This window comes from Methylocystis sp. sgz306128 (genome assembly GCF_056032725.1).
On sequence record NZ_JBVYWO010000001.1, the window covers coordinates 57,672 to 798,843 of the forward strand.

A 741,172-nucleotide genomic window follows, 5' to 3' on the forward strand; every position below is an offset into this window, starting at 1 on the left:
GCCGTGACAGGGCTCTAACGGGACCGGCACTTATCGCCATGCCGGATTTGATGAAAGAAGTTCAAGATGACGCTGCCCGCGCAAGAAGCTCCAGAGGAGCGCACACTTCTCATTGTTGATGACGACAAGCCATTTCTCAGCCGTCTGGTGCGCGCCATGGAAGCGCGCGGCTTTTCCGTGGTCAGTGCGGACACGGTCGCCGAGGGATTGAACCAGATCAGGCAGAAAGCACCCGCTTTCGCCATTATCGACATGCGGCTGACAGACGGCAATGGTCTTGACGTCATTTCGGAACTGAAGGCCCGCCGCCCCGATGCGCGCGGCATCATCCTCACCGGCTATGGCAATATTGCCTCGGCGGTGACCGCGATCAAGCTCGGTGCTTTCGATTATCTCGCAAAGCCGGCGGATGCCGACGAGATTTATGCCGCGCTGATGGCGATCAAATTCGACAAGAACGATCTTCCCGAGAATCCGATGTCAGCGGACAGGGTGCGCTGGGAACATATCCAGCGCATTTACGAGCTGTGCCAGCACAATGTGTCTGAAACCGCGCGCCGCCTGAACATGCACCGGCGCACTTTGCAGCGCATTCTGGCAAAACGCGCGCCACGTTAGGGCTTTTTGCCAAAAACGACATCAGTCCGGGCTGTTCTGTTCTTATCCTTCGACAGGCTCAGGATGCGGAGAACAGGCGGCTCCGGTTGCGATCGCGCCGCCTTGGGCGATGCATTCAGCTGGGGAATCCGTCCGGGTCTTCAAGCCGGTGCAGCCGTTCGGCGGCTGTGCGCGCGAATAGCTGCGTCACGCTCTTGCGGGTAGCGGGTGCCAGCCGGTGTTCGGGCGCGGCCCGCACTATTGCCGCGCCATAGGCATCCGCCAGAATGAGACCGGCATCCTGCGGCATGATTTCGCCAAGCTCCGCGCTGATCGTGGCAAAATAAAGCTGATCGCAGGCCATGCGGTAATCCGGCCATTTCTGATCGGCGCGAAAATCAGCCAGCGAGGATTTGATCTCGATGATCAGCAGCGTTCCATCTCCGGCCAGCGCCAGAAGATCGGCGCGCCGGCCATTGCGGACGGGCACTTCGCTCAGGGAGGCATAACCCATGGCCCGGAGCAACCTTCGCGTGCCGCGTGCAATGGCGAGGGCCGTCTCCGACTGCCGGCCATCCTCGCTCAGCAGGCTCATTTATTATCTTCGAGAATCATCTGGGCCGCCTTCTCGCCGATCATGATCGTCGGCGCATTGGTGTTGCCGGACGTGACCGTGGGCATGACCGAGGCATCGGCGACGCGCAGCCCGGCGATGCCGCGCAGCCGGAGTCTTTCGTCCACCACGGCCATCGGATCGGAATCCGTGCCCATTTTCGCGGTGGAAACCGGATGGAAGATGGTGGTGCCGATATCGCCCGCTTCCTTGAGCAGGCTCGCGTCGTCCTGCGCGGCGGGATCAGGCCGGAATTCCTGCGGCTCGAATATTTTCATCGCCTGCGTGGCCATGATCTTGCGGGTGAGACGCAGCGAATCAATGGCGACCTGCTGATCCTCCGTTGTGGCGAGATAATTGGGCTGGATCTTCGGCGCCTGCCGCGCGTCGGTGCTGGCGATATGCACCGAGCCGCGACTGGTGGGCCGCAGGTTGCACACGCTCATGGTCATGGCGGCAAAGTCGTGCAGCGGTTCGCCGAATTTGTCGAGCGAGAGCGGCTGAACGTGAAATTCGACATTCGGCGTGGCAAACTGCGGGCTGGTGCGCGTGAAAATGCCAAGCTGCGAGGGCGCCATTGTCAGCGGGCCGCGCCGGAACAGCACGTAATCAAGCCCCATCTTCGCGCGTTTGAACAGATTCTGATATTCGATATTCAGCGTGACCGCATTTTTTACGCGGTACATGGGCCGCAATTGCAGATGATCCTGCAAATTCTCGCCGACGCCGGGCAGGTGTACCAGCGGGTCGATGCCAAGGGCCTGCAGGCCAGCGCCATTGCCGATGCCGGATAATTCGAGAAGCTGCGGCGAGCCGATCGCGCCCGCGCTCAGGATGACTTCCGCATTGGCCCGCGCCTCACGCTTCTGGCCGCCCTGATGATATTCGATGCCGATAGCGCGGCCATCCTTTATCAGTATCTTGCCGACATGGACATCGGTCATCAGCCTGAGATTGGGCCGCTGCCTGAGCACAGGCTTGAGGAAGCCGCGCGCAGCGCTCCAGCGCCGCCCGCGCTTCTGCGTAACCTGAAAATAGGATGCGCCTTCATTGCTGCCGCTGTTGAAATCGTCGATGGACGGAATCCCCACTTCGGCGGCGGCGCGGCGCACAGCATCCAGCAGGTCCCATCTCACCCGCGGCGGCTCGACGCGCAGTTCCCCGCCGGCGCCATGGGCAAGGCTTGCCCCGGCGAAATGATCCTCATGCTTCTTGAAGAGGGGCAGCACGTCGTCCCAGCCCCAGCCCGTGAGGCCGAGCTGCCGCCAGCCGTCGTAATCGGCGGCCTGTCCGCGCATGTAGATCATGGCGTTGATCGAAGAAGAGCCGCCGATGACCTTACCGCGCGGATAACTCAGGGCGCGTCCGTTCAGGCCGGGCACGGCCTCGGTTTTGAACAGCCAGTCCGCGCGCGGATTGCCGATGGCGAACAGATAGCCGACGGGAATGTGGAACCAGATCCAGTTGTCGCGCCCGCCCGCTTCAACCACAAGCACGCGCGTGCCGGGGTTGGCGGACAGGCGGTTGGCGAGTACGCAGCCGGCTGAGCCGGCGCCGATGATAATGTAATCAAACTGATCCATGTGTACCCTTAAAGTTCAGCGCGGGCCTTGGCGCCGGCTTGAGCTGGCGGGGCAGCCCGGCCTGCACCAGTATGACGTCGCTGCATGCGTCCGCCATCAGCTGGTTGAGCTTTCCCTGTGCATCCCGGAACGACCGGGTGAGCGGATGGTCGGGAACCGTGCCCAGACCCAGCTCATTGGAAACGAAAATCACCGGCCCGGCAAGAGCGGCCAGACTTGCCGCCAGCCGGGCGCTGGCAATGGCCAGATCCCGCTGTTCCAGGAGCAGATTGGACAGCCAGAGCGTCAGACAATCCACGAGGATGATGCGGTGCGGCGCTGATTCGCTCGCCAAAACGCCTGTCAGATCAAGAGGTTCCTCGATAAGGCGCCATTGCGGCCCGCGTTCGGCCTTGTGCAGGTCGACGCGCGCGCGCATTTCCTCGTCGAAAATTCTGGCAGTGGCCACCATGAGCGGTTCGAGGCCGCTCGATTGCGCCAGCTCCAGCGCATAGGCCGTTTTGCCTGAACGCGTTCCCCCGAAAACCAGAACAGATTTATGCTGCAATCTTTGGTTCTTCCCTAGTGCTGCAAGAATGCCGAGGTTAGACTGCCTCAACTTTTCACTCTAGCAAAATGTGGCGCGATGAACCCGGTTTTCGACTCCCTGCCGACAACAATTTTTGAAACCATGTCGCGTCTTGCGCGCGAGCATGGCGCCGTTAATCTCGGGCAGGGCTTTCCTGATGATCCGGGGCCGGAGGACGTGCGCCGCAAGGCGGCGGAGGCCGTGATCTCGGGCTGGAATCAATATCCGCCGATGATGGGACTGCCGGAGCTGCGTCAGGCCATCGCCGCGCATTACCGGCATTTTCAGGGTCTGGACCTCGACTGGAATACGGAGGTGATGGTAACGTCGGGCGCAACGGAGGCTATCGCCGGAGCCCTGCTGGCGCTGATTGCACCGGGCGACGAGGTGGTTCTGTTTCAGCCGATGTATGACGCCTATCTGCCCCTGGTGCTGCGCGCTGGCGGTGTGCCGCGGTTCGTCACCCTGCAGCCGCCGCACTGGCGCTTTTCCGAGGCTGATCTTGCGGCGGCCTTCTCGCCGCGCACGAAACTGGTGCTGTTCAATAATCCGCTCAATCCGGCAGGCGTCGTCTATGAGCGCAGCCAGCTCGAACTGCTGGCCAGATTCTGCGTCGCGCATGATGCGATCGCTATCTGCGACGAGGTGTGGGAGCATGTGGTGTTCGACGGTCTGGTGCACGTGCCGCTGATGGCGCTGCCGGGCATGCGCGGGCGGACCGTGAAAATCGGCTCGGCGGGCAAGATCTTTTCGCTCACCGGCTGGAAAGTGGGGCTGGTGGCCGCCGCGCCGGATCTGATGCGCGTGCTCTCCAGGGCGCATCAGTTTCTCACATTCACCACGCCGCCCAATCTGCAGAGCGCCGTGGCCTATGGGCTGATGAAAGAGGATGATTATTTCATCGATATGCGCCGCAGACTGCAGGAGAGCCGCACCTATTTTGCCGAAGGGTTGCAGCATCTTGGCTTCACGGTGCTGGAGTCGCAAGCGACATATTTTTTGAATGTCGATTGCAGCGCCTTCGCGCTCACCGATGAGGCGTTCTGCACGAGGCTTGTCGGTGAATACGGGGTGGCGGCCATTCCCGTCTCGGCTTTCTATGCCGGGCAGCATGTCCGTCATATCGTGCGCTTCTGCTTTGCCAAGCAGCGCGCAACCCTCAATGCGGCGCTGGAGCGGCTGGCCCGCGCGGCAAAGGAATTAAATGCGGCCCCTCACTCCGGCACAATCGCAGGGTGAGGGGCCGTTCCGGTGTCTTACTTTGCAGCAATGACCGAGATTTCAACCTTGTACTGCGGCGCGGCGAGCTTGGCCTCGACCGTTGCGCGGGCCGGCGTGTGGCCCTGCGCCACCCATGCGTCCCAGGCAAGGTTCATCTCGGCGAAGGTTTTGATATCGGCGAGATAGATCGTTGCCGAGAGAATCCGGGTTTTGTCGCTGCCTGCTTCCTTGAGCAGGCCGTCGATGATCGAGAGAATTTCGACCGTCTGCTCGGAGACGCCCTTATCGGCGGCTTTGTCGGCAACCTGACCGGCGAGATAGATCGTATCGCCGTGAACAACGGCGGCGCTCATGCGCTTGCCTACACCCATACGTTGAATGCTCATGATTACTCCTTGTTTGATCAGGCCGGATCGAGACCGGCGACAGCACCCATGAAATCGCGTTTGCCGACTTCAAGGCCGTTGTGGCGCAAAATGTCATAGGCCGTTGCCGAATGGAAATAGAAATTCGGCAGCGCGAAGCGCAGGGCATAAGCGGCGGCCTCCATTTTCATCTTGTTGCCCCCGATGGGGAATTCGATCTCGCGTCCGGCTGCAGCATTGATGCTCGCAGCATCGAGCCCGCCGATATAGGCGATTGTCTTGGCGATACGTGCCTTGAGTTCGTCGAAGGTCTTTTCGTCATCGGCATATTTCGGAATTTCGCCGCCGGCCAGACGCCCCGCCGTGTTTTTGGCAAAATCGCAGGCGATCAGAACCTGCCGGACGAGGGGCAGCATATCGGGATAAAGGCGCGAGGCGATCAGAACCGAAGGATCGATCTTCTTGGCTTCGGCATAGGCGGCCGCTTTGTCCAGAATGGCGGACAAAGCCGTCAATTGCTGGGTAAACGCGACCACGGTGGCTTCATAAAGCATGATATTCTCCCTGTTGGTGGGCGTTACATTGCACGACTGGCGGGAAATTCAAGCGTTCGTTGCTGAAATATAGCTGTATCAGGCAAAGTCCTGCAGCAAAGCAAGGCTGCGCGGCGGCAAAATCAGCTCGCCCTCCGGCGCAAATTCGGGTGCGCGGGCGCTGGTGAAAAGGCTTATGCGCCATTTGCGGCCCGCCTCCGGCAGATACGCGGAAAGCGTTGACGCCCCGCGATTGAAGCATATGGCGATGCGCCCCGGCTCTGCCGCAAGCTGCACCTGCAGGAAGTTCGCGCCCGGATCGTGCCAGTTGTCCGCGCCCAGCGCCTTGCCTGATGCATCCAGCCAGCGCACGTCGAAACTGCCGTCCGCGCTTTCGCCGTGCAGAAACTTGTCGGCAAAGAAGGGCGCCAGCGCCGCGCGCAGGCTCAGGGCCTTGCGCGTGAAGCTGATGAGCGAATTGTCGGCCTTGTGCCAATGCGCCCATGAAATTTCATTGTCCTGCGCATAGGCATTGTTGTTGCCGCCCTGACTCTGGCCAAATTCCGCACCCATGCTCAGCATGGGCGTACCGCGCGAAAAGATGAGTGTGGCCAGCAGGTTGCGCTGATCCTGCAACCGGGCGGCGAGAATGTACTGATCGTCGGTTTCGCCCTCGAAACCGTGGTTCCACGAGCGGTTGTCGTTATTGCCGTCGCGGTTGTCCTCGCCATTGGCGTGATTGCGCTTATGCGCATAGGAGACCAGATCCGCGAGGGTGAAGCCGTCATGCGCGGTGATGAAATTCACGGAGCGGGAGGGGCACTTGTGCGCGAAGGCATCCGCGGAGCCGGCAAATCGCGTGGCGAAATCGGCAAGGCTTGCGTGAGCGCGCCAGAAATCGCGCATCGTATCGCGGTATTTGTCGTTCCACTCGCCCCATTGCGCCGGAAAGGTGCCAAGCTGATAGCCGCCCGGCCCGATATCCCACGGTTCGGCGATAATTTTGAGCTGCCGCAGAACCGGATCCTGCGCGATGGCGGCAATCAGCGGCGCCTGCGGGTCGAATTGGGGACGGCGGCCCAAAGCGGTGGCCAGATCAAAACGAAATCCATGCACGCCGCCCAGTTCTGCCCAGACGCGCAGACTGTCCATGACAAGGCGGACAAGATGCGGCCTGTTTAGCGCCAGACAATTGCCGCAGCCCATATCGTCGATGTAATAGCGCGGATTGTCCTGCAAACGGTAATAGGCGGCATTGTCGAGGCCGCGAAAGCTGACCGTCGGGCCCAGTTCATCGCCCTCGCCGCTATGGTTATAGACCACGTCGATCAGCGTTTCTATGCCGGCCTGCGCCAGTTCGGCCACGGCCCGGCGCACTTCGCCCCAGCCGCCCGGCGCGAGATGCATCGCCGGCACCATGAAGGCTGCGTGGTTGTAGCCCCAGTAGTTTGTCAGGCCGAGAGGCGGCAGGTGCCGCTCGTCGATGCTGGCGCTTGCGGGCAGCAGTTCCAGCGTCGTGATGCCGAGATCGCGGAAGTAGCGCTGCATCGGCGCGCTGGCCAGACCGGCAAAGGTACCGCGCTCAGCCTGTGCCACATCCTCGCGCAGCCGCGTCAGTCCGCGCACATGCGCCTCATAAAGAATAGTGCGCTCCCATGGCACGAAACTGCGCGGGGCAAGAGCCGCTAAAGGCGTGCAGACAATCGCTTTGGGCATATAGGGCGCGCTGTCCGCGGACGAGAACGAGAGATCCTTGTCGGCGGACGTGCGATCGTAGCCGAACATGCTTTCATGCAGTCTGAACGGCGCATCGAGCGCGAGCGCATAGGGGTCGACGAGCAGTTTATGCGGGTTGAATCGATGGCCCGCCTCCGGCGCATATGGCCCATGCGCGCGCAGGCCATAGAGTGCACCGGACCTGACACCGCTGATATGGCCGTGAAACACCGGGCCGGTACGCTCCGGCAGAATGAAGCGAATCTCCCGCCCGTTCTCGAACAGACAGAATTCGATCCGTCTGGCGTGAATGGAAAACACCGCGACATTGACGCCGGTTTCATCCGGCGTGACGCCGAGAGGTTCGGGGGAGCCTGCTGAGATCAGAGCCATGGATCTTTCTGCATCTGAATGGTGTGTTTCATCCGTCGACAGGCTCAGGATGAGGGGGCTTCAGGTGCGATAGGCCTAAAATTCAGGTGATGACGCTTGGCTCCCTGCGCCCCGTGAATTGCTCGATCAGGGCAATATCGCGTGAGAGCGTGATCAGGTCGGCGAGGGCCGCCTGTGTTTCCTGATCATGACGGGTAGCATCGGGCTCGAAGCGCTCGATATAAACGCGCAGGGTCGCGCCTTCCGTACCGGTGCCGGAAAGACGATAGACGATACGCGAGCCGTCCTCGAACAGGATGCGGATACCCTGATTGGCCGAATTCGAGCCGTCAACCGGATCGTGATAAGCAAAATCATCGGCCTCCTTCACCTTGAGTGCGCCAAAACTCTGGCCTTTCAGGCCGGGCAGCATCGCGCGCAGGCGCTCGACCAGTTCATTGGCACCCTTGCTGGCCACTTCTTCGTAATCGTGCCGGCTGTAATAATTGCGGCCATAGGTTTTCCAGTGATCGCGCACAATATCTCTGACGCTCTGCTTGCGCGCCGCCAGAATATTGAGCCAGAGCAGCACGGCCCAGAGCCCGTCTTTCTCGCGCACATGGTTTGAGCCGGTTCCGGCGCTTTCCTCACCGCAGATCGTGGCCATGCCGGCATCCAGCAGATTGCCAAAGAATTTCCAGCCGGTCGGCGTCTCGTAAATGCCGATGCCGAGTTTGGCAGCGACGCGGTCGGCGGCGGCGCTGGTCGGCATGGAACGCGCGATGCCCTTCAGGCCGCTCTTATAGGCCGGGGCCAGATGGGCATTGGCGGCAAGCATCGCCAGCGAATCCGAGGGCGTGACGAACTGTCCCTTGCCGATGATCAGGTTGCGGTCGCCGTCGCCATCCGATGCGGCGCACAGATCGGGCCCATCCGGCGACATGGCGAGGTCGTAGATATATTTAGCGTGGACGAGGTTGGGGTCCGGGTGGTGGTGGCCGAAATCGGGCAGGGGCGTGCCGTTAATGACGGTGCCTTTCGGCGCGCCGAGCGCGCCTTCCAATATGGCATGGGCATAGGGGCCCGTGACGGCAGACATGGCGTCGAAGCACATGCGGAAACCGCTCCTGAACAGGGCGCGGATCGCCGCAAAGTCGAAAAGCTCCTCCATCAGAATCTGGTATTCTGATACAGGGTCGACAATCTCCACCTGCATCGTGCCGAGCTGTTTCGTGCCAAGCGCGTCGAGGTCGAGATCGGGCGCCTCAAATATCTTGAACTCCGTGATCGTCTTCGTGCAGGCAAAAATGGCGTCGGTGATCTTTTCCGGCGCCGGGCCGCCGTTCGAGGCGTTATATTTAATGCCGAAATCGCCCTGCGGCCCGCCGGGATTATGGCTGGCCGAGAGGATGATGCCGCCGAAGGCCTTTCGCTTGCGGATGAGATTGGAGGCCGCAGGGGTTGAGAGAATGCCGCCCTGTCCAACCACCACGCGGCCAAATCCGTTGGCGGCGGCCATTTTGAGTGCGACCTGAATGGCTTCCCTGTTAAAATAGCGTCCGTCGCCGCCCAGAATCAGCGTCTGTCCGGCAAAGCCGCTCAGTGCATTGAAGATCGACTGGACGAAATTCTCGACATAATGCGGCTGCTGAAACACAGGCACACGCTTGCGCAGGCCGGATGTGCCGGGCTTCTGGCCATCGAAAGGCTTGGTGGCGACAGTCTTGAGCATTGCTGATCCTCAGATAGTTTTCGAACTTGGTTGTGATGGCTCGGGGCGGAATTTCTTGTCTGAGCGTGCGTCTCCGTCATGCCAGCAGGCGATGATAGAGCGCGGCATAGGCCTTTGCGGGTTCGTTCCATGACACATCGGTGTTCATGCCATTGATCTGCATCCTTTTCCAGCGCGGCTTGTCGCGATAGAGCGCGGCGGTGCGGCGCAGCGCATCGGCGAGGCCCGCCGCATTGACCGGCCCGAACTGCACGCCGGTAGCAACTCCTCCGGCCAGCGCCATTTCATTGGCATCTATGATGGTGTCGTTCAGGCCGCCGACGCGCGCCACCACCGGCACCGCGCCATAACGCAGGGCACAAAGCTGTGTGAGGCCGCAAGGCTCGAAACGCGACGGCACGAGCAGCGCATCGCAGCCCGCCTGAATGAGATGAGCCAGGCTTTCGTCATAGCCGATCATGCAGCCGATGCGCTCCGGATTTTGCGCGGCGGCGGTGCGAAAGCCGCCTTCGAGCGCGGTATCGCCGGTGCCAAGCAGGGCAAGCTGCCCACCTTCATGCAGCAGCACGGGCAGGGTATCGAGCAGCAGGTCGAGGCCCTTCTGCCATGACAGGCGGCTGATCACGCCGAACAAGGGCGCATTCGCATCCGGCTTCAGGCCCAGACGCTTCTGCAGCGCTTTTTTGGCTTTCGCGCGCGCGCTGAGCTTTCTGGCGGAATAGGGCGCGGGCAGCAGCGCGTCGTGTTCAGGGTTCCAGACCTGCGTGTCGATGCCGTTAAGAATGCCGGATGTGGTGCCGAGCTTGATGTTGAGCAGGCCCTCAAGCCCCATTCCGGTTTCCGCTTCGCGGATTTCGCGCGCGTAGCTTGGCGAGACGGTGGTGATCCAGTCGGCGAATTGCAGTCCGCCCTTGAGGTAGGATATGTCGCCGAAATATTCGATTCCCTCGATCGTATTGGCTTCCGGCGGCAGGCCAAGATCATGCAGCAGCGTGGGCGAAAAGCGCCCCTGAAAAGCAAGGTTATGCACGGTGACAATGGTTCTTGGCCGCTTGCCGCCGTCATAATGCAGATAAACCGGGATGAGGGCGGCCTGCCAGTCATGACAGTGGACGATGTCGGGCGCAAATTCCTTCAGCAATCCCTTGCCGATATCCGCGCCTACCCGCGCGAGCGCCGCGAAACGGAAGGCATTGTCCGGCCAGTCCTTGCCGTCCGGCCCCAGATAGGGGTTACCCGGACGGGCGAAGAGATGCGGCGCATCCAGCACATAGAGCGTCAGCCCCGCATGTTGCGCGCGCAGCAGTTGCGCCTTGCCGCCGAACAGCGCGCGGAAATGATGCACGGCCTGCGGCGCGTCCAGCGCCTTCATCACCGCCGGATAGCCCGGAACGAGCGTACGCATCTCGACATGATGGTGCGCGAGCGCCAGCGGCAGCGCGCCCGCCACATCGGCGAGGCCGCCGGTCTTGACCAGCGGATAAAGCTCCGAGGCGACGGAAAGAACCTTGAGATTTTTCATAGGTCGAGCCTGTCGATCATGGGCTGCGTGATGAGGCAGATGCCGTTTTCCGTACGGCGGAAGCGCTTTGCGTCCAGTTCCGGATCTTGTCCGACAACCAGCCCTTGCGGGATTTTGACACCGCGATCGACCACCACATTGGTCAGTTCTGCAGAACGGCCAATGTCGACATAAGGCAGGATCACAGCATTTTCGATCTTCGAGAAGGAATTGGCACGCACGCCCGTGAAGAGCAGAGAGCGCCGTAACGAAGACCCCGAGACAATACACCCGCCCGAGACCAGCGACGAGAGCGCATGGCCCCGGCGACCTTCCTCGTCATGAACGAATTTTGCCGGCGGCGTGATTTCGGCATAGGTCCAGACCGGCCAGTCCTGATCGAAAAGATCAAGTTCGGGCTGGATGTCGGTCAGGTCAATATTGGCGGCCCAATAGGCGTCCACGGTGCCGACATCGCGCCAGTAGGCATTGGATTCGTGGCTGGAACGTACGCAGGACTTGGAGAAATGATGCGCCACAGCCTTGCCGTGCTGGACGATATAGGGGATGAGATCCTTGCCGAAATCATGGCTGGATTTGGGGTCGGCGGCGTCTTTTTGCAGCAGGTCGATGAGAAATTTGGTCTCGAATACGTAAATGCCCATGGACGCCAGCGCCACATCCGGTTTGCCGGGCATCGGCGGAGGGTTCTTCGGTTTTTCAAGGAAGGAGATGATCCGGTCGTTTTCGTCGATATGCATGACGCCGAAGCCGGTGGCTTCCTTCAGCGAGACTTCGAGACAGCCGATCGTGACATCGGCGCCTTGCTCCACATGCTGCTGGAGCATTTCCTCATAATCCATCTTGTAGATATGATCGCCAGCCAGAAGCACGATATATTGCGGCTCGTAGGATTCGATGATGTCAATGTTCTGATAAACCGCGTCGGCGGTTCCCAGATACCACATTTCCTCAGATACACGCTGGCTGGCGGGCAGGATATCGAAGCTCTCGTTCCGTTCCGGACGGAAGAAGTTCCAGCCCCGCTGCAGGTGACGGATCAGACTATGCGCTTTGTATTGCGTCGCCACGGCAATGCGCCGGATGCCCGAGTTGAGCGCATTGGACAGCGCGAAATCGATGATGCGCGACTTGCCGCCGAAATAGACGGCGGGTTTCGCACGCTTGTCCGTAAGCTCCATGAGCCGTGAGCCTCGTCCGCCCGCCAGCACATAGGCCATGGCGGAGCGTGAGAGAGGTCCGGTGGTTTTTTTCTGGATCGACATGGGCATTTCCTCTTGTTGTAAGGGCCGGACTCTGTGTTCCGTGCCGTCGCTGGTTTGTTATTCCGTGGCTGGTTCGAACAGGAAATAGAGGGTTGCAAGCGGGGGGATAAGAATCTCGGCGCTGGCCGGCAGGCCATGGGACGGCGTGTCGCCGGCGATCACGGCGCCATGATTGCCCAGATTGCCGCCGCCATAGATGGCCGCATCGCTGTTGAGAATTTCGCGCCAGCGCCCGGCCTTCGGAAAGCCGAGACGATAGGGCGTGCGCGGAACGGGCGTGAAATTACTGACAACCACGATCGGTATGCCTGCGCCATCCTTGCGCAGGAAAGCGTAGACCGATTGTTCGCTGTCGTCGGCGACAAGCCATGAAAAACAGTCGGCCTCGCAGTCCAGCGCGTGCAGTTGCGGGTTTTCGCGGTAGATATGGTTGAGGTCGCGCACCAGCAGTTGCACGCCGCGGTGGCTTTGTGCCTGCGCCTCGTGCCAATCGAGGCTCTGGCGGAAGTTCCATTCGCCGCGCTGGGCGAATTCCTGCCCCATGAACAGCAGTTTCTTGCCAGGATGCGCCCACATGAAGCCATAATAGGCCCGCAGACCGGCGAATTTCTGCCAGTCGTCGCCCGCCATTTTGGACAGGAGCGAGCCCTTGCCATGCACCACTTCGTCGTGGCTCAGCGGCAGAACAAAATTTTCGGAAAAGGCATAAAGCAGGCCGAAAGTCATCTTGTGGTGGTGATATTTGCGGTAAACCGGATCGAGCGCCATATATTCCAGCGTATCGTGCATCCAGCCCATGTTCCACTTGAAGCCAAATCCGAGGCCGCCATTGTAGACCGGCTGGGAGACGCCGGGCCAGGCGGTGGATTCCTCGGCGATGGTCATGACGCCGGGATGCGCGGCATAGACCAGTTCGTTGAAGCGGCGCAGAAAGGCCACGGCCTCATAATTCTCGTTGCCGCCATCCTTGTTGGGCAGCCATTCGCCCGCCGGGCGCGAATAATCGAGGTACAGCATCGAGGCCACGGCATCGACGCGCAGCGCATCCACATGAAAGGCCTCAAGCCAGTAGAGCGCGTTGCTGGCCAGAAAGTTGGTCACTTCCGAACGGCCGAAATCATAGATCGCCGTGTTCCAGTCCGGATGAAAGCCGCGGCGCGGGTCCGAATGTTCATAAAGGGCCGTGCCGTCGAAATTGGACAGGCCATGAATATCGGTCGGAAAATGCGCCGGAACCCAGTCGAGGATGACGCCTAGCCCCGCCTGATGCGCCCTGTCGATCAGGCGTGCGAAGCCCGCCGGGTCGCCGAAGCGCCGCGTCGGGGCAAAAAGCCCGATAGGCTGGTAGCCCCAGCTGTCGTCGAGCGGATGTTCGGATATGGGCAAAAGTTCGATATGCGTGAAGCCCATCCACAAGACATAGGGAATCAACTGGTCGGCGATTTCATCATAGGTGAGAAAATCGCCGCGCTCGTTCCGCCGCCAGGAGCCAGGATGCACCTCGTAGACGGACATGGGCTGGCGGCGCGGGTCCTTCTGGCCGCGCTGTTCCATATATTCGGCATCCTGCCAGCCATAGGGGCGGGAACTGGTCACGACCGAGCCGGTGGCCGGCCGCATTTCGGCGGCAAAGCCGACAGGGTCCGCCTTCATGGGCAATATGCCGCCATGTGCGCCGATCAGTTCATATTTGTAGACCGCGCCGGGCCGGATATCAGGAATGAAGATTTCCCAGCAGCCGGAGTCGGCTCGCTTGCGCATCATGGCGCGGCGCGAATCCCAGCCGTTGAAATCGCCGACGACCGAGACGCGCTGGGCCGAGGGCGCCCAGAGTGCGAAATGCACGCCGCTGACGCCCTCATGCAGGCGTTCATGCGCGCCAAGCTTTTCATGAAGCGCGTGATGCGTGCCTTCCTTGACGAAATAATCGTCCATCGGGCCAAGAATGGGCGCAAAAGCATAGGTGTCGTGGAAGTCCCAGCTGACATGACCGGCGTAATGCGCGCGCAGGCGGTAGGCGAACCGCTTGCGTCCGGCCAGCAGGCCTTCAAACAAACCGGCAGGGTCAGTCTGTTCAAGCGTGCCGACAACCGCGCCCTTGTCGTCCATAACCTCAAGGCGCTGCGCATCCGCGACAAAAGCGCGGATGACGAGACCGCCGGGCGTTTCATGCGGGCCGAGCACGGCGAAAGGATCGCCGTGCCGCGCCTCCAGAATGGCCTGTCTGTGCGTGGGGCTGAGGCGCCAATCCGTAGCCGATGTCATGTTTCCACCCCGCTCTTTGTGATTATTATTTCATTTTGACGGTACGTTCCAAATTTCCGATGCATATTCACGAATGGTGCGGTCCGAGGAGAACCAGCCCACATGTGCGGTATTCCAGAGACTGGCGCGCCAGTAGCGCGCCGGATCATGCCACAACTCGTCGACACGGCGCTGCGCCGCGTAATAGGAGTCGAAATCCGCCGTCACCAGAAAATGATCCCAGTTGGTGAGCGACGTGACGATGTCGCGGAAACGCTCCGGCTCTCCCGGAGAGAACAGGCCTGATTCAATCGCCGCCATCACATCCTTGAGTATCGGCGAACCGGCGATGGTCTCGCACCCGCCCTGCCGGGCTGCCCTTACGCCTTCCACCTCCTCGGCGCGCAGGCCGAAGATGAAGATATTGTCCTCGCCCACGCGCTCATATATTTCGACATTGGCGCCGTCCATCGTGCCGATGGTCAGCGCGCCATTGAGGGCGAGTTTCATGTTGCCGGTGCCCGAGGCCTCCAGCCCGGCGGTGGAGATCTGCTCCGAGAGGTCGGCAGCGGGAATGATGGTTTCCGCGAGACTGACATTGTAATTGGCGAGAAACACCACTTTCAGACGGCCGCGGATCACGGGGTCGTTGTTCACCATATGGGCGACATCATTGGCAAGCTTGATGATCAGCTTGGCCTGATGGTAGCTTGCCGCCGCCTTGCCCGCGAAAATCTTGACACGCGGCACCCAGTCCTTGGTGGGCTGCGAGCGGATGGCGTTATAAAGCGCAATCGTCTCCAGAATGTTCAGCAGTTGGCGCTTGTATTCATGAATGCGCTTGATCTGCACATCGAAGAGCGCGCTCGTGTCGAGCTTGATCTGCATCCGGTCTAAAACGAGCTTGGCCAGCCTGTCCTTGTTGGCGCGCCGCGCTGCGATCAGCCTGTCGCGGAAGGCGGAGTCCCCGCCCAGCCGCGCGGCCTTTTCCAGCAGGCCGACATCGTCGAGCACCTTGTCGCCGCAGGCTTCGCGCAGCAGGGCAGTCAGGCCGGGATTGGCCTCGAACAGCCAGCGCCGGAACGTGATGCCATTGGTCTTGTTGGTGATGCGGTCCGGGTACAGGCTGTGAAAATCATGAAACACGGTCTTGCGCATCAGGTCAGTGTGCAGGGCCGAAACGCCGTTAACCTTATGCGAGCCCAGAAAGGCGAGATTGCCCATCCGCACGCGGCGTCCGCCGCCTTCCTCGATCAGCGAGACGGATGACATCAGACGGTCATCCGCAACGCCGCCGGCGCGCAGTCCGTCAAGATGCGCGGCATTGATCAGATAGATGATCTGCATGTGCCGCGGCAGCAGGCGCTCCATGAGTTGCACCGGCCAGGTTTCCAGCGCCTCCGGCAGAAGCGTGTGATTTGTGTAGGAGATGGTGCGGTTGGTGATGTCCCACGCCTCTTCCCAGGGCAGATGATGCACATCCACCAGAATGCGCATGAGTTCGGCCACGGCTATGGCGGGGTGCGTGTCGTTGAGCTGGATGGCGACCTTGTCGGGAAGCGAACGGATGTTTCCGTTCTGCTTCATGTGGCGGCGCAGCAGGTCGGCCAGCGAGGCGGCGGCGAAGAAATATTCCTGCCGCAGGCGCAGTTCCTGTCCCGCCGGCGTCTCATCGGATGGATAAAGCACCTTGGAAATGGATTCGGCCTTCACCTGCGCGGCCAGCGCGCCAAGGTGATCGCCGCGGTTGAAGGCGTCAAGACGCAGCGGATCGGGCGCGCGCGCCGACCAGAGGCGCAGCGTGTTGACATGATGCCCGCGCCAGCCCGCAACCGGCGTGTCATAGGCCACGGCCTCTATGGTCTCGGTCGGATTCCAGACATAGGCCACATTGCCCTGCGCATCGGGTCTGGCTTCGACGGCGCCGCCAAATCCGATGGCGTAATCGACTTCCGGACGCTCGAATTCCCAAGGATTTCCGAAAGAAAGCCAGTCTTCCGGATATTCCTTCTGCCAGCCGTCCTTGATCACCTGACGGAACAGGCCGTGGTCGTAGCGGATGCCATAGCCATAGGCCGCGACCGAGAGCGTCGCCATGCTCTCCATGAAACAGGCGGCAAGACGGCCAAGACCGCCGTTGCCCAGCGCCGCGTCGGGCTCGACATTGCGCAGCCGGTCGAGATCGACATTCAGCTCTCTGAGCGCGGCGCACATGGGTTCCGCAATGCCGATATTGGAAAGCGAGTCGAACAGCAGGCGGCCGATCAGAAATTCCAGGCTGAGATAATAGACGCGCTTGGTCTGCGCCTTGTAGGTCGCCCGGGTCGAATCCATCCAGCGCGCCACCACGTGATCGCGCGTGACAAGCGCTGTCGCCACGAACCAGTCGCGCTCGCTGGCCACCACCGGGTCCTTGCCGACAGCCGAGACAAGCTTGGCAAGCACGGCATCCCGCAGCCCTGCTACGGTCTGATCGGAAGATATTTCTGTAATTGTCTGGCTTTGGGTCAAAGTGGCCTCATCTGGAGGAGAAAAATGTCGGCTCTGCCGGACTTTCAGCTTTTTGGGCGAAAGGCCTGACAGAATTCAGGCCGCGTTTCGAGGCGCGGCCCGCCGATAAGGTCGATGCAGTAAGGCACGGCGGCAAAGACGGCATCAAGGCAGGTGCGGATCGCACTTGGCTTGCCCGGCAGATTGATGATCAGCGATTTGCCGCGCGTGCCTGCCAGCTGGCGTGAGAGAATGGCGGTTGGAACTTCCCTGAGGCTTGCCAGACGCATCGCCTCACCAAAACCATGCAATTCGCGCTCAATGGCCGCGCGCGTCGCCTCCGGCGTGACATCGCGCGGGGCAGGGCCGGTGCCGCCCGTGGTCAGGATCAGCGGACAGCCCTGCACATCCGCCAGTTCGATGATCGCCGTGGTGATCTCGCCCTGTTCGTCGGGCACGATGCGCCGCTCCGGGTGCCAGTCGCTGGCCAGCAACTCGGCCAGGGCAGCCTCAATCCCCGGTCCGCCCTTGTCCTGATACACGCCGCGATAGGCGCGATCCGAGATCGTGAGGATGCCGATGGGAATGCTGGACATTGTTCCCCTTTCGCGAGCGTTCGCCTGTTATTGGCTATAAGAGCGCGAGTTTGCGCTCCTGTAAACTCCCTAAACCGCTTTAAATTGCTTCTTCGTCCGGTTGCGCGCGTGAGAGTCGTGATTTTGCGGCGGCTGTTGCCCTTACGGGACGGCATTTTTCCGCATACAGGCGCCGGGTGTGCATTTTGCCGCCTATACATTTTCAGTGAATTTAGCTATGGATCGGCGCAAATCTGTTCAATGGGGATAAACGCATGACTGCCCTTATGCCGAATGAAATGCCGCGCCTTGTCACCATTTTCGGCGGCTCCGGTTTCGTTGGCCGCCATCTGGTGCGTGCCTTCGCCCGCAAGGGCTGGCGGGTGCGCGTCGCCGTGCGGCGGCCGGATCTGGCCTTTCATCTCCAGCCGCTGGGCGTTGTGGGGCAGATTCAGGCCGTGCAGGCCAATGTCCGCTATCCCGCCTCCATTGCCAAGGCGATGGAAGGGTCCGACCTTGTCATCAATCTTGTTGGCCTGCTGACCCAGTCCGGCCGGCAGAGCTTCGAGGCCGTGCAGGTCTTCGGCGCCCGCGCCATCGCCCGTGCTGCTGCGGCGGCCGGTGTTCCGGCGCTCATTCACATGTCGACCATCGGCGCCGATGCCAATTCCGCCTCGCACGCCGCATCCAGCCGCGCGCGCGGCGAGGCTGCCGTGCTTGAGGCCTTTCCAAATGCCATCATCACACGCGCTTCGGTGATCTTCGGGCCGGAGGACACATTCTTCAACCGTTTCGCCACTCTCGCCCGCATACTGCCCGCATTGCCGCTGATTGGCGGCGGCGAGACAAAGTTTCAGCCGGTTTTCGTCGGCGATATTGCCGAGGCTATGGTGCGCCTTGCGGAAGGGCAGGGCAAGCCGGGCAGCATTTACGAATTCGGCGGGCCGGAAGTGGTCAGCTTTAAGGATCTGATGCGCTATGTTCTCGCGCAAACCGAGCGCAGCCGCCTGCTTGTGCCGGTGCCTTTCGCGCTGGCCAGAGTCATGGCGCTTGCCACCGAAATCGCCAGCACCGTTTCGCTGGGCCTGCTGCCAGCCGAATTTCTCACCACGCGCGATCAGGTGACGTTGCTCAAATCTGACAATGTCGTCTCGCCGCAGGCCGAAACTGCAGGGCTGACATTGCGCGGGCTTGGCTTGATCCCGACGTCCTATGAAGCCATTGCGCCGGCCTATCTGCAGCGGTATCGCAAGGGTGGTGAATTCGACCGCAAGCGGGTCGTTTGATGTAAGCTCCGCCGCATCCGGGCAAAATCAACTCCCTCTCGCCCGCGCGAGCGGGAGTTGATGGGTGCTAAATGCACTTATTCATGCCTGACTGCGGTGCTGCGAGATCACGGCCCAGGCGTCCTCAGCCGTATCGACGATGTGAAAAAGCTCCAGATCGTCCGCCGACACCATTCCGGCCTCGACAAGCCGCTCGAAACCGATGATGGCGTGCCAGTAATCCTTATCGAAAAGAATGATAGGGATCGGCTGCATCTTGTGAGTCTGGACCAGCGTCATCACTTCGAACAATTCGTCGAATGTGCCAAATCCGCCGGGAAAGGCGATAAGCGCGCTGGCCCGCATGGCGAAGTGCATCTTGCGCATCGCGAAATAATGAAACTGGAACGTGAGTTCCGGCGTCGAATAGGCGTTCGGCACCTGCTCGTGCGGCAGCGTGATATTGAGGCCGATAGAGGGCGCACCGCAATCGGTGGCGCCGCGATTAGCAGCTTCCATGATGCCCGGCCCGCCGCCGGTGCAGATGACATTGCGGCGCATGCCGTTGCGCAGGCTGAGCGCGCCGCCACGCTCCGAGACAATCCGCGAGAAACGCCGTGCCTCCTCATACCAGAAGGCCTGACGGCCTGGCCCGTCCTCGCGCACGCGGGCCGAACCGAACACCACGACGGTGGAGGCAATGCCCCAGTGGCGCATCGCCTCTTCGGTCTTTTCATATTCGAGCTGAAAGCGCAGCCCGCGCATGGAATCACCCAGCAGAAAATCCTGATCCATCGCCGCCAGCCGGTAGGACGGCGAATTCAGTTGCAGATCAGGTTCCGGCTTGGTCATGCGCGCAGGACTCCTCCAGTCTTTTTGGCGACGTCGGCCACCACTTTCGCGGCCAGCGTATCCAGTTCGACATCTGTCAGCGTCTTGTCCTTCGGCTGGATGGTCAGCGCTATAGCCACCGACTTCTTGCCCGCCGGAATGCCGGCCCCGGCATAAATGTCGAAGACGCGGCCATCGGCGATAAGCGTGCGATCGGCGCTCTGCGCCACTTTCAGCACGTCGCCGGCCGCGACATGCGCGTCGACGACAAAGGCGAAATCCCGCTCCAGCGGCATCAGTTCGCTCAGCACAAGCTTCGGCTTGACCTTTGTCGGTCTGGCCTTGGGCGCGGGGATCTTGTCGAGGTAAATCTCGAAGCCGCACAATGGGCCCGAAATATCCAGCGCCTCAAGCGCCGCCGGATGAAGTTCGCCGAAATGACCGACGACATTCGGCCCGAAATGCAGCAATCCCGAGCGCCCCGGATGATAGAAGTCCGGCGCCTTGGCTGAAATCTGCAGCCCGCCGGTCGCGACACCAAGGCTTGCGAGCAGGCTCAGCGCATCGGCCTTGGCGTCGAACACGTCGACAGCCCCCGAATTGCCGCTCCAGTGGCGGCCGGCGCCATTAGGCCGCGCCGTGCCGTGCCGTACGGCGCTGGCGGCGATCAGCTGGCCGTTTTCGGTATCGTCCCTGAAAACCTGCCCCACCTCGAACAGCGCGACATCGCCCATGCCGCGGTCGGCATTGCGCCCCGCGGCGGCAAGCAGGCCCGGCAGCAGCGAGGGCCGCATGTCGGAAAGCTCGGCCGCAATCGGGTTGGCGAGCGAGAGTTCCGGCGCGCCGCCGCCAAAGAGCCTTGCCTGTTCCTTCGAGATGAAGGACCATGTCACGGCCTCGATCAGCCCGCGCGCTGCCAGCGCCCGGCGCGCGCCGCGGGTGCGCTTTTGCAGCAGGGTGAGAACAGGTTTCGGCACTGATGTCTCAAGCCGCGGCAGCGGTGTCGGCACAACACGCTCAATTCCGGCGATCCGGATGATTTCCTCGACAATATCGGCCTTGCCCTCGATGTCCGGGCGCCAGCTCGGCGCCGTCACCTCAGCTGTTTCTCCGGCTTGCCGCACGCCGAAGCCAAGTTTTGTCAGGATGGCATTGGCTTCGCCCGGCTCGATATTGAGGCCGGTGAGGCGTTTCGTCTCGGCATAGGGGAAGCTGACACGTGTTTCCGGTTGCGGCACCTTGCCGGCAACGACGAGATCCGATGGCGTGCCGCCGCAGATGTCGAGCACAAGCCGGGTCGCCATTTCCGCGCCCGGCACACAGAAGGCCGGGTCGATGCCGCGCTCGAAACGATAGCGCGCATCGGAAATGATGCCCAGATTGCGGCCGGTGCGGGCAATATTGGCCGGGTCCCACAGCGCCGATTCGATAAGCACATCGGTGGTGTTTTCGTCGCAGCCCGAGGCTTCGCCGCCCATGATGCCGGCGATGCTTTCCACGCCCTTGTCATCGGCGATAACCACCATGTTCTCGTCCAGCGCATAGGTCTTGCCGTCCAGCGCGACGATCTCTTCGCCGGATCTGCCCTTCCGCACATGCAGGTTGCCCGTAACCTTACCCGCATCAAAGACATGCAGCGGGCGGCCCTGATCGAAGGTCATGTAATTGGTGATATCCACCAGCGCGGAGATGGGCCGCAGGCCGATGGCGCGCAGGCGCTTCTGCATCCACTCCGGCGAGGGGCCGTTTTTGACGCCGCGCACAAGGCGCAGGGCGAAAGCGGGCGCAAGGTGCGGCGCAACGTCGAGCTTTACGGAAACGGGGCAGGGGAAGGCGCCGTTCACGGCAGGAATGTGCTGCGCTTTGAGTGTGCCAAGTCCGGCGGCGGCCAGATCGCGCGCTATGCCGTAAATGCTGGTGGCATCGGGCCGGTTGGGCGTGAGGTTGATGTCAATGACCGGATCATTGAGGCCGAGATAATCGCCGAAGGCCATGCCGACCGGCGCGTCGGCGGGCAGATCGATAATGCCGTTATGATCGGTGGAAAGCTCAAGCTCTGCCTCCGAGCACAGCATGCCGTTGGATTCGACGCCGCGGATGACGCCTTTGGCCAATGTGATGTTCTTGCCCGGAATATAGGTGCCTGCGGGGGAGAACACGCTTTTCATGCCGGCTCTGGCGTTGGGCGCGCCGCAGACCACCTGAACCGGCGTGCCCGAGCCGTCATCGACCATGCAGACACGCAGCTTATCGGCATTGGGGTGCTTCTCCGCCGAAATCACATAAGCGATGGAAAAACCACGCACCTTGGCGGCGGGGTCTTCAATGCCCTCGACCTCAAGGCCGATCTTGGTGAGTGTGGCGACAATCTCCTCGAGTGAGGCATGGGTGTCGAGGTGCTGCTTGAGCCAGGAGAGAGTGAGTTTCATGTGGTCTTTTCTGATATCGCAACAAATTGAACGATGGTCGCTATAATTTCTGTTCCTTACGGAAGAAGCACCCGCTCCGCCCGCGATTTCTCGCCGCGCGAGATGCTGACCATGCTGATGTCTTCGTCAGCTTCCGGCCAGTGAACGCCCATTGGCATAAATTCCACCTTGCGGCTGTCTTTTAGTCCGATGTGCGAAACAGTCATTTCATACAAGCCTTTTGCATTCTTAACCGCGCTGCCCCCCTCGCCCCGCTCGCGGGGAGAGGGTTGGGGTGAGGGGCCGGGTCTGTCGCCGCTAGCTGCTCAAGCCCCCCGCCAGACTTGGCAGATCCAGCGGCCGGAAACCGTAATGCGAGAGCCAGCGCACATCCGCCTCGAAGAAGGGGCGCAGGTCCGGCATTCCATATTTCAGCATGGCGATGCGGTCGATGCCCATGCCCCAGGCAAAGCCCTGATATTCGTCCGGGTCGAGGCCGCAATTGCGGATCACATTGGGGTGCACCATGCCGCAGCCCAAGATTTCCAGCCAGTCGCTGCCTTCGCCAAAGCGGATCTCTCCTCCCTTGCGCGAGCATTGGATATCCACTTCCATCGACGGCTCGGTGAAGGGGAAGAAGCTGGGGCGGAACTGCATGGTCACGCCCGGCACCTCAAAAAAGGCCTTGCAGAATTCTTCCAGAATCCATTTGAGCTGGCCCATATGGGCGCCCTTGTCGATGACGAGGCCCTCAACCTGATGAAACATCGGCGTATGGGTCTGATCGGAGTCGCAGCGATAGGTACGCCCCGGGCAGATAACGCGGATCGGCGGCTTATTCGCCAGCATGGTGCGCACCTGCACGGGGCTGGTGTGCGTGCGCAGCAGCTTGCGGGTGCCGTCGGCGGCAGGGTTGAAAAAGAACGTGTCGTGCATTTCGCGCGCCGGATGGCCGGGCGGGAAATTCAGCTTGGTGAAATTGTAGTCGTCGGTCTCGACATCCGGCCCCTCGGCAATGGCAAAGCCCATGTCCGCGAAAATGGCGGTGAGTTCGTCCATGACCTGCGAGATGGGATGGATGCGCCCGGTCTCCAGCCCGCTCTCGCGCGGCGTAAGGCTGATGTCCACAGTCTCGCGCGCGAGGCGCGCTTCCAGCGCTGCGGCCTTGAGCGTGGCTTTGCGCGCACCCAGCGCGTCGCTGACCTTGTCTTTCAGCGCATTGATGGCCGCGCCCTGCACCTTGCGCTCTTCGGGCGACATCTTGCCCAGAGTGGCAAGCAGCGCGGACAGCGAGCCCTTTTTCCCCAATGCGCCAACCCGTACGCTTTCCAGCGCGGGTTCGTCCGGCGCGGCGGCGATAGCGGCGAGAAGTTCGGCTTCCAGAACAGATAAATCGGACATGAGACCTCAGCGAGCAAATGCGCACCGCTTTTGCCATGCGGACAGGAAAATGTCGAGACAACAAAAAGCCCGCCTTGCGGGCGGGCTATTGAAAATATGGATTGCAGCAAAGCTTATGCCGCAACCGGAAGCGCGGCCTTTGCCTTTTCGACGATTGCGGCAAACGCAGCCGGTTCCGAGATTGCGAGATCCGAGAGAACCTTGCGGTCGATGGTGATGCCGGCCAGATCGAGGCCGTTGATGAACTTGCTGTAGGTGATGCCGAATTCACGCACCGCGCCGTTGAGACGCTGGATCCACAGCGAGCGGATCGTCCGCTTCTTGACCTTGCGGTCGCGGGTCGCATATTGCATCGAACGATCGACGGCGGCCTTGGCGGCGCGGATCGTATTCTTGCGGCGTCCGTAGAAGCCCTTGGCGGCCTTGAAAACTTTTTTGTGCTTGGCGTGGGATGTTACACCCCGTTTGACGCGTGCCATAGATGATCTCCAAATTCAGATGTTAGACAAGGTTCCAGGAACGGTTCAGCCGTTCGGCAGGAAATATTTCTTGATGTTGTCACCATCCGTCTTGAAGAGGATGTTGGTGCCGCGCTTGTTGCGGATCTGCTTTTTGGTACGCTTGATCATGCCATGGCGCTTGCCGGCCTGTGCATAGACAACTTTGCCGGTGCCGGTGATTTTAAAGCGCTTCTTCGCGCCCGATTTCGTCTTCAACTTGGGCATTTTGCTCATCCTTTGCAAAGATCCTTGCGGATCAGTTGGGTTTTCAGCCGCTTGCGCAGCTGTTCGTCTCATCGCGAGCGAAACATCCGCCACGGCAGCCCTTATCAGCCGGTCGGATAGAAGGCGCGTCATTAGAGGAAAATGCAGGCAAAGGCAAGGGGGAAGGGGCAAAGATTCATTTTCCCTTTCATTTCCGGCATATTGCTGTATAAGCACCGAAGTTTTCAAGACTGAAGACAGCCGCGCCCGCTGACCTTTCACTGGACGACATCCCGGATTGGCCGGACAGCGCGGCAGAACCCTAACTATAAGGATTACCCGATGTCGATTACCGCAGAGCGCAAGCAGGCGCTGATCAAGGAATATGCCACCAAGGCCGGCGATACCGGTTCGCCGGAAGTGCAGGTGGCCATTCTCACTGAGCGCATCAACAATCTTACCGGCCATTTCAAGAGCCACGTCAAGGATAACCATTCCCGCCGCGGCCTCCTGAAGCTGGTTTCGCAGCGCCGCTCGCTGCTGGATTATGTCAAGGCTCAGGATGAGGCGCGCTACAAGGGCCTGATCGAACGCCTCGGCATCCGCCGCTAAACGGTAAAAATTTGAGAGCGGCGGCATGGGGCTGCCGCTCTTTCTTTAACAAGCATCGTCATGGCAGGATCGCAAGACACTCTGACCCCGGTTTAAACCGCTCCGGAGTGCCTCGCCGTCTTGCACATGGCGTTTATCCACGAAAGCAAAGACACATGTTCGATATACAACGCGAAGTCATTGAATGGGCGGGCCGCAAGCTCACGCTCGAGACCGGCAAGATTGCCCGTCAGGCCGATGGCGCCGTTCTGGCCACCTATGGCGAAACCACCGTGCTGGCCACGGTCGTCTCGGCCAAGGCTCCGAAGCCGGGTCAGGATTTCTTCCCGCTCACCGTCAATTATCAGGAAAAGGCCTTTGCCGCCGGACGCATTCCGGGTGGCTATTTCAAGCGCGAAGGCCGCCCCTCCGAAAAAGAGACCCTCGTCTCGCGCCTCATTGACCGCCCGATCCGCCCGCTTTTCCCCGACGGATACCGCAATGACACGCAGGTCATCATCACCGTTCTGAGCTATGATCTCGAGAACGATCCGGACGTGCTGTCCATGGTTGCCGCCTCGGCTGCGCTCACGCTCTCTGGTGTTCCGTTCATGGGCCCGGTGGGCGGCGCGCGCGTCGGCATGATCAATGGCGCGCTCAAGCTGAATCCCACCGTCGAGGAGATGAAGGACTCGGTGCTCGATCTCGTCGTGGCCGGCACCGCCGACGCGGTTCTTATGGTTGAGTCGGAGGCCCGCGAGCTTTCCGAAGAGACCATGCTGCAGGCCGTCATGCATGGCCACGCCGGTTTCCAGCCGGTGATCGACGCCATCATCCGCCTTGCCGAAAAGGCCGCCAAGGAGCCGCGCGATCTTGTCCTCACCGACAAATCCGAATGCGAGGCCACCGTGCGCGCCATCGCCGAGGCAGAACTGCGCGAAGCCTACAAGCTCACCGCCAAGCAGGCCCGCTATGCCGCAGTCGACGCCGTGAAGGCCAAGGTCGAGGCCGCGCTGATCCCGGCCGAGGGCGAAGCCAAGTTCTCCAAGGAAATGGTCAAGGAAGTGTTTCATGACCTGCAGGCCAAGGTCGTGCGCTGGAACGTGCTGGACACCGGCATCCGCATTGACGGACGCGACGTCCGGACGGTTCGTCCGATCGTGGCTGAAGTCGGCATTCTGCCGCGCACCCATGGCTCGGCCTTGTTCACGCGCGGCGAAACGCAGGCGCTTGTCGTCGCGACGCTCGGCACCGGCGAGGATGAGCAATATATCGACAGCCTGGATGGCACCAACAAGGAACGCTTCCTGCTGCATTACAACTTCCCTCCCTATTCGGTGGGTGAAACCGGCCGTATGGGTTCGCCCGGCCGCCGCGAGATCGGCCATGGCAAGCTGGCTTGGCGCGCCATTCATCCGATGCTTCCGACCGCCGCCGAGTTCCCCTATACGCTGCGCCTTGTCTCGGAAATCACCGAGTCGAACGGCTCATCGTCGATGGCTACCGTCTGCGGCTCGTCTCTGGCCCTGATGGATGCGGGCGTTCCGCTCAAGCGTCCCACCGCCGGCATTGCCATGGGCCTCATTCTTGAGGGCGAGCGCTTTGCGGTTCTGTCCGACATTCTGGGCGACGAGGATCACCTCGGCGACATGGATTTCAAGGTGGCCGGCACGTCGGAAGGCGTGACCTCGCTGCAGATGGACATCAAGATTGCCGGTATCACCGAAGAAATCATGAAGGTGGCGCTGGGTCAGGCCAAGGAAGGGCGCATGCACATCCTCGGCGAGATGGCCAAGGCGCTGACCGGCGCGCGCGCCGAACTCGGCGAATTCGCACCGCGCATCGAAACCATGAAGATCCCGACCGACAAGATCCGTGAAGTGATCGGCACCGGCGGTAAGGTCATTCGTGAGATCGTCGAAAAAACCGGCGCCAAGATCAATATCGAAGACGACGGCACCGTGAAGATTGCCTCCTCCGACGGCAATTCGATCAAGGCGGCGATCAACTGGATCAAGTCCATCGTGTCGGAGCCTGAAGTGGGCATGATCTACGACGGCACCGTCGTCAAGGTGACCGATTTCGGCGCGTTCGTGAATTTCTTCGGCGCCAAGGACGGCCTTGTGCATGTCTCGCAACTGGCAAAGGCGCGCGTGGCCAAGCCGTCCGACGTGGTCAAGGAAGGCGACAAGGTCAAGGTCAAGCTGATGGGCTTTGACGACCGCGGCAAGATCAAGCTTTCGATGAAGGTTGTCGATCAGGAAACCGGCGAAGACCTCGAGAACAAGGCCGAACCGGCTGCCGAATAAGATCGTCGCTGTCTGGCTCTGCTCCGGGGATTCTCCGGAGCATCGCTGTATCAGCGCTATGCGTACACGCAAAAAGGCGGCCTTCCGGTCGCCTTTTATTTTGGTTCGCTTGCGTAACGTGTGTGCAGCGCGCTCAGATCGGCGCTCAGATTCTGCGTGCGCGCGGCAAAATCCGCCAGAAGAACGGCTGCGTCCTCGGGAAATTCGTTCAGCACGCGCAAAAACAATGTGCGCGGCATCCGCAGCAGGGTGCAGGCCGTCGCCGCAATGGCGGTGGCAGGCGCGTAGGTCTGGGTGAGCAGGGCGGTTTCGCCGATCAGCGTTCCCGGCTCAAGGCGGCTTACCGGTTTACCGTTGGCCTCCATGATGATTGCGCCGTCCAGAATGAGATAGCCACCCTGGGTCGGCGTGCCTTCGTCGAACAGTACGTCATGTGCGCGCAAAATCTGCGTTTCGGCCGAAAAGGACAGAAGGCGCAGGGCATCCGTGCTCAACTGGCTGAAGAAGGGAACGCGGCGCATTCGGCGGATCAGTTCAGTCGGCATGGAGCACTTTCCGGAATTGTGTTGACGGGCGGCAGGACATCAGCTGATGAGCCGGTAGCCGCCCGGCTCCGTGATCAGGATTTTTGCGTGGGAGGGATCCGGCTCCACCTTCTGCCGCAGCCGGTAGACATGCGTTTCGAGCGTGTGCGTCGTCACCTGCGCATTATAGCCCCAGACTTCGCGCAGCAGCACCTCGCGCGAGACCGTCTGTCCGCCCGCCCGGAACAGGAATCGCAAAATCGCCGTCTCCTTTTCAGTGAGGCGAACCTTGGGGCCCTTTTCATGGATAAGGTGCTTTGAGCTTGGCTTGAACGTATAGGGGCCGATCTTCAGCAGGGCATCGTCGCTGCTTTCATGCTGGCGCAGATGCGCGCGGATGCGTGCCAGCAGGACGGCGAAGCGAAACGGCTTGGTGACATAATCATTGGCGCCGGCCTCAAGCCCCAGGACTGTGTCCGCATCCGAGGTCTGGCCGGTCAGCAATATAATGGGACCCTTGAAGCCGCTCTTACGGGCCAGCTTGACCGCCTCGCGCCCGTCCATATCCGGCAGGCCGATGTCCATGATCACGAGGTCGGGCAGGCTTTGCCGCACCTGAGCCAGGCCTGAAGCCGCCGTCGCTGCCTCGACCAGTTCAAATTCCTCGTAAAGAGCCAGTTGTTCGGCCAGCCCGCCGCGCAGCTCGTTGTCGTCATCGACGATCAATATCTTGCGAACCTGACTCATTCCCCTCGCCCTGTTTTTTCACCAAGATATGCAAAACATTGAAACATGTCACTTGCGGCTTTTAAACCGCTGCGGAGCATAACGGAAGGCGCTAGACTGCGCAAAAGCGGCACAGCCACAAAACGACCATTCACGGAGCTGTGGCGGTTGCCATATATTTGCTCAAGCGGCGGTGAAGCAGGGTTCTCGTGAAACGGCAACGAAAGAAAAAGCGCGGTTTGACGATTCTGACGGTCCGCGCGCTGTCAGGCGGGCGCACGCGCGGAATGTTGCGGGTGGGTTCCCTGCATATCCCCTGCGCACTGGGCGCCGGCGGAATAAGCCACAACAAACGAGAGGGCGACGGCTGCACGCCCGCCGGCCGCTGGCCGGTGCTGGGTGGCTATTTCCGTCCCGACCGGCTGGCGCGGCCCACCGGCTGGCTGCGTGCGGCGGCGCGCAGCATGGGCTGGTGCGATGCTTCCGGAAACCCGCTCTACAACTGCCCGGTCAGCCTGCCTTTTTCCGCATCGCATGAGGCGCTCTGGCGTGAAGATGGTGTCTATGACATTCTCGTTGTTCTGGATTATAATTTCCGCGTAAGGAAACAGCACAGGGGCAGCGCGATATTTTTTCATCTGGCGCGCGAAAATTTTTCCCCGACCGCCGGTTGTGTCGCTATAAGGCTTGCGGATATGCGGCGGCTTCTGCCCCGTCTGAGCAGAAATTGTGTGATGGTTGTGAAATGAAATCCTGTCTTCTGTTTGATATCGACGGCACGCTCACGGACAGCGATCATTATCATCATATCGCCTTCAACGCGATGCTTGAGCCCCATGACCTGCAACTGACGCGCGATGAATTCACCGCCCGAGTATCCGGGCGCAGCAATTCCGTCATCCTTGCCGACCTGCTGCCGCATCTGCCGGTGGAGGAGCATGTGGTCATGGCGGATCAGAAGGAAGCCGCCTTCCGCGAAATGGCAACCACGCTGGAGCCGCTGCCCGGCCTGCGGGCCTTGCTCGACTGGGCCGATTCGCATGGCATTCCCTGCGGAGCGGTCACCAATGCGCCGCGCGCCAATGCCGAGCACATGCTGGGCGCGCTGGGCATTATCCACCGTTTCCAGACGATTGTTCTGGCGGAGGAATTGCCGCATCAGAAGCCGCATCCCCTGCCTTATATGACCGGGCTGGAACGCCTCAACTGCGATCCGGCTTTCAGCATCGGCTTCGAGGATTCGGTTTCCGGCCTCACCTCGGCGATCAAGGCCGGTCTGACCACCATCGGCATGATGACCTCAATGCAGGATCAGGCCGTGTTGGCGACGGGCGCGCATCTGGCGGCGCGCGATTATCTCGATCCGCAATTGCTCGATCTGGTGCGCAGGACCTGCCGCGTCCAGCCCTGAGATTCAGGGCTGCGTCTGGCCCATTGTGCAGATAAGCTGCCATTCCTCATCGCGCACGGGCTGCACGGAAAGCCGCGCGGATCTGAGCAGCGCCATATTGGCCAGAGCCGGTGTCTGCTTGATTTCGGCAAGGCTGACGGGCCGGATGAACGGCCGCAGAGCGCGCACATCCACCATGCCGAACTTGCCGGTTTCGTCGGACGGGTCAGGATAGAACAATTTGATCACCTCGACGATGCCAACAATCTCCTTGCCCTCGTTGGAATGATAGAAAAAAGCCGTATCGCCCAGTTTCATGGCCATCAGCTGCTGTTTGGCGAGATGGTTGCGCACGCCGTTCCAGAATGTGCCCTGCGGCCCGGCAGCGACCTGCTGTTCCCATGACCATTTGAACGGTTCGCTCTTGATCAGCCAATGTGCCATATCCTATCTGTCCTTTTCCTCTTCGGCGCGGGCGGGGCGGGTGAGCAGCGCCTCGATGGCGGCGTCTATGCCGAGGCGCCCGTCAAGAACGGCGTCCACGCTCAGGGTTATCGGCATATCTATCTGGCGCGCGCGGGCCATGGCGGCAAGAGCCTTGGCCGTATAGGCGCCTTCCGCCAGCTTGCCGCCGCCCAGAGCCTCGCTGACGCTCTGGCCCTGTCCAAGCCGCAGCCCAAGGCTGAAATTGCGTGATTGCGCCGAATTGCAGGTCAGAATCAAATCGCCAAGGCCGGAAAGGCCCATCAATGTCTCGCTGCGCGCGCCCAGAGCCCGGCCAAGGCGGGCGAGTTCCGCAAATCCGCGGGTGATCAGTGCGGCGCTGGCGCTGGCACCCAGTGCGCGTCCGCTGGCGATGCCGCTGGCGATGGCCAGCACATTCTTGGCGGAGCCACCGATTTCGGCGCCGCGCAGGTCGTCGGTGTGATAAAGCCGGAAGGTGGCAGAAGCCAGCCGCGCCGCAATCGCCCGCGCCAGCGGTTCGGCCTGGGCGGCCAGCGTGACCGCCGTGGGCAGGCCCTTGCCGACATCCGCGGCAAAACTCGGCCCCGAAAGCAGGGCAGGCGGGTTGGCGGGCAGTATGTCGGCCAGCACCTCGCTCATGAATTTGCCGCTCGCTTGTTCAAGCCCCTTTGCCGCGATCACAACCGGCACCTTTTCCGGGATGAACTGCGCCAGTTGTGTCAGCGCCGGGCGCAGGGCCTGCGCGGGAATGGCGGCAACCACAAGCGCGGCCGTGCGGATGATGTTCGGATCGGCGCTGATGCGCAGGCTCGCAGGCAGCGGCACGCCGGGCAGATAGGCCGTATTTTCGCCGCGCAGCGCGATTGTGTCGGCCTGAGCGGAGTCACGCAGCCAGAGCGCTGTGTGCTGGCCCGCCCGGACGCTGGCCAGCGCCAGCGCGGTGCCCCATGCGCCGCCGCCCAGCACGACGACGGGCCCGGATGCGAGCCTGCTTGCGGCATCTTGCCCGGCCTCGGCGCTCATCAGGCTTTTCCGTTGAGCGAGCGTTCGGCGCCCGGATCGAGCGGCCAGCGCGGGCGCGGCGCAAATGTCAGGTCATCGACAAGGCCGAGGCTGAGCCGCTCGATCCCCGCCCACGCAATCATCGCGCCGTTATCGGTGCAAAGCTGCGGCGCGGGCACGACCAGCGGCAGACCCACCTCATTGGTGAAGCGCGACATTGCCCGTTTGATGGCGCTGTTGGCGGCCACGCCGCCGGCCACGACCAGCGCGGTCGGCTGGCCGAGAATCTCGTGAAACTGGCGCAGGGCCGCGCGCACCCTGTCGGCGATGACATCGACAATCGCGGCCTGAAACGATGCGCAGAGATCGGCGACATCCTGCTCGCTCAGCGGCCCGCATTTTTCCGCCTCGATCCGCACGGCTGTCTTGAGGCCGGAAAGCGAGAAATCGGCGTTGGGGCGGCCCATCATCGGCCTTGGAAAAGCGAAGCGCTCCGGATCGCCATGCAGGGCGGCCGCCTCGACCCGCGGGCCGCCGGGATAGGGCAGGCCGAGCATCTTGGCGATCTTGTCGAAGGCCTCGCCGATGGCATCGTCCAGCGTCGTGCCGAGGCGCACATAGTCTCCAACGCCCCTGACCGCCAGCAACTGGGTATGGCCGCCCGAGACCAGCAGGAGCAGATAGGGAAAGGACAGCCCGTCGATCAACCGTGCCGTGAGAGCGTGCGCCTCAAGATGATTCACGGCGATGAAGGGCTTGCGCAATGCCAGTGCCAGCGCTTTTCCTGCCGTCAGCCCGACAATGACGCCGCCGATCAGCCCCGGCCCGGCGGCCGCTGCAATGCCGTCGAGATCGCGCAAGTCCATGCCCGCGTCATCAAGCGCGCGGCGAATCAGCCGGTCCAGCACATCGACATGGGCTCTGGCGGCAATTTCTGGCACGACGCCGCCATAGGCCGCATGTTCGGCGATCTGGCTCATCACCTCATTGGCGAGAATATCGCCGCCGCCGCCCGCCCGCAGGCCGACAATCGCCGCCGCGGTCTCGTCACAAGTGGTCTCCAGTCCCAGTACGCGCATCATAGCGGTTTACTTCGCCTCTTCGTTCGGACTAAATCCTACCCTATAAACACGCCCTGCCGAAACGCAACCCAAACAGCCGATCCGGAACCATGACTCTGACACATCCTTTGAAACTTGGCACGCGCGGCAGCCCTCTGGCGCTGGCGCAGGCGCATGAAACCCGCCAGCGCCTCGCCGAAGCCCACGGCATCGACCATGCCATGATCGAGATCGTCGTTATCAAGACGTCCGGCGACATGATCCGCGACCGCGCCTTGTCCGAGGCGGGCGGCAAGGGCCTGTTCACCAAGGAGCTCGATATCGCGCTTCTCGGCTTTGATATCGATTTTGCCGTACATTCGGCCAAGGACATGCCAACCCTTATGCCGGAGGGTATCGGTATTGCGGGCTACCTGCCGCGCGAGGACGCGCGCGATGTCTTTATTTCGGCGAAGGCTGCCGATCTGCGTGCTCTGCCCGAGGGCGCAAGCTTCGGCTCGGCCTCGCTGCGGCGTCAGGCACAGGCCATGCGCCTGCGGCCCGATCTCAGGCCCGCCTTGCTGCGCGGCAATGTCGAGACCCGTCTTGCCAAAGTCGAAAACGGCGAATGCGACTGCACCCTGCTTGCCCTGGCTGGCCTGAAGCGGCTTGGCCTTGCCCATCGCGCCACGGCGGTGCTGGATATTGCCGATTTCCTCCCCGCCGTGGGGCAGGGCGCAATCGCCATAACGGCGCGCAGCGGCGATTCATCGGTCGCGGCAGCGCTGGCGCCCGTTCTCGACGAGGAAACCGGCTTCGCGCTGGCCGCTGAGCGCGCCTTTCTTAAGGTGCTCGACGGCTCATGCCGTACGCCGATTGCCGGTCATGCGCGGCTGCATCACGGGCGGCTGCAACTGCACGGCGAAATTCTCTCCGTCGATGGCGCGCAGAGCTTCGATGTGGCGTTCATCGGTCATCCCAACGAGGCGGAGCGCCTTGGCGAGGATGCGGGCCGCGAATTGCTGCGGCGTATCCCCGAGGGGCTGCTGGCTCATTCCTGAGGAGCAAACATGCTGCTGCTGCTGACACGGCCCCTTGCCGAGGCACGGCGGACAGCGAGCCTGCTGCGGCAAAGCGGCCATGAAGCCGTGCTCTCGCCGGTGATCGGGATTGTGGCGCTGGAGCCGGTCTGGCCGCGATTGCGCCCCGAAGCTCTGATCGCCACCAGCGCGCATGCCTTCATCCGGCCGCTGCCGGAAATCTACCGCGACCTGCCGCTCTTTGTGGTGGGTGCTTCTCGCGGTGAGTGCGGCGGGCATCGCGGCGCCGTTCACGAGGCGCGCGGCAATCGTCATGCGCTGCTGGCATTGCTGCGCCAGTCGCCCTTCCGGCATTTTCTCTATCTGGCCGGGCGTCAGCGCAAACATGACCTTGAGCAGGATCTGGCTCAAACGGCGCAGGTTGACGTATGCGAGGTTTATGACGCCGCCGCCGCCGCGGGGCTGACGCCGCAGGCGCAAGAGGCCCTGCGCGAGGGCAGAATTGGCGCGGTGCTGCATTATTCGCGCCGCAGCGCCGAAATTTTTGTCGATCTGGCGCAGAAGGCCGGTCTCGCCGCTCAGTTGCGATCCGTCATGCATTATTGCCTCTCGGAGGATGTGGCGCAGCCGCTGCGCGCCGCCGGCCTTGATTGCGCCATAAGCGCGGAGCCGAATGAGCAGGCCCTTCTGGACCTGATTTGATTTTGGACATTTGCGCCGGGACCTGATCGGCTTATAAAGATGAAAAGAGGAAAAAGCGGAATGTCTGAAGACCAGAATGAATCCGTAGCCGGTCAGGTGCAGGACCAGAACAATGGTGATGTCCAGCCCGAAACGGCGGGCGAGGCGGCTCGTCCCGAGCGTCACAGAGGCTATGCGGGCGTGATCATTGCCGCCATTCTGGCTGGAGCGCTTGCCGGAGTGGGAACAGTGATCACGGCGCCTGTCTGGCTGCCGCATCTGCCCCTGCCTGTCTATGCATCGCTTGAGACGCGCTTTGCCCATATGGAACATGCCATAGCTTTGGTGCGCCAGCATCCGTCCGAGGCGGTTCAGGCCGATCTGAAGACGCTGGACGCGCGTCTGGCCGCTCTGGAGGCAAAAGCGGAGCAAGCGCCGGTGACGGCGCCGGCAATGGCCGATCCCGCATTGCAGGAGCGTATCGCCCGTCTTGAGGGGGCTGCTGCTGCCGCCAAGACAGAAATGCGCCTGCCGGGACAGCCGTCTGCCGCGGAAAATGCCGGGCCTTCGCTCCCGCTCGCCATTGCGCTCGATGCGCTCAACCAGCGGATCGCTGCCGATGCGTCATTTGCCGAGGCCTATAATGCCGCCGCCGCCCTTGGCGCGGATGCGACAGCCATGGCGGTCCTCAAGCCCTTCGCTGAAAAAGGCCTGCCCGATGCGAAAAGTCTGGGCAAGGAACTGGCCGCTCTGGTGCCGAAGCTCTTTCCCGAAGAGCCTGCGCCCGCCGGAATTCTGCCAAGGCTGTGGTTTCATGCGGCAAAGCTGGTGCGCGTCACGACCCGTCTGGCCGATCCGGGCGCAAGCCCTGAGGCTGTTGTCCGGCGTATGGGCGCGGCGATCGAGGCTGGCAACTGGGACGAGGTTGCCAGCCTGAATTCCTCGCTGCCGGAGGAGCTCCGCGCGAAAACAGCGCCGCTGATGGCGCGGGTTGAGGCCCGGCAAAATGCTGAAAAGGTCGCGCAGACCCTGCTGGATCAGGTGCTGAGCGGGCTGGCAGCCTCCAAGAACTAGGATTTTGTGATGCTGCGCCTGATAGTGTTTCTGATCATTTTGGCGGCAATCGCCCTGGGGATGAGCCTGCTGGCGGATCAGCCCGGCAATATCGCGCTCGACTGGGGCAATATCCATATCGAAACCTCGCTGCTCGTCGGCATTCTTGCTCTGGCCGTCGTCGTCATCGTGCTCGCGTCTGTCTGGAATCTGCTGCGATTCGTGCTGCATATTCCGTCGCTGGTTGGTCTTGCGCTTTCCGCACGCCACCGGGTGAAGGGTTATGCCGCGCTTTCACGCGGGCTGGTGGCGCTGGGCGCGGGTGACCAGAAGGCGGCACATCTGGCCGCGCGTGAAGCCGAGCGGCACCTCAGAGGCGCGCCCCTGACGCTGCTGCTGAAGGCGCAGGCCGCGCAGATGGCCGGCGACAGGCAGACCGCCGAGGCGACCTTCCGCGAAATGACGAATAATGCCGAAACACGGATTCTGGGCCTGCGCGGCCTGCATCTGGAAGCGCGGCGGCGCGGCGATATGGATGCCGCGCATGAACATGCCAAGGAGGCCGCGCGGCTTGCTGCCGTGCCCTGGGCATCCGAGGCCGCGCTGGATCATTTTACCGGAAAATCCGATTGGGCTGCAGCCTTGCAGGTTATCGACCGCAGTCTGGCCGCGCGCCATATTGAAAAGCCGCTCGCCAACCGCCAGCGCGCCGTGTTGCGTACGGCCATGGCGCTGGACATGGAACAATCTTCGCCGCAGGAGGCGTTGGCGCTGGCGCGTGAGGCAGCCCGTCTCGCGCCCGATCTTGAGCCGGCGAGCGCGCTCGCGGCGCGGCTCTATGTCCGTCAGCACGAGCCCAAAAAGGCGCGCAAGCTCATTGAAGCAGCCTGGAGCGTGACGCCGCACCCCGAGCTTGCCCGCATTTATCTCGACCTGCCGGGCGGCGACAAGGCCAGCGAGCGCCTCAGCCGGGCAGAGACTTTGCTCAGACTGACGCCGGACGCGCCCGAGGCGCGGCTTGCCCTGGCAAGAGCGGCGATATCCGCGCGGGATCTTTCCCGCGCCGAGGATGCGCTGGCGCCGCTGACGCGCCTTGATGGTGCAGAGCGGCCAACGCGCCGTGCCTGTCTGGCCAGAGCTGATCTGGAGGAGGCGCGCGGCAATGCCGGCGCGGCGCGCGAATGGCTGGCCCGCGCTGCCCGCGCGCCGCGAGACGAGGCCTGGATCGCCGACGGTTTCGTAACGGACGTCTGGGCGCCGGTATCGCCCCTGTCAGGCAGGCTGGACGCTTTCCGCTGGGCCCGCCCACAAGAGCAGATCGCGGAATTCGCCGATGACGTCCAGCCCGCAACCGCACCGCCGCCCGAGGCAAAGCCTGCTGCAGCCCCGGCCGTTCCGCTCAGCGCGCCGGTGATCTTCCCGCAATCGAACGCGCCGGATGATCCCGGCCCGGTGCTGGATGAAGAGGCACTGGCACGGATGCCCTAGCCGTTCTGCCGGACGGCCTCGCTCCGGCTCTTCGCGGAGTGCCTGAGTCTGGCCTGTTCCAGCGCGATGCCGGCTTCGGCGACGAGGTCCGTTTCGTGGCCGGGATTCGCGATGGCTGTGCCTATGACGCAGCCTCCGGCCATATCCTCGCTGGCGATTTCTCCTCCCGCCATGGCCGCAAGACGTGCCACAGCCTGACGCAGACGTTGCCTGAATGCGGCGGCATCGTCAGGGCAGGCCACATCGTGCTGAACTATAGCAAAAAGCCGCTCGTCAATCGGCGCAATCAGGTCGCAATCGCGGGCGGTCAGGGTCAGATGATCCTGTAGTATCGCGAGAAAAGCTGTATTTTTCGGCATATTCTTTGCGTTTTCCGGCGCTGGCAGGCTGAGGAGATGCAGTGCGACCGGTGTCTCGGCGCGCCGCCTTTGGCCAAACTCCCGGTTTATGTGCACACCCAGCGCCGCCAGCGAGATGAAATGCGGTTTGTGGACCGGCGGGGAAGAGGCCGTTTCAAGCTCAAGGGCGCTCGTCAGGATCAGATTGACGCGCCCATTCCGGTCGACCAGCGGCGCCTTGTAAATTCTGAGCCGGTGCAGAGTCCCTCCGGCATCCGGTGTCTGCTGTTCTTCGCCCAGCAAGCTCTCTGGAAACGCCGGCGGCGGGCTTGCTTTCGCGCCTTGCGGCTTCACCGAGGTCCGGGCGGGCTCCTCGCCGGCGAATTTTGTGAACGCACCGTTGCAGAAGACCAGTTGTCCGTCACCGTCACGGGCGCTGATCATCAGCGGCAGCGCCTCGATGAGTTGCAGCAGCTGGCGCTGGCTCTCCTGCCGGGCCTGATTCTCCGACAACCGGGCCGAGGCCAGATGCTCCTCCAGCAGCACAGCGCGCTTTTCCAGCAGGCGCTGATGATGGCGCAGCGACAGCAGATTGCGTGCCCGGGTGGCAAATTCGAGCTGATCTACGGGCGAACTGAGAAAATCCGTCGCTCCGGCCTCGAGAGCCGCCAGTTTCCACTCGCGCCGCGCGTGAATGGTTATGATGATCACCGGCACATCGGCGCAATGGGGCAAGAGTCGGAAGCGGCGCACGAATTCAGCGCCGTTCATCTGCGGCATGTTATAGTCGGTGATGACGAGATCCGGCGTTTGGCCGCGCATATGGTCAAGCGCCGCGGCGGCTGCGCTGAAGCATCTCACGTCAATCTCGTCCGCCAGATTCTGGGCGAAGCGCGAAAATATGGCCAGATTGGTCTGCCTGTCGTCGATCAGGATAATTCGTTGCATGACGGCTTCTTTTGAAGGGATGAGGCGAATAAGACGAAGCCGCGCCTAATTTCGTGAGAATTTCTTCGCTAAAATTTTAATCCCCTTTCGAATAGTCGGCATTGCAATCGGGTTCAGAGCACGCCATCTGAGGACAGCCGGGGTGGCTTTGCATTTTACGCAAGGCGCTGACAGGCTTCATCAGGCGTCTTTCCTGTCAATATGATTGACGTATCGGCGCAAGCCCTCTAACTCCCTGATCGGAATTCATGCTGGGCGACCGTGTTCTTCGCTGTCCGGGCGAAAGAACGGGACACCCTGAATCGAGTTGATAATTATGACGGAACTCACCGCTGCCGCCGCGCGGCGCAGAACTTTTGCTATCATTTCCCACCCGGACGCCGGCAAGACGACGCTGACCGAAAAGCTGCTGCTGTTCGGGGGCGCGATCCAGCTCGCCGGCGAGGTCAAGGCCAAGAAAAGCGGCGCGCAGACCCGTTCGGACTGGATGGGCATCGAGCGCGCGCGCGGTATTTCCGTCGTCACCTCGGTGATGACCTTTGAATACGGCGACTGCATCTTCAACCTGCTCGACACGCCCGGCCACGAGGACTTCTCGGAAGACACCTACCGCACGCTGACCGCAGTCGATTCGGCGGTGATGGTGATCGACGCGGCCAAGGGCATCGAGGCGCGTACGCGCAAGCTCTTTGAGGTGTGCCGTCTGCGCGATATTCCCATCGTCACGTTCATCAACAAGATGGATCGTGAGACGCGCAACCCCTTCGATCTGCTCGATGAGATCGAAAAGACGCTGGCGCTGGAGACAGCGCCCGTCACCTGGCCGATTGGCTCGGGCCGAAGCTTCGCCGGAACATTCGACCTGCGCCGCAATGAGGTGCGCCAGATCGACAAGGACGGCGATCCGATGCGCGTCTCCGGCCATGACGATCCGCGGGTGGCTGAGCTTCTGCCGGTGCAGGAGCGCGAGGACTGGCTCGGCGAGGTTTCTCTGGCGGTGGATGCCTGCGCTCCGTTTGATCTGGAGGCCTTTCGCGCCGGACATCTGACACCGGTGTTTTTCGGCTCGGCATTGCGCAATTTCGGCGTGAAGGATCTTATCGACGCGATGGCCGAGATTGCCCCGCCGCCGCGAAGCCAGCAGGCCAGCACCCGTCTGGTCGAGGCGGATGAAGAGAAAATGACCGGTTTTGTGTTCAAGATTCAGGCCAATATGGACCCGAACCACCGCGACCGTATCGCTTTCATCCGCGTCTGTTCCGGCAAGCTCTCGCGCGGCATGAAGGCAAAGCTCGTTCGCACCGGCAAGCCGATGAGCCTCAACGCGCCGCAGTTCTTTTTCGCGCGCAACCGCGCCATTGCCGACGAGGCCTATGCGGGCGACGTGGTGGGCCTGCCCAATCACGGCACGCTTCGCATCGGCGACACGCTGACCGAGGGCGAGGACATCGTCTTTCGCGGTGTGCCAAGCTTCGCGCCGGAAATCATCAAGCGCGTCACCCTGCAGGACCCGATGAAAGCCAAGAAGCTGAAGGAAGCGCTTCAGCAGCTTGCCGAGGAAGGCGTGGTGCAGGTCTTCCTGCCGCGCGACGGCGGCCCGGCGATGGTCGGCATTGTCGGTGCGCTGCAATTGGACGTGCTGCTGGAGCGCCTGCGCGAGGAATATGGCCTGCCGATCGCCTATGAGCAGACCCGTTTCTCGCTCTGTCGCTGGATCACGTCCGACGACAAGCTGGAGCTTGCCAAATTCATCGACCAGAATGGCTCTGCCATCGCCGATGACCTCGACGGCGCGCCGGTCTTTCTCTCGCCATCGGCTTTCTCGCTCAATTACGATCAGGAGCGCTGGCCGAAGATTACCTTCTCCGACATCAAGGATTATCAGGCCGAGGGCTGAGGGGGCTGTTCGTGTGTCCCTTCTCCCTCCGGGGAAGGACAGGGCGCCTCTTCGTCATTGCGAGCAAAGCGAAGCAATCCAGACGAACGCAACGGATGGCGTCGCTCACGCCCGCCATGACGCCCCTCACCCCAACCCTCTCCCCGCAGGCGGGGAGAGGGAAATTGCGTGCCAACACGCCACGCTCACCGCACCAGCACGTCCCGCCCCAGATCTGTGCGCTGCTGCCAACCGCTGCGCACCAGTTCGGGGTCGGGGTGTTCCTCTTCCGGCCAGCCGATGCACAGATAGGCGATCAGTTTCCAGTCTTCCGGTACGGCAAGGGATCGCGCCGCCGCGCCCGGATCGAGGATCGACACCCAGCCAAGGCCGAGGCCGCTGGCGCGGGCTGCCAGCCAGAGCGAAGTGATCATGCTCACCACCGAATAATCCAGCATTTCCGGCATGGTGCGCCGTCCTAAGCCGCCGCCTTGCGCGGTGCCCCGGTCGCAGAAACAGGCCAGTTGCACCGGGGCTGCATCCATGCCTGCAAGCTTCAGACGAGCATAAAGGGCCGCGCGCTCGCCCTGTTGCTCGGCCAGAGCCGCGGCATTGCTCGCCTCGAAATTGGCGCGCAGAGCCGCCCGCGCGGAGGCGCTTTCCACCCGCACCCAGCGCCAGGGCTGGCTGTTGCCCACCGACGGCGCCAGTTGCGCCATATCGAGAAGCTGTTCGATCAGGGCAGGTTCGACAGGATCGGGCCTGAAACGGCGCACATCGCGCCGCCAGATCAGCAGATCCTTGAGCTTGCTTTGAAAATCCGTATCAAAATCAGGTTTCATGGCGGTTTCCATCATGGCACGGCCGCAATCAGATGAAAGAATGAACCAGTTACGCGCCCGCGCTGGCTGCCCGCCGGTACAGGCGCGCTGCCGTAGGCGTCGAGAACTTCAGCAAAGGGCTTGTCGCCGCCAAGGTCAACCACGCTGGCATAGTGAAATTCATGGCCGCGAAAGCGCGCGCCGCGGCTGCCCAGCGCGCCGTCGCCCAGCAGGGCCGCGTCGCGGTAGCCAAGCTGCATCTTGCGCTTTGCGAAACTTGTGGAAACACCGAGAAGCCCCGCCATGCGATGTGTCTCGCCTTTGGCGTCGATCAGGCTTTGCCCGAGCGCCATATAGCCGCCGCACTCGCCATGCACCGGACGGCTGGCAGCAAAATGCGTGAGCCGCTCGCGGAAATGGCTGGCGGCGGCCAGCTTTCCGGCATGGAGTTCGGGATAGCCGCCCGGCAGCCAGCAGATATCGGCCGTTTCATCAGGCCCTTCATTGGCAAGGGGCGAAAAGGGCAGTATCTGCGCGCCCATCCGCCGCCATTGGCTGAGGATATGCGGATAAATGAAGGAAAAGGCGGCATCCTGCGCCAGCGCGATGCGCTGGCCGGGCGGCGGCAGGGCCGGAAGGCTCCCGGCTTCGCCAAACAGCAGCGGCGCGGCGATAGCCTGAATTCTGCCCAGATCAGCATGGGCTTCGATAAAATCGGCCATCGCTTCGAGCCGCGCATCGAGATCGGCGGTTTCGCCTGCCTGAACAAGGCCCAGATGCCGTTCCGGCAGGACGATGGCATCGTTTTTCGGCAGGCTGCCCAGAATGGGCAGTCCGAGCGCCTCGATCGCGCCGCCGGCGAGACGCAGATGGCGCGGGCTGCCAACCCGGTTAAGAATAACGCCGGCAATGCGGATGCGCGGATCATAGCTCATGCAGCCTTTGACGATGGCCGCCGCCGATTGCGCCTGTCCGGTCACATCGAGAACAAGCAGGACGGGCAGGCCGAGCGCCGCAGCGACATCCGCGGAGGCGCCGCTGCGACCGCTTTCGGCGGGGACGCCGTCGAACAGGCCCATCGAGGCTTCGAGAATGAGAAGGTCGCATTCCGCCGCGCTCTCGCGCGCCAGCGCCCGGACAAGTGCCGGCGGCATCGCCCATGTATCGAGGTTGAAGCTGGGGCTATGCGTCGCGGCGCTGTGAAAGGCCGGATCGATATAGTCCGGCCCGCATTTGGCGCCGCGCACGCGCTGGCCAAGACGCGTCAGGGCCCGCATGAGGCCAAGGCTCAGCGTCGTCTTGCCGCTGCCCGATTTCGGCGCGGCGATCAGCAGTCCGCGGCTCATGCGCCCTCCAGCGTGATGGCGAGGGGCGCGAGCGCCGCGCGCAGGCGCACGATCTCGCCGATGGCGACAATGGCGGGCGCTTCAAAGCCATGCGCCTCGACTTCGGCCACGGCCTGCCCAAGGCTGGTGACGAGCACGCGCTGCTCGGGGGTGGTGGCTCTGGCCACCAGCGCCACGGGCGTATCGGGAGCAAGCCCGCCCGACATCAGCGCGGGAATGATCTGCGGCAGGTTGGACATGGCCATGTACAGGATGATCGGCAGCCCGGCGCGCGCCATATTGGCCCAGTCTTCCGGGCGCACGGTGCCTTCGGCATTATGTCCGGTGGCCAGAATCACGCCTGCATTGGTGTCACGTGTTGTGGCGGGAATGGCTGCATAGGCAAGACCGCCAAGACCGGACGTGACGCCCGGCACCACGCGGAAAGGAATGCCCGCCCTGACCAGTTCCAGCGCCTCTTCGCCGCCGCGCCCGAAAACGAACGGATCTCCGCCTTTCAGGCGCAGCACGCGCTTGCCTTCGCGCGCCAGTTCTATGAGGCGCAGGGTGATGTCCTTTTGCAGATGCGAGGGCCGTCCGCCGCGCTTTCCGGCAAATTCAAGCTGTACTTCGGGCCGGGCAAGGCTCAGGATCTGCTCGCCGACCAGCGCGTCATAGACAAGCACGTCGGCCTGCCGCAATGCGTTGACGGCATGGAGCGTGAGCAGGCCGATGTCGCCCGGTCCCGCACCAACCAGCCAGACCGTGCCGGGGGCAAACAGGGGCAGGCCCTGAAGGATTGTTTCATGCGGGCTCATGCCAGAGCGCCTTTCGTCAGGTTTGCGTCCGCGCCAGCGGCGGCAAAAAGGCTTTGCGCTGCGCTCATCCTTGGGTATGAAACCTTATGAGCGAAAAATTCGACACCTCGCACCTGCGCCGCGGCTGGACGACGGGCGCCTGCGCCACGGCTGCCGCCAAGGCGGCTTATGCGGCTTTGCTCACTGGCCATTTTCCCGATCCGGTCACCATCACGCTGCCCAGCGGCGCTGAGGTGGATTTTGCGCTGGCGCGGCACGAAAGCGGACAAGGGTTCGCGCTGGCCGGAATCATCAAGGATGCGGGCGACGATCCCGATGTCACGCATGGCGCGCTGATCATTGCAAAGGTCAGCTTCGGCCCGCAGGGCAGCGGCGTGCAGTTCCGCGCCGGCCCCGGGGTCGGCACGGTGACGCGTCAGGGCCTGCCTCTGCCGCCGGGCGAACCGGCCATCAATCCGGTGCCGCGCGCCATGATGCGTCTGGCCATCAGCCAGGTGGCCGGGGCTTTGGGCACCAATGGCGATGTTGTCATCGAAATATCCGTTCCGCATGGCGAGAAGCTCGCGGAACGCACGCTCAATGGCCGTCTTGGCATCATTGGCGGCCTGTCCATTCTCGGCACAACAGGCATTGTCGTGCCGTTCTCCTGCGCGGCCTGGATCAATTCCATCCATCGCGGCATCGATGTCGCCAAGGGCATGGGCCTGACCCATGTCGCCGGCGCCACCGGCTCCACGTCCGAGGCCGCCGTGCAGAAACTCTATGATCTTCCCGAACAGGCGCTGATCGACATGGGCGATTTTGTCGGCGGCATGCTCAAATATCTGCGCAAGCAGCCGGTGGAGCGCGTCACCATCGCGGGCGGCATGGGCAAGATGACCAAGCTGGCGCAGGGCCTGCTTGACCTGCACTCGCGCCGGGGCGAGGTCGATCTCGATTTTCTCGCTGGTCTCGTGGCCGATGCGGCCCTCGCCGACGCTATCCGCAATGCCAATTCCGCCAAACATGCGTTTGAACTCGCCGCCGCAGCGCATGTGGACATTGCCGCAGAGGTTGTCCGTCACGGCTGGCAGACTGCGGCCAAGGCGCTGCACACGCCCTGCCTGCTGGAGGTTGTGGTTTTTGACCGCTCCGGAGGGCTGCTGGCGCGCCACGCGCAGAGGGTCGAGGGCTAGAACCCGTTGAACGTTGGCGCGGCCAGCCGTGTACGTTCCCTTGCTCCATTTTGAGGGTGAAAGGGTGAAGGAAAGCGCGCTGCGGCTGAATGTCAGGACGACGGAAGCCGGCTTCATTCCGCTCCCTCCCCGGCCGGTTCGCCCCAGCGTGTGCCGCCCCTGAAACGACGGCGGTAATCGACGCTGTAGAGAGCGCTCTCGCGGAAATCCGGACGGCCCAGCGAAGGGCCGACAAAGATCAGCGCCGTGCGCTCCATCGGGTCTTGCGCGGCGCGCGCCGCAATCGTGCCCAGCGTTCCGCGCAGGACGCGCTCGTCCGGCCAACTGGCGCGAAACACAATCGCCACCGGACAGTCCGGCCCATAGAAGGGTGTCAGCCGCTCCACCACATTGTCCAACGCATGAATGGCCAGATGAATGGCGAGTGTCGTGCCGCTCTGGGCGAAGGTTTCCAGCTTTTCGCGCTCCGGCATGGCCGAGGCGCGCCCTGAAATCCGGGTCAGCACCAGCGATTGCGCCACTTCCGGCATGGTGAGTTCCTGACCCAGCACCGCCGCCGCTGCCGCGAAGGACGGCACTCCCGGCGTGACGCTGTAGGCAATGCCGAGCTTTTCCAGCCGCCGGATCTGCTCGCCCATGGCGCTCCAGATCGAAAGATCGCCCGAATGCAGCCGCGCAACATCTTCCCCCGCTGCATGGGCGCGGGCAAATTCAGTCTCTATCTCGTCAAGGCTCATCGGGGCTGTATCGATGATCCGCGCGCCCGGCGGGCAATGGGCCAGAAGCTCCTGTGGCACCAGCGAGCCGGCATAAAGGCAAACCGGACATTTGGCCAGCAGGTCGCGGCCGCGCAGGGTGATCAGATCTGCCGCGCCGGGGCCGGCGCCGATGAAATGGACGCTCATGTGCGGGACTCCCTCATGGCAATGGCGCAAGTGGCCCGGGCGTTGGCAATGCGCGGCAGAACAAGACGCGCGCCGGTACCCGCGCCCGCCAGCGCGGCGGCTTCGGAGACCGACTCAAGCCCATAGAGCCGTGCGGCCTTGGATGAGCGCGTCACCACATGCGCCATCTGCCCGGCCAGCGCGGTGCGGGGCAGAAAATGCAGCGGCATGTTCAGCAGTTTCGCGGCTTCCAGCAATCCCGTTTCGTCCTGCTTATCCGATAGTGAAAATAAATGCGGCTCGCCCTCGATCGCGGCAAGGACAAGCGCTTCGCGCACCAATGCCGCAATTTCCGCGCCGGGGCAATGTTTTCGGCAGCCGAGTCCTATCGCGATCATGACTTGGTGACCATCCATTGCACCACCGGCATGGCGGCGCGCCAGCCGTGGAAGCCGCCAACTGCATCAGCCTCGGCAAGCTGCACCTGTACCATCCGCCCGCCATATTGACGAAATCGGGCGGTCAGTTCGGCCTGAGTTTCCAGCGTCACGGCATTGACCACCATCCGGCCGCCGCTTTTGAGCGCGCGATAGGCTACGTCGATCACGCCGGCCCGCGTGGCGCCGCCGCCAATGAAAATGGCATCGGGGGCGGGCAGGCCTTCCAGCACATCCGGGGCGCTGCCGGTGATGATGGCAAGATCGGGCGCGCCCAGTTCAAGTGCATTGGCCCGGATATTGGCAGCGCGCGCCGCGCTCTGCTCGATGGCAATGGCGGCAAGGCTCTCGTCGCGCAGCATCCATTCGATGGCGATCGAACCCGATCCGGCCCCGATGTCCCAGAGAAGCTCGTGCCGGCGCGGCGCAAGCGCGCCGAGCGTGATTGCCCGCATATCGCGTTTGGTGATCTGGCCGTCATGAACGAACCATGCGTCGGGCAGGCCAGCGCTTGCCGGGATGATCCGGGCATCCGCATCGGCCACAACCTCCAGCGCGATGGTGTTGAGCGCGTCGATCTGCACCTGGGCAAAATCCGGCGCGTTCAGTTCCGCCGCATGGGCGCGCAGAATACGCTCCTGAGGCCCGCCCATGCGCGCCAGAATAGTGAGTTTCGAGCCGCCCATGCCGCGTCTGACCAGCAACCGGGCGAGTTTGTGCGGTGTCGTCCCATCCCATGACAGGGCCAGAATGCGCGCGCCGGGCTGAAGATGGCGGATGATCCGCTCCAGCGGGCGGCCATGCAGCGTGATCAAAGTGCAATCCTGCTGCGCCCAGCCAAGGCGGCTGGCGGCAAGGCTGAAAGCGGAAGTGGCCGGAAAGCAGGTCATTTCTTCCGCGCCGATGTGCCGGGCCAGCACCGAGCCGATGCCGTAGAAGAACGGATCGCCGCTGGCGAGCACCACGACAGGCTCGCCCCGGCGCGCCAGAATGGCGGGATAGGCGGCCTCGATGGGCGAGGGCCAGCACAATGTCTCGGCCTGCGTTTTGCCGATAAGCGACAGATGCCGCGCGCCGCCGACGATGAGCCGGGCTTGATCAAGCGCCCGTTCTGCGGCAGGAGAGAGAGAGGCGCGGCCATCCTCGTTCAGGCCGATCAGGGTCAGCCAGGGGTTCATGAGCCAGCCTCCGGAGCAGTTGCATGAAATGTCTCATTCTCGGCGGCACGACGGAAGCCTCTGAACTTGCGCGCAGGCTCGACGCGCGCGGTGCGCCCTTCATTCTGTCGCTTGCCGGCGCCACGCAACGCCCAAGCCAGCCTGTGCCATTCCGCATGGGCGGATTTGGCGGCATCGACGGGCTTGTCGCCTATATCAGGGCCGAAGGCATCAGCCACATCATTGATGCAACCCACCCTTTTGCGCAGCAGATGTCCGCTCATGCCTTTGCGGCGGCGCAGGCCGCGCAGGTGCCGCTCGTGCAGCTTTCGCGTCCCGGTTGGTTGCGTCAGCCCGGCGACCGCTGGACCGAGGTCGCGGATACACAGGCCGCCGCCGCTGCGCTGGGAGAAGCTCCGCGCCGGGTGTTCCTCAGCCATGGCAAGGACATCGGCCCCTTCGCCGCGCTTGCGCAGCATGTCTATCTGATCCGCACCATCGATCCGCCGGAGGGACTGGAGCTTTTGCCGCAGCGCAAGCTCATTCTGGCGCGCGGGCCGTTTGATCTGGCCGGCGAGCGCGCCTTGCTGCAGGGCGAGCGCATCGATGTCGTCGTCACCAAGAACAGCGGCGGCAAAGCCACCTATGCCAAGATCGAGGCGGCGCGCGAACTGGGTTTGCCGGTGATCATGATCCGCCGGCCCGCGCCGCAGCCTTGTCCGCAGGCGGCAGATGTCGCCGGCGCGCTGGACTGGCTCGCGGCTCACGGCTTTACTCCATAGGAACGCGGCGTCAGCAGCCAGGGCGCTGCATTGGGCCGTGCGATCCAGCGGCTTTCGGACGAGCCGATGATGACAAGCGTGCTCATGTCGACGAGGCTGGTATCCGCCTCGCCGAGCGTGGTGAGGTGGAGCCGCTCATCGGGCCGCCCGACGGCGCGGGCAAAGGCGACCGGCGTGCGCGCGTCCTTGACGAGATTAAGCAGCGCGAAGGCCTCGGCGATGCGCTGCGGCCGCGCTTTCGATGCCGGATTATAGAGTGCGATGACAAAATCGCCCTGCGCGGCGGTGACGAGCCGCTTCTCAATTATATCCCAGGGCTTGAGATTGTCGGAGAGCGAGATGACGCAAAAATCATGACCAAGCGGCGCGCCCAGCCGCGCTGCTGCTGCCTGCATCGCGGAAATGCCGGGGATAATGTGCAGATCAAGCTCCCGCCATGGCTTCGGCCCGGCATCGATCGCTTCGAGCACCGCCGCCGACATGGCGAAAACACCGGGATCGCCGCCCGAGACCACGGCGACCTGTCTGCCGCTCAGCGCCAGTTCGATGGCATGGCGCGCGCGCTCCAGTTCGACGCGGTTGTCGGACGCATGGATGGTCTGGCCCTCGCGCGGACTGATCCGCCCCGTATAGGCCGAATAGCCGATAATGTCGGTTACGCTGTGCAGCGCATCCTGTGCTTCCGGCACGATCCAGTGATCCGGGCCGGGGCCGAGGCCGATGATGAATAGCTTGCCGCTCATGGATTTTGCCCATTGTCTGGCCTGCGCCCCTGGCCCGGAATCAGGATGATCGAGAAATAGGGCGCGGTTCCGTCTGTCTTCTGTGCCAGCGGCACCACCTTTTCTTCCGGCATGGCGCCGCGCTCGACATAAATGGCGCGGTTGAGCAGGCCGGCTTCAGCGATGGCAGCGCGGATCTTGGGAAAGTTCTGGCCGATTTTCATGATCACGGCGGCATCGGTCGCCATGAGGCGCGCGACAAGTTCGTCCTGCGGCAGCGTGCCCGGCAGCACCGTGAGAATGTCGTCGCCCCAGGTCATCGGTTCTCCCGCCGCTGTCCAGCAGCCGGACATGCCGGTGACGGCGGGCACGATGGTGACGGGAAAGCGCGTCCGCAGCCGGATATAGAGATGCATGAACGAGCCATAGAACAGCGGGTCGCCCTCGCACAGCAGCGCGACGTCTTCTCCGGCTTCCAGCAGCGCGGCGAGGCGCGCGGCGGACTCCTCATAAAAACCCGCCAGCTGGCTGTTGTAATCGGCTTCGGCGAAGTGAATCTCGGTCGTTACCGGATAAAGTAACGGTATTTCATTGGTGCCCGGCGCAATATGCGGATCGGCGATGGTGCGGGCATGGCCGCGCCGTCCCTGCTTGGCGAAATAGGCGATATGCTTTGCTCCCTGCAGAAGGCGCAACGCCTTCAGTGTGAGCAGTTCCGGATCGCCCGGGCCAAGACCAATGCCGTAGAGACGGCCAAACGCGTTCATTCTCATTCCTTCGCACTGGCAAGCGCATTGATGGCCGCTGCCGTCATGGCGCTGCCGCCCTTTCGGCCGCGAACCACGATGCAGGGCGCGCGACCGTCCTCGATCAGCGCCTCCTTCGACTCGGCTGCGCCGATAAAGCCCACCGGTATGCCGATGACAAGAGCGGGCGGCGCGACGCCCTCGTCAAGCAGTTCAAATAGCCGGTAAAGCGCGGTGGGCGCATTGCCTATTGCGACAACAGAACCGGGCAGCATGTCGCGCCATAACTCCATTGCCGCCGCCGTGCGGGTGGTGCCGAGCTTTTCAGCCAATGCGGGCACGCGCGGATCGTCCAGCGTACAGATGACGGCATTGTTGACGGGCAGGCGATTGCGCGTGACGCCATGGGCCACCATCTTCGCGTCGCACAGGATCGGCGCGCCGCGCTCCAGCGCCGCTATGCCGGCCCGGGCGGCTCCGGGCGAAAAGAAAATATCGGCGGCCGCTTCCACCATGCCGCAGGAATGGATGATGCGCACGGCGACGCGCTCCTCTTCCGGTGTGAAGCGGGCAAGATCGGCCTCCGCGCGGATCATGGCAAAGGAACGGCGGTATATTTCCGCGCCGTCGCGGATGTAATCATGCGTCAACGTTGAAATTCCTCATTAATTCTGAAATTATCCGGGGTAATTGCTCGGGTGCGAGTGCGGTGTGCGCAGGTTTTGCCCGTGTATCGCCCTGCAATATCAGGTCGTAAACCCCTTGCCTGCCCACCAGCGTCAGCGGCGCCCTGCCGGGATGCGCACAGCCTTTGGCGCAGCCGGAGACATGCAGCATCAGGCGGTCCGCGCCTGCAAACTGCGGTGTCAGAGCGCGTGCGTCGTCCAAAGTCTGCGTTTCTCCGCTGGAACAGAGCGGCGCGCCGGGACAGGCGGCAATATACAGTCTTGGGTCGGCAGGATTTGTGATCCACAAGCCGTCATCTTTGTTCGTATCGGCCAGCCGGAGAGGCGTGGTGCTCGTCGCCAGCAGCACCCGCCAGGGTGTGAGGCGCAGGTCTTCCGCGCCCGCTTGCCTGCATGCCCCGGCAAGGGCGGCGAGCGCAGCCGCATCCATCAGGCCGAAGGGCGCTGCCAGCCCGAAGAAGCCTAAGTGCTGGCCGAGAATTTCGCGTAATTCCGGCGCGGGACGCGGCTGGCGCGGGGCGAGGCACCAATCCTCATGCTGCGCCAGTTCGGGCATGAGTCTGGCAAATTTTCTCTCTTCCGGGTCTTGCCGGGCAGGGCTATTCATCTGGCGCGAGATGTAGTCGCGCATCCGTCTGAGCGCCGGGTCCGCCTGCCGCGCGCCGATGAACATGCGCGCCGCCGCAGCAGCGATCTCCGGCACGTCCGCCTCCCGCCAGAGCCCGAAATGCAGATGATCCACTCCGTCCAGCATCAGGCCGAAGCGCAGCCCTTGCGGCGTTGCAACGGCCTCGAAGCGCACGTCGGCGGATATGTCCCCAAGGCCGGCCCGCCCGCCGCCATCCAGCGCAAAGCCGAATTTTCCCGGTAGCGCCCAGAGCGCTTCGTCCTGTGCGAGACGCGCATCGAGCGTTGCCGCGAGGGGTACAAGTTCGGTCAGGCCATCAAGCGGATTGACGATGATATTGCGCACCGCCTCGGCCCTTTCATTGTCGCCCACCAGCCCGAGCGCCTGTAATTCGGCGATGAGCCGCGGGTGATCTTCCGGGCTTACGCCGCGCAATTGCAGGTTGGCGCGTGCCGAGAGGCTGATCTTGCCATTGCCGTAGCGCCGCGAGAGCGCGGCAATCGCGCTGGCCTGATCGAAGCTCATCCGCCCGGCGGCAAGACGCAGCCGCACCAGCAGCCCGTCGCCGGTCATCATGGGGCGCAGCGCGCCGGGGCACCAGCCTTTGATTTCACCCATGGCCCGCTCCCAGAATTTCGTCGAGCATGGCGCGGGTGGAGTTGCGCCGGTCCTGCCAGAAACCGCGCGCCAGAGCCTCGTCGAATTTCGCTGCCATGGCGGCTTCCGCCTGCGGATTGACCTCATGCAGGAAGGCGCGCACCTCTTCCTGTCCGAGCGTGGCGTCGAACAATATGTCGAAATGGCGGCTCTGAACGGCGTCGGTCAGCGCCGCATAAGCGAAGAGATTGTCGAGACTTTCGACGATTTCTGCCGCGCCGCGATGGCCGTGGCGCATCTGGCCCTTAATCCAGCGCGGATTGCTGGCCCGCCCGCGCAGAACCCGCGCCACTTCCTGCGCCATGGTGCGAATTTTCGGATATCGGGCGGCGGAATCGGCATGGTAGATGGCGGGGACCTTGCCAAGGCTGGCGGCGGCGGCGGCAAAGCCGCCCTCATGTTCGGCAAAGGCATCGGAATCAAGCACATCCTGTCCCGCCATATCCTGAACATGGACAAAGGCATCGGCACCGGCAACCCGGGCGGCGAAGGCGTCGCTGCGGCCTTCGCTTCTGCCAAAACTATGTGATGAGGCGGCGAGATAAGCCGCGCCCAGTTCGTCGCGGCTTTTCCAGTCGCCCCGGGCAAGAATATTGCCGAGCCCCAGCCCATAGGTGCCGGGTGCCGAGCCAAAAATGCGCGGGCCGTGGCTGAGAATGAGCGGATTCTCGTCTTCCGGTTCATCGAGGCTGGCCACAGCCCGCACAGCCTCGTCAAACAGCGCGATCTGGCCGGGAAACACATCCCGGAACAGGCCGGAAATGCGCAACGTCACGTCAACGCGCGGGCGGCCCAGCTTTGCCGGCGGCATGATTTCGAAGCCGTTGACACGGGTCGAACCATGATCCCATGTCGGACGCACCCCGATCAGCGCAAATGCCTGCGCAAGATCCTCTCCGCCGGTGCGCATCGACGCGCTGCCCCAGAGATCGAGAAAAATGCTTTTCGGCCATTCGCCATGGGTCTGCGCATAGGTTGCCAGCACTTCGGACGCCATGGCTTCGCCCATCTCCCAAGCCGTACGGGTGGGGATGGCGCGCGGGTCGATGGAGAAAAGATTGCGCCCCGTGGGCAATACATCGGCGCGCGTTGCCGGGGCACCTGCCGGACCGGGCGGCACGAAACGCCCTCTGAGCCCCTTGATGAGCCCGTCGATTTCGCCAGGCGCGGTGCCGAATATGTGCAGGCCGTCGCCGATGCGCATATCCTTGATGTCGCAGAGCCAGGCATCGAGTTCGGCCAGCACATCTTGTGTTGCGGCATCGCGGGTAATGCCGCTCTCCGTGAACAGGCCTGTTTCTTCGGCGCGGCGCAGGATCAGCGTGGCAAGACGCTTGGCGCGTCTGGGGTCCAGCGTCTCGGCCTGCGCATATTCGTCGAACAGGCCTTCGATTTCGGCCAGTGCGCCATGCGCGCCGGCCTGCATCAGCGGCGGAGTCATATGGCCGATGGTCACGGCGCCAAGCCGCCTTTTGGCCTGTGCCGCCTCGCCCGGATTATTGACAATGAACGGGTAGATCACCGGCACGGCGCCGAGAACGGCTTCGGGCGCGCAGGTTTCGGCCAGTGCGGCGGCTTTGCCCGGCAGCCATTCCAGCGTGCCATGGGTGCCGCAATGGATCATCGCATCCATATTGGCGCGCAGCCACAGATAGAAGGCGATATAAGCGTGGCAGGGCGGCAGGTTGGTGTCATGGTAATCGTTCTTGCGATTATCCGCGTGCCCCCGGTCGGGTTGGACGGCCACGATGAGCTTGCCGCTCCGGATGTGGCGGAAAGCGAAGTCTTCGTCTGGCAGGCCCCATGCCTTGATCACCGCCTCGCGGAACAGTCCGGGCAGGGTTGCGAACGCCTGCGCATAATGCGCCAGCGACATGACCAAACGCGGCGGTTCAAGCGTCAGCGCGCCGATGAGGCTTGCAGCGTCGATCTCATCGATATCGTAGCCCGCGCCGCGCAGTGCGGCGGCGATCTGCGCCACAGATTGCGGCGTATCGAGGCCAACGGCATAGGCTGTGCGTCCGCCCTTGGCCGGATAATCCGAGAGCACGAGGCCGATGCGCGTCTCAAACGCGGGCAGGCGGCGCAAGCGCGCCCAGGCTGCGCCAAGTTCGGCGACATAATCAACGCGCGAAGGCTCCGGCGCGTGGATGAGGCGGGAAAATTCCAGCGTCTGCGAGCGCGGCGTCTCGGCCTTGAACGAAATGGCGCGGGTGATGATGCGTCCATCCACTTCGGGCAGCACCACGTTCATCGCCTGATCGGCGGCAGAAAGCCCGCGCGCGTCGCCCTGCCATTGCTCACGGCTGCTTCCGGCCAGCATGACCTGCAGAACCGGGGCATCGGCGGCATCAAGCACCGTCGAGCCGTCATTCTGCCGGGCAGAGAAGGCGGTGGTGTTGAAAATCACATCCGGCGCGAAGCGTGCCATATGCGTGGCCAGCGGCTCGCTTGCCGATGGATCCTTCAGGCTGGTGACAAAGCTGGCGCTGACGGAGAAACCCTTGGCGTGCAGACTGGAGCCAAGCGCGCGGATCGGGGCAAGATCGCCCGAAAGCAGCAAGGAGCGGTAGAACACCAGCAGAGCCCTTGGCCCGTCCGCATGATTGAAGCAGGCCGGCGTATAGAGATCGAAAGCAGCCAATTTCCGGGGTGGGCGTGCCGCGGCGCCGGCCATGACATCGAGACAGGCCGCCATATTCTCCGGCCCGCCTTCCTGAAAATAAGCCCAGAGGGCGCGAAGCTGGTCTCTGGGCAGGGTCGAAGCCGCGTCGAGGCGCGCATCCTCCTGATAATCGCCGGGGACGAAGGCGAGGCTGATGCCGTTCGCCCGCGCCAGAGCTGCCAGCTCTTCGACGCCATAACGCCAGTAATCCATGCCGCCCAGCAGGCGCACCAGCACGAATCTGGCTTTGGCGATGATCTTTTCGGCATAAAGATCGACGGAATAGGGGTGCTTGAGCTGTGCGAGGCTGGCAAGGCGCAGGGCGGGCAGGCCCGAACCGGCCTCCCAGGCGCTGGCGAGGCTGGAGAGGTCGGCATCCGTGAAAGAGAGGAACACCAGCGGCGCAGGAGTCTGCTCCAGATCAACGGCCTCGGCCGTGTCGTTCAGGGAGCGGGACTCGGTGCGCAGCAGATGCATGGTTTACGCCAACGCCGCCGTGATGGCGTCCTTGTTCAGACCTTTCTCGCCGATCACCACAAGACGGCTCAGGCGTTGTTCGCCCGCGCTCCATGGCCGGTCGAAGCTCTGGCGAAAGCGTGTGCCGACGCCCTGCACCAGAAGGCGCATCGGCTTGCCGGCAACATCCATGAAGCCTTTCATGCGCAGCACGTCGTGCCGGGCGGCGACATCGGCGAGCTTGGCGATCAGTGCGTCCGGCTCATCGACAGGCCCAAGCTCGACGATGAACGTGTCGAAATCGTCGTGATCGTGGCCTTCCTCGGCATCATGATGCGAGGGCCGGTTGGCGAGGTCATCCTCGGCGGCGGCAGAGAGGCCGAGCAGCACATTCGGGTCGATCCGGCCCTCGTGCGTGGCGATGATTTTGACAGCGCGCGGCACTTCACGCTGGATATCGGCAAAAATGCTGGCGAGGTCGGCTTCATTGATCAGATCCGCCTTGTTGACGATGACAAGATCGGCGCAGAGCAGCTGATCCTCATAGACTTCCTCAAGCGGGTTGTCGTGATCGAGCGAGGCATCCTCGGCGCGCTGGCGGGCGAGGGCTTCGGGATCGTCGGCAAAACGCCCCTCCGCCACGGCGGCGCCGTCCACCACGGCAATGACGCCGTCGACTGTGAGGCGGGCGCGGATGCTCGGCCAGTCGAAGGCCTTGACGAGGGGCTTGGGCAGGGCGAGGCCCGAAGTTTCGATGATGATGTGTTCCGGCCTTGGCTCGCGCGCCATCAGGCCTTCAATGGCGGGGATGAAGTCATCCGCCACAGTGCAGCAGATGCAGCCATTGGCCAGTTCGACGATATTTTCCTCGGGGCAGGATTCTATGCCGCAGGAACGTAAAATGTCTCCATCGACGCCGACATCGCCGAATTCGTTGATCACAAGCGCCAGACGGCGGCCATTGGCATGTTCCAGCACATGGCGCACCAGCGTCGTTTTTCCGGCGCCAAGAAACCCGGTGATGATGGTGACAGGTATTTTGGCGAGCATGTGATTATCCTTTTGTGGTTTCCCTCATCCCAACCTTCTCCCATAGAGAGAAGGAGTGTTCGAGCTATGCGCTCTCCATCAGGGAGAGGGTCATGGTGAAGGCCTTTGCAGTGGCGGAACCCGCGCGACCACGCCTTTCTTGAGGGCGTCGGGGCGCTGCTTCCAGGGAATAAGGCCATCGGCTGCGGCGGCGTAAAGTCTGGCGCCGGCCAGAATTGTCTCGGCGGCTGTCTCGGCGGGCAGGTCGCCGTAAATATAGGTCCACTTGCCGGGCGCAGCGAAACTCACCGTGCAGGGACGCTTGCAGACGCTCAGGCATTCGACGGGGATGATCTGGAACCCCGCGCCATCGCTGGCGGCGAGGCTGGCATAAAGCCGCGCGCCTGCACGCTCCGCCTTCGGTTCAAGCGGCTCGTCTGCCGCGCGGCAGGTGGTGCAGACATAGATTTGCGTCGGCTCGGACACCGGTTTACCCCAGTTTGCGCGGGGTGCACCAAAGCGGTTGCCGATGCGGAAAACCGCATCGACGGGTTCAGGGCACCCCGCCCGAACCTTGACCGTGCCATGGCAGGTCTCCTGACTCTTGGATCGCCGCCCGCGCGCCCCTTCCCGAATCTGCATTCAGTGGTTTTGGCGCCGGGCTCCCCAATCACAGTTGCGGGGGCAGTTGTGGCTTGCGGGGCAAAACCCCGCCACATTCCCTTTTCACTCTCAACGCGAGAGACCATAGCGCCTAACTGTTAGGCGCGCCGACAGGGCCTGTCAATGTGCCGCGCTTGCCGGGGCGGGAAAGAGGTGCTTTTAATGCCTGCCAAATTGCGAGGACGCCATGACTATATCCGATTCCAGCGAGGAAGACCGCCACAAGGCCAAAATGGCCAAGCGAAAGGCCGTGCAGGACGCCGAAGTCGCCTCGAAAACCATTGCCGAGAAGGGGCTGCTCATCGTCCATACCGGCTCGGGCAAAGGCAAGTCCACGGCGGCTTTCGGCCTCATCCTGCGCGCGCTGGGCTATGAATGGAAGGTCGGCATCGTCCAGTTCATCAAGGGGGCGTGGGAGACGGGCGAGCGCAAGGCGCTGGAGCGTTTTCCCGATCTCGTGGAATGGTACACGATGGGCGAGGGCTTCACCTGGGAGACGCAGGACAAGGCGCGCGATATCGCCGCCGCCGTGCGGGCATGGGACAAGGTCAAAGACCTGATGGCCAGACCGGATATCCGCCTGCTCGTGCTCGACGAGCTCAATATCGCACTGCGCTATGATTATCTGCCGCTGCATGAGGTGGTGGAGGCGCTCAAGGCGCGGCGTCCCGATCTGCATATCGTCGTCACCGGCCGCAATGCCAAGCCTGAACTCATCGAGGCGGCGGATCTCGTCACCGAAATGACTCTGGTCAAGCATCATTTTTCCGGCGGCGTGAAGGCCCAGAAGGGTATCGAATTTTGAGCGCCAGAGCCTTGATGTTTCAGGGTACCGGCTCCGATGTCGGCAAGAGCCTGCTGGTCGCCGGCTTTTGCCGCGCGCTGACCCTGCGCGGGCACAGGGTGCTGCCGTTCAAGCCGCAGAATATGTCGAACAATGCCGCCGTAACCGCCGATGGCGGAGAGATCGGCCGGGCGCAGGCTTTGCAGGCGCGCGCCTGCGGTGCGCCCCTCAGCGTCCATATGAACCCGGTGCTGCTGAAACCGCAGAGCGATGTCGGGTCTCAGGTGATCGTGCAGGGGAAAATCTTCGGCAATGCGAAGGCGCGCGATTATCAGGCCCTCAAGCCGAAACTGATGTCCAGCGTGCTGGACAGTTTTGAACGCCTCAAGGCGCAGGCGGATTTTGTACTGGTTGAAGGTGCGGGCAGTGCGGCGGAGGTCAATCTGCGGGCCAATGACATCGCCAATATGGGCTTCGCCCGGGCCACCGATGTGCCTGTCGTGCTGATCGGCGATATCGACCGCGGCGGAGTGATCGCGCAGATCGTCGGCACCAGAGCGGTTATCGATGCGGCGGATGCCGATATGGTTAGAGGTTTCATCGTCAACCGTTTTCGCGGCGATCCCACATTGTTCTCGGCCGGCATGGACCTGATTTCAGAAAAAAGCGGCTGGCAGGCGCTGGGGCTGGTGCCGTATTTTACCGATGCCGCGCGACTGCCCGCCGAGGATGCGGTGGTGCTGGACAAGCGCCGCGGCAGTTCCGGCGGCGCGCTCAAAATCGCTGTGCCTGTCCTTGCCCATATTGCCAATTTCGATGATTTCGACCCGTTGCGGCTTGAACCGGGCGTCGATCTGGTGATGGTGGCGCGCGGGCAACCCTTGCCCGTTTGCGATCTTGTCATCCTGCCCGGCTCAAAGGCGACCATCGCCGATCTGAAATTCTTCCGGGCGCAGGGGTGGGACATCGATCTTGCCGCCCATGTGCGGCGCGGCGGCAAGGTTTTGGGTATTTGCGGCGGTTATCAGATGCTGGGCAGGGCAGTTCACGACCCGCAAGGCATGGAGGGCCCGCCGGAGAGCGTTGAAGGCCTCGGCCTGCTCGATGTGGAGACCACGCTTTCGGGTGACAAGAGCCTTATCGCCGTATCCGGAATTTCTGCCGATGGCGCGCCTTTTGCCGGATATGAGATGCATGTCGGGCGCACGTCCGGCCCCGATTGCGCGCGGCCGCTGCTCGATATCGCAGGGCGGGCGGATGGCGCCATTTCGGCCAATGGTCAGATCATGGCCTGTTATGTGCACGGCCTGTTTGCGCATGATTCGCAGCGGGCCGGCTGGCTGAACCGACTTGGCGGGCAGAGTTCGGGCATGAATTACGAGGCCGGGATCGAGGCCACGCTCGACGCGCTGGCGGCCCATCTGGAAAAGCACGTCGATATCGGTGCGCTGATCGGCTTGGCGCGGTAGGGCGCGCCTGCTCTCAGAGCGTCACGGCCAGTGCCGCGGCTGCGATCACCAGCGCCTGAATGAAGCAGGCGCGCCGGTAGAGCGTCAGGGCGCGGGCAATATCGCTGGCATTGGCCTCGCGCCGGCCATTGCCCATGAAGGCGTCATCCACCAGTTCCGCGCCATAGACGCGCGGCCCTGCCAGTTGCAGGCCCAGTGCCCCGGCCATGGCTGCTTCCGGCCAACCGGCATTGGGGGATCGATGCCGGGGCGCATCGCGCAGCATTGCGCTGACGGCCTTGCCAGCGCTGGCGCCCTTTGTCATCAGCGCCGCGAGAATCAGCCATAGCGCGGCCAGCCGCGAAGCGGGCAGGTTGACGAGATCGTCAAAGCGCGCCGCCGCCCAGCCGAACGCCTCGTAGCGCTCGTTCCTGTGGCCGATCATCGAATCCGCCGTATTGGCGGCCTTGTAGGCGACTCCGCCCGGCAAGCCGAGAGCGCAAAGCCAGAAAGCGGGGGCGACAATGCCGTCGGAGAAATTTTCGGCCAGACTCTCAATGGCGGCGCGCGCCACGCCGGCTTCGTCGAGCACGGATGTGTTGCGCCCGACGATCATGGCCACTGCACCTTGTCCGGCGGCGAGATTGTCGCTCAGGGCGCGCTCCACCGCCCGCACATGCGTGAACAGCGAACGCTGCGCCGGAAGGCTGGCGGCCAGAATGGCCAGTTTGATCATGCCGGAAAGATCGTGCAATATGAACCGGTCGAGCAACAGGGCGGGCAGGACGCTCAGGCCAAGCAGCGCAATCAGCGCCAGCGCGCCTCTGGCACGGCGTTTCCCGCCGCGATTGAGCGCGGCTTCCAGCCATGCGAGGGCAGCGCCCATCCATGTGACAGGATGGCCGATGAGCTTGTAAAGCGCGTCCGGATACCCAAATAAGCCTTCCAGGGCGAGGGCCAGCAGGGTCATTTGAAGGGTGAAGGCCATGACAGAAACACTCGAATCGATCCACATCCTAACGCATCATGGCGGCAATCTCGACGTCGCGGCCCAGCTCTTTCCGCATGCGCCCCATCCGTGGATCGACCTTTCCACCGGAATCAACGCCGAATCCTATCCTCTGGGCGATATTTCTCCGTTGGCCTGGACGCGCCTGCCCGAGGCTGGGGCCGTTACGGCGCTGGAAGAGGCGGCGGCGCAGGCTTATGGCCTTTCGGGAGGCGAGGCTGTCGCGGCACCCGGCACGCAGAGCCTGATCCAGCTTCTGCCGCATGTGCTGGCCGGGCGCAAGGTTGGCGTTCTCGGCTTTACTTATGGCGAATATGCCCGCGTCTGGCGTCCGCATGGCGTTGAGGTCCGGATATGCGCGCATCTTGCCGACCTGCGCGCCTGCGATGTCGCGATCATCGTCAATCCCAATAATCCGGACGGGCGGCGGATTTCCCCCGAGGACCTGCTGACGCTGGCTGCCGATCTCGCCGTCTCCGGCGGCACACTGGTGGTGGACGAAGCCTTCATGGATTTTTACCGGCCGCAGGCCAGCCTTGCGCCCATTATGCCCGCCAATACGCTGATCCTGCGCTCGTTCGGCAAGACCTACGGCCTCGCCGGTCTGCGGCTCGGCTTTGCGCTGGCGCACCGCGATCTGGCGCATGTGCTGCGCCGCGAACTCGGCCCCTGGGCGGTGTCCGGTCCGGCCCTGGCTGTCGCCCGCCGCGCTTTTGCCGATAAGGGCTGGCTGGCCAAGGAGGCGGCCCGCCTGCTTGCTTCGCGCCAGCATCTCGAGGGCTTGCTCGTCGGCGCCGGTTTCGATCTGGTCGGCGGCACCCATCTTTTCGTGCTGGCGGGTCATTCGCAGGCTCATCACTGGTTTCGCCGTCTCGCCGAGGCCGGGATTTTGGTCCGGCCCTTCGCCCAGCATCCGCAATGGCTGCGATTTGGCATTCCTGCCGCGACGGACTGGCCGCGCATCGAGGCGGCACTTACGCTTGGTTGATCCGGATCAAGGCGGTGCGCGTCGCTTCGACTAATCTCCGGCTTGCGGAGCGCCGCACCCGCGCCTAGCGTTAGGGTTTACTGGGACGATTCATGCGGATAGCTCTGTTCAGCGACATTCACGGCAACCGGGAGGCGTTTGCTGCCTGCCTGCGCGACGCCGCACAGCGCGGCGTCGATCAATATGTCTTCCTCGGCGATTATGTCGGCTACGGCGCCGAGCCCGAATGGGTTGTCGAGACAGTGGCCGCGCATCTCGACAAAGGGGCGATTGCCGTCGTCGGCAATCATGACCGCGCCATATCCGAACCGAGCCCCGCGATGAATGTGACAGCGCGGGCCGCGATCGACTGGACGAGGGAAAATCTTTCCCCCGCCGCGCGCAATTGGCTCGATCGTCTGCCGCTCGTGGTTGAGGACGAGGGGCGGCTTTACGTGCATGCCGATGGCGCGCATCCCGAACGCTGGACTTATATCACCGATTCCGAAATGGCCTGGGCCAGCATGCGCGCCACCCGGGCGCAGGTCACGTTCTGCGGCCATGTGCATGTGCCTGCCGTTTACGGCATCACCGCCACCAGCAAGCTGGCGCGTTTCCAGCCCGTGCCAAGCGTTGGCATCCCGCTGCTCAAGCAGCGCCGCTGGCTCTGCGTGCTTGGCTCTGTCGGCCAGCCGCGCGATCACAATCCGGCTGCCTGTTACGGCATTTTCGACACGGACAGCCACGAAATGAGCTATCTGCGTGTTCCTTATGACATCGAGAGCGCGGCGGCGCGCATCCGCGCCGCTGGCCTGCCGGAATCTCTGGCCGTTCGGTTGATGGAGGGGCGTTGACCTCGGGGGGGATTTCATGGGGCGCCATACGATCGAGCCGGGTCTTGTTCTCGATGGTTTTGAAATTGTCGAATTCATCTATAAGGGCGGCATGGCCTCGCTCTGGAAGGTGCGCAAGCCGGGTATCGACCTGCCGCTGCTGATGAAGGTGCCGGTCATCAGCGAAGGAGAGGACCCCGCCGCCATCGTCGGCTTCGAGATGGAGCAGATGATTCTGCCGCGCCTGCACGGTGTGCATGTGCCGAAATTCATCGCGGCGGGGGATTTTGCCACCCAGCCCTATCTGGTGATGGAGCATATCAATGCGCCCTCGCTGCTGCCGCGGATCGACTCCCTGCCGCTGCCCTGTGCGGAAGTGGCGGAACTGGGCGCGAAAATTGCCCTCGCCCTGCATGATCTGCACAGCCAGCACGTGATCCATCTCGACCTCAAGCCCTCGAATGTTCTTTTCCGTGAGAATGGCGAAGTCGTGCTGGTCGATTATGGGCTGTCGCATCACGATCAGTTGCCCGATCTGCTGGTTGAGGAATTCCGTCTTCCCTATGGCACCGCGCCCTACATGGCGCCGGAGCAGGTGCTCGGCATCCGCCATGAGCCGCGCAGCGATCTGTTTGCGCTGGGTGTGCTGATGTATTTTTTCGCCACCGGCGTGCGCCCGTTTGGCAACCCGCAGCGCCTCAGCGGTCTCAAGCATCGCATCTGGCGCGATCCCGTGCCGCCGCGCGCCCTCAATGCCGCCATGCCGCTCTGGTTTCAGGAGATCATCCTGCGCTGTCTGGAGGTCAACCCGGCGCGGCGCTATCCGTCCGGCGCGCAGCTTGCGTTCGATCTTCTCAATCCCGATCAGGTTCGCCTCACCGAACGCGCACAAAAATTGAAGCAGGATTCGATTTTTGCCGTCTGGCGGCGGCGCTTCAACGAAGATGCGCGGCCCATCCGTGTCGAAAACATGAAACAGCAGCTGGCGGGTGCGCCGATCATTGTGGCGGCGATAGACCTTGGCGAGGGCGGCGGCACGGTCGCAGATGATCTGCGCGTCATGGTCGGGCAGGTGCTGGCCACCATGCCCGAGGCGCGCGTTGCCTGTCTCAATGTACTCAAGCAGAACCGGGTCACGCTCGACAGCACGCTGGATGAAAACGGCGAATCCAAGCACATCCACCGGCTTGTCGGCTTGAAAAGCTGGGCTAATCCGCTGCGCCTGCCCGAGGGCAAAATCACCTTCCACGTGCTGGAGGCGATTGATCCGGCCGACGCGATCCTCAATTATGCCCGCGCCAACGAGGTCGATCATATTGTCATGGGCGCTCGCGCCAATTCCGCCATGCGTACGCTGCTTGGCTCTGTGTCGGGCGAGGTGGCAGCCAAGGCGCCCTGCTCGGTGACAGTGGTGCGCCCGCGCGCGCTGAAGGCCTGAAACCCCCTTTTTACGGGGCCGTGTCAGATAGAGCCCGGCGCCCATACATTTGCTTTTGAGCCGTCGCGGGCGCTGCGCCCAGCCGGACATTGGCTGCGCGATCTTATCGGGGCAATCGGTCGTGCCGACCTGGCGCCGATTTGCTCAAAATATGAGCATACGCGCAATACATGTAATCAGATGCAATTAATGCGATAATTTTTCAACTTTAGGTAGAAAAATAAGAATAATTAAGTTTCAGTCAATTTATGGACTCCACAATATTCGCATCAATATAAGTGGAGGCCCGTATGAATATCAAAATATCTCAGGCATTTCGCCTTTTTGGCTTATTGATCACAATTGGACTTGTGCTGACAACGCTGGCCAGTTCGATTGCTTTGCGAAGATTGCAGATAGGGGGCGAGGCCTATCAGAAGATCATCGCGGCCAAGGATCTGGTTTCGGACATCCTGCCACCGCCTGAATATATCATTGAGGCCTATCTGGAAGCCAATCTGGCTCTGCAGCAGCCGGACAAACTGGACAGCCATATTCAGAACCTGAAGAAATTAAGGGAAGCCTATGAACAGCGGCACCAGTTCTGGATCAATTCGGCCTTTCTGCCGGCGGAGCTGCGCAAAAGTCTGACACAGGATTCGGATGCGCAGGTGCAGAAATTCTGGACCGAACTCGATACGGTTTATGTTCCGGCGCTGCGCCGCAACGATATGGCGGGCGCACGGGCTTCTCTGACCAGCCTGACCCGGTCTTACGAGGCGCATCGGGCCGTCATAGACGATGTCGTGCACAAGGCCGACGCCTTCTCGGGTGAAGCGGAGAATTCGGCGGCCAATCAGGGCCAGTTGTTTCAGCTCCTGATGTTCGGCACAGCGCTGTTTGTGACTGTCATGGCCATTTTTGGGTTCAGCCTGCTGCGCCGGAAGGCCAGCGATCCCCTGATGGTGCTGTCCGACTATATGGGCAATCTGGCCGAGGAGAAATATGAAACGGAAGTGCCGATGCGCGAGCGCGCCGACGAGATCGGGTTCATGGCCCGCTCTGTCGATATTTTCCGCAATGCGATTGTCGAGCGGCGCCGGATCCGCATGGAACAGGACATAAACGACAAGCGCAATCGCGAAGAACGCGAGGAGAGCGATCGTCTGGCCCGCGAGGAGCGCGACCGCGCTCTGAACAGTCTTGCTGCGGGCCTGAGCGCCATATCCGCCAAAAATCTGGCCTATCGGCTCGTTGAGCCGATTCCGGCCGGCTATCGCAAATTGCAGAGCGACTTCAATGGCGCGATAACCCATCTCGAATTGGCCATGGTCGAAGTGATGGGCGGGATTTCCACCATTGGCGCGGGCACCAATCAGATTGCCGCGGCGGTGCAGGATCTTTCGCAGCAGACCGAGCAGCAGGCCGCCACGCTTGAGGAAACGGCCGCCGCTCTGGCGCAGATCACCGAAATGGTCAAGGCCACGGCCCAGGGCGCGCAGAAGGCGAATGCCGTTGTCCAGCAAACCAAGGAGGAAGCGCAGGAGAGCAACAAGGTGGTCCGGCATGTCGTTGAGGCCATGGAGAAGATCGAACGCTCGTCCGGCAGCATCAGCCAGATTTTGACGGTTATAGACGAGATCGCTTTCCAGACCAATCTGCTGGCCCTGAATGCCGGGGTAGAGGCCGCGCGGGCGGGCGATGCCGGACGCGGCTTTGCCGTGGTGGCGTCGGAAGTGCGGGCGCTGGCGCAGCGCTCGGCGGATTCAGCCAAGGAAATCAAGGCGCTGATTTCGGAATCTTCGGAGCAGGTGCATCAGGGGGTGGCGCTGGTCGGACAGACCGTGCGCGCCCTCGAAAAAATGGTCAGCCAGGTTGATGAGATCGATCAGTCCGTGGGCCTCATTGCCCGCAATGTGCAGGATCAGGCCAACAGCCTTGCCGAGATCAACATAGCCGTCGGGGCTATGGATACCAACACCCAGAAGAACGTCGCCATGGTCGAGGAGACGACGGCGGCGACGCAATCCCTCCACTCGGAAACGGAGCAGCTCATCAAGGTCATCCGATCGTTTCAGACCGCGCAGGAGCAAAGGCAGGCGCGCGCCGCCTGATGGCGCGGCCCGCCGGCCCGAATACGTGCGGCACAAACAGCCGCCGCTCATAATTTGGGGCGGCGGCATATTTTTTGTGCCAGCCTGACACTGCCGGACCCGCACACAAACAAACAAATAAGCAAGGGCCGGATCAATCCGGCCCTTGTCGTATCTGTGACAGACTTGTTTCTGCGGCTGGCGCCGTTTCTCTCAGGCGGCTTTGGCGCTGTTCATATTGTGCGCCGATGCCTGCTGCGACAGCCGGAAACCTTCGACGATACCGGCCAGTCTGGTGATTTCCTGATCGAGAACGCGCGTTGCCGCATGAGATTGTTCGACCAAGGCGGCATTGGCGGTGGTGATCTGTCCAAGGCTGGAGACAACCTGATGCACATCGTTCAGTTCTTTGGCCTGTTCGCCGGCGCTTGTCACGATCCGGGTCACAGAAGCGTCGATATTGCCAACCTGCGTCATGAACCGGCCAAAGGCCTCGCCTGTTTCGGTAACCAGTTCGACGCCCTTGTTCACCTGCTGGCCGGATGTCAGGATCAGATCCTTGATTTCCTTCGCCGCCTGTGCCGAGCGCAGCGCCAGCGCCCGCACTTCGGATGCGACCACGGCAAAGCCGCGTCCGGCATCGCCCGCCCGCGCGGCCTCAACCCCGGCATTCAGGGCCAGAAGATTGGTCTGGAAGGCGATCTCGTCCATGACGACAATGATATCGCTGATTTTCTGCGAGGATTTTTCGATGCTTTTCATGGCCTCGGTCGCCTGCTCGACAACGGCGCTACTGCGTTCGGCATCGTTGCGCATCAACTGAACCACCTTGCGCGTCTGCTGGGCATGTCCGGATGTGTCCTGCACCGCGGTGGAAATATGCTGCAGCGCGCCGATCGTCTCGTGGAAGCTGGCGGCCTGCCGCTCCGTCTTGCGCGCCAGTTCTTCAGTGCCGCTGTTGATGTCCCGCGCGCCGGAGTGAATGACAGCGGTTGCCGCCGCCACATCCAGCAATGCCTTTTCCAGAGCGTTCATTGCGCCATTATAGTCGCGCTGCAGGCTTTCATATGCTTCGGGCAATGGCTCGGTCATTCTGTAGGTGAGATTTTTCTCTGCAAGACGCGCCAGCCCTGCGCCGAAGGAGCGCGAAACCAGTGTGCGTTCCTTGCCGATGGCCTCCGCCTCGGCGCGTTTGCGCGCCTGTTCTGTATTGTTGTGTTCCTGTTCGGCCTTTGTCAGCAGCGCCTGAATTTTCGAATTGCCGTCCTGAAGCCGCTGTTGCAGCAGGGCTTCGTCCCGTTCGGCCTTCAGGAAAGAGCGGTGAATGATATAAAGGATAGTCAATCCCAGAAGTGCGGCCAGCACGGCGCCGATATAGCCCAGTGTCGCAAATGCACCGATCTGCTTCATTTCCGGGATAGCGAGAAAATCTTCGGGCGGCAGGCCCACCCAGAGCTTGAAATTGGCGTTGGCGGCCTTGATGGGAAGAACTTCTGAATAATACAGATTGGTGTCGGGAATGGCTGCGGACACGCTCTCGCTCGATTCGGTCTGCTGGCCGCCTTCTGCCGCGCCGATGATATTATGGTTCACGGTGTCGATCAGGGCATAATTTCTGGCCGGAAGGAGCTTGGCCAGAGCGCTGTTCAGCATGATGGCGGTAATCGTGCCGGCCAGTTCGTTATGCTCGTCATAAAAGGGCACGGAAAACATCGGCCCCGTTCGGTCGGCGTCTCTGCGTGTCGTGTTGAAAACGCTGTTGTCGCAGGTGATGACAGAGTTGGTGGCCAGAAAGGGAATTTCGTCGGCCTTCTGCATGGTCAGGGCTGGTGCGATATTGCGCAGACTCGCCATTTGCCGGTTCAGCAAATGATATTCGTAGCCTTCCTCCTGCACCGGCAGGTTGGGGTCGGGCGGCGGGTCGGCTTCTTCCGGTTTCTCGGTAATGCCGAGCCGTACCTTGTCGATCATCAGGATCGGCGCTTCCTTTTCATTGGTGGCGGGGTCAACGCGATCAGGATCGAGCGACTGCGGCACAATATAGACTTCGGATACGTCGATATTATTGGCGAGGTTGTTGAAAATCTGCTGGATCGCCTGCCGTCCGTCCGTGCTCAGGTTCTCGCCATGACGGTCGATGCGCCGGACGCTGGCCAGCAGACTGATGGTGCGCAGATTTTGATAGATCTGGTCGAAATCCGTGCTGAGGCTTTTGCTGACGAGATCGGCTTCATCGTGTTTTTTGGCGCGATAGGTTTCAAGCGCGCTCTGTCGCTCATCATTGGCCTTTATGTGCACAGTGAAAGCTATGCCGCCCGCGAAGGACAAAATCATCCCTGCTGCAATGGTTGTCTTGATGGAATGAAACGGAAAAAAGCCCACGATCGTCTCACCTCTGCTTGAATTGGCGACAGGGCCGCGCGAGGGGGCAAATTCCGGCCTCTGCAGGGCAAAGGCAGCAATCGCGCTGGCCCGACGGCTCAAATGGATTTTTAGGAGGACATTCCGGATCGGAACCGGCATGAACATAGGGCATAATGCCATGACAGGCGCGCACGCCCATCATCATGTCATGCCGGATATTGACACTATAGATGTTAATAAGCTGTTAAAAATGAAAATTTATTATTTAAATAAGAGAATATTATAGTGAAAAATTCAAAAATTTTGAATAGACGAATAATAATAAGCTTGATAATCGCATAAACATTACTCTGCTTATCTGTCAGCGGGCGCCGCTGAAGACAAGATCCTCATCAAATGAGAGCGCCGCACGATGCAGGATCGCGGCGGCGCCGACGGCCGGGCCATCCGCGCCGAGCCTTGAGAGTTCGATATCCGGCAAGGGGTGATCTTTCACCATATGGCGGGTGAGGGCGTCGATGACAGCGGCCCGCGCCTGGGTGAACAGCGCTGCGACCGGCCCGCCAAGCACGATCTTTTGCGGGTTGAGTGTGCTGGTGAGCGTGGCAAGGCCGCGGCCAAGATAGGTTGACCAGTCGCCCAGAACGCGCTGCGCGGCAGAATCGCCGCGCGCCAGCGCCTCCAGATAGGACTCCAGTCCGTTTGCCGCACCGCCATAATGGCGGAAGCGCGCGAGAATGGCCTCGCGGCCGATAAAATTTTCCAGCGAGCCGGGCAGGCCGGCAATCTCGCTGAAGCCTTTCTCGCCCACATAGATATGGCCGATTTCACCCGCGAAACCATCATGCCCGCGCATGAGCCTGCCTTCACTCATGATCGCGCCGCCAACGCCGGTATCGAGGAAGACATAGAGCGCATCGCGCACAACACTGGCGTTATTCTGATATATGGCGGCCATGGCAAAGGCATTGGCGTCGTTTTCCGCGCCGATATTGGCCAGATCGGGGAGACGGGCGTGCAGCATCGGTAACAACGGCACCTTTGACCATTTGAGAACCGGCGCGCGCAGCACATTGCCGTCCCTGTCGAGCAGGCCGGGAACGGTCACATTGAGTCCACGCACGCTCTGAGCCGGGACAGCAGCGCAGGCCCGCTCGATGAGACGCGACAGCTTTTCGATGAGTGCGCTCGGTTCCTCCTCGCCGGGCTCAAATCTCTCGACTTCGCGGGCGATGATCGCAGCCGTCAGATCGAGCGCCACGACGGTCAGCTGACCGACGCCGATGTCGGCGCCGATGAATGTCGAATGCAGCGGATTGAGCCGTATGTCGGTGCTGGGCCGCCCCGTGCGGATGTTGCGCTCCTCGGTTTCGGCGGTATCTTCCAACAACAGATTATCGCCGGTCAGGCTGGCGACGATGCTGCTCGTGGTCGAGCGTGTCAGATTGAGGCGGCGAGCGAGTTCGGCGCGGCTCATCGGCCCTTCCCGGAACAGGGTGTCGAGCACCCTGATTTCGTTGATATGCCGGACTGTGCGGGGCATCGCCATAACGTTTCTCCGAGACAAATTCACGCCCGGAAAACGGGCGGCGGCGCGATTGAGCGCCATGGTTCAGTTTTGTTAAGCCCATATGATAGGGCCTTGTTGCGCGCTCTGCCACCCGGAGGGCAACGCTTTGACCGGTATCGGCAATTTAAGCGCTGAGGAACAGTTTAAGCTGGGTTTTTGGTTCGCCAATGGATATTTTGCTTCCCGGAAATGTGCGTCTTAACATTGACAGCGGTCTGAATTATCTGTATCAATTAATTTGTTCGGATTCAAACCAAACAAATTTAATTGAACAGAATCGGTTACTCCAGCAAAGTGTTGCTTTGCCGGACGAGCGTTCAGGCATCGGATTTCTGGCCGCAATGCGGCCAATGACATGGTATTTGCGCCCGGCATTCGGGGTTGAAGGCGGAAGACATGGTGAAAAAGGACGACAGGCGGCTCAGGGTCGGCGTTTTGGGCGCGGGGCAGATCGCGCAGGCCGCGCATTTTGAAAGTTGCGCCAAGGCCCACAATGCCGAGCTCGCGGCCATCTGCGATGTCGCCGAAGATCTGCGCGAGCGGATGGCCATCATGCATGGCGCGGGCAAAACCTATGCCGATTATGACGCCATGCTGGCCGCGACCGATATTGACGCCGTGATCATCGCCACTGCCGACGCCTTCCATGTGCCGGCGGCGATCCGCGCTCTTGAAGCAGGCAAGCATGTCCTGTGCGAGAAGCCCATCGGCCTCACGATCGAGGAAGTCGAGGACCTGAAATCCGTGGTCAGGCGGACCGGTCGCATCCTTCAGGTCGGGCATATGAAGCGGTTCGATGCCGGATTGCAGGCGGCAAAGGCCTTCATCACCAATGAAATGGGTGACATGGCCGCATTGAAGGCCTGGTATTGCGACAGCACCCACCGCTATCCGATGACCGATGCCGTGCAGCCGCTGATTGTCTCCAGCGCCAATGCGCGCAAGCCCTCCGGCAATCCGAAGGCGGACCTGCGACGCTATTATATGCTGGCGCATGGCTGTCATCTCATTGATACAGCGCGCTATTTTGCCGGAGATATTGTTGCCGTGCAGGCGCGTCTCTCCGAGCGGGCGGGCATGTATTGCTGGTTTGTCGATGTTGAATTCGCCAGCGGAACGCTCGGTCATCTCGATCTGACCGTCGCGGTGCGCATGGACTGGCATGAAGGTTTCCAGATTTATGGCCGCAATGGCAGCATCATCGGCAAGACCTATAACCCCTGGTATTATAAATCCAGCGATGTCGATATTTTCCGCGAGGCAGATGGCGCGACCCACCGCGTGCTGGGGGCGGACGGTCATTTCTACCGCCGTCAGCTTGAGGGCTTTGCCGATGTGATATTGAACGGCGCGCCGATGGAGGGCGCTGATATCGATGACGGCCTTGCCTCTGTCCGCGCCATGGTGGCGATTGCGCGTTCGGCTGAATCTGGCTGCCGTGTTGCGCTGGCTGATGTTTCGGGTGGCGTGTGATGCAGCTTGGAATTTTCGCAAAGACCTTTTCCGGCACAGATCCGCAGACCGTTCTGGCGGCTGTGGCCGGGGCCGGTTTTGGCGCGGCGCAATATAACATGGCCTGTTCGGGGCTGCCCGCCATGCCGGATCAGGTGGGACCATCGGATATCGCAGCCATCCGCGCCGCCGCCGAGGCCAGCAATGTCGAGCTTGTCGCCCTGTCGGGTACGTATAACATGATCCATCCCGATCCGGCTGAACGCAAGCGCGGTCACCGGCGGCTGGAGCAGATAGCCGCCGCTGCCTCCGCCCTGTCCATTCCGCTGGTGACACTGTGCACCGGCACGCGCGATGCGCAGGATCAGTGGCGCGCCCATCCTGATAACAATTCGCCTGAAGCCTGGCGCGATCTTGTCGCCTCGATGGATGTTGCGCTCGATATAGCCGAGCGCCATCAGATTGATCTTGGCATCGAGCCGGAACTGGCCAATGTCGTGAATTCCGCCCAGAAGGCGCGTGTTCTGATCTATGAAATGGCGAGCCCGCGCCTCAAGGTCGTGCTTGATCCGGCCAATCTGTTCGAAGTGGCGGCGCTGGACGAGCAGCGGCGCATGGTCGCCTCCGCCATCGATCTTCTGGCCGATCGTATTGTCATGGGCCATGCCAAGGACCGCGACGCGGCAGGCGGCTTTGTCGCGGCGGGCAGAGGCGTGCTCGATTATGGCCATTATCTCAGGTGCCTGCGGCAGACAGGCTTCAGCGGCCCGCTGATCACCCACGGTCTTGAGGCCCGCGAGGCTGCAGAGGTGGCGCGTTTCTTGCGCGGCAAGATCGACGAAGCCGAAATCAGGTTGGTGTCGTGATGCTGGCCGCGCCGCATTTTCAGCGCGACGGGGTGGCCCTTCATGTCGACGATGCTGGCAATCCCGGCCTGCCGGTGTTTTTCCAGCATGGCCTGTGCGGCGATGCCGCGCAGACGGCAGATGTATTTCCTCAGGACAGGCGCTTTCGCCGCATCACGCTGGAATGCCGCGGGCACGGGCGCTCCCAGGCAGGCAGCGCCGAGGCTTTTTCGATTGCGGCCTTTGCGGATGATCTTGCCGCCCTCATCGAAGCGCGCGGCCTTGGCCCCGTTGTTGTCGGCGGCATTTCCATGGGCGCGGCCATCGCGCTGCGGCTTGCGGTGACGCGCAGGGATCTGGTGCGCGGGCTCGTGCTGGCCCGTCCGGCCTGGGTGGCGGATGCCGCGCCGGAGAATATGCGCCCCAACGCGGAAGTCGGCGCCCTGCTTGCGCGCCTGCCCGCCGCCGAAGCGCAGGCGGCATTTGCCGTAAGCGATACGGCGCAAAAGCTCGCGCAACAGGCGCCGGATAATCTTGCCTCGCTCAACGGTTTCTTTTCCCGCGCGCCGCAGGCCGTGACGGCCGCGCTGCTTCAGCGCATTTCAGCGGACGGCCCCGGCATTCCCGAGGCTGCCATTTGCGATTTGCATGTGCCAGCGCTTGTCATTGGCCATGAACGCGACGCCATCCACCCTCTTGGCTTGGCCGAGCGTCTCGCTGCGCTTATTCCCGGCGCCCGTCTTTCCGTTATCACGCCCAAGGCCGACGACAAGGCGCGTTATCGCGCCGAATTCTCGGTCGCACTTTCTGCCTTTCTCGAGGATTTTTTGTAATGCCAGCACCTGCCGCCAACTGGATTGAAACTTTACCTGCCCAGCGCCTGATCGGCGAATTTTCGGTCTGGTCGTCCGACCTGCTCAATATCGGCGCGGAACTGGCGCGGATAGAACCCTTCGCCGACATCCTGCATATCGATGTGGCGGACGGGCATTTTGCCCCGGCCATGCTGTTTTTCCCGGATCTGGTTGCCGCAATCCGCAAACAATCGGCCAGGCCGGTTCACGTGCATCTCATGGTGGCGGATGATGTGCTTCTCTCGCAGATCAGCCAGTTTGCGGATGCCGGGGCCGATCTCATCAGTTTTCACGTTGAAAACGAAAAGGTGAGCGCGACTGCGCTGGATATGATCGCGCGGCGCGGCCTTGCAGCGGGCATGGTACTGCGGGTTGAAACGCCGGTCGCGCGCATTGCGCCGTTCATTCCGCGCCTTCGTTTCGTCACGCTGCTGGGTACGGCTATCGGCGTCAAAGGGCAGGGGCTCAACGAAGCGGCGGGCGAGAGATTGCGCGAGGCGGGGGCGCTGATCAGCGCCGCGCAGGCCGGACACCGTATCGTGCTGGCTGCCGACGGCGGCATCAGGGAACAGACAGTGCCGCTGTTGCGCGCGGCCGGCGCCGAGACCGTGGTTCTGGGTTCGCTTGCGTTCAATGCGCCGGATCTGGCCGCGCGCATGGCATGGCTCCACAATATCTGAGGCTGAGAATGCTCGCGCGCCCATTTGCCATTGGCATAGACCTCGGCGGCAGCCAGATCCGGGCGGCCCTGCTGGATCGCTCGGGCAGCGTCCTCGCGCGCCGCGCCGCGCCGACGCCCGCAAGCGCCGGTCCTGATGTGGTGATCGACAAAATCATCGCTCTGGCCAATGCGGTTTCGGCAGGCATTGCGCGGGATCAGATCGTCGGCATGGGCGTGGCTGCACCGGGACCGCTCGATACGGTCAGCGGCATGGCGCTTTCCACGCCGACATTGGCCGGATTCACCAATCTGCCGCTGACGGATATGCTGCGGGCGCGCACCGATCTCCCGGTTTACCTCGAAAACGACGGCATAGCCGCCGCGCTTGGCGAATGGCGTTTCGGCGCGGGGCAGGGCTACGACAATCTGGTCTATATCACCGTGAGCACCGGCATTGGCGGCGGCATTATCTGCGACGGGCGCATCCTGCGGGGGCGCTTTGGCATGGCGGGCCATATCGGCCATATGACCATCGCGCGCGATGGCGCATTATGCGCCTGCGGCAACAGAGGCTGCTGGGAGGCCTATGGCTCCGGCCCGGCGCTGGCCCGCCGCGCCGAGGCTGAGGCAGCACAGCACAAAGAGAGCGTGCTGCACGGCCTGAACGGCAAGATCGATGGCCGCGCCATTTTCTCCGCGGCGGCGGTGGGCGATGCTCTGGCGCTGGCACTCGTTGCTGAAGAGGCCGATGTGCTGGGTATCGGCATTACCAATCTGCTCCATCTCTATTCGCCGCAGATCGTTCTGCTTGGCGGGGGCATCGCCAATGGATTCGATGTGCTGGAGCCCGGAATCCGCGCCCGTGTTCAGGCCAGCGCGATGCAGCCTTTCCGCAGCGTGCATATTCTGCGCGCCGGGCTGCATGACAATTCGGGCCTCGTGGGCGCTGCGGCGCTGGCCTTCGATGCCACGGCACCCAACGACCATCCGCAATCATCCACCGGCAATGCGACATGACAGGAATAGGCAGCAGCACATGATGGTTCAGAGCCATAAAAGCGCCGCGCTCACGCGGTAATCGGGGGTAAATTCCAGCCATTATTTCAGACACTTCTCTTTGAGAAGCGACAAGATCGCTCGACCTTTTTCAAATTTATCGCGCGTAAAATTTTGAATTGACGAAATAAAAAAATGTTGCAATGGTTCAGTCTGGTGAGGCTTGGAATTGGTCAGCCTGAGCCAAAAAACAAATCGTGGGAGAAAACAATGGAACGTCGCTCTTTACTTAAACTGATGGGTGCCACCGGGGCTGTTGCCGGAACGGGTCTGCTCACTGGCTCCGCGCAGGCTGCGGACAAAATCACCATCGCGCTTATTCCCGGCCTGACGGCCGACGGCTTTTATGTCACCATGCACAAGGGTGCCGAGGCGGCAGCCAAGGCTGTTGGCGTCAACCTTCTGTATCAGGGTGCCGCCGAGTGGAACGTCTCCCTGCAGATGCCGATTCTTGATGCGATCATCGCCAAGAAGCCGAGCGCCATCCTCATCGCCCCCAATGACAAGACCCAGATGATCAAGCCGCTGAAGAAGGCTTTCGATGCGGGCATTTCCGTCATCTGCGTCGATACGTTCATCGGCAGCGGCGTCTTCCAGACCGGCGCGGGCGATGCGGATTTCCCGGTCTCCTATGTTGCTTCGGACAACGTGCTGGGCGGTCGCATGGCGGCGCGCGCGCTGGCCAAGGCCATTGGCGAGAAGGGCAAGGTCTATGTCGCCAACGTCAAGCCCGGCGTCTCCACCACCGACCAGCGCGAAGAGGGCTTCAAGGACGAGATGAAGAAATATTCCGGCATCACCGTTCTGGATACCCAGTTCAATGATGACGATGCCAACAAGGCAGCCGCGCAGGTTCAGGCCGTTATCGGCCGCGAACCCGATCTTGCCGGTGTGTTCGGCGCGAACCTGTTTTCGGCTCAGGGCGCTGCCAACGGCGTCAAGCAGGCCGGCAAGGCAGGCAAGATCAAGCTGGCCGGCTTTGATGCGCCTGAGTCCATCGTGCCGCTGCTCAAGGACGGCACCTTCGAACTCACCATCGCGCAGCATCCGGCCGAAATCGGCTATTTCGGCCTGATCGCCGCCTATGCCCATGTCACCGGCAATCCGGTTCCGACTGCTATCGGCACAGGCTTCACCGTGATGACCAAGGACAATATCGACGATCCGAACGTCAATAAGTTCCTTTACAAGAGCAAGTAATTGCAGCGCGCGCTCCGGCTGTCCGCAGGACAGCCGGAGGCGTCGGAATTTCGGCGGCCTGCCCCGGCGCGGGCCGCACATTTATTGACGGCTTGAAAGCTGGAATTCACACATGGCCTTAGCGGAACGCAGGGGGACTGCAGTTCATCCCCTATTCATGAAAATTGCAGAAATGCGGGCATGGTTCTTCCTGATCCTGCTCATCGTGTTTTTTGAAGTCTGGTCGCGCGCCACCAGCGGTGCGAGCTTCATTTTCAATATCTATAATCTGCAGTCGATTTCGGTGTTCACCACCGCACCATTGCTGCTGGCGCTCGGCCAGACATTTGTCATCATTTCTGCGGGCATAGATCTGTCGCTGGGCTTCGTCATGGGGCTGGCATCGGTTATCGCGGCCCATTCCGCCAATTATTTTGCGGTGCAGCTGCATATAGATCCGTTTCTGTCCATGGTGCTTGGCATTCTCGCCGGCATGGTCATGACCATCGTGCCGGGATACGTCAACGGCTGGCTGATTTCGCAGCTCAAGGTGCCGCCGTTCATCGGCACGCTGGGCATGTATGGGGTGGCACGCGGCGCCGCCTATCTCTTTGCCGGGGGTATGACCATCGCCATCGATAACGACTGGTACAGCGCCATCGGCAATGGCCGGGTTGCCGGTATTCCGGTTCTGGTCATTCTCACGGCTATCGCCTGTCTCGTGATGCATTACCTGCTGTCGCAGACGCATTTCGGTCAGCATACCTATGCGATGGGCGCCAGCAAGGCCGCGGCCAACCGCGCGGGCATCAATACCAAGGCTCTGACCAGCAAGCTTTATCTTCTCTCTGCCGTCATGGCCGGTCTGGCCGGCGCGCTCTATACCGGGCGCTTTTCGGCGGGTGCGCCGCAGGCGGGCGAGCCGTTGCTGCTCGATTCCATCGCCGCCGTCGTTATCGGCGGGGCCAGCCTGTTCGGCGGTTCGGGCACCATCTGGGGGACGATCGCCGGGGCGCTGGTGATTGCCGTCATTCAATACGGACTTGTGTTCATCGACGTGGAGCCGTTCTGGCAGTTTATCGCGGTGGGCACGGTCATCATCATTTCCGTTCTGGTCGACCAGACGCAGCGCCGTTTCATGGGAGGACGCCAAGTTGAGTGACGCCACGCCTATCCTTTCCATCCGCAATGTGTCGAAGGCTTTCGGCGCGGTGCAGGCGCTGTCCGGCGTATCCTTCGATGTGCAGCCCGGCGAAGTGGTGGCTCTGGCCGGCGACAATGGCGCGGGCAAATCCACGGTGATCAAGACCATCTCCGGCGTCTTCCGCCACGACGAGGGCGAGATCATGCTCGATGGCCGCCCGGTCTCCTTCGCGACGCCGCAGGAAGCGCGCGACAATGGAATAGAGACGATCTATCAGGACCTTGCGCTAGCCGACAATCTCTCCATCGGCGAGAACATCTTTCTCGGACGGGAGCCGACGCGCAAGCTCTTTGGCCTGCTTCCCGTGCTCGACCGACGCAAGATGGCGCAGGCCGCGCAGGAGACGATGGAAAAGCTCGATTTTCATGTCACCCGCCTGGAAGCGCCGGTGGCGGCCTTTTCCGGCGGCCAGCGGCAGGCCGTGGCCATTGGCCGCGCCATGTACTGGAACGCGCGGCTTGTCATCATGGACGAACCCACCGCCGCCCTCGGCGTGCCGGAACAGCGCAAGGTGATATCGCTCATTCAATCGCTGAAGGCGCAGGGCAAGGGCATCATCTTCATCTCGCACAATCTGCGCGACATTTTCGAGGTGGCCGATCGTATCGTCGTGTTCCGCCGCGGCGAGAATGCGGGCGAGCGGCGCCCGGCCGAGACAAGCGGCGACGAAATCGTCCGCCTCATGGTCGGCAAATGAAGCTGCCCGCCAGGGCCGGTTTCGGGCCTTGACGCGGGTTGTGTCAGGCGGATTTGCGGAACACGAGTTCGGCATTGAGCAGGATGCGCTCGCCGTCGGGTCTGGGCCCGACAATGGCTTCGGCATGGTCCATCTTGGCGAACAGCAGATTGAGCGCCAGCTGGCCCATGCGGTCGCGGTCCTGCGAGACGGTGGTCAGGCCGGGGGATGTATAGGCGGCGAGGGGCTGATTGTCATGGCCGGCGACGCGATAATCGAATTCCGGGCCGATGCCGATGCGCGCACCGGCCTCGTTGATGCCGGCGATCACGCCAAAGGCGACACGGTCGTTGGCGCACAGAATGGTGCGGCGCGGAAAGCCGCCGTCACGCATGATCCGGCCAGTGACCTCATAGGCTATGCCCTCGAAGTCCCAGCTGTCGATCGGCCCGAAATCGATGACGGAAGGCTCGATCTTCAGCCGCGCCATCGTGGCCATATAGGCATCATGACGTTCTATGGCGTTCTGGTTGATGCTGGGCATTTCGAAATAGATTGGCGCCTCGCCCGAGCGGCACAGATATTCGGTGATCAGCGGCATGCTCTGGAAATTATTCGTGCCGACGAAAGCTTCGGCCGCATCAAGCGGCGAGTCGATGAAGACGAGGGGAATACGCTTTCCCAGCGTTTTCAGCTTGGACTTCTGCGATTTCATGCCGAGTGGCGCGATGATGGCCCCGCCGACATTCAGCGAGGTGATGGTCTCGATGGCGCGCTCCTCAAGCTCCGGCTTGCCGTTGGAACTGAGCAGGATGCACAGGTAGCCAGCTTCGCTCGCACCCATTTCGATGCGCCGGCTGAGCGCCATATAGAAAGGATCGGTGAGATCGGGCACGATCAGGCCGATGATCTTGGTGCGGCGGCGGTTGAGGTTTACGGCAAAGATATTGGGGCGGAAGCCGGTTTCCTTCAGCGCGGCCTCGATTTTGGCGCGCGTGCTGGCGCGCACGGATTTCGGATCCTGAAAAAACTTCGACACGGTGGGGCGCGAAATCCCGACCGCGGCCGAAAACTGCTCCATTGTCCGTATGGATTTCTTTTTCACGCTGCCCCCTGTTTAGCTTTGATATCAGCGCTTTAGAGTGCTGTCACGAGCTAAATTATTTCCTTATCAAATTTTACGAGGGAAAAATCAAAATTTGACACGAAGAAATTTTTAAATAAATTTGAAGAAAATTGAAGCTAGGTGATGAATGGCGAAAAGCGTCCGTATCGGCTGCGTTGGCGAATTACTGGTCGAATTTGTCTGTTCTGGCAAGAATGGACATCATCGGCTTGTGCAAAATTATACGGGTCCATTTGCGTCCGGCGCGCCGGGAATTTTTATCGATCAGGCGGCCCGCGCGGGCGCGGACTGCATTTTTGTCGGCGCTGTGGGGGCGGACGCCTTCGGCGATGTCGTGATCGGGCGGCTTGCCGCGGATGGTGTCGACACCAGTCTGGTGCGCCGGGTTGCGGATGCGCCCACCGGCACCGCCTTTGTCAGCTATAATGACGACGGCTCGCGTGATTTCGTTTACAATATAGCGCTGTCCGCCGCCGCGCAGTTCGATGCGGATGAGCGCGTGATCGCCGCCTTGCTGGCGTTCGGCCTCGATTATTTCCACGTGTCCGGCGCGGCCCTCGGCAATCCGCTGATCTGCGCCAAGATCAGAACGATCGTGACAGCGCTGCATGCGCATGGCGTCCGGATTTCCTTCGATCCCAATATCCGCAAGGAACTGATGAACAGCCCGGATTATTTTGCCGCGATACAGGACATCATGGACATGTGTTCCATATTCCTGCCGAGCGAGGATGATGCGGCGGCATTGTTTCCCGGCGCAACGTTCGATGCTTTCGCTGCCGGCCTGCTTGCGCGGGGTGCCGAATTTGTGGTGCTCAAAAAGGGCGAGCGGGGCTGCGAGGCGCGCGGGCGCGGCGGCGAGGCGGCCAGCCTTGCGGCACATAAGGTTGCTGCGCTTGATCCGACCGGCGCGGGCGATTGCTTTTGCGGTACATTCGTCACGCTGGCGGCCTCGGGCGCCATGTCCATGCGCGACGTGCTTGGCCATGCCAATGCGGCGGGCGCGCTTGCAGTAACCAAGGTCGGGCCGATGGAAGGCAACAGCCGGCTGGCCGAAATCCGCGCTTTTCTGGAAGCGGCGGCATGAACGGGGATATTCTGAAAGCACTGGCCGCCGGCCATCACGCGGGACAGGAAGGCGGCATTGCCTCATGGTGTACGGCGCATCCCGATGTGCTGCGCTGTATCCTGCGCGCCCATGCTGCCGACGAAGCGCCGGTTCTGATCGAGGCCACCTGCAATCAGGTCAATCAGGAGGGTGGCTACACCGGCATGACGCCGCGTGATTTTCGCCTTTTCGTCGAAGGTCTGGCGCATGAGGCCGGTATCGATCCGCGACGCATCATTCTGGGCGGCGATCATCTAGGCCCCAATCCCTGGCGGCATCTGCCTGCGGATGAAGCGATGAGCCGCGCGCGGGAGATGGTGCGCGCCTATGTCGGGGCGGGCTTTGCCAAGATCCATCTCGATGCCAGCATGGCCTGCGCCGATGACGGCGTGCTCAGCACCGCGGAAATCGCGCGGCGTTCGGTCGATCTGTGCGCAACAGCCGAGGCGGCGGCGGGGGCTGCGCCGCCGGTCTACATCATCGGCACGGAAGTGCCCGTTCCGGGCGGAGAAAGCGAAAAGATTGATGCGCTGGCCGTGACAAGCCCGGAAGCGGCGCTGCGCACTTATGCCGAGCACCGCGATATTTTTGCCCGGATGGGGCTTTCGCCGGCCTTCGGGCGGGTGGTCGGCCTTGTGGTGCAGCCGGGCGTTGATTTTGGCAATGAACAGATATTCGCATTCGATGCCGCACGCGCCGCCGATCTGAGCGCGGCCTTGCCGCAGATGCCCGGCCTCGTCTTTGAGGCGCATTCCACGGATTATCAGTCGCCGGAGGGTCTGGCGGGGCTTGTGGACAGCCATTTCGCCATTCTGAAGGTCGGGCCTGAACTGACCTTTGCCTATCGCGAGGCGCTCTTCGCGCTGGCCGCGATGGACAGCGCGCTTGGCGGCGCATCCGGCGAGGGCCTTTTTGCTGCTGTTTTCGGGGCCATGGACCGGGAACCGAAATATTGGCGCGCCTACGTGCCGCCGGGCGGGCGTGAGCGCCTTTTGCAATTATACGGATTGAGCGACAGAGTGCGCTACTACTGGCCGCAGCCGGACCTTGCAGCCGCAGTGCGGCGCTTGTGTGCGGCCATAGATACAGCGGAGGTGCCGCCCGGCCTGCTGTGGCAATATGCGGGGCATCTGCCGGAATCTTCGGCGGCTCTGCCGCTGTCGGCGCGGGTCATCGATACGAAAATTGGCGCGGTGGTGGGCAAATACCGCCGGGCCTGCGGCAATTAGAGCCCCCGGAACCGGTCTGCCCAGTCCAGCAGCGCTTCCTCGGGCAAAGGCTGCGCCGTATCGACGGAAAATTGCGCGAAGTCACCCAGCGGCCGGGCTTTTTGCGCAAGAGCGATCAGTTCCGGCACGTAATCAAGGCCGAGATGCCCCGCGGAGCGCGCATTCACGCGGGCGGCATAGCGCGCGCCGATGATCTGCGGATCGGCATGGCACCAGACTTCGGCGATCCGCTCCAGCCCGGCGCGGCGCACATGCGCCTCGAGCACCTCGCGCGGCTGGAAGCCGAACCACGCGTCGATCACCACGCCCGTCCGGGGCGGAAAATCGCCGATCAGCGCAAAAATGGCCTCATAGCTGCCGCGCCCCAGCATCCGGTTATATTCGCGGTCACCCGTGCCCAGATGATGGAAAAAGGCTTCCTTGACCGTGTCCAGCGCCAGAAGCGGCCAGCCCAGCCGTGCAGAGAGAAAGCGCGCCACCGTGCTCTTGCCGGAGGCCGGAACGCCATTGACCAATATGGCCGATTTCATCAGACCTGCTCCAGGGCGGCCAGTGCCGCGCCGATCACGCCCGCATCATCGCCCAGACGCGCGGGCGCGACAAGATATTGCGTCCATGGCGAAACAGCCGGAAAATGCGCGAGCGCCGCATGCGCCGCATGGCCAAGCCCTCCACCCAGCACGATCATTTCGGGGTTGAAACATGCGGCGATCGTATCAAGCCCGGCGCGCAGCGGCCGGGCAAAATCAGCCAGAAGCGCGCGCGGCCCCGGCTCCTCGCTGGTGCAGACAAATTCCAGCGTTACGCCGGCAAGGCCACGCTCCGCGCTGAGACGCCGGAACGCCGTGCCGGAGCTCAATGTCTCCAGACAGCCCCTGCGCCCGCACAGGCAGGGCGGGCCGTTGAAATCAACGGTGAGGTGGCCGAGCTGCCCGGCTGTGCCGCCGCCATGAATAATCCTGCCGTTCAGCATCAGCGCTCCGCCTATGCCGGTTCCGATGGTCAGCATCGCGACATGGGCCTTGCCGCGCGCCGCGCCGATGCGGGCTTCGGCCACCAGCGCCATGCCGGCATCGTTGCCCAGCAGAAGTGCATGCGGAAATTTTCGCTGCAAATGCGCGCCCAGAGCCATGCCGGACAGATCAACGAAGCCGCCGGAAAGGATCTCGCCGGTCGCGGCGTCGACCCGCCCCGGTATGCCGATGCCGAGGGCCGTGCAGCCGGGCGCGTCCAGCCCGGCGACCATCTGCTCGATTTGCCCGCGCACGCCTTCGGGCGTGGCGGCCGTGGCCTGCGCCAGACGGGCCTCTATGATTCCGTGCCTGTCGACGCGGGCGGCGCGGATATTGGTGCCGCCTATGTCGATACCAATGCCTGTCGCCATCATGGCTCAGGCCTCAGGATTTGGTGAGCCGGCGCGGGTGGCGGGCCAGAATGGCCTGCAATTCCTTCAGGCGGGGCAAGGCTCTCGTTTCCAGAAGCTGCCGCTGCTTCGCGCGGTCAAGCGAGACGCAATCCTTCCACAGCGAGCGGCCGGCGATGACGCCGGATGCTCCGTTGGCGAGCGCTATGTCCACCTGACCCTTAAACGTATCGTGATCCACCCCCGCCGAGAGCACGGACCATGGCACCGGCCCGCAAAGACGGGTGACGGCAGCGCAGGCTTCGGCATGGCCGGGATAGGGAATTTTCAGAACCTTGGCGCCAAGATCAAGGCAGATGCGCGAACCGCCGACGATCAGATCGGGGAATTTCGCCTTATACTCTTCCGGGCTTTCACCCGGCAGGCTGTAGGTCAGGAATTCAACGACAAGCAGCAGATCTTCCGCTGCAAAATCAGCGATGCAGCGGCGGATGATGTCCATATTATGCGCATTGGCTTCGGGATGGTCGGAGCGCAGATAGACCATGAGTTTGCCGCCGGTGCCGCCAAGTTCGCGCACGCGCCGCGCATTGATGCCGGGTACGAGTTTCGAGAGATAATGGCCGTCGGGCGAAGTGTCATAGCCAGAGGCATCCAGCCCGATCAGCAGCGCGACATCCCGCGGCAGCGCGGCTTCGTCGACGACACGCGGCACGGCGCAGATCGGGTCCAGCAGGATGCAAGGCGCATGGGCGGCCAGATATTTCGTGACATCGGCCTTGGTGTCGCCAAGCTGTGCATCGGTGATTCTGGCCTGTTCGGCAGGATCGGAACTGAGCAGTTTGCGGATACCGCCGCGCTGGTCGCAGGCAATGACCATGATCGCGCCATTCGCGCCGCAAATCTGCTGGTAGCCGCGCAGTTCCGCTGTCGTCATCGTGCTCATGCCTGTGCCTCATGCAATTTTGAAGATGCGAAGAGATTGCAGCAAGGCGGGGCCCCGTCAATCAAAATATTTACGCGGGTCAAATTTAATTTTGACGAACACGAGATTTGACGGGCGTCTGGCGGGCCAGATCAGCGGCTGGCGAACAGCAGCCGCCAGAGATCTCCGGCTGTCACGAAGATCGTCAGCGCCATGATGAAGGCAAGGCCGATCTTGAGCCCAAGCTCATGCAGGCGCGGATCAAGCTTGCGCCCGCGCAGGCCCTCGATCGCATAAACGACAAGATGTCCGCCATCGAGCATGGGTACCGGCAAAAGGTTCATGAAACCCAGCGACACGGAAAGCATTGCGGCAAGCTGCATCAGCGCGCCAACACCGAAAGCCGCGGCAGAATGCGAAACCTTGGCAATGCCGATAGGGCCGGAGAGCTGGTCGGCGCTGCCATGTCCGGCAAACAGCCCGCCGATATAGTCCGATGTGTCGCGGATGATTTTCCAGGTCTGCTCCGTGCCCAGCGCCACGGCGCGGGCAGCAGAAGGATAGACCAGCTTCTGCGAGGCCGAGTCGACAGACGTGATCCCGAGCTGGCCGACATGGACAAGCCCGCCCGGCGAGTGCATGGCCACCCGTTTGGGCGTCACCGGCAGGGTAACGGTCTGGCCGCCGCGCTCAAGTTCAACCATCAGCTTCTGATCGGGATGCGAGATGACGACGCGCAGGATATCCGAGAAATCCTCGATTGTGTCGTCGTTGATGCGCGTGATGATATCGCCTGCCTTGAGGCCCGCGCTTTCAGCGGCGCTGCCGGGCATCACAGCCGCCACTACGGGCGGAATAAGCCTTATGCCGTAGACATAGGCCTGTGCCGAAAAGATCATGATCGCCAGCAGAAAATTGGCGATGGGGCCGGCGGCGACAATGGCCATTTTCTTTGGGACGGATTGCGCGTTGAAGGTTCCTTCCGCCGCCGGGCCGGCGTTGGCGGATGCGTTGGCGCGCGGTACGCTGGCGGCGTTGTCGTCTCCGGCAAAGCGTACATAGCCGCCAATCGGGATCAGGGAGATTTTCCAGCGCGTGCCATGACGGTCGTTGAGACCGACAATTTCCGGCCCCATGCCGAAGGAAAAGGCCTGCACGCCGACACCGCACCAGCGCGCGATAAGATAATGCCCCATCTCGTGAACCACGACGATCAGGCCAAGAATGGCCAGGAAGGGCAGCAGATAGGTCACGGCCATCTCCGCATAGGATGCAACAAGCGAGATGGCTGTCATTATTCCCTCAATTTGTCCTGACCACGGATATAACACGGCTTAAATTAATCAGATACCTCGGATAAATCTAGGATAGTCTCGCAACCGGCACGCATTGAGCCCGGTTCGGTTATTAATTCGTATAAAGATTCAAATGGTCAGACGAATTTCGGGTTTCAAGAGCAGACGGCGTAAAAAGCTTGCATCTGCCCGGAGAGCGCCGTCACAGCGGGCGCGCATAACCTAGAAGGAAGACGCCGATCATTGCGGCTGAGGCCGACGGTGCCAGCGGAATCATGAGGCCTTTGGGCCCCTTTTCGCCCGGAAGCCATCCGAGTCTGGCCGTCAGAGCATGAATGCCGATGAAGATCACGAGCAATATGGCGAAGGGCAGCGCAAACCAAGGCCCCATCCACAAAAAGGCTGCGGTGAGAAACTTGACATCGCCGCCGCCCATCATTTTGCGGGTATAGCCGATCAGCATGACGAGGAAAGCGAAAGCTGCCAGCGCCAGATGCCAGTGCAACTGCATCCAGAGGCCCGAGACCGCGGCATAAAGCAGAAACAGCACAAGCATCGCGATCACATGGCTGTTGTCGATCTGCCGGCGCCGCAGATCGCCGAGCGCGATGCGCACCAGCAGCGCCGAGGTGAGGCAGAGCAGGGCTGCAGAGATAAGGCCGATCGCGCTCATGGGCGTAAATCCTTTGGCAGAGAGCCGATCGGGATATCGGCTCCGGAACTGATGCGCGCTGTCAGGGCCGTCGCCAGCACCTTGCCGACATCGTCCGGCTTTTCGATGGAAATAATGGCCTGCTGGTTTGCCGCCACTTTCACAGGCACGTCGATCCAGCGCTTGTCCCGCAGCAAGGCAATATTGGCCTTGATCGAAGCCGTATCGGAATCCAGCGACAAGGGCAGCACGAAGGGCGCATAACCGGCGCTGCCGGGAAAATTGCCGCCGCGCGCTTGCGAGGGCACCGCCGCAGTCAGAATATTCGAATCTGCTTGCCCCCGGTTGCGCAGGACGAGCGGACCGAGCAGCGCATAGCCCGGCGGCGCCTGCTGAAGACCAGCATCGATGAACATGTCGTTGGAGGCATAGGGCGGCCGCGCGGTATGAAGGCGCAGCATCAGCGTCACGCCCGGATCTTTGAACCTGACCTGTGCGGTCATGAAAAGGCCGGTCCCATCCGGCGCATCTGCCGACCAGATCCAGCTGGTTTCTCCAAAGGACACTTTGTCCGGCGTGCTGCTGTTGCCAATCTGATAGATGAGCGCCGCCTTAGCCTGGCTGGATCCCGGGACGATGGATGCAGAGCTGCCGGCTGGCTGTCTGGGCGAAGCGGCCGGGGCGGGCGGGTCGGCGCGCAATGTGGCTTTGGGCGGATTTTGCGGTGCAGCGCCCGGAGGGTTCAGCGTGGACGCCAACACATCGGATTGCGTGCCAAGGTCGATCTGGCCGGACGGATCGACCGCGCCCTGCAGGCGTTTGTCGCCGCCGCGCGGCGTGAATGGAAAGAAATAGTCCGGCAGGCCGGGTTTGCCGGCCTCAGCGCCGTCATTGGCCGGCTTCGCGGAACCCGTTGCCTGAGCCTGAACCGCGGCGGGGGGCTTGGCATGGATACGCTGCCACAGCCTGCGCCCTGCCAATGTCGCGGGCGCAAGTATGAGCAGGGCGGCGAGGAACAACAGTTCTCGCCGGAATCTGGTCATTTTGGCGCGTGATTCTGGTTTTTCAGTCATTCATCATGCAGAAAAATAGATAAAATATCAGCCGCTTTGCAGTATTATGGAGCAGTCTCGCAGAGCGTCGGTTCACTTCCCGTTAAAATCTGAAATTAATTGTCAGGACGAATTTAATGCGGCTTCTTCCGGTGCTTTATCTGCAACTATGGTCGCTTGCGGCAAACCTAGCTTTCCAGTTTGGCACTGTCACCTGATTTTCCAAATTCCAATCTGTAATATCAGATGATTCGTAACGCGGTAGCGAGCAGAATCTCCAAGCTGATTGCGTCGGCTTTATGGGTTTTTTTGTATCAAATTGAGGCATAGTCGATTAAAGCATGGATTTTGTTAATATTTTATCGAGTAAATTAACCTTGTTAGTTTATTTGATGAAGGCCCGAGATTGACTTCGCAGTTGCGTTAATGGATGATTAAGTGCGGTATTGCGCGAAATTTATTTTTTATGAGATTAATGGGTAGGCTGCCTCATGCGGTTAGGCGTTAATGTTCTGGTTCTGGTTGTCGCATTGTTGTTTGGCGGCGTTGCTGCATTCATGGTGCGCAACTGGCTGGCTACCCATTCCAATGGGAATTCGGCACCCGTTCAGATGAGCACTATAGTTGTCGCGACGGAGCCTTTGCCCTTCGGGACGCAGCTTAGCGCGGACAACGTCGCGCAGATTGAGTGGCCCTCATCGGTAACCCCGGTCGGGTCCTTCCCGACGGTAGACGCGTTGTTGAAGGGCGGAAGCCGGATTACTCTCGCTTCATTTGTCAAGAACGAGCCGATTGTCACGTCGAAAATTGGCGGGCCGGGCCAGCGCGGGTCTCTCTCGACGATGATCGAGTCCGGCAAACGCGCGGTGACCGTGCCGGTTGACGATGTGCGCGGCGTGGCCGGGTTCATTTATCCCGGCGATTTTGTCGATGTAGCGCTGACGCGGACGAACGGCGGCGGCGGCGCCGGAGCAAGCGCTCAGAATTTTTCCGAGGTGATCCTGCAGCATGTCAAGGTTCTGGCGATCGACCAGTCAGCGGGAGAGCGGCAGGATCATCCGGTCGTCGCCAAGGCGGTTACTGTGGAGCTGACCTCCGAGCAGGCGTTGAAAATTCTTCTCGCAACCAATTCCGGCAGGCTGTCGCTTATCTTGCGTCAGTCGAGCGACCGCTCGCAGGGCGAGCCGAATGTCCGTGTGACAGAGCATGATCTGTTCCAGAATGGTGTGCCTGATTCCGCATTGCCGGTTGAAAGTGCTCAGTCGGCTCAGTCCGCCCCTGCTCAGGACAAGGCTGCGAAGCCGGTGTCTGAGACGCCGCCGCCCGCGCCCGCCGCTGCGCCGCCTGCTCCGCCGGTAAAGGCTGTCGAAACGCGGACTGTGACTGTTGTGCGTGCGATGAAGGGCGATGAATATGAGGTTTTGAGGGTAAAATAGGCGTCGGTCATATCTGAATTGCAGTTTTCACCCGTTTTGATTTTTTATGAATTGATGAGTGCTTGAGATGCTTAAAGGACAAAACAGACTTGCGCAGGCGTCGGGCGACGTTGCGATCAGAGTTTGCGCCGCAGCCTGGACACCGCCCGCAGGCGGGCGCCATGCTGCACAGGCAAGGCGCTTGCGTCCCGCTATGTTTGTTGTGTCCTTGCTGATGGCTGGCGCTGCCGTTCTTGGTCAGGGCCTTGTTGGCACGGCAATGGCGCAGAGCGCCGCCACGATTTCCGATGAAAACGGCCCGACGCGCCATATATCCGTGACTTTGTTCAAATCGCGCACGATAAAGATCAATCAGCCGTTTGAGACGGCTGTCGTCGGCCAGAATGAGATCGCCGATGTCATGCCCATGACCGACTCGTCGCTCTATATTCAGGGCAAGAAGGTCGGCACAACCAATGTGTCGATTTTTGATCCGCAGAAGCGGCTGGTCGCAGTGCTTGATCTAGAGGTCATTCCCGATACGGCATCCTTGCGCAATCGCATCGTCGAGACGACGGATGGGCGCAATATTCACGTATCCAGCGCCAATGGTCAGGTTATTCTGAGCGGAGAGGCCTCGGACGCCATTTCCGCCAACCGCGCGCTGGAAGTGGCCAAGGGTCTTTCGCCGAACGCGCCGATCATCGATGCCATGAAGGTCAGGCCGTCGCAGCAGGTGATGCTCAAGGTGCGGTTTCTTGAGGCGAGCCGCAACGCGCAGCGCGCTCTGGGCGTCAACTGGTTCGGCACCAACGGTTCGCGGGGCATCAACACCGGTATAGGCGGAGTAGTGCAGAACCCAAGCTCGGGTTCATTGCCTCTGTTCGGCGCGGCCGGTACATTTGCCGGGGCTTCGGCTTCCGCGCCCTTTGGTACGGTGCTGGCCAACCTCGTCAATAAAGGCACCAATATCGATGTGCTTCTGACCGCGCTGGAAGAAAAGGGGCTGGTGAAAAGCCTGGCCGAACCTGATCTGATCGCTTTGTCGGGAGATACCGCCAGCTTCCTGGCCGGCGGCAAGATTCCCGTCCCGACAGCGACGGGTACGGGCACAAACCAGTCAGTCTCGGTGAATTACGAGCCTTTTGGCGTGCAGCTTGGCTTCCAGCCCACGGTTATGGCCAATGGCCTGATCAATCTGCGCCTTGCACCTTCTGTCAGCGAACTGGACCCCGCTCATGCCGTGGTGTCCAATAATTTTTATATCCCGGCCTTGACGACGCGCGAGGCGCACACGACGGTTGAGCTGCGCGACGGGCAGAGCTTTGCCATTGCCGGGCTGCTGCAATCGTCCCGGCAGGAGACGATTTCGCAATTGCCATTCCTCGGTTCAATTCCTGTTCTTGGCGCCTTGTTCCGTTCGACAAGCTTCCAGAACAACGAGACGGATCTCATCATCATCGTGACGCCGCATCTGGTGAAGCCCATGGCGCCGGGCGATCACATTGCCACGCCATTCGATCGCAGCGGTCCGGTCAATGACGTCGATCTGTTTGCCATGGGCCAGCTGGAGCGCAAGAAAAGCTTCTCGGAATACGTGGGCAGCGGCGGGGACGTGCGGGGTCCTTACGGCCACATCATCAATGTCGGAACCGCTGATCAATATCTGGAAAAGAAGTGAGGCGGGGGATGAGCAGGGGGATTATTGCTCTTGTAATTATCGGCTTGGGCGGATTGCTTGCAGGCTGCGCCTCGGCTGGCGGGCAGGATCCGTTCGAGAGCTATACTGCGCGGCGCGATACGGTCTCGTCCGCGCCGGGAGATGACATTGCGGCCAATGAAGTGGCCCAGATGGTTGACCCCTGGCCAGCCTATGTCCGCAACAAGAACATTCCGGGAGATAGCGCTCGCCTCACAAAGGGAGTCATTCTTTACGAAAGCGGCGCCAAGGCTTCCGGTGCGCTGCCTCAGTCTTCAAGCTCTGGCGGCGGGCAGGGTGCTTCCGGGGGTATGGCTCCGGCTCAATAATAACGCCGACCGCAGCCGGTTGATTGCGGGCCTAAGTTAAGGTGTTGACGCATGAAGATCGAATTTTTCCAGGCACTGTCGTCCGGAAAAACCGCTCGTTGCATGCAGCTTGCGCGGCGGAGTTTCCTCTACAGAAAAGGCGCGCAATGGCTTCGCTCCGGCCACATGCGTGCGGCTGAACTGGCGCAGGATACGCGCGGCGTGATGCTGCCCTACGTCACGGTGCTGCTGGTGGTTATAATCGGCATGTCCGTGCTTGCGCTCGATGGCGCACGCTACATGAGCCTGCAGACACAGATGCAGCGCGGCGCCGATGCGCTGGCCATTGCCGGGGCCGCCGAACTGAACGCCCTGCCGGACGCCATCACCCGCGCCACGGCGGCCATTACCAACACCAGTTCAAGCTGGGTGTCCAACTCCAATCTCTTCGGCAGCAATGTCGGGGTCACGGTTTCGAATATCCGCTTCCTTTCGAGCCTGCCGCCCGGCACCACAACCAGCATTGCGTCAAGTTATGTCACCACCGATCCGACGCAGGCGCGATTTGTCGAAGTGACGGTGACGCCCGCGACAATGTCCACGGTGCTGCCTGCCGCAATATTCGGCGGCGTCAATTCCGTCGTTGCCGGCGCTCAATCCGTGGCGGGGCCGGATGCCGCTTTATGCGATACAACGCCGCTGTTCATCTGCAACCCTTATGAAACGCCGGGGATGACGTATGAGCAGGCAACCGCAGCGCTGGTCGCCGGTGCTCAGTCCGCAACTTCCCAGCGCCAGCTGATCGAGCTGACAAGCACTCAGAACAAGTCCTCGACCTATTTTCCGGGGAACTTTGGGTATATCGAGCCGGCTTCCGGCACCTTTCCGTCGGGAACCTGCGGCGCGGACAAAGGCAGCAACAACAGCGTTGTTCAGGCCATGGCGCTGAATTTCCCGAATATCTGCTATTTGCTGCGCGCCATCAATCCGCAGACGGGTAATGATTCCAACGTTTATGAAGCGCTCAACGTGCGTTTTGACGTCTGGAAATCACTAACAGGGTCGTTCCAGAGTTGCGCCAAGGATTCGAACTACGCACCCGATGTGAATGTGAGAAAGGGATTTCCGCCGGCCAATGGCGCCAATGGCGCGTGCAACCCCAATGTCTCGTCGACCACCTATCTGCCCGGCAATACGGGGAACAAGAGCACGGATAACTCTTCGCCGGCAGCTTCTCTGCCACTCGACAACAATATGCTGACCAGCGGCCTCACCGACCAGTCTGTCGGCTTCGGCAACGGAGACTGGACCTGCGGCGATATCTCGATCGCCACCACCGCGGCGACATCGACGACATCTTCGAGTAACATACTCACCTTCGCATCGACGACGGGCATCAGCGTCGGTATGGCGGTCTATGGAACAAATATACCTAACGGGACGCAGGTTACGGCGGTCACCTCCACTCAGGTGACGATGAGTCAGAGCGTCTCAAAGAATATCAGTTCAGGGGCGACGGTTACTTTCCCAGGTTACTGGAGCACCGCCCATCCTGGCGGCGCGGCTGCGCCATCGGGATGCACGGCCCCGGCCACGATAAGCCGCTATCAGGTCTATCTGTATGAGATAGCTAATAACCTCACTGCTGACCAATCGATTGGCAAGGAACAAGGCTCCGGCAATATGTGCTCAACGACCACGCCGATGGCCGGACGGAGAATTCTGCATGTAGCTGTTCTCAACTGTGAGAATCTGTCAGTGAATGGCAGCTCGTCAAATGTTCCGGTGGCGGCTTTCGCAAAAATGTTCTTAACTGTTCCGATATACAATGTGAAAACTGCAGCTTCCAACAGTACGGTCAACGGTGTGCCCTACGCCGAAATGGTGGGTCTGGATACGCCGGGCGACGGTTTCTTGTTTCAGAATGTCCAATTGTACCGATAGATTTTTTAACGAATTGAAATTTTATGGTGAACAGGTTTATCAGAAGGCTCTGGAAAGATAACGGAGGCACGGCGCTCGTTGAGGGCGCGGTGCTTACGCCTGTTCTGATTGTCCTGTTTCTGGGCGTGTTCGAGTTCTCGTTCTATTTCTATCAGCAGCAACTCATTTCAACGGGCGTGCGCGACGCAGCGCGTTATCTGGCCCGCTCGTCGGACCCGTCCAATTCAACCAACCAGACCTATGCCAAAAACCTGGCGACCACAGGCTCGATAACGTCGGGCGGCTCATATCGGGTCAAGGGCTGGACGGCGAGCGCCATCACGGTGACGGTTTCCTCCGTGGCAAACACCGGCACCGCAACGCCCTGCGGAACATCGGCGTGCTACAGCGGCTTTTACGATTCCAGCGGCAATTCGATTGTCAAACTCGTCACCGTTTCGACGGTCTTCGCCGACCCTTCGCTGGGCTTGTTTGGCGTGCTCGGTCTTTCGGCCCCGACCATCAGTGTTTCCCACACCGAACGTGTGATTGGCATCGGATGACGTCCATGACCCTGACCCTGACCAGAAATCTTCGCCGGGACTCCCGCGGCAGTGTGCTTGTCGAAGCCACTGTCATGATGTCGATCATTTTTATTTTCGTGCTGGGCGGGATCGATTTTCTGTTTGCCTTCTACCAGTACAATGCAGCGGCCAAGGCTGTCGAGGTGGGTGCGCGCATAGCCGCGGTCTGGACGCCGGTGGCTGGCGGGCTGAGCACTCTGAGCACCAATGTTGTCAGCAGCAGTACGATCGTCGGCAGCGCCATGCCAAGCTTCACGGTCACCTGTGACGGTTCGACGCAAACCTGCTCCTGCACGGGCACCTGCACCGGCATTTCGGGCTATAATGCGTCTGCGATGAACGCCATCGTTTATGGGCGGGCCAACAATGGCAGCTGCACTGCGGCAACAACCTATTACACGCTGGGCATGTGCGGCGTTTTTTCCAATATCAGGCCGGCGAATGTCAAGATCGTCTATACACAGACGGGGCTTGGCTATGTGGGGAGGCCTGACGGCCCCGTGCCGACCATAACGATATCGCTGCAGAACGTGCCTTTCAAATTCTATTTCCTTGGCGGTCTTCTCGGTTTCTCGGATATCAACATGCCCCCACTGACAACATCGATAACAGGAGAATATATGTCCGCATTGGGAGCGTCTTGATGAGCGGTGAGAGTGAGAAACTTGACGTCTTCATGTGGAATGCGAGCGGCGATCCGGCAAGAACACCGGCCCTCGAACTGCGTCTCAAACCCTTCGTGCCAAAGCTGATCAAGGTTGAGCGGCTTGAGGATGTGGAACGCAAGGCCAGCGCCGCCGCCAAGCAGATATTCCTGCTGGCCATCATCAATTCCGGTGACAGCAAGTCTTTCTCGCGCTTTGTAGACATGATTGCCCAATATCGCGGGCGTATCTTTTTCATTCTTGTCGGCGGGGATATCTCTGCGGGCGATTACAAGCAACTGGTGCAGTCGGGCAATGCGGACTGGGTGCCCGAACAGGCGCCGGGCAAGGAAATATTCGACATCATCGTGCGCATGCGCGGTGGTGACAGCGCCCAGCCCGGCCATTCCATGCGCGTGCCGCATCTCATCGCCTTCATGCCCGGAGCGGGCGGAGTTGGCAACACCACTCTCGCGGGGGAGACGGCCATCCAGCTTTCGCGGGCCAAAGGGGCCAAGGGGCGCAAGATCTGCGTCATCGATCTCGATTTTCAGACCAGCCATCTGTGCGGTTATTTCGACGTCGAGCCAAAATTGCAGATCGAGGAGATCATGCGCTCGCCCGATCGCCTGGACACACATCTGCTGGACATTTACACGACGCATCATCCGAGCGGCATTGACCTTTTTGCAGCGCCGCGCGCCAAGCGCGAACTTGAGCAGGTCAATCTCGAAGGTCTGGATTCCCTGTTCGGCATGATCGCGCAGCGGTATGATTTCATCCTCATCGATCTGCCGGTGGCCTGGAGTGCGTGGACCGCTCAGATACTCAAGGTTTCTCAGGCCGTGGTGATGACTGGCGTCAACACGATCCCCTGCCTGCATCAGATGGTGGAAACGCTGGCCGCCGTGCGGGAAATTGCGGGCACCTCGGTTGAGATCTGCGTCGCCATCAACAAATGCGAGGTTACCTGGCGCGGAGGCATTTCGCGCAAGAACCATGTAACGCAGGTTCTCGGCGGCGAGGAACTGATTTTCGTGCGCGAGTCGAGGATCGCAATTGAAAGCGTCGATACCGGCGCGCCGATGTCCATTAGTCATTCATCAAGCAAGATTGCAAAGGACATCAGCAAATTGGCTCAGTTTTGCGGAAATGTTAAGGTGCGCTAGAATATGATCTTGAGGCTGATATTGTCTTACTGATTTTTTAAAGCATTTCGTTCACCGCAATAAAGGTCGGAATCGTGAGTTTTTTTAATTTTCAATCCGCACCAAAACCTTCCAAGCCCGTTGCTGTAGAGACGCCTGCGGCTGACGCGGCGCCTCCGCCACCGCCTCCGCCCAAGGAAGCGCCGCGCGAGGTCATCACGCAGCGCCCCTCCATGATCGAGGAGCGGCTGAAGCTGCACGAACTGATCATCGAGGAATTCAACCTCGCGCTTCTTGAAAAACTGCCTCCGATCGAATTGCAGCGTCAGGTGCAGGCTTTTGTCGGCAATTATGTCCGCGGGCAGAATATTTCGCTCAACCAGAAGGAACTGGAGGTTTTCACCACCGAAATTCTGGCTGAGATGACCGGTTTCGGCCCGCTGGAACCTCTGCTGAAGGACTCCACGGTTTCGGATATTCTGGTCAACACCCACAAACGGTGTTTCGTCGAACGTTCCGGACGCCTCGAAGAGGTGGAAGTCCATTTCAAGGACGAGTCCCACTTGTTGCGCATCATCAACAAGATCGTCGGCGGGGTCGGCCGCCGCGTCGATGAATCCTCGCCCATGGTCGACGCCCGTCTGCCCGATGGTTCGCGTGTCAACGTGGCCATCCGCCCTATCGCCATCGACGGGCCGCTTGTCTCGATCCGTAAATTTTCCGCCCGCCCGTTCAGCATGGACAGGCTTGTTGAAGTAGGTGCATTGCGGCAGAGAATGGCGGAAGTGCTTGCCGCCGCCGTGAAGGGGCGCGTCTCCACCATCATCTCGGGGGGCACGGGCAGTGGTAAAACCACCATGCTGAACGCGCTCTCGAACTATATTCCCTCGCATGAGCGTCTCATCACCATCGAAGACGCCGCGGAACTGCAGCTCCAGCAACCGCATGTCGGGCGGCTGGAAACGCGGCCGGCCAACGTTGAGGGCCGGGGCGAAATCAAGATGCGCGATCTTCTGAAAAACGCGCTGCGTATGCGCCCGGACCGCATCATCATCGGCGAGTGCCGCGGCGAGGAAGCCTTCGACATGTTGCAGGCCATGAACACCGGCCACGAAGGTTCCATGACCACCATCCACGCCAATTCGCCGCGCGAGGCAACCAAGCGTCTTGAACAGATGATCGGTATGGCCGGATCGCCCATGACGCTGGGCGCCATCCGCAGCCAGATCGCCTCGGCTGTCGGGCTCATCGTGCAGGTGCAGCGTTTGCCGGACGGGCGGCGCTGCGTCACCAGCATCAGCGAGATCACCGGCATGGAAGGCGAGGTGATCCAGATGCACGAAATCTATAAATTCGTCAAAGAGCACACGGATCAGTCGGGCAAGATGCACGGCAATTTCCGCGCCACCGGCATCCGCCCGAACTTCCTGTCGAATTTGAAAGCCTACGGCGTCGAACTGCCGTCGGGTCATTTCGATCCGTCGCAACCGTTGTAAGGCCACGCCATGAATGAACCTTGGCTGATATATGGTTTCGTATTTGTCACGGCGGTGATGATCATCGAAGCGGTCTACTGGATGCTCTATCGCGCCAGAACGACACAAAAATCGATCAACCGGCGCCTGACGCTTGGCGAAAAGCTGCCTGACAGGGTGCGCCTGCTTGATGAATTGCGGCGGGAGCGCGGCTTTGCGGATTTTGACAGTCCGTTTCTGAGCCGGATGAACGATTATTTCGTCCAGACAGGCGCGACAATTTCCAAGGCTGCGCTGCTGTCATGGACCTTCGGCCTTTCGTTCGTCATATTTCTGGCGACGGCATTTCTGCTGCGTTTGCACACCGGTTCGATACTCATCGGTCTGGTTTTTGGCCTGGTGCTGGGGCCGCTTCTGGTTTTTCTGTATCTTGTCATGCAGCGCTCGCGCCGGATTGCACGTTTTGCCGAGCAACTGCCGGACGCGATCGATGTGATTGTGCGCGGTTTGCGCGTTGGCCACCCGTTCTCGACATCCATCGAACTGGTCTCGCGCGAAATGGCGGATCCTGTCGGAACGGAATTCGGTATCACGTCGGACGAAATCGCCTTCGGTCAGGATGTCGTTACCGCCGTCAACAATCTCAATCGCCGGGTTGGGCAGGAGGACCTTCTGTTTCTGGTTATTGCCGTCACCGTGCAATCGCAGACCGGCGGCAATCTTGCCGAGGTGCTGGCGCGACTGTCGCAACTCATCCGCGCACGCGTGAAGCTGCGCTTGAAGGTGAAAGCGCTCAGCGCCGAGGGCCGCATGTCCGCCCGCGTGCTTTCGTCGATGCCATTCCTTCTGTTTCTCGTGATCAATACAATGTCGCCGAATTATTTCAGCGAGATAAGAGGCAGTCCGGCTATGGTGCCGGCTCTGATCGTCGGCGGGACGCTTCTGGCTGTCGGTAATTTTGTGATTTACCGCATGGTGAATTTCAAGATCTAGATTTGGAATAGAGATGTTAGATTTTCAGCTGGTCTTGATTGTTCTGATGGCCTTCATAGCGGTGGCCGGCCTGATCTTTGTGGTTGCGCAATATTACGTCAATCGCTCGCAGGTGAAGCGCCGTCTCAGTGCAGGCACCGTATCGGCCGAGGTTGTCGAAGAACAATCGCGCAGCGCCATTGGCAATCTGATCAAGGAGCGATTCACGGAGGAATCCTTCGGCGTCGACAGTTCGGTGCGCTCGAAACTGCGTCGCCAGCTGCTGCGCTCGGGCTATTTCAGTCACGACGCGCTCAATTATTATTTCTTCGCCCGTATTGCGACGGTGATCGTCCTGCCGATCGCGATATTTGTGATCATGAATATATTTCTGCCGACCATCTCCCGGCCTTTGCTCCTGCTGTCGGTGAGTGTCGGCGCGCTGATAGGCATATTTGGCCCGGACGCCTTTTTGTCCAACCGGCAGGGCAGCCTGAGTTTCGAATATCGCCGGGTTTTTCCGGACCTGCTCGATTTGTTGGTGGTATGCGTCAATTCGGGGCTGAGTATCGAGGGGGCGCTGCAGCGTGTGCGCCCGCAGATTGAAATGCGCAGTCACGCGCTTGGAATAAATCTTGAGATCATGGGCGCGGAAACGCGCGCGGGCCGCAGCACTATCGAGGCGCTGCATTCGCTTGCAGACCGTCTGGCCATCGACGAGGCCGCAGCGTTGGTGTCAGTGCTGCGCCATTCTATCGAACTGGGCGGAAACGTGGCCGAAGCCCTGACTGTGTTCAGCGACGAATTGCGCGACAAACGCATGTTCCGCGCCGAGGAAACTGCCAACAAGCTCTCGGTCAAGATGGTGATCCCGCTCGCCTTGTTCATTTTTCCCGTGATTCTGATGATCGTCATGCTGCCGATCGCCCTGAAACTGGCGTTCGTGTTCTCGAAATAGCACCGGCGCAGGGCACATAAAAAACGCGGGCCTGAGCCCGCGTGTGTCTGTCTGAAATCTCTTCGCGTCAGAGCTGCGAGCGCTTGATATAAGCCGCGCTGGAGGCAAGAAGCTTCAGATTGTTCTCAATGGTTATGTTATGCGGATCACGCTTCAGCGCTGCATTGAACTTGGCGCGTGCGGTGGTCAGATTGCCGCGCAGCAGGTAGGAATAGCCCTCATTGTTGAGAAGCTGCACAGTTTCTCCGCCCAGATTGCGGGCCGTATTATAGGCGCGATCGGCGAGATCAAAGCGGGCGAGGTGATCATAGCTCGCAGCCAGACCGATCCATGCGGTCAGATCGCGCGGCGCCTTTTCAACGGCGTCGCGATAATAGCGCTCTGCCAGTCCATAAGCGCCATCCTTGAAATATTGCTCCGCGAGGCGCAGCGGCTGGTCGGACGGATAATAGGCCGCGGCGGTGATATCATCCGGCTGAACGTCGGCCTGAGCGCTCGCTGCGGGTGCCGGTGTTGCATTGGCGGCTGGATTGAGATCGCCCGTCTGGCAGCCGGCAAGCGTCAAAGCAAGCAGAGTGGCGGCGAATACCCCGGAGGTTCTGGCAAAAGGCCGGATTGGCTGAAGCATGTTCAATCAAAATCCCTAAATAAACTTTCGGATCAACCGGAGCGCCGAATAAAGCCGCATTATGAAATGTTTAAGATAGCTTAAATTTTATATCTCAGATCTGACGCCATTTCTAGCCCAATTTGGGTATCGCTGATTTTGGTGAATTTAGGGTTAATTTTGCTGCCCTACAGTAAATCTATGCCTGCGCAGCAGCCATTCCGACGTGAAGAACCGCGGCAGGTAAGCAGGCCGGATGCGTCTGAGAATTGAGCCGGATTCTGGTGGGGCGGTGCGGCGAGGCGAATCGAATCGGGGCTGCCGCAGGCGCAAGAAACGAGGGTGAGCGTGAGCATGGTGGAGCGGGTGAAGGGAGTCGAACCCGGGCTGCCGCAGGCGCAAGAAACGAGGGTGAGCGGGAGCATGGTGGAGCGGGTGAAGGGAATCGAACCCGGGCTGCCGCAGGCGCGAGAAACGAGGGTGAGCGGGAGCATGGTGGAGCGGGTGAAGGGAATCGAACCCGGGCTGCCGCAGGCGTGAGAAACGAGGGTGAGCGGGAGCATGGTGGAGCGGGTGAAGGGAATCGAACCCTCGTATGCAGCTTGGGAAGCTGCCGTTCTGCCATTGAACTACACCCGCACGCGATGTGTATAGCCGCATTTTGCGCCGCCTCGCAAGAGGCTGCGGCTCAGCTGCGAAAATGTTTCGACAGCTTCAGGCCCTGCGCCTGATAGTTCGAGCCAAGGCCTTCGCCATAAAGCGCGCGCGGCGTCTGAGACATCTGCTCATAGACCAGCCTGCCGACGATCTGCCCGTCTTCAAGGATGAAGGGCACATCGTGCGAACGCACTTCCAGCACGGCGCGCGCGCCTTGTCCGCCCGCTTCAGCCGCACCGAAGCCGGGGTCGAAAAAGCCCGCATAATGCACGCGGAACTCGCCGACGAGCGGGTCGAACGGTGTCATTTCCGCGGCGTGGCTCGGCGGCACGCGCACGGCTTCCTTGCTGGCGAGAATATAGAACTCGCCGGGGTCGAGCACCAGCGCGCGCTCATGCGTGGCGTGGATCGGCTCCCAGAAATCGAGGACGTCATGCGCGGCCTTTTTGTCGATGTCGATCAGGCCGGTATGGCGCTTGGCGCGATAACCGATAAGGCCGTCGAAGCCGGTCAGGTCGACGGAAACGGCAACGCCCAGCGCGATCGAGGGATTTGCGCTGGTGACGAGCGTCTCGCGCGCATGGAGCGCGATATGCTCGGCATCGTCGAGGCGTGCATCGCCGTGGCGGAAGCGGATCTGGCTCAGGCGCGAGCCGCTGCGGGCGAGAATGGGGAAGGTTCTGGGCGAGATTTCAGCATAGAGCGGCCCGCTGTAGCCCGCTTCGATAATATCGAAGGCGCGGGCGCGGTCGGCGATGACGCGGGTGAAGACGTCGAGCCGCCCGGTTGAGCTTTTCGGATTGGCGCTGGCCGCGATATGCGATGGCAGATTGAGAATTTCCTGCACCTCGGCAAGATAGACCGTGCCGGTTTCGAGCACCGCGCCCTGTTCCAGATCAATTTCATGCAGCGCCAGCGCGTCGATGCAGGCGGCGACTGCGCGGCGCGGGCCGGGCAGGAAACTGGCGCGCATGCGCCAGGCCCTCTTGCCAAGGCGCAGGTCCAGACTTGCGGGCTGGATCTGATCCGGCGCGAAGGCGCTGGCAGGCACGATGGCGCCCTCAGCCGCGAGGGCTTCGATCTGATGCGCCGAGAGAATGCCGGTGGGAATATCGAATTTGACCAAAACCAATCACCTTTTTGCCTTAGTCGTAGCCCACCTTTAGCTTGACGCCAAGGCGCTTGGGCTGTAAGCCACAAGCAAATATAGAATTTCGTGGTTTTTGGGCCGATCGGCTTGCCGCCACGTTAAACAAGGCGCTAAAAGATCGGGTGTTGATCCCGATTTTGGCTTTGCCGAAGTCGGGTTTTTGTTTTTGCGGCACACGATGCTGCTGCGGGAGAATGTGATGAAAAAGCCCCTCGATGTGACGAAACTGCGCTCTGCAACCCGCCTCGTGCATGGCGGCACCCTCCGATCCCAGTTTGGCGAGACGTCGGAAGCCATTTTCCTGACACAGGGCTTTGTCTATGAGTCGATGGAGGCGGCCGAGCGCCGCTTCAAGGGCGAGGAACCGGGCTTCATCTATGCGCGCTTTTCCAACCCCACCGTCGCCATGTTCGAGCAGCGCATGGCCGTGCTGGAAGGGGCGGAGGCGGCGCGCGCCACCGCGAGCGGCATGGCGGCTGTCACTGCGGCGCTGATGGGTCAGGTCAAGGCGGGCGACCATGTGGTAGCGGCGCGGGCACTTTTTGGCTCCTGCCGCTTCATCGTCGAGGATCTGCTGCCGCGTTTCGGCGTGGCCTCGACGCTTGTCGATGGCGCTGATCTCGCCCAATGGCAGGCTGCGATGCGCCCGAACACCAAAGTGGCGTTTCTCGAAAGCCCGACCAATCCGACGCTTGAAGTCTATGATATTGCCGCCATTGCCGATATCGCGCACAAAGCGGGCGCGACGCTGGTTGTCGACAATGTCTTCGCCACGCCGTTGCTGCAATCTCCGCTCAAGCTCGGCGCCGATTGCGTCGTTTATTCCACCACCAAACATGTGGACGGGCAGGGGCGCTGTCTGGGCGGCGTGGTGCTGGCCTCGGAAGCCTTCATCCAGACGCATGTGCATAATTTCCTGCGCCAGACGGGGCCGTCCATGTCGCCGTTCAATGCCTGGGTAATGCTCAAGGGGCTGGAAACGCTGGCCCTGCGTGTCCCGGCGCAGCAGGACAGCGCTGCAAAAGTGGCGGATTTTCTGGCCTCTCATCCGGCCATTTCCCGCGTGCTATATCCCGGGCGCGACGATCACCCGCAACGCGCATTGGTGAAAAAGCAGATGAGCGGGGGCGGCACGCTCGTTGCCCTCGAACTGAAAGGCGGCAAGGCAGCTGCGTTCAAAATGGCCAATGCGCTGAATATCATCGCCATTTCCAACAATCTGGGCGATTCCAAGAGCCTGATCACGCATCCCTCCACCACGACGCACCAGCGTCTGGCCGAGGACGCGCGGCTCGAGCTTGGCATCACGCAGGGCATGCTGCGTCTCTCCGTCGGGCTTGAGGACGCGCAGGACCTCGTGGATGATCTGGCGCAGGCGCTGGCGCTCGTCTGATTTTGGCGTTTTGTGCGAAAGATCACTTCACGAAAGCGCGCAAATGAAGGAAAATGAGCGTTCTTTGCTGCGCGAGGCTTCCATGTATCGTTGCACGACCCGGAACATCGAAGTGATCGTCCTGCCGCAATTCGCGGCGGATCAGTCCCGGCCAGAAGATGGGCGCTTCTTCTGGGCCTATACAATCGAGATCGTCAATCAGGGCGATGTCACTGTCCAGTTGCTGTCCCGGCACTGGATCATCACCGATGCCAACGGCGAAACCAGCGAGGTGCGCGGCGCTGGCGTTGTCGGCGAACAGCCGGTGCTCGAGCCGGGCAATTCCTTCCGCTATACGTCGGGCTGCCCGCTCGGCACACCTTCAGGCATCATGCGCGGCTATTTCCATATGGTGAGCGAGGATGGCGAATCGCTGGAAGTGGAAATCCCCGCCTTTTCTCTCGACAGTCCCTATATGCGAAGGGTGATCAATTGACCGATCTTGCGCGCGTTCTCGATATTCTGGGCCAGCTTGTCAGTTTCGATACCGAGAGCAGCAAGAGCAATCTGGCGCTGATTGTCCATGTCGAGGATTATCTGCAGAGGCTTGGGGTCGAATGTCACGTTGTGCCCAATGCATCCGGCGAAAAGGCAGCGATTTTCGCGACGATTGGCCCGAAAACGGATGGCGGCATCGTCCTGTCCGGCCACACCGATGTCGTGCCGGTAAAGGGACAGGCCTGGACAAGCGATCCGTTCGGGCTGCGGGTGGCGGACGGGCGGGCCTATGGGCGCGGCAGCTGCGACATGAAAGGCTTTGCCGCGCTGGCTCTGGCCCTCGTGCCGGAAATGCAGCGCGCAGGACTGAAGAAGCCCGTCCACATCTGCCTGACCTATGATGAGGAAACCACCTGTCTTGGCCCGATGGACGTGCTCGCGCGCATGGGGCATGACCTGCCCCTGCCGGCCGCCGTCATCGTGGGTGAGCCGACACTGCTCGAAGTGGCCGACGCCCATAAGAGCATCGCCACCTACCGCACAAGGGTGACCGGCTTCGAGGCTCATTCGGCCAAGCCCGATCTGGGCGTCAATGCCATTCCGTTTGCCTGCGAGCTTGTGGGCGAACTCTATGCCTTTCAGCAGGAGCTTGCCCGCATCGGCGATCCTTCCGGGCGCTTCGATCCGGCCATGTCGACCATATCGGTCGGCACCATATCCGGCGGTACGGCGCGCAACATTCTGGCCAAGGAATGTGCCTTCCTCTGGGAGTTCCGGGGACTGCCGGGCGTCTCGCAGCGTCTGGCCTATGACCATTTCATGCGCAAGGCGCAAGCTATGCTGCCGCGTCTGCGCCTGAACGCCGCGACAGCCAATATTGAAACCGAGATTGAAATTGAAATTCCGGGCCTCAACCCGGATCAGGGCTCTTTAGCCGAAACTCTGGCGCTGAAACTGGCCCGGCGCAACACGACCATCGCCGTTCCTTACGCCACCGAGGCGGGGCGCTTTCAGCTTGCGGGCATTCCCACCGTCGTCTGCGGGCCGGGCTCGATCAATCAGGCGCACCAGCCCGACGAATATATCGAACTGAGCCAGTTGCAGGCCGGACTGGATTTTTTACGCGGGCTGATAGCCGAACTGAGCTGAAGTCCGGCCCATCAGGCGGATTCGCCCTCATCCTGCCCTTCTCCCGAGGGAGAGGGGGCGTGTGCGGCTGGTGGAGAAATTCCCTCTTTCTCTGTGCAAATGTCATGGCGAGCGCAGCGACGCCATCCAGATTTTCGGGACATTATGGATTGCTTCGCTTCGCTCGCAATGACGGCGCGGCGAAGGTTTGCCGCATTTTCGGCATGCGTGTTCTCGCGCTTGACCCGCGCCTTCACAGGGGAGGAGTACTGTCAAAGCCCTGCCGCGCGCAGGCCGCGCAGGCTGTTGCCGAGAAAGATCTTATCGGCCTGCAAGAGATCTTCCCATGTGAGCACCGCCTCGAACGCCTCTCCGGTTTCGAGAAGTTCCTCGCGCAAAATGCCGGGCAGCAGGCCGCTGGTGAGCGGCGGCGTCAGCAGAACTCCATCCCGTTCGATGAAGATCGAATTGCGTGCGGCCTCGCAGATTTCGCCACGCTGGTTGAGAAACAGCGCTTCGTCGAATCCGGTGGCCGCGGCGGCGGCAAAGGCATCCTCATACCGGGCGCGGCGGGTGGTTTTATGGCGCAGGAAGGGATCGCCCGCATCGAGCCGCGTCGCGGCAAGGGTCAGGCGTTGCAGCCGCTCGGGTTCGGGAGGAAGCGGGGCGTGGGTCAGTTCGAGCTGGCCGTCGCGGGCAAGCTCAAGACGCACGCGCCGGGCAAGGCCCTCGCGCGTCCAATCCGCCAGCGGGGCGTGCAGCACCCGCGCGATCTCATCCTTGGAAAAGGCAAACCCAAGCGCGCGTGCCGAACGCCCGAGCCGCGCCAGATGCCGGTCAAGCCGGACAAAGCCTTCGTCCGGGCTCCAGCGCAGTGTTTCTATCAGGCCATAATCGGCAGCGAGATCGGTCAGCACCCGGGCCTTGAGCAGGCATTCGTCATATTCGCCCGAGGCGTCCGAATCCATGACAATGCCGCCGCCCACGCCGTAATGACCTACCCCGCCCTGCAGCCTTGCCGTGCGGATGGCCACATTGAGATTGAGCGCGCCCTGCGGCGTCAGCGTGCCCATGGAGCCGGTATAGGCCTCGCGGGGGCCGCGTTCCAGTTCATGGATGATCTCCATGGCGCGGTGCTTGGGCGCGCCGGTGATCGAACCGCAGGGAAATAGCGCTTTCATCATGTCGTGCAGGCTCAGGTGATCCCTGAGCTGTGCCGTGATGGTGGAGGTCAGCGTGTGCAGGCTGGGATAGGTCTCGACTTCGAACAGGCGCGGCACCTGAACGCTGCCGATCTGCGCGATCCGCGAGAGATCGTTGCGCATCAGATCCACGATCATCACATTCTCGGCCCTTTGCTTGGGGTCGGCCTGCAGTGCGGCGCGCTGGGCTTCGTCATCCGCCGGATCAAGGCCGCGCCGCGCCGTTCCCTTCATCGGGCGCGACATGATGCGCCCGTCCGCCGCTTCGATGAACAGCTCCGGCGAGACCGAGAGCAGAGCCGCTTCGCCGGTGAGGATAAGCCCGCCATGCGCCACGGGCTGGCGCGCGCGCAGCGCGCCGTAAAGCCGCAGCGGATCGTTATGGGTGAAGCTGATGTCGAAGGTCAGATTGATCTGATAGGCGTCGCCCGCGGCAAGATAATTCTGCGCCTTGCGCACCTTGTCCATATGGACCGCGCGGTCATGGCCGAAGGCAAGGTTGCCGATGGGCGCCGGTGGCCCCAGAGCGGCGAAAATGGCATCGAGTTCGGAGAGATCGATCTGCCGCGGGGCTTCGAACAGGCCGAACCAGATCAGCGGCAGCTGCGGCGCATCGGGCAGGAAGGCGCGCAGATGCGGCTCGAAGACATAGCCAAGCTCATAGGAGAAAAAACCTGCGCCGTGCAGCCCCCGCTTCATGCCGGCGTCGATACGCGCAAAGGCTTGCGTTACGTCCTCGGCGCGGCTGCATGTGATCACCTCAAGCGGCTGGGTATAAAGTTGCGCTGGCTGTGCGGGATCGAGCCGGTTCTCCATCAGCACGAGAGGCGCGGCCAGCAATTGCTGTCCGCTGAGCGCGAGGCCGGAAAGGCCGGGGCCGTTATGCACAATTTCAGCCATCAGATTCCCGTCCGCAACAGGGCTTCGCATCCGGCCCTCTGCGCCAATGTCCCCGTGCCTGCGGTGCGCCGTCTAGCCCCGCATGGCGCGCATGGCCGTGATCAGCCCGGCGGTTGAACCATCGAGAGCGTCGGTTCCGCCCTTGCCCGCCACGATCGGCGCGAGGCGGTTGGCGAGTTCCTTGCCCAGTTCCACGCCCCATTGATCGAAGGAATTGATGTTCCAAATCACCCCCTGAACGAAAACCTTATGCTCGTAAAGAGCAATCAGCCGCCCCAGCATTTTCGGCGTCAGCTGAGAATAAAGCAGGGTGCTTGAGGGCCGCGAGCCGGAAAAGACCTTGTGCGGGGCGATGAGGTCGATTTGCGTCTTGTCCATGCCCTGCTTGTGCAGAATCGCCTTCACCTCTTCAAGGCTGCGTCCGCGCATCAGGGCCTCGCTCTGCGCAAAGCAATTGGCGGTGAGCAGATCTTGATGGCCCGCATCGGCCTCGGTGGGTTTTGCTGCCAGCAGGAAATCAACCGGCACGGCTTCGGTGCCCTGATGCAGGCATTGGAAGAAGGCATGCTGGCCATTGGTGCCGGGCTCGCCCCATATCACCGGCGCGGTTGAATGCGCTGCGGCATCGCCGTCGATCTGCACCGATTTGCCGTTCGATTCCATATCGAGCTGCTGGAGATAGGCCGGGAAACGCGACAGGCGCTGGTCATAGGGAATGACGGCCTGAGACGCCATGCCCCAGCAGTTGCGATACCAGATGCCCAGAAGCCCCATCAGTGCCGGAATATTCTGCGCCAGCGGCGCAGAGCGGAAATGGCTGTCCACCTCATAGGCGCCGCGCAGGAATTCCTCATATTTCTTTGGCCCGATGGCAATCATCACCGGCAGGCCGATGCTCGACCACACCGAATAGCGCCCGCCAACCCAATCCCAGAAGCCGAAAACGCGGTCAGGCTGGATGCCGAAGGCGGCGACCAGATCAAGCTTGGTCGAGACCGCGGCAAAATGGTCGGCGACCGCGGCCTCGCCAAGGCTTTTTACGATCCATGCGCGCGCCGCCCGCGCATTGGCAAGGGTTTCCTGCGTGGTGAAGGTCTTTGAGGCGACGATGAACAAAGTGCGGCTCGGATCGAGATCCTTGAGCGTATCGGCCATATCGGCGCCGTCGACATTGGCGACAAAATGCATGTGGAGGCCATTGGCGATGAAGGGCGAGAGCGCCTTGCACACCATGGCCGGGCCAAGATCGGAGCCGCCAATGCCGATATTGACGATATGCACCAGCTTCTTGCCGGTGGAGCCCTTGATCGCGCCATTGCGGATCTTGGCGGCGAAAGCGGCGCATTTGGCGCGCTCGGCCAGAATCTCGGGCATCACATCCGCGCCATCGGTGACCACCGGTTCGCCGGAGAGATTGCGCAGGGCCGTATGCAGCACGGCGCGCCCCTCGGTGAAATTGATTTTTTCGCCGGCGAACATGGCCTCGCGCTTGGCCTCGACACCGGCGGCTCTGGCGAGATCAACCAGCAGGGAGATGGTTTCGGCGGTGATGCGATGCTTGGAATAGTCGAACACCATATCGTCAAAGCGCAGGCTGAGATGGGCAAAGCGCTGCGGGTCGGCGGCAAAAAGCTCCGGCACGCTCACCTTCGACATAGCCTTCTGATGGGCCTGAAGCGCTTTAAAAGCGGTTTGAACAGCAGCCTGCGACATGGTGTATTCCCCTTTGGTTGCATGGTGCTTGTAGCGAAAATTTTATGCAGGGGGAAGGGCGGGGTGAGCGAACTCTGAGCCCCGATTTTGTTTTAAAGTTTCATTTATAAGATTTCAAAAATTGAATTTTTTTAAATTATCCTCATAATAGACTTTGAAGCTAAAATGCGTGTAAGCATTTCGATTTGATAGGGAGTCCTATCTGAGCGTAAACAGGCGTAATCTTTTTATACTACTGCAGAGATGGCAATCATGACAGCGCGGGTCGACTCGGTTTGCAAATACATTTGCGAAAAGGGAAGTTGGAAGATCACGAATCTCCAGCTTCAGAAGGTTCTTTTCATGGCGCAAATGTATCACATGGGCCGCAACAATGGTGCTCGTCTCTTCGACGGCGCATTTGAAGCTTGGGATTATGGTCCGGTTGAGCCAAATGTTTACCGTAAAGTTCGTATGTTTGGGGCCTCTCCGATAAAAGATATCTTTTATGATGCAAGAAATTTCAAAGAAGAAGATAATCGTCGTAAGGAATTGGACGTGGTTTGTAAGGCCTTGTTGCACTTGAATGCCGGCGCTTTAGTTGATATGACTCATCGGGTGGACGGAGCGTGGGCCAAGAATTATGTCCCGGGACTTAGAGGAATACAGATACCCGACGCAGACATCGCCGACGAATATTTCCGCAGACTTGAATCTTCAAGACGACACCGGAGTGTTGAGGTCACTTGATAAGCCTGATTCCATCGAAAGAGCTGCCGCAGCACTTGAAAGTCAGTTGGAAAAAATTAGAACTGAGCGGAAGCAAGAGCGTTTTTTATGGATGTTTGTTGTAACCGGTATGCTGAATGCTTTGGTGGATATCGCATTGCCTTGGCATGGCATTGCGGTTTTTTTGTTGTTTTCTCTCATATTTTTGATCGGTGCCGCTAAATTACTGGAAGTGCATTGGTTTGTACCATATTTGGAGCGATGGCTCGATAGGGCAAGTGTTTCAAAGGGCAAGTTTGAAACGGAATAAAGCGATGATTGGCTTCGCTTAACACGCTTGCTCTTTCGCGCCTGAGCCTCTATCCACGGCGCATGGCTCCTCCTCTCCTGATCTTGCAAGACATCGGCCTTCGTCTGGGCTCGACGCCCCTTCTGGAAGGTGCGTCCTTTTCCGTTTCCGAACGCGACAGGCTTTGTCTTGTCGGGCGCAACGGCTCTGGCAAGAGCACTTTGCTCAAGATCGCCGCCGGGCTGCTGCAGCCTGATTCAGGCACGCGGTTCTTCCAGCCCGGCGCGACCATCCGCTATCTGCCGCAGGAGCCGGATTTTTCCGGCTTTTCTTCGGTGCTGGCCTATGTCGAGGCCGGGCTGAGCGATGCCGACGACCATTATTCCGCCCGTTACCTGCTTGAGCAGCTTGGCCTCACCGGTGAGGAAGACCCCGCGACCCTCTCGGGCGGCGAGGCGCGCCGCGCGGCTCTGGCCCGCACGCTCGCGCCCAAGCCCGATATTCTGCTGCTCGACGAACCGACAAACCATCTCGATCTCCCGGCCATTGAATGGCTCGAAGCGGAGCTCAAGGCCTCACGTTCGGCCATGGTTATCATCAGCCATGACCGGCGCTTTCTCTCTAACCTTTCGCGCAGCACGGTGTGGCTGGATCGCGGCATCACGCGGCGGCTGGAGCGTGGCTTTGCCGAATTCGAGGCCTGGCGCGACAAGGTGCTGGAGGAAGAGGAACTTGCCGCGCACAAACTGGAGCGGCGCATCGTCAACGAGGAGCATTGGGTGCGCTATGGCGTCACCGCCCGGCGCAAGCGCAATGTCGGGCGCATGGCCCGCCTTGCCCAGTTGCGGCAGGAAGTGCGCGACCGCCGCCGCGCGCAGGGCGCGGTCAAGCTTGGTGCCGGAGACGGCCGGATGTCCGGCCAGCTGGTGGTCGAGGCCGAGGGTATCTCCAAGGCCTATGGCGAGCGGGTGATTGTCAGGAATTTCTCCACCCGTATTCTGCGCGGCGACCGTATCGGCATTGTCGGTGCGAATGGCGCAGGCAAGACGACCCTGCTCAAAATGCTGATCGGCGAGCTTGCGCCCGACACCGGCCATGTGCGTCTGGGTACCAATCTGCAACTGGCAACCCTCGATCAGAGCCGCGCGTCGCTGCGGCCGGAATGGACGCTCAAGGATGCGCTCACCGATGGCCACGGCGACTCGCTGGTGGTCAATGGTGTTTCGCGCCATGTCATGTCCTATATGAAGGACTTCCTGTTTTCGCCTGAACAGGCGCGTACGCCTGTTGGCGTACTGTCCGGCGGCGAGCGGGCACGCCTCACGCTGGCGCGTGCGCTGGCCAAGCCGACCAATTTCATGGTGCTGGACGAGCCCACCAACGATCTCGACATAGAAACGCTGGACCTGCTCGAAGAGATGCTGGCCGATCATCCCGGCACGGTGATTGTGGTCAGCCATGACCGCGATTTTCTCGACCGGGTCGCAACATCCGTCATCGTGGCGGAAGGCGAGGGCCGCTGGCTCGAATATGCCGGCGGCTATACCGATATGCTGGCCCAGCGCGGCGCGGGCGTTTCTGGGCTTGTGAAGGGCGAGGCGCCGCCTATGGCCGCGCGCGAGACCAGATCCGACCGCGAGCCGAAACCGGCCGCCGCGCAGAAGCGCAAGCTCTCCTTCAGGGAAAAGCACGCGCTGGAAACCCTGCCCGGCCAGATGGAAGCGCTGCAGGAGCGTCTGGCCAAACTGCGCGTGCTGCTGGACGATGCCACGCTTTACAGCCGCGACCGCGCCCTGTTTGATAAAGCCTCTCATGCCGCTGCGCAGTGTGAAAGCGAACTGGCCGCCATGGAAGAACAATGGCTTGAGCTGGAAATGCTGCGCGAGGAACTGGAAGGCTGATGCGGCTTGCTCTTTCCCCGGAGACGGGGCTGCGGGTGGCGGCTTGTCTCGTGCCCGCAGATGTAAGAAGCTTAAGGTAAGAACATCAGGAGTTGTCAATGCCCCATTCTTTAACGCAGGCCTGGCGCTGGTATGGCCCCAATGATCCGGTCAGCCTCGATGATATCCGTCAGGCGGGCGCCAGCGATATTGTCACGGCGCTGCATCAGCACGCACCGGGCGAGGTCTGGCTGCGCGAGGAAGTGCAGGAGCGCAAGCACATCATTGAAAACACGCCCCCGGGCCGCACGCCGCTGCGCTGGAGCGTCGTTGAGAGCATTCCGGTAGCCGACGACATCAAGCGGCGCGGCGCGGCGGCTAAAGCCTCAATCGAAAGCTGGATCGCCTCGATGGAGGCGGTGGCCTCCTGCGGCATCCGCACGATCTGTTATAATTTCATGCCGATCCTCGATTGGACGCGCACCGAACTTTATTGGGAACTGCCCAATGGCGCCAAAGCCCTGCGCTTTGACCAGACGCAGCTTGCCGCCTTCGACCTGTTCATCCTGCAGCGCAAGGGCGCGGAGCGCGATTATGCGCCGGGTGTGATCGAGGCGGCGCGCGCACTTCACGGCGCGATGAGCCAGCAGACGCGCGACCATCTCACCCGCACCATTGCCGCCGGATTGCCCGGCTCCACCTCGGATGCGCTGGATCTCGAAGGGTTCCGCGCCCGCCTTGCGCTCTATGAGGGCATTGGCGAAAAGGAACTCCGCGCCAATCTGATCGCGTTTCTTGAGGCCGTGACGCCTGCCGCCGACAAGCTCGGCGTTCATCTCACCCTGCACCCCGATGATCCGCCGCGTCCGCTGTTCGGATTGCCGCGCATCGCAAAAAATCGCGCCGATTATGAGGCTCTGTTCAATGCCGTCCCGTCCGAGGCCAATGGCATCTGCTTCTGCACAGGCTCGCTGGGCGTCAATGCCGACAACGACCTGCCGGCTCTGGCGGAGCTTTTTGCGCCGCGCATTCATTTCGTGCATCTGCGCGCCACCAGACGCGAGGCGGATGGCTCCTTCTTCGAGGCTGATCATCTCGATGGCGATGTCGATATGGTCGCGGTGCTGCGTGTGCTGCTAAGGGAAAACGCCCGCCGCGCGCCCGGCCGGGCTATTCCGTTTCGCCCGGATCATGGCCACCTGATGCTCGACGATCTGACCAAGAAAACCAATCCCGGCTATTCGGCCATCGGCCGCCTGAAGGGGCTCGCCGAATTGCGCGGCGTTATCCGCGCATTGGAAGCCGGCGCCTAACCGGGCGGCGCAGCAAAAAATCATCCTCACGGCGCTTCTCCCTTGCCTGAAAGTGGGAGCGGCGCCGGAAGGTGCTCAGGTCAGGCACAAAATGCTCTAGCTGGCGCTTGCAGCCGTTCCGGGCATTTTCGCCCAGGGCCGGTGGCTGCGGTATTGGCCGTTGGCAACGGCGCGAAACGCAAGAGCCACCAGCGAGAGTAGCGTCAGCCACCAGATTTGCGCGTAGCCCTGACCGATATAGCTGAACAGCATGATGTCGGTCAGGCAGGCAAGAAGGAAGCCGGAGAGAATCTCATGCGCTTGCGTGGCGGCCTGAAAAGCGAAATAGCTGAGTGCCACAAAGGCGCCGACGCCGAGCAGTCCGAGATCGAACCAAAGCTCGAAGCCAAGCCAGTGCGCTGCGACGCCGTCAAACTGGCCGAGCGCGCTGTGCGGGCTTGAGCCAAGTCCGCGTCCGGTGACAAGCCTTGCAATATCGCTGAGCAAGGATTGCTGCAGCGCCTGCGCATAGGGCCCGTAATGGCTGCTTGAACTGGCCAGAAAACTCAGGAGCAGCGTCAGCAGCGGGCCAAGCACGACCGCAAGACCAAAGCCAAGACCCAGCCAGCGCGCCAATCGGGGCTGATGCGCTCCGGCCAGCACATAGACGATGGCACCGGCTGCAAAAATCACAAGGCAGGAGAATTGCCAGGTCAGCAGCAGCGCAAGCGCGGTCACGATGGCCAGAATGCCGGCCCATATCGTGTGCCGGCGGATGACGAGCGCGGCGATTCCGGGCCATGCGAGCAATGTCATGGTTATCCCCGCCCGCTCATCGAAAACGGGCGCGTCCTGATGATGCAGCAAGGCCATGCTGAAACGGATCAGGGGAATGAGCGCCGACAGGGCAAGGCCGATGCTGACGAGATAGAGGTTGGCGCTGCGCGTGTGCCGCGGCAGAGCCATGCAGGCCAGCCAGGTGAAAAGCCCCGTCAGCAGAGATTTAATCACGAAACCGAGGCTTTCGAGCCAGAAAGGGCTCCAGAGCAGGGACAGCAGCGACCAGAAAATCATCGCCAGCGCGGCAGCCAGCACGGGCGTGAAGCGGATGCGGAAGGCCTGCGCGCGCATGGAGCGCGACATGACCAGCAGCGCCGATCCCAGACTCAGTATCAGGCCGATCGGGAACAGGAGAAAAAGCGTGCGGCGCGAGAATTCGCTGCCAAGCGGCAGCAGGCAAAACAGCACGACAAAGCCGAGGCGCATAAGCAGCAGCGCCGCGTCTTCAGCCGGATCGTAGATTTTGGTCTTTTCGTTCTGCAGCATGTCGGTCAATGAGGCGGTTTGGCAGCACACTAAACCGAAAGAATCGAAACTTCTGTGCATTCGGAGACACAGTTGACAAAATAATTATGCAAAACCGGCTCTGGAATTTCAATTTGCCGCTTTTTTGATCGCGACAAATGCGGGATGATAAAGAAAATACATATGACGACAGGGGGAGTAGCGCGTGACATTTCAGGCCGTGCCTGATGGCCAGAATGGTTTGGTGCCCGGCTTTTTGCGGGCGCAAGGCCGGATCAGGGCTGCTTTCGGCGCCGGACACGGCAGAACCTTTCTGGCGCGCCATTATGAGGCGGGCGGCTTTCGCTTGCGCATCCCCAATCGTGACCACGCGCGGGGCGCCAGCGGCCTTGAGGCGGTGATGATCAACACCGGCGGCGGACTTGTCGGCGGAGATTGCGGCCATATTGCCGTGGAGCTTGCCGCAGGATCGGATGTGACCCTGACCAGCCAGTCGGCAGAAAAGGTCTATGGTTCGCAAGGGCCGGCGACGCGGCTCGATATCGAACTGCGCCTTGGTTCCGGCGCGCGTCTTGATTATATCCCTCAGGAAGCGATCCTGTTCCGCGACGCCTGTTTTTCCCGGCAATTGTCGCTCGACATGGCGGCAGATGCCCGCCTCATACTGCTTGATTCGCTGATTTTGGGCCGCAAAGCCGCGCATGAGGACGCCATTTCCGGCACTTTCCGCGACAATTGGCGCATTTCAAGGGCCGGCCGGCTTGTTTTTGCCGAGAATGTGGCGCTCGGCCCCGACCTCAAGGCGCAGCTTGCGCGCGCCGCCGTGGCGCGCGGCGCGATGAGCGCGGCGACATTCCTGCACATTGCGCCCGATGCCGAGGCGCAGCTGGAGCCGTTGCGCGCGCTTGTGGCGGGCAGTGCGGTTGAATGCGCGTTCAGCGCCTGGAACGGCCTGCTTGCCGGACGTTTTCTGACCGATCAGCCGCCATTATTGCGCAGACTCATCCAGCTCGTGCTGCAGCATGTGCGGGGCCGGGAACTGCCTCGGGTGTGGATGTGATTATTATGAAAATACAAATGAATTCAGGAGCATGTTATGAATCTGACGCCGCGTGAGAAAGACAAGCTGATGGTGGCTCTGGCCGCCATGGTGGCGCGAAACCGCCTGGCGCGCGGCGTCAAGCTCAACCATCCGGAGGCCGTGGCGCTGATCACGGATTTTGTCGTCGAGGGCGCGCGCGACGGGCGCTCCGTCGCGGATCTGATGGAGGCGGGCGCGCATGTGCTTAACGCCGATCAGGTGATGGAGGGCATCGCCGAGATGATCCACGACATTCAGGTGGAAGCCACATTTCCCGATGGCACCAAGCTTGTCACTGTGCATCATCCGATCCGCGGCGCGCATTCCGGTCTGGTGCCGGGCGAGGTGCTGGCCGAGGCGGGCGATATTGTCATGAACGAGGGCCGCGAGACCGTGACATTGCATGTCGCCAATGCGGGGGACAGGCCGATTCAGGTCGGCTCGCATTATCACTTTTATGAAACCAATCCCGCGCTGAAGTTCGAGCGCGAGAAGGCGCGGGGCTTCCGGCTCGATATTCCGGCGGGTACGGCGGTGCGCTTCGAGCCGGGCCAGTCGAAGGACGTGCGCCTCGTGGCGCTGTCCGGCAGCCGGACGGTTTATGGATTCCGCGGCGATGTGATGGGAAATCTGGAAGAGGCAAAAGCATGAACAATCAGCGTCCAACCTCTCTTTCGCGTGCCGCTTACGCCGATATGTTCGGCCCCACATTGGGGGATCGCGTGCGTCTGGCCGATACCGAGCTGTTCATCGAGATCGAAAAGGATTTCACCATCTATGGCGAGGAAGTGAAATTCGGCGGCGGCAAGGTCATCCGCGACGGCATGGGCCAGTCTCAGGTGACGCGCGCCAACGGCGCCATGGACACCGTGATCACCAATGCCACGATCATCGACCACTGGGGCATCGTCAAGGCCGATATCGGCCTCAGGGACGGCCGCATCGCCGCCATCGGCAAGGCCGGTAACCCGGATATCCAGCCCGGCGTCACCATCATCATCGGCCCCGGCACCGAAATCATTGCCGGAGAAGGCAAAATCATCACCGCAGGCGGATTTGACTCACATATTCATTTCATCTGCCCACAGCAGATCGACGAGGCGCTGGCCTCCGGCATCACCTCGATGCTGGGCGGCGGCACCGGCCCGGCAACCGGCACATTCGCCACAACCTGCACGCCCGGCCCCTGGCATATTGCCCGGATGATCGAAGCCGCTGACGCCTTTCCGATGAATCTCGGCTTTGCCGGCAAGGGCAATGCCGCGCTGGCCGCGGGGCTCGTCGAGCAGATCGAGGCGGGCGCCTGCGCCCTGAAACTGCACGAGGACTGGGGCACGACACCGCAGGCCATCGACACCTGCCTGTCTGTTGCTGAAGATCATGACATTCAGGTGATGATCCATACCGACACGCTGAACGAATCTGGCTTTGTCGAAGATACGATCAGGGCCTTCAAGGGCCGCACCATTCACGCCTTCCACACCGAAGGGGCGGGCGGCGGCCATGCGCCGGACATCATTTCGGTGGCGGGCCTTGAGAATGTGCTGCCCTCCAGCACCAATCCGACGCGCCCCTTCACCAAAAATACGCTGGATGAGCATCTCGACATGCTGATGGTCTGCCATCATCTTGACAGTTCGATTTCGGAAGATCTGGCCTTTGCCGAAAGCCGCATCCGCAAGGAAACCATCGCGGCTGAAGATATCCTCCACGATCTGGGGGCGCTCTCGATGATGTCGTCCGACAGTCAGGCCATGGGCCGGGTGGGCGAGGTGATCATCCGCACCTGGCAGACGGCGGACAAGATGAAACGCCAGCGCGGGCCGCTGCCCGGCGACGGACGCGCCGATAATGCCCGCGTGAAACGCTATATTGCCAAATATACCATCAACCCGGCCATTGCCCATGGCGTCTCGCGCCATATCGGCTCGGTTGAGGTGGGCAAACTCGCCGATCTCGTGGTCTGGACGCCGGGCTTTTTCGGCATCAAGCCCGATCTGGTGCTGAAAGGCGGGGTCATCGCCATGGCCAGCATGGGCGACCCGAATGCTTCGATTCCAACGCCGCAACCGATGCATTACCGGCCGATGTTCGGCGCGTTCGGCAAGGCACGCACCGGCTCGTCGCTGACCTTCGTCTCGCAGACTTCGCTCGACAAGGGCCTCGCCACGCAACTTGGTGTCGCCAAAACGCTGGTCGGCGTCGAGAATACGCGCAAGATCTCCAAAAAGAGCATGGTGCATAATGACGCCACGCCCGATATCCGCGTTAATCCCGAAACTTATGCTGTGACGGCGGATGGCGTTTTACTGGTGTGCGAGCCTGCGACATCCTTGCCCATGGCGCAGCGTTACTTCATGTTTTGATTCAGAGTCAGACTATATTATCCATATGCGAATTATATTTTAGTCGATTCGGATAAACTGTGGGTCTGGCGCTGAGAGCTTGCTTTATATTATTGGCTGGGGCCCTGTCTGCCCCAGCCTGTGCGGGTGTTTTCGACCCGCCGCCGATGGTGCCGTGCTCGGATGCCAAGACCTGCGATCGTAATCCGGCGCATCTTGCGAATTTCTTGCAGCATTTCTTTGAATGGCTCGTAAAAAGTTACGATGAGGCATGGAAACGCCGCGCCGTTCCGGGAGAGATGCCGATTGCGCAACGTTTAGCACGGAATGACAGAGAACTGGAAAATATCATGACACCGCAACTCAGGCGGTTGTCCCACAAAGTTGAAGTCGGCATGGGTGGACGAATTGCGGCACCTTATTGTTTCGAGGGCGACAGCGATGTGATCACCTGCAAATTTGCGCCGATACACGCCTGGGACGGGGCAATCACGGTTAGGCCGGTCAGGCTGGCAGGGGACAGGGCAGATTTCATCGTCGATCTGCCCCGGGGTATCGTCACTTTCAGCATGGACGGCATTATACGCTCGGAGCATGATTATCCGCCGTTCCAGCTTGGCGTGACTTTGCGCCCCAGTGGCGGCTTCTGGCGTATCGACCGCTCCGGTGACCTTGAAAAGCTCAAGGCGCTCGGTAAATGGTGAAGGGCGGCTGATCGGAATTGAAGGCCTTGGCTTCCTGCGCGCATGCATGGGCATATAATGCGTCCAGCACGTCCGGTACATGGCCATCCCGCAAATAGGCGCGCAGGCACGCCCTCGCCGCTATGGCGGAAGCCGGGTCATGACCATATTTCCGGCAGAGATAATTGATTTCCCGTTCGAGATTATCCATTCGAATGATCCATAGCGTTCACGTTTAGTTCTAAGTTAAAGTGATGGGCGCTGACGGGGATAATTCTGGTTCAAAAATGAGTTGTGATACTTTATCAAAGCAGAAACGAGGATTTCATATGTTACGGGCTGTAAAGGTCATCGCCAAAGGCGATTGGAATGAGGCTGTCGAGACCGTCGTGCTCGATTATGATGATCGCCACCGCCGCCGCATGGCGATGCAGGGCATTGGCGGGCTGGAGTTTCTGCTCGATCTGCCCGAGGTGGTGATGCTGCGCGGCGGCGACGCTTTGCGCCTGGAGGATGGCCGCCTCATCGAGGTGGTGGCCGCGCCCGAACCGCTGCTGGAAATCCGCGCGGCGGATGCCCACGAGATGATCCGCATTGCTTGGCACCTTGGCAACCGCCACCTGCCGACACAGATTGCTGGGACAAAACTGCGCATCCGCCGAGATCATGTCATCGCCGATATGGCACGCGGGCTGGGCGCGAAGGTTATCGAGATCGAAGCGCCCTTTGATCCGGAGGGCGGAGCCTATGCGCAATCGGTGCAGACGCAGGGGCATGACCATGGTCATGCCCATCACCGCCATGGCCACGCTCATCACGCGCATGATCATGGGCACGCGCACGACCATCATGATCACGGCCATCACGATCACGGCCATGTTCATGGGCCCGGTTGCGGCCATGATCACTGAGCCATGAATTTCCTGCCGCTCATGGTCTGGTTTTCTCCTGCCTTTCCGGTGGGTGCCTTTGCCTATTCGCATGGGCTGGAATGGGCCGTCGAGGCAGGGGATATCACCGATGCCGCCGATGTGCAGGACTGGATCGGCGCGCTTATCGAGATGGGCTCGCTGCGCAATGACGCCATCCTGCTCAGCGCGGCCTGGCGCGGCGAAGCCGTGAATGATCTGGCTCTGGCGCTGGCCTCATCGAAAGAGCGCTATCTTGAGACAGCAGCGCAGGGCACGGCTTTTGTCGCGGCATTGCGCAAGTCCTGGCCCGCACCTGCGCTCGACGCGTTTGACGGGGAGATTGCCTATCCTGTGGCGGTGGGAATTGCCGCACGGGCGCATGAACTCCCGTTGCGGGAGACGCTGGCGGCCTATCTTCTGGCCTTTGTCAGTGCGCTGACCTCGGCCGCTGTTCGGCTTGGCCCCATCGGCCAGAGCGACGGCCAGCGCATCATCGCCGGCTTGCTGCCGGCCATCAATGATCTTGCCGGCTTTGCCGAGACATCGCGGCAGGACGATCTGGGCGGATGCGTATTTCGCTCGGACCTTGCCGCCCTTTCCCATGAAACCCAATATTCAAGGCTGTTCCGCTCATGACAAAATCAAATACCGGCCCATTGCGTGTAGGCATCGGCGGCCCCGTCGGCTCCGGCAAGACGGCGCTGATGGAGCTTTTGTGCAAGAAATTCCGCCAGACCTATAATATTGCGGCCATCACCAACGACATCTACACCAAGGAAGATGCGCGGCTTCTCACCGAGGCCGGGGCGCTGGAGGCCGAGCGCATCATGGGGGTCGAGACCGGCGGCTGCCCGCATACAGCCATACGCGAGGACGCCTCGATCAATCTGGCGGCCATCGACGACATGAACCGCAAATTCCCCGGCCTTGACCTCATTCTGATTGAATCGGGCGGCGACAATCTCGCGGCCACCTTCTCGCCCGAACTCGCCGATCTGACGATTTATGTCATCGATGTCTCGGGCGGCGAGAAAATCCCGCGCAAAGGCGGGCCGGGCATCACCCGCTCGGATATGCTGGTGATCAACAAGATCGACCTTGCGCCCCATGTCGGCGCCTCATTGGACGTGATGGACCGCGACGCAAAACTGATGCGCAAGGCCAAGCCCTTCGTTTTCACCAATATGAAAACCGGCGAGGGGCTGGAGGCTGTGGCGCAGTTTATTATTGAAAAGGGCGGGCTTTAAAGACGTGAGCGCGGATGGCAGCTTTCCGGGCTTTGCGGGGACTCCGAGACACTCCCTCTCCCGTCGAGAGAGCCTCAGGATAAGGGGGGCGAGAGGTGAGGGGCGTCTTTGCGAGGAGGCATAGCCGACGAAGCAATCCGGAAAACAGATTGCTTCGCTTGCGCTCGCAATGACGGGTGAGTGTCCTGCCGCCTCACGCGCCCCGGATCATATTGATAATGCCGGAGAAATCCACGCCGCCCGCGCCGCTGGCATTGAACTGCTCATAGAGTCTGGCGGCGGCTGCGCCGAGCGGGGTTGAGGCACCGGCGCTCGCGGCTGCGTCCTGCGAGAGTTTGAGATCTTTCAGCATCAGGGCCGCGGCGAAACCGGGCTGATAATCGCGGTTGGCAGGCGAGGTGGGCACCGGGCCGGGCACGGGGCAATAGCTCGTCAGGGACCAGCTTTGTCCCGACGAGGTCGAGGCCACGTCGAACAAGGCCTGATGCGACAGGCCAAGCTTCTCGCCCAGCACAAAGGCTTCGGCTGTGGCGATCATCGTAATGCCCAGAATCATGTTGTTGCAGATCTTGGCCGCCTGTCCGGCGCCCGCACCGCCGCAGTGGACAATCTTCCTGCCCATTTTTTCAAGGATCGGCCGCGCAGAAGCGAATGCCATATCGTCGCCGCCGCACATGAAGGTGAGCGTGGCTGCCGCAGCGCCGCCCGTCCCCCCCGAGACCGGCGCATCCAGACTGACAAACCCGGCTCTTTGCGCCATTTCATGCGCCTTGCGGGCGGAATCGACGTCGATGGTTGACGAATCGATGAACAAAGTCCCTGTTCTGGCCGCCTTGATCATCTCCTCCCAAACGGCCAGCACGGCCTTGCCATTGGGCAGCATGGTGACGACAGCATCGGCTTCGCCCACGACAGCGGCGACGCCCGCGCCGATTTCGATGCCGTTCGCTGCGGCGCCCTGACGCAACGCCTCGACGAGATCGAAGCCCAGAACCCGATGGCCGGCCTTGACCAGATTGGCGGCCATGGGCCCGCCCATATTGCCCAGTCCGATGAATGCGATGGTGCTCATTTTCCGTCCTCGATCAGTCCGCGCGCAATGATAAGCCGCATGATTTCGTTTGTGCCTTCAAGGATCTGGTGCACGCGCAGATCGCGCACGATTTTCTCAAGGCCGTAATCTGCAAGATAGCCGTAACCGCCCAGCATTTGCAGCGCTTTATTGGCGACATCGAAACCTGTATCCGTGGCTTTCAGTTTGGACATGGCGCAAAGCTGGGTGGCGTTTGCTGCTTTTGCGTCAAGCGCCCCGGCCGCATGATAGAGCAGCAACCGCGCGGCTTCGAGATCCGCCGCCATTTCCGCAAGGCGGAATTGCAGGGCCTGAAACTCCGTCAGTTTTTTGCCAAAGGCGCGGCGCTCCTTCATATAGGCCAGCGCCTTGTCGAGCGCGGCCTGCGCCCCGCCAAGCGAGCAGGCGCCGATATTGAGCCGCCCGCCATTCAGGCCGGACATGGCGATCCTGAACCCGTCGCCTTCCGCGCCAAGGCGGTTTTCGGCGGGGATGCGGACGGCGTCGAAGATGACGCTGCGCGTGGGCTGGGCGTTCCAGCCCATTTTTCTTTCATTCGCGCCGAAGGAGAGGCCGGGCCTGTCCTTCTCCACAATAAAGGCGGAAATGCCCTTCGGCCCGGCTTCGCCGGTGCGCGCCATGACGATATAGATGTCCGATGTGCCCGCGCCCGAGATGAATTGCTTGGCCCCGCTCAGCACATAGGCATCGCCGTCCCGGACGGCCTTTGTTTTGAGAGCGGCGGCATCCGAACCGGCCCCCGGCTCCGTGAGGCAATAGCTGGCGATATGCGCCATGCTGGCAAGCCTGCCGACATGGGCCGCGCGCTGCGCTTCGCTGCCGTAGCTGTCAATCATCCAGCAGCACATATTATGAATCGAGAGAAAGGCCGAGATCGTCGGGCAGCCGGTGGCTAGCGCTTCGAAAATCAGCGCCGCATCGAGGCGCGAGAGGCCTGAGCCGCCAAATTGCTCGCTTGTATAGATGGCGCCAAGACCGAGCGCTGCGGCTTCGCGCAAAGTATCTGCGGGAAAATGTTTTTTCTCGTCCCATTCCACGGCGAAAGGCGCGAGCTTTTCGTTGGCGAAATCCCGCGCCATTTCGACGATGGCGGTCTGATCTTCGGTCAGGAATGCGTAATCGTTCATTCCTGCGGTCGTATCACGCCTTTTTTCAGAATGATATTGCCATAAAGTCGACGCTCGCCGGTCGCAACCATCGCATAGGCGCGGTTGGCGCGCTCATAGAATTTGAAACGCTCGATGGAGCCGAGCGTGAACTTCGGCCCTTCATGCCGGGCGATGGCGGCCTTGAATTCGGCAAAGATCGGCTGATCCGGGCTTGCGCCGGCAGCAGGCTGCATGTGCCAGCAGGCTTCTGGCACGAAATCGTCAAGCGGCATCACCGAGAGAATGGCATCGAGTGCGTCGGTCGCCGAGACGCCGTCGAGGCGCACAACCTGCGGTCCGGCGCTCTCGGCCGGATAATTGCCATCGACAATGGTGATCTCATCGCCGTGGCCCATGGCGCGCAGCACATAGAGCAGATCGGGGGTGAGCAGCGGGTTCAGTTTTTTGAGCATGGGGCTTTCCTTCTTATGGCCGGTGGATGAGCAGATTATTGAATGGGCGCGTCGGCCCGCAGCAGACCCTCGGTCTTGAGGTCAGCCCAGAGCGCCGATGGAATGGCCACATTCATCATGCGGGCATTTTCACGCACCTGATCAGCCGATTGTGCGCCGGGAATCACCGAGACCACGGCAGGGTGGTGCAGCGGAAACTGCAGCGCCGCTTCGCGCAATTTCACGCCATGTGCCGTGCATATGCGCTCGATCTTCGCCACCCGCTCCAGAATGGCAGGCGGCGCAACATCGTAATTGTAGAATGCGCCGGGCTTCGGGCCGGTGGCCAGAATGCCGGAATTGAACGGCCCGCCGAGCGCGATGCCGATGTTTTTTTGCAGGCAAAGCGGCAGGAAACTGTCCAGGGCCTCCTGTTCCAGCAGCGTATAGCGTCCGGCCAGCAGGAAGAGGTCGAAATCTCCCGCCCTGGCCATGGTTTCGCACACCTGCCATTCGTTGACGCCGACGCCGATGGCCTTGATCACGCCCTGTGCGCGCAGATCGTGCAGGGCCTTGTAGCCGCTGTCCATGAATTGCTTGATGCGGGCGTCCGAGGCGGCCTTGCTGCCGTGGGTGAAGATATCGACATCATGGCAATAAACGATATCGAGGCGATCGACGCCCAGCCGCTCGAATGAAAATTCCAGCGAGCGCATCACGCCATCATAGGAATAATCATAGACTTCGCGCCGGTTTGGCGTGTCGAAGAATTTGCCGATGCCGGTGCGCTCCTCTGGTTTGCATACGGCGAGCAGACGCCCGACCTTGCTGGAGAGGAGGTAGTCGCCGCGCTGGTGCTGCCGCAGGAAGCCGTTGAGTCGTGTCTCGGAAAGGCCGAGGCCATAGAGCGGCGCGGTGTCGTAATAGCGGCAACCCACCTCCCATGCGGCGTCAAGCGTTGCGCGGGCGGCCTGTTCGGTGAGCGGTTGGTAAAGGTTGCCCAGCGGTGCCGTGCCAAAGCCAAGGGCGGTGAATTGCATTTTTTGACCCGTCCGCGACGTGAAATCGCGCGGGGCGTTGATGGAAGCGCTCATGTTGAAATGTAGCCTGTTGGTCAATCAATAGGCTGGCATTCTAGGTTGCCGAGATCGGATTGGTCAATCCGCTTTATTTATCTGGCGGGGCAGAACGCCGAGCGGGCGTTATTCCGAATCGACTTAACTCTATATATTTAGCATGAAAAAGTTTAAGTATTGAAAATTTTACATCATTAATTCATCAATGAAGTTATTAGCAATTGCGTAATAGTTTGGCGGAGATCTTAAGGTGCTCAGGGCATATTGGAAATCGCTGATATATAAAAATAGCATATCTGACGGAATTGCTTATCAGATATCCTATGTATCGGCGTTCGGGTATGTTTCGTTGGCCGTGAACGATCCAATTCTTGCGACATATGAAAACAAGGCTTATGCAGGCAGTGGTAATTCAACGCTGTCCTTCGCTAATATTACCAATTCCGGTCGGTTAATTGTCAGTCTGTCGTCAGGCACGGCAAACTTCTCTGCCAGCGGTGTGTCCTATAAGGGCACATTCACCAATATTCAAAATCTGATCGCAGGCACCGGTAATGCCAATCTCATCGGCAATGCGCAGAACAATATTCTGACGGCAGGTACCGGAAACGATAATCTCTACGGTTATGCCGGCGACGATACGCTGGTGGCGGGCCTTGGTAATGATGTTCTTGACGGAGGCACTGGCAACAATACAGCGTCATTTGCCAATATTGCCAATTCTGGCCGGTTGATAGCCAGTCTGTCATCGGGAACCGCGACCTTCACTGTTAATCGTATGACCTATACGACCAAGCTCGCCAATATTCAGAATCTGATTGCAGGCACCGGTAATGCCAATCTCATCGGCAATGCGCAAAACAATATACTGACGGCAGGTACCGGAAACGACAATCTCTATGGCTATGCTGGCGACGATACGCTGGTGGCGGGCCTCGGCAATGATGTTCTCGACGGCGGGACCGGCAGCGATACGGCGTCATTTGCCAATATTGCGGCGGATGTGACCATTGATGCGGGCGCGGGCAGCGCATCGTTCAAGGTTGGCGGCGTGACCTATAGCGATACGCTCTCTTCGATCGAGAACTTTGTCGGTGGCTCCGGTAACGATACGATCGTGGTGGGTGTTGGCAATGGTTCCCTCGATGGCGGCGGAGGCACCAATACATTGTCCTTCGCCAATATCACCAACAAAGGTCGTATGTTTGTTAGTTTCGCGACGGGAACAGTCAGATATACGCTCGACGGCATAACATTCTACAATTTAAAGATCAGCAATTTCAATAATCTGATCGGCTGTAATGGAAATACAAATCTTGTCGGCAATTATGGCGACAGTGTTATTGAGGCTGGCGTCGGAAATGACAATCTCTCTGGTTTTGCTGGCAACGATACGCTGATCGTGGGCCTCGGAAATGATGTCCTCGACGGTGGCATGGGCTATAATACTGTTTCTTTCGTTAATATTGCAGCCGATGTCACAATTAATACAGCTGAAAATTTAGTCGCCTTTACGCAGGCCGGGCGAAATTATATTGATAAAATGTACAATATTCAAAAATATGTCGGCGGCACCGGCAACGACACGTTCGTTGTGGGTGTGAGCAATGTGACGCTGGATGGCGGCGCGGGGAATGATACCGTGTCTTTTGCCGCTCTCACGCAGGATATCCGCTTTGATCTTTCGGCGGGCACGGCTGTGGCTGCCGGGCTTTCGGACAGTTTCCGCAATATCGAGACTTTTGTCGGCGGCACCGGCAACGACATGTTCGTGGTTGGTGCGAGCAATGTGGCGCTGGATGGCGGCGGGGGGAATGACACCGTGTCTTTTGCCGCGCTCGCGCGGGATAAGGACTCGACGCTGTCCATTGATTTTGCAAATGCCACGGCTTCGTTCTCTCTGGGCAATAAAACGTACACCCAGACATTTTTAAATATTGAAAATATCGTTGCAGGTAATGCCACCGCCAATCTGACTGGCAATGCCGGTGATAACGTCTTTACATTGGGTATTGGCAATCAGACGGTCAACGGCGGCGCGGGCAACGATACCATATCCTTTGCAGATATCGGTGGCACGACCTTTACCTTTGGCAATGGTACGGTCTCGTTCGTGGCTAACGGAACGACCTATACCGATACATTTATTTCTATCGAGACTTATGTCGGCGGCACCGGCAACGACATGTTCGTGGTTGGTGCGAGCAATGTGACGCTGGATGGCGGTGCGGGGAATGACACCGTGTCTTTTGCCGCGCTCACGCAGGATATCAGTTTTGATCTTTCGGCGGGCACGGCTGTGGCTGCCGGGCTTTTGGACAGTTTCCGCAATATCGAGAATGTTGTCGGCGGCGCTGGCAACGACATGTTAGTGGTGGGTGTGAGCAATGTGACGCTGGATGGCGGCGCGGGGAATGACATGTTGTCCTTTGCCGCTCTCACGCAGGATATCCGCTTTGATCTTTCGGCGGGCACGGCTGTGGCGGCTGGGCTTTCGGACAGTTTCTGCAATATCGAAACTTTTGTCGGCGGCGCTGGCAACGACACGTTCGTGGTTGGTGCGAGCAATGTGACGCTGGATGGCGGTGCGGGGAATGACACCGTGTCTTTTGCCGCGCTCACGCAGGATATCAGTTTTGATCTTTCGGCGGGCACGGCTGTGGCTGCCGGGCTTTTGGACAGTTTCCGCAATATCGAAACTTTTGTCGGCGGCACCGGCAACGACATGTTCGCGGTTGGAGCGAGCAATGTGACGCTGGACGGCGGCGCGGGGAATGACACCGTGTCTTTTGCCAACATCACACCGGATGGGAACACCACGCTCACCGTGAATGTCGCGAATAGCACGGCCTTGTTCACAGTCGGCGGCGTCAGCTACAGCGACGCATTCACATCGATCGAGAACGTCATCGGCAGCGCGCGCGATGACATATTCGTTGCGGGCGCAACCAATCTGACGCTCGACGGCGGCGGCGGCAATGACACGTTCGACCTGTCCCGCATTAATGCTGATTTCAGGATTAATTTATCGCAGGCTGTTTCAACGACAACCTATAGCTTTAATGGGGCGAATTACACCGATACAATCTCTGGCATAAGAAATATCACAGTCGGCCAGGGCAATCATAACCTCGTCGGCGATGGTTATGACAATGTGTTCACTATGGGTATTGGAAACTCAATTGTTGATGGCGGCGGGGGGTATAATACTTTGTCTTTTGCCGGATATGGAAATGGTATCATTTTTGACATACATGGTTTGTACGCATCGTACGGAAAATCAGTCAGTTATAAGAATATTCAGAATCTGATCGGCGGGGAAGCTAACGATAAATTTTATGATGGCGTGAGAAATATAGATATAGACGGTGGTGGTGGCCAGAGTAATAATTTATATATTGCCTCTGCTGCCGTGTCCGCCGTATGTGATATTACGAAAGGAAAAATGTATGAATTAGATTATAAAGGGTTTAGCGCTTCGTATAATTTTAAAAATATTCAATACATAGATGGTTCCAATTGCGATAATTTTGAAATTGATTTTTATTCATATGATATATCAAATAAAATAAATATTACTTTCTACTTGCCGACCAAAATGAATTCTAATGTTAATAATAGAATTGCTCTTGATCATAACTATTTTTCTGCATGGAAACAGGGAGACAATGTTACTGAGAGCCAATTCGTCTGTTCCAAGACTATTAACGATTTGTCCGCTGACAGCCGACTGTTTTACAATCAAGATACGCGTGTGCTTTATTACACACCTGACGGTACGGCGGCGCATGCGAAGGAATTGGCAACATTATATAGCCCCGGTTTTATAGTCGGACCCGATATTCTCGGTTTTTTGCCAACTGCCTTCAAGATAATTTGATCCGATAAAACTTGCTGTTTTGTCTTCCGCTTCACGTTCGTCACGCAGTTTGACCCCCGCGCTACCACAGGAGTATGTCTCTCTGGGTGTAATATGCCGTTATCGTTCCTTCCTCCCCGCCCGGGAAAGGACAGGATGACGGGCTTTGCAATAAGGGAAAGAGCGCCTTGCATGTTCCCTCTCAGTTCACTACTCGCCTTTTCCGGCACGAGAGAGGAGGGAGAGATCTTGCATTTAAATGTCATGTTTAAACAAATATGAGGAATGACTTCTTGCTCTTATTCTCCGCCCACCAGCTTGGACACGGCCTTGGCGGTATATTCGACAATCGGCACGATGCGGGCATAATTGAGCCGCGTCGGGCCGATAATGCCCAGTACGCCAACTATATTCTGCTTTTCGTTGCGGAAGGGCGCAGCGATCATCGATGAGCCGGAAAGCGAGAACAGCTTGTTTTCGGCACCGATGAAAATGCGCACGCCCTGCGCCGTCTCGGCCCGGTTGAGGAGGTCGATCACGTCCTTCTTGCTCTCGAGATCGGCAAAGAGCAGGCGGATACGTTCGATATCCTGCTGGGCGTTAAGGTCCTCCAGCAGATTGGCCTGTCCGCGCACAATGAGCTGTTGAGTCGTCTGGCCGGGCTCGGACCATGAGGCCAGCCCAGCCTCCACCAGCCGGGCGGTGAGGGTATCGAGTTCGCTTTCGAGATCGGCGCGCGCCATCTCCACCTCGGCGCGCAGTTCCTGCAATGTGCGCCCGCGCAGCCGCGCATTGAGAAAATTCCCCGCCTCGACCAGCGCCGAAGCGGGGAGGCCCTTGGGAATGGCGAGAATGCGGTTTTCCACCGTGCCATCCTCAGCCACAAGAACGGCGAGCGCCCGCTCCGGGTCAAGACGCAGAAACTCAATATGCTTGAGGCGGATGTTGTCCTTTGTCGTGGCAACGACGCCCGCGCCGCGGGACAGGCCCGAAAGCAGGCTTGAGGCTTCCGAGAGCACGCCATCCAGACTTTGATGGGCGGCGGCGGCCTTGACCTTTGCGTCGATCTTGCCCCGGTCCTCGCCCGACAGATCGCCGAACTCAAGCAGCGCATCCACGAAAAAACGCAGGCCGAGGTCGGTGGGCAGACGTCCCGCGCTGGTATGCGGCGAGAAGATAAGGCCCAGCTCCTCGAGATCCTGCATGACATTGCGCACCGAGGCGGGCGACAGCGACATCGGCAATATTTTTGACAATTGCCGCGAGCCGACCGGCTCGCCATGCGCCAGATAGGAATCGACAATCTGCCGGAAAATATCGCGCGAGCGCGAATCCAGCCGCGTCAATGCGCCGGCATAGCTGGCGTCCTGATCAGATGCGGGATGAGAACTGCGTGGCATGGCTTTAAAATGGGCGCTCCGGCGGCGATTGGCAAGAGACGATTGCGACGGCCCTCATGGTGCGGGCTTGCCGCGCGGCGCTTTGACGGCATGGGACACGCGGCCCACTTTCGCCGCGGCGCCCTGCAATTGCCGGCGCACATCATCGCGCTTTTCATGAATGGACGCAATGACATAGCCCATGGGCACGCCAAGCCCGACAAGCGCCGCTTCGGAGAGCTGAAGGCTGGCCTCGATGGTTTCAGGCACCGCATCGGTGACGCCCATGTCATAGAGATGGCTGGCGTGCTGCGAATCCTGCGCGCGCGAGACAATGACCAGATCGGGGCGGATGGAGCGCGCCGCAGCAACAATCGCGTCAATCTCCTCCCGGGCATGAATGGTGATGATGAGCGCGGAAGCCGTATCGATGCGGCAATGGCGCAGAAAGCCGGGCTGGCGCGCGTCGCCGAAATAGATCGGCTTACCCTGCCGCCGCCACTTGGTGATGATGCGCGCATCCCTGTCCGTCGCAATATATTTGACCTTATGCTCGTCCATCAGCGAACTGACCATCTGTCCGACCCGGCCAAATCCGACAATAACGGCGCGCAGTTCCCGGTCGTCGGGCGGTGCTTCGCTCAGTTCCGGCGCAGGGCGTACGGGATAAAGCCTTGCGCCGAGCCAGAGGCCGAACGCATCGCTCAGCGGAATGACGGCCATGCTCAATGTGATCAGGCTGAAGACGAAGGCCGCGCTTTGCGGGCTGACCAGTTCCTTGCTGACGGCGGCGCTGAGTACGACAAAGCCAAACTCGCCGCCCGATCCCAGCAGCAGGCCCGTCTTGAAGCCGGTGAGCCAGCCTTGCCGGAACAGGCGTCCGCTCAGAGCCACAAGTGCCGCCTTCGCGCCGATGAGGGCAATAGCCGCGGCCAGAAGCGGCAGAGGATTGGCGGCGAGCGCGCCCAGATCGAGCGACATGCCGACAGTGAAGAAGAAAATGCCGAGCAGCAGGCCCTTGAAGGGCTCGATCTCAGCGCCGATCGCCCGGCGGTATTCCGTCTCGGACAGCAGAATCCCGGCGATAAAGGCGCCAAAACCCATCGACAGGCCCGTTGCGGCGCCCAGCAGGCTCGCGCCAACTGCGACAAACAGAATGGCGGCGATGAACAATTCGTGGTTTCTGGTGGCGGCCACCAGCCGGAAAAACGGCTGAAACAATCTTTTGCCCAGCACCACAATGGCGACGACCGTCAGCCCGCCCTGCAATAACGCCCTCAGCAGGCCCAGAACCACCGAGCTTTCCTGGCTAGCACCGAGAATGCCGACCAGAAACAGGATAGGAACCACAGAAATATCCTGAAACAGCAGGATAGCGAAACTTGCGCGCCCCGTTGCGCTGGACAGGCGCCCCTGGCTTGCCAGAAGCTCGATGATGATGGCGGTTGAGGAAAGCGACAGCGCTGCCCCGATGATCAGCCCCGAGGCTGAGGTCTCGCCCAGAGCCACCGCAATCGCGCCGATCAGCACCGCGCTGGCCACGACCTGTAAGGCGCCGAGGCCGAAAACCAGCCGACGCATTGTCATCAGGCGTTCGAGCGATAGTTCGAGCCCGATCAGGAACAGCAGGAAAACAACACCGAAATCAGCGATCTGGCTGATGTGATCCTGCGGCCCGATGGTGATGAAATGCAGACGCGGCAGCGCGCCCAAACCGTGCGGCCCCAGCATCGCTCCTGCCAGAAGATAGGCCAGAATGGGGCTGACCTTCAGGCGCAGGAGCAGGGGCACGATCAGGCCTGCCGTCGCCAGCAGGATCATCACGGCCTTGTAGGCGGCAAAGTCGAAGTTCGAATCCATCTGTCTCTCCAGCTTTGCAGCATAGAGACAGGCGGACTAGTCGAGCAACATCCGTTTGAGCAATTCCAGCTCTTCCGAGAGCGCCGCGTCGGCGGTGGTCATCGTATCGATCTTGCGTACGGCATGCAGCACGGTTGTGTGGTCGCGACCGCCGAAACGCCGGCCGATTTCAGGCAGGGAGCGCAACGTCAGGACCTTGGCGAGATACATTGCGATCTGGCGCGGGCGCACCACATTCGCCGTGCGCCGCGACGAGAGAATATCGGCGCGGCTGACCTGATAGTGATTGGCAACCAGTTTCTGGATATCTTCGATCTTGACCCGCTTTGGCTCGCGCACCTTGACGAGATCGCGGATGGCGATTTCTGCTGTTTCAACGCTGAGCGGCGCACCGGTGAGCGTCGAATGGGCAAGCAGGCGGTTGACCGCGCCGTCGAGGTCGCGCCCGTTGGCGGTGATCGCATGGGCGACAAAGCTCATGACAGCGTCCGGCACTTCAAAATTGGGCTGCAGGATCTTTGCTGCCTGTACGCGCGCTTCCAGGATACGCAGCCGCAGCGCTTCGTCGAGATGGTGCATTTCGACGCAGAGCCCCCCGGCGAGGCGCGAGCGCACGCGCTCTTCGAGGCTCTCCAGTTCTCCCGGCGGACGATCGGCAGCAATGACAACCTGCTTGCCGGCATCGATCAGAGCGTTGAGCAGATGGCAGAATTCCACCTGAATCGATTTTCCCTGCAGGAACTGGACGTCGTCGATAACCAGAACATCGATGGTGCGCAGGCGCTCCTTGAAAGCAATGGCGGTCTGGGCCTTGAGCGCCGAGACGAAGCCATACATGAATTTCTCTGCGGTCAGGTAGACGACGCGACGCGCCCGGTCTTTGGTTTTGTGGGCAATGGCATGAAGCAGGTGGGTCTTGCCCAGCCCCACAGCAGCATGAATGTAAAGCGGATTATAGAGAGGTGTCGTGTTGTCAGCAGTTTCGCCGATACGCTGAGCCGCAGAAAAGGCCAGTTGATTGGATTTGCCAACGAGAAAGCTCTCAAAGGTCAGGCGCTTGTCGAGGGGCGAGGAATCAAACCCGTCGAGTTCGGGAAGCGTTGCGCTCTTGCTCGGGCCGGGCGTTGTTTCCGCCTGCGCTACGCGCACAGTACCTGTTGTACCTTGCCGCGCCTGCGGGCGTTCCATTGTGCTGTTGCGCAACGATCCTGAACGTACGCTTAACGAAATTTCGCGAATGCCGAGATCTGCCGCCGCCAGCGCTGTCGCAATACGGTCGGTGTAATGCGAATTGATCCAGTTTTTAAGGAACAGAGTGGGTACAGTTATATGGGCGATGCCGTCGCGCACGGCATCAAGCTCCATGCGGCCGAACCAACTCGTGAATATATCTTCGCCCAGCTCGGATCTCAGCCTCTGGCACGCATGCAGCCATGCCTGTCGGATAATGTTTCCCTCGCCTGATCCTGTATCATTCAGTTCGTTCTTGAGTGCCATGGAATTGGTCATTTTTCTTTTCTTTTCAGAACAGGTCAGTCAGTCTTCACACAAACGGGCAGTCCATGCGGAAAAGCTACCCAAAGCCACCACATATTCACACGCAAAGATTTAACAGGCTTTATAGTAGGAAAATCAGCAAGTTGAGATTGCTTCGCAGCAATTAACTCCTGTCATTCTCCAGCCACGGAAAGACTTACACACCCCCTCGGCTGAGCGCAACGCGCAAATTTTTTCAGAGTTTCTCTTAGGGAATGTCATCGTTTTGCCGTGGAAAGTTTCATGTGTTTGGCCGTGCGATAAGGGGTTGATAAATGGCAATTTTGTGACCGTTTTTTGATAAGTTTCGCCGCTGCTTCTCAGGATTTCCGGACTAAGTTTTGCCAGAATATGTTCGCTTTTTGTTCATTACCTTTGGTTACAGAAAATTTCGCTTATGGCCTAATGCCATGAAATATATCGGATATTTATGAGCGCTGCCCGCCCGGCCTTTTGGCGTCACGCACGTGGAAATAAAAAATTGGCTTGACTCATTAAAAAGCCCGGACGCCCCGCATTAAGCAATTTTTAATGCATCTGAATTTCGTATTATAAAATATAAAGATAAAAAATCTAACGTATTATATTGAATATAAAAATAATTATCTTCAAAATATAAGCTTAGTTTCAAGAATGAAATTTTAAATTAACTATAATTTGACGATTGGTGATCTAGGTTCCTGTAAATATATTTGGGAAAAAGATCGGCACGCGTTCATATGGCTATAAAATCCGCCCGATTGATTGTTCTGGGTGTCGCGTTGGTGGCGGCCGGCGGAGCGTATTTTGTTTCGCAGTCGCGTGTCGTCTCCCGCGTCGTCGAAGTGCCTGTGAATATGCCTGCACCAATAGCCATGGATCATGTTCTGGTGGCCAAAAGGGATCTGCCGATGGGCCTGCAGATCGCCGCGCTGGACATGGAGTGGCGCGAATGGCCCAAGGAGGCCATTTCGCCGGAAATGATCCGCCAGAGCGACATGGCGCGCGCGCCCGAAGACATAGCCGGATCCATCGTGCGCGGCGGCTTTCTGGCCGGAGAGCCCATCCGCCGGGACAAAATGGTTAAGGGCGCTCATTCTGGTTTCATGTCCGCAATTCTGGAATCCGGCTTCCGTGCGGTTGCGATCAGCATTGACGCGCAGGGGTCTAATTCGGCGGGTGGGTTCATCCTGCCCAATGACAGGGTCGATATCATTCAGGTCTCCCGCGACAGTGAAGCCTCAAAGGCTGAAGGACGGGATGTTCTTCGCATCCAGACCATATTGAGCAATGTCCGCGTGCTCGCCATCGGCCAGAACGTGCAGGAGAAGAACGGGCAGCCCGTTGTTGTCGGCACCACGGCCACGCTTGAACTGACCGAGCAGCAGGCGGAAGCCGTTATTCTGGCCCAGCGCAATTCGATCAGCGGCAACCTGTCCCTCTCGTTGCGCGCCATGGTCGATGCCAAGGGCGGGGCCTCCAACAATATCGTCGCCGACAGATCGGCGGCCTCGACGATGGTCGTACGCTTTGGTGTGGCCACGCAGGCCGAAAGCAGATGAGCGCCGCATGAAACCAGGACCGACATTCTTCCGGCAGGCAGAGGCCCCGGCGGGCATGAGCGCAAGGCCGGTCTGGCTGTCCGGCATGATACTGGCCATGCTCGCCGGCCTGCCCGCAGCCGCCCAGACGCCGCCGGCAAGCTTCAGGGCGGCACCGGCCGGCCAGAAAGCCGACAGCGTGCCCTACACCAGAAATCTGCAGATCGCGGTTGGCAAATCCATGATGGTGGATCTGCCTGAAGAGGCTTCCGAGATTTTTGTCGGCAATCCGGGCGTTGTGAATGCCGTTGTCCGCTCGCAGCGCAAGATTTATCTCGTGGCTGCCTCTAACGGGCAGACCTCGATTTTCGCCATGAACAAGGAAGGACGGCAGATTGCCGTTCTGCAGATATCCGTCGGCCGCGATATCGACGAATTGCGCGCCCTTTTGAAGGCCGCCATGCCCAACAGCCAGATTGAGGCGCGCACGGTCGCAGACACGATTATCCTGTCAGGCACGGTCAATTCGGCGCTGGAAGCCCAGAAGGCCGAGGATATCGCCAATGCTTTCGTCGGATATTCGACAGTTGGAGCGTCGTCGGTTTCCACTTCCAATAATTCCGTGAACTTCAATTCGGCCAGTGTGGTGAAAGGCAGCGTCATCAATTCCATTGTCGTGCGCGGCCGTGATCAGGTCATGCTGAAGGTGACGATCGCTGAAGTGCAGCGGCTTGCCGTCAAGCAGCTCGGTATCAATACCGAAGGCAACTGGGGCACGTTTGGTGCCGGCAGCTTTGCGGCAAGCGAGGGCGCCAGCGCCTTGTCGGCGGATTATTACAAGGCGCTCGGTTTGTCCTCCAGCGGCACGCAGGGCTCGCTGACATCCATTCTTCAGGCCTTCGAACGTAATGGCGTCGGGCATATTCTGGCCGAGCCGAACGTAACGGCCATATCCGGCGAAAGCGCACGTTTCACGGCGGGTGGGGAAATCCCGGTCTATGCCTCGGAATCCGGCTGTTCTGCGGCGGCCACGACCCAGTCGAGCGGCTGTCAGGTCAGCTATAGTTACAAACCTTATGGCATCACACTGAACTTTACGCCTGTCGTGCTTTCCGAAGGGCGCATCCAGCTGCATCTGGCGACGGAGGTCAGCGAAGTCGACAGCCTTGGCGGCGCGGGGGCATTATCGCGTTTCATGCCGGGTTTCACCACCCGCCGTCATGAAACAACACTTGAACTGCCCTCCGGCGGCTCCATCGTTTCCGCCGGTCTGATTCAGCAGCATTCGACAGCGACCATCGATGGAATGCCCGCGCTCGCCAATCTCCCCGTTCTTGGCGCGCTGTTCCGCTCCCGCGCCTATCAGAAGAGCGAGACGGAACTGATGATCGTGGTCACACCCTATATCACCCGAACGCTGCGCCCCGATGAAGTCAGCCGTCCGGATGACGGCTTTGCCGATGCCTCCGATATGCAGGGCATATTTCTTGGCCGGGTCAACCGCATCTATTCCACCGCCAATAATCCGCAGGCGCTGAAAAATTTCAAAGGACCGGTGGGGTTCATCACAGACTGATTGTTCCAAAAATTTTCTCAAACTGAGCCAAAGCCATGCAGACTGTTCAGAATATCCCCATTCATCAATCCGCTGCGGTGCGGTTTTTCGCCGTTCTGGCGCTTGTCCTGCCACTTTGTGCCTGCAACAGCGGCGATCCGGCGAGAATTTCGGCCAGCGCGCCGGATGATTACCGGCTGCGGCATCCGATCATCCTGACGGACCGCTCCCAGCATCTCGATATTTACGCCGGCGATGCATCCGGACGCATTGACGCGCGCCAGAGTGCGGATATTGACGCTTTTGCCGCCCTGTACCTCGAATCGGGCAAAGGCAGGATCAGCGTGCAGGTGCCGGGGACGGGCGAACAGCCGCCGGTGCGTGCAGCACTGCGGACAATCAAGGCCAGACTGGCCGCGACCGGCGTCAAAGGCACCCTCAGCATATCGGGATATGCAGCAGACGACCCCGGCCTGTCGGCACCGATCCGGCTTTCCTTTGAGCATCTTTCGGCGCGGGTCGCCAGCCGCTGCGGTCAGTGGCCCGCCGATCTTGCCGGTCTTGACGGCGATGGATTGCAAAACCGCCCCTATTATAATCTGGGCTGTGCCACACAGACCGCTATAGCCGCACAAGTGGCTGACCCCGTCGATCTTGTCCGGCCGCGGCAGGAAGATGCGGCCGACGTGCAGATGCGCACCCGCGCGATCACCGCCGTGCGCAGCGGCAAGGATCCGTCAACGCTCTGGTTCAATACCAACACCAACATCGGCAATCTGGGAAACTAGCCATGCAGCGCTTGCACCAGACAACCGACGGCAAGGGGCGCGTATGAGCGAAGCCGATCACATTGCGCCGCTGCCGCGTATTTCCGTACAGGCCTTCTGCGAAACGGCCGATGTCGCATCGATCCTGCAGGCGGCCATGCAGGACCGTCGGCTGCTGAAAACTCATTTCAAAATCAATATGGGCGGCGCTTTGGCCGCGCTGGAATCCTATCGCACGTCGCCGACACCCAATCTGGTCATTATCGAGACCTCGGGCAAAAACGACATGCTGATCGCACATCTCGACGCTCTGGCGGAATTTTGCGATGCGGGCACAAAGGTCGTTGTGATCGGCCGCGTTAACGATATTCTGCTCTACCGCCAGCTGATGGCGCGCGGCGTGTCGGAATATCTGGTCATGCCGTTTTCCGTCGTTGAACTGATCGGTTATCTTTCGGCGATCTACCGTGCGCCCGAAGCTTCGGCCGTGGGCAGACTGATTGCGGTGACGGGGGCAAAGGGTGGCTCGGGAGCCTCGACCATTGCCCATAATCTGGGCTGGTCGATCAGCTCCGGCCTGGACATGCCCACTGTCATTGTCGATCTTGACCTGCCGTTCGGCACTCTCGGGCTGGATTTCAATCAGGATCCGCCGCAAGGCGTCGCCGAAGCTGTCTTTTCGGCGGACAGGCTGGACGCCAATTTTCTTGACCGTCTGATGTCGCGGTGCAGCGACAAGCTCATGATCATGGCGGCGCCGGCAACGCTTGAGCGCAGCTATGATTTTTCCGAAACCACATTCGATCAGATCGTGGATATTCTGCGCGCCAGTGTGCCCTGCATTATTTTCGATGTGCCCCATCTGTGGACGAACTGGGCCCGCCGGCTGCTGGTCAGCGCCGATGAACTGGTCATTGTCGCCGAGCCGGATCTTGCCAATCTGCGCAACACGAAAAATCTGTTCGACGCCTTGCGGCAGTCCCGGCCAAACGACCGGCGTCCGCATCTTGTGCTGAACCGCGTTGGCCTGACGAAGCGGCCCGAGATCAGTACCGAAGATTTCTGCAAGGCAGTGGAGGCTGAGCCGGTGGCCAAATTTGCCTTTGAGGCCAGATTGTTCGGCACGGCGGCCAATAACGGCCACATGATCGCAGAAGTCCAGTCGGATCATGAAGCCGTGCACATGCTGGATCATCTCGGCCGGGTGCTGATGGGCCGCGCCGAGGTCCGGAAGGAGAAGAAATCGCTTCTGCCGCCGCTTCTGTCGAAATTGCTGCGCACAGCGTGAGCATGGCCTGGCGGTTGACTTTATGGCTTTGAATCGGGAGTGAACAGACATGTTTGGGAAACGTTCCGGCTTCGGCGCCCTCAATAAGCTGGCAGCGCCGGCTGTTGCCGAGCCGCGTCCGGCGGCGGCCGAAAGCATTAAATCCCCTGCCACCGAGGCGGTGCCGGAGAAACGGCGCGACGATAATTACTACATCACCAAGAGCATGATTTTCGGCGCGCTGATCGAGGCGATCGATCTGGCGCAGCTTGCCAAGCTCGATCCTGAATCCGCGCGCAATGAAATCCGCGATATCGTCAATGAAATTATCGCCATCAAGAATGTGGTCATGTCGATTTCCGAGCAGGAAGAGCTGCTCGACGATATCTGCAACGATGTTCTCGGCTACGGCCCGCTGGAGCCGCTGCTGGCGCGTGACGACATCGCCGATATCATGGTCAATGGCGCCAGCAAAACTTATATCGAAGTCAACGGAAAGATCGTGCTCACGTCGGTGCGCTTTCGCGACAATCAGCAATTGATGAACATCTGCCAGCGGATCGTCAGTCAGGTCGGACGCCGCGTCGACGAAACCTCGCCTATCTGCGACGCGCGTCTGCCTGACGGCTCCCGTGTCAACGTGATCGCACCGCCGCTCGCCATTGACGGCGCTGCGCTCACCATCCGCAAATTCCGCAAAGACAAGCTGACGCTGGATCAACTGACGCGCTTTGGCGCTATTTCTCCTGCTGGCGCCGAAATACTCAAGGTTATTGGCCGCGTTCGCTGCAACGTGATCATTTCCGGCGGTACGGGTTCGGGCAAAACAACGCTGCTCAATTGCCTGACCAATTATATCGATGTCGATGAACGCGTCATCACCTGCGAGGACGCTGCCGAACTGCAGTTGCAGCAGCCGCATGTGGTGAGGCTCGAAACGCGCCCGCCAAATCTCGAAGGTACGGGTGCGATCACCATGCGCGACCTCGTGAAGAACTGCCTGCGCATGCGCCCGGAGCGGATCATCGTCGGCGAAGTGCGCGGACCGGAGGCGTTGGATCTGCTGCAGGCGATGAATACGGGCCATGACGGTTCGATGGGAACCCTCCACGCCAATTCGCCGCGCGAGGCGCTCAACCGCATTGAATCCATGATCACCATGGGCGGATTCGCTCTTCCGGCGAAGACGATCCGCGAAATGATCGTCTCGTCGGTCGATGTGATCATTCAGGCGACGCGCCTGCGCGACGGCTCGCGCCGCATAACCCATATCACCGAGGTTCTCGGTCTGGAGGGCGACACGATCATCACGCAGGATCTGATGCTGTATGAAATTCTTGGCGAGGACGCGCATGGCAAGCTTCGCGGAGAACATCGCATGACCGGGGTCGGCCGGCCCAAATTCTGGGATCGCGCCAAATATTATAATGAAGAGGAAAGGCTGGCTGCGGCTCTGGATAGTTAAATGCAGATTAAACATTTGGGTCCATAACAATAAAAAACCGGATTTGCTATGGATACGAATGTTCTTCTGATTTCAATACTATCGGCTCTGGCTGTCGGTGGTATTGCCTATGTCTTCATATATCCCATTCTTTCTGGCGAAAACCGCGCCAGCAAACGTCGGCAGATGCTCAAGACCTCTGCGACCCGTCAGGCCACCAGCCGCGCAGCAGAACTCGCCAACCGCCGCAGACAGCTGGAAAATTCCCTCAAGGAACTGTCCGGCAAGCAGACCCGCAAATCCCAGCGCGCGCTCGCGGTGCTCATCATGCGGGCGGGACTGGATTGGAGCAAGCGAACCTTCATCATCTTCAGCATCGGCATGGGGCTGCTTTTCGGTCTGGTGTTTTTCGTCATGAGCGGGCAGTTTCTGTTCGTGCTGCCCGCCATGATTGTTGGCGGGCTGGGATTTCCGCGATGGGTCCTGTCGTTTCTGGGCAAGCGGCGCATCAAGAAATTCGTCAATGAATTTCCCAATGCGCTGGATGTCATTACGCGCGGCCTCAAGGCTGGCCTGCCGCTCGGCGATTGCCTGCGGATCATCTCGGTTGAGGCGGCAGAGCCGGTGAAATCGGAGTTTCGCCGTATTGTCGAGGCTCAGGCCGTGGGGCTCACGCTGCCCGAAGCGGTGGAGCGCATGGCCGAGCGCGTACCGGTGACGGAATCCAATTTTTTCTCGATCGTCATTTCCATTCAGTCCAAAGCGGGCGGAAATCTCTCCGAGGCACTGGGCAATCTGTCAAGGGTTCTGCGCGAACGCAAGAAAATGAAAGGCAAGGTGCAGGCCATGGCGATGGAGGCCAAGGCTTCGGCGGCGATTATCGGATCGCTGCCGTTTATCGTCGCCGGGCTCGTCTATTTTTCCAGCCCCGAATATATCGCCCGGCTGTGGACGACAAATATGGGCAAGCTTTCGCTCGGTGCTTCGCTGCTCTGGATGTCGATCGGCATTTTCACCATGAAAAAAATGATCAATTTTGATCTTTAGGAGGTCGCTCTTTTATGCTGGACCTTCTTTTTGAGAAATTGGCCACGCCCGATTTCGTCTTCGGCATTCTGACGGCCGTTGCGGTTGCCGCCACCATCATCACGATGGCCATGCCGTTGCTGGAAACAAATGTGCTGGATCAGCGGATGAAGGCGGTTGCGCTCGAGAGGGAGCGCGTGCGTGTGCGCGAACGCGAGCGTCTGGCCCGGGCCGAGCCCAAAAATTCTGTCCGCTTCGTGCAAAAGGACTTCATGAAGCGCATCGTCGAGCAGTTTCAGCTCAAGCGATGGCTCACCACCGATCAGGCAAGGATGCAACTCGCCAAGGCCGGCTATCGCGGCGAACCAGCCGAAGTCGCCTTCATGTTCTTTCGTCTGGTCACGCCGATAACCCTGTTTATCGGCACTGCCGTTTATGTCACGCTGCTGGCGGACTGGCATCAGCCGGCTCTGGTGAAATTCGGCGCCTGCATTGGTGCAGCTTATGGCGGCATCAAGTTGCCCGAGATCTATCTGAGCAATCAGGCACAAAAACGCCGTCTTTCGATTGCTCTGGCCTATCCGAATGCTCTGGATCTGCTGCTGATCTGTATTGAATCGGGCATGTCGATCGAGCAATCCTTTCGCAAGGTATCTGTTGAGATAGGTTCTGAATCCGTACCGATGGCAGAGGAATTCTCGCTGACCACCGCCGAAATTTCCTATCTGCCCGACCGGCGCGTCGCCTTTGAGAATCTTGCCTCGCGCACGGGGCTGCCCGCGATGAAATCGCTGGCGACGGTGCTCAATCAATCCGAAAAATACGGCACTTCACTGGGGTCCGGGTTGCGGGTGCTGGCGCAGGAAGGCCGTGACGAGCGGATGCAGAATGCCGAAAAGAAGGCCGCGGCATTGCCGCCTAAGCTGACTGTGCCGATGATTCTGTTTTTTCTGCCTGTGCTGTTCTGCGTGATCATCTTCCCGGCCGTTATCGACGTGATGCACTGGTCCTGACGTCAGCCTTTCTTGCCGGGCTTGCTGCCCTGCTGGATGTCCTTCCAGGTATTGGACTGGGCGATCATTGCGCGGATGGCTTCGACATTGCGGGCGGCGTCCTCGGGCGAGAGGTCTTTCTCGGACAGAGTTTCCGCTTCCTTGAATTTTCCTTCCAGTGCGAGGATCAGGGCAAAATTCTGCCGCACGCGCACGTCGGCATCCGGCTGGGCTATGGCGAGGCGGAAAGTCTGCTCGGCCTCCGGCAGGTTTTTTGCCAGCGCCTGCGAAAGGCCGAGATTGGAGAGAACACCCGGCTCATTCGGCACGATCTTGAGCGCGGCGGAATAATAATTCTGCGCCTGCACGTGATCGCCGAGCTGGTCGGCGACCGTGCCCTGCACAGACAGAATGCGCCAGTTCGGCATTTCGGGGTGATGCGCGCGGCTCAGCACGTCGGCGGCCTCCCGCAGCCGTCCGGCATTGGCGAGCGCGCGGCCATATTCGCCCAGAATATCGAGATCTTTCGGGTTTTTCAGCGCAATATTTTGCAGGATCGCCACGGCCTGCTCGTTCTGGTCCAGGGCCCGGAGCGAACGCGCATATTGAATCGCCGTATCCTTGTTGTCGGGTGCGGCCTCATATCTGGCGCCCCAGGCCGCTGAATATTCACGCAGCGCCGCCGGATCGCGCGGCAGGGTTTCCGAAGTGGATATGGAGCTGGTGACATCGCCAAAATTTTGCAGGCTCTTGCAGGCGCAAAGCTGGAAGGCCGCGGCGAAAACTGTCATAACAAGTCCGGACGATCTCAGGCGGCGGAAGCGGGATATCTGGGCCGGGTTTGTCATCTCGTCTCCGGGCGCTGGAAGCAAAACAGGTTACAAGTCTTGAAATCAGAAATAATTCCTTAACCCTAATAGATGGTTAAACCCTTCTGTCATGGTGCAAATATTCAGAACTATTTAAAGAGGATAAGTGAACATGCCGTTTTTTGCTCAGCCTGCGGATGAATTCATTCCGATAAGCTTTGTAACGCCGGAAAATCTGGATGCGATTATTGCGGCGCTGCCCTCTGCGGCGCAGTCTTATCTGCGCGCGCTGTCCTTCAAGGGCAAGCCGGGCCAGCATGCCATCTATCCGCTTGAGACGGGATTCGGCGTTCTGTTCGGCGAGGACCCGGCATCAGCTTTCGCCATTGGCAAGCTCGTCGGAACTCTTCCCGCCGGCACTTATGGCTTTGCCGGTCAGCCGGCCAATGCCGCGCAGGCGGCTCTCGGCTGGCTTCTCTCGTCCTATCGCTTCACAAATTATAAATCCGGCGAAGACGCGCCGCGCCTTGTCGCGCCCGAAGGCGTCGACGCTGCCCGGCTTGAACGCCTCGCCGAGGGCGTCAGCCTCGGACGCGATCTCATCAATACACCCGCCAATGACCTTGGCCCGGAAGCACTCGAAGCCGCTGTCCGCCGTCTGGCCGATACGCATCAGGCTTCGTTCCGCGCGATCCGCGGCGATGAACTCCTGACCAAGAATTTCCCGCTCATCCATGCCGTGGGACGTGCGGCGGCCGAGGCGCCGCGCCTTGTCGAATTTACCATCGGGCGCGAGGACGCGCCCAAGGTCACGCTGGTCGGCAAGGGCGTCACATTCGATACCGGCGGTCTCGATATCAAGCCCGAGAGCGCCATGGGCCTGATGAAGAAGGACATGGGCGGCGCGGCAACGGCGCTGGCGCTGGCGCATATGCTCATGTCGGGCAAGATCGATATCCGCCTCAGGGTTATCATCGCGATCGTTGAGAATTCGATCTCGGCGTCTGCCTTCCGCCCCGGCGATATCTATCCCAGCCGCAAGGGCCTGACCGTTGAGATTGGCAATACCGATGCTGAGGGCCGGTTGATCCTTGCCGACGCGCTGACCTACGCCGACGAGGAACATCCCGATCTGCTGATCGATTTCGCCACGCTCACCGGCGCTGCGCGCGTGGCGCTGGGGCCCGATCTGCCACCCTTCTACACCGATGACGAAACTTTAGCGGGTGAAATTGCCGCCTGTTCGCTCAGGGCGCTTGATCCCGTCTGGCGTATGCCGCTCTGGCAGCCCTATTCAAGCCTGCTGGACGGCAAGATCTCCGACCTGAACAACATTTCCGGCGGCCCGTTTGCCGGTTCTGTGACTGCGGCGCTGTTCCTCAAACGCTTCATCACCAATGGGTCCTGGGTGCATTTTGACGTCTATGGCTGGAACCCTTCAACCAAGCCTGGCCGGCCCGAGGGCGGCGAAATACAAAGCGCGCGTTTACTTTATGATCTGATAGAGGAGCGTTATGGCAAATAAATATTGCCGAGTTGATTCAATGTTTGAATAATACGGCTCCGAAACGAACGGAGCCTTCATGCCGGTGAACATGCGCCCAGCGCAGGCGTTGCGATTGCTGCACGTCATATCCTATGATCTGGTGGGCGAGGGCAAGCCGGAGCTCGCGCCCGATTTCACATTGCGGCAGATCGCCATTCTGCTCACCATCTATCTGGAGCCGCCGCCCCATACGGTGCGGGGGCTGGCCAGAAAGCTCGACGTCACCAAGCCCGTGATCACGCGTGCGCTTGATACGATGGGCAAATATGATCTGGTGACGCGGCGGCGCGATGAAACGGATTTGCGCAATGTCATCATCCAGCGCACAGTGAAGGGTGCGCTTTATGTCGAGGCTCTGGGCGATCATATTTCGCGTCAGGCCGCACGTCTGGGACCCTGAGATGAAACCTGATCCCCGCATCACGCCCGCCCGTCCGGATATAGCCGCCGCTCATCTCAAGGGACAGGTGCAGGCGGCCCGCTTTGTGGAAGGGCAGACGATGGAGGTGCGCGACGGCGTGGCGCCGCTGCGGCGTGAACCGCGTCCCGATGCCCCCGTTGATACCGAACTGCTGTTCGGCGAGTCGTTCACTGTCTATGAAACCGACGAGGAAGGCTGGTGCTGGGGACAGGCCGTCCGCGATTCCTATGTCGGCTATGTCGCGCGCAATGCCCTTGGTCCAAAGCTGCCGAAGACGCATCGTATTTCGGCGCTGGGCAGCTTTCTCTATCCCGGCCCCAATATCAAATTGCCGCCGCTCGCGGCGCTGAGCCTCAACAGCCTGCTGAATGTGTCGCGCCGGGAGGGAGATTTTCTCATCCTGCCGAGGCTGGGCTGCGTTTGGGCGGCCCATGCCGCGCCGCTCACGTCCGTCGAGCCGGATTTTGTCAGCGTGGCCGAGCGGTTTCTCCATGTGCCCTATAGCTGGGGCGGGCGCAGCCGCGTCGGCGTCGATTGTTCGGGGCTGGTGCAACTGGCGCTGCAGGCCTGCGGACAGGATGTCCCGCGCGATTCAGACCAGCAGGCTGCGCTTGGCCGGGAAGCGGACGGCGCCTTGCAGCGCGGCGATCTTATCTTCTGGAAAGGGCATGTCGGCATCATGCAGGATGAGGAGCGCCTGCTGCACGCCAACGGCCATTTCATGTGCGTGACATCTGAGCCGCTTGATGCCGCGCGCATCCGCATTCAGGCGAAGGGCGGCGGCGGCGTGACGGCGGTGCGGCGGCTGGTAGCCGGGGCTTAATAGCCCCGCGCGGGGTCGACGACGTTTTCCAGCGGCTTTCCGGCCTCGAAAGCCTGAATCTGCCGGACAATATAGGCGGCCAGAGCCGCAGGTTCCGAAATCGCCGAATTATGCGGCGTGATGGTGACGCGCGGATGGTGCCAGAGCGCGGAATCCTCCGGCAGCGGCTCCACTTCGAACACGTCCAGCGTCGCCGCCTTGAGAATACCCTCGTCGAGACATTCGAGAATATCGCTCTCCGTTTGCGAAGCGCCGCGTCCGGCATTGATAAGCACCGGCCCGCCGAGGCGGCCATCTGAAGCCAGCTTCTTAAACAGGGAACGGTTCAGGATGCCGCGTGTTTCCTGCGTCAGCGGCAGGAGACTGACAAGTATGTCTGTGCGCGCCAGAAAGGGCTCCAGCCCGGCTTCGCCGGCATAGCAATCGATGCCGGCGATATGTTTGACGCTGCGGCTCCAGCCGGCGACATCGAAACCGATGGCCTTGAGCTTGAGCGCGGCGTCCTTGCCGAGCACGCCCAGCCCCATCACGCCCACGCGCACCTCGCGTGCTGCCGGCTGGAAGCGATCGTCCTCCCAGATTTTCTCATATTGCTGCCAGTCGTACATGCGCTGCTGCCGATGGTGCAGCAATGTGTGCAGCACCACCCATTCGCTCATGCGGTCGCGCAGATCCTCATCGACGATGCGCACCACCGGCACATCGGGCAGATCCGTATCGCGGAAGACGTGATCCACGCCAGCCCCGAGCGAAAAAATCACCCTGAGATTGGGATAGGCCCTGAGCGAGCCGGGTTTGTGTTTCCATGTGGCGGCGTAATGCACATCGGCCGGATCGAACGCATCGTCGGGCGTCACGATCCGCCGTTCCGGCAGGAGCGCGGCAAAGCGTTCCACCCAAGGCGCGGCATCCCAGCCTTCCAATGTCACCAGCAGCATGTTCTATCCCGTAATTCGCTCGAGCACCGGCGCATGGTGCGCCTTTTCTTCGCCAAATTGCAAGGCAGAGAGCAGAATCTCTTGCGCTGCATCAAACTGTGCCTGACTTTGGGCGTGGATAAAGCCGAGCGGCTGGTCTTTTTCGACATATTGCCCCAGACCGGCAAGGCGGCTGAATCCGGTTGCCGGATCGATCCTGTCGCTGGCGCGCATCCGTCCGCCGCCAAGCCCGATGACAGCAATGCCGATGTCGCGCGTTGCGATGGCGGCGATAAACCCGCTGCGAGGCGCTGGCACGGGGCGCACGAGTCTGGCCTGCGGCAGATGGCGCGACGCCTTTTCCACGAAGTCGGCTGGACCGCCGAGCGCCGCGACCATGCGTGCGAACCGCTCCGCCGCCCGTCCGCTGTCGAGTGCTTCCTGCAAGGCGCGGCGCGCTTCGGCGAGGGAGGCGGCGATAGTGCCGCCGGTCAGCATTTCCGCGCCCAATGCCAGAGTCACCTCGTGCAGGCGGGGATCGCGGCGCGCGCCGGTAAGATAATCAACGGCGTTCTGCACCTCGACGGCGTTGCCCGCGCAACTCGCAAGCGGTTCGTTCATGTCGGTGATCAGCGCCGTTGTCGGCAGGCCCGCGCCGGTGGCGACGAGGGCGAGGCTGCGCGCCAGTTCCCGGGCATATTCCAGCTTCGCCATGAAGGCGCCATTGCCGGTTTTGACGTCCATGACCAGAGCCTGCAGACCGGCCGCCAGTTTCTTGGACAGGATAGAGGCCGTGATCAGCGGGATGGATTCCACCGTGGCCGTGACGTCGCGGATGGCGTAAAGGCGCTTGTCGGCCGGCGCGAGATCGGCGGTCTGGCCGATGATGGCGCAGCCCGCTTCGCGCACCACCCTGCCAAACAGGCTGGCGTCGGGCTGCGCCACATAGCCGGGTATGGATTCGAGCTTGTCCAGCGTTCCGCCGGTATGGCCGAGGCCGCGCCCGGAAATCATCGGCACGAACCCGCCGCAGGCTGCCACCATGGGTGCCAGCATCAGGCTGACATTGTCGCCGACGCCGCCGGTCGAATGTTTGTCGATCACAGGCCCGGGCAGATCAAGGCCGCGCCAGTCGAGTATTGTGCCCGATTGCGTCATGGCCTGTGTCAGGGCTACGCGCTCGCCGATGTCCATGCCACGGAAGAAAACCGCCATGGCGAAGGCGGCCACCTGACCCTCGCTCACCGAACCATCGGTCAGGCCCTTGACGATGAAATTGATTTCGGCCGCGCTGAGCGTGCCGCCGTCGCGTTTCTTGCGGATGATTTCCTGCGGCAGCATGATCAGCCTCCCGCCAGCTTGCGGATGAACCCGCGAACCAGCCGTTCGAAGCTGTTTGCGCTCTGATGCGCGACATCCTTGGTTTCGGCATGCGAGGGGCTTGCGCCCTCAATTCCGGCAGCGAGATTGGTGATCATGGACACAGCTGCCACTTTCAGCCCTTCGTGCCGTGCAAGAATGACTTCCGGCACGGTGGACATGCCGATGACATCCGCCCCCAGCAGGCGCGCCATGCGGATTTCCGCGGGCGTCTCGAAGGAGGGGCCGGGGTACCACATATACACGCCCTCATGCACGGCAATGCCGCCTTCGCGGGCAACAGCGCGCATCAGCTCCAGCAGGGCCGGGTCATAAGCGTTCGTCATCGAGACGAAGCGGCTGTCGGACTGCACGCCGGTCAGCGGATTGATACCCGAATAATTGATGTGGTCGTTGAGCAGCGCCAGCGAACCGGGTCGCCAGTCGGCGCGCAACGCGCCGCAGGCATTGGACAGCAGCAGGGTTTTTGCACCCATGGCGGCGAATGTTTCTATCGGCACGGCCATGGCGCGGGCATCGCCATGCTCGTAAAAATGCGCGCGCCCCTGCGCGAAGGCGACGCGAAGCCCCTCCAGCCGGCCGATCACCAGCCGTCCCGCATGGCCGGAAACGCCGCTGGCTGGAAAGCCCGGCAAATCCGCATAGGGCAGGATGGTGGCCTCCTCCACGGCATCGGCAAGGCCGCCGAGACCCGTGCCGAGCACCATGGCAAGATCGACGGGCGCGCGCTCTCCGGCAGCGCGGATGATGCCGAGCGCGGCAGTGGACTGGCTCATTTGCCCTCCAGATGGCCCGGGCCGAAGGAATAGGGCAGCAATTCCTCCAATGTGAAGCGGGCGCGCAGACCCGCCGGTCCGGCAATATGGATGGGCGTATCCGGCGCCGCGAATTCGCGGATGCGCTGGCGGCAGCCGCCGCAGGGCGTGACCAGACCTTCGCCCGCTCCGATCACCAGAATTTCCGCGATTTTTCTCTCGCCCGCCAGCACCATGGCCGAGATCGCACCGGTTTCGGCGCAGGCACCTTGCGGATAGGCGGCATTTTCGACATTGCAGCCGGCGTAAATAGCGCCGGATTCGCCGCGTATCGCCGCGCCGACGCTGAATTTCGAATAGGGCGCATAGGCGGACGCCTGCGCCTTCTGAGCCGCGTCGAAAAGATCGTCAAGGCTGGACATCAGCGCTCCTTCACATAGGCCATGCCCGAGGCTTTCGGCGGAATGGCCGAGCCGATGAACCCGGCCAGCAGGATGACGGTCAGCAGATAGGGCAGGGCCTGTATGGCCTGTACAGGAATCTGTCCAAGCACAGGCACAGCGACGCCTTGCAAGCGGATCGATATGGCGTCGAGCACGCCAAACAGCAGGCAGGTGGCCAGCGCTGCCCATGGCCGCCACTTGGCGAAGACCAGCGCGGCCAGCGCGATGAAGCCCTTGCCGGCGCTCATCTGCGGCAGGAATCCGGCGGCCTGCGCCACCGAGAGATAGGTGCCCGAAAGTCCCGCCAGCACCCCGCAGATGACGATCGCCTGATAGCGCAAGGCCCGCACGGAAATTCCAGCCGTATCGACGGCGGCCGGGTTTTCGCCCACCGCCCTCAGACGCAGGCCGAAGCGGCTTTTATAAAGCACAAACCATGTCAGCGGCACACAGGCGAAGGCGATATAGGTGATGGATTCATAGCCGGATATGAGATGATGATAAACCGAGCCGAGAAAGGGGACGTGATCTGCCGCCTCGGTCCCCGGCAGGCGGATCGGCGAAAAGCGTGCCGCGCCCTCCAGCGCCGGCGTGCGTCCGCCCTGTCCGAACCAGGCATTGCCCAGCAGGGCGGTCAGCCCGACTGCCGCCATGTTGATGGCCGTGCCGGAGACGATCTGGTTGCCGCGCTGGTCGATGGCCGAATAGCCGTGCACCAGCGAGATCAGCACCGAAATGACGATGCCCGCCGCGAGGCCCGCCCATGCGCTGCCGGTGAAGGTGGCGGCGGCGGCTGCGGCAAAGGCCGAGGCCAGCATTTTTCCCTCAAGCCCGATATCAACGACGCCTGAGCGCTCGCTCCAAAGGCCTGCGAGGCAGGCGCACAGCAGCGGCACCCCGAGGCGGATGCCCGAGGCAAGAATAAAGACACAGGTGTCGAACAGGTCCATTATTGCGCCTTTGCATCGAATAGCCTGAGCAGGCTGGCCAGCGGCTGGCGGAACAGGCCCTCCAGCGCTCCGCCGAAGAGCACCACCAGTCCCTGTATCACCATGATCATGTCGCGGGTGATCTTCGGCTGGTCGAAGGCAAGCTCCGCTCCGCCCTGATAGAGCATGCCAAACAGAATCGACGCCAGGACGATGCCGACAGGATGCGCCCGGCCCATCAGTGCCACGGCAATGCCGACAAAGCCGAACCCGGCCGTATAATCAAGCTGCACGCGGTGCGCATCGCCCAGCAGCATGTTGACGGCAAGGCCGGCATTGAGCGCGCCCGAAATCAGCATGGTGATGATGGTGATGCGCGCGGGCGAAATGCCGCCATAGACCGCCGCATGCGGGTTTGCCCCGACCGTGCGTATCTCGTAGCCGAGGCGTGTGCGCCAGATCAGCAGCCACACGGCCCACGCAGTGGCCAGCGCCAGCAGGAACGAGAGATTGAGCGGTGTTTCGGCAATTTTGAAGCCGAAATGCGCCATGATCTCCTTGAGGCGCGGCATGTTGGCCGATGCGGCGAACATCTGCGTCGAGGGGTCCATCGAGCCGGTCTTGCGTAAGACATTGACCAGCAGATAGCTCATCAATGCCGCCGCCAGCGAATTGAACATGATGGTCGTAATGACGATATGGCTGCCGCGCTTGGCCTGCAGATAGGCCGGGATAAGCGCCCAGAGCGCGCCGAAGGCCAGCGAAAAGACAATGGCCAGCGGAATGACGACAATCGCGGGCAGAAAGCCGAGATTGAGCCCGATCAGCGCCGCGCCGAGGCCGCCGACATAGGCCTGGCCGTCGCCGCCGATATTGAACAATCCCGCTTTGAACGCGACAGCCACGCCAAGCCCGGCGAAGATGAAGCTCGTGGCGTAATAGAGCGTGTAGCCCAGCCCGTTGACCGAGCCGAGGCTGCCCATGATCATCAGCCGGGTGGCGGTGATCGGGCTTTCGCCGATCGCCAGCACGACAAAACCCGACACAACGAAGGCCAGCGCGATATTGAGCAGCGGAATGGCGATAATATCGGCCCATCGGGGGAGTTGCACCGGCGCGCTCATGCGGCGGCCTCGTCGAGACCGGCCATAAGCAGGCCGAGATCCTGCGCATTGGTATGTTCAGGGCGCCGCTCGCCGGTGATGCGTCCGCCGCACATGACGATGATCCGGTCGGACAGGGCTGTGATTTCGTCCAGTTCCACCGACACCAGCAGAATGGCTTTGCCCGCATCGCGCATGGCGATGAGCTTCTTGTGGATGAATTCGATTGCGCCGATATCGACGCCGCGTGTCGGCTGGCCGACGAGCAGCACATCGGGGCTATGTTCCATTTCGCGCGCCAGAACGATTTTCTGCTGGTTGCCGCCCGAGAAATTGGCCGTTTTCAGTTTAGGATCGGGCGGGCGGATGTCATAGGCGGACATTTTTGCCGCCAGATCGGCGATCATCCTGTCCGGTTCGAGCAACAGGCCCGCACCGAAGGCCGCATCGTCCTGAAACCCAAGAATTGCGCTCTCGAAGGCCTCGAAAGAAGTGACCAGTCCCATTTTATGCCGGTCCTCCGGCACATGCACCACATGATGGGCGCGGATCGATCTTGGATTGCGCTCGCTTTCGGGGAGTTCAACGCCGTTGATCAGAATGGTGCCCGAAGTAATGGCCCGGATTCCGGCCAGCGCTTCGAGCAATTCCGACTGGCCATTGCCCGCAACCCCGGCAATACCGACAATTTCGCCCGCATGTACCCTGAACGAAGCATCCTGCACGCGCGCCACGCCGAATTCATCCGTCACCACAAGATTGCGCGCCTCCAGCAGCACCTTGCCGGGATGGCTGACGCCCTTGTCGACCCGCAGCAAAACCTTGCGCCCGACCATGGCATCGGCCAGTTCCGAGGTCGACGTTTCCTGCGTGGCAAAATGGGCAACCATTTCGCCGCGTCGCATCACCGAAACCCTGTCTGTGACATCCATGATCTCGCCCAGCTTGTGGGTGATGAGGATCACGGTTTTGCCCTGCTCTTTCAGCACGCGCAGCATGTCGAACAATTGCGTTGCTTCCGCCGGCGTGAGCACGGCTGTCGGTTCGTCCAGAATGAGGATCTCTGCGCCGCGCACCAAAGTTTTCAATATTTCGACGCGCTGCTGCAGGCCCACCGGAAGATCGCCGACACAGGCATCGGGATCGACGTCGAGACCGTAATCCCGGGCCAAACCGGCCAGACGCGCCCGCGTGGCCTGCGCCCCCCGCGCCAGAAGCGCGCCGCCCTCCGCGCCGAGCATCACATTGTCGAGCACAGAAAGCGTTTCCACCAGCATGAAATGCTGGTGCACCATGCCTATGCCATGCGAAATGGCCTCACGACTGGAGCGGATGCGGACCGCTTCGCCATTGACCTTTATCGTGCCGCTGTCGGCCTCGTAAAATCCGTAAAGGATCGACATCAATGTCGATTTTCCAGCGCCGTTCTCCCCGACAATGCCGTGGATCGACCCGCGCGCGACGCTCAGGTCGACGTTCTTGTTGGCGTGAACCGCGCCAAAGGCCTTGTTGATGCCGGTCAGTTCGATAGCGGGCAGGGAGGCTTGACTCATGAGCGGCGGCGCGTCGTTTCGGTTAAGGGCACATGGCGTTGCTTAGTTTACCCTCATCCCAACCCTCTGCCCGGAGGAGAGAGAACGGTTCACACGCCGCCTTCTCTCCTCAACCCGAATTTGTCGAGGGAGGGGAGAAGGCCGGGATGAGGGCAAGAGTTCGATTAGGAAAGAACAGCCCTTACATGCACTTGGAATCGCTCATGTAATCATGGACCTGAATCTTGCCCGAGATGATATCCTGAGCGGCCTGATCGGCAGCGGCTTTCATTTCAGGCGTCACCAGAGCCTTGTTGTTGTCATCCATGGCATAGCCGACGCCGTTTTCCTTGAGGCCGAGCGCCTGCACGCCGCCCTTGAACGTGCCGTCCTTGGCCGACATGAAGACATTATAGGTTGCGACATCGACGCGCTTGAGCATCGAGGTGAGGATCTTGCCCGGATGCAGGCCGTTCTGGTTCGAGTCGACGCCGACGCCAAGCTTGCCGGCATCTGCCGTGGCGCGCAGCACACCGATGCCCGTGGCCCCGGCTGCGGCATAAACCACATCTGCGCCCTGTGCGATCTGGGATTTGGCGAGTTCGCCGCCCTTGACAGGGTCGTTCCAGGCCGCCGGGCTGTTGCCGGTCATGTTCTTGATGACTTCGATCTTCGGATTAACGTATTTTGCGCCTTGTTCATAGCCGCAGCCGAATTTGCTGATGAGCGGAATGTCCATGCCGCCGACAAAGCCGATCTTGCCGGTCTTGGAAGCTTTGGCGGCCAGCAGGCCGACAAGGAACGAGCCCTCATGCTCCTTGAAGACAATGGAGGCGACATTCGGCTTGTCCACCACCATGTCGATGATGGCGAAATGGGTCTTGGGGAATTCGTCGGCGACCTTTTCCAGCGCGGTTGCCCAGGCAAAGCCCGGCAGAACGATGGGGTCCTGCCCGTCGGAGGCAAATTTGCGCAGCGCCTGCTCGCGCTGGGTGTCGTTCTGGATTTCGAAGTCGCGGAACGCGATGCCGGTGTCCTTGGTAAATTTTTGCGCGCCGTTGAACACGCCTTCATTGAAGCTCTTGTCGAATTTGCCGCCCAGATCATAAATGATCGCAGGCTTGATATCAGCCGCATGCGCTGCCGCCGCGCCCAGCAGGGCGGCGGCAAAGGTCAAGGAAACCAAAGTTTTCATCTTACTCTCCCTCAAGATAAAACCTGACTATCTGGTCAGAAATATGCGGCTCTGTCAAAGTCCGGAATTTGTGCAAATCCAACTGTTCTGTGTATAAACATGCGCAATTTCGCGTCATTGTCGAGCCTCGTCTTCAGGCGGGCGCATGCATCGGATTTTTCGATATACTAGGCCTGAAACCGGCATGGGCCCGGCGCAGTTTGAAGGTTGAAACGCAGGGTCATGCGGGCGGCCGTCCCGCGCACCCGGGGAAAGGTGGATGGATATGGCGGTTTTGCGGCGTCTGGCTCTGATAGCCCATGACCAGAAGAAATCCGACATGGCGGACTGGGCCGAGCGGCACCGGAAAAGCCTCGCGCATTACCAGCTTTTCGCCACGGGAACCACGGGTGGGCGAATCATGGAGCGCTGCCCGGAATTGCCGGTGACCCGGCTCAAATCCGGTCCGCTTGGCGGCGATCAGCAGATCGGCGCGATGATCGCCGAAGGGCAGATCGATGCGCTGGTGTTTTTTGTCGATCCACTCTCGCCGCACCCGCACGATGTCGATGTCAAGGCGCTGATGCGCGTCGCCCTTGTCTACAACATTCCGATGGCGCTCAATCTGTCCACGGCGGAACTGCTGATCGACGGGCTGGAATGATCTTTGCCGTCACGGCACCTTCACTTGGTGCCGAACATCCGGTCGCCGGCATCGCCAAGGCCGGGCACGATATAGCCATGCTCATTGAGGTGGCTGTCGATCGACGCCGTCCAGATTTTCACCTCCGGATGGGCTTCATGCAGATGCCGGATGCCTTCCGGCGCGGCCAGCAGGCAGACGAAGCGGATATCCCTCGCGCCGCGCGCTTTCAGCAGTTCTATCGCTGCAACGGCTGAATTGCCGGTGGCCAGCATCGGATCCATCAGGATGATCGAGCGGTCGGCGAGGTCGCTGGGCGCCTTGAAATAATATTCCACGGCCTGCAGGGTTTCCGGGTTGCGGTAAAGCCCGATATGGGCGACGCGAGCCGAGGGGACCAGCATCAGCATTCCGTCAAGAAAGCCGACGCCTGCGCGCAGGATCGGCGCGAACACCAGCTTCTTGCCCGCAATCGTCGGAGCCATCATCTTGGTGATCGGCGTTTCGATCTCAATCATTTCTATCGGAAGATCGCGCGTCACCTCATAGCAGAGCAACATGCCGATTTCATTGAGCAATTGCCGGAAACCCTTGGTGGAGCGCGAGGCGTCGCGCATCAGGGTGAGCTTATGTTGTACGAGCGGGTGATTGACGACCTGAACGCCGCTAAAACCGTGATCTTGCATGAGAACCCCTTGAATTTTGGGGTCAGGATAAAGCAAAAGCGCTATCGGCGGTCAGGAATCATTGCGGTCATCCACCGTTTTTTGGCGAAGCATAGCCAGCCCCGGTGTTTCCGGTTTCCCGCTATTCGGCAGGCTCGGAATGAGGTTGGACAGGCTCGGTATGAGCGAAAAGCGAGGCGCAAAGCAGCGTGCATGCAACCGGCGTCAGATCCAGCTTGTGCCGCGCGGCGGCGGCGGAAGCTTAAGCCATGCCGCGATGCTGGCGCCCACATCGGCGAAAGTGGCGCGCCGCCCCAGCGCGCGGGGCGGCAGGGACGCGCATTGCGCGAGGATCGGCACGAATTCGCGCGTGTGGTCGGCGCCCCTGAAGCACGGATCATTGCCGTGGTCGGCTGTAAGAATGAGAAGATCATCGGGCCTGAGCCGGGCAAACAATTCGGGCAGACGCGCATCGAAGGCCTCAAGGCAGCCGGCATAGCCGATCGGATCGCGCCGGTGGCCGTATTCGGTATCGAAATCGACGAAATTGGCAAAGATGAAGCCGCCGTCCTTCAGCGTTCCGATGGCGGCAAGCGTCATGTCGAAATGCGCCATATTATCCGCGCCCTTGATCTCGTGTCCGGTGCAGTGATGCGCGAATATGTCTCCGATCTTGCCGATGCTCACGACATCGCGGCCGGCTTTTGCAGCAAGTTCGAGCAGATTGTCTGCGGGCGGCGGCACGGCGAAGTCCTTGCGGTGCGGCGTGCGCTGAAAATGGCCGGGACTGCCGGAGAAGGGGCGGGCAATCACGCGTCCGATGGCGTAGGGGTCGGCCAGCCTGCGCACGGTCCTGCACAGGTCGTAGAGCCTTTCCAGCCCGAAGCTGTCCTCATGCGCGGCGATCTGCAGCACGGAATCGGCCGATGTGTAGCAGATAGGCTTGCCGGTTCTGACGTGTTCCTCGCCAAAATCTTCGATGATCTGCGTGCCTGAGGCGTGGCAATTGCCCAGAATGCCGGGAAGCCCGCCCTCGCGGATGATGGCCTCGGTCAGTTCCGGCGGAAAGCTGGGAATGGTGCGGGGAAAATAGCCCCATTCAAATGGCACGGGCGTTCCCGCCAGTTCCCAGTGGCCGGAAGGCGTGTCCTTGCCCCGCGAGACTTCGGCCCCGAAACCCCATTGGCCCGCTGCATCCTGCCGGATGAAGCCGGCGGGAAACTGCCCGCTGGCCAGTTCCGCCGCCGCGCCGAGGCCGAGCCGCGCCATATTGGGCAGGGTCAGAGGGCGGCCCTGCGCGGCGCAGGCCTGCGCGATATGGCCCAGAGTGTTGCTTCCGGCATCGTCATAGGCCGCTGCATCGTCGGCGGCGCCGATACCGAAGGAATCGAGGACCAGCAGCAGGGCGCGCGGCATCAGAATTCCCCCTTGTGAAACGCGGCCTCGAACAACTGGCGGGTATAGTCCTGCGCGGGTGCGGCAAATATGGCGTCTGCCCGGCCGGCCTCGACCACTTTGCCGCCTTTCATGACGATGATGTCGCTGGCCAGCGCCTTCACCACCTTCAGGTCATGCGAAATGAACATGTAGGTGAGCTTGCGGGCCTGCTGAAGCGCGCGCAGCAGATCGACGATCTGCGCCTGAACCGACATGTCGAGCGCCGATGTGGGCTCATCGAGTACGATGAATTTTGGATGCAGGACCATGGCCCGCGCTATGGCGATGCGCTGGCGCTGGCCGCCGGAAAATTCATGCGGGTAGCGGTCCATGCTGGCCGGATCAAGGCCGGTATCGGCAAGCGCCTGCGCCACGATCTCGCGTTGTTCCAGCCGCGAGGTCGCCTTGCCGTGGATGCTCAGGCCTTCGGCGACGATTTCGGCCACCGAGAGACGGGGCGAGAGCGAGCCGAACGGGTCCTGAAAGACGATCTGCATTTTGCCGCGCAGCGGGCGCATGTCCTTGCGGGAAAAGCCGGCAATGTTCTGGCCCATGAACACGATCGGCCCTTCGGAGCGGATAAGGCGCAGGATCGCAAGCCCCAGCGTCGTCTTGCCGGAGCCCGATTCGCCGACGATGCCGAGCGTGTGCCCCTCGCGCAGGCAGAGCGAGACGCCGTCCACCGCCTTGATGTGGCCGACGGTGCGCCGCAGGAAACCCTCGCGGATCGGAAACCACACTTTGAGATTTTCGGCCTCGACGATGACGGGCGCATGATCTGCTGGCGCTGGCGGCGCGCCCTTGGGCTCTGCGGCAAGAAGCATCTGTGTATAGGCATGGCGCGGGCTGGTGAACACCTGCGCCACCGGGCCGGTCTCGACGATCTCGCCCTTCTGCATGACGACCACATCGTCGGCCATGCGCCTGACAATGCCGAGGTCATGGGTGATGAACAGCAGGGCCATGCCGTGTCTGGCCTGCAAATCCTTGAGCAGCGCCAGAATCTGAGCCTGAACCGTGACATCGAGGGCTGTCGTCGGTTCATCGGCAATCAGCAGGTCCGGCTTATTGGCCAGCGCCATGGCGATCATGACGCGCTGGCGTTGTCCGCCTGAGAGCTGATGCGGATAGGCGGAAAGCCGCTCCTCGGCATTGGGCAGCCCCACCTCGCGCAGGAGTTCAAGCGTACGCGCCGCAGCAGCGGCCTGCGATGCTCCGTGAACGCGCAGGATTTCGCCGACCTGCCTGCCGATATTGTGCAGCGGGTTGAGCGAGGTCATCGGCTCCTGAAACACCATGGAGACCGTTCGTCCGCGCAGTTTCTGCAAGCTGCGTTCGTCGGCCTGGCTGATGTCCTCGTCATTCAGACGGATGGTGCCGGTTATATTCGCCCCATGCAGCAGGCGCACGATGGAGAGCGCCGTGACGGATTTGCCCGAGCCGGATTCGCCCACCAGCGCCAGCGTCCTGCCGCGCTCCAGCGTGAAGGACGCGCCTTTGACGGCCTCGGTGCTGCGCCCGCCCTGCGTGAATGTGACATTGAGGTTCTCAACCCTGAGCAGTGTCATCGGCTACCTCAGGGTCTTGCGCGGATCGAACGCATCGCGCACGGCCTCGCCGATGAAGATGAGCAGCGACAGCATCAGCGCTATGGTGAAGAAGCCGGTCAGACCGAGCCAGGGCGCATTGAGATTGGCGCGGCCCTGCAGCAGCAGTTCACCCAGAGAGGGGGAACCGGGCGGCAGGCCGAAGCCCAGAAAATCCAGCGACGTCAGCGTGGTTATCGACCCATTGAGGATGAAGGGCAGGAAGGTGAGCGTCGCGACCATGGCGTTTGGCAGCACATGCCGCCACATGATCCGCGCATCCGAGACGCCGAGCGCCCGCGCCGCATTGACATATTCGAAATTGCGCGCCCGCAGAAACTCCGCCCGAACGACATGCACCAGCGCCACCCATGAAAAGGCCAGCAGGATGCCCAGCAGCACGAAGAAACTCGGACTGATGACCGAGGAGAGGATGATCAGCACATAAAGCGTTGGCAGCGATGACCAGATTTCGATGAAACGCTGGAAGACAAGGTCTGTCCAGCCGCCAAAATAGCCCTGAATGGCGCCCGCCAGAATGCCGATGGCCGAGGATATGCTGGCCAGCGCCAGACCGAAGAGGATGGAGATGCGAAAGCCGTAAATCAGCCGCGCCAGCACATCGCGGCCCTGATCGTCCGTACCGAGCCAGTTCCATTCCAGATCGCGGCAGCCGAGCGCCGGATTGTCGCTTTTGAGATTTTTCTGTGCCGCCGCGCGGCAGATGTCGGTGCTCAGCGTCCATGTCGGCGGCGAGGGCACGGGCGTCGGCACGTCGTAATTATGGGTGTTGTCGGCAAAGCGGATGGGCGGCCAGATCATCCAGCCATGCGCCTTGATCTCGTCGGATATGACCGGATCGCGATAATCGGTCTCGGCCAGAAAGCCGCCGAACTTGCTCTCGTCATAATGAATCATCACGGGAAACAGCCACTCGCCCTTGTAATAGGCGATGATCGGCCGGTCATTGGCGAGAAATTCGGCGAAAAGCGAGAGCACGAACAGCACGCCGAAAATCCAGAACGACCAGTAGCCGCGTTTGTTGGCCTTGAAATTGTCCAGACGGCGCCGGTTCATCGGCGAGAGGTTCTTTTCGGGAAGCGGCGGCGCCAGCATTCACACCTCCCGCGTCTCGAAATCGATGCGCGGATCAATCCATGTATACATGAGATCCGACAGCAGCCCGACGAACAGCCCCAGCAGCGAAAAAATGTAAAGATTGGCGAAGACCACGGCATAGTCGCGGTTGACGATCGCTTCATAGGACAAGAGCCCCAGCCCGTCGAGCGAGAAGGTGAACTCGATCAGCAGCGAACCGGTGAAGAAAGCGCTGACAAAAGCGCCGGGGAAGCCGGCAATGACAATCAGCATGGCGTTGCGGAAGACATGGCCATAAAGAACCTGCCGCTCCGAAAGGCCCTTCATCCGCGCGGTCTGAACATATTGCTTGCGGATCTCGTCGAGAAACGAATTCTTGGTCAGGAAGGTTGTCGTTGCGAACGAACTGATCGACATGGCCAGAATGGGCAGGCAGATATGCCAGAAATAATCGGTGATCTTGTGCAGCAGCGTGAAATGCGACCAGCCCTCCGAGGTCAGCCCGCGCAGCGGGAATATCTGCCAGAACGAGCCGCCGGCAAACAGCACGATGAGCAGAATGGCGAAAAGAAAACCCGGCACGGCATAACCGACAATAATGACGGCGGATGTCCAGACATCGAAACGCGAGCCGTCCCGCACAGCCTTGGCAATGCCCAGTGGGATGGAAACCGCATAGGAAATCAGCGTCATCCACAGGCCGAGCGTCATGGATACGGGTAGTTTCTCCTTGATCAGCGTGATCACCGGCGTATCGCGGTAATAGCTTTTGCCGAAATCGAACATCAGGTAATTTTTCACCATGATGAAGAAGCGCTCATAGGCTGGCTTGTCGAAGCCGAACTGTTTGTCGAGTTCGGCGATCAGCTTGGGATCGAGCCCCTGCGCGCCGCGATATTTCGATGTGGCTTCCGCCGCCGCCGTGCTGGCCGCGCCCAGATCCTTGCCGCCGCCAAAGCGCGACGTAGCCGAGGCGTCCAGACCCTGAAGCTGCGCGACAATCCGCTCCACCGGCCCGCCGGGCGCAAATTGCACCACGATGAACGTTAGCAGCATGATGCCGAACACGGTCGGGATCATCAGCAGGATGCGGCGGGCGATATAGGCCAGCATCAGCCGCGCCCTATTTTCTTGGCCTTGGCCTCGTCAAACCACCATGTGCCGGGTGCGCCCGTCCCATATTTGGGCGTGGTCTGCGGCCTTGAATATTCGTCCCAATAGGCAATCCACGCCTGATCGCGGTGCCACATCGGGATCCAGTAGCGCCCCGCGCGCAGCACGCGGTCTAGCGCGCGCGCCGCCACTTCCATGTCATGGCGGGTGGTCGCCTTGGCCACTTTGTCAACGAGGGCGTCAACAGCAGGGTCCGTTATTCCGGCAAGATTGGCTCCGCCGGGCGTCTTTGCCGATTCAGAACCGTAGATCACCCGCAGTTCGTTGCCGGGGGTGAGCGCGCCGCCGCGGTTGAGGCTGATGATGTCGAAATCGAACTGCTGCGTGCGGGCCTGATATTGCGCGGCATCGACAAGCCGCGTGGTGGCCTTGATGCCGAGGCGTCCCAGATTCTGCTGGAAGGGCTGGGTATGCGGCTGCAGCGCGCCTGATGAATCGAGAAATTCGATCTCGAAAGGCTGGCCGTTCGGCAGGTTGAGCAAGCTGCCGTTGCGCTTGCAGCCGGCGGACAGCAGCAGGTCATTGGCTTTTCTGAGCAGGGCGCGGTCGGTGCCCGAGCCGTCCGATACGGGCGGCACATAGGGCTCGCCGAAGACCTCGTCGGGCACCTTGCCGCGGAACGGCTCAAGCAGCGCCAGTTCTTCGGGCGAGGGCTTGCCCTGCGCCTCCATGGGCGTGCCCTCGAAGAAGGATGCCGTGCGTTTTGTCGACGAGAACATGATGGTTTTGTTCGTCCATTCAAAATCGAAGCACAGGCCGATCGCCTCGCGGATGCGCGGATCATGAAATTTGTCGCGGCGCAGGTTGAAATACCAGCCCTGAATGGTCGGCGGCACACCGCTCGGCAGGGCTTCCTTCTTCACCCGGCCATCCTTGACGGCTGGAAAATCATAGGCCGTGGCCCAGAGGCGGGAGGTATATTCCTCGTGATAGGTGATGGTGCCGTTCTTGAAGGCTTCGAAGGCCACCTGCCGTTCGCGGAAATATTCATAACGGATTGTGCCGAAATTATTCTGGCCGACATTGACCGGCAGATCCTTGCCCCAATAATCGGCAACGCGCTCGAACTCGACGAAGCGTCCCTGCTCGAAGCGGGACAGCCGGTACGCGCCTGAGCCAAGCGGCGCATCGAGCGTCGGCTCCTCGAAATTGCGTTTGGCCCAGTAGGCGGCGGAGAAGATCGGCATTCCGCCGATCACCAGATGCAGGTCGCGGCTGCGCCGTGGCGAGAGCTGCACCTTGACAACATCATCGGCCTCGGCTTCGGCACCGGTCATTTCAGCAAGTATTTCCCGATAGAGCGGATGGCCTCTGGTCTTGAGAATATTGAGCGAGAATGCGACATCCGTTGCCGTGAGGCGGCTGCCGTCGTTAAAACGCGCCTCGGGCCGGAGCAGGAAGCGGTAGGTCAGCCTGTCGTCGGCAATGCGCACCGCGCGCGCCGCCAGCCCATAGAGCGCATCCGGCTCATTGCCCGATCCCGCCATCAGCGAATCGAAGCACATATCCATGCCGGCCGCGCCATTGCCCTTCAGCACATAGATGTTGAACGTGTCGAAGGTCTCAAAATTCTGGTTGCCGTTGGTCGAGGAGATCTGCAGGACGAGGCTGCCGCCCTTCGGCGCCTGCGGATTGACATAGGAAAAATATTTGAAATCCGGCGCTTCCTTCAGTTCCCCGAAGGAGGAGAGCCCGTGGGTCTCCGTTTCCGCAAAGGCGCGGCCGGGTAGGAGAAACGCGCCAAGAGAAGCGGGAACAAATTTGAGCAGGGTGCGGCGGGTGAGATCGAGCACGGAAGGTCGCGGCCTCTTTTCAAAATGATTCGCTCTGAAATTAGAGCGTTTTTGCCCGCGAGGCCACAGCTAACAGCCCCAGACAGCAAAAGGGCCGGAACATGTCCGGCCCTTTACCCGCTTGTTGGCAAAGATTACTTGGGAAAATCGACCGGCGCATCCGACAAGGTGCGCAGATAGGCGAGGATATCGGCGCGCTTGGTGTCTTCCTTTTCGCCGGCATAGCCCATCTTCGTGCCAGCGATATAACCCTTCGGATTTTCGATGAAGGAATTGAGCGCCTCGTAATCCCAGTTGCCGCCCTTGGCCTTCATGGCATCGGAATAGGCAAAGCCCTCGACTGAGCCCTTGGCGCGGCCAACGACGCCCCACAGCGGCGGGCCAACCTTTGCAGCTCCGCCCTTTTCAAGATTGTGGCAGGCGGTGCAGACCTTGGCGATTGCCGCGCCCTTGGTGGCGTCAGCCTTGGCAAGAAGCTCCGGCAGCGGCACAGCGGCCTTGGCCGGCGCGGCGGCCGCTTCCTTGACCTCTCCCGAAGGCAGATCATAGCCCGCTTTTGTCAATTTTTCATGGGTGAAAAGACCATTGGACACAATGCCCAAGCCCATGACGAACAGCAATGTTCCAAGAACTGCACCAGCGATCTTGTTGAACGCGAGATCATCCATACTTCAGGCTCCGTCAGGCTTGCTCAAAATTTCCAAGCGTCATTCGCCCGGAAAGGGACATTTCATATTTTCTAACTACAGGCATTGCGCCCTTCTTGGCAACACGTATAAACGCCAATAAACGTCAAATCATTGCTACTTTTTGCCGCCAGACGAGAAATTTCAGGTTCACGCATGTCAGATCCCCTTATCCTTATCCCGGCGCGCATGGCCTCAACCCGCCTGCCGGGCAAGATGCTGGCCGATATCGCGGGACAGCCGATGATTGTCCATGTCTGGCGGCGGGCTATGGAGGCCGGGATCGGGCCGGTTGTGGTGGCGACCGATTCGCCCGATATCGTCGCGGCCGTGGCGGCGGCGGGCGGCACAGCCGTCATGACCGCGCAGAGCCACCAGTCGGGTTCCGACCGCATCTTCGAGGCGCTGCAAAACATCGATCCGGATGGCCGCCATGACGTGATCGTCAATGTTCAGGGCGATCTGCCGACCCTTGATCCGCGCATTCTGGCCTCGGCGCTGCTGCCGCTGGCCAATGCGACCGTGGATATAGCCACGCTCGGCGCAATGATCACGCACGAGCGGGAAAAGACCGACCCGAATGTGGTCAAGATCGTCGGTTCACCCCTGACGCCGCATCATTTGCGCGCGCTCTATTTCACGCGCGCGACAGCACCCTGGGGCGAGGGGCCGCTCTATCACCACATCGGTCTTTATGCCTACCGCCGCAAGGCGCTGGAGCGTTTCGTGGGCCTGCCGCCATCCGTGCTGGAGCAGCGCGAGCGGCTGGAGCAACTGCGCGCGCTGGAGGCAGGCATGCGCATCGATGCCGTCATTGTGGATACGGTGCCGCTGGGGGTCGACGGGCCGGATGATCTGGCCCGGGCGCGGGAAATGTTGAAAAGCGAGAATTGAAATGAGCAAGATTGCCTATCAGGGCGAGCCGGGTGCAAATTCCGACATTGCCTGCCGCGACGTCTATCCCGGCATGGAGCCGCTGCCCTGCGCCACTTTCGAGGAGGCGCTCAACGCCGTTTCGGACGGCTCAGCCGAACTCGGCATGATCCCGATCGAAAATTCCATTGCCGGGCGCGTGGCGGATATCCACCAGCTCATGCCGAAAGCGGGTCTCTATATCGTTGGGGAATATTTCCTGCCGATTCACTTTCATCTGCTTGGCCTGCCCGGTGCACGGCTTGAGGACATAACCGACGTCTACAGCCATGTTCACGCGCTCGGCCAGTGCCGGAACATCATCCGCAAGCTGGGCCTGCGCGGCCATGTCGCCAGCGACACGGCAGGTTCTGCCCGCGAGGTCGCCGAATGGGGCGACATCTCCCGCGCTTCGCTGGCGACGCGCCTCGCCGGGGAGATCTACGGCCTCAAGGTTCTGGCCGAGAATGTGGCCGACGAAAGCCGCAACACCACGCGCTTCGTCGTTCTGTCGCGCCGGCCGCAGGATTACCGCGCCTTTCCCGGGCCGCTGATCACCACATTCATCTTCCGCGTGCGCAACGTGCCCGCCGCGCTCTACAAGGCGCTGGGCGGGTTCGCCACCAATGGCATCAACATGACCAAGCTGGAAAGCTATATGGTCAATGGCGAATTCACGGCGACGCAGTTTCTGGCCGATGTCGATGGCCACCCAGACGATCCCTCGCTCGCCCGCGCGCTGGAGGAACTGGCCTTCTTCTCCAAGGAGGTGCGTATTCTGGGAACATATCCGGCGCATCCCTTCCGCATAGAGAGCCAGAAGGCGGCTGAATAGCCCAGCCGGGGAGTCCCGCCGCCGTTATTCTCCGACCCAGGCCCTCAGAATGTGGTGGGCAATGGCCATTGGCTGCGGCGACGAAAGTCCGTCCGGGTGCGTGCCATCCAGCAGCGCGCGGCATTCGTCGCGCGAAAACCAGCGGGCGTCTTCCAGTTCATGCGCGTCGATGCGTATGTCGCTGGAATGTGCCTCGGCGATACAGCCGATCATCAGACTGGCCGGGAAGGGCCAGGGCTGGGAAGCAAGATAGGTCACCTTGCCGGTCTTGAGCCCGGCTTCCTCATAAACCTCGCGCCGAACAGCGGCTTCCAGTGTTTCCCCGCTTTCGAGAAAACCGGCAAGACAGGAATACATGCCGCGGGGAAAGCGGGCCTGCCGCCCGAGCAGCGCGCGCTCGCCATCCACCACCAGCATGATCACCACCGGGTCGGTGCGCGGAAAATGCTGCGCGCCGCAGGCCGCGCATTCGCGCCGCCAGCCGCCGGCGGCAAGTGCTGTCCGGCTGCCGCAGCGGCCGCAAAACCGGTGGCTTGCATGCCAGTGCAGCACGGCCTTGGCCTGCCCGAGTATACCGACCAGCGCCGGCTCAACCATCTGCCTCATGGCGATGGAGCGCATGTCGGTGAGCATCAGATCAGGGCGGCGGATCAGACGGATGATGCGCGTGTCCAGAAGGCCGCTCTGGTCGGCGATATCGATGATCTCGCTGTCTTCCTCAGCCAGAAGATGCGCGAAAAGAGGCCGGTCGTCCCAGTTGCCGAGAAAGACGGATTCCGTCACCTCGCCAAGGCTCTCCGCCTCGCTGACGGTGAACAGCGGATCCTGATCGTTCAGCACCGGCATGTCGCGGGCGATCACCAGCACACGCGCCTCGGAATCGGCTTTCAGGCGCGCCAGAACAGCCGCGTCGTCGCGCCAGTCGGAATGGCGATCGAGCGGGTTGCGCACAAAGCCCATCTGGCCAAAATGCGCATAGGAGAGCGGATCAGAAATCATGTTCATCCAATGGGGTTCGTGACCAGCGCCGTTCGGATTTTTTCGCGCACGGCTTCGCTTTGTTCGTTCATATAGGGCATGGGCTCGCCAAATCCCCAGACCGGCCGCGGCCAGGCCAGATCTTTTTCAAAGCGGGCGACAATATGGACATGCAGTTGCGCCACAACATTGCCGATGGCGCCTATATTGAGCTTGTCGGGACCGAAAATATCGCGCATCAGGCGCGAAACGCCGCTGATCTCCGCAAAAAGCCGGGCCTGATCCTCGGCCTCGAGGTCGATGATCTCGCGGATGCTGGGGCGGCGCGGCACCAGAATGACCCACGGAAAACGCGAATCGTTCATCAGCGCCAGACGTGAAAGCGGCAGCTCGGCGAGCGCCAGAGTGTCGGCAGCCAGACGCGGATGCAGCGTGAACGCGGGGGAAGACAAGAGACTCATGCGCGATTTGTGGCATTGCGCTGCGCCCTGCGCAAGCCGCGTCCGGTCCGCGTGCGGATTAATTTTTTATGCCCGCCCTTGCGAAACGGGTCCGATTTCGTCATATAGGAAGCGGGAGGTTGGCGGTGGACGTTTCACTCGCCAACCGGGTCAGGTCCGGAAGGAAGCAGCCCTAACGAGACCGAGCGGGTCTTCGTCCAACCTCCTACTTTCCCTTGTCTGGTATGGGTGCGATGAGCGAGGAAGAAACAACGGAGATGTTTGAAGCCTCCGTTATGGCTCCGCAGCAGCCCGTCCGTCCAGCTGCCGAGCCTTATCGCGTCCTTGCCCGCAAATATCGTCCGTCCAGCTTCGAGGATCTCATCGGTCAGGAGCCGATGGTGCGCACGCTCTCCAATGCCTTTGATACGGGCCGTATACATCAGGCCTATATACTGACCGGCGTGCGGGGCGTGGGCAAGACGACAACAGCCCGCATTCTGGCGCGTGCCTTCAATTATGAGGTGCCGGGCAAGGTCGATGCGCCCAGCATCCATATGCCTGAACTTGGCGTTCATTGTCAGGCGATCATCGAATCGCGCCATGTCGATGTCATCGAGATGGATGCGGCCTCGCATACCGGCATCGACGACGTGCGCGAAATCATCGACAGCGCGCGCTACCGGCCTGTCTCGGCCCGCACCAAGGTCTATATCATCGACGAGGTGCACATGCTTTCCAAGCAGGCCTTCAACGGTTTGCTGAAAACGCTGGAAGAGCCGCCCGGACATGTGAAATTTCTCTTCGCCACCACCGAGATCGACAAGGTGCCGATCACCGTGCGCTCGCGGTGCCAGCGCTTCGATCTGCGCCGCGTCGAGGCCGATGTTCTGGTCAGGCATCTTTCCGGCATCTGCGCCAAGGAAGGGATAGAGGCCGATGCACAGGCGCTGGCCATGGTCGCGCGCGCCTCGGAAGGCTCGGTGCGCGACTCGCTCTCCCTGCTTGATCAGGCCATCGCGCATAATGTCGGCGGGCGTATCGAACCTGCCGCCGTGCGCGAGATGCTCGGCCTCGCCGACAGGGCCGAAATTGTCGACCTCTTCGAGCAGGTGATGCGCGGGGACGCGGCGTCTGCCCTGCAGATGATGAAAAAACACTATGATCTGGGGGCCGATCCGGCACAGATTCTCACCGAACTGGCCGAATTCGTCCATTTCGTCACGCGGCTGCAAATTCTGCCGCAGACGGCGCAAAACCCCGATCTGACCGAAGAGGAGCGCGTGCGCGGCGGCGCTTTTGCCAAAACCCTGCAGATGGCCGCGCTCACCCGCGCCTGGCAGATGCTGCTCAAGGGCCTTGGCGAGGTCAAGGATTCGAGCCGCCCGCTGGCCGCCGCCGAGATGGTGCTGGTAAGGCTTGCCTATGCCGCCGACCTGCCGACGCCGGACAAGGCACTCAGGCGCCTTGGCGATCTTGAGAAATCGCTGGCCGGCGGGGCGGCTTTCGAAACACCCACGCCTACGCCCGGCGGCGGGCCGCAGGGCAGCCGCGCATTGCGCACCGGCGCCAGTGCCCTGCCGATCCAGTCCGAGCCGGTGATGGCGCATGGCGCGCCTGCCGTTCGGCTCAATGGCCTGCATGATGTGATCGCGCTGGCGCAGACCAACCGCGATATCATGCTCAAGAGCGCGCTGGAGCGGGACGTGCGGCTTGTGCGCTTCGAGCAGGGGCATATTGAATTCGAACTCGGGCCGCATGGATCGCCGCAACTGGCGGCTAATCTCTCGCGCCGCCTGCAGGAATGGACCGGTGCGCGCTGGATGGTGGCTGTCACGTCCTCCAAGGGCGCGCCGAGCCTGCGTGAGGCCGAACAGGCCCGCGCTCAGGATGCCCGCGCCGGATTGGAGGCCGATCCGCTGGTGCAGGCCGCTCTGAGCCATTTTCCCGGCGCGAAAATCGTCAATGTGCGCCTTGCCGAGGAGGCGCCGCCGCCAGCGCCCGTTGTTGAGCCGGGAACAAGTGCGGAAGGCGACGACGAGGTCGCATTTTTCGACCAGATCGAATTTGATGAAGATCTTTAATTTTTGGAGGCAGAGCCATGAAAGACATGATGGGCCTGATGAAAAAGGCGCAGGAAATGCAGAGCCGCATGGCGCAGGTGCAGGCAGAGCTTGACTCTGCCCTTGTCGAGGGCGTGTCGGGCGGGGGAGTGGTCAGGGTGTCGCTCACGGCGACAGGCGCCATGAAGGGCGTTTCCATCGACGAGAGCCTGCTCAAGGCCGATGAACGCGAGATTCTGGAAGACCTGCTGGTCGCCGCGCATGAGGATGCACGGCGCAAGGCCGCCCAGCTTTCTGAAGAAAAGATGCGGGCCGTCACTGCCGGGCTGCCGCTGCCGCCCGGCATGAAACTGCCGTTCTAGGATCCTCGCATGGCGGAGCGTGTCGCAGGGCCGGAAATCGAACGGCTCATCCAGTTGCTTGCGCGCCTGCCGGGTCTTGGCCCGCGCTCGGCCCGCCGCGCCGCGCTGCATCTGATCCGCAAGCGCGAGGAGCTGCTCGGGCCGCTTGCCAGCGCGATGAGCGTGGCGCACCAGACCATCGTCACCTGCGAGACCTGCGGCTCCATCGATACGCAAAATCCATGCACCATCTGCCGCGATGCGCGGCGCGATGCCGGTGTTCTGGTGATCGTCGAGACGGTGGCCGATCTCTGGGCGCTGGAGCGCGCCAAGGTGGTGAGCGGGCAATATCATGTGCTTGGCGGCACACTTTCCCCTCTTGATGGCGTCGGCCCTAAAGACCTTAATCTCGATACATTGCGCGCCCGTGTGCACAATGGCGTGCGTGAGGTCATTCTGGCGGTCAATGCCACTGTCGATGGTCAGACGACAGCGCATTATATCACTGAACTGCTGAAGGATTCCGGCGCGAAAATATCGCGGCTCGCACATGGCGTGCCGGTGGGCGGCGAACTGGATTATCTTGACGAAGGAACTCTGGCTGCGGCCATGCGCCAGCGCGCGCCGTTCTAGGCCGGGTTCCGTTCGGGCTGCAACGTTGCGGGCCTTTGTCGCACCCTGAGCCTCAGCACCTCACCCTGAGTTTGTCGAAGGGTGATATACTTCGTGCAATTATCTCTTTACGCTTTTCTGTTTTCGAAAGCGTCTTGGCCGGGCTTGACCCCTGCCATCCACGTGGATACGCGGGTCACGCCCGCGCATGACGGTCTGTTCTGGTGGGCAGCGATCCTTCGACAAGCTCAGGATGAGGGCAGGTTCAGGTTGAGGGGTTTGATGCCCGGATCACGCCTGTCCGCACCCGTCATGTGGACGCGGCCGAGGTGCGATAGGCTCCGACAATGGCGGGAGCGGCAGGCGGTTCGTCAAATTCCAGCGAATCTATGCGCTCGCCGCGCTTGACGATCTTGTCGGCCGATACCGAAACATCGTTCAGATCCCGCTGTGCCTGACCAAAATGCGTCTCCAGTTTGCCCACACGATCGCGCAGACGAACCACGTCCTCCAGCAGAACGCGGACTTCCTTCTGGATGAGGTGAGCCTGTTCGCGCATCTGGCTGTCCCGGACGATGGATTGCATCACCTGCACCGCCAGCATGAGCAGCGAGGGAGAAACAATGATGATCCTCGCTTTATAGGCTTTTTGCACCATATCTTCGAAATGCTCATTGAGATCGGCGTAAATCGACTCGGACGGCACGAAGAGGATGGCGAGGTCCTGCGTTTCGTCGGTGATGAAATATTTTTCGGATATATCCTTGATATGCTTGCCAAAATCTGTACGCACGCGGGCGCTGGCCGCGCGGCGGGCGTCCTCGGTGACCGCATCCTTCAATGCAGAAAACGCCTCCAGAGGGAATTTGGCGTCCACCACCAGCCCGCGCGTGTCGGTGGGCAGGCGGATCAGGCAATCGGGCCGCGTGCCGTTGGAAAGGCTGGCCTGAAACTCGTAGGAGCCTTGCGGCAAGCCGTCACGGACTATGGCTTCCATCCGCCCCTGTCCGAATGCGCCGCGTGTCTGCTTGTTGGCGAGAATGTCCTTGAGGCTGACCACTTCCTGCGTCAGTCCCATCAGGCGGGCCTGCGCCGCATCGATCACGGCAAGGCGCTCGTTGAGCTTGGTGAGATTGTCGCCCGTGGTCTTGCTGGAGGCTTCCATGTTCTGGCCGAGGCGGTGGCTCACAGAATCCAGCCGCTCGCCGACATGTTTGGCCAGTTCCTGCTGGCGGGAACTGATCACTTCCGCCATGGTCTGCACGCGTCCGGTCAGTTCGGCGTTGACCCGCATCAGGGCCGCCATTTTCTCGTCCAGTTCGCGCTGCCGGGTGCTTTCCGTCTCCACCTGTTCGCGGTTTTGCCGCGCCGTCCGTGCCAGCACGACGGCAATGGCCGCCATGAGGCCGAGCAGGGCGGTCATGGCGAGACCGAAAAGATTGACGGGAACGGAGCCGAGGAAAAAAAGCGTCTGGTTCATCGCGCCACTCTATGCTGATTCGGCTTGCAATTGAACAAAAACAGAACGCAGCGCGAAATATTTGACCTTGACCGCTGGCATGATTATCTGATGCCGAAAAGGAAAAGATTCATGGCTCTGCGCCCCATCGTCATTCTGCCCGACACCCGCCTTCGTCTCGTCTCCGAACCGATAAGCCTGTTCGATGCGCAATTGAAGCGCCTGACCGAAGACATGTTTGAAACCATGTACGAAGCGCCCGGAATCGGTCTTGCTGCAGTGCAGATCGGCGTGATGCAGCGTGTGCTCACCATGGATATCGCCCGCAAGGAAGATCCGCCGCAGCCTATGGCGCTGATCAATCCCGAGGTGATCTGGGCCTCCGAGGAAAAATCCGTCTATGAGGAGGGCTGTCTGTCGATTCCTGATTTTTATGAGGAAGTCGAGCGCCCGGCCGCCGTGCGCGTGAGATATCAGGATGTGACCGGCGCCACACGGGAAGTGCAGGCCGAGGGGCTGCTCGCCACCTGCGTGCAGCATGAGATCGACCACCTCAACGGCAAGCTGTTCATTGACTATATCTCGCGGCTCAAGCGCGAGCGGGTGATCAAAAAATTCGCCAAGGCGGCGCGGCGCGAGGCTGATGCGCCGCCGCAACCGGGCGAGATGGGCTGATGCGCGTCATTTTCATGGGCACGCCGGATTTCGCCGTGCCCAGCCTCTCGGCATTGATCGCGCAGGGCCACGAAATCGTCGCCGTATATACGCGTGCGCCCAAGGCGGCGGGCCGCGGCATGGAAATGCGGCTCTCGCCGGTGCATGTTCTGGCTGAAAAATTCTCTATTCCCGTATTCACGCCCAAAAGTCTGCGCGGGGAAGAGGCTGCAGAGGCCTTCCGGGCTCTCGAGGCTGATGTCGCGATAGTCGTGGCCTATGGGCTGCTGCTGCCAAAGGAAATTCTCACCGCGCCGAAATATGGCTGTCTCAATCTGCATGGCTCCTTGTTGCCGCGCTGGCGCGGGGCGGCGCCGATCCAGCGCGCGCTGATGGCCGGCGATGCCGCAACGGGCGTCATGGTGATGCAGATGGACGAGGGGCTGGATACCGGCCCTGTCGGGCTTGCGGAGCGCATTCCTCTGCCGCCGGATATGACGGCGGGCGAGCTGCATGACAAGATGGCCCTTGTCGGGGCTGATCTGCTGGTGCGTGCGCTTGCCGCGCTTGAGCGCGGTGCGCTGCAATTCACGCCGCAACCGGCGGATGGGGTGGTTTATGCCGCGAAAATCGACAAGGCCGAAAGCCGTCTGGACTGGCGGCGCAGCGCGCGCGAACTGCATAATCATGTGCGGGGATTGTCGCCTTTTCCGGGAGGCTTTTTCGAAGCCGATTTCGGCCGGGGGCCGGAGCGGGTCAAGGTGCTCAGGGCGCGTCCCGCTGAGGGCTCCGGCGAACCGGGTCAGGTGCTGCATGATCTGGTCATTGCCTGTGGCGAAGGCGCGCTGGAACTGCTCGTGGTGCAGCGCGCCGGCAAGGGGCCGCTCGGCGCAGAAGATTTCCTGCGCGGGCAGCACCTGCCTGCCCGGCTGACGCTCGTCTGATGCCGCGCTTCAAGCTCACGATCGAATATGACGGACGCGCCTTCTGCGGGTGGCAGCGGCAGGCCAATGGCCTTGGCGTACAGCAGACCATCGAGGAGGCGATCCAAAAATTCACCGGCGAGACCGTGCAGATTCAGGGCGCCGGGCGCACGGATGCCGGTGTTCATGCCTTGGCGCAGGTCGCGCATGTCGATCTGCAGAAAAACTGGCGCGTTGATGTTGTACGTGACGCAATGAACGCTCATATGCGCACCCATCGCATAGCCGTGCTGCGCGCCGAACGCGTGCCCGAGACGTTCGAGGCGCGGTTTTCCGCGATAAAACGCCATTATATTTACCGGATACTCAACCGCCGCGCGCCGGCGGTGCTCGAACATGGCTATGTATGGCACATCGCCCGCCGCCTCGATGCCGGTCTTATGCACGAGGCGGCGCAGCGTCTCACCGGCAGGCATGACTTTTCCACCTTCCGCGACTCCGAATGTCAGGCGAACAGCCCGGTGCGTACGCTGGACCGGTTCGATGTCACTTCGGCGGGCGATCTGATCGAGATCAGGGTGTCGGCATTGTCGTTTCTGCACCGTCAGGTGCGCTCCATGGTGGGCAGCCTTGAACATGTCGGCTCCGGCAAATGGAGCGAGCAGGATCTTGTCAATGCGCTTGAGGCGCGCGACCGCGCACGTTGTGGGCAGGTGGCTCCCGCCGATGGGCTTTATCTCGCGGGTGTTGATTATCCGTCATAAGGCGGCCCGCGAGATGAGCGGGGCTTGTTTCATGCGGGCAGGTGCAGCGTCGGGCGCCCGTCAGGCGAAATAACGCTCCAGCACGCGCTGGTAGATCCGCGTCAGCGCCTCCACATCGGCGATGCGCACATGCTCGTCCACGGCGTGCATGGTTTTGCCCACAAGACCAAATTCCACCACTTCGCAGTAATTCTTGATGAAACGCGCATCCGAAGTGCCGCCGCTGGTCGAGAGAACCGGCATCTGCCCCGTTTCTCCGGCGATTGCGCCCGAGATGATTTCGGTGAACGGGCCGGGCTTGGTGACAAAGGCGGTGGCATTGCTCTTTTGAAAATGCACATGCACGCGCGCCGCCGTCTCGACGCTGGCGATGCGCCGGCGCAACTCGCTTTCAAGGCTCTCCAATGTCCACAAATCATTGAAACGCACATTGAAGCGGGCAAAAGCGCTGGCCGGAATGACATTCGTCGCAGTATTGCCGACATCGAAGGTCGTGACTTCGAGATTTGAGGCCTCGAAAAGCGGGGTGCCGGCATCGACCGGCGTCGCTTTCAGCGCCGCGATAATCTCGACAAGCGGCATGACCGGGTTGAGCGCGAGATGCGGATAACCGACATGGCCCTGCTTGCCTTCAACCCGGATTTCGCCCGTGAGCGAACCGCGCCGGCCGATTTTCATCATCTGGCCAAGAAAATCAGGGTTTGTCGGCTCTCCGAGCAGGCATTGATCGAATATTTCGCCTCTTGCCTTCGTCCATTCAAGCAATTTCACAGTACCGTTGATGGCCGGGCCTTCCTCGTCGCCGGTGATCAGAAAGCTGATGGCGCCCCGCGGCGCGCCATGCTGCTCCAGAAAGCCGAGAACCGCGGCGACCGATGCGGCTATGCCGCCCTTCATATCGGCCGCGCCGCGCCCGAATATGAGGCCGTCCGTCTCTTCCCCCGAGAACGGCGGATAGGTCCAGCCCGCCGCATCGCCCGCCGGCACCACATCCGTATGCCCGGCAAAGACAAGATGCGGCCGGCCGGAGCCGATCCTGGCGAAGAGATTGTCGACGTCCGGCGTTCCTTCTTCGGAAAAGCGGACGATATGCGTTTCAAAACCGGCAGCGCTGAGCACACGCTCCAGCAGATGCAGCGCACCGCCTTCCTCCGGCGTCACCGAGGGACAGCGGATGAGATCCCGCAGCAGGGCGCGCGCGGACAGGCTCATGGCGTATCCCCTTTCTGGAAACCGAGCAGCCAGAGCGTCCAGATGGAGATGACCACCAGCGCAAAGTCAAAAGCATAGCTGATGAAAGCGGGAAAAGTGGTGCCGATACGCGGCTGCATCCAGTGCACGGCGGCATCGAACAACAGCATCAGCGGCAGGATCAGGGCCAGCGCCCCCGGTCTGCCGATATCCTGAAAGCGCTTGGCGCTGACAAAATAGAAACAGACTCCAAGCATCATGGTGGCGAGCGTCAGCAGCGCCACAAGCCCCACCTTGGTGATATCGCCGCGGCCCAATCCAAGATAGAGCGCGAAGACCGCCAGCCAGATGACGGCGAGGGCTGCGCTGGCGCGCCACCAGGTGCCGCGCCCGATCTTGCCCTTGTCCTCGCGGAAGAGAAAATGAAAATTGCTCACAAATATATCCTGGGTTGCATGATGCGCCTGCATCACAAGGCCTGCGGGGGGCGGCCAACGGGGCTGCCGCTCCGCGTCCGGCGCGACACAGTCAGTCGCGCAGCAGTTCGTTGATGCCGGTCTTGGAGCGGGTCTGCGCATCCACCGTTTTCACGATCACAGCGCAGTAGAGCGAGGGGCCGGGCGTGCCGTCGGGCAGGGGCTTGCCGGGCATGTTGCCCGAGACCACCACCGAATAGGGCGGCACATAGCCGATGTGAATCTTGCCGGTGGCGCGGTCGATGATCTTCGTGGAGGCCGAGATGAACACGCCCATCGACAGCACCGAACCTTCGCCGACGATCACGCCTTCCACCACTTCCGAGCGCGCGCCGATGAAGCAATTATCCTCGATAATGGTGGGATTGGCCTGCAGCGGCTCCAGCACGCCGCCGATCCCCACACCACCCGAAAGATGCACGTTTTTGCCGATCTGGGCGCAGGAGCCAACGGTCACCCATGTGTCGACCATGGTGCCGGTATCGACATAGGCGCCCAGATTGACAAAGGAGGGCATCAGGATCGCGCCCGGCGCCACATAGGCCGAACGGCGCACCACGCAGTTAGGCACCGAGCGGAAGCCTGCATCTGCATGTTCCTTGGCGCCCCAGCCCTCGAATTTCGACGGCACCTTGTCCCACCAGCTCGATCCGCCTGGGCCGCCGGAGATGAGTTCCATGTCGTTGAGGCGGAACGACAGCAGAACCGCCTTCTTCAGCCATTGATTGACCTTCCAGCTGTCGGGGCCGGTCTTGCCGGGAATTTTTTCGGCAACGCGGCGCTGTCCTGTGTCCAGCATATGCAGGGCGGTCTCGACGGCATCGCGCACTTCGCCCTGGGTCTTCGGGGTTATATTGGCCCGGTCCTCGAAAGCGGCGTTGATGATTGTTTCCAGAGCATGGGTCATTGGCTGTTTTCCCTTGAGTGTTCAGACGAGGTTTGTGACCGAAGCGCTGCTCTTGTCAAGGATTGGCGCCTGTGCGAGACATAAAAAGCGCTGCGAATGCCGTATTTCGTGCCGGAATGGACATTGACTTCTGCCCTCGCTTCCTCCTATAAGCGCACACCTTTTTCAAACCGCGTCATGACGGTGCCAGATTGTTCGTATTCAATGCGAGCATGGGGACCGGATTTGGTGTTGGTCAATAGACAAGTGGAGTGTGACCCGTGAAACGGACCTATCAACCAAGCAAGATCGTGCGCAAGCGCCGCCATGGTTTTCGCGCCCGCATGGCCACTGTTGGTGGCCGCAAGGTCATTGCAGCCCGCAGAGCTCGCGGCCGCAAGCGCCTTTCGGCTTGATTTTTCATGAGCGGGAGCCCAACTCCCGTGCGCCTCAGACAGCGCGCTGAATTTGTTGCCGTCGCCAAGGGGCGGCGCGTGCACCTGTCCGCATTGACCTTGCAGGCTCAGCGCAGGGGCGAAGCAATGGCTCTTGAAACAAATGCTCCTCCGGCCTACGCCGGACCTCGCTTCGGGTTGACTGTCACCAACAAGACAGGCAATTCGCCGGAGCGTAACCGCATGCGCCGCCGCCTGCGCGAAGCCCTGCGGCTTGGCAGGCTCCCGGCGCAGGACATGTATGATTACGTGATTGTTGCCCGCCGCACCGTGCTCTCGTTGCCATTTGCGGATTTGCAGGCCGAACTGGAGCGGGCTCTCCGGCAGATTCACGCGCCGCGCGGCGCGGGCAAACCTTCCAAACAGACCAGACAGGCTGACCTTCCATGAAACAGGACAACAAGAATCTCTTTCTGGCCATCGGCCTGTCGAGTGCCGTTTTGCTGGGCTGGAATTATTTTTACGGCGTCCCGAAAATGCAGAAGCAGAAGGAGGAAGCCGCCCTCGCGCAGGCGACATCCAAGGTGCCTGCCGCCGCTCTGCCCGAAGGCGCTGTGCCGGGAACGGCCGCGCCGGGCGTTGACGCCACCCTGCCGCGCACGGACGCGCTGGCACGCTCGGCGCGCATCACGATCAGCGCCCCGCGCGTAAGCGGCTCGATTTCGCTGGCTGGCGCGCGCATCGACGATGTTTCTCTGAACAATTACCGCGAAACCACCGATCCGAAATCGCCCCATATCGTTCTGTTCGAGCCTGCCGGCGCGCCCAATCCCTATTATGCCGATTTCGGCTTTGTCGGCGCGCCCGGCGAGAAGGTGAAGCTGCCCGATGCGCAGAGCGTCTGGACAGCGGACAAGACCACGCTGACGCCTGAAAGCCCGGTAACGCTGAGCTTTGACAATGGCGAGGGGCTGACCTTCAAGCGCACCATCAGCGTCGACAAGAATTACATGTTCGACGTGAAGGATTCGGTGGCCAATCACGGCTCGTCGCCGGTCACGCTCTATCCATATGCCCTGATCGCACGCCGCAATATCCCGCCGCTTGCCGGTTTCGGCGCCTTGTTCGAGGGCCTGCTTGGCGTGGTTGGCGATTCCCGCGTGCAGGAAATCACCTACGCCAAGATAGAGAAGGCCACCAATGGCAAGGAAGTGCTGGAAGGCACGGGCGGCTGGCTTGGCTTTACCGACAAATACTGGAGCGCGGTGCTGATCCCGGCACAGGATGCGCAGTTCAAGGGTACGTTCTCTGTCTTTGGAGAGACCCGCAAGACCTATCAGGCCGACGTACTCGGCAACGCCATGACGGTCGCGCCCAATGCGCAGGCCGAGGTGGCCACGCGTCTGTTCGCCGGCGCCAAGGAAACCCGCACGATCGATGCTTATCAGACCGATCTCGGCATCAAGAATTTCGATCTGATGATCGACTGGGGCTGGTTCTATTTCATCACCAAGCCGCTGTTCAAGCTCATTGACTACATCAACCACATTCTCGGCAATTTCGGCCTTGCCATTCTCGTGGTGACCGTGCTGCTGCGCGGTGCTCTCTTCCCTGTCGCCAATCGCTCCTATCAGTCGATGGCGAAGATGAAGAAAGTCCAGCCGCAGATGAACGAGATCAAGGAGCGCTTTCCGGACGACAAGCAGAAACAGCAGCAGGCGCTGATGGAGCTGTACAAGAAGGAAAAGATCAATCCGGTTTCCGGCTGTCTGCCGATGGTGATCCAGATCCCGATCTTTTTTGCGCTCTACAAAGTGATTCTCGTCACCATAGAAATGCGTCAGGCGCCGTTCTATGGCTGGATCAAGGACCTCTCCGCGCCCGATCCCACCCATATCATCAACCTGTTCGGGCTGCTGCCTTTCGACCCCAGCTTCCTGCCGAATTTCCTGCATATCGGCATCTGGCCGGTCTTCATGGGCATAACCATGTTCCTGCAGATGAAGATGAATCCGGAGCCCACCGACCCGGTGCAGAAGCAGATGTTCACCTATATGCCGGTGATCTTTACCTTCATGCTCGGCACCATGCCTGTGGGGCTGGTGATCTACTGGACATGGAGCAATATCCTGTCGATTCTCCAGCAGGGCTTCATCATGAAGCGCGCCGGGGTCAAGATCGAACTGTTCGACAATCTGCGCCGTCTCTTCATGAAAAAGGCGGCCTGAGTGGCCGCCGCTTCCCCGCAGGACAACGACATTGCGCCCGCCTTCATCGAGGCCGGGCGCAAGCTCTTTTCCGGCCCGTGCGATTTCATCTGGGCTGCCGCCAAGGCGGATAATCTGCCGCCGCTGGGCCCGCCGGAAATTGCCTTCGCCGGACGCTCCAATGTCGGCAAGTCCTCGCTGATCAACGCTCTGACAGGCCGCAAGACGCTGGCCCGCATTTCCAATACGCCGGGCCGCACCCAGCAGCTTAATTTCTTTGCTCTGGGCCCGGAGCCGGACGATATACGCCTGCGCTTCGTCGATATGCCCGGCTATGGCTATGCCGCCGTGGACAAGGCAAAGCTCGCCAGCTGGAACAGCCTGCTCAGGGATTATCTGCGCGGCCGCTCCAGCCTTCTGCGCGTCTTTGTGCTGATCGACGGCCGGCGCGGCATCAAGGAAAATGACGCCGAGATGCTGGACATGCTGGATTCTTCCGCTGTCTCTTATCAGGTGATCCTGACCAAGCAGGATGAGGTGAAGCTGTCCGAGCAGGACGCGCGCCTCGACGAAACGCTGGCTGCCTTACGCAAGCGCCCGGCCGCATTTCCGCAGGTTATCTTCACGTCGTCCGAGACGGGCGCAGGCATTCCGGCCTTGCGCGGCACCATCATGCAATTGCTGAGCGAGCGCGGGCACCGCATCTGAACGCATGTCGCCCGGAGACACGGCGGCTTCGGTTGGGGGAATGCAGCGATGAGGCCGGGCGGCTATTGCGGTGCAAAATGACTGTGGCTAGACTAAAAAGAGCCGGGTTCACGGAGAGAGCAATGAGGAAAGTCTATGCGAGCGCGAGCGCCGCGCTGGAGGGTTTGGTGCGCGACGGCATGATGATCATGTCGGGCGGGTTTGGTTTGTGCGGCATTCCCGAAGCGCTGATCGATGCGCTGCGCGATACGGGCGCCAAAGGCCTCACTGCAATATCCAACAATGCGGGCGTAGACGGTGTCGGCCTTGGCCGCCTGCTGGAGACGCGGCAGATCAGGAAAATGATTTCGTCCTATGTCGGCGAGAACAAGCTTTTTGCCCAGCTGTATCTCGGCGGCGAACTGGAACTGGAGTTCAATCCGCAAGGCACGCTGGCCGAGCGTATCCGCGCGGGCGGAGCGGGCATTCCCGGCTTTTACGTCAAGACAGGCGTCGGCACCATTGTGGCGGACGGCAAGCCGACGCGCGAGTTCAACGGCGAGACCTACATCATGGAGACCGGCCTCGTTGCCGACATCGCGCTTGTCCATGCCTGGAAGGGCGATACCGAAGGCAACCTCGTCTATCGCAAGACAGCGCGCAACTTTAACCCGATGATGGCCACCGCCGGCAAGATCACCATTGCCGAGGTCGAGCATCTCGTGCAACCGGGCGAGATCGACCCTGACCACATCCACACGCCGGGCATTTTCGTGCAGCGCATCGTGCATGTACCCGACAGCCCCAAGCGTATCGAACAGCGCACCACCCGCCCGCGCGCCTGAATTTGCGGAGATAAACATGGCCTGGACACGTGAACAGATGGCTGCCCGCGCGGCCCGAGAATTGCGCGATGGATTTTATGTCAATCTTGGCATCGGCATCCCGACGCTTGTGTCGAATTTCATTCCCGAAGGCATGAGCGTCCAGTTGCAGAGCGAGAACGGCATGCTCGGGATGGGGCCTTTTCCCTATGACGACGAAGTCGACCCCGATCTGATCAATGCCGGCAAGCAGACCGTCACCCAGCTGCCCACCACATCCTATTTTTCCAGCGCCGATTCGTTCGGCATGATCCGCGGCGGCCATATCGACCTGTCCATTCTTGGTGCGATGCAGGTCTCGGCGGGCGGCGATCTCGCCAACTGGATGATTCCGGGCAAGATGGTCAAGGGCATGGGCGGTGCCATGGATCTTGTCGCTGGTGTCAAGCGCGTCGTGGTGCTGATGGAGCACGAAGCCAAGGGCGAGTCCAAGCTGCTGAAATCCTGCACCCTGCCGCTGACCGGCGCGCATGTCGTTGATCTGGTCATCACCGATCTTGGCGTGTTCACCGTAGACAAGAAGGGCGGCACCGGCCTCACCTTGATCGAACTGGCCGACGGCGTCACTCTGGATGAAATCCGGGCCAAGACCGAGGCCGAGTTCAAGGTGGCGCTGGCGGGGTAGATTCCCTCGCCCCGCTTGAGGAGAGGGTTAGGGTGATGAATCAAACCGTCATTGCGAGCGCAGACGAAGCAATCCATTGTTCTGCACACTCTGGATCGCCACGCTCCGCTCGCGATGACGGCGTTGTTTTTTAAAACTCCACCACTGTGCGGATCGACTTGCCTTCGTGCATCAGGTCGAAGCCTTCGTTGATGCGCTCCAGCGGCAGCTTATGCGTGATCAGATCGTCGATATTGATCTTGCCGTCCATATACCAGTCGACGATTTTCGGCACATCAGTGCGGCCTCTGGCGCCGCCAAACGCCGTGCCCTTCCACACCCGCCCGGTGACAAGCTGGAACGGGCGCGTTGAAATTTCCGCTCCCGACGGGGCGACGCCGATGATGATGCTCTGGCCCCAGCCCTTGTGGCAGCATTCGAGCGCCTGGCGCATCACTGTGACATTGCCGGTGCAATCGAAGGAATAATCCGCGCCGCCCCTGGTCAATTCGACAAGATGAGCGACAATATCGCCGGAAATATCGCGCGGGTTGACGAAATCGGTCATGCCGAACTTGCGGGCCAGTTCAGCCTTGGCCGGGTTGAGATCGACGCCGACAATCTGCGCCGCGCCGGCCATGCGCGCACCCTGGATGACATTGAGGCCGATGCCGCCCAGCCCGAACACAACGACCCGTGCGCCCACCTCGACACCGGCGGTCCAGATCACCGCGCCGATGCCGGTGGTGACGCCGCAGCCGATGTAGCACACTTTGTCGAAGGGCGCGGCCGGGTTGATCTTGGCCAGAGCAATCTCCGGCACGACGATATAATTCGAGAAGGTTGAAGTGCCCATGTAATGGGCGAGCTTTTGTCCCTTGTAGGAAAAGCGGCTTGTGCCGTCCGGCATCTGGCCGCGCCCCTGCGTCACGCGGATTTTCTGGCACAGGTTGGTCTTGCGCGAGAGGCAATAGTCGCATTCCCGGCATTCGGGCGTGTAAAGCGGAATGACGTGGTCGTCCTTGCGCACGGAGGTGACGCCGGGGCCGCATTCCAGAACGATACCCGCGCCCTCATGGCCCAGGATGGACGGGAAAATGCCCTCGGCATCCGCGCCCGAAAGCGTGTAGGCATCGGTGTGGCAGATGCCCGTGGCCTTGACCTCGACGAGCACTTCGCCGGCTTTCGGCCCTTCCAGATCCACCTCGACGACCTCAAGGGGCTTGCCTGCAGCAAAGGCAACGGCTGCACGTGACTTCATGGATATTTCTCCTTCAATTTCTTTGGCTGGCAATTCATAAAGGCGGAGTGCATCATAACAGGCGCGACTCGGGGAATGTAAAGATGACTCATCCTGTCTTGATGACAGCTCATGGCTTTGAATGCGAGATCTGGCCGCAGGCCGGAGCGAATATTGTGCGGCTGGCCTATGTGCGCGATCGTATCCGTATCCCTTTGCTCTACACGCCCGCCGAGCCTCAGCCCGGTGCAAGCCCGAGCTGGTTCGGCCTGTGGCCCATGGTGCCTCTGTGCAATCGTGCCTTTGGTGCAAAACTGGATACCGGTTTCGAGATTCACGATCTGCCGCCGAACGACCCGGCTGGCGTCAATATTCATGGTTTTGGCTGGCAGGCCGCCTGGGATATCGTGGCGCAGAGCGAATCGCGTCTGGTGATGATGCACAAGGCCGAACGCGCCGGGCCATATTTTTACACGGCCCGCATGAGTGTCACGCTGGATGCGGCGGGCGTCACCTTCGATCTTTCTGTGCGCCATGACGGCCGCGAAGCTCTGCCCTATGGCATTGGTTTTCATCCGTGGTTTCCCAGCAATGAAGCGACGCGCGTGCGTCTCAAGGCGCAGGGCGAAGTCTATATGAGCGAGGGCTTCCGGCCTCACGGCCACGGCCGCCTGCGCGACCTGCATGATTTTTCACGCGGGCGCCCGGCGCGCGAATGGAGCGAACGCGCCATCAATTTCACCGATTGGGACGGGCTGGCCCAGATCGACTGGCCGGATATCGGCAAGACGCTGACCATTCAGGCAAGCCCCAACCTGCGGCATCCGGTTCTCTGGTCGCCGCTTGGCGCGGATTTTGTTTGCTTCGAGCCGCAGTCACATGCTGTCGGAGCGCAGACGGAAGGGCTGATCCGTGCGATTGCGCCGCTGCACACTCTGGCGGGCGGCGAAAGTCTCAGCGGCACCATGCGCCTGTCCCTGTCGGAGTTCAGCTTTGAAACGGCTTGAAAGTATTTTTGCCGCGATCGATGCCTGCAACAGTGCCGATCCCAACCGCTTGTCCGGCGAACCCGCCGAATGGCTTTATGGTCGGCGCATGAGCGAAATGCTGAATCTTTTCGCGCCGCAGGCCGATCTGGCGGTGCAAATTGCCGTCAGAGGCCAGCATATCGAGCGCTGGAGCCTGCCGCGCAGCGATTTTCCCGAGGGTAAGGCCGGCTATCATCGCTGGCGCAACGAGCAAAAACGCCGCCATGCCGACAGGCTCGCGGGCCTGATGACGCAATGCGGGTTCGGCGCGGAGGAAATCGCGCGGGTCGGCTCAATCGTGCGCAAGGAAAAGCTGAAGCAGGATGCCGACGCCCAATGCCTTGAGGATGTCGCCTGTCTGGTGTTTCTGCAATATTACGCCGCCGATTTCGCAGCAAAGCATGAAAAAGACAAGGTGCTCGACATTCTTGCCAAAACCTGGAGCAAAATGTCGCAGGCAGGCAAGGCGGCCGCTTTGCGGCTGGATATGCCGGCTGCAGTGGCCGCACTCGTACGCGAAGCGCTGCCGCAGGAGTTGGACGCGAAGTAAAATTGCATTATACCTGCTTTATGACGGATGCTGGGCGGGAAACCTCTAATCAGTTTGCCAAGGTTGTGGCGTTGGCGGGTTTTGGCCTGCTTTTTGTCGCCGCGCTCATCTTATGGGCGGGGTTTGGCCCGCTGATCTTTGTGGATCTGGCCAGCACGATCCGCAGTTGCTTTTAGGAATTTGTCCCGATGAAACGATTGCTGCCTCTGAGCCTGCTCCTGCTTGGGCTGATCGCTGCGGTGGGTGCGACCATTTGGGTGCTGCGTCCGCATGATGCGAATGTGGCGGGGGCGATAGGAGGGCCGTTCTCGCTTACCGACCAGAATGGCAAAACCGTTACCAACAACGATCTGGCCAATAAGATCACGCTCGTATTTTTTGGCTACACCCATTGTCCGGATGTCTGCCCCACAACCTTGTCGGACATGACGCAGGTTCTGGGTAAGCTGCCGGATAATGCGCCTGTGGCCGCTCTTTTCATTACGGTTGATCCCGAACGCGATACGCCCGCGGTGCTGAAGGATTATCTCTCCAGTTTTGATCCGCGCATCATCGGCCTTTCCGGCTCCCGCGCGCAGATCGACGCTGTGGAGAAGGCCTATCGCGTCTATTCAAGAAAGGTGCCCGGCACACGCCCGGAAGATTATTCCTATGATCACACGGCGCTGGTCTATGTCATGGGTCGCACCGGTCAATTCATCGAATCTCTGAATCTTGACCGGCCGGCCGAAGCGACGGCCAAGGAATTGCAATCGATGTTCTAAGGCTCCGGCCCTTCGGGCGGGGAACAGACGCGAGCTGCTTTTAATAAAAGCTGACTGGAAAGTATTTTCTGGTCAGTTCGGCAAGCTTGCCGCTGGCATCGAGCCGGATCAGGCTGGCGTTGATCGCATCGCGCAAGGCCTCGTTCTTCGGCAGCAGGGCGATGCGCGCGCCATCCGAAAAGAAGGCCGAATCGTAATAGGCGCCGCCACTGAAGGCGCAGCAATCGCCCTGCGCGCCGGCGAGCCATATGGCGAGGCTCGGCCCGTCGGCGAAGAGCGCCTCAACCTTGCCGCTGCGCAGCGCCTCCTCGGCATCGCTCAGGCTGGAATATCCGGTGGCCAGCGTGGTTGGAAAATTGAGCCGGAAATAGGCCTCATGGGCGCTGCCGCTGACCACGCCGATTGATTTGTTGCTCAGGTCTTGCGCAGACACGATCTTGAGCGGACTGTCTTTCAGCACGGCAAAGCGCGCGGGCGTCAGGTAATAGGGCATTGTAAAAATATAATGCGCAGCCGTTTGCGGTGTTTGTTTCAGCGAAGCGATAACGGCATCTCCGGCATCGCTGTCCATGGCCGTATCCAGCTTGTCCCATCGCCAGGGCTGGATTGTGCAGGTCGCTTTCAGATCGTCGCAGATGGCGCGGGCGAGGTCGATATTGAATCCGGATAATTCGCCATCCGAGCGCAGGAAATCAAACGGCGGATAATCGCTCTCCGTCAGAAACCGGATCTGGTGGATGTCGCCGGCCTGTGTCCGGACATTCTGCGCGCGATGGTCGAACAGGGCGGGCGTTTCGCTTTTTGTTTGGGCATGTACAATATTGATAGTAAAAAATAGAAATAATGCTGTGTATAAAGCCGAATTTTTCTTAAATATACTCATGGAACGGCAGGCCTTCACATCAATTATTGCTGACATGCACTAATATATGATTCATTAAATTGCGAATATGCGTCACGCATCTGGAGCTTACGGTCATGCAACTGGATAAGTCCAGTTCTTCTGGTGTCATCACAGAGCCTGTCAGCATAACGCCGAATGAGGATTTTGTCCCCGTTCCATCATCTTTTCCCGCTCATGCCATTGATGCGCCGGCAAGCCAGATCAGCCTGCCGGTTGAACTGGCCTTCATCGCGCATTGCGGTCTTGCGCCTGACGTTATTTTTGCAGCCGCAGACCGCGCCTATTACGAGGGCGTCGGAATTGTCCGCTATGTCATTGCCAACGGACTGCTGGAAGAGGGCTTTTTCTATCGTAGTGTGGCGGATTTTATCGGTGTTCCTTTTATCGATTACGAAGTTTCGCTCAAAAATCACGGCCCGGTCGGCGCAAGGCTGCGGTCCGGACTGGCGTTGGTCGAAGCGGACGGCGCGGAGCCGCATTACCTTGCCGCGCCCGAGGATGCGCTTTTGCGTGTTCTGCTGCGCAGGGGGAGTCTGGGCCGCCGGATCGCCATAACGACTCCGTCCCGGTTTCGCCGGCTGACCGGTGCGCAGGCTGGCCCGATGCTGGCGGAGGAGGCCGCTCTGGGCCTCTGGCGCAAGAACCGGTACCTGTCTTTCCGCGATGGCATGAATTCCTTGCAGTTTGGTGTGCTGGCAGCCCTTGTGCTGTCCTTTGGCTTTTTTGCGGCATGGCATTTTTTGCCAACTTTAATTTACTGCGGCCTGATTTGCGATGTCATCACACTGGGCTTTATCCTGCACCGGCTGGTCGCCACGGCGGCGAGCTTTTGGTACATGCAGCCGCATGGGCTTTCGGTTCCCGATTTTCAGTTGCCAAACTACACGATCATCGTGGCGCTCTATCGCGAGGCGAATATCGCCGGGCAACTCTATGAGGCTCTTTGTTCGCTTGATTATCCGGCCAGCAAGCTCGACGTCGTTTTTGTTCTCGAAGAGAGCGATGAGGAAACGCGCAACGCTCTTGCTGCTTTGCAGATGTCCGTGAGATTTCTGATTCTGCAGGTGCCGGAGGGGATGCCGCGCACCAAGCCCCGCGCCCTGAATTTTGCCATGCCGTTTGTGCGCGGCGAATTCGTCTGCGTTTATGACGCCGAGGACATTCCTGATCCGGATCAGTTGCGCCGGGTTGTCTCGGCCTATGCCCGCGGGCCGGAGAATCTCGGCTGCGTTCAGGCGAGGCTGGTGGTCGGCAATGGCGGTGACTGCGTTCTGGCGCGGCTGTTTGCCATCGAATATGCCGGCTTGTTCGATGTCACCAATGCCGGACTTTCCCGGTTGGGCTGGGGCTTTCCGCTTGGCGGCACATCCAACCATTTCCGAACGGATTCCTTGCGTCATCTGGGCGGCTGGGATGCCTGGAATGTGACGGAAGACGCCGATCTGGCTTTCAGGCTGGTGCGCGGCGGCTATTCGATGCAACTGATCGATTCCGTAACAATCGAGGAAGCTCCCGTTACCGTTAAAAACTGGATGAGCCAGCGGCGGCGCTGGCTAAAGGGGTGGATTCAGACGCTGATTGTGCATACACGGGCTCAGATCCTGCTTCGTTCGCCGCAGGGCTATTTTGCCGCCAGCAATGTCTTTCTCACGCTCATTGCCACAGTGCTGACCACTTTGATCGCACCGGCAGTACCGCTGTTTTTTGTCTGGCTCGGCTTCTGGATCTATGCCGAGGGGTGGCAGTGGATCGCAACTGCGCCTTTCGTCTGGCTTTCGATTGCCGTGGGCATCCTCGGCGTTGTCTCGATTTTATGGACGGCCGTCCTCGGCATCTTGCGGCGCGGGCCACGATCCCTGCTCAAGGATGTGGCCTTGCTGCCATTCTACTATTGCCTGATGTCGGCCGCCGCCTGGCTGGCCATAGGCGATTTGATCCGCCAGCCCTATGAGTGGCTGAAAACGCATCATCTTGGTCAAAATGGCCGGGGAGGACAAAGCGCGCAGGGCGGGTAGCGACGGGCAGCGCCACCGGCTTATCCACGCGCCGCCCGCTCATTTCAGGCTGCAAGGCCCTGTTGCGCGCGCAATTCTGCAAGCGCAGATTCAATTTCTTTCCGTTGATTTTCCAGATACTCGATCTGAGTGGTAATCTGCTCAGAACTGAGTTCCAGCCGCGGCGGCGCATCGTCGACATAGATCGATGAATTCACCATCTCGCGGATTTCCGAGAGCGTGAAGCCAAGTTGCTTACCCTTCAGGATCACCTGCAGGCGGACGCGGTCGCGCCCATCGTAAAGCCGCAGATTTCCCTCGCGAAGCGGATTAAGCAGGCCTCTGTCCTCATAAAACCGCAGTGTACGCAAGGTAATATTGAATTCGCGGGCGAGATCTCCGATCGTATAATATACTTTTTGTCCTTCATTGGCGTTATCTTGCAGTATGACCGCGTTTTGTTGACGATTAGACATAAGTTCTGGCTCCTGAAATTAAAAATTTCGGTCTAACTGTGAGTACGCAAAGCAATAACCGCTTTTTACACTATAAGATTGCGAGCGGCTTGATTTGCAACTTACATCACCATCCGGAATTTTCAATCACAGGTTGTATTATTTATTAACTAAATTGCATCACATTATTTGTCCGATAAATGGAAAAAATGTTGCTGCGCTTTCCTTAACGCTATCTTTACCATCCTGGTAGAAAGTTTGATCTGCGTTCATGTTCCGTTAGCAGGAATGATTCTCCGGGAGGGTCGTGGGCGCCCAACGTGTCGGTGAACGGGTTTTTGGGCCTCAGGTAGCAAAATGAGCAAAAGTTCTTCGAGCAAATTCCAGAATATGGATTTGGGCGCGCCCGAAGCCGCCAAACTGGCCGCACGACGCGCTGGAATGTCCCTCGGCGCCTGGATCAATCAGGTGGTGCAGGACAAGGCTGACGAACTTGCCCTGGACCCGGATGAACTTGACGAAGACGAGCGGCTGGACGCGGTGATCGAACGGCTGACGCGTCTCCAGCTCCGCCGCCCGTCCACGGCTTCCGCATCGCGGGAGCAGGTTCGTTCCGGCACTCGCGCCGCAGCGGACGAGCCGCAATCCCGTGTGTCGCAGGTCAGGCAGCCCGTGCGCCCGCAACTGGACGATCCCTTGTCCCAGGTGCTGCAGCGTCTTGAAGTGATGGAGCGGCACCTGTCGCGCCAGCCCGAGCGTAATGATGCCATTCTGGCACAGGCGCTTGAGCGGCTGGAGTCCAAGATTGACGCCCGCCAAAATGCACTGGCACCCCGGATACCGGAAACCGTGCTGAACCGAACCCAGGCAGCGCGCGCCGACGCCGTCCCCATGCAGCGGGCCGGCAATACGCTGAAGGACATCACCGCGCGTCTCAATGCCCTCAACGCCAGCCTTGGCGGCAATGGGCAGCGCGCGGCCCAAAAAGCCTCGCCCGCATGGATGCCTGTTTCGCGTCCCGTGCCGGTCTGGCAATCTGCTGCGGCACTCAATGCCTCCGCTTTGCCGGGCATTGACGGGCGCTCGCGCATGGAGCAGCGTAACGCGCTCGAAAATAAGGCATTTATGGATCTGCAGGCCGAAGTCGCGCGGCTGGCGGAGCATGTCAGGGCGCTCCATGGCCCGCAGCCCAGCCCGGAAGTGGCTGCTCTCCGGCAGGATCTGATCCAGATGGCGCAGATCGTGTCGGAACTGGCGCCGCGCCGCAGTATTGAAGATCTGGAAGCCCGCCTCTCCGAGCTTATGCAACGCATGAGCAGCACCCATGACGAAAGTCTTTCGCGTACGGTGCTCAATCCGCTGGCCAAGATGGTCATGGAATTGCGCGAGGCCATGGTTGATATCGATCCGCGCCCGGTTATTTCATCGATAGAGCAGGAGATCGCTGTTCTCGGCGCCAAAGTTGCCGCGCTGGAAATCAATGGTTTCGATGCTGCCGCGTTTACGATGCTGCAGCATCAGGCTCAGAATATTCAGGTAGCCGTTGAGCAACTGGCGCGTCAGCCCAACGCCATTGCCGCGCTTGAACAACAGATTGTGACATTGTCCGGGAAGATCGAGGCGCTGGCCAAGGCGCCGGATCGCACTGGATTTGCCGATATTCTCGCGGCAATCGATGAAATCCGCGCCCGCGTCGATCACCGGCTGGCCACGGACAATATCGAAGTGCTTGAACGGCGCGTCGAGGAACTTGCCGGAAAAATCGACAGCGCTTTCAGTTTTGCGCTGCAGAATCCAGCGCCGCCCGCCGACACGCGCGAGCTTGAGGATATGGTGCGTTCGCTGTCTCTCAAGCTGGACGAAGCGCAGCGCTCCGATGCCAGCGCGGAAGCTTTTGCGGCGCTGCAACAGCAGATTTCCGCCATATCCGAGCAAATGCAGCGTTCGGACATGAATTTTGCCGTCGTGGCCTCGCTGGAGCAATCGATAAAAGGGCTCTTCCGCGAAATGGACGAAGCCAAGGCCATGACGCTGGAGGCGGCGACACACGCCGCCCGCGAGGCTGCGCGCGAATCTGCCCGGGAATTGCTCGATGCAGCGGCTCCTGCCGAAACATCGCAGGACATGGCGCGGCTCACCCATGCCCTGCAGGATATCATCGACGCGCAAACCAATGCCGATCAGCGCGCACAGACGACCATGAGCGCTGTGCAGGACGTATTGGAGACCATTGCCGGGCGTCTGAGCACATTGGAACACGAACTGGCCGAGGTTCGCGAAGGCCCGGAAGACGCGGCAAAGGACGTCGCTCCTGCGGCATCGAAACCGGCTTTGGCCGAGAAAGCTGCGTCACTGCCGCAGGCGGGTTTTGATCTCGCGGATGAATTTGCCGCCGCGCTCCAGCGTAACTGGGCCCCGCCGCCGGTGGCTCAGGATTTTTCTACCAATCCAGGCCATGCGGATGAGATCTCCTCGTTCGACGAAGATTTTCTGCTTGAGCCGCGCTCCGGTCAGCGCCCCGCCGCCCCGCAGGCTGAATCCGAGCCGGCAACTGAGCCGAATACGCCGCCTGTCGCGGCGCTCAATACCAAATCGGAATTCATTGCCGCTGCACGCCGGGCCGCGCAGGCAGCGTCCAGATCCAATCAGGCCGGTGCGTCCGAGGCCTATGGCGATATGCAGGAGGATGCGACGCCGGAAGGCATGGCGGCACGAGCACGCCGCTTTCTGGACAAGCGCAAGAGGCCGTTGTTGCTGGGGTTGGCAGCGGTGATGATCGCCGTGCTGGGACTGCAGGTTGTACGGACCTTCGGCCCGAAGAACATTGATTCGCTGATGAAGCCATTTTCGAGCCTGACGGAAAAAGACAAGCTCGTACAACTGAATGAGCCGGCCAAAATTTCGCAACGTGCCGGGATGGCGGGCGTATCTGTGGTAAAGTCCGAGGATGCCGCGCCCGCAGCCGCACTGAATGGCGGGGGCGCTTCCGTGGCGCCAGCGCCGGAGGCTGGTTGGAACGCGGTATTCGATCGTAAGGCGCAGGCGGATGCCGCCGGCACCATCAAGGAACCGGCTGGCAGTTTCGTCAAGGGTGTCATGGCGCCCACGCACCGTGGCTTTGCAATGACGGAACGCAGAACGGCTGATGCACCGACCGCGCAGGTCGACACAACCCCGCTCGGTTCTACGGCCTCGGCGCCCGCGCCCGCTCCGTCCGTATCCGAACAGGCGAACATGCCGACACCGCCTGCACCGGGCGAAAGCCTGCGCCGGGCCGCCGAAACCGGCAATGCGGCCGCGCAATATGAACTGGCTGGCCGTTTGCTTGATGGACGCGGCGAGGCGCAGGATGCAAAGGCAGCCGCTGGCTGGTTCGAAAAGGCGGCTGCGCAGGGGCTGGTTCCGGCGCAATACCGTCTCGGCGCATTATATGAAAAGGGCATCGGCGTTGCCCGCGATCTGGCCAAGGCGCGAACCCTGTATGAGCGCGCAGCGTCGCAGGGCAATCCGCGCGCCATGCATAATCTTGCTGTCCTGATCGCCGAAGGCGTGGGCGGCAGTGCGGATTATGCAGCGGCCACGCGCTGGTTCCGCAAGGCCGGGGAATATGGCGTGCGCGACAGCCAGTTTAATCTGGGCGTGCTTTATGCGCGCGGCCTTGGCGTGAAGCAGGATCTGGTGCAGTCCTATATCTGGTTTGCTCTGGCCGCGAAGCAGGGTGACGACGATTCGGCCCATAAGCGTGACGAAATTGCGGTCAAGCTCGATGCCGCCGGTCTGGAGCGGGCGAAGGCGGATGTGGCCGCCTTCCGCCAGCGCACGCCCGACGCCAATGCCGTCGAGGTGGCTATGCCCGCCACTGGCTGGAACAGCTAGGCGCCGGTGTGATCCGAAGCGAAAAAAGAGCGCTCTATCCGGCGGCCTGAAGCAGCATCACAAGCCCCGGAACATCCGCGCCTCTGTCCTGCCGCGCTGATTGCTCCGCAAGTACGCGCTGCGCAAAGCCGTTATCTCTCGCAAGCCCGGTCAGATAGGACGCTGAATGGGCAAAGCGGTAATCTGCGCCCAGCGCAAAATCGCCGGCGGCCTGCTTCTGCACGGAAAAGCCGAAATATCCGCCCGGTTCCAACACCCGCCGCGTCTGCGCGAAAATGTCGTGCAAGGCGCCGCAATATACAAAAACATCCGCCGCAAGAACGAGGTCGGCGCTGGCGTCTGGCTGCGCCTTCAGAAAATCAAGCAGTTCCGCCACAGCCAAGTGCTGGTAGAGGCCCGTTCTCTGCGCGGCGCGGATCATGTTGGCGGAAAGATCGACGCCGCTGGCCAGGATAAATTGGCCCTGCAGCGCACGCGCCATGAGCCCGGTGCCGCAACCCAGATCAATGAGGTGGCGGAACGGCCTCTGCATCTTTGTATGCTGCAGCAGAAGATCGGAAATGATCTGCGGCCCGCGGTAATTGAGAGCCCCGACCAGATGCGTCTCAAATCGCGGCGCATATTGATCGAACAGGCCGGCAACATAGGCGTGATTATCGAAAGTACCCGTCGCACCCAGCCTGTGCAGGTGCAGCCCCGCGCCAAACGAATCCTCAGGCATGAGGCTGAGGGTCTTCTTGAAGGCGGCAATGGCAGCCTCCCGCCTGCCGAGTTGTTCCAGAATTTCGCCATAGGCGAACCAGCAGGCGGCCCAGTCCGGCGCAAGCTCCAGAGTCTGGGCATAGAGATCGGCTGCGGCGGCGAGATCGCCCTCCTGCGCCAGATCCTGCGCATATTCGTAGCGCCGGTCGGCATGCATGTCGCCGGAACTCTGGAACTGGGTAAGATTCAAGGCAATATCCTGTGTGAGGCGACCGTCAACGCGCCAAAGGCGAGCGCCAGCACATTGCCAGCGAGAATGGCTACTGCAAGATGGGCCGGAATGGGAACCAGCTGGTCATGAACGAATGTTCCGCCGATGACGATCAGCACGGTATAAAAAGCCACGAGTGCGCAATCCGATTTTGCCCGCGGCCATTGCGCAAGCAGAAGGAGCGGAAAAAGCCCCGCAGCGCAGATGCCCAGAGCGCTTAGCATCCCGGCCTCGACGGGAAAGGCCCAGCGCGCCAGTATCAGGACACAGAACAGCGTCAGCAGGATGAGGCTGCCGCGGTTGCGGGCCAGTCTCTGGCTGCTGAGCGGGCGAAACGGCATATCCGCCGGCAGGGCCGTCTCGGTCAGTTCGGCGGCGAGCGAGCGGAAGGCCGCCATGCCAAAATTCAGGGCAAGCAGATAGATGGCCGCCTTCATCAGGCCCTCGAATATGAAGTGCGGCCCCAGACGCAGAGATAATCCGTCGCCGAGCCTCTGCTGGATGATGACCATGTCGCCACGCTCGGGAAGCGGGCTCATGGCCTGCCAGATCTGTTCACGCGCGGGCCAGAAGACGAAGGTCAGCACGAGGATGGCCCAGAGGCCCGCAATCAGGCTTGAGCGACGGATCGCGGCAGGTGCGGGGGCGGCAAGCATCGGCGCCAGCATGTGCGGCAGGCTGGCCAGAGCCAGGGCCAGAGCCGCGCCCTGCGCCAGAAGCATATCCCAGCCAAAATTGATATGTGCGGGAATATTGATCGTGAAGCCCTGTCCCAGAAGCGGAACGGCAAAGGCGCAGAGGCTCATGAACAGGCTGTACCGGCCGATTATCAGGCTAGCCGGAAGCCCGCCGATGAGAAGCGGCAGCGCGATCAGAATGCCGGAGGCGACCAATGCCTGCTGGTGGCTGACGCCGAAGCCGGAGGCCAGCAGCCGCGCGGCTGTCTCCAGACTGCCCAGACAGAGCAGCAGTCCCGACGTCCAGAGCGCAAGGGTGATCAGGCCCTGCGTCACGGGCTCTGGAAAACGGGCGCACAGCCACTGGCGCAGCGAAAATGCCCCGCTGCGGCGCAGAGCCGGTCCGCTCACGAAGCCTGCGAGCCCGATGCCGAGACCGCCGCCGAGCAGAAAGATGAGGCTATCGCCGAAAGCATCCCGTCGCTGGCCCGCGCACAGCACCAGACCGAGAACGAGTGCGAGCCAGACCGCAGCGCCCTGCCGTGGCTTCAGCCCTCGGTCATCGGTAAAATAGGTGCCGAGCACCATGGTGCGGGAGAGCAGCACCAGTGCCAGCATGCCTGCCAGCACCAGAGCGAGCACAACCGTCTGGGTCAGTTGGTTTGCGACGCCGAACTGATCGAGTAAATGACCAAAGCCAAGAATGAGGACGAGGCCGATCACAAAAAAGCGAAGCAGCGGCGGCCTGTGTCTGCGGGGTCGGTCTGATAAAATTGTCATAAAATTTGCACCAAAGACATTGCTTTTATTTGGGATCATCCTCTTAAATGCAAACAAGCTGAATATGGACGGATTTGTGCTTCATGACAATTGTGGGCCATCCCGTTTCAGCGCAAACAAAATAAATATATTCGGGGAGTTTTATTCATGTCCTTGGCCCCCACCCGTATCCTGATTGCGGACGATCACCCGCTCTTTCGCGGCGCTCTGAGGCTGACCGTCGCGCCAATAGCCGAAAGTGTGGAAATTTTCGAAGCGGGGGATCTCAACGCCGCCAGTGCCCATCTGGCCGAGCATGGCGACACCGATCTGGTTCTCCTCGACCTCACAATGCCGGGCGTGCGCGGTTTTTCCGGGCTGATCTACCTGCGCGCGCAATATCCGGGCGTTCCTGTGATTGTCGTATCGGGCAATGCCGACCGTAACGTCATTCGCCGCTGCATTGATTTTGGTGCGGCCGGCTTCATCCCGAAGACGCTGGACGTGGAACTGATGCGCGAAGCCATCCGCCGTGTGCTGGAAGGCGGCACCTGGACCCCGGAAGACGTCGATCTCGCAGCGCCCATGGACAAGGATACGTCCGATATCATCCGCCGCATGGCAAGCCTGACGCCGCAGCAGGTGCGGGTGCTGATGATGCTCTCCGAAGGGTTGCTGAACAAGCAGATCGCCTATGAGCTTTCCGTGTCCGAGGCCACGGTAAAGGCGCATGTTTCCGCCATATTGCAGAAGCTTGGCGTCGAGAGCCGCACACAGGCCGTTATCGTCGCCTCCAAGATTGAACTGGAGCCGACGGGCGTCGAAAATTGATGCCGCGCCTTGATCCGGCCTCTCTGGGCTGATAGCGCTTCTGGCTGCGGGCCGTGTGCAGCAGTGTGCGACATGCGCCGGGCCTGCCCATATTTAGCGCCCTGAGCGGCAAATTGAGTTGGAGTTTGACGTGTTGCAACAGATTTTCGGCGGCCGTCCGCTTGCGGTTATCGGGCGATTGGTGCTGGCATCGCTGATTGTGGGTTTCTTTCTTGTCTGGCTGGATATACGCCCGCTCGACCTGTTTCAGTCCATTCACCGGTTCATCATTCACCTGTGGAACATGGGCTTTGATGCTATCCGCGAAATCGCCCAGTATATTCTGGCTGGGGCGATCATTGTCATTCCCATTTGGCTGGTCAGCCGTCTGGTCAAAGGCCGCGGCTGATCAGGCGGACAGCCAGTCCGCCACGCGCGAGCCGGTGGCGGCGGCCATGCTGGCATGGTGGTCGGCCCTCAGGCCCGCCGCCAACCCGCCCTTGATCTCGCCGATCAGCGGCAGGCCCTTGAAAACCAGCGCCGAGTAAAGCTGCAGCAGGCTGGCCCCGGCTGTGATCTTGGCATAGGCGCTTGCGCCGTCGTGGATGCCGCCCACACCGATGAGCGGAAACTGGCGTTCCACGCGCACGAAGGTTTGCGCAAGCATTTTTGTCGCCAGGGGAAACAGCGGCTTGCCGGAAAGGCCACCTGATTCGTTGACCGTGTGGTGCAGGCTTGCAGGGCGCGTGATGGTGGTGTTGGAGACGATCATCCCGTCGATGGCGCGCCGCCTCGCCACACGCACGATGTCGTCGAGGTCTTCCAGAGCGAGATCGGGTGCAATTTTCAGGAGAACCGGGCGGCGCGGCGCGGTCTGCGCGGCAGTTTCGCGCGCGTCCAGCACTCTGGCCAGCAGGTCGTCGAGAGCTTGCGCGCTTTGCAGATCCCTGAGGCCGGGCGTATTGGGCGAGGAAATATTGATGGTGAAATAGCTTGCGACAGCGGCAAAAGCCCGGATGCCGGCGGCATAATCGGCCATTCTGTCGGCTGAATCCTTGTTGGCGCCCAGATTGACGCCGACAATGCCGCGGTTCTTGCGGGCGTTGAGACGGGCCAGCGCCGCTGCATGGCCTTCATTGTTGAAGCCGAGCCGGTTGATGAGGCCAATGTCCCGGGGAAGGCGAAACACGCGCGGACGCGAATTTCCGTCCTGCGGGCGCGGCGTGACCGAGCCGATTTCGGTAAAGCCGAAACCCAGAGCGAGCAGCGCATCCGGCACTTCGGCATTCTTGTCGAAGCCGGCGGCCATGCCGAGCGGATTGGGAAAATCGAGACCGAAGGCCCGCACGGCAAGGATCGGGTCATCGGCCCGCGGCTGGCCGCAGGGCATCAGCCTGAGCGCATTCAGCGTGGCGCGATGGGCTGTTTCAGGCTCCAGCGCCATGAGGGCAGGCTGCAGCAGCGGCGAGAGCAGGGACAGCATCACAAATCCTCGGGAAACAGATGGGCACTGCCTATCCAGCGCAGCGGCCGTACCCAGAGGGCTGAAGCTGGCGCAAACGTGCCGTAAAGATGCGGAAACAAGGCGCCGCCGCGCGAGACTTCCCATTTGAGCGGGGCAAGCTTCTCGGCCTCCAGCGCCACGAGCAGCAGATTATCCTGCCCGGCAAAATGTTTTGCCGCCGTTTCACGCACCTGTGCGGCAGTGGAAAAATGGATATAGCCATCGGCATGGTCGACGGGCGCGCCGGTAAAGCAGCCGGCGGCCACGGCCTCGCGCCAGAGCGCCTCGGGAACAATCTTGTATATCAGCACGTCGCTTCTCCTCATGCGAGCCTTAGCGCGCGCCGCCGCTGGCTGCAAGTGTGCCGCCCGTCTTGTCCGGCCAACCGATTACCTGTATAGGAAACTTATCCTCAATATGCACGCTCATGCTAGAGACAGGGCTTCGCCGTCCGCCGGCTTTCGGATTTTTCAATGTTGACGCATCAGCACATCTGGGCTGCTCTCGACCAGCTTGCCGGGAAATACGGCCTGAGCCCATCGGCATTGGCCCGGAAAGCAGGCCTCGACAGCACCACCTTCAACAAATCCAAGCGCATGTCGCTGGATGGCCGGTTGCGCTGGCCCTCAACCGAATCGATCGCCAAAGCCCTTGAGGCAACTGGTGCCAGCCTCGATGAATTTCTGCTGCTGGTAGCCAAACAGACTCCGCGCCCGCGCCAGAGCATTCCCCTGCTTGGTTTTGCGCAGGCCGGCTCCGGCGGCTTTTTCGATGACGGCGGCTTTCCTGTAGGTTCCGGCTGGGATGAGATCGATTTTCCGGCCGTGGTCGATGAACATGCCTATGCGCTAGAAATCGCCGGTGAATCCATGATGCCGGTCTATCGAGATGGCGATATCATCATCGTTTCGCCGACAGCGGCGGTGCGGCGCGGCGACAGAGTGGTTGTGCGCACGTCCGACGGCGAGGTCCTTGCCAAGGAATTACGCCGGCAGACGGCAAAAATCATCGAGTTGCGTTCGCTCAACCCGGTGCACGAGGACCGCATCCTGCCGGTGGAGCAGGTCGCCAGTCTCGGGCGGATCATCTGGTCGAGTCAGTAGCGCGGGGCGGGGCTCAATCCCCGGCCCGATTATTTCTTGCGCGCCGCCAGAAAGGCCTCGTGTTCGGCCAGCAGGTCGCCATTCAGCGCTTTTTCGATAAGCACGATGGTCTCGGCCACGCCGTAGAGCGCGACAAACGAGCCGAACCGGGGGCCTTTCTGCTCGCCGAGCAGAATTTCATAAAGCGTGTTGAACCAGGCGTTTGAAACGCCGGGCCGTTCCGGCGTCGCACCTTTGGCCTTGAAATCCTGATAGCGCGCAACGGGCCGCGCGACATCGTAAAGCGCCGTCTGAATTTCCTCGCCGGTGGCGCCGTGCGGCAGATGGCTGAGGGTCTGCACGAGCGTCCTGAGGGCTTCGGTCTCGACATCGTCCGCTCGGCGATAGGTCTTGGCAGGGCGCACGAAATCCCGGTAATAGCGCAATGCATATCCGACCAGTTGGTCTAGACGCGGATGCGTTTGCGGCGAGACATCGGGCGCATAGCGCTGCAGGAAACCCCAGAGCACTTTCGGTTCCTCGCTGTTGGCGACGGATACAAGATTGAGCAGCATCCCGAAGGATACGGTTGTGCCCGAAGCGTCCAGCACTTCGGCGGCGGGCGGATTGCCGCCGTGAATGTGCCAGACCGGATTGCTCAGCCGCGCCTTTTCGTCCTGACGGGCAAAACCGCCGAGAAACTGGAGATATTCATCCACTGCGCGCGGAATGACGTCAAAATGCAGCCGCTTGGCCTCGCGCGGCTTCTGATACATGAACAGAGCCAGACTTTCCGGGGAAGCATAGGTCAGCCATTGATCGATGGTCAGGCCATTGCCTTTGGACTTGGAGATTTTGGTGCCCGCCTCGTCGAGGAACAATTCGTAGTTGAAGCCCTCCGGCGGCGTTCCGCCCATGGCCTTGACGATCTCCCCCGATAGCTTGACAGAATCAATCAGATCCTTGCCCGCCATTTCATAATCGACGTCGAGTGCATACCAGCGCATGGCCCAGTCCGGCTTCCATTGCAGCTTGGCATGTCCGCCGGTGACCAGCGTTTCAAAGCTTTCGCCGCTGTCCGGGTCGCTCCAGCCGATCAGGCCCGTTGCGGCATCGAGCACTTTGACGGGAACCTGCATCACGACGCCCGTGCGCGGGTGGATGGGCAGGAACGGCGAATAACTTGCCGCCCGCTCCTCGCGGAATGTCGGCAGCATGATGGCCATTATGGCGTCATAGCGCTCCAGCATGCGTAGCAGCGCGGCGTCGAAACGTCCGGATGTATAGGCGTCTGTCGATGACATGAACGTATAATCGAAGCCGAACTGGTCAAGGAAATCGCGCAGCATTGCGTTATTGTGGTGGGCGAAGCTCTCGAACTTGCCAAATGGATCCGGCACGCGCGTCAGCGGCTTGCCGAGATTGGCGGTGAGCAGATCCTTGTTGGGGACATTGTCCGGCACTTTGCGCAGGCCGTCCATGTCATCGGAAAAGGCAATGAGCTTTGTCGGCACCGTGTCATTGGTGAGCAGGCGGAACGCCTGCCGCACCATGGTTGTGCGGGCGACTTCGCCAAATGTGCCGATATGCGGCAAACCCGAAGGGCCATAGCCGGTTTCGAACAAGACCTCGTTCTTGTGCGGGTTCCGGGCGCGCCGGGCAATCAGCTTGCGCGCCTCCTCGAAAGGCCAGGCGCTGGAGGTTTGCGCGGCCTCGACCAGCGCAGGCGGAAAAACATGTGTCATCTTGGTCTCGATGCGTCGGAAATCTCAACGCTTTATCTGCAAGATCAGGCGCATACGCAAGCAGGAATGTCAGTTGAGGCGCGATTGCGGTGCTTTTTGCGTCAGGAAAATCAATTAGCGTAATATTGTTTATATATAAACGATTCAGCCGAAGATTCGCCTTATTCACCGCCGATACTTTATGCAAAGAACGGGGAGCGCCAATCCATGCCTCTGTATCAAGCCCCCTTGAAGCAGGCGATGTTCCTGCTGCGCGACGTTCTGGCCTTTGAGAGTCACCGCGAACTCCCCGGCTTTGGCGATCTCACGCCAGATCTGATGGAAGCCATTCTCGCCGAAGCCGCAAAGCTGGCCGAGCGGGTGCTTCTGCCTCTCAACCGCACTGGCGACATCGAGGGCTGCCGGCGCTTGGCTGACGGCAGCGTCCTCACCCCGGCGGGATTCCGTGCGGCCTACGAAGCTTATGTCGAGGGCAGCTGGCCGGGTCTTGCCGCGCCGGTGCGTTACGGCGGGCAGGGTCTGCCCTATGTGGTGGCGGCGCTGGTCAATGAATTCTGCACTTCGGCCAATATGGCCTTCACCATGTATGCGGGCCTGAGTCAGGGCGCGCTGGCGGCGCTGATGCAGCACGGCACCGCGGCTCAGGTTGAGCGTTTCGCGCCGGGGATGACATCCGGCCGCTGGACCGGCGCGATGAACCTCACCGAGCCGCAATGCGGCACCGATCTCGGGTTGATCCGCACGAAGGCCGTGCCGCAGGCAGATGGCGCCTTTGCCATTACCGGACAGAAGATCTTCATTTCGGCGGGCGAGCATGATCTGGCCGAGAATATCGTTCATCTCGTGCTGGCCCGCATGGAAGGCGCGCCAGAAGGCACCAGAGGACTTTCGCTGTTTATCGTGCCGAAATTCATGGTTGGTGCAGATGGCCGCACTGGCGCGCGCAATGCTGTGTCCTGCGGGTCGATAGAACATAAGATGGGCATTCACGGCAATGCGACCTGCGTGATGAATTATGACGGCGCGCGCGGCGAATTGCTGGGCGAGGCCGGAAAAGGGCTGGCCGCCATGTTCGTCATGATGAACGAGGCCCGTCTTGGCGTCGCCATACAAGGGCTGGGCCTTTCCGAGGCCGCCTATCAGAACGCACTGGCCTATGTCAGGCAGAGGCGGCAGGGCCGTGCGCTCACCGGTGCCAGCGAACCGCGCGAGGCTGCCGATCTTCTGCTCGTTCACCCCGATGTGCGGCTCAATCTGCTCCGGATCAAGGCTTTCAACGAGGCGGCGCGCGGATTGGTGCTGTGGATCGCGCTGCAAAGCGACATCGCGCACCGGAGTCCGGATGCGGCGGCGCGCGAGGCAGCGGAAGACCTTCTCGGCCTGATGACGCCCGTGCTCAAGGCGCTGCTCACGGAACGGGGCTTTGAAAATTGCGTGGCCGCGCAGCAATTGTTTGGCGGACACGGCTATATTGCCGAATGGGGGATGGAGCAGTTTGTCCGCGATGCTCGCATCACCATGATCTATGAAGGCGCCAACGCCATTCAGGCGCTTGATCTGGTCGGGCGCAAGCTCGGCGCGCATGGCGGGCGGGCACTGACCCGCCTGTTTCGCGAGATCTCTGCTTTTATGGCGGATGCAGGCAGGGACGAGACTTTGAAGCCATTGGTCGCCGACATGGCCAGAGGCCTTGGCCATGTGCAGCAGGCCAGTCTGTGGCTTATGCAGAACGCCCCCGCCAGACCTGATCATGCCGGGGCGGGCGCCATGGATTATCTGCGCATGTTCGGAATTGTTGCGCTCGGCTATATGTGGCTGCGCATTCTTGTTGCGGCCAGGGCGGGAAGCGCCGAAGATCCAGACCGGCTTGCCGCGAATATGGCGACCGCCCGGTTCTTTTTTCAGCATATGATGCCGGAGACGGCGCTCTGTCTGGCACGGCTGACCGCAGGCTCCGACGCCATCGTGGCGCCCGGCGCACAGATGTTCTGAACGGCAACCCGGAAGGGGGGAGAGAATGACGCAGGCATTCATTTTTGACCATGTGCGCACGCCGCGCGGGCGCGGCAAGGCGGATGGCGCTCTGCATGAGGTTTCGACACTCACGCTGGCCGTCACGGCGCTGCGGGCGCTGGCCAGCCGCAACGCGCTGGATACGGCTGCCCTCGACGATGTGGTGCTGGGCTGCGTCGATCCGGTGGGCGAGGCGGGCGGCGATATTGCACGCGCCGCCGTGCTCGCGGCCGGCTTTCCTCATGAAGTGCCCGGCGTACAGATCAACCGTTTTTGTGCTTCGGGCCTTGATGCCGTCAATTTTGCCGCCGCGCAGATCATGGCCGGGCAGCAGCAGCTTGTCATAGCCGGCGGAGTGGAGAGCATGAGCCGGGTGGGCATCGGCGCATCGGGCGGGGCCTGGCCGGTCGATCCTGCCGTCGCCATTCCGGCCTATTTCATGCCGCAGGGCATTTCCGCAGATCTTATCGCGACGAAATATGGCTTCACCCGCACCGACGTCGATTCCTATGCCGTCGAGAGCCAGCGCCGGGCTGCCGAGAGCTGGGCCAACGGTTATTTTGATGCGAGTATAGCGCCGGTGCGCGATGTCAACGGGCTGACCATTCTGGCGCGCGACGAGCATCTGCGTCCGGAGACGGACCTTCAGGGGCTGGCGGCGCTCAAGCCGAGTTTCGCGCTTTATGGCGAGCAGGGCGGCTTCGATGCAGTGGCCATTCAGGCGCATCCCGAAATTGAATATATCAATCACGTGCATCATGCAGGCAATTCCTCCGGCATTGTCGATGGCGCGGCTGGCGTGCTCATCGGCTCTGCCGCGGCGGGCGAGCGCCTTGGCCTCAGGCCGCGGGCCCGCATCCGTGCCTTTGCCAATATTGGTTCCGAACCGGCCCTGATGCTGACCGGGCCGGTGGATGTCACACGCAAATTGCTGCAGCGTGCGGCCATGGCGGTCGGGGATATCGATCTGTTTGAGGTCAACGAAGCCTTTGCGGCGGTTGTGCTGCGCTACATGCAGGCCTTCGACCTGCCGCTGGACAAGGTCAATACGCGTGGCGGGGCCATAGCGCTGGGCCATCCGCTGGGCGCGACGGGAGCCATGCTGCTCGGCACGGCTCTGGATGAACTGGAGCGCACCGACAAGACAACCGCGCTGGTGACGCTGTGCATCGGCGCAGGCATGGGCACAGCCACCATCATCGAGCGCGTGTAGGGGGATAAAACGATGGAACTGGCCAATTTCAGCTTCGCCGTCGATGGGGATGGTATCGCGCTTCTGACATGGGACATGCCGGACCGGGCCATGAATGTCATCACGCCCGAGGTGATGAACGAACTTGAAACGGCCATCGGACATGTGGCCGCTGACGCCGCGATCCGGGGCTGCGTGATCACCTCGGCCAAGGCCGCCTTTTCCGGGGGCGCTGATCTCGCCATGTTGCAGGATATCGCCGCCAGCTATAACCGGGCGCGGCAAAGTCTGGGCGAGGCGCCCGCCATGCAGCTTTTCTTCGACGGGACCCGGCGGCTGTCGCAGATTTACCGGCGTCTGGAGACCTGCGGCAAGCCCTTTGCTGCCGCCATCAACGGGCTGTGTGTCGGCGGCGCGTTTGAACTGGCGCTCGCCTGTCATCTCCGGGTCATGGCGGATAGCGAGGATGCGCGCGTCGGCCTGCCCGAAATCAAGCTGGGCCTCTTTCCCGGCGCGGGTGGAACGCAGCGCGTCGCGCGGCTGATGCCGACCGGCGAGGCCTTGCAAATGCTGTTCAGGGGCGAGCAGATTCGTCCTCAGGCGGCCAAGGTCATGAATCTCGTTCATGAAATCGCGCCCAGGAGCGAAATTGTTGCGCGGGCGAAGGACTGGATCCGGCAGGGCGGCAAGGCGCAGGCGCCTTGGGATGCGCCCGATTTCAAATTGCCGTCGGGCAAGGTGTTCTCGCGAGCCGGCATGATGATCTGGCCGGCGGCCAATGCGATCTACCGGCGCGAAACGCAGGATAATTATCCGGCGGCCAAGGCCATTCTGCATGCGGTCTATGAAGGGCTGCAACTTCCCATGGACAGCGCGCTTCGCGTTGAGTCGCGTTATTTCGCCGATATTCTGCGCTCCAAGCCCGCAGCCGTCATGATCCGCACGCTTTTTCTCTCGCTGAATGCGCTGAACAAGGGCGCGCGCCGCCCGCAGTACGCGCCGCGCCAAGACTTGAAGAGGATCGGCGTTCTGGGGGCGGGGTTCATGGGTTCCGGCATAGCCTATGTCGCGGCGAGCGCCGGGCTGGACGTGGTGCTGATCGACCGCGAACTGGCGCAGGCGGAGCAGGGCAAGGCGCAATCGGCCAGATTGCTCGCCGATCAGGTGGCCAAGGGCAGGCTCAGGGCCAGCGAACGCGATGTCATTCTCGCGCGCATCGTTCCCGCCGCCGATTATGCTGCCCTTTCGGACTGCGATCTGGTGATAGAGGCCGTTTTCGAAGACAGGACCGTCAAGCGCGCGGCGATCAATCATGCCGAGAGCCGGATCGCGCCGGGTACGATTCTGGCTTCCAACACGTCCACGCTGCCGATCACCTCGCTCGCCGAGGCCAGTCGCAGCCCGCAGGATTTTATCGGCATTCACTTTTTCTCGCCGGTGGAAAAAATGCCTCTGGTCGAGATCATCCTCGGTGAGAAGACAGGAGACAAGGCGCTGGCTCTTGCCATGGACTTTGTCCGCGCCATCCGCAAGACGCCCATTGTCGTGCGTGACGGACGCGGCTTTTATGCCAACCGCTGCGTCGGGGCCTATCTGCGCGAGGGGCATCTCATGCTGATGGAGGGTATTCCGGCGGCGATGATCGAGAATCTGGCGCGGCAGGCGGGCATGCCGGTGGGGCCGCTGGCGCTCAGCGATGAAGTGGCGATCGATCTTATCTGGAAGATCATGCAGGCCACCAGACTGGATCTGGGCGATAGCGCTGTGGATTCCGTTCAGGAACAGCTGATCGAGGCCATGGTCAGGCGCGAGGGGCGCTCGGGCCGCAAGAATGGCCGCGGCTTTTATGATTATCCGGCTGGCGGGGTCAAAAGGCTCTGGCCGGGGCTGGAGGCGATTGCGGGTAAACGGCTCGAGCCCGATACGCTCGACCGCGCCCTGATCGGGCAGCGCTTCCTTGTCATTCAGGCGCTTGAGGCGGCGCGCGCCGTGGAAGAGGGCATCATCGAGGACGTGCGCGAGGCCGATGTCGGTTCAATTCTGGGCTTCGGATTTGCGCCCTTCACCGGTGGCACCCTCTCGTTTATCGACGGCATGGGCACGGCGAAGTTTGTCGCGCTCTGCGAAAGGCTGACGGCGCATTATGGGGAGCGCTTCACGCCTTGCGCCCTTCTGGCGGATATGGCCGCGCGCGGCGAAAGTTTCTATGGGCGATTTGCCGATCGCATGGCGCATGACGCATTGAAGGGTAAACAACCGTAAGCATCCCTTCTCCGCTTGAGGCGACAGCCGAAGCGCGGCACAAAGCGTCATTGCGAGGAGGCAAAGCCGACGCGGCAATCCCAAATGCCAGATCTAGAGATTGCTTCGCTGCGCTCGCAATGACGACAATTGAGGCAGTGCTCTGGCGTGACCCTTATTCGGCGGCCGGGCGCCGCGCCGCCCATTGCGAGAGCAGGGCCCGCAGGCTCGCGGGCTTAAGCGGCTTGTTGAGCAGATGAACATTGCGCTCGGCAGCAAGGTCGCGCACTTCCGGCGAACGGTCCGCCGTGACCAAAATGCCCGGCAATTCGGAATTGAAGGTCCAGCGCAGGCGCGTGATGGCGTCGAGGCCGTCACCTTCATCGAGATGGTAATCGGCGATGATGACATCCGGCGCCGGATTGGCGGATTTGAACCGTCTTTGCGCCTGTTTGAGCGTCTCGGCGGTCAGCACCACGCATCCCCAGCCCTGCAAGAGCGCCTTCATGCCTTCCAGAATGCGCGGTTCGTTGTCGATGGCCAGTATGGTCAGGTTTGACAGCGGCTGCTGCACGGCTTTTGCTGCCGTCGCAGCCAGACCGGTGACGCGCGGCAGATCCGCGACCCAGGGCAATTCGATGGAAAAGACCGAGCCGCGGCTGGTTCCCGAGCGCAGGCCAAGACGATGATCGAGTACGCGGCTCATTCTCTCGACGATGGAGAGGCCAAGGCCGAGACCACTGGCCGAGCGCGTGGCCGATTCAAGGCGCTGGAACTCTTTGAACACCAGCTTCTGGCTGGCCAGCGGAATGCCGACGCCCGTATCGATCACCTCGATCCGCAGGGTCTTGCGCAAATGTCTGCACCCGACGAGCACACGGCCTTCCACCGTATATTTTATCGCGTTGGATATGAGGTTCTGCAACATGCGCCGCAACAGGCGCCGATCCGAGCGCACGGTCAGGCTGCACGGCACAAAGGTCAGCCTGAGCCCTTTCTCGCGGGCGATGGGCTGGAACTCCATTTCGAGCTGGCGGAATATATCGTCGATGCGGAAATGGCTGAATTCTGGCTTCAGCGCGCCGGCGTCGAGGCGCGATATTTCCAGCAGCGCCGAAAGAATTTCCTCAACCGCTTCCAGCGAGGCGTCGATATTCTGTGCCATCTGCAGATCTTCGTCGCCCGATTTTTCCTTGCGTTCGGCCAGAGACGATGCGTAGAGCCGGGCGGCGTTCAGCGGCTGCAGAATGTCGTGGCTGGCGGCAGCCAGAAAGCGTGTCTTTGAGAGGTTGGCGTTTTCGGCTTCCTTTTTCGCGCGCTCCAGTTCCTGATTGAGGCGCAGCAGTTCCTCGGTGCGCTCGCGCACGCGCCGCTCCAGCGATTCATTGGCGGCCTCCAGTTCATCCGCCGCCGTCACGCTGTCCGTGACATCGGTGTAGGTGGTGACGAGGCCGCCGTCCGGCAGGCGCGCCGAACGGGTTTCGATGACGACATTGGTTGGCAGGCGCAGCCGGTATGGCTCTGCTTCATTTGTGACGATGGCCATACGCTGGGCAATATTCTCGTCGACGGGGCCGGGGCCATAAAGGCCGCGTCCGGCATTGACCTCGATGATCTTTTCCAGCGAAACGCCGACATGGACAAGCGATGACGGCAGGTCAAAAAGCTCGACATATTCGCGGTTCCAGCACACCAGCCGCAATTCGGCGTCGAACACCGTAATTCCCTGACGGGCGTGATCCAGCGCATGCTGCAGCAGATCGCGGCTGTTCTGAATGGCCGTGGAGGCGTCGTCCAGCAATTGCAGGGCGGCGCGCTTGGAGACTGTGCGCCGGCGCAGGAGCAAGGTCAGCACCAGCCGGGAAGATGCCGCGCCGATAGCGGAGGCCAGCAGGGTTTCGGCGAATTTCAGCAGATGGATATCGGCGCTGGCCTGCGGATTGGGATCGAGCCGCCGTTCCTTGACAAAATCGTCGAAGGCTTTGGCGGTGCGCTGTTGTCCCAGATAGCGGGCCACTGCCACCTGCAGTTCATGGCGTGAAACACTGGTCTGCCCGAGGTGCAGATCGTGGGTCAGCGGCTCCAGCCCAAGGCCGGTGAATATCCGCGCCTGCACGTGTTCGCTGTCATTCATGGGCCGCAGCAGCGAAAAGCCGATATAGCAGATGAGGTTGAGGACGAGGCTCCATAAAATGCCAAGCGGCACGTCCGGCATCTGAATTCCGAACAGACTGTCCGGACGCAGGAAGGAGAAACCGAACAGGCCGTCCGTCAGAATTTGTTGCAGCGTCGTGGAATGAATGTCGAGCGAGGGCAGGAACATCGTGTACAACCAGATCGCCGTCCCCGCGATCAGCCCGGCTATTGCGCCGCGCGCGGTGCCTCGCGTCCAGAAAAGACCGCCAAAAAAAGCTGGCGCGATCTGCGCGACCGCGGCGAATGAAATCGTGCCGATCGAAGACAGGGACTGCTGCCCGATCAGCCGCATGTAGCCATAGCCGAGGAAAAGAATGAACAGGATGGCGAGCCGCCGGATGGTGAGAACGATCGGCCCCAGCGCCACCTGTGTCGAGGAATCCGGCACGGCAGCCCGGTGTTTGAACAGGTTTGTGCGCAGCAGCAGCGGCATCACGAGATCGTTGGAAATCATGATGGACAGGGCAACGCTGGCCATCACAATCATGGCTGTCGCCGCCGATATGCCGCCGATGAGCGCCACCAGCACCATCAGGCCGGAATTGGCCAGGATCGGCAGCGCCAGCACGGTGAGATCGCGGTCAACCGTGCTGTAGGGAAACAAAGTCAGGCCGGCAATGGCGATGGGAAGCACGAACAGGTTGATCGCCACCAGATAGAGCGGAAAGACCCAGCCGGCGGTGCGCAGGTCGCGCAGATTGCGATTTTCAACAACCGTCACGTGAAACTGGCGCGGCAGCACGATAATGCCGATCGCGGAAACGGCGATCATCAGAATAGCATTGAGCGGGCTTGGCCAGCGTGTGATCACGTCCGTGACATCGGGGTCTTGGAGCGCATGGCTGAAAATGTCGCCGACGCCTTTGAACATGCCGAAGGTCACAAATATGCCAACAGCAAGAAATGTCAGCAGTTTGACGACCGACTCAGCCGCAATGGCGAAAATCAGGCCGTCCTGATGCTCCGTCGCATCAATGCGCCGCGTGCCGAACGCGATGGTGAAACCGGCAAGCACCACAACGGATGCAAAGCCGACATCAGGCAGATTGGCGGCGCCGGTCTGTTCGATGGCGTCGATCACCGCGGCCAGCGATGTCGCGATCGCCTTGAGCTGAAGCGCCACGTAGGGAATGATGCCGATCAGCGTAACGAGGGCCACCAATGCGGCAACGGCTTCGGACTTGCCATAGCGCGCGGCGACAAAATCGGCCGTTGAGGTGATATTTTGCGATTTGGCCAGCGAAATGATCCGCTCCAGCAGATTCTGGCCGAAAACGAAGACCAATATCGGGCCGATATAGATCAGAACGAAACTCATTCCCGAACTCGAGGCCACGCCAACCGAGCCGAAGAATGTCCAGGACGTACAATAGACGGCGAGCGAAAGCGCGTAGATTATCGTGCGGGCGCGGCCACGCACGAATTTCTGGCCGCGCGTATCGCCGAAATGGGCCACGGCGAACAGTCCGCAAAGATAGAGCAGCGCGCTCAGCAGGACGCCCCATGTGGCGATCATGATGCAGGGTCTCGTCTTTTCATTATCCTCTGCGCATTGTGCCTTGGCGCCATTCACTTTGACAAGGATCAAATAATCGGACACCGTTTATGCATTGCACGAGCGCTGTTCCTGATTTTGGAGGAATGACATGTTGAAGGATTTCAAAGAATTTGCCCTGCGCGGAAATGTCGTTGACCTCGCCGTCGCCGTCATCATCGGCGCGGCCTTTGGGAAGATCGTGACATCGCTTGTCGAGGACATCATCATGCCGATTGTCGGCGGCATCTTGCATGCGCCGGATTTCACCAATGTGTTCATCCAGCTTGGCGGCCCTGCCGCTTCCACGCTGAAGGCCGCGAAAAAAGCCGGACCAACGCTGGCCTATGGCAATTTCATCACCATCGTCATTAATTTCATCATTGTGGCTTTTGCCCTGTTTCTTGTCGTCCGTGCGATGAACAGCCTCAAAAAGCCCAAGGCGGCTGAACCTGCCGCGCCGCCGCCGCCATCCAATACTGAGGTTCTTCTGACGGAGATCCGCGATCTTCTGTCAAAGCGCGCGCCTTAGCATGAAAGCCGGGGTTTGACCCGGATTTTCCATCGATAATTCTTATCGGATAAATCTCATTTATTCATTTTAATGAGCGGGGAAGTCACGCTATGAGAGGCGCCTGGCTGCGGTGAGCGAAAGGTCGTCATGAACGGGCAAGTCAAGGAACATTTTTTGCAAAATCTGCGCGGCGAAGCCATTGATCTGCCGGAAAGCGGCATAGTCGAGGTCATGAATGCCGGGCGCAACCGGCAGGGGCTCATACCGCTCTGGGTGGGAGAGGGCGATGTGCCCACCCCTGACTTTATTTGCGAAGCCGCACGCCGCAGCCTGCAGGCGGGCGAGACTTTTTACACCTATCAGCGCGGCATTCCTGATCTGCGCGCCGCCATTGCCGCCTATATGACGCGGGTTTACGGCCCTCTGCACGGCCAGCCTTTCGCGCCCGAGCGGTTTTTTGTCACCATTGGCGGGATGCATGCCATTCAGACGGCCGTCCGCATACTCGCCGGCGGCGGCGACGAGGTGCTGGTGCCGACACCGGCCTGGCCGAATTTTCGCGGCGCGCTGATCGCTGCCGGCGCGAAGCCGGTGGACGTGCCGATGGTGCTGGCCGAGCGCGGCGGCGCACCGGCGAACTGGTTCCTCAATATCGACGATCTTGCCGCAGCGACGACGCCCGCGACGCGCGCGATCATCATCAACACGCCCTCCAATCCCACCGGCTGGACCGCCAGCCTCGAAGAATTGCAGCAGGTGCTGGATTTTGCGCGAAGCCGCAACATCTGGATCATCGCCGATGAAATCTATGGCCGTATCGTCTACGAGGGCGAGCGCGCGCCTTCCTTCCACGATATCATGCGCCCCGACGACAAAATCATGTTTGTCCAGACATTGTCCAAGAACTGGGCGATGACGGGCTGGCGCATCGGCTGGCTGGAAGCCCCGCCCGAACTGGGTCAGATCATTGAAAATCTTATACAGTTTTCGACATCCGGTGTTCCGGTTTCTACCCAGCGCGCGGCGATTGCGGCGCTTGAGCAGGGGGAGGACTTCATCCTCCGGCAGAATGCCAGACTGCGCCAGAACCGCGAAATGATCTGTGCGGAAATGGCTGCGCATCCCAAGGTGCATTTCGCCGCGCCAGCGGGCGCGTTCTATCTTTTCTGCCGGATCGAAGGCGTGGCCGATACGCGGAAGCTGGCGCTTGATCTGATCGAGAGCGCCAACCTCGGCGTTGCTCCCGGCTCCACGTTCGGCACGGGCGCGGAGCAATATATCCGCCTTTGTTTCGCACGCAAAACCGAGGATATGCGCGAAGTGGTGCGCCGGCTGGGCGTGTGGCTTGGCGGCCGCGACTGAGATTTACTCGGCGGCGCGTTTCATCTCCGGATAGGTGCAATGCGCCGGGGCCGCGCTGATCGTGGAATTATCAGCGAAGCTCAGGCCAAGGCTGCTCCAGACATCGACAAGCGCGTCCACCAGAACGGCGATATGCGCGTCGGTGTGATAGGGCGTTGGCGTGATGCGCAAACGCTCTGTGCCGCGCGCCACGGTCGGATAATTGATGGGCTGGATGTAAATATTGTGCCGCTCCATCAGCATGTCGCAGGCCGCCTTGCACTTTTCTGCGTTGCCGACGAAGACCGGCACGATATGCGACGGCGATTCCATCACCGGCAGGCCGACAGCCTTCAGGGCATGCTTGGTGCGTGCAACCTGATTGCGGTGGCGGGCACGCTCCATTTCGCTGGCCTTGAGATGGCGGATGGCGGCGGTCGCGGCTGCAGCCACGCTCGGCGGCAGGGCCGTCGTAAAGATGAAGCTCGGCGCGAAGCTGCGCACGGCGTCGATGATCGATGCTCTGGCGGCTATGTAGCCGCCCAGCGTGCCAAATCCCTTCGCGAGTGTGCCTTCAATCACGTCGATCTCGGACATCAGCTTTTCGCGCTCGGCAACACCGCCGCCGCGCGGGCCATACATGCCGACGGCGTGAACCTCGTCGATATAGGTCATGGCATTATAGGTTTTGGCCAGTTCGACTATCCGCGCTATCGGGGCAATGTCGCCGTCCATGGAATAAAGGCTTTCGAAGACGATCAGCTTGGCGCGGTCCTTGCCTGCGGCGCGGAGCAATTCCTCAAGATGATCGGCGTCATTGTGGCGGAACACCTGTTTCTCGCAGCCCGAACGCCGGATGCCCTCGATCATCGAATTGTGATTCATCGCATCGGAGAGGATGAGGCAATTGGGCAGCAGCCCCGCGATGGTGGAGATGCCGGCAAGATTCGAAATCCAGCCCGATGTGAAAACCAGCGCCGCTTCCTTGCCGTGAAGGTCTGCGAGTTCCGCCTCAAGTTTGACGGTTGCATGGTTTGTACCGGAAATGTTGCGCGTTCCTCCGGCGCCTACGCCATATTTCTGCGCAGCCTCGACCATGGCGGAAATAACTGCTGGGTGCCGGCCCATGCCGAGATAATCGTTTGAACACCATATCGTGACGTCCCGCTGCTCCTGCGGCGCATGATAGGCCGCTTGCGGAGGGCGTGCCGCATCGCGCTCGAGATCTGCAAAAACGCGATAGCGCTTTTCAGTCTTCAGGCTGGCAATGGCGTTTTCAAAAACCTGATCATAATCCATCGGTCACGTCCCATTGACGACGATCGTCATGCTGCAATTCATCTTACTCACTAAACCGAATATCTGGCAAAAGCGAGTGACACATGGTCTCACTTTGAGCAGCTAGCCCCGGCGTTTAACCCCATGCATTGACATGGGTCAAGCAAGGACGACGCCTCCGGCGCAAATCATATCACGATGCCACGCGGTCTGCATGGTGCTCAGCGCCAATTGCCTCACGGCCTGCGGCCATCGTCTGCAATTTACGCCGCAAACCTCTCTTGCACTGATTTTCAGAAGATCGAATAACAACGTCGCGTTAGATTTTTGAATTCCGAAATTCAGGTGCAATATCCAATTGCAGGCTGTTCTTGAACTTGATTCATTTTAAATAAATTTACAGTGAAAAAATCATTAAGAGAAAATCAAAATTAACGCGTGCTGTGATTTGGGCGAAATTTTAAAAGATTTTTATTCAAATGAATAAATTTTCATAAAATTTATTGAAAAACGTTCGCTTTAAACAATAAAAGCAAAATTTTTTTGCTTGGCGAGGGGTTTATTGATAATTTATCATATGATAGGCGATGAGGGCTTTTTTATATAAAAATTTCGTCCTTCAATCCCGAGAGGCTCTTTTTATCATGCCCAAGCGTTTGAATGCATTCCATTTTTTAAATCTTATGGAGCGTAAATACGGTCTTTTTGAGCTTGATGCGGCGTGCCGTGAAATATTGGATATTGTTGCCCAGCGGCAAATGGCCGGGCTGACGACCGGCGCTGACGACATCATCCAGTCGGCGCAAATGTCGCGGGCCTCTGTTTATCGTAAAATCCGCCGACTCTGCGAACATGGCAGCCTGATCGAGGATTGGTCCACCCAGCAGCCGCTTTATACGCTGGGCGAAAACATGTTCAAATTTTGTGAGGAAATCATGGCCATGAATGCGCTGGCGCAGTCTGGTCAGTGAATACGCGGGTGTTGCGGGATACGCGTCCCGATCACAGTATCCCGGTTATGACTCTGTCGATGCGGGTGCCCTGCCGGTAGAGCAGGTGCACCAGCAGCGCAGCGACGAGTGCGGTGGCTCCGCCGCCCATCACATCCGTGAAATAATGCGTTCCGACATAGATACGCGACCAGCAGATGGCCAGTGCGATGGCCGTCAGCCCGATGGCGCGGCCTCTTGGCCCGCCGAGGAGAAAGGCCACGGCGATGGCCAGCGATGCTGTGGCGTGATCGGAAGGGAAGGACCAGTCGGCGCTTCTTGCCACAATGAGATGGCTGACACCTGCGTCATAGGGCCGGGGTCTGTGGATGAACAGGAGAATCAACTGGTTGAGCGCCAGACCGATCAGGAAACTCAGGCCGGCACTGACGCAGACATGACGCACGGACATTCTGTCCGTGGTGCTCCACCATTGCGCGATCACGAGAAGCACCAGAATCGGTACGCCTGCGGTGGAAAGCGCCGTCGCAATGGCATCCAGAAACGGATTGAACCCCGCCGGGGCATTGATCCATTGCGTCATGGTTTGGTCCAATTTTTCCTCCAGAATTTGATTCGTCAGGCGGGAACTTGAAGGGCAGCCGTGAGTTTCGCGCAAGGGATGCATCAGGGCTTGGACTTTTTGAAGGCGAAGGCCGCCATGTGTCTCCCGGATTTTTTGGTGGATCGGAATATGACGCCGCGTCTCAATAATGACTCGATTGGTTCAGTTTCGGTTCATCGTTTTGGTTATAGATTGGCTCACGAAAGGATAATTCCATGATGAAACTCACCAAAGTTCGTGCATTGTCTCTCGCTTCGCTCGTTATTGCAGGCATGTCGCTGACCGCAGCGGCGCCAGCCTCCGCGAATGACGGGCGCAACGCCGCGCTCATCGTCGGCGGTATTGCCGCAGGCGCTCTGGTTGGTGGCGCTCTTGCAAGCCATGATCATGGCTATGGTTATGGCTATGCACCCGCAAGTTCCTATTATGGCGGCTATTATGGCGAAGAGGACGTCTATGATGCGCCCGTCGTCGTGCGTCATTGCTATCGCGAGCGTCGCGCCGCCTATGATTACTGGGGTAATTTCGTAGGCTACCGTCACGTGCGCGTCTGCGACTGATCGTCAGGCCCGTCGCGGTTTCAGCCCGATCCGAACCACCCTCGCGACTGCGAGGGTGGTTTTTTATGCGCTGTCCCGTTCCGCAAGGACCGCATAAGGCGTCATCCGCCTCATTCCGTGCCGGTTCAGTCCTCTGCTGCGACTGGGCGGGAGCCATAATCACATCATGCCCATGCCGAGGATGAGATCGTCGGCCTTTTTCTTTTGTCCGGCATCGAGCGCATCATAAAGTGTCAGTGTCGCGGCATCGACAGCCTGCATGGCGGCAACGCCCGCGGCCATCATGGCCTGATGCTGGCGTACGCGTTCGGGCAGGGTGGTCGGATCGGGTTCCTGAAGCAGGTTGGCATGTGCATCGCGCATGGTTCTTGCGGAAGAGATAATGGCCGCGGCGTAATCATCCCACGCCTTCTGCTGCCCGGCGGTGATGTTCAGTTCCGTCTTGAGCGCGTCAAGGCGTTCGCTGCTGAACCTGCGCCCCATCATCATGCCCGGACCCCAGTCGCCCATGAATCCGCGCCCCATCATTTCGCCGCGAAACATGTGGCCCATCATGCCGCGGCCCCAGAACCAGCCGCCGTCATCATCGGCCTGCGCTTGCATCGACAGGCCGCCAGCCAGAACGGCCAGCGCCAGCAGTGAGTTTCGGGCGAGGGAATTTCTGGACATTGTGAACCTCCAAGACACGACACACAGGGCCTGACAGATGGGGTATTGTAGCGCCCTCAGGCTTAGCCGCCTTGATGTGAAGCAAGCCTTCTGTCTGTTTGTATGAGAAAATCATCCAGAGGCGGGCTTCATTTGCCTGCCGCGCGCGGTGTCACATGTGCGATGGCCGATTATCGTCTATAATGACGGAACAGCCGCGTCAGCGCCGGGACAGCCGGCCAGCTGGCCCAAGCCGGCACAGATTGGGAGGACGACATGCCGCACCGCCCGACACGTATCGAAACCGACAGCTTTGGTCCGATAGAAGTAGCCGCGAAGCAATATTGGGGTGCGCAGACTCAGAGATCGTTGCAGAATTTTCGCATAGGCGATGAAACAATGCCGCTGCCGCTCATCCATGCGCTGGGCCTCGTCAAGCAGGCGGCAGCGCGCGTGAATGGCGATCTCGGGCTGTTGCCGCCTGTCCTTGCCGGCCAGATCGAAGCTGCGGCGGCGGAAGTTGCCGGCGGTCTGCGCGATGACGAATTTCCGCTCGTGGTCTGGCAGACCGGTTCCGGCACCCAGACCAACATGAACATCAATGAAGTGATCGCCAATATCGCCAATGAGCGTCTGGGCGGGCAGCGCGGCGCCAAATCTCCGGTGCATCCCAACGACCATGTCAATCGCGGTCAGTCGTCGAATGATTGTTTTCCGACAGCCATGCATATTTCTGCCGCATGCGAACTTCACGGGCGGCTGTTTCCGGCGCTCGGGCGGCTGCGCAGCGCGCTGGCCGAGAAAAGCGCCGCCTTCGCCGATATTGTCAAAGTCGGCCGCACGCACCTGCAGGATGCAACGCCCGTCACGCTGGGTCAGGAATTTTCAGGCTATGGCGCACAGATCGCCCTTGGCCGCGAGAGAATAGAGGCCGCCTTGCCGGGGCTTTATGCGCTGGCGCAGGGCGCGACGGCCGTCGGCACCGGACTCAACACGCACCCGCGTTTCGCGGACGATTTCGCGCGCCGCATCGCGGAACTGACCAACCTGCCGTTTCATGCTGCTGTCAACAGGTTCGAGGCCATCGCAACGCATGATGCGCTGGTCTTCCTGCATGGGGCGCTGACGGCGCTGGCGTCGGGTCTTTTCAAGATCGCCAGCGATATCAGGCTGCTGGGCTCCGGGCCGAGATCGGGACTGGGGGAACTGCACCTGCCGGAAAACGAGCCCGGCTCGTCCATCATGCCGGGAAAAGTCAACCCGACTCAGGTTGAGGCCCTCTGCATGGTCTGTGCGCAGGTCATCGGCAATAATACGATTGTCGCCTTCGCCGGCAGCCAGGGCCATCTCGAGCTCAATGTGTTCAAGCCGCTGATCGCGCATGCGGTGCTGCAATCGATCCGGCTGCTTTCGGATGCGACCAGCAGTTTTACGGAAAATTGCATCCTGGGCATCGAACCGGACCGGCAACGCATTGACAGCTTGCTGCGCGGATCGCTGATGCTGGTGACGGCGCTGGTGCCGGTCATCGGTTATGATCGTGCGGCGGCAATCGCCAAAGCTGCGCATCACAATGGAACAACCTTGCGCGAGGAGGCTGTGCGATCGGGTTTTATCAGCGCCGCAGATTTTGACCGGCTGGTACGGCCGCAGGACATGCTCGGCCCGGCTTGAATACCGCCGGCGTGGTACCATATTGAATAAGGATAAGCGCGTCCTGCTGAATAAGCCTGCTTTTGCACCAACGAAAGGAGAGGGCGATGTCCAAGACAGCTTCCACGGGCAAAACAGCTTCAACCGGCAAAGCCTTGGATAGGGCCGCAGAACCTGCGCGCCATTATCGTGATCCGAAGGACATCGTTGGCGATGCTTCGCTCACCAGCCAGCAGAAAAGTGAAGCTCTCCGGCAATGGGAAATCGATGCGGTTGCGCTGGAGCGCGCCGAAGATGAAGGCATGGGCGGCGGCGAGCCGGACCGGCTTATCGACGTTATAGATGCTGAAATTGCGCTGCAGTCACGACCGGCGCGCCATCGCTGAAGGCGGCAATGCGTTGAGTTAAGCCACCGCGCGACAAGCATCCGGGCGATGTGCGCCTGTGACGGAGGATGAAAAAACACAATTATTGTGAAAAACTGGTGCTGCGAGCGAGGATTGAACTCGCGACCTCACCATTACCAATGGTGTGCTCTACCACTGAGCTACCGCAGCCGAACTTATGGAGCGCCTTCTGCCACAGGCAGGCGGATTGTGCAAGTGTCGCGGCGCGGAAATTCGCATAAACTTCCTGCGGGGCGCAAAGCCTTGCCGATAAACAAAGACCCGGCCGGAGGCCGGGTCTTCATCAAAGCTGAATGCAGTCTCAGAACTTGTAGTTCAGGCCGACGCGCAGGACATTGGCATGGGCGCTGACGCGCTCAGGTGTTCCCGGGACGATATCGAAATAATTGGCATGGCCGAAATCCGCATAGAGATATTCGGCCTTGACCGACCAATGCGCATCAAACTTCTGCTCGACACCGCCGCCAAGCGTCCAGCCGGCGCGGGTCTTCGTTCCGCTTGCTGGATAATAATCGTCATAAGCCTTGATGTCGGCCACGGCCAGACCGCCGGTCGCATAGATGAGCGTATTGTCGATGGCATAGCCAAGACGACCGCGCAGGGTGCTGAAGCTGCGGATCTTGGTGCCGCAGACATGGGGGATTTGCGAGCTTGCGCCACATGAGCCCGACGAGCCGTGGAGATCGGACCAGTCGACGTCGCCTTCGAGGCCGGCGACGAAATTGTTCATCTGGTAATTATAGCCGGCGGTGACGCCGAGCAGGCCGCCGTTCAGATTATAGCTGCCGTCGCCGAGCGGGATCGGGGCAGTATCGGTCTGGTTCGAATGGCCCCAGCCATAGCCGCCATTGGCACCGATGTAGAAGCCGGTCCAGACCGGCGCTGGCGCGACGGGCGCCATGACAGGCGCGACCGGCGGGGAATTTTTCGAGGGAAGGTCTGCCGCCTGAGCGGCCAGCGGAACAGCGAAAAGCGCTGCAGCGAGGATTAATTTCTTCATGATTCAATACCTTGGTTAAAAAATCGGGTTGCAAACCTTGGGCGTTTTTTAAAATGCGTTCCTAATTTATATTTTTTCGCATTATCAACCATGATCCAGCGCAATTATTTTAGGCTTTTTTACGGCATTCGGGCATTTTTTGCCTTATTTGACCGATATGGTTATGCATTCCTTACACTATTGCGGGTGTGCGGCGGCGGGGCCGCTCTTGCAGTGCGCCTTAAAAGCGCTTAAACGGTCTCAATTCATGCCATAGCAGAATCGGGATTGTCCATGCAGGACGAAAAGGAAATTTGCGCGGCGGAGCAACAGGCCGGGATTTCGCTCTCGCCGGAGGCGCAGTTGCGCCGGGCGGCCGCGCTGGCCGAACGCGAGAGACGTCTCGCACAGGCGCTGCGGGAAAATCTCAGGCGGCGCAAGGCGCAGATGCGCCAGCGCACAGCGGGCAGCCCCGGAGCGGGGGCCCAGGAATCGGATATTTGATTGGGTCTCGGGCGACCCGGAGGTTTCATGGATAAAATTTGCATTCGCGGCGGGCAGAAACTGAAGGGAATCATTCCCATTTCCGGCGCAAAAAATGCGGCCCTGCCGCTGATGATCGCCAGCCTGCTGACTGAAGAGACGCTGACGCTGGACAATGTGCCGCGCCTTGCCGATGTCAATCTGCTCATGCGCATTCTGAGCAACCACGGCGTTGATATGTCGATTAACGGCAAGCGCGCGGGCGAGCAGATGACCACCGGCCAGACCGTGCATCTGCGCGCACAGAATATTGCCGATACAACTGCGCCTTACGATCTCGTGTCCAAGATGCGCGCCAGTTTCTGGGTAGTTGCGCCGCTGCTCGCGCGCATGGGTGAGGCCAAGGTGTCCCTGCCGGGCGGTTGCGCCATCGGCACGCGCCCGGTCGATCTCCTGCTCATGGTGCTGGAAAAGCTCGGCGCTTCGGTGGATATCGAGGCCGGTTACGTGATCGCCAAGGCAAAAGCGGGCCTGCGCGCGGCGGACATCACCTTCGACAAGGTGACGGTGGGCGGTACGCATACGGCGCTGATGGCGGCCTCCTTGGCCCGCGGCACAACGGTTCTGCACAATGCGGCGCGCGAACCGGAGGTTGTCGATCTGGCCGAATGTCTCAACAAGATGGGTGCAAAAATCCGCGGCGCCGGTCAATCGACCATCGAGATCGAGGGCGTTGCCGGACTGCACGGCGCGGCCCATTCCGTCCTGCCGGATCGGATCGAGACCGGAACCTATGCCTTTGCCGTGGCAATGACCGGCGGCGATGTCGTGCTTGAGGGTGCGCGCCGAGACCTGCTCGATTCGGCTCTGATCACGCTGGAAAAGACCGGCGCTACTGTGAGCGAGACCAATCACGGCATCCGCATCCAGCGCAACGGCAGCGGCATCGAGGCGGTTGACGTGACAACCGAACCCTTTCCCGGCTTTCCCACCGACCTTCAGGCCCAGTTCATGGCCCTGATGACCATGGCCAAGGGCACGTCGCGCATAACCGAGACAATTTTTGAAAACCGCTTCATGCATGTGCAGGAGCTTGCCCGTCTTGGCGCGCATATCCGTCTGGATGGCGATTCGGCCATTGTGGAGGGCGTGAACAAGCTCACGGGCGCGCAGGTCATGGCGACCGATCTGCGCGCGTCGGTCTCGCTGGTCATTGCGGCGCTGGCTGCAGAGGGTGAGACCATGGTCAACCGGGTTTATCACCTTGACCGCGGCTTCGAGCGTCTCGAAGAAAAATTGAGCCAGTGCGGCGCGCAGGTCGAGCGCATCTCTTCCGGCGGCTAGGCATCACCCGGCCATTCGCCGCCCTTGTTCTGATCCGCGCTCTGTCCTTCGACAAGCTCAGGATGGGGAGTTGGGAGGGCTCACGATGAAGGGGCCTAACCGCCCGTGCTGGCATGTTCAAAGTCAAAGTTCAGACTTTGGGGGCTGGGCTGCAGGTGCTGCGCGATCCAGCTTTGCGGCGGCCGGCTCAGCATGGCGTCCAGATTCGCGGCGCGGGTGGTGTAAAGCCCGCGGGCGGCAACGATGTCCTGTTCTGATTGTTCGAGGCGGGACATGGTGGCGCGGATCTTTTCGTCGCGCATGCGATCAGGGTAATATTTAAGAAAATCATAAACCAGCCCCAGATTGCGGGATAGCTTGTCCTGCCGCTGCATGAAGGCGCGCAGGTCTTCGAGGCTCCGGGGCGCCTGAGTCATCGGCGCCTTGAGAATATCCTGCTGTGCGGCCGAGAGATCGCCGATCAGCGCGGTCTGGGTGTCGTTGATGCTGCGCAGCACATCGACGATGGCGGGCGTCAATTCCGCGCGGTGGCGATACTGGGCCTCAACGCCTGCCCAAGCCGTTTGGGCGGCAGCGGCGGCACCGGGAATCACGCTGGACTGATAAAAGCCGTAGCCGAAGAGAGCCGCGAGAACCAAGATCACGCCGGACACAATCCTGACCATTGATTTTGACATTGTTTTTCGTCTTTCCTGTTCCCGCGCAATATGATGACCGGATTATGGCCGGGAACAAGGGTAATTTGCGGCGCTGCGGGCGCTGGCTGTGAAATTTCCCGGGGAAGCGGCGCTTCTTTCAGATTTGCTGTTGACGCGCGCGGATTGGATGGGTATTGAAACCGCTCTGAATTTATGGCGCGGGGCGGAGTGTGCCACGTGACATTGGGCGAAATTTTGGCGGGTTGATCCTGTCATATGGTGCAATCCGAGGTCGATCATGAAGGTTCGTAATTCTCTGAAGTCGTTGCGTCTGCGTCACCGTGACAACCAACTGGTTCGTCGCCGCGGCCGTGTCTACATCATCAACAAGACCCAGAAGCGCTACAAGGCGCGTCAGGGCTGATCATTCCTCGATGATCTGAACATGAGGGTGCCTTGCGGCGCCCTTTTTGTTGTGGCTGAACTGATGCGGGTCTGGTCGGCGCTCAGTTGCGCTGCCTGCGAAATAATTGCGATCCCGTTCTTCATTTCCGGCGGTTTATGCCCTAAATTCAGGCCATGAGAATTCCGGGCCTGTATATTTGCGCGGCTTTTGGGCTGGCCATGTCTGTTGCGGCGACGCCTGTTGCTGGCGCGCCCGGTTCGCGGCATGCGCAAGAGATTGATCGCTTGTTTGAGCAATTGGCGCAGGCGCAGACTCCCGAGATCACAAAGGCGCTGCAACTGCGCATCCAGCACATCTGGCTGGAGGGCGATGGGCCGACCCTCGATATGCTGATGACGCGGGCGATAGCCTCGGTTGAAAAGGGCAAACTGGATGTGGCGCTCAATCTGCTCAACCATGTCGTGCGCCTCGCGCCGGATTGGCAGGAAGGCTGGAACAAGCGCGCCACCGTACGCTTTCTGATGGGCGACCTGACCGGATCACTGGCCGATATTGATCGCACGCTCAGCCTTGAGCCGCGTAATTTTGGCGCCCTGTGGGGCGAGGCGGCAATTTTCGAGCAATTTGACCGCAAGGCTGAAGCGCTTAAAGTCTATCGTCAGATTTTCGCGCTCACGCCCAAGGCGCCCGATCTTGCCGCAAAAATCGAACGGCTGTCTGTCGAGGTCGAGGGGCAGGGAATTTAAGGCCCGTTGAAACTGCGGACGCCTTGGCAACGTATAAGAATGAGTTGCTTCTTGTGGGTTTGTCCGGCGCATGATTGTTTTTTGGTTCCTCATTCCGATAGCCGGCCTTTTTGCCTTCACCCGCTGGATGTCGTGGCGCATCAGCAACGCGCATCCGCCGCAGGGCCGCTTCGTGACGTTGCGGGGCGGCGGGCGTATTCATCTGGTCGAACTCAGCCCTCAGGGGGCGGAGCGCGGGACTGTTGTTCTCCTGCACGGGGCGAGCGGCAATCATGCCGATCTGGTGCGCCCGCTGGGGGCGGGGCTTGCGGCGGCGGGGTTTCGCGTTATCGCGCCGGATAGGCCGGGGCATGGCTGGTCGGAACGCATCTCGGGCAGTGCCGCGGCCTCTCCGGCGCGGCAGGCGGAAATTCTGGTTGCAGCCCTGCACCAGATCGGCATCCATGAGGCTATCGTTGTCGGCCATAGCTGGTCCGGCGCGCTGGCCGCGAATATAGCGCTCGCCCATCCCCGGTTCACGCGCGGCCTCGTGCTGCTCTCGCCGGTGACACATGTCTGGCCGGGGGGCATTTCATGGTATTATCACGTGGCGGCAGCGCCCTATCTTGGCTGGGTGTTCACCAATCTTCTGGCTTTGCCTGCGGGGCTTCTCACGCTGCGTCCGGCGATAGCCGGTGTGTTCTCGCCCAGGACGCCCGCGCCCGATTTTGCCAAGGCCACGGGCGTGGCCATGGTTTTACGCCCGGAGCAATTTGCCGCCAATGCGGAGGATGTCTCGGGCCTGTATGAGTTCGTCAAGGCGCAGGCGCCGGGCCTTGGAAAAATTGCCGCGCCCACGGCGATCGTGGCGGGCGACAGCGACACCGTGGTTTACACCAGCATTCATTCGGTGCAGTCGGCACGCGCCATTCCGGGCGCGACGCTCGAAATTCTGCCCGGCATGGGCCACTCGCCGCATCATTGCGCGCCAGATGCGGTGATCGGCGCCATTATCGGCGTGGCCCGCCGCGCCGGGCTCTAGGGCGGTTTGTCCCGGGCCGGGAGATCAGCCCCAGCCGGCAGCTTCCGAGCGCACAAAGGCAATGCGCATCATATTGGTTGCGCCCGGTGTGCCGAACGGAACGCCGGCAACGACGATAACCCGGTCGCCCTCCTTGGCAAAGCCTTCGCGGCTAGCAAATTTGCAGGCGCGCTTGGCCATGTCGTCAACGTCATGCGCATCCTTGGTGACCACAGCATGGACGCCCCAGGCCAGACATAGCCGCCGTGCGGCGTCGCGGTTGGGGGTCAGCGCAAGAACGGGCGGCTGCGGCCGCTCGCGGGCAAGTCGCAGCGCGGTCGAGCCCGAGGCCGTCCAGGCGACAATGGCCTTGAGATCAAGCGTTTCGGCAACATCGCGCGCGCCTGCGGCTATAGCGTCCGCGCCGGTGGCCTCGGGCTCCGAGCGCTGGGCGTTGATGACGGTGCGATAGACCGAGTCGCGCTCCACTTCCACGGCGATGCGGTTCATCGTCTCCACAGCTTCTATCGGGAACTGGCCTGACGCGCTTTCGGCAGAAAGCATGACAGCGTCCGCTCCCTCGAACACGGCCGTTGCCACGTCAGACACTTCGGCGCGGGTCGGCACAGGGGAATTGATCATGGATTCGAGCATCTGCGTGGCCACAACCACCGGTTTTCCGAGGCGGCGTGCCATGCGGGTGATGCGCTTTTGCAGGCCCGGCACCTTTTCCAGCGGCATTTCAACGCCGAGGTCGCCGCGCGCCACCATCAACGCGTCTGAAATTTCCATGATCTCGGCGAGGCGGGCGATGGCCTGCGGCTTTTCGATCTTGGCCAGCACGAGCGCGCGTCCGCGGGCGATTTTCTTGACTTCAGCAACATCTTCCGGACGCTGGACAAAGGACAACGCGATCCAGTCCACGCCTTCATTGAGGGCGGCGTCGAGATCAGAACGATCCTTCTCCGTCATGGCTGAGACGGGAATCGTGGTGTCGGGCAGGCTGACGCCCTTCTTGTTTGATATCTTGCCCGGCACGGTAACGCGCAGTTCGGCCTTGCCGTCCGAGACGGCGGTCACATGCAGGCAAACCTTGCCGTCGTCGACCAGCACGATATGCCCCGGCTCAAGCGCCTTGAGAATTTCAGGATGCGGCAGGTAGACGCGCGTTTCGTCGCCGGGCGTGGGGTCCGAGTCGAAGATGAAGGGCGCGCCTTTCGTCAGCTGGGCGCTGCCCTCTGCAAATGTGCCGACCCGTAATTTGGGCCCCTGCAGATCCACGAGAATGCCGATGGGGCGCTTGTATTCCTCCTCCAGCGAACGGATCATGCGGATGCGCTCGCGCATGCCGTCATGGCTGGCATGGCTCATGTTGATGCGGAACACATCCACTCCGGCAACAAACAGCTTGGCCAGAACGTCGCGTGTGTCGGAAGCTGGCCCCAGAGTGGCAACAATTTTGCAGCGGCGGAGGCGTTTCATATTCTAATCCTTTGGTAGCAATCTCTATTGTCCGCTAAGCGGCTTTGTCGGATCGGTCAACTGCACGGTCCAGTTTTTTGCGTCTTTGCCGGTATCAATTTCCAAAAATCCCGTCCGGTCATACCCATGAACATAACAATCGTCACGGCCGGTTATCTTGAATTCCTTATCTGACGTGCACATGAAGGTCTTGCCCTTCCATTCGCCGCCCCGCTCATCCATGGCATAAATATAGTAGAACTGCGCGGCAAGAGGCCCCCGCAGCAGAGGCTCGCATACGTTTGGCTTGAGGTTCCACCAGCCTTCGGTGGTCCATGTTTCGCCGTTGGTATAGGCAAGCGCCACGGAGATTCTGTTGACCGAATTGTTGCACACCCGGAAATCGGCTCTGGCGGCGCTCATGCCGCCCCAGAGCAGGGCAGCACTCAGGCCGATCATCTGCGCCACATGTCTGCCCGCGCCTTTATGCCAATTCATCCGTCTGTCCGTCGAGAGTATTGAAACTTATCTTGGATGCGTCCGGGTTTCTGTCAATCGCTAATCTGAGGCTGTTTTGTGGCTGCTCCGCCGACTTGCGCGGTTTGGCGACCCAGATTCCGGCCAGAATCAGCATGCCGCCGAAAATCTGGATTGCGGCCAGCCGCTCGCCCAGAATGAGCCAGCTCAGGCCGGCGGCCGCGACCGCCTCCAGAAATATGACGAGCGACGAGAAAATCGCCGGAAGCCTGCCTAGTGCGAAGGACAGAAGCCCCTGTCCGCCGGCATGGCTGATCCAGGCCAGGCCAAACAAAATCAGCCAGCCGTTGAGCGAATGCGCCATGATGTGCCCCTCCCAGAAATAGGCCGGGAAGAACAGGAGAACGGCGCTGATCCAGCTGACATGCAGCGTCACGCGTGCAGCGGAAGCCGACCGGCGGGCCGCTTCGACACACAGGAAATAGGCACCGAAGAAGATGCCGGTCATGGCGCCGTTGATATCGCCGATGAGATGTTTCGGGTTGAGCGCCAGCGTCTGCCAGACGAGCGCCGCGCCGCCCAGCAGGCACAGGCCAAGGCCGATCAGCGTGGCGCGCTGCACCTTGGTGCGCCACAGCACAAAGCCGATGACAACCACCCAGACAGGCGCGGATGTCGCAAAGAAGGTCGCATTGGCGACGGTGGTCTGGCTGACCGAGAGGTGCCAGAAGAACAGATCGCCCGCGAAGGCGACGCCCGCCAATATGCTGGCCCGGGAGAGCGGCGGGACGGGCCCGGCATTGCGCTCATGCAGGTGCGTCCAGGCATAGAGCAGCGGCAGGGCCAGCGTAACGCGCCAGAAAGCGCCAGCGAAAGGGCCGACATCGGCAAGCCGCTGCATGATCGGCGAGCAGGCCATGGCCAATGCGCCGACTAAGACAGCCAGGACGGCAGCGGGGTCGGACGCTTTTTGCGTAGTCACGTCAGTTTGTTCCAGCTATTTTCAGGGTGATGCGTTGCTAGGCTCTTAAGGGATTTATCTGCGCGCGTCACCCTTTTATGGAGATCGAATGAGCGGGTTCAGGGTTTTCGAAATTGTGGCGGGCCGCGAGGACGTGCCTGTTCTGCTGTTGTGCGACCATGCCAGCAACGCGCTGCCGCCCGAATTCGGCACGCTCGGCCTGCCCGCCGGGCAGTTCGCGCGGCATATCGCCTATGACATCGGCGCAGCAGCGATAACGCGGCGTATCAGCGCTGAACTTGGCGCAACGGCGGTTCTCTCAGGCTTTTCGCGCCTGCTGATCGACCCCAATCGCGGCGCCGACGACCCTACGCTCGTCATGCGCATTTCGGATGGCGCGCTTGTGCCCGGCAACGCCCAAATTGACGCCCGCGGCATCGAAGCGCGCAGGACAACCTACTGGCAGGCCTACCGTGAGGCGGCCGCAGCGCAGATCCGCCGTATCAGCGCGGTGGGGCGCGCGCCGGTCATCGTTTCGGTTCATTCCTTTACGCCAGTATGGAAAGGCTGGAAACGGCCGTGGGATATCGGCATTCTCTGGGACCGCGACCCGCGCCTCGCCCGGCCGCTCATGGATCAGTTGCGCCGTCAGGGCCTCAATGTCGGCGACAACGAACCTTATGACGGCGCGCTCAAGGGCGATACGCTCTACGATCTGGCGACGCAGGCGGGTATCGCCAATGTGCTGGTGGAATTCCGGCAGGATCATATCGGCGACGAGGCCGGCGTGAACCTCTGGGCCGGGAGGTTCATCGCGGCGCTGAAGCCTGTTCTCGCGGATGCGGCGCTGTACAGGCCTCATTTATACGGTTCGCGCTGCGACGAGAATTTTACTTGAGTTTTTCTTGATTTCCGCTGCTCTGAAACCCGGAGCAGCGGCAGACGAGGGTTTCGCATATAGCGTGCAGTTCATATCCGATGTGATCACAATCTGAACGGACCCCATCCGATTTGCAGATCAGGCAAGTCTTGCCCCGCGCCAGAATGAACAGACAGTTCGCCATTTTCAGAAAGCTTGCGGCGCATGGCCAATGATTTCGAAATAATATCCGTTCGTCCGGCCATTGTTGAAAAATGCTGGAACAAGAGCGGCTGTTACCGATGTGTAATTGTCATCTGCTGTCCATGCGGTGGAGGTTTTTCCTATTGTATAATACGTATAGGCGCCTCCTCTGCAGTTATTAATGGTTTCCCAGTGGCATCCAAATAAAGTTTGCAGGTTTTTTGTTCCGCAATAGTATTTATTTCCGTAATTGTCTGTATAATTAATATTTAAAGACGTTGGCAAGTAGCTTGGTCTTGTGTCGTAAATTGCAGATTTGAACAATATATCGTCCTGAGGCGGCAGGTATTTGTTCAGGTTGTCCAGGAGTGTTTGATAGTCCGAAACCAATTGATTTCCCGACGCGAGCGCTGGTGCATTCAGGCCATTTCCGTTTATGTTCCCAGCGTCGAGCAAACCTTTGATATCATTCATCGCTGTCCTTTCAAGAGATAGCGTAGAATGTGGGTTGGAGTGACTAGCGTCATACATTGCTAAATCGTTTTTGACATTGGTGGCTGCGGAGGAAGCTGTGGACCCCATTTCTGCAATAATTTTAAGCAAGTCTTTGCTGGCGTAGCTTAACCCTGTTTTAAGAAGACACGATCCGATTGATGTAAAGTTTGCGATGACAGTCAGGATATTCTCAAACAACGACGTCATCTCTGAAAGCTTGTGGTTTTTAACCGTTTGCGCGATACCTGCGTTGCAACCTGTCACAAATTTGTCCGCAGCCTGAAATACGGCGTATTCGGCAGCATTTAACGCGTTGTTAAAATTAAAATTTGTATTTCCTTGAAAGGCCAGATTACCACTGGTTCCAAGTGTTGGCGCCCCATCCAATTCCCAAGCGATATTTTCTGCAGTGACTGTCAGGCCGGTCGCAGCATCGATCACCGTGGAACTTGCCGCGCTGACATCGCTGGCAATAGTATTAAGGCCATTGAACATTGAAATAATGGTGCCATTGACTGGGGCGAGTTGCTGAACCACTTGTAAGCAATAGGCCGTGATATCCGAACCTACCGCAGGCGGCGCGCACGTGTTCATAATGTTTAGATCGTTATCAATAATGGCAAAATATGTTTTCGTATCAGTCGTAATACTGGAGAGAACCGTATTGGCTTTAGCGGAATTTGTATACGCTCCAATCTGACAGTACAGAGCCCACACATTGCTGTAATTTGTTGAAAAATTATTGACTGAGAATGCGCCGTCCCGTGATATCAAATCATCAATATAATAAGCATATGAATTTACGTCTGTTTGTATCATTGGCCCGGCGTTGGTTAAATAGGCTAACGCGTTGCCATAATCAAAACTTACGCCATTTTGTTTTATTGCGAGATCAAGTGTCAGGTTTCCGTTAAAAAAATTGTACAGTGCATCGGCATCTGTTTTCGCTTGTCCGCTAACACAATTTCTCATCGCATCCAGTTCAGCTAAAATATTTGCTGGTGAATATTGCATAGTCATTGCGTTTTTCCTTTTGTTTATGATTTTTAATTAAGCAATGCTTCTGTCAGATAATTATTGCGGTGATTTGAATGTTTTATTGCGATTATTTATAAGCATTCGCGGCTTTTCTATATTCGTGATTTCCTATTGGAAAATATGGAAAGGCCGAATATGGAGCGTTGCTATGTGGGCTGGCCGGATTTTCTGCGCATGATGCAGTCTGGATGATCGTTAGCGACAAGGGACTGCAAGAAAATCGGCGGTGCGCGCTGCGACGAGAATTTTACTTGACCTTGCCCGCGCGCCGTCGCATCCCTCGCCCATCATCAAGGATCAGGAACCCATCATGAAAGATATTGCCGAAACCGGAGTGGCCGCCGAAGAGCTGAAGCAATTTGTCGAGCGTGTCGAACGGCTGGAAGAAGAGAAGAAAGCCATCTCCGACGACATCAAGGAAGTCTATGCCGAGATGAAAGGCCGGGGCTTTGATGTCAAGGTCGTGCGTCAGGTGATCAAGATCCGCAAGACGGATCGCGCCGAACGTCAGGAACAGGAAGCCATTCTCGACCTTTACCTGAGCGCGCTCGGCATTCACTGAAAGTTTGGCCGGGCATGGGTTGCGGCCTAGCGGGCCGCAACATTCAGTTCGACATAGCCATCGTCGGCGGTCAGGGCCTTCACGGCGGGGCCGCTGAATGCACCCGGCTTCAGTCGCCCGAGGCCAAGTCCGAAGGCGGATACCACGCGTTCATCGCCCGAAGCCAGCGATGCAGCCGATGCGTCGGTCTGCGGGCTCATGCGCTGGGCAACCTGCCGCAGACCGGTTGACGGCCCAGAAAGTTCCTGTGCGGGGCGTCCAGCGTTCAGGGCGCCGGCGCCGGGCAGCACGGCCTGGTTCAGCTTTGCGGCCACCAGCCGCGAATGCGGGTCAATGAGGGCGTGGACCGGAGCGGCTTTGGCTGCGCGCCGCACCGGCTCATCCGGCGGCAAGGGCGCAGCATAGGCCAGCACATCCGGGCCGGGACCGGCAGCAGTCTCATCCGGCAAGCCCGAAGCGCCTGCCGGGGTCTTTGCGCCCGATTTTGCCAGCATATGCGAGATCGGATCGGCGCTGCCGCGCATCATGGCCATAAACGCGGAGGGGCGGCTGGGGGGAAGCGGCGCGTTCATGGCGAACATCTGCGCGATCACCGGACGCGCTGGCGGCAATGGTGCCTCCGGCAGGTTCAGAGCGAAGCGGTTGCGTTCGGCAATCGCGGCCGGTTTCTGCGGTTCGATTCGGGCAACCTGAGGCACGCGGGCCGCTGCCGGTTGCGGGCTGGCCTGATCCGGCTGCGCATCGGCGACCTGCGCCTTTGCGGGCAGGCGCGGGTTCGGCGCGATCGTCGTATCCGGCGAACTGTCTTCCTCTTCATCCTTGTTGCCCCCGAACAGCCAGGCAAACAGCCCCTTGCTGGGCTTGGGCGCGTCGGATGCGACGGATGCGCCGCCGCGGGATTCGATTTCAGCCAGCGCTTCCTGATAGCCGGGCATCGGCTGGCCGTCGGCGGGCATGAGCACGGTCTTGCCGTCCGGGAAGACACGGGCGAGCTGTTCGCGGCTCATGCGCGGCCAATAGCGCACGCCGCCCGAATCGAGATGCACAAACACGGTGCTGGCATGCGGATAATAGCCGACGCCGCCGCGCTCCAGCTTGAGTCCCAGTTCCCGCACTTTCTCCATGGAGACGTCAGGCAGGAAAAAATCTATGGCCTTGCCCTTCATGTGCTGCGAATGCTCGGCCACCATATGGGAGCGGCGGCGCAGCATGGCGTTTGTCTGCGGCGAGCGATAGGCCGACAGGACATGGATGGTTTCGTTCGAGCCGCTCTGCTGATAGACATCCCAGAGAATGTCGAACAGGTGCGGGTCCATTTTGGTCGCCTGATCTATGCGCCAGTCGCGCAGATCCCAGTTGAGCTTGTCCAGCGCGGCTTCGTCGTAATAGCCGTTGCGCTTGAACGTGATGGTGAAATCCTCGCCCGTGTGCATGTGATGAAACGACAAGGTGCGCGTATCGCCATTGGCCACTGCCGTTTCCGTGGAGACCTGCGAGCCGACAAGCAGCAGGGCGGCGAGGGCGCCAGATGAAACCCAGCCGGCAAGGCGTTTTTTCATCGGATACAGAGCAATTTTCAACACAGAACACCTACTGATTTGGTCAAACTGACCGTGGAACACATGTCCCTGTATGACTTTGGCCTCAGTCTGTGCCGATGCTCTCTTTACGTCCCGTTGTCCGGGCAGCCGTTCCGTTTTGGAACAGGCTTTTTTATAAAGTAACATTTTAGTCACACAATGGAAAAATTTAAGTCTCTATTTCTCGGCTTCGCCTTCAGTTGAGCAGCCCCAGCCGCGCCTCGACCTTGCCGACATAGCCATAGAGATCGTCGCGCACCTGCAGCTTGCCGCTTTCGTCGACATTGGCGGTGAAATACATCATGTGCACGGGCAGGAACTCCGGCAGGTTGATGGTGCGTTCGTCGCCGCCGATCAGCGATTCAACTTTCTGCGCGTCCCAGCCATTGCCCAGAACAGCCTGCGCGAAGCGGAAGGGCTGGTTCACACGCACACAGCCATGGCTGAAGGCGCGCACCGGGCGCGCGAACAGGGCCTTGGACGGCGTATCGTGCATGTAGATCGAATAGGGATTGGGAAACATGAACTTGATCTGGCCCAGCGCATTGGCGTCGCCCGGCGGCTGGCGCACATAGGTTACGCCATGGCGCTGCACCAACTGGTATCCGTGGCGGGCAAAATAGTCGGGCTCTTCGGCCAGCTTGGGCAACATTTCCTTTTTCACGATCGACAACGGCACGTTCCAGTATGGATTGACGATGAGGAACTGCATGACATTGGAAAAGACCGGGGTCGGTGTCTTGGGCTTGCCGATGACAACGCGGGTTTCGTAGACCGGCGCGTCGTTGCGATAGAGCCGGGCGGCGAATTCCGTGAGGTTGACCTCGATCCGGTCATGGCCCATGTCGCGTGGCATCCACCGCCATATTTCCATATTGGCGATAAGTTCCGCTTCAAGGCGCGCCGGATCGCCGTCCGAGAGCGCGGCAAGGGTGCGCGGCGTCAAAGTTCCGGAGGCGGGAAGGCCGCTTGACGTCTGGAAACTGGCGACAGCCGCCGCCACGCGCGTGTCATAGACGATATTCTGCGATTTATCGGCATTGGCCTCAAGCCCGATGCCGAAGCGCTCGCGGATCAGCGGCACCCGCGGGTCTTTCATGCCCACTTTGAGCACTGGGCCCGGCGGAATGGCGTTGCGGGACAGCGGGCGCGATTCGCGGCGCAGTTCGGACAGTTTGTCGCGCAGTTCCGCATAGGCTTTCTGCGGCGGGTTGACGGCCTGCAAAGCCGCATCGGCGTCCGGGGCCTGTGCGACATCGCCGAGAATGGCGGCATAATCGGGCGCGGCAGGGCGGGCAATGATGAATTTGGAAATTTCGCCCGGGTCGACGCGCCCGCCCATCGCCTGTTCGGCATAGGCGGCCACAAGATTGCTCAGCAGAATTTCGTCCGCAGCCGCGTGGGCGGCTCCGAGCGCGGGGCGGGACATCTTTTCAAGGTCGAGCCCGTCTTCGCCGGCTTTGTCGATCCGCGTCAGCGCGGCATGGGCCTGCTTCGTCCAACCCTGCGAATCAAGCCATAATGGCGCATAGTTGCGCGCGGCATAGAATGCGGCAAGGGCATCGCGCCGCTTGGCCATGGCGGGGCCGGCGCTGGCTTGCCAGGCCTCCAGCGCTGTCCTGATCTCATCGGCCGTTGCGGCGGCAACGGGTGTCTTTGCTGGTGGCGCCGCATCCTGCTTCAAAGTGGCGGTGGCGCCTTCCTCTGTTGCCGCCAGCGACGCGGTTTCCGTCATGTCGATCTGCGTCGCAAGATCACGGTTTTTCATGATCAGCGCCAGCGCAGGCGCATTCAGCGGCGGCAGGCCGATCTGCCCGTCCATGGCCGCAAACACGGCCGCGCTGCCGGCGCTGGCGGGCAGAGGCTCCGCCGCACCATTCGCGCGCAGATAAAGTGTAAGATTGGGCGCCGGTCTTCCGGCGATTATCGCGGCCAGCGGATCTCCGGCCTGCGCCACTGTGTTGCCGGGCAATGACCCGTCAGCCAGAGCCGCACCGGCCTGAAGTCCGGCCAGAAGAATGAGCGCGCTGGTGCTGAGCAGTGGCTTGAGACTGGGAAAGCGCGGGGAGAAAGGGGGCTGCATGGAACGTCAACTCATTCTGGTTTGTGCACGCTGTTTCTCGTGCCGATGAACTATCTGGTTTGTTTTGTCCGCGCCCTCCGGCGCCCCCTTGCCGATGGGCCGGACAGCCGCGCGGGCCGCCCGCTGCGGTGACTGCTAGCCGATATAGGCGTTTTGCATCTGCGGCTCCTTGAATTGATCGTCGAGACCAAGGTCAGTCATTTTGCGGTAAAGCGTCGAGCGGCCGATGCCAAGCCGGCGGGCCACTTCCGACATCTGGCCGCGGTAATGGCGGATTGCATAGCGGATCGTCTCGGCTTCGAGTTCCGCCAGAGTGCGGACATCGCCAGTGCCTGTGAGAATGGCGAGAGCGCTGGGGTCCTTGACCTCGACCCGCACGATCTCACGCTCCTGCCGGATGCGCGGCGCGGCGCTGACCATGGGCACGCGCACGTCGAAGCCCTCCATCTGGGCGGCGATCTGCGGAAATTCGGTGACCGTCAGTTCATCGCTCTCGGCCAGAACCACGGCGCGAAACACGGCGTTTTCCAGTTGCCTTATATTGCCGGGCCAATGATAGGCGGAAAGCAGCGACAGGGCCTCAGCGGCAAAGCCGCGGATGCGCTTGCCTTCTTCCGCGGCAAAGCGGGCGGCAAAGCGCCGGGCGAGATCGGCGATATCGTCCTTGCGGGCGCGCAGGCTGGGCACGGTGACGGGGAAAACATTCAGCCGGTAGTAGAGATCCTCGCGGAACCGGCCCTGCTTGACCAGTTCAATCAGGTTCTGGTTTGTGGCCGAAATCAGGCGGATATCGACCCGCACCGATTTTCTGGCGCCGACCGGGTCCACTTCGCCTTCCTGCAGCGCGCGCAGCAGTTTCACCTGTGCTTCGAGCGGCAATTCGCCGATTTCGTCGAGAAAGAGGGTTCCGCCGCTGGCTTCAACGAATTTGCCGATATGCTTGTCGGTGGCGCCGGTGAACGAGCCCTTTTCATGGCCGAACAGGATGGATTCAACGAGGTTTTCCGGCAATGCGCCGCAATTGACCGTAACGAATGGCTTGCCGCGCCGGTCGGATGCGCCCTGTATGGCGCGGGCGATGACTTCCTTGCCGACGCCGGATTCGCCTTCGATCAGCACGGGAATATTGGATTTGGCGGCGCGCTCGCCGAGGCGGATGACGCGCTCCATGTCCGGGCTTTTCGTCACCATGTCGCGGAAGGTCAGGTGGCCGGAGGCGCGCTGCTTCATCATGCGCACTTCACCGGCGAGTGCATCGAATTGCAGCGCGTTCTTGATGGATATCTGCAGGCGCTCCGCGCCGACGGGCTTGACGACGAAATCAATGGCTCCGGCGCGCATCGCGGAGATGACGACATCGATCGAGCCATGCGCAGTCTGGGCAATGACCGGAACGCGGATATTGCTGCGGCTCATGTGCGCCAGCACGCCCATGCCATCGAGATCGGGCATGACGAGATCGAGGATCATCAGATCGATGGCGGGCAGGTGGCTTGCGCCGAGCCGTGCAACCGCCGCCTCTCCCCCCTCGACGACTTCGGATTGATAGCCAAACCGGCGGATAGTCGCCTCAAGAAGGCGACGCTGCACGGGGTCATCATCAACTATCAGGATTGTCGAAGTCATTACGGTCCAGTTGCTGGCAGTGATTTCAGTGTGAATCACTCTGCGTCAACAGGGTAAATAGCTGCTTAATGCGCGTCATAAATCTGGACATGTGCATTTCATGGCTGACAGAGATAGATTGGATTCCGGTCTTGCCTGTTGATATTTTTCGGCTTTTCGCAATCTGACTTTTTTGGCGAAATGTCGTCATATTTGCGGGTGAGGTCGTGGCCGGTGCCATTTCCTGCGCGGGTTGGATTATCGTGGAACAGAGCAGCCTGATTCTGTCTGTCAGAGGCCAAGAGGAAGCGAGAGTCGATGATCAGCATTTTTGACCTGTTCAAGATCGGCATAGGCCCTTCCTCCTCGCATACGGTGGGCCCGATGAAGGCGGCAAAAGCGTTCATGGATCACCTGCGCGCGCTGCCAGGCGAGACACCCTCGCGGATCAGGGTCACGCTCTACGGGTCGCTGGCATGGACCGGCAAAGGCCATGCCACGGACAAGGCTGTTTTCCTCGGTCTTGGCGGATTTGAGCCTGCGACGCTTGATCCTGCCGAGGCCGACCAATTTCTCGCGCATCTGCAAAGCGCGCATGAACTGCCGTTCCGGCCCGGACATAAACTGAGCTTCCATCCTGAAAACGATCTGATCTTCGACTTCGAGACGCTCCGCACCGAACATCCCAATACGATGGCGTTTTATGCGCTGGCTGGAGACGGCCGCCCGCTGCATGAGGAAGTCTGGCTTTCCGTGGGGGGCGGCTTTGTGGTGCAGGCCGGCGCGGAAACCGTTGTCGCGGCTGACGATGTCGCTGTGCCTTTTCCTTTCCGTGACGCAGCGCAGCTGCTGGAGATGGGGCGCAGGCACCACAAGAGCATCGCCGAAATTGTGCTGGCGAACGAATGCGCGCGCCGCCCCGGGCGTGAAGTGATGGAGCATGTCGGGCGCGTGGCGCAGGTGATGGCCAGCTGCATCGAGCGCGGCCTGAGCACCGAAGGCATCCTCCCCGGCAAGTTGCAGGTGCGCCGCCGGGCGAAATTTCTGATCGACACACTGCGCGCCGATCAGTTGCGCAACAACCGTTCGGCGAACGAGACCATGGAATTCGTCAGCGCCTATGCCATTGCAGTCAATGAGGAAAATGCCGCCGGGCATCAGGTGGTGACGGCGCCGACCAATGGCGCTGCGGGCGTTGTGCCTGCCGTATTGCGTTACTATCGGGATTTCTGTGTCGGCGCCAACGAGGCGGGCGTGCAGGCATTTCTGCTGACGGCGACGGCCATTGGCGGCCTGTTCAAGATGAATTCGTCCATTTCCGGCGCTGAAGTCGGCTGCCAGGGCGAGGTCGGCGTTGCCTGTTCTATGGCCGCCGCGGGCCTTGTCGCGGCGCTGGGCGGCACCAACGAGGAAATTGAGAATGCCGCCGAAATCGGCATGGAACATCATCTGGGCATGACCTGCGATCCGATAGGCGGGCTGGTGCAGATTCCCTGCATCGAGCGCAATGCCTTTGGCGCGGTCAAGGCGATCAACGCCGCCTCGCTCGCCATGCGCGGCAAGGGGGAGCATCGCGTCTCGCTGGATCAGGTTGTCGTCACCATGCGCCAGACCGGCGCCGACATGAACACCAAATATAAAGAGACCTCGCAGGGCGGTCTCGCGGTGAATTGGGTGGAGTGCTGAGCGGCGTGCATTGAACTTGGCCGCCGCGACGCCAATATAGGGGCAGTGATTCTGTCATAAGAGGATGTGCCCTTGTCAAAACCAGCCAGTCCGCCCGCTCTTGTCGAAAATGAATTCGGTGCATTGCCTCTCTGGAGCCTCAATGATCTCTACCCCGGCATGGATTCGCCGGAATTTGTCGCCGATCTCGACAAGGCCCTTAAGGATTGCGCGGATTTTTCGCAAAATTACGCCGGCAAACTGCAGCATCTCGCGCAGGGGCCGGACGCGGCGCGCAGGCTGTTCGAATGTATAAAGGCCTATGAGGCGATCGAGGATCGCCTTGGCCGCCTGATGTCCTATGCCGGGCTGATCTATGCCACCGACACCACAAATCCGGTTCACGCCAAATTTTACGGCGACACGCAGGAAAAGGTGACGCGGGCGTCCTCCGATCTGCTGTTCTTCACGCTGGAGCTCAACCGGCTGGATGATGTGCTGATCAACAGCTTGTCGGGCCAGTCGCCGCTTGACCATTATGCGCCGTGGATTGCCGACGTGCGGATAGAGCGGCCTTACCAGCTCGAGGATAAGCTGGAAAAGCTCTTTCTCGACAAATCCGTAAGCGGCGCCTCGGCCTGGAACCGCCTGTTCGATGAAACCATTGCGGCTTTGCGCTTCAAGGTGGATGGCGAGGAACTCGCCATGGAGCCAACCCTGAGCCTCATGCAGGATAAGGACGAGGCCAAGCGCAAGGCGGCCGCCGATGCCGTGGGTGAAACGCTCAAGGCCAATCTGCGCATTTTCACGCTGATCACCAATACGCTGGCCAAGGACAAGGAAATCTCGGACCGCTGGCGCGGCTTTCAGGATGTGGCCGACGCGCGCCACCTGTCCAACCGGGTGGAGGGCGATGTCGTCAATGCCATGGTGACGGCGGTGCAGAACGCTTATCCGCGTCTTTCGCACCGCTATTACAAGCTCAAGGCCAGATGGTTTGGCAAAGATGCGCTCAATCACTGGGATCGCAACGCGCCGCTGCCCAATGTGCCGATGAAGACCTATTCCTTCGACGAGGCCCGGCAGATCGTGCTCGGCGCCTATCGCGGCTTCGCGCCGGAAATGGCCGATATTGCCGAGAAATTTTTCCACGGCTGGATTGACGCGCCGACGCGGCCGGGCAAGGCGCCGGGGGCTTTCGCCCATCCGACAGTGCCGTCCAGCCACCCCTATGTCCTGCTCAATTATATGGGCAAGGCGCGCGATGTCATGACCATGGCGCACGAACTGGGGCATGGCGTGCATCAGGTGCTTGCCGCGCATAATGGCGCGCTGATGGCGCCGACGCCGCTCACTCTGGCCGAAACGGCTTCAGTCTTCGGCGAAATGCTGACCTTCCGCGCCATGCTGGATGCGGCCGAGCCGCAGGCCAGAAAGGCCATGCTCGCGGCCAAGGTGGAGGACATGATCAACACCGTCGTGCGGCAGATCGCCTTTTACACGTTTGAGCGCAAGGTGCATGAGGCCCGCCGCTCCGGCGAACTCACCGCCGAGCAGCTTTGCGAAATCTGGATGTCCGTGCAGGGCGAGAGCCTCGGTCCGGCGATCAAGTTCGGCCCCGGCTACGAGACATACTGGGCCTATATTCCGCATTTCATCCATTCGCCCTTCTATGTCTATGCCTATGCCTTTGGCGATTGTCTGGTCAATTCGCTCTACGGCGTTTACCAGAAGGCGGAAAAAGGCTTCGCCGAGCGCTATTTCGCGCTGCTTTCGGCGGGCGGCACCAAGCATCACAGCGAATTGCTCAAGCCGTTCGGGTTGGATGCGCGCGATCCTGCCTTCTGGCAGATCGGTCTTGGCATGATCGAGGGCATGATCGCCGAACTGGAAGCCATGCCCTGATCAGTCGAGGCGCTCCAGCGCCGCTGGCAGGCTTATCGTCATGCGCGGTCCGTAACGCAGATCAAGCGTGCCGCGCACGCGCAGCCTGTGACCGGCCAGCACCGCAGGATCGCTGGCCTCAGCCGTGAATTGCGCCAGCGATCTGCGCGGGATGAGCACGGCAAATCCGCGCTGCCGCTTGGCTTCAAAATCGAGATAGGCATTGCGCCGCCCGAGCCCGAAACGGCGCACCTTGCCCTCGACAATGATGAAATGGCCATCAAGCGCCGTTGGCCAGACCGGCGTATCCGCCGGGTGGATCGTGTAAGAGGCGGAGTGCCACAGGCCGTTTGCGGAGGCGCGCGCCACATATTCAGCGGCCAGCAACGCGCTATGGCAGGACTGCGCAGACTCCTCCGGCCTGAACAGTGCGTCGCCGCGCGCGGCTAGCCACGCATTGACCGAAACCAGCCTCTGCGCTTCATCCTCGGCGAAAAGCAGCGCGGCGCGGCGCTTCCAGCGGTCCGGATTGCCGCTTATAATGGCAAACTGCGCCCTGCTACGCAGCCAGTTCGTCAGTTCTTCGCTGATTCGCTGTTTCTGGTCAGGCTGATCATAGGGCGGCGCAAGACCGGCCAGACGCAGCGGCCCCGCATCGGCGGTTTGCACGTCGAGATCGGCCGTAATAGCCGTGACAGAAACAGGCTCTGCCTGATCCGGCGAACAGGAATCGGGCTTTGTCCCGCTGCCGGCCGCCGCCATTGCGTTACCGGGTGCCATACCGGCCAGCGCCAGAGACGCGGACGTCAGAAGGCAGGCAAAAATCAGCCAGATTTTATCTCTTTGCATCTTCGCTTGCTCTTTCCTCGCGGCCCGTTTCATTTTATGTAAGCAGGGCTGGATTGTCTCCGTAGCTCAACCGGATAGAGCGCAGGTTTCCTAAACCTGAGGTTGCGTGTTCGATTCACGCCGGGGACACCAGCGTTTCATTGGTTTTTGTGCCGTTTCGGACGCCTTTTGACGTCAGTGCCAGCGCAGCAAAGCAATCTATGCGGCTGTGAGGACTGGATTGCTTCGCTTACGCTCGCAAAGACGCTTGAGGCTTTTGCGGACGCTCGCCATGACGGCACAGCCGATCCAAAAAAGCGTGAAAGGTCTCACACCATCCGTTTCGGCTTGCCCTTGGCGGTGCGTGTGCCGCCCTGACCGCCGGTGGAGCGGCCCAGCGGCTTGGCTTCGCCGCCGCCCCAGTTGTGCGGGCCCATATCGGCATCGGTGGGTTTATGGGCGCGGGTTGGCAGGTTGGCCTTGTCGCCATAGGGGCGCGGGCCGTCATAGCTGCCCGCCTTGCTCTCGACATCGGATTGGCGCGCCAGCGGATCGTCGGCCAGCACGAGTTCGGTCGCCTGCAGGCGGCGGATCTCGTCGCGTAGCCGGGCGGCGGTCTCGAATTCGAGATTGCCCGCAGCCTCTTTCATCCGCTTTTCCATATCGGCGATGGTCGCCTTGAGATTATGGCCCGGCGCAGGCGTGGCAAGGCCCGTATCCACGGTGATATGGTCGGCCTCATAGATGCTGCCCAGAATATCCTGAATGCCGCGCTTGATACTGGCCGGCGTGATGTTGTTGGCCTCGTTGTAAGCAAGCTGCTTGGCGCGGCGCCGGTTTGTCTCGTCCATGGCGCGCCGCATCGAGCCGGTGATCTGATCGGCATAGAGAATAACGCGGCCGTCGACATTGCGCGCGGCGCGGCCGATGGTCTGGATCAGCGAGGTTTCGGAGCGCAGGAAGCCTTCCTTGTCGGCGTCGAGCACAGCCACCAGCCCGCATTCGGGAATGTCCAGCCCCTCGCGCAGCAGGTTGATGCCGACCAGAACGTCGAACGTACCGAGCCGCAGGTCGCGGATGATTTCAATGCGTTCAATCGTATCGATGTCGGAATGCATGTAGCGCACGCGCACGCCATTATCGTGGAGATATTCGGTCAGGTCCTCCGCCATGCGCTTGGTGAGGACAGTGACGAGGGCGCGATAGCCTGCCTGCGCCGAGGCGCGGATCTCGCCCAGCACGTCATCCACCTGCGCGCGGGCCGGGCGCACCTCGACGGGCGGATCGATCAGGCCTGTCGGGCGGATAACCTGCTCGACAAAGGTGCCGCCGGTCTGTTCCATTTCCCATTTGCCCGGCGTCGCGGAGACATGCACGGTCTGCGGGCGCATGGCCTCCCACTCCTCGAAACGCAGCGGCCGGTTGTCGAGGCAGGACGGCAGGCGGAAGCCATATTCGGCCAGCGTCGCCTTGCGGCGGAAGTCGCCCTTATACATGGCGCCGATCTGCGGCACGGTGACATGGCTCTCGTCGGTGAACACCAGTGCATTGTCGGGCAGATATTCAAACAGGGTCGGCGGCGGCTCGCCCGGCGCGCGGCCGGTGAGATAGCGCGAATAATTCTCGATGCCGGCGCACACCCCGGTGGCTTCCAGCATTTCCAGATCGAAAACCGTGCGCTGCTCAAGCCGCTGCGCTTCGAGCAGACGACCGGAATCGTTCAGCACCTTCAGGCGGGCTTTCAACTCGGCCTTGATGCCGGCAATGCTCTGCAACAGGGTGGGGCGCGGCGTGACATAGTGCGAATTGGCGTAAACCTTGACCAGTTCAAGATCTTCGGTCTTCTTGCCGGTGAGCGGATCGAACTCCTGAATGCTTTCGATTTCGTCGCCGAAGAAGCTGATCCGCCATGCCCTGTCTTCGTAATGGGCCGGGAAAAGTTCAATCACATCGCCGCGCACGCGGAAGATTCCGCGCGAGAAATCGCCCAGACTGCGCTTATATTGCAGGGCGACCAGATCGGTGATGATCTGGCGCTGGTCGACCTTCTCGCCCACCTTCATCGTAAAGGTCATGGCGGTGTAGGTTTCCACAGAGCCGATACCGTAAATGCAGGAAACTGAAGCGACAATGATCACGTCGTCGCGCTCCAGAAGGGCGCGGGTGGCGGCATGGCGCATCCGGTCGATCTGCTCGTTGATCGAAGATTCCTTCTCGATAAATGTGTCCGAGCGCGGCACATAGGCTTCCGGCTGGTAATAATCGTAATAGGATACGAAATATTCCACCGCATTATCAGGAAAGAAACTCTTGAACTCGCCATAAAGCTGGGCCGCCAGCGTCTTGTTGGGGGCAAGGATCAGGGCCGGGCGCTGCGTTTCCTTGATCACCTGCGCCATGGTGAAGGTCTTGCCGGAACCGGTGACGCCGAGCAAAACCTGATCGCGCTCATGCGCCTGAATGCCTTTCACCAGTTCGGCAATCGCGGCGGGTTGATCACCTTTCGGCTCATATTCTGATACAATCTTGAATGGATAGCCGCCTTCCGATTTTTCCGGACGCAAAGGCCGGTGCGGCACCCAGGGCTTGGTGTCGCGGAAGTTCGGATCGCCTTTTTCGAGAAGATCCTTCAGAGAATCCGCCGTGGCGCTGACGCCGCTGGGCGCGGTGAAATTCTGCGCGGCGGGACGTCGGCGGGCCGGACGCTTTGCGGTCTCTGCACCATCGGCAAAAGTTTCGCCCGGAATGACCGGGGCATCCAGTTTCAGCTTGCTGGCGAGATGCTGGTCGATCTTCACATTGCGGCTGCCGCTGTCGAATCCCGCCTGCGGCGCCTCGCTGAAGCCTTTCGGCGTTTCGGACTTCTTTTCGTTCAGCGCCGGATTGAGCAGAGCCGCCAGATGTTCATCCAGCGGATGCACCTCCATGCGCGCGGCCTTGGGGCGTGTGAGTTTCGGATTGGGGGTGCGGGGACGGGAAACCATGGCTCTAATATGGGCCATGCGGCGTCAAAATTCAAAGAGGGCGTTCGGCGCCGCAGTTCTTGATTGAATCGGTTTGATTAAATAGGAATCGTCCGGTTCAAATTACCTGAATACTGGTGTAGGTTGTGAGACAACAGGTAAGAATGACAAGGGCTTTTTTAAATGCCGTCTTTTCTCACCTCCCTGGCGGGAGACAGTAAAATCATGCAGTTCGGACTTCTCATCGGCCTGGCGATCATCGTCATTGTCGGCATCGCTCTGGGGGCGCGCGCAATTTTCAGCAACAGGATCAGGGGTGCTGCCGCGCGCGGGCGCCAGCCCCGCCTTGCCGTGGTGGATGTTTTCGATCTCGACCGTCATCGCCAGCTCGTGCTCGTGCGGCGCGATCAGGTGGAGCATCTGGTCATGATCGGCGGGCCGAACGATGTGGTCGTCGAAGCCGGAATCGTGCGTATTCCGGGCGTGATGCGGGAGAAGGAGCGCGGAGAGGCGAAGGAGCGGGAGGCCGCCGCGCCGGAAATGAAGATTGCCGCGCGCCTGCCCGAGGCGGCCTTTGCCGGCGGGCTGCGCGCCAGCAGTGAGCTGCCTGTAGCCCAGCCCATCGCCGAAGAGGTCGCGGTTCACGAGCCGGAGACGGACAATCCAACGCCTGCGGCAACGGCTCCCTATCTGCCGGAAGAGGCGGCGCGTGCCGCACCGCCTGAATTGCCCGTGGCTGCCGCCCCGCGCCGCGAGCCGGTTTTTCCGCGCCCCCCAGCCGCGTTGCGACCGGCGTCCGGGCCGGGCGCAGAGGACATTGCGCCCAATGGCGTAGCTGCGGCGCAACCCGCCGCCAGCGCCGGGGAGACTGCAGCGCCGCCGTCGTTCGTCTCTCGCAGCACGCCGTTGCCGCGTGCCCTGACGCCGATGCCGACCCGGCCTGTCACCACAATTCCACGCAGCAATCTGCCTCCGCGTCCCTTCACCTTCGGCGCCCGCCCTGCGGAACCGGCAGCCGGCCCCGCGCCCGCTGCCCCTGAGCCCGCTGCCCATGAGCCGCCGCCACCGCCTGCGCCCGCACCCTCGCAACAGGAGGCCCCCCGCGCAAAGGTAGCACCTTTGCCGCCTCTGAGCGAACTTGAGCAGGAGATGGCGCGTCTTCTTGGCCGCCCCGTCAAGCTGGATTAGACATCAGGGTGGGGCTGAGCCCGCATTGGTGAACGCGGCAAAATCAGCCACAAACAAAAAAGGCAGCACAAGAAAATGTGCTGCCCGCAAATTAAATATTAAAAAATATCTATTCGTCCTTATAGACTTTTTCGCGCCGTTCATGCCGCTCCTGCGCCTCGATCGACAAAGTTGCGATGGGCCGTGCATCAAGGCGCTTGAGCGATATTGGGTCGCCCGTTTCCTCGCAATAGCCGTAGCTGCCGTCTTCGATGCGCGCGATGGCGGCATCAATCTTGGCGATGAGCTTTCGCTGGCGGTCGCGCGCGCGCAGTTCGATGGCGCGATCTGATTCGGACGAAGCGCGGTCGGCTATGTCCGGATGATTTTCGCTCTCATTCTGCAGGGCAGCCAGTGTTTCCCGGCTTTCGCGCAGGATTTCTTCTTTCCAGGCCAGCAATTTGCGGCGAAAATAATCGCGCTGGCGTTCATTCATGAACGGTTCGTCTTCTGATGGACGATATTCAGTATCGAGCGTTCCAATATCCGACATTCCAGATTCTCCCGCTTTTCGCACTTGGCTTATAGCGACTTGCCATTGAAGAGACAATCACGCTGACCATTTTTCGACAGAATCTTTCTCAGGCTGTCACGCAGCGGCATCTGCGCTTAAAAGCGCCCGTTTTAACGGCAATACAGTCAAATGATGGTTGATGGTTCGTTAAGCCGTTTTATGCTAACGACATGCGGAAACATATGCCTGTGGGGGATTCGCAATGCTCCCAAGCGTCCGGGATGGATTATGACTTATTCTTCGTCGCCAAGAACGGTGGACCGCCTAGATAAATCGGGCAGCGCGATCCGGGTGCTGGTTCTTGCGCTCGTGCTGATTGCCATGGCGGTGCTGTTTTCCTTTCTGCCGCAGGACATGGCGTCGAGTTTCCTCATCGGCGTGCTCGCGTTTCTGGCCCTGATCGGGGTGTTTTCCATTTTCGCCAGCGCGATCAATCTCATCCAGTTCGCCGGACAATCTGGCCGGAACGACCTGACCAAACTCATGGCCGATACGTCCGGCGATGGGATATTGGTGACCTCCGGCGAGGGGCAGGTTCTTTACGCCAACGAAACCTACATGACGCTCTCGGGCGCGCATGAGCCCTCCGACATCCGAATCGTCGAGAGGCTGTTTTCCGGCACGCCGGAAGTGTCCGAGGCGGTTTACCGGCTGGCGCAGGCCGCGCGCGATGGCAAGCGTGGCTCGGAGGAGGTGCGTCTGGCTCCTTCGCTGACGGGCGACGGCGCCTTCGGCTGGTATCAGTTGCGCTCGCGTCCGCTCGACCGGCGCAACGGCAAGGCGATCACCCTCTGGACGGTGACGGATACAACGCGCGAGCGCGAGCGCCACGAGAATGTCTTTCAGGAACTCCAGCACGCGATCGATTTTCTCGACCATGCGCCAGCGGGCTTTCTCTCCATCGAGGCCGATGGCCGCATCACATATATCAACACCACGCTGGCCGGCTGGCTTGATTACGACCTTGCCCAGGTCGGCTCCGGCGGGCTGGTGCTGTCGGATATTGTTGCTGGCGACGGCGCGGCGCTGATCAGCACCATGTCCGGCGCTGCGGGAGAGGTGCGCACCCAGCAGTTCGATCTCGATCTGCGCTGCCGCAATGGCCAGACGCTGCCGGTGCGGCTGCTGCATCGCGTCGCCTATGGACAGGACCGCGCGCCCGGTTCCTCGCGCACGCTTGTCATCAACCGCGCCTCGGGCGAGGAGCGGGAGGAGCACGTGCGCCTTGCCGAAGTGCGGTTCGCGCGGTTCTTCAATTCGACGCCCATGGCCATTGCCACGATCGGCGCAGGCGGCGTCATCTACGAAACCAACGCTGCCTTTGTGAAGCTGATGCCCGATGCGCTCGGCTCGGGCGCAACCGGGGAAAGCCGTTCCCTGCTGCCCGCCATCGCCGAGAAGGACAGGGAGCGCGTTGCCGCGGCGATTGCCGATGCCATCGCCGGCAAATCGGATATTTTGCCGCTGGACGCAAGTCTGGAGGGGCCAGGCAACCGCTCGGCGCGCCTCTTCTTTTCCGCCAGCGAGGAAATCGACCACGAGCGGCGGGCCAATGTTTTCGCGCTGGAGATGACCGAGCAGCGCACGCTGCAGGAGAGCTTCGCCCAGAGCCAGAAGATGCAGGCCATCGGACAACTGGCTGGCGGCGTGGCGCATGACTTCAACAATGTGCTCACCGCCATCATCGGCTATTCCGACCTGCTGCTCAATTCGCACCGCCCGACCGACCCGTCCTTTCAGGACATTATGCAGATCAAGCAGAATGCCAATCGCGCCGCTGGCCTTGTGCGCCAGCTTCTGGCCTTCTCCCGTCGCCAGACGCTGCGCCCGCAGGTGATCCAGCTTTCCGATGTGCTCTCCGATGTGCAGATGCTGTTGCGGCGGCTGGCCGGCGAGCGCATTGAACTCGAACTGCGCCATGGCCGCGACTTGTGGTTCACCAAGGCCGACGTCAACCAGTTCGAGCAGGTGATCGTCAATCTGGTTGTCAATGCGCGCGATGCCATGCCGCAGGGCGGCAAGATTTCCATCCGCACCCGCAATTTCACGCCGCAGGATTGCGCAAGCCTGAACGAATCGTCGCTCGTGCCGGGTGAATATGCCGTCGTCGAGGTCGAGGATACCGGCACCGGCATTCCGGAGGATGTGCGCGCCAAGATTTTCGAACCTTTTTTCACCACGAAGGAAGTGGGCAAGGGCACCGGTCTCGGCCTGTCGATGGTCTATGGCATCGTCAAGCAGACCGGCGGCTATGTCTTCTGCGAATCGACGCCCGGCACCGGCACGATCTTCCGCATCCTGCTGCCGCGCTATATTCCCAATGCCGCTGAGGAAGAGGTCAAAAAGGAAGAGGAAGCCAAGCCCGCCGCCGCCGATCATACCGGCCACGGCACGGTGCTCCTCGTTGAGGACGAGGAGGCCGTGCGGGCCTTTGGCGCCCGCGCGCTCACCGCCCGCGGCTATACGGTTCTGGAGGCGGGTTCCGGTCTTGAGGCGCTGGAGCAGATCGAAGAGCATGGCGGCAAGGTCGATCTCATTGTTTCCGACGTGGTCATGCCGGAAATGGACGGACCCACCATGTTTGGCGAATTGCGCAAGAAGGGCATCAACGTGCGGGTGATTTTCGTCTCCGGCTATGCCGAGGATGCCTTCGCCAAAAACCTGCCCGAGGGCGAGGATTTCGGCTTCATGCCCAAGCCTTTCTCGCTCAAGCAGCTCATTGAAACGGTCAAGGCCAATATCAAGCCATAAAAAGGGGCCGTGCGGCCCCTTTGTCCAGTCTGGCTTCGCATTCAGTATCCGACAGTGAATCTCTGGTTCTGATGAGCGGGCCGCTCGATCTCGTCGACCAGAGCAACGGCGAAATCCTCAAAGCTGATCCAGCTCTTGCCGGTGCTGTCGACGAGAAGATGATCCTGGCCGAGACGGAACGTGCCGGTGCGCTCGCCCGCAATGAAGAGCCCCGAGGGGGAGAGGAATGTCCAGTTGACTGCGCTCTGAGCCCGCAGCTTGTCCAGAAATTCCGCGCCTTTCAGGGCTTCGGTCTTGTAAAGTTCCGGGAAAGAGGGCGCATCGATCACTCGGCTGCCGTCGGGCGTGAGCAGACTGCCGGCGCCGCCCACCACCAGATAGCGCCCGACCCCGGACTCGCGCGCCGCCGCGATCAGCAGATCGGCGTCGCTGGCCGAAAAATGCACGGCGCTGATCAGAACGTCATGGCCGCGCAGGACGTCCACCAACCCGGCCTTGTCGTAGACGTCGGCTTTGACGGCGCTCACGCCTTTGCTGCTCTTGATCTTCTCAATGTTGCGCGCAATGGCTGTCACGCTGAAGCCGCGCCGTACAAGCTCGGCCAGAATGCGCGAGCCGGCCTGTCCGCTGGCGCCGATAAGAGCAATTTTCATCAGTTTCTCCTTCAGTAATTGTAAGAGATATAGTATTTAATATATACTGATTTAGAAAACCGTGCCCGACTGCACAAGAAGGGTTTTGAAAGTAACCATGTATGCCCGCAGGATGCGGCCAGACCGGGAGGAATCCGATGAAAGCACGCCGCATTATTGATGCCGATTATCAGAAGTGCCCGATCCGCAATGTGCTTGATCGCATCGGCGATCGCTGGAGCCTGCTCGTATTGCTGAATCTTGACGCTTATGGCGCCATGCGGTTCAGCGCGTTGAAGCGGGCGATAGGCGATATTTCTCAGCGCATGCTCTCGCAGACCCTGCGGCGCCTCGAACAGGATGGCCTGCTTATTCGCGACGTCTTGCCGACAAATCCGCCCGGCGTCAGCTATTCATTGTCTGGTCTCGGCCTGTCGCTGATGCCGAACCTGATCAATCTGCAGGACTGGGCCAATGAACATTTTGCCCAGATCGAGCACGCCCGCGCCCATTATGTGCCTCTTCCCGCGCAACTCGCGCTTTAGCGGCATCCGGACAGGGCCTTTCTTGCGTATATGATCTATGGTTTACCTGAAACGGAGCAGCATGTCCCAGGATCCGGAACGTAACAGATTTGCCGCCAGAGCGACGCGCTATGCCAGAGTTGGCGCTAATCTGACCGGCGCCATGGCGAAGATGGCGGGTTCTCGCTTTTCAGGCGAGGAGACCGGTGCGGGCGCCGTTGCGCTGGCCTCCGCGCTCGGCGGGCTGAAAGGGCCGCTGATGAAAGTGGCGCAACTGATGGCCACCATTCCCGAGGCGCTGCCGCCCAAATATGCCGAGGAACTGCAAAAGCTCCAGTCCGAAGCGCCGCCCATGGGCGCGGCTTTCGTCAGGCGGCGGATGATGGCGGAGCTTGGCCCCGACTGGCGCAGCCGTTTTGCCGAATTCGACCTGCATCCGGCCGCAGCGGCTTCACTGGGGCAGGTGCATCGCGCGCTGACGCTGGAAGGGCAGGCTGTTGCCTGCAAGCTGCAATATCCGGATATGAAATCCGCCGTCGAGGCCGATCTCTCGCAGCTTAATCTGCTGTTCTCCATTCACCGGCGCATGGATCCGGCAATCGATACGAGTCAGATTGCCGAGGAAATCAGCGAGCGCATACGCGAGGAGCTGGATTACCGCCGCGAGGCCAGACATGCGGCCCTCTATGCCGATATGCTGCGTGCGGATGACGACATCCGCGTGCCGCGCGTGCATGAGTCGCTCTCGACCGGACGCCTGCTGACGCTCGACTGGCTGACCGGCGAAAAGCTGCTCGCTTTCAAGAGCCACAGTCAGGAAGAGCGCAACCGCATCGCGCTCGCCATGTTCAAGGCATGGTGGCATCCGTTCAGCCGCTTTGGCGTTATTCATGGCGATCCGCATCTCGGCAATTACACCGTGTTCAGCGAGAACGGCGCGCCGCAAGGCATCAATCTGCTGGATTACGGCTGTATCCGAATCTTTCCGCCGCGCTTTGTCGGCGGCGTTGTCGATCTTTATCGCGGCCTGCAGGAGAACGACCGCGCGCGCATCGTGCATGCCTATGAGACATGGGGCTTCAAAAGCCTGAACAACGATCTTATTGAAGTGCTCAATGTCTGGGCGCGGTTCATTTACGGACCGCTGCTCGATGACCGGGTGCGCACCATCGCAGACGGCGTGTCGCCCGGCCAATATGGCCGCAAGGAAGCCTTTGAGGTGCATCAGGCCCTCAAACGGAAGGGGCCGGTTCAGGTTCCGCGCGAATTTGTCTTCATGGACAGGGCCGCCATCGGCCTTGGCGGCGTATTCCTGCACCTGAATGCCGAGATGAATTTTTATCGCCTGTTCAATGAGGCAATCGAAGGATTTTCTGTGGAGGGCGTCGGCGCGCGGCAAGCGCAGGCCATGGTGCTGGCCGGTCTTTAATAAACTTTGCCTCAACACGCCTCTGCGCCCATTGCTCCTTGCCCGAATTTCGGCTAAATCCGGCATAGTGGCAGGATCAAGGAGTTGAAAATGGCCGAACATAGCGCACATGCAGACGGACACCCGGCAATGGATTACGCCGAGCACGAAAAGACTTTTGGCTTGTTCATGGGTCTGGTGAAATATGTGTCTATCGGTGCGGTGATTGTCCTGATCGGCATGGCCTTCTTCCTGCTCTGAACGCAGGTCTCAAGGGGTCTGGCGCGTGACGCCGGCCCCTGCGCAATCAGCGCCCAGTCTGGGGTTATCTGGGTTATCACTTTCAGTCAGTCATAAACCGGGGCAAGTCATGCGCATAGCCATACCTGCGGAGACGGATTCAACGGAGAGCCGCGTTGCGGCGACACCCGAAACCATCAAGAAATTCATCGCGCTGGGCGCGGAAGTTACAGTTCAGACCGGAGCGGGTCTGGCGTCGGGCATAACGGATGCCGAATATACGTCGGCGGGCGCGGCTCTGGCGAAGAATGCCAAGGACTGCCTCAAGGACGCCGATCTCGTGCTCAAGGTGCGCCGCCCCAATGCGGCGGAACTGAAGGCTTTGAAGAAAGGCGCGCTGGTTTTGGCCGCCATGGACCCCTATGGCCATGAAGACGAGGTCAGGGCCATGGCCGATGCCGGGATTTCGGCTTTTGCCATGGAATTCATGCCGCGCATCACCCGGGCTCAGGTGATGGACATTCTCTCCTCGCAGGCCAATCTGGCCGGTTATCGCGCCGTGATCGATGCCGCCGCCGAATATGGCCGCGGCTTTCCGATGATGATGACCGCTGCAGGCACGGTTCCCGCCGCCAAGGTGTTCGTCATGGGCGTGGGTGTTGCCGGCCTTCAGGCGATCGCCACCGCGCGCCGGCTCGGCGCCATCGTCACCGCTACCGACGTGCGCCCGGCCACCAAGGAGCAGGTGGAATCTCTGGGCGCGAAATTCGTTGCCGTTGAGGACGAGGAATTCAAGGCTGCGGAAACCGCCGGCGGCTATGCCAAGGAAATGTCGAAGGACTATCAGGCCAAGCAGGCGGCTTTGGTCGCCAGCCATATAGCCAAGCAGGATATCGTCATCACCACCGCGCTGATTCCCGGCCGGCCCGCGCCGCGCCTCGTTTCGGCCGACATGGTCGCCTCGATGCGCGCGGGCTCGGTCATCATCGATCTGGCGGTCGAGCGCGGCGGCAATGTCGAGGGCGCCAAGGCGGGCGAGATCGTCGCCACCGCAAACGGCGTCAAGATTGTCGGCCATCTGAATGTGCCGGGTCGTCTCGCCGCCACCGCGTCCGCGCTTTATGCGCGCAACCTGTTCGCCTTCGCTGAAACCATGATCGACAAGGGCGCCAAGGCCCTTGCCGTCAAATGGGACGACGAACTTGTCAAGGCGACCTGCCTGACGCGCGACGGCGCGGTTATTCATCCTAATTTCGCCCCCAAACCTGCCCAAACGGAGGCTTGATCCATGGCCGATACTGTTCAGCAAATTGTCGACAAAGCCGACGCCGCCCGCAAGGCTGCGGAACTGGCGGCGGATCAGGTGCACCAATATGCCAGCCAGATCGCCGATATGGCGGGTGTCGCCGGACATGCGGCCACGGGCGGCGCCATCGATCCCTTCGTCTTCCGCTTTGCCATTTTCGCGCTGGCGATCTTCGTCGGTTATTACGTAGTCTGGTCGGTGACCCCGGCGCTGCATACGCCGCTGATGTCGGTGACCAACGCCATTTCGTCGGTGATCGTGGTGGGGGCGCTGCTTTCGGTGTCGGTCGATGCCTCGGCCTTCGGCAATGACGGGCCGATCTGGGCGCGGCTGTTCGGCTTCATTGCGCTCATTCTGGCTTCGGTCAACATTTTTGGCGGCTTCCTCGTGACCGAGCGCATGCTGGCCATGTACAAGAAGAAGGGCTGATCCATGTCCGCCAATATTGCTGCTCTTCTCTATCTCGTCTCCGGCGTCCTGTTCATTCTGGCCCTGCGCGGCCTTTCCTCGCCGTCCACATCGCGTCAGGGCAACCGCTATGGCATGATCGGCATGGGGCTGGCCGTGCTCACCACATTGCTGCTTTCGCCGCCCTCCGGCTTCATGAGCTGGCTGATGGTGGTTGCGGGCATTGCCATCGGCGGCGGCTTCGGCGCCTGGCGCGCACGCACCGTCCAGATGACGGCCATGCCGCAGCTTGTGGCCTCGTTCCACGCGCTGGTGGGTCTTGCCGCCGTCTTCGTGGCGGCGGGCGCGCTCTATGCGCCGCAGGCCTTCGGCATCGGCGAGGCCGGCTCGATCCACCATGCCAGCCTGATCGAAATGTCGATCGGTCTGGCCATCGGCGCCATCACCTTCTCGGGTTCGGTCATCGCCTTCCTCAAACTGGACGGGCGCATGTCGGGCAAGCCGATCATGCTGCCGCAACGTCATGCGATCAATCTCGGCCTCGGCATTCTTCTGGTTCTGCTGATCGCCATATTCTTCGGCACCGAGAGCCATCTCGTCTTCTGGCTGATTGCGCTGCTGAGCTTTGTCTTCGGCGTGCTGATCATCGTGCCCATCGGCGGCGCCGACATGCCGGTTGTGGTCTCGATGCTCAATTCCTATTCGGGCTGGGCCGCGGCGGGCATCGGTTTCACGCTCGGCAATCTGGCGCTGATCATCACCGGCGCACTGGTTGGCTCCTCGGGCGCGATTCTGTCCTACATCATGTGCAAGGGCATGAACCGCTCGTTCATTTCGGTGATTCTCGGCGGCTTCGGCGGCGAGGATGCCACGAGCGGCGGCAGCGGCGCGGTCGAGACGCGGCCGGTCAAGCAGGGCTCGGCGGAGGATGCCGCCTATATCATGAAGAACGCCCAGACGGTGATCATCGTGCCGGGCTACGGCATGGCTGTGGCGCAGGCGCAGCATGCGCTTCGCGAAATGGCCGATCTGCTCAAAAAGGAAGGCGTCGAGGTCAAATATGCCATTCATCCGGTGGCGGGCCGCATGCCCGGCCATATGAACGTGCTGCTGGCCGAGGCCAATGTGCCCTATGACGAAGTCTTCGAACTGGAAGACATCAACTCCGATTTCGGTCAGGCGGATGTCGCCTTCGTCATTGGCGCCAATGACGTCACCAACCCTGCAGCCAAGACAGACCCGAAATCGCCGATCTTCGGCATGCCCATCCTCGATGTCGAGAAGGCCAAGACCGTGCTCTTCATCAAGCGCGGCATGGCGGCAGGTTATGCCGGCGTCGAAAACGAACTGTTCTTCCGTGACAACACCATGATGCTCTTCGCCGACGCCAAGAAAATGGTCGAAAATATCAATAAGGCGCTGGCGCATTGAAATTACAGGCAGTCACGGCCAAATATGTCAAACCCCGCTTCGGCGGGGTTTTTTCTTGTCGTTCAGGGCGTGAGCTTGCAGCCGTTGAAACCTTGCGCCGAAATATCATCGCATAGCGCATGCCATTCACAGCCGGCGCAGGCGCGGCGAAATTCAGGCTCATTGCGAAACTGATGCCGCATGGCGTGGATATCGGCGGGCGAGAGGCTGAAGCAAGCGCCGGGCGCGAGGCGGAGGTCGAGCGCGTCATTAACGGCGGCAAGAGCCTGCACGTCGCGCAGCAGCGTCCGTTCGGTCAGGCAATGCGCGGCGCAGGCGTGATGTTCGCGTTGCAGCGGCGCGCAGATCGCATCCGGGCCGGTAACGATCTCTATCATGGCGCCGGAGCGCACATGCTCTGCGGCATCGTTCATCGAAACGATAAAGGCGGGGCTATAGCCCCGCCCGATATAGGTGAGCAGACACAGCAGATGGTGCCCGCGAAGTTCGATCCGTTCAGCCATTCCGCCGGACATTCAGGGATTTTGCGCCCTGATAAGCGAAGAAGGCCAGCGCGGTCTTGAGCACGGTGCCGAGAATGAACGGCGTGAAGCCATAGGCGATCGCTGCCGACAGGCCGATGAACGTCGCAAGCCAAGCCACGCCCGGCACGAAAATGATCAGATGTCCCAGCAGAAGTGAAACGGCCAGTTTCCAGCCCTTGCTGTTCCAGCCACGATCAGCGAGCCAGCCGATGAAGGCCGCGCCGAACAGGAAGCCGACAAGATATCCGCCGGTGTTGCCGATGATGGAGGAAAAACCCGCCGCGCCGCCGGCAAAGACCGGCAGGCCGACCGCGCCTTCAATGAGATAGGCGATGACGATCTCACTGGCCAGCCGCCAGCCGCACAGCGCCCCGATCATGATCACGGCGAAAGTCTGCATGGTCATCGGTACGGGATACATCGGCACGCTCAGTTGCGCCGACATGGCCAGAGCCGCAGAGCCGACGAGAACGGCAAAGGCGCGGCGCAAAGCCGAGTGCTGAACCATAGATCCGAGCGGGGCCACGGATGGCACGGCCAAAGACTTGATCATTATATTCCTCCGAATGATAGGCCCAGATATATTGGCTGGTTCGCCGGCAAGAGGCAAGCTGAAGCGGCTTTAATCTTAGAGCCGCGCACAGACAAGGCTACATATGGCCGAGACGCGCGAGTCCGGCGCGCGCTGTCGCATTGCCGACGTCAATGCTCACGGCTTCGTTATAGGCTTCGAGCGCCTTGGTGCGGTTGTTCAGGTGCTCATAGGCTACGCCCAGCCCGGCCCAGGCTTCCGACAGGCGGTTATCGACATTGAGCGCGGCATTGAAGTCCTCAATGGCAGCGTCATATTTGCCAAGGGCAAGCAGGCTCTGGCCGCGCGCCTGATAGGGCGCCGCGACGAAGGGATTGCGGTCGATCGCATTGTCAAAATCGGTAATGGCCAGCTGATGCTGGCCCTGACGCTGATAGATCAGGCCGCGCGCATGGAACGCCTGCGCTTGCTCGGGGTTGAGACGGATCGCCTGATTGAGGTCGTTCATCGCGTCATTGTAATCGCCGCGCGCGCGCAGCAGGTTGGCGCGGCCGAGATAGGCCGCCGCATGCTGCGGATTGACGGAGATAGCGCTGTTGAAATCGGCCAGCGCGGCATCATCCCGCTTGATCTGGCGATAGGCGAGGGCGCGATTCACATAGGCGGAGGCCAGACCCGGATTGATGGTGATGGCCTGCGAAAAATCTGCGATGGCGTTCTTGTACTGGCCTATTTTGGCATAGGCCGTGCCGCGCGTATTATAGGCCACGGCGTCATTGGGATTGCGCTGGATGAGGTCGCTCAGCGAGGCTATATTTGCCGACGCGGCCGCAGGGTTTTCGGTATCGAGCGCGGCTATGCCTGCGTCTTTCGGCATGTTGGCTCCGGTCTGACAACCGGCCAGCGCCAATGACGCGGCAAGAGCAGCGCCAATCAATGAACGTGAGGACAGAAGGAAAGCGCGTTGTGTCATGAATGACCTCGGCCAGGAACATAAAATTAAACGATGCCGTACGGCGCACGGCATGCTGTCAATACAATTTCGCCCGGCGGATAAAGGCCGGGCGAAGCTACAAATATCTCAGCAGGCTGGTTCCGGACCGGAGACCAATCAGCGTGCTCCGCGAACCAATTCTGCCTTGGGCTTCATCGGCAGCAGGCCTTCGCGCTGCATTTTCTTGCGGGTGAGCTTGCGCGCACGGCGCACGGCTTCGGCCTTCTCGCGGGCCTTCTTTTCAGAGGGCTTTTCGTAATGATCGCGCAGCTTCATTTCGCGGAAGATACCTTCACGCTGCATCTTTTTCTTCAGAGCCTTGAGGGCCTGGTCAACATTGTTGTCGCGGACGAGAACTTGCACGAACTAAATCCTATCTTTTCTCTGGCCTGTCACAGCCATCCGATCGAAATTTCGATTTCCCAATGAAACCGCGAGCGCGAGCGGCGCGCTCCTCCGTTTGATCGTTCGGATAGCAGATCAATGTCCATCTGTCCAGACAATCTCGGCAAAATTCAGTCTATTTTCGGCCCGTCTCGGGCAGAATGCGCGTGACATGCCCCATCTTGCGCCCCGGCTTGGTCTCGGCCTTGCCATAAAGACGCAAACTGGCGTTTTCACTCAGGATTTTCGGCCAGTTGTCCATATCCTGACCGATCAGATTCTGCATTTCGATGCGCCCATGACGGTGCGTCGACCCCAGCGGCCAGCCGCAGATTGCTCTGATATGCTGCTCAAATTGAGATGTGACTGCGCCGTCCAGCGTCCAGTGGCCGGAATTGTGCACGCGCGGCGCCATTTCATTGACGATCAATTCTTCGTGGCCCGAGGCATCCGCCGGCATGACGAACATTTCCACCGCAAAGACGCCGACATATCCCAGCGCTTCGGCGGTTTTTCTGCCGATTTCAAGCGCGGCAAGCTCCGTTTCCGGCCTGATATGCGCCGGCACGAGGCTGCGCGAGAGAATATGATTGGCGTGGTGATTTTCGGCCACGTCATAAGCGCGAAATTCACCATCGATGCCGCGGGCGGCAATCACCGAAATTTCCCTGGTGAACCGGACAAGCCCCTCCAGAATGGCGGGGTGTCCGCCGATGGAGCGGTGCAGCACGGCCAGATCCGCGGATTCACGCACCAGAACCTGGCCTTTGCCGTCATAACCGAACCTGCGTGTCTTCAGGATAGAGGGGCGGCCGATCTGCGCCACGGCGCGTGCCAGCGCGCCGGTGTCCTCGACATCCATGAACGGGGCAGTGGCAACGCCGATGGAATTGAAGAACGTCTTTTCGCTCAGCCTGTCTTGCGAGATGCCGAGTGCATGGCGGTCCGGATAGACCGGTCTGAAACGCTCCAGCACCGCAACGGCCTCGACCGGAATATTCTCGAATTCATAGGTCACCACATCTACCGACGCGGCGAATTTTTCGAGCGCGGCAGCATCGTCATAGGCGGCGATCGTGTGATGCCCGGCAACCTCGAAGGCAGGGCTGTCGGCCTCGGGGGCATAGATGTGACATTTGAGCCCGAGCTGTGCTGCAGCAATGGCGAGCATGCGGCCGAGTTGTCCGCCGCCGAGAATGCCGATGGTGGAGCCAGGTGCGATCAGCGTCATTATTCTTCGTCCCGCGGGTGATGGGCGACGCTGGCTGTCTGCTCCGCGCGCCAGCTTTCGAGACGCGCGGCAAGTTCGTCATCGTTGAGGGCAAGAATGCTGGCGGCCAGAATGGCCGCGTTAAGCGCCCCGGCCTTGCCGATGGCGAGCGTTGCCACAGGCACGCCGCCGGGCATCTGCACGATCGAATACAGCGAATCGACGCCCGAAAGAGCCCGGCTTTCCACCGGAACGCCCAGAACGGGCAGTGTGGTCATGGCGGCGCACATGCCGGGAAGATGGGCCGCGCCGCCTGCGCCCGCGATGATCACCTGAACGCCGGCCGCCTTCGCGCCTTTTGAGAATTCATATAGCCGCTCGGGCGTGCGGTGCGCCGAAATGATCCGGGCCTCATGCTCGATATCCAGCGTTTCCAGCATGTCGGCGGCATGGCGCATGGTGGCCCAGTCAGATTGACTGCCCATGATGATCACAACAGGGGGCGATGAAATCACTCGTCTTCTCTCTTGTTCAGGCAATGATGTCCGGAGTCAGTTTGTCTTCTAGATACGCGAGGCGATCCTTGATCACAAGTTTTTGCCGCTTGTGGCGCTGCAAGGCCAGATGATCCGGCCTCGGCGCCTGCTCCTGCGCCAGAATTTCGCCTTCCAGCACCTGATGTTGCAGCTTCAGCCGTTCAATTTCAGCCTGAATGACCATGCGCTCGTCGAGAAATTGATCAATTCCACTCATGTGAAAGTTCAACCTGTTTGTTTGACTTCAAAAGCGCAGTATATTTCTAGCAGCTTGCGCCAGCACTGCCTAGAGTTTGCGAGCATAAATGGGCATTGCTGTGTCACGACTTCCTGAAAATGTGAAGACCCGCCGCTGCGTAAACTGACGGATTTGGCTTGGCGCGAGGCATAAATCATGTCATGATTTTGTCGTCTTCGGATCATCAGAGGAGTTTATGCATGTCGTTGCAAGCTCATTTAACCGAACTGGAACGCCGCCATGAGGCGCTCGAACGGGAAATAGATCAGGAAAAAATCCATCCCTCGTCCAGCGCGCTGAAAATAGCCGAACTCAAGCGTAAAAAGTTACAGCTGAAGGATGAGATCGAACGACTGCGGCAAACCGGATCGCAAACCGTGCATTGAAAAAGCCCGCAATGGCTGCAAAAGGGTCGCTCACAGCGGCCCTTTTTTGTGGGCCATGTCATGACTATATGGGGCAGGACGTTCGGGCTGAACCGGCTTCAGGCTGGCAAATGCAGAACGCGCGAGAAAATCGGTGCGCCTGACGGCTGGCGCGAACCATGATATCATGGCCTGACCCGGGGATACGGAACCGGGGGCAGGACGTACGGTCAGAGCAGGGCAGGGTGGCAGGATGGAATCTGGAGAATATCTGAAGCTGATGGCCTTCGACACCGAAGATCTGAGTGTGATATCGGCGCATGTCCAGGATGCCGACGCCCATGTTGCCGATATGGCCTATCTGCCTGCAAGCCGGCGATTCGTGGCCATGCTGGCGCGTCCCGACTGGTCGGGATTGCCGCATCCGGCGGCGCGCATCCAGACAGGCATTCACTTTGATCATGTTGAAAAGGTCAGCACGCTTGGCATCGAGCGCAACCGCGTGGCGCCGCTGCGGCTTCTGGCCGTAACATTTCAGCAGATAGATGCGCCGTCCGGCATTGTGACCTTGACCTTTGACGAAGGTATCGCCATTCGTCTGCACGTTGAATGTCTGGACGCGCAATTGCGCGACGTCGGCGCGCTGCCGGAAGCAAGCCCGGCGCAGGCCTGACCGCACAAGGGCGGAAGCGCCCGCATGAAATTGACTTGAAGGAGTTTGGAATGGCCGTTTGGCTTGATGCTGCCCAGCCGGATTTCGAGGCGCGATTTGCCCAGTTGCTGGCGACCAAACGCGAAATATCGGAGGATGTCGATCAGACGGTTCGCGCGATTCTCGCAGATGTCACCGCCCGTGGCGATTCGGCCCTTGTCGAATATACCGCGAAATTCGATCGTTTTTCGGTCAGTGCATCGCATCTGGCGTTCAGCAGGGCTGAAATTGCTGCCGCCCGCGCGCAATGCGCCTCCGAGGCGCTGGCGGCGCTGGACGTTGCGCGCAGCCGCATACTGGCTTTTCATGAACGGCAGAAGCCGCAGGACATGCGGTTCACCGACGATCTGGGGGTCGAGCTCGGCTGGCGCTGGACGGCGATCGAGGCCGTGGGTCTCTATGTGCCGGGCGGTACGGCGAGCTACCCCTCATCCGTGCTGATGAACGCCATTCCCGCCAAGGTGGCGGGCTGTCCGCGCGTCGTCATGGTGGTGCCGACCCCCGACGGTCTGGTCAATCCGCTGGTGCTGGCGGCGGCAGATCTGGCCGGTGTCGACGAAATCTACCGCGTGGGCGGGGCGCAGGCCGTGGCTGCTCTGGCCTATGGCACGCAGAGCATCCGGCCCGTGGCCAAAATCGTCGGCCCCGGTAATGCCTTTGTTGCCGCAGCAAAGCGCCGCGTGTTCGGCACTGTCGGCATCGACATGATCGCGGGCCCGTCGGAAGTGCTGATCGTTGCCGATGCCGGCGCCAATCCCGATTGGATCGCCGCCGACCTGCTGGCTCAGGCTGAGCATGATTCTGCGGCCCAATCCCTGCTGATCACCAATGACGCAGGTCTGGGGCGCGCGGTGGAGGAGGCCGTGCAGCGCCAGCTTTCCACCTTGCCGCGCAAGGCTATTGCCGGAGCAAGCTGGCATGATTTTGGCGCGGTCATCCTCGTGCAGGACATTGCCGATGCCGTGCCGCTCACCGACCGGCTGGCGCCGGAGCATCTTGAGCTGATGGTCGAAGATCCCGAGGGCCTTGCCGCCGGAATCCGCAATGCCGGGGCCATTTTCATGGGCGGGCATACGCCGGAGGCCATCGGCGATTATGTCGGCGGCTCGAACCATGTCCTGCCGACAGCCCGCTCGGCACGGTTTTCGTCCGGTCTTTCGGTGCTGGATTTCATGAAGCGCACGTCCGTTCTTAAATGCTCGCCGGAGAGCCTGCGCGCGCTCGGGCCATCGGCCATCGCGCTCGGGCAGGCGGAAGGGCTGGACGCGCATGCGCGTTCTGTCGCCATAAGGTTGAATCTGGGGCCGTGATGGACAGGAAGCCGCCCGATCTTGCGCAGATGGAGCGCCGCAGGCTGGTCCGGGCCAGTCTCGACGAAATCTCCATCGCGCGCGGCTCGGCGGACCAGGAGCACGAGCGCGCCATCGCGCTTTATGACCTCATCGAGCAGAATTCATTTTATCTGGTCGATCACGACAGCGGGCCCTATGCGCTGGTTCTGGGCATGGTCGAATCGAAGCTGGCGCTCAATGTGACGGATGCCGAGGGCCGGGCGCTCATGACGCATATTTTGTCCATGTCGCCGTTCCGCAGCATATTGAAAGATTATTTTTTCGTCTGCGAGAGCTATTATGCCGCGATCCGCACGGCCAGCCCGGCGCAGATCGAGGCGATCGACATGGGGCGGCGCGGTTTGCACAATGAGGGGGCGCAGCTTCTGGCAGAGCGACTGAAAGGCAAGATCGAGGTCGATTTCGATACGGCGCGGCGTTTGTTCACGCTGGTGACCGCGCTGCACTGGAAGGGATGACCATGGCATCTGGCCTTGTTCGTGGCCAACCCCAGTCCATTCTCTTCGCCTGCTCGCACAATGCCATACGCTCGCCGATGGCCGAAGCGCTGGCCAGCCATCTTTTTGGACGTACGCTTTATGTCGCCTCGGCAGGCAGCCGCCCCGGCGAGCTAGACCCTTTTGCCGTTGTCGTGATGGAAGAACTCGGTCTTGATATTTCGCGCCATAAACCGTGCAGTTTTGAGGATCTCGGCGATACAGGCTTTGACCTGATCATCACGCTTTCGCCGGAGGCGCATCACAAGGCGCTGGAGCTGACACGTACCATGGCGATCGATGTTGAATATTGGCCGACGCAGGACCCGTCTTTCGTCGCCGGCTCGCGCGAGCAGGTTCTGGATGCTTACCGGGCGGTGCGCGACAGCCTGCTGCACCGTATCAAGGAAAGGCTCGGCTGGCGACCGATGGGCTCGGTATGAGGGTGCTCTGGCTGGATAATCTGGCCGGTCTGCAGCCGGGCGGGGCTGATATCTGCGTCCTGAGCGCGGCTTTATCCGGCAATAACGATCAGCAGCGGCAGCAAAGGCGCGCGCTGGCGCTCCGGCTGGCGGCGCTGAGCTTCGGCCGCGCCGATCTTCATATTGCCATGAATGCGTCGGGCGCGCCGGGATTTTATGACCCTGCAGGGGCCATGCCGCTATATCTCTCCCATGCCAGCCGCGAGGGGCTCTCAGCCATCGCTGTCGGCACATGTCCGCTTGGCGTCGATCTGGAGCGGATAGGCCCGGCCTTCGAGCCAGCCTGGTCGGTGCTGACGCAGGCCGAGCGCCTGTATCTGGAGACATTGGCCGATCCGGCAAGACATATCGCCTTTTTGCAGATTTGGACCGCCAAGGAAGCTGCGCTGAAACTCGATGGCACAGGTGTTTCAGTTGATCCGGCAAGAATTGAATGGCGGCGTGATCATGTTTTTAGAGAACAGGATCGTCAAAAAATAAATATTGAAACAATAATATCTGAATCATCCGTCATAACATTGGCCTTCAGATAAAATAATAATATTCATTCGCATATCTGATAAATATGAATTTATTGATTCATATTTTGTATTCAATTGCACATGTAACGTAACGGAAAGGTTTGGTCTTTGATGGATTGAGCCAGTTTTTGCGTAAAGCGGTGCCGTCATGCATAAAATATGGACTATACTGCGAAATTATTCGGGGCTTCAGCGCATTCCGGCTTTTATCAGAGCCAGTCGCGGGTCGGTTGCGATCCTGTTCGCGCTATGCCTTCCCGTTCTGCTCATAGGTGCGGGTGCGGCGATAGATTATTCCAACAGATCGAAGGCCTATGACCAGCTGCGCGCCGCGGCTGATGCTGCGGCGCTGTTCGCCGCCTCACCCTATACGGCAGCAAAATATAACAATGTTCAGGCGGATATCATAACCGCTGCGAAAAACGTCTTTAGAGGTTATCTGAGCAATGTCGGCATCGTTGTTGCAGACGGGGATCTGCAAATCACCCACCAGTCGGATAAGTGGGATGTCTCCTGTTCAGCTGCGATCACGAACAGTTTCAGCAGGATACTCGGAGCCTCAACTTCGAACGTGACTTGCCATTCCCAGGCCACGAGCACGCCCTCGGGCGGTGGCTATGCCTATATGGATATTTACGTCCTGTTCGATAATTCCCCGTCAATGTCCATGGCATCTACGACAGCCGATATGACAAATATGATAGCTGCGACTTCCAGATTAAAAACAGACCCATATTGCGCCTTGGCCTGCCATTACAGTACCGCGAATGGGGCTGATGACCATTATGCTATTGCCACAAAGTACAGAGACGCGAGCGGAAATTCCATTAAAACACGTATGGACTCTGTTCGTAATGCGATAGCAAATCTGATGACAACTGCGGTCAATAACCAAGGCGGTTCATATAATGCGGGCATATATAGGATGTCCGCGACCAAATTTTCCAATTCTGCGACAAATTTACAACCGATAACCGGCGATTTGAATAACATAAACAATCTTCTCACTACGGCTGATAGTAGTAACAAAACTGACACGAAGATTGACGTTGACCTTCTGGCCAATAATGCACCCAAATCCCTGACGGATATGAGTAAGGCATTGAGCGCTATGTATACCACTCTGACAACCGATAATAATGCCCGTCCGGTCGGTGATGGTTCATCGAGCACGCGCCCCGTCAAGCTTCTCTTACTGATCACAGACGGGTTAAACGACATTAACAACGTTAAAAGCGTTATGCCAGCCGCGGCGGGTAATTCGTGCACGGCCATTAAAGGCCTCGGCGTGAAAATCGCGGTTCTGCATACGAATTATGTGCCGATAATCAAAAAAGATGCAAATACCCCTGCCGGTAACTACTACATGGAGGGTGGTTATAAAAAAGATGTAGCATCAAATAATGGGCAGACAGAAAGTAACTATGTGACGAGCAATCAAGGCACCAGCAACATTTCTGTCACGGATTCGGCTTCGATAATGTATCAGAGTCCAATTTACTATCAAGGCGTATATACATCCGGGAAAAATAAGATTACCGATGAATTAATAAGCTGCGCCAGCACCGGATATTATTTCTTCTCCTCGCCGAAAACAGATATCTCAGGAAATATCACTGATGACGGCATCGTTACAGCCATGACCAATCTGTTCAATACGGCTGTCGACAAAACAAATTTAAAATCGCTTCGCCTGACACAGTGAGGCTGGCCTTTCCGGCACGCGCAGCGGGGTGCGCGCAATGCGGCGTCAATCAGTTTTGACGCCGCATTTTTTTCGACGGGGTTCAGCTTACGCCCCGGGGCGGGGAATCGTCTTTATTTTGAGACAAGGGTTCGCAAGGCTGAACCGAGTTATTTTGTGAGAAAAATTCCCACATTTTATGTCAAGTTGATTTAAATCAATTTTTTTTTAAATCCTGTATTTTGTCTATTGTGTAAACAAATAATATTTGTTTAAAATCTGTCTGACAAATAGAGCTCTTTAACGAGCTTTTCGCGCAAATAACGACATTGATCGTATTGAGAATGTGTCGCAGCTGTGCGTTGGGCAAGAAACGTGGCCATTTGGAGCTTTGAATGTTGGATAAGCAGATTTCGGTCGCAACCATGAGCTCGCAGGTGGCCCGGTGGGTTGGTCTGCGGATCGTTTCGGGCGAGTTCCAGCCGGGGGATACGCTGCCCATTGAGTTTGAACTCGGTGAGGCTTACGGCGTCAGCCGCTCGACAGTGCGCGAGGCGATCAAGAATCTCGCCTCGAAGGGGTTGATCGAGGTGTCTCCCAAAGTTGGCACTCGCGTTCTGCCGGTCACCCGTTGGAACATGTTTGACAGCGATATTCTGTCCTGGCGCTTCTATGCCAAATGTGACGCGCAGATGGTTCATGACATTTTTGAGCTGCGCAGTTGTCTCGAGTCCCGTGCCGCCTATCTTTCGGCGCAAAAGGGTCTTGACGCAGATATTGAACGTGTGCGGCGCGCTGTCGAGCAATTGCAGACAATGGATCGTACAGACAGAGGCGTCACGCCTGTCGTTACCGAATTTCATCTGGCCGTACTGGACGGCTCCGGCAATAATTTTCTGTCGTCAACCGGCATGGCGGTGAAAACAAGCATCAAGGTCATGGCGTCGCTTGCCGCCAAATTTAGCAAGAATATCCATGCGGATTGCGATTATTATGTTCAGGTGCATGAAGCCATAGCCAACCGCGACAGCGTCGCCGCATCCGCCAGAATGTGCGACCTGCTGGAGGCGACCCGCCTCCACACTATTGCTGCCGTGGAGACAGTGGCCGCCGCCTGAACAGATTATCCGTGCACTCTGTCCTGTGTCCCGCGCAGGGACGTCTGGTTCTGGCGCATGGATTCCTTCTGGCGTAGCTCGGCTTCGCGCTGGCCAATGTAATCTCGCGTCAGTGGTACGGATTCCTGCTTTTTAACGAGCTGGATCTGGAAAACGTCAAGTCCCTGATAGCGGAATGCTGTTTCTGACGCTGCCAGATAAAATTCCCACATGCGGCAGAACCGTTCATCGTAGATTTTGAGAACTTCAGCCTTGCGCTCAAGAAAGCGCTTGCGCCACTCGCGCAATGTATAGGCGTAATGCAGCCTCTTGATCTCGACATCGGTGATAATGAAGCCGAGACGTTCGACCACCTTGCAGATTTCTGAAAGGGAGGGGATATACCCGCCGGGAAAAATATATTTGGCGATGAATGGGTTGGTTGGCGCGGGCTCGTGCGCATTGCCGATCGTGTGGAGCAGCATCACGCCGTCATCCTTCAGGCGGTCCATGCAGGTCTGAAAATATTGCTCATAGAATGGCGTGCCGACATGCTCGAACATGCCCACCGAGACGATACGGTCGAATTGTCCCTGCGTATGCCGGTAATCCTCGATAGCGATGGTGACCTGATCTTTCAGCCCCGCGGCCGCAACCCGGGCATTGGCGATCTTATGCTGTTCTTCCGATAAGGTTATGCCGCGCACCCGTCCGGCTTCGGCGAACTTTGCCAGATAGAGCGCCATGCCGCCCCATCCGCAGCCGATATCCAGCACCGACATGCCCGGCTCAACCAGCAGCTTGGATACGATATGGCGCTTTTTGGCCAGTTGCGCCTCTTCGAGCGGCGTGAATTCTTCCTCGAAATAGGCGCAGGAATATTGCCGGTCCTCGTCCAGAAAAAGATGATAGAGCCTGTCGTCGAGATCGTAGTGATGCGCGACATTACGCTTGGAATTGGTTGTTGTGTTGTTCTGCAAGACATAGCGCAGCGCATGCCGCACGACAGCGAGATAGCGCATAAGCAGAGGCGGGCGCTTGACCGACATGTCGCGCAGGATCAGGGTCAGGAAATCGAAGATCGAACCTTGCTCGATGACGAAGCGTCCTTCCATGAACATTTCGCCCAGTTTCAGTTCGGGATCGAGCAGCACTGCCCATTGCGCGCCGCGATCGGTAAATCTCGCTGTGACCGGCTCTCCTGTTCCGTCGCCGAATGTATACTGCGTGCCGTCGGCCATTATCAATGTCAGGTGTCCCCGATGCACCAGCTTTCTGACAACGAATTTCAATGCCGAATTCATAGAGCAGCCCCCGTTTATTATTTTTGGACTCAATTTCTGATCAAAAAGACATTCCAATAATCTCATGGAGGCCGCGAAAGATTTCGCCTCTCCGTGCCGCGCCCGAAAGCCGGGCCGGCTTTCCACAATAGCTTATGCGCTCCTCAAGCACTCCTGTTCCGCGTGTGAGCTTGGCCATGACGTGAGGTGTTGAGCTGTCGCAAGACGCCGGTCACGTCAGGTCAACTGGCATGCTAATACATTCTGCAAGATTAACGCAACTTCAACTCCCAAAATCGCGACGCTGTCATGTCGAAATGGACAAAGTTGTCCGATTTTAGCATTTTCAGACAAATTGCTGGTTGCAATGCCTTTCGGTACATAATTTGCGCCCCGGCTGGATCAAGCCCCGGCATCCTCGTCTCAGGCGCAGCAGCGCTTTGCGCGACGCCTTGCCCTAAGGGATTGGTGTCAGATCAAGCAGAGCTGTCCCTTGCATCAAGGTTTGACGATTGCCGACAGAAGAGGTAATTTCTTTCCAGAATGTTAATTCTCGCAAACACTTCGACATTTGGGAACAATATCTTGGGGTTAATCGGAAAATTCGTTTGTTTATCTGGTGCTCTTGCCTGTGTGGCGGCGGGCTCGGCTCCGGCGGCCTGGGCTGGCGACGGGACATCTTCGACTGCGCCTGCCGCGTCCTGGATCGTATCCGTGGGCGGGATGGCGACATTCGGGCCGGAATTTGCGGGCAGCAAGGGTTTGGTGCCGGGTTTCAGGCCCTCCCTCTCCTGGCACAGAGCCGGCGATTCGGAATCATTCAGCGCGCCCGAAGACGGGCCGGATTTTGCGGTCTATGATTCGAAGACATTCAAGTTCGGAGCGACGTTCGGTTTCGACCGGGGCCGTTATCATGCCGATGATCCGCGGCTGAACGGCATTACAGACGTGAAATGGACCATTCAATCCGGTTTATATGCCGAATATTGGCCGGTGCATGACCGGTTTCGCGCGCGCATGGAGATTTTGCACGGTTTTCGTGACCGTGATGGTTTCGTCATGAATGTTTCTGCCGACTGGGTGCAGAAATACGGGCAGTTCACGCTTTCCGGCGGGCCCCGCCTTTCTCTGGCCGATCATAATGAGATGCAGTCGCGGTTTGGCATTTCATCAGCCGAGGCGGCCACCAGCGGGTTTTCTGCTTATAATGCCCGCGCTGGCGTTCGCTCTGCCGGTATCGGCCTTGCGCAGTCCTACGCGATCAATCCGAGCTGGACCGGCAAGCTTTATCAGCATTATGACAGGCTGGTCGGGCCGGCCGGAGATAGTCCGATCGTTGCCAATGGCGGCACGCGCAATCAGTTTACGGTGGGCGCCGGACTGACATATTCGTTCAATATGGGCTGGTAAACCACGCCGGGTGTGGCGCCTGAAGGCGCGTCGATATAATTTTCGAGATTGGTGTTTGACGCCTGCCGGAGGAGCTTCCGGTCTTTCAAATATAAGGGAGATGGTACAGCCACCCCGGCTCGAACGGGGGACCTCTAGATCCACAATCTAGCGCTCTAACCAACTGAGCTATGGCTGCACTTGAGTGCGATCCCTAAAAGCAAAGCCGTTTCATTGCAAGTGCAAAAATGCAGGAAATGGCATTTCGTTCGCCTCTTTCACGCAGAAAAAGGCGCGGGTTCCGTCAGGGAGAAAACGGAACCCGCGTCATCCGCCGGCAAGGCCGGAGAAGACTAGTTCTGGGAGAAAACGCCCGACAGCGAATTCTTGATCGGCTTGGCGACGTCGGCCACGATCTGCGCGGCTGCCTCAGAGAATCTCTTTGCCTGATCGTTCAGGCTTTTGAATTCCTTGACCGTCAGGTCAGTGTGGATTTTCCAGACGTCAAACGGCGTTTTGGCTCCGAGCAGCGCCTTGGCGTGATCGAAGCTGGCATCCATGTTGGACTTCACCAGCGCGACGGCTTTGGAATTCAGATCTTTCATGCCATCCGAAAAACTTTGGGCGCTGGTCTCTATTGCCTGCGCCAGAGTGTCGGCCTTGGCCTTGGCCTCGGTGAATTTTGCCCGGCCTTCGACGATCAGCTTTTCGGCGGCCACAGCAATATCCTGCTCGATCTTGCCGGATTTGGGCGCGATAATATCCGCGGTCAGAATGATCTTGGTGCTTGTCGCGGCCGGAGCAACGGCGGGCGCAGGCTGCGCAATAACCTCGGCAACGGGCTTTGCGGCTTCTTTCGGCTGAGCCTCGATCGCGGCGGCAGGTTTGTCTTGCGCGGGCGCTTGCGTCTTAGCCGGTTCGGCGATGACCGGCTTGGCTGCGACCGGCTGTTCCGTGACAGTCGGTGCCTTCAAGACAGGCGCCTTCTCGGCTTTTTCCTGCGCTGCCGGCTGCGGCGCAGCCTGAACCTTGACGGCGATGTCCTTAATGGCGCTTGCCTTTGGCGCCTCGGGCGTCGGTGCTGGCGCAACTGGCGCGGCGATTGTCGCGGGCTTAGCGTGAAGGACAGGCTGATGGGCTGGTTTTCTAGGACGACGAGCCATGGTCAAGTTCCTTTGCAAGGTTACTTCGTTGTGGCGTTCTTGATAATGGCGGCCAGTTCCTTGGCCTGCGTCTGCAGATATTCGGTCTGCAGCGCCAGAACTTCCTGAATGTCCTTGGCGCGGACCAGCTTCTGCGCATGGTCGAATGCGGCGTTGACGCTTTTTTCAGTGAATTCAGCAGCCTGCGCGCTCAGTTCCTTCATCTTGGTCTGGGCCGTAGCGGCATTGCCTTCGACGGAGCCTGAAGCCTTCTGCGCAGCTTCCAGAAAGCCGCCAAAGGCCTTGCGGGCCTGCTCGACGCTTTTTTCGGCGAAATCGCGCATTTCGGTTGGAATTTCATAAGGCGTATTGGTCATGTTTCATCTCCCTGAAAAGACCGGATTAACAACTTGGCAAAGTGTTAACACAAAAAATTGTGCAATGCAATATAATTGTGCAATGCACCATATTCTGAATTAACCCTTACTATTAATGGTAAACGGAAGCTTAAGTGCCGGACAGGTCCGAAGTCATGGACGGCGACGGTCATTCTGTCTTATATTTCGAATGTGGAAAGACGGATTGCCGTAATTTCGCCGCGACTAAGAGCGGTAAAGAACAGGGTAGCCGAATTGATTCGGGCTTGCGTAAAATGACAGATCGTGTCTCGGCGGAAATGAATCATTGGTTCGATGCGGACAGCTCTTTTGAGCCGCTTGTCCGTTCGGGAGCGCCTGCGCTGGTTATCCGCGCCGAACCCTTCGCAGTGATTGCCGCCAATCTGCAAGCCAGAGCGCTGTTTTCGAGCGCTGATCTGGCCGCTCTCACAAGCCGGTTGCTCTCGGGTGAAGATGCAGGAACGCGGCGTATCCGCGATCTCGCGGCCCATCTGAGGCTGTCCGGGCCGCGCCTTGAGCGGCTTCGGCTGGCCTTGGCCGGTTCGGTTGAACTCGTCACATTCCTTTGTGCCAAGCATAGCGATGGCGGTGTCAGCTTTCTGCGCCTTGCCGCGATGGGGCTCAATCCGCCGCTCCAGCGCCAGATAGATGCGGCTGTCGCTTTATTGGCCGCCGCCGTGCCTCACGATGTGGACGTTGCATCCGCGCAGGTAACGGCTGGCCGCCAGCCGGTGCGTTTCACTTTCCAGACGGATGCCGCAGGTTGCTTTAACGAAATCTCTCCGGATTTTTTCCGCGCGGGTCTCGCCAATGGCGGGGCTGCGCTTGGCCGCACTCCGGCAGACATTGTCCCGGACGGCGCAGCGCAGTTGCTCTCGATGCTGAGCTCCGGCCAGACATGGCAATACCGTGCGCCCGCATGGCCTATGCAGGATGGTTCGGCGATGGTACCGGTCAGCCTCGCCGCTTCGCCCATTTTTAATGCGGCCAGAAATTTTGCCGGATATCGCGGTTTCGGCATCGTCCATTTTGACGAAATTCAGGACGTGCCGCGCGCCGAGATGCCGCCGGCCCCGGTTGTGGATCAGCCTGGAGCCGAACTCTATATTCAATCCATGGTCGAGGCCGCGCAATTCGTGCCGCCGCCGGCCATTCCAGAGCCAGATCTGATCCCGGCCGTGCCGGTTGGCAATGTTGTTTCGCTGCATCCGGAACGCAGCACCGAAAAGGCGGCTGAATCCTTGACCCTGACAGCCGCGGAGCGTCTTGCCTTCCGGGAGATTGCCCGGGCGCTGGGCGCCAGGCCGGATGTTTTGCCGCCCGATACACCGGCCATTGCGCAGCCTGCGCCGCCTGAGGACGTACCAGCCGCGCTGGCGCCCGCAACGGATGCGCCCGTGCTCGTCGCGCCGGAGCCGGAAAAGCCTGTCGTTTCTGATCAATCTCAAGCGATTGAGCTTTTCGAACTGGCGCCCTACGGAATTCTGCTGGTGCAGAATGGCGCGGTCGTTCATGCCAATGCGGCATTTGCCCGGCTTCTGGGGCTCGATGTTCAGGAAGAGAGCAAAGCGCAAAGGCTCGAACTGGCCGGAGAGGTCTGGGCTGGAGTGAGTGAGGCTAGGGGCGAAGGCCGCGCGACGATGCAGTTCCGGCATCGCGGCGCTGAGGCGCTTTCGCTCGAATTCGTTGTGCAAGACTGGACATGGCAGCGCGCGCCAGCGGCGCTGGCGTTCGTGAAAAAGGCGGCGGAGCCCGATCTTGCCCCGCGTCTGAAGGCTATTGAACTGGATTTGCGGGCGCGTGAATCCGAAGCGCGGGAATTGCACGATATTCTCGATACGGCGACTGACGGTATCGCCGTGCTCGATGAAGGCGGCCATATTGTCGCGCTCAACCGTTCGGGCGAGGCCCTGCTGGGTGTCGAGCAGAATGATGTTCTTGGCGCGATGTTTACGGTTTTGCTGGCGCCTGAAAGCCACGCTGCGGCGCTGGATTATCTCGACGGCCTGAAATCCAATGGCGTGGCTTCGGTGCTCAACGATGGGCGCGATGTGCTGGGCCGTGAACGCAATGGCGGCACAATTCCGCTGTTCATGACGCTCGGCCGGGTGGGGCAGGGCAGCCATGCCAAATTCTGCGCCGTTCTGCGCGATATCACTCACTGGAAAAAGGCAGAGGGTGAACTGAGCGAGGCGCGGCGTGATGCCGAGCGCGCCAATGCGCAGAAATCCGATTTTCTCGCCAAGGTCAGCCACGAGATCCGCACCCCCCTCAATGCCATCCTTGGCTTTACAGAGGTGATCTGGCAGGAGCGTTTCGGGCCGATAGGCAATGAGCGCTACAAGGACTATCTCAAGGACATTCATGCTTCGGGCATGCATATCATGAGCCTTGTCAACGACTTGCTGGATCTGTCCAAGATCGAGTCGGGCAAGCTCGATCTGTCCTTTGTCAGTGTCGATGCCAATAAGATTCTTCAGGATTGCGTGGCGCTGATGCAGCCGCAGGCCACGAAGGAACGCGTCATCATCCGTGTGTCGCTGGCGCCGCGCCTGCCAAATATCGTGGCGGACGAGCGCTCGTTGCGCCAGATCATGCTTAATCTTCTCTCCAATGCGGTGAAATTCAACGAACCCGGCGGACAAGTGATTGTCTCGACCGCGCTCACCGATGCAGGAAATGCTGTTATTCGTGTGCGCGATACCGGAATTGGGATGAATGAAAGCGATATTGAACGCGCGCTGGAGCCATTCCGCCAATTGGAGACATCGCGCAAGGCGAATGGCACCGGCCTCGGATTGCCGCTGACCAAGGCCATGGTCGAAGCCAATCGTGCCTCGTTCACCATCAAGTCGAAGCGTGGCGAGGGCACTCTGGTTGAGGTCTCGTTCCCGCCGACACGCGTGCTGGCAGAATAGACGACTGGTTCAGAGTTTGCTCAGAGACGGGCTGGATCGGGCTTGCTGCGGCGGGGCTTCCGGCTTTGCCGCTGTTGCTTGCAAATCGAGTTCATAGACATCGGGACGGAATTCCACAGTGCCGTCGCGCTTGGCCCAGCCTGTCAGATAGACCCATGCGACCGGAACCGATCTTGCCAGCCGGATATCCATGCGGCTCTGCGAACCGATGGCGGCCCGGAGCGCTGCGACATCCCAGGGACGATTATCTGCGGCAGGCGTATTTTCGAGCAGCCAGCTTGCAAGACCATAAACGCCTTCTACGCGGACGCAGCCATGCGAAAAAAAGCGGTAATCGCCAGAAAACAGCGCCTTTGCGGGCGTATCATGCATGTAAACAGCGTCCCGGTTTGGCATCTGAATGCGCAGCGTGCCGAGCGAATTGCTTGTTCCGGCGTCCTGACGCAACGTGAACAGGGTCGCGCGTTCGCTGTTCCAGTTGACGCGGGCCGGATCGACTTCCTGCCCGTTGCCGTCGAAGATGCGGATATGGGCCTTGCTGAGATAGGTGGGGTCCGTCCGCATTTTTGGGATGATCTCGTTCTTGATGATCGAGGTCGGCAGGGTCCAGGTCGGATTGAGATTGATGGCGGTGATATGGGCTGTTTCCTGCGGCGAGGGATGTTCGACATTACCCACCACCGCTGCATAGCGGTGCACAACGATACCGTCCTGCACGGCCTCAACCGAGGCCGAAGGCAGGTTGACGACGACATAGCGCGCGCCAAAAGTGAAGTTCGTCCCGGCCAGCCGCGCGGCGCTTGCATTCAATTGCTGAACCCGGACTGATGCCGGCACGTTCATTTCTCTCAGCGTGGCGCCCGCGACAACGCCGGTTTGCCGAAGGCCATGGCGCGCCTGAAAATATTTGACGGCGGCTGTGAGATCCGGAGTCCAGACCTGCGGATTACTGGCGCTGTCGGCGGGCAGGTCGCCCTCTATTTCCAGCCGGCGGCGCAGCAGCGCAACAAGCGTGCCCCGCTCTCCGATATGCAGCGCGGCAGGAATTTCCGGCCAGCCGCCGGCATTTGCAACCGCTGAGTAACGCTCTGATGCGCGTATCGTGAGATCGAGCGTGTCCGGCTCCAGCGTGGGAACTGGGGAATTTTCGAGCGCGGTCTCCCGCACGGGCTGATGCTTATGCGCCGGCTTTGTTGCAGGCAGCGCGCCCGGCGGCACAGGCGAAGCTGATCCTTGCCCCGGAGCTGGTCCAAGCGGCGTCTCGGGCGGGATGGTCGGTACATAGAGCGGCGCAGGGCCAAGTGCGGGCAGGGGATCGGGGTAGGCCGTTCCTGCCGATAGCAGCAGCGTCAGCCCTGAAGCCAGAATGAGGTGAGGTGTGAGCGAGCGCGGCAAATGCGGGATCCTTTAGCCCTGAGGCTGAGCAATGTCATTCTAAAGAATTATGGTCAACAAATGGTGAATTTATGGCCGGTCAGGTTTCAACGCGCCGCCCGAGAAAGGCTACGAGCATCAGAGCCAGACAGATCAGCGCCAGTCCCGAACGCAGCGAGATCTGATGTGCGGCAAAGCCGATCATCAGCGGGCCGAGCATGAAACCGGCATAGCCCATCGTCACCACCGAGGCGATCGATACGCCCGAAGCCACGCCCTTCAGCCGTCCGGCAGCGCCATAGATCACCGGCGCAATATTGGCAATGCCAAGTCCCATGAAGCCGAAGCCGATGGTTGCGAGCAGCGCGTCGCTGCTGGCCAAAGTAACACCGAGGCCTGCAGCGCTGATCAGGCCGCTGCCGCGCACCAGCATACCCGCGCCAAATCTGCCGCGCAATGTGTCGCCGAAGAAACGGCCAAACGCCATGCTGGCGGAAAAACCGGCAAAGCCCGCAGCGGCCAGTTCTGCCGAAGCGCGCAGATCTCGAAGAAATATGCCGCTCCAGTCCAGCACAGCACCTTCCGACATCATGGCGAGAAAGGCCAGCAGGCCCAGTGCCAGTGTCACGCGGGAAGGAAGGGCGAAATGGCTTGCGCCCGGCTGGCTGTCCAGATGCGTCCCCAGCAGTTTGGATGCTGCGACGGCAAATCCGGCGATGGCGCAGAGGCTGGCGGCGAATATTGCGCCGGCTGCGCCAAATTTTGTCAGTGCCAGCCCGCCGGAGGCTGAACCGATCAGCCCGCCCAGACTCCACATGGCATGAAATGTCGACATGACGGGGCGCGAAAGCCGCCGCTCGACAAGCACGCCATGGGCATTCATCGCCACATCGAGACAGCCATTGGCAAGACCGAAGGCCGCGAGGCTGGCGGCGAGCAGAAACAGATTGGGCGCGATCACCGGCAGGGGCATCAGGATGAGGAAGATAAACCCGCTGATGCGCGTCACCCGGGCTGAACCGAAATGCGCGATGAGCCACCCGCCCAGCGGCATGCCGATGAGCGCGCCGACAGCCATGGCCAGAAAACCGAGACTCATGGATTGCGGGTCGAGGCCGAGATTGTCCTTCACGCCGGGTATATTGGCCGCCCAAACGCCGATCGCCGCGCCGTTGAGACCAAAAATGGCAGCAACGGCGCGGCGGGCATTAATATCGATTAGGTGTGGCTCAGACAGCCTGATTCATCCGCGAGTTTGATTTTGTATCCTTGATCAGCAGATAGCATATCAGGGATATAAAAATACAGCCTGTCGCATACCAGTAGAAGCCGGATTCGAAGCCGCAGTCCGGAAAGGACGGGCAGCAGGGTCGCTTGCGCGGCCAAAGTCGGCTTTCGCGCGGCGACAGGCACCGGGCAATCCGAGACGGCTAGTAAATGACGATGTGAAGATTTCGAGGCCCGTGCGCGCCAAGAAGCAATTTCTGCTCGATATCCGCCGAACGCGAGGGCCCGGTGATCAGGTTGACTGTCCGCGGCATCCGCCCGGCGCCGAAGCGCTCCCGGATGCGGCCGAGCACGGTTTCGTAATGTCCCGCAATATCGGCGGCGGACAGAACGACAATATGATTGTCGGGCAGGAAATTCAGCGTTGTCGGATTGTCCGGGCCGGAAATGAGTACGAGTGTGCCTGTTTCGGCCACGCCGCCAAAGGCATGGGACAGAGCATTGAGATCGTGGCCGCTGGACGGGCCATGACTGATATCGATCGATGTGTCGGTCCAGTCAAGGTCTGAAAAGCGGACATCCTGCCCCATGCGCAGGGTTGCAGGCAGATTATTATCCCGCAGGTAGCGTGCAACTTCGGCGGGAATCTGCGCCTTCCCGACTTCTGCGACACTGGCGAATGTCGCCTTTGCCTCGTCGATGAACCTTTCGATCAGGGCGCGGCCCTGCAATGCGCCGCGCTCCGGCAGAATACCCTTGGGGGGCTGTGTCAGGCGCGCGGTCACAGAGGCGCGCCGCGGTGCTTCCTCACCCGAGACATGGAGCGAGCGGCGGATGGAGGCAAGAATATCGTCTCTGGCGCTGGTCATGCGAGGATCCAATTTTTCTGATGTCTATCGGCGCTTGCGCCATTGGCTCTGGAATGTGCCGCCCTGCGGCGCGGGCAGGTCGCGATATTTTGTCCAGCCGCCGGCCAGCGGCAGCCAGGAGAATTTGCCATTGGCCCGCCCGAGCAGCGCCAGACTGGTCATGGCAATGCGTGTAGCCAACCGGTAGAGGGCTGGCTTTCGGGCAAAAAACGCCCAGATCGCAAGGCCGGAGCGTATGGTGGCCGGGGCGAGATGCCGCTCGAATTCCTTTTCCCGCCAGTGACGCATCAGCTTGGGCAAGGGAATGCGCACAGGGCAGACGCTTTCGCAGCGGCCGCAGAATGTGGAGGCGTTGGGCAGTTGTCCGGCCTCGTCGACGCCAATAAGCGACGGCGTGAGCACAGCGCCCATCGGCCCGGGATAGACCCAGCCATAGGCATGGCCGCCCACCGCGTGATACACGGGGCAATGGTTCATGCAGGCGCCGCAGCGGATACAGCGCAGCATGTCCTGAAACTCGGTGCCGAGCATGTTGGACCGGCCATTGTCGAGCAGGATCACATGATATTCCTGCGGGCCGTCGAGATCACCATCGCGGCGCGGCCCGGTGGAAATGGTCGAATAGACTGTGATTTCCTGCCCAGTAGCCGAACGCGCCAGAACGCGGATGATCTGCGCTGCGTCATCGAGCGTCGGCACCAGCTTTTCGAGACTGGCGATCACAATATGGACTTTCGGCAGGATCTGCGTCAGATCGCCATTGCCTTCATTTGTGACGATGATGGACGAGCCTGTTTCCGCGATAAGGAAATTGGCGCCGGTGATGCCGATATCGGAAGCGAGAAATTTGTCGCGCAGGATGGCGCGCGCCTCCGAGAGCAGCTGCACCGGCTGGCTGAGGTCGCGGTTCGCATCAAGATGCGTATGAACGCGGCGAAAGTCCTCCTCCACCTGCGTGGCGTTGAGATGGACGGCGGGCGCGATGATGTGACTTGGCGTTTCATGCCGCAGCTGGATGATATATTCGCCCAGATCGGTCTCGACAGCGGCCATTCCTGCCGCCTCGATGGCTTCGTTAAGGGCGATCTCTTCCGAGATCATGCTCTTGCCCTTGGTGACGGTTTTTGCGCCGTGCTGCCTGCAAATATCGAGAATGGCCGACCGCGCCTCATCGGCATTTCGGGCAAAATGCACATGGCCGCCATTCTCCCTCACCCGTGCCTCATAGGCCTCGAGATAAAGGTCGAGATGCGCGAGCGTATGGTTTTTTATGTCGCGGGCAGCATCGCGCAATTGTTCGAATTCCGGCAGACGCGCGGCGGCCTTGGCGCGTTTGTCGATGAAGCCGGTGCGTACATTCTGCATGGCCTTCTGCAACTGCGGGTCATGCAGCGCCTCATGGGCATTGGCCTTGAACTGCGGCGAGGTGGAGACATGCGTCATGGCTTTGCCTCCGGACGCGGCGCGCCGATGGGAGGCAGATCGGTCATGCCGGCCAGCACTTCCGCCACATGGCGCACCTCGATTTTCGACCCCTGCCGCGACAATTTCCCCGCCATGTTCATCAGGCAGCCAAGATCGCCGGCAAGCAGCATATGTGCGCCTGACGCCGTGATGTTTCCGGCTTTCTTCTCGACGATGGCATCGGATATTTCGCCATATTTGACGGCAAACGTGCCGCCAAAGCCGCAGCACACGTCGTTCTCGTTCATTTCGGTGAGGGTCAGGCCGTCGACGCTGGCCAGAAGTTTGCGCGGCTGGCTCTGGACGCCAAGTTCACGCAGGCCCGAGCAGGAATCATGATAGGTGGCCGTACCGCTGAAGCGCGCTGCAACCTTCTGCACGCCAAGGACATCCGTCAGGAAGCTGGTCAGTTCGTGGCATTTCTGGGCAAAATCATGTGCTTTTGCCGCCAGATTGGGATCATCTGCAAACAATTCAGGATAGTGCCGCGCCAATGTGCCGCCGCAGGAGCCGGAAGGCGCCACGACATAATCGACATCGGCGAAGGCCGCCATAACCTGTTCGGCGAGTTGTTTTGTCGTGGCCCGGTCGCCCGAATTGAAGGCCGGCTGGCCGCAGCAGGTCTGCGATGGCACGGAGACGATGCAGCCCGCGTCCTCAAGCAATTTGACCGCAGCAAAGCCGATGCTTGGCCGCATCAGATCGACAAGGCAGGTCACGAAAAGGCCGACCCGGGGTCTATGGGGTGTCTCGCTCAAGATGGTGGTCCTCGCAGATTCACGTTCTTGACAGTTTATGCACCGCCCTGTTGTAGTTCGTCAAACGATCAGATGCCGCGCTGCGGATATAGATTCGCGGCGCATCGGCAGGGGGACGATTCATGCAACAGAATGAAGCCGCAACGCCGAGAGGGCTGAATGCGCATCCCCTGCGTTCGGTCGCTGCCGGCGAGGTGCATGCGCGGCCGTTTCATCTCGTGCGTTCGCCGCGGCGGTTCTTTCATTTTGCCTTCCAGACCGATCAGCAGGCGGCGCGCGGCGCCGTGCAGGCGCTGACCGAATTCTGCCTGAAGCACAATGTGCCGCGCCCCGAGCCCGATGCACGTCATCACCGCGTCATTTTCGGCGACAGGGTGCTGCGCTTCGAGAGCCACGCCGAATTCTGCACTTACACTTTCGGCATGGCGGGAGAGGGCGCGGAATGGTTTACGCCGCGCGCCGAGGAACTGATGGATTTTACCAGCTTTCTCGCCCAGCCGGGGCCGCTGATCGTTGCTGTGGACATGCATCTCGTTAAGATCGCTGATTTTGACGATGTGGTGACGCGCATGGAGCGCTGTTTCGATCTCACCTCGCTTGCAGCCTGCAAAGTGGCCAAGGGGGCAGGATGCGTGGCGACGGATTTTCGCTGCCGTGACAATGGTTTCGTGCGGATGCTGGTCGGCGATCTGGACCTGAGCGCCTACCGCGCCGGCGCGTTGGCGCAGCGCCTGCTTGAAATCGAAACATACCGCACTCTCGCGCTGATGGGCCTGCCCATGGCGCAAAGCCTTGCTCCGGCGGTGCAGCATGTCGAGGACTCTCTCACCCTGATTGCCCGCAGCATGACCACGGCGGGCGGGCTTGCCTCCGATCGCAGCCTGCTCGATGAACTGACGGCGCTCTCCGCAAAACTCGAGGCTGACGCCGCAAGCGCCAATTTCCGCCTTGGCGCGTCGGCCGCCTATGATGAGATTGTCACCCAACGTCTGAGCGCAATCGGCGAAGAACCCTGGGGCGATTATTCCGCGCCCTCGGCATTTCTCTCGCGCCGGATGGGCCCTGCCATGCGCACCTGCCAGATGCTTCAGCAAAGGCAGTCGCGCCTTTCCGAGAAGCTGGCGCGCGCCACCAATCTGCTGCGCACACGGGTTGATGTCGCCATCGAGGAACAGAACCGCGACGTCCTCCATGCGCTCAACGAGCGCACGCGGCTGCAACTGCGCCTTCAGCAGACCGTGGAAGGCCTCTCGGTGGCGGCCATCTCTTATTATATCGTGGCTCTGATCGCACATGTGTTCGACGGGCTGGGTGAAATCGTGCCGCTGCCGCTGGATACTGCGGTGCTCACGGCCCTGAGCGTGCCTGTCGTGATTGCGGGTATTGCCTATATCGTCTGGCGCATCAGGCGGGCGCATGCCGATGGCCACTGACGCTTGCTGAATGCCTTGTTTTGCCGCAATGTGAAAAAGCTGGGCTTTTGGGTGTGAAATATCTGGCGTTCCGGAGCTTTCTTGTTAATCAGCACTATATATGCCAGCAGTGTAGACACAGCGAAAATGTCTGGAACCGCCATGAACGCCATTCCCTTTCCGCAACCAGAAGCCTCCATCATGTCGCGCCGTGACGAGATCATCGCCGGACTGTCGGCGCTCGTGCCCTGGACATCGCTGATCACCTCGCTGGATGAGCGCCGCGCCTTCGAGACGGATGCGCTCACCGCCTACCGGCGCGTGCCGCTGGCCGTCGTTCTGCCGGAAAATACGGAGCAGGTGAGCGCCGTGCTGAAATTCTGCCACGACAATCATGTCAAGGTGGTGGCGCGCGGAGCGGGCACCTCGCTGGCGGGCGGCGCCATTCCGCAGGAAGATTCGATCGTGCTTGGCCTTGCCAAGATGAACAAGGTTCTGAACGTCAATTTTGCCGACCGGACCATGCGTGTACAGGCGGGCATCACCAATCTGGCCATTTCCGCCGATGTCCAGCCGGAAGGGTTTTTCTACGCGCCTGACCCTTCTTCCCAGCTGGCCTGCACCATCGGCGGCAATATCGGCATGAATTCGGGCGGCGCGCATTGCCTTAAATATGGCGTTACCGTCAACAATATCCTCGGCGTGAAAATGGTGCTGCTCGACGGCACGGTTCTCGAGATCGGCGGCGAGGCGCTGGATGCCGAAGGCCTTGATTTTCTGGGCCTGATTGTCGGTTCGGAAGGGCAGCTTGGCGTCGTCACGGAAGCCACGGTGCGCATATTGCGCAGCGCCGAGGGCGCGCGGCCCGTGCTTTTCGGCTTTGACTATGTCGAATCCGCCGGAGCCTGCGTGGCCGCCATCATCGGCGCAGGCATCATTCCGGTGGCAATCGAATTCATGGACAAGATTGCCATAGACATTTGCGAGGCCTTCGCCCATGCGGGTTACCCGATGGATTGCGAGGCTTTGCTGATTATCGAGGTCGAGGGGTCCGATGTCGAGATGGACGCCCAGCTCGCCCGCATCATCGATATTGCGCGGGCGCATGGCGTCAAGGTGGTCAAGCAATCGCAATCGGCGATGGAAGCCGCTGCGATCTGGAAGGGCCGCAAATCGGCGTTCGGCGCCACGGGGCGCGTCGCGGATTATATCTGCATGGACGGCACCGTGCCGACTTCCCAGCTTTCGCATGTTCTCAAGCGGACGCATGAGATCGTGCAATCCTACGGCCTGCGCGTCGCCAATGTCTTTCACGCGGGCGACGGCAATATGCATCCGCTTATCATGTATAATGTCAATGATCCGGACGAGCAGGCCAAGGCCGAGAGCGCGGGCAATGACATTCTCAAGCTCTGCGTCGATGTCGGAGGCTGCCTCACCGGAGAACATGGCGTCGGCATCGAAAAGCGCGATCTGATGCGCCATCAGTTCAGCGAAATTGATCTGCGGCAGCAATTGCGTACCCGGGCGGTGTTTGATCCCGGACGGCTGCTCAATCCCGGCAAGGTCTTTCCGCTCGATATGTGACATTCGCCTGCCTGCAGCCAAGCGCAGGGGCCTCTCAGAAAAGAAAAATCTTCATGCAGGTTTTCGCACCCAGCACAGAACAGGAAGCCGCGGAGATGATCCGCGCGGCAACAGCCCCGCTCAGAATAGAGGGCGGCGGAACCAAGGCGGCTCTGGGCCGTCCGGTTCCGGCGCAGGCCGTGCTTTCCACCAGTAATCTCACCGGCATCACCATCTATGAGCCGGCAGAAATGGTGATTTCGGCGCGGGCCGGCACGCCGCTCGCGGAGGTGGAATCGGCAATCAAAGCCAAGGGCCAGATGTTGCCATTCGAGCCGATGGACTATCGCGGTCTGCTCGGCAGCGCGGGGGAGCCGACAATCGGCGGACTGGCCGCCTGCAATCTGTCCGGACCGCGCCGGATCTCGGCAGGCGCGGCGCGCGATTCCATTCTTGGCCTGCGTCTCGTCAATGGCGCGGGCGAGATCGTCAAGACCGGCGGGCGGGTGATGAAGAATGTCACCGGGCTTGATCTGGTCAAGATCAACTGCGGCGCATATGGCACGCTGGCGCTGATCACGGAAGTGACGATCAAGCTGCTGCCGGTGCCGGAACGCTCTGTCACGATGACGATCAAAGGCCTGTCCGAGCAGGAGGCCGTTGACGTGCTTGCGCAGGCGCTCGGGTCGCCCTTCGAGGTGAATGGCGCAGCGCACCTGCCCGTCGGCATGGGCCGCGATGTCTCGCGCACCATGATCCGGCTGGAGAATTTCTCGGCTTCAATCGACTACCGGCTGGGCGAACTCAAAAAGCTGTTTTCCAAGCTCACGCAGACCAATCTTCTGGAAGGCGAGGCATCGGACAGGCTCTGGCGCGGCATCCGCGATGGCGAATTCGTGGCCGAACCGCGCGAGAATTTCATCTGGCGGATCTCCACCGCGCCCAGCGCCGGGCCCCGGCTCATGGCCGCGCTGCGCAATCTCGGCGGGCGTCATTATTATGACTGGGGCGGGGGGCTGATCTGGCTGAGCCTGCCGCCTGCCGGCGGGGCGCAATCGGGCTCTGTGCGCGATGCGCTTGCCGCCTTCGGCGGACATGCGACGCTGATCCGCGCGCCCGAGGGTGTACGCGCCAGCGAGGACGTGTTCCAGCCGCTGAGCCCGGCACTGATGCAGCTTACTCGCGGGGTCAAGGCCTCGTTCGATGCCGCTCATAAGCTCAATCCGGGCCGCATGTATTCGGGGATTTAAATGCAGACCAATTTCACGCCCGCCCAGTTGCAGGACAGCCATATGGCTGCCTCGGAAAAGATTCTGCGGACCTGCGTTCATTGCGGTTTCTGCACGGCGACCTGTCCGACCTATCTGCTGCTGGGTGACGAACTCGACAGCCCGCGCGGCCGCATCTACATGATCAAGGACATGCTGGAAAACGGCAAGCCGGCCACAAAAGAAGTGGTCAAGCATGTCGACCGCTGCCTGTCCTGCCTGTCCTGCATGACGACATGCCCGTCGGGCGTGCATTACATGCATCTTGTCGATCACGCGCGCGCCTATATCGAACAGACCTACAAGCGCCCGCTCAGCGACCGCCTGCTGCGCGGAGTGCTGGCTTGGCTGATGCCGCATCCCAACCGTTTCCGGCTGGCACTGCTGGGCGCGGTGCTCGCCAAGCCGTTCAAGCCTGTTCTGGCGAAACTGCCCGTGATCGGCGCGCGTATGGCGGCCATGGTCGATCTTGCGCCTGCGCGTCTGCCGACCCGCTCGCCGCTCTCGAAGCCCGGAACCTATGCCGCTGGGACTGCAAGTTCCGCCGGGCGGCCCGCCAAACGCGTGATCCTGCTGGGCGGCTGCGTCCAGCCCGTTCTGAAACCCGAGATCAACGACAAGACCATCGAACTGCTGAACCGCCTCGGCGTCGAGGTGGTGCTGCCGCAGGGCGAGGTATGTTGCGGCTCCCTGCCGCATCACATGGGCCGGGAGCATGACAGCCTTGGCTTTGCAAAGGCGAATATTGATATCTGGCATCGCGCAATTGCGCAGGGCAAGGTGGATGCCATCATCATCACCGCCTCGGGCTGCGGCACGACGATCAAGGATTACGGCTTTATGCTGCGCGATGATCCGGCCTATGCCGAAAAGGCGGCGGCAGTCGCCGCGCTGGCCATGGACATCACCGAATTTGTCGCCACGCTTGATCTGCCGGCCCAGCCGCCGAGGAACATGGTGGTCGCCTATCATTCGGCCTGTTCGATGCAGCATGGCCAGAAGATCACGACTTTGCCCAAAACCCTGTTGGCCAACGCCGGCTTCACGGTGAAGGATGTGCCGGAAGGGCATATCTGCTGCGGTTCGGCGGGAACCTATAATATGCTCCAGCCCGAGATTTCGTCGCAGCTGCGCGCCCGCAAGGTCAAAAATATTGAACGCATCAGTCCGCAGGTGATCGCCACCGGCAATATCGGCTGCATGACGCAGATCGGCAAGGGCACGGCCATCCCCATCGTGCACACAATCGCATTGCTGAACTGGGCCTATGGCGGCGACCGCCCGGCCGAACTGGCAGGCCTGTAATGCCGCCATTTCGGCCAAAGCCGGGGCAATCCGCCGGGCAGGATTGATCGTCCTGCTTTGCGGTTATGATGAATGGCAAATGCCGGATAAAGCGGCGCAGGTCTTGGATTCGTCATTTTCTCATCCCATATGTTCGGCGCGGCATTGCCGCAGAACTGGGAGAGATCGATGACCCCCGACGAAAGACAGCTTCTTACCGGCCTGTTTGAGCGCATCCGCACAACACCGGCAAGCCCGCGTGACGCCGAAGCTGAACGCTTTATCAATGCCGCGATGGTGCAGAACCCTGGCGCCGCCTACACATTGGCGCAGACCGTTCTTGTTCAGGAACAGGCGCTGGCCGCTGCAAACGAGCGTATTCAGGAATTGCAGAACCAGCAGGCACAGGCCCCGCAGGGCGGAGGCTCGTTTCTTGGCGGGCTTGGCCGCAGCCTTTTTGGTCAGGCCCCGCCTGTGCAACAGCCGCAGCCGCGCGCTTATGCGCCGCCGCCTCCGCCGCAATATGCCCCTCAATATGCGCCGCAGCCCGGCCCATGGGGCGCGCCGGCTTCCGGCGGCGGCAGTTTTCTGAGCGGTGCGCTCACCACGGCAGCCGGCGTGGCTGGCGGCATGCTCATGGCTGACGGAATCCGCAGCCTGTTCTCCGGCGGGCACGGCATGATGGGCGGCATCGGCGGCCCCGGATACGGGGTTGGCGGCGGCGAGACCATCATCAACAATTATTATGGAGATCAGGCGTCGGGCTTGTCGGATCAGTCCGCGCAGGATCCGGCAGTTTCGGATGCTTCCTATAATGATTCATCAAACTACGACGACTCGTCGAGCTATGACGATTCCTCAAGTTTCGATGATTCCTCGGGTTTCGACGATACGTCGAGCGCATAGAGTCCCACGCGCCTGAACGAGCAGCGCCCGGATGTATCCGGGCGCAATTTTTATAATGTATCGCCCAGCACCACGACCCGCGTGCCGACATTCACGCGCTGGTAGAGGTCGATGACATCCTCGTTCATCATGCGGATGCAGCCGGAGGATACATTGGTGCCGATCGTGTCCGGTTCATTGGTGCCGTGAATGCGATAGAGGCTGGAGCCAAGATACAGCGCCCGCGCGCCCAGCGGATTGTCCGGGCCGCCATTCATGTGGCGCGGCAGGTCGGGACGGCGTCTGATCATCTCGGGCGGCGGCGTCCAGTCCGGCCATTCGCGTTTGCGGGAGATGGTCTTGACGCCTGCCCACTCAAACCCCGGACGCCCGACGCCGATGCCATATCGCAGGGCGCGGCCTTCCCCTTCAACCAGATACAGAAACTTGTTGGGCGTATCGATGATAATGGTGCCGGGCGCTTCAGGCCCGTCAAACCGCACATCCTGACGGCGGAATTGCGGATCGATCTCCTGACTTGGCATGTTCATCACCGGCGGCGGAGCAAGTTCGTTGCTCAGAGGCGCGCCATGGGCGACAAACCCCGAAAGCAGTAGGCCGCCCAATCCGGCAATACTTGGCAAAAGCCGACGCATTGTGCACTCCGTTGACATCAGGGCTCTGAAACGCCCTTCCTTTGCAAGGCTATGGTTTTAACTTAAAATTTGCGGCGATTGTTAAAATGAACCTGTATGGTTAGCGAAACAATAATTGTGGTTCGCCGCAGGAGCTCATCGGAAAGCAGCAATTCAGGGCTGCGCGCGCCGCAGGCTGGCCGATGCTTCGGCCGCATTCTTTTTGATGCGCGCCCCTTGACTCTCTTCGGCGGCATTCTTATCTCAGGCCCAGCTGTTAGCACTCTCGATGTTGAGTGCTAACAGAGGTTCGAGCCAACCGCCCTTGTCAGACAAGGGCTATCAGGGACTAGAGAAACATGAAATTTCGTCCACTCCACGACCGTGTCGTAGTCAAGCGCCTCGAAGGCGAGGAAAAGACCAAGGGCGGGATCATCATCCCGGACAATGCGAAGGAAAAGCCGCAGGAAGGCGAAGTCATTGCTGTTGGCCCCGGCGGCCGCGATGAATCCGGCAAGCTCATCCCGCTCGATGTCAAGAAGGGCGACAAGGTTCTGTTCGGCAAATGGTCGGGCACCGAAGTCAAGATCGATGGTCAGGAGCTCCTCATCATGAAGGAATCCGACATCATGGGCATCGTCGGCTAAATCTACATTTTCACTAGAGAACCCCAAGGTTCAGGAGATTTTACATGTCCGCTAAAGACGTACGTTTTGGCTCTGACGCACGCGACCGCATGTTGCGCGGCGTCGATATTCTCGCCAACGCCGTGAAGGTGACCCTCGGCCCCAAGGGCCGCAATGTCGTGATCGACAAGGCCTATGGCGCTCCCCGCATCACCAAGGACGGCGTGACCGTCGCCAAGGAAATCGAGCTTGAGGACAAGTTCGAGAACATGGGCGCGCAGATGGTGCGCGAAGTGGCCTCCAAGACCAACGACACGGCTGGCGACGGCACCACCACCGCAACCGTGCTGGCACAGGCCATCGTCAAGGAAGGCGTGAAATACGTCACCTCCGGCATGAACCCGATGGATCTGAAGCGCGGCATCGATCTCGCCGTGGCTGAAGCCGTCAAGGACATCCAAAGCCGCTCGAAGAAGATCAAGGACTCCGCCGAAGTGGCGCAGGTTGGCACGATCTCGGCCAATGGCGACAAGTCGATCGGCGACATGATCGCCAAGGCCATGCAGAAGGTCGGCAATGAAGGCGTGATCACCGTCGAGGAATCGAAGTCGGCTGAAACCGAACTCGATGTCGTCGAAGGCATGCAGTTCGACCGCGGCTATCTCTCGCCCTATTTCGTCACCAATTCCGAAAAGATGATTGCAGAGCTGGACGACGCTTACATTCTCATCCACGAGAAGAAGCTCTCCTCGCTGCAGGCCATGCTCCCGGTTCTGGAAGCCGTGGTGCAGACCGGCAAGCCGCTCGTCATCATCGCTGAGGACGTGGAAGGCGAAGCTCTTGCAACCCTCGTCGTCAACAAGCTGCGCGGCGGCCTCAAGGTTGCTGCTGTCAAGGCTCCGGGCTTCGGCGACCGCCGCAAGGCCATGCTGGAAGATATCGCCATCCTCACCGGCGGCACCATGATTGCCGAAGACCTCGGCATCAAGCTGGAATCCGTCACCCTGCCGATGCTGGGCCGCGCCAAGCGCGTCCGTATTGACAAGGAAAACACCACGATCATCGACGGCGTCGGCGCCAAGAAGGAGATCGAGGCCCGCGTTTCCCAGATCAAGGCTCAGATCGAGGAAACCACCTCCGATTACGACCGCGAAAAGCTGCAGGAACGTCTGGCCAAGCTGGCTGGCGGCGTTGCCGTGATCCGCGTCGGCGGCGCGACCGAAGTCGAAGTCAAGGAAAAGAAGGATCGCGTGGATGACGCGCTGAACGCAACCCGCGCTGCCGTTGAAGAAGGCATCGTTCCGGGCGGCGGCACGGCTCTGCTGCGCGCCAAGGTTGCTGTTTCCAAGCTCACCAGCGACAATGTCGATGTCCAGTCGGGCATCAAGATTGTCCTCAAGGCTCTGGAAGCTCCGATCCGCCAGATCGTGGACAATGCCGGTGTCGAAGGCTCGATCGTGATCAACAAGATCAACGAGAACAAGTCCAAGACCTTCGGCTACAATGCCCAGACGGAAGAGTTCGTCGACATGATCGAAGCCGGCATCATCGATCCGGCCAAGGTTGTGCGCACCGCGCTGCAGGATGCAGCTTCGGTTGCCGGCCTGCTGATCACCACCGAAGCCATGATCGCCGATCGCCCGAAGAAGGACGCACCGGCTATGCCGGGCGGCGGCGGCATGGGTGGCATGGGCGGCGGAATGGATTTCTAAGCGCAGCTTAGAAATCATTCGCTCGCCCGAAGTCTATAAATCCAAAGCGCGGAACACCGCGCTTTGGTGCGGCGGAATGGATTTCTAAGCGCAGTTTAGAAATCATTCGCTCGCCCGAAGTCTACAAATCCAAAGCGCGGAACACCTCGCTTTGGTGCGGCGGAATGGCATCTCAAGCGCAGCTTAGAAAACATTCGCTCGCAGCTCTCGCAATTCCCTCGCCCCGTTTACGGGAAGAGGGTTAGGGTGAGGGGAAGAATTCCAAACAAGAAGGGTCGCCAGAAATGGCGGCCCTTTTTGTTGTCAGCATTTGATCAATCCGGTTTGGCAAGGTCTCCAATTTGCATTTATGCAAGATTGAGTTTCTGTTTGGCTGCCTTTCTTGCGTCATATAAATTTGCTAGGCATTTTTCATGAAATGAATCGGCCGGTGCTACCGGCTCAGACTTTGTGGGAAAGCAAAAATGCAAAACAATAATCAAACCAATCTCCTGCTTCTGGCGGCGCGGATTCTTCTCGCCTTTATCTTTGTCCTTGGCGGTTTCCAGAAATTGATGAACCCCGCTGGCGCGGCTGGATATATTGCATCGGTCGGACTGCCGGGCTTTCTGGTTTATCCGGCCATTGCTGCTGAACTGGGCGGCGGCCTGCTGATCGTGTTTGGCATCCAGACCCGCCTCGTGGCGCTGCTGATGGCCCTGTTCACGCTTTTTCTCGGCTTTGTCTTCCATCTGCACACGGGCGACCAGATGCAGATGGTCAATTTCATGAAGAACCTCGGCATTGCCGGCGGCTTCCTCGCATTGGTGGTGACCGGCGCGGGCCGCTTCTCGGTGGATGGCGCAAGAGCAGGCTGACCGGTTTGTCAATTCATCAAAAGCCCCGGCTTGTCCGGGGCTTTTTGTTTTTGGCTGCCGGCGCTGTGCATCGTCGACTCCTGCCTTATATCAGCTATATTCCGCGCCACACTAGGTTCGATTTCCTTTCAGATCCGATTCGGAGCGCCGTTTATGCAGGGGTTTTTCAGCGCGATACGCGACATCTGGCGTCTTACCATTCCCTATTTTCTCAGCAATCAGACCGGAGAGATCGACATACCGCTGATCGGTACGCTCCGCCTCAGAGAGCGCTGGATCGGCCTTGCCCTGCTGCTGATCACCATCGGCTTTGAAATTTCCATTTCCTTTGTCAGCAAGGCGCTCAATGTCTGGAACAATGAGTTTTTCACCGCGCTGCAGGAAAAGGACTATGGCGCGTTCAACAAGCTGATCCTGAATTTCTCCTCCGTCTCCATCGCGCTGCACACATTTTCGGTGCTGGCTTTCTTCTACATCGTCACGGCGGTCTATAACGTTTACATCAATCAGATGCTGCAGATCCGCTGGCGGCGGTCGATGACGGAATATTATGTCCAGCGCTGGATGCAGCCCGCTATGCATTACCGCATGCGCCTCACCGCCGACCCGGCCGATAATCCGGATCAGCGTATCTCCGAGGATATTCATGACTTTGTCGGCACCACAATGGTGCTCAGCGTCAATTTTCTTGGCACGATTGTGCGCCTTGTGCTGTTTCTCGGCGTGCTCTGGGGCCTTTCGGCGTCCTTTCCGCTGACGTCGCTCGGCTTCAGCTTCAATATTCCCGGCTGGCTGATCTGGGTGGCGCTGGTCTATTCGCTGCTGGGCACGATCATCACCCACTTTATCGGCAAGCTGTTGATCAAGCTCAATTATCTTCAGCAGAAATACGAGGCCGACTTTCGCTTCGCCATGGCGCGCATCCGCGAAAACTCGGAACAGATCGCACTTTTGCGCGGGGAGGGCAGTGAAAAGGCCGGCCTGATGGCGCGTTATGCTTATGTACTGTCCAATGCCTATGCCCGCATCAAGCGGCAGAAGAAACTGACCTGGTTCACCGCCTTTTTCGGACAGATATCCTCGATCTTTCCGATCCTGCTGCTGGCGCCCGCTTATTTTACCGGCGCCATGAAGCTTGGCGCGCTGACCCAGACCTTGGGTGCCTTCAGTTCGGTGCAGGACGGCATGACCTGGTTTATCGATACATATTCGAGTCTGGCGCAATACAGGGCGGTCGTCACCCGTCTCACCGGTTTTGAAGCCTCGATCAGGCTGGCTGAATCGGCGCAGGTCGCAGGCGCGCAACTGGTCACCGGCGGCGACCGGTTCGCGGCCGAACATCTTGTCGTCAGGCGTCAGGACGGCCAGCAGCTGTCCGGCACCGAGCATTTTGCTGTCGAACCCGGCGCGCGCGTGCTGATTTCCGGCCCGTCGGGTTCGGGCAAGACGTCGCTGTTCCGTGCCTTTTCCGGTATCTGGCCCTTTGCCTCGGGGCGGATTTCCGTGCCGGAAGGGGCAAGGGTGCTGGTGTTGCCCCAGCGCACCTATCTGCCGAGCGGCTCGCTGCGCGATGTGCTGACCTACCCGCTGCCCGCCAGCGCCTATAGCCGCGAGGAGATTGTCTCGGCTCTCCACGATGTCGGCCTTGGCGCGTTCGAGGGCCGGCTCGATCAGGTTGATCTGTGGCAGAACATCCTCTCGGGCGGCGAGCAGCAGCGCGTAGGCATTGCGCGTGCCCTGCTCATGCGGCCCGACTATCTCTTCCTTGACGAGTCGACATCGGCGCTGGATGAGGTGGCGGCGCGCCATATGATGGAGATGCTGTCGAAGCGGCTGCCAAGCTGCGCTATCGTGGCTGTGGCGCATTACAGCAGCGGTGCGGATCTCGAAACCCGGCGCACGATGTCGCTGAAGCCGGATGGAACCTATAGTCTGGCCTGAACAGGCAAAAGGGCGGCCTGCAGCCGCCCTTTCGGGGAAAATGAGGGGTTGCGCTTACAAGGAGCGCTGCAACACCATGACGGCGTTCGGCAGCTTGAGTGTCAGTTCCGAGCCGTTTGTGTCCCACATTGGCGAAGCATGAAGGATGCTCAGGAACATGTGTTCCACCTCCATCCGGTCCTTGTCGCACATTTTCTTGGTGACGGCGATGGGGCCGACGGCAAGGCGCTGACCGCGCACCGGATAGACGGTGGCTGACCATGTGTTGCAGCCGCCATTGCCCGAGCCGCGAAACGAATCATCGACATTCAGCGTGACGAACATGTCGCCGGGGATCGGCTTGCCGTTGATGCTTTTCAGGTCGAAACTGACCTTGGTCGGAAATTTCTTCTCGATGGCGGGCATTTCAGAGGCCGCCTTCGCCTTATCGTCCTTTTTTCCGGGCGAAGCCGCCAGTCCTGCGCCGGCGGCCAGCATCAATGCACTGATGCAGGCCAGGCCCGCGATGCGCGAATAAAGTTTCATTGTCCCCTCATTGCCTGATTCGTACAGAGATCAAGTGATAATCATTGCGTTGAATGCGCACAAGATCCGCCGACATCATGGCTGAATGATGATCACGCGCCCAACCGGCGCGACAGGCGCTCAAAAAGCGGATTGCTGCGGGTGAAAACATAATCAAGCGCTGAAGAGGTGACCCGTGCCGCGCCGTTTGAAATGAGCCAGTCGGCGAGATCGGGCACCAGATCTTTGGGCGCCTGCAGCGTGACGAGCAGGTCCTGCCGGGTCACGAACTGCACCTGTCCGGCAAAGCGCTCCGCGATGAGATGCGGCAGTTCCGCCGGGGGCGATGCGAAGAGCGCGCATAATTCGCGCGTGGTGCGCGCTTCCTCCTCAGCAGCGATGCGCCCCAGAATGGCGCGGGCGCTCTCGCGTTGCTGCTGCGACCACGGGGCGGTCAGCGACGCCACGAGATTGGCCTCCGAACGCAGAATGATGCCGTCGTCGAGTATTTTCAGCGCATTGGCGGCAAGCGTCGCGCCGGTGGTCGTGATGTCGACAATCAGTTCGGCGCTGCCGGAAGCGGGCGCGCCTTCGGTGGCGCCCAGACTTTCGACGATGCGATAATCGCTCACGCCGTTCTGCGCGAAATACGCCCGGGTGAGGTTGATATATTTGGTGGCGACCCGCATCGGCCGCCCGTGCCGGGCGCGGAAGGCTGCCGCGACGTCTTCAAGGTCGGCCATGGTGCGCACGTCGATCCAGGCCTGCGGTACAGCCACCACCACATTGGCAAAGCCGAAGCCGAGCGGGGTGAGCAGTTCAACCAGCGTATCGGCCGCGGGCAGCGATTCGCGGATGAGATCCTCGCCGGTAATGCCCATATGCACGGTGCCCGCTGCAAGTTGCGAGACAATCTCCGAGGCCGACAGGAACGCCACCTCGACATTGTCGACGCCCTTCAGCGTGCCGCGGTAATCGCGCACGCCGCGGCCCTGTGCCACGGTAAGGCCGGCGCGGCTGAAGAATGCGGCGGCGTTTTCCTGCAGGCGACCCTTTGAGGGCACGGCGAGAACAAGCGCGCCGGGCGCGGAAGGTGCGGTCTGGTTCATGCCTGATCTCCTGCAAGGCGCGCCACCCAGATCGCGGCGCCGACCGCCGGTATGTCCTCTTTCGCACCCATCGTTTTCAGCAGGCGGTCATAGCGTCCGCCGCCGAGGCATGGACGCACGGAAGGGTGCCGCCGCGCTTCGAAGATGAAGCCGGTGTAATAGTCGAGATTACGCACGAAGCTGGCCGAGAACGTCATTTTGCTCAGGTCAAGCCCATGGGCGGCCATGAAACCGTTGCGCATCTCGAAAGCATTGATCTCCGCACCAAGGTCAAGGCCGGTCTTGCGGGCAAAGCCGCGCATCAGCTGCGCCGCATGATCGGGGTTGCCCGAAATGGCGAGAAATTCCTGCAATAGCGCCTGTTTGTCTGCGCCAAGGCCCGCCTCGGATTTGAGCGCGCTCTGCTGGAGGAAACGGTCGGCTATCTCGCCTACGGAACGACCGCCGACGGCCGAAATGCCGGCAATGGACAGCAAATCCTCGACCAGCGCGCGTGCGCCCTTGCGATCGACGCCTTCCAGTGCGGCCAGAACTCCGGAATGATCCTGCGCATGATTGCGCGCCGGCGGGGCAAAAATGGTCTCGAACTTCTGGCCTGCAGCAAGGCCCCGCTTGATCCGCCGCAGCCAGTACGGCTGGAGATCGAGTTCCTTCAGCACGCGCGCCAGGACGGCCATGTCGCCGATGCGGATATGAAGCGGAACATCCAATGCGGCCTGCAGCGTGAGCGCGCAGATCTCGGCGTCTGCCGCTTCAAGATCGGCGCGGCCGAAATTTTCGATTCCCGCCTGAATGAATTCGCCGCTGCCTTCTGCCCGCATGCGGAACACCGGCCCGCAATAGGCATAAGCCGCCGGTGTGCCTGCCGCCTTGCCGGCCAGATAATCCCGGCAGACCGGTATCGTATATTCGGGGCGCAGGCAAAGTTCCTGCCCGGCACCGTCGGTTGTTGTGAAGAGGCGTCCGCGAATGTCCTCGCCCGACTGATCAAGAAATATGGACAGCGGCTGCAGAACTGCAGGTTCCGCGCGCAGATATCCCCCTTCGAGAAAGCGGGCGATGATCGTGTCGCCTGAAGGCGCCGCCATATCTGGCACGGATTGCATTGTATATTCCATAATTTGCCGGTCTTGGCTCTGCTTCTAGCAAGCCATGCGCCCAAATGCGAATAATTTTAGCTATAAGGGTAAATTGAACCGTAATATGCGCCGATGCTGCTGCGGGCCGGGCGATTGGGCATGGTTTTTTCGCCTGAAATCCTATATCAGCATGCGGGCGGGCAATTTCCCGTCATTCCTCGTTTCTTCGTGAAAGCCCCCGTGACAGACCAGACCTCCGCCGTTTCAGAGACGCCGGCCGCGCCCCGGCCAAGGGCCGTCTTCACGCAGGGCTCGACCATGCGCCACGTGATCGTGATGACGGCAACAGGCGCCGTCGGGCTGATGGCGATCTTCGTCGTGGATCTGCTGTCGCTGATCTATGTTTCGCACCTTGGCGACAACGCCCTGACGGCGGCGGTTGGCTATGCCAGCACTGTGATGTTCTTCGCCATGGGAATTAACATCGGCATGGTGATCGCGACCAGCGCCGTGGTGGCGCGGGCACTTGGCGCGGGCGACAGGGACGGCGCGCGCCGTCTTGCGGCCTCAAGCCTGACGCATACGGCGCTTCTGGCGGGTGCGGTGGCGCTGGTTCTTTTTATCTTTCGGGGCGGCGCGCTCTCGATGCTGGGCGCGACCGGCGAACCGTTTGATGTCGCCCGGAAATTTCTGGCCATCATTCTTCCGGCCAACGTGCTCATGGCACTCGGAATGGGATTTTCCGGCATATTGCGTGCAGCGGGCGACGCCCGGCGCGCAATGAATGTCACGCTGTTTGGCGGTCTTGTCACGGCGGTAACCGATCCGCTGTTCATATTCGGCTTTGGCTTTGGCGTTTATGGTGCGGCGATTGCCATCGTCATTTCGCGCTTTGTGTTTTTCGGTGTCGGATTTCATGGGGCCGTGCGTGTGCACAAGCTGGTCAAATGGCCGGATACAACGGCGGCCTGGCTGGATCTGCGCCACATTTCCCTGATCGCCATTCCTGCCATTCTCACCAATCTGGCTACGCCGGTCGGTAATTCTTATGCTATGCGCATTTTCTCCGGATTTGGCGAAGACGCGGTGGCGGCCTTTGCCGTCATTGATCGCATTACCCCCGTCGCCTTTGGCGTTATTTTCGCGCTGACGGGGTCGCTCGGGCCGGTGATCAGCCAGAATCTCGGTGCGCGCCTGATGCCGCGCGTGCGCCAGACGCTGACGGACGCGTTCACGCTCACGCTTTCCTATGTTGCTTTCACATGGCTGATGCTTTGGCTGGGCAGTTCGCTGATCGTGCGTCTTTTCGGGCTTTCCGGCGAGTCGGCGGAGCTTCTGCGCTTCTATTGCCACATCGGCGCGGCCATGTGGATTTTTCTCGGCTCGCTGTTTGTGGCCAATACGGCCTTCAATAATCTGGGCTTTCCGATCTACTCGACATTGTTCAACTGGGGCCGGGCCACTTTGGGCACCATTCCGTTCGTGACCTATTTTGCCGCGCATTGGGGCGTCAAGGGCGGCATGGTCGGCATGATGGCGGGAACGGCCATTTTCGGCGTAGCGGCTGTGGTGACCGCCTATTACGCGACAGCGCGGCTCGCGCGGCGGATAGCGCCGGAATGACGGGCGCAGGACGCGGCAAAATAGCTATGTCCGGGGCGGCAGCGCATTTCTATTTGCGATGAATCCTTTATAGTCGTCTTTGGTACGTCGAGTCTGGGAGTTCGACATGTTCAACCTGAACGATATTCTATCCTCCGCGCAGACAAGCCAGAATATGGCGCAGATGGCGGAACGCTTCGGCCTGACGGCAGGCCAGACACAGGCCGCCGTGCAATCTCTGATGCCCGCTTTCGTCACCGGTCTGCAACAGCAGGCCATGAATCCGCAGGCAGTGAGCGAACTGTTTGCCGCCATGGCGCCGCAGGCCGCGGCAAAGCCCGAGCCGGAGCCGCAGCCTAAACCGCAATCCAGGCCAAAAGAAAGCGAAGCCGCCGCGGCTTCCGCATTTCCTGATCCGTTCCAGTATGGTTCGGCGCTGATGGCGCAGATTTTTGGCAGTTCCTCGCAGGCGGCAGGGCAGGTTGCCCAGCAGGCGGCTCAGGCTTCCGGTCTGCAGCCGCAACTCGTGCAGCAGATGATGCCGTGGGTGGCGGGTATGTTCATGCAGGGGCTGACGCAGGCTATGCAGGGACAGGGCCTCGGTCCTTTCGCAGCGCCGCCCGCGCCAAAGCCCGGAACATCGGAGGCGGTGGCGCAAAGCGGATTTGAAGCCATGACCAAGATCATGCAAGGCAGCGTGCAGATGCAGCAGGCGCAGCTTGAAGGTTTGCAGATGATTCTCAGTCACCTGACACCGAAAAAATGAGGCATTGCCAGCCGCTGCCGCAGGTGGTGCTCGCGAATTTCCAGCCGCTTTGAACTCGGGGCGTGTTTTTGCCAGCCCCTGTCCAAACCCGCCCGAAGGCCTGTCATGACCGCGCTGTTTGATGTCGAGCAACTTAAGTCGCTTGTTGCCATTGTCGACTCCGGATCGTTCACCCGTGCGGCGGAGATCGTGCATAAAACGCAGTCGGCCATTTCCATGCAGATGCGCCGATTGGAGGAGCGTATCGGCAAGCCGATATTCGAGCGGGACGGCCGCGCATCCAGATTGACCGAAGAGGGCGAGCGCCTTTTAAGCTATGCCCGGCGCATCGTACGGCTGAATCTTGAGGCCGTTGCCAGCTTTTCGCCTTCCGAACTTCAAGGACGCATCCGGCTCGGCCTGCCCGATGAATATGCCGATCGTTATCTGCCAGCGATACTGGCGCAATTTTCTCAGTCCAATCCGCGTGTCGAGGTGACGGTTGTCTGCGAGCCGACCATGAATCTCGTGGTTCTGCTCAATGATGGTGAACTTGACCTGGCCATCGTGACGCATTGCGACGAAACCGGCATGGTCGAGATTGTCCGGCGTGAACGTCTGTTCTGGGTGACGTCGGTTCATCATCTCGTGCATGAACATGCGCTGTTGCCTCTGGCTTTGGGGCGCCCGACCTGCTTTTGGCGACAGCGGGCGACCACTGCGCTGGAAGCGCAGGGCCGCTCATTCCGCATTTTATATGCCAGCTGGAATTCGACGGCGGTGGGCGCGGCGGTATTGGCCGGGCTGGCTGTTTCAGTCTTGCCGGAAAGCGCGATCAAATCCGGAATGCGCATATTGGGTGAGGAAGACGGTTTTCCTGATCTGGGTCTGTGCGAGATCGGGGTTATGACCAACCGGCTCAAGCCCTTGCCTCTCGCCGATGCTCTGGTGGCGCAAATAAGATCCAGCCTCGATAATCTCGCGCAGGATGCTCTGTGATGGAGTCATAAGCCGTTTTGTAGCTCAGTGAATATGCCGGTCAGTTTTGAGCCGATGATATTGAGTGCTGTGACGATGGCCATGGAGATAAGGCCTAACAAAATTGCATATTCGATGGCGGTTGCCCCGTCGGTGTCGCGCAGATATTTTTTGAGCAGTATATTCATCGCAAAAACCCACGATATATTTCGCACATGCTTAAATTATATTATCGGCTGATTTAATAAAAATCCATATATCGAGACAAAACTAATAGTTTATTTTCAAAAATAAATTTATTCATAGTTGTATTTTGATGTTCAGGCGCGTCTGCGCGGCGCATGCGCATTAGCCGCAGCCCCTGTTGCGGCCTTGACGGATGTTCCCTCTCGCATTTTGCTGTAACGTCCCTTATCTAGATCGTCACAAACGATCAGTAGGTTTGCCGATCATGGTTATGGACGCTTGATAAAAAGAGAGAGTGAATATGGCTCGGGATGTAACGGACTCAGCGCCGGTCACCTCACGCAATGAACTGATTGAATGGTTCGAAGCAGGCAATAAACCTAAATCTGAATGGCGGATCGGCACGGAACACGAAAAATTCGGGTTTTATAAAGCTGATCTCTCGCCCGTTCCCTATGAAACTCCCGCTGGCCGGCGCGGCGGCATCAAGGCCCTTCTGGACGGCATGCACCATCTGCTCGGCTGGGAGCCGATCCTTGATGGCGATTATATCATCGGGCTCTATGATGCGACGGGCGGCGGCGCGATTTCGCTGGAGCCGGGCGGGCAGTTTGAGCTTTCCGGAGCCCCGCTCGAATCGATCCACCAGACCTGTTCGGAAGTGCATGCCCATCTGGCGCAGGTGAAGGAAATCGCTGATCCGCTCGGCATCGGCTTTCTCGGACTTGGCATGAGCCCGAAATGGACGCTCGCCGAAACACCTGTCATGCCCAAGGGGCGATACAAGATCATGGCCGGCTATATGCCCAAGGTTGGCACGCGCGGTCTCGACATGATGTTCCGCACCTGCACTGTGCAGGTCAATCTCGATTTTGCCTCCGAAGCGGATATGGTGAAGAAGTTGCGTGTTTCGCTGGCTTTGCAGCCGCTGGCCACCGCGCTTTTTGCCAATTCCCCGTTCACCGAGGGCAAGCCCAACGGCTTGCTTTCGGCCCGCTCCGAAATCTGGCGCGATACGGACAACAACCGTGCCGGAATGCTGCCCTTCGCTTTCGAGGACGGCATGAGCTTCGAGCGCTATGTCGATTACGCCCTTGATGTGCCTATGTATTTTGTCAAACGCGGCGCTACATATCACGATGTCACCGGCGCCAGCTTCCGCGATCTGCTGGCGGGGCGGTTGCCGCAGATGCCGGGCGAGACGGCGACAATGTCCGATTGGGCCAACCATCTCTCGACCATTTTTCCCGAAGTGCGGCTCAAGCGCTATCTCGAAATGCGCGGCGCGGATGGCGGGCCTTCATCGCGTCTGTGCGCGCTGCCGGCCATTTTTGTCGGCTTGCTGTACGATCAGAATTCGCTTGATGCAGCCTGGGATCTGGTCAAGGGCTGGAGCGCCGAACAGCGCCAGCAACTGCGCGACGAGGTGCCGCGTCTTGGCCTGCAGGCCAGTATCGCTGGCCGCTCGCTCGCTGAGATCGGCCGGGACGTGCTTGCGCTGGCCCGCGCCGGCCTTGCCGCCCGCCGCCGCCTCGACAGTCAGGGCCGCGATGAAACCCGCTTCCTCGATATATTGGATCAATATGTTCGTGAAGGCCGCGTTTCAGCACAAGCGCTTCTGGACAAATACCATAATGAATGGGGTGGCCGGATCGAACCTGTTTTCACGGAATGCGCCTATTGACATCAGGCGCGCAGTCCGCCGGCCAAACGCTGATCCAGCACTGGTTCAGTTGCGCGGATATTGGGCGTTGAGGTCGTTTCTGGGCGCGCTGTGATAGACATAATCGGCGGAAACATAACCGCCGACCCGGACACAGGTTGAAGAGCCGTTGACCTGATAAAAGCCCGGCCCGAGCGAGGCGCAGGCCGTCAGCCGCATCGGGGGCGATTTCTTCTGGTTGCGCAAATTAGGCAATTCGGCAGCCGCGAGGCATGTGCTCGCTGATGCAAAAAGAATCAATAAAGCTGTGCGGGTGAACATGTTGACAAAATTGGCTCAGATTATGTCCAAACTATGATCATTCGGTTGCTGTGGTCCGGGGTGTGAAATCTCCGAGCGCGGCCTGGATCAGGGTCAGAGCAACAACAGCGGCCGTGTCGGCGCGCAGAATTCGCGGCCCGAGCGAAATAGGCACGGCCTGCGGCAGGCTGAGAATCGCCTTTCGTTCTGCTTCGTCAAAGCCGCCCTCCGGGCCGATGAGCACGCCGATTCTCCCGCGGGGCAGGCCCTGCAAAATCTCAAGCGGGTTTGCCACCGGCGCGGCCTCATCGCAGAAAACGAGATGCTCGTCCTGCGGCCAGCGGGCGAGAAGCTGTTCGAGACGGATCTCGGCCTCCAGCACGGGCAGCGACAATATCTCGCACTGTTCCGCCGCCTCGATCATGTTGGCGCGCGCCCGTTCCGCGTTGAAGCGCGTGGCCTGCACCCGGCGCGTTATTACCGGCACCATCCGCGCCGCGCCCATCTCCACGCCCTTTTGCATCAGATAATCGAGCCGGGCAGATTTGAGCGGCGCAAAATAATAGCTGATGAATCCCGGCGCCGATTGCGGGCGCAGTTTTTCGCGCGGGATAAGGGCCGGGGCCTTTTTCGGCGTGCCCGAGAGCTCGGCCCGCCATTCGCCATCCTGTCCGTTGAATACGGCCACCGCTGCGCCGGCCTCCTGCCGCAGCACGTGAAAAAGATAATTGGCCTGCGCCTTGTCGAGCGGCACGGGCTGTTCAGCGGCCAGAGGATGGTCAACGAAAAGACGACAATTGAGCATGGGGCGCGGCATGGTTTTCTCCTCACCTGTCTTTAATGGCTTTTGCTGTCCGGGGAAACCAGCGCTGCCCGGCCTGTTCGCCTGATTGCCAATTATCTTGCGAAGCAGGGGGCTTCCGCGCTAAAGGAAAGCTGAATGGAGTTTGCACGATGAAACTGTTGCGTCTTACCCTTGTTGCAGCGCTGGCGAGTTTTGGTTTGCTGGAAACTGCCCATGCCCAGTCTGCGCCATCCTGTCAGGCCGATTTCAACAAGATCATGACGCGCCGTCAGGCCGAGATCAATGTTCTCAACGGCATGACCAAGAAGCTCAAGGGCAAGCTTGATCCCGTCGCGGCCTGTCCGCATTTGCGCAATCTTGCCGCGGTGGAAACCGACATGGTCAACTATATGACCAATAACAAGAATTGGTGCAATATTTCGGACGAGATCATAAAGAACGCCACCGAAGGGCACCGCAAGACCGAAAAGGTCGCCCAGCAGGCCTGCTTGGTCGCCGCCAAAATCAAGAAGCAGCAACAGGACGGCGCGCAGGCGCAGCAGAACGGCAATGCCTTCAACGCGCCTGAACAGATGCACATGCCGGCGGGCCCGCTCTAGGCATGTCGCTGCAACTGCCGGACGCCGCGCCCGAAGGCTGGCTGCTGAAATTGGTTCCGGCGCATCTTCACGCCTATGTGCAACTGGCGCGCATTGACCGGCCGATAGGCTGGTGGCTGCTGCTGCTGCCGTGCTGGTGGTCTTCGGCTCTGGCCGCTGCCGCACAGGCCGGAGCACCCGCATTCGGTCAGCTTGCCCTGTTTCTGATCGGAGCCGTAGCCATGCGCGGCGCAGGCTCCACCTATAACGACATCGTTGACCGCGATCTTGACGCGAAAGTGTATCGCACGCGCCAGCGCCCCATACCGAGCGGGCGGGTCAGCGTCAGGCAGGCGGCGGTGTTTCTGGTGCTCCAATGTCTGGTGGGTCTGGCCGTAGTGCTCGCCTTCAATGGTTTTGCCATCCGGCTTGCCTTCGCCTCGCTGATATTCGTGCTGATTTATCCGTTCATGAAGCGCATCACCTCCTGGCCGCAGGCGGTGCTGGGTCTGGCTTTCGCCTGGGGCGGCATCATGGGCTGGGCCGCTTATTCCGGCTCGCTCGCGCCAGCGCCGGTGTGCCTCTATGGCGCCGCCATCTTCTGGACGATGGGCTATGACACGATTTACGCGCTGCAGGATATTGCCGATGATTCGATCGCCGGCATCAAATCGACGGCTCGGTTTTTTGGCGACAACGTGCGTGCGGGCATAGCCGGGCTTTATGCCGTGGCGCTGGCGCTGGCCGCGAGCGCCCTCTATCTTGCGCCGGCACATGTCCTGAGCTGGCTTGGCCTTGCTGGTTTTGGGCTGCATCTGGGCTGGCAGCTGGCGCGGATCGAGCCGGATAATCCTGCACTCGCGCTGCGGCTGTTCCGGTCCAACCGCGAGGCGGGACTGATCCTGTTCGCGGGGCTGCTGGCCGACGCGCTCTGGCGCGCCTATTCGTAGGACGTGATTTCCCGCTCGTGCCGGTAGCGGATCGCCTGCAGGTCTTCATTGCCGGGCCGACGGCGCCATGCCTGCTCGCGCCGGCGATATTTGAGGGCGGAGGCGCGGCCCTTGCGTCGCGTGAGCCAGCCGGGCGAGGTAAGGGCAATCAAGGTTCCGTCCTGGGTTTCGACTTTGATGGGCAGGCGCGTGTAGCCCGCCCAATCCGTCAATGCTGCCGAAAGTTGGTAAAAATTTTGATAATTTGCCAGCCGCAGATTGAAGTCTGCGCGTGAAGCCACCAGATCCAGTGCGTAGGCGCCATTGCTCAGTTCGCGCGCGGCAATGCAGGAGTACAGCGCCAGATCGATCGAGCAATACATGATCATGCCGGCTATGTTGCGACGCAGGGTGACATGTTGCGGCGAAATCCAGACATCGCAGCTCAGTTGCGGCTGGGCTGGATCGGCGCAGCGCAGGTGGCGCAGCTGCTGGCCTGAATGCCGGATTGTCGATGGCTCGGTTATCTTGGGTAAATGGGTACGCATACTGGTCACCTGAACTGTGGGCGATTGCCCTCGCGCAGTAAAGGCGACGAAGTGGCGGCATTTCGCTAATTTTGCTGGTTAAATTCCGGTGAACAGCGCTTTGTCGGGAGGCAATTCACAACAGGGAAAAGAACTGGTATCGCGGTTAGGTAAAATTGAATCGAATTGGGTTACGGACGGCGGATTCGGACACAGGCATGGATTTGAACAGGCACGCACTCAGACAGGTCGAGAGCCTGGTGGAAGAGGCAGGGCGCATCGCGTTGCGGGCATTTCGCCCCGGCGAGCCCACGACGGCGCGCGTCTCCTATAAGAACGGCACCTCGCCGGTCACGCAGGCCGATCTCGATGTCAATGATTTCCTGCATGATTCGCTCAGCGCCATCTTCTCCGGAATCGGCTGGCTGTCGGAGGAAAGCATCGCCGATCCGGCAAGGCTCGGGCAGGATCACGTTTTCATTGTCGACCCGATTGACGGAACGCGCGCGTTTTTGAGCGGCGATCCCCGCTGGACGATATCCGTCGCGCTGGTTGAGCGCGGGCGGCCATGTCTTGCCGTTCTCCACGCGCCGGCGCTGCAGGAAACGTTTCTTGCCGTCCGCGGCGCGGGCGCGCATCTCAATGGCGCTTTGCTGAGGGGCGTTGTTGCGCTGCATGAGGGGCCGGTGCGCGTGGCAGGCCCCGCAGCAATCATGGACCGCTGCGCCGGAGCCTTCGACATAATCCGGCAGCCCAAGATTCCCTCGCTCGCCTACAGGCTGGCGCAGGTTGCTGCGGATAAGGTCGATCTTGGATTGGCGAGCGCCAATTCCCACGATTGGGATATTGCAGCGGCCGATCTCGTTCTTGAAGAAGCGGGCTTTTGTCTCACCACGTTAGATGATAGGAAACCGCTCTATAATAAGAGGGAAACGCATCATGGAGCGCTTGTCGCCGCGAGAGAACCATTGCACAAGGCGGCGTTGAAAGCCCTGAGGCAATAGGTTCGTTCCGCTATCAAGCAATAACAGCCGGTCTGTTCAGAAAATGAGGTCATTGAAGATGCAAACCCCGGGAAAGCAATTGCCGCATCTGGTTTTTGGCGGAGAACTCACAAAAGTCGGCGGAACCGAATTCAAGGATCTGGCCAATGTTGACCTCGTCGGCCTGTATCCCGATTATGCCTCGGCCTTCTCCGCATGGAAAGCCAAAGCGCAGGCCACGGTTGACAACGCCCATATGCGCTATTTCATCGTGCATCTGCACCGCATTCTCGATCCGGCCACCGATTCAAGCAAGGGCTGACCGGCGACATGTTGAAACGGTTGGGACGATCCGTCTTCGTGCGGGAACTGGTGGCAATTCTGGCGGTGGCATATTTCCGTCTTGTGCGCCTGACCACCCGTTTCACATTCGAGCCAGCAGATTATTTCGACCGCATCGCCAGTGAAGGCGCGCTGATCGGCACGACCTGGCATGGACAGCATTTTCTTGTGCACTTTGCCAGGCCACAAAACCGCCGGTTTGCTGTGATGATTTCGAAATCGGGCGACGGCGATATCAACGCGCGCATCGCCCGCCGGTTTGGCATCGATCTCATTCGCGGGTCGGGTGGCCCGGCTGAGGAAATGCGGCGCAAGGGCGGCGTGTCCGCGTCGCGCAATGTGCTGCGCGCGCTTGGCGAGGGAATTTCGGTGATGATGACAGCGGATGTGCCGAAAACAGCCCGCAAGGCGGGATTGGGCGTCATCATGCTGGCGCAGCATTCCGGACGGCCGATCTATCCGATCGCCGTTGTCACGGCCCGTCGGTTTGACCTCGACAGCTGGGATCTTGCCAGTATAGCCAAGCCGTTCGGCAAGGGGGCCATTGTGCTGGGCGAGCCGATCCGGGTCGCCGATGATGCCGATGCAACCGTGCTTGAGGCCAAGCGCCTGCATCTTGAACAGGAACTGAACCGCATACACCGGCGCGCTTATGCGCTTTGCGGAAGTTCACACCCCGCCTTCGCGGAGGAGGCGCGATGATCGTTGCCGGATTCTGGCTCGGCCTTTACAAGCTGGCGACGCGGATTTTTGGTCTTTTTGCACCTTTCTTTCTGCTGTGGCGCTACTATCGCGGCAAGGAGAGCTGGCCCCGTCTGCGTGAGCGGCGCGGTTTTGCCCGTGTCAGGCGGCCCGACGGACATCTGGCATGGCTGCATGGCGCCAGCGTTGGCGAAGTTCTCTCGCTCATGCCATTGATCGACAGGTTGCAGGCGGCGGGGTTTCATGTGGTGCTGACATCCGGCACGCTGACCTCGGCTGCGCTTGCCGCCCGCAGGCTGCCGCCCGGCGCCATTCATCAGTTCGTGCCGCTGGATGTGCCGCGCTTCGTCAAGCGCTTCCTCAATCATTGGCGGCCTGATATCGTGATTTTCGCCGAAAGCGAGCTTTGGCCAAATTTCATCGACAATATCCACCGCCGCAATGTGCCGCTGATTCTGGCCAATGCCCGCTTGTCGCCGCGCTCATTCCGCCGCTGGCAGATCATGCCGGCGCTCATCCATGCCATTCTGGGCCGGATCGACCTCGTTCTGGCGCAGAGCGCCGACGATGCGGCGCGTCTCATGCAGCTTGGCGCGCCGCGCGTGCTGATCACCGGCAATCTGAAATTCGACGCGCCCGCGCCGCCTGCCAACAGCGAGCAACTGGCGGAGCTGACCGGCCTCATCGGCACGCGGCCGGTCTGGGTTGCTGCATCCACGCATATCGGCGAGGACGAACTACTGATCGCGGCGCATCAGCAGCTTGCCATGCGGTTCAGCAATCTGCTCACCATCATCGTGCCCCGTCATCCGGATCGCGGCGAGTCTATTCTCAGGCTGGCCGGGCAGGCCGGCCTGCGCGGCGCGCTTCGTTCCGCGGGCGTTCTGCCTGACCGTCATGTCCATGTCTATATCGCTGATACAATGGGCGAACTCGGCCTTTTCTACCGTCTGACCGGTCTGGCTTTCATGGGTGGTTCTCTTGTGCCGCGCGGCGGGCAAAACCCCATTGAACCGGCCAAGCTCGGCTGCGCCATCCTGCACGGCCCGCATGTGCATAATTTTGCCGAGGTCTATCAGGTTCTCGATGAGGCGCGCGGCGCCAACTGCGTCATGGATAGGCAGGAGCTTGTGGACGCCCTGACCGACCTGCTCTCGGATGCCGCGCGCTTGCGCAACATGGCGCGTACAGCCTTCGACGCCGTGGAGCAGAGGGCAGGCGCCACACGGAACCTGATGCGCGCGATCGAGCCCTATGTCGTGCAAATGCGCCTCGACAGCGACCGTTAGGAGGCCAGATGCGCGCCCCCCGCTTCTGGAACCAGCCACCGGGACTCCTGAGCTTGCTGCTCGCGCCGCTGGGCCGGGCTTACGGCGCGCTGGTCGGCGTGCGCATGAGACGACAGGGCGAGCGGCTCGGTGTTCCGGTCATCTGTATCGGCAATTTCACCGCCGGCGGAACAGGCAAGACACCAACGGCGGCGGCAATCGGGGCGGCGCTGAAGGCGCGCGGGTTTGCGCCGGCATTCGTGTCGCGCGGTTATGGCGGCGCATTATCCGGGCCGCAGCCGGTCAAGGTGGATGTTGCGACACATACCAGCGCCGAGGTGGGGGATGAGCCTCTGCTTCTGGCCCGTGTTGCGCCCGTCTATATCTGCACCGACCGCGCGGCGGGTGCACGCCGCGCCATTTCTGAGGGCGCCAGTCTCATCATTCTGGATGACGGGCTGCAGAACCAGGGTCTTGCCAAGGATTTCACCATTGCCGTCGTTGATGGCGCCGTTGGGCTCGGCAATGGCGCATGCATGCCGGCCGGACCGCTGCGCGCGCCCATGGCGGCGCAATGGCCTGCCGTTCAGGCGGTTCTGATCGTCGGCGAAGGCAGCGCGGGGCAAATTCTGGCCGGTGAGGCGGCCCGGCGCGGTGTGCCGGTGTTTGCAGGCCGCCTTGTGCCTGATCCGGTGATGGCCGGCGCCATTGCGGGACAGCGTGTTTTTGCCTTTGCCGGCATCGGCCGCCCGGAAAAATTCTTCCAGACCGTGCGGGAGACGGGCGCCGAGGTCATGGCCATCCAGGCCTTTCCTGATCACCATCGTTTTTCGGAATCCGATCTCAGATCGCTGGCGCAGATCGCCAGATCGCGCGGCGTCATTCCGGTGACAACCGAGAAAGACGCCATGCGCCTGCCGCCGAAAATGCGCGACAATGTCGTGGCTTTGCCGGTGACGATGGATATTGACAGGCTGGATCAACTGACCGCAAGCATTTTGGCGCATGCGGGCGGGATCGGCGGTTAGGCCTTCCCGGCTTTAGCTTTCGCCCATTCGATGCCAAGCGCCTTCAGCCGTGCTTCGGGCGAAGAAAAAGCTTCCTGCGTGTCGACATCCCAGTAGCGCAATTCGTCGAGTGGGATAGGATAGCCCGTGACGGCGCAGCGCACAAACGCGCCCGGGCGCATGATGCGGAAATCGCCATCCATAAATTCCACCAGCGCTTCGCTGGCCGATGCGGTTTCATGACGGTTCATAAGTAGTCCTCTTGGCTGCATATTAACGGATTACCCCGGATATTGCCATGCAAATTCGCATTTCCCATCAATCTGCATGGCTGCAAGGACGAGCAGGCATTCCACGTCCTGACAAGCAACGCATTCCGGTCTATCCTTTGCAGGATCACGGAGAGCGCCATGACGATAGCCCAACCCAACAGCCCCGAGGCCAAGGCCCTTCTGGAAAAGCCTGTTCCTGCCGGAACCCGCATAGGCCATGTCCATCTCAAAGTATCCGATCTGCAGCGCGCGCTGGATTTTTACTGCGGCGTGCTCGGCTTCGAGCTTGTGCAGCGCTACGGCAGCGAGGCGGCCTTCATTTCGGCTGGCGGCTACCATCATCACATCGGGCTCAACACATGGGAAAGCAAGGGCGGTTCGCCGCCACCGCGCAATGCCACCGGCCTCTTTCACACGGCTATTTTGTATCCGACACGAGCGGCGCTGGCGCAGGCCCTGCGCCGCCTGATCGCGGCGGACGTGCCGCTTGACGGCGCAAGCGACCATGGCGTCAGCGAGGCGCTCTATCTGCATGATCCGGATCAGAATGGCGTCGAGCTCTATTGGGATCGCCCGCAGGCGCAATGGCCGCGCGACGCTGACGGCAATCTCGCCATGTTCACGCACAGGCTGGATCTCTACAGCCTGCTGGAAGAGCCGGAAGAGGCCTAGCACGCGCCCCCCCCGCATTCTATGTCCGTATGCGGTGCTTAAAAGAAATATGCCTTAAAACAGCGAGCCTTGCGTCTTGCGGTCCTTTGGCGGAGGGTCGCTCTTTCTGGGTCGCGGCGCGGCGGAGGGCGCCGCCTGAACGATGCCGTCTGCAAATTCGATGCCCAGCAATATTTCCTTGCGCGCGTCCGAGGCATTATGCACCGGCTGGCCGTTCTCGCCGCGCACGAGCGCGAAACCGCGTGACAGCACTTCGCGGTAACCCAGAGAAATGCGCATTTTATCGAGAGCGGCGAGCGCTTCGCGCTGGCGTGCGATGCGGGCCTGAAGCGCCGGAGCAAGCCTGCGGCCAAGAGCAGCGACACGCTCGCGCGCAGCCTTCTGCCGCTCGCTGGCGATGGCCTGCCGCTTGCCAAGCGCGGCCGTGAGCCGGTTGCTCAGGTTTTCCAGCATGACAAGACGCTTGTCGCGGGCGCTGCGCTGCCCCTGCGCCAGCCGCGCGCCCAGTCCCAGCAGCCGCTCACGCACGCGGGCAAGGCGGCTTTGCGGCGATTGCGCGGTGAGGCGCGCGTGCAGCCCCGCCAGCCGGAGCCTGTGGGTGTCGAGCCTTTGGCGCAGGATATGCCCGAGCCGGACGCTGGTCATATCCAGCTTCTGACGCGGCCCTGCCAACACGGCATCGGCCGGAGGCAAGGCGCGCGTCAGCGCCCTGACATCCTGCCTGCGGCGCTCCTGTGCCCGATTGACGCTACCCATCAGCCGCAATCCAAGCTCCTGAATGGCGGCGATGAGCTCGGAGCGCACAGGTACGGCCATTTCGGCGGCGGCCGTAGGCGTCGGCGCGCGTATATCGGCGGCGTGGTCGATCAGAGTCCAGTCCGTCTCGTGGCCAACGGCCGCGATGAGCGGAATGTCGGACGCGGCGGCGGCGCGCACCACTGATTCTTCGTTAAATCCATTGAGGTCTTCCAGCGAGCCGCCGCCGCGCGCCACGATCAGCACATCGGGGCGTGGGATCGCACCTCCCGCCGGCAGGGCGTTGAAGCCTGTGATCGCGGCGCTCACTTCCGCGGCGCAGGTCTCGCCCTGCACACGCACTGGCCATACGATGACATGGCAGGGCATCCTGTCGGATATCCGGTGCAATATATCGCGGATCACGGCGCCCGTGGGCGAGGTGACTACCCCGATCACCCGCGGCATATAGGGCAGCAATTGCTTGCGCGCGGCATCGAAAAGCCCTTCCGCCGCCAGCATCTTGCGGCGCTGCTCCAACAGCGCCATCAGCGCGCCGAGTCCCGCAAGCTCAAGCGATTCGATTACGATCTGATATTTCGAAGAACCGGGAAATGTCGTCAGCTTGCCGGTGGCGATGACTTCCATGCCCTCCTCAGGCCGCACGCGCAGGCGGCCGAACAGGCCCTTCCAGATCACGGCATCAATCTTGGCGCCTTGATCTTTCAGGGAAAAATAGGCGTGCCCCGAAGAATGCGGCCCGCGGTAGCCGGAAATTTCGCCGCGCACGCGCACATGGCCGAACTCATCCTCGATCTTGCGTTTCAAGGCGCCGGAGAGTTCGGTGACGGTATATTCGGGGGCGTTGGTCAGGATGTTTTCGCTCACCCGCTCATTGAACCTGTCGGGACGGAAATTTCAAGCTGTTTGCAGCCGAAGTTTGAAATTGCGCTGGCGCACGCGAAGCCTTAAATCTCCGGCAACTCCTTTGATGAAATGGCTTGACGATGAATGTTCTTCTGATTGGTTCCGGCGGGCGTGAACATGCTCTGGCGCTGGCGCTTTCAAAATCCCGCAGGTTGACAAAGCTCTGGATCGCGCCGGGCAATCCTGGAACCGAGGCTCTGGGCGTCAATGTCGGGCTGGACGTCGCCGATCATGCCGCCGTGATCGACTTCTGCAAAAGGCAGGGCACAGATTTCGTGGTCATAGGGCCGGAAGGCCCCTTGGTGGCGGGTCTGGTCGATGATCTTGCCGCCGCTGGAATCGCGGCTTTCGGCCCGTCGAAGGCGGCGGCGCAACTTGAGGGCTCCAAGGGCTTCACCAAGGATCTTTGCGCCCAGTTCAATATTCCCACCGCCGCCTACAAGCGTTTTGCCGACAAAGCGGCCGCGCTGGCCTATGTGCGGGCGCAGGGCGCGCCCATTGTCGTCAAGGCAGACGGGCTTGCGGCGGGAAAGGGCGTGGTGGTCGCCGCAACGTTGCAGGAGGCCGAAGCCGCAGTTGAGATGGTGTTTTCGGGGGCTCTGGGCTCTGCAGGCGCTGAAGTGGTGATCGAAGCCTGTCTCGAAGGCGAGGAAGTCTCATTTTTTGCGCTATGCGACGGCACGCGGGCGCTGGCCTTTGCCTCGGCGCAGGATCACAAGCGCGCATTTGATGGTGACGAAGGGCCGAATACCGGCGGCATGGGCGCTTATTCGCCCGCGCCTGTCATGACGCCGGAATTGGAAGCGCGGGTCATGCGCGAGATCATCGCGCCGACGCTGCAGGGCATGGCGGCGCGCGGCACGCCTTTCCGCGGCGTGCTGTTCGCCGGGCTGATGCTGACGGCCCAGGGTCCGCAACTGATTGAATATAACGTGCGGTTTGGTGATCCCGAAACGCAGGTCATGCTGCTGCGCGTGGAAGATGACGTGCTCGAATTGCTCCATGCCTGCGCAATCGGCGCTCTGCCGGAAAAGCCGGTGCGCCTGTCGCCGCAAACGGCGCTCACCGTGGTTTATGCCGCGAAGGGCTATCCGGGCGCTTATGAGAAGAATACCGAAATCCGCGGCCTGCCGGTTGCCGCAGCCGTACCGGGCGTCACCATCTTTCACGCCGGCACACGGCGCGAGGGCGGGCGGCTGCTGGCCAATGGCGGGCGGGTGCTCAATATCACTGCCGTCGGCGCGGATGTGGCGCAAGCACGGCAAATGGCCTATGCTGCTCTCGAGAGAATTGACTGGCCGCAAGGATTTTTCCGCAAGGACATCGCCTGGCGCGCGCTCAAGAAGTGAGATCAGGTGACGCGACAGGAACTGGCTGCACGTAATTCCCCGTCTGTCGGGCTGGCGCTCGGCGCTGGTGGCGCGCGCGGACTGGCGCATATTATCGTCATGGAGGCTCTGGACGAACTAGGCCTGCGTCCGGCGGCAATTTCCGGCACATCGATCGGCGCGATTCTGGGTGCGGCCTATGCTGCCGGCCTGTCGGGCAGGGAGATACGCCAGCATGTGTCCGGGCTGATGCGCGACAAGCCGGAGGTGATGGCCCGTCTGCTCAAAGCGCGCGTGGGACGCCTCGCCGATCTGTTCACGCGCGGTCTGAGCAATCCGGTTCTGATCGATGCCGAAATCTTCCTGCAGCAATTCTGGCCTCTTGCCATGCCGTCGGCTTTCGAGGATATGCCTATTGCGTTCACGGCAGTGGCAACGGATTTTCTCACGCATCAGCCCGCCAACTTCACCAGCGGCGCTCTGCTTCCCGCCGTCGCCGGGTCCATGGCCATTCCGGGACTGGTCAAGCCCGTTGCGCATGAGGATCGCATTCTGATCGACGGCGGCGCGGTCAATCCGCTGCCCTTTGATCTTGTGAGGGCGGATTGTATCCTTGCCGTCGATGTGACCGGCGGGCCTCGACCTGAGCGCCTCGCGGCGCCGGAACCGTTCGAGGCCATGTTTGGCGCGGCGCAGATCATGCAGACCGCGATTACCCGTGAAAAGCTGAAGAGCGCCGCACCCGACATTCTTCTGCGACCGGCGATCGATCATTATCGCGTGCTCGATTTCTTCAAGGCGCGCGACATTCTCAAAAGCGCCGAGCCTCTGCGCGACGAGGTGAAACGCGCGCTGGAGAAAAGGCTGGGGTGAGCTTTCCCCTCTTCCTCGGACAGGCTCAGGATGGGGGACGACGCAACGTCATTTCATATGAAAGTTGATTTCCTCAGTACCGCGCCAGAACTTTCTGCACGATTTCAACCAGATCTGCTTCCAGAACCGCAAGCTGCGATTTCTCCTTGAGGGCCAGATAGGCCTCGCGTTCCAGCGTTTTGGCGCTGCCCGCCAGTTCTGCCCCGGCGATCAGATCCTTGATGATCACCTCGCCCTTTTCGCGCTCGTTCGAGCCCTGTATGACGGCCACAACCGAGCCGCGCTTGTCGGCATATTTGAGCTGGGCGTTCATGCCAGCCGCGCCTAAATAAAGTTCTGCAGGAATGTGTTCAGCGCGCAGGCGGCTCACAAGACGCTGATAATCGGCGATGCGATCCTTGTCCATGACCAGCACAATCACCGGACCGCGTGCGGCCACTTCGGCGACAATCGGACTGTTGACAGCCTTCAGTGCCGAGAGAAGCCGTGAGACGCCGATGGAAAAACCTGTCGCGGGAACGGGTTCGGCGCGGAAGCGGCCGACAAGGCCGTCGTAACGGCCGCCGCCACCTACTGAGCCAAAGCGGATCGGCCTGCCGTCTTCGGCAGCGATTTCGAAGGTGAGTTCCGCCTCGAAAACCGGACCCGTATAATATTCGAGGCCGCGCACCACAGACATATCCACGCGGATGCGGTCAGACTGATAGCCGGCGGCCTGACACAGGGCCCGGATTTCCAGCAGTTCGTTCAGCCCCTCGCGCGCCAGATCGGAGCGGAACGACGGCAGCATATGCATGTCGGCAAGATCGGAATCATGGCTCGAAAGCTGAAGAAAATGCAGCAGGTTGGCGGCATGTTCGTCCGAAAGGCCGGCGCCTTTGGTAAAGTCGCCGCTCTCATCCTTGCGGCCCTGACCCAGCAGCAATTTGACGCCCTCCGGCCCAAGGCGGTCGAGCTTGTCAATGGCGCGCAGCACCGTGAGGCGGCGACCGGCATTTTCCGGCCCGCCAAGGCCTATGGCTTCCATCACGCCATCGAGAATCTTGCGGTTGTTGACCTTGATGACATAATCGCCGCGCCTGATGCCCAGCGCCTCCAATGTGTCTGCCGCCATCATGCAGATCTCGGCATCGGCGGCCACGGAAGCCGCGCCCACAGTGTCGGCGTCGAACTGCATGAACTGCCGGAAGCGGCCGGGGCCCGGCTTTTCGTTGCGGAAAACATAGCCCGCCCGGTAGGAGCGGTAGGGCTTGGGCAGGGCATCATAATTTTCGGCCACATAACGGGCCAGCGGCGCGGTGAGATCGTAGCGCAAGGAAAGCCATTGCTCATCGTCGTCCTGAAAGGAGAAGACGCCTTCGTTGGGCCGGTCAAGATCGGGCAGGAATTTGCCCAGAGCGTCGGTATATTCAATAAAGGGCGTTTCCACAGCCGCGAAGCCATAAAGCTCATAGGTCTTGCGGATGGTTTCCATCATTTTTTGCGTGGCGGCTATATCGGCGGCGGCGCGGTCGACGAGGCCGCGCGGCAGACGTGCCTGAGTGGTTTTTTTCTCTGTCATGATACGCCTTTATTTTCCCCTCACCCTTACGCGCAAAATACCCGCTCCCTCTGGGAGAAGGTCAGGGTGAGGGCCTTATAAACAAAATTTGAGCAACGCCATAGGCGCGATTTTCGATCAGTTCAAAGCCTTCCGGCAGGGTGATGGCGGCATCCGCGCTTTCCTCGAGAATGATGAGCGCGTCCTTTGCCAGCCATCCGCCGTCTCTGAGCGAGACGAGCGCGCGCTCGCCAAGCCCCTTGCCATAAGGAGGGTCGAGAAAAACCAGATCATAGGGCTCGCCGGGCGGCATCTGGCCCAGCCGGGTGGCATCGCGGCGCAGCAGGCGCGTGGCGCCGCCAAGGCCGAGGGCTTCCACATTCTCGCGGATGAGGGCGCGGCCCTGCGCCGAATCATCCACCATCAATGCGAAGCGTGCCCCCCGCGACAGGGCTTCCAGCGCCAGCGCGCCGGTACCGGCAAAAAGGTCAATGACACGTGCGCCCTCCGCCGGGTCGGCGTAAGTATGGGCGAGCACATTGAACAAGGTCTCGCGCAGCCTGTCCGATGTGGGGCGCAGGCCCTCGCCGGTCGGGCCCCGGAGACTGCGACCCTTCAGTCTGCCGCCGATGATCCGCATGGATTAACGGCCCCGTTTGCCGCCATCGGGGCGCGGACGCGACGGCGGTTTGCCGCCGGAAGGCCGTGAGCGCGGCGCAAAGCCATCGCGTTTCTGCCCATCGCGGCTCTGTGCGTCCCGGCTTTGTCCGCTGCGCCCTGGTCCGCCGCGCCCCTCGCTGCGCGGTGCGCCGTCCTTGGCGGCGAAAGCCCGCGAGGATGTCTGCCGCTTGTCAAAGCTGCGGCCGGTGCGGGGCCGCTCCTCAAATTCTTCCTCGCGCGGTTTGCGCCAGTTCTTTCGTGGCTCGAAGGTCTTTGCCGCCGCTTTGGCCTCGCGTTTCATGTCGGTCTGGCGCAGCGTGCGCGGACGCTTGCCCTCCGGCATTTCGGCATCGCCGGACGCAAAGCGGCGGCCATTGCGGGTGGCCGGTTCCTTTTCAAGCCGGATGGAAGGCCTGCTCACACGTTCCACGGTCACAGCGCGGCCATCGCGGTCCTGCGTTGTTTCGCGCTTGATGATCTGGCGCGGCCCTTCGCGCGCCGCAACATCCCGTTCGAGACGCAAGGTTCGGACATGTTTGCGCGCGCCCTGAACCGGACGCGAGCGGACAGGCGCTTCGTCCTGCGTAAAATCCTGTTCGCGCTTGTAGCCGCGCGCCGGACGTGCGCTCTCTTCGGAGCGGCGGGGCGCGCGGATTTCGGTGGGACGGGCCCGGACGGGCACCGGCGGAGCATCCTCGGCGAAGAAACATCCGGCCTCGGCGATCAGCGCTTCGCCCAACTGCTCTTTCAGCACGCGGGTCTTGACTTCCTCGACCGCGCCTTCCTCAAGATCAAGCAATTGGAACGGACCGAACGAGATACGGATAAGCCGGGTCACGGCAAGGCCGAGATGTTCGAGAACACGTTTGATTTCGCGGTTCTTGCCTTCGCGCAGGCCCATGGTCAGCCAGATATTGCTGCCCTGCACCCGGTCGAGATGGGCCTCGATACCGGCATAATCAACGCCGTCGATGGTGATGCCCTTGCGCAATTCGTCGAGCACAGCCTGGTCGGTTTCGCCGTGGGCGCGCACCCGGTAACGGCGCAGCCAGCCGGTTTTCGGCAATTCGAGCTGGCGGGCAAGGCCGCCGTCATTGGTGAGCAGCAGCAGACCTTCGGTATTGATGTCAAGCCGGCCGATGGTCATCAGCCGCGGCAGGCCCTTGGGCAGCACTTCAAATATCGTGGGCCGGCCTTCGGGATCGCGATCGGTGGTGACGGTGCCGCGCGGCTTGTGGAACATGAACAGCCGTGTCGGTTCGGCGGCCACCAGCGGCTTTCCGTCCACCAGAATCTGATCCTGCGGGGAAACGTTCAGCGCGGGAGAAATCAGCACAACGCCGTTGACGCTGACGCGGCCATCGGCGATCCATTGCTCGGCATCCCGGCGCGAGCACAGGCCTGCGCGGGCCATGACCTTGGCGATGCGGGCCTCGCTGTCGGCACTCGCGGCGGCCTGAACCGGTGCCGGCTTGTCCGTGTGGTCGCGGCGCGGTTCATGCGTCCGAGACGCGCCCGGGCGCGGGCTTTTCGGGGGGAAGTTCTTGCGCGGCCCGTTGCCGCCTGTCTTGCTTTTGTCGCTCATTCCTGTCTGATAAAGCAGAAGCGCTGGAGAGTGAAGCTTTTTCAAGATGTTCTGCAAGATGAGTATACGACTTGGCTGAATTTGCGGCAAACGGGTTCGATCTGGCTTTCGAGGCGGCGCGCGCCGCGGCGCAGCGCGGCGAAGTGCCGGTGGGCGCCGCGCTGCTGCGTCATGGCAAGGTTATTGCGACAGCCGGGAACCGCACATTGGAGGACAGGGACGTCACCGCCCATGCCGAGATACTGGCTTTGCGCGCGGCCAGCGCCGCGCTTGGTTCTGAACGTCTGCCGGACTGCGATCTTTACGTGACGCTGGAGCCCTGCGCGATGTGCGCGGCGGCCATTTCTTTTGCGCGTATCCGGCGGCTTTATTATGCCGCGCCGGACAGCAAGGGCGGCGCGGTTGAGCATGGACCGCGCTTTTTCACGCAACCGACCTGCCATCACGCGCCGGAGGTTTATGCGGGTCTGCGCGAGGCGGAGGCGGCGGACCTGCTGCGCGGCTTTTTCAGGGATAAACGCGCAGAAATCTGAATCTAACGCGTAAAAGGCAGATTGAAAACCGGTCTAGCCGTGTCCGGCCTCGGCGGCGAGCATGGCCGGATCAATGCCAAGCTTGGCCAGTGCGGCCTCATATTTGCGGCTGTGTTCCACTGCGAAAATCACGGCCGGGTCGCCGGGGCAGGTAAGCCAGGCATTTGACATCAGTTCGCTTTCGAGCTGGCCAGCCCCCCAGCCGGCATAGCCCAGCGCCATCAGCGCCCGTGTCGGCCCTTTTCCGCGCGCCAGAGCCTTGAGCACATCCATTGTTGCGGTCATGCGGATGTCGGCGTCGATGGCAAGCGTTGCCCCGTTATGGTGATAATCCGCCGAATGCAGGACAAAGCCCTGATCGGGTTGCACAGGCCCGCCGGTCATGACCTGAATACTGTCGACGGAAATCTGATTTTCAGGCGTGATGTTCAACTGCTGCAGCAATTTGGCAAATCCCATCGTGCGATGAGGTTGATTGATGACAAGGCCCATCGCGCCCTCGCTGGAATGCGAGCAGATATAGATCACCGCTTTGTGAAAACGGTTATCACCCATTCCCGGCATTGCCACCAGGAACTGGCCATTCATCCACGTCGGATTTGTCATATTTTTTGCCATGATCCGAATATATGTTCTGGCTTCCTGCCAAACAATAGCGTTCACGCAAAGTTGCATCGCTTTTGCCGCCGCCAGCATCTAAACAGACATCATGATCAAAAAACTTTCATTGCTTTTCAGCCTGCTGCTTGTCCAGCCCGCCCTTGCTGATGCCTTCGCCACTGACTGGAGCCCGGCGGCAAAGTCGCGCGCGCGCCTGCTTGCTGCGGGAGCGGATTCGCCGGGCCATTTCCGGGCCGCGATCGATATCGAGCTTGCGCCCCAGACGCTGACCTATTGGCGTAACCCGGGCGAGGCGGGGCTGCCGCCGGTTGTATCCTTCGACGGTTCGGAGAATGTCGCCAGCGCGGTGCTGCTTTTTCCTGCGCCCAAAGCCCTTCTGGAGGCCGGAACACCGGCTAACGGCTATGAAGGTGAAGTGATTTTCCCGATCGATGTTGTCGCCGCCGACCCTTCGAAGCCGGTTACGCTCAGATATCGGCTCGATTATGCCGTTTGTGAAAAAATGTGCATTCCAGCCAAGGCTGGCGGGGCCCTGACGCTCTCGCCGGAGCCCGGACCCTATGCGGCCATAGAGGCTGCCGCGCGCGCACAAGTGCCGAAGCCTCAGGCATTGGGCGCTGCCGATGCGCTTTCGGTTGTTTCCGTCCATGCCCGCAAGGATGAGCGCGGCGGCTCGGCAGAGATCGATGTGACGGCGCGCGCGCCCGCGGGGCAGGATGCCGATCTCTTTGCCGAAACATCGCCGGATATATTTGCCAGCGTCGAAAAGGTTGATTCGGGCAGCGGCGCGGCCATGCGCCAGTTTCGCCTGAAGCTGGAGCCGTCATCCGGCAAGGTTGACTGGGCTGGACAAACTCTCCGCCTGACGCTGGTTAGCGGTGAAATGGCGCGCGAGACGATAATTGCCCTCGACGCCGCCGGGCTGACGCCTTAATTTACACATCATTCGTTCAACAGGGGGTTCCATGACAATAGAAGCAGGCCAATCCTTGCCGCCGGCGACGTTCCGCGTGCCGGGTGCCGACGGCCCGGTCAACATGAGCGTCGACGAAATTTTTAAGGGCAAACGCGTTGTGCTTTTTGCCGTGCCAGGTGCGTTCACGCCCACCTGCCACAAGAACCATCTGCCTGGCTATCTCGACAAGGCAGCAGCGTTCAAGGCCAAAGGCATTGACACCATCGCCGTGACTGCAGTCAACGATGTGCATGTGATGGCAGCCTGGGCGCGCGTCACAGAGGCCGCGGACAAGGTGCTGTTCCTCGCCGACGGCAATGGCGATTTCGCCAAGGCTGTGGGTCTGACCTTCGATGCCAGCGCAGGCGGGATGGGGCTGCGCTCGAAGCGCTATTCCATGCTGGTCGAGGATGGTGTCGTAAAAAGCCTCAATATCGAGGATATGCCCGGCAAGGCCGATGTTTCCGGCGCCGAGACCATGCTCAAGCAGATCTGAATATTGCTATCCGGATTGCAGCGAGCGAAAGCCTTCCCCCATCCTGAGCTTGTCGAAGGATGGGGCGCGGGAAAGCTTCTCCGGTGCGCCGCTTGTCAGGCGAGAAGCCGCCGGATCGCCTCATTTGCCAGTTCGTCCGCCCGTTCGTTGAGCGGGTCGCCCGCATGGCCCTTGACCCAGTTCCAGCGGATTTCATGACGTTGTGCGGCGGCATCGAGCCTCATCCACAGGTCGACATTCTTGACGTCGTCCTTGCTGGCGGTTTTCCAGCCGCGCGCCTTCCAGCCCTTGATCCATTGTGTGATGCCATTGCGCACATATTGCGAATCGGTGTGCAATTCGACAGTGCAGGGGCGCTTGAGTGCTTCGAGCGCCTCGATGGCGGCAGTGAGTTCCATGCGGTTGTTGGTGGTCATGGATTCGGCGCCGGAAAGCTCCTTGCGCGCATCGCCGAAAGACAGAATGGCACCCCATCCGCCGGGACCGGGATTGCCCTTGCAGCCGCCATCCGTATAAATGACAACAGATAGAGCGCTCACAGGGCCAGCCCATATTCGCGGGCATTTTCAATAGCCTGATGAAAACGCAGCTTGCGGTAATATTCGAGCGGGTCTTTGGGCCTGACCAGCGCGCCGGGCGGCACGTTCAGCCAGTCGACAAGACGCGTCAGCATGAACCGCAGCGCCGATCCGCGCGCCAGAACCGGCAGCGCGGCTATTTCGGACGAATTCAGCGTCCGTTCGCGCGCATAGGCGGTGAGCATGGCTTGTCCCTTGGTGAGATTATAGGAGCCATCAGTCTCGAAGCACCAGGCATTGAGGCATATGGCAAGGTCGTAAGCCAGAAAATCCGTACATGCGAAATAGAAATCGATCAGCCCGGATAGCTTTTTGCCAAGAAAAAACACGTTGTCAGGGAACAGATCGGCATGGATCACGCCTCGGGGGAGATCCGACGGCCAGTTTTTCTGTAAGAATTCCAGCTCTTTGGCGATGAAGCCTTCCAGCCCGTCCGCAACCTCGTTGGCGCGCGCGCCAGCCATGTGGGCAAGCGGCGCCCAGCCCGAAACGGAAAGAGCGTTGACGCGCTGCATGGCGAAATCTGCGCCCGCGAGATGCAGGCGGGCCAGAGCCGTGCCAACTTCCTCACAGTGAAAGGCCTGCGGCTGGCGAATCCACACGCCGTCGAGAAAGGTGACGATGCAGGCGGGCCGTCCGCTCAGCATGCCGAGCGCTGCGCCGGTACGGTCCGGCACCGGTTGCGGGCAGTTGAGCCCTCTTGCCGCAAGATGCTGCATTAATGCGATGAAAAACGGCAGATCGGCGGCGTTGGTGCGTTTTTCGTAAAGGGTGAGAATGAAATGTCCTTTTTCCGTCGCGAGCAGAAAATTGGAATTCTCGACACCTTCGGCAATGCCCTTGCAGGACAGCAGCGCGCCCAGATCATAGCGGCCAAGGAAGTTCTGCAAACCTTCATCGGTAACTTCCGTATAGACTGCCATGGATACTTCTCGCCGCGCCTTTGTGATGACTTCGTTTATCGGGCGATCTATGGTGATGTCAAACCTGAAAAAAGAGATGAAATGGGCGTTCCTGTCTGGTTCTGGATTATCTTCACGCTGTTCGGTTCTGTCGGGCAGGTCATACGCAATGCAGCCCAGCGCCAGCTGATCGGCCACATCGGCACAGGCGGCGCCACGCAGGTACGGTTTTTGTTCGGCCTGCCGTTTGCAGCGCTGTTTCTGGTTGTCGCGGTGCTGGTGACGCATGAGCCACTGCCACATGTCGGAATCATGTCGCTGGCCTGGACTTTTGCCGGCGGTCTGGCGCAGATTGTCGGCACCGCGATGATGCTGGCCGCCATGCGCGAGAAGAGCTTCATGGTGGCCACCGCCCTCATCAAGACCGAGGCCGTGCAGATCGCGCTGCTGAGCCTGCTGATCCTGCAGGAGCATCTCAAGCTGATCGTCTGGCTGGCCATAGCGGTGGCAACTTTCGGCGTGCTGGTGCTCTCCTGGCCCAAAACGCGGGAGCGGCCGGCGCCGCGCGCCATCGTCCTCGGCCTGTTGTCCGGCGGTTTTTTCGGCCTTTCGGCAATCGGCTTTCGCGAAGGCATCCGCGCGACCAGCGGTTCCGGTTTTCTGGTTGCGGCGGCAGCGACATTGGTCGTGGCCCTGTTCCTGCAATGTCTGGTTGTCGTGCCTTATCTGCTGTGGCGCGACAGGGGTGCCTTCGCCGCCATGGCCCGGCATTGGCGCGGCTCGGTACTGGCGGGCGCCGTCGGCGCCATGGCATCCGAATTCTGGTTTCTGGCCTTTTCACTGGCGACAGCCGCCAGCGTGCGCACGCTGGCCTTGATCGAGATGTTATTTGCCCTCGCACTGACCAAGAGCTATTTCCGGCAGCATGTGTCCACCCGTGAAATAGTCGGCATGGCGCTGATCAGTTTCGGCGTGATCCTGATTGTGCAAAGCTAGTCCGGCCGGGTGGTTCAGTCAGCGAGCCGCAATTCGCGCGGCAGCGGGAAGAAAACATTCTCGCTGGCCGTGGAGACTGTTTCCACGTTCACAGTGAACCGCTCTGAAAAGGCGTCAATGATTTCCTCCACCAGAATTTCCGGTGCTGACGCGCCAGCTGTGATTGCGAGCGAGGATATTGAGGAGAACATGGCCCAGTCGATATCCTCAGCGCGCAGGACCAGCCGCGCTAGCGGGCATCCGGCCCGCTCGGCGACTTCCTTAAGGCGCTGAGAATTCGACGAATTCGGGGAGCCGACGACAATCAGCGCGTCAACAACGGGCGCAACACGCTTAACGGCTTCCTGCCGGTTGGTGGTGGCATAGCAGATGTCTTCCTTATGCGGGCCGACCACATTCGGAAAGCGCGCCACCAGCGCCTCAACGATCCCGCGCGTATCGTCAACCGAGAGCGTGGTCTGCGTGACATAGGCAATCTTGTCCGCGAGATTGTCCGGCAATCTGGCGACATCGGCGACAGTTTCGATCAGAATGACAGCGCCTTCGGGCAATTGCCCCATGGTGCCCACCACCTCCGGATGGCCGCGATGGCCGATAAGCACAACTATGCGTCCGCGCCGGTGATGCACCTCCGCCTCGCGATGGACTTTGGTCACCAGCGGACAGGTGGCGTCGATGGCGAAAAAATTCCGCGCCTTGGCGGCTTCCGGTACGGATTTGGGCACGCCATGCGCGGAGAAGATCACGGGCGCTTTTGTATCGGGAATTTCGGACAGGCGGTCGATGAATATCGCGCCCTTGGCCCGCAGGCCCTCGACGACATATTTATTGTGAACGATCTCATGGCGCACATAAACCGGCGGACCATAGATTTTCAGTGCGTTCTCAACGGCATCAATGGCGCGTACGACGCCGGCACAAAAGCCGCGCGGCGCGCAGAGCAGAATTTTCAGGGCGGGTTTGCTCATGATTATCCTTGATCGGGCGCGGCACCGAGGAACTTGCGGGTTTCTGCGGTGCTCATCGGCTGGCCAAAGGCAAAGCCTTGCGCAAATTCGCTGCCGAGCTGGGTCAGTTCCACAGCATCGGATTCCGTCTCGACGCCTTCCGTCACAACTTCTATGCCAAGATCATGCACCAGACGGATGATGGAGCGCAGCAACACGGGCCGCTGGCCATTGGCATCATGTTTGACGAAAGAACGGTCGATCTTGACTGTATCAAAAGAGAACCTCTGGAGATAGGCCAGAGACGAATAGCCGGTGCCGAAATCATCCAGCGACAATCCGGCGCCAAGCTCCCGGATACGGCTCAGGATCTGGGTCGCATATTCGGGATTTTCCATCACCAGACTTTCGGTCAGTTCCAGTTTCAGGCTGCCGCGCTTGACCTGCGAGCGCGTGAGGGCGGTTTTGACATCAAGCAGCAGATCGTGGCGCAGCAACTGGCGCGACGAAATGTTGACGCTGGCAAAAATCGGCGGCTCCACGTCGAGCGCCTGCTGCCATGCCGCAAGCTCACGGGCGGTCCGCTCCAGTGCGAACTGGCCAAGTTCTATGATAAGGCCGGTTTCCTCCGCCAGCGGAATGAACTCGGCCGGATTCAGGCGGCCAAGGCGCGGATGATCCCAGCGCAGCAGAGCCTCGAAGCCGGCCACGGTCCGATCCTCCAGCTTGACGATCGGCTGAAAGAACACCTTGAGTTCGCCGCGTTCCAGCGCCCGGCGCAGATCGGCTTCCAGAGACATGCGGTCGGAACGCTGCGAGCGCATGTCCGGCGTGAATACCTCGACACGGTTGCCGCCCGCGCGCTTGGCATGGGCCGTCGCCATTTCGGCGTCCTTGAGCATGTCGTCCTTCTTGAGATGCAATTGCGCATCGAAAAGCGCCAGCCCGACGGAGCCGGTCAGAGAGACTTCCCGCTCGGCGAGGGTGATCGGCGTATTGATGGCCTTACGCATCGTATCGGCCAGATTGGTGATCTGGCCGGTATTCTGCTCGGAAAGGATGATGGCGGAAAACTGGTCGCCGGAAATACGCGCCAGCGTATCCTGCGGCTTCATCAGGCGGCCAAGGCGGCGCGAGAGCGTGAGCAGGATCGCATCGCCCATGGCCAGACCAATGGCGTCGTTCACCTGCTTGAAGCGATCAATGTCGATGGTGATGACGGTCGGGCGCAGGCTTTTCTCGCGCTGGGCCTGATTGACGGCCGCCTCGAGGCGATCAAGAAACAATTCGCGGTTCGGCAGGCCGGTCAGGTTGTCATGCACGGCATCCTGCAGCAGGCGCTCCTCGGAGGTCTTGGTGACGGAGATATCCGTCATCGTGCCGATTAGCCGCAGAACCTCGCCGTCTGCGCCCACCACCGGCCTTGCCTTGAGCTCGTACCATGTATAACGCCCGTCCGCGGCGCGCAGACGGAAGGTCTGCATCACCCGGCCGCATCTTTGCTCGAGAATCATGTCGAGCGCTGCCTGATAGCGGTCGCGGTCAAGCGGGTGCATCAGCTCGAACCAGTTGGAAGCTGGTCCTTCCAGCGAGCCGCGCTTGAGGCCAAGCTGAATTTCCACTTCCGGCGAAACGAAAGTGCGGTCGGCGGGCACGTTCCAGTCAAAGACGATATCGCCGGAGCCTGTCAGCGCGAGCGCCTTGCGCTCCTGATCGGAGACGGAGCCCAGCGCCAGCGCGCCGCCTGCAAAGGCATTCTGCATCACGGTGAAGCCGATCAGCATGACGATCAGCACAAGTCCGCCGATGAGGGCAGGCGATACGATGTCGTTCGTCAGCGTGCCGGTGACCGCAAAACCTGCCGCCGTTGTCCACAGCAACAGCAGGAACCATGCCGGAATCAGCATGATGGCGCGCTCATAGCGGTGCGTGGCCAGATAGATGACGAGCAGGAAGCCGACCGCCGAAATGGTGGCCAGCGAAAGCCGCGCGATACCGGCCGCCACCGGCGCGTCATAAACAGCGGTGGCGATCAGGCCGGCCAGCAGAACCAGCCAGGCTATGGCGATCTGCGAAAGGCGGACATGCCATCGGTTGAGATTGAGATAGGCGAAAAGAAAGATCAGCAAGGTCGCCGCGAGCGTGGCTTCGGTTGCGGCGCGCCATATTCGGTCGGCTTCGTCGGAAATGCCAAAAATCTTATGCCAGAAGCCGAAATCAATGCAGACATAGGCCAGCACCGCCCATGCCAGCGCCGCTGCCGAAGGGAAAATCACGGCGCCCTTGACCACGAAGACAATGGTCAGGAACAAGGCAAGCAACCCGGCTATGCCGATGATGATGCCATGATAGAGCGTCAGGCTGGTGATTTTGTCCTTATAGGCATCCGGATCCCACATATAGACCTGCGGCAGGTTGGGTGTCCGCAGTTCGGCTACGTAAGTGACTGTGGTGCCAGGATCGATGGTGAGCATGAAGACGTCGGCGTCCGGGCTGTCCTGCCGTTCCGGTGCGAAGCCCTGGCTCGCCGTGATGGCGGAAATGCGGGTGGCGCCAAGATCCGGCCAGATAACACCGGAATTGACCAGACGGAAATGCGGGGCGACGATCAGGCGGTCGATCTGCTCGTCGGTGTCATTGGTGAGGGCGAAAACCATCCAGTTGGGATGCGCGCCCTTTTCCTTGGCCTGAACCTCGATGCGGCGCACGATGCCATCAGCGCCGGGCGCGGTGGAAATCTGAATTGAATCGCCCTGCTGGCTGTTGCGCTCGACGATCGGCGTCAGATCGACGGCATTCACGTCCGGCGACACGCGCACGGATTCCAATGCCGCCGCGGGCCCGGCGGCTCCGATGAGGACAAGCCATGCCGCAGCGATCAGCCAGATATATTTTTTTAAACCCGCCATCGGCCTCAGTTATAATTTGTGTCGTTAACGACTGGTAGCGTCTTGCCGCCGTCAGGGCAAGCGTTCTGCCATCTGCCTTTTGGAATGAAGGTTTAATCCTCACAGGAATCAGGCTTTTGTGTGAGAACGCCAGTCTGTCGCGAGAATTGCAAACAGCAGATGATCTTCCCAACGGCCGTTAATTTCAAGAAAGGCGCGCGCCAGCCCTTCCTCCTGAAAACCGACATGCCGCAAAAGATGAATGGAGCGGTCGTTTCGCGGCAGGCAGGCTGCTTCCACGCGGTGCAGGCCAAGACGCAGAAAGGCATAATCGAGTGCAAGTTCCACACCCTGGCGCATATAGCCTTGCCCTGCGAAACGCTCGCCCATCCAATAGCCAATCGTCGCCGTCTGGGCCGCGCCGTAGCGCAGGTAGCCGAGTGTCAGTCCTCCCAGCAGCGTCGCATCGCTCTGGCTGAACATGAAGAAAGTATAGGCCTCAGCCCGCGCCCTGTCCCTGTCGCTCAGCGAAACACGCAGCCGGAAAGCCGAGCGGGTGAGATCGTCTTCCGGCCAGACCGGCTCCCAGGGCTGGAGAAAGTCATGGCTTTCCGCGCGCAGCTTGCTCCATTGCCCGTAGTCCGAGGTCTTGGGCGGGCGCAGGAAAATATGCGGGCCGCTGAGTAAGGGGTCCGGGCGCAGGCCAAGCAGGCGCCCGAGACTCATGATGTCATCGGATGGGCTTTCGTCACGATCCGGCTCTTCTGGCGAATGAAGGCTTCGACCTGCTTCTGGTCGTTGGCGAGGATGGTAAAGCGCTCGCGGCGCTCGAACAGATCGGCAAGATGCGCGGGCAGGGCAGGGTGAACACCCGTTGCCGCCTTGACAGCTTCGGGGAACTTTGCCGGATGCGCCGTGCCGAGAACCACCATCGGCGTGGATGGATCACGCCCAAGGCCCTTTCGGGCAGCACCCACACCCACGGCCGTATGCGGATCCAGCAGATATCCGCTCTGGCGGTATGTGTGCTGCATTTCAGCGCTGGTGGCCGCCTCGTCGATACAGGCGGCGTCAAATTCGGATCGCACCCGCGCCAGCGCTTTTTCGTTCAGGGTAAACTGCCCGGCCTGCGCCAGATGTGCCATCAGCTGCCGGATGCTGGCCGAATCGCGGTCATAGGCTTCGAACAGCAGGCGTTCGAAATTCGATGAAACCTGAATGTCCATCGAAGGCGATTGCGTCGGCCTGACGCCGAGCACCTCATAGGAGCCGCCCTCAAGCGTGCGCGCCAGAATATCGTTGGCATTGGTGGCGATCATCAGCCGATCAACCGGCAGGCCCATGCGCTTGGCAATGTAGCCGGCGAGAATATCGCCGAAATTGCCGGTCGGCACCGAGAAAGAAACCTTGCGATGCGGGCTGCCGAGCGCCACGGCGCTGGTAAAATAATAGACGGTCTGGGCGACAATACGCGCCCAGTTGATGGAATTGACGCCCGACAGCGCCAGTTCGTCGCGGAAGGCATGATGATTGAACAGGCCTTTCACAATGGCCTGCGCATCGTCGAATGTGCCTTCAAGCGCGATGGTGTGTATATTTTCGCCTTCAACGGTGGTCATCTGCCGGCGCTGCACGTCCGATACGCGCCCATGCGGATAAATGATGAAGACATCGACCTGCTCAAGGCCGCGGAACGCTTCGATAGCCGCAGCGCCCGTATCGCCGGAGGTAGCGCCGATGATGGTGGCGCGCTGGCCCCGGGCCTTGAGCGCATTGTCCATCATCCGGCCAAGCAGCTGCATGGCCACGTCCTTGAAGGCCAGCGTCGGACCGTGAAACAGTTCCAGCACGAACAGATTGGAATCGATCTGCACCAGCGGCGTAAGCGCTGCATGGCGGAAGCCGGCGTAAGCCTGCCTGAGCATGGTGTGCAGCGCCTCGGGCGCAAAGCTGCCGCCAGTGAACTGGCTGATCACGTCGCGCGCCACATCGACATAGGGTTTACCGGCGAAGGCGGCAATTTCATGTGGCTTCAGCGCCGGATAGCTGCGCGGCACATAAAGCCCGCCGTCCCGCGCCAGTCCCGCGAGCAATGCTTCCACGAAATTCAGTTCCGGCGCCTGACCGCGCGTCGACACATAGTGCACGTTTCACCCCTGTTCTTGCTGTTTCCTATCACATTCAGGAATTTTGCCCAGTATCTTGTCTTCCCTGAGCCAAGACAGCACGCGCAAAAAAAGCATAAACGCCGAGCAAAGTCAGAGAGAGGCCGAACCATGTCACAGCATATTCCAGATGGCGGTTGGGAATATCCAGCGTTGTTGCGCCGCCGCGCGGCCAGCCGCCCGGATTGGGCGTCGCGTCCGCGTCAATGATGAACGGCGCGACATTCTCCAGTCGGAACCAGCGGCCAATTGCGGCAGGGTCCTTGGTGAACCACTGCCCCTTGGCCGGATCATCGGGCGGCGTGAACATATTGCGTGCCTGTGGCAGGCGGAGCAGGCCGGAGACCTGCTGCTGCCCGCTCAGTTGACCCTGCCGGCGTGTGTCTGCCGGGCCCTTGTCTTCCGGAACGAAGCCACGGTTGACGATGACAATGGCGCCCGAATCAAGACGCAGGGGCGTGAGCACCCAGAATCCCTTCGTGGCCATGCCGCCGTCGCCCTTTCCGGCAGGATCGAAAACAAGGGCTTCCTTGTCATTGAGCCATTGGCCGTGCGCCGTGACAGGCAGATATTCCAGCTTATCGAGATTGAGTGCGGCCCACGAATCGGAAGGCGGCACGGGCGTTGCCGTCTGGTGGATACGCGCATCGATACGCGCCAGCAGCGCTTCCTTCTGGTGCAGACGGCGGATCTGCCAGAAACCGAGATTGAGCAGAATCGCCATGGCAACGAGGCTGGCGAGGCTGGGCCAGAGCAGGCGGCGCAGCGTCGATCGCTGGCGGACAGGCGCGGACGGACGCATCAGCCCAATCGGCCCTGTTCCGCCTTGTTACGGAACTGGAGCGAAACCAGAATGCCCTTGAGCGGACGCAGCAGACCCAGACAGACCGCTGCCGTCAAGGGCAGGCAGATGAGAAGCTGCAGCCAGTAGGGCGGATCGAATATGGCGCCGATCCAGAGCGAAAGGCCGAGGACGATGCCTCCGGCGATCAGCATGACGAATATGGCCGGGCCGTCGCCCGCATCGGCGAAACCGAAATCAAGCCCGCAGCGCTCGCAGGACGGGCGGATATCTAGAAATCCCTTGAACATATGCCCCTCGCCGCAGCGCGGACAGCGTCCGGCCAGGCCGGTGGCATAGGGAGAGAGCGGCGGAAACTCGTCGTTGTTCATGGGGCGCCTCTGCGGGTTGTCAAAATTAAAAAGGGCGACTCGTCGCCGCCCTTTTTCAATGGATGAGGCTCAGTATCAGCCGGCAGCCTCGACGGCAGCGCCCCACGAACCCCAGACATAGATGCAGGAGAACAGGAACAGCCAGACCACGTCCACGAAATGCCAGTACCAGGCGGCAAATTCAAAACCAAGATGCTGCTTCGGCGTGAACTGGCCATTATTGGCGCGGATCAGGCAGACGATGAGGAAGATCGTGCCGATCAGCACATGGGCGCCGTGAAAACCGGTGGCCATGAAGAATGTCGCGCCGTAGATCGAACCCTTGAAGGCAAACGGGGCGTGAGCATATTCATAAGCCTGAACGCAGGTGAACAACGCCCCCAGAATGACGGTGAGCAGCAGGCCCTGCACAAGACCCTTGCGGTCGTTGTGGATGAGGGCATGGTGAGCCCAGGTCACCGTGGTGCCCGAGGTCAGAAGGATCAGGGTGTTCAGCAGCGGCAGGTGCCATGCGTCCAGCACTTCGATGCCTTTGGGTGGCCAGTGACCGCCGGTGAACTCGAGACGCGCATATTGATGCGCTTCGCCGGCAAAGAGGCTGGCGTCAAAGAAGGCCCAGAACCACGCCACGAAGAACATGACTTCCGAGGCAATGAACAGAATCATGCCGTAACGATGGCTGATCTGCACCACGCGGGTGTGAAATCCGCCGTGCTCGGCCTCGTTGATGACATCACTCCACCAGGCAACCATCACATAGAGAATGCCGATGACACCTGCACCAAGCACGTAGGCACCCATCTTCATGCCGCCAACATGAAGCCCCTTCATCCACATGATCAGGCCGATCGCGGTAAACAATGCACTGACGGACGCGACCAGCGGCCATGGGCTCGGATCGACCAGGTGGTAATCATGATTCGGTTTGGAATGGGCTTCCGCCATAGCAGCTTTCCCTCTGTTGAACGTTTTTTGCCATTTGCCTTCTTTAACCGGCGAGGTCAAGACGGCGGGATTATAAATTCGGTTGTTTGCGGGTATCCTGCAAGGCTAGAGGCTTTGCCGGGGTTTTTGAAGCATAAAATGTGTAGGACAAGGTGACGCTGTCAACGCTTTGCGCGAGGTCGTCCTTCTCCAGCGCCGGGTCAAGGAAGAACACCACGGGCAGGTCGGCTTCCTGATGCGGCGCCAGCACCTGTTCGTTGAAACAGAAGCAGCTGATCTTGTCGAAATAGGCGCCCATCGCGTCTGGCGTGACATTGTAGACGGCATTGGCGCGCACTTCATGGTCGCTCAGATTGTGCACATGGAAGAAGACCGTCGCGGTCTTCCCGACCTTGAGATCAATCGAATCAACCTCAGGCTTGAAGGTCCAGTCGAGGCCCTGCGCGACATTGGCGTCAAAGCGCACGTTGATGATGCGTTCTCCAAGCGTCTTTGGCGCGGCTTTGGCGACCTGCGTCGCGCCGCCATATCCGGTGGCCTGGCAGAATTCCCGGTAGAGCGGCACGGCGGCATAGGACAGGCCGACCATGGCAACAACAGCCGCGACAACGGCAGCTGCGGTCACTGTCGAGCGCGAAGCCATTACATGCCACCCGAGAGCGCCGCCGGTCCGAGCCGGATCAATGTCATCGTGTAGAAGACGATGCACAAAAATGCGACGGCCAGCCCGATGGCGATATTGCGGGCGCGGCGCTGCTTGACCTGTTCGGGCGTGAGCGTGATGCGGGGCGGAAGGGGATTGTTCATATTCATATCCTGCTGGCCAGAGGGCCGATATATTCAAGCGAGCGCTCGACAAGCAGCGCCGCGAAAAGAAGGAAAAGATAAAGGATCGACCCGCCGAAAAGCTGCATGGCGGTCTTGTTTGCCTGTTTACCCGTGCGGACTGAATAGACGCGCCAGGCCATGACCAGCATGGCTACACCGCCGAGACCGGCGACTACCAGATAGAGCTTGCCGCCAAAGCCCATGAACCAGGGCAGAAGGCCGATCGGCGCCAGCAAAATCGAATAGATCAGAATTTCGAGACGGGTTCTGTCCGGGCCCTTGACGTTGGGCATCATCGGTATGGCGGCTGCCTCGTAATCGGCTGATTTAACCAGCGCCAGAGCCCAGAAATGCGGCGGAGTCCAGATGAAAATAATCAGGAAAAGAACCAGGCTGTCCCAGGTTACCGTTCCGCTCATGGCGGCATAGCCGATGACAGGCGGCAATGCGCCGGCCGCGCCGCCGATGACAATGTTCTGCGGCGTCGAGCGCTTGAGCCACATTGTATAGACAACGGCATAAAAAAAGATCGTAAAGGCGAGCAATCCCGCCGACAGCCAGTTGGCGACGAGGCCGAGGGTCATCACCGAGAAGCCGCTCAGAACAAGCCCGAAGGCGAGCGTTTCTTCTGATGTGACAGCGCCTGAAGGAATTGGCCGTTTTTGTGTGCGCGTCATCAGCGCGTCGATATCGGCGTCATACCACATATTGAAAGCGCCGGACGCGCCCGCGCCGACGGCAATGGCTATGAGCGCGAAAATGGCAAGCAACGGGTGCAGGCGATGCGGCGCTATGACCATGCCGGTCAGGGCGGTGAAAATCACCAGCGACATGACGCGGGGCTTGAGAAGGGCGACGAAATCAGCCGGGCCCGCGATGGAAATTCGGCTGTGGTCTGGCAAATCGGTCCCTATACTCATGATATCTGAAATTCCATACCCCACCCCCGCCGGGGGTGGGGTCATTATCTGTGCCGAAGCTTAGTGATCTGCGCCGGTGATCCGGGGCAGGGTTTCAAACTGGTGGAACGGCGGCGGTGAGGGCAGCGTCCATTCCAGCGTGGTGGCGCCGACACCCCAGGGATTATCGCCTGCAACACGCTTCTTGGCGAAAGCCTCGGCGATGGTGATCAGGAAGAGGATCACACCTGCGCCAGCCAGATAGGAGCCGATCGACGACCAGTAGTTCCAGAGCGCATAGGCATCCGGATAGTCGATATAGCGGCGCGGCATGCCAGCCAGACCAAGGAAGTGCTGCGGGAAGAACGTCAGGTTCACGCCGACGAACATCAGCACGAAATGCCAGTTGGCGAGCTTTTCGTTGTACATATAGCCCGTGATTTTCGGGAACCAGTAGTACCAGGCGGCAAACAGCGAGAACACTGCCCCAAGCGACAGCACATAGTGGAAATGCGCCACGACATAGTAGGTCTCGTGCAGCGCGCGGTCAGCCGCGGCATTGGCCAGCACGACGCCGGTGACGCCACCAACGGTGAACAGGAAAATGAAGCCAACGGCCCAGATCATCGGCGTGCGGAAGCTGATCGAACCGCCCCACATCGTCGCGATCCAGGAGAAGATCTTCACGCCCGTCGGCACCGCGATGACCATCGTGGCGAACACGAAGTAGCGCTGCGTGTTGAGCGACAGGCCGACCGTGTACATGTGGTGCGCCCACACGAGGAAGCCGACAACGCCGATGGCAACCATGGCATAGGCCATGCCGAGATAGCCGAACACCGGCTTGCGCGAGAAGGTGGAGATGATGTGGCTGATGATGCCGAAGCCCGGCAGGATCAGAATATACACTTCCGGATGACCGAAGAACCAGAACAGGTGCTGGTAGAGAATCGGGTCGCCGCCGCCGGCCGGATCAAAGAAGGTCGTGCCGAAATTGCGGTCGGTGAGCAACATGGTCAGGGCACCGGCGAGCACGGGCAGCGAAAGCACCAGCAGGAAGGCGGTGACAAGCACGGACCAGGCAAACAGCGGCATGCGATGCAGGGTCATGCCCGGCGCGCGCATGTTGAAAATGGTGGTGATGAAGTTGATGGCACCCAGAATCGACGAAATACCGGCGATATGCAGCGACAGGATGACGAAATCCATTGCCGGTCCGGGATGTCCGACATTCGACGAGAGCGGCGGATACATCACCCAGCCGCCGCCAAAGCCGTTCATGCCCGGCGCGCCTTCGACGAACATCGAGATCAGCAGCAGGGTGAACGAGGCCGGAAGCAGCCAGAACGAGATATTGTTCATGCGCGGGAAGGCCATGTCCGGCGCGCCGATCATCAGCGGCACGAACCAGTTGCCAAAGCCGCCGATCAGGGCAGGCATCACCATGAAGAAGATCATGATCACGCCGTGGCCGGTGATGACGACATTATAGAGGTTCTTGGCAGCGTCGGTGGCCTGTTCGGGCGACAGGCCGGTCATGAAGGCCGCCAGATGATTGAACACGGAAATGCCGGGGCTTTCCAGTTCAGCGCGCATCAGAATGGAAAAGGCGCCGCCGATCAGCCCCGCGAAAATCGCGAAGATCAGGTAGAGGGTGCCGATATCCTTGTGATTGGTCGAGAAAAGGTAGCGCCGCCATCCGGTCGGCAGGGCATGCGCATGATCATCATGTGCGTGAGCTTGTGAACTTGCCATGGAAAATGCCTCGAAATCCTTGAGATTAATTTTGAACCTGGGCGCTGAGCGCGTCATATTCGGCTATGTTGAGCGGGGTCTGGCCATTGGCGGCGAATTTCTTCTTCGCATCGGCCACCCATGCTGCATATTGCTCCTGAGACACCACCCGCACGGTGATCGGCATGAAGGCATGATCCTTGCCGCAGAGCTTGGAGCACTGGCCGTGATAGACGCCCTCGCGCTCAGCCTTGAACCACGTTTCGTTCAGGCGGCCCGGCACAGCGTCCATGCGGATGCCGAACGAGCCGATGGTGAAGGAATGGATCACGTCAGCAGCGGTGATCTGCAGACGCACAATCTTGTTCACAGGAACGACGGCCTCATTATCCACAGTGAGCAGACGCGGCTGGCCGGGCTTGAGCTGGGCCTGATCGACAATCAGCGAGTCGAAGCTGAACCCGCCTTCGTCCTTGGGATATTCATAGGACCAGTACCATTGCTTGCCGGTGACCTTGATGGTGATATCCGGCTTCGGAACGACGATTTCCTTGGTCAGCAGCTTGAAGGACGGAATGGCGATGATGACCAGAATCATCACGGGAATAATCGTCCAGGCCACTTCGAGGCCCGTGTGATGGGTGGTCTTCGAGGGGACCGGATTGGCTTTTTCGTTGAAACGGAAAATGACGATCAGCAGCAGCGCCAGCACGAACAGAGAAATGATCGTTATAATGGGCAGCAGCAGATAGTCATGAAAATTGTGAATGTCCCGTGCCACCTCGGTTGCTGGCTCCTGCAGGCCGATCTGGCCCGGTTCGGCCATTCCAAGACCAGCGGCCCAAGCCTTGCCCGAAGCCATGAGGCCCGCAATGCCGGCTGCGCCGGCCCATTTCCCCGCCCATTTGCGAGATGCAACTTCGAACAATCCTATTGTCATTCAAACGGCCCCTGATAATTCATTCTGGCAAGCATTTGATCTAGATCAAAATGCTTCTTTGTCCTTCTATACCATTCTCCTATCTAGCGGCAACTCGGATGCGGTTCAACTGCTGTCTCGCGTCCAAATGACGCAGAAATCATCTGCCAGATCAAAAAGCCCGTCGCCGACGCGAAATTTCTTGAAATTCCGTTCCCGGAAGGTCTCGCATTCCGGCGTTTTTCCCGTCGAAGGTGAAACATCATAGCCGGAGCGCGCGGTCAATTAATTCAGCATATCGCGACCGGCTGGCCTTGTTTTTGACGTGAAAAATCGCCAAAGATAAATTTTGCGAAGCAGGGCTGCATCAGGCGGGCCTGCAGGCGGAGATCCCCTGCGGAAAAGAAGAGGCTGATGAGCAGAAAAATGTTGAAAAACTTCGGTCTTGGTCTGGGTGTGCTCGTTCTTGCAAGTATTGCGCAGCCGGCTTTTGCACAAGGCGTCGTCAAGCAGAAATTTGCTGATTGGGAAATGCGCTGCGAAACGCCGCCGGGCGCTTCCAAGGAGACATGCGCATTGGTGCAGTCGGTTGCGGCTGAAGATCGCCCGAATATCAATCTCGTTGTGATTGCGTTCAAGACCGCGGATGGCAAAAACCGCCTGATGCGCATCATCGCGCCGCTGGGCGTGCTGATTCCCAAGGGGATCGGCCTGCGTATCGATTCGGTTGATGTCGGCAGCACGGGCTTCGTGCGGTGTATGCCCACAGGCTGCGTTGCCGAAGTGGTCATGGACGACAAACTCATCGATCAGTTAAAGAACGGAAAGAGTGCGACTTTCATTATCTTCCAGACGCCGGAAGAGGGAATCGGCATTCCTTTGACGCTGGCCGGTTTCAAGGATGGCTTTGATCAGATCAAGTGATGTCGGTGCGGACGAGAAATCCGCCGCTCACGAAAATGCGCCGGCGCAGAGCCGTGCAGGGGGAGTTCAGAATGGGTGAATCTAACAGGAAATCCGCAGTTAAACTGGCCGGTCTCGGCATACTTGCGCTGACAATGGCCGGCTGCGCCTCGACATCGGGCTCCGGACCGTCCAGCTCGCAGTCCCTGAGCGACAAGATGGCCAATCTGCTGTCGTTCAACACCACTAACCCGCCACCGGTGGTTACTGTTGCGGAAGCGACAAAAGTCGATTGTCCGGTTATTGAGGTGCAGGACGGAACCGCCGCTGCGCGCTTCTATGCCGGCGGCAATACCAATGAAAATGTCCGCTACCAGTTCGATATTGGCGAGACCGCACGCGAATGTAAGGTTGAGGGCAAGAATATCCTCATCAAGGTCGGCGTCTCCGGCCGGGCGCTGCTCGGCCCTGCCGGTTCGCCCGGCACTTATTCGGTGCCGGTGCGTATCGCTATCCGCGACGACAACACCGGTAAGGCGATCGTCAGCAAAGCTTATGAAGTGCGGGCGACTATAGCTTCTGTCGCGGAAGGCTCTGCGGAATATTCTGTTGTGAGCGAACCCCTCACGGTGCCCTTCCTGCGGGAGCAGGCTGATCAGGATTACACGATCCTCGTTGGCTTCGATACGGCAGGGCACGTTGCAGCGCCGAAGAAAAAGAAACATCGCAAGTGAGCGCAGCCGCAAAAACAAAAAAGCACCCGGAAGGGTGCTTTTTTATTGGCGCTGAAGCAGACAATCAGGAGTTCAGGCGGGACTTGATGTCTTCAATTCCGCTCAGGACAAACTTTTCAGCCGTCTCGCCGGTCGCCTCGGCCCGGAGCACGATCTCGGCAGCACGAACGGCAGCATCTGCGGCAGCGGCCTTCACTTCTGCCTGGGCCTGAGCCTCAGCCTGAGCAATCTTCTGTTCGGCCTGCAGCGTACGGCGCTTGACAAATTCTGCAACGCGGGCTTCGGCCTCTTTCGACAGCATTTCCGCTTCGGCCTTGGCGTGAGCCACGATTGACGCTGCTTCAGCTTCGGCTTCCTGTGCCTTTTTCTTGAAATCGGCCAGAATGGATTCGGCTTCGGTGCGCAGGCGCAAGGCCTCGCCCAGCTCGTCCGTAATACGCTTGGCGCGGCTGTCGATTGCGGAGCTCAATGTCTTGTGCACGCCAAGATAGCCCAGCAGCAGCAGAAACAACACAAAGCCAACGGCGACAAATGTTTCGGCGTTTAGGAATTCCATGAATATCACCCGGCTTTAGTTTTTCAGGGTTGCAAGGGCAGAAGCGACAGCATCAGCGGCCGGAGCGCGTCCCAGAAGTTGCTGGACAATGGCCGAGGCGGCTTCCTGAGCAATGGAATTGACATTTTCCATGGCCTTGGTCTTGGTCGCGGTGATGTTGGCCTCAGCGTCCGACAACTTGGCGTTCAGCGAGGCTTCCAAAGCCTTGCGCTTGACTTCCGATTCAGCCGCAAGCTTCTCGCGCTGTGCCTGTCCCATGGCCTGAGCCTTGGATTTCGCATCGGCGAGGGATTTCTTATAGGCTTCGCCGGCCTCGACGGCCTGACGCTGCATAGCGTCGGCATCCTGCACATCCTTGGCGATGCGCTGGCGGCGGTTTTCAAGGATTTCACCAACCCGCGGGAGCGCGATGCGCGACATCAGCAGGTACAGGGCGACAAATACGATAACCAGCCAAACCAGTTGCGGAGCGAAATTCGCAGAGTCAAACGGCGGAAATGCACCGCCCTGGTGCGCGCCGCCTTCGGCCACTGTGCCTGTCTGCAATTCGGTTGTTTCAGCCGTGTTCGCCATGCGAAATCCACATTGTTCAATTTAAAATACCAGACACGGAGTCTGGCTACTTCTGCGTGCGGAAAATGCGGCGCAGAATGAACTGCGCCGCGAAAACCTTACTTAACGAAGAGCAGGATGATCGCCACCAGAAAGGCGAAAATGCCAAGACCTTCGGCCAGTGCGGCACCGATGAAGGCGCGGCCGAACTGTCCATCGGCTGCCGACGGATTACGCAGGGCGCCCGACAGAAAGTTGCCGAAAATCGTGCCCACGCCGACTGCGGCTGCGCCCATGCCAATAGCGGCAAGGCCAGCGCCGATGTATTTTGCTGCAACAGGATCCATTTTATACTCTCCGTTTTATGATTTGGGCCGACTATCTGTTGTTGGCTGTTTATTAGTGACCCGGGTGAATTGCGTCATTCAGGTAAACGCAAGTGAGGATGGTGAAAACATAGGCCTGCAGGAAGGCCACCAGAAGTTCGAAGCCGGTCAGGGCCACGATGGCGGCCATGGGCAAAACCGAGGCAATAACACCGATGGCGCCCGCACCGATCATCATGGTGATGAAACCACCGAAAACCTTCAGCGTGATATGGCCCGCCAGCATGTTGGCGAAAAGACGAACCGACAATGAAATCGGACGCGAAAGGAAGGAAATGACCTCAATCAGCACGATGAAGGGCATCAGCACAACCGGCACGCCCGACGGCACGAACAGGTGCAGGAAATGGGTTCCGTGCTTCATGAAGCCATAGATGATCACGGTAAGGATCACCATGGCCGCCAGCGCGAAGGTGACGATGATCTGGCTGGTGACGGTGAATGTGAAGGGAACGATGCCGATGACGTTGGACAGCGTCACGAACATGAAGATCGAGAACACCAGCGGAAAGAAACGCATGCCTGAATCGCCCGCCGTGGAGCGGATGGTGCTGGCAACAAATTCATAGGACATTTCGGCAAGCGACTGGATTCGGCCCGGAACAACGGCGCGGCGCGACGTTCCCAGGATCATCAGTCCGGTTGCGATGGCCAGAATGATGACCATGAACAGCGACGCATTTGTAAAGGAGGCATCGACGCCGCCGATATGCAAAGGCACGAGGCGATCAATATTGAACTGATGGATCGGGTCAATGGCGGGTTCTGCTCCAGCGCTCACGTGCTTGTCCTTGTTAAAGATCGTGCCTTACAAAAAATTCACGCCGCGCTTTACCCTGTTGCGCGGCTTTTTTCAATGGGCGTTTTTGTCATTCGTTGGATTTATAGGGCCTGACGTCGGTTTTGCCGCAATCCGATAGACATTCCAGAAGCCGGCAATGGTTCCAAGCCCGAGAAAGATGATCAGGAGCCAGGGCGAAGTGCCAAACCACTTGTCAAATTGCCAGCCCAGCAGCGCGCCTACGGCGACGCCGGAAACGAATTCGGCCATCACCCGCATGCCCAGACTCATGGCCTGCCCGAGATTGTCGGCCTTGGGGCCGGAATCAACCATTTCTGCAGCTTTGTCCGCAGCCTTGTGCGTTTCCAGACCTGATTTCAGGCTGGCAAGCCGGGATTCCAAAGTGTCATCATCATTTTGCATTTTGCATCATCGCATGTTCAAACCGGTTCCACCAGAGATTCCGCCGTCTCCAGATCGACGGACACGAGTTCGCTGACGCCGCGCTCGGCCATGGTGACGCCAAAAAGACGGTTCATCCGCGCCATGGTGATCGGATTATGGGTGATGGTGAGAAACCGAGTCGTGGTCCGCCGGCTCATTTCTTCCAGCAGATCGCAGAAGCGCTCGACATTGGCGTCGTCGAGCGGCGCGTCCACTTCGTCCAAAACGCAGATGGGCGATGGATTGGTGAGGAAAATCGCGAAAATCAACGACATGGCCGTCAGAGCCTGTTCTCCGCCCGAGAGCAGCGTCATGGTCTGCGGCTTTTTGCCCGGCGGGCGGGCCAGAATTTCCAGCCCGGCTTCCAGCGGATCATCTGATTCGACCAGTTGAAGTTCCGCCGCCCCACCGCCGAACAAGGTGGTGAACAGGATTTTGAAATGCCCGTTCACCTGCTCGAACGCAGCCAGAAGGCGCTGGCGTCCCTCACGGTTCAGGGTCTGGATTGCGAGGCGCAGGCGCTGAATGGCCTCGATCAGGTCGTCATGCTCGCGCTGGAGGCTCTCACGGCGCGCCGAGACTTCGGCAAGCTCAATGTCGGCGCGCAGGTTGACGGCGCCAAGCTTCTCGCGCGCCTGCCGCAACTGACTCAGTTGCCGCTCCGCCGCGCGACTGTCGGGCGCTTCGTCTTCCTTGAGGCCGGACAAGTCCTTCAATTCATCGGGTGCGCTCTGCAGGCTCTCGCCGATATGCGCCACGATTTCGGCAAGGCGAAGCTCCGCGGCCTCTAGGCGCGTCTCATAACGGGCAATTTCCTCTTTAATATCGGCAACCTGGCTCTGTGCGAGACGCGCCATGCGGTCGGCCTCGGCGAGGTTGAATTCGCCGCGGGCGCGCGCGTCATTGGCATTGCGAAGCGCCTGATCTGCGGCTTTCATCTCCTCGGCCAGCCTCAGCCGGTTCTGTTCCAGTTGCTGCGGAGCGGTAAGCATAGCGCTGTGTTCGGCTTTTGCGGCAATGAGACGGATGTCAAATTCGCGGGCCTGATCCGCAGCGCCCTGCCGGCGCTCCGTCCATGAGGCAAGATCGCGCTCGGTATCCCGCAGGCGGCGGATATGCGCCTGACGGTCCTGAACCAGCCGGGCCAACGCGCCGCGTGCGCCGGCCAGACGCTCGCGCGCTGCGCCTGCACTCTGCCGGGCCGTGTCCAGCTTGTGCTCAAGGCCGTCCGGCGCGCTCAGACGAGTGAGGTCGGCGTCAAGTTGCGCCAGCCGGGCTCTGGCTTCGGCCAGATCCGTGTCGATGCGGGCTCTTGTTCCGGCAAGGGCGGCGCGGCGCGCCTCCACCTGCGACTGGCGGCGCTCGAACGCGGCCAGTTCGGCGCGCGCGTTCTCGCTCTGGCGGACAGAGTCGCGCATCTGGCCACGCAGAACCTGCTGCTGCTGGTTCAGCGCGCGAATTTGCTCCTGCACATTCTGCGCAAACTGCTGCATGGCGTCAGCCTCGGTGCGGGCCGTCGCCGCCGACTGGGTGAGATCGCCGAGCCGGTTTTTCTCGACGAGCCGCAGTGCCGCTGGCGTCGGCGCATTGGCGGCGGCGGTGAACCCGTCCCATCGCCACAGATCCCCCTCGCGGGAGACCAGCCTCTGGCCTTGCGCCAGCCGGTTGCGCAAGGCAGGGCCAAGCGCGCGCGGCACGAGGCCGATCTGGCCGAGCCGTTGCAGTAAGGGCCGCGGCGCGCGGATGAATTGCGCAAGCGGCGTCGCGCCTTCGGGCAGGGGCGGAGTGTCTTTGAGTTCGTTGAGCGACCAGTGCCGCGCCGCCTTGTCCTGCAGGGAGGCTTCGATGTCATCGCCGAGCGCAGCGCCAAGCGCTACCTCGTAGCCCTTTTCGGCGGCGATTTCGTCGATGATGCGCGGCCCATGCTGCTGAACCGGCGCGGCGAGCATTTTGGTCAGGGTGCGGCACTCGGTTTCCAGTTGCTGGGCCTTCTGTTCGCTTGCCCGCAGCCTACCGCGCAATTCGAGGTCCTGCCGGTTCTGCTCGGCAAGGGTCTGCTCATTCGCGGCAATCTCCAAATCAAGTTTCTGCTGCTGCGCCGTGGCCGAGTCCAGCCTTGCAGCCAGATGTCGGGCCTCCTCGTCGGCAGGCGGCGGCAAGGCGGCTTCTTCGGCAAGGACGCGCTCAAATTCGGATGTCAATCTGGCGAGGCGCTGGGCTTCGTCGGCGCTGGCTTTGCGTGCGAGGCCAAGTTCAGCCTGGCGTTGCGCCCATTCGCCCTGCGCCTGCGCAAGACCTTGCTCGGCTGCAGCGCTGCGCGCTTCCTCGTCGCGCACGGCAGCGGCAAGCGCTTCCTCGGCGCCTTGATCGAGACTGATCTGCGCAAGTTCCTGCTTTTGCGCGGCAAGCTGTGCGAGCATCCTATCGGCATCGGCGACGAGCACCTGCTCGCGCGCCTGATCCTTCTCGATCTGCACCATCTGGCGGGCCAGTTCCTCGGTCCGCAGCCGGGCCTGCTTTTCCTGCTGGTCAAGTTCCTGCCGTGCGAGCGCCAGCCGCTGCAGCGCCGCGCCGCAGCGCGCCTCGGCCTCGCGCAGGTTGGGCAGCAGCGCCGCAGCCTCAGCCTGTTCTCGCGCCGCACGCGCTTCCTGAACGATTTTATCTTCGAGCGCCAGCCGGGATTTGCCGAGCTGGCTCCGGATCTGGTTCACCGCGCTTTCGGCATCGGCATGCGCAAGCAGCAGAAGCAGCGCCTCCAGCCGCCGTATCTCGGCGGAAATGGCGCGATATTCGCCGGCCTGCCGGGCCTGTTCATCCAGAGAAAGGCTTTGCTGCCTGAGCTGGTGCAGAATATCTTCCAGCCTGTGCAGGTTTTCCTCTGCGCCCCTGAGGCGCATTTCAGCCTCGTGACGGCGCGAATAGAGCCCGGAAACGCCGGCCGCCTCCTCGAGAATACGCCGGCGGGCCTGCGGTTTGGCGGCGATGATTTCGCCGATCTGCCCCTGCCGCACCATCGCGGGCGAGCGCGCTCCGGACGAAGCATCGGCGAAGAGCAACTGCACGTCCCGCGCGCGCACTTCGCGTCCGTTGACCCGGTAAATCGACCCTCCGTCACGCTGAATGCGCCGCGTGACCTCCAGAACCTCCGCCTGATTGAAGGCTGCCGGAGCGGAGCGCGCGCTGTTGTCGATGGTGAGGGTAACTTCGGCTATGTTGCGGGCCGGACGCGTGGTGTTGCCCGAAAAAATCACGTCATCCATGCCGGATGCGCGCATATTCTTGTAGGAATTTTCCCCCATCACCCAGCGCAGGGCTTCGACCAGATTGGATTTGCCGCAACCATTCGGCCCGACAATACCGGTCAGCCCCGGCTCGATGAGAAATTCGGCATGATCGACGAAGCTTTTGAAGCCGTGCAGTTTCAGCCGCGAAAAGATCATGAGCCCGCGCTCCCCTGCGGGCTGAAGGCGGGGCCTGTGCCGCCGCGCTCAGGGCGTGGCGAGCAACGGCCCCAAAATCTTGTCAAATTCCTCAAGCGACATTTCCCCTGCATGACGCTCGCCATTGATAAAGAAAGTCGGCGTCGCATTCACGCCAAATTTTGCCGAAGCGCGATCCCGCACCTTGTTGACGTTGTTGTAAAGATCCTGATTCTTCAGGCAGGCTTCGAAGCTTTCTTGCGTGAAGCCGGCCTGCTTGGTCAGATTGAGCAGGGCTTCAACCGGCTTGTTGACGAAGGCCCAGTCATTCTGCTTGTCAAACATGAGATCGACCAAAGCCTCGCGCTTCTCGTCTGTGCCTGTGCAGCGCGCCAGCATGAACCCGGCTGTCGCCAGCGGATCGAGCGGATATTCGCGCAGGACGAACTTGATCTTCTTGGTGTCGATATATTTCGCCTTGAAGGCCGGATAGACCTCGGCATGGAAGCGCGCGCAATGAGTGCATGTCATGGACGCATATTCAATGACGGTCACTTTTGAGTCTGCTGCGCCTTGCACGACATCGCTCAGGGCATCGCCCGCCATGAGTTCGGCCACATCAACTTTAGCGGGTGCTTCTGCGGATTGCGCCTGTGCTGCCGAAGTTCCGGCGAGGGCGGCGGCGATTCCGACAAGGAAAGTGCGGCGCAGAACGGGTTTGGCGGTGAACGGCAGCAGATTGGAGAGCATGAAACAGCCTTGATTACTATTGTTGCGACTCATGATTGGCGCGCTGGTTCCTAGCATGAAATATTCCTTCAGGCGCGGCAAGCGGCTCATCGCCAGCGATAATGATGATAAAGGTCATTTTTGTGACAAAACCTGAGCGCCCAGCCGGATGAGCGCGGCGCGAAGGCCGGGGTCCTCGATGCCGCTGGTGCTTTCCTGCGCCCGCATCAGGCTTGCGGCGCCGGGGCGGGGCGGTCTTTTGGGCGCTTCCGGCTTCCGCAAGGGCGCCTGCCGCAGGCTGATGCGGCCCACGCAGCGCCATCCTAGAAAGTTGTTCACTTTTTGGAGCAGAACCGGCGTCAGGTGCTGGATTTCCAGAGCGGCATGGCTCTCCACCTGCAGCACTAGGGAGGCCAGTTCCGGCGGCGCATCGTTTTTCCGGCGGTCTGATCTGGGCCATTTGAGCTGCAGCGGGCTGGAGACTGCAGCCAGCTTCTGTCCGACTATGTCGGGCCAGTGCAGCACGAGATCGCCGTGGGCAAACCCGAATTTGCTGAACGCATCGCCCACCGCCGGCGCGACGAAATCGCCGAGCGGCAGAGGAGCGCGCTGTTTTTGTCCGGAATATTTCGACAAGATTGTGGGTTTCGCCATGTTGCGGTTGCGTGGTCAGGCCTGATCATGACATAGCTTGGCCATGGCCCGCAATCTTGCATCGCAATCTGCGACCGCGCAGCGAATTCTGGACTGGTATGACCGCCACCAAAGACGCTTTCCCTGGCGGGCCGCCCCCGGCGAGCGCAATTCCCCCTACCGCGTATGGCTCTCCGAGATCATGCTCCAGCAGACGACGACCGCCGCCGTAGTGCCTTATTTCGAGAAATTCTGCCGTCTCTGGCCCGATGTGAAGGCGCTGGCCGATGCAGAGCCTGCCGAAATCATGTCGGCATGGGCAGGCCTCGGCTATTATTCCCGTGCCCGCAATCTTCATGCCTGCGCCCGGGCGGTGGCTGAACGGCAGGGCCTTTTTCCAGATAATGAAACGGACCTGCGCGCATTGCCCGGCATCGGGCCTTATACCGCGGCCGCCATTGCCGCCATTGCCTTCGACCGCCGGGCCGTGGTGGTGGATGGCAATGTCGAGCGCGTGGTGTCGCGGCTCTTCGCCATTGAAGAGCCTGTTCCTGCGGCAAAGGCCGAAATCCGGGCCATGACGGATCACATCACGCCTGATCACCGATGCGGAGATTTTGCTCAGGCGATGATGGATATAGGCGCAACCATCTGCCAGCCGAAACGGGCCGATTGTTTGATCTGTCCGCTGCAGCCGGAATGCCGCGCCGCAGCCACAGGGCGGGCGGAGGAATATCCGCGCCGGAAGGAAAAGACCCGTCGGCCGGAGCGGCGCGGGGCAGTGTTTCATCTTGCGCGGGACGATGGGGCGGTGCTCGTGCGCTCGCGTCCTGAAAAGGGGCTGCTGGGCGGCATGAGCGAACTGCCCGGCACAGACTGGAGCGCGGATTTCGATGCCGGATCAGCCCTGACTCTTGCTCCGGCCAGCGCCCGGTGGCGTCGGCTGCCGGGGGCGGTACGCCATGTTTTCACGCATTTTGCGCTCGAACTTACTGTATTTCACGCGCAAACTGCGCAGGCGGCTTCCGCGCCGGGCGGCTTTCGCTGGGTGTTGTCCGGTGATATGGAGAAGGAGGCTTGGCCAAGCCTGATGCGCAAAGTGCTGAAGAAGGTTTCCTCGCATGAACATTGAACTTTTAGAGGACCATTTCCTCATTTTTGTCGCCGGAAAACGCGTCAGCGTACCGGTTGCGGTGCAGCCGGATGGCGCAGACGGGCCGGATCTTGTGGTCTATCTTGACGAGATCGACCATTGGGAGGGGCCTGAAGGCGGGGAAATCAGCCTTGAGGAACTCGCCAGGCTTGCGGAATGGATCGAATCTTACTGCGACAAACAGGGTCTCGATGTCGAATTTGAATAAATTCCACCGAGACTTATTCGGCTGCGAGCTTAAGCGAAGCGCGGATAGTGTCGCGGTATTCGTCAATCATGACGAATCCTTGAGCGGTTTCGATGTGCCAGAATGTCCAGCCGTTGCAGGCCGGCAAGCCCTGCGCCAGCGCTCCGATCTTGTGAATTGAGCCGACAATATTCTGATACATCAGCGTGCCGTCGGCGCGCACAATGGCGGAAAAGCGGCCACGCGCATCGGTGAGTCTGGTACCCGGCAGGATCAGGCCCGCTTCGACCACTGAGGCAAAGGCGACGCGCGGTTCGCTGCGCTTGGCTGGTGCCTCGGATACGGCCTCTTTGGGCAAAGGCTGGATGGCATCGATCCGCGTCCGCGCTGCTGCCGCATAAGTTTCGTCGCGCTCCAATCCGATGAACCGACGGCCAAGTCGCCGCGCCACAGCGCCGGTCGTGCCTGTTCCGAAGAACGGGTCCAGCACCACATCGCCGGGATGGGTCGTGCTCATAATGACACGGGTGAGCAGGGCCTCAGGCTTCTGGGTCGGGTGTGTTTTGCGGCCATCCTTGTCCTTGAGGCGCTCAGCCCCCGTGCAGATGGGGAAATACCAGTCCGACCGCACCTGACAATCTTCGTTTCCGGCTTTCAGAGCCTCATAATTGAACGTATAATTCCGGGCCGAGGCCGATTTTGAAGCCCAGATCAGCGTTTCATGCGCATTTGTGAAGCGCCGCCCGCGGAAATTGGGCATGGGATTGGCCTTGCGCCAGACGATATCGTTGAGCAGCCAGAAACCGAGATCCTGCATCAGCGCGCCAACGCGGAAAATATTGTGATAGGAGCCGATGACGAAAATTGTCGCGTCATCCTTCATCACGCGGCGCGCGGCGGTGAGCCAGTCGCGGCAGAAGGAATCATAGGCGGCGAAATCCTGAAATTTATCCCAGTCGTCATCCACCGCATCCACCAGACTGTTGTCCGGGCGGTGCAACTGACCTTCCAATTGCAGATTGTAGGGTGGATCGGCAAATATCAGGTCGACCGATTTCGCCGGAAGGCTGTTCAGGGACGCAACGCAGTCACCAAGAAGGATTTTATCGATGGGAAGGGGTTCGGGCAAAACCTCGGTACGCGTGACCTTTATCCGAGGTTTTGGTCCGACATTCCCAGCATATGGCTTACTCATGACACACACCGGTTACGCAACTGACCGGGTGATCATGCGGCTGTTAAGGTAAAGACGAGGTTTATGGCTTCATTCGAATGCTGTCCCTTTTCCGAACGACTTTCGTAACAAACCCTTAAATTCTGGGCTGTTTTGCCGTGGAAAGGCCGGAACTGGGTGCAAAGCTCAGCCTGTGATAGCGGCTCGGACCATTTTTTTTCAGGGCGGTAAGGTGAAACGCGGTGCCGTAGCCGACATGGCGGGCAAAACCGTAAACGGATTCGCGCTCAAGCCCCTGCATCAGGCGGTCGCGGCAGACTTTGGCAATGATCGAGGCCGCCGCGATCGACAAGCTCCTGCTGTCCCCCCTGACAATGGCGCTGGCGGGCGCCGGCAGGTTCTGCGGCACATCGCGCCCGTCGATGAGGATATAATCCGGAGCAACGGCAAGACTCGAGCAGGCCTGTCGCATGGCATTCAATGTCGCCATGCGGATATTGACGCTGTCGATGACCTGCGCTGGCGCGTGCACGAGCGAAATGGCCATGGCTCTGGCGCAGATCGTGTCAAACAGAGCCGCGCGCTGCCGGGCTGAAAGTTTCTTTGAATCATCCAGCCCTTCGGGCAGCCATGCCGGATCAAGAACGACTGCAGCAACGGTGACAGGCCCGGCAAGCGCCCCGCGCCCGACCTCGTCGACACCGGCTATAAAACTATGGCCGGCGTCCATGACTGACCGTTCAAGCGAATAATCGGGTGCAGGCAAAGTGCTTCCAGAGAGGTTATGATCCCACGCGGCAGGCGACCTTGAAAATATGCCCATCTGGTTCGATAAAGCAACCGGTCGTCATTCCCGACGCATGCCGCTCCGCCGGTTTCAGTATGGTCGCGCCGGCGGTACGGGCGCGCTCGAGCAGGTTTGCGACGTCCTCGGCGGCCGCGACGCTCAATGTAAAAATTGCGGTTGGATTGTGGCCGCGCATAATCTGCCATCCGGCTTCCGCCGCGAGATTGTCATGCCGCACAAGCTCCAGAGTGCACGGTCCCAGACTGAAAGTCCGCTTCTCTTCCGGACTGTCCGACCCCAGCGCGTTGCAGCCGAGTCGCGAGAAAAAATCTCCCGCAGATTCAATATCCGCCACGCCGAGGGCGACGGCGGAAAAATGTGGCCCGGCCATATGCGCCTCCCTGATCATTAGAGTCAAAATAGACTGAACTGCTTGCCCAGAGCTTGAGGCGGCACGAAGAGATCGGTGCGCAACTGGCTTCGTACTCTCTCGAGACCCAGCGCTTTGCAGGCCCGCTCGAAACGGCGCCCCAGCATCCAGGCATAGGGCCCGGTGCCGGTCATGCGTCGGCCAAACTCCGCATTATAATCCTTGCCCTCATGCGTGGACTGGATGAGCGCCATGACATGGCGCAATTTATCGGGATAATGTTCGAGCAGCCATTGCCGGAACAGATCCCGCACCTCGCCGGGCAGCCGCAGCAGGACATATCCCGCGTCAATGGCACCGAAAGCCTTCGCCCGCGTCAGTATGGTTTCTATTTCGCTGTCGTTGATGCCGGGGATGATCGGCGCGACAAGAACAGAAACAGGTATGCCTGCCGCAGCGAGGCGTTCAACCGTTTCAAGGCGTCTGGCCGGCGTCGGCGCGCGCGGCTCCAGCTTGCGGGCCAGTGCGGCGTCCAGCGTCGTTACCGAAATGGCGACCCGGACGAGATTTTGCTCGGCCATCGGCTTGAGCAGGTCTATGTCACGCTGGATCAGAGCCGATTTGGTGACAATTCCTACGGGATGCCGGGTTCTCGCCAGAACTTCCAGAATGCTACGCATGATGCGGCGCTGGCGTTCCAGCGGCTGATATGCGTCCGTATTCGTGCCGATGGCGATGAGTTTGGGCTGATATCCGGGGCGGGAAAATTCTCGCTCCAGCACCTCAGCCGCTCCCTCCTTGGCGAAGAGCTTTGTTTCGAAATCGAGGCCGGGCGACAAGCCCATATAGGCGTGGCTGGGCCGGGCAAAACAATAGACACAGCCGTGTTCGCAGCCGCGGTAGGGGTTAACTGAACGCTCAAAGCCAAGATCGGGGGACTCGTTGCGCGTGATCATGCTGCGCGGACGCTCGCTCATCACTTCCGTTTTGAATATGGGCAGCGTCTCCAGGCTCGCCCAGCCATCGTCGGCCGCCTCCCGCCGGATGGATTCAAACCTGCCATCCGGGTTGGAGACCGCGCCCCTGCCGCGCCGACGTTCGGCCTGAATGATGTCTGCAGTGTTGAATTGCGTGGCAAAGGCGATGGACATGATCTTCTGAACCTGAACAAAATAGGAACAAAGAACAAATAGAAAACAAAATTTCCTCCGTCAATAGGTTTTTTGGATGGTGATCTTGCGGCTTTCCGGCTTCCCATTTAGTCAGGATGCGGAGGCCGCATGTTTTCAGTGCTGATTTGGGCAAACTCGGACGAATCTACCGGACAGATTGCACGCTCGCTTGCCAGTCTGGTGCCGTTCGCCGTCGAGGGGCAGGTTCGTGACGTCGCCATTATTACGGCGCGCATCGGGGACGAACTGGAGCGGCTCGCCGACGAGGCTGGGTGCTCGCTTTTTCGTCCGCATCAGTCGGGCGAGGCAGCGGCGGTCATGAAATCGGAGTTATTGCTGGTCGTGACGGCGGGATATGCCGCCAGCGAGCAGCTTTTTGCTGAGCTGCACCGCGCTGTAAGCGCGCAAGGCATGGATCGGCCTGTCCTGATCCAGCGCCGCAGCGGATGGCTGCGGGATCGTCTGAAGCCCGATATTGTCGGCTTTGCCGCGCTTCGTTCTGCGCTTGCGGCCATGCGGCAGCCGGACCCGGCCACAATCAGGCGCGGAATCGGCAGAGACAGAATTATCTGTATCTGAAGTGAAGGGCCGATTGCGCAATTACTTGTGCGAGGCGAAACGATCGACCGTATATGCTCCGATTTTTCAAATCAAAGTCCAAATTTTGTCAAAATTATTCATGTCAGAGATCGATCTGATTTTAACTTGTATTTATATTTCAAATTGAAAATATATAATTTCGTTAAACATGAATAATAAGCTTAACATTCGGTTTATATTGTAAATTATTTAAAAATATAAAATATGGATCTGGAAAATGTTGGAAAATATTGAAAGGAATTCGTTATGCCTGAATATAAAAAGTCCAAAAAAGAGCGCCCAGATATTGATAAACACGATCCGAAACCCCTGGATCCTGTCGTTGTAGTTTTACCTATTACAGGAACAGGGCAAGATTACACTTTTTCATCTGGCATTTCCAATGTTGTCCTCACGGATGGTTGGCTTAATAGGGTCACGCAACTGAACAAGGGCCGGACGCTCTTTCTCGAGACTTCCGGTAAGACTTGCGGCGAATTTGGCGGATCTTACGTTAGATCTGTTTCTGGAACGGACGGCACTATCGTTTTTGGCAATTATGGCACATTCGCTGCGCTCGCCAACAACTCCAGCGAATATATTATAAATTTTCGGGTCACAGACACGCTGGTGGTCGGAGATTCGGCGAAGGCGATTATTTCGACGCCCGTGTCGGGCTTATCTGGGGGATTGGGCGGTGTTGTTAACCTAATTGGCTCGAAACAATCCGTGGAACTGAAGGATAACGGCGTACTCGGCCTTGTAACGGGATTGAATTCCGGGGCTGTGCTCAAACTCGATGCCAAAAGTTATGTTCAGAGTCCGTATCAGGATGTCTGCTATAACGCATATCAGAAGGGCGGCGTCAGCGGTACCGGCGGCACAATCCAGATGACAGTCGGCAATTATGCTTTCATCGATAGTGGAAGCGATCTGTCGATTGACGGCATGGAAAAGACCAGCACGGTTGATCTCGAAGCAGCAACCGTTAGCAAGGCCGTAACTTCAGTTCATCTGAAGCATGCATCCGGCGGCACGCTGCGGTTGCAGGACAATGTCTTCGTTCAGGATAACGATGATATTGCTTCGCTCAGTTCCGGAGCCGACTTCACCATCAAAGTTAAAGACGGCTCGACAGTCTATATAGACGGTGCGCATTGGGCCTATGATCCGGCCGGTACGGCGGTGAAATATGGCTTGGGCGCCAACGATACGATCTACATTCATGACACCAGCCTTGGGGCGAAGTGTTTCCAGACCGTTGTTACCGATGCCTCGGGCAAGGCCACCACGAGCTATTCGAACGTTGCCACCTCAGTTTGGCCCGGGCTGACCCCTGTTGCTTATTAGGTGAGCAACTCACGCAGGATTGTCTCAAGCTTTTCCACGCCATGCGGGCCATGTCCCGCATGGCGTTATTATTTAAGCAATCATCATGGCGCGCCGGCCAGAGGATTTGTCCGATCTGCCGGAATTACGCTCATATGGCGGAGCCGCATGAAGACAGGAACAGTCGTTAAATCAAGGCAGTAACAGGCGAGAAATCACAATATAGAATTTAAATTCTACGTATAAATTCGTTTTAATCATGTTTAATAAGGTTAAAACTATGTAAAAATTGAAATTACACAAATATTATTTCATAAGACTGCTGAATGGAGGTTGGTTATGCCTGATAATGCAGTCAGTGAAGGTGCGTCTGTATCGGATCATGGGGCCGCGGCAGCGTCAGCCGCTGGTCCGGCGGGTGGCGGCGGCGGTCTCACATTGACCTCCAGCACATCCATGACGGGAGCCGGTCAGGCTGTCGGACTTACCGGCGACTCCACGATTCTGAGTCTGAAATCGGGCTGGCTGGGCCGTGTCGAAGGGCTGGATGCCGGACGCACGCTTGTTCTGAACAGCTCCGATTGCGGCTGCACCACGGGCGGTGCCTATGTTTATTCCGTGCGGGGCAAAGACGGGCTGGTCAATTTTGCCGGACCACACACATTTGCCGAGCTGGCCCCCGATGCGCGCGAGAATATCGTCAATTTTCAGACGACAGATACTTTGCAAGTCGACGACCGCGCCTCCGCTGTCATTTCGACACCCAAACCATTGCAGACAGGCGGTAAAGGTGGGGTCGTGCGCCTTGTCGGCAGCGGCCAGTCGATAAAGCTCAAAGACAACGGTGTGCTCGATATGGTCAGTCATCTCGACAGCGGCGCGGTGCTCATGCTGGGCGAGAACAGTTTTATCGGCCAATCCTACAATGCTGATTGCGGGCAGTTTCAGAATGCCGGGGTTTCTGGTTCGGGCGGATTAATTCAGTTCGGCGGCAATAATTTTGTCTATATTATCGAGGACAGTCTGGTCAGCCTGAGCGGGCTGGGCGCTCAGGATACGGTTAAAATGGCGCCCGGCCGCCAGCCGGCCTCGCCAACATCGGCTCATATCACTGGCGGAAATGCGGGCCATTTTTATCTTGAGAACAATAATTTTCTCGCCGACGACACGCCTTACACCCCGGACAAGAAATTTTCTGTTTCGGTTGCCGATAATGCAACGGTCTATCTCATGGGTTCGCACTGGGCGGTGGATGCGCCGAAACTGGCGGTCTCCTATCATTTCGGCGCCAATGACACTGTTCATATTTTTGACAGCAGTCTCGGCGCTTCGGTTTACGAAACTATCCGCACGGATGCGCATGGCGGCGTGCTGTCGAATGTGCGCTCGTCGACGCCGTGGGGTCTGGCAAGATAGGCGTACGGTTCAATCGACAAATTTCTGGCGGAACAGTTTCAGCCCGTCCCAGACTTTGCGTTTTCGCGGCGTCGAACGCATGATTTCTGTCAGCTCCGGCAACAGCAGAACGGGCGGGCGGCCCGGCAAAAGTGCAAGTTCCGTCAGGCCTTTTGCGTTTTTGTTAATGTCCAGCGCTTCGCCGGCCCAGCCAAGACAGATCAGGCCGCGCGGCTGCACAAGTTCGATCTGACGCAGGGCGAACGGCAGGCAGGTCTCGATGTGGTGCCTTGCCGGCATCATATGTCCCGGCGGAAACCATGGCACGATATGAGTGCGATAGGTTTCTTCAGGCGTTATGCCGATGGCGCGGAGCATATTGTCGAGCAATTGTCCGCGCGGGCCGGAAAAGGGCAGGGCGGTTTTGTCGTCCTCACGATCCGGCGTTTCGCCGATGATCATCAGTCTGGCCGATTCGGCGCCATGGCCAAAAACAAGGTTCTGCGCGGACTGACGCAGCGAACAGCCCTCAAATGCCGCAAGCGCCTCGCGCAATTCGTTCAGGCTTTCAGCGCGCGCGGCCAGCAAGCGGGCGCTTTCCAGTGCTTGTGCGGGGCTCGCCGGCGGCTCGGCCTCAATCGGCCGGACGCGTGGCGGGGGCTCGGCGCGCAGGGGCGCACGGGGCGGCGCCGGACGTATTTCGGCGGGTGCGCTGATCTGGACGGCCTCTTTCGCTGCAAATTCGGCAAAATGGTCGCGCGGGGTTTCGCCAATGGCCTCGTCAATGCCCATGGCTTCATACCATTCCAGCAGGTGCCGTGCCGCAAGCGCGGTCTCATAGGCGCCTGAAGGCCCGCCTTCATCAAAAGTTTGCTCGCGTTCATCCATAAAGGTTTAATACCATGTCTTGTTCTCCGAGGCGAGACAGGGCAAAGATAGGGCGTTTGCAGTGATCATTCCGTTTGCCGGTGCAGACGGGCGGGGAGAGGATGTTATGAGCTTGGATTTGGCGGATCTGCCTGAACGCGAAAGCATGGATTACGATGTGGTGATCGTGGGCGCAGGACCCGCCGGTCTGGCTGCCGCTATTCATATCAAGCAGATCAACCCGGACGCCTCGGTTGTTGTTGTCGAAAAAGGCTCCGAGGTGGGGGCGCATATCCTTTCAGGCGCTGTCATCGACCCTGTCGGGCTCGACAGGCTGCTGCCCGGCTGGCGCAGCGATGCCGATTGCCCGCTGACGACGCAGGTCAGCGAGGATCGCTTTTATTTTCTCGGCCCGGCAGGCTCAGTGCGGCTGCCCAATGTGCTGATGCCGCCGCTGATGAACAACCACGGCAATTTTGTCGGTTCGCTGGGCAAGGTCGTGCGCTATCTTGGCCAGCAGGCCGAGGCTCTCGGCGTTGAGATCTACCCCGGCTTTGCGGCGGCGGAGGTTCTCTACGGCGACAATGGCGAAGTCATCGGCATAGCCACTGGCGACATGGGCATCGGCAAGGATGGGCAGCCCAATGCGGCGTTCACGCGCGGCATGGAATTGCGGGGCAAATATACATTCATCGGCGAGGGCGCGCGCGGCTCTCTGGCCAAGCAGCTGATCGCCCGGTTCAAACTTGATGAGGGGCGCGAGCCGCAGAAATTCGGCATCGGCCTCAAGGAACTCTGGCAGATCGATCCGGCCAAGCATAAGCCCGGACTGGTGCAGCATTCCTTCGGCTGGCCTTTGGACGGATCAACCGGCGGCGGCTCGTTTCTCTATCATTTCGACGAGAATCTCGTTTCAGTCGGCTTTGTCGTGCATCTCAATTACACCAACCCGACCCTCTCGCCCTTTGACGAATTCCAGCGTTTCAAGACGCATCCGAGCATCGCTCCCCTGTTCGAGGGCGGCAAGCGCCTAGCCTATGGCGCGCGCGCCATCACCGAGGGCGGGTATCAATCCGTGCCGCGCCTGAGCTTTCCGGGCGGCGTTCTGCTTGGCTGTTCGGCAGGCTTTGTCAATGTGCCGCGCATCAAGGGCTCGCACAATGCCATTCTCTCGGGAATGCTCGCCGCAGAACACGTCTGCAAGGCTTTGGCCGAGGGCAGGGCGCATGACGAACTGACCGCCTATGAGCTTGGCTGGCGCGGGTCGGATATCGGCCGCGATCTTGTCAAGGTTCGCAATGTCAAGCCGCTCTGGTCGAAATTCGGCACCTATGCCGGCATAGCGCTGGGCGGTCTGGACATGTGGACCAATCAGCTTTTCGGATTTTCGCTCTTTGGCACGCTCCGGCACGGAAAGCCGGATTATGCCACGCTCAAGCCGCTGAGCGAAGTTCGGCCGATTGTCTATCCCAAGCCGGACGGCAAGATTTCCTTCGACAAGCTCTCCTCCGTTTTCCTGTCCTCGACCAATCACGAGGAAGACCAGCCGCCGCATCTGCGTCTGAAAGATCCCGCCATTCCGGTGGCGCAGAATCTGCCGATTTATGGCGAGCCGGCGCGGCTATATTGCCCGGCGGGCGTGTATGAGGTGGTCTATGCCGATGAGGCGGCCAAAACCGAGCCGCGTTTTGTCATCAATGCGCAAAATTGCGTCCACTGCAAAACCTGCGACATCAAGGACCCTGCCCAAAATATAAACTGGACTGTTCCGGAAGGGTCGGGCGGCCCAAATTATGCGCAGATGTGACGACACATCCGACAATTCACAAGTAAAGATGGCCGGACCGGGCGTTGAACACAATTTTATCCAAATATGTTGACAGCGTCCCCCGGCTTCGGCCTATCTCGGGCCTGATCTTCTGTCGCCATGAAAGGGCGCCCCTTGCATAAGCTCTGGTATCAACTTTCAAGAATTTCGCTCATGGCCGGGTGTCTCTGGCTGGCTGCGCCCATGCCTTCTTTCGCGCGCCAGCAGCTTATCGTCGCGACCCCCTTTGAGGTGGGCGCCACCCGTGCGGGCAATTATCTGGCGGCGCTGGTCGCCGGTTCGGAGCGCGATACTCTGGCGGCCTCGACGTTTTTTCAGGAAGCTCTCCGGCTTGATCCGGGCAACAGCGAGCTGATTGAACGGGCGTTCCTGTCCGCTTTGGCCAATGGCGACATGCCGTCAGCCTTTGAACTCGCGCGGCGCGAGATATCCAGCACGCCGCAGAGCGGTCTGGCCGCGCTCACGCTGGCGGTTCAGGCGGTTCACGATCACAAATATCAGCGCGCCCTGAATTATTTGCGGCGGCAGGGCGTCAGCGGGCAGGACATCACCGCGGTTCTTCTCTCCGCCTGGATAGAACAGGGGCTTGGCCATACGAAAAAAGCCCTTGCCGCGGTTGATCGCCTGCAGGACCCGAGCCTGCAGGTATTCCGCAATTATCATGCGGGGCTCATCGCCGATGTCGCGGGTGATACTGCGCTTGCCACGGCGCGGCTGGGCGCAGCCTATGCGCTCGACAACCGCACCTTGCGGATGGTCGACGCCTATGGGCGTTATCTCTCCCGCACGGACAGGGATGCCGCGCTCAAAGTTTATACCGATTTTGACAAGCTGTTGCCGCGCCACCCCATCGTCGTCAATGCAATGGCGGAACTGAAGGCCGGCAAGATGCTGGCGCCGCTGGTGCGCAGCGTCGAAGATGGCGCTGCCGAGGTGCTCTACGGCCTTGGCGCGTCTGGCGGGCAGCAGGGCGAGGAAATCGCCTCGATGATTTATCTGCGCCTGGCGCTTTATCTCAAGCCGGACAACGGTCTGGCGATCCTGACGCTCGGCGATCTTTATGAACGCCTGAAGCAGGATGGTCTGGCCATCGACACCTATTCGATGATTGCGGACAGCGACCCGCTGCGCGAGACCGGCGATATCCAGTCCGCGCTGGCGCTGGAAGCGCTGGGCAAGAAGGATCTTGCCGTCAAGACGCTCGAAGACATCATCGCCGCGCATCCCGACAACCTCGATGCAATCACTTCGCTGGGTAATATTTATGCCGCGCGCAAGGACTATACCAGCGCAGAAGCCGCATACAGCAAGGGCATTGCCCTGATCCCCAACCCCACGCGCGGCGACTGGCTGATCTTCTACCGGCGCGGCATGACCAACGAGCGGCTCAAACATTGGCCTGCCGCGGAGGCCGATCTTAAAAAAGCGCTCGAACTTTATCCCGAACAGCCGCAGGTGCTGAATTATCTCGGTTATTCCTGGATAGACATGGGCATTCATTTCGACGAGGGCGAGAAGATGCTGCGCCGCGCCGTGGAATTGCGCCCCAATGACGGCTATATCGTCGATAGCCTCGGCTGGGCGGAATATAAGCTCGGCCATTTTCAGGAGGCGGTGAATTATCTCGAACGGGCCGTTGCGCTGACGCCGGCCGATTCCACCATCAACGATCATCTTGGCGATGCCTACTGGCGCGTCGGACGCAAGCTTGAAGCGCAGTTCCAGTGGAATCATGCGCGGGATTTCAACCCCGATCCCGCCGATCTGCCCAGAATCCTGAAAAAGATCCAGAGCGGTCTTGAGGATGTCGCCGCACAGCCCGCGGCCGCGCCGGCAAGTCCGGCGCAGCCTGAAATCAAGCAGGGCGGCTGACGCACGTCATGCGGGCTCCCGCGAAAATCAACCTGACCCTGCATATCAAGGGCAGGCGCGCCGACGGCATGCATGAGCTGGAAAGCCTCGTGGCCTTTGCCGGTTTCGGCGACAGCCTCGGTTTGCGCGAGGAAGAGGGGCTGGACCTCGTCATCACGGGGCCGACAGGCCATCTCGTTGACGTCGAGCATAATCTCGTGCTCAGGGCCGCGCATGCGCTGGCTGATCAGGTTCCCGGCCTTCGCCTCGGCGTGTTTGATCTGCTCAAGCGGCTTCCGGTGGCGGCGGGAATTGGCGGCGGCTCCGCCGATGCCGCTGCGGCCCTTCGTCTGCTGGCCCGGCGCAACGGTCTTGATCTGACAGATCCGCGCGTCGTCGCGGCAGCGCGCAACAGCGGCTCCGACGTGCCGGTCTGTTTGCAGCCGCAGGCCAGAATGATGCGCGGCACGGGGGATGTGCTGGGCGACAGGATCAGTCTGCCGCCGCTATTTGCTGTTCTCGTGAACCCAGGCATTCCGCTGGCGACCCGAGATGTATTTGCCAGAATTGGGCTTGCGCCCGGCCAGTCGCATGGTTTTGGCCCGCATCCGGAAATTGATGTACGAACCGCCGAGACATTAGTGCGCGGCCTTGCCCGAGCGCGCAACGACATGGAAGACGCCGCCTGCGTTCTGGCTCCGTCCATAGGCCATGTGCTCAGTGTGCTGATGGCGGCGCGCGGGTGCCGACTGGCGCGCATGTCCGGCTCGGGCGCGACCTGTTTCGGCCTGTTTGAAAATTGTCATCAGGCTGCCGCCGCCGCCCGCGTCATACGCCGCGATCACCCGGAATGGTGGGTGAAATCGAGCGTTCTGCGATAAACTCGGTTCAGTACCCCCGCGCCACGCAGAAATCCACAACTTCCAGCAGCGCCTGTTTCCAGAGGTTGTCGGGGAAAAGCTGGAGCGCATCCTTGGCAATGGCGCCGTAATGCCGGGCACGCTCGATCGTGTCTTCGATCGCGCCGTGTTTTTTCATGGTGCGCTGCGCCTCTTCGAGATCTCCGTCGCGGATATCGGCGTCTTCGATAACCCGCTTCCAGAAAGCGCGCTCAGCCGTCGAGCCGCGCCGGAAGGCCAGAATCACGGGCAGTGTGATCTTGCCCTCGCGAAAATCGTCGCCGACATTCTTGCCAAGCTTGGCCGAAGAGCCGCCATAATCAAGCGCATCGTCGATGAGCTGGAAGGCTATGCCGAGATTCATGCCGTAGGAACGGCAGTTCTCAATATCTGAGCGCGGGCGTCCGGCGAGAATTGGCCCCACTTCGCTGGCGGCGGCAAAGAGCGCTGCCGTCTTGGCGCGGATAACCTGTCCATAGGCATCCTCGGACGTCTCGGTGTTTTTTGCGGCGGAAAGCTGCATCACCTCGCCCTCGGCAATGATGGCCGCGGCATTGGCGAGAACGCCGAGACAAGCGAGCGAGCCCACATCCACCATCATCTTGAAGGCCTGCCCAAGCAGGAAGTCACCTACGAGCACACTGGCCTCATTGCCCCAGAGCATCCGTGCCGATTGCTTGCCGCGGCGCATGTCGCTCTGATCGACCACATCGTCGTGCAGCAGCGTCGCGGTATGCATGAACTCCACCGAGGCGGCGAGTTTGATGTGGCCTTCGCCCGCATAGCCGCACAGACCGGCCGTTGCCAGGGTCAGCATGGGGCGCAGGCGCTTGCCCCCCGAAGAGATAAGATGATTGGCCACTTCCGGAATCATCGTGACGTCGGAGCCGGTGAGATTGATGATGGTTGCGTTCACGCGTTCCATATCGGCGCGAACCAGATTCACCAGTGCCGCAATATCGGCCCCTTGCTTCGATTTATCCTGAGCTAGCTTGATAACAGTCACGCGCTTTAAACCTTTGAGAGCAATATGCTCATCATTTGCACCATTGACCATTCGCTGGCAATAAGTCCAGATGTCTCATGGAGCTTTAAGTTGAAAGAATTGTTGCGCACGAACGATCTGGTGTTGATTTCCGCCATTGAGGCGGTGCTGAATGGCGAGGATATTGCCGTCATGGTTGCGGACCAGTTCACCAGCGCCATGGAGGGCTCCCTCGGCTTTCTGCCGCGCCGTCTTCTGGTGCTCGATGAGGACCATGCCCGCGCCGTGCGCCTGCTTCGTCAAGCTGGGCTGGGGGCGGAACTGCCGATATGACGCCCGCCCATGATGAAGCCGAGTTGCTCGGCGGCCGGCTGCGGCTGCTGCAGCCGCGCAAGGGCCACCGTATCGGCACGGACGCTATGCTGCTTGCCGCTTGCCTGCCAGTTGATGCGGAAGGCGACATTCTCGATATGGGCGCCGGGGTCGGAACCATCGGTCTGGCGCTGGCCGTTTTTGCGCCGCGGGCGCGCGTAGGGCTGATCGAGCGTGATGAAACGCTCATGCCGCTGATACAGGAGAATATCCGGCGCAATCAGCTTGACGCGCGTGTGAAGCTTTATGCTGCGGATGCACTGAGCGCCAAGGCCCGCCGAAGCGCCGGTCTTCCCGACGAAAGCGCGCAGATGCTGTTCACCAATCCGCCCTTCTACGAGGCCGAACACATACGTCCCTCACCCTCGCCGCTCAAGCAGCAGGCCTATGTGATGGATGCCCCGCTCGACGAATGGATGCGGGCGACCTGCGCCTTGCTGGCGCCGCGCGGCACGCTGTACATGATCCACCGCCCTGAGGCTCTGGGCCGAATTCTGAATTCTCTGAACGGCCGCTTTGGGGAGGTCAATGTCAAGCCGGTTCATGCGCATGCAGAGCGGCCCGCAACCCGCCTGCTTGTGCGGGCGGTGAAGGGAAGCCGCGCGCCCATGTCCATCCTGCCGAGCCTGACGCTGCACGAAAGCGGCGGGTTCACCCCGCTTGGCGATGCCATTCAGCGCGGGCAGGCGCGCATCTCGCTGGATGCGCGGCCATCGTCAGACAAAGCGCGCTGAAATCAGCGGAAGCAGCGCCGATAAGGCCCGTACACCATGCCGAAACGGGTCGGATGCCAGCCGTAAAAGCGCCGGCAGTGGCGCGGATAATAATAATGCGGGCCATAATAGCGCGGCCCATAATAGCGGCGATGGCAGTAGCGTTCGCCGTAGCGATAAAAGCAGCGCTGATAATATTGCGCTTTTTCGATCAGGTTTGTGCCGGCCTGCTCTGCCTGCGGCACGGCTTCATGCAGTCCGGCGACAGGCGCTGCGTAAACCGCCTCCGGCACCAGCATCACAGATCCGGCAAAAAGTGCGCCGGCCAGTGTTATCCTTGAAAGCATCGAAAGGAAGGATTGCATCATGATCCACCTCAAAATTGGTCTGATTTTAAATAAATCTCTATAAATCAAGCCTCTAAAGGATGCGTCCTGACCCTTGAACGCGCCGTGAATAGATTGTGGCAATAAAAAGGCCGGATACATATCGGCGCATTCGCCTCTCTGCATTTAGCGCTTATTCACTCTGTGCCCAGCCGGGGCCAGCCGACAAATATTCGGATACGGCAAGGGGAATGGGTTGACCCGCCTTGACCGGGTGACTAGGTTCGCAGCAAATTTTGCGAACGGCAAAGAACCATGACAGAATCCAACCCATCCATGAATCCGACGCGCTCCTTTCAGGGGCTCCTGCTGACGCTGCAACAGTTCTGGGCCGAGCGGGGCTGCGTGATCCTGCAGCCTTATGACATGGAAGTCGGCGCGGGAACCTTCCATCCGGCGACCACTTTGCGTTCATTGGGGCCAAAGCCATGGAAGGCCGCCTATGTGCAGCCTTCGCGCCGCCCGAAGGATGGCCGTTATGGCGAGAACCCCAACCGCCTGCAGCATTATTATCAGTTTCAGGTGATCCTGAAACCCTCGCCGCCGGATTTGCAGCAGCTTTATCTCGACTCGCTCAAGGCTATCGGCGTCGATATGGCGCTGCACGATATCCGGTTTGTTGAGGATGACTGGGAAAGCCCGACGCTCGGCGCATGGGGGCTTGGCTGGGAATGCTGGTGCGATGGCATGGAAGTGAGCCAGTTCACCTATTTCCAGCAGGTTGCGGGCATCGAATGCTCTCCCGTTTCAGGCGAGCTCACCTATGGGCTGGAGCGTCTTGCCATGTATGTGCAGGGCGTTGAAAATGTTTACGATCTCAATTTCAACGGGCTTGAGGGCGACGCCAAGGTCACGTATGGCGACGTGTTCAAGCAGGCGGAACAGGAATATTCGCGTCATAATTTCGAATATGCCGACACAAACCTGCTGTTTCAGCATTTTCGTGATGCCGAGGCCGAGTGCAAGGCCCTGCTGGCCGCTGGCGACAAAGGCGAACGGCATGACATGGTTCTGCCCGCCTATGACCAATGCATCAAGGCCAGCCACCGCTTCAACCTGCTGGATGCGCGCGGCGTGATTTCCGTCACCGAGCGCCAGAGCTATATTCTGCGGGTGCGCGAACTGGCCAAGGCCTGCGGGCAGGCCTGGCTGAAGACGGCGGCAGGGGGAGCCGCGTAATTAAATTGCAACGCCGGGTTTGCATTATTGCAATGGACTTTTCCGGCGTTCTTTAGGAAGCTTCCAATTCGACACGTCAATTATGCGTCGATCAGGGGAGAAACGAATGCCAACAGGTCATATTGCAGGAAAAGCACCGATGCCCGTGCCGGTGGAAGCCGGGAAAACCTATTACTGGTGTGCCTGCGGCCAGTCGAAGAGCCAGCCGTTCTGCGACGGCTCGCACAAGGGCACCGAATTCACGCCCAAGGCCTACAAGCCCGAAAAAGATGCAACGGCCTATTTCTGCGTCTGCAAGCAATCGAAGAATGCGCCGCTCTGTGATGGATCGCACAAGGCGCTTTGATCACTTCGCAAAATAAGTGACGGCATAATGCCCGGCAACGGCGCTGACTGCGGTGAGCGCCGTACCCCATGTGATATCCACGAGCGCGATCGAGACGGGAAAATCCTTCAGCGTTGCGTAATTGGTGAGATCGTAGGTTGCATAGGCGAAAAACCCGAACAGCGCGCCGAAGGTTGCCGTTGTCCAGACAGACTGCGCCTCGATGCCGCGCATCTCTCCAAATATGACCACGCCTACGCAATAGAGCGCATAAAAGGCGACGGCGGCGGGAATATTCGGCTTGGCTGCAAGAATATTGGCCAGCTTTTCCCTGTAGAACGGCCCGGCCACGCTGCCAAGCCAGATAAAGTCCAGCACGAAGAGCACGAGGGCAGTGGCGGCATAGGCGGTGAAATATCTGGTCATTTGCGGCTTTCCTGTTTTGTCAAAGGCATACGTTGCCAATTTCATTTTGGTTTTTTGGTCGAGGCACTAGAAACCGGCGCGCTTTTACGGCAAAAGACGCTCACACCCGAATGAAGAAAAGCCATGCCCGATCTCCTGCTTGAATTGTTTTCCGAAGAAATTCCGGCCCGCATGCAATCGCAGGCCGCCGATGACCTTAAGAAACTCGTCACCAATGCCCTCGTTGATCGCGGCCTGACCTATGAGGGCGCGTCCGCCTATTCGACGCCGCGCCGCCTCGCGCTGCATATTGTCGGGCTGCCGGTGCGCCAGCCGGATACGCATGAGGAAATCAAGGGCCCCCGCGTCGGCGCGCCCGAGGCCGCCGTGCAGGGCTTTCTCAAGAAGGCCGGGCTGAATGCGATCGATCAGGTCAGGATCGAATCGGACGGCAAGAAAGGCGAGCTTTATGTCGCGCACATCCATAGGACAGGGCGCGCCACCATAGAGGTGCTGGCCGATATACTCCCGGCGATCATTCGTGCCTTTCCCTGGCCCAAATCCATGCGCTGGGGCGCAGGCTCGACGCGGGCCGATGCCCTGCGCTGGGTGCGGCCGCTCCATTCCGTGCTCTGCACATTCGGGCCGGAAACCGAAGAAACCGAGATTGTGCCTTTCGAGGTGGATGGTATTCGCGCCAGCAACGTCACTTATGGCCATCGGTTCATGGCGCCGCAGCCGATCAGGGTGCGTCGTTTCTCTGATTATGTCCCGGCGCTGGAAAAGGCGAGGGTGGTTCTGGATGCGGCCCGCCGCCGCGAGATTATCCTTCACGATGCGCGCACGCTCGCCTTCGCCCATGGCTTCGAACTGGTCGAGGACGAGGCGCTGCTGCACGAAGTGGCCGGCCTCGTCGAATGGCCGGTGGTGCTGATGGGCGATTTTGATCCGGCCTTTCTCGCCATTCCGGCCGAAGTGGTGCGCGCCACCATCCGCGCCAATCAGAAATGTTTCGTCCTGCGCGATGCCGCAGGCAAACTGGCGCCGCATTTCCTGCTGACGTCCAACATAATCGCGTCGGACGGCGGCAAAGCCATTGCTGCGGGCAATGGCCGCGTAGTGCGGGCGCGGCTGTCCGATGCGCTTTATTTCTGGCAGACCGATCAGGCCGCCCTGCCGGATTTTGACGCCGCGAAGAAGCCGCTCGACCAGCGTCTCGATAAATTGCGGGCGCTCAATATCGTCTTTCATGAAAAGCTCGGTACGCAAGGCGCGCGCATCGATCGCATCATCGCTCTTGCCGGGCATATCGCGCCGATGGTGGGCGCGGATGCGGCCAGAGCACGCCGCGCCGCGGAACTCGCCAAAGCTGATCTCCTGACTGAGGTCGTGGGCGAATTTCCGGAAGTGCAGGGCCTCATGGGCCGCCGCTATGCCGAATTGCAGGGCGAGCAGGCCGATGTCTGCGCCGCCATCGAGGAGCATTACAAACCGCAGGGTCCATCCGATTTTGTGCCGGAAAATCCCGTTTCGGTTGCCGTGGCGCTGGCAGACAAGCTTGATACGCTCGTCGGGTTCTGGGCTATTGATGAAAAGCCGACGGGCTCGAAAGACCCTTATGCCTTGCGTCGCGCCGCGCTGGGCGTGATCAGACTCATTCTGGAGAACGGGCTGAATGTGGGCCTGTTGTCGCTGCTCCAACGCGTCATGGCCGGGCTTGACCCGGCCATCCACGAAAGGCCGGGCAGCGCGGATGCGCGGGGCAAGCCCGCGCATGACGCGACGGAACTTGCTCATGACCTCCTCGCCTTTTTCCATGACCGCCTGAAAGTTTATCTGCGCGATCAGGGCATCCGGCATGACATCATCGACGCGGTGCTCTCATCTGAAGCGGACGATCTGCTCGAGGTCACGCGCCGCGCCAGAGCCCTTTCGGAGTTTCTTGCCACCGAAGACGGAACCAATCTGCTTGCAGGCTTTAAGCGCGCTGCAAATATTCTCAAGGCCGAGGAAAAGAAATTCCCGGCTGAGGCGGCCAGCTATCTCGAACCGCTCAACGAGACATTACTGGAGGATCCGGCGGAAAAAACGCTGGCCGGGGCCCTGAGCCGCGCCGTGCCGGATATGCTGGCGCATATCGGTGGCAAGGATTATGTCGCAGCCATGCAGGCGCTCTCCCGGCTGCGGGCGCCAACCGACGTATTCTTCAACGACGTGACGGTCAATGCCGAGGAGCCCTCGTTGAGGCTCAACCGCCTGCGCCTGCTCAATGGCTTGCGGGCTGCGGTTCAGACTGTGGCGGATTTCTCCAGAATAGCCGGTTGAAAACGGCTGCAGTTCCGTCCTCGCAGGCGTATGGCACAGGTTTGGCTTCCCCGCGCTCAGGCCGGCCGGCGGGCGAGCCACGGAGTTTATCCCCGAGGATATCTTCTGGAACGTTCCAGAAATGTGGATTGAATAATCAGTATTTATTCAGCTAATGGCGTATATCGGCGTCGCTGCATCTGCCTTCGTTTAATTAATCCGGTTATTTGACTTATTTTTTCACTTTTTTTGTCGAATAACCATGAGGGCATATTCCATTTTCAGAAGATTTGTTCCATGAAGACCTGCCTTTTGGAAACAAGGAAGCGTGATGATGACGAAATGGGTCTATACGTTTGGCGACGGCAAGGCGGAAGGCGCTGCGGGGATGAAGGATCTTCTTGGCGGCAAGGGGGCGAATCTGGCTGAGATGTCCAATCTTGGCCTTCCAGTTCCGCCGGGTTTCACCATCACGACGCAGGTATGCACCTATTATTACGCCAATGGCCGGGCCTATCCGTCTGAGCTTCGGGGCGAGGTGGAGCGGGCACTGGCGCAGGTTGGGGCGCTGGCGGGCCGCACCTTTGGCGATGTGGCCAATCCGCTGCTGATGTCGGTGCGCTCGGGCGCTCGGGCGTCGATGCCGGGCATGATGGACACGGTGCTCAATCTTGGCCTGAATGACGAAACTGTGCTCACCCTTGCGCAAAGCTCCGGCGATGCGCGCTTTGCCTATGATTCCTACCGCCGTTTCATCCAGATGTATTCAAATGTGGTGCTGGATGTGCCGCATCACCATTTCGAGGAGATTCTTGATCATTTCAAGGAAACCCGCGGCTACACGCTCGACACCGACCTGACCGCGCAGGACTGGCAGGCGGTGATCGGGCAATACAAGACTCAGGTCGAGGCGCAGACGGGCAAGCCCTTCCCGCAGGATCCGCATGAGCAGTTGTGGGGTGCGGTCGGCGCGGTGTTCTCCAGCTGGATGAACGCGCGGGCCATCACCTACCGCAGGCTCAACGACATACCCGAGAGCTGGGGCACGGCGGTGAATGTGCAGGCCATGGTGTTCGGCAACATGGGCGAGACCTCGGCGACGGGCGTTGCCTTCACCCGCAATCCGTCGACGGGCGAGAACAGGCTTTACGGCGAGTTTCTGGTGAATGCGCAGGGCGAGGACGTGGTGGCCGGCATCCGCACGCCGCAGAACATCACCGAAGCGGCGCGCATCGAGGCGCTGTCCGACAAGCCGTCGATGGAGACGGTGATGCCGGATGTCTTCGCCCAGTTCGTGCGGGCCTCGCAGCTGCTGGAAAAGCACTACCGCGACATGCAGGACATGGAATTCACGGTGGAGCGCGGCAAATTGTGGATGCTGCAGACCCGCAACGGCAAGCGCACGACCAAGGCGGCCATCCGCATTGCCGTCGACATGGCCAATGAAGGGCTGATCACGCACAGGGAAGCGGTGATGCGCATCGAGCCGGCCTCGCTTGATCAGCTCTTGCACCCGACCATCGATCCGAAGGCCGAGCGCCGGCTGTTTGCCTCCGGCCTGCCGGCCTCGCCCGGCGCGGCCTGCGGCGAGATCGTCTTTTCCTCGGACGAGGCGGAGCGGCTGAAGGCGGCGGGGCACAAGGTGGTTCTGGTGCGGGTGGAGACCTCGCCGGAGGATATTCACGGCATGCATGCCGCCGAGGGCATTCTGACGACGCGCGGCGGCATGACCTCGCATGCGGCGGTGGTGGCGCGCGGCATGGGCAAGCCCTGTGTTTCGGGCGCGGGCTCGGTGCGGGTCGATTATGCCGGCCAGCGCATGAGCGTGGCGGGCGTGACGCTGAAGGCCGGGGATCTCATCACCATCGACGGCACGACGGGACAGGTGCTTGTCGGCAAGGTGGCGATGCTCGACCCGGAATTATCGGGCGAATTTGCCACGCTGATGGGCTGGGCCGATGAACTGCGCCGCATGAAGGTGCGCACCAATGCCGAGACGCCTGCCGATGCGCGCGTGGCCCGCAATTTCGGCGCCGAGGGCATCGGCCTGTGCCGTACCGAGCACATGTTCTTCGAGGGCGACCGGATCGTTGCCGTGCGCGAGATGATTCTGGCCGATGACGAGACGGGCCGCCGCGCCGCGCTGGCCAAGCTGCTGCCGATGCAGCGGCAGGATTTTGCCGAGCTGTTTGAGATCATGTCCGGCCTGCCGGTGACCATCCGCCTGCTTGATCCGCCGCTGCACGAGTTCCTGCCGCATACGGATGCGGAGATTGCCGAAGTTGCGGCGAGCATGGGGGCCAGCCCGGAGAAGCTGCGCCAGCGGGCCGGCGAACTGCATGAGTTCAACCCGATGCTGGGCTTTCGCGGCGTGCGCCTTGCCATTGCTTATCCCGAAATTGCCGAGATGCAGGCGCGGGCGATTTTCGAGGGCGCGATCCAGGCTGGCAAGAAGACCGGCCAGCCGGTGACGGCCGAGATCATGGTGCCGCTGGTGATGGCCAAGGCCGAACTGGACAGCGTCAAGGCGCGCATTGTCGCTATGCACGAGGCGGTGAAGGCGGAGAGCGGCGTCGACGTGCCCTATTCCATCGGCACGATGATCGAACTGCCGCGCGCCGCCCTGCGCGCCGCCGACATCGCCCGGGAGGCGGAATTCTTTTCCTTCGGCACCAATGACCTGACCCAGACCACGCTCGGCATCTCGCGCGACGATGCCGCCTCGTTCCTCGGCCCCTATACGGCCAAGGGCATCCTGCCGAGCGATCCGTTCGTGACGCTCGATCAGGAGGGCGTCGGCGAACTGGTGAAAATCGCCGCCGAACGCGGCCGCTCGACCCGCCCGGACATCAAGCTCGGCATCTGCGGCGAACACGGCGGCGATCCGGCCTCGATCGTCTTCTGCGAAGGCGCCGGCCTCGATTACGTCTCCTGCTCGCCCTTCCGCGTGCCCATCGCCCGCCTCGCCGCCGCACAGGCCGCAATCGGGCAAAAAGCCGCAAGCCTGGCATAAACAGACCGGACACAGCGCTCTCCCCTCAGACGGGAGAGCGGGAAAGCGTGCAGCAATGATATCTGGCATACCCGTGATATATGGCCTGCTCATGGCCGCTGCAGGCGTCGCGCTGGCCGTTCTGGTGCGCTACATGCCCGAATTGCAGAGCGCAACGGTGCCGCCGCTTGTCTGGCTGATTTTGTTCGCGCTGGTCTACGAAACGGTGCAGCGCTTCGTCGACGCGCTGCGCCTGCCGCCCGTGACGCCAATGCAGCGGTTTATCGGCTATTTCATCGGCGCAACGCTTTATCTCATATTAATCCGCGGTGTGAACTGACCCATTTTGGCACAGGTTGTGGCTTGTGCCGGTAACCTGATGTCAAGGTTAATCCAACATGAATAGGCGATTATCGTCGCTTCTGGCCGCGCGTGCGGCAAGGGTTGGGTTTGCGTATGGCGCAATCGCGTTTGACTTGGGCAGTTCGGATTCTCTCGCCTTACATGATGGCGGCGCTGGCGCTGGTGTCCTTCACGGCAGAGGCCGATCAGGACATGTCTTTCGGCGGCACCCGCGCGTTCATTTCCAGCCATGCAGCCGCAGAACCGGCGGATCTCATCCCGGCGGAGCAGGCGATCGAGCGCGGCGCGTTCAAATTGCCCGGCATGCCGCAGGACGCTGTCCTGCGTTCTGTTGAGCGGGTGCAAGGCCAGCAGGTGCGGCGCGATGCGCCGGACGAAGTCCGCCCCAGAATCAGTCTCAAGGCCGGTGCCAACACGGCCAGCCTGCCGGAAATCAACCGGCAGGCAAAGGGAGCGCCCTTTGTCGGTATCCGGCCGCTCTTTGACGTCGCCCTGCGCCATCCCGGCCCATTGTCGCGGTTCGGACTGCTGGAGCGCGGCGTCGGCGCCGATGCTGGCGACACCTTCGCCGCAACAGCCCCGGAGCGCGACGAATCCCGCGTGCTGAATTTGAGCGGGGCGACGGGCCTTCGCGCCAATGCGCAGGATACGCCGACAACGATGATCCGCGTGCACACGCCGACCGATGCCCGCCAGCGCGCCCGTCAGGGGGCAACGCCCGCCGTGCCGCGCGCCGTGGCTCTGGCTTCGACGACGCCCGCACTGCCCGATGCCGTGCCGGTTGAGGTGGGCATGGCCGCGCCAAAGCCGGGAGACGAAGCCCTTCTCGCCGCCGTGCCACGCGATGGCGCCCAGCCCGATTACATGGCCCAGATCGATCAGGACGGCATGGCCCGCGAGGAAAAATGTCTGGCCGAGGCCGTCTATTTTGAGGCGCGCAGCGAATCGGAGCAGGGGCAGGCCGCAGTTGCGCAGGTGGTGCTCAACCGGGTCATCAGCGGGCTTTATCCGACCACGATCTGCGGCGTCGTCTATCAGAACCGTTCGCATTACATGGCGTGCCAGTTCTCCTTTGCCTGCGACGGCCAGAGCCTGAAAATCAACGAACCGGGGCCTTGGGCGCTGGCCCAGCGTATCGCCAAGCGGGTGCTGGAAGGCAAGACCTATCTCGCCGCAGTGGGCGGCGCAACGCATTATCACGCGGTCTATGTGCGGCCATATTGGGCGAGATCGCTCAAGCGCGTGGACAAGATCGGCGCGCATATTTTCTATAAGCTCAGGCCGGGGCAGACCTGATGTCGCGGCGCGCGGCTTTGGCTATTCCACTTCCAGCATGAACGGCACGCCCTCAAAGCAATCCTCGCCGCGGCCTATGGCGGCTATGGCGGCGCTCATGCGGCCCTCGCGGCCCAGAAGATGGTCGGCCACAGCGACAAGGCGGGCGTTAGGCGTCGCCGTGGGCGAGCGGGCCCGGACAAGGCCGGCAAGATGCGCCTCGTCCTTGTGCGGTTGCAGGGCGCAGGCCGAGATGAAAGCTGCCGCGGTGGAACGGCTTACACCGGCGTAACAATGAATGAGCAGCGGCGCGCGCTTGTCCCACAATTGCACGAAGCCGAGCAGATTGCGCACGTGTTCCTCCCCCGGCAGGATATGCCCGTCCTGATGCGCGGTTATATCCGACATGCCGATGAAAAGATGCTTTTCGGGGGCGATATGCGCGGGACGCTCCACCTTTGTGTTGATGTTGATGAGAGTGACCAGCGATTGCGCGCCGATGCGTTTCGAGGTTTCCTCTATGCGCGACAGGGCGCAGACATGAATGGCGCTCATGGTTCGGCCTTTTCGAGTTCGTTGAATCGGGCAAGAAATTGCAGTTCGGCCTCGTCGCTGGTGAGCGGGTGCAGCCGTGTTTCGAGATCAGGCAGACGCACCGGCGGCAGGCCGAAGAATTTCTCGGCTTCGGCAAATTCAAATCCCGCCAGATGCGTGGCTTCGATGAAGGCGCTGGCGCGGTCGGCCTGCTTGGTAAGCTTGGCCAGCATGGCCGGCGGCGCGGCGGGCAGGCCGAAGCGCAGGTGAATGGCCGCCAGAATGCCGTTCTCGATGTCCTTGTAGGAATGGCCCAGAACGGCCTTGAACGGCGAAATGATATCGCCGATGACATATTCTGGAGCATCGTGCAGCAGCACCATCAACCGCCATCGATGCGACATATGCGGGTTGATGGCGCTGGCAAAAGCTTCCACCAGCAGGGAGTGCTGCGCAACAGAGAATATGTTCGGGCCCTTGGTCTGGCCGTTCCAGCGCGCGACGCGGGCAAGCCCGTGCGCAATGTCGGCAATTTCCACATCGAGCGGAGAGGGATGGAGGAGATCGAGGCGGCGGCCCGACAACATGCGTTGCCAGGCACGCGGGGCATTGTCCTTCGCCATCAGAACGTCTGCCCCATTTCAGCGCATTCGGCATGGCGGAAACAGGTGACAAGATGGTCATTGACCATGCCAACCGCCTGCATGAAGGCATAAACGATGGTCGGCCCACAGAAATTGAATCCCTTGGCCCGTAAATCCTTGGCGATTTTCTGGCTGAGCGGCGTCTCGGCTTTCATGTCGGCCATCGTGCGCAGATCGCTTTGCAACGGACGCCCATCGGTAAAGCCCCAGAGATAATCGGCAAAGCCGTGCTTTTCCTCAATGGCAAGAAAGGCCCGTGCGCTGGTGACGGACGCGGCAATCTTGGCCCGGTTGCGCACGATGCCGGCATCCTGCATCAGGGCGGCGCATTTCGCCTCGTCGTAGCGGGCGATACGCTCGGGCGCAAAGCCGTCGAATGCGGCGCGGAAAGCCTCGCGCTTGCGCAAGATCGTGATCCAGGACAATCCGGCCTGAAAGCCGTCGAGGATCAGTTTTTCAAACAGGGCGCGGCTGTCGCGCTCCGGCACGCCCCATTCGGTATCGTGATAGGCGATGTAGAGCGGGTCGAAGCCGGGCCATGGACAGCGCATTTTGCCGTCCTCATGCAAAATCGCGTGCTTCGGGCGCGGCGGCGGGGCGGGTTTTTCCAAGTCAGGTCTCCACAAGCGTGAGCGGGCGTCCAGCGCACAGGAGTTGCGCGGCTTCAGAGGCCTTGTCGAGGCGCAGCAGCGCAAGGCCAAGACCGGAAACGGATGAGCCCATCCGGCCGATGACCTGTTCGCCGCTCAGGATATCTGCGCCGGAAGGCAAGGACGCTCCTTCGAAACGCACTGGCACAACTCGTTTGCGCACCACGCTCTTATGCTGCATGCGGCTGACCACTTCCTGTCCGACATAGCAGCCCTTGGCGAAGTCAACGCCATGCGTGCGATCGAAATTGGCCTCGTGCGGGAACGTATCGCCATAGACATAATCAAGGCCGCCCTCGGCTATGCCGGCGCGAATGCGCTGTTCATGATAGGCGGATTCGTTTTGAGGCGAGGCCGCGCCCGGCGCGATCAGGCGCTTGCCCAAAACCGGGCAGCGCGGATCAGCAAGGCCGGGCGCCTCGGGTTCATTCCACGAGGCGCGGACGTGATAATGCTGCGAGACATCGGCAATCGCAACTTTGGCGCGAAGCCTGTACATGCCGAGGCGTCTGACAAGGTCTCCGGCAAGCTGGGGTGGACAATCGAGCAGGAATCCGTCATCTGTCTGGAAGATAAAGAAATCAAACAGGATTTTGCCTTGCGGCGTCAGCAGCGCGCCAAAGCCGCCAGCTTCAGCGCTCACCTTGTCCATGTCCGAAGAAACCAGCCCTTGCAGGAAGCCGCGTGCATCTGCGCCGCTGACGCTGACGATGCCCCGATGTAATATTGCTTGTGTCATTGCTGTCCAAACCTTGAATCCAAGTCTTAACTCAACTAATTCGCATTGCAACCGGAACAAGGGGGAGCACCATGGCGCAAAAGTTTGATTGCATTCTGAGCAATGGCACGATCGTCAATCACGATGGAACATTCCAGCGCGACATTGGTGTTTCGGCCGGCCGTATCGCCGCCATCGGCGATCTGGCACAGGCGAGCGCGGGCGAACGGATCGATTGCACCGGCCTGCATATTCTGCCCGGCGTCGTGGATACGCAGGTGCATTTCCGCGAACCGGGGGCCGTGCACAAGGAAGATCTCGAGTCGGGCTCGCGTGCTGCGGTCATGGGCGGTGTGACCGCTGTTTTTGAAATGCCCAACACCAATCCCCTGACCATCAGTGCTGAAACTCTGGCCGACAAGGTGCGGCGCGGCACACACAGGATGCACTGCGATTTCGCCTTCTGGGTGGGCGGCACGCGCGAGAATGTCGCCGACATCCCTGAGCTGGAGCGGCTTCCGGGCGCAGCGGGCATCAAGGTGTTCATGGGTTCGTCCACGGGTTCGCTGCTGGTTGAGGATGATGCGGGGGTGTCCGCCATTCTGGGCCAGACGCGTCGCCGCGCGGCCTTCCACTCCGAGGATGAATTCCGCCTCAACGCGCGCAAGCCCTTGCGCGTCGGCGGTGATCCGTCCTCCCATCCGGTCTGGCGGGATGAGATTGCCGCTCTGACCTGCACCGAGCGTCTGGTGCGCATTGCCAGAGAGCAGGGTGCGCGTATCCACGTGCTGCATATTTCGACTGCGGAAGAGATGCATTTTCTCAGCCAGCACAAGGATGTTGCCTCCTGCGAGGTGACGCCGCACCATCTCACCATGACCGCCGAGGATTACGCGCATCTGGGTACGCGCCTGCAGATGAACCCGCCGGTGCGCGAGCGCCGCCATCTCGAAGGTATCTGGTGGGGGCTCGATCAGGGCATAGCCGATGTTCTGGGCTCTGATCACGCGCCGCACACGCTGGAGGAAAAAGCGAAAATCTATCCCGAAAGCCCGTCCGGAATGACAGGCGTGCAGACGCTGGTGCCGATCATGCTCGACCATGTCAATGCCGGGCATCTCACATTGACGCGTTTTGTCGATATGACGAGCGCAGGCCCCGCACGTCTGTTCGGCATGGCCGCCAAGGGGCGTCTTGCTGTCGGCTATGATGCCGATCTGACGATTGTCGACATGAAGCGCAGCGTGACGATCCGCAACGAATGGATCGCCTCAAAAAGCCAGTGGACGCCTTACGACGGCAAGACGGTCACCGGCTGGCCTGTGGGGACATTCGTGCGCGGCAACAGGGTGATGTGGGAAGGCGAACTGGTCACGCCGTCATGCGGCGAGACTGTTCGTTTTGTCGAAGCGCTGCCGCGGGCGTAAGGATCAGTTGGGCCAGAGCAGGCTGAACTGGCCGGACCGGATACGCTCCGGCAGTTCCTCGGCCAGTCTGGCCACGGCTTCCTCGCCATATGCGCCCACCAGTTCACGAAAGGCTGTATGCAGCGCGGCATAGGCAAAATTCGGCCCGTCGATGCCATCGAGCAGGGCTTCGGCAAAAGCTTCGCCGACATAGCTCATCGCATTGTGCTGATGCGCACTTGTGGCGGGGTCTTCGACAATAGGTTTTGGATAAAAAGGCGTCATAAAGGAATTATTAGCCATAAACCGGCCTGCTGGCGAGCGGAGTCTGAAAGAAAGGTTAATTGCCGGAATATTTGCGCGTCAGCTCATTGGCGATGCGGTTTATGGCGCGTAATTTCTGCGAAAATGTCAGGCGCGCCGCGTCCGTGCATTCACGATAGATGGTTTCGTAGCTCTGATAGCCGCGGTTGTAAAGACCGGAGAGCGCCGATTTCAGATTGGGGTCGCCGGCCTCGCTGTCGATGAGTTCCTGAGCCTTGCTGCGCCAAAGCTCGCCATTCTGCTCAGATCCGCGCATATCGGGGCAAAGGTCAGCGAGAAACGCGGCCGTCCCCATAAGTTCGGACAGACTGACCAGCTGCCCCTGAAAGGGCAGCGTCTGCGGTGCGGCCTGAGGCGCAGCCGGAAGAACCGGCGGCATCGGCACCGGCCTTTGCGGCGCTGCCTTGTCCAGCGCCCATGCTGGTCCGGACAGGGCGCAGGCCAGGCAGAGCAGGGCCAGTTTCCGCTTCATGACGCCACTCCGGCAACAAGGGCGCATTGCCGCAGCATGTCCGGCAGGCCCTTCGTCATGTTCAGGCCGCCAAGCTGCATGAAATCGACCCAGCGACATTCGGGCGCCTCGGCGCTGGGCCGGGGCTCGCCGCTGATCCAATGTCCGGCGAAGGTCAGCACCACATAATGCTGGCGGATGCCTTCGCCTGCCTGTTCAATGATGTTCGTGTGCCCGGCAAGACCGAGTATCTGGCCGTTCAGACCAACTTCCTCGTGCATCTCCCGAAGCGCCGCAGCTTCTGCCGTCTCGCCCAATTCGATCAGCCCGCCGGGCAAGGACCACAAGCCCTGACCCGCACCCGTTCCGCGCCGCGCCAGCACGACTTCGCGACCGCGGAACAGGGCCAGTGAAACGCCGACACGCGGAAAGGGCGGGAAGATGCGTCCGCTCACGGATAAAGTCTCTCCTTGCTCCAGCCGCCGTCGGCCACGCGTGTGAATTCAATGCGCTCATGCAGGCGGAACGGTCTGTCATGCCAGAACTCAATGCTGGCTGGGGTAATGCGATAGCCGTTCCAGTAGGATGGGCGCGGAACTTCGCCAAGTCCGAATTTTGCGGTGTATTTTGCGACGGCGGTCTCCAGCGCAAGATGGCTTTCCAGCCTGCGCGACTGCTGGCTGGCCCAAGCGCCGATCTGGCTCAGGCGCGGGCGCGAATGAAAATATTCATCCGCTTCCTTTTGCGAGACAAGGCTGACAGCGCCGCGCACACGCACCTGACGACGCAGTGACTTCCAATGAAAAACCACGGCGGCTTTCATATTGCCGGCCAGTTCACGGCCCTTCTGGCTTTCGCTGTTGGTATAGAAGACGAAGCCGTCAGAATCAAAGCCCTTGAGCAGCACCATGCGCACATCGGGCAGACCATCGGGATCGACCGTGGCCAGCGCCATGGCATTTGGGTCATTCGGCTCCGATGCAGAGGCCTCGTCCAGCCAGGACTGAAACAGCGCGAAAGGCTCTTCGGCTTCTGCAAAGTTACGACTCGTTAACGGCTCCACGTAATAATCCTTTTCTGTTGTGCATTTGCATCAAGGGCAGCCTGACAATCCTAGCGTTTCAACCGAGGATAACCCAATTTATGGCGGTGGAGATCATTTTCAAAAGATTATTTAGGCACAAGCCCGTTCGCGGGGTTCTGTCCTGGGTAAAATTTGCCGCGCTGGCCGCCACCTTGGGCGGATGTTCCGTCTCGGTGCCCATTTCGGGGCTTGTCGACATGACGCCGCTCGGCTCCATCCACCGGGAGGACGCGCCAGCCAAGGCACAGGAAGAGCCGGAGGCAAATTCTCTCGATATGGTCTCCATCAGCACGGTGCCGCCAGACACCCACGTTGGGCCCAGGCGCGCCGCGGCCAAGTCTGATCTGCTCCTGCGCCGTTATCTGGCACCCTCCGATCTTGCCCATGCCCGCCCGGCGCTTGACCGGGCGCTGGGGTCGCTGCAGCCGGTGCGCAGCATCGCCTGGTCCAACCCCGCCACCGGGGCGAGCGGTGCGTTTATTCCGGTGAATGAAGCGGGGCAGTCCGGCTGCCGCACCTTCCGCTCTGTCATACGAGGCAAGAGCGTGCCGGCAGGGCAGGCCCTGCTTGGCCGTGCCTGCCGTCAGGCCGACGGCGGCTGGGATCTGCGCGAACTGGCGCCGGAAACCACGGCCGGGTAAACTGGGCCCGGTTTTGGGTCGATCCTGCTGTCGCAACTTTAGCGCGACGGCGCCTGCGGTCTCTTGCGCGTTGGTGCCTGCCTCACCACATAAGGGCAAAAGAGGTGGAGACCTATGCGAGATCCTTATTCAGTTCTGTCGGTGAGCAAGACCGCTTCGGCGGATGAAATAAAAAAGGCGTTCCGGCGTCTGGCCAAAGCCTACCACCCTGATCAGAGCAAAGACCCGAAGGCCAAGGAGAAATTTTCCGAACTCAACGCCGCCTATGAGATTATTGGCGATGAAAAGAAGCGCGGGCAGTTCGACCGTGGCGAGATCGATGCCGAGGGCAAGCCGCGCCATCCCGGTTTTGGCGGCGGTGCGGGCGGCTTCAATGCCAATGGATTTGATTTTGGCGCAGGACAGCCCTTCGGGCGCGGGCGACCGGGCAGCGCCGGCTTTGACGCATCCGACATTTTCGCGGAAATATTCTCCGGCGCAGGAACCCGCACTCGCGCCCGCCCGCCGAAAGGCGAGGACATCACCACCTCGGTGCAGATTCCGCTCACGTCCGTGGCGGAGGGCGCGCATATTCAGGTGCAGGTGGCGGTTGGCCGCACGCTCGAAGTCAAAATTCCGGCCGGAATCGAGGAAGGCCAGCAGATCCGCCTCAAGGGGCAGGGCGAGCCCGGCGTGATGGGCGGCCACCCCGGAGACCTGCTGATCACCGTCAAATATGCGCCGCATCCCTATTTCAAGCTCGACGGGCGGGATATCCGCATCGACCTGCCGGTCACGCTTTATGAGGCCGTGCTGGGCGGCAAGGTGAATATTCCGACATTGACGGGGAAGGTGGAACTGACCTTGCCGCCGGGCAGCAACAACGGCAAGGTGCTGCGCTTGCGCGGCAAAGGGCTGAAACTGGCCAGAGGCGAGCCGGGAGACCTGCTGGTTACCGTTCGGCCGGCCCTGCCGGAGGCAAAAGATCCCGAATTCGAGGCTTTGATGCGCAAATGGCAGGAGCAAAAGCCCTACCAGCCGCGAAAGGCCATGGAGTGAACCGCAGCGCTGATGGCGCTGCTGTTGCCGCCGATGAGGGTTGACGCCCCGCCGATGATGACGGCCAGCGAAATGCCGAGCAGGAAAGCCAGAGCCAGATTGAGCCGGCGCGAGAGGCGCGCCTCCCGCGAGAGCTTTGCGGCATGGGATGGCTCGATCCGCTCGCGCGCGGGCCTGACAATCGGAAAAAGCTGACGCAGGGCTATGGTCTGCTCCTGCCAGTCGCGCACGCGCATCGCGGTTTCCGGATTTTCGTCCAGATAGGCGGCTATACGCGCGTTGCGGGCCTCATCGCCCGGTTCGTCGATATAACGGTGCAGGTCTATCTCGTGAATAGGGGTCTGCGATGTCATTTGACCACCCGCAGATGTGCGGCGCGGCGCGCCGAAGCCTGATACCGCAGATGCTGCTGGCGCGCTTCATTGAGCAGGTGCTCTCTTGCGCGCGTGAGGCGGGCTTCGAGGGCAAACAGCGGCAGATCCAGCGTAATGGCCGCATCCTTGTGCGGCAGGCCCTCGATGGCGACCAGCACCAGCACTTCCCGTTCCTCGGGCGAGAGGCGGGCGAACCCGCTCAGCAGCGCGTTCTGGCTGTGCACAGGCTCCGAATGGTCGTCGATGTTCTGGCGGCGGCACGAGTCCAGCAGAACCTTGTACAGCGCGCGGCGCAGATGCGCGGGGTCTGCAACCGGCAGTTTCTGCCCCAGAACGGTCTTGATGGCGGCGCGTGCGATCATATCGGCACGCAGAGGCTCTATCCGGTTGGCCAGCATCGCGGTGGCGCATCGCCGGAGCCTTGGCAACGCATCTTCAAAATTCCAGGGCTTATCCACCAGCGCTCCCGCAGAGGTCGGAGACATTAACGTTTTGTTAACGATCAATGTGACGCAATCCGCGGGGCTTGAGAAGCGAAAAAATCACATGGCGAACGTTCATCCATGCAATTTTTGCAATTTGGTAAAGATGAGCCCCCCTTTTCTTTTGGTCACGCTTTAGGCTAAAGAAATTACAGAAGAAGAGGATAAATAGTCGATGACCGAGACCGATGCTCAAATTGCGCACCCTTCGTTTGGTTTGCTGAAAGGCAAGCGGGGCCTTGTTCTGGGGGTGGCCAATAACCGGTCGATCGCCTGGGGCATTGCGAAGGCCTGCCGCGACGCAGGTGCCGAACTGGCCTTTACCTATCAGGGCGATGCTCTCGAAAAGCGTGTTCGCCCGCTTGCCGAGGAATTATCGGCCCATGTCGTCGGCCATTGCGACGTCACCGACGGCGCCACAATCGATGCGGTATTCGGCGAGATCGAACGTCTCTGGGGCAGTCTCGACTTTGTGGTTCACTGCATCGCCTTTTCCGATAAGGATGAACTGACCGGCCGCTATGTCGACACGACGGAAGGTAATTTCACCAGATCGCTGGCGATTTCCTGTTATTCCTTCACGGCGATTGCCCAGCGCGCCGAAAAATTGATGGGCAATGGCGGTTCCTTGCTCACGCTCACTTATTACGGTGCGGAAAAGTGGATGCCGCATTATAATGTCATGGGCGTGGCCAAGGCGGCTCTGGAAGCGAGCGTGCGCTATCTCGCTGCGGATCTTGGCGAGAAGAATATCCGCGTCAATGCGATTTCTGCCGGCCCGATCAAAACGCTTGCCGCCTCCGGCATTGGCGACTTCCGTTATATCCTGCGCTGGAATGAATATAATTCGCCGCTGCGCCGTACGGTCACCATCGAGGAAGTGGGGGAAAGCGCGGTTTATCTGCTTTCGCCGATGTCGCGCGGGGTCACCGGCGAAATTCTGCATGTCGATTCGGGTTATCATGTTGTCGGGATGAAGAATCCCAGCGCGCCTGACCTTTCCGTCAAGGAATAGATGTTCGGCCTGAAGGTTTGTTGATGAAACTGGGTAAATCGGATCGTTTGTTCTTCATCCGTCATGGCGAAACCGACTGGAACGCCACAGGCCGGATGCAGGGGCAGCAGGATGTTGTCCTGAATGCCAGAGGCTACAGACAGGCTGAGCAGGTCGGCAAGAAATTGCGCAATGCGCTTGGCATACGAGCCGAGGATATCGAAACGCAATTCAATTTTGTCGCCTCGCCCCTGCTGCGGACGCGCCAGACGATGGAGATCGCGCGGCAGGAGCTTGGCTTGCCAGTGCGCAGCTATGCGATGGAGGACCGCCTGAAGGAAATTACCTTCGGCCGGTGGGAAGGGCTCACCTGGCCGCAGGTCACGGCGCGCGATCCGGCGCTCGCGGCAATGCGTGAGGCCGACAAATGGGGTTTTGTACCGCCGGGCGGCGAGTCCTATGCCATGGTGGCCGAGCGTATACGCCCCTGGCTGGATGGTGTCTCGGGCGACTCGATCATCGTCTCGCATGGAGGTATAGCGCGAATTTTAATGGCGCTGATTTGCGGCGTCGATCCGTCAGTTGCGCCAAACCTCGATATCTGGCAGGGACGGGTACTGGTATTTCAGGGTGGCAAGTCGCAGTGGCTCTGACGAGCTGTCGAAGTCAAAATAATTGACTGAGCGCAATGACATAAAATGGGCATGATTAAAACATTATACCCTGTGATGATAACCTGCCGGCTTGATGAGGCCCTTGTTGCAGGTAAACTCGTAACGTTGCGGCCGGCGAAAGAAACATTGACCTAATGAATCAGATTGAGTCTCATCAACATTTGCACACCGGTTCCGGCTCGCCGCTTGCGCAGCTTCATGGCGCTCTGCGCGTTGATCTTCTCGAAGATGAAATCCTGAGTGATATATTCGCCGCCACTGTCAGGAATTGCCCCGATTCAATTGCTCTGACAGGTCCTGAAGGAACGCTGACCTACGCAGAACTCGATGCTGCCGCCGCGCAGATCGCCCGCGGCCTGCTCAAGGAAGGTGTCAAGGCAGGCGATGTGGTCGGCCTCTGGATGCCGCGCGGGCAGGCGCTGCTGGTTGCGCAGATCGCCATAGCCCGGACGGGCGCGGCCTGGCTCCCCTTCGACGGCGACGCGCCGGTCGAGCGCATCGCCGTATGCCTGCGCGATGCCGAAGCCAAGGCGCTGGTCACGTCCGAGGCCAATGAGGACAAAGTTGTCGGCAAGATCATATGCCCGATCTACACCCCGGAGGATCTCGCCAAGGCGCCGGCCGGCATTGTCGTCGATGCCCGCCTCAACGGCGCCACGCCGGATCATCCGGCCTATGTGATTTATACGTCGGGTTCCACGGGCACGCCCAAGGGCATTGTTATTTCCAACCGCAACATCTGCCATTATCTGCGCGCCGCCAATGTGGTTTACGGCGTCACGGGCGAGGATGTGGTGTTTCAGGGCGCTTCGGTTGCCTTTGATCTTTCGATGGAAGAAATCTGGCTGCCCTATCTGGTCGGCGCGCGGCTATTTGTGGCCACGGCGCAGATCATGGGCGAGGCCGACAAGCTGCCGCAGGTCATGCTGGACGCGGGCATTACCGTGCTGGACACCGTGCCGACCTTGCTCGCCATGCTGCAGGAGGACATTCCGAGCCTGAGGATCATCGTCCTTGGCGGTGAGGCCTGTCCGCCCGCCATTGCCAACCGCTGGTGCCGGGAGGGCCGCCACCTTTTCAATTCCTATGGGCCGACGGAAGCCACAGTCGTCGCCACAGTCGCCGAAATCCAGCCGAACGAGCCCGTCACCATCGGCAGGCCCATTCCGAATTACAGTTGCTATGTCGTTGATGAGGCGCTTAATCTCGTGGCGCCCGGTGTCGAAGGCGAATTGCTCATCGGCGGCCCCGGCGTTGCCGCGGGATATCTCAACCGGCCCGATCTGACCGCCGAAAAATTCATTGCCAATCCGTTTCCCTCGCGTCTGCGCGATCCCGTTCTGTATCGTTCGGGCGATGCCGTTGTGGTCGATGCGCAGGGCAATATCGCCTTTCGCGGGCGTATCGACGATCAGGTCAAGGTTCGCGGTTTCCGCATCGAGCTTGGCGAGATCGAGGCCAAGCTTGCCGAACATCCGGCGATAGCACAGGCCGCTGTGGTGGTGCGGCAGGAAGAAGGGATGGACGAACTCGTCGCCTTTCTGGTGCCGGCTGGGGCAGACATGCCGGGATCGCGAGACCTGCGGCATTTTCTGCGGGATCAGCTTCCGGCCTATATGGTGCCGGCGCGCTACGAAACCGTGCAAAGCCTGCCAAGACTTTCCAGCGGCAAGGTGGATCGAAAGACTCTCAAGGCCGTGCCGCTCTCGGCGCCTGTCAGCGTTGAAGTGCAGGAAGAGCCGAAGACGGAAACCGAAGCTTATCTTCTGGAGGCGATCAGGCAGGTTCTGCCGCCGCAGGCCATTCCCTTCGACGCGGATTTCTTCACCGAACTGGGCGGCCATTCGCTGCTTGCGGCGCGGTTTGTCTCAATCGTCCGGCAAACACACCATCTGGCTGGTCTGACGCTGCAGGATATTTACGCGTTCCGGACCTTGCGGGCGATCGGCGCCGAACTGGACAAAAAGTCCGCCAGCGTCGGCCCGCGCCGTAATCTGGCCTTCACGCCGCCGCCGCTGATGCGCCGCTTTTTGTGCGGTCTGGCCCAGGCTGTCATGATGCCGTTCATCCTAACCATCATGACGGCGCAGTGGCTTGGCGTTTTTATCAGCTACATGCTGCTGACCGACCCCGAAGCCACGCTGTTTGAGGAAATCGTGTCGCTGCTGGGCGTCTATATTCTCATCAATGTGGCGACGGTCTTTGTGGTGATTCTGGCCAAATGGCTGATCATCGGCCGCATGAAGCCGGGGCGCTACCCGCTCTGGGGCGTCTATTACTTCCGCTGGTGGCTGGTCGACCGGTTCAACGCATTGGTGCATGCCAACTGGTTTCAGGGCACATCGATGATGCGGTATTACCTGCTGGCCATGGGCGCACGCGTCGGCAAGGATGCGATCATCGGCGATATTGAAATCAGTGCCGTGGATCAGATCACCATCGGCGCCCGCTCAAGCATCGGCTCCAAAGCCAATTTTGCCTGCGCCCGTGTCGAAGGCAATGAATTCATCATCGGCCCCATCGTTATCGGCGAGGATTGTTCTGTCGGCTCGTCGGCCGTTATCGAAAACGGCACGATCATGGCCGAAGGGTCTGAATTGCGTGACCTTACCGCCGTGCCTTCAGGAACGCAGATCGGCGCATGGGAGATCTGGGACGGCTCTCCGGCCCGCAAGGTGGGCATGGTCAATCGCGATGAACTGCCTGAGCAGTCCAAGGCCGGACCGGTCAAGCGCTCGGTGCAGACATTGTTTTATTTTGTCATGCTGCTGGTGATGCCGCCGCTCGGTCTGCTGCCGATATTTCCGGCCTTCTATTTCTATGACCGGGTCGACGAATTGCTGAATGTGTCCGATGCGACGCTCTATCTTTTGTCGATCCCGCTCTATGCGTGGCCGGCGTCGATCACCATGGTGATTTTCACGGTGTTGTTCATTGTGGCGCTGCGCTGGATCATCATGCCGTTCCGCACGAAGGAGGGCACCTATTCGGTGCATTCCTGGTTCTATGTGCGCAAATGGGTGGTGTCGCTGGCGACAGAACTGACACTGGAAACATTGAGTTCCCTCTTCGCAACTCTGTATATGCGCACCTGGTATCGTCTCATGGGCGCGCGGATCGGCAAGGACTCGGAAATCTCGACCAGCCTTGCAGGGCGGTTCGATCTCGTTGAAATCGGCGACAAATGCTTCATTGCCGACGAGGTGAATGTCGGCGACGAGGACATGCGGCGCGGCTGGATATTCATGAAAAAGGTGCGCACCGGCTCGCGCGTGTTCATCGGCAACAACGGCGTTCTGCCGCCCGGCGCCAATGTGCCGGACGGCGCGCTCATCGGTATCAAGTCCCGGCCGCCAGCCAATGAATGGATCAGCGAGAACGATACATGGTTTGGTCTGCCGCCGATTAAATTTCCGGTGCGTCAGCGTTTTGACAGCGGCTCGAACTGGACCTACGAGGCGCCGCGCTGGAAAAAACTGGCGCGCGGCCTGTTTGAGACCATGTCGATCTCGCTGCCCAACACGCTGACCATCACGGCAGGCGCATGGGCCATTGACGCTATCGCGCCCGCGCTGCTGGCGCATGACTGGCTGCGCCTGTTCTGGATCGGCATGATTGCCTCCTGCGTCATATCCGTCTCGATGACCTTGGTTGTCGTCGCCCTCAAATGGGTCACAATCGGCAAATACGAGCCGATCGTGCGGCCTATGTGGTCCTGGTGGGCCATGCGCACCGAGTCGGTTGCGGTGATTTATGCGGGCCTCGCCAACAAGGTGCTGCTTGAGCATCTGCACGGCACGCCTATGCTGCCCTGGGTGCTGCGTCTCTTCGGCATCAAATTCGGCGAGGGGGTTTATCTCGATACCGTCGATTTTACCGAGTTCGATTGCGTGAGCGTGGGCTCCTTCGTCTCGATCAACAGCGGCGCGGCCCTGCAGACCCATCTCTACGAGGATCGCGTCATGAAAATTGGGCGTGTCCGCGTGGAGGACGGAGTGACTGTCGGCCCCGGATCGACGGTGCTTTATGACACCAATGTCGGCCAGTGGGCGCGCCTCGGTCCGCTGACCGTGGTGATGAAAGGCGAATCGATTCCGGCAAATTCCGAATGGTGCGGTGCACCCGCGGAGCCAAAAGTCCGATAATATCAGGCTATTCCGGACGCAGTTTGCGGCGTCCGGAGCGGAATTTTTCCGGTCCGGATCGTTTGCTCTTGCCGTTTGACCTCGCGGCTCCGCCGCTTTAGAAGATGTGGCAGCTTTCGGACGGTTTTCATGTCTTACAACACTTTCGGGCATATGTTTCGGGTGACCACCTATGGCGAAAGCCATGGCATCGCCATTGGCTGCGTCGTGGATGGATGTCCGCCCCGGCTGCCGCTCAGCGAAGCGGATATTCAGGGCTTTCTCGACAGGAGACGTCCGGGCCAGAGCCGTTTCACCACACAGCGGCAGGAACCGGACAAGGTGCGCATCCTTTCCGGCGTCTTCACCGATGACGAGGGCAGGCAGGTCACCACAGGCACGCCGATCGCCCTGCAGATCGAAAATGTCGACCAGCGTTCGAAAGATTACGGCGATATTGCCCAGCGCTATCGTCCCGGCCATGCCGATCTCACCTACGACGCCAAATATGGCATCCGCGATTATCGCGGCGGCGGTCGCTCCTCGGCGCGCGAAACCGCATCGCGCGTGGCGGCGGGCGCGGTGGCGCGCAAAATCCTGCCCGGCATTTCCATTCGCGGCGCTCTGGTGCAGATGGGCCCGCATAAGATAAACCGTGCGAACTGGAACTGGGACGAGATCGATAATAATCCGTTCTTCTGCCCGGACGCTGAGGCCGCCCGCTTTTTCGAGGGCTATCTCGACGGCATCCGCAAGGCTGGCTCCAGCATTGGCGCGGTCATCGAACTTGTCGCCGAGGGTGTGCCGGCAGGTTGGGGCGCGCCGATTTACGGCAAGCTCGATGCCGAACTCGCAAGCGCGCTGATGAGCATCAATGCCGTCAAGGGCGTTGAGATCGGGGATGGATTTGCCGCCGCGGCCCTGACCGGCGAGGAAAATGCCGATGAAATGCGTGCCAGCAATTATGGCACGCAATTTCTCTCCAACCATGCTGGCGGCATTCTGGGCGGCATTTCCAGCGGACAGCCGGTGGTGGCGCGTTTCGCCGTCAAGCCGACGTCATCAATTCTCACGCAGCGCCGTTCGGTCGATAAATCGGGCCATGATGTCGATGTGATGACCAAGGGCCGCCATGACCCCTGCGTCGGTATTCGGGCGGTGCCGGTGGGCGAGGCAATGATGGCCTGCGTCCTGGCGGATGCCTATCTGCGCCACAGGGGGCAGGTGGGCTGATATGCAAAAATAATGTCGTTCCTTGCGCCACTGCGTACCAATAAGTTTGACATGTCTCTTTTCAATCGGGCTTTTTGAGCCTATCTCCCGATGACTTAACGGAGTTATTCATGCATTCAGTTACGCAGGCCATTGAGGCCATTGCCAAGGGCGAGATTGTTATAGTCACCGATGATGACGACCGCGAAAACGAAGGCGATCTCGTCATGGCCGCGTCGCTGTGCACGCCCGATAAAATGGCCTTCATCATCCGTAATTGTTGCGGCATTGTCTGCACGCCGTTGACATCCGATGAAGCGCGCCGGCTGCATCTCTCGCCGATGGTGGCGAGCAATGATGCGCCACTGGGCACCGCCTTCACGGTTTCGGTGGATGCGCGCCACGGCCTGACCACCGGCATTTCCTCGGAGCAGCGCACAAACACTGTGCGCGCGCTGGCCAATGGCAATATGGGCGCGGCAGATTTCGTCCGGCCCGGCCACATTTTCCCGCTCGTGGCGCGTGAGGGCGGCGTTCTGATCCGCTCCGGCCACACGGAAGCTGCAGTCGACCTGTGCAAGCTCGCAGGCGTGCCGCCGGTGGGCGTCATTTGCGAACTCGTCAATGATGACGGGACGGTGATGCGCGGCCCGCAGATTGTCGAATTTGGCGAGAAGCATGGCCTGAAGCGCATTTCCGTTGCCGATCTCATCTCTTATCGTCAGGCGCGCGAGCGGCTGGTGGAGCGCGTCTCGACATTCCCCGTCAAGACCGCCATCGGCGAACTCACCGGCTATGCCTTCACCACGCGCTTTGATCCCGTGCAGCATTTCGCCTTTGTCTATGGCAGCATTGGCGACGGCACAGATATTCTGGCCCGCCTGCACCGGGCCGATATTATCGGCGATGTTTTCGGCACCAGCCAGACGATTGCCCACACGCTTGCCCGATTCAAGGAGGAAGGGCGCGGAGTGCTGGTTTATCTGCGCGATGGTACGGCGGGAGTGCCGCTCAATGTGCCGCATATCGAGGGCAGCGAGGCCCAGCGCAGCCAGCAATGGCGCGAAGTGGGTCTCGGAGCGCAGATCCTGCGCGATCTGGGTCTTTCCTCAATCCGCCTGCTGACCTCTTCGAAAAGCAAATATGTCGGCCTTTCGGGATTCGGGGTGGAGATATTGTCGACCGAAGCTCTCTGAGCCCGCATATGCTGCCACAGGCCGGACGCCCGCTGATCATGGGCATTGTCAATGTCACGCCGGACAGTTTCTCGGACGGCGGGCGTTTTGCCGCCCATGATCTTGCCGTGGCGCAGGGCGAGCGGCTTGTTGCCGAAGGCGCTGATATTCTCGATATCGGCGGAGAATCCACCCGTCCCAACGCGACGCCGGTGTCGGCGCAGGAGGAAATGTCGCGCATCCTGCCCGTTATACGCGATCTGGCGCCGCGTATCGGGGTGCCGATCTCGGTCGATACGATGAAGGCCGAGGTTGCCCGCGCCGCACTGGATGCAGGCGCCGCAATGATCAATGATGTCTGGGGTTTTCAGAAAGATCTGGCCATGGCGCAGGTTGCGGCCGAGGCGGGATGTCCGGTTTTCATCATGCATAACCGGGTGAAGGTCGACCCCGATGTCGATATTATTGCCGATGTGATGGATTTTCTGCGGCGCTCCATCGAGATCGGCGAGGCTGCGGGCGTCAAACGCCCGCAGATGATTGTCGATCCCGGATTTGGCTTTGGCAAGACACCGGAGCAGAACCTTGAGCTGGTGCGACGGCTCGGCGCGCTCAAAGCACTGGATTGCCCGATTCTTCTGGGCGTGTCGCGCAAATCGACCATCGGCTTTGTCACAGGCCGGAAAGTGCCGGACGAGCGGCTGGCTGGCTCGCTGGCCGCCGCTATCATTGGCGCGCAGAATGGCGCGGATGTGATCCGGGTGCATGATGTCGCCGCTCACCGCGATGCATTGGCCGTGCTTGCGGCTTTGACCTGAGGCCCGCGCGGCATTCTTTCCATCCGGCGGGGTGCGATAGCGGCTATTTTGCCGTCCTTCGACAAGCTCAGGTTAAGGGGTGAGCTCAGCCTGCGCCCATAAGGGTGAGAACATGCGCCGCGACGGAACGTGAAAGGCCGGTGAGATCATAACCGCCTTCCAGAACTGAAACGAGCCGTCCTCCGGCGCTCATGTCCGCTACATCCATCAATTCCCGCGTGGCCCAGGCGAAATCATCCTCGGTCAGTTCGAGCTGGCCGAGAGGATCGCGCACATGCGCATCAAATCCGGCGGAAACGATCACGAGCTGCGGACTGAATTCGCGCAAACGCGGCAGGATGATGTCGTTCATGGCGGCACGAAAGGCGATACCATCAGAGCCTTCGCGCAGCGGCGCGTTGACGATGGTGTTGAATTCTCCGCGCTCTTCGGCTGCGCCCGTGCCCGGATAATGCGGAAACTGATGGGTCGATGCATACATCACGCTTGGATCCGACCAGAATATGTCCTGTGTCCCGTTGCCGTGATGCACGTCGAAATCCATGATGGCGACACGCTCCACACCGTGCACGGCCTGCGCGTGCCGCGCGGCAATGGCCGCATTGTTGAAAAAGCAGAAGCCCATTGGCGTGGAAATTTCAGCATGATGCCCCGGCGGCCGCGTGGCGACGAAAGCATTCCTGACATGGCCGAGCATCACTTCGTCAACCGCGCGCACCGCGCCGCCCGCCGCGTGCAGCACGGCGCTCAGCGTGTGCGGCATCATTGCCGTATCCGCGTCAAGCTGCACCAGTCCCGATTGCGGCGAAGCTTCGCAAATGGCCTCAAAATAAGCAGCAGGATGGACACGTGCAATCTGCTCTGCGGTGGCCTTCGGGGCAATATCGCGGGCCAGAGACTGGAATCGTTCGGCCTCGAGCGCTTGCACAATGGCCCTGATGCGATCCGGGCGCTCAGGATGGTGCGGCCCCACATCATGTTGCAGGCTTGACGGATGCGTGAGCAGCAATGTTGTCATTCTCGTCCCTTCCGGTCTGGCCATAAATATGTAACGTTCATCGGGCAGGATATCAAACCGACGCTTGAATTGTTTTAGCATTGCATCGAAGTGCATTGATCTTTGTTAACCAGTAGCTAACTATAATTTTCGATTATGACGAATCGGATGCGCAGGACAAATTTATGTTTTTGAATAAAAATGGATTGGTATTTGCCGCAGTTTTTGTATTGGCCGGATGTAATTATCAGCCCGTCCCTGATCCGAAATTATCGCCCAACGATGTCAAGCTGCTCGCGCAGGCTACGACAGCTCCGGTCGACCGGCAATTCGAGCGCTATGAGGTGGACGATACATCGGGCGAGGCGCCCGGAACCGTGATCATCGATTCAAAGGAGCATCTGCTCTATTATGTTCTGCCCGGCAAGAAGGCCATCCGATATGGCGTGGCCACCGGCGACGAGGCAGCCGGCTGGTCTGGCGTTGCCACGGTTGGCCGCATGGCCGAGTGGCCGCACTGGATGCCGCCGGCGGATATGCTTCAGCGCTGGCCTTATCTCATGCCCACAGCCAAGGCTGGCGGTCTGGCTGGCGGCCCCGACAACCCGCTCGGCGCGCGCGGCATCTATCTGTATCAGAATGGCAAGGATACGCTCTATCGCATCCACGGCACCAATGAGCCGGAGGAGATCGGCCGGTCAGTTTCGTCCGGGTGCATCAGGATGCGCAATATCGACGTGATCGACCTTTACAACAGGGTCAAGATCGGCACGAAGGTGATTGTCCGCTGACACTCAGTGTCAGGCCGCGCGCGATATGGGCGCTGCGTGATAGGTAGGAGCGGCCTCGTCAGCCGCTTCTAGGGCGAGATCCTCTTCTTCGCCAAACAGCGCAATGGCGACAGCGCAGGTGCCAATTTCCCGATAGAGCAGAGCATGAAGTTCATGCACATCAAGCCCGTTTGACTGTGCGCCGGATTGCTGAAGAGAATTCATCTCGGTTGAATTTGCCATGGCTTCGCCCACCGGGGATGGAGTTGACGACAGCGCGCGTCTGTCTTGCTCAACAAAATGTCACCATGCGCGGTTAATTTCGATTTAACCGGAAAGGTTAATTTTAAAGAGTTTTTTTATCACTCGGAAAAGGTTCGCCGGTTGCCTCCGATGCGCGGCGCAACTGGTCGCGCGCCTCTACGAGAAAAGCGTCAAACTGGCGAAGATCCGCAGGCGCCATCCGCCCCAGCGTCAGGGCGATGAATTCGCTTTGAATCATCAGGCCTTGCCGCACCAGGGCTCGCCCCTCCGGGGTCAGATGAATGGCGAAGCAGCGCTTGTCGCCGTCGATGGCGCGGCGCTCTACCAGCCGGGCCTCGCACAGGCGGTCGAGAAGTCCGGATATGTTGCCCTTGGTGACATAGAGGCGCTCGGCGAGAGCTTGCTGGCTGAGGCCTTCCTCTTCGGTGAGCGTGCTCAGGACATCATATTGCGGAATGGACAGGCCGATGGCTTTCAGGCGTCCGGCCATGGCGGTGCGCAGCCGGGTATGCAGCCGTATCAGCCGGAACCAGACTCTTTCGGCATCGGATTGCGTGGTGCGGGCCATGAATGCGGTTCATCCAGATTTCGGGGTGCAGCGGTGAACATAGTTCAGTTTGAACCGCTCCAAGACATAGGCTAACTTATCACCGATCAGGCGTCCGTTCAAAAGAGGCGATCCGATTCCGGGGAGAAACACATGCTTGGTTTGATGCAGTCATGGCCGCTCCTCGTTCACAAAGTCATTGATTATGCCGCAATCCAGTTCGGCGATGTCGAAGTGGTCTCTCGCTCCATCGAGGGGCCGGTGACGCGGATCACCTATCGCGATATGCGGCTGCGCGCCCTGAAGCTGGCGCAATTGCTTGAGCGGGCGGGCATGAAAAAAGGCGACAGGATCGCAACACTCGCCTGGAACACCGGACGCCATATGGAGACGTGGTACGGCATCACCGGCATTGGCGCCGTGTATCACACGGTTAATCCGCGTCTTTTTCCCGACCAGATCGCTTGGATTATCAATGACGCGCGGGATCGGATGATTTTTGTCGATCTGACTTTCATGCCTCTGCTGGAAGGCCTGATCGACCGTCTGCCTTTGCTGGAAAAAATCGTGGTGCTGACGGATGCAGCACATATGCCGCAAAGCCCAATTCCGGGGCTTGTCTGCTACGAGGACTGGCTGGCGCAGGCGGATGGCGATTTTGTCTGGCGCGAATTCCCCGAGGAGACGGCGGCGGGGCTGTGCTACACATCCGGCACGACGGGAAATCCGAAAGGCGTGCTCTATTCGCACCGCTCCAATGTGCTGCACGCCCTGACCAATTCCCATCCCAATACGCTGCGCATCTCCTGCCGCGACACAATTCTGGCCGTGGTTCCGCTGTTTCACGCCAATTCGTGGTCGCTGGCCTTTGCCGCGCCGATGAGCGGCGCCAAGCTCGTCCTGCCCGGCGCGAGGCTGGACGGCGCTTCGATCTACGCTCTTCTGGAATCGGAAAAAGTGACCATGACCGCAGGTGTGCCCACGGTCTGGCTGATGTTGCTGAACCACGTTTCGCTGGAAAATGCAGGTTTTTCCAGCCTCAAAACAGTCATCATCGGCGGTTCCGCTGCGCCGAGAGCCATGATTTCGGCCTTCGAGCAGCTGGGCGTGGAGGTTTTTCATGCCTGGGGCATGACGGAGATGAGCCCCATCGGCTCAACCGGGACAATCAAGGCCGGTCTGGGCCATCTTGCAGGCGAGGAGCGGCTCGATCTGCAGGTCAAGCAGGGTTTTGCGCCATTCGGCGTGGACATGCGCATCGTCGATGATCATAACCGGGCTCTGCCCTGGGATGGTAAAACCTTCGGGCGTCTCAAGGTGCGCGGCTTTGCCGTGGCTTCGGCTTATGTCGGCGGCAAGCCGGGCGATATTCTCGACGAAGACGGCTATTTCGATACAGGCGACGTCGCGCATATCGATGCCAATGGCTATATGCAGATTACTGACCGCTCGAAGGACGTGATTAAATCAGGCGGCGAGTGGATTTCTTCCATCGAGCTCGAAAATCTCGCGGTCGGCCATCCGGCAGTGCGCGAGGCGGCGGTGATCGGCGTGGCGCACAAGAAATGGGACGAGCGGCCGCTGCTGATCATCGTGCCGAAAGAGGGCGCCGTTCCCAGCCGGACGGAGCTTCTCGAATTCATGCGCGGCAAGATTGCCAAATGGTGGCTGCCTGACGATGTGCAGTTCATCGATGAAATTCCCCATACAGCCACCGGCAAGATCAACAAGGTGGAATTGCGGCGGCAGTTCAGGGATTTTCGTTTTCCGGACGATGAGGCGGATTGATGCGCAGGCTCATTCTTGAGGAGCCGGTAGCGCCAGCGGCCATCTGGAGCCGAAGATGCGCGGTGCTTGCGCTTTTCATCGCCGGCTTTGGCGTCATCTTCGCGCGGTTCGGCCTTGCAGGATTGCCGAACGCGGTTGCCGTCGTGGTTTTCGCGCTGTTTCTGGCTGTGATTGCGCTTGTGCTGGCCGGCTTTGCCTATGCTGCAATCTGGAACCACGGTCACCGTGGCATAAGCCGGGCGACGCTGTCGGTCATTCTGGCGCTGGCTTTGCTGGCATGGCCGGCTTTTCAGGCGCTGAATTCGTTTCATCTGCCGCGAATGACCGATGTATCAACCGATATTTACGACCCGCCAGTTTATTTCAGTTCGGAACGGGTGGCGGCGTTGCGCGGTTTCACGCCGCAGGACCTGCCCCGGCAGGCGCGTGAGCCGCAGATAGCGGCCTATCCGGACATCCAGCCCCTTGTTCTCGATCTGAGCGCCGAAGACGCAATGACGATTGTCGAAGCTGCAATCCACACTCTGGGCTGGAAAAGGCTCGATGCGCAGGCCCCGGTTCAGGGCATTCAGGATGGCCGCATCGAGGTGCTGGCGCGCAGCCTGCTGATGCATGTGCCTTACGCCATCATCATCCGCATCCGGGGCGGCGATCAGGGCGTGCGCATTGACGTGCGCTCGGCCTCGAATCTCGGCGCTCATGATTTTGGCGGCAATGCCAGCCATGTCCGGCGGCTGATCGGCGCAATACAGGCCGAGGCCGAACAGCATTAGACCCGGATATTCAGAGCGCGGGAGGGCGGGCGCGTTCATCCTTCGACAGGTGCAGGGTGAGGAGGGCGCAAGTTCAGAATGAACCTAAAGCGCCCCGGCTCCGTCTGAATGTAAAAGGCATTATAGCGGACGGTAGGTGCTGGTCAGATTGGGCTCGCCGTCGCAGGCGGCAAGACCGCGCTGGACGAGATCTTCCAGATGCGCGAAGACCGAAAGGGCCGCGGCGCCCCTGAGGCGGGGATCAAGTTTCTCATAAATGGCGCTGACTATGGCGCTGGCGGTGCTGTCGCCTTCGCGCAGGCGTGTCAGGATCGAGCTTTCCCGCGCCCGGCGATGATGGAGCAGGGCGCGCACAAACCTTTGCGGCTCCTGCACCGGCCCGCCATGCCCCGGCCAGTAGATGGTCTCGCTCCGGGCGCGCAGTTTTTCCAGCGAGGCCATATAGTCGCCCATGGCGCCGTCAGGCGGTGCGACAATGGTGGTTGACCATGCCATGACATGGTCGCCGGAGAACAGCGCATTTTCCTGCGGCAGCGCATAGCACAGGTGATTGGCCGTGTGGCCGGGTGTATGAACGGCCTGCAGGGCAATTCCGGCAAGTTCGAATTCTTCGCCGTCCTCAAATATGTGGTCGGGTTTGTGCGCCTTGTCGGCGCTGGCGTCGAGAGCGTTGATTTCGCCCAGATTGAGCGGGCGCGCGGGACGATGCTGCGCGCAGCCGACGATGGGCGCGCCAGTCAGGGCCTTGAGCGTGCGTGCAGCGGGCGAGTGATCCATATGCGTATGTGTGAGCATTATGGCGGCGATGGTCTCGCTCCGCGTTGCCGTCAATATGGCGTTGGTATGCGCCTCATCGGCCGGGCCGGGGTCGAGAACGATCACCTTGCCGCGCCCGATGAGATAGGTGCAGGTGCCGGTAAAGGTAAAAGGCCCGCTATTGCCACAGACGAGACGCCGCACCATCGGCGAAAGTTCCGCCACTTCTCCGGGCTTTTGCGAAAAGCCGCGCTCGAAGGAAAGGTCTTCACTCATCGTCTCTGCGTCCCGGATTACAAAATCGTCACTCGCCGCACAGCCGATTTCGCGCTAGATGTGGGCATATCGGTATGAGGCCCGGCGTGAGCGAACCTGACGATCCCCAGCATCGCACATTTGTCAATGTCATCGCCATTGCTTTCGTGGTTGTGCTGTGCCTTGCCATCTATTTTGTCATCAGATGGCTGCAGGACAGTCAGGCTCTGCAGGACTGCGTCATATCCGGACGGCGCGATTGCCTCAAGATTGAAGCACCCCCGCGGCCCTAGATCAGCCGGAACAGGTCAACATCCACAAGACCCTTGTCGGTGATCTTGAGATGCGGAATGACGGGCAGAGGCAGAAACGCCACCTGCAGAAAAGGCTCCGCCAGCGTAACGCCAAGCGATTTTGCCGCGGCACGCAAGCGCAGCAGCCTGTCGTGAACGGCTTCGAAGGGCTCAAGCGACATCAGGCCGGCCACCGGCAGCGCAAGGTCGGCCAGAACCTTGCCGTCTTCCACCACCACAAAGCCGCCCTCGATCGTGCCCAGATGGTTGACGGCGAAAGCCATGTCCTCGTCATTGGCGCCGATGACTGTGATATTATGGCTGTCATGGCCGACTGAGGACGCTATGGCGCCGCGCTTCAGGCCAAAGCCGTGCACATGGCCAAGGCCGATATTGCCATTTTTGCCGTGCCGCTCGACAACGGCAACCTTGATGACATCCTGATCAAGATCAATTCCGGCGATGCCGTTCTCGTTGGGCAGGCTGCGGGTAAGATGCTGCGTGATGATCTTGCCGGGGACAACTCCGAGCACCGGATGCTGCGTGCCCCGACGGCGGATGAGAAAATCAAAGGCCGTCACATGCCGTGCTTTGACGGAATGGCGCCCGACCGGCGCGATCTCGCCGCGTGACGCGAAAAGGGCATCATTCACGTCACGCCCGGCACTGAAGACGCGCCTCACGTCGCAGGACTCGAGCGCGCCGACAAGAACAATATCGGCGCGGTACCCGGGGGCGATAAGGCCGCGGTCCCTGAGGCCGAAGGCCCGCGCCGCCGAATGCGCCGCCATGCGATAGGCATCGAGCGGGCGGGCGCCCAGTTCGATGGCCGTGCGGATAATAAAATCGAGATGGCCTTCCTCCGCAATATCGAGCGGATTGCGGTCATCGGTGCAGAAGGCCATGTGGGGCGCGAGATCCGGCGTGATCAAGGCGGCCAGCGCATGCAGATCCTTGGAGACGGAGCCTTCCCGCACCAGAATGTTCATGCCTTTGGCGAGCTTTTCCCGCGCTTCAGCGGCGGTTGTGGCCTCATGGTCGGTGCGGATTCCGGCGGCGCAATAGCCATCGAGATCACGGCCGGTCACCAGCGGTGCATGGCCGTCGATATGCCGGTTCTGGAAGGCGGCAAGCTTGGCCAAAGCCTGCGGATCACGCGCCAGAACGCCGGGAAAATTCATGAATTCGGCCAGGCCGATAACTTTGGGATGGCCGGCCAGCGGCCATAAATCGGCGATTTCAAGCCGCGCGCCGGAGGTCTCGAGTTCTGTTGCCGGAACGCAGGAGGAAAGCTGCACCCTCAAATCGAGAATTGTATGTTGCGACCAATCAAGAAAATAGCGCAGCCCCTCGAGTCCGAGCACATTGGCGATTTCATGCGGGTCGCAGATGGCGGTCGTCACGCCATGCGGCAGCACGCAACGGTCGAATTCGCCGGGCGTCACCAGCGAGGATTCGACATGCAGATGCGTGTCGATGAAGCCCGGCACCGCCGTCAGGCCGGAAATTTCGATTTCTTTTTTCCCGCTGTAGCGCCCACCCGTGCCGACAATGCGCTCGCCGCATATTGCGATGTCGCCTGCAACACTATCTCCGGTCACGAGGTCGAGGTAGCGCCCGCCCCTGAGAACGAGGTCTGCGGGCTCGTCGCCGCGGCCCTGCGCAATGAAATGCGAGAGCATTTCGATGGTGATGTCAGTCATGCTGGCTCCGCCCGATGAGCCAGGCCAGCACCACGACATAGGCCGCGCCGAAGACGGACAGAAATTCCGTCATGTTGTGCAGCGGCAGATGGGTGATCATGTCCTGGGTGTCGACATTGGAGGTCAGTTCATGCCCGATCCAGCCGCACAGCGCGCCGAAAAGCCAGATCAGAGCCGGATATCGCAGGAAAAACCGCAATATAAGCGAAAAATTGAGGATGACGGGCATCAGCAGTACAAGCCCGATCATCAGAACGGCTGAGAGGCTCTCATTTTCGGTGATAAGCGCATCGCCTGCCAGAATTTCGCCGGCCACCCAGCCGATGAGCGCCGCGCCGATCCAGATCAGCGCCGGGAATCTGTCGATGATTTTGAGGATGATATGCGAGCCGGCAACCACCAGCGGAATGGAGATCAGCAGCCCGAAGATGATCATCGGGGTGGAGCCATGTGCCGCCGCCACGATGGCGAGCACATTGTCGAGGCTCATGACGGCGTCGGCTATGGCGATTGTTGTAACGGCCTGTCGCAGTGTTGAGGCCGATCTGATCTCGTGCTCGCCCTCATCCGTCACCAGTTTGACGCCGATCCACAACAGCAGCAGCCCGCCGGTGAATTTAAGCAGCGGCAGGTTGAGAAGCTGCGTGACGATGAGCGCGAAGATGACACGCAGCACCACGGCTGCGCCTGTGCCCAGAAAAGTGCCGATACGGCGCTGATTATCGGGGAGGCCGCGGCAGGCGAGGGCGATTACGATGGCATTGTCGCCGGAAAGAAGCAGATTGATCCAGACTATTTCGATGATGCGAAGAATAAGCGTACTGTAGTCGCCGGCCATTTAATTGCTTTCTTGAACTTGCATGCTGATTCAGCCTAGAACCTGCTTCACCCGATTAAATATAGTTCAGAAAGCCGATCCATGACAAATCCGGTTTTGGTGGAAATAGTGCGCGGCGGCCAGATCGAGAGCCGTCATCGCGGTTCCGTCGCTGTTTTCGATGCCGATGGTCGCTGCGCGCTCGAACTGGGCGATGTGGATGCCCGTATTTATCCGCGTTCGGCGGTCAAGGCGCTGCAGGCCCTGCCGCTTATCGAATCGGGAGCCGCAGACCTTTTTGGACTTACGGATGCGGAAATTGCACTGGCCTGCGCCTCGCACAGCGGCGAACCTTTGCACGCCGAGACGGCGGCGGCCATGGTCGCTAAGGCGGGGCGTTCGGTACAGACATTTGAATGCGGCGCACATTGGCCGATGGGGCAGGCGGCGGCGCGCGATCTGGCAAGGACAGGTCTGCCCTCGGCGCTGCACAATAATTGTTCAGGCAAGCATGCCGGATTCATCTGCGCCTGCTGCGCGATGGGCGAGGACCCTGAAGGCTATGTCAAGGCCGGACATCGCATTCAGCGGGAAGTGCGCGCGGCAATCGAGCAGGTGACGGGCGCGGTTCTCTCCGAGGATTTCTGCGGAACGGATGGCTGCTCTATCCCTACTTATGGTTTGCCGCTGCATAATCTTGCGCTGGGCTTTGCCCGGTTCGGCACTGGCGCCGGGCTGGCGCCGCAGCGGGCAGCCGCAGCCGCGCGATTGCGTCAGGCGGTGGCGAAGCATCCGTTCATGGTGGCTGGCACGGGCCGGTTTGACACTCAGGTCATGGAGGTTCTGGGCGAGCGGGCATTTGTCAAGGTGGGCGCCGAGGGCGTCTATTGCGCGGCTCTGCCGGAGCGGGGGCTGGGCGTTGCGATCAAATGCGACGATGGCGCCGAGCGCGCGGCAGAAATGATGATGGCGGCTGTGCTCATGCGGTTCCTGACGATTTCGGAAGACGAGCGTCTGAAACTGGCGTCCAGATTTGCGCCGCGTATGGTCAACTGGAACGGCATTGAGGTGGGGCAGATCCGCCCGGCCGGGCCGCTCGCCGCCTGATGCCACCGCGATGCCGCAATCTGGTCACCTTTTGCAGTTAACGCAACCACTTACATTCGGGTTCCTCGCGCGATGCGCAAGGCCCTTGCTCATCAATAGGGATCCATCATGACGGCAGCGCGCCTGCACGTATCTTCAATTGCTCTGCTTTTGGCGTTCGGACTTGCGGGCTGCACAACGCAGATCGACAGTTTCACCACGGCGTCCTCGTCCCTCGCGCATAATTGGTCAGGCGGGCCGGGGCAGAACAAGCTGATGCCGATCCTTTATGCGTCGACTCGCAAGGAGGAAAAGGGTGTCACGACCGTGGGCGATCTGCATTTTGCGCTGGATATGGTGTCGATTCCGCCGGGCCACAGACCGGGCATGATCGAGCGTGCCAGCTTCGGCCGGGATGATCCGAAGAAGGACTTCGTGCTGCTGGAGCATGATCCACTCGACGAGCAGGAGTTCAAGAATACTCTGGCCACGCATATTTCCGGCCGCGTGGGCAGGAACCGCGATATCTTGCTCTTCGTGCACGGGTTCAATACCAGCGCCGAGGAGGCGCGCAACCGTCTGGCGCAGATGATGGCCGACAGCCATTTCGGCGGCGTCGGGGTTATGTTCACCTGGCCTTCCGAGGGCGCGCTGCTCGCCTATGAATCGGACAAGGAGCGGGCAACAGCCTCGCGCGACGCGCTGGAGCGCACGATAGCCGACATAGCCGCCACGCCGGGTGTGGGCCGCGTGCATATTCTGGCGCATTCGATGGGCACCTGGCTGGCGATGGAGGCGTTGCGCCAGCATGCCATTGGCGGTCATGCCGATCTCGACGGGCATCTGGGAGACGTGATGCTTGCCGCGCCCGATATCGATATCGATGTGTTCCGCCAGCAGATGCAGCACCTCAGGGGTGCGCGCGTCTCGGTGTTTTCGGCCTCGAATGATCAGGCTTTGTCGATTTCAGCCAAGATTGCGGGCGACCGCGAGCGTCTCGGCGCGCTCGACGTGCATAATGGCGCCACCAAGGCCGAACTTGAGCGGCTTGGCGTGAAAATATACGACATTACCGACAAGGGCACCGGACTGATTCATCATGACACATTCGCCGAAGCGCCGGCGGTGGTGAGCATGATCGGCGCGCAACTGAGTGCACCTTCGGATAACATGGCCGTATCGCAGGCGACACTTGACTATGCCCCGCCGATTCCGCCGAACGACAATATCAATCCGGAGCGCTGAACAGGCGCAGATTTGCGTAGTCTATCTATAGCCGCGCGCCTCTGTGGCCGCAGGGAATTGCCTCGTCCTTCGACAGGCTCAGGACGAGGAAAGGCCTCAGGACAGGTTCTGCGATCCGGCTCAGCAGAACCTACACTGCCGCCAGAGCGCTCAGGATTCGGGCCCAGGAGCGCGCACCCTTGTGGAAGCTGCTCAGCTCGTATTTTTCGTTGGGGCTGTGGATACGGTCTTCGTCAAGGCCGAAGCCGATCATGAGACTGTTCATGTTCAGCTCTTTTTTGAAGGCGCCGACAATGGGAATCGACCCGCCCGACGCGCCGAACACCGGCGCCTTGCCCCATTCGGTTTCCAGCGCGCGGCTGGCGCGACGCAGGGCCTCGTTGTTGAAGGGCAGCTGCAGAGCCGGGCTTGCGCCATGCGGGATGAACTCTGCGGTGCAGTCGGCCGGAAGATTGGCTTTGACATAGGCGCGGAACGCTTCGACGATTTTTTCGGGGTTCTGCTGGCCCACAAGCCGGAAGGAAAACTTGGCGCTGGCCTGCGCGGGCAGCACCGTCTTGGAGCCCTTGGCAATATAGCCGCCGACAATGCCGTTGACGTCGCAGGTCGGGCGCGACCAGATCATCTCCAGAACCGAGCGGCCCTTTTCGCCTGCCGGAACCGAAAGGCCGACATCGTCCAGAAAATCCGCGCCGCTGAAATCGAGATTGCGCCATTGTTCGGCGATTTCCTCGGGCAGTTCGCTGACGCCGTCATAAAATCCCGGCAGGGTGACGCGGCCATTTTCATCATGCAGGCCAGCGATGATTTTCGCCAGCACGCGGATCGGGTTAATGGCCGGTCCGCCATACATGCCGGAGTGAAGGTCACGGCTGGCGGCTCTGATGACCACTTCATCCAGCACAAGCCCGCGCAGCATGGTGGTGATGGCGGGCGTCGTACGGTTCCACATATTGGTGTCGCACACCATCATCAGGTCGGCCTTGAGCTCAGCCTTGTTGGCTGCGATGAAGGCGGGCAGGGACGGCGAGCCGGTTTCCTCCTCGCCTTCGAAAAGGATTGTCACGTCGCAGGGCAGGCCGCCATTCTGGCTGAAAGCGCGGCAGGCCTCGACAAAGGTCATGAGCTGGCCCTTGTCATCGGCGGCGCCGCGGCCAATGATCTGCCTGCCTGTTGCGGCTTCAGCTATGGACGGCTCAAACGGCGGCTTTTCCCATAATTCCAGCGGATCGGCCGGCTGCACGTCATAATGGCCATAAAACAGCACATGGGGGACATCGCGCCGTTTGGCCTTTGCTGTTGCAAGCACCATGGGGCGTCCCTGCGTCGGACGCACCGAGGCCGAAAAGCCGATCGAGATCAGTTCGTTCTGCAGCCAGCTTGCCGCCTTGTCGCAGTCCGTGGCGTAAGCGGGATCGGTTGAGATGGAGGGAATGCGCATCAGTTCAAAGAGGCGCTCCAGCGCTGCAGTCTGGTTTGCATCAATTGCCGCGAGAACCTGTTCAATCTGAGCCATGTTTGTGCACCTTCAACCGAGTCTTTGCCTTTTCTAGCATGATGCGCCGCCGATTCAAATTTGTGACATGGCCGCAGCGTTAACTTGCTTTGCCGGGCAAGATCAGCCAAATCATTCAGATCGACGGGAGACAGGGATGGACGAACTTATTATCCGCGTGACCGATGCGGCGGGGATCGGCCCCGGTCAGGCCAGCACCGCTATTGCCATCATCCTGAATTTTCTCAGGCGGGAGGCGCCGGACGAAGTGGATGCGCTTCTGGCGCAATTGCCGGGCGCGGACGAGGTTTTGCAGGCGCTGCCGCAGCCCGAACCGGGCGGAGGCCTGCTGGGCGGCCTCATGGGCATGCTGGGCGGCGGCGGTCTGATGGAACTGGCCGGGGAATTGAGCGCAGCAGGGCTGAGCATGGGCGAAATGCAGAGTGTCGGCCATGAATTGTTTGCTGCGGCGCGGGAAAAGGTTGGCGACGAGGCGGTTGGCCGGATCGCCAATGCGGTGCCGGGGTTGTCGCAATTCATCTGAACCGCCAGATGCCGGCTCGGTTTTGTTGTGCGAATTAGACCAATGACAGATGGCCTCGCAGCGTGAGCCGTGGCAAAACAATGGTGCAGTGCATGATGGAGCCTTGCCAATGGTGTCCGACCATAAATTCGCTGATCTTTTTCCACCCGCCAGCGAGGCGCAATGGCGTGAGCTTGTCGATGCCGCGCTGAAAGGCGCATCCTTCGATCGGCTCGTCTCCGCCACCGCCGACGGCATTCGCATAGACCCGCTTTATGCGCCCGCAGCCGGCACCCATGCGCAGCGGCGCAAATCCGGCCGCTGGAATATTCTTGCGCGCGTCGACGCGCCCGATTTCGAGGCCGCCAACGCGCAGGCGCTTGACGATCTCGCCGGCGGCGCGGACGGCCTGCATCTTGTCTTCAACGGCTCGGTTTCGGCGCGCGGTTTCGGACTGCCCATGCCGACGAAAGCCGATCTTGCCACCCTGTTTCGCGGCATCCGCCTCGATTACGGTATTCCGGTCGAACTCGATCTGTCGCCGCACACCAAGGATGCGGCGCTGCTCATCGCCGGATATATTCAGGATCTTGGCATTGCCCCCAATCTCGTCAACATATCCTTCGGCCTCAATCCGCTGGGCGCTATTGCCCGGATGGGCGGCGGACAAATGCCCTGGCCGCAGCTTGCCCAGCATTTTGTCGCCGCGGTCGATGGCCTGCGTACGTCCGGAATTGCAGGGCCTTACGTCAGGCCGGACGGGCGCATTATTCATGACGCGGGTGGCTCGGAGGCGCAGGAGCTCGCCTTCGTGCTGGCTTGTGGGGTCGATTATCTGCGCGCTTTGGAAGCGGGCGGAGTGGCGCTTGACGAAGCGCGCGCGCTGATCGGCTTCCGCCTGGCGTCCGACGCCGATCAGTTCCTGAGTCTTGCTAAATTCCGCGCGCTTCGCCGCCTCTGGGCCAGAGTTGAGGCCGCGTGCGGGCTCAAGCCGCAAGCCATCCATATTCATGCGGAAAGCGCCTGGCGGATGATGACGCGGCACGACCCCTGGGTAAACGTGCTGCGCACCGGCATGGCGGCTTTCGCGGCGGGCTTGGGCGGCGCGGATCATATTTCCTTGTTGCCCTTCACACAGGCCATTGGCCTGCCGGATGGCTTCGCCCGGCGCCTTGCCCGAAATACACAATTGATTTTGCTGGAAGAATCCAATCTCGACAAGGTGATCGACCCGGCTGCGGGCGCGGGTGGCTATGAGGCGCTGACCGAGGAACTCTGCGCCAGAGCCTGGACTTTGTTTCAGGAACTCGAGGCGGGCGGCGGCCTCTATGCGGCGCTGGTGCGCGGCACATTTCAGGCCGAGGTCGGCCGGGTGCGGGCGGAGCGGGATAAAGCCATTGCGCGGCGCAAGGTTCCGCTCACCGGATCAAGCGAATTTCCAAATATCCATGAAGCGCCGGTCGCGGTGCTTGCGCCTATGCCCGCCGAGCAGACAGCCCCATCCAGAGCGTTTCCGGCATTGCCTGCGCATCGCCTTGCTGAGCCCTTCGAGGCGCTGCGCGATCTGGCGCAAGCCGCGGCCGTTCGGCCGAAAGTGTTTCTCGCCAATCTCGGCGCGGTTGCGGATTTTAACGCCCGTTCGATGTTTGCCAGAAATTTTTATGAAGCGGGCGGCATCGAGGCCCTGAGCATCGACGGCTTTGCCGATCCGGATGCGCTGATTTCCGCATTTCGCGCTTCGGGTGCGCAGCTTGCGTGCCTGTGCTCCAGCGATGCCGTTTATGCTGCCGAGGCGGTTAAGGTGGCAACGGCGCTGCATGCGGCCGGAGCCATCGTGACTTTTGCCGGTCGTCCCGGCGAACTGGAAGCCGCGCTCAAGGCCGCCGGCGTGATGCAGTTCATATTTGCGGGTTGCGATGTTGTGGACGCGCTGAAACAGGCGCTGGTGCGGGGAGGGATCAACCCATGAGCCGGATTCCCGATTTTTCCGAAATTGCCTTTTCCGCGCCGAATGAAGCAGCATCAGAGCAGAGCGCGCCGTGGATGACGCCGGAGGGCATCGCCGTCAGGCCGCTCTATACCGCACAGGATCGCGATGGGCTGGATTTCATCAACTCTTATCCCGGCGCAGCGCCCTTCGTGCGTGGGCCATATCCGACCATGTATGTCAACCAGCCATGGACGATCCGCCAATATGCGGGCTTTTCCACGGCGGAAGATTCGAACGCCTTCTATCGCCGCAATCTTGCCGCTGGGCAGAAGGGTCTTTCCATTGCCTTCGATCTGGCCACGCACCGCGGCTATGATTCTGATCACCCGCGCGTTGCGGGCGATGTCGGCATGGCGGGCGTGGCCATTGACTCCATCTATGACATGCGCACGCTGTTCTCGGGTATTCCGCTCGATCAGATGAGTGTGTCCATGACCATGAACGGCGCGGTGCTGCCGGTTCTGGCGCTGTACATCGTGGCCGCGGAAGAGCAGGGCGTGGCGCAGGACAAGCTTTCCGGCACCATCCAGAACGATATCCTGAAAGAATTCATGGTGCGCAACACCTACATCTATCCGCCGAAGGATTCGATGCGCATCATCGGCGATATTTTCAAGTATACATCCCGGCATATGCCGAAATTCAATTCGATTTCGATTTCCGGCTACCATATGCAGGAAGCCGGCGCGACGCAGGATCTCGAACTCGCTTATACTCTGGCGGACGGTGTGGAATATATCCGCGCGGGCCTTGCGGCGGGCCTGACCATAGACCAGTTCGCGCCACGACTGTCGTTCTTCTGGGCGGTGGGCATGAACTTCTTCATGGAAGTGGCGAAATTGCGCGCCGCGCGTTTGCTCTGGGCGCGGCTTGTGCAGGCTTTTGGCCCAAAGTCGGCCAAAAGCCTGCCTTTGCGCACACATTGCCAGACATCGGGATGGTCGCTGACAGCGCAGGATGTGTTCAATAATATCATCCGAACGCAGATCGAAGCCATGGCGGCGACGCAGGGCCATACGCAGAGCCTGCATACCAATGCTCTGGACGAGGCTCTGGCCCTGCCTACGGATTTTTCGGCCAGAATCGCCCGTAACACTCAGCTTTTCCTGCAGCAGGAAAGCGGCACCACGCGCATCATCGACCCCTGGGGCGGCTCCTATTATGTCGAGAGGCTGACGCAGGATCTGGCCGAGAGGGCCTGGAGCCATATTGAGGAAGTGGAAAAACTGGGCGGCATGGCCAAGGCCATAGCCGAGGGCATTCCCAAACTGCGTATCGAGGAAGCCGCAGCCCGCACGCAGGCACGCATCGATTCGGGCGTGCAATCGGTGATCGGTGTCAATAAGTTCCGCCCCGACTCCGAACCGGAACTCGACGTGCGGCAAGTGGACAATTCCGCCGTGCGCACGCAGCAGGTCGAAAAATTGCAGCGCCTCAGGGCGGAGCGGGACAGCGGGACGGTTGCCGCGTCGCTGAACGCCCTGCGCGAAGGCGCGGCATCCGGTGCAAATCTCCTTGCCCTGTCGATAGAGGCGGCGCGGGCAAAGGCGACTTTAGGCGAGATTTCTCTGGCGCTGGAACAGGTTTTCGGACGACATAATGCTGATACCCGAGTGATATCGGGCGTTTATAGCAAAGAGGCTGGCGAGGCGCGTGTCGAGCCTGTTCGCCGCCTGACGCGTGATTTTGCCGCCAATGACGGCGCGCCGCCGCGTATTCTGGTGGCCAAGCTGGGGCAGGATGGCCATGATCGCGGCCAGAAGGTGATTGCCTCCGCCTTTGCCGATTTTGGCTTCGACGTCAGCATCGGCCCGCTCTTTGCCACGCCCGAGGAAGCCGCCAGACTCGCGGTCGAGCAGGATGTGCATATTTTAGGCATTTCCTCGCTGGCGGCAGGACACCTGACCCTCGTGCCGCAGGTGCGCGATGCGCTCAAGGCGCTGGGGCGGCCCGATATCATGATCGTGGTGGGCGGCGTGATCCCTAGCCAGGATTTTCCGGCGCTGCTGCTGGCCGGCGCTTCGGCCATATTCCCGCCCGGCACGATGATTGCCGACGCGGCTGTCAGATTGCTGGAGGATCTCAACATAAGGCTGGGATATGCGCAGAAGCGACCGGGCTGAGCTTTTTTACCTTGCATCTGCGCGTGCCGGTCTTTAACCCCGGTTTTACATGAACGACAAAGGCTTGATGTGATGGACGTCCGCGATTCGAACGGCACAATTTTGAAAGACGGCGATTCCGTCACGCTGATCAAGGACCTGAAGGTCAAGGGCACATCCGTCACGCTCAAGCGCGGCCAATTGTGCAAGAACATCCGTCTCACGGACGACGAAGAACTCATCGAGTGCAACGTCGATAAGGTCAGGGGCCTTGTCCTGCGTGTTGAGTTTCTCAAAAAGGCGTAGTGTCTTTTTGTTCGCTCTGCAGGCCGCCCGTCATGCTTGCTTCGGCAGCCCCCCGATAAGGCAAAGATTTCTCAATGTGCGGCTCGGGGAAGGACGGCGATGTTGTCGATGAGCCGCGTCGTGCCGAGCCGGCCGGCAAACAGCAGGCGGCAGGGGCGCTCAAGTGCGCTGACAGGAGCGAGGCTTTCGGCGTCGCGCAGTTCAATATAGTCCGGAACGAAGCCAAAGCCTTCCAGGCGGATGCGCGCCGCATTCAGGACATGCTCCATCGGCTCTTTACCAAAATGCTGGGCGCACCATTGCAGGGCGCGGTGAATTTCCGGCGCAACGAGACGCTCTTTCTGGGAAAGATAGACGTTGCGCGACGAGAGGGCGAGGCCGTCCGGCTCGCGCACCGTGGCGCCGCCCCTGATCTCGACGGGTATGTCAAGGTCACGCACCATCCGCCGAATGACGGCAAGCTGCTGATAATCCTTCTCGCCAAAAATGGCCACATCCGGCCCGCATTGCAGGAGAAGCTTGGCCACAACCGTGGCAACCCCGGCAAAATGTCCGGGACGGAAGCGATCCTCCAGCCCGACTTTGGCTGGCCCTTCCAGAGAAATGGTGGTTGAGAAGCCTTCGCCATACATTTGCGTGACATCGGGATGAAACAGCGCGTCGAGGCCAAGTTCGGTCAGCTTGGCAAGATCCGCCTCGAAGGGGCGCGGATACCGTGAAAGATCCTCATGCGGCGCAAATTGCGTGGGATTGACGAAAATCGACGCCACGACCAGAAAGCCCTCCGTCTGCATCTGCCGCATCAGCGAGAGGTGGCCCTCATGCAGAGCGCCCATCGTGGGCACAAGGGCGATACGCGCGTTCTGCCTGCGCCATACGCCGACCATGGCGCGAAGTTTGGCAACGGTATCGACGATATGCGGAGCGGTCATGTCAGAGTTGTTCCAGACTGTTCAGAATGCGGTGGGGCGGCAGGTCGGCATATTCATCCGGCGCGCCGGTGCGGTTGATCCAGTTGCAGGTAAAGCCGAAGGCGCGCGCCCCGGCAATGTCCCAGCGGTTGGAAGACTGAAAATTGATTTGTCCGGGCGTACAGCCGAAATGGCCCGTCACCAGAGCATAGGCGCGCGGATCGGTCTTGTAGCACCGCAGCGGGTCAACGCTGATCAGCGCATCGAAGAGGTCGCCCAGCCCCGCCGCGTTGACGGCCTCGTTGAGTTGCTCGGGGGTGCCATTCGAGAAAATGGCGCATTTCGCGCCCCGGTCACGCAAGCGCTGCAAGGCCGGGCGCACGTCATCATAGGCCTGCAGTGTCCGGTAGGCGCCAAGCACGCGCGTCTTCAGATCATCGCTCAGGCCGCCGCATCGCGCTGCCGCAAAATCAAGCGACTGGCGCGTGAGCGCGTCAAAGGGCTGATAGGCGCCAGCAAGCGAGCGCACCCACGTATATTCGAGCTGTTTGGCGCGCCAGAGTTCAGAGAGGCGCTCGGCTTGCGGGCCGATGTCCTGCCGGAAGGCCGCAATGGCCGAATGCACGTCGAAAAGCGTGCCGTAGGCATCGAACGCGAAAATATCCGGCATGAGTCACCCTTGTTGATCGATGCGATCAATCAATTTCATGGGCTATATGTCAAGCCTTGCCTTGACGAAAGCCGCTGCACGCTGTCCCATGGCGCCAAAGACAAGAGGTGCGCACGTGACATATTCTCCCCCGGACTGGTCGCAGACATGGACATGGTTTGAAGGTGACTGGCTGGAGGGCAACGTGCCGATATGGGGCCCTCGCACCCATGCCTTCTGGCTTGGATCCTCGGTTTTTGACGGCGCGCGGGCGTTTGAGGGCGTCACGCCGGATCTCGACCTGCATTGCGCCCGGATCAATGCATCGGCAAGGGCCATGGGGCTGGAGCCGACGAAAAGCCCCGAGGAGATCATGGCGCTGGCGCTGGAAGGCGTGAAGAAATTTGCGCCCGGGACGGCTCTTTATATCCGTCCGATGTATTGGGCCGAAGAAGGCGGTTATGTCTCGGTGCCGCCGAATCCGGCCTCGACCCGGTTTCTGATCTCGCTTTACGAAGCGCCGATGCCGGAGCCAAAGGGAACCAGCATCACGCTCTCGCCGTTCCGCCGTCCGACTTATGAAACTGCGCCCGTCAACGCCAAGGCCGGTTGCCTTTATCCCAACAATGGCCGGGCGCTGATGGATGCCAAGGCGCGCGGGTTCGACAATTGCCTGTTGACCGACATGCTCGGCAATGTGGCGGAACTCGCAACCGCCAATATTTTCATGGCGAAGGATGGCGTTGTTTATACGCCCGTGCCAAATGGCACGTTTCTCAACGGCGTTACGCGCCAGCGTGTGCTCAGATTGCTGCGCGCCGCCGGCGTGGAGGCTCGCGAGACGAGCCTGTCCTATGCCGCTTTTGCCGGTGCCGATGAAATATTTTCAGCCGGTAATTTTGCCAAGGTCATGCCCGTAACCCGGATCGACGAGCGGGAAATCCAGCCCGGGCCGTTCTACCGAAAGGCGCGGGAGCTATATTGGCAATTCGCGCATAGCGGCTAGGTCTTTGACGGGGTCGCGTTGCGGTAGAGAAAACGGACATTCAGGATGCGGGCGCAGCCAAAAAAGACAATTCCATAAACCAGCGCGCCAACGGTACCCGCCATAAGCAGGCTGATTTCATTCTCGAAATGACCGATGCGATGCGCGACAGCCAGAATCGGCTCAAGCCCGAAGCTGACCGCCACATCGAGCGCCAGACCCGCCATGGATGCCGCCAGAGCCGTATCCACCAGCGTAGGGCTGACGCGCATAAGGCCGCGCTGCTGCGCCAGGAAAATCAGCAGACCGACATTGATCCACGCGCCGATGGCCGTGGCCAGCGCAAGGCCAGACATGCCCATGACCGGCGCAAGAATGAATTTGAGGATCAGATTCACCGTCAGCGCCAGGAGGGAAATGATCATCGGCGTGCGCGTATCGCCAACGGACTGGAAACTGGCGACGATGGAGCGGATGACAAGCACCGCGACCAGACCGAATGCATAGGCCGCCAGCACTTTGGCCGCAGCCTCGGCATCGGCGGCATTGAACCGGCCATGCATGAAGGCCGCTCGCAGAATTAAATCCGGTATGGCCAGAAAGGCGATGGAAAAGGGCAGGGCCAGCGCCAGAGTCACAGCAATCATGCGGTTTTGCGCATCCATTGAGGCCGCTATATTGCCGGCGGCGCGCAGACGGCTCATCTGCGGCAGCAGCACAGTGCCCGCAGCTGTGCCGATGACGCCGATGGGCAGCTGGTAAAGCCGGTCGGCGTTCGACACCGAGGAAAGTGCGCCGCTGCCCAGCCAGGAGGCCATCTGCGTGTCGGCCAGAATGGCCAGCTGAACGCCGGCGGAGCCTATGATGGCCGGACCGAGCATGCGAAAGAATTCACGCACATTATGCGTGAATTCCGGTTTGCGGATGCGCTCCAGCAGGTTGAGACGCCGTACCGAATAGGCCAGCAGGGCCACCTGAGCAAAGCCCGATGTCACCACGCCCCAGCACGCCGCGACGGCGGCATTGGGAAAGAAGCGCGCAACCAGCAGAAAGCCGACAATGGCGATATTCATCAGAACGGGAGTGAAGGCGGCGATGGCGAAGCGTTTGTGCACATTGAGCAGCGCCGAATAATAGGTCACCAGCGTCATGCACAGCAGATAAGGAAAGGTGATGCGCGAAAGGTGAACCGTAAGCGCGAATTTTTCCGGCTCCGCCGCATAGCCCGAAGCCAGAAGGAAGGTGAATTGCGGCATCAGCAGCCAGGCCAGCGCCAGCAGAATGACCTGTGAAGCCAGAAGCAAAGAAAATATCTGCGCCGAAAAGGCCGATGCCGCATCCTTTCCGCCCTGTTCCAGCACCTTGGAATAGGACGGCGTGAATGCGGCGTTGAAGGCGCCTTCGCCAAATATGGCGCGAAACTGATTGGGCAGGCGCGTCGCCACATTATAGGCGTCAGAGAGGTCGTTCTGGCCCAGAATCGCAGTGATGAAAATATCGCGGATGAAGCCGGTCAGCCGGGAGAGCAGGGTAAAACCGCTGACCGAGATCAGACTTTTCAGCATTTAATCCTGCTTTTCCTGCGAGGAAAATTCCTCGGCGACAAGGTAAAGGGGGCGTCCTTTCACTTCAGCAAAAATCCGGCCGACATATTCGCCCAGAACGCCGAGCGAGAAAATCTGCACGCCGGAAAAGAACATGATGGAAATGACGATTGTGGCATATCCGGGCACGTCATTGCCATGAAGCAGGGTGTCAACCAATACGGTGACGGCCATGCCAAGCGCGAACAACGAGACGATGCTACCAATATAGGTCCATACTTTCAGAGGCAAGGTCGAGAATGAGGTCAGGCCGTCGAAAGCAAAGCGGGCGAGCTTGCGATAACTGAACGAGCTTTGACCATGCGCGCGCTTTTCCACTGTAAAGGGCACGCCGATGGACCTGAAGCCGATCCAGGCATAGAGACCCTTGGTGAAACGCGCCCGTTCCGGCATCCGGCGCAGCGCCTGCAACGCCTTGTCATCCAGCAGGCGGAAATCTCCGGCCCCCGGCGGCAGACCCGTCTCGCCAAAGGCTTCAAAGATTTTGTAGAAATGCGAGGTGAGATAGCGGCGGAAGGGCGCATCCGCGGCCCGGTCGGTGCGCACGCCATAGACGTTGATATAGCCCTGACGCCAGAGCGCGACAAATTCCGGTATGACTTCCGGCGGGTGCTGCAGATCTGCATCCATGATGATGGCGGCGCGGCCACGGGCGTGGTCGATGCCGGCTGCGAGGGCGACTTCCTTGCCAAAATTGCGGCTGAGCGACAGAATGCGCAGATGCGCATAGGTTCCGGCCAGTTCGTGCAGCTTTTGCAGCGATGCGTCACGCGAGCCGTCATCGACGAAAAGAATTTCATAGGACAGCGACAAATCTGCCAGAATGGGCGTCAGTCGCTTCACGAGCGCCTCCAGATTGAGGGCTTCGTTATGCACCGGAATGATCAGGCTCAGGTCGGGCTTTGAAGTCGGAATATTGTCAGGCGTCATGCGTTAGAGGTATGCGTAAGAACCAATCAAGGCAAGCGGAGCCGCGATGCATTTTGCACTTTGCGCAGATGATTATGCGCTTTCTGAGGCGGTAAGCCGCGGCATTCTGGAGGCTGTGGCAGCCGGACGCCTGAGCGCGACATCCGCCATGACCAACAGGCCGTTCTGGCCGCAGGCGGCAGGGCTGATCAGACCTTATGCGCAAAATGTCGAGCTTGGTCTTCATCTCAACCTGACCTGCGGTGCGCCGCTGACGGCCATGCGGCAGGCCGCACCTGAGGGCCAGCTTCCGCCCTTGCAGTATTTTTTGCACGGCAAACCCGATCCGGATGAGATTTATCACGAGATTGTCGCACAACTGGAGGCCTTTCAGGTTCATTTTGGCGGCCCGCCGCGTTTTCTTGACGGACACCAGCATGTGCATGGTCTCAGGACGGTGCGCGATCCGCTGTTTGCAGCTCTCGACGCCCAAAAACTGAGCGGCAAAATCTGGTTGCGCGACAGTTCTGACCAGTTGGCGCGGATCATAAGGCGCGGCATCGAGATCAGAAAGGCGCTGCTGGTGGCGTTTTTCACGTACGGATTCGCCGATGCGGCGCGCGCCCGCGGTTATCGGCTCAACCGTGGCTTTTCCGGCTTTTCCGGTTTTTCCGGCATCGGTTATGGCGGCGATTTCGCGCGTTATCTCATGGCGATGGGGCCGGATCATCTGATCATGTGCCATCCCGGCCATGTCGATGATGCGCTGCGGGCGGTTGATCCTGTGACGGATTCACGGGAACGGGAACTCGAATTCCTGCTGTCGGACGACTTCCTGAGCCTGCTGCAAAGTCAGGGCGCGGTTTTGTCGGCTTTTGATCGCTGAGGCAAAAAAAACGCCCCACACTGCGCAGGCAGGGTGGGGCTGTCCGGTGTGAAAAACTGAAACCGGGCGATTATTTCATCGCTTTTTCGAACATCTCTTCAACATATTCCCAATTGACGAGATTCTCGACGAAAGCCTTCAGATAGTCGGGGCGGCGGTTGCGATAATCAATGTAATAGGAATGTTCCCAGACGTCGCAGCCCAGGATAGGGGTGGCGCCATGCACGAGCGGGCTCTCGCCATTGGCGGTCTTCGAGACAATCACCTTGCCGTCCTTGACCGCGAGCCAGGACCAGCCCGAACCAAATTGCGTCACGCCGGCCTGAATGAAGTCTTCCTTCATCTTCTCGACAGAGCCGATGCTCTCGATGATGGCCTTTTCCAGCTTGCCGGGAATCTTGCCGCCGCCGTTGGGCTTCATCCATTTCCAGAAATGAAGGTGGTTGTAATGCTGGCCCGCATTGTTGAAAAGGCCCGCATTCTTGCCGAAAGCACCCTTGACGATGTCCTCAAGGCTCTTGCCTTCCCATTCGGTGCCCTTGAGCAGGTTGTTGCCGTTGTTGACATAGGCAAGATGATGCTTGTCGTGGTGATATTCCAGCGTCTCTTTCGACATGAAAGGCTGCAGCGCATCATGCGCATAGGGGAGTTCGGGCAGTGTAAAGGACATGGGAGCTCCTGTTGGATGGGCGCGGAAATGCGCCTCTGGCGCTAACTTAATCTGCGTCAGGCGCGGCGACAAGGCATCAAAGGCGGGAAAGGGCGTTTGCAGGGCCACAATTGTGCTGGCAATTTGCGAAAATTCAAACATATTGTTCATGAATCAAATGCTTGCGGTTTGTCTATTGCGTAAGGAGCGGACATGGCCTGGATCATCATAGCCATTGGCATCATACTTGCCGGCTTTGGGGGCGGGACGGCCTATTCTGGTCTCGACTATATTCAGATCGAACGCGGCTGGACCTCGGTCATCGCGGGGGCGAGCATGTTTACCGGCGGCACGCTGATTTTTGTGCTGGGCCTGATGTCATTCCAGTTGCGTAAAATATCTCGGTTGTTGCAGCAGAGCGGCGCGATCGCGCCGCCGATCGAAGTCGTGACGGAGCATTTCCGCGCTGAGACAGTACGTCTGCCTGAAGAGGAGCCAGAACCAGAGGTTGAAACCCCCGTCGCCCCGGTATTTGCCAGCGCCATGAGCACACTTTCGTCCGCCCGGTCCGAACCCGATATTTTCGCGCCGGAAACACCGGCTCCTGAAATTGCCGTTCCGCAAAAGCCGGAGCCGGAGGCGACGGAATTTGCGCCGCCAGTTCATGACGCGCCAGAACCCGAAGCCGCGCGTGAGCCGCTGACGACGCGTGAACCTTTGTCTGTCCGTGAACCGCTTTCGGTGCGTGAGCCGCTGTCTGCCCGTGAACCGCTGTCGGTGCGTGCTCCGTTCCTGTCCTCGTTCCTGCGCAAGCCAGCATTCGAGCGGCCGCAGTTCACGCCGGTTGAGAGACCTGCGCCAGAAGAGCCGGTTCCTGCTGCGGAATTTGCACCGCCCGTGCAGCAAGAGCCGTCAGAACCCGACGAAGTGATACCCACATTGCAGGCCAACGCGCCGGCCGATGAGATTGCCGAGGCCGCCGAAGAGACTTCTTCTGGTGGTGCATTCTTGAACGAGGATGACCGTAGGTCGCTCAACTGGCTGCAGGAAGCCCTGACCGGCAGCAGGCGCGAAACCGAACTGACCTTCACCGCCGCCGTGCGTGAGGTGGAAGTGCAGGAGCTTGATGTGCCGGCCGCAGACGCAGAAGAGGAAATTCCCGAGGCAGACCTCTCTTCGGCGGAAATGGCTTCAACGCCGTCCGCACCGGCAGACGTTTTGGAATCCGCGCCCGCTTCCGTCGAAATATCGGCTGTATCCGAAGTTGCAGAAATGGCCAGCGCCGATGAGCCTGGCCACATTGAAGCGGAGCAGGTCGCGGAACCGGAAGCGGTTGAAGAGCCTGTGGCGGCGGTCGCTGCGGGCAAGACGCCTGAGCCGACGGTTGTGGGCCGCTATGAAGCCGCCGGAACGGTTTATGCCATGTATTCCGACGGTTCCGTCGAGGCGGAAAACGAACATGGCGTGTTTCGCTTTTCGTCCATGGCGGAACTGCGGGCCTTTATTGAAAAGCGTCAGGCCGAGAGCGACGAAGCCTAGGTCGTCGCGCAGCGCGCGGGTGCGGGTCAGCGGTTAACCAGACCGCAGGCCGCCAGAGCGAAAGCCTGAATCAGTGCCACTTCTTCGAGCTGGTCAAAGCGTCCGCTTGCGCCGGCATGGCCTGCATCCATATTGGTTTTGATCAATATAGGACCAGCGCCGCGTCCGGATGCGCGCAGCTTCGCCACCCATTTGAGCGGCTCCCAATAGGTCACGCGCGGATCAGTCAGCCCGGCCAGCGCCAAAATTGGCGGATAGGCCTGCGCCGATACATTATCATAAGGCGAATAGGCCTTCATGCGGGCGAAGGCTTCTGGATCGTCGATCGGATTACCCCATTCGAGCCATTCGGGCGGAGTCAGGGGCAGGCTGGCGTCCAGCATCGTGTTCAGCACATCGACAAAGGGCACATCCGCCACGATACCGGCAAAAAGGTGCGGCGCCATATTGGCTATCGCGCCCATCAGCATCCCGCCCGCGCTGCCGCCCTGAGCCACGATCATGCCCGTCTGGGTGATGCCCTCGTCGATCAGATATTCAGCACTGGCCAGAAAATCCGTGAATGTGTTGAGCTTGTGCTCGAGCTTGCCGTTCTTGTACCAGTTCCAGCCCTTGTCCGTGCCGCCGCGCACATGGGCAATGGCATAGACAAAACCACGATCGACGAGCGAAAGGCGGTTGGTGGAAAAATGGGCCGGCATGGCATGGCCATAGGCGCCGTAGCCATAGAGCAGCAGGGGGGCGGGCAGGAGGCAGTCGCGGCGGTAAAGCAATGTCACGGGCACAAGTTCGCCGTCCGCCGTCGGGGCGAAAAGACGTTTGGTCACATAATTTTCTGCCTGATGGCCGCTCGGCACCAGCTTGCGCTTGCGCAGGGTGCGTGCGCGGGTGCGGATGTCGAAATCGTAAGTCTCGGTGGGGGTGGTCATCGACGAATAGTCGAACCGGATAATCTGCGTATCAAATTCAAGCATGTCATCGATGTCCAGCGAATAGGCCTCCTCTGGAAAATCGACACGAAATTCGCTGCCATCGGCAAAGCTGCGCACGACAATATGCGGCAGGCAATTTTCCCGCTCCACCCGCACCATGAAATCCCGGTAGACCGAGAACGCCAGAATGAAGCAGCCGCGGCGCTCGGCAATCAGATCGCGCCAGTTTTCAGGCTCCGGCTGCACCAGCGGTGAAGTCATGATCTTGAAATCGTCGGCACCGCCTCGATTGGTGAGGATGTACAACTGATCGCCATGCGGCTCGATGGAGTAACGTACGCCCTTTTCACGCGGCGCCACGCAATGCGGCTCACGCCATGGGGCGGACAGATCAACGAGATGGCATTCGGTCGAATCATGATCCTTGACCACGATCACAGCGTGGCGACCTTCCGCCGAGCGCTCCAGCCCTACGAACCATGCCGGATCGCGCTCCTCGAACACCAGTTCGTCGGCGCTGGCGGGTGTGCCAAGCCGGTGGCGCCAGACCTGCATGGGCCGGTGATTTTCATCCATCCGGACGTAGTAGAGGGCCGTGCCAAGCGGGTCCCAAACGGCGCTGCCGTCCGTTTGTTCGATTACATCGGGAAGGTCGGTGTTCCGGGCGATCTCCCGGATGCGGATCGTATAGAATTCCGAGCCCTGAATATCGGCGCTCCACCAAAGAAAACGGTGGTCGTTCGAGTGGCCGGCATCGCCGATATCGAAAAAAGCCTTGCCTTCGGCGAGGGCATCGCCGTCGAGCAGCACGTCTTCCGCGCCGCCGTTACGCGGGATGCGGCAGAAGAGCTGGTGCTGGCCATCCTGACGGAACCGGGTGTAATAGCTGAACGGGCCATCCGGCATCGGCACGTCTGAATCGTCCGGATCTATGCGCGCCTTCAGCTCCGCGAGAAGCTTTTTCTGCAGGGAGGCGGTGGGCGCGAGAACCGTATCCGTGTAGCGGTTTTCGGCGAGAAGAATGTCGCGGATCTGCGCGGGAAGCGCCGCCGGATCGCGCAGAACATCACGCCAATTGTCCGCCCGGAGCCATGCATAGGGATCGGTCAGGGTCTGCCCATGAAACGACTGCGCAAAGGGTCGCTGTTCAATAACGGGCGCAGTGGCTTCGGCAAAGCCGGGATTGTTGGAAAAATCATTCATTATTTTGCTTCTGATGCCAATTTTATTGCCCATTATCAGAGACTTGAACAATATGTATCTTTATTGTGATGTTCAGTTCCGGGCAAGATCAACGAAACAGTTTGTCTGCTGTAACATACAAGGCGTTGAGCCAGCAACTTGTTAAAAATTGAATCCTGTCGCGCTTATTTCAAAATCGAACAACATCGTCGCTGGGCAATTGCCGACTTGTCAACACGAATCAGTGATGTGTTGCGCGACGCATGACTGAATGTCATTCAAATCAGCCGACGGAATAGGCACGCCGCAAAGAATTTCAAAAAAGTAAAAGAAAAATTCAAAACTGCCGTCGATGAATGCGCCATGTAATGATTATTTTATCGAGAAAAATCATTAATTTGGATGGATTGCGCATCCGTCTCTAGAGTAATGCAAGTCTAGTTCATTATAGACTTGAAAAGTCTTTTGATCTGATATATCGTCACGATACTCCAAGATTTCGAGTTTAAAAGGCTGAGTTTTTGCCAAAAATTGATTTTTTCATTAATGATTTTAGACAGGAGATATAATAATGGTGCCGAACGCCAATGATGACACCTACATGCAATATATGGTCGATATTGTATCCGCTTACGTAAGCAATAATTCTCTTCCGGCAAGCGATCTGGTGTCTTTGATCAACGATGTTCATGCGGCTCTGTCGCGTGTGAATTCGGCTTCTCCTGCTCCGGTTGTTGTCGAAGCTCCGAAGCCGGCAATATCGCCCAAGAAGTCGATTACCGATACCTATCTGATTTGCCTTGAAGACGGTAAGCGCTTCAAGTCGCTCAAGCGCCACCTGCGCACGCAATATAACCTTTCGCCTGAGCAATACCGCGAAAAGTGGGGCTTGCCTTCCGATTATCCGATGGTTGCGCCCAACTACGCCAAGGCCCGCTCGGCGCTGGCCAAGGAGATGGGGCTCGGCCAGCAGCGCCGCCGCCGCGTGACGAAGAAGATCAGCGCTTCGGCCTGATTGGGTTGTTTCGTTCCGTTTCGGTTTTTCCTAACGCTGTCCCGTCCGGGGCAGCGTTTTGCGTTTGGGTGCCATCTCTATCGGGCGGATTCGCCTTTTTCGATTTTCAGCGCCTGAACCAGAAGCAGGTGCCTTTTTAAATCATAGCCTTGTTTCGTGCCAATGCGCGCCCGTTCCCTGCGCAGTGCCGCCTTGAGTTTTGAAATGACGACGCGCCTTGCGCTCTCGCCATGCGTGCATGCTTTCGCGGCCTCGGCACCGATGAGTTGCGCCAGATGAACAGGGCGCTGATAGGAAAGTGGCGGATTGGTGGTTCGTAAACAGCGGCGATGAATGATGGGCTCAGGCATTTTGAAAATTATCCTATATTTTAGGATGATTTTCTCTCAATTTGGCGGGGTGTGAATAAATTAGGATATAAATATCTTGAGAATGGCGATATTTTTGAATATAAAATTTAATAAATGAATATTTACCTGTAATATTATCTATATATTTCAGACATATATATCAATTTAGGTCAAATTTCTTAAAAATAGCAAAATATACCTATTGATATAAGAATAAAATCCTATAAATTGGCAGTTCTCAAGATGAAGGAGAATTGTCGTGCGCCCTGAGATTTCGGCTCATTGCCAGAACCGTTCCATAAGACATGCTTTGCCCGATGCGGAGGCCGATTGGCTGCTCGACCGGGTTTCGGCCGTTTGTCAGGTCGAGCGCAATGTGCTGCTGCAGACATCAAGGGGGCCGGCCAGAATTGCGCTGGCGCGGCAGATTGGCATGTATCTGGCGCATACTCTGCTGGGCTTTTCCTATAATGCGACGTCAGCGCTGTTCAGACGCGACCGCACGACTGTGCAGCACGCATGCGAACTGGTTGAAGACCGGCGCGATGACGCAGCCTTCGACCGGTGGCTGGCCGCCCTGGAGGCGGAAATTCTCAACCGGGGGGAGAAGCATCATGAAGCCGCCTAAATCCATGAAGCATATCGCGCGGCAGAGCGAAAAATTGCTGCGGCTGATGGCGGAGGAGGGTGTGCGTCTGGTTCGCGATGCCCGCCATGACGGCAAAATCTGTGCCAGTCGCCGCAAGGGCAGCGTTTCGGTTTCGTGCGGTCTATTCGAGGCGCAATCGCTGGACTGGCTGGTGGAGCAGGGGCTTGTCGCCGCCGCTGAGGGGCAGGCCGCGATCACGCCTGAGGGACGTGGTTATATCTGCCGTCAGACGTTTGGCGAAGCTGCGCCGGATCTCGTGCAGGCCCGTCATCTGGAACTGAGCGTCGCCGCCCCGAAGGACGATGCGCCTGCACGCATGGTGAACGAGGCTGAAAACCCGCTCAACTGGCTGTTGAAACGCAAGGGGAAAGATGGCCGGGCGCTGATATCGGCCACGCAGTTTCAGGCAGGCGAACGGCTGCGCGCCGATCTGACGATGGCGATGATGCTGCCGCGCGTCACGGCCAACTGGCAGGCCATGCCGGGCGCGCCGGGCGGTTCACCCGGCATGGCGCATTCCGATCTGGTCGTTGGCGCGCGCCAGCGCGTTCACAAGGCGCTGTCCGCAGTCGGGCCGGACATGAGCGGACTGCTCTTTGACCTGTGCGGCTTTCTCAAGGGACTAGAACAGATGGAACGCGAGCGCCAATGGCCACCGCGCTCTGCCAAGGTGGTGCTGGGACTGGCGCTCGACCGGCTAGCTTTGCATTATGGCCTGACGGAAGAGGCGCATGGACCAGCGAAGGCGCGCATGCGCCATTGGGGAGCCGCCGGTTACCGGCCCTCTATCAACGCGCCATGATTATTGCGCCATGGCGGCGCGGGCATCGGCGCGGATGCGCTCGATCATGGCGCGCACGCCATTGGAGCGCTGCGGGGTCAGGTGCGCCGCCAGCCCGAGCCGGGTGAACAGCGCCATTGCGTCGAAGGACAGGATTTCTTCGGCGGTTCTGCCGGAGAAAATGGCAATGATCAGGGCCACCAGCCCTTTGACGATATGCGCGTCGCTGTCGCCGGAAAAGCGGAATTTGCCCGGAACGGGCACGTCCCGTTCAGTCTTGAGCCAGACCTGACTGGCGCAGCCGCGCACCTTGTTGGCATCTGTCCGGTCGGCGTCAGCGAGGGGCGGCAGTTCGCGGCCAAGTTCGATCAGATAACGGTACCTGTCTTCCCAGTCATCGAGGAATTCAAAATTTTCAATGAGTTCGTCGAGCGTCATATCAAGGTTTCTTTCGTGCTGATCTGGGGAGGCGATTGGGCCATGTGACGATATGATCGACAATGTCCTCGAGCGAGACATCATCCTCAAAGGCGGATATACGCCCGCGCACCGAAACTCCTGCCTCGTGAACCGTTTCCGGCGAGCCCGAAACAAGCGGATGCCACCACATCAGCGGCTGGCCGTCGCGCACGAGGCGATAACCGCAGCTTGGCGGAAGCCAGGTGATCGTGCGCACCTGATCCGGCGTAAGGCGCACGCAGTCGCTGACCTTGGCCTGCCTGTTGGGGTAATCCGAACAGGTGCAGGCGCCGGATTGAAAGAGCTTGCAGGCAATGTCGGTGAAATGAATGTCGCCGGTGTCCTCGTCCTCCAGCTTGACAAGGCAGCAGCGCCCGCAGCGGTCGCACAGCGATTCCCATTCCTGCGGGGTCATTTCTTCCAGCGATTTCGTCTGCCAGAACGGCGCATCCGGCGGTATTGTCTTGCTCATCGAACTTTCCAGTACTGCGAAAAGACATAGTGCGCCACGCGTCAAATCGAAACAGATTTTTTGCCTTGCGTTTTAACTTGTTGGAACATGGCCTGAACTGGTAAAAGGAAGAACCGGCCAAAGCGCAAAGAGGGAACCCGTTCAGGTGGCACGCAACTGGACATTGGCTCGATGGCTCAGGGCATGGCGCAATGGCCTGCTGTCCTTTGATTCCTGGCTCGATACGTTCTTCTTCGAGGGCGGGCGCAGGTCGTCGGAATTCTATGTCCGCTATGCGCATTTCATGGATAGTCTGTATGTTTCGGGATTGCGCTGGCTGGCGGTGGAACTGGCCTGCGAGGCCCTGACGCTCGGGCTGGCCGGGGCTGTTCTGGCGCTCACGCTCGCACAGCCCGCTTTTCAGGAAACCTCGGACGACTGGCTCAAGAAGCAGGATATTGCCGTCACTTTTCTCGACCGGCATGGCGACGAAGTGGGCCGGCGCGGCATCCTGCATGACGATTCCGTGCCCTTCGACCAATGGCCGGATTATTTCATCAAAGCGGTGCTTGCGACCGAGGACCGGCGGTTTTTCGATCATTTCGGTATTGATTTTATCGGTACGCTGCGCGCTCTGATGGTGGATTCGCAAAATTCGCGGGCCACGCAGGGCGGCTCGACGATCACGCAGCAACTGGCCAAGAACCTGTTCCTGAACCGCGAAAAGTCCATTGAGCGCAAGATCAAGGAAGCCTTTCTCGCGCTCTGGCTCGAAAATCACATTTCCAAGCAGGAAATCCTGAAGCTTTATCTCGACCGCGTGTATATGGGTGCGGGCACTTTCGGGGCGCAGGCGGCGGCGCAATTCTACTTCGGCAAGTCGATCAGGGATATTTCGCTTGCCGAGGCAGCCATGCTCGCGGGTTTGTTCAAGGCGCCGACAAAATATGCGCCGCATGTCAATCTGCCCGCTGCGCGCGCCAGAGCCAATGACGTGCTCAACAATCTGGTTGAAGCGGGCTTCATGACCGAAGCGCAGGTCTATGCGGCGCGCCGTAACCCGGCGACCGCCATAGACAGGCAGGCCATCAGCACGCCGGATTGGTATCTCGACTGGGCCTATGACGAGATCAAACGGCTGGCAGCGGAGGGCAAATTCGGCAATGAGCGCACTTTGGTCGTGCGTACGGCGCTCGATCTCGGGTTGCAGAAGCGGGCCGAGCAGGCGATCGAAGATGCATTGCGTGATTCAGGCCCCCGATATAATGCAACACAAAGCGCCACTGTCATTCTGGAGCCGAACGGCGCCGTACGCGCCATAGTCGGCGGCAGGGATTATGGCGAAAGTCAGTTCAACCGCGCCACCGAGGCGCAGCGCCAGCCCGGTTCGTCGTTCAAGCCCTTTGTTTACACAACAGCGCTGATGACCGGCAAATTCACGCCCGATACGATGGTCGAGGATGCGCCGGTCTGCATTGGCAACTGGTGTCCGCATAATTTTGGCGGGCGGTATATGGGCCGGCTTCCTCTCTGGCAGGCGCTGACTCATTCGCTCAATACGGTGGCCGTGCGCCTGTCGATCGCCATCGGCAATGGCAATCAGAAAGTCGGGCGCACGGCGATCGTGCGCACCGCGCGCAAGATGGGCATTACCACGCCGTTGCCGGATACGCCGTCGTTGGTGATCGGGGCGGATAATGTCACCGTCATCGACATGGCCTCGGCCTATGCCACTTTTGCCAACGGCGGGCATCGTGCGCCGCCTTTTGCCGCGCTGGAGGTGCGCGATGCGCGCGGCAAAGTGCTGTATCGGCATATGCCGCAGCCGGACGACCTGCCGCGCATTCTGCCGCTGCCCATCGTCAAGCAGATGGTCGGCATGATGACCCATGTCGTCAATGACGGAACCGCGCGCGGCGCGCGGATTGATGGCGTGCATCTGGCAGGCAAGACCGGCACCACAAATGAATCGCGCGATGCGTGGTTTGTCGGCTATTCGGGGAATTTCGTCGAGGCCATGTGGTTCGGCAACGACGATTATACGCCGATGAACGGCATGACTGGCGGTTCGCTGCCCGCCAGAACCTGGCACGACATCATGGCTTATGCCCATAACGGCATCGAGCTCAGGCCATTACCCGGCGATGAGGACCTGCCTCCGGCTGCGGCCAATGTCGCGAATGCCGGGCCGGCGCAGGCAAAGGTCGTTGACATGAACGCATTGCCCGCCAACGTTTCCACCTTGTCGCGCAAGGGTCTGGCTGTTCTGCACGACATAGAACTCATGAGCCGGCCAAGGGAAGAGGCGCTGGGCGGGACCGATGACGCTGATCAGTTTGCGCATGCCGAGGGCGCGCGGCTCCCGGCTCTCGCGCTCGGGCAGCAGACCGTCAATCCGGACATGCGCCAGCCCTGATATCAAATTGGTTGCATATGGTTGCGAAAACGGCCTGCACACGGCAAAACAGAAGACAAGTCTTGGAACAGCACCACGTCATGCAGAGAATTTTCTTGGACAAGATTGCAGGAGCGGGCCAGCTCGGCCGGCTGATGCTGGCCATGATCGCCGGTCTTGCCCTTGGCCTTGGTTCTGCGGTCTGGATCGCGACGCACAAGGTGCATTTTGGCCAGATGCAGGTTGGTCCCTGGCAGACGGATCTGGGCGCGGCCATGGACCCTGATCCTTACACCCGCGCGTATCTGGCCTATAACGGCGCTGTGGCGCTTGGCGTCTCCGAGGGGCTGGCCTTATCCGCCATGCAGGACGATGCGGGCAGCACTTTGCGTTCGGCCTGTCATTACCGGATAGAAGGCCGGTCCTTGCCGGGACGCTTCTGGACACTGACGATCAAGGACAACAAAGGCGAGACTGCGGCTTCGTTGTTTCAGAAGTCTGTCGTCACCTCGTCGCAGGTTCTGCGGAGTGCCGATGGCGCCTGGTCGGTTGAAGCCGGCCCTGATGTGCGGGCAGGAATATATGTGCCGACGCCGCCCTCGCAAAACTTCGTCGTTCTGCTGCACATTTACGAGCCGTCGGTGCTGGGCAGCGCTCATGCCATTTCGCGGGAGCAACTGCCGCATATACTCGCGCAGGATTGCCCATGAACTGGGCCGCGCGCATGTCCCGGATTGTGTTCTGGAGTTTGGCGACAGCCATTTTTGCGGCTATCGCGCATGTCGGCGCAGTGTTGCTGATGCCGGTGCTGGCGACGCAGGACGCAGGCCATATTCTGAGAAATCTGCACCGCGACAGCGCGATGCATCTGCTGCCTGACCCACTGCTAGCGCGCCTGATCAGTGATCCCGCGACCGTGGCGGGAGCCTGCTCCTATAATCTGGCAGACGGACCCCTGCGCGTCAAAACCGAGGTGTCTGCGCTGGAATTTCTATCCATTTCTTTTCACCAGCCGGACGGAACATCATTTTTTGCGCTGACGGACAGCGCTGCGTCAAAACGGAACATCGATATTCTGCTGGTGACCGATAATCAGTTGCAGGCGATCGAGGCTGAGGATAATCCCGATGAGCCGGTGCCGGAATTGCGGTTGCCCGCGCCGGAAAGCAAAGGTTTTGTCCTGGTGCGCTCTCTGGTGCAGCGTCCGGACGAGCGGTCCGCGGCGGAGCAAAGGGTCGGGGCCGTGACCTGTGTGACGGATACGAGCGAACTGCCGGAAAACTAAGCCCGATGAGATCTATGCGCGTTTGCGGCGGCGGCGGGGGCCGATGTGCGCGCCCGAATTATGATCGTTGGGAAGTTCCGGTGCGGATTCGGGCCCGATGTAGCGGACGTATTGGATGCCGGTATAGAGGATGATATCGGCGCTGCGCCCGGGCGCGGCAGCGGGTCTGACGGCTCTCTTGTTTCGGTGCTCGTCAAGTCGAATCAGCGATCCCATGGCATTCTCCTGTACTGGTCATGTCTTGAAGCTACTCATCTGGTCCACAATCATCTGATACGCCAGCCGCGGATTTCGGGCTGCCCACAGATTGAGGCACTCTTCGGTTAACACGAGGTTAACGGAGCGGGGACAAGTTGAGGCGACATTTCATGGCTCAGTCTCGCGTGCATTCACATACGAGCTATTTCAACCACATCGAGGAAGTGACGGCCTTGACGATCCTCAACTTCGATCAGCCAGAGATCCGGATCGAAGTTGAGTTGCCGGGTGATTTTTGTCTCGATTTCAGGGGAGGGCAATGCGGGCTCGCGATGGGCGCGCATCCAGCGTCTTTCGCCTTCGTCGGCGATTTCGCTCTGCGGTGCTGGCAGATAAAGCGAGGCATTGCCGTCGAGGTGGTCAATTTTGATGGCTATCGCGCCCGCTTCGGCAGCGCCTCTTTTTCGCAGAACGGCGTTGACACTCTCCGTCTGGCAGCGCCGCAGAAAAGCCGAGACCCAAAAGTCCGAACGCAGCCGCATCATTCGATCGGCGTGCCGGTCGCGATGGCAAGCGCCCGCAAGATTTTGGGTGTCAGGTCGCCTTTGACAGGCAGACGGTTGTCGCGTTCAAATTTTTCAACGGCCTGCCGGGTCGAGCCGCCATTGACGCCATCGGGCCGAACCGTATAGCCGAGCTTGTTGAGCGCATGCTGTGCGGCAAGAACAGTCTTGTTGGGCGGTGGATTGGCGAATTCCCGACCATTCGTCGCACTGATCAGGCGTGCAATGGCGTCGGCCGCCGCCGGTTCCGAAGGCGCTGCGGACGCCTGCGGCGCGGCGCTTGCCGCAATTTCTCCGGGCGGGGCGGATTGGCTGCGCACGGGTAAGGACGAAGCATCCGTAACCGGCGCGGCTGCAAGCGATACCGGGCGGGCCAATGGAACGGGCACGGCGTGCGACCGGGGAGCTTCGCTGGACGATTCGCTTTGCGCACTCGTTGCAGAAAAGAGCGGCGCCGGATGCTTCATCGTCTGCAGAAAAAGTGCGTTGATCGCCACACTGAGAAGCGCAGTGGACAGAAGGCTTGCGGCAAGCGCTCTTGTCGGATCGGCCTTGATGCGCTGGATCAGCCAATTCAGGCGAGGATGACTGTCGCGCCGCCGGGAACCGGGGGCGCGCTGCTGCATCGCATTGGCTTGCACCAGCGCTTTCGGGCCCTTCGCGGCGCGTCTGCTCATGCGCTCTCCTTCATGCGTTTTGTCGCTTTCAGGTTAAAAGGCATCGATGAGGGGCGCGTATTGGAACCCGGCTGATGCAGCGACAGAACTTCGATTTTAGCCTGTTGTCCCGTCGTTGCAACGGCGGGGCGCCGCACAGGCAGGCGGACGGTAACTTTCGTGCCCTGACCGACGGCGCTCTCAATCTGAATTTGTCCGCTGTGGAGACCCACGAGGCCGCGCACCACCGAGAGGCCAAGCCCGGTGCCGTTATGGCTCCGGTTGTAGGCCGAGTTGACCTGAAAGAACGGCTTGCCGAGATTGGACAGGTCTTGCGCGTCGATGCCTATGCCGGTATCCGACACAATGATTGCGGCATATTCGCCTTCCGACCGCGTCGCAATGCTGATCGAACCCTGAGGCAGAGTGAATTTAACGGCGTTCGATACGATATTGAGCATGATCTGCCGTATGGCGCGCTCATCGGCATTGATTTCGTCGATGCGCGCATCGAACGTACGGGCTATTTTTATGCCGCTCTCGGCCGCCTTGAGGCGCACCATATCGCAGGCCTGCTCGATGATTTTCGGCAGGGAAACGGGCTCTGCGTCAAGCTCGTAAGTGCCTGCCTCTATTTTCGACATATCGAGGATCGTGTTGACCACTTCGAGAAGATGCTGGCCCGAATCGCGCACAATCGCCGCATATTCACGAACTTTTTGCGGATCTTGCGGCGCGAGTTCCTCGTTGGACAGAATATCCGAGAAGCCGATAATCGCATTGAGCGGCGTGCGCAGTTCATGGCTGACATTGGCCAGGAAGCGATCTTTCCACATGGCGTTGCGCTCGCTTGCCTGCTGCGCCGCTTCGAACGCCGCTTCACGCGCCATGCGATCGCTGACATCGCGCAGCACGGCGACGATTTCGACAGGCACGGCGGAATCACCGTTTTCTGCCGAGGAAGCGGGGACGGCGCGGGCGCGAAGCTCGACCCAGACAAAGACAGGTGTCTCGCCGGCGGCTGTGGTTTCGACCTTGCCGGTGCGCAAACGCAGGACCCCGGATGCAGTTTGCTGCAGATTGACGGCGTCGCTTATGGTTTTGAGATAAAGCGGACGATCGCCGACATGAACATGTTCGAACAGGCCGCGTCCGGATAATTGCTGCGGGGCGAGGCTAAAAAGCGACATGGCTTCCGGACTGGCGCGCAGCACCGATCCGCCCCGGTCCATCCTTACGATCAGATCGCCGATGGCATCCGTAAGTGCGGCATAATCAACGGCCTGACTGGTCAGCGTGCGGCGGGATATCTCGCTGAGACGTACGGACGCGATACTGATCCACATGCCATAGACGACGGCCGGCAGTGTAAACAGCAGTTGCAGCGAGGGCGGAGCTTCATGGCGCGGCAGCAAGCCAAAATCCATGTTCAGATAAAGCAGGGCGGAGACCACGACAACGCCAAGGCCTGTTATGGCGGGCACATTGCCTTCCAGCATGAGGGCGGCCTCGACGGGTACCAGAATCATCCATGCGAGCCCGGCCTCAAGCGGCGCGTGAGCGCCGATCACCAATGTTGCCGCAAAACCTGTCATGCTGAAAGCGTTGATGAGCTGTGCGGCCAGCATATTTCCGGTGCGCGAGAGAACAACAACCGAGAGCAGCGGCAGCATCATGAAGATGAAGGCGGCAATCTCCGGCAGGCCCGGAACGCCAAAAAACAACAGAAAAATCGGCGCACCGGCTGCGGCGCAGGCGGAGCAAAGCAGCCTTGCCAGATAGAACACCTCATGCCGGGCACGCTCGACCGGACGATCCGCGACGCTTTTATGGGTCAGGGCGCGTATCTGGGCAATGAAGGGGGCAAAGTTTAACAAGACGCAACGCTCCGGGGAGGATATCCCGTGACTGAACTATCCACAGCATAAGGGCTTGATCTTAATCGAACACTAAGCCCGCGCTTCTGCGGCCGGTTTACTCTGGCGCGCGCTGGCCTTTTGCGCGGTGCGCGCCAGGAAAATTCTGCTATGGTTGAGAAATGCTTTAAAAATGCCGGCAAAACCCAGATAGAGGCCGCCGCTACGCTCTGTTTGTGAATTATGTCTTAATGCCGGAGCGCAAATTTGACTTAAATTATAAAAGCGGCCTTGGGGGATGATCTGCTAGCTTCTGATCGTGTCCGGCAATCAAGCAGACAAGGAGCAGGCCATGCGTTTCATTCTACGTTCGGTATTCTGGCTCTCGCTTGTATTTTATGCGTTGCCGCAGACGCAAAACCTGCCTCAGTTTTCAGCGCAGGATATGACTCAGCAGGCGAATCAGGCGGTACAGCAGGCGAATCAGACATTGCAGGCCATGTGCGCCGCAAATCCGCAAAGCTGCCTCTCGGTATTGTCAGGTCTTGCCGCGACGGATGCGGCGGCTGTGCCCGCGCGGATCAATGGACCAAAGCATGAAGCCGCCAAAGCGCATAAGGCCGGCGGATCGCTGCATGTGGGAACTCTGACGCCGGAAGATCTCGCGCCGGCCTGGCGCGTGCCGGCTACAAAAATGTAAAAATTTTCCTAAATAGGAAATTTATCCTTGACAGCCGTGCGCTCCTCGGGTAGGTTTGCGTCATTCTCCACACATGCGCCAAGAAATGGCCGCCGCCAGACCCGCGGTTGAACAGCCGTTTGGCCGGAGGTGATGCGTGAAGGGTTCCCAGAAATTTACGGCTATTCCGGATTCGGTCCGCGAGCGCGCCCGCGTGCTCTATGAAGCGAGCACCGTGTCCGTCCATGATATTGCGCTTGGCCTCGGCTTGTCTCCGGCTTTGTTCCAGAAGGCGCGCGTGGTCTGGCAATGGCCGCCGCGCCCATCGCCGCGTGCCCGGCGCAAACGGCAGGCGGAGCAGCGGCTGCCCATGCCCGATCAAGCCGCAGGCGAAAATTCAGTGTCTCTGTCGCTTGTCTCCCGTCTTGAGGCGCAACTGCGCAGGGAGCTCGACGCGGTCGAGGTCATGCTCGCACAGGACCCGTCCGCCGTCCTGCCTGCAACCGCAGCCGAAAAGCGGGCGCGGGCTATTGCCAGTCTGGTGCGCAGCCTTGGCGAATTGCGCCGGATAGATGTGGCCCCCGCAGAGGAGACAGGCAATCATGATTTCCCGGCCTCTCTCGACGAACTGCGTGCGCAGCTGGCGCAGCGCCTTGATCGACTGCGCGAAACGCGGCGATCTCCACCGGATAGTGGCGGGACTGAGCCGGACTGAACTGGCGACACTGCTCGAGGACTGGGAATTCTGGGCGCGTGACGACCAATTGCCGCCGCCCGCGCATGGGCAAGGTGCGCGCTGGCGCGTCTGGCTGATGCTTGGCGGACGCGGCGCCGGCAAGACGCGCGCCGGAGCCGAGTGGGTTAAGGCGCTGGCGGCGGGACATCCGCGATTCACTGCGGCGCCGGTGGGCCGCATCGCTTTGATCGGCGAAACATTCGCCGATGTGCGCGAGGTGATGGTCTGCGGCATATCCGGCTTACTCAGTTTGCAATATAACGGCGGGCGACCTGTCTGGCAGGCGTCCCGTCGCCGGCTTGTCTGGCCGAATGGCGCGATCGCGCAGGCTTTTTCCGCCGAAGATCCAGAAAGCCTGCGCGGACCGCAATTCGAGGCCGCCTGGTGCGACGAACTCGCCAAATGGAAATATGCCGAGGCCACATGGGATATGCTGCAGTTCGGCCTGCGCATCGGCACACCGCGCCAGATGGTGACGACAACGCCGCGCGCCGTGCCATTGCTGAAAAAGCTCATGCAGGACCCGCTCACCGTAATTACGCGGGCCAAGACGTCTGAAAATGCCGCCTTTCTGGCGCCGGAATTTCTGGATGCGATTTCCGGCCTTTATGCCGGAACCCGTCTTGGCCGGCAGGAACTCGACGGCGACCTGATCGAGGAGCCGCATGGCGCGCTGTGGTCGCGCGCGCTGATCGAGACGGCGCGTGTGCGCGCCGCGCCGCCCCTGCAGCGGGTGGTGGTGGCGGTCGATCCGGTTGCCGCCTCGCACCGCCGGGCCGACGCCTGCGGCATAGTGGCGGCGGGGATATGCCGCGACCGGAATGTCTATGTGCTGAGCGACCGGACGCTGGCCAGCGCGCGGCCCGCGCAATGGGCGCAGGTCTGCGTGGCATTGTATCATGAGCTTGCCGCCGATGCTCTGATCGCGGAGGTCAATCAGGGCGGCGAGATGGTCAGCGCCATTCTGAACGAGGTGGATGCCAATGTGCCGGTGACGCCGGTGCGCGCCTCGCGCGGCAAATATCTGCGCGCCGCGCCCGTGGCCCAGCTTTATGAGCAGGGCAGGGTGCATCATGTGGGCGTGTTTCCCGAACTGGAAGATGAAATGTGCGCCTTCGGTCCCGAGGGACTGATCGGCGGCAAGAGCCCGGACCGGATGGACGCGCTGGTCTGGGCGATCACCGATCTTGCCCTGAGGCCGGAAGCGGCGCAGCCGAGGGTGCGGCGGATGTAACGTGCCGTGAACAACGAGATAGAAATGAGGCCTCGATGCCAGTTGATTTTTCACGTCTTTTTGGCGGCAGGCGGTCTGTGCCGCCAGTGCTGCCCGAAACCAAAACTTCCCGTACTGGGCCGTTGCTTTCCATGTATTCACTGGGCCGTCCAAAATGGACTGACCGCAATTATGCCGCGCTGGCGCGCGAGGGCTTTGAGCGCAATGCCATTGTCTACCGCGCCGTGCGCATGGTGGCCGAAGCTGCCGCTTCCGTGCCCTGGCTGATGTTTGAGGGGCGCCGGGAGGTGCTCAGCCATCCGCTGCTTGATCTGCTGCGGGTGCCCAATCCGCGCGAGGCGGGCCCGGTATTTCTCGAAACGCTGTTCGGACATCTGTTTGTCTCCGGCAATGCCTATGTCGAGGCGGTGAGCGTCGATGGCGTGCCGCGCGAGATATACGCGCTGCGCCCCGACCGCATGCGTGTCGTGCCGGGACCGCAGGGCTGGCCCGAGGCCTATGAATATACGGTGGGCGCAAACAGCGTGCGGTTTGACGCTACCGCGCCCTTTGCGCCGATATTGCACCTCAGGCTGTTTCATCCGCTCGACGATTATTATGGTCTCTCGCCGCTGGCTGCGGCGCAGACCGCGCTGGATGTGCACAACGCCGCCAGCTGCTGGAACAAGGCTCTGCTCGACAATGCGGCACGCCCATCCGGCGCGCTGGTCTATAATGGCCAGAACGGCTCGGCACTCTCCGAGGAACAATTCGACAGGCTCAAAGCCGAACTCGCCGAATCCTACGAGGGCGCGCGCAATGCCGGCCGGCCGCTGATACTCGAGGGCGGGCTTGACTGGAAACAGCTTTCCATGAGCCCGAAGGACATGGACTTCATGCAGGCCAAAGCCGCCGCCGCGCGCGATATCGCGCTGGCGCTGGGTGTGCCGCCTCTCGTGCTCGGCCTGCCGGGCGACAATACATTTGCCAATTATCAGGAAGCGAACAAGGCCTTCTGGCGCCAGACAGTCATCCCGCTCATTGCCCGCACGCAGCAGGCTTTTGCCCACTGGCTCGCACCCGTCTACGGGGCGGAGTTGCGGCTTGACTACAATGTTGACCGCATTGACGCGCTCAGCTCCGACCGGGCGGCGGAATGGAGCCGGCTCGACAGAGCCAGTTTCCTCACCAAGGACGAAAAGCGCGAGGCGGCGGGATATGGCGCGCTGCCAAAGGACATGGCTGGCAGGGCCCCGGCATGAACGAGGTCACGCAAAGCATTATCGAGCGGGGCGATCTCGCTCACCTCGCATTGTTCTTGTGGGCGAGCGGCGCCTCCGGCCTGCTCGGCTATGTATTCAGGGAGCTTGCCGCCGCCAATCGCCGCTTTGACGAACTGGTGATGGAACTGGCGCGGTTCAACCATCGTTTTGGAGAGGACAAATGAAAATCGCACGTCTTAAACCCGCGAGCCGCAAGCATATCGCCCGCGCGCCGCAGCGCGCCGATGCCGGCAAGGTGATCCGCACATTCATCCGCACGCTGGAGAAGCTGGGAAAAAGCCGCTCCTCGCCGCGCGGCGCATCGCCGGGATAAAGTCCGCCCTTCGTCACATTGCCATCTGCCCGCTTCGTGCGGGCTTTTTTATGGGGGATGCCGATGGGCGTTTCACACTGCAGTTTCGCGCCGCAATTCGAGACAAAGCGTGCCTCGGCGCAGATTATGGCGCTCACCGCCGCGGGCAGTTTCGAGGGTTATGCCAGTCTGTTCAATGTGGTGGATCTTGGCCGCGACATGGTGCTGCCCGGCGCGTTCAGGGAGAGTCTTACGGCGCGCGGCGCGCAGGGCATCAAGCTCCTGTGGCAGCATGAGGCTGCCCAGCCGATTGGCAGCTGGCTGTCGGTTGTGGAAGACGCCAAAGGCCTGAAGGTGCGCGGACAGCTTAATCTTGCGGTGGCGAAAGCCCGAGAAGTTTATGCTCTGATGAAAGAGGGGGCGGTGGATGGCCTCTCGATCGGCTTTCGCGCCGAACAGGCGGTCAGGGATGCGGCCACCGGCGTGCGCCGGCTGAAAAAGATCGATCTGTGGGAAATCTCAATCGTCACCTTCCCTATGCTGCCCGGAGCACGTGTCTCGGCGGTGAAGCAGCAGGTGTGCGGCGCCGATGCCCGTCTGTCCGCGGAGATTGCGTGGGGCGCGGCGCAGATTGCCGCCCAATCTCCCGCTAGTGCGCAGGCGCGCCTCACACGGGCAATCCAACGCGGAACGCTGACACTGCTTGGACGAAAATATTCTCCCAACCAGCCGCGCGATGATCATGGCTGCTGGACGAGGGGCGGCTCAGGGCAGGCCATGGGCCTCGCTCCGGATGGAACGCCTGCAGATAACGGTGTGCTGGCGCCGGGCGATGGCGCGGGGGTTGAACTTGTGCCCGCATCTGCCGCTCTTGAGCGACAATGTGAGGAGCAATATGCAAAGGATACATTTCATTGTAGCATGATTGGTTCAAGAGCATGCTATGCGCAAGCAGCGCAACGATATTCTGCGTGTTTAAATCAACAACCAATACCACCTTTAAGCTATTGAGATCGCTATGGTTATCGCGCAAAGAAATCTTACGATAACATCGAACGGAAAGAATATTGATGTTCCTGTTCGTATTTTTGCACCTGTTCGTGCTGATAATGCATATACATGTCGATACGAAATTGGGTGGCCAACTCGCGTGAAGAGCATGACCGTGTCAGGAATAGATTCTGTTCAGGCTATTGAAATTGCTTTGCAATTTATTGGAATATCGCTTTACACAAGTCCGTATCATGCCGCAGGCCAACTATTTTGTGATGGCATGAAGGGGGGCTATGGTTTTCCTGTTCCCTCTAACGCCCGTGATCTACTTGTTGGCGAGGATGCTATGTTTTTTTAAATTTGAGTTCTGCCTGTACGCTGGTGAAGGATGGCGTCCTGGCGCCGGGCGATGGGGCGAATGTTGATCTGGCCGCGCAGGACGGCGCGGGGTAGATAAATATTGAAAAATTTAATGAATGCATGGAAAAATGTTATAATATACTTGAAAAGCCTAATCATATTCTGTCAGAAGATATGAGATTTTTTCGTTTTCACGTTTGTCGCACTAGCTGTTTATCTAATGCGTAGTCAAAATCTGAACCAGGGCATAAGGATATTTAATATGAATAAAGATTTTGCTTGGGAGTTTTTGCTGAATTCGATCAAGGCTGGCGCTATAATTAATCGTATCGTCCCAGATTTGAAAAAAATTGTAGTGAGTCTGAATACTTAGAATTTAAAAAATCTATCGGTATTATATCTTGTTTTATTAGCGATGAATTTGTTGGTAAGTTATCGAAATTATAACATGAATTTAAAGTTCAGATAGAAAAAAATTTTTAAAAAAATAATATTATTTAAACATCAATATTTACATCAAAAAATTATAAACAAAATGATCCTCATAACAGATGGTAAGTCTGTGCTGAATTATAAGAGCGAACCGGCACTCCCTAACGTCCCGGAGCATGGCTTTATAGCGCAAAGCCGCATGTGGATAGCGATCAGCTTGATCCCTATATCGCTTGTCTTGTCGCCAAATTTGGCCTGCCACGGACCGATCTGCCCGCCCTTCTGAAGCGGATGGACCCAACCATGCGCTGTTTTTGTTTTTGGGATAATTATTCCGGCGACAGAGTGGCTAACGTGTCCCCTCATTTGCAGGACATTCTGGCTAAGAGCGGTATTTCGCTTGAGATTGATGACTATCCAGGAACCAATAATGGCCAGCCTTGGCCGGATGTTGTGGACGACGTTATTCCCTAAAATATAACTCAAGTAATAATCACCGCGATGTGCTGGGCCGCTGGACGAGCGGGGGCGGAGTTGGCGGGACGGCTCCGAACTATAATCAGAATTTAAGAGGCTTATTAGATATATGGGCGTATTCGAGGGGGCGACCAAAATCAAACGAGCTTTCAACTTGCCGATACCTCTGCACTTGCAGATTCTATACTTGAGTGGCTGGGCCCCGGAGCTTTTCAACAAAACTCTCCAAGTGGTTCCATTCAGTTTTTTTCGGCAGATCGTTCAAAAATCATTCGATTTGATTTGAACGGACACGGACTTGGGCCTCATATAAATCTGGAGCCCGGTCGTATTCATGTCATGCTAAAAGAGATTTCATATGCAAATGGATACAGAGAAGTATGTTGGAAAGCTTATAACGCTTTTGAACAACGTTATTATTTTTCTTCGCGAAAATGGTCAATATCATAAGGCAATAGAATGTCTTGATGTGTTAAATGGCAATGACACCACATATGAAGCTGGTGAATATGCTTATGAATATGGTCTTTGTTATGAAGGTTTGAAAGATTACGAGCTTGCCGATTTCTATCTGGATCTCGCATTGGCCAACAACCCCTGTGTGGAACGCTTTAAAATTGCGTCTGACCGGATCAAACAATTAAGGTCGGATAATAACGCCTGTTAGATTATAACCGCGTGATGATCATGACCGCTGGACGAGCGGCGGGGCGGGGGCGGGTATAGACCTGACCCCGACGGGAGCAACAGGCATCGCGCCGGACGGGACACTGGTGAACGATGGCGTGCTGCGCCAGGGAGATGGGGCAGGGTTTTTTGCAGTTTCGGATGTGGCTTCGTCTCTTGAAGATTTAGGAGGTGGCGTGCCAAAATTGGTTGTCACACCCAAAGGAGCAACCTAATTCATATTTCCTAACGGAATGATCTTAAGGTTTGACTTAAAGCCAGGTCAATACCTGAATGGTCAATCGCCTCATATTAATCTTGAATATAATGGTGACAATATTCATATTCTCCTGAAATAAAGGAAAATATATGAAACACGATTTTAACACACTTGAGCGAAAAGCAAAATATTACATTTCAATTTCGCAACCAAAAAATGCTCTCGCCATTTATTTATTCATGGCCGACGGCGATCCATCTCTTGATGCTGGATATCTTGGAATGCGTATCGGTGATTGCTATGAACGGCTGGATGATCCAGTCTCGGCAAAATATTGGTATGGTAGAGCTGTGGAAGAAAATCCGCAGATCGAAAAATATGTTGCAGCAAGGGCACGTTTATCTTCGCTATCCATCGATCATTTGATAAAGGATTAAAGCCTCACTATCTGAATTAAAAGTCAAATACCAGATTTTCTATCGCGCGACGCGCTGTACCACTGGGCGATCTTGTCGGCGGACTGGATAGAGCCCCGGCTCTTGTGCGCTCGAGGACAGGGCGGGGGCGGGTATAGACCTGACCCTGACGAGCGCAACAGGCATCGCCCAGGACGGGACGATACAGTTTGCGCTCAACGACAGCGCAAAAAGCATACAAGATATTCAGCTTGCAGGCGAAGCGCCTTGCGTTGGCCAATGCCTTTAAACATTCGCCCGACCAGCCGCGTGATGATCATGGCCGCTGGACGAGCGGCGGTGGGGCGGGGGCTGCGGCAGATTTTGCAACTACTCATGCAAATAAAAATGGTAAGTCATCTGGTCAATGTGCGAAATATGTCCGCGCAGCTTTGAACGATGCTGGCATTCCGCTGACACCACCGCCTATTCGTGACGCGGCGAATGCGCCTTGGGCGCGGGATTATGGCCCGCAGCTGGAGAAAGTCGGTTTTACGCCCATTGTTGATGAGCCAGGCACCGATGGTTTTAATGCAACCTATCCGCCGCCCGATTATACGCCGCAAAAAGGCGATGTCGCGGTAATGAATCCAGCACGTACGAGCCGGACCCCTGCAGGACATATTGCTATCTATAATGGTAGCCTATGGGTGTCGGATTATGTTCAAAATCCGCTATATGGAATGTATCCGGGGAGTATTTATGGAAAAGATCGCCCATCTTATAAAATTTATCGTATGTCTCCGTGATATTTAGGCGGCATATTGAAAGATATGCCGCTGAAGGGATAAATATCATAAGGTTGGGCGGGGAGACATTTGAACCCATCCAGCCGCCAGCCTTTTGGTGTTTTGATCATGCGGTAAAGGGCAAGATCCATATTGGCGATGGTGATTTCGGAGCCACGCTGCTGTATTACTTTATAAAAATTGGTATAATCATAGCTTGTACAAGGAATTGGGCGGTCTATAAACCCGCATTCGGGTTCATCATAGTGATTAGGGCAGCTTTTGGTTTTTGGGCGTATTGGCGTGGACTTGAGGCTGCTGATCATGTTTGCAGTGAGATAGGTGAGCGGATCAATATTTTCATTGAAAAATGTGGCGTTCGTGGAATTGTGTGTGTTTATCCAATCAACGCCTTTATAAAGGAAAAGGTCTTCATTTTTAATGAGATTTTCCAGAAATATTTCTGCGTCAGTTTGGGCGGGGTGAAATCCTTTTTTATTCCAGTAATTCAATAAGTCGGATATGCCGTCCGCCGCATGGATGGGGGTTGTTGCGAGAGAGAAGGCCAACATCCAGAGCACGGTGATGAGCGTGTGGCGTGTCATGATTGATCCTGCGGAAATTTCGTATCAATTTTTTGAATTTGGCGCAGAAATTGTCAATGCGCTTCGCCGGTGCATTGTTTCGCGCCGCAGTTGCAGCCAGCATCAGACTGGCGAAGGGGGTGGTTGGGATGCTGCTGGCTTTGACAGGAAAGTTACCTTTCGCCGCTCCAAGATTAAATCCATAATAAAGACAGTCAAGATCGCTTTGAATGATACGGGCTCATTGCCCGATAGCGCGATCTGCTCATTTGCCCGGATACCGTGTTTTTCTAAGCTCGTGTCATCTCTGCAATGGAGCGTTTCATGATCGATTTAGAAACACGTCTTTTTGCAGTTGTGGCATAAACAGGCGGGTATTGCTGTTGAATTGGCGCTGAAGCGCTTTGCGCTGGCCAATAGTTTTAAATATTCGTCCGATCAACCGCGCGATGATCATGGCCGCTGGTCGAGCGGCGGTGGGGCCGGGGCTGCGGATGTGTCGGGGCAGGCACCTGTCGCCAAGCCACAAGCCAAGCCGATTCAGCTTGCGCTGAATGATACGGGCTCAATGTCGGATGCAGGCATATTGCCGACACAGTCTATGGGCACAGTTGGTGCCGGTTCTAGTCAAAATATCCAGCTTGCTGGCGGGTTTGACGAGACCGATCTGTCCAAATCTGTTGACCAATTTGTCTCTACCAAGTGTTTGGGAAAAATTCGACGTGAAATTCCAGGCGAAATGCTCGATGTATCTATAGCGGATATGCTGGCCTCTGCTGGTCAAGGCGATGCAGCAGCGGTAAAATGCAAGAAACTGCTCAGTCAAGATCGCTTTCGGAAATAAAGGGGTCGATCATGCAATATCAACCATTTGAAGAACTATTGAATTTCCTTAAATTACTTGCGAGTCATAAAATTCAATATAAAATAGAACAACAGATAGATGATGCTATTATGGTATATTTTTAATCAATAGGAATGCGTATCGAGGTTGATTTTTATTCAGATCATGTCGAATATTGTACTTTTATAGGAGATGAAACCCCATCAAGGGATATTAACGGCTTATACAATATTATAAAAGACTTGGTAAATTAACAGTCTTAACCATAAATCATACAATCGCCCCGCAAAAAATGATTAGAAAAAGGTAGACTGTGCGAAATATGTCCGCGCGGCTTTAAATAATGCTGGTATTCCGCTGACACCGCCGCCTATCCGTGAAGTGGCTAATGCACCTTGGGCGCGCGATTATGGCCTGCAGCTGGAGAAAGTCGGCTTTACGTCCATTGTGGATGAGCCAGGCACCAATGGTTTTAATGCAACCTATCCGCGGCCCGATTATACGCCGCAAAAAGGTGACGTAGCGGTAATGAGCTGAAGTACTCCCCAATTTTGGGCCAGCAGGAGCTGAAATTGTCCGGGGTTTTGGCCGTTGGACGAGCGGGATTGTCGATATTTCCCGACCTGATGCTTCGTGCTTCCGAACACACTGCCGCTGAGAGCGGTCAATAATTCCTATCGCGTCGTGGCCGTCCGGCGCGGAGCTGAAATCTGACGGCCTTATGCCAGCGCGGCAAAGATGCACGCCTCTGGCTTTGCAAGGATCTGTTCATGCATAATCTGGAACTCAAGAGCGCCGACCCGGTGCAGGCTTTCGCTGAATTCAACCACGCCTTTGCAGTGTATCGTGAAACGAATGACGACCGTCTTAACCAGCTGGAACAGCGCAAAAGCGTTGATGCTGTCACTCAGGACAAACTGGCTCGTCTTGATGCCGTGCTCAATGAGGCCAAGAGCCGCCTTGATCGCCTGACGCTCGACAAGGCGCGTCCGCGCTTCGGTGAAACCGGTAATGCCGATCCCGACATGCGCGAGAGCAAGGCGGCCTTCCGGGCCTATATGGCATCGGGCGATGCCACCCGCCTTGCCGCGCTCGAGGCCAAGAGCCTGTCGGAGGGCGCGGGCGCGGATGGGGGCTATCTGGTGCCCGCCGAAGTGGAGAAGGACATTCTTTTCCGCATGTCCAATGCGTCGGCCATCCGCTCGCTCGCCTCTGTACAGAGCATTTCATCGAGCCAGCTGAACAAGGCTTTCTCCGTTTCCGGCCCGGTGGCGGGCTGGGCAGCGGAAACGGATGCGCGCATCTCCTCAACCACGCAGCAGCTTGCGCAGCTGATCTTTCCCGCGCATGAGCTTTTTGCCACGCCGGCTGCGACGCAGCGCCTTCTCGATGACTCGATTGTCGATGTCGAGCAATGGATTGCGCAAGAGGTGACAACCGTCTTTGCAGAGCAGGAAAGCGCCGCCTTCATCAACGGTAATGGCGTCAACAAGCCCACGGGCATTCTGTCCAGCGCGAATGTGGCCAACAGCGCCTGGGTCTGGGGTAAACTTGGCTATGTCGCAACCGGCGCGGCGGGCGCTTTTGCCTCGGCCAATGCTGCCGATATCCTGTTTGATTTTATCTATGCGCTCAAGGCGGGTTACCGGCAGAATGCCGCATTCGTGATGAACCGCAACACTCTGGCGCAGGTGCGCAAGCTTAAGGATGCCGATGGCGAATATCTCTGGCAGCCGCCGGTTAGTCTGGGCGCGGCCTCGACTCTGATGAATTTTCCGGTTTCAGAGGACGAGAACATGCCGGATATTGCCGCGGATGCGACGCCGATCATGTTTGGCGATTTCAAGCGCGGCTATCTCATCGTCGATCGCATGGGCATCCGCGTGCTGCGTGATCCGTTCTCGTCCAAGCCATATGTGCTGTTTTACACCACCAAGCGCGTGGGCGGCGGCGTGCAGGATTATGACGCGATCAAGCTGCTGAAATTCGGCACGGCGTAAGCGACCGCGCGGCTATTCTCAAGGCTTCCGCTCGGCGGCATAAGCCGGGCGGAGGTTGATCGTGTGCGAGCGGTTCAATAAATCCGTGCGGTTTCAGCGCGCCACCTCATCTTCGATCCATTTCATCTGGGCATCGATCCGGATCGCCTGGGTGAGCGCGCCGCAATGATGACCTTTTGCGCCTTCTGTCCATGAAATGACCCCGACGAGCGCCCCGCGCGCAAAGACAGGCCCGCCGGAATCGCCCGTGCAGGCGCCGATGCCGGCCGGGCTCCGCATCCACAGGAGAAGCTTAGACAACGGCTGGCCAAGCACAACCTCGCCCTTAAGTAATTGTCCTGAGCTTGCAGCCTTGCCCTCATGCGTCACGCCAAACCCTGCGAGCGTAAGCTTGTCATTCAGGTTAAAATTTCCGTCATCGGAAATCGGCGTGGGCTTGAACGAATCGGGCAGGGACTGCCGGAGCGTGACAAGCGCGAGATCGACAGAGCGCTCGCGCACGACCGGGGCCTCCTTGTGAAAATCGGGATGAACTGCCACACGCGCCACCTCGACGAGCACAGGCCTGTTGTCGGTGTCGCGAAAGTGCACGCGCATATCTTCGGGCGCAGAGACGCAATGGGCTGCTGTCAGAATTTTGGTGGGCGTGAGCACGGTGCCAGTGCAAAAACCGGCTTCATGCGCGCTCCGGGCCAGCACCATCACTAGGTGGGATGAGAGTTCGGGGGCAGGCGTCGCCGGCCCAACCATGGCCGAAGCCCTTGTGGCAAACAGAACAGCCGCGCTCAGGCAGAGAAGTTTTTTTCGCATTTTAAACCATGAGGTGTTGAATGACTCCTGTTCTTATCACCGGTCCATCCGTGGAGCCACTCTCTCTTGATGATGCCCGGGCATGGCTCAAACTGGACACGCAGGCCGACGACGCCATCCTCAGCTCGCTCATCACAGCGGCGCGTCTGCGGGTTGAACAGGAAACGCGCCTGATCTTGACAGCGCAGCACTGGAGGCTCGTGGCAGACTGCTGGCCTTGCCGAGCGGGGAAGTTGACGCAGGGCGGCGCAGTGCGTTTGCCGCTTGCGCCCGTCATCAGTGTGGATGCTATCCGGCTGCTCGACGCACATGATGTCGCAACAAATGTCGACCCGGCAAGCTGGCGGCTCGATAACAACCGGATGCAGCCGCAGCTGAAATTCTTATCCGCGCCACCGGCGCCGTTGCGGCTCATGCAAGGCATTGAAATGGATATCACGCTTGGATTTGGCGTTGCCGGAGCGGATGTGCCGGAGCCCTTGCGACAGGCGATGAAACTGCTGCTCGCGCAATTCTATTTCAACCGCGGAGACGAGGTTCAGCCGGTTCCGCAACAGGCTTTGGCTCTGCTGGCTCCCTACCGCCGTCTGAGGGTCATGGCATGAAACAGACAAAAATTGGCGATCTGCGGCACGTTCTGCAGCTTCAGGCCCCGCAGGATGTGGCGGACGAAAACGGCAACCCGCAACGAAATTATGTTGCTCTGGCCAATGTCTGGGCGGCCATCCAACCGCTTTCGGCCAATCGCTTCTGGCGGGCGCAACAAGCCGAGCAGCAGATCACGCATAATATTGTCGTCGTCTGGCGCGCAGATGTCACCGGCGAGATGCGGTTTGTGCTGGGCAGCAGGATATTTGAGATTTTCAGCGCCCGCGATCCCGATGAAACGGGCAGGGTTCTTATCTGCGAGTGCTGGGAGATCAAGGCATGACCGGCCCGATCATTGCTCTGCGTGCTGCCATACTGGCATTGCTGCGCGCTGACACGGCGCTGCTTTCTCTGCTGGGCGGCCCGCATGTCTATGAGGATGTCCCGCGCACGGCAGCCTCGCCCTTCGTGACCTTTGGCGATGTGCAGGCCCGAGATTGGTCGACATCGACGGAAGTCGGAGTTGAGCAGACGCTCAGTCTCAATATTTGGTCGCGGCAGCTCAGCCAGCGCAGCGCGCTCGGCATGGCCGACCGGATAGCTGGTCTTTTGCAGGATGCCCGGCTCGCTTTGCCGGGACACAGTCTGATCACGATGCATCTGACGCAGATCGAGTCCAGATTCGAAGATTCCGGACGATGGCTTTGCACGTCGCTGCGCTTTCGCGCGGTGACGGAATCCGATGCTTAAAAAGGAGAGCCCGATGAGTGCGCAACGAGGTAAAGATATGCTGCTGAAGCTGGATGACGGCAGCGGCAATTTTGTGACAGTAGCCGGAATCCGGACGAGGCGTCTTGCGCTCAATGCGCAGACCATTGACACCACCGATGCGGATTCGGTCGGGCAATGGCGCGAACTGCTGACCGGTGGCGGCGTGCGCCGCTCGAGCCTCACAGGCGGCGGCCTGTTCAAGGATCAGGCCTCCGATGCGCTGATCCGGAAGAGTTTTTTCGACGGAACAGTGCTGAACTGGCAGATCGTTGTTCCCGGATTTGGCATCATCCAGGGGCCATATCAGATTTCAGCGCTGGATTATCGCGGGGATTACAATGCCGAGGTTACGTTTGAGATAACTCTCGAGTCGGCCGGTGCTCTGACATTTCTGGCGGCAGGGGGCGCATCATGAGTAATCCGCGGCGCGGAGAAATAACAGCTGAACTTGGCGGAAGGCAGTTTACGCTGTGCCTTACTCTTGGCGCGCTGGCCGAGTTGGAGCAGGCTTTTGGCTCGGAGGATCTCGTTGCTCTGGTTCAGCGCTTCGAGACGGCGCGTCTGTCGGCGCGCGATCTTGTCCGGATTATCGGCGCGGGTCTGCGTGGCGGCGGTGCGCAAATAAGCGACGCCGAAGCGGCGCATCTCCCGGCTCCGGACGGAGTGCCCGGATATGTTCGCATTGTCACGGAACTTCTGGTCGCGACGTTCGGCATTTCTGTGCCCTCGGAGACGCCCACAAACCCTTTTGCGCCGCAGAGCGCCTGAAGAGCCCGGCGGGCTCTTCCATCGTCGCCGGACCATCGCAACTTCCACCATTTCCCTGGGATGACGCGCTGGCATTCGGACTTGGCGTTCTGCGGCTCTCACCGGGCGATTTCTGGCGCATGACCCCGCGCGAACTGAAGGCGGCCCATTCGGGCATTTTCGGGCGCGGCGGACAAATGATTTCCCGCACTGAACTTGATGGTCTCATTGCGGCGTTTCCGGACATAAAGGAGCTTGCATGACCCCGCATTACAAGGCGCCCACGACGTCCTTTTCCGCAATCACCGGCACGTCCGCTTCCGGCGATATCGCCCAGATGACCACAACGTTGAGCGCGCTGGATCTGACGGCGCAATCCGTGGCAAAATCGCTGACGACCGCCTTCACCGGTGCGACCAGCAGCTCAAAGAGTTTCGAGCAGGTGCTGACCGGCATTGCAGCGAAAATGGCCTCGCTGACGTTGACCCCCGTCGCCAAAAGTGTGTCGCAGGAGCTTTCGCAAGGATTGAAGGGACTGTTTTCGGGCAATGGTCTCGCGGGCTTCTCGATGAACGCCAACCTGGCCAATGTCACGCCATTTGCCGATGGCGGGATTGTCGCCGCGCCGACGTTCTTCGGTTCCGGCGGCGGGCTGGGTGTAATGGGCGAGCGCGGCGCCGAGGCGATCATGCCGCTGGCGCGCGGCCCTGACGGCGCGCTGGGCCTTGCCATGTCCGGGCAGCCAGCGGGCACGCGCGTGGTGGTCAATATTTCGACGCCCGATGCCGAAAGCTTTCGTCGATCCGACCAGCAATGGACAGCCAGTCTGGCGCGCGCGGTGAGCCGCGGCCAGCGCAGCCTTTAGGAGGGCGGCATGTCAGCTTTTCACGAAATATGCTTTCCGCTGGACATTGCTCTGCAATCGTCCGGCGGGCCGGAGCGGCGCACCGATGTGGTTCTGCTGGGTTCCAGCAGAGAAATACGAAATGCGCGCTGGGCCCATTCGCGCCGCAAATATGAAGCCGGCTATGGCGTCAAAACCTTCGCGGCCCTGAGTGAGGTGTTGCATTTTTTTGAGGAAAGGCGCGGCCAGCTATATGGCTTTCGCTGGCGAGACCGTCTGGACTGCAAATCCTGCCAGCCGGACAAGGCGCCTGCGCCGGGCGATCAGACGATTGGCACGGGCGACGGCAGACAATCGGCCTTTCAGCTTTGCAAGACATATGGCCAGAGTTTCAATCCCTATGTCCGCCAGATCGCCAAACCGGTCAGCGGCTCCGTCCGTGTCGCACTGGACGGCGTCGAAAGACAACCCGGCTCCGATTTCAGCGTCGATTTGACGAGCGGTCAAATCAGCTTTGCTGTTCCGCCTGCAGCCGGGGTGAAGGTGACAGCCGGGTTCGTCTTCGATGTTCCTGCGCGCTTTGGCACCGATTTTCTGGATTTTGATTATGCCAGCTTTCAATCGGGCCAAATTCCCAAAATCCCGATCATCGAGATTATTCCCTGAGGTGAGATCATGCGCAATCTTGATACGGCGATTGCCGCCCATTTTGCCAGCGGGGCGACGACACTCTGTCATTGCTGGAAAATCATCCGGCAGGATGGCGTCATTCTGGGTTTCACGGATCACGATCAGGACATTGTGCTCGGCGGCGTGACTTACGCGGCGCGCACAGGCCTTGACGGCAGCAAAGCCGACAGTTCGCTCGGCTTTTCGGTGGGTGGTATGGAATTGGCCGGCGCATTCGACGCCGAAAGCCTGTCGGATACCGATCTTGTCAATGGACGATATGACAATGCCACCATTGAGGTCTGGCTGGTCAACTGGGCGCAGACGAACCAGACAATATTGCTGGAAATCGGCACGATCGGCGAGGTCAGACACGGCGAATATGCATTTCAGGCGGAAATGCGGGGTCTGGCGCATCTGTTCGATCAGGAAACCGGACGGCTTTTCCAAAAGACCTGTTCGGCTGATTTTGGCGATGAAAAATGCGGGATAGATGCGGGAAGCGCCGCCTATTCGGCCACTGACGTCATCACGGCAACTGACGGCGCGACACTGCTCACGGCAGCTTTAGCGGGATATGCCGATGGCTGGTTCGCCAATGGCCGAATTACATTCACATCCGGTGCGAATGAAGGCACGTCCGCCATGATCAAGGCCAACTGGCTGGACGGCGGGCTGCACCGGCTGGAATTATGGTCGCCACTGGCCGCACGCATGGCCACAGGTGACAGTTTTATCGCAGTTGCCGGATGCGACAAAAGCTTCGGAACCTGCCGGGATTGCTTCAAAAATGCGGTCAATTTTCGCGGCTTTCCGCATATGCCCGGCAATGATCTTGTCTTTTCCTATGCGACGGCAGGCAACACGGATCTCGATGGCGGCAGCATGAACAAATAGGTGATTTCATGAGCGAATATGCAAGAGAGCGGCTTGTTGCCGAAGCGCGCCGCTGGCTTGGCACGCCCTATCAGCATCAGGCCTCGCTGCAAGGCGTGGGCTGCGATTGCCTTGGTCTGGTGCGCGGCGTCTGGCGGGGCTGCATCGGCACCGAACCTGAGCGCGTTCAGTCTTACACGGCGGACTGGGCCGAAGCAACGCGGGAGGAGCGTCTGGCTGCGGCCGGCTTCCGGTATTTTTCTGCAATGCCGTTAAATTCTATCCGGCCGGGCGACGTGCTTCTGTTTCGCTGGCGCCCGGATCTGCCTGCCAAACATGCCGCTATCGCGACCTCGCCGGACATGATGATCCACGCTCATGACGGCGCCTGCGTCGCCGAAGTGCCGCTGAGCGCCTGGTGGAAGCGACATCTTGCAAATGTCTTCACCTTTCCGCTCGAGCGTATTCTTCCTGCTGATACATGAGGAAATCAGTCTATGGCCACATTGGTTTTGGCAGCCGCAGGCGCGGCGATTGGCGGGCCTCTGGGGGTCACCGGCGGCATGCTTGGGGAGATGCTGGGCAAGGCTGCTGGATCTATGCTTGATCAGGCACTGCTCGGCGGCATTTTTCATAAAAAAATTTATGGGCCGCGTCTCAACAGCATGCCCTCGCTGTCTTCGAACGAGGGCGCTCCCGTTCCAAGACTTTACGGTAAGGCGCGCCTTGGCGGGCAACTGATCTGGGCTACCCGGTTTCTGGAAACAACCACCCGATCAAGAGGCGGCAAAGGTGGTCCGACCACGACCAGTTATAATTACTACGCCAATTTCGCCGTGGGCATTTGCGAAGGGGAGATCGCCTATGTCCGGCGCGTATGGGCGGATGGCAAGGAGATTGACCTGACAACGCTCACCATGCGTGTTCATACCGGATCGCAGACACAGGCAGCGGATCCGCTGATTATTGCCAAGGAAGGCATTGAATCGGCTCCGGCCTATCGAGGTCTTGCCTATGTGGTTTTTGAACTGATGCCGTTGGCGGATTTCGGCAACCGACTTCCGCAAATCAGTTTCGAGGTGGTGCGCCCGGTGCAAGGCCTTGCGCACATGATCCGCGCGGTCAATCTCATCCCCGGCGCCGGTGAATTTGTCTATTCGCAGGCGCATGTCACATCGCAATCGAATGTGGGAGTCTCCCAGCGCGTCAACCGGCATCAGTTTGCCGCGAATGCGGATTGGACCGCTTCCATCGACGCCTTGCAGGCGCTTTGTCCGAATATCGAGAATATCGGGCTTGTGGTCAGCTGGTTCGGCGATGATCTGCGCGCCGATTCCTGCTCCATCGCGCCCCGCGTCGAGGCAGCCTCTCTTTCCGTCATTGGTGCCAATTGGTCGGTTGCCGGTCTGATGCGCGCCGACGCGCGTGTGGTTTCGCAGGTTAATGGCACTCCGGCCTTCGGTGGCACGCCGTCCGACGATACGATCGTGGCGGCGATCAGGGATCTTCATTCGCGCGGCCTTAAAGTGACGCTTTACCCTTTCGTGATGATGGATATCGCGGCGGACAATAAATTGAGCGATCCGTGGACCGGAGATCCGCGTCAGCCGGTATATCCCTGGCGGGGCCGTATCACGTGCCATCCCGCGCCGGGGCTTGCCGGTTCGCCCGATGGAACTCCGGCGGCGGCGTCTCAAATCGCCGCCTTTTTTGGGACTGCATATCCAACGGCATCGGAATGGTCGTTCCGGCGTCTGATCCTGCATTATGCAGCGCTGGCCATTTCGGCGGGCGGCGTCGAGGCCATGCTGATCGGCTCGGAACTGCGCGGATTGACGCGCGTGCGCTCAGGCGCTGGTGTTTATCCGGCTGTTTCGGCGTTGCAGGCACTGGCACGCGATGTGCGCGCCATCGTGGGTTCCGGATGCAAAATCGGCTATGCAGCCGACTGGAGCGAATATGGCGCTCATGTGCTGAACAATGGCGCTGAGGTGCGGTTTCCGCTCGACCCGCTTTGGGCAAGCGCCGATATCGACTTTGTCGGCATAGATGCCTACTGGCCGCTCTCGGATTGGCGTGATGGCACGCAGCATGCCGATGCGGCGCTGGCTTCGTCGATTTATGACCGTGACTATCTCGTGTCGCGCTTTGGCGCGGGCGAGGATTTTGACTTTTTTTATGCCTCGGACGCAGACCGGCGGGACCAGATCCGCTCGCGCATCACCGATGGTGCCTTTGGTAAGCCGTGGATATATCGCGCCAAGGATATAAAAAGTTGGTGGCTTAATCCGCATATCGAGCGGGTTGGCGGCGCAGAGCTTTCAGTGCCGACGCCCTGGATTGCGCAAAGCAAGCCGATCTGGCTGACGGAATTCGGCTGTCCAGCGATCGACAGGGGATCCAATCAGCCGAATGTATTTGTTGACGCAAGATCATCCGAGTCCGCCACGCCGTATTTTTCCCGCGGCGGACGCGATGATCTGATCCAGACACGGGTGCTGGAAGCCTGCCATGTTCGGTTTGACCCGCGGAGTGCCGGATTTGATCCTGACTGGAATCCCGTTTCAACGCTGTATCCGGGCATGATGGTGGACCCGGCCTATATTCATATCTGGTGTTGGGACGCGCGTCCCTATCCGGCTTTTCCGCAATTTTCGGCGGTCTGGGCCGATGCCGAGAACTGGTACAAAGGGCATTGGATCACCGGCCGCATCGAAGGTGCGCCGCTTGATCATCTCATCGCGCAAATCATGTCGGAAAGCGGCGCTATCGATGCGGCCTTTCTGCCGGATCATTCTCCGGCTGTGGACGGGTTTGTAGATGGTTATGTGCTTGACAATGTTATGTCCCTGCGTGGCGCGTTACAGCCCTTGTGCGAACTCTTCGGCGTGGATGGACGCATCAGCGCCGGCACGATCGGCTTTTCGGGCCGCACATCGGGGAAGGCCACCGTGTTGTCTACGGACGACCTCGTGCCGGCGCGTGATGGCAATCTGGTTCAGATTACCCGGGCGCAGGAGACCGAACTGCCACATGAGATTGTCATCGCGTTCAGCAATTCCGAGGATGAATTTCAGGCGGCAACCGTGTCTTCAAGGCGCGTGGAGGGCTATTCCCGGCGCAAGCAAGTGAGCCAGAGCGCCGTGATCATGCCAGCCTGCACGGCGCAGTCTCTGGCTGACATCCAATTGCACGAAATCTGGGCGGGGCGCGAAACGGCGAGTTTTTCAATCGGCCCGCAGCGGATGGATATTGAAATCGGCGATCTGGTTTACTTGCCAGTCGGCGCCGCGACAAAGCCCTTTCGTATTTCTCGGATCACCGAGGGGCTTGCACGGGAAATCACGGCCACTTCTGTCGAACCGACCATTTATGAGCGCGTCGTGACTGCGGCAATACCCGCAGCCCGGATACGGCCGAGATTTCCTGGCCCCCCGCGTGTGCACGTTTTGGATTTGGCGCAAACGCCCTCGAATGCCCTGGTGATGCAGCGACTTGCCGTATTTGCCGACCCCTGGCCCGGCAGCATAGCGGTTTACAAAGCGATCGGCTCTGACAGTTATACATTGGCGGGCACGATCGAACGGGCCGCTCAGGTCGGAACCACTCTGAGCGTGGTGCCGGCCGGCGTCGTGGGACGATGGGATTGCGCCAGTATTTTCGATGTTGTGATCGTCAACGGCACCCTGTCGTCTTGCAGCGATGCCGAAGTATTTGCAGGACAGAATCTCGCCGCGATCGGGGACGACGAAGGCGAATGGGAAATTATCCAGTTCGCCAATGCCGAACTGATTGCAGACAGCACTTACCGGCTTTCACGGCTTCTGCGCGGCCTCGGCGGCGAGGAATTTCTGGCGGCGCGAACAGTGCCTGCCGGTGCGCCCTTCGTTATGCTGGACAGCGCAATCGTGACTCTGGCCGAGGGCATAGGTTCACTGGGGGTTACATCCACGTATAAAATCGGACCGGCACGACTGAATTATGCCGATCCGAGCTTCATCGATCTGACAACATGTGTGACCGGCAAAGCGCTGATGCCATATTCGCCGGTTCAGCTTTTAGCCAGGCGCTCCGCAAACGGTGTCTCGTTTACCTTCTTGCGGCGCGGACGTCTCGATGCAGATGGCTGGGAGGCGGTTGACATTCCGCTTGGGGAGGAAAGCGAAGTCTACGAGATGGATATCTATAACAACGCAAAAATTGTTCGCACGCTCACATCTGGTCAACCGCAGATTTTTTATGCCGCAGCCAGTGAGATTGCGGATTTTGGAACCATGCAAAGCGCCTTCAGTATCGACCTGTATCAGGTCAGCGCTTCCGTTGGCAGGGGCTTCCCGCTGGCGGTCAAAGTTAGTGTGGCCTGATTATTCAAGGAATGGATCATGACTTCAACCGCTCGCCTCGGATTGCCGCTGCTTGATGCAGCACAATCGCAAAAGCATGTTACGCATAATTCTGCGCTCCAAAATCTCGATATCATCGTCCATCTGTCGGTGATTTCTCGCGACCAGATGGATCCTCCGGGCAATCCCGCGGCCAATGCGCGATACTTGATAGGCAAGGGTGCAACCGGCACGTTCGCTGGTTATGACGGACAGATTGCCGCCTATATCGATGGTGTCTGGGTGTTTTTTCAACCTCGGGCAGGCTGGCTGGCTTATGTCGAAGCGGAATCGACGATTCTGATTCACAACGGCAGCAGCTGGCAGAGCCTCGGGGCCTTGCTTGGCGCGCTCGATAATCTGAGTCATCTGGGCATCGGTACTGCGGCCGACGCCGTAAACCTGCTGTCAGCAAAGCTCAATTCGGCGCTTTTTGCCGCAAAGAGCCCAGCGGAAAGCGGCACAGGCGATCTGCGCTTCACGCTCAATAAATCGACGTCCGGCAATACCGTCTCGCAGCTCTACCAGACCAACTGGTCGGGCCGGGCCGAAACGGGCCTCACCGGCGACGATCATTTTCACGTCAAGGTTTCGGCCGATGGTGCAATCTGGCAGGAAGCGATCAATATCGATCCGGCGACCGGAATTGTCAGCTTTCCGCTGGGCATTTCATATCCATCAAGTGGCTCTGGCCTGTCCTATCTCCGCAACAAGTTGATCAACGCCACTTTTACCGTCAACCAGCGCGCCGTCACCGGCACTGTGTCGCTGGCGGCGGGAGCCTACGGCCATGACCGCTGGAAGGCGGGCGCTTCGGGCTGTACCTATACGTTCGCCACCAGCGGAAATATCACCACGCTCACCATCACAGCTGGCTCGCTGCAACAGGTGATCGAAGGCGCCAATCTCAGTAGTTGCACCTATGTCCTGTCCTGGACCGGCACGGCTCAGGGACGCGTCAACTCTGGTTCTTATGGTGCGAGCGGCACGGTGAAGGCCACGCTCGCCAGCGCAGTGAATTCGACAATCGAATTCGGCACCGGGACCCTGGCCACGCCGCAATTCGAGCCCGCCAATACGCCGACTTTGTTCGAATCCCGTCCGGTGACGACCGAGACCATGCTTTGCCAAAGATATTACTGGCTGTCGTCGGCTCTCCCGGGAGGCTGGGGCTTATCGACGACAACAGCGACTTTTGCTGTCACTTTCCCGGTGACGATGCGCGCCGCGCCGACCATCGTGCTCCTGAACGGGTCAGTCAATACTGGCTCGGCTTTGGAGGTCACCGTAGCCCAGCGCGTCGTTTCGGCAATAAGCGGAACGGGAACAAGGCTTAACACATCAGGCGGACGGTTTGACCTTAGCACGGCTGCAGCCTCCGGCACGCAGCATATCGGCATTCTCGAGGCCGGCGCCATTGCCTTCAACGCGGAGCTCTGATCCATGGAAAACACATATACGAAGCCGCAATATGTCAACGATCAGTCCGGCTCGCCCTGCGCCGTCAGCGTTTGCATCAACGGTTTGCCAGCCATTGTACCGCTTGATTCAGGCAACGCCGACTACGCAGCCATTATGGCAATGGTTGCGGCCGGAAGTCTGAACATTTCGCCTGCATCATAATCCGCCATTCCGTTTGCTTCGTCCCTCAAGAGCGCGCGCCAGCGGCATTTGCCGGACGCGTGGACGAGCGAGCTTTGCCTATTTTTGGAACAAAGCCCAATGCGCGAAAATTTTACAGCAGCATTAAATTCAACGCTGCGCTTCGAGGGCGGATATGTCGATGATCCGCTTGATCGCGGCGGCGCAACCAATATGGGCATCACGCGCGCGACGCTGGCGCACTTCAGACGCAGGCCCGTATCCCGGGCAGATATCAGGGCGCTGACTCGGAACGAAGCTGCGGCCATCTATCGGGAAACGTTCTGGAAGGCGATCTGCGGGGACGAACTTCCCGCAGGCGTCGATCTGGCCGTATTTGATTTTGCCGTCAATTCGGGTGTTGCTCAGGCGATCCGACACCTACAAACAACGCTTGGTGTCGAGCCGGACGGAATTCTCGGTCCCCGGAGCCTTGGCGCGGCGCGTAATTCCGACGCTGCGGTGCTGATTGAGCGTCTTTGTGCGGGCCGGCTGGATTTTCTGGAAGCCTTGCCAACTTTTGCCAAATTTGGACGCGGCTGGAACAAGCGGGTTGCCGGTGTACGGCAACGCGCGCTCAGCCTCGTCGAATCCCCTGAATCTTCTGCCTGAATATGTGAAAGGAAACTGACTATGGACAGCCTGCCTGCAAATTTAACATCGGTTGATACGGCAAAGCCTTTCTGGGCTTCGCAAACTGTCTGGTCATCAATCGCGGTGATCGGAGCCTCTGCCGGCGCTGCCGTGCTTGCATGGCGCAGTGGCGATATGGGCGCTTTCGGCGCCGCTGTTACCAGCTTGCTCGGCGGCGTCAATGCAATTGTGGGCCGCTTCCGCGCCATCGGGCCGATCAAGTGACAGGGGCGGGCTCAGATGTCGAAATTATATCTCTCCGGCGTTGTGCTGGTGTTTCTGATATCCGCCGGAGCTGGTCTTGCCGCTGTGGTCCGCTCCACGCTTCGCGATGCCTATGTCCGGGGACAGGAAAGCGGCCGCGCGGAAATACGCTCTCAGATGACGCAGGCTATAGAGCTGGAGCGCCGGGCCGCGGCAGCGGCTTCGGCCTCGGTATCGCGAAAGATGCAACAGATCGAGGACGAGAGAATTCATGCGCAGGAACAATTCGACAAGGCTATGGCTGCAGCGCGGCTCAGCGGTTCTTGGGCTCGCACCTGCCTTGATGCTGGGCTCGTGCGCGCCCTCAGGCGAATCGGTGACGATCGCCCCGCTTCTGAGCCAACCCCCTGACTCTTTGATGCGGAGTTGCGTTCGCCCGCAGCAATTCGACGATCAAACCCTCGGCGCGCGGCGCATTGTCGCGCTTTGGGGCAGGGACAGATTATCGCTGACGGACTGTGCGGCGCGACAGAAGCTGCTCGTGCAATTCTTTCGCGAACTTGATAAATATCCCGACTATTCACCCAATATTCACACCGCTTCTTTCAATGTGACGCAATGAGATGGGCTGGGTTGGTCATTTGGTTGCTTATGATCGGATTCGCTTCGGCGGAGCCGGTTTTGGCCGCGCCATCGGATTATTGTCTTTCCCCGCATCAGGCCCGTGACGCGGTTGCCGAGCATCACATTCTGCCGCCGTTCCGGGTTATGAATTCGATGGTGGCGCTGGCGCGGGCAGAGCCTCTCGATATCCGTCTTTGCCAGTGGGGCGAGAAGCTGGTCTATGAAGTTCTGTTGCTTCATCGGGACGGCCGTGTCCTTCGCATTTATGTTGATGCTGCATCCGGGCGCACCGTAAGCCCCAGATAAATAGGAGGAGTTATTTTTGCGTTTGCTCGTGGTGGAAGATGACAAGGATCTCAATCGTCAGATATGCCTCGCGCTGGAGCAGGCGGGCTATGCCGTGGATCGGGCGTTTGACGGCGAGGAGGGACAATTTCTTGGTGAAACCGAGCCCTATGATGCCGTCATACTCGATATGGGATTGCCCAAAATAGACGGTTTGCGGGTGCTGCAGGCATGGCGGAAAGCCGGAAAGACCATGCCTGTGCTCATTCTGACCGCACGGGATCGCTGGAGCGACAAGGTCGAGGGATTCGATGCAGGTGCGGATGATTATGTTGCCAAGCCTTTTCATATTGAAGAGGTGCTTGCCCGATTAAGAGCACTTCTTCGCCGTGCCAGCGGTCATGCGACCAACGAGTTCGTCTGCGGGCCTGTCACGCTCGATGCGCGCACCAGCCGCGTGCTCGTCCAGGGCGCGCCGGTCAAATTGACGTCGCATGAGTTTCGCCTGTTGTCCTATCTGATGCATCATATCGGTAAGGTGATATCGCGCACCGAATTGGTCGAACATCTTTATGATCAGGATTTTGACCGTGATTCCAATACTATAGAGGTATTTGTCGGACGATTGCGAAAAAAGCTTGGTGTCGATATTATCGAGACTGTGCGTGGGTTGGGATATGTGATCCAGCCATCACAGAATGAAACAACCGAAAGCGGCGAAGCAAAGGGCGGCCAGGCAAAATGATATTTTCGTGGCTGATGCGCCAATCTCTGGCGCTGCGCTTGTTTGTCTCCGCGGCAATTCTGAGCAGCGTTATCCTTTTGACCGGCGCCGTCATCCTGACCACTCTTTATATCCGCGACAGTGAGGTTGCCTTCGACAAGCGTCTCGACGTTTATCTGCATGCGCTGGTTGCTGATCTTGCCACTTCGGATGCAGCAGGCCGCGCCCAGATCGGACAGTTGGGCGACCCGCAATTTCTTATTCCTTATTCTGGGTGGTATTGGCAGATCACGAGAACGGATAAAGGACAAAGCGAGTTGCACGCCTCGCGTTCTCTCTCTGCGAGCAAATTGCCGAAACTTGCCGATCTGGGCATATCAGGCGATGTGGTGGGTGTACGCAGCGGCTATTTCACCGGCCCTGACGATCGCCGGTTGCGGATGGTTGAGCAGATCATCGATACCGGCGACAACGGAATATTTCTGGTTCAGGTCGCTGGAAATGCCGAAGAACTCTCGCAAGATGTCAATCAGTTCGAACTGCGTCTGGGAATCGCATTTGTAATTTTGATTACCGCCTTGCTTGGATCTGTCGTTTTTCAGGTGCGATTTGCGCTCGTCCCGCTGCGCCGCCTGCAGGAGGGCGTTTCGGCGATCCGGCATGGCGCCGCAGAGAAGATCGAAGGCACGGAATCTTCCGATCTCGTTCCGCTTGCGGCTGAACTCAATTTGCTTCTTATCTCAAACCGCGAAATAGCTGAACGCGGGCGCACACTTGTCGGCAATCTTGCGCATGCCCTGAAAACGCCTCTGAGCGTCATATTGAACGAGGCGCGTATGCACGCGACGCCGCTCTCCGGCAAAGTGGAGGAGCAGGCGGAATTAATGAAAACCCAGATCGATCTTTATCTTGAGCGCGCCCGAGCGGTTACAAGGGCTGGGGCGATTGGCGTAGCGGCAGAGGTCAAGCCGGCTTTGAATGCGCTTTTGCGCACTTTTGCCAAAATTTACCCAGATAAGACATTCACGCTCATTACCGAATGTCCGGATGATTTGCTTTTCCGCGGCGAGAAGCAGGATCTTGACGAGATTTTGGGAAATATTCTGGACAATGCCGGTAAATGGGCACGGCGGGCTGTCTCGGTTGCGATTGAGGTTTTGCCTGTTGATCCTCTGAATGGGCGCAGTTTTTTTCTGGTGCGGATCGATGACGACGGGCCGGGAATGAGCCCGGAGGAATGTCTTGAGGCAACCAAGCGCGGAAAACGTCTTGACGAAACTTTGCCCGGCAGCGGGTTGGGGCTGGCAATCGTTGTGGATTTGGTTTCAGCCTATAATGGCAATCTGTCGCTGGAGCGAAACCCTAAGGGGGGCTTGCGCGCCTCATTGCGGCTCGCCTGCGTCGAGAGATAGCGAGTTTTTTAAGTAAGCTATTGAAACGGAATACGTTACCGTCATATTCACTCCAGTCCGGGATGAATGTGCCATTGTGAGGATCGGAATGAAGAAGCTCGTGATTTTTGGGTTGTTGGCAGTGTCGGTGCTGGGGTTGCCCGGTTGTTCCCAACCGGGTCAGAATCAGGTTTCCGGCAGTATGCTGGGAGCATTGGCTGGCGGATTGATTGGAAATTCTATCGGCCATGGCAATAACCGGGCTATCAATACGGTAGCGGGTGCAGTGATCGGCGGCGTGATCGGTGGTGGCATCGGTGCGCAGCTTGATGAAGCGGATCGCAGAGCCGCTTATAACGCGCAATATGATGCGGTGGCTTATGGCGAGCGGCAAAGCTGGCGCGGACCGCACGGCGCCTATGGTTATGTCGATCCGGGGCCGGAGGTCTATCGCCCCGAGGGCTATTGCCGTGAATATACACAAACCATCTATATCGACGGTCGTCCGACTTCAGGCCATGGTCTTGCCTGTCGCGATCCCGATGGTCGCTGGCGCATTGTCAGCTGATCTGTCAGGCGAAAGCCGCGTCAGTTTGTGCGCTGGCTAATATTCGTGGCGCAGTTTATAGACAAGCCGATGATGTGGATCTTCTTTATTTTGCTGGTTGGCTTGGCGGTCATGTCTGTGCTGTGGCCGCTCAGCCGCGCTGCGCGCGCGGCCGCGGACGCGGATGTGGACTTTTATCATGCGCAGGCTGCCCGGATCGCGCAGGATGTGCAGCGTAAGTTGCTGCGCGCCGAGGAAGCCGAAGAGGCCAGAATGATGGCGGCCCGGCTGCTGCTGCAGCGCAAGGATGCTGATGTAGGGCAGGGTCCAAGCAACAAAGCCTCGCTATTGCGCCGCAGATGGCTTGCCGTATTGACGATTTTGATCGTGCCGCTTGTGTCTTTCGGGCTTTATGCGCGGCTGGGCAGCTTCGCGCCGCCGCGCGCCGTTCAGGCGTCCTCACCCTCTGTACCGTCCATTCCCGATGCGGTGACCAAGATCGAACAGCATCTGGCGACGCATCCCGATGATGGTATGGGCTATGAAGTTCTGCTGCCGATTTATGAGCGGCTTGGACGATATCAGGATGCCGAACATGCAGCGCAAAAGGCACTTCAGCTTTTGGGCGAGACGCCCGAACGTCAGGCTGATCTTGCCGAAGCGTCCTATTTTGCCGCCAATGGCAGGATGAACGATCAGGCGCGCGCGGCGGTTGATCGCGCTCTGGCGCTTAAATCCGATCTGCCCAAGGCCGTATACTATAAATCCATCCTTGAGGAGCAGGACGGCCACATCGATCAGGCGATGAGCCTTTTGAAAGACCTTCTGAATAAGGCTCCGGCTGACGCGCCCTGGAAGCAGGCGGTGGAAGGCCGGCTGAGCAAGCTGGCCCAGCCTGCGGCCAGCGAATTGCCGGCAAATGCGCTGCCGATGATCAAATCCATGGTTGCGGGACTGGCTGAAAAATTGAAACAAAATCCGGATGATCTGGACGGTTGGCTGCGGCTTATCCGCTCTTACGCCGTGCTGCATCAACCGGACGACGCAAAAAATGCTTTGCGCGATGCACGGGCACAATTTGCCGGAAAGGCGACAGCTCTGGCGCAATTGAATGAACTTGCCACGGCGCAAGGATTAGGAGACTAGCTTGACTCGCAAGCAAAGACGATTGACCTTGATATTTGGCGCCTTGGGTGTTCTTGGCCTTGCAGCCGGCCTGATGCTGTATGCGCTGCGCGATACAGTAGTTTTCTTCTTCACGCCCTCGGAACTGGCCGCGAAGTCTGTTCACGTGGGAGCGAGGTTGCGTATTGGTGGGCTGGTGCAGACGGGAAGCGTTGACAAGCAGGGCCAGATGGTTCGTTTCACGATCACCGACGGACAGGGTAATCTTCCGGTGGAATATTCCGGCTTATTGCCGGATCTGTTTCGCGAAGGACAGGGCGTCATTGTCGAGGGCGTATACGAAGGGTCCAAGGCTTTTCACGCCGATTCTGTTTTGGCTAAGCACGATGAACGTTACATGCCGCGTGAGGTTGCGGAATCTCTGAAGGCCAAGGGCCTTTGGCAGCCCCCGAAAGGACAGGCGCAGTGACCGTTGAACTGGGACATTTCTCGCTTATTCTGGCCTTCGTTCTGGCGATAATACAGGGCGTGGTGCCGTTTTGGGGCGCATGGCGCCGGGATACATATCTGATGCGCGCCGGATCTTCGCTGGCCGTTGCGCAATTTGCCTTCATCGCTCTGGCGTATGGTATTTTGACCTACGCCCATGTCACTGACGATTTTTCAGTTCTCAATGTTTTTGAGAATTCGCACAGCCTCAAGCCGCTGATCTATAAAATATCCGGCGTCTGGGGCAACCACGAAGGCTCCATGCTGCTCTGGGTGCTGATTCTGGCACTCTTTGGGGCGCTGCTCGCCGTGTTTGCCCGATCCATCCCGCCTGTGCTCAAGGCCAATGTTCTGGGCGTTCAATCGCTGATTTCATTGGCGTTTCTGGCCTTTATCCTCTTCACATCAAACCCGTTCGTCAGGCTTTTTCCCGTGCCGGCCGAAGGGCGCGATCTTAATCCGGTGCTGCAGGATCCCGGCCTCGCCATTCACCCGCCTCTGCTCTATCTTGGCTACGTCGGTTTTTCGCTGTCTTTCTCTTTTGCGGCTGCTGCCTTGATCGATGGCAGGATTGACGCTGCATGGGCCCGCTGGGCACGCCCATGGATCATGACGGCCTGGATCTTCCTTACGCTCGGCATCGCCATGGGGTCTTACTGGGCCTATTATACGCTTGGCTGGGGCGGTTTCTGGTTTTGGGATCCGGTGGAAAATGCCTCGCTGATGCCTTGGCTCGCCGGAACAGCACTGCTCCACTCGGCGCTGGTGATGGAAAAGCGAAACGCTCTGAAAATATGGACGATATTCCTCTCCATAGTCGCATTTTCCTTGTCGCTGCTTGGCACGTTTCTTGTGCGCTCAGGTGTGCTGACTTCGGTGCATGCCTTTGCAACCGACCCCCGGCGCGGTGTTTTCATTCTCGCCATTCTTGTGATTTTCATTGGCGGATCGCTTGCGCTTTATGCCTGGAGAGCCGGGCGCCTGCAGGCCGGCGGCCTGTTCTCGCCGATCTCGCGTGAGGGGGCACTGGTCATCAACAACCTGTTGCTGACCGTGAGTTGTGCGACCATCCTGGTTGGAACGCTCTATCCGCTGGCGCTGGAAGCACTGACCGGGGCCAAGATTTCGGTTGGAGCGCCCTATTTCAACCTGTGTGCTGCTATTCTGATCTGGCCGTTGCTCCTGCTTGTTCCTGTCGGGCAATCCCTGAGCTGGAAGCGCGGCGATCTTTACGGCGTCGTGCAGCGCCTCGGCTTCGCGTTTCTGATTGGTCTGGCAATATTGCTGGCGATTCTTGCCGTTCGGCGTGGCGGACCTGTGCTCGCACCCGTCGGCATGGCGGTTGCCGTCTATATAATTCTCGGTTCATTTGCCGAAATATTCTCCCGCGTATGGAAAAGGCAGCAGAGTCTGCGCATTGCCTGGTACCGCCTGACCGGCTTGCCGCTATCGGCTTTCGGAACTGCATTTGCCCATGCCGGCGTCGGCATTGTCCTGCTGGGCCTTTCCGCTACCGGATGGGGCGTGGAGCAGGTGGTGGCCATGCGTCCTGATCAAGCCGTACAGCTCGGCCCTTATGAACTCGTTCTTGGGCAGATTCTTTCTCGTCCCGGCCCGAATTATAATGAGGCCGTGGCGCAGATTGCTATTCGCAAAGGCGGGGTGGACGTGGCCGAAATTGAACCGGCAAAGCGCAACTATTCTGTCCGGCAGATGGGCACAACCAAGGCCGGCATAGCGACGCTTAATTTTGGTCAGGTCTATGTCAGCATGGCTGATGTCAATGCCGATGGATCGGTTAATATGCGCTTGTATTGGAAACCTTTGGTAACACTGATCTGGCTGGGGGCGATAATCATGGCTTTTGGCGGTCTCGTTTCGCTGATGGACCGCCGTTTGCGGCTCGGATTGCCAGTGAAAGCTGCGCGCCGTGCCAACTCCCTCGCTGCCGCGGAGTAACAATGCGTCTGCGATTCATATTGGCATTTCTGCTCATGCTGGCTCCGATGGCGGCTCAGGCCGTGCAAGTCAATGAAATGCTGGCTGACCCTGCACTTGAGCACCGCGCGAGGACTCTCTCGGCACAGCTTCGCTGCCTTGTTTGCCAGAATCAGTCGATCGACGATTCTGATGCGCCGCTGGCCCATGACTTGCGTGTGCTGGTGCGCCAGCGCCTGCTGGCCGGAGATTCTGACGAGGCCGTCAAGAAATATCTGGTCAACCGCTATGGCGAATTCATTCTGCTGGAGCCGTCCTTCAGTCCCAAAAATTATCTGCTCTGGCTATTCCCGGCGCTGGCGCTGATTTTCGGGTCTGGTCTGGTGCTGTATATGCGTACACAGGCATCCTCGGTGCAGAAAGACGACAATCTCACGCCCGAGGAACAGGCCAGACTGGCCCGCATATTGGATCGTGATGCGGGCTGAACTATTATATTAATCTTACAAAATATTCATTCTGCCGCCACTTCGGCGTAAGTTCGTTTTTTGCATTCTCCCAGCATCACGGCGCGCCCTTCGCGCCTCCCATTTCAAGAGCTGGAGTGAACAGAATGCTTACCTCTCCCCGCAAAAATCCTGCCGGTTTTGAGCTCAAGCCGTCGAGATCCTCGCTGCGATCAGCGCTTCTGGCCTGCGTGGCGCTTTCAGCGCTCGGCGGCATGGTGTTGAACGCGACGATCGCAGCTAACCCGGTACATGCGGCAACCATACAGGCGGCAGGCCCGGCCTCGTTTGCGGATATTGTTGACCGTGTCAAAGGCGCAGTCGTCGCCGTCAAGGTAAAGATCGTTGAGCCCTCGTCCGACTCGTCTGGCCTGAGCGTGCAGGACATGCCGCAATTTCCTAAAGGCAGCCCGATGGAGCGCTTTTTCAGGCAATTCGGCGATATGAATCGCCCGGCTCGCCCGCGCACCGGCGAAGCGTTGGGTTCCGGCTTCTTCATCTCGGCTGATGGCTATGTCGTCACCAACAATCATGTGGTGGAAAACGCCAAGGACGTCACGGTCACAACCGATGACGGCAAAACCTATGATGCCAAGATCATTGGCGTCGACAAGAAAACGGATCTTGCCCTGCTCAAGGTCACGAATGGCGGCAACTTCCCCTTTGTCAATTTCGCACCGCAAACACCGCGCATCGGCGACTGGGTGATCGCGGTCGGCAACCCCTTCGGCCTCGGTGGCACGGTCACGGCGGGCATCGTTTCGGCGCGTGGGCGGGATATCGGCTCAGGGCCTTATGACGATTTCCTCCAGATTGACGCACCGGTGAACCGCGGCAATTCGGGCGGTCCAACATTCAACGCTGAAGGGCAGGTGGTTGGGGTTAATACAGCCATCTATTCGCCCTCGGGCGGCAGCGTCGGCATCGGCTTCGCTATTCCTTCCGATACGGTTCAAAGTGTGGTCGCGTCGCTTCGCGACAAGGGCTATGTCTCGCGCAGCTGGATCGGCGTGCAAATACAGCCGGTCAGTCAGGATATAGCCGACAGCATGGGTTTGAAGTCCACGAAGGGTGCGCTGGTGGCAGAGCCTGAAAAGGGCGGGCCGGCAGCGGGTGCGGGGCTCAAATCCGGCGACGTGATTGTCAGCGTCAATGGTGAGGCGATTGACGGCCCGCGCGAACTTGCCCGCAAGATCTCGTCGCTGCCGCCTGATCATAATGTCGAAATCGGCTATATCCGCGATGGCGCCGATAAGACAGTGGCGATCAAGCTGGCGCCCATGCCGACGGATCAGCAGCAGGCCAGCCTCGCAAGTCCGGATGTCGGTCACGCCTCGCTCGCAGCTTTTGGCCTGAAGCTGGTGCCGGCCGCCATGGTTGACGGAGCGGGCCAGAAGGGACTTGTCGTCGCCGATATCGACAATCAGGGCGTTGCTGCACAAAAAGGCCTGAAGCAAGGCGATGTCATCCTCGAAGCGGGCGGCAAGCCCGTGAACAAGGTGGCCGATTTTGTCGGGGCTTTTGATCAGGCCAAGAAGGAAGGGCACAAAGCCGTGCTTCTGCAGATCAAGACCGGCGAAAATATGCACTTCGTGGCTTTGTCCACTCAGGCAAATTCGTGAATTCCTGACTCAGGAGAAAAGCAGGCCGATAATGGCCTGCTTTTTCTGTAAAATTTATGTATCATTCCGTCATGCGTATTCTGATCATTGAAGATGATGCCGAGGCAGCAAAATATCTGGTGAAGGCTTTTGCTGAAAGCGGCCATGTGGCCGATCATGCGGCCAATGGTCTTGACGGATATGCCATGGCGCAAGAAGGCCAGTATCAGGTACTGATCGTCGATCGCATGTTGCCGAAAATGGACGGACTGACGCTCATTGGCGGCTTGCGTGAGCAAGGTCTGCAAACTCCGGTGCTCATCCTCTCGGCGCTGGGTCAGGTCGATGACCGGGTCAAGGGGCTGCGGGCGGGCGGCGATGATTACCTCACCAAGCCCTATGCCTTTTCCGAATTGCTGGCCCGCGTCGAAGTGCTCATGCGGCGCGGTTCAAAGCAGGTCAGCGAGGAGACAGGCTACAAGATCGCCGATCTGGAAATCGACAGATTGTCGCATAAGGTTACCCGCGGCGGGGTCGAGATCGATGTGCAGCCGCGCGAATATCGCCTGCTGGAATATCTCATGAAAAATGCCGGACAGGTGGTCACGCGCACCATGCTGCTCGAACATGTATGGGATTATCATTTTGATCCGCAGACCAATGTCATCGATGTGCATATTTCGCGGCTTCGTGCAAAAATCGATAAAGGTTTCGATGTGCCGCTGCTCCATACCATTCGCGGCGCAGGATATATGATCCGTGATGGCGCTCGGTAAACTGATCCGCACAACGGCGTTCAAGCTGACATTGGGCTATTTCCTGATGTTTGCTGTGGGCGCCGTCGGGGTACTGGCTTTTGTTGGCCATAATGTCACACAATTGCTCGATGAGGAAAACAGCCAGATCATCGATACCGAAATCGCCGGACTGGCCGAGCAATATAATGTCGGCGGGCTGGAGCGCCTCGTGCATATAGTCGAGAAGCGCTCCATGCGTCCGGGCGCCTCGCTTTATCTGGTCACCACTTTTGCCGGCGACAAACTTGCGGGCAATGTGGCCACGCTGCCTTATGGCGTGCTGGACCGGCCGGGCATCGTCGAAACGCCCTATCAGCGCAACGATGAGCTCGAGCCGCACCACCCGGCAATGGCGCGTATCGTCGTTATTCCCGGCGGGTTCCGTCTGCTTGTGGGGCGCGATCTGGATGAGAGGGACCGCCTGCGTCACGTCCTGCGCAGAGCGCTCTACACGTCGCTTGGCCTGCTCGCCGCTATCGGAACGTTTGGCGGACTTATCGTGGCCAGACGGGTGCTGGTGCGTGTTGATGCCATCAACGCCACGGCTCTCACGATCATGAACGGCGAACTTGGCGAGCGCCTGCCCGTTAATGGCAGCGGCGACGAACTCGACCGTCTCGCGCGCAGCCTCAATGCGATGCTGGATCGTATCGGTGAATTGATGACGGGGCTACGCGAGGTGTCGGACAATATCGCCCATGATTTGCGCACGCCGCTCACGCGCTTGCGTAATCATGCCGAGGAAGCTTTACGCGGTGCGCAGGATCCGCAGGAACTTCGCGCCGCGATTGAGAAAGTTATCGATGAATCGGATGGGTTGATCCGCGTTTTCAACGCCTTGCTGATGATAGCGCGTGTCGAGGCCGGCGATGCGGGCGCCAGCCTTGCCGAATTTGATCTCGCGGAAGTGGCGCGCGATGTGGTTGAGCTTTACGAGCCGATCGCGGAAGAGGCGGGCCACGCCATAAAGGTCGATGCGCCCGCCAGTTGCCCGGCCTTCGGCAATCGGGAACTTGTCGGTCAGGCTCTGGCGAATCTCATCGACAATGCGCTCAAATACGGCAATTCGGATGTATCGGTCAGTGTTTCCGCGTCCGGCGGGCGGGTTGAGCTGCGCGTCGGCGACCATGGCAGCGGCATAGACCCGGCAGATCGCGAGCGCGTGATCGCCCGGTTTGTCCGGCTCGAAGGATCCCGGTCGCGCCCGGGCTTCGGCCTCGGTCTCTCCCTGTGCAATGCTGTGGCGCATCTGCATCACGGCGCATTGCGGCTTGAAGATAATGCGCCGGGGCTTATGGTTGTTTTGTCCTGGCCGGCGACTGCTGTTGCCTCGGCTCCCGTCCTGTTGCCTGCGGCTCAATAATGAACGAAATCGTGCTCTCCGCCCAAGCCCTCAAAGACCGGCTGCATTGCCGCATAAAGCTTTCTACGCCCCGGTCTGCAGCCCAGAAACTCGCGGAGCTTACTGCGCGCTCTCCCGAGATCGCCTCATTTGTCGAGCGGGAAGACGAAGCGGCCGCCTTGTTGCAGGGTCTGGCCGATCATTCGTCTTATCTCTGGCGGCTGGCCCTGCATGATCCGGCCCGTCTCCACGGGTTTTTGACGCGCCCGGCTGAAGTCAGCCTTGCAGACGTTCTGGAGCGCCTGAACACGCTTTGGACTGAAGCTGGCAGCGAGGCGGAATTCATGCGCGAATTGCGCCGCGCCAAGCAGGCCAGCGCCCTGCTGATTGCGCTTGCGGACCTCGGCGGTTTGTGGAGCGTCGATCTCGTGACGCAGGCGCTCTCTGATTTTGCCGATGCCGCAGTGGCCTGTGCGCTTAATTTTGCACTCGCCAGAGCGGCTGAAGCGGGGCACCTGCATCTGGCGCAGGCCGACAATCCGGCGATGGATTGCGGCGTTGTTGTGCTGGCGCTGGGCAAGCACGGCGCGCGCGAATTGAATTATTCCAGCGACGTTGATCTAGTCGTCTTTTATGATCCGGCCTCGAAGACCATCTCTGCCGGACAAGAGCCCTCTTCGCTCTATGTCCGCATCACCCGGCATCTGGCGCGCCTCCTGCAGGAGCGTACGGGAGACGGCTATGTTGTGCGGGTCGATTATCGTTTGCGGCCTGACCCCGGCTCCACCAATGTCGCGGTGAGCCTGCCTGCAGCCTTTGCCTATTACGAAATGCTTGGCCAGAACTGGGAGCGCGCGGCGTTCATCAAGGCGCGGCCCATAGCCGGCGATATTCCGCTCGGCGCTGGTTTCCTGCGTGATCTGACGCCCTTCATCTGGCGCAAATATTTCGACTATGCGGCCATAGCCGATATCCACGCCATGAAACGGCAGATTCATACCGTGCGCGGCCATGCCGAAATCGCGGTGGCAGGGCATGACATCAAGCTGGGACGCGGCGGCATCCGCGAGGTTGAATTTTTCGTGCAGACGCAGCAACTGATCTATGGCGGCCGCCGGCCGGCACTGCGCGGACGAAAGACACTGGACATGCTGCAGGAGCTGCTCGGCGGCCAGTGGATCAGCGCCCGTGCCGCGCAGGATCTGTCGCAAGCCTACCGCTTTTTGCGTATGCTCGAGCATCGTTTGCAGATGATCGCCGACGAGCAGACGCAGCGACTGCCGTCTGACCCGGAGGCTTTAAAACGCTTCGCCCGGTTCTGTGGCTATGCGGGAGAAAGTGCCTTTGCCAAAGCCCTGACCGCGCAGCTTGCCAAAGTGCAGTTTCATTATGCGCGCTTGTTTGAGGATGCGCCGGGGCTTGACGCGAGCGAGGGCAGCCTGGTGTTTACGGGCACTGCGGATGATCCGGCTACGCTTGAGACATTAACGCGGCTGGGCTTCAGCGATCCCCATGCCGCCGCCGAAATTATCCGCGGCTGGCATTTTGGTCGCCGTACGGCTGTGCAGTCCGCCAGAGCGCGCGAGGTTCTGACGGAACTCGTGCCCGGCCTGCTGAAATCCTTCGGAGGGGCGGGAGATCCGGATGCGGCTCTGCTGGCGTTTGATCAGGCGCTTGGCCGGATGCCCGCCGCCATAGAACTTTTTTCGATTCTCAAATCCAATGATCGAATCCGCGATCTTTTCGCCGATATTCTCGGCAGCGCGCCGCGCCTTGCGCATGTCATCGCCACGCGCCCGCATGTGCTCGACGCGGCCATTGACCCCGCTTCCTTCGCACCAATCGGCGAGCACCGCCTCAAACACCGCATTGATGAAATTCTCGACGATCAATTATCGATCGAGGACTTTCTCGACCGCAGCCGTGACATTGCTCTCGAAGAGAGTTTCTTGATCAGCCTGCGTTTTTTGGCGGGTACGGCGGATGCCCGTCAGACGGCGGCTTCCTATTCCGAACTGGCGGATGCACTTGTTCAGGCGGCGCTGGCGCGGGTTCAGGCGGATTTTGCCGTCGATCACGGCTGGGTTCCGGGCGGGTGCTGTGCGTTGCTGGCCTTCGGCAGGCTTGGCTCGCGCGAGATGACGGCGTCTTCCGATCTCGATCTTGTGCTGCTTTATGATTTCGCCGAGGACAATCCGGATTCAGATGGTCCGCGCCCGCTTCACGCCGTGCAATATTACACACGCCTGACTCAGCGCCTTGTTTCCGCGCTCACTGTGCGCACGCGGCGCGGTGGTCTGTATGAAGTCGACATGCGCCTACGTCCGTCCGGAAAGAAGGGCCCGCTTGCGACACAGATCAAGGGATTTGTATCCTATCAGGCCTCTGAGGCCGAAACATGGGAGCATATGGCGCTGACGCGGGCCAGAGTTATTGCCGGCGACGCGGGGCTGATGGCTCAGGCTGCCGGAGCTGTCCGCGACATTCTGGCAAAACCGCGTACGCCTGCCAGTCTGAAGGCAGATGTCTATGAGATGCGCCAGCTGATTGCGCGGGAGAAGGGCGACTCCGATCCGTTCGATCTCAAGCTGGCCAGCGGCGCGCTGATGGATATTGAATTCATCGCGCAATATCTGGTGCTGGCGCATGCAGCCCAATTTCCGGACTTGCTCAATCCGTCAACCGAGGCTGTGTTGATCGCGGCGCGCGAGGCGCGCCTTCTGCCGCCGCAAAAGGCTGGTGTGCTTATAGAGGCTTTCGGCTTTTACAGCGCCATGATGCAGGCGCTGCGTCTGGCGATCGAAGGGCCGTTCCAGCCTGCAAAAACCGCGAAAGGCATATTGAAGCGCATCGCGCGTGTCGCGGAATTGCCGGATTTTCGTACACTTGAGAGCGCGCTTGGTGAAACGCGTCGCAGTGTTCGTAAAATTTTCAACGAAATATTGAAATAAGAATCGCAAATATAAATTTTAAGCAGTAATTTTTCTGCGTAAAGAGCAGGAGTTGCCATGTATAAAATAACATATGCGATTGTTTTTTCGGCTTTTTGTCTGTCGATTACATCAGCTTCCGCGGCGGGGATGCCGAATTCGCGGGAGATTACGCTGGATTCGGTGATGAAAAGCGGAGGCCGTCAATTTGATCGTCTCGATAGAAACCACGATGGCGTGATCGATCAATCCGAATGGGCTGCTTACGTCGACGAACTGATGGCGCGGACAAAATCACGCATGGTCAAGCGCTGGTCGGAGATGGCCCCCGACGCATCGGGGAAGGTCTCGCGCGAGCATTTTCTGGCTTCGCGGGCCAGATGGTTTGCGGAAGTGGACAGCGACCATGCAGGCGTTATCGACGGCGATAAGATACGCCAGTATAATTATCAGCATTCAGACAGGCCATAGCGAATTCAGACGTTTTCAGTCTGCTTTTGCACACCGGGATTGTGGCAGCGCGGAATAGTGACGCGGATGCTGGTGCCACGGCGCAACTGCGATGAGATGTCGAGCGCGCCGCCATGAAGTTCGGCGAGCGAGCGGGCGATGGCCAGCCCGAGGCCTGAGCCTTTCATGCCATTCTGCAGCGTCGCGTCCGCTTGCTCGAACGGTCTGCCGAGCTGTTCGAGCGCTTCGGGCGCAATGCCGACGCCATTGTCCTCGATCGTCAGGAGCAGGGCATCTTCCTGCAGTTGCGAACCCACAGTGACCAGCCCGCCATAAGGCGTAAATTTGATGGCGTTGTGAATGAGCGGCTGCAGGATCTTGCCGATGGCGGAGACGTCGGCATTGATGTCTTCGGCTACAACGGGGCTGAAGCGCAGGTCAATGTTCTTTTTCTTAGCCGCAGGCGAGAATTGCTCCATCAGGCGGTCGAACAGGCTCTGAATTTTGAATTCGCTCCGCTCGATCACGACATCGCCAGACTCAAGCCGCGACATTTCAAGTACGTCCGAGATGATGCCTGAAAGATATGCGCCGCTCTCGTTGATATGCTGGACATAGCCGAGATATTTCTCATGGCCGAGCGGGCCGAAGGTCTCGGATTTCATCATGTCCGAGAAACCCAGAATGGCATTGAGCGGCGTACGCAGTTCGTGGCTCATATTGGCAAGGAAACGTGCCTTGGTCTGGTTGGCGCGCTCGGCTTCGGCCTTCTGTTCGAGGTAGCGCTCGGCGAGATCGGCCAGCTGCTGCGCCTGTGTTTCAAGCACCTGACGGGAGCGGCGCTGATCGGCGATCGTGCCCATCAGGCGGCGCTCTGATTGCAGCAGTTGTTCTTCATGCTGTTTGAGCTTGGTAATGTCCGTGCCCACCGAGACATATCCGCCGTCACGGGTGCGGCGTTCGTTGATTTGCAGCCATCGTCCGTCTGTGAGCTGCGCCTCGTAGGTGCGGGCGGACTGCGCCTTCTGGGCATCGAAATTGATCGGTGTCTGTACAGTCGGCGGGGTGCTGATGGCGAGGAATTCCTGATAGTTCAGGCCGATGCAGGGCTCATCGAGCGGTATTTTGTGCAATTCGCGATATTTGGCATTGCACATGGCCAGACAATTATTCGCGTCCCACAACACGAAGGCTTCCGAGATGGAATCGATGGCGTCGCGCAGACGAAGATCGGCGATATGTGATGTGTCGCGGTGGTTCTTTTCCTCCGAAATATCCATCGCAATGCCGACAATGTGCTGGTGCGGGCTCTGGCTGGTGCGGACGACTTCGGCCCGCATCCGCAGCCAGACCCAGTGTCCGGCGACGTTGCGCATCCGGAAAATCTGGTCGATGGTCTGGTTCTCTTCGGCGGCAATGGCCTGGGCGATCTTGGCCAGATTGACATCGCCGGGGTGGACCATCTGGTTCATTTCGCCAAAAGACAGGGAACTCTGGCGCGGGTCGAGGCCGAGTATTTCGAACATGCTCGTCGACCAATAGATGCGGCCCCTTGCAATATCCCAGTCCCAGAGGCCGCATTTGCCACGGTTAAGCGCTGTATCGATGCGGGTGCGGATCTCGTCGCAGACCACTTCTGCATCATTGGTGCGCGAGGCCTGCCAGAAATAGGCCATGGCCGTGATCGAAAGCAGCGCAGCCACAGAAAGCAGGAGTAGGCTTTGCTGCCAGATCTGATGCCGCCAGCTCGTCAGAATTTCATTGAATGGCACAACCATGACGAGTTGCTGGTGGTGCGCCGGCAGGTTCTGGGCTGCGGCAAAGACACGGTGTCCGTCAGGCGGCGTGATGGCGAGAACGCCGGCCAGCGCGCCGAAGGTGGTGATCGGTTGCTCGGCTCCGAGCACATCGTCAATTTTGGCTTTGGTATCGCCCGGTGCGCTGGTTTGTGCCAGAATTCGGCCGCTCTGGTCGACAAGGTAAATGGCGTGGCTCTGCAGCCTCAGGCTATTGGGAAGATATTGCTCCACCTGTTCGGCGAGCTTTGCGCCATCCTCGGGAAGGCCTGTCTGGTCGACATTGTGCGCCAGCATCCGGAAGGTAAAATCGATGTCCTTCTGGGCGGTCGCGAGGATGCGGTCATGTTCCGTATAGGCCTGAATGATGAAGGCCAGCGCCAGAGTCACGAGAAAAAGAGTGATGAAAACGGGCACCATGCGGATGAGCCAGGGCTCGAAGCGCCGCGCCAGTCCGTGCTCCGGCTGGCGCCAGGGGCGCTCCAGCCCTGAAGCAAGGGACTGCGATGGAAAGTGCCGGTCTGCTTCGGCAAAATCCGCGCGCGATTCCGTAGTGGCAGCGTTTGCACGCGCCATGCCCAGCCCCCTCTGGTTGCGTTTGATAACTGCGGTTCGGATTGTATTTCCGCGAATCGGTTACAATCTGAATCGCAGATGACTCGTTGTCTAGAGTCTAACGAATCGTTAATGCGATTAATTTTTATTTTACAACCATAGCGTGTGTCAACGATTCGTCAGTCACGGATTACGAGTCTTGCGGTGCCAGAGACCGCGTGACGATATCACGAACATCGGCAGAAAGCTGACCTCTGGCCGCGATGGCGCGCAAGGCTGATTCGGCCTTGCCTTGCCGGACCGGCTCGAATGAGCGCCATGAGCGGAAGGCCGAAAGCAGTCTGGCTGCGACCTGCGGGTTTCTGGCGTCGAGCTGAAGCACGATCTCTGCCAGGAACTGATAGCCGCTGCCGTCTTTCGCATTGAACTGGCTGAGGTTGCTCATGGCAAATGCGCCGATGAGCGCGCGCACTCTGTTGGGGTTGGCCATGGAAAAGGCTTCGTGATCCATGAGCGCCCGGACGCGTGCCAGCGTGGTGGGCTCGCCAATGGCGGCCTGAAGCGAAAACCACTTGTCGATGACGAGGGGTTCCGATTTGAATTGCTCGTAAAATTGACTGAGCACCGCTTCCCGGGCTGCGCCTGCCTGCTGGGCCAGAGCGCTGAGCGCGCCCAGGCGGTCCGTCATATTGTCCGCACCGACGAAGGTCTTTTTCGCGATATCGGCGGCATCCGTATGGCCGCTGGCGATCATCAGATCAAGCAGAACCGCCTTGAGCGAGCGCCGTCCCGCGCCCTTTGCGTCCGGCACGAAGGGAACAGGCTGTGAGAGCGCTTCGTGCAGCGCCGAGAGAGGTGCATAAAGCGAGCGGCCAAGGCCGGCCTTGAAGCTTTCACGCGCACTCCTGATCGCATCGGGATCGACATTGGCGCCGATTTCGCGCGCGATATCGGCCTCCGACGGCAGGCTCATGGCCAGCGCCGCGAAAGCATGATCCGCATTGGGCTGCGCCGCGTCCTCCAGCATCTGCGCATAGGCCTGCATAAGCCGCGGATGATCGGCAGAGCGGCCTGCGGCTGCGCTGCGCATGAGATGGCGGCTGGCGCAGCTTTGCAGAGCCTGCCAACGGTTGAAAGAATCGCTGTCCTTGCGCGCGAGCATCAGCAAATCTTCGTCCGATTGGTCGAATGCGATGCGCACCGGCGCTGAAAACGCACGGAAAGCCGAGAGCACTGGTGGCTTTGCAATCTTCCCGAAAACCAGCCTGCGCGAGACTGTATTGAGTTCGAAGGTCTTGCCGGCCAGTTCTGCTGGCGAGGCCGACCGCTCGATCAGTTCATTCACCTCGCCGTCCTCATCGACCAGCCCAAGTTTCACCGGAATGACAAAAGGCGCCTTGCGGGCCTGTCCGGGTGTCGGCGGCGTGGATTGGTTGAGATCTACGGTAAAGGTCTGTGCCTTCCGATCATAGGTTGTCGATATGCTGACACGCGGCGTACCCGCCTGATCATACCAGCGCATGAACTGGCCAAGATCGCGACCGGAAACCTCGGCAAAGCAGGCGATGAAATCCTCCATTGTCGCTGCAGTGCCGTCATAGCGGTCGAAATAGAGTGTCATGCCTGCCGCGAAGGCATCGGGACCGATCAGCGTCTTGAGCATCCGGATAACCTCGGAGCCCTTTTCGTAAATGGTCGACGTGTAGAAATTGTTGATTTCCATATAGGTTTCGGGGCGCACATTATGTGCGAGCGGCCCGGCATCCTCGACGAACTGCGTCGCGCGCAGGTTTTTGACGTCGGCAATGCGCTTGACCGGGCGTGAGCGCTGGTCGCTGGAAAATTCCTGATCGCGGAAGACGGTAAGTCCTTCCTTCAGGCAGAGCTGGAACCAGTCGCGGCAGGTGATCCGGTTGCCGGTCCAGTTATGAAAATATTCATGGGCGATCACTGCCTCGATGTGGGCATAATCCATATCGGTTGCCGTCTCGACAGAGGCGAGCACATATTTGTCGTTGAAGACATTGAGCCCCTTGTTTTCCATCGCACCCATGTTGAAATCGGATACGGCGACAATATTGAAAATGTCGAGATCATATTCGCGCCCGAACGCCTCCTCATCCCATTTCATCGAGCGCTTGAGCGCATCCATGGCATAGGCCGCCCGGCCTTCCTTGCCCGGCTCGACATAAATGCCAAGCTTCACCCTGCGCCCGGACATGGTGACAAATTCGTCATGGATCGAACCAAGATCGCCGCCGACCAGCGCAAAGAGATAGCAGGGCTTGGGGAATGGATCGTGCCAGACAGCAAAGTGGCGTCCGCCGGGCAGGTCGCCCCGGTCTGTCAGGTTGCCATTGCCGAGCAGCACCGGCACGCGCGCTTTGTCGGCTTCGATCCGCGTCGTATAGACAGCAAGCACATCGGGCCGGTCGAGAAAATAGGTGATGCGACGGAAGCCTTCAGCCTCGCATTGCGTGCAGAAGGCTGAGCCGGAACGATAGAGCCCCATCAGCTGCGTATTAGCTTTCGGGTCTATTTCTGTTTCAATTTCAAGAACAAAGCTACGCTGCGGCGGGGCCTCCAGCGTCAACAGGTCTGGCGTTGCTCTGGCTTGGCTGCAGTCCTGCCCGTCGAGCCTGAGCGCCACCAGTTTAAGTCCGTCACCATCGAGCAAGAGCGGCATGTCTGGCCGCCCTTGCGGGTTTGGCCGCATCTTGAGCCGCGCCAGTACTTTGGTGCGGTGATCGTCAAGGCGCACGTCGAGATCCACGGTGTCGATCAGGTAGTCAGATGGACGATAATCCTTCAGGCGAACGGGGCGGGCAGTATCTGTGCGCATCATGATTCCAGTTTTGCAGAGGCTTAAGTTGGTTGAAGAGGCGTCGGAACGGTTCACATACCGCTTGCTGCCTCTGATTGCGTATTTTCACGCTGTCGATCTTGCTCGAGAGCAATGCCGGCGTGATTCTTGAGCGGAATTTTATCAAGGCCGTGCTTTTGCTCCAGTCTGTCGAGCTCGGCGCGGCGCGCAGCAGCATTCTGGTCTGCCGAAACGCTTGTGGTCCGGGCGGAAATCCACACTGTTGCGTTCCGGGTGGGGATGAAGTCGACTTTTTGTTCCGCCAGCCTCAGGTAAAAATCCCAATCCCAGTAATAGGCCATCGACGCGTCGAACAGCCCGTAGGCGTCGTGAAAGGCGCGCGGATAAGCCAGTCCGGGCAGCAGCAGCATATTGTTTTGGCGCAGGCTCTGGCCATCCGCCTGCGCCGAGAACGGCAGGCGGGCGGTCTGCTGTCCGGTATCGTCCTCATAGGAGATCCAGCCCGAGGCGTAGGCAACGGCGGGCTTCCCTGCGAGGACGTCATGCAGATCGGCAAGATGCCGCGGCATGAACCAGTCATCGTCATCAAGCCAGGCGATATGCGTGCCGCGTGCCGCTCCGAGCGCGAGATTGCGGGCCGGAACCTGCCCCGCACGACCGCTTGACAGCGTGGTCAGACGTGGATTGCTCCGGGCTTCGGCCAATCGTGAACCTGATCCGTCGCCATCATCGACGACAATCAGTTCATAATCGTGAAACTCCTGCGCATCGACGGAGTCCAGGGCGCGGCGCAGCAGGTGAGGACGGTTGCAGGTCGGAATGATGATTGAAAAAAACATGGCTCTGTTCGTGGTTCATGATTCATCTAAGCAATGAATCGATAAAATCGAGCACCGGCAACTATTTTATGACACGGTTTCCGGTGCATTCTCGCGGGAAAAGGGAAAGATCCATACAGCGACCGCCAATGTGGCGATCCCGAAGAGAAGCAAAGTCAGGGGCTCGGTAAGGCCAACCGCCAGCAGCACAGAACTGAGCAGCGAACCGGCCACCATGAACAGCGCCGTCAGCACATTGACCCCGGCAACGATCCGCGCGCGTCTGTCTGTTGCCGACCAGGCCTGAACTGCGGCGAAAATCGGCACCACAAACAAGCCGCCGGCGGCGGAGAGAACAATCACATCGGCCGCCACATGCAATCCGGCATAAGAGGTGAGGAACTCTCCGATTTCGATGACGCCGTTATGCCGTTGCAGCGCGCTCATGGTCACGCCAATATCGATCAGCGCCACCGCCATGGTCAGCGCCGTGACCGGCATCCAGCGCACGTCGATCCGGCCATGCGCTAGCCAGGCTGCGCCCAGCGAACCCAGACCGATGCCAATGGCAAAGAATGCGCTGATCATGGTTTCGACGTGAATGTCCCCGCCGATGCGCTGCTTTACCACCACCGGCACAAGCGACAGCGCCACGGCGCCAATCATCCAGAACCAGCTCACGCTGATTGCGCCCGTCCTTATGCGTCCGTCGTCTGCGAGCGCGCGCAGCAGCCGCATCGACGAGGACAGGACATTCTTCTGTATAGTCAGCTCTGGCGCGGCGCGGGCTGTCGAGGGGATGAAGAGACTCGTGCCCCAGCACAGCAGGGCGATGATCATCATCTGCGCGACCACCCCCACCGGATCGCGCCCGTAGGCCGCCGCATAACCGCCGACGATAAGCCCGAGCAGAATGGCGAGAAAGGTCGCTGCCTCAATGAGCGCATTGCCGGCCGGCAGTTCCGATTGGGAAAGATGATCCGGCAGAATGCCATATTTGATCGGCCCGAACAGCGCGGCAATAATGCCGAGGCCCAGCAGCGCCACATAGAGCAGCAGCAGCGAATGATACCAGAATCCCGCAGCTGCACAGCACTGCACCAATATTTCGGCGCCCTTGAGCCAGCGCGTCACCGCGGCCTTGTCATGCGCATCGGCCAGTTCGCCGCCAACCCCTGACAGAATGATCGAGGGCAGAATGAAAATTCCGATAGCCAGAGTGATCAGAGCGCCTGCCTGCTCCGTTCCCAGCCGGAACAGGATCAGCATGCCCAGCATCTGGCGCACGAAATTATCGTTGAACGCGGAAAAGAACTGGCTCCAGAACAGAGGTGCGAAACGGCGGGAAAATAAAAGTTCGATCATGGCCTTTCCAATATGAGGTCGGAGGCGCTGCGCAGGCAAACGACGAGGTCTGGCAGAGTCTTCGAGACGCCTGGGTTCAATTGGAACCGGTTTGGCCCTGTGGTTTTCCGGGCCGCAATGGCTCACAATGACCAACAATGCGGGTAATCTGTGGCAAGCGCGCCTTTGCGCCGCGATCTATCTGATCCACGGCCTGATGCACTTCCGCCACGCTCAGATGCGGATTGCTGCGGCAGTGGTAGTTGACCACAACGCCTGTCTGCGTCATGCGTGCGCGCACCGAATGCACGTCCCTGATGATGCTGCTCTCCCGTGCGAGATCCTCAAGACTGGCCTGCACCTGACGCAGCAGCGATTCGTCCGCATCGTTTCCGGCCAGTTCCTGCACGATAAGCGGCTCGATATGCGTCTCGACCTCGACATCGGGGCCAAGCTCATCGCGGATAGCGGCTTCGAGCCGCGAGGCAAGATCATGCGCCGTGCCAAGGCTCATGCGTGCATCGAGTTCGATATCAAGGCTCACACATGTGGTTTCGCCAACTTTCTGAACGGTGACATGATGAACCGGCAGCCGCCGGATGGCGGAAATGAGCAGGATGCGCTCCAGCACCGTTTCCTTGTCGATGATCTTGGGATTGGCCGTGACAGTGACGCGCGCCTGCGGAAATTGTTCAAGAATGGCCTGTTCCACTTGCGTCTTGACCTTGAGCGCGCGGTCAAGCGGCAGCGTCCTCGGCACTGCAATGCCGATTTCGCCAATGAATGTTCCCCCCGCTGGGCGGATGCGGACATTTTCCACTTCCGCCACCCCTGAGACCCGGCGCGTGATCTGGCTGATCTCTTCCGCCATGCCCTTCGGCGCAGTGTCAACCAATGTGTCAATAGTGCGCCGCCCAAGCCGGTAGCCGGCAACGGCAATGAACAGCGCCACACCGATGGCGGCCAGCGCATCGCCATCGATGAATCCGAAATTATTCGCGATCAGGCCGATCAGCACCAGAACGGACGAGACAAGATCGCTGGAAAAATGCAGGGCGTCGGCGCTGAGCGCCTCGCTGCCTGTCTGTTTCGCGACCTTGGTCAGGCCGCGCCAGCGCACCAGATCGACGGCTATGGATACGCCAAGCACACCGAAGGTGAGCCAGTTCGCCTCGACGGATGAGGAGCCCTGCATCAGGCGCCATACGGCAAAGCCCAGAACGATGACCGCCAGCGTGATCAGCAAGCTTGTTTCGGCCAGCGCCGCCACGGCTTCGATTTTGCCATGCCCGTAATGATGTTCCTCGTCAGCGGGCTTTGCCGCGGCGCGTACGGCAAAATAGGTCAGGGTGGTCGCGCCGGTGTCGAGCAGGCCGTGTCCGGCTTCGGAGAGCAGGCCCAGCGAACCGGAAAGCAGCCCGGCAACCAGCTTTGCCGCAGTTAGTCCGGCGCTGGCAAAGATTGAGGCGAGGGCCGCCTGTTCTTTGAGATCGTTATTGCTGCTCATGGAAAATGCCTTGACCTCTTTTTAATTTCGACCATCCTGCCCGAATATGGGAGATTGAACATGCGTTATTTGCATACAATGGTTCGCATCACAAATATCGAGGAAAGTCTGCATTTTTATTGTGATTTGCTGGGCCTCGTTGAAGTGCGCCGTCATGTTTCCGAGCAGGGCCGCTTCACTCTGATTTTTCTCAGCGCGCCGGATGATCTGGAGGCTGCAAAGGCCAATGCCGCGCCTCTGGTGGAGCTGACCTATAACTGGGACCCTGAACATTACACCGGCGGGCGTAATTTCGGCCATCTCGCCTATAAGGTGAAGAATATATACGAATTATGCGCCAAATTGCGCGATGGCGGCGTCATTATCAACCGCCCGCCGCGTGACGGATATATGGCTTTCGTGCGTTCGCCCGACAATATCTCGATTGAACTGCTGCAGGAGGGCGATGCTCTGCCCAAGCAGGAGCCATGGGCTTCCATGCCCAATACCGGCGCCTGGTAAAACGCGCTGCGGCCCGACAAACAGCTGTCGTTCCTTCATCCTGAGCCTGTCGAAGGATGAAGCGCATCGCCCGCGCTGTCAATTTCTGAACCATGCGGGACCTGAGCAAAAATTGCCCTGTCCCCATAGGCCTTCGCGGCAGCGCGACGTCAAAATCCGATCTGCACCTTCATGGCTTTCGAACGATCGCTTGCCAGTTCAAAGCCGCGTACGGCCTCGCTCAGCGGCACAACTTCGGTCAGCAGCGGTTTGACATCCACCAGACCAGCCTCGATAAACCTGACAGCGGTGGCAAATTCCTCATGGAAGCGGAACGTGCCGCGCAGATCGAATTCCTTGGCCACGATGATATTCATCAGGAAGGTGAAATCACCGCCAAGGCCAAGCTGCACCAGCACGCCGCGCGGACGCACCACAGCCAGCGCGCCGGCGAAGGCGCGGTTATTGCCTGATGCCTCGAACAGGACATCGAACTGGCCCTTGTCTTTCTCATAAGGGGCGAGCGCATCGGGATTTGCAGCCGTATTCAGTGTTACGTCCGCCCCGACTTTCTTTGCCAGCGCCAGCGTGCCGTCGACAATGTCGGTGACGACAATTTCAGCAGCGCCGGCCCGGCGTGCCGCCAGCACGCAAAGTGTGCCGATCGGCCCGGCGCCGGTGATCAGAACGCGCTTGCCCAGAAGATCCCCTGCGCGGCGCGTGCCGTGCAGGCAAACCGCCAGAGGTTCGGCAAAGGCTGCCTCATTGAGTGAGACACCTGACGCCATGGGCACAGCCTGCTGCGCCTCACAGATCAAATCGCTGCGGAATGCCCCCTGCACATGCGGGAAGCGCATGGCCGAGCCATAGAATTTCATGTCGAGACAATGATTTTGCAGCCCGCGCAGGCAATAGACGCAGGCATTGCAGGGCAGGCTGGGATTGACCGCCACCTGCTGGCCGACCGCCAGTCCCGACACGCCGTTGCCCAGCGCGGTGATGACACCAGCCACTTCATGGCCCAGAATCATCGGCTCTTTGAGGCGCACGGTGCCGAAGCCGCCATGATTGAAATAATGCAGATCCGAGCCGCAGATGCCGCCCGCCTTTATGGCGACACGCACCTGTCCGGCGCCCAGTTCCGGCAGGGCGACCTCCTCGATACGTAAATCCTTGGGCGCGTGGATGACGGCAGCGAGACTCATGATAAAACCCGGTCTGTGAATCAAAACCAATACATGTTATCGATAGCATAAAGCAAAATGGGCGGATAGGAAGGCGTTTGATGGCATATTCATTATTTGATCTGAGCGGGTGCGTCGCGTTGGTGACAGGATCTTCACAGGGTATCGGCCTTGGCATAGCGCGCGGACTGGCGCAGGCTGGCGCGAAAGTTGTGCTCAATGGCCGTGATCAGGGCAAGCTGGCTTCGGCGCGGGCATCGCTGGCAGCCGAGGGGCTTTCCGTGCTGACCCGAGCGTTCGATGTCACCATCAAGGCTGATGTCGTCAGGGCCGTCGACGAACTGACGGCCGAGCTTGGCGGCATCGACATTCTGGTGAATAATGCCGGCATTCAGCGCCGCGCGCCGTTTGTCGATTATCCGGAAGAGACCTGGCACGAAATCACCACCAGCAATATTGACGGTGTGTTCTTTCCGGCGCAGGCGGTCGCAAAGCAGATGATCGCCCGCAAATCCGGCAAGATCATCAACATCTGTTCCGTGATGAGCGAACTTGGCCGGCCGAACATCATTCCCTATACCGCCACCAAGGGCGCGGTGAAAATGATGACGAAGGGTATGTGCGCCGAACTCGGCAAATATAATATTCAGGTCAATGGGATAGGCCCCGGCTACATCCGGACCGAGCTGAATCAGGCTTTGCTCGATGACAAGGCATTTTTCGACTGGGTCTGTGCCCGCACCCCTGCAGGACGCTGGGCCGATATCGATGAGCTTGCTGGCGCTGCGATCTTTCTGGCTTCAGCCGCGTCAAATTATGTCAACGGTCAGATCCTGATGGTCGATGGTGGCATGACATCAGTTGTGTGAGCACCAAAACAAAAGGCAGAGCGGCGGCGCTCTGCCTTTGGATTTTGTCTTTTTCTGCGGTGCGCCTGACCGGAGCGGTTACTTGGCGCGCTCGACGTAGGAGCCGTCTTCCGTCATGATCACGACCTTGGTTCCGGCTGTGATATGGCCGGGAACCAGTGTACGCACGCCGTTGGAGAGCATGGCCGGCTTGAACGAGGACGAGGCCGTCTGGCCTTTCATCGTCGGCTCGGTCTCGGTGATTTCCAGAGTGACCTTGGCGGGCAGCTGAATGGCGACGCAAACGCCGTTGAACACCGACAGCACGCATTTCATGTTTTCCTGCAGGAAGGGCGCCATGTCGCCCATCACGTCGCGTGAAACCGTGATCTGCTCGAAATTGTCCGGGTTCATGAAGACATAGCCTTCGCCGTCGTCATAGAGGTAGTTGTAGTCCTGATCCTCGACGAAGGCGCGCTCGACCTGCTCGGTTGTCTTGTAGCGGTCGGTGGTCTTCACGCCGTCCGAAATGCGGCGCATGTCGATCTGCGTTGTCGGAGTGCCCTTGCCGGGATGAAAACTTTCTGCTTTCAACACAACATAGAGCTGACCATCGTCGCGCTCGATGATATTGCCTTTGCGGATGGAACTGGCGATAACCTTCACTGGAACAACCTCTTGATGTTTGATTTTGGGCGCAACATACTGATTTTTTGGCGTTTGACCAGTCACCTTATGCATATGTCGGCGAGGAGCCAGCACTTTTTATGACCAGCGTCTCGCCATTCTGGAGCCGGGAGCGCCACGAAGACCGCCGGCCGAGACTGATGCTGCGCACCCGCCTCACGCAGGCTTTGCGCGATTTTTTTGTCAGCCGAGGCTTTATCGAGGTTGAAACCGGTATTTTGCAGGCCTCGCCCGGAAACGAGACGCATCTTCACGCATTTTCCACGCAATTTAATCTGCCCGGCGAGGCAGCGCAGACGTTCTATCTGCACACTTCGCCGGAATTTGCCTGCAAGAAGCTGCTTGGTGCGGGCGAGCGCCGAATTTTCACACTGGCGCGGGCTTTCCGCAATTTCGAGCGCAGCGCCCTGCATGCCCCCGAATTCACCATGCTGGAATGGTATCGCGCCGAAGAGGATTATGCGGTGCTGATGCAGGATTGCGCCGAGCTGATCGCTGCGCTGGCGCAGACGGCACAAACAAGCAAATTAGTCTGGCGAGGTCAGAGTTGCGATCCATATGCGCCGTTCGAGCGCCTGAACGTTGCGGATGCTTTTACGCGCCATGCCGGTATCGACCTTCTCGCCACGCTGACGCCGGAGCCGGATCGGGAGGCGCTTGCTCGCGAGGCGCGCCGGATCGGCCTGCGTCTTGCGTCGGATGATAACTGGTCAGACATTTTCAGCCGCATTCTATCTGACAGGATCGAACCGCATCTGGGGCAGGGACATCTGACTGTTCTTGATGAATATCCGGCCTGTGAAGCGGCATTGGCGCGCAGATCGGCGCGTGATCCGCGCGTTTCGGAGCGCTTCGAACTTTATGCCTGCGGCGTGGAACTGGCCAATGCCTTTGGTGAACTGACCGATCCGGTGGAGCAGCGCCGTCGCTTTGAAGCCGAAATGCGCGAGAAACAGCGCATTTATGGCGAGACTTATCCGCTCGATGAGGATTTTCTTGAGAGCCTGAAAATAATGCCGTCCGCCAGCGGCATAGCTCTGGGGTTTGACCGGCTTGTCATGCTGCTCACGGGGGCTGCCCGCATTGACGACGTACTCTGGACACCCATGCCATGACTCGGTCAGCGAAGACACAGCGCGCAAGCCTGCGCACACTGGCTGATTATGTCGCCGCCGGTCTTGTCACGCCGCAGGACAGCACCGCGCTGGAGCCTGTTGCCGCGCGCTATGCGCTGGCGCTCTCGCCCGCCATGGCCGATCTGATCGATACCTCTGATCCTGATGATCCGATTGCAGCGCAATTCGTCCCGCGCGCCGAAGAGCTGGATGTTCTGCCGCAGGAACTTGCCGATCCGATCGGTGATGCGGCCCATTCGCCCGTCAAAGGGCTGGTGCATCGTTATCCGGATCGCGTCCTGTTCAAGGTGACGCATGTTTGTCCGGTCTATTGCCGCTTCTGTTTTCGCCGCGAAATGGTCGGCCCCGGCAAATCCGACGCGCTCGCTCAGCCCGATATTGATGCCGCGCTGGCCTATATTGCCGCTCATAGCGAGATCTGGGAAGTGATCCTCACCGGCGGCGATCCGCTTTTCCTTTCCGCCCGCCGCATCCGGGACTTGATGATGGCGCTCAGAACCATGCCGCATGTGAAGGTTGTGCGCTTTCACAGCCGCGTGCCGGTGGTTTCGCCGCATCTGATCACACCGGCGATGGTCTCGGCCATGCGGGCCTGCGGCAAGATGGTTTATGTCGCCGTTCACGCCAATCATCCGCGCGAATTCGCTCCGCCCGCCCGCGCCGCCTGTGCGCGGCTGGCCGATGGCGGCATCGGCCTCGTCAGCCAGTCGGTTCTGCTGCGCGGCGTCAATGACGATGCGGAAACTTTGGCCGCGCTGATGCGCACTTTTGTCGAAAACCGCATCATGCCTTATGCGCTGCACCATGGCGATCTCGCGCCCGGCACCTCGCATTTTCGCCTGACCATAGCGGAGGGGCAGGCGCTGATGCGCGCTCTGCGTGGGCGGCTCTCCGGCCTGTGCCAGCCGACCTACATTCTCGATATTCCCGGCGGCCACGGCAAATCGCCCATAGGGCCGAATTATGTGAATGAGATGGCCGAAGACCTGCTGGTTGAGGATTATCGGGGCCGGAAACATGCCTACAGGGACGGAATATAGCCGTCTTCGGGCAATTGTTCATGCTGGGGCGGCATCGTCGGGCGCGAGGCCGACGGAATGTAATTCCTCATCCTTCAGGCACATCCTTCGACAGACTCAGGATGAAGGCTGAGGTCGTTTCAGGTGAATTGAGTTGCCTTGAGATAGCCTGATCCGCATGCGCGGGCCTGAGCCGCGCATTCACGTAAAATTTTCAAGTCGCTTAAAACTCGCCTTTCAGCGCCTGATATAGCCGCCGGAACTGTGCAATTTTTGGTTTGTACGCAGCAACGAGATCTTTTTGCGGTTCTGTAACGTCGAGCACATCCGGTCGCACACAGACAACATGCGGCTGTTCTCCGGTGACGGCCAGTCGGGCGAGACGTGCCGCACCAAAGGCAGGGCCCTTGTCTGCGCCCGTGTAGCGGATCAGCGGCATATCGAGCACATTGCTCAGAATTTGCATCCAGAACCGGGATTTCGCGCCGCCGCCTATGACACCCGCTTGCTCTATGCGGCTGCCTGCGGCCTCCACCGCGGCCTGCGCATCGGCGAAGGAATAGGCGACACCTTCCAGAATGGCCTGTCCCAGCCGTGCGCGATCCGTGTCTCCGGTCATGCCAAAGAATACGCCCTTGGCATTGGGGTCATTGTGCGGCGTGCGCTCCCCCGAGAGGTAGGGCAGGAATATTTCGCCGGCCGGGGCAGTAAATTGCGCTTCCGCTTCTCTGACAAGATTGGCAGGATCTGTGCCCATCAGGCCTGCACCCCAGGCCAGCGGGCTGGCGCCGTTGAGCATGGCCGCCATTTGGAACCATGTGTCGGGCAGGGCATGCGCGAAGGCGTGAACCAGCGTAGCCGGAGCGGGGCGGTAGGAGTTGGTGGCGACAAATAATTGTCCCGATGTGCCCAGCGAGATGAAGGCATCGCCATCCGAGATCGCGCCCAGTCCGACGGCGCCTGCCGCGGCATCGCCCGCGCCGCCCGCGACAATGACTTTGCCCATACCCCAGCGGGCAGCATGCTCTGCCAGCAACTGGCCGGAGACGGCATTGCCCTCAATGAGGGCCGGCATCTGCCCTGCGTCCACGCCGGTCGCGGCCAATGCCCCGGCGGACCACGTGCGTCTTGCCTCGTCAAGCCACCAGGTGCCGGCGGCATCCGACATATCAGTGGCCTTGTTGCCCGACAGTCTCAAGCGCAGATAGTCCTTGGGCAGCATGATGGTGCGGACACGCGCGAAATTCTCCGGTTCGTGCTGTTTCAGCCACATCAGCTTCGGCGCCGTGAAACCCGGCATGGCGACGACGCCGGCAATATCCGGCAAATCTGGGTATTGCCGCGCCAGAAGAGCACATTCGGGTGCCGAGCGGCCATCATTCCACAAAATAACCGGCCGTACCGGCTGATCGGCCGCATCAAGCAGAACAGCGCCATGCATCTGGCCCGAAAGGCCGATGCCGCGCACCTTTGCCAGCGCGTGCGGATGCTGCTGCCTGAACAAGTCCAGCACATCGCAGGCGGCTTTCCAGAAATCTTCGGCATTTTGCTCCGACCACAAGGTTTTGGGCCGGGATATCGCGAGCGGCGCGCTGGTTTCGGCGATGACATGCATGTCGTCATCAACGAGAACCGCCTTGATCGCCGAAGTGCCGAGGTCGATGCCGAGATACATGGCTTTTTTGCTCCGGTGCGCGCTTCAGGACGTTTTGCGGCGTCAAAGCAGCCGCATCATCACCGCTCCGGCCAGGACCAGCACGGCGCCGATGAAGCGTCCGAACGACACCGGATGTATCGATACATTGAAAGCGCCGAAATGATCAATCAGCATTGCCGAAATCAATTGTCCGGCAATGATGAAGCAGAAGGTCACCGCAGCGCCAAGCCGCGGCGTGATGATGATGCTGATCATCACAAATATTGCGCCAATGATACCGCCGGCTATGAAAATATGCAGCGGGGCAGTCTTCAGCATGGCCCAGCTTGGCCACTGCCTGTGGCTCAGAACAGTCAGCGTCACCAGCGCGATGGTACCCGTGAGGAACGATATCGAAGCAGCCGGAAGCGGGCTGGAGAACAGCCGGGCCAGTTGGCTGTTGATGACAAATTGTACCGGTAAAATCGTGCCGGCAAGCAGTGCAAGGGCAATGAGGCCAATAGCGGCGAGGTTCATGTCGGGCCTTTAAAAAATATCCCCGCCGAAGCGGGGATAAAATCATACTCTGAAAATTATTTCAGAGCCTTTTCGATTACCGCGTCGGTATAGGCGCCGGTCGGTTCCTTGGTGATAACCGGGTCCGAGCCGCCGCTCAGGAGGATCTTGACTGTGCGGTCGTAATCAGCCTTGTCGAGCTTGCCGTTCGAGCCTGCCGTCAGTTTGTTGATTTCTTCCATCATACGCAACTGATGCTTCATCGTCTGCGCGCCGGTGGAATCATTGTCGAGCACGATCTGTGCGGCTTCCTTCGGATGCTCGCGCGACCATTCCCAGCCTTTCATCGAAGCCTTGACGAATTTGGCCATCTTGTCGACGAAAGCCGGGTCTTTCAGCTTGTCTTCCATGACATAAAGGCCGTCTTCCATCGTGGCGACGCCAAGGTCGGTATAATTGAAGACCACAAGCTGGCTGGGCTTCAGGCCGCCGTCAATCACCTGCCAATATTCGTTATAGGACATGGTGGAGATGCAATCGGCCTGCTTTTGCAACAGCGGATCGACGTTGAAACCCTGTTTGAGCACTTTCACGCCTGTCGGAGAACCATCGGTCTTCAGTCCGAGTTTCGACATCCACGAGAGGAATGGATATTCATTGCCGCCGAACCAGACGCCAAGGGTATGGCCCTTGAAATCTGCCGGTGTCTTGATGCCGGAATCGGCGCGGCAGGTCAGCATCAGGCCCGAGCGCTTGAACGGCTGGGCGATGTTGACGAGAGGAACGCCTTTTTCGCGCGTGGCGAGAGCCGAGGGCATCCAGTCGACGACGACATCGGCACCGCCGCCTGCAATAACCTGCGGCGGAGCCACATCCGGGCCGCCCGGCTTGATGGTGACATCAAGGCCCGCATCCTTGTAAAAGCCCTTGTCCTTGGCGACATAATAGCCGGCGAATTGCGCCTGTGTGACCCATTTCAGCTGCAAAGTGACTTTTTCCGCAGCCTGTGCGCTGGCGGCTGCCAGCGCCGACAGGGCGATCATTCCCAGTAGAATTTTTTTCATCGCTTCCCTCCAATTTGGACTTCAACCCCTCTGGCGATAAGACGCATGCCAGAACGTCACACGGCGCTCGATGAGCGCAATGATTCCATAAAATACCGAGCCGGTCAGCGCCGCCACGAATATGGTTGCCCACACCATGTCAATATTCATCCGGCCCACTTCCGTGTTGATGCGGAAACCCATACCGACAATGGGCGTGCCAAAAAATTCCGCCACAATGGCGCCAATGAGCGAAAGCGTGGCATTGATCTTCAAGCCATTGAAAATGAACGGCAATGCAGCGGGGAGGCGCAGTTTGAGCAGCGTCTGGCCCTCGGACGCGCCGTAGGTTTTCATCAGATCCCGCTCCATGAGCCCGGCCGCCGCCAGCCCGGCATTGGTATTCACCAGCATGGGAAAGAACGTCATGATCACGACAACCGCGGCTTTCGAGGGCCAGTCGAAACCAAACCACATGACCATGATAGGCGCCACGCCCACGATCGGCAGGGCCGAGACAAAATTGCCCATCGGCAAAAGGCCGCGTTGCAGAAACGGACTGCGGTCGATCAGGATGGCCACGAGAAAACCTGCTCCGCAGCCCAGCGCATAGCCGGCGAGAATGCCTTTCATCGTCTGCACGAAATCGGCGCCCAGCAAGGGCAGCGAGGAGAGAATGCGCTCGAAGATGCGGCTTGGCGCGGGCAGGATGATCTGCGGCACGCCATAGCCGGTGACGATCTGCTGCCAGAGCGTCAGCAGCGTCGCGCCAAAGATCAGAGGAACGGCAATTGCGCCCAGCCGGGCGCCCATGCCGCGTGACGGCGTCGCGCGCATCACCAGAATGACGGCCCCCCAGCCGAAGGCCCATATGGCGAGCGTGGTCAGCAGCGTCATGGCCGCGCTCCCATGGCTTTCGCCGTGATCCGCTCAGCGACGCCGACCAGCACCACCAGCAGCGCGGCCACGCTGGCCGCTACCATCAGAGCCGCCCAGATCTGGATCGTCTGGCCATAGTAGGAGCCGGCAAGCAGTCGTGCGCCAAGGCCGCCATCTTCCGATTTGGTGATTTCCGCCACGACAGCGCCAACCAGCGCCGCCGCAACCGCCACCTTGAAGCTCGCGAAAAGAAATGGCACCGAGGAAGGCAGCCGGAGCTTGAAAAAAGTCTGCAGCTTTGAGGCCGAATAGGTGCGCATCAGATCCATTTGCAGCGGATCGGGCGAGCGCAGGCCCTTGACCATGCCAACTGTGACCGGGAAAAACGAAAGATAGGCTGAAATGACGGCCTTTGGCAAAATTCCGGTAATGTCGAACTGGTTCAGTATCACCACGATCATCGGCGCGAGCGCGATGATCGGTACGGTCTGGCTGGCGACGATCCATGGCATCAGGCTCTTGTCGAGGCTCTTGATATGCACGATCAGAATAGCCAGAAGCACGCCCAGCAGCGAGCCGATGCCAAACCCAAGGACTGTGGCCTCCAATGTGATCGTGGAATGATAGACGAGACTACGCTTCGAGGACGGCGCCATTTCAAAAATGGTCTTGTTCATTTCCATGAGGATCTGATGCGGCGCGGGCAGGCGCGGACGCTCCTGATCCAGCGTCCCTGCGATGAGCTCGCCCGTCGTATAGGACGCCTCGGCATTGGCGAACTGGCTGCGCTGCAGATCGAGATTCATCCATACTGCCCCCGCATACCAGACAGCCAGCAGGGCTGCGAGCACCGTGAGAATGGGCAATAGGCCGGATTTTTGGGTCATGACTTTATGCGCCATGTAAATGTTTTCTGTGCCGTCATGGCCGGACTTGATCCGGCCATCCACGCCCGTTGGGCATGTGCTGCGTGGATGCTCGGGGCATGCCCGCGCATAACGCATTGCGCGCTCGTTCTGATCTCAGTCATAGGAGTGCCCCTCCCGCAGGCCGTGACGCACACGGTTGGCCACCGCGATGAATTCCGGCGTTTCCCGGATATCCAGCGTGCGGTCAGCCGGAAAATTGCAGTCAATGATGTCGTGGATGCGCCCCGGGCGCGGCGACATGACCACGATTCTGGTCGAAAGAAACACGGCCTCGGGAATGGAATGCGTGACGAAGACCACCGTCTTTTTCGTGCGCTCCCACAGCCGCAATAATTGCTCGTTGAGTTTGTCGCGGACAATCTCGTCCAGCGCGCCGAAGGGTTCGTCCATCAGCAGCAGATCGGGGTTGAAGGACAGAGCGCGGGCGATTGAGGCGCGCTGCTGCATTCCGCCCGAAAGCGCCCAGGGAAATTTGCGCTCAAAACCGGAAAGGCCGACAAGCTCAAGACCCTCCGTGATGCGCTTCTGCCGCTCGGCCTTGTCGATACCCATGATTTCAAGCGGCAGGCTGATATTGCCGCCAATGGTCCGCCAGGGATAAAGCGCCGCAGCCTGAAAGACATAGCCGTAGGCGCGGCTCATGCGCGCTTCGCCCGCACTTTTCCCGTTGACGCGCAACGTGCCGGATGTCGGCGTTTCCAGATCGGCGATCGCACGCAGCAAGGTCGTTTTGCCGCAGCCCGACGGGCCGATGAGCGAAACAAATTCACCACGGCTTATATCCAGATTGATGTCCGACAAGGCATGAACAGGACCGTCGCCCGTTTCATAAACGAGCGACAAGCCATTGATATGGATAACTTTTTCCATTAACGCGCGATCTTCTTCGGAGCGGTGTGCTGCTTGTAGGTGGCCAGAGCCTGCGCTGGCGCGGCGAATGGCGCGCGCGGGACGAATTTGCCCCGGCCGGGCTTGGCGCTGATCTTGCCCTCATGCCAGACTATCTCGCCGCGCGAGAGCGTCGTGACGGGCAGCCCCGTAACCTTGAACCCCTCGAACACGTTATAGTCAATTGCGGAGAACTGCGTCTTGGCCGAGATGGTTTTCGAGGCTTTCGGATCCCAGATGACGATATCGGCATCGGCGCCGACGGAAATCGAGCCCTTTTTCGGATAGAGGTTCAAAATCTGCGCAATATTGGTTGAAGTGACAGCGACAAATTCGTTCATTGTCAGCCGTCCGGTATTGACGCCGTGGGTCCAGAGCATCGGCATTCTGTCCTCAAGACCGCCGGTTCCGTTCGGAATCTTGGTGAAGTCATTCAGGCCGAAACGCTTTTGCTCGGTGGTGAAGGCGCAATGATCGGTTGCGACCACCTGCAGTGAACCGGCGCGCAGGCCGTTCCACAAATCATCCTGATGCTTCTTGTCGCGGAAGGGCGGCGACATGACGCGCCGGGCGGCGTGGTCCCAATCCTTGTTGTGATACTCGCTTTCATCGAGGGTCAGATGCTGGATCAGCGGTTCGCCATAGACACGCTGGCCAAGGCTGCGGGCGCGGCGGATCGCCTCATGCGCCTGAATCGAGCTTGTATGCACGATATAGACCGGTACGCCGGCCATATCCGCCAGCATGATCGCGCGGTTTGTGGCCTCTCCTTCCACTTCCGCCGGCCGCGAATAGGCATGGCCTTCCGGCCCGGTGATGCCTTGCTTCAGCAACTTGGCCTGCATGGTCGCCACCACATCTCCGTTCTCCGCATGAACGAGCGGCAATGCGCCAAGCTGCGCGCAATTCTGGAACGAGGCGAACATTTCCTCGTCATTGACCATCAATGCGCCCTTGTAGGCCATGAAATGCTTGAACGTGGTCACGCCCTTCTTCACCACCTCGGCCATCTGCGCCGGCACGGAGGCATCCCAGTAGGTGATGCACATGTGATAGGCATAGTCAGCCAGCGCTGTCGAGGAGCGGCGATCCCAGTCGGCCCAGGCATCCAGAAGCTTCTGGCCATGGCCGGGGATGCAGAAATCCACCACCATTGTCGTGCCGCCCGAAAGCGCAGCGCGTGTGCCGGTTTCATAATTGTCTGCGGTCGTGGTGCCCATGAACGGCATTTCGAGATGCGTATGCGGATCGATGCCGCCGGGCATGACATATTTGCCGGTGGCATCGATGACCTTGTCGCCCGAGAGCCCCTGACCTATAGCCGTGATGCTCTCGCCCTCGACCAGCACATCCGCTTTGAATGTATGCGTGGCGGTTACAATCGTTCCGTTTTTGATGACAATCGACATGACTCTCTCGCCTCTTCGATCAAGCGACAATTTCAGCTTTTTCCAGTACGGCATGCAAGAGCACATTCGTGCCTGCGGTTGCCCATTCCACGCTTATGTCTTCGGATTCGTTATGGCTGATGCCATCGACGCATGGCGTGAAAATCATTGAGGTTGGCGCGACGCGCGCAATATAGCACGCATCATGCCCCGCGCCGGAGACAATGTCGCGGTGTGAATAGCCGAGGTGATTTGCCGCGCGGCGTACGGCGGCGATACAGTCTTTATTGAATGCGACAGGCTTGTAATAGAAGACTTGCTTGGTTTCCTGTTCAAGCCCGATCTGGTCGCAGATGCGCTTGATGCCGCGTTTGAGGGCGCGATCCATCTTGGACAGGATCACATCCTCAGGGTGACGGAAATCCACCGTCATGAACACCGAGCCCGGTATGACGTTGCGCGAGCCGGGGTAGGGGGTCAGCATGCCCACCGTCGAGACGGCATGCGGGGCGTTTTTCAGGCCGATCTTGTTGACCAGTTCCACAATGCGGGCCGCGCCGAGCAAGGCATCGCGGCGGCGGGTCATTGGTGTCGAACCGGCATGGCTCTCGAACCCGGTGAGGTTGATCTCGTACCAGCGCTGTCCCTGCCCATGGGTGACAACACCGATATCCTTGTTTTCGGCTTCGAGAATCGGGCCCTGCTCGATGTGAAGTTCGAAGAACGCATGAATGGGCCGTCCGCCCACCGGCTCGGACCCCTTGTAGCCGATGCGCTCCAGTTCCGAACCGAGCGACTTGCCCTCGCTGTCGAGGCGGGAATAAGCAAAATCCTTCGTATATACCCCAGCAAATACGCCGGAAGAGACCATGGCCGGCGCATAGCGCGAGCCTTCCTCATTCGTCCAGTTGGCGATCTCGATCGGATGGCGGGTGCGCACCTTCATGTCGTTGAGAGAGCGCACCACCTCCAATGCGCCGAGAACGCCCAGCACGCCGTCGAATTTGCCGCCCGTCGGCTGAGTATCCAGATGGCTGCCCATCATCACCGGCGGCAGATTGTTGTCGGTTCCGGCGCGGCGGGCAAACATGTTGCCCATTTCATCGACGCTCACCGAACAGCCGGCGGCCTCGGCCCATCTTGTGAACAGCGCACGGCCTTCTTTGTCGAGATCTGTCAGGGTCAGGCGTTTGCAGCCGCCCTTCGGCGTGCCGCCGATCTTGGCCATTTCCATCAGCGAGTCCCAAAGCCTTTGCCCGTCGATGCGCAAATTGGAAAGATCAGCCATTGTTTTCTCCCGGAATTTGATATCGAAACGCTATGACGACTTGACCATTTGGTCAATTCTTGTTGTTGCTGAAAAAAGAGATTTTATCGTAGATTGTTAGGGGGCAATCCGCATAAAATTTGCTCAGAACCATTCTGCGCTCCCAGCCTTTCTGAAAGAACGTTCATTGACCTCGCAAACTCCCAGAAGCAGCATTCGCGCCGATAACGAGGCAGCCATTCTCGCCGCGGCCGAGTCGGTCTTTGCTGAATTTGGCTTCAAGGGCGCCACGACGGCGGAAATCGCCCGTCGCGCCAATGTGCCAAAGGCCAATCTGCATTATTATTTCTCAACCAAGGAAGCGCTTTACCGCGTGGTGCTGGAGCGGGTTCTTACCAAATGGCTGCAGGCCGCCGACCCGCTCGATGAGAACGAGGACCCGGCCCCGGCATTGGCCCGTTACATCGGCACCAAGATGGATCTCTCGCGCACCATGCCGCTGTCCAGCCAGATCTGGGCGTCCGAAATCATGCGCGGCGCGCCGGTCATTCAGGATTTTCTCGAAACCACTCTGGCCGAATGGGTCAAGTCGCACGAAACCGTCGTCCAGCGCTGGATCGCCGAGGAGAAGATCTATCCGCTTGACCCCCGCGTATTGTTCTACATGATCTGGGCCACAACCCAGCACTATGCTGATTTTGCGCCGCAGATCGTCTCGATCAATGGCGGAAAGCCTTTGTCGGATGCCCAGTTCGAGGCGGCAAAGGCGCAGGTGATAGAAATTATCGTTCGGGGGATTATCAAGCCTGCGCATTAAATGTGCGATCGGCTCAGGGGGCGCTTCTATGGTCTGGACAAGTCTGGTTACGCTTTTCGCGGTTGTCTACTATATCGCGGTCGGATTGCGCGTGGCGGCGGTACGCCGTCAGACGGGCATTCCAGCGCCGGCCATGTCGGGAAATCCGGAACTGGAGCGCGCGCTGCGGGTGCAGGGCAATGCGGTTGAATTCGCACCTGTGTTTTTTCCGGTGCTCTGGCTTGCCGCCTTTTGGACGAGCGATGCGCTCGCAGCGGGTCTTGGCCTCGTCTGGGTTGCTGGCCGCATTGTCTATGCCCGCGCCTATTGACAGGAAGCCGGCAGGCGCACCTTGGGCTTCATGATCCAGGTCACAGCCTCGGCCCTGCTCTTTCTGACGGCGCTGACCGGCATTGTCTTAAAGCTGGTGCACGGTTAGGGGCATATTCCTCATCCGTCATTGCGAGGAGGCGAAGCCGACGAAGCAATCCATTTTTTGGATCGCCTCGCTTCGCTCGCAATGACTAGAGACAGGTACCACCCTCATTCCGCCGCCTTGACGCTGGGGTTATTGGGGTGCGTCGTCCAGTTGGCATAGGGCCGGCCATAATCGAGGCCCGTGCGCGGATCCTTGCCGCTGGTTTTTGGCACCATGGTGATGCAATCCTGCACGGGGCAGACATTGGCGCAAAGGTTGCAGCCGACGCATTCCTCGTCGATCACCTCGAACTTGCGCGCGCCGTCGACAAGGCTTGTGATGGCCTGATGCGATGTATCCTCGCAGACGATATGGCAGCGCCCGCATTTGATGCACAGATCCTGATCGATCTGGGCCTTGACCACATAATTGAGGTTGAGGTTTTGCCAGTCGGTGGCGTTGCCCACAGCGCGTCCGCGGAAATCCTCGATGGAGGCATAGCCCTTTTCGTCCATCCACTGGCTCAGGCCGGTTTTCATTTCCTCGACAATTTTGAAGCCATAAGTCATGGCGGCGGTGCAGACCTGCGCCGTGCCTGCGGACATGGCCATGAATTCGGCAGCGTCGCGCCATGTTGTGATGCCGCCGATAGCCGAGATCGGCAGGCCCGCCGTCTGCGGATCGCGGGCAATTTCGGTCACCATGTTGAGCGCGATGGGCTTGACGGCGGGGCCGCAATAGCCGCCATGCGTGCCCTTGCCGTCAATATGCGGCGATGGGCACATGCGGTCGAGGTCAACGGTCATGATCGAATTGATCGTGTTGATGAGCGAGACGGCATCGGCACCGCCGCGTTTGGCTGCCCGCGCTGCATGGCGGATGTCGGTAATGTTAGGTGTCAGCTTGACAATGACCGGCATGCGCGAATGCTGCTTGCACCAGCGCGCAACCATCTCGACATAGTCCGGCACCTGACCAACGGCCGCGCCCATGCCGCGTTCGGACATGCCATGCGGACAGCCGAAATTCAGCTCTATTCCGTCGCAATCCGTCTCTTCGACACGCCTGAGGATTTTTTTCCAGGCCTCTTCCTCGCAGGGTACCATCAGCGAGACGACGAGGGCACGGTCCTTCCATTCACGCTTGACCTTCTTGATCTCCTGCAGGTTGATCTCCAGCGGGCGATCGGTGATCAGCTCGATATTGTTGAGACCGATAAGACGCCGGTCACCGGAATGAATCGCGCCATAGCGCGGGCCGGAGACATTGACCACCGGCGGGCCGTCCTCGCCCAGCGTTTTCCACACCACGCCGCCCCAGCCGGCCCTGAAGGCGCGAGTGACATTCACCTCGCGGTCGGTTGGCGGGGCCGAGGCCAGCCAGAAAGGGTTTGGCGATTTGATTCCAATGAAATTGCTGCGAAGATCGGCCATGTTCGTCTCCCAATATCTGCGGCGGGCCCCTCAGGCGCGCAAAAACCTGTCAATCGCGATGGCGGCGCGTTTGCCGTCTTCAACAGCGGAAACGGTGAGATCCTCGCCGGTCGCGGCGCAATCGCCGCCTGCCCAGACTCCTTTGACCGAGGTGGCGTGGGTTTCATCCACTGCGATCTTTCCGTCCTTGAGCGCCAGCAGCTTTGCTCCGCCGAAATCCTCCGACACCAGAACCTGCCCGATTGCGGTCAGCACCATATCGGCGGAGATGCGGAAGGTTTCATCCGTCTGAGTGAGCTTGCCCTTGACAAGGGCATTTTCGCAGAAAGTGACGCCGGTCACCGCACCATCCGAACCATGCAGCTTGACCGGGCTTGCCCAATGGCGGATCACGACGCCGCTGATCCGAGCGAGTTCCTGCTCATAAGCGCTCGCCTTCATCGCCTCAGGGCCGCGGCGGTAAACGAGTGTCACCTCCCGCGCGCCGAGCTTTTTGGCCTGAACGGCCGCATCGATCGCAGTCATTCCGCCACCGATGACAACAACGCGTTTGCCTACGGGCACTTTGACAAGATCGCTGGCCTGACGCAGGCGGCCGATGAAGGCTATGGCGTCCTCGACGCCGGAAAGCTTGTTTTCGCTGCGCAGCCCGAGTTTGTTGACCGAGGTCAGGCCAATCCCCAGAAATACCGCGTCATGGTCGCGCATCAGGCTTTTCAGCGTGAAATCCGTACCGAGCTTTCTGTTCGGATGGGCCTTGATACCGCCAATGCCAAGGACAAAATCCACTTCGCGCTGCGCGATATTGTTCGTGGCCTTGTAGGCGGCTATGCCGAATTCGTTAAGTCCACCCAGTTTGGGGCGCGCTTCGAACAGTGCGACATCGTGGCCAAGCACAGACAGCCGATGCGCACAGGCCAGACCAGCCGGGCCGGCCCCCACAACCGCGATTTTCTTGCCGCTTGCCGGCGCGCGGCTGTAGGGATGACTCTGGGTCGATTCCGCCTTTTCCAGCGCCGCATCCGTGGCGTGGCGCTGCAGCAGGCCGATCTTCACCGGCTTGCCTTCTGCGGCCTCGCGCACGCAGGCTTCCTCGCAGAGTGTTTCTGTCGGGCAGACACGGGCGCACATGCTGCCCATGATATTGGAATCGAATATGGTCTGCGCGGCGCCCAGATCATTGCCCGTTGAAATCTGGCGGATGAAAAGCGGGATGTCGATGCCGGTGGGGCAGGCCTTCTGGCAGGGCGCATCAAAGCAGAAATAGCAGCGGTCGGCTTCGACAAAGGCCTCATGCCGGTCAAGCGGCGGGTGAATGTCGGCAAAGCCTTTCGCATATTCGTCCGGCGTGAGCCGCCCCGCCTTCACTTCCATCCCCGTCATGGCACACCTCGCAGCTTGAGTGGCAGATATCCTGACCATTTGGTCAAGTTCCGCATGGAGCCGGTCTTTTGTCAAGCCTCGTGCATCGGCCGAAGTGCATGAAAAATTGGCTTTTTGCCTTAATTTTTGATGTTGCGGCGCACCATTCGCATTGGCCTGCGAGAATATTCCGGTCGACGCTTGATCTTGCGGGGTTTCAATGGAATATTTGTTCTGCACATGGCGAAAAAAAGTTATAAAAATTCCAAAATGAGAAGACTTGCATGCCCGAGGGTGAATCCGCAGCCGACGTATCCGCTTCGCAGGCTGTCCCCCGCGATTTCGAGGGCCTGAAAAACCTGCTGATCGCCGAACAGGAGCGGCTGCCCAAACGTCTGCGCCAGGCGGCGGCATTCGCCGTCGATCATCCGGATGAAATGGCCTTCGGTTCCGCCGCCAGCATTGCCGAGCGCGCGGAGGTGCAGCCTTCGACGCTGGTTCGGCTGGCGCAGGCCATAGGCTATTCGGGCTTTTCCGATCTGCAGGATGTGTTTCGCTCGCGGCTGCGCGATCGCTGGCCCGATTATCCGGACCGCCTGCAGGCTATCCATGGTTCAAGCGCCAGCGCGAGCCATCCCGAGCGACTGCTGGCCGGATTTATCGATTCGGCCCAGAGTTCGCTGGCCCGCCTACGGGAGACCATGTCCGCTGAAACATTGAACGAAGCCGTCAAGATGCTTGCCGGCGCCGAAACGATTTATCTCCTCGGACAGCGGCGCGCATTTCCTGTGACAGCCTATCTGGCCTATGCTTTTGGCAAGCTTGATGTGCGCGTGGTGCTGATTGACAATCTCGCGAGTCTCGGGCCGGAACAAACCCGCTTTGCCGGGCCGAAGGATGCGCTTCTGGCCATCAGCTTCAAGCCCTATACCAGCTTCACCATTGATGCCGCGCAGGAAATGGCGGCGCGCGGCGTTCCGGTTGTCGCGGTCACCGACAGTGCCTTTTCGCCGCTCACCTCGGCAGCCAATATCTGGTTTGAAGTGATCGAAAGCGACTTTGGCGCGTTCCGGTCCATGGCAGCAACCTTCAGTCTCGCCATGGCGCTGGCCGTATCCGTTGCCGAGCGGCGCACCAAGAAGCGCAAAGGCCGCTAGGACGTCGCGGGCAGCGCCCGCGCCGCTTTTTGCAGCATGTTCTGGCCGGCCAGCCCGGCGATAACGATGTGAATACCCATAATCCAGACATAAAGCGCGCCGGGGCCGAAAAACTCCATCAGGCTCGAGGCCGCCATCGGTCCGATGATCGCGCCCACGCAATAGAGAAACAGAATCGAAGCCGTGGCCATGAAGGCATGTTCAGTGCCGCAATGATCCACCGAATAGGCCGAAATCACGTAATAGAGCGGCATCATCATCGCGCCGAGCAGGAAATAATGTCCGTAAAGCACGATGGGCGGCGTCGATGGGCCGAACCACGCCAGCAGGCCGTTGCCTGAGGCGGCGAGAACAGCCAGCACCAGCAGCACCCTGCGCCGGTCCTGCGAATCGCTCCAGTGTCCGGCGGGAACCTGCGCCAGAGCTGCGCCCAAAGTCACCGCCGTCCCGATATTGCCGATATCTTCGGCACTAAGCCCGATCTGCGAGCCATAAACCGGATTGAGCGACCAGAAGGCCCCGCTGGACAGGCCGATCAGCCCGGCGCAGAAGAACGACAGCGGCGCGGCTCTCAGAAACCAGACAAGATTAAGCTTGGGCTGGCGCGGGCGCGGCGGCTCTGTCAGACGGTTGAGCGAGACCGTCGCGGAGGCCAGTGCAATCAGGCCCGCCGCCATCAGAAACAATGTGGCCGAGGACGGATCGCCATGCGCGAATATCTGGCTGCCCGAGGCCCATGCGGCATATTGGACGGTGCTGCCCATGGCAAGCATCCGCGCCCGTCCGCGCCCTTCAGAGGCGGCATTGAGCCAGCTTTCCAGCACCGAATAGAGCGAGGCCAGCGAAAAGCCGATGATTGTGCGGCACACAATCCAGCTGATCGGTGAGATCAGCAGCGGCAGGCAGATGCAGGCAACTGCGCCCAGACTGACAGCGAAGGCAAAGGCCCGCATGGCGCCGAAACGGTGAATCAGCATGGGAATGATAAAGGCCCCGCCAAGCATTCCGGCAAAATAGCCCGAACCAAATTGCGCGATATGCTGCGCGCTGATGCCTTCAAGATGGGCGCGGTAAGGGATCAGCACGGCGAGGATGCCATTGCCGGTCACAAGAAAATAGGCCGCAGCCAGAATAGGCAGGAAAAGCCAGCGCGAGGATGGAGGAACCATGCTGCATAATGCGATAAATTGCGGGCTTGGAAAGTATCCCGCAAAAAATATCTCATCAACAAATTCGATACTCTGGCCGAAAAACGGATGACGTCAGATGCTTGGCGTGGCTTCGCGCTGCGGGTAGGATTTTTTCGACAAGGGAGATCACAACGTGAGCGACATTCAGCCAGAAATTTCCGAAACCGGCCCCGAAGGCCGTCGCGGCCGTCGTGGCCGCGCCGAGCGCGCCGCCGCCACCGAGGCGGCGAGCCACGTGGCTGGCGCTCATCCGCAGCCGCGCCGTCCCTATGCGCCGGTTCCGGCCGTCTCCGCCGATGAACTCGAAGCCATTCATCAGGCCTCGCTCACCGTGCTGCAGGAAATCGGCATGGATTTTCTGCACGACGAGGCAAAGGCCATGCTGCGGGCGGCGGGAGCGGATGTCGATCCCAATTCCGATCGCGTGCGCTTCGACAAGGCTCTGGTGGAAAGCATGATCGGCCATGCGCCGAAACAGTTCACGCTTCATGCGCGGAATCCGGCCCGCAATATGATCATCGGCGGCGATTATGTCGCCTTCTGTTCGGTTGGCAGCGCGCCGAATTCCGCCGACCGCGACCACGGCCGCCGTCCCGGCAATCATGCAGATTATCAGAATTTCATGCGTCTGGGCCAAAGCCTCGACATGATACATGTCTGGGGCGGATATCCTGTCGAGCCAGCGGACATACATGCTTCGGTTCGTCATCTTGATGCGCTCTACGACATGCTCACACTGACGGACAAGCCGATCCATGCTTATTCGCTGGGCAAGCAGCGCAATCTCGATGCGCTGGAAATGGTGAAGCTGGCGCGCGGCATCGATGATGCAACTCTGGATCGCGAACCCTCGGTCTTCACCATCATCAATTCGTCTTCGCCGTTGCGTCTCGATACGCCGATGCTGGAAGGCATCATCCAGATGGCGCGGCGCAATCAGCCGGTGGTGCTCACGCCGTTCACGCTGGCCGGGGCTATGGCGCCGGTGACGGTGGTGGGCGCGGTGGCTCAGCAGAACGCCGAGGCGCTTGCCGGGCTCGTGTTCCACCAGACGGTGAACAAGGGCGCGCCCTTCGTCTACGGTGGCTTTACCTCCAACGTCGACATGAAAACCGGCGCTCCGGCCTTTGGCACGCCGGAATATATGAAATCGGCGCTGCTGGGCGGCCAGCTCGCCCGCCGCTACGGCCTGCCGTATCGTTCGTCCAACACCTGTGCCGCCAATACTCTGGATGCGCAGGCGGCTTATGAAAGCGTGTTTTCTCTCTGGGGCGCGATCATGGGCGGCGTCAATCTGCTCATGCATGGCGCAGGCTGGATGGAGGGCGGGCTGCACGCCTCGTTTGAAAAAATGGTGCTTGATGCCGATCTGCTCGGCATGGTGGCTGAATTCCTCAACCCGCTCAAGGTCGACGAGGGTTCTCTGGCGCTCGATGCCATGCGCGAAGTCGGACCCGGCGGGCATTATTTTGGCGCGGAACATACCAAGGCGCGATACCGCAATGCATTCTTCGCGCCGATGGTGTCGGACTGGCGCAATTACGAGACATGGGAAGAGGCTGGCAGCCCCACTGCCTATGATGCCACGAACCGCCTTTATAAGGCGAGGCTCGCAGCTTATCATGAGCCGCCGATGGATGAGCAGGCCAGAGCGGCTCTGAGCGAATTCGTCGCCCGCCGCAAGGCCGAGGGCGGTGTCGCAACGGATTTTTGAACGCGCGGGCGCCTCTCCCTCGGGAGAGGGTTGGCGTGAGGAGCAAGGCAAGCGCGGGGACAGGATCGCAAAAAGGGCGAGGATCTCATGACAACCACCGGTTCCTGCCTTTGCGGCGGCGTCAGATTCCAGGTTTCTGGCCCGCTGCGCGATATCATCGCCTGCCATTGCAGCCAATGCCGCAAGACCTCAGGCAATTTTGTCGCTGCTGCCAGCACCCCCGCCGCCAACCTGCATTTTGCGACCAGCGAAACCCTGCGCTGGTATCGCTCCTCGCCAGCGGCAGAGCGGGGCTTTTGCGGCACATGCGGCGGCAATCTTTTCTGGCGTCGTGTTGACGGCGATGCAATCAGCATCATGGCCGGGGCGCTTGATCCGCCCACCGGCCTGCGCATCGCGCAACATATTTTCGTCGCGGATAAGTCTGATTTCTATGAGCTTTTCGACGATGCAGAGAAGCTTGACCAATGGTGAGGTTCGATTCAAGGGTTGACTTTTCAGGCTAAACCTCGATTTATATAAGGATATAAAGAAAGGTTTATACGTGCTTCAACAGCTTCTTGCCCAAAAACCCTATCTGCTGGCCGACGGCGCGACCGGCACCAATCTGTTCGAGCGCGGGCTACAGTCCGGCGATGCGCCTGAGCTGTGGAATGTCGATCAGCCTGAAAAGATCAAAGGTCTGCACAAGGACTTCGTCGATGCGGGGGCGGATATCATCCTCACCAATACGTTTGGTTGCAACGCGCGCCGCCTGATGCTGCATAAGGCCGAGGCGCGGGTGCACGAACTGAATGTCGCCGGCGCGCGCCTTGCGCGGGAGGTGGCCGACGCTGCTGGCCGCGCGGTTGTTGTGGCAGGCTCTGTCGGGCCGACAGGGGATCTGCTGGCGCCGCTTGGCCCGCTCACCGAGGAAGAGGCCATCGCCGTCTTTGCTGAACAGATGAAAGGGCTCAAGGATGGCGGCGCCGATGTCGCATGGATCGAAACCATGTCCTCGCTCGACGAAATCCGCGCTGCCGCAAAAGCGGCCATTTCCGTGGGTCTGCCCTATACGGTCACCGCAAGTTTTGATACGGCGGGGCGTACAATGATGGGCGTCACACCGGCCAGCCTAGCCAATTTCGTCGCGGAGCTTGATCCGCCGCCGCTGGCTGTGGGTGCCAATTGCGGTGTCGGAGCCAGCGATCTTGTCAATTCCATCTCGCAGATGAGCGAGGCGCAGCCGTCCATCAACGTCATCGCCAAGGCCAATGCGGGCATTCCGCAATGGCATGGCAGCCATATTCACTATTCCGGCACGCCGGAACTGATGCATGAATATGCGGCTCTGGCGCTCGATGCAGGCGCGCGGATTGTTGGCGGCTGCTGCGGCAATTCGCCGAAGCATCTGGCTGCGATGCGTGACGCGCTCGATCATTATGCGCGGCATGAGCGTCCGAGCCTTGAGCAGATTGTCGAGAAACTCGGGCCGCTGACCTCGCCGCCGTCCACGCCCTCGGAAGGCGGCGGGCGGGCGCGTCGCGACGGCAAAAGGCGCTAGGCGGAGCGCGGGGGGCAGGCCTCCCGCGAACAGCCCTTCGCGGCTTCAGTACATCTTGTCTTCCATGCTGGCTTTCTTGCGCTCTACGAAGTCACGTAGGGCCTCGTCGATGCCCGGGTCGATGGCGGGCGCTTCATATTCAGCAAGGGATTTTTTCCATGCGGCATTGGCGCGCTGGGCTGCATCCAGCGAGCCTTCGGCCTGCCATTGCTCGACGGAATTGTTGTCGGCCAGCGAAGAACGATAGAAGGCCGTTTCAAAATTGGCCTGCGTATGGGCGCAGCCAAGGAAATGCCCGCCGGGCTCGACCTGGCTGAAGGCCTCCATGCCCTGGCCGTTTTCCGACATGTCCACGCCCTTTGCCATGACATGCATCGCGCCAAGCTGGTCGAAATCGAGCATGAACTTTTCATAGGATGCGGAAAGGCCGCCCTCGATCCATCCGGCGGCATGCAGCACGAAATTTGTTCCGGCGAGCAGGGTCGGAATCAGCGTCTGGGCGCTTTCATAGGCGGCCTGTGCGTCGGGCAGCTTGGACGCGCAGAGCGAACCGCCGGAGCGGAACGGCATTTTCATGCGGCGGGCAAGCTGTGCCGCGCCATAAATGGCGAGGCTGGCCTCCGGCGTTCCGAAGGTCGGCGCGCCGGACTGCATGGAGAGCGTCGAGACGAAAGTACCGAAAATGACCGGCGCGCCGGGGCGAACGAGCTGGCAGAACGAGGTTCCGGCCAGCACTTCCGCCAGCACCTGTGTCAGGGTTCCGGCCACGGTCACCGGGCTCATGGCGCCGGCAAGAATGAACGGCGTGATGATGCAGGCCTGATTGTTGGCCGCGTAGACATCCGCTGCCGCCAGCATCGTGTTGTCCCAGACCATCGGCGAATTGGCGTTGATCAGGCTCGTGCAGACTGTGTTCTGCTGAATGAACTCCTCGCCGAACAGGATCTTGCACATGTCCACCGTGTCCTGCGCGCGCTCGGGCGCTGTCACCGAGCCCATGAACGGCTTGTCGGAGAGCCGCATATGCGCATAAACCATTTCAAGATGGCGCTTGTTCACCGGCAGGTCGACAGGCTCGCACACCGTACCGCCCGAATGATGAACGAAGGGGGACGAATAGGCGAGCTTCACGAAATTCTGGAAGTCTTCCAGCGTGCCATAGCGGCGGCCTTTGTCGATGTCATGCACGAAGGGCGAACCGTAATTGGGCGCAAAAACAGTGGCATTGCCGCCGATCTGCACATTTCGCTCAGAATTGCGCGCATGCTGTATATATTGCGAGGGCACGGTCGAGATCAGCTTTTTGGCCAGGCCGCGCGGGAAGCGCACCCGCTCGCCCTTTATGTCGGCGCCGGCATCCTTGAGCAATTTCAACGCACGCGGATAATCACGGAATTCGATGCCCACCTGTTCGAGCAGCGTCTCGGCATTATACTCGATGATGGCCAGCGACTCTTCTGAAAGCACCTCCATCAGCGGCAGATTGCGCGAAATGTAGGGAATGGACATGCCCGAACGGGCGGAACGCGCGGAACGTCGGGCTTCACGGCCGCGACGGGCCTCCGGGGCCTTGGTGTCATCCGGTTTCGTCAATTGGTCTGTCATCGCGGCCTCCCAGAAGTTCAGATGACTTTGGATACCATTCCACACCTTCGGCGTCTGACGTAGACAGACAGGTCAATGTCGTTTCATGTTGCATGATGTCGCAAATCAGGTGCAATCATATTACAGGTTCACAGGGAAGAAATCATATGAAAAGCGAGGCGCGTGTCGTTGTTGTAGGGGGTGGCGTTGTCGGCGTGTCAACGCTGTATCATCTTGCCAAGAAGGGCTGGAGCGATGTCGTTCTGGTCGAGCGCAAGGAACTCACCTCAGGTTCCACCTGGCATGCCGCCGGGCTGCTGCCGCTTTTCAACCTGTCCTATTCGGTTGGCCAGATCCATAAATATTCGGTTGCACTGTACAAGACATTGGAAGCCGAAACAGGCCAGCCTGTGGGCCTTAAGCAGGTTTCCAACATTCGCCTCGCCCGCACCAAGGACCGCTGGGACGAATATATGTATTATAAAGGCGTGGCAGAGACGATCGGCGTCAATGTCAAGATTCTGACGCCCGAGGAAGTCAAGGAAGTCTGGCCGCTCTGCAATACGGAAGGTCTGCTTGGTGCGATCCAGCATGTCGATGACGGCTATATCCAGCCGGCTGATCTCACGCAGGCCTTCGCCAAGGGGGCGCGTGCGCGCGGTGCCGAAATTTACCGCAACACGACAGTGACGGCGATCGAGCGCGTGGGCGACAAGTGGGTGGTGAAAACCGACAAGGGCGATATCACCTGCGAGCATGTCGTATCCTGCACCGGCAATTTCGCCCGCAAGACCGGCCAGATGGTCGGCCTCGATATTCCGGTCATACCCGTCGAGCATCAGTATATCGTCACGGAACCGCATCCCGAGATCGTCAAGCGCAAGGCTGCAGGGCTTCCCGAAATGGGCGTGCTGCGCGAGTCCGATTCAAGCTGGTACATGCGCGAGGAAAATGGCGGCCTGCTGCTCGGGCCTTACGAGAAGGGCGCGCCCGCTTGTTATGTCGACGGGCCGAGCGATCAGTCGGAATATGAGCTGTTTCAGGAGGACCTTGACCGTCTTGCCCCGCATATCGAAACCGCGATCGAGCGTGTTCCCGCCTTCGGCGAAGTCGGCATCAAGAAGGTTTACAACGGCGCTATCGCCTATACGCCGGATGGTTCGCCCATCGTCGGTCCGGCCTGGGACGTACCCAATTTCTGGCTGAACGAAGGCCATTCCTTCGGTATCACCGCCGCTGGCGGTGCAGGCTGGCAGCTTGCCGAATGGATCGTCGAAGGCGAGCCTTCCGTCGACATGATGGGCGTCGATCCGCGTCGTTTCGGCCCCTATGCTTCGCGCGGCTACCTCAAGATCAAGAATGAGGAAGCCTATGATTCCGTCTTCACCATCCATTATCCGGATGAGGAACGCGCCGCCGGACGTCCGCTGAAGACTGCACCGTGCTATGACCGCATGAAGGCTCTGGGCGCAGTTTTTGGTTCGGTCTATGGCTGGGAGCGTCCCAACTGGTTTGCGCCTGCCGGTTATTCGCTCAGCGAAGCCGATCTGGCTAAGCCCGATGTGCTGCTCAACGAAAATCACCACAAGGTCAAGAACGGCGAGCCGATCCGCGAGAAATACAGTTTCCGCCGTTCCAATTATTTTGAGCATGTCGGCAATGAGGTCAGCCATACGCACGATAAGGTCGGCCTGCAGGACATGTCGGCCTTCGCCAAATATCAGGTGACCGGGCCGGGAGCCGAGCGCTGGCTCGATTCCATTCTTGCCAACAAGATGCCAAAGCAGGGCAGGGTTGCGCTCTGCCATCTGCTGACCAGATTTGGCGGCGTGCGTTCGGAATTCACCGTTTATCGCATGGGGCCAAACTCATTTTATCTCGTCGGTGCAGGCGCGCTGGAGCGTCACGACTGGGATTATCTGCAAAAGCTTGCGCCCAAGGACGGCTCGGTGCAATTGCAGCGCGTAACCCAGATGTATGGCGTTCTGGTGCTGGCCGGGCCGCAATCGCGTGCTTTGCTGCAAAAACTCACGGATACCGATCTCTCCAACGCCGCTTTCCCCTGGCTTTCCGGCAAGACCATTTCGGTGGGCTGCGCATCGGCGCTCTGCCTGAGGGTCAATTTCGTCGGGGAACTGGGTTTTGAGCTGCATCACCCCATCGAAATGCAGAACACGATCTTCGACCTGCTGATGGATGCGGGCAAGGAATTCGGCCTCAAGCCTTATGGCATCCGCGCCATGATGGCGATGGCGCTGGAAAAGTCCTACCGTCTGGTGGGACGCGAAATGTCCATTGAATACAGCGCCTTCGAGTCAGGGCTTGATCGCTTCGTGCATCCGAACAAGGGTGATTTTCTTGGCCGTGACGCGCTGGTGGCGCGCCGGGCCAAGGGCGAGGCCAACCGCTTCGTCACTATGGAGGTGCACGGCATCACCGATGTCGATTGCCGAGGTTCCGAGCCGATCAGGTTCAAGGGCGCAAATGTGGGGCGCGTGACATCCGGCGGCTATGGCTGGCGTGTCGGCAAGTCGCTGGCGCTTGGCATGGTGCGGCCTGATCTGGGCGAATTGGGGCAGGAGCTTGAAATCACCATTCTGGGCAAAGGCTACACGGCCAGCATCATTGCCGAGTCGCCCTTTGATCCGAATAATCTGGCATTGAGGGCATGATATAAAGATTTGTTTATATCTTTATTGCCTCTTGCGATGCAAACTGCTAGTCAGCATCGCAAAAGGCGATAGGTCTATCGGCAATTGACGCACGAAATTCTGGATGTGCGTGTTAGTCTGGGTATCAAGCGCTTTGCGCGTAACTTCGAGGGAGCATCAGCACATGGCTGACGATGAATTGGATCTGAATTCCTTATCCGATGAGGATCTTGTCGCGCAGATGCACGACGACCTTTATGACGGCCTGAAGGAAGAAATTGAGGATGGGGTCAATATCCTTCTGAAGCGCAACTGGACGCCCTATGACATCCTCACGCAGGCGCTGGTCGAAGGCATGCGTATTGTCGGCATCGATTTCCGCGACGGCATTCTCTTTGTTCCGGAAGTGCTGATGTCCGCCAATGCCATGAAGGCCGGCATGTCGATCCTGCGGCCGCTGCTGGCTGAGACCGGTGCACCCAAAATCGGCAAGATGGTGATCGGCACCGTCAAGGGCGACATTCATGATATCGGCAAGAACCTTGTCTGCATGATGATGGAAGGCGCCGGCTTTGAGGTTGTTGATTTAGGCATCAACAATCCGGTCGAGAAATATCTCGAGGCGATCGAGCAGCACCAACCGGAAATTCTGGGCATGTCGGCCCTGCTCACCACCACAATGCCCTATATGAAGGTCGTGATCGACACTTTGAAAGAAAAGGGTATGCGCAACGATCACATCGTGCTGGTTGGCGGCGCTCCTCTCAATGAGAGTTTCGCCAATGCTGTGGGCGCTGACGCCTATTGCCGCGATGCGGCGGTGACGGTGGAAATTGCCAAGTCGCTGCTCTCAAAGCGTCAGGGCTCCGTTCACGCGGGCTGATGCAAGGCTGGTGGCAAATGACGCTCATCCCAACCCTCTCCCAGTGGGAGAGGGAAGTTGCCCGCTTAATTCTCTCTGCTCTTGGGAGAGGGTTCGGGTGAGAGGGCGAGGCATTTTCATTCTGAGCCTGCGCAAGCGCGTGGAACCTTCACCCTGAGATTGTCGAAGGGTAAAAGAGCTTAATTCAACCGAGGAAGCAATCATTCATGTCATCGCTCGTTCCGGACATTGAGGAAAGCGTGGAGGCGGCTGCCAAAGCCGGAGCGTCGACGCTTGTCATTGCCTGCGGGGCGCTGGCGCGTGAGCTGTTGGCCGTAATCGAATTGAATGCGCTCACCCATATTTCTGTGACGTGCCTGCCCGCGATCCTGCACAACCGGCCCGAAAAAATAACCGAGGCAGTGCGAGCCAAGATCCGCGCCAACCGGGATAAATTCGAGCGCATTCTCTGTCTGTATGGCGATTGCGGCACCGGCGGCGCCCTCGACGAAATGCTGAAGGAGGAAGGCATTGAGCGTATCGAAGGTGCGCATTGCTATGCTTTCTATGCCGGCCTGCCGGAGTTTGACGCGCTGATGGACGAAGAAATCGGTTCGTTTTTTCTCACGGACTATCTTGCACGCTTTTTTGATCGCCTGATCATGGACGGCATGGGCCTCAACAAGCACCCTGAGCTCAGGGACATGGTGTTCGGCCATTACAAGCGGATCGTCTATCTCGCGCAAAGCGATGATCCGGTTTTGCTGGCGGCGGCGCAGGCGGCTGCCGATAAACTTGGTCTGGAACTGGTCGTGCGCAGGACCGGCTATGGACTCATTCCCAAATTTTTGGAGAAGGCTGCCTGACATGGCGACACTTCAGATTCTGTACTGGCGCGATATTCCGGCGCAAGTGGTGGCGAAAGCTGGCCGCACCAATGCAAAGCGCGAGCTTTCCGCCCGCTTTCAGGAGGCTATCGATATGGCCGCCATGCGGGGCGGGGCGGCGGCCACTGACGATTATCTGGCCGAATGGCGGCGCGGCGAGCCGACAGAGTGCGGCGGCGATCTCGAAGCCGAGGTTGAGGCCGCGGTGCAGCGCATCGAGGCGGAATATACGCGCGAGCGGCTGGTGGCTCTGGCCAAGGCGGGCGGCAAGGAGAACTAGTCCGCCCGGCCATCTGGCCGCAGAAGAATATATCAAATGTGTGCTGATGCGTGATCTGGACATTTCAAGCAAGAGAGTGAAACCATGCGTGTTCCACCTGCCTTTGAACCACCCGGTAAGCCACCTCGTCGGCGTGGCAGCAGGGCTTTGCGCTTCTGGAGCATCCGCCATGCGCGGCTGATGGAAACCGCCTATGGCAAACTGGAGAAATTCCTCATCCGCATTGCGCCCGTTCTGGAAAAGATCGGCTGGGAGCGGCTCGAGCGTCCGGTTGCGGCTGTTGAAAGCGTGATCAAGGGAGCATTGTTCGATTGCCGCATGTGCGGGCAATGCGCGCTTTCTTCCACCGGCATGTCCTGTCCGATGAATTGCCCCAAGGGACTGCGCAACGGCCCCTGCGGCGGCGTGCGCGACAATGGCAATTGCGAGGTTTATCCGGAAATGCCCTGTGTCTGGGTCAAGGCTTTCGAGGGCAGCCGGCTGATGCGGCAGGGCGATGCCATTGCAGTTGAATTGCCGCCCATCGACCATCGCCTCAAGGGGCGTTCCACCTGGCTTGCCGTGGCACGGGAAAGCCGTACGGATGCGGAGGTCAGGGCATGAACGGCCTGCTGCACCCCGACGATGTCGGCCCGACCCCCGAAGCGCCGTTGCGGGAACTGCCCGGCCATACCTCGCGCGGCCGGCTGGAGCGTGTCCTGCGGCGCGGCGAATTTGCTGTCACCGCCGAACTGAATCCGCCAGACTCTGCCGATCCGATGGATGTGCATGACCGCGTCGCGCCATTCGAGGGCTGGGTTGACGCCATCAACGCCACCGACGGTTCGGGCGCGCATTGCCATATGTCGAGCGTCGCCATCTGCGCGCTGCTGACCCGCATGGGCTATTCGCCGGTGTTGCAGATTTCCTGCCGCGATTACAACCGTATCGCCATTCAGGGCAATGTGCTGGGTGCTGCGGCGCTGGGCGTGGCCAACGTCCTGTGCCTGACGGGCGACGGCGTGCAGTGCGGCGATCATCCGCAGGCCAAGCCGGTGTTTGATCTCGACTCAACCTCGCTGCTGGAAACCATCCGCACCATGCGCGACGAAAGCCATTTTCTGTCGGGCCGCAAGATCACGACGCCGCCGCGGATGTTTCTTGGCGCGGCGGAAAATCCCTTCGTGCCGCCGCAGGAATTCCGCGCAACCCGCCTGGCCAAGAAGATCGCGTCCGGGGCGCAGTTCATCCAGACGCAATATTGCTTTGACATGGACATGCTCAGGAATTTCATGACGCAGGTCCGCGATATGGGGCTCGATGAAAAATGCTTCGTGCTGGTTGGTGTCGGCCCCATCGCTTCCGCCAGGACTGCAAAATGGATGCGCGCCAATGTCGCCGGGGTGCATATTCCCGACAGCGTGATTGCCCGGCTGGAAGGCGCGCAGAACCAGAAGCAGGAAGGCAAGAACATCTGCATCGAAATAATCCAGCAATTGCGCGAGGTGAAGGGCGTGTCCGGCGTGCATGTGATGGCTTACCGGCAGGAAGAACTGGTGGCGGATATCGTCCATGCATCCGGCGTGCTGAAAGGCCGCACACCCTGGCGGCGCGATCTGGTTGCCTCGACCCAAACAATTGAACATATCGAACAGGCAGGAGCATAAGAAAAATGGTCGATACCATCATTACATCCGACAAACAGAAAGTGGTGATCGGCTATGAGCGCCGCTTTGTCATGATCGGCGAGCGCATCAATCCTACGGGCCGGAAGATTATGGCCGAGGAAATGGCCCGTGGCGATTATACCCGGGTGCTTTCCGACGCTCTGGCACAGGTGGCGGCGGGCGCGCAGATGCTCGATGTCAATGCCGGTATTCCGCTGGCCGACGAACCGCGCATTCTCGCCGAATGCATCAAGCTCGTGCAGGACAATGTCGATGTGCCCTTGTCTATCGATTCCTCGATTGTCGAAGCACTCGAAGCGGGCATCGCCGCCTACAAGGGCAAGCCGCTGTTGAATTCCGTCACCGGCGAGGAAGAGCGTCTGGAGCGTGTGCTGCCGCTGGTTAAGAAATATAATTGCGCGGTGGTTGCCATTTCCAACGATGAAACCGGCATCTCCGAGGACCCCGATGTGCGCTTTGCCGTTGCCAAGAAGATTGTCGAACGCGCAGCCGATTTTGGCATTCCGCGCGAGGATATCGTTGTTGACCCGCTGGTGATGCCGGTGGGCGCGCTCAATGATGCGGGCCGCCAGTTGATACGCCTGCTGCGCCGTCTGCGTGAGGAATTGCAGGTTAACACCACCTGCGGCGCATCGAACTTTTCGTTCGGCCTGCCGAACCGGCGTGGCCTGAATGCCGCCTTCCTGCCGATGATGATCGGCGCGGGCATGACCTCGGCCATCATGAATCCGCTTCATCCTGAAGATATGCAGGCCATTCTTGGCGCGGATGTGGTGATGGGCAATGACCCGAATTGCGGCGCATGGATCAAGAAATTCCGCGAGCCTGCTCCTGAAGGGTCGGCCGAGGCCGAAGGCCGTGGCCGCCGTGAGGGCCGCCGCCGCGCAAGGGAGTGAGGGCTTATTGTCATTGCGAGCGTTAGCCGCACCATTTACCGTCATTGCGAGCAAAGCGAAGCAATCCATTAGAACATGTGAAATCTGGATTGCTTCGCTGACGCTCGCAATGACGAATTCTCTCCTCACCTTATGTGTCCCTGTCTCTCTCCCCTTTCGAGAGAGTTAAGGTGAGGGAAAAGATCAACAAGCGAGTTTGATGTGACCAGAACCCACGCCATATTCTTTGCTCCGTCCGGAAAACGCTCCCATGTCGAGGAAGGCACGTCCGTGCTTGAAGCGGCGCGCAAGCTGGGCGTGGATCTTGATTCCGTCTGTGGCGGGCGCGGCATTTGCGGACGCTGCCAGATCAGCATTGTAGATGGCGTGAACAGCAAGCTGGATATTGCCTCGGCACCGGATCATGTCTCGCCTTGGAACGCCGTGGAAGAGCGCTACACATCCAAGCGCGGGGCTTTGGCCGAGGGGCGGCGTCTGGGCTGTCAGGCGAAAATCTGCGGCGATGTGCTGATCGATGTTCCCCCGGACAGTCAGGTACACCGGCAGGTGGTGCGCAAGCGCGCGGAGGCACACCCCATTTCCATCGATCCGGTGGTCAAGCTCTATCTTGTCGATGTCGCAGAGCCGGATATGCATGATCCGTCTTCGGATTTCCGCCGCTTGCAGGACGCGCTGGAGCGGCAGTGGGGTCTTTCCGGGCTGGGCGCGCCGGTGCAGGTGCTCTCCGGATTGCAGAAGACCCTGCGCGCCGGCCAATGGCAGGTGACGGCTGCGGTGCGAGGGCGTGACATTGTCGCGATTTATCCGGGTTATAAGGAAAAAGCCTATGGTGTCGCCGTAGATATCGGCTCGACGACAATTGCCGCCCATCTGTGTGATCTGGCGAACGGCGATGTTCTGGCGTCCAGCGGCTTGATGAACCCGCAGATCCGCTTCGGTGAGGATCTCATGAGCCGCGTGTCTTATGTCATGATGAATCCCGGCGGCGAGAAGGACCTGACCAGCGCCGTGCGCGAGGCTTTGCAAAGCCTGCTGGTGGAAGTTGCGCGCGAGGCCGGAGTGGAGCTTGGCGAGATTGTCGAACTCACCTTCGCAGGCAATCCGATCATGCATCATCTGGCGCTTGGCCTTGATCCGACGGAGCTTGGCGGCGCGCCATTCGCGCTGACCATTGATGCCGGCTACAATGTACCCGCCCGTGACATCGGTCTTGTCGTCGCGCCGGGAGCATTCGCTTATTTCCTGCCCTGCATTGCCGGGCATGTCGGCGCGGATACGGCGGGCGTGGTGCTCTCCGAGGGCCCGTATTTGTCGGAGGAAATCCGTCTTATCGTCGATGTCGGCACCAATGCCGAGATCGTGCTGGGCAACAAGCAGCGCCTGCTCGCCTGTTCATCGCCCACCGGACCGGCTTTCGAGGGCGCGCAGATATCCGGCGGCCAGCGTGCGGCGCCGGGCGCGATCGAACGCGTGCGCATCGACCGCACGACTTTCGAGCCCAAATTCAAGATCATCGGCAGCGACCTGTGGTCGGATGAGCCGGGCTTTGCCGAAGCCAGTGAAAATACCGGCGTCACCGGCATCTGCGGCTCCGGCATCATCGAGGTGGTGGCGGAACTGGTTATTGCCGGGCTGGTTCGTCCCGATGGCATTGTCGACGGCACCAAGATGGACAAGACGGCGCGCCTGATCAGCGATGGCCGCACCTTTTCCTATGTGATTCAGGAAGCCGAACCGCGGATTGTGGTAACTCAGGCCGATATCCGCGCCATTCAGCTCGCCAAGGCTGCGCTTTATGCCGGAATCAAGCTGCTGATGGATCATTACGGCACGGCCACGGTGGATCGCATTACTCTGGCCGGGGCATTCGGCAGCCATATTGACACTAAATATGCTATTGCGCTGGGCCTGCTGCCGGATTGTGATCTGGAAAAGGTGACCTCGGCCGGCAATGCCGCAGGAACCGGCGCGCGCATTGCGCTGCTCAATTCCGCCTCGCGCACCGAGATCGGCGAAGTGGTTCGTCATATCGAGAAGATAGAAACAGCGCTTGAGCCGGCGTTTCAGGCGCATTTTGTCGACGCCATGGCTATACCGCATAAATCCGACCCGTTCGTGCATCTCGAGGCGGCGCTGGGACATGTATTCTCGCGCGAAATCTCTGCCGGTGTGCAGGAGGGCGGGCGCGGGCGACGCGGCGACAGGCGTCGGGCCGGGGTTTAGGCGGTCTTTCTTCTGCGGATTCATCCTGCGACAGGCTCAGGGTGAAGGCGGCTCCGGCACGCAGGGCGTCAAGTTTTTCAGCGTCTGATCGCGATGCCGCGCCCGGCTTCCTTCGGCCGGACCATATCCCTCTGCGCTTCTGCGATGATCGCGATTTTTCCGGCAATATCGGGCGGAAACGGCGCGGATCTGGGTGTTTCGCCGCTCTGATCGACACAGACCAGCAATTGTTCGCTCAAGGCGATAATCGCGTCCCCGCGCCGCATCTCCATCCAGACATGGAGCTTTTTCAGATCGAAATCGATCAGCTGAAAACCGATGTCGAGCAATTGGCCCAGCTTGGCTTCCTCGCGGTAGTGGATGGTCATTGTCAGGGTGTAAATCGTCAGCTTTGTGCGGGCGCGATAGTCCGCATCCATGCCGATCGCATCCATGAATGCATCGAACGACCGGCTGAAGACGAGGGCATAGGCAGCATCATTCATATGGCCGTTATAATCGACCCATTCCGGCGCCACGCTCTTCGAGGGCAGAGGATAGAGGCTCATGCGCGCGCGGCCATGAGAATGTTGAGCCGCCGGGCTTCCTGCCTTGCACCGTAGAATGCCATCAGCACGACGGCCGTGAGAATGACGGCGCCGCCGACAAGTGTGTTGAGGCTGGGCTGTTCATTGAAGATAAGCCACACCCATATGGGCCCGGCGAGCGTCTCCGTCTGGGCCAGCAAAGTCTGGCTCACAGCCGGAATACGCGGCGCGCCGCGCTGGAACAGATAAAAGCCCAGCGCCATGGTGACAAATCCGTTGCCGAAGGCCGCAGCCATTTCCGGCAGGGGCGGCACGAGCGGCTTTCCGCTTATAACGAGCAGCGGCGCCGCTACCAGCACGACAATCAGCGCGAAGGCGTTGACGATCGAGGAATAATCCTGATTGGGCCGCAATCGCAACAAAACAGAATAGGTGGCGAAGCAAAGCGGCGGGCAAAGCGCCATGGCATTGCCGAAGAGGTTGCCGCCGCCGATCGCACCATTGACCATGATGCCGAGGCCGATCATCCCGATAACCACCGCCACCATCATGCCGCGGCTGAGGTGTTCCCGCAGCACCACAAATCCGATCAAGGCCGAGAGTATCGGCGCGAGCGAGGAGATAAAAAGCGCATTCGCGACCGTCGTATTCATCAGGGCGACAATATAAGTGATAAAGGCTGCAGCCATCAGCACCGCCGCCAGACCACCCGGCCAGCCCAACTGCATGAGACGCCGCCAGAGTGCCGCTCGCCCGGCTTGGCGGTCCATGATGGTGAAGGCCAGAATCAGGCCCAGTCCCCGGTAGGTGAGAAACTGCCAGGGGTCGAGATTTGGCGCAGCCCGCACCAGAAGTCCCGAAAAGCTCCAGCTCAGGCCCGCGCAAAGCACAAGCAGCGACCCTCTCAGGGCCCTGTGATGGAGATTAGGCAAAGGTTCCGATGCTGTGGACATGCTTGCTCTTGCCGCATTTGTGATAGTTTAATGGAGTAAGAAATAGCATGTGCCAATCACTGCAAATTGACTTGGAGCGACAAAATCGCTCTCGAATGTCTCTCGCCGATGCTAAATATGTGCTATTGTGCATTTGAAGTGCCGACTGTCATCAGTTTCCTAAAAAATGCTGACAGGATGCGCGGGAAATGAATTGCCCCGCCTCTCGAATCTAAAATTTGATTTTCAATTTAAATTTGAAACAATTATAAATTATTTTGAAATGTCGCATTTTGATTTTAAAATTGTTCATAATTTGCAAATTATTTCATTAATTTAGAGAAATATGAAATAAGCACGAGAATCCTGCTGGCAGCGAATCAATGTTTGGGCTTATCGTGAAATTAGATTGCGCGCAGGCGCCTTGAGTGATATCGGGCTTTTTTAAGACAGAAGTTTAGGTTTCAATTGACATAAGCAATTTCAAAATTGCTAAAATGGTAGCAAGTTTAGAAAGATGTTACGCAGATCAACGTTATAATAGTTTATATCTTCCGATTTTGAGACGTTTCGCCGCATTTACGCCATAGTTATGAACCGCCATAGTGGATATGCTCAAGATGCCGAGATACTAATTTTCGATACGTTGATTTTTTGTCAGTTGTCCGTTATAAATTGTCTGACAAATTAATGAGGTCCACCGTGTCAAATGTATTAAGATTGTTTCATCTTTTGTCGATCATGGAACGTCGCCATGGTTTGTTCCACCTCGATCATGGCTCCCGCGAGTTGTTGGATGTTCTCATCCAGCGCGAGGAGGCGGGTTTGCTGACGACAGCGGAAGACCTCATCCAGTCGTCGAAAATGTCCCGGGCGACAGTTTATCGTAAGATCAACGGTTTGAAGTCCGAGGGTAATCTGAACGAGTCATGGCGCGACAACCGTCTCGTCTACAGCGTTGGCGAGAATGTGAAGAAATTCTGCGACGAGTTCAGCGAGAAGTTCAAACACGCATAAGGCTTGAGGCCGGGACAGAATACCGGCCGCCGGGCCGCGCTAGCGGGCGTTCCGTGCTGGGCGGGGCACGTCGGCACATTCACGGCAGTTGAATCTTCTTTGCAAACCAGTGTATTGATCTTTCTGTTGAAATCTCCCGCTGTCTGAAAGTTCAATACGTGGATTCCATTCGCTTTTCCGTCGCGCCGATGATGGACTGGACGGACCGGCATTGCCGCGCGTTCCATCGCCTGCTGTCGCGCCATACCCGCCTCTACACCGAGATGGTCACGACAGGCGCTTTGATACATGGACCGCGCGCCCGTCTGCTAGAATATAATGAGAGTGAACATCCAGTCGCCCTGCAACTTGGCGGTTCGGACCCGGCGGCTCTCGCCGCCTGCGCCCGCATGGCCGAGGATCATGGCTATGACGAAGTCAATCTCAATTGCGGCTGTCCGTCCGACAGGGTGCAGAATGGCGCGTTTGGCGCCTGTCTGATGGCGGAGCCGGAACTTGTCGGCGGATGTGTCGCCGCCATGAAGGCTTCGGTACGAATCCCGGTAACGGTAAAATGCCGTATCGGCATTGACGAGCAGAACCCCGAAATCGCGCTTCGCGCCTTCGTGGCGTCCAGTCTGGCGGCGGGCGCGGATTTTCTGGTTGTTCATGCGCGCAAGGCCTGGCTGAAGGGCCTTAGCCCGAAGGAAAACCGCGATATCCCTCCGCTGGATTACGATATTGTACATCAGATCAAGCGGGAAAATCCTCTGGTGCCGATCATCCTCAACGGCGGGTTGAACAGTCTGGAGGACGCTATGCTGCATCTTGACGAACTCGACGGCGTCATGCTGGGCCGCGCCGCCTACCACAATCCCGAACTGCTTCTCGGCGTCGATCCCTTAATGCATGGTGAGCCTGCGCCGTTCTCGGATGCCTTTGCAGCTATTGAGGCCTACGAACCCTATGTCGCCGCTGAACTGGCCAAAGGCGTGCGCCTGCATGACATCACCCGCCACCTTCTGGGCCTGTTTCAGGGCAGGGCAGGGGCGCGGGCCTTTCGCCGGCATCTTGCCGTTGAGGCGCCGAAAGCCGGCGCCGGACTGGACGTGCTGCGTGCCGCTGTGGCGCATGTAAGGCGCGAGGCCGTGGCGGCCTGATCAACCCTGCCGGAGCTTGCGTCTTTCGGACGGCAACTGCCGTCCGGAGCCGCGCTGGGTGATGGCGCTCAGGCGCTCGGGCAATTGCGACATGATCGCCCGGCGCTCTGGTTCTTCCAGTTGCACCCACTGCGCGATCTCTCCGCGCGTGCGCCCGCATCCGATGCAGATCTGCAGCGTCGGCTCGATAACGCAAACATTGACGCAGGGTGTGGAGATGCTCATGTGTTCAGTGTCCGGCCAGCAGCGTGATGAGAAATCCGATTTCGGTGAGAACCTGAGTTGCCCCGGCAACATCGCCGGTCTGCCCGCCGATATGTCGTTTTGACATATGGGTCATGATGAATGCAATAGCAATGGCAACCAGCCCCGCCAGCAGGCTTGATCCGGGTCCGATAGCGCTCGTGCCCGTGGTGAGAACGATCACGATCGCGCCGATAAAAAATGCAAAGCGCATGGCGGCGGTATCCGGGCGGCCTGCACTGGCCGATGCGCCGTTCTTGCGCGCCGGGGGCAATTGCCACAGCGGCACGATGCAGGCACCGCGCGAAACGGCTGCCGCCGCGATCAGCGCTCCCGCCGCGACGCCGGGGCTGAACCTTTCCATCAAGGCTGAAAGCGCGGCAATCCGCGCCAGACCGGAGAGAACAAGCGCCAGCGCGCCATATGAGCCAAGACGGCTGTCTTTCATGATCTCCAGCTTGCGGGCAATATCGCGGCCGCCGCCAAAGCCATCTGCGACGTCGGCAAGGCCGTCTTCGTGCAGGCCGCCCGTCACCAGCGCAAGAACCGCGAAAGCCAGCACGCTGCACAATGTGGCGGGAAGGCCGAGCTTTGCCGCCAGCAACAGCGCGAGTGCGCCCAAAACGCCGATCAGTGCGCCGGCGGCTGGCAGTGCCCGCGCCGCATGGCGGAAGTCCAGCATCGCATGGGCGTTCCGTTCAAAGCCGAAGGCCGGCACGGGCAGCCGCGTGAAGAAGCGCAGATTGCCGAGCACGTCTTCTGCGAGAGCCGTGATGAATTTGAGAGGATCTTGCATGAAGGGCTCTGGGATTATCCGTGACTGCATCGACTTTATGGCGGGTTCGCGCCATAATCGCAATAACGAAGCAGGCGGGCAAACCGCCGCATCTTGGCAGGGATTTTATGGCCACCGATATTGCAACGCGCGTTTATGATCATACGTTCCGGATCGATCCCATCGTCCGCACCTTGCTGGATACGGATTTCTACAAGCTGCTGATGCTCCAGATGATCTGGAAAATGCATGGCGACAAGCGCGTAACCTATCAGGTGATCAACCGCACCAGCCATGTCCGTCTTGCCGAGATCATCGACGAGGGCGAACTGATTGATCAACTCGATCATGCCCGCACCCTGCGTTTCGCCAGAAACGAGCTGATCTGGCTCGCGGGCAATACATTCTATGGCACGAAGCAGATTTTTGAGCCTGCCTTCATGGAATGGCTCGCACATTTTCAGTTGCCGGAGTATGAACTGCACAAGCGCGACGGCCAATATGAGCTGCGCTTCGAAGGTCCGTGGACGCACAGCACGATGTGGGAAATTCCGGCATTGTCCATCTTCAACGAATTGCGCGCCCGCGCCGCGTTGCGCCACATGAGCCGTTTCGAACTTGATGTGCTCTATGCCCGCGCTAAGTCCAAGCTATGGATGAAGGTGGAGCGCCTGCGCGCCCTTAAAAACGATGCGCCTTTGCGCATCTCCGATTTTGGCACCCGCCGCCGTCACAGTTTCCTGTGGCAGCGCTGGTGCGTTGAGGCGTTGCAGGAGGGGCTGGGCGACAGTTTCCTTGGCACGTCGAATGTCAAATTCGCCATGGATCTCGGACTGGAAGCCATTGGCACCAACGGCCATGAATTGCCTATGGTCTATGCTGCCTGCGCGCCCGACGACAATGCCCTGCGGCAGGCGCCCTATGCCGTGCTCCGCGACTGGGCCAAAATGTATGGCGGCAATCTGCTGGTGTTTCTGCCCGATGCCTTCGGCACGACAGCCTTTCTTGCCGACGCACCGGACTGGGTCGCCGACTGGAAGGGTGCGCGCCCGGATTCAAAGCCCCCGGTCGAGGGCGCGGAGGAAATTCTGCGCTGGTGGCGCGCGCGCGGCCGCGACCCGCGGGAGAAGCTCGTCGTTCTGTCTGACGGCATGGATATTGATTCGATCGAGACTTCGGTGCGCCGGTTTCGCGACGAGGTGAATCTCTCCATCGGCTGGGGCACGAACCTGACCAATGATTTCAAGGGCTGTGTGCCCAATGGGGCGGACGATGCGCTCAAGGCCATTTCGCTCGTCTGCAAGGTTGTCTCGGCCAATGGCTATCCGGCGGTCAAATTGTCGGATAATCCGGCGAAGATCACCGGTCCGGATGCGGATGTCGACCGATATCGCCGCATTTTCGGCACTGTGGGCATGAGGGAATTGCCGGTGGAGGTGTGAATGCCGTGACCCGCAGCGCGCAAGGCGGTGCAGGGCAGGGTGCGACACTTAGCCGGTGAGTCGCTGCCTGCATCGATTAATTCGTTTTGAGCTGGGCTTTTCATCCGGCCAATTCCTAAGTATCACGGACCTACAAGGAGTTGCCCATGAACAAGCTTGTTGCCGCCACCGGAATGCCTTTCGACGATATCCGCGCGCTTTTTGCCCTGATGCCGGAGGCCGATGCGGCATCCGTCTCCACGGTGCGCGAGCGCGATGCGCAGCTGACCAAGCCGCCGGGCGCGCTGGGGCGTCTGGAAGAGGTCGTGGAATGGCTTGCCGCCTGGCAGGGCAAGGCCAGGCCGGTGATCCAGCGCCCGCTTGTTGCCGTTTTCGCGGGCAATCATGGCGTTGTGGCGCAGGGCGTATCGCCCTTTCCTCAATCCGTGACGGCTGCGATGATGGCCAATTTCAAAGCCGGCGGCGCCGCGATCAACCAGATTTGTGCCACTTATGACATCGGACTGAAAGTGTTCGATCTGGCTCTCGATATCCCGACCGCCGATATCACGCAGGAAGCAGCCATGGATGAGAAGTCCTGCGCCGCGACAATGGCTTTCGGCATGGAGTCGCTGGCAGGCGGCACGGATATTCTTGGCTTTGGCGAGATGGGCATCGGCAACACAACCGTCGCAGCGGCAATCTATCACGCGCTGTGGGGCGGCGAGGCCTCCGACTGGGTCGGACGCGGCACAGGCGTCGACGATGCCGGGCTGCGGCGTAAAGCCGATGCCGTGGCGCGGGCCGTGGCGCTGCACAAGGATCATCTGAAAGACCCGCTGGAAGTGTTGCGCCGGGTGGGCGGGCGCGAAATCGCCGCCATGGCGGGCGGCATTCTCGCCGCCCGGCTCCAGCGCGTGCCGGTGGTGCTCGACGGCTTCGTGGTCTGCTCCGCAGCGGCCATTCTCCATGCGATCGACCCGGCCAGCATCGACCATTGCATTGCCGGGCATGTCTCGGCGGAAGGCGCGCACCGCGAGGTGCTCCGCCGTCTGGGCAAGAAGCCGCTGCTCGATCTGGGCATGCGGCTTGGCGAAGGCTCCGGCGGCGCCATGGCCATTGGCGTTATCCGCGCCGCGCTGGCCTGCCACACAGGCATGGCCACCTTTGCCGAGGCCGGCGTTGCCGGCAAGGAAGAATAATCAAAAAAAAAGCGCGAGGGTCTGAAACTTCTGTTTTTTGGCTCCGTATCTCCTGCAACCCGGTGGAAATGTCCGCGGGTCAACAGCGGAGAAACGAAGATGAAAAAGACGACTCTTGCAGCAACACTGGCTCTGGCTCTGGGAACGAGCATTCTTGGCTCCCTGAGCTTTGCGCCGATGGCAGCGGCCGAAATGACCGTGATGGTCGGCGGCGCACCGATGTATCCGTCAAAGAACATCATTGAGAATGCCGTCAATTCCAAGGATCATACGACGCTCGTGGCCGCGGTGAAGGCCGCTGGCCTGGTTGATACATTGTCCGGCCCCGGCCCCTTCACGGTTTTCGCGCCCACCAACAAGGCTTTCGCCAAGCTCCCGAAGGGCACGGTTGACACGCTGCTGCAGCCGGAAAACAAGGGCATGCTCACCGGCATCCTGACCTATCATGTCGTTGCGGGCCGGTTGTCGGCACAGGATCTGGCAGCCAAGGTCGATGACATGGGCGGTCAGGCCGAGTTGAAGACGGTGGAGGGCGGCACGCTCATCGTTAAGCGCGCCGGCAAGAATCACCTCACCGTCACCGACGAAAAGGGCGATGTCGCACACATCACCATTGCCAATGTCTTCCAGAGCAATGGTGTCATTCATGTGATTGATAAGGTTCTGTTGCCGAAATCCTGATTTTAGTGGTTTTAGCCCTTGTCCCCGGCCAAGGCTGCATCTAGTCTCGATGCATATTTTGGCGGGTTGAAGCATGAATTTTGCGGCGGAGGATTTGTCCCGTTTGCTGGGCGGCATAGCCCAGGGCGATAGGCAGGCCTTCGCCGCTTTTTATTCTGCGACCAGCGCCAAGCTTTTCGGCGTTTGCCTCGGCCTGCTTAAGCGGCGCGATCTTGCCGAGGATGTCCTGCAGGAGGTTTATGCGAAAATCTGGGCGCGCGCCGGGGATTTCGACGCGAGCCGCGCTTCGCCCATAACATGGGCCGCGACAATCGCCCGCAACCGTTCTCTCGACGAGTTGCGCAAGCGCACGCCGGCGTCACTGGATGAAATGGAAGAAAAAGAGGAGTTCGCCGCCGAAGAGGTCAATCCCTTGGCTGGCATGGAGCAGGGCGAGAGCCTCGCCGCCCTGATGCGCTGCCTCAGTCAGCTTGAAGAGGAGAAGCGACAGATGATTCTTCTGGCTTATTATCGCGGCGTCTCGCGTGAGGCGCTGGCTCAGAAATTTGCCCGTCCTGTCGCGACGGTCAAGACCTGGCTGCATCGCAGCCTCGCACAGTTGCGGATGTGTTTGTCATCATGACCGAGCTTTCACCTCTTGAGGCGCTGGCCGCCGAATATGTCCTGGGCACGCTCGATCCGGGCGAGCGTCAGGATGTGGAGGTGCGTCGTAAAACGGATCCGCAGCTCGAAAGCCTGATTCTCGAATGGGAACAGCGTCTTGCGCCCATGACCGGCGGCTTCGCCGATGTTACGCCTCCTGCTGATATGTTCAGCCGGATCGAAGCGCGCCTGCCCGCGGCCGCGGCCAATGATAATCTGGCGCGCCTGAAGCGGCAGCTTGTCGTCTGGCGTACCGCCGCGCTCGGGGCCGGGGCCCTTGCGGCCTCGCTCGCCATCGCCATTGGTCTGCAGCATTCCATGGAAGATCGCGGGCCGCAAAAATTCGTGGCCGTGCTGCAGCGCGACGCCGCGTCCCCGGCCTTTATTGTCGCCGTGGACGTTGCCAGCCGTTCTCTTACCGTGCGCCCGGTGTCTCAGACCGCGCCAGAGGGCAAGAGCTATGAACTCTGGCTCATCAACGACAAACTCAAGACGCCCCGTTCTCTGGGCGTGGTTGAAAATGCCGGGTTCACCAAACTGAATAAATTGAAGAATTACGCGCCGGACGTGGTTGAGACAGGGCTCTATGCCGTCACGCTGGAACAGGCGGGCGGCTCGCCCACCGGCCTGCCGACAAGTCCGCCGCTCTTTGCCGGCAAGCTCATTCAGGCCGCTCCCTGATAGGGACGGCGCTGCTGCTTTTCGGGAACTTCGATGATTTGCGGCAAGGTGTCCATCACCCGTTCAGCCGGAAAAATCACGCGCACTTCCGTGCCCTGCCGCAGCTTTGACTTGATGGTGAATATGCCGCCGTGCAGTTCGACAAGCCCTTTGACGATGGGCAGGCCGAGGCCCGTCCCTTCGTCGGCGTTTTTTTGCGCCATGGAGCCGCGCCCGAAGGATGACATGACGATAGGGATTTCATCTTCGGGAATGCCGGGACCAGAATCGCGGATCGAGAGATATTGTCCGCCAGCAGCTGTCCATCCCACCTTAATGGATATCTGCCCGCCTTTTGGCGTAAACTTGATGGCGTTGGACAACAGATTGAGCGTGATCTGGCGGATTGCGCGCTCGTCGGCCCAGATACGGGGCAGCGTATCCTCGATATGGTCGGTTACATTCAGGCCCTTGTTCTTGGCGCGGAGCGTCAGAAGGTGGAGGCAATCATCGACCACGGCGGGCAGGGATACCGCTTCTTCCTTCAGTTCATAGCGTCCGGCCTCGACGCGTGACAGATCAAGAATTTCGTTGATCAGCATGAGCAGATGATGCCCGGAGGCATGTACATCGGCTGAATATTCCCGATAGGCATCAACCTTGTGCGGACCGAACAATTCATTCTTCATCACTTCGGAGAAGCCGAGAATGGCGTTGAGCGGTGTGCGCAATTCGTGGCTCATGGTCGCCAGAAAGCGTGACTTTGCCAGATTGGCTTCTTCCGACCGGCGGCGCGCCTCGTCTGAATTGGCTTTTGCCTGCTCAAGTTCGGCGATCAAAGCGTCCTTTTCAGCGCGAAACGCCACATTGTTGAGTGTGGTTGCGTGGATGCGCTGTGCCACGAAGACGAAATAGATCAGTCCCGCAACGGCGAGAAGCGGCTCAGCCAGCGCCTCGGGGCCATATTCGGACGGGCGGAACATCAGAATGGTGGCCAGTATCGGCATCAATGTCGCAACCACGCCGAATGGGAGGCTGACCGAGACCATGCCCGTCACAGCCGCGATCGTGAGTGCGAGCAATATGACAAAATACACATTTACCGACTCGCCGAGAATCAGCATGTGCGCGATAAGCAGCGCCCAGGCGACGCCCTGTATTGCCTCTGCCAGAAGGAATTTGCGCTGCCAGCTTGTCACCTGCGTGATCTGGTCGCATTCCTTCTGGAACACATAGGAAAAGCCGTAGATCACGGCTTGCGAGACCAACTGCAAAGCCGTCCAGTAGGAGACCTTTTCCCAGCCGAGCTTCGGGTAGATCATCACCGCGATGACGATGATAAAAATCGTGATCGCAGGAACGACCTTCATGCGGTTCTGAGCAAAGATGCGCAGCATTTCAACATCATGCGCGAGACTTTCGCCATTATGCGAGGCGAGCTTGTCGCGCGTTGCACGGAGTTGGAACTGCATCTTGCGCCTGCTGGCCGCCACATTCGGGTCAGCGCCTCGTCCGCGCTCGATCATTTCGGCAGTGACAGGTTCCATGGATATCGGGCATCTCGAAAGTAACGGAGAGGCAGTGTCGCAGAAATTCGTTAATGAGCCGCTGCAGAATAGGCGTCAGCCGGGTTAACGGGCGTTTTCATGTCTGCGGCCAAATGGCCGCGGGGCTTGACCCGGCCTTCATGTTTGACCAATCTCGTTGCCTGAGAAAAAGGATTTGCCATGAAGCTTTATGATGCCGGCAGAGCCCCAAATCCGCGACGGGTTCGCATTTTTCTCGCGGAAAAAGGCATTTCGCTCGCTCTTGTTCCTGTCGACATCAACCGGCTTGAGCAGAAGACGCCCGAATTTGCCCGCATCAATCCCTATTTGCGCACGCCCGTGCTGGAGCTTGATGACGGAACGCATATCGCCGAGTCTATGGCGATCTGCCGCTATTTTGAGGAGATTCAGCCTGACCCGCCGCTTTTCGGCGTGACGCCGCTGGAAAAGGCGATGGTCGAGATGTGGACAAGGCGCATCGAGCTTGGTCTTTTTGCCTTTGTCGTCAACGTCTTCCGGCATTCTCATCCGGCTATGGCGGACATGGAAAAGCCGCAGGTGCCTGCCTTTGCCGAGGCGAACCGGCCCAAAGTGTTCGAGGCGCTGGCGCTGCTCGAGGATGCGTTGAGGAGCCGCGCCTATTTGTGCGGCGATCGGTTCAGCGTTGCCGACATCACCGGTCTTGTGGCGCTCGATTTCATGAAGCCGGCAAAATTGACCATTCCCGATGATCTCACTCACGTGCGGAACTGGCACGAACGTCTGAAGGCGCGCCCCAGTGCCGCTGCCTGAGACCGGCCTTGCACAGCTTCTGGCTGAGATACGCGCCTGCCGCTATTGCCTTGGCTGTATTCCGCCTCTGCCGCATGAGCCGCGTCCCGTTCTGCAACTGTCGCCGACTGCCCGGATCGTGATTGCGGGGCAGGCGCCCGGCAAACGCGTCCATGCGAGCGGGCGGCCGTTCACTGATCCGTCGGGAGACCGCCTGCGCGCCTGGCTCGGCATGGACAGCGACACATTTTATGACGAACGCATTGTCGGCATCGTGCCGATGGGTTTTTGCTTCCCCGGTCAGAACGCAAGCGGCGCCGATCTGCCGCCACGCAAGGAATGTCGCAGCCTCTGGCATGATCGGGTTTTTGCGGCCCTGCCGCCGCCCAGGCTGATCTTGTGCATCGGCCAATATGCGATCGATTATCATTTCACCCGTCTGGGCCTCAACGCATTTCGCTCCGCGAATATGACGCCGATCATCGCGAACTGGCGCGAAATCTGGAAAGCTTCTCCGGTTCCGATGCTGGTGCTGCCGCATCCCTCTTGGCACAACAACCGCTGGCTGAAGACCAATGCATGGTTTGAAAGCGAATTGGTGCCGTTCCTGCGCCAGCAGGTTTCGTCGATTCTTGAGGCCAAAAGCCGTTAAACACAATTTGGCCATGAAGCATTCAGTGACTGTTCACCTCTATTGGTCTGATAAATAGGGTGAGAACTTGCCTTTGCAGGAGAGTCGCCGTGTTAAGAATCATATATCTGCTTGCGTTCTTTCTGAACGCACTGGTGCTGGGTACAGCCGTTCCGGCCCTTGCCCAGACACAGACCCAGACCGAACAGCGTTTTGCGCTGGTCATCGGCAACGGCGCCTATAAGCAGGCGCCCTTGAGCCATGCGGCCAATGATGCCGGTCTGATCGCCCAGACATTGCAGCTTGCCGGCTTCGAGGTCATGGGCGCGCGCGACCTCGATCAGGACATGCTGCGCAAGACCTTGCGCGATTTTATCGACAAAGTATCGGCGGCTGGCCCGGATGCGGTCGCGTTTGTTTATTTCTCGGGCTACGGCCTGCAGTTTGGCGGCGCCAATTATTTTGCGCCGGTTGATGTCACCCAGCTGAACGATGCCAATATCGGCATGGACGCGATCCGGATCAGCGATTTCAACCGGGCGCTGTCGGCGCTGCCGCTCAAAGCGCGGTTCATTGTCATGGATCTGGCGCGCGCCAATCCATTCACGGCAAATGGTCAGATGGCGGGTGGACTTGCCTATGTCGAGCCGGAAGCCGGGACGCTCGTTGCGATGAATGCCGCGCCCGGCACTGTCGGCCCCGAGTCCAGCGAGCCCTATGGCGAATATGCCAAGGCTCTGTCGGCGCTGATCCGCGAGGGCGGATTGCAGCCGGATGATTTGTTCTCGCAGGTGCGCCTGCGCGTGAACGAGACCACCAAGGGCGTGGAAGTGCCCTGGCACCTGTCGAAAATCCAGACGCCATTCCTCTTTCTGGAACGTGCTGCGGATGCGCCGCCCCTCAAAACCGAATCTCCCGCCATCGCCGCGGAGGAAGCCAAGCCGCTTCGCGACCTTTCAGCTGAAGCCGCCTACGAATTTGCGCTGCGGCGCGATACGCTCGCAGGCTACGAGGACTTTCTGCAGGCATTCCCGCATGATCCCCTGTCGCGGCGCATCCGCATTCTGGTTGCCGCGCGGCGCGAAGCCATTATCTGGCAGCGTACGTGCAGAGCAGACACACCCGACGCCTATTGGTCCTATCTGCGGCGTTATCCGCATGGTCCGCACGCGGGGGATGCGCATTATCGCCTGCGTGAACTGGCTGTCGCGCTGGAGCCGCCGCCGGTCTTCGACGATTATGCCTATGACATAGCTCCGCCGCCGCCCGACGAGATCGTTTACGTTGAACGGCCCTATGTCGCTTTCTACGATTCCTATTACGATCTGCCGCCGCCGCCGCCCCCGGTCGTTTTCGTATTTGTCTTCAATACGAATTATTATCTGCCGCCGCCGCCTCCGCCGCCGGTGCAGCCGTATTTCCTGCCGGTGCCGGTTATTTACCAGCCGCCGGCTTACATCCGCACGCCGCCGCAGGTGTTTGCGCGTCCGGCTTTCTCGCCGGTCACGGGTGCTGTTGCTGGCGCTGCCGCCGGTGCGGCCGGGGCTGTCATGCTCAACAAGGTGATGCTGCCGCCCGCCATCGTGCAGAAGACCGGGCCCGCCGGCCTGAAGCCGCCCCAGCCCTTGCCGTTACAGAACAAGCTTCCGGCAGGCACGGCACCGGCGCCCGCAGGCATACAGCCTGCGCCTGCCGGCGCGCCGCCTGCTTCGGGCGCGCTCAAGCCGCTTCAAGCCCCGGCGATCAAGCCTCTGCCGTTGCCGACGACTCCGACGGCGCCGGCGCCGCTCGCACCTGCAGGCAAGCTGCCTGCTGGCAAGGTGCTGCCGCCGCCCGTGTTGCAGAACAAGCAGAACCTGCAATTGCAGCAGCAGTTGAAGCCCGGCGCACCGCTTGTGCCGCAACATGCGCCGCTCGCGCCAACCCCGCACATCCAGCAGGCGCCCAAGTTCCAGCCTGCGCCTAAACTCGCGCCGCAGCCGAAAATCGAGTCTGTACCTGTGCATCCCAAGCCGATGATCCAGCATCAGGCTCCGCCGATGCAGCCGATGATTCAGCATCAGGCTCCGCCTGTTCAGCCGATGATCCGGCAGGCGCCGCCGCCGCAATTTCATCAGGCGCCGGCACCGCAGTTTCATCAGCAACCGCCGCATATCCAGCAGCAGAGGCCGGTGGAAGTGCCGCGCAGAGCGCCGCCTCCCAAGGCAAAATGTGGCGGAGCAGGCGAGCCCCCTTGCCGGTAAAAACAAAAAGCCCCGGAGAAATCCGGGGCTTTTTTACTCATACGCCGCGCTTATTTGTTGAGGCGCGCGATCAGGCTGGATGTATCCCAGCGCTGCCCGCCCATTTTCTGGACGTCGCCATAAAATTGATCGACAAGCGCCGTCACCGGCAGCCGCGCGCCGTTATTCTTGGCTTCGTCGAGACAGATGCCGAGATCCTTGCGCATCCAGTCCACGGCAAAGCCAAAATCAAACTGTCCGGCGATCATGGCCTTGTAGCGGTTTTCCATCTGCCAGCTTTGCGCTGCGCCCTTGGAAATCACCTCGATCACGGCTTCGGCGTCGAGACCGGCCTGCATGGCAAAATGCAGACCCTCGGAAAGGCCCTGCACCAGACCAGCGATGCAGATCTGGTTGACCATCTTGGTCAACTGGCCAGCGCCGGAAGGTCCCATGAGGCGGCAGGCGCGGGCAAAAGCCTTGATCGCCGGTTCTGCTCGGCCATAGGGTTCGGCCTCGCCGCCGCACATCACGGTCAGCACGCCGTTCTGTGCACCGGCCTGTCCGCCCGATACCGGCGCATCGATGAAATGCAGTCCCATCTCTGTTGCTTTGGCGGCAAGTTCGCGTGCGACATTGGCCGAAGCGGTGGTATGATCGACGAAAATCGCGTCCTTGCGCATGCCTGCAAAAGCGCCGCTGGCGCCGATGGTCACTTCACGCAGGTCGGCATCATTGCCGACACAGGCAAAAACAATGTCCTGGCCCTGCGCTGCCGCACGCGGGCTGGTTTCAAACCTGCCGCCATATTCAGTGACCCATTGTTCCGCCTTTTTCGTGGTGCGGTTATATACTGTGACGTCATGTCCGGCTTTGACGAGATGCCCCGCCATGGGATAGCCCATGACGCCAAGACCGAGGAATGCGACTTTTGCCATTTTTCACCCTATTCCAGTTCATAATCAAAGTATTTCGCCCTTATACGGGCAAAGGTGCCGTCATCGCGGATATTTTGTAAAGCGGCATTCACGGCCTCGCGCAAATCAGGATCGGTTTTGCGCAGCCCAATGGCCATACCCTCGCCGAGAATGGTGGGTTCGGGGTCTGCGCTGCCAACAATACGGCAGCACTCGCCTTCCTTGCGTGTGCGCAGAAAATCACCGATCGCTTCCCTCCGGCCGAGTACCAGATCGATTCTGTCGCTGCCCAGATCGAGGATGGCTTCCTCCAGCGTTGCATAGGGATGTAATTCGGATTTGGGATAAAAATGCTTCAGATAGGCTTCCGCCGGATTGCCGGCGACAACGCCGATCCGCTTTTGCTCGAGTCCGGCAGGGCTTACATCTGGAATGGCGGCATCGCGCTGGGCCAGAAAGGCTGGCGGAATGTTTGCATATGGCGTTGAAAAATCGATCTTCTCGCGGCGTTCGTTTGTTATGCGCATCGCGGATATGATCATGTCGTAGCGTCCGAGCAGCAGGTTCGGAATGAGATTATCCCAGTCCTGCGTCACGAATTCGCACTTAGCTTTTATGCGCGCGCAGATTTCCTGTCCGAGATCGACATCGAACCCGGCAGGAGCATTATGCGAGTCAATAAAATTGAAAGGCGGCCGCGCGCCTTCGGTTGCGATACGCAGAAAGGCGAAACTCCGGGCCTGTGCGACAGAAGGCAGCATGGCCAGTGCAAGAAGACAGATGAAACCGCGCGCAAGCACGGGGATAGACCGCTGCAGAAGCAAATTTCAACTCGCTGTAAAAATTTGATCATGGTTTGGCGCAAGCGCATGTAAAATGCAACCTCTGCATCGTTTCGCGCGGCAGTCCTCATCCGGCGCATGTATTGGCGGGACTGTGGTAAGGTTTCCATTACGAATCATTAAATGATTGAGGCACGCCGTGGTTTCTGAACAAGATGTCTTGAAGGCTTTGGACCGGGTCATGGCGCCCGATCAATTGCCGCTGTCGCAATCTCCCCTGCTGGGCGGTATCACGATCCTTGAAAATAAGGTTTATGTGACGATTGCGATCGATCCGGCGCAGGCCGGCAAATACGAGCCTTTGCGCCGTTCGGCCGAAGGCGCGATCCGGGTGATGCCCGGTATCGGACAAGTGTTTGTCACGCTGACGGCTGAAACCAGACAAGGTCAAAGTCAGGGTCAGGCGCAGGCTCACGCCCCCGGGCCTCGCGCCACGGCGGCGCGCGCGGGTACGGCAATAGCCGGAGTCCGGCACATCATTGCCGTTGCGTCGGGCAAGGGCGGCGTGGGCAAATCCACGACAGCGGCAAATCTTGCGCTGGGCCTTGCCGCGCGCGGGCTCAAGGTTGGTGTGCTCGATGCCGATATCTATGGCCCCTCGATGCCGCGGCTGTTTGGCCTGTCCGGCAAGCCGGAAGTCGTTGACGGGCGTATTATGAAGCCGCATGAGGCATTCGGCCTCAAGATCATGTCCATCGGTTTTCTTGTCGAGGAAGAAACGCCGATGATCTGGCGCGGGCCGATGGTGATGTCGGCCATCACGCAGATGCTGCGAGAGGTTGCGTGGGGCGAACTTGACGTACTGGTGGTGGACATGCCCCCCGGGACGGGCGATGCGCAACTCACCATGGCGCAGTCCGTACCGCTCAGCGGCGCGGTGATCGTCTCCACGCCGCAGGATCTCGCGCTGCTTGATGCGCGGCGCGGCATAGCCATGTTCAACCGCGTCAATGTCCCGATTCTGGGCCTTGTCGAGAACATGAGCTTTTTCGTCTGTCCGCATTGCGGCACCCGTTCCGACATTTTCGCCCATGGCGGCGCGCGGCATGAGGCCGCACGTCTTCAGGTGCCGTTCCTTGGCGAAATACCGCTCGAAATGGCTATCCGCGAGACATCGGATTCCGGCCGCCCGATTGTCGCGCTTGATCCGGCAGGGCCGCATGCCAGGGCCTATCTCGCTATTGCCGATGCCGTGCAAGCGCAGCTGATGCAGGGAACCATGCGCGCCGCGCCCTCGATCATCGTGGAGTAGGGTGGAGCATGTCGCTGGCATCGGATTTTTCACCGCGCACGATCCCGGTCGGCATGCTTGCGGCATTTGTGGGCTTTGCCAGTTCCTTCGCGGTGATATTGAGTGGCCTGCGCGCGGTGGGCGCCAGTCCGGCGGAAGCCGCCTCCGGTTTGATGGCCCTTTCGGTTGGCATGGGTATCTGCGGTATCGCCATGAGCCTGTGGCTGCGCCAGCCGATCTCCATCGTCTGGTCTACGCCGGGCGGCGCGCTTCTGGCTGTGTCCCCGGCGATTGCAGGCGGCTTTCCCGTTGCTGTCGGCGCATTTGTCGCCTGCGGCTTTCTCATTATTTTGTGCGGACTGTGGAAGCCGCTGGGCCGGTTTGTGGTGGCCATTCCGGCGCCGCTCGCCAATGCCATGCTGGCGGGCATCATGCTGCATCTGTGCGTCGCGCCGGTCAATGCGATAGCGGCAATGCCGCTGGAAGGCGTGATCATCCTCGGCGTCTGGGCCGTGGCTGCGCGCATCAACCGCCTGATGGCGGTGCCTGCCGCAGTGATCGTTGCCGCCATTCTGATCGTGATCTACATGCATGCGCCGCAGTTCGGCCCGATGGCGCCAGAACTGAGCTTTGTCCCGCCTCATTTCACGCTGGCAGGGCTGGTCGGCATCGGCCTGCCGCTGTTCATTGTCACCATGGCCTCGCAGAATATTCCCGGGCTGGCCGTGCTGAAGGTGAACGGCTATGAGCCGGATGCCGGGCCGCTGTTTGTCTCCAGCGGCATATTCTCGGTGCTGACCGCGCCCTTCGGCGGCAATGCCCTCAATCTCGCGGCCATAACCGCCGCCATGTGCGCGGGGGACGAGGCGCATCCAGAGCGCGACAAACGCTATTGGGCGGCTGTCGTGGCCGGTATTGCCTATGTTGTTTTCGGCCTGTTTGCCGGCGCCATCACCGCCTTTGTCAATGTCGCTCCGCCGCTGCTTATCGAGTCGGTTGCGGGTCTGGCCCTGCTGGGGGCTTTTTCCGGTGCTTTGGTCGCGGCTCTGACCGATGCGCATCACCGCGAGGCTTCGGCCCTTACCTTCCTTGTTACGGCATCCGGCCTCACCTTTTTTGGCATAGGCGGGGCGTTCTGGGGCCTTATTGCAGGCGGTGCGGTCATTCTGCTGAAAAAATGGCGGGACTAACCCCCTGTCACGCTCATGTGGCGTGAGACGGCCGGCGTCTGCGTCTGGCGGTCGATGATGAAATCATGCCCCTTCGGCTTGCGCGCTATCGCCGCTTCCATTGCGCGGAACAGCACTTCGTCTCCGGGGCTGGCGCGCAGCGGGCCGCGCAGATCGGCGGCATCTTCCTGGCCCAGACACATGTAGAGCGTGCCGGTGCAGGTGACGCGCACGCGGTTGCAGCTTTCGCAGAAATTATGGGTCAGCGGCGTGATGAAGCCAAGCCGTCCCCCGGTCTCGCGCACGCGCACATAGCGGGCCGGGCCGCCGGTCTTGTAGGCAATGTCCTCGAGCGTGAATGTCTCGAGCAGCCGCGCCCGAACCCGCGAGAGCGGAATATATTGATCGACGCGCTGCTCCGTGATTTCGCCGAGCGGCATCACTTCGATAAAGGTGAGGTCCATGCCCTCGCCATGCGCCCAGCGGATGAGCGATTCAAATTCGTCATCATTGACGCCCTGCAAGGCCACAGCATTGATTTTAACCGCCAGACCGGCCTGCTGCGCCGCCTTGATGCCACCCAGCACCTTGGACAGTTCACCCCAGCGCGTGACAGCGCGGAATTTATCCGCGTCCAGCGTATCCAGCGACACATTGACACGCTTTACGCCGCAATCGGCCAGTTCCTGCGCATATTTGCCAAGCTGCGAGCCATTTGTGGTGACGGTCAGTTCGTTAAGAGCGCCGCTTGCGAGATGGCGCGACAGCGAGCGGAACAGTTTCATGATGTCGCGCCGCACCAGCGGCTCTCCGCCGGTGATGCGGATTTGTTTCGTGCCGCGGGCAATGAAGGCGCTGCACAGCCTGTCCAGTTCCTCAAGGCTGAGAAGATCCTGCTTGGGCAGGAAATGCATATCCTCGGACATGCAATAAACGCAGCGAAAATCGCATCGATCCGTCACCGATACGCGGATGTAGGAAATCGCGCGGCCAAAGGGATCGACGAGAGGTGCGCCAGATTGCCCGGCTTGAAATTTGTTCGCATGCGTGTTCATGGTGCTTAAATTAGTGTGCAATCGCCGGTTTGACCAGTAAGGCTTTCGGCCATTTCAGGAGGTGTAATGACGCAGGGTTTGCATTGGCCGACGGAATTGCGGGTGACCGGGCAGGGCACCATCCTGAAAATCACGTTCGAGGATGGTGCGGTCTTTGAGCTTCCCGCCGAATTTCTGCGCGTCGAAAGCCCGAGCGCCGAGGTGCGCGGCCATTCGCCATCCGAGCGCAAGACGGTTGGCGGCAAGCGCAATGTCAAAATCCTCAATGCCGTGCCGGTCGGCAATTATGCCGTCAAACTGGTGTTTGACGATGACCACGACACCGGCCTCTACACATGGGACGCGCTGCACCAGATGGGGAAAGACCGTGAGACCGTCTGGGCCGGCTATCTCGCGGCGCTGGAGGCAAAGGGGCTCAGCCGGGACAAGCCGGGGCAGAAATAGCCCCTGTCCCGGCAGGCGGATGCGTTAGCGCAGCACGACGACGCGGGTGCCGACACGGGCGCGGCTGTAAAGATCCTTGACATCCTCGTTGGTCATGCGGATGCAGCCGGAGGACACGGCCTCGCCGATCGTATCCGGCTCGTTGGAGCCGTGGATGCGGTAAAGCGAAGAGCCGAGATACATGGCGCGCGCGCCGAGCGGATTGTCGATGCCGCCAGCCATATGGCGCGGCAGGTCGGGGCGCCGGCGCAGCATCTGCTCCGGCGGCGTCCAGTCCGGCCATTCCTTCTTGGCGCTGATGACCTTGGTGCCGGACCATTCAAAGCCGGGGCGGCCGACGCCGATGCCGTACCGGATAGCCTTGTGATCCGGCAGCACAAAATAGAGCCTGCGCTCCGTCGTGGAAACCACGATCGTGCCCGGCGCATATTTGTTGTCGTAGTCCACGGTCTCACGCGGAATGGGCGTGGCCTCGGGTTGGCTTTCCTCGGGGCCGTAGGTGACGATGGGCTGAGAGAAGAGACCGGCGAGGGTCTGGGCCTGTGCGGCAGGCGCAGCCAGCATAGCAAGCGAAACAAAGCCGGCATAAGCCATGAAATTACGGCGCATGAAACATCCTGTGATCAATTTTCGGGACGGAATGCGAAAAGCGCAATGCAAACGAAACGGGATGTGCCGCAGTTTAAAGGCAAAATCAATTGTTGATTGAACAGGAATCCGCGCCTTGTCCAGATGACCCGGAACCGTTGTTTCGATGCAACAGTTTTGGCGCAGGCAGGCTTAGAGGAGTGCGGCCATGTGGGAGATCATGGCCGCCGCCCGGACGGATCACCGAACGTCGATGGTCGTCCACATCCCGTCCATGTAATGGCCGGCCACATTGCAGAAGAGGATATATTTTCCCGGCTTGAGATCGAGCGTCAGCGCGCCGGATTTTCCGGGATCGAGTTCTGAAACTTCGCCCATGTCGCCTGCCGCTTCTTCATCGACCCGATTTTCCTTGGCGATGAAAGGCAGTTGCGCGTTGGGCTCCTTAATCGGGGCAACCAGCATCTCGTGCACCATGCCTTTTGATTCATTGACCACCTGGAACGTCACTTTGCCCGCTGAGATCCGGGCGTGATCCACCTTGATGCTCATGGTCGCCATATGCATGTCGCCGTTCATGCCCATGCCAAGGCCTGCGTTTTTGCTCATGTCCATATCGCCGCCCTGATCCAGAAGCTTGACCTTGATCGTGCCGCCTGCCAGCGCGGGCATGGCGAATGCCAGAAAAAGAACGCCGGACAATGCTATCTGAGACAATCTCATAGTACCCTCCTCGGGTATTTTTAAAATTTAATGAGTCTGAAATCGGTGCAGCTCACGGATTCATCTTGATCTTGCGTGGAAATTCCGCGTTGACCTGCGTCAATAAGCAAGAGCCGCCGGATTTAGTGTGCCGGCTGGCGTGATATAGACTGGCTTGAAAATGGTGGGCGCGACAGGGATTGAACCTGTGACCTCTCCCGTGTGAAGGGAACGCACTACCGCTGTGCTACGCGCCCCGGTAAAAACCGATGCATCCGTTTAAGGATGTGCAAAGGGGAAGTCAAGCGGCGGTTGGTGATTTCCCCGCTAGCAATTGAAGGCCGCTTGGAGCGGCCCGCAAGCCTATGGCGCGACCGCCTCGAGGCTCATCACTGCGTCCCAAAGAGCTTCAAAATGCGAAATGACATAATCGGCGCCAAGCTCGCGCATGGGGATGTCTGTGTAGCCGAAATCAACGCCGATGGACGGCAGACGCGCCGCCTTGGCCGTTGCGATGTCAGTTTTCGAATCGCCGATCATGATGGCTTTTTCCCGATGTCCTCCGGCGCGCTCAATAGCATGGAACAGCGCGCGCGGGTCGGGCTTCTGCACGGATTTTCCGTCGATAACCGCCGAATCCTGCCCGCAGATTGCATCGAACCGCTCCGCGAAACTCAGTTCCCGCAGCAATTTGACCGCCAGCGCTTCCAGTTTGTTGGTGCAGACGGCGAAGCGGAAACCCGCATCGGCCAGACGGTCCAGCGCTTCCGGCACGCCGGGATAAAGCCGCGTGTTGATGGCGATATTATCGGTATAATGATTGATGAAGGCGGTGAACAGGGTGTCGAGCCGCGCCTCGTCCAGACTCTCGCCCTGCGCCGCGAAGCCGCGCTGGATCAGCGCCCGCCCGCCTGCACCCAGAAGCGAATGCGCCTTTTCCACCGGCAGCGGCGCAATTCCGTTCTGCTGCAGCACGAAATTCAGGGTGCCCATCAGGTCGCCGGCAGAATCAACCAGCGTGCCGTCAAGGTCGAATACGAGGAGAGGTCTGGAATTTTTCATCATGCGTCTGGTTAACGCCTTTTACGCGCGGAAACAATTGTACAGGAGAAAAATCTTTGCCGCGCATGATTTGAATTTGCCACGATCTTGGGCGATCCTCTGGTGTTGATTCGATATGCCCACCGGACAGGCGGGCGGTGCCATTTCAGGAGTTCAGCCCATGTCTCGTTCCGCCTCCGCATCGCGCCACGCACTGGCCCTTCTGGCGGTTGTTGCATTTTCCTGTCCGGGGGCGGCAATGGCCGCCAATTTCGAGTTCCGGGCGGCCCCGCAGAAGAATTTGAACCGCATTTACCGCGTCGATAAATTCACAGGTGAAATGGGCGCCTGCGAATATGGCCTCACGCCGGGTAAGACCGAAGTCGCCGCCGATGCCCTGGGCGTTACCCTGTGTTATCCGGCAGGCGAGGGCGCGGGCAAGCAGACGCCGAGCGAATTTGGCCTGATGGCGTCCAGCCATAATGACGAGCAGGGTGTTTTCCGCGTGGATATGCGCACCGGCGCAATGAGCATCTGTTTCGTTTATGACGAGAAGGTGGTTTGCACCGCCCCCAAATAATCAGAGCGCACATCATCCCGGTTCATTTTGCAGGTGCAGGGCACGGACTTGCATGTTAGAAGCGCTCGCATGACGAACGAGGCAAAACATCCCCGGTCGGTCCGGTTCTGCGGTGCTGGGCGGATAAAGAATGTTTGCTTCTGAGCATTTGACGCCATCCATTTTTGCCTGAGCGGGACCAGATCGTGACAGCTGATGAATTGAAACGCCTTGCCGCTGCCAAGGCACTGACTTTCGTAACTTCCGGAATGCGCCTTGGCCTCGGCACCGGCTCGACCGCCCGGCATCTGGTTGATCTGCTTGGCGCACAGGTTCGGCAGGGATTCGAGGTTTTGTGCGTGCCCACATCGGAAGCAACGCGCCTGCAGGCCGAAAGCCTCAACATTCCGCTCACCACGCTGGATGAAACACCCGAACTTGATCTCACGATCGACGGCGCCGACGAGATTGACCCGGCGCTCAATGCCGTCAAGGGCGGCGGCGGGGCGCTGCTGCGCGAAAAGATCGTCGCCAGCGCGTCGAAGCGCATGATCGTTATTGCCGATGAAACCAAGCTGGTGGAGCGTCTGGGAGCTTATCCGCTGCCGGTGGAGGTGATTGCCTTTGGTTTCGGGGCAACACGGCGCCATATTGCGAATGTGCTGGAAAAATCCGGCTGTCCGGGGGAGATTGTTCTGCGCCGCGGCAAGGACGGCCATGTTTTCGTCACGGACAGCGGGCACTGGATTGTCGATTGTCATGTCCGGGCCATTCCGGATGCGGCTGTGCTGGCCGAACGCCTCAGCCAGATTGCAGGTGTTGTTGAACATGGACTGTTCATCGGTCTGGCGGCCGGCGCGGTTATCGCTGGCGGAGAGGGTGTACGCCTGCTTGGCGCTTTGAAATAATTTAAGGAGACTCACGTGCATTTTGAATTTTCCCCCCGTTCTGCCATCAGCGCTTTTGCGCTTGGCGCGTTTCTTCTGGCAGCGCCTGTATCCGCCTTCGCGCAGGATCCAACTCCCGGCCAGCTTGCCGCCGCCCGTCAGGTGGTGCTCGCCAGCGGTGTCACGCGCACATTCGACAGCATCGTTCCTGATTACATGGCGCAGGTGACGCGCACCCTGACGCAGACCCGTCCCGAACTCGTGCAGCAGGTGCAGGAGACGCTGAAGGCGCTGCAGCCGGAATTCGAGGCCAAGAAGGAAGAACTGATCGCCACTGCGGCAAAAATTTATGCTTCGGATCTTTCCGAGCAGGAACTCAATCAGATCGCCACATTCTTCAAGTCGCCGGCCGGACAGAAATATGTGAATTCGCAGCCCGACATGCTGAACAAGCTGGTTGCCGTCATGCAGGCCTGGTCGCGCAATCTCTCTGTCGAGATGGTGACGCGCGTGCGCGAGGAACTGAAGAAGAAGAATATCGATCTCTGATCCGTTTCGCGCCGTTGTTTGTGTTGCCGCCATCGAGTTCTGCCCATGAGTGAATTTGATTATGATCTTTTCGTGATCGGTGCTGGTTCCGGCGGCACACGTGCCGCCAGAATTGCGGCGGGCTACGGCGCAAAGGTTGCCATTGCGGAGGAATTTCGCATCGGCGGCACCTGTGTCATCCGCGGGTGCGTGCCGAAAAAGCTGCTGGTCTATGCCAGCCGATTTGCCGACGATTTCGAGGATGCCGCCGGTTTTGGCTGGGACATGGCGAAGCCGCAGTTCAGCTGGCCACGGCTGGTGGAGGCCAAGGAAAAGGAAATTTCCCGGCTTTCGCTGATCTATCGCAACAATCTCGTCAGATCCGGCGTGAGCATTTTCGAGGAGCGCGCCCGCATCACCGGCCCGCATGGGCTGCGCCTTGCTTCCGGCAAGCAGGTCAGCGCCCGGGTGATACTGGTTGCGACGGGTGGTTCTCCGGCGCTTGAGCCGCATGTGCATGGCATGGAACATGCCATTTCCTCGAATGAAATATTCGATCTTGAGGAATTTCCGCGGCGTCTTGCCATTGTGGGCAGCGGGTTCATTGCCGTGGAATTTGCCTCTGTTTTTGCTAGGCTCGGCGCACACGTCACCCTGATGATGCGCGCCGATCAGGTGCTGCGCGGCTTCGATCAGGCGGTGCGTGACGGGCTGGGCGCGGCTCTGAAAGAGGCAGGCGTGACGGTTCTGCCGCAGACCCTGCCGCGCGCCATACACCGCACCACGGACGGGCTGGAGATTGCGCTTGCCGAGGGCGTACATGTTCATGCGGATCAGATTCTGGTTGCGACTGGGCGTAAGCCGCATGTCGCCGGGCTGGGGCTTGAAACCGTGGGTGTGGAGCTTGATGATTACGGCGCGATCAAGGTTGACGGCTATTCCAGAACCAGCGCGCCCGGCATCTATGCGGTGGGCGATGTCACCAATCGCATCAACCTGACGCCGGTGGCCATCCGCGAGGGCCATGCATTTGCCGATACGGTTTTCGGCGGTAAGGATGTCCGCGTCGATCATACCAATGTTGCCGCTGCGGTATTTTCGACGCCGGAAGTCGGCACGATAGGCCTTACCGAGGCTCAGGCTGCCGTGGCTTTCAGGAATATCGACATTTATGAGACCGCATTTCGTCCGATGAAGGCCACGCTTTCCGGCCGCGTGGAAAAGACCATCATGAAGATCATCGTCAATGCGGATGATGACCGCGTGCTGGGCGTGCATATTCTTGGCCATGACGCGGGCGAGATGGCGCAATTGCTGGGCATAGCCGTGAAAATGGGCGCGACCAAAGCCGATTTCGATGCGACCATGGCCGTTCATCCCACCGCCGCCGAAGAACTGGTGACCATGCGCAGCGTCTCGCGCCAGATCCGGTCCTAGAGCGTGTTGGGTTTAAGCGGAAATAATGGTGAGCGTTCCTTCTGAACGCAGTGCGGTGAGAGGGAATGCGGTTCCATCTGAACGCAAAATACTCTAGCCCGGTGTCGTCGTCGGCGTATCGGGGCGCGGGATTGGCGCATCGGCTTTCTTGTCCCGGATACGCAGGATGATGAATACAGCCAGTGCGCAATGGGTGACCGCCGCCTGTACGAACAGCATCTGCGGGCCGTAGCGGCCCATCAGGGCTGCGCCCAGAGTGGGGCCGATGATGGCCCCTATGCAGTACAGAAAGAGCAGTCCGGCTGAAACCTGCAACGCATAATCCGGCCCGACGCGATCATTGCTATGCGTCACCGCCATTGAATATTGCGTGAACATGAAGCTGCCGAGAAAGAAGCCGATGATCGGCAGAACCGACGCATATCGCATGTCCATCTGCGCCATGATCAGTTCGCTGAACATGGCGCCGATCACCATCACAAGCAGGACCTTGCGGCGCTCGAGAAAATCCGACAGCCGCCCGACAGGCCACACCGCCAGCGACGAGCCGATCACGACAACGGTGATGAATGTGCCGATCGTGTGGGCGGAAAGGTGAATGCCAACGCCATAGACCGGTGTCAGAGACCAGAACGCTCCGTTGCACAGGCCGATGCACAGAGCCGCAGCCGCGCCGACCGGCGATTTCTTCATCAGCCAGAAGGGTTGAAATTTCAGGCTTTTGGGCTGGGCCGGCGGATCGGAGCGGGTGAATGTCATCGGCAGGATAGCCATGGCGAAGAGAATGGTTCCCACCGAAAACAGCCGGTAGGACTGTGCATCGTCCAGCGTGAATATCTGCTGGCCGATGGCGCTGCCCGCAAATGTGACAACCTGGTACAGCGCATAGGTGCGGCCGCGGTTGGTCTCATCCGCCGAATTGCTGACCCAGACCTCGATGACGGCGTAAAGTCCCGCAAAGCAGAAGCCGACAATGGCGCGCAGCGCCATCCAGAACCAGGGGTTGATCAGCATCGGATAAAGCAGGCCGGCGATGATGCAGGCCGTGGCCAGCGCTGCGAAGGCGCGGGTAAAGCCGGACCGGCGGATGAGACGCGGCGCGATGATCGTGCCGCCGAGCATTCCGAGAAAATAGGCTGAGCCGATGAAGCCGATCAACTGGTCGGGGAACAATTCCAGCTTGGCCCGGTAGGGTACAAGCGTGTTGAACAGGCCGTTGCCTGAAATCAGGATAAGAACGGCGGAGAGAATAGCAAACAGGGCAGAAAACTGGCGCACGGATACATCCGACTTGAATATGCAACCATACTGCGGGAAAAAGCTCAAATTTCCAGCAGATTACTGACTAAAAATGACATGACAGAGCCGTGACAGGCGCATGGCTGCCGGATGCGCGCAATCTCCTTGTCTAAAACGAGTAAAAGCGTATATAGATCGCCTTTTAAAAGACGGGGCACGGAGATCAAGTCAGCCCCGAGCCGGAGTGGAAGTGATGGTTGATACGCGCGCAAAATGGTCCATCGATAGCTGGAGAGCCAAGCCTGCACAGCAGATTCCGAGCTTTCCCGATGCTGCCGCACTGGCAGATGTCGAGCGCCAGCTTGCCGGCTATCCGCCGCTCGTTTTTGCCGGCGAGGCCCGCAAGCTGAAGAAGCATCTCGCCAAGGTCTGCGCGGGCGACGCTTTCCTGCTGCAGGGCGGCGATTGCGCCGAATCCTTCGCCGAGCATTCCGCCGACAATATCCGCGATTTTTTCCGCGTGTTCCTGCAGATGGCGGTGGTGATGACCTTCGGCGCCGCATCGCCGATCATCAAGGTCGGCCGCGTTGCCGGGCAATTCGCCAAGCCGCGTTCGGCCGATACCGAGGTGATCAATGGCGTTGAGCTGCCGAGCTATCGCGGCGACATTGTCAACGACATCGAATTCACGCCCGCGGCCCGCGTGCCAGACCCGCAGCGGCAGATCAATGCCTATCGCCAGTCGGCCGCAACGCTGAACCTGATCCGCGCCTTTGCCAGCGGCGGTTACGCCAATCTGGAAAATGCACATCGCTGGATGCTGGGCTTCGTCAATGACAGCCCGAATGGCGCGCGTTATCAGGCTCTGGCCGACCGCATCACCGAGACGCTGGATTTCATGCGCGCCATCGGTCTTGATGCCGAGCAGCATCAGGAATTGCGCTCCACCGAATTCTACACCTCGCATGAGGCGCTTCTGCTTGGCTATGAACAGTCGCTGACGCGCATCGATTCAACGACCGGCGATCCCTATGCCACGTCCGGCCATATGCTCTGGATCGGCGATCGTACCCGCCAGCCGGATCATGCCCATGTTGAATATATGCGCGGCATCAAGAACCCGATCGGCCTGAAATGCGGCCCTTCGCTCAAGCCGGACGGCCTGCTGCAGCTCATCGACATCCTGAATCCGGATAACGAACCGGGCCGCTTGACGCTGATTGCACGCTTTGGCGCGGACAAGGTGCAGGAGCATCTGCCTGCGCTGCTGCGCGCGGTCAAGCGCGAGGGCCGCAATGTCGTCTGGTCCTGCGATCCGATGCATGGCAACACGATCAAGGCGGCAACGGGCTACAAGACCCGCCCGTTTGATCGCATCATGTCGGAAATCCGCACATTCTTCGCGGTGCATCAGGCGGAAGGCACCTATGCCGGCGGCATTCATCTTGAAATGACCGGCAAGAACGTCACCGAATGCACCGGCGGCGCGCGGGCCATTTCCGAATCCGATCTGCATGACCGCTATCACACCTATTGCGACCCGCGCCTCAATGCCGAGCAGGCAATCGAGGTTGCCTTTCTTGTGGCTGAGCTGCTCAAGAATGAACGTGCGGGCAAGCATGCGCGGGTGGAAGCAGCGGAATAATAGCTTCGACCTTCCAGACAATTGTGATTTTGAAAAAACGCCGGTGCAATGCCGGCGTTTTTTTGCATCAAGCCGCCTTCGCAATCAAAAATTGCAGAATATTGCCGCTGCGCGCTTGCGCCAGCAACAGATCGCCACGTTGCGCCACGAGATGCGGGAGATCGATGATCGCCAAAGGATCGGTCGCGCTCACCAGCAGGGATGCGCCCGGAACTGCCCGCTCGAGCGCCTGTCCGGTTTTTATGGCGGGCAGGGGACATTTCAGGCCCTCGACATCGAGATGTTCGGGAAGGCGTCCTTCTTGGTCAATAATCTGGGCAAGCGCCAGATCGAAGGGCGTGTTGACATTGAAGAACGGGTCATAGGGCGCAACAGGCCATTCAACCAGCCGGTGGGCATGACACTCAAGAAATGCCTGCATGCTGCGCCGCTGCGCCCGGGTAAGCCAGTCAGCCAGAGAATCCGCCGTTGAGACAGGCCAGAGTCCGATTGTTGGATGCATCTTTCCATTGCTTGCGGCAACAGCGATGGGCGCGCCGCTGGCCTCGAGGCGCGGGGCCAGATCAAGCGGCAGAAACGGCGCGTCGCACGGAACGCTCATGATGCGGCTCAGACCTTTGGCGCCTGCCCAGCGCAGAGCCGGGAGCAGGCCGCCGAGCGGGCCGCTTCCCGCAGTTTCGTCGGGAATGTTCTCGAGGTTCAGTTCGGCCGCAAGCTTTGCATCGCCACTGATCAGAATAGGGGCATCACGCGGCAGCCGCCTGAGGACATGCGTGACGATCGGATCGCCATTGATCAGGCGATGGGCCTTGTCGCCGCCGATTCTGGTTCCGCTGCCGCCGGCGAGGATGATGATGGCAAGATCGGCCGTGTTCATGAAGGGAGCCTTGTTGAAAACCCTGCGCCAGCGATAGCAGAATCGGTGGAAGATGGGGATAAGTTTGAGCCGGGCGACTCAGATAAATTATGCGCTCTGACCGCCTGTTTCGGGCGCAATCTTCTGCCGGATGTGCTGGAATTGGCCTGAAATTGCCGGTGGTACGCAATTTTGTCATTTTTTTGTCGTTATAGTTTCAAGTCAGCTTTTGTCGTCGGGGAGTGTCTCGGCATGTGCGGCAATTTTCTTATTTTGAAAAATGCGAGATTCGTCCGACACTTGGCGAAGTCAAGACGACGATTTATCATTTTTTAAGAATTTTTCTACATCTTGTGTTTTGCAAGGAAGCATATCACTAGAGCTTGACGAAGCCTCGCAGCGGCAGATAGGTTTGCAACAGAGTTCCTGAGAATTTCGTTCTGCGTAAATCGGCTCGACGAACCCCCGCCATTTTGTGGCGGGTCGTTCGTGGTCCGGTCGGGGGCAATGTTCCGGCTCGGCGTGGGGGCATGCTGAGACGGGCATCAGGCCATTTTATCGGCTGGGGCAGGGAGCAAAATTGTTACTGAAGCAAGCCTTGCTTCAAAACGATTCAATCGCCGGCGGGGTCCGGCATCGGACAAATGATTGATCTAAGGATCGGGCAAATGAAAATAGAACGCTATTACACCAAGGCTGGTCAGTCGCCTTACGCAGACATCGAGTTTCGCCTGACCAAGAGTGAGATCCGCAATCCTGACGGCTCGGTTGTTTTCGGCCTGGATGGCATTGAGGTGCCGGCCGACTGGAGCCAGGTTGCCGCAGATGTGCTGGCACAGAAATATTTCCGCAAGGCCGGTGTCCCCGCGCGCCTGAAGCGTGTCGAGGAGAATAACGTGCCTTCGTTCCTGTGGCGCTCTGTACCGGACGAGGCCGCATTGGCCAGCCTGCCGCAGAATGAGCGCTATGGCTCGGAAATGTCCGCACGTCAGGTCTTCGACCGTCTTGCCGGAACATGGACCTACTGGGGCTGGAAGGCCGGTCACTTCAAGGACGAGACGGACGCGAGCGCCTTCTTTGACGAATTGCGCTTCATGATGGCGCGCCAGATGGTGGCCCCGAATTCTCCGCAATGGTTCAACACCGGCATGCATTGGGCCTATGGCATCGACGGGCCGGGGCAGGGGCATTATTACGTCGATTACAAGACTGGCGACCTGACGAAGTCCACCTCCGCCTATGAGCATCCGCAGCCGCATGCCTGCTTCATCCAGAGCGTGCAGGACGATCTCGTCAATGAAGGCGGCATCATGGATCTTTGGGTGCGCGAGGCGCGCCTGTTCAAATATGGCTCCGGCACCGGCTCCAATTTTTCGATGCTGCGCGGCGAGAATGAGCGCTTGTCGGGCGGCGGTAAATCCTCCGGCCTGATGAGTTTCCTCAAGATCGGCGACCGTGCCGCAGGTGCGATCAAATCCGGCGGTACGACCCGCCGTGCCGCCAAGATGGTGGTGGTGGATGCCGATCACCCGGATATTGAGGCCTATATCGACTGGAAGGTGCGCGAGGAGCAGAAAGTCGCCGCGCTCGTCACCGGCTCCAAGATCGTCAAGAAGCATATGAAGGCCGTGCTCAAGGCCTGCGTGAACTGCGTCGGCGCGGGCGATGATTGCTTCAATCCGGAACGCAATCCGGCCTTGAAAAAGGAAATCAAGCTCGCCCGCCGCGCCGATGTGCCGGATAATTATATCAAGCGCGTCATTCAGTTCGCGCGGCAGGGCTATACCGATATCGATTTCGACACCTACGATCTCGACTGGGATTCGGAAGCCTATCTCACCGTTTCCGGACAGAATTCCAATAATTCGGTCTCGCTCAAGGATGAGTTCCTGCGCGCCGTCGAAAATGACGGTCCGTGGAACCTGATCCGCCGTACCGACGGCAAGGTCGCCAAAACATTGAAGGCCCGCGATCTGTGGGAGCATATCGGCTATGCCGCCTGGGCTTCCGCCGATCCCGGCCTGCATTTCAACACCACGATGAATGACTGGCATACCTGCCCCGCGGCAGGGCCGATCCGGGCAAGCAATCCGTGCTCGGAATATATGTTCCTTGACGATACGGCCTGCAATCTTGCCTCGCTGAACCTGCTGCAGTTCAAGACGGCTGCGGGCGAGGTCGATATTGCCGCTTATGAGCATACGGTGCGGCTGTGGACCATCGTTCTCGAAATTTCGGTGGCGATGGCGCAGTTCCCGTCGAAGGAAATCGCTCAGCTGTCCTATGAATATCGCACGCTCGGCCTTGGCTATGCCAATATCGGCGGCCTGCTGATGTCGTCCGGCATTCCGTATGATTCGGATGAGGGCCGCGCGATCTGCGGCGCGCTGACCGCGATCATGACCGGCATCTGCTATGCCACCTCCGCTGAAATGGCGGCGGAGCTCGGCACATTCCCCGGCTATGCGCCCAATGCGCAGAATATGCTGCGCGTCATCCGCAATCATCGCCGCGCTGCCTTTGGCGAAAGTCAGGGTTATGAGGGCCTATCGGTCAATCCGGTGCCGCTCGATCATGCTTCGATCAAGGATACGCGCCTGAGCGAGCATGCCAGAGCCGCATGGGACAAGGCCCTGCGTCTGGGCGAGCAGCACGGATACCGCAACGCGCAGGTTTCGGTTATTGCGCCGACGGGCACGATCGGCCTTGTCATGGATTGCGACACCACCGGCATCGAACCCGATTTCGCGCTGGTGAAGTTCAAGAAGCTGGCGGGCGGTGGCTATTTCAAGATCATCAACCGCGCCGTGCCTGACGCCCTGCGTGCGCTTGGCTACGCAGAACACCAGATTGCGGAAATTGAAGCCTATGCCGTCGGTCATGCTTCGCTGCGCCAGAGCCCCGGTGTCAATCACACCAGCCTCAAGGCGAAGGGCTTCACCGAAGATAAGCTCGAAGCGCTGGAAAAGAGCCTTGCCAGCGCCTTCGATATCAAATTCGTCTTTAACAAGTGGTCGCTTGGCGCCGATTTCCTCACACAGACGCTGAAAGTGCCGAGCGCAAGCCTTGATGATGCGAATTTCGACCTGCTCGCCTTCCTCGGCTTCTCGAAGGCCGAGATTGACGCGGCGAATATCCATGTCTGCGGCGCGATGACGCTGGAAGGCGCACCGCACCTCCGGAAAGAGCATTATGCGGTGTTCGATTGCGCCAACCCGTGCGGGCGCACCGGCAAACGCTATCTTTCCGTGGAAAGCCACATCCGCATGATGGCGGCGGCGCAACCCTTCATCTCGGGTGCGATCTCCAAAACCATCAATATGCCGAATGAGGCCACTGTCGAGGATTGCAAGGCCGCCTACATGCTTTCATGGAAGCTGGCGCTCAAGGCCAACGCGCTCTACCGCGACGGCTCCAAGCTCTCGCAGCCGCTCAACAGCCAGCTCATTCAGGATGATGAGGAGGATGACGAGGCCGCCGAGCGTCTGGCCGCTGCCAGCGCCCCGGCCCGCGCCACCGCGGTTGCCGAGAAGATTGTCGAGCGCATCATCGAGAAGGTGGAGCGCGTGCGCGAACGTGAAAAGCTGCCGGATCGCCGCAAGGGCTATACCCAGAAGGCGGTGGTCGGCGGTCACAAGGTCTATCTGCGCACCGGCGAATATGTCGATGGCCGCATCGGCGAAATCTTCATCGATATGCATAAGGAAGGTGCCGCCTTCCGCTCGCTGATGAACAATTTTGCCATAGCCATCTCGCTTGGCCTGCAATATGGCGTTCCGCTGGAAGAATATGTCGAGGCCTTCACCTTCACGCGGTTCGAGCCGGCAGGCTTTGTGCAGGGCAATGACGCGATCAAGAATGCTACGTCCATTCTTGATTATGTCTTCCGCGAACTGGCCATTTCCTATCTGGGCCGCATGGATCTTGCCCATGTCGACCCTTCCGAAATCGGCCATGACGTGCTCGGCAAGGGCGAGGATCAGGTCAAGGCGCCGTCGCAGGGCAACCCGCCGACTGCAATGACACAGGCCGCACAGCGCGTGGTCTCCAAGGGCCTGCTGCGCGGACGCACCAGCAACCTGATCGCTGTCCAGCCGCGTGAAGCGGACGGCGCTGCGACCGTTCTGTCCTTTCAGGGTGCGACCGCTCTGAAGGCTGAACCCAAGGTGCTGGAAGATGAAGCCTCGGCCGGTGAAGAAGTGACGGACAGCCTCGCATGGGGCGCGCCGGTTGCCGCAAGAGCCGAACAGAGTGTCGCCGACAAGCGCGCCGAGGCCCGCATGAAGGGCTATGTCGGCGAGGCCTGCCCGGAATGCGCCAACTTCACGCTGGTGCGCAACGGCACCTGCCTGAAATGCGACACCTGCGGCTCGACGACCGGGTGCTCGTGAGGCGTCGTTCATCTGAGCGACGTTTCGGACTGGCAGGAATAGTCCGTTGATGACCGGATCAAGTCCGGTCACAACGGCTCAGGAACAGAAGTGCGTCATACGCGGGCTTGTCCCGCGTATCCACATATCCTGCCCATCTTCCCCTTGCCTTTTGAGTCCCGCTTCGCCATAGTCGCCGCAAAATTGGCATTGGAATCTGCGCGATGAAACAATTTCTGCTGTCCGTATTCACCTGGTGGAATGGCGCCACGCTCAACACGCGTTTCTGGACCAGCCTGCATGGCGAGGAAGTCGGCCGTGACGAATTTGGCAATATCTATTACCAGACCAAGGGCGGCAAGGTTGATCCCGCGCTCGGCATCGTCCGCCGCTGGGTGATTTACAATGGCCTGATGGAAGCTTCGGCCATCCCGCCGGGCTGGAACGGCTGGCTGCACCACACCGTTGACGTGCCGCCGTCGAAGGAAAATTATCAGGCCCGCGCCTGGGAAATGCCGCACCGGCCCAATCCCACCGGTACCCCGCAGGCCTATCATCCCAAGGGTTCGCTGGCGCGTGGCGGACAGCGCGTTGTCGTCAGCAGCGACTACCAGCCCTGGCAGCCCAAATGAGCCTGCGCGGCGCTGTTGTCGCCTTTGGCCTGTTTGTTTCGGCGCCTGCCTTTGCAGGCCCGTTCAAGGATGCCTGCATGGAAAATGCTGGCACGGCAGCCGCCGAAACGATGTGCGCCTGTCAGGAAAAGCTCGCCGAGTCGACGCTCGATCCGCAGGAAATGCGGGCCATGATCGCAAGCGCGACCAACAAGAAGGCTGATTATGTCGCCGCCGTCAACGCCATGACCGAAGAACAGGCTGTCCGGTTTCACGAAAAGCTTAATCAGCTCGGCGATGATGTCGATGCAAAATGCGCGCACTGAAACTTAAGACATGCTTGGGCTTGGAATTGCCATTGTTTCGAGCAATATGCGCTTGGCGCGGCGTTGCGCATCTAACGGAATGAATGGCGTGATCAAGTCTCGAATCCTGCTGACCTCCGGGCTCCTGTCGGCCTGCATTCTCGCAGCACACCCGGCATTGGCCGACCGGATCAAAAATCCGACGGCTGTTTTCGCCGGTCTGGACAAGATCACCGGCCGGATTATCTCCTTTGAGGTGGCTATCGACGAAACGGTGCAGTTCGGCACTTTGCAGGTCACGCCCAAGGTCTGCTACACGCGGCCGCCAACGGAGGCGCCGCAGACAGATGCCTTTGTTGAAGTGGCCGATGTGGGCAATGGCAAAGACTATAACAAGATTTTTTCGGGGTGGATGTTCGCCTCCAGTCCCGGCCTGCATGGTGTCGAGCATCCCGTCTATGACGTCTGGCTCACCGATTGCAAGGGAGGCACCGAGGTGATCCCGTCGCCCAAGCCCGTTGCAGAACCAAACGCCCCAGCGCCGCTTGCCCCTTCCGCGCCGCCGCAGGTGCTTCCCGATGCCGCCCCGCCTGTTGGCGCGCCCAAGACGGGCAAGCCGTCTGCCGCCGCGCCAGCGGCACCCGCGGGCGCGCAGCCCTTACCGCTGAATCAGCCTGCGGCGCCGCTGCCGCAGAATAATGCGCCCATCAATGTCGGTCCGGCGCCGGGCGCTCAGTTGCCGCCGCAAAGCGGGCCAGCTCTGGCCCCCGTTCCGCTCAAGCGTGTGCCAAAGGCCGCGCCGCCGGATAATTTGCTGCTGCCGCCCGCCGATATTCCCGGCGTCGGCCAGTCCCGGCCCCGCAAGATCATTCCGCAGGACCCGCAGAACCCGAATTACGACAGCCTCAACCCTGACCAGTGAGCGCAAGCCTGAGCGCTTGCGCCCCTGAGATCACGGGGTTCTTGTTAAATTCGGCCTCTTGCGTGATGGCGCGCGCCAGCCGCGCCAGATAATCGGCGCGGCTGATTTCAACAGCGCCAAGGCTGATGAGGTGCGGCGTTACAAATTGCGTATCCAGCAACGTGAACCCGTTCTGGCGTAATTGCGCCACCAGATGCACCAGCGCGACTTTCGACGCGTCGGTTGCGCGGTGAAACATGCTTTCGCCAAAAAAGGCGCTGCCCAGCGCCACGCCATAGAGCCCGCCAACCAGCGCGCCGTCCGCTGCCCAAACTTCCACCGAATGGGCATAGCCGCGCTGATGCAGCTCGGTATAGGCCTGAAGAATGTGATCGTTGATCCACGTCGAGCCCCGCGTCTCGCTTGGGCTTGCGCAGGCCTTGGCAACAGCGGCAAAATCCGCGTTGAAGGACACTGTGAAGTGGTTCTGCCGCAGTCTCTTGGCAAGAGACCGGGATATTCTGAGCTGCTCAAGCGGAAAAATGCCGCGCTCTTCCGGGTTGAGCCAGAAGATATTGGGATCGTCCGCCGCTTCGGCCATGGGAAAGAAGCCGAGCGAATAGGCCTTCAGCAGCAGGTCGGGGGTGAGGAGTGAGGCTGATTCTTCATGCATGATGCTGCCCCGGCAGGTTCACCGGGGCGAATGTTGGACTTTTAGCGGGCAAGGAACCAGCAGGTCTTGCGTATACCGGGGGCAGGATCACCGAAAAAGCCGTTGTTGCACGGAATTCCGCCTCCGCCGACATCATTGAAGGCAAAATATCCGGCTGCGCCATATCTGACGCGGGTGGGGAAGGGCACGCGGCAAAATCCGCCCTCCGGCGCGCAGGCGATCCAGCGGCGATGCCTGCCCGGGAAATAGCCCGGTCCTTGGATGACGATGCCGGGTTGGTCGTGCCAATGACGATGAAATTCGCCGCAGGCGCGGCCATAGCGATCAAAGCCATCCCGGCAATAATAGTCCTGTGCCGCTGCCGGAGTGGCGGACAGATAAAGGCTTGCGATCATCAGGCTGAATGCCGCGCCAAGCATAAGTGCGATTGATTTCATTGCAAAACCTTTCAGATAACCTCAGACATACCTGCTTCGTGTGAGCGATTACGCCCCGACAGCCTGAAATTATAACCACCATCCTGATTCTGAGATGAATGAATTGTGGCGGCCGAGTGGAAGCCTGTTCAGGCCCGGTTCTCCATTCCGCCCTGTTCGAGAAATTTCTCCAGCCAGTGAATATCGTAAAGGCCGTTCTGAATATCGCCGTTGCGCACGAGGGTGCGGAACAGGGGCAGAGTGGTCTCGACGCCATCGACAATGAATTCATCCAGCGCCCGGCGCAGGCGCAGCAGCGCCTCGTTGCGGTTGCGGCCATGGACGATCAGCTTGCCTACCAGACTGTCGTAATTGGGCGGAATGCGATAGCCCTGATAGACCGAACTGTCCACGCGCACGCCAAGCCCGCCCGGCGGATGATAATAGCTGATCTGGCCGGGGCTGGGCCGGAACGTTGACGGATTTTCGGCATTGACGCGGCACTCGATGGCATGGCCGGAAAAACGCACGTCCTCCTGCCGGATGGTCAGAGGCGATCCGGCGGCGATCTTGATCTGCTCGTTGACCAGATCGATGCCGGTGATCATCTCCGTCACCGGATGCTCAACCTGAATACGGGTGTTCATTTCGATGAAATAGAACTTCCCGTCCTCATACAGAAATTCGACGGTTCCGACGCCGATATAGCCAAGTTCCTGCATGGCCTTAGCGACGATCTCGCCGATTTCGGCGCGCTGCGTATCATTGAGCGCGGGCGAGGGGCTTTCCTCAAACACTTTTTGGTGGCGGCGCTGCAGCGAGCAGTCGCGTTCGCCCAGATGAATGGCGTGGCCTTGCCCGTCGCCGAGCACCTGAATTTCGATATGGCGCGGCTTTTCCAGATATTTTTCCAGATATACCGCATCATCGCCGAAAGCCGCCTTGGCTTCGGCGCGCGCATCGGACAGCGCATGGGTGAGGTCCTCGCGGGTGCGGGCGACCTTCATGCCGCGTCCGCCGCCGCCTGCCGCCGCCTTGACGAGCACGGGATAGCCGATTTCATCAGCGACGCGCAGGGCCTCCGCATCTTCGGTAATGCCGCCATCCGAGCCCGGCACACATGGAATGCCGAGACGGCGCGCAGTGCGCTTGGCCTCGATCTTGTCGCCCATGATGCGGATATGCTCAGCTTTGGGGCCGATGAACGCAATATTATGCTCGGCCAGAATATCGGCGAAGCGCGCGTTTTCAGACAAAAATCCATATCCGGGATGCACCGCATCGGCGCCGGTAATCTCGCAGGCGGCCAGCAGCGCCGGAATATTGAGATAAGAATCGCGTGCGAGCGGCGGCCCGATACAGACACTCTCATCGGCCAGCTTGACATGCATGGCGTCCTTGTCGGCCGTGGAATAGACCGCCACTGTGGCAATGCCCAATTCCTTGGCCGCGCGCAATACGCGCAAGGCAATTTCACCGCGGTTGGCGATCAGGATTTTGTCAAACATTCGTTTACTCGCGGCTTCATTCAATGGTCATGAGGATCTGGCCATATTCCACCGGCTGGCCGTCCTCGATCATGATCTCGGTGATTGTTCCGGCGCGATGCGCCACGATCTCGTTGAAGGTCTTCATGGCCTCGACAAGCAAAACCCGCTCACCCGCCTTGACGACGGAACCGACCTCGACGAAAGGCCGCGCGTCCGGGTTGGGACGGCGGAATGCGGTGCCGACCATGGGCGAGAGCAGGGAGGCTTCCGGATCAATGGTCTTGCCCGCCGGTGCTGCGGCAACGGGAGCGGCAGCGGCAGGCGCGGCAACATGCGCCACCGGCGCAACCATGTGATGAACTGCTGGTGCCTGCGCCGCAGCGGTGCTGTGACGCGAAACGCGGATATGCAGATCACCTTTTTCGACTTCGATCTCGGAGAGGTCGGTTTCGTTGAGCAACTGGGCGATGGCGCGCACCAGATTGGGGTCGATTTCAAATTTCTCAGCGGGCTTTGCTTGGGCAACGCTTGGGCGTTTCATGGGCTTTTAGCTCTTGTTTGCAGTGGAGAGAAGATATTGGAGCGCCATTTCATAAACAGCGACGCCAAATCCGATGATAATTCCCCTGGCCACAGGGGAAATGGTGGAATGATGCCGGAATGCCTCGCGGGCGTGGACATTGGTGATATGCACTTCGATAACACTGGCGTTTGCGCCGCGGATGGCATCATGCAACGCGATGGAGGTGTGGGTATAGGCACCGGCGTTCAGGATCACGGGGATGCCGAGGCGGCCCGCATCCTGTATCCATGTGACAAGCTCCCCCTCGTGGTTGGACTGGCGGAAGGTCAGGTCGACGCTGGCCGCATCACACAAGGCCCGAAGCTTGCTCTCAACATCGGCAAGCGTCGCCGCGCCGTAAGTTGCCGGTTCACGCGTGCCAAGCAGATTCAAATTCGGACCGTTCAGCACGTAGACCGATGTCACCACGAGTTTACCTCCCAGTTTGGTCGAACAGTTTGCGGCATCGGGAGGCAAGTTTCAAATTCAATCTGCCTGCCGCCGCCGGTTATGCCCCGAAATTGGTGCCTCAGCACTGTGCTCGGCCGCAGGTTTCCGTGTTTGTCACTTTTTCATGCAGGCGGTCATAGCCCACAGCGCCCACGACGACCTCGCCGCCGACCACAAAGCTCGGTGTGCCGGTCAGTCCGAGCTTTTCTCCGATATTGAGAACTTCGGAAATGCCTGCGGTTACATCCGGGCTGGCCAGATCTTTTTCAAGCTGCGCCATGTCGACACCCTTGGCCTTGGCCACTTCTAACGCCTGCTCCTTGCCGACCGGCCCGCGCGAAAGCAGCAAAGTGCGATGGAAATCCCAGAATTTGTCGCCGGTAAGCTGCTTGCGCACGGCAGAAGCCACCTTGCTGGCTTCTATCGATCCGGGGCCGAGCACCGGAAAATCCTTCAGGATGACCTTGAGATTGGGGTTCTGCTTCATCAGATTGGCAATATCCCCGATGCTTCGTTTGCAATAACCGCAATTATAGTCGAAAAATTCGACCAGCACCGTCTTGCCGTTGGGATTACCGACAACAGCCTGATGCTGCGAATCGTACAGCTGGCCCGACATATTCTGTGTGAGCTGGTTCTGGGCTGCTGCCGCGGCATCCTTCTCATGTTGCACCATGGCGTCAAGCGCCTCGCGCAGGACTTCTGGATGCTGCATCAGATATTCGCGTACGACGCCGCCGATCTGATCCTTCTGGCTTGGAGAAAAGTCTTGTGCACTGGCCGGCAGTACAGGCCAGACCAATGCCATCACAGGCAGGACAAGATGTTTCAGCTTCATAAAAAGGCTCCGGATAAGTCAGTATTATTTATACGCAATTTCGCCAAAGGTCTAATTCAGTTTTGGCGGGCGGTAATTGAGAATGTCGTCGGCGCGCAGCCAGCCGGGCGAGCCCATCTTGAACCTGGCTTTGGCGCGGGTCGCCTGTGTGCGCGCCTCGACATATTGTCCCGATGCAAAGAAGCTCTGTGCCGAAGCCAATTGGGCCTGCGCTTCATCGCCTTTTTTCGCATAGGCCATGGCCAAATACTGGAAGCCTTCGGCCGAATCCGGATCGCGCTGCGTGGCATTTTCGAGTTCGCTCACCGCTTCGTTGAGCATATGCCCGTCGGCGAGCAGGGCATGGCCAAGCATAACGCGGATCGGCGTACCGTTCGGTGCGCCCGCGACGGCGCGGCGCAATTCCGGAATGGCCTGCGCTGCGCGTCCGGCCTCCAGCAGGGCCTGGCCCTTCAGTTCGTGAAAATACGGATTGGCCGGCTGTGTCCTGATCAGCCCGTCGATCTGGGCCAGAGCATCGTCGATCCGGCCGAAGCGATAGGCAATGATGGCGCGGGCATAGCGCGCGGGCAGCGAATTGTCGCTGACGGGATAACGCCGGGCGATATCGCCTGTTGTGCCCAGAAATGCCGTGAGCTTGGCGCGCATCAGATCATGCCGCGCCTGCAGGGCGGGGCTGTCCTTGACATTGAAATAGGGGCTTTCATGCGCGATCGCGTCGAGCGCGGCGAAGCGTTCGGCGGGCAGCGGGTGGGACTGGAGATAAGGGTCTATCGTATTGGCGCTGAACAAGGCCTCGTTGCGGAAACGCTTGAGGGTTTCCAGAAGGCCGTTTGAAGATTCATGTGCCGCGTTGAGATAGGTGACGGCCGCGCGGTCGGCGGCCTGCTCCTGAACGCGCTGATAGGCAAGCATCGAGCGGCGCACAAGTTCCTGCGGACCGAGCAACACACCCATGGTCCCGCCCGGATTAGCGCCGATATTGCTGGAGCGCGCCGAGCCGTAGAGCGCGCCCGCGCTCATCAGCATGCCGGCGACGGACATGATCTGCGCTTTGGCAAGCTCCTGATGCGCCTGCACCAGATGCCCGCCGGCGATATGGCCGGTCTCATGGGCAAGCACGCCGATGATTTCATTGGGGGTCTTGGCCTCCATCAGTGCGCCGACATTGACGAAAATCTTCTGCCCGTCCGCGACGAAGGCATTGAAGCTCTTATCGCCGACCAGAATGATGGTCACTGCCTTCGAGTGAATGCCAGCCGCTTTAAAAATCGGCGTCACATAATCGCGCAGCAATTGCTCTGTTTCCGCATCGCGGACAACCGAAATTCCCTCTGCGCTGGCAGCGAGCGGCCATAACAATGCCGAGGCAGCCGCGCAGATGAGCGCGGCGTGCCTGAGGCCTTTTTTCAGCCGGTCCAAGGTATATCGGTTCATGTCAAACGCCCGTACGAGCACGGCAATCTCACGCATAATCATGGCGGGCCGATGGCAGAGCAGGAAAAGGGCCTTCCGGCCCTTTTCTCAATTGCCGGTCAGTGTCGCCTTGGCGCGCTGCCACCATCCGCCGCGCTTCGGTCGGTTGGGGTCGAGCGGCGTTGATTCCACCTCGGGGGCGGCGGCTTCGGGTGCCGGCTCGGGCGCTGCAGGCGCGGCGGCAGCCTGCGCAGCAGCCGGTTCTTCCGCAGCGGCTGGCGCGGCCTCTTCCGTCCGCTTGCCGGCCCGCGGCTTGGCAGGAGCGCGGCGTCGGGCTGGCTTGGATTCCGGTTCGGCAGGCGCAGCCTCGGCCTCGGCAGATACGGTTTCTTCCGCAATGGCAGTGCTTTCCGCTTCTGCCGCAGGAACCGCCTCAACCTCCGCCTTTTTCGGGCGGGCGTTGCGGCGAGAGCGGCGTGCAGGCTCTTTGACTGGCACTTCTGCGGCGGGCTCGCCTATTGCGGGTTGATCGCTCGTCAGTGTCATGTCGCCCATACGGTGCTGCTGTGCTTCCGGTTCGACAATTTCGGCAATTGCGGCCATGCCTTCATCTGAAGGCTGCGGTGCATTGGCGCTGATGCCGGACGATTCACGCTCACCGCCACGTCCGCGCCGCCGCCGACGGCGACGCTTGCGGCGCTGGGGTTCGGTCTCGCCGGCCTCGGCATCCATTTCTGCGGCTTCGCGGGCCGGGCGCTCCGGTGCAGCGCGGCGCGGTTGCGGCTCGGCTTTTTCCTCGGGCACCTCGGTTTCGTCTTCCACCAGTTCGTCGGCTTCATCCTCGGGCGTCGGTGCAATCGCGCCGCGCGCCTGAATCGCCTGAATGGGCGCTGGAAGCGGGTTTTCCACCATCTCGCCGCGCTCAATGGCGTGGAACACCGAACCGGACATCGATTCGTCGGCCAGCACTGTTATGCCAACGCCGAATCTCTGTTCGAGTTCGGCCAGATGCGGACGCTTCTGGTTGAGAATGTAAAGCGCCACTTCGGTGCGGGTGCGCACGATCATGTTATATTGCGCATTCTTGATCAGCGCATCCTCAAGCGCGCGCAGCACATGCAGCGCGATAGAGGATGTGGAGCGCACCATTCCGGCCCCCGCACAATGCGGGCAGACGACGGTAGAGCCTTCGAGCACGCCGGTGCGCATACGCTGGCGCGACATTTCCAGCAGGCCGAAATGCGAGATATGGCCGACCTGAATGCGGGCGCGATCATTCTTCAGCGCTTCCTTCATGCGCCGCTCGACAGCCCGGTTGTTGCGGCTCTCTTCCATGTCGATGAAGTCGACGACGATAAGACCGGCAAGGTCACGCAGGCGCAACTGGCGGGCCACCTCGTCGGCAGCCTCCAGATTGGTGCGCAGGGCCGTGTCCTCGATATTGTGTTCACGCGTGGAGCGGCCGGAATTGACGTCGATGGCGACCAGAGCTTCCGTCTGGTTGATGACGATATAACCGCCGGATTTCAGCGTCACCTGATTGGAGAACATTGCATCAAGCTGCGTCTCGACACCCGAGCGGGCGAAGAGAGGCTGAACATCGCGGTAGGGCTTGACGTTTTTCGCATGGCTTGGCATCAGCAGCCGCATGAATTCCTTCGCCTCGCGATAGCCGTTTTCACCGGCGACAAGAACCTCATCGATGTCCTTGTTGTACAGATCGCGGATGGCGCGCTTGATCAGGGAGCCTTCTTCGTAAACTAGGCAGGGCGCAGTCGATTGCAGCGTCAGTTCACGCACATTTTCCCACATGCGCATCAGATATTCAAAATCGCGCTTGATCTCGGCCTTGGTGCGCGATGCGCCGGCCGTGCGCAGGATGACGCCCATCCCCTCCGGAACCTCCAGTTCCTGCACAACCGATTTGAGGCGCTGGCGGTCTGTCGCCTGCGTGATCTTGCGGGAAATGCCGCCGCCGCGCGCCGTATTGGGCATGAGAACGGAATAGCGGCCAGCCAGCGAGAGGTAGGTCGTCAGCGCGGCACCCTTGTTGCCGCGCTCTTCCTTTACAACCTGAATGAGCAGGATCTGGCGACGCTTGATCACTTCCTGAATTTTATATTGCTTGCGCAGGCGCGGCGCGCGGCGCGGCAACTCCTCCATGGCGTCGCCGCCGATCTGCTCGACAGGCGGTGGCGCCTCATGCCCGTCGCGGTGCTTGCGGGCGCGGCGATGTCCGCCGTCCTCATTCTCATCGCCGCCGGAGCCGCCCAGCGTGACGACGCCGCCATTGGGCTCTTCGTTATGCTCTTCGTCGTGCGGTTCCCCGGCGCCATGAGCGGAGGTGCTGTCGCTTTCGCCGCCGTCGATCGCTTCCGAAACGCTTTCGCCTTCGTTGCCGGTTCTGGCCGCCGCAGATTCTCCGCCGCGCTTGTTCCGCCGCGAGCGGCGGGAGTTTTCGCGGGGCTCGTCCTCGTCGTCGTCGTGGTGAAGCGCTTCTTCGGCGAGCAGCGCCTGACGGTCCGCAACGGGGATCAGATAATAATCGGGATGAATTTCAGAGAAGGCGAGGAAGCCGTGGCGGTTGCCGCCATATTCCACAAAGGCCGCCTGCAGCGACGGCTCGACGCGCGTAACTTTGGCGAGGTAGATATTGCCGCGCAGCTGCTTTTTGCTGGCGGATTCGAAATCGAATTCCTCAACTCTGTTGCCACGCAGAACAACCACCCGGGTTTCTTCCGGGTGGGACGAATCGATGAGCATTTTGTTGGCCATGACACACTCTTGCTGGCAAAACAGCGCGTGACAGCCGCCGGGCAGGCAGCCCTTTCCGGGCTTTCAGCGGCAGAAGGCGGCTGGAGCACACAGGTGTTTTGCGATTGTTGGATGATGAGATAGTTTCGGGAAATCGGGCTTGATGGCCGATGACCGCCGTCACCATGCTCAGGCCCACGCCTTTGCGCGCCGAATCGGCGTTGATGCAAATCGTGAGGCTCGATGCATTCATCGGGCGGAACATAAACCTGTCACCTTTCGGCCTACACCCGAAGGGCAGGCCTTTAATTCTCGTGCGATGTTCCGGCGGCAAATCTCATCTTCAAGACGAATTCCGCGCCAGAACTCTTATATTGCCTGACAAATCCACCTCGGGAGCCGCAAACCCCGGATGAGGGAGGCGGCACCGAAGCCCGCAGTCTTGACGACGGGGCCTGATCTGGCGGCTGACCTGAATTGCCCTTCACTGGAAGGAGCAAAATTCAATTCAGACAATAATGTGAACATTATAGAGGTGAAGAATTTGATTTGGCAAGCTAAGCTTTTACAACGGCCTTGCCGGAGTGATTCACGGGAGAAATCCGGGGATAATCCGTGAGCCTTTTTGAAAGGTCGATCGCAATCAGATCGTTATTGGCGATTTGCCGTGCAATTGCCCTATTTTACAGCCAGTGAACCCTAATGCCGACGACCTGCATCTTTTCATCTTTTAACCGGCGATGGCCGGATGTGTTGCGATGGCTGATCGCCGCGGTGATGACCGCTTTTTTTGCGATTCAGGCCAGAGCCGATAATCTGGCGCCTGCTGCGCTGGAGCTGCACCTCAACCAGTCCGATACATCCGCGCATTTTGACCTGCAATTGTCTTCGTCGCTGCCGGTTCATACCTTTCTGGTGGATAGTCCGCCGCGTTTGATCATCGATCTGCCCGAAATCAATTTCATGGCCAAAGAACCGCGGTTCTCCGGCGGAGAGGGCGTTATCACCTCCTTCCGCTACGGGCTGTTCGCGCCCGGCCAATCCCGGATCGTCATGAATCTGACCGGGCCGGTGCGGCTGATCAGCGCCGAGGTTGTGCCTGAGTTGGATTCCGCCAAAACGGCACGGCTCATGGTCAATCTCGAAAAAAGCGATGCATCGGCATTTCAGGCTTCGATTCAGGCAAGTCAGGCCGTGCCGGCGGCTACACCGCCCGTCGCCGGTAATGATCGGGCGCCGGACGCCGCAGCGGGCAATGACAAGCGCCCGCTGATTGTGATCGATCCGGGCCATGGCGGACCCGATTCCGGCGCGACAGGCGTGGACGGCGTCATGGAAAAGAATGTGGTCTTTGACTTCGCCCAGACATTGAAGACGCAGCTTGAGGCAACCGGCCATTACAGGGTTCTCCTCACGCGCTCGCAGGACATTTTCGTGCCGCTGGCCGAGCGCACCCGCATTGCCCGGGCTGCCAACGCCAGTCTTTTCATTTCCGTCCATGCCGACACGCTCTCGGACATCGGTTCGGTGAGCGGTGCGACCGTTTACACGGTTTCGGAGAGGGCGTCCGATGCCGAGGCCGCCCGCGTGGCGGCGCATGAAAATGCCGCCGATATTGCCGGCGGCCTGACGACAAGCGAACAGCAGCCGGAGGTTGCCGATATTCTCTTTGATCTGACGCGCCGCGAAACACGCGCTTTTGCTCACCTGTTTTCCAGATCGCTGGTGGCGGCATGGAAATCCGTTGCGTCATTGAATCTGAACAAGAACCCGCAGCGCTCGGCGGGCTTTGTGGTGCTGAAGGCGCCGGACGTACCGTCTGTCCTGCTGGAACTGGGCTATCTGTCCAGCCCGAAGGACGCGAAGGATCTTGTCTCGCAGGAGTGGCGCGACAGGGCTGCGGGTTCCGTTACCGCTGCAGTCAACACATATTTCAGCCGGACGCAGGCCAATTAGATCGATGAAACAGTGCGGCGCCGTCCATTTTGCCGGACGGCGCCGCATCAATGTGTTTCAGGTCTCCGATATGCCAGCAGGCCTCAGGCTGCCAGGGCGGCGGCTTGACGCGTGACAGGCAGTGCGGCCTCCACGACATCGGCCACCATGTCTGCGGTTGCAGCGGACAATGTCCAGCCAAGATGGCCGTGTCCGGTATTGTAGAAGACGCCCGCCTTGCTGCCGGAGCCGACGCGCGGCATCATGTTCGGCATCATCGGACGCAGCCCGGTCCAGGGAACCACGCGCTCGGTGCCGATGCCCGGAAAGAGCATGCGTGTCCAGTCTTCGAGCGGCTTGATGCGATCGGCGCGGATATCGCGGTTGTCGCCATTGAACTCCGCTGTTCCGGCCACGCGGAGCCGGTCCGCGCCAAGGCGCGAGGTGACGATTTTTGCACGGTCGTCCAGCAGGCTGACCCAGGGCGCGGCCTTCTGGCTGGCTTCGCTCTCCAGCGAAACGGTGATCGAATAGCCCTTGACCGGATAGATATTCACGCGGTCGCCCAGCATGGCGGCGAATGAGCGACTGGCAATGCCGGCGCAAATGACGATGCCGTCGGCATCAAGGCTGGATTTTGAATGCTCTGATTCCGGGGTTGGTGCGACGGATGCATAATCAAGGCGCACCTTGCCGTTTTCGCTGGAGATATGCGTCACCTCAGCATCGAAAACGAAGGACACGCCCTGCCGCTGGCATGCTGCGGCCAGACCGCGGGTGAATTTCATGATATCGCCGGTCGAATCGGATGGCGTGAAGAAGCCGCCATGGAAATGACCATTCAGCGCGGGCTCTATGGTTTTGATTTCTTCTGGTGTCACGGCGCGGCGGTCAAGTCCGCCTTCGATAAGCATTTCGTTCACCTTGGCGGCGTGATCGAAGTCCTTCTTGTCGTAATAGACATGCAGGATTCCGCGCTTTTCGAGATCGAACTGGATTTTCTCGCGTTCGGCTATGCTGAACAGATGCTTGCGCGCAGCAATGGCAAGCCGCGTCGTGGCGACGGTGTTCTCGCGGTAATGGCCGATCTGGCCGACAAATTCGCCCATCCACGAATATTTGTGCCAGGTGGGGGCAGGGTTCATCAGCAGCGGTGCGTCGCGCTTGAGCATCCAGCCGATGCCCTTGATGATGGTGGACCAGTGATTCCAGACCTCGGCATTGCTCGCGGAGAGCTGGCCGCCATTGGCGAAGGATGTTTCAGATGCCGGGTAACGGTTGCGGTCAACGACAGTGACACGATAGCCGCGACGCATGAGGGAATAAGCGGTGGTAACGCCGGTAATGCCGGCACCGAGAACGAGGATGTGGCGCATGGAAGCCTCCGAGAGCGCGATGGTGACAGAATGAGCCTTTCGGCCCGCACTTCCCCATCTGTCTTCGGTACCTGAGAGCTTCCCCCGGCGGCTAAGCCGGGCTTCCCCTTCGGTGGATGCGCAGGCTTGCGGCCCCGCATCTCTCTCCAGATTGTCCGTTCGAGTGGTCTCTTGTGCCTGAGAGTTTCCTGGGGGGTTGCTCCGTCGGCGCTGGAACGGCGAACCGGCCCAGACTCTTCCACATGAACGTTTACGACAGAAATATTATCGCACCATAGCGATCCAGTTGCAAGGACGATAAAAATCTTCTGCGCCAAAAATGGTAAATATTAAGGTTCATCTTGTTAACCGCCCGGATCGCCTGTAGAGAAAGCGGCAAATCCGGCGGGCGGGCACGGGGCCGCAGGTGCGGGCTCTGGCTGACGCCGCCTCACAAAGACCATAAAGCTGGCACTTTACATGAGCTGGTTTTGTCTTGCGCTGAGGCGTGTCCGCTCTGGGACGGCGCTTGACCGGTCAGACATATGGACGATTGAATGCGATTTATTGCCCGCCTTCTGGGTTTCTTCTTTGCCACCGGCGCGATTCTGTTCGTGATTGGCGCCATAGGCGTCGCCGGCGCCATCTGGTATTTCCAGCAGGATCTGCCGGACGATGCCGCGCTGAAGAATTACCAGCCGCCGGTGATGACGCGCGTTCATGCCGGAGACGGATCGCTTCTGGCTGAATACAGCCATGAGCGCCGGCTTTATCTGCCCAGTTCAGCCATTCCGCCGCTGGTCAAGCAGGCGTTCATTTCCGCTGAGGACAAGAATTTTTATTCTCACAACGGCATTGATCCGGAAGGCATCGCCCGCGCCGTCATAGCCAATCTGGCTGGAAACCATCAGCAGGGCGCATCCACCATCACGCAGCAGGTGGCCAAGAACTTCCTGCTCGGCAATGAGCGCTCCTATACGCGCAAGGCGCGTGAAGCGCTGCTGGCGCTGCGGATCGAGCATAATTATTCCAAGGATCGCATCCTTGAGCTTTATCTCAATGAAATTTACCTCGGCCTTGGCAATTATGGCATAGCCGCCGCGGCGCTCAATTATTTTGGCAAGTCCGTCAACGAACTGACACTGCCGGAAATGGCCTATCTCGCCGGCCTGCCCAAGGGCCCCAATAATTACCATCCGTTCCTTCACCCTGATCGCGCCATCCAGCGCCGCAATTATGTGATCGACCGGCTTGTCGCCGACGGATTTGTCAAACCTGCCGACGGCGAAGCTGCAAAAGCAACGCCGCTTGGCGTAAGTTCGAAGGCGACAACGCCGCCGACCTATGCCGCAGGTTTCTTTGCCGAGGAGGTGCGGCGCGAGCTCTATGACCGCTTTGGCGAGAGGCAGCTTTATGAAGGCGGCCTGTCGGTGCGCACCACGCTCGATCCCAAAATGCAGCAGATGGCGCGCAAGGCCCTCACCGATGGTCTGGTGCGCTATGACGAGGCGCACGGCTGGCACGGCGTGGTCAAGCATATTGAGTTCGGAGCCGACTGGGGCGTCGCGCTGGCCGATGTGCCGGCCTACAACGACATCAGACCCTGGCGGCTGTGCGTCGTTCTGGATGTGAACGACACAACCGCCAATATCGGCATCCAGCCGGGCAAGGATCGCTCCGGTTCGATAGATACGGTGCGTGTCACCGGAGCCGTGACGGCGGAGGGCGCAAAATGGACGCGCAAGCCGCTTAAATCCATTCTGACGCCCGGCGATGTTGTCTATGTCGAGCCCATCGAAGGCAAAGCCGGGGAATACCGCTTGCGCCAGATTCCCAGTGTTTCGGGTGCGATTGTGGCCATGGACCCGTTCACCGGCCGTGTTTTTGCCATGGTTGGCGGCTTCTCCTACGACCAGAGCGAGTTCAACCGCGCGACGCAGGCGCTGCGCCAGCCCGGCTCGTCGTTCAAGCCCTTCGTTTATGCCGCCGCGCTCGACAGCGGCTATACGCCGTCCTCGCAGATTCTCGATGCGCCGATCGCCATCGATCAGGGGCCGGGCCTTGGCATCTGGCGTCCGATGAACTTCGAGGGCAAGTCGGAAGGTCTGCATACCTTGCGCTATGGTGTCGAACATTCGATCAACCAGATGACTGTGCGCCTTGCCAAGAATATCGGCATGCCGCTGATCGCGGAATATGCGCGCCGCTTCGGCATCTATGACAATCTTATGCCGGTTCTTTCCATGTCGCTTGGCGCTGGCGAAACCACGCTCATGCGCCTGACGACAGCTTATTCCATGCTCGACAACGGCGGGCGGCGCATCAAGCCGACCCTCATTGACCGCATTCAGGATCGCTGGGGCAAAACCATCTACAAGCACGATGCCCGCGTCTGCGAAGGCTGCGATGCCACCAAGTGGAGCAATCAGGACGAGCCCACATTGGTCGATAACCGCGAACAGGTGCTCGATCCGCTGACCGCCTACCAGATCACCTCGATCATGGAAGGCGTCATCCAGCGCGGCACAGGCGTCTCGATCAAGGCCGTCGGCAAACATCTCGCCGGCAAGACAGGAACCACCAATGATGCGAAGGATCTCTGGTTTGTCGGCTTTTCACCCAACCTCGCCGTTGGTGTTTTCATGGGCTATGACCAGCCGAGTTCGCTTGGCGGTTCGGCGCAGGCGGCGACCTATGCCGCGCCGATCTTCCGCGATTTCATGATGCTGGCGCTTAAAGACAAGCCGGATGTGCCGTTCCGTGTTCCGGCCAATATCAAGCTGATCTCGGTCGATCCCAAGTCCGGTTTGCGCTCGAATGCGCCTGGCGCCATTCTTGAGGCGTTCAAGCCCGGCACCGCACCGCCCGAGACAATGCAGGCCTGCGACGGGCCCGATTGCGCCACGCCGGGAATGCCCGGACTGCCGGGCGTCAATTCGGATCAATCGGTTGGCACAGGCACCGGCGGTCTTTATTAGCCGTTGGTGACCGCTTACATTTCCAGCCGATCTCGTGTAGGAATTCACCCCTCGTAACAAAGGAAAGATCATGCGCGCCGAAGCCGAAGCGCTGAATGAACAGATCAAGCAGTCCATAGGGCTGCTGAGGAGGCATCTTTGACGTGGATGTCGCCACACGTCGTTTAGCCGAACTCAATGCCAAATCCGAAGCCCCCGAATTCTGGAACGATGCCGCAAACGCGCAGAAACTGATGCGCGAGCGCGACATGCTGGAATCCGGCCTGACCTCGCTCAAAACCCTCGAAGGCGAACTGGAAGACGCCATCACGCTCATCGAACTGGGCGAGATGGAGGGCGATGCCGCCACAGAGGAGGAGGGTGTCGCCCATCTGCGCGCCCTGAAATCCGAGGCCGAGCGCCGTCAGGTTGAAGCCATGCTCTCCGGCGAGGCCGATGCCAACGACACCTATGTCGAAGTGCATTCCGGCGCTGGCGGCACCGAAAGCTGCGATTGGGCGCGGATGCTGTTTCGCATGTATGGCCGCTGGGCAGAACGGCGCAGGTTCAAGGTCGAAATCGTCGAAGAAACGCCGGGCGACGAAGCCGGCATCAAGGGCGCGACGCTGCTCGTCAAGGGCCACAACGCCTATGGCTGGCTTAAGACCGAGTCGGGCGTGCACCGCCTGGTGCGCATCTCGCCTTTCGATTCGAATGCGCGCCGCCATACGAGCTTTGCCTCAGTTTGGGTCTATCCCGTCATCGACGATCGCATCGTCATCGATGTCAAGGAATCGGATTGCCGCATTGATACCTATCGTTCGTCGGGCGCCGGCGGTCAGCACGTCAACACCACCGATTCGGCCGTGCGCATCACCCATGTGCCCACAGGCATTGTCGTCGCCTGCCAGAACGGCCGTTCGCAGCACCAGAACAAGGCCATGGCCTGGGACATGTTGCGCGCGCGGCTCTATGAGATGGAGCTCAAGAAGCGCGAGGAAAAGGCGAATGCCGAGGCCGCCGCCAAGACGGATATCGGCTGGGGCCATCAGATCCGCTCCTATGTGCTGCAGCCCTATCAGATGGTGAAGGACCTGCGCACCGGCCTTGTCTCGCAAAGCCCCTCGGATGTGCTTGACGGCGACCTTGATGCCTTCATGGAAGCGTCTCTGGCGCAGCGCATTTCCGGCGGCGGACCGCTGAACGTCGAGGATGTCGATTAGGCCGGCACTGCATCTTGACGCGATAGGGGCGTTCTGCTTTGACAATTTGATGAAGTCAGCGCTCCGGACCTTGTCAGCATTGCGATTGCGATCATGGATCGCGATTGCTCTGACATATGTGCTGATGGCGCAGGGCGTATTTCTGGCCCAAACCATTGCCGGAAGCGGCAACTGGCAGATGCCGGCATTGTGCACGGCGCACCAATCGTCCGACGCGCCGGATACGGGCCATTCGGGCGAAATCTGCGTCAAGGCCTGTCTCGCCGTTGCCGCAGCCATAGTGCCGGAGCCGGCATTTGTCAGGCCTGCCGCGGATGCCGTTTTTGACGCCTATCCGGGACTGTCCCAACAATTGTCCCGCCGTTTGCACAGGCCCGACGGCTTTTACGCGCGCGGACCGCCGATCCCGGGAATGAGTTGAACCCTTCCCCCTGATCGCGAGATTTATCATGAAAAAGCTTGTTCTTTCCGCAGCTTGCGCTGCATTCATTGGCGCATGTGCGCCTGCTTACGCCCATATTACGCTTGAGACGCCTCAGGCCGCGCCAAATTCCGCCTATAAGGCTGTGTTTCGTGTGCCGCATGGCTGCGACGGTTCGGCCACCACGGCCTTGCGGATCGCTATTCCGGAGGGCGTGATTTCCGCTAAGCCCATGCCCAAGCCGGGCTGGACGCTCAACATGGATAAGGGCGTCTATGCCCGGTCTTACAAACAGCATGGCGTTGAAATCACATCCGGTGTCAGGGAAATATCATGGTCGGGCGGCAACCTGCCCGATGACGAATATGACGAATTTGTCGTCAGCCTCTATCTCACATCCGATCTTGCCGCGGGTTCGTCGGTGTATTTTCCGGTGGTTCAGACATGCGCCAAGGGCGAAATGCGCTGGACAGCCGTATCCTCTTCCGAGGGAACCGCGCCTAAGGGAGTAGAAATGGCGCCGGCACTCAGGCTTGTGGCGGCAACGGCGGGCGACGGCGGCAAGGTATTTGCCGCCGGAGATATCGCCATCAGCAATGCCTATCTGCGTCTTCCGCCCAAGGGCGCGCCCGTGGCTGGCGCCTATCTCACCATTGCCAATGATGGCCATGTGGCCGATCGCCTCGTCAGCGCCAGTCTGGATGTGGCTGGGGTTACGCAAATTCACGAGATGAAAATGGATGGCAATGTCATGCGCATGGCCGAGTTGCCCGATGGTGTGGAGATTCCGGCCCATGGCAGCATGACGCTCGCGCCCGGCAAATTGCATCTGATGTTGATGGATTTAAAAACCGCGCTTACAGAGGGAGAAGTGGTGCACGGCAGCCTCACTTTTGCCAAGGCTGGCAAGATCGAGCTTGATTTCGTTGTGCGCGGCATGAACGCCGGGTCAGGTCCGGGTCAGATGGACATGAAGATGAAATAAGCAGGCATTCGCTCTATTGCGCCAGTGCCGCGCCTGCTTTGATGAACCGGAGCGGATTGACCGGTTCATCGTTCATGCGCACTTCATAGTGCAGATGCGTCCCTGTGGAGCGCCCGGTTGATCCGGCAAGGCCGATGATTGTTTCGGGATTCACGGCCTTGCCCACCTTGACCAGAATGACCGAAAGGTGAGCGTAGCGGGTTACGATGCCATTGCCGTGGTCGATATCGACCATATTGCCGTAACCACCGTTATTTTGCGCGGCTACGACGGTTCCTGCGGCAGTCGGGTGGATTGGCGCGCCATATTCAAGGCGAAAATCCACTCCGGTATGCATCGCCAACTGGCCATCGAAAGGGTCTATACGGTTGCCGAAGGCGGACGTTATTTCGCTGGAGACAGCTGCCGGGCGTCGCAGCGGAACATAGGGCATGAGTCGTTCGACGCGGATCGCGGATTCGATATCGCCTTTGGAGGCCTGAAGCGCGCGCTCAAACGGCGAGTCTTTCAACACGCTTGCAACCGCAACGAACGGCCCGCCCATCGCATCGGCCATTGGTGCGGGCGGCGCGAGCTTGTCCGGATCAAGGCCCGCTTCGTTCAGAGCCAGCCGCTCGCCTGCAGCCCGGCTCGAGGCCTCAGCCCTGAGTTGGTGCATGGCAGCGATCTGCGCTTGTTCAAGTTGCGAAAGCTGTGACGAGAGGCTGCTTATATCCGCCTCGGCATGATTGTCGTGTGTCGGCTGGATCGCCGATGTCGGTCGCCAGTCGATCATCTGCTGTGGCTCAGGCCCCGGCGTCTCCGAATAGGCCGATACGCCGCGCGGCAATTCGGCATGGGGTCGGGACGAACCGAATTTGCCGTCCAGAAGCGGGTTAGCACCTCGGGGCGCAGTGCCGGCCTGATTTTTGACAGCGCCGGCCGCAGGACCGAGAGCCTGTGTCAGAGTGGTCAGAATAGCTTGCTGGGCTTCGAGCTGTGTTTGGCGTTCTTTCAGTGCGCTGATCTGGGCGGAAAGCGTGGTTCTTGCCATGAGCGCGCGGCTGTTGGCTTCCTGAATTGCATCCTTCAGATATTGGATCTTGTTTTCGTAGGCCATGATCTGGCCAGAGTCCGATCCGCGCAGCACCACCACAGCCGCTTTGTCGCCGGGATTTTCTCCCGTGAGCAGCGTTGCCGCCAATCCAAGCGCAACAATGAGCCCGGACGCCAGCAGATAGTGAATTGTATGGAGTTGCGGCGCCCGATTGACGCCACAGGAGCCGGACGCCAGATTTAACTTCGCGCCTGCGCCAGAAATCTCAGTATCAGTCTTGAATTTTGGCGCAGGCATTCAGAAAGGCCAGTATTTCTTATTGAACATGAAAGAAATAATAGGCCGGAGTGCGTTAATTATTTGCCTAACATTTTATCAATTTGCCGAGCAGGCAGTTAATACTTCTGCGGCATGGCCGGGAACCTTGACCTTTGGCCAGACATGCGTGATGACGCCATTTTCGTTGATCAGAAAAGTGGTGCGCTCCACGCCCATATATTTACGGCCATACATGCTTTTTTCAGCCCAGACGCCATAGGCTTCCAGCATTGCCTTGGACTCGTCGGCGATCAGCGTCAGATCAAGATCATGCTTAGCCTTGAATTTGGCGTGGCTTTTTACCGGATCGGGCGACACGCCAACGATTTCAGTGTTGGCAGCGGCAAATTTACCGCGCAACTGATTGAATTCAATAGCTTCTTGTGTGCAGCCTGAGGTATCGTCCTTGGGGTAGAAATAAAGAACGAGCTTTTTTCCTTTGAACGAAGTCAATGAAACCTGTGTCCCGTCATCCTTGGGAAGCGTGAAATCCGGAGCTTTGTCGCCTGCTGTCAATGTCGCCATTTTGTTGCCCTTTCGTTATTATAGTGATTCTACGAATGGTAAATCACGCAGGATCACACCATCTGTGAGGGAATGCCTTTTTATATCCATGCCGTCGATTCAAAATCGGCAGTCATATTACGATGCGGAATTCATTTGAAGCAGCGGCAGATAAATTTTCATCAAGAGGGTGCTCCTGATCATGGCTGAAGGACGGGTAGATCGATGGCGCAAGGCCTTGGCTCGTCCCTTCCAGCGCCGGGCTGGCGTGAAAACGCCGCGGCAGGGCGTCCGCAGGCGTCATCTGCGCCGGGTGTCGATTTTTGTTTCGACCGTGCTGGGCGGGCTTGTTGTGGCCGGTCTTGCGGCTGCGTCTGTTTTCGTTGTCCTGCTGGCGCGCGGGCCGATAGAAATGCCCATCCTGCACGACAGGCTGAGCCAGACAATTCAGCATCAGTTTGAATCGCGCGGGCATGTTTCGATCGGCAGAATATTTCTTGCCCGGGGGCAGCACGGCCCGACTTTGCGCATTGAAAATTTTGTCCTCAGCGACATGCAGGACAGGCAGGTCGTCACTGCGCCTGTCGCGGATATCAGCATCGCGCCGCTGGCCCTGCTGACCGGTCATCTTGCTCTGTCCGGGTTGGAATTCTCCGGTCTGGAGGTAAAACTCGCGATTTTGGCCGATGGCAGCTTTGCTTTTTCCGCCGGAAACGAAGAAGCGATAGCGTTGCCCAAGCCCTCTCTCTCGCCGCAGATGCAACCGCAGGACATTGCGTCCACAATTTTTGCAGTCACGGCGCAGGATGCGCCTTTCATGGGCGATTTGCAGCGTATCGGCCTCTACGACGCCCGGCTGCAGGTTGAGGACCGCCGCAACGGGTCTATGCTGCAGTTCGCCAATCTGAATTTCGCGCTGGACCGCCTGCGGGCGGGCGGCATTCATCTGCGCTCGAGCGCTGATGGCAATGCCGGGCCATTTTCCGTTGATCTGCTGGCGCAGCGCCAGCGCGGGCTTTTCTCGCTGGAAGGATTGAAGGGCCCGTCGTCCAGTTCAACCTATTCGGTCGAATTTGAAGCCAGGAATCTTCCCGTTCACCAGTTGCAGCTCATGACCGGCGCGGCACGCCCGCAGCTAGATATTGCCATGCCCTTATCGGCGAAGGTCAGCGCCCAGTTTCATCTGGACGGCGGTCTTGAGCGTCTGGGAGGCAACTTTACGCTGGGCAGCGGCACATTGCTGTTTGACGATCCGGATGCCAAGCCCGTCGCGGTGGACAGGATTGCGGGGGCATTCGCCTTTGATCCGAAGGGGCGGACAGTCCTCATATCAAATTTTGACTATTTTGCCGGGGCAACGCATTTCAATCTGAGCGGGCACGCCCGTTTTGACCAGCCGGAGAATATGGCTCGTCTCAGCCTGCTGGGCCGCAATGCTGTGCTGGCTGACGAAAAGGACGGCGGCAATAAGCCCACGGCCATCGATTTTGTCAGTCTCGATGCCAGTGCCTCCCTTGATGGCAAACTGGCGAAAGTTGAGCGGTTCGTCATCAGGGGCGCGGATATTGATGCGCAGCTCGCATTGGCTCTGACCAATTCGCCTGACGGACAATCGGTGAAAGGCAGCGTGAATGCGGTCAAGACCAGATTCCGGCCGGTTTTCCGCCTCTGGCCCAATTTCATCGCGCCGGAAGTTGAGCAATGGCTGCAGGAGCATGTTGGCAGCGCCACGGCGGATCGCGCCAGCCTCGTGTTCGATCTCGATCCGCAGGATCTGCGCGCTGCCCGCGCCAAGCAGGCCGTTACGGATGGCGCGTTTACCGGCGATGTTGCCGTCAGCAACGGCACGCTCAGCCCCTTGCCCGGACTGCCCGCCTTTTCCGGCATTGAGGGTACGGCGCATCTCACGGGAACCTCGGTGCAATTTATCGCCAGCAAGGCACAGATCGAGTCCTCGGGCCGCAAGATCCAGTTGAGCGACATCAAGTTTACGGTGCCCGATTCGCGCCCGCAAAAGCTTGTCGCCGCCAGTCTGACCAGCCATATTCAGGGAAGTGTCGAAGCGGCTGTGGATCTGCTTCAGAGCGATGCCTTGCGTCATTACAACAATATTCCCGGCCAGCCGTCGCAATATAAAGGCCAGATCGACGGCCAGATCGATATCGCGATGAAACTGGGCAAGACAGCGACGCCAGATGACATTTCCGTAAATACCGACCTGACGGCGAGCGGTCTTTCCGTGGATAAGGTGCTGGGCAATGAACGGCTCGAGAGCGCCAATCTCGCCATTGTGACATCGAAGGATGCCCTCTCTGTGAAGGGCGATGGCCGCATGTTCGGCGCGCCGGTCTCGCTTGAGATGAAAAAGCTCGGCAACGCGCCCACCGACGCCATGCTGAATTTCACGATAGACGATGCAACCCGCGCCAAGCGGGGCATTAATTTCGGCCCCGGCTTCAGCGGCCCGATGATGATAAAGGCCGTAACGCAGCTTGCCGACGGCGACCATCCCAAAAGCGATGCGTCAGGCAAGGACATGCATGCGCAGATTGATGTCGATCTGAGCAAGACGTCAATCGACGGCCTGCTGCCGGGCTGGACGAAGCTGGCCGGCAAGCCGGGCCATGCCAGTTTCGCCTATGTGCAGACGCCGAATGGCGCGCGCCTCGAGCAGTTCCAGCTTGATGCAGGCAATGCGACATTGCGCGGGATGATCGACCTTGGCGCCGACAACAGCTTTCTGGGTGGAAAATTCACGACATTCCGCTTGTCCGCGCAGGATGACCTCAAGCTCGATATCCAGAAGGAAGGCAATATCCTCAAGCTGACAGGCCGGGCTTCGGTTATGGATGCGCGCCCCTTCATCAGCGACATGCTGGCCCATTCGCGCGCCAAATCCGGCGATGGGTTTGATTATGACCTCGACCTGAAAATCGGTACGCTTGCCGGTTTCAATAAGGAACACGTGCAGGCGCTTGATCTTAAAGTGGTACGGCGCGCCAATCTGCTGCGCAAGGTGACGGTGGCCGGCAAGCTCGGCAATGCGCCGCTGCATATCACCACGCAGGATACGCCCGACCAGCCGGTTTTCACGCTGGTGAGCGATAATGCCGGCGCGGTGCTCAGTTTCCTCGATATGTACCGGCGCATGTCCGGCGGCACGCTCTCGGTTGCCTTCAAGCCGGGTCTGGAGCGGACTGTGGGCAATGTGCAGATCCAGAATTTCTTCCTGGATGATGAGCCCGCGCTCAAGCCATTGCTCAATCAGACGACCGGCGATCGTACTCCCGACGGCAAGAGCCGGGTACGGTTTGCCCGGTTGCAGGGCACATTCGACCGAAGCGACGGCCGTATCGACCTTAAGGATGCCGCCATGTGGGGCCGCCAGATCGGCGCAACGATGGAGGGCGTGCTGGATTACGGACAGGACAGGGTTGATCTTGCAGGCAATCTCATCCCCGCATATCAGATCAACAATCTGTTTTCGAAAATACCCTTGTTCGGGCCATTGCTGGGCGGCGGCACGAATGAAGGCCTGTTCGCTATAAATTATCGCATCACAGGCAAGGCCAGCGCGCCGATTTTGCGTGTTGACCCGCTCTCCGCCATTGCGCCGGGCATTTTGCGCAAGATCATGGGCGTTGCGGACGGCACGCAAAGCAGCCCGGACAATCTGGCTCCGGGCCCGTCCGCGCCGCAGCCTGATACACCGCGAAGCGCACCCTCGGCGCCGCTGGATCTGACAAATCCGCCGAAATGATCCGGCCTGCGCCGATCAGACGGGTTTCAGCAGCACGTGTTTCTTTTTGCCGAAGGAGAGCTTGATCACGCCCTCGGCCGTCACATCGGCGGGGGTGAGCTTGCCTTGCTCATCGCTCAGGGTCTGATCGTTGAGCTTGAGGCCGCCGCCCTTGATCTGCCGCCGCGCTTCGCCGTTTGAGGTCACCAGACCGGCCAGAACGAAAGCGGGCGCATAGGCCAGACCACCGGCCAGCTCGGCTGCGCTGATCTCCACCGTCGGCAGGGTTGTAGCCAGCGCGCCTTCCTCGAAGGTTTTTCGCGCGGTTTCGGCAGCGGCCAGCGCCGCCTCGCGGCCATGCAGCATGGCGGTGGCCTCGTTGGCCAGAATTTTCTTGGCCTCGTTGATCTCGGCGCCGCCGAGCGCTTCAAGTCTGGCGATTTCGCCCAGCGGCAGGGTTGTGAACAGCTTCAGGAAACGGCCGACGTCGCGGTCTTCCGTATTGCGCCAGAACTGCCAGTAGTCATAGACCGGAAGCATGTCGGCATTGAGCCAGACAGCGCCAGCAGCGGTCTTGCCCATTTTTGCGCCCGAGGCGGTGGTGAGCAGCGGCGAGGTAAGGGCGTAAAGCTGGCCTGTGCCGAGGCGGCGGCCGAGATCCGTTCCGGTGACGATATTTCCCCACTGATCCGAGCCGCCGATCTGCAGCACGCAGCCGTAGCGCCGGTTCAGTTCCACGAAATCATAAGCCTGCAGGCACATGTAGTTGAATTCGAGAAAGGAAAGCTCCTGATCGCGTTCCAGCCGTAATTTTACCGAATCCATCGACAGCATCCGGTTGACCGAAAAATGCCGTCCCACATCGCGCAGAAAATCGATGTAGTTGAGGGTTGCCAGCCATTCGGCATTATCAACCATCATCGCGTCCGTGGCGCCCGCGCCGAAGGTCAGGAATTTTGAAAAAACGGCCTTGATACCGTTCTTGTTGACTTCGATCTGCTCGATTGTCAGCAACTGGCGGCTGGCATCCTTGCCGGAAGGGTCGCCCACCCGTGTTGTACCGCCGCCCATCAGCGCAATGGCCTTGCCGCCCGTCTGCTGCAGATGGTGCAGCATCATGATCTGCACCAGCGAGCCGACATGCAGCGAGGGCGCAGTACAATCAAAGCCGATATAAGCGGTGAGTTCACCTTTGCGCGCCTTTTCATCCACCCCTTCGAAATCTGAACATTGGTAGATATAGCCGCGCTCGCTCAGAATGCGCATGAAGTCGGATCTGGGGGTGAATGCGTTTGACATGTGGCCTCTCAACTTTACGCGTGGTGTAAAACATGCTGCGCGCAAGGGCAAGGCGGCTTGCTGCCCTATGCGGATGAAACCGGCTGGTCTAGGCTGCAATTCTCCCTCATGTGAGTCGCTCGATGAGCCTTGAAGTCATGGCGGCCGTGTTATGCGCCGCTTTCCTGAATGCCGCCTGGAATACTTCGGTCAAGGCCCTTCCCGACAAGTTCCTTGCCGTTTGCCTGATCTGTTTTGGCGCGGCCATTGTGTCCCTGCCCATCGCGCTCACGCTTGCCCCCATAAAGCCGGCGGCTCTGCCGTTCGCGGCGCTCTCCACTTTGTTTCAGGTGGCCTATTATCTGCTGCTCAACCGCGCCTACCGGACCGCTGACCTGTCGATGGCCTATCCGCTGATGCGCGGTTCAGCGCCGCTGGTGACGATGGCGCTGGCCTTCCTGTTCATCGGCGAGTCGCCGAAGCCGCTGAGCGTGGGCGGCGCTCTGTGCATCCTTGGCGGCATCATGTGGCTGGCGCGCAGCGGCCTGAAGCTTGGCGTGCTTGACCGTCATACATTGATGGCGGTCGGAGCCAATTCGCTGGTGATCGCGGGCTATTCCCTTGCGGACGGGCAGGGCGGACGCGCCTCCGGCTCGCCCGTGGCCTATACTTTGTGGGTCATGGTGAGCGTTGGCATCGTCTTTCTGCCGGTGGCGCTCGCGCTGCGCGGCAGGGCCTTTGTCCGGAATCTCCGTTTTTCCTGGAAATTTGCGCTGATCGGGGGCGGCGCTTCGACGCTGGCCTATGGCATCGTCGTCTGGGCGATGAGCCATGCGCCGATCGGGCTGGTTTCAGCCACGCGCGAGACATCGGCGCTGTTCGCCGCCATTCTCGCCGCCACTCTTCTTAAAGAACAGTTCGGCTTTTCGCGCTATATTGCCGCTGGGATGGTTGTGTGCGGTCTGGCTTTGATGCGCCTCGCCTGAAGGAGAAGTCCATGCTGTCTGCCATTGGATTGATGAGCGGCACCTCGCTCGACGGCGTTGACGTGGCCTGGCTGCGCACCGACGGCGGCGCCCTTATCGAGACCGGACCGAGCGACAGCTTCGCCTACAGCGAGCAGGACCGCGCCCTGCTGCGCGCGGCTCTTGCGGCGGCAGTTCATCTCGAGCGCCGCGAGGCGCGTCCCGGCATTATCGCCGAAGCGGAGGCCCTTATCGACCGGCGGCATATCGAGGCTGTCCGGGCGTTCCGCAGCAGGTATCCGCAACTGGCTGTCGATATCATCGGTTACCACGGGCAGACCATTCTGCACCGGCCCGCAGAACGCCTGACAGTGCAGATCGGTCGCGGGCAGGTGCTGGCCGATGCGCTGGGCGTCGATGTGATGTCCGACATGCGCGCCGCCGATGTCGCTGCCGGCGGTCAGGGCGCGCCGCTCGTGCCGGTTTATCACCGCGCGCTGGCTGCCAATGCCGGTCTGCGCTTTCCCGCAGCGCTGCTCAATATCGGCGGCGTCGCCAATGTCACATTTCTGGCCGGTGCGGATGCCGAGCCAGTGGCCTGCGACACGGGTCCTGGCAATGCCCTGATCGACGATCTGATGCTGGAACGTACGGGCAGCCCGATGGACAAGGATGGCGCGACGGCAGCAAAGGGCCGGGTGGACGAGACTATTCTGACCCGGTTGCTGGGTGAATCATTTTTTCAGCTTCCGCCACCTAAATCTCTGGACAGAAACGCTTTTTCAAAAAAGGCGGTGGACGGCCTGCCGTTGGAGGACGCCGCGGCCACGCTGACGGCTTTTACCGCGCGCGCCGCAGCTGCGACTTTACGCAAGGTCGTTGAATCAATCTCTCAACGGCAAGTTGAATCAAAGTCTCAGCTTGAATCAATTTCTGAACTTGTCGTGTGCGGCGGCGGGGCACGCAACCCTGCACTGATTCAATTTCTCAGAGACGAGCTTCAATGCCCTGTTAATGCAGCGGAAACTTACGGATGGTCATCGGATGCGATGGAGGCTCAGGCTTTTGCCTATCTGGCGGTGCGCGCGAGGCAGGGGTTGCCGCTTACATATCCGGGCACGACAGGGTGCCCCGCGCCGATGAGCGGCGGGGTGCTTGCACGACCGTCGTAATGCCGGAGCCGATGCCGGGCCGCGACAGATGCTCTGCCGCCTTTGCCCGGACTTTTGAATGCAGGATCGGGCCCCGCCCTCAGCGCTTGCGCGAACCGATGGATTGCTTTGTCGGCTGGCCGAGGCGCTTGTCGAGATAGGAGCCAACTTCGGTGATCAGCGGATCTACGCAATTTTCAAAGAAGTGATTGGCGCCCGGGATCACGGCATGTTCGATGACGATGCCCTTCTGCGTCTTCAGCTTCTCGATAAGGCCCGTCACTTCCTTGAGCGGCGCAACGCGGTCCTGATCGCCATGAATGAACAGGCCCGAGGAGGGGCAGGGCGCGAGGAAGGAAAAGTCGAAGCGGTTGGCCGGAGGCGCAACCGAAATAAAACCCTCGATTTCGGGGCGGCGCATGAGAAGCTGCATGCCGATCCACGATCCGAAAGACACCCCGGCGATCCAGCATGAGCGCGCATCCGGGCTGATGGCCTGCGCCCAGTCCAGCGCGGAAGCAGCGTCCGAGAGTTCGCCCGCGCCGTGATCGAAGCTGCCCTGACTGCGGCCCACGCCGCGGAAGTTGAACCGCAGCACCGAGAAGCCGCGGTCGGCAAAAGCATAATACATGTTATAGACGATCTGATTGTTCATCGTCCCGCCGAACTGGGGATGCGGGTGCAGGATGATGGCAATCGGCGCGCCTTTTTGCTTGGCCGGATGGTAGCGCCCCTCGAGACGGCCGGCCGGGCCGGTAAAAATCACTTCAGGCATAAAGTCCCCTTTGCCATTCCATCGAACCCATGCCGGTCTGGCCGCGCGGCCAACCCTTGACATGGCTCAATCCCTCGCCATAGATGCTGTTAGAATAATTCTAAGTCATTTAGAACTATTCTAAACTGTATCGGCGTTCGAAAATCTGAAGGCCTTTTAGCACAGGTGCTGCGGTCAAATGCAAGCATCTCGTGCATCCCTCCGGTTTCGGAGCAAAGTTTTTTGAAAGGTTGATCATTGTCCGGCCCACGTGCCTATCTCGACTATAACGCCACGGCGCCCTTGCGGCCGCAGGTGCGTGAGTCGATGCTGGCTGCCCTTGACGCCGTGGGGAACCCGTCGTCGATGCATTTCGAGGGGCGGGCCGCGCGCGGATTGATGGAAAAGGCCCGCATTCAGGTGGCAGCTCTGGTCGGCGCACAGGCGAAGAATGTGATCTTCACGTCCGGCGGCACCGAGGCGGCCAATCTGGCGCTGACACCCTATATCGACATCGGACGCGACAAGCGCGGTTTTGCCCGGCTGGGCGTCTGCGCCGTGGAGCATGCCTGCATCGTGAAAGGCCACCGCTTCCCGGATGACGCGGTTGATATTCTTCCCGTCGATGCACAGGGGCGGCTTGATCTTGCGGCGGTGGAACAGTGGCTCGCCGTTCATGGCGGCGCGCCGCTCATGCTGGCGCTGCAATATGCCAATAATGAAACCGGAGTGATCCAGCCCGTGCGCGAGGCCGCTGACATGGTTCATGCCGCTGGCGGGCTTGTGGTCTGCGATGCCGTGCAGGCGGCAGGCAAGGTGCCTCTGTCGTTTGCGGCGAGCGGCGCGGATGTGCTGATCCTCTCTGCGCACAAATTCGGCGGGCCGAAGGGCGCGGGCGCGCTCATTCTGGCCTCCGACAGCCTGCATATTGCTGCGCCGCTCATTCAGGGCGGCGGGCAGGAAAAGGGCGCGCGCGCCGGAACGCCGAATGTCGCCGCCATAGCTGGTTTTGGCGCCGCCGCGGAACTGGCTGCGCAGGACAGGCCGGAACTGCTGGCCGCGCGCCGGGACGATTTTGAGGCCGTTATCCGCAGGCTTGCGCCCGGAGCGACAATCTTTGCGGCCGATGCGCCGCGTTTGCCGAATGTCATTTGTTTCGCCATGCCGGGAACGCAGGCCGAAACGCTGCTGATCCAGCTTGATCTGGCGGGCGTGGCGCTGTCCTCCGGTTCGGCCTGTTCGTCGGGCAAGGTTTCCGCCTCGCATGTGCTCAAGGCCATGAACGTGCCGGACGAGCTTGCGCGGGGCGCGCTGCGCCTGAGTTTTGGCTGGGCGACATCGGATGGGGATCTGGCGCTTTTTACGGAGGCCTTTGCCGGCGTCGTCAAAAAAGTGCAGGAGAAGCGTGGCAAATTTGCCGCCTGATACTGGCGGAAATGTAAAAATAGTCTATGTAAACAAGAGACCAACGGCTTTTGAACCGTCCGGTTATGGAGAGTAGAATGGCAGCGGTGAAGGAAACCGTCGATCAGGTTAAGTCCATCGACGTGACCGAATATAAGTATGGCTTCGTCTCGGATATCGAATCCGACCTTGCTCCCAAAGGCCTGAACGAAGATATCGTCCGGTTTATTTCGGCCAAGAAGAACGAACCGCAGTGGCTGACGGACTGGCGGCTCGATGCCTTCCGGCGCTGGCAGACCATGCAGGAGCCGGAATGGGCGCGTGTTCATTATCCCAAGATCGATTATCAGGATCTTTATTATTACGCCGCGCCCAAGAGCATGGCGGGTCCCAAATCTCTTGACGAGGTGGACCCGGAATTGCTGCGCGTCTACGAGAAACTCGGCATTCCGCTGGCAGAACAGGAAATTCTCGCCGGTGTCGATAAGCCGCGTGTGGCCGTGGACGCCGTGTTCGACTCGGTCTCGGTGGCGACGACCTTCAAGGCCGAACTCGCCAAGGTTGGCGTGATCTTTTGCTCGTTCTCGGAAGCGGTGCTGCATCACCCCGACCTCGTGAAAAAATATCTCGGTTCAGTGGTGCCGGTCAGCGATAATTATTTCGCTACGCTGAATTCGGCCGTGTTTTCCGATGGCTCATTCGTCTATATCCCGCCGGGCGTGCGCTGCCCGATGGAGCTTTCGACCTATTTCCGCATCAATGAGAAGAACACCGGTCAGTTTGAACGCACGCTGATCATTGCCGACAAGGGCGCCTATGTCTCCTATCTGGAAGGCTGCACGGCACCCAAGCGGGATGAGAACCAGCTTCACGCCGCGGTGGTTGAACTTGTGGCGCTCGACGATGCCGAGATCAAATATTCCACCGTGCAGAACTGGTATCCCGGCGATGCCGAGGGCAAGGGCGGCATCTATAATTTTGTCACCAAGCGGGGCGATTGCCGCGGCGCGCATTCGAAGATTTCCTGGACGCAGGTCGAGACCGGCTCGGCGATCACCTGGAAATATCCGTCCTGCATTCTGCGCGGCGACGATTCGCGAGGCGAATTTTATTCGATAGCCATTTCGAACGGCTATCAGCAGGTCGACAGCGGCACCAAGATGATTCATCTGGGCAAGAACACCTCGAGCCGCATCATCTCGAAGGGCATTTCGGCCGGTCACAGCCAGAATACCTATCGCGGTCAGGTCTCGGCTCATCGCAAGGCGACGAATGCCCGCAATTTCACCAATTGCGACAGCCTGCTGATCGGCAATCATTGCGGGGCGCATACAGTGCCCTACATCGAGAGCAACAATGCCTCCGCCACCTTCGAGCATGAGGCGACAACCTCGAAAATTTCCGAGGATCAGCTGTTTTATTGCCTCCAGCGCGGGCTGGACGCCGAAGAGGCCACGGCGCTTATCGTCAATGGCTTCGTGCGCGACGTGCTGCAGCAATTACCTATGGAATTCGCGGTCGAAGCGCAGAAGCTGATTGCCATTTCGCTTGAAGGCTCGGTGGGCTGAGCTTTTTTATGCGCGCCATGGCCGGACTTGATCCGGCGCGGAGCAATAACAAAGAGATAAAGTGAGACTTCTAAAATGTCCGAAGTCAAACCCCTTTTCTCGGAAAGAACCGCTGATGAAGCCTGTGCTTAACCTTGCCGATGTCGCCCTGCGCGAGTCGGTGCATGGCGACAAATTCGCAGCCAGACTGGGTCGTATAGGCCCGCTCATCGGCGCGCAGAAGCTTGGATGTCAACTGCATATTGTGTCGCCGGGCAAGACCGCTTTTCCGCGTCACGCGCATCATGCCAATGAGGAAATGTTTTTGATTCTGGAAGGTGAAGGGCAATATCGCTTCGGGCCGGATATTTATACCGTCAAAAAAGGCGATGTGCTTGCCGCACCCGCCGGCACCGCGGAGGCAACGGCGCATCAGATCATCAATAGCGGCGCCGTGGATTTGCACTATCTGGCCTTTTCAACCCGCCATGACCCGGATGTGGTTGAATATGCCGATAGCAACAAGTTCATGGTCTCCTCGATGGTGCCGCCTGATGGCGGATTGAAGGCCGCAAGAATTATGCACATTGCCCGTCCCGGCAGCTCCCTCGATTATTGGGATGGCGAGTGATGGGCACGGCTCTGCGTAAAGCGCATCATGCGCGGGATTGAACCGCGTATTCACGCTTTCATTATTTGTGGATGGCCGGATCATCCTTGGGCTTGACCCCAAAACCGGCCATGACGGCTCTGAAAAAGATAAAGAAAGACCCTAAAATGCTCGAAGTAAAAAATCTCCATGTCGAAATCGACGGCAAGAAAATCCTCAATGGCCTCAACCTGTCCGTCAGGGCGGGGGAAGTGGCCGCGATAATGGGGCCGAACGGCTCAGGCAAGTCGACGCTGTCCTATGTCATCGCAGGGCGCGAGGACTATGAGGTAACCGAGGGCGAAGTCTGGCTCAACGGCGTCAATATTCTGGAACTTGAGCCGCATGAGCGGGCAGCCGCCGGTTTGTTTCTGGCGTTCCAGTATCCGCTGGAAATTCCGGGCGTTGCAACCATGACCTTCCTGAAGGCCGCCATGAACGCCCAGCGCAAGGCGCGCGGCGAGGCAGCGCTTTCGACGCCCGATTTCATGCGCGCCGTGCGCGAAGCTTCGGCCCGGCTCGGCATCAATCAGGATATGCTCAAGCGTCCGCTCAATGTCGGCTTTTCCGGCGGTGAGAAGAAGCGCATGGAAATCCTGCAGATGGCGTTGCTGGCTCCGAAATTTGCCATTCTCGACGAGACGGATTCCGGCCTTGATATCGATGCGCTGCGCGTTGTCGCCGACGGCGTGAATGCCCTGCGCTCGAAGGATCGCGGCTTTCTCGTCATCACCCATTATCAGCGTCTGCTCGATCACATCGTGCCGGACACGGTGCATGTGATGTCCAAGGGCGAAATCGTCAAATCCGGCGGGCCGGAACTGGCGCTGGAACTCGAAAAGAACGGTTACCGCGATTATGTCGGCGAGGCAGCCTGATGACTACAATCGCCCCTCTGCGCACGGATGCGGAAACGCAGCTGATCGCGCAATTTGAAGCGCTGAAGGCGCAGGCGCCGGCCGATCTGCCGGTACGCACCGCCGCATTCCAGCAATTTGAAGCCAGCGGCCTTCCGCACAGACGCGTCGAGAGCTGGCATTACACGGACCTGCGCCGTCTCATGGGCGCGGCGCTTGCGCCTGCAGCCCGGCCGGATGCTGCAGCGCTCGCGGCTGCTCTGGATGGCGCACAGCCTGCCAGCATCATGCTCCTTGACGGTTTCTTCGCCGGATCGTCCGGCCTGCCAGCGGGCGTAGCTGTCGACATCCAGCCGGTTGCGGGTTCGGAGCTGGGCAGCAGCGACAATCTTGTCGCGCTCAACACCGCCTTTGCCCGCGAGACAGTGAAAATTACCGTCGCTTCTGGCACCCAGCTGGATGCGCCTCTGCATATTGTTTCAAAATTGTCGCGCAATGCCGCGATGCATACACGTGTTGTGGTTGAGGTTGGGGCAGGCGCGAAACTGGCCGTGATTGAGGAAACGCAGGCCAGCGCCGGGCAGGTCAACAGCCTGCTGCATGTGGTTGTGGGCGATTCAGCCGAGGTGGAACTGGTGTCGCTGCATGGCAATGCTGACCAGCATGTCGCTTCTTTCACCGCCGACCTGCATGAGAAATCGGTGCTTAACAGTTTTGGCTTTCTCGCGGACGGCGCTCTGGTGCGCCGGCAGGCATTCGTGCGGTTCAATGGGGAATATGCGAGCGCCGGTCTGCGCGGCGTCTCTTTGCTCAAGGGCACACAGCATGCCGATACGACTCTGGTTGTCGAACATGCCGCGCCGCATTGCGTAAGCCGGGAATTGTTCAAGCACATTCTTGATGGCGAGGCCAAGGGCGTGTTTCAGGGCAAGATCGTCGTTCAGCCCCATGCCCAGAAAACCGACGGCGTGATGAAAAGCAACACGCTGACGCTTTCGGAAGGCGCCAGCATGAGCAACAAGCCGGAGCTGGAAATTTTTGCCGATGATGTCGTCTGCGGCCATGGTGCGACAGTTGGCCAGCTTGATGAAGATCAGATGTTCTATCTGATGGCGCGTGGCTTGCCCAAGGCTGAAGCTGAAAGCCTGCTGATTGAGGCTTTTGCGGTGGACGCGCTGGAAGCCATTGGCAACGAGGCGTTGCGCGCCGAACTGACGGCGCGTGTGCATGGCTGGCTTGCCGGCCGGTCCGGAGGTGTGAAGTGAACAAGACCCTGCCATTAGATCTTGATGCCGTGCGGGCGCAATTCCCGATTCTGGGTATGGAGGTCTATGGCAAGAAACTGGTTTATCTGGACAATGCCGCTTCTGCGCAGAAGCCGAAGGCCGTGCTCGACCGGCTCAATCAGGCCTACACGTCAGAATATGCAAATGTGCACCGGGGCCTGCATTATCTCGCTAATGCCGCGACGGATGCGTTTGAGGCGGCGCGCGAATCAGTGCGCCGTTTCCTGAATGCAGGTTCGGTCGATGAGATTGTCTTCACCAAGGGCGCAACCGAGTCAATCAATCTGGTGGCGTCGAGCTTCGGGCTTGAGCATATCGGGGAGGGCGATGAGATCGTGCTCTCGATCATGGAGCATCATTCCAACATCGTGCCCTGGCATTTCCTGCGCGAGCGCAAGGGCGCCGTACTGAAATGGGTGGATGTCGACGACGAAGGCAATTTCTCGCTGGATGCCTTCGAGAAGGCACTGAGCCCGCGCACCAAGATCGTCGCGATGACCCATATGTCGAACGTGCTGGGCACCATCGTGCCAATCAGGGATGTGATCCGCATCGCCCATGCGCGCGGCATTCCCGTGCTGGTTGATGGCAGTCAGGGTGCCGTGCATTGCGATGTCGATGTGCGGGATCTCGATGCCGATTTTTACGTGATGACCGGCCACAAGCTTTACGGTCCCACCGGCATAGGCGTGCTTTACGGCAAGAAGGAATGGCTGGAAAAGCTGCCGCCCTTCAACGGCGGCGGCGAGATGATCGTCACGGTGACAAAGGACGAAGTCACCTATAACGCGCCGCCGCACCGCTTTGAAGCCGGCACGCCGCCTATAGTGCAGGCCATCGGCCTCGGCGCGGCGCTGGATTTCATGATGGATCTGGGCCGGGACAGGATTCACGCACATGAAGCCAAGCTGGCGGACTACGCGATGCAGCGTCTTGGTGCGATCAACACGCTGCGCATCATCGGAAAGGCAAAGGGCAAAGGCGCGATCGTATCTTTCGAGATGAAAGGCGCGCATGCCCATGATGTCGCCACCATTATCGACCGCTATGGCGTGGCCGTGCGGGCCGGAACCCATTGCGCAATGCCATTGCTGGAGCGCTTTGGCGCCACATCGACCTGCCGTGCGTCCTTTGCGCTCTATAATACGCGCGAGGAAGTGGATGCGCTGGCCGATGCCTTGCTGAAAACGCAGAACCTGTTTGCGTGAGGAGAGTGAAATGAGTAGCACTGATCAGGCCGAAGCTGAACTCGCCTCGAACCGTCCGGTGGTTGAAATGCCCGATACGCTCACCCCGGAAGAGATGGATCAACTGACCGACGGCATCGTCACGGCGCTTAAATCGGTCTATGATCCGGAAATTCCGGCGGATATTTACGAACTCGGGCTGATCTACCGGGTCGAGATCGACGATTCGCGTTTTGTCACCATCGACATGACGCTGACAGCGCCTGCCTGCCCGGTAGCGGGCGAAATGCCGGGCTGGGTCGAGACCGCCGTTGGCGCCGTACCCGGTATCGCAGGCGTGAAAGTGAACATGGTTTTCGACCCGCCATGGGATCAGAGCCGCATGTCTGATGAAGCGCGTGTCGCGCTGGATATGTGGTGAACAGGTCATCGCCCTTTTCTTTCAGGCGGTGAATGATTATGTTGAAGAGACTCAAATGTCTTGAGGCCTTTAACCTCAGTGACAGGAGCTTGAAAAATGGCAGTCAGTTCGCGTTTTAAAATCATGAGCCTGACCGATGCGGCAGCCGCGCGTGTCAGGGAGATCATGGCCTCGGCCGATAAACCGGTGCTGGGGCTCCGTGTCGGCGTCAAGAATGGCGGTTGCGCCGGCATGTCCTATTCGATGGAATGGGCCGAGAGCATCGGGCCGCATGACGACGTGGTCGAGGAGAAGGGCGTCAAGCTGCTCATTGATCCAAAGGCGATCCTGTTCCTGCTCGGCACAGAGATGGATTTCCAGACGAGCAAGCTCTCCAGCGGCTTCGTCTTCAATAATCCCAATCAGACGTCCGCCTGCGGCTGTGGCGAGAGCGTGGCCATCACACCGGCGCAAATGCCGCAAGCCGGTGCTGAGGCCTGATGTAAAGCCTGCCCGCCGCCAACAGGTGCGGCAGGGCTGAGGCTCTCTATTCCTTTTCTGATTCCGCGCTCTTTTTGAGCCTTACCGGGCGCAGCAGGAACGAAGGGATGTGATCGGTAAATCCGACTGGCGGGCCGTCATCTTCCTGACGATAGGGACGGCGCTCGCGTTGAGGCCGCTCCTCGGCGCGGGCTGTGTCTCTTTCTGCGGGCATGGGCCGCACGGGCTCCGGCTTTTCGCGCGGTTGGCGGCGCTCGCTTTCGCGCGGCGCGCGCGGTGGCCGGCTTTCGGAGCGGCTGCGGCTGCGCCGTTCCTGCCGTTCCTCGGGCGCGGCTTCTGTTTCGGTGTCTTCGGCTGGCAGGGGCTCCAGTATATCGATTTTTCGCGCGATCAGCTTTTCAATGGCATCGATATATTTCTGTTCGGGCGGCGAGACCAGCGTCAGCGCCGTGCCAAGGCGTCCGGCGCGGCCGGTACGGCCGATGCGGTGGACGTAGTCTTCGGGATGGGTGGGCACGTCATAATTATAGACATGGCTCACATCGGGAATATCGAGACCGCGCGCCGCCACATCGGAGCAGACCAGCACATCGATAGCGCCGTTCTTGAATGCGTCGAGCGAAATCATGCGTGCGCGCTGGTCCATGTCGCCATGCAGCGCACCAACGGCGAAGCCATGCTTCTGCAGAGATTTGAAGACGATGGCCACATCGGTCTTGCGGTTGCAGAAAACGATGGCGTTCTTGAGATCGGCGGCGGAACGCAGCAACCGGCGCAATGTCTCGCGCTTGGCGCTGGCCTCGCGGCGTGTCGGGATCAGCCCCTGCGTGATGGTTGTCGCCGTGCTGGACGCCTTGGCAACTTCAACGCGCGCCGGATTGCTCAGGAAGGTTTCGGTGAGCCGGGTGATTTCCGGCGGCATGGTGGCCGAGAAGAACAAGGTCTGCCGGGTGAAGGGCACCAGTTTGCAGATGCGCTCAATATCCGGGATGAAGCCCATGTCGAGCATGCGGTCGGCTTCGTCGATGACGAGAATTTCGATGCCGGTGAGCAGCAGTTTGCCGCGTTCGGCAAAATCCAGAAGGCGCCCCGGCGTCGCAATCAGAACATCCGCGCCGCGCATGATCTTGGTTTCCTGATCGGCAAACGAGACGCCGCCGATGAGCAAGGCCACGGAAAGCTTGTGGTTGACGCCATATTTGACGAAGGCTTCTTCAACCTGCGCCGCGAGTTCCCGCGTCGGCTCAAGAATGAGGGTGCGCGGCATACGGGCGCGGGCGCGCCCTGTTTCAAGCCGCGAGAGCATGGGCAGCGTGAAGGCTGCGGTCTTGCCTGTTCCGGTTTGTGCTATGCCAAGCACATCGCGTCCGGCAAGTGCAAAGGGGATGGCCTGTTCCTGGATCGGAGTCGGTTGGGTATATCCGGCGGCGGTCACGGCCTGGAGGACTTTTTCACTCAGTCCAAGTTCACTAAAGAGCATCGTATTGTTTGTTCCGAAGCGCGCCGGGAGTAACCCGCAGAGTGCTCAAGTGCTGAGACCGTCTTGAGGTGCTCTGAGAGTGGAAGCCATGTTGTTCCTATTGAACACAACAGCCGGAGCGGGGCGCGCAGCACATTACCGTTCCAGCCAGATGGATAGGCCGAAACACTTTTGAAGTCAAATATTTGATCGGGCGGCGCCCGGCCTTCGGCGATTTTTGCCTCATCGGCATTGTAAAGGGGCTGCTGCGGTCGCCCCCTAGGGCTGTGTGATGCGGCCCGTGCACGGATCGAGAATCAGCGGGCGCGCATTGCCCGCGATCGACGCTGTCGCGGTGGTGTCAATATTATCGAAGAGCGGAATATCCGGGTTCTTGCCATTTGCCGCATTTTGCGTCTGCTCTGCTGCGGCCAGTCTGGCTTCTCTGGACTTGTCCAGCGAACGCGCAAGATGATTGGCACCCGTCACGCCGAGCAGGGCAATGACCGACGCGGTCAGAGCAAAGCGTTCGACCAGTGATCCCGATTCATTTCCCAGAAATCTGAATACCGGAGCCATGCGAACACCCTGATGAAGACAGTTTGAAGCATTTCTCATCAGAGTGAATATTTCGTCAAAATTTATTGATGATCAAAAAATATCAGGGAGTAATTCGTGCGATCAGATTATCTTTGGCAATGTATTGGTGGTAAATCGCCGCTAATATGTGCCCGCCAACAAGAAATATTGTCAGATTACCGCTGAGATTGTGCATCTCCCCCAACAGCTTGGCCATCGCCGCGTCATTGACGAACGGGCTTTGCAGATCAAACAGCCAGAGGCCAAGGGCGCGGCCCTGAGCCAGCACTTTCAGGAAGCCTGTCAGCGGTACAAAAATCATTGCGCCATAAAGCGCCCAATGGCCAATATGGGCGATTATCACATTGAATTTATGAGTATTTTTTGGAAATGGCGGCACTGCATGGGTGAGCCTCCACATCAGGCGCCAAACAATAAGCACCAGCAGAACCGTGCCGAGCGCCTTGTGCTGGTACATCAACTGAATGCGCAGATCGCGCGGCAAATGCCCGCTGATTTTGGCCAGGGCCAGATTGGCGATGATCAGCGCCGCCATCAGCCAGTGCAATGAAATTGCAACCCGGCTGTATTTGTGTCCCGCAAGATCGCGCATATTTTATCTCGTCTTTTTAAAATCCGCTCCCTCATCACGTATTTCGCGTGAAAGATCACGTTAATTATACGTAATCTCGGGGCGGACGGCGCAAGGCCGGGATCAGATGTCGACGAGTTCCTTGGCGAAGGCAGCGCGCTCCTGAATGAAATTAAACCGTGCTTCCGGCTTGTTGCCCATGAGGCGCTCTACGCAATCGGCCGTGGTCAGGGCGTCGACATGCGCAAGCGTCACCTGCAGCAATGCACGCTTGGCGGGGTCCATGGTGGTTTCCTTGAGCTGCTGCGCCATCATCTCGCCGAGACCTTTGAAGCGGCCAACCTCTACCTTGCCGCGTCCGGTGAGAACGGTGCGGATCAGTTCTTCCCGATGCGCATCGTCTCTGGCATAGACAGTTTTAGTGCCCTGCGTCAGGCGATAGAGCGGCGGCACGGCGAGATAGAGATGGCCGTGCTCAATGAGCTTCGGCATCTGCCGGTAAAAAAACGTGATGAGCAGCGAGGCAATATGCGCCCCGTCGACATCGGCGTCCGTCATGATGATGATTTTTTCATAGCGCAGGTCGGCTTCCTTGTAGTGGGTGCCGGTGCCGCAGCCGAGCGCCAGCACAAGATCGCCGATCTGCTGGTTGGCGGCCAGTTTGTCCCGCGTTGCCGAAGCCACATTGAGAATTTTGCCGCGCAGCGGCAGCACAGCCTGCGTGGCGCGGTTGCGCGCCTGTTTGGCGGAACCGCCGGCGGAATCGCCCTCGACAATGAAAAGCTCTGAACCAGCAGCGCCATTGTTCGAGCAATCGGCCAGCTTGCCGGGCAGGCGGAGCTTGCGCACTGCGGTCTTGCGCATGCCTTCCTTTTCGGCGCGGCGGCGCAGGCGCTCATCGGCGCGCTCGACCGACCAATCGATGAGCTTGACAGCCTGCGACGGCGTTGCCGCCAGCCAATGGTCAAAGGCATCGCGCAATGTGCTCTCGACGATGCGGCTGGCCTCCTGTGTCATCAGGCGGCCCTTATTTTGGCCCTGGAATTCGGGCTCGCGGATGAACACCGAGATCATCGCGGCGCAGGTCAGCATCACGTCGTCGGTTGTGACGCTGGCGAAGCGCTTGGCCTGTCCGATCCGTTCGGCATGGTCCTTGAGGCCGCGATGCAACGCAAGGCGCAGCCCGGCCTCATGTGTGCCGCCATCAGGCGTGGGGATGGTGTTGCAATAGGAGCGGACATAGCCGTCGTCGCCGGCCAGCCAGCAGAGCGCCCATTCCACGGAACCGTGGCCAGCGGCTTTTTCCACCTTGCCGGTGAACATGCTTTCGGCGACCAGATCGGCGGATTCGGTTTCCGCGGCGAGATAATCCTTGAGCCCGCCAGGATAGTGAAACACCGCCTCAGCCGGAACCGGGCTGTTTTCGCCAAGAAGCGCGGGGCTGCAATGCCAGCGGATCTCGACGCCGCTGAACAGGTAGGCCTTGGAACGCGTCATCTTGAACAGGCGCTCGGGCTTGAAATGGGCGTCTGCGCCAAATATCAGCGGGTCTGGCTTGAAGCGCACCTTGGTGCCGCGACGGTTCTGCACCTTGCCGATGGTCTGCAGCGTTGTGACGGCATGCCCGCGCTCGAACGCCTGCGCATAGAGCATCTGGCCGCGCGCCACCTCCACCTCAAGGCGTGTCGAGAGCGCGTTGACCACAGACACGCCGACGCCATGCAGGCCGCCCGAGGTCTGATAGGCGCCAGAGTCGAATTTGCCGCCGGCGTGCAGCGTGGTCATGATTACTTCCAACGCCGATTTGTCCGGAAATTTCGGATGCGGGTCGACGGGAATGCCGCGGCCATTGTCGGTGATGCTGATCCAGTCGTCCGGCTCGATCGATACATCGATCCAGGTGGCGTGCTTGGCGACGGCCTCGTCCATCGAATTGTCGATCACTTCGGCGAAAAGGTGGTGCAGGGCGGCTTCGTCGGTGCCGCCAATATACATGCCCGGCCGGCGACGCACGGGCTCCAGCCCTTCCAGCACCTCGATGGAGGAGGCATTATAGCTTTCGGCGGTTTTGAGAGGCACGGCTGCGGGCCGCTCTGCGCGGCCGCGCGGTTCGCTTCTTTTGCCGGGAGCGGCGTCAGGCATTGCTGCGCCGCTGTCCATGCCGCTACCGAAAAGATCGTTTTCGTCCATCATCCTGCTGTAATTCTCATAAGTGATTCGGCTTGCCGCCTTTATGCCACGCGGGGGGCAATTTGGCCAATGCGCTCAATGCATTATGCACCAAAATGCGAAGCGCCAGCCGGATTTAAGCCAAAAGTTAACTGTTGTTCAGTATGCTTTAACCATGAGCGAGGATGAATCCAACATCAACTTTCAGGTGCAGCAGCTTTCGCGCATGGAAGATATGGCGGGCCATGCAACCGCCTGTGCCTTTTCCGGCATGAAGGAGTTCATGGCGCCTGAATATCGCCACTGGCGCGTGCAGCGTCTCGTCTCCTTTGCACCATTTTTGGCGGCCTGTTTATTGACGACGCTGTTTCTGATCTGATCATTCCTTCAGCGTGGCGGCCAGCAGCGGATCATTTGCCGCAAGCGCCGCATTGAAGGCCTCAAAATCAGCTTCATTATGCATTTTCATCTGTGCCGAAGCGGCGAGCCATTCCTCGGGTCTCGCCTTGGCGCCAAATCTGATCAGAATGTCCGGCCCATCCGCGCCTTGCCGGGCGGCGCCGCGCAGGTGCAGCGAGGCGGCCATCTCGCCCATATGGCTGAAGGCCTCGTTCAGCGTGCCGAGCGCCCGGGCTCTGTGCTTGGACAGAGCGGTCAGATTCAGCCTGTCTTCGGTCGGCTGCAATTCGCGCAGGATATAATCGCGCCGTCCAATGCGCAGGGCCGTGAGCTGGCAGGCCGGCATGGCTTGCAGCCGCTTCTGCAAAGTGACGATACGCTGGGCCTGTGTCGCCCATTTGGGCTGGCGTTCCGGCATCAGGACGGCGGCGGAGGACGGCGCGGCGCCCTTCATGTCGAAGAGCGCGTTCTTGTCGGGATCGCCGCGTCCCCTGACCAGAATGCCATATCGACGCAAACCGAGACTGCCCAGCCCCGCAACACGAAACGCAATATCGCGCAGTTCGAAAAAGCCGTCGTTGCGATGCGGCAGGCTGGCCAGCGCCTTGGTGATGCCGAGACGCTTCTCGTCATAGGGCTCATGCGGGAAATATCGCCTGCCATCGGTGATGAAATGGCGCATCTGCTTTCTGACGCTGGTGCGCTCGTTCAGGAACGCGGTGCGCTTGCGTTTGGCTACCTGCTCGAACAGGGCCTTTATGGCGCCGCTGGCCAGTTCCTCTTCGGACCAGATCGGCTTTTCATTTTGCAGGATGCGCAGATAGGCATTGAACGCATTCATCGCCAGTTCGTTGGATTCATTGGCATCCACGCCAAGGTCGGCACAACTGATCAGGATCGAAGCGCCAAAACGCACCAGATCGGCACTCAGTGGGCCGAAACAGGCTTCATCGAAATCATTGACATCGAAATAGGCAAGACGGCTGTCGCTCTTGTACACGCCAAAGTTCTCGATATGCAGGTCGCCGCAGATCCAGCCTGCCGGAGAGGCGGGTAAATTCATGCGGAGGGCATGGGCATAAAACAGATGCGCCGTCGCCCGGAAGAAGGCAAAGCGCGAGGCGCCCATCATCTGATATTTGCGCGCCAGCACACGCAGGTCGCGGCCCATATTGAAGGCTGCAATAGCGGAAACGGCATTGTCTAGCGCCGTCTTGCTTGGTTCTTCAGGCATCAAGGCCCCCGCTGGCTGTAAAACACTGGCGATAGACTGCGAATTTGCGTATGAAGCGCGTCATGGTCAAGACAGCAAGCTGTCGTTCGAATTTCGGTCTTATCATGTCACGTGTTGAAGTTGCAGCCTTTTATCATTTTGCCAGATTGCCGCAATTTACCCAATTGCGCGATCCCGTGCAGGCCATATGCGAAGCCGAGGGGGTCAGGGGCATTCTGCTTCTCGCCGACGAGGGCGTGAACGGCACATTGGCCGGATCGCCTGAAGGATTGTCCAATGTGCTGGCTTACCTGCGCGCCATTCCCGGCCTCGCCGAACTGGAGCATAAAAGATCGTGGGCAGAATCCATGCCGTTTCTGCGCATGAAGGTGCGCCTCAAGAAGGAGATCGTCACCATCGGCGACAAGAGCGTCGATCCGCTAGCGCGCGTCGGTACCTATGTCGAACCGGAAAACTGGAACGAACTCATTTCCCGGCCGGATGTGCTGCTGATCGACACACGCAATGATTTTGAGGTGCGTGTCGGCACGTTCCGTGGCGCGCTGGACCCGAAGACGAAGAGTTTTGGCGAATTTCCGGCTTTTGTGCGCGCGCATCTCGACCCAAAGGCCAATACGAAGATTGCCATGTTCTGCACCGGCGGCATCCGCTGCGAGAAGGCCACCAGCTTCATGCTGCAGGAGGGCTTTCCCGAAGTGTATCACCTCAAGGGCGGCATATTGAAATATCTCGAAAAAATCCCGCAGGAGGAGAGTCTGTGGGATGGCGGCTGTTTCGTCTTCGATCAGCGAGTCGCAGTGGGGCACGGCCTGACGCCGCTCAATCTGGCAGTGTGCTATGGCTGCCGCGCGCCGCTTGAGGCCGAGGATCTGGCCTCGCCCGATTACGAGGACGGCGTTTCCTGTCCCCATTGCGCCGGATTGCTGACCCCGGCACAGAAAGCATCGGCGCGCGAGCGTCACATGCAGGTCAAGCTCGCCGAAAAACGCGGCACGATGCATCTGGGGCCCGCGCAGGGCTGATACCCGCCAGAGCACCGTCTCCCTCGGGAGCGGGTTGCGATGAGGGGTGAAATCGGCGACACCGCGTGCGCATAAAAAAAGGCGGCCCGGAGGCCGCCTTTCCTGAATTGGTTCTGCTGATCAGCAGGAATAGTACATGTCATATTCAACCGGATGCGGGGTCATTTCGAAACGCATGACTTCGGTCATCTTCAGCTCGATGTAGCTGTCGATGAAGTCGTCGTTGAACACGCCGCCAGCCTTGAGGAAGGTGCGATCCTTGTCGAGGCTTGCGAGAGCTTCACGCAGCGAGCCGCAAACGGTCGGGATCTTCTTGAGCTCCTTCGGCGGGAGATCGTAGAGATCCTTGTCCATGGCTGCGCCCGGATCGATCTTGTTCATGATGCCGTCGAGGCCGGCCATGAGCAGCGAGGCGAAGGCGAGATAGGGGTTCGCCACCGGATCGGGGAAGCGAACTTCAACGCGCTTGGCTTTCGGGTTGGAGGTGTAGGGAATACGGCAGGAAGCCGAACGGTTGCGGGCCGAATAGGCCAGCAGCACCGGTGCCTCATAGCCCGGAACCAGACGCTTGTAGGAGTTGGTCGACGGGTTGGTGAAAGCGTTCAGCGCCTTGGCATGCTTGATCACGCCGCCGATGTACCACAGGCATTCCTGGGAAAGATCGGCATATTTGTTGCCGGCGAAGAGCGGCTTGCCGGCCTTCCAGATGGACTGGTGGACGTGCATGCCCGAGCCGTTATCGCCGAAGATGGGCTTCGGCATGAAGGTTGCGGTCTTGCCGTAGGAATTGGCGACCTGATGGATGCAGTACTTGTAGATCTGCAGGTGGTCGGCCATGGTGGTCAGTGTGCCGAACTTGAGGCCAAGCTCATGCTGGGCGGAAGCCACTTCGTGGTGGTGCTTTTCGACAACGGCGCCCATGGCTGCCATAGAGGCCAGCATCTCGCCGCGCATGTCCTGAGCCGAATCCATCGGAGGAACCGGGAAATAACCGCCCTTGGTGCGGATGCGGTGGCCGAGATTGCCGCCTTCATATTCCGTATCCATGTTGGTGGGCAGCTCAACCGAGTCGAGCTTGAAGCCGGTGTTGTACGGGTCGGACTTGAAGCGCACGTCGTCGAACACGAAGAACTCAGCTTCCGGGCCAACATAAACGGTGTCGCCGATGCCGGTCGACTTGAGGAAGGCTTCGGCCTTCTTGGCGATGCCGCGCGGATCGCGCGAGTAGGGCTCGCCGGTTGCCGGCTCAAGCACGTCGCAGGTGATCACGAGGGTGGAGGCCGCGAAGAACGGGTCCATGCAGGCAGTGGTCGGATCCGGCATCAGGGTCATGTCGGATTCATTGATGGCCTTCCAGCCCGCAATCGAGGAGCCGTCAAACATTGTGCCTTCGGCGAACATCTCCTCGTCGACCAGGGTCTGGTCGAAGGTGACGTGCTGCCATTTGCCGCGCGGATCGGTGAAGCGCAGGTCAACATATTTCACATCATTGTCTTTAATAAACTTAAGCACGTCCTTAGCGGTCTTCATTTTCATGCCTCTCTGATCAGTCTCTTGAAGGGAGACGTTAGTAAGAACGAATGCGATTTAGATCGCGTCGTTGCCCGTTTCGCCAGTGCGGATGCGAATGGCGTTCTCAATGGATGATACAAAAATCTTGCCATCGCCGATCCGGCCCGTCTGGGCGGCTTTCTTGATGGCCTCAATGGCGCGTTCGACATGCTCGTCGGCGATAACGACCTCGATCTTCACCTTCGGGAGAAAGTCGACGACATATTCAGCACCGCGATACAGCTCTGTATGGCCCTTCTGGCGACCAAATCCCTTGGCTTCGATAACCGTGATGCCCTGCAAACCTGCGTCCTGCAGAGCCTCTTTCACCTCATCGAGCTTGAAAGGCTTAATGATCGCTTCGATTTTTTTCATCTTCGCGCGCATCCCTGGCTGCTTCGGCGGGAACATTCACCGCTCGAACCGTGACGCTCTCTTAGCATTCCCCATGCCAACGCGCCAAGTCGATTTATCATGATGAAATAATGTGTTTTAGCCAAATTTTGACCGAAGTCTGTTTAATTTTTATGCAATTTGATTAAATAATAGGCATCAGCGCCAATTGGGTATCGTTTACTTTTTAGGCGTCCGACGTTTGCATTGCGATGATGCCTTATTTACCGGCAGGCTCGCTGACCAGCAACGCCACCCTCTCGCCCCTTGCATCATGTTCCAGAGGCCGGACTATCAGTGCATAGGCGCCCGATTCATCCGGTCGCAGGGCGACATGCAGCGTTTGCCCCGGCGCCAGCAGCAGGCTGTCGCGCCAATAGGGTTCCCAGCCATCGTCGAGCGCGTGAAGCACGCGGCAGGCCAACCCGATAAACATCAGGGACAGCGGCGCGCTTTTGTCGTTGACAAGAGCAATCGTCGCTGGCCGGCCACGCTCCAGATTTAATTCGGAATGATCTGTCTCCGTGCCAAACGCGACCGTGAAGCGCAGCGCATCCTCAAGACGGATATTTTGCGGCAGGACGGGGCTCGCGGGCAGGGCGTTTATGGCGGCGCGGGGGGAAACAGGCGCGCCATCGGGCACGAACCGCTGCATAACTATGTCGCTCGTGCCGTCGTGCAGGTGAATTTCGGCGGGTGTCGCGCCAAGATCGAACATTATTTCAAAGCGGGCGCCCGGAATGAACGGAACCGCATCGTTTACGGGGCGAAATTTTTCGCTCGGCACGCTGTCTATGGCGATGACAACCGGTGCAGCACTGGAAAATTGCAGCATGAAACTGCGCGAAACCGTGGCGTTGACTAGACGCAGCCGAATCCGCGCACCCGGCGGCAAATGGGTTTGCGCACCCGGCGACCGGCCGTTCACCGTCAGAACAGGCTTGTCGTCGTCGGAGGACCAATCCTGAACCAGCAATGGAAGGTCAAGATCGACAGAAGGCGGCTGGTCGTCTTCGACGACGAGCAGGGTGCCAAGACCCTGCTGTATCTGATCCGCCTCCTGCGGATGCAGCCAGAGCGTTCCGCTTTCCTTCAGGGTAAACAGCGCTGCCGTCTGCGACTTTGGCGCAAGATAGGCGAAATTCTCGGGAACAGGTTGATGATGCCCCTGCATGATCAGGGAGGTGCTTTGGTTGAGATCATTGACGAATTGCAGTTCGAGCGTCTCGCCGCGTCTGGCGCGCAAGATCTGCGGCGCAGCCTGGCCTTCATAGATCAGAGGGATCATTTGCCTGTTATCCGGCAGATCGAGCGGCGCGCCGCTCGCGGCTCTGAGCGTCAGCGCGCGTGGTCCGGACTGGGCCAAAGCACGCCCGGCTGCCGGAATCAGAATCGCGGCCAGCGGCAGATGCAGAAAATCTCTTCTCGAATGAGTCATTTCTGGGGGTATCGTGAGCCGCTTAAAATCATTGTGCAATTCCGATGTCTATCGTGCTGCGATATTGCATCAGATAAAGAAGAGTGTCAGGTGCAAACTTTTTTGCTGCATAATGTTTCGTCCATTGCTATAGAACGCCACCCAATGCGACGGAGTCCCCGACGCGGGGACTTGCGTTGCGGGCGTGGCGGAACTGGTAGACGCACTGGATTTAGGTTCCAGCGGTGCAAACCGTGGGGGTTCGACTCCCTCCGCCCGCACCAGAGTTTCCCGTGAAAGAGGAAACGTCAAGAGACAGTTTTAAGCAGGATATGCGATTATAGAAGGCGATCAAAAATGCAGGTGACCGAAATTCTGAGCGAAGGCCTCAAGCACGAGTTCAAAGTGGTGCTCCCGATGGCCGATCTTTCGGCCAAGCTGGACGCCGAACTTGCCGATCTGAAAAGCAAGGTCAAGATCAATGGCTTCCGTCCCGGCAAGGTGCCGACGAGCCACATCAAGCGTGTCTATGGCCGTTCCATCATGGCCGACGTGCTCCAGAACGCCGTTAACGAGGCCAACCAGAAGATCATCGCCGACAAGGGTCTGCGTCTTGCTCTGGAGCCCAAGGTGAATTTCCCGGCCGATCAGGCTGAAATCGAGAAGGTGATCGCCGGCGAAGGCGACCTTGCCTATTCCGTGGCGCTGGAAAGCCTGCCGACCTTCGAGGTTGGTGCTTTCGGCGATATCGAACTGACCCGTCAGGTGGTCGACATCACCGAAGCCGATATTCAGGAGACGCTGGAGCGCATGGCCCTGCAGGGCCGTACCTTCACCGCGATCGACAATGCAAAGCACAAGGCCGCCAAGGGCGAACGCGTGACCATCGATTTTGTCGGCACCATGAATGGCGAGGCTTTCGAGGGCGGCGCCGGCACCGATGTCGACGTGGTTCTCGGCTCCAACACCTTCATCCCGGGCTTCGAGGATCAGCTTGTCGGGATCAAGGCTGGCGAAAACCGCAAGGTTTCGGTCAAGTTCCCGACAAATTATCTTGAGCCGCGCCTCGCCGGACAGGATGCGGAATTCGACGTCACCGCCAAGGTTATCGCCAAGCCGGACGAATTCCTCATCGATGATGCTTTCGCCAAGGGTTTCGGCTTTGAAGATCTTGCCAAGATGAAGGAAGCCGTCGAAGCCAATCTGCTGAGCCAGTTCAGCGGCACGGCCCGCGAGAAGCTGAAGCGCGCCTTGCTGGACGCGCTTGACAAGCGTTACTCCTTCGCGCTGCCGGAAGGCCTTGTGGAGCAGGAATTTGCCAATATCTGGCGTCAGGTCGAAGCAGAGCAGAAGTCGTCCGGACGGACCTTCGCCGACGAGGACACCACGGAAGAAGAGGCCCGCGCCGAATATCGCAAGATCGCCGAGCGCCGCGTGCGCCTTGGCCTTCTGCTGGCCGAAGTGGGTGACAAGGCAGCGGTGAAGGTGTCCGACGAGGAAGTCGGGCAGGCGCTGGTTGCCCGCGCCCGCCAGTACCCCGGTCAGGAAAAGCAGGTCTGGGATTTCTACCGTCAGAACCCGGAGCGTCTCGCCGAGATCCGCGCGCCGCTGTTCGAGGAGAAGGTGGTCGATCACATCATCTCGCTGGCCAAGGTAACCGAAGTGAAGGTGAGCCGCGCCGAATTGTTCAAGACCGAGGAAGAGGAAGCCGAGCCCGTCAAGGAAAAGCCGGCTCCCAAGGCACGCAAGAAGAAGGCTGAGGCCGAAAAGACCGCTGAATGAGCGGGACGCAAGCTTCGCGCGAGCCTCGGGCGCATAAAGTTCGGGTGATGCTCTTTGCTAAAACGTAACTGATGACTATCTATGGTCTGGACGGGTGATTCCGCCCAGACCTTTTGCATTAAGAGATGAGACGATGCGCGATCCAATTGATGTGTATAACAACTATCTCGTGCCGATGGTGGTCGAGCAATCCAACCGTGGCGAGCGTTCGTTCGATATTTATTCGCGCCTTCTGCGCGAGCGCATCGTATTTGTCACCGGCCCGGTTGAAGACAATATGGCCTCGGTGATCGTGGCCCAGCTTCTGTTCCTTGAATCGGAAAATCCGAAAAAGGAAATTGCCATGTACATCAACTCGCCGGGTGGCGTGGTGACCTCGGGCCTGTCCATTTACGACACGATGCAGTTCATCCGGCCGAAAGTCTCGACCCTGTGCCTCGGACAGGCCGCCTCGATGGGCTCGCTTCTGCTGACAGCTGGCGAAGCCGGCCTTCGTTTCGCGCTGCCGAACGCCCGCGTGATGCTGCACCAGCCCTCAGGCGGCTTCCAGGGGCAGGCGTCGGACATCCAGCGCCATGCCGAGGACATCATGAAGGTGAAGAAACGCCTGAATGATATTTATGTGCGGCATACCGGTCGCGATTATGACACGATTGAGCGTACACTCGACCGAGACCATTTCATGTCGGCGGAAGAGTCGAAGGCCTTTGGCATTATTGACGATGTTGTCACCAGCCGTTCGGATGAGCCAGCCGAGGCGAAGTGATCAGGCCGGACAGGCCGACGAATTGAAGAGACGGTCCGTCGCGGGGCAGTCCCCGCAAGGATTGACAAATTTGCCCGACGCTACCTTTTATTAGGGAGCGCGGGCCTATAGTTTACTAGAGTCGAATGACGAACGTCTGACGTTCACATGTCGGCGTGAAGGAGATGATCATGAGCAAAGTAGGCGCCTCAGAATCGAAAAACACGCTATATTGCTCATTCTGCGGAAAAAGCCAGCATGAGGTGCGCAAGCTTATTGCGGGCCCGACGGTTTTCATCTGCGACGAATGCGTCGAACTCTGCATGGATATTATCCGTGAGGAGAACAAGACTTCGCTGGTCAAGAGCAAGGACGGCATCCCCACACCGCGCGAGATCTGCAAGGTGCTCGATGATTATGTCATCGGCCAGCCGCAGGCCAAGCGCGTGCTCTCGGTCGCGGTGCACAACCATTACAAGCGGCTCAGCCACTCCACCAAGAACAGCGATATCGAACTGAACAAGTCGAATATCCTGCTGATCGGGCCGACGGGTTCAGGCAAGACGCTGCTTGCGCAGACGCTGGCCCGCATCCTTGATGTGCCGTTCACCATGGCCGATGCCACGACCCTCACTGAGGCCGGCTATGTCGGCGAGGATGTCGAGAATATCATTCTCAAGCTGTTGCAGGCCTCGGATTACAATGTCGAGCGTGCGCAGCGCGGCATTGTCTACATCGACGAAATCGACAAGATCAGCCGCAAGTCGGATAATCCGTCGATCACGCGTGACGTTTCGGGTGAAGGCGTGCAGCAGGCCCTGCTCAAGATCATGGAAGGCACGGTTGCTTCCGTGCCGCCGCAGGGTGGGCGCAAGCATCCGCAGCAGGAATTCCTGCAGGTGGATACGACGAACATCCTGTTCATCTGCGGCGGTGCATTTGCCGGGCTGGAACGCATCATTTCGGCGAGAGGCAAGGGCACCAGCATCGGCTTCGCGGCCAATGTGCAGGCGCCAGACGATCGCCGCACGGGCGAAATCTTCCGTCAGGTTGAGCCGGAGGACCTGCTGAAATTCGGACTTATCCCCGAGTTTGTCGGTCGTCTGCCGGTGATCGCAACGCTGGAGGATCTCGACGAGGAAGCTCTGAAAAAGATCCTTACCGAGCCGAAGAACGCTCTGGTCAAGCAGTATCAGCGTCTTTTCGAGATGGAAGATACCCAGCTCACGTTCCAGGACGAGGCGCTTGGCGTCGTGGCCCGAAAGGCTATCGAGCGGCGCACCGGCGCGCGCGGGCTGCGCTCCATCATGGAAGGCATCCTGCTCGATACAATGTACGAGCTGCCGGGGCTGGAAGGTGTCAGCCAGGTTGTCATCGGCCCGGAGGTGGTCGAGGGCAAGGCGCATCCGCTCTACATCTACGATGACCGGGAGAAGGCTGGCGCCAGCGCCTGATCTGATTCGCAGTCAAGGGCCCCGTCGGGGCCCTTTTTCTGTTTTTCGGCATGAACGCATAATGAGTGCATTTTATTTTGCTTCAATTTTGCAATTTTGCCTGCATCTATCTCTTGAAATGACCATATCAGAACGCCATGTGACATTTGTCAGGGCGTTCTGAGGGCTGTTTGACTCATACTCTTCACCTGCTACGCTCATTCATTGTCGGGGGCGCCTTAGGGGCTCTGCGACACGGCCTGCCGGAGTGCGGCGGCCGATCCTGAAGGCGGCCTTTTCGGGCGTCGGATGGATGCCAACGCGAATAGGATATCATGATGACCAGCAAGAAAGCTGCCCCCCAACCCGGCGTGATTGAATCGTTTCCGGTTTTGCCGCTGCGCGATATTGTTGTTTTTCCGAATATGATTGTGCCTTTGTTTGTCGGGCGGGAAAAATCCATTCGCGCGCTTGAGGAAATGATGAAGAGCGAGCAACTGATTCTGCTCGCCACCCAGAAGAATGCCGCTGATGATGATCCGGCCACCGACGCGATCCACGAGATCGGCACTCTGGCCAATGTCCTGCAGCTGCTCAAATTGCCGGACGGCACCGTCAAGGTGTTGGTCGAGGGACTTTCCCGCGCCCGCGTGCAGCGCTACACCCGCACCGATGAATATTACGAGGCTGACGCTGAAAGTCTGGCCGAGGAAGATCTTTGCAATGTCGAGGTCGAGGCTCTGGCCCGTTCGGTCATCGCCGAATTTGAAGGCTACGTGAAGCTCAACAAGAAAATCTCGCCCGAGATCGTTGCGACGGTCGGACAGATCACCAATCCGAGTAAGCTTGCCGATACCGTGGCCTCGCATCTGGCGGTCAAGCTCGCGGACAAGCAGGCCGTTCTGGAAATGACCTCGGTCATCAAGCGGCTGGAAAAGTGCCTTGCCCTGATGGAAGGGGAGATTTCTGTCCTGCAGGTCGAGAAACGCATCCGCACCCGCGTCAAGCGGCAGATGGAGAAAACCCAGCGCGAATATTATCTGAATGAGCAGATGAAGGCCATTCAGAAGGAGCTGGGCGACGGCGAGGACGGCAAGGACGATCTGGCCGAAATCGAGGAGCGCATCAAGAACACCAAGCTCTCCAAGGAAGCCCGCGACAAGGCCAATGCCGAACTCAAGAAGCTGCGCCACATGTCGCCCATGTCGGCCGAGGCTACGGTCGTGCGCAATTATCTCGACTGGCTGTTGTCTCTGCCTTGGGGCAAGAAGTCCAAGATCAAGAAAGACCTTGCTGCAGCGCAGGCCATTCTCGATGAGGATCATTATGGCCTCGAGAAGGTCAAGGAGCGCATCATCGAATATCTGGCGGTGCAGCAGCGCGCCAACAAGCTCACCGGGCCGATCCTGTGCCTTGTCGGGCCTCCGGGCGTCGGCAAAACCTCGCTTGGCAAGTCTATAGCCAAGGCGACGGGGCGTGAATTTGCCCGCATGTCGCTGGGCGGCGTGCGCGATGAGGCTGAGATCCGCGGCCACCGCCGCACCTATATCGGCTCGATGCCGGGTAAGGTGATCCAGTCGATGCGCAAGACGAAGACCACGAATCCGCTCTTCCTGCTCGATGAGATCGACAAGATGGGTATGGATTTCCGCGGCGACCCGTCATCTGCATTGCTGGAAGTGCTTGATCCCGAGCAGAACGCCACGTTCAACGATCATTATCTTGAAGTCGATTATGATCTCTCGAATGTGATGTTCGTGACCACGGCCAATACGCTGAATATCCCTGCGCCGCTGATGGACCGCATGGAGATCATCCGTCTGGCCGGTTATACAGAGGACGAGAAGCTCGAAATCGCCAAGAAGCATCTCATTCCCGCCGCTGTGGTCAAGCATGGCCTCATCGAGAGGGAATGGTCAATCGACGATGCGGCCTTGCTGAACCTCATCCGCCGGTATACCCGCGAGGCGGGCGTGCGTAACCTTGAGCGTGAAATTTCCAACCTGGCCCGAAAGGCCGTGAAGGAAATCCTCATGTCCAAGAAGAAAAAGATTGCCGTTACCGAGACCAATCTCTCCGATTATCTCGGTGTGCCGCGCTATCGCTATGGCGAGGCCGAGACGGAGGATCAGGTCGGTGTCGTCACCGGTCTGGCCTGGACGGAAGTGGGCGGCGAATTGCTGACCATTGAAGGCGTCATGATGCCCGGCAAGGGCCGCATGACCGTCACCGGCAATCTGAAGGACGTGATGAAGGAATCGATTTCCGCCGCGGCATCCTATGTGCGTTCGCGGGCTGTCGATTTCGGCATCGAACCGCCGCTCTTCGACCGCCGCGACATTCACGTGCACGTGCCCGAGGGCGCTACTCCGAAGGACGGTCCCTCAGCCGGTATTGCCATGGCGACCACCATCGTCTCGGTTTTCACCGGTATTCCGATCCGCCGCGATATCGCCATGACTGGCGAAGTTACGCTGCGCGGCCGGGTGCTGCCCATCGGCGGCCTGAAGGAGAAGCTGCTCGCTGCCTTGCGCGGCGGCATCAAGAAGGTGCTGATCCCGCAGGAGAACGCCAAGGACCTTGCTGATATTCCGGATAATGTGAAGAATAATCTGGAAATCGTGCCTGTGTCGCGGATGGACGAAGTTCTGACCCATGCTCTGGTGCGTGCGCCGGTGGCCATCAAGTGGGAAGAGGACGTTCTTGCCGCTAAGGCCGTGTCCGAGGAAGATGCCTCCGGCGTGGTTGCGCATTAAGTCAGGTCTGCGTGAACTGCCCCTCATCCTGAGCTTGTCGAAGGGTGGGGGGCGCCATGTCGGGCCGGCACCGCTTGCAGGCGCGCAGGCCCGCCTGCAAAGCTTGCTCCGGCGTATCGAAAAAGCGCGTATTGGCGCGGTTTGGCCTGCGGCTCGGGCAGGAGGGACGGCAATAAATTCCGGTTGTCGTCACGCCGTAAACAAATATGGCGTCTGATGCCCTGTCTCTCGCCATGACAGCGTGCCATTTCTGCTCTTCGTCCATGGTGCAGCCCTGAAACGGAAATTCCCGATACTGTCAGTATAGGCCGCCCAAGGAGCGCTTCCACCCGATAATCCTTATCGTGTAAATTTATCGCCGCCGCGGCGCTTTCCGGCCGCGATGCAGATGACATCCCAAGCGGGAGCGTCTAAATTCGCGCCATGACTCGCACATCATCCGCTCCTGCCGACCGGCTGGCCATAGCGCTGGCCCAATTGAACCCCGTTGTCGGCGATGTTTCCGGCAATCTCGCCAGAGCCCGGGCTGCCCGCGCCGAAGCGGCAAAGCTTGGCGCTGATCTTGTCATGTTTTCCGAATTGTTCCTCAGCGGCTATTCGCCGGAAGACCTTGTGCTGAAGCCGGCCTATCAGGAGGCCTGCCGCGAGGCCTGCGAGACACTCGCCCGGGAAACGGATGATGGCGGCCCCGCCGTGCTCATCGGCCTGCCCTGGGCCGAGCAGGGCGCGCTTTATAATGCTTATGCGCTGCTGGACAGGGGGCGCATCGAATCTGTCCGCTTCAAGGTCGATCTGCCCAATTATGGCGTTTTCGATGAAAAGCGCGTGTTCAGGGCCGGGCCGCTGCCCGGACCGGTGGTTTTTCGCGGCGTGCGGATCGGCATTCCGATCTGCGAGGATATCTGGGGCCCTGATCCGGTGGAATGCATTGCCGAAACCGGCGGGGAGATTCTGCTGGTGCCCAACGGCTCGCCCTATGAGCGGGACAAATTTTATGTGCGTCTGAACCGCGCTGTGGCGCGCGTCACCGAATCCGGCCTGCCGCTTGTCTATCTCAATCAAGTCGGCGGGCAGGACGAGCTTGTCTTCGACGGCGCCTCGTTCGTTCTCAACGGCGACGGCGCGCTCGCCGTCCAGATGCCCGCCTTTTATGAAGGCGTGACGCTCACGCACTGGCAGCGCGGGCCGCAGGGCTGGCTGTGTATGGACGGCCAGAAGGCCTTGCTCGAGGAAGGAGACGAGGCCGATTATGCCGCCTGCGTGCTCGGCCTGAGAGATTATGTCGAGAAAAATGGCTTTCCGGGCGTCGTCCTCGGTCTTTCCGGCGGGGTTGATTCCGCCCTGTGCGCCGCCATGGCCGTTGATGCGCTTGGCGCCGCGCGCGTGCATTGCATCATGTTGCCCTATCGCTTCACCTCGCAGGAATCGCTCAAGGATGCAGCAGACTGCGCCGTTGCGCTTGGCGTGCGCTATGACACTTTGCCCATCGCCCCGGCCGTGGAAGGGCTGGAGAGGGTTCTTGCTCCGCTGTTCGCGGGCAGGGAACGGGATATCACGGAAGAAAATCTGCAAAGCCGCGCCCGCGGCACGTTGCTTATGTCCGTATCCAACAAGTTCGGGCCGATGGTGGTGACGACGGGCAACAAGTCTGAAATGTCTGTCGGCTATGCCACGCTCTATGGCGATATGAACGGCGGCTTCAATCCGATCAAGGATCTCTACAAGATGGAAGTCTTCCGGCTGTGCCATCTGCGCAACCGTTGGAAGCCGGCGGGCGCACTCGGGCCTGACGGTAGGGTCATTCCGGAGAACATCATCGTCAAGCCGCCCACGGCGGAATTGCGCGAGAACCAGAAGGATGCCGACAGCCTCCCGCCCTATGAGGTGCTGGACGATATTCTCGCCTGTCTTGTCGAGCAGGAGATGCGCGTCTCGGATATTGTGGCGCGCGGCCATGCGCCCGATGTGGTCAAAAAGGTTGAACGGCTGCTTTATCTGGCCGAATACAAGCGCCGTCAGTCGGCGCCGGGCGTGAAGGTGACGCTGAAGAATTTCGGACGCGACCGGCGCTACCCCATCGTTAATCGCTTTCGCGATTCCGGCGGGAGCGCCCGTGCGCCTGATGGCGCCATTGCGCCGCGTCCGACGGCGGGCAGCGCCGAAAGATTTGAGGAATAGGAAAAGATATGGCTGTTCGTGTTCGATTTGCGCCGTCGCCCACGGGGCGCATTCATATTGGCAACGCCCGCACAGCCTTGCTCAACTGGCTTTTCGCAAAGAAACAGGGCGGCAGCTTCGTGCTGCGCTTTGATGATACGGATGTGCTGCGCTCCAAGCAGGAATATGCCGATTCGATTGAGGTCGATCTGGCATGGCTGGGCATTGCACCCGATCTGATGGTGCGCCAGAGCGAGCGCTTTGCGCTGTATGATGCCGCGAGCGGAAAGCTGAAGCAGGCGGGCCTGCTTTATCCCTGCTACGAGACAGCCGATGAACTGGACCGCCGCCGCAAGCGGCAGGTGGCGCGCGGTCTGCCGCCGATCTATGACCGCGCCGCGCTCAGCCTCAGCCCGGAGGAGCGGGCGCGCTTCGAGGCTGAAGGGCGCAGGCCGCACTGGCGTTTCAGGCTTGATCATCGCGTCGTGGCCTGGGATGATCTGGTGCGCGGCCCGAGCCATATTGATTGTGCCTCCTTGTCCGATCCCGTGCTTGTGCGCGAGGATGGCACCTATCTCTACACGCTTCCCTCGGTTGTGGATGATATCGACCTTGGCATTTCGCATATCATCCGCGGCGAGGATCACGTCACCAATACGGCGGTGCAGATCCAGATTTTCGAAGCGCTGGCCGGCGCCGGGCATGCGCCAGTCTTTGGCCATCACAATCTGCTGACCAGCGCCAGCGGCGAAGGATTGTCGAAGCGTTCGGGGGCATTGTCGCTGACCGGCCTGCGCGAGGCTGGCATCGAGAGTCTTGCCGTTGCGGCTCTGGCCGTGCTCACCGGCTCATCTGAATCGGTGCGGCCCGTTTCCTCGCTCGCGGAACTCGGCGAGATGAGCGATCTGGCCCATATTTCCAAAAATGCCGCCAAATTTGACGAGACGGAGCTGCAATCGCTCTCGGCCAAGACATTGCACGGCCTGTCTTATGCGGCGGTGGAGGCGCGGCTTGCGGCTCTCGGTCTGTCGGGAGAAGCATTCTGGCTTGCTGTGCGCGGCAATCTTGCGCATCTGGCGGATGCCGCCGGTTGGTGGCAGGTTGTGAGGGGTGAGATTTCGCCGGTTATCGAGGAAGCGGATTATCTCGCCTCGGCTCTCGCCAGCCTGCCGCCGGAGCCATGGGACCATTCAACATGGAGCGTCTGGATCAACCAGCTTAAAGCGCAGACGGGCCGCAAGGGCAGGAGCCTGTTTCATCCGCTCCGCCTCGCTCTGACCGGGCGCGAGCAGGGGCCGGAAATGGCCGCTCTGCTTCCCTTGATCGGCAGGCCTAAAGCGTCGGCGCGATTATCCGGATCTTGTGCTTGACGCCATCCGGGCCAACAACTTCGCGTGTCTCGCCGCCATCCAGCGGGATGAGCGGGCCGGACATCGGCGTTCCGTTGCTGATGCCAGCCGAAACGGCGGGGCCCGATGTCGCGGCCGCGAGGCTCGCCGTATAGGCATCCATCGGATCGGGCGCATCTGCGCCGTTCTTTTTCTTCTTGCCCTTTGCCGGAACCGGCGGCGTCGGCGCGCGCGCGCGCGACATGACGGCGGCCTGTTCCTCTGTCACGAGCATGTCGCCGCGGGCGCGCCGTCCAAGGAGTTCCTCGGCGGGGCCAAGCACTTCCGCCCAGGTTTTTCCGGCGGGCAGGCAGCTTGCCTCGGGTATGTATTTGGTTTCAAATTTATGTGCATTCGGAAGCGCCGAATAGACATTGCCGTTGAGATCGACCGCGTTGTTGAGATCGCCGTTCGGGTTCCAGTGAAAGAGCCGGGTTTCCGTTCCCGGGCATAGCGCCTGGCACAATTCGCTCAGGCCGGCATAATCACGTCCGCGCTGTGCAAAATCGACCGGAAAGAACCCGCCATCGGCAAGGCGTACGCAGATCGGCTGATTGCCGCCCTTGGCCACGGGCTGGTCGCCCAGCGGCATGTCGGGGTTGATCGGCACATCCTGCGGAGGTGGCTGCTGCCCGCCGCCGAACAGGTCTTCCAGCAGGCTGCGCGCAGGGCGGGGGGCTGCCTCGGCATTCTGGCAATCCATGCGATAGCGGGCCATGAGTTCGGCACGCGGCCCACCCTCGCCCATGGCGGCGGAGCGGCGCATCTGCGCCTCATTGGCTTCCATCTGGCTGACACGGGCTTTGAGCCCGTCGCACTGCGCCGGACGCCCCGGGCCGAAGAACAGGAACTGGGTACGGTTACAGCCGATGCTGTCCATGTAACCGTGCATCTGGCGGATTTCGTCGTGCAGTTTGTTGGCGTCATCCGTGAGCTGAACGGAACGGGCGCTTGGCGGCGTGACCGGCGTTGCATTGATGCGCGCGCGCAGATCAGCGCAATCAAGGCCCTGAGCCTCGGCCGCCAGCGGCGCGAATGCGCAAAGGCCAAGCAAAAGCACGCCTATTCTCCGGCCATTACGGCCAAATCGACGGCAGGCTCTGTGGATCATGCTCATTATAACGCTCTCGCTCAGAATTCGATCTCCATACATCCGATGCCAAAAATAATAAAGGGCAGCAAGGTCTTGTTTCTCCAATGCGCCCGCATCATGGCAAGATCAGGGCTTTCGTGCGCCTTTGCGCTGTCGGGCCATTGCCGTGCCGGCTGCAGGCCCCCATATGCTTCAGGCACCCATATGCCGCAGGCACCGATATGCTGGATGTCCATATCATTGCGAAACGGAGAGATTGCAATGCGTCGCTACGTAATTTTGGTTCTTTGGGCTTTGCTGGGTTCCGGCAGCGTGGCAGCGGCTTTGGCTGCGGAGCAGGAACCTGATCTCATTTTTCGCAAGAGCACGACCTTCAAATTACTGACGCCGAACGACAAGCTCGCCACCTACGGGCTGGACGATCCCGCCGTGGACGGTGTCGTGTGCCATTACACAGTGCCGGAGCGCGGCGGCCTGTCTGGCGCGCTTGGCATTGCCGAACAGGTTTCGGACATATCTCTTGCCTGCAGGCAATATGGCCCGATCCGATTCAAGGAAAAATTCGAGCAGGGGGATGTGGTCTATCGCGAGCGTCGGTCGCTGCTGTTCAAGCGCATGCAGATCGTGCGCGGCTGCGATGTGAAGCGCAATGTTCTGGTCTATATGGTTTATTCGGATAAGCTGATCGACGGATCGCCGAAAAATTCCACATCCACGGTGCCTGTTCAGCCCTGGGGCGCGCAGGCCGATGTGCCGCGCTGCGGCGACTGGCTTAAATGATCAGTTGCTGCAGCTCACGATGACAGCGTCGCGCGGCAGCGTTTCGGCTTTGGTGGCCGCGTCCACCGCGCCGGTGATGTCGTCGGCCCGGCTGTAGGCAAGGGCATGCGTCAGGCCGTGAGCCGAGCACCATGCATCGGCAATCTGCTGGCCGCAGGTGCTGTGCTGCGAGAGGCACTCCGATGTGCCGTAGCCGTCGCTTGCGGGGATGATGAAGTCATGCGACCCAAGTTCGGCCGCGCGTGGCGGCTGGCTCATCATGCTGAGCATGAAGAATCCGCCGATCAGCGGCATGGCCAGACGCGCAAGCCAGTTTCCGCGGCTTTCAGACGCAACACCCGCCCGTCTCAACATGATATCCCCCGAATGAACACTGCCCATGCCATCATGCACCGGACGTGTTAAAGAATCGGTTAAACCTAACCGCATTCGGGAACTGCCCGTAAATCGCGGCAGAATTTTGCGCTGCGAAATCTATTTTCGCGCCAGCCGCCGGAAGACTTGCATCATGCGCTCCGGTCGACTATAACGCGCGCCATCCCACAGGTGAAATGTGAGAACTCTGCTGAAGAGTTTTTCCGGTGGCTCGAACGGGCCGTAATTTCACCGAGGCTTAATAACCGGAGTAATTGATCTATGGCACTACCTGAATTTTCCATGCGCTCACTGCTTGAAGCCGGCGCGCATTTCGGCCACCAGTCGCATCGCTGGAACCCGAAAATGGCTCCCTATATCTTCGGGACCCGCAACAACATTCACATTCTCGACCTTGCCCAGACCGTGCCGCTGCTGCATCAGGCCTTGCAGGCCGTGTCCGACACGGTGGCCAAGGGTGGCCGCGTGCTGATGGTGGGCACCAAGCGTCAGGCGCAGGATTCGATCGCCGAAGCTGCAAGCCGTTCGGCCCAGTATTTCGTCAATTCCCGCTGGCTGGGCGGCATGCTCACCAACTGGAAGACCATTTCCGGTTCGATCAACCGCTTGCGCAAGCTCGATGAAATTCTCAACACCGGCGCTGTTGGCCTCACCAAGAAAGAGCGCCTGATGCTTTCGCGTGAACGCGAGAAGCTGGACAAGGCACTCGGCGGCATCAAGGACATGGGCGGCACGCCTGACCTGATCTTCGTGATCGACACCAACAAGGAACAGCTTGCCATCAAGGAAGCCAACCGCCTTGGCATCCCGGTTGTCGCGATCGTCGATTCGAACTGCGATCCGGACGGCATCACCTATCCTGTTCCGGCTAATGACGACGCCGGCCGCGCCATCACGCTTTACTGCGATCTTTTCGCCCGTGCGGCCATCGATGGCATCGCCCGCAGCCAGGGCTCCAGCGGCGCAGACATCAAGCCGGTCGTTGAGGCTGTCGCTTCGGAAGAAGTGCTCGAGGCTCCTGCTGAGGCATTCGAACTGCTCTCGGCTCCGCGCGGCGCCCCGGATGATTTCTCCAAGCTGCAGGGCGTTGGCCCGCAGATGGTGCAGAAGCTGAATGACGGCGGCATTTATCATTACTGGCAGCTGGCTGCCATGACGCCGGAAGACGTCGCCGCAACTGATTCCCGCCTGAAACTGGGCGGTCGTCTGGAGCGTGACGGCCTTGTTGCCAAGGCGCGTGCGTTGATTGCCGGCGCGTAATAAAGCCGCTTTCAAGCTCTTAAATATAGACAAATTCAAGACCCGTGCCTTGCGCGGGTCTGTTGTTTGAAAAGAGACTGTCTGCGCCGGCCGCAGAGGGTCATGACCGCAACAAACCTTTGAGAAGGGAACAGACAATGGCCAATATCACCGCTGCAATGGTGAAGGATCTTCGCGAGAAGACCGGCGCCGGTATGATGGATTGCAAGAACGCCCTGAATGAAACCGCCGGGGACATCGAAGCCGCCGTCGACTGGCTGCGCAAGAAGGGCCTTTCCAAGGCCGCCAAGAAGTCGGGCCGCGTTGCGGCTGAAGGCCTTGTCACCGTCGCCGTGCGCGGACACGAGGGTGTTGTCGTCGAGGTGAATTCCGAAACCGACTTCGTCGCCCGTAACGAAGAGTTCCAGTCGCTGGTACGCACCATCGGCCAGGTCGCGCTTGAAAAGGGCGTCGATATCGAACACCTGACGAACAGCCATTATCCGGGTGGCGGCACCGTGGCAGAGGCCATTGCCAATGCCATTGCCACCATCGGCGAGAACATGACGCTGCGCCGCGTCTCCGGCCTGAAAGTGTCGCAGGGCGTGATCGGTCAATATGTTCATAATGCAATTTCGGACTCGCTCGGCAAGATCGGCGTGCTTGTCGCTCTGGAATCGACCGGCAACGCCGAAGTCCTGCAGACACTGGGCAAGCAGCTCGCGGCTCATGTCGCGGCGTCCAATCCCGTTGCGCTGGATTCTTCCTCGGTCGACCCGGCCGTTGTTGCCCGCGAGAAGGCCGTTCTGGCCGACAAAAATGCAGGCAAGCCCGCAAATGTGCTGGAAAAGATCGTCGAAAGCGGCCTCAAGACCTATTACAAGGAAGTCTGCCTTGTCGATCAGGCTTTTGTTTATGATCCTTCGAAATCCGTGGCGCAGGCCGTCAAGGATGCCGAGAAGGCTGCAGGCGCACCGATAACCGTCAAGGGTTTCGTGCGTTATGCGCTGGGCGAAGGCATTGAAAAGCAGGAAAGCGATTTTGCGGCTGAGGTCGCTGCAGCCGTTAACGGCTGAGGCGCGCTGCTCCGGTTAAAAAGGCGGCTTTCGGGCCGCTTTTTTTTTAATTGCGGGGGCAGAAGCAAATTCTTGCCGCGAAACATTTGCATCTTGCGCGCAATCGTCTTATCCGCTTCATATTCGTTCAAACGCTTGGAGAGCTCATCATGACATCGCCACAAACCGGGTCGCGCTGGAAACGGGTGCTGGTCAAGCTGTCGGGCGAGGCGCTGATGGGCGACGATACGCATGGTTTGAACATGCCGACGCTCGACCGGATTGCCACCGATCTGGCCCATGCTGCGGAATTGGGCGTCGAAATCGGCGTTGTTGTCGGCGGCGGCAATTTTTTCCGCGGCTTTCAGGGTGTCGACAAGGGCATTGAGCGCGCGCGCGCCGATTCCATTGGCATGCTGGCCACTGTGATGAATTCGCTGGCGCTGGAATTTGCCATCGAGGGCAAGGGGCAGCCGTGCCGGGCGCTGTCCGCCGTGCCCATGCCTTCCGTCTGCCAGCCCTATTCCCGGCAGGCGGCGCTCAATCACCTTGCCAAGGGCCGCATCGTCGTGCTGGCGGGCGGAACCGGAAATCCTTTCTTCACCACCGACACTGGCGCAGCGCTGCGCGCGGCTGAGCTTTCGTGCGATGCCGTGCTCAAGGCGACGCAGGTTGACGGGATTTATTCGGCTGATCCGAAAAAGGATCCGCATGCAATGCGTTATGAGCATCTCACGAGCGACGAGGCGATTGACCGCAAGTTGCAGGTCATGGATACGGCGGCTTTCGCTCTGGCGCGGGAAAACGGCATTCCGATTGTTGTCTTTGCACTCAAGGAGCCGGGGTCGATCACCGCTGCCCTGCGCGGAGAAGGGCGTTTTACCCTCGTCGTGCCTTAGTATATGGTTTAAATATCTCATCAAAGAACAGGTCAGAACATGAGCGGACAATTTGATATTTCAGAAACCAAGCGCAAGATGCAGAGCGCTATTCAGTCGCTCAAGCAGGAACTCAGCGGCCTCCGCACCGGGCGCGCGTCCGCCAACCTGCTCGATCCGGTCATGGTGACGGCTTACGGACAGACCATGCCGCTCAATCAGGTTGCAACTGTCTCCGTGCCCGAGCCTCGCGCCCTTGCGGTGCAGGTCTGGGACAAGGGCATGGTGAATGCGGTCGACAAGGCCATCCGCGATGCCAATCTCGGCCTCAGCCCAACTGTCGAGGGTCAGATTTTGCGCATCCGCATGCCGGAGCTGAACGAGCAGCGCCGCAAGGAGATGGTCAAGATTGCCCATAAATATGCCGAAGAGGCGCGCGTTGCCGTGCGTCATGTGCGGCGCGACGCCATTGACCAGCTTAAAAAATCCCTCAAGGACAAAGCGATTACCGAAGACGAGGAAAAGCGCTTCGCCAATGACGTGCAGAAGGTGACCGATCAGTTTGTCGGCGATGTGGATGCCGCGCTCGCCGCCAAGGAAAAGGAAATCATGCATATCTGAGCCTTTGGTGGATTGCGCGGTTTCAGCCGGACAGGGATATCATGCACGTCGGCATCATCATGGATGGGAATGGTCGCTGGGCCGCAGCCAAGGGTTTGCCGCGGTTGGAGGGCCATCGCCGCGGCGTGGTCGCCTTGCGCAATGCTGTACGTTCCGCCATCGATCTCAAAATCGATTATCTGACGGTCTATAGTTTCTCGACAGAGAACTGGAGCCGCCCCGCGCAGGAGGTGGCGGATCTTCTGGGCCTGCTCAAACGCTTCATCCGCAACGATCTTTCCGACCTGCATCGGCAGAATGTGCGCGTGCGCATCATCGGCGAGCGCGATAATCTGTCTGCGGACATTTGCCAGCTTCTGGCCGAAGCGGAATCGCTGACCCGGCAGAACGACGGTCTCCACCTCGTTGTGGCGTTCAATTACGGCAGCCGGCAGGAAATAACCGGCGCGGTGCGCCGCATCTGCGCTGAAATTGCCGCCGGCAGCCTCGCCTTGGCGGATATTTCGCCCGATGTCGTGGCAGCGCATCTGGATACGGCGGGTATTCCCGATCCCGATTTCATCATACGCACATCCGGCGAGCAGCGATTGTCCAATTTTCTGCTCTGGCAGTCTGCCTACAGCGAATTCATATTCCTGCCGATTCATTGGCCTGATTTTGACCATGCCGCCTTTGAAAATGCGCTGGGCGCATTCAGGGCGCGCGAGCGGCGCTTCGGCAATGTGACCAGCGCCGCGAGATCCGTCTCGTGATGCCGCTCTGGAAACCGCTCAATCTGAAGGATCTGGGGCCGCGTATTCTCTCCGGCCTGATCCTGATCGCCCTGGCGCTCTGCACCAATTTTTATGGCGGTACCGTTTTCGCGCTGTTCTGGCTGGCTGCCGGCTGCGCCATTTTCTGGGAGTGGGCAGGGCTGCAGCAAAATCCGCGCTCAAGGCCGCCTTTGCTGGCCGGAATAGCCGCGCTGGCCATGGTCGCGGCACTGAACATGGAAGGTCTGTTTGGGCTTTCGCTGCTTGTGAGCCTGCTGGCGCTTGCACTTGTCGCCGCACTGTCGCAGCGGCGCCTGCGGGTGTGGAATGCGGCTGGTCTGCTTTATGCCGGCAGTTTGGTCGTCTCGACCATCAACCTGCGGTTTTCCTTTCCCATGGGGATGCCGGCGCTGATATGGCTGTTTGCCATAGTCTGGGGCACGGATGTCATGGCCTATTTCGGCGGGCGTCTGATTGGCGGGCCAAAGCTCTGGCCCAGAATTTCGCCGTCCAAAACATGGGCTGGTTTCCTGTGCGGCGTTATTTGCGGCGCGCTGGCGGGGTGGGGCGTGGCGCCCGGCTCCGTTCCGGCCGGGCCGGTTCTGGCTCTTGGGCTTGTTGCCGGGGCTCTGGCGCAGGGCGGCGATCTGTTTGAATCGGCGCTCAAGCGCCACTGCCACGTAAAGGATTCGAGCCGCCTCATTCCCGGCCATGGCGGCGTCATGGATCGTCTTGACGGCTTCATCGCCGCCTGTCTGTTCGCCTTCATTTTCGGTGCGCTCCGCAGCGGCCTTTTCGCTCCGGCCAACGGCCTTTTCAACTGGTAGATCATGACTGATCACATACTAAGTCCGGCGCCTGCCGCATCGATTTGCGCCAGCAGGACACCGCGCCGCGTGGTCTTGCTCGGGGCAACCGGCTCGATAGGCCGCTCCACACGCGATCTCGTTGCCCATTCGGGCGGTGCCATCGAGATCTCGGCCATGGCCAGCGGGTCCGATGTTCAGGCGCTGGCCCGCGCCGCCATCGCGCATCAGGTGAAATTTGCTGCGCTCGCGGATGCCTCCGGCTATGCCGCGTTGAAGGACGCGCTTTCCGGGACGGGAATTGCCTGTGGCGCGGGGCCGGAGGCGGTTATAGCCGCCGCACTGCACGAGGCGGATATTGTCGTTGCGGCCATTGCCGGCACCGAGGGCATATTGCCGACCTGCGCCGCGCTGGAGCACGGCCGTGTTGTGGCGCTGGCCAATAAGGAAAGCCTCGTCTGCGCCGGTCCGGCGGCATTGCGTCTTGCCGCCGGGGCCGGGGCCACGATCCTGCCGATGGATTCGGAACATAACGCTATTCTTCAGGCACTCGGCGGTGCGGCGCCGGATTCGGTCGAATCCATGATCCTCACCGCTTCGGGTGGGCCGTTCCGGTTGTGGCCGCGCGAGCGGATCGAGAAAGCCACGCGTCAGGAGGCGCTCGCCCATCCGAACTGGGCGATGGGACCGAAAATCACGATCGACTCCGCCAGCCTGATGAACAAGGGCCTTGAACTGATCGAGGCGCATTATCTTTTTGGTGTTCCTGCCGGTAAACTCAAGGTCCTCGTCCATCCGCAATCCATTATTCACGGGCTGGTCAGTTTCAGCGACGGTGCTGTCACGGCGGGGCTGGCCTGTCCGGATATGCGCGTACCGATCGCCTATTGCCTTGGCTGGCCGGATCGGCTTGCCACGCACGCGCCGCGTCTCGATCTGGCGCAGATCGCGAACCTGACCTTTGAGGCGCCGGATCTCGGGCGTTTCCCGGCGCTCGGCCTGGCCATGGACGTTTTGCGGCAGGGCGGCAGCCTGCCCGCTGTGATGAATGCTGCCAACGAAGTCGCCGTGGCGGCTTTTCTGGAAGGCCGGCTGGATTTTTACGGCATGGCCCGTCTGGCGGAGCGTGCCTGCGAGGCGGCTTTGCAGGACGGCACGGCCCGCGAACCCGGATCTGTCGCCGAAGCCCTGCTGATTCACCATAACACAAGAGATCGTTGCCGCACCCTCTTGGCCTGATACCCAGCTTCATCCATAATTAACAAAATGTTAACTATGGCGTTTCCGGAAAGACGGACCCGCCCGGAGGCGAGAATGTCCAGCTTATCTGGTTTTTCCTATATCGCGCATAACCCGTTTGTCAGTCTGGGCGGCCTTGCCATTATTCTGATGAGTGTCGTGTTTTTTCACGAACTCGGTCATTTCTTCGTGGGGCGTCTGTGCGGGGTAAAGGTGGATGCCTTTTCCATCGGCTTCGGGCCGGAACTTTTCGCGCTGACTGACAGAAATGGCACGCGCTGGCGGTTCGCGCTGATTCCTCTGGGCGGCTATGTGAAGTTTCATGGCGATGCCAATGGCGCCAGCCTTCCCGATGGGCGGACCATTGGTCAGATGCCGGAGAATGCACGGGCCGGGACTCTGGCGTCGAAGACAGTCTGGCAAAGGGCGCTGATCGTTGCGGCCGGGCCGGCGGCAAATTTCCTTCTCGCCATCGTTCTCTATGCCGGGCTCTATTACACCTATGGGCGAGAGGTTGTCGTACCCCGAATAGCCGTTGTCGCGCCGTACAGCGCCGCTGCGCGGGCAGGCCTCCTGCCTGGCGACCTCGTGCTGCGTATCGATAATGCCGCAATCGGCAATTTTGATGACATTCAGCGCGTGGTACAAACCCATGTCGGCACGCCGCTGGATTTTCAGATCGAGCGCAACGGCCAGATCGGCCATGTGCTGGCTGTGCCGGAGATGAAAATGGTTCCGACCATCATTGGCAGGCAGGGTGTCGGTGTGCTGGGCATTGAGGGCGGGCGGCAGCCCGCCGATATTATCGACGAGCAATACGGCCCGGTGGCCGCGCTGGCGCTGGGCGCGCAGACAACCTGGGCGAATGTCAAGCTCACAGGCACCTACATTGGGCGTGTTGCCGCAGGGCGCGAATCGACTGACAAATTTTCCGGCCTGATGCGCACGGCGGAAGTGGCGGGCAAGGTGATGCAGATCGGATTCGGCGCGGTTCTGGAAATCATCGCAGTCATGTCGATTTCCATCGGCCTGATGAACCTTCTGCCGGTGCCGGTGCTTGACGGCGGTCATCTTGTATATTTTGCTATCGAGGCTGTGCGGGGCAGGCCATTGAGTCAACGTGCTCAGGAGTTTGGCTTCCGCGTGGGGCTGGTGGCGATCGCGGCGCTTTTTCTGTTTGCCAATTACAATGATGTGATCCACATGGTCGGTTAAGGGTTTGCTTACCCTGTTTTGTGTTGTCCCGGTCACGCTGCCCAAAAAATGGCTGGATGCGGCGATTCCGGGTTTGCAGCATGGAATAAAACAGGTAAAAGCTTAAGTTGGAAAATCTGTTAACTGGATTTAACGTTCGTCGGATCGGCGGATAGAGTTAACATTGAGTTTTTGGAAAGACGGGGATTGGTCTTAAATGCGCGCTTTACGTGGCCTTCTGCATCGCTGGACAATCATAGCACTTGTTATTTGCAGTTCTCTGGCTCTTTCCGTTCCAGCTTCCGCAGCACCTCTTGTCATTGATATTCAAGGCAATCACCGCGTCGAAGCTGATACGATCCGCTCTTATTTCACGGATGGCGACATCGCCAAGGCCGAGAAGGATCTCAAGGAAACGGGCCTGTTTTCGAGCGTCAGCGTTCGTCGCGTGAACGGACACATCGTTGTTCACGTCGTTGAAAACAACATCATCAATCAGGTCGCCTTTGAGGGAAACAGCAAACTGAAGGGCGAGGAGATTCGCCCCGAGTTGCAGTCGAAGTCCCGCGGGCCTTTTGATCCGGCCGTTGCTCAGGCCGATGCTCAGCGCATTCTGGACATCTACAAGCGCGCTGGCCGTGGCCTCGCCAAGGTTTCCTACCGCACCGTCGATCTGCCTAACGGCCGCCTCGATCTCGTCTTCACCATCAACGAGGGCGACAAGACCGGCGTGAAGGAAATCCATTTTGAGGGCAATCAGGCCTTTTCGACCTCAAAGCTCAAGGGCCTGATGTCGACCACGGAAATGAATTTTCTGTCGTTCTTCAAAACATCCGACGTCTATGATCCGGACAAAATTTCTGCCGACGCAGAGCAGATCCGCCGCTATTATCTCAAGAACGGCTATGCCGACATTCAGATTACCAAAACCGATGCAGTTTTTGATGCGGCTAAGGGCGGCTGGATTGTCACGATCGGCGTGAACGAGGGCCCGCAATATCATGTCAGCTCCGTCAAGGTTGAGTCCCGCCTCAAGGACATCACCGGCGACCAGCTGCAGAAATATGTCGATCTGAAACCCGGCGATATTTACAACGGGACAGCTGTTGACCGCAGCATGGAAAACATGACCCGCGCCATTGCCAGCAAGGGCTATGCCTTCTCGCAGATTCACCCGCGTGGTGATCGCGATGCTGCTGGCAAGACCGTGGCGCTCAGCTTCATTGTTGAAGAGGGGCCGCGCGTTTACATCGAGCGGATCAATATCCACGGCAACACCCGCACACGTGATTATGTCATCCGTCGCGAATTCGATATCGGCGAAGGTGATGCCTACAACCACATTCTGGTGGAAAAGGCGGAACGCCGCCTGAATGCGCTTGGCTTCTTCAAGTCCGTGCATATCACCAGCACGCCGGGTTCATCGCCTGATCGCGTGGTTGTGAATGTCGAGGTCGAAGACAAGGCCACCGGCTCCTTCGGTATTGCCGGCGGCTATTCAACGGCGGAAGGCTTCCTTGGCGAAGTGTCGCTGACGGAAACCAACTTCCTCGGCCGCGGCCAATATGTCCGCATTGCCGTGAGCGAAGGTCAATATGCCCGCGGCATTGAATTCAACTTCACGGAACCGCGCTTCCTTGATCAGCATATGTCGGCGGGCTTCGACCTGTTCCACAAGCAGACCGATTCGTCGAAATATACGCTCTATCAGGATTGGGTCACCGGCGGCACCTTGCGCCTTGGCCTGCCGATAACCGAACAGCTGACTCTGACGGGCCGTTATTCGCTCTATTCGTCGAAGGTCACGATCCCGAACACCACGTCGGAGCCCTATAACGACTGCTCGGTTGAGATCAACGGTGTCCCGAACTATAACTGTCTGTCGAATGGCGAAGCTTCGCTGGCCGTGAAGCAGATTCAGGGTACCACACTCACGTCGTTGGTTGGCTATACTCTTGCCTATGACAATCTCGATGACCGCAAGAACCCGACAGACGGCTATTATGCCGAACTGAAGCAGGACGTGGCCGGTCTTGGAGGTGATGCACATTTCCTCCGTACCACTGGTCAGGTGCGCTACTATCATGAGCTTTATGACGACTTCGTCGGCTTCGTGAAGTTGCAAGGCGGCAATATCGTTGGATTTGGTCATGACAAGCTGCGTCTGGTTGATAATTTCAACCTCGGACCGGAACTGGTGCGCGGCTTTGCGCCCAACGGCATCGGCCCGCGCGATCTTACTGACGGCCTGAACAATAATTCCAATGGTCTGGGCGGCACCAATTATGTCGGCGGCACGGCGGAAATTCAGTTCCCCTTCTTCGGCATGCCAAAGGAAGTGGGGCTGCGCGCCGCTATCTTTGCCGATGCCGGTACCTTGTTCGGCTATTCGGGAGCGACGTCCTTCCCCGGCCTTGGGGGTAGCGGAGGCTATCCCGCACCGACCTGCCCTTACACGGGGCCAGGTTCGACATCGCAGGCTCAATGTCAGGGTGAGTCCATCAATCTGAAGGGTTCCGACAAGCCGATCCTGCGCTCGTCGGTCGGCGCCAGCCTGATCTGGGCCTCGCCGCTCGGTCCGATCCGCTTTGACTATGCCTTCGTGCTGAGCAAGGCGTCCTATGACGTGAAGCAGGCTTTCCGCTTCTCCGGCGGGGCGTCGTTCTGATCGGCTTGCAGTGTTAATTCGGAAGGCCCGGCTGCTTTTTGCTGCCGGGCCTTTTCATATTTTGTCGCCTCATGTAAAAGCCGCATCGCATGTCTGATCCTTTCTTCTTCCTTCCGGTCGTTACGCCCACTCTGGCGGACATTCTGTCCTGGACGGGTGCTGAAGCGCCGCCCGGAACAGATCTGTCCCTTGTTATCGAGAATGTCGGGCCGCTGGACCGGGCAGGGCCTCTGAGCCTGTCCTTTTTTGAAAATGTCAAATATCTCGACGATCTGGCTGGCACACGTGCCCGCGCCTGCCTCGTGCATCCGAAATTCTCCAGCCGGGTTCCTGCCGGCACCATAGCCCTGACCAGCCGGGAGCCCTACCGCGCTTTTGCGGTGGTTTTGTCGAAGCTGTTTCCCTCAGCGCTGCGGCCGATGTCGGCGTTTGGCGCGCGCGGCGTATCGCCCGGCGTATCGATCCACCCCACGGCACGGCTGGAAAAGGATGTTACGGTTGACCCCGGCGCGGTGATCGGCGCGGGTGTGGAGATTGGCTCCGGCACGTTTATCGGCGCCAACAGCGTGATCGGCAGCGGCGTGCGCATCGGGCGTGACTGCTCGATCGGGCCGCATGTGAGCATTCTCAATAGTCTGATCGGCAATCGCGTTATTTTGCTGGCTGGCGCGCGTATCGGGCAGGATGGATTCGGCTTCGCCATGGGGCCATCGGGACATATGAAAGTGCCGCAGATCGGCCGCGTCATTCTGCAGGATGACGTCGAGGTTGGCGCTAACACCACGATTGATCGCGGCGCAAACCGCGACACCATAATCGGCGAGGGCACCAAGATCGATAATCTGGTGCAGATTGGCCATAATGTCGTCATTGGCAGGCATTGTGTCATCACCGGGCAGGTTGGCATTGCCGGCTCGACGCAGGTTGAGGATTTTGTCGCAATGGGCGGGCAGGCCGGCCTTGCCGGCCACCTGCGGATTGGCATGGGGGCGCAGATTGCAGCGCGCTCCGGCGTGATGACGGATATCCCGGCCGGGGGGCGCTGGGGTGGGGCGCCCGCACAGCCGTTACGCGATTTTTTCAAGGAACTGGCCTATTTACGCAAGCTCGTCGCGGGGGCTGAATCGAAACCTCAGGAGGGAGGCGATAGTCATCATGAGTGAAGTCAGGAACACTCTGGAAATTATTGATATTAAGAGATTGCTTGAATGCTTGCCGCATCGTTATCCATTTCTTCTCGTTGATCGCATCATCGATATCGACGCTGATAACTCCTGCATTGGCATCAAGAATGTCACCTTCAACGAACCGCAGTTTCAGGGGCACTTTCCTGAGGCGCCGGTGATGCCGGGCGTCCTGCTGATTGAGGGCATGGCGCAGACCGCCGGGGCGATCTGTGTGAATTCCCACAGCCAGATCGGCAAGCCGAAGCTGGTTTATTTCATGACCATCGACAAGGCCAAGTTCCGCAAGCCGGTCGTTCCCGGAGACCGGGTGGAGTTTCACATGACCAAAACTGCCCATAAGCGGAACATGTGGTGGTATCGCGGCGAAGCCAAGGTGGATGGCGCGCTGGTCTGCGAAGCCGAAATCAGCGCCATGCTGATCAGCGGCTGAACTTGCCGCCTTTGGCCCCGTCCGGCACGATTGCAGAGAGGAAAAACCAGTGTCAGTGCAAATTCACAGCTCAAGCGTGGTCGAACCGGGTGCGCGTCTTGGCGTCAATGTCAGGATCGGCCCGTTTTGTCATGTCGGGGCGGATGTGGTGCTTGGCGATGATGTCGAACTGATTTCGCATGTCGCCGTGGCCGGCAATACGACGATCGGCGCGCGCTCACGCCTGTTTCCCTTCGCCTCCATCGGGCATCAGCCGCAGGATCTGAAGTTCCACGGCGAAGTGTCGACGCTTGAAATCGGTACCGACTGCCTGATCCGCGAGGGCGTAACCATGAATCCCGGCACCGAGGGCGGTGGATTGCGCACTGTCGTTGGCAGTCATTGCGCGTTTCTGGCGCAATCGCATGTGGGGCACGACGCCATTGTCGGCAATCATGTGGTGTTCTCCAACAATGTGATGCTGGCCGGCCATTGCCGCGTGGGCGATTATGTCATCATTGGCGGCGGCGCCGGGGTGCATCAGTTCGTCCGGATCGGCTCGCATGCGATTGTCGGCGGTCTGGCCGGGGTCGAGAATGATGTCATTCCCTATGGCATGGCGCTGGGCAACCGGGCGGCTCTGGCCGGGCTGAACATTGTCGGGCTCAAGCGCCGCGGTTTCAGCCGCGAGGCGATCCATGATCTGCGCCGCGCCTACAGGCTGCTGTTCGCGCCGGAAGGCACATTGAAAGAACGCGTCGAGGATGTCGCCGCCGAATTTGCCGAGCATCCCGAGGTTCACCAGATTCTTGATTTCATCCGCGAGGGCGGCGACCGGGCAATCTGCATGCCGCGTGACGCGAAGGATTCTGCCGCGTGAGCGAGGCGTCCCGCCCGCTCAACATCTATCTTGTCGCCGGGGAAAAATCCGGCGACGATCTGGGCGGCAAATTGATGGATGCGCTCGCGGCGGGGCACGATAATCTGATGTTTCACGGCGTGGGGGGCGAGGCCATGGCGGCCCGCGGGCTCCATTCGCTGTTTCCGCTTGCCGATATTGCCGTCATGGGGTTTGGCCCGGTGCTGGCGCGTCTGCCCTCGCTGGTGCGCCGTGTCTATCAGGTGGTGGCGGATGTCGGCCGGGTACAGCCCGATTGCCTTGTCATCATCGACAGTCCCGATTTTACCCATGCCGTAGCCAGAAGAGTGCGCAGAAAATGGCCGTCGATTCCCATCATCGACTATGTCTGCCCCAGCGTCTGGGCCTGGCGCACCGGCCGCGCCGGAAAAATGCGGCGTTATATCGATCATGTGCTGGCGCTGCTTCCGTTTGAGCCAGCGGCGCTGCAGCGACTGAACGGCCCGCCGAGCACATATGTCGGCCATCCTCTGATCCAGCGCCTCGCTGAATTGCGCCCTGCAGCCGCAGAGGAACAGGCGCGGGCGGCGATGCATCCGCGCATCGTGATTTTACCCGGCTCGCGCCGCTCCGAAGTCACCCATCTGATGGATGACTTTGGCAAGGTGGTTGCGGCTCTGGCGGCGAAATGGTCTTCGGCCGAGTTTTTGCTGCCTGCCGTGGCGCATGTCGAGCCGCTGATTCTGGAAAAAGTCGCCGGCTGGCCGGTGAAGCCGCGTATCCTGCGCGGCGAGGCCGAAAAATATGCGGCCTTCCGTTCGGCGCGGGCGGCGCTTGCCGCTTCGGGTACGGTCACGCTGGAACTGGCGCTCTCGTCGGTTCCGATGATTGTGGCCTATAAGGTTGGCTGGCTGGAAAGTCTGGCGCGCCATCTCATCAAGGTGCCTTCCGTGGTTTTGCCAAATCTTATTCTGGGACGGAATGTGGTGCCGGAGTTTTTGCAGGAGCGCTGCCAGCCGGATTTGCTGACCGAAGCGATGCAGGGCATCCTCGCCGAAGGTAATGCACGGGCAGAGCAGATCGCTGCTTTTGCCGATCTTGCGCAGGCCATGCAGGTTGAAGGCGGCAGGCCGGCGGATATTGCTGCGGCCAAGGTCATGGAACTGGCTTTGAGCGCACGCCTGATCCGCAACAGTTCCGGTTCATAGAGCGGGCAGATTTGTTTGCTCTTGCATATAGAACTGAATATGAATTGGATATCGGCAGGGTTTAACTATCGGACAGTGGTGAGGCGGGGGCGTGAACGTGGACTATTCTTTGCTGTTGGGCGCCCTGATCTTGGGTTATCTGTGCGGATCGGTGCCGTTTGGCCTCATCCTGACGCGCCTCGCCGGAACGCAGGATCTGCGCACCATTGGTTCGGGCAATATTGGCGCAACCAATGTGCTCCGCACCGGCCGAAAGGGGCTGGCGGCTGCGACCTTGCTGCTTGACATGTTGAAGGGCACGTTTGCGATTGTGCTGGTGCGATTGTGGCTGGGCGTGGAGAGCGCCATGCTGGCTGCTGCCGTGGGCGCTTTTCTTGGCCATATATTTCCTGTCTGGCTCAGATTTCGCGGCGGCAAAGGCGTGGCCACCTATCTGGGCTGTCTGTTGGGCTTGGTCTGGCCAGCGGCGCTGGTCTTTGCGGCCATCTGGCTGCTCAGCGCCTATTTCTGGCGTTATTCCTCGCTGGCGGCGCTGATTGCCAGCGCGCTCAGCCCTCTTGCGGTGGTGTTGCTGGGCCAGCACGCGGCGGCCCTGATTTTCCTGCTGCTGACCATAGCGCTTTGGTGGAAACACCGCGAAAATATCAGGCGCCTGCTGGCGGGCACGGAAGGCAGGATCGGCCAGAAAGGCTAGCACGTGGCAGATTTGTCCTCCGAGGAAAAGCTTGACTGGCTGCATTTGCTCCGCTGCGACAATATCGGCCCACGTAGTTTTCATTATCTCCTGTCCCGTTTCGGCAGCGCGGGCGCGGCGCTGAAGGCTCTGCCCGAACTGAGCCGTTCAGGCAAAATGCCCTCTGTCCGCATTGTGCCAAGAGATGAGGCGGAACGCGAATGGGCGGAAATCTCCCGCTCCGGCATTGGCATTGTCGCGTTCGGAGAAGCCGCTTACCCCTCAGCTTTGGCCGAGATCGAGGGGCCGCCGCCGCTTCTTTTTGTGCGCGGGCAGGTTGATTGTCTGACGCGCCCGGCAGTCTCCATCGTCGGCGCCCGCAACGCTTCTGCGGCAGGCCTCCTTTTTGCCGAACGTCTGGCCCGCGGGCTTGGCGAAGCGGGGTTTCTCGTTTCATCCGGCCTTGCGCGCGGAATCGATGCCCGGGTGCATCGCGCCAGCCTTGCCACGGGCACGCTGGCTGTGCTTGCCGGCGGGCAAAATCGCATTTATCCGGTCGATCATGCACCGCTTGCCGCAGAAATCGCCGCTACAGGCGCGGTGGTTACGGAAATGCCGCATAATTGGGAGCCTCGCGGCCGGGATTTTCCACGCCGCAACAGACTCGTGGCGGGCGTGGCGCTGGCAACAATTGTCGTCGAAGCGGCGATGCGCTCGGGCTCGCTGATCACCGCACGGCTTGCAAACGAGCAGGGGCGGCAGGTTTTTGCGGTTCCGGGTTCGCCGCTCGACCCAAGGGCCGAAGGCACAAATAACCTTCTGCGTGAAGGCGCTTTGCTCTGCGCCAGCGTCGCCGATGTACTCGACGTGCTGGAGTCGCTCCGGCGCAGCGGTCTGCCGCAGCGGGATCTGTTTTCCAGCCCGCAGTCCTTTGCCGAAAACGGCGGTGAATGGTCCGGCGCGCCCTCTGCGAGCGCTGGCGAAGCCGGGCCGGAAGGGCAGATCGAGCTGTTGTCCTTGCTCGGTCCCAGTCCGGTTGCCATTGACGAACTTGTCCGGCTCTCGGGGCTGGCTACTCCGGTTGTTCAGATGGGGCTGCTTGACCTTGAACTGGAAGGTCGCCTGCGCCGTCATGCCAATGGCGCAGTATCTTTGTTGTAGGTTTCAGATGCGCGGTTGCGTAAATCTGCGCGCCGATACTTCCGCTTCCATCTGCGCCATTGTCAGAAGATAATTCAGCGTATCGAGCTTGCAGTTGGACGCCATCTGCGCGAGTTCGAGCAGCAGCGAAGCAATGTACTGTGCGGCCTCGGCGCGTTGTTGCGCAGCCGTGCGCTTTTCAATAGTGGGCCAGAACTTGTCCTCGTCGGCAGGTGAGGAAAGTTGTTCCAGCGTATTGTTCTTTTTGGGGCGCGCATTCATTGGTTGGCTCCAGACTCTCATCTTGATGAAAGACTACAACCAAAGTTTGCAAAATCAAGTATTTTGTTAAAAATAGCACGTAATAATTGTATTTTTTAAAGTATATATAAATTTGAACTATTTTTATATAACTATATATTTCAAAAAATTAATATATCAGATTTGATTTTATTAAGCAGATCATCAGACATTTTCGTCGGGTTTGCGCAGATTTGTCAGCCTGTCGAGCGCGCCCTGAAGGATATAGGCCGCTGCCATCCGGTCAACCACTTCGGCTCTCTTCGCGCGCGAGGCATCTTGCTCGATCAGGGTTCTTGTAACCGCGGCGGTGGACAGCCTCTCGTCCCAGAAAACAAAGGGCAGGGGGCTGAGCGCGTCCATGTTGCGCACGAAGGCGCGGGTAGCCTGAACGCGCGGGCCGGAGGTTCCGTCCATGTTGAGCGGAAGGCCGATGACAAAGGCGAATATCTCATGTTTGTGTGCATGGGCCAGCAGCCGGGCGGCGTCATCCTTGAATTTTGCGCGGCGAATCGTCTCCAGCGGACTGGCGAAGCGCCGTTCGACATCGCTGATGGCGAGGCCGATGGTTTTTGTGCCAAGATCGAGGCCCATCAGGCGCGCATGGCGTGGCAGGCGCGGGGCAAGTTCGGTAATGTCAAGAATATTGCTCATGGGCCGTGATAACATGACCTTGGTTTTTCGGCCATGGGCTTGGCAAACAGGCCCGTCCGCCTAGATAATGCTTGCTCAGGTTTTTGAAGCGCGAAAGGATTTTTTCATGAAATTGACTTGGCTTGGCCATTCGGCATTCCGGCTTGAATTCGGTTCCTCGGTCATTTTGATCGACCCATTTCTCAGGCATAACCCGAGCTTCAAGGGTGATTTTGCCGCTGTCACCAAGGGCGTTACACATATTGTCATAACGCACGGCCATGACGATCACATCGGCGACGCGGCTGAAATCGCAAAGGCGACAGGGGCGCAGGTGGTCTCGAATTATGAGGTCTGTTCCTGGCTGGCCGGGCAGGGCGCGGAAAATTATAATCCCGGTAATACGGGCGGTGAAATTCCCTGCGGCGAGTTTTCGGTGGTGCTCACCCATGCCCTGCATTCGTCCGGTACGGTTGTGGACGGCAAGAGCATCTATCTTGGCAATCCGAATGGCGTCATCATCAAGCATAAGGGCTCGCCTGTTGTTTATCACATGGGCGACACGGAATTGTTCTCCGATATGGCGCTGATCGCTGAACTTCACGCGCCGGATGTGGTTCTCATCCCGATCGGCGACCGTTTCACCATGGGCGCGAAATCGGCGGCTATTGCCCTGAACCGCTACCTCAAACCAAAGATGGCCTTGCCGATTCACTTTGCCACCTTTGGCCTGCTGGCGCCGGATTCCTCGGATTTTGCTGCTGAAATGGCTGGATCGCAGACGAAGCTGCTTTTGCCCAAGGCCGGCGAGACCCTGACCCTCTGATACGGGGCCTATTCCCCATGAGTCTGAGTTCCAGCGGCAGAGTTTCCATGTTAAATGGAACATGAAACCGCTGGAACGAGGCCATAATGAAACATATTCTCGAGGAACTGGAACAGCGCCGGAGCGAGGCCCGTCTGGGCGGGGGTGAGAAGCGCATCGAGGCGCAGCATAAGCGTGGTAAGCTCACCGCGCGCGAGCGCATCGAATTGCTGCTGGATCACGGCTCGTTTGAAGAATTCGACATGTTCGTGCAGCACCGCTGCGTTGATTTCGGCATGGAAGCGAGCAAAGTGCCCGGAGACGGCGTCGTCACCGGCTGGGGCACGGTCAATGGCCGCGTAGTTTATGTTTTTGCCAAGGATTTTACGGTTTTTGGCGGTTCGCTTTCCGAAACCCATGCGGCCAAGATCACCAAATTGCAGGATATGGCGCTCAAGAACCGCGCGCCGATCATCGGCCTCTTCGATGCGGGCGGCGCGCGCATTCAGGAGGGCGTTGCCGCACTTGGCGGCTATGGCGAGGTGTTCCAGCGCAATGTGCTGGCGAGCGGCGTGATTCCGCAGATTTCGCTGATCATGGGTCCCTGCGCGGGCGGTGATGTCTACTCGCCGGCCATGACGGATTTCATCTTCATGGTGCGCGACACCTCCTATATGTTCGTCACCGGCCCCGATGTCGTCAAAACCGTCACCAATGAAACCGTGACCGCCGAGGAACTGGGCGGGGCTTCGGTGCATACGGTCAAATCCTCGATCGCCGACAGGGGCTATGACAATGATGTCGAGGCGCTGTTGCAGATGCGCCGCCTGATTGATTTTCTGCCTGCCAGCAACACCGCTGAACTGCCGGAATGGCCGACCTTCGACGATGCCGCGCGCATCGACGAATCGCTCGACACATTGATTCCGGATAATCCCAACAAGCCCTATGACATGAAGGAACTGATTTTGAAGATGGTCGATGAGGCCGATTTCTTCGAAATTCAGGAAGCTCATGCCCGGAACATCATCACTGGTTTTGCCCGCATGGAAGGGCGCCCCGTGGGCATTGTCGCCAATCAGCCGATGGTGCTCGCTGGGGTGCTGGATTCGGATGCCTCGCGCAAGGCGGCGCGTTTCGTGCGGTTTTGCGATTGTTTCAACATTCCGCTGATCACGCTGGTGGATGTGCCCGGCTTCCTGCCCGGCACGGCGCAGGAATATGGCGGCCTGATCAAGCATGGCGCAAAATTATTGTTCGCCTATGCCGAGGCCACTGTACCGAAAGTGACCATCATCACCCGCAAGGCGTTTGGCGGCGCCTATGACGTGATGGCCTCGAAGCATCTGCGCGGCGATGTCAATTATGCCTGGCCGACGGCCCAGATCGCCGTGATGGGCGCAAAGGGCGCTGTGGAAATCATCTTCCGCGGCAATGATGCCGAGACCATCGCCCAGAAGACGGCCGAATATGAGCAACGCTTTCTCTCGCCCTTCGTGGCGGCCGAGCGCGGTTATATCGATGAGGTGATCATGCCGCATGGCACCCGCAAGCGGGTTGCCCGCGCGCTGGCCATGCTGCGCGGCAAGAAGCTCGAAAATCCCTGGAAGAAGCACGATAACATCCCGCTCTAGGGAGCACCCTTCATCGTGATTGGTCAGCGTGCCGGCGTCCTGAGGGATGGTTTATCCGAGCGTCCGTTTTCTTCTCTCCTGCTCATCCTTACAGCACCTCAGGATGAGCGGGCGAGGCAATCCGGCATGATGTCTCATACCAGCTTAGGCAAATCCGCCTCAATCTGCGCACGGTGCTTTTCATATTGGGCAGGTAATTTCAAAGCCTGCCCCAATGTGGCAATCGGTTCGTCCACGGCAAAGCCCGGATCGTCGGTGGCGATTTCGAAAAGAACGCCGGAAGGTTCACGGAAATAGATCGAGCGAAAGTAATTCCGGTCCTTCTGTTCCGTCGTGCTGATCTTCAGGCCGCGCATCTGCTGGGCCATGCCCGCCTGATCTGCGTCCGATACCGCCCGAAAAGCTATGTGATGCACCGAGCCCGCGCCCCTGTGCGCGCGTTCCGGATCGTCGTGTGTCAGCAGATCGACGAACTGGCCAAAGCGTTCGCCGCTGGCCGCCGTCATGCGCACCCTTGTGTAGCCATGCGCGCTGGCGCGTGAAACTTCCTGCCAGCCCAGCCCCTCCTGCATAACCTGTGCTGTTTTTGTCAGTTCGGCCACGAGCAGCGTGGCGCCGTGAATGCCGCGAATGGCATGTTCTGCTGGTATGCCGTCAAGACCCCAGCCAAGCTCATCGTCAGCCTTTTCTGCCTCGATGAGTTCCAGCGCCATGCCGTCGGGATCATGAAAGGCGAGTGTCGGGGTGCTCACATTTGTATCCACGGCAAAAACCACATTGTTTTGCGACAGATGCCTCGTCCAGAAGGCGAGCGAACCTTTCGGAATTTCAAAAGTGACGGCCACCACCTCGCCCGCGCCGGGCTTGCCGCGCGGGATGCCGGCCCAGGGAAAGAAGGTGAGAATGGTGCCCGCCGCGCCGGTTTCATTGCCATAGTAGAAATGATAGGTGCCGGGATCGTCGAAATTGACGGTTTTTTTGACAAAACGCAGGCCCAGCACTTTCCTGTAGAAGTCCAGATTGCGCTGCGGATCGCCGCAAATGGCTGTGATGTGGTGAATGCCGGAAGATTTGAACATGGCGCACTCCTTTGCGCTGAAAATGGCATAGAGCCGCCGCATGTTCCACCGCTACAAAGCGGATTTGCGCTTTTGCAAGCAAGATCCGTTTTAGCATTTGTAAAGGATGAGCGGTAGCGCCGCTTTAACCCTGAATAAAAGTCGAGTCATCCGATTCATAACTTGGCAACCAGACAGGCGCATTCTCGTTTCAAGGATCGGCAAGCCTCAAAAAAAGGGGCTTCGGGATTGAGGAACTGGCGATGAAAACATCTGAAAATCATAGTGAAATTAGCTTGGTGAGCGATATGCGCCAGCATTTGCTTGCAGCTTTGCAGCAGGGGATTGAAGCCCGGGCGCTGGAGAGCGGGCTGGTGCGGGATCTTTCCCGCGCTCTGAATGGCGCTGCACCGCTGGGGCGCGGCGAAATGGAATTGCTGTTTTGCATGGACGCAAGCATTGCGGAAAAGTGCCCGGAATGGACCGCCTTTCTCGTCGAAGCCGTAACGGATTATGCCGTCTGGCAGTCCCGGCCGACAGGCATTTTGCTGGATGATATGGCCAACTGGCTGCTGGAGAAGGCCGATCTTTCGGCGAACGTCTCTGCCCTTGCCGTTCTGGTGAACATTGTCGCCGAGGCCGATCGCGTGCCGAACTGGTTTGTGGCTGCGGTCCGCGGACGCATTGCGCGCGGCTGGCCGGGCGTCCACGAGGCTTTGGCCGCCCATCTGGGCAAGGCTGCCTGAGGCGCAAGTAGCAATTTTCTCAAAAAAGCCTATATGGGAGAAGACTCGTTCCTCCCATAGGTTTTTTAATGACGCTCTCCACTGCTGTTCCTGCCGAAGCGGCGCAAAAGCCTCGCGTGCAGGCCAAAGGTTCACTGACTGAAACCGTTCGCAATCTCTGGCCCTACATCTGGCCGCATGACCGCGCCGACCTGAAGATGCGCGTGGTCTGGGCGACGGTCTTGCTCCTGATGGGCAAGGTTGTCACCATGGCCGTGCCTTATTCCTTCAAATGGGCGACCGACGCCATTGTCGGCGACCATGGCATCAGGTCGATTCCTCTGCCGCAATTTCTGTCCGGCGCCATTGCACTCACTCTGATTTACGCGGCATTGCGCATTCTTATGGCGCTGTTCACGCAGGGGCGCGACGCGCTCTTTGCTGCTGTGGCCATGAATGCGGTGCGCCGTCTGGCGGCTGAAGTGTTCGTGCACATGCACCAGCTTTCGCTGCGCTATCATCTGGAGCGCAAGACCGGCGGCCTCACCCGCGTGCTGGAGCGCGGACGCAACGGCATCGAGACGATCGTGCGCATGTCCATGCTCACGGCAGTGCCGACGCTGGTTGAATTTCTCATGATCGTCGGCGTGATGTTTTATACCTTCGACTGGCGCTATGCTGTCATCGTCACGCTGATGATCATCGCCTATCTCTGGTACACCACTGTTGCCACCAACTGGCGCATCTCCATCCGCAAGGCGATGAACGAGAGCGACACCGACGCCAACACTAAGGCCATCGACAGCCTGCTCAACTATGAGACTGTCAAATATTTTGGCGCGGAAGAGCGCGAGGCCACGCGATATGACCGGAGCATGGAGAAGTTCGAACGCTCCTCCATCCGCACCTACACCTCGCTTGCGGTGCTCAATTTCGGGCAGGCCGTTGTCTTCACGCTTGGTCTGGCCGCTGTCATGGCCATGTGCGTGGTGGGCGTGCGTTCCGGCCGCAATACGGTGGGCGACGTCGTGCTGATCAACGCGATGATGATCCAGCTCTCCCAACCTCTCAATTTCATGGGCATGCTTTACCGCGAAGTGAAACAGGCCGTGATCGATATTGAGGCTATGTTTGCCATTCTCGATCAGAACCCCGAGATCAAGGACCATCCGAATGCTCCGGCCCTGCGGGTCGGGGCGGGAGATGTCGAGTTCGACGATGTGCATTTTGCCTATGATCCCGCCCGCTCCATACTCAAGGGTATTTCGTTCAAGGTGCCGGCAGGCCAGACTGTGGCCATTGTCGGCCCGTCGGGTGCCGGCAAATCAACAATTTCGCGGCTGCTGTTCCGTTTTTACGAGCCGCAGGCCGGGCGGATTCTCATTGACGGGCAAGACATCTCTGCCGTGCAGCAGAAGAGCCTGCGCGCAGCCATAGGCATGGTGCCGCAGGACACTGTGCTCTTCAACGACACGATAGGCTATAATATCCGCTATGGCCGCTGGGAAGCCAGCGAGGACGAAGTGCACGAAGCCGCGCGCATGGCGCAGATCGATAATTTCATCCGCTCGATTCCGCATGGCTATAATGCGCAGGTCGGCGAGCGCGGGCTGAAATTGTCGGGCGGCGAGAAGCAGCGTGTCGCCATTGCCCGCACGATTCTTAAAGCACCGCCGATTCTGGTGCTCGATGAAGCCACTTCGGCGCTCGACACCTTCACCGAACGCGAGATTCAGGATGCGCTTGACCGTATCTCGAAAGGGCGCACCACACTGGTGATCGCACATCGCCTCTCAACCGTGGTCAATGCCGATCAGATCATCGTGCTGGATGCCGGCCATATTGCGGAGCGCGGCACCCACGAGGAATTGCTGGCGCGGGGCGGTATTTATCATGCCCTCTGGACCCGCCAGCGCGAGGTCGATGAAGCGCGCGAGAAATTGCAGGCGGCAGGGGCGGCGTAGGGCATCGTCATTGCGAGCGAAGTGAAGCAATCCATCTGGATTGCCGCGTCGGCGGCGCCTCCTCGCAATGACGGGGCAAGATGGAGGGGACTCCTTCTCCCCGTTAAACGGGGAGAAGGGACGCTCACGGCTGTTTCGCCTCAGCGCTGTGAATTGATACGCGGACCGATTCCACGCCTAAGCCTTGTCTTGCACGTTGCCGCTAAAGCGCGTCATGGCCGGACTTGATCCGGCCATCCACGGCTCATACCCCCGCATCTTCGTCTTTCGCTCAAGTAGACGCGGGCGCGCCGGTGTCTTAAAAGCATTGGCAAGCTGTCATGATCGGGGTGCCTATGTTCAAGAAAATTTTGATCGCAAACCGTGGCGAGATTGCCTGCCGGGTCATAAAGACGGCGCGCAAGATGGGGATCAGCACTGTTGCCGTCTATTCCGATGCGGACAAGGATGCGCTGCACGTGGAGATGGCGGACGAGGCTGTGCATATCGGCCCGGCCCCCGCGTCGGAATCTTATCTTGTCATCGAGAAAATCATTGCGGCCTGCAAGCAGACGGGCGCAGAAGCGGTTCATCCCGGTTATGGCTTTCTTTCGGAGCGCGAGGCCTTCGCACAGGCGTTGAAGGACAATAACATCATCTTCATCGGCCCCAACCCGCATGCGATCGCGGCCATGGGCGATAAGATCGAATCGAAGAAATTCGCCAATGCCGCCAAGGTCTCCACGGTTCCCGGTTATCTCGGCGTGATTGAAAATGCCGACCATGCCGTCACGATAGCCGATGAGATCGGATATCCCGTGATGATCAAGGCGTCGGCCGGCGGTGGCGGCAAGGGCATGCGCATTGCCTATTCCCGCGCAGAAGTGGCCGAGGGCTTCGCGCGCGCCAAATCCGAGGCGAAATCCTCCTTTGGCGATGACCGCGTATTCATTGAAAAATTCATCGTCGATCCGCGCCATATCGAAATTCAGCTCATCGGCGACAAACACGGCAATGTGGTTTATCTCGGCGAGCGCGAATGCTCGATCCAGCGGCGCAATCAGAAGGTGATCGAAGAAGCGCCATCGCCTCTGCTCGATGCCGAAACCCGCCGCAAGATGGGTGAGCAGGCCGTGGCGCTGGCCAAGGCGGTCAATTATGATTCGGCAGGCACGGTGGAGTTTGTCGCCGGGCAGGACAAGAGCTTCTTTTTTCTCGAAATGAACACCCGTCTGCAGGTTGAGCATCCGGTAACGGAGCTCATTACCGGCATTGATCTGGTGGAGCAGATGATCCGTGTCGCCTACGGCGATAAGTTGTCCTTCACGCAGGATGACGTGAAGCTGCGCGGCTGGGCTGTCGAGAGCCGCGTCTATGCGGAAGATCCGACACGTTCGTTTCTGCCCTCCACGGGCCGCCTTGTCAGATACCGCCCGCCGCAGGAAGGCGTTGAAGGTGGCATAACCGTGCGCAACGACACCGGTGTTTTTGAAGGCGGTGAAATTTCTATCTATTACGATCCGATGATCGCCAAGCTCGTCACCCATGCGCCGACGCGTCTTGAGGCGATAGAGGCGCAGGCACGTGCACTCGATGCATTTGTCATCGACGGCATACGCCATAATATTCCGTTTCTCTCCAGCCTGATGCAGCACGAGCGCTGGAAGGCGGGTCGCCTGTCGACAGGCTTCATCCGCGAGGAATATCCCGATGGCTTTTCGCCGTTGCGCGCCGAGGGCGAAGTGGCGCATCGGCTGGCCGCGGTCGCTGCGGCTGTGGATCATGTCTTCAATCTGCGCAAGCGCAAGATCACCGGACAGATGCGCGCGCAAACGCAAGTTATTTTTCAGGCAGAGCGCACGGTGGTGCTCAAGGATCAGGCGTTTGATCTTGCCATTGAGGTGGCCGGAGAGGATTTCATTGTCGCCTTTGCCAGCGGACATCGTCATCGCTTGACGCCATGTTGGACGCCCGGAGAGCCCGTCTGGCACGGCCTTGTCGATGGCGTGCCTGTCGCCGTGCAGATCCGGCCGATTCAGAATGGCTTCGGCCTGTCTCATGCGGGCGTAAGCGTCGATGCGCATATCTACACTCGCCGGGAGGCTGAGCTTGCCCGCCTCATGCCGGAAAAGCTGGCGGCGGATACGTCGAGAGTGTTGCTCTGCCCCATGCCGGGCCTCGTGAAGGCAATTTATGTCACTGCCGGGCAGGAGGTGAAGGCCGGCGAACCGCTTTGCGTGGTGGAAGCCATGAAGATGGAAAACGTGCTTCTCGCCGAGCGCGATGTTCTCATTAAGAAGATCAACGCGAGGCAGGGCGATTCGCTTGCCGTGGACGCTGTTATTATCGAATTCGCCTGAGTCGGGCCGGACTCAGCTGCTCCGGCGCCCCCTGAATTGAAGGAATGTCCCGCACTTTAATCCGGGGCGCAGGACTGAATGGACGGTGTTGCCTATGCCGCTTTATTTTGCCTATGGCTCCAATATGAGCGTCGCGGCGATGCGCCTGCGCTGCCCGCGCTCCAAGCCTTTGGGGCTTGCGCGTCTCATGCGCCACACTCTTGTGGTGTTGGAGACAGGATACGCCTCCATTGAGCGCGCACCCAACGCAAGCGTTCATGGCTTGCTCTGGGATCTTGCGCTGGCGGACATGCCTGCGCTGGATCGTTATGAAGGCCCGCTTTATCGCAAGGTGACGCAACCGGTTATCCGTGCTTCCGGCGGTTCAACGCAGGCCATCGCCTATGTTGGGCTGGGAAAATCAGGCGGACGCGCGGGCGCGGAATATGCGCAGGAAGTTTTGACGGCCGCACATGATCTGAATTTGCCTCCAGCCTATCTCGCCAATCTTCATCTGATATTCGATGTTCCTCTGCCAAGGTCATTGGCGGAACAGCCCCGGCCAAAGGTCACCACGCGGTTCGCCACACCGTTTGATCGCACATGATCCCGGCGCTGTTTGGCCGAACGAAAGATAATTTTGCATTCTGAACCTGCATCGCTACTGAATAGGCGCGCCGATCAATGGCAGCCTGTCGCAATACGCCTGCGTTTTGAGTTTAAAATTATAAATTTGCATATATTAAAAATATAAATTTAGTTGTGAATTATAATAGACGATATAAATATAAATATCCTCAACTATAAGTAATGTGATTGGATATTTAATGAAAAACGGAAATAACTTATACATCAATATTGGAGCGCTGGCCTTTTTCCTCTGGGGTGTTCTGCACATATGGGTCGGCTTTGAAGGGCTGAACCAATATATTAACGGCGGGTTGACCGGACAATGGCACCTGCTGACCGGGGGCAGCAACATGCCTTTCGACCAACTCCAGTTGCCGACCGATCCGGCAACCATCCATGCCCAGCAAAACCTGCTGCTCAATTTCTGTATTGATGTGGCGGGATACGGCTTTCTCGGTGTGGCTGTGGCCTGGCTGCTGTGGCGATATTCTTCTGTATCGGCGCTGTTGATCGGTCTTTTCATTATTGGTCTGGGCGATCTGGCATTTTTGTTTCTTCTGGTTACGCCGGGGATCATTGCCTTGAATCTTGCAACTGTGTCCGGGCCGATTTTATGGTTCATCGCCAGCGGCTTCGGAATTGCTGGTCTCATGCAGACGAAGAAACCCGAACCCGCCTGAGGCGCTGTGGCGACACGGGATGTTTATATGTCCGGGCGTATGGCGTCGTGCGCCCGGCTGATTGCCGGTTTGTAGCTATCAAAAAACAATAATATTTTGCCAGTCCGCGCATTCCGGTCTTGGCCTGCGGCTTTGAACGGGGTTAGGTTGGGGCATTGTTTATTGACTGGGATGAAATGCCTATGAAAAAAATTGCATTGGTCACTGGCGCCGGAACCGGAATAGGGCGCGGCGTCGCGCTTGCGCTGGCGCAGGAGGGTTATGACGTCGTTCTTGTGGGGCGGCGGCTTGATGCCCTGCAGAAAGTCGCAGCTGAGGGCCCTTCTGGCGTGGAACTTGTTCCTGTTCCGACCGATGTCAGCGATCCTAAATCTGTCGATGCCTTGTTTGCCACGATCAAATCCCGGTTTGGTCGCCTCGATTTGCTTTTCAACAATGCAGGGGTCAATGCACCCGGCGTACCGCTGGAAGATCTGACGTTCGAGCAATGGAAAAATGTTGTCGACATCAATCTGACGGGTATGTTCTTGTGCCTTCAAGGAGCTTTCCGCATCATGAAAGATCAGAATCCGCGCGGGGGGCGCATCATCAACAACGGCTCGATCTCAGCCACCGCGCCGAGGCCCAATTCCGCGCCCTATACGTCAACCAAGCACGGCGTGACAGGTCTTACCAAGACAGCCTCGCTCGACGGACGCAAATACGATATCGCGGTCGGCCAGATCGATATCGGCAATGCCGATACCAACATGGGCGGCGTGATGAAACACGGCGTGCCGCAAGCCAATGGCTCCATTGCCATCGAGCCGGTGATGGATATATCCCATGTCTCGCGCGCTGTGCTCTACATGGCGAGCTTGCCGCTGGAGGCCAATGTCCAGTTCATGACAGTCATGGCCACCAAAATGCCTTTCGTCGGCCGGGGCTAAGCGCCGCGCCGCCCGGTCGGGACTTTTGCCTTGGCCCACCCTTCGTCCTGAGCACGTCGAAGAACGCGGGGCATGTGTTACGCAGGCGGAACAAGGCCGCCTGCGCTGTTTGCCTGCAGAGGCATAAGGCTAGATTTCAAAAGCCTCGATGCGCGGTTCGTCCTTGCCATCATGCAGCCAGGCCTGCCAGGCGGGCAGGGCCATGATGGCATTCATATAGGCGCGCGTTTCCGGCGAAACCGGCACGTCGTAAATGTGAAACCGGTTCACCACAGGCGCGAACATCGCGTCCGCCGCCGAGAACTTGCCATAGAGAAATGGTCCCGCCTTTCCGTACTGACGGCGCGCTTCTGCCCAGATGGCCTCGATACGGGCCACATCGGCGGCGGCGTCCGGGGTCAGTTCACGCTTTGCCACCGCCCGGCGGAAATTGGTCGGGCAATGGCTGCGCAGGTTCTGGAACCCTGCATGCATTTCGGCGCAAATGGCACGGGCATGGGCCCTTGCGGCTTTGGCGCGAGGCCAGATTGCCTTTGTCGGGTAGGATTCTGCAATATATTCGAATATGGCGATTGATTCCCATATGGTGATCTTGCCGTCGATAAGCGCCGGTACTTTGCCGGAGGGCGAAAATTTCAGGATATTCGCCTTGCTGTTTTCGACGCGCAGCGGGATGACGATTTCTTCGAACGGAATCTTGAACGTTGCCAGCAATATCCATGGCCGCAGCGACCAGGACGAATAGGCTTTGCTGCCAATAACCAGTTTGAACGGGGTCATGCTTGATCCTTCTTTTCGGTTTGTACCGGGCCGCCGGCTTCTTTCCAGGCCTTGAATCCGCCAGCTATATCGGCGACAGGCTTCAGCCCCATGCTCTGCGCCAGTTCTGCTGCGAGCACCGACCGCCAGCCGCTGGCGCAGAAGAAAATGAATTGCTTGTCCTGCGCAAAAACGATCTTGTGGTAAGGGCTTTCCGGGTCGATCCAGAATTCCAGCATGCCGCGCGGGCAGTGGAAGGCGCCGGGAATCGAGCCGTCGCGCTGTAATTCGCGCACGTCGCGCAGATCGACGAACACAACGTCCTTTCGGTCCAATGCCGCGACCGCCTCGCTCGCCGGGATGGAGTGAACCACCTGTTTGGCCCGCTCCAGCAATGTGCGGTATCCCGTCGTAATTTTTTGAGTCATGGCGCGCTCCCCGGTTTATGCTAATTTGCGAAGCGCTGGCCGTCGCGTCAACCTGTGAGATGGTTCCGGCCTGTGATTAATTCGCCTGCGGCCTGAATTGACGGAGTTGCGCGTGTTTCAGGAATTTTCTTATTTCGATGCAGCAGCTCTGCTTTTTTTTGTTCTCGCCTGGCTGCTTTACAATTACATGCTCGATGTCTCGCCGCGCCGGCATGTGAGCCTCAACCATGTCATGAGCAAATACCGCCTGATCTGGATGGAGAACATGCGCGAACGCGAAGTGCGTATAGTTGATACGCAGATCATGGGAACACTGCAAAGCGGCACGGCTTTTTTCGCATCCACCTCATTGCTGGCCATTGGCGGTGCGGCAACTCTTCTGCGCGCCACCGATGATGTGCTGCAGGTGTTTCGCGATCTTCCGTTCGGGCTTTCAACCACGCGCGCACTCTGGGAAATTAAGTCCGCCGGTCTGATGATCATTTTCGGCTATGCATTTTTCAAGTTCTCATGGTCCTACCGGCTGTTCAATTACGCCGCGATTCTGATCGGCGCAACGCCGCCTGCGGATACGCCAGATAAGCGTGCGCGCGATGAAATGGCCCTGCGCGCCTGTTATATGAATATTGTCGCCGGACGGCATTTCAACCGGGGCCAGCGGGCGTTCTTTTTCGCGCTGGCCTATCTTGGCTGGTTCATAGGACCGGCCATTCTGTGCATAACCACCGCAGCCGTATTGTTTGTCATGGGCCTGCGGCAGTACCATTCCGATGCGCTGCGCGCGGCCAATTTGACCGATCCGCTGGCTTAATTACAAATTCAACAGTAGTTTTAACCAATATTCAGGAGTTAAAGTCTAAATATAATTCCAGGAGATAAGGCTAATGCAGCAGAAACCTGGTATTATATTTCTATCAATCGTGAATATGTGGATGGTGATCGGAGCTTATTTGCGCTTTGATGGCCTGCCTTCTGCTTATCAGATCATTGTAAATCTTGGATTTTTCGAATTCACAAATTTCGATAGGCTTTTTTTTATTTTATTTGCTCTGATCTATGCAACGATTTTCAGCTTCGTCATTTATATGGTCAGGGCGCGCAGTGGTTCTGCCGCCTTGCTCAACATCTGGCCGTCGCTGACCAGTATGATTCTGGCCTGCTATTTTTATGTTTTGCGGTACGGCAGTTTTCAATGGCAGGATATCAGTATTATTCTCGTGCTGATCGTGGTGCCGCCCTTTGCCGCCATTTTGCTGCTGGAAATTGTCAACCGCCTTTGGATAGCCGCCGTGCGCCTTCACATGGCGATGCGTTCACGGGCGCGCGGTCCCCGGCTTCATCTTTCGGCGGATGGCGCCCCGAGGACGTCCCGCCTCAGGGCCGCGTCGCGTCCCCGCCAGAGGGCGTGACGGGGATTTCACTTGTGCCTCCGAAAACAGCCTCGAAGGCAGCCCTGAGCTCCGCGTCGACATCCGACATGCTTACCGGCAGGCCGAGGTCGACGAGGCTGGTGACTCCCAGATGCGACTCGGCGATACCGCAGGGAACTATGCCGGAAAAATGGTTCAGATCGGGTTCCACATTCAGTGAAATGCCGTGGAAACTCACCCAGCGGCGCAGTCTGATGCCGATGGCGGCGATCTTGTCTTCTGCTGCCGCGCCGTTGAGCGCCCGTGGCTTGTCCGGTCGCTGCACCCATACGCCCACACGATCCTCGCGCCGTTCACCGCGGATATTCATGCGGGCTAATGTCCCGATGACCCAAGCTTCCAGCGCGGCGACATAGGCGCGCACATCGCGCCTGCGGCGGTTGAGGTCCAGCATGACATAGGCGACGCGTTGTCCGGGCCCGTGATATGTATATTGCCCGCCACGGCCGGCATCGAAAACCGGAAAATGCGGATTGCGCAGGTCGGAAGGTCTGGCGCTTGTCCCGGCTGTGTAGAGCGGCGGATGTTCCACCAGCCACACGGTTTCAGGTGCGTCGCCCGCGGCAATCGCCGAACTCAGGGCCTCCATTTCGGCCAGCGCCTCGGGATAGGGCGTCAAGCCCGGCGATACGCGCCAGAGCACCGGAGGCGATCCTGCTTCAGGCAAAAATGAGGTGGCGAGCTCTGATCTCAGCATGTTGTGATGGAAAACATTTTTTCTTCAGTTTGTCACGCGTCTTGCCCTTGTCATGTTGGATTCGATTTGTTAAGTGAGCCGCACAGCAACGGACAAATTGATTGTTCGTCGTTAGCGGCCGTGGCGGAACTGGTAGACGCGCTACCTTGAGGTGGTAGTTCTGGAAACGGAGTGGAGGTTCGAGTCCTCTCGGCCGCACCAAAAAGAAGCTCCCGAAAGGGGGCTTTTTTGTTAATCGGGCTTCTGTTTCCCGAAAAGCCGGTCGATCGTTTGTTCCGTTTCCGAATGCCAGCCGGGCGGGGCGCTGCGCAGCGGCGGAGGCTGGCTTCCGGGCACAAGATGCACAATGTGATATCCGCCAGCCTTGAGCGCGCGCAGAAACTGCGGCAGCATCGCCGCCGTCTGGGCCCGCGTATCATGAAACAGAATGATTCCCCGGCCTTCTCTCTCCAGACGGCTCAGGATCAGCGCCAACTGTTCGCGCGGCGGGCGCTTTACCCAGTCCGACGCCCAGAAATCGGCGGCAATATTGGCGATATGGCGGGATGCAAGCCATTGGTTGAGTTCCGGCGTGTCGGCAAATCCCGGAAACCGGAAGAAAGGTATTTTCGGCGCGCCGTCGTAGCTGCCATAGGCGGCGCGGTCATCGGCGGCAAATCCCAGTTCTATTTCCGCTTCGGCGCGCGCAGGCGGCAGGCGGCGCAATGTCGCACCGGGATGGGTCATGGAATGGTGCCCCACCGAGTGACCTTCGGCTATTTCCCGGCGCAGAAGATCGGGATGGGCGGCAGCATTGCGCCCGATAACGAAGAATGTCGCCTGCACGCATTCGGCCTTGAGCGCATCGAGGATGGCCGGGGTCGTGCCGGGCCAGGGTCCGTCATCGAAGGTAAGTACAACTTCTTTATTTGCAAGATCAAGGGTTTGCGCGTATGTTTTCAGCCCGATGCTGAGCCCGTCCGGCGCACCGACGGCAAGGGTTCTCTCGGTGCCGAGCGCCGGTGCGCCTGCGTTGCAGGCGAGGGCCGGGGTCGTCATGCAAAGAGCGATCAGCGCAGCGAGAGATTTGATCATCGGTTAAGGCTTTTTAAAATTTCAGGCCGGAAGGCAAGTGCGGCTTGTGTTATTAACGGTTTATTACCAGCTTATTTTTATTTTAAGGTAATAACTGAACCTGTGTTGGTCTGCATGTACGCGCGTATCCGCTCCCTTCTGAAAATCTGCTTTGGCGTTGCCGTGCCTCTCGGCCTTTCGGGCTGTTCGACGATGGCTGAGGAATCCTATCCGTCTCCGACGGATTTCCCGATCCATGGTATCGATGTCTCCAAATATCAGGGTGATATTGACTGGAACAAGGTGAAATCAAGCGGCGTGCGCTTTGTCTGGATCAGAGCGACCGAAGGCGGCGACAATGCCGACGAGAAATTCGCACAGAACTGGGCTGGCGCGAAAGCCGCCGGCATTCCGCATGGCGCGTACCATTTTGTCTATTGGTGTCGTACGCCGAAGGAACAGATGGATTGGTTCAAGGCGCATGTTCCGGTGGAGGAGGATGCCTTGCCGCCCGTGCTGGATGTCGAACTCACGCCCGGATCAAAAACCTGCCCGCGCGTTCTGACCAAGCAGGCCGTGCATCGTGAGATGCAGGAAATGCTCGACATGATGCAGGCCTATTACCACAAGCGGCCCATTATTTATTCGACGGTGGATTTCCATCAGGGTCTTCTCGACGGGCCGTATTTCACCAATTACGCCATGTGGGTGCGTAGCACCAAATATTATCCTACCGTCAAATACCGCGACCGTCAGTGGGCGTTCTGGCAGTTCCAATCAGATGCTCATATTCCCGGAATAAATGGCAAGGTTGACAGAAACGCCTTTTTTGGCAACGAAAAGCAGTTTGCGGCTTTTGCTTATGGGCAGAATCGGCCAACAAACGAGCAGGCCAGCCTGATGTCGTTCTCGGAGTAATGCAAAATTTGCATGCCTCAATTGTGCAATTAGCACTTTTGTGCACTGCAGCATAGTGTAGTTTGTTTGTAGGGATAGGACGAGGAAACGTTTCCGAAGGAATGAAGTTCGATCTATCGAACCAACTACGGAGATGAAAATGATCTTTGTCGCACTTTACAGCTACATTGAACGCAAGCTGGCCGCACGGGCCGAATATAACCGCATCATCGACGAATTGTCGCTCTATTCCGAGCGTGATCTGTTCGATCTGCACCTGAGCACTGCCGATATTCCGGCTCTTGCCGCCGATGCGGCGCGCGCTGTCGAAGACCGGTTGCTCGCAAAAAATGCACGTCGCATCGCCAAGGTGCGGGAAGCTGCAGCATGACGATTATTGCTACGGTCGCAGTGTAGAGTTCTCTCGCGCTGCGACCAGCTTTATGGCCTGATCAAACGCATAGATCAGGGAATGCGCGTCGGCTTTGCCGGTGCCGGCAATGTCGAATGCCGTGCCATGATCCACGGACGTGCGCACGAAGGGCAGGCCAACCGTGACATTCACGCCCTGCTCGATCCCCAGATATTTCACCGGAATAAGGCCCTGATCGTGGTATTGCGCCACGACGATGTCAAACTCGCCCCGCCGTGCCCGCATGAAGATCGTATCGCCCGGCCAAGGGCCAGAGGCGTCGAGTCCTTCGCCGCGCGCAGCCGCCACAGCAGGCGCAATTTCATCCAGATCCTCGCGGCCGAACATGCCGCCTTCACCGGCATGAGGGTTCAGCCCCGCGACAGCGATGCGGGGCCGGGCAATGCCATAGGCGCGGCAGGCCTGCGCGGCGAGGCGGATCGTGGCCAGAACGCGATCTCTGGTTATCATGTCGATGGCCCGCCGCAGCGATACGTGAATTGTGACAAGTATGACCCGCAATTCGTCATTGGCCAGCATCATGGCGAAATCGTTTGTGCAGGAATGTTCAGCGAGAATCTCGGTATGGCCGGGATAGGGCAGACCCGCTTCCTTCATAGCTTCCTTGGCGATGGGCGCGGTGACAATGCCCGATATCTCTCCGGCCTTGGCAAGACCGATCGCGCGCATCACATAATCAAAGGAGGCGCGGCCGGCCTTCGCGTCAATTTGTCCGAATGGCAGGTCGGCGGGGATAGAGCCGGTCTGCATCACATCAATCGCGCCGGCAAGGCAGCGGGCCTGAGCAACTGATTCGATGCGGCGCACATCAAGGCTCAGGTTGAGAAGGCCGATGGCCTTTTCCATGCGCGGAGCATCTCCAATGACGATGGCCCTTGCGCCGGGGCGCAGGGCAAAGAATCTGGCGACGATTTCCGGGCCGATCCCTGCCGGATCGCCCATGGTGATGGCAAGATTTTTCATTGACGGTTCCAGACCTTTGCACCGGACAGGTTTATTGAATTACATGAATTGAATTTCCGGGTTAAGCAACCAGTTGTTGAAAACAGGACCCTTGAACGGCGCAGGAGAAACCGCATTGACCCATAAGCCGGAAACGATACATGCCAGCCTCGGCGGTCAGTTCTTTGGTCCGGTGCAGCCGGCGCAATTTCCGCAGACGATCCTGCGCTTTCGCAATCAGGCATGGGCGGAGCGCGTCGGCCTTGGCGGGCTGAGCGAGGCCGGGTGGATCTCCCGTTTCGGACGGTTTGAGCCCTTGCCCGGCAGTTTTGAGCAACCTCTGGCCCTGCGCTATCATGGGCACCAGTTCCAGCAATATAACCCTGATCTCGGCGATGGACGCGGCTTTCTCTATGCGCAGCTGCGGGATCTTAAAGATGGCCGTCTGCTCGATCTGGGCACCAAGGGTTCCGGCACCACGCCCTGGTCGCGGGGCGGCGATGGCCGCCTCACCCTCAAGGGCGGAGTGCGCGAAGTGCTGGCCACAGCCATGCTGGAGGCCCTTGGCGTATACACGTCGAAAAGCTTCAGCCTGATCGAGACAGGCGAGGCGCTGCAGCGCGGCGACGAACCCTCTCCGACGCGTGCGAGCGTGCTGGTGCGCCTGTCTCATTCTCACATCCGCATCGGCACTTTCCAGAGACTCGCGGCCTTGCGGCAGGGAGAGGACATAATCCGGCTGCTGGATCATTGCATCGCCCATTACATGCCGCATCTGGCGCAGGACGATCTCGAAAAGCGCATTCTGGCATTCATCCGGCAGGTGGGCGGCAACCTTGCAGAACTGGTTGCGCAATGGATGGCGGCGGGTTTCGTCCATGGCGTGCTCAACAGCGATAACATCAACATCACCGGCGAGAGCTTTGACTATGGACCGTGGCGCTTTGTGCCGATTTACGCGCCGGGCTTTACCGCAGCCTATTTCGATCATTCCGGCCTGTATGCTTTCGGGCGCCAGCCCAGCGCCGTCGGCTGGAATCTGGCGCGCCTTGCCGAATGTTTTGTTGATTTTGCCTCAGTCGAGGCTTTGACGGGCGCGTTGGATGCGTACACAGAGGCTTTGCAGCCTTCCTTCGCGCGAAACATCCTGCGCCGGCTGGGTCTCGCGCCGGGGCCGCACGATGAGGAACTGGCGCGCCGGCTTTTTGCCTTTCTGCTGGAGAGCCATGCCGGGTTCGAGCAAACGTTCTTCGATCTTTATGGCGGCCTTGCCCGCGCCGCGCATTGGCGCGGTAGCCCGTCTGCCGGACTTTATTCTGGGCCGCTGTTCGCGCCGCTGCGCGAATTGCTGGCGCAATACAGGCCCGCGCCGGACGCCCGGCTTGACCATGCCTATTTCGCTGGTGCTTTGCCCTGCACCATGCTCATCGATGAGGTCGAAGCCATATGGGCGCCGATCACCGCGCAGGACGACTGGAGCCTGTTTAACGCCAAGCTGGAGGCCATTGCGCAGATGTCCGATGCCTATGGAACGGGCGCGCGCTAGCTGGTTTATTCGTTGGCGGTGGCCTTGATCTCGACTTTGTTGAGCAGGTCGGCAGGGGAGTGGATCAGGCCCATGTCGCCAGCGCCGATGCCGTCCCGCGATTGCGCGCTGATGTGAAGGTTCCGCGGATCGGCGATGAATTTGCTTACGGCATTGGCAATGGCTTTGCCGGTTGCGCCATTGCCGCCAAGCAATGCGGGTATGCCGATGGCAGTCATGCCGATGAGGCCCTGCTTGAACTCATCGACGCTCTGTTCCTGCGCCTTGGCCTCCACGGCGATGATCTTGTCCAGCAGCCCTGCATTTTCCAGCCTGACATCCATGGATTTGACCACCACACCCAGTCCTGCGGCCGTGGCTAGGCTGCGATTGGTGCTGAACAGGTCTTTCGTGGCATTGCCGATCGTGCCGCTGACGGTGATCTGCCCCAGCTTGGCGCCGCTCACGGACAGCGTTTTCAGATTGATCTGCTGCTCCGGCTCTGAATAGGCGACGTCCAGCCGCGCCGAAAGGTCAAGCTGTTCGATGCCGAATTCGCTGAGGCGCTGCAGGTTGTGGTCCGGGCTGTTCTTCGGCACATCCATGACCAGATGATCAATGGTTGTGGCGATGCTGCCCGGTATTGCGTTGATGTAATTGGCAAGGCGGGTCTCGAATTTGTCCAGCCGCAGTTTGGTGCGGGTGGACAGCGGATCGGTCGGGTCGGGAATGTCGATATCCACTTTATCGATGCCGAACAGGCCGATGGTCGGTAGGTTGGCGCGCGGATCGAAGTCCTTGACATCGGCCTCGGCAAGGCTTGCCATCGCCGCAAGAGACGGGCTGATCATCAAATCCCGCAGGCCGATATGGTCGATGAGAAAATGCCCGTCGCTGGCATTCACCGCAAGACCCTGCATGTCCAGCACCGGAATTCCGCCCCTGCCGAACTCAATATTGAGTGATGCGAGCTTGCCGCGCGGACCATTCTTGTCATTCTTGTCGTTCTGCGAAGCGAATTCTGTATCCTTCGCCTCGAGCTTGCCCGATATGGCCATGAACACATCTGCTGCCGCCTTCAGATTCGCCGATACTTGCCGCGGTCGGGGCAGGTCGGGCGCGATCTTGCTGTCTGTTGATCCCTTGAACAGATCCGACCATGGCGTTTTCAGCGGGCGGGCTTTGAGATCCGTATAGCCGGCCTGGCTGATCTTGACGCTGAAGCCTTCGCCTTTCTGGTCGATCGAGTTGAATTCTATGGATTTTGCGGAAAGGGATTCCGCCAGCGGCGCCAGCGGCTCGTCGCCGGTGCTGGTCTCTGTCACCAGCCGGACGATATTACCCAGATTGATGTTGCTGCCCGATATAGTTCCTGTTGTCGTTGATATGTCCGGGGCTTTGTCGCCATGCGTCGATGTTTCCGAACTGTCGATTGTCAGAGTGGCGAGCTTGCCGCCGCTGATCGGCCCGGCCTTCACATTGGTGTAGCTTGTCGCCGTGGCATGGCCGTTGACGACCGAAGTCACATTCATATCGTCCGCGCTGATCGATTGTGCGTCGAATTTTGCAATGCGTTGCGCCGGTGTTTCGCTGCCGTTCGAATCGAGCAGAGTTTCCAGCTTGTCCTGAGTAAGGTTGCTGCCTGTCACGACGAGCAGCGGCACGTCGATCTGATAGGGGCCGAAATGGCTGGAAATATCCTTGAACCGGATCTCATCGCCCGCACCGGCCTGAGCCTCGCCGATGAGCGCCAGCGGCGCGCGATGCATATCGATCCGGCCGACGTGAAGATCGCCCGCCGGACCGTTGAACTGCGCCCCCTCGATGGCCACTTTGCCGGTCAGGAGATTGGTAGAGACCCGCGCGAAACTGACGCCGGACTTGCGCAGCGCCGACGAAAGCCTGCCGTTTTCATAGGCCTGCGCCGATATCAGTGCACCTGTCGCCACCCCGCAGAGCAGGGCGGCACAGGTCAGTAGGCGGGTTCGGGTCATGGATCTATCCTGCAGTGGGAGAAAATTCTTGGAGCGCGGCTTCGATCTGCGCGGGCGAGGGCAGGCCCGCTTCGTTGCCCAGATGCTGGATCTTGTGGCTGGAAGCGGCGCGCGCATAGGTGAAATGCTTTTCCCAGGGTGCGTCGGGATGGGCAAGATAAGAGGCAATATAGGCGCCGTGGAAGACATCCCCCGCGCCGGACGTATCGATGATACGCGCCGGCGGCACCGCCAGAGCCGGCAAATGCTGCACTTTGCCCGATTCGTCATACCAGATCATGCCGCGCTCGCCTTGCGTGATGCCGCCGATGCGGCAGCCGCGGCTTTTCAGATAATTGAGCATGGCCTCTTCAGTGAGTTCCATCTGTTCGCAAAGGCGCTCCGCCACTATGGCAATGTCGATATATTCGAGCAACTCATGCGTGTTCGAGCGCAGGCCGCCGCCGTCCAGCGAGGTCAGGATGTTCTTTTCGCGGCAGGTCTTCGCGTAAAACAGCGCCGCGTCGGACTGGTGGCCGTCCAGATGCAGGGCGCGGCACTCGCCCAGGTTCAGCAGCGGAAACGGATGCAGGTAATTGTCGTCGCGGGCGCGCAGGATCGCGCGGCGGCCTTCCTTCGGGATGATGAACGACAGCGACGAGCGCCTGACCTTGCGCGGATGCACACTGATGCCGTAACGCGCCGCCATATCGAGAAACATGCGGCCGAGCCAGTCATCGGCGACAGAGGCGATGAGATCGGGCACATGCCCCAGCTTGGCGCAGGCAAAGGCGGCGGTGACGGCATTTCCGCCGAAGGAGACGGCATAGTCCTTCGCCACAAGTTTTTCATCGCCAGTTGGAATAGTGTCACTGATCAGCGTGACGTCGATATAGGTCTGACCGATGAAAAGCGCCTCCATGTGGACCTGCCCCCGCTAGATTGAAAAACTTGTTCCACAGCCGCAGGATGCCACGGCGTTGGGATTATTTATCTTGAATGATTGCCCGATCAGATCATCGACAAAATCGACTTCCGAACCTTTAAGATATTCCAGCGAAACCGTATCGATGAGAACCGTGGCGGCGTCGCGCACGATAACCAGATCGTCGTCCTGCCTGTCCTGCGTGATCTCAAACGCATATTGAAAACCGGAGCAGCCGCCGCCGTTGACGGCAATGCGCAACATGGAGCCCGGCGGCTCGGACGCCAGAATCGCCCCGATCCTTTTGGCGGCGCGCGCGCTGAGAGAAACCGGAAGCAGGCCGCCTGCGGGCGCTTCGGGGGTGTGGGCTGCCAGTGACATGATGAGACTCCTTACAGTTTCAACATAAGCGTCCGTTCGCGGCACTTCAATACGTAAGCAAAAGCCAGTATAGACCTTTCAGTTCTTCCGGGAGATATTGGTCATGACGCAGTTCACGCCGCTTGCGCCCTATGCCTGTCATGTGGCTGGCAGCAGAGGGCGCCTGAAGCCGGAACCTGCCTCGCCGACCCGCAGCGATTTTCGCCGCGACTGCGACCGTATCATCCACTCGACGGCCTTTCGCCGCCTTGCCTACAAGACTCAGGTCTTCGTGCAGAACGAGGGCGATCACTATCGCACGCGCCTGACGCATTCCATCGAGGTTTCGCAGATCGCGCGGGCGCTGGCACGCGGCCTTGCGCTCGACGACGATCTCGCCGAGGCGCTGGCGTTGGCGCATGATCTTGGCCACACGCCGTTCGGCCATACGGGCGAGGACGCGCTTTCGGCCTGCCTCAGTCAGTATGGCGGCTTTGATCACAATGCCCATGCGCTGCGCATCGTCACCGATCTTGAGCATCGCTATGCAGATTTTAATGGCCTCAACCTGACATGGGAAACGCTGGAAGGCCTTGTCAAACATAATGGCCCCCTGCTTGATGGCGAGGGCAGACCCCGACCGCCGCACAAGGCGATCCCGAAGCCAATTCTTGATTTCGAGCTGATATTCCCGCTCGATCTGGCCTCATACGCCAGTCTTGAGGCGCAATGCGCGGCGCTGGCCGATGATATCGCCTACAATACGCATGATATCGACGACGGGCTGCGCGCGGGGCTGTTCACGCTCGCCGATCTGCGCGTGCTGCCGCTGGTCAGCAGCCTGCTTGACGAAATTGCCCGTCTGCACCCCAGCCTCGGCACGGCGCGCACCATCCACGAATTGGGCCGGCGGTTGATCACCCGCTTTGTCGAGGATGCATTGGGCGAAAGCGCACGGCGCATCGCCGCCTTGGCGCCGGCCGATGTTGCTGCGGTGAGGGCTGCCCCCAATGCGTTGGTGGCCTTTTCGCCCGGTTTCGTTCAGGCGGACAGGGACATCAAGGGCTTTCTCTATCCGCGCATGTACCGCCATGAGCGCGTGATGCAGGTACGGGCCCGCGCCGATCACGTGGTGCGCAAATTGTTCGAGCTTTATATGAACGCGCCGCACCTGCTGCCGGGAGGCTGGCTGCAACCCGGATGCGGCGAGGCGGCGCGGGCAGTCGCCATCGGTGATTACATCGCCGGTATGACGGACCGCTTCGCGTTAAAGGAATATCAGCGCCATTTTGACCTTTCTTATGAATTGAGTTAGAGCATGGCGCACGGATATCGATGGGTTTAAGGCTGTTTTTTATTTAAAAACAGTTGGTTATGGATATGGCTTCCGCCAGAGCGCGTGAGTTTGCGCAAGGGGCGGGCGCCAAAGCAGGACGATAAGATGAATATTTTTGCTCAGTTTCAGGATCATCTCTCTCATATTCTTCAGGCTTTCGTCGTTGATGGACGCCTGCCGGGTGATCTTGATCTTTCACGTTTTGCCGTTGAGCCGCCGCGCGATCCCGCCCATGGCGATATCGCCACCAATGCCGCAATGGTCTATGCCAAAGAGGCCAAGGCGAGCTTTGCCAACCCGCGGCTGTTCGCCGAAGCCATAGCTGCCAATCTTCAGGCCGTTCCGGGCGTCGACAAAGTGGAGATCGCCGGGCCGGGCTTCATCAATATCCGCCTGCAGCCTGACCTGTTCGCCGATGTCATGCGTGCGGCCTTGCGCGATGGTCACCAGTTTGGCCGCGGCGCGCATAAGCCCGGCAAGGTGAATGTCGAATATGTTTCAGCCAATCCGACAGGGCCGATGCATGTGGGGCACGGCCGCGGCGCTGTTTTCGGCGATGCGCTGGCCAGCCTGCTGATCTTTGCGGGATACGATGTCACGCGCGAATATTACATCAACGATGCTGGTGCGCAGGTCGATGTTCTCGCCCGTTCGGTCTATCTGCGCTACACCGAGGCTGCGACCAGCAAACCGGTGGATATTCCCGAGGGCCTGTACCCCGGCGACTATCTCAAGCCGCTCGGTCAGGCTCTGGCCGACGAATTTGGCGAGGATCTGCTCTACAAGGATCAGGCCGAGTGGCTGCCGCTGGTGCGTGAGCGCGCGATAGCCGCCATGATGGATCTGATCCGCGAGGATCTGGCCGTGCTCAATATCCGCCATGAAGTGTTTTATTCTGAACGCTCGCTCACTGTCCGGCATGGCGATCACGATGCAGTGCAGGCCGCCATCGCCGAACTTGCAGCCAAGGGGCTTGTCTATCAGGGCCGCCTGCCGCCGCCGAAAGGCCAGTTGCCGGATGATTGGGAAGATCGCGAGCAAACATTGTTCCGCTCCACCACCTTTGGCGATGATATCGACCGCCCGCTGCTCAAATCCGACGGCGGCTATACGTATTTTGCCTCCGATATCGCCTATCACCGCGCCAAGTTCCATCGCGGCTACACGAAGCTGATCGATGTCTGGGGCGCCGATCATGGCGGCTATGTCAAGCGGATGGCCGCTGCTGTCACCGCCATTTCCGATGGCAAGGCCGAACTTGACGTCAAGCTATGCCAGCTTGTCCGTCTGATGCGGAACGGCGAGCCGGTGAAAATGTCGAAGCGCGCGGGGGACTTCATCACGCTGCGCGATGTTGTAGACGAAGTCGGTGTCGATGCGGTGCGTTTCATGATGCTGTTCCGCAAGAATGACGCGCCTCTGGATTTTGATCTTGCGAAAGTTATTGATCAATCGAAGGAAAATCCTGTATTTTATGTGCAGTACGCCCATGCGCGGGCACAATCTGTGCTGCGCAAGGCATTGGCCGCCTTTCCAGATATGGATTGCTCGGCCGAGGCGCTGGCGAAAGCCGATCTTTCCCTTCTGACGGATGAGGGCGAGGCGGCGCTTGTCCGGCTGCTTGCGCAATATCCGCGACAGGTTCAGGCGGCCGCCAGCGCGCATGAGCCGCACCGGATCGCCTTTTATCTGCATGATCTGGCTTCGGCCTTTCATGGACATTGGAACAGGGGCGATTCCCTTCCGGAATTACGCTTTATTAATCAAGATAGAAGAGAATTAACTATAAGCAGGCTGGCATTGGTGAAATTTTTTACCCAGGTGCTTCGGTCGGGTCTTGGTGTTCTCGGTGTTCATGCGCCGGAGGAGATGCGCTGAGATCCGCGCTTGCGCGGAGATGATGGAACATGAGCGAGAGTTTGAAAGCCCAGCGATCCGGCGTGAACCTTGACGATTTCGAGCGTCAGCTTTTCGCAGGCTCCAAATCCGGTCAATCCGGCGATGACCCGTTGGCGGAGCTCTCGCGCATCGTTGGCAAGGCAGATCCATTCAAGGGTGTTTTTGCCAAAGCCGCTTCAGGCACGCCTGCGCGGCTGGAGCCAAGGTTGACCCAGGCCGCGCCCGCGGCTCCGGCGGCGCCGGCCGCGCCTCTGGCTTTCTCGCCGCCGCGCCGGCCAACTCCCGTTGATGCCATTGCACCGGCCAATCTTGTTCCGCCGCCAGTCCGCCCGGCCGTGCCGGCAGCCGCCTCCGCAGCATCTTTCGCGCCAAAATATTTCGAGACGGCGGAGCCGAGCCCGCAGACCGACGAGGACGAGGCAGAATTCTTCACGCATCTGACCGCCACCGCCGAAGAGGCCGAGACGGATAGCGGCTTCGAACCCGTGCGCGAGGCGGAGGACATGAGCCAGCCGCGTGCGGGGCGCATGGCGCTCGTTGGCATTTTGCTTGTCGCTGCCATCGGTTCCGGCGCTTTTCTGGGCATGCGCAGCTTCGAGCGCAAGCCCGCCGATGGATCTTTGCCGGTGATCAAGGCCGCGCAGACGCCGGTCAAGGTGGAGCCGCCCAAGACCGATGCCACCAAAGCCACGCCGGATCAGGCGTCCATGTCGCAGGATGCGTCCGCCGTTGTTTCCGGCAAGGTGGAGCAGCCGGTTGCCATTGTGCAGCAGCCGGGTCAGCCGCCGATCAAGATTGCCCGTACTGTTCCTCTGAGCGGGGATCAGGCGCAGGCGCTCAATCCGGACAGCAATGGCGCGACGGCCATTCCGGGCGCACCTGTCCCGGCCAATGGTTTCCCCGAGCCGCACCGCGTCAAGACCGTTTCTGTCCGTCCCGATGGTTCGGTGATCAGCGGCGAAGCGACGCCGCCAGCGCCCGCTGCCGCTCCAATGGCCGAAAATGCGCCCGCCGCCGTTGTAGCTGATGCCGCACCGGACGTGCCGCCTCCGGAGGCTGCGCCAAAGCCCGCGAATGTCCCCGTGCCGCAGCGTCGTCCCGGAGATGCCGGTCCCGCGACCGCAGCCGCAACGCCGGGCGCGGCAGCGGAGACGCCTGCGAAAACGCCCAAATCTGCTTCAGCTGTGACAACCCGTCCTGTTGCGGCAAACGGGCCGCTGCAGATAGCGCCTGCAACCTCGGCCAAGCCTGAAAAGCTCGCCGCTGCGGAAGCGCCGGCAAAAGCCGCAGCCACTGGTTCCTATGCAGTACAACTGGCTGCTCCGGCAACTGAAGCCGAAGCCAAGGGCCTGATCGCGCGTCTCCAGTCAAAATATGGCGCGATCTTCAGCGGCTATCCGATCGCCGTGCACAAGGCTGACGTCAATGGCCGTACGATCTACCGCGTACGTCTCGAAAACATGGCCAAGGATGAGGCCGTGCGCGTTTGCGAAAAACTGCGCAGCGCCGGCGGGCAATGCTTCATTGCGCGCTAACTGATGCTCGCGGCGGGCAGGCCTTCAGGCCGCCTGCCGTTCCACCGGTTTGCGTGATGGCTTTGACCAGAGTCCGGTGGGTGTTTCCGCTCGTTTCGTCTTCAGGCAGAAATTGAAGTCGGGACGAGACATGGCTCTTGCCGAAGGATGTTTCCGGTCTTTCATCGGGGTTATATCCGCCACAAGGAAGGATTTTTCCTTCAGCGCGGCCAGCAGATGGTCAAAGACCCGGCTCTCGTCGGATTTCTCCTTGCTGAACAATCCGTGAATAACGAAAACACAGCCCGTTGCGATGCCAAATGCGCCGCCCGTGATCACCCCCGCGGCATTGCGAAACTCAAATGAATGCCCGGCGCCCGCGTCGGAGACGCGCGCAAATGCCTGAAGCACGGCCTGCGAATAGCGGACCTTGCGCCCGGACTGGCAGCGGGCGATCATGTAATCGGTGTTATTGTCGAAGGTCGAGGCCGAGGCGACAAGATGGGTTGCTGCCGCGGGCAGCGCAGTAAGGTCGATCACATTGCGCGATTCAGGCGCCCAGAAACTTGCATCGGTCAGGCCCGATTGCAGGAACATGCCGCGTGCATAGGCTTCCAGCACCACTTCGGCTGAGAGATCGTTTGCGGTCTGGCAAAAGCCGCCCAGCGCGCCGATGGCCAGCCCCGGCTCGATCAGTCCGGCCAGCTGGCCCCGTCGCCCGCGCAGCAGCAGAGCCGCCGCTTTGATCGCGCCGCGCCAGTGCATCGTGGCCGCGTTATGAATCAGAGCGGCCAAACGTCGTTGGCATTTATCCCTGAATGTTTCGTGCAGCAGCTGGTCGCGGTTGCGCTGGCGCAGGCGCGGCGAAGGCGGCGGGCCGGGTTCGATATGTTCGGAGAACATGGCCGGAATATTGTTCGGGTTCCATCGGCGAGAAAGTGTACGCATCTCAAATCCTGATCACAACAAGCGCCAGCCTAAGCTCAAGCTCTTGTTTCCCCGTCAAATCATTCATTCAAATGCTGGTATATTTCCGCTAACCATTGGCAAAATTGACGGGTTTGGCTTGCTTCCCCGGCAAAACTCGCTTAATTCGCTTCGCTTGGTGAAGGGAACCTTTCAATGTCCAGCTCTAAATCCGCCGAAGCCGTGTCCGCCAGCATTGGCGATAAGGTGCTTATCATCGATTTTGGCAGCCAGGTAACGCAGCTTATTGCCCGGCGTATCCGTGAAGCGGGTGTTTATTCGGAGATTGTGCCGTTTCAGTCAGCCGAACAGGCCTTTGCTGCCATGAAGCCCAAGGCGGTGATTTTCTCCGGCGGTCCGGCATCGGTGACCGAACCGGGGTCGCCGCGTGCGCCGCAGGCCATTTTTGATGCAGGCGTGCCGATTCTGGCGATCTGCTATGGCCAGCAGACCCTGTGCACGCAGTTGGGCGGCAAGGTCGAGGGCGGCCATGCCGCTGAATTCGGCCGCGCCGATATCGTCATCAGGGAGCCCTCGGCGCTGTTCGAGGGCATATGGACGGTCGGCGAGTCCTATCCGGTCTGGATGAGCCACGGCGACAGGGTGACGCAATTGCCTGAAGGCTTCAGCGTCAAGGCGACATCCGAGAACGCGCCATTTGCCATAGCCACGGATGAGAAGCGCCGCTTCTATACCACCATGTTCCATCCTGAAGTGGTGCATACGCCCGACGGCGCCAAGCTGCTCGCCAATTTTGTCCACCGTGTCGCCGGCATCAAATCAGACTGGACGATGCATGCGTTCCGCGCCGCGGCGATTGCGCGCATCCGTGCGCAGGTGGGCTCAGGCCGGGTTATCTGCGGCCTCTCGGGCGGGGTGGATTCCAGCGTCGCCGCCATTCTGCTGCACGAGGCCATCGGCGATCAGCTGACCTGCGTGTTTGTCGATCACGGATTGTTGCGCATGGGCGAGGCCGAGGAAGTGGTGCGCCTGTTCAAGGATCACTACAATATTCCGCTGGTGCATGTTGAGGCGCAGGAACTTTTTCTCGAAGAGCTGAACAACGTTGCCGACCCCGAACAGAAGCGCAAGATCATCGGCCGGCTTTTCATCGATGTCTTCGATGCCGAGGCCAAGAAGATCGGCGGTGCGGATTTTCTGGCGCAGGGGACGCTTTATCCCGATGTGATCGAAAGTGTTTCATTCAGCGGCGGGCCTTCGGTGACCATCAAGTCGCATCACAATGTCGGCGGGCTGCCCGCCCGGATGAAGATGAAGCTTGTGGAGCCGCTGCGCGAACTCTTCAAGGACGAAGTGCGCGTGCTGGGCCGCGAACTTGGCCTGCCGGAAGCCTTCGTCGGGCGTCATCCTTTTCCCGGTCCCGGTCTTGCCATCCGCTGCCCCGGCGGCGTTACGCCAGAAAAACTTGATATTCTGCGCAAGGCCGACGCCATCTATCTCGAGGAAATCCGCAAGGCAGGGCTCTATGATGTCATCTGGCAGGCCTTTGCCGTTCTGCTCCCCGTGCGCACGGTGGGTGTGATGGGCGACGGACGCACGTATGATTTTGTCTGCGCGCTGCGCGCCGTCACATCCGTTGACGGCATGACGGCGGATTTTTTTCCATTCGACATGAATTTCCTTGGCCGCGCCGCCACCCGCATAATCAATGAAGTGAAGGGCATCAACCGCGTGGTCTATGACGTGACCTCCAAGCCGCCCGGCACGATCGAATGGGAATGACCAATAGAATTTTATCGTTGCGTGAATAATACTTGTACAGGCCGGGGGCGAATTTAAAATTATTTTTTATTTCCTTGCATATTTACGTATTGAGGGTTACCTTCACGCGTCAAATATCGCCTTGGTTAGCCTTTCATTCCAGACAGACGCAGTTTTGCTCTGGCATTGTTTCTCGACCCTCTCCGACATTTTGATCTACGCGCCAAAGATCGGCGCAAAAATTGTCTCCAGAAAGGGACTACAATGCAAACTGGTACAGTGAAGTGGTTTAACGGCCAAAAGGGTTTTGGGTTCATTCAGCCGGATGCCGGCGGGAATGACGTATTTGTGCATATTTCGGCCGTTGAGCGCGCCGGAATGTCCACACTGAACGAAGGTCAGAAGATCAAGTTCGAAGTGGAGCGCGATGCACGCAGCGGCAAGATGTCCGCTGGTCAGCTTCAGGCTGCCTGAAACTTCTGATTTCAAGTCTATGGCCCGCGAAAGCGGGCCATATTCTTTTCAGGGTCTTGCTGACCCGGAGTTGTACCGAATATAGCCGCCGCCGCTGCGTGCATTTTATTTGCCTCGTGACTTTTTGCCGCTTTTCTGTAAATGAGGGGCGACGATAAAGAGGCTAAAAAATGAATATGCTGGATTCCATCCGCCGCCAGGTCACACCCATCCATCCGGAGGGCTATATCTTCATTGCAGTTTTTGCAGTGGCGGCCGTGCTTTTGCATTTCTTGTGGAGTCCACTCGGATGGCTCGGGCTCTTCGCCACGCTCTGGTGCGCCTATTTCTTCCGTGACCCCCGGCGCGTCACGCCCGTACGCGAAGGACTGGTGGTTTCGCCCGCTGACGGCATTGTTTCGAGCATCGGCTATTTCGCGCCGCCGCCTGAACTTGGTCTCGGCACGGCCCCCATGCAGCGCATTTCCGTGTTCATGAGCGTGTTTGATTGCCATGTGAACCGCGCGCCTGTTGCCGGGCGCATTACCCGCATAGCCTACAAGCCGGGGTTGTTTCTCAATGCCGATCTCGACAAGGCCAGCGAAGATAACGAGCGCAACGGGCTTATCATCGAGGCAGAGCAGGGCGCGTTCGGCGTGGTGCAGATTGCCGGCCTGATTGCACGCCGCATTGTCTGTTTTTCGCGCGAGCAGGAGGTGCTCTCCGCCGGTGCGCGGTTTGGTCTCATTCGCTTTGGCTCCCGCGTCGATGTTTACATGCCGGACGGCGCGCGCATTCTGGTTTCCCTCGGCAGCAAGGCTGTCGCCGGCGAGACGATTCTGGCTGATTTTGCCCCGTCGTCCATGTCGCCGCTCATCTTCAAGGCAGGTTAAAATGGCTGACCTTCCCGACGAAGAGCTTTCTGCCGCGCAAGAGGCGCCGAGATTTTCCGCCGTGCCTATACGCTATATTTTGCCTAATCTTGTCACATTGCTGGCGCTTTGCCTTGGCCTGACGTCGATCCGCTTTGCGATGGAAGGCCGCATCGAGACCGCGGTAGAAGCCATTATCGCGGCCGCGGTTCTCGACGCGCTCGATGGGCGCATAGCCCGCGCCCTGAAGGGTACGTCCAAGTTCGGCGCGGAATTTGATTCGCTTGCTGATTTTGTCGATTTCGGTGTCGCTCCCGGTCTGGTTCTCTATATTTTCTCGCTGCATGAACTCAAAAGCGCAGGCTGGTTCGCTGTCATGGTTTTTGCCATCGCTTGCGCCTTGCGCCTTGCGCGCTTCAATGTCGCTGTGGATGATCCGAACAAGCCGGCCTGGACAAGCCATTTTTTCGTCGGCATGCCTGCGCCCGCCGGCGCAATCATTGGTCTTGTGCCGGTCTATTTCAATCTGCTCGGGCTTGAGCATAAACATAGCTTCGTGCCCTACGAGATTGTCTATACGTTGCTTGTTGCGCTGTTGATGGTCAGCCGCATCCCGCATTTTTCCGGCAAGTCTCTCGGGCGCATTCCGCGCGAATATCTGATTCCAGTCTTATTTGGCGTAATGGCCCTGTTTCTGCTGCTGGCGACCTATCCCTTTGAGGTGCTGGTGACGCTCACGCTGGTCTATCTTCTGATGATTCCCTTTTCGGTTCGCAAATATCGCGTGTTCGTCAGGCGCGAGGAGCAGCTCCGTCAAGATATGTCCTCACGGAGCTGAATACGGCGCGGAACATGTCTGGCGTCAGCACGCCGGTATTCGTGTTGTATCGGGAGCAATGATACGAATCGAACAGCATGTAAGAGGCCACCTGATGCTGGGCGCCATGCGCAAACGGAAAACGGGAAAGCGTCTCGCCTAATGCGCGCAAGACAGTGTCATGCGCCACGCGGCCCAGCGCCACGATCGCCTTCAGATCAGGGTTTTCCCGCATTGTACCGATAAGATAGGGGCGGCATTGGGCGATTTCCGCCGGGGTAGGTTTATTCTCCGGCGGCACGCAACGCACAGCATTCGTCACCTGCGCGTCGATCAGTTGCAGGCTGTCATCCGCTTGTTCGAGATATTCCCCTCGGGCAAAACCAAGCTCAAGCAGTGTCTGGTAGAGGAGATCACCGGCCCAGTCGCCGGTGAATGGCCGCCCGGTTGTGTTGGCGCCGTGCAGTCCGGGTGCAAGACCAACGATAAGCACCCGAGCGCGCGGCGAGCCAAAATTCATGACGGGCGCATTGTGCCCGCCGGGTATGCGTAATTTTGCAAGTTGGCGAAATTCCACCAAACGCGCGCAATTTGTACAGTCCAGATCAGGATTTTGGGTCAAGCCAACGCTCTATATTTCCAATTCTCCGTCCTGCATTACTCCATTCGGGCGACGATCGAAATATCGCATCGGGGCTTTTTCAACATTGTCGCGGATATCGCGGCCAACGCGCTGCGCAATCTGGGAAATATCGACAAATTCATCGGCCTGACGGCGCAATTCATCTGCCACCATGGGAGGCTGTGTCATTACGGTGGATACGACCGAAACACGCACACCCTTGCGCTGTACGGCTTCCACAAGTGATCTGAAATCGCCATCGCCAGAAAACAAAACCAGGTGATCGATGTGATCGGCCATTTCCATAGCATCGACCGCGAGTTCGATATCCATATTGCCCTTGACCTTGCGGCGGCCAAGCGAGTCCACGAATTCTTTGGTAGGTTTGGTGACGACCGAATAGCCGTTATAGTCCAGCCAGTCGATCAGCGGACGGATGGAGGAATATTCCTGGTCTTCAATCAGAGCGGTGTAGTAAAAGGCGCGTATCAGGCGTCCCTTTCCATGAAATTCCTTGAGCAGCCGCTTATAGTCGACGTCAAATCCAAGGGATTTGGCTGTTGCATAAATATTTGCGCCGTCTATGAATAAGGCAATTCTTTCGGATGTTGACATGTATGTATCCAATCTGAAATTCAGTGAGTGCTGAATTGAAATATTTTCTATATTTACGCACATCGTGCAGTAACGGATATATATAAAATATAAATTTTATTAAATTGCAAACATTTATTTAAAAATAAGAACAAAAAATTATTTTTTTAATAAAAAACGATAATATATTCTCGCATAATATATGTTTAATAATAGAAAATTTCGTATTTAAGCCTCATGGATAAAATCATAAGTTTTCTATAGATGTTTATTATTCAATAAATTTTACAATAATATTCCAATATAGGCCGATAATTGGATTATTAATTCTTGCGCACTATCGTACAGGCAATCCGGGGAAGATGAATTTGGTGATTCGTGCCAGCGAGGCGGGGAGAACAAATTCAACCTGGTTCATCCATTTCTTGCATCTTGCCGCGCAGACGTGTAGGAGACGGTCAATCGTGTGAAAATTCATAATAGGAGTTGTGCTGTCATGGCGCGTGTCACCGTCGAAGATTGTATTGATAAGGTCGAGAACCGCTTTGACCTTGTCCTGATCGCGAGCCATCGCGCACGCCTGCTGTCGTCGGGCGCCCAACTCACCGTTGCGCGCGACAATGACAAGAATCCGGTTGTCGCCCTGCGTGAGATAGCTGATGAAACGCTGACTGCTCCGGATCTGCGCGAGGATCTGATTCATTCGCTGCAAAAGCATGTCGAGGTTGACGAGCCTGAAACCGAAGTCGTGCCGGCACTTGCCGCTTCGGCTGATCAGGCTGTGGATGCGGCCGGCGACATCCAGTTTGACAGGATGACCGAGGAAGACCTGCTGCGCGGTCTTGAGGAACTGGTTCCGCCTGCTGATAATGATTACGACAACGACTGAGTCTTCAGTTTTGGTGTTGCTGACGGCGCGGCTTCAGGCCGCGCTTTTTTTTTGGCAGATGACACCCAATTTCATGTATTGGCAGAATGCTTGCATAGCAATCCTGTCAAAGCGATAGTGCGGGCATAGGTATGATCCGGGCGATTCATCAGGAGTTTTCGGCGGCATGATGCGGCAATATGAGTTGGTCGATCGCGTCAAGCGCTACAATCCGCAAGCTAATGAGGATCTGCTCAATCGCGCTTATGTTTACGCCATGCAGGCGCATGGTTCGCAGACGCGCGCATCCGGCGATCCCTATTTCTCGCATCCGCTTGAAGTTGCGGCGATTCTGACAGACCTCAAGCTCGACGACGCGACCATAGTGGCGGCGGTGCTGCATGACACGATCGAGGATACAGGCGCCACCCGCGAGGACATAGACCGTTTGTTCGGGCCGGAGATCGGCGCGCTGGTCGATGGCCTGACCAAGCTCAAGAAGCTCGATCTTGTATCCAAGCGCACCGCGCAGGCCGAAAATTTCCGCAAGCTGCTGCTGGCGATTGCGGATGACGTGCGGGTGCTTCTGGTCAAGCTGGCTGACAGATTGCACAATATGCGCACGCTGCATTTTGTTCCGCCGGAGAAGCGGGCGCGTATTGCCGAGGAAACGCTGGATATCTATGCGCCGCTTGCCGGCCGCATGGGCATGCAGTCGATGCGCGAGGAATTGGAAGGGCTGGCTTTCCGCCATCTCATGCCCGAGGCGCACGCCATGATCACGGCGCGGCTTGAGGAGCTGCGCGCCAAGAACGGCGCCCTGATCAAGCGGATCGAGCAGGAGCTTGCCGAGCAATTCGCCGCGCGCGGCATAAACGCCAAGGTTAAGGGCAGACAGAAACAACCCTATTCCGTCTGGCGCAAGATGGAGCGTAAATCCATCGCCTTCGAGCAATTGTCGGATGTCTACGGCTTTCGCATTCTGGTGGATACAATTGAGGATTGCTATCGCGCCGTCGGCGTGGTGCACACCACCTGGCCGACTGTGCCGGGCCGGTTCAAGGATTATATCTCGACGCCGAAACAGAACGATTATTGCTCCATTCACACCACCGTCGTCGGGCCGGGCCGCCAGCGGGCCGAATTGCAGATCCGTACCTTTCAGATGCACGAGATCGCCGAATACGGCATTGCGGCGCATTCGCTCTACAAGGACGGCCGCGCCACCGATGATGCCGCGCTCTCGCATGACAGCCGCGCGTATCAATGGCTGCGGCGCACCGTGGAAATGCTGGCCGAGGGCGATAATCCGGATGAGTTTCTGGAACATACCAAGCTGGAGTTGTTTCACGATCAGGTCTTCTGCTTCACGCCGAAGGGCAGGCTGATCGCTTTGCCGCGCGGCGCCACGCCGATCGATTTTGCCTATTCGGTGCATACCGATGTCGGCAACAATGCTGTCGGCGCCAAAATCAACGGCCGGGTCGCGCCGCTTCTGTCCGAACTGCGTAACGGCGACGAAGTGCAGATCATAACATCCGACGGGCAGGTGCCGCCCGCAGCATGGGAAGGACTCGTCGCCACCGGCAAGGCCCGCGCAGCCATCCGCAAAGCGACGCGGGATTCGGTCCGGGCGCAATATTCCGGCCTTGGCCGGCAGATTGTCGGGCGCGCCTTCGAGCGGGCCGCCAAGACCTTCACCGAAGAGAAGCTGAAGGGCGCTCTGCCGCGGCTGGCCCGCAGCAATATTGACGATGTGTTCGCGGCGGTCGGGCGCGGAGAAATGTTCTCCGGCGATGTTGTGCGTGCTGTCTACCCGGATTTCAAGGATGAGCGAAAGGCCGGGCCGGCAGCCGATATGAACGAGGGCGGCTGGTTCGGCCTGCGCAAGGCATCAAGCCTTGTCTTCAAGGTACCGGGCTCAGGCAAGGAGGTGGGGCCGCAGCCGATCCCCATCCGCGGCCATGATTCCGACCTGCCGGTGCGCTTTGCGCCCGATGGCGGCGCCGTGCCGGGAGATCGCATCGTCGGAATTCTTACGCCGGGGGAGGGCATCACCATTTATCCGATCCAGTCGCCCGCGCTGATGGCCTTCGACGATCAGCCCGACCGCTGGCTCGATGTGCGCTGGGACATCGAGGAAGGACGTAAGGATTATTTCCCCTCGCAGTTGCGCCTGACCGTGCTCAATGAGCCGGGCACGCTGGCCGAAATTGCCGCGACAGTCTCGGATCATGGCGGCAATATCGACAATATAGCCATGTCCGGACATTCGCCGGACTTCCGCGAAATGGTTCTGGATATTGAAGTCTGGGATCTCAAGCATCTGAACGCGATAATTTCGCAGCTGCGGGCAAAAAAAGTCGTTTCGCAGGTTGAGCGCGTCAACGGCTGAGCTTATGACTGCACCACAACCCAAGATCGCCAACGGAGCGCAAGATGACAGAAGCTGAGGTGCTGGAAGAATTTCGTGCTGCGGGCGCGTTGCTGGAGGGGCACTTCATTCTTTCGTCCGGGCTGCGCAGCCCGGTCTTTCTGCAGAAAATGTTCATCTTTCAGGATCCTGTGCGCACCAGCAAATTGTGCAAGGCCCTCGCCGCAAAAGCGGAGGCGCAGTTTGGCAAGATCGATGTGGTGGTGTCTCCGGCCGTGGGCGGCATCGTGCCCGGCTATGAGACCGCACGGCATCTGGGCGCGAAGGCCATTTTTGTCGAGCGCGAGGACGGGCAGTTCAAGCTGCGCCGCGGCTTCGAGATCGCGCCGGATGCGCGCGTGCTGATGGTGGAAGACATCATCACAACGGGCCTTTCCTCCCGCGAGTGCATTGCCGCCATTGCCGAACATACGCGCAATCTGGTCGGGGCGGCCTGTCTGATCGACCGCTCCGGCGGCAAAGCCGAGATCGGCGTACCGCGTGTCGCGCTGGCGACGCTCGATATTCCGTCCTATCCCGCCGATCAGCTGCCGCCCGAACTGGCGGCCATTCCAGCTGTCAAGCCGGGAAGCCGGGGTTTGAAAGTGTAAGGAGCCATTATGAAAACTGTGCGTCTGGGCCTGAATGTGGATCATGTCGCCACCGTGCGCAATGCACGGGGCGGGACATTGCCTGATCCCGTGCGCGCGGCCCTGCAGGCCGTCGCCGTAGGCGTGGACGGCATCACGGCGCATCTGCGCGAGGACCGGCGCCATATCCGCGACGAGGACATGGCGCGCCTCAAGGCCAATCTGACCAAGCCGCTGAATTTTGAAATGGCCGTGACGGATCAGATGCTGGCCATCGCCCTCAAAATCAAGCCGCATGCCGTCTGTCTGGTGCCGGAAAAGCGCGAGGAACGCACCACCGAAGGCGGGCTCGATGTGATATCCGGGCATGATCACCTCAAGCCCGCCATTGCCGAATTCGCCAGAGCCGGGGTGCGCGTCTCGCTGTTCATCGAGCCGTCGCTGACCGCGATCGAAGCGGCAAAATCACTCGGCGCGCCGGTCATTGAACTTCACACCGGCACATGGTGCGATCTGCTCGCGCATGGCGAAACCGCACGCGCCGCTCAGGAATTCGAGCGCCTGCGCGCCGCTGCGCAGAAGGCCGCAGAGCTTGGCATAGAATGCCATGCCGGACACGGCCTCGATTATGACTCGGCTCGCGCTATTGCGGCGCTGCCGCAGATCGTCGAACTGAATATCGGCCATTTCATCATCGGCGAGGCGATTTTCATCGGGCTTGACGCGGCCATAGCCAATATGCGCCGTGCCATTGCCGAAGGTGCCGCGCAGCGATGATCATCGGCATCGGCTCCGATCTTTGCGACATCCGCCGCATCGAGGAGACGCTGCAGCGTTTTGGCGAGCGCTTCACCCAGCGCTGCTTCACCGAGACGGAAAGGCGCAAGGCCGACCGCCGCGCGACGCGCGCGGCCACCTATGCCAAGCGTTTTGCCGCGAAGGAGGCCTGCGCCAAGGCTCTTGGCACGGGCCTGCATCAGGGCGTGTACTGGCGCGACATGGGTGTCGTCAACCTGCCGGGCGGACAGCCGACATTGCGCCTGACAGGCGGCGCGGCGCAGCGTTTTGCCGCGCTTGTTCCGCCCGGATATGTGGGGCGGATTCACCTGACCATGACGGACGATGCGCCCTATGCGCAGGCGTTCGTTGTCATTGAGGCGTTGCGCGCCGATGAATTGCCGCAGCAGGCCCAATTTAAGCCTTGAATTGACCCTATCGAAAGCGCACACCAGCGCGAAAGATTTGCCAGCAGCGATCCGCCTCGCTATACCTTGGACACAGAGTGGTAAATATGAACGAAAACATGGACTTTCCTGAAGAGAAGCGTGTCGTGCCGGTTAAGGTCAAACAGGAAGAAGGCATCTGGGAACTGATTAAGGTGATTGTGCAGGCGCTGCTGATCGCAGTTGTCGTGCGCACCCTGTTGTTCCAGCCGTTCAACATTCCCTCGGGTTCGCTGATCCCAACTCTGCTGGTTGGCGATTATATTTTCGTGTCGAAATACGCCTATGGCTATTCCAGGCACTCGCTTCCGTTCAGCCCCAATCTGTTTTCGGGGCGCATCCTCGGCTCTGAGCCCAAGCGCGGCGATGTCGTTGTTTTCAAGGTGCCTACCGATAATTCCACCGATTACGTCAAGCGGGTGATCGGCCTGCCGGGCGACACGGTGCAGATGAACAACGGCGATCTGTTCATCAATGGCAAGAAGGTTGAGCGCAAGGCGATAGGAAGCGCCACCAAGGATGTCGGTGCCGGCTACAAGGACACATTCACCACCTTTGAGGAAACGCTGCCGGGCGGCGTGACGCATCTTATCCAGACAAAGAAGGATGCCGACTCGCTGATGAACAATACGGTTCCCTACACGGTTCCGCCGGGTGAATTCTTCATGATGGGCGATAATCGCGATAATTCATCCGATTCCCGTGTCTGGGGGCCGGTGCCTTTTGAAAATCTCGTCGGACGGGCCGAACTGATCTTCTTCTCGGTGAAGACCGTGTCGAGCCAATCCGAAGACAGCGCCACCGAACCGGCATGGGAAATCTGGCGCTGGCCGGAAATCGTGCGCTGGAATCGCCTGTTCAAGCCCGTGCGGTGATGTGCGCCGCGCGCAGGCGGCCCGCGCCGCTCCCTAAAACGGCGATACCGAAGATCAGCAAGGATACGGCCGGGCTTGAGGACAGGCTCGGCTATCATTTTTCCGACAGGAGCCTGCTGGAAACGGCCCTGACGCATCAGAGCGCGCTCGACGGACCCAAGGCGTCCGGCGAATCCTATCAGCGGCTGGAATTTCTCGGCGACCGGGTGCTCGGCCTCGCCATTTCCGACAAGCTCTACCGTCTGAGGCCGCAGGTGATTGTCGGGCGTCTGGCGCGCCGCCTCTCCGATCTGGTGCGGTGGGAAACCTGCGCCGAAGTGGCCGACGATTGGAATCTGGGGGAATATATCCGCTTTGCCGGCAATATCGGGCCGGAAACACGCCAAAGCCGTTCCGTGCTGGCCGATGCCTGCGAAGCGGTGCTGGGCGCGGTCTATCTTGACGGCGGACTGGATGCGGCTTTCCGCATCATCGATCAATATTGGTCGCCGCGACTTGCCGAGGACACGCGCCGGGCGCAAGATCCAAAAACGGCATTGCAGGAATGGGCGCAGGCGCGTGGTCTGGCACCGCCCAGATACCGCGACCTGGAGAGAATCGGGCCGGATCATGAGCCTGTGTTTACCGTGGCCGTGGATGTATCGGATTATCCGGTCTGCGAGGGCAGGGCGCCCTCCAAAAAATATGCCCAGCAGGCCGCAGCGGAAGCCTTTCTGCTGCGCGAAGCCATATGGACGCCGAAATCTTAGACAAGGACAGAGAATTGACAGAACCCGAACCCACCCGCTGCGGATTTGTTGCCCTGATCGGCGCGCCCAATGCCGGTAAATCCACATTGATCAACAAGCTGGTCGGCACCAAGGTCTCGATCGTGTCGCGCAAGGTCCAGACCACCCGGGCGCTGGTGCGCGGCATAGCCTTGGAGGGGCCGGCGCAGATCATCTTTGTCGATACGCCCGGCATTTTTGCACCAAAGCGCCGCCTTGATCGTGCGATGGTCACCTCGGCATGGGGCGGGGCCGGAGATGCCGATGTGATCGCGCTGCTTGTGGACGCGCGCCGCGGCCTTGATGACGAAACCCGCGCGATCATCGAAAAGCTGCCTGAGATCAAACACCCCAAAATGCTGATCCTCAACAAGATCGATACGGTCGATCATGAGAAATTGCTGAAGCTGGCCAAGGATATCAACGACATCCTGCCGTTTCAGGAGACGTTCATGATCTCCGCGCTCAAAGGGCACGGCGTGCAGCGCCTGCTGGAGGTGCTGGGCCGCAACGTCAAGCCCGGTCCCTGGCTCTATCCCGAGGATCAGGTCTCCGATGCGCCCTTGCGCGCCCTTGCGGCAGAGATCACCCGCGAGAAGATTTTTGAACGGCTGCATGACGAATTGCCCTATCAGTCCACCGTGGAGACCGACTCCTGGAAGGAACAGAAGGACGGCTCGGTGCGCGTGGAGCAGACTATTTTCGTGGCCCGCGACGCGCACAAAAAAATCGTCATCGGCGAGGGCGGGCGGATGCTGAAAAGCATAGGCACCGCGGCACGGGCCGAAATCTGCGAAATCGCCGAAGCGAAGGTGCATTTGTTTCTGTTCGTCAAGGTGCGGGAAAACTGGGCCGACGATCCCGAGCGTTATCGCGAAATGGGGTTGGAATTTCCCAGAGGCTGAGGCCGCTCATGGAATGGCGTGGCGAAGGGCTGATCATCGGTGTGCGCCGCCACGGCGAGACCAGCGCCATTGTCGAGCTGATGACTCCGGCGCTCGGGCGTCATCTGGGTCTCGTGCGCTCCGGCCGCTCGCGCAGGATGCAGCCGGTTCTGCAGCCTGGAAATTCCGTGCGCGCCCATTGGTATGCGCGGCTCGACGAGCATCTGGGCACATACACGCTCGAACTGGAGCGCGCCCGCGCCGCCGGGCTTATGGAATCAGCCGCCTGCCTGCACGGCCTGCAATGGCTCTGCGTGATGCTGCGCCTGCTGCCGGAGCGCGAGGCGCATGAGGCGCTCTATCATTCTGCCCTTGTCGTTCTCGATCATCTCTCCACGCCTGATGTTGCGGCGCCATTGATGGCGCGATTCGAGCTTGGTCTGCTGACCGAACTCGGCTTCGGTCTGGCGCTGGACGAATGTGCGGCAACGGGCGCGCGCGAAGATCTTGTCTATGTCTCGCCCAAATCAGGCCGGGCCGTCTCGCGCGCGGCGGGTGCACCTTACAAGGACAGACTGCTGCCCCTGCCGCCATTTTTTACCCATTCCGCGGGTCCGTCGGGTGCGGAACTTCTCGACGCCTTTGCGCTGACTGGCTTTTTCATGGAGCGGGATATTTTTGGGCCGCGCGGGCTAAGCCTGCCGGACGCGCGTCATAATTTTATTTCCTGTTTGAACGCGCTTTAGCGGCTGCTAGTCTTTTTCTGCATAAGATTTTTCATAAATTCTGATTCGAGGGAGTGTGGCCCATGGCTGGTGCATGCACAGAAGGAATTGACACCGGCTTTGTGGCGCTCGGTTATGCGAAGGTGGCCGTTCTGGGCGTTGTGCAGGGCATAACGGAGCTTCTGCCCATATCGTCCACGGCGCATATGCGCATCGTGCCGGCCTTTCTCGGTTGGCAGGACCCCGGCTCGGCCTTTTCCGCCGCCATGCAACTGGCAGCCCTTCTGGCTGTGGTCAGCTATTTCTGGGCTGATCTTTACGGTGTGACATTCGGCTCGCTGAAAGCGATCCAGCGGCGGGACTGGCAGCACCCGACATTCCGGTTTGCCGTGGGCATCGTCATTGCGACAATTCCGATTGTCATTTGCGGCGCGCTTCTGTCCAAGATGCTCAATTCCTGCGGCTCGCCGCTGCGCAGCCTGAATGTGATCGGGATGTCCTGCATCATCATGGCGGCATTGCTCGCCATCGGCGAACTGATCGCCCGCCATAACCGCAGTGCGGCGCAGATGGACTGGATCGATGCTCTGCTCGTTGGTCTGGCGCAGGTGGGGGCGCTCATTCCCGGCGTGTCGCGCTCCGGGTCCACGCTGACCGCCGGTTTTTTTCTTGATTTCAAACGCGACGACGCGGCGCGTATTTCGTTCTTGCTGGGCGTGCCGACGATTGCTCTGGCCGGTCTCTACGAAATTTACAAGCTGCACAAGGCGGGGCTTGACGCGCATGGCTGGATGATACTGGCTACAGGGCTTGTCGTGGCCAGTATCTCAGCCTTTTTCGCCATCTGGGGTCTGATGCGCTATCTCCACACCCATAGTTCGTGGGTCTTTGCCGGATACAGGCTTGTGCTTGGCCTCGTGCTTCTCCTAGGCGTTGCGCGCGGCTGGTTTGTATAAAGAGCGCCCGGCATTGCGCCGGGCCGGACAGCCCTACTGGAGATCAAGCGCCGCCGTAAGATCGTTGGCGGCCGCATCCGCCGTGCCCAGCGGCGCAAGGGCGAACCGCGTCTCAATCAGTTTCAGGATCGAGGTCGTGTCATATTCGGTATGATCGACGAAGCCCTTCCTGGCGAAGGGCGAGATGATCAGCGCCGGAACGCGCGTTCCGGGGCCCCATTTATCGCGCTTTGGCGGGGCGACATGATCCCACTGGCCGCCATTCTCGTCATAGGTGACGATGATCACGGCGTCGTTCCAGATTTTGGAGTTCTGGATGCTCCTGATCACATCGGCGACATGGCGCTCGCCGGCCATGATATTGGTATAGCCGGGGTGCTCATTCGCCTCGCCGATCGGCTTGTAAAAGGTAACGGCAGGCAGTGTGCCATGGGCGATATCGGCCTCAAGATCGAGAAAATCCTTGAGATGTTCTTTGCGGCCCGGAGTGTTGTCGCCGTAGTTCCTGAAATAGGCGAGGGGCTGATGGTGAAACTGGAACAAAGCATCCGGCTTGCCGGCGAGGGCGTCATCCCAACCGCCGGAATACCAGGCCCAACTCACGTGCTTTTCTGACAGGCGGTCGCCGATATTGGGCATATCCTGCGGCGGCACGAGCAGTGCATTGTCCTTGATCGAGGCCGGATGGGGCTCATATACGCTGAACGCCGTATTGACTGCATAGCCATCGGGGGTGACGATGCCGTCCTTCACCAGATTGCCGTCTGCATCGATCTTGGCGACGATCTTGTCCGGCGCATTGTCGAATTTAGGGCTGCAGGCGCAAACCAGCCAGAAGTGATTGAGGAACGAACCGCCGAAAGCGGCGTGAAAGAAATTGTCCGCTAGCACATAGGATTTTGCATAGGACCACAGCGGCAGCTTATCCGCGCTCTGATAATGGTTCATCGTCAGCCCGCCGGAGTCGGTGTAAGCGACGAACTTGTCCATCTTGCCGCCGTCGATCTGCAATTGCTCCTGATAGAACCTGTGCACGAGATCGCCGGTGGTCTGCTCCGGCCCGGCGAATTTGTCGGCGGCGAAGGGGCCGTTCGGCATTTCGGCGGGAAAGCGGTTGTCGACAATGGCGGGTTTCAGGTTGTTGTTGAGCGGCGCTGGCAATTGCTTGTACGGCTGCCCGGACGCATCGACCTGCACGCCCTTTTCACCAGTATTGGCCAGGCCGTTGGCGCCCGGAAACGTACCGTAAAGATTGTCAAAACTGCGGTTCTCGAGATAGATCACAATGATATGGCCGACCTTGTCGAGGCCGGGCGGAGCTTTTGGCGCCTCAGCTGCGAGCGCTGCGCCTGTCAGTCCGCAGGCGGCAAGACTGACCCCGGCAGATAAAAAGCGCGCGAGCCGGGCGGATCGGAAATGTGTCATCATGCAAGCCTCCATTGAGCACCAAACTTATATTTTTTGATTGTGACAGGCAAATAAACGCCGATCTTCACGCATTATTAACCGTAAACCTGTGCAGTAGGGGCATGGTCGTTCGCATAAAATATCGCGCTATTCTGATTCCTCTGGCGGTCTATATGATCTCCGGCGCCGCAGTGTCATATTTTGTCATGGCGTCGGTCAATGGACAGCGCGGCCTGAAGGCCAAGGCCAATTATGTTGCCGAAATGGCCCGCCTGTCGGCCGAACTTGATGCGCTCAAACTTGAACATGCCAATATGGAACGCAGAAACGCCCAGTTGCGCCCGGCAACCCTGAACCGGGATCTGCTGGAAGAGGAAGCCAGAGTTCTGCTTGGCCGCGTCAACAAGAATGACGTGATGGTTTTTCTTGCCAGCCCCAATCTCAATTGATCAATCCCGAATTTTCTGCTCTGAACATTTGTTTGTTGTTTTTGACATATTTGATTTGTCTGTAAATATATTTCAGTCCGTTTGCGATCTATTACAGTAATTGTTTTGCAATGGATTTTTTCGCACATGCAAAATTAACTCATATCGTGTTAATTTATTGAGATAACCAAATTTGAGTTAATTCATAAAAATATCATAAAATCAGATACTTAATGCAAAACTATATTTGATTTGTGGCTATCGCTTTTCATTAAACCTTCGTCTAACTTGATGCCAAGAAGACAGGGGAGGCGGTGGCTCGTCCGGATATGGACCCTATCCCGCCTTGCTGTCCGGAAAAGACCTGAACGCAAGGAGACGTCATGGTAGCTGCTGCACCAACATCAGGTTCGCGGTCGAGGACCACCAAGGAAGCCGGCGGCAAACGCGCCTCCGCCGTGGCATTGCCCAACATACCCACTTTCACGACTGAGCAGGAGCTTTTCGCCTATCGTGAAATGCTGCTGATCCGCCGTTTCGAGGAAAAGGCCGGCCAGATGTACGGCATGGGCCTGATCGGCGGCTTCTGTCATCTCTACATCGGGCAGGAAGCGGTTGTCACAGGCATGCAGATGGCCGCCAAGAAGGGCGACGCCGTCATCACCGGCTACCGGGACCACGGCCACATGCTGGCCCTTGGGATGGATGCCAAGGGTGTCATGGCCGAGCTGACGGGCCGCCGCGGCGGCCTCTCGCGCGGCAAGGGCGGCTCCATGCACATGTTCTCGAAGGAAGCCGGCTTTTTCGGCGGCCACGGCATCGTCGGCGGGCAGGTCTCGCTTGGCACCGGCCTCGCATTCGCCCATAAATATCGCGGCAATGACCATGTCTCGCTGACCTATTTCGGCGATGGCGCCGCCAATCAGGGGCAGGTCTACGAAAGCTTCAACATGGCCGAGCTCTGGAAGCTGCCGGTTGTCTATGTCATTGAAAACAATCATTATGCCATGGGCACTTCGGTACAGCGTTCGTCTGCACAGAGCGATTTCTCGAAGCGTGGCGTCTCGTTCAACATTCCGGGCGAGAAAGTCGACGGCATGGATGTGCGCACCGTCAAGGACGCGGCTGACCGCGCCATCAAATGGTGCCGCGAGGGCAACGGCCCTTACATACTCGAGATGGAAACCTACCGTTATCGCGGCCATTCCATGTCTGATCCGGCCAAATACCGCTCCAAGGACGAAGTGCAGAAAATGCGCGAGGAGCGTGATCCGATCGAACAGGTGCGTCTGCGTCTTCTCAACGCCAAGGCGGCGACCGAAGAAGACCTCAAGCGGATCGATGCCGAGTGCCGTGCGATTGTCGCGGAAGCTGCCGAATTTGCCTCGCATGATCCCGAGCCCGATCCGTCGGAACTGTGGACGGATATCTTGCTTTAAGGGCGTGGGAGGAAAATAATATGGCTATTCAAGTTCTTATGCCTGCATTGTCGCCCACCATGGAGCAGGGCAAGCTGGCCAAATGGCTCAAGAAGGAAGGCGATAAGGTCAAGTCCGGCGATATTCTCGCCGAGATCGAGACCGACAAGGCAACCATGGAAGTCGAGGCGGTCGACGAAGGCATTCTCTCGAAGATTCTCATCGCCGACGGCACCGACAATGTGGCCGTCAATACGCCGATCGCGATCATTGCGGCTGAAGGCGAAAGTCTGGCCGATATTGCCGCGCCCGTCAGCGCACCGGCCCCGGCGCCTGCCGCAGCCGCTCCCGTTGCAGCGCCTGCGGTTGCCGTATCTGCTCCTGCTGGCGCGGTTGCCTATGATGCGTCGTCCGAGGTTCCCGCCGGAACAGCTTTCGTAACCCAGACCGTGCGCGAAGCCTTGCGCGATGCCATGGCCGAGGAAATGCGCCGCGATGGCGACGTCTTCATCATGGGCGAGGAAGTGGCGGAATATCAGGGCGCCTACAAGGTGACGCAGGGTCTCCTGCAGGAATTCAGCGCCCGCCGGGTTATTGATACGCCGATCACCGAGCATGGCTTTGCCGGTATTGCTGTTGGCGCAGCCATGACCGGCCTGCGGCCGATCGTTGAATTCATGACCTGGAACTTTGCCATGCAGGGCATCGACCATATCATCAATTCCGCCGCCAAGACGCTCTATATGTCTGGTGGCCAGATGGGCGCACCCATTGTCTTCCGCGGGCCCAACGGCGCTGCGTCCCGTGTCGGCGCGCAGCACAGTCAGGATTATTCGGCCTGGTATTCCAACGTGCCCGGCCTCAAGGTGATTGCGCCCTATACGGCGGCTGATTTCAAGGGCCTGCTGAAATCGGCCATTCGCGATCCCAACCCGGTCGTGTTCCTTGAAAATGAAATTCTCTACGGGCAGAGTTTCGACGTGCCCGTCGGCGATGACATTCTCGTGCCAATCGGCAAGGCCAAGATTGCCCGCCCCGGCAAGGACGTGACGATTGTATCCTTCGCCATCGGCATGACCTATGCCCTCAAGGCGGCAGCCGAACTTGCCAAGGAAGGCATCGAGGCGGAAGTTGTCGATCTGCGCACCATCCGCCCGATGGACAAGGACACGATTATTGCCTCCGTCATGAAGACCGGCCGCTGCGTCACAGTTGAGGAAGGCTGGCCGCAGTCGGGCATCGGCGCGGAAATCATGGCCGTGATCATGGAGCGCGCTTTCGATTATCTCGATGCGCCGGTTATCCGCGTCACGGGCAAGGATGTTCCCATGCCTTACGCCGCTAATCTGGAAAAACTGGCTCTGCCGAATGTCGGCGAAGTTGTCGCCGCGGCCAAGGCTGTCTGCTATCGCTAAGGGAGGGTATCATGCCTGTGAATGTTCTGATGCCCGCCCTGTCTCCCACGATGGAGAAGGGCAATCTGGCCAAATGGCTTAAAAAGGAAGGCGACAAGGTCAAATCCGGCGATGTGCTGGCAGAGATCGAGACCGACAAGGCAACGATGGAAGTCGAGGCCATCGACGAGGGAATTCTCGCAAAAATCGTCGTGCCGGAAGGCACCAACGACGTAGCGGTGAACGAACTTATCGCGATTATCGCGCAGGAGGGCGAGAATGTAAGCGCCGCGCCTGCGCCCAAGGTTGCGGCTCCCGCTGCGCCGGCCGCTGCTGCGCCTGTATCCGCGCCGGTTGCTGAGCCAGTTCCGACAGCGCCCGTTGCGGCGTCGGGAGAGCGCGTTTTCGCTTCGCCGCTGGCGCGGCGCATTGCCCGCGATCAGGGCCTTGATCTGGGCAAGATTGCCGGCTCCGGCCCTCATGGCCGCATTGTCGAGCGCGACGTGAATGCCGCCATAGGCGCAGGTACGGCGGTTGCCGCCCCCTCCGCCGCTGCCGCACCCGCGCCTAAAGCCGCTCCGGCGCCCGCAGGCGCTTCGGATGAAGCCACCAGAAAGCTGTTCGAGCCGGGCAGCTATGAGGAAGTGCCGCATGACGGCATGCGCAAGACCATTGCCCGCCGGCTGTCGGAAGCCAAGCAGACCATTCCGCATTTCTACCTTACGGTGGATTGCGAACTGGATGCGCTCCTTGCGCTGCGCGAGCAGATCAACAAGGCCGCGCCGGTCAGGGACGGCAAGCCCGCCTACAAGGTTTCGGTCAATGATTTTGTGATCAAGGCGCTGGCTCTGACGCTCAAGGCCGTTCCCGCTGCAAATTGCACATGGACAGAAAACACCATGCTTCTGCACAAACATGCCGATATCGGCGTGGCTGTGTCGATTCCCGGCGGCCTGATCACGCCGATTGTCCGCAAGGCAGAGACCAAGTCCCTGAGTGTCATCTCCAACGAGATGAAGGATTATGCGGCCCGCGCCAAGGCGCGCAAGCTCAAGCCCGAGGAATATCAGGGCGGCACGACGGCTGTTTCCAATCTCGGCATGTTCGGCGTCAAGCAGTTCCAGGCCATTGTCAATCCGCCGCATTCGACCATTCTGGCCGTAGGCGCGGGCGAGCAACGCATGGTGGTCAAGAACGGAGCGCCGGCTGTGGCGACTGTCATGACAGTGACGGTCTCGACCGATCACCGCTCAGTCGATGGAGCGCTGGCAGCGGAAATGATGCAGGCCTTCAAGGGCTTTATTGAGAATCCGATGAGCATGCTGGTGTGAGCCGTTCGGCGCAATAAACGCATGCCTGACTATTGGGAATGCACAGGGTTTTATTTATGGCCGTCATGGCCGGACTTGATCCGGCCATCCACGTGGATAAGCGGGTCAAGCCCGCGCATGACGGTTGAGGGAAAGTTTTAGAGTAAGCGACCTGCCTGAGGGCGGTTTGTGACAGAGTTAAACCAAGCGGAGTTCAGCATGGCTGACAAATATGACGTTCTCATCATCGGTGGCGGGCCGGGCGGCTATGTCACCGCCATTCGTGCGGCGCAGCTTGGCTTCAAGACCGCGCTGGTTGAGCGCGAACATCTGGGCGGCATCTGCCTCAACTGGGGCTGCATTCCGACCAAGGCTTTGCTGCGCTCGGCTGAAATCTACCATTATGCCACTCACGCCAAGGATTATGGGCTCACGCTCAACGGCACGATGAGCTTTGACCCTGCCGCCATCGTCAAGCGCTCGCGCGGGGTATCGGGCCAGCTCAATGGCGGCGTTGCCTATCTCATGAAGAAGAACAAGGTTGACGTCATCTGGGGCGAGGCAACCATCGATGCGCCCGGCAAGGTTACGGTCTCCGCCAGCAAGAAGCCGGTCGTGCAGCCGCAGAACCCGGTTCCGAAGGGCGTCCTGCCGCATGGCACCTATGAAGCCAAAAACATCATCGTCGCCACCGGCGCGCGTCCGCGGGTCCTGCCGGGCATCGAGCCGGATGGCAAGCTGATCTGGACTTATTTTGAGGCCATGGTGCCTGCCGAATTCCCGAAAAGCCTGATTGTCATGGGATCAGGGGCTATCGGCATTGAATTTGCCTCGTTCTATCGCACCATGGGTGCCGAAGTAACGGTAGTGGAAGTTCTGCCGCAGGTGCTGCCGGTGGAGGATGCGGAAATCGCCGCCCATGCCCGCAAGCGCTTTGAAAAGCAGGGCATGAAAATTCTCACCTCGACCAAGGTCACCAAGGTGGAAAAAGGCGCAAATTCCGTCACCTGCACCTTGGAAGACGATAAGGGCGTCAAGCAGACACTCACGGCTGACCGGCTGATTTCGGCTGTCGGCGTTGTTGGCAATATCGAAAATCTCGGCCTTGAAAAGCTTGGCGTCAAGACCGATCGCGGCTGCATCGTCACCGATGGTCTGGGCAAGACCAACGTGCCGGGCATTTACGCCATCGGCGATGTTGCCGGACCGCCGATGCTCGCCCATAAGGCGGAGCACGAAGGCGTGATCTGTATTGAAGGCATCAAGGGGCTGCATGTCCACCCGATGGATAAAGCCAAGATTCCGGGCTGCACCTATTGCCATCCGCAGGTTGCCTCTGTCGGCCTGACCGAAGCCAAGGCCAAGGATGCCGGATATCAGGTCAAGGTCGGCCGTTTCCCCTTCTCGGGCAATGGCAAGGCCATAGCGCTCGGCGAGCCGGAGGGGCTGGTGAAAACCGTGTTCGACGCCAAGACCGGCAAGCTGCTCGGCGCGCATATGGTTGGCGCTGAGGTGACTGAACTCATTCAGGGCTTTGTCGTCGCCATGAATCTGGAGACAACCGAAGAAGAACTGATGCATACGGTCTTCCCGCATCCGACCCTATCGGAAATGATGCATGAGGCCGTGCTCGATGCCTATGGGCGGGTGGTGCATACCTGATCGCCCCTTGCGGCGACCGGAAGTTGCTGATCGGTCCCTTCCGCTGAGCTAGATGTCGGCCGTCACCCAGAGCTTGTCGAAGGGAGATGTATTTCGTGCAACTATCCCTTCACGCTTTTACATTCTCAAACGCGTCATGGCCGGGCTTGACCCGGCCATCCACGTGGATACGCGGGTCAAGCCCGCGCATGACGGTCTGTTCTGGGAGGCAATCTTTCGGCAGGCTCGATACTGGTCTTTAGGGAGAATAGCGTGGGGCGGAGCGTCGCACTTGCCTTGACGCGCTGTCTCTATTACATCAGGGCCGTGGTTTGCGGGCCATTCAAGCGCCGCAGGAGTGAAGATGGCTGTCGTTCTCGATCTTCTCAATAATGACCCGCGCAAGCAGGCCGAAATGGTTGCGCGCCCACGTCACCCGGAGAAGGCGCATCGTCCCGATCAGGAAATCCAGCGCAAGCCGGACTGGATACGCGTCAAGGCGCCCGGCTCGGCCCAGTGGCAGGAAACACAAAAGATCGTCAAGGAAAACGGCCTTGTCACGGTCTGCGAGGAGGCCGGCTGCCCCAATATCGGCGAATGCTGGGACAAGAAGCACGCCACCTTCATGATCATGGGTGACACATGCACGCGTGCCTGCGCGTTCTGCAATGTCAAGACCGGCCTGCCCGGCGCGCTCGACGCGCATGAACCGGAATATGTCGGCGAGGCTGTGGCCAAGCTTGGCCTTTCGCATGTCGTGATCACGTCCGTTGACCGCGATGACCTCGATGATGGCGGCGCCGAGCATTTCGCCAAGGTTATCCGCGCCATACGGCGGCTCTCGCCGGGGACGACAATTGAAATCCTTACCCCCGATTTCCTGCGCAAGGACGGGGCGCTGGAGGTGGTGGTCGCCGCGAAGCCGGATGTGTTCAACCACAATCTGGAAACGGTGCCGTCGAATTATCTCACGGTGCGCCCCGGCGCGCGCTATTTCCACTCCATCCGCCTGTTGCAGCGCGTGAAGGAGCTTGATCCGACAATATTCACCAAATCCGGCATCATGGTCGGGCTTGGCGAAGAGCGTAACGAAGTTCTCCAGCTCATGGATGATCTGCGCTCCGCCGATGTTGATTTTCTCACTATCGGCCAATATCTCGCGCCGACAAAAAAGCATCATCCCGTCGTGCGTTTCGTGACGCCGGACGAGTTCAAATCCTTCGAGACTATTGCCATGACGAAGGGCTTCCTTCTGGTCTCATCCTCGCCGCTGACCCGCTCGTCGCATCATGCCGGTGAGGATTTTGCCAGGCTGCAAAAGGCGCGGCGGGAGAAGATGACGGCGCGGGCCTGAGGCATGCCCACATTCCGCACCACCCGCCGCGTGGCGCATAGTCCCGAGAAAATGTTCGCTCTGGTGGCGGATGTGGAATCCTATCCGCAGTTTCTGCCGCTGTGTACGAGGCTTACGGTGCGGCGGCGCACTGAAACGCCGGACGGCAAGCCCGTGCTTGTCGCCGATATGTCGGTTGGCTACAAGGCGATCCGGGAGAGTTTTACCAGCCGGGTGACACTCGATGCGCCAGCGCTGAAAATTCTCGTCGAATATGTCGACGGTCCTTTCAGCCATATGCAGAACCGCTGGTCCTTCCGGCCGGACGGCGAGGGCTGCATGATCGAATTTTTCATCAGCTATGAGTTCAGAAGCCGCCTTCTTGGCGCATTGATGGGCTCGATGTTTGATGTTGCATTCCGCAAGTTTTCGGCGGCCTTCGAGGCGCGCGCCGACATGATCTACGGCAAGGCGTAAGCCTGACCGTTGCGCGGGCGGATGCTGGCCATCAGCCCGGCGAGCAGCGCGACCGCCAGCAATCCCCACAAGGAACGCCAGATCAGCGCAGCTGCGATGAAGAACCAGAAGAAATTCAAAGCCAGTTCCGTAAGATTGCCGACAATGGAGCCGCGCTGCCGGTAAGCGAACGTGCGCCGGGGCAGGGGCTTCTGCATCCAGAGATTGGCGATGATCGCCGTCAGTGCCGAGCCGAGGCTCGCCAGCAGGGTTACGAGGCCAAGCCACGCCGATTGCAGCGCAAGGGCCAGAACGGGAAACGCCATAATCAACACGACAGGCACGAGCGCCGCCAGAATTTTGGCGCGCCGGATGGTGGAGGCCGGCACAGGCGCGCTGGCGACGAGATCCGGCGCATCCTCGCCGGACAACGTTATCCATGCCAGACCGCCGGCCATCTGTCCGGCGAGCATCACCAGCATTGGCGCCAGCCCCGCCGTCGATGGTCCGCTGAAGACGGTGCTGCGCCAGAAGACGATACCCATCGGCACGATATAGACTACCTGCAGCAGAATCTGCGAGAGCAGCCAGGGGTCGCGTAAGATCAGCAGCCACTCCTTTCGCAGGAGATTGGCGGTGATTCCGGGCCGGAAGGCGCGGGGCTTCTGGGTCACGGCGCGCGGCCGGGCGCGTGTCTGCGTTGCTGCAGCAGCAGCCTGCTGCAAGGCATCTCCGCCAGCAAAAAGCCAGACAGCCGCCGCGAACAGGATCAGTGCACCGGCGCACAGCGCCAGCAAGGCCCCGGCATCGCCGAACATGGCGTGGGCGGGCAGCCATTGCAGGGCGTCATCTGCAAAGCGATCCGGCGCGCTGATCCCGGCGATAACCGCGTCGAACCGGTTGAGCCAGTTGTCCGGAAGCAGGGCCCGCGCCTCGAAGGTGATGAAGGCGGCTGCGCTGACGATAATGGCGAGGATCTGCGCCAGAGTGCGGGTATGCGCCGGGCCGATAAGCCTGAACAGACCCATGATCAGGAGCAGGCCAAACGCGGTGGCGGCAAGGCCGATCGCGCCCATGACCGGATAGGCGAGCAGCCAATGCGCGCCATCTCTTATCGCCATGATATGCGCCATCGGCAGCAGGATGAAACCCGAGGAGAAGATCACCGGTATGCTCAGGGCAAGCGCCCGGATCGCCAGAACCTTGCGCATGGATACCGGCGAAGACATCAGAAGATCAGCGTCGCCGCGCGAGAACACGGCTTGCGTCAGGGTGTTGAGGGCCTGCGACAGCATCCAGCACCACAGCAGGCAGATAATGCCGGTGAGGCGAACCAGATTGGCCGCTGACGACTCGATGGGCAGTTGCAGCATATGCAGCGTGCCTGCTGCAATCCCATGAATGACGAGAAGAAACACCAGCGCGCCGAGCAGCAGGCGCTTCTTGGGCAGCGGCTGCGCGTCCTTGCGCGCGTAGGAGCGCCACCATAGCCGCAGTTCATGGCGCAGCAGCGCGGCAAAACCGGGTGAACTCATGACAGCGCGCCTTGTGTTCCGGCTTCCGCCACCATTTCGAGAAATACCTGCTCAAGAGAGAAGGCGCTCGACATATCCTGTCCGATCATCGCGCGTAATTGGCTCATCGTACCTTCGGCCAGCAGGCGGCCGCTTTGTATTATGCCGATCCGGTCGGCCAGCCGCTCGGCCACTTCCAGAATGTGCGTCGTAAGAATGACAGTGGCGCCGGCGCGGGCGCGCGCCTGCAGCAGATCTTTGACCTGCCTTGCGGCGGCAGCGTCGAGGCCCGTGAGCGGTTCATCGAGAATAAGCAGACGCGGCTCATGGATCAGCGCTCCGGCAAGTGCGGCTTTCTGCTTCATGCCACGGGAGAACCCCTCGCAGCGCGAATTACGCTGCGGCCACAAACCGAGCATCTGAAGCAGGTCATCGGCGCGCGGCCGGGATTGCGCAACCGGCATTCCCCAAAGGCCCGCGACAAATTCGAGATATTCCAGCGGGGTCAGTTTGTCGTAGATCAGCGGCTCGTCGGGCACCCAGGCGATCAGCCGCTTGGCGGCGACGGGATCTTTTCGCGCATCGATGCCATAGACGAGAATTTCTCCCGCATCGGGCTTAGTGAGGCCAGCGACCATGCGCAGCGTCGTTGTCTTGCCAGCGCCGTTCGGCCCGAGCAATGCATAGAATTCTCCAGCCCTGATGGTCAGATCAAGCTGATCCACCGCGCGTTGGTCGAAACTTTTTGTCAGTTGACGCAGTACAAGCGCCGCTGTTGCCGTATCATCCATGTCAATCCCACCTTATAGCCGGCAAGATTATGGGCAAAGCCTGAAGATTTTATAAGTCCAGCGCCTGAATGAACAGATCAAAGGCCTGCGCCACCGAAGCCATGCGCACTGAACTGCGGCCCAGCGCGCCAAATTCCCGCCGCAGCGTGAGAATCTCGCGCCCGCGCCGCGCCAGCCCGAAATAGACAAGGCCGACAGGCTTCAGCGTGGAGCCGCCGCCCGGACCGGCGATGCCGGTGATGCTGACAGCGACGTCGGCGCGGCTATGTGTAAGGGCGCCCTGCGCCATGGCTTTGACGACTTCGGGGCTGACCGCACCGAACGCATCGAGAAGATGCAGCGGAACCCCGAGCATCTGATGCTTCGCGGCGTTGGAATAGGTGACAAAGCCGCAATCCACCACGGCCGACGAACCGGCAATGTCCGTGAGCGTGGCTGCCACCAGCCCGCCCGTGCAAGATTCCGCCGTTGCCAGCTTGAGGCCGGCGGCGCTGTAGCGTTGCAGAACGTCCTGTGCGCGGCTGGTCAGGCTCATATGATCCTCACGGAAGGCGTATGGTTGCGGTGGCGAATGCGGCTATGCCCTCGGCGCGGCCCAGAAAGCCCAGTTTTTCAGACGTTGTGGCTTTCAGGCCGACGCGGTCAAGAGAAATGCCGGCGATATCGGCGATCGTCTGGCGGATTTCTTCACGGAAAGGGCCGATTTTGGGCGCCTCGCAGATCAGTGTGCCGTCAAGATGCGCAATCATGCCGCCGCGTGCATGAACGCGCCGGACGGCATCCTCAAGGAAAAGGCGCGAGGGCGCCCCGCGCCATTTTTCGTCCGACGGCGGGAAATGCACGCCGATATCGCCATCGCCAAGCGCGCCCAGAATGGCGTCGACAAGCGCATGCAGCAGGACATCGGCATCGGAATGGCCGGAGAGGCTGGCCCCATGCGGAATCCTGACCCCGCCAAGCCAGACGTGGTCGCCCGGCACGAGCGCATGAACGTCGTATCCCTGGCCGACGCGTATGTCGTTGCGGGCATTCATGAAACGCGCTTCGGCAATGTGAAAATCCTCCGGCGTGGTAATTTTGATGTTCAGTGCGTCGCCCTCCGCCACATGGACAGGCTGGCCGGCCCATTCCGCAATGGCCGCGTCATCGGTGAGATGGGCTATGTCTTCATCGCGCGCGCGCTGATGCGCATCGAGAATGGCGTCAAACCGGAAAGCCTGCGGCGTCTGCACCATGCGCAGATGCTGGCGCGGCAATGTGCCGGTGATGCGGCTGGCGTCGCTGATTTCCTTGACGGTGTCGGTCATCGCCAGTCCGGGAATGGCCGCGCCGAAGGTCTGCGCCGCGTCAATGATCCGGCTGATCAGATCTTCCATCGCAAAGGCGCGCGCGCCGTCATGGATAAGCACAAGATCGGGCCTGATGTTCTTCAGGGCCAGCAGTCCGAGATAGCTGCTTTCCTGCCTGAAGGCGCCGCCCAGAACCGGGTCCAAGATTTTCGCCTGCTGGGATTCAGGCAGAAGCGCGAGGGCTTTCGCAAAGGCGGCGTGATAATCTGCGCCGATCACCGGCAACACGTGACTTATGCGGGGATGACGGCTGAACGCCTCCAATGTATGTGTCAGCAGCGGCTTGCCGGCCACAGACCGATATTGTTTGGGCAGACCACCCCCCGCGCGCAGGCCCGAGCCCGCGGCCAGAACAATGACGGCTATGGAAGACGAACTGGACATGCGCCTCTGTCACATGGGTTTAAAGCAAGGTCAATAGAGGAATATGCGCCGCTTCGCTTGTCGCAACGTAAAATTGATTATAAACTGAGCAAAATAGCTAGTGATGAAAATTTAGGCAAAATGCTCAAAAGGTCAGCAGATATTCAGATCGGTTCTGTGCGTTTAAAAGGCAATGCCGTGCTGGCGCCCATGTCCGGCGTTACCGATGTGGGCATGCGCCGTATCGCCCACGCCTTTGGCGCGAGCATGGTTGTTTCCGAAATGGTTGCCAGCGACGATTATGTCGCGGGGGACATGGAGTCGCGTCTGCGGGCCGAAGGCGAGGGCATCGATCCGCATGTGGTGCAGATCGCCGGTTGCGATCCCTATTGGATGGCGGAAGCTGCGCGTCTGGCGCAGGCCAATGGCGCTGCTATCGTCGATATCAACATGGGTTGTCCGGCGCGGCGCGTCACCGGAGGTTATGCCGGTTCAGCGCTGATGCGCGAACCGCGGCTGGCTCTGACTCTGGTCGCGGCAACCGTGCAGGCGGTTTCGATTCCCGTGACGTTGAAAATGCGTCTCGGCTGGGATCATGATAGCCTCAATGCTCCGGAACTGGCCCGCGAGGCTGAACTGAGCGGCGTGCGGCTCATCACTATTCATGGCCGTACCCGTCAGCAATTTTACAAGGGCAGGGCGGATTGGTCGGCGATCCGCGCCGTCAAGCAGGCTGTGACTATTCCGGTTCTGGCCAATGGCGATTGCGCCTCTCTCGCCGATGCCCGCGCCATGCTGGAGGCGTCCGGCGCTGATGGCGTGATGATCGGACGGTCTGCCGTGGGCCGGCCCTGGTTCGTCGGCGATATGGCCCATGCGCTGAAGACCGGCGAAACGCGGCAACTGCCCGGTGCTGCGGCACGCGCCGGCGCGGCAAAGCTGCATATTGTCAGCCTGATGCAAAACATGGGCGCTCTCAAAGGCCTGCGCCACGCCAGAAAGCACCTTGCAGCTTATGCGCAATGGGCCGTTGCCGATGGCTACAATGTTGAACCTGCTGTAAGCGAGCGTCTTGTGCGCAGCGAGAATCCGGAAGAAGTAATTGAATTGATTGACACATTGTTTGCGCGCCGCGTGTCTGGCATGGAGCAGGCGGCATGAATGAGCTTATGCGCGAAATTCGTCTGGATTCGATTGCGCCGCAGGTGCTCAATCTGATTCCGCAACCTATTCTCATCGTGCGCGACGACAATGGCATCATGGACGCCAACAGCGCCGCGGAGGATTTTTTCGAGATCGGCCTGTCCAGCCTCCGGCGTCGCAACCTTTCCGACCTTCTGCCTTTTGGCTCGCCGCTTTTCTCGCTTGTTGAGCATGTGCGCAGCCGCAACGCCTCGATCAATGAATATCGTGTCGATGTCGGCAACCCGAAAATTGGCTCTGACCGCATCGTTGACATTCACGTTTCGCCTCTTCCGCAGGCAAACGGCGTTCTTGTGATGCTGCAGGAACGGACAATTGCCGATAAAATGGACAGACAACTGGTGCATCGCGGTGCTGCGCGCTCAATTTCTGCGCTGGCCTCGATGCTGGCTCATGAAATCAAGAACCCGCTTTCAGGCATTCGCGGTGCGGCCCAGTTGCTGGAAACCGGCCTCGATGACGAAGACCGCGCTCTGACGCGGCTGATCTGCGATGAAACAGACCGCATCGTGAAGCTTGTCGACCGGATGGAAACGTTCTCGGACGAGCGGTTGCTGGAGCGTGAAAGCCTGAATATTCACGCCATACTCGACCACGTGAAACGCCTCGCCATGGCTGGTTTTGCCCGGCATATCCGCTTTGTGGAGGTTTACGACCCGTCGCTGCCGCCGGTTTTCGGCAACCGGGATCAGCTTGTTCAGGTGCTGCTCAACCTTGTCAAGAATGCCGCCGAAGCCATCGGCCCGGACAGCGTCAACGGCGAGATCCAGCTTACGACAGCTTACCGTCCCGGTGTGCGGCTGCGCACCGCAGGCTCACAGGCGCCCGTCTCCCTGCCGCTGGAGATATGCGTGCGCGACAATGGGCCGGGCGTGCCGCCCGATCTCGTCCCGCACCTCTTCGATGCCTTCGTCACGACCAAGGCGTCGGGAACTGGCCTCGGTCTTGCATTGGTTGCCAAGATGATCGGCGATCACGGCGGTATAGTGGAATGCGAATCCCAGCCGCGACGCACATCATTCCGTGTCTTGCTGCCGGTTTTCACGCATGAGGATGGCCGCAAGGCAAGTGCGCGAACCAGTGCTGAAGAAAGTGGATAAGAATGGCTTCTGGAACGATACTTGTTGCTGACGATGACGCCGCGATCCGGACAGTGCTCAATCAGGCCCTGATGCGGGCGGGCTACGAAGTGCGCACCAGCGCCACCGCCGCCGGATTATGGCGGTGGGTGCAGGCAGGAGACGGCGATCTTGTGATCACCGATGTCGTCATGCCGGACGAAAACGCCTTCGACCTTCTGCCCCGTATCAAGAAATTGCGGCCCGAACTGCCCATCATCGTCATGAGCGCGCAAAACACGTTCATGACGGCGATCAAGGCATCCGAGCGCGGCGCCTATGATTATCTGCCCAAGCCGTTCGATCTCAAGGAGCTGGTGGCCATTGTCGGCCGGGCGATGAGCGCGCCGAAGAACCTGCCCAAGGCCGAACGCCCCGACGAAACAGATGGCATTCCGCTTGTCGGGCGCTCTCCGGCGATGCAGGAAATTTACCGCGCTCTGGCGCGCCTCATGCAGACCGACCTGACGGTGATGATCTCCGGTGAGTCGGGCACGGGCAAAGAGCTCGTCGCGCGGGCGCTGCACGATTACGGCAAACGCAAGAACGGGCCTTTCGTCGCCATTAATATGGCCGCCATACCGCGCGATCTCATCGAAAGCGAATTGTTCGGCCATGAGAAGGGCGCATTCACCGGCGCCAATGCGCGTTCGGCCGGTCGTTTTGAACAGGCGGAGGGCGGCACGCTCTTTCTTGACGAGATCGGCGATATGCCGATGGAGGCGCAGACGCGTCTGTTGCGCGTGCTCCAGCAGGGCGAATATACAACGGTGGGCGGGCGCGCCACCATCAAGACCAATGTGCGCATCGTCGCCGCAACCCACAAGGATCTGCGCGTATCCATCGCCCAAGGCCTGTTCAGGGAGGATCTCTTCTTCCGGCTCAATGTGGTGCCGCTGCGCCTGCCGCCGCTGCGCGAGCGCAGTGAGGACATCCCCGATCTCGTGCGTCATTTCTTTGCACTGGCTGTGAGCGAGGGGTTGCCGCAAAAACACATGGATCAGGGCGCGCTCGATCACCTCAAGCGTTATCGCTGGCCGGGCAATATCCGTGAACTTGAGAATCTGACGCGCCGTCTTGCAGCCCTGTATCCGCAGGAAACCATCACCGAAGCGCTTGTCGATGCCGAACTGGGCCAGAACATGCCGCCCGCATCGTTCAGTGAAGATGCTGAAAGCGCGTCCGGACGCGGCTCGCCGCCTGCCGCCGCCGATGACGATCTGATGGGCGCTGCCGAACGCTACATGGCGCAACTATTTGCCAGATACGGCGATCAGCTGCCGCCGCCCGGCCTATATCATCGAATCCTGAAGGAACTGGAAGTGCCGCTCATCGCCGCAACCCTTGGCGCAACGCGCGGCAACCAGATCAAAGCTGCGGAGATCCTTGGCCTCAACAGAAATACATTGCGCAAGAAAATCAACGATCTCGATATAAAAGTCATGCGTATGTCGCGTTAGGCGGGGGGAGTATTCCGGGAGGCATATTTTTAAATCCGGGGATTTCTCGCCTCCGGTCTTTCCTGTGCCGCTCTTTTGTCGCATTTTCGCAACATTGTTGTATAAAAGCCGCAACAGGCTTGATATCGGATACCGTGCGAAAGCTGAGGCGCATTTGGCGAACAAGGGCATAGTGGAACACCGCGCGACTTACGCGGATGCCGGCGAGGAACTGCGCCCCGCAGGCAGGGCGGTTTCGCGCGTCGGGCTGGTCAGCGTGGCTGTGGCGCTTGTTGCGGCTCTCGGCACATTCATCATTTTCGCCGGTTATTCGCCCATCGTGCCGACGAATGATGTCGTGCTTGAATTGTTTCTGGCCAATATCATCATCGTGCTCTGGCTGGTCGGGCTGGTGGCGTGGGAGGTGCGCAAGCTGCTTGTGGCGCGGCGGCGCGGTGCGGCGGCAGCGCGTCTGCATATCCGCATAGTCGCCTCGTTCTCGATGATTTCCGCCGTGCCGGTGTTCGTCATGGCGATCATCGCGGTCGTCACGCTCGATCGCGGGCTCAATCCGGCTTTCATGCAGGACGTGCGCGGCTTCATTGAAAAAACAGCGGCAGTGGCTGACCTTTACCGGCGCGAACAGTGCCAGTCCCTGATGCGGGATCTGCAACTGACCGGTGTCGATCTTGACCGCGCGCACATGCTGTTTGACCAGAACAAGGCGCTGTTTCAGGATTATTTCACGTCCCGTTCGCGCTTTCTTGGCTTTTCGCAGGCCAGAATCGTCAAGCCCGACGGCACCGAAATCATGGATGCCGGGCCGAAGGACGAGCAGGCCGTTTTCCCGCAGCCGGATGATTTTCGCGATGCCAAGGAGGACACGCCGCTTTGCGTGGCGCCGCAGGGCCGCCTGACGTTCATTGCACTGGTCAAGCTGGCAACGTATCCCGACGCCTATCTTTATGTTTCGCGCAAGGTGGACCCCTACGCCGTCGAATTCCCGCGGCAGGCCGAGGGGATCATGCGCATCTATGATGCCTTCGACGCGCATCGGCGCAACATCCAGATTGCCTTTGCCACGATGTTCGTGCTGCTGGCGCTGATCATCCTGCTGTCGGCGGTCTGGCTCGGCCTGTCGTTTTCCAACCGTCTGGTGACGCCCATACGCCGGCTGATCGGCGCGACCGACGAGGTCGCCACCGGCAATCTCAACGTGCGCGTTCCGGTCAAGGCCAGCGAGGGCGATCTCGGACATCTGGCCGAAACCTTCAACAAGATGACCGAAGAACTCGGCATTCAGCAGTCCCGACTGATCGAGGCCAATGCGCTCGCCGACCAGCGCCGCAAATTCACCGAAGCGGTGCTGTCCGGCGTGCCTGCGGCGGTTTTCGGCATCAACAGCGCCAATGAGATTACGGTGCTCAATGATGCCGCGGCCGCTCTTGCGGGCCTGGGGCCGGCAAGCGCCAGTATAGGCAAATCCATTCTTGAGGTTGTACCGGAATTGCTGCCCATCATCGTCGAGGCGCGCAGCGGAAGGGCGAGGGCGCGCCAGAATCAGATCACGCTGATGCGCAGGGGCAGCGAAGGTATTTTCAATGTACGCATTTCGGGGGAGACCTCGAACGATCACAGCCAGTCGCTGGTGGTCACGCTCGATGAGATCACTGAACTCGTCACCGCGCAGCGCACGTCGGCCTGGGCGGATGTGGCGCGGCGCATCGCGCATGAGATCAAGAATCCGCTCACGCCGATCCAGCTTTCGGCGGAACGGCTGAAGCGCAAGTATGGCCGCGTCATCGTCGAGGACAAGGATATCTTCGATCAATGCACCGATACGATCGTGCGGCAGGTGGATGATATCAAGCGGATGGTGGATGAATTCTCATCCTTTGCGCGAATGCCAAAGGCCAAGCCCGCCGACGAGGATCTGCACGAGACAATCCGCCAGACCCTGTTTCTCATGCGGCTTGGCTATCCGTCGATCCGCTTCGAGGATCATTCGCCGACCGAGCCGCTCATCATCGCTTTCGACCGGCGCCTGATCTCGCAGGCGCTCACCAACATCATCAAGAATGCAACCGAAGGCATTGCCGCGGCCAACCTGCCGCCCGATCAGCAGGGCATTGTCGAGGTGCGCGTCGGACTTGGACAGGACGGCATGGTGCGGATCGACGTATCCGACAATGGCATCGGATTTCCTGCCGAAAACCGGCATCGCCTGCTTGAGCCATACATGACCACGCGGGCGGAGGGAACCGGCCTTGGCCTTCCCATCGTTGCCAAGATCTTCGAGGACCATGGCGGCGGCATCGAGCTGCGCGATGGCCTGCCTAATCCGGTCACCGGCAAGCCGGGCGCCCGGGTTCTGCTGTTTTTTCCTGCCGGAGGCGGTTCGCCGGCGCAACAGGCTTCAAATTCATGAAACAGAAACGTGAAAATCATGGCCAGTGACATTTTGATCGTCGATGACGAGGCAGACATCCGTGAACTGGTCGCCGGCATTCTGTCCGACGAGGGTCACGGCACGCGCGTGGCGCGCAATGCCAGCGAGGCTCTGGCGGCCATTGAATTGCGGCGTCCGCAACTGGTCTTTCTGGATATATGGCTGCAGGGCTCGCATCTTGACGGACTGCAATTGCTGGAGATGATCAAATCCAACGATCCCAATGTGCCCATCGTGATGATCTCCGGCCATGGCAATATCGAAACCGCCGTCGCCGCCATCAAACTCGGCGCTTATGATTTTATTGAGAAGCCGTTCAAGGCGGATCGCCTCGTTCTCGTGGCCGAACGCGCGCTTGAGACCTCGCGGCTCAAACGTGAATTGTTTGAATTGCGGGCCAAGGCCGGCGCAACCGACGCTTTGGTCGGCAAGTCGCCCGCGATGAATCAGTTACGCCAGTTAATCGAGCGGGTGGCGCCGGCCAATTCACGCATTCTGATCACCGGCGCGCCGGGCTCCGGCAAGGAAGCTGTCGCCCGCGCCATTCACGATGCCTCGCAGCGCGCCGATGGGCCGTTCGTGGTGTTGAGCGCGGCGGCCCTGACGCCCGAATCGGTGGAGCAGGAGCTTTTCGGCCTTGAGCCGGGAGAAGGGCGGCTGCGCAAGGTCGGTGCGCTGGAAGAGGCGCATGGCGGCACGCTTTATATTGACGAAATTGGCGAAATGCCCAAAGAAACGCAGGCAAAAATTCTGCGGGTGCTGGTTGATCAAAGCTTTTTGCGCCTGGGCGGCAATAACCGCGTGCAGGTGGATGTGCGCATTGTCTCAAGTTCCAGCCGCGATCTCGTCAAGGCCATAGCAGACGGCAAGTTCCGCGAGGATCTTTTCCACCGGCTCTCCGTCGTGCCGCTGCGCGTTCCGTCGCTATCCGAGCGCCGCGACGATATTCCGGCCCTGATCGATTATTTCATGGAGCAGATGGCCCAGCAGAGCGGAATGCCCCGCCGCCGCATTTCGGACGAGGCGCGCGCGGTGCTGCAGGCACATGACTGGCCCGGAAATCTGCGCCAGCTGCGCAACAATATCGAGCGGCTGATGATTCTGGCCAGCGGCGACCCGGAGAGCGAGATCACCGCCGACATGCTGCCGCAGGAAATCGGCGCGCTTGTCCCCTCCACGCCCGGCGGCTCGGGCGCGGAGCGGATCATGAACATGCCGCTGCGCGAAGCGCGCGAGATGTTTGAGCGGGAATATCTGACCGCGCAGATCAACCGTTTTGGCGGCAATATTTCGCGCACTGCCGAATTTATCGGGATGGAGCGTTCTGCCCTTCACAGGAAATTGAAATCTCTGGAAGTGGAATCGTAATTTGACACTTGTATTTGCCAGCCATCGTCACAAGATCATGGGCATCGGCTCTTTTAATTGATATGATCTGAATAATTCGCCGGTTTGCCCGTTGAAATGAAAAGCACAGCGTATCATCTGTGAAACTGGATGCCGATCATCACGGTTGGCTTCCCAAGACCAAAAAGGATAGAAAATGGCCTCTGAGCGCGCGCAAAATTTGCAGGACAGCTTCCTCAATCATGTCCGGAAAGAAAAAATACCGTTGACGATTTTCCTCGTCAATGGCGTCAAGTTACAGGGCGTCGTGTCGTGGTTTGACAATTTCTGCCTGTTGCTGCGGCGGGACGGCCACGCCCAGCTTGTCTATAAACATGCCATTTCCACGATCATGCCGGGCCAACCGCTCCGCATGTTCGAATCGGATGAAGTCGAGAAGGGATAAATCTCAAGCGTGAACAGTCGATTTGAGCCAGCAGGAACTTTCGAGAAGGATCAGCCCGTCAAGGATCAGACATCCCGGATTGGCTGGTCTGCCAAGGCAGACGCCGAACAGCAGCTTGCCCAGCATACCCATACGCTGGTGATCGGGCCGTATCTGAAGGAGCGTGCTGCGCGAAATTCGGACAGGCACACGGTCTACCTCCGGGCTCCGGAGGCGCGGCTTGAGGAAGCGTCGGGGCTGGCTCTGGCCATTGATCTTGACGTTGTCGCTTCAGAAATTGTCTTTCTCAATGATATCCGTCCGGCAACCTTCATCGGAACCGGCAAGATCGAAGAACTCGCTGCCCTGATCGCGGAGCGGGAAATCGGCCTTGTCGTGATGGATTGTGCGCTTTCGCCGGTGCAGCAGCGCAATCTCGAGAAGGAACTCAAGGCCAAGGTCATTGACCGCACCGGTCTTATTCTCGAAATCTTTGGCCGGCGCGCCCGTACGCGTGAAGGCGCGCTTCAGGTTGAACTCGCGCATCTGACCTACCAGAAATCACGCCTTGTGCGATCCTGGACCCACCTTGAACGCCAGCGCGGTGGCTTCGGCTTCCTTGGCGGACCGGGCGAAACGCAGATCGAGACCGACCGGCGCCTGATTCAGGAGCGCATGGTCAAGATTGAGCGCGAACTGGAAGGCGTCAAGAAGACGCGCGGCCTGCATCGCAAATCGCGTGCGGAGGTGCCTTTTCCGCTGGTGGCGCTGGTTGGTTACACAAATGCGGGCAAATCGACATTGTTCAACAAGCTGACCGATGCCAGCGTGCTGGCGCAGGATATGCTGTTTGCCACTCTGGACCCGACGCTGCGCGCGCTCAAGATGCCGCATGGCGGCAAGGTTATCCTCTCCGACACGGTGGGCTTCATTTCGGATCTGCCGACCATGCTTGTGTCCGCTTTTCGCGCCACGCTTGAGGAAGTGGTCTCTGCGGATGTGATTCTCCATGTCCGCGATATCGCCCATGAGGACGCACAGGCGCAGGGCGCCGATGTCGAGCAGATTCTCAAGACTCTGGGCGTTGATCCAGATGATGAGGTCCGCGTTATCGAAGTCTGGAACAAGATTGATCAGATTGACGAGGCGCGTCGGGAAGCGCTCGACTACATGATCGGGCAGCGGCCGGAAAACAAGCGCCCCATTCTGGTCTCCGCTGTCACCGGCGAGGGGCTTGAGACATTGCGCGCCGCCATTGAAACACGCGTGGCGCGAGGGCGCGCGCTGATCGAAGTGGATGTTGCCGCCGAGGACGGCGCCAGTCTCCACTGGCTTTATGAAAATACCGAAATTCTGTCCCGTGCGGAAGATGAAAGCGGAAGCTGTCATCTTGTTCTGCGTGTCGCGCCGGAGCGGATGGAACAGGTGGTTCGCCGTTTCAGGGTCGCTCCACCGGAAATTTCTCACGCTTGAGTTTTGGCCTTGTTTTTACCTGATCGAAAGCCTAGGTTGATCGGTAAATTTTGCTACATTTTTGGAGTAAATCATGGGTGGATTGAGCATTTGGCACTGGCTGATTGTCGGCATCGTCGTGATGCTGTTTTTCGGCGGTTCTGGAAAGATTTCTGGTGTGATGGGCGACTTCGCCAAGGGCATCAAGGCCTTTAAAAAGGGCATGAGCGAGGATGACGCGCCAAAGGCCGAGCAGCCTGTGCAGACCATCGACGGCAAGACCGGCGAAGTGATCCAGCCAAAAGACAGCCAGAAGTCTTCCTGATTGCATGTTTGACTTTTTCGATACGAGCAAGCTGCTCATCATCGGTGTGGTGGCGCTGATGGTGATTCCGCCCAAGGATTTGCCGGGCGTGCTCCGGCAATTGGGGCAGGCTGTGGGCAAGCTGCGGCGCATGGCGAATGAGTTCCAGAACCATTTCAATGACGCACTCCGGGAAGCGGATCTCGATAGCCTGAAGAAGGAAATCAACGATCTGCAATCGAGCGCCGCCATGCCGCTGGATATCGGAACTGCCGTACCCACATTCGCCACGCCCGCAGCAGAGGGCGCAGAAGCAGCCTCGTCTGCCTCGGCCAACTCAATCTTGCCGGATAATGTCGCCGCGCCTCACCCTGTGCCGGGCGCACCTGAGGCGTTGCAGCCGCAGACTGAGACCGCACCGGCCGAAAAGCCGAAGCGCCGCCGTGCAAAGGCCGCTGAGGCTGCACCTGCGGATGCTAAACCCAGTGCTGCCGCCAAGGCGCCAAACAAGCCGAAACCCAGAAAATCACCGGTCCGGGCCGCCAGTGCCAAGGTAAAGACCGCCGGGAGCGAAGAGACAAATGTCTGAAGTGGATACATCAGAGATCGATGCCAGCAAGGCGCCTTTGATGGATCACATCATTGAGTTGCGCTCGCGCCTGATACGGGCGATGGCCGCGTTCATCGTCGCCTTTCTTATCTGCTTCTATTACAGCCATCAGATCTACAATATTCTGGCTGAACCTTTTGTGCGGGTTGTCGGTGCCGACAAAGCCACCCTCATCGCGACCCATTTTCTTGAGCAGTTTTTCACGAATCTCAAGCTGAGCATGTTCGGCGCGGCCTGCATTGCCTTTCCCGTCATTGCCGTCCAGCTTTATAAATTTGTCGCGCCGGGCCTTTACAAGCATGAGCGCCGGGCCTTCCTGCCTTATCTGGTCGCTACGCCGATCTTTTTCGCGTTGGGCGGATTGCTGGTATTTTTTGGCGTTATGCCCGCGATTATCCGGTTTTCTGTGTCCATGCAGCAACTGAACGCGCCCGGGCAGGCGACGATCGAACTGCTGCCCAAGGTGAGCGAATATCTCTCCCTGATCATGACATTGATCTTTGCCTTCGGCATAGCTTTCCAGCTGCCGGTGGTGCTCACGCTGCTGGGGCATGTCGGCATTATCGACTCGGCCTTTCTGCGCGCGAAAAGGCGGCTGGCCATTGTCATCATCACCGTGATCGCGGCGGTGCTGACGCCGCCCGATGTCATTTCCATGGTGTCCCTGGCCTTGCCGATGCTGCTTCTTTATGAGGGCTCCGTTCTCGCTGTCCGCATTATCGAAAAGAAGCGGGCCGTCGCCGCGTCCGAAGACTGATGCCGTTCCGCCATATTCTTCTTGCCGTCCTTGTGGCGGTGGTTTTCGGCCTTGCCTTTCCTGTCATCAAGATCGGACTTGGCGAGGCGCGGCCCCTGATGCTGACGGGCCTGCGATTCACGTTTTCTGCCTTTCCAGCAATGTTGTTCATTGCCCGGCCAAAAGTTAGCTGGCTGGTTCTGGTCAGTTATGGCCTGCTGATCGGCGTCCTGCTTTTTGGTCTGCTGTTCACGGCGATAAATCTGGGCCTGCCCTCTGGCCTTGCTTCGCTGGTCGCGCAGGCGCATGTATTCTTCACGATTATTCTGAGCTTCTTCCTGTTCAGTGAGAAGCCGACCAGCGCGCAGATCATGGGGTCCGTGCTGGCCTTTATCGGCATGCTGGTGATTGCCGCGCAGCGCTTTGCCGGCGGCGGCGCTCTGGGACTGATTTTGGTGGTGCTGGCGGCGCTCAGCTGGGCATTCGGCAATCTTGTGGTCAAAAGGGCGGGGCGCGTCGATATGCTGGCCTTCATCGTCTGGTCCAGCCTTGCGGCGCCTGTTCCGCTTTTTGCGGCTTCCTATATTTTCGAGGGCCCGCAGGCATTCGCCGTGCTGGCGCATCCGTCGATTACCCTCGTCGCCTGCGTGTCTTATATGGCGATGGCCGCCACCTTGCTGGGCTATGGCCTGTGGAACTGGCTGCTGGCCCGGCATTCGGCGGCGGCGGTCGGACCCTTCGCGTTGATGATCCCGGTTATCGGCATTGCCTGCGGTGCTATTTTCTTTCACGAGAGCCTTCATCTGCAAGAAGTGCTTGGCGCGGTCTTGATATTCATTGGCCTATGCTTCAACGTTTTCGGCAATCGAATCTTAAGCAGCACTTGAACTGGCGGGGCACGCATGTACGACATCAAATGGATCAGAGATAATGCTGCTGCCTTTGACGCGGGCCGCAAAAATCGTGGCCTGCCACCGCTGAGCGCGGAACTGATCCGCCTTGACGACATCCGCCGCACGGCGATTGCGCAAAATCAGGCTGCGCAGGAGCGCCGGAACGCCGCCTCAAAGGAAATCGGCCAGGCCATGGCGCAAAAAGACATGGCCCGGGCCGAAAGCCTTAAGGCCGAGGTGGCCGAACTCAAGGCCAGAACCGGGGATTTCGAGGCGCAGGAGCGCGAAGCCATCGCCGCGCTCAGCAAGGCATTGAGCGAGATTCCCAACACGCCGCTGCCGGATGTGCCGGTGGGTGCCGACGAACACGATAACGTGGTCAAATCCGTTCATGGAGAAAAGCCTGTCTTTGCCTTCAGGCCAAAGGAGCATTTCGATATTGGCGAAGCTCTGGGCATGATGGATTTTGATACGGCGGCAAAAATTTCCGGTGCGCGTTTCGTCGTGAACAAGGGGCCGCTTGCCCGCCTTGAGCGCGCGCTTGGCCAGTTCATGCTGGACCTGCATACCGAGGAAAACGGTTATATGGAGGTCAATCCGCCGATTCTGGTCAAGGATGAGGCGATGTATGGCACTGCCCAATTGCCAAAATTCGAGGAAGACCAGTTCTGGGCGATCAGTGGCGAGCTTGTGGCCAGCCTTTCAGAGGCCAGAGTGCGCGAGATTTCCGATGCCGAGGCACCCGCTGCCTATGCCGCGCTGGCGAGCGGGTTGCGCGCCAGCCGCTATGGACTTATCCCGACCGCAGAAGTGCCGCTGACCAATCTGGTGCGGGAGAGCATTCTGGATGAAACCAGCCTGCCGATGCGCCTGACAGCCTGTACGCCGTGTTTCCGGGCTGAGGCGGGTTCCGCGGGGCGCGATACGCGTGGCATGATCCGCCAGCATCAGTTTACCAAGGTTGAACTTGTCGCCATAGCCACGCCCGAACAGGCGGCGGCCGAGCATGCGCACATGCTGGCCAGCGCCGAGAAAGTGCTGCAAAAGCTGGGCCTGCATTACCGCGTGGTGACCTTGTGCACCGGGGATATGGGCTTCGCCAGCCAGAAAACCTATGATATCGAAGTCTGGCTGCCGGGGCAGGACAAATATCGAGAAATTTCGTCCTGTTCGGTCTGCGGCGATTTTCAGGCTCGGCGCATGAACGCCCGCTATCGCCCGTCCGGCGAGAAGCAGACCCGGTTTGTTCACACGCTGAACGGCTCGGGCCTTGCTGTGGGGCGTGCGCTTGTCGCCATTCTCGAAAATTACCAGAACGAGGACGGTTCTGTCACAATACCTGATGTATTACGCCCCTATATGGGCGGGTTGAAGATAATTTCACGGAGTTAATTTACATGCGAATTCTGCTCACCAACGATGATGGCATCAACGCGCCGGGTCTTGTCATTCTGGAAAAAATCGCCCGCCAGCTTTCTGATGATGTCACCATTGTTGCACCCGAGCTGGATCAATCCGGCGTCTCGCACTCCTTTTCGCTGAACGATCCGCTGCGCCTGCGCAAGGTTCGTGAGAATGTCTTTGCTGTCAAAGGCACACCGACAGATTGCGTGCTGATGGGCGTGCGCCATGTTCTGCGGGACAAAATGCCCGATCTCGTGCTTTCGGGCGTTAATCACGGGCAGAATGTCGCCGAGGATGTGACCTATTCCGGAACGATTGCCGGTGCGATGGAAGGAACGTTGCTGGGCATTCCGTCAATTGCATTGTCGCAGGCTTATGGGTCGCTCAGCGCCCGTCATGAATTGCGCTGGGATAATCCGGAGGCCTATGGAGCGGACGTCATCCGCAAGGTGCTTGAAGTCGGCTTCCCCAAGGAAATTCTCATCAACATCAATTTTCCCGATTGCGCGCCCACTGACATGCAGGGCATGGCGGTATGCGTTCAGGGGCGGCGTGAAGGGGCGCTCGTTGAAATTGACGAGCGGCGCGACGGCCGCAACAACCCGTATTATTGGCTGGCGCTGCAGCGCGGCAAATTCAATTACGGACATGGCACGGATCTGGCGGCCATAGCCGAAAAGAAGATTTCGATTACACCACTGCGGCTGGACCTGACCGACGATCCAACTCTGACGCGTCTGGCCGCCGCCATTATGAAGTGAGATGCGGGACACTGCGCGGATCGAATTCGTTCTGAAATTGCGTGCGCGCGGCCTGCGCGACACCAATGTGCTGCGCGCGCTTGAAATTGTCCCGAGGGAACTTTTCGTTCCGCACCGGTATCAGGATCTCGCCGGCAAGGATATCGCCTTGCCGATCGCTTTTGGCCAGACCATGCCCTCGCCATTTGATGTGGCGCGCATGCTCGAACTGCTCGAAGTGCGGCCGCAGCACCGCATTTTGGAAATTGGCACCGGCTCTGGGTATACAACGGCGGTTTTGGCCCGGCTCACGGGCGATATTGTTTCACTTGAGCGCTTTCAGACCCTGAGCATCGAGGCCAGAACGCGGCTCTCCGAACTGGATCTCGGACAGGTGAAGCTGCAATGGGCTGATGGATTGGCGCTGCAGCCGGAGCTTGGCCTCTTCGACCGTATTCTTGTCCATGGCCGGCTTGACGTCATCCCCGCGTCTGTTCTGGGGGCTCTGGCCCCCGGGGGGCGCATTGTCTGCGCCAGACCGTCGGCGGGCGAAACGCAGCCCGTGCTCGTGTGCCTTCAGCGGGACAAGGCCTCGCAATTGCAGCAAGCCAGTCATGGTTCAATCCGGGCCATGCCGCTCATTCCGGGAGTGGTGCGTAACCTTCAGGCCGGGTTCTGAAGAAAATTCTAAAAATTGATTCATCATAAACCGAACCTTAACGGGTTGTCCTACACATTAACGCTACGAATAAGCGTAGTCAGGTGGGTTCAGTCTATGAGTGATTCAGTCGCGTCGAAAGGCTTAAAAGTCGCTGTGCGTGTTGCTTTTGCAGGATTGGCGCTGGCCTTGCTGTCAGGCTGCTCCTCGGACGTGACGCGTTTTGCCAGTCCGTTCAGTTCATCTTCGTCGTCCGCGCCGGATGAAATGCCGACGGGACAAATTCCTGAAACGCAGGCAATTCCGCGCTCAACCGTTACGTCGGCGCCTTTGCCTGCACCTGTGGCGCAGCCCGGCGCGTTCAACAATGTCGGCGTTCCGGCCAATCAGCCGCCAATGGTGGCTCAGGCGCAGCCTGTGGTCTCCAGCGTTGCAGCGTCCTCCGGGGCGTCCGAGGGTGGCTGGAGCGTTGCCGGCGGTACGCCGGTCGTGGTTGCGCCCGGAGAAAATTCAAAAGTCATAGCCCGCCGCTACGGCGTGCCGGAAAATGTGCTGCTCAGCCTGAACGGCTTCTCCGGTGCGGCGCAGGTTAAACCGGGCGCACATCTTGTGATTCCGGTTTATAATGCGGGCAGCGCACATAGCGCTGCCTTGCCCAAGCCGCAGGCGCATGTCGCCGAAGCGGGCAAGTCCGGCGAAAAGTATAAACTCGTTGCCGGCCCCAGATCGGCTGCGGAAGAGGCCGCGCGCAAGAAGGAAGCGATGAGCGCGAAGACCCCACAGATAAAAGTGGCCAATGCGCATGTCGACCTGAAAAAGGATAAAAAGCTTGAGTCCGCCCAAGCGGGCGATATGGCCCATCCGCAGGCGGGCAAGTCCGATCAGAAAGTTGTCGCGCTTAACGCTCATCCCGTTGCAGAGCAGGCAAAGCCGGTTGCCGTGGCTTCGCTCGAACCGGCAAAAAATCAGGTGCAGCCGGCGAAACCTGCTGTTGATCCGACACCGACGGCCAGTCTGTCCAGCGCGCAGGAGGCAGCCGCCCCTGCGAGTGCGGCCGCATCCGACGGCGCGCCTGAATTCCGCTGGCCCGCCCGCGGCCGCGTGATCGAGGGCTTCAAGGCCGGGGCCAATGACGGCATCAATATTGCGGTGCCTGAGGGCACATCCGTCAAGGCGGCTGAGGCTGGTGTTGTGGCCTATGCCGGCAGCGAACTGAAGGGCTATGGAAATCTTATTCTCGTGCGCCACCCCAACGGCTTTGTCTCGGCTTATGCCAATAATTCTGAGCTGATGGTCAAGCGCGGAGATCAGGTGAAGCGCGGTCAGGTGATCGCTAAGTCCGGCCAGACGGGAAGCGTCAGCACGCCGCAGCTGCATTTTGAATTGCGCAAGGGCTCCACGCCGGTCGATCCGGTCAAATATCTCGCCGGACTCTAGTTTTCAGCACTTCGCAAAGCGATTTCCGCGAGACACGTAAATCGCTTTGGAACGAAGCGGCACGGTCCCACGAAAGGCCGTGCCGTTGTGCTTTTCAGACGAGCGGTTGTTCCAGCCGTCCGGCCAGATCCTGAATGAACTGCCAGGCGGTGCGGCCCGAGCGCGCGCCGCGTGTTGCGGCCCATTCTATGGCCTGCGCGTCCAGTTCCTCTGATTTAACCTTCAGGCCGAAATGGGCGGCATAGCCGCGTACCATGGCCAGATATTCGTCCTGATTACACTTATGAAAGCCGAGCCACAGGCCAAACCGGTCGGAGAGGGATATCTTCTCCTCCAGCGCCTCGCCCGGATTGATCGCGGTGGAGCGTTCATTATCCATCATATCGCGCGGGAGCAGGTGACGGCGGTTGGATGTCGCATAGAAAAGGACGTTGCTGGGGCGTCCTTCAATGCCGCCTTCCAGCACCGCCTTGAGTGATTTGTAGGACGTGTCTTCGGCATCGAATGAAAGATCGTCGCAGAAAATCAGAAAGGCATAGGATTCATCGCGCAGCAGGCCCATGAGCTGAGGCAGGCTCTCGATATCCTCACGGTGAATTTCAATCAGCTTGAGGCGGCGCTTCCCGGCTTTGTCCAGTTTGGCGTTGCAGGCGGCGTGGGCAGCTTTGACAAGCGATGACTTGCCCATGCCGCGCGCGCCCCAGAGCAGCGCATTATTTGCGGGCAGGCCACGAGCAAAGCGCTCCGTGTTTTCGATCAGCAGATCCTTGACCCGGTCGATGCCCTTCAACAGCATCAGTTCGACGCGATTGACATTCGGTACAGGCGCAAGGCTCATGCTCTTGGCCATCCAGACGAAAGCATCAGCCTTTTCAAGCGGCGGACGCGCCGGTGGCTGGGAGCCCTTTTCGAGGGCGCTGGCGATGCGCTCAAGCGCAGAGAAGAGGCGATCCTGATGGCTGGTGTCTGTCATTATGATTCCGGTTCAGTGAGAGGCTCTCAGTTCGCCGAGCATATTCGCCAGACGCACAAAATCTTCAACCTCAATTTCTTCAGCGCGTACAGTGGGTGCAATTGCCGCCATTTCGAGGAGGAGACCGGCATCCACGCCAAGGCCCTTGAGCGATTGGCGCAGCATCTTGCGCCGCTGGCCGAAGGCGGCCTGTGTAACCTGTGACAAAAGCTTGCCGCTGCAGGGCAGTGGCGATGGACGCGGGACGAGCTCCACCACGGATGACGTGACCTTGGGCGGCGGCGTGAAGGCGCTGGGCGGAACGTCGAAGAGAATGCGGGTGGTGCAGCGCCAGTTGCACAGAATGGCAAGACGGCCATAATCGACGCGCTGCTTTGGCGTGGCAACAATACGCTCGGCCACTTCACGCTGGAACATCAGCGTGAGTCTGTCAAACCAGGGCGGCCAGACCTCGCTTTCCAGCCATTGGACGAGCAGGGCGGTCCCGACATTATAGGGCAGGTTTGCACAAATGCGGCGCGGATTTGGGTAGCCGGCCAAGGTTGCTGCAAGGTCGGCCGTCAGGGCGTCGCCCTCGATCCAGGTCAGCCGGCCGGGGTAGGCGGCGGCAATCTGCTCAAGCGCCGGAATGCAGCGCGGGTCGCGCTCTACCGCGATTACATGGCGCGCGCCTTCCATCAGCAATGCGCGCGTCAGGCCGCCTGGCCCGGGGCCGATCTCAACCACGGTGACGCCGTCGAGCGGCCCGGCAGCGCGCGCAATCTTGCGCGTCAGGTTGAGGTCAAACAGAAAATTCTGCCCAAGGGCTTTTTTTGCCTGCAGATCGAAGCTCTGCACAACGTCGCGCAGAGGAGGCAGATTGTCCGGTTCTTGCGTCACTGGCTCGCCTGCTTTCAGTTGCTGGCGATGCCGTCTGTTGTGGACTTGGAACTGGTGTTCTTGATCGAGGCGTCGCCCAAGGTCCGAAGTTCCAGTTGGAGCAGGATTGTCTGGTTCCGTGTGAGGGTGCCGGAGCCGGTATCCTGCAGCGTCGTGGCATAATTCAGACCGAGGGTGGTGCATTCATCGCCATAGGCTATGCCGACGCCGCTGGCGGCAACCGAGAACCGCGGGGCGGTCTTGTCGTATTTCCAGCGGGCGAGATCAAAGACAACCTGCCCGTTGACCGACCAGCGATCTGTAAGCTTGTAGCGCGCCGATAGCCCCAGACCTTCACGCCAGTTGGTGAAGCCAATCAGCGGCTGAGGCGCATACCGGCCATAATTTATGCTGGACGTGAGTTGGCCAGCGGTGAAATTGGCTATGAGATCAAGCCGCTTGGTCGCCCATGTGGCTTCGTCAAACCGCCCCTTGGCGATGAAGGACACCTGCGAACTGGGCGAAAAACCAATTTTGCCGACATAATCGGATTTGGATGTTTCAAGGCCGGAATTCGCGCCCGTATTGGCGACGTCATACATGGCATAAGAGTTTTTGCCCGCCAACTGGAACGATTCGCCCGCCATTATATTGGCAAAGCCGCCACGGTTGAACGACATCGTATATTGCGCGCCCGCATTCAGGCGTACGCCGCCTTCTGAACGGTCGTAGCCGGAGAATTTGTTCCAGGCGAACAGATTGGTGTCGTCGAAAACAAGGCTCTGCGCATCTTCATTGGGCATGGAGCCGACGCCGCCTTCATTGGGCCGCGCGACAATCTGCGCGATGGGCTCTATGGTATGCGTCGCCCATGAGGTCCTCGCCACGAAAGGATAACGATACTCCAGCCCGACAGCAGGCATGACACGGCCATAAAGCGCCTGTCCCTTGGAGAAGAAATTGGACTGGGAGGCGTTGGTCAGTGAGGAACCGCCAAATTGAACGGCATTGAAAGTGGAGCTTTTGTTAAGATCGATCGCCTCGGCATCGGCGCGCCCGTAGACGAAGGGGGTCCACACTTCGCCGATCGGGTCGATCAGCTGCTTGCGCCAGTCGAACTGCGCGGAAAAGCGTGTCGTATTTCCGGCCATGCCGCGCAGGATGCAATTATCCTTTGAATAAAGGCCAGAAGCTGCGGGATTGCAGACGTCATAAAGCCCGTATTGGCTGTCGAGCAGGTGTTTTTCATTTAAGCCGTTGACAGTCGATTCAAAGGCCGCTGCCTCGCGCGAGATGCTGGTCATGTTGAAATCGAGGCCGAGTTCGCCAGCCAGCAGCCCATATTTTTCCTTCGGCAGGTCGATGGTCTTGTTATAGTCGAGCACGGGGGCCGCCAGCGGCAGCTCCTTTTGATAATCCGTGCTGGAAAGCCCCTGGAACGCGTAGCCCCGCAGGTCGAAATAGGCGCGCGGGCTCTGGCCTGTCAGATAGATGGTGGAGGTGGTTTCCTTATAATAATTCGAGGCCAGATTTTCCGCAGGGACATTGAAATCATTGTAATAAAACTTGTCCGTGGCGACGGCGAGGTTCCACCCGAACGACCATTGCGGGTTGATCAGGAATTTGCCGTTTGTTTCAATCGAGCCGCGGAAAGTCTTGTCTCCCGCGCCGAAAGGCGGTGCGAGAAAATCACTCCTGCGTGCGGGCGAAATGCCCGAGACGCGGATGTCATATTCGCCATGTTCAAGACGGTGCCGCCAGACAGCCTCGGCGAGCAAGCCCTGACGTGTCATGAGGGTCGGAATCAGCGTGAGGTCGTAATTAGGCGCCAGGTTCCAGAAAAAGGGCAGCGACACGCCAAAGCCAAGCGCTGACTTGTTGACGAAATGCGGCCCGAGAAAGCCGGTCTTGCGCTGAACGGTTGAATCAGGGGCCGACAGATAGGGCAGCCAGAGCACAGGTATGCCAAGCACCTCAAGCGTCGCATTTTCAAAATAGACGGTTTGATCCTTGGCATTGTGAATGACGTGAACGGCGTGTACCTGCCAGATCGGCGCGCGTTCGGGATGCTGCTTGCAGGGTTCGCAGGCCGTGTAAGTGGCCTTGTCGAGCGTGATGATATCCTGATCGATTCGCTCTGCATGCGGCGAGGTGAGGCGGGTCTTGTCCTTGCTGATGATGCGCAGCGACTGAATGAAGCCGTCATGAAAATCATCCGTCAGGTCAAAGGTGTCGCCGTAGGAGACCGACCCATCCGCCTCGGTGATCTTGGCGTTTCCCGTGGCAAATACACGGCCGGTGGTCTTGTTGTAGATGACTTTATCTGCCTGAAGCACGCGGCCTTTGTAGTAGATCTGGACGTCGCCTATCGCCGAAACCGTATTGTCATCCTTGTTGTAGACGAGTTTTGCAGCCTCGATCAGCATGCGTTCCGGATCGGGCGCAGCCGCCGGGATGGCCTTGGCGCTCGAGGCAGGTGCGGTTGTCTGGGCAAGTGCAGGCATCGCTGAACTCAGGGATGCGCAGGCAACAAGGCACAACGCCAGCAGCGCCGCCGCTGTGCGTCTCAGAATGCCGGAAACATCCAAGAAGAAATGGTGCGCCATTCCTCCCGCGCGATTGCCGCGCCTCATTCAGCCATCCTCCTGGTGCAGCAAGATGATTGCACCAATAAAAGAACCAATCAGAGCAGGAGACCAAGCCGCCACCACAGCGTTGAGAAGCCCAGCGCCGCCTAAATCTCCCACCAGCTTTGTCACCACATAAAGCACGAAGCCGGTTGCTATGCCACCAGAAACCATCCGGGTAATCCCGCCCATCCGAAAAAATTTCAGAGAGAAGGATGCGGCCACCAGAACCATTGCAACGAATAAAAGTGGTCGCGCCAGAAGCGTCTGAAACCGCAGGTTATAACGGATAGAGTTAAGACCAGCTTCCGTCATTCTTTTCGTAAGGGCAGGAAGTTCCCAAAATGGCACAGCATCTGGCGATAAAAAGTGCTGGGTGATCTCATCTGCCGATAGCGTGGTCGCAAGAATATAGTCGCCGACATTTTCCGGCGGCGTATCCACGCGCAGGACCCGTGCCCCGGTCAATGTCCAGAATCCGGGGCTGAGCTTTGCCTCGGTGGCTTCCACGCGCTCCGAGAACGCGCCATTCGGCTCGAACACATAAACGGTGACATTATGCAGAATTCGCCCCGATTCTTCGGACGAATTGGCGTGTATAATGGCCTGTCCGTCGCCGCTGCGCTGCCGGATCCAGAGGCTGGAATCGAGGTTGCTCTCGGGCGAATGGCCGAAAAGCTGTGCCTCGATATGGTCTGAGCGCTGCTTGAGCAGTGCGGCGACCGGGTTATAAACCGTTGTTGAGAATATGCCGAGACCGGCAGCCACAAGCAGGGCAGGCAGAAGAAATTGCCAGACCGACACCCCTGCCGCGCGCGCAATGACGAGTTCCAGCTTGCGTGTCAGATCCAGAAAGGCGGCCATTGCGCCGATCAGAATGGCGAAGGGCATGATCTGTTCGGTAATGGCCGGAATCCGGATCAGCGACAAAAAGGCGATAAAGCCGGTCGACGCATTGCTGATTTCACCTGTCCGGCGCAAAAGCTCAACCAGATCAATGATATAAACAAGGCAAAATACAGTGATGAAGACATAGATCACCGTGCGCGCAAACCGCCGTCCAAAATAGATGCCGAGCGTTTTTCCGATCATGCGGATGCCCTCGCCGCCCGCATGCTCACGAATTCCGACAATTCGTCTGAGAAGATCACGATCAGGGCCAGAATCGAACTGAGCAGGGGAATGGCATAGGCGAATAAGATGCCGGTCGCTTCGCGCAACATCATGGTGGATGCCGCGGCTCCGGCGAGGCGGATGGAAATCATCAGCACCACCGCCGAAAGGATGGCCATGCCGCGGCCCTGACGCGTGGTGCGGGCCTGACCCAGCGCCGCGAAGGCGATCAGCATGAATGCGAATGCATAGAGCGGGTTGGTGAAACGATCCTGCAATTCCGCACGGATCCGGCCTGTCTGCGGGGCCAGTTCCTTGCTGCTGATATCGGCATGCAGCAATTCTTCTGTCGGGCGCTCCCTCGGCACGAAGGATTTGCCTCCGGTGTCGGGAGCAAACTGGGACAGGTCAATCGCATAATGGTCGAAGGTGACGATGGCGGAATCCTGCCCGGCGCCGTTCTGGCGCTGGACGCTGCCATGTTCCATGACAAGGAAATTCTCGCCGTTTTGTTCAATCGTGCGGCCTGTCTCGGCGATATAGACCGTGACATGTTCGGGATCGCGCGCATCCTGCATGAAGAGCCCCAGCAACTCGCCACGTGGTCCACGCTCGCGATAATGGAAAAGAAACCCATCGGTGATTGGCAGGAACTGCCCGGCTTCCACAACGCGGGTCAGGAAGTCGGTGCGTACTCTGGTGATCAGATCCTTCTGAACCCTGAAACTCCAGGGCATGATTTCAAGCGTCAGCGACGCAACCAGCATTGAGGTCAGCAGCGCAAGCACCAGCAGCGGCTTGAGCAGCGTGATGGGCGAAATGCCCGCGGCACTCAGCACGACAAGCTCGCTGTCGCCGTTGAGCCTGTTCAGGACATAAAGCGTGCCGATAAACAGCGCCACGGGCGCTATCACCATCAGCAGAATCGGAATCCCAAGGCCGGTGATGCCCAAAAATATCCAGAAACTCTGTCCCTTTGTGGTCAGCAGGTCAAAATCGCGCAATGCCTGCGTGATCCAGATGACAGCCGTAAGGCCGAACAGGCTGACCAGAGAGGCCATCAGGCCAGTTCTGAAGATATACCGCTGGATGATGCTCATATCAGCCGCCTGTCACCCCCGCAGGCAGCGGGTGTGTTGCAAGCCATCGTGCCAGCTCTGCCTTGGCCCGGGCTGTAATAGCATGACGCTTGGCGACGATTTTGTCATGGCCGCGCAATCTTTTGCCCGATTCCGCCTTTGGTGCCTCATCAGGCGGCGGGAACAGCCCGAAATTCACGTTCATGGGCTGGAACGAGCGCGGGCCGGCGTCTATCGTCACCAGATGCCCGCCGGTTATGTGATTGAGCAGAGCGCCGGTCGCGGTAGTTGGCGGCGGCAGGTCAAATTCCAGTCCGAGACGCTCGGCAGCGGCCATCCTGCCCGCCATAAGGCCCACGGCGGCGCTCTCGACATAGCCCTCGCAGCCAGTGATCTGCCCGGCAAATCGCAGGCCCGGACGTGCCTTGAGACGCAGCCGCGCATCGAGAACCTGCGGCGAATTCAGGAAAGTGTTGCGATGCAGGCCGCCCAGTCTGGCGAATTCCGCCTGTTCCAGACCGGGAATCATCCGGAAAATGCGCACCTGCTCGGCATATTTGAGCTTCGTCTGAAACCCCACCATATTATAGAGCGTGCCCAGAGCATTATCCTGCCGCAACTGCACGATAGCGTAGGATTTAACGCCGGGGTCGTGCGGATTGGTCAGGCCGACAGGCTTCATCGGGCCATGGCGGAGCGTTTGCGCGCCGCGCTCGGCCATCACTTCAATCGGGAGACATCCGTCAAAATAGGGTGTCGATTCCCACTCTTTGAAGCTGGTTTTGTCGCCTGCGAGCAGAGCGGCGATGAACGCTTCATATTCGTCCTTGTTCATCGGGCAGTTAATGTAATCCGCGCCCGTACCCCCCGGACCAGCCTTGTCGTAGCGCGACTGATACCAGGCCTTGCTCATGTCGATCGTATCGCGATGGACGATCGGGGCGATGGCATCGAAAAAGGCAAGGGAATCTGCGCCGGTGAGCTGGCAGATGGCCTCGGCCAGCGCAGGAGACGTCAGAGGGCCGGTGGCAATAATCACATTGTCCCAGCTTTCGGGCGGCAATCCGGCTATTTCACCGCGCTCGATCCGGATCAGAGGATGTGCCTCCAAGGCTTGCGTGACCGCAGCGGAAAAGCCGTCGCGGTCAACCGCCAGTGCGCCGCCGGCAGGAACCTGATTCTGGTCTGCGGAACGCATGATCAGAGAATTCATCTGCCGCATTTCATAATGAATCAGACCCACGGCATTAGAGTCGGAATCGTCGGAGCGGAAGGAATTCGAGCAGACCAGTTCCGCGAGGCTTTCCGTCAAATGGGCGTCTGTTTTGCGCTCCGGGCGCATTTCATGAAGGATAACGGGCACGCCGGCGCAGGCAATCTGCCATGCGGCCTCTGAGCCGGCCAGCCCGCCGCCAATGATGTGAACAGGTAAGATGTGCGAAGATAAAGCATTCATCCCCTGACTTTAAAGGCTGCTGCAGTGCGGCGCAATGATGCGGCCGCGAAATCTTGGCTTTGGGAGACGAAATTGACGCCTTGGCGCAAAAAGAAAACGCCCGCCGGAGGGAGGAGCCGGCGGGCGTTTGCGCGAAAAGGGAGTTCAGGAAGAAAACTCAACCTTTCCGTTTAACCTCAGGCCGCAGTGGCCTGACGTGCAATGTATTCGATGTCTCCGCGCGAAATGCCGAGATCCTGCAGTTCGCGATCCGAGAGACCCTGCAATTCGCGAACCGAATTGCGATAAAGACGCCAGGCCTCGAGGCGGCGGGCTAAAGACTTGATAAACATGATGTGCTCTTTCTACGTGATTAAGGTTGTTGCGGATGTGGCCGGGCGCTCAGATGAAAGCGGCCTGGCGGGCCACGACGTCGATGTCAGCGCGCACGATACCCAGATCGTTCAGTTCCCGGTCGCTCAATTGCTGCAACTCGCGGACCGACGCGCGGTAACGGCGCCATGATTCAAATTTCTGTGCAATGCTGGTGAAAATCATCGCTATAACTCCTGTATATCAGGGATATTCCCTGTGCTGCCCTGTTTCCGCAGGGCTTTAATTTCCCTTTGACGCTGCGGACTATGCCTTATCCCCGACTAAAGGTGAAGCGTTTATGTTGCGATGCAGCCATGCGTTTTTTGCATGTTGATATTTACCATTCGTTCACAATATTGGGTTCTTGCTGCATTTTGTTGGAAATGTGGCGGAATAATCATCAAATTCCATCATAATCGCTCAAATGACGCCGCGATAATTATGACGTTTTGCATAACTGTCATGAAAATTATCTGGAATTTGTGCGTTGCAGCATATGTGCCGATGGTGCGGCGCACACATGGTAATCAGCGCAGACGGCCCGGAAGGCTGCCCGGCGGATCACAATTCTCGGATTATTCTGAAGCGCTCAGATGTCGGTCTGCTCGTCGAGCCTGATATCGAGATGCCGGACGAGCGCGATCAGAATCTGGTTCTGATATTCGAGGTGGTTCAGGATCATTTCGATCTCTTCCTCGGCGCGGACATTGATTTCGAGATCGTTTTCCGCGCGGGCATCGGCGTGCTGGCCCTGAATATTCTGGCCCACCATGATCAGCGGCATCAGCAGGATCTGGATCAGGTTCGAGATGAACAGCCAGAGCACGAAGCCCATGGGCGGATCGAACTGATATCTGGCCGGAGCCAGCAGATTCCAGCCCAGCCAGAGCACAGTCCAGCCGGCGATGAGCGTGAAAAACCCCAGCGTCCCGACCTTGGCGGTTATCCAGATTGCCAGCCGGTCCCACCAATGCAGATTCGCCGCTATTTCAAGGTTGATGTTGCGCAGCGGCTTGCGGCGGCGGCGAAAGGCTTCAAGCGAAGGGGGCGGCGAGTTGCGTTTGCTCATGTCTCATTTTTGCCAGCAGTTCGCGGCTTTGCCAAGGGCGCGCCGCGTGCGTCTGGCCGCCATGTTTCGGAAGCCTCACGCAAAAGTTCGTCAAAACCTGAAATCGTCAAGCCCTCCGCTTGCGCAACAGCGTGGATACGCGGGTCAGGCCCGCGCATGAGGCTTCGCTTGGTCTTTGACAACCAAGCGTCTGGATTCAAGCAATGCAGCCGCGCTCACCCCTTTTTCATCGGCCGCCGTGCCAGCAATTGCTTGAGGAAGGTGCCCGTATGGCTGCGCGGCACTTTCAAAATATCCTCCGGCGTGCCTTCGGCCACGATTTCCCCGCCGCCGTCGCCGCCCTCGGGGCCCATGTCGATAATCCAGTCGGCGGTTTTGATCACATCGAGATTATGCTCGATGACGACGACCGAATTGCCCTGATCCACCAGTTCGTGCAGCACCTCAAGCAGTTTCTTCACATCATGGAAGTGCAGGCCGGTGGTCGGCTCGTCCAGAATGTAGAGCGTGCGTCCGGTGGAGCGGCGCGCCAGTTCCTTCGAGAGCTTGACGCGCTGTGCCTCGCCGCCTGAGAGCGTCGTCGCCTGCTGCCCCACCTTGACATAGGACAGACCGACGCGGGCCAGTGTTTCCATTTTGTCACGGATGGAGGGCACAGCCTTGAACAGGCTTGCCGCTTCCTCGACAGTCATGTCCAGCACATCGGCGATGGAATGATCGCGGAACTTCACCTCCAGCGTCTCGCGGCCATAGCGCTTGCCCTTGCACACGTCGCAGGTGACATAGACATCGGGCAGGAAGTGCATTTCGATCTTGATAACCCCGTCGCCCTGGCAGGCCTCGCAGCGGCCGCCTTTCACATTGAAGGAGAAGCGCCCCGGCTGATAGCCGCGGGCCTTGGCTTCCGGCAAGCCGGCAAACCATTCGCGTATGGGCGTGAAGGCCCCAGTATAGGTGGCCGGATTGGAGCGCGGCGTGCGCCCGATGGGCGATTGGTCGATATCGATGATCTTGTCGATATGCTCCAGCCCCTCGATGGAATCATGCGGGGAGGGCGGTTCGGCGGCGCCGTTTAACGTGCGGGCGAGCGCCTTATAGAGAGTATCAATGATCAGCGTGGATTTGCCGCCGCCGGAAACGCCGGTGATGCAGGTGAACAGGCCGAGCGGAATCTCCGCCGTGACATTTTTGAGGTTATTGCCGCGGGCATTGACGATTTTCAGCATCCGCTTGCGGTCGGCCTTGCGCCGCGCGCGCGGCACCGCCACCTGCCGCCTGCCGGTGAGATAATCTCCGGTGAGCGATGCCGGGTTGGCCAGAACCTCGTCCGGCGTGCCCTGCGCCACGATCTCGCCGCCATGAATGCCCGCGCCGGGGCCGACATCCACCACATGGTCGGCGGTGAGAATGGCATCCTCGTCATGTTCAACCACGATGACCGTGTTGCCAAGGTCGCGCAGGCGGCGGAGCGTTTCCAGCAGACGGGCGTTGTCGCGCTGATGCAGGCCGATGGAGGGCTCGTCCAGCACGTAAAGCACGCCGGTCAGGCCGGAGCCGATCTGGCTGGCAAGGCGGATTCGCTGGCTTTCGCCGCCTGACAGCGTACCGGAATTGCGCGACAGCGTGAGATATTCAAGCCCGACATCCAGCAAGAAGGTGAGCCGCTCGCGGATTTCCTTGAGAATGCGCGTGGCGATCTCGTTCTGCTTGTCGGTGAGGTGCTGCGGCAGTTCGGTAAACCAGTGCAGGGCCTGCTTTACGGCAAGCTCTGAAATATGGCCGATGTGGCGGCCGGCGATTTTCACGGCGAGCGCCTCCGGCTTGAGCCGGAAGCCCTGACATGCGGCGCAGGGCGTCGCCGTCATGTAGCGGCTTATTTCCTCGCGCGCCCAGTCGCTCTCTGTTTCGGTGAAGCGCCGCTCGAGATTGCGGATAACGCCCTCGAACGGCTTTTTGACCTCGTAGGCGCGTGTGCCGTCGGCATAGGAAAAGGCGATGGGCTCGATGTTCGAGCCATAGAGAATCACCTGCTTCACGCTCTCGCTCAAGGCGTGCCAGGGCTTGTCGAGGCTGAAGCCGTAATGCGCTGCCAGCGATTGCAGCGTCTGCAAGTAATAGGGCGAGGTGCTTTTGGCCCAGGGCGCGATGGCCCCCTTTTTCAATGTCAGCTTGTGATCGGGCACGATCAGGTCGGCATCGATGGTTTGCTCGGAGCCGATGCCTGCGCATTTGGGGCAGGCGCCGAACGGATTGTTGAAGGAAAACAACCGCGGTTCGATTTCCGCTATGGTGAAACCGGAAACGGGGCAGGCAAATTTCGAGCTGAACAGAATGGTTCTGGCTTCGCCGTTCTCATCCTTTTCGTCGGCATATTCGATCACGGCAATGCCGTCGGCGAGATCGAGCGCCGTCTCGAAACTTTCGGCGAGGCGTGCCGCCATGTCGGCCCGCACGACGATGCGATCCACGACGACGTCAATATCGTGCTTGATTTTCTTGTCGAGCGCGGGCGCCTCATCGATTGGAAAATATTCGCCGTCGATCTTGAGCCGCTGGAAACCCTTTTTCTGGAATTCGGCAATTTCCTTGCGATATTCGCCCTTGCGTCCGCGAACGACCGGGGCCAGCAGGAAAAGGCGGGTGCGCTCGGGCAGGGCAAGCACGCGGTCAACCATCTGGCTGATGGTCTGGCTTTCAATGGGCAGGCCGGTCGCCGGCGAATAGGGAATGCCGACACGCGCCCAGAGCAGGCGCATGTAATCGTGGATTTCAGTGACCGTCCCAACCGTGGAGCGCGGGTTTTTCGAAGTGGTTTTCTGTTCGATGGAAATGGCCGGCGAAAGACCGTCGATCTGGTCGACATCCGGCTTCTGCATCATTTCGAGAAACTGGCGGGCATAGGCGGAGAGGCTCTCAACATAGCGGCGCTGGCCCTCGGCATAGATCGTGTCGAAGGCCAGCGAGCTTTTGCCCGAACCCGAGAGCCCGGTGAATACCACCAGCTTGTCGCGAGGGATCTTGAGATCAATGTTCTTGAGATTATGCTCGCGCGCCCCGCGCACAACAATGGAATGCGGATCGACATCGCGGAACAGACGCTCGGCGGGATCCTGCTCCTTGCGGGACTTTGGATTCAGTTTTGAAATGGTCATGGGTAAGAATTCAGCCTTATTACTCGCCATATCTAATCCGATTTTTCAGCAGCGCCACCGTAGGCAGCACAAATAAATTTGATATTCGCCGCATGGCTGCCTTGTGAATCGGGTGATTGGTCATTCTAATAGGTTCGTGTCGTTGTTCAGGAAGGTTCTGTGACCTTACGTGGAGGGAGAAAATGGCGCAAAAAACCAATCCGGCGCGATCCGCGCCCAAACCTCTTTATAAAACGCTCTATGTACAGGTTCTGACGGCGCTGGTGCTGGGAGCGCTGGTGGGCTGGCTGTTTCCGGGCATCGCCACGAGCCCCTGGATAAAGGCGCTGGGCGACGGCTTTGTCAAGCTCATCAAGATGATGATCGAGCTTATCATTTTCTGCACGGTTGTTTCGGGCATCGCCGGCGTGAGCGACGCCAAGAAGGTGGGCCGCGTCGGCGGCAAGGCCATTCTCTATTTCGAGGTTGTCTCGACCTTTGCTCTGCTTATCGGCCTTGTCATCGGCAATGTGGTTCAGCCGGGCGCCGGATTTTCCGGAAAGGCGCCCGATGCCGCCGCCGTGGCGGGCTTTGCCAAGCAGGCTGGCGAGCAGAGCAGTGTCCATTTTATTCTCAACATCATACCGGATTCGGTGATCGGCGCTTTTGCCAAGGGCGATATTCTGCAGGTGCTGCTGATTTCGGTGCTGTTCGGCTTTGCCCTGATGTATGCGGGTGAAAAGGGGCGGTCGCTGCGCAGTTTCGTCGAGGAGATGTCTCACGCTGTCTTCGGGGTCGTCGCCATCATCATGAAAGCCGCGCCGCTCGGCGCGTTCGGCGCCATGTGCTTCACCGTTGGCAAATATGGCCCGCAATCGCTCGCCAGCCTCGGCTTCCTTATTCTCACCTTCTATCTGACGGCGGCCTTGTTTGTCGTGCTGGTGCTTGGCATTATCGCGCGTATCGCGGGTTTCAGCATTTTCCGCTTCATTGCCTACATCAAGGAAGAATTGCTGATCGTCCTTGGCACGTCATCGTCCGAAACGGCCTTGCCTGCGCTGATGGAAAAGCTGGAGCGGCTGGGCTGCTCCAAATCCGTTGTCGGGCTTGTTGTGCCGACAGGCTATTCCTTCAATCTCGACGGTACGAACATCTACATGACTCTCGCCTCGCTGTTTATTGCGCAGGCCATGGGCGTCCAGCTGACATGGGGTGAGCAGTTTACCGTGCTCGGCGTCGCCATGCTCACATCTAAAGGCGCAAGCGGCATCACAGGGGCAGGGTTCATCACGCTGGCCGCCACGCTGGCTGTGGTCAATCCCGCACTCGTGCCGGGAATGGCCATCGTGCTTGGCATCGATAAATTCATGTCCGAATGCCGGGCGCTGACCAATATCATCGGCAATGGCGTCGCGACGGTCGTCGTCTCCTGGTGGGAGGGCGAGCTGGACCGCGCCAAACTCGACAAAGGTCTTGCCCGGCAGGTGGATCTCACGTCGATCTCTGTGGCCGAGGGTGCGGAAGACTAAAATGCGCGAGGCCGCCGGCAGGATTGGCGGCCTCATTTTTCTTGACGCAGGACGCAGATCACAATAGGAACAAAATAAGAACTTGTGTGACGCGGCTGTGGACAAGTCCGCCGGGGAGGGCGCATTAGCTGCCGCGCGGGAGTATGGTCGCGCCGGTTGCGGCCCTGCTGAGGCAGGTCGAAAGATAGAGGAGAATGCCATGTCGGGCAGTGTGAACAAGGTGATTTTAATCGGGCGGCTCGGCAAGGATCCCGTTGTGCGGCGCATGGGTTCGGGCGAGAGCGTGGTCAGCTTTGGCCTGGCGACATCGGACACCTGGCGCGATAAGGCCACCGGCGAGCGCAAGGAACGCACCGAATGGCACAATGTCGTGATTTTTAACGAAAATCTTGGAAAGATCGCCGAGCAATATCTCAAGAAGGGTTCGACCTGCTACATTGAAGGCTCGCTTCAGACCCGCAAATGGACGGATCAGTCGGGCGTTGAGAAATATACGACCGAGGTGGTGCTGCAGCGCTTCCGTGGTGAACTGACCCTGCTGGACAGCCGCGGCGGCGGCTCTGCGCCCGATCAGATCGGCGAAGACTACTCCGGCGATCAGCGCGGCAGCTTCGGGCGTTCCTCGCCGATGGAATCGCGCGGCGGCGAGCAGCGCCGTCCGGCCTCCGGCTCCGGCGGTGCAGGCCGCACCTCCGCCGTCATCGATGATGATATTCCCTTCTAGCCGCTGACGATCAGCGCCCGGATGCCGTCAATGACGAATTGAATGGCAAGCGCCGCCAGAATGACGCCGAGCAGCCGGGTAAGCACCACGTTTCCGGTGATTCCCAGCCAGCGGGAGACCCTGTCGGCCATCAGAAACATCACAAGGCAGGCGGCAATGACCAAGGCCGTCACCGATACAAGGATAAGAGTCAGCGGCAGGCTGCCGCTGGCACGCCCGGCAAGAAGAATAATGGCGGTGATCGCGCCGGGCCCGGCCATCAGCGGAATGGCAAGCGGAAAAGCCGCGACATTATGGATATGGTCTTCGGTGATCGCCACTTCCGCCGTGTTCGATTTGCGCTTTGCGCGCAGTTCGAACACCATTTCAAAAGCTATTGTAAAGAGCAGCATTCCACCGGCGATGCGGAAGGCCGGCAGGCCTATGCCAAGCGCCTTGAGGAGGGCGTCGCCGCCGATTGCGAAAAAAACCATGATGCTGAACGCGATGAAGCACGCGCGTATGGCGACCCGCCGGCGCTCAAGGCGGTTCATGCCATGCGTCACCGAGAGAAAGATGGGCGCAAGGCCCGGCGGATCGAGCGTGACCAGCAATGTGACACAGGCGGAAATGAGAAAATCGGCGAGCATGGCGACTCCGTGTTTGCTGTATCCTAGCGTGCAGCCGGTGTTTTGCAAAATCGCCGCCAAGCCGGCCGTTTGACATAAAATTTTGTAACATAATGAAAAACATATCGATTTTAGCTGTTTAGAAGCTGCAATGCGCCCTAGTCGCGCCGGGGGGAATCGGCTATTCAGAGGGTTGAATTCCCATTGCGCGCATTTTGGTTGAGAAGCGCGGCATTGAGGTTTATTGACGCCTGAGACTGGAACTCCAGTTCAAAGCGATATGCAGGAATGATGACCGTTGTCTGAACCATCTGACAAAAGCGACAAGCCAAGCGAAACCGGCTCCGAAATCCGCCCGATCTCCATCATCGACGAGATGAAGAAATCCTATCTCGATTATGCCATGAGCGTGATCGTGAGCCGCGCTCTGCCGGATGTGCGCGACGGCCTCAAGCCGGTGCACCGGCGCATTCTCTTTTCGATGAACGAAAACGGCTATACGCCGGACAAGCCCTATCGCAAATCGGCACGTATCGTCGGTGATGTCATCGGTAAATATCATCCGCATGGCGACCAGTCGATTTACGATGCGCTGGTGCGCATGGCGCAGGATTTTTCCATGCGCCTGCCGCTTGTCGACGGGCAGGGCAATTTCGGCTCCGTCGATGGCGATCCGCCCGCGGCGATGCGTTATACTGAATCGCGCCTTGCCAAGGCCGCGATGCCGCTGCTGGAGGATATCGACAGCAATACGGTCGACTTCAACCCCAATTACGACGGCTCCGAGCGTGAGCCTGCGGTTTTGCCGGCGCGTTATCCAAATCTGCTCGTCAATGGCGCGGGCGGCATTGCCGTGGGCATGGCGACGAATATTCCGCCGCATAATCTGGGCGAGGTGATCGATGGCGTCATCGCGCTGATCGGCGATCCTGAAATTTCGATCGAAGGTCTGCTGGAGCATATTCCCGGCCCGGATTTTCCTACGGGCGGCGCGATTCTGGGCCATACCGGCATCAGGTCGGCGGCATTCACCGGGCGCGGTTCGGTGATCATGCGCGCCAAGGTCGAGGTCGAGGAACTGCGCAAGGATCGCCAGGCGCTGATCGTCTCCGAAATTCCCTACCAGATTAACAAATCGACGCTGATCGAAAAAATTGCCGAACTTGTCCGTGACAAGAGGCTTGAAGGCATCAGCGATCTGCGGGACGAATCCGACCGCGACGGCATGCGCATCGTCATCGAGATCAAGCGCGATGCCGTGCCGGATGTCGTGCTCAATCAGCTCTGGCGTTTCACAGCGCTGCAGTCGTCCTTTGGCGTCAATTTCGTGGCGCTGAACGGCGGGCGGCCAGAAGTGCTCAATCTCAAGGATTGTCTGACGGCTTTCGTCGATTTCCGCGAGCAGGTTGTCACCCGCCGTACCAAGTTCCTGCTCGGCAAGGCGCGCGACAGGGCGCATGTCTTGGTGGGCCTTGCCATTGCAGTCGCCAACATTGACGAGGTGATCCGTCTTATCCGCACGTCGCCGGACGCCAACAGCGCCCGCGAAGCGCTGATGTCACGCGTCTGGCCGGCGAAGGACATGGCGCCGCTGATCACGCTCATCGCCGATCCGCGTCACACGCTGAACGAGGATGGCTCCTACCGGCTTTCGGAAGTTCAGGCCCGCGCCATTCTCGAATTGCGTCTTGCCCGCCTTACTGCTCTGGGCCGCGAGGAAATCGCCGACGAACTCAACAAGCTTGCCGTTGAGATCGCCGATTATCTTGAGATTTTGCGCTCCCGCGCCCGTGTCATGTCCATCATCGTCGATGAGCTGCAGGCCGTGAAAGCCCAGTTCGCGACGCCGCGCCGCACCGTCATTCTTGATTCTGCCGCGGATATGGAAGACGAAGACCTGATCCAGAAGGAGGATATGGTCGTTACGGTTTCGCATGGTGGCTATATCAAGCGCGTGCCGCTCTCGACTTATCGCGCCCAGCGCCGCGGCGGCAAGGGCCGCTCCGGAATGCAGACGCGCGACGAGGATTTTGTCGCCCGCCTCTTCGTTGCCACCACGCACCAGCCGCTGCTGTTCTTCACGTCCAAGGGCACAGTCTACAAGGAGAAAGTCTGGCGCCTGCCGCTTTCGGCGCCGCAGGCCCGCGGCAAGGCGCTGGTCAATATTCTGCCGCTCGAACAGGATGAACGCATCACCACCATCATGCCCTTGCCGGAAGATGCCGCGACATGGGAAAATTACGACGTCATGTTCGCGACCACGCGGGGCACCGTGCGGCGCAACAAGCTCTCGGATTTTGCTTCCGTAAATCGCGCTGGCAAGATCGCCATGAAGCTGGACGAAGGCGAGGCCATTGTCGATGTGCAGATGTGCACCGATCTTGACGACGTGCTGCTCACTACCTCCGGCGGGCAATGCATCCGCTTTGACGTTACGGAAGTTCGTGTCTTCAAGGGGCGCGATTCGATGGGCGTGCGCGGCATCAATCTGGCTGAGGGGGACGGCGTCATCTCGCTTGCCATTTTGCGCCATATCGATGCCTCGCCGGAAGAGCGCAGCGCCTATCTCAAGATGCGCCGTGCCGTTGCCGGCGAAACCGAGAGCGAGGAGGCGGGCGACGAGACGGATGTTGCGGATGCCCAGCTTTCGTCCGAGCGTTATGCCGAGCTTTCGGCCCGCGAGGAAACCATTCTCACCATTTCGGAGAATGGCTTCGGCAAGCGTACATCGGCCTATGAATATCGCGTCACCGGGCGCGGCGGAAAAGGCATCGTCGCCATGGCGGTGAATGCCCGCAACGGCAAGCTTGTCGCGTCCTTCCCGGTGCAGCATGACGACGAAATCATGCTGGTGACCGACGGCGGCCAGTTGATCCGCTGCCCGGTTGAGGGCATCCGCGTGGCCGGACGCTCCACGCAGGGCGTTATCGTGTTCAAGACAGATGAATCCGAGCGTGTCGTCTCCGTTGATCGCATCAGCGATATGGGCGGCGATGCTGGCGAGGGCGAAGACTCGAGCGAGGCCTGAAATGGCTCTGACCGGCTTTTATGCGGGCTCTTTCGATCCGCTGACCAACGGCCACCTTGACGTGATCTCGGTGGCCTCGCGTCTGTGTGGCCGCCTTGTGATCGCCATTGGGGTTCATCCCGGCAAGATGCCGCTGTTTTCGACCGAGGAACGCGCTGAACTTATCCGCGCCGCCTGGGCCGAGCGGGGCGGTTCCGGCAAACTGGAGATCATCACCTTCGATGGCCTCGCTGTTGACGCCGCACGCCGTTGCGGAGCCGATATCCTCATCCGCGGCCTGCGGGATTCAACGGATTTCAATTATGAAATGCAGCTTGCCGGCATGAATGGCGCGCTTTCTCCGGATCTCGAGACCATCTTTATTCCTGCGCGGCCCGAGACGCGTCATGTCACTGCCACATTGGTGCGGCAAATCGCGCAGATGGGCGGGGACATATCCGGTTTCGTGCCTGCGGTTGTTGCCCTCGCCTTGCAGACCCGCGCCTCCGTGCGCTAACCCATGGGAAACGTCATGACCTTCACCCGCCGTAACATTCTGGCCACTGCCGCCGCCGCAATCGGCGTGGGCGCTTCGGGGCTCGCCCGTGCCGCTGCAGACGACAATATTCTCAATCTTGACCTGAAGGACGGACGTGTCGTTATCAAACTGCGTCCCGATCTGGCCCCCAAACATGTTGCGCAGATCAAGACGCTGGTTTCGCAACATTTTTACGATGGCATTGTATTTCATCGCGTGATCCCGGGCTTCATGGCGCAGACCGGCGATCCGACGGGCACGGGCATGGGCGGCTCGAAACTGCCAAATATCCCGGCGGAATTCACGCAGACGCCGTTCAAGCGCGGTACGCTCGGCATGGCGCGTGCCAGCGATCCCAATTCCGCCAATTCGCAATTCTTCATCTGCTTTGCCGATGCGCCCTTCCTCAATGGCCAGTACACGGTGTTCGGCGAGGTTGTTTCGGGGATGGAATTTGTCGACAAGATCAAGAAGGGCTCCGAGGCCGACAATGGCGCGGTCACCAATCCCGACAAGATCGTCAAGCTGCGCCTGTCTTCTGACAAGAGCTGAGGCTTGTTCTTTGATCCTGCTTGCGTTAAGGCAGGTCGCTTTCACCTGAGGAATTCTTATGTCTGATACCAATACGCTCACGCTCGAAACCACCAAGGGCCCGGTCGTCATCAAGATGCGGCCCGACCTTGCACCCGGCCATGTCGCTCATATCAAGAAGTTGGTCGAGGAGAAGTTCTATGACGGTATCGTCTTTCACCGCGTGATCGACGGTTTCATGGCCCAGACCGGTTGCCCGCATGGCACCGGTACCGGCGGCTCGAAATATCCCGACCTCAAGGCTGAATTTAATGCGGCGCCGCATGTGCGCGGCACGGTGTCGATGGCGCGCGCCTCGAACCCGAATTCGGCTAATTCGCAGTTTTTTATCTGCTTCGATGATGCCCGCTTCCTGGACCGCCAATATACGGTCTGGGGCGAAGTGATCGAAGGCATGGAAAATGTCGACAAGATCAAGCGTGGTGAGCCTGTGCGCGACCCGGACAGCATCATCACCGCCCGCTTGTCATAAGCGGGTTCAACCGGGGTTCGCCTTCTGTCGTCATCCTCGGGCGCTCCGGAGCGACGAAGAGGATCGGGATGATTGCATAAGGGCCTGAATTTTGCGCGTTGACCAATTCGATTTTGATCTTCCTGAGGAGCGGGTCGCCTTGCGGCCCGCTTCTCCGCGTGATGCTGCACGCATGCTTGTCGTCGGCCCGAGTTTTGAGGACCGGATTGTCCGTGATCTGCCGGAATATCTGCGTCCCGGCGATGTGGTGGTTGTCAACGATACGCGCGTCATTCCCGCCCGTCTTCACGGCACGCGCCAGCGCGGCGAGGCACTGGCCCATATCGAGGCCACGCTGCATAAGCGCGAGGGAGCGGCGCTCTGGCGCGCCTTTGTCCGCCCGGCCAAGAAGCTGAACGTCGGCGAATATATCCAGTTTGGCGAGCCGGGCAGCAATATCTGCTTTGTCAATGAGCTGATTGCCGAAGTCGTCGAAAAGAATGAAGGCGAGGTACTCTTGCGCTTTACACTCGCGGGCCCGGCGCTGGACGAGGCCATCGCGCAGGTGGGGCATATGCCTCTGCCGCCTTATATAGCCGCACGGCGCGGGGATACGCCCGAGGACGAGCGCGATTACCAGACCCTTTTTGCCCGTCATTCCGGTGCGGTGGCCGCGCCGACGGCCGGCCTGCATTTCACGCCTGAGCTTGTTGCGCGCATAGAGGCGAAGGGGGTGCCGATTTTGCGGGTAACCCTGCATGTGGGTGCCGGCACTTTTCTGCCGGTCAAGGCGCAGGATACGCAGGATCACAAGATGCATGCCGAATATGGCGAGGTCAGCGCCGAAGTCGCTGACGCCATCAATGCCGCCCGTGCGAACGGCGGGCGGCTGGTGGCGGTTGGCACAACGTCCATGCGCATACTTGAAAGTGCCGCCAAAGACGGCAAGGTGCAGCCCTTTGCGGGCGACACGTCGATTTTCATCACGCCGGGCTACAGATTTCAGGCGGTGGATGTGCTTCTGACCAATTTTCACCTGCCGCGTTCGACCTTGTTCATGCTGGTGAGTGCATTTTCCGGTCTTGAGCGGATGAAGGCGGCTTATGCGCATGCCGTCGCGCAGGAATACCGGTTTTATTCCTATGGAGATGCCTGTCTCCTGACACGGGCCGAGCCATGACCGAATTTACATTTTCCGTGGCGCAGACGGACGGAGCGGCGCGCACCGGCGCCATAACAACCCCGCGCGGGCAGATACGCACGCCGGCCTTCATGCCTGTCGGCACAGCCGCGACGGTCAAAGCCATGCATCCGCAGGAAGTGCGGGCGCTGGGTGCCGATGTGGTGCTGGGCAACACCTATCACCTGATGCTGCGCCCCGGCGCCGAGCGCGTGGCCAGACTTGGCGGGCTGCACAGATTCATGAACTGGCCGCATCCGATTTTAACGGATTCCGGCGGCTTTCAGGTGATGTCGCTGGCGAAATTGCGTAAACTCACGGAGAAGGGCGTAACCTTTCAGAGCCACATCGATGGCGCGCGGTTTGAGCTTACGCCCGAACGTTCGATGGAAATCCAGCGGCTGCTCGGATCTGACATCCAGATGCAATTCGACGAATGCGTGAAATTGCCCTGTTCCGATCAGGAGGCCGAGCGCGCCATGCTGCTGTCGCTACGCTGGGCCGAGCGCTCGAAGAAGGCCTTCGGCACCCAGCCGGGACATGCGATATTCGGCATCAATCAGGGCGGCGCAGTGCCGAAATTGCGGATCGAAAGCGCCAGAGCGCTGGCTGACATGGATTTTCATGGTCATTCCATCGGCGGTTTGGCCGTGGGCGAACCGCAGCATGTCATGCTGGAGATGATCGAGACGGTTATGCCGTATCTGCCGGAATCGAAGCCGCGCTATCTGATGGGTGTCGGCACGCCGGATGACCTGCTGGAGAGCGTGCGGCGCGGTGTTGACATGTTCGATTGCGTGATGCCGACGCGAGCAGGGCGCCATGGGCTGGCCTACACGCGTTTTGGCAAGGTGAATCTGAGAAACGCCCGGCACATGGACGACCCCCGGCCTATCGACGAGCTTTCAGGCTGGGAGCCTGCGCGCACCTATTCACGGGCCTACCTGCATCATCTCATCCGATCCAACGAAATTTTGGGCATGATGCTGCTGACCGGCATCAATCTGGCTTATTATCAGGAATTGATGGCCGGCATGCGTGCGGCCATAGCCGAGCGCCGCTTTGCCGATTTTTACACCGCGACGAAAGCCAGTTGGGCGCGCGGAGACATCGAGCCGCTGTCCTCGTGAGCCCCCCGATGGGCCGGGAAGATGTTCAGCCTCACTCTGAGCCTGTCGACGGCTGGGGGCTGCACGGTTCCGAAATGCTCACGTCCCTGGAGGCTCATCCTTCGGCAGGCTCGGGATGAGGGGGCGTCACCGGCCATATGCCGAGGTGGTGTAAAGGCTCCGGCTTCCTGAAGCAAAAATGAAAAAGGGCGCAATCCCCCACGGACCGCGCCCTTTAATTTAGCCTTCCTTGCCGCCGTTGTTTTGGTGTGTCACTTTTCGTTCTGGTCTAGCAAAACGACGCCGCGAATTTTCGCGAGCGTGCCACCAAACAAACGTCCTCCCGTGACTTGGACTGCATCTCATCGACGCTATCTTCCTTAGCGCCAATGGCATTACATGCGGGGAGAAAGTTATCGCAGAGTTTTTCCTTTGTCACGCACTAAGTCGCCAATTTGACACATTTTTTAGCAAAATGTTTTTTGCGGTGCACAATGCCTGTTTGGGCGGCAAACGTGCAAATATGCTTGCAAAAGAAGCCAATTCATGTGTTTTTCGCATTTCTTCGGCTTGGCGGTTGCAAGCGCATGTTTATGCGTCAAGATTGCTGGCGATTCGATCTTTGGTGGTGATTTATGCGTTTGTCCCGATATTTTCTGCCCGTTTTGCGTGATAATCCGAAAGAAGCGGAAATTGTCTCGCATCGCCTGATGCTGCGTGCTGGTATGATCCGGCAGGAGGCTTCCGGCATTTATGCCTGGCTGCCGCTTGGTCTGCGTGTTCTGTCCAAGATCAACACCATCATCCGCGAGGAGCAGAACCGTTCGGGCGCGATCGAGTTGCTTATGCCCACGATCCAGTCCGCCGATCTTTGGCGGGAATCCGGTCGCTACGATGATTACGGCAAGGAGATGCTGCGCATCAAGGATCGCAGCGAGAGGGACATGCTCTTTGGCCCCACAAACGAAGAGATGATCACGTCGATTTTCCGCTCTTCAGTGCATTCCTACAAGGATCTGCCGCTCAATCTCTATCACATTCAATGGAAGTTCCGCGATGAGGTGCGCCCGCGTTTCGGCGTGATGCGCAGCCGCGAGTTTCTCATGAAGGACGCCTATTCCTTTGACCTCACCCATGAGGGCGCGGTTCACTCGTACAATAAGATGTTTGTGGCCTATCTGCGCACCTTCGCGCGCCTTGGCCTGAAAGCCATTCCCATGGTGGCGGATACCGGCCCCATCGGCGGTAACCTCAGTCATGAATTCATTATTCTCGCCTCAACCGGCGAGAGTGAGGTGTTCTGCCATAAGGATTATCTGGGCTTTGACACGCCGCCCGCGGATATCGACTTCGATGACCCCGCTGCCTGCCAGCATGTGGTGGATCAGTGGACATCGCTTTATGCCGCAACATCCGAGAAACATGACGCTGCGGCCTTTGAAGCCATGCCCGACAGCGCCAAGGTTTCGGCGCGCGGTATTGAGGTTGGGCATATCTTTTATTTTGGCACGAAATATTCGGCGCCCATGAAAGCGGTGGTCAGCGGCCCGGATGGCGCGCAGGTGCCGGTGCATATGGGCTCTTACGGCATCGGCCCGTCACGGCTGGTTGCGGCCCTGATCGAAGCCAATCACGATGAGGCGGGCATCATCTGGCCGGAGGCGGTTGCGCCGTTCCGGCTGGGCATCGCCAATCTGAAGGTTGGAGATGCCGCAACGGATGCTGTTTGCGCCGATCTTTACGCAAAATTTACCAAAGCAGGCATTGATGTGCTCTATGATGATCGCGACGAACGCCCCGGGGCAAAATTTGCCACGATGGATCTGATCGGTATTCCGGATCAGATCATCGTCGGCCCGAAAGGGTTGGCCGAGGGCAAGGTCGAGGTCAAGAATCGGAGCAACGGCGGGCGTGACCATCTCTCCGTTGAAGAGGTTTTGAACAAGTTTTTGCCAAAGGCCTGACGGAGCGCATGTCCATATCCCAATCACAGAGTGAGGCGCAGGACTTCGGCCCGGTGCGAACCCGGCCATTTGCGCTGTTCGAGTGGCTGATCGCCATGCGTTATCTGCGCGCGCGCCGCGCGCAGGGCTTCATTTCCGTGATTGCGGGTTTTTCCTTTCTGGGCATCATGCTGGGCGTTGCCACGCTGATCGTCGTGATGTCGGTGATGAACGGCTTCCGGCGCGACCTGCTTGACAAGATCGTCGGCATCAACGGCCATGTTTTTCTGCAGGGTGTCGAGAAGCCGCTGACGGATTTCGATGCGGTTGCAGAGCGCGTGCGCAAGGTCAAGGGCGTCACGCTCGCGATTCCGATTGTTGAAGGGCAGGCGCTGGCGACCTCGCCGTTCAATTCCTCCGGGGTGCTGGTGCGCGGCATACGCGAACAGGATATAAAAGTCCTGCCCGGCATCGCCAATAATATCAAGCAAGGCTCGCTTGATGGCTTCGACGAGGCAGGCGGCGTTGCCATTGGCCAGAAGCTTGCCGATTATCTGGGCCTGCGGCTGGGCGATACGATCACAGTCATCGCCCCCAAGGGGGCACAGACGGCTTTTGGCACCGCACCCCGTATCAAGACCTATCCCGTATCGGCGATCTTCCAGATCGGCATGTCCGAGTTTGACGCCACTTTGCTGTATATGCCGCTGTCGGAGGCGCAGGCCTTTTTCAACAAGGATGGCGAGGCGACGCTTATTGAGGCTTATGTTTCCGACCCCGACCATATGGACGAGGTGCGGGCGAAGCTTGATGCGGTCATGGGCCGCCCTATGATCGCAACAGACTGGCGCCAGCGCAACAAGACCTTCTTCGATGCGCTCTCGGTGGAGCGCTCAGTCATGTTTTTCATCCTGACGATGATCGTGCTCGTGGCGGCGCTGAACATCATCTCCGGCATGACCATGCTGGTGAAGGACAAAGCGCATGATATTGCCATTCTGCGTACGATGGGTGCGACGAAAGGCTCCATTCTGCGGGTATTTTTCATCACAGGTTCGGCAATCGGCGTAGCTGGAACACTTGCCGGACTGGTGCTCGGGCTGGTGGTCGCGCATAATCTGGAGAAGGTGCGCGAGGGGCTCAATTGGCTTCTGGGTGTCAATCTTTTCCCCTCCGATCTTTATTTCCTGTCGAGATTGCCGTCTCACGTCGCCGCTTCGGATGTCACATCCGTCATCATTCTGTCTCTGAGCCTTTCGCTGCTGGCCACCATCTATCCGGCCTGGGCGGCTGCGCGGCTCGATCCGGTCGAGGCGCTGCGCTATGAGTGAGGCTCAGGACTATCCGGCGCTCTATCTGGAAAAGGTTGAGCGCATCTATCGTCAGGGCGCAGACGAGCTCGCCATTCTTCGGCAGGCTGATCTTGCCCTGTGGCCGGGCCAATCGGTTGCGCTTGTCGCGCCGTCGGGGGCGGGCAAATCGACGCTGCTGCATGTCGCGGGCCTGCTGGAGCGGCCAGATGGCGGCGAAATCTATATTGAGGGCGTGCCCACTCTTGGCATGAGCGACGAAAACCGCACCACTCTGCGCCGGCTCAATATCGGCTTTGTCTATCAGTTTCATCACCTCCTGCCGGAATTCACGGCCGAAGAGAACATCATGCTGCCGCAGATGATCCGCGGCCTGTCCATGGGCGAGGCGCGCAAACGCGCCGCCGAACTGCTTGGTTATCTGGGATTGGGCGAACGGCTCAGGCATCGTCCGGCGCAGATGTCCGGCGGTGAACAGCAACGCGTTGCCATTGCACGGGCTGTCGCCAATGCACCGCGTATCGTTCTGGCTGATGAACCGACCGGCAATCTCGATCCCAAAACCGCCGATCATGTCTTTACTATTTTCACTACGCTGGTTCAGGCCTCAGGCCTTGCCGCGCTTATTGCCACACATAACATGGATCTGGCCGCGCGCATGGACAGGCGCGTGACTTTGATCGACGGACAGATCGTCGAACTCGATTAAAGTGCGGTAAGCCCGAGGCCGCCGTAACATCCGGCCTGCGGGCCAGGCATCGGGCCCGATGATCGTTTCGCGGCTCAGTGCTTGACCAGCCGGTCGATAATCCGGCCGATCGGGCCGGTCAGGCGCAGGCGCGCATCTGTCACGGCATAGCAAAGACAATCTTCATCCATCGAAGCAACGGGCCGGTGATCCACATCGGAATCGGCGATGGCAATGTCTCCCCGGCGGAATGTCCCGTTCTGATCGGAAAATGCGCCCCTGAGCACCAGAGTGAATTCGCTGCCCTCATGTGTGTGCGATGGGATTCGCTGACCAGCCTTGATCCAGTAGAGATTGGCCTCGCATCCGTCGCGCGCCTCAACCTCATAATCCTTCAGGCCGGGCAGGCGGCGACGCCAGCCGATCTGGCTGAGATCCTTGCCGATAAATTCATGCAAGGGCTCGGGAAAAGCATCGGCCTGCACCCGGTGCAGGGGGCTGCGCACTGGCGCGGGTGCGCTGAAAATCGCATTGAGCATGGCGTCCCTGCGGGGCAGGGCAACAGGTTGCGCATCTGCAAGGCCTGCGCCCTTGAGCGCTTCGAGACTGGCCACAAACGAACGGTTCGCAGGCTTCATGATCAGGTGCGACGCGACAAGAACATGCAATGCCGCAGGAAGATGGCCGGCGGCATAATGGGCCAGCAGATCATTCAACTTTGTTTGGTCGTTTTGCGGTATCATTGTGCCTGGTCTGTCCGTTAAGCCAAATCCATCATTAATACAGATGAATACGAATATTTTTCACGATTGGATCAGTCTCGTTATATGGATTAATGACACGGGCGGGAGAGGTCAAGAGAGCGAGCAGCAGCATGTCACAGGGTTTGATCAGAACAGCCGGCGCCACTTTGGCAGAAATTGAAGCAGCAGGGCTGACAAAGCACGAGCGCGCCATAACATCCGCACAGGCCGCGCATATTTCTGTATTACAATCAGATGGTTCGGCTCCATTCCTGAATCTGTGCGCGAATAATTATCTCGGTCTGGCCAATCATCCGCGCCTGATTGATGCAGCCAAGGCCGCGCTGGATGATCACGGGTTCGGCATGGCCTCGGTGCGGTTCATCTGCGGCACGCAGGATTTGCACCTCGCTCTGGAGCGGAAACTGAGCAATTACCTGCAAACGGATGATTCGATTCTGTTTTCATCATGCTTCGATGCCAATGGCGGCATATTTGAAGCCTTGCTGGGCGCCCAGGACGCGGTTATCTCCGATGCGCTCAATCATGCCTCGATCATCGACGGCATCCGTCTGTGCAAGGCACAGCGTTATCGCTATGCCAATAATGACATGGCCGATCTCGAAGCTCAGCTTCAGGCGGCTTCCGGCGCCCGCAATCGCCTGATTGTCACGGATGGCGTTTTTTCCATGGACGGTATCATCGCCAATCTGCCGGCCATTTGTGATCTGGCCGAGAAATACGATGCCACGGTGATGGTGGATGACAGTCACGCTGTCGGCTTTATCGGCGCGCGCGGCGCGGGCACGCCTGAACTTCTCGGCGTCGAGGGCAGGGTGCAGATTCTGACCGGCACATTCGGCAAGGCGATGGGCGGTGCCTCGGGTGGTTATGTCGCCGGGCCGAAGCCGATTGTCGAATTGTTGCGCCAGCGCGCCCGACCCTATCTCTTCTCGAATGCGCTGGCTCCCAGCATTACGGCGGCGACGATAGAGGTCATCGATATGCTTCTGGCCAGCGGCGAATTGCGTATCCGTCTGGCGGAGAATGCGCGCCGTTTCCGCGCCGGCCTTACCGCGCTTGGCTATACGCTTGTTCCGGGCGAGCACCCCATTATCCCGGTCATGCTGGGCGATGCTGTCAAGGCAACCGCGCTCGCGACAGAGCTTGGCCGGCGCGGTGTTTATGTCACCGCTTTTTCGTTTCCGGTCGTGCCGCACGGCAAGGCGCGCATCCGTACCCAGATGAACGCCGCCCTGACACCGGACGATATTGAATTTGCGCTCAACGCCTTCGCGCAAGCCGGGCGAGCATTATCGCTGATTTAGCGCATTTCAGGTTTTGGACGGGCTTGGGGCGAGGGAATTTCGCAGGTCTGTGGACATTTGAAACACTCGGGGAGAATGAGATGAGGTCTTTGGTAAAATCAAGATCTGAGCGCGGATTGTGGCTGCAGGACACGAATGTGCCGTCCATCGGCCCGAACGACGTGCTGATCCGTATCCGCAAAGCTGCGATCTGCGGCACTGACCTGCATATCTACAATTGGGATAAATGGGCGCAGGCCACTATTCCCGTGCCGATGGTTGTCGGGCATGAATATGTCGGGCATATCGAGAAGGTGGGCTCCGAGGTCACCCATCTCAGGATAGGCGAGCGGGTCTCGGGGGAAGGCCATATCGTGTGCGGCCATTGCCGCAATTGCCGCGCCGGACGCGGGCATCTGTGCCGCAACACTTTAGGGGTCGGGGTTAACCGGCCGGGCGCCTTTGGCGAGTTTTTGTCCTTGCCTGCCAGCAACGTATGCAAACTTCCTGATTCAATTTCTGATGATGTCGCCGCCATTCTTGATCCGCTGGGCAATGCCGTGCACACTGCGCTTTCCTTCGATCTTGTCGGCGAGGACGTGCTGATCACCGGCGCGGGGCCCATCGGCCTGATGGCTGTTGCGGTGGCGCGCTACGCCGGCGCGCGCTACATCGCGGTTACGGATGTCAATGACTTCCGGCTCGATCTTGCGAAAAAGATGGGGGCCACGCGCACCGTGCGCGCTGACCGCGAGGATCTGCGTGAGGTCATGAAGGATATGGACATGCATGAGGGCTTCGATGTGGGGCTGGAGATGTCCGGCAACCCGGCCGCCCTGCGTTCGATGATCGCGGCCATGAACCACGGCGGCAAGATCGCGCTGCTCGGCATTCTCTCCGATCAGGCTGCGATTGATTGGAACGCCGTGATATTCAAGAGCCTGACGCTCAAGGGCATCTATGGACGGGAAATGTATGAGACCTGGTACAAGATGCTGGCCATGCTGCAATCGGGCCTCGATGTGACGCCGGTCATCACCCATCGCATCGGCTTTTCGCAGTTCGATACCGGTTTTGCCGCGTTGAATGCAGGCACCGCCTGCAAAGTGGTGATGGATCTGGCGGGTTAGAGGGTTTTTGGGCCTGTCGTGTTCATATAGACACCTCTCCCCACATTGCGGAGAGGGGGAGCGCGACAACGGCCACGGCAACTGAAATATTAAGCTGACTCAAGTCGTCGCAATGTCCAGCCGACATTGAGCCAGCTCAGACCGGACAGAAGCAGGTCGATGCCGAGAAACAGCCCCAGCGTGTAAAGGCTTGACGTCGGCCATTGGCTCAGAATGATCAGCCCCACCAGAATGGTCAGCGCCCCTGAAAGAATCATCAGGCCCCAGGGCGAGCCACGGCGCATATGGAAGGCAATGAACAGGCGCACCAGACCGGCCACGACCAGCGAGAGGCCAAGCACGAGCGTCAGCACGCCTGCGGCCAGGGTCGGATTGCTGAACGTGACAAAGCCTGCAAGCGTGGTCAGCAGCCCAAGTACGATCCAGAACAGGAAACCGCTCCATCCCCGCACCTGAAAGGCGATGAAAACCTCACCAAGACCAGCAAGCAGCATCGTCATGCCGACATAATACACCGTCACCAGCGTGGCCGTGAGCACTGAGCCAAGCGCAAGAAGGCCGAGAACGACCAGAAATACGCCAAAGGCGAGTATCAGGGATGAGCGCGCCTTGAGAATAAAAATCGAGTCGTGGCCGGAAGAATATGTCGTCGTCATTTTAAACCCCACGGATCTTCAGGCTAGCCCAGATCTGCCTGTTCCGCTTTGACAACCGTCAAAATAATCCTTTTGCGGCTTTGACCTCACCGCCGATGAAATCGACAATGGTGCGGATGCGCAGCAGGTCGTGGCTGTCCGCGTGTGTGACGATCCAGTAGGCGCGGATGAAGTGAAGCTCCGGCAGCAGCCGCACCAGTCCAGATTCCGGCTTGGCCGAATAATCGTGCAAAATGCCGATTCCGGCGCCGGCCTTCACTGCCTCCAATTGTCCCAGCGCGCTGGCGCATTCAAAGCGGCGGAAACTTGGCCCGAACAACTCGGGCATGAAGTTCAGTTCCGATGAAAACAGCAGATCCGGCACATAGGTGATCAGGCGATGGCTCTTCAGATCTTCGGGTGTCTGCGGCGCGCCATGAGCGGCAATGTAATCCTGCGCGCCGTAAAAATGCAGGTGATAATTCGTCAGCTTTTTTACCCGCAGCCGGCCCTCCTCCGGCGGGTTGATGACGATTGCGATATCGGCTTCGCGTTTCGACACCGAAACAGCCCGCGGAATGGAAACAAGCTGGATGGTAAGATCGGGATATTGCGCATTGAGCCGGGCCAGACGGCGGCTCAGGAAAAGCGTGCCGAAGCCGTCGGGGGCCGCGACGCGCACGACACCGGACAGCGCCAGATTGGCATTGCCGATGCTGTTTTGCGCCATCACGGCCTCGGTCTCTATGCTCTCTGCGGTTTCCAGCAGCCGTGCACCCGCTTCGGTGAGGGAATAGCCCTGCGGCCTTCGCTCGAACAACTGCGTTTTCAGCGCGGCTTCAAGGCTGGTGATCCGGCGGGACACTGTGGCGTGGTCGGTCTTTATCCGGCTTGCGGCGAGTGTCAGGGTTCCGGCGCGCGCCACGGCCAGAAAGAAGCGCAGATCGTCCCAGTTGAATTGGCTCATCGTCGTTCGTGTATTTGTGCACAATGATGGGGCAAATTTGAGCATAGCCGTGCAAAAATAGCAATGCTACACAAGATCACCACTCAGGGAGATCATCATGGTCAAGGAACTTACACATTATATCGGCGGCAAGCATGTCAAGGGGACGTCGGGCCGCTTCACCGAAGCCTTCCAGCCGATGACCGGCGAAGTCATCAGCAAGGTGCCGCTGGCCTCTCTGGCTGAAGTGCGCGCCGCTGTTGAAAATGCCGCAAAGGCGCAGCCGGCCTGGGCTGCCACCAATCCGCAGCGCCGCGCCCGCGTGTTCATGAATTATCTGGCTCTGATCGCCAAGCACAATGACGAACTGGCCGAGGTGCTGGCGCGTGAGCATGGCAAGACCATTCCCGATGCCAAGGGCGACATTCAGCGCGGCGTGGAAGTGCTGGAATTCTGCATCGGCATTCCGCACCTGATGAAGGGTGAGTTCACCGACAGCGCCGGCCCCGGCATCGACACCTATTCCATGCGCCAGTCGCTTGGTGTTGTCGCCGGCATCACGCCTTTCAACTTTCCGGCCATGATCCCGCTCTGGAAGGCTGGCCCGGCCATTGCCTGCGGCAATGCGTTCATCCTCAAGCCTTCCGAGCGCGATGTCTCGGTGCCGCTGCGCCTTGCCGAACTGTTTGTTGAAGCTGGCGGCCCTCCTGGCATTTTCAATGTGGTCAACGGCGACAAGGAAGCCGTCGATGCGCTGCTTGACGATCCGGATATCAAGGCCATCGGCTTTGTCGGCTCGACGCCGATTGCCGAATATATTTATGCGCGCGGTTGCGCCACCGGCAAGCGCGTCCAGTGTTTTGGCGGTGCCAAGAACCATATGGTCATCATGCCCGATGCCGACATGGATCAGACTGTCGATGCCCTGATCGGCGCTGGCTACGGCTCTGCCGGCGAGCGTTGCATGGCGATCTCGGTTGCTGTGCCTGTGGGCGAGGGAACCGCTGAAGCACTGATGAAGAAGCTGGTTCCGCGTGTCGAAACGCTCAAGGTTGGCCCTTCGACTGATCTGTCCGCCGATTACGGCCCTGTCGTGACCAAGGCTGCACTCAACAAGATCCGGGATTATGTCGATATCGGCATCAAGGAAGGCGCCAAGCTCGTTGTCGACGGCCGCGGTTTCAAGATGCAGGGCTATGAAAATGGCTTCTACATGGGCGGCTGCCTGTTCGATAATGTCACCAAGGACATGCGCATTTATAAGGAAGAAATCTTCGGCCCGGTGCTTTCGGTTCTGCGCGCCAAGACCTACAAGGAAGCGCTGGATCTGTGCAACGACCATGAATACGGCAATGGCGTCGCCATATTCACCCGCGATGGCGATACGGCCCGCGATTTCGCCTCCAAGGTGCAGGTGGGCATGGTCGGCGTGAACGTGCCGATCCCGGTTCCGATCGCCTATTACACCTTCGGCGGCTGGAAGCGCTCCAGCTTCGGCGACCTGAACCAGCATGGACCGGACGCTGTCCGCTTCTACACCAAGACCAAGACAGTTACTGCCCGCTGGCCTTCGGGCACCAAGGAAGGTTCGGAATTCAGCATTCCGACCATGAAGTAAAAAAGATAGCTTTTGCCAGTTGGAAACCCCGCCCGCGAAATTCGCCGGGCGGGGTTTTTGCATGATTTTTAGCCGCGACAATACGCAGATAGGATTTTGATGGTGCTTTTTCGCATATATTATACCTGTGCAGTATGTTTAACGAGAATTGTTAAATTGCAGCCATCGATCAGGAGGTTGCAATGGAAAAAGTTCATCATGTCAAAAGATATCACAATAGCGAATTATATTTCCAGGCCTTAGAGCATCTATACTTGTCTGAGTATCTGGCACAATTTTTGCGTCGATTTGGAAATCTCATGAACAATGAGGAAATGATCACATTTTTACGGATCATGTTGAAATTTAAGCTCAGATATCGTGATTTAATTATTAATATAAAACTGCATAACGTTGGAAAAACTTGAATAAGAAATAGAAACTGTGTATTCCGCAACTTATGAGTGATAATAAAGTTGTATCAGTTTCTAGAACGACGAACGCGCCTTACGAGGCGGCAATAGAATCTCTTTCCAGAGTCCGCTCAATAAAAGACGCTCAGGTTGTGCTTGAGCGTCTTTTATTGGAAATTGGATTGTCGTACGCAGTATATTTTTTACCAAGATCAAATGACGAAAATGAGCTTGAAGATACTGTAATTGCAACTTATCCTAAGGCTTGGATAGATAGATATATTTCATCAAATTATAGAAAAATTGACCCTGTTGTATTGATTGGTCCAAAAACTCTAATTCCTATTGATTGGCAGTCGTTCAATCAAAGGGATAAAAAGCTTATAAAAATGTTCGGAGAGGCCAGAGAGTTTGGAATAGGGACGAATGGGCTAACATTTAATTTACGCGGGCCTCGTCTGCGCTTCGCGTTGTTTACAATTACGTCCGATATGAGCAATCTTAATTGGGCGGCGTTTAAGAGGTATGAACTTCCCTATCTAGTTTATTTTGCTAATATTTTTCATAAGAAGATATTTGAGATCAAGCATCCGGCTGCCAAGGAAAATGTTCCGCGATTGTCTCCCCGGGAGATCGAATGTCTCTCCTTGAATGCGCGGGGAATGCGAGACGCTGAAATTGCCGATATTCTGTCAATTCAGGAAGCGGTTGTTCGCCACTACATGGATAGTGCGCGTTGGAAACTTGGCGCGCCCAATAGATCTTTTGCAGTAGTTCAAGCAGCAAAACTGGGAATTATAATACTTTAATTCGTTATTGCAATATGCTGTACAGCACGATCTGAATATTTTTGTTTATGGTTAATTCTTCTTGTCTTTCACAGAGAAAGCGCAAGGAGAATGAGATGATTAAATTTTTGCAGGCCAGCGAAATTCAGGGTTCGGCAGTTCTTCGCGACATTTACCGCCTGCGGGCCAAGGTGTTCCATGACCGTCTGGGTTGGGATGTGAACGTAACGAATGGCCTCGAGATTGATGAATATGATGATTATAATCCGATCTATGTGGTTAAACTGGCGCCGAACGGGCGCAAGGTTTTAGGCTGTGGTCGATTTTTGCCAACGACCGGCCCCACAATGTTGAAAGGTCCGCTCGGAAATCTTTTCCCGGAACCTGTTGACCTTGAAGGGCCAAATATGTGGGAATGCACACGTTTCGCCGTGTCTGAAGAATGCTCGGAATATGGCGGTCAGAGTGTCCGGCGCGTCACTGCCGAGCTTATCATGGCAGGGTGCGAACTGGGTTTGCGAACGGGAATGACGGAGATCATCGGGGTTTATGATCAGGCCATGAAGCCGATCTATCGTCGCCTTGGATGGGAGCCTCTCGTGATTGCATCCTCGACCACTTCAACGTCCAAACTTCCTGTTCATGTCGGAATCTGGGAAGTAAATGAACAGGTGCTTCATCGGCTCGCCGGTTTACACGGGTTCTATCCGGAAATTGCCGATGACAGCCTCGTCGAGATTGACGAACTGATTGCGGCTTAAATTTTGGCTGTATTGAGGGCTCATTCTGAACGGATGAGCCCCAAATATTTTATTGGGTCTAAAATGCCATTGACACGCCAGGGCATCCGACGCATTTTCAGCCCATGACACACGCAGGCTTCATCTGCATTTGCTCCATCATTATTTGCTAGCGCGTTCGCTGGCTGGAGCTGTCTTGTCCTAAAAAACTGACGCCCTGGCCAGAAGGCAGGGGGACTATGGCTTTAAGGCTTTACAATACGCTCACCCGTTCGAAGGAAGAGTTCCGTCCTATCGATCCGAATAACGTGCGCATGTATGTCTGCGGCCCGACGGTCTATGATTATGCCCATATCGGTAACGCGCGCCCTGTCATCGTGTTTGATCTGCTTTACCGCCTGTTGCGGCATGAATATGGCGCTAGCCATGTCAAATATGTGCGCAACATCACCGACGTGGACGACAAGATCAACGCGCGCGCCTTGCGCGATTATCCCGATCTGCCGCTCAATGAGGCCATTGCGAAGGTCACCAGCGCCACGGCGGCGCAATTTCACAAGGATGTGGCGGCTCTGGGTTGTCTCGAGCCGGATGTCGAGCCGCGCGCCACGCAATATATCGGGCCGATGATCGAGGTGATCGAAAAGCTGATCGCGCGCGGCCACGCCTATGAGGCGGGCGGCGAGGTGCTGTTCGATGTACGCGCCATGCCGGCCTATGGCGCGCTTTCCGGACGCAATCTTGACGAGCAGAAGGCCGGCGCGCGCATCGCCGTGGATGCGCACAAACGCGATCCGGCTGATTTTGTACTGTGGAAGCTGTCAAGCCCGGAGGAACCGGGCTGGGAAAGCCCGTGGGGCAGGGGGCGCCCCGGCTGGCATATCGAATGTTCGGCGATGAGTTGGAAAAATCTGGGCGAGACCTTCGACATTCACGGCGGCGGGCTCGATCTGATCTTCCCGCATCACGAGAACGAGATTGCGCAGAGCACCTGCGCCTTCGGCCATGATGTGATGGCCAATGTCTGGATGCACAACGGCTTCCTGCAGGTCGAAGGCCGCAAGATGAGCAAATCTGAGGGAAATTTCGTCACTATTCATGATTTGCTGCACACGGATAAATTCGGCGGGCGAAGCTGGCCGGGAGAGGTGCTGCGTTTGGCTATGCTGAAAACGCACTACCGCCAGCCGATTGACTTTACCGTGCGGGCGCTGGAAGAGGCGGAGGCAAATCTAGTAGCATGGCATTCGGGCTTTCATCAAAATGAGACTGTGAATCTGGCGTTCTCATATGTTCCGCTGCTTGAATCGCTGAAAGACGATCTGAACACATCTGAGTCGATTGCTGCGGTTCACGGTTTGCGCAAAGCGGGAAATCTAGACCAGCTCAATTCATCCCTGAATTTTATGGGCCTTTTCGCGCCAGATAAATTTGCACCTCGCCAAGAAAGCAGCGAAGCGATTGAAGAGAGCATAAAAGTGCGCCTCGCTGCCCGCGCTGCCAAAAACTGGGCCGAATCCGACCGCATCCGCGACGAACTTCTCGCGCAAGGCATTGTGCTGAAAGACAATAAGGACGGCACCACCACATGGGAGATGAAGCGGTGAGCGGGTTCGCACACTCTATCCTCCTAACCCTCTACACTTTAGCGGAGAGAGGGAAATATGTGAGGCCGTCATGCGCGGGCTTGGCCCGCGTATCCACGTGGATGGCCGGATCAAGTCCGGCTAGGACGATCTTTTTTGTGGATGAGAGTGCAAAATGGGAAGTGCAACAATGAGTTTCTTGCGTCTTGGATTTGCCCCTCACCCTAGCCCTCTCCCCGCAGGCGGGGAGAGGGAAAGCGCCCGTCCCGACACCACCGTCATTGCGAGCGTCAGCGAAGCAATCCATGATTTTTGCGCAGGTGTGGATTGCTTCGCTTGGCTCGCAATGACGGGTTTGGCCTCATATTTTCCCGCATTTCACCCCACCAGCGGGGCGAGGAACTTATTTAGCGCCGTCATGCGCGGGCTTGGCCCGCGTATCCACGTGGATGGCCGCGTCAGGCGCGGCCATGACGCCAAGTTACTTCGCCGAGTTAAGCCGCTATGACAATCTTCGTCCGTAATGCCGCCCGCGCAGCCAAGAACCGGGTACAATCATGACCATTTCCATGCGTCCCATGCTGCCCGCTGATCTGCCCGCTCTTGCTGACCTGTTTCAACAGAGCATCATTGCATTATGCGAGGACGATTATTCCGAGGAACAGCGCGAAGCCTGGGCTTTGCAGGCAGAAGACCCTGCTTTTGCCAAAACGCTCAGTGAGAACCTGACGCTTCTGGCGCTGATTGACGGGGAACTCGCAGGTTTTGCCACGCTCAAAGGCACCCAATCCATTGCAATGGTCTATGTCCACCCGCATCATGCGCGCCGGGGCGCAGCTATGGCCCTTATCGACGCATTGGAGCGGCTCGCCGCAGCGCGCGGCGGGCAGGCTTTGTCCGTCGACGCATCAGAGACCGCTCTGCCCCTGTTTCAAAAGCGCGGATATGTGCCGCAGCGACGAAATTCCATTGCGATTGGCGATGTCTGGCTTGCCAACACCACGCTGGTCAAAACTCTCGTAAAATCTGCTCCAACCGGTAGCCTGCAATGAGCCACGAACGACTTTATCTTTTCGACACCACCCTTCGCGATGGTGCGCAGACCACGGGCGTTGATTTTTCGCTGGCCGACAAGCGCCATATTGCCGCTCTGCTCGATGGGTTGGGGATAGATTATATCGAAGGCGGTTATCCGGGCGCCAATGTCACCGATACGGAATTCTTCCGCAAAAAGCCGCCGCTCTCAGCCAGATTCTGTGCTTTTGGCATGACCAAACGGGCTGGCCGTTCGGCTGCCAACGACCCCGGCATCGCCGCGCTTGTCGAGGCCGATGCCGATTGTATCGTCTATGTGGCCAAGGCATGGGACTATCAGGTGCATGTCGCGCTTGAAATATCGCTGGAGGAGAATGTCGAAGGCATTTCCGACAGCGTCGCCTATGCCGTTTCGCGCGGGCGTGAAGTGATGGTCGATTGCGAACATTTCTTCGATGGCTACAAGGCCAATGCTTCTTACGCGCTGGAATGCGCCAGTGCGGCCTTCAGGGCCGGCGCGCGCTGGGTGGTTTTATGCGATACCAACGGCGGCACGTTGCCGCATGAAATCGAGGCCATTGTCCGCGAGGTGGCGAAGGTGATTCCGGGCGCGAATCTTGCCATCCATGCCCATGACGATACCGGGCAGGCCGTTGCCAACTCGCTTGCGGCGGTGCGTGCGGGCGTACGTCAGATTCAGGGCACGCTCAACGGGCTGGGCGAGCGTTGCGGCAATGCCAATCTGGTGAGCATCATCCCGACATTGCTGCTGAAGGATGAATTCGCGCAGAAATTCGAGACAGGCATAAAACTCGAACAGCTCAAGACCATTTCCAAGGTCAGCCATACGCTGGACGAACTGCTTAATCGTTCGCCTAACCGCCATGCGCCCTATGTCGGCGCAAGCGCCTTTGCCACAAAGGCGGGAATCCATGCCTCTGCAGTGGTGAAAGACCCGCGCACTTATGAACATGTCGCCCCCGAACTGGTGGGCAACCAGCGCCGCGTGCTTGTCTCCGATCAGGCGGGGCGCTCCAACATTCTCTCGGAGCTCGAACGCCTCGGCGTACACCTGCCCAAAAGCGATCCGCGCATCGCCCGTCTGCTCGATGAAGTGAAGGAGAAGGAAGCGCTGGGCTACGCCTATGAGGGGGCGGATGCCTCGTTCCTGCTGCTGGCCAAGCGCGTCCTCGGTGATCTGAAGCAATATTTCACCGTCGAGCGCTTTTCGATCAATGTTGAGCGGCGCTACAACGCCAATGGCCATATCATTGCCGTGTCCGAGGCGATCGTCAAAGTATCCGTCGATGGCGAGACGCTGATTTCGGCGGCGGAGGGGCAGGGTCCGGTCAATGCGCTGGATCTCGCCCTGCGCAAGGATCTCGGCAAATACCAGAAATTTATCGAGGACGTCGAATTGCTGGATTATCGCGTCCGCGTGTTTCAGGGCGGGACAGATGCGGTGACGCGTGTCTTGATCGAATTTGGGGATTCAACCGGCGAAACCTGGTCCACGGTAGGCGTTTCAGCCAACGTTCTGGACGCTTCTTTTCAGGCGCTGATGGATTCTCTGGTGTATAAGCTGATGAAATCGGGAGCCTGAGCGGGTTCCCCGCCAGACAGGAGGAAACCATGGCCCATGCGAATCTGCCTTTGGTGCCGGAGGATGAAATTGCCCGGAGATTACAGAAAAATCTGCCGCATTGGCAGTTTGAGAGCAATCATCTGACCCGCACATTCAGGACGGGCGGCTGGCAGGCGACCTTGCTGGCTGTCAACGCAATCGGCCATCTGGCCGAGGCGGCGTGGCATCATCCCGACCTTGCCGTGTCCTATGCGCGTGTAACTGTGAAATTGCAAAGCCACGATGCGGGCGGCATCACCGAGCGCGATTTCGAACTTGCCGCCATGATAGAACAGGTCATCGGCTGGCAACCGCAAAAAGAGGGCCTGCATCTGGAGGGCGCGCCCAAGAGCGCGGGCTATATCATTCATGATTGAAATCGGATTGGGGTTTGGCAGCAATATCGGCGACAAGGCCGGGCATATTGCCGAAGCGGTGCGCCTGCTTGAGGCGAGCGGGCAGGTGCGCGACCTGCGCCTGTCCTCGCTTTATCGCACGAAGCCCTGGGGCAATGTCGAGCAGGATTGGTTTGTCAATGCCTGCGCCATTGCCAACACCGAGCTTGAGCCGCAGCAGCTGCTCGCGCTAGTGCAGGATGTCGAGAAGCGTATGGGCCGCGAGCGTATCATTCGCTGGGGACCGCGAAATATCGATGTGGATGTGCTCTATTATGGCGCGGAGAAAATCGATCTGCCCGATCTCATCATTCCGCATGCCGAACTGCTCAACCGAGCTTTTGTGCTGGTGCCGTTGCTGGAATTAAAGCCGGATCTTGAACTGGGCGGGGTTAAGGCTGCACAGGCTCTGGCGCAGCTTGACGCCGGAGAGGTGATCCGGTTTGTACCGCAAGCTGCGGAAAACTAGGGCCGGTTGGCTCCGGCTGCAGGCGTTTTGCCCCATGACCCAATGGGCTTTCCGTCGGCGAGCAGTTTTGCCGTCTGATATTTGCCGATCATCCTTCAACAAGTTCAGGATGAGGGGAGTGCCCCCGCCCTTTGAATTCGGGGCGAGGGCAATTCTCATTCGTCCAGGCCTTAATGATCTGCAGCCTGAGCCGCGCGCGTCACTTCCGCCGCGGCAAGATCCTCATCAGCAAGACCGTTGAAGAAGGCATTCAGGATCACCGCTGCAATCGACGTCAGGATGATGCCGGAATCAAGCAGCGGTTTGAGATCGGCCGGAAAATTCTTGAAGAATGTCGGCGCGACCAGCGGAATCATGCCGAATCCGATGGATACGGCCACAATGAAGAGATTGTTCCGGTTCGTGCGGAAATCGACGCCTCCAAGAATGCGGATGCCCGTGGCGGCCACCATGCCGAACATGACAATGCCCGCGCCGCCCAGCACTTCCACCGGCACTGCGCCGACAAGAGCCGCCAGCTTGGGGATGAATCCCAGCACGATCAGAATAGCGCCCGCCGCCGCCGCGACATAGCGCGAATGTACGCCGGTCACGCCGACGAGCCCCACATTCTGCGAAAAGGACGTGTAGGGGAAGGTATTGAACACGCCGCCGATGATGGTGCCTACGCCATCCGCACGCAGGCCGCGCGTCAGTGCAGCCTGATCGATCTTTTTCCCGGTCATTTCGCCTAGTGCGAGGAACATGCCGGTCGATTCGATCATCACGACGACCATCACGATGCACATGGTCAGGATCGGTATCAGGGAGAAATGCGGCATACCAAAGCGCAGGGGCAGCACATAGCCAAGCAGGGGTGCGTGCTCTACAGCGGCAAAGCTCATCTTTCCCGTGAGGCTGGCGATAATCGCGCCGATGACGATGCCGCACAGGACCGCGATATTGCCGATGAAGCCTTTCATATATTTGGTCAGGGCCAGAATGATCACCAGCACGATAGCGGCGAGGACAAAGCCGTCGATGGCATCGCGGTTGGGGTTGGGTGCCATTTTCATCACGCCGTCGATATTTTGCAGCGTGGTGAACGGACCTTCCGCCCAGCCGATGCCGATGCGCATCAGCGAAATGCCGATGATGGTGATGATGGTGCCCGTGACCACGGGCGGAAAGAACCGCAGCATACGGCTGACATAGGGCGCCACGATAAAGCCGAATACGCCCGCGGCAATCACCGAGCCGTAGATGGTCAGCAGTGCATCAGCCGGAATGAAGCTGGCGCCGCCGATGCCTTTGGCCGCTCCGATCATGGCCAGCATCGGCGCGACGGAGGCGAAGGTGACACCCATCATCACCGGCATGCCGATGCCGATGCCGCGCAGGCCGATGGATTGAATGAGCGATGCGATACCGCAGGCCAGCAGATCGGCGTTCACCAGCAGCGCGCGGTCTTCCGGGCTGAGGCCCAGCGCGCCGGCGATGATTAGCGGCACGGCCACTGCACCGGCATACATCACCAGAACATGCTGGATGCCCAGCACCAGCAATTGCCCCGGCGGCAATATTTCATCGACTCGGTTGGGTTTCAGATTGGACATTTCTCTCTCCCTGAAGGCCCTTGACCGGGCCGATTTTCTGGCCCCGCCGGACATCCGCCGAGGCTTGTTTTATGCGTGTTCATTCCGCGGCATTCTTCATTCGGTCTTGGCTCCGGCGCTGACCCAATTGGCCAGAATCTGCCGCTCCTCCGGCGTGATTTCCGTCACGTTGCCGGGCGGCATAGCGCCGGAAAGCCCGGCCTGAACGCCGATCTGGTGGATATGCAAGGCCACCTGCTCGGGCGAGTCCAGCAGAACGCCCTTTGGCGCGGCGTGGATGCCTTCCCATGCTGGCTCAGCCGCATGGCACATGCTGCACCGGCTGGAGACAATATTGTCCACATCCGCAAAAGACACCGGCTTGCTCATATCGATGGAGGATTGCACCTGCACGCGCGGGCCGAAGGCGCTGAGGGCAATGATAAGCAGGAAGCACTGCGCCGCCACGGCCCAGGGCCAGAGCGGCGGCTTGATGTCCTTGTGCATGGCGTTGAAATAAACGCGGATGCAGGTGCCCATGATGATGACCAGCGCCAGAACCAGCCAGCTGAACCGCGTGGCGAAGGCCAGCGGATAATGATTGCCGATCATGACAAACACGACAGGCAGGGTGAGGTAATTGTTGTGAAGCGAACGCTGCTTGGCCTGTGCGCCCAGTTTCGGATCTGGCGTTTCGCCGCGCAGCAGGGATGCCACGACCTTGCGCTGATTTGGCATGATCACGACGAAAACATTGGCCACCATCATCGTCCCGATCAGCGCACCCATCTGCATGAAGGCGCCGCGTCCGGAGAAAATCTGGTTGAAGCCATAGCTCAGCGCCACCAGAAAAACAAAACCGGTGAGCGCCAGATAAAGATCCGAGCGACCGATGCGCGAACGGCACAGCCGGTCATAGATGAGCCAGCCGAGCGTCAGGCCTGCCACGCTGATGGTGACAGCTTTACCCGGTGTGAGATTCATCACTGATTTATCAATAAGATAAAGGCTTGCATTCATGTAGTAGACAAGAACAAGCAATGAAATGCCGGAAAGCCATGTCGTATAGGCTTCCCATTTGAACCACGTGAGTTTGTCGGGCATCTGCGATGGCGCAACCAGATATTTGACGAGGTGGTAGAAGCCGCCGCCATGCACCTGCCATGCCTCGCCATAAGCGCCCTTAGGCAGGCCCTCGCGTGGCTTCAGGCTCAGGTCGAGATGGACGAAATAAAACGAACTGCCGATCCAGGCGATACCGGCGATCACATGCAGCCAGCGCACGGCGAAATTCAGCCATTCGGTAAGAATTGGAATCAGGACCATGCGACGAACACCTCCGCAGCTTTTTCGTGCACTGGCGCGTTCACTGGAACAGATCTGGCGCTGCACTCTATCTTCAGTTCACTCATTCCATTTTTAGCGACTTCAAGAAACATTGCATCCGCAAGCGCTTATGGAGCACTTTCGCATAAACCAGAAAAATGCCACAATCAGTTTATGGCTTTACTCGAAAATATTCAGATTTTTGTCCGCACCATCGAACTTGGCAGCCTGTCTTCAGCCGGGCGTCAGTTGCGGCTCTCGCCTGCCGTGATGAGCCACAGGCTGCAGCAGCTTGAAGCGCATCTGGGCGTGCGTCTTGTCAACCGCACCACACGCCGCCTGCAGCTGACGGAACAGGGTCTTCTGTTTTTTGAAAGCGCGCGGCAGGTGATGGACGCGCTGGAGCGTGCGGAGAGCGTGGTGGCCGATTCCGGCGGTTCGGCCCGCGGCAATCTGCGCATCACCGCGCCTCTGGGGCTGGGACGCTCCCGCCTCGGGGCGCTGATGCTGAAATTTCAGGATCTCTACCCGCAGATTTCGGTGCGGATGCGTTTGTCCGATCACCTGCTCGATCTGCTGAGCGAAGCGGTGGACCTGGCCGTCCGGCTGGCGGTTTTGCAGGATTCCAGTCTCATTGCCCGCAAGATTGCCGAATGTCCGCGCCTGCTCTGCGCCAGCCCGGCTTATCTGAGCAGCCACGGCCCGCTGGAGGAAGCGGAGGATCTGCTTAACCATAATTGCCTGCTGCTCCGTTTTCCCGGTTCCCAGCAGTTTCGCTGGACATTGTCCGGCCCCAACGGCGATGTCACCCTGCCGGTGCAGGGAAATCTTGATGCCGATGACGGCGATCTGCTGATTCAGTGGGCCAAGGCGGGGCGCGGCATAATTCTCAAGCCCGCATTTGAAATTGCCGAGGAGCTGAATTCCGGCCAGCTTGTCCCGGTCCTGCCGAAATATCGCACCAATCCGGTGACGCTGGCGGTCATGTATCCGCATCGCCGCCTGCTATCCACGCGCACCAAGCTGATGACGGATTTTCTGGTTCAGGAACTGACGCCGCAGATCAACCGCCTGCACGAATCGATCAATCCGGAGTTGCTCAATCCAGCCGGATGATGCGGCATGCGTCGCCGGCCTGAGCCGCCGGCGCGTGAGGCGGGCGGATGATGAGGCAGCGCGATGCCGCCAGCGTGCTCAGCATCGAGGAATCCTGAATGGGAAAGGCGCGGGCCTGAACCGGCTCGCCGGGCAGAAGCTCCGCGCGCAGATAATCCTGCCGCGCATCATTGGCCTTCAATGGCGCTGCAAGGACGGCGCTATGGCTTGTATCCCGGTCTGGCGTGGGGTCGCCGTTGAGGGCGCGGATGAGGGGCTGCAAAAACAGCAGTCCGCAGACGATGGACGCAACCGGATTTCCCGGCAGGCCGAGAATACGCATAGGTCCCAGATGACCGTGCATCAGCGGCTTGCCGGGCCGCATGGCAATTTTCCAGAAGGCGAGTTCCATGCCTTCTCTGGCGAGCGCTTTTTGCACCAGATCGTGATCGCCGACCGAGGCGCCGCCCAGCGTGACCAGAATGTCGATCTGTTCCGCCTGTGCGCGGCGGATGCCGGCTTCGAGTGCCGTAAAATTATCCCGGGCAATGCCGAGATTGACAGGCTCGCCGCCTGCCGCGCGCACCAGTGCGGCGATAGAATAGCTGTTGGAGCAGATGATTTCATCATCGCTTGTGGCCTCGCCGGGAAAGGCCAGTTCATCGCCTGTCGCCAATATGCCGACACGCGGCTGGCGCGCCACAGGCAGCATGGCATGGTTCATGGCGGCGGCAAGCGCCAGTTCCCGCGCCCCGAGGCGCGTTCCGGCGGGCAGCAGAATTTGCCCTGCGGCAAAGTCCAGTCCGGCAACACGGATATGCCGTCCGAGTGCTTCCGGCACCTGCACGATGATGACCTCGCCCTCGCGCGTCACATTTTCCTGCAGGATGACGGTATCGGCTCCCTGCGGCAATTTTGCGCCGGTAAAAATGCGCACCGCCTCGCCGGGGCCGATGCTTCCCTCAAACGGATGTCCGGCCGCGCTCTCGCCAACAGGCTTAAGCCGGGCGCCGGCTGCAGCGAGATCGGCGTGCCGCACGGCATAGCCGTCCATGGCTGAAGAGTCGAACGGCGGCTGGGTGCGGGTTGCGGCCAGATCTTCGCCCAGCGTGCGGCCTTGTGCTGACCAGATCGGGACAAGCTCCGTCGGCAACCGGGATTGTCCCTGAAGAACGCGCTGCAAGGCGTCTTCGACCGGCAGAAGTCCCTTGTCTTTCATGGTGCTGTCCAATGGCCCGATTTTCCGCCGCTCTTTTCCAGCAGGCGGATAGAGTCGATGCGCATCGCCTTGTCGGCAGCCTTGAGCATGTCATAGATCGTGAGGCAGGCAACAGAAACGGCGGTCAGGGCTTCCATTTCCACGCCGGTTTGCCCCGAGACGCTGGCGCTGGCCGCAACGCGGATGCCCGGCAATTCTGGGTCGGGGATCAGGTCAACACTGACTTTGGTCAGCAGCAGCGGATGGCAGAGCGGGATCAGCTCGGAGGTCTTCTTCGCGGCCATTATGCCGGCAATGCGCGCAGTCGCCAGCACATCGCCTTTTTTGGCATTGCCTTCGAGCGCCAGCGCCAGCGTTTCCGCCTTCATGATCACGCAGCCTTCAGCACGCGCCACACGGCTCGTCACGGCCTTTGCGCCAACATCCACCATATGCGCTTCGCCGGATCCGGAGATATGGGTCAAGGCCATGGTTCAGAGGCCGGTAAGCAGTTGGCGGGTGGCCGCGGCGACATCGTCCTGCCGCATCAGGCTCTCGCCGACCAGAAAGGTGCGAACGCCGCTCTGAGCGAGCCGCACACAATCCTGATGGCTGAAAATACCGCTCTCCGCCACGCAGATATGGCCGGGCGGGATCATCGCCGCAAGGCGGACGCTGACGTCGAGCGACACCTCAAATGTGCGCAGGTCGCGGTTGTTGATGCCGATCATGCTGGTTTCGAGCCGCAGCGCCCGCTCCAGTTCCTTTTCATTGTGGACTTCCACAAGCACATCCATGCCCAGATCATGGGCGGCGGCATTCAGCGCGCGCGCTTCATTGTCGTCGACGCAGGCCATGATGATGAGGATGCAGTCCGCGCCCCAGGCCCGCGCCTCGAACACCTGATAGGGATCAAACAGGAAATCTTTCCGCAGGGCAGGCAGGGCGGCGGCCTCGCGCGCCGCAGTCAGATATTCGGGCTTGCCCTGAAAGCTCGGCTCATCGGTAAGCACCGACAGACATGCAGCGCCGCCCGCCTCATAGGCGCGGGCCAGTGTCGGCGGGTCAAAGTCTGCGCGGATCAGGCCTTTGGACGGACTGGCTTTCTTGATTTCCGCAATCAATGCGAAAGAGCCGGCATTGAGCTTGGCGCGGATGGCCTTGACGAAGCCGCGTGGCGGTGTCTGCTCGCGCGCCTTGCGCTCCAGCGCGTGGAACGGCATCCGCACTTTGGCGGCTGAAATTTCCCGGCGTTTGTAGGATTCGATCTTGAGGAGTATGTCCGCCAAGGTTCACGCTCCCTGAGTGGCCTGAATAAGTTTGTCCAGTGTGGCGCTTGCCCGCCCTGAGTCAAGTGCGGCGGCGGCAATCGTGACGCCCTCGCGCAAGCTTGCCGCCTTTTCCGCGACAACAAGCGCGGCGGCTGCATTGATCAGTGCGATATCGCGGTAGGCATTGCGGGCACCCGCCAGCACATCCCGCAGTGCCCGGGCGTTGAACTCGGGGTCACCGCCCTTGAGATCAGCGGGGTTGGACAGGGTGAGCCCGGCCTCCTGCGGCGTGATCTCAAACGAGCGGATCGTGCCGCTTTCCAGCGCGACCACCTTGGTTGGGCCGGTTGTGGTGATTTCATCGAGACCATCCGAACCATGCACCAGCCAGACGCGCTCCGACCCCAGATTATGCAGCACCTGAGCCAGAGGCTCTGCCCAAGAGGCGGAAAAGAGCCCCAGAACCTGCCGCTTGACGCCAGCCGGGTTGGACAGCGGGCCGAGCAGGTTGAATATGGTGCGGGTGCCGAGTTCGCTGCGCACTGCGCCCACGTGGCGCATGGCGGCGTGGTGCGTCTGGGCCATCATGAAGCCGAGACCCGATTGTTCTATCGAATGCGTGACGCCTTCGGGCGAAATGCCGATACGGACGCCCAGCGCGGTGAGAATGTCCGAAGACCCGGATTTGGATGAGGCGGCGCGGTTGCCGTGTTTGGCGACCGGAACCCCGCAGGCGGCGACAATAATGGCGGCCAGCGTCGATACATTATAAGAGCCCGCGCCATCGCCGCCCGTGCCGACGATGTCGATGGCCCCGGGCGGGGCGCTGACCTTGAGCATACGGGCCCGCATCGCGCTCACGGCGCCGGATATTTCCTCCACCGTTTCGCCGCGCACACGCAGGCCGATCAGAAATCCGCCCATCTGCGCCGGGGTGACTTCGCCTGAAAGCATGGTGTTGAAGGCAAGTTCTGCCTCGGCGCGCGTCAGACTGCTGCCGGTGGCGATTTTCGCGATCAGGGGTTTGAACTGTTCCATGTCAGGCCTTTGCGGATTTTACGGCGCGCGGATGTTGCTTGTTCCATTCGCTGGCGAGATCGAGAAAGTTTTTCAGGATCTGGTGTCCGTGCTCGGAAAGGATGCTTTCCGGATGAAACTGAACCCCGTGAATGGGCAGCGTTTTATGCGAGAGGCCCATGATCAGGCCGTCATCAGTCGCTGCGGTGACTTCAAGCGCTTCGGGCAGGGTCTTTTTATCGACGATCAGCGAGTGATAGCGTGTGCCCTGCAACGGGCCGTTGATGCCGCGAAACACCTGACGCGCATTATGATGTATGGTGGAAAGCTTGCCATGAATGGGCAGCGGTGCCCGAATCACATCGCCGCCGAACGCATCGCCGATGGCCTGATGGCCGAGGCAGACGCCGAACATGGGAATCTTGTCGCTGGCCGCCTTGATCAGATCAAGACATATGCCAGCTTCCTTTGGTGTGCAGGGCCCCGGAGAGAGGACAATCGCATCGGGGTTTCGCGCGAGAACTTCATCAACGCTCAGCTCATCATTGCGGTGCACCTCCACATCCGCGCCGAGCGAACCGAGGTAATGCACGAGGTTCCAGGTGAAACTGTCGTAATTGTCGATGAGGAGAACCCGCATAGTCCAATAATCCTGCCGGCCCGGCCTTGCGCTGCAGATGCAGGCAAACGGGCCCAAAAAAGCACAGGCCCGCAATTGCGAACCGCCCGTGTCCTTTTCCAATGCCAGAGCGCTGGCGTCAAGTCTCAAGCCAGAACGAGGCGTAGACCTACGATAATAAGTATGCCCGCAAGAATGGGGCGCAGGATCCCCTCAGGTAAACGCGGCGCCAGCCGGCTGCCGATGACAATGCCGGGCAGCGAGCCGATCAGCAGCGACGCCAGCATCAGCCAGTCCACCGTGCCGATCCACCAATGGCCAAGCCCCGCCACCAGCGTCAGCGGGACGGCATGAGCAATATCCGAACCGACAATGCGCACGACCGGCAAACCCGGATAGAGCAGCAGCAGCGCCGTCACGCCCATCGCCCCGGCGCCGACGGAGGAAATGGATACGAGCACGCCGAGCACGGCGCCTGTCACGATCGTCAGTACGCAGGTGCGCCAGGGGTGCTCGTCTGCGGCGAAGCGAACGGCAAAAGCCATGACATATTTACGGAAAAGAAGCATTGCGGATGTCAGAAGCAGCGCAATACCCAGCATGAAGGCGATCAGCGAAGATGTTCCGTGTCTTTGCAGTCCGTAGTGCTGAAGAACGAAAATCGTGGCCATTGTCGCCGGAATCGACCCGGCTGCAAGGCGCCCGGTCACCCGCCAGTCGATGGTTTTGCTGAAGCCGTGAACAATTGTGCCGCCGGATTTGGTCACGGCTGCATAGAGCAGGTCGGTGCCTACCGCTGTTGCGGGACTGACGCCAAAAACCAGCACAAGCAGCGGTGTCATCAGAGATCCGCCGCCAACTCCCGTGAGGCCGACAATCGTTCCCACGAGCAAGCCCGAAAGAGAATAGAATGGCTGGATCGCAGATAAAAATGCCATGAACGTCCCCTTGTGCGTCGCAGCATTCAATGACGCATGGGGACTTTTGTCAACGTATAAATTCTATCAAATTTGTATATTTATAGCCCGATCCAGAGGTTCGTACCTGTTAAGATATTGAGATTTTGAACTTTTCGGCGGCGTCGGTCGCGAAATATTTAACTGGCAAAATAAAACGGCCCTGCTGGAGAGCAGGGCCGTTCCTGAAACGGGATAAAGATTAACGGTCGCCGAGCGAGCCGTCTGCCTCTGCAAGAGCCTTGCCGACCTCAAGGCCGAGATCGTCGAGCGAAAGCTCCTCGCGCACATTGATTTCCTCGCCCTTGGCCTGGCGTTCAGCTTCAGCATGGGAGCGGGCAACGTTGATATTGATCTTGATTTCGACTTCCGGGTGCAGATGCACCGGCAGCACGTGCAGACCAATTGTCTTGATCGGATTGGCGAGTTCGACCTGACCGCGATTGACGGTGAAGCCTGCGGCAGTCACGGCGTCCGCGATATCGCGTGCGGCGACCGAGCCATAAAGCTGGCCGGTCTCGCCGGCCTGACGGATGATGACATAGGACGTGCCGTCCAGCTTTTCGGCGATGGCAACAGCTTCGGACTTGCGCTCGAGATTGCGGGCCTCAAGCTGTGCGCGCTGCAATTCAAACTTCTTGGCATTGGCCTCGGTGGCGCGCAGAGCCTTGCCGCGCGGCAGCAGGTAGTTGCGGGCATAGCCATCCTTCACGCGTACTTTTTCGCCCATCTGGCCAAGCTTGGCGACGCGTTCAAGCAAAATAACGTCCATTTTCTACTCCTGTGGTTTATTGGAATTTTCGGCGGCGGAAACAGCCCGCCGTCTCGAAACGAGGCATTCGACAAAACCGGCCATAGCCGCAATGACCAAAGGCCAGAGACTGAGCACGATAATGCCGAAATAAATGAAGGTAAGCAGCAGGCCGCGCAGCGGCATGGCGCGCGTGGCGGCGTGCAGCAGGGCAAGCCCCTGTAGCGCAAACACCGTGAGCAGTCCCGCCGCGACAAGGCCGGTGGCCAGCGACAGCGACAAGCTGTGCAATATCAGGCCGATGCCGGTCGCAAGACAGGAAATAACGAAAATGACGACGAGTTCACGCGGCACCAGCGTCGTTTCGGGCAGGGACGGGAACGACCGTTCCAGCCGTCCGGAGATTTGCACGGCCCGTGCAGCGAGCCAGAGGTTCATGGTGAGCAGGATGACCGTCATCGCCACTGAGAAAAAGGGCACGGCCCGGGCGAAAAACAGCGCTACATCCTCGATGCGCACATCATCCGGCAGATTGATTCCGGCACGGCTGATTTCAGACAGCGGCGCGGCAAATTCATGCGCAAGCTTGCCGGACGCTACATCATAGCCGCCGCTCGTGGCGGCCCAGAGCGCGATTTCGGCCATGGTGGAGAAGATGGCCGCCCAGCCGATCCATTCGAGCAGACGCCCCGTCGATGTATGGCCTTTGCCCGAACGGCGCATGGCCAGTGCAGTCAGCCCCACGCCGGGCAGGGCGATAAGCGCCAGAAAGGCCAGTGCGTTCTGGATATCGGCAGCCAGAATTATTGTGACGCCGGCTAAAAGCGATGCAATAACGCCTGTCCCCAGGCTCCAGCCCAGGCTGGCGATCATCAGCGGCAGCGGAGAGAAATTGGCCAGCAGGAAGCTCAGAATTCCGCCCTCGCCAGCGGCAAGGAAGGCCAGCGCGGCGGTTACCCCGGCGACAAGCGCAATGCCCAGATGCGGCAGACGGAACGAAAAAGACAGCACCATAAAGACCTTCGGTTGTCCCGCACATGGCGGTTAGAAATGCGCTTTGCATTCCAGCCATCTCGTCCGGCCCATCCGGACGATCTCAGCAAAAGAGGCGCGGGATCTGCTCCCGCGCCGGATATATCAGCGGATCACGTAAGGCAGCAGGCCGAGGAAGCGGGCGCGCTTGATGGCCTGAGCCAGTTCACGCTGCTTCTTGGCGCTCACGGCGGTGATGCGCGAAGGGACGATCTTGCCGCGCTCGGAAATGTAGCGCGAGAGCAGGCGGGTGTCCTTGTAATCGATCTTCGGAGCGCCCGGGCCGCTGAAGGGGCAGCTCTTGCGACGGCGGAAGAAGGGGCGGCGGGTTGCGCCACCGGCAGCAGATTCGGTTGCCATGGTTTAAGCCTCGCTAGCGTTATATTCGGGACGGGGCGCACGGCCCGACGGGGTGCGCGGAGCGCGCGGGCCACGGTCGGAGCGGTCCGGACGGTCAAAGCGCTCGCCGCGCTCTTCGGTGTCGTCGCGCTTGCGCAGCATGGCGGAAGCGCCTTCTTCCAGTTCCTCGACCTTGATGGTCATGAAGCGGATGATGTCTTCCGAAATGCTCATCTGACGCTCCATTTCCGCGACAGCGGCAGAAGGTGCGTCGATGTTCAGCAGGGTCATGTGGGCCTTGCGGTTCTTCTTGATGCGGAAGGCGAGGGACTTGACGCCCCAATATTCAACCTTCGACACCTGACCGCCACCAGCGGTGATGGTGTTTTTCATCTGCTCGGTCAGTGCTTCCACCTGCTGGGCGGTCACGTCCTGGCGAGCAAGGAACACGTGCTCATAGAGAGCCATGGGATTACCTTTCTCTGTTGTCAGCCGCCTCATGCGGCTGTTTTGTCCGGCGCAGAGCCCTTCGAGCCCGGAAAAAGGCCCGACGGTTTCTTCGAAGGCGGAGACACGGGAAGACGGAGCAGATAAACCCCTGTCTTTCGCGCAAACGAAAGACCTTCCGTTCAGCCCCCAGCCGAACAGGATGCGGGTTTATAGCCGGTTTTGCGCCGGATGCAAGGGGAAAGGCCGCAGAAATTCCAATTTCAGGAGCGGCGCACGATTTCCCCGTCTTCCTTGACGAAGTCTTGCCGCAACGGCGCGGGGAGAAGTTCGAGCACCGTTTCCGAAGGGCGGCAGAGCCTGACGCCGCGCTCTGTCACCACGATGGGGCGGTTGATCAGCACCGGATGCGCCAGCATGGCGTCGATCAGTTCGTCTTCGCTGAGGCCGGGGCTATCAAGACCCAGCTCGGCATAAGGCGTGCCCTTCTCGCGCAAAAGCGCCCGCGCACCGCCGCCCATGCGGGCAATGAGGCTCCGGAGCACCTCCCGGCTGGGCGGCGTCTTGAGATATTCTATTATCTGCGGTTCGATGCCGGCATGGCGTATCAGGCCCAGAACATTTCGCGACGTGCCGCAGGCGGGATTATGATAGATCGTGACCGTCATCGTTCAGCCTGTCAGGAATTGGAATTTGCAGCATCCTGCCATTCGAGTGTGACAACTTTTTTATTCTCGATGGTCAGCGCCAGACGCCCATGCTTGAGTTCCAGCGCGCGGGCACCGAAAATCTCCCGACGCCAGCCCTTGAGTGCCGCGCAATCGGCATTGTCCGCCAGTGCTATGGCTTCGAGGTCGTCAACGGTCGCGATCATCTTGGCGGCGACGCCGGTCTCCTCGGATACCTGCCGCAGCAGAACCTTCATCAGCTCAACGGTTGCGCCATTCGTATTGTTGCGGTGCTCGCGCTCGACGCGAGGCAGCGTCTTGGGATCGCGCGCAAGGCCGCGCTGTACGGCGGCAAGTATTTCGGTTCCGGCTTTCGAGCGCTCCATGCCGCGCGGAAAGGCGCGCAGAGCACCGAGAGCTTCGGCATCCTTGGGGGCAGACATGGCAACTTCCACCATCACGTCGTCTTTGAGCACGCGCGAGCGCGGCACGTCTCTGGCCTGCGCTTCCGCCTCGCGCCAGGCGGCCAGCTCCATGAGCACGGCGAGATCGCGCGGCTTGCGGATACGGCCCTTGTAGCGCTCCCACGCGCGGTCAGGGTGCTGTTCGTAGGTTGTTATGCTGGTCAGGGTGGAAAGTTCGTCGGCAAGCCAGCTCTTCCGGCCTGATTTTTCCAGCCGCGAGTCGAGATGCTTGTAGATATCGCGCAGATGTGTGACATCGGCGATGGCATAGTCGATCTGCGCGGGCGAGAGCGGCCGGCGCGTCCAGTCCGTAAAGCGTGACGATTTGTCGATGCTGGTCTTGCAGATGGCCTGAACCAGTTCGCTGTAGGCAACCTGATCGCCGAAGCCGCAGACCATGGCTGCGACCTGTGTGTCGAATACGGGTTCGGGAAGCGATTTGGACAGGTTCCAGATGATTTCGAGGTCCTGCCGCGCCGCATGAAACACTTTCGTGACATTCGGATTGCGCATCAGCTCGAAAAAGGGCGTCAGGTCGAGGTCCGGCGCGATGGCATCCACCGCGACAGCTTCTTCTTCCGAGGCAAGCTGTACGACGCAGAGCTTAGGCCAGAACGTCGTCTCGCGCAGAAACTCGGTATCGACGGTAATGAAGGGATGAGCGGCCAGACGTTCGCAGGTCTCGGCGAGGTGTTGGGTTGTTGTGATCAATGACATGTCGAAAATCTATATAGGAAAAGAAGGGATTCTGCGAGAGATTTACGGTGCACGGCAGGCATGTCTTTCATGAGACTTTCAGGTCAGCTGATCGGACGTGATGCGGCGCACGCCTGCGTCCTGCATGATGCGCAGCGCTTGCGCGAGCGAGCCGTTCTGGTCGATGGCGCGGCAAAGATCATCGAGAACGAATGTCTCGAAGCCGGCCCTTGCGGCATCCATTGCGGAAAAGGCGACGCAATAATCTGTGGCAAGTCCGGCCATGAACAGCCTTTTCAGGCCGCGTGCGTGCAAATACCCGGCCAGACCGGTGATGGTGACGCCGTCGGCCTCCATGAAGGCCGAATAGGAATCGGCATGGGCGTGAAAGCCTTTGCGCAGGATGAGTTCGGCCTTCGGCACGTGCAGAGCAAGTTCTGCGCCCGGCGTGCCCATGACGCAATGGTCAGGCCAGAGAACCTGCGGCCCATAGGTGAGATCTATTGTCGAAAAGGCTGGCCTGCCATGCCGCGATGCGAATGAGATATGGCTCTGCGGATGCCAGTCCTGCGTGTGGATCACGTGAGCAAAGCCCGAAGACACTGCCAAGATTGGTTCCAGAACTGCATCGCCATCCGGCACGGCCAGCGCGCCGCCGGGCAGGAAATCGTGCTGGAGATCGATGATGATGAGCGCGTCGTGCGGATCTGGCCTGATCATTTTGCGTGTTTCCGTTTTGATCGTCTTAATCCGGAGCTGCGGCTCAAGGCAAGCCTTCATGCTTTTCCGCCCGGCGAAGCCCCGCTAAGCCACGTGACGGCGCGGATTCTGTGCGCTATAGGGAGGCATGAAAGAAATTCTCCTTGTCTTTGGCGGCGGCGGGCTCGGCTCGGTTGTGCGCTATCTGGTCAATATAGCGGTCACGAGGGCCTTCGGCTGGGTGTTTCCGCTTGGGCTGGTGGTGATCAACGTCAGCGGCTCGTTTTTCATGGGCCTGCTTGCCGCCTATTTCGCCGAGCGGATAGGCGGACTGACGGCAGAACTGCGCCTGCTGCTCGCTACCGGCATTCTGGGCGGATATACGAGTTTTTCATCCTATTCGCTCGATGCGGCAAATCTTTTCCAGCGCGGTGAACCGGCTCTGGCGCTGGTTTACATCATCGGTTCGGTGGTATTGTCGATTTTCGGTCTTTTCTGCGGCCAATGGGCCATGCGGGCCATTTTGTGAGGATTTTATCTTGAGCGTGCAAAACCTCACAGTGACGGAAGATGAAGACGGCATGCGGCTTGATCGCTGGTTCAAGCGCCGCATTCCCAGCTTGTCGCTTTCGCATCTCAACAAGATTTGCCGCAAAGGCGAAGTGCGCGTCAGCGGCAAGCGCGTCGAAGGCTCGACGCGCCTTGTGGCGGGGCAGGTAGTCCGCGTGCCGCCGCTCGATGTCGCACCGCCCGCAAAGCCGGCCATCCGCACGGCTAATGAGGCAGATGCCCGCGCTCTCAAGGACATGATCCTCTTTGAGGATGCTGGCCTGATGGTTCTGAACAAGCCTTTCGGCCTTGCCGTGCAGGGCGGCTCAGGCATGACGCGCCATATCGATGGCATGCTGGAAGCGCTGGCCGACAAAAACGGCGAGCGCCCGAAGCTGGTTCATCGTCTTGACCGCGATACGAGCGGTGTGCTGCTCGTCGCCAAGACGCGCAAGATGGCGGCAGACCTTGGCGAGGCTTTCCGCTCGCGGCAGGCCAAGAAGATCTACTGGGCGCTGGTGCGCGGCGTGCCTAAGCCGCCGCAGGGACGCATATCGCTGTTTCTGGCCAAGGGCGAGGGTATGGGCGATGAGCGCGGCGAAAAGCGTGCGCCCCGGGGCGAGGGCGGACAGTCCAACACCGAGCGCATGCGCGTTGCCCGGCACGGCGAGGAGGATGCGCAACACTCCGTTACCTACTATACGCTCGTTGACCGGGCGGCCAACCGCGCGAGCTGGGTCTCTCTCAAGCCGATTACCGGCCGCACTCATCAGTTGCGTGCGCACATGGAGGCAATCGGGCATCCTATTATCGGCGATCCGAAATATGGCCTGCTGGAGAAAACCGATCCGCGCCGCACCGATCCGTTGCAGATGATCCCCGAAGGAATCGAGAACAAGCTGCATTTGCTGGCGCGGCGGCTCATCATTCCGCATCCCAAGGGCGGCGTGATCGACGTGACGGCGCCCTTGCCGCCGCATATGAAGCATAGCTGGGATCTGCTCGGCTTCGATGTCAAATCTTACGACCCGATCGTCGAAGCCCCCGAATCGTGAATGCCGCCGGTGTTCAAGCGCTGTTCATGTGCAGCGCGCATAATGCCGGATACGCAGAGGAGGTTTTCACGATGAAAAAATTCATTATTCTGGCCATGACGGTCCTGTCGCTGGGCCTGATGGGCGCGAGCTCTGCTGAGGCAAGACACCACAGGTGGTATTACGGCCATCACCATCACCATCACGGTTATTATGACAATCGCGGCCATCATTATGGCCGGGGACACGACCGCGGCCATCACTACGGTGAATGCTGGCACCGGGGTATCAACTGCAACCGTTGATGCTGCGCTGTGGGAGCGCTTTGCGTTCCGATGACAATGTTTCCCTCTCCCTCAGGGAGAGGGTTGGGAGAAGATAAGTTTAAGCGTGAGGGGCAAAATATAGGTAATAAGCCCCTCATCCTTTCTGACTTTCTGTCTTGCGGGCATGAGGGACGGTAACCATTGCTTCCGCTTGAACGTACCATGCTTTAAAATATTGACTCATGCGCCGTTTTGGCGGCAATGAGGCGCATGAAACTGATTTTGTTCGATGTCGACGGCACGCTGGTGGATAGCCAGCATATGATCGTCGCGGCGCAGAGCCGCGCGATCAGCCGCATGAATCTCCCCCTTCCCACCCGCGAAGCGATGCTCTCCATTGTCGGCTTGTCGCTGCAGGAGGCCTTCGAGCGACTATTTGGCGAGGAAGCGCCAGCCGCTCAACTGGCCGAAAGCTACAAGACCGCATGGCGGGAACTGGTGGCGGAAGGAGAAATGGCGCCTCTTTATGACGGCGCGCAGGATCTGCTTGAAAATCTCTCCGCGCGTTCCGACGTGATGCTAGGCATTGCAACCGGAAAGTCGCGCCGAGGAATAGGGGACTTTCTGGAGCGCTATCGCTGGCAGAAATTGTTTGCCACCATTCAGACGGCGGATGACGCGCCGTCCAAGCCGGCGCCGGATATGATTCTTCAGGCTATGGGCGAGACCGGCTGCAGCGCGGAAGCCTGCACCATGGTCGGCGATACCAGCTACGACATGGATATGGCCCGCAATGCGGGCGTGACCGGCGTTGGTGTCACATGGGGGTTTCACCCGCGTGAAAATCTGGCAAACGCCGTTCATATGGTGGATGATTTTGCAGCGTTGCGGCGCATACTGAGGTGAGTTTGATGCGGGATGATCTGACATCCATGATTTTTCCGGTCCATGGCGAGCCGATCGACCCTGTCGCCATGGCGCGCAAGGACATGCAGAAGAAGCTGCCGAAACGCTTCTATAAGAGCGTGACCACGGAACCGCGCAACGGCGTGCATGTGCTGCTGCTGGATGGCCGCCCGGCCCGGACGCCCGCGCGCAATCTGATCGGCGTGGAGGAGGCCGGGCTGGCCGATATGCTGGCACGGGAATGGCAGGCGCAGGTCGATGTGATCAACCCTTTGTCGATGCCGCTCACGCGGCTGGTTCATTCGGCGCTGGACGGGGTGGCACAGGAGATGGAGGCTGTCCGCGCCGAACTTCGCCGCTATGCCGCTTCGGATCTGACCTGCTACCGCGCCGCCAATCCGCAGGCGCTGGCGGATGAGCAGGCGCAGCACTGGGATCCTGTGCTTGATTTTGCGGCGCGCGAACTTGGCGCGCGGTTCACGCCGGTGCAGGGCATCATGTTTGCCGCGCAGCCTGAGCCGGCATTGGCTGCGGTCGGTGCGGCTCTGGCCGGTTTCGACAAGCCGCTGCAACTGGCGGCCCTGCATGTGCTCACCTCGATCAGCGGCTCTGTGCTCATTGCGCTTGCCGTTGCGCGCGGCTTTATGAACGCCGAACAGGCATTTGCCGCCGCCCACGTCGACGAGCATTTTCAGGCGCGTGTCTGGGGGGCGGACGATGAGGCGCAGCAGCGGCTTGCGCTGCGCAAAGTTGATTTTCTGGCCTCTGCCGCTGCTTTGGCTGGCGCGAACGTTGCATGAGGCCTTTGCAGCGTGTAATAGCCAGAGCAACGCCAAGATGAGGTAAACAAATGTCCGTTGATCAAGCGACCGTGCGGCGCATCGCCAAGCTTTCGCGCATTGCCGTGCCGGATGCCGATATTGCCCATATGCAGGGCGAACTCAATGCCATGCTCACATTCGTCGAGCAGCTTTCCGCCGTGAATGTCGAGGGCGTTGAGCCCATGACATCGGTCACGCCAATGAAATTGCGGATGCGGCCCGACGTGGTCAATGACGGCAATATTGCTGAAAGCGTCACGAAAAATGCCCCTGCGCGCGAAGATCATTTCTTCGTCGTGCCGAAGGTTGTGGAATAACTCGATTTCTGTGGGCTTGAATGACTGACCTGACCAAACTGACGCTGGCCGGCGCGCGAAATGCGCTCAAGGCCCGGAAAATATCCGCTGTTGAACTCACCAAGGCGCATCTGGCCGCCATGGAAAAGGCGCGCGGGCTCAATGCCTTCGTGCATGAGACCCCCGATCATGCTCTGGCGCAGGCCAGCGCTTCGGATGAGCGCATCGCGAGGGCCGAGGCGGGGCCTCTTGAAGGTATCCCGCTCGGCATCAAGGATCTTTACGCCACCAAGGGCGTGCATACGCAGGCCTGCAGCCATATTCTGGATGGCTTCAAGCCGGAATATGAATCCACCGTCACGGCCCAGTTGTGGCGCGACGGCGCCGTGATGCTCGGCAAGCTCAATATGGATGAGTTCGCGATGGGTTCGTCCAACGAGACGTCCTATTACGGCCCGGTGGCCTCACCCTGGCTGCCGCCAAACTGGAACGGCGCGCAGGCCCTCGAAGCTCTGGCCAAGGGCAAGAAGGGCCTGCTGGTGCCCGGCGGTTCTTCCGGCGGTTCAGCCGCCGCGGTTGCCGCGCATCTGTGTCTGGGCGCGACAGCCTCCGATACGGGCGGCTCAATCCGTCAGCCTGCCGCTTTTACCGGCACTGCCGGCATCAAGCCGACCTATGGCCGCTGCTCGCGCTGGGGCATGGTCGCCTTTGCCTCGTCGCTGGATCAGGCTGGGCCGATCGCGCGCAATGTCCGCGACGCCGCGATCATGCTCCGGTCGATGGCCGGTTTCGACCCCAAGGATTCAACCAGCGTCGATATGCCTGTACCGGACTACGAGGCCGCTGTCGGCCAGTCGGTCAGAGGCAAGAAGATCGGCATTCCGAAGGAATATCGCATCGCCGGCCTGTCCGCCGAAATCGAGAAGCTCTGGGAAGACGGCATCGCCTGGCTTAAAAATGCCGGTGCCGAGATCGTGAATATCTCGCTGCCGCACACCAGCACGGCCTTGCCGGCCTATTATATCGTTGCGCCAGCCGAGGCCTCTTCCAACCTCGCCCGCTATGATGGCGTGCGCTATGGGCTGCGCGTGCCGGGCAGGGACATTGCCTCGATGTATGAGAATACCCGCGCCGCCGGGTTTGGCGCCGAGGTCAAGCGACGCATTCTCATCGGCACCTACGTGCTCTCTGCCGGCTATTATGATGCCTATTATCTGCGCGCGCAGAAAATCCGCACCCTGATCAAACGCGATTTTGAAGCCGCTTATGCCAATGGCGTCGATGCCATTCTGACGCCTGCCACACCTTCCGCTGCCTTTGGCATTGGAGAGAAAGGCTCGGCGGATCCGGTGGAAATGTATCTCAACGACGTTTTCACCGTCACGGTGAACATGGCTGGCCTGCCGGGACTTGCAGTGCCGGGTGGTCTTTCTTCTGCGGGCCTGCCGCTGGGCCTGCAACTCATCGGCCGCCCCTTTGACGAGGAAACGCTGTTTGCTCTGGGCGCGGCGCTTGAGGACGCTGCGCCGAAAATCAAATTGCCGGATGTCTGGTGGGCATGATGGGCTTGCTTCCCCTTCAGGTTCTGACGGGATGCCTGAATGCCTTGCGCTGGATGCTCTGGGCCGTCGCTCTGTTGCTGTGCCTGCTGCTCATCACGCAGAAATTACGCAGCGATGCGGATATACGCCCCGCAGCCGAACTGACGGCGATTGTCGCCTTCATGCTGGCGGGCAAGCTCACCGGCTGGATCGCGGCGCGCGTGCGCAGCGCCGGCGTTCAGGTGGCACAGCAGGCTGCGGCGCAGGCGTCTGCGGCGCAGGTATCCGGGTCCATGGCCGATGTGCGCCGTGAGATCGACAAGCTTGACGAACAGCTTGTCGTGCTGCTCGCGCGACGGCAGCGGCAGATAGAGAAAGCGGCCGCGGTCAAGCCCGGTCTCGGCATTCCGGCGCGTGTGCCCGAGCGCATAGATATTGTGCTCGACCATGTCGTCGAACTGGCCGGCCGCGAGGGTCTCGACCAGAATCTGGCACGTCATATCTGGAGCGAATTGATCGAATGGTCGATAGCTCTGGAAGAAAAATTGATCGGGGAACGCAGCAGGCATGACCAGCCTGCGCTGGATTCCTGAATGAAGACTTTAGCGCTGAGGCAAAACCCATGACCAAGCACACGCAACCATCGAAACTCATCAAAGGCGCAACGGGCGATTGGGAAGTCGTGATCGGCCTTGAGGTGCACGCCCAGGTCGTCTCCCGCTCCAAGCTGTTTTCCGGCGCCTCCACCACTTTCGGCGCTGACGAAAACACCAATGTCTCCTTCGTCGATGCGGCCATGCCGGGCATGCTGCCTGTGATCAACGAGGAATGTGTGGCGCAGGCCATCCGCACCGGTCTTGGCTTGCGAGCGCAGATCAACCTCGTCTCTACCTTTGACCGCAAAAATTACTTCTATCCCGATCTGCCGCAGGGCTATCAGATCAGCCAGTACAAAAGCCCCATCGTTGGCGAGGGCGAAGTAATCGTCGACGTCACACCCACCGAACAGATCAAGGTGGGTATCGAGCGCCTGCATCTGGAACAGGATGCAGGCAAGAGCCTGCATGACCAGTCTGCTACCGAAAGCTTTGTCGATCTCAATCGCTCTGGCGTCGCGCTGATGGAAATCGTCTCGCGTCCGGATATGCGCTCCGCCGATGAAGCGCGCGCCTATGTCTCCAAGCTGCGCACCATCATGCGTTATCTTGGCACCTGTGACGGCAATATGGACGAAGGCAGCCTGCGCGCCGATGTCAACGTCTCGGTCCGCCGTCCGGGCGCGCCTTTTGGCACCCGCTGCGAGATCAAGAATGTCAATTCCATCCGCTTCATTGGCCATGCCATTGAAGTGGAGGCCCGCCGGCAGATCGGCATTCTGGAAGATGGCGGCACCATCGATCAGGAAACCCGCCTGTACGACCCCACCAAGGGCGAGACGCGCTCCATGCGCTCGAAGGAAGAGGCGCAGGATTACCGCTACTTCCCTGACCCCGATCTGCTGCCGCTGGAATTCACCGCTGATTACGTCGAATCCCTCAGGGCGCATCTGCCGGAACTGCCGGACGACAAGAAGGCCCGCTTCATGGCCGATTACGGCCTGTCGTCCTATGACGCCGGCGTTCTGGTGGCCGAGCGCGAATCTGCCGACTTTTTCGAGGCCGCAGCCAAGGGCCGCGACGGCAAGATGGCCGCAAACTGGATCATTAACGAACTGTTCGGCCGCCTCAACAAGGAAGGCAAGGATATTTCCACCTCGCCGGTTTCCGCCAGCCAGATCGGCGCCATTGTCGATCTCATTTCTGAGGGCACCATCTCCAGCAAACTCGCCAAAGATCTGTTCGAGATCATCTTTACCGAGGGCGGCGATCCGCGCGCGGTGGTTGAAGCGCGCGGCATGCGGCAGGTGACCGATACCGGAGCGATTGAAAAGGCCGTGGACGACATCATCGCTGCCAACCCGGAAAAGGTGCAGCAGGCCATTGCCAAGCCCACCATGCTTGGCTGGTTTGTCGGGCAGGTGATGAAGGCAACCGGCGGCAAGGCCAACCCGCAGGCCGTCAATGACATTCTCAAGGCCAAGCTGGGGATCTGAGCGGGCAGGGGGCATACCCTCACGCTCTCCGGGAGGGAGAAAGCATGCGGGAACGGCCCGCCGCGCGCATCCTTTCTCTCTTTGGACGAAAGAAGGCTGAGGGCTGTTGCGGCTTCTCTTCGTCATTGCGAGCGCAAGCGAAGCAATCCCTGCTGTCTCGAGTTTTTGGATTCTCCTTGCCATCCCTTGGAACTGCGCCTTGCGGCCATATATATCCACCAATGACCGCAAACTGTTCAGGTGATGACAATGTCGCAAAAGCCCATCGATCTTTATTACTGGTCCACGCCGAATGGCTGGAAAATTTCGATTATGTTGGAGGAATGTGGCCTGCCTTACACGGTTCATACCGTGAATATTGGCAAGGGCGAGCAATTTGCACCCGAATTCCTGAAAATCTCGCCCAACAACAAGATTCCCGCCATCGTCGATCCGGAAGGGCCGGACGGTGCGCCGATCTCGGTGTTTGAATCGGGTGCGATCTTGCAGTATCTGGCCCGCAAGACCGGCAAGTTGTATGGCCGCGACGAGCGTTCGCGCGTTTGCGTTGACGAATGGTTGTTCTGGCAGGTGGGCGGTCTAGGGCCCATGGCGGGCCAGACGCATCATTTCCGCCAATATGCGCCGGTTCAGATTGAATATGGCATCAATCGCTACACCAATGAGACCAACAGGCTCTACGGCGTGCTGAACAAGCAATTGGCCGATCACGAATATGTCGCGGGGGATTATTCCATCGCCGATATTGCGATTTATCCATGGGCGAAACTCTGGGAGCGCCAAGGCCAGAGCATTGACGAATTTCCGCATATGAAACGCTGGCTTGATCTGTGTGCCGCGCGCCCGGCCGTGCAGCATGGCCTTGCCGTTGCGGCCGATGCCCGCATCAATCTCGCGCAGGACAAGGATGCGCAGGCGATCCTGTTCAATCAGAGGGCGCGGTGAAGCATCTTTCAAGATTTTTCAGAAATGGGGCCATTTGCGGCCCCATTACTTTATCTGTCGCTGCGTTAAGCTGTTTCGCCCGTAAATGCGGGCTTTCGCATAGAGATTGTCAAGAATTTTTAAGCGTATTTGGCGCTGCGAGGCGCTTGCAATCTCCTGCGCCATAAGGCATATGTCCTGTGCGCGGCAGCTTGCTGCTTCGCCTGCGGAGACGTGGCCGAGAGGCTGAAGGCACTCGTTTGCTAAATGAGCATACCTTGAAAAGGGTATCAAGGGTTCGAATCCCTTCGTCTCCGCCAAACCTCCATTCAATCCCGTTCCCTATTGTTCAAATAACGTTGTAATTTCAACGCTTATGCCCTAGATTTGTCCTGTTTCGTTCAACCTTGTTCATGCC

The 741,172-nt window shown here is 59.7% G+C and carries 709 protein-coding genes, 8 tRNA genes, 1 other RNA gene and 3 riboswitches; of the genes, 411 read left to right on the forward strand and 307 right to left on the reverse strand.

Going from position 1 to position 741,172, the window contains the following annotated elements; genetic code table 11:
* The first annotated feature begins 66 nt into the window (after window positions 1-66).
* Entirely contained in the window at window positions 67-618 is a 552-nt protein-coding gene (locus AC0N03_RS00255; protein WP_474286354.1) for an ActR/PrrA/RegA family redox response regulator transcription factor, read from the forward strand.
* Window positions 619-733: 115 nt separating this feature from the next.
* Here AC0N03_RS00255 and AC0N03_RS00260 read toward each other — a convergent pair whose 3' ends face one another.
* From AC0N03_RS00260 to cobU, 3 genes are read right to left on the reverse strand one after another with little or no spacing between them, the layout of a single operon-like run.
* On the reverse strand, window positions 734-1,192 hold the full coding sequence (locus AC0N03_RS00260) for an MmcB family DNA repair protein (RefSeq protein ID WP_474286356.1): 459 nt from the start codon (window positions 1,190-1,192) through the stop codon (window positions 734-736).
* Complete coding sequence (locus AC0N03_RS00265) at window positions 1,189-2,793, reverse strand: GMC family oxidoreductase (protein ID WP_474286357.1); 1,605 nt, start codon at window positions 2,791-2,793, stop codon at window positions 1,189-1,191. The genes AC0N03_RS00260 and AC0N03_RS00265 overlap by 4 nt, the downstream gene beginning before the upstream one ends.
* On the reverse strand, window positions 2,780-3,340 hold the full coding sequence (gene cobU, locus AC0N03_RS00270) for a bifunctional adenosylcobinamide kinase/adenosylcobinamide-phosphate guanylyltransferase (protein WP_474286358.1): 561 nt from the start codon (window positions 3,338-3,340) through the stop codon (window positions 2,780-2,782). Before cobU ends, AC0N03_RS00265 begins: the two co-directional genes overlap by 14 nt.
* Window positions 3,341-3,418: 78 nt before the next feature.
* On the opposite strand from cobU, the gene AC0N03_RS00275 reads away from it, so the two are divergent.
* Window positions 3,419-4,600: an aminotransferase gene (locus AC0N03_RS00275; protein WP_474286360.1), complete on the forward strand. Its 1,182-nt coding sequence runs from the start codon at window positions 3,419-3,421 to the stop codon at window positions 4,598-4,600.
* A 17-nt stretch (window positions 4,601-4,617) separates the two neighbouring features.
* Here AC0N03_RS00275 and AC0N03_RS00280 read toward each other — a convergent pair whose 3' ends face one another.
* The 9 genes from AC0N03_RS00280 to mog all read right to left on the reverse strand — a co-directional run bounded on the left by AC0N03_RS00280 (window position 4,618) and on the right by mog (window position 17,417).
* Entirely contained in the window at window positions 4,618-4,968 is a 351-nt protein-coding gene (locus AC0N03_RS00280) for a RidA family protein (RefSeq protein ID WP_474286361.1), read from the reverse strand.
* Between the two features lie 17 nt (window positions 4,969-4,985).
* Window positions 4,986-5,501 (reverse strand): DUF1993 domain-containing protein, encoded by a 516-nt coding sequence (locus tag AC0N03_RS00285; RefSeq protein ID WP_474286362.1) that lies wholly within the window; start codon window positions 5,499-5,501, stop codon window positions 4,986-4,988.
* Between the two features lie 78 nt (window positions 5,502-5,579).
* A complete protein-coding gene (gene glgX, locus AC0N03_RS00290) occupies window positions 5,580-7,589 on the reverse strand; it encodes a glycogen debranching protein GlgX (protein ID WP_474286363.1) in 2,010 nt (669 codons plus the stop codon).
* A gap of 82 nt (window positions 7,590-7,671) precedes the next feature.
* A complete protein-coding gene (locus AC0N03_RS00295; RefSeq protein WP_474286364.1) occupies window positions 7,672-9,300 on the reverse strand; it encodes an alpha-D-glucose phosphate-specific phosphoglucomutase in 1,629 nt (542 codons plus the stop codon).
* A gap of 76 nt (window positions 9,301-9,376) precedes the next feature.
* Entirely contained in the window at window positions 9,377-10,822 is a 1,446-nt protein-coding gene (gene glgA / locus AC0N03_RS00300; RefSeq protein WP_474286365.1) for a glycogen synthase GlgA, read from the reverse strand.
* A complete protein-coding gene (gene glgC / locus AC0N03_RS00305; RefSeq protein WP_474286367.1) occupies window positions 10,819-12,087 on the reverse strand; it encodes a glucose-1-phosphate adenylyltransferase in 1,269 nt (422 codons plus the stop codon). The genes glgA and glgC overlap by 4 nt, the downstream gene beginning before the upstream one ends.
* Window positions 12,088-12,144: 57 nt before the next feature.
* Window positions 12,145-14,352 carry a 1,4-alpha-glucan branching protein GlgB gene (glgB, locus tag AC0N03_RS00310; protein WP_474286368.1) on the reverse strand — a complete coding sequence of 736 codons (2,208 nt, stop codon included), beginning with the start codon at window positions 14,350-14,352 and terminating at the stop codon, window positions 12,145-12,147.
* Window positions 14,353-14,382: 30 nt separating this feature from the next.
* A complete protein-coding gene (locus AC0N03_RS00315) occupies window positions 14,383-16,842 on the reverse strand; it encodes a glycogen/starch/alpha-glucan phosphorylase (protein ID WP_474286369.1) in 2,460 nt (819 codons plus the stop codon).
* A 44-nt stretch (window positions 16,843-16,886) separates the two neighbouring features.
* Entirely contained in the window at window positions 16,887-17,417 is a 531-nt protein-coding gene (mog, locus tag AC0N03_RS00320) for a molybdopterin adenylyltransferase (protein ID WP_474286370.1), read from the reverse strand.
* 254 nt (window positions 17,418-17,671) lie between these two features.
* On the opposite strand from mog, the gene AC0N03_RS00325 reads away from it, so the two are divergent.
* Window positions 17,672-18,682 carry a complex I NDUFA9 subunit family protein gene (locus tag AC0N03_RS00325; RefSeq protein WP_474286371.1) on the forward strand — a complete coding sequence of 337 codons (1,011 nt, stop codon included), beginning with the start codon at window positions 17,672-17,674 and terminating at the stop codon, window positions 18,680-18,682.
* An 81-nt stretch (window positions 18,683-18,763) separates the two neighbouring features.
* Here AC0N03_RS00325 and AC0N03_RS00330 read toward each other — a convergent pair whose 3' ends face one another.
* From AC0N03_RS00330 to rpmI, 6 genes are all read right to left on the reverse strand, one after another.
* Entirely contained in the window at window positions 18,764-19,513 is a 750-nt protein-coding gene (locus tag AC0N03_RS00330) for an LOG family protein (protein ID WP_474286372.1), read from the reverse strand.
* On the reverse strand, window positions 19,510-21,936 hold the full coding sequence (gene pheT, locus AC0N03_RS00335; protein ID WP_474287193.1) for a phenylalanine--tRNA ligase subunit beta: 2,427 nt from the start codon (window positions 21,934-21,936) through the stop codon (window positions 19,510-19,512). The genes AC0N03_RS00330 and pheT overlap by 4 nt, the downstream gene beginning before the upstream one ends.
* A gap of 41 nt (window positions 21,937-21,977) precedes the next feature.
* Window positions 21,978-22,127 carry a hypothetical protein gene (locus AC0N03_RS00340; protein WP_474286373.1) on the reverse strand — a complete coding sequence of 50 codons (150 nt, stop codon included), beginning with the start codon at window positions 22,125-22,127 and terminating at the stop codon, window positions 21,978-21,980.
* Between the two features lie 91 nt (window positions 22,128-22,218).
* Window positions 22,219-23,301 carry a phenylalanine--tRNA ligase subunit alpha gene (gene pheS / locus AC0N03_RS00345; RefSeq protein ID WP_474286374.1) on the reverse strand — a complete coding sequence of 361 codons (1,083 nt, stop codon included), beginning with the start codon at window positions 23,299-23,301 and terminating at the stop codon, window positions 22,219-22,221.
* A 113-nt stretch (window positions 23,302-23,414) separates the two neighbouring features.
* Window positions 23,415-23,780 carry a 50S ribosomal protein L20 gene (rplT, locus tag AC0N03_RS00350; RefSeq protein WP_474286375.1) on the reverse strand — a complete coding sequence of 122 codons (366 nt, stop codon included), beginning with the start codon at window positions 23,778-23,780 and terminating at the stop codon, window positions 23,415-23,417.
* A 45-nt stretch (window positions 23,781-23,825) separates the two neighbouring features.
* A complete protein-coding gene (gene rpmI / locus AC0N03_RS00355; RefSeq protein ID WP_474287194.1) occupies window positions 23,826-24,026 on the reverse strand; it encodes a 50S ribosomal protein L35 in 201 nt (66 codons plus the stop codon).
* Between the two features lie 321 nt (window positions 24,027-24,347).
* On the opposite strand from rpmI, the gene rpsO reads away from it, so the two are divergent.
* Both rpsO and pnp read left to right on the forward strand, forming a co-directional pair.
* Window positions 24,348-24,617, forward strand: a complete 270-nt coding sequence (rpsO, locus tag AC0N03_RS00360) for a 30S ribosomal protein S15 (RefSeq protein WP_474286376.1) — start codon at window positions 24,348-24,350, stop codon at window positions 24,615-24,617.
* Between the two features lie 155 nt (window positions 24,618-24,772).
* Complete coding sequence (gene pnp / locus AC0N03_RS00365) at window positions 24,773-26,905, forward strand: polyribonucleotide nucleotidyltransferase (protein WP_474286377.1); 2,133 nt, start codon at window positions 24,773-24,775, stop codon at window positions 26,903-26,905.
* Between the two features lie 95 nt (window positions 26,906-27,000).
* On the opposite strand, the gene AC0N03_RS00370 is transcribed toward pnp, so the two are convergent.
* Window positions 27,001-27,450, reverse strand: coding sequence for a Crp/Fnr family transcriptional regulator (locus AC0N03_RS00370; RefSeq protein WP_474286378.1), 450 nt, complete (start codon window positions 27,448-27,450; stop codon window positions 27,001-27,003).
* Window positions 27,451-27,489: 39 nt separating this feature from the next.
* Window positions 27,490-28,176, reverse strand: a complete 687-nt coding sequence (locus AC0N03_RS00375) for a response regulator transcription factor (RefSeq protein WP_474286379.1) — start codon at window positions 28,174-28,176, stop codon at window positions 27,490-27,492.
* Window positions 28,177-28,364: 188 nt separating this feature from the next.
* Here AC0N03_RS00375 and AC0N03_RS00380 point away from each other — a divergent pair, with 188 nt between their 5' ends.
* Window positions 28,365-28,904 carry a L,D-transpeptidase family protein gene (locus tag AC0N03_RS00380; protein ID WP_474286380.1) on the forward strand — a complete coding sequence of 180 codons (540 nt, stop codon included), beginning with the start codon at window positions 28,365-28,367 and terminating at the stop codon, window positions 28,902-28,904.
* A complete protein-coding gene (locus AC0N03_RS00385; protein ID WP_474286381.1) occupies window positions 28,901-29,566 on the forward strand; it encodes an HAD family hydrolase in 666 nt (221 codons plus the stop codon). Before AC0N03_RS00380 ends, AC0N03_RS00385 begins: the two co-directional genes overlap by 4 nt.
* A 3-nt stretch (window positions 29,567-29,569) precedes the next feature.
* Here AC0N03_RS00385 and AC0N03_RS00390 read toward each other — a convergent pair whose 3' ends face one another.
* The 3 genes from AC0N03_RS00390 to tsaD are packed head-to-tail and all read right to left on the reverse strand — an operon-like array spanning window position 29,570 to window position 32,091.
* Window positions 29,570-29,989: an EVE domain-containing protein gene (locus tag AC0N03_RS00390; protein ID WP_474286382.1), complete on the reverse strand. Its 420-nt coding sequence runs from the start codon at window positions 29,987-29,989 to the stop codon at window positions 29,570-29,572.
* 3 nt (window positions 29,990-29,992) lie between these two features.
* Window positions 29,993-31,033, reverse strand: coding sequence for an NAD(P)H-dependent glycerol-3-phosphate dehydrogenase (locus tag AC0N03_RS00395; RefSeq protein ID WP_474286383.1), 1,041 nt, complete (start codon window positions 31,031-31,033; stop codon window positions 29,993-29,995).
* Entirely contained in the window at window positions 31,033-32,091 is a 1,059-nt protein-coding gene (gene tsaD, locus AC0N03_RS00400; RefSeq protein WP_474287195.1) for a tRNA (adenosine(37)-N6)-threonylcarbamoyltransferase complex transferase subunit TsaD, read from the reverse strand. Before tsaD ends, AC0N03_RS00395 begins: the two co-directional genes overlap by 1 nt.
* Before the next feature lie 92 nt (window positions 32,092-32,183).
* Here tsaD and hemC point away from each other — a divergent pair, with 92 nt between their 5' ends.
* From hemC to AC0N03_RS00420, 4 genes are read left to right on the forward strand one after another with little or no spacing between them, the layout of a single operon-like run.
* Complete coding sequence (gene hemC / locus AC0N03_RS00405) at window positions 32,184-33,113, forward strand: hydroxymethylbilane synthase (protein WP_474286384.1); 930 nt, start codon at window positions 32,184-32,186, stop codon at window positions 33,111-33,113.
* Between the two features lie 9 nt (window positions 33,114-33,122).
* Window positions 33,123-33,794, forward strand: coding sequence for a uroporphyrinogen-III synthase (locus AC0N03_RS00410; RefSeq protein WP_474286385.1), 672 nt, complete (start codon window positions 33,123-33,125; stop codon window positions 33,792-33,794).
* Window positions 33,795-33,854: 60 nt separating this feature from the next.
* Entirely contained in the window at window positions 33,855-34,847 is a 993-nt protein-coding gene (locus tag AC0N03_RS00415) for a COG4223 family protein (RefSeq protein ID WP_474286386.1), read from the forward strand.
* Between the two features lie 9 nt (window positions 34,848-34,856).
* Complete coding sequence (locus tag AC0N03_RS00420; RefSeq protein ID WP_474286387.1) at window positions 34,857-36,314, forward strand: heme biosynthesis HemY N-terminal domain-containing protein; 1,458 nt, start codon at window positions 34,857-34,859, stop codon at window positions 36,312-36,314.
* Here AC0N03_RS00420 and AC0N03_RS00425 read toward each other — a convergent pair.
* A complete protein-coding gene (locus AC0N03_RS00425; RefSeq protein WP_474286388.1) occupies window positions 36,311-37,600 on the reverse strand; it encodes a response regulator in 1,290 nt (429 codons plus the stop codon). The two genes, AC0N03_RS00420 and AC0N03_RS00425, sit on opposite strands and share 4 nt — an antisense overlap.
* A 316-nt stretch (window positions 37,601-37,916) precedes the next feature.
* On the opposite strand from AC0N03_RS00425, the gene AC0N03_RS00430 reads away from it, so the two are divergent.
* Window positions 37,917-39,497, forward strand: coding sequence for a peptide chain release factor 3 (locus AC0N03_RS00430; RefSeq protein WP_474286389.1), 1,581 nt, complete (start codon window positions 37,917-37,919; stop codon window positions 39,495-39,497).
* A 185-nt stretch (window positions 39,498-39,682) separates the two neighbouring features.
* Here AC0N03_RS00430 and bluB read toward each other — a convergent pair whose 3' ends face one another.
* Genes bluB through cobA form a run of 3 tightly spaced genes read right to left on the reverse strand, consistent with a single transcriptional unit; the run spans window position 39,683 to window position 42,440 of the window.
* Window positions 39,683-40,333 carry a 5,6-dimethylbenzimidazole synthase gene (gene bluB / locus AC0N03_RS00435; RefSeq protein WP_474286390.1) on the reverse strand — a complete coding sequence of 217 codons (651 nt, stop codon included), beginning with the start codon at window positions 40,331-40,333 and terminating at the stop codon, window positions 39,683-39,685.
* Window positions 40,330-41,643, reverse strand: coding sequence for a cobyrinate a,c-diamide synthase (locus AC0N03_RS00440; protein WP_474286391.1), 1,314 nt, complete (start codon window positions 41,641-41,643; stop codon window positions 40,330-40,332). The genes bluB and AC0N03_RS00440 overlap by 4 nt, the downstream gene beginning before the upstream one ends.
* On the reverse strand, window positions 41,640-42,440 hold the full coding sequence (gene cobA / locus AC0N03_RS00445) for a uroporphyrinogen-III C-methyltransferase (RefSeq protein WP_474286393.1): 801 nt from the start codon (window positions 42,438-42,440) through the stop codon (window positions 41,640-41,642). Before cobA ends, AC0N03_RS00440 begins: the two co-directional genes overlap by 4 nt.
* A gap of 86 nt (window positions 42,441-42,526) precedes the next feature.
* Between cobA and AC0N03_RS00450 the strand changes: the two genes are divergently transcribed.
* Entirely contained in the window at window positions 42,527-43,615 is a 1,089-nt protein-coding gene (locus AC0N03_RS00450) for a cobalt-precorrin-5B (C(1))-methyltransferase (protein ID WP_474286394.1), read from the forward strand.
* A gap of 113 nt (window positions 43,616-43,728) precedes the next feature.
* Here AC0N03_RS00450 and cobM read toward each other — a convergent pair whose 3' ends face one another.
* From cobM to cbiE, 3 genes are read right to left on the reverse strand one after another with little or no spacing between them, the layout of a single operon-like run.
* Complete coding sequence (gene cobM / locus AC0N03_RS00455; protein ID WP_474286395.1) at window positions 43,729-44,520, reverse strand: precorrin-4 C(11)-methyltransferase; 792 nt, start codon at window positions 44,518-44,520, stop codon at window positions 43,729-43,731.
* Window positions 44,517-44,915, reverse strand: a complete 399-nt coding sequence (locus AC0N03_RS00460) for a cobalamin biosynthesis protein (RefSeq protein WP_474286396.1) — start codon at window positions 44,913-44,915, stop codon at window positions 44,517-44,519. Before AC0N03_RS00460 ends, cobM begins: the two co-directional genes overlap by 4 nt.
* Entirely contained in the window at window positions 44,894-46,114 is a 1,221-nt protein-coding gene (gene cbiE, locus AC0N03_RS00465; RefSeq protein ID WP_474286397.1) for a precorrin-6y C5,15-methyltransferase (decarboxylating) subunit CbiE, read from the reverse strand. Before cbiE ends, AC0N03_RS00460 begins: the two co-directional genes overlap by 22 nt.
* 23 nt (window positions 46,115-46,137) lie before the next feature.
* Here cbiE and AC0N03_RS00470 point away from each other — a divergent pair, with 23 nt between their 5' ends.
* The gene (locus tag AC0N03_RS00470; protein ID WP_474286398.1) at window positions 46,138-46,875 is read left to right on the forward strand and encodes a cobalt-precorrin-6A reductase; all 738 of its coding nucleotides are present in this window, start codon (window positions 46,138-46,140) and stop codon (window positions 46,873-46,875) included.
* Here the strand turns inward: AC0N03_RS00470 and cobJ are convergent.
* The 7 genes from cobJ to AC0N03_RS00505 all read right to left on the reverse strand — a co-directional run bounded on the left by cobJ (window position 46,857) and on the right by AC0N03_RS00505 (window position 54,950).
* On the reverse strand, window positions 46,857-47,618 hold the full coding sequence (cobJ, locus tag AC0N03_RS00475; protein ID WP_474286400.1) for a precorrin-3B C(17)-methyltransferase: 762 nt from the start codon (window positions 47,616-47,618) through the stop codon (window positions 46,857-46,859). The two genes, AC0N03_RS00470 and cobJ, sit on opposite strands and share 19 nt — an antisense overlap.
* The gene (locus tag AC0N03_RS00480) at window positions 47,615-48,364 is read right to left on the reverse strand and encodes a precorrin-2 C(20)-methyltransferase (RefSeq protein ID WP_474286401.1); all 750 of its coding nucleotides are present in this window, start codon (window positions 48,362-48,364) and stop codon (window positions 47,615-47,617) included. Before AC0N03_RS00480 ends, cobJ begins: the two co-directional genes overlap by 4 nt.
* A gap of 2 nt (window positions 48,365-48,366) precedes the next feature.
* The gene (locus AC0N03_RS00485) at window positions 48,367-48,939 is read right to left on the reverse strand and encodes a precorrin-8X methylmutase (protein WP_474287196.1); all 573 of its coding nucleotides are present in this window, start codon (window positions 48,937-48,939) and stop codon (window positions 48,367-48,369) included.
* A 43-nt stretch (window positions 48,940-48,982) separates the two neighbouring features.
* On the reverse strand, window positions 48,983-50,275 hold the full coding sequence (cobG, locus tag AC0N03_RS00490) for a precorrin-3B synthase (protein WP_474286402.1): 1,293 nt from the start codon (window positions 50,273-50,275) through the stop codon (window positions 48,983-48,985).
* Window positions 50,268-53,456, reverse strand: coding sequence for a cobaltochelatase subunit CobN (gene cobN, locus AC0N03_RS00495; protein WP_474286403.1), 3,189 nt, complete (start codon window positions 53,454-53,456; stop codon window positions 50,268-50,270). The genes cobG and cobN overlap by 8 nt, the downstream gene beginning before the upstream one ends.
* Window positions 53,457-53,459: 3 nt before the next feature.
* Window positions 53,460-54,485 carry a cobalamin biosynthesis protein CobW gene (cobW, locus tag AC0N03_RS00500; protein WP_474286404.1) on the reverse strand — a complete coding sequence of 342 codons (1,026 nt, stop codon included), beginning with the start codon at window positions 54,483-54,485 and terminating at the stop codon, window positions 53,460-53,462.
* A 90-nt stretch (window positions 54,486-54,575) separates the two neighbouring features.
* Complete coding sequence (locus AC0N03_RS00505; protein ID WP_474286405.1) at window positions 54,576-54,950, reverse strand: DUF1636 family protein; 375 nt, start codon at window positions 54,948-54,950, stop codon at window positions 54,576-54,578.
* A gap of 84 nt (window positions 54,951-55,034) precedes the next feature.
* Window positions 55,035-55,229: riboswitch (cobalamin riboswitch) on the reverse strand.
* A gap of 85 nt (window positions 55,230-55,314) precedes the next feature.
* Between AC0N03_RS00505 and cobO the strand changes: the two genes are divergently transcribed.
* Together cobO and AC0N03_RS00515 are read left to right on the forward strand one after the other, a co-directional pair.
* On the forward strand, window positions 55,315-55,932 hold the full coding sequence (gene cobO / locus AC0N03_RS00510) for a cob(I)yrinic acid a,c-diamide adenosyltransferase (RefSeq protein ID WP_474286406.1): 618 nt from the start codon (window positions 55,315-55,317) through the stop codon (window positions 55,930-55,932).
* Between the two features lie 14 nt (window positions 55,933-55,946).
* Window positions 55,947-57,380, forward strand: coding sequence for a cobyric acid synthase (locus AC0N03_RS00515; RefSeq protein ID WP_474286408.1), 1,434 nt, complete (start codon window positions 55,947-55,949; stop codon window positions 57,378-57,380).
* Window positions 57,381-57,393: 13 nt separating this feature from the next.
* Here AC0N03_RS00515 and cbiB read toward each other — a convergent pair whose 3' ends face one another.
* The gene (gene cbiB, locus AC0N03_RS00520) at window positions 57,394-58,347 is read right to left on the reverse strand and encodes an adenosylcobinamide-phosphate synthase CbiB (RefSeq protein WP_474286409.1); all 954 of its coding nucleotides are present in this window, start codon (window positions 58,345-58,347) and stop codon (window positions 57,394-57,396) included.
* Here cbiB and cobD point away from each other — a divergent pair.
* The 4 genes from cobD (at window position 58,346) to AC0N03_RS00540 (ending at window position 63,699) form a co-directional block, all read left to right on the forward strand.
* On the forward strand, window positions 58,346-59,356 hold the full coding sequence (cobD, locus tag AC0N03_RS00525) for a threonine-phosphate decarboxylase CobD (protein WP_474286410.1): 1,011 nt from the start codon (window positions 58,346-58,348) through the stop codon (window positions 59,354-59,356). The two genes, cbiB and cobD, sit on opposite strands and share 2 nt — an antisense overlap.
* A 92-nt stretch (window positions 59,357-59,448) precedes the next feature.
* Window positions 59,449-60,189: a metallophosphoesterase family protein gene (locus tag AC0N03_RS00530; protein ID WP_474286411.1), complete on the forward strand. Its 741-nt coding sequence runs from the start codon at window positions 59,449-59,451 to the stop codon at window positions 60,187-60,189.
* A gap of 16 nt (window positions 60,190-60,205) precedes the next feature.
* A complete protein-coding gene (locus AC0N03_RS00535) occupies window positions 60,206-61,606 on the forward strand; it encodes a protein kinase domain-containing protein (RefSeq protein WP_474286412.1) in 1,401 nt (466 codons plus the stop codon).
* 290 nt (window positions 61,607-61,896) lie between these two features.
* Entirely contained in the window at window positions 61,897-63,699 is a 1,803-nt protein-coding gene (locus AC0N03_RS00540) for a methyl-accepting chemotaxis protein (protein WP_474286413.1), read from the forward strand.
* A gap of 192 nt (window positions 63,700-63,891) precedes the next feature.
* On the opposite strand, the gene AC0N03_RS00545 is transcribed toward AC0N03_RS00540, so the two are convergent.
* Both AC0N03_RS00545 and AC0N03_RS00550 read right to left on the reverse strand, forming a co-directional pair.
* Complete coding sequence (locus tag AC0N03_RS00545; protein ID WP_474286414.1) at window positions 63,892-66,162, reverse strand: methyl-accepting chemotaxis protein; 2,271 nt, start codon at window positions 66,160-66,162, stop codon at window positions 63,892-63,894.
* A 241-nt stretch (window positions 66,163-66,403) separates the two neighbouring features.
* Window positions 66,404-67,591: an ROK family protein gene (locus AC0N03_RS00550; protein WP_474286415.1), complete on the reverse strand. Its 1,188-nt coding sequence runs from the start codon at window positions 67,589-67,591 to the stop codon at window positions 66,404-66,406.
* 417 nt (window positions 67,592-68,008) lie between these two features.
* Between AC0N03_RS00550 and AC0N03_RS00555 the strand changes: the two genes are divergently transcribed.
* The 8 genes from AC0N03_RS00555 to AC0N03_RS00590 all read left to right on the forward strand — a co-directional run bounded on the left by AC0N03_RS00555 (window position 68,009) and on the right by AC0N03_RS00590 (window position 75,560).
* Entirely contained in the window at window positions 68,009-69,085 is a 1,077-nt protein-coding gene (locus tag AC0N03_RS00555; protein ID WP_474286417.1) for a Gfo/Idh/MocA family protein, read from the forward strand.
* Window positions 69,085-69,930 carry a sugar phosphate isomerase/epimerase family protein gene (locus tag AC0N03_RS00560; protein ID WP_474286418.1) on the forward strand — a complete coding sequence of 282 codons (846 nt, stop codon included), beginning with the start codon at window positions 69,085-69,087 and terminating at the stop codon, window positions 69,928-69,930. The genes AC0N03_RS00555 and AC0N03_RS00560 overlap by 1 nt, the downstream gene beginning before the upstream one ends.
* A complete protein-coding gene (locus AC0N03_RS00565; protein WP_474286419.1) occupies window positions 69,927-70,742 on the forward strand; it encodes an alpha/beta fold hydrolase in 816 nt (271 codons plus the stop codon). Before AC0N03_RS00560 ends, AC0N03_RS00565 begins: the two co-directional genes overlap by 4 nt.
* On the forward strand, window positions 70,742-71,443 hold the full coding sequence (locus tag AC0N03_RS00570) for a ribulose-phosphate 3-epimerase (protein ID WP_474286420.1): 702 nt from the start codon (window positions 70,742-70,744) through the stop codon (window positions 71,441-71,443). The genes AC0N03_RS00565 and AC0N03_RS00570 overlap by 1 nt, the downstream gene beginning before the upstream one ends.
* Window positions 71,444-71,451: 8 nt before the next feature.
* Window positions 71,452-72,441, forward strand: coding sequence for an ROK family protein (locus tag AC0N03_RS00575; RefSeq protein ID WP_474286421.1), 990 nt, complete (start codon window positions 71,452-71,454; stop codon window positions 72,439-72,441).
* Between the two features lie 249 nt (window positions 72,442-72,690).
* Window positions 72,691-73,680: an ABC transporter substrate-binding protein gene (locus AC0N03_RS00580; RefSeq protein WP_474286422.1), complete on the forward strand. Its 990-nt coding sequence runs from the start codon at window positions 72,691-72,693 to the stop codon at window positions 73,678-73,680.
* Window positions 73,681-73,837: 157 nt separating this feature from the next.
* Window positions 73,838-74,821, forward strand: a complete 984-nt coding sequence (locus AC0N03_RS00585; protein WP_474286424.1) for an ABC transporter permease subunit — start codon at window positions 73,838-73,840, stop codon at window positions 74,819-74,821.
* The gene (locus AC0N03_RS00590; protein WP_474286425.1) at window positions 74,814-75,560 is read left to right on the forward strand and encodes an ATP-binding cassette domain-containing protein; all 747 of its coding nucleotides are present in this window, start codon (window positions 74,814-74,816) and stop codon (window positions 75,558-75,560) included. Before AC0N03_RS00585 ends, AC0N03_RS00590 begins: the two co-directional genes overlap by 8 nt.
* 43 nt (window positions 75,561-75,603) lie before the next feature.
* Here the strand turns inward: AC0N03_RS00590 and AC0N03_RS00595 are convergent, their stop codons facing one another.
* Entirely contained in the window at window positions 75,604-76,620 is a 1,017-nt protein-coding gene (locus tag AC0N03_RS00595) for a LacI family DNA-binding transcriptional regulator (protein ID WP_474287197.1), read from the reverse strand.
* Window positions 76,621-76,792: 172 nt separating this feature from the next.
* Between AC0N03_RS00595 and AC0N03_RS00600 the strand changes: the two genes are divergently transcribed.
* Together AC0N03_RS00600 and AC0N03_RS00605 are read left to right on the forward strand one after the other, a co-directional pair.
* Window positions 76,793-77,752 (forward strand): sugar kinase, encoded by a 960-nt coding sequence (locus AC0N03_RS00600; RefSeq protein WP_474286426.1) that lies wholly within the window; start codon window positions 76,793-76,795, stop codon window positions 77,750-77,752.
* Window positions 77,749-79,002: a class II D-tagatose-bisphosphate aldolase non-catalytic subunit gene (locus tag AC0N03_RS00605; protein ID WP_474286427.1), complete on the forward strand. Its 1,254-nt coding sequence runs from the start codon at window positions 77,749-77,751 to the stop codon at window positions 79,000-79,002. Before AC0N03_RS00600 ends, AC0N03_RS00605 begins: the two co-directional genes overlap by 4 nt.
* Here AC0N03_RS00605 and AC0N03_RS00610 read toward each other — a convergent pair.
* From AC0N03_RS00610 to AC0N03_RS00635, 6 genes are all read right to left on the reverse strand, one after another.
* Window positions 78,999-79,532 carry a P-loop nucleotide/nucleoside kinase family protein gene (locus AC0N03_RS00610; protein WP_474286428.1) on the reverse strand — a complete coding sequence of 178 codons (534 nt, stop codon included), beginning with the start codon at window positions 79,530-79,532 and terminating at the stop codon, window positions 78,999-79,001. The genes AC0N03_RS00605 and AC0N03_RS00610 overlap by 4 nt on opposite strands.
* The gene (locus AC0N03_RS00615) at window positions 79,532-80,386 is read right to left on the reverse strand and encodes an ROK family protein (RefSeq protein WP_474286429.1); all 855 of its coding nucleotides are present in this window, start codon (window positions 80,384-80,386) and stop codon (window positions 79,532-79,534) included. The genes AC0N03_RS00610 and AC0N03_RS00615 overlap by 1 nt, the downstream gene beginning before the upstream one ends.
* A gap of 13 nt (window positions 80,387-80,399) precedes the next feature.
* On the reverse strand, window positions 80,400-81,311 hold the full coding sequence (locus AC0N03_RS00620; protein ID WP_474286431.1) for a tagatose-bisphosphate aldolase: 912 nt from the start codon (window positions 81,309-81,311) through the stop codon (window positions 80,400-80,402).
* 131 nt (window positions 81,312-81,442) lie between these two features.
* Window positions 81,443-82,585 carry an RIP metalloprotease RseP gene (gene rseP / locus AC0N03_RS00625; protein ID WP_474286432.1) on the reverse strand — a complete coding sequence of 381 codons (1,143 nt, stop codon included), beginning with the start codon at window positions 82,583-82,585 and terminating at the stop codon, window positions 81,443-81,445.
* A gap of 202 nt (window positions 82,586-82,787) precedes the next feature.
* Window positions 82,788-83,258: an A24 family peptidase gene (locus tag AC0N03_RS00630; RefSeq protein WP_474286433.1), complete on the reverse strand. Its 471-nt coding sequence runs from the start codon at window positions 83,256-83,258 to the stop codon at window positions 82,788-82,790.
* Window positions 83,255-84,310, reverse strand: a complete 1,056-nt coding sequence (locus AC0N03_RS00635) for a hypothetical protein (protein WP_474286434.1) — start codon at window positions 84,308-84,310, stop codon at window positions 83,255-83,257. The genes AC0N03_RS00630 and AC0N03_RS00635 overlap by 4 nt, the downstream gene beginning before the upstream one ends.
* Before the next feature lie 470 nt (window positions 84,311-84,780).
* Here AC0N03_RS00635 and cpaB (AC0N03_RS00640) point away from each other — a divergent pair, with 470 nt between their 5' ends.
* The 10 genes from cpaB (AC0N03_RS00640) to AC0N03_RS00685 all read left to right on the forward strand — a co-directional run bounded on the left by cpaB (AC0N03_RS00640) (window position 84,781) and on the right by AC0N03_RS00685 (window position 95,415).
* Window positions 84,781-85,725, forward strand: a complete 945-nt coding sequence (gene cpaB, locus AC0N03_RS00640; protein WP_474286435.1) for a Flp pilus assembly protein CpaB — start codon at window positions 84,781-84,783, stop codon at window positions 85,723-85,725.
* Between the two features lie 67 nt (window positions 85,726-85,792).
* Complete coding sequence (locus tag AC0N03_RS00645; protein ID WP_474286436.1) at window positions 85,793-87,385, forward strand: type II and III secretion system protein family protein; 1,593 nt, start codon at window positions 85,793-85,795, stop codon at window positions 87,383-87,385.
* An 8-nt stretch (window positions 87,386-87,393) separates the two neighbouring features.
* Window positions 87,394-87,732: a hypothetical protein gene (locus AC0N03_RS00650; protein ID WP_474286437.1), complete on the forward strand. Its 339-nt coding sequence runs from the start codon at window positions 87,394-87,396 to the stop codon at window positions 87,730-87,732.
* Between the two features lie 51 nt (window positions 87,733-87,783).
* Window positions 87,784-89,655: a pilus assembly protein TadG-related protein gene (locus AC0N03_RS00655; protein WP_474286438.1), complete on the forward strand. Its 1,872-nt coding sequence runs from the start codon at window positions 87,784-87,786 to the stop codon at window positions 89,653-89,655.
* A 23-nt stretch (window positions 89,656-89,678) separates the two neighbouring features.
* The gene (locus AC0N03_RS00660; protein WP_474286439.1) at window positions 89,679-90,197 is read left to right on the forward strand and encodes a TadE/TadG family type IV pilus assembly protein; all 519 of its coding nucleotides are present in this window, start codon (window positions 89,679-89,681) and stop codon (window positions 90,195-90,197) included.
* 5 nt (window positions 90,198-90,202) lie between these two features.
* Window positions 90,203-90,862 (forward strand): TadE/TadG family type IV pilus assembly protein, encoded by a 660-nt coding sequence (locus tag AC0N03_RS00665; RefSeq protein WP_474286440.1) that lies wholly within the window; start codon window positions 90,203-90,205, stop codon window positions 90,860-90,862.
* A complete protein-coding gene (locus AC0N03_RS00670; protein WP_474286441.1) occupies window positions 90,862-92,031 on the forward strand; it encodes a CpaE/TadZ family protein in 1,170 nt (389 codons plus the stop codon). Before AC0N03_RS00665 ends, AC0N03_RS00670 begins: the two co-directional genes overlap by 1 nt.
* A 59-nt stretch (window positions 92,032-92,090) precedes the next feature.
* Entirely contained in the window at window positions 92,091-93,506 is a 1,416-nt protein-coding gene (locus tag AC0N03_RS00675; RefSeq protein ID WP_474287199.1) for a CpaF family protein, read from the forward strand.
* Between the two features lie 9 nt (window positions 93,507-93,515).
* Window positions 93,516-94,478 carry a type II secretion system F family protein gene (locus tag AC0N03_RS00680; RefSeq protein ID WP_474286442.1) on the forward strand — a complete coding sequence of 321 codons (963 nt, stop codon included), beginning with the start codon at window positions 93,516-93,518 and terminating at the stop codon, window positions 94,476-94,478.
* Between the two features lie 13 nt (window positions 94,479-94,491).
* The gene (locus AC0N03_RS00685; protein ID WP_474286443.1) at window positions 94,492-95,415 is read left to right on the forward strand and encodes a type II secretion system F family protein; all 924 of its coding nucleotides are present in this window, start codon (window positions 94,492-94,494) and stop codon (window positions 95,413-95,415) included.
* A gap of 67 nt (window positions 95,416-95,482) precedes the next feature.
* Here AC0N03_RS00685 and AC0N03_RS00690 read toward each other — a convergent pair whose 3' ends face one another.
* Entirely contained in the window at window positions 95,483-96,043 is a 561-nt protein-coding gene (locus tag AC0N03_RS00690; RefSeq protein ID WP_474286444.1) for a tetratricopeptide repeat protein, read from the reverse strand.
* 333 nt (window positions 96,044-96,376) lie between these two features.
* On the opposite strand from AC0N03_RS00690, the gene AC0N03_RS00695 reads away from it, so the two are divergent.
* A complete protein-coding gene (locus AC0N03_RS00695; RefSeq protein WP_474286445.1) occupies window positions 96,377-96,562 on the forward strand; it encodes a hypothetical protein in 186 nt (61 codons plus the stop codon).
* A gap of 25 nt (window positions 96,563-96,587) precedes the next feature.
* Here AC0N03_RS00695 and AC0N03_RS00700 read toward each other — a convergent pair.
* Together AC0N03_RS00700 and AC0N03_RS00705 are read right to left on the reverse strand one after the other, a co-directional pair.
* Window positions 96,588-96,661, reverse strand: a tRNA-Gly gene (locus AC0N03_RS00700).
* Between the two features lie 49 nt (window positions 96,662-96,710).
* Window positions 96,711-97,805 carry a 2'-deoxycytidine 5'-triphosphate deaminase gene (locus AC0N03_RS00705; protein WP_474286447.1) on the reverse strand — a complete coding sequence of 365 codons (1,095 nt, stop codon included), beginning with the start codon at window positions 97,803-97,805 and terminating at the stop codon, window positions 96,711-96,713.
* 80 nt (window positions 97,806-97,885) lie between these two features.
* Window positions 97,886-97,963: riboswitch (SAM riboswitch) on the forward strand.
* 65 nt (window positions 97,964-98,028) lie between these two features.
* On the opposite strand from AC0N03_RS00705, the gene AC0N03_RS00710 reads away from it, so the two are divergent.
* From AC0N03_RS00710 to argE, 3 genes are all read left to right on the forward strand, one after another.
* Window positions 98,029-99,222: an O-succinylhomoserine sulfhydrylase gene (locus AC0N03_RS00710; protein ID WP_474286448.1), complete on the forward strand. Its 1,194-nt coding sequence runs from the start codon at window positions 98,029-98,031 to the stop codon at window positions 99,220-99,222.
* An 82-nt stretch (window positions 99,223-99,304) separates the two neighbouring features.
* A complete protein-coding gene (apaG, locus tag AC0N03_RS00715) occupies window positions 99,305-99,697 on the forward strand; it encodes a Co2+/Mg2+ efflux protein ApaG (RefSeq protein ID WP_474287200.1) in 393 nt (130 codons plus the stop codon).
* Entirely contained in the window at window positions 99,694-100,848 is a 1,155-nt protein-coding gene (argE, locus tag AC0N03_RS00720) for an acetylornithine deacetylase (RefSeq protein WP_474286449.1), read from the forward strand. The genes apaG and argE overlap by 4 nt, the downstream gene beginning before the upstream one ends.
* A 251-nt stretch (window positions 100,849-101,099) precedes the next feature.
* Here the strand turns inward: argE and pabB are convergent, their stop codons facing one another.
* Both pabB and pgi read right to left on the reverse strand, forming a co-directional pair.
* Entirely contained in the window at window positions 101,100-102,929 is a 1,830-nt protein-coding gene (gene pabB, locus AC0N03_RS00725; RefSeq protein WP_474286450.1) for an aminodeoxychorismate synthase component I, read from the reverse strand.
* 72 nt (window positions 102,930-103,001) lie between these two features.
* Window positions 103,002-104,642, reverse strand: a complete 1,641-nt coding sequence (gene pgi, locus AC0N03_RS00730; RefSeq protein ID WP_474286451.1) for a glucose-6-phosphate isomerase — start codon at window positions 104,640-104,642, stop codon at window positions 103,002-103,004.
* Between the two features lie 252 nt (window positions 104,643-104,894).
* Between pgi and AC0N03_RS00735 the strand changes: the two genes are divergently transcribed.
* The 4 genes from AC0N03_RS00735 to uxuA all read left to right on the forward strand — a co-directional run bounded on the left by AC0N03_RS00735 (window position 104,895) and on the right by uxuA (window position 108,832).
* Window positions 104,895-105,371 (forward strand): Panacea domain-containing protein, encoded by a 477-nt coding sequence (locus AC0N03_RS00735; RefSeq protein WP_474286452.1) that lies wholly within the window; start codon window positions 104,895-104,897, stop codon window positions 105,369-105,371.
* Entirely contained in the window at window positions 105,358-105,660 is a 303-nt protein-coding gene (locus AC0N03_RS00740; protein WP_474286453.1) for a hypothetical protein, read from the forward strand. The genes AC0N03_RS00735 and AC0N03_RS00740 overlap by 14 nt, the downstream gene beginning before the upstream one ends.
* Before the next feature lie 62 nt (window positions 105,661-105,722).
* Window positions 105,723-107,540, forward strand: coding sequence for an ABC-F family ATP-binding cassette domain-containing protein (locus AC0N03_RS00745; protein ID WP_474287201.1), 1,818 nt, complete (start codon window positions 105,723-105,725; stop codon window positions 107,538-107,540).
* A 98-nt stretch (window positions 107,541-107,638) separates the two neighbouring features.
* Window positions 107,639-108,832, forward strand: a complete 1,194-nt coding sequence (gene uxuA, locus AC0N03_RS00750; RefSeq protein ID WP_474286454.1) for a mannonate dehydratase — start codon at window positions 107,639-107,641, stop codon at window positions 108,830-108,832.
* A 96-nt stretch (window positions 108,833-108,928) separates the two neighbouring features.
* On the opposite strand, the gene AC0N03_RS00755 is transcribed toward uxuA, so the two are convergent.
* On the reverse strand, window positions 108,929-110,137 hold the full coding sequence (locus AC0N03_RS00755; RefSeq protein WP_474286455.1) for a hypothetical protein: 1,209 nt from the start codon (window positions 110,135-110,137) through the stop codon (window positions 108,929-108,931).
* Between the two features lie 184 nt (window positions 110,138-110,321).
* Between AC0N03_RS00755 and AC0N03_RS00760 the strand changes: the two genes are divergently transcribed.
* From AC0N03_RS00760 to AC0N03_RS00775, 4 genes are all read left to right on the forward strand, one after another.
* The gene (locus tag AC0N03_RS00760) at window positions 110,322-111,176 is read left to right on the forward strand and encodes an urease accessory protein UreD (RefSeq protein WP_474286456.1); all 855 of its coding nucleotides are present in this window, start codon (window positions 110,322-110,324) and stop codon (window positions 111,174-111,176) included.
* Between the two features lie 36 nt (window positions 111,177-111,212).
* Window positions 111,213-111,848, forward strand: coding sequence for an urease subunit gamma (locus AC0N03_RS00765; protein ID WP_474286457.1), 636 nt, complete (start codon window positions 111,213-111,215; stop codon window positions 111,846-111,848).
* Entirely contained in the window at window positions 111,845-113,563 is a 1,719-nt protein-coding gene (gene ureC, locus AC0N03_RS00770) for an urease subunit alpha (RefSeq protein WP_474286458.1), read from the forward strand. Before AC0N03_RS00765 ends, ureC begins: the two co-directional genes overlap by 4 nt.
* Window positions 113,564-113,892: 329 nt before the next feature.
* The gene (locus AC0N03_RS00775; protein WP_474286460.1) at window positions 113,893-114,246 is read left to right on the forward strand and encodes a hypothetical protein; all 354 of its coding nucleotides are present in this window, start codon (window positions 113,893-113,895) and stop codon (window positions 114,244-114,246) included.
* Here AC0N03_RS00775 and AC0N03_RS00780 read toward each other — a convergent pair.
* Entirely contained in the window at window positions 114,224-114,436 is a 213-nt protein-coding gene (locus tag AC0N03_RS00780) for a hypothetical protein (RefSeq protein WP_474286461.1), read from the reverse strand. The genes AC0N03_RS00775 and AC0N03_RS00780 overlap by 23 nt on opposite strands.
* A 118-nt stretch (window positions 114,437-114,554) precedes the next feature.
* Between AC0N03_RS00780 and AC0N03_RS00785 the strand changes: the two genes are divergently transcribed.
* The 3 genes from AC0N03_RS00785 to ureG are packed head-to-tail and all read left to right on the forward strand — an operon-like array spanning window position 114,555 to window position 116,383.
* Entirely contained in the window at window positions 114,555-115,136 is a 582-nt protein-coding gene (locus AC0N03_RS00785; protein WP_474286462.1) for an urease accessory protein UreE, read from the forward strand.
* 3 nt (window positions 115,137-115,139) lie between these two features.
* The gene (locus AC0N03_RS00790; protein WP_474286463.1) at window positions 115,140-115,772 is read left to right on the forward strand and encodes an urease accessory protein UreF; all 633 of its coding nucleotides are present in this window, start codon (window positions 115,140-115,142) and stop codon (window positions 115,770-115,772) included.
* On the forward strand, window positions 115,769-116,383 hold the full coding sequence (gene ureG, locus AC0N03_RS00795; protein ID WP_474286465.1) for an urease accessory protein UreG: 615 nt from the start codon (window positions 115,769-115,771) through the stop codon (window positions 116,381-116,383). The genes AC0N03_RS00790 and ureG overlap by 4 nt, the downstream gene beginning before the upstream one ends.
* 193 nt (window positions 116,384-116,576) lie before the next feature.
* Here ureG and mmsB read toward each other — a convergent pair whose 3' ends face one another.
* From mmsB to AC0N03_RS00815, 4 genes are read right to left on the reverse strand one after another with little or no spacing between them, the layout of a single operon-like run.
* The gene (gene mmsB / locus AC0N03_RS00800; RefSeq protein ID WP_474286466.1) at window positions 116,577-117,455 is read right to left on the reverse strand and encodes a 3-hydroxyisobutyrate dehydrogenase; all 879 of its coding nucleotides are present in this window, start codon (window positions 117,453-117,455) and stop codon (window positions 116,577-116,579) included.
* Window positions 117,452-118,603 carry an acyl-CoA dehydrogenase family protein gene (locus tag AC0N03_RS00805; protein ID WP_474286467.1) on the reverse strand — a complete coding sequence of 384 codons (1,152 nt, stop codon included), beginning with the start codon at window positions 118,601-118,603 and terminating at the stop codon, window positions 117,452-117,454. Before AC0N03_RS00805 ends, mmsB begins: the two co-directional genes overlap by 4 nt.
* The gene (locus AC0N03_RS00810) at window positions 118,600-119,037 is read right to left on the reverse strand and encodes an RbsD/FucU family protein (RefSeq protein WP_474286468.1); all 438 of its coding nucleotides are present in this window, start codon (window positions 119,035-119,037) and stop codon (window positions 118,600-118,602) included. The genes AC0N03_RS00805 and AC0N03_RS00810 overlap by 4 nt, the downstream gene beginning before the upstream one ends.
* Before the next feature lie 35 nt (window positions 119,038-119,072).
* The gene (locus AC0N03_RS00815) at window positions 119,073-120,056 is read right to left on the reverse strand and encodes an aldo/keto reductase (protein WP_474286470.1); all 984 of its coding nucleotides are present in this window, start codon (window positions 120,054-120,056) and stop codon (window positions 119,073-119,075) included.
* 286 nt (window positions 120,057-120,342) lie between these two features.
* Here AC0N03_RS00815 and AC0N03_RS00820 point away from each other — a divergent pair, with 286 nt between their 5' ends.
* Window positions 120,343-123,972 (forward strand): beta strand repeat-containing protein, encoded by a 3,630-nt coding sequence (locus AC0N03_RS00820; RefSeq protein WP_474286471.1) that lies wholly within the window; start codon window positions 120,343-120,345, stop codon window positions 123,970-123,972.
* Between the two features lie 278 nt (window positions 123,973-124,250).
* Here AC0N03_RS00820 and hrcA read toward each other — a convergent pair whose 3' ends face one another.
* The 3 genes from hrcA to dnaA are packed head-to-tail and all read right to left on the reverse strand — an operon-like array spanning window position 124,251 to window position 128,699.
* Complete coding sequence (hrcA, locus tag AC0N03_RS00825; RefSeq protein ID WP_474286473.1) at window positions 124,251-125,351, reverse strand: heat-inducible transcriptional repressor HrcA; 1,101 nt, start codon at window positions 125,349-125,351, stop codon at window positions 124,251-124,253.
* A gap of 54 nt (window positions 125,352-125,405) precedes the next feature.
* Window positions 125,406-127,190: a cation:proton antiporter domain-containing protein gene (locus AC0N03_RS00830; RefSeq protein ID WP_474286474.1), complete on the reverse strand. Its 1,785-nt coding sequence runs from the start codon at window positions 127,188-127,190 to the stop codon at window positions 125,406-125,408.
* Window positions 127,191-127,226: 36 nt separating this feature from the next.
* Window positions 127,227-128,699, reverse strand: coding sequence for a chromosomal replication initiator protein DnaA (gene dnaA, locus AC0N03_RS00835; protein WP_474286475.1), 1,473 nt, complete (start codon window positions 128,697-128,699; stop codon window positions 127,227-127,229).
* Between the two features lie 746 nt (window positions 128,700-129,445).
* Here dnaA and cpaB (AC0N03_RS00840) point away from each other — a divergent pair.
* From cpaB (AC0N03_RS00840) to AC0N03_RS00870, 7 genes are read left to right on the forward strand one after another with little or no spacing between them, the layout of a single operon-like run.
* Complete coding sequence (cpaB, locus tag AC0N03_RS00840; protein ID WP_474286476.1) at window positions 129,446-130,267, forward strand: Flp pilus assembly protein CpaB; 822 nt, start codon at window positions 129,446-129,448, stop codon at window positions 130,265-130,267.
* Between the two features lie 7 nt (window positions 130,268-130,274).
* Window positions 130,275-131,822: a type II and III secretion system protein family protein gene (locus AC0N03_RS00845; protein WP_474286477.1), complete on the forward strand. Its 1,548-nt coding sequence runs from the start codon at window positions 130,275-130,277 to the stop codon at window positions 131,820-131,822.
* A 35-nt stretch (window positions 131,823-131,857) separates the two neighbouring features.
* The gene (locus AC0N03_RS00850; RefSeq protein ID WP_474286478.1) at window positions 131,858-132,589 is read left to right on the forward strand and encodes a CpaD family pilus assembly protein; all 732 of its coding nucleotides are present in this window, start codon (window positions 131,858-131,860) and stop codon (window positions 132,587-132,589) included.
* A 43-nt stretch (window positions 132,590-132,632) separates the two neighbouring features.
* Window positions 132,633-133,856: a CpaE/TadZ family protein gene (locus tag AC0N03_RS00855; RefSeq protein WP_474286479.1), complete on the forward strand. Its 1,224-nt coding sequence runs from the start codon at window positions 132,633-132,635 to the stop codon at window positions 133,854-133,856.
* Between the two features lie 49 nt (window positions 133,857-133,905).
* Window positions 133,906-135,300: a CpaF family protein gene (locus AC0N03_RS00860; protein WP_474286480.1), complete on the forward strand. Its 1,395-nt coding sequence runs from the start codon at window positions 133,906-133,908 to the stop codon at window positions 135,298-135,300.
* Window positions 135,301-135,348: 48 nt separating this feature from the next.
* Window positions 135,349-136,326 (forward strand): type II secretion system F family protein, encoded by a 978-nt coding sequence (locus AC0N03_RS00865; RefSeq protein ID WP_474286481.1) that lies wholly within the window; start codon window positions 135,349-135,351, stop codon window positions 136,324-136,326.
* A gap of 14 nt (window positions 136,327-136,340) precedes the next feature.
* The gene (locus AC0N03_RS00870; RefSeq protein WP_474286482.1) at window positions 136,341-137,318 is read left to right on the forward strand and encodes a type II secretion system F family protein; all 978 of its coding nucleotides are present in this window, start codon (window positions 136,341-136,343) and stop codon (window positions 137,316-137,318) included.
* A gap of 2 nt (window positions 137,319-137,320) precedes the next feature.
* Here the strand turns inward: AC0N03_RS00870 and AC0N03_RS00875 are convergent, their stop codons facing one another.
* Window positions 137,321-138,088, reverse strand: a complete 768-nt coding sequence (locus tag AC0N03_RS00875) for a tetratricopeptide repeat protein (RefSeq protein ID WP_474286483.1) — start codon at window positions 138,086-138,088, stop codon at window positions 137,321-137,323.
* 190 nt (window positions 138,089-138,278) lie between these two features.
* On the opposite strand from AC0N03_RS00875, the gene AC0N03_RS00880 reads away from it, so the two are divergent.
* The 3 genes from AC0N03_RS00880 to AC0N03_RS00890 are packed head-to-tail and all read left to right on the forward strand — an operon-like array spanning window position 138,279 to window position 140,896.
* Window positions 138,279-139,631, forward strand: a complete 1,353-nt coding sequence (locus AC0N03_RS00880) for a leucyl aminopeptidase family protein (protein ID WP_474286485.1) — start codon at window positions 138,279-138,281, stop codon at window positions 139,629-139,631.
* A 58-nt stretch (window positions 139,632-139,689) separates the two neighbouring features.
* Entirely contained in the window at window positions 139,690-140,052 is a 363-nt protein-coding gene (locus AC0N03_RS00885) for a MarR family transcriptional regulator (protein WP_474286486.1), read from the forward strand.
* A 1-nt stretch (window position 140,053) separates the two neighbouring features.
* Window positions 140,054-140,896: a C40 family peptidase gene (locus tag AC0N03_RS00890; RefSeq protein ID WP_474286487.1), complete on the forward strand. Its 843-nt coding sequence runs from the start codon at window positions 140,054-140,056 to the stop codon at window positions 140,894-140,896.
* On the opposite strand, the gene AC0N03_RS00895 is transcribed toward AC0N03_RS00890, so the two are convergent.
* The 8 genes from AC0N03_RS00895 to AC0N03_RS00930 form a co-directional block, all read right to left on the reverse strand.
* The gene (locus AC0N03_RS00895) at window positions 140,893-141,834 is read right to left on the reverse strand and encodes a 2-hydroxyacid dehydrogenase (protein ID WP_474286489.1); all 942 of its coding nucleotides are present in this window, start codon (window positions 141,832-141,834) and stop codon (window positions 140,893-140,895) included. The two genes, AC0N03_RS00890 and AC0N03_RS00895, sit on opposite strands and share 4 nt — an antisense overlap.
* Window positions 141,835-141,837: 3 nt before the next feature.
* Window positions 141,838-143,157, reverse strand: a complete 1,320-nt coding sequence (gene deoA / locus AC0N03_RS00900) for a thymidine phosphorylase (protein WP_474287202.1) — start codon at window positions 143,155-143,157, stop codon at window positions 141,838-141,840.
* Window positions 143,157-143,969 carry a purine-nucleoside phosphorylase gene (locus tag AC0N03_RS00905; RefSeq protein WP_474286490.1) on the reverse strand — a complete coding sequence of 271 codons (813 nt, stop codon included), beginning with the start codon at window positions 143,967-143,969 and terminating at the stop codon, window positions 143,157-143,159. The genes deoA and AC0N03_RS00905 overlap by 1 nt, the downstream gene beginning before the upstream one ends.
* A complete protein-coding gene (locus tag AC0N03_RS00910) occupies window positions 143,966-144,370 on the reverse strand; it encodes a cytidine deaminase (protein WP_474286492.1) in 405 nt (134 codons plus the stop codon). Before AC0N03_RS00910 ends, AC0N03_RS00905 begins: the two co-directional genes overlap by 4 nt.
* On the reverse strand, window positions 144,370-145,341 hold the full coding sequence (locus AC0N03_RS00915; protein WP_474286493.1) for an ABC transporter permease: 972 nt from the start codon (window positions 145,339-145,341) through the stop codon (window positions 144,370-144,372). The genes AC0N03_RS00910 and AC0N03_RS00915 overlap by 1 nt, the downstream gene beginning before the upstream one ends.
* Entirely contained in the window at window positions 145,341-146,444 is a 1,104-nt protein-coding gene (locus AC0N03_RS00920) for an ABC transporter permease (protein ID WP_474286494.1), read from the reverse strand. The genes AC0N03_RS00915 and AC0N03_RS00920 overlap by 1 nt, the downstream gene beginning before the upstream one ends.
* The gene (locus AC0N03_RS00925) at window positions 146,441-147,976 is read right to left on the reverse strand and encodes an ABC transporter ATP-binding protein (RefSeq protein ID WP_474286495.1); all 1,536 of its coding nucleotides are present in this window, start codon (window positions 147,974-147,976) and stop codon (window positions 146,441-146,443) included. Before AC0N03_RS00925 ends, AC0N03_RS00920 begins: the two co-directional genes overlap by 4 nt.
* A 181-nt stretch (window positions 147,977-148,157) precedes the next feature.
* Window positions 148,158-149,150, reverse strand: a complete 993-nt coding sequence (locus AC0N03_RS00930) for a BMP family lipoprotein (RefSeq protein ID WP_474286496.1) — start codon at window positions 149,148-149,150, stop codon at window positions 148,158-148,160.
* 265 nt (window positions 149,151-149,415) lie between these two features.
* On the opposite strand from AC0N03_RS00930, the gene AC0N03_RS00935 reads away from it, so the two are divergent.
* Window positions 149,416-149,793: a methylglyoxal synthase gene (locus AC0N03_RS00935; RefSeq protein ID WP_474287203.1), complete on the forward strand. Its 378-nt coding sequence runs from the start codon at window positions 149,416-149,418 to the stop codon at window positions 149,791-149,793.
* A 20-nt stretch (window positions 149,794-149,813) separates the two neighbouring features.
* Here AC0N03_RS00935 and upp read toward each other — a convergent pair whose 3' ends face one another.
* The 7 genes from upp to AC0N03_RS00970 form a co-directional block, all read right to left on the reverse strand.
* Window positions 149,814-150,458 carry a uracil phosphoribosyltransferase gene (gene upp / locus AC0N03_RS00940; protein ID WP_474286498.1) on the reverse strand — a complete coding sequence of 215 codons (645 nt, stop codon included), beginning with the start codon at window positions 150,456-150,458 and terminating at the stop codon, window positions 149,814-149,816.
* Window positions 150,459-150,662: 204 nt separating this feature from the next.
* The gene (locus AC0N03_RS00945; protein ID WP_474286499.1) at window positions 150,663-151,853 is read right to left on the reverse strand and encodes a phosphopentomutase; all 1,191 of its coding nucleotides are present in this window, start codon (window positions 151,851-151,853) and stop codon (window positions 150,663-150,665) included.
* Window positions 151,853-153,442: an ABC transporter ATP-binding protein gene (locus AC0N03_RS00950; RefSeq protein ID WP_474286500.1), complete on the reverse strand. Its 1,590-nt coding sequence runs from the start codon at window positions 153,440-153,442 to the stop codon at window positions 151,853-151,855. The genes AC0N03_RS00945 and AC0N03_RS00950 overlap by 1 nt, the downstream gene beginning before the upstream one ends.
* Window positions 153,443-153,445: 3 nt before the next feature.
* Window positions 153,446-154,576, reverse strand: coding sequence for an ABC transporter permease (locus tag AC0N03_RS00955; protein ID WP_474286501.1), 1,131 nt, complete (start codon window positions 154,574-154,576; stop codon window positions 153,446-153,448).
* The gene (locus AC0N03_RS00960; protein WP_474286502.1) at window positions 154,577-155,671 is read right to left on the reverse strand and encodes a microcin C ABC transporter permease YejB; all 1,095 of its coding nucleotides are present in this window, start codon (window positions 155,669-155,671) and stop codon (window positions 154,577-154,579) included.
* Window positions 155,671-157,524 carry an extracellular solute-binding protein gene (locus AC0N03_RS00965; RefSeq protein WP_474286503.1) on the reverse strand — a complete coding sequence of 618 codons (1,854 nt, stop codon included), beginning with the start codon at window positions 157,522-157,524 and terminating at the stop codon, window positions 155,671-155,673. Before AC0N03_RS00965 ends, AC0N03_RS00960 begins: the two co-directional genes overlap by 1 nt.
* A 134-nt stretch (window positions 157,525-157,658) precedes the next feature.
* The gene (locus AC0N03_RS00970) at window positions 157,659-158,192 is read right to left on the reverse strand and encodes a c-type cytochrome (protein WP_474286504.1); all 534 of its coding nucleotides are present in this window, start codon (window positions 158,190-158,192) and stop codon (window positions 157,659-157,661) included.
* 174 nt (window positions 158,193-158,366) lie between these two features.
* On the opposite strand from AC0N03_RS00970, the gene AC0N03_RS00975 reads away from it, so the two are divergent.
* The gene (locus tag AC0N03_RS00975) at window positions 158,367-159,104 is read left to right on the forward strand and encodes a 3-deoxy-manno-octulosonate cytidylyltransferase (protein ID WP_474286505.1); all 738 of its coding nucleotides are present in this window, start codon (window positions 158,367-158,369) and stop codon (window positions 159,102-159,104) included.
* A 1-nt stretch (window position 159,105) separates the two neighbouring features.
* Entirely contained in the window at window positions 159,106-159,957 is an 852-nt protein-coding gene (locus AC0N03_RS00980) for a prephenate dehydratase (RefSeq protein WP_474286506.1), read from the forward strand.
* A gap of 24 nt (window positions 159,958-159,981) precedes the next feature.
* Here the strand turns inward: AC0N03_RS00980 and nudC are convergent, their stop codons facing one another.
* Together nudC and AC0N03_RS00990 are read right to left on the reverse strand one after the other, a co-directional pair.
* Window positions 159,982-160,962, reverse strand: a complete 981-nt coding sequence (gene nudC, locus AC0N03_RS00985) for an NAD(+) diphosphatase (RefSeq protein WP_474286507.1) — start codon at window positions 160,960-160,962, stop codon at window positions 159,982-159,984.
* Window positions 160,959-161,396 (reverse strand): HIT family protein, encoded by a 438-nt coding sequence (locus tag AC0N03_RS00990; RefSeq protein WP_474286508.1) that lies wholly within the window; start codon window positions 161,394-161,396, stop codon window positions 160,959-160,961. Before AC0N03_RS00990 ends, nudC begins: the two co-directional genes overlap by 4 nt.
* Before the next feature lie 113 nt (window positions 161,397-161,509).
* Here AC0N03_RS00990 and ffs point away from each other — a divergent pair.
* The 4 genes from ffs to recR all read left to right on the forward strand — a co-directional run bounded on the left by ffs (window position 161,510) and on the right by recR (window position 164,412).
* An RNA gene (gene ffs, locus AC0N03_RS00995) (signal recognition particle sRNA small type) lies at window positions 161,510-161,606 on the forward strand.
* Between the two features lie 23 nt (window positions 161,607-161,629).
* The gene (locus AC0N03_RS01000) at window positions 161,630-163,459 is read left to right on the forward strand and encodes a DNA polymerase III subunit gamma/tau (RefSeq protein WP_474286509.1); all 1,830 of its coding nucleotides are present in this window, start codon (window positions 161,630-161,632) and stop codon (window positions 163,457-163,459) included.
* Window positions 163,460-163,476: 17 nt separating this feature from the next.
* Entirely contained in the window at window positions 163,477-163,800 is a 324-nt protein-coding gene (locus AC0N03_RS01005; protein WP_474286510.1) for a YbaB/EbfC family nucleoid-associated protein, read from the forward strand.
* Between the two features lie 9 nt (window positions 163,801-163,809).
* Window positions 163,810-164,412 (forward strand): recombination mediator RecR, encoded by a 603-nt coding sequence (gene recR / locus AC0N03_RS01010; protein ID WP_474286511.1) that lies wholly within the window; start codon window positions 163,810-163,812, stop codon window positions 164,410-164,412.
* A gap of 289 nt (window positions 164,413-164,701) precedes the next feature.
* On the opposite strand, the gene AC0N03_RS01015 is transcribed toward recR, so the two are convergent.
* Window positions 164,702-165,871: a DNA recombination protein RmuC gene (locus AC0N03_RS01015; RefSeq protein WP_474286513.1), complete on the reverse strand. Its 1,170-nt coding sequence runs from the start codon at window positions 165,869-165,871 to the stop codon at window positions 164,702-164,704.
* A gap of 111 nt (window positions 165,872-165,982) precedes the next feature.
* Here AC0N03_RS01015 and AC0N03_RS01020 point away from each other — a divergent pair, with 111 nt between their 5' ends.
* The 3 genes from AC0N03_RS01020 to truA are packed head-to-tail and all read left to right on the forward strand — an operon-like array spanning window position 165,983 to window position 168,191.
* On the forward strand, window positions 165,983-166,525 hold the full coding sequence (locus AC0N03_RS01020) for a peptide deformylase (protein WP_474286515.1): 543 nt from the start codon (window positions 165,983-165,985) through the stop codon (window positions 166,523-166,525).
* Entirely contained in the window at window positions 166,525-167,448 is a 924-nt protein-coding gene (gene fmt / locus AC0N03_RS01025; RefSeq protein WP_474286516.1) for a methionyl-tRNA formyltransferase, read from the forward strand. The genes AC0N03_RS01020 and fmt overlap by 1 nt, the downstream gene beginning before the upstream one ends.
* A complete protein-coding gene (truA, locus tag AC0N03_RS01030; RefSeq protein WP_474286518.1) occupies window positions 167,448-168,191 on the forward strand; it encodes a tRNA pseudouridine(38-40) synthase TruA in 744 nt (247 codons plus the stop codon). Before fmt ends, truA begins: the two co-directional genes overlap by 1 nt.
* Before the next feature lie 60 nt (window positions 168,192-168,251).
* Here the strand turns inward: truA and dapE are convergent, their stop codons facing one another.
* The 3 genes from dapE to dapD all read right to left on the reverse strand — a co-directional run bounded on the left by dapE (window position 168,252) and on the right by dapD (window position 170,765).
* Entirely contained in the window at window positions 168,252-169,403 is a 1,152-nt protein-coding gene (gene dapE, locus AC0N03_RS01035) for a succinyl-diaminopimelate desuccinylase (protein WP_474286519.1), read from the reverse strand.
* Window positions 169,400-169,819: a DUF805 domain-containing protein gene (locus tag AC0N03_RS01040; RefSeq protein ID WP_474286521.1), complete on the reverse strand. Its 420-nt coding sequence runs from the start codon at window positions 169,817-169,819 to the stop codon at window positions 169,400-169,402. The genes dapE and AC0N03_RS01040 overlap by 4 nt, the downstream gene beginning before the upstream one ends.
* 91 nt (window positions 169,820-169,910) lie before the next feature.
* Window positions 169,911-170,765 (reverse strand): 2,3,4,5-tetrahydropyridine-2,6-dicarboxylate N-succinyltransferase, encoded by an 855-nt coding sequence (gene dapD / locus AC0N03_RS01045; RefSeq protein ID WP_474286522.1) that lies wholly within the window; start codon window positions 170,763-170,765, stop codon window positions 169,911-169,913.
* Between the two features lie 260 nt (window positions 170,766-171,025).
* Here dapD and rpmH point away from each other — a divergent pair, with 260 nt between their 5' ends.
* The 6 genes from rpmH (at window position 171,026) to AC0N03_RS01075 (ending at window position 175,542) form a co-directional block, all read left to right on the forward strand.
* Complete coding sequence (gene rpmH / locus AC0N03_RS01050; protein ID WP_036282947.1) at window positions 171,026-171,160, forward strand: 50S ribosomal protein L34; 135 nt, start codon at window positions 171,026-171,028, stop codon at window positions 171,158-171,160.
* A 27-nt stretch (window positions 171,161-171,187) separates the two neighbouring features.
* On the forward strand, window positions 171,188-171,589 hold the full coding sequence (gene rnpA / locus AC0N03_RS01055; RefSeq protein ID WP_474286524.1) for a ribonuclease P protein component: 402 nt from the start codon (window positions 171,188-171,190) through the stop codon (window positions 171,587-171,589).
* Window positions 171,586-173,367: a membrane protein insertase YidC gene (gene yidC, locus AC0N03_RS01060; protein WP_474286526.1), complete on the forward strand. Its 1,782-nt coding sequence runs from the start codon at window positions 171,586-171,588 to the stop codon at window positions 173,365-173,367. The genes rnpA and yidC overlap by 4 nt, the downstream gene beginning before the upstream one ends.
* The gene (gene yihA, locus AC0N03_RS01065; protein WP_474286527.1) at window positions 173,368-174,054 is read left to right on the forward strand and encodes a ribosome biogenesis GTP-binding protein YihA/YsxC; all 687 of its coding nucleotides are present in this window, start codon (window positions 173,368-173,370) and stop codon (window positions 174,052-174,054) included.
* Between the two features lie 122 nt (window positions 174,055-174,176).
* Complete coding sequence (locus AC0N03_RS01070) at window positions 174,177-174,878, forward strand: CoA transferase subunit A (RefSeq protein ID WP_474286528.1); 702 nt, start codon at window positions 174,177-174,179, stop codon at window positions 174,876-174,878.
* Between the two features lie 16 nt (window positions 174,879-174,894).
* Window positions 174,895-175,542 (forward strand): CoA transferase subunit B, encoded by a 648-nt coding sequence (locus tag AC0N03_RS01075; protein ID WP_474286529.1) that lies wholly within the window; start codon window positions 174,895-174,897, stop codon window positions 175,540-175,542.
* 130 nt (window positions 175,543-175,672) lie between these two features.
* On the opposite strand, the gene AC0N03_RS01080 is transcribed toward AC0N03_RS01075, so the two are convergent.
* Entirely contained in the window at window positions 175,673-176,782 is a 1,110-nt protein-coding gene (locus AC0N03_RS01080; protein ID WP_474286530.1) for an S-(hydroxymethyl)glutathione dehydrogenase/class III alcohol dehydrogenase, read from the reverse strand.
* An 83-nt stretch (window positions 176,783-176,865) separates the two neighbouring features.
* Between AC0N03_RS01080 and AC0N03_RS01085 the strand changes: the two genes are divergently transcribed.
* From AC0N03_RS01085 to AC0N03_RS01100, 4 genes are read left to right on the forward strand one after another with little or no spacing between them, the layout of a single operon-like run.
* Entirely contained in the window at window positions 176,866-177,768 is a 903-nt protein-coding gene (locus tag AC0N03_RS01085) for an aldose epimerase family protein (protein ID WP_474286531.1), read from the forward strand.
* Window positions 177,755-178,339, forward strand: coding sequence for a DUF4202 domain-containing protein (locus tag AC0N03_RS01090; RefSeq protein ID WP_474286532.1), 585 nt, complete (start codon window positions 177,755-177,757; stop codon window positions 178,337-178,339). Before AC0N03_RS01085 ends, AC0N03_RS01090 begins: the two co-directional genes overlap by 14 nt.
* 20 nt (window positions 178,340-178,359) lie before the next feature.
* Complete coding sequence (locus tag AC0N03_RS01095; RefSeq protein WP_474286534.1) at window positions 178,360-178,515, forward strand: hypothetical protein; 156 nt, start codon at window positions 178,360-178,362, stop codon at window positions 178,513-178,515.
* Between the two features lie 12 nt (window positions 178,516-178,527).
* The gene (locus tag AC0N03_RS01100; RefSeq protein ID WP_474286535.1) at window positions 178,528-179,103 is read left to right on the forward strand and encodes an SCO family protein; all 576 of its coding nucleotides are present in this window, start codon (window positions 178,528-178,530) and stop codon (window positions 179,101-179,103) included.
* 40 nt (window positions 179,104-179,143) lie between these two features.
* Here AC0N03_RS01100 and AC0N03_RS01105 read toward each other — a convergent pair whose 3' ends face one another.
* The gene (locus AC0N03_RS01105; protein ID WP_474286536.1) at window positions 179,144-179,986 is read right to left on the reverse strand and encodes a transporter substrate-binding domain-containing protein; all 843 of its coding nucleotides are present in this window, start codon (window positions 179,984-179,986) and stop codon (window positions 179,144-179,146) included.
* A 95-nt stretch (window positions 179,987-180,081) separates the two neighbouring features.
* Between AC0N03_RS01105 and AC0N03_RS01110 the strand changes: the two genes are divergently transcribed.
* The gene (locus AC0N03_RS01110; protein WP_474286537.1) at window positions 180,082-182,022 is read left to right on the forward strand and encodes a glycosyltransferase; all 1,941 of its coding nucleotides are present in this window, start codon (window positions 180,082-180,084) and stop codon (window positions 182,020-182,022) included.
* Between the two features lie 44 nt (window positions 182,023-182,066).
* Here the strand turns inward: AC0N03_RS01110 and AC0N03_RS01115 are convergent, their stop codons facing one another.
* Window positions 182,067-182,477, reverse strand: coding sequence for a MerR family transcriptional regulator (locus AC0N03_RS01115; RefSeq protein ID WP_474286538.1), 411 nt, complete (start codon window positions 182,475-182,477; stop codon window positions 182,067-182,069).
* Between the two features lie 336 nt (window positions 182,478-182,813).
* On the opposite strand from AC0N03_RS01115, the gene AC0N03_RS01120 reads away from it, so the two are divergent.
* Window positions 182,814-186,332 carry a hypothetical protein gene (locus tag AC0N03_RS01120; protein WP_474286539.1) on the forward strand — a complete coding sequence of 1,173 codons (3,519 nt, stop codon included), beginning with the start codon at window positions 182,814-182,816 and terminating at the stop codon, window positions 186,330-186,332.
* A gap of 34 nt (window positions 186,333-186,366) precedes the next feature.
* Here the strand turns inward: AC0N03_RS01120 and AC0N03_RS01125 are convergent, their stop codons facing one another.
* Window positions 186,367-187,284, reverse strand: a complete 918-nt coding sequence (locus AC0N03_RS01125; RefSeq protein ID WP_474286540.1) for a class I SAM-dependent DNA methyltransferase — start codon at window positions 187,282-187,284, stop codon at window positions 186,367-186,369.
* The gene (locus AC0N03_RS01130) at window positions 187,281-188,762 is read right to left on the reverse strand and encodes a hypothetical protein (protein ID WP_474286541.1); all 1,482 of its coding nucleotides are present in this window, start codon (window positions 188,760-188,762) and stop codon (window positions 187,281-187,283) included. The genes AC0N03_RS01125 and AC0N03_RS01130 overlap by 4 nt, the downstream gene beginning before the upstream one ends.
* A gap of 147 nt (window positions 188,763-188,909) precedes the next feature.
* Between AC0N03_RS01130 and AC0N03_RS01135 the strand changes: the two genes are divergently transcribed.
* Together AC0N03_RS01135 and AC0N03_RS01140 are read left to right on the forward strand one after the other, a co-directional pair.
* Window positions 188,910-189,572 carry a response regulator gene (locus AC0N03_RS01135; protein WP_474286542.1) on the forward strand — a complete coding sequence of 221 codons (663 nt, stop codon included), beginning with the start codon at window positions 188,910-188,912 and terminating at the stop codon, window positions 189,570-189,572.
* 130 nt (window positions 189,573-189,702) lie between these two features.
* A complete protein-coding gene (locus tag AC0N03_RS01140) occupies window positions 189,703-189,960 on the forward strand; it encodes a DUF6460 domain-containing protein (protein WP_474286543.1) in 258 nt (85 codons plus the stop codon).
* Here the strand turns inward: AC0N03_RS01140 and AC0N03_RS01145 are convergent, their stop codons facing one another.
* Together AC0N03_RS01145 and AC0N03_RS01150 are read right to left on the reverse strand one after the other, a co-directional pair.
* The gene (locus tag AC0N03_RS01145; protein WP_474286544.1) at window positions 189,961-191,034 is read right to left on the reverse strand and encodes a quinone-dependent dihydroorotate dehydrogenase; all 1,074 of its coding nucleotides are present in this window, start codon (window positions 191,032-191,034) and stop codon (window positions 189,961-189,963) included.
* Entirely contained in the window at window positions 191,034-191,381 is a 348-nt protein-coding gene (locus tag AC0N03_RS01150) for a DUF952 domain-containing protein (protein ID WP_474286545.1), read from the reverse strand. Before AC0N03_RS01150 ends, AC0N03_RS01145 begins: the two co-directional genes overlap by 1 nt.
* Before the next feature lie 147 nt (window positions 191,382-191,528).
* Here AC0N03_RS01150 and AC0N03_RS01155 point away from each other — a divergent pair, with 147 nt between their 5' ends.
* Window positions 191,529-192,158, forward strand: coding sequence for a S24 family peptidase (locus AC0N03_RS01155; RefSeq protein WP_474286546.1), 630 nt, complete (start codon window positions 191,529-191,531; stop codon window positions 192,156-192,158).
* Window positions 192,159-192,187: 29 nt separating this feature from the next.
* Here AC0N03_RS01155 and AC0N03_RS01160 read toward each other — a convergent pair whose 3' ends face one another.
* On the reverse strand, window positions 192,188-193,882 hold the full coding sequence (locus tag AC0N03_RS01160) for a lysine--tRNA ligase (RefSeq protein ID WP_474286547.1): 1,695 nt from the start codon (window positions 193,880-193,882) through the stop codon (window positions 192,188-192,190).
* A 207-nt stretch (window positions 193,883-194,089) separates the two neighbouring features.
* On the opposite strand from AC0N03_RS01160, the gene AC0N03_RS01165 reads away from it, so the two are divergent.
* The 3 genes from AC0N03_RS01165 to AC0N03_RS01175 are packed head-to-tail and all read left to right on the forward strand — an operon-like array spanning window position 194,090 to window position 199,349.
* Complete coding sequence (locus tag AC0N03_RS01165) at window positions 194,090-195,874, forward strand: acyl-CoA dehydrogenase C-terminal domain-containing protein (protein WP_474286548.1); 1,785 nt, start codon at window positions 194,090-194,092, stop codon at window positions 195,872-195,874.
* A 25-nt stretch (window positions 195,875-195,899) separates the two neighbouring features.
* Window positions 195,900-197,108: an acetyl-CoA C-acetyltransferase gene (locus tag AC0N03_RS01170; RefSeq protein ID WP_474286549.1), complete on the forward strand. Its 1,209-nt coding sequence runs from the start codon at window positions 195,900-195,902 to the stop codon at window positions 197,106-197,108.
* 12 nt (window positions 197,109-197,120) lie between these two features.
* Window positions 197,121-199,349, forward strand: coding sequence for a 3-hydroxyacyl-CoA dehydrogenase NAD-binding domain-containing protein (locus AC0N03_RS01175; protein WP_474286550.1), 2,229 nt, complete (start codon window positions 197,121-197,123; stop codon window positions 199,347-199,349).
* Window positions 199,350-199,503: 154 nt separating this feature from the next.
* On the opposite strand, the gene AC0N03_RS01180 is transcribed toward AC0N03_RS01175, so the two are convergent.
* Window positions 199,504-203,040 (reverse strand): hybrid sensor histidine kinase/response regulator, encoded by a 3,537-nt coding sequence (locus AC0N03_RS01180; RefSeq protein WP_474286551.1) that lies wholly within the window; start codon window positions 203,038-203,040, stop codon window positions 199,504-199,506.
* A 130-nt stretch (window positions 203,041-203,170) separates the two neighbouring features.
* Between AC0N03_RS01180 and mscL the strand changes: the two genes are divergently transcribed.
* Window positions 203,171-203,590, forward strand: coding sequence for a large conductance mechanosensitive channel protein MscL (mscL, locus tag AC0N03_RS01185; protein ID WP_474286553.1), 420 nt, complete (start codon window positions 203,171-203,173; stop codon window positions 203,588-203,590).
* Between the two features lie 129 nt (window positions 203,591-203,719).
* Window positions 203,720-204,934 (forward strand): pyridoxal phosphate-dependent aminotransferase, encoded by a 1,215-nt coding sequence (locus tag AC0N03_RS01190; protein WP_474286554.1) that lies wholly within the window; start codon window positions 203,720-203,722, stop codon window positions 204,932-204,934.
* Window positions 204,935-204,937: 3 nt separating this feature from the next.
* Here AC0N03_RS01190 and hemA read toward each other — a convergent pair whose 3' ends face one another.
* Entirely contained in the window at window positions 204,938-206,212 is a 1,275-nt protein-coding gene (hemA, locus tag AC0N03_RS01195; protein WP_474286555.1) for a 5-aminolevulinate synthase, read from the reverse strand.
* 566 nt (window positions 206,213-206,778) lie between these two features.
* On the opposite strand from hemA, the gene AC0N03_RS01200 reads away from it, so the two are divergent.
* Window positions 206,779-207,162 carry a hypothetical protein gene (locus tag AC0N03_RS01200; RefSeq protein ID WP_474286556.1) on the forward strand — a complete coding sequence of 128 codons (384 nt, stop codon included), beginning with the start codon at window positions 206,779-206,781 and terminating at the stop codon, window positions 207,160-207,162.
* Between the two features lie 31 nt (window positions 207,163-207,193).
* Here the strand turns inward: AC0N03_RS01200 and AC0N03_RS01205 are convergent, their stop codons facing one another.
* Window positions 207,194-207,736, reverse strand: a complete 543-nt coding sequence (locus AC0N03_RS01205; RefSeq protein WP_474286557.1) for a phosphatase PAP2 family protein — start codon at window positions 207,734-207,736, stop codon at window positions 207,194-207,196.
* Between the two features lie 224 nt (window positions 207,737-207,960).
* Here AC0N03_RS01205 and AC0N03_RS01210 point away from each other — a divergent pair, with 224 nt between their 5' ends.
* Entirely contained in the window at window positions 207,961-208,305 is a 345-nt protein-coding gene (locus tag AC0N03_RS01210) for a hypothetical protein (RefSeq protein ID WP_474286558.1), read from the forward strand.
* 159 nt (window positions 208,306-208,464) lie between these two features.
* Here the strand turns inward: AC0N03_RS01210 and AC0N03_RS01215 are convergent, their stop codons facing one another.
* Window positions 208,465-208,974 carry a Spy/CpxP family protein refolding chaperone gene (locus AC0N03_RS01215; protein WP_474286559.1) on the reverse strand — a complete coding sequence of 170 codons (510 nt, stop codon included), beginning with the start codon at window positions 208,972-208,974 and terminating at the stop codon, window positions 208,465-208,467.
* A gap of 255 nt (window positions 208,975-209,229) precedes the next feature.
* On the opposite strand from AC0N03_RS01215, the gene fumC reads away from it, so the two are divergent.
* Complete coding sequence (gene fumC, locus AC0N03_RS01220) at window positions 209,230-210,627, forward strand: class II fumarate hydratase (protein WP_474286560.1); 1,398 nt, start codon at window positions 209,230-209,232, stop codon at window positions 210,625-210,627.
* An 86-nt stretch (window positions 210,628-210,713) separates the two neighbouring features.
* Window positions 210,714-210,992, forward strand: coding sequence for a hypothetical protein (locus AC0N03_RS01225; RefSeq protein WP_474286561.1), 279 nt, complete (start codon window positions 210,714-210,716; stop codon window positions 210,990-210,992).
* 96 nt (window positions 210,993-211,088) lie between these two features.
* On the opposite strand, the gene AC0N03_RS01230 is transcribed toward AC0N03_RS01225, so the two are convergent.
* Window positions 211,089-211,163: transfer RNA gene (locus AC0N03_RS01230), tRNA-Thr, on the reverse strand.
* A gap of 151 nt (window positions 211,164-211,314) precedes the next feature.
* Window positions 211,315-212,013: an outer membrane protein gene (locus tag AC0N03_RS01235; RefSeq protein WP_474286562.1), complete on the reverse strand. Its 699-nt coding sequence runs from the start codon at window positions 212,011-212,013 to the stop codon at window positions 211,315-211,317.
* Between the two features lie 273 nt (window positions 212,014-212,286).
* Here AC0N03_RS01235 and AC0N03_RS01240 point away from each other — a divergent pair, with 273 nt between their 5' ends.
* Both AC0N03_RS01240 and murA read left to right on the forward strand, forming a co-directional pair.
* Window positions 212,287-212,496 carry a hypothetical protein gene (locus tag AC0N03_RS01240; RefSeq protein WP_474286563.1) on the forward strand — a complete coding sequence of 70 codons (210 nt, stop codon included), beginning with the start codon at window positions 212,287-212,289 and terminating at the stop codon, window positions 212,494-212,496.
* Between the two features lie 27 nt (window positions 212,497-212,523).
* The gene (murA, locus tag AC0N03_RS01245; RefSeq protein ID WP_474286564.1) at window positions 212,524-213,819 is read left to right on the forward strand and encodes a UDP-N-acetylglucosamine 1-carboxyvinyltransferase; all 1,296 of its coding nucleotides are present in this window, start codon (window positions 212,524-212,526) and stop codon (window positions 213,817-213,819) included.
* A 95-nt stretch (window positions 213,820-213,914) separates the two neighbouring features.
* On the opposite strand, the gene AC0N03_RS01250 is transcribed toward murA, so the two are convergent.
* Window positions 213,915-214,496, reverse strand: coding sequence for a LemA family protein (locus AC0N03_RS01250; protein ID WP_474286566.1), 582 nt, complete (start codon window positions 214,494-214,496; stop codon window positions 213,915-213,917).
* 259 nt (window positions 214,497-214,755) lie between these two features.
* Here AC0N03_RS01250 and ykgO point away from each other — a divergent pair, with 259 nt between their 5' ends.
* From ykgO to AC0N03_RS01265, 3 genes are all read left to right on the forward strand, one after another.
* Window positions 214,756-214,881 carry a type B 50S ribosomal protein L36 gene (gene ykgO, locus AC0N03_RS01255; RefSeq protein WP_474286567.1) on the forward strand — a complete coding sequence of 42 codons (126 nt, stop codon included), beginning with the start codon at window positions 214,756-214,758 and terminating at the stop codon, window positions 214,879-214,881.
* Window positions 214,882-215,081: 200 nt separating this feature from the next.
* Entirely contained in the window at window positions 215,082-215,609 is a 528-nt protein-coding gene (locus AC0N03_RS01260; RefSeq protein ID WP_474286568.1) for a tetratricopeptide repeat protein, read from the forward strand.
* Window positions 215,610-215,679: 70 nt separating this feature from the next.
* A complete protein-coding gene (locus AC0N03_RS01265; protein WP_474286569.1) occupies window positions 215,680-216,630 on the forward strand; it encodes an alpha/beta fold hydrolase in 951 nt (316 codons plus the stop codon).
* Window positions 216,631-216,654: 24 nt separating this feature from the next.
* Here the strand turns inward: AC0N03_RS01265 and pyk are convergent, their stop codons facing one another.
* The 3 genes from pyk to AC0N03_RS01280 are packed head-to-tail and all read right to left on the reverse strand — an operon-like array spanning window position 216,655 to window position 219,529.
* Window positions 216,655-218,091 carry a pyruvate kinase gene (gene pyk / locus AC0N03_RS01270; RefSeq protein ID WP_474286571.1) on the reverse strand — a complete coding sequence of 479 codons (1,437 nt, stop codon included), beginning with the start codon at window positions 218,089-218,091 and terminating at the stop codon, window positions 216,655-216,657.
* A 24-nt stretch (window positions 218,092-218,115) separates the two neighbouring features.
* Window positions 218,116-218,568 carry a DUF1036 domain-containing protein gene (locus AC0N03_RS01275; protein WP_474286572.1) on the reverse strand — a complete coding sequence of 151 codons (453 nt, stop codon included), beginning with the start codon at window positions 218,566-218,568 and terminating at the stop codon, window positions 218,116-218,118.
* Window positions 218,555-219,529 carry a DMT family transporter gene (locus AC0N03_RS01280; protein WP_474286573.1) on the reverse strand — a complete coding sequence of 325 codons (975 nt, stop codon included), beginning with the start codon at window positions 219,527-219,529 and terminating at the stop codon, window positions 218,555-218,557. Before AC0N03_RS01280 ends, AC0N03_RS01275 begins: the two co-directional genes overlap by 14 nt.
* Window positions 219,530-219,617: 88 nt before the next feature.
* Here AC0N03_RS01280 and AC0N03_RS01285 point away from each other — a divergent pair, with 88 nt between their 5' ends.
* Window positions 219,618-220,406, forward strand: a complete 789-nt coding sequence (locus AC0N03_RS01285) for an N-formylglutamate amidohydrolase (RefSeq protein WP_474286574.1) — start codon at window positions 219,618-219,620, stop codon at window positions 220,404-220,406.
* Between the two features lie 168 nt (window positions 220,407-220,574).
* Here the strand turns inward: AC0N03_RS01285 and AC0N03_RS01290 are convergent, their stop codons facing one another.
* Entirely contained in the window at window positions 220,575-222,086 is a 1,512-nt protein-coding gene (locus tag AC0N03_RS01290) for a hypothetical protein (RefSeq protein ID WP_474286575.1), read from the reverse strand.
* A 328-nt stretch (window positions 222,087-222,414) separates the two neighbouring features.
* Here AC0N03_RS01290 and AC0N03_RS01295 point away from each other — a divergent pair, with 328 nt between their 5' ends.
* On the forward strand, window positions 222,415-222,666 hold the full coding sequence (locus tag AC0N03_RS01295) for a DUF2312 domain-containing protein (protein WP_474287204.1): 252 nt from the start codon (window positions 222,415-222,417) through the stop codon (window positions 222,664-222,666).
* Window positions 222,667-222,692: 26 nt separating this feature from the next.
* Here the strand turns inward: AC0N03_RS01295 and AC0N03_RS01300 are convergent, their stop codons facing one another.
* The 4 genes from AC0N03_RS01300 to AC0N03_RS01315 form a co-directional block, all read right to left on the reverse strand.
* A complete protein-coding gene (locus AC0N03_RS01300) occupies window positions 222,693-224,246 on the reverse strand; it encodes a peptidoglycan L,D-endopeptidase MepK (protein WP_474286577.1) in 1,554 nt (517 codons plus the stop codon).
* Between the two features lie 196 nt (window positions 224,247-224,442).
* Window positions 224,443-226,329 (reverse strand): L,D-transpeptidase family protein, encoded by a 1,887-nt coding sequence (locus AC0N03_RS01305; protein ID WP_474286578.1) that lies wholly within the window; start codon window positions 226,327-226,329, stop codon window positions 224,443-224,445.
* Between the two features lie 135 nt (window positions 226,330-226,464).
* Window positions 226,465-227,955: a sigma-54-dependent transcriptional regulator gene (locus AC0N03_RS01310; protein ID WP_474286580.1), complete on the reverse strand. Its 1,491-nt coding sequence runs from the start codon at window positions 227,953-227,955 to the stop codon at window positions 226,465-226,467.
* Window positions 227,956-228,053: 98 nt separating this feature from the next.
* Window positions 228,054-228,263, reverse strand: coding sequence for a hypothetical protein (locus AC0N03_RS01315; protein ID WP_474286582.1), 210 nt, complete (start codon window positions 228,261-228,263; stop codon window positions 228,054-228,056).
* On the opposite strand from AC0N03_RS01315, the gene AC0N03_RS01320 reads away from it, so the two are divergent.
* Together AC0N03_RS01320 and AC0N03_RS01325 are read left to right on the forward strand one after the other, a co-directional pair.
* Window positions 228,253-229,620 (forward strand): L-serine ammonia-lyase, encoded by a 1,368-nt coding sequence (locus tag AC0N03_RS01320; RefSeq protein WP_474286583.1) that lies wholly within the window; start codon window positions 228,253-228,255, stop codon window positions 229,618-229,620. The genes AC0N03_RS01315 and AC0N03_RS01320 overlap by 11 nt on opposite strands.
* A 72-nt stretch (window positions 229,621-229,692) precedes the next feature.
* Window positions 229,693-231,504, forward strand: a complete 1,812-nt coding sequence (locus tag AC0N03_RS01325; RefSeq protein ID WP_474286584.1) for a M3 family oligoendopeptidase — start codon at window positions 229,693-229,695, stop codon at window positions 231,502-231,504.
* Here the strand turns inward: AC0N03_RS01325 and AC0N03_RS01330 are convergent, their stop codons facing one another.
* A complete protein-coding gene (locus tag AC0N03_RS01330) occupies window positions 231,505-232,332 on the reverse strand; it encodes a hypothetical protein (protein WP_474286585.1) in 828 nt (275 codons plus the stop codon).
* A 55-nt stretch (window positions 232,333-232,387) separates the two neighbouring features.
* On the opposite strand from AC0N03_RS01330, the gene AC0N03_RS01335 reads away from it, so the two are divergent.
* Window positions 232,388-232,464 (forward strand) — tRNA-Arg (locus tag AC0N03_RS01335).
* A 176-nt stretch (window positions 232,465-232,640) separates the two neighbouring features.
* On the opposite strand, the gene uvrB is transcribed toward AC0N03_RS01335, so the two are convergent.
* Window positions 232,641-235,313, reverse strand: a complete 2,673-nt coding sequence (gene uvrB, locus AC0N03_RS01340; RefSeq protein ID WP_474286587.1) for an excinuclease ABC subunit UvrB — start codon at window positions 235,311-235,313, stop codon at window positions 232,641-232,643.
* Between the two features lie 186 nt (window positions 235,314-235,499).
* On the opposite strand from uvrB, the gene AC0N03_RS01345 reads away from it, so the two are divergent.
* Entirely contained in the window at window positions 235,500-236,462 is a 963-nt protein-coding gene (locus AC0N03_RS01345; RefSeq protein ID WP_474286588.1) for a hypothetical protein, read from the forward strand.
* Between the two features lie 109 nt (window positions 236,463-236,571).
* Here AC0N03_RS01345 and dksA read toward each other — a convergent pair whose 3' ends face one another.
* Entirely contained in the window at window positions 236,572-236,994 is a 423-nt protein-coding gene (gene dksA / locus AC0N03_RS01350) for an RNA polymerase-binding protein DksA (protein ID WP_474286589.1), read from the reverse strand.
* Window positions 236,995-237,243: 249 nt separating this feature from the next.
* Here dksA and cckA point away from each other — a divergent pair, with 249 nt between their 5' ends.
* Window positions 237,244-239,766 carry a cell cycle histidine kinase CckA gene (gene cckA, locus AC0N03_RS01355; RefSeq protein ID WP_474286590.1) on the forward strand — a complete coding sequence of 841 codons (2,523 nt, stop codon included), beginning with the start codon at window positions 237,244-237,246 and terminating at the stop codon, window positions 239,764-239,766.
* Window positions 239,767-239,807: 41 nt separating this feature from the next.
* Here the strand turns inward: cckA and AC0N03_RS01360 are convergent, their stop codons facing one another.
* Entirely contained in the window at window positions 239,808-240,419 is a 612-nt protein-coding gene (locus tag AC0N03_RS01360; protein WP_474286592.1) for an NAD(P)-dependent oxidoreductase, read from the reverse strand.
* A 137-nt stretch (window positions 240,420-240,556) separates the two neighbouring features.
* On the opposite strand from AC0N03_RS01360, the gene AC0N03_RS01365 reads away from it, so the two are divergent.
* The 6 genes from AC0N03_RS01365 (at window position 240,557) to AC0N03_RS01390 (ending at window position 245,715) form a co-directional block, all read left to right on the forward strand.
* Entirely contained in the window at window positions 240,557-240,943 is a 387-nt protein-coding gene (locus AC0N03_RS01365) for a winged helix-turn-helix transcriptional regulator (RefSeq protein WP_474286593.1), read from the forward strand.
* A gap of 61 nt (window positions 240,944-241,004) precedes the next feature.
* Window positions 241,005-242,351, forward strand: coding sequence for an ABC1 kinase family protein (locus tag AC0N03_RS01370; protein WP_474286594.1), 1,347 nt, complete (start codon window positions 241,005-241,007; stop codon window positions 242,349-242,351).
* Window positions 242,352-242,441: 90 nt separating this feature from the next.
* Complete coding sequence (locus AC0N03_RS01375; RefSeq protein WP_474286595.1) at window positions 242,442-242,591, forward strand: aa3-type cytochrome c oxidase subunit IV; 150 nt, start codon at window positions 242,442-242,444, stop codon at window positions 242,589-242,591.
* 109 nt (window positions 242,592-242,700) lie between these two features.
* A complete protein-coding gene (locus AC0N03_RS01380; protein ID WP_474286596.1) occupies window positions 242,701-243,855 on the forward strand; it encodes a Re/Si-specific NAD(P)(+) transhydrogenase subunit alpha in 1,155 nt (384 codons plus the stop codon).
* A gap of 3 nt (window positions 243,856-243,858) precedes the next feature.
* Complete coding sequence (locus AC0N03_RS01385) at window positions 243,859-244,305, forward strand: proton-translocating transhydrogenase family protein (RefSeq protein ID WP_474286597.1); 447 nt, start codon at window positions 243,859-243,861, stop codon at window positions 244,303-244,305.
* Between the two features lie 3 nt (window positions 244,306-244,308).
* Complete coding sequence (locus tag AC0N03_RS01390; RefSeq protein WP_474286599.1) at window positions 244,309-245,715, forward strand: NAD(P)(+) transhydrogenase (Re/Si-specific) subunit beta; 1,407 nt, start codon at window positions 244,309-244,311, stop codon at window positions 245,713-245,715.
* Window positions 245,716-245,777: 62 nt separating this feature from the next.
* On the opposite strand, the gene AC0N03_RS01395 is transcribed toward AC0N03_RS01390, so the two are convergent.
* From AC0N03_RS01395 to AC0N03_RS01425, 7 genes are all read right to left on the reverse strand, one after another.
* Window positions 245,778-246,230, reverse strand: coding sequence for a DUF1284 domain-containing protein (locus AC0N03_RS01395; RefSeq protein ID WP_474286600.1), 453 nt, complete (start codon window positions 246,228-246,230; stop codon window positions 245,778-245,780).
* On the reverse strand, window positions 246,211-246,792 hold the full coding sequence (locus tag AC0N03_RS01400; protein ID WP_474286601.1) for a biotin transporter BioY: 582 nt from the start codon (window positions 246,790-246,792) through the stop codon (window positions 246,211-246,213). The genes AC0N03_RS01395 and AC0N03_RS01400 overlap by 20 nt, the downstream gene beginning before the upstream one ends.
* Window positions 246,793-246,889: 97 nt before the next feature.
* A complete protein-coding gene (locus tag AC0N03_RS01405; RefSeq protein WP_474286603.1) occupies window positions 246,890-247,648 on the reverse strand; it encodes a tetratricopeptide repeat protein in 759 nt (252 codons plus the stop codon).
* 234 nt (window positions 247,649-247,882) lie between these two features.
* Entirely contained in the window at window positions 247,883-248,128 is a 246-nt protein-coding gene (gene rpsU / locus AC0N03_RS01410; protein ID WP_474286604.1) for a 30S ribosomal protein S21, read from the reverse strand.
* A 157-nt stretch (window positions 248,129-248,285) separates the two neighbouring features.
* Entirely contained in the window at window positions 248,286-249,380 is a 1,095-nt protein-coding gene (locus AC0N03_RS01415) for a 5-(carboxyamino)imidazole ribonucleotide synthase (RefSeq protein WP_474286605.1), read from the reverse strand.
* A complete protein-coding gene (gene purE / locus AC0N03_RS01420; RefSeq protein WP_474286607.1) occupies window positions 249,380-249,844 on the reverse strand; it encodes a 5-(carboxyamino)imidazole ribonucleotide mutase in 465 nt (154 codons plus the stop codon). The genes AC0N03_RS01415 and purE overlap by 1 nt, the downstream gene beginning before the upstream one ends.
* Before the next feature lie 46 nt (window positions 249,845-249,890).
* Window positions 249,891-250,112: a YdcH family protein gene (locus AC0N03_RS01425; protein WP_474286608.1), complete on the reverse strand. Its 222-nt coding sequence runs from the start codon at window positions 250,110-250,112 to the stop codon at window positions 249,891-249,893.
* Between the two features lie 221 nt (window positions 250,113-250,333).
* Here AC0N03_RS01425 and AC0N03_RS01430 point away from each other — a divergent pair, with 221 nt between their 5' ends.
* The 8 genes from AC0N03_RS01430 to AC0N03_RS01465 all read left to right on the forward strand — a co-directional run bounded on the left by AC0N03_RS01430 (window position 250,334) and on the right by AC0N03_RS01465 (window position 256,843).
* A complete protein-coding gene (locus tag AC0N03_RS01430) occupies window positions 250,334-250,519 on the forward strand; it encodes a YdcH family protein (RefSeq protein ID WP_474286609.1) in 186 nt (61 codons plus the stop codon).
* A gap of 232 nt (window positions 250,520-250,751) precedes the next feature.
* Entirely contained in the window at window positions 250,752-251,171 is a 420-nt protein-coding gene (locus tag AC0N03_RS01435; protein ID WP_474286611.1) for a DUF2948 family protein, read from the forward strand.
* Between the two features lie 50 nt (window positions 251,172-251,221).
* The gene (gene hisD, locus AC0N03_RS01440; RefSeq protein ID WP_474286612.1) at window positions 251,222-252,520 is read left to right on the forward strand and encodes a histidinol dehydrogenase; all 1,299 of its coding nucleotides are present in this window, start codon (window positions 251,222-251,224) and stop codon (window positions 252,518-252,520) included.
* Entirely contained in the window at window positions 252,520-253,020 is a 501-nt protein-coding gene (locus AC0N03_RS01445; protein ID WP_474286613.1) for a UPF0262 family protein, read from the forward strand. Before hisD ends, AC0N03_RS01445 begins: the two co-directional genes overlap by 1 nt.
* Window positions 253,021-253,022: 2 nt before the next feature.
* Window positions 253,023-253,481, forward strand: a complete 459-nt coding sequence (locus AC0N03_RS01450; RefSeq protein WP_474286614.1) for an arsenate reductase ArsC — start codon at window positions 253,023-253,025, stop codon at window positions 253,479-253,481.
* On the forward strand, window positions 253,478-254,053 hold the full coding sequence (locus AC0N03_RS01455) for a 4'-phosphopantetheinyl transferase family protein (RefSeq protein WP_474286615.1): 576 nt from the start codon (window positions 253,478-253,480) through the stop codon (window positions 254,051-254,053). The genes AC0N03_RS01450 and AC0N03_RS01455 overlap by 4 nt, the downstream gene beginning before the upstream one ends.
* A 136-nt stretch (window positions 254,054-254,189) precedes the next feature.
* Window positions 254,190-255,746 carry a TadE/TadG family type IV pilus assembly protein gene (locus AC0N03_RS01460; protein ID WP_474286616.1) on the forward strand — a complete coding sequence of 519 codons (1,557 nt, stop codon included), beginning with the start codon at window positions 254,190-254,192 and terminating at the stop codon, window positions 255,744-255,746.
* A gap of 374 nt (window positions 255,747-256,120) precedes the next feature.
* Entirely contained in the window at window positions 256,121-256,843 is a 723-nt protein-coding gene (locus AC0N03_RS01465) for a FadR/GntR family transcriptional regulator (protein WP_474286617.1), read from the forward strand.
* Between the two features lie 5 nt (window positions 256,844-256,848).
* Here the strand turns inward: AC0N03_RS01465 and AC0N03_RS01470 are convergent, their stop codons facing one another.
* Window positions 256,849-258,126 (reverse strand): class I SAM-dependent methyltransferase, encoded by a 1,278-nt coding sequence (locus AC0N03_RS01470; protein ID WP_474286618.1) that lies wholly within the window; start codon window positions 258,124-258,126, stop codon window positions 256,849-256,851.
* A 564-nt stretch (window positions 258,127-258,690) separates the two neighbouring features.
* On the opposite strand from AC0N03_RS01470, the gene AC0N03_RS01475 reads away from it, so the two are divergent.
* Entirely contained in the window at window positions 258,691-259,515 is an 825-nt protein-coding gene (locus tag AC0N03_RS01475) for a MipA/OmpV family protein (protein WP_474286619.1), read from the forward strand.
* A 101-nt stretch (window positions 259,516-259,616) separates the two neighbouring features.
* Here AC0N03_RS01475 and AC0N03_RS01480 read toward each other — a convergent pair.
* The 3 genes from AC0N03_RS01480 to AC0N03_RS01490 form a co-directional block, all read right to left on the reverse strand.
* A tRNA-His gene (locus tag AC0N03_RS01480) sits at window positions 259,617-259,693 on the reverse strand.
* Window positions 259,694-259,847: 154 nt separating this feature from the next.
* Window positions 259,848-260,657, reverse strand: coding sequence for a phasin family protein (locus AC0N03_RS01485; protein ID WP_474286620.1), 810 nt, complete (start codon window positions 260,655-260,657; stop codon window positions 259,848-259,850).
* 20 nt (window positions 260,658-260,677) lie between these two features.
* Window positions 260,678-261,013, reverse strand: coding sequence for a phasin family protein (locus AC0N03_RS01490; protein ID WP_474286621.1), 336 nt, complete (start codon window positions 261,011-261,013; stop codon window positions 260,678-260,680).
* Between the two features lie 275 nt (window positions 261,014-261,288).
* Here AC0N03_RS01490 and AC0N03_RS01495 point away from each other — a divergent pair, with 275 nt between their 5' ends.
* Window positions 261,289-263,952 carry a PAS domain-containing sensor histidine kinase gene (locus AC0N03_RS01495; protein ID WP_474286622.1) on the forward strand — a complete coding sequence of 888 codons (2,664 nt, stop codon included), beginning with the start codon at window positions 261,289-261,291 and terminating at the stop codon, window positions 263,950-263,952.
* A gap of 9 nt (window positions 263,953-263,961) precedes the next feature.
* On the opposite strand, the gene AC0N03_RS01500 is transcribed toward AC0N03_RS01495, so the two are convergent.
* From AC0N03_RS01500 to AC0N03_RS01520, 5 genes are all read right to left on the reverse strand, one after another.
* Entirely contained in the window at window positions 263,962-265,347 is a 1,386-nt protein-coding gene (locus AC0N03_RS01500; RefSeq protein WP_474286623.1) for a L,D-transpeptidase family protein, read from the reverse strand.
* A gap of 79 nt (window positions 265,348-265,426) precedes the next feature.
* Entirely contained in the window at window positions 265,427-266,569 is a 1,143-nt protein-coding gene (locus AC0N03_RS01505) for an MFS transporter (RefSeq protein WP_474287205.1), read from the reverse strand.
* A gap of 187 nt (window positions 266,570-266,756) precedes the next feature.
* Complete coding sequence (locus tag AC0N03_RS01510) at window positions 266,757-267,422, reverse strand: LutC/YkgG family protein (RefSeq protein ID WP_474286624.1); 666 nt, start codon at window positions 267,420-267,422, stop codon at window positions 266,757-266,759.
* 24 nt (window positions 267,423-267,446) lie between these two features.
* On the reverse strand, window positions 267,447-268,865 hold the full coding sequence (locus tag AC0N03_RS01515) for a LutB/LldF family L-lactate oxidation iron-sulfur protein (RefSeq protein WP_474286625.1): 1,419 nt from the start codon (window positions 268,863-268,865) through the stop codon (window positions 267,447-267,449).
* Window positions 268,862-269,644 carry a (Fe-S)-binding protein gene (locus AC0N03_RS01520; RefSeq protein ID WP_474286626.1) on the reverse strand — a complete coding sequence of 261 codons (783 nt, stop codon included), beginning with the start codon at window positions 269,642-269,644 and terminating at the stop codon, window positions 268,862-268,864. The genes AC0N03_RS01515 and AC0N03_RS01520 overlap by 4 nt, the downstream gene beginning before the upstream one ends.
* A gap of 122 nt (window positions 269,645-269,766) precedes the next feature.
* On the opposite strand from AC0N03_RS01520, the gene AC0N03_RS01525 reads away from it, so the two are divergent.
* The 5 genes from AC0N03_RS01525 to AC0N03_RS01545 all read left to right on the forward strand — a co-directional run bounded on the left by AC0N03_RS01525 (window position 269,767) and on the right by AC0N03_RS01545 (window position 276,080).
* Window positions 269,767-271,077 carry a DUF3422 family protein gene (locus tag AC0N03_RS01525; protein WP_474286627.1) on the forward strand — a complete coding sequence of 437 codons (1,311 nt, stop codon included), beginning with the start codon at window positions 269,767-269,769 and terminating at the stop codon, window positions 271,075-271,077.
* Between the two features lie 141 nt (window positions 271,078-271,218).
* On the forward strand, window positions 271,219-272,643 hold the full coding sequence (locus AC0N03_RS01530) for an FAD-linked oxidase C-terminal domain-containing protein (RefSeq protein ID WP_474286630.1): 1,425 nt from the start codon (window positions 271,219-271,221) through the stop codon (window positions 272,641-272,643).
* Between the two features lie 53 nt (window positions 272,644-272,696).
* Window positions 272,697-273,872, forward strand: coding sequence for a glycolate oxidase subunit GlcE (gene glcE, locus AC0N03_RS01535; protein WP_474286631.1), 1,176 nt, complete (start codon window positions 272,697-272,699; stop codon window positions 273,870-273,872).
* Complete coding sequence (gene glcF / locus AC0N03_RS01540) at window positions 273,873-275,195, forward strand: glycolate oxidase subunit GlcF (protein WP_474286632.1); 1,323 nt, start codon at window positions 273,873-273,875, stop codon at window positions 275,193-275,195.
* 168 nt (window positions 275,196-275,363) lie between these two features.
* Window positions 275,364-276,080, forward strand: coding sequence for a DUF2076 domain-containing protein (locus AC0N03_RS01545; protein WP_474286634.1), 717 nt, complete (start codon window positions 275,364-275,366; stop codon window positions 276,078-276,080).
* Window positions 276,081-276,130: 50 nt separating this feature from the next.
* On the opposite strand, the gene AC0N03_RS01550 is transcribed toward AC0N03_RS01545, so the two are convergent.
* Window positions 276,131-276,733, reverse strand: a complete 603-nt coding sequence (locus tag AC0N03_RS01550) for a L,D-transpeptidase (protein WP_474286636.1) — start codon at window positions 276,731-276,733, stop codon at window positions 276,131-276,133.
* A gap of 320 nt (window positions 276,734-277,053) precedes the next feature.
* Between AC0N03_RS01550 and groES the strand changes: the two genes are divergently transcribed.
* From groES to AC0N03_RS01570, 4 genes are all read left to right on the forward strand, one after another.
* Window positions 277,054-277,341, forward strand: coding sequence for a co-chaperone GroES (groES, locus tag AC0N03_RS01555; RefSeq protein WP_474286637.1), 288 nt, complete (start codon window positions 277,054-277,056; stop codon window positions 277,339-277,341).
* A 44-nt stretch (window positions 277,342-277,385) separates the two neighbouring features.
* Entirely contained in the window at window positions 277,386-279,032 is a 1,647-nt protein-coding gene (groL, locus tag AC0N03_RS01560) for a chaperonin GroEL (RefSeq protein WP_474286638.1), read from the forward strand.
* Window positions 279,033-279,496: 464 nt separating this feature from the next.
* Complete coding sequence (locus tag AC0N03_RS01565; RefSeq protein ID WP_474286639.1) at window positions 279,497-279,889, forward strand: DoxX family protein; 393 nt, start codon at window positions 279,497-279,499, stop codon at window positions 279,887-279,889.
* 153 nt (window positions 279,890-280,042) lie between these two features.
* Entirely contained in the window at window positions 280,043-281,830 is a 1,788-nt protein-coding gene (locus AC0N03_RS01570) for an ABC transporter ATP-binding protein/permease (RefSeq protein ID WP_474286641.1), read from the forward strand.
* A 54-nt stretch (window positions 281,831-281,884) separates the two neighbouring features.
* Here AC0N03_RS01570 and AC0N03_RS01575 read toward each other — a convergent pair whose 3' ends face one another.
* From AC0N03_RS01575 to AC0N03_RS01585, 3 genes are all read right to left on the reverse strand, one after another.
* On the reverse strand, window positions 281,885-282,355 hold the full coding sequence (locus AC0N03_RS01575; protein WP_474286642.1) for an META domain-containing protein: 471 nt from the start codon (window positions 282,353-282,355) through the stop codon (window positions 281,885-281,887).
* Between the two features lie 92 nt (window positions 282,356-282,447).
* Window positions 282,448-283,443 carry an ATP phosphoribosyltransferase gene (hisG, locus tag AC0N03_RS01580; protein WP_474286643.1) on the reverse strand — a complete coding sequence of 332 codons (996 nt, stop codon included), beginning with the start codon at window positions 283,441-283,443 and terminating at the stop codon, window positions 282,448-282,450.
* Window positions 283,440-284,549: an ATP phosphoribosyltransferase regulatory subunit gene (locus AC0N03_RS01585; protein WP_474286645.1), complete on the reverse strand. Its 1,110-nt coding sequence runs from the start codon at window positions 284,547-284,549 to the stop codon at window positions 283,440-283,442. The genes hisG and AC0N03_RS01585 overlap by 4 nt, the downstream gene beginning before the upstream one ends.
* 132 nt (window positions 284,550-284,681) lie before the next feature.
* Between AC0N03_RS01585 and AC0N03_RS01590 the strand changes: the two genes are divergently transcribed.
* From AC0N03_RS01590 to AC0N03_RS01600, 3 genes are all read left to right on the forward strand, one after another.
* Window positions 284,682-286,145 (forward strand): MATE family efflux transporter, encoded by a 1,464-nt coding sequence (locus AC0N03_RS01590; protein WP_474286646.1) that lies wholly within the window; start codon window positions 284,682-284,684, stop codon window positions 286,143-286,145.
* 106 nt (window positions 286,146-286,251) lie between these two features.
* A complete protein-coding gene (locus AC0N03_RS01595; protein WP_474286647.1) occupies window positions 286,252-286,890 on the forward strand; it encodes a DUF937 domain-containing protein in 639 nt (212 codons plus the stop codon).
* Window positions 286,891-286,995: 105 nt separating this feature from the next.
* On the forward strand, window positions 286,996-287,868 hold the full coding sequence (locus tag AC0N03_RS01600) for a LysR substrate-binding domain-containing protein (protein WP_474286648.1): 873 nt from the start codon (window positions 286,996-286,998) through the stop codon (window positions 287,866-287,868).
* 5 nt (window positions 287,869-287,873) lie between these two features.
* Here AC0N03_RS01600 and AC0N03_RS01605 read toward each other — a convergent pair whose 3' ends face one another.
* Window positions 287,874-288,035, reverse strand: a complete 162-nt coding sequence (locus AC0N03_RS01605; protein ID WP_474286650.1) for a Flp family type IVb pilin — start codon at window positions 288,033-288,035, stop codon at window positions 287,874-287,876.
* 299 nt (window positions 288,036-288,334) lie between these two features.
* Here AC0N03_RS01605 and AC0N03_RS01610 point away from each other — a divergent pair, with 299 nt between their 5' ends.
* Window positions 288,335-289,717 carry a glutamate--cysteine ligase gene (locus tag AC0N03_RS01610; protein ID WP_474286651.1) on the forward strand — a complete coding sequence of 461 codons (1,383 nt, stop codon included), beginning with the start codon at window positions 288,335-288,337 and terminating at the stop codon, window positions 289,715-289,717.
* Window positions 289,718-289,762: 45 nt separating this feature from the next.
* Here AC0N03_RS01610 and AC0N03_RS01615 read toward each other — a convergent pair whose 3' ends face one another.
* A complete protein-coding gene (locus AC0N03_RS01615) occupies window positions 289,763-289,951 on the reverse strand; it encodes a hypothetical protein (RefSeq protein WP_474286652.1) in 189 nt (62 codons plus the stop codon).
* A gap of 103 nt (window positions 289,952-290,054) precedes the next feature.
* Entirely contained in the window at window positions 290,055-290,813 is a 759-nt protein-coding gene (locus tag AC0N03_RS01620) for a 16S rRNA (uracil(1498)-N(3))-methyltransferase (protein ID WP_474286654.1), read from the reverse strand.
* A 137-nt stretch (window positions 290,814-290,950) separates the two neighbouring features.
* On the opposite strand from AC0N03_RS01620, the gene AC0N03_RS01625 reads away from it, so the two are divergent.
* Complete coding sequence (locus tag AC0N03_RS01625; RefSeq protein WP_474286655.1) at window positions 290,951-291,400, forward strand: hypothetical protein; 450 nt, start codon at window positions 290,951-290,953, stop codon at window positions 291,398-291,400.
* Between the two features lie 2 nt (window positions 291,401-291,402).
* A complete protein-coding gene (gene ubiA / locus AC0N03_RS01630; protein ID WP_474286656.1) occupies window positions 291,403-292,329 on the forward strand; it encodes a 4-hydroxybenzoate octaprenyltransferase in 927 nt (308 codons plus the stop codon).
* Here ubiA and AC0N03_RS01635 read toward each other — a convergent pair.
* Window positions 292,320-292,856 (reverse strand): hypothetical protein, encoded by a 537-nt coding sequence (locus AC0N03_RS01635; protein WP_474286658.1) that lies wholly within the window; start codon window positions 292,854-292,856, stop codon window positions 292,320-292,322. The two genes, ubiA and AC0N03_RS01635, sit on opposite strands and share 10 nt — an antisense overlap.
* A 197-nt stretch (window positions 292,857-293,053) precedes the next feature.
* Here AC0N03_RS01635 and AC0N03_RS01640 point away from each other — a divergent pair, with 197 nt between their 5' ends.
* From AC0N03_RS01640 to lpxK, 5 genes are read left to right on the forward strand one after another with little or no spacing between them, the layout of a single operon-like run.
* Window positions 293,054-293,839 (forward strand): 3'(2'),5'-bisphosphate nucleotidase CysQ, encoded by a 786-nt coding sequence (locus AC0N03_RS01640; protein WP_474286659.1) that lies wholly within the window; start codon window positions 293,054-293,056, stop codon window positions 293,837-293,839.
* Between the two features lie 58 nt (window positions 293,840-293,897).
* A complete protein-coding gene (locus AC0N03_RS01645; protein ID WP_474286660.1) occupies window positions 293,898-294,140 on the forward strand; it encodes a DUF4170 domain-containing protein in 243 nt (80 codons plus the stop codon).
* A gap of 8 nt (window positions 294,141-294,148) precedes the next feature.
* Window positions 294,149-294,862, forward strand: coding sequence for a lysophospholipid acyltransferase family protein (locus tag AC0N03_RS01650; protein ID WP_474286661.1), 714 nt, complete (start codon window positions 294,149-294,151; stop codon window positions 294,860-294,862).
* Window positions 294,859-296,151: a 3-deoxy-D-manno-octulosonic acid transferase gene (locus AC0N03_RS01655; protein WP_474286662.1), complete on the forward strand. Its 1,293-nt coding sequence runs from the start codon at window positions 294,859-294,861 to the stop codon at window positions 296,149-296,151. Before AC0N03_RS01650 ends, AC0N03_RS01655 begins: the two co-directional genes overlap by 4 nt.
* A gap of 8 nt (window positions 296,152-296,159) precedes the next feature.
* Window positions 296,160-297,158, forward strand: coding sequence for a tetraacyldisaccharide 4'-kinase (gene lpxK / locus AC0N03_RS01660; RefSeq protein WP_474286663.1), 999 nt, complete (start codon window positions 296,160-296,162; stop codon window positions 297,156-297,158).
* Here lpxK and AC0N03_RS01665 read toward each other — a convergent pair.
* Window positions 297,155-297,388 (reverse strand): DUF2093 domain-containing protein, encoded by a 234-nt coding sequence (locus AC0N03_RS01665; protein WP_474286664.1) that lies wholly within the window; start codon window positions 297,386-297,388, stop codon window positions 297,155-297,157. The two genes, lpxK and AC0N03_RS01665, sit on opposite strands and share 4 nt — an antisense overlap.
* A gap of 159 nt (window positions 297,389-297,547) precedes the next feature.
* Here AC0N03_RS01665 and AC0N03_RS01670 point away from each other — a divergent pair, with 159 nt between their 5' ends.
* Entirely contained in the window at window positions 297,548-298,081 is a 534-nt protein-coding gene (locus AC0N03_RS01670; RefSeq protein ID WP_474286665.1) for a VOC family protein, read from the forward strand.
* Between the two features lie 54 nt (window positions 298,082-298,135).
* Here the strand turns inward: AC0N03_RS01670 and xseA are convergent, their stop codons facing one another.
* The gene (gene xseA / locus AC0N03_RS01675) at window positions 298,136-299,704 is read right to left on the reverse strand and encodes an exodeoxyribonuclease VII large subunit (protein WP_474286666.1); all 1,569 of its coding nucleotides are present in this window, start codon (window positions 299,702-299,704) and stop codon (window positions 298,136-298,138) included.
* Window positions 299,705-299,823: 119 nt separating this feature from the next.
* Here xseA and purD point away from each other — a divergent pair, with 119 nt between their 5' ends.
* Window positions 299,824-301,092: a phosphoribosylamine--glycine ligase gene (gene purD, locus AC0N03_RS01680; protein ID WP_474286667.1), complete on the forward strand. Its 1,269-nt coding sequence runs from the start codon at window positions 299,824-299,826 to the stop codon at window positions 301,090-301,092.
* Window positions 301,093-301,098: 6 nt separating this feature from the next.
* Entirely contained in the window at window positions 301,099-301,944 is an 846-nt protein-coding gene (locus tag AC0N03_RS01685) for a patatin-like phospholipase family protein (RefSeq protein ID WP_474286668.1), read from the forward strand.
* 73 nt (window positions 301,945-302,017) lie between these two features.
* On the opposite strand, the gene hisS is transcribed toward AC0N03_RS01685, so the two are convergent.
* The 3 genes from hisS to AC0N03_RS01700 all read right to left on the reverse strand — a co-directional run bounded on the left by hisS (window position 302,018) and on the right by AC0N03_RS01700 (window position 305,729).
* A complete protein-coding gene (gene hisS / locus AC0N03_RS01690) occupies window positions 302,018-303,505 on the reverse strand; it encodes a histidine--tRNA ligase (protein ID WP_474286669.1) in 1,488 nt (495 codons plus the stop codon).
* Between the two features lie 61 nt (window positions 303,506-303,566).
* Window positions 303,567-304,124, reverse strand: coding sequence for a 16S rRNA (guanine(966)-N(2))-methyltransferase RsmD (gene rsmD, locus AC0N03_RS01695; protein ID WP_474286671.1), 558 nt, complete (start codon window positions 304,122-304,124; stop codon window positions 303,567-303,569).
* Window positions 304,125-304,127: 3 nt separating this feature from the next.
* On the reverse strand, window positions 304,128-305,729 hold the full coding sequence (locus AC0N03_RS01700) for a pseudouridine synthase (protein WP_474286673.1): 1,602 nt from the start codon (window positions 305,727-305,729) through the stop codon (window positions 304,128-304,130).
* Between the two features lie 71 nt (window positions 305,730-305,800).
* On the opposite strand from AC0N03_RS01700, the gene AC0N03_RS01705 reads away from it, so the two are divergent.
* Window positions 305,801-306,262 (forward strand): nucleoside deaminase, encoded by a 462-nt coding sequence (locus AC0N03_RS01705; protein WP_474286674.1) that lies wholly within the window; start codon window positions 305,801-305,803, stop codon window positions 306,260-306,262.
* A gap of 33 nt (window positions 306,263-306,295) precedes the next feature.
* Here the strand turns inward: AC0N03_RS01705 and AC0N03_RS01710 are convergent, their stop codons facing one another.
* A complete protein-coding gene (locus tag AC0N03_RS01710; RefSeq protein WP_474286676.1) occupies window positions 306,296-306,868 on the reverse strand; it encodes a YqgE/AlgH family protein in 573 nt (190 codons plus the stop codon).
* 103 nt (window positions 306,869-306,971) lie between these two features.
* On the opposite strand from AC0N03_RS01710, the gene AC0N03_RS01715 reads away from it, so the two are divergent.
* Both AC0N03_RS01715 and AC0N03_RS01720 read left to right on the forward strand, forming a co-directional pair.
* Window positions 306,972-307,817, forward strand: coding sequence for a protein-disulfide reductase DsbD domain-containing protein (locus AC0N03_RS01715; RefSeq protein ID WP_474286678.1), 846 nt, complete (start codon window positions 306,972-306,974; stop codon window positions 307,815-307,817).
* 31 nt (window positions 307,818-307,848) lie between these two features.
* Complete coding sequence (locus AC0N03_RS01720) at window positions 307,849-308,334, forward strand: redoxin family protein (RefSeq protein WP_474286680.1); 486 nt, start codon at window positions 307,849-307,851, stop codon at window positions 308,332-308,334.
* A 95-nt stretch (window positions 308,335-308,429) separates the two neighbouring features.
* Here AC0N03_RS01720 and rnhA read toward each other — a convergent pair whose 3' ends face one another.
* Window positions 308,430-308,873 carry a ribonuclease HI gene (gene rnhA / locus AC0N03_RS01725; protein ID WP_474286681.1) on the reverse strand — a complete coding sequence of 148 codons (444 nt, stop codon included), beginning with the start codon at window positions 308,871-308,873 and terminating at the stop codon, window positions 308,430-308,432.
* The gene (locus tag AC0N03_RS01730; RefSeq protein WP_474286682.1) at window positions 308,870-309,835 is read right to left on the reverse strand and encodes a homoserine kinase; all 966 of its coding nucleotides are present in this window, start codon (window positions 309,833-309,835) and stop codon (window positions 308,870-308,872) included. The genes rnhA and AC0N03_RS01730 overlap by 4 nt, the downstream gene beginning before the upstream one ends.
* Window positions 309,836-309,916: 81 nt before the next feature.
* Here AC0N03_RS01730 and AC0N03_RS01735 point away from each other — a divergent pair, with 81 nt between their 5' ends.
* Complete coding sequence (locus tag AC0N03_RS01735) at window positions 309,917-310,810, forward strand: EamA/RhaT family transporter (protein WP_474286684.1); 894 nt, start codon at window positions 309,917-309,919, stop codon at window positions 310,808-310,810.
* A gap of 14 nt (window positions 310,811-310,824) precedes the next feature.
* Here AC0N03_RS01735 and ispH read toward each other — a convergent pair whose 3' ends face one another.
* The 12 genes from ispH to coxB all read right to left on the reverse strand — a co-directional run bounded on the left by ispH (window position 310,825) and on the right by coxB (window position 323,329).
* On the reverse strand, window positions 310,825-311,781 hold the full coding sequence (ispH, locus tag AC0N03_RS01740) for a 4-hydroxy-3-methylbut-2-enyl diphosphate reductase (protein WP_474287206.1): 957 nt from the start codon (window positions 311,779-311,781) through the stop codon (window positions 310,825-310,827).
* Entirely contained in the window at window positions 311,781-314,666 is a 2,886-nt protein-coding gene (locus tag AC0N03_RS01745) for an EAL domain-containing protein (protein ID WP_474286686.1), read from the reverse strand. The genes ispH and AC0N03_RS01745 overlap by 1 nt, the downstream gene beginning before the upstream one ends.
* A gap of 108 nt (window positions 314,667-314,774) precedes the next feature.
* On the reverse strand, window positions 314,775-315,371 hold the full coding sequence (locus AC0N03_RS01750) for a GNAT family N-acetyltransferase (protein WP_474286688.1): 597 nt from the start codon (window positions 315,369-315,371) through the stop codon (window positions 314,775-314,777).
* On the reverse strand, window positions 315,368-316,792 hold the full coding sequence (gene thrC / locus AC0N03_RS01755; RefSeq protein ID WP_474286690.1) for a threonine synthase: 1,425 nt from the start codon (window positions 316,790-316,792) through the stop codon (window positions 315,368-315,370). Before thrC ends, AC0N03_RS01750 begins: the two co-directional genes overlap by 4 nt.
* Window positions 316,793-316,826: 34 nt before the next feature.
* Window positions 316,827-317,612, reverse strand: coding sequence for an SURF1 family protein (locus tag AC0N03_RS01760; protein WP_474286692.1), 786 nt, complete (start codon window positions 317,610-317,612; stop codon window positions 316,827-316,829).
* Window positions 317,612-317,983 carry a DUF983 domain-containing protein gene (locus AC0N03_RS01765; protein WP_474286694.1) on the reverse strand — a complete coding sequence of 124 codons (372 nt, stop codon included), beginning with the start codon at window positions 317,981-317,983 and terminating at the stop codon, window positions 317,612-317,614. The genes AC0N03_RS01760 and AC0N03_RS01765 overlap by 1 nt, the downstream gene beginning before the upstream one ends.
* 75 nt (window positions 317,984-318,058) lie before the next feature.
* The gene (locus AC0N03_RS01770; RefSeq protein ID WP_474286696.1) at window positions 318,059-318,928 is read right to left on the reverse strand and encodes a cytochrome c oxidase subunit 3; all 870 of its coding nucleotides are present in this window, start codon (window positions 318,926-318,928) and stop codon (window positions 318,059-318,061) included.
* A 70-nt stretch (window positions 318,929-318,998) separates the two neighbouring features.
* Window positions 318,999-319,571 (reverse strand): cytochrome c oxidase assembly protein, encoded by a 573-nt coding sequence (locus AC0N03_RS01775; protein WP_474286697.1) that lies wholly within the window; start codon window positions 319,569-319,571, stop codon window positions 318,999-319,001.
* Complete coding sequence (locus AC0N03_RS01780) at window positions 319,571-319,735, reverse strand: hypothetical protein (protein ID WP_474286698.1); 165 nt, start codon at window positions 319,733-319,735, stop codon at window positions 319,571-319,573. The genes AC0N03_RS01775 and AC0N03_RS01780 overlap by 1 nt, the downstream gene beginning before the upstream one ends.
* Before the next feature lie 2 nt (window positions 319,736-319,737).
* Window positions 319,738-320,676 (reverse strand): heme o synthase, encoded by a 939-nt coding sequence (locus tag AC0N03_RS01785; RefSeq protein ID WP_474286699.1) that lies wholly within the window; start codon window positions 320,674-320,676, stop codon window positions 319,738-319,740.
* A gap of 60 nt (window positions 320,677-320,736) precedes the next feature.
* The gene (ctaD, locus tag AC0N03_RS01790) at window positions 320,737-322,410 is read right to left on the reverse strand and encodes a cytochrome c oxidase subunit I (protein ID WP_474286700.1); all 1,674 of its coding nucleotides are present in this window, start codon (window positions 322,408-322,410) and stop codon (window positions 320,737-320,739) included.
* A gap of 25 nt (window positions 322,411-322,435) precedes the next feature.
* Complete coding sequence (coxB, locus tag AC0N03_RS01795; RefSeq protein ID WP_474286701.1) at window positions 322,436-323,329, reverse strand: cytochrome c oxidase subunit II; 894 nt, start codon at window positions 323,327-323,329, stop codon at window positions 322,436-322,438.
* Window positions 323,330-323,734: 405 nt separating this feature from the next.
* Here coxB and AC0N03_RS01800 point away from each other — a divergent pair, with 405 nt between their 5' ends.
* Both AC0N03_RS01800 and AC0N03_RS01805 read left to right on the forward strand, forming a co-directional pair.
* On the forward strand, window positions 323,735-324,232 hold the full coding sequence (locus tag AC0N03_RS01800; protein WP_474287207.1) for an invasion associated locus B family protein: 498 nt from the start codon (window positions 323,735-323,737) through the stop codon (window positions 324,230-324,232).
* Between the two features lie 71 nt (window positions 324,233-324,303).
* A complete protein-coding gene (locus AC0N03_RS01805) occupies window positions 324,304-324,945 on the forward strand; it encodes a hypothetical protein (RefSeq protein WP_474286702.1) in 642 nt (213 codons plus the stop codon).
* 64 nt (window positions 324,946-325,009) lie between these two features.
* Here AC0N03_RS01805 and AC0N03_RS01810 read toward each other — a convergent pair whose 3' ends face one another.
* From AC0N03_RS01810 to AC0N03_RS01845, 8 genes are all read right to left on the reverse strand, one after another.
* Complete coding sequence (locus AC0N03_RS01810; RefSeq protein ID WP_474286703.1) at window positions 325,010-325,501, reverse strand: F0F1 ATP synthase subunit B family protein; 492 nt, start codon at window positions 325,499-325,501, stop codon at window positions 325,010-325,012.
* Window positions 325,502-325,516: 15 nt separating this feature from the next.
* Complete coding sequence (locus AC0N03_RS01815) at window positions 325,517-326,074, reverse strand: F0F1 ATP synthase subunit B (protein WP_474286704.1); 558 nt, start codon at window positions 326,072-326,074, stop codon at window positions 325,517-325,519.
* A 98-nt stretch (window positions 326,075-326,172) separates the two neighbouring features.
* A complete protein-coding gene (locus tag AC0N03_RS01820; protein WP_474286705.1) occupies window positions 326,173-326,400 on the reverse strand; it encodes a F0F1 ATP synthase subunit C in 228 nt (75 codons plus the stop codon).
* A gap of 52 nt (window positions 326,401-326,452) precedes the next feature.
* Window positions 326,453-327,220, reverse strand: coding sequence for a F0F1 ATP synthase subunit A (locus AC0N03_RS01825; RefSeq protein WP_474286706.1), 768 nt, complete (start codon window positions 327,218-327,220; stop codon window positions 326,453-326,455).
* 72 nt (window positions 327,221-327,292) lie between these two features.
* Complete coding sequence (locus tag AC0N03_RS01830) at window positions 327,293-327,643, reverse strand: AtpZ/AtpI family protein (RefSeq protein WP_474286707.1); 351 nt, start codon at window positions 327,641-327,643, stop codon at window positions 327,293-327,295.
* Window positions 327,644-327,660: 17 nt separating this feature from the next.
* The gene (locus tag AC0N03_RS01835) at window positions 327,661-331,104 is read right to left on the reverse strand and encodes a chromosome segregation SMC family protein (protein WP_474286708.1); all 3,444 of its coding nucleotides are present in this window, start codon (window positions 331,102-331,104) and stop codon (window positions 327,661-327,663) included.
* A 48-nt stretch (window positions 331,105-331,152) separates the two neighbouring features.
* The gene (locus AC0N03_RS01840) at window positions 331,153-331,833 is read right to left on the reverse strand and encodes a DsbA family protein (protein ID WP_474286709.1); all 681 of its coding nucleotides are present in this window, start codon (window positions 331,831-331,833) and stop codon (window positions 331,153-331,155) included.
* 114 nt (window positions 331,834-331,947) lie between these two features.
* Complete coding sequence (locus AC0N03_RS01845; RefSeq protein WP_474286710.1) at window positions 331,948-332,466, reverse strand: DUF721 domain-containing protein; 519 nt, start codon at window positions 332,464-332,466, stop codon at window positions 331,948-331,950.
* Between the two features lie 43 nt (window positions 332,467-332,509).
* On the opposite strand from AC0N03_RS01845, the gene mutY reads away from it, so the two are divergent.
* A complete protein-coding gene (gene mutY, locus AC0N03_RS01850) occupies window positions 332,510-333,577 on the forward strand; it encodes an A/G-specific adenine glycosylase (RefSeq protein WP_474286711.1) in 1,068 nt (355 codons plus the stop codon).
* On the forward strand, window positions 333,567-333,806 hold the full coding sequence (locus AC0N03_RS01855; RefSeq protein ID WP_474286712.1) for an Imm74 family immunity protein: 240 nt from the start codon (window positions 333,567-333,569) through the stop codon (window positions 333,804-333,806). The genes mutY and AC0N03_RS01855 overlap by 11 nt, the downstream gene beginning before the upstream one ends.
* Window positions 333,807-333,819: 13 nt before the next feature.
* Here the strand turns inward: AC0N03_RS01855 and AC0N03_RS01860 are convergent, their stop codons facing one another.
* The 4 genes from AC0N03_RS01860 to AC0N03_RS01875 all read right to left on the reverse strand — a co-directional run bounded on the left by AC0N03_RS01860 (window position 333,820) and on the right by AC0N03_RS01875 (window position 337,267).
* Complete coding sequence (locus tag AC0N03_RS01860) at window positions 333,820-334,980, reverse strand: DNA methyltransferase (RefSeq protein WP_474286713.1); 1,161 nt, start codon at window positions 334,978-334,980, stop codon at window positions 333,820-333,822.
* A gap of 115 nt (window positions 334,981-335,095) precedes the next feature.
* On the reverse strand, window positions 335,096-335,725 hold the full coding sequence (locus AC0N03_RS01865; RefSeq protein ID WP_474286714.1) for a ribonuclease HII: 630 nt from the start codon (window positions 335,723-335,725) through the stop codon (window positions 335,096-335,098).
* 16 nt (window positions 335,726-335,741) lie between these two features.
* On the reverse strand, window positions 335,742-336,137 hold the full coding sequence (locus AC0N03_RS01870; RefSeq protein WP_474286715.1) for a VOC family protein: 396 nt from the start codon (window positions 336,135-336,137) through the stop codon (window positions 335,742-335,744).
* Window positions 336,138-336,160: 23 nt separating this feature from the next.
* Window positions 336,161-337,267 carry a PA0069 family radical SAM protein gene (locus AC0N03_RS01875; protein WP_474286717.1) on the reverse strand — a complete coding sequence of 369 codons (1,107 nt, stop codon included), beginning with the start codon at window positions 337,265-337,267 and terminating at the stop codon, window positions 336,161-336,163.
* A gap of 129 nt (window positions 337,268-337,396) precedes the next feature.
* Between AC0N03_RS01875 and AC0N03_RS01880 the strand changes: the two genes are divergently transcribed.
* From AC0N03_RS01880 to AC0N03_RS01890, 3 genes are all read left to right on the forward strand, one after another.
* Window positions 337,397-337,867 carry a hypothetical protein gene (locus AC0N03_RS01880; RefSeq protein ID WP_474286718.1) on the forward strand — a complete coding sequence of 157 codons (471 nt, stop codon included), beginning with the start codon at window positions 337,397-337,399 and terminating at the stop codon, window positions 337,865-337,867.
* A 267-nt stretch (window positions 337,868-338,134) separates the two neighbouring features.
* Entirely contained in the window at window positions 338,135-339,217 is a 1,083-nt protein-coding gene (locus AC0N03_RS01885) for a hypothetical protein (protein ID WP_474286719.1), read from the forward strand.
* A gap of 318 nt (window positions 339,218-339,535) precedes the next feature.
* Window positions 339,536-340,612, forward strand: a complete 1,077-nt coding sequence (locus tag AC0N03_RS01890; RefSeq protein ID WP_474286720.1) for a hypothetical protein — start codon at window positions 339,536-339,538, stop codon at window positions 340,610-340,612.
* Between the two features lie 9 nt (window positions 340,613-340,621).
* Here the strand turns inward: AC0N03_RS01890 and AC0N03_RS01895 are convergent, their stop codons facing one another.
* Complete coding sequence (locus tag AC0N03_RS01895) at window positions 340,622-341,479, reverse strand: uracil-DNA glycosylase (protein ID WP_474286722.1); 858 nt, start codon at window positions 341,477-341,479, stop codon at window positions 340,622-340,624.
* A gap of 106 nt (window positions 341,480-341,585) precedes the next feature.
* Here AC0N03_RS01895 and AC0N03_RS01900 point away from each other — a divergent pair, with 106 nt between their 5' ends.
* The 3 genes from AC0N03_RS01900 (at window position 341,586) to AC0N03_RS01910 (ending at window position 346,018) form a co-directional block, all read left to right on the forward strand.
* Window positions 341,586-343,265: an electron transfer flavoprotein-ubiquinone oxidoreductase gene (locus AC0N03_RS01900; protein ID WP_474286724.1), complete on the forward strand. Its 1,680-nt coding sequence runs from the start codon at window positions 341,586-341,588 to the stop codon at window positions 343,263-343,265.
* Between the two features lie 204 nt (window positions 343,266-343,469).
* The gene (locus AC0N03_RS01905) at window positions 343,470-345,158 is read left to right on the forward strand and encodes a tetratricopeptide repeat protein (RefSeq protein WP_474286725.1); all 1,689 of its coding nucleotides are present in this window, start codon (window positions 343,470-343,472) and stop codon (window positions 345,156-345,158) included.
* An 8-nt stretch (window positions 345,159-345,166) separates the two neighbouring features.
* On the forward strand, window positions 345,167-346,018 hold the full coding sequence (locus AC0N03_RS01910) for a 4-(cytidine 5'-diphospho)-2-C-methyl-D-erythritol kinase (protein WP_474286726.1): 852 nt from the start codon (window positions 345,167-345,169) through the stop codon (window positions 346,016-346,018).
* A gap of 7 nt (window positions 346,019-346,025) precedes the next feature.
* On the opposite strand, the gene AC0N03_RS01915 is transcribed toward AC0N03_RS01910, so the two are convergent.
* Window positions 346,026-347,042 carry a polyprenyl synthetase family protein gene (locus tag AC0N03_RS01915; protein WP_474286727.1) on the reverse strand — a complete coding sequence of 339 codons (1,017 nt, stop codon included), beginning with the start codon at window positions 347,040-347,042 and terminating at the stop codon, window positions 346,026-346,028.
* Between the two features lie 90 nt (window positions 347,043-347,132).
* Here AC0N03_RS01915 and AC0N03_RS01920 point away from each other — a divergent pair, with 90 nt between their 5' ends.
* Both AC0N03_RS01920 and AC0N03_RS01925 read left to right on the forward strand, forming a co-directional pair.
* Window positions 347,133-347,354, forward strand: a complete 222-nt coding sequence (locus tag AC0N03_RS01920; protein WP_474286728.1) for a putative signal transducing protein — start codon at window positions 347,133-347,135, stop codon at window positions 347,352-347,354.
* Window positions 347,351-348,127: a tRNA1(Val) (adenine(37)-N6)-methyltransferase gene (locus AC0N03_RS01925; RefSeq protein ID WP_474286729.1), complete on the forward strand. Its 777-nt coding sequence runs from the start codon at window positions 347,351-347,353 to the stop codon at window positions 348,125-348,127. Before AC0N03_RS01920 ends, AC0N03_RS01925 begins: the two co-directional genes overlap by 4 nt.
* Before the next feature lie 2 nt (window positions 348,128-348,129).
* On the opposite strand, the gene AC0N03_RS01930 is transcribed toward AC0N03_RS01925, so the two are convergent.
* Window positions 348,130-348,618: a hypothetical protein gene (locus AC0N03_RS01930; RefSeq protein WP_474286730.1), complete on the reverse strand. Its 489-nt coding sequence runs from the start codon at window positions 348,616-348,618 to the stop codon at window positions 348,130-348,132.
* Window positions 348,619-348,747: 129 nt separating this feature from the next.
* Between AC0N03_RS01930 and AC0N03_RS01935 the strand changes: the two genes are divergently transcribed.
* Entirely contained in the window at window positions 348,748-349,671 is a 924-nt protein-coding gene (locus AC0N03_RS01935; protein ID WP_474286731.1) for a glycine--tRNA ligase subunit alpha, read from the forward strand.
* Between the two features lie 106 nt (window positions 349,672-349,777).
* Window positions 349,778-350,017 carry a CDGSH iron-sulfur domain-containing protein gene (locus AC0N03_RS01940; protein ID WP_474286732.1) on the forward strand — a complete coding sequence of 80 codons (240 nt, stop codon included), beginning with the start codon at window positions 349,778-349,780 and terminating at the stop codon, window positions 350,015-350,017.
* On the opposite strand, the gene AC0N03_RS01945 is transcribed toward AC0N03_RS01940, so the two are convergent.
* Window positions 350,018-350,422, reverse strand: a complete 405-nt coding sequence (locus tag AC0N03_RS01945) for a DUF2177 family protein (RefSeq protein ID WP_474286733.1) — start codon at window positions 350,420-350,422, stop codon at window positions 350,018-350,020.
* Window positions 350,423-350,545: 123 nt separating this feature from the next.
* On the opposite strand from AC0N03_RS01945, the gene glyS reads away from it, so the two are divergent.
* From glyS to AC0N03_RS01965, 4 genes are all read left to right on the forward strand, one after another.
* Window positions 350,546-352,726 carry a glycine--tRNA ligase subunit beta gene (gene glyS / locus AC0N03_RS01950; protein WP_474286735.1) on the forward strand — a complete coding sequence of 727 codons (2,181 nt, stop codon included), beginning with the start codon at window positions 350,546-350,548 and terminating at the stop codon, window positions 352,724-352,726.
* A 313-nt stretch (window positions 352,727-353,039) separates the two neighbouring features.
* Entirely contained in the window at window positions 353,040-355,718 is a 2,679-nt protein-coding gene (ppdK, locus tag AC0N03_RS01955; protein WP_474287208.1) for a pyruvate, phosphate dikinase, read from the forward strand.
* A gap of 55 nt (window positions 355,719-355,773) precedes the next feature.
* Complete coding sequence (locus AC0N03_RS01960; RefSeq protein WP_474286736.1) at window positions 355,774-356,037, forward strand: hypothetical protein; 264 nt, start codon at window positions 355,774-355,776, stop codon at window positions 356,035-356,037.
* Window positions 356,038-356,153: 116 nt separating this feature from the next.
* Complete coding sequence (locus AC0N03_RS01965) at window positions 356,154-357,356, forward strand: cell wall hydrolase (protein ID WP_474286737.1); 1,203 nt, start codon at window positions 356,154-356,156, stop codon at window positions 357,354-357,356.
* 21 nt (window positions 357,357-357,377) lie between these two features.
* Here AC0N03_RS01965 and AC0N03_RS01970 read toward each other — a convergent pair whose 3' ends face one another.
* The 4 genes from AC0N03_RS01970 to ygfZ form a co-directional block, all read right to left on the reverse strand.
* On the reverse strand, window positions 357,378-357,890 hold the full coding sequence (locus AC0N03_RS01970) for a tyrosine phosphatase family protein (protein ID WP_474286739.1): 513 nt from the start codon (window positions 357,888-357,890) through the stop codon (window positions 357,378-357,380).
* Complete coding sequence (locus AC0N03_RS01975) at window positions 357,887-358,492, reverse strand: HD domain-containing protein (protein ID WP_474286741.1); 606 nt, start codon at window positions 358,490-358,492, stop codon at window positions 357,887-357,889. Before AC0N03_RS01975 ends, AC0N03_RS01970 begins: the two co-directional genes overlap by 4 nt.
* Window positions 358,492-359,064: a DNA-3-methyladenine glycosylase I gene (locus AC0N03_RS01980; protein ID WP_474286742.1), complete on the reverse strand. Its 573-nt coding sequence runs from the start codon at window positions 359,062-359,064 to the stop codon at window positions 358,492-358,494. Before AC0N03_RS01980 ends, AC0N03_RS01975 begins: the two co-directional genes overlap by 1 nt.
* A 61-nt stretch (window positions 359,065-359,125) precedes the next feature.
* Window positions 359,126-359,902, reverse strand: coding sequence for a CAF17-like 4Fe-4S cluster assembly/insertion protein YgfZ (gene ygfZ / locus AC0N03_RS01985; RefSeq protein WP_474286743.1), 777 nt, complete (start codon window positions 359,900-359,902; stop codon window positions 359,126-359,128).
* 71 nt (window positions 359,903-359,973) lie between these two features.
* Here ygfZ and AC0N03_RS01990 point away from each other — a divergent pair, with 71 nt between their 5' ends.
* The gene (locus AC0N03_RS01990) at window positions 359,974-361,308 is read left to right on the forward strand and encodes a dihydroorotase (RefSeq protein ID WP_474286745.1); all 1,335 of its coding nucleotides are present in this window, start codon (window positions 359,974-359,976) and stop codon (window positions 361,306-361,308) included.
* Window positions 361,309-361,311: 3 nt separating this feature from the next.
* Here AC0N03_RS01990 and AC0N03_RS01995 read toward each other — a convergent pair whose 3' ends face one another.
* The 4 genes from AC0N03_RS01995 to pdxH form a co-directional block, all read right to left on the reverse strand.
* Window positions 361,312-361,506 carry a hypothetical protein gene (locus AC0N03_RS01995; protein WP_474287209.1) on the reverse strand — a complete coding sequence of 65 codons (195 nt, stop codon included), beginning with the start codon at window positions 361,504-361,506 and terminating at the stop codon, window positions 361,312-361,314.
* A 121-nt stretch (window positions 361,507-361,627) separates the two neighbouring features.
* Entirely contained in the window at window positions 361,628-362,083 is a 456-nt protein-coding gene (locus AC0N03_RS02000; protein ID WP_474286746.1) for a TIGR02301 family protein, read from the reverse strand.
* Complete coding sequence (locus tag AC0N03_RS02005; protein ID WP_474286749.1) at window positions 362,080-362,517, reverse strand: NUDIX hydrolase; 438 nt, start codon at window positions 362,515-362,517, stop codon at window positions 362,080-362,082. The genes AC0N03_RS02000 and AC0N03_RS02005 overlap by 4 nt, the downstream gene beginning before the upstream one ends.
* Window positions 362,514-363,125: a pyridoxamine 5'-phosphate oxidase gene (gene pdxH, locus AC0N03_RS02010; RefSeq protein ID WP_474286750.1), complete on the reverse strand. Its 612-nt coding sequence runs from the start codon at window positions 363,123-363,125 to the stop codon at window positions 362,514-362,516. The genes AC0N03_RS02005 and pdxH overlap by 4 nt, the downstream gene beginning before the upstream one ends.
* 80 nt (window positions 363,126-363,205) lie before the next feature.
* Between pdxH and AC0N03_RS02015 the strand changes: the two genes are divergently transcribed.
* Together AC0N03_RS02015 and AC0N03_RS02020 are read left to right on the forward strand one after the other, a co-directional pair.
* On the forward strand, window positions 363,206-363,787 hold the full coding sequence (locus tag AC0N03_RS02015) for an RT0821/Lpp0805 family surface protein (RefSeq protein WP_474286751.1): 582 nt from the start codon (window positions 363,206-363,208) through the stop codon (window positions 363,785-363,787).
* A gap of 114 nt (window positions 363,788-363,901) precedes the next feature.
* A complete protein-coding gene (locus AC0N03_RS02020) occupies window positions 363,902-364,825 on the forward strand; it encodes a DnaJ C-terminal domain-containing protein (protein WP_474286752.1) in 924 nt (307 codons plus the stop codon).
* On the opposite strand, the gene AC0N03_RS02025 is transcribed toward AC0N03_RS02020, so the two are convergent.
* Both AC0N03_RS02025 and AC0N03_RS02030 read right to left on the reverse strand, forming a co-directional pair.
* Window positions 364,798-365,178 carry an anti-sigma factor family protein gene (locus AC0N03_RS02025; protein ID WP_474286753.1) on the reverse strand — a complete coding sequence of 127 codons (381 nt, stop codon included), beginning with the start codon at window positions 365,176-365,178 and terminating at the stop codon, window positions 364,798-364,800. The genes AC0N03_RS02020 and AC0N03_RS02025 overlap by 28 nt on opposite strands.
* Window positions 365,175-365,684 (reverse strand): sigma factor-like helix-turn-helix DNA-binding protein, encoded by a 510-nt coding sequence (locus AC0N03_RS02030; RefSeq protein WP_474286754.1) that lies wholly within the window; start codon window positions 365,682-365,684, stop codon window positions 365,175-365,177. Before AC0N03_RS02030 ends, AC0N03_RS02025 begins: the two co-directional genes overlap by 4 nt.
* A 172-nt stretch (window positions 365,685-365,856) precedes the next feature.
* On the opposite strand from AC0N03_RS02030, the gene fabI reads away from it, so the two are divergent.
* The 6 genes from fabI (at window position 365,857) to folP (ending at window position 374,678) form a co-directional block, all read left to right on the forward strand.
* Window positions 365,857-366,696 carry an enoyl-ACP reductase FabI gene (gene fabI, locus AC0N03_RS02035; protein ID WP_474286755.1) on the forward strand — a complete coding sequence of 280 codons (840 nt, stop codon included), beginning with the start codon at window positions 365,857-365,859 and terminating at the stop codon, window positions 366,694-366,696.
* 23 nt (window positions 366,697-366,719) lie between these two features.
* Window positions 366,720-367,328 (forward strand): histidine phosphatase family protein, encoded by a 609-nt coding sequence (locus AC0N03_RS02040; RefSeq protein WP_474286756.1) that lies wholly within the window; start codon window positions 366,720-366,722, stop codon window positions 367,326-367,328.
* Window positions 367,329-367,483: 155 nt separating this feature from the next.
* Window positions 367,484-371,494: a Pls/PosA family non-ribosomal peptide synthetase gene (locus tag AC0N03_RS02045; protein ID WP_474286757.1), complete on the forward strand. Its 4,011-nt coding sequence runs from the start codon at window positions 367,484-367,486 to the stop codon at window positions 371,492-371,494.
* Between the two features lie 129 nt (window positions 371,495-371,623).
* The gene (gene aroC, locus AC0N03_RS02050) at window positions 371,624-372,706 is read left to right on the forward strand and encodes a chorismate synthase (RefSeq protein ID WP_474286758.1); all 1,083 of its coding nucleotides are present in this window, start codon (window positions 371,624-371,626) and stop codon (window positions 372,704-372,706) included.
* Window positions 372,707-372,816: 110 nt separating this feature from the next.
* Window positions 372,817-373,881: a 3,4-dihydroxy-2-butanone-4-phosphate synthase gene (gene ribB, locus AC0N03_RS02055; RefSeq protein ID WP_474286759.1), complete on the forward strand. Its 1,065-nt coding sequence runs from the start codon at window positions 372,817-372,819 to the stop codon at window positions 373,879-373,881.
* A gap of 8 nt (window positions 373,882-373,889) precedes the next feature.
* Window positions 373,890-374,678 (forward strand): dihydropteroate synthase, encoded by a 789-nt coding sequence (gene folP, locus AC0N03_RS02060; RefSeq protein ID WP_474286760.1) that lies wholly within the window; start codon window positions 373,890-373,892, stop codon window positions 374,676-374,678.
* 85 nt (window positions 374,679-374,763) lie between these two features.
* Here folP and AC0N03_RS02065 read toward each other — a convergent pair whose 3' ends face one another.
* The gene (locus AC0N03_RS02065) at window positions 374,764-375,696 is read right to left on the reverse strand and encodes a histone deacetylase family protein (RefSeq protein ID WP_474286761.1); all 933 of its coding nucleotides are present in this window, start codon (window positions 375,694-375,696) and stop codon (window positions 374,764-374,766) included.
* 164 nt (window positions 375,697-375,860) lie between these two features.
* Here AC0N03_RS02065 and AC0N03_RS02070 point away from each other — a divergent pair, with 164 nt between their 5' ends.
* Window positions 375,861-376,466, forward strand: a complete 606-nt coding sequence (locus AC0N03_RS02070; protein ID WP_474286764.1) for a L,D-transpeptidase — start codon at window positions 375,861-375,863, stop codon at window positions 376,464-376,466.
* Between the two features lie 9 nt (window positions 376,467-376,475).
* On the opposite strand, the gene AC0N03_RS02075 is transcribed toward AC0N03_RS02070, so the two are convergent.
* A complete protein-coding gene (locus AC0N03_RS02075; protein WP_474286765.1) occupies window positions 376,476-376,688 on the reverse strand; it encodes a hypothetical protein in 213 nt (70 codons plus the stop codon).
* A gap of 103 nt (window positions 376,689-376,791) precedes the next feature.
* Complete coding sequence (locus AC0N03_RS02080; RefSeq protein ID WP_474286766.1) at window positions 376,792-377,277, reverse strand: MarR family winged helix-turn-helix transcriptional regulator; 486 nt, start codon at window positions 377,275-377,277, stop codon at window positions 376,792-376,794.
* A 132-nt stretch (window positions 377,278-377,409) separates the two neighbouring features.
* On the opposite strand from AC0N03_RS02080, the gene AC0N03_RS02085 reads away from it, so the two are divergent.
* Both AC0N03_RS02085 and AC0N03_RS02090 read left to right on the forward strand, forming a co-directional pair.
* Entirely contained in the window at window positions 377,410-379,044 is a 1,635-nt protein-coding gene (locus AC0N03_RS02085; protein WP_474286767.1) for a long-chain-fatty-acid--CoA ligase, read from the forward strand.
* Complete coding sequence (locus AC0N03_RS02090; RefSeq protein ID WP_474286769.1) at window positions 379,044-379,817, forward strand: DUF1499 domain-containing protein; 774 nt, start codon at window positions 379,044-379,046, stop codon at window positions 379,815-379,817. Before AC0N03_RS02085 ends, AC0N03_RS02090 begins: the two co-directional genes overlap by 1 nt.
* Window positions 379,818-379,937: 120 nt before the next feature.
* Here AC0N03_RS02090 and AC0N03_RS02095 read toward each other — a convergent pair whose 3' ends face one another.
* Window positions 379,938-380,849, reverse strand: coding sequence for an MBL fold metallo-hydrolase (locus AC0N03_RS02095; RefSeq protein WP_474286770.1), 912 nt, complete (start codon window positions 380,847-380,849; stop codon window positions 379,938-379,940).
* A gap of 86 nt (window positions 380,850-380,935) precedes the next feature.
* On the opposite strand from AC0N03_RS02095, the gene AC0N03_RS02100 reads away from it, so the two are divergent.
* The gene (locus AC0N03_RS02100) at window positions 380,936-381,121 is read left to right on the forward strand and encodes a hypothetical protein (RefSeq protein ID WP_474286771.1); all 186 of its coding nucleotides are present in this window, start codon (window positions 380,936-380,938) and stop codon (window positions 381,119-381,121) included.
* Here AC0N03_RS02100 and ade read toward each other — a convergent pair.
* Together ade and AC0N03_RS02110 are read right to left on the reverse strand one after the other, a co-directional pair.
* Window positions 381,118-382,824 carry an adenine deaminase gene (ade, locus tag AC0N03_RS02105; protein WP_474286773.1) on the reverse strand — a complete coding sequence of 569 codons (1,707 nt, stop codon included), beginning with the start codon at window positions 382,822-382,824 and terminating at the stop codon, window positions 381,118-381,120. The two genes, AC0N03_RS02100 and ade, sit on opposite strands and share 4 nt — an antisense overlap.
* Window positions 382,817-383,662, reverse strand: a complete 846-nt coding sequence (locus AC0N03_RS02110) for a TerC family protein (protein ID WP_474286775.1) — start codon at window positions 383,660-383,662, stop codon at window positions 382,817-382,819. Before AC0N03_RS02110 ends, ade begins: the two co-directional genes overlap by 8 nt.
* A gap of 81 nt (window positions 383,663-383,743) precedes the next feature.
* On the opposite strand from AC0N03_RS02110, the gene AC0N03_RS02115 reads away from it, so the two are divergent.
* Both AC0N03_RS02115 and AC0N03_RS02120 read left to right on the forward strand, forming a co-directional pair.
* On the forward strand, window positions 383,744-384,748 hold the full coding sequence (locus tag AC0N03_RS02115; protein WP_474286776.1) for an asparaginase: 1,005 nt from the start codon (window positions 383,744-383,746) through the stop codon (window positions 384,746-384,748).
* Between the two features lie 108 nt (window positions 384,749-384,856).
* Window positions 384,857-385,972, forward strand: a complete 1,116-nt coding sequence (locus AC0N03_RS02120; protein WP_474286777.1) for an alpha/beta hydrolase — start codon at window positions 384,857-384,859, stop codon at window positions 385,970-385,972.
* Window positions 385,973-386,102: 130 nt separating this feature from the next.
* Here the strand turns inward: AC0N03_RS02120 and AC0N03_RS02125 are convergent, their stop codons facing one another.
* Window positions 386,103-387,488 (reverse strand): M20/M25/M40 family metallo-hydrolase, encoded by a 1,386-nt coding sequence (locus tag AC0N03_RS02125; RefSeq protein ID WP_474286778.1) that lies wholly within the window; start codon window positions 387,486-387,488, stop codon window positions 386,103-386,105.
* 136 nt (window positions 387,489-387,624) lie between these two features.
* Between AC0N03_RS02125 and AC0N03_RS02130 the strand changes: the two genes are divergently transcribed.
* The 4 genes from AC0N03_RS02130 (at window position 387,625) to AC0N03_RS02145 (ending at window position 392,388) form a co-directional block, all read left to right on the forward strand.
* On the forward strand, window positions 387,625-388,011 hold the full coding sequence (locus tag AC0N03_RS02130; RefSeq protein WP_474286779.1) for a DUF2267 domain-containing protein: 387 nt from the start codon (window positions 387,625-387,627) through the stop codon (window positions 388,009-388,011).
* 109 nt (window positions 388,012-388,120) lie between these two features.
* Entirely contained in the window at window positions 388,121-389,959 is a 1,839-nt protein-coding gene (locus AC0N03_RS02135; protein WP_474286780.1) for a methylmalonyl-CoA mutase family protein, read from the forward strand.
* Window positions 389,956-392,103, forward strand: coding sequence for a methylmalonyl-CoA mutase (gene scpA / locus AC0N03_RS02140; RefSeq protein WP_474286781.1), 2,148 nt, complete (start codon window positions 389,956-389,958; stop codon window positions 392,101-392,103). Before AC0N03_RS02135 ends, scpA begins: the two co-directional genes overlap by 4 nt.
* Window positions 392,104-392,175: 72 nt before the next feature.
* The gene (locus AC0N03_RS02145; protein ID WP_474286782.1) at window positions 392,176-392,388 is read left to right on the forward strand and encodes an alkylphosphonate utilization protein; all 213 of its coding nucleotides are present in this window, start codon (window positions 392,176-392,178) and stop codon (window positions 392,386-392,388) included.
* 71 nt (window positions 392,389-392,459) lie between these two features.
* Here AC0N03_RS02145 and panC read toward each other — a convergent pair whose 3' ends face one another.
* Both panC and AC0N03_RS02155 read right to left on the reverse strand, forming a co-directional pair.
* Window positions 392,460-393,320: a pantoate--beta-alanine ligase gene (panC, locus tag AC0N03_RS02150; RefSeq protein ID WP_474286783.1), complete on the reverse strand. Its 861-nt coding sequence runs from the start codon at window positions 393,318-393,320 to the stop codon at window positions 392,460-392,462.
* A gap of 1 nt (window position 393,321) precedes the next feature.
* A complete protein-coding gene (locus AC0N03_RS02155; protein WP_474286784.1) occupies window positions 393,322-393,969 on the reverse strand; it encodes a haloacid dehalogenase type II in 648 nt (215 codons plus the stop codon).
* A 115-nt stretch (window positions 393,970-394,084) separates the two neighbouring features.
* Between AC0N03_RS02155 and AC0N03_RS02160 the strand changes: the two genes are divergently transcribed.
* Window positions 394,085-394,954, forward strand: coding sequence for a branched-chain amino acid aminotransferase (locus AC0N03_RS02160; protein ID WP_474286786.1), 870 nt, complete (start codon window positions 394,085-394,087; stop codon window positions 394,952-394,954).
* Here the strand turns inward: AC0N03_RS02160 and murJ are convergent.
* Together murJ and AC0N03_RS02170 are read right to left on the reverse strand one after the other, a co-directional pair.
* Window positions 394,951-396,498, reverse strand: a complete 1,548-nt coding sequence (gene murJ, locus AC0N03_RS02165; RefSeq protein ID WP_474286787.1) for a murein biosynthesis integral membrane protein MurJ — start codon at window positions 396,496-396,498, stop codon at window positions 394,951-394,953. The genes AC0N03_RS02160 and murJ overlap by 4 nt on opposite strands.
* Window positions 396,499-397,467, reverse strand: coding sequence for a glycosyltransferase family 2 protein (locus tag AC0N03_RS02170; protein WP_474286788.1), 969 nt, complete (start codon window positions 397,465-397,467; stop codon window positions 396,499-396,501).
* A 46-nt stretch (window positions 397,468-397,513) separates the two neighbouring features.
* Here AC0N03_RS02170 and AC0N03_RS02175 point away from each other — a divergent pair, with 46 nt between their 5' ends.
* The gene (locus tag AC0N03_RS02175) at window positions 397,514-398,332 is read left to right on the forward strand and encodes a ChbG/HpnK family deacetylase (protein ID WP_474286789.1); all 819 of its coding nucleotides are present in this window, start codon (window positions 397,514-397,516) and stop codon (window positions 398,330-398,332) included.
* A gap of 70 nt (window positions 398,333-398,402) precedes the next feature.
* Here the strand turns inward: AC0N03_RS02175 and AC0N03_RS02180 are convergent, their stop codons facing one another.
* Window positions 398,403-399,002, reverse strand: a complete 600-nt coding sequence (locus AC0N03_RS02180) for a superoxide dismutase (protein WP_474286790.1) — start codon at window positions 399,000-399,002, stop codon at window positions 398,403-398,405.
* Window positions 399,003-399,194: 192 nt separating this feature from the next.
* Between AC0N03_RS02180 and AC0N03_RS02185 the strand changes: the two genes are divergently transcribed.
* Window positions 399,195-400,520, forward strand: a complete 1,326-nt coding sequence (locus AC0N03_RS02185) for a hypothetical protein (RefSeq protein WP_474286791.1) — start codon at window positions 399,195-399,197, stop codon at window positions 400,518-400,520.
* Window positions 400,521-400,546: 26 nt separating this feature from the next.
* Here the strand turns inward: AC0N03_RS02185 and AC0N03_RS02190 are convergent, their stop codons facing one another.
* Entirely contained in the window at window positions 400,547-402,655 is a 2,109-nt protein-coding gene (locus AC0N03_RS02190) for a S9 family peptidase (protein WP_474286792.1), read from the reverse strand.
* Between the two features lie 550 nt (window positions 402,656-403,205).
* On the opposite strand from AC0N03_RS02190, the gene AC0N03_RS02195 reads away from it, so the two are divergent.
* On the forward strand, window positions 403,206-403,649 hold the full coding sequence (locus AC0N03_RS02195) for a Ros/MucR family transcriptional regulator (RefSeq protein ID WP_474286793.1): 444 nt from the start codon (window positions 403,206-403,208) through the stop codon (window positions 403,647-403,649).
* Window positions 403,650-403,726: 77 nt separating this feature from the next.
* On the opposite strand, the gene AC0N03_RS02200 is transcribed toward AC0N03_RS02195, so the two are convergent.
* Window positions 403,727-403,999, reverse strand: coding sequence for a hypothetical protein (locus tag AC0N03_RS02200; protein WP_474286794.1), 273 nt, complete (start codon window positions 403,997-403,999; stop codon window positions 403,727-403,729).
* A 259-nt stretch (window positions 404,000-404,258) separates the two neighbouring features.
* Here AC0N03_RS02200 and AC0N03_RS02205 point away from each other — a divergent pair, with 259 nt between their 5' ends.
* Together AC0N03_RS02205 and AC0N03_RS02210 are read left to right on the forward strand one after the other, a co-directional pair.
* Entirely contained in the window at window positions 404,259-404,627 is a 369-nt protein-coding gene (locus tag AC0N03_RS02205) for a helix-turn-helix domain-containing protein (protein WP_474286795.1), read from the forward strand.
* The gene (locus tag AC0N03_RS02210; protein WP_474286796.1) at window positions 404,614-405,450 is read left to right on the forward strand and encodes a DUF6456 domain-containing protein; all 837 of its coding nucleotides are present in this window, start codon (window positions 404,614-404,616) and stop codon (window positions 405,448-405,450) included. The genes AC0N03_RS02205 and AC0N03_RS02210 overlap by 14 nt, the downstream gene beginning before the upstream one ends.
* Here the strand turns inward: AC0N03_RS02210 and AC0N03_RS02215 are convergent, their stop codons facing one another.
* Window positions 405,451-405,867, reverse strand: coding sequence for a SufE family protein (locus AC0N03_RS02215; RefSeq protein WP_474286798.1), 417 nt, complete (start codon window positions 405,865-405,867; stop codon window positions 405,451-405,453).
* A gap of 1 nt (window position 405,868) precedes the next feature.
* Window positions 405,869-406,360: a YcgN family cysteine cluster protein gene (locus AC0N03_RS02220; protein WP_474286799.1), complete on the reverse strand. Its 492-nt coding sequence runs from the start codon at window positions 406,358-406,360 to the stop codon at window positions 405,869-405,871.
* 145 nt (window positions 406,361-406,505) lie between these two features.
* Here AC0N03_RS02220 and AC0N03_RS02225 point away from each other — a divergent pair, with 145 nt between their 5' ends.
* The 3 genes from AC0N03_RS02225 (at window position 406,506) to AC0N03_RS02235 (ending at window position 410,019) form a co-directional block, all read left to right on the forward strand.
* Window positions 406,506-408,755: a transglycosylase domain-containing protein gene (locus AC0N03_RS02225; protein ID WP_474286800.1), complete on the forward strand. Its 2,250-nt coding sequence runs from the start codon at window positions 406,506-406,508 to the stop codon at window positions 408,753-408,755.
* Between the two features lie 95 nt (window positions 408,756-408,850).
* Window positions 408,851-409,444, forward strand: a complete 594-nt coding sequence (locus AC0N03_RS02230) for a DUF1214 domain-containing protein (RefSeq protein WP_474286801.1) — start codon at window positions 408,851-408,853, stop codon at window positions 409,442-409,444.
* A complete protein-coding gene (locus AC0N03_RS02235; RefSeq protein ID WP_474286802.1) occupies window positions 409,441-410,019 on the forward strand; it encodes a DUF1254 domain-containing protein in 579 nt (192 codons plus the stop codon). Before AC0N03_RS02230 ends, AC0N03_RS02235 begins: the two co-directional genes overlap by 4 nt.
* Window positions 410,020-410,031: 12 nt before the next feature.
* Here AC0N03_RS02235 and AC0N03_RS02240 read toward each other — a convergent pair whose 3' ends face one another.
* The 4 genes from AC0N03_RS02240 to AC0N03_RS02255 form a co-directional block, all read right to left on the reverse strand.
* Window positions 410,032-410,235, reverse strand: coding sequence for a hypothetical protein (locus AC0N03_RS02240; RefSeq protein WP_474286803.1), 204 nt, complete (start codon window positions 410,233-410,235; stop codon window positions 410,032-410,034).
* Window positions 410,236-410,408: 173 nt separating this feature from the next.
* On the reverse strand, window positions 410,409-410,762 hold the full coding sequence (locus AC0N03_RS02245; RefSeq protein WP_474286805.1) for a DUF1491 family protein: 354 nt from the start codon (window positions 410,760-410,762) through the stop codon (window positions 410,409-410,411).
* Window positions 410,759-411,457 (reverse strand): peptidoglycan-binding domain-containing protein, encoded by a 699-nt coding sequence (locus tag AC0N03_RS02250; protein ID WP_474286806.1) that lies wholly within the window; start codon window positions 411,455-411,457, stop codon window positions 410,759-410,761. Before AC0N03_RS02250 ends, AC0N03_RS02245 begins: the two co-directional genes overlap by 4 nt.
* Window positions 411,454-413,313 (reverse strand): PAS domain-containing sensor histidine kinase, encoded by a 1,860-nt coding sequence (locus AC0N03_RS02255; protein WP_474286807.1) that lies wholly within the window; start codon window positions 413,311-413,313, stop codon window positions 411,454-411,456. Before AC0N03_RS02255 ends, AC0N03_RS02250 begins: the two co-directional genes overlap by 4 nt.
* 331 nt (window positions 413,314-413,644) lie before the next feature.
* On the opposite strand from AC0N03_RS02255, the gene AC0N03_RS02260 reads away from it, so the two are divergent.
* The 12 genes from AC0N03_RS02260 (at window position 413,645) to AC0N03_RS02315 (ending at window position 421,847) form a co-directional block, all read left to right on the forward strand.
* Window positions 413,645-413,992 (forward strand): hypothetical protein, encoded by a 348-nt coding sequence (locus tag AC0N03_RS02260; RefSeq protein WP_474286808.1) that lies wholly within the window; start codon window positions 413,645-413,647, stop codon window positions 413,990-413,992.
* Between the two features lie 136 nt (window positions 413,993-414,128).
* A complete protein-coding gene (locus AC0N03_RS02265) occupies window positions 414,129-414,686 on the forward strand; it encodes a hypothetical protein (RefSeq protein WP_474286809.1) in 558 nt (185 codons plus the stop codon).
* Window positions 414,664-415,941, forward strand: a complete 1,278-nt coding sequence (locus tag AC0N03_RS02270; protein WP_474287211.1) for a DNA-packaging protein — start codon at window positions 414,664-414,666, stop codon at window positions 415,939-415,941. The genes AC0N03_RS02265 and AC0N03_RS02270 overlap by 23 nt, the downstream gene beginning before the upstream one ends.
* Window positions 415,942-415,976: 35 nt before the next feature.
* Window positions 415,977-417,182 carry a phage portal protein gene (locus AC0N03_RS02275; RefSeq protein WP_474286812.1) on the forward strand — a complete coding sequence of 402 codons (1,206 nt, stop codon included), beginning with the start codon at window positions 415,977-415,979 and terminating at the stop codon, window positions 417,180-417,182.
* On the forward strand, window positions 417,179-417,367 hold the full coding sequence (locus tag AC0N03_RS02280) for a hypothetical protein (protein ID WP_474286813.1): 189 nt from the start codon (window positions 417,179-417,181) through the stop codon (window positions 417,365-417,367). Before AC0N03_RS02275 ends, AC0N03_RS02280 begins: the two co-directional genes overlap by 4 nt.
* A complete protein-coding gene (locus AC0N03_RS02285; protein ID WP_474286814.1) occupies window positions 417,364-417,516 on the forward strand; it encodes a hypothetical protein in 153 nt (50 codons plus the stop codon). Before AC0N03_RS02280 ends, AC0N03_RS02285 begins: the two co-directional genes overlap by 4 nt.
* Before the next feature lie 63 nt (window positions 417,517-417,579).
* Complete coding sequence (locus AC0N03_RS02290) at window positions 417,580-418,506, forward strand: HK97 family phage prohead protease (RefSeq protein ID WP_474286815.1); 927 nt, start codon at window positions 417,580-417,582, stop codon at window positions 418,504-418,506.
* A 7-nt stretch (window positions 418,507-418,513) separates the two neighbouring features.
* Window positions 418,514-418,846, forward strand: coding sequence for a DUF6968 family protein (locus tag AC0N03_RS02295; protein ID WP_474286817.1), 333 nt, complete (start codon window positions 418,514-418,516; stop codon window positions 418,844-418,846).
* A 635-nt stretch (window positions 418,847-419,481) separates the two neighbouring features.
* Window positions 419,482-419,754 (forward strand): hypothetical protein, encoded by a 273-nt coding sequence (locus AC0N03_RS02300; protein WP_474286819.1) that lies wholly within the window; start codon window positions 419,482-419,484, stop codon window positions 419,752-419,754.
* A gap of 361 nt (window positions 419,755-420,115) precedes the next feature.
* Window positions 420,116-420,424, forward strand: coding sequence for a hypothetical protein (locus tag AC0N03_RS02305; protein WP_474286821.1), 309 nt, complete (start codon window positions 420,116-420,118; stop codon window positions 420,422-420,424).
* 368 nt (window positions 420,425-420,792) lie between these two features.
* A complete protein-coding gene (locus tag AC0N03_RS02310; RefSeq protein ID WP_474286822.1) occupies window positions 420,793-421,080 on the forward strand; it encodes a tetratricopeptide repeat protein in 288 nt (95 codons plus the stop codon).
* Window positions 421,081-421,268: 188 nt separating this feature from the next.
* Window positions 421,269-421,847 (forward strand): CHAP domain-containing protein, encoded by a 579-nt coding sequence (locus AC0N03_RS02315; protein ID WP_474286823.1) that lies wholly within the window; start codon window positions 421,269-421,271, stop codon window positions 421,845-421,847.
* On the opposite strand, the gene AC0N03_RS02320 is transcribed toward AC0N03_RS02315, so the two are convergent.
* Window positions 421,829-422,431 carry a hypothetical protein gene (locus AC0N03_RS02320; RefSeq protein WP_474286824.1) on the reverse strand — a complete coding sequence of 201 codons (603 nt, stop codon included), beginning with the start codon at window positions 422,429-422,431 and terminating at the stop codon, window positions 421,829-421,831. The genes AC0N03_RS02315 and AC0N03_RS02320 overlap by 19 nt on opposite strands.
* Between AC0N03_RS02320 and AC0N03_RS02325 the strand changes: the two genes are divergently transcribed.
* The 3 genes from AC0N03_RS02325 to AC0N03_RS02335 all read left to right on the forward strand — a co-directional run bounded on the left by AC0N03_RS02325 (window position 422,430) and on the right by AC0N03_RS02335 (window position 425,254).
* A complete protein-coding gene (locus AC0N03_RS02325) occupies window positions 422,430-422,738 on the forward strand; it encodes a hypothetical protein (RefSeq protein ID WP_474286825.1) in 309 nt (102 codons plus the stop codon). The genes AC0N03_RS02320 and AC0N03_RS02325 overlap by 2 nt on opposite strands.
* A gap of 21 nt (window positions 422,739-422,759) precedes the next feature.
* Window positions 422,760-423,254 (forward strand): hypothetical protein, encoded by a 495-nt coding sequence (locus tag AC0N03_RS02330; protein ID WP_474286826.1) that lies wholly within the window; start codon window positions 422,760-422,762, stop codon window positions 423,252-423,254.
* A gap of 770 nt (window positions 423,255-424,024) precedes the next feature.
* Window positions 424,025-425,254 carry a phage major capsid protein gene (locus AC0N03_RS02335; protein WP_474286827.1) on the forward strand — a complete coding sequence of 410 codons (1,230 nt, stop codon included), beginning with the start codon at window positions 424,025-424,027 and terminating at the stop codon, window positions 425,252-425,254.
* Window positions 425,255-425,347: 93 nt separating this feature from the next.
* Here AC0N03_RS02335 and AC0N03_RS02340 read toward each other — a convergent pair whose 3' ends face one another.
* Entirely contained in the window at window positions 425,348-426,064 is a 717-nt protein-coding gene (locus AC0N03_RS02340) for a S1 family peptidase (protein ID WP_474286828.1), read from the reverse strand.
* 20 nt (window positions 426,065-426,084) lie between these two features.
* On the opposite strand from AC0N03_RS02340, the gene AC0N03_RS02345 reads away from it, so the two are divergent.
* From AC0N03_RS02345 to AC0N03_RS02480, 28 genes are all read left to right on the forward strand, one after another.
* Window positions 426,085-426,669 carry a head-tail connector protein gene (locus AC0N03_RS02345; protein WP_474286829.1) on the forward strand — a complete coding sequence of 195 codons (585 nt, stop codon included), beginning with the start codon at window positions 426,085-426,087 and terminating at the stop codon, window positions 426,667-426,669.
* Entirely contained in the window at window positions 426,666-426,995 is a 330-nt protein-coding gene (locus AC0N03_RS02350) for a phage head closure protein (RefSeq protein WP_474286831.1), read from the forward strand. The genes AC0N03_RS02345 and AC0N03_RS02350 overlap by 4 nt, the downstream gene beginning before the upstream one ends.
* Window positions 426,992-427,402 (forward strand): DUF3168 domain-containing protein, encoded by a 411-nt coding sequence (locus tag AC0N03_RS02355; protein WP_474286832.1) that lies wholly within the window; start codon window positions 426,992-426,994, stop codon window positions 427,400-427,402. Before AC0N03_RS02350 ends, AC0N03_RS02355 begins: the two co-directional genes overlap by 4 nt.
* Window positions 427,403-427,415: 13 nt before the next feature.
* Window positions 427,416-427,838 carry a phage major tail protein, TP901-1 family gene (locus tag AC0N03_RS02360; RefSeq protein WP_474286833.1) on the forward strand — a complete coding sequence of 141 codons (423 nt, stop codon included), beginning with the start codon at window positions 427,416-427,418 and terminating at the stop codon, window positions 427,836-427,838.
* Window positions 427,835-428,191 carry a gene transfer agent family protein gene (locus AC0N03_RS02365; RefSeq protein ID WP_474286834.1) on the forward strand — a complete coding sequence of 119 codons (357 nt, stop codon included), beginning with the start codon at window positions 427,835-427,837 and terminating at the stop codon, window positions 428,189-428,191. Before AC0N03_RS02360 ends, AC0N03_RS02365 begins: the two co-directional genes overlap by 4 nt.
* A gap of 20 nt (window positions 428,192-428,211) precedes the next feature.
* Complete coding sequence (locus AC0N03_RS02370; RefSeq protein WP_474287212.1) at window positions 428,212-428,433, forward strand: rcc01693 family protein; 222 nt, start codon at window positions 428,212-428,214, stop codon at window positions 428,431-428,433.
* Window positions 428,430-429,035: a phage tail tape measure protein gene (locus AC0N03_RS02375; RefSeq protein ID WP_474286835.1), complete on the forward strand. Its 606-nt coding sequence runs from the start codon at window positions 428,430-428,432 to the stop codon at window positions 429,033-429,035. The genes AC0N03_RS02370 and AC0N03_RS02375 overlap by 4 nt, the downstream gene beginning before the upstream one ends.
* A 9-nt stretch (window positions 429,036-429,044) precedes the next feature.
* Window positions 429,045-429,680 carry a phage distal tail protein, Rcc01695 family gene (locus AC0N03_RS02380; RefSeq protein WP_474286837.1) on the forward strand — a complete coding sequence of 212 codons (636 nt, stop codon included), beginning with the start codon at window positions 429,045-429,047 and terminating at the stop codon, window positions 429,678-429,680.
* A 9-nt stretch (window positions 429,681-429,689) separates the two neighbouring features.
* Window positions 429,690-430,580, forward strand: coding sequence for a DUF2163 domain-containing protein (locus tag AC0N03_RS02385; protein WP_474286838.1), 891 nt, complete (start codon window positions 429,690-429,692; stop codon window positions 430,578-430,580).
* A gap of 8 nt (window positions 430,581-430,588) precedes the next feature.
* Entirely contained in the window at window positions 430,589-431,044 is a 456-nt protein-coding gene (locus AC0N03_RS02390) for an NlpC/P60 family protein (RefSeq protein WP_474286839.1), read from the forward strand.
* Window positions 431,045-431,056: 12 nt separating this feature from the next.
* Window positions 431,057-434,923, forward strand: coding sequence for a baseplate multidomain protein megatron (locus tag AC0N03_RS02395; protein ID WP_474286840.1), 3,867 nt, complete (start codon window positions 431,057-431,059; stop codon window positions 434,921-434,923).
* An 18-nt stretch (window positions 434,924-434,941) separates the two neighbouring features.
* Window positions 434,942-436,381 carry a DUF2793 domain-containing protein gene (locus AC0N03_RS02400; protein WP_474286842.1) on the forward strand — a complete coding sequence of 480 codons (1,440 nt, stop codon included), beginning with the start codon at window positions 434,942-434,944 and terminating at the stop codon, window positions 436,379-436,381.
* Between the two features lie 282 nt (window positions 436,382-436,663).
* On the forward strand, window positions 436,664-437,194 hold the full coding sequence (locus AC0N03_RS02405) for a glycoside hydrolase family 108 protein (RefSeq protein WP_474286843.1): 531 nt from the start codon (window positions 436,664-436,666) through the stop codon (window positions 437,192-437,194).
* 21 nt (window positions 437,195-437,215) lie between these two features.
* Window positions 437,216-437,440 carry a hypothetical protein gene (locus AC0N03_RS02410; protein WP_474286844.1) on the forward strand — a complete coding sequence of 75 codons (225 nt, stop codon included), beginning with the start codon at window positions 437,216-437,218 and terminating at the stop codon, window positions 437,438-437,440.
* Window positions 437,441-437,455: 15 nt separating this feature from the next.
* A complete protein-coding gene (locus AC0N03_RS02415; RefSeq protein ID WP_474286845.1) occupies window positions 437,456-437,830 on the forward strand; it encodes a hypothetical protein in 375 nt (124 codons plus the stop codon).
* 270 nt (window positions 437,831-438,100) lie between these two features.
* Window positions 438,101-438,349: a PepSY domain-containing protein gene (locus tag AC0N03_RS02420; protein ID WP_474286846.1), complete on the forward strand. Its 249-nt coding sequence runs from the start codon at window positions 438,101-438,103 to the stop codon at window positions 438,347-438,349.
* Between the two features lie 16 nt (window positions 438,350-438,365).
* Window positions 438,366-439,073, forward strand: a complete 708-nt coding sequence (locus tag AC0N03_RS02425) for a response regulator transcription factor (protein ID WP_474286847.1) — start codon at window positions 438,366-438,368, stop codon at window positions 439,071-439,073.
* The gene (locus AC0N03_RS02430; RefSeq protein WP_474286849.1) at window positions 439,070-440,464 is read left to right on the forward strand and encodes a sensor histidine kinase; all 1,395 of its coding nucleotides are present in this window, start codon (window positions 439,070-439,072) and stop codon (window positions 440,462-440,464) included. The genes AC0N03_RS02425 and AC0N03_RS02430 overlap by 4 nt, the downstream gene beginning before the upstream one ends.
* An 88-nt stretch (window positions 440,465-440,552) precedes the next feature.
* Complete coding sequence (locus AC0N03_RS02435) at window positions 440,553-441,011, forward strand: glycine zipper 2TM domain-containing protein (RefSeq protein ID WP_474286850.1); 459 nt, start codon at window positions 440,553-440,555, stop codon at window positions 441,009-441,011.
* A 45-nt stretch (window positions 441,012-441,056) separates the two neighbouring features.
* Entirely contained in the window at window positions 441,057-442,136 is a 1,080-nt protein-coding gene (ccmI, locus tag AC0N03_RS02440; RefSeq protein WP_474286852.1) for a c-type cytochrome biogenesis protein CcmI, read from the forward strand.
* A 1-nt stretch (window position 442,137) separates the two neighbouring features.
* Window positions 442,138-442,584: a cytochrome c maturation protein CcmE gene (gene ccmE, locus AC0N03_RS02445; protein ID WP_474286853.1), complete on the forward strand. Its 447-nt coding sequence runs from the start codon at window positions 442,138-442,140 to the stop codon at window positions 442,582-442,584.
* On the forward strand, window positions 442,581-444,563 hold the full coding sequence (locus AC0N03_RS02450; RefSeq protein WP_474286854.1) for a heme lyase CcmF/NrfE family subunit: 1,983 nt from the start codon (window positions 442,581-442,583) through the stop codon (window positions 444,561-444,563). Before ccmE ends, AC0N03_RS02450 begins: the two co-directional genes overlap by 4 nt.
* Window positions 444,564-444,565: 2 nt before the next feature.
* A complete protein-coding gene (locus AC0N03_RS02455; protein ID WP_474286855.1) occupies window positions 444,566-445,030 on the forward strand; it encodes a cytochrome c-type biogenesis protein in 465 nt (154 codons plus the stop codon).
* Window positions 445,031-445,155: 125 nt separating this feature from the next.
* Window positions 445,156-446,670, forward strand: coding sequence for a Do family serine endopeptidase (locus tag AC0N03_RS02460; protein WP_474286857.1), 1,515 nt, complete (start codon window positions 445,156-445,158; stop codon window positions 446,668-446,670).
* A 71-nt stretch (window positions 446,671-446,741) separates the two neighbouring features.
* Complete coding sequence (locus tag AC0N03_RS02465; RefSeq protein ID WP_474286858.1) at window positions 446,742-447,425, forward strand: winged helix-turn-helix domain-containing protein; 684 nt, start codon at window positions 446,742-446,744, stop codon at window positions 447,423-447,425.
* Window positions 447,412-448,809: a sensor histidine kinase gene (locus AC0N03_RS02470; protein ID WP_474286859.1), complete on the forward strand. Its 1,398-nt coding sequence runs from the start codon at window positions 447,412-447,414 to the stop codon at window positions 448,807-448,809. Before AC0N03_RS02465 ends, AC0N03_RS02470 begins: the two co-directional genes overlap by 14 nt.
* The gene (locus AC0N03_RS02475) at window positions 448,809-451,739 is read left to right on the forward strand and encodes a bifunctional [glutamine synthetase] adenylyltransferase/[glutamine synthetase]-adenylyl-L-tyrosine phosphorylase (protein WP_474286860.1); all 2,931 of its coding nucleotides are present in this window, start codon (window positions 448,809-448,811) and stop codon (window positions 451,737-451,739) included. The genes AC0N03_RS02470 and AC0N03_RS02475 overlap by 1 nt, the downstream gene beginning before the upstream one ends.
* 165 nt (window positions 451,740-451,904) lie before the next feature.
* Window positions 451,905-452,189, forward strand: coding sequence for an EF-hand domain-containing protein (locus tag AC0N03_RS02480; RefSeq protein ID WP_474286861.1), 285 nt, complete (start codon window positions 451,905-451,907; stop codon window positions 452,187-452,189).
* 5 nt (window positions 452,190-452,194) lie between these two features.
* On the opposite strand, the gene AC0N03_RS02485 is transcribed toward AC0N03_RS02480, so the two are convergent.
* The 5 genes from AC0N03_RS02485 to AC0N03_RS02505 all read right to left on the reverse strand — a co-directional run bounded on the left by AC0N03_RS02485 (window position 452,195) and on the right by AC0N03_RS02505 (window position 461,012).
* Window positions 452,195-454,540, reverse strand: coding sequence for a PAS domain-containing sensor histidine kinase (locus AC0N03_RS02485; RefSeq protein WP_474286863.1), 2,346 nt, complete (start codon window positions 454,538-454,540; stop codon window positions 452,195-452,197).
* A gap of 169 nt (window positions 454,541-454,709) precedes the next feature.
* Window positions 454,710-457,361, reverse strand: a complete 2,652-nt coding sequence (gene pepN, locus AC0N03_RS02490) for an aminopeptidase N (RefSeq protein WP_474286864.1) — start codon at window positions 457,359-457,361, stop codon at window positions 454,710-454,712.
* A 53-nt stretch (window positions 457,362-457,414) separates the two neighbouring features.
* The gene (locus AC0N03_RS02495) at window positions 457,415-458,182 is read right to left on the reverse strand and encodes a glycosyltransferase family 2 protein (RefSeq protein ID WP_474286865.1); all 768 of its coding nucleotides are present in this window, start codon (window positions 458,180-458,182) and stop codon (window positions 457,415-457,417) included.
* Window positions 458,183-458,248: 66 nt separating this feature from the next.
* Entirely contained in the window at window positions 458,249-459,526 is a 1,278-nt protein-coding gene (locus AC0N03_RS02500; protein WP_474286866.1) for an MFS transporter, read from the reverse strand.
* Window positions 459,527-459,602: 76 nt separating this feature from the next.
* A complete protein-coding gene (locus AC0N03_RS02505) occupies window positions 459,603-461,012 on the reverse strand; it encodes a cation diffusion facilitator family transporter (protein WP_474286868.1) in 1,410 nt (469 codons plus the stop codon).
* A 60-nt stretch (window positions 461,013-461,072) separates the two neighbouring features.
* Between AC0N03_RS02505 and AC0N03_RS02510 the strand changes: the two genes are divergently transcribed.
* Window positions 461,073-461,513 carry a VOC family protein gene (locus tag AC0N03_RS02510; RefSeq protein ID WP_474286870.1) on the forward strand — a complete coding sequence of 147 codons (441 nt, stop codon included), beginning with the start codon at window positions 461,073-461,075 and terminating at the stop codon, window positions 461,511-461,513.
* A 149-nt stretch (window positions 461,514-461,662) separates the two neighbouring features.
* Here AC0N03_RS02510 and AC0N03_RS02515 read toward each other — a convergent pair whose 3' ends face one another.
* Window positions 461,663-462,697 (reverse strand): L-idonate 5-dehydrogenase, encoded by a 1,035-nt coding sequence (locus AC0N03_RS02515; protein WP_474286871.1) that lies wholly within the window; start codon window positions 462,695-462,697, stop codon window positions 461,663-461,665.
* Between the two features lie 80 nt (window positions 462,698-462,777).
* On the opposite strand from AC0N03_RS02515, the gene AC0N03_RS02520 reads away from it, so the two are divergent.
* Entirely contained in the window at window positions 462,778-463,545 is a 768-nt protein-coding gene (locus AC0N03_RS02520; RefSeq protein ID WP_474286873.1) for a glucose 1-dehydrogenase, read from the forward strand.
* Window positions 463,546-463,623: 78 nt separating this feature from the next.
* Here the strand turns inward: AC0N03_RS02520 and efp are convergent, their stop codons facing one another.
* Window positions 463,624-464,190 (reverse strand): elongation factor P, encoded by a 567-nt coding sequence (efp, locus tag AC0N03_RS02525; RefSeq protein WP_474286874.1) that lies wholly within the window; start codon window positions 464,188-464,190, stop codon window positions 463,624-463,626.
* Window positions 464,191-464,291: 101 nt separating this feature from the next.
* Between efp and epmA the strand changes: the two genes are divergently transcribed.
* Window positions 464,292-465,326 (forward strand): EF-P lysine aminoacylase EpmA, encoded by a 1,035-nt coding sequence (epmA, locus tag AC0N03_RS02530; protein WP_474286875.1) that lies wholly within the window; start codon window positions 464,292-464,294, stop codon window positions 465,324-465,326.
* On the forward strand, window positions 465,323-466,387 hold the full coding sequence (locus AC0N03_RS02535; protein ID WP_474286876.1) for a lysine-2,3-aminomutase-like protein: 1,065 nt from the start codon (window positions 465,323-465,325) through the stop codon (window positions 466,385-466,387). Before epmA ends, AC0N03_RS02535 begins: the two co-directional genes overlap by 4 nt.
* 202 nt (window positions 466,388-466,589) lie before the next feature.
* On the opposite strand, the gene xylB is transcribed toward AC0N03_RS02535, so the two are convergent.
* The 8 genes from xylB to AC0N03_RS02575 form a co-directional block, all read right to left on the reverse strand.
* Window positions 466,590-468,041, reverse strand: a complete 1,452-nt coding sequence (gene xylB / locus AC0N03_RS02540) for a xylulokinase (protein WP_474286877.1) — start codon at window positions 468,039-468,041, stop codon at window positions 466,590-466,592.
* Window positions 468,042-468,083: 42 nt separating this feature from the next.
* Window positions 468,084-468,539: a DMT family transporter gene (locus AC0N03_RS02545; RefSeq protein WP_474286879.1), complete on the reverse strand. Its 456-nt coding sequence runs from the start codon at window positions 468,537-468,539 to the stop codon at window positions 468,084-468,086.
* A 56-nt stretch (window positions 468,540-468,595) separates the two neighbouring features.
* On the reverse strand, window positions 468,596-469,582 hold the full coding sequence (locus AC0N03_RS02550) for an ABC transporter substrate-binding protein (RefSeq protein WP_474286880.1): 987 nt from the start codon (window positions 469,580-469,582) through the stop codon (window positions 468,596-468,598).
* Window positions 469,583-469,603: 21 nt separating this feature from the next.
* Window positions 469,604-470,458, reverse strand: coding sequence for an ABC transporter permease (locus tag AC0N03_RS02555; protein WP_474286882.1), 855 nt, complete (start codon window positions 470,456-470,458; stop codon window positions 469,604-469,606).
* Window positions 470,455-471,327 carry an ABC transporter permease gene (locus AC0N03_RS02560; protein ID WP_474286883.1) on the reverse strand — a complete coding sequence of 291 codons (873 nt, stop codon included), beginning with the start codon at window positions 471,325-471,327 and terminating at the stop codon, window positions 470,455-470,457. Before AC0N03_RS02560 ends, AC0N03_RS02555 begins: the two co-directional genes overlap by 4 nt.
* A gap of 135 nt (window positions 471,328-471,462) precedes the next feature.
* Entirely contained in the window at window positions 471,463-472,239 is a 777-nt protein-coding gene (locus tag AC0N03_RS02565; RefSeq protein WP_474286884.1) for an ABC transporter ATP-binding protein, read from the reverse strand.
* Window positions 472,239-473,666 carry a dihydropyrimidinase gene (hydA, locus tag AC0N03_RS02570; protein ID WP_474286885.1) on the reverse strand — a complete coding sequence of 476 codons (1,428 nt, stop codon included), beginning with the start codon at window positions 473,664-473,666 and terminating at the stop codon, window positions 472,239-472,241. Before hydA ends, AC0N03_RS02565 begins: the two co-directional genes overlap by 1 nt.
* A gap of 19 nt (window positions 473,667-473,685) precedes the next feature.
* Window positions 473,686-474,933 (reverse strand): allantoate amidohydrolase, encoded by a 1,248-nt coding sequence (locus AC0N03_RS02575; protein WP_474286886.1) that lies wholly within the window; start codon window positions 474,931-474,933, stop codon window positions 473,686-473,688.
* 166 nt (window positions 474,934-475,099) lie between these two features.
* On the opposite strand from AC0N03_RS02575, the gene AC0N03_RS02580 reads away from it, so the two are divergent.
* Complete coding sequence (locus tag AC0N03_RS02580; RefSeq protein ID WP_474286887.1) at window positions 475,100-475,729, forward strand: TetR family transcriptional regulator C-terminal domain-containing protein; 630 nt, start codon at window positions 475,100-475,102, stop codon at window positions 475,727-475,729.
* A 28-nt stretch (window positions 475,730-475,757) separates the two neighbouring features.
* Window positions 475,758-476,039 (forward strand): MAPEG family protein, encoded by a 282-nt coding sequence (locus tag AC0N03_RS02585; RefSeq protein WP_474286888.1) that lies wholly within the window; start codon window positions 475,758-475,760, stop codon window positions 476,037-476,039.
* Window positions 476,040-476,251: 212 nt separating this feature from the next.
* Here AC0N03_RS02585 and preA read toward each other — a convergent pair whose 3' ends face one another.
* Both preA and AC0N03_RS02595 read right to left on the reverse strand, forming a co-directional pair.
* Window positions 476,252-477,559: an NAD-dependent dihydropyrimidine dehydrogenase subunit PreA gene (gene preA, locus AC0N03_RS02590; RefSeq protein ID WP_474286889.1), complete on the reverse strand. Its 1,308-nt coding sequence runs from the start codon at window positions 477,557-477,559 to the stop codon at window positions 476,252-476,254.
* A 30-nt stretch (window positions 477,560-477,589) separates the two neighbouring features.
* A complete protein-coding gene (locus AC0N03_RS02595) occupies window positions 477,590-478,942 on the reverse strand; it encodes an NAD(P)-dependent oxidoreductase (RefSeq protein ID WP_474286890.1) in 1,353 nt (450 codons plus the stop codon).
* Between the two features lie 263 nt (window positions 478,943-479,205).
* Between AC0N03_RS02595 and AC0N03_RS02600 the strand changes: the two genes are divergently transcribed.
* The gene (locus AC0N03_RS02600; RefSeq protein WP_474286892.1) at window positions 479,206-480,078 is read left to right on the forward strand and encodes a MurR/RpiR family transcriptional regulator; all 873 of its coding nucleotides are present in this window, start codon (window positions 479,206-479,208) and stop codon (window positions 480,076-480,078) included.
* On the opposite strand, the gene AC0N03_RS02605 is transcribed toward AC0N03_RS02600, so the two are convergent.
* Complete coding sequence (locus AC0N03_RS02605) at window positions 480,075-481,247, reverse strand: MFS transporter (protein WP_474286893.1); 1,173 nt, start codon at window positions 481,245-481,247, stop codon at window positions 480,075-480,077. The genes AC0N03_RS02600 and AC0N03_RS02605 overlap by 4 nt on opposite strands.
* A gap of 154 nt (window positions 481,248-481,401) precedes the next feature.
* Here AC0N03_RS02605 and AC0N03_RS02610 point away from each other — a divergent pair, with 154 nt between their 5' ends.
* The 3 genes from AC0N03_RS02610 to bmt all read left to right on the forward strand — a co-directional run bounded on the left by AC0N03_RS02610 (window position 481,402) and on the right by bmt (window position 484,525).
* The gene (locus AC0N03_RS02610; RefSeq protein ID WP_474286894.1) at window positions 481,402-482,982 is read left to right on the forward strand and encodes a trimethylamine methyltransferase family protein; all 1,581 of its coding nucleotides are present in this window, start codon (window positions 481,402-481,404) and stop codon (window positions 482,980-482,982) included.
* Window positions 482,983-483,069: 87 nt separating this feature from the next.
* A complete protein-coding gene (locus AC0N03_RS02615) occupies window positions 483,070-483,456 on the forward strand; it encodes a GFA family protein (protein WP_474286895.1) in 387 nt (128 codons plus the stop codon).
* A gap of 52 nt (window positions 483,457-483,508) precedes the next feature.
* Entirely contained in the window at window positions 483,509-484,525 is a 1,017-nt protein-coding gene (gene bmt / locus AC0N03_RS02620; RefSeq protein ID WP_474287213.1) for a betaine--homocysteine S-methyltransferase, read from the forward strand.
* A 45-nt stretch (window positions 484,526-484,570) separates the two neighbouring features.
* On the opposite strand, the gene AC0N03_RS02625 is transcribed toward bmt, so the two are convergent.
* Entirely contained in the window at window positions 484,571-486,130 is a 1,560-nt protein-coding gene (locus AC0N03_RS02625) for a trimethylamine methyltransferase family protein (protein WP_474286896.1), read from the reverse strand.
* A 146-nt stretch (window positions 486,131-486,276) separates the two neighbouring features.
* Here AC0N03_RS02625 and AC0N03_RS02630 point away from each other — a divergent pair, with 146 nt between their 5' ends.
* The 8 genes from AC0N03_RS02630 (at window position 486,277) to AC0N03_RS02665 (ending at window position 495,575) form a co-directional block, all read left to right on the forward strand.
* Window positions 486,277-488,781, forward strand: coding sequence for a GcvT family protein (locus AC0N03_RS02630; protein WP_474286897.1), 2,505 nt, complete (start codon window positions 486,277-486,279; stop codon window positions 488,779-488,781).
* A gap of 163 nt (window positions 488,782-488,944) precedes the next feature.
* On the forward strand, window positions 488,945-489,643 hold the full coding sequence (locus AC0N03_RS02635) for a corrinoid protein (protein ID WP_474286898.1): 699 nt from the start codon (window positions 488,945-488,947) through the stop codon (window positions 489,641-489,643).
* 206 nt (window positions 489,644-489,849) lie between these two features.
* Window positions 489,850-490,488 (forward strand): DUF1638 domain-containing protein, encoded by a 639-nt coding sequence (locus AC0N03_RS02640; RefSeq protein WP_474286899.1) that lies wholly within the window; start codon window positions 489,850-489,852, stop codon window positions 490,486-490,488.
* Window position 490,489: 1 nt separating this feature from the next.
* The gene (locus AC0N03_RS02645; protein WP_474286901.1) at window positions 490,490-490,789 is read left to right on the forward strand and encodes a virulence factor; all 300 of its coding nucleotides are present in this window, start codon (window positions 490,490-490,492) and stop codon (window positions 490,787-490,789) included.
* An 84-nt stretch (window positions 490,790-490,873) separates the two neighbouring features.
* Window positions 490,874-491,392: a methylenetetrahydrofolate reductase C-terminal domain-containing protein gene (locus AC0N03_RS02650; protein ID WP_474286902.1), complete on the forward strand. Its 519-nt coding sequence runs from the start codon at window positions 490,874-490,876 to the stop codon at window positions 491,390-491,392.
* Complete coding sequence (locus AC0N03_RS02655) at window positions 491,389-492,435, forward strand: methylenetetrahydrofolate reductase (protein ID WP_474286903.1); 1,047 nt, start codon at window positions 491,389-491,391, stop codon at window positions 492,433-492,435. Before AC0N03_RS02650 ends, AC0N03_RS02655 begins: the two co-directional genes overlap by 4 nt.
* 5 nt (window positions 492,436-492,440) lie before the next feature.
* The gene (locus tag AC0N03_RS02660) at window positions 492,441-493,352 is read left to right on the forward strand and encodes a dihydropteroate synthase (RefSeq protein ID WP_474286904.1); all 912 of its coding nucleotides are present in this window, start codon (window positions 492,441-492,443) and stop codon (window positions 493,350-493,352) included.
* A 201-nt stretch (window positions 493,353-493,553) separates the two neighbouring features.
* The gene (locus AC0N03_RS02665; protein WP_474286905.1) at window positions 493,554-495,575 is read left to right on the forward strand and encodes an ASKHA domain-containing protein; all 2,022 of its coding nucleotides are present in this window, start codon (window positions 493,554-493,556) and stop codon (window positions 495,573-495,575) included.
* A 77-nt stretch (window positions 495,576-495,652) separates the two neighbouring features.
* On the opposite strand, the gene AC0N03_RS02670 is transcribed toward AC0N03_RS02665, so the two are convergent.
* Together AC0N03_RS02670 and AC0N03_RS02675 are read right to left on the reverse strand one after the other, a co-directional pair.
* Window positions 495,653-496,123 (reverse strand): thioesterase family protein, encoded by a 471-nt coding sequence (locus tag AC0N03_RS02670; protein WP_474286906.1) that lies wholly within the window; start codon window positions 496,121-496,123, stop codon window positions 495,653-495,655.
* Complete coding sequence (locus AC0N03_RS02675) at window positions 496,120-497,055, reverse strand: DMT family transporter (protein WP_474286907.1); 936 nt, start codon at window positions 497,053-497,055, stop codon at window positions 496,120-496,122. The genes AC0N03_RS02670 and AC0N03_RS02675 overlap by 4 nt, the downstream gene beginning before the upstream one ends.
* Window positions 497,056-497,736: 681 nt before the next feature.
* Here AC0N03_RS02675 and AC0N03_RS02680 point away from each other — a divergent pair.
* Both AC0N03_RS02680 and dusA read left to right on the forward strand, forming a co-directional pair.
* On the forward strand, window positions 497,737-498,051 hold the full coding sequence (locus AC0N03_RS02680) for a hypothetical protein (protein ID WP_474286908.1): 315 nt from the start codon (window positions 497,737-497,739) through the stop codon (window positions 498,049-498,051).
* Between the two features lie 158 nt (window positions 498,052-498,209).
* On the forward strand, window positions 498,210-499,190 hold the full coding sequence (gene dusA, locus AC0N03_RS02685) for a tRNA dihydrouridine(20/20a) synthase DusA (protein WP_474286909.1): 981 nt from the start codon (window positions 498,210-498,212) through the stop codon (window positions 499,188-499,190).
* Here the strand turns inward: dusA and AC0N03_RS02690 are convergent, their stop codons facing one another.
* Both AC0N03_RS02690 and cobS read right to left on the reverse strand, forming a co-directional pair.
* Window positions 499,191-499,415, reverse strand: coding sequence for a DUF1289 domain-containing protein (locus tag AC0N03_RS02690; RefSeq protein ID WP_474286911.1), 225 nt, complete (start codon window positions 499,413-499,415; stop codon window positions 499,191-499,193).
* 4 nt (window positions 499,416-499,419) lie between these two features.
* Window positions 499,420-500,229, reverse strand: a complete 810-nt coding sequence (gene cobS, locus AC0N03_RS02695; RefSeq protein ID WP_474286912.1) for an adenosylcobinamide-GDP ribazoletransferase — start codon at window positions 500,227-500,229, stop codon at window positions 499,420-499,422.
* 107 nt (window positions 500,230-500,336) lie between these two features.
* On the opposite strand from cobS, the gene AC0N03_RS02700 reads away from it, so the two are divergent.
* The 5 genes from AC0N03_RS02700 to AC0N03_RS02720 all read left to right on the forward strand — a co-directional run bounded on the left by AC0N03_RS02700 (window position 500,337) and on the right by AC0N03_RS02720 (window position 504,835).
* Window positions 500,337-501,650, forward strand: a complete 1,314-nt coding sequence (locus tag AC0N03_RS02700) for a nicotinate phosphoribosyltransferase (protein ID WP_474287214.1) — start codon at window positions 500,337-500,339, stop codon at window positions 501,648-501,650.
* A gap of 146 nt (window positions 501,651-501,796) precedes the next feature.
* Window positions 501,797-502,831 (forward strand): nicotinate-nucleotide--dimethylbenzimidazole phosphoribosyltransferase, encoded by a 1,035-nt coding sequence (gene cobT, locus AC0N03_RS02705; RefSeq protein ID WP_474286913.1) that lies wholly within the window; start codon window positions 501,797-501,799, stop codon window positions 502,829-502,831.
* Window positions 502,832-502,930: 99 nt separating this feature from the next.
* Window positions 502,931-503,512: a fasciclin domain-containing protein gene (locus AC0N03_RS02710; protein WP_474286914.1), complete on the forward strand. Its 582-nt coding sequence runs from the start codon at window positions 502,931-502,933 to the stop codon at window positions 503,510-503,512.
* Between the two features lie 73 nt (window positions 503,513-503,585).
* Window positions 503,586-504,134: a sigma-70 family RNA polymerase sigma factor gene (locus AC0N03_RS02715; RefSeq protein ID WP_474286915.1), complete on the forward strand. Its 549-nt coding sequence runs from the start codon at window positions 503,586-503,588 to the stop codon at window positions 504,132-504,134.
* On the forward strand, window positions 504,131-504,835 hold the full coding sequence (locus AC0N03_RS02720) for an anti-sigma factor (RefSeq protein WP_474286916.1): 705 nt from the start codon (window positions 504,131-504,133) through the stop codon (window positions 504,833-504,835). The genes AC0N03_RS02715 and AC0N03_RS02720 overlap by 4 nt, the downstream gene beginning before the upstream one ends.
* Here AC0N03_RS02720 and AC0N03_RS02725 read toward each other — a convergent pair.
* Window positions 504,820-506,361 (reverse strand): sensor histidine kinase, encoded by a 1,542-nt coding sequence (locus AC0N03_RS02725; RefSeq protein ID WP_474286917.1) that lies wholly within the window; start codon window positions 506,359-506,361, stop codon window positions 504,820-504,822. The two genes, AC0N03_RS02720 and AC0N03_RS02725, sit on opposite strands and share 16 nt — an antisense overlap.
* Window positions 506,362-506,541: 180 nt before the next feature.
* Here AC0N03_RS02725 and AC0N03_RS02730 point away from each other — a divergent pair, with 180 nt between their 5' ends.
* The 3 genes from AC0N03_RS02730 (at window position 506,542) to AC0N03_RS02740 (ending at window position 510,006) form a co-directional block, all read left to right on the forward strand.
* The gene (locus AC0N03_RS02730) at window positions 506,542-507,153 is read left to right on the forward strand and encodes a glutathione S-transferase family protein (protein ID WP_474286918.1); all 612 of its coding nucleotides are present in this window, start codon (window positions 506,542-506,544) and stop codon (window positions 507,151-507,153) included.
* A complete protein-coding gene (locus tag AC0N03_RS02735; RefSeq protein ID WP_474286919.1) occupies window positions 507,140-507,784 on the forward strand; it encodes a uracil-DNA glycosylase family protein in 645 nt (214 codons plus the stop codon). Before AC0N03_RS02730 ends, AC0N03_RS02735 begins: the two co-directional genes overlap by 14 nt.
* A gap of 89 nt (window positions 507,785-507,873) precedes the next feature.
* The gene (locus AC0N03_RS02740; RefSeq protein ID WP_474286920.1) at window positions 507,874-510,006 is read left to right on the forward strand and encodes a caspase family protein; all 2,133 of its coding nucleotides are present in this window, start codon (window positions 507,874-507,876) and stop codon (window positions 510,004-510,006) included.
* 50 nt (window positions 510,007-510,056) lie between these two features.
* Here the strand turns inward: AC0N03_RS02740 and AC0N03_RS02745 are convergent, their stop codons facing one another.
* Entirely contained in the window at window positions 510,057-510,923 is an 867-nt protein-coding gene (locus tag AC0N03_RS02745; RefSeq protein ID WP_474286922.1) for an NAD(P)-dependent oxidoreductase, read from the reverse strand.
* A gap of 8 nt (window positions 510,924-510,931) precedes the next feature.
* On the reverse strand, window positions 510,932-511,726 hold the full coding sequence (locus AC0N03_RS02750) for a transporter substrate-binding domain-containing protein (protein WP_474286923.1): 795 nt from the start codon (window positions 511,724-511,726) through the stop codon (window positions 510,932-510,934).
* Between the two features lie 157 nt (window positions 511,727-511,883).
* Between AC0N03_RS02750 and AC0N03_RS02755 the strand changes: the two genes are divergently transcribed.
* Complete coding sequence (locus tag AC0N03_RS02755) at window positions 511,884-512,996, forward strand: Mrp/NBP35 family ATP-binding protein (RefSeq protein ID WP_474286924.1); 1,113 nt, start codon at window positions 511,884-511,886, stop codon at window positions 512,994-512,996.
* A gap of 8 nt (window positions 512,997-513,004) precedes the next feature.
* The gene (locus AC0N03_RS02760) at window positions 513,005-514,165 is read left to right on the forward strand and encodes a benzoate/H(+) symporter BenE family transporter (RefSeq protein WP_474286925.1); all 1,161 of its coding nucleotides are present in this window, start codon (window positions 513,005-513,007) and stop codon (window positions 514,163-514,165) included.
* Here the strand turns inward: AC0N03_RS02760 and moaA are convergent.
* Entirely contained in the window at window positions 514,162-515,199 is a 1,038-nt protein-coding gene (moaA, locus tag AC0N03_RS02765) for a GTP 3',8-cyclase MoaA (protein WP_474286926.1), read from the reverse strand. The two genes, AC0N03_RS02760 and moaA, sit on opposite strands and share 4 nt — an antisense overlap.
* A 66-nt stretch (window positions 515,200-515,265) precedes the next feature.
* Here moaA and AC0N03_RS02770 point away from each other — a divergent pair, with 66 nt between their 5' ends.
* Entirely contained in the window at window positions 515,266-515,643 is a 378-nt protein-coding gene (locus AC0N03_RS02770; protein ID WP_474286928.1) for a gamma-butyrobetaine hydroxylase family protein, read from the forward strand.
* Window positions 515,644-515,667: 24 nt separating this feature from the next.
* Here the strand turns inward: AC0N03_RS02770 and AC0N03_RS02775 are convergent, their stop codons facing one another.
* From AC0N03_RS02775 to AC0N03_RS02790, 4 genes are all read right to left on the reverse strand, one after another.
* On the reverse strand, window positions 515,668-516,252 hold the full coding sequence (locus tag AC0N03_RS02775; protein ID WP_474286929.1) for a L,D-transpeptidase: 585 nt from the start codon (window positions 516,250-516,252) through the stop codon (window positions 515,668-515,670).
* A 219-nt stretch (window positions 516,253-516,471) separates the two neighbouring features.
* The gene (locus tag AC0N03_RS02780; protein ID WP_474286930.1) at window positions 516,472-516,954 is read right to left on the reverse strand and encodes a hypothetical protein; all 483 of its coding nucleotides are present in this window, start codon (window positions 516,952-516,954) and stop codon (window positions 516,472-516,474) included.
* Between the two features lie 161 nt (window positions 516,955-517,115).
* Window positions 517,116-517,190 (reverse strand) — tRNA-Val (locus tag AC0N03_RS02785).
* A gap of 106 nt (window positions 517,191-517,296) precedes the next feature.
* Window positions 517,297-517,998, reverse strand: coding sequence for an HAD-IA family hydrolase (locus AC0N03_RS02790; protein ID WP_474286932.1), 702 nt, complete (start codon window positions 517,996-517,998; stop codon window positions 517,297-517,299).
* A 157-nt stretch (window positions 517,999-518,155) separates the two neighbouring features.
* On the opposite strand from AC0N03_RS02790, the gene AC0N03_RS02795 reads away from it, so the two are divergent.
* The 4 genes from AC0N03_RS02795 to gor all read left to right on the forward strand — a co-directional run bounded on the left by AC0N03_RS02795 (window position 518,156) and on the right by gor (window position 521,385).
* Window positions 518,156-518,554, forward strand: coding sequence for a hypothetical protein (locus AC0N03_RS02795; RefSeq protein WP_474286933.1), 399 nt, complete (start codon window positions 518,156-518,158; stop codon window positions 518,552-518,554).
* 185 nt (window positions 518,555-518,739) lie between these two features.
* Window positions 518,740-519,441, forward strand: a complete 702-nt coding sequence (rpiA, locus tag AC0N03_RS02800) for a ribose-5-phosphate isomerase RpiA (protein WP_474286935.1) — start codon at window positions 518,740-518,742, stop codon at window positions 519,439-519,441.
* A gap of 15 nt (window positions 519,442-519,456) precedes the next feature.
* Window positions 519,457-519,969 carry a DUF2059 domain-containing protein gene (locus AC0N03_RS02805; RefSeq protein ID WP_474286936.1) on the forward strand — a complete coding sequence of 171 codons (513 nt, stop codon included), beginning with the start codon at window positions 519,457-519,459 and terminating at the stop codon, window positions 519,967-519,969.
* Window positions 519,970-520,014: 45 nt separating this feature from the next.
* Window positions 520,015-521,385, forward strand: coding sequence for a glutathione-disulfide reductase (gene gor / locus AC0N03_RS02810; protein WP_474286937.1), 1,371 nt, complete (start codon window positions 520,015-520,017; stop codon window positions 521,383-521,385).
* Between the two features lie 93 nt (window positions 521,386-521,478).
* Here gor and AC0N03_RS02815 read toward each other — a convergent pair whose 3' ends face one another.
* Window positions 521,479-522,663: an MFS transporter gene (locus AC0N03_RS02815; RefSeq protein WP_474286938.1), complete on the reverse strand. Its 1,185-nt coding sequence runs from the start codon at window positions 522,661-522,663 to the stop codon at window positions 521,479-521,481.
* Window positions 522,664-522,877: 214 nt separating this feature from the next.
* Here AC0N03_RS02815 and AC0N03_RS02820 point away from each other — a divergent pair, with 214 nt between their 5' ends.
* Entirely contained in the window at window positions 522,878-524,269 is a 1,392-nt protein-coding gene (locus AC0N03_RS02820) for a class II 3-deoxy-7-phosphoheptulonate synthase (protein WP_474286939.1), read from the forward strand.
* 67 nt (window positions 524,270-524,336) lie between these two features.
* Here the strand turns inward: AC0N03_RS02820 and AC0N03_RS02825 are convergent, their stop codons facing one another.
* Entirely contained in the window at window positions 524,337-525,146 is an 810-nt protein-coding gene (locus tag AC0N03_RS02825) for an NTP transferase domain-containing protein (RefSeq protein ID WP_474286940.1), read from the reverse strand.
* A gap of 647 nt (window positions 525,147-525,793) precedes the next feature.
* Between AC0N03_RS02825 and AC0N03_RS02830 the strand changes: the two genes are divergently transcribed.
* From AC0N03_RS02830 to AC0N03_RS02845, 4 genes are all read left to right on the forward strand, one after another.
* On the forward strand, window positions 525,794-529,516 hold the full coding sequence (locus tag AC0N03_RS02830; RefSeq protein WP_474286941.1) for a vitamin B12-dependent ribonucleotide reductase: 3,723 nt from the start codon (window positions 525,794-525,796) through the stop codon (window positions 529,514-529,516).
* A 203-nt stretch (window positions 529,517-529,719) separates the two neighbouring features.
* Entirely contained in the window at window positions 529,720-530,127 is a 408-nt protein-coding gene (locus tag AC0N03_RS02835; protein WP_474286942.1) for an NADH:ubiquinone oxidoreductase subunit NDUFA12, read from the forward strand.
* Window positions 530,124-530,432: a hypothetical protein gene (locus AC0N03_RS02840; protein ID WP_474286943.1), complete on the forward strand. Its 309-nt coding sequence runs from the start codon at window positions 530,124-530,126 to the stop codon at window positions 530,430-530,432. The genes AC0N03_RS02835 and AC0N03_RS02840 overlap by 4 nt, the downstream gene beginning before the upstream one ends.
* Window positions 530,433-530,511: 79 nt before the next feature.
* Complete coding sequence (locus tag AC0N03_RS02845) at window positions 530,512-531,333, forward strand: DUF2155 domain-containing protein (protein WP_474286944.1); 822 nt, start codon at window positions 530,512-530,514, stop codon at window positions 531,331-531,333.
* Here AC0N03_RS02845 and aat read toward each other — a convergent pair.
* From aat to AC0N03_RS02885, 8 genes are all read right to left on the reverse strand, one after another.
* A complete protein-coding gene (gene aat, locus AC0N03_RS02850) occupies window positions 531,317-531,985 on the reverse strand; it encodes a leucyl/phenylalanyl-tRNA--protein transferase (protein WP_474286946.1) in 669 nt (222 codons plus the stop codon). The genes AC0N03_RS02845 and aat overlap by 17 nt on opposite strands.
* 41 nt (window positions 531,986-532,026) lie before the next feature.
* A complete protein-coding gene (locus tag AC0N03_RS02855; protein WP_474286947.1) occupies window positions 532,027-532,422 on the reverse strand; it encodes a hypothetical protein in 396 nt (131 codons plus the stop codon).
* A 128-nt stretch (window positions 532,423-532,550) separates the two neighbouring features.
* On the reverse strand, window positions 532,551-533,909 hold the full coding sequence (gene accC / locus AC0N03_RS02860; protein WP_474286948.1) for an acetyl-CoA carboxylase biotin carboxylase subunit: 1,359 nt from the start codon (window positions 533,907-533,909) through the stop codon (window positions 532,551-532,553).
* A 16-nt stretch (window positions 533,910-533,925) separates the two neighbouring features.
* A complete protein-coding gene (accB, locus tag AC0N03_RS02865; protein WP_474286949.1) occupies window positions 533,926-534,432 on the reverse strand; it encodes an acetyl-CoA carboxylase biotin carboxyl carrier protein in 507 nt (168 codons plus the stop codon).
* Between the two features lie 6 nt (window positions 534,433-534,438).
* Window positions 534,439-534,879: a type II 3-dehydroquinate dehydratase gene (gene aroQ / locus AC0N03_RS02870; RefSeq protein ID WP_474287215.1), complete on the reverse strand. Its 441-nt coding sequence runs from the start codon at window positions 534,877-534,879 to the stop codon at window positions 534,439-534,441.
* Window positions 534,880-534,982: 103 nt separating this feature from the next.
* Window positions 534,983-535,741 (reverse strand): DsbA family protein, encoded by a 759-nt coding sequence (locus AC0N03_RS02875; RefSeq protein WP_474286950.1) that lies wholly within the window; start codon window positions 535,739-535,741, stop codon window positions 534,983-534,985.
* Window positions 535,742-535,792: 51 nt separating this feature from the next.
* Complete coding sequence (locus tag AC0N03_RS02880) at window positions 535,793-537,178, reverse strand: M48 family metalloprotease (RefSeq protein WP_474286951.1); 1,386 nt, start codon at window positions 537,176-537,178, stop codon at window positions 535,793-535,795.
* Between the two features lie 87 nt (window positions 537,179-537,265).
* Window positions 537,266-539,932, reverse strand: coding sequence for an Rne/Rng family ribonuclease (locus AC0N03_RS02885; protein ID WP_474286953.1), 2,667 nt, complete (start codon window positions 539,930-539,932; stop codon window positions 537,266-537,268).
* Window positions 539,933-540,688: 756 nt separating this feature from the next.
* On the opposite strand from AC0N03_RS02885, the gene AC0N03_RS02890 reads away from it, so the two are divergent.
* The gene (locus AC0N03_RS02890; protein ID WP_474286954.1) at window positions 540,689-541,867 is read left to right on the forward strand and encodes an N-acetylmuramoyl-L-alanine amidase; all 1,179 of its coding nucleotides are present in this window, start codon (window positions 540,689-540,691) and stop codon (window positions 541,865-541,867) included.
* An 83-nt stretch (window positions 541,868-541,950) separates the two neighbouring features.
* Here AC0N03_RS02890 and AC0N03_RS02895 read toward each other — a convergent pair whose 3' ends face one another.
* Window positions 541,951-543,222 (reverse strand): D-amino acid dehydrogenase, encoded by a 1,272-nt coding sequence (locus tag AC0N03_RS02895; RefSeq protein WP_474286955.1) that lies wholly within the window; start codon window positions 543,220-543,222, stop codon window positions 541,951-541,953.
* Window positions 543,223-543,376: 154 nt separating this feature from the next.
* A riboswitch (glycine riboswitch) is annotated at window positions 543,377-543,473 on the reverse strand.
* A gap of 285 nt (window positions 543,474-543,758) precedes the next feature.
* Here AC0N03_RS02895 and AC0N03_RS02900 point away from each other — a divergent pair.
* The 4 genes from AC0N03_RS02900 (at window position 543,759) to AC0N03_RS02915 (ending at window position 548,787) form a co-directional block, all read left to right on the forward strand.
* Window positions 543,759-546,179 (forward strand): penicillin-binding protein 1A, encoded by a 2,421-nt coding sequence (locus AC0N03_RS02900; protein WP_474286956.1) that lies wholly within the window; start codon window positions 543,759-543,761, stop codon window positions 546,177-546,179.
* A gap of 70 nt (window positions 546,180-546,249) precedes the next feature.
* A protein-coding gene (gene prfB, locus AC0N03_RS02905) for a peptide chain release factor 2 (protein WP_474286957.1) occupies window positions 546,250-547,381 on the forward strand; the annotation gives its coding sequence in 2 pieces (ribosomal slippage) (window positions 546,250-546,318 and window positions 546,320-547,381; 1,131 coding nt in all).
* Window positions 547,382-547,430: 49 nt separating this feature from the next.
* Complete coding sequence (locus AC0N03_RS02910; protein ID WP_474286958.1) at window positions 547,431-547,802, forward strand: hypothetical protein; 372 nt, start codon at window positions 547,431-547,433, stop codon at window positions 547,800-547,802.
* Between the two features lie 28 nt (window positions 547,803-547,830).
* Window positions 547,831-548,787 (forward strand): DUF1775 domain-containing protein, encoded by a 957-nt coding sequence (locus AC0N03_RS02915; RefSeq protein WP_474286959.1) that lies wholly within the window; start codon window positions 547,831-547,833, stop codon window positions 548,785-548,787.
* 13 nt (window positions 548,788-548,800) lie between these two features.
* Here AC0N03_RS02915 and AC0N03_RS02920 read toward each other — a convergent pair whose 3' ends face one another.
* Complete coding sequence (locus AC0N03_RS02920; protein ID WP_474286960.1) at window positions 548,801-550,120, reverse strand: peptidoglycan DD-metalloendopeptidase family protein; 1,320 nt, start codon at window positions 550,118-550,120, stop codon at window positions 548,801-548,803.
* 78 nt (window positions 550,121-550,198) lie between these two features.
* On the reverse strand, window positions 550,199-550,666 hold the full coding sequence (gene bcp / locus AC0N03_RS02925; protein ID WP_474286962.1) for a thioredoxin-dependent thiol peroxidase: 468 nt from the start codon (window positions 550,664-550,666) through the stop codon (window positions 550,199-550,201).
* Window positions 550,667-550,847: 181 nt separating this feature from the next.
* Here bcp and AC0N03_RS02930 point away from each other — a divergent pair, with 181 nt between their 5' ends.
* Window positions 550,848-554,405 (forward strand): hypothetical protein, encoded by a 3,558-nt coding sequence (locus AC0N03_RS02930; protein ID WP_474286963.1) that lies wholly within the window; start codon window positions 550,848-550,850, stop codon window positions 554,403-554,405.
* A gap of 15 nt (window positions 554,406-554,420) precedes the next feature.
* Here the strand turns inward: AC0N03_RS02930 and tyrS are convergent, their stop codons facing one another.
* Complete coding sequence (gene tyrS / locus AC0N03_RS02935; protein ID WP_474286964.1) at window positions 554,421-555,683, reverse strand: tyrosine--tRNA ligase; 1,263 nt, start codon at window positions 555,681-555,683, stop codon at window positions 554,421-554,423.
* Window positions 555,684-555,805: 122 nt separating this feature from the next.
* Here tyrS and AC0N03_RS02940 point away from each other — a divergent pair, with 122 nt between their 5' ends.
* Both AC0N03_RS02940 and AC0N03_RS02945 read left to right on the forward strand, forming a co-directional pair.
* Window positions 555,806-556,648 (forward strand): DMT family transporter, encoded by an 843-nt coding sequence (locus AC0N03_RS02940; RefSeq protein ID WP_474286965.1) that lies wholly within the window; start codon window positions 555,806-555,808, stop codon window positions 556,646-556,648.
* A gap of 11 nt (window positions 556,649-556,659) precedes the next feature.
* A complete protein-coding gene (locus AC0N03_RS02945; RefSeq protein WP_474286966.1) occupies window positions 556,660-557,799 on the forward strand; it encodes an anhydro-N-acetylmuramic acid kinase in 1,140 nt (379 codons plus the stop codon).
* A 79-nt stretch (window positions 557,800-557,878) separates the two neighbouring features.
* On the opposite strand, the gene AC0N03_RS02950 is transcribed toward AC0N03_RS02945, so the two are convergent.
* Window positions 557,879-558,553 (reverse strand): alpha/beta hydrolase, encoded by a 675-nt coding sequence (locus AC0N03_RS02950; protein ID WP_474286967.1) that lies wholly within the window; start codon window positions 558,551-558,553, stop codon window positions 557,879-557,881.
* A 237-nt stretch (window positions 558,554-558,790) separates the two neighbouring features.
* Between AC0N03_RS02950 and AC0N03_RS02955 the strand changes: the two genes are divergently transcribed.
* From AC0N03_RS02955 to AC0N03_RS02990, 8 genes are all read left to right on the forward strand, one after another.
* Window positions 558,791-559,957, forward strand: coding sequence for a cysteine desulfurase family protein (locus AC0N03_RS02955; protein WP_474286968.1), 1,167 nt, complete (start codon window positions 558,791-558,793; stop codon window positions 559,955-559,957).
* A 77-nt stretch (window positions 559,958-560,034) separates the two neighbouring features.
* Window positions 560,035-561,504, forward strand: a complete 1,470-nt coding sequence (gene sufB / locus AC0N03_RS02960) for a Fe-S cluster assembly protein SufB (protein ID WP_474286969.1) — start codon at window positions 560,035-560,037, stop codon at window positions 561,502-561,504.
* Window positions 561,505-561,619: 115 nt separating this feature from the next.
* A complete protein-coding gene (locus tag AC0N03_RS02965; RefSeq protein ID WP_474286970.1) occupies window positions 561,620-562,114 on the forward strand; it encodes a cupin domain-containing protein in 495 nt (164 codons plus the stop codon).
* A gap of 146 nt (window positions 562,115-562,260) precedes the next feature.
* Entirely contained in the window at window positions 562,261-563,010 is a 750-nt protein-coding gene (gene sufC / locus AC0N03_RS02970) for a Fe-S cluster assembly ATPase SufC (RefSeq protein WP_474286972.1), read from the forward strand.
* The gene (gene sufD, locus AC0N03_RS02975; protein ID WP_474286973.1) at window positions 563,010-564,254 is read left to right on the forward strand and encodes a Fe-S cluster assembly protein SufD; all 1,245 of its coding nucleotides are present in this window, start codon (window positions 563,010-563,012) and stop codon (window positions 564,252-564,254) included. The genes sufC and sufD overlap by 1 nt, the downstream gene beginning before the upstream one ends.
* A 56-nt stretch (window positions 564,255-564,310) precedes the next feature.
* Window positions 564,311-565,483, forward strand: coding sequence for a cysteine desulfurase (locus tag AC0N03_RS02980; protein WP_474287216.1), 1,173 nt, complete (start codon window positions 564,311-564,313; stop codon window positions 565,481-565,483).
* Between the two features lie 67 nt (window positions 565,484-565,550).
* Window positions 565,551-565,883: an SUF system Fe-S cluster assembly protein gene (locus AC0N03_RS02985; RefSeq protein ID WP_474287217.1), complete on the forward strand. Its 333-nt coding sequence runs from the start codon at window positions 565,551-565,553 to the stop codon at window positions 565,881-565,883.
* Window positions 565,884-565,979: 96 nt separating this feature from the next.
* Window positions 565,980-566,363 (forward strand): HesB/IscA family protein, encoded by a 384-nt coding sequence (locus tag AC0N03_RS02990; RefSeq protein WP_474286974.1) that lies wholly within the window; start codon window positions 565,980-565,982, stop codon window positions 566,361-566,363.
* 46 nt (window positions 566,364-566,409) lie between these two features.
* On the opposite strand, the gene AC0N03_RS02995 is transcribed toward AC0N03_RS02990, so the two are convergent.
* From AC0N03_RS02995 to parE, 4 genes are all read right to left on the reverse strand, one after another.
* Entirely contained in the window at window positions 566,410-567,843 is a 1,434-nt protein-coding gene (locus AC0N03_RS02995) for a DEAD/DEAH box helicase (RefSeq protein WP_474286975.1), read from the reverse strand.
* Between the two features lie 258 nt (window positions 567,844-568,101).
* Window positions 568,102-568,401 carry a hypothetical protein gene (locus tag AC0N03_RS03000; RefSeq protein ID WP_474286976.1) on the reverse strand — a complete coding sequence of 100 codons (300 nt, stop codon included), beginning with the start codon at window positions 568,399-568,401 and terminating at the stop codon, window positions 568,102-568,104.
* Window positions 568,402-568,483: 82 nt separating this feature from the next.
* Window positions 568,484-569,014 carry a cytochrome b gene (locus AC0N03_RS03005; protein ID WP_474286977.1) on the reverse strand — a complete coding sequence of 177 codons (531 nt, stop codon included), beginning with the start codon at window positions 569,012-569,014 and terminating at the stop codon, window positions 568,484-568,486.
* A 102-nt stretch (window positions 569,015-569,116) separates the two neighbouring features.
* Window positions 569,117-571,186 (reverse strand): DNA topoisomerase IV subunit B, encoded by a 2,070-nt coding sequence (gene parE / locus AC0N03_RS03010; RefSeq protein ID WP_474286978.1) that lies wholly within the window; start codon window positions 571,184-571,186, stop codon window positions 569,117-569,119.
* Between the two features lie 82 nt (window positions 571,187-571,268).
* Here parE and AC0N03_RS03015 point away from each other — a divergent pair, with 82 nt between their 5' ends.
* Complete coding sequence (locus AC0N03_RS03015) at window positions 571,269-571,541, forward strand: hypothetical protein (protein ID WP_474286979.1); 273 nt, start codon at window positions 571,269-571,271, stop codon at window positions 571,539-571,541.
* Here the strand turns inward: AC0N03_RS03015 and AC0N03_RS03020 are convergent, their stop codons facing one another.
* Window positions 571,542-572,795: a DUF2252 family protein gene (locus tag AC0N03_RS03020; protein ID WP_474286980.1), complete on the reverse strand. Its 1,254-nt coding sequence runs from the start codon at window positions 572,793-572,795 to the stop codon at window positions 571,542-571,544.
* Between the two features lie 104 nt (window positions 572,796-572,899).
* Between AC0N03_RS03020 and trhO the strand changes: the two genes are divergently transcribed.
* Complete coding sequence (trhO, locus tag AC0N03_RS03025; RefSeq protein ID WP_474287218.1) at window positions 572,900-573,817, forward strand: oxygen-dependent tRNA uridine(34) hydroxylase TrhO; 918 nt, start codon at window positions 572,900-572,902, stop codon at window positions 573,815-573,817.
* Window positions 573,818-573,937: 120 nt separating this feature from the next.
* Here the strand turns inward: trhO and glnA are convergent, their stop codons facing one another.
* From glnA to AC0N03_RS03040, 3 genes are all read right to left on the reverse strand, one after another.
* Window positions 573,938-575,347 carry a type I glutamate--ammonia ligase gene (glnA, locus tag AC0N03_RS03030; protein WP_474286981.1) on the reverse strand — a complete coding sequence of 470 codons (1,410 nt, stop codon included), beginning with the start codon at window positions 575,345-575,347 and terminating at the stop codon, window positions 573,938-573,940.
* A gap of 57 nt (window positions 575,348-575,404) precedes the next feature.
* Window positions 575,405-575,743: a P-II family nitrogen regulator gene (locus AC0N03_RS03035; RefSeq protein ID WP_474286982.1), complete on the reverse strand. Its 339-nt coding sequence runs from the start codon at window positions 575,741-575,743 to the stop codon at window positions 575,405-575,407.
* A gap of 238 nt (window positions 575,744-575,981) precedes the next feature.
* Window positions 575,982-577,199, reverse strand: coding sequence for a multicopper oxidase family protein (locus tag AC0N03_RS03040; protein ID WP_474286983.1), 1,218 nt, complete (start codon window positions 577,197-577,199; stop codon window positions 575,982-575,984).
* Window positions 577,200-577,377: 178 nt separating this feature from the next.
* Between AC0N03_RS03040 and AC0N03_RS03045 the strand changes: the two genes are divergently transcribed.
* From AC0N03_RS03045 to lon, 5 genes are all read left to right on the forward strand, one after another.
* Window positions 577,378-577,462: transfer RNA gene (locus AC0N03_RS03045), tRNA-Leu, on the forward strand.
* 73 nt (window positions 577,463-577,535) lie between these two features.
* Window positions 577,536-578,960 (forward strand): trigger factor, encoded by a 1,425-nt coding sequence (tig, locus tag AC0N03_RS03050; RefSeq protein ID WP_474286984.1) that lies wholly within the window; start codon window positions 577,536-577,538, stop codon window positions 578,958-578,960.
* Window positions 578,961-579,093: 133 nt separating this feature from the next.
* Complete coding sequence (locus tag AC0N03_RS03055; RefSeq protein WP_474286985.1) at window positions 579,094-579,726, forward strand: ATP-dependent Clp protease proteolytic subunit; 633 nt, start codon at window positions 579,094-579,096, stop codon at window positions 579,724-579,726.
* A 170-nt stretch (window positions 579,727-579,896) separates the two neighbouring features.
* Window positions 579,897-581,159 (forward strand): ATP-dependent Clp protease ATP-binding subunit ClpX, encoded by a 1,263-nt coding sequence (gene clpX / locus AC0N03_RS03060; protein WP_474286986.1) that lies wholly within the window; start codon window positions 579,897-579,899, stop codon window positions 581,157-581,159.
* Between the two features lie 314 nt (window positions 581,160-581,473).
* On the forward strand, window positions 581,474-583,894 hold the full coding sequence (gene lon, locus AC0N03_RS03065) for an endopeptidase La (protein WP_474286987.1): 2,421 nt from the start codon (window positions 581,474-581,476) through the stop codon (window positions 583,892-583,894).
* 1 nt (window position 583,895) lies between these two features.
* Here the strand turns inward: lon and AC0N03_RS03070 are convergent, their stop codons facing one another.
* On the reverse strand, window positions 583,896-584,159 hold the full coding sequence (locus AC0N03_RS03070) for an Ada metal-binding domain-containing protein (RefSeq protein ID WP_474286988.1): 264 nt from the start codon (window positions 584,157-584,159) through the stop codon (window positions 583,896-583,898).
* Window positions 584,160-584,317: 158 nt separating this feature from the next.
* On the opposite strand from AC0N03_RS03070, the gene AC0N03_RS03075 reads away from it, so the two are divergent.
* Window positions 584,318-586,072, forward strand: coding sequence for an NAD+ synthase (locus AC0N03_RS03075; protein WP_474286989.1), 1,755 nt, complete (start codon window positions 584,318-584,320; stop codon window positions 586,070-586,072).
* Between the two features lie 8 nt (window positions 586,073-586,080).
* Window positions 586,081-587,421, forward strand: a complete 1,341-nt coding sequence (gene gltX / locus AC0N03_RS03080; RefSeq protein WP_474286990.1) for a glutamate--tRNA ligase — start codon at window positions 586,081-586,083, stop codon at window positions 587,419-587,421.
* On the opposite strand, the gene AC0N03_RS03085 is transcribed toward gltX, so the two are convergent.
* On the reverse strand, window positions 587,384-588,556 hold the full coding sequence (locus AC0N03_RS03085; RefSeq protein ID WP_474286991.1) for a DUF2865 domain-containing protein: 1,173 nt from the start codon (window positions 588,554-588,556) through the stop codon (window positions 587,384-587,386). The two genes, gltX and AC0N03_RS03085, sit on opposite strands and share 38 nt — an antisense overlap.
* Window positions 588,557-588,793: 237 nt before the next feature.
* Here AC0N03_RS03085 and AC0N03_RS03090 point away from each other — a divergent pair, with 237 nt between their 5' ends.
* A complete protein-coding gene (locus AC0N03_RS03090) occupies window positions 588,794-589,312 on the forward strand; it encodes a CreA family protein (protein WP_474286992.1) in 519 nt (172 codons plus the stop codon).
* Here the strand turns inward: AC0N03_RS03090 and AC0N03_RS03095 are convergent, their stop codons facing one another.
* Entirely contained in the window at window positions 589,313-589,666 is a 354-nt protein-coding gene (locus AC0N03_RS03095) for a hypothetical protein (RefSeq protein ID WP_474286993.1), read from the reverse strand.
* A 282-nt stretch (window positions 589,667-589,948) separates the two neighbouring features.
* On the opposite strand from AC0N03_RS03095, the gene AC0N03_RS03100 reads away from it, so the two are divergent.
* From AC0N03_RS03100 to dprA, 15 genes are all read left to right on the forward strand, one after another.
* On the forward strand, window positions 589,949-590,947 hold the full coding sequence (locus AC0N03_RS03100) for a 30S ribosomal protein S2 (protein ID WP_474286995.1): 999 nt from the start codon (window positions 589,949-589,951) through the stop codon (window positions 590,945-590,947).
* 137 nt (window positions 590,948-591,084) lie between these two features.
* Complete coding sequence (tsf, locus tag AC0N03_RS03105) at window positions 591,085-592,002, forward strand: translation elongation factor Ts (protein ID WP_474286996.1); 918 nt, start codon at window positions 591,085-591,087, stop codon at window positions 592,000-592,002.
* A 149-nt stretch (window positions 592,003-592,151) separates the two neighbouring features.
* Window positions 592,152-592,880, forward strand: a complete 729-nt coding sequence (gene pyrH, locus AC0N03_RS03110; protein ID WP_474286997.1) for a UMP kinase — start codon at window positions 592,152-592,154, stop codon at window positions 592,878-592,880.
* A 39-nt stretch (window positions 592,881-592,919) separates the two neighbouring features.
* Window positions 592,920-593,480 carry a ribosome recycling factor gene (gene frr / locus AC0N03_RS03115; protein WP_474286998.1) on the forward strand — a complete coding sequence of 187 codons (561 nt, stop codon included), beginning with the start codon at window positions 592,920-592,922 and terminating at the stop codon, window positions 593,478-593,480.
* A gap of 41 nt (window positions 593,481-593,521) precedes the next feature.
* On the forward strand, window positions 593,522-594,232 hold the full coding sequence (locus AC0N03_RS03120) for an isoprenyl transferase (RefSeq protein WP_474286999.1): 711 nt from the start codon (window positions 593,522-593,524) through the stop codon (window positions 594,230-594,232).
* On the forward strand, window positions 594,232-595,059 hold the full coding sequence (locus AC0N03_RS03125; RefSeq protein ID WP_474287000.1) for a phosphatidate cytidylyltransferase: 828 nt from the start codon (window positions 594,232-594,234) through the stop codon (window positions 595,057-595,059). The genes AC0N03_RS03120 and AC0N03_RS03125 overlap by 1 nt, the downstream gene beginning before the upstream one ends.
* A gap of 3 nt (window positions 595,060-595,062) precedes the next feature.
* Entirely contained in the window at window positions 595,063-596,277 is a 1,215-nt protein-coding gene (gene dxr / locus AC0N03_RS03130) for a 1-deoxy-D-xylulose-5-phosphate reductoisomerase (RefSeq protein WP_474287001.1), read from the forward strand.
* 75 nt (window positions 596,278-596,352) lie between these two features.
* Entirely contained in the window at window positions 596,353-597,492 is a 1,140-nt protein-coding gene (locus AC0N03_RS03135; RefSeq protein ID WP_474287002.1) for a M50 family metallopeptidase, read from the forward strand.
* Between the two features lie 196 nt (window positions 597,493-597,688).
* Window positions 597,689-600,139: an outer membrane protein assembly factor BamA gene (bamA, locus tag AC0N03_RS03140; RefSeq protein ID WP_474287003.1), complete on the forward strand. Its 2,451-nt coding sequence runs from the start codon at window positions 597,689-597,691 to the stop codon at window positions 600,137-600,139.
* An 89-nt stretch (window positions 600,140-600,228) separates the two neighbouring features.
* Window positions 600,229-601,302, forward strand: coding sequence for a UDP-3-O-(3-hydroxymyristoyl)glucosamine N-acyltransferase (gene lpxD, locus AC0N03_RS03145; protein WP_474287004.1), 1,074 nt, complete (start codon window positions 600,229-600,231; stop codon window positions 601,300-601,302).
* On the forward strand, window positions 601,295-601,756 hold the full coding sequence (fabZ, locus tag AC0N03_RS03150; RefSeq protein ID WP_474287006.1) for a 3-hydroxyacyl-ACP dehydratase FabZ: 462 nt from the start codon (window positions 601,295-601,297) through the stop codon (window positions 601,754-601,756). The genes lpxD and fabZ overlap by 8 nt, the downstream gene beginning before the upstream one ends.
* A gap of 49 nt (window positions 601,757-601,805) precedes the next feature.
* Entirely contained in the window at window positions 601,806-602,615 is an 810-nt protein-coding gene (gene lpxA, locus AC0N03_RS03155) for an acyl-ACP--UDP-N-acetylglucosamine O-acyltransferase (RefSeq protein ID WP_474287007.1), read from the forward strand.
* Window positions 602,612-603,802: a lipid-A-disaccharide synthase gene (lpxB, locus tag AC0N03_RS03160; protein WP_474287008.1), complete on the forward strand. Its 1,191-nt coding sequence runs from the start codon at window positions 602,612-602,614 to the stop codon at window positions 603,800-603,802. The genes lpxA and lpxB overlap by 4 nt, the downstream gene beginning before the upstream one ends.
* Before the next feature lie 97 nt (window positions 603,803-603,899).
* Window positions 603,900-604,496, forward strand: coding sequence for a glycerol-3-phosphate 1-O-acyltransferase PlsY (plsY, locus tag AC0N03_RS03165; protein WP_474287009.1), 597 nt, complete (start codon window positions 603,900-603,902; stop codon window positions 604,494-604,496).
* 3 nt (window positions 604,497-604,499) lie between these two features.
* Window positions 604,500-605,636: a DNA-processing protein DprA gene (dprA, locus tag AC0N03_RS03170; RefSeq protein ID WP_474287010.1), complete on the forward strand. Its 1,137-nt coding sequence runs from the start codon at window positions 604,500-604,502 to the stop codon at window positions 605,634-605,636.
* A 3-nt stretch (window positions 605,637-605,639) separates the two neighbouring features.
* On the opposite strand, the gene AC0N03_RS03175 is transcribed toward dprA, so the two are convergent.
* A complete protein-coding gene (locus AC0N03_RS03175; protein WP_474287011.1) occupies window positions 605,640-605,897 on the reverse strand; it encodes a hypothetical protein in 258 nt (85 codons plus the stop codon).
* 183 nt (window positions 605,898-606,080) lie between these two features.
* Window positions 606,081-606,569, reverse strand: a complete 489-nt coding sequence (ruvX, locus tag AC0N03_RS03180; RefSeq protein WP_474287012.1) for a Holliday junction resolvase RuvX — start codon at window positions 606,567-606,569, stop codon at window positions 606,081-606,083.
* A gap of 106 nt (window positions 606,570-606,675) precedes the next feature.
* Between ruvX and AC0N03_RS03185 the strand changes: the two genes are divergently transcribed.
* Together AC0N03_RS03185 and AC0N03_RS03190 are read left to right on the forward strand one after the other, a co-directional pair.
* Complete coding sequence (locus AC0N03_RS03185; RefSeq protein ID WP_474287013.1) at window positions 606,676-607,374, forward strand: metal-dependent hydrolase; 699 nt, start codon at window positions 606,676-606,678, stop codon at window positions 607,372-607,374.
* 86 nt (window positions 607,375-607,460) lie between these two features.
* On the forward strand, window positions 607,461-608,987 hold the full coding sequence (locus AC0N03_RS03190; protein WP_474287014.1) for an acyl-CoA carboxylase subunit beta: 1,527 nt from the start codon (window positions 607,461-607,463) through the stop codon (window positions 608,985-608,987).
* Between the two features lie 134 nt (window positions 608,988-609,121).
* Here the strand turns inward: AC0N03_RS03190 and AC0N03_RS03195 are convergent, their stop codons facing one another.
* The gene (locus AC0N03_RS03195) at window positions 609,122-610,066 is read right to left on the reverse strand and encodes a ring-cleaving dioxygenase (protein WP_474287015.1); all 945 of its coding nucleotides are present in this window, start codon (window positions 610,064-610,066) and stop codon (window positions 609,122-609,124) included.
* A 287-nt stretch (window positions 610,067-610,353) separates the two neighbouring features.
* Here AC0N03_RS03195 and AC0N03_RS03200 point away from each other — a divergent pair, with 287 nt between their 5' ends.
* The 6 genes from AC0N03_RS03200 (at window position 610,354) to AC0N03_RS03225 (ending at window position 617,291) form a co-directional block, all read left to right on the forward strand.
* Entirely contained in the window at window positions 610,354-610,791 is a 438-nt protein-coding gene (locus AC0N03_RS03200) for a hypothetical protein (RefSeq protein ID WP_474287016.1), read from the forward strand.
* A gap of 68 nt (window positions 610,792-610,859) precedes the next feature.
* On the forward strand, window positions 610,860-612,734 hold the full coding sequence (locus AC0N03_RS03205; protein WP_474287017.1) for an ABCB family ABC transporter ATP-binding protein/permease: 1,875 nt from the start codon (window positions 610,860-610,862) through the stop codon (window positions 612,732-612,734).
* A 335-nt stretch (window positions 612,735-613,069) separates the two neighbouring features.
* Window positions 613,070-615,073 (forward strand): acetyl-CoA carboxylase biotin carboxylase subunit, encoded by a 2,004-nt coding sequence (locus AC0N03_RS03210; protein WP_474287019.1) that lies wholly within the window; start codon window positions 613,070-613,072, stop codon window positions 615,071-615,073.
* A 94-nt stretch (window positions 615,074-615,167) separates the two neighbouring features.
* Window positions 615,168-615,659, forward strand: a complete 492-nt coding sequence (locus tag AC0N03_RS03215) for a gamma-glutamylcyclotransferase family protein (RefSeq protein WP_474287020.1) — start codon at window positions 615,168-615,170, stop codon at window positions 615,657-615,659.
* A 220-nt stretch (window positions 615,660-615,879) separates the two neighbouring features.
* Window positions 615,880-616,362 (forward strand): hypothetical protein, encoded by a 483-nt coding sequence (locus AC0N03_RS03220; RefSeq protein ID WP_474287021.1) that lies wholly within the window; start codon window positions 615,880-615,882, stop codon window positions 616,360-616,362.
* A 182-nt stretch (window positions 616,363-616,544) separates the two neighbouring features.
* The gene (locus AC0N03_RS03225; protein WP_474287022.1) at window positions 616,545-617,291 is read left to right on the forward strand and encodes an SDR family oxidoreductase; all 747 of its coding nucleotides are present in this window, start codon (window positions 616,545-616,547) and stop codon (window positions 617,289-617,291) included.
* Window positions 617,292-617,420: 129 nt separating this feature from the next.
* On the opposite strand, the gene AC0N03_RS03230 is transcribed toward AC0N03_RS03225, so the two are convergent.
* Both AC0N03_RS03230 and AC0N03_RS03235 read right to left on the reverse strand, forming a co-directional pair.
* On the reverse strand, window positions 617,421-618,071 hold the full coding sequence (locus tag AC0N03_RS03230) for a glutathione S-transferase family protein (RefSeq protein WP_474287023.1): 651 nt from the start codon (window positions 618,069-618,071) through the stop codon (window positions 617,421-617,423).
* Window positions 618,068-618,478 carry a rhodanese-like domain-containing protein gene (locus tag AC0N03_RS03235; RefSeq protein WP_474287024.1) on the reverse strand — a complete coding sequence of 137 codons (411 nt, stop codon included), beginning with the start codon at window positions 618,476-618,478 and terminating at the stop codon, window positions 618,068-618,070. Before AC0N03_RS03235 ends, AC0N03_RS03230 begins: the two co-directional genes overlap by 4 nt.
* Window positions 618,479-618,590: 112 nt before the next feature.
* Here AC0N03_RS03235 and AC0N03_RS03240 point away from each other — a divergent pair, with 112 nt between their 5' ends.
* The gene (locus tag AC0N03_RS03240) at window positions 618,591-619,289 is read left to right on the forward strand and encodes a DUF599 domain-containing protein (protein ID WP_474287025.1); all 699 of its coding nucleotides are present in this window, start codon (window positions 618,591-618,593) and stop codon (window positions 619,287-619,289) included.
* A 274-nt stretch (window positions 619,290-619,563) separates the two neighbouring features.
* The gene (locus AC0N03_RS03245) at window positions 619,564-619,887 is read left to right on the forward strand and encodes a hypothetical protein (protein ID WP_474287026.1); all 324 of its coding nucleotides are present in this window, start codon (window positions 619,564-619,566) and stop codon (window positions 619,885-619,887) included.
* Here AC0N03_RS03245 and lipB read toward each other — a convergent pair.
* Window positions 619,853-620,605: a lipoyl(octanoyl) transferase LipB gene (lipB, locus tag AC0N03_RS03250; protein WP_474287027.1), complete on the reverse strand. Its 753-nt coding sequence runs from the start codon at window positions 620,603-620,605 to the stop codon at window positions 619,853-619,855. The genes AC0N03_RS03245 and lipB overlap by 35 nt on opposite strands.
* A gap of 114 nt (window positions 620,606-620,719) precedes the next feature.
* Between lipB and AC0N03_RS03255 the strand changes: the two genes are divergently transcribed.
* Window positions 620,720-620,806, forward strand: a tRNA-Leu gene (locus tag AC0N03_RS03255).
* A gap of 30 nt (window positions 620,807-620,836) precedes the next feature.
* Here the strand turns inward: AC0N03_RS03255 and AC0N03_RS03260 are convergent.
* Entirely contained in the window at window positions 620,837-621,679 is an 843-nt protein-coding gene (locus AC0N03_RS03260; RefSeq protein ID WP_474287028.1) for a polysaccharide deacetylase family protein, read from the reverse strand.
* A 114-nt stretch (window positions 621,680-621,793) separates the two neighbouring features.
* Between AC0N03_RS03260 and AC0N03_RS03265 the strand changes: the two genes are divergently transcribed.
* A complete protein-coding gene (locus AC0N03_RS03265; RefSeq protein ID WP_474287029.1) occupies window positions 621,794-622,576 on the forward strand; it encodes a glycoside hydrolase family 25 protein in 783 nt (260 codons plus the stop codon).
* A 139-nt stretch (window positions 622,577-622,715) separates the two neighbouring features.
* Entirely contained in the window at window positions 622,716-622,946 is a 231-nt protein-coding gene (locus tag AC0N03_RS03270; protein ID WP_474287030.1) for a hypothetical protein, read from the forward strand.
* Between the two features lie 9 nt (window positions 622,947-622,955).
* Here the strand turns inward: AC0N03_RS03270 and pdxA are convergent, their stop codons facing one another.
* The gene (gene pdxA, locus AC0N03_RS03275; protein ID WP_474287031.1) at window positions 622,956-623,951 is read right to left on the reverse strand and encodes a 4-hydroxythreonine-4-phosphate dehydrogenase PdxA; all 996 of its coding nucleotides are present in this window, start codon (window positions 623,949-623,951) and stop codon (window positions 622,956-622,958) included.
* Between the two features lie 115 nt (window positions 623,952-624,066).
* On the opposite strand from pdxA, the gene AC0N03_RS03280 reads away from it, so the two are divergent.
* Window positions 624,067-625,476: a protein adenylyltransferase SelO gene (locus AC0N03_RS03280; RefSeq protein WP_474287032.1), complete on the forward strand. Its 1,410-nt coding sequence runs from the start codon at window positions 624,067-624,069 to the stop codon at window positions 625,474-625,476.
* Window positions 625,477-625,481: 5 nt separating this feature from the next.
* Here the strand turns inward: AC0N03_RS03280 and AC0N03_RS03285 are convergent, their stop codons facing one another.
* The 3 genes from AC0N03_RS03285 to erpA are packed head-to-tail and all read right to left on the reverse strand — an operon-like array spanning window position 625,482 to window position 628,734.
* Window positions 625,482-627,449, reverse strand: coding sequence for a hypothetical protein (locus tag AC0N03_RS03285; RefSeq protein WP_474287033.1), 1,968 nt, complete (start codon window positions 627,447-627,449; stop codon window positions 625,482-625,484).
* A 4-nt stretch (window positions 627,450-627,453) separates the two neighbouring features.
* Window positions 627,454-628,350 carry a sugar kinase gene (locus AC0N03_RS03290; RefSeq protein ID WP_474287034.1) on the reverse strand — a complete coding sequence of 299 codons (897 nt, stop codon included), beginning with the start codon at window positions 628,348-628,350 and terminating at the stop codon, window positions 627,454-627,456.
* Window positions 628,351-628,365: 15 nt separating this feature from the next.
* Window positions 628,366-628,734, reverse strand: coding sequence for an iron-sulfur cluster insertion protein ErpA (gene erpA, locus AC0N03_RS03295; protein ID WP_474287035.1), 369 nt, complete (start codon window positions 628,732-628,734; stop codon window positions 628,366-628,368).
* Between the two features lie 103 nt (window positions 628,735-628,837).
* Here erpA and AC0N03_RS03300 point away from each other — a divergent pair, with 103 nt between their 5' ends.
* The 3 genes from AC0N03_RS03300 (at window position 628,838) to AC0N03_RS03310 (ending at window position 633,483) form a co-directional block, all read left to right on the forward strand.
* A complete protein-coding gene (locus AC0N03_RS03300) occupies window positions 628,838-630,028 on the forward strand; it encodes a deoxyguanosinetriphosphate triphosphohydrolase (protein WP_474287036.1) in 1,191 nt (396 codons plus the stop codon).
* A 126-nt stretch (window positions 630,029-630,154) separates the two neighbouring features.
* A complete protein-coding gene (gene argS / locus AC0N03_RS03305) occupies window positions 630,155-631,927 on the forward strand; it encodes an arginine--tRNA ligase (protein WP_474287037.1) in 1,773 nt (590 codons plus the stop codon).
* A 29-nt stretch (window positions 631,928-631,956) separates the two neighbouring features.
* Complete coding sequence (locus tag AC0N03_RS03310; protein WP_474287039.1) at window positions 631,957-633,483, forward strand: SPOR domain-containing protein; 1,527 nt, start codon at window positions 631,957-631,959, stop codon at window positions 633,481-633,483.
* A 24-nt stretch (window positions 633,484-633,507) separates the two neighbouring features.
* Here the strand turns inward: AC0N03_RS03310 and AC0N03_RS03315 are convergent, their stop codons facing one another.
* The gene (locus AC0N03_RS03315; protein ID WP_474287040.1) at window positions 633,508-634,410 is read right to left on the reverse strand and encodes a hypothetical protein; all 903 of its coding nucleotides are present in this window, start codon (window positions 634,408-634,410) and stop codon (window positions 633,508-633,510) included.
* Between the two features lie 174 nt (window positions 634,411-634,584).
* Between AC0N03_RS03315 and guaA the strand changes: the two genes are divergently transcribed.
* From guaA to AC0N03_RS03335, 4 genes are all read left to right on the forward strand, one after another.
* A complete protein-coding gene (gene guaA, locus AC0N03_RS03320; RefSeq protein WP_474287041.1) occupies window positions 634,585-636,171 on the forward strand; it encodes a glutamine-hydrolyzing GMP synthase in 1,587 nt (528 codons plus the stop codon).
* Between the two features lie 243 nt (window positions 636,172-636,414).
* Complete coding sequence (locus AC0N03_RS03325; RefSeq protein WP_474287042.1) at window positions 636,415-636,624, forward strand: cold-shock protein; 210 nt, start codon at window positions 636,415-636,417, stop codon at window positions 636,622-636,624.
* A gap of 170 nt (window positions 636,625-636,794) precedes the next feature.
* Window positions 636,795-637,496, forward strand: a complete 702-nt coding sequence (locus AC0N03_RS03330; protein ID WP_474287043.1) for a phosphatidylserine decarboxylase — start codon at window positions 636,795-636,797, stop codon at window positions 637,494-637,496.
* 1 nt (window position 637,497) lies between these two features.
* Window positions 637,498-638,313, forward strand: a complete 816-nt coding sequence (locus AC0N03_RS03335) for a CDP-alcohol phosphatidyltransferase family protein (RefSeq protein ID WP_474287044.1) — start codon at window positions 637,498-637,500, stop codon at window positions 638,311-638,313.
* On the opposite strand, the gene AC0N03_RS03340 is transcribed toward AC0N03_RS03335, so the two are convergent.
* Entirely contained in the window at window positions 638,267-638,914 is a 648-nt protein-coding gene (locus AC0N03_RS03340) for a uracil-DNA glycosylase (protein ID WP_474287046.1), read from the reverse strand. The two genes, AC0N03_RS03335 and AC0N03_RS03340, sit on opposite strands and share 47 nt — an antisense overlap.
* Before the next feature lie 9 nt (window positions 638,915-638,923).
* Window positions 638,924-639,529 (reverse strand): LabA-like NYN domain-containing protein, encoded by a 606-nt coding sequence (locus AC0N03_RS03345; protein WP_474287048.1) that lies wholly within the window; start codon window positions 639,527-639,529, stop codon window positions 638,924-638,926.
* A gap of 475 nt (window positions 639,530-640,004) precedes the next feature.
* On the opposite strand from AC0N03_RS03345, the gene rpoZ reads away from it, so the two are divergent.
* From rpoZ to AC0N03_RS03395, 10 genes are all read left to right on the forward strand, one after another.
* Window positions 640,005-640,397 carry a DNA-directed RNA polymerase subunit omega gene (gene rpoZ / locus AC0N03_RS03350; protein ID WP_474287049.1) on the forward strand — a complete coding sequence of 131 codons (393 nt, stop codon included), beginning with the start codon at window positions 640,005-640,007 and terminating at the stop codon, window positions 640,395-640,397.
* A 166-nt stretch (window positions 640,398-640,563) separates the two neighbouring features.
* Window positions 640,564-642,771, forward strand: coding sequence for a RelA/SpoT family protein (locus tag AC0N03_RS03355; protein WP_474287050.1), 2,208 nt, complete (start codon window positions 640,564-640,566; stop codon window positions 642,769-642,771).
* Between the two features lie 44 nt (window positions 642,772-642,815).
* Window positions 642,816-643,400 carry an orotate phosphoribosyltransferase gene (gene pyrE / locus AC0N03_RS03360; RefSeq protein ID WP_474287051.1) on the forward strand — a complete coding sequence of 195 codons (585 nt, stop codon included), beginning with the start codon at window positions 642,816-642,818 and terminating at the stop codon, window positions 643,398-643,400.
* Between the two features lie 9 nt (window positions 643,401-643,409).
* A complete protein-coding gene (locus AC0N03_RS03365; protein WP_474287053.1) occupies window positions 643,410-644,156 on the forward strand; it encodes a pyridoxine 5'-phosphate synthase in 747 nt (248 codons plus the stop codon).
* A complete protein-coding gene (gene acpS, locus AC0N03_RS03370; protein ID WP_474287055.1) occupies window positions 644,153-644,584 on the forward strand; it encodes a holo-ACP synthase in 432 nt (143 codons plus the stop codon). The genes AC0N03_RS03365 and acpS overlap by 4 nt, the downstream gene beginning before the upstream one ends.
* Window positions 644,585-644,670: 86 nt before the next feature.
* A complete protein-coding gene (gene lepB / locus AC0N03_RS03375) occupies window positions 644,671-645,477 on the forward strand; it encodes a signal peptidase I (RefSeq protein ID WP_474287057.1) in 807 nt (268 codons plus the stop codon).
* Window positions 645,414-646,226 carry a ribonuclease III gene (gene rnc / locus AC0N03_RS03380; RefSeq protein WP_474287060.1) on the forward strand — a complete coding sequence of 271 codons (813 nt, stop codon included), beginning with the start codon at window positions 645,414-645,416 and terminating at the stop codon, window positions 646,224-646,226. Before lepB ends, rnc begins: the two co-directional genes overlap by 64 nt.
* On the forward strand, window positions 646,208-647,149 hold the full coding sequence (gene era / locus AC0N03_RS03385) for a GTPase Era (RefSeq protein WP_474287061.1): 942 nt from the start codon (window positions 646,208-646,210) through the stop codon (window positions 647,147-647,149). The genes rnc and era overlap by 19 nt, the downstream gene beginning before the upstream one ends.
* 8 nt (window positions 647,150-647,157) lie before the next feature.
* Complete coding sequence (gene recO, locus AC0N03_RS03390) at window positions 647,158-647,874, forward strand: DNA repair protein RecO (protein ID WP_474287062.1); 717 nt, start codon at window positions 647,158-647,160, stop codon at window positions 647,872-647,874.
* Window positions 647,875-647,936: 62 nt separating this feature from the next.
* Window positions 647,937-648,809: an undecaprenyl-diphosphate phosphatase gene (locus tag AC0N03_RS03395; RefSeq protein WP_474287064.1), complete on the forward strand. Its 873-nt coding sequence runs from the start codon at window positions 647,937-647,939 to the stop codon at window positions 648,807-648,809.
* 33 nt (window positions 648,810-648,842) lie between these two features.
* On the opposite strand, the gene acpA is transcribed toward AC0N03_RS03395, so the two are convergent.
* On the reverse strand, window positions 648,843-650,234 hold the full coding sequence (acpA, locus tag AC0N03_RS03400; protein WP_474287219.1) for an acid phosphatase: 1,392 nt from the start codon (window positions 650,232-650,234) through the stop codon (window positions 648,843-648,845).
* Between the two features lie 104 nt (window positions 650,235-650,338).
* Here acpA and AC0N03_RS03405 point away from each other — a divergent pair, with 104 nt between their 5' ends.
* From AC0N03_RS03405 to AC0N03_RS03435, 7 genes are all read left to right on the forward strand, one after another.
* Window positions 650,339-650,665, forward strand: a complete 327-nt coding sequence (locus AC0N03_RS03405; protein WP_474287066.1) for an FtsB family cell division protein — start codon at window positions 650,339-650,341, stop codon at window positions 650,663-650,665.
* A gap of 362 nt (window positions 650,666-651,027) precedes the next feature.
* Complete coding sequence (gene pdhA / locus AC0N03_RS03410; protein ID WP_474287067.1) at window positions 651,028-652,083, forward strand: pyruvate dehydrogenase (acetyl-transferring) E1 component subunit alpha; 1,056 nt, start codon at window positions 651,028-651,030, stop codon at window positions 652,081-652,083.
* A gap of 20 nt (window positions 652,084-652,103) precedes the next feature.
* Window positions 652,104-653,477 (forward strand): pyruvate dehydrogenase complex E1 component subunit beta, encoded by a 1,374-nt coding sequence (locus AC0N03_RS03415; RefSeq protein ID WP_474287070.1) that lies wholly within the window; start codon window positions 652,104-652,106, stop codon window positions 653,475-653,477.
* Between the two features lie 11 nt (window positions 653,478-653,488).
* Window positions 653,489-654,787, forward strand: coding sequence for a pyruvate dehydrogenase complex dihydrolipoamide acetyltransferase (locus AC0N03_RS03420; protein ID WP_474287071.1), 1,299 nt, complete (start codon window positions 653,489-653,491; stop codon window positions 654,785-654,787).
* A gap of 198 nt (window positions 654,788-654,985) precedes the next feature.
* Complete coding sequence (lpdA, locus tag AC0N03_RS03425) at window positions 654,986-656,428, forward strand: dihydrolipoyl dehydrogenase (RefSeq protein ID WP_474287072.1); 1,443 nt, start codon at window positions 654,986-654,988, stop codon at window positions 656,426-656,428.
* Window positions 656,429-656,771: 343 nt separating this feature from the next.
* Window positions 656,772-657,761 carry a lipoyl synthase gene (lipA, locus tag AC0N03_RS03430; protein ID WP_474287074.1) on the forward strand — a complete coding sequence of 330 codons (990 nt, stop codon included), beginning with the start codon at window positions 656,772-656,774 and terminating at the stop codon, window positions 657,759-657,761.
* Window positions 657,762-657,764: 3 nt separating this feature from the next.
* Entirely contained in the window at window positions 657,765-658,217 is a 453-nt protein-coding gene (locus AC0N03_RS03435) for a type II toxin-antitoxin system RatA family toxin (RefSeq protein WP_474287075.1), read from the forward strand.
* Here AC0N03_RS03435 and AC0N03_RS03440 read toward each other — a convergent pair.
* The 4 genes from AC0N03_RS03440 to AC0N03_RS03455 are packed head-to-tail and all read right to left on the reverse strand — an operon-like array spanning window position 658,202 to window position 662,234.
* Window positions 658,202-659,731 carry a hypothetical protein gene (locus tag AC0N03_RS03440; RefSeq protein ID WP_474287077.1) on the reverse strand — a complete coding sequence of 510 codons (1,530 nt, stop codon included), beginning with the start codon at window positions 659,729-659,731 and terminating at the stop codon, window positions 658,202-658,204. The genes AC0N03_RS03435 and AC0N03_RS03440 overlap by 16 nt on opposite strands.
* Window positions 659,728-660,501 (reverse strand): ABC transporter ATP-binding protein, encoded by a 774-nt coding sequence (locus AC0N03_RS03445; protein WP_474287079.1) that lies wholly within the window; start codon window positions 660,499-660,501, stop codon window positions 659,728-659,730. Before AC0N03_RS03445 ends, AC0N03_RS03440 begins: the two co-directional genes overlap by 4 nt.
* A gap of 49 nt (window positions 660,502-660,550) precedes the next feature.
* On the reverse strand, window positions 660,551-661,036 hold the full coding sequence (locus tag AC0N03_RS03450; RefSeq protein WP_474287081.1) for a CinA family protein: 486 nt from the start codon (window positions 661,034-661,036) through the stop codon (window positions 660,551-660,553).
* A gap of 7 nt (window positions 661,037-661,043) precedes the next feature.
* Window positions 661,044-662,234, reverse strand: a complete 1,191-nt coding sequence (locus tag AC0N03_RS03455) for a bifunctional 2-C-methyl-D-erythritol 4-phosphate cytidylyltransferase/2-C-methyl-D-erythritol 2,4-cyclodiphosphate synthase (protein WP_474287084.1) — start codon at window positions 662,232-662,234, stop codon at window positions 661,044-661,046.
* Window positions 662,235-662,354: 120 nt separating this feature from the next.
* Between AC0N03_RS03455 and dusB the strand changes: the two genes are divergently transcribed.
* The 15 genes from dusB to AC0N03_RS03530 all read left to right on the forward strand — a co-directional run bounded on the left by dusB (window position 662,355) and on the right by AC0N03_RS03530 (window position 678,427).
* A complete protein-coding gene (gene dusB, locus AC0N03_RS03460; RefSeq protein ID WP_474287085.1) occupies window positions 662,355-663,374 on the forward strand; it encodes a tRNA dihydrouridine synthase DusB in 1,020 nt (339 codons plus the stop codon).
* Complete coding sequence (locus AC0N03_RS03465) at window positions 663,371-664,516, forward strand: two-component system sensor histidine kinase NtrB (RefSeq protein ID WP_474287087.1); 1,146 nt, start codon at window positions 663,371-663,373, stop codon at window positions 664,514-664,516. The genes dusB and AC0N03_RS03465 overlap by 4 nt, the downstream gene beginning before the upstream one ends.
* Window positions 664,517-664,518: 2 nt before the next feature.
* Window positions 664,519-665,994: a nitrogen regulation protein NR(I) gene (gene ntrC / locus AC0N03_RS03470; RefSeq protein ID WP_474287088.1), complete on the forward strand. Its 1,476-nt coding sequence runs from the start codon at window positions 664,519-664,521 to the stop codon at window positions 665,992-665,994.
* 154 nt (window positions 665,995-666,148) lie between these two features.
* Window positions 666,149-668,401: a sensor histidine kinase NtrY-like gene (locus AC0N03_RS03475; protein ID WP_474287090.1), complete on the forward strand. Its 2,253-nt coding sequence runs from the start codon at window positions 666,149-666,151 to the stop codon at window positions 668,399-668,401.
* Between the two features lie 18 nt (window positions 668,402-668,419).
* Window positions 668,420-669,790, forward strand: coding sequence for a nitrogen assimilation response regulator NtrX (gene ntrX / locus AC0N03_RS03480; RefSeq protein WP_474287092.1), 1,371 nt, complete (start codon window positions 668,420-668,422; stop codon window positions 669,788-669,790).
* A gap of 175 nt (window positions 669,791-669,965) precedes the next feature.
* Window positions 669,966-670,214 (forward strand): RNA chaperone Hfq, encoded by a 249-nt coding sequence (gene hfq, locus AC0N03_RS03485; RefSeq protein WP_474287093.1) that lies wholly within the window; start codon window positions 669,966-669,968, stop codon window positions 670,212-670,214.
* Between the two features lie 78 nt (window positions 670,215-670,292).
* A complete protein-coding gene (gene hflX, locus AC0N03_RS03490) occupies window positions 670,293-671,666 on the forward strand; it encodes a GTPase HflX (protein WP_474287220.1) in 1,374 nt (457 codons plus the stop codon).
* Between the two features lie 73 nt (window positions 671,667-671,739).
* Entirely contained in the window at window positions 671,740-671,970 is a 231-nt protein-coding gene (locus AC0N03_RS03495) for a twin-arginine translocase TatA/TatE family subunit (protein ID WP_474287094.1), read from the forward strand.
* A gap of 4 nt (window positions 671,971-671,974) precedes the next feature.
* Window positions 671,975-672,538: a Sec-independent protein translocase protein TatB gene (gene tatB, locus AC0N03_RS03500; protein WP_474287095.1), complete on the forward strand. Its 564-nt coding sequence runs from the start codon at window positions 671,975-671,977 to the stop codon at window positions 672,536-672,538.
* On the forward strand, window positions 672,531-673,316 hold the full coding sequence (gene tatC / locus AC0N03_RS03505) for a twin-arginine translocase subunit TatC (protein ID WP_474287096.1): 786 nt from the start codon (window positions 672,531-672,533) through the stop codon (window positions 673,314-673,316). Before tatB ends, tatC begins: the two co-directional genes overlap by 8 nt.
* Complete coding sequence (locus AC0N03_RS03510; RefSeq protein WP_474287098.1) at window positions 673,316-674,182, forward strand: EamA family transporter; 867 nt, start codon at window positions 673,316-673,318, stop codon at window positions 674,180-674,182. Before tatC ends, AC0N03_RS03510 begins: the two co-directional genes overlap by 1 nt.
* A gap of 15 nt (window positions 674,183-674,197) precedes the next feature.
* Window positions 674,198-675,580: a serine--tRNA ligase gene (gene serS / locus AC0N03_RS03515; protein WP_474287100.1), complete on the forward strand. Its 1,383-nt coding sequence runs from the start codon at window positions 674,198-674,200 to the stop codon at window positions 675,578-675,580.
* A 5-nt stretch (window positions 675,581-675,585) separates the two neighbouring features.
* Window positions 675,586-676,353, forward strand: a complete 768-nt coding sequence (surE, locus tag AC0N03_RS03520; protein WP_474287101.1) for a 5'/3'-nucleotidase SurE — start codon at window positions 675,586-675,588, stop codon at window positions 676,351-676,353.
* A gap of 1 nt (window position 676,354) precedes the next feature.
* The gene (locus tag AC0N03_RS03525; RefSeq protein ID WP_474287102.1) at window positions 676,355-677,011 is read left to right on the forward strand and encodes a protein-L-isoaspartate O-methyltransferase family protein; all 657 of its coding nucleotides are present in this window, start codon (window positions 676,355-676,357) and stop codon (window positions 677,009-677,011) included.
* 96 nt (window positions 677,012-677,107) lie between these two features.
* Window positions 677,108-678,427, forward strand: a complete 1,320-nt coding sequence (locus AC0N03_RS03530) for a peptidoglycan DD-metalloendopeptidase family protein (protein WP_474287103.1) — start codon at window positions 677,108-677,110, stop codon at window positions 678,425-678,427.
* 94 nt (window positions 678,428-678,521) lie between these two features.
* Here the strand turns inward: AC0N03_RS03530 and AC0N03_RS03535 are convergent, their stop codons facing one another.
* The 10 genes from AC0N03_RS03535 to uvrA form a co-directional block, all read right to left on the reverse strand.
* The gene (locus AC0N03_RS03535; RefSeq protein WP_474287104.1) at window positions 678,522-679,400 is read right to left on the reverse strand and encodes an ATP-binding protein; all 879 of its coding nucleotides are present in this window, start codon (window positions 679,398-679,400) and stop codon (window positions 678,522-678,524) included.
* Window positions 679,401-679,412: 12 nt separating this feature from the next.
* Window positions 679,413-680,279 (reverse strand): 16S rRNA (adenine(1518)-N(6)/adenine(1519)-N(6))-dimethyltransferase RsmA, encoded by an 867-nt coding sequence (gene rsmA, locus AC0N03_RS03540; RefSeq protein WP_474287105.1) that lies wholly within the window; start codon window positions 680,277-680,279, stop codon window positions 679,413-679,415.
* Window positions 680,280-680,293: 14 nt separating this feature from the next.
* Complete coding sequence (locus tag AC0N03_RS03545; RefSeq protein WP_474287107.1) at window positions 680,294-682,891, reverse strand: LPS-assembly protein LptD; 2,598 nt, start codon at window positions 682,889-682,891, stop codon at window positions 680,294-680,296.
* Window positions 682,892-683,977: an LPS export ABC transporter permease LptG gene (lptG, locus tag AC0N03_RS03550; RefSeq protein ID WP_474287108.1), complete on the reverse strand. Its 1,086-nt coding sequence runs from the start codon at window positions 683,975-683,977 to the stop codon at window positions 682,892-682,894.
* Window positions 683,974-685,098, reverse strand: a complete 1,125-nt coding sequence (gene lptF / locus AC0N03_RS03555; RefSeq protein ID WP_474287109.1) for an LPS export ABC transporter permease LptF — start codon at window positions 685,096-685,098, stop codon at window positions 683,974-683,976. The genes lptG and lptF overlap by 4 nt, the downstream gene beginning before the upstream one ends.
* A gap of 1 nt (window position 685,099) precedes the next feature.
* The gene (gene trmFO, locus AC0N03_RS03560; RefSeq protein ID WP_474287112.1) at window positions 685,100-686,533 is read right to left on the reverse strand and encodes a methylenetetrahydrofolate--tRNA-(uracil(54)-C(5))-methyltransferase (FADH(2)-oxidizing) TrmFO; all 1,434 of its coding nucleotides are present in this window, start codon (window positions 686,531-686,533) and stop codon (window positions 685,100-685,102) included.
* 176 nt (window positions 686,534-686,709) lie between these two features.
* Window positions 686,710-686,865 (reverse strand): DUF1127 domain-containing protein, encoded by a 156-nt coding sequence (locus AC0N03_RS03565; protein ID WP_474287113.1) that lies wholly within the window; start codon window positions 686,863-686,865, stop codon window positions 686,710-686,712.
* Between the two features lie 49 nt (window positions 686,866-686,914).
* Entirely contained in the window at window positions 686,915-687,070 is a 156-nt protein-coding gene (locus AC0N03_RS03570; RefSeq protein WP_474287114.1) for a DUF1127 domain-containing protein, read from the reverse strand.
* A 406-nt stretch (window positions 687,071-687,476) separates the two neighbouring features.
* A complete protein-coding gene (locus AC0N03_RS03575) occupies window positions 687,477-687,956 on the reverse strand; it encodes a DUF1003 domain-containing protein (RefSeq protein ID WP_474287115.1) in 480 nt (159 codons plus the stop codon).
* Between the two features lie 215 nt (window positions 687,957-688,171).
* Window positions 688,172-691,108 carry an excinuclease ABC subunit UvrA gene (gene uvrA / locus AC0N03_RS03580; protein WP_474287116.1) on the reverse strand — a complete coding sequence of 979 codons (2,937 nt, stop codon included), beginning with the start codon at window positions 691,106-691,108 and terminating at the stop codon, window positions 688,172-688,174.
* 182 nt (window positions 691,109-691,290) lie between these two features.
* Here uvrA and AC0N03_RS03585 point away from each other — a divergent pair, with 182 nt between their 5' ends.
* Entirely contained in the window at window positions 691,291-692,616 is a 1,326-nt protein-coding gene (locus AC0N03_RS03585; RefSeq protein ID WP_474287117.1) for a dicarboxylate/amino acid:cation symporter, read from the forward strand.
* Between the two features lie 199 nt (window positions 692,617-692,815).
* Window positions 692,816-693,340 carry a single-stranded DNA-binding protein gene (gene ssb, locus AC0N03_RS03590; protein ID WP_474287118.1) on the forward strand — a complete coding sequence of 175 codons (525 nt, stop codon included), beginning with the start codon at window positions 692,816-692,818 and terminating at the stop codon, window positions 693,338-693,340.
* Here ssb and AC0N03_RS03595 read toward each other — a convergent pair.
* Window positions 693,337-693,969, reverse strand: coding sequence for a MarC family protein (locus tag AC0N03_RS03595; protein WP_474287119.1), 633 nt, complete (start codon window positions 693,967-693,969; stop codon window positions 693,337-693,339). The two genes, ssb and AC0N03_RS03595, sit on opposite strands and share 4 nt — an antisense overlap.
* Before the next feature lie 277 nt (window positions 693,970-694,246).
* On the opposite strand from AC0N03_RS03595, the gene gyrA reads away from it, so the two are divergent.
* From gyrA to AC0N03_RS03640, 9 genes are all read left to right on the forward strand, one after another.
* Window positions 694,247-696,976, forward strand: a complete 2,730-nt coding sequence (gene gyrA / locus AC0N03_RS03600) for a DNA gyrase subunit A (RefSeq protein ID WP_474287120.1) — start codon at window positions 694,247-694,249, stop codon at window positions 696,974-696,976.
* Window position 696,977: 1 nt separating this feature from the next.
* The gene (coaD, locus tag AC0N03_RS03605; protein WP_474287122.1) at window positions 696,978-697,472 is read left to right on the forward strand and encodes a pantetheine-phosphate adenylyltransferase; all 495 of its coding nucleotides are present in this window, start codon (window positions 696,978-696,980) and stop codon (window positions 697,470-697,472) included.
* 15 nt (window positions 697,473-697,487) lie between these two features.
* Window positions 697,488-698,045, forward strand: a complete 558-nt coding sequence (locus tag AC0N03_RS03610) for a peptidylprolyl isomerase (protein ID WP_474287124.1) — start codon at window positions 697,488-697,490, stop codon at window positions 698,043-698,045.
* A gap of 58 nt (window positions 698,046-698,103) precedes the next feature.
* The gene (locus AC0N03_RS03615; RefSeq protein ID WP_474287126.1) at window positions 698,104-698,556 is read left to right on the forward strand and encodes a peptidylprolyl isomerase; all 453 of its coding nucleotides are present in this window, start codon (window positions 698,104-698,106) and stop codon (window positions 698,554-698,556) included.
* Window positions 698,557-698,647: 91 nt separating this feature from the next.
* Window positions 698,648-699,715 (forward strand): tRNA preQ1(34) S-adenosylmethionine ribosyltransferase-isomerase QueA, encoded by a 1,068-nt coding sequence (queA, locus tag AC0N03_RS03620; RefSeq protein WP_474287127.1) that lies wholly within the window; start codon window positions 698,648-698,650, stop codon window positions 699,713-699,715.
* A complete protein-coding gene (tgt, locus tag AC0N03_RS03625) occupies window positions 699,712-700,845 on the forward strand; it encodes a tRNA guanosine(34) transglycosylase Tgt (RefSeq protein WP_474287128.1) in 1,134 nt (377 codons plus the stop codon). The genes queA and tgt overlap by 4 nt, the downstream gene beginning before the upstream one ends.
* A gap of 614 nt (window positions 700,846-701,459) precedes the next feature.
* Window positions 701,460-702,788: a proline--tRNA ligase gene (gene proS / locus AC0N03_RS03630; protein WP_474287129.1), complete on the forward strand. Its 1,329-nt coding sequence runs from the start codon at window positions 701,460-701,462 to the stop codon at window positions 702,786-702,788.
* A gap of 8 nt (window positions 702,789-702,796) precedes the next feature.
* Entirely contained in the window at window positions 702,797-704,098 is a 1,302-nt protein-coding gene (locus tag AC0N03_RS03635) for a lipoprotein-releasing ABC transporter permease subunit (protein WP_474287131.1), read from the forward strand.
* Window positions 704,091-704,786: an ABC transporter ATP-binding protein gene (locus AC0N03_RS03640; RefSeq protein WP_474287132.1), complete on the forward strand. Its 696-nt coding sequence runs from the start codon at window positions 704,091-704,093 to the stop codon at window positions 704,784-704,786. The genes AC0N03_RS03635 and AC0N03_RS03640 overlap by 8 nt, the downstream gene beginning before the upstream one ends.
* Before the next feature lie 74 nt (window positions 704,787-704,860).
* Here the strand turns inward: AC0N03_RS03640 and AC0N03_RS03645 are convergent, their stop codons facing one another.
* A complete protein-coding gene (locus tag AC0N03_RS03645; protein WP_474287133.1) occupies window positions 704,861-705,481 on the reverse strand; it encodes a ChrR family anti-sigma-E factor in 621 nt (206 codons plus the stop codon).
* Window positions 705,482-705,639: 158 nt separating this feature from the next.
* Here AC0N03_RS03645 and AC0N03_RS03650 point away from each other — a divergent pair, with 158 nt between their 5' ends.
* Entirely contained in the window at window positions 705,640-706,836 is a 1,197-nt protein-coding gene (locus AC0N03_RS03650) for a glycine C-acetyltransferase (RefSeq protein ID WP_474287136.1), read from the forward strand.
* Window positions 706,837-706,916: 80 nt separating this feature from the next.
* Window positions 706,917-707,945, forward strand: coding sequence for an L-threonine 3-dehydrogenase (gene tdh, locus AC0N03_RS03655; protein WP_474287137.1), 1,029 nt, complete (start codon window positions 706,917-706,919; stop codon window positions 707,943-707,945).
* An 89-nt stretch (window positions 707,946-708,034) separates the two neighbouring features.
* Here tdh and AC0N03_RS03660 read toward each other — a convergent pair whose 3' ends face one another.
* Both AC0N03_RS03660 and AC0N03_RS03665 read right to left on the reverse strand, forming a co-directional pair.
* The gene (locus AC0N03_RS03660; protein ID WP_474287141.1) at window positions 708,035-708,601 is read right to left on the reverse strand and encodes an HdeD family acid-resistance protein; all 567 of its coding nucleotides are present in this window, start codon (window positions 708,599-708,601) and stop codon (window positions 708,035-708,037) included.
* Between the two features lie 58 nt (window positions 708,602-708,659).
* Window positions 708,660-709,547, reverse strand: a complete 888-nt coding sequence (locus tag AC0N03_RS03665; RefSeq protein WP_474287143.1) for a LysR family transcriptional regulator — start codon at window positions 709,545-709,547, stop codon at window positions 708,660-708,662.
* 97 nt (window positions 709,548-709,644) lie between these two features.
* Between AC0N03_RS03665 and AC0N03_RS03670 the strand changes: the two genes are divergently transcribed.
* The 8 genes from AC0N03_RS03670 (at window position 709,645) to folK (ending at window position 718,173) form a co-directional block, all read left to right on the forward strand.
* Window positions 709,645-711,144 carry a CoA-acylating methylmalonate-semialdehyde dehydrogenase gene (locus AC0N03_RS03670; protein WP_474287145.1) on the forward strand — a complete coding sequence of 500 codons (1,500 nt, stop codon included), beginning with the start codon at window positions 709,645-709,647 and terminating at the stop codon, window positions 711,142-711,144.
* Window positions 711,145-711,583: 439 nt separating this feature from the next.
* Window positions 711,584-712,345 (forward strand): helix-turn-helix transcriptional regulator, encoded by a 762-nt coding sequence (locus AC0N03_RS03675; RefSeq protein WP_474287147.1) that lies wholly within the window; start codon window positions 711,584-711,586, stop codon window positions 712,343-712,345.
* A 47-nt stretch (window positions 712,346-712,392) separates the two neighbouring features.
* Window positions 712,393-713,085 carry an acyl-homoserine-lactone synthase gene (locus AC0N03_RS03680; protein ID WP_474287149.1) on the forward strand — a complete coding sequence of 231 codons (693 nt, stop codon included), beginning with the start codon at window positions 712,393-712,395 and terminating at the stop codon, window positions 713,083-713,085.
* A 218-nt stretch (window positions 713,086-713,303) separates the two neighbouring features.
* Window positions 713,304-714,671, forward strand: coding sequence for a cysteine--tRNA ligase (gene cysS / locus AC0N03_RS03685; RefSeq protein WP_474287151.1), 1,368 nt, complete (start codon window positions 713,304-713,306; stop codon window positions 714,669-714,671).
* A gap of 536 nt (window positions 714,672-715,207) precedes the next feature.
* Window positions 715,208-715,702, forward strand: coding sequence for a GNAT family N-acetyltransferase (locus AC0N03_RS03690; protein WP_474287153.1), 495 nt, complete (start codon window positions 715,208-715,210; stop codon window positions 715,700-715,702).
* Window positions 715,699-717,288, forward strand: coding sequence for a citramalate synthase (gene cimA, locus AC0N03_RS03695; RefSeq protein WP_474287155.1), 1,590 nt, complete (start codon window positions 715,699-715,701; stop codon window positions 717,286-717,288). Before AC0N03_RS03690 ends, cimA begins: the two co-directional genes overlap by 4 nt.
* 29 nt (window positions 717,289-717,317) lie before the next feature.
* Entirely contained in the window at window positions 717,318-717,686 is a 369-nt protein-coding gene (locus AC0N03_RS03700) for a 4a-hydroxytetrahydrobiopterin dehydratase (protein ID WP_474287157.1), read from the forward strand.
* A complete protein-coding gene (gene folK / locus AC0N03_RS03705) occupies window positions 717,679-718,173 on the forward strand; it encodes a 2-amino-4-hydroxy-6-hydroxymethyldihydropteridine diphosphokinase (protein ID WP_474287159.1) in 495 nt (164 codons plus the stop codon). The genes AC0N03_RS03700 and folK overlap by 8 nt, the downstream gene beginning before the upstream one ends.
* 170 nt (window positions 718,174-718,343) lie before the next feature.
* On the opposite strand, the gene AC0N03_RS03710 is transcribed toward folK, so the two are convergent.
* Window positions 718,344-719,768, reverse strand: a complete 1,425-nt coding sequence (locus AC0N03_RS03710; RefSeq protein WP_474287161.1) for a nucleobase:cation symporter-2 family protein — start codon at window positions 719,766-719,768, stop codon at window positions 718,344-718,346.
* 96 nt (window positions 719,769-719,864) lie between these two features.
* The gene (locus tag AC0N03_RS03715) at window positions 719,865-721,073 is read right to left on the reverse strand and encodes a urate hydroxylase PuuD (RefSeq protein ID WP_474287163.1); all 1,209 of its coding nucleotides are present in this window, start codon (window positions 721,071-721,073) and stop codon (window positions 719,865-719,867) included.
* 174 nt (window positions 721,074-721,247) lie between these two features.
* On the opposite strand from AC0N03_RS03715, the gene AC0N03_RS03720 reads away from it, so the two are divergent.
* A complete protein-coding gene (locus AC0N03_RS03720; RefSeq protein WP_474287164.1) occupies window positions 721,248-722,189 on the forward strand; it encodes a LysR family transcriptional regulator in 942 nt (313 codons plus the stop codon).
* Here the strand turns inward: AC0N03_RS03720 and AC0N03_RS03725 are convergent.
* The 13 genes from AC0N03_RS03725 to AC0N03_RS03785 form a co-directional block, all read right to left on the reverse strand.
* Window positions 722,173-723,387: a molybdopterin molybdotransferase MoeA gene (locus tag AC0N03_RS03725; protein ID WP_474287165.1), complete on the reverse strand. Its 1,215-nt coding sequence runs from the start codon at window positions 723,385-723,387 to the stop codon at window positions 722,173-722,175. The two genes, AC0N03_RS03720 and AC0N03_RS03725, sit on opposite strands and share 17 nt — an antisense overlap.
* Window positions 723,384-723,857, reverse strand: a complete 474-nt coding sequence (gene moaC / locus AC0N03_RS03730) for a cyclic pyranopterin monophosphate synthase MoaC (protein ID WP_474287166.1) — start codon at window positions 723,855-723,857, stop codon at window positions 723,384-723,386. Before moaC ends, AC0N03_RS03725 begins: the two co-directional genes overlap by 4 nt.
* Window positions 723,858-723,860: 3 nt before the next feature.
* Window positions 723,861-724,655 carry an indole-3-glycerol phosphate synthase TrpC gene (gene trpC, locus AC0N03_RS03735; protein WP_474287167.1) on the reverse strand — a complete coding sequence of 265 codons (795 nt, stop codon included), beginning with the start codon at window positions 724,653-724,655 and terminating at the stop codon, window positions 723,861-723,863.
* A 3-nt stretch (window positions 724,656-724,658) separates the two neighbouring features.
* Window positions 724,659-725,675, reverse strand: coding sequence for an anthranilate phosphoribosyltransferase (trpD, locus tag AC0N03_RS03740; RefSeq protein WP_474287168.1), 1,017 nt, complete (start codon window positions 725,673-725,675; stop codon window positions 724,659-724,661).
* A 1-nt stretch (window position 725,676) separates the two neighbouring features.
* Window positions 725,677-726,294, reverse strand: a complete 618-nt coding sequence (locus AC0N03_RS03745; protein ID WP_474287169.1) for an anthranilate synthase component II — start codon at window positions 726,292-726,294, stop codon at window positions 725,677-725,679.
* A gap of 125 nt (window positions 726,295-726,419) precedes the next feature.
* Window positions 726,420-727,211: a sulfite exporter TauE/SafE family protein gene (locus AC0N03_RS03750; RefSeq protein ID WP_474287170.1), complete on the reverse strand. Its 792-nt coding sequence runs from the start codon at window positions 727,209-727,211 to the stop codon at window positions 726,420-726,422.
* A 220-nt stretch (window positions 727,212-727,431) separates the two neighbouring features.
* The gene (rplI, locus tag AC0N03_RS03755; RefSeq protein WP_474287171.1) at window positions 727,432-728,001 is read right to left on the reverse strand and encodes a 50S ribosomal protein L9; all 570 of its coding nucleotides are present in this window, start codon (window positions 727,999-728,001) and stop codon (window positions 727,432-727,434) included.
* A 3-nt stretch (window positions 728,002-728,004) separates the two neighbouring features.
* Window positions 728,005-728,994, reverse strand: a complete 990-nt coding sequence (locus AC0N03_RS03760) for a DUF2232 domain-containing protein (protein ID WP_474287172.1) — start codon at window positions 728,992-728,994, stop codon at window positions 728,005-728,007.
* A gap of 123 nt (window positions 728,995-729,117) precedes the next feature.
* Window positions 729,118-729,372 carry a 30S ribosomal protein S18 gene (gene rpsR, locus AC0N03_RS03765; RefSeq protein ID WP_474287173.1) on the reverse strand — a complete coding sequence of 85 codons (255 nt, stop codon included), beginning with the start codon at window positions 729,370-729,372 and terminating at the stop codon, window positions 729,118-729,120.
* 3 nt (window positions 729,373-729,375) lie between these two features.
* Window positions 729,376-729,819 (reverse strand): 30S ribosomal protein S6, encoded by a 444-nt coding sequence (gene rpsF / locus AC0N03_RS03770; protein WP_474287175.1) that lies wholly within the window; start codon window positions 729,817-729,819, stop codon window positions 729,376-729,378.
* A gap of 242 nt (window positions 729,820-730,061) precedes the next feature.
* The gene (arsC, locus tag AC0N03_RS03775; protein WP_474287176.1) at window positions 730,062-730,466 is read right to left on the reverse strand and encodes an arsenate reductase (glutaredoxin); all 405 of its coding nucleotides are present in this window, start codon (window positions 730,464-730,466) and stop codon (window positions 730,062-730,064) included.
* Window positions 730,467-730,477: 11 nt separating this feature from the next.
* Entirely contained in the window at window positions 730,478-731,647 is a 1,170-nt protein-coding gene (rnd, locus tag AC0N03_RS03780; RefSeq protein ID WP_474287177.1) for a ribonuclease D, read from the reverse strand.
* A gap of 78 nt (window positions 731,648-731,725) precedes the next feature.
* A complete protein-coding gene (locus AC0N03_RS03785) occupies window positions 731,726-732,346 on the reverse strand; it encodes a nicotinamidase (protein ID WP_474287178.1) in 621 nt (206 codons plus the stop codon).
* 127 nt (window positions 732,347-732,473) lie between these two features.
* Between AC0N03_RS03785 and crcB the strand changes: the two genes are divergently transcribed.
* The 11 genes from crcB (at window position 732,474) to AC0N03_RS03840 (ending at window position 741,074) form a co-directional block, all read left to right on the forward strand.
* Window positions 732,474-732,854 (forward strand): fluoride efflux transporter CrcB, encoded by a 381-nt coding sequence (gene crcB, locus AC0N03_RS03790; RefSeq protein WP_474287179.1) that lies wholly within the window; start codon window positions 732,474-732,476, stop codon window positions 732,852-732,854.
* 10 nt (window positions 732,855-732,864) lie between these two features.
* Window positions 732,865-733,929: an RluA family pseudouridine synthase gene (locus tag AC0N03_RS03795; protein ID WP_474287180.1), complete on the forward strand. Its 1,065-nt coding sequence runs from the start codon at window positions 732,865-732,867 to the stop codon at window positions 733,927-733,929.
* A gap of 71 nt (window positions 733,930-734,000) precedes the next feature.
* Window positions 734,001-734,213, forward strand: a complete 213-nt coding sequence (locus tag AC0N03_RS03800) for a hypothetical protein (RefSeq protein WP_474287181.1) — start codon at window positions 734,001-734,003, stop codon at window positions 734,211-734,213.
* Between the two features lie 231 nt (window positions 734,214-734,444).
* A complete protein-coding gene (locus AC0N03_RS03805) occupies window positions 734,445-735,080 on the forward strand; it encodes an HAD-IA family hydrolase (protein WP_474287182.1) in 636 nt (211 codons plus the stop codon).
* A 5-nt stretch (window positions 735,081-735,085) separates the two neighbouring features.
* Window positions 735,086-735,880, forward strand: a complete 795-nt coding sequence (locus AC0N03_RS03810) for an ATP12 family chaperone protein (protein ID WP_474287183.1) — start codon at window positions 735,086-735,088, stop codon at window positions 735,878-735,880.
* 50 nt (window positions 735,881-735,930) lie between these two features.
* The gene (gene gatC, locus AC0N03_RS03815; RefSeq protein ID WP_474287184.1) at window positions 735,931-736,218 is read left to right on the forward strand and encodes an Asp-tRNA(Asn)/Glu-tRNA(Gln) amidotransferase subunit GatC; all 288 of its coding nucleotides are present in this window, start codon (window positions 735,931-735,933) and stop codon (window positions 736,216-736,218) included.
* A gap of 20 nt (window positions 736,219-736,238) precedes the next feature.
* The gene (gatA, locus tag AC0N03_RS03820; protein WP_474287185.1) at window positions 736,239-737,759 is read left to right on the forward strand and encodes an Asp-tRNA(Asn)/Glu-tRNA(Gln) amidotransferase subunit GatA; all 1,521 of its coding nucleotides are present in this window, start codon (window positions 736,239-736,241) and stop codon (window positions 737,757-737,759) included.
* Complete coding sequence (locus tag AC0N03_RS03825; RefSeq protein ID WP_474287186.1) at window positions 737,759-738,331, forward strand: chorismate mutase; 573 nt, start codon at window positions 737,759-737,761, stop codon at window positions 738,329-738,331. Before gatA ends, AC0N03_RS03825 begins: the two co-directional genes overlap by 1 nt.
* A gap of 29 nt (window positions 738,332-738,360) precedes the next feature.
* Window positions 738,361-739,830 (forward strand): Asp-tRNA(Asn)/Glu-tRNA(Gln) amidotransferase subunit GatB, encoded by a 1,470-nt coding sequence (gatB, locus tag AC0N03_RS03830; RefSeq protein WP_474287187.1) that lies wholly within the window; start codon window positions 738,361-738,363, stop codon window positions 739,828-739,830.
* Between the two features lie 243 nt (window positions 739,831-740,073).
* Window positions 740,074-740,775, forward strand: coding sequence for a glutathione S-transferase N-terminal domain-containing protein (locus AC0N03_RS03835; protein WP_474287188.1), 702 nt, complete (start codon window positions 740,074-740,076; stop codon window positions 740,773-740,775).
* 207 nt (window positions 740,776-740,982) lie between these two features.
* A tRNA-Ser gene (locus tag AC0N03_RS03840) sits at window positions 740,983-741,074 on the forward strand.
* Window positions 741,075-741,172 lie beyond the last annotated feature (98 nt).

Coding starts and splice junctions, on each gene's coding strand:
- AC0N03_RS03230 (WP_474287023.1), bottom strand. CDS start 618,071: ATGACCCCGTTCAAACTGGTTATTGGCAGCAAAGCCTATTCGTCCTGG.
- AC0N03_RS02715 (WP_474286915.1), top strand. CDS start 503,586: ATGAATTTTGCGGCGGAGGATTTGTCCCGTTTGCTGGGCGGCATAGCC.
- AC0N03_RS00980 (WP_474286506.1), top strand. CDS start 159,106: ATGAGCAAGATTGCCTATCAGGGCGAGCCGGGTGCAAATTCCGACATT.
- cysS (WP_474287151.1), top strand. CDS start 713,304: ATGGCTTTAAGGCTTTACAATACGCTCACCCGTTCGAAGGAAGAGTTC.
- AC0N03_RS01305 (WP_474286578.1), bottom strand. CDS start 226,329: ATGCAGCCCCCTTTCTCCCCGCGCTTTCCCAGTCTCAAGCCACTGCTC.
- mog (WP_474286370.1), bottom strand. CDS start 17,417: ATGTCCAGCATTCCCATCGGCATCCTCACGATCTCGGATCGCGCCTAT.
- AC0N03_RS03585 (WP_474287117.1), top strand. CDS start 691,291: ATGGCGCAAAAAACCAATCCGGCGCGATCCGCGCCCAAACCTCTTTAT.
- cobN (WP_474286403.1), bottom strand. CDS start 53,456: ATGCATCTGCTGCGCACCGAGTCCCGCTCCCTGAACGACACGGCCGAG.
- rpsO (WP_474286376.1), top strand. CDS start 24,348: ATGTCGATTACCGCAGAGCGCAAGCAGGCGCTGATCAAGGAATATGCC.
- AC0N03_RS01250 (WP_474286566.1), bottom strand. CDS start 214,496: ATGTCAAAATCAATGGTCAGGATTGTGTCCGGCGTGATCTTGGTTCTC.
- AC0N03_RS01180 (WP_474286551.1), bottom strand. CDS start 203,040: ATGATCGCCACATGGGGCGTCCTGCTGAGCGCGCTGCTCTATCTTTGC.
- AC0N03_RS01965 (WP_474286737.1), top strand. CDS start 356,154: ATGGCGCAATCGCGTTTGACTTGGGCAGTTCGGATTCTCTCGCCTTAC.
- AC0N03_RS01820 (WP_474286705.1), bottom strand. CDS start 326,400: ATGGATCCTGTTGCAGCAAAATACATCGGCGCTGGCCTTGCCGCTATT.
- AC0N03_RS03265 (WP_474287029.1), top strand. CDS start 621,794: ATGTACGCGCGTATCCGCTCCCTTCTGAAAATCTGCTTTGGCGTTGCC.
- AC0N03_RS03120 (WP_474286999.1), top strand. CDS start 593,522: ATGCACGTCGGCATCATCATGGATGGGAATGGTCGCTGGGCCGCAGCC.
- AC0N03_RS02290 (WP_474286815.1), top strand. CDS start 417,580: ATGGGCGTTTCACACTGCAGTTTCGCGCCGCAATTCGAGACAAAGCGT.
- AC0N03_RS01400 (WP_474286601.1), bottom strand. CDS start 246,792: ATGATCAAGTCTTTGGCCGTGCCATCCGTGGCCCCGCTCGGATCTATG.
- AC0N03_RS03205 (WP_474287017.1), top strand. CDS start 610,860: ATGACGCTCTCCACTGCTGTTCCTGCCGAAGCGGCGCAAAAGCCTCGC.
- AC0N03_RS02770 (WP_474286928.1), top strand. CDS start 515,266: ATGACGCAGGGTTTGCATTGGCCGACGGAATTGCGGGTGACCGGGCAG.
- AC0N03_RS00990 (WP_474286508.1), bottom strand. CDS start 161,396: ATGAGTCTCTTGTCTTCCCCCGCGTTCACGCTGCATCCGCGTCTGGCT.
- AC0N03_RS01610 (WP_474286651.1), top strand. CDS start 288,335: ATGGCTCGGGATGTAACGGACTCAGCGCCGGTCACCTCACGCAATGAA.
- AC0N03_RS02120 (WP_474286777.1), top strand. CDS start 384,857: ATGACGGCAGCGCGCCTGCACGTATCTTCAATTGCTCTGCTTTTGGCG.
- AC0N03_RS00385 (WP_474286381.1), top strand. CDS start 28,901: ATGAAATCCTGTCTTCTGTTTGATATCGACGGCACGCTCACGGACAGC.
- AC0N03_RS02085 (WP_474286767.1), top strand. CDS start 377,410: ATGCTTGGTTTGATGCAGTCATGGCCGCTCCTCGTTCACAAAGTCATT.
- AC0N03_RS01800 (WP_474287207.1), top strand. CDS start 323,735: ATGTTGAAAAACTTCGGTCTTGGTCTGGGTGTGCTCGTTCTTGCAAGT.
- AC0N03_RS02390 (WP_474286839.1), top strand. CDS start 430,589: ATGAGCGAATATGCAAGAGAGCGGCTTGTTGCCGAAGCGCGCCGCTGG.
- AC0N03_RS00440 (WP_474286391.1), bottom strand. CDS start 41,643: ATGAGCCGCGGACTGCTGATCGCCGCGCCGAAATCGGGCAGCGGCAAG.
- cbiE (WP_474286397.1), bottom strand. CDS start 46,114: ATGAACCCCTGGCTGACCCTGATCGGCCTGAACGAGGATGGCCGCGCC.
- AC0N03_RS02835 (WP_474286942.1), top strand. CDS start 529,720: ATGAAACAATTTCTGCTGTCCGTATTCACCTGGTGGAATGGCGCCACG.
- guaA (WP_474287041.1), top strand. CDS start 634,585: ATGTCCAGCTCTAAATCCGCCGAAGCCGTGTCCGCCAGCATTGGCGAT.
- AC0N03_RS01765 (WP_474286694.1), bottom strand. CDS start 317,983: ATGAACAACGACGAGTTTCCGCCGCTCTCTCCCTATGCCACCGGCCTG.
- accB (WP_474286949.1), bottom strand. CDS start 534,432: ATGAAACGCCCAAGCGTTGCCCAAGCAAAGCCCGCTGAGAAATTTGAA.
- aat (WP_474286946.1), bottom strand. CDS start 531,985: ATGCATGAAGAATCAGCCTCACTCCTCACCCCCGACCTGCTGCTGAAG.
- AC0N03_RS00650 (WP_474286437.1), top strand. CDS start 87,394: ATGAGCAGGGGGATTATTGCTCTTGTAATTATCGGCTTGGGCGGATTG.
- AC0N03_RS02145 (WP_474286782.1), top strand. CDS start 392,176: ATGGACGTCCGCGATTCGAACGGCACAATTTTGAAAGACGGCGATTCC.
- AC0N03_RS02560 (WP_474286883.1), bottom strand. CDS start 471,327: ATGACCCAAAAATCCGGCCTATTGCCCATTCTCACGGTGCTCGCAGCC.
- pnp (WP_474286377.1), top strand. CDS start 24,773: ATGTTCGATATACAACGCGAAGTCATTGAATGGGCGGGCCGCAAGCTC.
- AC0N03_RS01285 (WP_474286574.1), top strand. CDS start 219,618: ATGAGCGGGTTCAGGGTTTTCGAAATTGTGGCGGGCCGCGAGGACGTG.
- coaD (WP_474287122.1), top strand. CDS start 696,978: ATGGCTCTGACCGGCTTTTATGCGGGCTCTTTCGATCCGCTGACCAAC.
- scpA (WP_474286781.1), top strand. CDS start 389,956: ATGAGCCGGATTCCCGATTTTTCCGAAATTGCCTTTTCCGCGCCGAAT.
- groL (WP_474286638.1), top strand. CDS start 277,386: ATGTCCGCTAAAGACGTACGTTTTGGCTCTGACGCACGCGACCGCATG.
- AC0N03_RS02845 (WP_474286944.1), top strand. CDS start 530,512: ATGAATGGCGTGATCAAGTCTCGAATCCTGCTGACCTCCGGGCTCCTG.
- uvrB (WP_474286587.1), bottom strand. CDS start 235,313: ATGGCCCATATTAGAGCCATGGTTTCCCGTCCCCGCACCCCCAATCCG.
- gatA (WP_474287185.1), top strand. CDS start 736,239: ATGACTGACCTGACCAAACTGACGCTGGCCGGCGCGCGAAATGCGCTC.
- AC0N03_RS03300 (WP_474287036.1), top strand. CDS start 628,838: ATGACGCAGTTCACGCCGCTTGCGCCCTATGCCTGTCATGTGGCTGGC.
- AC0N03_RS01595 (WP_474286647.1), top strand. CDS start 286,252: ATGTTCAACCTGAACGATATTCTATCCTCCGCGCAGACAAGCCAGAAT.
- AC0N03_RS01495 (WP_474286622.1), top strand. CDS start 261,289: ATGACAGATCGTGTCTCGGCGGAAATGAATCATTGGTTCGATGCGGAC.
- AC0N03_RS01015 (WP_474286513.1), bottom strand. CDS start 165,871: ATGAACCAGACGCTTTTTTTCCTCGGCTCCGTTCCCGTCAATCTTTTC.
- AC0N03_RS03675 (WP_474287147.1), top strand. CDS start 711,584: ATGAGTGATAATAAAGTTGTATCAGTTTCTAGAACGACGAACGCGCCT.
- AC0N03_RS02025 (WP_474286753.1), bottom strand. CDS start 365,178: ATGACATCGCAGACCCCTATTCACGAGATAGACCTGCACCGTTATATC.
- cobW (WP_474286404.1), bottom strand. CDS start 54,485: ATGCTCGCCAAAATACCTGTCACCATCATCACCGGGTTTCTTGGCGCC.
- AC0N03_RS00410 (WP_474286385.1), top strand. CDS start 33,123: ATGCTGCTGCTGCTGACACGGCCCCTTGCCGAGGCACGGCGGACAGCG.
- rnd (WP_474287177.1), bottom strand. CDS start 731,647: ATGTCATTGATCACAACAACCCAACACCTCGCCGAGACCTGCGAACGT.
- glgX (WP_474286363.1), bottom strand. CDS start 7,589: ATGGCTCTGATCTCAGCAGGCTCCCCCGAACCTCTCGGCGTCACGCCG.
- AC0N03_RS03235 (WP_474287024.1), bottom strand. CDS start 618,478: ATGACTCAAAAAATTACGACGGGATACCGCACATTGCTGGAGCGGGCC.
- truA (WP_474286518.1), top strand. CDS start 167,448: ATGCCGCGCTTCAAGCTCACGATCGAATATGACGGACGCGCCTTCTGC.
- AC0N03_RS00850 (WP_474286478.1), top strand. CDS start 131,858: ATGCAGACTGTTCAGAATATCCCCATTCATCAATCCGCTGCGGTGCGG.
- AC0N03_RS03800 (WP_474287181.1), top strand. CDS start 734,001: ATGAAAAAATTCATTATTCTGGCCATGACGGTCCTGTCGCTGGGCCTG.
- AC0N03_RS03085 (WP_474286991.1), bottom strand. CDS start 588,556: ATGAGCATGATCCACAGAGCCTGCCGTCGATTTGGCCGTAATGGCCGG.
- gltX (WP_474286990.1), top strand. CDS start 586,081: ATGGCTGTTCGTGTTCGATTTGCGCCGTCGCCCACGGGGCGCATTCAT.
- AC0N03_RS00620 (WP_474286431.1), bottom strand. CDS start 81,311: ATGAGCACGATGACGACAGCGGAACTGCGCGGCTACCAGCAGATTTGC.
- AC0N03_RS01345 (WP_474286588.1), top strand. CDS start 235,500: ATGCAGTTCGGACTTCTCATCGGCCTGGCGATCATCGTCATTGTCGGC.
- AC0N03_RS02615 (WP_474286895.1), top strand. CDS start 483,070: ATGACAACCACCGGTTCCTGCCTTTGCGGCGGCGTCAGATTCCAGGTT.
- AC0N03_RS01155 (WP_474286546.1), top strand. CDS start 191,529: ATGTTGACGCATCAGCACATCTGGGCTGCTCTCGACCAGCTTGCCGGG.
- AC0N03_RS02015 (WP_474286751.1), top strand. CDS start 363,206: ATGGCGGTGGAGATCATTTTCAAAAGATTATTTAGGCACAAGCCCGTT.
- AC0N03_RS01005 (WP_474286510.1), top strand. CDS start 163,477: ATGAAAGACATGATGGGCCTGATGAAAAAGGCGCAGGAAATGCAGAGC.
- AC0N03_RS00575 (WP_474286421.1), top strand. CDS start 71,452: ATGCTCGCGCGCCCATTTGCCATTGGCATAGACCTCGGCGGCAGCCAG.
- AC0N03_RS01575 (WP_474286642.1), bottom strand. CDS start 282,355: ATGAAACTTTATTCGCGCATCGCGGGCCTGGCCTGCATCAGTGCATTG.
- folP (WP_474286760.1), top strand. CDS start 373,890: ATGCTGCCACAGGCCGGACGCCCGCTGATCATGGGCATTGTCAATGTC.
- trhO (WP_474287218.1), top strand. CDS start 572,900: ATGTCACGTGTTGAAGTTGCAGCCTTTTATCATTTTGCCAGATTGCCG.
- purE (WP_474286607.1), bottom strand. CDS start 249,844: ATGGGCAGTCAATCTGACTGGGCCACCATGCGCCATGCCGCCGACATG.
- AC0N03_RS02555 (WP_474286882.1), bottom strand. CDS start 470,458: ATGACGCTGCTGACCACGCTCGCCATATGGGCCTTCGGCTGGGGGGCC.
- AC0N03_RS03595 (WP_474287119.1), bottom strand. CDS start 693,969: ATGCTCGCCGATTTTCTCATTTCCGCCTGTGTCACATTGCTGGTCACG.
- AC0N03_RS01240 (WP_474286563.1), top strand. CDS start 212,287: ATGCAGGACGAAAAGGAAATTTGCGCGGCGGAGCAACAGGCCGGGATT.
- AC0N03_RS00660 (WP_474286439.1), top strand. CDS start 89,679: ATGGTGAACAGGTTTATCAGAAGGCTCTGGAAAGATAACGGAGGCACG.
- ureC (WP_474286458.1), top strand. CDS start 111,845: ATGAACAATCAGCGTCCAACCTCTCTTTCGCGTGCCGCTTACGCCGAT.
- bcp (WP_474286962.1), bottom strand. CDS start 550,666: ATGGCGACATTGACAGCAGGCGACAAAGCTCCGGATTTCACGCTTCCC.
- AC0N03_RS03530 (WP_474287103.1), top strand. CDS start 677,108: ATGAGTGATTCAGTCGCGTCGAAAGGCTTAAAAGTCGCTGTGCGTGTT.
- AC0N03_RS02220 (WP_474286799.1), bottom strand. CDS start 406,360: ATGAGCAAGACAATACCGCCGGATGCGCCGTTCTGGCAGACGAAATCG.
- AC0N03_RS03445 (WP_474287079.1), bottom strand. CDS start 660,501: ATGGATGATACGGCAACAGCGGCGCTTGTACTGCGTCAACTGACAAAA.
- rpsF (WP_474287175.1), bottom strand. CDS start 729,819: ATGGCTCTCTATGAGCACGTGTTCCTTGCTCGCCAGGACGTGACCGCC.
- AC0N03_RS03610 (WP_474287124.1), top strand. CDS start 697,488: ATGACCTTCACCCGCCGTAACATTCTGGCCACTGCCGCCGCCGCAATC.
- AC0N03_RS02980 (WP_474287216.1), top strand. CDS start 564,311: ATGGAGGTCTATGGCAAGAAACTGGTTTATCTGGACAATGCCGCTTCT.
- AC0N03_RS03435 (WP_474287075.1), top strand. CDS start 657,765: ATGCCCACATTCCGCACCACCCGCCGCGTGGCGCATAGTCCCGAGAAA.
- dxr (WP_474287001.1), top strand. CDS start 595,063: ATGACTGATCACATACTAAGTCCGGCGCCTGCCGCATCGATTTGCGCC.
- cpaB (WP_474286435.1), top strand. CDS start 84,781: ATGCGGTTAGGCGTTAATGTTCTGGTTCTGGTTGTCGCATTGTTGTTT.
- AC0N03_RS02475 (WP_474286860.1), top strand. CDS start 448,809: ATGAACGAAATCGTGCTCTCCGCCCAAGCCCTCAAAGACCGGCTGCAT.
- recR (WP_474286511.1), top strand. CDS start 163,810: ATGGCGGAGCGTGTCGCAGGGCCGGAAATCGAACGGCTCATCCAGTTG.
- AC0N03_RS03215 (WP_474287020.1), top strand. CDS start 615,168: ATGCCGCTTTATTTTGCCTATGGCTCCAATATGAGCGTCGCGGCGATG.
- bluB (WP_474286390.1), bottom strand. CDS start 40,333: ATGATGGAAACCGCCATGAAACCTGATTTTGATACGGATTTTCAAAGC.
- AC0N03_RS03465 (WP_474287087.1), top strand. CDS start 663,371: ATGAATGAGCTTATGCGCGAAATTCGTCTGGATTCGATTGCGCCGCAG.
- AC0N03_RS03565 (WP_474287113.1), bottom strand. CDS start 686,865: ATGTTTATCAAGTCTTTAGCCCGCCGCCTCGAGGCCTGGCGTCTTTAT.
- era (WP_474287061.1), top strand. CDS start 646,208: ATGGACGCCGAAATCTTAGACAAGGACAGAGAATTGACAGAACCCGAA.
- AC0N03_RS01290 (WP_474286575.1), bottom strand. CDS start 222,086: ATGACTATGCAATATTCACCAGCAAATATTTTAGCTGAACTGGATGCG.
- AC0N03_RS01095 (WP_474286534.1), top strand. CDS start 178,360: ATGACGGATGCTGGGCGGGAAACCTCTAATCAGTTTGCCAAGGTTGTG.
- cckA (WP_474286590.1), top strand. CDS start 237,244: ATGACTTATTCTTCGTCGCCAAGAACGGTGGACCGCCTAGATAAATCG.
- AC0N03_RS01080 (WP_474286530.1), bottom strand. CDS start 176,782: ATGAAGTCACGTGCAGCCGTTGCCTTTGCTGCAGGCAAGCCCCTTGAG.
- AC0N03_RS02600 (WP_474286892.1), top strand. CDS start 479,206: ATGCCCGAGGGTGAATCCGCAGCCGACGTATCCGCTTCGCAGGCTGTC.
- AC0N03_RS02855 (WP_474286947.1), bottom strand. CDS start 532,422: ATGAAATCAATCGCACTTATGCTTGGCGCGGCATTCAGCCTGATGATC.
- AC0N03_RS02210 (WP_474286796.1), top strand. CDS start 404,614: ATGAAGCCGCCTAAATCCATGAAGCATATCGCGCGGCAGAGCGAAAAA.
- AC0N03_RS02535 (WP_474286876.1), top strand. CDS start 465,323: ATGACTCGGTCAGCGAAGACACAGCGCGCAAGCCTGCGCACACTGGCT.
- murA (WP_474286564.1), top strand. CDS start 212,524: ATGGATAAAATTTGCATTCGCGGCGGGCAGAAACTGAAGGGAATCATT.
- AC0N03_RS02630 (WP_474286897.1), top strand. CDS start 486,277: ATGAAAAGCGAGGCGCGTGTCGTTGTTGTAGGGGGTGGCGTTGTCGGC.
- AC0N03_RS01395 (WP_474286600.1), bottom strand. CDS start 246,230: ATGTCCGGCGGAATGGCTGAACGGATCGAACTTCGCGGGCACCATCTG.
- cobS (WP_474286912.1), bottom strand. CDS start 500,229: ATGCAAGATCCTCTCAAATTCATCACGGCTCTCGCAGAAGACGTGCTC.
- rpmI (WP_474287194.1), bottom strand. CDS start 24,026: ATGCCCAAGTTGAAGACGAAATCGGGCGCGAAGAAGCGCTTTAAAATC.
- AC0N03_RS00945 (WP_474286499.1), bottom strand. CDS start 151,853: ATGCCGCGCGCCCTGCTGCTGGTCCTCGATTCCTTCGGTATCGGCGCC.
- AC0N03_RS03835 (WP_474287188.1), top strand. CDS start 740,074: ATGACAATGTCGCAAAAGCCCATCGATCTTTATTACTGGTCCACGCCG.
- AC0N03_RS01995 (WP_474287209.1), bottom strand. CDS start 361,506: ATGAGCTATGTCGGCGAAGCTTTTGCCGAAGCCCTGCTCGATGGCATC.
- cobD (WP_474286410.1), top strand. CDS start 58,346: ATGACAGAAACACTCGAATCGATCCACATCCTAACGCATCATGGCGGC.
- AC0N03_RS01775 (WP_474286697.1), bottom strand. CDS start 319,571: ATGGCTTCGCGCTCGACAGTGACCGCAGCTGCCGTTGTCGCGGCTGTT.
- AC0N03_RS01565 (WP_474286639.1), top strand. CDS start 279,497: ATGCAAAACAATAATCAAACCAATCTCCTGCTTCTGGCGGCGCGGATT.
- AC0N03_RS02875 (WP_474286950.1), bottom strand. CDS start 535,741: ATGAAGCTGAAACATCTTGTCCTGCCTGTGATGGCATTGGTCTGGCCT.
- acpA (WP_474287219.1), bottom strand. CDS start 650,234: ATGACACATTTCCGATCCGCCCGGCTCGCGCGCTTTTTATCTGCCGGG.
- AC0N03_RS01605 (WP_474286650.1), bottom strand. CDS start 288,035: ATGAATATACTGCTCAAAAAATATCTGCGCGACACCGACGGGGCAACC.
- AC0N03_RS00880 (WP_474286485.1), top strand. CDS start 138,279: ATGCCGTTTTTTGCTCAGCCTGCGGATGAATTCATTCCGATAAGCTTT.
- AC0N03_RS03100 (WP_474286995.1), top strand. CDS start 589,949: ATGGCACTACCTGAATTTTCCATGCGCTCACTGCTTGAAGCCGGCGCG.
- AC0N03_RS00845 (WP_474286477.1), top strand. CDS start 130,275: ATGAAACCAGGACCGACATTCTTCCGGCAGGCAGAGGCCCCGGCGGGC.
- AC0N03_RS02250 (WP_474286806.1), bottom strand. CDS start 411,457: ATGAGCAGACGCGCCGCGAAGGGCCCGAAAGCGCTGGTGCAAGCCAAT.
- AC0N03_RS01115 (WP_474286538.1), bottom strand. CDS start 182,477: ATGTCTAATCGTCAACAAAACGCGGTCATACTGCAAGATAACGCCAAT.
- AC0N03_RS01415 (WP_474286605.1), bottom strand. CDS start 249,380: ATGACGCTGATCGCACCTGGCTCCACCATCGGCATTCTCGGCGGCGGA.
- glnA (WP_474286981.1), bottom strand. CDS start 575,347: ATGAAGACCGCTAAGGACGTGCTTAAGTTTATTAAAGACAATGATGTG.
- AC0N03_RS02065 (WP_474286761.1), bottom strand. CDS start 375,696: ATGACAACATTGCTGCTCACGCATCCGTCAAGCCTGCAACATGATGTG.
- AC0N03_RS02385 (WP_474286838.1), top strand. CDS start 429,690: ATGCGCAATCTTGATACGGCGATTGCCGCCCATTTTGCCAGCGGGGCG.
- lptF (WP_474287109.1), bottom strand. CDS start 685,098: ATGAGCATCATCCAGCGGTATATCTTCAGAACTGGCCTGATGGCCTCT.
- trpD (WP_474287168.1), bottom strand. CDS start 725,675: ATGGAACAGTTCAAACCCCTGATCGCGAAAATCGCCACCGGCAGCAGT.
- AC0N03_RS02260 (WP_474286808.1), top strand. CDS start 413,645: ATGCGTTTCATTCTACGTTCGGTATTCTGGCTCTCGCTTGTATTTTAT.
- AC0N03_RS02545 (WP_474286879.1), bottom strand. CDS start 468,539: ATGAACCTCGCCGCTATTGGCCTCATTGCCCTTGCACTGCTTGCCGGC.
- AC0N03_RS03710 (WP_474287161.1), bottom strand. CDS start 719,768: ATGTCCAATCTGAAACCCAACCGAGTCGATGAAATATTGCCGCCGGGG.
- AC0N03_RS02285 (WP_474286814.1), top strand. CDS start 417,364: ATGAAAATCGCACGTCTTAAACCCGCGAGCCGCAAGCATATCGCCCGC.
- AC0N03_RS03200 (WP_474287016.1), top strand. CDS start 610,354: ATGCGCCAGCATTTGCTTGCAGCTTTGCAGCAGGGGATTGAAGCCCGG.
- AC0N03_RS03005 (WP_474286977.1), bottom strand. CDS start 569,014: ATGCGCGATCTTGCGGGACACAAATACAGCCGGGTTGCAATTTCATTG.
- dusB (WP_474287085.1), top strand. CDS start 662,355: ATGCTCAAAAGGTCAGCAGATATTCAGATCGGTTCTGTGCGTTTAAAA.
- AC0N03_RS02155 (WP_474286784.1), bottom strand. CDS start 393,969: ATGCCGGATATTTTCGCGTTCGATGCCTACGGCACGCTTTTCGACGTG.
- pyrE (WP_474287051.1), top strand. CDS start 642,816: ATGACAGAAGCTGAGGTGCTGGAAGAATTTCGTGCTGCGGGCGCGTTG.
- AC0N03_RS00370 (WP_474286378.1), bottom strand. CDS start 27,450: ATGCCGACTGAACTGATCCGCCGAATGCGCCGCGTTCCCTTCTTCAGC.
- AC0N03_RS02455 (WP_474286855.1), top strand. CDS start 444,566: ATGCGTCTGCGATTCATATTGGCATTTCTGCTCATGCTGGCTCCGATG.
- cbiB (WP_474286409.1), bottom strand. CDS start 58,347: ATGGCCTTCACCCTTCAAATGACCCTGCTGGCCCTCGCCCTGGAAGGC.
- lpxD (WP_474287004.1), top strand. CDS start 600,229: ATGTCTGATCCTTTCTTCTTCCTTCCGGTCGTTACGCCCACTCTGGCG.
- AC0N03_RS01525 (WP_474286627.1), top strand. CDS start 269,767: ATGCAACAGAATGAAGCCGCAACGCCGAGAGGGCTGAATGCGCATCCC.
- AC0N03_RS03785 (WP_474287178.1), bottom strand. CDS start 732,346: ATGATCAGGCCAGATCCGCACGACGCGCTCATCATCATCGATCTCCAG.
- AC0N03_RS01880 (WP_474286718.1), top strand. CDS start 337,397: ATGTTTTCAGTGCTGATTTGGGCAAACTCGGACGAATCTACCGGACAG.
- AC0N03_RS00330 (WP_474286372.1), bottom strand. CDS start 19,513: ATGACCAAGCCGGAACCTGATCTGCAACTGAATTCGCCGTCCTACCGG.
- AC0N03_RS03650 (WP_474287136.1), top strand. CDS start 705,640: ATGTCACAGGGTTTGATCAGAACAGCCGGCGCCACTTTGGCAGAAATT.
- AC0N03_RS01375 (WP_474286595.1), top strand. CDS start 242,442: ATGGCCGAACATAGCGCACATGCAGACGGACACCCGGCAATGGATTAC.
- AC0N03_RS01430 (WP_474286609.1), top strand. CDS start 250,334: ATGTCGTTGCAAGCTCATTTAACCGAACTGGAACGCCGCCATGAGGCG.
- AC0N03_RS02645 (WP_474286901.1), top strand. CDS start 490,490: ATGGCGACACTTCAGATTCTGTACTGGCGCGATATTCCGGCGCAAGTG.
- AC0N03_RS02020 (WP_474286752.1), top strand. CDS start 363,902: ATGCGAGATCCTTATTCAGTTCTGTCGGTGAGCAAGACCGCTTCGGCG.
- pheS (WP_474286374.1), bottom strand. CDS start 23,301: ATGTCCGATTTATCTGTTCTGGAAGCCGAACTTCTCGCCGCTATCGCC.
- panC (WP_474286783.1), bottom strand. CDS start 393,320: ATGACCGCTCCGCATATCGTCGATACCGTTGCCAAACTTCGCGCCATG.
- AC0N03_RS03095 (WP_474286993.1), bottom strand. CDS start 589,666: ATGTTGAGACGGGCGGGTGTTGCGTCTGAAAGCCGCGGAAACTGGCTT.
- AC0N03_RS02215 (WP_474286798.1), bottom strand. CDS start 405,867: ATGACGCTCGACGAACTCATTGAAAATTTTGAATTCCTCGATGACTGG.
- AC0N03_RS02920 (WP_474286960.1), bottom strand. CDS start 550,120: ATGCCTGCGCCAAAATTCAAGACTGATACTGAGATTTCTGGCGCAGGC.
- AC0N03_RS01135 (WP_474286542.1), top strand. CDS start 188,910: ATGTCCTTGGCCCCCACCCGTATCCTGATTGCGGACGATCACCCGCTC.
- aroC (WP_474286758.1), top strand. CDS start 371,624: ATGTCTTACAACACTTTCGGGCATATGTTTCGGGTGACCACCTATGGC.
- tdh (WP_474287137.1), top strand. CDS start 706,917: ATGAGGTCTTTGGTAAAATCAAGATCTGAGCGCGGATTGTGGCTGCAG.
- AC0N03_RS01190 (WP_474286554.1), top strand. CDS start 203,720: ATGAACGGGCAAGTCAAGGAACATTTTTTGCAAAATCTGCGCGGCGAA.
- glcF (WP_474286632.1), top strand. CDS start 273,873: ATGCAGACCAATTTCACGCCCGCCCAGTTGCAGGACAGCCATATGGCT.
- AC0N03_RS01665 (WP_474286664.1), bottom strand. CDS start 297,388: ATGAACCGTCATGAAACCGCATCGGCCAGCGAAGCGCTGGTGGAATTT.
- AC0N03_RS01770 (WP_474286696.1), bottom strand. CDS start 318,928: ATGGCGGAAGCCCATTCCAAACCGAATCATGATTACCACCTGGTCGAT.
- AC0N03_RS03260 (WP_474287028.1), bottom strand. CDS start 621,679: ATGATCAAATCTCTCGCTGCGCTGATCGCTCTTTGCATGACGACCCCG.
- AC0N03_RS02760 (WP_474286925.1), top strand. CDS start 513,005: ATGTCGCTGGCATCGGATTTTTCACCGCGCACGATCCCGGTCGGCATG.
- AC0N03_RS00865 (WP_474286481.1), top strand. CDS start 135,349: ATGGATACGAATGTTCTTCTGATTTCAATACTATCGGCTCTGGCTGTC.
- AC0N03_RS00655 (WP_474286438.1), top strand. CDS start 87,784: ATGAAGATCGAATTTTTCCAGGCACTGTCGTCCGGAAAAACCGCTCGT.
- AC0N03_RS02130 (WP_474286779.1), top strand. CDS start 387,625: ATGGACGAACTTATTATCCGCGTGACCGATGCGGCGGGGATCGGCCCC.
- cobM (WP_474286395.1), bottom strand. CDS start 44,520: ATGAGCGTCCATTTCATCGGCGCCGGCCCCGGCGCGGCAGATCTGATC.
- ctaD (WP_474286700.1), bottom strand. CDS start 322,410: ATGGCAAGTTCACAAGCTCACGCACATGATGATCATGCGCATGCCCTG.
- AC0N03_RS01855 (WP_474286712.1), top strand. CDS start 333,567: ATGAACATTGAACTTTTAGAGGACCATTTCCTCATTTTTGTCGCCGGA.
- AC0N03_RS02235 (WP_474286802.1), top strand. CDS start 409,441: ATGAACTGGGCCGCGCGCATGTCCCGGATTGTGTTCTGGAGTTTGGCG.
- AC0N03_RS01170 (WP_474286549.1), top strand. CDS start 195,900: ATGACGCAGGCATTCATTTTTGACCATGTGCGCACGCCGCGCGGGCGC.
- bamA (WP_474287003.1), top strand. CDS start 597,689: ATGCGCGCTTTACGTGGCCTTCTGCATCGCTGGACAATCATAGCACTT.
- AC0N03_RS02275 (WP_474286812.1), top strand. CDS start 415,977: ATGCCAGTTGATTTTTCACGTCTTTTTGGCGGCAGGCGGTCTGTGCCG.
- hydA (WP_474286885.1), bottom strand. CDS start 473,666: ATGTCGATTGTCATCAAAAACGGAACGATTGTAACCGCCACGCATACA.
- ssb (WP_474287118.1), top strand. CDS start 692,816: ATGTCGGGCAGTGTGAACAAGGTGATTTTAATCGGGCGGCTCGGCAAG.
- AC0N03_RS01215 (WP_474286559.1), bottom strand. CDS start 208,974: ATGTCCAGAAATTCCCTCGCCCGAAACTCACTGCTGGCGCTGGCCGTT.
- AC0N03_RS02710 (WP_474286914.1), top strand. CDS start 502,931: ATGAAAAAGACGACTCTTGCAGCAACACTGGCTCTGGCTCTGGGAACG.
- AC0N03_RS02635 (WP_474286898.1), top strand. CDS start 488,945: ATGGCTGACGATGAATTGGATCTGAATTCCTTATCCGATGAGGATCTT.
- AC0N03_RS02830 (WP_474286941.1), top strand. CDS start 525,794: ATGAAAATAGAACGCTATTACACCAAGGCTGGTCAGTCGCCTTACGCA.
- AC0N03_RS01590 (WP_474286646.1), top strand. CDS start 284,682: ATGGTTTTTTCGCCTGAAATCCTATATCAGCATGCGGGCGGGCAATTT.
- tyrS (WP_474286964.1), bottom strand. CDS start 555,683: ATGTCAAACGCATTCACCCCCAGATCCGACTTCATGCGCATTCTGAGC.
- lpxK (WP_474286663.1), top strand. CDS start 296,160: ATGCGCGCCCCCCGCTTCTGGAACCAGCCACCGGGACTCCTGAGCTTG.
- AC0N03_RS00695 (WP_474286445.1), top strand. CDS start 96,377: ATGGTGGAGCGGGTGAAGGGAGTCGAACCCGGGCTGCCGCAGGCGCAA.
- AC0N03_RS03615 (WP_474287126.1), top strand. CDS start 698,104: ATGTCTGATACCAATACGCTCACGCTCGAAACCACCAAGGGCCCGGTC.
- AC0N03_RS03575 (WP_474287115.1), bottom strand. CDS start 687,956: ATGAGCAAACGCAACTCGCCGCCCCCTTCGCTTGAAGCCTTTCGCCGC.
- AC0N03_RS02910 (WP_474286958.1), top strand. CDS start 547,431: ATGAAGTCAGCGCTCCGGACCTTGTCAGCATTGCGATTGCGATCATGG.
- AC0N03_RS02930 (WP_474286963.1), top strand. CDS start 550,848: ATGGCTGAAGGACGGGTAGATCGATGGCGCAAGGCCTTGGCTCGTCCC.
- AC0N03_RS02625 (WP_474286896.1), bottom strand. CDS start 486,130: ATGACAGACCAATTGACGAAACCGGATGACACCAAGGCCCCGGAGGCC.
- AC0N03_RS00580 (WP_474286422.1), top strand. CDS start 72,691: ATGGAACGTCGCTCTTTACTTAAACTGATGGGTGCCACCGGGGCTGTT.
- AC0N03_RS02990 (WP_474286974.1), top strand. CDS start 565,980: ATGGCAGTCAGTTCGCGTTTTAAAATCATGAGCCTGACCGATGCGGCA.
- AC0N03_RS01715 (WP_474286678.1), top strand. CDS start 306,972: ATGATCAAAAAACTTTCATTGCTTTTCAGCCTGCTGCTTGTCCAGCCC.
- AC0N03_RS02940 (WP_474286965.1), top strand. CDS start 555,806: ATGAGCCTTGAAGTCATGGCGGCCGTGTTATGCGCCGCTTTCCTGAAT.
- AC0N03_RS01650 (WP_474286661.1), top strand. CDS start 294,149: ATGTTGAAACGGTTGGGACGATCCGTCTTCGTGCGGGAACTGGTGGCA.
- rpsR (WP_474287173.1), bottom strand. CDS start 729,372: ATGGCAACCGAATCTGCTGCCGGTGGCGCAACCCGCCGCCCCTTCTTC.
- AC0N03_RS02890 (WP_474286954.1), top strand. CDS start 540,689: ATGACCGCTTTTTTTGCGATTCAGGCCAGAGCCGATAATCTGGCGCCT.
- hrcA (WP_474286473.1), bottom strand. CDS start 125,351: ATGCCACGCAGTTCTCATCCCGCATCTGATCAGGACGCCAGCTATGCC.
- AC0N03_RS00785 (WP_474286462.1), top strand. CDS start 114,555: ATGTTACGGGCTGTAAAGGTCATCGCCAAAGGCGATTGGAATGAGGCT.
- AC0N03_RS01710 (WP_474286676.1), bottom strand. CDS start 306,868: ATGACAAATCCGACGTGGATGAATGGCCAGTTCCTGGTGGCAATGCCG.
- AC0N03_RS03310 (WP_474287039.1), top strand. CDS start 631,957: ATGAGCGAGAGTTTGAAAGCCCAGCGATCCGGCGTGAACCTTGACGAT.
- AC0N03_RS00375 (WP_474286379.1), bottom strand. CDS start 28,176: ATGAGTCAGGTTCGCAAGATATTGATCGTCGATGACGACAACGAGCTG.
- AC0N03_RS00470 (WP_474286398.1), top strand. CDS start 46,138: ATGAAATGTCTCATTCTCGGCGGCACGACGGAAGCCTCTGAACTTGCG.
- AC0N03_RS00875 (WP_474286483.1), bottom strand. CDS start 138,088: ATGACAGTTTTCGCCGCGGCCTTCCAGCTTTGCGCCTGCAAGAGCCTG.
- AC0N03_RS02675 (WP_474286907.1), bottom strand. CDS start 497,055: ATGTCCACAGCATCGGAACCTTTGCCTAATCTCCATCACAGGGCCCTG.
- ruvX (WP_474287012.1), bottom strand. CDS start 606,569: ATGAGCAATATTCTTGACATTACCGAACTTGCCCCGCGCCTGCCACGC.
- AC0N03_RS01145 (WP_474286544.1), bottom strand. CDS start 191,034: ATGCTGTCCCTGCTCTCGCCGCTGCTGCAGCCTGCCCTCATGGCGCTG.
- AC0N03_RS02700 (WP_474287214.1), top strand. CDS start 500,337: ATGGCCACCGATATTGCAACGCGCGTTTATGATCATACGTTCCGGATC.
- AC0N03_RS02485 (WP_474286863.1), bottom strand. CDS start 454,540: ATGGCGCGTGCAAACGCTGCCACTACGGAATCGCGCGCGGATTTTGCC.
- AC0N03_RS02045 (WP_474286757.1), top strand. CDS start 367,484: ATGAATCAGATTGAGTCTCATCAACATTTGCACACCGGTTCCGGCTCG.
- AC0N03_RS01970 (WP_474286739.1), bottom strand. CDS start 357,890: ATGAGCGCCATTCATGTCTGCGCCCTGTCGCGCATAGAGGAAACCTCG.
- AC0N03_RS02380 (WP_474286837.1), top strand. CDS start 429,045: ATGTCAGCTTTTCACGAAATATGCTTTCCGCTGGACATTGCTCTGCAA.
- AC0N03_RS02510 (WP_474286870.1), top strand. CDS start 461,073: ATGCGTTATTTGCATACAATGGTTCGCATCACAAATATCGAGGAAAGT.
- AC0N03_RS00935 (WP_474287203.1), top strand. CDS start 149,416: ATGGCGGTTTTGCGGCGTCTGGCTCTGATAGCCCATGACCAGAAGAAA.
- AC0N03_RS03070 (WP_474286988.1), bottom strand. CDS start 584,159: ATGGACGAAGAGCAGAAATGGCACGCTGTCATGGCGAGAGACAGGGCA.
- tsaD (WP_474287195.1), bottom strand. CDS start 32,091: ATGCGCGTACTGGGACTGGAGACCACTTGTGACGAGACCGCGGCGGCG.
- dapD (WP_474286522.1), bottom strand. CDS start 170,765: ATGACCCATGCTCTGGAAACAATCATCAACGCCGCTTTCGAGGACCGG.
- AC0N03_RS02965 (WP_474286970.1), top strand. CDS start 561,620: ATGAAGCCTGTGCTTAACCTTGCCGATGTCGCCCTGCGCGAGTCGGTG.
- AC0N03_RS00260 (WP_474286356.1), bottom strand. CDS start 1,192: ATGAGCCTGCTGAGCGAGGATGGCCGGCAGTCGGAGACGGCCCTCGCC.
- cobO (WP_474286406.1), top strand. CDS start 55,315: ATGACTATATCCGATTCCAGCGAGGAAGACCGCCACAAGGCCAAAATG.
- AC0N03_RS00535 (WP_474286412.1), top strand. CDS start 60,206: ATGGGGCGCCATACGATCGAGCCGGGTCTTGTTCTCGATGGTTTTGAA.
- AC0N03_RS00665 (WP_474286440.1), top strand. CDS start 90,203: ATGACCCTGACCCTGACCAGAAATCTTCGCCGGGACTCCCGCGGCAGT.
- AC0N03_RS01885 (WP_474286719.1), top strand. CDS start 338,135: ATGCCTGAATATAAAAAGTCCAAAAAAGAGCGCCCAGATATTGATAAA.
- AC0N03_RS01835 (WP_474286708.1), bottom strand. CDS start 331,104: ATGATCTTTTCGCGGCTGAAACTGCACGGCTTCAAAAGCTTCGTCGAT.
- AC0N03_RS00515 (WP_474286408.1), top strand. CDS start 55,947: ATGTTTCAGGGTACCGGCTCCGATGTCGGCAAGAGCCTGCTGGTCGCC.
- AC0N03_RS01720 (WP_474286680.1), top strand. CDS start 307,849: ATGACAATAGAAGCAGGCCAATCCTTGCCGCCGGCGACGTTCCGCGTG.
- tatB (WP_474287095.1), top strand. CDS start 671,975: ATGTTTGACTTTTTCGATACGAGCAAGCTGCTCATCATCGGTGTGGTG.
- AC0N03_RS01875 (WP_474286717.1), bottom strand. CDS start 337,267: ATGTCCATCGCCTTTGCCACGCAATTCAACACTGCAGACATCATTCAG.
- AC0N03_RS03635 (WP_474287131.1), top strand. CDS start 702,797: ATGTCCATATCCCAATCACAGAGTGAGGCGCAGGACTTCGGCCCGGTG.
- AC0N03_RS01200 (WP_474286556.1), top strand. CDS start 206,779: ATGAGGGCTTTTTTATATAAAAATTTCGTCCTTCAATCCCGAGAGGCT.
- AC0N03_RS03660 (WP_474287141.1), bottom strand. CDS start 708,601: ATGACGACGACATATTCTTCCGGCCACGACTCGATTTTTATTCTCAAG.
- AC0N03_RS00805 (WP_474286467.1), bottom strand. CDS start 118,603: ATGAACGATTACGCATTCCTGACCGAAGATCAGACCGCCATCGTCGAA.
- AC0N03_RS02135 (WP_474286780.1), top strand. CDS start 388,121: ATGGTGTCCGACCATAAATTCGCTGATCTTTTTCCACCCGCCAGCGAG.
- hisG (WP_474286643.1), bottom strand. CDS start 283,443: ATGAACCAGACCGCACCTTCCGCGCCCGGCGCGCTTGTTCTCGCCGTG.
- erpA (WP_474287035.1), bottom strand. CDS start 628,734: ATGTCACTGGCAGCCCACACCCCCGAAGCGCCCGCAGGCGGCCTGCTT.
- AC0N03_RS00450 (WP_474286394.1), top strand. CDS start 42,527: ATGAGCGAAAAATTCGACACCTCGCACCTGCGCCGCGGCTGGACGACG.
- AC0N03_RS02340 (WP_474286828.1), bottom strand. CDS start 426,064: ATGCGAAAAAAACTTCTCTGCCTGAGCGCGGCTGTTCTGTTTGCCACA.
- sufD (WP_474286973.1), top strand. CDS start 563,010: ATGACTACAATCGCCCCTCTGCGCACGGATGCGGAAACGCAGCTGATC.
- rsmD (WP_474286671.1), bottom strand. CDS start 304,124: ATGCGGATCATCGGCGGCAGACTGAAGGGTCGCAGTCTCCGGGGCCCG.
- AC0N03_RS00810 (WP_474286468.1), bottom strand. CDS start 119,037: ATGCTCAAAAAACTGAACCCGCTGCTCACCCCCGATCTGCTCTATGTG.
- AC0N03_RS01295 (WP_474287204.1), top strand. CDS start 222,415: ATGAAAGATATTGCCGAAACCGGAGTGGCCGCCGAAGAGCTGAAGCAA.
- AC0N03_RS02355 (WP_474286832.1), top strand. CDS start 426,992: ATGACCGGCCCGATCATTGCTCTGCGTGCTGCCATACTGGCATTGCTG.
- AC0N03_RS03495 (WP_474287094.1), top strand. CDS start 671,740: ATGGGTGGATTGAGCATTTGGCACTGGCTGATTGTCGGCATCGTCGTG.
- AC0N03_RS03415 (WP_474287070.1), top strand. CDS start 652,104: ATGGCTATTCAAGTTCTTATGCCTGCATTGTCGCCCACCATGGAGCAG.
- AC0N03_RS03090 (WP_474286992.1), top strand. CDS start 588,794: ATGCGTCGCTACGTAATTTTGGTTCTTTGGGCTTTGCTGGGTTCCGGC.
- AC0N03_RS01570 (WP_474286641.1), top strand. CDS start 280,043: ATGCAGGGGTTTTTCAGCGCGATACGCGACATCTGGCGTCTTACCATT.
- AC0N03_RS01960 (WP_474286736.1), top strand. CDS start 355,774: ATGATATCTGGCATACCCGTGATATATGGCCTGCTCATGGCCGCTGCA.
- AC0N03_RS03345 (WP_474287048.1), bottom strand. CDS start 639,529: ATGTCAACATCCGAAAGAATTGCCTTATTCATAGACGGCGCAAATATT.
- AC0N03_RS00735 (WP_474286452.1), top strand. CDS start 104,895: ATGACAGCGCGGGTCGACTCGGTTTGCAAATACATTTGCGAAAAGGGA.
- AC0N03_RS01785 (WP_474286699.1), bottom strand. CDS start 320,676: ATGAGTATAGGGACCGATTTGCCAGACCACAGCCGAATTTCCATCGCG.
- ntrX (WP_474287092.1), top strand. CDS start 668,420: ATGGCCAGTGACATTTTGATCGTCGATGACGAGGCAGACATCCGTGAA.
- AC0N03_RS03525 (WP_474287102.1), top strand. CDS start 676,355: ATGCGGGACACTGCGCGGATCGAATTCGTTCTGAAATTGCGTGCGCGC.
- AC0N03_RS02915 (WP_474286959.1), top strand. CDS start 547,831: ATGAAAAAGCTTGTTCTTTCCGCAGCTTGCGCTGCATTCATTGGCGCA.
- AC0N03_RS03670 (WP_474287145.1), top strand. CDS start 709,645: ATGGTCAAGGAACTTACACATTATATCGGCGGCAAGCATGTCAAGGGG.
- mmsB (WP_474286466.1), bottom strand. CDS start 117,455: ATGAGCACCATCGCATTCATCGGACTGGGCAATATGGGCGGGCCCATG.
- coxB (WP_474286701.1), bottom strand. CDS start 323,329: ATGACAATAGGATTGTTCGAAGTTGCATCTCGCAAATGGGCGGGGAAA.
- AC0N03_RS00975 (WP_474286505.1), top strand. CDS start 158,367: ATGTCAGATCCCCTTATCCTTATCCCGGCGCGCATGGCCTCAACCCGC.
- AC0N03_RS00885 (WP_474286486.1), top strand. CDS start 139,690: ATGCCGGTGAACATGCGCCCAGCGCAGGCGTTGCGATTGCTGCACGTC.
- AC0N03_RS00955 (WP_474286501.1), bottom strand. CDS start 154,576: ATGCTGGCGCCGCCGCTTCCCGAAAAGAACCTCTCGCCGATGAACCGG.
- AC0N03_RS00585 (WP_474286424.1), top strand. CDS start 73,838: ATGAAAATTGCAGAAATGCGGGCATGGTTCTTCCTGATCCTGCTCATC.
- lepB (WP_474287057.1), top strand. CDS start 644,671: ATGAACGAAAACATGGACTTTCCTGAAGAGAAGCGTGTCGTGCCGGTT.
- AC0N03_RS02775 (WP_474286929.1), bottom strand. CDS start 516,252: ATGCGCCGTAATTTCATGGCTTATGCCGGCTTTGTTTCGCTTGCTATG.
- AC0N03_RS02780 (WP_474286930.1), bottom strand. CDS start 516,954: ATGAGATTGTCTCAGATAGCATTGTCCGGCGTTCTTTTTCTGGCATTC.
- AC0N03_RS01515 (WP_474286625.1), bottom strand. CDS start 268,865: ATGACGCATGTCTCCACCTCGCCGCAGTTCAAGGCCAATGCCCATGAG.
- AC0N03_RS02565 (WP_474286884.1), bottom strand. CDS start 472,239: ATGGAAAAAGTTATCCATATCAATGGCTTGTCGCTCGTTTATGAAACG.
- AC0N03_RS02670 (WP_474286906.1), bottom strand. CDS start 496,123: ATGAGCCTCTATCCTCTGCCCTCGAAGAGCGTGGCGCCGGAATGGGTC.
- AC0N03_RS00285 (WP_474286362.1), bottom strand. CDS start 5,501: ATGCTTTATGAAGCCACCGTGGTCGCGTTTACCCAGCAATTGACGGCT.
- AC0N03_RS00790 (WP_474286463.1), top strand. CDS start 115,140: ATGAATTTCCTGCCGCTCATGGTCTGGTTTTCTCCTGCCTTTCCGGTG.
- AC0N03_RS03220 (WP_474287021.1), top strand. CDS start 615,880: ATGAAAAACGGAAATAACTTATACATCAATATTGGAGCGCTGGCCTTT.
- AC0N03_RS03055 (WP_474286985.1), top strand. CDS start 579,094: ATGCGCGATCCAATTGATGTGTATAACAACTATCTCGTGCCGATGGTG.
- AC0N03_RS03680 (WP_474287149.1), top strand. CDS start 712,393: ATGGTTAATTCTTCTTGTCTTTCACAGAGAAAGCGCAAGGAGAATGAG.
- AC0N03_RS01810 (WP_474286703.1), bottom strand. CDS start 325,501: ATGGAATTCCTAAACGCCGAAACATTTGTCGCCGTTGGCTTTGTGTTG.
- AC0N03_RS01000 (WP_474286509.1), top strand. CDS start 161,630: ATGAGCGAGGAAGAAACAACGGAGATGTTTGAAGCCTCCGTTATGGCT.
- AC0N03_RS01360 (WP_474286592.1), bottom strand. CDS start 240,419: ATGAAAATTGCTCTTATCGGCGCCAGCGGACAGGCCGGCTCGCGCATT.
- AC0N03_RS01370 (WP_474286594.1), top strand. CDS start 241,005: ATGTCCCAGGATCCGGAACGTAACAGATTTGCCGCCAGAGCGACGCGC.
- AC0N03_RS01545 (WP_474286634.1), top strand. CDS start 275,364: ATGACCCCCGACGAAAGACAGCTTCTTACCGGCCTGTTTGAGCGCATC.
- AC0N03_RS00540 (WP_474286413.1), top strand. CDS start 61,897: ATGAATATCAAAATATCTCAGGCATTTCGCCTTTTTGGCTTATTGATC.
- AC0N03_RS00645 (WP_474286436.1), top strand. CDS start 85,793: ATGCTTAAAGGACAAAACAGACTTGCGCAGGCGTCGGGCGACGTTGCG.
- AC0N03_RS01405 (WP_474286603.1), bottom strand. CDS start 247,648: ATGCCGAAAGACGCAGGCATAGCCGCGCTCGATACCGAAAACCCTGCG.
- AC0N03_RS02000 (WP_474286746.1), bottom strand. CDS start 362,083: ATGAAGCGGAAACTGGCCCTGCTCTGCCTGGCCTGCGCCCTGTCCGGA.
- fumC (WP_474286560.1), top strand. CDS start 209,230: ATGCCGCACCGCCCGACACGTATCGAAACCGACAGCTTTGGTCCGATA.
- AC0N03_RS02430 (WP_474286849.1), top strand. CDS start 439,070: ATGATATTTTCGTGGCTGATGCGCCAATCTCTGGCGCTGCGCTTGTTT.
- hfq (WP_474287093.1), top strand. CDS start 669,966: ATGGCCTCTGAGCGCGCGCAAAATTTGCAGGACAGCTTCCTCAATCAT.
- AC0N03_RS00420 (WP_474286387.1), top strand. CDS start 34,857: ATGCTGCGCCTGATAGTGTTTCTGATCATTTTGGCGGCAATCGCCCTG.
- AC0N03_RS01700 (WP_474286673.1), bottom strand. CDS start 305,729: ATGAGCGACAAAAGCAAGACAGGCGGCAACGGGCCGCGCAAGAACTTC.
- AC0N03_RS01310 (WP_474286580.1), bottom strand. CDS start 227,955: ATGACTTCGACAATCCTGATAGTTGATGATGACCCCGTGCAGCGTCGC.
- AC0N03_RS03325 (WP_474287042.1), top strand. CDS start 636,415: ATGCAAACTGGTACAGTGAAGTGGTTTAACGGCCAAAAGGGTTTTGGG.
- AC0N03_RS02840 (WP_474286943.1), top strand. CDS start 530,124: ATGAGCCTGCGCGGCGCTGTTGTCGCCTTTGGCCTGTTTGTTTCGGCG.
- AC0N03_RS01645 (WP_474286660.1), top strand. CDS start 293,898: ATGCAAACCCCGGGAAAGCAATTGCCGCATCTGGTTTTTGGCGGAGAA.
- hemC (WP_474286384.1), top strand. CDS start 32,184: ATGACTCTGACACATCCTTTGAAACTTGGCACGCGCGGCAGCCCTCTG.
- dksA (WP_474286589.1), bottom strand. CDS start 236,994: ATGTCGGATATTGGAACGCTCGATACTGAATATCGTCCATCAGAAGAC.
- AC0N03_RS01635 (WP_474286658.1), bottom strand. CDS start 292,856: ATGCGTACCCATTTACCCAAGATAACCGAGCCATCGACAATCCGGCAT.
- AC0N03_RS01460 (WP_474286616.1), top strand. CDS start 254,190: ATGCATAAAATATGGACTATACTGCGAAATTATTCGGGGCTTCAGCGC.
- AC0N03_RS02305 (WP_474286821.1), top strand. CDS start 420,116: ATGCAAATGGATACAGAGAAGTATGTTGGAAAGCTTATAACGCTTTTG.
- AC0N03_RS02495 (WP_474286865.1), bottom strand. CDS start 458,182: ATGTTTTTTTCAATCATCATTCCGACCTGCAACCGTCCTCACCTGCTG.
- AC0N03_RS00610 (WP_474286428.1), bottom strand. CDS start 79,532: ATGAAATCGGCCATATTGGTCAATGGCGTTCCGGCCTCCGGCAAGAGC.
- AC0N03_RS03365 (WP_474287053.1), top strand. CDS start 643,410: ATGAAAACTGTGCGTCTGGGCCTGAATGTGGATCATGTCGCCACCGTG.
- AC0N03_RS00915 (WP_474286493.1), bottom strand. CDS start 145,341: ATGGACCTGTTCGACACCTGTGTCTTTATTCTTGCCTCGGGCATCCGC.
- AC0N03_RS01110 (WP_474286537.1), top strand. CDS start 180,082: ATGCAACTGGATAAGTCCAGTTCTTCTGGTGTCATCACAGAGCCTGTC.
- AC0N03_RS03750 (WP_474287170.1), bottom strand. CDS start 727,211: ATGGCATTTTTATCTGCGATCCAGCCATTCTATTCTCTTTCGGGCTTG.
- AC0N03_RS02125 (WP_474286778.1), bottom strand. CDS start 387,488: ATGGCTCAGATTGAACAGGTTCTCGCGGCAATTGATGCAAACCAGACT.
- AC0N03_RS01750 (WP_474286688.1), bottom strand. CDS start 315,371: ATGAGTCTCGGGCGCCTGCTTGGCCTGCGCCCGGACCCCTTACTCAGC.
- AC0N03_RS02310 (WP_474286822.1), top strand. CDS start 420,793: ATGAAACACGATTTTAACACACTTGAGCGAAAAGCAAAATATTACATT.
- hisS (WP_474286669.1), bottom strand. CDS start 303,505: ATGACAGAGAAAAAAACCACTCAGGCACGTCTGCCGCGCGGCCTCGTC.
- AC0N03_RS02350 (WP_474286831.1), top strand. CDS start 426,666: ATGAAACAGACAAAAATTGGCGATCTGCGGCACGTTCTGCAGCTTCAG.
- cobG (WP_474286402.1), bottom strand. CDS start 50,275: ATGGGTGAAATCAAAGGCTGGTGCCCCGGCGCGCTGCGCCCCATGATG.
- AC0N03_RS00870 (WP_474286482.1), top strand. CDS start 136,341: ATGCTGGACCTTCTTTTTGAGAAATTGGCCACGCCCGATTTCGTCTTC.
- AC0N03_RS02335 (WP_474286827.1), top strand. CDS start 424,025: ATGCATAATCTGGAACTCAAGAGCGCCGACCCGGTGCAGGCTTTCGCT.
- AC0N03_RS01870 (WP_474286715.1), bottom strand. CDS start 336,137: ATGGCCGGGCCACATTTTTCCGCCGTCGCCCTCGGCGTGGCGGATATT.
- AC0N03_RS01510 (WP_474286624.1), bottom strand. CDS start 267,422: ATGACCAGCGCCAGAGACGATATTCTTGCCTCCATCCGCCGCTCGCTC.
- AC0N03_RS01330 (WP_474286585.1), bottom strand. CDS start 232,332: ATGCAAAGAGATAAAATCTGGCTGATTTTTGCCTGCCTTCTGACGTCC.
- AC0N03_RS01100 (WP_474286535.1), top strand. CDS start 178,528: ATGAAACGATTGCTGCCTCTGAGCCTGCTCCTGCTTGGGCTGATCGCT.
- pdxA (WP_474287031.1), bottom strand. CDS start 623,951: ATGAAAAATCTTGCCATCACCATGGGCGATCCGGCAGGGATCGGCCCG.
- AC0N03_RS00925 (WP_474286495.1), bottom strand. CDS start 147,976: ATGAGTCAAGCCTCCCTGCCCGCTATCGAACTGACCGGCATCAACAAG.
- AC0N03_RS01760 (WP_474286692.1), bottom strand. CDS start 317,612: ATGCGTCCGTCCGCGCCTGTCCGCCAGCGATCGACGCTGCGCCGCCTG.
- moaA (WP_474286926.1), bottom strand. CDS start 515,199: ATGAACACGCATGCGAACAAATTTCAAGCCGGGCAATCTGGCGCACCT.
- AC0N03_RS00855 (WP_474286479.1), top strand. CDS start 132,633: ATGAGCGAAGCCGATCACATTGCGCCGCTGCCGCGTATTTCCGTACAG.
- AC0N03_RS01745 (WP_474286686.1), bottom strand. CDS start 314,666: ATGGCGGGTTTAAAAAAATATATCTGGCTGATCGCTGCGGCATGGCTT.
- AC0N03_RS01275 (WP_474286572.1), bottom strand. CDS start 218,568: ATGAATTGGCATAAAGGCGCGGGCAGACATGTGGCGCAGATGATCGGC.
- AC0N03_RS02415 (WP_474286845.1), top strand. CDS start 437,456: ATGTCGAAATTATATCTCTCCGGCGTTGTGCTGGTGTTTCTGATATCC.
- AC0N03_RS01225 (WP_474286561.1), top strand. CDS start 210,714: ATGTCCAAGACAGCTTCCACGGGCAAAACAGCTTCAACCGGCAAAGCC.
- hisD (WP_474286612.1), top strand. CDS start 251,222: ATGGCCGTTTGGCTTGATGCTGCCCAGCCGGATTTCGAGGCGCGATTT.
- AC0N03_RS02080 (WP_474286766.1), bottom strand. CDS start 377,277: ATGGCCCGCACCACGCAATCCGATGCCGAAAGAGTCTGGTTCCGGCTG.
- AC0N03_RS00635 (WP_474286434.1), bottom strand. CDS start 84,310: ATGACTGAAAAACCAGAATCACGCGCCAAAATGACCAGATTCCGGCGA.
- folK (WP_474287159.1), top strand. CDS start 717,679: ATGATTGAAATCGGATTGGGGTTTGGCAGCAATATCGGCGACAAGGCC.
- AC0N03_RS00830 (WP_474286474.1), bottom strand. CDS start 127,190: ATGGATTCGAACTTCGACTTTGCCGCCTACAAGGCCGTGATGATCCTG.
- AC0N03_RS02640 (WP_474286899.1), top strand. CDS start 489,850: ATGTCATCGCTCGTTCCGGACATTGAGGAAAGCGTGGAGGCGGCTGCC.
- mscL (WP_474286553.1), top strand. CDS start 203,171: ATGTTGAAGGATTTCAAAGAATTTGCCCTGCGCGGAAATGTCGTTGAC.
- AC0N03_RS00890 (WP_474286487.1), top strand. CDS start 140,054: ATGAAACCTGATCCCCGCATCACGCCCGCCCGTCCGGATATAGCCGCC.
- AC0N03_RS02730 (WP_474286918.1), top strand. CDS start 506,542: ATGAAGCTTTATGATGCCGGCAGAGCCCCAAATCCGCGACGGGTTCGC.
- AC0N03_RS03330 (WP_474287043.1), top strand. CDS start 636,795: ATGAATATGCTGGATTCCATCCGCCGCCAGGTCACACCCATCCATCCG.
- glgA (WP_474286365.1), bottom strand. CDS start 10,822: ATGAAAAATCTCAAGGTTCTTTCCGTCGCCTCGGAGCTTTATCCGCTG.
- clpX (WP_474286986.1), top strand. CDS start 579,897: ATGAGCAAAGTAGGCGCCTCAGAATCGAAAAACACGCTATATTGCTCA.
- frr (WP_474286998.1), top strand. CDS start 592,920: ATGAGCGGACAATTTGATATTTCAGAAACCAAGCGCAAGATGCAGAGC.
- AC0N03_RS03075 (WP_474286989.1), top strand. CDS start 584,318: ATGACTCGCACATCATCCGCTCCTGCCGACCGGCTGGCCATAGCGCTG.
- AC0N03_RS03335 (WP_474287044.1), top strand. CDS start 637,498: ATGGCTGACCTTCCCGACGAAGAGCTTTCTGCCGCGCAAGAGGCGCCG.
- glgC (WP_474286367.1), bottom strand. CDS start 12,087: ATGTCGATCCAGAAAAAAACCACCGGACCTCTCTCACGCTCCGCCATG.
- recO (WP_474287062.1), top strand. CDS start 647,158: ATGGAATGGCGTGGCGAAGGGCTGATCATCGGTGTGCGCCGCCACGGC.
- AC0N03_RS01600 (WP_474286648.1), top strand. CDS start 286,996: ATGACCGCGCTGTTTGATGTCGAGCAACTTAAGTCGCTTGTTGCCATT.
- AC0N03_RS03405 (WP_474287066.1), top strand. CDS start 650,339: ATGGTCGTTCGCATAAAATATCGCGCTATTCTGATTCCTCTGGCGGTC.
- AC0N03_RS02040 (WP_474286756.1), top strand. CDS start 366,720: ATGAAACTGGGTAAATCGGATCGTTTGTTCTTCATCCGTCATGGCGAA.
- ribB (WP_474286759.1), top strand. CDS start 372,817: ATGCATTCAGTTACGCAGGCCATTGAGGCCATTGCCAAGGGCGAGATT.
- ade (WP_474286773.1), bottom strand. CDS start 382,824: ATGACTGACATCACCATCGAAATGCTCTCGCATTTCATTGCGCAGGGC.
- AC0N03_RS01530 (WP_474286630.1), top strand. CDS start 271,219: ATGAACGCCATTCCCTTTCCGCAACCAGAAGCCTCCATCATGTCGCGC.
- AC0N03_RS01945 (WP_474286733.1), bottom strand. CDS start 350,422: ATGACCAGATATTTCACCGCCTATGCCGCCACTGCCCTCGTGCTCTTC.
- AC0N03_RS02180 (WP_474286790.1), bottom strand. CDS start 399,002: ATGTCCTTTACACTGCCCGAACTCCCCTATGCGCATGATGCGCTGCAG.
- AC0N03_RS00815 (WP_474286470.1), bottom strand. CDS start 120,056: ATGCAATTCACCGCCCTTGGCTTTGGCACGGCACCGCTGGGCAACCTT.
- AC0N03_RS01925 (WP_474286729.1), top strand. CDS start 347,351: ATGACGCCCGCCCATGATGAAGCCGAGTTGCTCGGCGGCCGGCTGCGG.
- AC0N03_RS03035 (WP_474286982.1), bottom strand. CDS start 575,743: ATGAAAAAAATCGAAGCGATCATTAAGCCTTTCAAGCTCGATGAGGTG.
- accC (WP_474286948.1), bottom strand. CDS start 533,909: ATGTTTGACAAAATCCTGATCGCCAACCGCGGTGAAATTGCCTTGCGC.
- AC0N03_RS00685 (WP_474286443.1), top strand. CDS start 94,492: ATGTTAGATTTTCAGCTGGTCTTGATTGTTCTGATGGCCTTCATAGCG.
- AC0N03_RS01445 (WP_474286613.1), top strand. CDS start 252,520: ATGGACAGGAAGCCGCCCGATCTTGCGCAGATGGAGCGCCGCAGGCTG.
- ygfZ (WP_474286743.1), bottom strand. CDS start 359,902: ATGACACAAGCAATATTACATCGGGGCATCGTCAGCGTCAGCGGCGCA.
- AC0N03_RS01425 (WP_474286608.1), bottom strand. CDS start 250,112: ATGAGTGGAATTGATCAATTTCTCGACGAGCGCATGGTCATTCAGGCT.
- AC0N03_RS02660 (WP_474286904.1), top strand. CDS start 492,441: ATGGTCGATACCATCATTACATCCGACAAACAGAAAGTGGTGATCGGC.
- AC0N03_RS00570 (WP_474286420.1), top strand. CDS start 70,742: ATGCCAGCACCTGCCGCCAACTGGATTGAAACTTTACCTGCCCAGCGC.
- AC0N03_RS03510 (WP_474287098.1), top strand. CDS start 673,316: ATGCCGTTCCGCCATATTCTTCTTGCCGTCCTTGTGGCGGTGGTTTTC.
- AC0N03_RS03760 (WP_474287172.1), bottom strand. CDS start 728,994: ATGGTGCTGTCTTTTTCGTTCCGTCTGCCGCATCTGGGCATTGCGCTT.
- AC0N03_RS02895 (WP_474286955.1), bottom strand. CDS start 543,222: ATGCGCCACATCCTCGTTCTCGGTGCCGGCATTACCGGCGTTACCACC.
- AC0N03_RS01265 (WP_474286569.1), top strand. CDS start 215,680: ATGATTGTTTTTTGGTTCCTCATTCCGATAGCCGGCCTTTTTGCCTTC.
- AC0N03_RS00550 (WP_474286415.1), bottom strand. CDS start 67,591: ATGGCGATGCCCCGCACAGTCCGGCATATCAACGAAATCAGGGTGCTC.
- AC0N03_RS01470 (WP_474286618.1), bottom strand. CDS start 258,126: ATGAATTCGGCATTGAAATTCGTTGTCAGAAAGCTGGTGCATCGGGGA.
- AC0N03_RS03720 (WP_474287164.1), top strand. CDS start 721,248: ATGGCTTTACTCGAAAATATTCAGATTTTTGTCCGCACCATCGAACTT.
- AC0N03_RS03270 (WP_474287030.1), top strand. CDS start 622,716: ATGATCTTTGTCGCACTTTACAGCTACATTGAACGCAAGCTGGCCGCA.
- AC0N03_RS01730 (WP_474286682.1), bottom strand. CDS start 309,835: ATGGCAGTCTATACGGAAGTTACCGATGAAGGTTTGCAGAACTTCCTT.
- AC0N03_RS01940 (WP_474286732.1), top strand. CDS start 349,778: ATGCCAACAGGTCATATTGCAGGAAAAGCACCGATGCCCGTGCCGGTG.
- uxuA (WP_474286454.1), top strand. CDS start 107,639: ATGCCCCATTCTTTAACGCAGGCCTGGCGCTGGTATGGCCCCAATGAT.
- AC0N03_RS01830 (WP_474286707.1), bottom strand. CDS start 327,643: ATGCAAAATGATGATGACACTTTGGAATCCCGGCTTGCCAGCCTGAAA.
- AC0N03_RS00670 (WP_474286441.1), top strand. CDS start 90,862: ATGAGCGGTGAGAGTGAGAAACTTGACGTCTTCATGTGGAATGCGAGC.
- tig (WP_474286984.1), top strand. CDS start 577,536: ATGCAGGTGACCGAAATTCTGAGCGAAGGCCTCAAGCACGAGTTCAAA.
- AC0N03_RS02825 (WP_474286940.1), bottom strand. CDS start 525,146: ATGAACACGGCCGATCTTGCCATCATCATCCTCGCCGGCGGCAGCGGA.
- AC0N03_RS02395 (WP_474286840.1), top strand. CDS start 431,057: ATGGCCACATTGGTTTTGGCAGCCGCAGGCGCGGCGATTGGCGGGCCT.
- AC0N03_RS02295 (WP_474286817.1), top strand. CDS start 418,514: ATGGTTATCGCGCAAAGAAATCTTACGATAACATCGAACGGAAAGAAT.
- AC0N03_RS02470 (WP_474286859.1), top strand. CDS start 447,412: ATGGCGCTCGGTAAACTGATCCGCACAACGGCGTTCAAGCTGACATTG.
- AC0N03_RS02720 (WP_474286916.1), top strand. CDS start 504,131: ATGACCGAGCTTTCACCTCTTGAGGCGCTGGCCGCCGAATATGTCCTG.
- AC0N03_RS03420 (WP_474287071.1), top strand. CDS start 653,489: ATGCCTGTGAATGTTCTGATGCCCGCCCTGTCTCCCACGATGGAGAAG.
- AC0N03_RS01075 (WP_474286529.1), top strand. CDS start 174,895: ATGGCCTGGACACGTGAACAGATGGCTGCCCGCGCGGCCCGAGAATTG.
- AC0N03_RS00265 (WP_474286357.1), bottom strand. CDS start 2,793: ATGGATCAGTTTGATTACATTATCATCGGCGCCGGCTCAGCCGGCTGC.
- AC0N03_RS03355 (WP_474287050.1), top strand. CDS start 640,564: ATGATGCGGCAATATGAGTTGGTCGATCGCGTCAAGCGCTACAATCCG.
- AC0N03_RS01845 (WP_474286710.1), bottom strand. CDS start 332,466: ATGGCGAAACCCACAATCTTGTCGAAATATTCCGGACAAAAACAGCGC.
- ppdK (WP_474287208.1), top strand. CDS start 353,040: ATGACGAAATGGGTCTATACGTTTGGCGACGGCAAGGCGGAAGGCGCT.
- AC0N03_RS01020 (WP_474286515.1), top strand. CDS start 165,983: ATGGCTCTGCGCCCCATCGTCATTCTGCCCGACACCCGCCTTCGTCTC.
- AC0N03_RS02110 (WP_474286775.1), bottom strand. CDS start 383,662: ATGGCCGGCGACTACAGTACGCTTATTCTTCGCATCATCGAAATAGTC.
- cobT (WP_474286913.1), top strand. CDS start 501,797: ATGAACAAGCTTGTTGCCGCCACCGGAATGCCTTTCGACGATATCCGC.
- AC0N03_RS02345 (WP_474286829.1), top strand. CDS start 426,085: ATGACTCCTGTTCTTATCACCGGTCCATCCGTGGAGCCACTCTCTCTT.
- AC0N03_RS02820 (WP_474286939.1), top strand. CDS start 522,878: ATGGTTGATACGCGCGCAAAATGGTCCATCGATAGCTGGAGAGCCAAG.
- AC0N03_RS00950 (WP_474286500.1), bottom strand. CDS start 153,442: ATGACACTGCTCAGGGTTGAGAACCTCAATGTCACATTCACGCAGGGC.
- surE (WP_474287101.1), top strand. CDS start 675,586: ATGCGAATTCTGCTCACCAACGATGATGGCATCAACGCGCCGGGTCTT.
- AC0N03_RS03245 (WP_474287026.1), top strand. CDS start 619,564: ATGGTCAGGGCGCGCAGTGGTTCTGCCGCCTTGCTCAACATCTGGCCG.
- sufB (WP_474286969.1), top strand. CDS start 560,035: ATGGCAGCGGTGAAGGAAACCGTCGATCAGGTTAAGTCCATCGACGTG.
- AC0N03_RS01260 (WP_474286568.1), top strand. CDS start 215,082: ATGTCTGTTGCGGCGACGCCTGTTGCTGGCGCGCCCGGTTCGCGGCAT.
- AC0N03_RS01895 (WP_474286722.1), bottom strand. CDS start 341,479: ATGGATGAACGCGAGCAAACTTTTGATGAAGGCGGGCCTTCAGGCGCC.
- AC0N03_RS03135 (WP_474287002.1), top strand. CDS start 596,353: ATGTCCAGCTTATCTGGTTTTTCCTATATCGCGCATAACCCGTTTGTC.
- rpoZ (WP_474287049.1), top strand. CDS start 640,005: ATGGCGCGTGTCACCGTCGAAGATTGTATTGATAAGGTCGAGAACCGC.
- AC0N03_RS03040 (WP_474286983.1), bottom strand. CDS start 577,199: ATGACTCATTCGAGAAGAGATTTTCTGCATCTGCCGCTGGCCGCGATT.
- fmt (WP_474286516.1), top strand. CDS start 166,525: ATGCGCGTCATTTTCATGGGCACGCCGGATTTCGCCGTGCCCAGCCTC.
- AC0N03_RS01640 (WP_474286659.1), top strand. CDS start 293,054: ATGGATTTGAACAGGCACGCACTCAGACAGGTCGAGAGCCTGGTGGAA.
- sufC (WP_474286972.1), top strand. CDS start 562,261: ATGCTCGAAGTAAAAAATCTCCATGTCGAAATCGACGGCAAGAAAATC.
- acpS (WP_474287055.1), top strand. CDS start 644,153: ATGATCATCGGCATCGGCTCCGATCTTTGCGACATCCGCCGCATCGAG.
- lptG (WP_474287108.1), bottom strand. CDS start 683,977: ATGATCGGAAAAACGCTCGGCATCTATTTTGGACGGCGGTTTGCGCGC.
- pyk (WP_474286571.1), bottom strand. CDS start 218,091: ATGAAACGCCTCCGCCGCTGCAAAATTGTTGCCACTCTGGGGCCAGCT.
- AC0N03_RS01930 (WP_474286730.1), bottom strand. CDS start 348,618: ATGCAGAGAGGCGAATGCGCCGATATGTATCCGGCCTTTTTATTGCCA.
- AC0N03_RS01890 (WP_474286720.1), top strand. CDS start 339,536: ATGCCTGATAATGCAGTCAGTGAAGGTGCGTCTGTATCGGATCATGGG.
- AC0N03_RS00605 (WP_474286427.1), top strand. CDS start 77,749: ATGAACGGGGATATTCTGAAAGCACTGGCCGCCGGCCATCACGCGGGA.
- AC0N03_RS02745 (WP_474286922.1), bottom strand. CDS start 510,923: ATGGCAAAAGTCGCATTCCTCGGTCTTGGCGTCATGGGCTATCCCATG.
- AC0N03_RS02400 (WP_474286842.1), top strand. CDS start 434,942: ATGACTTCAACCGCTCGCCTCGGATTGCCGCTGCTTGATGCAGCACAA.
- AC0N03_RS00775 (WP_474286460.1), top strand. CDS start 113,893: ATGACACCGCAACTCAGGCGGTTGTCCCACAAAGTTGAAGTCGGCATG.
- pabB (WP_474286450.1), bottom strand. CDS start 102,929: ATGGCTGAAATTGTGCATAACGGCCCCGGCCTTTCCGGCCTCGCGCTC.
- AC0N03_RS00780 (WP_474286461.1), bottom strand. CDS start 114,436: ATGGATAATCTCGAACGGGAAATCAATTATCTCTGCCGGAAATATGGT.
- AC0N03_RS02575 (WP_474286886.1), bottom strand. CDS start 474,933: ATGGCTGATCTTTCCAATTTGCGCATCGACGGGCAAAGGCTTTGGGAC.
- AC0N03_RS03315 (WP_474287040.1), bottom strand. CDS start 634,410: ATGCGTACACTTTCTCGCCGATGGAACCCGAACAATATTCCGGCCATG.
- AC0N03_RS02410 (WP_474286844.1), top strand. CDS start 437,216: ATGGACAGCCTGCCTGCAAATTTAACATCGGTTGATACGGCAAAGCCT.
- AC0N03_RS01910 (WP_474286726.1), top strand. CDS start 345,167: ATGCGGGCTCCCGCGAAAATCAACCTGACCCTGCATATCAAGGGCAGG.
- AC0N03_RS02240 (WP_474286803.1), bottom strand. CDS start 410,235: ATGGGATCGCTGATTCGACTTGACGAGCACCGAAACAAGAGAGCCGTC.
- AC0N03_RS01670 (WP_474286665.1), top strand. CDS start 297,548: ATGACGATAGCCCAACCCAACAGCCCCGAGGCCAAGGCCCTTCTGGAA.
- AC0N03_RS02725 (WP_474286917.1), bottom strand. CDS start 506,361: ATGGAACCTGTCACTGCCGAAATGATCGAGCGCGGACGAGGCGCTGAC.
- fabI (WP_474286755.1), top strand. CDS start 365,857: ATGACCGAGACCGATGCTCAAATTGCGCACCCTTCGTTTGGTTTGCTG.
- hemA (WP_474286555.1), bottom strand. CDS start 206,212: ATGGATTATGATCAGGTTTTTGAAAACGCCATTGCCAGCCTGAAGACT.
- AC0N03_RS01900 (WP_474286724.1), top strand. CDS start 341,586: ATGAGCTTGGATTTGGCGGATCTGCCTGAACGCGAAAGCATGGATTAC.
- AC0N03_RS02995 (WP_474286975.1), bottom strand. CDS start 567,843: ATGCTCTTTAGTGAACTTGGACTGAGTGAAAAAGTCCTCCAGGCCGTG.
- AC0N03_RS00560 (WP_474286418.1), top strand. CDS start 69,085: ATGCAGCTTGGAATTTTCGCAAAGACCTTTTCCGGCACAGATCCGCAG.
- AC0N03_RS01625 (WP_474286655.1), top strand. CDS start 290,951: ATGAAACTGTTGCGTCTTACCCTTGTTGCAGCGCTGGCGAGTTTTGGT.
- upp (WP_474286498.1), bottom strand. CDS start 150,458: ATGCAAGATCACGGTTTTAGCGGCGTTCAGGTCGTCAATCACCCGCTC.
- gatC (WP_474287184.1), top strand. CDS start 735,931: ATGTCCGTTGATCAAGCGACCGTGCGGCGCATCGCCAAGCTTTCGCGC.
- AC0N03_RS03395 (WP_474287064.1), top strand. CDS start 647,937: ATGGCTGGTGCATGCACAGAAGGAATTGACACCGGCTTTGTGGCGCTC.
- AC0N03_RS03810 (WP_474287183.1), top strand. CDS start 735,086: ATGCGGGATGATCTGACATCCATGATTTTTCCGGTCCATGGCGAGCCG.
- AC0N03_RS01905 (WP_474286725.1), top strand. CDS start 343,470: ATGCCTTCTTTCGCGCGCCAGCAGCTTATCGTCGCGACCCCCTTTGAG.
- AC0N03_RS02900 (WP_474286956.1), top strand. CDS start 543,759: ATGCGATTTATTGCCCGCCTTCTGGGTTTCTTCTTTGCCACCGGCGCG.
- AC0N03_RS01120 (WP_474286539.1), top strand. CDS start 182,814: ATGAGCAAAAGTTCTTCGAGCAAATTCCAGAATATGGATTTGGGCGCG.
- pepN (WP_474286864.1), bottom strand. CDS start 457,361: ATGCGCACAGATACTGCCCGCCCCGTTCGCCTGAAGGATTATCGTCCA.
- ntrC (WP_474287088.1), top strand. CDS start 664,519: ATGGCTTCTGGAACGATACTTGTTGCTGACGATGACGCCGCGATCCGG.
- AC0N03_RS00920 (WP_474286494.1), bottom strand. CDS start 146,444: ATGAGCGCGCCGGTGCAACTCCCCCGATGGGCCGATATTATCGCCATT.
- AC0N03_RS00745 (WP_474287201.1), top strand. CDS start 105,723: ATGGCTCCTCCTCTCCTGATCTTGCAAGACATCGGCCTTCGTCTGGGC.
- AC0N03_RS01160 (WP_474286547.1), bottom strand. CDS start 193,882: ATGACACATGTTTTTCCGCCTGCGCTGGTCGAGGCCGCGCAAACCTCC.
- dnaA (WP_474286475.1), bottom strand. CDS start 128,699: ATGACCAATTCCATGGCACTCAAGAACGAACTGAATGATACAGGATCA.
- AC0N03_RS00600 (WP_474286426.1), top strand. CDS start 76,793: ATGGCGAAAAGCGTCCGTATCGGCTGCGTTGGCGAATTACTGGTCGAA.
- AC0N03_RS00325 (WP_474286371.1), top strand. CDS start 17,672: ATGACTGCCCTTATGCCGAATGAAATGCCGCGCCTTGTCACCATTTTC.
- lpdA (WP_474287072.1), top strand. CDS start 654,986: ATGGCTGACAAATATGACGTTCTCATCATCGGTGGCGGGCCGGGCGGC.
- AC0N03_RS00555 (WP_474286417.1), top strand. CDS start 68,009: ATGGTGAAAAAGGACGACAGGCGGCTCAGGGTCGGCGTTTTGGGCGCG.
- AC0N03_RS00615 (WP_474286429.1), bottom strand. CDS start 80,386: ATGGCGACAGGCATTGGTATCGACATAGGCGGCACCAATATCCGCGCC.
- yidC (WP_474286526.1), top strand. CDS start 171,586: ATGAAACAGGACAACAAGAATCTCTTTCTGGCCATCGGCCTGTCGAGT.
- AC0N03_RS02365 (WP_474286834.1), top strand. CDS start 427,835: ATGAGTAATCCGCGGCGCGGAGAAATAACAGCTGAACTTGGCGGAAGG.
- cpaB (WP_474286476.1), top strand. CDS start 129,446: ATGGCTATAAAATCCGCCCGATTGATTGTTCTGGGTGTCGCGTTGGTG.
- tsf (WP_474286996.1), top strand. CDS start 591,085: ATGGCCAATATCACCGCTGCAATGGTGAAGGATCTTCGCGAGAAGACC.
- AC0N03_RS00630 (WP_474286433.1), bottom strand. CDS start 83,258: ATGAGCGCGATCGGCCTTATCTCTGCAGCCCTGCTCTGCCTCACCTCG.
- AC0N03_RS02200 (WP_474286794.1), bottom strand. CDS start 403,999: ATGCCTGAGCCCATCATTCATCGCCGCTGTTTACGAACCACCAATCCG.
- ubiA (WP_474286656.1), top strand. CDS start 291,403: ATGTCGCTGCAACTGCCGGACGCCGCGCCCGAAGGCTGGCTGCTGAAA.
- AC0N03_RS00895 (WP_474286489.1), bottom strand. CDS start 141,834: ATGCTGCTGGTGACATTGGAAGGCTGGGATGCCGCGCCTTGGGTGGAA.
- AC0N03_RS00755 (WP_474286455.1), bottom strand. CDS start 110,137: ATGCTGCAGAACGAAAAGACCAAAATCTACGATCCGGCTGAAGACGCG.
- AC0N03_RS03290 (WP_474287034.1), bottom strand. CDS start 628,350: ATGGAGGCGCTTTTCATCGGTCAGACCTATATCGACGTCACGCTGATC.
- apaG (WP_474287200.1), top strand. CDS start 99,305: ATGTATCGTTGCACGACCCGGAACATCGAAGTGATCGTCCTGCCGCAA.
- AC0N03_RS01320 (WP_474286583.1), top strand. CDS start 228,253: ATGATCAGCATTTTTGACCTGTTCAAGATCGGCATAGGCCCTTCCTCC.
- AC0N03_RS02460 (WP_474286857.1), top strand. CDS start 445,156: ATGCTTACCTCTCCCCGCAAAAATCCTGCCGGTTTTGAGCTCAAGCCG.
- tgt (WP_474287128.1), top strand. CDS start 699,712: ATGACCGAATTTACATTTTCCGTGGCGCAGACGGACGGAGCGGCGCGC.
- AC0N03_RS02070 (WP_474286764.1), top strand. CDS start 375,861: ATGTTTTTGAATAAAAATGGATTGGTATTTGCCGCAGTTTTTGTATTG.
- AC0N03_RS00710 (WP_474286448.1), top strand. CDS start 98,029: ATGAAAAAGCCCCTCGATGTGACGAAACTGCGCTCTGCAACCCGCCTC.
- AC0N03_RS01485 (WP_474286620.1), bottom strand. CDS start 260,657: ATGGCTCGTCGTCCTAGAAAACCAGCCCATCAGCCTGTCCTTCACGCT.
- AC0N03_RS01070 (WP_474286528.1), top strand. CDS start 174,177: ATGAGGAAAGTCTATGCGAGCGCGAGCGCCGCGCTGGAGGGTTTGGTG.
- AC0N03_RS03210 (WP_474287019.1), top strand. CDS start 613,070: ATGTTCAAGAAAATTTTGATCGCAAACCGTGGCGAGATTGCCTGCCGG.
- AC0N03_RS01980 (WP_474286742.1), bottom strand. CDS start 359,064: ATGCGCTGTCCATGGCCCGGCTTCGACCCGCTCTACATCGCCTATCAC.
- pyrH (WP_474286997.1), top strand. CDS start 592,152: ATGACATCGCCACAAACCGGGTCGCGCTGGAAACGGGTGCTGGTCAAG.
- AC0N03_RS00595 (WP_474287197.1), bottom strand. CDS start 76,620: ATGGAGCAGTTTTCGGCCGCGGTCGGGATTTCGCGCCCCACCGTGTCG.
- arsC (WP_474287176.1), bottom strand. CDS start 730,466: ATGACGGTCACGATCTATCATAATCCCGCCTGCGGCACGTCGCGAAAT.
- AC0N03_RS03715 (WP_474287163.1), bottom strand. CDS start 721,073: ATGGTCCTGATTCCAATTCTTACCGAATGGCTGAATTTCGCCGTGCGC.
- AC0N03_RS00690 (WP_474286444.1), bottom strand. CDS start 96,043: ATGCTTCAGCCAATCCGGCCTTTTGCCAGAACCTCCGGGGTATTCGCC.
- nudC (WP_474286507.1), bottom strand. CDS start 160,962: ATGAACATGATTTCTGATCCGCTCTCCTATGCGCATTTTGGCCAGATG.
- ureG (WP_474286465.1), top strand. CDS start 115,769: ATGACAAAATCAAATACCGGCCCATTGCGTGTAGGCATCGGCGGCCCC.
- rseP (WP_474286432.1), bottom strand. CDS start 82,585: ATGACAGCCATCTCGCTTGTTGCATCCTATGCGGAGATGGCCGTGACC.
- AC0N03_RS00765 (WP_474286457.1), top strand. CDS start 111,213: ATGAATCTGACGCCGCGTGAGAAAGACAAGCTGATGGTGGCTCTGGCC.
- AC0N03_RS03745 (WP_474287169.1), bottom strand. CDS start 726,294: ATGCGGGTTCTCCTCATCGACAATTACGACAGTTTCACCTGGAACCTC.
- AC0N03_RS00255 (WP_474286354.1), top strand. CDS start 67: ATGACGCTGCCCGCGCAAGAAGCTCCAGAGGAGCGCACACTTCTCATT.
- AC0N03_RS03225 (WP_474287022.1), top strand. CDS start 616,545: ATGAAAAAAATTGCATTGGTCACTGGCGCCGGAACCGGAATAGGGCGC.
- dapE (WP_474286519.1), bottom strand. CDS start 169,403: ATGAGCCTGTCCGCGCGCGCCCTGCTGCGGGATCTCATCCGCTGTCCC.
- AC0N03_RS02190 (WP_474286792.1), bottom strand. CDS start 402,655: ATGAATGATTTTTCCAACAATCCCGGCTTTGCCGAAGCCACTGCGCCC.
- AC0N03_RS01210 (WP_474286558.1), top strand. CDS start 207,961: ATGATGAAACTCACCAAAGTTCGTGCATTGTCTCTCGCTTCGCTCGTT.
- AC0N03_RS02375 (WP_474286835.1), top strand. CDS start 428,430: ATGACCCCGCATTACAAGGCGCCCACGACGTCCTTTTCCGCAATCACC.
- AC0N03_RS01315 (WP_474286582.1), bottom strand. CDS start 228,263: ATGCTGATCATCGACTCTCGCTTCCTCTTGGCCTCTGACAGACAGAAT.
- AC0N03_RS00970 (WP_474286504.1), bottom strand. CDS start 158,192: ATGGATGATCTCGCGTTCAACAAGATCGCTGGTGCAGTTCTTGGAACA.
- AC0N03_RS02505 (WP_474286868.1), bottom strand. CDS start 461,012: ATGAGCAGCAATAACGATCTCAAAGAACAGGCGGCCCTCGCCTCAATC.
- AC0N03_RS02520 (WP_474286873.1), top strand. CDS start 462,778: ATGGCATATTCATTATTTGATCTGAGCGGGTGCGTCGCGTTGGTGACA.
- AC0N03_RS01450 (WP_474286614.1), top strand. CDS start 253,023: ATGGCATCTGGCCTTGTTCGTGGCCAACCCCAGTCCATTCTCTTCGCC.
- AC0N03_RS03020 (WP_474286980.1), bottom strand. CDS start 572,795: ATGCCTGAAGAACCAAGCAAGACGGCGCTAGACAATGCCGTTTCCGCT.
- AC0N03_RS00275 (WP_474286360.1), top strand. CDS start 3,419: ATGAACCCGGTTTTCGACTCCCTGCCGACAACAATTTTTGAAACCATG.
- AC0N03_RS02185 (WP_474286791.1), top strand. CDS start 399,195: ATGGCCTGGATCATCATAGCCATTGGCATCATACTTGCCGGCTTTGGG.
- AC0N03_RS00395 (WP_474286383.1), bottom strand. CDS start 31,033: ATGAGCGCCGAGGCCGGGCAAGATGCCGCAAGCAGGCTCGCATCCGGG.
- trmFO (WP_474287112.1), bottom strand. CDS start 686,533: ATGAATGCTTTATCTTCGCACATCTTACCTGTTCACATCATTGGCGGC.
- glyS (WP_474286735.1), top strand. CDS start 350,546: ATGCCCGATCTCCTGCTTGAATTGTTTTCCGAAGAAATTCCGGCCCGC.
- AC0N03_RS02595 (WP_474286890.1), bottom strand. CDS start 478,942: ATGACGGGGATGGAAGTGAAGGCGGGGCGGCTCACGCCGGACGAATAT.
- AC0N03_RS01380 (WP_474286596.1), top strand. CDS start 242,701: ATGCGCATAGCCATACCTGCGGAGACGGATTCAACGGAGAGCCGCGTT.
- AC0N03_RS03665 (WP_474287143.1), bottom strand. CDS start 709,547: ATGAGCCAATTCAACTGGGACGATCTGCGCTTCTTTCTGGCCGTGGCG.
- AC0N03_RS01815 (WP_474286704.1), bottom strand. CDS start 326,074: ATGGCGAACACGGCTGAAACAACCGAATTGCAGACAGGCACAGTGGCC.
- AC0N03_RS03015 (WP_474286979.1), top strand. CDS start 571,269: ATGCACCAAAATGCGAAGCGCCAGCCGGATTTAAGCCAAAAGTTAACT.
- AC0N03_RS03455 (WP_474287084.1), bottom strand. CDS start 662,234: ATGTCCAGTTCGTCTTCCATAGCCGTCATTGTTCTGGCCGCGGGCTCG.
- purD (WP_474286667.1), top strand. CDS start 299,824: ATGAATGTTCTTCTGATTGGTTCCGGCGGGCGTGAACATGCTCTGGCG.
- AC0N03_RS00415 (WP_474286386.1), top strand. CDS start 33,855: ATGTCTGAAGACCAGAATGAATCCGTAGCCGGTCAGGTGCAGGACCAG.
- AC0N03_RS01130 (WP_474286541.1), bottom strand. CDS start 188,762: ATGACAATTTTATCAGACCGACCCCGCAGACACAGGCCGCCGCTGCTT.
- AC0N03_RS03690 (WP_474287153.1), top strand. CDS start 715,208: ATGACCATTTCCATGCGTCCCATGCTGCCCGCTGATCTGCCCGCTCTT.
- AC0N03_RS03440 (WP_474287077.1), bottom strand. CDS start 659,731: ATGAGTTCACCCGGTTTTGCCGCGCTGCTGCGCCATGAACTGCGGCTA.
- AC0N03_RS03175 (WP_474287011.1), bottom strand. CDS start 605,897: ATGAATGCGCGCCCCAAAAAGAACAATACGCTGGAACAACTTTCCTCA.
- AC0N03_RS01175 (WP_474286550.1), top strand. CDS start 197,121: ATGGAACTGGCCAATTTCAGCTTCGCCGTCGATGGGGATGGTATCGCG.
- AC0N03_RS01585 (WP_474286645.1), bottom strand. CDS start 284,549: ATGCAATCCGTGCCAGATATGGCGGCGCCTTCAGGCGACACGATCATC.
- AC0N03_RS01085 (WP_474286531.1), top strand. CDS start 176,866: ATGACTCATCCTGTCTTGATGACAGCTCATGGCTTTGAATGCGAGATC.
- AC0N03_RS02790 (WP_474286932.1), bottom strand. CDS start 517,998: ATGATGAAAAATTCCAGACCTCTCCTCGTATTCGACCTTGACGGCACG.
- AC0N03_RS03185 (WP_474287013.1), top strand. CDS start 606,676: ATGAAATTGACTTGGCTTGGCCATTCGGCATTCCGGCTTGAATTCGGT.
- AC0N03_RS01455 (WP_474286615.1), top strand. CDS start 253,478: ATGAGGGTGCTCTGGCTGGATAATCTGGCCGGTCTGCAGCCGGGCGGG.
- AC0N03_RS01235 (WP_474286562.1), bottom strand. CDS start 212,013: ATGAAGAAATTAATCCTCGCTGCAGCGCTTTTCGCTGTTCCGCTGGCC.
- AC0N03_RS02885 (WP_474286953.1), bottom strand. CDS start 539,932: ATGGCCAACAAAATGCTCATCGATTCGTCCCACCCGGAAGAAACCCGG.
- lipA (WP_474287074.1), top strand. CDS start 656,772: ATGGCTGTCGTTCTCGATCTTCTCAATAATGACCCGCGCAAGCAGGCC.
- AC0N03_RS00905 (WP_474286490.1), bottom strand. CDS start 143,969: ATGAGCCAGTCCACTGCCGCGCTCGGCATCATCCGCGCTGCCGGAGAG.
- lipB (WP_474287027.1), bottom strand. CDS start 620,605: ATGCTGAGATCAGAGCTCGCCACCTCATTTTTGCCTGAAGCAGGATCG.
- AC0N03_RS01435 (WP_474286611.1), top strand. CDS start 250,752: ATGGAATCTGGAGAATATCTGAAGCTGATGGCCTTCGACACCGAAGAT.
- AC0N03_RS01990 (WP_474286745.1), top strand. CDS start 359,974: ATGGCGCAAAAGTTTGATTGCATTCTGAGCAATGGCACGATCGTCAAT.
- AC0N03_RS00295 (WP_474286364.1), bottom strand. CDS start 9,300: ATGCTCAAGACTGTCGCCACCAAGCCTTTCGATGGCCAGAAGCCCGGC.
- AC0N03_RS03125 (WP_474287000.1), top strand. CDS start 594,232: ATGCCGCTCTGGAAACCGCTCAATCTGAAGGATCTGGGGCCGCGTATT.
- tatC (WP_474287096.1), top strand. CDS start 672,531: ATGTCTGAAGTGGATACATCAGAGATCGATGCCAGCAAGGCGCCTTTG.
- AC0N03_RS03640 (WP_474287132.1), top strand. CDS start 704,091: ATGAGTGAGGCTCAGGACTATCCGGCGCTCTATCTGGAAAAGGTTGAG.
- AC0N03_RS03000 (WP_474286976.1), bottom strand. CDS start 568,401: ATGGCTCCGGTATTCAGATTTCTGGGAAATGAATCGGGATCACTGGTC.
- AC0N03_RS02480 (WP_474286861.1), top strand. CDS start 451,905: ATGAAAAGCGGAGGCCGTCAATTTGATCGTCTCGATAGAAACCACGAT.
- AC0N03_RS02075 (WP_474286765.1), bottom strand. CDS start 376,688: ATGGCAAATTCAACCGAGATGAATTCTCTTCAGCAATCCGGCGCACAG.
- gor (WP_474286937.1), top strand. CDS start 520,015: ATGAGTGAATTTGATTATGATCTTTTCGTGATCGGTGCTGGTTCCGGC.
- AC0N03_RS00485 (WP_474287196.1), bottom strand. CDS start 48,939: ATGATCCGCGCGGAGGCCGATCTTGCCCGCTTCACACCGGAAGAGGAG.
- AC0N03_RS03700 (WP_474287157.1), top strand. CDS start 717,318: ATGGCCCATGCGAATCTGCCTTTGGTGCCGGAGGATGAAATTGCCCGG.
- AC0N03_RS02170 (WP_474286788.1), bottom strand. CDS start 397,467: ATGACGCCTGACAATATTCCGACTTCAAAGCCCGACCTGAGCCTGATC.
- AC0N03_RS01620 (WP_474286654.1), bottom strand. CDS start 290,813: ATGCCGCGCCCCATGCTCAATTGTCGTCTTTTCGTTGACCATCCTCTG.
- AC0N03_RS01390 (WP_474286599.1), top strand. CDS start 244,309: ATGTCCGCCAATATTGCTGCTCTTCTCTATCTCGTCTCCGGCGTCCTG.
- AC0N03_RS01150 (WP_474286545.1), bottom strand. CDS start 191,381: ATGAGGAGAAGCGACGTGCTGATATACAAGATTGTTCCCGAGGCGCTC.
- parE (WP_474286978.1), bottom strand. CDS start 571,186: ATGATGGACGAAAACGATCTTTTCGGTAGCGGCATGGACAGCGGCGCA.
- AC0N03_RS03725 (WP_474287165.1), bottom strand. CDS start 723,387: ATGAAAGACAAGGGACTTCTGCCGGTCGAAGACGCCTTGCAGCGCGTT.
- AC0N03_RS02325 (WP_474286825.1), top strand. CDS start 422,430: ATGATTGATCCTGCGGAAATTTCGTATCAATTTTTTGAATTTGGCGCA.
- AC0N03_RS02945 (WP_474286966.1), top strand. CDS start 556,660: ATGCTGTCTGCCATTGGATTGATGAGCGGCACCTCGCTCGACGGCGTT.
- AC0N03_RS02030 (WP_474286754.1), bottom strand. CDS start 365,684: ATGTCTCCGACCTCTGCGGGAGCGCTGGTGGATAAGCCCTGGAATTTT.
- rplT (WP_474286375.1), bottom strand. CDS start 23,780: ATGGCACGCGTCAAACGGGGTGTAACATCCCACGCCAAGCACAAAAAA.
- AC0N03_RS00530 (WP_474286411.1), top strand. CDS start 59,449: ATGCGGATAGCTCTGTTCAGCGACATTCACGGCAACCGGGAGGCGTTT.
- crcB (WP_474287179.1), top strand. CDS start 732,474: ATGAAAGAAATTCTCCTTGTCTTTGGCGGCGGCGGGCTCGGCTCGGTT.
- AC0N03_RS02585 (WP_474286888.1), top strand. CDS start 475,758: ATGGTCTGGACAAGTCTGGTTACGCTTTTCGCGGTTGTCTACTATATC.
- AC0N03_RS02515 (WP_474286871.1), bottom strand. CDS start 462,697: ATGAGTCTCGCTGCCGTCATCCACGCGCCCAAGGATTTACGTATCGAG.
- AC0N03_RS00480 (WP_474286401.1), bottom strand. CDS start 48,364: ATGAACGCGTTTGGCCGTCTCTACGGCATTGGTCTTGGCCCGGGCGAT.
- AC0N03_RS03535 (WP_474287104.1), bottom strand. CDS start 679,400: ATGACAGACACCAGCCATCAGGATCGCCTCTTCTCTGCGCTTGAGCGC.
- AC0N03_RS00930 (WP_474286496.1), bottom strand. CDS start 149,150: ATGAAAACTTTGGTTTCCTTGACCTTTGCCGCCGCCCTGCTGGGCGCG.
- AC0N03_RS03825 (WP_474287186.1), top strand. CDS start 737,759: ATGGGCTTGCTTCCCCTTCAGGTTCTGACGGGATGCCTGAATGCCTTG.
- groES (WP_474286637.1), top strand. CDS start 277,054: ATGAAATTTCGTCCACTCCACGACCGTGTCGTAGTCAAGCGCCTCGAA.
- AC0N03_RS02095 (WP_474286770.1), bottom strand. CDS start 380,849: ATGAGTGAAGACCTTTCCTTCGAGCGCGGCTTTTCGCAAAAGCCCGGA.
- AC0N03_RS03570 (WP_474287114.1), bottom strand. CDS start 687,070: ATGATTTTCACCAGCATTGCACAGAAATTTGAATCATGGCGCCGTTAC.
- AC0N03_RS02245 (WP_474286805.1), bottom strand. CDS start 410,762: ATGATGCGGCTGCGTTCGGACTTTTGGGTCTCGGCTTTTCTGCGGCGC.
- AC0N03_RS01655 (WP_474286662.1), top strand. CDS start 294,859: ATGATCGTTGCCGGATTCTGGCTCGGCCTTTACAAGCTGGCGACGCGG.
- argS (WP_474287037.1), top strand. CDS start 630,155: ATGAATATTTTTGCTCAGTTTCAGGATCATCTCTCTCATATTCTTCAG.
- AC0N03_RS03450 (WP_474287081.1), bottom strand. CDS start 661,036: ATGAGCCTGACCAGCCGCGCACAGGACGTTCTGCAACGCTACAGCGCC.
- AC0N03_RS02195 (WP_474286793.1), top strand. CDS start 403,206: ATGGTGCCGAACGCCAATGATGACACCTACATGCAATATATGGTCGAT.
- AC0N03_RS02115 (WP_474286776.1), top strand. CDS start 383,744: ATGACAAATCCGGTTTTGGTGGAAATAGTGCGCGGCGGCCAGATCGAG.
- gatB (WP_474287187.1), top strand. CDS start 738,361: ATGACCAAGCACACGCAACCATCGAAACTCATCAAAGGCGCAACGGGC.
- AC0N03_RS02090 (WP_474286769.1), top strand. CDS start 379,044: ATGCGCAGGCTCATTCTTGAGGAGCCGGTAGCGCCAGCGGCCATCTGG.
- AC0N03_RS03805 (WP_474287182.1), top strand. CDS start 734,445: ATGAAACTGATTTTGTTCGATGTCGACGGCACGCTGGTGGATAGCCAG.
- AC0N03_RS00425 (WP_474286388.1), bottom strand. CDS start 37,600: ATGCAACGAATTATCCTGATCGACGACAGGCAGACCAATCTGGCCATA.
- AC0N03_RS01780 (WP_474286698.1), bottom strand. CDS start 319,735: ATGAACAATCCCCTTCCGCCCCGCATCACGCTCACGCCCGAACAGGTC.
- AC0N03_RS02795 (WP_474286933.1), top strand. CDS start 518,156: ATGTCTCGTTCCGCCTCCGCATCGCGCCACGCACTGGCCCTTCTGGCG.
- AC0N03_RS02175 (WP_474286789.1), top strand. CDS start 397,514: ATGCATTTTGCACTTTGCGCAGATGATTATGCGCTTTCTGAGGCGGTA.
- mutY (WP_474286711.1), top strand. CDS start 332,510: ATGGCCCGCAATCTTGCATCGCAATCTGCGACCGCGCAGCGAATTCTG.
- AC0N03_RS01860 (WP_474286713.1), bottom strand. CDS start 334,980: ATGAGTAAGCCATATGCTGGGAATGTCGGACCAAAACCTCGGATAAAG.
- AC0N03_RS01735 (WP_474286684.1), top strand. CDS start 309,917: ATGGGCGTTCCTGTCTGGTTCTGGATTATCTTCACGCTGTTCGGTTCT.
- AC0N03_RS01465 (WP_474286617.1), top strand. CDS start 256,121: ATGTTGGATAAGCAGATTTCGGTCGCAACCATGAGCTCGCAGGTGGCC.
- AC0N03_RS02435 (WP_474286850.1), top strand. CDS start 440,553: ATGAAGAAGCTCGTGATTTTTGGGTTGTTGGCAGTGTCGGTGCTGGGG.
- AC0N03_RS03195 (WP_474287015.1), bottom strand. CDS start 610,066: ATGTTCAAATCTTCCGGCATTCACCACATCACAGCCATTTGCGGCGAT.
- AC0N03_RS02985 (WP_474287217.1), top strand. CDS start 565,551: ATGCCCGATACGCTCACCCCGGAAGAGATGGATCAACTGACCGACGGC.
- glcE (WP_474286631.1), top strand. CDS start 272,697: ATGCAGGTTTTCGCACCCAGCACAGAACAGGAAGCCGCGGAGATGATC.
- cimA (WP_474287155.1), top strand. CDS start 715,699: ATGAGCCACGAACGACTTTATCTTTTCGACACCACCCTTCGCGATGGT.
- AC0N03_RS02405 (WP_474286843.1), top strand. CDS start 436,664: ATGCGCGAAAATTTTACAGCAGCATTAAATTCAACGCTGCGCTTCGAG.
- AC0N03_RS00860 (WP_474286480.1), top strand. CDS start 133,906: ATGTTTGGGAAACGTTCCGGCTTCGGCGCCCTCAATAAGCTGGCAGCG.
- ykgO (WP_474286567.1), top strand. CDS start 214,756: ATGAAGGTTCGTAATTCTCTGAAGTCGTTGCGTCTGCGTCACCGTGAC.
- AC0N03_RS00460 (WP_474286396.1), bottom strand. CDS start 44,915: ATGGATGGTCACCAAGTCATGATCGCGATAGGACTCGGCTGCCGAAAA.
- AC0N03_RS03285 (WP_474287033.1), bottom strand. CDS start 627,449: ATGACCCGAACCCGCCTACTGACCTGTGCCGCCCTGCTCTGCGGGGTG.
- AC0N03_RS01975 (WP_474286741.1), bottom strand. CDS start 358,492: ATGGCGAAGGACAATGCCCCGCGTGCCTGGCAACGCATGTTGTCGGGC.
- AC0N03_RS02500 (WP_474286866.1), bottom strand. CDS start 459,526: ATGATCGAACTTTTATTTTCCCGCCGTTTCGCACCTCTGTTCTGGAGC.
- AC0N03_RS02320 (WP_474286824.1), bottom strand. CDS start 422,431: ATGACACGCCACACGCTCATCACCGTGCTCTGGATGTTGGCCTTCTCT.
- uvrA (WP_474287116.1), bottom strand. CDS start 691,108: ATGACCATTTCAAAACTGAATCCAAAGTCCCGCAAGGAGCAGGATCCC.
- AC0N03_RS01365 (WP_474286593.1), top strand. CDS start 240,557: ATGAAAGCACGCCGCATTATTGATGCCGATTATCAGAAGTGCCCGATC.
- preA (WP_474286889.1), bottom strand. CDS start 477,559: ATGGCCGATCTTCGCAGCAATTTCATTGGAATCAAATCGCCAAACCCT.
- lon (WP_474286987.1), top strand. CDS start 581,474: ATGATGACCAGCAAGAAAGCTGCCCCCCAACCCGGCGTGATTGAATCG.
- serS (WP_474287100.1), top strand. CDS start 674,198: ATGTACGACATCAAATGGATCAGAGATAATGCTGCTGCCTTTGACGCG.
- AC0N03_RS03190 (WP_474287014.1), top strand. CDS start 607,461: ATGAAACATATTCTCGAGGAACTGGAACAGCGCCGGAGCGAGGCCCGT.
- AC0N03_RS02605 (WP_474286893.1), bottom strand. CDS start 481,247: ATGGTTCCTCCATCCTCGCGCTGGCTTTTCCTGCCTATTCTGGCTGCG.
- AC0N03_RS01385 (WP_474286597.1), top strand. CDS start 243,859: ATGGCCGATACTGTTCAGCAAATTGTCGACAAAGCCGACGCCGCCCGC.
- AC0N03_RS00910 (WP_474286492.1), bottom strand. CDS start 144,370: ATGTCCAGCCTTGACGATCTTTTCGACGCGGCTCAGAAGGCGCAGGCG.
- murJ (WP_474286787.1), bottom strand. CDS start 396,498: ATGCTGAAAAGTCTGATCTCGGTCAGCGGTTTTACCCTGCTCTCCCGG.
- AC0N03_RS01550 (WP_474286636.1), bottom strand. CDS start 276,733: ATGTCAACGGAGTGCACAATGCGTCGGCTTTTGCCAAGTATTGCCGGA.
- AC0N03_RS00680 (WP_474286442.1), top strand. CDS start 93,516: ATGAATGAACCTTGGCTGATATATGGTTTCGTATTTGTCACGGCGGTG.
- AC0N03_RS03545 (WP_474287107.1), bottom strand. CDS start 682,891: ATGAGGCGCGGCAATCGCGCGGGAGGAATGGCGCACCATTTCTTCTTG.
- AC0N03_RS02550 (WP_474286880.1), bottom strand. CDS start 469,582: ATGAAAAAAATTCTACTGGGAATGATCGCCCTGTCGGCGCTGGCAGCC.
- glgB (WP_474286368.1), bottom strand. CDS start 14,352: ATGACATCGGCTACGGATTGGCGCCTCAGCCCCACGCACAGACAGGCC.
- fabZ (WP_474287006.1), top strand. CDS start 601,295: ATGAGTGAAGTCAGGAACACTCTGGAAATTATTGATATTAAGAGATTG.
- cobJ (WP_474286400.1), bottom strand. CDS start 47,618: ATGAGCGGCAAGCTATTCATCATCGGCCTCGGCCCCGGCCCGGATCAC.
- cobA (WP_474286393.1), bottom strand. CDS start 42,440: ATGAGCCCGCATGAAACAATCCTTCAGGGCCTGCCCCTGTTTGCCCCC.
- proS (WP_474287129.1), top strand. CDS start 701,460: ATGCGTTTGTCCCGATATTTTCTGCCCGTTTTGCGTGATAATCCGAAA.
- AC0N03_RS02650 (WP_474286902.1), top strand. CDS start 490,874: ATGCGTGTTCCACCTGCCTTTGAACCACCCGGTAAGCCACCTCGTCGG.
- pgi (WP_474286451.1), bottom strand. CDS start 104,642: ATGTCGCAGGCTGCTGTTCAAACCGCTTTTAAAGCGCTTCAGGCCCAT.
- AC0N03_RS01805 (WP_474286702.1), top strand. CDS start 324,304: ATGGGTGAATCTAACAGGAAATCCGCAGTTAAACTGGCCGGTCTCGGC.
- AC0N03_RS01105 (WP_474286536.1), bottom strand. CDS start 179,986: ATGAGTATATTTAAGAAAAATTCGGCTTTATACACAGCATTATTTCTA.
- xylB (WP_474286877.1), bottom strand. CDS start 468,041: ATGTATCTCGGCATCGACCTCGGCACTTCGGCGATCAAGGCGGTTCTC.
- AC0N03_RS02465 (WP_474286858.1), top strand. CDS start 446,742: ATGCGTATTCTGATCATTGAAGATGATGCCGAGGCAGCAAAATATCTG.
- rnc (WP_474287060.1), top strand. CDS start 645,414: ATGGGAAATCTGGCGCTGGCCGGAAATCGTGCGCTGGAATCGCCTGTT.
- AC0N03_RS02280 (WP_474286813.1), top strand. CDS start 417,179: ATGAACGAGGTCACGCAAAGCATTATCGAGCGGGGCGATCTCGCTCAC.
- AC0N03_RS01935 (WP_474286731.1), top strand. CDS start 348,748: ATGACAGAATCCAACCCATCCATGAATCCGACGCGCTCCTTTCAGGGG.
- AC0N03_RS00340 (WP_474286373.1), bottom strand. CDS start 22,127: ATGACTGTTTCGCACATCGGACTAAAAGACAGCCGCAAGGTGGAATTT.
- moaC (WP_474287166.1), bottom strand. CDS start 723,857: ATGGCCTTGACCCATATCTCCGGATCCGGCGAAGCGCATATGGTGGAT.
- epmA (WP_474286875.1), top strand. CDS start 464,292: ATGACCAGCGTCTCGCCATTCTGGAGCCGGGAGCGCCACGAAGACCGC.
- AC0N03_RS02690 (WP_474286911.1), bottom strand. CDS start 499,415: ATGAGCATCTCCACACCCTGCGTCAATGTTTGCGTTATCGAGCCGACG.
- AC0N03_RS02360 (WP_474286833.1), top strand. CDS start 427,416: ATGAGTGCGCAACGAGGTAAAGATATGCTGCTGAAGCTGGATGACGGC.
- AC0N03_RS02655 (WP_474286903.1), top strand. CDS start 491,389: ATGAACGGCCTGCTGCACCCCGACGATGTCGGCCCGACCCCCGAAGCG.
- AC0N03_RS01165 (WP_474286548.1), top strand. CDS start 194,090: ATGCCTCTGTATCAAGCCCCCTTGAAGCAGGCGATGTTCCTGCTGCGC.
- AC0N03_RS00430 (WP_474286389.1), top strand. CDS start 37,917: ATGACGGAACTCACCGCTGCCGCCGCGCGGCGCAGAACTTTTGCTATC.
- AC0N03_RS00390 (WP_474286382.1), bottom strand. CDS start 29,989: ATGGCACATTGGCTGATCAAGAGCGAACCGTTCAAATGGTCATGGGAA.
- rplI (WP_474287171.1), bottom strand. CDS start 728,001: ATGGACGTTATTTTGCTTGAACGCGTCGCCAAGCTTGGCCAGATGGGC.
- AC0N03_RS02880 (WP_474286951.1), bottom strand. CDS start 537,178: ATGAACCGATATACCTTGGACCGGCTGAAAAAAGGCCTCAGGCACGCC.
- AC0N03_RS02950 (WP_474286967.1), bottom strand. CDS start 558,553: ATGCCTGAAGTGATTTTTACCGGCCCGGCCGGCCGTCTCGAGGGGCGC.
- AC0N03_RS01840 (WP_474286709.1), bottom strand. CDS start 331,833: ATGCTCTCCAATCTGCTGCCGTTCACCGCCAAACCCGTTCTGCGCCGC.
- AC0N03_RS00960 (WP_474286502.1), bottom strand. CDS start 155,671: ATGCTGGCCTATATCGCCCGCCGCATCCTGCTGATGATCCCGACCGTG.
- AC0N03_RS01490 (WP_474286621.1), bottom strand. CDS start 261,013: ATGACCAATACGCCTTATGAAATTCCAACCGAAATGCGCGATTTCGCC.
- AC0N03_RS00280 (WP_474286361.1), bottom strand. CDS start 4,968: ATGAGCATTCAACGTATGGGTGTAGGCAAGCGCATGAGCGCCGCCGTT.
- pdhA (WP_474287067.1), top strand. CDS start 651,028: ATGGTAGCTGCTGCACCAACATCAGGTTCGCGGTCGAGGACCACCAAG.